Source organism: Acinetobacter sp. FDAARGOS_724, from assembly GCF_013364475.1.
Taxonomy (GTDB): domain Bacteria; phylum Pseudomonadota; class Gammaproteobacteria; order Pseudomonadales; family Moraxellaceae; genus Acinetobacter; species Acinetobacter variabilis.
This window is the reverse complement of sequence record NZ_CP054908.1, coordinates 1,842,771-2,765,516: the sequence shown is the minus strand read 5'-3', so window position 1 is coordinate 2,765,516 and position 922,746 is coordinate 1,842,771. Positions and strand designations below refer to the sequence as shown.

The following is a 922,746-nucleotide window of genomic DNA, read 5'->3' as shown; positions in this document are numbered from 1 at the left end:
TCAAAGTGTTTTGGCTATTGATGCTGAAGATGATGTTCAGATTTTGTCTACATCAGGGACAAGTGGTACTGCTGGTGCCGCGTTTGAATCATTCAATAATCAGCTAATTCGCCAAATCCAGAAGGTTGTATTAGGACAGACGCTTACCAGTGGTACTGATGGAAAGGGAAGCTATAGTCTTGGCCAAGTGCATGAAAATGTACGAATGGATAAGCTTAAATCTGATATTAGGCTTGTCACACCGACTTTACAGGCTGTGGTCAATGCTCTATGCGCTTTAAACGGTTGGGGTGATTATGAAGTAATGCTTGGTGAAAAGCCAAAACCGCTGAATAAGGATCAGGCTGAGCGTGATGTTCATTTAAAGAATGCTGGGGCCAACCTTTCTAAAGATTATTTTATTCGTGAGTACGGACTGCAGGATGGGGATCTGGTTGAGCAAACACAAACCGGTTTTAATCAATTCACTGCAGTACCGCGCCAGGCATTCAACTTCAAGGCAACAGCAAACAAGCTCTCACCTGAACAACAGGAAGTTGAAGAGCTGACTAATGGCCAGGATGAATTGCAGCTACTGAAACCAGATCAGGTCAAGGAATTGATATTCAAGTCTGATAGCCCTGAAAGTCTGGCTTACAACCTGATGCAATTAATACCTGGTGCAACTCAGACACAGTTCACAGCTAATCTGGACCAAGCTTTGTATGCTGCAGATGTGTTGGGGTATGTGACAGCTCAAAATGGGAAGTAAGCTATGCAACCAGTCACATTCCTTGAAGCGCTTCAGTACGCTCACAGTAAAAAGATTGTACTGCCTGATGAGTTTTATTCAATGGACCTCAAGACCCGGCAGATGGCAACCACGGTTAGCTTTCTATCGAGTCTTGAGCAGATTGAGACAGTCATTAAGGCTGTGAATAAATCCATTGCCGACGGCGGTACTTTCAAAGATTTTCAGAAGCTGATTGAAGAATCTGAAATCATTCTGCCAAAGTATTACCTGGACAATGTATTTCGTACCAATATCCAAAGTGCTTATGGTCATGGCCGGTGGCAACAACAGCAACGAAATAAGGCTAAACGACCTTATCTGATGTACTCGGCGATCAATGATAGTCGAGTGCGTCCTGCTCATTTAGCTTTGAATCGGATTGTTCGGCACATAGATGATCCATTCTGGCTAACACATTATCCACCCATTTCATTCCGTTGCCGCTGTACCGTGATTGCCTTAACCGAGAAGCAGACATTGAAATACGGCATTACGCCAGACGACAAGCTGCCTGAAGTTGCTGAAGCATTGGACTGGTCATCGCATCCTTTGCAATTTGGTGAGCTTGAATCATTGGTCGATAAAAAGATTGCTGATTCGTCATTGGATAAAGAGTATTTGCTTGAGCAAAAGCAAGTCATTCAAGCCGAATGGACTGCATCCAAAAAGCTGACCAGTCTGTTTGCTCCGATGGATGATAAGACCCGCGACTTATTCGATACGGTGGCCAATACGGTTATTCCGCTTGATCCAAAGATCAGACCAAGTGCTATTCGTACTTTCCTTGATTATGTGCAGGGAAATGATGCTGCACTGACCAGCTACTTAAACTCTGCTACAAGCTCTCTGGCTGATGATGTGCTTAAGCGCTGGCTTAGTACCGATATGGCAGCGATTCAAGCTGTGGCAAGTAATACCGCTTCAACCGTGGTGGGTACTGCGACTCTTCAACAGGTAGCAGCTTATCAACTAGGGCAGACTGTTCAATTGAATGCGCCGTTGCTGATGGCTGATACGGCTTCTAACATCGTGATTAAGATTGAAAATGCGAAAGGTCTTGGTATTGATCTGGATATGTTGAATGCCGGCAACGGCGTTCTTATACCAATAGGCCTGTCATTTGAGGTGGTTTCGATTGAAACAATCAAAGGCAAACTGATTTATACGCTCAAAGCCTTGGTCAACTAATTTACATATTCAACTTTGAGCACCTTCGGGTGCTTTTTTATTGGAGCATGAAAAATGCCAGATCCAAATGAAGAACGGCTGAAGTACCTCTTTAACGCCTCGGCAATTGAGGTGCCTAAAGCTGAAGAAGGGCAAAAGCGAAAATTTAAAGGTACTGCTTATGCTGGTGGCCGAGTAGATGGTCACTGGTATTGGGGACGCTCTGGCGTGGTCTTTGATCTTGATGGAATTGAGATTGATAAGCCGACAGCCTTACTTGAAGAACACTTCGGCTCAAGTCGAATTGGTGTCGTTCAAACCGTGGATACTAACGGAAAGATTGATGTATCAGGTGATTTCCTTACAAACGCCAAAGCACAGGAAATTGTCCAAGACTCTGATGACGGTTTCCCGTTCCAGATGTCGATGATGATTGATCCGGGGTCTATTGAGGAGGTCTCACAAGGCAAAACGGTCACTGTAAATGGTCAGTCGTTTGAAGGCCCAATCACCATCTTCCGTCAAAACCGTATTCGTGAATTTACGATCTGCTCGACTGGTGCTGATCGCAACACATCAATTAAAGCCTTCTCGGGCAAAGCCAATCCAAACCCAACCAAAGAGGACACAGACGTGACCGAATTAGAAAAAGCACAACAAGCCAAAGAGCAGGCAGAGCGTGAGCGTGATGATGCATTGACTGAACTTAAGCAATTCAAAGCGCAAAAGCGCGCAGATGAAATTGCAGCTTTAGAAACTGAGCTGAAAACACAGTTCAGTGCTGAAGATAAAACCACTTATACCAATATGGATGATTCAGTTTTTACCTTCGCGGCTAAACAGCTTCGTCAATTCTCAGCGGGTAATCAACAACCGCCAGCTGAGCAACAGCAACAACAAACACCAGGTGTAAATCCGGCATTTGCTCACTTGTTTAGCCATCAGGCGAATGGTGGACAGGGTAGTCAGTCAAATCACAATGACACTCACAAATTCACTTCTGGTGCACAAGCATTTGCAGAACAAAAGGGGAAATAATTCATGGCTATTCACTATGTACCGCCTATCTCAGTCACTTCGGTGAAGCTGGTCCTTGATAATGAAAAATTACGTCGTGCCAATGCAAAGGTTCCAACCGCCACAGCATTTAAATATGGCGATCTTTTAACGCTGTCAGATACCAATGTGCTGGCTCATGCTGTAGATGAAAAAACATGGGATGTAATTTGTGGTCAGGATGTGTCGGCTGCAGAGGCGACGATCAAGGCCGCTGATGGAATCGAAATTCCAGTGTATTACGGCGGAGTGTTCAGTATTGAAGCTGTATCTGTAAATGGAACCTTGCTGACTACTGCTCAATACGATGCAGCGCGTGCACAGGCAACTAAAAACAAAATCGAACTTTCTAAGGTGTAATTAACATGCCACAGTCTTTTAATATTGAAGGTGCTCCACTTGAACTTCTTGATGTGGGCGAACTTGCACTAATCCACTCAAATTACCGTCCAATGGATACTTGGCTTTTAGACAAGCTTTTCCCAAACCGCCCGTTATTTAACCGTGATGATGTGCCTTTGGCTGAAGTGTCTGCCGAACATGATCTGGCGCCGCTGGTATCTCCGCAACAGCCTGGTAAGCCATTTGATACCACTCAATCTGGTGAAGTACGCCATGTTAAACCGGCTTACTACAAGCCAAAAAATCAGGTCACTCCGGCTGAAACTTTTGAAATTGCCTTGCTTGAACGCTTACGTACTGCGGGTATCATCTCAACTGGTAACCAGCGATTGTCTGAGCAAGAGCAAATGATCATTGCCCAGATCTCGGTAATGAAGCGCAACCACGATGCAATTGATAACTCTGTCATGATGATGGCGATTGATCTGCTGAAAAATGGTAAATACGCGCTTCACTCAGATGATTATGAATACAACCTGGTGGATTACCGTCGTGATGCATCTTTGACATTTACGCCGTTAACTAAGTGGAATGAAGTTGGTGCTAAACCAGTAACTGATATCCGCACTATGCTTGAACGTCAATTGGCTGCTGATGGTGGTGAAGCTAAGCTATCTGTTATGTCTGGCTTGGTTTGGGCAGCTCTCTGGAACAATGAAGAGTTTAAGAAAGAGTTCATCACGCCGTATGCCGGTATTTCTGTTCCAGTGAATCCAAGTTTTGGTGTTAAGGAATCAGCGACCTTCAAAGGTACTTTTGATGGAATCGAATTCTGGGTATATGACGCAACCTATCGCAACAAGGGTCAGGTAAAGCGCTTTATTCCTAAGGATTACTTCTCATTGATCTCTGATACCAATGGTTCGGTAGCTCATTGTAAGATTAAAAATATGCTGGCCAACGGCGTTGCTCAGCAATACTTTGATCGTCAGTGGTACTGCGAAGATCCAAGCGGCATCATGCTGATGACTGAATCTGCTCCACTGGTTGTGCCGTCTAATAAGAACGGTGTAGTTGGTGGTACTGGCTTTATCACCCTATAAGGAGCAAGACATGCCGAAGTACACAGCAAAACAATCCATCGGGCATTTTATGCCAGGTGATGAAATCAAAGGGCTTGAAGCTAAACAACTTCAGGCCCTTTTAGCATCTGGGGCTATTGAAGAATATCAAGAGCCGGAAGAACCTGAGGCAGACAATACCGCTACTCGTCTGGCTGAACTTGAAAAGGCCAATGCTGAACTAATAGCAGCAAATAAAACCCTAACCGAAGCGAATCAGACAGCAGCTGCTGACAAGGCTAAGGCTGATCAAGAAGTTGCTGAGCTAAAGGCTAAAGTGGCTGAGCTTGAAAAGGTGAAACCTGCAGCTAAGCCTAAGGCGGATACCAAGCCAGCGGATGAAACTAAGTAGGTGATCTATGTATGCGACTAAAGCTGATTTAGTCGCTCGATTTGGTGAAAACGTACTTAACCTTGCACTCATGTTTCCTGCTGATGCTCCAGATCCATTAGAGACAGCATTGCAAGATGCTTGTGAGGAAGTGGACGGATATCTAGCAGTACGCTACCCATTACCCTTGCCAAATGTGCCTAACAATTTAAAGCGAATAGTGTGTGAAATTGCTCGCTATAAACTTTATTTCGAGGAAGCACCTGAAGCTACCGAAGTCCGTTACAGGATGGCGATAGATTTCTTAAAGGGTGTACGGGATGGTAAAAACTCACTGGCAATTTTAGATACCAGTAACCAAATTAGCGACGACCAACCCAAAGGACGACCTTCGACAGCACCAGTCGGTACTTCTTATACCGGTGGTGTATTTGGGGATTCTATCCTGGATCAAATGCCCAGCATGAAGTGAGGTGTTTATGGCTTTTGCAATAACCATTCAGACTGACAGTTCACCTATTGAAGCAGTGCTTGAGCAATTAGGTGACTTTGATTCACTCAAGAGCCAGTTGTTTGATGAGATTGGTGCTGGGCTTGTGAATAGTATTCAGCATCGGTTTTTAACCGGCACTGGTGTGGATGGTAACCCGTGGAAGATTTCATGGCGTGCACGTATGCAAGGTGGCGAGACGCTGCGTGATACTGGCCGTCTAATGAATTCCTACACACACAATGTACTTTCAAGTGGTGTGGAAGTGGGCACTGATGTTGCGTACGCACCTCATTTGCATTACGGCGCAACAATCCTACCTAAGAATGGCCAATACATTACTTTTGCAGTGGGTGGTCAATATCGGAAAGTTAAGCAGTCGATTTTACCGCCTCGAACACAGTTAGGGATCAATGCAGAAGATGAAGCCATGGTTTTAGATATTGTCGGGAGTTTTATAGATGAGCACCTTCTTCGCGGTGCGTGATGAGATTGCAGAAAAGCTGAAAGAGATTCCGGAATTTCTAAAAATCTATACACCGTTGAATTCAGTCAGTGTGACAGAGATGTCGCAGGTCACGCCGTCAGCACACGTCAATTTTGTCCGTATCGATAAAAAAGCCAGTGCAGGTCGTGGAAGTATCAATCAGATCGGCCAGCAATGGGCGGTCACAGTCGCATGCCGTAATGCTCAATCTCAGATGACTGATGGTCGGGCGGTAAGTGATGAAGCTGGTTTTTTAACTGAGAAAGTTATTCAGTTACTTGCCGGCTGGCAGCCTCAAACATCACGTACCGCACTGGATTTCATATCGGTTCGGGATGGCTATAGTCCAGGCTTTGCATATATCACGATTATTTTTGAATCACAAAAATTCATTTAGGAGCCAGTCATGGCAAAACAATACAAAGCATTACAGCCTGTCGGCCGCTTTCAAAAAGGCGATGTCATTGGCGGGCTGGATGATGCTCAAATTAAAAAATTAGTGGCAGATGGCGTGATTCAGGAAGTACCTGAACCTAAATCTGCTCCAGCCAAGAAAACCACAGGGGATGAAAAGTAATGGCTAAATCAGATTTAATCTCGCTTCAAGGCGAGCTTCATTTGGCGAAGATGGTTAATAGTGTGCCATCTGCCTTATTGCCCGTTGGTAATACACCAGAATTGCAAATTGCCATCTCTAGTGAATCCACTGATCACTATGAAAGTAAAACCGGCCTCCGTGCTAAGGATGCGGTACTACGCAAACAAACTGCAGTGGCTATCTCTGGTACGCTTGAAGAAGTAACAAAGCAAAACTTAGCAATGGTCCTAAGTGGCAAATCAATCGAAATCCCTGAAACTCAGCTGACTGATATTACTCTGGGTGCTGTAGAAGCTGGCGCCATGATTGACTTAGGACATCGTAATTTAAGTGAAGTGGATTTTAAAGACAGCTCGGATGTTGCCATCACTTCAGATAAATATGTACTGGATGCTGTTTACGGCACAGTCATTTTTAATGAAGCTATTGTTGGTTCAGTTAAGTTTTCTGCCAAAGCCGGTGCTAAGACACGTACTACAATTGCAACTAACCTAGGTAATGAATATCGCTTGCTGTTTAAAGGCATTGATACTGTTACAGGCGATAAGGTGATCTTAACTTTATGGCGCGTCGAATTTTCGCCAGATACCGAGTTTGATCTAATTCATGAGGACTTCGGATCTTATTCAATTGAAGGTGAAGCACTGGCAGATATCTCTAAAGCTAATGATGAAGAGCTAAGTGTATTTGGTCATATTGAGCGTTTTAGCGTAGCTGCATAAACCCATAAACCATACAGGCACAAAGAAATCCACGGCGCATTAGCGTCTTTTTTTGTGCCTGCCTTATAGTAATAAGTCTTAAAACATTTAAGATGAAACTTAATAAATAGTAAAAAATAAAGATTATGTAATCTTTTGTTATTCTAATTTTCATCTGATGGGGATATAAAAGATATTCACTTCACGTTAAGAATAAAACTGCTATGACTAAAATAGAAATATTTGTCTCCATCCTAGCCGTAATAATTATTTCTACTATTATTTATCTTGTGTGTCAGCCAGTTAACTAATTAAGAACCTCCTTCGGGAGGTTTTTGATAGATGGGATTTTTAAACTTGTTATCTAAAATTAATATTGAATGAGAGCCAAAACAGCTAAACACAACTTTACAAAGTTACCTTCCTAGGCATTAGATAAATTTGAAAAGTGATGTAAAGTGACGCCCTTAACGCAAGGGGATATTATGAAAAATTTAGGCCTATTATTTTTTATTATGATTTTAGCGGGTTGCGGACACAGAGAATCTAACGGTCAGCATCTTGATTTAGAAACAAGCAAAAAGGAACAGCTTGAATTTGCAAAAGAAGCTACAAAAGAATTTATTCCCAACCCTGATTCGGCAAAGTTCCGCAATCAAGTCGGGGATTGTGGGGAAGTTAGCTATAAGGAAGTAGGGGGCACAGATATTGATTTCCAGCGTTTCATTGTGCTTGAAAAGAATATAGTGCTTGTAGAAAATCAGATGGATCCAAAGCAATTTGAGCTTTCATGGAAAAGCTCCTGCACACCAAGTTGGAATAAATAATTATAAGGCCCTCATTTGAGGGCTTTACTTTATTCATCAGATGATTCGGGTGTGTTTGCTTGCTTCCTTGCATGCTCTAAAGCAACCTGTTGTGCTTCAGCTGCAGCAGTAGCTTCAATTGGTGGTTCTGATGCAATAGCTACGGTACCAGTAAATCCCATTAAAGCTAAGATTAGAATTTTCGAATACTTTTTCATTTGAATTTCCTCTACGTTTCTAAGACTTAATTTCAGTGTAGAGAATGATTTAAATCGTGGATGTAGCAGCTATGTCGGGATATGTAAGATATTCAAGGCTAGAGTTAGAAGGATCTAGTTTTGCGTAAGAATGCTTTTCGGTTGAAACTTTTTGTTGAGTTGCTTAACGAAATGTTTGAATGCTTCAGTAGGTAGCTACACTCTAAAGAAACTTCCCTAACTTCTAAATCTTTGTAACATCCAATAATTTTTTTGTAATATTTATGTTATTAATTGTTTGCTTTGCTTATCATATGAATGATGAAAAGTGGAGCACCGAAAATGCTAACGAAAACAGAAATCGTTGTTGTCATACTAATGGTACTAGCCTTAATTTTCATCGTTTATGAGATGGGACAAGGTGGTAGTTGGACTTTATAGAATTCAGCCTTTATTAAAGTTAAAAGAAAAGCACCTTAGGGTGCTTTTTTAATATCTAAAATTTTTCTCGGGATTCCACCATGAATGATTTTTTCCTAGCAACAAACCGAAGCATTAAAGTTAATGACATCGAAGTGCGTCAGATCCAGATGAAAGACTTTGATACCTGGGCGGTGGATGCTGAAGTTTTGAAGAACTTCATCAAAGACCAAAATCATTCAGATGAGATTTTGACAGGGCTATTTAAAGCTCATGGGGTGCAGGTCATTTCGACTATGTCATGTGTCACTGATCTGAACAATGAATCACTGGTAGAACTGGCTGCTGATGAGAAGAGTTTTAAGGAGTTGCTAAAAGCGGTACTTCTGATCAACCAGGCTTACTTTAAATACGAAAAGCCAAAACGCGGCATTAAAAAGAAAGATGACTCCACCTGGTTTGATTCATTCCAGTTTCTGGTGTCAATGGGCCATCAACATAGTGAAATCATGGAAATGACCTACGGTGCATTCCAGAGCTACGTTAAGGCTGCAAATAAGCTGTATAAGCAGGGAATCTTCAATAACGCCGTTGCAGCACGTGTCGCTCAATCAGATAAAAAAGGCTTTGAGTCATTCAAGAAAGAAATGGTTTCTGATTGATCGAGCAGCACCCTAAAGTTATGATGTGAAAATAACTATTTAGGGGGTTCACATTGAAAAAATTACTATTAGCTTTGTTTTTGGTGTCTGGTTTTGCATATGCAGAAAGAACAACTACAAGTATTCGTACACCATCTGGTGATCTGGTAAAAATTGGAGATAGCCATCAAGCACTTAAAGATAAGCTTCAAGTAAGCAAACCTAGATTCTATGTGTTAGATGATGGAAAGCTTTACTGTGCGGCAACTGAATATGTGAAAAGTGTTGATTTGCAGGAATACAACATCATCTTATGCCGAGACAGAATCGTGAAGATTCTTTGGCGTAATCTTTAAATGAGGTGCTAGATGAAATATCTTATAAGTATTATGTTCTGTATCTTAGCTCAAAGCTCTTTTGCTTCTGAGGTTTATACTTGCACTATAAACGGAAAAACGGTTTATCAGGGTAAGCCTTGTGCGGGAAAAGATTCGCATAATCAAGTTCAGCAGGCGCAGGCTAAAATCAAAGGGCAGCAGGCAGCTAGAGAAAAAGCAAGAGCTGAACGTGATGCAAGGAAAGAGCCGCGTATTGGTATGAGTAAATCTGAAGCCGAAAAGACAACTTGGGGTTATCCAGATAAAGTAAATACCACCACAACTGCTGCAAATGAATTTGAGCAATGGGTTTACCGTGGTTACCGCTCAACGCGCTATCTGCATTTTACCAATGGAAAGCTAACATCTATCTCCAACTAAAAGATGATTGCCACAAACCCACTTCGGTGGGTTTTTTAATACCTAAAATTTGAGGTCAGCATGTCAAAGAATTTAACCTTTAAACTTATTATGGATGCTGACAATAAAGGCTTTGTTAGCAGCGTAAAACAATCTGAAAGTGTTGCGAAGTCCGTATTTGATGCAATCAAAACCGAGTCTGATAAGTTAAAACAAAGCTCGGCTGAAGCTTCAAAAGAGCTTGGCAATATCATTCCAAAAGGCACAAGTGAGTTAGCTGCAGACTTAACTAAATCATTATCCAGTGCCACCGAAATTATTAAAGATGCAGGTGAAAACGCAAAGTCTACTGCGGATAACTTCACGGATTTTGGCAACAAATCACACAAGGCTTTAGATTTATTAAAAGCTGACTTAACAAGTGCTAAACAAAAGCTACAAGAGTTCGCTAATTCCAATGCGTCGCCTGCAGATATTGAAGTAGCACAACGCCAAGTAGATCAACTTGAAAAGGAGGTTCAGCAGGCTGACCAAGCATTTAACGACTTTCAGGCAGAAGTCGGCAGAGCGAATACTCAACTTAAAGAAACAGATTCTGCGGCTGCATCGGCTAAAAAAGGCTTAGATGGCGCTAAGTTTGCAGTTAATGCACTTGTTAGTGCTATGGCTGCATTAGGTGTTGGGCTTGGTTTGCGTGAATTGGCTGAAGCTGCAGACTCATATACTAATCTCTCAGCACGCATAAAGATCGCTACAGCCGAGCATGGAAATTTTGAGCAAGCTATGGCTGGCGTGCATCAAGTTGCGTTGGCTACCAATTCAAATTTAGAAGCTACAGCAGGTTTATTCACGAAAGTGAATGATGTAGGTAAGCAGATGGGGATGACCCAGCAGCAAAGCCTAGATTTAGTTAAAACCATCAATATGGCTATTCAGACAGGCGGAGGGTCTGCTCAAGCGAGTGAAGCGGCAATTACCCAGTTTACGCAAGCATTGCAGTCAGGCGTATTGCGCGGTGATGAATTTAACTCAATTATGGAGCAAGCCCCTGGCATTTCTAAGGCATTGGCTGCTTCGCTAGGTGTTACAACTGGCGAACTCCGCAAAATGGCTGAAACTGGAGAGCTGTCTACAGAGAAAGTCATTAAAGCATTGCAGGGACAATCGGCTGCTATTCAGGCGGAATATGACCAATTCCCAACAACGATTGGAAATGCCCTAACCAAGATTGCAACACAGTGGCAAATCTTAATTGGCACAATGGATCAGGCGAATGGCGCCAGTGCAACGGTAGCCGAATGGCTTGTCGTGCTTGCTGACAATATGGATGTGGTGAATATCCTTCTCAAGGACGTTGGTGAGGGATTCGTCTGGGTAGGAGATCAGCTTAAAAAAATAGATATATCTATATTTGAAAGCCTAAAAAATGCTTTAAGCAGTGCATACGACGCTATTAAGGATGTTGTAATCACGTTAGCTGATTTAGGTAAAACAGTTGCAGATGTGTTGGGCACTAGCCTATCAACAGCATTATCAGCTTTATCGTCACTGACTGGTGAAGTTACCGAGGCAGGTGAACAGGTCAGCTTTTTAGAGCGTGTTCTACAAGGTCTCTCGATAGCATTTGGCTTTATTTCTGATGGTGCAGCGGCAATCAAGATTGGCATCAATCTTTTAACAGGTGCATTTTTTGATTTAGCAGGTGCAGCAAATAGCGTACTTGCTGCTTTGACTTGGGGTGACTTAAGCAAACAGTTTGCCGCCAATGCCGATGCGATGAAGCAAAAGGCTAAAGAATACTATGCTGAAGCAGATAAGGATGCGCAAGACTTTCAATCCAAAGGTTTGCAACGCCTTGAGGAAGCCTCTAAAACCCAAGCCGAAAAAGACGCTGAATCAGTCGCATTATCTAAAGCCAAGCTTGAACAACTTTTAGCAGATCAGACTGCAGAAGTTGAAGGCAAGAAAGTATCTGAGCAAGAAAAACTGAAAGCCGTTCAGGATTACGCCGAGGCAGCAATTAAAGCCAATGGCGGTGTCATGGACGGTACCATGCAAGCCGAATTGATGACGAAAGGTTACATCGTCACAATGAATGACGCAGGCAAGGTCAGTGTCGAAGCTTGGGATGCGGCTGCCGAAGGTGCTGAAAGAAATGCCAATATGGCAGACAAGGCGCGTAAAGCTGCAACAGCCTTAGGTTTGGATTTAGACGTTTCTTTAAATCGAGTTTCTGCAAAATTCAAGGAAACAGAAGGCCAGCTAGATAGCTTTGCAGGTGGCCTTGAGGGTTTAGGTGTTGAAGGGAAACAGGCTGGTGATATGACCTATCAAGCTTGGCTTAAATGGCTGGAAACAGCGAAAAGCCAAGCTGAAATTGACTATGCCAAAGCAAAACTTCAAGAATTTGGCACCCAAGGTCAAATTTCAACATCGCAGGTTGAGCAGGGTTTAATTGCGATCAAGCTACAGGCTCAAGGACTACCAGATGACATTGATCCGGTTACTGAAGCGTTTAAGCGCCTTGGTATTCAGACCAAGGAGCAATTAAAGCTTTCCGCTCAACAGGCCTTAATGGATTACATCACGATTCGGGATAGTGGCAAGGCCACAGCTGAAGGCATTCAAAAGGCCTATGAAAAAGCTGCTCAGTCTGCGGCTGCATCCGGTGACGCAGGAAGAATTGCAGCGGTAAATGCAATGAATGCCGGGCGTAATCTAGAAGTGCAGATTGATGATACTGGAAAGGCTGTTGTCAAAACCATGGATGATTGGACCAAATCCAATGACCGCGTTAAGGATTCCGCACGTGGCATTGGTGATGGATACCGTCACGCAGGTCAGATTGCACGTGAAGAAGCCAAATCTTCTACCGAAGCTTGGGCCGATGCTGTCAACAAGGCTAAGAGTGATTTCAATAAAGAAATGAAGCGACAGGGCGAGGCATTGAGTAAAGGCATATATGACTATGACTCTTACACCAAGTCTGATGTGATTTCGCAGCTGAAAAGCAAAGGCTATGACGATAAAGAGGCTGAGAAATTGGCTGGAACCATTTGGTCGAAAGCTATGGCGGCAGATCGTGATGCTAAAGCTGAAGGTCTTGGAAAGGAAAGCAGCGTGGCAATGAAAGCATTAATTAATGCTGAATTTGATCGTGCCGCAGCGAATGGAATAACCACTCAGCACGGAACTAATAAGATCAATGAACTACTTCGCAGTATCAATGTGGCTTCTACCGGTTCCAGCAGTTTTAATGACTATGCGCCGTCTATTCCGTCAGCGCCGTCTGTCAGAGACACTGGACAGCCCGCCAAAGAGGTTACTTATAACTTTGATTTTAATGGCAAACAGATGCAATTTAGTGGGCCAGCAGGTCAGGAGTCTTTAATGAATGAGCTTGTGAATCAATTAAAAATACAGGCGAGATCAACATGAAATTAATCCGCTTAAGCACATCAGAAACCGTCCTATTAGAGGACGGTTTTTTATGGCCTGATGAATTCTCATGGAAGGCCATTGAGCAGAATCAAGCCTATGCCATGGATGGCTCTCTGATCATTCAGGAAGGAAAGAAGAAGTCTGGCCGACCAATTACCTTGCAACCGGCAGATCAGGAAATGGGCTGGATCAAGCTGCGTGAACTGCGGACTGTTTTGGAATGGTCCAAGCTGCAGGGTGAAAATTTCAGACTGCAGTTTGAACAACCACATGATAGCCGGCAATTCACAGTCAAATTTAACCACCAGGATGGGGCTTTAGAGGCCGCACCGGTGAAAGGAATTCCAGCTGTGTCGCTGGATGATTATTTTAATGTGACCTTGCGCTTTACGGAGTTAGACGATGGCGATTGAAACCAAGGATTTAGTGATCTACAAGTCTGAACGCTTGACCGATAACTCTGATGGTGGTGGTAAATACTCTGGTGTAGTGGTTCAGGACGGTATTAGTAATAACTTGTTCAATGACGTATCGGAAATGGATCGAACCATGGGTGATGTGTCCATGCGTAAAATCTTTCCAGCAGTGACCACTGAAGATACTGATCTACTGATGGGTGCAACAGTTTTTGTCTCTGAACTGCCTAAAGACCCAAACGTATCAGCATTACTTTTCAGTACCAAAAACTGGACCGATGAACGCCAATCTGCCCAGAACCGGGTAGAAAATTATCTAGCCAAAGGTGGTCAGATTGCTGGCACACCACTGGATACGCACTGGAAAGGTATGTCATCACTTCAGGTGGCCATGTTTCCACAAGAAACTGAAAGCTCGGTCGGTGATACCATTGTCCTGATCAGTGATGAAGGTAAGGCTTTAGAGCGTGAGCAGTATGTACGCATTACCAAAGTTGAAACTCGTACCGCAATCATGGTGGTTGATAACAAGAATGTTGAATACAAGGTTGCTACTTACTCTCTAAATGATGCTCTGGAAGTTGATTTTGTCGGTTTATCGGCACGCCAGTGGTACAACGGTGAGAAATCAAAAACCATCATCCGCGATACCATTGTTGCTGATACCGGTCTGTATTACTCATCTACAGCACTGGCTTCTGATGCCAATGTTGGTGAATTTACAGTCAATGCCAAAAGTATCTTTGCTCAACTCATTCCATCAGCTCAGACAGAAACACCGATCATTGATGTCAACGCTGCAGGTGAAAGTGTGGTACTGGTGGCGGGTAATGAAGGTACCATCACGGTCAATTATCCGAATATGGTCATTGGGGCCAGTCAAAACCTGTATATCGGCTCAGCTGTGATTCCTTCCAGTATTTCTTTCACGATGCAAGGTCAGCAGATTACCGATCAGGGTGGTTTACTCAAGAATACGCAAGGCACACAAGTTGGCACGATTGATTATCAGCGTGGTTTGATTCAGTGGACTGCGGCAGCACCGGCTGGAACCGCAAGTCTGAATATTACATTTAAACCAGCAGCTGCACCGAATCAGTATTACCAAAGCCATGCCATTCCGGTAACTCAAAATAATCAAAGTACTAACTGGACTGGAGTGTTAATTCCTATTCCGGCACCTGGTGCACTGTCCATTTCGTACATGTCGCAAGGCAAGTTCTATGAACTTAAAGATGATGGCTCGGGGCAGTTAAAAGCTGCCAGTCCGTCTTTTGGTTCGGGCATGATCAATTATGAGACCGGTTCGTGGTTATTGACCACTGGCGCACTGCCGGATGTAGATACGCCGATCCTGCTGAACTGGGGTACACCGATTGTCACCTTCGTAAGATCAAATTTAACCGTGGAAAAAGCTGCATTTGATTTTGATTTAGGTCGACCAGGTGTTTTGCCGGGTATCACGATTAACTGGGCCCTAGAAGGTGAAGAGAAAACAGCAACCTCCAATGCTCAGGGCAAATTTACCGGTGATGCCACCGGTGAAATTAATTATGCCACCGGGATTGGCAAAATCATTCCGAATAAGTTGCCACAGAAAGGCACAGTCTTTTCAGTGATCTATAACTACGGCACTTCACTTGAGCAGACCAAGATGGATGTTGCTCCTGTAAATCAAAAGCTGACCTTTACCATTGGTACGGGACCAGAAATTCAGCCAAATAGTGTTGAGTTAAAAATTCCACTTCAAAGCAGTGAGGGGATTGCAGGGTCTGTAACCCTGACAGATGTGCCGGTGAATGCAACCATGGGGAATTTAGTGAACAGCCGCGGTCAAGTGCAAGGCACCATTATCTATGCCACTGGCGCAGTTGAAGTCACACCAAAAAGTTCAGCGAGCAGATTTGTGCAAACCTTTACACCTATGGCTACCTATGCGGCTGCCTAGCGAGGAAATATGTCTTTTTATTCTCCACAAACGTCAGATATTCAAGGCGAACAGGTTGAGCTGAAGGCCTTTAATGCTGTTGATGTTCAAGTGAAATACCGAGATACATCTGGATCTAACTCGGCAACGCATACGGTGACGGCAGATAAACTCAAGCTTGATTTATCATCTGGTTTTGATGAGCAGATTTTGACAGGATCAGCCCGCTTCAAAGTGGGCGCTGATACCTTTCTGGATCGTACCGGCTTGCTATATCGCAATGTGAATCCAACCAATAACAGCGGGATTCAATCCGGTGTTATCCAGTATGGTACAGGGATTGTTGAAATTGATTCCTGGACCCCGAATGCAGATAACACGATTACTCTGGAATCCCTAACCACCACAACTGACTTATTGCCGGTCAACAAGATCAGCTTTAGAACACCAATCATGCCGATCCGGCCACAATCTTTAACTGTAGTAGTGGGTACGCTTGAATATGGCCAGCTCACACTGACTGCTGATGAAAATGGCGTAATTGAAACCAGTCGGGCGCATGGGCAGGTCAATTGGGATAATGGCTTTGTCACGATTTACTTTTATACCAAAACCAAAATCACTGAAGCCAACCGTGCGGAGATTGAGGAAAACGACTGGTACGATCCGCTGCTTGAATATCAGGAGGGAGCCGATACTTATATCAATGTGCCAGTCTGGGTAGATGCTTCATCAGTGCGTTATAACGCAGTGGCTTATACTTATATCCCACTAGATTCGGAAATTTTAGGCCTATCAGCCACACGTTTGCCGATTGATGGCCGGGTGCCAATTTTCCGGGTCGGTGGCATTGGAATCGTCAGTTCAAGCAAAGTGCAAGAGCTACCCAGTGCAATTGCAGGTACCACCTATGATTTGAATGATCAGCGCATTTCATGGGTAGAACTTGAGGATGCCAACGGAACGAAAGTCGCCTTCGATTTGTACATGGTTGATTATGATTATGGCCGTGTGACATTGGGTGGTGACTTCGCACTGGGTAATCTGGTGGAGCCACTGGTAGTGAAATACCGCTATCAGGATATGGGGCTGATTCGTGATGTTCAGATTAATGGTCAGCTGACTTTCACCAAGCCTTTAACCCATAACTATGATGCAGTCGATACCATTGTTGGTTCTGCTTTGGTCATTGGTGATATGCAGGCACGCTACACACGGAAGTTTGTGCAGCAAGCCTGGAATAGTGTCTGGAATGATGAGCCAACCGTGGGGGCAATTTCAGCTAATTATAATGATTCCCTTTATCCAATCTTAACCACCAATAAAGGCGCAATTCAGGAGCGTTGGGCGATTGTTTTCACTGGCGCAGAAACTTTTTACTGTGTTGGTGAGTATACGGGGCGATTAGCCCTAACCGGCTCAACCAGTGTTGATTATTCTCCATCTAACCCAATCACTGGTGCACCATATTTCACAATCAAAAAAGAAGGATGGGGAGCTGGTTGGGCAAATGGCAACGTCTTGCGATTCAATACAATAGCAGCCAACTTTCCAGTATGGGTAATTCGTACAGTGAAACAGTCAGAGCCAGCAGTACTGTCAGATCAATTCCAGATCATGCTGCGTGGTGACATTGATCGAGTTGTCTGAATATAAATCAAAATATGGCCGCTTCATGCGGTCTTTTTTTATGAGTAAAACAAATGACAATGAAGCAAATCCAAACAAAACTATTTGATTTTAGTGATACTGGTCTAGATTTCAGCCCAGGTTCAAAAAACCTGTTTCCTGACCGTTTTAAGAAAATGCTATCACTTGGCTATAACGAGCGGACTGTTTCAAGTGTGGCGGTAGTAGGCAATCAAGTTACATTTACCTATGGTGGTACGCATGGTTATGTGGCGGATCGTGTATTAAAGGTCAGTGCGCCTGAGCTTTTAAGTATTAATAGTGGTGAGTTTGTTATCGATAGTGTGACTGAAAACACAGTCACAATGACGATTGATGGAACACCAGCATCTATTGCGGGCAATTTTACAACCAAGGTTGCCCCACTTGGTTGGGATTTGGTTTATGAGTTAAATCATATCCATATTTACAAATTTAAGCACATTGATGACTCGGATATGTATGCGCGACTGTGTTTTCAAAACGCAACCGCATCAGGAAATCGCAACTGTATTGCTGTTGGTATTGGACGAACTGTTGATTTAGCCTTAGGACATATTACTGACCCAAATTGTATGGCTGATCTGGCGACTTGTGCGACTGTCGCAGATGCAACATCAAACTTAAGATGGGATTTTACCAACTCAACAGCCACAACATTCAACAACTATACATATACGCAAGGATATAACACTTTTGGTAATGCGGTAGTTGTCGGGAGCAAATTTCACTTTTTGATTTTATATAGTATTAGTAGCGGTAATCTGTATGGACAAGTAGCTGGATTTGTACCTTTTCACAGTTTTTATAATGTAATTAATTATCCACTTTTAATTTTACACAACAATGGCGCAGCAACTACAGGCGCGGGAGGTTTTGATTCCGCGTGCAATCTGCTTCTAGGGAAGGAGTACTGCACTACCGTTGCTGAGGGTGGCTCAAGAAGCTTTAGCTCTTACTCACCACCATCAAGTTTTATGCCTAATAGCATAGATGGTTTTAATACAACAACGTGTGAAAATCTTAATGTGTATCACACCACTAGTAGGCAGCAGTTAGGGTGTGTTGTAGGTGGATTATATAGAGGTCTATATAATTCAAGTAATGCACTATCTGCTGACTATAAAGAAAAACCACAAGTAACAACTGATATAGATTTTGGTTCAAAAGTACTGGTGTTTAGTGCTGGTTGGTCTAGTAAAACTTGGTTTGTTGTACCAATTGAGGAAATAAAAATTGCTTAAAATACATAGGGTTTTTATTGGTGGCTATCAGCCAAATTACGACAGATTGAGAGAAATGGGCTATGCAATTGTACGCCTCCACAAGCCGATTATTACAGCATTGAATGCAGATCAAGGTCTTGGACAAATCAAAGGCACAACCAAAAAAGTAGGCGCCAATTACTCACCAGTCCCTGTTTGTATTTTTAAGCGTAGTAACCGCCAACTACTTTGGGAAACCACATCAAAAGCCGATGGCTCTTATGCCTTTCGTAATATTGCTGTTGGGCTGGAATGCTTTGTAGTGGCCTTCGATCCAGATGAAGAATATAACGCAGTGATTTCAGATAAGGTGGTAGCAAAATGATCCAAACCTCTTTAGCTGCTGGGCTGGCTCAATTACAGGCACTGGCAAATTTTTTAGATCAAGGTAGCGCAAACGCTACCTTTGTTTTTTATGATGATGCAAAGCCTGCAGATGTAACGGTAGCAGCAAACAATAACGCCAGATTGGTTACATTAACGCTGCCTAAACCCTCAATCAAACAGGTGCATACCGATTACGTTGAGTTGAATCAGACAGATGCAGCAACAGTTATAAAATCAGGTACTGCAGTTTGGGCGCGCCTATTTAATGGGGAGGGAAAAGCAGTGGCTGATCTTTCGGTTAATACGAATATAATTCTTGCGAATCCGGGATTGGTACTAGGCAGCACCCTTATGATGAACTCACTGATCCTACGACCATCAACATAAACGAGGTGGACATGTGTCGAACTATATTCCACCCGATGGCCATCAAGTAAACCTTAATTTTAAAGATCAAGTCACAGGCTCTACCGATCTTAACTTTGGTAGTGATGGCCAGAATCTTGCTTCTCTAGATGTTGTAGTTAATACACAGATTATTGCTGAGCTTAATGCTGTTAGTGATAGTAACGACGTATTGGATGCCCAGATTAATACGGGCTTTAATGCTGAGTTTAATGCTGTTACAGGGCAGTTTGCTCAACTAGATATACAACTGCAAACCGGTTTTATAGCCGAATTATCCGCAGTTAGAATTGATCAATACTGTGTAGTGGATACGATCATTCAAACCGGATTAAATGCCCAATTTGAAGCGTTATTCGATATCAATCATCTGGTTGGTGTGTCTTATGGCTTTGGCATGCGATATAAGGAAGCCATCGCAGCCTTGAGCACCACAGAAATACCATGGGCCAAACCAGTATTAAGAGTCTCGAATGAGGCTCTTTTTTATGAGCAGGGCTTGGTGATTTCTAATCAAGTGGATATTTGGCATGAGCAGGCAGGATCATTAACTCGGGCGGTCAGATCCTTGCATGAGCAGGCAACCGGTTTAAGTTCTAATGCATGCATCATCTGGGAGGAAGGCGATAAGCGCTTTATTCATCAACTCTATGTGCATCAAGAAACAATCAAACTGCGTCATAACCGCGAAACGGTCTGGCAGGAAATGATTCGCCGGCGTAAGACGTTTACTTACTCACATGAAGTGGCTCAAGTCTTTGAGCACCGCTTTTCATTTGAGTGGGATAAAAGCCTTGAGATTATCACCAAGTCGGATTTGCCTTGGGATCAGGCCAAAGCGATTCATTACCGCAAGCATCCGGTTCAACCTTGGCCAAAGCCTGAAATACCCAAATACGAAGGCACGGGTGATTTAAATTTTGTCTGCCTCTGTCATGACGTTGATTCACACAATGTTGTTTTAAATTTTGGTGCAGATGACTGTATCCCAGCACTGCCGAAACGAAACTGGTGGTATATCGTGAATACATTAACAGCCGAGCGATTAGATACCGGCGAGAAGATTAAAGTCATGGATGGTACATACAGTACCAGTCGATCTCAATGGTGCTGGACCTATTCCATTACTGTAGCTCACACTGAAAAAGACAAACTACAGCCGATTGATGGGCAGCCAGTGATTCTTAAAGTCATGATCAATGGTTTTGAGTATCATATCTTGCTTGAAGATCCTGAGGAAACCCGACGCTTTGCCAGTGTTTTATACACTTACCCTGGCCGAAGTATTACCGCACTGAACTCGGATAAGTACGGGCCAACACGCTCATTCATTCAGGATAACGAACGCACCTCTGTTCAACTGGTTCAGGCTGAAATTGACCGAGCGAATAGCGGTACCAACTTGGACTGGAAACTGATTGATGAATTGGGCTGGATCGTACCGGTGGAGAGCCTGAGTTATGCAGAGCTGGCGCCAATCGATGCAATCAAGCAGGTGATTGATGCAGGGGGTGGCTTTATCTATAGCCAGAAAGCAGGCAATACGCTGACTATTATGCCCCGGTACCAGAAAGGTTATTGGGATGCGATGACGGTAGATGATTACGACATTCTGTTATCTGAAAGCCTAGTAATGCAGCAGAACATCAAGCAGAACGATGAATACATTGCAGACTTTAATGCCATCACAGTGGTGAATAGTCGTACTGGGGACAGTTTAAAAGTACAGCAGCGAGGAACCTCGGGTGATGTACCTTTAGAGGCAGTCACTGGTCAACTATTTAATGTGGTATCGGGTGCCAGCTATGGCAAAAATGAACTGGTCAAAGCCAATATTCAGGAGTTACATACCTTCTCAGATATTCCGGTCAGTCAGGAAATTGGCGAGATGCTACCGGGTAAAACGATTGCTTTTAATGGCCAGTGGTGGGGTGTAATTGATGGAGTGAGTGGCAGCTTTTCGCATGAAAAGGTCAACGAAACCATTATCGTGGAGCGCATCAGCCGTGAATAATCCTTTATTTGAACTGCGAAAGCTTTTAAATCCGACGCATGCGGAATATATCGGCACCATCACCTCAGTGAAGCACCCAGAATACCGGGTGCAGATTGATGGAGGATCCGGTCCAGTATTATGTACATCCGGCACTGCTTATAACTTGGGTGCCAGAGTAGTCATCTCAAATCAGGTCATTTTAAGGCCCGCACCCACTGGCCAGCATTCAGAAGTAGAAGTCTAAAAAACTTAACCAAACAACAGCACCTTTTTAGGTGCTTTTTTATTGCCAAACAATAGGGGTATGTATGACTAAAGGGGATGTATATGGACTTTCTTAGTCAAGTATTGGAAAGCATAAAGAACCATTCACACATCCTTTTTACAGGTGTGCTGGGTGCAACTTTTGGCTTTCTATTAAGTAAGGAGCCAACCCGGGATCGCTGGATAGGATTCTTTGCAGGCTTCATTTTATGTGTGGTCTTTGCTAAACCGGCAAGTTTATTTCTTGCTAGCGGTAACTACCCAGAACTATTTGGTTTCATTCTGGGCGCTGCTGGTAAAAGTACAGCTGAAGCATTATTAAGTTTGGCTCGATCAAGACTTCTTGGTTTAGTCAAAAAGGAGAATGAAGATGCTGCTAATCATAAGTAAGACGGCATTAGTATTGTTTCTGGTTTCGTTTGCAATCATGGTATTTCACCCAAAAATTAAATTACCAAAGCACATCGATTTTCTTTTGATGCTGTCAATTATTTTTGGGGTAGCACTCTTTGTAAAAGATGAGTATTCACCTAGTCCAGCCGGAACTCTTTTTTTCACCACAGTAAGTATTTTATTCGCACTCTTTACCCGACAACTCTATATTTGGGGTAAGGGTGGTGCACGTCCTAAATTTTTTAATACGGATAAAGATGATGAACACCACTCAGATTAAAAAACTCCAAAGAGCAGTGGGTGTGCATGATGACGGCATTATTGGTCGTGGCACCTTGACTGCAGTATTTAAAAAACTAGGTGCCAGTCAAGCGCGTGCTGAAGAACTTGGTCTGGCTGCCAATATTCACATGCGGACCTATGGCATCTTGGATAATTCACTTCGATTGATTCACTTCCTTGCACAACTTGCACATGAGTCTGGCAACTTTCGATACATGGAAGAAATTGCATCTGGTGCCGCGTACGAAGGCCGAAAGGATTTAGGTAATACACAGCCAGGGGATGGGAAACGATTCAAAGGCCGTGGCCCGATTCAATTGACTGGACGTGCCAATTATCGCAGATACGGTCAACAGCTTGGCATCGACTTTGAAAACAATCCTGAGATTGTGGCAATCCCAAGTGTAGGCTTACTGGTCGCCTGTAAGTTTTGGTTTGATAATGGCTTGAATGCTTTAGCAGATCAAGATGATTTAAGAGCGATTACACATCGCATTAATGGCGGCTATAACGGCTTTGAAGATCGTAAAGCGCACTTAGCAAAGCTGAAAAGCTGGGTGTAAAAATCCTTATAGGCAGACCCTACGCAATTTAGCGTGTTGGGGTTTGCTGTTTTAGGATATATTAAAACTCGATTAAAGCTAATCCAGTCGGTTTGCAATCTCTGATGCAGTTGCATTGTAATAAATCATCAGGCTTCTTAAATCCTTATGACCAATCATCCGCGCCAAATCCAATACTTCTAATTTCTGGGCAAGCCTTGTGCATGCTTCATGTCTTGAGTCGTGAAAATGCAAATCTTCAATTTCACACTTATCTCGCAACTTTCTCCAAAGTGTATCAAAGCTCGAATCTTTTACTGTAAAAACCTGATGACTGCCAACACCTTTCATAAGCTCAAGCAATTCAACAGCACGCTTGGACAGGGGTACATGTCGTTTTGTTCCATTCTTGGTTTCATTCAAAGTCACATATCTATTCTTTAAATAAACCCGGTCCCAAGTCAGGCCACGGATCTCACCAGCACGCATTGCAGTTTCAATCGCCAACAGGAAAGCAATCATAATTTGCTGTGTGAAATTCTCAGGTGCCTGATCATCAAACTCAGCAGCCAGACAAAGCCTGTAAATTTCATCCTCCGATATACGTCTATCTCGATGTGCTGGTGGTGGTGGCATCTTTAAATCACTCATTGGTGAATCATAAACCCACTTCCATTCCGTGCGCGCTACTGTAAACAAAGCTGACAGTATGTTGCCCTCACGTCGTACCGAGGCCGGCTTGACTGTTTTTAGTCTGGTATCTCGCCACACCACAAAATCATCGGTGGTAATTTTGGCAATATGCTTTTTGGCAATCTTCGGGAAGTTTCTTTGGAATGCCCGAAATCTTTTAATCTCAGCATCACAACCTTTGTGCTTTGGACACACTTCTTCTATGTATCTATCAATTGCACAATTTAATGTATAATCAGGAAGCTTTCCGCGTGATAACTCTCTTAATTCAGTTTCACGTTTTGATGCCCATGCGCGAGCCTGAGTCTTAGTATCGAATGTCGCACTTTCCCGAGTACCATTCACACTAATCTCAACTCGCCAAGCATCACCCCTTTGTCGAAAGGTGGCCATAATTTTTCCTTTAAAATGTTGTGGCGTAAATTTGGCGTAATCAATATAGAATGAATAATAGGGAATAATAAGGAAACATTAAACTATTGAATTAATGAGCTACACTTAAACCTATAAAATTAAAGAAAAAATAAGGAAAACTAAGGAATAGTAAGGAAACCGCAAATTTCGGAAAGTGCCCGCTGAGCGCACCATCATTTTATTAGTTCACTTACCTCATTAGACTAAAAAAACAATTCCAGATTTATAAAATAAATTATGGATTCTCTTCCTCTTCATCCTGATATTTTTGACGTATTTGATCTCTTTTCACCTGAGGGTCTTGATCTACGCCTAACTGACCGCGTTGAATCTCTCGATCTTGTTTCTCTTGTGGGTCTAACTCTTCTTCTGGAAACTCTTCATTCAGTTCTTCATCTGGTTTAGCCATCGGGAATTACCTCTTGGGAATATAAGTAGTAATGTCTGTAGAAGATGCTCTTAGACCTCTTATTCTATAAAAATGGGTGAATTACATTGTTGTATTTATAGTTTGTTTAATCTCATAAATTGTTGTTTCTATAAATAGATGTGCTGAGTAGTTTTTTTATCAAAAAAATTAGTATCTTATGCTCACAATAAAAATGAGATATAGATATGAAAAAATTATTATTCATTGGGTTAATGATTGGGGCTTCTTCAGTTGCTGAAGCGAATACACCTTTAGCTATTCAATATGGTAATCCTGCTCCAAAAGATAAAGCCGTTATTACGACTACACCTTATTATGCTCAAGAAAACCTAATAAGTCAGTACTCTTTAGCTTTTGGTTACGCCGGTTCAAAAATAGGGTCAGACAGCTTTTTGGGTACTGAATCATTCGATGGGCTGTTTATTAATGGTGAATATCAATCCCATCCGACGACCAGCTTATGGGCCGAATACAAATTTCAAAGCTCAGATATTGATTACAATCAAGTTACAATTGGGGTAAAAAATAAATTTCTGGAAAATGATCAGTTTTATTCAGCAATTTCTATAGGTCTGGGAATGAGCTGGGTAGATGAAAGTGAAACGGATGCAGATCTTGGTCGAGTCGATCTGGAATTGGATTATTTTACAATTCCTGTTGCCTTGGAAGTCGGTTATAAAATTGCTCCTGAAGCAGATTTATTTGGATCTTTTGGTTATCAATGGATGTTTAACCGTGATGCCAAGATTTGTATGAATGGCGCATGTGTCTCTGGCAAGAGTGATGATCTGGACTTGAATGGGGTTACTTATCAATTTGGTTTTCGCTATTACTTTTAGTGGCTAATCAATGGCCTTAATAGCGAACTCTTTTACTTAAGATTTAAAATTGTATCTAGCTAAAATTATTCATTTTTCACATAAATAAAGAATATTTTTATTAAAATTTAAATAGGTAGGATATAGAGATTGAAAAGAATAGAGTTGTTTGTAGTGCTCTATTGATCCAGCCAAAATATTCTAATCTGCTTTTGAAAAAGCACAATTTAAATATTGTATAAGTCTTCTTTTAGAAGTGTAAAAGTGTATTGTAGGTAAAAAAAATCCTGCTATATTGAACTCATGGTAGGTCATAAAACGAAACGACGCTACCAATAAGTTGGACGGATCAATGACAGTTAGTTGAGCTCGAACTTAGGTTCAGGCAATAAATCTAGCACTAGCCATCCAACACAGAGCCCGCAGCGATGCGGGCTTTTTAATGCAAAATTTTAAGCGAGAGTTATTAATAATTTCGATTCTTTTATTTGTATAGCACATTCTTCATTAGCGACTATATATAGTCGATAAAAGGTGCTCGCTAAAAAATCTTACATATTCGTTTGAAAGCCTTTCAAATAACTATGTTATAAGAATTCAGACAAGCAAATTTAATAATGCCAATAAAGGGAGGTATGACGATGACAGAAGGTTTAATTGAAGTGCAAGTCAAAAACCAGTATGGCAAAACCCTGAATGTAAAAGCATTACTACGTGCCGGTGCTCAGCATAGTGATCCGTCCCAGCGTTTGGAACAGCAAGTCGAATATATTGTAGTGGATGATGAAATTATCAGACCAACAATTGAACTGTTATTTGCCAGTGAGCAGACCGACTGCATCTATCGTGTTTTGGATGCTAAATAAGGATCCGGGATTCATTAAGCTGCTTTATGACGTTTAAAGAAAGATATAGCTCATCCAATGATGAGCTTGATTTTGATATCTTAGTTCACTTCTTTATCAAATTGTTTGATGCAGAATACAAACTGATAAATTTAATTCAAAGAGATTGGATAAATTCCTATCATTGCTCAGTTTTATCATTTTTTTATATTAAATAATATCAAACTATCTATATAGATGATCTAAATTAATTTCTTCGAAAATACGCTCTAAGAAAAGCATTATTTCAGAAAACTTTTAATGTGACATTTACATCATAACGACCAAATTCTTCCAGAATCTGCTGAAGCGTCTGTTGTCCCAATGCATCTGCAGCTGCAATTTGTACTTCCTGATTGGTCTTGCTGTCAAAGCATTCAATCGTCTGAATCAGCCATTGATGTTCATAGGCAGTTTTCTCAATCAGTATGCGACGTGGTTGCAGCGCATCACTGATCTGGCGAGGCAAGACATACGTGATCGCCAACTGAATATGTTCTAGTTCATCGGCAGCACTGACAAAAGTAATGACCCAGTTTCCCACCTTGCTCAGTTGCATGGGATTATCAAAGGCATCGAATTCAAGATAGTGTTGCATAAACGTGGGAAGAATAAAAAGTAATACATTCTATATGGCTTTAAATCCTTAATATAGCTATGCATCTATAGTCGAAAGTAAATGAATAAAACTACTTTTGTATGAATTAAAATTATATTTTTCAATTAAATAGAAAAATTTTTTCGCCGGATTTATTCATCTTTAAACTTAAGATAGACTTAAAAAGACTGAATCTATGAAGAGTTTTAAGCCTGAGCACGCAACATGGATAAAGCATGGCTAATTTGCTTGAACAGTTGGTTTAACTCTTGTGAAGGCATGCGGCTTTCCTGGAGAAGTGTCAACCATTGCACCTGACAGACTTTTAAGGCATTGATATCTGGTGCCTGAGCAATATTTTGAATGTGTTGATTGGCCAATAAGCCACAGTATTTTTTTAAACTGTCTAGCATCAAGCTGCGTACCTGTTCTTGGTTGAGTGCTATATAGGTAATGTCAGCAGGTACGTCAGGCACGTGGGTCGTGGCAACTAATGTCGTGGTAATCGGCGCTTCAAGATCGGCAGATGGGGCAGGACTGGTGATTGAAGTCTGAATATTTGATTCAGGAAAGTGTGGAAATGAGGCTTTTACTGAGTTATTAGCAGGCGCTGAAGTTTGTGCTGACTCTGTACCGACTGCTGCATTTGAAGTCTCTAACTCTTGTACTTCAATCAGTCCTATATCACACAATTGTTGCAGCAAATCATGTGGTGCAATACGCGCTTTAAACTGAGGTGTGAGTAAATCAAAATCTTCAGTGCCAATTAAAACCAAAAGACGTCTTTGACGTGCATTAAGCTCGACATTACGATGTTGAAGAACATGTAGACCCTTTGCAGTTTTTGAATAGCGCATCATACCTGAATGCCTTATATACAGAATTCAGGTAGATGCTAATATTAGAAAATTACACTAATATGAAGATGCTGTTAAATTTACTTAAAATTAAAGAGTTGTAATTGCAGTATTTTCTAAAGCCTTACGCAGATAAGGATCGAGATCCTCCTGACGAAGCAGCCATTGCACATAGTCAGCAGGCAGTTCAGCAATCGCAGTGCCACGATGCTTGCCAAAATTGATGGTACGTGGAATACGCGCATCTTCAGAAGCTTCATATAGTTCTTCAATACTGCTGATTTTCAGGTGATGCACAATATGCATCAGGATATTCGCAGTCAGAATAATATCCATATCAGCACGATGCGCTTTACGGATCATTTCACGGGCACGGTCGCTGCCACGGGTGATCATATAAATCAGGGCAGAGATATTGTGGGCCTCAGCATCTGGCCAAACTCGGCGGGCGAGGGCAAGGGTACAAATTGCTTTAATATTCGATGAATCGACGCCACATTTTTCTAGGGCACGAATATCATAATCAATATTATGGCCTATGATATAAGTAGTTTCTTGCGGGAGTTCAAAGCTGCTGTAGTGCGGTTGTCCTTCCAGATCAGATTGCAGAATATGATGCACGGCCATGGCTGCAAAAGAAATCGGTTCATCACAGCTATAGAGCTGATCAAACAGTCGGCTTTTATCCAGACTAATTTTATGGTCTATGATCTCTATAGGCGCATAGGCAATTTCAATGGGTTGACCATTCAAGGTATGAGTTTCAGTATCGAGAATGATAGCCTGCATGACGGAAATATGCCTGAAAAAAGTGGATATCAAAATCTAACATTATTATTTCAATCCTGACAGTTGAAATGCCGGATTTTAACTTTAATTGCAGACTTTTTGACTGATATAGAACATTTGTAATCTACACTTATAAATAAAAGTTTTCAAAGTTTCTGTAAATATTTCCAGAACTTAAATTTATCATGTCGGAATGGTCATAAATTAAATTGCTATTTATTAGAAAAATAACAAAATAATCTCTTGTAATTAATGAAATAACTTGGGAAATTATTCTCTAGTTTTATCAACGGATAAAGATAAAACTTTAAAATCATGAGAGATAATAATTAAGACAAGGATAAGATCGATGAAACGTCATGTATTGACTGGTTCTCTACTCGCACTAAGCATAGCTTTAACTGCATGTAATGATAGCGATGATAATCGTTATTATGAATCCAAACCCGCTATTCCCGTGAATAATATCGACAATCCGGTTGTAGCAACACCTGTGGCTTATACCGAAACGGACCTGACAGCTGTTGCCGATGAAAGCGTGGTTATGACTTATAAGATGTTAGGTATCAATAATAACGAAACCCAGGCAACTGCACTGGTTTTCACTCCAAAAGGAACACCTCCTGCGAAAGGTTGGCCGATAGTGGCCTGGGCACATGGTACGACGGGTGTGGCCGATCAGTGTGCACCAAGTCGCAATGAAATAAATCCTTATATCAAAAATATGATTGCCGGATTCCTTCAAGCGGGATATGTGGTCGTTGCACCTGATTATGAAGGCTTAGGAGAGCCGAGTGGCACAGAACTTCATCCTTTCCTTAATCTTAAGAGTGAAGCTTATTCAATTACCGATGCTGTAGTCGCAGCAAAAGACTATTTAGGTTCGGATGCCTCGAATCAATGGATGGCTGTGGGACATTCTCAAGGTGGTCAAGCGGCTTTAGGTGCTGCTCAATATGCAGCACGTGCTTCTCAAATGACTTATAAAGGTACGGTAGCTTTAGCTCCTGCTTCTAATTTCAGTCTAATTCTGGCAGGTGGAGAGGCTCAAGCTGGACAAGAACCAGATCTGAATAAAAAGATTCAAACTCTAGCATCTTTAGATACTTTTACCGCGCTGATCGCCGCGGGATTGCGTAATCCGAATCCAAATTTGCAATATAGTCAGGTCTTTAAAACACCAACAGATGAGATTGCCAAGAATGCTGAAACAGACTGTTATGATGTATTGGGCAAAAAATTCGGTACGGCAATGGGAGCTTATGCTCAAACCAATGGAAATCTAGAAGGATATTCGCGTACTCAAGCTAATTTTATGAGTATTCCAGTAGTGAAGAATTTCCTGGATAAAGACTCTCAGCCTTTACAGGTTAAAGTGTCTACACCTGTGATTATTTATCAGGGAGAGGCGGATAGTACTGTTCCAAAGGCTGCAACTGATGTTTTAGTGAGCTTAGCGAATCAGAAACAAACCTCGGTACGATATATTACGGATGGTTCATGGGATCATGGTAGCGTCTATGCACTGAATATTGCTAATATTATTTCAGATGTAAAATCTCTAATGCCAATTCAATAACTTATTTTTATCTCTATAGCTCATGTTTTTTAAGCATGAGCTATTTTTATTGCAAACTGAATAAAGTTCATGATCGAAATTGGCAAAGTTCATGTTACAATACGCGCCAATCTTAGCACGGCTTAAAAGCCCTAATTTAATAGGACCTCGCTAATGTTTGCCAATATCTCTATTGCTGAATTTGATCCAGAAATCGCTCAAGCAATCTCTAACGAAGATGCTCGCCAAGAAGCGCACATCGAGCTGATCGCTTCTGAAAACTATTGCTCACCAGCAGTAATGGAAGCTCAAGGATCAAAACTCACTAACAAATATGCAGAAGGCTACCCAGGCAAACGCTACTATGGCGGTTGTGAATATGTAGATGTCATTGAACAATTGGCAATTGACCGTGCTAAAGAATTATTTGGTGCTGATTATGCTAACGTTCAGCCACATGCTGGTTCTCAAGCAAACTCTGCAGTTTATTTAGCGCTGCTTAATCCAGGCGACACAGTATTGGGTATGAGTCTGGCTCACGGTGGTCACTTGACTCACGGTGCGAAAGTAAGCTTCTCAGGTAAAACTTATAATGCAATTCAATACGGTCTGAATCCAGAAACTGGTGAGATCGATTATGAAGAAGTTGAACGTTTAGCTGTAGAACACAAACCACGTATGATCGTAGCTGGTTTCTCTGCATACAGCCAAATCGTAGATTGGCAACGTTTCCGTGACATCGCGGACAAAGTTGGCGCTTACCTGTTTGTAGATATGGCTCACGTTGCTGGTCTGGTTGCTGCTGGCGTTTACCCAAGTCCAGTTCAAATTGCTGACGTAACAACTACGACTACTCACAAAACTCTTCGTGGTCCTCGTTCAGGTCTGATCCTTGCGAAAGCAAACGAAGAAATCGAGAAAAAACTTCAATCAGCTGTATTCCCGGGTAACCAAGGTGGTCCTCTGGTTCACGCGGTTGCTGCTAAAGCAATCTGCTTTAAAGAAGCAATGGCACCTGAATACAAAGCATACCAACAACAAGTGGTTAAGAATGCTCAAGCTATGGCTGAAGTTCTAATCGAACGCGGTTATGACGTTGTATCTGGCGGCACTAAAAACCACCTGTTCTTGTTGTCTCTGATCAAACAAGACATCACTGGTAAAGATGCTGACGCTTGGTTAGGTGCTGCTCACATCACTGTGAACAAAAACTCTGTACCAAACGACCCACGTTCTCCATTCGTGACTTCAGGTATCCGTATCGGTACACCTGCTGTAACGACTCGTGGTTTCGGTGAATCAGAAGTTCGTGAACTTGCTGGTTGGATCGCTGACATCCTTGATGCTAAAGGCGATGAAGCCGTAATCGCTGCGGTTAAAGAAAAAGTTGCTGCTGTTTGCGCTAAATTCCCTGTTTACGCAAAATAAGCCTAACTTGAGAAAAGCCCCCTCAAGGGGGCTTTTTTATTGGGTGATATTTTTTCTGACTCATCTTCTGCTGCTCACTTTTATGATCAGTTAAAAGAGACGATAAGATCAAAGCTTAATCAATCCTATATATAAAATATTCATCCTTTTATAAAACAAAGTTGAGAAATACAGATCCTATAAATCTGATTTCGAAAAGAGTATTGAGTTTTTCTAAAACTGGTTACATTCTTTGAAAAACAGCTTTATAAGTTGAGTTAAGACACAATTTTTTTAGCAGCTAAAAAAGATTTTTTATATTTGAACTTAATTTAATCTGATTAACTACTTAGAACCTAGATTCATTCGCTTTTTAAAGATTATTCAATCATTCATTAAACAAGGTAGTAAGAATGGCTAAACCAAAAATTATTTTATCTGAACAGGATGTGGAACGTCTCGAAACCATGCTTGAAAATCAGGACAAGCTCAGTGAGACCATGCTTCAACTGGAAGATGAACTGGCTCGTGCTGAAGTGGTCAAGCCAGAGGACATGCCAAGCAATGTGGTGACCATGCATGCGCGTGCATTGCTGACGATTGCACCATCAACGGAGCCTGTAGAAATCACCCTGGTCTACCCGCATGAGTTTAAAGGTGAAAAGGGGCAGGTGAATGTCGTAGCACCGATTGGAACTGCAATCTTGGGCTTGGCAGAAGGACAGACCATTGAATGGCCACAACCTGATGGTCAATTGATGAAAGTCACGATTGAAAAAGTGCTGTATCAGCCGGAACGAGAAGGTGACTATCTATAATTTTTTAGTTAATTCGCCGATATAAAAAGGCCCCTATAATCGGGGCTTTTTAATATCCATGTTTTAATGCTTGGTGAGTTTATCCAGATAACCCATAATAAATGCAGAAATCACAAAAGTCAGATGCATGATGATGTACCACATGATTTTGTCATTCTCGACGTTACGAGCATCCATAAAAATACGTAGTAAATGAATCGAAGAATAGCTACGATGGAAGCCGCAACTTTAAGTTTAAGAGAATTGGCATCCATAGTGCCGAGCCAGTTCAGGCGGGTTTTATTTTCATCGATTTTGAGTTGTGAAACGAAATTTTCATAACCTGAAAACATCACCATCACAATAAGTCCACCAACCATGGTCATATCAACCAGGGATAGAATCACCAGAATCAGGTCAGCTTCAGTATATTCGAAGATATGCGGCAGAACATGAATCACTTCCTGAAAGAATTTTAAGGCCAGTAATAATAAAGCGAATGATAAACCAAAATAGACAGGAGCTAAGATCCAGCGTGCGGCATACATCGTATTATGAAAAAAACGTTCCATTTTATTCTCAGGTTACCTACTTTATTGTTGATCTTGATCATAAATAATTCATACTTAAAATTCGAGAATTATTTATGTTTTATAATGCCTTATAAGTATTCTTAAGTTTAAAAAAGCTTAATTAAGACCATAAATTAACTTGGCATTTATTGTGCTTATCCTTATTTAGTTGGTTATTAGCCTATTTGAGGCCGATGGAAAAGGTTCTAGAGAGAACCAGCAGGTTATAGTCAAAATAATTTGTACAAGAAATGGCTGTATGCCAAACTTAATTCCAACGATATCTTCAACTTATATAAAGAAAATTCTATGGCTTGAAGCATTCCTTTGCAAAATGCTACATGTTATGTTGAATGAAAAGACGTACTATAAAAATCGAATTCACTGAGTTTAAAGGGCCATGTCACAGATAGATGTTTTGATTCCAATCCAAGACATTGCAGTAGAGCAGAGCGAGATTCTAAGTATCAAGCGCAACGAACTTGTGCCTTTACTCCACGACCAATACAAGCTGAATCATTATGCTGACCCACTTATTCAGGCACAGTCCGTACTATTAAATGGGGTAGATCCGCATCTGACCCAACAACTGAGCCAGACGATTGAACAGCTGATTCAGATGCTGGCTCAATCAAAAAAATATCTCAAGAAGCGTAAATTTAATGCCTTACAGAAATGGCTGGGTATCGATTTAGATTATGGCTCAAGTCAGGTTGAATACTATAAAAAACTGGACTATTTATTGGATCAGGCAGATCACCTTAGCCGTAAGTTGCAAATTGAAATCCAGAAATCCCAATCGCGATTTCAGCAACTGATCGGTTTACGTGAGCAAATGGCCAAGCATATTGTGGCAGCAGAAGAATTTTTATCTGAATATCCGCAGTTTATCAGGAATCAGCATCCACTGGATAATTTTTCTGAGCGGCTGTCAAAAAAGGTGCATACCTTAAGAACCTTGCAAAGCAGTAATGACATCGCCATTACCCAGATGCAATTGTCCCAGCAACTGTCTTATAGCCTGCTGGATCGATTTAAAGAAGCACAACAGGTGCTGATCCCGGCCTGGCAATATCATGTCAAACAAAGCCAGACGAAACACTCGACAAGTGATCTGGAAAAACTCGATAATAGCCGGGACAATCTGATTAAAACGTTAAAAAAGTCACTCGAAAAACCCTCGAATACATAACAATATAAGGTGAAACATGACCAAATCTGATGTAGTAAATTTACCTGTCGAAAGCTCAACTGAACTAACTGAACAGAAGTTCCAGCAAATGGATCTGAAAGAGCTGGGCTTGCAGCCTGCCGATTTTCAGGAGGTTTTGGCAGCACGTAAAGAACTGCAGAATATGAGTCATAATAGTGTGGCCGAATATGGCAAAAATATAGCCACTAAAACTTCAAGCTATACCGATGAATTGCTGAATCTGGTACAGAACAAAGATCTGGATGCAACCGGTCAAAAGCTGAATCAGGTGGTGCAGGTGGCACAGCAACTGAATACCAGCAGTATCTTGAACAAGAAAAAAAGTTCGGGGTTTCTTGGCAATATCATCAGCAAGTTTAAAGGGGTTAAAGATAACTTTGACTCGCATTTCAATACCACCAAAGAACAGATTGATGTGCTGGTCAAGGAAATTGAAACATCGCAATCCGGATTAAAAGCCCGCGTTGATACGTTGGATAAAATGTTCGATGGGGTGCAGGAAGAATATAAACAGCTGGGTATTCATATTGCAGCTGGACGTTTACGTGAACAGGAATTGCAGCAGGAAATTGCTGCGCTCACAGCCTTGCCACAAGATCAGAGCACCACGCAAAAAATCTATGACCTAAATCATCTGGCCAATAATCTGGAAAAACGCATCAGTGATTTACAGGTATTGCAGCAATCTGCGATGCAGACTTTGCCAATGATCCGGATTATTCAGTCCAATAACCTGATGCTGGTGGATAAATTCTATGCCATTAAAAATATTACATTGCCAGCATGGAAAAACCAGATCAGTCTGGCCATTTCACTGAATGAACAGAAGAACAGTGTACAGCTGGCCAATACCATTGATGATGCAACCAATGAGCTTTTACGCCGTAATGCAGATTTATTGCATCAGAACTCGGTCGATACGGCAAAAGCCAACCAGCGTTCTGTTATTGATATTGAAACGCTTGAACATGTGCAAAATACCCTCATTAAAACTGTTAATGATGTGATTCAGATCCAGAAAGAAGGTGTACAGAAACGCACTGAAGCGACGGTACGTTTAAGAGCCTTGCAAGATAATCTGAATCATTTGGTGATTGAATCAAGTACCAGTGGATCTAAACCCAACTAAATCCAGTAGGGCCAAGATCTAAAAAAAGGAGTAGAGATTGCCGCCCTTACATGAATATGCTGTAAATCCTCAGGAAATCAAGCAAGGGGTCGTCGCACTCAAAAAGCGTCAACGTAATTTGATGCTTTTGGGACTGACTACCTCTACGGTCTGTATCGCATCCGTGATAGGCCTATTCTTTCAGCAGGAACTGGTTTATGGCTTTTTTGGCCTGAGTACTCAGCTTCAACAGCTGCATTTACCAGTTAGTGTCGATGCTAATCTGGCCAGTATTGGGGATAGTCCGGATTATTTCTTTGCTCTATTAAGCTGGTTTGGCTGGCTGATTCTGAAAATCTTTGCTTCTTTTATTGGTGCATTTTTTCTGGTTGGATTGCTGAAGAAGTTTCGTTTCTTCTATGTGCGCTTTCAGTCTTTCATATTGAAGTTTGTAGGCTGGCTGATTTCTTTTATCGTGATCTGGTCAGGACTGACTTATTGGCAATATGACCTGAGAAATGACCGTGAAGATGTTTATCAGCAAGTGGTCTATTACGATAGTAATATCAATGATAGCGAAGTGGCACGTTATCTGGTTGATTCCGATATTGCTTCACCGGTGAAATCTTATTTACTCGCCCAAACAGCACTCTTGCATAAACCCGTTGATCTATCTGCAGCTCGACCTTATGTCGCACAAGTAGTTGAGGCAGAGCGGCAGGATAATAAGTTTGAACAATACGGATTTAAACCGGAACAGATCTGGACCATGCAGCAACAGGTCTATGGTAAAAGCCTGACGCCTGTGGCACAAAGTGTAGATCGTCAAGCCCAGCAAGCCGAACAAGTCAGCAAGATTACCAATGTCATCATTATTGGCATTGTCATCTTATTTGCCTTGCTTAGCTTAATCATATTTGTATTAGCCAATTCAATTAAGGGGCGTTCGCTACGTATTGAACAGCGAATCTTCTAAACTTAAAAATGCTCCTATAAAAGGAGCATTTTTATTTTCCAATCTATATTCGGTTTCTTTAAGCCAGAGCAAGAAGCTTAAGGATAATAAAAAATAAAATTAGGTTAGAAATTATGATCTATAAAAACGATCATTAATATAAAAACAAACTGTTTTATCTATTTATCGATTTAGCTTAGTATCTACTTATCGAATGAATTCTTACTCCTTTGGAGACGTTAGCAATGTTAGATCAAAATACTTCAGCTCAATTAAAAACACTACTTGAACGTTTGGAAGGCCCGATTGAATTAGTGGCAACTCTGGATGGCTCTGACAAATCAGCCAAAATCAAAGAACTGGTTGAGGAAATCGCTCAGCTTTCTGATTTAGTGACTGCCCGTTTTGATGGTACCAACAAACGTGCACCAAGCTTTGGTGTGGCAAAAGCCGGTGAACAGCCTCGCGTGTTCTTTGCAGGCTTGCCGATGGGCCATGAGTTTACGTCGCTGATTCTGGCATTGCTGCAAACTTCAGGCTATGCACCAAAAGTCTCTGCCGAAGTTCTGGAATCAATTAAAGGCTTAGGGATCAAATCTGACTTTGACGTATTCGTATCACTCAGCTGTCATAACTGTCCTGATGTTGTTCAGGCATTGAACCTGATTGCTATCTATAACCCGGGTACGACTGCAACCATGATCGATGGTGCTTTCTTCCAGGATGAAGTGGAAGAACGCAAAATCATGGCTGTACCAATGGTCTTCCAGGACAATGAACATATCGGTCAGGGTCGTATGACACTGGAAGAAATCATTGCCAAACTGGATACCAATGCCGCAGCCAAAGACGCGGAAAAACTGAATGCCAAAGATGCATTTGATGTGTTGGTGATTGGTGGTGGACCTGCAGGGAATACTGCAGCGATCTATGCAGCACGCAAAGGCATCAAAACTGGGATCGTGGCTGAACGTATGGGCGGTCAGGTGATGGATACCATGGACATCGAAAACTATACGTCAGTGCAAAAAACCCAAGGTCCGAAATTTGCCGCTGAAATGGAAGCCCATGTTCGTGAATACGGTGTCGACATCATGAACCTGCAACGTGTATCTGACATCAAAGGTGCAGATAGTACAGCGAATGGTCTGGTAGAAGTAACTTTAGAAAATGGTGCGAAACTTGAATCTAAAACCGTGATTCTGTCTACCGGTGCACGCTGGAGAGAGATGAATGTTCCAGGTGAACAGGAATACAAAACTCGTGGTGTAGCGTACTGCCCACACTGTGATGGTCCATTGTTCAAAGGTAAACGTGTAGCGGTGATTGGTGGCGGTAACTCGGGTGTAGAAGCTGCGATCGACCTTGCGGGTATTGTTGAGCATGTAACGCTAGTTGAGTTTGATACAAAACTGCGTGCGGATCAGGTATTGCAGGACAAACTGAACAGCTTGCCAAACACCACCGTAATCAAAAATGCGCTTTCTACCGAAGTGATCGGTGATGGTTCACAAGTCACAGCGTTGAAATACAAAGACCGTGCAACTGATGAAGAGCATACAGTTGAACTGGCAGGGATCTTCGTTCAGATCGGTTTGTTGCCAAACACCGACTTCCTGAAAGGAACCGATGTTGAGCTAACCAACCGTGGTGAAATTATGATTAACGAGCGCAATGAAACCAATGTCAAAGGTGTGTTTGCTGCAGGTGACTGTACCACTGTTCCTTACAAACAGATCATCATCGCCACTGGTGAAGGTGCCAAAGCATCATTATCTGCCTTCGACTACATCATCCGTTCTGGTCAGTAAAAAAAGAGCACCTGGAATCCCCACATCCCAGGTGCTTAATCTCAAACTCCTATTATTATTTTCGCTTTATAGGAACTCAGGACGCTAACACCCGGGTTCCTTTTTTTAGTTATTGTTAGATCAGCCAAAAGCGTCCCCAATCGCTTTTAGCTGTTCCTTTCCTCTGGACAGTTTTTGTTTTCAACCCTTATTTTTATCTTTCCCTAAGGTTGTTCTTAGATGAAGTCATAAGACTTCATGCATCCTTCAAGCTTTAAACAGATTCAAACCTTTAAATTTCTCCATTAAGTGCTCTTGCGTTTCCCGATGCTCTGGATGCGACACAATGCACTCAATAGGACAGACGGCAATACAGGTTTGATGATCATAGAAACCGACGCATTCCGTACAACGATTCACGTCGATTTCATAGATCTTATCGCCTTCATAAATTGCTTCATTTGGGCATTCCGGTAAGCACATATCACAGTTGATACATTTATCGGTAATCAAGAGTGCCATTTTTTAACTCGCCTGATAAGCCAATGAAGAGGCTGAAATGTCTACAGATGATGATGGCAGATTACGGATCAGCAGGGCATACTGCATATCGACATCTGCTGGTATTGGAATTTCAACGATATGCCCTGAACCTTTAGCATCTTCAATCAGATTGCCTTTACGGTCTTTAATCTCTGTCAAGGTAAAGGTGATGTTGCCTTTAGTGGTCATCAACTCTAGTGAGTCACCAACGACAAAACGGTTTTTTACATAAATCTTGATATAGTCACTATTACGCTCTAACACTTCCCCACAGAACTGCTGATGATCAAAACTCGATGAACCATTTTCATAGTTTTGATATTCACTATGTACATGACGGCGTAGAAAACCTTCGGTATAACCACGGTTGGCCAAACCTTCGAGTTGAGTCATTAGTGAAGAATCGAATGGCTTACCAGCAAGTGCATCATCAATGGCTTTACGGTAAATCTGCGCAGTACGCGCACAGTAGAAATAAGATTTGGTCCGACCTTCAATTTTCAGGGAGTGCACGCCAATCTTGGTCAATCGTTCCACATGCTGCACTGCACGCAGGTCTTTGGAATTCATAAAATAAGTGCCGTGCTCATCTTCTTCGGCAGCAAACATATCCTCGTCATTACGTTGCAATAACACAGGTTCATCAAACTGATGTTGTACTTGCATATGTGACTCATCAGTATCTTTTGAACAACAGCCAGAATCAATATTTTTCACCGGGATCACATCGCCCGTTTCATCTTCTTTAGCGTCCAATACTTTGTATTCCCAGCGACAGGCATTGGTACAGGCACCCTGATTGGCATCGCGCTTATTCATATAACCAGACAGCATGCAACGGCCAGAATAGGCCATGCACAGTGCGCCATGAACAAAGACTTCAATTTCCATATCTGGAACTTGCTGTTTGATTTCTTCAATTTCTTCAATGGACAGTTCACGTGACAAAATCACGCGAGTAAGTCCCATATTCTTCCAGAATTTTACTGTTGCCCAGTTCACTGCATTGGCTTGAACTGAAAGATGAATATCCATATCTGGAAAGTGCTCACGCACCATCATGATCAGACCAGGATCAGACATGATTAGCGCATCTGGTTGCATGGCAACCACAGGTTCAAGGTCACGGATAAAATTTTTCAGCTTGGAGTTATGCGGCTGAATATTCACAACCACATAGAATTTTTTTCCAAGCGCGTGAGCTTCTTTGATGCCAATAGCCAGATTGTCATGGTCAAATTCATTATTACGAACACGTAAGCTATAACGCGGCTGGCCGGCATAGACTGCATCTGCACCATAAGCAAAGGCATAGCGCATATTTTTCAGTGAGCCAGCAGGTGAAAGAAGTTCCGTAACGTGAGAAATGCTCATGATGAAATAGAAAGACATATAAAAAGTACGTCTTTATTCTAGTCATCTAAAATCAGGATTCAACCTAGTAAATAACTCGGAATTGGTAGAATTTAACTCAATTTTAAGTTAAAAAATAAACAGTGAACGATTTAAAATATCTATAAATATTTCAGCTATTTTCAATAGATTCCAGTGCTTTCAAAATCTGGCAATGATCAATCGTAGTTGGGGTATTACAGCTTTCGCGAAGCGCCATTAACTGCTTTTTAAATAACTGTAATTCTTTAATTTTATTTGAAATGTCTATAAGGTGCTGATCAATCATCTGGTTAACTTCACAGCAATCCTGTTCCGGATTCTGTTCCAGCTGAATCAGGTATTCAATTTCTTTTATAGACATGCCTAAAGCACGACAGCGTTTGATAAAAATTAAGCGTTTTAAGGCTTCTTCGCCATAATAACGATACTGGTTACTTGCTCGAAAATTCGGCTGAATCAAACCTCTTTTCTCATAAAATCGAATGGTATCAGTGCTTAAATCAGTTTTCTTGGCTATATCAGAAATCAAATAATGTGACATAAATACCTCAAGCTTGACCTTGGAGTGACTCCATAGTTTCTAATGACTTTATCGCATTCAGGATAAGAAGTCATCGGAGAATAATATGGCCTGTAGTTGTAGTCATGAACCCGCGCCGCTCAAACCTAATAACAAATTTAGAACAGCTTTATGGATTGCATTATTGATTAACCTGGCCTTATTTGGTGTAGAGCTGATCGGCGGTGCTTATGCACATTCATCGGCCTTATGGGCAGATGCGCTAGATTTTTTTGGTGATGCTGTGAACTATGGTGTTTCTCTGGCGGTGATTGGTGCAAGTCTGTATTGGCGTGCAACAGTTGCTCTGATTAAAGGATTGACCATGGCAGTATTTGGTCTGGTCGTCATTGGTAAAGTGATTTATGCCTTTATGCAAGGTATTCCACCTGAAGCCATTACGATGGGGATCATCGGAGTATTGGCCTTAATCGCAAACGTTGTCACAGCCATAATTTTATATGCTTTCCGGGATGGCGATGCCAATATGAAATCAGTCTGGTTGTGCAGCCGTAATGATGCAATCGGCAATGTGGCCGTCATTTTTGCAGCAGTGGGAGTCTTTGGCACTGGCAGTCTATGGCCAGATATTATTGTTGCAATCATTATGGCGAGTCTAGGCTTAAGTGCTGGATATCATGTAGTGAAACAGGCTCTAGCTGAACGAGTATTGAAGCATGAGTCAGCCTGATCCTTAATATTAAATTTAATTATGAAAAGCTGCTGATCAGGCAGCTTTTTTGTTAGCCATAAGTCTAAAAAATAGATGAAAAATAAAGCTTTACAAATGCGATAAATTTAGGAAGAATCATGCGCGAAATTTAGAAAAGATTCATATAACTAAATAATTTAAATTTTTTAGTGTTTTTGAGGGGGAGTAATGAGCTTCATAAAACTATTTTCACTTTCAACTTTTGTACTGATGACTGGCTGTAGTTCTATGGTCGTCACTTATGACGCATCGGGTCAGGTGATTGGATCATGTAAAGCTACACGTGGTCTACTTTCAATGGCTAGTGCTCATTGTAATGGATCAGGCAATGCAATTGGCGTGAACTACAATACGGTGGATGCTAAAACAGGTTTATTGCCAGTACCACCAAGTCAAAATCAGATTCATTTAGCACCATAAATCATAGAGGGGAATATCATGAAATTATCAGCACTTATTGCATTTGCAACGACTATCGTACTAACTGGTTGTGCATCAACAGTGACTACATTTGACTCACATGGCCGTATGATTGGTTCATGTAAAGCAGAAAGCGGTTTTATTATCGGTGGTGGTGCAGGCTGTTCAGGTTCTGCAAACCAGGAAGGTCGCGATCGTTAATTTTTAATAATGATTGCAATAAAAAACCGAAGCTTAAGCTTCGGTTTTTTCTTTTTTACCATCAAAAATTATTTTTGATCAGGTAAAGCAAAGGCAATGATATAGTCGCCGACATCTTTAGAGTGGCTTGCACCACCTGCAGAAATCACAACATATTGTTTGCCAGTTTTTGGAGATTTATAAATTAGCGGTGCAGCAACAGCAGCAACAGGAAGCTCTGCTTTCCACACTTCTTTACCAGTTTTTGAATCAAGCGCACGTAGGTAATAATCCTGAGTACCTGCGAAGAACACCAGACCAGACGCTGTTGAAGTAGGACCACCGAGTGTTGGCATACCTAAAGGAATTGGCATATGGGTTTTAACACCTAACGGCCCCAATTCTTTTGCTGTCCCCATTGGCACTTCCCAAACAACTTTTTTAGATTTCAAGTCGATGGCAGTCATGGTACCAAATGGAGGTTTGTTACAAGGAACACCCAGTTTAGATTGCATGATGTCAATTTTCACACCCGCATAAGGACCAGCCAATTGCGGACGTACGGTACCCATGAATTCTGGTACTTCGTCAGTTGAGATATGATATTTACCCATATCTTCTTTACGAACCAATGACATACGAAGTGGCATACGCATATCGTTAACGTACATCATGCCAGTAGATTCATCAATGGAAATACCGCCCCAGTTGAAGCCACCAAGCAAGCTAGGCCATTCGATATATGGTTTTTCACCAGGTGCAGTGTATAGACCGTTATAGACAGAGTCTTTAAAGTCGATACGACAAGCCAATTGGTCAAAGGTTGAGATACCCCACATATCCTGTTCAGTCAATGTCGCATTACCAATTTGTGGCATGCCAACAGAGAATGGTTGGGTAGGAGAAAGTTTTTCACCTTCAGCACCATTGGTGTCGACTGGACGTTCTTCAACTTTAGTGACTGGTTTACCAGTACGGCGGTCAAGAACGAAGATTTGACCCATTTTGGTAGTTTGAATCAACGCTGGAACTTTTTTGCCATGATCATCAGTCATGTCATAAAGTACAGGTTGTGACGGCAAGTCATAATCCCAGACATCATGGTGAACAGTTTGATAAGACCAAACAGTTTTACCAGTCAAAGCATTTACGGCAACAATGGCAGAACCAAATTTTTCTTTGGCTCCGTTACGGTCACCACCCCAGTAGTCAGGAGGACCATTACCTGTAGGTAAGTAAACCAGATTCAGGTCTTTGTCATAAGTCGGGATGGTCCACATGTTTGGTGTTTCTAAAGTAAAGCCTTTGCCATCTTTAGGTTCACCAACCAGTTCAGGATTACCGACATCCCAAGCCCAGGCCAATTTACCAGTACGAACGTCATAGGCACGTACGACACCAGACGGTTCGCCATGCACAATATCACGTACCCAGCCACCTAATACGGCAACATGACCCGCAATGAGTGGAGTAGACGTTGGATGGTAACGTTTACTTTGTTCGGTAGGACCCATGTCATGCAGAACATCGACCTGACCGTTAGTACCAAATTCTGGACATAAAGCACCAGTTTTAGCATTTAAGGCAATTAAACGGCCATCAACAGTAGAAGTTAGAATACGTTGTGGACAAGCTTTAATACCAGGTGCTTGTAGGTCTGCCACAGTTAAAGATTTGTCTTTAGTTGCATCATAGTAACCGACACCACGGCAGGTAATATGCTCTGCAGTTTTTGCATGTGGATCATATTTCCAAAGTGCTTTACCACTGTCACCATCAATCGCTGAAATGATATTAGTTGGTGTACATGAGTACAATGTGCTGCCAATTTGGATCGGTGTATTTTCATCGACACCGGCAGAGGTATCACGACCAGTGTGATAAGTCCAAGCGACTTTCAGATCTTTGACATTTTCAGGGGTAATGTCAGTGTACGGTGCAAAACGGGTACCATTACCATTACGACCGAAATATTCCCAGTTGTCCGGGTTTTCTGCATTTGGTTTAGCCAGCGCAGGTTCTTGTACGATGTCCACTGGATTGAGGATTTTGCCGTGTGGGAAGAATGCAGCAATCATGGCTGCTACACAGGCAAAGAAACCGACAAAGCCAACAAGATTGGCAGCTTTGATTTTTGCAGCATCGAGTGCTGGCAGGTTTTTGCTTGCCCACATGCTGAGGACAAACAGAATAGTTGGAACCACCAAACGTGGAATATATTGCCAGAAGCTCAAACCTTGAACTTCAGCAATCGCCCAGATGATGGTTGCAATAAAAGTAACAATAGAAAGCCAGAAACCAAGGGCTTTTTTCATCGCATAGAAAATGGCGATTGCAACATAGGCAATCCCTGCGATGAGATAATAACTTGTACCACCGAGGCTAAGTAATTTAGCGCCTTGAATGATCAAGTACAGCGCAACGAGTAAAGTTAATACCACTACAAAATAGCGATAGACTTTAGACCCTGTACGCTCGATAGAGGAGGGTTGTTCAGTGCTCATACCTTGCCTATAGAAAACGGCTTGGTTGCATAAACGGTGAAACAGGAGAATGGGATCTAAATAGATCGAATTAAAAGTTTACAGAGTTTATGTAACTAAGTCTTTAGCGAGGATAAATCCTCATGAGAAATCAATTACAGTTACATATTCTAACATTTAAGAATGAATTTTTGACTAAAAAATATAATGTAAGTATTGATATTTATCATTTATTCTACTTTTTAAGTAATTACATTTTTATAAATACGCTAATTATAAGAAATTTTAAGTAGAGAGTAGGTTGAGTTAATTCTTTCAGATTAAGACTTACTGGATATAAAAAACGCATGCTTAAAGCATGCGTTTTAGGTTGCAAAAGGTTTTTTTGCAGATTATTTTTCTACGAATGCACGTTCAATTACGTAGTCACCCAAAACACCCATACGTGGAGATTCTTTCAGACCGTGTTGATCTAGCAGTGCAGCAACATCGTCCAGGAATGCAGGAGAACCACAGAGCATTGCACGGTCAGTTTCAGGGTTGAAACGTGGTAGTCCGATTTTCTCGAATAATTGACCAGATTCAATCGCAGTGGTTACACGACCTTGGGTATGGAACTCTTCACGAGTAACAGTTGGGTAATACACTAATTTTTCTTTAGCACCCAATTCACCGAAGAATTCATGGTTTGGAATTTCATTCAAAATCAAATCTTGATAAGCCAGTTCTGAGATGAAACGTGTACCGTGAACGACGATGATTTTTTCAAAACGTTCATAAGTTTCTGGATCACGGATTACAGAAAGGAAAGGTGCAAGACCAGTACCTGAAGAAAGAAGATATAAGTTCTTACCTGGATTCAGGTCATCAAGAACCAGCGTACCTGTAGGTTTTTTAGAAACCAGGATTTCGTCGCCAACTTTAACTTTTTGTAGAATAGAGGTAAGAGGACCATCTGGAACTTTGATTGAGAAGAATTCCAGCTCTTCTTCATAGTTTGCACTTGCAATTGAATATGCACGCATTAAAGGCTTGCCATTGACTTCAAGACCGATCATCACAAACTGACCGTTTTTAAAACGTAATGCAGTGTCACGAGTCGTTTTAAAAGAGAATAAAGTGTCATTCCAATGGTGGACGTGAGTAATCTTTTCGACGTTAAAAGCAGCCATTAAAGGTCTCAATAAGTTATCAAATTAGAACAGGTTGCTATTCTAATCTAAATTCATTCTCTATAAACTGAATATATTTAATTGAGCTTATCAAAAAAAGTGATTATGACCGAACTCACTCTGCCGATTATTGGCTATATGCATTCTCCCTATAAAGAAAAGTTTGGCATCCCGCGTCAGCCTAATTTGGTACAGGTTGAAAGCTATATTGAAATGACCGGTCCATATAATGATTTACTCGCATTTGAAGGCATCGAAGAATTTAGTCATCTCTGGTTAGTCTGGCAGTTTCATGACAATAAAAATCAGCAGAGCCAGCAGTTTCGTCCGCAGGTTCGACCACCACGTTTAGGCGGTAACAAGAAAATAGGTGTATTTGCTACGCGTAGTATGTACCGTCCTGCACCCATTGGTTTATCAGTCGTGAAATTAAATCGTGTCGAAAAAGTCGGTAAAAATGTCCGGGTTTATGTCGCAGGAAGCGACCTGCTAGATGGAACGCCGATTATAGACATTAAACCTTATATTCAATATTCGGATTCAGTGATTGATGCGCAAAGCGGTTATGCTCAGGACGAACCATCACGTAAGCCCGTGATTTGGAGTGAGGACGCTGAACAGCAAAAAAAATTATTATTAGAAAAAGGAAAAATATCTGCTCAATTGCTAGAAGAACTTGAAGCCGTTTTATCTCTCGATCCTAGGCCGGCATATCAGGATGATGAGAACCGGGTTTATGGAATGAAGTTTGCGGACTTGGATGTGAAATTTAAAGTTACTTTAGCTGATATTGTAGTCGATCAGTTAATTTTTTGAATTTTTAAAATGAAATACTGATTTAAAAATAGGAACCTCAACTAAATTGGAGTTCCTATTTAATATTAATCTACAGCACTCGAAGTACTTTATATCAAGTTGTTACGAGTATTTTTTAATTTGCTTTCTTAATTCTTCAGATGCAGTATTATTAAATAAAGTGCATGCATTTTCTTGTAAAGTTGCATATTCCTGTAGAGCTGGTTTGTCCTGAGCAGATGCTGAATTAACCAGTGCTTTAGATGCGGTTAAAATATTTTTGATATTGTATTCCTCTCCAGCTGGATGATAATCAACTTCATAATATTTGTTCTTATATTCAGCTAGTCCCCATTGCTGATCTTCTCTAAGATCTAGATATGCTATAGCATCCTTAAAAGTATGTTTGGCATATTTACTATCTTTTGAAATATCAGCCCATTCAAGTTTTAAATAATCTTGTACATAATCTTCAAGTGAATATTTATATAACTCAATATATTTTTGTGAGTTATTAATAGTTTGGAGTTGAATACAAGTAGATCCGGTAGGGAAGGTTGAATTAGAAAGTACTCGATAAAAATCTTCCCCTTTTTCTCCCATAGGGTAGGTATCGAGTAAATTATATTTTAAATTGACATAATGGTCTGGACTGAGGACTTGAGCAATATTTTTACCACTAATATCAAAGACCTTGAATGTAAGTGTACTGCTTAATCCTGTGGAATTAATTGGAGAATATGGAACTTGCTTCCAAGTGGTTGCATTAGCCGTAATAGTCCCTTGCAATTTGCCATAGGTCGCATGTGTAGAACCGTGATCATATAATCCATTTTCAGTTAGATAGAAAGTTTCACTTTCATCCCAGTCTGTTGTCTCATCAACTTTAATATAGACATTTCCTTGATCAAAGGTTAGCTGTTCAATTTCATAATTTAGGTCTGAATCGGAATATTCATCAATATAGAATGATGACCATTGTTGGAAGGCAGGTTTTGTAAGGGTAGTATTTCCAGTTCCAGTATTACCGCCATTTGAATCAGAAGATGAACCCCCACCACATGCAGTTAACATGAAGGCACTAAAAATTGCGAATGATAAAGCCTTAAATTTCATAAATACCCTATAAAAATTATATTAATTCAATTGTTGTGTAAACGTAAAGCAAATCAATTATAGCGAGAAAATATTAAAATCAAAATTGAAAAATAAATAAAAATTAAATATTTATATATACTTAATAATCAAAAACTATCCACCACAACAAGCCAATCAAAACTACCATATGCAAAATCTGCACAGGCGCAAAATAAAGGACAAACTTCAAGCCTCCGGTCAAAGCGGCATTGGCTGACTTGGCCAAGGCATGAGCACCCAGACCTAAAAGCAGGGCATAAATCAAACGCATATTGGAGGGAGCGCCTTGAACGACAACACTGGCCATCGCGGCATGAATCTCGAACAAAGAGGCAAGTAGGGTCCCGGCCAGTAAGCCGGCATCCCCGAGCCAGACCTCCAGTCCGTAAACTCCAGCCTGAATCAATGTTAATGTCACTGCAATAATCACCGCTTCTTTTAAGCTAAACATCTGGCTGTCTGATGATTCCATGCTCGGCGCAGGTTTTGCCTTGCGCAATAATAAAAATGCACAAGCTGCCAGAAGGATTACGGCAACTAAAGAGGGCAAGAGCAGGATTTTAAGCCAGCTCCAGGATACGCCCCCGACCACAATCAATAGCAACACAATAGTCGAGATACATGACATCAGCGCGGCACCGGCATTGGATTTTGCATCCATTTCACCTTTACGGACCTGTATACCTAATTGAGCAATAGTGGCGGTACTGGAAACAAAACCGGAAGCAATGGAGGACAGCATCAGGGCATTTTTAGTCGAGAAGAAACGTTTAGCGATATGTGCCAAAGCTTGAACTACCAGTATGAGAATTACTAATTTTAAAATCAGATAAGGGTTCAGCACTTCACCCCATAAAGGTCGGTCAGGGGTTAGTGGTAAACCAATCAGAATTAAGGCTAATAATAGTAATCCATCCCTAAATTCAGCCTCAGTAATCCACTGTCCGGCAATATTATGCATAGAGTGTTTGGCCATTAAAATTATCGTGATCAGAACTGCTAGTCCTGCAGCCAGAGGAATATTCCACAGACAAATCGCCCCAATAAAATAGGTCATGATAAAGGCCAATTCAGTTGTAATTCCCGGATCTTCTATCTGGTTTCTAATAGAAAAAATGACAATGCCGCCAATAATGAGTGCACCGGCCAGACCCATTGCCATTCCAAATAGAAAGCACAATGCGCCTAATAAAGCACAGATGGCAAAAGAGCGTAGCCCGGCAAAACTGGCCTGTTCCTCACGCTGTTTGTGCCGTTCACGTTCCAGCCCGATTAGTAAACCACATCCTAAGGCAGCAGTCAGGATGGTAAGCAACTCATGAAAGGAGCTACTTTCACTTAAGGGAACCACGCTTAAATCCATACCTGGCCTCAGCGATTAAATAAGATATCCTGATTGAAATATAGGCGAAAAATTGACACATCGACAAGCAGAAAAAGGTTATGAACTAAAACCCATATGATGTGCTTAATATTCATGAAAGATAAATCCGCTTTCTAGTTTTGAAGTCGCAATGGAATGCGAAAAACAGGAAAAACTTGTTATAGTGGAGACAGTTTTGGGGACCATCAATCATGAAATTTGATTTTGAAATTGATACAGGCTGGTGTTTGGATCAGCTTTTAAAAGACGGAAAAATAACTGAACGTGACCGGATGCGAGTTCAGACCACACATCGTCAACGTGAACAAATAAAATGGCATCCTTTACAATGGATCGCGAACTTTAGTCTGGTTGATCAGTCCCATCCTCAAAGTACTTTGACACTCAACCGCTTATGCCAGTGGCTGGCAGAAAAAACCGGTTTAATGTTCTATATCATCGATCCGCTCAAAGCTGATGTGCAGGCCTTGACCAATGTCATGTCACAGGAATATGCATTGCGTAACCGTATTCTGGCAGTAGAAATTCAACCAGATAAAGTGCTGATTGCCACAGATCAGCCTTATAAAACTGAATGGGTATCTAATCTCGAACAGAATATTGCACCGAAAAAAATTGAACGGGTATTGCTCAATCCGGAACAGCTCCAGCGTTATATTGTTGAGTATTATCAGGTCAGTCGTGCAGTCAGTGGCTCGCAAAAATCATCTGCTTATGAGCGGGAAAATAAAGGTGTAGAAGCCTTGCTGCAACTGGGTGATTCCCAGAATCCGGATGCCAATGACCAGCATATCGTGAAACTGGTAGACTGGGTGCTGCAGTTTGCCTTTGAGCAGGGTGCCAGTGATATCCATATGGAACCGCGCAAAGACACCGGCAAAATCCGTTTCCGGATTGATGGGGTATTGCATACCATCTATAACATGCCAGCCAATACCTTGACTGCGGTCATTTCCCGAATCAAAATCTTGGGCCGGATGAATGTGGCAGAAAAACGTAAACCACAGGATGGTCGTCTAAAAACCCGGACTCCGAAAGGGCAGGAAACTGAACTGCGTTTATCGACCTTACCTACCGCATTGGGTGAAAAGCTAGTAATGCGTATTTTTGACCCAGAAGTTCTAGTCAGAAGTTTTCAGCAGCTCGGTTTCGAAGGACATTTACTCAATGACTGGAATAATCTGACCAGTCACAGTCACGGTATTATTCTGGTCACAGGCCCGACCGGTTCAGGTAAAACTACGACCTTGTATTCGACACTGAAACAGCTGGCGACCGAAGAAGTCAATGTCTGTACCATTGAAGACCCGATTGAAATGCTCGAGCCGAGCTTTAACCAGATGCAGGTCAATAACGGAATTGAACTAGGATTTGCCGATGGTGTGCGTGCGCTGATGCGTCAGGACCCAGACATAATCATGGTCGGTGAGATTCGTGACCAAGATACGGCCAATATGGCGATTCAGGCAGCATTAACCGGTCACCTAGTACTTTCTACCTTACATACCAATGATGCGCCGTCGAGTCTGACCCGTTTGCATGATCTGGGCGTACAACCATTTTTAACAGCAGCCACCATCTTGGGCGTTTTGGCTCAACGTCTGGTACGTAAGCTATGTCCGCACTGCAAGCAGGAGAGTTTCCTGGATGAGCAGGAATGGCAACATCTGGCAGTGGACTATCCTTTACCACGTCCGGAATTTGTTTTTAAAGCAGTCGGTTGTGAAGAGTGTCGCCATACCGGTTATAAAGGCCGAATCGGAATTTATGAGTTTATGCCGCTTAGCCTGACTACCAAGCAGTTGATCGGAGTGGATGCTAACCTGAATCAATTACGTCAGCAGGCAAAAAAAGAAGGGGTAGAACCTTTACGGATTGCCGGTGCTCGCAAGATTCTGGAAGGGGTCACCACGCTTGAAGAAGTTTTGAGAGTTGTGCCATTAAATTAATTCTGAAGATGAAGCGATCTTAAGATTCAATTCATCTTCGGCTGTTTTAATAGCATTATCGAAACAGGGCAAGACTTTAAAAAGAGGTAACTGCAATGAAAATGATGATGAATACTGTTTTAGCAGCTACATTAATGGGTTCAATTGGGACTGCCGCAGTTGCGAGTAGTGAAACTGCGGTGAATCAGGCTGCATTTGCTAAAACGACTACAGTTAAGCAAGCGTTGACCATGAAAGATGACAGCAAGGTTCAGCTGAAAGGTTATGTGGTGAAAGCTGTCGGTGATGAAAAATACCAGTTCCGTGACAATACCGGCACCATTACTGTCGAAATTGATGATGAACTTTGGCAGGGTAAACCAGTATCAGCTAAAACACCTATGGTAATCATTGGTGAAGTGGACATTGACTATAAACCTGCGAAACGTGTTGAAATTGATGTCGACCAAGTTCAGTTTTAATTTCAGCATGATTTCCTGAACTGAATCTGAAGACAGCAACAAAAAACCACATGCAAGTTACCAAAAAGCATGTGGTTTTTTTGAGTCTGGAACTTTTTCAAGGCAAGATAGAAAGATAAAACAAGCGGAGCATAACATGCGTATTCTTTTGGCAGAGGATGATGAATCTCAGGCGGAAAGTATTCAAACCTGGCTGGAAATGGACGGTTATGTGATTGATCGGGTTGATCGTGGGGATCATGCGATTCTGGCGATTGAACAGCATCAGTATGACTGTATTTTGCTGGACCGTGGCCTGCCGAATGCAACCGGAGACGACATTCTTAAAAGCTTGCGTAATAAACAGAAAGATACGCCCGTTATATTTATTACCGCCAAGGACAGTATTCATGACCGGGTTGCAGGACTCGATCTAGGGGCCAATGATTATCTGGTAAAACCCTTTAGTCTGGAAGAACTTTCCGCTCGCGTGCGTGCCCAGCTCAGACAAAAACAGCAAATGCCACATCATATCCTGCAATGGCAGGATCTTAGTCTGGACACTCAAGCCAAGACTGTAATGAAGGCGGGGCAGAGCATTAATCTGACTGCAAAAGAATTCCAGATTTTATATAAGCTGATGCAAAAACCAGAACATATCATTACCCGAGAACAGTTGGAAGAATCACTCTATGCCTGGGGAGATGAAATCGAAAGCAATGCGATTGAAGTCTTTATTTATCAGCTACGTAAAAAAATCGGCAGTCAGATGATTAAAACCATTCGTGGCTTGGGCTACCGGATGCATAAACCCGAGGCCTCCATATGAAGGCACCTATTTCCCTGCAAAGTCGGCTGATTCAACATGCCATGTTCAGTTCCATACTGGCAGGATTTCTGGCGTGGCTGCTGTTGTTGGGAATTTCCAGTTATCAGGCGATTGATCTGCATGATGACCTAATGGAAGAAATTTCAGAGTTACTTCTGGGAGATGTGAACCAGGCCAAAAATACGCAGGTCGATGAAATCAGTGAGCAGTTTGATATTCAATATGCCTTACTACTGAATCAGCAGGTACTGACCACTTCAATTGATGATGAACTGATTAATGAGATACCAGTTGCACAGAAAAACGGGTTTCACTTTGATTATGAAAATGGCCATTTTATTCGCATCCTGATTGCTGAAGATCAAGACTTGAAAGTGAAAGTGGTACAACCGCTTTCAGTACGCTTTGATGAGCTTTGGCAAACGACTTTAGGTTTCGCCGGGATTTTATTTATCCTATGGATATTACAGTGGCTGATTTTACGTTTTGCCATTAAGCGGCAATTAAGACCTTTAAATAAAATTTCCCGAGAAATCGGTTCTAAATCTGCACAGGATCTCACTCCGGTTCAAAGTCCTGATCCTGAGATTAATGAATTGCAACCGATTGTCCGTCAGCTGAATGCCATGTTGAGCCGTTTAGAAAAATCATTGGCTGCCGAGCAACGTTTTACTGCCGACGCTTCACATGAGTTGCGTTCCCCATTGTCTGCCATTCAGATGCGTTTACAGGTGCTGAAACGTAAATATCAGGAAGATGCCCAACTTGGGCAAGCGTTACAGATGATTCAGAATGACGTCAACCGCGGAACGCAGATTCTGGAAAACTTATTGCTATTGGCTCGGCTTGATCCAGAACATGCAGAGCAGCTGCCCAAACAACAGGTTAATCTTAAAGTATTGGTTCATGAGGTCTTACAAGCTTTACAACCTTTTGCTCAGGAAAAAGAGATTCACTGGAACTTAAAACTTGAAGATGCAGTGATTGAAGCAAATGCAGAGCTGATTTTTAGCTGTATCCGCAATCTGGTTGATAATGCCATTCGTTATACGCCTGTGCAGGGACAGGTCGAAATCAGGACGATAGTTGAAAGTCAGAATCCACAACTCATGATTGAAAACTCTGGAGAGGGGATTCAGGCCGACGTATTGCAACGTTTAGGTGAGCGTTTTTACCGAGCCTTGGGTACGCGAACACAAGGTTCAGGTTTGGGACTGTCCATTTGTCAAAAGATTATGCAGTTACATACGGCCAAGATTGATTATGCGCCGTCAGTTTTGGGTGGACTTAAAGTTTCATTAATTTTTCAATCTAAATAATATAGTTATTGGATCTAGCAATTAAAAAAGCAGTATGCGCTGATTCATACTGCCTGTTCCCACGTTTATTATTTTTGGAGTATTTAAATTACTTAGTCAGGATGAGACGATTGTTACGAGTCAAACGTAGACGGTATTCTTCACCCGCATGCATGATCCGGATTTCTCGTCCTAGCGCAAATAAATTGTTCGAATGCAACATCGGTAGCGCATGCTGAGTATCATTATTACGGGTAAATAGGCTAAATGGTGCGTTCATTCCGTCGACTCCGTGGTGTGTTTTGGATTGATTTAAATGATAATCATTATCGAATAGATCTGTCAACGAATAATTGCTTCATTTATAAAAAACTCTAATTTGCTTACAATCTGTAAAACTTCAATGGTTCAGAACATTATGTCCAAAGCCACAATTCATGTCGCAATTGCTATTTTATTTCATCAAAATCAGGTTCTGGTCGGTTGGCGTGAAGCCAAACAGCATCAGGGCAATAAATATGAGTTTCCAGGCGGAAAAGTAGAACAGGGCGAATTGCCTGTAGAGGCAAGTCGACGTGAAGTGATTGAAGAAGTCGGAATTGATATTGAGCAATGGCATACCTTTGATTTTATTTCGCATGAATATGAAGATGTCATCGTCAATCTGCATATTTTCCATGCTTCGGTTCAGCCAGAACAATTAGCTGAGATCAAGCAGCCTTGGCGCTGCTATAGCCGGGATGAACTCAGTGAGCTGAACTTTCCTAAAGCCAATCAGGCCATGATTCAAAAGCTACAATGGCCGCGGAAGATCAAAATTTCTGACGACTTAAGTCACCTGAATAATCTGGAAAAAGACCAGATGCTATATTGGCGAGTAATGGCCAGCCCTGAATACATCAGCCAGTTACAGCAGATTCCAGTCGATCAGTTATCCAGATTGATCATCAATCAGAGACTTTGGTCACAACTGAATGAATTGCAGCAGCAAACCATTCGTACCATTCACCTGAAACAGTCTCAATTGATGCAACTACAAAAAGGGGAGTTAGCTGGTGGCTATCGTTATCTTGCAGCCTGTCATGATCTGAAAGCATTAAAACATGCAGAAAATATAGGCTGTGAAGCAGCTTTACTCAGCCCGGTACTGGCAACAGAAACACATCCTGATACCGCAGCTTTAGGTTGGGAAAAATTTAAACAGATGGCTAAACAGGTACAGATTCCTGTATTTGCCTTAGGTGGTATGAAGGCTGAAGATCTAGACTATGCTCAAAACCAGCATGCTTATGGGATTGCAGGGATCCGTTATGTTTAAGTCAAAAACTTATTATAAATAACTGGGCTCACGCCAGGGCCTTAAAATTTCTTTAAGGCCTGCTGAGCTTGCTGAATGGCTTTGGTGTTTTTTTGCAGTTGAGCTGCTTTCAGGCGTACCTGCCAGAGCTGCTTTTTCATTGCATTAGTCTGCGCATAGCTCAAACCACGTAGGGCAAAAGCATCTGCACGGGCCGGCTGGTTTTTACGGTTTGCGATCAAGCCAAGATACAGATAAGTTTCTGAAGCTTGAGGCGCCAAACGCTGAGCCTGTACGGCAGAAGTTTCAGCTTGATTATATTGCTGCTTGCTATAAGCCTGCTGAGTTTGCTGCATCAATTTTTTAAATGCAGGTAAGTTACGTCCGTCATCAAATTTTTGTGACTGGGGCTTTTGCTCAGGGATCACAATTTTTTGACGTTTAATCTCTGGTCGATCATAGGGTGTAATCACTACACCATCAGGTGTAGAGGACTTCGGTTTTTGCTGAACCGGAGGTTTGGACGGAGCCGCAGGCTGTTCTGGTTCCGACATGCTTTGGCAGCCCACCAGACCGAGGATGAGCAGACCAGGAATCAATTTTCTTAACATAAACATAGGCTCAATTATTGGCTATAACTTCCACTCGCGATAATACGGGTTTGTTTAGCAACTTCGCGTTCTATTTCTGTTTCACTTTCTTGTATATAACGACTGAGATCATCTTCTTCCTCATCTTCTGGTGAAGGTTCTGAATCAATCGTATAAGGCTCGGTGGCGTAATGTGAGATGCCACAAGCAGTCGCCTGATTTGGTAGAGCATGGCGTGAAATCGGAATATACATGGCACCATCACAGCCTTGGGCAGTCAGTTTACCTGTATAACGGTCCAGCCAGTGCCATTCAATTTCATTAGGCTGAGCCAGATTCACCGGCTTCTGACGTAGCTGTTTCATGACATTGGTCCAGACCGGAAGGGCACCTGAAGAACCGGTTAATCCAGTGACTTTGTTGTCATCCAGACCTAACCAGACCACTGTCATATAGTTGCCAGAATAACCTGCAAACCATGAATCACGGGTATCGTTTGTCGTACCCGATTTACCCGCCAGATTCAGGTTACGTGGCAAACTGTTATAAGCAGAACGACCAGTACCACTCGACATGACCTGTTGTAAACCATAATTCAGAGCATAGGCTGATGCTGGATCAATCGTCGGCTGAACACTTAAGCTGTAACGTTCAAGCGAGTGGCCATTCGCATCGACTACAGAACGAATCGATTTCACCGGATATTTAAAGCCACCTGTTGCGAAGTTGCCGTAAATATTCATCACTTCCATCGGTGACATATCTACCGCACCTAAATAAATAGATGGATAATTTGGTATGTCAGAAGTCACACCAAATTTTTTCAAATGGTTAATAAAGGTCGACAGGCCAAATTCCTGTGCCAAACGCACCGCAGACAGGTTATAGGATTGTGATAGGGCAAGAGACATCGGTACTACACCATGTACACTACCGCTATAGTTTTTCGGAGTCCATGGTTTGCCATCACTTTGAATGGTGATCTGACTGTCTTCAATTGGACTGGCCCAGTGGTAACGATTTGATTCTAGCGCTGTCAGATAAATCACCGGTTTGAGTAAAGATCCAACCTGACGTTTGGCATCTAAAGCACGGTTAAAACCGGTAAAGTCCTGAGTAGAGCCTACTGCTGCAACCAGTTCGCCATTCTCAGGGTGTGCGACCAGAACAGCGCCTTGCAAATCTTTTAGACGGCCTGGATTGGCTTTGCTTAAACGGGCTACACTTTTCTTAAAGCTGTCTTGAATTCGGGTTTGTGCCAATGGATCTAAGGTGGTGAAAATACGCAGACCCTGGTTGGTTAAATCAGTTTCCTGATATTCGGTACGCAATTGACGGCGAACAATGTCCAGAAAATCCGGGAAGCGGGCAGGGCCCAAAGTTGGCTTGGAAATGACGTTCAGCGGACGGGCAGTTTCTGTTTCATACTGATCTTGGGTCAGATTACCCATTACCAGCATATTATTCAGAACCACATCACGACGTTTTTTCGCAAGTTCGGGATTACGCCATGGGTTATACAGGCTTGGACCTTGAACCAGACCGACTAAAAAGGCCTGTTGAGAAATATTCAGTTCACGTAACGGGAGGCCAAAATAAAATTGTGAAGCCAGACCATAACCATTTACAGAATAGTTGCCGTTCTGGCCCAGATTCACTTCATTTAAATAGGCTTCCAGAATCTCATCTTTGCCATAATGCAATTCAATCAGCATCGCCATAAAGGCTTCATTTACCTTACGCTTTAAGGTACGTTCTGGTGTTAAGTAGAAATTCTTGACCAGCTGCTGGGTGAGGGTTGAACCACCTTGACGCTTACCACCAGTAATATTGCTCACCACTGCACGTGCAATCCCGCGTGGAGATACGCCATGGTGATTGTAGAAATTGCGGTCTTCAGTAGCAATTAAAGCATCAATTAACGGTTTAGGCACTTTATTGAGCTTAATTAGCACACGGTCTTCATTATGCTGTGGATAAATACCGCCAATCAATAAAGGTTCCAGACGGGCAATCCCGCTAGAAGAGGGCTTGGTCGCACTTACTTCAGCAATCTGATCGCCATTAAAGCTGACTTTCAATACCTGTTCAGGTTCAACGCGATCGCCAAAATCAAAGCCACGGGTATGCACATACATGGTATTGCCAGTGCTGACAAAGCTGCCCGATTTGGTATAGCTGTCTGAACCTTTATAACCCAGTAATTTTAATTCTTGTTGGAAATCCTGCTGGCTGACAGGGGCATTTACATACACTTCCATCGGGCGTGCGAAAACCTTGGCCGGAATATCCCAGCGTTGGCCTTCAAATTTTTCACGTACAATATTATCTAATTTAATCAAATAGATACTAAATGCTACAAATGCAGAAATGACTAGAATGGAGAAGATTAAGGCAATGAACCCCATACCTCGTTCAGATTTCATAAATGACGATAAGACCCTGTGAAATTGTGCTAATCATGCGAAGCTTTTCATTATTTTGCAATATTTAATCAATTATTGAGATTAAAATTAAAATTAAACTTCACATTTTCTCCTTAATTTCAATCTATTTCAATTCAATCCTGCACAGCTTTGTCATGTTATAAATTGTCATCCTATTTAAGCTTAATGTTATGATAAGCAAGATTCGAAGCGGAGCGACGACACTGGTGCAAATTTCCCACAAGACATTTCGAAATATCGGGTTGATTGGACGCCCGGATAAATCTTCAGTGGTTGAAACCTTATGCCTGATCCACGATCATCTGCTCAATTTAGGTCTACATCCTGTTTTTGATGCAGATACAGCTGAACTGGTTCCTTATCAGAATACCCAAACAGTTAGCCGCGCCTTGTTGGGCGAAGTGGTTGATCTGGTGATTGTGGTAGGTGGGGATGGTTCACTGTTACATGCAGCGCGGGCATTGGTAAAATACAATACGCCAGTGATCGGGGTGAACCGTGGTCGTTTGGGCTTCCTGACCGATATCAAGCCAACCGAAGTCATCTTCAAACTGGATCAGGTATTAAAAGGTGATTTTCAGGCAGAACGCCGTTTCTTATTGGAAATGGAAGTTCGCTCTAAAGGTGAAATCATCTATGACGCGATTGCTTTGAATGATGTGGTCTTGCACTCAGGTAAATCGGTACACATGATTGATTTCGAGCTGAATATTGATGGACAATATGTCTATCGCCAGCATAGTGATGGCCTGATTGTATCTACACCGACCGGTTCAACAGCCTATGCACTGTCCGGTGGTGGACCGATTGTGCATCCAAGTATGGATGCAATTGTGCTGGTGCCGATGCATCCGCATACCTTGTCTTCACGTCCGATTGTGGTCGGAGGGCATAGTGAAATTAAACTAATGATTCGTGAAAATCGCGTACTGCCGATGGTGAGTGCGGATGGACAACACAGTGTGTCTTTGAATGTTGGCGATAGCGTCCATATTCGTAAGCATCCCTTTAAACTGAATCTTCTGCATCCGCCAGGTTATGACTTCTATAATGCATGTCGAACCAAACTGGGCTGGAATCAGGACTTCGACTATCTTAAGCAGGATTAAATATGAATATTGAACAAATGCTTGCCGTACTCAATCCTGAGATTGTAGAACGCTTAAGAACAGCCATTGAAATTGGCAAGTGGCCGAATGGTGTGGCACTGACCCAGGAGCAGCGTCAGACCTGTATGCAGGCTGTCTATGCCTGGGAAATGAAAAACCTGCCAGAAACCGAACGTAGTGGTTATATCGATCGTGGCACTAAAGAAGAAGGTGAACAGTGTGATGATGATCATCACAAAAATGAGCCGGAATTCAAGCCAATCCGTTTCGTTTAATCGAAACCGAAAAAAAGACCACAAATGTGGTCTTTTTTAATGTCTGTTTTTTGGCTTGATCAAACTGAAAGGCGGCTATTCCAGAGCCCTCTGGCTTTTTGCATCGCTACTTCATAGCTGTCACATTTGCCCATGGTATACAGTGCAATGCCCATAGTTTCGACAACTGCGATCTCACCATATTCATGTGAGCGTTGACCTTCCCATACTTGTTTAAATACAGCCAGATCCAGCTCTTCTTCAATCGGACTACGGTTGTCGGTCAGTTTTGGTAATTCGTGCTCATAAAGTTCGCCATTCTTAATCCCGCAGATTAAAGTTTTGGCATCCGGGTTACGTTCAAATTCGCCACCTTCACCTTTAATGACTGCACTATTTTGATAACCTAACTTATAAGCGGACTGCTGATGTGAACTACGATAAGCAGGGTGGAAAATAGCCTGTAAAGTCGCTTTGGCATTAAATGGATTAATCAGACGTGCCAGCGTATGAATCGGGGAGCGTAGACCCATAACATTACGTAGCCCGATCAGCTCAGCCAGAATTGGAGAGATCACCTCCAGAGGCAGGTAAGCAAAATGTTTGTCTTTAAGCTGCTGTTCCACGTCAGCATCATTCTGGCAGATTGGATAGCCTAAGTAGTTAAGTACCTGTTCGGTATAGACCCGATTCAAGGTATGACCTGAAGCACCATGCATCACGATATTATAGCCATGCTTGGCAAGGGTAAGCGCAGCCAGAATGAACCAAGGATAATGTTTGCGTTTGCCTGCATAAGAGGACCAGTCCAGATCAACATCCAGTGCCTTAAAATTCAGCTGGTCCCGGGTCGCCTGCACAAAGCCTGCGAGTTCATCAACAGATTCTTCCTTGACACGTAATAGCATCAGAAAAGCGCCCAGTTGTACGTTCAGCACCTCATTTTTCAGGATCATGCTAAAAGCCTGATAGGCTTCTTCATAGCTTAAAGAACGTGCACCATTTTTTCCCTTGCCAATAATACGAATAAACTGGGCAAAAGGATGTTCGGCATCTTTATAAATATTTCGCTTTGTGGTCATGGGCATAGATCAATCATGTTCATCAAGTATTGGCATATTTTACGCTGATATTGGTATTTCACCTTCTTATTTTGCAGAATTATTATAGTTTTATAAGACTATAGTCTAAGAGGTATTGTTTAGTATTTAGGCAAATTTAACATTTCGGGTTAAACAAAAGTCTAAAAAACGGTTAAAATTTCACGCAATTCTTGTGTTTGCTTTATCTCCTGATCAATGCACTGATTTTTCTTAAGGATCAGTGTTCCTGTGATTGTTAAATGTACATACACATTCTAATTTCAGTATCAGATTAATTTTTTGATACATAGGCACTTTTTTGTTTCAGACAATGAAGTATTGGACGCTTGTTTTTTAAAAATAAGTGAAAACTGAATATTGCTTCTGGTTAGAAGTATATCGTGAAGTAAGGTTATGGCTAAAAAACCAATTTATAAGTCGCTTTATTTTCAAGTGATTGTAGCCATTATTGCGGGTATCCTCGTCGGACATTTCTCGCCAAGTGGTACACAAATCATTAATGGTGCAGAACAATATGTTCCAGGTTTGGGCGAACAACTGAAGCCGCTGGGTGATGCATTTATCCGTTTAATTAAAATGATCATCGCACCTGTGATTTTCTGTACCGTGGTTAGTGGGATCGCAGGCATGGAGAGTATGAAATCAGTTGGTAAAACTGGTGGTGTCGCTCTACTTTACTTCGAAATCGTGTCAACGATAGCGCTGATCATTGGTCTTCTGGTAATTAATATTGCCAAGCCAGGCGTTGGGATGAATGTTGATCCGGCATCGCTGGACACGGCCGGGATTTCTAAATATGTAGAGTCGGGTGCTTCTCAGTCTACCGTTGATTTCTTTATGAATATCATTCCAAATACGGTGGTTGGAGCATTTGCTGAAGGCGAAATCCTGCAAGTCCTTTTATTTGCGATCCTGTTCGGTTTTGCATTACACAAACTGGGTGCACAAGGTAAGCCAGTCCTCAAACTGGTAGATCAGATTTCACATGTGTTCTTTAACATCGTGAACATGATCATGAAACTTGCGCCTATTGGTGCATTTGGTGCGATGGCTTTCACGATCGGTAAATATGGGATCGGTTCTCTGGCGCAATTGGCCCAGTTGATCATCTGCTTCTATATCACCTGTTTGCTGTTCATCTTTATTGTGCTGGGTTCAATTGCTCGTTTTACCGGCTTTAGCATTGTCAAGATGATTCGCCTGATTCGTGAAGAGCTGTTGATTGTACTGGGTACTTCATCGTCTGAATCTGTATTGCCACGTATGCTGAAAAAACTTGAGCTTGCAGGTGCTGAAAAGTCAGTGGTAGGTTTGGTCATTCCAACAGGTTATTCATTCAACCTGGATGGTACTTCGATTTACCTGACAATGGCGGCAATCTTCATTGCACAGGCGACCAATACGCAACTTGATTTGTCTCACCAGATTACCTTGCTTCTCGTATTGCTCATTTCTTCTAAAGGTGCAGCGGGTGTAACTGGTTCAGGCTTTATCGTGATGGCAGCAACCTTAGCGGCTGTAGGTAATATTCCGGTTGCAGGTCTGGCCTTGATTCTCGGTATTGACCGCTTCATGTCTGAAGCTCGTGCCTTGACCAATCTAGTCGGTAACTCTTTGGCAACTCTGGTTGTAGCAAAATGGGTCGGTCAGTTAGACATGGACAAGCTGAACTATGCATTAGCAAATCCGGCTGAAATTGATGAAAAAATGGCGCAGGAAGGCAACAACGCTCATTAAATTCGAGTTCGTCTTGTAGGTCATAAAAAGGAAGCTTCGGCTTCATTGCTGTCCCACAATTTTTCACAAGAGGAAGCTCAAATGAGCTTCCTCTTGTTTTATGGGTATTTTATCGGGTGAAAATAAAGCTTTTAAAGTTCTTCTTTCAAACAAATTCACTTGAATTATTCTGAGTAAACGTTGAACTGTCCAACCTGTTTTTCCTAAATGTTGAGCGAAACTCACCAATAAATAGGCGATCATCGCAATCCAGATTTGTGTCTGAATTGCGTTCCTGCTGCGGCCTAGAAACGCTTTTAATTTGAGATTCTGCTTAATCGCCTTAAAGAACAGCTCAACTTTCCAACGATCTTTATAAATCGCCGCAATGGTGGAGGCGGCTAAATGAAAGTTATTGCTGAGAAAGCTAAAGTGCTTGCCACTTTGCTGATCTCTATATTCAATTCTTCTTAACACTGGGGCTTTTCTTTTTAGGGCATGTGCGCTATTCAGCTGAATGGTTTCATCTTTTAGAATACCTTTGGATTCAAGCACTGGATGTTGCTGGATCACCTGATACACAGATTTAGGCCTAAAACGTGTGACAAATCCAATGTTTTGAGCAGTCAGATTCGCATACCATTGGTAATCGACATAGCCTTTATCAAAAACTACAATGCTGCCAGCAGGAAACTGGAATTTGCGGCCTTGTACCATGTCATTTTCTTTGCCATTTTCAACTGCAACAAACTCAGGAATATCATTGCTGTGATTCAATCCTATACTGAGTTTCATGCTGGCTTTTGAGTCGTGAACTGTAAGCGTCCGCTGAATCCCATACCTATTTTTTAATTCGATTTAGGTTTCCAGCAGTGCGGCAGCAATTCTTCAATTTGGGTCACTTTGTGTGTCGGTAACCTTTTCAGCACATCACTTAAATAGGCATACGGATCCAAGCCATTCAGCTTTGCTGACTGGATTAAAGTCATGATGTTTGCCGCTCGCTGACCACTGCGCAGCGAACCTGCAAACAGCCAGTTCTTGCGTCCCAACGCCCAGGGACGCATCTGATTCTCTACCCAATTGTTGCATATCGGTAGATTGCCATCATCCAGATAGCGGCTTAAGGCTGGCCAACGCTTCAGAGTGTAATTGATAGCCTTGGCGGTGGGAGAACTCGATGGCACTGTCAGATGATGTTGGTTGAGCCATTCATATAGTTGTTGCATCACTGGTTGACTATGCTGTTGTCGGTATTCGCGGCGGTCTTCCGCTGTACCATCGGTCTTTTTCCTGAGTTCTGCTTCTATCGCATACAGTTTCTGAATCAGCACTAAGGCCTGTTCAGCAACCTGACTTTTCCCAGTTACATGCAGTTCATGGAATTTACGACGTGCATGGGCCATGCACCCCACCTCAATCACCTGGCCTGATTTAAAACGTGCTTTATAACCACTGTAATCATCACAGACTAGATAGCCCTGCCAGCCTTTCAAGAACTCTTCAGCATGCTGGCCTGAACGACTATCCTGAAAGTCATAGATCACCGCCTGAACTGGATTATACTGTGTGGTGGCATAGGCCCAGACATAACCTTTCTTCGGTTTTTTATTATTCTCACCCATCCGCATGATGGTGACCGGTGTTTCATCTGCATGCAGCACCCGCTGTTGCAGCACCACCTCTTTTAAGGCATTGGCCAGAGGTTCCAGTTCTACACCGCAGCGACCTATCCAATCAGATAAAGTGGATCTGGACAGATCAATGCCAGCCCGCTGATAGATCAGGCGCTGACGGTACAGCGGCAAATGATCGGCATACTTCGATACCAGCACATGGCTGAGCAATTCAGGTGAAGCAATGCCTTTATCAATCACATAGGCGGGCATCGCTTGCTGAGTTAGAGTGTCACACTGATCACAGACCCATTTACCACGCACATGCTGTTCCTTATAGAACTGTGCCGGTCTGAAATGCAGTTTTTCACTGACATCTTCGCCGATACGACGGAGTTGGCAGCCACAAGCACATTGGGTTGATGCAGGTTCATGCTCAATACGGATGGTGTGTAGATGATCTGGCAGTGGTCGACGTTTAGGTTTATTGGTTTTGGCTTTCTGTGTCGCTGCATTGGTTTTATCTGCATTTAGCCGTTCCAGTTCTAGATCAACCGCGGCAATATCTTCTTCAACCGCTTCATCCCAGAGATGGATTTGTTTTGCCGTTAAGTGTTCATTCTTTTGGGCGAATTTGTGCTTTTTAAACAGCGCCAGTTCATGCTCGTATTTTTGATTGAGAATAGAAAGATGTTGAACTTTGGCATCCAATTGTTGGTTTGATTGTGCTAGAGACTGATGCTGCAGCGCCAACTGCCTGGTGAATTCCAGCAGTTGTTCATGGGTCAGTTGGCTTAAGTCAGGCAGCGTATTCATGACCGCAGTATGCCTGAGGTCATGAGAAGAATGAAATAGAACGTTTGGAGAATAGCAGAATGGTCGAGCCTGGTTTAAAGCATCGTCACCACCTGCTGTCGTCCAATGCGCTGCCAGGGCAAACCTTGGATCAGTGCCTGTAACTGTTCCGGGCTGAGGGCCACGGTTTCACCTTGGTGAACTTGAGCCCAGTGAAATTTGCCCTGTTCCAGCCGCCGGGCACACAGCCAGATGCCCAATCCATCATGTACCAGCACTTTCATGCGATGGCCACGTTTATTACAGAACAGGTAAGCACAATGCGGTTTGATGTAGCCAAAGGCTCTCACCACCTGAGCCATGGTCGTATCCATACCTGCACGCATGTCCATGGGCTGAGTAGACAACCAGATTTCATCAATGCGGATCATGTTGCAAGTGCCTTGAGTAATTCTGCCAAGGCAGGTATTTCTGATGTCTGCCATTTTAGCTGAATATCATTATTCGTATGAGGCACGGTGATACACAACGTGATCCTCTCATCAATAGGTTGGCTGATTGCAGCAGTGTAAGGCAAAGCAATAAATGCTGGATTCACATGAGTAGGATCCTGCACGGCACCCTCATGATGGCTGAAGATCCTGATCCAACGACTGACAAGGTTGGCATTAATACTATGTTGCAGTGTGACCGAAGCGATCGAGGTATTAGGATTTTTGCAGGCATTGACAATACTGAGTTTGAATTCTTTGCTGTATTTTCGGCGTTTTTTAGCAACAGGAGGTGTTGCTGAATATATATCCATGTTCATGGATTAAGTCCCCACTTGTTTTTAGGTGGGAACTAAATTAAGGCTTATAGGATCGCTTGGTAAGGCTGTGTTAGCCGGATGCTTACCGTGAACTTTGGCCCATTCACATAAGGAAAGCGACAGGTCAATATGACTGGCATCCAAGGAATACAAGGGATTCTTAAAGCGAAATTTATGAGCGACTTTTGAGTGGTCATAGTATTTAAGCAACTTGTAAAATAGCTGTTGATACAAGGCAGCAGGCTGTTGCTCATTGATTCGTGCCAGCGTGCTTCGGGGAATAGACTTTGCTCCGAGATGACTTAGCTTTTCCTGTTGGCACTCCAAATTGGATTGAATATCTCTCAGACTTTGCCTACAAGAGAATTGAGACATCAATATGGCAATAAACTGATCCCACCGGGAAGCCGCTCTAAATTTCTGTCCAACATGGTGTACTTTAGCAAGTTGTTCAAAATCCTGTCGCACAACAGGTTTAATTAGCTCATGAAATACGGTATTCTGATGTGACAAAACCTGAATCCTGGTCGTTAAAGTGTTTGTTTGCACTCATATTTTAACTGTTAGGACTTAGGTTTTTTTATTTAAAGCAAACTATGGGACAGCAGTGGCTTCGGCTTCCTTTTTATTTTTATCTGACTGTGAAGTTAGCGAAAAAATAAGTCAGGCACATGACAGCCTTTCTAAAAATAGTTAGCCTGTGCACAGGAAATAAAACGATAAACACGATAAGGATAAAAGAATGCTGGCTTACGATGCTGACCTGGAACTTTTCCGCGACAATTTCAAACGCTTTATGAATGAACACGTAGCGCCTTACTATGAAGAGTGGGAGCGTGAAGGCATGATGCCGCGTTCAGTCTGGAATGCGATGGGTGAAAATGGCTTCTTATGTGTCGATGTTCCGGAAGAATATGGTGGCTACGGTGTTCCGACCCACTATTCCCTGATGTTAATCGAAGAGTCGGCAAGAGCAGGCTATAGCGCAATTTCAACTGGTCTGTCTTGCCATTCGGATATCGCAGCGCCGTATATCCTGCATATTGGTACTGAAGAACAGAAAAAATACTGGTTACCGAAAATGGTGTCTGGTGAAGTGGTCGGTGCGATTGGCATGACTGAGCCGGGTGCTGGTTCTGATCTGCAAGCCATGCGAACCAATGCCATCTTGCAGGATGACCATTATTTATTGAATGGTTCTAAAACTTTTATCTCCAATGGTCAGCATGCTGACTTAGTCGTATTAGCCGTGAAAACCGATCCGCAAGCACGCGCCAAAGGTGTGTCTTTGATGCTGGTGGATACGCATCTGGAAGGCTTTAAAAAAGGTAAGAATCTGGACAAGATTGGTCTGCATTCACAGGATACTTCAGAGCTGTTCTTCGATAATGTCAAAGTACCGAAAGATCAGTTGCTGGGTCAGCTAGGTCAGGGCTTTGTATATCTAATGCAGGAACTCCCACGTGAACGTACCGCTATTGCTGCTACTGCACTGGGCGCCATTCGTGGCTCGATTGATCTAACGACTCAATATGTCAAAGAGCGTCAGGCCTTTGGTCAGGCGATTGGTCAGTTCCAGAATACCCGTTTTGTACTGGCACAGGCCAAGATTGACGAGCTGGCAACAGCAGCTTTCTATAACCAGAATGTTGAGTTGTATATGCAAGGCAAGCTGGATGTTGAAACTGCAGCAGCGCTAAAGAGCTTCTCGACAGATATGCAGATGAAAGTTGCTGACAATCTGCTTCAGCTCTTTGGTGGTTATGGCTATATGACTGAATACCCGATTTCGCGTTTCTTTGTTGATGCCCGCATTCAACGGATCTATGGCGGTACCAATGAAATCATGAAAGAAATTGTCGCTCGCGGTCTGCTTGGACGTTAAAACTTAACAGATAAAAAAAAGAGTCCGAAATGGACTCTTTTTTTATGGAAAGAATATTCTTGAAATCTAGATATTTTATTATTTTAAGATTTTAATACATCCAGACATTCATGAATAAAAATTGGCAAATCATTGGGTACTCGAGATGAAATCAGCTGATTATTGTCATTGACTAGTTCGACATCATAATACGTCGCACCTGCATGTTGTACTCGAGGTGCATGCGCACGGATACTGGTAATGATGCGGTTCTTTAAAACATCAGCTTCACTGAGTAATAAAGATGCGTCGCAAAGACTGAAGATGGTCTTTTTGGTCTCATTAAAAGCCTGAATGAAATGTAAGACTCGCGTATCGTTGGCGAGGGATACAGGCGATTCACCGCCCGGAATGAGTAGGCCATCAAAATCATCAATACTGATATGATCAATTCCCCAATCAATCGTTACACTCGACTGACCATGTAATCCATGTACGACTTTTCCGGCATGTAGTTCAATATTACAGACACTATGCTCTGCAGCGAGTAAGGCCGCAACAGGCTCAGTATATTCAAGATCTTCAAAATTATTCGTTACAAGTACCGCTATTCTTTTTGGCATTATAGGCACCCCCAATATAGTTTTAAATTAGACTAGCGATTTAAGGTTTAAAAAACGTCTCTGCTTTGTAACCAAATAGTGATTTAGTGTAAAAAATCAAATTAAATCAAAGGAAAATGATTAAAAAAACAGTTTTCTATGTGCATTTTATTGTGAACTGTCACTCAGATTTTAAGTAGTCAAACTAGAAGTATCGAGATGGCTTTATTTTTATTTTCTTATGCTTAAAATCGTTATGTAGATTAAGAAATAGTGATATTTCATCTTGATAGAAATCAGTTAAGATGAGCGGGCAAAGTTTACAATTTGATAATGTAAAACATGCGAAAATGCTGAAAGAAATGTTACCAGATGTGACTAAAGCGATTAACGGTTAAAATCAACTCCCTGTTTTTAAGAATTAATCTACTAAAGTTATATTGTGTAACATTTGCAGCGCACTAATTGTTATACTGCACAGATAAGGTTTATGAAGGGCGACATCACGATGATCAACGACGATCAAAACACAACGGCTTCTTTAGACTTGGCTAAAATTCGTGAAGATATCGATTCAGTTGATCAACAAATCCAGCAATTGATTAACCGTCGTGCACGTTTGGCTGAGGCTGTAGCAAAAGCAAAATTCGCATCTGAAGAAAATCCGCTGTTTTACCGTCCGGAACGTGAAGCACAGGTTTTGCGCAATGTTATGGAGCGCAATGAAGGACCATTGTCAGATACGACGATGGCACGTCTGTTCCGCGAGATCATGTCGGCTTGTTTGGCGCTTGAAGCACCGCAAAGTATTGCATTCTTGGGACCTGCTGGTACCTACACACACTCAGCAGTATTGAAACATTTTGGTCATGATGCTGTAGTTCGTCCATTACCCACCATTGATGAAGTGTTCCGTGAAGTAGAAGCGGGCAGTGCACATTATGGTCTGGTACCGGTTGAAAACTCCTCTGAAGGGGTAGTGAACCACACTTTAGACTGTTTCAAGACTTCGCATCTGAATGTGATTGGCGAAGTAGAATTACCCATTCATCATCAGTTCCTGATCTCTGAAAATACCCGTAAAGACAGTATTAAACAGATCTATGCACATCAGCAAACTCTGGCTCAGTGCCGTAAATGGCTGGATGCTCATTATCCAGGTGTAGAACGTGTGGCACTCAGTTCAAATGCTGAAGCTGCGCGCCGTATTCAGAATGAATGGCATTCTGCTGCGATTGCTTCTGAAATTGCTGCGAATATTTATAATCTTGAGATTATGCACAGCAATATTGAGGACAATCCAGAAAACACTACACGCTTCCTGGTAATTGGCCGTGAAAAAGTGCCACAAAGTGGTAATGATAAAACTTCATTACTGGTTTCTGCACATGACCGTGCCGGTGCATTGCTAGAGATTCTGGCTCCATTTGCCAAACACAACATTAGTCTAACCAGTATTGAAACTCGACCTGCACTTCCTGAAAAATGGGCTTATGTATTCTTTATCGATCTTGAAGGTCATATTGAGCAGGAAAATGTTAAAGCTGCGATCGAAGAAATTCGTCCGCTTGTGAAAGAAGTCCGCGTGCTTGGTTCATATCCTGCAGCTGTTTTATAAAAGCAGCCTTTCGTGGTTAGTGCGAGGGTGCTAACCACTGGTTCATCTGTAAATCGGAAGTATAAAATGTCGTTTGTCCCAGCCAATGAAGGCATCTCTAAATTAAAGCCATATCAACCAGGTAAACCGATCAATGAGCTTGAGCGTGAGTTGGGCATCACTGATATCGTAAAACTGGCTTCAAATGAAAACCCGCTGGGCTGTTCAGATAAAGTCAAAGAAGCAGTCGCTGCAGAACTGGCAGAAATTGGTCGTTATCCAGATGGTGGTGGTTTTATCCTGAAAGACCAGATCAAAGCACAATTTGGTTTTAATCATGACCAGATTACTTTGGGCAACGGTTCAAACGACTTACTGGAAATGTTTGCCCGCGCATTCGTTTCTTCAAGCGATTCTGTGATTTACAGCCAGCATGCATTTGCAGTATATGCTCTGGTAACTCAAGCGATCCATGCTGAAGCGATTGAAGTACCAGCAAAAGGCTTCTCGCATGATCTTGAGGCGATGGCGGCTGCAATTAAAGACAACACCAAGCTGATCTTTATTGCGAACCCAAACAACCCGACAGGCACCTGGTTTGAAGAAGCTGAATTTGAAGCATTCATGCAGAAAGTGCCAGCGAATGTCATCGTGGTACTGGACGAAGCTTATGTGGAATATTTCCCGGAAAACTTCAACAGCCTGAAATTCCTGAAGCAGTATCCTAATCTGATTGTCAGCCGTACTTTGTCTAAGTGTTATGGTCTGGCTGCACTGCGTGTTGGTTTTGCATTGGCATCGGTTGAAGTAACTGACTATTTAAATCGTATCCGTCAGCCATTCAACGTGAACCATTTAGCCATGGTTGCTGCAGTTGCTGCACTGAAAGATGAAGCCTTCATCGAGAAATCTCGTGAAGTGAATAAAGCAGGTATGGCACAGCTTGAAGCTGGCTTCAAAGCTTTGGGCCTGAACTATGTACCTTCACGCGCGAATTTCATCTTGGTCGATGTACAGGCTGATCCAGCAGAAACATTTAACAAGTTGTTGAAAGAAGGTGTGATCGTGCGTCCAGTGGGTATTCCAAACCACTTGCGCGTATCGATTGGTACTGAAGCTGAAAATGCCAAATTCCTTGCTGCATTAGGCAAAGTGCTTGGCTTAGAGGCGAAAGCTTAAGTTATGTCGCAGCCACTGTTTGAAAAAGTTGCCTTTATCGGACTTGGATTGATTGGTTCAAGTCTGGCGCGTGTCATTCAGGCCGAGCATTTAGCCAATGACATCGTGGCATCGACCCGCTCACAAAAAACCTTGGAAGATGCCAAGGCACTTGGTCTGATTTCCAACGGATATGCAGATCCTGTAGAAGCCGTCAAAGGGGCAGATCTGGTGGTACTGGCATTACCTGTTCGTGCTACCCAGAAAGTGCTAGAAACGATCAAACCTTATTTGTTGGAAAATGCCATTCTGACCGATGTTGGCAGTACCAAAGGCAATGTGGTAGAAGCAGCCAAAGCTGTGTTTGGTGAAAATCTGCCAGCCGGTTTTGTGCCGGGGCATCCAATTGCGGGTGCTGAACATACCGGCGTGCATGCAGGTAAGGTCGATCTATTTGCCAATCACAAGGTGATTTTGACGCCGTTACCAAGCAGCGGACAATGGGCGGTCGATAAACTGATTCAACTGTGGCAGGTGGCCAAAGCGGAAGTGATTTGTATGGATGTGGAAAAGCACGATGAAGTGCTGGCCCATACCAGTCATCTTCCGCATCTGATGGCCTTCAACCTGGTCGAACAACTGGCCAAGCGCGAAGACAATCTGGATATTTTTCGTTATGCTGCCGGTGGCTTCCGCGACTTCTCGCGTATTGCCGCCAGTGATCCACAAATGTGGCATGACATCTTTTTTGCCAATAAAAAGGCGATTCTCAATGCCGTGGACGGCTTTGAAGCTCAACTCGCGATTATCCGCAAGCTGATTGAAGATGAAGATTCACAAGCTTTAATGGGCTTATTGGGGCATGCGCAAGCCGCGCGTCAGCACTTCAATCATATGCTCGCCAAGAAACCTCTCATGGAGAAAAATAAAGTGACACAACAATTTACCATTCAACCAGGTGCCAAGACGTTCCAAGGTAAATTTACCGTGCCAGGTGACAAATCTGTGTCACACCGTTCCATCATGTTTGGTGCCATCGCTGAAGGCACAACGCATGTGACGGGTTTCCTTGAGGGTGAAGATGCACTTGCAACTTTACAGGCATTCCGTGATATGGGCGTAAGCATTGAAGGCCCTAAAAATGGTGAAGTGACCATTCATGGCGTGGGTATGCAAGGTCTGAAAGCACCGAAGTCTGCGCTTTACATGGGCAACTCGGGTACTTCGATGCGCCTGCTGGCTGGCATGCTGTCAGCTCAGAAATTTGATTCGGTGATGACGGGTGATGCATCCCTGTCTAAACGTCCAATGGAGCGTATTGCAAAACCATTACGTTTGATGGGCGCGCAGATTCAAACTACGGGTGAACGTGGTACACCACCAGTATCGATTACGGGTAATCAAAACCTGAAAGGTATTCAATACGACTTGCCAATGGCATCTGCTCAGGTGAAATCAGGTATTCTGCTGGCAGGTCTTTGGGCGGAAGGTGAAACTTCAGTGACTGAACCTGAACCAACCCGTGACCATACTGAACGTATGTTGCGTGCTTTTGGTTATGAAGTAAAAACTGAAGGCAACCGTATTTCCCTGCAAGGTGGCGGCAAGCTGGTGGGTACTAACATTCAGGTGCCTTCTGATATTTCATCTGCAGCTTTCTTTATGGTCGGTGCAGCGATTACTGAAAATTCAGACGTGACTTTGGAAGCGGTAGGCATTAACCCGACCCGTACTGGTGTGATTGAAATCTTGAAACAGATGGGTGCGGACATCACTGTTGAAAATGAACGTATTGCAGGCGGTGAACCGATTGCAGACATTCGTATTCGCGGTACACGTACGTTAAAAGGCATTCATATGCCGGAAGACCAAGTGCCACTAGCAATTGATGAATTCCCGGCATTATTCATTGCTGCTGCATGTGCAGAAGGCCAAACGATTCTAACTGGTGCTGCTGAGCTGCGTGTCAAAGAATCTGATCGTATTCAAGTGATGGCAGATGGTTTGAAAACCATGGGCATTGACTGTACACCAACTGATGATGGCATCATTATCGAAGGTAAAGGTAAGACAGGCGACTGGTCACCAATCTTTACTGGCGGTGAAATTGAATCGCATCATGATCATCGTATTGCCATGAGCTTCTCTATTGCAGGTCTGCGTAACTCAGGTGAAATCAAGATTGTTGGGACTGAAACCGTCGCAACCAGTTTCCCAACCTTCACTGAACTGACTTCTCAAGCTGGTCTGGCGATTGAAGTGACAGAATAATTCTAAAATTTACATGAAACAGCCAAGCTTTTGCTTGGCTGTTTTGTTTATATTGGCTTATGCTAAAACCATACAACAAAAAAGCCATTTGGATGTAGCAATGCGAAAATTAAAATTTATGGCCAATCCTCAGAGCCAGGAACAATTACAGGGCAGTCAGCAGGCTCAGGAATATGTGGCACATCTGCTGACGGAAGAGCTCGGTAAATATGGCTTTAAAACCTTGGCGCAAAGTGGCGCACAAGTGGCCGTAAGTGTCGATGAACACGAGTTGCCATTATCAGTGAGCTGTGAGACACGAGACCAGGAAGGGCACCTGATTTGTGAAATCGCCTCTTACCCGGATGAAGAACAGGACTGGCTGGACCGGATTACAGAACAAAGTTTATTAAATCAGTTGGCACAAGCTGTTGAAGCATCGTTGAAAGAACAAGAAAGTTTTAGTGAGTTTGAGTGGAAGAACTAGTTCAACAAATGCAAAGTCTTTCGCCTATATTGCAAAGTAAACGTCTTGTTTTAGATTATTTTAAGTCATCCGATGCTGCGGAAGCCTATGCCTCGATTACCCCGAGTTTGACCCGTTTTATGGCATGGGATGCACCGGAATCTGAACAGGTATTTGCAACAGTCTGGCAAAACTGGCTAAACAATATGGCTGATCATAAAGAATATATTTTTGTGATTCGCCATATTGAAAGACATGAATTTATCGGATTATGTGGTTTGCATCGACTGCATGATGAAATACCTGAAGTGGGTATCTGGATTCGTGAAACGGCGCATGGTCATTATTATGGACATGAGGCAGTACGTTGTATTGTGGGCTATGCTTTTAATACATTAGGGATCAAAGCTTTGAGCTATCCGGTAGCCGAAGAAAACTGGGCTAGCCGAAAAATTGCAGAACGTGTAGGTGGAAAAATTACCAACCACCTAGATAAACCTAAATATCGGGCTGTAATTTATGAAATTCATGCTAAAGATTTTATTTCTGAATAAAAAAACCTCATCATTCGATGAGGTTTTTTTGATCAGCTTAATGCGAGGAAACGGCTCATCGCAATCCGAAGCTGTTTTAAATAACCGGTAAAGAAATGATTTGCGCCAGGCAAGATCGTGACCAGATGACGTTGAGGCTTGGCCCATTCAATCATGTCGGATAAAAGCGTGACATCATCCGCTTCACCATGAATAAATAAAATATCACCTTTGATCTGTGGTGTAACATAGTGACGTAGGCCAGCTACGGTTGCAGTCGGTAGACCACACAAAATCACTTTTGAAGGTTGCAGTTCAACTGGCAGGGCGGCGTAACACTTGGCCATAACATGTGCGCCAAAACTGAAACCGCCCGCAAAGAAAGGCAGGTCAATATGTTGGCGACGCGCATATTTAATGACTTCAAGTATATCATCCGTTTCGCCAAAGCCTTCATCATGCAGACCGGCACTTTGACCAGAACCACGGAAACTTGGACGATAGACAACACAACCACGCTCTAAAAACATTTGCGCCAGTAACACCGGAACTTTATGTTGTGGTGTGCCACCTTGTAATGGATGGGGATGACAAACAATCGCGAATCCTTTCACTTCACCCTGAGGATAATCCACAAAAACCTCAAGTTGGCCAGCAGGGCCTTGGAGGTAGATTGGTTCGGACATAGCAAACCGATAAATTGCAGGAGAATTTTCTATTTTAACGATTATGATAAATAAAAACATGAATTGGAATTAAAATAAGTCTACTGATATAGTTTGATTAATCATTTTTTAACCAGGTCGCTATGCTTGCTTTAATTTCTCCAGCCAAGACTCTAGATTACGAAACACCTTTACCTACCGATCAATTTACTCGGGCAAGATTGCTGGAACATTCCCAGGAATTGATAGAAGTTGCCCGCAAGTTATCAGCAACTGAAATTTCCAGCTTAATGAGCGTCAGTGAAAAAATTGCCAATTTGAATGCGGAACGCTTCAGAGACTGGCAGCCGGATTTTGATTTTTCCAATGCTCGTCAGGCAATCTTTGCCTTTAAAGGGGATGTTTATACCGGTCTGGATGCTTACCAATTAAAGCAGGATCAGATTCATTACGCACAGAACCATCTGCGTATGTTATCCGGCCTCTATGGCTTATTGCGTCCGCTGGATCTGATGATGCCTTACCGTCTGGAGATGGGAACCAAATTGACTAACCCACGTGGTGCTCATCTCTACGAGTTCTGGGGACATACCATCACTGACCTGATCAATCATGATCTGGCAGCAGCAGAGTCTGAAATTCTGGTCAATATTGCTTCGGATGAATATTACAAGGCAGTGAAAGAAAGCAAAATTCAGGCTGAAATCATCAAGCCGGTATTTTTAGATCAGAAAAATGGCAAATATAAAGTCATCAGCTTCTATGCCAAGAAAGCTCGTGGTTTAATGGCGCGCTTTATCATTGAAAACCAGATTAAACGAACTGAAGACTTAAAAGCCTTTAATATCGATGGGTATTATTTTGATGCTGAAAGTTCACTAAAAGGTGAGTTGGTATTTAAACGTGATGAGCAGCTGGCTGCTTAAGGTAAAAGATTCACCCAAGACTGAATGAAGAAATTTTCTTAAAAGTCTTGGGTAAATTTAAGTTTAGCAATATTAGGTTGAATTGAATAAAAATTAAAAAATAGGGAAGGAACTTTCAAAATATCATTTATTTAGAAGAATTTTTAACAGGAAATGGATGAATTTTTTAGAAGAAAAGCTAAATAAAATAATGAAAGCTATAGTGAGCTTTAAAAGATATTTTTCACTCGATAAATTTATATAGTAAAAACAAATTTCTAAAAAAATAAAAAATAGAATCAATCAATTAATTTCTTTTAATATTCAAAAAATGACTAAAAAATAAAAAAATATGACTCAAAAAATTATGATTAATTGAATAAGAAGTATAAAAAAATGAAGAATATAAAAACTCTAAATAATTGAAAAAACTGCATTTTATCGGGTTACTTGTAAACTATGTCACAATTTTATTGTTATTTTGTTAGCATAATTTCAATGCTGTTACATAACTCAACTACAAAAATGAAAATTTATACGATTCCTATTTTTGTGCTGATGGTGGGTTTACTCGGTTATTGTGTTCACCAACAGGCCGAAACAAGAAAACATGAAGAGCTTCATCAGATTTTGAAAGAAGTACAACATTCAACTAAATTGCTGAATGCAAATCGGCCCCGACCTTAATAGATTTGCATAAGCTTTTTAATTAGGGGGGTCAGGTAAAAAGATAAAAATAAAATCATAATAAATAAAAGAAAATTTAATAATAATAAAACTGACTTATATTAATTTTTAATAAAATATAAATTCTAAGAAGCAATCAGAAATCAATGTGTTATAATTTGCAAAAGATAAAGTTAGATCAAATTTACTTTAATTAAGTATTTGATTCTAATGATGAAAAAAGCTGCATAGGGGTTATGCAGCTTTTTTGTTTAGATTGTTTTTTGAGTTTTTCTAGCGCAGTTTTCTTACTGTTCGCTATTGAAACATTTTGACCCGCTAAATGGCGAAGCTGGCATATTCGTTGCTAACAGATCCTTAAAATTCATGAAGTTTTCTATAAAATTTCCTGGATTCGGCGGCATGCTTAAAGCATAAAGTTTACTCAATAGGGGCTAGGTCATGACGACTCCTAATCCATCTTCAGAAAATATGCTGGAACGTCTGTTCAAACTGAGTGAAAACAAAACCAGTTTCCGTACAGAAGTTGTGGCAGGTGTAACCACGTTCTTGACAATGTGTTACATCATTATTGTTAATCCGATGATTTTATCCGAAACCGGGATGGATCATGGGGCTGTCTTTGTAGCCACCTGTCTTGCAGCCGCAATTGGCTGTCTGGTAATGGGGCTAATTGCCAATTATCCAATTGCACTTGCGCCGGGTATGGGGCTGAATGCCTTCTTTACCTATTCAGTCTGTCTGGGAATGGGTGTGCCTTGGCAAACTGCATTAGGTGCAGTATTTGTATCAGGTTTGGTTTTCATTGCCATTAGTATGTTCAAAATACGTGAGGCGATTGTCAATGCCATTCCAATGTCTCTCAAACTGGCGATTGGTGGTGGTATTGGCCTGTTCCTGGCTCTGGTAGCACTGAAAAATGCTGGCATCATTGTTGATAATCAAGCGACCCTGGTGGGTCTGGGTGATTTGAAACAGCCAACTGTTATGCTTGCGCTACTTGGCTTCCTGTTAGTGGTGGTAATGCATCACTTCAAAGTACGTGGTGCGATCATTATCAGTATTTTGGTAATCACTGCGATTTCTACTGCTTTAGGTTATAACCAGTTCCAGGGTGTAGTGGGTCAAATTCCTTCACTGGCACCAACCTTCTTGCAGATGGACTTTCAAGGTCTGTTTACAGCTAGCCTGATCGGTGTGATCTTCGTATTCTTCTTGGTCGATCTGTTTGACTCTACTGGTACGCTAGTAGGTGTTTCACATCGTGCAGGTTTGTTAAAAGATGGTAAATTGCCGCGTCTGAAAAAAGCATTATTTGCCGATTCTTCTGCGATTGTTGCAGGTGCCGCTTTGGGTACTTCTTCAACTACACCTTATATTGAGTCATCAGCGGGTGTTGCAGCAGGTGGTCGTACCGGTCTGACTGCAGTTGTGGTTGGCTTGCTGTTCATTGCCTGCCTGTTCCTGGCTCCATTGGCTCAATCTGTACCAGGCTTTGCAACTGCACCAGCATTGCTATTTGTCGGTGTATTGATGATTCAGGGTATTGTCCATATTGAATGGGATGATATTACTGAAGCGGTTCCGGCGTTCCTGACCATTGTATTCATGCCATTTACGTATTCAATTGCAGATGGTATCGCAATGGGTTTTATCAGCTATGCGCTGATTAAACTGCTGACAGGTAAAGCGAAAACTGTTCCATACATGGTATGGATCATCGCAGTACTATGGGCATTGAAGTTCTGGATGTTTGGCGGCTAATTTTTGTCGAATATCAAAAGGGTGTAAACTCAGTTTGCACCCTTTTTTATTTTTCTCAGGTTTAATCAGGAGTAGCGATGAACCGTCTTGAATTGATTCAGGCTTTGCCAAAGGCTGAGCTGCATGTGCATATCGAAGGTACCTTTGAACCTGAGTTAATGTTTGCGATTGCACAGCGTAATGAAATTAGCATTCCTTATAAATCAGTTGAGGAAGTGAAGCAGGCTTATAATTTCCATAATCTGCAATCTTTCCTGGATATCTACTACGCGGGTGCCAATGTTCTGATTCATGAACAGGACTTTTATGATCTGGCTTGGGCATATTTTGAAAAATGTGCGGATGATAATGTCGTGCATACTGAAATGTTCTTTGATCCGCAGACGCATACCGATCGTGGCATTGCCTTTGAAACCGTAATTAATGGCTTGCAGAAAGCCTGTGATGATGCGAAAGCTAAGTTAGGCATTACTTCACATCTGATCATGTGTTTCCTGCGTCATCTTAGTGAAGAAGCAGCATTTGAAACATTAGAACAAGCGCTGCCTTATAAAGATCGGATCATTGGAGTGGGGCTGGATTCAAGTGAAGTCGGCCATCCACCGTCTAAGTTTGAATGTGTTTTCGCTAAAGCACGTGAAGCCGGTTTTCTGGTAGTCGCACATGCGGGTGAAGAAGGTCCGGCAGAATATGTCTGGGAAGCTTTGGATTTATTAAAAGTTAACCGTATTGACCATGGCGTACGTTCTGAGGAAGATCCAGAATTGATGCAGCGTTTGATTGCAGAGAAGATGCCGCTCACAGTATGTCCACTTTCAAACCTAAAGCTGTGTGTTGTGGATGATATGCAGCAGCATAATATCCGTCGCCTGTTGCAGCAGGGTGTGCATGTGACAGTGAATTCAGATGATCCTTCGTATTTTGGTGGTTATATGAATGACAATTTCATTGCCATTGCTGAAGCTTTAGATCTAAGCAACGAAGAACTTAAACAGCTCGCAATTAATTCTTTTGAAGCTTCATTTATTTCTGATACTGAAAAACAGAAATGGATCAGCCTGATTCAGGCACTTGTTTAAAATATCATTCCAGTAAATTTGTTAGCCCAAAGAGGGTAGAGTTCGCTCTGCCTTTTATAATTTGATTTGTGAACCAAAGATGAAATTAAAATTCCTGTGGCCTGTTCTTGCTGTTAGCTTAATCAATCCTGCTTGTGCAGATACCTCAATGACTCAGAAAGCCCTGAAACCTGTGATTGAGTATCAGTGTGGCCAAGAGCTGAAAGATTCCAAAGTCTGGAAAATGGGTACTTATTTCATGGCTGAAGCCAATAAACAGCATTTACAGCAAAAAGTGTGTGGCTGTGTGGGTGAGCATGCTTTGGAAGGTGTGCCGGCCAAAACCCTGTTAAAAGCAACCATTGATGAAGAAACTAAAAAAGAGCTGACCCGTAAAGCAATTGCCAATAGCTTAAAAGGCTGTATGGGTGAGTTTATCAATTAAGGATTTTTGGGTGCTGGATTATCCAGACTTTACCTTTAGATTAATAGTGAGTCTTCTTTCCTGTGATGGCTATGAGTCTGGCTGCGCGCAGATTAAACATCATGACTCATTTTTAGATTTCTTATTGCGATAAACTTCGGCACAATAGCGCATATTTTAAAAGCTGAAAAAAGGATAAAATCCGTGAAAAAATTATTGGCTGTTGTTGTACCATTAACACTTGTTCTTTCTGCATGTGTAGCACCACAAGGTGCCAGCACCACAACTCAAGCAAGTACAGGTCAGCAACTCGGTTCTGCAGCCATTAAAATTGCCATCAATGCAAAATGTGTCACTGAACTGAATAATATTCCGGCTTGGCAAACTGCAACACGTTTAATGACAGAAACACAAAAACAGAATATCCAGTCTGAAATCTGTGGTTGTGTGAGTGAAAAAGCACCACAAAACGTGACTGCGGTGGATTTGGCAACTGCAGCAATTGACCCAGCAGCACGTGCGACTATTGTAGGCAATGTCGTTGCAAATACTATTAACGCTTGTGTGGCTGAAGCTGTAAACTAAGTCAAAATCAAATTTGAATAGGCTGACTGGTTCAGCCTATTTTTTATGGGAAATAAAATGAATATTGCTGGTGTAGATGAAGCAGGGCGTGGGCCATTAGTAGGATCGGTGGTCGCTGCGGCTGTGATATTGGATCCGAATAACCCGATTGAGGGTTTAAATGATTCCAAGAAGCTAAGCGAGAAGAAGCGCGAAAAACTTTTTATTGAGATTCAGGAAAAAGCATTGGCTTGGGCGATTGCTGAGGCCTCTGCAGCAGAAATCGACGAGCATAATATTTTGCAGGCCTCTTTACTGGCAATGCGCCGCGCTGTGGAAGCATTAAGCATTCAGCCGGAACATGTACTGGTCGATGGCAACAAGATTCCTCAGGGCCTTGCGATGAGTTGTGATGCGGTCGTAGGTGGGGATGCCTTGCATCCTGAGATTTCAGCAGCCAGTATTCTGGCTAAAGTGACCCGTGATCGCCAGATGGTGGAGATGGATCAAAAATATCCGCAATTTGGCTTTGCCAAGCATAAGGGCTATCCGACCAAAGCACATTTTGAAGCGATTGCCTTACACGGGGTGATTGATGAACATCGTCGTAGTTTTGGACCAGTGAAAAAAGTGCTGGCAGCGTTGCTTGATCAGCAGCAGGCGGGATAAAGTTTGATTATTTTGCTATGCAGTTGAAAATTAGGCAAATTAAAAGCGGCTTAAAAGCCGCTTTTATATTCATACAAAATTAACGGTTAAAGTTATTTTGTGTCTGGTTATCATCTTCATAAGAAGAAGGTTGATAATCCTGGTCAATATGCTGAAGATGTTCATGCATTGCACGTTCATGCTGGATACGCTGGTAAATCTCTTCACGGTGTACAGAGACTTCTTTCGGAGCATTTACCCCAATACGAACCTGGTTGCCTTTTACGCCAAGTACAGTCACGCTGACTTGGTCTCCGATCATTAAAGTTTCCCCGACGCGTCGAGTCAAAATCAGCATGTTTCTCTCCTTGCAAAATGCAAAACCTGCAATCTATTGAATGTAATAAAAAAACACAACCTAAAATTATATAATTAAAGTTTGAATAGAAAGTCCTATCCATGAAATGAAGAGGTTAACTATCCAGACTGTTGAAAATCCTTAGGCTTAATATAACAGAGCCACTATAAAAAAAACTATAGTGGCCCTGCATTTTTGTAGAGATTTAATGAAATACTGTCAGACAATAACGGTATTTTGTAGTTCTCTTAAGCGCGTGCGCTAGATTCACCATGTTCACGGTCTAAACCGAACGCAGTGTGAAGTGAGCGAACTGCAAGCTCAAGATAATTCTCTTCGATAATCACAGAAATCTTGATTTCAGAAGTAGAGATCATCAGGATGTTGATACCTTCATCAGCAAGAGCAGTGAACATTTTGCTTGCTACACCTGCGTGAGAGCGCATACCTACACCGACGATAGACACTTTTACGATGTCATCACGAGTTGCAACTTCACGTGCGCCAATCGCTTGAGCTGTCTCTTCAAGGATTTTTTTGGCTTTAGCAAGTTCACCGCGGTTTACAGTAAACGTGAAATCAGTTGTACCATCTTCTTCAACGTTCTGGATAATCATATCCACTTCGATATTGGCATCACCAATTGGTTTAAGAATTTTAGATGCAATACCTGGCTCATCTGGAACACCCAGAATAGTCAGTTTAGCTTCGTCGCGGTTGAACGCGATACCAGAGATAATTGGCTGTTCCATGTTGTCTTCCAGTTCAGTAGTAATAAGAGTTCCGACGTTGTTTTTGAAGTCTTCGTCAAATGCGCCATCAGTGTCATTATCGAAGCTTGAGAGTACGCGTAAAGGCACTTGGTACTTGCCTGCAAATTCTACAGAGCGAATTTGAAGAACTTTAGAACCTAAAGATGCCATTTCCAGCATTTCTTCGAAAGAGATACGGTCTACTTTTTTCGCTTTAGGAGCAACACGAGGGTCAGTCGTATATACGCCATCAACATCTGTGTAAATCTGACATTCATCCGCTTTTAGCGCTGCAGCAAGGGCAACACCTGAGGTATCAGAACCACCACGACCTAAAGTTGTGGTATTGCCATCAGCATCAAAGCCCTGGAAACCTGCAACCACAATCACGCGGCCTGCATCTAGGTTTTCAGTCAATACATCAGTATCAATAGATTCGATACGTGCTTTGGTGAATGCGCTGTCAGTTTTAATACCAACCTGGCGACCAGTTAAAGATTTAGCTTCAACGCCAATTGAATTCAGCGCCATAGCTAACATGGAAATCGTTACCTGTTCACCCGTAGAAACCATTTGGTCAAGTTCACGTGGGTCAGGGGTTTCGGTAATGGCTTTCGCGAGAGCAAGCAAGCGGTTGGTTTCACCACTCATAGCAGATACGACTACAACCACCTTGTGGCCATGGTCATGCCAGCGCTTCACACGACGAGCAACATTGAGAATGCGCTCGGGAGTACCCATTGAGGTACCGCCATATTTTTGAACGATTAATGCCATAGTTGTTCCATATAAACCATGACCCTGATTTTCCGATCAGGGTCAGTTACACAAAATGAAGTTTTTATTTTGCTTCAAGCCAAGCTGCTAAATCAGCCATCACTGGAGCAAACTTCTCGTTAAGTGGCGCGCCACCTTGTGCCAAGTCAGGTTTACCACCACCTTTACCACCTAGCTCTGCAGCCAAGTGTTTGATGATGTCACCCGCTTTAATAGAAGCAGTAAAGTCTTTCGCCACAGATGCAATCAAGCTCACCTTGTCACCCTCTACACCTGCAAGAACAATGACTGCATTTTCTAATTTTGATTTCACACCGTCGTGCAGATTACGCAATGCTTTCGCATCCATACCCTGAACAGTCGTGATTAGTGTTTTACGACCAGCAAGCTCTTGAACCTGACTTAAAAGTTCACCGGCTTGTAGGCTTGCTAATTTTTGATTCAGTTGTTCGATCTGTTTTTGCAATTGATGCGCAGTGTCCACCACAGCTTCAACTTTTTCGACTGTTTGATGGTTCTGTGCTTTTAACAAACCATTGATATATTGAACATCACGATCGACTTTCTGTACGGCTTCAACCGCTTTAGTACCGGTTACGGCTTCAATACGACGTACACCTGCTGCGACACCACCTTCAGACGTGATTTTAAACAGACCGATGTCACCTGTACGTTTAACGTGAATACCGCCACACAATTCGATCGAGAAGTTTTTCTCGTCAATCACTGAACCCATAGACAATACGCGAACTTCTTCACCGTATTTCTCACCGAACAGCATCATCGCACCTTTGGCTTTCGCAGATTCGATGTCGAGCAGTTCAGTCGTAACAGGCGTATTGGCAATTACTTCAGCATTTACCAGACGTTCAATTTCTTGCAGCTGTTCAAAAGTTACAGGCTGATCATTGGCAAAGTCGAAACGTAATACGTCAGAAGCAACCAATGAACCTTTTTGCTGTACGTGTGAACCCAGGATTTGACGTAGGGCAGCGTGGAGCAAGTGAGTTGCAGAGTGGTTACGAGCAGTTGCAGCACGAATCTCGGCTTTAACCGTTGCTTCAACGTTTTGAGTAACTTTAAGGTTACCCATAGTCACGATACCTTGGTGAACGAATGCACCACCAGATTTTTTGGTATCTTGAACTTCGAAAATACCAGTATCGTTTTTGAAGAGCCCTGTATCACCGATCTGACCACCGCTTTCTGCATAGAAAGGAGTTTGGTTCAGAACAATCAGTGCTTCGTCGCCTTCAACCACTTCGTCAACTTGCTCGCCATCTTTGTAGATCGCGATGATTCGACCTTCGCCTGCTGTTGCGTCATAACCTTCAAACTGAGTTTCGCCTTCAACTTTAACAACGCTGTTATAGTCGATTGCGAATTTACCTGCATCACGTGCACGTTGACGTTGAGCCGCCATTTCTTTTTCAAAGCCCGCTTCGTCAATGGTTAAATCACGTTCACGTGCGATATCTGCTGTAAGATCAGTTGGGAAGCCATAAGTATCATAAAGTTTGAATACGATTTCACCTGGAATCACTGAACCTTTCAGATTTGACAATTCGCCTTCAAGCAATTTCAGACCTTGCTCAAGTGTTTTAGCAAACTGTTCTTCTTCTTTCAGCAAAGCGGCTTCGATACGTGCTTTGTTTGCTTCAAGTTCAGGATAAGCTGCGCCCATCACATCAATTAAAGGCTGAAGCATTTTGTGGAAGAATGAACCAGTCGCACCCAGTTTGTTACCATGACGAACTGCACGACGGATAATACGGCGCAGTACATAACCACGACCTTCATTTGAAGGGTTCACGCCATCCGCAATCAGGAAGCAGCATGAACGTGCATGGTCAGCAACCACTTTAAGTGAAGCAGGGTATTCAACCGGTTTGTTTTCAGCTTGTGCTTTCGCTTCAATGTCTGAAGTATCTAGACCGATGATTTCAGCAGCAGCTTTCAATAGATTTTGAAACAGGTCGATTTCATAGTTAGAATTGACGTGTTGTAGAACCGCAGAAATACGCTCAAGGCCCATACCTGTATCAACAGAAGGTGCTGGAAGAGGGTGCAGTACGCCATCTGCAGTTCGGTTGAACTGCATGAAGACGTTGTTCCAGATTTCAATGAAACGGTCGCCATCTTCTTCAGGCGTACCAGGCAGGCCACCCCAGATATGATCACCGTGGTCATAGAAGATTTCAGAACATGGACCACAAGGACCAGTGTCACCCATTGCCCAGAAGTTATCAGAAGCATATTTCTCGCCTTTGTTATCACCAATGCGGATAATGCGGCTGGCATCTAGACCAACTTCTTTATTCCAGATATCAAACGCTTCGTCATCAGTGTGATACACAGTTACGTACAATTTGTCTTTAGGCAGAGCCAGCCATTTGTCGCCGGTCAGGAATTCCCAGGCAAATTTAATTGCATCACGTTTGAAGTAATCACCAAACGAGAAGTTGCCCAGCATTTCAAAGAATGTGTGGTGACGAGCTGTATAGCCAACGTTATCTAAGTCGTTGTGTTTACCACCTGCACGTACACATTTTTGTGAAGATGTTGCACGAACGTAGTCACGTTTTTCCAGACCCAGGAAGCAGTCTTTAAACTGGTTCATACCAGCATTGGTAAACAATAATGTTGGGTCGTTGGCAGGAACCAGAGAACTCGACGCGACACGTGTATGCCCTTGCGATTCAAAGTAGCTTAAAAAAGCTTCGCGAATTTCAGCTGATGTCATAAAACGAGTACTCACAACCAAGTCACTCCATAATTTCCGATTTGGCTAAAAACATCACAGTCTGACAAGAAGGTTGGTTCTCTGCTGCAATGCGGGGCTTAAATATTTAAAAACGCCAAATTATAACGGAAAATGCCTGTTCAACCAATGATTTTCATATTTATAGATCATAAAACTATAAGGAATGAATATTGGAAAAATCAGAAAAATGCCCTGCAAAATCAAAAGCTATTGTCATTACAGCAATTTATCTTAATTCTCGCTGATAGAAAGACTGGATTGCTTCAAGTAAAGTATGAATTTTTCGATGAAATATTGGACATTCTGTGTAATTTTTAGTGGATTTAGCTGAATAGTTATCAGTCAGCTGGATAATTCCATTAATATAGGCGCACAAAGTTTTATGCCGCAGTAGGGAATGTCGATGCAACGTATCGCAATTAATGGTTTTGGACGAATCGGACGCAATGTGTTGCGTGCATGGTTTGAAAATCCGAAAGATTTTAATTTTGACATCGTTGCCATTAATGACGTTGCCGACGTTGAAACCTTATTGCATCTATTTAAATATGATTCTACTCATGGTCGTTTCCCGGGGCAGGTTGATCTGACTTATGAAGATGAGTATGCCTACCTGCATGTCACTTATCGCGATGCCTATCAGAAAGTTCAGGTGTTAAGACAGGCGAATCCGGTGGAAAGGCCATGGCATGAACTGAATATTGATGTGGTATTGGAATGTACCGGCCTGTTCCGTTCGCGTGAGGCTGCGACTCAGCATATTACTGCCGGGGCAAAACGGGTCATTATCGGTGCTGCACCGTTTGATACAGTGGATGCCGCAATTGTCTATGGCGTCAACCATCGTGATGTCAAAGAAAGTGACCAGATTATTTCCAGTGTCTCTTGTACTACGCAAGCATTGGTACCTCTAGTCAAAATCATTGATGATGCCTTTGGTATTGAGACTGCACTGATGACTGAAATTCACGCAGTGACAGCGGATCAGTCAGTACTGGATCATGCCCATCGTGATTTAAGACGTGCCCGAGCTTCTGGGCAAAATATTATTCCAACCACATCTTCGGCTTTGGGTGCTTTAAAACGCGTAATGCCGAAGATGGAAAACCGGATTGATGGTTATTCGATTCGCGTGCCAACCATTAATGTAGCGGCCATTGATTTAACCTTTATCTCCCAGTCACCCATTACTGATCATCAGTTGAATGAAGTATTAATGAACGCTGCACGTCAGGATTTTGCTGAAATCATGTCTGTGACAGATGAGCCTCTAGTATCTTCAGACTTTAATCATTCGCCTTATTCATTGATTGTGGATCTGACCCAAACCTTGGTAGTGGGGCATCAGGCCAAAGTATTTGCCTGGTATGATAATGAATGGGGTTATGCCAACCGTTTGCTGGATCTCTGTGAATCCTTTTATACAGATTAAGCTATTTTGAAAGCATCCCAAATGGGGTGCTTTTTTATGCAAGATTAAAAAATTAGAAGAAAATGAATAAGAACTTGAACGTAATTGATCGAAAAGCTCTGGATTTATGCCGAATATTTCTGTGATCTGGATATTTTTTCGTTAAGATAAAGATAATTAAATGGAATAAGAGCAAGCACATGATGTTGATCTGGGGATTTATAATATTACTGACCTTGGCTGTGATTTTTTTGATCTGGCTGCAATTTAATAATAATGAGAGTTCACAAAGTGTGGAAGGCGTGCCAGTTGAGGAAAAAGTGGCGTATCTGGAAGAAAATTTAAAAAAGACCTTGGAAATTATGCAGGATCTGGCGAAAAAAATGCATGTTCAGCAGGAAGTACTGGATCAGACTACGGCTAAACTGCAAAAAGTTGAGCTGCAAAATGCAGAACTGGTAAATCTGCTCGCTAAAGTAATAGAACCAAAGTCATAAGACCTTTTCATGCTGGTTTAGCCTTATATAAAGGATTTAAACCAGTAAGGTTCTTAAAATAGCTGCCGAGGCCATGCTAATCAAAATGGTCGGCAGCATGCCAAAGCGTGATGCAACGAATAGTGTCACCATTATGGCTACCAGATCAGCCGGATCATCTCGTAAAAAATATGGGGCGATCATCGAAATCAGTACACAGCCTGGAATCACTTCCAGAATTTTACGCTGACGTTTGCTCAAAGTTTTATTTTTGAGTAGGACATAGCCAAGTATCCGGGTGCAGTAAGTCGTTAGCGCCACCAATAAGATTGCGATAAAAGTGCTCATCTGGATCATGCTTCATTCTCCTGAATTAGCCAGAAGGCAGCGGCAATGCCAGCAAGCGCACCAATCAGCACATACCAGTTGCCTGGCAGATAGCTATAAGTCAGAGCAGCAAAAATTAAACTGATTAGCCAAGGTCTGGCTTCAGTAAAACCTTTCCACATACCTTTCAGTAAGATCAGCATAATGGCTGGGAAAGCCATATCAAAACCAAAATAGTGAATATCTCTTAACACCGGCCCAACCAAAGCACCTAAAGTGGTAAAGCCGACCCAAGCCAGATAAAGAACAATACATAGCCCGGCATAATAAGGCAGACTAAAAGCATGTTGATATCCAAACTATGCCAGTCGAAGCTGTGCATCTGTCAGGCTTAAGGCCCAGCTTTCATCGACCATAAAGAATAATGCCGGAAAGACTTTTCGATTTGGATGATGTCTTAAATAAGGCACCAGACTGGCACCGAGCAGAATATAGCGGCTGTTAATGAGAAAAGTAATAAAGATCAAGGTAAGAAGATGCGGTGAATCAGTCCAAGCTTCTAAAACTGCAAACTCGGAACCACCCGCAAAGTTCAGCCCGGTCAGCAAGGGAAACTCAAGCAGGCTAAAATCTTTTTGTGCTGCTGTTGCACCCAAGACCAGTGCCAGAGGAATTACACCCAATAATAAAGGTATGCAGTCTTTCACACCACGCTGAAACTCACTCAGAGGAGTGGCATCAGAAGGCGTTATACGTGGCTGAAAGGGAGGCATGAGATGATCGGGTTTTATTCTAGAAGGAGAAAGAAAGTTTATAAGAAATACCGGAGTCTTTGCAGTCCCTTTAAACTCTACCAGAATGATGCTGTTTTCTTGGTCATTTAAGTCTCCACATTGGGTTTTTGTATAGGATTATTTTTAAGCATCTAGTACTGATATTTTATAAATTTTTACCCTTGGATAGATGAGGATTGAATCAAGAATAAATTTTTCGTCATTGTTTTGGTTGGGGAAATATATTAGAAAATCAATTTGATATGTTGGTTATTAAATTTTATTCAGCCTATTTTCTCTTGATAAGAGGGAGATGATTTGGTTTATCTATCTAAGTCCTTTGTTCAGTCAGAGAAAATTATCAAAATTGCGATGCACAGCCTAAACGATCGTGCTAGACTAGGAGAAATCGGGTGTGCTCCCGATTTTTTTATGCGGTTTATTCCGCGCTGACAAGAATTTAGGTTTACAACATGCCCATTTCAGAGACATGGTTATTACCTGATGGTGTAGCTGATGTATTACCAGAACAAGCGCAAGTCATCGAAAGCCTGCGCCGTCAATCACTGGATTTCCTCGCATCTCGAGGTTATCAGCTGGTGTACACGCCATTTATTGAATACATTGAATCTCTATCTTCTCTCTCAGAATCGAATCAGGATTTAGACTTAGCCACTTTTAAAGTGATCGATCAGCTGTCTGGCCGTTTGCTTGGTGTGCGTGCCGATATGACACCACAAGTGGCTCGTATCGATGCGCATGTACATCCAGTGGAAGGTGTGGCTCGTTATTGTTATGCGGGTACGGTTTTACATACGAAACCTCAAGGATTTAATACCACACGTGCACCATTGCAATTGGGTGCAGAATTATTTGGTTCTGACAGCATTGATGCTGACGTGGAAATGGTTGACCTGATGATCAGCCTGATTCAGGAAGCAGGTCTGGCCGACAGTATCCACCTTGACTTAGGTCATGTGGGGCTGTTCCGTAGTCTGATTGTACAAGCCGGTTTAAGTAAAGCAACCGAACGCCAATTGTCTGATCTTTATCAACGTAAAGCATTGCCAGAACTGGCTGAATTTACTGCAAATCTTAAGTTTGGATCAGACTTCTATACGCTTGGCCGTTTTGCAAGTGACCTGGATGCCTTAAAAACGAATTTAAGTACTGAAGTATTAGAAAATCCAGCCTTCAAACAGGCATTTGATGCACTGCAAACCACCAAAAATGAAGTTCAGGCACGTTGGCCGAATCTGCATATTGGGATTGATGTCGTCGAGTTACGTTCATACCATTATCACACCGGCCTGATGTATGCCGTTTATGCACCGAACCGTGCTGCTGCACTGGCACAAGGTGGCCGTTATGATGGTATTGGTGAGCATTTCGGTCGTGCACGTCCGGCAACCGGTTTCTCCTGTGACTTATATGCTTTAAGTGCAGGCAAGTTTGCTACAGCTAAAGTTGTGGTAGCACCAAAGGGTACAGATGCTGCATTATTAAATGCGATTCAGGCAACCCGTGCACAAGGCTTAAGTGTAATTCAGTTATTAGGTAATGATGATTTAAACTCGGTACCGTATGCAACTCACCAGCTGGTGAATGTGGACGGTGAGTGGACCATCAAAACGATTTAATCGCTTTAATTGTTTTACTCAGTGTTCATGTCGCTGAGTGGGACTTTCAACTTTAACAGCATGATGTAATGAGGCTATTATGGGCAAGAATGTTGTGGTACTTGGTACCCAATGGGGCGACGAAGGTAAGGGTAAGATCGTCGACCTGCTCACAGATCAAGCGGCTGCAGTAGTTCGTTATCAAGGCGGACATAACGCAGGTCATACTCTCGTGGTTGGTGGTAAGAAAACTGTATTACACCTCATTCCATCAGGTATTTTACGTGAAAACGTATTGTGCTTAATTGGTAATGGTGTGGTTCTTTCACCTGAAGCGCTCATCAAAGAGATGGATATTCTTGAAAAAGAAGGCGTGCCAGTACGTGAACGTCTACGCATTTCTCCAAACTGTCCATTGATTCTTCCGCACCACATCGCACTTGACCAAGCTCGTGAGAAAAAACGTGGTAATGCGAAAATTGGTACAACTGGTCGTGGGATCGGGCCTGCTTATGAAGATAAAGTGGCGCGTCGTGCAATCCGTGTTGCTGACCTGGTGCGTGGTGGCGAACATCTGAAAGCTCAGCTTGAAGAATTGCTTGAATACCATAACTTCCAATTGACTCAATTCTTCGGTGTTGAAGCAGTTAAAGTTGAAGACGTACTTGCGCTTTGCGACGAATGGCGCAAAGTGATCGAGCCTATGGTTATGGACGTAACTGGTGAACTTCACGCTTACCGTAAAGCTGGCAAGAAAATCATGTTCGAAGGTGCGCAAGGTTCATTGCTTGACGTTGACCACGGTACATACCCGTACGTGACTTCTTCAAACACAACTGCTGGTGGCGTAAGTTCAGGTTCAGGTCTTGGTCCATTACACCTTGACTATGTTCTTGGTATTACTAAAGCATATACCACTCGTGTAGGTTCAGGTCCATTCCCAACTGAGTTGGTGTATGACGCTGCAACAGATACAGGTGATGCAATTGGTAAACACCTGGGTACTGTAGGTTCAGAATTTGGTGCGTCTACTGGCCGTCAACGCCGTTGTGGTTGGTTCGATGCTGAAATCCTGCGTCGTTCAGTAGAAGTGAACTCACTGTCTGGTATTTGCTTGACTAAACTTGACGTTCTTGACGGTTTAGAAGAAGTGAAAATCTGTGTAGGTTACGAAGCTGCTGATTCTGGCTGTGTTGGTTCTTCTGATGCGCTTGCATTCGAAACTTTAAAACCGATCTACGAAACTATGCCAGGCTGGAAAGAATCTACTTTTGGGGCGAAATCACTAGATCAATTGCCACAAGCGGCGATTAACTATGTGAAACGTCTTGAACAATTGATTGAATGTCCAATCGACATCATTTCAACTGGCCCAGACCGTGAAGAAACCATTATTCTTCGCCATCCGTTTGATGCTTAATCGCTTAAGCTAAAAATGATAAAAACCCTGTGATTTCACAGGGTTTTTTTATTTGAACGAACTTATAAAAATGATTGAAAACCTGTTTGGATTCTTTATGATGTTTTGACCTTATATATTTGAGAAGGTCATGAAATATAAAAAATTATTGGTGGGGATGGTCATTGCGACCACATTAACGGGGTGTACTACGGTTGCAGATCTGATGGGGGCTGATTCAGCCACATTAAATCTGAGTGCAGCACAAAGCTATAATCAGATGCTGACAGAGGCCAAGCAGAAACAGATTCTGGATATGACTTCTGCCACCTATAAAAAAGTAAATCGGGTTTTTCTGAAAATGAAGCCGTATGCAGATCAACTGAATCAGACTGGTCAGAAGTTTGACTGGCAAGTGGCGGTGATTAAATCCAACGAGATTAATGCTTATGTTGCACCAGGTGGCAAGGTGGTGTTCTATACGGGCATTGTCGATACACTAAAACTCACAGATGATGAAGTTGCTGCCATCATGGGGCATGAAATGGTACATGCGCTTGAGGAACATTCTAAGAATAAGGTAGGAGCGCAAGGCAAGCACTTACTGATCTGGCAGTAAGTATCGGTAGCAAGTACGTCGGGCAGTCTGCTGGTGGTTATGGTGGGCTACTGCTGGATATAGGGGCTCAATTTGGTGTGGGCTTGCCGTTCTCACGTAATCTGGAAAGCCGTGCCGATAAAGGCGGTCTCATGCTAATGGCACGAGCAGGCTATAACCCGAATGCAGCGATTACGTTGTGGCAAAAAATGAATGCACAAGACAGCCGTGGTAATAGTGTCCTGAATAAATTTACTTCTACGCATCCAACGAATGATGACCGAATTGCAGCCTTGCAACAGCTGATGCCTGAAGCGATGACGGTATACAAGACTAAGAAATAATTTCGAAATTCAGGACTAAAGTCTTAACGGCAAGTGCTGTGCAGTGGCATAGCGCTTGTTAGAATAAAACAAAATAAAATATGAGTATGCAGGATGCATAAAAATATATCGGGAACGATGTTCTATTCCTTGTTATTCGCGATGGGTGGCGCACCGACCATTGCGATGCTGATCATCCGTGCCCAAACTCAGGATCCTGACATTATTTATGGGGCATTCATTGGCTTGAGCGTGATCATTGCCTGTGTATTGGTACCGGTCATCTTGCTGCAGAATGCTTTTCTATTTTTTAAGCGTAAAAGTGAAATTTTAGAAGAAAAAATTAAACCTTTGTGTCATTTATATTTAGGTTTAAATATTGTCTGTCTGATTTATTGGCTTGCGATACAGTATTGGGGTTAAAATTACATAAAATATAACAAGATGAAGTAATTGTACATTTAGTTGCTCCGGCCTTTAACTTATAATTTTTTACAATGTAAATTAACCTTTTGCTTATGGTGGAGTCACTATAATGAAAAATAAATTCTTGTTAGGTATGGGTGCAGCCGCAGCCATTACTTTGTCTGGTTGTACAACTATTGCCGATATTGCAGGTGCAGATACAGCGACTTTAAATGCTTCAGCCAGCCAAAGCTACAATGCCATGGTGGCAGACGCTAAAGCGAAAGGCCAGCTGGATACCAGTTCAGCGACATATAGTCGTATTAATGCTGTTTTTAACCGTTTAAAACCTTATGCCAACCAGCTGAACCAGACAGGTACTGCATTCCAATGGCAGTTGGCTGTATTGAAATCTGATCAGGTCAACGCTTTTGTGGCACCTGGTGGTAAAGTGGTGTTCTATACCGGTATCGTGAACAAGCTGAATCTGACCGATGCTGAAATTGCAGCCATTATGGGTCATGAAATGGTCCATGCCCTGGAAGAGCATGCGAAACAGAAACTTGGTGCACAAGCCCTGACTGATCTGGCATTGGGTATTGGTTTAAATGCAGCGGGCGTAGGACAAGGTGGTGCTGCAGTAGCACAATTGGGTAGCCAGATTGGTATCGGCTTGCCTTACTCACGTAACCTGGAAAGTCGTGCGGACCAAGGTGGTTTAACCTTAATGGCGCGTGCTGGCTATAATCCGAATGCAGCGATTACTCTTTGGGAAAAAATGAACAAGCTTGAAGGTGGTAGCACTGGCGTGACTTTCCTGTCTACTCACCCATCGAACAGTCAACGTATCGCAGCAATGCGTCAAAATCTGCCAGCAGCAATGCAGATCTATAACAAACGTTAATGATTGCGTAATTTGAGTGATTCGCGATTTTAATGATGAAAAGCAGGGTAGTAGTCCTGCTTTTTTATATTTAAAATCTTAAGGCAATAAAAAAGGCAAAGTTTTCACTTTGCCTTTTTATACTAAAGACCGGGAAGTCTTAGTGGTGGTGACCACCTGCACCGTGTACGTGACCGTGATCAAGTTCTTCTTGAGAAGGTTCACGGATAGACACGATTTCAACTTCGAAAGTTAAATCTTGACCAGCAAGCGGGAAGTTAGCATCAACAACTACGTTGTCACCTTCAACTGCTTTAACAGTTACGATTTGAACGCCGTCATCAGTTTGTGCTTGGAACTGCATGCCTGCCTGGATGTTGTCTACGCCTTGGAACATTTGTTTAGGCACTTCTTGCACTAGCTCTGGGTTATATTCGCCATAACCTTCAGCAGCAGGAACATTTACAGTGAATTTTTCACCAACAGTTTTGCCTTCTAAAGCTTTTTCTAAACCAGGGATGATGTTACCTGCACCGTGCAAATAGGCAAGTGGTTCACCTTGAGATTTGTCGAGAGTTTCGCCCTCTGCGTTAGTCAATGTGTAGTGGAAAGAAACCACGAGGTTATTTGCAATAGCAGTCATATTAATTGATCCATTCAATTTTTTAAGGGTACATCATAAAGTGAAATTGTATTTTTGTAGACTAAAAATAGCAAAAAAATGCAATTTGACATGTTTAATGATGATTTTTTCATATATGAGGACAATATTTACAATTTCAATGCAATTTCAGCTTGGGTGCAATTTTTCGTGTAACAAAGTCTTTGGCAGTTAACAGGCCAGCATGGGCATAGCCATGAATGGTGGCCTGATGAATCCGGTACAGGGATACATACATGGATTTCGCGACAAAGCCTTGAACATTGACCTGACCCAATAATTCACCGACAGCACTGTTTTGACTTAAAGACACTAATGAGCCTTTGTCAGAAAACTTGAACATCGGTAAATAGCTTTCGCCATTAATGCGTGCTTTTAAGGCTCTGACCAGAAAAGCGGCCTGCTGGCTGGCGACCTGTGCACGAGGGCCTAAAGCTGGTTGATCTGCTTCAGGCTGACAGTGAGCACAATCACCAAAAACGAAAATATCCGGGTCTGACAGAGTTTGCAGAGTTGCATAAACTTTTAGGCGATTAATGTTGTCTTTTTCCAGCTCTTTAAGTTTTGCCAGAACTTCAGGTGCTTTAATTCCAGCAGCCCAGACTTTAATTTCTGCTTCGAGGCTTGAATCATCAGCAAAGTAAATCTGGTCTTCATCGACTTTAGCGACCCTATGACTGGTTAATACCTCAATACCTAGACGATCGAGTTGCTCCATGGTGTGTTCAGCCATTTTCTCAGACAGTGCAGGTAAGATCCGATCAGCGGCTTCAATCAAAGTGATTTTGACTTTATTTGGATCAATTTTGTTCAGACCATATTTAAAAAAGTTTTGTTTGGCGATCACCAGCTCGGCAGCCAGTTCTACACCAGTCGCACCAGCCCCAATGATGGCAATTTTAAGCTCACGGGAAGAGGTTTGATTTTGAGCATTGAGATAAAGATGTAGCAGATCCTGCTGGAAGACATCGGCCTGCTGGCGGCTGTCGAGAAAATGACAGTATTGGGCAACACCTTCCGTATTAAAATCATTGGAAGTGGAACCTAGTGCTAACACTAGCGTGTCATAGCTGATCTGTTTCTTCTGTTTAGGCTGAGCTTTTTTAGAAAAATAATCTGTTTCCAGAATAATTTCTTTAGCCTCACGATCCAGATCAATAAATGTTCCCAGCACAAAGTGATAATGATGAGCTGCAGCATGACTAAAATAATTGGTTTCTTCTGCATGCGGATTAAGCGTACCTGCAGCAATTTCATGCAATAAGGGTTTCCAGATATGCGTCAGTTTCTGATCTACTAGGGTGATATGTGCTTTGCCACTCTTGCCTAAGGTTTCGCCCAATTGAGTAGCCAGCTCCAATCCACCTGCGCCACCACCTACAATTACGATTCGATGTGCTGTCATATATTATTAACCTATTTATTTTTCTAATAAAAATAAGAGAAATTTAGACCAAATATACTATGGCATGGGCAGCAGGCCGTCTTGATTAGAATTGTTATACAAATTACAAAACGTAGCAATTATGTCAGGGGAGGTAAAATTGACGAGAGGAAAGGAAGAAATCTATGGAGGGAGTTAGAAGACAAATGAGAGGCCTTCTAACTGTATTCAGCGCTTATTTCTGGATTGGATAGAGTTTGGCACTTGGTGCACTTTCTGCAAAGATGCCAAAGAAGCTGGATAACCAGCTTAAGAATTTCTGGAAGAAACCTGCTTCTTCAAGCTCAACCATATCTTCAATCTGGATGGTACGAATAAGCTGATTATTCTGATAGACATGAATCGTCGCCAATGGCATCACTTTGGCCATAGGTGCAATCAGTTCAGAAGCATTCATTTCTACATTAATATGGGTCTGGGTTTCATGTAGCGGTTCAATGCTTTGCATTACACCATCACCTGTATTCAACATCACTCGTTGATGGTTTTGATCGAACTGGTTCAGGTCAATGGCATAATTCTGATCATATAAAGAGGTCGTAATAATCTGCGGCTGTTTGGTCTCTACCTTAAACATTTTTAAAGTCGATTTGATCACCGGTAATTCAGCCAGTAACTGTTTGTCTTTAATGGCGACTTCATTACGAGTATAGGTATACGCCAGATTCATCAACTTATGCGACACTTCAGCACGTTTGGCAGCACTTTTAGTCCCTAGAACTACCACAATCAAACGACGATGGGGCAGTTCCATATCATAAGTCGGACGATTGGCGGTAAGCGCCAGGTTATAGCCGGCTGCGCGAGTGAAGCCCGTTTTTAAACCGTCCACGCTTGGGTCCACTTGCAACACGCGGTTAGTGGCGCGGTGAAAATGGTTGTTATAGCTAAAACTTGGCTGCTTGGAATAATACAGATAGTCTGGAGTCTGGTTGACCACAGCTGCCGACAAACGCGCCAGATCGGCTACAGTAGAATAGTGCTCAGGCATGGTAATGCCGGCCGGATTCTGGAAATGGGTATGTACCATGCCCAAAGCTTTTGCTTCCCGATTCATTCGCTCGACAAAGCTTGGAATATCACCTGAAATTTTTTCTGCCAATGTCACAGCAGCATCATTCGCCGACATGATAATCAGGCCTGCTAGAAGCTGATCAATCGAAATCTGCTCACCTTCTTTCAGGTACATTTGTGACTCATCCCACATCACTGTTTTCACAATCGGCGTTGCAGTTAATACTTCACTTTTATCCAATTTACCTGCCTGAATTTCCTTGAGTGCAATATAAGCGACCATCATTTTGGTGAGGGAAGCAGGTGCACGTTGAACATCGGCATTGTGTTCGGCAATGACCTGACCTGATTGTGAGTCAAGAATGGTCCAGGCTTCTGCTTCAACGCTTTCAGGCAAAATATTCAGAAGGGCAGCATATGAAATTGCAGGCACAAACAGGCTGAGAACTGCAAGCAGTGAGATGATGTATTTCAAAGATGTTCCTTAATAACCAACCGGTCGATGAACGATTTAATTTTCACGCATGCTATGCCTTTTTTTAAAGGATAGCTAGTCAGAAATGTAGACAAATGCGACAGCTAAGCAATACTGGCCTAAAAAATGCTAAGCTAAGCTATAACTCATTTATTTGTATTTTATATCGCCCATTATGTTGCATTATCAAATCGAATTTGACGATTATCGTCAGCACCTTATTCACGTAACTCTTCGCTTTTTAGCAGACCCAACGCAAGTCCTTTCTTTACCGACCTGGATTCCGGGCAGTTACTTGATTCGTGAGTTCTCAAAGCATATTGAGGCGGTCAAGGCTTATGATGAGGATGGACGCCAGCTACAAATCCAGAAGTTTGAAAAGAATAAATGGCGTTTATTCAATACGGATCATGAACTGATTACTGTGGAATACGATGTCTACGCGTATGACCTGTCTGTTCGTGGTGCATATGTGGATCAAAACCGTCTCTATGTGAACCCGGCTTGTGCATGTTTGGGGCTGGAAGGTCAGGAACGTAAAGAAATTGAAGTTGAAGTATTCCTGCCGGATGAGCTGAAACATTTCCAGCTTGCGACGGGTATGCAGGCCAAAAGTCTGGTCAAAGGTCGCTATACCTTAAAAGCAAAAAACTATGCTGAACTGATTGATGCACCGTTTGAACTGGCAGAGCAGACCCGTTTCAGTTTTGAAGCCAATGGCATTCCGCATGAGTTTGTGGTGTCAGGCAAACATGCGATGAATGAACAGCGTATGAAGCAGGATATTGAGAAAATCTGTGCGACAGAAATTTCCATGTTCGGTTCTGCACCATTCAATGATTATACCTTTATGACTATGGCAACCGGTAACAGCTATGGTGGTCTGGAGCATCCGAACTCAACCAGTCTGATTACACCGCGTGATGACTTCCCTAAAGCAGATGAGCCTGAAGAGCCATCGAAAGATTATCAGCGTTTCCTTGGTCTATGTAGTCATGAGTATTTCCATTCATGGTTAGTTAAATTTATTCGTCCAGAAAACTTCGTGAATTATGACCTGAACAAAGAAGGCTATACCTCTTTGCTTTGGATCTTTGAAGGGTTTACGTCTTATTATGACGACCTGATTCTGCTACGTAGTGGTGTGATCAATCAGGAATCTTATATTGCATTGCTGAAAGCGCAGATTGATCGCTATTTGCAAAACCCGGGACGTTTTATCCAGTCAGTATCTGAGTCTAGCTTTGATGCCTGGGTGAAATTCTATCGTCAGGATGAAAACTCAAACAATGCCGGTACAAGCTACTACAATAAAGGCTGTTTAGTCGCATTGTGTCTTGATCTAGGTCTCCGTCTGCGTGGCTCAAGTCTGGACGCTTTGATGCGTAAGCTTTATGAAAATACGCAAAATGGCATTCAGGTCAATGAACGGACTATCTTTGAGTTATGTCAGGAATTGACAGGTGATAACTGGTTAGAACAGATCAATCATTTGATCAATACCACAGATGAATTGCCTTTAGATCAGTTACTACCTGAATTTGGCGTGAGCTATACGCTGAAAAATGACAAGTCATTACCATTTGGTTTGAAACTTGCAGATAAGCCTGAAGGTGTGCTGGTTCAGTCTGCACGTCGTGATGGAGCAGGGGTGAAAGCGGGCCTTTCAGCGAATGATGTAATTGTAGCGATTGATGGCCTTAAAGCAACGACGAAACTTGTCGAGAAATATGCGAAACAGGAAGGTACGTATACTGTCCATGCATTCCGTCGTGATGAGCTGATGACTTTTGAAGTTCAAAATGGTGGTTCTGAACTGACTGAGGTTGAGTTAAAAGTTGAAGATCAAGCTAAAGCCGAGAAATGGTTGAAAGCTTAATCAGAATGTTGCTATTAAAAAAACCGCTGTTAAGACAGCGGTTTTTTATTGGGTTTTTTAGATGATTTATTTAATGATCAGTCGTGAAGTTCCACGGAATTCAGCCACGATTTGATCTTTCTGATTCAGGATCTGAATATCGTAAATACCACTACGACCGCTACTGGCCTTATGTTCAGCTATGGCGATAAGGGTATCACCTAACAAAGCTGGTTTTAAATAATGAATCCCGCAATGTTGGCCGACTGCTGGGTGTTCGCCGGTATTGCAGGCAATGGCAAATGCAGCATCAGCTAATGCAAAAATCACAGCGCCGTTACAGGTTTGATGTCCCTGTAAATGTTGTTCAGTCACTTTAAGTTCAATCTTCGCATGATTGTGGTTATAGGAAATTAGATGTGCACCGAGATACTGAATTAATCGGTCCTGGTTAAACATTTGATTCACTTGCTGATCCATTGCAAAACTCCTTTTTAGATACACTTTATTTTAAAAATAATAATTATGTGAATCATAAATAGCATTTCAGGAGATAAATAACAAGCGAAAGCCAGATGAATGATAAAATGCAGCTGTTTTACACATCAAAATAAAGCGCCATGAAAATGACGCTTATAGATAATAAGGATTAGTTGCCACGATAGGTTGAATAACCATAAGAGCTCAGTAATAAGGGAATATGATAGTGCTCTAGAGTACCGTCAATCGTAAATACCACAGGCACTTCAGGGAAGAAGGTGCGTTGATTATTGGCCTTAAACCAGTCACCGGTTTTGAAGGTCACTTTATAGATGCCTTTCTGTAAAGCAGTATCTTTAGGATAAAACTCTTTAATACGGCCATTAGCATCTGTTTTTAACTCATTCAGTTTTATCCACTTGTCACCTTGCTGAGCTTCCAAAATCACCGCGACATTGGCGGAAGGCAGCCCAGTTTCCTGATTCAGCACATGCACACTTAAAGGATTCTGTGCAAAAGAAAAGCTTGCTGTCACCGCTAGAAGAGCACCAAAAATAATTTTTTTCATGGGTTTGATCCTATTCAATAGATGGATAAAATTAAAGTTGTTTTAAAGTATGTTGAATGCCTTGTACGGCACACTGATGATCCTGTTCAGAGCCACCAGAGCCTGCAACACCAACAGCGCCAATGAGCTGGTTTTTATAAACCACAGGCACCCCGCCGCCCAGTAATAACAATTCACCCAAGGTATTTAAATTCTGTGCATCCGGGTTCTTTTGTGCATGACGCATAAAATCCAATGTACTTGTCTTAGTCGAGTATGCAGTAAAGGCTTTACGCTGTGATGCAGTTAAATTGTGAATTCCGACAGATTCATACCGTTGACTGGCCAGAACATTGCCGCCTTGATCCAGTACCGTGACTGCAGCGGGTTTGCTGGCTTTCTGACAAGCTTGCATGACATTCTCAGCAAGTTGGTTTGCTGTGTTCAAGTCCATAATATAGGCCGTTTTTAATTCAGCATGGCTTAAGCTGACCATCGCCAAGCTCGCTAGATATAACAATATTTTTCTCTGATTCAATCTGCTTATCATGATAATGTTCAATCATATAGAAATTGAGAAGATCATAATCAAATAATTGAGGCCCATGGATGACAATCAGATTACCAATTTGTAATCTTTGCGCTGTATGAAATTGATTAAACTCAGCCCATGCATATTTTAATTGTAGAAGATGGAACCAAAATTGCCGGCTTTTTGGCTACAGGCTTAAATGAATCCGGCTACCAGACTACACAGCTAGGTAATGGCCTGCATGCCTTATCGGTGCTGGAACAGCAACAGATTGATCTGGTATTGCTGGATGTGATGCTGCCCGACCTGGACGGCTAGCAAGTCCTCAAAACTTTGCGTACTTTCTCTAAAGTTCCCGTACTCATGCTGACGGCCAAAGATCATGTGCTTGACCGGGTCAAAGGATTGGAACTAGGTGCAGATGACTATTTAATCAAGCCTTTCTCTTATATCGAACTCTTGGCCCGTATCAAGAGTCTGCTGCGCGGTGTACCCAAAACACAACATGAAATGTATCAAGTGGCCAATTTAGAGCTGAATCGTTTAACCCGGGAAGTATTTCGAGACCAGCAAAAAATTGAGCTTACCCAAAAAGAGTTTGCACTTTTGCAGTTGCTGATGGAACACCAGTCCGAAGTGTTAACCCGGACACAAATTGCTTCACTGGTCTGGAATATTAATTTTAATACCGATACCAATGTCGTTGATGTTGCTGTACGCCGATTACGTTCTAAAATTGATGACCATTTCAGTCCAAAACTTATTCATACGGTACGTGGTATGGGCTATAAGCTGGATGCGCAAGCATGAAAATGCATTTGGGCACACGTCTCGGCATCGCTTTTGGCCTCATTTCCTGTATCGTTTTTCTAAGCATCGGTGGATTGTGTCCTATCACAATATGCAGCAGATAGTGCAACAACAGCAGGATGAAGCTTTGGCCTTGCGGATTTCCAGGATTGAAATATTTCTGGCTGATCAGCAAAGCTTTCAGGTGCTGATCGAACATCCAGAGCTTTATGAGAATATGCTTGGACAGGAAGACAACTTACTGATCCTTAAAAACGCGCAGAATACATTAATTGATATTAATCCTTTAAATATTACTATTCCTCTATTGGATTATCACACCAAGCTAAATTATCAAAATAATAAAAATTGAACAACCCACGACCCGTTTGGCATTTAAGCAAGTGGACTTTAATGGACAGACTTATCAACTGATTGCCGGTAAGCAACTCATAGCAGGGCAACAGGTTTTAAAGCATTACCTGATAAAATTAGTGATCTACACTCTGCTTGGTATTATTTTATCCACCTTGTTAGCCTGGCTGATGGAACACTATCTGCTACGATCCATGCGTCAATTAATTTATGCCACTCAGCAGATTAATGTACAGCAGCTGGATCAACGCATCGAGTTGCCATCCCGAACTATTGAGGTGCAGCAACTAACAGAGGCCATAAATGCCATGCTGGACCGAATACAGCAAGGCTATGAACAGCTGGTCCGATTTTCTGAAGATATTTCTCATGAATTACGAACGCCCCTGAATAACTTGATGGGGCAAACCCAGATTGCCTTGTCGAAGTCACGTAGTCGCGATGAATTAGAAAATCTGCTGTATTCTCATCTGGAAGAATATGAACGTCTGACCCAGATGATTGAAAACATGCTGTTTATCGCCCGGGTAGAACATGGTCATTATCAGATAGAAAAATAGACACTAGAACTGAGCCAGATCATAGAAGATTTGCTGGCATATTTTTAGCTTCTGGCAGAAGAAAAAAATATATCTATTTATACGGATATTCCGGCTCAACTGAATATAGCTGCGCATCCAGAATATCTGCAACGTGCGCTTGCCAATTTACTCAGCAACGCAGTGCAGTATGGAAAGGAAAATGGAGAGATCAGAATCACGGCGATGACTACAGAAAATAGCTGTCGGATTGATGTGCTGACAGCAGGTGTACAGATCCCCGAGCAGTATTTAGCCCATCTGTTTGAACGTTTTTACCAGATTGAAAGCAGCCGGCATCAAAAAGCCCAAACGGGTGGTTTGGGCTTGGCGATTGTGCAGTCGATTATGCAGTTGCATCAGGGGGAAGTTCAGGTGAATAACCATCCTCAAGGTGTGGTCTTTAGTTTGATCTTCCCGACCTGAGCAGTGGCTTAACGGGTACGACGGCCACGACTCTTAGTATTTGGACGGGTAGTACCATTAGTCTTGCGACGTGGTTTTTCACCTTCTTCCATTTGCCAGATACGCGGTGTACCGGTTTTTTTCTTGGTGCCGTCTTTCGTTACTTTCTTGTTAATCGGTTTACCACCGGTACCACCCGGCTTTTTCACATAAGAGCGCGAGCGGTAAGGTTCTTGAGCAGGCACATCTTTAAAGTCTGGATAAAGTAGGGGTTCAATTTCTTTAGTTTCACCTGGCTGTAAACCTAATTGAACCAGATCAATCGAACCGATTTTGGTGCGGATCAAACGTAAGGTAGGAAAGCCGACTGCTGCAGTCATACGACGAACCTGACGGTTACGACCTTCACAGATTGAAATTTCGACCCATGAAGTTGGAACAGAAACACGGAAACGTACAGGAGGATTGCGTTCCCATAACCATTCCGGTTCAGTGACTTTAATTGCTTTGGCTGGCAGCGTAATACCGTCATTCAGTTCAACGCCTTTACGAAGCTGTTCTAGAGCTTCTTCGGTTATATCACCATCGACCTGAACCAGATAAGTTTTGAATTTTTTGCTGGCTGGATTAGTAATATATTGGTTTAAACCACCATGATCGGTCAGGAACATCAAACCTTCAGAATCCATATCCAGACGACCGGCAATACGCAGATCCGGATCGTCTACGAAATCCGCCATAGTCTGATGTTTTTCATCTGGACGAAATTGGGAGAGGACGTCATAAGGCTTGTTAAGAATGACAATTTTCACTTTAACCTACTAAAATATATAAAATAATTCTGATGTGGCAGTCATGTTGCCCATTGTAATACTCCTTTACTTATAAATAGGAGATAAGGGAAGACATAAAAGAGTCCACTAAGTGGAAGCTATCATAGCAGATTCTGATTTATCTTCCTCGAATTTATGTTTTGCATCAAATTTGATTGCGTTTGATTGCGACCATGCCGCTTTAAAATGATGTACTTTTTGTATTCAAATATGATCTTCCGTTTAAGAATGTTAATCATCGATAATCTACATTTTCGACTGCACTTGTCGATTTAGTTAAGGGAAAATAAGGCAATTCAAGGCAAAGCAAAAAATTGATAATGATTTTTATAGACCTGAAATGGCTTTGATGAATTTACATACCATACAAAAAGCTTTCCAAATTGACTTAGACCACTACAAAACAAGCTGATATTTTAATTTCACAGTTTCTAATATTTTTAATTTTGAGGTGAACAATGAAATTGTTGACTTTAATTAGTATGGGTATTGCAGCAAGTTATTGTTATAAAATCATCAAACATAACAAGCAAAATCTTTCGAATCTAAGTTTTGATGAAGTGATTAATCAACACATTTTACGAGATTTTATAGCCTGAGCATTACTTATATTTACTGCTAGTTTAATTTGATTATAAATAGAAAATCTCAACATATATTGTTGGGATTTTTTATTTTTATCATTTGAATATTTTTAGATAAGATAAGGGCTTTGTTGCACAAAGATTTGAAATGCAAAGCGCCCCTAATTGAGCCAAATTTAAGGCGTAACTTGGGTAAGTGGTCGACCTAATTCCGTAAATCTGTTGAGGACTGCTACACGTGCATGAATTTCATTCACCTGACTAGGAAAGCTTCTTGCCATTAATTTATCGCCTAATAATTTGATGCAATGCATCTTGGTTTCCACCAAACTGCGGCGATGATAGCCTGACCATTTTTTCCATAATGTCCTGCCTAAACGTTTAACTGTTCGAAGTAATTCATTTCGCTCTAGCGAGCTACTCTTTGTATCTTTCCATGGTTTCGCATTTTTTCTAGGTGGAATCACCGCATGTGCTTGCCGATCTGCAATGACCTGACGGCATTGCTTGGTGTCATAAGCTCCATCGGTATAAACAGAGTCAATCTGCTCATCTTGTGGAATCTGATTAAGTAAATCACCAAGCACCTGTGAATCACTGACATTATTGGTTGTGAGTTGAATAGCGCGTATTTGTAGGGTTTTGGCATCTATACCAATATGTAGTTTACGCCATTGGCGACGATATTCAGCTCCATGTTTCTTGCGTTTCCATTCGCCCTCACCTAGAAACTTCATGCCTGTAGAGTCTACGAGTAGATGCAGCCCATCGCTACTTTTTTGGTAGCTGATTGCAATATCAATATGCTTTTGTCTTCTACAAAGCGTACTGTAATCTGGTGCGGTCCAATTTAATCCGCAAAGTTCAATCAGACTTTGCACAAAGCCAGTGACCATACGTAAAGACAAACGGAATAGAGATTTAATCATTAAGCAGCATTGGATAGCTGCGTCGGAGTAGGTTTGATTTCGCCCTTGTTTGCCTTTTGATGGCGCATACCATTGCGTAGCAGGATCAAACCAAATGGCAATATTTCCGCGACTCATGAGTGCTCGGTTATATGCGGGCCAATTGGTTGTGCGGTAGATTTTGTGTGTAGGCTTCTTCATTTGAAAATTATATCGCTGAAAAAGCCTTTACAGATAGGTTTGTGCAACAAAGCCTAAGATAAGTAAGAAAATTTATATCAAAATGAAAGTTACATGATTAGACTTCTTGCGTTAGTCAAAATTTAAACAGCCCAAAGCTACATTTTATAAGGTTTTAGCCAATTCAAAAATTAGGTAAAACGATACTTTCGCAAGAGGTCTATTAATCTATTAAATAGTCAATTAATACAACTCTATAAAGCAATGTAAACGAAAAATTCAAATCTTCTGCTAAATTAAAAATAAACCAAATGTGTGGAGGTTTGTATGAGAAATATACCAGAAGGAACCCAGGTTATTCATCATATATCAGCTCAGGACTGTGCATTCTATAAGGAAGAAAATGGAATTCTGAAAGTCTGGAATAGTGGCACTTGGGTGAATGCGATTGTACCAAATCTGGAAAAGATGATGGAGCTTGATTTCGAGTTAGAAGTACTCAAATCTATGTAGTAATTTAAAATTTAAAGATCCTTCTATTTAGGATCTTTAAATTTATATTGAGATTTTAAAAATAATAAAAAATATCTTTACGATAAAAGAGAATTTTATTGAAAATAAAATAGCAGTTGTTGATTAATTAAAAATACTTATTAGTTGTTTAGTTTTAATTTGATATCAAATAAGGAAAATAAATTATGAAATAGTAAAATTAGAAGCTATGAAATAACTTAAAAAGACATTAAGTTCAAAAGCTTAAATTTTGGAATGGCAATATATTACATAGAAAATTTTTTTATAAACAAAGATTATTTTATGATTTCAAAGAAATAATCTATTAATTTTTTAAATAAAATCCATTAAGTAAATGAAAATTAAGAATATATTTATTGATAATTAAGGTTTAATTTATAGTTTTACTCTCTTATATTGTGTTTTACTTTAGTTTAAATATTCAAGATTATGTAATATTTTGTTATTTGGTTTTATGCTTATGTAGTGTATAAATAATATACAGCTCTCCATGAGGGAAAAACACATGACTAAAGCAGAATTAGCTGTCTCCGCATTGGTCGTATTCCTTATTACCTTGATGGTTTATGGAGTAGGACAATCATTGAGTTATTAAAATAACTTTTCCTAATGATTCCCGTATGTAAATAAAGCCCTTCGTGGGCTTTATTTTGTTTTCAGTCTGAGTCTGAATCATTCTTCTGATTTTCAGAATATTCTAGCGCAGCTTTTTGTGCTTCTGCGGCAGCTTTAGCTTCCAAAGGAATAGCATCTGCTGCAATAGTAGAAGTACCATAAAAGCCCATCGTAATGAGTATTAGAATTTTCGAAGAGAGGTGGTCCCACATGTTTGAACAACTAAAAGCTTATTTATAAGTGATACTCTGCTCTAGTTAAGCTACCTTATTTTGTTGTGGTAGCTGGTCATAGTAAAACTCATCTGGAGTCATTTTGTCCAGACTCGAATGAGGTCGTTTCAAATTATAAAATTCAAAATATGCGTTTAATTGCTTCTTCGCATCCAAAACATTGCTGTAGGCTTTGAGATACACCTCTTCATATTTAACGCTCCGCCATAATCGTTCAACCATCACATTATCAACCCATCGACCTTTACCATCCATACTGATTTGAATGCCATTTGATTTCAATACATCAATAAATGCATCACTGGTAAACTGACTGCCTTGGTCTGTATTAAATATTTCAGGTCGACCATATTTTTCAATAGCTTCATTTAATGTTTCTATGCAAAATGTAACCTCCATACTAATCGATACTCTATGCGCAAGTACCTTGCGGCTATGCCAATCAATCACAGCACATAAATAAACAAAGCCTTTTGCCATAGGGATATACGTTATATCCGTAGACCACACTTGATTACTGCGCTGAATAGCCAATCCTTTGAGCAGATATGGATATTTGCGGTGAGCTTGATTAGCCTGGCTTAAATTTGGTTTGCAATATAACGCATTAATGCCCATTTTCTTCATTAAAGTACGTGTATGACGTCGTCCTATATGATGTCCTTGACGATTCAACAAATCACGCATCATACGGCTACCTGCAAAAGGGTATTGCATATGTAACTCATCCATACACCGCATCAGCTTCAGATCTGATGCACTCACAGGTTTTGGGCGATAGTAATAACAACCACGGGAGACTTTCAGCAGCTGAGCTTGCTTAGATACTGAAATCTGAAGTGAGTCATCGATTAACTTTTGTGGTTGAAGCGGCCCAGTTTCTTCAACACACCTTCTAAAAAATCAATTTCTAATGCCTGCTCACCGATTTTTGCATGTAGTTTTTTTAGATCGATGGGTGGTTCTGTTGGAGCTTTTGATTGATCGAAAGCTTGCGAGGAAGCTGAAATCAGTTGATTTTTCCAGTCGATAATTTGGTTTTGATGAACATCAAATTCAGCACTCAATTCAGCAAGTGTTTTTTCTGCTTTAATCGCAGCAAGTGCTACCTTAGCTTTAAAATCATTTGAATGATTTCTTCTTGGTCTACGTGCCATAAAATACTCCATATATTGATGTTTATAACATCATTTGGGGAGCAAAATATCACTTATAAGTGTTGTTCAAATTTCCTGATCCACCTCTAAAACTGTTTCATACAAAATCCTCTAATTTTCTAAAACTTGATTTCAGTATAGGGGATAAAACTCTCTGCACATGTATGAGCGGTGTCTGCTTATGTAAGATATTCGGGCTTAGCGTGAAAACCCTTTCACCTTATGTAAGAACAATTATCTTATGAATTATTTTGTAGAATTAATTAAAGAAATGTTTTAGAAATTGAAAATATTAAATTTATAATTAGAAAGATATAAATTAGACTTCTTGCGTTAGTCAAAATTTAAACAGCCCAAAGCTACATTTTATAAGGTTTTAGCCAATTCAAAAATTAGGTAAAACGATACTTTCGCAAGAGGTCTATTAATAAATTGTTAAACCTGAAAATAGTGGCAAGATGACTCTGAATACAGATCTAATATTCAATCTACCTGATCATCCAGTTATTCCTTTACTGCGAAAACTGTGGCCTACGTTTTATAGCCTCTCATACTAAATATACTATTACTGTGTTGGTTCGATTCTGAACTGGAAACTTTGTGAACGTTGATACATCAATGCTAAATTTGAATCATCACGTTAGACGCACATTTATTGTTAAATATTTGAAGGGTTTCATTCAGAAAACCATATTTATATTCAGGGTTAAAACAGGTATCAACATGCAACGCTATGTAAGCGATGTAAATACCTCGAATAAAGATCTAATCTGAATTGAATGACTTAACTAAAGATGCTTTTACATTGACGTATTTGGATACAGCTCCGCGATTGGCTTATTTTATATAAAGGTTAAAGTGATTAATGCAACTTCCAGTGATAGAGACAGTTCTCCAAAGGAGTTTATTCTATGGCTAAATCAAGAGCAAAACATAAGCAGGTTCAGCAAAAGGATAAAAAGGACAGTGCTCAGAATGAAGAGCAACAACAGCAACAGCAACAACCCTCTAAACCATCCCGTGCGAAAAAGCGTAAATAAGATTTAAACTGATTCAACAAAACCCTCAGCTGAGGGTTTTGCTATTTTTAAGACTGTTTTCGAAAAACAATTGGGAAAAAACATCACTAAAAATAACAGGATTTTGACTTTAAATTTCTGTGTATTCCTTAAGATAAAACGAACTCCTCATTAAACAGCTAAGCGAGCTATTGTGAAAATTCCCAGAATCCTGCTTTTAATATTTTCCTTAAGCATATTACTTACTGCCTGTCAGCCACCGCCATCAGGTGAACCAGCGGGCTGGAAAAGTCCCTACCTCTATTGGCAATTAAAAAAAGCTGAGCTGATTAGACCAGTAGAAATTCCTGTACAAGGAGTAAAACCTCGCCAGATTCAGGATACTTGGGGTGAAGCACGGAGTGAAGGTCGCAAACATGAGGGGACTGATATTTTTGCTAAACGGGGAACACCGGTAGTCAGTGCGACCCAAGGGATCGTCCGTAAGATTGGAACCAATAATTTGGGCGGTAAAGTTATCTGGATTACTGGCCCGAATTTAAGCCAACATTATTATGCTCATCTAGATGATTATGCTGAACATATTCAGGAAGGAGACTGGGTAGAAGCAGGTGAAATCATTGCCTATGTCGGCAATACCGGTAATGCGAAAAATACACCACCACATTTGCATTATGGGATTTATCTCAGTGGGGAAGGTGCGACCAATCCTTATCCTTATTTAAAGGTAGAAGAATTGGAATAAGCGCAGGTGAATGTAAAAAAAATGTAAAAGATCGCCATCTAAAGAATGAAAAGCATAAAATAGCGTATCTCCCGTTTTTCCTGTTTTTATGAGTTTTGCTTATCGACCAGATATCGATGGCCTGAGAGCGATTGCAGTATCATTGGTCATTTTCAATCACCTCGGCTGGTCACTATTTTCTGGCGGCTATATTGGTGTTGATATTTTCTTTGTCATTTCCGGTTATCTCATTACGACCATTTTGAAGCGCGATATTGAGTTGCAGCAATTTTCAATTGCACGGTTTTATAAGAAACGGGTGATCCGTCTGGCACCTGCATATTTTACTGTACTGGCAATTGTCAGCCTGATTGCTTGGCAGGTGATGTTGCCGGGTGAGCTGACGGAATATTTTAAAAGCGTCATGTATGCCACTGTGCTCATTGCCAATCTGTATATGCGAAATGAGGTGGGAGATTATTTCAGTCCGAATGTAGAAAATGTGCCTTTGTTGCATTTATGGTCATTGGGCGTAGAAGAGCAGTTTTATATTTTCTGGCCGCTCTTGCTATGGCTATTCTTGAGTAGAACCTCACGTAAATATCTTTGGCTTGTTATTAGTGTATTTATTGTCGCTTTAGTTATATACGCCCAGCAGCAACTGACTCATAATCCAGCCAAAGTTTACTATAGCATGCCGGTACGAGCGTTTGAGTTATTGATTGGCGCATTGATTAGCTGCTTGCCAAAACTGAATCTGCCAAAAAAACTATTACAGGGATTGGTCTGGGCTGGAGTAAGTGTTCTATTTGCAACTGCAATTTATTTTGATCAGCAAACCCCATTCCCAGGACTGATGGCATTGATCCCGTGTCTTGCAACGGCACTCATTATTTATCTGGGACAATCTATATCTTCAAGTAATTTATTACTGAGTAATCGTCTTAGTACCTGGATTGGCAAGATTTCATATCCTCTGTATCTATGGCACTGGCCAATCATCGTGTTCTTTGGCATTTATATGCTGCCCTTGAATCTGGAAAATCAGATTATTATTGTTTTTCTATCACTTATATGTGCATTTCTGACTTATAAACTGACTGAAACACCACTGAAACGCTTTGTGATGGCTGCAAATTATAAAGTGATTATTCTTGGATTTATGTTACCTGCAGTCAGTTTTATTGCGATCGCCCAAACCATCAAAACACATGAAGGTTTCCCGGAGCGTTTTCCAAAATCGGTGCATGACAAACAGGAAGCATTACACACGTATGCACATGTGATTCGTAGTAACTGCATGGATACTGCGGATCCAATATGTTTTACCCAATGCTCAGGATTGTGTCTTAGGACAATCTAAAGAAGATATTGATTTCCTGTTGATTGGCGATTCGCATGCCAATGCCTACACAGCAATGCTGGATGAATGGGCAAAGGATGCTGATTTACGCGGTTATGACGTTACGCAAAGCTCAACCTTTTATCTGCCAGATGTACAGCGATTTGAATTAAAGTTGAATCAATGGAAAGAATTGACCAAATTCCAAAAACGTAATGATGCTATTACTGCGCATCTTAAAGAAACCCATTATCCAATGATTATTCTGGCGGGTTCTTATGCGCAGTATTTTGACGATAATATAAAACTTAAAGATAGTGTCCATCATACTGAGGAAGAGATATTTAGAGCAGGCTTGATGAAAGCCTTAGAAATTGCCCATCAATCTAGTGATCAGGTGGTGCTAATTAATGATGTACCACATCTAGACTGGGAAGGGATTCCATCTGATTGTAATATTCGTAAAGAGATTCTTCATCGAGACGCTTCATGTACAGTTTCTCGAAAAAGTTATGAAGCACATTTAAAGCAATTCAATCAGATTCTGGCAGAAGCAAAACTGAAATATCCACAATTAAAAATTATTGATCCAACCAAAGTCATCTGTGATCAGCAGGCATGTAAAACGATGTTGAATGATGTGCCTTTGTATCGTTTTAAAGATGATAATCATCTTAATGATCAGGGTTCACGGCAATTGGGCGTTGAATATCTAAAACAGTTTGGTAATCCGCTTAAAGATTTGAAAAAAGATTAAATGGAATAAAACCACGTTTAATGACGTGGTCCTATTCCTTGGGATTTGGGGCATTGACTGATTTTAATCTTTATTTAATTCTTTCTTCTTGAACAGAAACCGGTTGCGGTTGCTCATCCATCTTATATTTGGAAGAACGTGTATTCCAGAACAGTTGTAATGTTCCCCCTAATAAAACTAAAGCAGCCAGCATAAACTGTTGATGATAGTTCAATCCAAGATATTGCAGGGCGCTAAAACTTAATCCACTAATCAGCTGAACAGAGGCAAAACATAGAGTCGCAATACTCCAGAGCTTTTTATAGGCCAGTCCATACAGTTGCAAAATGGTATAAGAGGTGAGGAAAACCACAGCGGGATTCAACATTCCGGTAAAAAAAGAAGAACTGAAAGTGAGGAACGGGTTAGCATTTAAAGTCGCGATGAAAATCGCCAGAATATACACACTATAAAGAATCTTTAAGGCGGTAAAATTGCCAAATTTTCTTGCCAGAATATAGGCAGAAAAAGCACCTAAGGCACTGCCCAAACCATATAGAATCCAGTTAAAGTTAATCCAGAATAAGCTTAATCCTAGTTCATGGCTGAGATAGTCAATCCAGAACAGGGAATGCGGAATATAGGCAAATGCACTACAGGCATAAACCGCCAGTAAACTATAAAAGACTGTATTTAAAGGTACTTGAGCAGCATGAGAAACAGATTGTTTAGCTAGATAGGGTTTAAATTGTTGTATCAGTAGGCTTAAGCAGATACAAATCATCAGGGCAAACCCACATAAGATCAGCCAGGCCGTACGTATGGAAATCTGGTCAAGATAAGGTAAAAACAGTGTAGCTAGTAAAACCCCCAATCCAATTCCGCTAAAACCAATAAAATTGATCTTAAAACGGTCTTTTAAATCGCAGCACTGAGCCACGACACTTGGTGACAAAATCATGAGCAGACCACCACTGATACCGGAGATCACGCGCCAGCTGATATACCAGATTTCAGAAAACCCTGAAAAAGCGCAACAGAATAAGCTAACCATTCCAGCTATTGCAGCAAGCTGGATATAGGTACTCATGCTTCGATCTTGAGGCAAGCGCATCGCTGCAAAAGCACCCATTAAATAACCCAGTAGATTGGCACTACCCAAAAGGCTGGCAAAACTCGCGCTCCAGACAAAGGCTTCACGTGTACCAGGTAACAGGGCAGTATAGGAAAAACGCAGAATGCCGATGCCTAAGCACATGCTCAGGCAGAGAAAAAGACTAAGCTTGACCGTATTTGAGGACATCCATATACTCTTGAAGTTTTATATTTGTTCAAAAAATAGCATGAATCATCAAGCTAAAGGAGAAAAGGCTGAATAGATTTTATTGAGAAAAGAAACTCTAGATTAACAGCATACCTCTTTTTAAATATCTATAAAGCTTGTCGCGGAAATTTTTAAACAATAAAAAACCGCATTCATAAATGCGGTTTTTTGAGTTAACTTTTATAAATTAACGCATTTTTGCCAGGAAACGGCCTAAACGGGTAATCGCTTCACGCAGTTCATTTTCTGCTGGCAGGAATACCACACGGAAATGATCCGGTGTTGGCCAGTTGAAACCAGTACCTTGAACCAATAGAACTTTCTCGGCACGTAACAGATCAAGCATCAGTTTTTCGTCATCCTCAACCGGATAGATTTCTGGATCAAGACGAGGGAAACAGTACATCGCACCTTCCGGTTTCACACAAGATACCCCCGGAATCTCGTTTAGCATTTCCCAGGCAATATTACGCTGTTCATATAGACGGCCACCTGGGCGGATCAAGTCATTAATAGACTGATAGCCACCGAGTGCAGTCTGAATTGCATATTGTGCTTGATGATTCGCGCAAAGACGCATTGAAGCCAGCATATCCAGGCCTTCAATGTAGTCCATTGCACGTGATTTATCACCAGTAATCGCCATCCAGCCTGAGCGATAGCCAGCAATACGATAGGCCTTAGATAAACCGTTGAACGATACACATAATTGCTTGCCTGCAAGCGAAGCTACTGAAACATGTTCAATACCATCGTAAACGATCTTGTCATAGATTTCGTCTGCAAACAGGATCAGATCATATTTCTTCGCCAGATCCACGATTTGCTGTAATACATGACGCGGATAAACCGAACCAGTCGGGTTATTCGGGTTGATAATCACGATTCCGCGGGTATTTGGCGTGATTTTGCTTTCCATATCCGCAATATCTGGATACCAGTGATCTTCTTCATCACATTTATAGTGAATCGCAGTACCGCCAGACAGGTTCACTGCCGCAGTCCATAATGGATAATCCGGCATTGGAATCAGCATTTCATCGCCGTCATCCAGCAGGCCTTGCATCGCCATCACGATCAGCTCAGATACGCCATTGCCGACATACACGTCGTTCACGTGCATATCCAGAATGCCTTTTTGCTGGTAATACTGACAGATCGCTTTACGTGCCGGGAAAATTCCTTTGGAATCTGTATAGCCAATCGCATTTGGCAGGTTCAGTGCAACATCATTAATGATTTCTTGCGGGGCTTCAAAGCCGAATGGGGCGGGATTTCCGATATTCAGTTTGATAATTTTATGTCCGGCTTCTTCCATCTCGTTGGCCGCTCGTAACACTGGTCCGCGAATGTCGTAGCAAACATGCTCAAGCTTAGACGATTTCTTGATCTCGCGAGGGGGGGTGTTACCAATACCGGACATAATTCCATCCAATTAATTTTTAAGTTAAACCTATAGATTACGCAAATATCACAATCTATGCTGAAATTTCGCTAGAAATTTTTTCATCTCTAGCGTAAATATGGAAGTACTGAAGCATGACATTGAATGTCAAAGATTTAAAGGAGTTAGTGATGGGAAAACTCAATAAAACAGACCGGGAATGGCAAAGAGAGTTATCACCAGAAGAGTTTCGCATTACGCGTGAAAAAGGAACTGAACCGGCATTCACAGGTAAGTACTGGAATACAAAACAGGAAGGGACTTATGTCTGCCGTTGCTGTGGTACACCACTATTTTCTTCAACCACTAAATATGACAGCGGTTGCGGTTGGCCAAGCTTCTATCGTCCTGTGAGCAGCTCAGTTGTAGAAGAATTACCTGATACTTCACATGGTATGGTGAGAACAGAAATTGTTTGTCATCATTGTGATGCACATTTGGGACATGTTTTCCCGGATGGTCCGGAACCGACTGGCTTACGTTATTGTGTAAACTCAGCCTCTTTAGAATTACAAACACAAGAAAAAACTGACGAGGAAACTTATCCATGACCAGCATTTATCAGTTTGAAGCTGAGTTGTTAGATGGGAAAAACAAACGACTTGCAGATTATGAAGGAAAAGTACTTTTAATCGTAAATACCGCAAGCAAATGTGGTTTCACTCCACAATTTGCAGGTCTGGAAAAGCTTTACCAGAAATATAAAGAGCAGGGACTGGAAGTTTTAGGTTTTCCATGCAACCAGTTTGGTGGACAGGATCCAGGTTCAAATGAACAGATCGGTGAATTTTGCCAGAAAAATTATGGGGTTTCTTTCCCAATGTTTTCCAAGGTAGATGTTAAAGGTCCAGAAGCGCATGCGATCTTCCGTTACTTGACCAATAATTCTAAAGGAATTCTAGGAAATGGTATTAAGTGGAATTTTACCAAATTCCTGATTGGTCGTGATGGCAAGGTATTAAACCGTTTTGCACCTACCACCAAACCTGAAGATCTCGAAACAGAAATTGAAAAGGTTTTATAAGTTTATTTGAAATGTCTAATTTCTAATGAATAGAAAATAAGTTAAATAAAAAATAATTTGTAGTCAATATCCATAAAAAAACCCACTTCTGGAAAGTGGGTTTTTTTTATTTGTGTTTAGGTCTTAGAAGATTAAAGAATCGCTTTTAAACGCTGAATTACCTGCTCACATTGTGCCAGATCAGCCACCAATGCCAGACGCACATGATTTTCACCCGGGTTGCCTTGTGTAGTTTCACGAGACAGGTAACGGCCTGGTAATACTTTGATATGCGCTTTTTCCATCAACATTTTGGCAAAAGCTTCATCATTGTCCACTTTGAGCCAATAGTAGAAACCCGCATCCGGTTTTTTCAGCGGAAGCAAGTGCCCCAATTCTTTCTGGAACAGATCGAACTTGGCACGATACTGTACCCGGTTTTCTTCCACATGGGCTTCATCATTCCAAGCGGTAATTGATGCTAACTGGTGTTGCACCGGCATCGCTGCACCGTGATAAGTACGGTATTGCAGATAAGGTTTGAGTAAAGTGGCATCACCTGCAACAAAGCCTGAACGCATGCCTGGCAGGTTGGAGCGTTTAGATAGAGAATGGAAAACGACACAGTTTTTATAGTCATCTCGGCCAATCTCGGCACACACTTCCAGTAAACCTGTCGGTGCTTCATCAAACCAGAGTTCTGAATAGCATTCATCAGAAGCAATGACAAAATCATATTTGTCTGACAGTGCAATCAGCTTTTTAAACTGCTCTTTAGAAAGAACAGCACCTGTTGGGTTGCCCGGTGTACACACAAATAACAGGGCAGTTTTTTCCCAGACTTCAGCCGGAACTGCATCAAAGTCGCCTAAGTAATCATTTTCTTCAGTACAGTTAATGAAATAAGGTTTTGCACCTGCAAGCAGGGTAGCACCTTCATAAATCTGGTAGAAAGGGTTTGGCATCACCACATAAGGCGCATCTTCACGATTAATCAGCGCCTGAACAAAAGAGAAGATCGCTTCACGGGTACCGGAAACCGGTAATACATTGCTGTCTGCACTGATGCTATTCAGTTTAAAACGACGAGTCAGCCAGTTGGCAATGCTTTCTCGTAATTCAGGTAAGCCTTTGCTGTTCGGATAAGTCGATAGATGCTGGAAATTATCGATAATCGCCTGTTTCACGAACTCGGGTGCTGGATGCTTTGGTTCACCAATTGAAAGGGGAATCAATGGCATATTCGCAGGCTGGATATCCGCAAAAAGTTTATTTAACTTTTCAAACGGATATGGGTGCAATAAAAACAAGCTAGAGTTCATGAATGTGTTACCGAGCAGTGTGTTAGTGTTGAGCATTGACCTGATGTGAGGCTTCATCCAGAGCAGCTTTTAATGCCGCTGCAAAATTGTCGGACTCTGTTTGGGTCATTGGGCTGCCATCTTTTTTGGTGACAAAGAAAATATCTTCAGCACGTTCGCCAAGCGTGGCAATTTTAGCAGAGTGAATATCCAGACCCTGCATCATAAATAAACCGCCAATTTTCGCAAGTAAACCAGGATGGTCAAGTGTCGCAATTTCCACCATATTCTGATTTAAAGCCTCATTGAGAGTGATATCGACAGTATTTTCAATATCAAAATGACGTAACTGACGCGGAATGCGGCGCTGCATCAGACCTGGATATTCATCAGAATGACTTAAGGCATCCTGTAAGGCTTCAATCACAGTCGCTTCACGTTCTGGGTCAGTCAGCAGCGTGCCAAAACGGTCAAGTACGACATAGGTATCCAGACTAAAGGCTTTGGTCGCGGTAATAATCCGGGCATCCTGAACGTCCAGATTCATGCGATCCAGAACAGCAACCGTGGTAGCGAACAGATTTGGCTTGTCTTGGGTATAGATGAAGATCTGCACGGCATCCTGCGCATATTTACGATGCGCACGCATTAATACCAATGGTGCAGGATTATCGCCATGTTCCAGAATGGCACGGGTATGCCAAGCGATTTCATCGGCAGATTCTTTCAGGAAGTAGTCGTCACCCAGTTCCTGCCAGACTTTTTCAACGTCATAGAGTGAGAAATGTTCTACCAGACGTTCACTAGCTTCGAATTTGGTATCTTCAATCAGCATTTGATAATCAACCGGACGGCCGAGACCTGAACGGATCACATCACGCGCATGTGTATAAAGCTGACGCATTAAAGATGAACGCCATGTATTCCAGAGTTTTGGATTGGTCGCGTTGATATCTGCCACTGTCAGCGTGTACAGATAATCCAGATGCTCCATATCGCCCATTTTTTCAGCAAATTCTTTGACTACATCCGGATCGGAAATGTCTTTTTTCTGTGAAGTCACCGACATGGACAAATGGTTTTCAATCAGCCAAGCAACCAGATTGCATTCACGTTCGGTAAAGCCATGGGTACGGCAGAACTGAATCGCATCGGCTGCACCAAGCTCACTATGATCGCCACCACGACCTTTGGCAATATCATGGAAAATAGCCGCTAGATAAACAATGTCACGACGTGCTAGGCGCTGGAACACGGAGCTGACCACTGGGAATTCTTTGGCAAATTCGGGTTCTTTGAAGCGGTTCAGATTGCGGATCAAGAGCAGGGTATGTGCATCTACGGTATAGATATGGAACAGGTCATATTGCATCAGGCCGGTAATCTGTCCGAAAGCTGGAATATATTTGCCCAGAACACCATAACGTTTCATCGCAACTAGCGTTTCGTACAGGCGATGCGGTGAACGAATGATGGCCATAAACAGGGCTTGGTGTACCGGATTATCACGGAAACCCTGATCAATACGTTTAGCTGCCAAAGTAAGCAGACGTAAAGTACGGGCACGTATGCCTTCAATTTCAGGACGATTAGCCAGCAAATAGAAAATTTCCAGAATGGCGCTTGGCTTTTCTGAGAAAATCTTGTGATGTTGAACTGCTAACTTGCCATCGACCAGTTTGAAATTTTCATTAATTTCTTCAATCTGGCGTTCATATTGAGGTAAACGTGGGGTAATGACTGATTCATTGAAATAAGCCAGCAGCATTTCATTCAAAGTTGAAACCTGCTGCGCGCTACGGTAATAGCGCTTCATAAACTGTTCGATTGGATAGTTCGGTGACTGACCTTCTTCACGGGTATAGCCAAACATCGCCGCAATATCTCGTTGATAATCGAATAGCAGGCGGTTTTCATCGCGCTTGGTCAGGCGGTGTAAATGATGACGAATTTCCCAGAGGAAGCTTTCTGCTTCTTCGAGTACAGCAAGTTCAAATTCTGAAATAAAGCCCAGATGCACCAGGTCATAAATACGGTTGACACGGAAATGACGTTTGGCAATCCAGCCAATCTGGTTGATATCGCGGATACCGCCTGGTGCATTTTTAATATCCGGTTCCAGATTGCTTTCAGTATTATTGTGTTGAGCATAGCGTTTGTGCTGCTCATCCATTTTCGCATCAAAAAAGGTTTTATCGGTCCAGGTTTGTGACACGATCCGGCGTGGCCACTTGGTTAAATTTTCATTACCAATAATAAGACGTGCTTCAATTAGGGAAGTCGCTACCGTAAGGTCACTGCTGGCCTGATTGACACATTCATTGATGGTACGGACACTGATGCCCGGTTTGAAATTGCCCACATCCCAAAGAGAAGAAATAAAACTGGAGATCAGCTTTTCCTGCTCTGGAGTGAAATCATCTTCAGAAAGGATCATGATATCGACGTCTGAATATGGCAGCATTTCGCGGCGGCCATAACCGCCGACTGCGAAAAGTGCCAAATCGGTTTGATCCAGTTCAGCATGATTCCACAGGAATTGCAGAGCCTCATCAATCAGGTTGGAACGGGCCTGAATGATGTCACGGATAGACTGTCCATTTTCAAAACATTCCTGAAGCTGATTTTCTACATCGCTACGCCATTGGTTGATCGCTTTGATGTCATTGTGACTTTTAATGTAATTCAGCAGTGGGGAGGTATTGATCATGAACAGTGGTCCGTTGTATTTACTTAATTTTGATTCACATTAACTTGGTCAGCAACCTGTTGAGCCAGCTCGCGAGCCTGTTCAATGCTTTCTGCACGCGCAGTCGCGACACCCATACGGCGGCGTTTAAAACCTTCAGGTTTACCAAACAGGCGTAAATCGGTATCGGCATGGGCTAAAGCAAGATTCAGGCCAGAAAATGAAAGGTTGCGATCATCGACACCTGCGTAAATTACGGCACTGGCAGCCACACTATGGCGAGCTGTATTGACTGGTAAGCCTAAAATAGCACGGGCATGCAGTTCAAATTCACTCTGGAACTGGGAAGCCAAAGTGACCAGACCAGTGTCATGCGGGCGAGGTGAAACCTCACTAAACCATACTTTGTCGCCTTTGACAAAGAGTTCTACACCAAAAATGCCGCAACCGCCCAATGCCGTGGTGACTTTATTGGCGATACGTTTTGATTCTTCCAGAGCAGCAGGGCTCATTGGCTGAGGCTGCCAGCTTTCTACATAGTCGCCTGAGTCCTGACGATGTCCGATTGGATCACAGTAAGAGGTTTCGATTTCGCCAGTTTGAGGATTTTTAGCCCGCACAGTAAGCAGGGTAATTTCAAAATCAAAATCAATCTGTGATTCGACAATTACTTTGCCCTGATTAACTCGACCACCTGTTTGCGCATATTCCCAGGCAGCATCAACTTCTTCAAAACTTTTCACGCGAGATTGGCCTTTACCTGAAGAAGACATCACCGGCTTCACAAAGTTTGGATAACCAATGTCATCACAGGCTGCGCGGAAAGATTCCAGAGAAGCGGCAAAGCGATAAGCAGACGTCGGTAAGCCTAGTTCTTCAGCTGCCAGACGACGAATGCCTTCACGATTCATGGTCAGGTTAACCGCTTTAGCAGAAGGAATTACAGTTGCAATATTCTGTTCTTCGATTTCAACCAGTACTTCTGTCGCAATCGCTTCAATTTCAGGAACAATGAGATGCGGCTGAATTTTTTGAATGAGCTGTTTGAGTTCCGCTGCATCTGCCATATTTAAGGCATAAGAAAAATGTGCCACCTGCATGGCAGGAGCATCTGCATAACGATCTGCAGCATGAACTTCTACACCTAAACGTTGCAAGGAAATCACCACTTCCTTACCTAGTTCTCCTGAACCTAGCAATAGAACTTTAAAAGCTGAAGATTGAAGAGGAGTACCAATAGTCACGTTCATGTGTATTATCCATGCTTGATTTTATGGACTTTTAGCATAACAGAACTCAATGCCGAGATAAGCCGAGTTTCATACAAAATTGTGATATTGGCCAGCAGTTTTATTTATAAAAGTTTATAGAGAATTGCATCTGAAATCAGGCAGTTCGCTTTACTGTATTTTTCATAGGGTTTAAATCATAAATACGATTTTGCGGATTGAGTTTTTTCATATGCAGAATTTGCTTGTCATTGAGCTGAAGTTGATGGAGAAGTTTCAGACTTTGTATACTCTTAAAGGCGTAAAAGGGAATGACAAAAGGACAGATAAAACCAAATATCCATAGCAATAAACCAAATCCTGAAAATTGCAGTGCATCGAGGAATACAGTGAAAAAATGGAATTGATGATTTGATATTGCGACAAGTGCAAAGAATAAAAACAGTAAAATTACACTAAAGCAAAATACAGAAATGAGATTTGGAATGCCTTTATGTAACAGGCTCCATTGGCTAAAAATGATTTGTTTAGGGTGCAGATGGATCACCTGTTGAGTCTGATTGTAGAGGGCAATGATTTTATTTTTGCCATGCTTCTGAATATAAATGACACGGACATAATCTGCGGGTTCAGCAACCACTTCTACAAAATGACCAGTAAAATTCTGTGCATTGATAAAACATTCAAAATAGCAGCCGGGTAATTCATACTGGTTAAAATAGCCAACATTTCATCACGTCGATGATGAATAAATATTTTCCCTTCAATCATTTGCTTTGGCTCGAACATGCCAACACTTTCCTTATTTTCTTCTTATATAAAAAAGACTTATATATTTAATTTAGCATAAGTCTTGAATGAGATTTCTAATTTACTAAAAGGCTTAAAAAGGCATGGGGATATAGGTATAAATCAGACCATAGGTTAAAGCAGCAGTTAAGGTCGCCATGACAATTTTCTTGAACTTGAAATACAGTCCAGCGAGTACAATAAAACCGATCAACATGGCAAAGCTTTTATCTGGCGTTTCCAATAAGGGCGGTAAAGTCGCCACAACCAGCATGGAACTGATGGCAGCAATTCCAATCGAACCCAATGCAATTTTCAACCATAGCGCACCACGTTTTTGCGAACCCTGCTGAAATTTTTGAATCACATAGAATGGACCAAAACGTGAGGCAAAATTGGCAATTCCGACAATAATCCCGACCAAAATAATTTCAAAATTCATGATTGATCTCCTGCATATTCAGGATCTGGTTTTTTCAGTACATAGTGCTTGAACAGGCCGGCCAAAATGCCGGAACTGATGCCAATAAAGATCGCAGCGGACAAATCGATAAAATAACAGGCAACTGCTGAGACAATAATCGTGCTGGTCACGACAAAGGTATGTTTCTTTTCAAAAGCTGCCAATAAGAAACTTAAGAACAGGGCAGGTAGCAGGAAATCTAAAGCCGCCTGCAAGAATTGTGGCAGATGACTAACCTGATCAGCAAATAGGCCGCCTAGAAATGAACCTATCGCCCAAGATAACCAGCTAAACAGACTCAGACCGAGCATCCACGACTCTGACCATTCCTGACGCCTTTGTGACAGCTTGATCATACCTGAAGCAAAGACTTCATCAGTAAGACCCCAAGCCCAGACTGCGGTTTTCTTCAAGTTTAAACGATCTTGGATCAGGTTTTGTAAAGCTGGGCCGTATAAAAGATGGCGAATGTCCAAAGCAATTACGGTCAATGCAGTCATCCAGATCGAAGTACCGCTACCAAGTAGAGCTACAACTAAAAATTGACTGGCACCGGCATACATGGAGCAGGACAGAAATAAGGCTTCCCAGGCAGTAAAGCCGAACTGGGTGGCAGAAACGCCAAAGGCAAAGGAGACCGGAAGGTAAGTAAATATAATGGCCTGGCTATCTTTGGCACCTTGCCAGAAACCGGCAGGTTGCATCGCTACTGGATTGTGGTCAGACACAAAACACCTTGAGGGAGAGAGTTAAAACAGGGATTAAATCAAGATTGTGTATTGTACGCGAATTTACTAGCATAGTGCCGAAATATTTAACTGGCGATTCTGATATGTTGATGTTCAAGACACGTGCAATGCTGGTCGGTGTTTTAATCGGCAGCACCTTATTTCTTCAAGCTTGTGGAAATGACAGTCAAGCGCCAAAGGCCGAAATTAAAGCGGCACCTAAACTCTCCAATGATGCAACAACTTATGCTAATGCTGCATGGCAATTCATGAATGAAGTCGATCCGCTGGTCTATAACAAGGAAATGGAGCAGATTGATGCTCAGGTGCGTCAACCGGCCCGTAAATTAAGTACTGACTGGCGCATTAATGTGAAAATGACTGACTCAGTGACGGAAGGCAAATATGCCTTATGTCGCAAGGCTTTAACCAGTCTGGAAATCTGGGCACGTAGCACCGTTGAAAATAGCAGTAGCGTGGCACACAGACAGGCCGACTATGAGCGTGATAAACAGCAATGTCAGGGAGCAATTGCTCATCCTGAACTGGGAAATACTGATCCAAAGCAGAAAGGTAATGCAGTAGCTGAACAGTCTTAATCGGGTTTTATAATCTTCAGGCGGAACTTCGGTTCCGCTTTTTTGTTATAAAAAACGATTCTATTTATATAAATAAAAAATAATTAAAATCAAGAAATATTGCCCTGAGTCATTAAAAAAGTCCTATAGTTGACTCATAATCAAGCGATTTAGAGATAAAAGTTAATTTTTGGAGTAATTTTAAATGTTAAATAAATTGTTTTTAGCGATAAGTATAAGTACTGTTTTAGTAAGTGCAGTACAAGCTTCTCATGCGTGTGAAGTGGCACCATGTACCAATGGCTTTGATAGCGTCAATGTTTGTGAATTGCGTTCTTAAATTTTAAATCCATCTCCCTATAGAAAATTCAAACAGCAAAAAATAAAAGAAGCCTCAGAATAAGGCTTCCCATACAGTTAGACGATCATGTCTTAAAGCAACATGAACAGACGTTCTAGATACAACACTGCTCCGCCCAAAAGAATACTGAGGCCGCAGATCAAGCGTAAAGAGTGCCAAGACATGAGATTTCGTCCTACTGTATTCATTTATATTGAAAGTGCTTCCAGATAACGGCGATTCACTTCCTTCCAGTTCACCACATTAAAGAAAGCGGCAATATATTCAGGACGACGGTTCTGGTATTTCAAATAGTACGCATGTTCCCACACATCCAGACCTAGAATCGGAGTATTGCCATGCATGAGTGGTGAGTCCTGATTGGCACTGTTTTCTACAATAATGGTTTGATCAGGTGCTACGCTGAGCCAGGCCCATCCACTACCAAAACGGGTTAAGGCTGCCTTGGTAAAAGCTTCTTTAAAAGCTTCAAAGCCACCAAGCTCCTTGTCGATCGCTTGTGCAATTTCACCTTCAGGATTGCCACCGCCCTCTGGACTCATTACTGTCCAGAACAGGGAATGGTTGGCATGACCGCCACCATTATTAATCACATTATTTTTCAAATCTTCAGGTACCTGATTGGCTTTGCTTACCAGTTCTTCTACAGAAAGATCTTCCCATTCTGTGCCTTCAATACCTGCATTGATGTTGTTGATATAAGTTTGATGATGTTTGGCATGGTGGATTTCCATAGTTTTAGCATCAATATGCGGTTCCAATGCATCATAAGCATAAGGGAGTTCGGGAAGGGTATAGCTCATTTTTAATTGTCCTTAAGCGTAATTGAGTGAGTGGAATTTTCGACTAAATTTTAAAATACGCTTGAGTTGCATTAAATACAATGAGAATTATTATCATTTATGTTGTGAGGTATGGTTTTTATAAATAAGGTGTAAAGATGCTTATGAAAATAGCAAGAAGCCAAATTTGGTAACAAAAAGCCCCAGATTTGGGGCTTTTCTTTGGTTTTAAACTTATACGTTAAAGCGGAAGTGCAGAACATCGCCGTCCTGAACGATATAAGTTTTACCTTCCAAACGCCATTTACCTGCTTCTTTGGCGCCAGCTTCGCCGTTGTACTGTACGAAGTCATCGTAAGCAATACATTCAGCACGGATAAAGCCTTTTTCGAAGTCAGTGTGGATTACACCCGCAGCTTGAGGCGCAGTAGCGCCGACTTTAACCGTCCAGGCGCGAACTTCCTGTACGCCAGCAGTAAAGTAAGTTTGTAGACCAAGCAATGAATAACCTGCACGAATCACCACGTTCAGACCTGGTTCTTCCATGCCCATAGCTTCCAGGAATTCAGCACGGTCTTCATCTTCAAGCAATGAAATTTCTGCTTCGATCTGGTTACAAAGTGGAACCACGATTGCATTTTCAGCAGCAGCCAGTTCACGTACAGCATCTAAATGCGGGTTATTTTCAAAACCGTCTTCAGCCACGTTGGCGATATACATGGTTGGTTTAAGCGTTAACAGACCAAAACCACGTACCAGTTTACGTTCGTCATCATCTAAGGTTGCAGCACGAGCAGGTTTGCCTTCATCTAAAAGAGGAAGAATTTTATCTAGAACTGCTTTAGTCGCGATCGCTTCTTTATCGCCACCTTTGGCAGACTTCGCCAAACGAGTCACTGCTTTAGTCACAGTTTCAAGATCAGCTAGAGCAAGTTCAGTGTTAATCGTTGCGATATCATCAAGCGGATCAATTTTACCGTTGACGTGAATCACGTTTTCATCTTCGAAACAACGGACAACATGAGCAATTGCATCCGTTTCACGGATATTCGCCAGGAACTGATTACCCAGACCTTCGCCTTTAGATGCACCAGCAACCAGACCCGCGATGTCCACGAATTCCATGGTAGTTGGTACCACGCGTTGTGGTTTTACGATTTCAGCAAGTTTGTCCAGGCGTGGATCAGGCACAGGCACGATACCGGTGTTTGGTTCAATCGTACAGAATGGGAAGTTTTCCGCAGCAATTGCAGCTTTAGTTAATGCATTGAAAAGCGTAGATTTACCAACGTTAGGCAGGCCTACAATACCACAATTAAAACCCATGAAATAACTCACAAAGCGTTATATAAAAATTGCCAGTGATTTTACATGAAAGCCATGACAAAGTCAGGTCATGGCTGGATGCTTTGTTGAAAACTTATGAAATAGATGTTTTTAAATTTTACGTTTATCGAGCTGATTCGATAGGGTGTCACCAGTGGCCTGAACTAGCATGACCAGAATTACCAGCACCACAATCACGGCTAGCATGATCTGCATATCAAAACGCTGATAGCCATAACGATAGGCGATATCACCCAATCCACCTGCACCGATCGCACCGGCAATCGCCGAGGAGTTAATCATGGTCACCAAAGTGACGGTAAAACCAGCCACAATCCCCGGTAAAGCTTCAGGCAATACCACATGCCAGATAATCTGCTTACGGTTACAGCCAATTGCTTGAGCCGCTTCTATCAGCCCCTGATCGACTTCACGTAGGCTTACTTCAGCAATCCGGGCAAAGAAAGGAGTCGCTGCTAAGGTTAAAGGTACAACGGCTGCCCAGACACCATAGCTGGTCCCCACAATCCAGCGGGTAATAGGAATCAGCGCCACCATCAAAATCAGGAAAGGCACCGAACGGGTAATATTCACAACCCAGCCCAAAGCCTGATTAATGGGTTTAGATGGGTAAATACCATGTTCAGACGTACTGACTAACACTACCGCCATTGGTAAGCCAATTAAAAAGGCAACGATTGCGGATACACCGACCATGATGAGGGTATCAGTAGTTCCTGTCAGTAATAAATCAATGAGTTGGTCGTGCATAGCCAATCACCTCAATTTGTGCAATGTGTTGTTTTAATTTTTGCTGAAGTAAGTCGGTATCCAGATTCAGATCAGCAACCGCGACAATCAGGCTACCGACCAGATGATTCTGGATGCTGTCGATATGACTTTGATAGAGATGCACCGGATGCTCGAACTGTTCGAAAATCACTTTCAAATCTGGTGAATGCTGAACACTAGAGGCATAGCGAAGTTTGATAATGCTATGTGTAGTATCAGCAGTGACTTCAGGACTGATCGCAAATGGCAGTTCCAGTTGTTCCAGATTCAGCAGTTCCTGGGTGATTTGTTGCTGTGGATTGGAGAATACAGACCAGACTTCACCGGATTCAACAATTTCACCTTTTTCAATTACGACGACTTGATCGCAGATTTCACGAATGACCTGCATCTCATGGGTGATTAGTACAATAGTGAGGCCGAGTTTCTGGTTGATTTCTTTCAGTAAAGACAGTACCACTGAAGTGCTTTCTGGGTCTAGTGCAGAAGTGGCTTCATCACAGAGTAGAATTTCCGGATGATGCACCAGCGCACGGGCAATGCCGACACGCTGCTTTTGTCCGCCGGATAACTGAGAAGGGTAGTTCTGCGCTTTTTCGCTTAAGCCGACCAGTTGCAGGACTTCATTCACGCGTGCATCAATGTCTGATTTTTTATAATTCGCGACTTTTAAAGGTAGTGCTACATTTTCCCAGACGGTTTTGGCTGACATCAGGTTGAAGTGCTGAAAGATCATGCCAATGCGCTGACGTAACTGGATAAGTTCAGCATGGGTGAGCCCAGCCAGATCTTGTTGATGGATATGGATATGACCCTCACTGATCTGTTCCAGACCATTCAAAGTACGTAGTAGCGAAGATTTCCCCGCGCCACTTTTTCCGATAATCCCGAAGATATTTCCTTCAGGAATATCCAGATTGATGTCCTTTAAGGCATGTACCGATTTGCCTTGTACCTCATAGTATTTGTTCAGGTTGCGGATTTTGATATGCGGAACGTAAAACGCCACCTGAGAACCAAAACTCACCATAGTATTCTCCTTATTTCCAGCCCGGGAACCAGAGCTTCGCACCAAAGTCAGCATCTAGTGCTTCCTTCACGCGAGGTGAGTTCTGATAGATTTCAACAAATTTTTTCAGCTTGTCATTTTTGTCCTGATAGTCTTCATGTACGGCAAACAGGATCGCGTAACGGTTGTCCTTGTTAGAGTCAAATAGCAATGCTTGTTCTGGATCAGCTGTTTTAGCCAGACGTAGGTAGTGTGGATAGCCAAATGCTAAATCAACATCATCAATGGCACGCGCAGTTTGCGGACCTTCAACTTCAACGAATTGCAGTTTTTTCGGATTCACTGCAATATCTTTTAGGCTAGAAAGGTGGTTGTTTGGATCTTTTAAAGTTACCAGTTTGGCTTGTTGCAATAACAGTAGCGCACGACCTTGATTGACTGGATCATTTGGTACTACAACTTTTGCGCCGTCTTTAAGTTCATCCAGACTGTTAATTTTCTTGGAATACAGGCCAACGTGAGTCGCTGCACCTTTGGCAAATGCCTTGATTTTAAAATCAGTTTCTTTCTTGGCATTATCCAAAAATGGCTGATGCTGGAAGAAGTTGGCATCAATATCGCCATGATTCAGGGTGATATTCGGTGTATTCCAGTCCGAGAACTCGACCAGTTTGACATTCACACCTTGCTGTCTGGCTTCTTCTGCTGCGACCTGTAAAGGCTTAGCAAAAGATGGGCTGATCCCAATCACCAGTTCATCCGAACCGGATTTCTTTTGCTGGTTCCACACCACCAGTCCGATAATGACGGCGGCAATAATCACCCCAACAACGGTGAATTTTGTTTTAACGGTTTGTGCCATGTTGCACCTCAAAATAAATTTATGCTGATTGTTTTTGTTTTAGGTTCGTGTTCGCTGTTGAGGCGGAGCTTTGACATCGGAATTGCTGCACTGGATGCGCACTAGGTAAGCGGTCTCCTTGCTGAAATAGCTTGTGTCTGAAACTGCCTTGTTCATATTCAGTTTTATAGCGTCCGCGCTGCTGTAATTCAGGAATCACTAATTGGATAAAATCCTGATGCGATTCAGGTGCAACCGTGCGAGTCAGGTTGAAGCCATCAATACCGGTTTCATCAATCAGCTGAATCAGTTTTTCTGCCACTGTTGCGCCATTACCTACGATAAGTGGATAACGACCACCCAGCTCATGTTGAGCTTTCAGGTCATTGGGTGTGATCTGCTGCTCTTTGAATTTGTCATTAACCGTCGCAATACTATTGGTCTTCTTGTAAGGAATTGGTTCATCATCAGCAAATTTGGACAGGTCAATGCCAACTGAGCTGGAATAATGTGCAAGACCTGCTTCAGGGCTGGCATAGGCGCGATATTCATCCAGCTTTTGCTGTGCCAGTTCATCCGTTTCTGCAGTCACGATGGTAATGCCGACAAAAATCTTGATCGCTTCAGGATCACGGCCTTGTTCAGTGGCCTGACGACGAATCTGATCAACCTGTTTTTTAATCTTGTCCGGATGATCACCACCAATAAACATGCCTTCAGTATGTTGAGTAGCAAAGGCCATACCCCGTGGTGAAGCACCGGCTTGGAACAGCACAGGCGTACGTTGAACAGAAGGTGAAACCTGGAACACGCCCTGGCTACGATAAAATTGACCCTGATGATTGACCTGGTGCACCTTGGCTGGATCAGTAAAGATACGTTGCTGCTTGTCTTTCAGCACAGCATCATCTTCCCAGGAGCCTTCCCAGAACTTGTAGCACAGCTGTAAAAATTCTTCGGCCTGTTCATAACGTAAGTCGTGATCTTTCAAGCCATTTTCACCAATCAGGCGCTGCGCACTGTCCAGATAACCAGTAACAATATTCCAGCCGATACGGCCATGGGTCAGATGATCCAGACTGGCAAAACGGCGGGCGAACTGATATGGCGACTCATAGCTGAGATTCACCGTGACCCCAAAACCGAGATTTTTAGTGACGGTTGCCATGGCAGACACCAGCGTGCTTGGATCATGGCTGGGTAACTGAATTGATTCTTTTAAAGTCAGATCAATGCCATTTTGATAGACGTCATACACCCCGGTAATGTCGGCAATAAACAGACCATCGAACAGGCCTTTTTCAAGCGTTTTTGCCAGATCAGTCCAGTAGCTCAGCTCATTAAAACGGTGTGACTCATCTCGTGGGTGAGTCCATAAACCATGATTGATATGACCCACGCAGTTCATATCAAAGGCATTGAGCAGGATTTTTTTTGCTTTTGGATCAGTCTTAGTAATTGTCATTACAATGTCCCCCGGCGTGGAGGCAGTACACCATTCAGCAAATAATTGGCAATGAAATAGTATTTCCAGCGTGAGGCATCGTGCAGGGTATGCACGCGAGCATTACGCCAGAAACGGTCCAGTCCATCTTCGCGCTGGCTGCCACGGCTGCCGGCCAGTTCAATTAGTTTTGATGATGCTTTTAAAGCAGTTTCACTACTGTGTGCACGGGCTTTGGCTACATCCAGTGAGGCTTTGGCAACCCTAGCTTCAGTTGGGTCAGCTTTAGCAGCATCAACGGAACGGCCAGCCTGTTTGAGCAAGACTTCGGAAGCACGTACATCTGTTACGACACGACCGAGTTCAAATTTGGTCAGTGGATCATCTGTAGCATTGTCTACACCAGAATCAATCCACGGACGTGCCTGACGTACACGGTTTAAGGTTTCCTCAAATGCAGCGCGGGCAATACCGGTTTCAATGGAGGCATGCAGCAATTGTGCAAAAGGTCCGGAAATGGTTGGGTGGGAATAGGCTGTATCAAAACGCACCACATCTTCTTCAAGCACGTGTACGTTATCGAATTTCACTGTACCACTGCCCGTGGTACGCTGGCCAAAACCGCTCCAGTCATCAATCAAGGTGAGACCTTCGCTGTCACGTGGCACAAAAGCCAGGAATTGCTGCTCGCTTTCATCCACGACCAATGTTGGGATGCGGTGCGCAAACAGGCTGCCGGTGCAATAGAATTTTTCGCCGTTAATGACATAGCCTTGCTCGGTTTTGCGGATCGCGGTTTGACGCTGTGCAGCAGTCTTGGTCTTGAATTCAGCTAGGGCATTACCAAAACGTGCACCTTTTAAGACTTCGGCATAGAGTTTCTGTTTTTGTTCCTCCGTGCCGTTATTGCGCAGGATTTCGAGACCATAGAAATGGTTTTGCGGAATCTGACCGATTGATCCATCCACACCGCTCATTAGGGCAATGACTTGTGCCACCGTATAGCTAGACACTTCTGCACCACCATATTCTTTAGGTACAGTAATCGCCCAGAGTCCGGACTGGCTATAAGCCTCGATTTCTTCGAAAGGCAGAATACGTTCAGCATCACGTTGTACTGAATTAATCTTGAACTGCTCTGCCAGATTATGGGCAATTTCTAGTGCTTCTTCATCAGATTTGATGATGTGCGCATGTGTCAGCTGTTCTGACTGCAATGGACTAATGTTTTGAAATGAAGTCATGGCAAATATCCTTAAATCCAGGCGTGGCGGGCAGGGAGTTTATGATTCAGGTAATAATCCCCAAGTGCATGCAGCTTCCAGCGGATCGGGTCATGCAAGGTATGCACACGGGCATTACGCCAATGCTGATCCAGATTGTGCTGACTGAGGCTGGAGCGACTTCCACCCAATTCCAGTAATTTTTCCGAGATATGCAAAGCTGCATCATTGGCATAGACCTTGGCTTCAGCCACCAGAATTGAGGCTTTGGCTGCCTGCTCATCGGTCACTGCTTCCAGTTGATCCAGTTCATCCAGATATTCAGCGGCTTCATCCAGCAGTAAAATCGCGGCATCGAGCAGCACAGAAGATTTGCCAACTTCCTGCAGGGTATAATGTTCTAAGCTGGCTTTTTCGACTTGAGCATCGACAATTGGACGTGCTTTTTGTACGGCAGTCAGCGTATCGGCAAAAGCAGCTTCGGCAATGCCGACATCAATCGCGACCTGCATCAATTGGGAATAGGCACCGCGGTAGCTTGGTTGATTTCCTAACAGACGCTCATCAAAAATCAATAGCGGATCAACTTCGACATGCTGAAGTTTGATGGTACCACTCGAAGTCGTGCGTTGACCAAAGCCATTCCAATTGTCGATCACTTCCACACTTTCAGCATTGCGGTCGATAATGGTTAGTACTACATGGCCTTCTGGATGAATCGCTTTAATCGCCAGCCAATGGGCAAAGCTACTGCCAGTTGAATAGAATTTCTCGCCATCCACAAAATAGCGACCGTTTTCAAGGGTAAGTGTGGTTGCCAAGGTTTTAGTATCTTTAGTATTTCGTTCCGGGCCACCATTCGCCAGACGCTTACCTTTTAGAATTTCGTTATAAATAAACTGTTTTTGTTCTTCTGTGCCCATGATGTGGATCATGTTGAGTAATGCAATCTGGTTCTGCGGAATCTGTCCAACACTAGAGTCAGCCTTATTAATAATCCGGAATACATGCGCCAGGGTTTTATTGGTAACAAATGCACCGCCATACTGTTTCGGAATGCGCATGCCGCCCAGACCTTTCTGGCTGAACAGGTCAATCTCAGCAAAAGGTAATAGACGTTGCTGATCACGCTGATTACGACCTTCCAGGGCAAAGTCTGCAACCTGATAAGCAGCATTAATTGCGTCGAGATCATTTTCGATGATATGAACTTTTTCAGAAGTTAAACGAGACATAATGACATCCTAAATCGATGCCAAAACGTTACAGCGAAAGCTTTATGTAATTAAGTAATTGCTTTTGCAAAGCTTATGAAAAAAGCTATTTAAGATAAAAACTGCTAGATTCTTATAAATTTGGAATATAGTAACTGATTAAAATTAAATAGGTTTTTAATATTTCCTTGTTTTTAAAAGATGAGTTTAAAGCAGTGCATATCTGCTTTATAGATAATCAAGACAAAAAAATGTATAAAAATACTCATCGCCGTGTTGAATAAGCAACATCTTTATTTTGAATAAAAAGTTCATTGTATTTCCAGTCTGGGGTGACTAAAGTATCCGACTAAATTAGATGGTTTTAATGCGATCTGACCTAAAAACAAGCATGGAGAATTTATGCGCATCTTATACCAGTTTCCACTTTCTCATTTTTGTGAAAAGGCACGTTGGATGCTGGATTACAAAGAACTGGAATATGTTGCGCAAAATCTGATGCCGGGTGCCCATCGTGCCTTTACCCGCCTGAAAACCGGACAAAATCGTTTACCGATTCTGCGTGATCGGGAACAGTGGATTGCGGACTCGACCAAAATCGCCCTATATCTGGATGAGCAATATCCTGAACACCGTCTGCTACCTGCAGAAGCAAGCTTGCGCCAGCAGGCATTAGATATTGATGAAATCACTCAGGAATTAGGCCGCCATGTGCGTCGCTGGATGCTGGCTCAGGCTTTATCGCATGATCATGAATCAATGGACATCCTGATTGGTGAAAAAGGCTATCTGCGCCAGTTTGAAAAATTCTCCAAGCCATTGCTAAAAACCCTTTTGACCAAGGGTTATGCCTTAACTGAAGAAACACTGGAACAGTCCAAACAATTTATCAAGGATTCGGTTGAGCAGCTTAACCAGATCCGTGTGGAAAAAGAAGGATCTTATCTCGTCGGTTCGCGTTTCTCTCTGGCCGATATTGCCGTCTGTTCGATTCTGGCCCCTCTATTGGCTATTCCGGGAACGCCGTGGGAGAGGGAAAGCTTTGAGTCAATGTCGGATGAATACCGGGAATATCAAAGTCATCTGGCTGAGTTGCCATTAGGGCAATATATTCAAAAGATGTATCGTAATGAGCGCAATGCCCGTGTTGATTGGCGCGGTGTATAAAATTAAAAATGAAATAAAAAAAACGCGCATAAAGCGCGTTTTTTGATGAGATTAGAATTAACCCCAAGGGCTGGTCTGATCAATATCACTTGGTTTATTGAATCCACTGAGCAGTGAGCTAAAGTCAAACTTCTGCAGGGAACTACCACTTGAGAGATTGGTAATGGTCTCTTTAATGGTTGGGAGGATTTCAGTAATGCTGATATTCGTAGCCGTATCAGTATTACTAATGCCGGAAATCAATTCGCTAAGATCAGGCAGTTGTAGGGACGAGTTGTTACCGACTAAATTGTCAACACTATCCGTGAATGCATCCAGACCTAAACCGTCTAAGCTTGGCACGCCAGAACCGAGTGACCCGAGCAGGTCGCCAATTTCAGGACACTGAACACCATCCAGAAGATCCGAGAATTGACCTTTGCTATCAATCAGCGCAATCACAGGTTTTAGTGCGGTAATCACATTGTTGAGGTCGCTGGATAAGGTGAGTAGTGATGGGTTATTCACAAAGTCCAGTACCACTTGTACGCCATTCAGGACATCGTAAAGCGTATTTACGATTTCTGCCTGATCAGCATCAAGAACGTCATTATTCGCTAATAGATTCAATAGTGGATTGATGCCTTTTAGTACATCCGCGATGGTGTCTGGCACATTACCTGAACCTGCAGAACTGATTGCAGATACCAATGTAGTCACACTACCAACCACTGTTGGTAAAACTTGCGTAAGTTGATTCATATCAATAGATGAATTACCTGTATCAATCGATGCAAGCAGTGGCATCAGGCTTTGCGCTACAGTTTGCGCAATGGTGCCAGCATCGATATTGCCTGAATTGCTAATTAGACCACTGAGCAAATCGGTAATAGCACCGATATCAAGATTACTGCTTGCATTGCTCATTAGGTTACTGGCTAACAGATTGACTGAACTGGTATCTAAACTACCTGTTGAGCCACCGATTAAGCCGCTAACTAATTGAACGATTTGCGTAATACCAATATCACCACCTTGCAATAAGTTGCCAGCCAGTTCAGCAATTTTACTAACATCCAGATTGCCAGCACTGCCACCTATCAATCCGCTGACCAATTTGATAACTGCATTTAAATCCAGGGTTAAGGTATTACCACCCATTAAGCTGCTAAGCAGATTGCTGATTGAACCTATGTCGAAACTGCCACCATTGGCTTTCGTTAACTGGCTAATTAAATCAGTGAGGGAACTGGGATTTAAACTATTGCCAGAAAGCAGGCTGTTTAAGAGAGAATCCAGGGAAGGAGGTAGAGGGGGTAGAACCTGTAATAGAACCAATAATGCCAGAAAGACTGCCACCCAATAAACCGCTGAGTAAACTCGTATTTTACGTCTCTGTCGTGAGCACGGGACTGAGTTTAATTTTAATTGAACTAAGAATACTAAAAGCCATAACCGTTCCTTGCGAATTTTTATCTTGTTATGTTTGTTGTGTGTTTTAGATAAACCGCTCAATTCTTATTCAATTTCTATACAAGTGTAAATCTAAGTTGGATTAATCATGCTTTGCAAATTCAGTTATCAGCTTCATAGTTTTTATTCATAAATAGTTTAGTGATAAATAAGAATAATTTATTTAAAAGCGTCGCTTATCGAAAATTTGTTTTATACGACGACCGACCATAAACATGGCTTAAAACTAGTCATTGAGATGTGTCTGGCATTTTTTTTCAAATAACTGGTAATTTACGAAAAAAATCACAATACTAAGAGTTAAATGATGATGTATTTAAATAAAATGGCAAGAGATTAGAGATGGAATTAGATCGTTTTGATAAGCATATTCTTGAAATTTTGACCCATGAAGATGTCAATCTAAATGAACTCTCTGAAAGAGTAAATTTATCTGTGAGTTCGGTGCACCGCAGGATCAAACATTTAATCGATCATAATATTATCAGTGGCTTGAAGCGCGAAATTAATTATCAAAAATTGGGCTTTAGCCTGCATGTGCTGTTGCAGGTTTCCTTGAGCAAGCATGATAGCGATACTTTTGCCAAATTTTTAGAAGAATTAGAAAATATTCCGGAAGTCATTAACGCTTTCCTGGTGACAGGACAGTCTGCGGATTTTATTGTCGAAGTTGTGGCACGTGATATGGAAAATTATAGTCAGATTCTATTAAGTAGAATTGGTAAGATCGAGCATGTTGTAGCGCTGCATTCCAGCTTCGTGATTAAGGAATATAATGTCTTTAACTGTAGTGGTCTTTTAAATAAGGTTTAAAATTCCAGGTATTTTTTAACAAATATAAAAAACGCACCCGAAGGTGCGTTTTGATCTGCTAGAAGATTAGGCATCAAGTTGCGCTAAAACTTCATCAGAGAATTCAACGTTGGTATAAACGTTTTGAACATCATCCAGATCTTCAAGCATATCAATCATTTTCATGATTTTTTTCGCTTGGTCGATATCTGTGATTTCAGCTTTGGTAGACGGGCTCATCACCACTTCTGCGTTATCAGATTTTAAACCTGCAGCAGCTAAAGCATCTTGTACTGTACCGAAGCTTTCTGGCGTAGTGATGACCAGAATTTCATCTTCATCCACTTCGATGTCTTCCGCGCCCGCTTCAAGTGCTACTTCCATGATTTGATCTTCTAAAGACACATCTTCAAAAGTAATCTCACCACGTTTAGTGAACAGGAAGGACACTGAACCGTTGGTACCGAGGTTACCATCAGTTTTAGTGAAGCAGTGACGTACATCAGGAACCGTACGGTTCAGGTTATCTGTCATAGTTTCAACAATAACTGCAACGCCGCCTACGCCATAACCTTCATAGGTTACTTCTTTCAGATCGTCGTTATCTTCACCACCGGCACCACGCTGAATCGCGCGATTGATCACATCACGTGTCATGTTTACAGATAATGCTTTTTCTACAACAGCACGTAGACGAGGATTACTACCCGCATCAGCGCCACCGAGTTTGGCAGCAGTTGTTAATTCACGAATGTATTTGGTAAACAACTTACCACGACTGGCATCTTGTTTTGCTTTACGATGCTTAATATTGGCCCACTTGGAATGACCCGCCATGCGAAATATGCTCCTTGTAGATTGGCTGTATGCCTATCGAATTGCGCCGATTCTACCATAAGCTCTTTTTTTGAAAAAAGAGTCTGGATTTGAGATTTAATGATAATGCCAAAAAAATAGGCAGTAAAACAGAAAGGCAAAACAATAAATGTAAATAAAAACTTAAGAAAATATTTGCTGAGAAAATACCTAAATAAGAAAAGGGCAGGAGAAATATTATTCTCAAGCCCTTTCATGGAGTGTTTATTCCGGGATAATGATATCTAGACCAACATTCTCTTTATAGAGCTGCTTGATTAAAGCCAGATCATGTGCAAGATCAGTCGGATAAATTTTGCCAAAAATCCCACCTTGCTTAGTCTTGGAATTGGCATACATAAGCACAATTGGCACATTGGCAGCTTTGGCAATATGCCAGAAACCGGTACGGATCGGTTTACGCGTTTCACCATTTTTGGCACGGGTGGCTTCAGGTGCGATCACCAGATTGAATTTTTCATTATTCTGAAAATGTTCAACCATTACGCTGACAATATCCTTATTCGCCTTACGGTCGACCGCGATACCACCCATGGCTTCCAGAATTGGTTTCATTGGGCCTTTGAACAGTTCTTTCTTGATCAGGGTATGAATTTTGATGTCATACATCTTAAAGAGCGCCAAAGATAGAACCGCATCCATCATGGATGTATGTTCAAATCCAACAATGACCTGTTTATCTTCGAGCACATCAGGTTCGACATGATATTGCCAACCGGCAAGTTTAAATGCAGATTCGCCAATAAATTTGTTGAGCATAAATAGAAAGAAATAAGAGCTAACGGTATGAACTGCATAATTTCTTCCTGTTCTTATTCACAGTCAATAGGCTTTATTTCAAATTCATTAGGGTGTGTTGACACTTTTAGCTTAAAAAATAGCGAAGTAGTAAAATCAAATCGCCAAACCCAATTTTACTATTCGCTATGCCTCGTACCATGCTGACAGATCAACACTGGCAAAAGTTGAAAACTATTTTGCGTAATTTATCTATTCATCACAACTCAAACTTACGTAATTTTATTGAAGCTATTCTCTATAGAATTAGAACAGGCTGTCCGTGGCGAGATATTCCTTCTTGTTTTGGTCATTCCAACTCTATTTTCAAACGTTTTAATCGTTGGTCAAGCAGTGGTAAGTTACTTAGATTATTCAAATTATTAGCATCATGCCCCGATATGGAGTGGATTTTTATTGATGGCGCTCACGTACGTGCTCATCAACATTCTGCCGGTATAGCGAATCAATCTATTTCTAAAAGTGTAGGAGGAAACTCCTCAAAAATACATTTGATTGTTGATGCACATGGCAATCCTATTGATTTCATGATTACCGATGGAACCACACATGACGTCAAAGTTGCACCTGATTTAATATCAACATTAGACTTAAAAGAGACAAAAGTGGTCTGCGCAGATAAAGGCTATGATTCAGAACCACTGCGTGAACAGATCAGAAAAACAGGGACAAAAGCGAATATACCAAAGAAAATAAATAGCCAATCGAACAATGATCATATGGACTGGTATTTATATAAAATCAGGCATTTAGTTGAAAATATGTTTTGTACATTAAAGCAATTTAGAGGAATAGCTACTCGATATGACAAGCTCAAAAGAAATTATCAAAGTTCTGTTGCTTTAGCCTGTGTATTTTTATGGCTACCTTTATAGGTTTAATTATGAACAGTAAATGTCAACAGACCCTAATAATATGAAAAATCCAAGATCAAAAAAGTATATTCAATAGTTTTTTAAGACCTGAAAGATATAAATAAATACTTAATAATCATTAGTATATATCATCTTATATAAAATAAGTCTTAAAATGATGAAAAAATGACTATCCAGCACAAATTTTAGTTATTAGACTTTTGTCAAAGAAAAGAAGAAATTGTGTCTTTTCTATTTTGTGGTCATTTTCTCTCTGATATTGAAACCTATGACGTATATTACAGCTTTCACGTTCTCAATGCTTCTTTTAGCACTGGTTATTGTATGGTCTTTAATCGAAATCTATATGGATTTGCGTAAAGACGAGAAATTGGAATCGGAATTTTAGTCTTTATAACTTTTTAAAGAATATCTTCTGAGATTGTATTTCTATACATAATAGTTGGTATTTTTATTGGTTATGATTGTATTGAGACGTAAAAGCGATCAATTTATTAATTTGATATTCGAATAATTAGCACAGCTCTCTTTATTTTAAATAGAAAATATAGATGTCATATGAGGCTTTTGCTAGCTCAACTTAGACTGAAGTCTTAAATCCTAAACAGAACAGTTATTAAAGATAAAAAATGATTGCTGGCTAAGTGTGCAAGCAGCAAGAAAAGTACTTGTTTTTTGATCTAATCTTGGCTAGTATTCAATGCGCCTGAACTAGTTGAAATATAACAAATTCAGCCTATATAGGGCCTATAGCTCAGTTGGTTAGAGCAGCGGACTCATAATCCGTTGGTCGACAGTTCAAGTCTGTCTGGGCCCACCAAATTTATCAAGCACTTAAGGGTAACTCTCTTAAGTGCTTTTTAATTCCAGATTCCATATAAGCACTATGTAATTAATTAAATAAAGTATAGAAGCAGATCCAAGTTTATTATCAGTATATTTAGAAAATAGAATAACCCCATAAAAGGTAGGATTTTGGTAGGTAGGTTTCTCTACAGATTTATTCCATACTTCTATTACGGTAAAGGCCTTTGATAATAAAAGAGAAATGATAGAAGGAATCAAACCATAGCTTTTAGGAAATTACAGATTAAAAAAAAACGGTTTACTTATCCCTTATGTTTATTTTATAAGGCTAGGGATGCACAAGTAGTCAAAATTTTTTAAAACGGCGCTGTAAGCCTCTATGTAAGTCAACTCTCCACTCGATGGACTTACATTTTTTTACGACCCTGCTCACGGCTTTTTGAAAGCGGGCCAAGAAAACGTATCTCCATACGGTCATTTTGGCTTATCCTAAATCCTTGAGGGGATAAGGAGCAGGCGTTGTTCTTTTCTCAAAAATTTAATTAGCTCAAAAACAGAAACTAAATACTTTTATTCTGAAGCAGGATAATATACTGTAGGTTTGATAAGAATAGAATCATATATCTTGCTATAAGTGATTTCTGTCCGCAGTTTATTAAATGAAAAGCAATCAAAATTATAAATTTTAAAGTATGGGGTGATTTTTTAATTTTTAGCTCAATTGAAAATTTATTATAAGCATAAAAGTTAAAATTAAATAACTGCTAATATTTAAATATCCTGAAATTTAAGTAATGCCTGATGCACTGGCTGACTCTTTGGCATCAATTCAATCAAGCGTTTTACTGTATCAATTGCTTCGGGGAAACGAGCTATATGTTTAAGCAATACATCCGTTTCATTTGCTTTAAAAATGGCATCACGCAGAATCGATATAACCGGCATCCAGAGACTGTTCTGTTTGCAGGAAATCGGCTTCTACATGAGCGAGTAGACGATAAGGCCGTGAACCCAACATGCCACCTAAAAGATCTCTAAGTTGTGACATTTCTGCTTTTAAGGTACCCATACTCACTTTGCGTTCACCATAGAGCGCCTGATGCAGATTATCCATACTTAAACCTTGTGGATATAAAGCTAAAATCGCAAGAATTTCAGTCTGACGTGGTGTAATTGTTAAAGCTTTACCATTAAAAATGACCTGTGGGACAAAAAAAGCACGAATATATAAACGCTGTCTTTGTGATTCCAGTAAAGCAGATTGAATAATTGAGGCACAGCGTTCTGCTGCCAGTAGACCCAAGCTATTATGCTTTTGCCATTCAGTGGATAAGGCAATTACACCCAGAATGTGTTTGGAATACGGATCAATAATGGGTGCAGCATAACAGGCCATATCTTGGACCGATGGCATGTAATGTTCGCTGGAAAACACGCAGCTAGACTGTTGGGTTTTGATCGACAGCGCGAATGCTCTGTTCTAGCTGTGCAGCATAAGATAGCGATAAACTACTGCTTTGGCGTAGCTGATCAATTTTTTGTCTGTGTAGTATCAGATTTTGCTCTGTCATCATTCCTTATTCTCACAATAATTCATGATTTACACCCATGGTAATTATTATTGTTTTTGTGAAGAATCAAAAGAAATGTAAACCTGTCGCATTTCAAACCTTTTTCTAACTTTATGATGATTATATTAATCTAATAATGTGAAGAAGTACCTTATACCAAAGCTGTAGATGCGACTTCGTCACATTAAAATAGGCAAAGGAAGTAGATATGCGTGATCTCGATTCGAATTTGCTTGGTCTAAAAATTCATTATAAAAATCTTTTAGTAGGTAATAGATCATTCCAGGTAAAGGCGAAGAATATTTTGATCATTTCTTCTTAGTTGGCACTAAAGCAGATTCTGGTTCACTTTTTTATGATCTATTTCAAACTAAAAAGCAGCTTTCAAATTTCAATTTTATAGAGGAAATTTAAGGAATTTAAAAGCATTAAACTCTGGCTAGTAGTTAGCTACACTGTAATGATTCCGACAAAATTATTTGAACGAATTTATAGAAAGCCTGAATCTATCTTCAGTCTTTTTCGAATCTCTCTAAGCCTGATATTGACTGAATCAGGCGTTATATAGCCTATAGAATAGTTTAAAGCTCAATTCCTTGTCTTATAAAAACCTTATTGATTAAAGATAACTTCTATAAATCAGTAACCTATGAAATGATGATGTTTGAATCGAAAGAAAACTTTAAAAAGCAGATGAAGTGTATTTGACAGAATGTAAAAATATGTTAATAAATATAATATGATTTTTAAACCAAAATCATGGATGTTTCAGGAAGAAAGATCAGGAAGCTGATAAAAAATAATTACAGGAGTTTTAGCAATGCTTCGATTATTAAAAAAAATATTTTGTCTGCACATTTATGAATACCAGCAAATGGAGGAAATTGGGGCAGATTGGGAATGCCGCAAATGTGGTACCCAAAGAGATTAAAAAAATACTGCAAGAAAAAGTGAGCAATATGCTCACTTTTTTATATCCATTATATTTAATCTAAACTCATATCCGTTAAAATCATTACCAGTATCACATGATGAGAAGGCTTAAATGAGCAAAGATTTCCATGCCAAAACCTATATTGTAGATGAAAATCTGGCTGACACTTTGCACTGGTTAAGCCTGCATCAGGACTGTTATGACTCTTTTAGTTTTGATGCACTGACGCAGGAACTGGTCGTACATCATGCCAATGGAACAGACCAGATCCGGATCGGTGATTATCTCAATTCCAGTTATGACATTTTAATTACTGCACATAACTTTTCAGCATCTTGAATTATTTCAATTAACTTGCCATTGCATCAGTCGCCAATGCGCGGATGCTTGGCTTAGGTTGTTCTGCTACCAGTCCCAATTTTTCAAAGAGCTGCTGGTCACGACCTTTGGCTGTATTTGGAGTCGTTAGCAGTTTTTCGCCTGAAAAAATCGAGTTGGCACCCGCCATAAATGCCAATGCCTGATCTGAGTCAGTCAGTGATTCACGGCCTGCCGAAAGACGGATATAACTTTTGGGCATCAGAATGCGGGCCACTGCAATAGTTCGAATCCATTCAATCACATCCAGTTTTTCAACATCTGCCATCGGTGTGCCTTCAATTGGCACCAGCATATTGATAGGTACAGATTCTGGGTGAATCGGAAGTGTAGAAAGCTCAAACAATAAACCGATCCGATCATTGCGACTTTCACCTAAGCCTACAATGCCACCACTACACACTTTCAAGCCAGCTTGGCGCACATGATCCAGTGTATCTAGTCGGTCATCAAAGCTGCGGGTACTGATAATATGTGAATAGTATTCACGTGACGTATCCAGATTGTGATTGTAATAATCCAGACCAGCATCTTTCAGGCGTTCTGCCTGTGAGGCATTCAGCATGCCTAAAGTCATACAGGTTTCGAGTCCAAGTGCTTTGACTTCACGTATCATGTCCAGCACATAAGGCATATCACGTTCATGCGGATTACGCCACGCTGCTCCCATACAGAAACGTGAACTGCCAGAAGCCAGAGCTTCTTTAGCTTCCTGAATTACTTTTTCTACTGCGATTCGTTTTTCCGCTTCGAGTTTGGAATCATAATGTGCGGACTGAGAACAGTATTTGCAATCTTCCGGGCATTTACCGGTTTTAATAGAGAGCAGGGTACTGACCTGAATGGTATTGGCATCAAAATATTGACGATGAACTTGTTGAGCTTGAAAGAGTAAGTCCATTAAAGGTTGTTGATACAGGGTCTCAATTTCTGCACGAGACCAATCATTACGTATTGGATCAATACTGTTCATCTGTCCATCCTTGTTCATATTTATTTATCAGGCTCCATCTTAAGTAAAAGTATCGCCGTCTTCATTAGCAAAATATGACCTTATAGAAAAAACAAAACCCACACAAGGTGGGCTTTGTTGTTGAACTCTTGATCGGACTTTATTCACGATGATTTCCGTGAATATTCTGGTTTTGTAAATCACTACGATGTTGCTTGTTTAATACACGTTCATCTTGTTCGTGCTGATTATTTTTTGGAGAGCCAAGCGGGCCATGTTGTGACTGCTGCTGTTGCTGTTGTTGCTCCTTCTGGTGTTGATGTTGCAACTCTTCAAGCTGTTCCTGATTTTGATGTTGTGTATCAGATGACTTTTGCATATCCACCTCCGGCTTTATTTCCATTCTTTTTCCTTTATGCCATAGCTTGCACAGTAACTGTGTAAGGCTTTGACGAGAAAATGTGAACCGAAGTAAAAATTGAAAATTACCGGGATTTTGCCAGTTGTTCCTGTATGGCCCAGTCAATATGAACTTGTACAATCTCATCATATTGATTCTGCTGAGCTTGTAATGCCTGGACAATCTGTGGATCAAAAGGCGCATTACCCAAGCCGATCGCAATATTGCGCATAAAGCTCTGATAGCCGGTACGCCGTAATGGACTGCCTTCAGTTGAGCTTAAAAATGTAGCTTCATCCCATTGCCAGAGATCCAGTAAACTCACTTGATCCAGTCCATGTCGGGGGTGAAAATCTTCAATATTGGTTTTCTGGGCAAAACTGTTCCACGGACAAATCAACTGACAATCATCACAACCAAAAACCCGGTTACCAATCCCTCGACGTAACTCTTCTGGAATGATTCCTTTATATTCAATGGTTAAATAAGCAATACAGCGACGTGCATCCAGCATATAAGGTTCAACAATAGCCTGTGTCGGGCAAATATCAATACAGGCTGTGCATGAACCACAATGTTTGCTTGCAGGCTCATCAAAGGGCAGTTCCAATGAGCTAAACAGTTCTCCTAAAACGAAAAAAGATCCGGATTTTTTGTGGATTAATAAAGTGTGTTTACCGGTCCAGCCCATGCCCGCACTTTCGGCCAGAGATTTTTCAAATACAGGTGCAGAGTCTGCAAAGGGGCGGGATTCAAATTCACCGACTTTTTCCCGAATTTTTGCAGCCAGCATTTTTAGGCGCCCGCGCATGGTTTTATGATAATCACGACCACGGGCATAACGGGCAATAATCGCAGAATTTGGTGCATAGGGCACTAAGCGCGGTTTTGGAAGATCGACCAGATAGTCCATTCGTACACAGATCACGGATTTGGTATTGGGAATAAGCAGTGTGGGATTGGCACGTTTTTCCAGATTTTCTTCCAGAAACTTCATATCACCGTGATAGCCGCGGTCTAAATATTCCTGCAAACGTACTAATTCTGCTTGAGCATCCGGTTTGGCAATGACACAATCAGAAAAACCCAGCTCTCGTGCCTGCGCTTTGATCCACGCTTTCAGTTCATTTGGATCTTGTTGATAAACTTGAATTTGCGCTTGGGAATCGGGTGTTGTCATAAACCAGAAACAGGAAATAAGAAATGCAGCAGCAAGTTTATCATAGCCGTGATATACAAGCATGGGAGCAGCGCTGGTTTGGCAAGCAAAATAGTTCTTATGGTTTGATGCAACAGGTGGCATGGTCGATTGCGCAGCGACTCATCCCTTTATTGGAACAACAGCAATTGACTCAAATCGCTGTCTGTTGCGGTCAGGGTAATAATGCCGGTGATGGCTATCTGGTAGGAAAATATTTAAAACAGGTCGGTTTTGAAATAGATATTTATACAGCAGAACCCGGTCCATCACAGGATCTGGCTCAAGCAATCGGGGAAGCTCAGCAAATCGGTATACCTACTTATTCAGGTTTTAATTTTCAGAAACAATATGAAGTTTATATTGATGCCTTATTTGGGATCGGTTTGAACCGTGATCTGAATGAAAATTGGCAACAGATTATTCAAAGCATTAATGCCCAGCAAGGTCTTAAAATTGCAGTGGATATTCCAAGCGGACTGCATGCCAATACAGGCCAGTCTTTGCCGGTTGCCATTAAGGCAGATCATAGTTTTAATGTTTTAGGTTTAAAGGCGGGACTATTTACCGGACGAGGCAAAGAATATGCCGGCAAGGTAGAGGTCATCTCGGTTATTCCTCCCGATGCTGAACTTGTGCCGATTGCCCAACTTTCCTCGACTCAAATTCATCTGCCTAAACGTGAAGCTTTTGGACATAAGGGCAGTTATGGGCATGTGCTCGTGATTGGGGGGCATGCTGATATGGGTGGTGCGGTCATTATGGCAGCTGAGGCAGCCTTTGCTGCCGGTGCAGGTAAGGTCACTGTGGTTTGTGATGCCAAACATCATACTGCCATTTTGTCACGTGCTCCGAATATCATGCTGCGTGATATTAATGCGCTAGATGCTGAGCAACGCCAAGCTTTAGTTCGTCATGTGGATGCTGTCTGTTTTGGTATGGGGTTAGGACGCGATGCTTGGGCTGAGAAGCAATATAATTACTGGTTTGACCTGATTCAGCAATCAGAACTGGAGACAGTTCTCGATGCAGATGCCTTGTGGTTTCTGGCAAAAGCACCACAAAATTTGAATGCCCATACTTATGCAACACCGCATCCGGGTGAAGCGGCTACTTTGCTAGAAATGAAAGCATCAGGAGTCGAAGCAGATCGCATTCAGACAATTAAACAGCTCCAGCAAAAATATCAGGGACAATGGGTGCTCAAGGGTTCAGGTAGTCTGATTTTAGAGGATGATCTTTATATTTGTACCGCAGGCAATGCCGGTATGGGAACCGGAGGAATGGGAGATGTACTTGCTGGCATGATCGCCAGTTTGAAAGCCCAATTTAGAAATACTATCCATTTACACGAGATCGTAACTTTGCACGCACTTGCAGGTGATGTACTGGCGGAAAAGGGTGAACGCGGCTTACAGGCGCAAGATATGAAACATGCCATTTACCAGGTTGTGAACCACTAAGGAAAATAAAAATGCAGGCCATTCATTTAATCATTCAGGGTAAAGTGCAGGGTGTGGGCTACCGTCGCTGGTTTGAACAACAAGCAATTCAATTAGGTTTAAAGGGTTTTGTACGTAATCTGGAAACAGGCGAAGTTGAGGCTATCATTGTTGGGAAGGAAGCGATTGTTCGGAAAATGATCCAGCTCAGCAGAACTGGACCACAACGTGCAAAAGTCACTGCAATACATCAGCAGAGTTTGAATCTCCAAGACGCGGATTTTCAGGACTTTAAAGTATTAACCGAAGATTAACGGCGGCGGGTGCTGACCCGGCTGCGTCCGCGTGCCATACCGCCCAAGGCATTCAATACGGCCATTTTACTCATGCTGCCTGAAGCATGGGCATGACAAATCGCAGCAGCAAGTGCATCGGCAGCATCTTGTTGCGGTTTTATTGTCAGGTTCAGAATACGCATAACCATCATCTGAACCTGTTCTTTGTCTGCAGCACCATAGCCCACCACAGACTGTTTGATCTGACGCGCTGTATATTCAGCAACTTTCAGATCCAGATTCACCAAGGCTGCGACTGCGGCACCACGTGCCTGACCCAATTTAAGAGCAGAATCCGGGTTTTGTGCCATAAACACTTGTTCCACCGCAGCCTCGGTCGGGCCGTAAAATTTGACAATCCGTTCTACACCGGCAAAGATTCGTTTTAAACGTTCAGGCATTTCCGCTGTTTCAGTTCTAATCGTTCCTGCATCAACAAAAGTAAGTTTTGAACCTTCTTTCTGGATGATACCGTAACCTGTTAGACGTGAACCGGGATCAATCCCAATAATTAATGACATGCCTGCACTTTAAAAATAAAATAATGCCCATATTGTTACATAAGCGTATCAAAAAAGCTTGATCCTGATGAAGCAGTTGATTACAGCATCCTAATATTTATTTTACTGAGATTAGATTAATTTTCATGAAATTATTTCTTATTATCCTGGCCGGCTTAGTCCTCGAAGTATTTGTATGGATTGGCGTGGGTGACCTTGTCGGGAGCATGTGGTACGTATTTTTCTGGTTCGTGGCGGCCTTCTTTATCGGTATGAACCTAATCCGGAAATATTCGGCCGGCGTTATGCCGCAAATGCAGCAAATGCAGATGGGACAGATGAGTGCAGATCCGGCATTATCGAATAATTTACCTAAGATCTTAGCCGGCTTTTTTCTGCTGATTCCTGGTTTGATTAGTGATGTACTTGCGGTATTAATGCTGATTCCACCTGTACAACGTGCTTTCCAGGCAGCCATGATGAAAATGATGATGAAACGTCAGCAAGCCATGATGGAAAAAATGATGGGTGGCATGATGGGCGATGTCGGTGGCGGTGCAGGTCAAAACCCGTTTGCGGAAATGATGCGTCAAATGCAGGATATGCAAAACCAGCAGGGTGGTCATAGGGATTCAACCATTATTGATGGTGAAGCCCGTGAAGTGACCCCGGAACCCAAGAAAATTGAAATGAAAGATGTGAACAAGAAATAAAATTACGCTTTCAATATAAATACTTCAAGCCAAATCTCATGATTCGGCTTTTTTATTGGAACTTTCTAATTTCGTTAAACAAAAGTTATAATAGTTTTTTTTACCATTTGATCTTTTTTTAAATGTCTTTGCTTTTTACCATCTGTTTTCTACATTTTGTAGCTCAATTAAGCCCCGGTCCTGACATTTTACTTATCGCAAAAAGTGCAGCCTCTACGACACGTATGAATGCCTTAAAGGTGATTGCTGGAATTTCAGCGGGGATCGTAGTTTGGGTGGTATTGACGCTAGCAGGCTTTACCGTATTGATCGACCAGTTTCCCTGGATTCAGCAGGTATTGATGGTCATCGGTGGGTTATTTTTGGCCAAAATGGGCTGGGCCATGTTAAAAGGCGGATGGCAAAGTTTTCAGAACAGACATCAAACTCAAGATGATTTAAATACGGTAGAAGCACCAAAAAGTTATTTTATGCAGGGTTTATTGACTAATCTGTCGAATCCTAAAACTCTGATCTATTTCAGTAGCGTATTTTCACTTGCACTGAGTTCATCAGCTTCTGATTATTTAAAAGCGCAACTGGCAGTGATTATTCCGCTGCAAACATTTATTACTTTTACTTTACTAATGCTATTAATTTCCCATCCTAAAATTAAAGAGGCTTACCAGCGATCAGGAAGTTATATCGATATGATTTCAGGCGGGTTATTCCTGATTTTTGCAGTCTGGTTATGGTATGACGCGCTGGTTCTAATGAACTAAAAATCTAAATTCGATGGGGTAACAGAGGAGTTTTCGTTAGAAAGCTGCTGTGCAGCGGAAGCGTCAGAAACTAGATTATCCTGTTTCTGCACTGGAGACTGATAACGATTCGGTTTAAGGGTAGTCTCAGTATTTTCCGAACCCTGATAACTGCGACTGCGATTGGCACGCTCACGTAAGCCGCCTTTTTTAATTAACTGAACCATTTTCATCTCTCACTGCAAGATGACTTATTGTAATTCAAATTTTCTATTCTGGTAGCATTTCATATTCAAGTTAAAAGCGCATAAAAAAGACCTGATCCAAGTCAGGTCTTGCTGGAGGATAAGAAAATTAGCGCGGACGTTTATTATCTTGTTGTAGCACATCAAATAATGATGACTGAGCTGGCACTTCCTGCTGCTGTGACTGGATATAAACATGCATTACCTTGAACGCGATTGCAGTAACCAGACAGGCCACCAGACATAAAATCCAAAAACCATAAGGGCTGCGAATATTATGTGAGCCACAAGCATGACATTCTTTTTGGCCAGCTTCCACAACTTTATCGCAGCACGCACAGTGATATTGATAGTACATTGCTAAGCTCCATTACATTTCTGATATTTTTTTTTGTTATCTTTCACGGACTTTTATTTTAGGCCTACATGTCATATTAATGATGCAATTAGACGCTGACAAGTCATATAACAAAAAGTTACCCAAGTCTTAGTGAGGAAAACAAATAATAATTGGCTAAGTGCATAACATTATTAAGTTATTTCGAGAAATTTCTCTGGAATAATTAACTATGCTATCTATAAATTCATAAGCAATTTTTGAACCAGTTCGAGTGGAGCTTAAGAACAACAAGTATAAAATGGGAAATAGACAGGGCAAGAACTTAGATGAATTGATCTGCTCCACAAAATAGAATGATATGGAATATATTTTGCTTATTTTTTAACTATTCGTTGCACTGTATTAAGTCTATAAAAATGTTTAATTTCAATAATTTTTATGAAAGTGCACTATAAACTTAAGGAACAATACTGATCTCATGAAGAAAATATCACTGTTTTTATCATCCTTGCTCTGTATGAGCAGTCTTTATGCACAATCGGATATTGAAAGGGAAGTTATTACCCAGTTTCAGCAGGATTTTAATGCGCAAAATTATGCAGCAATTTTTGAAAAGTTTTCACCTGAAGCGAAAAAGGCGATTCCTTTAAATATGTTTGAAAAAGTCTCTAAAGACTTACAGCAGCAACTCGGCAAAATACAAAGTATTGACTATATAGAGTCTAAAGGTAAAGAGACTGCAGTCTATAAGGCCAACTTTGAAAAAGACCGTCTGAAACTCAGCATGAGTTTGAATAATGATCAACAGATTTCCGGCCTTTTATTTACGCCCTATATCGAATCTACTGCAGCAAATAATAAGACAGTCAATGCTATTCAAGGCTATCCAAAAGCGATTGCAGAGAAAATTTATCAGGCTACACGGACTTTTCCAGAGCAGACTCAAGTGGCTATAGCGGTATTAGATCAAGACAAAACCCATTACTATGGGGTACAGAAACATAAGGACAAAATCCTGGCCAAGGCCAATTAGGATAAAGTCTTTGCAATTGGTTCTCTTACCAAAGTAATGACATCAACTATATTGGCTGAATTGGTGACACAAAATAAAATTAAACTGGATGACAAGATTAATCCTTATTATGCCTTTCCATTCAAGGACAATATCCAGATTTGCTTTCAGGATTTAGCCAATCATACGTCTGGACTGCCACGACTACCGAGTAATTTGGAAGTAGATGATGATACTGATCCATATAAGGAATATGATGCAGCTAAACTGGAAGAATATTTAAAAAATTCATTAGAGCTTGAACATGCAAATAACAGTGGAAAAGTGCCACATTATTCTAATTTGGCTGTGGCTTTATTAGGACAGAGTTTGAGTCAATCGCAAAATAAGGATTTTGCTGAGTTACTCAATGAATATGTATTTAAAAAGTATGGGATGAAAAATAGCTATACCTCGCCTGATCAAGCAGCTAAGCAACTTGTGCCTGCATTTGATGCCCAAGGAAAAGAAATCACCACCTGGACATTTGATACCTTTTTACCTGCGGGCGGTGTACTCTCTACAGCTTCAGATTTAACCAGATTTGCACAAGCTCAGCTCGATGCAAAAAATGCGGCAGTACAATTAACTCAGCAAGCAACTACAGAAAAAGCAGGTAGCTACCAATTGGGATTGGGCTGGTTTGTGCGAGAACAGGACAATGGCACCAAAATCATCTGGCATGGGGGAAATACCGCAGGGCATTCTGCTATTTTGATGATTGATTTAAACAAGAGAAAGGCAGTTACGATTTTAGCCAATGTCGCTGCTGTACATCCTGAAATGGGAAATATTGAAAAACTGGCTGCTCAATTACTACAGGAATAAATCAGCTTTAAGATAGTAAAAAGCCCGCACAATGCGGGCTTTTTTTAATTCATGAATTTTAAGGATTACTGACCAGAACGGATGATGTAATCAAAGGCAGATAATGATGCTTTGGCACCTTCACCAGTGGCGATGATGATCTGTTTGTAAGGAACCGTGGTACAGTCACCTGCAGCAAACACACCTTTCACATTGGTTTCATTGCGCTCGTTAATCATGATCTCACCACGGTTAGTTAGCTCAACATCGGTTCCTTTCAGGAAGTCGGTGTTTGGCAACAAACCGATCTGAACGAAGATCCCAGCCAACTCAACAGTGTGCTCTTCATCAGTTGCACGGTCTTTGTATTTCAACGCTGTGACTTGTGAACCATCACCGATCACTTCGGTAGAAAGCGCATTTTTGATTACGGTGGTGTTTGGCAAGCTGTTCAATTTATCTTGAAGTACCTGATCCGCACGCAGTTTTGTATCAAACTCAACTAGCGTTACATGCTCAACAATACCCGCAAGGTCGATCGCAGCTTCTACACCCGAGTTACCACCACCAATCACCGCTACACGTTTACCTTTGAACAATGGACCATCACAGTGTGGGCAGTACGCTACACCACGAGTTTTGTATTCTGCCTCACCTGGAACATTCATTTCTCTCCAGCGTGCACCAGTAGACAGAATCACGGTTTTAGATTCAAGTTTCGCACCATTTTCTAAAGTTACTTCTACCAGACCATTCGCTGTACTATCTGCACCTTTGATGTCAGATACACGTTGCAGGTTCATGATGTCGACACCGTATTCACGAACATGAGCTTCCATTTCAGCGGCAAATTTTGGACCTTGGGTTTTTTGCACTGATGTGTAGTTTTCGATGTCCATGGTATCCATCACCTGACCGCCCATACGTTCAGCCACGATCCCAGTTTTGATGCCTTTACGTGCTGCATAGATCGCTGCAGTATTACCCGCAGGTCCACCACCAATCACCAACACATCAAATGCATCTTTGGCATTGAGTTTTTCCGCGTCTTTGGCTGCGGCATTGGTATCCAGTTTGGCAATGATTTCTTCCAGTGTCATACGGCCCTGACCGATATGTTCATTGTCCTGGAACACCATCGGTACGGCCATGATTTTGCGTTCTTCCACTTCATCCTGGAAGAAGGCACCATCGATCATGGTTGCAGTCGTACCCGGGTTATAGATAGCAATCAGGTTTAACGCCTGCACTACGTCTGGACAGTTATGACAGCTGAGTGATACGAATACGTCAAAGTCAGATTTGATCCCTAAGCCTTTAATTGATTCCAGAACTTCGGCAGAGACTTTTGGTGCATAGCCTGAAGTTTGCAACAATGCCAGAATCAGCGACGTAAACTCATGGCCCATCGGCAAGCCTGCGAAGAACACACGAGGCTGTTCACCGGCTTTTGCCACACCAAAGCTTGGTGCACGTTTGTTGGTACCGTCAAGACGGGCAGTGACTAGATCAGAAAGCTGAGCGATTTCCTCAACCAGTTCTTTGATTTTGGCTGACTTGTCAGAGCCATCCAGGGTTGCCACTAATTCAATCGGGCCTTCCAAACGTTCAAGTAGTGTTTTTAATTGAGCTGAAGTATTTTGATCTAACATTGCTAACGTCTCCAAAGGAGTAAGAATTCATTCGATAAGTAGATACTAAGCCAAATCGATAGATAGATAAAACAGTTTGTTCTTATAAATCTGATCGGTTTTGCAAATGTATTGAAAAATTCATGATTAATTTCAAGCTTATATATGGGTGCTTAGCATGAATTTTCAAATAGTTTAAAGTGTGATTGGTCTTTTTCAGTTAAGATTGGAATTCTGCATTTGAGAGTTGAACGATGGAATTACAACGCGGTATTTATCAACATTATAAGGGTAAACTTTATCAGGTCCTGCATGTGGCAACACATAGTGAAACGGAGGAAAAGCTGGTGGTTTACCAATGTCTTTATGGTGACTATTCGATTTGGGTTCGACCGCTATCCATGTTTACGGAAAGTATTAATACCAGTGATGATCGTGAAGTAGAACGCTTTAAATTGGTTCAGGCACTTTAATCAATCCATAAAAAATTTATTTAGATAACCTCAGGGAAGAGCAATGAATCAATTACAACATTTTGAAAGTTTCATGCAGGAACTGTATAAGACCTTTCATGCGCATGATCTTCAGCAAACTGAACGTCTGCAACGCTATCGAAATATTGAGCCTGAATCAGGCCGATTTTTATCATTACTCATTCGTGCCCAGCAGTCCAAACGTATTCTGGAAATTGGGACTTCTACAGGCTATTCCACTTTATGGCTGGCCGAAGCTGCCCGGCAGACTCAAGCGATAATTACAACATTAGAAATAGATGCAGAAAGAGTTGCGCAGGCCGAGCAGTATGCAAATCAGCTAGACTTAAAGGATTTGATTGATTTTAAAGTGACAGATGCCTTGTATTATCTGCAAGCTGAGCAGGACGTATTTGATTTTATATTGTTAGATGCGGAACGTGATACTTATGTGGATTATTGGACCCATTTGGCCCGATTGCTCAAGCCAAAAGGTGGAGTATTGCTGGTGGATAATGTGATTTCACATGCTGCGGAAGTAGAAGAATTTATTCAGCTGATCCAGCAGGATTCACGTTTTATCATGAGTACATTGCCGATTGGAGCTGGCTTACTCATGGTGACTTATCGTTAAGTAGAAATTAGTTAAATTAAAACAGGCAAACCCGGTCAAAATGTAAGTTGTATTCAAGATACTTCTGTACAAAGGCCATTTTATCTTGTCGTCTTAACAGGTTGTCATAAACAAATTCGGGAACAGGATGGTAGAGCTCTATATCGCCATTGCTATAAATGATTTTCAGGTGGCGGCTAGAAGGACTATAAGCCCATGAGATCACGGTTAGCAGTTTTTGCATACGTTTTCCTCCACTGAATATTATTATCTTATGTCTTGAACTTATGCCAACTGACATTGAAGATGTATAACTGAATTGTAAGCATAAGTAGGGGATTGTTATGAAGAGGATGCAATATGCATGCCTGATTTTTATATGATCTTTAAGATGAAAAATAAAGATTTGGCAGGATGGCTTTAGATAGAAGAAAAAGGAAAATAAAACGGTTGGCCAATAGAGCAATCAAATAAATGTTCAAATAAAAAACCACGCTAAAAGCGTGGTTTTTTTTGAATCAGTTCAATCTAATACAGATTAGATTTTACCAACTAGGTCGATTGAAGGAGCAAGAGTTGCGTCGCCTTCTTTCCATTTAGCTGGGCAAACTTCGCCTGGGTGAGCGTGTACGTATTGAGCTGCTTTAACTTTACGAAGAAGTTCTTGAGCATCACGACCGATACCGCCAGCGTTGATTTCAACGATTTGGATTTTACCTTCTGGATCGATCACGAAAGTACCACGGTCAGCAAGGCCGTCAGCTTCAATTAGTACGTCGAAGTTTTTAGCAAGAGTCCAAGTAGGATCGCCAACCATTACGTATTGGATTTTTTTGATTTCTTCAGAAGAATCGTGCCAAGCTTTGTGAGTGAAGTGAGTGTCAGTAGAAACTGAGTAGATTTCAACGCCTAATTTTTTGAATTCTTCGTAGTTGTCAGCAAGGTCGCCAAGTTCAGTTGGGCAAACGAAAGTGAAGTCAGCTGGGTAGAAGAATACTACAGACCATTTACCTTTAAGGTCAGCTTCTGTTACTTCGATGAATTTACCATTTTGGAACGCAGTTGTTTTGAACGGTTTAACTTCAGTATTAATTAAGCTCATCATTGTCTCCATGATTGAGGTTTGTATTTAATTTCCAATAGGGTACAGAAATTATTTTTCTTGCTGAAACAGTATTTTTACATAACATACATCGGAAAAACCGAATTAAGCTAAAAATAAAACACCATTAGCGCAAACAGCATTGCTCTTGATATAAATGATTCAACCGTAGAATGGTGAATACATCATGACAAGACTCACCCCGGTTTAATGCCTCTTCAGACATGATGCCGCAAGCAGTAAAATTCAAGGGTAAAAATTAAAAAATTATAAAAATATTCAAAATGGCCGTTCTTTCGCTTAGGGGCAATACAGCGTAAAATAGCTGCCTATTGTCTTTTTTTATATCAGGTGTTTTCTCAGTGCAGAGTCCTTTAAATGTAGATCAGCTCGTTATGGCGCGTGACCGTCATCGTTTAAATCGACTCCAAAAAGGTAAAGATGCCAACCAAAAGCAATATCAAGAATTATTTGAAAAATCGCATGCCAAAGTCATGCAGCGTATCGAACGCATTCCCAATATCAAGCTGAATCAGGATCTGCCTGTTACCCAGTATGCAGACAAGCTGATTGAAGCGATTCAGCAGCATCAGGTTATTATTGTGGCTGGTGAAACCGGTTCCGGTAAAACCACGCAATTACCACAAATCGCCATGCTGGCAGGTCGCGGCCTGACTGGTCTGATTGGCCATACCCAGCCACGTCGTCTGGCTGCGCGTAGCGTATCACAGCGTATTGCGGAAGAAGTTGGCGAGAAACTGGGTGAATCAATTTCCTTTAAGGTTCGTTTTAATGAACAGGGCTCGCAGGATTCGATTGTCCGTTTGATGACGGATGGTATTTTATTGGCAGAGCTGGCCAATGACCGGTTCCTGACCAAATACGACACCATTATTATCGATGAAGCGCATGAACGCTCGCTGAATATCGATTTCATCATGGGGTATCTCAAGCAGCTCTTGCCGCGTCGTAAAGATCTAAAAGTGATCATTACTTCGGCAACACTGGACGTAAATCGTTTCAGTAACTACTTTAATGGCGCGCCGATCTATGAAGTGGAAGGGCGTAGCTATCCGGTAGAAGTGCGTTATCGTCCAATTTCTGAAATGAGCATTGTCGGCAGTGATGATGACGAGTTTGATGATTTTGAAGAAAATCTGCCACGTGCAGTGGTTGCAGCTGTAGAAGAATGTTTTCAGGATGCACAGGAAAAGGGACATCCGGAACATGCCGATATCCTGATTTTTGCCAGTACCGAACAGGAAATTCGTGAACTGCAGGAAACCCTGATAAAGCATGGTCCACGCCATACTGAAGTGTTACCACTCTACGCACGATTAGCATTAGCAGAACAGCAAAAAATCTTTAATCCTTCGGGCGGCGGTCGACGGATTATTATCGCCACCAATGTAGCAGAAACAGCATTAACTGTTCCGAATATCCGTTATGTGATTGATAGCGGTTTTGCCCGTATTTCCCGATATAACTACCGTTCACGGGTGCAGCGCTTACCGATCGAAGCGGTTTCTCAAGCTGCTGCCAATCAGCGTAAAGGTCGTTGTGGCCGTATTGCGCCAGGTGTCTGTGTTCGTCTGTATAGTGAAGAAGACTTTTTAAGTCGTCCTGAATTTACCGAACCAGAGATTAAACGGACCAATCTGGCATCCGTTATTTTACAAATGCAAAGTCTGGGCCTAGGTTCACTGGAAAATTTTGATTTCATTGAGCCACCAGATCACCGTCTAGTCAATGATGGTCGCAAGCTCTTGATTGAGCTTGGGGCGATGGTGGAGAAGAGTAAAGCCCCTCTTTCTGAAAGAGGGGTTGGGGGAGATTCTACTAATCCTCCTAAATCCTCCTTTACAAAAGGAGGACTTCAAGGCAAGGGAGATTCTCTAACCAAAATCGGTCAGCAAATGGCAAAAATGCCAATCGATCCACGTCTGGCGCGAATGATTCTTGGCGGTGCGCATTTTGGTGCATTGAATGAAGCTTTGGTAGTTGTGGCGGCACTAGCTGTACAAGACCCACGTGAACGTCCTGCGGATAAGCAGATGCAGGCCGATCAAAAACATGCCTTATTCCGTGAAACAGATTCAGATTTCCTGTTTTATATCAAGCTCTGGGATACCCTGCATAATAACCGTGAAAGTATGAGTGAAAACAAACGCCGTACTTTTGCACGGAATCATTTCCTGAGCTGGTTGCGTCTGCGTGAATGGAAGAAAACTCATGAGCAGCTAGTGGATCTGGCTAAAGGCTTAAAACTGTCCTTTAATGAAAAGAAAGCTAGTTATGAAAATCTCCATCGCGCTTTATTGACCGGCCTACTGTCTTTTATTGCCAACAAGACTGATGAACGTAATGTGTTTATGGCAGTTCGTCAGCAGAAAGCACGGATTTTCCCGGCATCAACGCTGCACAAAACCAATACCCCATGGGTAATGGCTTTTGAAATGGTTGAAACCTCGCAGGTGTATTTACGAACTCTAGCGAAAATTGAGCCGGAATGGATTTTGCTGGCTGCGCGTGACTTACTGAAACATCATTATTTCGAACCACATTGGTCGAAAAAGGCGGGTGTGGTCAATGCGTATGATCAGATTTCTCTGTTTGGTCTAATCATCGAGCCGAAACGTCCGGTCAATTATGAGAAAGTGGATCAGCCGGCTGCGCATGAAATCTTCCTGCGTGATGCACTGACTACTGGTAATCTCGGCATTAATCCACCCTTCTTGAAGCATAATTTGCTGAAACTGGAAGAAGTGGAGCGGGTAGAAGATAAGCTACGCCGTCGTGACTTGGTCGTGGATGAAGAAACCATTTACCAGTTTTATGCCTCCAAAGTGCCACCAGAAGTAGCCAGTCGCCGCAGTTTTGAGGACTGGCGTGCGACAGTAGAGCCACATGATCCACGTTATCTGTTTATTGATGATGATGCGCTTTGGCTGAATGATCGTCCGACCACACAACAGTTTCCGGATTATTTACGTAATGGTGAATTGCGTCTGGCGACCAGTTACCGTTTTGACCCAAGTCATGATGAAGATGGTGCAACGGTTAAAATCCCGCTGCAGGCTTTGCCGCAGGTCGATGAAAATATCTGGTCATGGGGGATTCCGGGCTGGCGTCTGGAGTTGATCGAAGCTTTATTAAAGAGTTTACCTAAAGATAAACGCCGTAGTCTGGTGCCGATTCCAGACACTGCGAAAAAGCTGGCAGCCCGTATTGATGCAGTCAATTTACGTGAGCATATTTTCAGTTTTCTGGCTTTCCAGTTGCGTGGCGAGCAGATTACAGAAAAAGATTTTAGCCTGGATCGGGTTGAGCAATATCTCTTGCCTTTGATCAAGGTGATTGATGAAAAAGGTCGTGTGATTGAACAAGGCCGTGATCTTGCCGAACTGAAAGCCCGTTGCCGTACTGAAACTCATAGTCCGGTGAAACAGTTAAAAGGTGAATTTAAAACTTTCCCAGAAAACTTTGTCTTTGAAGCGTCACAAAAAGTGACGGGTGTAGTGGTCAAGCAATATCAGGCACTGGTTCCGACCAAAGACTTCGCTGCACTGGAACAGAAAGATGAATCTGGTGTCGTGATTCAGACCTTTAATGATCAGGCTGAAGCCGTCAAACAGCACCGTGAAGGGATTATTCGACTGGTGCATATGCAGCTCGGAGATCTGGTGCGCCAGCTGAAAAAACAGATTTCCAAACCGCTGGCACTGGCATATTCACCGCTTGGTGATAAGGCTCAACTGGAGCAAATGCTAGTTTATGCCACACTGCACCTGTCAATTAACGAGCTGCCTGTCAATATGCAAGAGTTCCAAAAGTTGGTGGAGGATGTAAAAAAATCTTTCCTGACTCATGGCCAGACTGCACTGAAAGAAATCACGGATATTTATATCCAGTGGCAGGAAATCCGTCGTAAATTACTGGTTTTAGACCCATCTATATTTGGAAAAAATATTGATGATATTGAGGATCAGCTTGATTTGATGAGTCTTTCTGACTTTGTTTATCGGAAACCTTCCGACGTATGGTCAGAATTTCCACGTTATTTGAAAGCCCTGATCTTGCGTTTAGAGCGCTTGCCAAATAACCTACAGAGGGATGATTCCGCCATTGACCAAATTGATCCGTGGATGGAAAAATTATTTCAGTTTAAAAATGACGCTCGCCTTAAAGAATTGTATTTTATGGTTGAGGAGTTAAGGATCTCATTGTTTTCTCAACCGATGAAAACGAAAACACCCGTTTCTCCAACTCGTCTGCAAAAAGTATGGGAACGTCTTGGAATCAGTTAAGATATAGGTCATTTTGAGAAGGAGTTTTACATGGGCATTCGTATTACGGGTACTGGCTTGTTCCATCCGGAAGATGTCATTACCAATGAAGAGTTAGTTGAAAGTTTAAATGCTTATGTGGAACTGTATAATCACGAAAATGCAGATAAAATCGCTGCAGGCGAATTAGATGCACGTCGTGGTTCTAGCGCAGAATTTATTGAAAAAGCGTCAGGCGTACAACGCCGTTATGTGTCAGAAAAAACTGGCATCCTCGATCCAAAACGTTTACGTCCAAATCTACGTGAACGTTCAGATGATGAAATTTCCCTTCAGGCAGAATGGGGCGTGATCGCAGCAAAACAGGCGATGGAAAATGCCGGTGTCACTGCTGAAGATATCGATGTCGTGATCCTGTCATGTTCAAACCTACAACGTGCTTATCCTGCGGTTGCGATTGAAATCCAGACTGCTCTGGGTATTCAAGGTTATGCTTATGACATGAACGTTGCATGTTCAGCAGCCACTTTCGGTTTAAAACAGGCTGCTGATGCCATCAAGGCAGGTGCACGTCGCGTATTGCTGGTGAATGTTGAAATCACCTCTGCACATACCGATTTCCGTTCACGTGACTGTCACTTTATTTTCGGTGATGTCGCAACTGCATCGATCATTGAAGATACTGAAACTAAAACCGGTTTTGAGATTCTAGATACTTCATTATTTACCCAGTTCTCAAACAATATCCGCAATAACTTTGGTTTCCTGAATACGTCAGAAAATGCGGATATCGACGACAAACGTTTCCGTCAGGATGGTCGTAAAGTATTTAAAGAAGTGTGTCCACTGGTTGCCAAGATGATTACTGCTCAACTTGAGAAAAATCATATTGCCCCTACAGATGTGAAACGCTTCTGGTTGCACCAGGCTAATGCCAGCATGAATGAATTAATTCTGAAACTGGTAGTGGGTAAAGAAAATGCCAAACCAGGTCTGGTACCTATCATTCTGAATGAGTTTGCCAATACTTCTTCCGCAGGTGTCATTATTGCCTTACATCGTACTGCAAATGAAGTTGAAGACGGCGAATATGGCGTACTGTGTTCATTTGGTGCAGGCTATTCAGTGGGTTCAATCCTGGTACAAAAACGCGTGGCGTAAGCCGGGAGTATATTTTGCAGGTCAAGCATGACGGAGCATGGATCAGGCGCTTAAGTGCCTTATCCAAACTGTATTTCACGCCTACTTTTTTAGGGGCTGAAAATATTGATGCCAGTCGACCTGCAATGTATGTCGGTAATCATTCCATGTATGGCATCTTTGATGCGCCAATGCTGATTGATTACCTGTACAATGAACATCAAGTGGCTGTGGTTAGTATTGCTGATCATAGCCATTTTTATGTGCCGCTATGGCGTGAAGCAGTGAAGAAATTTGGTGCTATTGATGGTATACAGGACTATGTGCGCTCAGCTATGCAGCAAGGCTACTCGATTCTGGTCTTTCCGGGTGGTGGCCGTGAAGTGCTGAAACGGGAAGGTGAGCAGTATCAGCTGATCTGGAAAGAGCGTTACGGTTTCCTGAAATTAGCACAAGAGTTTCAATACGATATTGTCCCTTTTGCTGCACTCGGCGGTGATGAAATCTATGAGATTGGATTTGATGCCAATAAGATCATTCAACATAAGTATTTTCAAAAATTATTAAAAATTCCCCAACTCAATAAATTATTACGTCATGGTGACGTGATTCCTTCCTTACCTAAAAATCTGTTTCCCAAACGCTTGCCTTTTTATTTTCAGTTTATGCCGCGGCAGCCAATTCATCATGTGCAGCACGAGAATGATCTGATTGATTTTCGTGAGCATTTACAACAAAAGATCTATCAGGGGCTAGAACTGTTGGCTGACAGACGTCGGCAAGATGAAGTCTAGGTCTTTTCATCATTCCTGCTTTGCTTTACATTGAGATCGAATCGTCTAAAAAATCACCATGCTTCAATTTCTGTAATAGAAAGGAAAAAGCGATTTTAAAGGATTGAAATTCAGTAGGTCTGTAACTCAATAGGGTTAAAACGAAGGGGGAAATATGGAACAGGAGTGTTTGCTACTGCCATTCAGACAGCTCGCTCAACAATGCCTCAGTATTTTTCCTGAGTTAAATCAGCTGTATTTGGATCAAATGGCTTTTGTTGGTCATGTGAATGCCCAGAATTTGTTCAGGATTCATCAGGACGAACATCGCATTGACCTGCTTAATGGCTTATTAAATATCCAGCTATATACACCTCAAGATTTAAATCCGGAAAGTCCTCATGCCTTAGCAGAAATGCACATTGATTCCAGTCTGGCTAAAGCAGAGGCTTTGGAAGAGTTTTTCTTTCAGGATATTTACTTTCTGACTGGCGATTTAAAGCCCCAGCATTCCCTGTTTTTACGTGATAAAGCCAAACAGCTCCGTCAGCTCATTATTGATCAAGTCTATATATGGGTTAATGCGCCTGACCGAGTTGCTAATTGCTTAAAACAGATGTCGCTTGTGCAGGCTGAAATCATCGACTCCTTTATGATTAAAGCCGAAGTTTATACTCAGTCTTGTATCAGTAATTGGATTCAAAGTGGGCATGAGATTCCTGCGCATGTCTTAAAACAGCTACAGCAAATCTTTTCCTTGCAATATTTGCAGCCAGATGAGTTTCTATCGATTCAGTCAGTTATGGATAGTCTGGATGCATTTTGTTTTAGTGCGCCTGAGTTTCTGCACCCAGCAACCTTCCGGATTATTTCTTTATCCTTTGAAAACCGGTTCAATCTGCACGAACTGAATGACCATATTGACGATATTCGTTTGTTGTATCGGCATGCAGAAGAGCAAAGTCATCTACTGGGCTTTGTCCGGTTGATGAATTGTGATAGCTGGCATCGGAGTGATCTGCTATCCAAACGCAATTTTCTGGAAAATAATCCTTATTTATGGCAAAAAAAAGTCGCCAAACTTCCTTTATTTGACTGTCATCGCGTAGTGAACTGGCTATTTAAACAGCCTGCGGAAATCTTGGATTGGCTGAGCAGCAATATTCAACATAGCAGTGTGCGGGTAGCAGCAACAGCTTTAAGCTTTATCGATACGCATCATATTCATCCGCAGATTGTTTTAGCTACCTTGCAATATTTTCAATATATCGCAGCACGTCTGTTTATTGATGATGTTCATCAATATGCCATTCAGCATCACTGGTTTGAGCATGAGCTAAATCGAACAGTTGTTCTCAAAGGGACGCGTCAGGCTATTGAGGATCATCGTATTGCGATTAGTCCATCGATTCTATATCTGGATGAATGGATCGGATTATTGCGGGATGTAGTGGCAATGGATGATCAGATGACTAAAAGAGTTTACGCCAACTTAAGTCGGGTGATGCAGGCTTATATGCAGCATCTGTATAAGGTCACCCGTGATTTGCCTGAGGATGTGCTGGCTTATATTCGGCCCCAAACTCAGCAAGACCGTGATTTTTATAACGTGCTACAACGTAACCAGATTCCATTTGTAGAGTTCAGGAAGCGCTTTTATTTACATGCAAGGCATGTGCGGGAATCCTGTTTTGATGGTTATATCCGTGATTATCTGCCGGAGTATTTTTCTACTCAACCGGAAGTGCCTAAAAATTTAAGCTGGACCAGTTTATTTACGCAGGCAGTTGTCTGGCATGAGCAAATTCAGAAGCAAGAAATTATTGCCAAGCTCAAAAAAGACTTTGCTCTAACCAGCTGGAGGCCGCTCACACAAGCACATTTTCTACTGTATTTTAATTGGCGGTTTGAGGAATTGAAAACACTAGAGCGGATTATTGAAGAGGCTAGAATATTCCGGAACTGTCTGGCTGCAAGTTATGCACAGCGTATAGTCGAAGGTGAATATGTGGCCTTTCGCATGTCACATCCTGCCATTAAATTACCTTTGATTTTAGGCTGTCAGTTGCAGAATGACCAAGTCATCTTTGACCAGCTTGAGTATCCAAATAATCAAAAAGCGGAAGTTGAATATATCAATATTGCCCAGCATTTTATTAACTGGTTAAACCTGCAGGCTTGACCTGATTCAGTGCTTTTCTGTCCGTGAAGCTTAACTTTTCCGGCAAAAATCGTTAGGCTATAGCCGTTCTTTTACGGTATCTCTTTTATGAAACAGGAAACTGCACTTAAGCTCTTAAAAGCAGGGGAAAATGTCTTTTTAACCGGTTCTGCGGGTGCAGGGAAAACTTATACGCTCAATCAATATATCAATTATCTGAAAGCCCGTAAGGTGTCGGTCGCCATTACTGCGTCGACTGGCATTGCAGCAACGCATATGAATGGCATGACCATACATACCTGGGCAGGAATTGGGATCAAAGACTTTTTGTCTGAAGAAGACCTGAAGCGGATGAAAGAGCGTAAATACCTGAAAGAACACTTGGAAAATGCGCAAGTCCTGATTATTGATGAAATTTCCATGCTGCATGCCAAGCAGCTTAATCTGGTCAATCAGGTGCTGAAATATTTCAAGGAAAGTGATGAAGCTTTTGGTGGGATTCAGGTCATTGTAGCAGGGGATTTTTTCCAGTTGCCGCCCGTTGGAAAAAATGATGAACGTAACCGCGATAAATTCTGCTTTATGTCGGATGCCTGGGTTGAAGCCAAGTTCCGCGTCTGTTACTTGACTGAACAGCACCGTCAGGGCAATGACTATCTGAATGATATTCTGAATGCCATTCGTGCACAGGCCATTTCACCTGAACATCGTTCAGCGCTACAAGGTACACGTCAGCAGGACATTGGCGATACCTATACACGTCTCTATACCCACAATATGGATGTCGACAGCATTAACTTTAAGCATCTGAATGAAATTGATCAGGATCCCCGCCAGTTTGATGCGCAATGTGATGGCAATGAAAAACTGATTGAAACCTTAAAGTCTTCAGTCCGAGCACCCGAAGCCTTAACCCTGAAAAAACATGCCAAGGTCATGTTCGTGAAAAATAACTTTGATATGGGTTATATCAACGGCAGCTTGGGTGAAGTGATCGGCTTTGAAGATGATGATGAGCATGGCATTCTGCCAAAAGTTAAACTGACAGATGGAACTACATTAATTGTAGAGCCTGAAACTTGGTCGGTAGATAATGAAGCAGGTAAAACCATTGCCAGTTTCCAGCAGATTCCACTACGTTTGGCTTGGGCGATTACCATTCATAAGTCTCAAGGCATGACGCTAGAAGCTGCTGAGATTGACTTGAGCCATACCTTTGAAAAAGGTCAGGGCTATGTAGCATTATCCCGTTTAAAAAGCTTAAATGGTCTACGCTTGAAAGGCTTTAATGAACAGGCTCTGGAACTTGATAGTCTTGCCATTAAGGCTGATCGCCGTTTTCAGGAACTGTCAGATGAAGCAGAAGCGAATTTTGAAAACGTGGATTTGACTGTACAGCATAAGGCCTTTATCCGCCATTGTGGTGGCACTTTGAACGAAGTTGAGATCCAGCGTAATGAGAAGAAAATTGCCAAAAATGGTGGTAAGCAAAACTACGCGACTGCAACCTTGGATGAAACCCGTGAACTGTTTGAAGAAGGGTATGAGATTTCCGATATTGCAACTGAACGTGGCTTGACACCAGCAACCATTATTAACCATCTCGGACGTTTGCATAAAGAGCAAGGTCTTGATATCTCAATAGCTCATCCGGGTGAGGAAGTTGTTGAACAAGTCCGTAAGATTTATAAACGTCTAACCAAACGTCAAAATTCAGATCATTTTAATGATGATGGCAGTATTAAATTACGCCCAATCGTGGAACTGACCAGCCCGCGTATGGGTTATGATCAGGTGCGTTTGGCCTTGCTGTTTGTGGAATAAAATTTGGGTTTTTAAATTTTAGTATTTAACCTGAGCTTTTACTTTTGAAAGATCAAAAGTAACAAAAATCTTTTGTTGGATTGAAGGTACATCCTGTACCTCAATCCAACGAGCGACATCCATGTCGCTGATCATGTGATTTAATACTATGCAGTTCTTAATTTTAGAATATTAATTTTTAAGAATATTGCACAATCATGGTTAAAGACTTATTGCGTTCCAATCAATAACGATAAAATCCCGGCTGCAATTAATGGCCCGACTGGGACACCACGAAGTACCGCGACGCCTGCCACCGTACCAATTAATAGACCTGCAACGACATCAGGCTGACTTGACATCAGTTTCACCCCGCGTCCACCAAGCCAGGCAACAAATAGACCGATTGCAATTGCCAGTAAAGATTTCCAGCTAAGAAAAGATTTCAGAATACTGTCACCGGGAATTTTTCCGCTAGCAATCGGAGCCAATACTCCAATGGTTAAAATAATAATCCCGATATTTAGGCCATGTTGCTGTATATAAGGTAAGAGTTCATTGAGAGGCGTGATTTTTAATACGATCAACACGGCCGCGGCAATGGTCACAGCAGTATTATGACTAAAAATACCGCAAGCCAGTAGAACCAGAAGAACAAGCAGATTCAGATCAAATTGGGACATAAGGAGATAGGAAAAATGAAAAGTCACAGGATTATAGGCTTTTTACCCATTTAAAGGGAGAAAGCCTTATAAGAACTGAATCTAGTTGGTTTTCGGTATAGAATGCGCCTATTGTTCGTTTAAACAGGTTCAGACAGATGCTATTGGAAAAAATGTTGCAATCACAAGGTTTCGGCTCACGAAAACATTGTCAGCAACTGATTAAAAATGGTGCTATTTCGATTCAAGGCGAACTCATCGATAACCCCAAGCATAAGCTGAATCTGCAAGATCTGACTTTTAGCGTCTATGGTCATGAGTATCGCTATCGGGAAAAAGTATATATTGCGCTCAACAAGCCACAAGATTATGAGTGCTCACATCAGGCCACACATCATTTCAGTGTATTTGATCTGTTTGATGACATCCTGTTAAACCGTGGAATTCAATGTGTAGGTCGTCTCGATCAGGACACCACCGGACTGTTATTGCTGACGGATGATGGTCAGTTTTTACAAGCGTTGACCCATCCTAAAAAACATGTGGCGAAAGTCTATCAGATGACTACTGCCGATCCCGTGACAGATGAGCAGATTCAACAGCTTGAACAGGGTGTGGAATTGAGAAATGAAAAAGGCACCTTTGCTGCTACAGATATTGTTCGTCTAGATGAAAATCGTCTGCAAATGACCATTCATCAAGGGGTTTATCATCAGGTGAAACGTATGCTGGCAGCTGTTGGCAATAAAGTGGAGCAGCTGCATCGTGCCCAGATTGGTGCATTGGCCTTGAATGAACTGCCAATAGGGGAATGGACCTATCTGGACGCAGGACAAGTGGCACAGGCAAAATTCCGTACCGAATAAAGTCTGGGATTTATTTCAGGAAACAATGGAAAGTCACGAATTCATTATCCTGAATAAATCCAAGTGACTCATAAAGTTTATGTGACTGATAATTGGTTTTTTGCGTTTCCAGGCTGATTCGAAGCGCATTCTCATGTCGGGCAAACAAGATGGCAGTGTCAATCAGTTGCTTGGCTGCACCATGCCGTCGATAAGGCGGGCTAATATAGACATCGTCCAGCACATAATAAGTAGAACATGCGACTGAGGAAAATCTTAAATACAGCAGAATAAATCCGGTAAAAATATCATCCTTAGTGTTGATAAAAATGACAGTTTGACCATCTTCAAAACGCTGTTTCAGAAACTCGTAAGATAAATCCAGATTGGAAGAAGTACCATAAAATTGACGGTACTCATCAAATAAAACGGCCAGGTTAGGTAGATCTTCTGACTGGGCGCGTCGCACGATCATCGGCTTACTCCATGTTAATTTTATTATTTATCATTAACATCAAGCATAGCGAAGTTTGAAAGGAGAGAAACTTAAGAATTGTTCGTAAATGCAACAATGTTAAATTTTGTCGCTTTCACCTAAAATGGCATTCAGCTCTTCAAATAAATCAAAATGATCATCATCCAGATTCATTTCCTGATGATCTGCTGGAATCGCTGTAGTACTTGGACTTGAGGTTTGTTCTGCCTTAAGTTCATTCTGTTTCTGCTTGCGTAACTTGATCAGCTGTTCCAGATTAATATTCTGATTTTCAATCGAGAAGGGGATTGATTTGGTCAGAACCACCTGTTTAAAAAAAAGACGAACTGCCTGAGCCGGCGTAATCCCCAATTGTTTAAATACTGCAAATGCCTGTTTCTTTTCTTGGGAATCCAGGCGAATTTGATAAACTTCAGTTTTTCTCATAATATTTTCAAAGCTTTAAATTACTTAACTTTTCGCCTTATTCTAATCGATAACTTCGGGATTTCAATCCTCAAGTTGCCGTTTTTAGAAAATAATCTGTAATGACAAGAGATTTACAGTGTCAATTCAAGTTCAGAGCTAAATTGCATCTGCTTTTGAGTAACTGGATCCCTAAACTGAATGTGTTTGGCCAGTAGCTGTAACGGTGCAGAAAAATCATCATCCGCCTTATGGCAAACCTGGGGATAAAAAGGATCATTCTGGATCGGAATCCCCAAATGACTTAAATGTACCCTTAACTGATGCTGCTTTCCTGTATGCGGTTTTAGCTCATATTTGCCCCATTGTTGATCATGTTGCAGCAGTTGAATTTCGGTTTCGCTATTAGGTTCTCCTTCTACCACCTGCATGATATAAAAGGGCTGGCCTTTTTCCATTTTCAGCTTTGTGATGAGAGGAAAACTTAAATCATCACGATAAGCCGCAATCGCATGATAGGTTTTCTGTACTTGCCGAGTCGCAAACATTTGCTGATAAACCCCACGCGATTGCACACATTTTGAAATCAGCACCGCACCTGCCGTTTCACGATCTAAGCGATGAATCGGAGTGAGATGTTCATTTCCAGTTTGCCGTTTTAGGCGTACCAGCAAGGTTTCCTGTACATATTGTCCAGTAGGACTTATGGTCAGAAAATGCGGTTTATCTACGACCAGTAGATGCTCATTCTCAAACAGAATCTGATGCTGAAAAGGAACATGCACTTCGTGTGCCAAAAAACGATAATAAAAACAATGAGTATTCGCTTGAAAAGAACTTTCGATGCTTAAGGTATTACCCTGAGCATCATAAACCAGACCATTATTGAAACGGGATTGCCATTCGCTTGACTCAATATGTGGAAATTGTGCACAGAGATAGGCATAGACTGTCTTGGGTGAATCTGAGGTCGCTTGCAGGAATACTTTACTTGCCGTAACCCCATTCAGCATGGGTGGGCTAAATTCAACAGTCGGAGTCATCACAACGTGGATCTATCTCTGGTCTGGAACGGATGCTGTGAAAAAATACAGTTTCTCACAGAGGTGAATAGGCTTTTAAAGCGTTGCGATGCTATCATAATTATTCTTTTTCATCATGTCGTGAGTAATATGCCTTATTCATTTAATGTCACTTTAAAACATGAAGATGACACCCAAAATCTGGCCAAAGTTCTGGCAAATAATTTTTCTTCGGGCGTTATATATCTGATTGGTGACTTGGGTGCGGGGAAAACCACGCTGACGCGTTATTACTTACAACAACTCGGTCATAAAGGCTCAGTAAAAAGTCCGACTTATACGCTGGTGGAGCCCTATCAGGTGAATGGTCAGGATATCTTTCATTTTGATTTATATCGCCTTAATGACCCTTATGAACTTGAATTGATGGGAATTCGGGATTATTTAGAAACTCCCAATGCGCTATTTTTATTTGAATGGCCTTCTAAGGGTGGCGATGAAATCCCGCAAGCCGATTTAATTATTGAAATTTTAAAATCAGAAGATGAGCTGACCCGTACTGCAAGTCTGATTTCTTCTAATCTGGCCTTACAGCAAGCTTTGGAGCGTGAATTCCCAAATGGTTGATGATTTAAGCATACGCCGTATCCGTGCACTTGATCCAGCGCTGGCGAACCAGATTGCCGCAGGTGAAGTGATTGAACGTCCTGCATCTGTGGTCAAGGAGTTACTGGAAAACTCGATTGATGCAGGTGCGACCGAGCTGATCATCCGGGTGGAACAGGGCGGCAGTACGCTGATTGAAATCATTGATAATGGCCGAGGCATTCATTATGAGGATTTGCCACTGGCCGTAATGCGTCATGCGACCAGTAAGATTCAAACGACTGAAGAGCTGCATGCGATTACCAGCTTGGGCTTTCGTGGTGAAGCATTGGCCTCAATTGCTGCAGTGTCTCGTTTGACTCTAACGAGTAGCCAGAATGAAGATGGTATTGGCTATCAGGTCGAAGTAAACGGCACGGCTTTTGATCATCAGGATATTCAACCGGTTGCAGCATCCAAAGGAACTCAGATCCGGGTGCAGGATTTATTCTTCAATGTTCCGGCGCGGCGCAAATTTCTAAAAAAGCCCGGCACTGAATTTGGACATATCGAAGAAATTGTCCGCCGTATGGCTTTAACGCATTTCGATATTCGCTTTGTATTGGAACATAACCAAACCATCAAGCTGAATTTGCCGGTCGCAGATAGTGGTGCTTTGCGTTTTCAACGTGTGCAACAATTACTTGGCCGTCAGTTTACTGAAAATGCTTACTGGATTGATGCAGACAGTATCAATATGCGTTTATCAGGCTGGCTCGGACATCCTTCAGATGCACGGGCTCAAGCCGATCTGCAATATGTCTATGTGAATGGCCGGATCGTTAAAGACAAGACCATTTCTCATGCCTTGCGCATGGCCTATGATGGTATCCTGCATGGCCATCAGCATGCCGCTTATTTACTATTTCTGGAAATCGATCCAGAAAGTATTGATGTCAATGTGCATCCGACCAAACATGAAATTCGTTTCCTGAACCAGCGTGAAGTACATGAATTTGTACGTCACTATGCCAAGGAAACCCTGGCACAATTCCAGACTGCGAGCGCTGATCTGGCTGAGGCCATGAAAACTGAGTCTGAAGCTGTTGCGATTACACCACAGCCACGCTATCAGGAGCAGTTTAGCCTGCATCAGCCCGTAGCCACTCAACCAGTTATTCCCGCCACATATCTATATCATCAGCGTGAAGAAGAAGCTTCTGATGTGTTAACGGATTTTGAATCATCTGGTCCACAAACTGTGCATTATGCGCAGGATTACAATAAGTCATATTCGGGTTCACAGCAGCTGAATAATGCCTTGAAAAGTTATCTCGCGCCTTTAAGAGAAACTGAACCGGAAACCAATACTTCAGCATCGGATGCATTTCAGTCACATTTACATAGTAAAGTGGATGAGCATCCTTTGGGGATTGCGATCGCCCAGCTGCATGGGATTTATATTCTGGCGCAAAATACCGAAGGCTTAATCATCGTAGATATGCATGCGGCGCATGAGCGTATTCTGCTGCAACAGATGAAAATGGCTTGGGATAAACCGGAATTCTGGATATCCCAGCAATTGCTGATTCCTAAAGTGGTGAGCATTAGTCGTATGCAAGCCATGCGTGTTGACGAACTCAAAGATCAACTTGCTCGTTTAGGTCTGGAAATTGACCAGTATGGTGATGAACAGGTCATTGTACGAGGCGTACCGGCCATTTTACATAAGGCTGATTTTGATGCCTTGATCCCTGAATTATTGAATGATCTGGATCCTAATGATCAGGGACAGGGGTTAATGCAAAAACGTGACCAGATTCTTGCAGGTATGGCCTGTCATGGTGCGGTACGTGCGCATCGAATGTTAAGTCTATCTGAAATGAATGCTTTGCTGCGTCAAATGGAACAAACTGAATTTGCGAGCCAATGTAATCATGGTCGTCCAACCTGGCGAGCATTTCCATTGTCTCAACTTGATAAACTTTTTGCTCGGGGAGAGTAGCGTTACATGTCCAATCAACTGCCGGTCATCAATTTAATGGGACCAACTGCAAGCGGTAAAACTGCTTTGGCATGTGAACTATACGAGCAAGGTCGGTTTGAGCTGATTTCTGTCGATTCTGCGCTAGTCTATCGGGAAATGGACATTGGTACAGCGAAACCTTCTAAAGACGAATTAGAGCGCTATCCGCATCATTTGATCGATATTATTAGCCCGCTCGAAGTCTATTCTGCAGCAAACTTTGTCGAAGATGCTTGTCGTCTGATTGATGATATTCATGCACGTGGTAAAACTCCAATTCTGGTGGGTGGCACCATGCTGTATTTTAAGGCCTTACTTGAAGGCTTGTCTGATAATTTACCAAGTGCAGATTATGCGATGCGTGCCCAGATTGAAGAGAAAGCTGCTCGTGAAGGGTGGGAAGCGGTGTATGCTGAATTATGTCAGGTAGATCCCTTGGCGGGCCAGAAATTTAAAGTCAGTGATAAACAGAGAATTATCCGCGCATTAGAAGTTTTTAAGCTAACAGGTGAGCCGATTACAAAACTACAAGCAGAACAACCAAAAAATTTACCATATCGTTACAGTTTCCATAACTATGCCTTAATGCCTGATCGGTTAGAATTGCACAAACGTATTGAAAAACGTCTTGAAATTATGTGGAAAAACGGATTTTTAAATGAAGTTAAAGGATTAATGGGAAAATACGATTTTGACGAAAATTTACCCTCAATGCGTTCAGTAGGTTACCGCCAAGCCATAGAATTCTTAAAAAAAGGTGACCTAAGTCATGAAAAACAACAGGAAATGGAGGATAAGGCTTTATTTGCGACACGACAACTTGCCAAACGTCAATATACCTGGTTGAGATCTTTGCAAGAAAAGCATAAATTTACAACATATTTTACGCTCGAGCAGGCCCAAGAAGACTTGCGAAACTGTCACGGATAAAGCAAAATTTGAGTACTATCTTTTTTATAATTTTTAATTGAAAAATAGAGATAGTTTTTTGCGCTGATTTTTAAATTTTTGGAGTTATAACATGTCTAAAGGTCAAACTTTACAAGATCCATTCTTGAATTCTCTCCGTAAGGAACGTATTCCAGTTTCTATCTTCCTGGTAAACGGTATCAAATTACAAGGTCACATCGAGTCTTTTGACCAATACGTTGTATTATTAAAAAATACAGTAAGCCAAATGGTTTACAAACACGCGATTTCTACAGTAGTACCTGCACGTAATCCTCGTCCAGCTGGTGCTCCTGCTGGTTCACAAGGTGCTGGCTTCGGTGGTCAAGGTGGCTTCGGTGGTCAAGGCGCTGCTGGTGGCTTTGGCGGTCAAGGTGGCTTCGGCGGTCAAGGTGCTGGCTTCGGTGGTCAAGGTGGCTTCGGTGGTCAAGGCGGCTTCGGTGCTCAAGGCGCTGCTGGCGGCTTCGGTGGTCAAGGTGGCTTCGGTGGTCAAGGTACTGGCTTTGGTGGTCAAGGCGCTGGTTTCGGTGGTCAAGGCGCTGGTTTTGACAACGATTCAAAATTTGAAGATTCTTCTGACGACGAAAACAATCGTTAATCGGATCTGAAATAAAAAGCCTCTTAATAAGAGGCTTTTTATTATTTAAAGAATTAAGTCATTAAAAAAGCCAGCATAATGCTGGCTTTTCTTCTCTTAAATTAACGAGCGCGTTTAGGATCTAGCTGTGGATCTTTAATTTCTACATAGGCATTGCTACGGGTTTCACGTAACCAGCTATCTAGCTCAGCATCAAACTGGCGTTCACCCAGAATCTGGCGGGCCATACGTTCCTGATATTCCTGAGTCATATCCTGTTGACGTGTATCGGTCACTTGCAGGATATGCCAGCCAAATTGTGACTGGAATGGTTCACTTATCTGACCCACTGGCGTACTTTTCATACGCTGTTCAAATTCAGGTACCATGACACCTGGGCTGACCCAGCCTAAACTTCCGCCATCACGCGCTGAACCTGTGTCATTAGAGAAAGTAGACGCCAATACTGCAAAATCTTCACCTTGCTTAAGACGCGTATACAAGCTATCAATCATCTGCTTGGCATTTTCCGGGCTAACCACTTCTGATGTTTGAATCAGAATATGACGAGTCTGGTATTGAGGTACCAGTGCTTTTTGTTCACCACCTTTACGCTCTAAAAGTTTCAGGACATGCACGCCATCTGCCGCAGGAATCAGTTCTGATGTTTGACCTGCTTGCAGGGTAGAAACGCGTGCAGCGAGTTCTCCTGGAATTTCTGATAGGTTTCGAACACCCATATCAGATGCATCTACTTTAATATCGCCAGTTGAATATTTTTTGCTGATCGCCTGAATATCATTGCTACTACTCAAGTCATTTCTTACTTGTGCTGCAACCTGTTGTGCATTTTCTCCAGTTATACGTAAATGCAGAACATGTACCTGGCTACCTAACAAAGCTTGACCTTGTGGTGTATTCAGGAAGTTTTTAACATCTTGATCACTGATTTGAATACGTGAATTTACGGCTTGCTGACGTAAACGGCTAAGTGCTAGATCTTCTGCAATACGGTTACGTAAAGAGGCATACGTATTCGGCGCGATAGCATCCAGTTTTTGCTGGAAAGCTTCCAAGCTAGGGGAGCCTGAATCACGTGCTACTTTAAGCACTGCTTCATTTAAAGATTTTTCATCTGGACGAATATTGTAGCGTTTAACCTGTTCAAGTTGAGCCTGACGTACAATTAGCTGTTCAAGTGCTTGTTGTTCAAGATAAGGTTGCGGTGGAACAGGCTTGTTTTGTTTTTGCAACTGGTGAGAAATTTCAGCAACGCTTTGTGCCAGATCACTACGCAGAATAGCGCTATTGTCGACAACAGCTACAACTTCATCTTTAGGTTGGGCAACAGCAAAAGTCGTCATCGCTGAAGAAAGACATAGCGCAAGTGCGGTCGCTTTAAAAATTTGTTTTAACTGTTTTGTCTTCATTAACGTTCTGTCCAAGTTTGATTGATATTGTTAAAACCTAGAATACGATTTTCTAGTAATGAGGTTAGCTTGTTGCTTAACCCGCCAAGACCTTTAAGCGTTACTTCAGCCATCACTGCACGTTTCGCTTTCACATCCGGGTCATTGATATCGTCTAGGTCATTGTAGTATGAGCGGCCATAGACAGATACTCCCCAACAGCATGACTCATAGTTTACGCCAAGTAAATATTCACGTGCGACACTATTGTCCAGGTCAAATTGCGCATGGCCGACTAGACGCCAGTTATTGGCAATTGGCTGGATAAATGAGCCAACCACCTGATCATAACTTTCCTGGCGGTTTGGAATATCTTTACGATAGAAATAGCCTACGTTATATAGATTGCCCTGATCGCCCGTATAATAAACCTGTACATCACGCTGGGCATTGGAGCCATTCGACATCCAGCTAGAATTTAGGTTGACATGCACGTTTTGGTTTAACTGACTTCTAAGCTGAATAACTGGACCAGTATGGCTTTCACGATCGAATTTATCTGCTTCACGATCTAATGTGACACGGCGATCTTCAAAGAAGAAACTTTGTCCCACACTGGCGCGTAATCGCTCTAAACCTTCTTCATTAAATAAACTGTAACTAAGACCTAAAGAAGCGAAGTTATTGTCTTCTAAGCGGTCATTACCATAGAAGCGGCGTGCACTAAATAATTGGTCATAATTAATTGAGGCTACGACAGAGTCAAAGTTTGGCTGATTGCGCTGATTTTCATATGGTGAATAAGCGTAAAACAGGCGAGGCGTCAAGGTCTGTAAATAGCGACCATCTTTTTCAAAAATTAAACCGGTGTCCAGCGTAAATTGTGGCACTACGATAGAATGATTTTCACTTGATGAGCTGGTTTGATTATTATTAATACGATCAATAGTATCTTGATCATAGAAAGTATTGATATTGCGTAATGTCGCCTGAGGAATGAAGAATGACCAAGGGGTAAAGTGATTATAGCGTACCGAGAAATCATTATAGATGCGTGTACCACTTGGTTGATAGATGGCTTCATCACCGGTATCAATATTTTCAGTATTTCTGATGTCTTTCTGGAAATAAGCCGTATCGTTATTAAATTCGTATTGTAAACCCAGTGGGTTACCGGTCTTATAATTCACCAAAAGCTGCGGCAAACGCGCATAAGGACGGTCTTCATCCAGAACGGTAGGATCAAGCGTCTGGAAATCTTCAACTTTAAATTGAGCTTTTAAGCCGGGGATACCATTTTTATAATTAACTTCCCAAGCACGGCGCAAGTTCAGGTCTGTTTTTGAATCTGGGTTATTATCCAGATCGGCAAAAAAGTCCTTGTCTGATGCGTAATTATATTCAAGATTTGTTGAGAACTGATCGTTGATTTGCCAGTTATGCAGGAAGTGCAGGTCTTTACGGTCTTTATTGCTATAACTTTCATCAGATGGCAGGTAGCCACCCCAAATCCGGCCTTCACCATAGTTTTCTGTTAGATAACGAAACTCGCCATCCAGCATCGCACCACGGTCACTAATATAACGTGGCGTAATAGTCGCATCATATTGTGGTGCCAGGTTAAGATAAACCGGCATACCCAATTCCAGACCCCCATCATTGGTAAATCCGAAAGTTGGCGTCAGAATCCCTGTGGTACGGCGATCATCGATTGGGAAGTTAAAATAAGGAACAGCCAGTACCGGAACATCTTTCACATAGAGCTTGGTATTACGGGTTTCACCACGACCGGTTTCCTGATTCAGCTTGATTTGATCTGCCTGAATTTTCCAGGTCGGCTTTTGTTCAGGTGGACAGGTGGAATAGGTGGCATTTTCCAGTTCAAGCGTATCGTCAGAGGTTTTGGCAATCTTTTCAGCACGACCATGCGCATGCTGTTCTTCGGCAATGAAGAAACTGTTGTTTAAGTCACCTTGCTGGGTTTTCAGGTTGTAATTGATATCATCGCTTTGCGAAATCAAGCCGCCTTGGGCCAATTGGACTTGACCTTCTGCCTTAGCATAGGTTTGAGTCTGATCAATCGTCACGCGTTCCGCACGAATCTGACGACCTTCCTGATCAATGACCACATTGCCTTCTAAGTAGGAATCACCGGCCGGATTATAATGACCATAGTCTGCAGTAATGGTTGAAGTTGCCTGTTCAGGGTCAATCGTTGGTGCATCAGGTGCAATTGGAGTGACCCAGGCGCCTTCACAATAGACTGAACTGAGGTATTTACCTTGACGCTGCTGTGCTTCTGGTGAAGATTTATCCACATAATATTGTGAGAAGAATGCTTCACCGGGATAGGTCTCATTAATGCGCTGTTTGAGTTGTTCCGCATTTACATTGGATGAGTCATTTGATGCAGCATAGCTTGAGACCGAGCTACTACATAAAAGGGTTAAGATCGCAGTCGCTAGAGGGTTTATTTTAAAGTGATGCTTCATTTGTCTCATTAACCAATCATGCTTTTATCGCAATTAATTATTGTCGCATCATAGAGAAAAAGTTGATAAGTAGCTACACTTAGCACTTTAAAAACTCAGCCTGTACTAGAATTTATTGCAAATGAATACTCAACGCGAACAATTGATACAATCTTGGATTGCTTCTGTACTCGGTTCAGATCAATTTGAAACACATTTTTTAGCAGGCGATGCAAGTTTTCGTCGTTATGCACGAATCAAACTGAATAATAAAACATTTATGCTCATGGATGCACCACCAGAAAAAGAAGATTGTGTGCCTTTTGTGACGATTGATGAATTTTTTGATGCCCATGACGTACGTGTTCCACACATCGTGGCCAAAGACCTGGAAAATGGTTTTTTGCTGCTCGAAGATTTTGGTGATGTGCTGTTATCAAATCTGCTGAATGATCAGACGGTTGATGCCTATTATGAGCAAAGTTTTAAACAGCTGATTCAGCTGCAGTCCATTCCTGGAGAAGGTCAGTTTCCTGCTTATTCTTATGAGAAGCTTATTTCTGAAATGGAGTTGCTGACTGACTGGATGCTGCCTGCTTTAAAAATCCAGCCTACTGAAACGGAATCTGCTTTGATCAAGCGCACATTTGCGATACTGGCGAATGCTGCTTTGGCACAACCACAAGTCATTGTGCATCGTGACTTCCATAGCCGTAACCTGATGAAAATTGAAAATGAAACCGAACTGGGTGTGATTGATTTTCAGGATGCAGTGATTGGTGCTGATACCTATGACCTGATCTCTATTACCCGTGATGCCTATGTGCAGTGGAATGCAGATCGCGTGTATCGCTGGTTTAAAGTGTTCTATGACCTGTTACCAGCAGCGGCAAAACAGGACCGTGATTTCGAACAGTTTAAAAAAGATGCGGATATGATGGCGATTCAGCGTCATATCAAGATTTTAGGTATTTTCGTACGTCTATTTGAGCGAGATGGGAAATCTGGCTATCTAAAAGACCTGCCACGTGTGATGTGGTATCTGCTCGAAGAAACCAAAGACTATCCAGAATTACAGCCATTTATGCGGTTTATTCATGAAAAAGTGATGCCAGCTTTTGAAGCAAAATATGGTTCATACGAGGTAGCGGCCTAAATGAAAGCGATGATTCTCGCGGCTGGCTTGGGCAACCGCATGCGTCCTTTAACTTTGTATACGCCAAAACCTTTGCTGGAAGTGGGCGGCAAACCATTAATTGTCTGGCATATTGAAAAACTAGCCGCGATGGGCGTGAATGAAATTGTCATCAATACGGCTTGGTTGGGTGAAAAACTGGCTCAGGCCTTGGGTGACGGTTCACAGTTCGGTATCAAGATTTTATGGTCACATGAAGGTGAAGGGCTGGAAACAGCCGGTGGCATTATTAATGCTTTACCACTCCTGGGTGATGAGCCTTTTATTCTGGTCAATGGTGATGTCTGGACAACCATGGACTTTGCACCTTTATTGAATGTTGAGCTGGGTGAAAATCTGGCACATCTGGTTTTGGTACAAAACCCGGAGCAGCACCCTAACGGTGATTTTACACTTGCAGACGGCAAGGCTTATACCTTTGACCAGCAGCTGGCGGGTGAAAACCTGACTTTTAGTGGTGTATCAGTGATTCATCCGAAAATGTTTGAAGGCTTAGAGGCTGGAAAACGTCCTTTAGCACCACTATTAAAAGCAGCAATGCTGGAAAAAAAGATTGCTGCTTCTAAATTGACAGGTATTTGGATGGATGTGGGAACACCTGAGCGTTTGAATGCATTGGATTTAATGATCCGAGAAGGGAGGTCTGCTTAAGTGAATATTCACTAGGCACTCCCTACTGTGCCAATATAGAGAAAACGGTATACTTCCACTTAACTTTTTCGAGCATTGATTGTTTATGCACACGTTTTTTCAAGAACTAAAGCAGGGTAGCCAGGCTTTAGGTTTAGAGCTGTCTGATGAAGCTTTAAATTTATTACTCAAGTATCAGGACGCTTTGGTGCTGTGGAATAAAGCATACAATTTGACTGCAATTCGTGATCCTAAGGAAATGCTAGTTAAGCATCTGCTTGACAGTTTGAGTATTCTAAAGGATTTGCCTGCAGGTCGTTTGCTCGACATCGGGACTGGTGGTGGTATGCCGGGCATGATCATTGCTTTATGTCAGCCTGAGCGTGAATGTGTACTACTGGATTCAAACGGTAAAAAAATTCGTTTCCTGAAGCAGTTTATTGCAGACCTAAAATTAAAAAATGTCATTGCAGTACAAACCCGTGTGGAAAATGAAGACAGTATCAATGAGCTGGGTCAGTTTGATGTGATTACCAGTCGTGCATTTGCTTCATTGACAGATTTTGTGAATGCATCTAAACCGTATATGCATGAGCAGAGTATTATTGCTTCCATGAAAGGTTTGATTCCTGAAGAGGAAGTGGCAGCGTTAAAAGATGAATTTAGCTGTCAGATTATTGAACTGAAGGTTCCGCGCTTGGACGAACAACGTCATTTACTTCTATTAAAACGTATTTAAAATTTTTGAAGGATCGGGGTCAACATGGCACAAATTATTGCGATTGCCAACCAGAAAGGTGGTGTCGGTAAAACCACAACCGCAGTAAATTTGGCGGCATCTCTCGCTGTGTTAAAAAAACGCGTTTTGCTTGTGGATATGGATTCTCAAGGTAACGCGACCATGGGGTCGGGGATTCAGAAAAATGACCTGCTGTATTCAGTGACTGATGTATTGCTAGGTGAAGTGCCGATTGAAACTGCGATTACTAAAGCTGAAGTCGGATATAAGGTTTTAGGGGCAAACCGTGATCTGGCTGGTGTGGAGCTGGCGATTGCCGAGCAAAAAGGCCGTGAATTCATTTTGCGTGAAGCTTTGCAGGAAATTGAATCCTCATTCGACTATATCATTGTTGATTGTGCACCAAGCTTAAGCTTGATCACCGTGAATGCATTGGCAGCGGTGGATGGTGTCATCATCCCGATGCAATGCGAATATTATGCATTGGAAGGTCTGGCTGATCTGACACAAACCATTGACCGCATTCAGCAGGCACTTAATCCAGACCTACAGATCGTGGGTGTATTGCGTACCATGTATGATGCTCGAAATGCCTTGACCCGTGATGTCTCGGAAGAGTTGGAACAATATTTTGGTAAAAAACTTTATGAAACCGTGATTCCACGTAATATCCGTCTGGCTGAAGCGCCGGCACATGGTCTACCAGTGATTTATTTTGAAAAAAGTTCAAAGGGTGCAGTTGCTTACTTAAATCTGGCAGCTGAAGTATTAAAGAAAAGCAAAGTGAAAAAAGGAAGTAAAGCATGACCGTCAAGAAACGTGGACTCGCCAAAGGTCGTGGTTTAGATGCCTTGCTAGGATCAATTCAAAAAGAAAAATTACAACTCGAAGCACAAGGTCTTGATCATGGTCAGTTGAAACAGATTGATGTCAATCTGCTGAAACGTGGTGAATATCAGCCACGTCGCTATATCAATGAGCAGGATCTGCAGGAACTGGCAGCATCGATTGAAAAGCATGGTATCATGCAACCGATCGTGATCCGTCCGGTCGATGATGAACGCTATCCATACGAGATTATTGCGGGTGAGCGTCGTTGGCGTGCGGCACAACTGGCAGGCCTGACTGAAGTTCCTGCGATTGTGCGTGAGCTGAATGATCAGGTCGCAATTGCATTAGCTTTAATCGAAAACATTCAGCGCCAGGACCTGAACCCGATTGATCAGGCGATGGCTTTGCAGCGTTTCCATGACGAGTTTGGTTTAAGCCATCAGGAAATTGCCGATACTGTCGGTAAGGCGCGTACCACAGTGAGCAATCTGCTGCGTCTGCTAACTCTGGCTGAAGAAGTAAAAGACTTTATGCAGCAGGGCTTGCTGGATATGGGACATGCACGTGCCATCCTGACTTTGAAGGCTAAAGATCAGCTTAAAGTTGCTGAGATGGTCATTGAAAAAAGCCTGTCAGTACGCCAAACCGAACAGTTGGTACGCGACTACAATGCACCAAAAACAGAAAAACCAAAAGCAGCGATTGCGCCAGACATTCAGCAGTTGACTCAGCGTCTGTCTGAGCGCTTTAGTGCGGATGTTAAAATTGACTACAACAAGCAAGGAAAAGGCAAGCTGGTCATTAGCTATCATTCTTTAGAAGAGCTGGACGGGATTCTTTCGATCCTAGGCGATGAATAATTAATTTAAAATTTGTTTTTATTGGGGAATAAATCAGATGTGGGAATTGGTTAAAGCAGGCGGCTGGTTGATGCTGCCGCTAGTATTGTGTTCGATATTTATGCTGGCGATCTCGGTTGAGCGCTTCATTCGTTTAAAAAAGAGTCTGGTACTGCCCAACTCACTTCTGATAGGTCCTGCACAAAATGCAGACCAAGCCATGCAAAAGCTGCAACAGAGTTCAGCTTTGAAAAACAGTACTTTGGGTCGTGTATTTACTGCTGGTTTTGGAGCGCGTCACCAGTCTGAGCAATATGCTCGTGCTCAGATGGAAGTGATAGCTTCACAGGAAATTGGCTATCTGGAAAAAAATATTAATTTTCTGGGTACTTTGAGCGCAGTAGCGCCTTTACTTGGTTTGTTGGGTACAGTCATTGGGATTATCGAATCATTTTTAATGATTGATGTCGGTACTAATAGTGACCCGGTGTTAATGATGCCGGGTATTTCCAAAGCACTGATCACAACAGCAGCGGGTATGTTGATTGCTATTCCTGCTTTATTTGCACATCGTTATTTCCAGCGTCTGGTTCAGGAATATGTGGCGGAACTTGAACAGCAGGCAACCTTATTTCATGCCAACCTGTTCTATTTGAATGCTTCAGATGATGTAGAAGAACGCATCAAGAAAGCAAGCTAGGAGCAGGGGCATGAAATTTAAACGTAACCAGGTGGAAGATGTACATATCAATCTGACGCCCATGATTGATTGCCTGCTATTTATTTTGGTCTTTCTGTTGCTTTCAACCACGTTTAACCAGATGAGCCGGATGAACCTGACGCTTCCAGATGCGCAAGGTGTGCCGCCCAAGAATTTTGACCAGAAAATTGAAGTGATTGTGGATGCCAATGGTCACTATGCCGTGAATGGTCAGTCTATTGCCAGTAAAGATGCAGCAGATTTAAATACGGCAATTAAACAGATTTCGAATGAACGTCGTGATTTAATGTTTGTCATTGCCGCTGATGCAAAAGCGACACATCAGGATGTTATTCGTGTCATGGACGTTGCAGGGCAACTTGGCTTTGTTAATGTCAACATCAGTACGAAAGTACCAACTCGAGGTTATTAGTGAAGCACGATTTTAAGGTCTATCTTCGCCTTTTAAACTATTTAAAACCATTTTGGGGCACAGCCTTAATTGTCCTGCTTGGTTTCTCTATGAATGCGGCGACAGAAGTTTCTGTAGCCAAATTACTGGAATATATCATTGAGGCGATACAAAACAGAGACCAGGGTTTCACCTTACTTTTCCCATTCTTAGTGGTAGTACTGATGTTCTTCCGGGGCTTAGGCCTATTCCTCGGTGGGTATTATACGGCGGTCATCTCCCGTAATCTGGTATTTAATATTCGTCAGGAAGTCTTTGCCAAAATATTGCGTTTGCCTGCGCAATATTTTCTGGACAATACCAGCGGTCATATTACGGCCAAAATTATGTATAACGTTGAGCAGCTCACCGCAGCCTCAACTGAAGCACTTAGAACGATCATTCAGCAAGGTCTGATCACAATTGCCTTATTGGGATATCTTTTATATACCAACTGGCGTTTAACCATGTGTATTCTGATCTTTGGACCTGTGATTGGTTTTGTGATCAGTAAAGCCTCAAAACGGATGCGCAAGCTATCACAACAGGTTCAGGACACCATGGGTGATGTGAACCATGTGGTTCAGGAAACTGTAAATGCCAATCTGATTGTCAAAGGTTTTGGTGGTCAGATTTATGAGCAGGAACGCTTTAAACAGAATTCTTTGGAAAATCTACGCCGTGGCTTAAAGATGGTGGCAGTGCAGCAGCTGAACAGTCCAGTGGTACAGCTGATCATGTCAGTTTCACTCAGTATCGTGATGTATATTGCGTTGCGCCCACAAATTCTGGGAGATACTACTGCGGGTGAATTTGTTGCTTATATTACAGCTGCAGGCATGTTGGCACGCCCAATCAAGACATTAACTGATGTGAATGAAAAAATTCAGCGTGGTATGGCGGCCGCACATTCTGTGTTTGAATTGCTAGATATGCCTGAAGAGCATAATACTGGCAAACTCAATGATGCCTTAAAAGGCAATATTCAATTTAAAGATGTCAATCTGGTTTATGGCGATGGTCACCATGCGATTCATGACTTTAACCTGGAAGTGAGAGCGGGCGAGACTGTCGCATTGGTTGGACGTTCAGGAGCAGGCAAAACCTCTCTAGTGAATCTGTTGGTACGTTATCAGGAAGCTACATCCGGGCAAATTTTGCTGGATCAAAAACCGATTACTGATTATGAATTGACTGCTTTACGTACCCAGATCGCGATGGTAAACCAGCAGGTAGTGCTGTTTAACCGTACTGTTCGTGAAAATATTGCTTATGGCCAGCTAGAAAATGCGAGTGATGAAGAAATCATTGCAGCGGCAAAAGCAGCTTATGCCCATGATTTTATTATGGCCTTGCCACAAGGTTATGATACGCCACTGGGTGCTCAAGGTCTGAATCTGTCAGGTGGTCAGCGTCAGCGTATTGCCATCGCCCGTGCCATTTTGAAAAATGCACCGATTCTGATTCTGGATGAAGCGACCAGTGCGCTGGATAATGAGTCAGAATACTTTATTCAGCGTGCCTTTGATCAGGCGATGCAAGATCGGACTACGATTGTGATTGCGCACCGTCTATCAACAATTGAAAATGCCGATCGCATTGTCGTGATGGATCAAGGTCGTATTATAGAGCAGGGCAATCATGCTGAGCTGATTGCACGCCAAGGTGCTTATTATCAGCTGCACCAACGTAATTTCGAGGAACATTAAGTCATGGCTTTGGCACAGATCATTCAGGATGCTTGGAATACACAGGCAAAGTGGCTGGTTGTGCTGCGTCCTTTGTCATGGCTTTACCGTTTGGGCTTTGTCTGCAATCACTGGCTTTACCGTAAAGGGATCAAGAAAAGTTATACCGCACCTATTCCAGTAATGGTGATTGGAAATATTACCGTAGGTGGGAGTGGTAAAACACCTTTACTGATTCATCTGGTGGATTACCTTAATGAAAAAGGCTTACGGATTGGTGTGATCAGCCGAGGTTATGGTGGTAAAGGTCCTTTTCCTGCTTATGTCGATTTAAATACCTTGCCTGAAGTGGTAGGGGATGAACCAGCCTTAATTGTCCAAGCGACTGGTGTGCCGATGGCTGTGGGGCCAAATCGCCAGAAGAGCATTGAGCTTCTGCTAGAAAAGCATGCACTGGATTTAATTATTTGTGATGACGGTTTGCAGCACTGGGCTTTAAATCGGCAGATTGAATGGATTGTGCTGGATAATAACCGAGGCTTGGGTAACCAGAAACTTTTACCTGAAGGTTATCTGCGTGAACCCGTTACCCGGTTGGAAAAAGGTACCGTGATTGAACATGCAGCAAATCCAGTTTCGCCTTTGCATATGCATCTTGCAGCCTCTCAGCCCTATCTATTAAATCAGGATGTCATCAAAAGCTTTGATCCAACTGCGGCTTTTTATGCAGTAGTCGGCATCGGTTTTCCGCAGCGTTTTTATCAAACGCTAGAACATCTGGGGCTGCAGCAATTTCAGTGTCACGAATTTCCAGACCATCATGATTATGAAATTGAAGATCTGCAATTCGATGACAATAGTCCGATTATTACTACTGAAAAAGATGCAGTTAAAATTGTGGCATTACTTAAACAGTATCCAGATTATCAGCGCGATATCTGGGTGGTGCCGGTCGATGCAGTCTTGTCACCTGCCTGTTATGCAATTTTGCAGCAGCAATTAGAGCAACAGGGTATTTCTATTTCCTAAGGTTTATTTACGATGAAACATATAGTTATTCCTGCACGCTTCTCCAGTTCACGTTTGCCGGGTAAACCTTTGCTGGAAATCCATGGTCGTCCAATGATTCTGCGTGTCGTGGATCAGGCTAAAAAAGTACAAGGCTTTGATGACCTGTGTGTGGCGACAGATGATGAGCGTATTGCTGAAGTCTGCCGTACTGAAGGCGTTGATGTGGTCCTGACTTCAGCAGATCATCCATCAGGTACGGATCGTCTAAGTGAAGTAGCTCGAATCAAGGGCTGGGCGAGTGATGACATTATCGTGAATGTACAGGGTGATGAACCTTTATTGCCAGCCCAGTTAGTTAAACAGGTCGCGCAACTCTTAGAAGATCAGCCAGCTTGCTCAATGTCGACTCTATGTGAGCCAATTCATCATTTAGAGGAATTTAAGCGTGACAGTATCGTTAAGGTTGTGATGTCTAAGCACAATCAGGCATTGTATTTTAGTCGTGCTACGATTCCTTATGACCGTGATGGTGCAAAGCTGACTGAACAAAAACTGCATGATCGGGCTTATCGTCATTTGGGTTTATATGCTTACCGAGTAAAACTGCTACAGGAATATGTAACCTGGGAAATAGGTGTGCTGGAAAAACTGGAATCTTTAGAACAGTTACGTGTACTGGAAAATGGTCACCGTATTGCCATTGCTGTGGCAGAAGCCAATTTACCGCCAGGTGTCGATACGCAGGAAGATCTGGACCGCTTGAACCAGATGGATCCATCTTCTTTTGCTTAATTTGAGAATTCTCCATGCCGCTTGATGTCAATGCACAGATTTATCCATGGCAGCAACAGGTTTGGGATACGCTAACCGGGCGTTTTCCTAAGCTTGGGCATGGTTTATTGTTCTATGGAAAAAAAGGCTGTGGTAAAGAAGCCTTTGCCCAACAGTTTCTAGCCTGGGTTTTATGCCTAAATCGTCAGCCTGATGGCCCATGCGGTGAGTGTGGTAGTTGTCAGTGGCTGAAAGCGGATACCCATCCGAATTACGTCTATATCAGTACTGATGAAGATAATAAAAAACAGAATGCCAAAATTAAAATTGAAAAAATCCGTGATCTTCTGCCTTTTGTACAGCAGACCGTGGATGGCTGGCGCGTCATTGTCATTGAACCCGCTGAAGCATTAAATATTGCCTCTTCTAATGCCTTGCTGAAAACTCTGGAAGAACCGGGTGAAAATATTGTCATCATTTTACTTGCGGATCATTATCTGAAATTGCCTGCAACTATTCGCAGCCGTTTACAGCATTTTGCTTTGGACCGGATTTCATCAGTGCAATTCAGTGAATATGTAGAAGTGCAATTACCTGAAGCAGGTTCGAGCCAGCAGCAGTTATTGATGAATTTATCCAATCAGATGCCTTTGCAAGCGGTTGAGGTTGCACAAAGTTCATGGCTGCCACTACGTCAGGAATTCATAGAAGACTGGAAAAAACTGGCTATTCAAAAAAATATGCCCATGGCAATTGCGACTAAATGGAATAAAAGCCTGAGTTTTGGTGAATTTGGTCAAATGTTTGAATACTTGTTGTCCGATTTAATTTGTGTCAAGCTAAATCAGGCCGTAAAAAACATTGATCTGGACTTTAATGTATTGGCCGAACAATATTCATTGGAAACACTTTTTGAAATTTATGAGGATTTTCAGCGAGCCAAACAATATCTTGAGCAGAACGTACAAAGTAATCTGGTGCTCGATGAATTGTGTATCAAGCTGATGAATCTTTAGCTTAAGGGGAAAACAAGATGCAACCACGTATGGGCGGTATTATTCAGGCCAATATTCCGGATATTGAAACGTTATTTGCCAGTTATATGCCATATGTTGTAGGTGGTGGACTTTTTATTCCTTCCAAGCAACCAGTCAAGCTGGGTGAAGAAGTATTTGTTTTGACGACTTTACCTGAACAGACGCAGAAAATTCCATTAACCGGAAAAGTAATCTGGATATCTCAAAAGCAGAATGGCATCAAGCCACAAGGTTTTGGGATTCAGCTCACCGGTGAAAAAGGCGTTTTCTTCAAAAATGAAGCAGATCGTCTGGTTGCAGGTCTTAAATCTGATGGACGTAAAAGTTACACTATGTAGTTAATTTACCTTCGGTAGGAACTCATTGTGTTTGTAGATACTCATTGTCATTTAACACTGCTCGATTTAACACCTTATAATGGTGATCTGGATCAGGCGCTTGTTCAGGCCCGTGAAGCAGGCGTATCCAAGTTTATGAGTATCTCGGTGGATCTGGATGATCATATCGAGCTGGCTAAAATCGCGGCCCGTCATCCTGATGTCGGTTATACCGTCGGTGTACATCCTTGCGAAGATGTCGCGACAATGGCACGTGCGACTACTGAATATCTGGTTGAACTGGCACAGCCAGAAAAAGTCTGGGCGTTGGGTGAAACAGGACTCGATTATTATCACAGTACTGATTTTATTGCCGAGCAGAAAGACTGTTTTGCACGCCATATCCATGCCTCACAAATCGTGAAAAAACCTGTCGTCGTGCATACCCGTTCTGCCAAGCATGACACGGTTGATATTATTCGTGCAGAGAAATCTACCCATGGCATTTTGCACTGTTTTACCGAAGACTGGGAAACCGCTAAAGCTGTTTTAGACTGCGGTTACTATGTGTCTTTCTCCGGTATTGTTTCTTTTAAAAATGCCCAGGATTTGCGTGACGTTGCCAAACAGGTTCCACTTGATCGTGTTTTAATCGAAACGGATAGTCCTTACCTTGCTCCAATGCCATATCGTGGCAAATCTAATGAACCAAAATACGTTCCTTATGTAGCCAAAGCCCTTTGCGATGTATATGATAAGTCGCTAGAAGAAATGGCTTATATCACAAAGCAGAACTTTGAGAATCTTCTGAATTCGAAGTAAATAAAGTTAGATAAGAGTACAAGAGAGTTATAGGGTGAAGATGGATCGTCAGGCTCAGTTTCGAGCAAGAGAAACCTTGATTTTTCAAGTCGCAGAACAATTACTGCTAGAAAATGGTGAAGCCGGGATGACCCTGGATGCACTGGCAGCAGAACTGGATCTGGCCAAAGGCACTCTTTACAAGCATTTTCAGAGTAAAGATGAATTGTACATGCTGCTGATTATCCGTAATGAGCGCATGTTGCTGGAAATGATTCAGGATAGTGACAAGGCTTTTCCTGAACATCTGGCTTTCTTTATGTTGCACCATCTGCATCACCCTGAACGTACTGTCCTTTTTCATCAGATTGAAGAACGTCTTTCTACAACAGGTGTTGGAATTCAGCACCTGTTTAGCGAACTTTATCAGGTTCGAAAACAGCGCTTACGTCTGATTATCCGTATGACTGAAAGCTATCTGGCTTCGATCAATAGCAACATGTCGGTGCGTGATTATCTGGCCTCAATCTGGTCATTGACCCATGGTGCAGCTGCTATTCTTAACTCCAGTTTCTACCAGCGCTATCTTGGTTCACGCGATACCTTGCGCGTTGCCCTTATTGATCAAGCTTTAGCTTTACCGAAACAGGTCCATCCTGCCGAGCAGTTCGCCTAAGAGTTGCCTATGATCAGATCACATCATGCCTCCATTCGTGGATTCACTCTAATCGAAGTGATGGTGGTGATTGTGATTATGAGTATTATGGCATCACTAGTTGTATTGAATATTGGTGGGGTAGATCAGCGCAAGGCAATGCAGGCGCGGGAAGTCCTGTTACTGGATTTGCAGCGGATCTTGCGGGAAGCTAATGATCAATCCCGTATTCTTGCGCTTGATGTTCAGGCTGTCACTGATGTTTCACCATTTCGCTACGGGGTCGTGGAATATCGTTCACCTAATCAGGCAGAATCAACTTTAAATCAGCAGAAATGGCAAAATTATGCGGAGTTTAATCTGCGCAGTTTACCGGAGCAGGTCTCTTTCCGGATTCAGCCTTTAGAGCAGCGTTATAATAATGCCCAAAATCGGGATCTCACTGAAGCCAATGCACCCCAGCTGATCTGGTTGGGTAATGGTGAAGTTAAACCGGTCAGAATCCAGTTCTATCTGGAAGATCGTGAAGTGGGCAATCCGATTGAAATTGATCACTTGGGTAAAGTCCATGAAAGCTAGGGTTTTCAAGCAGAGTGCCGGAGCTGATGTAATCAAGCCGTTTAAGTCAAATGCTGATCGTGCGCACTCCGAGTATAGCTCTTCGTCTTGCGCAGCGATGAAACAGCATTTCACTCATCGCGGCTCCTCAAGCATAGCTTTTGGACTTTCTTGCGCGACAATGCCGCTCAGGTCGAGGATTACTCGACTTAAGCGTGCCTCAGGATTTACCTTGCTGGAAGTGATGGTGGCGCTGGCGATCTTTGCCACAGCAGCCATGACCCTGACTAAAGTTGCCATGCAATATACCCAATCGACTTCGAATGCCATTTTGAGAACCCAAGCCCAGTTTGTTGCCTTGAATGAAGCGGCACTGATGGAAATCAATCAGCAGTGGCTCACTGGTACTGAATCTAAACAACTCACCCAGCAGGGCGAAACCTGGCAAATTGATAAGCGCAGTGAGCCTACTGTAAGTCCTAATGTACAACGTATTGAATTACAGGTGAGTCTGGTCAACACTGAAACTGGTCAGGCAGAAAATGGAATTAGCAGCTTGATGTTCTTTAATCACCGGATGAATGAAGCGCCATGAAGTCAAAGGGATTTACGCTGGTCGAACTACTGGTTGCTATTGCTATTTTCGCCGTACTGTCTGCTCTAGGCTGGAAAGTATTTGATTATATTATACAAACCAAAGACCGTAATGCGGTGCATGAACAGCGCTTAAGTCAGTTGCAAGATACTTATCAGCAGATCTTGCGTGATACGGTACAGGCGGTGCCTTTAACGGCCAATATTAATGGTGATATTCAGCCGGCACTGGTTTTGCAAAACGGGCGTTTTAACTTTAGTAAGACTGGAGTTACCGATCCTTTGGAAGAGGGGACTTCTCCAGATGAACGGGTTGAATATCAGTACCGGGCAGATGAACAAAAACTATATCGCTTGAAATACCGAAATTTAAACCAGACCGGTCGTGATCAACCTGAATCCAGTGTGTTGTTGTCCGATGTTGAGCAGTTTCAGATCGTAGTGCTTAATCCGAACGAATTGATCCAATGGCCAGACTCATCTTTTGATTTAAATCAGGTTGAGCAAAAACAACGTCTGCCTAAAGGCATTAAAATCAACTTAATGGTTAATGGGGTCAGTTATGAGTGGATTTTCAGTTTATTGAATACAGATTTCCTGCTTGAAGCCCAAAAGTTAACCTGACAAAGAATAATAAAATGCAGAAGAACAAAGCAATGATGATCAAACAGCAGAAGGGGATTGCTCTGATTACCATTCTAGTGATGGTGGCTCTTGCAACTATTTTGGCTGCGACTATTGCTAAACGTCAGGCTGCAACTGCTGAAAGTACCGCTTATTTAATGCGACAAAACCAGTCTTTGATGTATGCCAAAAGTGCTGAAGCGTTTTTTTCTGAATTGCTGGTCGATGACGCCGAGAATGCAGCAGAAGTTGATCATTTAAATGAAACCTGGGCGCAGCCGATGCCGGCTTTTCCGGTTGAAGATGGCTATGTCTCGGGAATATTGCAAGATGAGTCGGGTAAGTTTAATTTAAATAGCCTGATTACAGCAGAAGGCACAGTGAATGAAAATGCTAAAGCCTGGTTTGAGTTGATATTAAAACGTGCTGGTTTGCCAGAGCAGTTGAGTGAAGCCGTGATCGACTGGCAGGATGAAGATGAAATGCCGAGTGGACCAATGGGTGCAGAGTCCATTTATTATCAGGGATTGCCGAATGGTTCTCTGCCTCCGAATGCCAAATTTCATAGCGTTGAAGAGCTGAAATTGGTACGAGGCTTTGAAGAAAACAAGTACAAATTAATTGCACCTTATCTAAGTACTGCGTCTGTAGCAGCAGATACTAAGGTCAATATTAATACCGCATCTGCATTTCTTTTGGCGAGCATGGATGAAAAGCTGGATGTGAATGCTGTGCAGCAATTGCTGGATCACCGTCAGGCGAATCTGGAATATTTTTCCAATGTGGCTGATCTCTGGACACTAGAACCCTTTGCTCAGGTGGATGCAGCCAAACATAACCTGTTTAATAACCTGCTTGGAGTGCAATCCAATCACTTTAAAGCACGTATCGAAGTGATGCTGAGTGAACGTAAACGTCAGTTTAGTAGTGATCTGGTGCGGCAGGACAAGAAGGTTTATGTTGCCTATCGAAGCATGGCGCCTTTTTAAAATATCATCATTTTAGAATGCTCTCATTTCTTGAATTTAATTCGCGTAGCCTTAATCCCTTTTCCCTATCATGATGAACTGCAAAATTAATCCTCATAGGTTTACTTTTGCTTTATAATTGAAATTAATTCACCTATTTTTTGACGACATTACGGCATATGTTAATTCGTAAGTTATTTAAGTTTGAAAATGCTCATATTGTGCGTAACTGCACCTCGGATCGGTGTAAACGTTCGATCCACGGTCACAGTTATAAAGTTGAGTTATTGCTGAAAGCGTCGAAGTTGGATCATGGCCAGATGGTATATGATTTTGGTCTGCTCAAAGGGGTGATTAAGGATTTCTTTGATTCTTTTGACCATGCGATCTGCTTCTGGCAAAAAGATGATCCTGAATATATTCAGGCATGTAAAAACTTTAGTGCACGCTGGGTATCTTTGCCAGTTTCACCGTCTGCAGAACAGTTTTCACGTATTTTCTTCTTCTTGGCTCAGCAGGTATTGGCATCCACCATTACTCAGAATGGTGAAGGGGATGTTGAAGTTTACTCTGTGATTGTCCATGAAACTGATACGGGCTATGCGCAAAGCTTCCTGGAAGATATCCAGAATGAACAGATGGGTTCACTTAGCCTGGAACAGATTGAATTCTCGGAGCAGGTCCGGGCAGAATGGACAGATTCAGAGATGTTTACGAAACTGAAACAGGATCTTCCATTTCATAACCCGGCTGTGGATCTGCAAGTCCAGCCTTAAAAATTCAAATATAAACGCAGACTGACATAGATTTAGGATTGAAGCATGTCTTTAAATGAACAGCAAATTGCGAAACTGAATAAAGTTCAGTTAGATGACAGCTGGAAATATGGACTCAGTGAGTTTTTACTGAGCCCGAAAATGGATGCGTTAAAAACATTTTTAATTGAAGAAAAAAAAGCAGACAAGGTGATTTATCCACCGAATCACCTGATTTTTAATGCTTTGAATACAACGCCATTAGACCGGGTCAAAGTGGTCATCATTGGTCAGGACCCTTATCATGGCCCGAATCAGGCGCATGGTTTAAGCTTCTCGGTGCAAAAAGGGGTTGCATTACCTCCATCTTTACGTAATATTTTTCATGAGTTACATAATGATTTAGGCGTAAAAATCCCTAAACATGGTGATTTAACTCATTGGGCGGAACAGGGTGTACTTCTGCTCAACGCTGTACTGACTGTAGAGGCAGCACAGCCAACTTCACATCAGAAACGTGGCTGGGAAGAATTCACAGATCACGTCATTGATGTATTGAATGAACAACGTGAACATATCGTTTTTATTCTTTGGGGCGCATACGCACAGCGTAAAGGACAGCGCATTGATCAAAATAAACACCTGGTCTTAAAGGCAGCACATCCTTCGCCTTTGTCAGCAAACCGGGGTGGTTTTTTTGGTTGTAAAGTTTTTTCGAAAACGAATAATTATCTCAAACAACATGGCATTGAGCCTATAGATTGGCAGCTGGACGCATGACTTATTCTCCTGTAACTACACCTTACCATCCGGACCTGATTGTTGAACAAGCCAATAATGGCTGGCGCATTGTTCGCCTGAATCGTCCAAAATCATTACACGCTTTAGATGAATCTCTGGTTTCAGCATTGCTAGAAGTCTTTCAGGACTTTCATACAGATGACAGCGTAAAAGCGATCTGGCTGGATTCAACTACCCCGAAAGCATTTTGTGCCGGTGGCGATGTACGTAAGCTGCGTCAGTTAGTAATTAATGATGAAGTGGCAACCGCCAATAAGTTTTTTGAACAGGAATATGCGCTAGATTTATTACTGCATAACTATGCCAAGCCGGTATTGGTGTGGGGTGAAGGTTATGTTATGGGTGGTGGTTTAGGCCTGTTTATGGCGGCTCCATTCCGTTTGGTGACGCCGTATTCACGTCTGGCCATGCCTGAGATTAATATTGGTTTATATCCAGATGTGGGTGCGACCCGCTTCCTAGCAGACCGTGGAGCGATTGGCCTGTTTACAGGTTTAACGGGTTCCATTATGACTGCTGCGGGTGCTTACGGTATTGGCTGGGCGACTCATATCTGTGATGCACAGCGTGATTCAGTATTAGATAAGGTCGTAAATATAGACTGGGAACATTATCCAGCTGGGGATTTCCGTGCGATTGATGACACCTTGAATAGCATGCACCGTCCGGTAGGCCCGGGTCCTTTGCAAAACTCACTGGATGTAATCCACAGTGTATGTCGTGGCGTAAACTTCGAGCACGATTATGAATCGATTATTGGTTTAAGTGATGCGCGCAGTGACTGGTTGCGTCAGGCCAGCGAAAACCTGCAAAAAGGTTCACCTGCAACCGCTGCTCTAAGCTGGTTATTATGGCAATGGGGTAAACAGGTTCATTCCTGGAATGAAATTTTCGAACTGGAAACCCAGATTTCAGACTGGAAAATCCGTCATCCTGACTTTGTTGAAGGCGTGCGTGCACGTCTGGTTGATAAAGACCTGTCTCCAGAATGGCAAAAAGGCAGTGATTTAAGCTTGAAAGGCATTCTGTCTCAGAATCCACCGGTAACCACTATTGAAAGCTGGAATGAGCTACTCAAACACTATGGTGTGATTTAAGTCTGAATGTCCGAAACACAATTTACCGATGAATACTGGATGCAGCTTGCTTATGAGCAGGCTGCACTTGCTGCTGAGCAGGGTGAAATTCCTGTAGGTGCTGTGATTGTCAGCCAAAATCAGGTTATTGGCCGTGGCTACAATGCGCCAATTTCTTTAAATGATCCGACTGCACATGCTGAAATCGTAGCATTACGTGAAGCCTGTCAGAGCCTAAAAAACTACCGCCTGCCTGAAGATGCTGTCCTCTATGTAACTCTGGAACCGTGCACCATGTGTGTAGGGGCATTGGTGCATTCGCGTATTTCGCGGGTCGTTTTTGGTACAACTGAGCCTAAAGCAGGTTCTTTGGTGAGTGCACGCAAGCTTTTTGAGACCGGCTACTATAATCATGTATTTCCATTTGACTCGGGCTGTATGCAGCAGCAGTGTGCTGAACAGCTCAGTGCATTTTTCAAGTTGCGTCGTGAACAAAAACGTCAGCTGAAATTGCAAGAAAAATTACTGAATGCTCATAAATAAATCGAATCTAATTCGTTAAACTTTGCTCACTTTAAAATCATTTATTTTCAGGAAAAAGAAAAATGAAAAATGCGATTCAGGTAAAAAAAGAATTCCCAGCAGCGATTGATAAGGTTTTTGAATTGCTGTCTAAACACGATGCTTATAACGTGGCTTTTGCACCAATGCAGGTGGAACGGATTAAGGATTCGGCAGACCCTGAGCGCCCAGATGGTGTGGGTTCTGTGCGTAGTATGGGTTTAGGTCCAGTCAAGCCGCTAAAAGAGCAAATTACCTTGCTAGAGCCGAACTCCCGTATTGAATACAAGATCGTAAAGAATCCTTTGATTAAACATCATTTGGGTATTATTGAATTTGAAGCATTGGACGATAACAAAAGTCTGGTGACTTATACGATAGAATTGCAGGCACGTCTTCCATTTGTCAGTAAATTAATTCTTGCACAGCTCAAGACAGGGATTAAACTAGGCCTCGCAAAACTTGCAAAATCTGTATAAATAACGGGAAAGTAATGACAGTTCAAATTATTACCATTGATGGTCCAAGTGGATCTGGCAAAGGCACACTGGCTGCAAAACTGGCAGCACACTACCATTTTCATTTACTGGATTCAGGGGCTTTGTATCGTTTATTAGGACTGTCATTGCATCACCATAATTTACTCGATGAACTGGATACTCAACTGGCTGAATGCGTACAAATTGCAACAAATTTGGATATCCAATTTTTCAGCACTGAATCAGGTGTTCAGGTATGGCTGAATGGTGAAGATGTCTCCCAAACTATCCGTACCGAACGGGTGGGTGAGTATGCTTCAAAAGTTGCTGCAATTCCTGAACTTAGAACTGCTATGGTGGCCCGTCAACATGCTTTTGCTCAAGCTCCTGGTCTAGTGGCAGATGGCCGCGATATGGCGACCAGTATCTTCCCAGATGCACAAGCTAAGATTTATTTGACAGCTTCGGCTGAATCCCGTGCGCAAAGACGTGTAAAGCAGTTGCAGGGTATGGGGCTGGATGTTAAAATAAACGACATTTTAGCTAATATCGAAGCGCGGGATAAACGAGATATGGAACGCACTGTCGCTCCGCTCAAACCTGCTGCTGATGCCTACATCATCGACAGTTCAGATTTGAATATCGATGAAGTATTTAAGCTGATGACCACGTATGTGGATCAGCAATTAGCTCAATAACCCTATTATTTCAGCAGATGCATAGCTTGATCAGTTTTATATGGACTATGTAGACGCTTAATTAAACCGGCCTTGTCTGATCCAAGACCGCTGACTTTATCGGATATATCATGACCGAATCTTTTGCAGCCCTCTTTGAAGAAAGCGAATTAAACCTCAACGTTGAAAAGGGTGCAGTCATCCAAGGCGTTGTAGTAAGCATCGACTCTGATTGGGTAACTGTTGACACTGGCCTTAAATCTGAAGGCGTTGTTGACCGTGCTGAGTTCTTAAATGAACAGCGCGAACTTGAAGTTCAAGTTGGCGACACTGTAGACGTAGTTGTTGAAGCACTTGACAATGGTATGGGTCAAACAGTTCTTTCTCGCGAAAAAGCTAAACGCGCTGAGACTTGGACTAAACTTGAAAAAATCTTTGAAGACGGCGAAATCGTTACTGGTGTTATCTCTGGTAAAGTTAAAGGCGGTTTCACTGTTGACATCGGTCCAGTTCGTGCGTTCCTTCCAGGTTCTTTAGTTGATACTCGTCCTATTCGTGATACTACTCACTTAGAAGGCAAAGAGTTAGAATTTAAAGTAATCAAACTTGACGCTAAACGTAACAACGTTGTTGTTTCACGTCGTGCTGTTATGGAAGCTGAATCTTCAGCTGACCGTGAAGCTCTTCTTGCTCAGCTTGAAGAAGGTCAAACAGTTACTGGTACTATTAAGAACCTTACTGATTACGGCGCGTTCGTTGACCTTGGCGGTATCGACGGTCTTCTTCACATCACTGACATGGCTTGGAAACGTATCAAGCACCCATCAGAAGTTGTTGAAGTGGGTCAAGAAGTTACTGTTAAAGTACTTAAATTCGACCGCGAACGTAACCGCGTATCTTTAGGCCTTAAACAATTAGGTGAAGATCCATGGTTAGCGATCATGAGCCGTTATCCTAAAGGTTCTATCGTTAAAGCTCGCGTAACTAACCTGACTGACTACGGCTGTTTCGCAGAAATCGCTGAAGGCGTTGAAGGTCTAGTACACGTTTCAGAAATGGACCACACTAACAAAAACATCCACCCATCTAAAGTTGTTCAGATCGGTGACGAAGTTGACGTTATGGTTCTTGAAGTGGACGAAGAACGTCGTCGTATTTCTCTTGGTATCAAACAAACTCGTGCTAACCCATGGGAAGAGTTTGCTAAGAACCACGATAAAGGTGAAAAAGTATCTGGTACTATCAAGTCAATCACTGACTTCGGTATCTTCATCGGATTACCAGGTGGTATCGATGGTCTAGTTCACTTGTCTGACATCTCTTGGAACGAACAAGGCGAAGAAGCTATCCGTCGTTACAAGAAAGGTGACACTGTTGAAGCAGTTATCCTGTCTGTAGATGCTGAAGGCAACCGTATCAGCCTTGGCATCAAACAATTGAACAGCGATCCGTTCAACGATTTCTTAGCTGCTAACGAACGCGGTGCGCTTGTTAAAGGTACTGTAACTGCAGTTGACGCTAAAGGCGCTACTGTTAAGTTAGCTGATGAAGTTGAAGCAACTCTTAAAGCATCTGAAATCAACCGCGACCGCGTTGAAGATGCGACTAAATTCCTTGAAGTTGGTCAAGAAGTTGAAGCTAAGATCATTAATGTAGATCGTAAATCTCGCTCTATCAACTTGTCTATCAAAGCGAAAGACGAAGCTGAAGAGAAAGAAGCTGTTGCAAATCTGAAAACAGCTGCTGCTGGTCAAGACAATGGTCCTAAAACTATTGGTGACTTGATCAAAGCGCAAATGAATCACTAAGAGTAGATGGTGAATTGTATTGTTAATGTAAATTAAGTAATACTTTTTACACAAATACTATAAACGGTAGCGTAGTATTTAATTATTGCGCTACCGTTTTGTATTTAAACAGGTTATTATCGGAAAATAGATCCCGAGTAGCTTGATAATTAAAGAGGTCGCAGATGACTACTGAAGCACTTAATAAGTCTGACTTAATAGAGCGCATCGCGCTAAAGAATCCGCATTTGGCTGAACCTTTAGTGGAAGAAGCAGTTAAAATTATGATTGATCAAATGATTGAAGCTTTATCATCTGATAACCGTATTGAGATTCGCGGGTTTGGCAGCTTTGCATTACATCATCGTGAGCCTCGCGTGGGTCGTAATCCTAAAACTGGTAAATCTGTTGAAGTTGCAGCAAAAGCTGTTCCACACTTTAAGCCAGGTAAAGCACTTCGTGATGCAGTAAACGAATCCGCAAGCAAATAAACAAGATATTTACGGGGTGTTCATGCGTTACGTTCTGGTCATTCTTTTATTGCTCGTCTTTGGCTATTCATTAGCTTTGGTGTTGCAAAACGGGACTGAGGTCTCAGTGGACTTGTTATTTACTCAAGTTCCTGCAATGCGTTTAGGGTTATTGCTCCTTTTGACTCTTTCCTTAGGAATAGTGGTTGGCTTGTTACTCGGTGTGCAGGTTTTCCGCGTTTTTCAGAACAATTGGGAAATTAAACGACTACGTAAAGATATTGAGCATCTACGTAAAGAACAGTTGAATACTGCCAAGATGATGGCAGCAGAAGCGGCGGCTCATACACGACATGAGAAAACAGTATTAGATATTAATTCTAATGACAGGCCATCGGCACCGCTTTAAACGAAAATGACAAGTAGAAGTAATCTACCGAATCTTTACTTCGCCTGTTTTGATCGAACGCCTTTTAGCTTAGCTTCTAAGGCGTTTTTTATTGTTTAATGGTATTTAGAAAATTATATAAAAATTATATAAATAAATGACTTAATTTGAATTAAAAAAATCATTTTTGCGAAAATATTCTTGGTTGTTATAGGGCTAATCCGTATAATGGTTTAATTTTGTCAATTTGAAGGGTCTTCTCATGAGTATCATCGTTGCACTGGATGCTAAAAGTCAATTTGATGCCTTAAGGATTGCAGAGCAGCTCGATCCTGCCTTATGCCGAGTAAAAGTGGGCAAAGAGTTATTTACTCATGAAGGTCCTATCATTGTAAAAGCACTTCAGGATAAAGGTTTTGATGTATTTCTAGATCTGAAGTTCCATGATATTCCAAATACCACTGCACAAGCGGTATGTGCCGCGGCAGACTTGGGTGTGTGGATGGTCAACGTCCACGCTTCAGGTGGTCGTAAAATGATGGAGACCTGTGTTGAGCGTTTAAAAGCAGGCAACTATAAAACTCAACTTATTGCAGTAACTGTATTAACGTCTATGGGACGCGAAGACCTGAAAGACATTGGTTTGGATATTGAACCTAATGAACATGTAAAACGTCTGGCTCAACTGACTAAAGACAGTGGCTTAGATGGAGTGGTCTGTTCCGCACAAGAAGCGAAAATGCTGCGTGAAAGCATTGGACAAGACTTTGCACTGGTCACTCCTGGGATTCGTCCTGAAGGTTCAAATGCAGACGATCAAAAACGTATTGTGACACCAAAACAGGCAATGCTGGATGGCTCAACACATCTGGTCATTGGTCGACCAATTACCAAGTCGGAAAATCCTCGTCAAACTCTAAAAGATATTTTGGCAACATTGTAATTCCGGCTACCCGCTGAAAAGCCTTTCATATGAAAGGCTTTTTTTATACATTGAGAAAAGCTGTATAAAAATAAAAAGGAATTTCAAATGAGAATAATAAAGACACCAGAACAAAAAATGCTAGAACAAAGGCTGGAAATGGAAAAAATAGCAGATCAGTTCGAACAGCAGGAAAAATATAAACAACAGGCACAGTCGGGTTCATGGGACTGGATGTCAGGCCTTGATAGCATAGATATTGTAGAACTCGCTTCAGAGATGATGGAGACAGTAGCGGATTCATTGAGTAGGGTTGATTTGAATTTTTAATATTCCGTAGTTTATTTTATTTCTAATTGAATCCCCCTAAATCCCCCTTTATGAAAGGGAGGTCGGGAGGTATTTTTAAATTACCGCCAACACACTTACCGCTACTGGCGCCAATATAGATAAAATAAAACCGCTCACCATGGCATGTGGAATAAAATCATTGCCACAAGCCTGTTTGACCATGGGTAAAGTCACATCCATCGCAGTCGCACCTGCAGCAGAAATTGCTGATCTTGGGTAACGCCAGCCGGCACAATACATCAGTAAAATCGCAAAAATTTCCCGAAACAGGTCATTCATCAGGGCAATACTACCCAGTTCTGCATTTCTCAGTTCCGTGATGACAACACCCGACATGGAATAAAAACCATAACCTTGCGACAGCATAATCAGGTCTTTTAAATGAATATCCGGATTCCAGAAAGAATAGGCAATTGCAGCCACGCATGAACCAGCAATACAACCTGCCGGAACCAGCAGGATTTTCCAGTTTAACCATGAGCGGTCAAGTGGTGAGTAGGCAAGATCCAGTCCAATCAGAAACATAAAGACCAGTAATAAATGCCAAGTGCTGATTTGAACAGAAAGCCCCATTTGAGTGAAACTATAATGTAGTAGATAGCCAGCAGCTAAGGCAAAGAATGCATAACTGATATTGATTAGTGATTTAATCACTAGCTCAGTCGAGACTCGTCCAGAAGAAGGCTGGAAATCTGCCCATTTAAATAGCAGATAACAACAGCCAAATGCCCCAATAGAGGTGAGAAAAGCAATTGTAATAGAGGTATTTAGAATCTGGGCAGGGTAAGGTAATTCCGTCAGAAGCTCAGAAAACTCAAAAGCGATGGCAATCAGCAAAATATAACTGAAATATGGAAGAACCTTAAAGCATATTTTCGTGAGTGAAGCAGGAAGCCGTTTTGCAAAAACAAAACCAAGCGCTAAACAGACCAGAAGCTGGGATACTAACCAAAGCGATTGCATAATAAAAAAGTATGATAAATCAGTCTTTATTATGCCATCGCTAGCCCTATGAATGTGAGGGACTTTTAACTGGCTTTATTTAAAAAATAATAATCTGCTGCATTAAGGGTTTTGGTTTTGAGCCAGTATTTCCAGGTATAGGTGGGCCATAAGGCAAAATTTTTCCCACCTTCTTGTTGATACCAGCTGATACAGCCAGATTGCCAGACCGTATTGTCCAGCATATGTTGGACATCCTGATTGAATTTTTCCTGTACCTGATCTTTGGCCACAATCGCATTACTATGTGATTGATCTACTAGGGCGATCATTTGCAGGATATAACTTACTTGCGCTTCAATCATAAAAAGCACTGAGTTATGTGCCAACACAGTATTCGGTCCTAATAGCTGGAACAGATTCGGAAAACCTTTAACACAGATTCCATAATAGCTTTCGGCACCATCTTTCCAGACATCAGTTAAGTGAATGTCATTCAGGCCAGTGCAATCGAAATTTTTCAGATAAATTCTTGGATCGGTAATAAATCCGGTACCGTAGATCAGGCACTCAATCGGACGTACTTTACCATCTACAGTAATAGTACTGTTTTCGGTCACTTCACGAATACCTTCAGTCACTAGTTCCGCATTTTTACGGTTAAAGGTAGGGAAGTATTGGTTAGACACCAGAATCCGTTTGCAGCCCATGATGTAATCTGGGGTCAATTTCTTGGCAGTTTCCTTGTCCTTGACCTGATAGCGAATATAAGCTTCTGCGAGTTTCTGAGCATATTTCATGACAGTTGGTTTAACGATAGGCACTACACGCGACTCATTAGACCAGTACAGACGAATCCGGTGTAACTTGCGGAACCATTCATATTTGGAAAACAGCTTTTTTTCCAGGTCATGATATAGGCGCTCATCCCGTGGAATAACCCAAGCCGCAGTACGTTGAAAGACATAGAGCTGTTTGCATTTGGGTGCAATTTTAGGGATATATTGAATTGCACTGCCACAAGCCCCAATCGATGCAACATTTTTTCCCTTGAGATCATAATGATGATCCCAGTGAGAAGAGTGAAAGATTTTACCCTTAAATTTTTCAATGCCCGTAATATGGGGAATTTGAGGAACATGTAAAGGACCAGAGGCAAATACTACAAACTGAGCTTCCAGAATGCTTTGATCCTGCAGATGGATTTACCATAAGCATCGGTCTTACTGGTAATGAACCCCAAGTACTTCGGTATTCAGCCGAGCAAAAGCCCGAAGATTATAATGACTGACTAAATCTTGAATATAGCTGAAAATTTCCGGTGCTTCGGCATAGCGTTTTGACCAGTCAGTTTTGGGTGCAAAGGAAAGGGAATACATATGTGATTGCACATCACAGGCCGCTCCCAGATACTGATTATCGCGCCAGGTTCCCCCAAAATCGCTATCTTTTTCTAAAATAATAAAATCATGGATGCCTTACTGTTGTAAACGTATTGCCATCGCTATCCCGCCAAAACCGGCACCGATAATGGCCACTTTGGTATAAGGATGAGTGTGGGTAAGGCGTGTATTGTCCAGCATCTTCGCATTCCTTGCTTATTTTAATAATGGATAATTATCTTGATTTATTAACTGGCTATTAGATATAAAATTGATCTAAACGGCAATAGCCGACGGTTTATTTTTATAGTACAACTAGAGCTATCACATTGTATTCGTATAGTTATGAAACGTTCTGTTCTCAGTCTGATGTATCTGATCCAGGGCATGCGCAAGGCTGGTATAGAGGTCGATCAAAAACTGCAAAATATCGGCTTGCGTGTTGATGCGCTTGATCCGACTTCAATCATTCACCCAAGCGTGGAATATGATGTGCTCAAGGTGGTGGGTCAGGATATCCAGCCAGAACAGGGTTTATCGATCGGCCAGCATTATGCATTGGCAGGTTATGGGCCTTTGCTGATGTTGCTGGTGACCAGTCCAACCGTACGGGATGCGATGCATCAGGTAATTCGTTTTCAGCAATTGACGCATCTTACCGGCCAGTTGGGACTGGAGCAAAGTGAGTACCACAGTGCGCTTTGCTATTATCCCAAGAAAACGGAAGACCATCTGGGAATGCTGGTCGCGCAAGCTGAGATTTCAGGTACATTCAAGTTCATTCGCGATATTTACAAGATGATGGGCCTGTCCAAACCTGACCTGCAGATTGAACTGCCTTTCGCCGCACCGGAACAATCTGCTACCCAGAAAATCTATCGTGATTATTATGGAACACAGGTACAGTTTGGTGTTGCAAGAGCTGCATTCTGGTTTGATGAGGCCATTCTGGATATCCGGATTCCTTCAGCAGATGCGGAGACCTTTGCAGTTTATGAGGCAAAGTGTCTGGCTGAACTGGAACGTCTGGCAGAAGATGCTGATGTCCCAACTGTGGTACAGCGAGTACAGGATTATCTGGAGTTGCAAACCGGTTTGATGCCGAGTATGGCTGAAACGGCTCAGGCTCTGAATATTCCAGAACGTACTTTACGCCATCAATTACAGCAGTTCGATACCAGTTATAAACAGATTCGCGAAGAGATTATTAAAGATAAAGCTTTACGACTCATTGAATATAAACAGTATTCGATTGAAATGATTGCAGAGTTATTGGGTTATTCCGAACCGGCTGCTTTTAACCATGCCTTTAAGCGCTGGTTTGGGCAAAGTCCTCGGCAATATATAAAATAGCCTAAGTTAGTTAATGCCAAAGTGTTATAGTGTGCGTTCTAAACTCCGCTATAATTAAACAGATCCTGAATAGTACGAAACCTATGTCCGATTTTAATTCACAGCACAGCACCGCTTTTAGTCCGATCTCTCCTGCAGAACGTTATGCACAGGCTTTGTCTTCAGGACAGTTTATGCCTGATGATGCACAGGCCATGGCAGTACATGAGCTGAATCGTACCTGGCTGGAATTAATTCAGCGCTTCAAAGCTTCTAAAAAAGCCTTTCGTCGCTTCCGTCGTCAGACTTCGCCAAAAGGCGTATATATGTGGGGCGGAGTCGGTCGTGGAAAGACCTGGCTCATGGATCAGTTCTATGAGTCGATTCCATTTCGCCGTAAAACCCGTATGCACTTTCACCATTTCATGCAGCATGTGCATCGTGAGTTAAACAAGCTTTCAGGTCAGCGCAATCCGCTAGATCTGGTAGCGGATCAGATTTATAAAGATGCTGTGGTGATCTGCTTTGATGAATTTTTTGTATCTAATGTGACAGATGCCATGATCCTGAGTGATCTGTTCCAGAAGCTGTTTGAGCGTGGCATTACGCTGGTGGCGACTTCGAATATTGCGCCAGATGGTTTATATAAAAATGGGATTCACCGTGACCGTTTTCTGCCAACCATTGAAATGGTCAAGAAAAACTGTGTCATTCTGAATGTAGATGCCGGTGTGGATTACCGTTTACGTGTCTTAAAGCAGGCACAGTTATTCAAATATCCACTAACGCATGACAATAAAAACTGGTTGGCACATCGCTATACTGCACTGACTCAAACCCAAATCTCTTCTCAAGAGTCAATCATCATCAATAACCGTATTGTGGAAACTGTAGCCCATACTGAAGATGTCTTGTGGTGTGAGTTCTCTGAACTGTGTCTAAAACCGCGTAGCCCAGCTGACTTCATTGAAATTGCGAATATTTACAATACGGTATTAGTCAGCAATGTGCCGCATTTAACCGATTTCCTGAATGATGCCACACGCCGTTTCATTTATCTGGTCGATGAATTTTATGACCGTGGAGTCAAATTACTATTGACCTCAGAAGATAATATCGTTGATCTTTATAAAGGTGAGCGACTGGCTTTCGAAATTGAACGGACTCGTTCACGCTTATTGGAAATGCAGTCAGATGAATACCTGCATTCTGAACATCGCCAGATCGAGAAAATAGCTTCGAGCGAGCCTGAATAAATACAACAAGCGCTGGTCATGACCGGCGCTTTTTTATGCATTTCATTGCATCAAAGATCGACAAGTTCAGCCAAACATGGCTTAATCTTGATCTAAATATGACCTTGTATAAAAAGAACGGACAACTTTTATTCAAAATTCTGAACTTAAGTCTAATTTCTACATTTCAAAAACTTTATACACTGTCATGAGGGTATTTAGCAGGGTGATATTGCATCGTGTGAGACATCATTTAATAAGGATATGAGGGTATTCTTATTAGAAAAATGCTCATTATTTTGCGGTGTGATAGTACTATTCAGCTAGATTTTAATCGGTATACTAGAATCTCTTGTATAAAAAGTAGCAATATCAGGAAAGACAATGACTGCACGTATTCAAAAAGGCAAGTTAGCGATTGCTAAAGAACTTTACGATTTTATCGAAAATGAAGCACTACCAGGTTCTGGTTTGGACAGCGAAACATACTGGAAGAACTTTGAACAAGTCGTTGTTGATCTTAGCCCTAAAAACAAAGCACTTTTGGCTAAGCGTGATGATATTCAAGCTAAAATTGATGAATGGCATCGCAATAACACATTTGAATTACAAGCTTACAAAGCTTTCTTGACTGAAATTGGCTACTTATTACCAGAAGTAGAAGATTTCCAGATCAGCACTGAAAATGTAGACGAAGAGATTGCACTATTGGCTGGCCCACAGTTGGTAGTTCCAGTACGTAATGCGCGTTACTGCCTGAACGCAGCGAATGCACGCTGGGGTTCTTTATACGACGCTTTATACGGCTTCGACGTGATCTCTGAAGAAGATGGTGCTGAAAAAGGTAAAGGCTATAACCCGAAACGTGGTGAGAAAGTAATTGCATTCGCGAAAAACTTCTTAAATGAAACATTCCCTCTGGCACAAGGTTCACATGCTGATGCAACCAAATATGCAGTTGAAGGTAATGCGCTGGTTGTAACGCTGAAAGACGGTTCTACCACAACTGTTGCGGATAGCTCTAAATTCGTTGGTTACAATGGCGAAGCTTCTGCGCCGACTGAAATCGTACTAAAAAATAACGGCCTGCATGCAATCATCCAGATTGATGCAAACAGCCCAATTGGCCAAACAGATGCAGCAGGCGTAAAAGACGTTGTGCTTGAAGCAGCTGTAACGACGATTCAGGACTTGGAAGACTCTGTTGCAGCAGTTGATGCTGAAGAAAAAGTAGAAGGCTACCGTAATTGGTTAGGCTTGATGAAGGGTACGCTTGAAGAGTCTATCGAGAAAAATGGCAAGACCATTACCCGTAAACTCAATGCTGACCGTACTTTCAAAAATGTTGAAGGCGGTGAGACCAAGGTTCATGGTCGTTCATTGATGCTGCTTCGTAACGTTGGTCACTTGATGACAAACCCAGCGATCCTTGTAGATGGCGAAGAAATTTATGAAGGCATCATGGATGCATTGGTAACTCCATTGCTTTCTGTGGCTGATATCCGTGGTGAGAATACGATCAAGAACTCACGTACCGGTTCTATGTATATCGTTAAGCCAAAAATGCACGGTCCAGAAGAAGTTGCATTTGCGGTTGAGCTGTTTGAACGTGCTGAACAGGCGCTTGGCTTACCTGCGAAAACCCTGAAAATCGGTATCATGGATGAAGAACGCCGTACTTCGGTTAACCTGAAAAACTGTATTGCTCAGGCAAAAGACCGTACCATCTTTATTAATACTGGTTTCATGGACCGTACAGGTGATGAAATCCATACCTTCATGGAAGCAGGGCCATTCGTTCGTAAAGGCGAAATCAAAGGCCAAAAATGGTTCCCAGCTTATGAGAACCGTAACGTGATGGTAGGTCTGCAAACGGGTCTACGTGGTAAAGCACAGATTGGTAAAGGCATGTGGCCAAAACCAGACATGCTGTTAGACATGTACAAAACCAAGACTGAACATCCTGAAGCAGGCGCAAGCTGTGCATGGGTTCCGTCTCCAACAGGTGCAGTGATTCACGCGATTCACTACCATCAAATTAATGTAGCAAACCGTCAGCAAGAATTGCTTGCAACTGAAGCATTGCCTTTAGATGATTTGTTAACTCCACCTCTTGCAACTGATACCAACTGGTCTGAAGAAGAGAAACTAAAAGAACTGGAAAATAACTGCCAAGGTATCTTGGGTTATGTCGTTCGTTGGGTTGATCTGGGTGTAGGTTGTTCTAAAGTTCCAGACATCAATGATGTGGGCTTGATGGAAGACCGTGCAACTTTACGTATTTCTTCTCAGCACGTTGCCAACTGGTTACGTCACGGAATTGTAACGCGTGAACAGGTTGAAGAAGTAATGCAACGCATGGCGAAAATCGTGGATGAGCAAAATGCGAATGATCCACTGTACAAGCCAATGGCTGCTGACTTTGACAACAGCATTGCATTCCAGGCTGCTTCTGACCTGATCTTTAAAGGTGGTGAACAGCCATCAGGTTATACAGAGCCGCTTCTACATGCAGCACGTTTAAAACTTAAAGGTTATACAGGTGACTAATCCTGTAACTTGAAAAAGCCTCTTCGGAGGCTTTTTTTATTGCTCTTAAATCTTAAATAAGATCTAAGGTTAAAAATGTATTTTTGGAATGTAAATTAACTGATTGAACACCTAAAACAGAGCAGAGCAAGGTTAAGGGAGAGAACTTTAATAATAATTATCTGTTGAATATTAGCTTTATATATACCAATCGCAATTCCTATGAGCGTTTACAGCTCCTCATGCTGGATAGCTGTAGAGCTTTGGATAATGGCATTTAAGACTCAATTTAATTCTCAATTTTTAACTTATAAGAATCGTATTTGGGCTGACGTACTGGAAGATTTAGACAGCAAAGAATGAGATTCATGGATCAATAATTTCCATTCACTTAGAAAGCTCAAGATAAAAGCGTAACAATTCGTCGCTGTCACTTCCATCCTGAAATGGCTCTGCTAAAGTAAAAGCAAATCAATAAATTGCAGGGAAGAACAGCATGGCATATCAAAATTTGGATCAGCAATTTATTGCGGGTCAGTGGCAACCCGGTCGTTCCCAGAAAATGATTCAGAATTTGAATCCCTACACCCAAGATACGATCTTTACTTTACAGGCGGCTAGTACTGCAGATGTTGATGCGGCATATGCGGCAGCTGATAAAGCCTTCCAGCAGGGTGTCATTAAATCAGTAGAGTTCAGACAGCAAATCCTGCAAAAACTACAACAGGTAATTCAGGCACGTCAGGATGAAATTATTGACTGGTTAATTCTTGAGTCTGGAAGTACCCGTTTTAAGGCTGGTCTGGAAGTTGGCGCTGCTCTATCTATTATTCAGGAAAGCCAAAAATTTCCGGAGCAGATCAAGACTGAACAGCTGGAGAGTAAAGATCCACAACGTAAAAGTCTGGTACTGCGTAAACCCTTGGGTGTGATTGGTGTCATTAGCCCCTGGAATTTTCCATTTCATTTATCCATGCGTTCTGTAGCAACAGCGATTGCCTGTGGAAATAGTGTGGCACTCAAGCCAGCAAGTGATACACCAGTGACAGGTGGAACCTTATTAGGCAAATTGTTTGAAGAAGCTGGCTTACCTGCAGGTGTGCTCAATGTGGTATCGGGTGCAGGCAGTGAAATCGGTGACTATTTTGTCGAGCACCCAATTCCAAAAATGATCTCATTTACAGGTTCTACTGAAATTGGACAAAATGTAGGAAGCAAAGCCTTAGCCAGCCCTCGGATTAAACGTCTGGCGCTGGAACTGGGCGGAAATGCGCCACTGGTGATTCTGGATGATGCAGACCTTGATCTGGCAGTAGAGTTGACAATTATGGGACGCTTTATGCATCAGGGGCAAATCTGTATGAGCACTAATCGCGTCATTGTCGATGCGTCCGTCTATGATGCCTATGTGGAAAAGCTTTTAGAACGGGTAAAAACTGTTGCTGTAGGTGATCCAAATTTAGAAGAAACCATTATTGGTCCGATCATCAATCAGAGTCAGGTCAAAAAACATCAGCAGATTATTCAAAGTGCAAAAGAGCAGGGTGCAGAGCTAGTATATGAAGGGGGTATAGAAGGTAATCTGGTCTATCCACATATCTTTACTGGGGTAGCACCTGAATCTCCACTGGCTCAGGAAGAAAGTTTTGGACCGATTCTACCAATACTGAAAGCTCGTGATGAAACACATGCCTTAAAGCTGGCCAATGATACCCGTTTTGGCTTATCCAGTGCGGTTTGTACCTCGAATATTGAACGTGGTGTTCATTTTACAGAACAGCTTGATATCGGTATGACCCATATCAATAGTATTAGTGTGGCAGATCAAGCCAATGCTCCGTTTGGGGGAGAGAAAAACTCTGGACTTGGGCGTTTCAATGGACGCTGGATTTTTAAGGAATTCACCCGTACTCACTGGCTGACTGTACCTAGTGAATAATATTAAATGATAGAAACTTATCCATAATCCATACAGGTTTAAGCTTGGCATCAAGCTATAATCAGAACATCAAGTGATCTGTCTGATTAAGCATGTGTGCCAACTTTAAGCCTTTAACTTCGCAGCAAATACATGATCTGGGCTTGCCGGAAATTCCCTTTGAATATCCGGAAGAAGTCTATCCGAATTATGCTACCCCCTTGTTATTTCAATCTGATCAAGGTCTGGAATGGCGCTTGGTTAACTTTGGCTTTATTCCCAAATGGGCAGAGGATAAAACGATTGGGACAAAAACCTACAATGCCAGAAATGAAACTTTGCTGCAAAAACCAACCTTTGCAGAAGCGACAGCCAAATGCAAGTTTGGGGTGATTCCCGTCTCGGAATTTTATGAGTCAAAGTATTTTGATAATAAACCACAGCGCTGGGGCGTCAGACGTAAAGATGGAAAGGCGACCTTTATTGCGGCACTGTATGAAATTGCACGGGTGCAGGATGAAATCGTACGTTCAGCCAGTATGATTACGATGGATGCAATAGACCATCTCATGATGAAAGAGTTTCATGAGCCGGGAAATATTAAACGTTCAGTCATTGTGATTCCACATGAACGTTTACATGAATGGCTGAATCTAACGCAACCGGATATTCGCAGCTTTGTACAAGGATTTCCAGTAGAGGAGTTCGAATGTTCACATGTACCAAAAGAAAGAATCAAAAAAGCCAGTCCACAGCTGAACTTTTTTGATTCCTAAAACCTAGAAAGCAATGGCGGATCGTTAATTATTATAAAAGGTGTTATTGATCTCGCCAGCTAAATACAAAATTGAAAAATACTTAACGAGCCAAATTTTTAAAGATATGGCGTAAGCTTTCCATAGTTTTTTCAATTTGTAATGGGGTTAGCCCTTCAAATGATTGTTCCAGTACAACATTGGTCAGGTCATTAATTTTATGTGTCATTTCCATTCCTTTTTCAGTCAGCACGACACGGGTAATACGAGCATCGTCTTCACAGGAATAGGTCTCAACCAGACCTTCATCTTTTAAGCGATAAACGATCTTGGTGGTTGTCGACATTTTAGATACGACCATTTCTGACAGGTCAGAAACGCTGGCATGTGGTTTGGCTTTAAGAGCAAGCAAGATACGGCGACGTGAATTATCGACACCATACTTTTTAAGTGCATGATCTACATTTAGGACATATTGGGCATGAACTTGAGTCACCCAGTAGTATGGAAAGTTTTCTAAATTAAAGTGTTCTGCACAAGGTAAAAATTTTGCATATTTTTTAGTCATGAAATGTTCCTTTTATTTATTTTTCTAAGGCACTGACATTTTATGTAAAAGTTTATACATATTTCAACCTTTATTTTTAAAATGTTAACGAGATTGCATTTGTTAGATCTTCTTAACATCAAAAAAATCAGGTGATTTATGTGTTGTAGATCAATCGGGGCAAATTGTAACTGTCTTTATCCAGATGAATGGCATTGATATGACATGCAAATCTTAAGACTCCAGATTAAATTTAGAGTCTGAATAAGAACTAGATTGGCAAACCATATGGATAAATGGCCGACCTGCGCATATCTTACTTTTGGTGAGTATGCGGAAATACAATTCAAAATCGATGCTGTTTAAATGAATGCTCTGATAGATTTTATAATCTGTAGCACGATGCAGATTCGGATTTCTCAAATCTGATCGAAAGCTAGAGCGAGTACATTTAAGTTGGTCACCCATCTAATAAAACCGTTTTGGATGAGAAACTTATGCATCTTTTGATCCCACGACTAACTATTTATAACGTATATGAACTATTTTAATAAAAAAATCCATATTTAAAATATGTCTTTAGATAAGTGGATTTAAGGGACGTAGCAGGATAGTGGATGATTCAATATTTTATGATGCATGATTAGATATGAATATTAAGAGAAACAGTAATTTATATCTCAGGCTTCTATCAGATAGATTTAATGCGCTTAGGGTCAAAAAGAAGCCTAAATTTTCTTTAATTTGTAATGAGTTATGTAGAACATAACAGATTCAGGCCAATGATTTGAAAATTAAAAGATTTTAGAATGAGGAGAGGCAAAGCGGTGCAACAGTTTTTCATAAATTTTATTGTTCAAAAATCATAAGTTTATGCATAATAGATACATCTTAAGTCGAAAAGGTTAAATTAAATGGATCCCTCGCCGTGCGTTGATCTTCCATATTCGTTGCTTACATACTCAAACGGGATGGTGTTCTAATGGAATTTTTATTAGACCCCGGAATTTGGGTTGGTTTAATTACTCTTATTATTCTCGAAATCGTTTTAGGTATTGATAACCTAGTCTTTATTGCCATTCTGGCTGAGAAACTTCCTCCTGAACAGCGTGATAAGGCCCGTGTGATTGGTCTATCCTTAGCCTTGTTGATGCGTTTAGGCCTACTGTTCGCAATCTCTTGGTTAGTCACCTTGACTCAACCGATTATTCAATTATTTAACTGGACCTTCTCCGGACGGGATTTGATTCTGCTCTTTGGTGGTTTATTCCTGCTCTATAAAGCCGTTACCGAACTTCATGAAAAAATTGAAGGCAAGCCTGAAATACAGGTCACGACCAAGGTGGCATATGCGGGCTTTACAGCCGTTGTGGTTCAGATTGTCATTTTGGATGCTGTATTCTCATTAGACTCAGTGATTACTGCCGTAGGTATGGTCAATAATATCTATGTCATGATGGCAGCCATGATTATCGCGATGGCCGTGATGTTACTGGCGTCTAAGCCATTGACTAACTTTGTGAATCGTCATCCGACAGTTGTGATTCTATGTTTGAGCTTCCTGTTACTGATCGGGATCAGCCTGATGGCAGAAGGTTTCGGTTTCCATATTCCGAAAGGCTATATCTACTCTGGTATTGGTGTTGCAATTGCAGTTGAAGCCTTTAACCAGTTTAGTCAGCGCAATGCTGCGAAGCATGAAGCCAAGATTCCGCTGCGTCATCGTACCGCTAACAGTATTCTTCAACTGATGGGTGCCAAGCTTGAAACCACAAGTACTACTCAGCATGAAGCGCAGGAAACCTTTGCGGATGAAGAACGCTATATGATTGGCGGAGTATTGACCCTGGCAGAGCGTTCTGTAGCATCGATCATGACCCCACGAAGCCAGATTTCCTGGGTCGATCTGGAGGATAGTCCGGAACAGATCCGTGAAAAAATCCTTTCTGTACCCCACAGCCTGTTTCCGGTTTGCCGGGGCAGTTTGGATAAGGTGATTACCATCGTTCGTGCCAAAGAACTGTTAGATGTACTGGATGAACCGCAAGAATTAAAAGCTTTGATCAAGCGTCATCGCCCTATCTATATCTTTGAAAGAATGAAAGTGATTGACGCGATTAATACCTTGCGCACATCAAAAGGCTCTCTGGTACTGGTCAGTGATGAATTTGGTCATGTACAAGGTCTGATTTCACCGCTAGACGTGTTTGAGGCAATTGCCGGTGAATTCCCAGATGCCGATGAGCAGCTGGATCTGGTCAAAGTTGATGATACACACTGGATTGCGTCCGGTATGCTGGATCTGTACCAGTTAGAACTTGAGCTCGGTATGCTGGATCTGATTGATGAAGATGCAGGCTATATCAGTGTTGCTGGTCTGATTCTGGATAAAACCAGTAGTGTGGTCGAGGTAGGTACTGAACTGAACTACCAAGGTGTTCAATTCAAGGTGATGGAAATCGAAAATAACCGGATTAAATCGGTGAGTATCCATTATCAGGGTTAATCGCCTGTCTTTATTATTTTTTTGAGTCAGTTGCTTAAGGGCAACTGATTTTTTTATTGAATCTTCTTTATGACTTAGATATTAATGCTCACCTAAGCTTATTCTTCAGGCTAAATGGAGTATTGAATATTTTGAAAGCCAAGAATGAGTAATAGGTTTTACTGGCTTAGAAGTAAGAAATCTTAATGAAGTATTAAATTGCAGACATGCTTTATTTAGAATTATTAAACAAATTTAAATAATGTTTAAAAATAAGTGTGAATTTGACTAATTGGTAAAATATATATTTCACGTAATTTTGAAAGATATTAGTCAAATTTGAGATACAAAAGCTCATCCAAAGCTTACACAATACTTAGCTTGAGCGCTTGAAAAATTATTTTTGCCAGATTAGAGCTAAATTTAATTATCTAAAAAATAAGTTGAATAGTGTAATAGGGTGTTCCATGTGTTCATTATAAAACACCCGACTGATGCTTAATCTGCCAAAATCCGAAAGTCTGCATATTGACGGATCGTTTCTATGTTCAATTGATGAATCTCATCGATAAATGCAGCATTAAAATGACCTAAGATTGCTGCTTTGGCAAAAGCCAATTGACCGGCGATTGCAAAATGTACATGAGCAGAGAGTGCTGCGATCGCAGAAGAACTGACTGCACTATAAGCTGCAATCAGTGCGCCTAGGGCACATCCAGTTGCTGTGACGCGCGGTTGTAAATATGAACCGCCTAAAACCTGAATCACTGGATAATCTCTGGAAATGATGTAATCAGACTCACCTGAAATAGCGATACATTCACATTGTTCCAGTAAGGACTGCGCCTGTAGATAGACTTCTGAGCTATCGACAGTGCTATTGACGCCTTTAGACTCGATATTCTTTCCAGCCAAAGCACCAATTTCTGAAGCATTCCCCCGTAAAATTGTGGGTTGATAGGTCATGAGCTGATCCACAACATCTGAACGCCAATGCAGTACATTTCCATAACCAACAGGATCTAGTACCCATGACTTTTGGATACTGTGTGCTGTTTTAGCAGCGATCTGCATCGCCTCGACCTGTTCGGTAGTCGGCGTTCCCAAATTTAAACTGAGTGCTCCAGCAATTTTGACAAAGCTCTCTGCTTCAAAAGGATTATCAATCATAGCGGGCGAAGCATTCGCAGCCAGCAAGATATTGGCCACATAGTTGCTGGCCACCGCATTGGTCATCACATGCACCAATGGTTGCTGCGCTTGAAGCAATGACCAGGCTTCACAGATCTGATCGAGAAGAGTATTTTGTAATTGTTGCACGGAAGTATTCATCATCCTGATCTTTCAAATATGAATAGAGCTGCTAAATGCTTAGCGTGTAAAATAATGGTCTTGATGTTTGCAGTTACGGCATAACAGGCTGACATAATCGCTGGCATCATATTCAACAGTAAGCTCTTGTGAGCCGCAATGCATACAGCGTTTTTGTGAATAAAATTTCAGGCGTGGTTCAATCTTCTGCCATGAACGCCAGATCGGCTGGTAGAAAATATTTTCATCATAACCCAGGAAACGAAAAAACAGAATGCTGCTCATTTTGCTCAAAGGCAATTGTGGTGGACGAGGCAGAATTGAGGTTTCCCATTTTTCATTTACTGAACGTTCCCGATATTGCTGTAGGGTCTTTTTCAGTAAATTGGTATTAATGAAATTTTCATTTCGTGGTTTTAAAGCTTTCTGCTGATACAGATATTCGAGGGCCGATTGCACGAGATAATAAATCTGTCCCACAGCCAAAATATCGAGCAGGCGATAGCAGAAAGCCTGAAAACTTTGATTGCCCGCAATCTGGATACCCCAGCTACGGCAATAGAACTGAGCGAATTGAATGACTTCCTGATACAGTAGACAATACAGTGCATCTTTGACTTCATCCGCACTTTTAAAAGGCACGCCTTTACTCAAATTTTCATAGAACCAGAAACGCAGCTGCTGGGTAATACTAAACAGGCTTGGTTCAGAATAGCCATCCAGACGTATATTAATATAGTACTGCTGATTCTCTTGTTGAATATCTCTAGGAATTAGAATCTGATCTTTCAGCAGATTTTTGACCAGACCATGCTGATACAGGTAATTCGGGCTGATGGAATAATATTTAATGGCATGCCAGTCAATATATTCCTGATGCTGGCTATGTTCCTGAACCTGTTCATCCAGAATCGAGAGCAGAAACAGTTTGTTAATAAAGCTGAGCTGATTAAGCTCATATTCATGCTGATCCTGCTTTTTATAAATTTTCCGGTTTTCCTGTAAACGGACTTCTTTCAGCATACGTTTACGCTGAGCCAGACACTGATCGCAATAACAGTTATGTTTCTGGTCAGTATAGAGCTGATGCTGGCAGTGGCTGCATTCATGATAAGTAATGTCCTGATCATACTGTTCTGCCTCGATCCAGTACATGGAGGCCTTACATAGTGGGCACTGCGTACTTTCATCAAGCTGTTTTTGCAGAACGTTGAATACCATGATTGCGCACAACTCCAGAATAAAGAGAAACTGCGATTATACACAGCTCATCAAAGTCACGCGTCATTTGAGAATATTTTAATGCAGCAGATTTCAGGAGGAGAGAGCCTTTCAACAAACAGAGCTACCGAAGTAGCCCTGTATTCAAGAAAACTGGATCATCGTTTTTTAAACGGGGCAGGGTAATGTTTCGTCTTCCTCTCCTTGATGTTTCGCTTGAATCAACGCCTGCACTTTTTTGGATGGAACCTTTTTGCCACCGAGTGCATCATAAGTATTCAGAATCGCACTGACCTCATGCGCTTGTAGCTGAACGCCTTCAGAACTCATAAACAGGGCAATGACTTTATGATCAATATTGGCCTGATCCAGAACCTGAAGTGTTTTAAGATTTTCAATCCGTACCACATGCTGTTTTAAATACATAGCTCACCTCAATTTCTTTGTTGTCGTTATTCTTGGAGTCTTTGCGCTTGGAGAAAACACACTTAAACTGTAGCAAAAACCATGCTCATTTTTTAATCAGTATTTCGGAATTGCTATTAATCCTAAATTATATATTTTTAAATCAAATAGATAAGAAAATGTAAAAAAATATGATATTGGCTGAAAACTTGGCATATATCTTTCTTTAAATCCTGCCGTTGCTGTTGGGTGAGACAAAATGCATTCAAACTGGTGCATGTCATTTGTGCATTTAAAGTGAAATTCGGAACGCAGATTAACCAGAACCTAATCTTTTAGAAGCCAGATTTTGCAGTGCCCAGCATCTAAATTGGATAAGGTTGTTCTGAACTCAGGCAGTAAATTTTAATATTGGAATAATACTTTGCATATGCAGGAAACATGCATAGAGGAATCATATAGTGCAGATGAGGGCTTTTTTTATTCTATCTTTAAGTTGTTTTAGAGAGGGGGATTTTAGATATCGGGCAAATATAAGGCGATTGTCGTATATTTTGATGTAGCTCAATTGAAAAGATTAGTAATTATTCCCATATACAATACAAATGAAACGCACAGACAGGTTCAAGATCAAGGCGTATGATCAATACATTGACAATCTTTTGCCTTAGAAGCTGTGCAATAAAGGATCAGGACATTATATGAATATCGCGGCGAATCCGGTGATCGAAGCAGATCAAACCATTTATTTAAAAGACTATCAAAAACCTTCTTTTTTTGTAAATTCTATCGACCTGAATATTCAAGTCTATGACGATCATACGCTGGTCAGCAGCAAACTGGAGATGCAGCGTCAAACAGCAGGTGATCTGGTATTGCTTGGTCGTGACCTCGAACTGCAATCGATCCAGTTAAATGGTCAGCCACTAAATGCATCAGATTATATTCTGGATACTGAGCAACTGGTGATTAGCAATGCTCCAGATCAGGCGACCATTGAAACAGTCGTCAAGATTCATCCAGAAAGCAATACCATGCTGGAGGGTCTGTATCAGGCCAGTTCAGATCTGTTCGTCACTCAGAACGAACCGGAAGGTTTCCGTAAAATTACGTTCTATCCAGACCGCCCAGATGTATTGTCTGTATTTACCACTCGTGTCGAAGCTGACAAAAAGTATCCGGTTCTACTGGCTAACGGTAACCTGATTGAAACTGGCGAAGTGGATGAAAACCGTCACTATGCACTTTGGCAAGATCCAACCAAAAAGCCGAGCTATTTATTTGCTTGCGTCATTGGTGATCTGGCAGTAATGAAAGATCGCTATACCACATCAGAAGGTCGTGATGTGGCACTGGAAATCTATGCCGAGGAAAAAGATATTCCAAAATGCAAAATCGCGATGGAAGCCTTAAAACATTCCATGCGTTGGGATGAAGAGCATTATGGTCTGCCATATGACCTTGATAATTACATGATCGTAGCAACCAGCGCATTCAACATGGGAGCGATGGAAAACAAAGGCTTGAATATCTTCAATACCTCATGCGTATTGGCTGATGAAGAATATACAACTGATGCTGCCATCATGCGTGTACAGTCCGTGATTGCCCATGAATATTTCCATAACTGGACGGGTAACCGGATTACTTGTCGTGACTGGTTCCAGCTATGTTTGAAAGAAGGTTTGACTGTATTCCGTGATCAGTCTTTCTCGGAAGATTTGCAGTCTGCTGCGGTACAACGTATTGATGATGTTGCAGTCCTGAAAGCGCATCAGTTTCCGGAAGATTCTGGCCCTTTATCGCATCCACCGCGTCCGGATCATTTTGTAGAAATTAATAACTTCTATACGGCGACCGTGTATGAAAAAGGTGCAGAAATTAACCGTATGATGGCGACTTTGCTCGGTAAAGAAAAATTCCGTCAGGGTACAGATGAATATTTCCGCCGTCATGATGGTCAGGCCGTAACGGTTGAAGACTGGGTAGCTGCATTGACTGCCGGTTCAGGTGTGGATCTATCAAACTTCCTGACTTGGTATAACCAGCCAGGTACACCAAAACTGGTCGCAAAAGGTGAGTATGATGCAGATGCACAAACTTATCGTCTTCGCTTTAAGCAAAGTCTGAAAGCTCATCCGAAATATCCGAATCTGAAAGCTGTTCCGATTCCAGTGGCTTTGGCCTTGTTTGATGCGGCTACAGGCGAGCAGCTGAGCCTGCACTCTGATGCCTTATTTGAAAATGGCGTCAAAGATGGGGTGTATCTATTTGATCAGGATGAAGCGACCATCGAGTTTAGCGGTATAACCAGCAAGCCGGTTGTTTCTTTACTGCGTAACTTCTCTGCACCCGTTGATCTTCATTTTGATTACTCTGAACAAGAACTGGCGTTCCTGTTGCAATATGAAACCAATGGTTTTAACCAGTGGCAGGCGACCCAGACTTTATTAGAACGCATTCTGCTGGATGATCAACCTTCTGAAATCTATATCGAGGCAATGCTAAATACCTTGCCTGATCTGATTCAGAAAGATCCGCTATTGGCTTCCCGTCTGTTTGATGTGCCGGCTGAAGGTTACCTGGGTAGCCGTATTGATACAGACTATAATCCAGCCATGATTCAGGAAAAACGTGATGCCTTGCTGCATAAATTGGCACGTGCCTTTGGAGCCACAGCTAAAGAAATCTATCTGAGTCTGGATCCTGAATTGCAGTCAGATTTCTCCCAAGCGATGGGTGTACGTGCATTGAAAAATATCATGTTGATGCTGATTGCACGTCAAGGTGATGAAAGTGCATTTGAACTGGCAGAGCAGCAATACCAAAACACAGGCAACATGTCTGAACGTTTAGGTGCCTTGCGTGTGCTGGTATGGAATGATGCCCCTCAAGCCAAAGCATTCCTGGATGATTTCTATAACCGCTTTAAAGATGAAGCGCTGGCACTGGATCAATGGTTCATGCTGCAAGCCGCTCATCCAAAAGCGACTGCAGAAACAATTAAAGCACTCACTGAGCATGCAGATTATGACTTGAAAGTGCCAAACCGTATTCGTGCAGTGAGTGGCGGTTTGAATGCCAATCCGGTCAATACCTGGAGTTTTGGTGTACAGCATTATATCGAGCTGGCGAAATATCTGGATCAGAAAAACCCGATTGTCGGTTCACGTCTGCTTCAGGTGCTTTCACGCTGGTATACACTGATTGAACCACAACGCAGTGAAGTCAAAGCACAACTTGAAGCTTTAAAACCACAGGTGAAATCGAAAAATGTCTCTGAGACATTGAACAGCATGTTAAGCGTATAAGATCATTATGTAAAAAGCCGGATCATCTGATCCGGCTTTTTATTATTTACTTATTTTAAATGGTGAATTTAAACACATTTAAAATCCTATAATGCGAAATCAGCCACATAAAAGGTTTACAGTAAGAGGCTAGACAGGAAAGTAAAACTATACTTTTCTATTAAACATGAAGAAATCTTCAAATTGATATACTAGAGGTCTTATTCAAGATGTTGGTGAAAATCGAAGATGGTTTTTATTTAAATACTCGGCATATTATTGCGGTTCATGTCAGCAGAAATGCTGCGACTGGTCTGTTTGAAATCTCCCTTCAATATACACCGCATTCTATTCAGCAAGCTGGAGAATACAAAAAAGTATTTAATAGCCAGCTGGATGCTGAACTCTTCCTGAACGAACTGAATCAAAAAGTTCGCTAAAAAAAGCCTGCATAGCAGGCTTTTTTTGTTGTCTGCTTTACGATCTCACAATCAATACCGGAATCTCGGACTGGGAAAGAACATTCTGTGCCACGCTACCCAGCATTAGTTTTTGCAGACCTTTACGGCCATGTGATCCCATGATAATCAGATCGGTCGGAACTTCCTGCGCTGCCTGAAGAATTCCTTCAGAAGGTGTCATACCATGAATGATTTTAGTCGTGACTTGCGTACCATCATGCACAAAATTTGCCTTGATCTCATTTAAAAGATCCAGTGCATGTTGTTCTGCCTGCATGAAATAGTCAGTGACTGCGGGAGCAACCTTATAAAAGTCCACGCCTTTAAATGGATCTACGGCAATAATACTGACCAATGTCACCTTACTACTAAAAGCTTTGGCCAGCTCACGGGCATGTTCAGCTGCAGCATAGGACATCGAGGATTCATCGAGTGCGACAAGAATATGTTCATAGTTTTGCATAGTGCCTCCTCATTTTTAGAATATGCAGTGAAATGGTCATTTAGAAAATGGAGGTTCACTGTAGAAGGGTTTAGACAGAAACACTGCCTGAAAAAGTTGCGCACCTTGAAGATGCGCAAATCAGATCATTTTTTAACGATTAACACCGGAATTTGACTGGCGCCCAAAACATCTTGTGCAAAGCTGCCCAGAATCATTTTCTGGAAGCCTTTACGACCGTGTGAACCCATGACGATCAGATCGGCTTGGGTTTCCTCTGCAGTCTCAGCAATATGTTCGGCATTCACCAGACCAGTCACAATGCGGGAATCTGCTTCTATACCTTCACCGTCTGCAATCGCAGTGGCTTCTTTTAGGGCATTTTTTGCATTGGCATGAGCCTGAGCAAAATACTCTTTCATGATGGTTGAACTGTAGTAGAAGTCAGCTTCGGTAAAAGGGTCTTCTGCAATCAGGCTGATCAGGGAAAGTTTACTGCCAAATGCCTTGGCAATTTTGGCTGCATGTCGAACTGCAGAAAAGGAAATATCTGAACCGTCTACTGGGACTAAAATATGTTGGTAAGCCATGATTTTTCTCCGCATGTTGTGTGTCTTTTACGCTCTGATTTATTGATAGCACAGTCCACCCAAGGGTGCAATTGCAAAAAGCTGAAAAATGGCAAAAAATCTTTAAATTACAGATATTTTTCACGTGAAAGCAGAGATTTGATTAAAGAAAAAACAGAGCGAAAAACTAGGAATTCAGGTTTTATTGATCAAAAATAACAGGATAAATGACGCTGTTTTTCTGGGAATAGTTTAAACTGCCTAAGCTTATTTTTTGGCTGATCGAGGGGAAGGTTTTGAGGTTCTTTGTCATTCATTTATTGCTGCTCTGTTCAATTATTCTGGCAGGCTGTCAAAATACTGTACAAAATAGCCGGGTCATTGCCGGTGCTTTTAATTTGACCACAGGGATGCAGCAAAAGGTGATAGATCGCTATGCACCAGGTTCGGTCATCGTGCATCAGAATATGATCTATGCACCGCAGAAAAAGCTCTCTCTGGATCTGTATCAACCGCAAAATATCGAAAGTATTGGCCCCCAACCAACTATTGTGTGGATTCATGGTGGTGGCTGGATTTCTGGTTCAAAAGAACATGCTCGGGGTTATTTTAAACTTCTGGCTGCGCAAGGTTATAATGTGGTATCGGTTCAATATCAGTTTGCACCTCAAGCGATTTATCCAAGTCAGTTACATCAGATTGATCAGGCTTTGGAGTTTATTACTCAACATGCAGCCGAATACCAGATTGATGCCCAGAATTTATATCTGGCCGGAGATTCTGCCGGTGCGAATATGGCCAGCCATTATGCTGCGCTTCTAACAAATCCTGACTTCGCCAAACAATCTGATTTTCAGCCTTATCTGCAACCCTCTCAGCTTAAAGGTCTGATTCTGCACTGTGGTATTTATGACCTGGAGTCATTTGCCAGTACTGCACCTGATGAAATGAAGATCGTAGAGTGGGGCGTATATAGCCTGATTCAGGCCTATACAGGTGACCGTAAAAATGATGCCGAGTTTCTCAAACGTATTTCTCCAATCCAGTATATTACGCCGTCGTATCCGCCAGTATTCATTAGCGGGGGCAACAAGGACTTTCTGACTGATACCCAATCCTTGCCTTTTATCAAAGCTTTAAAAGCGCAGCAGGTTCCAGTGACAGAAGTTTTTTATCCCGAATCTAAAGCCTGGCTGATTCATGAATATCAGTTCTTTATGGGCAAGAAAGAAAGTCAGCAGACTTTTATCAAGACGCTGGATTTTTTGCATCAGCTTTCGCCTCTCAACATAAACTTATAAAAAATTTATTTCTTAAGACCATAACTAAGCTTTGGTTTAGGAAAGACAGATTTGGAGGATGAATAAATGAACCCTGCAACTTGGGCATATCTTTTGTTGGGTTTGGCCATTATTGCCGAAGTCACTGGATCTACATTTCTGGTGAAATCTGAAGGCTTTACCCGTTTGTGGCCTTCTTTAGCGGTGGTCGTTTTATTTTGTATCGCCTTTTATTTGCTGTCTCAGGTGATCAAGGTGATTCCTTTAGGCATTGCTTATGCGATCTGGGCCGGTGTGGGGATCATTCTCACGGCCATTGTTGGTTATATTGTATTTAAGCAGGCGCTGGATCTTCCTGCTTTTATCGGTATTGCCCTGATTATTTCCGGTGTAGTGGTCATTAATCTGTTTTCTCAAGCAGCAGGGCATTAAAAAAAGATAGATATAAGTCATCTCTACTTTTATAAATTTAAGCCAACTGAGGTTTAAGCTTAAATATTAAATAAACCATCAAACCAAGCAGTAGGCCCCAGAAAGCGGAACCAATGCCGAAAAACTGGATATTGGATGCACTGAACAGAAAGGTTATCAGTGCGGCTTCCCGGTCATGACTGTCCTGAAAAGCCAGTGCAATGTTGTGGCTAATGGTGCCAAACAGCGCAATGCCGGCCAGAACCGTAATGAGAATACCCGGAAAAGCCATCAATAAGCTGGTCAGGGTCGCAGCGAAGAAACCCATCAGAATATAAAACAGACCACAGCTCATACCTGCGATATAACGCTTAGCTGGATCAGGATGTGCCTGTGCATCCAGACTGACTGCTGCACTAATTGCAGCAAGATTAACACTGAAACAGCCAAAGGGAGCGAGTAGTGCCTGAGTGAGGCCCGTCCAGCCTAAAATCGAATTTACCTTGGGTGGATAGCCATAACTTTTAATTACAGCCAGGCCTGGTAAATATTGCGATGCCAGATTAATCACCATCAGCGGAAGAGCCAGTCCTAAAATAGCTTGCAGGCTAAATTCTGGTGTGGTCCATACAGGCTGGGCGATGCTCCAGTCCAAACTTGGGAGCGTAAAATCGATAAAGAACGGACAGAGTGCAATTGCAAGCAGTACGGTAATGACAATGCTATAACGGGTACTGAGCTTTTTAGAAATGAGGTAAATCGCCAGTACGGTAAGCACAAAGCCCCAGGATTGTTGTAGGCTGCTAAATACCGAAATCCCAAATTTCAGCAAGACACCAGCCAGCATGGCACTGGTCAGGCTTTGCGGAATAAACTGAAAAATCCGGTCAAATATTCCGAAAAATCCCAGACAGGCAATCAGGATGCCGCAAATCAGAAAAGCGCCAATCGCTTCGGCTAGACTGTAATGGCCTGCGGAGGCAATAATTAACGCCAGACCGGCTGTCGACCAGGCGGTGGAAATCGGATAACGATATTTCCAGGAAAGCAGCAAGCCGGAAACCCCAATACCTATACCGAGTGCCCATAACCAGGAACTGATTTGCGCTGCATTTGCACCCAGACTTTGCGCTGCTTCAATGACCAGTACCGCGGATACGCTGATCCCAATCATGCAGGTAATAAAACCCGCCATGATGGCAGGAAAGGAGAGATCTTGTAAAAGTTTAGGCATCATCCATGACACTATTTTTAAATGCGTTTAAATCATACGCTTTTCATATATAAACACAATGTTTTTAACAATTTTAGAAAGAGCTGCTCTTGCCAGAAATCTACTAATTTTTAGAAGGTTGAAGTCGCCAGTTTGATTCCGAATCCGCAGAATAGAATTCCTACTGAAGCAACTCCGCCAGCGGTCAATTTATAATTCTGGTTGAAATAGCTCGCGAGTTTGACCCCGGAAAAGATCAGGATTGAAAGGTAGGTCATGCTGATCAGTTGCAGGATTAAAGCCAAGAGTGCGAAAGTCAGTGCCGGATAAGGGTAAGCAGGATCGACAAACTGCACAAAAAAAGACAGGTAGAACAGAATCGCTTTAGGATTTAAAACACTGATTGTCAATGCTGTACGGAAAGGCTGAATCGACCTGACAGTTTCAGGAGTAGCCTTTTTAATCTGAACACGTTGTGACGACTGTTTCGGAAAGAAAGTCTGATAGGCGGCAATGATCAGTTTGATACCAAGATAACTGAGATAGACAGCACCGATAATTTTCAGGGCAATAAATAGCACGGGAAACGCATGAAGTAGAGAAGCTGCGCCTAACGCCGTACACAGGATCAGAATCAGGTCACCGGTATAAACCCCTAAGGCACCCATATAACCGGTCTTGATGCCAAAACGAGAGGCAATTGACATGACATAGAGGGAATTCGGCCCCGGCAGTAACACAATTAACGTTGTCCCAATGATAAAGGTCGTTAGATCTGTGATACCAAACACGAAGAACTCGCAAAAATGAAAAAAGCCGATGCGGCATTATAGCAACATCGGCCTGCAGAAATTCTATAAATTCGCTGTGAAATTAGGTGGTGCTCAAAAAACTTTCCTTTAATAAAGCCGCCAGTTGTTCACGGGCTTTGATAAAGCCATCGATACCACCTTGCAGTAGTTCACTGGCCATCTGGTCCTGTTTCAGTTGTGCATCAAAATCGGCATGACTGATTGGACTCAGTTCACCTTGAGATTGAATATCTTTGGCTGAAAGTTGAGCCTGAACTTCACGCTGATCATTTTCCAGTTGTTCCAGCAAGTTTGGTGCGACAGTGAGCAGATCACAACCGCTGAGGCCCAGAACCTGCTCAATACTACGGAAGCTTGCACCCATGATTTCAGTTTTAATCCCATGCGTTTTATAGAACTCATAAATGCGCTTCACTGAGAGTACGCCCGGATCTTTTTCGATCGGATACGACTCAACACCTTCCGCTTTTTTGTACCAGTCTAGAATGCGGCCGACAAAAGGTGAGATTAAAGTCACTTTGGCATCAGCGCAGGCATGGGCCTGATGCTGGCCAAACAATAAGGTCAGGTTGGTATGGAGACCTTCTTCTTCCAATGCTTTTGCTGCCTGAATGCCTTCCCAAGTCGATGCGATCTTAATCAGGATGCGGTCAGAATTAATCCCATATTGATCATACAGCGCGAGTAATTCTTTAGCCTTGGCGATGGTCGCTTCAGTATCAAAAGACAGGGAGGCATCCACCTCAGTCGAAACACGACCTTCAATCAGTTTTAAAATTTCAACACCGAATTTGACGGTCAAAATGTCAATGGTGCGTTCTATCAGAGCATTATTAACATAGCCTTCTTGCTGGGCTTGTTGAAAAGCAGTTTCAATCAATGCCTGATTTTCAGGCTGTTTCGCTGCAGCAGTAATCAGAGATGGATTTGTGGTTGCATCCAGAGGGCGAAATTTCTCAATTGCGCTTAAATCACTGCTATCTGCCACAATGGTCGTCAAGTTTTTTAATTGGTTTAATGCTGTTAATGTCATTACGATCTAGTTCTATGGTTATTGCTTATGCATTCTTATATATCATAAATCATCCTCTTACCAAGTAGACTGTCGTTGAATTTCTGTGATTAATGGTCGGTTTTTCGCTGCTGACGCAAGTGATTAATCAAAAAATGAGCAGCTGTACCCAGTCGAGTTTCCCGACTCCAGACCAGATCGACAAAATATTCAAATTTTGGGGTGAAATCGAGCAGCTGCAAGATCTGTAGTTGCTCCTGCAAGTGTGGCTGTTCATTGATCATTTCCAGAGGAAGTACCCCCCAGCCTAAACCTTGCAAGATCATGTTACAGGCAGATTGATGATTGTCAGTGCGCCAGTAATTTCGGGAAAAGAGCAGTTCTGGCTTAATGCTACGATCACGACTGGCAACAACAATCTGTCGATTTTGTAAAATCTGCTCATAACTGACCTGATGAAATTGACTTAATGGATGCTGTTTGGCCGCAACGGCGACCAGTACCTCACGCTTTAATTCTATAAACTGTTCACGGGTTTCCAACTGTTCTCGTTCAAACATCAGCGCTAACTGCGCTGAACCTTCAAACAGCATGCGATGAGCATCCTCTTGGGGTGCGCTAAATACATTAACTTGCAGCGCTGGAAATTCCCGTTCCAGCAAAACGATATAATCGGTCCAGCGGGTATGGAGTAATTCAGACACCACCACAATATTTAATTCAGATTCCAGGCCTGAACTGAGCGCAAGCGCATGTTGCTTCCATTGGTTGATTTCAACCAAAAGCTGTTCAGTTTTTTCATATAGCACTTGCGCCTGTGCGGTGGGTTTCGGTTCACGGCCAATGCGTTCAAATAGCACCAGATTAAGATCAATTTCCAGATTGGCAATGGACATGCTCACTGCAGAAGGAACCTTACCAAGTTTACGTGCAGCAGCAGAGAAGGAGCCGGTTTCCATGACCAGTTTAAACATCAGTAGCTGTTCTTGATTGATATTCATGCATTCTATCTTTCATTTATATTGATAGATTCTAACTCGAATAATCAAATTTAAAGAAATAAAATTCCCTTATCTCCTGACTTGATGAACTGAAATGTTAATTTCGAAAAGAAGACTGATTCATGCCACCTTATATGAAGGCATTCTATTGGTGGTGATTGCCATATTACTGAGTACGCTCATGCATATGCCGCTTGAGGTCACAGGCGCTCTCGGAATTGCGATGGCTGTGACTTCAATGTTCTGGAATATGCTGTTTAATCATTATTTTGAAAAGTTTGAAGCCAAACATCGTCTGAAAAGAACCATCAAAGTGCGAATTGCTCATGCGATTGGATTTGAAGGCGGTTTGATGCTGGCGACGATTCCGATGGTGGCTTATGCATTACAGATCAGTCTGGCGCAGGCTTTTCTTTTAGATCTGGCGATGACATTATGTATTCTGGTGTATACTTTTATTTTCCAGTGGTGCTATGACCAGCTTGAGGCCAAAATGGGTCTGGAACCAGACTACCGAAAAGCTTAACTTGAGTCTTTACTAGAGTAATCTTCAGTGCTCTATTAAAATTACTGCAATAAAAAACCGCTCTTTATGAGCGGTTTTTTATATGAAGCTTGGATTATTTTTCAATAATTGCTGTTACGCCTTGACCACCAGCTGCACAGATCGAAACAAGCACACGACCTGAACCTTTCTGGTTAATCAGTTTTGCCGCAGTCGCGATAATACGACCGCCAGTCGCTGCAAACGGGTGACCTGCAGCAAGAGAAGAACCTTTTACGTTCAGTTTGGCACGGTCAATTGAACCTAGTGGAGCATCCAGACCTAAACGCTCTTTACAGAATTTTGGATCTTCCCAAGCTTTCAGCGTTGAAAGTACTTGTGATGCAAATGCTTCATGAATTTCATAGTAGTCAAAATCTTGCAGTTTCAGACCAGCACGTTCCAGCATACGAGGGACTGCATAAGCAGGTGCCATCAACAGGCCTTCTTTCTTCTCTACGAAATCAACGGCAGCAGTTTCCTGGAAAGTCAGGTAAGCCAGTACTTCATGGCCATTTGCTTTAGCCCATTCTTCAGAAGCCAGTAGCACACAAGAAGCACCATCAGTCAGTGGAGTAGAGTTACCCGCAGTCATGGTACGTGCATCACCTTTACCAAAAGCAGGTTTTAGTTTCGCCAGTTTTTCAACTGAAGAATCAGGACGCAAGTTGTTGTCACGTTCAAGACCCAGGAATGGAGTCACCAGGTCATCAAAGAAACCTTCTTCATAGGCTGCTGCCATTTTCTGGTGTGAAGAAGCGGCTAACTCATCTTGCGCTTCACGAGAAATACCCCATTCCAGTGTAGTAATTGCTTGATGGTCACCCATAGACAGGCCAGTACGTGGCTCACCATTTTTTGGTGCATCCATCAGGTCTTTCACATTGATTTTAGTCAGTGCTTTTAAACGGTCTTTCGCCGTTTTCGCAATATTCAGCTCAAGTAATGCTTTACGTAAGCCATCACCAAAAGCGATTGGTGCATCAGAAGTCGTATCTACACCACCTGCGATTCCCACTTCTATCTGACCTAGAGCAATCTTGTTTGCGACTAGGAATGCCGCTTGAAGGCCAGTACCACATGCTTGCTGGATGTCATAAGCAGGGGTTTCCGGTGCAAGAGCAGTATTCAGTACACATTCGCGAGTCATGTTGAAGTCGCGGCTATGTTTCAGTACAGCACCTGCAACCACTTCACCTAAGCGTTGACCTTGAAGGTTAAAACGTTCAACCAGACCATTCAGGGCTGCTGTGAACATATCAGTATTGGATGCCGTAAAGTAAGCACCGTTAGAACGTGCAAATGGAATGCGGTTACCACCGATAATAGCAACGCGGCGAACTGTATTTTGGCTCATGTTTGGTTCCTGTTGAACAGAAGTCTGTGTTATAGATGTTGAATCTTGTTGGCTTGAAGTCGTTTTTTTGGTACGTGCAGATGTACTGCGTGTACGTGTGGTTTTAGCCGGACTTTTTTCTGCGGCATTGGCTGTATCAGGATTTTTAGTGCTACGCTTGCTACGCGTTGATGGTTTTGACACAGTTTCTGTCGCAGAGTTCTCGACTGCTGGATTATCTTGAGTTGTTTTGCTCATAAGGCTTTACCAGGCAAATAGATCGTCTTCTTAGCGGTTACATTAGCATAGAAGAAGATAGGCTGTATTGACTACAATGACATTACAGACTGCGCTTAGGTCAAGTCATCTGCCTGTTATCTCAAGTATGATTGGGCGGAATCTGGTAGATCTATTGAAATATAAGTGTCTGGCATCATACTGAAGTTTAAGGATAACTTTAGATCAACCAAAAATTAATTTGTATGAGAGATAATAAACATGACTGATCAGTACCAAACTTTTGCAAAATCTCCTATTGGTAAATTTGTCATTAAAAATTTGGGTCTGCCATCCCCAACTTCTTTAGACCGTTTTGAGTCTGCTACACCTGTAGTTAAAGGCGCGGTATTGTTTGGAGCAGCACCGGCAAGTACATTGATCGGTGCTATTGCTCAGGTTCTGGCAAATATTCATGCCAACAGCTATGCAGGTAACAATGCTGAACTGCAACAGGCTGCTGCATCAGCTGGACTGAATCTGGGTGCGTTTAATCCGGGTGATAAAGAATCAAAATTCAAAGTTGTCATTTTTGATGCTTCAGGAATCGAAAATTCAGAACAATTAAAATCACTTTATGATTTCTTTAACCCGATTGCGCGTCAAATCCAAAGTTCTGGCCGTGTCGTGATTGTAGGGACTACGCCTGAAACTGCTAAATCAGTCAGTCAGTCAATCGCTCAACGTGCACTGGAAGGTTTTGTAAAATCTGTTGGTAAAGAGTTTAAAAAGGGAATTGCAGCGAACCTGATCTATGTAGATGCTGGTGCAGAAGCAAACCTTGAGTCTGCTTTACGTTTTGCAGTTTCTCCACGTTCTGCCTATGTTTCTGGTCAGGTGATCCGTGTTTCACCTGCTGAAAAAGTGGATGTGGACTGGACTAAACCATTAGCAGGAAAAACTGCTGTAGTGACTGGTGCGAGCCGTGGTATTGGTGAAGCGATTGCTCATGTATTGGCACGTGATGGCGCACATGTCATCTGTCTGGATGTTCCACAGCAGCAAGCGGACCTCGACCGTGTAGCTGGTGAAATTGGGGGGTCAACTTTAGCCATCGATATTACTGCTGCAGATGCAGGTGAAAAAATCAAAGCAGCAGCAGCTGAGCAGGGTGGTCTGGACATTATTGTGCATAATGCTGGTATTACCCGTGACAAGACTTTGGCTAATATGAAACCTGAGCTATGGGATCTGGTGATTAACATCAACCTGTCTGCCATTGAACGTGTAAATGACTATTTAATCTCCAACAATGGTCTAAATGCCAATGGCCGTATTATCTGTGTATCTTCAATTTCAGGCATTGCAGGTAACCTGGGTCAAACCAACTATGCAGCGTCTAAAGCGGGTGTGATTGGTGTGGTGAAATTCACAGCACCAACCTTAAAAAATGGTATAACCATTAATGCCGTTGCACCGGGCTTTATCGAAACACAAATGACGGCTGCGATTCCATTTGCAATCCGTGAAGCTGGCCGCCGTATGAACTCAATGAGCCAAGGTGGTCTACCTGTAGATGTTGCAGAAACAATTGCCATGTTTGCTTCTACGGCTTCAACAGGTTTAAATGGCAACGTGGTTCGTGTCTGTGGTCAAAGCCTGTTAGGGGCTTAATAGATCCCTCCCGATCTCTCTTTATAAAAAAGAGGAGAAGTCCCCCTTTGATAAAGGGGGGTCAGGGGGATTAAAATTCTAAAGAGAAAATTCCAAGAATTCTCAAAACCTCTCTAGTGCTTCACTTTCATACAATGATTGAAGTATGCTCAGGAGAGGTCACTTTATAAAGATAATATTTCCAAAGGTTCAGTATGAATACGCGCCATTTTAGTCAACTTCCAAAACCTTATTTAGCCTATCCAAAAGTGATTCAAGGCTTGATTTTTAAAAAGCCGAAAGCTGAAAAAGTTCTACCGCAAGTTGAATATGTGGTGGATTCATTCAAGGTCGATCAGAAACATTTAAAAGCCTATAATGAAGTATGTGGCTTTAAAAATAATGGTTATATTCCAGCTATTTATTTGACCGTACTATCTCAAAGCCTGCAAATGCACATGATGACCTCGGAAGCATTTCCATTCCCGATTTTAGGACTGGTACATATCCGTAATCAGGTCAAGCAATACCGTAAAGTCGGTGTAAATGAGACTTTAACCTTGTCATGCAAGTTTGGTGAACTACAGCCACATGACAAAGGGGTTCAGTTTGATTTTATTACCACAGTCAAAGTAGGCAATGAAATCGTCGTTGAGGCATTAACGACTTATCTTTCACGTCAAAAGACTGATGCTAAAGCGGCTGTCAAACCGGCAGAAAGTAAAGCACCAGACTATAAGCTGAATACTGAATGGAAAATTTCAGAAAATACCGGCCGCCGTTATGCCATGACCTCAGGGGATTTTAACCTGATTCATATTCATGCTGTTACAGCGAAGGCTTTTGGTTTTAAACAGGCGATTGCACATGGTATGTGGAGCAAAGCCAAAGCACTGGCTAATCTATCCTTGCCGGATGCGTATGAAGCCGATGTCTGGTTCAAGCTGCCGATGTATTTACCCTCTAAAGTTGAGTTCCTGACTGCTCAAGCAGCGAATGATACAGATTTCCTGATCCGAAACAGCAAGAACCAGAAGCCGCATGTGACCGGCCATGTAAAAGCAATTTAAATCTGAATTAAAAGCCTAAACTCGATTTAGGCTTTTTCATTTTAAGGGATCAAAATTCTATGGATAGAATGATGCAGCCAATTAAAGATTATCTGTTTGCTGATCAGCATAATTATCAGGGCAATGTAGATGCGCGTTTTCGCGACCTTGCTCGTCAGTTTAGCCGCCTACAGGATGCACGTACTGATCAGGGTGGTGCAGCACTTGTTGTATATTTTCAGGGACAAAAAGTTGTCGATATCTATACCGGAAAGAAGTCTGCCACAGAAAACTGGCAGCCCGATACCATGTCACTATGCTATTCCACTGGCAAAGGTGTACTAGCAACCCTAGCGCATATTCTGGTCAGTAAAGGTTATCTGGACTATGACAGATCAGTTGCAGAATACTGGCCTGAATTTGCCCAGAAAGGTAAACGCGCTATTACTTTGGCACATATGCTGAGCCATCAAAGTGGCTTGTTTGATATCCGTAATATCATTGATGATGCCACTGAAATGGCTGACTGGTCACACATGCTGGAGCGGATCGCGGCAGCTGAACCACGTTTTCAAACTACGACAGATGCCGCTTATCAACCTTTGACTTTTGGCTGGCAGGTGGGTGGTGTATTAGAAAAGGCAGCCGGTAAATCATTAAACCAATTAATGCAGGAATATTTAGTCCAGCCTCTGCAATTAAATGGTGCCTATTTTAGTGTGCCGCCGGATGAACTGTCTCGAGTTGCACGACCGATCTTTAAAGCAAAGTCTGCATCTCAATCTTCTAAAGGCAAAAAAGTAGCCGCACGCAAACCCGGTTTAATGGAGCGCGCCCTGATCTGGAGTGGTCAGAGTCCACAAGATTTTCAGGATGGCATGATTCCTAAAGGCATGAAGAATTTTAACTTCTTTAGTGATGAAGGTTTACAGGCAATTATTCCTTCGGCTAATGGCGCCTTTACTGCAGACAGTCTGGCAAAAATCTATGTGATGTTGGCCAATCACGGTGCCTGGCAAGGCCAGCAGTTGATTTCACCTCCAGTATTCCAGCGACTAAGCCAGGTGCAATATACCCATCGTGATCGGGTGATGCCAGTACCCATGCACTGGCGTCTGGGTTATCACCGTATTTTGACCTTGGGTAAAGCCTCTACAGGTTTCGGTCATATGGGCTTTAACGGTTCTGGTGCCTGGTGCGATCCGGAACGCAGTTTAAGTTTTGCCTATACCCATAACTTCCCCACAGGTTCATTAACTGGAGATTACCGTCTTTGGGGGCTGACGCAGGAAACTTTGCGCTGTGCTGATGCGGTATTGACAGGAAGAAAAGGCTGGCGCTAACTGAATATCCTTGATTTGGGAGTTTAATCAGTCATTTAAAATATGCTATTTTGTGGCAAATTCCAGCGCTGCGAAATAAAATCATGAAAAAAGTAATACTGATTCCCTTAGTGGCAACCGGTGCTTTATTCGGTTGTCAGGATCAAACCCAGTCAGCTAAAAATACTATTGTTGAAGCCAAGGCGCAGATTCCAGCATGGGCGGGAGAGTATCAGGGTACAACTCCTTGTATGGGCTGCTTGTCGCGTTGTGATGATTGCCCAGGTATGGCTGTCATGCTAACTCTGTATGAAGATCAGACTTATACTTTGCAGCGTGAAAGCCTGAGTGGTCATAATGGGGTGGAAACCTTTAGTGGTCCGATTCGTTTTCAGGATGATTCTTATCAGAAAATTGAGCTGGTGAATGTAGCAACTCGTAATTTACTGTATGTTGATCTGGAAGAGCATGTGTTGGAAATCCGTGAAGACAAAAGCGGTAAACGTTACCAGATGCAGAGTGATTTTATTTTAGGGCGATTCGCTTAAGCAGATTCAACTCAATTCTTTACCTTCGATCAGAAATTTTTATTTTTAAGATTGTATTCATCTACTCAAATAGATGGAAGATCAATAGATATTTTATCTTTCAAATATACAAAAACTATTCTGATATTTCACTCAGGCATAAAAATGGAGCAGACAGCTTCGAGATAGTTGATTTAAATCAGATTGATAGGCCTATCTCTCCAGATCATAACTGATTAATTCATTCACTATTTTATAAAAAAACAGTATGCTTAGACCTGTAAAAAGGAGCATACATGTATCAAGTACTTGCGCGAAAATACCGTCCCCGCAATTTCAACGAATTGGTCGGTCAAAACCATGTTTCACGTGCCTTAACAAGCGCACTGGAGCGTGGCCGTTTGCACCATGCCTATTTGTTTACGGGAACGCGTGGTGTTGGTAAAACCACGATTGCACGTATTTTGGCGAAGTGCTTGAACTGTGAAACCGGTATTACTTCGACTCCTTGTGAGGTGTGTCCGACCTGTACCGCCGTCAATGAAGGCCGTTTCATTGACCTGATTGAAATCGATGCGGCATCACGTACCAAAGTCGAAGATACCCGTGAGCTGCTGGACAATGTTCCTTATGCGCCAACTCAGGGTCGTTTCAAGGTTTATCTGATCGATGAAGTACATATGCTGTCCACGCATTCTTTTAATGCTCTATTAAAGACACTGGAAGAACCGCCGGAGCATGTCAAATTCCTGTTCGCTACCACAGATCCACAAAAGCTGCCGATTACCGTTATTTCTCGCTGCCTGCAATTTACTTTGCGTCCATTGGCTGTTGATGAAATTACCGAACATCTGGACAATATCCTGACGAAAGAAAGCATTCAGGCTGATCAGGATGCGATCTGGCAGATTGCTGAATCTGCTCAGGGCTCGCTTCGTGATGCCTTATCCTTAACCGATCAGGCGATTGCCTATGGTCAGGGGGCGATCCAGCATCAGGATGTCAAAGACATGCTGGGCTTGATCGACCGAACAATTATTTATGATCTGATTCTGGCGACTCATCAAAACCAGAAAGCACGTGTTAGCGAATTATTATTGCAATTCCGTCAGCAGGCGCTGGATGTATCACTGGTATTAGATCAGTTGATTTCTACCTTGCATGAACTGGCTTTATTACAATATCTGCCAGATTTAAGCCTGAAATACAGTGCCGAGATCAATCAAAAGATCATGCAGTTATCGGCTTTAATTTCAGCACAAGATTTGCAACTGTATTATCAGATTGCCTGTAAAGGTCGTGCTAACCTACAGCTTGCAGTTACGCAAGAGCAAGGCTTTGAGATGACGGTGCTGCGTTTGCTAGCCTTCCGTCCGTTACAACCCAATGAAATTCCAACTAATACAGCTCAAATACAAGCTGTACCTGCTGCCTCAACTCCACAACAAAATCAGATAATGCAGCAGGAGCGTGCTCCGGTTACTCAAGCTGTAGAAGATTTTTCCTTAGATGATGACTATGAAGACGATCAGGATGATAATCCAGTCACTGCACAGTCTGAACTATCTTCGGATGACTTTCTGGATGAAGACGAGCCAGAAACCAATTCTGAGCCTCAAGTTATACAAGCTGAATCAACTAGAGTAGAACAATCTGAGTCTGAACAAATTGTATTTGATCCAAACCTGGAAGATGGTCTGTTTGGTTTTGACGATGTTCCTGCAGAACCTGTTCCATCTAGCCCTGAAGCCAGCAGTGATGATTTCCTCTTAGAAGAATTCATTCCTGAAAATGATACTGCTGCACCAGTAGAACAAGAACCGGAGTTTAATCTGGATGCCTCGACTCCTGGATCAGAACGAGTGATTCATAAAGCAGATGAAAGCCAGCCAGAAATTTCTACTCAGACAGAGACTGCATCAACTCAAATCGCAAATACAAATGTTTCTACAGACCATAATCTGATGCCGCAGGATATTCTGCAAATTCCGGTACAGGATATGCAAGGTGAATGGACGGTAGAAAAATGGGAATTCTGGTTTCGTAACAGCCAGTTATCTCCAGCAGTTCAGGAACTGGCTCAGTATGGCATCATGACCGGCCACATTAATGCAGCATCGGTCTTTCATATTCCAGAGCGTTATCAGCCGCTTTTGTCGCAGCTACAACATCATCTCGAAGCAGCTTTACGGGAACAATGGCCGCAGACCAGTTTCCAGGTGAAGTTTGAAGATGTAGAGCAGTTAACGCCATATACCATGCAGCAAGAACGTAAAGTACGTGCTTTTAAACGTGCAGAAGAGCTGTTGCAGGCTGAACCGGCTGTACGTGACTTGCTAGAACAGTTTGATGGTGAATTGCACAATATTCAGCTGAAATAAAATAATCTTATACTGAGACAAAACGCGCTAAAGCATCCCGCATTTCAGCTGGAATCGGGGTGCTTTTTCGTGTGTAGCGATCGACAAACACATGCACGAAACTACCTTGAGCTGCTGCCGTATCAGAGTTCATTTTGAAGATTGCTAGATCATAGCTGAGAGAACTATTACCCATTTTTTCTATGGCGACACCTACCTCTATAATTTCCGGATAAGACAGCTCCTGATTGAACTGGCATTGCGAGCTGACCACCAGCCCAATTATTGGAGAATATTTGGGATCAAATGCGGCTTCCTGAATCAAGAGGGCATTCGCGGCCGTATCAAAATAGCTGTAATAAGTGACATTATTGACATGGCCATACAGATCATTGTCCGCCCAACGAGTCTGTATCGGCAGAAAAAATGAATAATGTTCGCGTTGTTTAAGAGCTGCTTTCATATTTTTAAATAACTTGTAGTGGCTAGATCTGCTGAGTCGAAAATAATCTGAAACTTAATAAATCGCCTGATAAATGTTGTAAGCATCTTCCAGAGTAAGTTCACGTGGATTGTTCTGTAACAGGCGGCTCTGTTTCATGGCATCTTCCGCCATAATCATCAGCATGTGTTCAGGAATTCCTAACTGTTTGAGTTTCAGGGTTAAGCCACTTTTCACCAGATGGTTATTAAAATGATCAATAAACAGGTCAGTCAGGCCATCGTGACAGCCTTTGCTTTGCGGATCTAACCAGCACATCAGTTCGGCATAGAGGGCTTTAGCATCCGGTGTATTAAATTTCATCACTTCAGTTAATACCAGTGCATTACTATGTCCATGCGAAATATGGAAGTGTCCACCTAACGGATATGCCAACGCATGCACAGCACCCACTGGTGCATTGGCAAAGGCTTGACCTGCCAACATCGAGCCAACCAGCATGTTTTGACGTGCTTCCAGATCCTGACCATCGTCCAGCACACGTTGCAGATTGGCATTTAACAGTTTCAAAGCATGCTTGGCCAGCATATCGGAATAAGGATTTTTTTTGATTTTAGAAGTATAAGCTTCAATAGCATGAACCATGGCATCAATGCCGGTCGCAGCAGTAATTAAAGGTGGCAGATTTTGGGTAAATGTTGCATCCAGAATGGCAGTATCCGCAAATAGGATCGGTGCCACAATGCCGGTTTTAGTGGTTTCACCGGTAGTGACAATTGAAATTGGGGTGACTTCAGATCCTGTACCTGCAGTGGTAGGAACTAAAATCAAGGGCAAACGAGGGCCAGTGGCCTGATTTACGCCATACAAATCGGATAAAGATTGGTGCTGTGCCGGATGACTCAAGATTGCAATCAGCTTGGCGACATCCATAGAGCTGCCACCACCAAAGCCAATTACGATATCGACATTTTCCTGTTTGGCAAAATCTGCGGCTTCAAGCACTACATGCTCAGGTGGATCGGCCTGTACATCGGAATAAATTGCATAATCTAGTCCCGCATCTTCAATAATTTCCAGAATAGGTAGGTGTAATTGATGCTGTAGCATACCTGGGTCAGTGACCAGTAAAACACGCTGATAACGGCCCTGTTTGAGAATAGAGGATAATTCCTGAATCGTACCGAGGCCGGCGATGATGTTGGGAACGGTTTGAAACTGAAATCGATTCATGTCTTTATCCTTTAATTTTTATCGCAAATACAAAATTATTATGGGGCGGTGATATAGGATTCATCAGGTAAATAACTTAACATAAGTATCTTGAAAATGATTAACTCTGAGGTTGTTTATGTCATCCAGAACGCCATATAAGGTGTTATGTGTTTGTTTGGGAAATATTTGTCGTTCTCCCACGGCAGAAGTGGTACTCAGACATTATTGTGATGAACAGAAACTCGATATTGTGATCGACTCAGCAGGAACCAGTAATTACCATCCGGGGAAAGCACCTGATTTGCGTAGCCAGCAGCATGCCTTAAAGCGAGGTTATGATCTTTCCGGTCTGCGTGCGCGTCAACTTAAAACCCATGATTTTATTGACTATGATCTGATTCTGGCAATGGATCTGGAAAATCTGGCGGATATTCACGCGCTTCAGCATCAGGCAGAGGCAGAATTCGGACACCTGCGTGCTCAGGTTGCTTTAATGAGTGAACATGATCAGCACTATCCAAAACAGGCTTTGCCAGACCCATATTATGGCGGGGCAGATGGTTTTGAGCGTGTCCTGAACCAATGTGAGTCCAGCAGTCGGGCTTGGGTAGAAATTTTTAAACAACATCAAACAGAAAAGGTTTAAGTCATGCAGATTCAGACTCAGGTTCAACTTAAACCTTTTAACACGCTAAATCTTGAAGCGATTGCCGCTTATTACAGCCAGATCCAATCAACTGATGATCTGATTGCTGCACTGGAGTTTGCTGAGCAGCAACAACTGAATGTGTTAATTCTTTCTGGCGGTAGCAATATGTTATTGCCGGAACAGATTGATGCACTCGTCCTGCATATGGATATTCAGGGCATTGAAATGCTGGAAGGAAATGAGCAGCATCAATGTCTGCGGGTAGGCGGGGGCCAAGTTTGGCATGACTTCGTACTCTGGACGACAGAACAGAAATTCTATGGTTTGCAGAATCTGGCCCTGATTCCCGGACTAGTCGGCGCATCTCCAGTGCAGAATATTGGGGCATACGGTGTCGAGGTCGGCGAATTTATTCATGCGGTAGAGGTCTATGACCGTAAGCTGAAAAAATTTGATTCCATTCCTGCCGCAGACTGTCATTTTTCCTATCGTCATAGTATTTTTAAAGATGATCCAACACGTTATGTGATTACACACGTTATTTTTAAATTACTAAAACAGGCAAATCTGAAACTGAATTATGGTGATCTTAAAGCAGCGGTGGGTGATAATCTCACAGCAGAAAACTTGCAGCAGCAGGTGATCCGGATTCGTCAGAGTAAACTGCCTGATCCTAAAGAATTTCCAAACGTGGGAAGTTTCTTTAAAAATCCTATCGTAAATCAACAGGTTTTTGACCAAATTGCTGTGCATTTTCCTAATTTGCCCCATTATCCGCAGGCCAATGATCAGGTTAAAATGGCGGCAGGCTGGCTGATTGATCAGGCAGGCTGGAAGGGGAAACAGCTTGGGCCAGTAGGCATGTTCCATAAACAGGCACTGGTTTTGGTGAACTATGGTCATGCTTCTCTGAAGGATGTCCGTCAAACCTATGGCGCAGTACAGCAGGCTGTCTGGGATAAATTTAAGATTATGCTCGAACCTGAACCAGTATTATTTGATTGTAAAGGCTTAATTCGATCTCATCAGGATAAATAACGTATATGAAAAACACCCATTGGATGGTCCGTTTAGTACAAATCGTCGCAGGACTGTTTGTATTTTTCGGCTGTCTGGTGATGTTGATCTATTCGCCATTTTATTCTCAGCTCGTGGTTAAGGGACTCAATCGATTTGTGTCCTTTGAAATTAACGAAGTTGCAGCACAAAGCCAGAAAATGGCTTCCTTGAGTGAAGATGATACGCTCGAACCAGGTTCTGATCAGTGGATTGCCCGTCAGGCTTATTTCCGTGTGATGGAACAGGATATCCAGAAAAATCATTCTGCCAATCTGATGCTGATTCAGGCACGCTACAAGATACTGCAACAGATGATTGAAGAACATCAGCGTGAACAGCAGGAAGAAAAAGCAGAACAGAATCAGCCTGCACAAGTGCCTTTATTGTCCCAGCAAGAACCTGTTGAAGCCGTTGACCCAACTCAGAAGGTCCGCGAACTGCTGGAGTGGGACAGTAATGAAAACAAAGAACGCGTTGAGCAATATATTGAATTCTTGACAACTCATCCTTTAGAAGATGAAGAAGCGAGTGCCGTTCAGGTCACAGCGAAAGAGGAAATTAAAGAAGATCTGGCTTTACTGCAAGAACAGCAGCAACAAAAACCGGCCAATCAATCTAAGCCTTATGCCATTGTGGTCTTAGGTGGTGGTTTAACCTTGCATGAAAATGGTAAGGATATTGTGGTCAATGACTATACCCGTTTGCGTCTGGAAACCACACTCGCAGTTGAAAAACAGTATCAGTTACCGATCGTATTGAGTGGTGTGGAAGCGCCGTATATGCAGCGCTGGTTACAAAATTACAATGTCGATGCCAAATTGCTTGAAGACCGTAGCATGAATACCTGTGAAAATACCCGTTTCAGCTCATTATTATTGCAAAAAAAAGGTGGAGCACCGACTGTGATTCTGATTACCGACCGTTATCATATGCCACGTACCCGTCGTCTGTTTGCATTAAATGGCATTCAAACTATTCCAGTGGAAGCACCGATGCCGAAGTCCTTGACCCGTTGGCGTCCAAGTCGACAAAATTATGATCATAGTCGCCGTGCCAATTATGAAATGCTGGCCACTATCCGCGATATGTGGTTTGGCTCCAGTGACTGTCGGGAGGTGCCTTAATGTCTGATATTCCGTTTTTAAACCCGACCATCCTGAAACAGCTGGATTTACCTGTGCCAAGCAGGGAAACAACGCCACAGCTTTTACAGCCCTTAAACCTGAACAGGGATGACCAGCCCACTATTGATCTGCTGTCTTATCGCAGACTGTATGGTTTTGATTTACTGGATTGCAAGCATTGGCAAGGCTATGTACAGATGCCGCTGTTTAAACTGCATGTGCAAGTATTTACACCTAATCTAGAAAATACCCGTTTTGACAAGATTCAGGGAACGGCGTTTCTATTACATGGATATCTGGAACATAGCGGAATTTATCAGCCGATCGTACGTGAGTTACTGGAACAGGGTTTTAGCGTCCTGACCTATGATCTGCCGGGGCATGGTCTCAGCGATGGTTCATCTGCCAGTATCCAGAATTTTGATCATTACCAGCAGGTTTTGCATGCGGTGTATCGTTATGTGAAGCATGCCGAGCAGTTACCTAAACCTTGGGTTGGCATTGGACAAAGTACCGGTGGTGCGATCTGGATGCATCATTTGCTCGAATTTGCAGAACGACGCGAAAATCCGTTTGTAGATCGCGTGCTGTTATTGTCACCATTGATTCGTCCAGCTAAAACTGCCTGGTGGCATAATCCGCTCGGTCTCGGCATTATCAGCCGGATCAAGCGTGAAGTACCACGTCATTTCCGCCGTAATAACCATAATCCTGAATTTCTGCGCTTTATCCGACTTAAAGATCCTTTGCAACCTCGCATGATGGGCATGGACTGGATTCTGGCGATGTCACGCTGGATGCTGGAAATGGAAGCACGTCCAGCCTGCCGAATCCCTGTCTGGTTAGCTCAAGGTGCTCAGGATCAGACAGTGGACTGGCGTTATAACATTGAATTTATCCGTCGCAAGTTCCGCCTGCAAACTTTGTTAATGCTGGAAGAAGGTTCACATCAATTGATTAATGAACGCGCGGATATCCGTGCAGCACTCACAGGTTTAATTCCAGCCTTTTTACATGCGCATGGCAATAAGACCTATTATTAGACTGTGACACTCTGTCTTGTCCTGAAATAGATTGACAGTATTCCACTTCAAACCGAGTTAAGCAATTAGCTCGGTTTTAGTTTGCTCATACGTCTGATTCGGGGTGTTCATATTTAAACTTAAATGTGGTCTATAGCAATTATAAATCATGATAGATTCCGCAATTAAGTGATCTAACTCTTTCATGGTTTGACATCGTGTAATTAAAAACTCCTGCTTTAATATTCCATTAATCCGCTCTGCTAATGCATTCTGGTAACAGTCTCCTCCATCTGTCATAGAAGGACATACCCCATAATGGCGTAATGCCGATTGATATAGTTCAGAGCAATACTGAGAGCCTCTGTCTGAATGATGAATCATCCTTGTCGCTCGATCCGTCACATGCTGCATCGCCATATGTAGAGCCTGCACAACATTCTCCGCACGCATATCATTCGATAACTTATAACCTTTAATCTGGCGGGTATAAGCATCTGTCACTAAGGATAAATAATGTACGCCTTCAGCACTCTCAACATAGGTAATATCACTGACAAAGACTTCATTGGCTTGCACCGCTGAATAATCCTTTAATAAATTTGGATGCTTCTTCATCCAATGCTTGCTATCCGTAGTTTTTGTATAACGACGCTTGGGGCGAATCAATAAATTATTTTCTTTCAATATTTTAAATAACTGATCCCGTCCACACTTTAAACCACGCTGCAACAATTTGCCTTTAATAAGCCAATACAGCTTACGTGTTCCGATACTTGGCATGAGACAGCGATACTCCATAACCAACTCGAGTATTTGTTCTGTTACTTGTGCAGTCATTTGAGCACGTTTTTCTGCTTGATAATAAGCTTGTCGAGTGATTCCTAACCACTGACAATAACGTGAAACGCTTAGTCTTCTTTGGCTTTGCCAATCTTTGAAACGTGCTCGGTATACTTTTTTCCAAGATCAGTCCCACACTCTTTATCAATGTGATAAATCACATCCTGTATAAATTCAGTTTTGAGCTTTTCTGCGGCTAACTGTTTTTCTAATTGGCGGATTCGTTGTTGGGGGGTTAATTGGCGTTTAGAAGAAGTCGGCATATTCGAAGTCCAATCCTGTTGTCCGTGCTTGCGTAACCATACCAGCACAGTTGATCTTCCTTGAATACCATATTTTGCCTGAGCTTGTTTATAAGTAATTTGCCCTTTTTCTACTTCATGTACCACCATCATTTTAAAGGCGAAGCTATAATCACGTTGTGTGCGCTTAACTCGTTGTTCTCGTGCATGTTCCATAAAATATAGTCAAACTACTTTATTATTCATACAGGATTCGAAAAAAACTTGAAATAACTCATCGACTGAGTCGATCAACCATTCTTTACGCTTACGTTTAACCCATGCCCACATCTGTTCTATAGGATTTAAATCAGGGCTGTATGCAGGAAGCCAAAGGATTTTATGCCCTTGTTGTTCCAATAACTCCTGAATATCTGCTCTTTTATGAAATGCTGCATTATCCATAACCACTACACTATTTTCTGGTAATGCTGGTATGAGGAATTGCTCTATCCAAAAATGAAAAACATCTGAATTGATTTTGCAGTCAAATAAACCGACTGAAAATAACTTACCCTCATGGATTGCTCCAATGGCATTGGTCTGATTCTTTAATTGCCAATTATATTGCCCTAGACAGGGTACTCCTTTTCGTGAGTAGCCATGAGGTCTGTAATCATGTGACTTAAAACCACTTTCATCCACATAAATAATCGGGTGGTTTGTTTCTAATTCATTCACTTGCTGAATAAATTTATCCCTAAGCTTTGTATCTGCTTTAGGATGGCTTAACGTCTTTTTTTAACTGTAATATTTAAGCGCTTTAATGCAGCACCAATAGATGAAACACCACAATTAAAACGTGCAGCACGTTCATATTGATAAGCATCAGGATACTTTCCAACATCTTCACGTAAAGCATCATCGTTAATTTTAGAAGGTTTACGTACACGAGTTTTTTTAATCTCTATACGTTTCTTCCATTCAACAATGGTATTTTTATTAATTTCAAATTGTGCAGCTACCGCTCGAATAGAATAACCTTCCTCAAGTTTAGCTAAAATTTTACGTCTAAAATGTTCTGAATAACTCATTGCACCATTGTATTGGTTTTATAATGATTTGACTATAAGTCTCTTAAGGTGTAAACTTATTTCAGGACGGGACACTCTCAATTAAAAAAAAGGCGTTTTAGTAAACGCCCTTTTATTGTCTGACTCGATCAAATTCCACTTATTCTAAGTCTAGAAACTTTCCAGTTTGGCCATATTCCACATACGGAAATAGAAATTTTCCTCATCTTTATTTTCGCAATGTAATAATTCGCCTTCTTTAAGCCAGAAATGAATCTGGGCAAAGTTCTTGATTTCATGATTGCTGATTCGCTGTGCCAAATGATGCGGCTTAATGGCAGAAGGATGTTTTAAACCTGCTGAAGCGATGAGCTCAGACAGGGCATGCATTGTATTTTTATGGAAATAAAACACTCGCTCTGCCTTAGTCGGGACATGTAGGGCTTTTTGACGTTCTTTATCCTGAGTAGTGACTCCTACTGGGCATTGATTGGTATGACAACTTTGTGCCTGAATACATCCGACTGCAAACATGAATCCGCGCGCTGAATTGACCCAATCTGCTCCAAGCGCCATGGTACTGGCAATATCAAAAGCACTGATAATTTTCCCGCTTGCACCAATTTTAATCTTGTCTCTCAATCCTGCACCGACCAAGGTATTGTGCACAAACAAAAGACCTTCTCTTAAAGGAGTACCCATATAGTCAATCAATTCAATTGGTGCAGCACCGGTACCGCCCTCAGATCCATCTACCACAATAAAATCAGGATAAATTTTGGTATACAGCATGGCTTTCACCATACTCATAAATTGCCAGGGTTGACCCAGACAAAGCTTGAATCCGACTGGCTTACCTTCAGAAAGCTCACGCAGTTGTTGAATGAAATTCATCATTTCAATGGGAGTTTTAAACGCTGGATGACCAGAAGGTGAGACACAATCATGTTCACGGCTAATCCCGCGAATCTGAGCAATTTCTTCTGAAATCTTGGCTTTAGGTAAAATCCCGCCATGTCCAGGCTTTGCGCCTTGTGAAAGCTTGATTTCAATCATCTTTACTTGAGGTAGCTTGGCTTTTTCTGCAAATTTCACCGGATCAAACTGACCCTCTAAGGTCCGACAACCAAAATATCCGCTACCAATTTCCCAGACAATGTCACCGCCATGTTCCAGATGATAAGGGCTGATACTACCTTCCCCGGTATCATGAAAGAATTTGCCTTTTTGCGCACCAAGATTCAAAGCCCGAACCGCATTGGCACTTAAACTTCCGAAACTCATAGCCGAGATATTCAAAATGGAAGCAGAATAAGGCTGGGTACATTGCTCATTGCCGATTAGAATACGAAAGGTTTCTGGATCGGCAGGTCTGCAAGGGGTAAGGGAATGGCTAATAAACTTATAATTTTCTTCATAGACATTCATGATCGAGCCGAAGGGCTTATCTGAATTTTCATTTTTAGCCCGTTGATACACCAGACTGCGCTGCATACGTGAAAATGGCAGGGCATCCCGATCCGCTTCAATAAAATACTGACGAATTTCAGGACGGAATTCTTCAAAGATAAAGCGGAAATGACCCATAATCGGGTAATTTTTTAAGATTGAATGTCTGTTCTGCAAGACATCATATAGGCCTAGCAGGCTCAGCAGAATACTGACGATCCATAAGGTATTCACCAAAGTTGCCGGCATAAAATAATAGATATAGCGCGGTTCATAACCGATATGAAAAATCGTAAAAATAACGGCGATGGTGATGCAGGCAAACCAGACCGAGTGCCGTGAAAAGAAAGTATTAAGTAATTTGTGTCGTACTAATTGCGCAGGGTTAGCCATTATGAAATTAAATTCCTATTTCCACTACGATAGCGTTTAATAATGTGCAGAGCTGCCTGGCTTATACAAGCATAGAATTGTTTTTTAATTTTATAAACTTGCTGAAAGTCTTTTAATGGCCGCCATACTTATCTTCTAGATAGATAATAAATTTTCCAAATAATCTTCTATGGAAAAATTGTGCAAAAGGCATGCATTCTTTTTATTTCAAAAACAGGCTTAAGCGCTCTATAGTGATTTTTATCCCCACAGCAGGAGTGTAAATTATGACAAAAAAATCGATCCGTTTTAATAATGCAGAGCTGGCTTGCTTATGTTATCAGACTCTTTAATTTCTAATGTGACACATCCGGTCTGTTTTCTGGGGCAAGAGGAAAGCAGACCGGCTCAGTAACAGATCACCAGAGCAATAATAAAAATAAAATGATAAATTGATCAGGTCCCCAAAATGGGGACTTTTTTATTCTTTGGAAGAGACTGAATCAGTTTCATTCACTTGGTAAACAGCATCTGCCACTATTTTTGGTTCGATGTTTTTGATTTTATTACCAAAACTGCGTAACCACCAGACCAGTTGCGAGGTAAAAGGCACAGTCGCACTAATCAGAGCCATGCCATTTTCAATTTTTTCAATGTTTTGATCTTTGCTGAGCTGACTTTCCTCAAAATAGTGCGCATCAGATTCAGGCATGCTCAGTTGAAGCAATACATTTTCTGTTGGCTGGTTAAAATCGACCCCGAATCCTAAAGCGCCAGATTCGATGTATTCATCAATATCAAAATTTACCGGATGCAGGGCACGAGAATTCAGCACCACCGCTGATTTAAAACGGTGCAGGGCAAAGGTTTGAATATCCGATTTATCATGACGGGTACAGACCAGATAGATAATTGAACCTTTTTGTACTAATGCCAGCGGATTTAAAATATAGGTTTTCTCTTCGCCATTATGACCACGACCCTGATAAACACATTCCAGCTGTTTGTCCTGTAACAGGCCTTCGTAAATCGCCTGTTGGGCCGTTTTATCGACTACAGGCGGAATAAGTGGCTGAGTGGCGGGCACGATTCTGACCCGGTTAATCCATTGCCGTACATTATTTTGTGATGACAGGCTGCGTCGAGCCAGATCAAACCAGGGGTTCATTTCTTCAATCAGACTAGGTGGCAGTAGGTGTTTGAGATGTTCTTCCACCATCATAAAAGTCACCGCCTGTGAACTGGTCATATGCGGCAAGCTTTGAATGGGCGCATCTGAACGCCAGCGCCAGCCTTGTGGCGTGGTTTTACTGCTCTCAATCGGAAAACGCTGGGCAATCTGGTTCAGGTCACGCTGAATGGTACGCAAACTGATCTCGATCCCTTCACGATTCAAGATTTCCTGGAGTTCACGGGTTCCCATCCATTTGCCGGTAGAAAGACGCGACAAGATTTGCCATTGGCGGTAAAGGCTATTGGAGGTTTCTTTTTCTTGTGCTGACATAATGTATTTTTACTGGCAATCAGTGGAAACAAATTAAATATGAGCTTACCACAATAAGAAATCTGGATTTTTTTCGCAAGTTATTCTGCGCAACAATTGTCCTACAATCCGTAAACACCTTGGCGAAAAATGATATTGAGTGAATAGGCACTTTACTGGGTTAATACAGACTTCGAAACGGATGTCATGGCATGGATATTGCTCTGATTTTATTATAATAGATTACAATGAAGAGGTTTGTATGCTAAAAGAAAGCCAGGATACAAATACTATTACAACAGTAGAAAATCATACTGCGGCAGATTTAAGTAAAAATTTTACAGATACTACAGCACTCAATATTTCAATCAAACATAGTCCGCATTTTTTATACCAAGAGGTTTCTTCGAAATTTTTCAATGAAATGCGTGATCATCAGGTGATGAACAGTCAGGCAGGTCAACGACTTGAAGAATGGCTGTCACAGCATACACTGGATGAACTGAATCAGCTAAATGAAGTAGCAAAAGAACATTTTCTTTATGATGGTATTACGTTTACCGTATACGGCGATGAGCAAGGCACTGAGCGGACTATTCCGTTTGATGTAATCCCACGGGTGATTGCCCGTAAACAGTGGAATATGGTGGCACTCGGTTCAGCACAGCGTGTTCGTGCCTTAAACCTGTTTCTGCATGATATTTATCATCAGCAGGATATTCTCAAAGCCAATATTGTTCCTGAACTTCAGGTACTGACCCATGAAGCGTATCAGCCGCATATGTATCAGCATCATTTGAAAGGCAGTATCTATAGCCAGATTAGCGGGATTGATATTATCCGGGATTCCAAAGGCGAATTTTATGTACTGGAAGATAACCTGAGAACGCCGTCTGGTGTGTCCTATATGCTGGAATGCCGCAAGATCAGCCAGAAGTTAATGCCAAAAGTGTTTGAGCAATCCAATATTGCCGGTATTGAGCAATATCCAAAACTCTTAAGAGAAATTCTGGCGGAAAATGCCTATACCGATAATCCATTCATTGTGGTTTTGACTCCGGGTCGTTTCAATAGTGCTTACTATGAACATGCTTGCCTTGCAAGGGACATGGATGTGCCTTTAGTGACATCACGTGATCTTTTTGTTGAGAACTCTAAGGTTTATGTAAAAACGATACGTGGGCGTCAACAGGTTGATGTTATTTATAGAAGGGTCGACGACGCCTATCTTGATCCACTGTGCTTTAAACCAGATAGTACTTTGGGTGTTCCGGGCTTAATGTCCGCATATTTACAACATAATGTTGTAATCACAAATGCACCGGGTACAGGTGTGGCAGATGATAAATCGATTTATCCTTATGTCAATAAAATGATTCATTTTTATTTAGGTGAAAAACCGATTTTAAATAATGTTCCAACCTACCAATGCCGTAATCCGGAAGATCTGGACTATGTGTTGGCAAATTTGGATCAGCTGGTCGTCAAGGAAGCACAAGGTTCTGGCGGTTACGGCATGCTGATTGGGCCACAAGCCTCTCAACAGCATATTGATATTTTCAGAGATAAGATTTTAGCTGCGCCGCATTTATATATTGCGCAGCCAACTTTGGATTTGTCGGTCAGTCCGACTTTAAGCAATTTTGGTATTGCTGAACGACATATTGATCTGCGTCCTTTTGTCTTGAGCTCACCTTACCGCACTGAAATTGTGCCCGGTGGTCTGACCCGGGTAGCCATGCAGGCAGGCTCACTGGTGGTCAACTCATCGCAAGGTGGCGGGATCAAAGATACCTGGGTAGTCGACAACTTACATTCATAACATTCCAAAGAAGGATAACGTCATGGTTTTGTTAAATACCAATGCGCAACATATTTTTTGGTTAGGCCGTTATTTATCTCGTACCCAGTTTTTATGTTCGCATTTTCCATTTTTAGATGATGAAGCCGCTGTGGCTTATGCACATGCTTTCTGTTTGCCTGCGTTTGATGCCAGTTCCTTAAATGAGCTGGTTCTAGATAGCACCCAGCCGACTTCATTTACTCAACAGTTTCAAGTGGCAAAAGACAATATTCAGGAATTGCGCGGTGTATTGTCAGGCAAAGCCTATTCCGAACTACTGAAACTGATTAAAACTGCGGATCAGAATGCCGGTTATATCTGCGATGTCGTGACAGATTGTGCCGAAATTCTGGAAGCAGAATCATCAGATGTATTTCTGTTTTTCAGTCTGGGACAATGTCTGGAACAGCTTGATCAGCAATTACGTCTCGGTGAAGATACGACCCGTACCTTGTGTAAAATCGATTATATCGTGGATACACTCTGTGAAATTGGCTGGGGCAGTGTAAAGCAATACTGGACACAATTACGTGCTGCACCTGATCTGAAGCATTTTTATCAGTTTAGTGATCATATTCATCGCTTATTCGAGGCTGATGTATGAAATTGATGGTGAATCACCAAACGCAATATACGTACACAGCCGAGGTGAGGAACAGTATTCAGTATATCAAAATGATGCCTTCCACCAATGAGCATCAGAAAGTGCATTATTGGGATGTCAGTGTACCGGGGCAGAAAGTGATTCGGCATGATGCCTTTAAAAATCTCTGGATGACCAGTACACAGCGTGAATCCTATCATAGCCTGATGATCATGGCACAAGGCATCGTTGAGCTAAAACTCGCGCATGAGCAGGGCTTAAATGATTCATTAAATCCATATCTGTTTTTACAGCCGACTGAAGCTACAAAATGTAATGCAGAGATGAAGGATTTTGCAGAGCGGCATGTTCCAGCATTAACTCGTAAACATTTAATCGGCTTGGCTCAAGCCGTACTTGAATACGTTCCTTATATATCAAATAGTACTACGGTACAGGGTTCTGCGATTGATGCCTTTGAAGTACGTCAGGGCGTCTGTCAGGACCACAGTCATATTTTTATCGCCATGTGTAAACATTTAGGTTTACCATCACGTTATATATCAGGTTATCTTTATGCACAAAATGCCTCACATCTGGCGAGTCACGCTTGGGCTGAGGTATTTGTTGAACAGGCATGGTACTGTTTTGATGTGAGTAATCTGTTATTTACGCCAAGTGCGCATGTCTATGTTGCGGTGGGACGCGACTATTGGGATGTTGCACCAGTACGTGGTGTAAGAGAAGAAGGCGGTGTGGAATCCATGTATTCCATCGTCCAGGTGCTAGGATGTTAATTCATTAATAAGGACAAAAAATGACGTATTGTTGTGCCCTTCGTTTAGAGCAAGGTATGCTATTTATCAGTGATACACGCACCAATGCTGGTGTGGATCACATTTCGGTATTCCGAAAATTATATACCTTTGGGGCAGATGGGGAGCGCGTTATCGTACTCCAGGCCTCCGGAAACCTGGCAACAACACAGGCAGTGATCGGACATATCAGAAATCAGCTGGAACTCAGGCAGGAACCGAATATCCTGAGTTTACCCACCATGTTTGATGTTGCGGAACTGGTGGGCAATACGCTCAAAAAAGTAATTGCCAATGTGACTGATGATAGTTTAGAACAAAGTACTTACTATTGTAATTTCCTGGTCGGCGGCCAGATTAAAAATCAGGAAATGCAGCTCTATCATATTTATCCGCAAGGCAATTTTATTTGCGCGACACGGGATACGCCATATTTCCAGATTGGTGAAAGTAAATATGGTAAGCCGATTCTGGATCGTGCTCTGACCTATGATATGCCACTCGATGAGGCATTACGCTGTTCTCTAATTTCTTTTGCTTCTACCTTACGTTCAAATGTATCTGTCGGTATGCCGCTGGATGTACTTGTCTATAAAAAAGACAGCTTGATGATGCCGAAAGGTAAACGTATTGCTGAAGACGATGAATATTTTACGGATATCAGTCGGCAATGGTCAGAAACTTTAAAGAAAGGTTTGGCAGAGCTGCCTACACCATCGAATGATTATTTCTTATAATATTTATAGAAATAAAAATAAGTTTTTCTTATAAAAAATAGTAAAAATTGACTGCTTAGTGTACAGTGCTAACTTCTATACGATATTGCATAGATAAGAATAGAGGTTAGCCGCATGTACCAATTTTGTTACGCCAGTGAAAGTACCTCGTCCAAAGCCGACTTACTTCAAGATTTAACGGATATCCTTAAAGAAGCACGTGATTTTAATCATCCTAATCAAATAACAGGGGTGCTTCATTTTGCTGATGGACATTTTTTCCAGTGCTTGGAAGGTGAATGTCTAGTTTTAAAAGCTTTACTGACAGAGAGACTGTCTAAAGATCCACGCCATAAAAATATTAAACTATTTGAAACCAAAGAGATTGAGCAACGTACTTTTGGCGACTGGTCGATGAAATATATTTCTAAACGCGGTTCCATTCAACAATTCTGCCAAGAGATGGGGTTTGAATTTTTTACGCCTAATGATTTTAACCAGGAACAAGTAGATGCTTTATTACTTGAACTGTCATTAATCGAAAATGAAGAGCAAAAATTAGCTTAAATACTGACCGTATAAAAAAGCCCAATTTATATTGGGCTTCATTATTTTTGGCTAGTATTTCTTTAAACCAGTTTGCGTACCGGGCGGTCAGACATACGGCAAAGTAATTCATAACCAATGGTGCCATTGGCTTCAGCCACATCATCAACCAGACGGGATTTGCCCCATAGTTCGACTTCAGTACCTAATTCCAGATTGAGACCAGTTGCATCAATGGCAATCATGTCCATTGCCACACGGCCAATCACACGGGTTTGCTGACCATTAATCGCTACATAGTTCTGTTTCGGGAAAGCACGTGGATAACCATCACCATAACCGATAGAAACAATGGCTAAAGTCATATCTTGATCAGCAGTGAAAGTAGAACCATAGCCGACATGTTCACCCGCTTTGATATTGTTCAGTGCAATCACTTCGGCAGTAAAAGTCATGACTGGTTTCAGATCTAAATCATGTACAGTTTTGTCTGCAAATGGAGTCGCGCCGTAGAGCATGATGCCTGGACGGACAAAGTCAAAATGCAATTCTGGATATTTATAGATTGCAGCTGAGTTACAGCAAGAACCTATTAAAGGTGCGCAGTCATTTTTCACTTCAAGGAACTGCTGGATTTGCTGTTCATTGAGTGGATGTTCCGCATCAGCATTGGCAAAGTGCATCGCCAGCACGCAGGTAAAACCTTCTGCTTTTAGTTGATTGATCACATCTTTAATCACATCAATTTTAAAACCAAGACGGTTCATACCGCTGTTGAGTTTTACCCAAACTTTTAAGCCTTTCGCAATATAGGCTTCTTTATTTGCCAGTAACCAGTCCAGTTGTGGCTGATGATGCACAATGACTTCAATATTGTGATCGATCACAACCTGCATTTCATCTGCAGAGAAAATGCCTTCAATCAGCGTAATGGGTCGCAGGTAGCCGAGTTCACGAATTTCCAGCGCTTCTTCCAGACAGGCGACACCAAAGGCATCACTATCTTTTAAGGCTGCTAAGCAGTCTTTAACTCCATGTCCGTAAGCATTGGCTTTGACCATGCTGACGATTTTAGCGGTTGGGGCAAGTTGTTTGACACGGTTTAAATTATATTGCAGTGCTTCACTGTCAATATAAACTGTAGCTTGGCGCACCCTAGATACTCCTGCGGGATGACAAAAATAATATCGTGTGGAACACACAAAAGAGGGAGAGAAATAACAGGATTGTGAAAACAAAAGCGGTCATTTCAGAATTGCGAATATTGTAGACCTATCTACCATAAATGGACATGCTCATTTATATAATTTCATGCAAAGCAAGCATTCTAAATAAAAAAGAGGCTATTTCGGCCTCTTTTTTGGAATCAGGTTAACCTTGAGTGCTTATTCTTCATCATCATATTGGGCATAGAATTCAGGAGAGAGGTTACTGAAACGGGTATATTGACCTTCAAATGCCAGACGAACTGTACCAATTGGACCATTACGCTGTTTTCCAATAATAATCTCGGCAGTACCAGCTTCTTTGGATTCCTTGTTATAAACCTCGTCACGGTAAATAAACATGATCAAATCGGCATCCTGCTCGATCGCACCAGATTCACGAAGGTCAGACATTACCGGGCGTTTATTTGGACGGTTCTCCAGAGAACGGTTCAACTGTGATAAGGCGATCACAGGACATTGCATTTCTTTAGCCAAAGCTTTTAAGCTGCGAGAAATCTCCGAGATCTCGCCTACACGGTTATCACCCATACCCGGCACTTTCATCAACTGAAGATAATCGACCATGATACAACCGAGTTTACCACCATGCATTTTAGCAATACGACGCGCACGCGCACGAACCTCAGTCGGTGGTAGTGCAGAGGAGTCATCGATATAAAGATGCTTTTCCTGTAAATGTACAATGGTACTGGTTACCTTAGACCATTCATCACTGTCCATTTTACCGGCACGTAAATGCCCTTGATGCACGCGGCCGAAAGATGAAATCAAACGCATCGCAATCGAATCCGCTGGCATTTCCATCGAATAGACCAGCGCAGGGAGGTTGTTGTTAAACAGCACACTTTCGACCAAATTCATGGCAAAGGTGGTTTTACCCATAGAAGGACGGGCTGCGACAATAATCAAATCACCGGCCTGCATACCGGAAGTTTTATTGTCCAGTTCCACGAAACCGGTGGTCAGACCGGTAATTGAACCTTCTAATTGAGACAGTTCATTTAACTTGTCGAATACGTCAGCTACCACGGTATTAATTGCTTTCGGGCCTTGAGCCTTGGCATTGTTATTATGTTGTTCGGCAATCGAAAAAATATTAGTTTCAGCCAAATCCAGAATTTCACTGACCGGGCGACCTTTAGTGTCATAGGCATTCTGTAAAATTTCAGAGCTGACCTTGATCATGCTACGTAAAGTAGAGAACTCTTTAATTTTGCCGGCATAGGTTTCCAGGTTGTAGAAACTTGAAGGCGAGTCAGCCATTAGTTGCATTAAATATTCTTCACCACCGACAGCATCGAGTAAGTTCTGCTTGATCAGCCAGTCATGAACCAGTACTGCATCATAAGGCGAATTTTCCTTAGAAAGCTGTTCAATGGCACGGAAGATATATTTATGCCGGGTCGCATAAAAATCATTTTCAGTCAGCACATCGCCGACTTGTTCAAAAGATTCAGCCACAGTCATAAGGGCAGCAAGTACAGCCTGTTCAATCGCTAAATTGTGCGGGGGAGTACGGAACTCCTTAAGTTGGGTATCAGCAACAATTTCTGGTTTAGCGGTAGGTGCCTTTTTGCTGGCATTCGCCTGTGACATATAAATCCCTGATTTTAAATACAATGGTTAAATATTGTCGGAGATGAATAAGGTTTATTCACTACGAGATGAAATGATACGCGGTCTGATCCAAAATGCGAAGTGCAATTTTTTGTGAACGCGAAGAATAAATTGAATTTTTTACTGTTGAGCAGATTATATTTTTTAGAGATAAAAAAAGAGCATGCCAAAGCATGCCCTTTTTTCGGTGAGAAATTACTCAGCTACGATAGTAACCAGAACTTCTGCAGCAACATCATGGTGCAATTGGATTGCGATGTTGAATTCACCAGTGTTGCGAAGCGCGCCATTTGGAAGACGAACTTCAGCACGGTCAACTGTAAGACCAGCATTTGTTAACGCGTCAGCGATGTCACGAGTACCGATTGAACCGAACAGTTTACCTTCATCACCAGCTTTCGCAGTGATTACGATGTTAACTTCGTTCAATTGGTCAGCACGTGCTTGAGCAGCAGCTAATACTTCAGCTTCTTGTTTCTCAAGTTCAGCACGACGAGCTTCAAAAGCAGCAGTGTTAGCTTCAGTAGCTGCAACTGCTTTACCTTGAGGGATCAAGTAGTTACGGCCGTAACCAGCTTTAACTGAAACTTTATCACCAAGTTTACCAAGGTTTTTAATGCGTTGTAATAAGATAATATCCACAGCTCAACCTCACTTATGATTGTCAGTGTAAGGGATCAAAGACAAGTAGCGAGCTTGTTTGATAGCAAGTGCTAGCTGACGTTGGTAACGAGCTTTAGTACCTGTAATACGGCTAGGAACAATCTTGCCGTTTTCAGTGATGTACTGTTTTAAAGTGTCGATATCTTTGTAGTCGATGTACGTAACGTTCTCAGCTGTAAAGCGGCAGAACTTGCGACGACGGTAAAAACGTGCCATGTTAGGTTCTCCTTATGCTTCAGCAGAGTCTTGAGCTTGTTGTGCTTCTTCACGTTGAGCTTTACGCGCACGTTTTTCTTCAGCACTCTTAGCCAATAGTGACTCTTCAGTGATAGCGTTTTCACGACGGATGATAAGGCTACGAATGATTGCATCGTTATAACGGAACAATTCTTCTAGCTCATCAAGAGTAGTTTGACCACACTCAACATTCATAAGAATGTAGTGAGCTTTGTGGATCTTGTTGATTGGGTAAGCCAATTGACGACGGCCCCAGTCTTCAAGACGGTGGATTTGACCTTCAGCTTCTTTGATGTGAGTCAGGTAACGTTCTACCATACCCACAACTTGATCGCTTTGGTCTGGATGTACCAATAGTACGATTTCGTAGTGACGCATTGTCAGCTCCTTACGGTTTAAACAGCCCCAATTTAAGTGAAATTGAAGCAAGGAGTCACAACCTTGGTTGTGTCGCATAATATGCGAAGCGTGAAGTTTAGTGGTTTTAGGGCTGAAATACAAGCAAATCTTGCCAGATGATGAATGTTTAAGAGATAAGGAAGTTAATGAAAAAATTTACAAGAAGGAAATTTCTAAAGGAAACAAAGTTACTTTAAGTAAGCTTGAAAGAAATTATGTTTTTAATAATAGAAATAAAAAAGATAGAGTAAAACTCTATCTTCTTAAAAGAATATGATTGGATTCTGCGGGGCAGTAGAAGTAAAACTGAAAATAATACTGATCACGGTAATCAGTTTGACCGAGAACATGAAATACTGTTTTGCCCATGCCTGATCATCTTCAGCTTTAAAGCCCTGAATACTGAGATAGATCCAGTAAAGCGTCATCAGATTCAATACCACCAGATAAATCCAGTTTGCATAACCATAAACAAATAGAGCATTCATGGTGATTCCGAACAATATCACGTAGATCAAAGATTCGATCTTGGTACGTCGAATTGAACGGGCGACAGGCAGAATTGGAATGCCTGCATTTTTGTAATCTTCAAAACGGTAAACTGCAATTCCCCATGAATGAGGCATTTGCCAGAGTGCATACCCTAGAAAAATTAAAAAGGCACCTAAGTCAAACTGACTTGCAACTGCGGTATAACCGATCACAGGCGGTGCTGCGCCAGAAATACTGCCTACCAGTGTTTGGTGAATAGTTGTTCGTTTTGTCCATAAGCTGTAAAAACCAACGTATACGACAAAACCAATAACTGCGAATAGGAAAGCGTATGCATTTACCCAGAACCATAAAATGCCAAAACCGATCACACCCAGTACAAAAGCAAAGGCGAGAGCAACAGGTACAGAAATGGTTTTTTTGACAAGTGCGCGATTTTGCGTGCGCTGCATTTTTTGGTCGATGTCCTGATCAATAACGTTATTGACCACGCATCCTGATGCTACTACGAGAGTAGTACCAATAAGAGTAAGAAGCAGGAGAAGGAAATCTACAGAACCTTGAGTGGCTACGAAGTAGCCACCCAAAGTGGTAACAAAGTTACCGAAGAGAATTCCTGGCTTAGTCAGGAATAAATACTTTTTCAGCATGACAACCAGTTTAGATCATCATGTTGTAGTGTAGGTAGTTCATGATCCATACAGAACCCACTAAAAGAATAGCGATGGTTAAGATGGTATACACAAATGCAATTACGTTCCAGCGTTGCTCTGAAGAAGAGTTCATGTGCAAGAAGTAAATTAATTGCACAAGAATCTGAGCGACTGCAGTAATTGCAATAGCAGTAATCAAGATACCGCGGCTAAAACCACCTGCCATGACCATACCGAATGGAATTACAGTAAGGACAACAGACAGGATGAAGCCAACAGTATATTGCTTCATGTTACCGTGTGATTCGCCAGCAGCGTTATGATCATGACTCATTATAGAACTCCCATCAAGTAAACTACGCTGAATACACAGATCCATACGATGTCAAGGAAGTGCCAGAACAAGCTTAGGCACGCAAGACGACGAGTGTTAGGTAGAGTCAAACCATATTTCTTGATTTGAATCATTAACACGATCATCCATACCAAACCTGAAGTCACGTGGATACCGTGCGTACCTACCAACGTAAAGAACGAAGACAGGAACGCAGAAGTGCTAGGGCCATGACCAGCATGAACTAAATGATTGAACTCATAAAGTTCCATACCGATGAAGGCAGCACCGAATAACCAAGTGATCGCTAACCAGGTAAGAACCTGACCAACGTTTTTCTTGTAGGCAGCTAGAACGGCAAAACCAAAAGTTACGGAAGAGATCAAGAGGGCAAACGTTTCAGTTAAAACGAAACCTAATGAATCACCAAACAGATCACGCGCGCTTGGAGTGCCTAATGGAACGTGGCTACTTAAAACAGCGAATGCAATGAAGAGTGTACCGAAAAGGATAAGGTCACTCATCAAGTAAGTCCAGAAACCAAAGACAGTGATGTCAGTATCATCGTGATGATGATGCTCATCGTGCCCGTGGTTATCGTGATGAAGTACTTCAGCCATGGTCTTAGTCCTTCTTCAAGTGTTTTTCAAGGATCGCATAACGTTCACCTTCAATACGCTCAACTTCAGCAGCAGGAACATAGTAATCCACTTTCTTGGTGAAAGAAGACACGATGAAGCTGATGATAGCTGCTACGAAAGTAACCGCTACTAACCACCAGATGTGCCAGATTAACGCGAAGCCCATAACAGTAATGAACATTGCGATAATGAAACCAGCAGCACGGTTAGTCGGCATATGGATATCTTCGTACTTCGTAGGTTTTGCATAAGCAACACCGTTTTCTTTCTCGATCCAGAAAGTATCAATACCATTGATCTTTGGAAGATGAGCAAAGTTATAGAACGGAGCAGGAGAAGATGTAGCCCATTCAAGCGTACGACCATCCCATGGATCGCCAGTCAAATCTAGACGTTGATCGCGTTGTAGGAAACCAACAACGATTTGCATGATGAAACATACAATACCAAGTGCAACAAGAACTGCACCGAACATTGCGATGTTTACATACGGATCCCAGTCTGGGTTATCAAATGTATTCAGACGACGAGTCATACCCATGAAACCAAGGATATAAAGTGGCATGAATGCAAAGTAGAAACCGAAGAACCAGAACCAGAATGCTGCTTTACCCCAAGTCTCATTCAGTCTCCAACCAAACATTTTTGGCCAGTAGAAGATGATACCCGCGAACATTGCGAATACTACACCACCAATAATTACGTTATGGAAGTGAGCGATCAGGAATAAAGAGTTGTGTACCAGGAAGTCCGCTGGTGGAACCGCCATCAATACACCTGTTAAACCACCGATACCAAAAGTCACAAGGAAGCCAAGTGTCCATAGCATTGGGGTAGTGTAAACGATACGACCCTTGTACATGGTGAACAACCAAGAGAAGATTTTCACACCAGTAGGAATCGCAATAATCATGGTCATGATACCGAAGAACGCGTTAACGTTGGCACCTGCACCCATGGTAAAGAAGTGGTGAACCCATACAACGAATGACAATACTGTAATTGCAACTGTTGCATACACCATTGATTTGTAACCGAACAACGCTTTACGAGCGAAAGTCGATACAACTTCAGAGTAAATACCAAATGCTGGCAATACCAGAATGTATACTTCTGGGTGACCCCAAGTCCAAATCAAGTTCACATAAAGCATTGGGCTACCGCCTAGCTCGTTTGTGAAGAAGTGGAAGCCGAAGTAACGGTCAAGAGACAGCATTGCAATAGTAGCAGTCAACACTGGGAATGCTGCGATAATCAATACTGCTGTACATAAAGATGTCCAGGTAAAGATTGGCATTTCCATCAGTTTCATGCCAGGCGCACGCATTTTGATGATGGTAACGAAGAAGTTAACACCCGTTAATAGCGTACCCAGACCTGAAATCTGCAGTGCCCAGATGTAGTAATCTACACCGACGCCAGGAGAGTATTCAATGCCTGATAGTGGAGGATAAGCCATCCAACCAGTCGCAGCGAATTCACCTAGAGCAAGTGAAACCATCATCAAACCTGCAGCACCAGCAAACAGCCAGAAGCTTAAAGAGTTCAATAATGGGAATGCAACGTCACGTGCACCGATTTGAAGCGGTACAGAGATGTTCATTAAGCCAACAACAAGACCCATTGCCACGAAGAAGATCATGATCACACCGTGTGCGGTGAAGATCTGGTCATAGTGTTCTGGGTGCAAGTAGCCTTCGCCGCCACCTTTTGCAAGGAACTGCTGAAGACGCATCATGATCGCATCGGCGAAACCACGTACCAGCATGATCACTGATACAAAGATATACATGATACCAATTTTTTTATGGTCTACAGATGTGAACCATTCGTTCCACAGGTAGCCCCATTTTTTGAAGTAGGTAATACCCGCAACAACTGCGATACCACCTAAGATCATCATTGCAACAGTTACCAGTACGATTGGATCGTACGGAATTGCATCTGGACCTAACTTACCTAAGAAGCTCATGAATTATTCTCCTTGAGAAGCAGTCGCATGTTCAACATCTACATGTGCTTCAGAAGCAGCTGCTTCCTGGTGAGCAACAGAAGACGCTGAGTGATCAGCACCGTGATAGTTACTCATGTAGTTATTGATCACAGATTCAAACAAACCTTGCTCAACAGAAGAGTAGTAAGTCACTGGATGTGGCTTAGTTGGGTAAGGCTTCATTGCTTCAGCAGCAGCCTTCTCTTCAGGAGTCGTAGCTTTTGCAATAATCGCTTCGATTTGGTGTTTACCACGGTTACCGTCACGCAAACTTGCAAATTCAGCTTGGTCTAAAACAGTTTTTTGAACTGCTTCTGGATTTACTGAAGTACCGTTACCTGCTTTAACTGCAGCTACCCATTCAGCAAACTGAGCATCAGTCACAGCATGTGCACGGAAGCGCATTTGTGAGAAGCCATAGCCTGAATAGTTAGAAGAGAAACCGCGGTAGCCTTCAGCTGGGCTAGTTTCGTCTGCCATTAAGTTCAGGTGAGTTTGCATACCCGCCATTGCATAGATCTGACCACTTAACGCAGGAATGAAGAATGAGTTCATCGTGAAGTTAGAAGTCAAACGAAGACTTACCGGAGTTTTCTCTGGGAAGCGAATTTCGTTTACAGTCGCAATGTTTTGTTCTGGGTAGATGAAGATCCATTTGAACTGTTCAGCAATAACCTGAACTGTTAATGGTGCTTTATCTGCCTCAAGTGGGCGGTATGGGTCGTACTTGTGGGAACCCCACCAAGTTAACCAAGCTAAAATACCAATAATAATGACAGGGATACCCCAAACTACAATTTCAATCGCAGTAGAGTGTGCCCATGTAGGTTTATAGTCTGCGTCTTTATTCGATGCGCGATATTTCCAACCGAACCATAATGCCATGATAATTGATGGAATTACCACCAATAGCATTAAGTAAATCGCAGTCATCATCAGGCTACTTTGGCCTTCAGCAACTGGACCCTTAGAGTTCAGAAGTACTAGATCACCACCACACCCTGTTAAAAGTGCAGCCATCGTTGATAAAGACAATACAGCTAAAATCGTTTGTCTCATTTTACAACCTCGGTGAAGAGTCCCATTCCCTAATTTAATATGGGATAGCGATTAAAGTGTCGCATGATAAAAGAGGCCATTTTTTTACAAAACACCCTTCTAATCATAATACACCGCTACGTTGTAGGGCATTATGCCTGATATTGCCAAACTAAGCTATATATAAAGGTGCTTTAAATGACTGTAATAAAAACCGATTTTGTCGGTCGGATTTCAAGAATATTTATAGGAATTTTATTGTAATTTCAAAGTTATGTAGGAAAATGAGATGCCAAAACATCCCATTTTATGGCAGGACTGATTATTGTTTAACGACTTGGGTTTTTGCCAGTTTATCGTGCACGGTTTGACGTTTTTTCCCTAAACCGAACGCCCAGTCAATGATTGTGCTGAGTGGCATGAAGATAATATTCAGGAAAATAAAGAATACACTGCGAATAGTGAAAGCACGCATCAAGCTGGTTTTTTCACCAGTCTCGGCATCTACGATCTTAATTTTAGTCAGTTTTTTACCGATACTTTGACCTGATTTGGCAATTAAAAAGGCCTGAATAGCGAGCATGATCACAAGGTAAATTGCAGTCGCAATCCAAGCCTGCTGTGAAAACATGTCAAACATCTGAGTCTGTAGTTGCTGTGCCAAGGCAGGATCAGCATCACTACTTAACATCACATTCATGAACTCCTGATTCAGTTGTGCGAACTGAGTTTCCTGTTCAGGAGTAAAAAATGCGGTCAAAATAAACGTCGCAGGCAGCCATAAAAGCAGATCCACAATCTTGGCTAAAATACGGCTTGGAATACTCGCCAGTTCTTTTTTTGCTGCAACATTTTGAGAGCTGCGGGCACGAAGATAGTCTGTACTTGACTCATTTGCGTTCTGTGGAGCCTGATAGGCAGGTGTCGCTAGCATTTCTGGTGCTACATAGCCTTCAGGCTGATAGATCAGTTTCCCTTGGGTGAGTTCACCTAAAGCTTTCCATTCGGTCATACCTTGATGCCAAGCCAAATCAGTCAGAAGTACCTGTTGGTTGGCAAGCATCTGATTTAATTGCTCGAGCGTATATGGGCCAGCTTGTTGATTATTTCGTGCCAAGTAAATCTGCATATAAACTGAATCTCAAAAATATAAATTTAGACAAAAATTGAACTAGGAGTTTAAGTATTTTCAGGTTGAAAACAAATAAAAGAATATAAATGTAATATATGGATAAGTTTAGGATTTTCAAGAATGTTCATCACCAAATTCCTCCATAATTGAGACAGTGTAGCAAGGATTGATGATTTTGCTATCAAGATGTGAAAATTCACTTAAATTTAATTATGCAATTTTTTCTCATGCTGTTTGTTGGTATTTGTTTGTCATTACACTAAGAAGCTTATGCTTATATAAATAATTTGATTTCTGTTAAATCAAAAAACATATGATTAATTACTTAACTATAAATATAATTAAGATAATATCTAGAAATATAATTAAGATAATATCTAGGTAATATTGAGAACATAAAAAAAGACCCTATGAAAGGGTCTTTTTTTAAAGAGTTAATTAAGCTTTTTGAGCTTTCTCTTCAGACAGGAAGAACCAGGTATCCAATACTGAGTCTGGGTTAAGAGATACAGATTCAATACCTTGTTCCATCAGCCATTGTGCAAGATCTGGGTGGTCAGAAGGACCTTGGCCACAGATACCTACATATTTACCGGCTTTACGGCAAGCATGGATAGCCATAGAAAGAAGCGCTTTTACTGCTGGATCACGTTCATCAAATAGGTGAGAAACAATACCAGAGTCACGGTCAAGACCAAGCGTTAACTGAGTCAAGTCATTTGAACCGATAGAGAAACCATCGAAGTGTTCAAGGAACTGTTCAGCTAACAAAGCGTTAGTTGGCAATTCACACATCATGATCACTTTAAGACCATTTTCACCACGTTTCAGACCGTTTTGACCTAATAGCTCAATAACACGTTTAGCTTCAGCAACAGTACGTACGAACGGGATCATGATTTGAACGTTAGTCAGACCCATTTCGTCACGAACTTTTTTCAGTGCACGGCATTCAAGTTCGAAGCAGTCACGGAAGTTGTCAGATACATAACGGCTTGCACCACGGAAGCCCAACATTGGGTTTTCTTCTTCAGGTTCGTACAGTTTACCGCCGATCAGGTTAGCGTATTCGTTTGACTTGAAGTCAGACATACGTACGATCACTGGTTTGTCAGCGAACGCAGCAGCAAGAGTAGAGATACCTTCAACCAGTTTTTCTACATAGAATTCGATTGGAGATGTATAACCTGCAGTACGAGCAAGTACAGCAGCACGAGTTTCACGTGGCAGACTATCGATGTTCAATAATGCTTTAGGATGCACACCGATCATACGGTTGATGATGAACTCTAGACGAGCAAGACCAATACCTTCGTTCGGAATTTGCGCGAAGTCAAATGCACGATCCGGGTTACCTACGTTCATCATGATTTTGAACGGAAGTTTTGGCATAGATTCGATAGAGTTGGTTTGGATTTCGAAATCAAGCGCACCTTCGTAGATGAAACCAGTATCACCTTCAGCACAAGATACAGTCACTTCCTGACCGTCAACCAGGACTTCGGTTGCATTACCACAACCTACGATAGCTGGAACCCCAAGTTCACGTGCGATGATCGCAGCGTGACAAGTACGACCACCACGGTTAGTTACAATCGCAGCAGCACGTTTCATCACTGGTTCCCAATCCGGGTCAGTCATGTCAGATACAAGTACATCACCGTCTTGTACTTTGTCCATTTCTTTAATTGAAGTTACGATGCGGACTTTACCAGAACCGATACGTTGACCGATTGAACGACCTTCACAGATTACAGTACCACGTTGTTTTAACAGGTAGCGTTCCATCGTGCCAACATTTTCACGGCTCTTCACAGTTTCAGGGCGCGCCTGAACGATGTAGATTTTACCGTCATCACCGTCTTTAGCCCACTCGATGTCCATTGGAGAACCGTAGTGGTTTTCAATGATCAGTGCTTGTTTAGCCAATTCTTGCAGTTCATGATCGTTCAATGCAAATTGTTGACGATCTGCTTTCTCTACATCCACCACAACAACTGATTTACCTGCAGCTGCTTCTTCACCATAAATCATTTTCTGGTGTTTAGAACCTAAGTTGCGGCGCAGTACAGCATGTTTGCCTGCGTTTAGAAGCGGTTTTGAAATATAGAATTCATCCGGGTTTACTGCACCTTGAACCACCATTTCACCCAAGCCATAAGAAGCTGTAATGAATACTGCATCACGGAAGCCTGATTCAGTATCTAAAGTGAACATTACACCAGCAGCACCAGTTTCTGAGCGAACCATACGTTGTACGCCAGCAGAAAGAGCAACCACGTCATGCGCAAAGTTTTGGTGTACACGGTAAGAGATCGCGCGGTCGTTGTACAAAGATGCAAACACTTCTTTGATCGCGATCAGAACGTTGTCGATACCACGAATATTCAGGAAGGTTTCTTGCTGACCTGCGAAAGAAGCATCAGGTAAGTCTTCTGCAGTCGCAGATGAACGAACGGCAACCGCGATATCAGGGTTGCCGTTTGAAAGTTCTGCAAAAGCTGCACGAATTTCCTTTTCCAGTTCAGCAGTAAGTGGAGTTTCCACAATCCATTGACGAATCTTTGCACCAGTTTCAGCAAGTGCATTGACGTCATCAACGTTAAGTGCAGCAAGCTCTGCATTGATTTTAGCGTTTAGGCCACTTTGCTCGAGAAATTCACGATAAGCAGCAGCTGTTGTTGCGAAGCCACCTGGTACTGATACACCAGCATTAGATAAGTGGCTGATCATTTCGCCCAGAGATGAGTTTTTCCCACCTACAAGCTCAACATCGTGCTTCCCTAATTTTTCTAGACCAATTACGCGCGCTTCCAAAGTTGTTACTCCACTTTTGCAGTATTAATCACTATCTTGGCATGAGAGTATAGCAAATCTTCTAGGTTTTTGATTTTACTAAGCGACAGTCATGTAAGATCGGTTTACTATAAAGATTATATAGTACTAAGACAAATGTTTGAGGAGAATTTTAATGTCAGAAGGTAAACAAATTCAGCGGAGTGTGTTTTTTATTTCCGATGGTACTGCCATTACTGCTGAAACCCTTGGCCACTCGCTGTTAGCGCAGTTTCCGCATGTGGATTTTGACATTCATATTATCCCTTATATTAGCTCTGAAGAGGCGGCCATGAATGTGGTCACAGAGATCAATGAACGTGCCCAAAAAGATGGTCAAAAACCTTTGGTTTTCGATACGTTGGTGGATCCCTATGTACGAGACATTATTAATACTGCAAATGCAGTGAATCTTGATGTTTTTGAAGGGCTTATAAGCAAATTATCAGAAGAGCTTGGTACTGAACCTACGACTTTAGTCGGTCAGACCCATGCGGTGACCGATTCCGAGTCCTATAAGGCGCGTATTGATGCCGTACATTTTGCGCTCGACAATGATGATGGTGCGCGTACGCGTCACTATGATAAGGCTGATCTGATCCTGATTGGCGTATCGCGTTCCGGTAAAACTCCGACCTCAATTTATTTATCTTTGCAATTTGGAATTCGTGTAGCGAACTATCCGCTAACTGAAGAAGATCTGGACGATAACCGCCTGCCAGCAGTGCTAAGACCGCATAAAAACAAGCTTTTTGGTCTGATGATTGATGCAGAGCGTCTGGTTGCAATCCGTACGGAACGTAAGGCCAACAGCCGTTATGCCAGCTTTAGCCAGTGCCAGATGGAACTGCGTGCAATTGAAGGTATCTATATTTCGGAAGGGATCAAGTACCTGAATGTCTCGGAAATGTCAATTGAGGAAATTTCAACTCGTGTCTTACAAATGACAGGACTAAAACGTCGAATTGGCTAAAAAGAATTCAGAGCCAGACTTCAGTTTGGCTCTGATTTATAGATAAAGATTAATAAAAAATACTACTTTCATAGAAATAAAATATGAATATTATAAGTTGTTGAAATATTCGATATTTTAATCAAAAATGTAGTGGTTGGTTTTTAAGCTTATTTGCTCTTCAATGAACTCAGAAATTCAATCTTATAGAACTAAATTTTCCTAAATACACTCCGAATTTCTAATCTCATGAGCTAAAAACACATTAACTTGCTGATTAAAAAGCATACACAATTAGCTCAACCTGATGTTCATCTCCATTAATACAATGAATACTATTTTCGGAAATTTTTGCAATAGGCCAGGTAATCAGCTGGCAATTTTCACGTTGCAGAGCAGCATAATAGTGGTCTGATTTAAGATAAACTTTGGATGTGGCCGCAAGATTTGGCATAAGCTGGCGTCTGAGCCATAAATTCTGTACCTGATTTTCCAGATAACGTAATGACAAAATGCTTTTAATCCGGTTATTAAACAGGCGTCGATTTTTAATGATTAAGGGGTGATTTAATAACCGCTGCAAACCACGTTCAGTACCTGGCAATACAAATTGTGGATTAATCTGAAAAACTTTTACTGAGCGAGCTTGCTGGCTAATCTTGTTGAGTTGGCTTACGGTAAATTGATCTGTACCGATAATCGCAATATCTTTTCCGGCACAGTCAAGTTCAGCGAGCTGGGAAGAGGGCACTTTAATGCCAGTAAAATGCTGGAAATTCTCGGGACGATTCTCAAATATACCCGCGTGTGCATCCTGCTTGGTGGACATTGTTTTTCCTTAAAATTATTTAATAATTGGTCTTATTTGCTTTGTTATAGATATTAACAAAAGCCCTAGAGCGGTAAAGTTCAAAATTTAACTTAGACAGTCATTCTTTTTTCTATTGTATTTTTAATGGGAGATAGATGTAGTAAAGAGCAGGAGATCTATCTTAGATATGAATTTATCCAGTTAGAAAGTTAAAATCTTCAAACACAATTTAAAAAAATATACCCATTCCTAAGAATGGGTATATAGATAAGAATAAATTAGGCAAAGCAAGACAGCATTATTGCCCGTTTTTGATTTGCATCAGCAATTCAAAATTATGCAGACGTTTCTCTGTGTCATAGATGTCACAGGTGAAGATAAATTCATCTACATCATATTTTGCTAGGAGTACTTCCAGACCAGCCTTAACAGTTTCTTTAGAACCCACTTGCGCCATGGCAAAGAAATTGTCGACAGACATTTTTTCAGGTGGTGACCAGAGTCCTTCCATAGAATCAATTGGCGCTTTCAATTTCAGGCTTTGACCGCGAATCAGGGCAAGGACACGCTGGTAAGCACTTGTTGCCAGATATTCAGCTTCTTCATCTGTATCTGCCACACAAGTTGGTACGCCCATAGAAACATAAGGACGATCCAGATATTCAGACGGTTCGAAATTGTCCCGATACAGCTGAATCGCTTGACCAAGCATACGCGGAGCAAAGTGAGAGGCAAAAGAATAAGGTAGACCAAGTTTTGCTGCCAGTTGTGCGCTAAACAGGCTCGAACCTAATAACCACACAGGTACGTGTGTGCTTTGGCCTGGAGTTGCCACAATGCGTTGGCCTGGAATCGGATCTTTAAAGTATTGCAGAATTTCTAAAACATCCTGCGGGAACTGATCTTCAGTTTCCTGCCGGCCACGACGTAAAGCACGCATGGTCACTTGATCGGTACCCGGAGCACGGCCCAACCCCAGTTCAATACGATCTGGATATAAAGTCGCTAATGTACCGAATTGCTCTGCTACTACAAGGGGCGCATGGTTTGGCAGCATAATGCCACCAGAGCCAAGTTTGATGCTATTGGTATTTGCCAGTAAATAGCCTAACAGAACGGCGGTCGCTGAGCTGGCAATACCATCCATATTATGATGCTCGGCCAGCCACATCCGGCTATAACCTAGACGTTCTGCAGTCTGAGCCAGTTCCAGCGCATGTTGCAGGGAGAATTGAATGGTCTTATCGTCACGAACTGGAACCAGTTCGAGAATAGAGAACTGGGTATCGGTAAGCGTACGCATAATATTACTCTTGAATAAACATGACTAAGAGCATACGACTTTGCATTGTATTTGTATATCGAAAAAAATCGATATATATGTAAATCGAAATAACAGGCAAAAAAATAAGCATCCGAAGATGCTTATTCAAGGAGGAAAAGTAATTAGAGGAAATCTTAGCGACGGTGGTTATAACGGTAATTGCTAGTACGATAGTTTTTTGAACTATAGCGACGGTCATAACGGTCATCATAACGACGGTCTTCGCTGACTTTTTTACCAAGGGCAGAACCACCTGCAGAACCTAATGCAGCACCAATTAAGCCGCCATTAGAACCCGCCATATTTTTACCTACGGCATAACCGGCACCACCACCTAAAGCACCACCGATAATCGCGCCATTACGGTCACGTTTATTCGCTGCTACTGCGGCACCAGCACCACCGCCAATCGCAGAACCGATTGTTGCGCCAGTTGTACCACCCATTTTATTGCCCACTGCGGCACCAACGACACCACCCAAAGCAGAAGCTAAAGCCGTATTCGTTGTATTTCCGGCATTGGCGGCTGTCATACCCATGGCTGAGGTTGCTACGACAGCGATCATTAGAGATTTGTAATTCATGAGTACACCTTTTATATATCTAGCTGTATTTGTTGATGAGATAAATTTAATCTAGCAACCGTCAAATAGCATGGAGGCAGTGTTGGCGAATTGTGATTTTTGTCTCCTTAATTTATTCATGATCTTGTTCGAATAAGTTGATGTATTACATGAATTTGGATGTGTTGAATGTACAATAAAAAAAGCACCCAAACAGGTGCTTTTAATGTTAAATATAGCGTCGAATTTAAAGAGCTTGAGGCCAGGAAATTAACGGTGACGTTTTTTCCAGTGTTTAGCACGATTCGCTTTGGCACGATCGGCTGCTTTATCTTTAGAAATTTTATTACCTAATGCTGCACCACCCGCAGCCCAAGTGCTGAACCGATATAGCCGCCATTAGAACCGCCCATGTTTTTACCTACGGTATAACCAGCACCGCCACCTAAAGCACCACCAATTGCAGATGAGGTACGGTTTTTCTTGTTACTTGCAACAGCAGCACCACCTGCACCACCTAAAGCGGCACCAATTGTTGCGCCGGTGTTGCCCCCCATGTTTTTGCCCAGTGCAGTACCAGCAACGCTACCTAAAGCACTTGCTGCTGCCACACGTGCAGTACTGTCTGCATGCGCACTCACTGTCATCATTGAGCCTGCAGCCATTGCAGCGCTCAGTAAAATTGCATTGAGTTTCATGTTGTAACTCCGTGTCCCTGATAGGACTTTCATATGTTAGTGTGTTTCGACGCAGAAAATGTAACAAATTATGCCCAAAAGAATGTGAAGATCTACCTCCATATTTAATGTGTTTATTTGCCAATTTGTAAAATGAGAAATAAATAAGGATCGAATTGAGCAGAAAAAATCCAAAACTGAAGATTTTATTTATATTTGTTAACAAATGGCGGTGACATCGCTGCATCTAAGCACTGACTTACTGAATAATGATGTTCATTGACCCAGAGAATCGTTAAACTAGGCGCAATTTTTTGATTTCGCTGTGCTAAATCACTGTTTAGTCACAGCCTTATGTTTGAGATTTTTTAGAAAATGAAAGAATCGTTACGTTTACGATTAGACCAACTCTCTGACCGTCATGAAGAATTGACTGCGTTATTGGCAGATGTCGAAGTGATTTCGGACAACAAGCGTTTTCGCCAGTTATCACGTGAGCATAATGATTTAACCGAGATTACCAGCGTTTGGACCAAGTACAAACAGGCTGAAGAAGATATTGAAACCGCGCAAGCCATGCTGTCTGATCCTGACTTTAAGGAAATGGCGCAGGAAGAGATTAAGGAAAATAAAGCTCTGATCGAACAGCTTGAAGCTGAACTAAATATCCTGATGATTCCAAAAGATCCGAATGATGCCAACTCTGCTTATTTGGAAATCCGTGCCGGAACTGGTGGTGATGAAGCGGCAATCTTCTCAGGTGATTTATTCCGTATGTATAGCAAGTATGCGGAATCTCAAGGCTGGCGTATTGAAATCCTGTCTGAAAATGAAGGTGAGCATGGTGGCTATAAAGAAGTCATCTGCCTGGTGAATGGTGAAGGCGTTTATGGTCGCCTGAAATTTGAAAGTGGGGCGCATCGTGTACAACGTGTACCTGCGACAGAGTCGCAAGGTCGTGTACATACCTCAGCTTGTACGGTAGCGATTCTTCCAGAAGTGGATGTAGATACATCAGTCGACATTAATCCGGCTGACTTGCGTATCGACACTTACCGCGCATCAGGTGCCGGTGGTCAGCACATTAACAAAACTGACTCTGCGGTGCGTATTACGCACATTCCAACCGGTACGGTGGTGGAATGTCAGGATGAACGTTCACAGCATAAAAACAAAGCCAAAGCGATGGCCTTGTTGGTTTCACGTCTGGAAAATGCCAAACGTGCCGCAGCAGATGCAGCGACTTCTGAAATGCGCCGTGACCTAGTCGGTTCGGGTGACCGTTCAGAACGTATTCGTACCTATAACTATCCACAAGGCCGTATGACTGATCACCGTATTAACCTGACTTTATATAAGCTGGATGCTGTGATGGAAGGTGATCTGACTGAGCTATTAGACAGTCTGCATCGTGAATATCAGGCTGATCAGCTGGCCATGCTTGCACAGCAGAATGGTGGCTAATGAACATTCAAGAAGCACTGGCTTTACGTGGTGAACCTGAAAGTTATGAACGTCAGGAAAATGCCTGGTTGTTGGAACACATTACCAAGATCGATGCTTTTGATCTGGTAATGAAAAAAGACCAGCAGTTAACGCCTGAACAGGAACAGGCCTATGTCGAAAGCCTGGCAAGGATTGCTGCCGGTGAGCCATTGGCCTATGTCACAGGCTCACAACCATTCTGGACACTGGATCTTAAAGTCACCAAAGATACTTTAGTGCCACGCCCGGATACCGAAGTGCTGGTCGAAACAGTCCTGAAATTAGACTTGCCGGAAGATGCGCGAATTGTTGACTTGGGGACTGGTACAGGCGCCATTGCCTTGTCACTGGCGTCTGAGCGCCCGAACTGGTCTGTAACAGCTTCGGATATTTATGAACCTACACTGGAAGTTGCCAAATATAATGCAGAACAGCATGATTTGGATCAGGTGCAATTTATCCTTGGTTCATGGCTTAAACCATTTGGTCGGCAGTTCTTTGATGCGATTGTATCTAATCCACCGTATATTGATGCAGACGATGAGCATATGCCAGATCTGGCAACTGAGCCGGAACGTGCGCTGGTTTCAGACAAAAATGGTCTGGCTGATATTGAGATGATTATTCAGCAAGCCAAAAAACATCTGACCGTAAATGGCTGGGTTGTGCTTGAGCACGGCTATGATCAGGGCGATGCGGTTCGTCATCTGTTTACTCAAGCTGGTTATAAACAGGTCCGTACAGTGAAAGACTATGGCGGCAATGATCGGGTAACTTTAGGTCAGTGGCCGCATTAATTTTTAAAGCTTGATTTAATAAAAAAGCGGCCTAGATAGGTCGCTTTTCTAATGCTTTTATTAAATAAATTATGACTTTTTAATCACATCCCGCCAACGCAGTAAGCGATTTTCAAACAACTTCATAATGCTATCGGTGATTTTGCCTAGGACTGCTAACAGGATAATCGCAATAATCACAATATCCGGACGTGAAGTTTCACGACCATCACTGAGCAGATAGCCAATCCCTTGAGTGGCAGCAATCAATTCAGCCGCAATCATAAACATCCAGGACAAACTCAGACTATTCCTTAAGCCAGTCAATATTCCTGGTGAGGCAGCAGGCAATACAATCTGCTGAACCTGTTGCCAGTATTTCAGGCGATAGACTTTTGCGACTTCAATCAGTTTACGATCCACACCCTGAATTGCAGCCACAGTATTGGTATAGGTCGGGAAGAAGCCACCAATTGCGATCAAGGTGATTTTTGAAGATTCATCAATCCCTAACCAAAGCAGGAGTAAAGGAATCCAGGCTAGACTTGGAATAGATTTAATCGCAGAAAAGGTTGGTTCCAGAAAATCTTCTGCATGTCTGTTTAATCCCACCAGGATCGCAAAGATCAGTCCTAATCCACTACCAATTCCAAAGCCTAAGAAAACTCGCCAGCTACTGGCCCAAATATGTTGCCATAAATCGCCCTCAGCCAGTTCAGTAAATGACTGAAACAGGCTACTTGGTGCAGGCAATAAATAAGGTTCGATCACGCCATTACGGACCAGTATTTCTACCAATACGATAAAAATAACAGGCAGGGTTAGGGGCTTGATTAGCGAAATGCTGCGTGGTAGCACAGAGGATTTTGGCTGTTCTTCCACGCTCAACTGTTCCGAGATGCTTTTCGGTATAGCCATTACTTAGTTACAACCTTTTTTGCATAGCAGGCATCAAATAATTGAGTTACGACCTGATTGACATTGGTTCCTTTACGAACCAGTTCTTCTTCAGTCAGGATACGACTGGCTTTTTGTAATGCACCCGTATGTTTGGTGGTTGGAATATTCTGATCTAGATTGGTACGGCTGAGTTGAAGTTTAGCGACTTCAATCGGAAGCTTGGCTTCACGTGCCAGAAGTTCAGCCAGTTTGACTGGATTGGTTTTAGCCCATTTACGTGCCTGTTCATAAGCTTTAATCACCGCTTCAATCGCTTCCGGACTGGATTTGGCAAACTGGTCTTTTACGCTGAGTACGCTATAAGAATTAAAACTGACATTGCGATACAGCAATTTGGCACCTGACTGCGCCTGCGCAGATGCCATTAAAGGATCAAGGCCTGCCCAGGCATCGACCTGTTTACGCTCCAAAGCAGTCTTACCATCCGGATGCTGTAAATGAACGAACTCCACATCGCGCTTGCCCAAACCAATCGTATCTAAGGCTTGTAGGGTAAATAAGAAAGGATCTGTACCTTTTGTGGCAGCAATCTTTTTACCTTTCAGATCTTTCAGTGATTTGATATTCGAATCTTTATTGACGACCAGTGCTGTCCATTCAGGCTGGCTCTGGATATAAACTGTTTTAATCGGGCTACCATTGGCACGGCTAAGCACTGCCGCTAAACCTGCAGTAGAAGCAAAATCTGTGCTACCGCTATTTAGATATTCGAGTGAGCGGTTACTGCCTTGGCTAAATACCCATTTAATCTTGGTTTTTGGTAAAGCTTTTTCTAGCAGTTTCTGTTCTTTGACCACCAGACTGGTCGGTGCGTAATAGGCATAGTCCAATTTTAATTCAGATGGAATTGCTGCGTTAGCCAAGCCGGTAAAGAGAGAAATAGATAGGCCGAGTAAAGTCAGACTCGAAGTTCTTAATGTTTTTTTTCATGAATATCTCAATCTTGAATTAAATTTTTGAAATTCATAGCGGTAAATCGATAAGCACACAAAAAAGAAAAAGAGATAATCAAATCAAAAAATGAAATAATTAATAGTTTTAAATATAGGTGGTTGTTTTTAATTAAATTTTTTTAATAAAAAATAGAAGGGTTTTGCTTAGATAAAATTTTAAAAATAGTATGGCATAAATTGATAAGCTGTTTTTTTTAATTATTCGTCCTTGCAGTATGAGATTTTATAAATAACGAGTGCCATAAAAAAGCGATGCATCCGCATCGCTTTTTGAGTCACTATTTTATCAATATGGATAGCTTACATTGGGTAGTCTTGCAGACAGTCATAAACTTCGACTTGATCTAGGCTACCAGTTTCCATTGCCAGGCAAAGAGCCACGACTTTGGCGGTATCAGCAAGATATTGTTCATCTTTCAGTGCAATACCTTGTTGTAATGCAACGATGCGCTCAGCCGGAATTTCAAGCGATTTCGCAGCTTCAATGGCATCAATCTGGTTAAAGAAGTGCACAATAGCATCTTTGAGGGCAGAATCAGACGCATTCAAGATGCCTTGATTCAATTGCTCTGCATTAAGATCGGTCGAAGAAACTAAAGCCTGGGCGAAGTTTTGAACAAAATTTTTTCCAAGAACATCAGTCATCTTTAACATGGGAATACCTTCAACAAGGAAAGAGGGAAAGGGAGTACAGCCAAAAGTGAAACACTAAAGATTGATTGAAAAATAAACTATATTAATAGGAAATGCAAAGCATTATGGATGACCGTTCAGTCCTCTATTTTTGGGCTGTAAGCCTTGAAAAATATAACTGTTGAGAAAATATGGATTTAAATTTATACGCTGAATTTTAATCGTTTTTAAGTCTTATTAAATATAAATTATCTAGTAGTATTTTGTCTATAGGCACCTGGACTAACCCCTGTCCATTTTTTAAAGGCGCGATGAAAAGCACTGACTTCCTGAAAGTTAAGCTGATCACTGATGTCCTGCAAACTTTGATCCGTACGGGTTAACAGTTCAATGGCTGTATCACGACGAATTTCATTTTTGAGCTGTTGATAAGTTACACCTTCATTTTTAAGACGCCGTTGCATGGTGGCTTCAGACATATTCATTTTCAAAGCAAGCTCATTTAGTTCCAGCCATTCAACCGGAGGTACTTTCAAAAGCTGTTTGCGGATCTGTGTACTTAGCGCATAAGGATTTTTAAAACGAACCAGCAGATTATGTGGAGTCTGCTGAATAAACTGATACCAGGAGGTCTGATCCTGTTTTACCGGGAGCTGTAAATAGGCGGCATCAAACTGGATATAATTTTCACTGGCCTGATATTCAATCTGTTCACAAAAACGGACTTTATAATCGAAATCATCGAGTGGCGCGGCACATTTCAGTTGAATTTGATTGAGTAAAATCCGTTGTCCGCTTAACCAGCATAGCAGGGTATGGATCAGCATTAGATAGGTTGCATAACTAAACATGCGCTTAGTCTGCTTTTGGTCATAGATCACGATATAGGCAAAGTTTTCCTCAACCATAAGAGTGCTGTGCAGATCATCCAGAATCAGATTAAAAAATTGCAGGATTTGCTGCAGAGCTTTTTCCAGCGTATCGGTCTGTAACAGCATTTTAGATAGTAATTTGAAACTGCCACGGCGCATTGGATGGCTGTCCATGCCAAAAAATTCGTCATTCATATTATCGGCAAGTGCAGTCCATAGCGCGGCATATTGCGCCACTGAAACCCGTGCTTTAGCAGAGTGAAGAATCTCTAAAGGAATGGCAGCCTTAGTTAGAATCGCAGCAATATCATAATGCTGTGCTTTGGCATTCAGCAGTGCTTCATGAACCAGATCAATCGAGATGGTTCCCTTACTATATTCCAAGGCTGGTAATTGCATAGCCAGTCAGATATCCCTTTTTTATTGTCCAAATGCCTCAATCAAGATGCAACATTTGGAAATTGTACAGAATAAAATCTCTGTTTACTCTGCCTATTAAGTCGTAGCTTGTCATAAAAATAGGAACAGGACATTAACATGAAAATTCAGGGAAAAGTGATTGTGGTAACTGGTGGTGCATCAGGTCTGGGTGCAGCCACAGCGACTCATCTGGTAGAACAGGGTGCAAAAGTGATTCTGGTCGATATGAACCAGGAACAGGGCAATGCTTTACAACAGCAACTGGGTGAGCAGGCTGAATTTGTTCAACTGGATGTAACGGATGAGCAGGCGGTTGAAGCTTTCTTTAATCATGTTGAAAACAAGTATGGCCAACTCAATGGCTTGGTGAACTGTGCTGGTATTGCACCTTCTGCCAAGGTATTGGGCCGTAATGGAATTCATGAACTGGCAATGTTCCAGAAAGTGTTGAATATCAATGTAAGTGGTACATTTAATATGCTGCGTTTTGCGGCGGCTTTAATCGCTAAGTATGAGCTGCAAACCGATGAAGAAGAGCGTGGCGTGATTGTGAATACGGCTTCAGTTGCAGCCTTTGATGGTCAGATTGGTCAGACAGCTTATTCTGCGTCTAAAGGTGCGGTCGTTGCGATGACGCTGCCACTAGCACGTGAGCTGGCGCGTGAAGCGATTCGTGTCATGACCATTGCCCCCGGCATTATGGAAACCCCAATGCTGAAAGGCATGCCGCAAAAGGTACAGGATGCTCTGGGACAGATGGTTCCATTTCCACCGCGTCTGGCCAAACCTCAGGAATTTGCCCAGTTAGTGGGTCATATTTTTGAAAATAGCTATCTAAACGGTGAAGTGATTCGTCTAGATGGTGCCATCCGTATGGCTCCAAAATAAGTTCGAGCCAACGAAGCGAAATACAAAAGTCAGAGTAGATAGGTTTATTCACTCTATATAGAAAATTAAAAGATAAGTAAGGGATATACGCAGTGCTTTTAAATGACGAACAGAAAATGATTCAGGGAATGATGCGAAACTATTCGCAACAAAAACTGAAACCCACCGCTGGTTTAAGGGATAAAACTGCACAATTTCCAGCACAGGAATTGAAAGAACTCGGTGAACTCGGTGCACTTGGCATGACCGTGTCTGAACAATGGGGTGGAGCAGGTTTGGACTATGTGTCGTTGGTACTGGCCCTTGAGGAAATCGCGGCTGGAGATGGAGCCATCTCGACCATTGTCAGTGTGCAGAATTCACTACCTTGCGGGATTACCCAGCGTTATGGTACAGAGGAACAAAAGCAGAAATACCTGACTAAACTGGCGACCGGTGAATGGTTAGGGTGTTTCTGCCTGACTGAACCTCAAGCCGGTTCCGATGCCAGCGCACTGGAATGTAAGGCAGAACGAGATGGTGATGAATGGGTATTAAATGGCACCAAGCAGTTTATCACCACCGGTAAGCATGCCCAGATTGCACTGGTATTTGCAGTGACAGATAAATCTGCAGGCAAAAAAGGAATCTCATGTTTCTTGGTACCTACCGATAGTCCAGGATATATCGTCTCGAATCTGGAAGAAAAAATGGGGCAGCATTGTTCCGATACCGCGACCATTATTTTTGATCAATGCCGGATTCCGGCTGAGAACCTGTTAGGTCAAGAAGGTGAAGGCTACAAGATTGCCTTGTCTAATCTGGAATCTGGCCGGATCGGGATTGCAGCACAATCTGTGGGTATGGCACGAGCTGCACTGGATGCTGCCGTGGAATATGCCAATGAACGTAAATCCTTTGGCGTCGAACTGGTACAGCATCAGGCAGTGGCGTTCCGTCTCGCAGATATGGCCACCCAGATTGAGGCAGCAAGACAACTGGTCTTACATGCAGCAACGCTTAAAGATGCAGGATTACCATGCTTAAAAGAAGCGTCCATGGCTAAACTGTTTGCTTCGACGATTGCAGAGCGAGTCTGCTCGGATGCGATTCAGATTCATGGCGGTTATGGTTATGTCTCAGATTTCCCGGTTGAACGTATTTACCGTGATGTCAGAGTGAGCCAGATTTATGAAGGTGCATCTGATATTCAGCGTCTGGTCATTGCCCGGGAAGTGAGCAAAGTTTAAAAGTCATGAAATAGCCGACTGTTCAAATCTTGCAGCTCATTTGAGGGATATGGGAATTGTGATGGTCTATAAAACATGGTCAATTATTGATTAAGCGAAAAGTGACTCAGCAGAGTGACACCTAACATGTCCTAGCAATAGGGCATGTTATATAAAACCGGCATTGCAATGGAATTCGCAGGCGGTAGACAGAACAACAAATACAACGGACACAGACATAAAGTCTGTTTATAAATGGAATAGAGGTTGTCGTGATGAAGACACTAGAACAAGCGTATCGTGAATTTAATTTTGACACTATGGTTCAACAACATCTGGCAGGAACGCCAGATGCACTCAATGCCTATACAGAATGCTGTGGACGTTTTCTGGGACAAAACCGGATCGCGTTAATCTGGGAAGGTAAAAATGGCAAGACCCAATATTGGACTTTTGAACAATTGGCTGAGGCTTCAGGACAATTGGCTCATTATATGACCTCACTGGGTTTAGAAGCAGGTGACTGTATCGCTGGTTTGCTCCCACGAACCCCAGAATTATTAATTACCATTCTAGCTACCTGGCGTATTGGTGCAATTTATCAGCCTTTATTTACCGCTTTTGAAAGCAAGGCAATCGAGCATCGTATTAATACCGCACATACCCGACTGATTATTACCAATCAGGAACAGCGTGCAAAACTAGATGATCTCGATATTCCACATATTTTAACCGTACATCAAACGCCTGAAAGTACCAATCAGGATGCTGATTTCTGGACAGAGCTCAAGAAATGCCCAACTGAATTTGAGCCGGTTCAAGGTCGTTTTAGTGACATTTTCCTGATGATGTTTACTTCAGGTACAACGGGACTGGCAAAATCAGTGCCTGTTCCGCTTAAAGCTTTACTGGCATTTAAAGGCTATATGCTGCACGCCGTAGATTTACGTGACGAAGATATTTTCTGGAATCTGGCAGATCCGGGTTGGGCTTATGGTCTGTATTATGGGATTGCAGGTCCATTAAGTTTGGGACATAGCATCATTATGGATGAACGTGCTTTTAGCGTAGACAATGCTGTTGAAGTCATTAAAAAATATCGGGTAAATAACCTGACCGGTTCTCCAACCGCATTCCGGATGTTCTATGGCTTTAAGGAAAAATTTGATGCTGAGATTAGCTCGTGTTTACGTGTGGTCAGTAGTGCAGGTGAGCCATTAACGCCTGAAGTCATTCAATGGTTTAATCATGAAATGGACGTCAATATCTACGACCAGTATGGACAGACGGAACTGGGAATGGTGATTGCCAATCATCATGCGCTGGAGCATCACAAGAAAATCGGTTCCGCTGGCTTTGCCATTCCAGGACATCGTTTTGCAGTTTTAAATAAAGAGCATGAGGAAGTCGAAAAAGGCGGCATTGGGACCTTGGCTATGGACTGCTCAGCCTCACCTTTGATGTGGTTCGAAGGCTATGGCGGCAATAATCGTAAAGCCTTTGTGGGACAGTACTATTTAACGGGTGATACCGTAAAACTGAATGAGCATGGTGGAATAGATTTCATTGGTCGTGCGGATGATGTCATTACGACTTCGGGTTATCGAGTTGGACCTTTTGATGTAGAAAGTACCTTGCTGGAGTGTGAAGAGGTGCTGGAGTCCGCTGTGGTTGGAAAGCCAGATCCGGAACGTACCGAAATTGTGAAAGCCTTTGTAGTGCTTAAAGCACAATATGCCGCTAGTGAAGAACTGATGCTGAAATTGCAAAACTATGTGCGTTCCCGTTTATCTAAACATGCCTATCCGAAAGAGATCGAGTTTGTAAGTGATTTGCCTAAAACCTCTAGCGGTAAAATTCAGCGTAATCTGCTTAAACAGCAGGAAATTGTCAAGATTCAGGGTATTAAACAGGTCAGTTAATATATTCATTTAAATATAGTGAAAAGGTCGCAATTGCGGCCTTTTTTATATGGTTAATTTGTTTATTTTAGAAGTTATGAGAGAATATAATTGTCATTACAATGTAATACTATTCATCTTTTAAATAAAATAAATCAAAAATTTAGCCTCTTATTAAGAGGCTAAATTGAAAGTGGAATTCTTATTTACTTATAGATCAACTTTTTTGTGCTCAGCATCCGGTTCCCCAGCTTCGCCAGTTACGCCACCTTTTAGTGCCTTAAATAGCTGAGTTACTTTATTATCGGTAACATTCCAGTATTCTGCACTTTCAGCTTCAGCAATCAGTACACGTACGCTAGGATCATCTTTACCTTCAAACCAGTTTTCTGCCCATGGATTCCATAATTTTTCAATCAAAATACGGTCAGTACTGATCTGTGCATTTGCGCTGATCGATACATAAATACCATCAGAAGGTTTAGCGAAAGACAGGCCAATCTGAGTGCGACCAGTAGTGGCAGCTTTCACCAGATCATTGGTATCACGCATGATGAAATACAAGTTCTGATCTTCATTCATTTGCTCAGAATTGAGCATGGTCATCGGCTGAGAATGAATTTCCTGACTTTCGGTTACATGGCTGATCATGGTGTAACGCACATCTTTGATTAGTTCCCATAATTTTTCACGATTATTATGCTGATTTTGTTCGTTCATCTATATGCTCCATACTATTTATTGAAAGCGAGGATAATTGCTATTCCTTAAGCAGCTTAATCATATTTGATAATGGATACAGAGGGTCTCACTGAACTGATACATTTTCCTACTGAATTGCAGGCAGCAGCTACAGAAGTGCTAAACAAGCGGAAGACAGTTACAGGGTGATAAAGGAATAGAAGAACGAGATTAGCTAGAAGATGTAATACGTGAATAAATTAAGTAGCATATAGATCAAGTTAAGTGCATTCATAATATGACCATTACATATTTATCAGGACATTATCAGCTTGATACGGAGCATTTAACTGATATGCTATTTGGCGCTAGTATTGCCAAGCCATTTATTGATTTGCTGTTTATGCGCAGAGAAGTTAATTTGCTTGAGATTTATCAACATATTGAAATTTCGGTAAATGCATTTTTTGTGGCACATGCTTCTTAAAAATCTTCGAAACAAGGAACGACGTTGTCTATATCGACTATGGATGCCATATCCCCAGAGTTTGAACTCACCGATGCTGAATTGCATTTATATAGCCGCCAGATTCTCTTAGACGGTTGGGATATTGAAGCCCAGGAAAAATTGAAATTTTCCAATGTCTGTATCGTGGGATGTGGCGGGATTGGTTGTGCCTTGGCAGAACTTCTGGCTAGAGCAGGTGTAGGCAAAATTACTCTGATTGATCCTGATACCATCGAGATGAGTAATCTGCAACGACAACTGGCATTTACGCCAAATGATTTAGGCTTTTATAAGGCAGAAATACTCGCGAAAAGGCTGGCTCAGATTAATCCGAATATTCAGATTGAATATATTAATCAAGCTTTAATGACTGAAAATGCAGAAAGTATTATTGAACATCAAGATCTGGTGCTGGATGGATGTGATCAGTTCGAGACACGTTATCTGGTCAATCAGAGCTGTGTAAAACTGAATATACCTTTAATCAGTGCTTCTGCGATTGGTTTGCAAGGACAACTGTTCATGATGGAAGGGGATTCAGCTTGCTATGCCTGCCTGTTTCCATCTGAACATCAGGCTGGTACCAGTCTGCGTTGCGCAGACTCAGGTGTCTTGGCGACTACGCCAAATGTGATGGCGAGTTTGCAAGCTCATCATGCTTTGCTTTATTTAGGCCTGGGTAAAATGCCACTTAGACAGAAACTTCTACTTTGGGATGGTCTGAGTTTTAAACAGCGCATTTTAAGTTTCGAAAAAGATACAGATTGCCCGGTCTGTCAGGCAAGATAGGCCTGCAAAATTTAATTTTTTTGCTACACTGCATGTAATTAATTTTTCCTAAGACATTATGAAAAAAAATATCTGGTTAGATGGAATACGTTCGGTTGCCCGTATGGGTGAAACCGCGGTAGTTGCGGCGAAGGCCGGCATTAAATATGCCACTGAAAAGCCAAGTAATGCCAAACTCATGCGTGAAACATTTGAGTCTTTAGGCTCAACCTATATCAAGCTCGGTCAGTTTATTGCCAGTACGCCGTCGCTGTTTCCGCGTGAATATGTGGAAGAGTTTCAGGGTTGTCTGGATCAAACACCGACCTTGCCATTCAGCTATATTCAGGAAGTATTGGCATCAGAGTTTTCTGGTCGCAATCTGGATGAAATCTTTGCCTCAATTGAAGAAGCACCACTGGCTTCGGCTTCCATTGCACAGGTACATGCGGCTAAGCTGGTTTCTGGTGAAGATGTAGTTATTAAAGTACAAAAGCCGGGTGTGGAAACAATTCTATATACCGATTTAAATGTATTGCATTGGGCGACCAAACTGCTGGAAAAAGCAGTGCCGAAAGTAAAATTTGCCTCATTGGCCGATATTGTCGAAGAAATCAAAACCCGAATGGTGCGTGAAGTCGATTTCATCGAGGAAGCACAAAATCTGGATGATTTCGTCAATTATCTGAATATCACCAATAATAAAGCAGCAACTGCTCCTAAGGTTTATCATCAATATTCAACACGTCGTGTACTGACCATGCAACGTTTATATGGCGTGCCACTGACTGATTTTGAAGTGGTGAAAAAGGTCGCTAAAGACCCATCACAGGTTCTCATCACTGCAATGAACACCTGGTTTGGCAGCCTGATGATGTGTAACAGTTTCCATGCTGATTTACACGCGGGTAATCTGATGCTGCTTGAAGATGGTCGTGTGGGCTTTATTGATTTTGGTATTGTCGGCCAGCTTAAACCAGAAGTCTGGACAGCGTGTATGGCCTTTATGGATGCCTTGCAGCATACCAATTATACCCTGATGGCAGAAAACATGCTGAAAATGGGTATGACTGCAGTTGAGATTGATACCAAAATGCTTGCGGCTGATCTTGAACGTTTATTTAGTGGTGTGATGTTAGCTGATCCTCAGGAATTGCTGACTTCAAGCCCAGCCGATCTTAACGATATCATGATGGATATGGTAGCAGTCGGTGAACGCCATGGTATTCGTTTCCCACGTGACTTTGCTTTATTGTTCAAGCAAATGCTGTATTTTGACCGTTTTATGCGAATTCTGGCGCCGTATACAGACATCTATGCAGATCAGCGTTTGCAGATGGTCCAGACCATGGACCCAAATTTACTGTTAAAGCATTAATTTAATCCCTCCCGACCTCCCTTTAATAAAGGGAGGCTTTCATTACAAAATAATTAGAAGTGATGAAAGTCCCTCTTTATTAAAGAGGGATTTAGGGAGATTATTGGTAAATATTAAATTCCGAGTTTTAAAATGGACGCAATTATTATTGAAGGCTTAAAGGTCGATACAGTAGTCGGCTGCTTTACTTGGGAGCGTCAAATCATTCAGCCTTTAATGCTGGATCTCACTATTCGTACCAAATTAGAACAAGCGGCACAGTCAGATGAACTGGAAGATACTTTGAATTATGCCGAAATCTGTGAGATTTCAGCGCGGGTGATTCAGGACGCCCAGCCAAAATTGATCGAACATGCAGCAAAACTGGTACTAGACGCGCTTTTTGCTACCTTTGAAAGTGTAGAATCGATTATGATTACGATCCGTAAGCCTGCCATTATCGCGCAAGCTAATTCTGTAGGGATACGTCTTGAACGCCACCGCAACGATATTCGCCCTAGCACTGGCGAGTAATTGTCATCCACAGCAACATTTTCAGGCTGCCCAGCAGCGGATCAGCGAGTTGGGGAAAGTTTGGTTTTCTCCAATTTACCTCATTCCATGTCGGGATAGTATCGGGGCAGATTACTGGAATGCGGCCTGCCTCCTATACAGTGAAGTTCCTGTTCAAGATATGACTAATTTATTAAAGCAAATGGAAACGGATTCGGGGCGGGTTCGGCCATCTCATCAGATCAGCCTGGATGTCGACCTGATTGCATGGGGAAATGATTTAAACCAGATGGAATTTAATCCTAAAAAATTACCGCTTGCACTGGATGTTAAAATTCCGATGCATGACATCTGGTCTCATCCTGCATTTGAATATGATCGCCGTCTTCAATATCCACAAGTCAAAATTTAATCTGGATTCGAAATTAAGCTAATGAATTTTTCAGTTTTATGTAAGTAGGGGATCTGTATTTGCCAAAAAACTGTTATTTACTTTTTCTTTTTATAAAAAATAACTAACAACACAATAATTGCGAATAGAATGCCAAGAATAATACCTGTTTCCATAAATTACCTCTAAATAATCATTTTTACTACCAATTTTAAAAAATAGAGAACAATAAATATATTTTAAATTTTAATTAATTTACCATGAAGGTAATTATATTTTGACTTGGTTTTAAATAAAATTTAATTTTTATAAAAAATATTAAATAATATAGTCATCTAAATATATCAAAAAATAAGGATGATAAAAAATAAAAATCTACAGGATTGATTTAAATAATTTCTATTTTTCTTTATCGATAAAGTAGAATGAAAGTATTAAATAAAACGTGGACCTAAATCCACGTTTTATGTTTATAAAGCTAATTATATTGCAATGAATTAACAAGAAGTAAATCTTCCTCGGTCATCACGTGGTGGACTTCTTCGTCCTCCATTGCTGGAACGTCCGCGACGATCATCATCATCGTCATCATCACGGCTGTGGCCACGACCTCGACCGCGTCCACCACGACGATCGTCATCATCATCGTCATCATCACGGCTGCGGCCACGACCTCTGCCACGTCCGCCACGACGATCGTCATCATCGTCGTCATCATCACGGCTGCGGCCACGACCTCGACCGCGTCCACCGCGGCGATCGTCATCATCGTCGTCATCATCACGGCTGCGGCCACGACCTCGACCGCGTCCACCGCGACGATCGTCATCATCATCGTCGTCATCATCACGGCTTCGGCCACGACCTCTGCCACGTCCACCGCGACGATCGTCATCATCATCATCGTCGTCATCATCACGGCTTCGGCTACGACCTCGACCGCGTCCACCGCGACGATCGTCATCATCATCGTCGTCATCATCACGGCTGCGGCCACGACCTCTGCCGCGTCCACCGCGACGATCGTCATCATCATCGTCATCATCACGGCTTCGACCACGACCTCTGCCACGTCCACCGCGACGATCGTCATCATCATCGTCGTCATCATCACGGCTGCGGCCACGACCTCGACCGCGTCCACCGCGACGATCATCATCATCACGGCTTCGGCTACGACCTCGACCGCGTCCACCACGACGATCGTCATCATCGTCGTCATCATCGTCGTCATCATCACGGCTGCGGCCACGACCTCGACCACCACGACGATCGTCATCATCATCATAGTCATCATCACGGCTTCGGCCACGACCTCTGCCACGTCCACCGCGACGATCATCATCATCGTCGTCATCACGGCTGCGACCACGGTCATTTATGTGGCTGCGTGAACCAGCTTCGCGAGCTTCTTCTGAAGTAAATTCATGGGCATTACCACTTGCATGAGCAGCTCTCCCGCCTTGGCTTGCAATCTCGCGTTGTTTCTCCGCTTCCATGCCTGCGAAACCACGATTTGAATTATCGGTATCTTTTTCATTATCTTGATTAGCCATTTTAACCGTCCTTTAAAATTCCGGGGAAGTTGACTGAGTTAACGAATGCATAGATATAAAGCAAATAGTGAATTTACATTGTTGATGGATTATTATGACTGTAAATATCAAATTTAATCTAACTAATTGCTTATGAAGTAAATGTAATCTTTTAATTATGTAAATCTGTTTTCTATATAAACATAAAGAAACAGAAAGTTATATGAACGATAAATTTTAAAATGAGAGCTGATAAACTAGAGATTTAATTAATCAAAAGTTGACTTAAAATTTCTTATTAAAAAATAGTAATAATTTTTTTAATATAAATTAAATAAAAATAGCAGATAAAATAATGATAAATAAAAAATTTAAAAAAAGAGTTCTTAAAATATTTTTTCCTTAATTATTTTGATCACAATAAAGCCCTCAAAAATGAGGGCTTTATTTGATACTTAAATATAATAACTGGTTTTGGTCATTAACTTGGAAATGCCGGTCATGGCAATCTTGACGGGAAGCGGTAAATCTACACCGCCTGCAGCCAAAGCTGTATCACGGTGATGCAGTTCATCTTCATTCATCTGTTCTAGAATACGACGTGAGCGTTCATCCTGTGCTGGCAGCTGATTAATATGATGCTGTAAATGCATACTCACCTGACGCTCGGTTTCTGCAACAAAACCCAGACTATATTTGTCACCCGCAATGCCGGCAATTGCACCCATACCAAAGGAAAGGCCGTACCAGACCGGATTGAGTAAACTGGTATGGCTATCCAGTTCTTGTAAGCGGTCTTCACACCAGGCCAGATGATCCTGTTCTTCAATTGCCGCCTGTTCCATTTCCCGACGTACATTTGGCAGCTTCGCAGTTAATGCCTGTCCATGATAAAGCGCTTGGGCACAAACCTCACCACTATGATTTACGCGCATTAACCCAGCTACATGACGGGCATCACTCACAGTAAGCTGGGTTTCGACCGGTTTGGCTGGATTTTCCCGTTGTGAGGAAGTCGTTCCTGGAACAAGACTGCGTAATGCCTGGTCAAAAGAATGAATAAGCTTATCGACACCTGTATATTGACGCATGAATTAATCCTCCAAAAGGGCTTTTGCGGTTTTGATCATCGGTTTCAATCTATAGAGCAGCCATAAAGTAAACAGGCCACTCAACATTGCAGTAATACAGAAAAGTATTTTAAGATCAAACTCTAGAACGCTTAAAATAATAATCGAGAATATAGCAGAAGATACCATGAAAACGGCATTCAGGATGTTATTTGCTGCAACCACACGTGCACGATGTGAGCGGGGAGAATGCGCTTGCATCATGGCATACAGCGGCACGATATAAAAACCGCCACTGATGCCCAGTAAAGTTACCGCCAGCATCACATGATAATAGCTCCAGCCTTGCTGGAATACATCTGCCAAGCCGAGTAACGTACCGGTACGTTCCGGAACAAAGGCAAGACTTGCGGCTAGATATAATGCAAAAACCACGAGACCAATAGCGCCAATCGGTACCATTTTAATATTGACCTCAGTACCGCCTAATCTGCGGCATAAATAAGAACCTAAGCCGATTCCGACAGAGAAAAAGGTTAAAAGCAGACTGGCAACATTTTCAGAAGCATGCAGGTTTTGTAAGGTAAGCTGTGGAATCTGGGTCAAATAAGTTGCCCCATAAAACCAGTACCAGGAGTTACCCAGCAGAATTAAAAAAACTAGCGGTAAGCTTTTGGTATATTTAATGGTCTGAAAGCTGGTCCGGAAAAAATTCCAGTCAATATTGATTTCGGGTGCTGGAATGCTCTGCTTTAAAATATAACGACTGGAGAAATAGCCAACCACGGCAATACTTAACACCGTTAGGCTGATCCAGATCAGATTGCCTGTAGAAGCCGCAATGACTGCACCGCCTAAGATCATACCAAACAGAATAGCCAGTGATGTACCTGACTGGAATAGTGCGTTACCTGACATCAATTCATCCGGTTTTAATACTTCAGGCAAAATGGCATATTTAATCGGGCCGAAAAAAGTGGATTGAGTGCCCATTAAAAACAGGGCAAACAGAAGAATCCATAAATGACCGAGCAGGAAGCCAATGGTGCCCAGAATCATGATCACAATTTCAAAAATCTTTAAATAGCGAATCAGCTGGGAACGTTCATATTTATCTGCAATCTGGCCTGCCGTCGCAGAGAAAATAAAATAAGGCAAAATGAACAATAGTGCAGCAAAGTTATTTAAGGTGCTAATACTGGCTGATTGTTGCTGAATCCAGCCATAGGTAATCACCAATAATAATGCCTGTTTAAAAACATTATCATTCAGTGCACCAAAAAACTGGGTCAGGAACATGGGTAAAAAGCGGCGGCTCGCTAACAAATGTTCATTGTTGTTCATATAAGACGTGCTACATTAAGATTTATTAAGAAATGTGAGATATACGTAAACATTGAGAAAAATCATGTAAGATACTTTCGTCCATGTAAAGGCAAAACCCAATAATTTAAGTTCTTTAGCTTATCTTTTTCGGTCAATTAATCAATTAAAGAATGTATTCGTTTAGAGTTTGCTATGCTCGCAAAGAGAAAATTTAAACAAACGATGCTAAATCGTAGTATGGGGTCTCTCGTACCGTATCATGGCCGAGCCAGGCTATGTATGAGTATATTTTTCATGATGTTATCGCATCAGGGCATGGCACAAACCGAGCAGACCGAAACTCCGGTAGCACTATCTCAGGCAGAAATGATCGAAGAGTTATCCCAAGAAGCTGTTCGACAAGGGGTAGCTACGACCGAGGCTGAAGCAACAGAAAAAGTTGAAGAAGCTTTAGAACCTGAAACTTCCACTGTAGATAGTATGCAAATGCTGCAAGAACAGCAGGCTATGGGAACGTCTCTGGGTGAATTTCAGCCAATTGAGTTTGATGATTTAGAAAGCCTGCCGGTACAAACGATTGACCAGAGCATGGCAAACGAGATTTATCAGGTTGCGCAAGAAGCGAAACGCGAGGCGCAAGCCTATCGCCAGACCGTGCAAACTAAAACAGTAGTCAATGATATGAGTCAGCAGGAACTGGTTGAAATCAATCAGGCACCTGTGAATGTTGATCAGCTTATGCAGTCCATTCAGGCCGATAGCCAGATTATTGTCCAAAGAAATGAGTCGGGTGCGACCTTATCCGAGTTGCCTGCACCAACGACGCCTGAAAATGATAAACGCCCTAATATTTTCAAGCGACTGTTTTATAAAATACGTCCACCTCGCCAGATTATGACCGCCAGTTTGCCTCGGATCAGTGCAGATGTGGTCATTGTGAATGGAAATGGCACTACACAAAGCAATGGCGGATTGAATCGTAAAGCCCAGTCAGAAGGTTATACGAATCTTAGAAATAATGTAAAAGCTAAACTTTCTAGCTTTACCCAGGAATCCTTTGAAGATTTTTCATCTGCATTACCGCAACTCCGTAATCTGTCCAATCAGGCTGCCCAAGCTGTAGGTTATTACAATGCCCAGTTCAGATTTGAAAAATTATCAGATAGCCGGGTCAGAGTTTATGTAACCCCGAATGAGCCGGTCATTATCAATACCCATAATATTGAGTTTAGTGGGCCAGGTGGTGAACAGCCGCAGTTCCAGGTTATTAGTCTTCTACCTGAACAGGAAGAAGGTGATATCTTTAACCATGGGGATTATGAAAAAACCAAGGACCGGATTAATACCGCAGCCAGCGACAATGGTTATTTTGATGCTTACTGGCGCTTGCATGATGTGCGCATTGCCCAACCCGAAAATACAGCCGATGTGAATCTGCGCTTTGAAACAGGTGAGCGTTATAAACTGGGTAATGTAGAGTTCAGGATGAGTGATCCTGAAAAAGAATTTCCATTGAATCGTGATGTACTGGAAAGTCTGGTCACCTGGGAAGATGGTGCTGACTACACCTTCTGGCGTGTGAATAGCTTGGCCAACAACCTGACGAACTCACGTTATTTTAACTATACGCTGGTGGATACAATTCGTCCTGATCCTATTGATCGAGAGCTGGAACTGGCACCGGATATTCAGAGTCTGATAGAAGAACAGAAGTTTTCAGAAGATGAAATAGGTGTGGCCAAGAAAGCTGCACCAGTATCCGATCAGGAAGTTACACAGGATGTGGTGGATGAAGATCAGTTCGCCGGTAGTCGTGATGCAGAAAATCCAAACTTAAGAACTTTGCGGGTTCAGCAGCAGACCAAAGAAGACGAAGAAGAACGTTTAAAGGCTCAGGCTCGTGAAGAGAAAAAAATTCCGGTCATTGTGACACTGAATGCAGACCGTCTTAACAGTGCCGAAGTCGGTCTGGGTTATGGTACGGATACCGGAACACGCTTACGTGGACAATATCGCCGCGCGATCGTAAACAAGCGTGGTCACTCATTTGATGCCAACCTTGAATTGTCACAAATCCGTCAGTCAATTGATGGCCGTTATAATATTCCATACAACCATCCACTTAATGACTATATCAGTATCGTGGGTGGTTATGAGCGTGAAGAACGTGATGGTGTGGCCCAAGGTGATGGCCTGTTAATTGAATCCGCGGTACTTGGTGCTGACCGGATTATTAAAAATCCGCGTGCTAATTGGCAACAAACCTACGGTCTACGTTACCGTCTGGATCGTCTGACGCAGGATGGTTCGGTTGATTTTAGCCAGATTCCGGAAGCATTCAGATTCAATACTGAAGATGAACAGCAGTCTTTATTGGTGGGTTATGAAGTTTCCCGTACTGATAGTGATCGCCGCGTGAACCCGACCAAGGGCTTTAAGCAAACCTATAAAGTCGAATTGGGCAGTGAAGCTTTATTGTCTGATGCCGATATGGCGATTGTGAATGCAGGCTGGCGTTTTATCTATTCACTGGGTGAAAATGCCAATCACCAGTTTGTTGGACGTGCGGATCTGGGTTATATCTTTACTGAAGATTTTGCCAAAGTACCTTATAACCTGCGCTATTTTAGTGGCGGTGATCAAAGTATCCGTGGTTTTGACTATAAGAGTCTTTCTCCGGAAATTGAAGGCTTTAAAGTGGGCGGACAGGCTTTGGGTGTGGCTTCACTGGAGTATAATTATCAGTTCAGGGAGGGCTGGCGCGCTGCAGTATTTGCGGATGCCGGAAATGCCTATAATGAGGATTTTAGTAATCCGACAGAATATGGTGCGGGGCTGGGGATTCGTTGGGCTTCACCGATTGGCCCAATTCGTTTAGATGTGGCGACCGGACTGTCGGATGACAATTATCCGATTCGTTTGCATTTCTTTATTGGCTCGCAGTTATAAAACATTTATTAATTAAAAAATAGTTATTTGGGTAGATCATGGTCGAAAACCAACCACAGCCAGAACAAGAGCAACAACCTGAAGTTGTGCCGAAAAAGCGCCGTATATTTAGAAGTATTCTATTGTCGGTCCTTTTTTCTCTTATTTTTCTGCTGTCTGTACTGGCGATCCTGTTTTCTACCGATAAAGGCAGTAAATTCCTGCTCGATCAGGTGATGCAGCGCCAGGAAATCATTCATTATGAATATGAAGGTGGGAACCTGTGGCGCGGGATTATCCTGAAAAATGTTCTGGTTACCCTGAAACCGGTCGATGTCAAAATTGACCGTGCTGATGTCAAGCTGGGTTGGCGGGCGATTATCAAAAAAGAAATTCATCTGACTGAAGCAGATGTACTGAATCTACAGATTATTAATAAAAATCCGTCAAGTGATGAGCCATTCAAGTTCAATGCAATTCGTTTACCGTTTGTATTGCGGGTTGATCATTTACTTCTCGATCACTTGGTGATTAAGACTCAGACCAATGCAGTTGATTTTTATAATATTGAACTGAATGAAGCATTATGGTCAGGTACCGAGCTGAATTTCGAAGATTCCCGCATGGACATGGGCTATCTGTCGGTACGTGAAGCTACTGGGAAAATGCAGTTTGAAGGTAAATATCCACTAGATGCACGCGGTATTCTAAATCTGCCTTCACTCAGAGAAAGCTTGAATATTCATGATATTCAAGTACGTGCTAGAGGCACACTGGATACCATTCAGGCCGGGGTCGCGACCAACACGCCAGATTTGCTGACAGGCTGGGCAATTCTGCACCCGATGCGTCCTAATGTACCCATGCGTGGTGAACTCCAGTTCAAGCAATATCACTGGCCAATCCTGACAGAGCAAAAACTGTTTACGAAAGATGGTGTGGCTGAGTTTAATGGGAATACCAAGCGCCTGGATCTGAATGTTCGCACTGATATTGAAGGTGAAAATATCCCGGATGGGCAATATACCGCAGTGATGTACACCGATCTGGTCAATCAGCTCAATATTACTGATCTAAATGGTCAGCTGATGAAAGGTTCGGTAAGCCTGGCAGGTACTGTAGGCTGGGCTGATCAGGTGGATTGGGATCTGACAGGCCGCATGAATGGGATTGATCCAAAACATCAGCGAATTCCACAGGTGGTGCAAGATTTTCTACCACCAAGTCTGGACGGTAATATTGCCTCTACCGGTAACCTGGAAAATGGCCTGCATTTAACAGGACTGGTGGATTTTGACCGCTATGAAACCTGGAATATCAAGCTGGATCAGAAGCCGGTTAAAGACAATAAAGCTCAACCGATTTTACTGGATGTGGCCTGGAAAAATATTGATCGTGCTGTGCCTTATATCGGCTGGTTAAAAAGTGAATCAGGCGATGTTGATCTGGTACTGGTCGAAGGCCAGCAGAATATCCATGTCGCTACTCAGGTTGCTCAGCATGAAGAAGGGTTGTTGCCGACAGGAATGTATCAGGCACAATTGAACTTGAAAAATAACATCCTGAATGTTCCAAGTTTTAAATATAGTGGAAATGGACAGGCCGGCAGTCTAACAGGTAATGCACGGGTTGAACTGCCAGAAGAAAAACGTCAGCTCAAATGGTCCGCAGTATTAAATGCCCAGAACCTGAATACCCAGACTCTGGCTGCAGCTTCACCAATTGACCGCTTGAATGGTCGAGTAAAAGCCAGTGGTTATGCACGCCCGAATCAGCAGATTATTAACCTCAGCGGTGTAGATCTGACCGGACGACTGGCTGCGCAAAATGAAACCGTTCATCTGACAGGTAATAGTAATATTGCCTTGTTGTTCCATGATGAAAAAGTAGGTGGCGGATTCAAAAGTTATGCGGTCAATTATGATGGTGCATTAAGTGCCAGCCAGATTAAGGCCAGTCAGGGATTGTTGAAACTGCGCTTGTCAGGTACGCCTGATATGCTGAATATCAAGGAACTGCGCCATGATGGAGTCGCTGGAAAAATTAATGCCAATGGTCAGGTGAACTTGGCAAATGGTATTGGCTGGAATGTAAATGCTTCTTTGGTGCGTTTCAAACCTCAGTATTTTAATGCCAAGCTTAAAGGTGAATTGTCTGGCAATCTGCAAACCCAAGGTGTCTGGTCGGATGCAGTGAAGCGTGTCCAGATTCAACGCTTAAATCTGGCCGGTATGTTGAATAATAAACCGGTACGCGGTAAGGGTAATCTGGCTGTATTGATTGATTCCAAGCAGCGTGGTTTTGTACCGCAGCAGTTTGAAGCCAATAACCTGTTCCTGTCTTATGCCAGTAACCAGATACAGGCCACAGGTAATGCACAAAATCTGCAACTTAAAGTGAATGCGCCGGCATTATATGAGCTTTATCCGGGATTAAGAGGCCGGGTACAAGGCTACATCAATATGCAAGCACAACCGCGTTTGCAAGCAACTGCGAATCTGGCAGTAGATAATTTTGCTTTCAAGAACCTGTTTAGCGTAGACAAGATTCGGGTACGTGGCCAGTTACCGACTTCACAAACCACACCGACTTTATTGACTGCGACCATGGATCAGTTGCGTAGTGGCAATAGACAGATTGTACGCGGTGAAGTGTCACTTGCTGGAACGCGCGCCGCGCATGTGCTGCAAGTTCAGGCTGAAAATAAGCTGTCTAAATTCTTTGTTCAGCTCGCAGGTGGTTTTAATGCACAAAATAACTGGTTAGGCCAGATCCAGCGCGGTGATTTCGACTCACTGCGTACTCATCTGGTGCAGCGTCAAAATGCAGCTGTAATTTATAACACTGCACAGTCGGATCTGTTTGTTGGCGCTCATTGCTGGATGAGTCAGCAAAGTCAACTTTGCTTTGACCAGCCAATTCGAGTCAATAAAACTCGAGGTAGTGCTTCATTTATTACCCGTAACCTGGATCTGGCTGACTTTAGTGCCTTCCTGCCAGAAGGCATAGCATTAACCGGTAAAGTGAATGGTTATGCCAAGGCAGCTTGGGCACAAGGTGCTAAACCGAAAATTGATGCTCGTCTGGTAACCCGCAATGGGGTGATCGGCTTATCTTCTGATGATCCGGAATATTTAGGCTCGACTTTAAAATATGATGAAGTGGGGCTGGTCGCAAAAAGCGTGGCCGCTGGATTACAGATTCGTCTGGATGTGAAAACGCCGGATATTGGTACAGGCTATGCCAATGTAATTATTGATCCATATCGTGACAATAAACCAATGCGGGGCGAGATTGCCTTTAACCAGGTTCAGCTGAAGGTCTTTAAGCCATTCATTCAGGATGTGCGTAATCTGGATGGTACCCTGTCGTATGCAGGTAAAATTAGCGGAACGTTAACCGATCCATTACTTGAAGGTGAAATTCGGGTTAAGGACGGGGCGATCAGCATGATTTCATTACCAGTCAATCTAACCAATGTGCAGCTCTATTCATCAGTCCGTCAAAATACCGCGACTATTAATGGTGCATTTAATAGTGGTCGTGGTGCTGGTAAATTAACTGGTTCTGTAGACTGGAAAGGTGATCCTCGCGTACAGCTCAAACTTCAGGGTGAAAATCTGCTGATTCGCCAGGCACCGCTGATTACTGCGGTGGTTACGCCTGATCTGACCCTGGATATGTATCCGTTCAATAAAAAATTGAGCTTGAGTGGTAAGGTCGATGTTCCTCGTGCATTGATTTCTATGCCTGAAGCGTCTGAACCTGTTGTGGGCTTGTCTTCTGACGTACGCGTAGTACGTGAGGGAGATGACCAGCTCGCCATTCTGAAAGCGGCACGTCCATGGGATATTCGCGCAGATGTTGCAGTGTCGTTAGGAAATCAGGTGATCTTCCAGGGCTTTGACAGCCGTATTCCACTCTTAGGTCGTGTCAATCTGACACAACGTGGTCTGGAATCTGCGATGCGTGCCAATGGTGCGATCGGGGTATCACAACGGGTGAAAATTGAAGCTTATGGACAAAGTCTGGATCTGAACCGTGCAATTGCACGTTTCAATGGCCCGTTGTCGAATCCAACCCTGGATATTGATGCCAATAAATCCATTCAAGGTAGCACGGTGGGTGTACGTGTCACTGGTACAGCCTCAAGTCCTGCCATTCAAATTTATAATGATGCTGGCCTGTCTGAACAGGAAGCGTTGAATGCCCTGATTACTGGTCGTATTAATGAAGGGGCTTCAGGCTTGAGTCAGGCAGAAGGTTTCAGATCTGATGTAAATAACACCATTGCAGCCGCAGGGATCAGTCTGGGCTTAGGCGGTACGCGTGCCTTGACCAACCAGATTGGCCGTAGCTTTGGCTTGAGCGGTCTGGCACTGGATGCACAGGGAACCGGGGATGATACTCAGGTGTCTGTAACCGGTTATATTACGCCAGACTTATATATCCGTTATGGGGTTGGCGTATTTACCCCAGTAAACAAGTTGACTTTACGTTATCAAATGAATCAGCGTTTATATCTGGAAGCCAGTCAGTCTTTAGAGCGTGCAATTGACTTATTCTATAACTGGCGGTTCTAAGCTAATAAAAAGCCCTCTAAATGAGGGCTTTTTTATAGGCAAGAGATTTTAAAATAGCCTAAGCATTTAAATCATCAAGCTATACTGATTTAAGGTATTCAATAAAATTAATCCTTAAAGGTCTCGTTCAGTGCATTCTGAACGGCTTCCACTCGGGATTTACAGGCTTTATACGCCTGCATAGACTCTTCAACGATTTTCATCAAATTATCAATATCTGGTTCTTGCTGAGATTCAAGTAATTCAGCATTCTTTTTCAAGATGTCATAGCCTTCCTGAAAGCTCAAAGTATCATGACTCATGGGGAGTTACCTGCGTAAGTTGTGCTGAAAATAGGCCATCGTGTAATTCAACCTGAACGGGTTGTTGCACATCAATTTGATGAATTGAACGAACCACGTGTTCTTGCTGGCGCACAATGGCATAGCCTTTGGACAAAACATGTTTGGGATTTTGCAGTAGTGTTTCCCGCATCAGGGCATCTAGCTGCTGATTAATTAGTTGGGTCTGTTGCTGGGCAAGGTTAGAAGTATTGGACTTGAGCTGCTCTAAACTTTGCAAGGCATTCACAATCTGGTGATTGGCCAGATTTTGGATTAGTTTTAAATATTGCTCATTCTGGTTTTGATAAGCCTGAATTTGCTGTTGAGAAAGTCGCTGGATGCTTTGCAGGTTATTTATAACTTCTTGCGTCAGCTCGACGACATGATTGCGAATTCCAGCAATCACCTTGCTCGGTGTGTCGAAAGAACGATGAGCGATTTCATCCAGAATCGTCCGATCTTTTTCATGACCAATACCAACCCAGACGGGAACTGAACGTTTGCAGAGCAGGGCAGCCAGCGCATAGTCATTCAAATACGCCAGATCATTGACTGCGCCACCGCCACGAATGATCACGATCAGATCAGGCGCGTGATGATACGTTTGTGCCCACTGCTTTAAAGCTTGTGCCAAGCTTTGCATGATGCTTTGCGGTGCCGTATTTCCCTGAAAGGTAGCACTGTGATAGATAAATTCGCATACCTGAGCTTTTTGTAAAGCATCAGCATCTTTCTTGAAATCGCCCAGACCGGCAGCCTTTTCTGGAGCAATCACCAGAATCCGGTTTAGGTCAAAAGGTGTAGGGAGATTTTTATTGCGATTAATCAGACCTTCGGTTGTCAGTCTTTCTACAATCTGCTGATAACGTCGGGCTATATCTCCCAAGGTATATCCAGAATCAATCTCTACAATATTTAGGGAAAATCCATATTGCGGATCAAAGCTGGCTTTGACTTTGATTAAAACTTTAAGATCCCGGCTTAGTTCAATACCACTTTCACGTTCAAATTGCGTCACAATTTTCTGCGCAGCAAACTTCCAGATTGTGGCCCGGCAACTGGCAATGACCTGATCATTGTCAGGATCTTTTTCTGCCAGTTCTAGATAATAATGGCCAGCTTTAATATTTAAATTACGAATCTCGGCTTTGACCCACACCGGTGTATCGAAAGTGATTTTTACCACTTCATGAACCGTAGAAAGGTATTCTTTTAAAGAAAGCTGGAGATCGTCTTGCATGCTGAGATAAAGTTTAAAATTCAATCAAATATTAAAGCAATATGGCCGCTAGTACAAACATCAAGCTTCGTGCATAAAAAAGGCAAGGACAAAGAAGCTGGGCAATAATTAATTTAATAATCTAAAAACAAAATATTAGAATAACACTTGGTTGATGAAGGGTAATAAACACTTTGTATAATAATGTAATGACATTGTCATCTTTAAGCCATTCCAATAGTTAACTAAAACTAAATTTTGGCTATTTGAAAAAAGAAACCACTTTTGAAGGTTGATTATTGGTTAAAGTAAATCATAGGAAATAGTGAGAACTTAAATGGGATTAAACCTAATGATATTAAGAAATGATCCTGTCGCTTTTTACAGAATTACAAACACTCAAGCCTTTTCAGATCTGACGCTATAAGTGTAATATGCTACATTAAAGGCGAATTCCTTTAGAAGAATACCGCTCATGAAAAAAATAATTTTATCTGGTTTGCCCGGATTATTTGCATCCATCCTCCTTGCTGGCTGTAGTACGACCCAGTCGACTGACTCAAACTCAGCGTCATTGGGAACAGCGAATCCAGCGAGTGCCTATTGTATTAATCAGGGTGGAAAGCTGGAAATCCGTAATGAAACTAATGGGCAAGTGGGCTATTGTCATTTAAAAAATGGGCAAGTGGTCGAAGAATGGGAATATTTCCGAGCAAACCAGCCTAAATGTATCGCTGATCAGGCAGCTGCGCTGGTTGGCCAATCCAATTTAACTGAAGCAAAAATCAAAGAGAAAACCAAAGCTCAAATGGTACGCATGGTTGCACCTGGCCAGCCTGTCACTATGGATTATCGTGAAGAGCGCGTGACGGTCACTGTAGATCCAGCCACTAAGAAAGTAGTTCAGGCCAGCTGTGGTTAAGATATGAAATGCTACTTTCGAGCAGGCAGTATCAATAAGAATAGACAGAAATTTCATTTTAAATGACAAATCTGTGCTGATCTCTTATAGTGCTTCTCGGAAGGAGAAATTCATGAAAAAGTTATTTGCTTTATCGCTGATGGTTGCTCTGGTCGGCTGTGCAGAGAAAAAACCTTTAACCCCTGAAGAGCAGTGGCATGGCTATTGTCGTAGTGTGGGGAATGCTGCACGGACCATTATGCTGGATCGTCAGAATGCGATCGAGAAAGAAAAGGCTGTTGAGCATGCCAACAAGATCGATGATGACATCACTCGCGGTTTTATCCTGAATATTATCGATGAAGTCTATGCACTTCCGGAACAGGAAATTAAGACCGATGTAGATGCAGCCCGTGAGAAAGTCCGCGCTGAATTTACTGAAAAATGTATCGCCACACCGCATGATAAAATGCCAGATTACAAACCGTTCTAAGGAACGGTTTTTTTATATTTGAATGAAGCAAACTAAGGAATCTTCATTCAAATTAAATAGTGGTTTATAGATATAAGAATATTCTTCTAATAATAAAAATAGCCTAAGCAATATTAAATATAATTTGTGACAATTGCTAAATCTAAAATATAGAAATGCTTATCTTTATATTGAATAATGAATTTAACTCCAAAGCCTTTAGGAGAACAATAATATGGACGTCGTGAAATATTTATATCACTCAGATCTGCTGTTAGAAGATGAAAAAGGATTGGCGATTATCGGTAGCGGACGCTATGTTCTGAGTGTAGGAGACAAGGTCGTGATTAAGCAGATCTTGGTGCAGGACAAAAAACGCTGTTTGGTCGAGATTTCCTTTGCCAGCAACAATCACAGTCAGACCTATGAAGATCAATGTGAATTAAAATTTGAGGGTTGTCGGGACGCTTTTCAGCAATATTTGAACTCGACGACAGTCCACTAAGGTGGAGTATCTTTTTCTAAGTAAATTAGGCAACATCGATGTTGCCTTTTTTATGCGTCGAATTTGGTTAAAAGTTGCCATATCTGTACTTAAATTATGCAAGGCGATGATGATTTGATTATTGAATGATCTTTATAAGCATCATTTAGTTATAAAATAATGAGCATCACAAAGAAACACTGTACTTGCATTAACTTTTAACTGGAATTTTAGTAAAATTTTAGAGTCCATATTATTTGTGAAGCTCTTATAAAGCAGGAATTCACAGGTAATTTTTTAAAAAAGAGGAATAACACCGTGCTAGAAGCTTACCGCCAACACGTTGAAGAACGTGCCGCACTCGGAGTCCCACCGAAGCCACTTGATGATGCTCAAACTGCTGCATTAGTTGAATTATTAAAAAATCCCCCAGCTGGTGAAGAAGCATACTTAGTTGACTTGCTTGAAAACCGTGTTCCAGCGGGTGTTGACCAAGCTGCATACGTAAAAGCTGCGTTCTTAGCTGCATTGGCAAAAGGCGAAGCGACTTCTCCACTAGTTTCTAAAGAACGTGCGGTTTACTTACTGGGCACTATGCTTGGTGGTTATAACGTTGCTCCTTTAGTTGAACTTCTAGAAGACGCAGAGCTTGGTGGTCTTGCTGCTGAAGCTTTGAAAAAGACGCTTCTTGTATTTGATGCGTTCCATGACGTAGCTGATAAAGCACGTGCAGGTAATGCAAATGCAAAAGCTGTTCTTCAATCATGGGCTGATGCTGAATGGTTCACAAACCGTGCAGATGTTCCAGAAGAAATCAAACTGACAGTTTTCAAAGTAACTGGCGAAACTAACACTGATGACTTGTCTCCAGCACAAGACGCTTGGAGCCGTCCAGACATTCCATTGCATGCAAATGCAATGCTGAAAAACGAACGTGATGGCATCAACCCAGAAGTTCCTGGTGAAGTTGGTCCATTAAACCAAATTAAAGACCTCATCGCGAAAGGCAACAAAGTTGCTTACGTAGGTGACGTTGTTGGTACAGGTTCTTCTCGTAAATCTGCAACTAACTCTGTACTTTGGTTCTTCGGTGACGAAATTCCGCACATTCCTAACAAGAAAGAAGGCGGTTACTGCTTAGGTTCTAAAATTGCTCCGATTTTCTTCAACACTATGGAAGACGCTGGTGCGTTACCAGTTGAAATTGACGTAGCAAACATGAACATGGGTGATGAAATCACTCTTAAAATCGACAAAGCTGCTGCTAAAGTAACTGCGTTCAAAGACGGCGCTCAAATCGCTGAAGCTGACCTTAAAACTCCAGTACTTCTAGACGAAGTTCGTGCGGGTGGTCGTATTAACCTGATCATCGGTCGTGGTTTGACAACTAAAGCACGTGAAGAGCTTGGTCTTGAGCCTTCAACTCTGTTCCGTACTCCAGTACAACCTGCTGACACTGGCAAAGGCTTCACCCTTGCTCAGAAGATGGTTGGTCGCGCTTGTGGTCTTCCTGAAGGTCAAGGTATCCGTCCAGGTACTTACTGTGAACCACGTATGACTACTGTTGGTTCTCAAGATACAACTGGTCCTATGACTCGTGACGAACTTAAAGATCTTGCTTGCCTAGGCTTCTCTGCTGACCTGGTAATGCAATCTTTCTGTCACACAGCTGCGTATCCAAAACCAGTTGACGTTCAAATGCAGCACACGCTTCCTGATTTCATCATGAACCGTGGTGGTGTTTCTCTACGTCCAGGTGACGGTATTATCCACTCTTGGTTAAACCGTATGCTTCTTCCAGATACTGTTGGTACTGGTGGTGACTCGCATACTCGTTTCCCAATCGGTATTTCATTCCCAGCGGGTTCTGGTCTTGTAGCATTCGCTGCAGCAACTGGTGTTATGCCACTTGATATGCCAGAGTCTGTTCTTGTGAAGTTCAAAGGTAAAATGCAGCCTGGTATCACTTTACGTGACCTAGTACATGCAATTCCTTACGTAGCAATCCAAGAAGGTGACCTGACTGTTGAGAAGAAAGGTAAGAAAAACATCTTCTCTGGCCGTATCCTTGAGATCGACCTGACAGAAATGGAAACTGACCTGACTGTTGAGCAAGCATTCGAACTTTCTGATGCTTCTGCTGAACGTTCTGCGGCTGGTTGTGCGATCACGCTTTCTGAAGAGAAAGTTGCTGAATACCTACGTTCTAATATCACTATGCTGAAGTGGATGATTTCACAAGGCTATGGCGATGCTCGTACTATGGCGCGCCGTGTTGAGAACATGGAAAAATGGTTGGCTAACCCATCACTTCTTAAAGCTGATGCTGACGCTGAATACACTAAAGTGTATGAAATCGACCTTTCTACAATCACAGAACCAGTTCTTTGCTGCCCGAACGACCCAGATGATGCAAAACTTCTTTCTGACGTTCAAGGCGTTAAAATTGATGAAGTATTCATCGGTTCTTGTATGACGAATATCGGTCACTTCCGTGCAGCTGGTAAACTTCTAGACAAAGTACCTGGTGGTTCTTTATCTACTCGTCTATGGTTGGCTCCTCCAACTCGTATGGACGAACACCAATTGATGGAAGAAGGTTTCTACAATACTTATGGCAAAGCTGGCGCTCGTACTGAAATGCCAGGCTGTTCATTATGTATGGGTAACCAAGCACGTGTAGCTCCAAACACTACTTGTGTATCGACTTCTACTCGTAACTTCCCGAACCGTCTAGGTCAAGGTGCGAACGTTTACCTGGCATCTGCTGAACTTGCATCTGTTGCTGCTGTACTTGGTAAATTACCATCTCCAGAAGAATATCAACAATATGCAGCTCAAATTGACAGCATGTCTGCTGATATCTATCAATACTTGAACTTCGACAAGATGAGCGAGTATACAGATGCTGCTAAAGACATCGATACCAAAAAAATTGCTGCTGCTCAATTAGCTTAATAGTTGATTAGAAAGTAGTTTAAAATAAGGGCTGATCTATCAGCCCTTATTTTTTAACTTTAAAAGACTAAATAATTATCTTTTATGATTAAAAGAAGTTGAACTCTTCTAATTCACCTATAAAAAGAACTTTTTTGTCGGCAACCCATTGTGTACCACTTCGCTCATTGACGTTTGTAAGATAAAAATAGTTGATAAAAAACCACCCAAAATGTTCACTAAAGTTAAAACCAAACTGATTTTTTATGCCTGGCAAATTGGAATATGTCATCTCGGTTTTTCCAATTGGAGAATTTAAAATATCTCTGCCACATTGATTTATTATTTCTTTATTCACACTCATTGTGATTTGTAAGCCAGTTGTGAAGTAAGCCAAATCACTCCTAATTATTTCAATAATATCAGTAGGTACTTTAAAATCAGGGTTTGCATAGATTCTACAACCAAAAGATTTTATAAAATATTTAAATAAATTAGTTTGTTGAGTTGGGAAGTCTTTTCCATAGATTTCTTCAAAATCTATGAAGCGCCGTTCTAAAATCAAATCATTATGATTTATTATATATTCAATAAATCTATCGTAAGCACGATCATAAGGTTGAGTTAAGGTGTTATTACATACCTTACATAAATCCTTAGGATTTTTAATTACATCAGAGTTAGCACCTTGAAGTTTGGTTTGCTTTCCATTTTTAAAATGAATAGGTTGTTTTTCCCTTAACTTATGATATGAGCCTTTACCATAAACACGAATAATATCTGTTTTTTTTAATGCATGTTCAGATGTATCAGCAATATTTGTTTGGCATATCCAACATAAACGACTATTTTGCATTAATATTAATTTAAACTTGTTAATTTCTTATTAGGATAAATAAGTTTTATAATTTAATCGGCTTTGTTGCACAAACCTATCTGTAAAGGGTTTTTCAGCGATATAATTTTCAAATGAAGAAGCCTGCACACAAAATCTACCGCACAACCAATTGGCCCGCATATAACCGAGCACTCATTAATCGCGGAAATATTGCCATTTGGTTTGATCCTGCTACGCAATGGTATGCTCCATCAAAAGGCAAACAAGGGCGAAATCAAACCTACTCCGACGCAGCCATCCAATGCTGCTTAATGATTAAATCCTTATTCCGTCTGTCTTTACGTATGGTCACTGGCTTTGTGCAAAGTCTGATTAAACTTTGCGGATTAAATTGGATAGCTCCAGATTACACCACGCTTTGTAGAAGACAAAAGCATATTGATATTGTAATCAGCTACCAAAAAAGTAGCGATGGGCTGCATCTACTCATGGACTCTACAGGCATGAAGTTTCTAGGTGAGGGCGAATGGAAACGCAAGAAACATGGACCTGAATATCGTCGCCAATGGCGTAAACTACATATTGGTATAGATGCCAAAACCCTACAAATACGCGCTATTCAGCTCACAACCAATAATGTCTGTGATTCACAGGTGCTTGGTGATTTACTTAATCAGATTCCACAAGATGAGCAGATTGACTCTGTTTATACCGATGGAGCTTATGACACCAAGCAATGCCGTCAGGTCATTGCAGATCGGCAAGCACATGCGGTGATTCCATCTAGAAAAAATGCGAAACCATGGAAAGATACAAAGAGTAGCTCGCTAGAGCGAAATGAATTACTTCGAGCAATTAAACGTTTAGGCAGGACACTATGGAAAAAATGGTCAGGCTATCATCGGCGAAGTTTGGTTGAAACTAAGATGCATTGCATCAAATTATTAGGAGATAAACTCAGTGCAAGGAGTTTTGATAGCCAAGTCAATGAGATCCATGCACGTGTGGCAGTCCTTAACAGATTTACGGAATTAGGTCGACCACTTACCCAAGTTACGCCTTAAATTTGGCTCAATTAGGGGCGCTTTGCATTTCAAATCTTTGTGCAACAAAGCCAATTTAATCTATTTTTCAAATCTTTCATTTCTATGCCAAAACAATCCCGATTCCTCTGTATCGGTGGCTTCCTGAACGGAACTCAGGTTAAAGACCAAGGCGATAGCTTTGTCTGCGTCGAAAATGCTAAACAGATGACTTACCATAAAAAGGAAATCTTCCATCAAGATGCTTGGGATCATGACTACTATGTCTGTGAAAGTATCACAGACCAACAAGCCAAAAAATGGGTCTATGATATTCCATTGTATTAATTACACCTGTTCGAGCTATAAATTAAACAATTACTAGAAACAATAACTTGCATAACATTTCTAAAATTGATTTTTCATACTTTTTTCTTAAAACTGTATAAAAATAAAGCCAATAGGGAATGTTATGAATTATGAAATCGATGCCTTTGGCACCTTGGTGATTGCAGTATTTTTTCTTTTTATTGGGCGGTATCTGGTTAGTAAAATTGGCTTCTTTAGAAACTATAATTTACCTGAACCCGTAATCGGCGGTTTAGTCGCAGCGATTGCGGCTTTTATTCTCTATAAATTTTTTAATATCAGCGCCACATTTAATTCAGAGATTCAAACCATCCTGATGCTGATGTTCTTTACCTCTGTTGGTTTAAGTGCAGACTTTTTGAAGCTCAAAGAAGGCGGGAAATCACTTCTGATCTTTCTGGTCTGTGTCATTTTATTTGTAGTTGTACAAAATGCGGTTGGCATGAGTTTAGCAACAGCACTTGGACTTGATCCGTTAATTGGCTTGATTGTTGGTTCGATTACTTTGACAGGAGGTCATGGTACTGCCGGTGCTTGGGGGGAGGTTCTGGAAACTCAACATGGGATCCAGGGGGCAATTGTCCTCGGAATGGCAAGTGCTACTTTTGGTTTGATTATTGGTGGACTTGTGGGTGGTCCGGTTGCCAAATTTTTGATTAAACGAAATCAGTTGGCAGAGACAGTAGCGCAAGAGACCAATGAACAACAACTCGATACTAGTATCAACACCGCACCCTTCGAATATCCAAAGAAAACCCGGTTGATTACAGCCAGTAATGCAGTGTCGACTTTGGGGATGTTTGCATTATGTATTTTTGTTGCGAATGAAATGACAGAGATTAGTCAGGGAAGATGGTTTGAACTGCCGACCTTTGTCTGGGCCTTAGGGACAGGGGTGATTGTACGTAACTTCCTGGAGCATGTGCTAAAAGTCGATATTTTCGACCGTGCTATTGATGTATTCGGAAATGCGTCATTGTCTCTGTATTTATCAATGGCTTTACTGTCGCTGCAACTCTGGTTGCTGGCCGATTTGGCAGGCCCGCTCATTACTATTTTGTTTGCGCAGACAGCGGTACTGATTTTATTTACCGCAATTGTGACCTTTAGAATCATGGGAAAAAATTACGATGCAGCCGTATTGGTGGCGGGGCATTGTGGTTTTGGTATGGGAGCAACTCCAACTGCGATTGCAAATATTCAGGCGGTCACCAATAGCTATGGTCCATCACATAAAGCATTTTTGATCGTACCGCTATGTGGTGCATTTTTTATTGATATTGTGAATGCTGTGGTGATTCAGAGCATCATTGCATTTTTCGGTTAAATTTTAATACGACTTCAAAATCATATAGACATTAAAAAGCCCCATGGTTAGGGGCTAGTCGTATGCACATCTGAGGCACATACTGTAAGAGGCTCATCTCATACTGAGCGTATTAAAGCACATTAACCTATCAATAGCCATTTAAATCATCTTTAGGCAGATAACTGTTGCTCAATGACTGGCCATAAGTTTTGATGTGACTTCTTGAACATCAGCATGTGGCCAATCCCTTTATGACCATATTCTTGGGGTTTTAGCTCAATCATTTCTGTGGCTGCTTTTGGATATAAGCGCAGCAAGTCTTTGACATTCGCTTGAGTGGCGATTTCATCATCCGAAGCCCAGATTGATGTGATCGGGCAGGTGATCTGAGCATGATAGTCATGTGCTGGTGCGATCTTTTTACCAATCGCATTAATTATATAACCTGGTTTACTACAAAATTCTGCCCATTCACGCGCCACATCTTTTGGCAGGTTTTCACCCATACCAATCGCTTGAGTTGGACCATAGCCTTTGGTGATACGTGCCAATGGGAAAATGATATTGAACATCACTGGTGCTAGTAATCTGGTGCGACCCTTTAAACCTTTAACATGACCCGTCGATCCAGCAATTGCCACGACTTTTTCCACTTTAGCATAGTTTGGGACAATACCCAGCAGCTGTCCACCAGCACTATGCCCAAGTAAGATGACCTTTTCTGTCTGAGTCTTAGCTAATAGCGCATCAATTGCAGCCGGAATGTCCAGTTGTCCCCATTGCACAATACTGGCTTTAGAATGCTTAACCGGACCTTTTAAGGATTCGCCAATACCCCGAAAATCAAATACCAACACTGCATAACTCTGAGCTTGCAGCCAACAGCTAAAACTATGATAAAACTGTTTGGTAATGCCAGTCGCAGGGCAGATTAATATAGGAGATTTCTTGCATTCAGCATCAGTAGCTGGATAAAAACGTGCACTTAATTGATAGCCATCCTGGCACTTTAGAGTCAATGTTTCGAATTCAGACATGGGCTACACTATATTTTTGAATCAGAATGAATGCTTAAATTTACCTGACTTCTTCAAAGAAACTTATTAAAACAATGACTAAAAAGTCATTACGATGATAAAAACGGAATGAAAATATGCAGGGAATCGAACTTGATCTGGCAGTAAAGATCGCGATTATTTTTAGTGGAATATTCTTATGGGTGGGGATGTTAACCGGGGTATGGAAATATTGGCAAATCCGTCAGTCTGTCAATTCACGGGCGCATTATTATGTGGATATTGCTCATCGCAGCAGTCTGCTTTATGCCCCTGCGACATTGATTCTGGCAGTATTGGCTTATTATTCAGCATTATCTTCGCAGATTAATTTGATCTGTGTATTGATCAATGTTCTCTTTTTCAGTTTCTCGATTAGTGCGTATATCTTGCATGGGTTTTTGAAAGATACGACGAATCAGTTTAAGCGACCGCATCAACTGGGTAAATTTCAGTTGCCGGGCGTGCTTATGACTTTGGCAATGGTCAGTTTGATTATTGCGGAATTGGGAGGGACGGGCATGCTTCTTTATGGGGCGGCGATCGGATTATTCTAATTTTTAATGGTTGATTTTATTTTTCGAGCTTTAAGCTTAATTTATTTCTTTTCTGCCAGATGGATGACTGGCCAGATCATCCACTGGGGTATAAATTTATTAATAAATTATCGGTATTTCTGGTCAATCACAGCCCATAAGAAAAAGGCTGCCGAAACAATCAAGGCATAACCTACGTACTCAAATTTTAAATTGCCTTGAATTAAACAATGCACAATCAAGGTCAGCATAAGCGCAACCGTGGTGCTTAGGAAAGTCACCAGATTGGTATTTGCTTTAAGAGCGTCAATGAAGACTTGCTTTTTGAAATGTACTGATAACATCTCCATCCCTCCTGTTTATTTGTATAATTGAAGAGTAAATCTTATTGATTTAGTCTGAATTGAATATACAGTTGTACTTCTTAATTTCAACCTTTGCAACTATTTAAGTGAACTTTAACAGTTAAAAAGGCCTCCTTTAGTCGTATTACCGCACTAATCAATGATTGCATCTGAATCATCATCTTAAACATTTCAGCGAGTGCAGTCCGACTGAAGTTTCAAGCAATCATTCATTGCTACCATTGGGAAAAGCAAATTCTACGCCAAAGATTTGTAGAGATAATCCAGAGAATGTAAGTCTATGTAGAATGATGAAGGTGAGTTGGTTTAATCAGGAAACAATATGTTTAAAAAACAGTAAAATACAGAGTGGTGTTGATCTTCTGCTAAAGAATGAAAATAGAAGTAAGAAAGAAGCTAATTAAAATAATTGATTAAAAGTCTATAAAGCTTTCTAAAATACAATTTGGCTATGATGAGAAGGTGAGGGTGTAAACAATAAATGCCGGTTTGGGTAAAACCTGACAGATATTGATCACGCTAAAACCGGATTTTGGGTAAAAATACGATTTTTATGACCTCTTAGAAAGATTAATTTCTGATACGGTCAATCACAGCGGCAATGACAAGAACAATAAGAGATGGAATCAACCATGCCATATTTTGTTCAGAAAGCGGTAAGTTCTGTAGCAATTCAGGTAATTCAAGGCCAGCAACTTTAAGGCCATCAAAAATACCGAAAATAAATGCAACCAGTGTGGCCGGTGCAACAACTTGAGCAGGCTTTTTAAAGAAATGACCGCAGAAGCTTAGCAGGATCACTGCAATCGCAGGCGGATAAATCGCGCTCAATACAGGCACAGACACGGCAATCAGTTTGGTCAAACCAAGATTTGAAATCACTAGCGAGAAGCCGACCAGTACAAAGACAAAGGCTTTATAAGGCAGTTTGGTAATAGATGAGAAATATTCAGCACATGCGCAGGTCAAACCAATCGCAGTCACCATGCAGGCAACAAAGATCATGGTGGCAAGGAAATAAGCACCCATATCACCAAAAGCATGTTGTACATAGGCATGCAGAATAATCGCACCATTGGCAGCATTAGGGGCAACATCGTGACTACCTAGGCCTAGTTTAAACAGGCTGAGATACACCAGCGTCAAACCGATACCAGAAATAATCGCTGCATTGACTGCATATTTGGTAATCAGCTTGCGATCCGTTACGCCACGAGAAGTAATCGCACGCACGATCACAATACCAAAGACCAATGCGCCTAAGGTATCCATGGTCAGATAACCATTAACGATGCCTTCAGTTACCGGACTTGTAACATAGTTACCCACTGCAGCAGGTGGTTTGCCGGCAGGAATCAACACTGCAGCACCGCCTAAAATGATCAATGCGATAATTTTTACTGGGGACAGGAAGTATCCAACCGTATCCAGAATCTTATTTGGATAAAGGGAAACCAGAGTCACTACAGCAAAATAGATCACACTATAGATCAGCAGATTGCTAGGTGCATTGCCAAAGTATGAAGAGAAGCCGATTTCATAAGAAACGGTTGCAGTACGTGGTGTCGCAAATAAAGGTCCAACCGTCAGATAACAGACCACAGTCAGTAAAAGACTGGCTGCTTTACCTAAAGGAGAACTTAAGATCTGGATTGAACCTTCAACACGTGACAATGCCACGATGGTGATGACAGGTAGGCCAACTGCCGTAATCAGGAAACCTAGGGCAGCTAACCATACATGCTCACCGGCTTGTTGAGCCACAATCGGTGGAAAGATAATGTTGCCCGCACCAATGAACAGTGCAAAGGTCATAAAACCTAAGGCCACAATATCTCTTGTACGGAGACTTGTCATAGAGAGAGAACAAATAAATAAAAGAAAGCGATTTTAGTGTATATATGATGATTTTTGGAGTTTAATTTAATGCCGAAAGCCTTGATTTTACTGATCTTGATGATCGGATAAAGTGAACTTTAAAAGCTTGGTAGAAATATATCTTTGATATTCAGTTGAAAAAAATATAATTTATTTTTAAATAAATAAATCATTTAGACTTCATTTCATTATATTCGGCTTATTATTTGTATAAATAAGCAGCATTGAGATTCTCTATAGCAAGTTTTAAGAATTGTCATGCAGACCGAACAAATGCGCATCTTGGCTAAAAAAGGACTATAATTTCCCGATTCACCTTGAGGATAGATCCATGCGAGCTCCAGCGATTACTCTGAAAACCGAACAAGATATCGAAAAATTACGTATATCTGGGCGTTTAGCTGCACAGGTCTTGGAAATGATCGGGGAGCATGTCAAGCCGGGTGTCACGACTGAATATCTGGATGACATCTGTCATGATTTTATCGTCAATACGCTAAAAGTGACGCCTGCCAATATTGGCTATTATGGTTATACCAAAACCACCTGTATTTCACCGAATGAAGTGGTTTGTCATGGTATTCCATCTCCGAATACTGTCTTGCAAGACGGCGATATTATTAATATTGACGTTGCGATTATTAAAGACGGTTATTTTGGCGATACCAGCCGGATGTATTATGTTGGTACACCATCTCCTGAAGCCAAACGTCTGGTCGAAACCACTTATGAAGCTATGGTTGCCGGGATTCATGCCGTTAAACCGGGCGCAACCCTAGGCGATATTGGTTATGCAATCCAGTCTGCTGCACAGCGTGAAGGCTACACCATTGTGCGTGAATATTGTGGTCATGGGATTGGTAAAATTTATCACGAACAGCCAAACATTATGCATTACGGGCAACCAGGTCAGGGCATCAAACTGGTACCCGGTATGGTCTTTACCATTGAACCTATGGTCAATATGGGCAAAGCACGTGTTAAAGAGTTAAAGGACGGCTGGACAGTCGTGACTGCGGATAAATCCTGGTCAGCTCAATGGGAGCACATGGTAGTCGTGACCGACACAGGTTTTGAGCTGTTATCGCCGTGGCCAGAAGGTACAGGCGAGTATCCAGAAATTTAAATTATTTTTCACGTTATGCATTGAAATACAGTAGCTTACATAAATTACAGCTTGCTTGCTATTGGTGACGAAAGCCTACAAAACACTACATGAAGAAGTGGTTTAACCAGCCAAATTCTCTTAATCTATTTATAGTTAGTTCATGATTGTTCTATTAGATGTCTGATTACTGTGTATTAGATTTGGCTTAGCGGTAGTAGTTTCCTTTCGTTCACTTCATGCTGTAGTGAATTGTTTTTATTAGCTCATTTTTCCCCAAGAATGAGCTATTTTTTTTGCCTGAAATATTTCTATTTATACAAGATGCAGGTGCTCAACCAGATAATCAATAAATACCCGCACAGCCGGTAACAGGCCACGACGGGAAGGATAAACCAGATGAAAAATGCCATGTGCGGTTTTCCAGTCTGAAAGTACCCGAACCAGTTCGCCACGTTCTACATATTGCTGCACGACATTATCGGGCAATAAGGTAATGCCGCAGCTTGAAGCCGCCAGTTGTGCCAGCATATTCAGGTCTGATCCCATTACGGTCGGGTTGATCCGGATTTTTTTCTGTTGCTGCTGCTCATTCTGCAATATCAGGAACTGTTCAGTATGTTCCTCAGCCATGCTTAAAATTTTATGTTCAGAGAGCTGTTCAGGCGTTTTCAGATCGCCAAATTCATTCAGATAGCCCTGACTGGCAAACAGATGCTGTTCAATTTTTTCAAACTGACGAATCACCAGATTCGGATCATCATCCAGGCTGGTCCGTACCCGTAGGGCCAGATCAAAGCCTTCGTTAATGATGTCCACGCGTCGATTGGTGATCATCATCTGGACTTTAATTTCAGGATATTTTTTCAGGAAATCCGGCAGGATTTTTGCCATTTCATTCTGGGCAATGGAGACGGGCAGGCTGACTTTAATAGTGCCACGCGGTTCAGTACTGAGATGATCTACCAGGTCGTATGCAGCCTGTGCTGCACTGAGCATCACTTGTGCATGGCGATAGATATTCATGCCAATATCAGTGACTGCAAAATGACGGGAACTACGCTGAATCAGACGGACGCCAAGACGTTCTTCCAGATTATAAACGCGGCGGCTGAGCTTGGATTTGGGAATATCGGTAGCACGTTCGGCTGCACTAAAGCCGCCATGTTCGACGACCTGCGCAAAACAGTAAAAATCATCCAGATCAGTCAGCATCGTTTAATTCCATTCCTGCAACAATAGGCTGATTAAAAAATGATTGTTGCATACTGTCAACTATAGAATACGAATTTTGAATGATGACTAGATCTCGGACTCAAGTAATTTAAGTAAGGTTTTCATGCCTTCTGTGGCCGTCTGGGAAATCTTGTGAAACTGAACGGGTAAATGCTGTTGATCTGCTTTGGGATCAATATAATAAGCTGTGCAGTGAGTTGGAATCTCATGGATTAAACCAGCAACAGGATATACTTGCAGGCTAGTTCCAATGACCACAAAAATATCAGCGTCCTGTACACAATCTTGTGCTTCTTCATAAGCTGGTACAGCTTCGCCAAACCAGACCACATGTGGACGTAGTGGATAGCCATCCTTACAGAAGTGTTTAGTTAAATCTAATTCAGTCCCTTCAATCGGATAAAACTCGGTGGTGTACTGACAATTTGGGCCTGAGGTTTTGGCTAGGCAGATATTGCCATGCAGGTGAATAACCTTAGAACTTCCGGCACGTTCATGCAGATCATCAATATTTTGGGTAATCACATGGACATCAAAATCATCTTCAAGTTCAGCAATGAGTTGATGAGCTGCATTTGGCTGTGCTTCCAGAATATTTTTACGTCGGGCATTATAAAAGCGTTGCACGAGTTCCGGATTTTTAGCCCAAGCTTCCGGTGTGGCCACTTCTTCTATACGATACTGTTCCCAAAGCCCATCACTGTCACGAAAGGTGTTAATCCCACTTTCAGCACTCATGCCAGCACCTGAAAACACCACCAGTTTTTTCATGATTTCTTCTCCTTAATCTTTAAGCCGCTGAAGAGCTGGACTGTAAATTTTCTTTCAGAAAGATGCCGAGCTCCTTGGCAAATTTGAGTGGTTCGGTCAGTAAAGGGGTATGACCAGATTTGTTGAAAAGCACATGTTTAGCTTGAGGCAGGCTTTGAGCAATCAGGCGCTGGCCTTCCACAGGATAAAGTTTGGACTGCACACCGCTAAAGAAAGTCACCGGACAAGTAAGCTTCGCCAGAGCTTCACGATAATCTTCATGATGATATAAATAATTATTGATGTACCACGTCATATAATCTACCCGACTGGAAGGCAGGAGCAGGCTTTGCAGACGAGGTCGGTTCAGGATGAACTTAAACACTTTTAAACTGGCTGGACGATCATTTTGTAGCTGCATGAAGCGCAGCCATAATGCTGTAATTTGCTGACGTACTGCAGTATCCAGATTCCGAATGAGTTCAATCTGCTGATGTTCTGCAAGTAATGTTGAAAGCTGCTGCAAAATTTCAATAAATTCCTGATGGCGTGAACCAAAAAGTCCAAATGTCCAAGCATCATCAACCGGAATCTTCGGTGTTTGGTCAATATGCAAATAAGCTGCTATGTGTTTGGCAAAATCCCCGTAGCACAAGCCATGCATGGTGGTGGTTGCGCCCATCGAGTAAGCAATTACAATAAATTGATCTAAATTGAGCTGTTGGATCACCGACTGAACATCAAGCCAGTGACTGGAAATCGCATCCAGGTCTTGCGGAATTTTGCAGTGACTAGATGCCCCAAACCCACGCCACTCGGGAATAATAAAGCGGAAATTTTTCTGATGTGGATAGTGAAAAGCTGCCCATTGCCAGCTCAACATGCCCAGACCTGATAGGACCAAGACCGGTTGACCCTGACCGTATTCACGTACAAATAACTGTTCGCCATCTGGCATGCTATAGAAGGGCATGCATATCTCCGTATTTATAATTTTTCTACATCGAATTGTTTAAGTTTGGGAATAACCTGTTCCAGCCAGGCAATCCAGCCCAGTTCCTGGTCAATACCCAGTTGCAGAATCATTTTATGAATATACAGGGTTCGGTCATTTTCGTCAGCTTGAGCAAAGTCTTTGGCGAAAATCTGCTGATAGGTTTTAAGCTTCTCTTTATGTATTTCTAGATGGCGTTCCAGTTCAGGTAAGGTGCTGTTGCCGCCCAGCTGGGCTTCTGCACGTAGACGAACCATCAATTCTTCACGAAGCTGTGCAGGAGAACTATGCTCCAGCATCCAGTTAGCCAGTTCTTCCCGGCCGAGTCGCTCTACCTGATAGGTCTTTTTACGGCTATGAGAATCTTCCTCTTCTATCGTCGAAATCCAGCCTTTTTGCAGCATGGCATTCAGTTCACGATAGATCTGCTGATGGGTGGCATTCCAGAAGAAGCCCATGGAGCGGTCAAAACGGCGTGCCAGTTCAATGCCAGTGCTCGGTTTCTCAATCAGGCTGGTGAGTAAAACATGTGATAAAGACATAAACGTCTCAAGAAAATGACTCGGGATTATTATGCAACATGTTGCATAAAAATCAATTCTGCACTATAAATTAGTGCAACAAGTTGCATAAGACTGTTGCTTGATGGAAGTAAATCAGTCAGCCTGAATAAAAATAGCCAGCACATCTGCACGCTAAGGAGTTGAAATGTCTAAATATCCGAATTTACTTGCCCCACTGGATCTGGGTTTTACCACGCTTAAAAACCGTGTTTTGATGGGCTCCATGCATGTGGGCTTAGAAGAAGCACCGGGCGGTTATAATCGGATGGCTGCCTTTTATGCAGAACGTGCCAAGGGTGGTGTAGCCTTAATTGTCACAGGTGGTATTTCGCCGAATGATCATGGCGTCACTTTTCAGGGTGGTTCCAAGCTCGATACGATTGAAGAAGCTGAAAAGCATAAAGTGATTACCCAAGCTGTACATGAAGCTGGCGGGAAAATTGCCATGCAGATCCTGCATACCGGCCGTTATTCTTATCAGGCGGAAAATGTTGCGCCGTCTTCAATTCAGGCACCGATTAATCCAGTCAAACCGCATGCCTTAAGCTCGGCTGAAGTGCAGCAGACCATCGATGATTTTGCCAACTGTGCCAGACTGGCTCAGTATGCAGGTTATGATGGTGTCGAAATCATGGGCTCAGAAGGTTACCTGATCAATGAGTTCATCGCAGCACGTACCAATCATCGTGATGATGAATGGGGTGGCAGCTATGAAAACCGTATCCGTTTCCCGATTGAAATTGTACGCCGTACCCGTGAAATGGTCGGTGAGAACTTTATTATTATTTATCGTCTTTCGATGCTGGATCTGGTTGAAGGCGGTTCAACTCTAGAAGAAGTAATCCAACTCGCCAAAGCCATCGAGAAAGCGGGCGCGACGATTATTAATACCGGTATTGGCTGGCATGAAGCGCGTATTCCGACCATTGCTACTAAAGTGCCACGTGCGGCCTTTACCTGGGTTACGCGTAAGCTAAAAGGTCAGGTGAATATTCCTCTTATTACCTCTAACCGTATTAATACCCCGGAAATGGCAGAATATGTCCTGGCTACAGGTGATGCCGATATGGTGTCAATGGCACGTCCAATGCTGGCAGACTCTGAGTTTGTCTTAAAAGCAGAACAGGGCCGTAGTGATGAAATCAATACCTGTATCGGTTGTAACCAAGCCTGTCTGGATCATATTTTCTCGATGAAAATTGCCACCTGTCTGGTGAATCCACGTGCTTGTTATGAAACCGAACTGATCTTTAAAGAAACCAATGTAGCGAAAAATATTGCAGTGATTGGTGCGGGGCCGGCAGGTTTAAGCTTTGCCATCTATGCAGCAGGTCGTGGCCATCATGTCACTGTATTTGAAGCTTCAGCACAGATTGGTGGGCAATTTAATATTGCGAAGACCATTCCAGGTAAGGAAGAGTTTTATGAAACCTTGCGCTATTTTAAACGTCAGATTGAATTGCAACCACGTATTCAATTGAAATTAAATTGCACCGCGACCTTTGATCAGCTGATTTCAGCCGAATTTGATGACATTGTGGTTGCCACTGGGGTGACACCGCGTCAGCTTGATATTCCTGGAATTGATCATCCTAAAGTATTGTCTTATCTGGATGTACTAAGAGAGCGTAAACCAGTCGGCCAGCGTGTAGCGATTATTGGTGCAGGTGGTATTGGCTTTGATACAGCCGAGCTGCTCAGTCATGGGACCGAAAGTGGCAGTGTCAATCCGGAAAAATTCTATGATGAATGGGGGATCGACACTAACTATGAAAATGTTGGTGGACTTAAGACAGCCAATCTAGAACAACCTGAACGTGAAATTTATTTATTGCAGCGTAAAGCAGCTTCTGTCGGTTCAAGTCTGGGTAAAACCACAGGCTGGATTCACCGTACTGGCTTAAAACATCGTAATGTCAAAATGATTGCCGGTGCAAGCTATGAAAAAATCGATGATCAGGGCTTGCACGTTATAGTGAATGATCAACCTGCAGTATTAGACGTAGATAATGTCATTATCTGTGCTGGTCAGGAATCTTATACCGCCATGTTTGATGAACTGAAAGCTGCCGGTAAAAACGTACATCTCATTGGTGGTGCGAAAGAAGCAGGTGAGCTGGATGCGAAACGTGCGATCCGGCAGGGTGCTGAATTGGCTGCGGTAATTTAATTCTCTATAGCTTTATTTAAAAGGAAGATAACTCCTCCCTTTATAAAAGGTAGGTTGGGAGGGATTTAAATATAAAGAGAATCCCCCTAACCCCCTTTATTAAAGGGGGAAATTTCATTATTAAAACGAAGAAAGCGTATAGATAGAACTCTAAAAATAAAAGGAATCTAAAATGACACTTGAAATAACAAAACAGGCTATTACACGCTGGCATGAAATGTTGGAAACACGTGATATGTCCATATTGAATGAACTCCTCGCGGATAATGTCGTATTCCGCTCGCCCGTGGCTTTTCAGCCTTATCCCGGGAAACAGGTTGTATTTTTTATCTTGACCAATGTGATTCAGGTCTTTGAAAACTTTACTTATCACCGTGAATTTCTTAGTGAAGATGGTAACAATGTTGTACTTGAGTTTTCCGCCAATGTCAGCGATAAGAAACTTAAGGGAATCGACATGATTCAGTTCAATGATGAAGGTCAGATCATTGATTTTGAAGTAATGATCCGACCAAAATCTGGACTTGAAGCCTTAGCTGTAGAAATGGGCCAGCGGATTCAGGCTTATCAGGCTAATACTTAATTTCCTAAAATTGATTCAAGTCGGCATGAAGTTTGTACATCACTGATAGAAAACTAGAGGGGAATACAGATGAAAATGTGGCTTAAAAAAATGAGTCAACTTTCAAGTGAATATCTGGACCGCTTTAGCGGAGCGGATCTTCCAACACTTTATTATAATCCGAATGGTTTATTTTCTGGTGTGATTGAACGTTTACCACTTTTAAAACAGAAATATCGTCCAACACCGTGGTTATCAAATGCGCATGCGCACATTTTATATCTGGACTTGATAAAAAAACGCACGATTAAGCTGCAATATGATGTGCTTGAGCAGCTGAATATGTCCGATGGCGGCATTACTGGCATTGCCTGGTATGGTTTAGATTTACCGCCAAGTACACCTACTATTGTGTTATTACATACCATTACCGGTTCTCCGGAATCCATGCGGGAGCTGGTACGTGACCTGCATAAATATACAGGCTGGCGTGTTGCCCTGTGTTTGCGCCGTGGTCATGCTGACCTGCCAATGCCTGTGCCAAAAATGAACCTGTTTGGCTCCACTCAGGACTTGCGTGAACAGCTGCTCTATATTCAGGACAAATTTCCTCAATCCGATCTCTATGGTGTAGGTTCTTCTGCGGGTACAGGACTGTTAGTTCGCTACTTGGGTGAGGAGGGCGAGCAAACCCCGCTCAAAGCAGCCTTTGCCTTATGCCCAGGTTATAATACCGAAACCGGTTTTGCTTATGTGCATCCGTTTTATAGCAAAGTCATGGCTAAAAAACTGATCAAACGTTTTATCCACCCTTATCAGGAAACCTGGCAGATTTATCCTTCATGGAAGCAATTGCTTGAGGTGAAAGACTTGTCTGAATTTGAACAGCACTACTATGAGCTGGCAGGTTTTTCAGATTATGAAAGCTATACCAAGGCCACCAACCCGATTTATGTCTTTGAAAATGTCAAAATTCCATTGATGATTTTGAACTCGGAAGATGACCCGGTCTGTCATATCAAGAATCTGGAACCGTATAAGGATGCCATTCGAGCTATGCCGAATATTGTAGTCGTCACCACTAAAAAAGGCAGCCACTGTGGCTTTTATCAGGGTTTAATGCAGACAGAATCATGGGCCACTCGTCTGATGGCAGAGTATTTACTGCAACTTTCCGATACTCCAACGGCAGCTTGAAAGAGATTTTTAAACCATAAAAAACCCAGCATAAGCTGGGTTTTTTTGATGAAGGATTATATTAGTTTTCAAGTGCTGGCATAGCAGCAGCAATCGCATCTGCAACTGCATCATCTTCAGACTTGTTTGCAGAAGATGAATTGTTTTTAGGAGCGGCTGGTGTTGCTGCAGGTTTTGCAGGCTGCTCAGTACTTGAATTTGTTTCAGCTGCAGGCGCAGGCTCTGATTGAGCAGGTTCTGGTTTTTTAACTTCACGGCGAATTTCAGTCGTAGTATTCGCAGTTTGTTCGCGCTGGATTTCAACAGTCGGTGCTGCTGGTGCTTCTTCAACCGGTTCAACTGGTGTTGATTCTAATGGTTCAACAGGCTCAAGTTGTACAGGTTCCGGAGCAACCACTTCAGATGCTGGAGTAACTTCGGTTTGTTCTTCTTCTTTTGGAGCTTCTTTTTTTACACAACCAGTCAGTGTAAGGCCAGTCAGGATCAGGGTACAGATTAAAAGTTTCTTCATCATCATTGCATCAAACAGAATAGTGTAGGGTGTGAATGCTCCTATTATAGCAGCAAAATGCAATATATAAATCATATGAACTTACTGTAATTTTTTTAAGGAATTGCTGTTAGAATAGTCAATTGTTTATTGTTCTTTGATTTGATGCGGATTGACTTTGCTTTATTGGTACAAGGTAAAGTAAAATTGCGCAACATTGCAGGCCGATTTAGGCTCGATTGTACGAGAAACCCAATGACCCATTTTATTTTCGTGACTGGTGGTGTTGTTTCATCACTAGGTAAAGGTATTTCAGCTGCTTCTGTTGCTGCACTTTTAGAAGCCCGTGGTTTAAAAGTGACCATGGTAAAAATGGATCCATACATTAATGTCGATCCAGGGACTATGAGCCCATTCCAGCACGGTGAAGTTTTTGTTACAGAAGACGGTGCTGAAACAGACTTAGACTTGGGTTACTACGAACGTTTCTTGCGTCGTGCGAAAATGACCAAACTGAATAACTTTACATCAGGCCGTGTTTATCAGGATGTTCTGAATAAAGAACGCCGTGGTGACTACCTGGGTGGTACTGTACAAGTTATTCCACACATTACTGACAACATCAAAGAACGTGTACTTCGCGCTGGCGAAGGTTATGACGTTGCGATCGTTGAGATCGGCGGTACTGTAGGTGACATTGAATCTCTCCCATTCATGGAATCTGTACGTCAGTTAATGGTTGAACTTGGTCATAAACGTACGATGCTGATGCACTTAACGTTACTCCCATACATTAAGTCTGCAGCAGAATTAAAAACTAAACCAACTCAACACTCAGTAAAAGAACTTCTGTCTATTGGTATTCAACCAGACATTTTGATCTGCCGTACTGAACATGATGTTGATGCAGATACGACGCGTAAAATTGCCTTGTTCACTAACGTAGAAGCGCGTGCAGTAGTCGTGTGTAAAGATGCACGTACGATCTACCAGATTCCACGTACTTTCTATGAACAGAACGTTGATGATCTCATCTGTGAACGTTTTGGCTATGACAATCTTCCAGAAGCAGACCTGTCTGACTGGGATAATGTGGTAGAAGCTTTACTGAACCCTGAATACACTGTACGTGTTGCAATGGTGGGTAAATATGTTGAACTTCCAGATGCCTACAAGTCTGTGAACGAAGCACTTTTACATGCGGGCATTCAAAACCGAGTGAAAGTTCAGATCGACTATGTCAATGCTGAAGAACTTGAAAGCCAAGATGTCAATGAAGTATTGAAAGATGCGGATGCGATTCTGGTTCCGGGTGGTTTCGGTGAGCGTGGTACTGAAGGCAAAATGAAAGCGATTCGTTTTGCACGTGAAAACGGTGTGCCATTCCTGGGCATCTGCTTGGGTATGCAGCTTGCAGTGATCGAATATGCACGTAACGTGGCGGGTATCACTGATGCGACTTCAACAGAATTCAACCGCTCAACCAAATCTCCATTGATTGGTCTGATCACTGAATGGTTAGATGAGCGCGGTGAAGTTCAACAGCGTTCAGTAGATTCAGACCTTGGCGGTACCATGCGTCTAGGTGCACAGAAGTCTGAACTGGTACCGGGTACCAAGACTGCTGAAGTGTATGGTTCGGATGAAATTATCGAACGTCATCGTCACCGTTACGAGATGAACAACCGTTATATCCCAGTGCTGGAAGAAAAAGGCATGAAGATTTCTGGTTATTCTCCGGTACAACATCTGGTAGAAACTGTTGAAATTCCTGCACATCCTTGGTTTATTGCAGTACAATTCCACCCGGAATTTACCAGCTCGCCACGTGATGGACATCCATTATTTGCCGGTTTCATTGATGCTGCAAAAAAACAGTACCAAAAAACCAAATAATGCGAGTTTAAGACACAACTAGGAAGTTTAAATGTCACAATTAAAACCACAAGAAATTGTACGTTTAGGCGATATACAAATGGCAAACCACTTGCCATTTGTACTATTCGGCGGCATGAACGTACTTGAGTCGAAAGACTTAGCTTTTGAAATTGCAGAGACTTATGTTGATATCTGCAAGCGTTTAGATATTCCATATGTCTTTAAAGCAAGTTTTGACAAAGCCAACCGTTCAAGCCTGAACTCATTCCGTGGGCCTGGCCTCGAAAAAGGAATCGAGTGGTTAGCCGACATTAAAAAACATTTTAATGTACCAATTATCACTGATGTACATGAGCCGTATCAGGCTGCTCCTGTGGCAGAAGTTGCTGACATTATTCAGCTACCTGCATTCTTAAGTCGTCAGACTGACCTGGTTGAAGCGATGGCAAAAACTGATGCCATCATCAACATCAAAAAAGCCCAGTTCCTTGCTCCGCATGAAATGCGCCACATTTTGCATAAATGTCTGGAAGCAGGGAATGACAAGCTGATTCTTTGTGAGCGTGGTTCAGCCTTTGGTTACAACAATCTGGTTGTAGACATGCTGGGCTTCGACATCATGAAAGAAATGAACGTGCCAGTATTCTTTGATGTAACGCATGCATTACAAACTCCGGGCGGTCGTGCTGACTCTGCCGGTGGTCGTCGTGCGCAGATTACTACACTGGCGCGTGCCGGTATGGCAACAGGTCTTGCAGGTTTATTCCTGGAAGCTCATCCAAATCCAGATGTGGCAAAATGTGATGGTCCTTGTGCCTTGCGTTTATCTCAACTAGAACCATTCCTGGCTCAATTAAAAGAGCTGGATACTCTAGTGAAAGGATTTGAAAAATTAGATACACATTAATTCAATATACATTGATGCGTCTTTTTTGACGCATCATTTTTATTAATCAACTGAGGAATAGTTCATGAGTCAAATCGTTGACATTCGTGCACGTGAAATTTTGGACTCTCGTGGTAATCCAACCATCGAAGCAGACGTTATCTTAGCATCTGGCGTAGTTGGCCGTGCATGTGCACCATCTGGTGCTTCAACTGGTTCTCGTGAAGCTCTAGAACTTCGTGATGGCGATAAAGCACGTTACCTAGGTAAAGGGGTTAAAACTGCGGTTAACAACGTAAACACTCTGATTCGTGATGCGTTAGTGGGTAAATCAGTATTCGAACAGAAAGACATCGACAATACGATGATCGCTTTAGACGGTACTGAAAACAAAGAAAAATTAGGTGCAAACGCAACTTTGGCAGTATCTCTTGCTGCTGCGCGTGCTGCTGCTGAAGAAAAGAAAACTCCGCTTTACCAATATATCGCAGATCTTCGTGGTCAAAAGATTTTGACCATGCCTGTTCCAATGATGAACATCCTGAACGGTGGTGCTCACGCAGACAACACTGTTGATATTCAGGAATTCATGATTGAGCCTGTAGGTTTCACTTCATTTTCTGAAGCGTTACGTGCGGGTGCTGAAATCTTCCATTCTTTAAAATCAGTTTTGAAGAAACAAGGTTTGAACACTGCAGTTGGTGATGAAGGTGGTTTTGCGCCAAACCTTCGTTCTAACGAAGAAGCTATTACTGTGATCCTGTCTGCAATCGAGCAAACTGGTTACAAGGCTGGTTCTGACATTATGCTTGCGCTTGACTGTGCATCTTCAGAATTCTACAAAGATGGTCAATATATCCTGGCTGGTGAAGGCAACAAATCGTTCACAAGCAACCAGTTTGCTGACTACCTTGCAGGTCTAGTAAACCAATACCCAATTATCTCCATTGAAGATGGTCTGGACGAATCTGACTGGGAAGGCTGGTCTTACCTGACTTCGATTCTGGGCGACAAGATCCAGTTGGTTGGTGATGACCTGTTTGTTACGAATCCTAAGATTCTTCAACGTGGTATCAACGAGAAAGTAGGCAACTCAATCCTGATCAAGTACAACCAGATCGGTACATTGACTGAAACTCTGGATGCCATCTACCTTGCGAAAGCAAACGGTTACTCTACTGTAATCTCTCACCGTTCAGGTGAAACTGAAGATTCTACTATTGCAGATCTTGCAGTGGGTACAGCAGCAGGTCAAATCAAGACTGGTTCACTTTGCCGTTCTGACCGTGTAGCGAAATATAACCAATTACTTCGTATCGAAGAATTGACTCAAGCTGCATATCGCGGTAAAGCTGAGTTCAAAGGTTTGAACTAAGCGACTTATGTCAATGTTAAATGTATTCGACTCCTTGATGAGTAAAGTACTGTTGGGCCTTGCGATCGTTCTGATCGCAGGGTTTCAATATTTATACTGGTTTGGTGAGGGTGGTTATAATGACCATCAGGCATTGACCCAGAAAATCCAGCAACAAGTAGAATTGAATGAAGAGTTAAAAGAACGTAATCGCGTTCTGGCTGCAGAAGTTTATGATTTGAAGAATGGTATTGAAGCCATCGAAGAACATGCTCGTCTCGATTTAGGTTTGATCAAGCCGCATGAAACCTTTGTACAAATGAGCACTATTAGTACTCAATATAAACCGATTTATCTTAATCCGAATAAAGTAGACCTGAGAACCAATGAATCAGCTGATGTTCCAACAACACCATAAATTATGGGTCATTTTACCAGCTGCAGGTTCCGGTAGCCGATTTTCCAAAACCGAACTTAAACAATATCAGATGATTCAGGAACAGACCGTTCTTGAACATACGGTTTCGCGCCTGAATCAATTGCCATTAGCAGGTTATGTCCTTGCAATCGGTGCACAGGATGATGTTGCCAAGACTCTGCCATTTTCTCGTCTGGATAAAGCGCATTTTTGCTTGGGCGGTGCAGAACGCGTCAACTCTGTACTAAATGCCTTGGAATATTTATCTGAGATAGCTTCAGAAGAAGACTGGGTTTTAGTGCATGATGCAGCCCGTCCTTGTGTGAGTCAAAGCTCCTTGATTGATCTGGTCAATACAGCAATTCAAACCGATCAGGCGGCGATTCTGGGTATTCCGGTACGGGATACCTTAAAGCGTGTCGTAAAGAGTCATGATATTGAAACGACGGTAGATCGTTCAACTTTGTGGCAGGCGCAAACACCACAAATGGCGAAACTCGGAACCTTAAAACGTGCAATTCAGCAGGCACTCGCAGATGGTGTTACTATTACCGATGAAGCCAGTGCACTGGAACATATAGACGAACCAGTTCAAGTAGTACAAGGTCGCTCTGACAATATTAAAATTACCTATCCAGATGATCTGGAACTGGCCAAGCTGATTCTGGCTGCACAGCGCTAAATATATTGCAATAAAAATGGAATAAATCAGTCAATGACGATTTATTCCGGAGTACTTTAACTTATAATTTTGCCATCATGAATTTTCTACCCGTGGGCCAATGATCCCTTCACAGCAGTATCGTTTTTTGCGGCAGTCCGCACGCGATGGACGTAGTATTAATCCCCAAAATGCCTCCCGATGGACCAAGTTGCACCTTGATCCATGGCTGCTTTGTTTCCTGATTTTAAATGCGATCCTGGGTCTGATGGTGGTTTACAGTGCCACCTCTGAAGATTCCGGGATGGTGATCCGTCAGGCGATCAGTTTTGGTGTGGGCTTTGTGGTGATGTTTATCTGTGCCCAAGTACCACCTAAGGTTTATCAAGCTGCCAGTCCATATTTTTATATGTTCGGTATCTTTATGCTACTGCTGGTCTTTGTGATTGGTGAGAAGCGTCTTGGGGCAACCCGCTGGATTACGTTGCCGGGTGTAGGGAGTATGCAGCCGAGTGAGGTAATGAAGTTTGCCATGCCACTGATGATGGCCTGGTACTTTGCCCGTAAACCTTTCCCACCGAAGTTTCTGGACATTGTCGGTGCTTTGGTGATTTTAGGCGTGCCATTTGTACTGGTAGCACTGCAACCCGATCTAAATATCGGTCTGGTGATTCCCGGGATTTTTGTACTGTTCCTAAGCGGCATGTCATGGCGTTTAATTGCTGGAGCCTTTGCTGCTTTAGCTATTGCAGTGCCATTGCTGTGGATGTTCTTTTTTCAGGAGTATCAAAAGAAACGGATTCTGACTTTATTCGATCCAGAATCAGATGCCTTGGGCGCAGGCTGGAATATTATCCAGTCCAAAATTGCCATCGGTTCGGGCGGGATTATGGGGAAAGGCTATTCGCAAGGTACTCAGTCTCATCTAGGTTATCTGCCTGAACATCATACCGACTTTATTATGTCGACTTATGCGGAAGAATTTGGTTTTATCGGGGTGTTTCTTCTATTCAGCCTGTTTACGGCCATTATTATTCGCTGTCTGATTATTGGCATGAATAGCTTTCATAACTTTGGCCGTTTATACGCCGGTGCGATCGGACTAACTTTTTTCTTCTTTGTATTTTTAAACTCAGGCATGGTCAGTGGGATCTTGCCTGTGACGGGTGACCCTTTGCCATTGATGAGTTATGGGGGGACAGCCGTGATTTCCATGTTGGCAGGGATGGGTATTGTGATGTCAATCCATACTCATCGATAGAAAGTTTAAAAGCGAGATTTTTATCTCGCTTTTTTAATTTTAAGCCCATAAAAAATTAATAATACTATAGTGGTTTTTCATATGGATAATATTTTTCGATTGTCTGAACAAATGCTTGAAGAGTTGGATGATGAGTTAATTAGCTCAGTGTATTTAGAGGCAGGTTTAAGGCTGGAATTGGTGCACGAATGTTGTGATATAGCTATTGAACATGGGGTTGCTATACAACATCTATTAGAATTAGAAAGAGACATTTCAGCGATAGCACTATTCAGGATGCAATTTGAGGCTGTCGTTAGGGCTTATTGGCTTCTTATGGTAGCAACAAATAATGAAGTGCAAAAATTCGAAGTAAAAAATGAAGCTCAGCTTTTCCAAAATATAAAAATACTTTCTGTCACAGAAATGATCACTAAGCTCGAAGGAGTAAAGGAAATAGAACATATTGTTGAAATGTTTAAGGAGTTTAAGTTTTACTCTTTAAAGCATTTACATTCCGTCGTACATACGGGTAGGAATTCTTTAATTCAAAAGCGTGCTGGATTATCGGATGAATTTAGAATTACTTTGATTAGGCAAGTTAATGGATTTATTACCATGGCTGCACAAATTTTGCTAAGACATGCTGGAAAGGAAAAGTATCTGCATTATATTCATGGTAAATATGGAAGTTGCTTTCAGATGCAAGAGGATATTTCTGCTGAGGAAAAGCAAAGAATTGATAGTAAATTTGCAAAATATCAATAAAAAAGCCCTCAAATGAGGGCTTTGTTTTTGGCTGTTTAATACCTAATTAAGAAACCAAGTGTAATAACCCCATAGCATTAACGGCCAAGCCAGAAACGGACTAAATAGCCATTTCCAGAACCAGTGCTGAGGGATAAAGCCAACCCCGTGAATAAAACCGCCTGAAATGCCGATCATGATAAACATCATGGCGCGGTGGCTATATTCCCCGTTGGCATCCAGCATTGCAGCAGGATGAACCAGCAACACCGCTGCGATTGGAAAAGCCAATAGGCAAGAAATCACCATTGCAAAAGGGTTAGATTTTTTTTCTATCTTTACTTGTTCAACTGCAGCGTCTGTCATCTCTTATTTCTCATCCAGGTCTTGATGATTTTCAATATATAGTGCACTGAGTACACCAGCGAAACAGGCCATCAAAATGCCGAGAATCCATGCGAAATACCACATAATTTTATCTCCTAAGACACAGCCTTAGTACAGGCTGTGTGAATTCTCTTGAATATGTTTTTTGGTAATCACGCCCCACATCTTGTAGTAACACCAAGTGGTGTAGCACAGGATCAGTGGAACGAAGATGCATGCAGCTACAGTCATCACAGTTAAGGTATTTTGGCTGGATACCGCATCCCACATGGTTAAGCTTGCAACTGGGTTGATGCTAGATGGCATCAGGAATGGGAATAGGGCAAAACCGGCAGTCAAAATCGCACCGATCACCGCTAAAGATGAACCCAGGAAGCTCAAACCTGCTTTGGCTTTAGATGCAGCCAATACCACAATGATACCGCCCAAAATACCTGAAACTGGTGCCAGTATCGTAATTGGATAATTGCTGTAGTTGTTCATCCAGCCTGGGTTGGCATTGGTCAGTACTTCTTTTGCTAGTGGATTAGCGATACCGTTAGTTTCGTAAGGAGTCACTAGGGTATAACCCTGGATACCACCGAAATATAACCATGCACCGACTACCAGGAAAGCTACCAGATAAACAATCCCCATGATTTTGGTTGCTTTGGCAGAACGTTCACGTAAATCGCCATCTGTACGTAGCATCAACCATGCACCACCGTGTGCACACAGCATAGATAAGCTGACAACACCACATACCAGTGCAAATGGATTGAGCAGGGCAAAGAAGCTGCCGGAATAAGTCGAACGAACTGTTTCGTCTAATGTAAATGGAACACCCAGGAACATATTGCCGAATGCAACACCGAAAACCAGTGCAGGCACAGCACCACCAACTGCTAGGCCCCAATCCCAGGCATTACGCCATTTGGTATTTTCCAGTTTGGAGCGATAGTCGAATCCTACTGGACGCAGGAATAAGGCAAACAGAACAAGCAGAAGTGCCCAGTACATACCAGAAAAGGCAGTTGCATAAACCATTGGCCAAGCAGCAAACAGGGCACCACCCGCAGTAATAAACCAGACTTGGTTACCATCCCAATGCGGGGCAATCGTATTGATTGCCGCACGACGTTCTTCATCATTCTGACCCACGAATGGCATGATCGCCATGGAGCCCATATCAAAGCCATCAGTCAGGGCGAAACCAATCAGCAAGACGCCAACCAGTACCCACCAGATTATTTTGAGGAGTTCGTATTCAATCATGATTGAACCTCGCCAGTTACGCCTTCTGGAAGAGCTGCATCTTCTTGATCGGCTGCTGCTTGAGAATTAGATTTTTCGAAGTGGTATTTACCGGTATGTAATGAACTTGGACCCAGACGTGAGAATTTAATCATCAGGTACATTTCAATAATCAGCAAGACAGTGTAGAACGCTGCTAATGCAATGATTGAACCCCATACATCGCCTGTGCTTAAGCTTGAAGTCGACAGATGTGTAGGCAGAACCTCACCAATAGTCCAAGGTTGACGACCTACTTCAGCAACAAACCAGCCAGTTTGTGCCGCAATCCATGGAAGTGGTAATGCAAATAATGCAAATTTTAATAACCAAGGTTTGTTTTCTGCATTGCGTTTAGCCACCGCAAAAGTTGCTAATACAAACAGAACCAGCATCAGGAAGCCAGAAGCGACCATGGCACGGAATGCCCAGAACAGGCTTGGTACATGTGGAATAGTATCTTTTGCTGCTGCCTTAATTTGCTCGTCAGAAGCATCTACAACATTTGCAGTATATTTTTTCAGAAGCAGACCGTAGCCTAAATCTTTTTGAGTTTCTGCAAATGCAGCTTTCAGCTCAGGAGACTGATCGCCAGCACGTAGTTTTTCCAGTTGTTCATAAGCTACCATACCGTTTCGGATACGACCTTCATGTTCAACCAGCAGGTCTTTAATGCCGGTAACAGGGGTATCTACAGAACGTGTAGCGATGATGCCCATGACATAAGGAATTTTCACAGCATAATCGGTAGACATGGTTTCTTTATTTGGGAAGCCAAATAAAGTAAATGCTGCAGGCGCTGGTTCAGTTTCCCATTCTGCTTCAATCGCAGCCAGTTTGGTTTTCTGTACATCACCAATTTCATAACCAGACTCATCGCCCAGCAGGATCACTGAAAGAGTAGACGCTAAACCGAAAATGGCAGCAATCGCAAATGAACGGCGTGCAAATGGCAGGTCACGTTTTTTCAGCATGTAGTAACTTGAAATTGCCAGTACGAAAATGGCACCAGTCACATAACCTGCAGAAACAGTATGTACGAATTTAACCTGTGCAACAGGGTTAAAGATCAGTGCTGCAAAGTCCACCATTTCCATACGCATGGTTTCATAGTTGAATGCTGAACCGACCGGGTTTTGCATCCAGCCATTGGCAACCAGAATCCACAGTGCAGACATGTTAGATCCCAATGCTACTAACCAGGTCACGCCCAGATGCTGTACTTTGGATAGACGGTCCCAACCGAAGAAAAATAAACCAATGAAAGTAGATTCAAGGAAGAAGGCCATCAAACCTTCAATAGCCAATGGTGCACCGAAAATATCACCCACATAATGCGAATAATATGCCCAGTTGGTTCCGAACTGGAACTCCATGGTCAAGCCTGTGGTTACCCCTAAGGCAAAGTTAATCCCGAACAGTTTTCCCCAAAACTTAGTCATGTCCTTGTAAATTTCTTTGCCGGAAATCACATAGGTGGTTTCCATGATGGCAAGCAGAAATGCCAGGCCTAAGGTCAGTGGAACAAAAATAAAGTGATACATCGCAGTCATAGCGAACTGGAACCGCGAAAGATCGACCACGCTTTCAGAAATCATCAACGTGTCTCCTTGATTTGGGAAGGATTGCCGGCGATACGCTCGGCGACTTGAGTGTCAAAATCTTTTGGAATAGTAGGCGCATCAAACCAAATATTTTTAATTACCAGAAGTAGAATGATCTTGATAATTAAAATCGCAGTAATCTCTCTTACTGTTTTTTGGTTTAAGTTTTTAGAAACTAAGCTCATGTGAACAAGCCTATTATGTGGTTTGTTATATATTATTAATCGATTGTAACTAAAAAATAAATAGACTAAATAGTTTAAATAAACATATATTTATAAGTTATTGAAAATATTAATAATATACTATTAAAAGTTTGATAATTATTCTAAATATTTGTGATTATTTTGTGTAAAAAACAGATTATTTAAATCTGACTAAAATGCTTATATTTATATTTTTAAAGTGGATTAATTTGCTTGGTTTAATTATTAAATAGATAAAATTAATCTGATTAAAATGGTTAGGATTTATTTTTTAATCTTATTAAATCTGACTATTTTGCTGGGGTTTTTATTCGGTTTTTATTCTAATTAAAATAGTCAGGATTAATTAAAAAATAAAAAAGAACCCGCATCAGGCAGGCTCTCTTCTAATATGAAATTGGGGAGGTTTTAGAAGTCGTAACGCATACCTAGAGAAAGACCTAGGCTGTCTTCACCGCGTACGCCACCTACAGCATTGGTACGAGCTTGTGCCCAAGGGGTAAGGTTTGAGTTTTCATCATTTAATACAGTTGCTATGTTGCCATAAACGCGAACTGTTGGATCTAAACGGTGCTCAAGTCCGATTGCCAGTAAAGTTGCATTCGCATCGTCCGCATCGACATCGCGGTGGAATACTTCACCACGGAATGAGGTTTTTGGTGCAAATTTATACTCACCGGCTATACCAAATACTTGTGCATCTGGGTTTGCTTCAGAATTATCGTGTTGAAGGAATTGGTATAAACCCCCCAAGTTGAATTCAGGTGTGATTTTGTAAGCACCTGCGATACGGAAACCATCGCGCTCACCACGGGCAGCTTCTTCTTCATAGTGTTCATATGCAGCGGCGAAATCAACTTTACCTTCTTTATAGGTTAAAGCGAGGTCATAAGCCTTATCTTTATCTTTTTCACCATCCTTAGATGCATCCGGGCTGTTGGCTTCATGTAGGGAAAGTGCACCCAGAACATTAAATCCGTTGCCGAATTTTGGTGATTTATATTCAATTGTATTGGCATTACGTTCATCAAAACGCAGGTTGCCTACACGCGTGACGTTACGAACGTCACCAACCATATCACCAAAGAAGTTGACCGGGCCACGTGCTACTTTGAATGGGCTGTCAAAACGGCCGATACGCGCTTGACCGAAATCACCTTTTAAACCAACAAAAGTATCACGAGTTGCAAATTCAACATCATCGTTTGCAGAACCACTTGCAAAGTTAATTTCCTGTTCGATTTGACCAAATACGGTCATACCATTTTCTAGTTTTTGTTCAGCTTTAAAGCCTAGGCGTGAAGAGTTTGAAGAAAGACCTACTTCGTTATAATCCTGGCCATCATCCAGATAATCTAAAGAAACGTGTGCACGACCATACACTTTAACATCAGCAGCAGCTGCCATTACTGGTGTTAAAATTGTTGCCCCGATTGCTAATGCAGATAACGTTTTTTTCATGTGTTGCTCCAATAAAGACTTTTTTATTCATCGTCTTAAAAACAAGTTTCAGTATTGTTTTGAAACATCTACTGCTCTATTGGTGCCAAGTATTCATTACAAATAAGTCAATATGATTAAGGAAATATTTCAGAAATATTAAAGACAATCATTGTCTTATTTTTTATAGAATTGTGAGTGGGATAAGCAGGATTGATACAAATACAACTAGGCTCGGTGTTTGCTGTAAAACCTAAAAATAGGCTAGGTGACTTTTATTGATATTTTAGTGGCTTAATTCAAGGTGAAATACATCAGACATAAAAAATGGAGCCGAAGCTCCATTTTTAAATATTAAGAATAGCTTACAGGGCAGCTTTAATTTTCTCTGCCAGTTGCTTGATTTTTTCCTGATCGCCCATTTGTGCAGCATGTTTGCCAAGGTTGTGCAAAGAAGTAGGTACCAGATGGAAATGGACATGCGGAACAGTCTGACCCGCCGCAGCGCCAGAGAGCTGCATCAGTACAATGCCATCTACACCTAAACCTTTTTCAATCGCTTTGGCAATTTTTTGCACCACCTGAATGGTATAGGCTGCAATTTCAGGATCCAGGTCAAGCAAGGTAATTGCGGGTGTTTTAGGAATGACCAGAGTATGACCATCGGCCTGTGGCATGATGTCCATAAATGCAAGAACTTGGTCATCTTCATACACTTTAATTGCTGGAAGTTCACCACGCAGAATTCGTGCAAAAATATTTTGGTCATCGTAAGTCATAAGTGCATTCCTTGAGCAGAATTGAATTGTATTATTTACAATTCAATTCTTTCTGACGTTCTTTGATCGCGTCAAGACGTTGCTGCTCTTTTTCTGAAAATTTTGGCTTGGTTGTGTAGCAATTGTCATTAAACTTTGCTTTTGCTTCAGGATCCTTGAAACAGAAACCTTTTGATGCATAAATGACATCATGGTCATTTTTCAATTTTTTGCATTCCTGTTCAGATGCAAGAACCGATGTTGAAGCCCCAAACAAAGTTGCAGAACCGACGAGTGTTACAACAAATAACTTATTCATAAGAGTTTCCTCAGGTATCACTGCATGTGGCTAGTCTATAGTCACAATATTAGGTTTGTTTATTATTATTCAATGGCGAGATATTACTCAATGGTAATATTACTCCATGATTCATACATTTTTACAGCACTGGAAAAGTCACTATTTTTATCCGACAGATTGCTAGCAGCTTGCATCAGACTTTGACCCAAAGCAAGAAGTGGCACTGCCAGTTTAGCATCACGCGCAAGATCAAGTGCAATGCCGGTATCTTTGGCCAAGAGAGGCAGGGCAAAGGTAACAGGAAAGCTACGGTTCAAAATACGCTGTGGTAAAACGGTTTCAGTCACATTGCTTTTGCCGCTTGATGCATTGATACAATCCAGTGCTTCATTCAGGTCAACCCCGTGTGCTTTCAGCGTGGTAAAGCCTTCTGCTGCCGCACACAGGTTTACAGCCAGTAACATATTATTTACCGCTTTTACCGCAAAGCCAGCACCTGATGTACCCACATGCTTAATGTCTTGTCCTGAAATAGATTGACAGTATTCTACTTCAAACCGAGTTAAGCAATTAGCTCGGTTTTAGTTTGCTCATACGTCTGATTCGGGGTGTTCATATTTAAACTTAAATGTGGTCTATAGCAATTATAAATCATGATAGATTCCGCAATTAAGTGATCTAACTCTTTCATGGTTTGACATCGTGTAATTAAAAACTCCTGCTTTAATATTCCATTAATCCGCTCTGCTAATGCATTCTGGTAACAGTCTCCTCCATCTGTCATAGAAGGACATACCCCATAATGGCGTAATGCCGATTGATATAGTTCAGAGCAATACTGAGAGCCTCTGTCTGAATGATGAATCATCCTTGTCGCTCGATCCGTCACATGCTGCATCGCCATATGTAGAGCCTGCACAACATTCTCCGCACGCATATCATTCGATAACTTATAACCTTTAATCTGACGGGTATAAGCATCTGTCACTAAGGATAAATAATGTACGCCTTCAGCACTCTCAACATAAGTAATATCACTAACAAAGACTTCGTTGGCTTGCACTGCTGAATAATCCTTTAATAAATTTGGATGCTTCTTCATCCAATGCTTGCTATCCGTAGTTTTTGTATAGCGACGCTTGGGGCGAATCAATAAATTATGCTCTTTCAATATTTTAAATAACTGATCCCGTCCACACTTTAAACCACGCTGCAACAATTTGCCTTTAATAAGCCAATACAGCTTACGTGTTCCGATACTTGGCATGAGACAACGATATTCCATAACCAACTCAAGTATTTGTTCAGTTGCTTGTGCAGCCATTTGAGCACGTTTTTCTGCTTGATAATAAGCTTGTCGGGTGATTCCCAACCACTGACAATAACGTGAAACGCTTAGTCTTCTTTGGCTTTGCCAATCTTTGAAACGTGCTCGGTATACTTTTTTCCAAGATCAGTCCCACATTCTTTATCAATGTGATAAATCACATCCTGAATAAATTCAGTTTTAAGCTTTTCTGCGGCTAACTGCTTTTCTAATTGGCGGATTCGTTGTTGGGGGGTTAATTGGCGTTTAGAAGAAGTCGGCATATTCGAAGTCCAGTCCTGTTGTCCGTGCTTGCGTAACCATACCAGCACAGTTGATCTTCCTTGAATACCATATTTTGCCTGAGCTTGTTTATAAGTAATTTGCCCTTTTTCTACTTCATGTACAACCATCATTTTAAAGGCGAAGCTATAATCACGTTGTGTGCGTTTAACTCGTTGTTCTTGTGCATGTTCCATAAAATAAGTCTCTTAAGGTGTAAACTTATTTCAGGACGGGACATAATTAATTTGCCAAAAGCCTGCATCGCTGGCAGGGCTTTTTCAAAGCCTTCTGCATTACCACCGACCATCACAGTCAATGTGCCATTTTCCGCACCAATGGTCTGGCCACTCACAGGCGCATCTAGGAAAATCACACCCTGTTCAGTCAGTGCTTCTTCTAGGCATCGGGCAGCGTCAGGAACACCACTGGTACAGTCTACCCAGATACTGCCAGCTTTAAGGCTGAGGCCTTGGATTAATGCTTCAACATCGGCACTGGTCGGCAGGCAGGAAAAAATAATATCTGCCTGAACTGCCTGTTCTAAAGCGACAGCTTGGGTGCCATATTTAGCAGCATGTTCTTCAGCCTTGGCGAAAGTACGGTTCCAGACATAGACTGTCTCAAAATGCTTGGGTAAATGCGCTGCCATGCGATAACCCATTGCGCCTAAACCAATAAATGCCACTGACTGAATCATGTCATACCCTCTGAATAAAATAATAAATACCTGAAAAATGCCGGCTCTTCCGGAATTAAGCATCTATCCTGGTTGAGCGTTGTGCCAGCCAGGTGGTCAATTTCGGCCAGAATGTATTGGCTGTTTTCTGATTGGACATCAGTCCAAGATGACCACCCGGGATAAGAGTAAACGTCTTATCGGTACTACTTGTCAATTCTATCAAAGGTTTAGCTGACTGTTCCGTAACAATCTGATCGGTTTTCCCAGCCCCGACCAGCAAGGAACAGTTAATATTTTTTAGATCAATCGTTCGGCCATTTAAAGTCATCGAGCCATTTTTTAAAGGGTTTTGCAGCCATAAATGCAGCACCATGTCCTGATTGATTCCTCCCGGATAATCAATCATCTTGTTCAGAAAATTGCCCATGGTGGCATGTTCATAAACATCTTCAACATTTTCCAGGTTCATCAAAAACTGCTTCTGGCTTTTAAACCAGCCAATCGGATCAAGCAGCTTAAATCCCAGTGCATTGATGATACCGGGCGAATGAATATATTCCTTGGGAATCAATCCTTGGTGAATCGCCTGTTGCAGGTTTTTATTTTTGGAAATGAGCTTATTGGTGGTGCTAAACAGCTTGCCAACCCGACCAGAGGCATAACTGTCAATCGGGCTGCCCAGTACGATCAGGTTTTTAACATGTTCAGGGGAATGCAGCGCTGTATAAAGCGTGACAAAAATTCCGGCCATACTCCAGCCATGCAGGGAAATAAACTGACTGCCTGAATGCGAGCAGATCCGTTCAATAGCCTGAGGAATCGCGCCGTCAATAAAAGACAGAAAATTCAAGTGACGGTGTTTATAGCGGAAACGTTTCCATTCCATTAAATAGACATCAAAACCGCTATGCTGAAAATGCTTGACCAGTGAACGGTAAGGATACAGGTCATAAATATCCATATTGATCGCAAGAGGGGCAACAAAGACTAAGGGCTCATGGTACTTCTTTTCAGGCGCTGCATAATAGCGAATTTTGCAGAACTCAGTCGCAGCAATATATTCAAATGGCGTTTTTTGCGAAAGAATCAGAGAAGACGAGTTAAATAACCGGGCATTCAGGTGTTTTAATTTTTTCTTCTGGCGTTGAATATTTTGTTTTAACTGAATCATGTAAATAATTTATCCGTATACAAAGGAGAATTGGTCGAAGTCTAAGCAATAATTGCTTATTATGCCTTGACCTGAAATAGCTTAGACGCTCAAAATGTTGGCAATTTTTTACAAAAGGCAGCCTTTGGGCTGAAGTAAAGTGATGAGCCAGCAAGACGATTTTAACTATCAATTAGAAACTTTAGCCATCCGTACTGGTCACACCCGTAGCTTTGAGGGTGAGCATGGTGAACCGATTTTTCTAACATCGTCATTTGTTTATGAAAATGCGGCTGAAGCTGCAGCAAAATTTTCAGGCCAAGAGCCGGGTAATATTTATTCTCGCTTTACCAATCCAACTGTTGCCATGTTTGAAAAGCGTCTGGCTGCTTTAGAAGGCGCAGAACGCGCTGTTGCGACCAGCTCTGGTATGGCTGCGATTATGGCGGTGGCGATGGCTTACCTGAAAGTAGGTGATCATGTCATTTGTTCACGCGCCGTATTTGGTTCAACAGTCTCTTTATTTGAAAAATACGTGGCTAAATTTGGTGTCGCAGTTGAGTTTGTCGATCTGACTGATCTGGATGCATGGAAAAATGCCATCAAGCCAGAAACCAAATTACTCTTTGTTGAATCTCCGTCAAACCCACTGGCTGAAGTCGCGGATATTCAGGCTTTGGCAGATATTGCACATGCCAATGATGCATTGCTCGCGATTGACAACAGCTTCTGTACACCAGTGTTACAACAACCACTCAAATTTGGTGCAGACTTAGTCGTATATTCTGCGACTAAATATCTGGATGGCCAAGGCCGTGCACTCGGTGGCGCTGTGGTAGGTAACCACAAACTGCTTGAAGAAATCTTCGGTTATGTACGTACCACTGGTCCTTCTATGAGCCCGTTCAATGCCTGGGTATTCCTGAAAGGTCTAGAAACTTTACGTTTACGTATGCGTGAGCATTCTGCCAATGCACAAAAACTGGCAGAATTCTTAAATGCACATCCGAAAGTAGAAAAAGTTTACTATGCAGGTTTACCTGAACATGTTGGTCATGAACTGGCTGCAAAACAACAAACCGGTTTCGGTGGTATCGTATCTTTCGAAGTTAAAGGCGGTCGTGAAGGTGCCTGGAAAGTAATTGACAATACCCAGTTCATTTCAATCACCGGTAACCTGGGTGATGTGAAATCAACGATTACTCATCCGGCAACAACCACGCATGGTAAATTGTCTCCAGAAGCCAAAGCAGCAGCGGGTATTCGTGAAGGTTTAATTCGCGTTTCTGTTGGTTTGGAAGAGATTGATGATATTATTCGCGACATTACACGCGGTTTAGATCTAATCTAATTTTATAAATATATGTTCGGAGATCTTTATGAACATTAATATGTTGATGCAGCAAGCACAGCGCATGCAAAAAGAAGTCGAAAACAACATGAAAAAAGCCAAAGAAGAGCTTGCGCAAACTGAAGTGCATGCTGAGGCTGGTGGCGGTCTGGTGAAAGTCACCATGACTTGTCGCAATGTGGTGAAACGTATCGAAATTAATCCTGAACTGTTACAGGACGATCCAGATATGATCGAAGATCTGATTGCAGCAGCGATGAATGATGCAGCGCGTCAAGCAGAAGTGATCTCTGAAGAGAAAATGAAATCTGCAAACTCAGGTATGGGCTTACCACCTGGTCTGGCTGGTTTATTCTAAGGAAGTATGCGCAATGTTTAGTGATCGTTTTGATCAACTGGTTCAAGCATTACGCATTTTGCCAAGCGTTGGGCCGAAATCGGCCCAGCGTATGGCTTTGCATTTAATCATGAAAAATCGTGAAGGGGCGATTGGTCTGGCACATGCCTTGACTGAAGCAACCGATCACATTCATGAATGCTCGATCTGCCATTCATTGACGGAAGATGAAGTCTGTAATATCTGTACCTCAGTTGAGCGTGATGATGAGCTGCTTTGTGTAGTGGAGTCACCGGCAGATGTCATGGCAATTGAGCAAAGCGGCAGTTTCCGTGGTAAATATCATGTTCTGGGTGGTCATCTGTCACCTCTAGATGGAATCGGGCCTGAAGAAATCGGTATTCCGTATTTACTACAACGCTTAAGTCAGGGACAGATCAAGGAAGTAATTCTGGCCACCAATGCGACTGTCGAAGGACAGGCAACCGCACATTATCTGGTTGAAGCCAGTAAGCATTTACCAGTGCAAATGACGCGTATCGCTCAAGGGGTGCCTCAAGGTGGAGAACTGGAGTATGTCGATAGTCATACTTTGAGTCAGGCAGTGCATAACCGGATGCGAATTAAGTGAAATATTAATTATATTCTCTTAACATATAATATAAAAAATATATTAGTAAAAATATAAAATGTTTACTAGATAAGCTATATTCGAAAAAAAATATGGAACAAAAAGTATGATTTGATTGTCACATTTTTATATAAAAATTCTATATATCGGGTAATATAGCTTCATCGAGCATCTAATTTTAGACTCAGTCTTTATGTTTCAATTTATTCAACATCAGCACGACTTAAATCATGTCCTGAACCTTATGGATCAAAATCCGGTCTATGGCTTGGATACAGAATTCATTAAGGTAGACACCTTGTGGCCAAAACTTGGTGTTTTTCAAATCAATGTCAATAACAATGTCTATTTGCTGGATGGAACAACACTGGATCTGAGTGAATTTCTGAACAAGATTTTTAATGCTCAACAGAATATTTTCCATGCCTGCAGTGAAGACATTGACCTGATTTACCATTACACCCAGAAAAAAGCCCTGAGTAATGTCTTTGATACACAGGTCGGTATGTCTTTCCTCGGACATGGTTTGCAGGTCAGCTATCAGAATGCCTTGAAACAGATGCTGGATGTCGATATTGAAAAAGATCAGACTCGCTCTAACTGGCTGGCACGTCCTTTAAGCTCTGAGCAGTTGCTGTATGCAGCCAATGATGTGCATTATCTGGTGCAACTGTCGGATAAAGTCAAACAGGATCTGGAAAGCAAGTATCTGCTCGATTTCGCTCTTGAAGATTGCCGTTTTTTGACCCATGAAATTGGTGAAGAAACACCGACTGCCTTGCTTTATCAGGATGTCGGTAATTATCGTCATTCACGCCGTCAATTAATGCAGTTACAACAACTGGCTGTATGGCGTGAGCAGATTGCCAAGGCGCTGAATCAGCCACGCAGCTTCATTCTGAAAAACTCGACCATGATTGATCTGGTAGAGAAATTCCCTCGCAATAATTTCCAGCTCAGTCAGATAAAAGACATCCGGGCCAATATTGTCCGCGAACATGGCAAGACCATTTTGGATCTGTTGAAATTCCTGCCTGATCAAGCCGAATGGCCGCTGCGTCTGGCACGTCCAATTCGTCATTCATCCAGAGAGATTGGCGAGAAGGTCGAAACAATGATCCAGAATATATCCAATGAAATCTCTGTACCGAAAGAAGTGCTGATGCGCAAGAAATGGCTGAATGCCTTATATCAGCATGTGGTATGTCATAAGGATGAACAGGATCTGCCAAACTACTTGCTCGGCTGGCGCTATGAGTTATTAACTCTGCCACTAATTAAGGTATTGCATCAGGATGAGTCTTATCTGTCGACCCAGATGAAAGTGGTTGAGTGATTTTTACTGGATTGATTAAAGATAAAGCAATTATACAAAATCACGACTGATGCATTTGAAGCGGCTAATGTTTCTGTCGTTTTTTTGATGTATCCTTGCGATTGTTTTTTCAGAAAAGTCGTTTGAAACATGCAAGTGTCTATCTACAAATCTAGCAAAAAAGATGAAATGTATCTTTATGTGGCGCGTCCTGCAGATGAGAACGAAGCCGAAACATTTGAACCACTAGAGGTATTGGCTGAACCGGTACGTGTGGCGTTTGGTCGTGCGACTTTTGTTATGCATCTTGAATTGAGTGAATCGCGTAAACTGGCACGTGCTAATGTTTTACATGTGATGGATTCAATTTCTACCCGTGGTTTCTTCCTGCAAATGCCACCAGAAGGTTTGATTAACCCGAATGCACCAGCGCCAGAAGGTCTTCGTGGGGCTTAAGCTCAGTTCAGGAGTTGTGAAATGAATGGTTTTGTAGCTGTATTGTACTCAATTCCTGACCAGAGTATTGCGTTTGCAGTGTATCTGCTGGGCAGTCTGATTGCGTTAGGCTGCTGGTATGGCGTGACCAAGCGCATGCCAAAGACAATGGGCGGTTTTTTATGGCTATTGGCCTTTGCCGTGCTGTTGACCCCAACCGTTTCTGAAGGCAGTAATGCTTCAGTTGCACCTGCTATTTTCGGGCTGCTGTTTGGTATTCTAACCAAGGAATATGAACTCGTTTGGATTAATGCGTCACTTATTTTATTTGTCATTGGTGTCGGGTCTGTGATTGGCTATTGCTGGTCGACCTATGCATCCAGTAAAACGGGTTTTGGGTCAAACAAGAAAAGTTCACCGCTGTAAATAAAAAAATAAGGTTCAATCATGTCTGCTGATATTCAACAATTCTCAGGTACGGATCAGTACATTGCCACTGACAGTTTAAAACTGGCTGTGAAAGCTGCGCGTAGTTTGCAAAAACCCTTGCTGGTCAAAGGTGAGCCGGGTACAGGTAAAACCCTGTTGGCTGAACAGGTGGCACAAAGTCTTGGACTGAAGCTGATTACCTGGCATATCAAGTCAACGACCAAGGCACAGCAAGGCCTGTATGAATATGATGCGGTATCACGCTTACGTGATAGTCAGTTAGGTGATGATCGCGTTTATGACATCAAGAACTACATCAAGCCGGGTAAACTCTGGGAAGCGTTCACTAGTGAAGAACGCTGTGTGTTACTGATTGATGAGATCGATAAAGCAGACATCGAGTTCCCAAATGACTTGCTGCATGAACTCGACAAGATGTCTTTCTTTGTTTATGAAACGGGTGAAACCATTACTGCGACCCAGCGTCCGATTGTCATCATCACTTCAAATAACGAGAAAGAACTTCCAGATGCCTTCTTGCGCCGTTGTTTCTTCCACTATATCGAGTTTCCGGATGAAGCGACCATGCGTGAAATTATCGATGTGCATTTTGAGAATATTTCGGCAACACTGGTGAATGAAGCTTTGCAAGTTTTCTTCAAGTTACGCCAGATTCCAGGTTTGAAAAAACCACCTTCAACTTCAGAACTGATCGACTGGTTAAGTCTGTTAATGGCAGATGATATGCCGGAAGACATTTTAAGAAATACCGACAAGTCCAAAGCGATCCCGCCTTTGTACGGTGCGCTGATCAAAAATGAGCAGGATGTACAGCTGCTTGAACGTCTAGCCTTTATGTCGCGTCGCTAAGGGAGAAACACGCATGTTTGTGCGATTGTTTTATACCCTCAGAAAATATGGCGTACCAGTTTCCACACGTGAGTTGATCGATCTGAATCAGGCGGTAGCGGCAGGCGTAGTTTTTGCCGATCAGGACGAGTTCTATCAGCTTGCTAAAACTGTGATGGTCAAAGACGAGCGCTACTTCGACAAGTTCGATCGTGCCATGAAAGACTACTTTGATGGTATCGTGACCTTTGATCTGGATGAACTGCTGAATCAGGTGCATAAACTGCCTAAAGACTGGTTTGATCTGGAACTTCTAGAAAAGCACTTAACCCCTGAACAGCGTGAAGAACTGAAAAAAGCCGGGTCGCTGGAAGAACTGATGAAAATGCTGGAAGAGCGCTTGCGTGAACAGCATAAAAAACATCAGGGCGGGAATAAGATGATTGGTACTGGTGGCACATCGCCATTTGGTGCCTATGGTGATCATCCTGAAGGTGTGCGCATTGGCGGGCCGGGGCGTAAACGTTCCGCCGTCAAAGTCTGGGAACAGCGTCAATACCGTAATCTGGATGATGATCAGATTCTTGGTAGTCGTCAGATGCAGATGGCACTGCGCCGTTTGCGTAAGTTCGCCCGTCAGGGTGCGGCTGAAGAACTGGACATTGATAGCACTATTCGTGAAACTGCCAAACAGGGGATTCTGGATGTGCAATTGGTGCCGGAGCGTCGTAACCGTATTAAAGTACTCATGCTGTTTGATATCGGCGGATCGATGGATGCGCATATCGCTCAGTGTGAAAAACTGTTTAGCGCCGCCAAGAGCGAATTTAAGACTCTGGAATATTTCTATTTCCATAACTGTCTGTACGACTATGTCTGGAAAGATAATGTCCGTCGTTCCAGCTCGCGCATGAATACCTGGGATCTGTTCAATACCTATGGACGGGATTACCGGGTGATTGTAGTGGGTGATGCCAGCATGGCACCCTATGAGTTGAACTCCGTCGGTGGTTCGGTCGAATATATGAATGATGAGGCAGGACAGGTCTGGTTACAGCGTCTGCGTCAGCATTTTGATAAAACCGCCTGGCTCAATCCTGAAGAAGAAAAATACTGGCATTACACGCATACTATTGGCCTGATTAAGCAAATCTTTGAAGATCATATGTTTCCAATGACCTTAAAAGGTATTGAGGATATGACCAAATATCTGGCGCGTTGATTCCATTTATCTATAAGTGACTTTATCTATAGTTATTAGTGCTTTAAAACGAATTATTCTAGTATAAAGTCACTTGTTATACCTTATTCCAATATTCAGGAATTATTATGGCTCATCAAATTAATGGTATTGCGTTGCCCAACGAAGAAGGTTTCTTTGGTCAATATGGCGGTCAGTTCATTCCACCAGAGCTAAAACAGGCCATGGATGACATCAATGTTGCCTATCAGGAAATCCGTCAAACTGAAGAATTTCAGAATGAATTAAAAGACCTGTTTGCTAACTATGTCGGCCGTCCTAGCCCTTTGTTTCATGCTAAACGCCTTTCTGATCAGTTAGGTGGAGCACAGATCTATTTAAAACGTGAAGACCTGAATCATACCGGTGCACATAAAATCAATCACTGTCTGGGTGAAGCACTGCTGGCGAAATATATGGGTAAAACCAAAGTGATTGCAGAAACCGGTGCAGGTCAGCATGGTGTGGCATTAGCCACTGCATGTGCTTTGGTGGGTATTCCATGTGAAATTCATATGGGCCAGGTGGATATCGAAAAAGAACATCCAAACGTCGTAAAGATGAAAATCTTGGGTGCTAAGCTGATTTCTGTGACTCGTGGTACAGCAACCCTTAAAGATGCAGTCGACAGTGCTTTTGAAGAATACTTGAAAGATCCGAAAAACTATATCTATGCGATTGGTTCGGTGGTAGGACCGCATCCATTCCCAATGATGGTGCGTGATTTCCAGTCCATTATTGGCGATGAAATCAAGGTTCAAACCAATGAACGCTTCGGTGCAAACCCAGACTATGTGGTGGCATGTGTGGGTGGTGGTTCAAATGCCATGGGTGCATTCACGGCATTCCTGAATGATCCAGACGTGAAACTGGTAGGGGTAGAACCTGCTGGTCATGGCCTAAATACTGATAAGCATTCCGCAACGCTGACTTTGGGTAAACCAAGCCAGTTGCATGGTATGGCATGCTATGTGCTTGAAGATGAGCAGGGTGAACCTTTAGCTGTGCATTCGATTGCTTCTGGCCTGGATTATCCAGGCGTAGGGCCACAGCACAGCCTGCTTAAAGATCTGGGTCGTGTGGAATACACTACGGCAACAGATCAGGAGTGTCTGGATGCCTTTATGACCCTGTCACGCGTTGAGGGAATTGTGCCAGCATTAGAAAGTTCACATGCAATGGCTTGGGCAATTCGTGAAGCGGGTAAATTGCCTAAAGAGACTAAGATTGTAGTGAATCTTTCAGGGCGTGGTGATAAAGACTCTGATTATGTCGCAGAGAAACTCGGTCTTTAATTTGATTTATAGTCATAATCAAAAAAATCCCAGTCTTAAGACTGGGATTTTTTATATCTGATCTGGTTTTGATATTGCATTGTTATTTGTTTGTAATGACATTTTGGAATTTAATTCACGTATTGAAATAAGAAAGAATTTTAGCCTGAAATATATTGTTGTAACTGATCAATCAGTTTACGTTGATCTTCCATTGCAGCTTTGACCAAGTCACCAATCGAAATCAGACCAATCAGTTTGCCATTTTCAACTACAGGTAAGTGACGTAAATGGCGGTCAGTCATTAATGCTAAGCAGTCTTCAACAGAAGTTGCAGAAGTCACAGTTATGACTTTAGGTGTCATAATTTCATTGACCGTGGTATCAAAAGAGGTTCTTTGCATCAATGCGATTTTACGGGTGTAATCACGCTCTGACAAAATGCCGACCACACTGTCTTCGTGGGTAACGACCAGCGCCCCAATTCCTTTTTCTGCCATCAGGCTAATTGCTTCTAAAACTGTAGAGTTTGGACGGATAGTATAAACTGCCTGATGTACTTTATCACCGAGCACTTGTGCTACGTTGGTCATTCTATTGAGTCCTTTTTATCTAATTATTATTAGTCCTAGAGTATGTATCCAACTGAACATCTCTAGGTGTCTATTTTATGTCTTTATAAATAACATGTTTTTAGGCAAAGTGCAGTCTTTGTTGTGAGAAAAACAGGTGGCGCATCTGTGGAATTGATAATTTTAGTTTAGTGCCATTACCGCTACATAAAGTAGGTGTCACGGCTAATCGGGACAGTGTTGGTAATAAGTTGTTTTCAAAATCTTCGGGGTTGATTCTACGTGGTACATAACCTGGCCAATGTTCCTTGGCATAATTTTTGGCATCCAGAGAATTAAGCCAGAATGGAAAAATATAATCTTCCTGATCGCGCATCATCGCCCAACCCTGATGATAGACGCCCCACAAAACGCCACAATACATCATGGATTTGAGGATGGTGAGCCTCAAAAGAAAGTTTTTACATATCGGGTCGTATTGAATAATTTTTCGCATTGTCGTTAAAATAAAGTGCTATTAGAGTTCAGCTCTATTCTAGAAAGTTCCAGTGAAATTACTGTTTCAGCTTTGCAAGCAATCGTAATAAATTATGTCTTAATTGCAGTATTTCGAAAGAATGGCATAAAAAACGTCACCGAGGTGACGTTTCTTCAAGCTTGCATGGTAGCCATGTTCTGCCAGTATTGTGCTTTGAGTGAATCTCGTTCTACACGAAAACCCTGATAATACAGTTCAGCTAAAAAGAGTGCTGCTTTACCGTGACCGGCGCGCGCTGCATCTTCTAATTGTTTTACTGCATCGACAAAGTTCATTTGCGATTGAATGGTATTCACTGCATCTGCATACAGATGTTCCAAATCATGTTGAGAGATATTCTGCATAATATAAAAACTCCTTAATTTTAATTATGATTTCGGATAGACTTTTAAGTCTAAATACAAATATAACTTAGTATTATTAAACTAATATTACAAAATAATGGAAAAGTCAACTATATCAGCTTTCTTGTTTACTTAATTTATAGTTTGTACGATCAAACTATACACAATTGGAAGTTTGGTTGGTATAGATTTTAACAATAGAACAAAAGAAAAGGAGAACAACATGATGCAAAGAACTCTTGAAGGGCTCAGTTTTGATATGCCCCCAACAGCCAGTCAGATTACAGAATTGGCGCATGTACACCGTAAAAAACTAGATGAGGCAATTTATGACAAATATACCCATCTAGGTGATTACAGTCTGGCTCAACGTAAAGAAGTTTATGATTTTACCCGCGCTCTGGACGAAACCCAGCGTGCAGAGTTTTATAGTCACTATAATGATGAATTGGTCCGAATTGCAGATGAGGATCGACTGCATCCACCTGAAGCCGAAGCCGGCTTAAGCAAGTTTGCAATTTTGCTGGTTTTAGGTCTGGTGGCAATGGTCATTGCCTGGAGTGTGTACGAATTGTTGAAATCCTAACCGATTTATAGTCATATCAAAATGTATATTTATACTGGTCATTCAATCTTTGACTTGAACTTCATGGGACCCAGCCATACACTAGCTTCAACTTGAGGTAGTGTATGGCTATAGATAGCAAAAAATTAAGCGATTTTCTGAATAAAATTAAGCTTGAACAAATTTATAATGCGGTTGTTATTTTTATTGTGGCATTAATTTTATGTCTCGCTACATTTGCCATTTATCGTCCACTGACGACTTCCCAATTTAATTTACTTCAGGAACTTGCAGAACAGCAGAGCTTACCTCAAACCCAGGATATGGCTCAGACTTTGCTGCAACAGCAACGCATCCATCGCGGTCAATATATTAAATTGATGCAGGCGTATCAGCAGGAATCTCTACGGACTCGTCAGCTTCCGCCGGTTTCTGTGGATATGCCTTAGGTATTGAAATCATATTAGGTAGTGGTGTAGAAGGATCTAACAGGTTCTGTTTCAATCGTAGTTTTAATGCTTCTTTATCCAATTCTTGACTCACCACGACCAGTGTTAAACGTTCTGGATGCAGATGTTTGCGCACGGCATTTTGCACATCTGCAGCGGTAATTTTGGCTAAACGTTCTGGATAGCGTGAAAGATAGTCGGCTTGCTCTGCATAAAAGCCCATTGTGCCTAACTGGGCATTAATCGTGGCATTGCTGCTGTAATTATTTGGAAATGCTCTTAACATCCCGGCCTTGGTTTCTTCCAGGCGCTTAGTATCAATCGGCTGATTTACAAAGTTGATAAAAGCCTGATGTGCGATCTGAATGCTATCCAGTAACTGATCTTGTCTAGTCGAATAACGGAAGCTAAATATGCCGGGTGCCTGACTAAAGCTAAATGTACTATAAGCACCATAGGTATAGCCGCGTTTTACCCTTAATTCCTGCATCAATACTGCATTAAACCCACCACCACCAAACATGCGATTGGCCACTTCCAGAGCAAGTCGATCTTCAGTAAAACGGTTTGGTCCTAAGTGGCCGAAGGTCACATGCGCTTGGGATGAGTTATAAGGCAAATGCACGATATCAAAACCCGATTTTTCTTCAGGTTCAGCTAATGCAACAGCTTTCTGTCCTTGAGGCAAATTGCCTGCAATTCGTTCAGAAAGTTCCAGTGCCTGTTTAGAACTGAGTTTGCCGGTAATGGCAATATTCATGTTTTGTGCTACCAGAAACTGGTCGCGGAATTTTTTCAGTAAATCAGCCGTAATTTTTTTGGTACTGCCAATGGTGCCGGTAATGGGTTCGGCATAAGGATGCTGGCCATACAATGCCCGATAAAACCGGATATCCATCAGTTTACTTGGATTTTCCTGAAGCTGTTTTTGTCCTACTTGAGTATTACTGAGTGCTAACTGTATACTCGAAGGCTTGAATGTGGCATTTTTGAGAACTTCCATCATCATGGCCAAAGCAGGTTCCATTTTTTTGGGATCTGATAAAGTTCTAAGGCGAACGACAAACATATCGCGATAAGCCTGCACGCTAAATTGTGCGCCTGTCGCATCAAAGACTGAAGCCACCTGTGCAGCCGTATATTTATCTGTTCCTTCGCGCATCAGTTTGGCTGCTGTGCTGGATAAACCAAATAGACCTTTAGCAATTTCCTGATCTCGTGCTGATCCGGCATTAAAGGTCAGTTGAATATCGACCATCGGCAGATCTCGGGTTTCAACAAATAGAGTGCGAACTTTGTAACGATTATTCAGGTCATGGATAAAAGGTGCCTGAAATGCCTGCTTTTGATTAATGTTTTTTAAGCTTTGCAGGAGAGGGATCGCTTGTAACTGACTGGGATTATCATTCAAATCAGGTTGGGTATCTAAATAATTTTCTGCCCAAAGGCTTGAACTGAGGCTTAAGCTGGTTAAAAGGATAAGAGAGCGAACTTTAGACATTGTAATAACCATTATTGATCTTTCTGTTCAGGCAAAAGGTAGAGCGTACTTAAATTTTCACGGACAAAATAGGCATTAGCAACCCGCTGAATGTCCTCTGCACGGACACTGTCATAATGCTGAGGCAGTTCATCCATCAGGCGGTAACTCAATCCGTTTACTTCAAGGTTTCCAATCATTTTGGCCTGTCCGCTCAGACTGTCCTGACTATAAATCAGATTTGAAATAAAGCGTGTGCTGATCCTTGCCAGTTCATACTCAGAAATAGTTTCAGTTTTTAGTAAATTAATTTCTTTCTGGATGGCCGTTTGTGCTTCTGTCAGATTTACACCTGGAGCCGGAAGTGCGGAAATACCAAACAGGCTATCTCCACGGTTATAAGGATCATAAGACACACTTACAGAAGTAAGCACTTTGCGGTCGCGAACCAGACGATCCTGCAAACGAGAAGAAATTCCGCTATCCAGCAAGCTGCGGATAATGGTTAGGGCGTAGGCATCTTGAGGATTCTTGGCGGTAGATAGAGATTTCACATTCCAGGTCATATACAGATTAGGCACCTGGACATTACTCTCAACTTCCATATGACGATAGCCTAAGCGTTCAAACTCGAGTACGTCATTACGTGATGGTGTAGGACGTGCCGGAATATCGCCAAAATATTTCTGTACCTGAACGAGAGCTTCTTGAACGTCAACATCCCCGACGATGACCAGAATGGCATTATTCGGGCTATACCAGTCTCGATACCATTTTTTAACATCACTGAGCTGAATATTATTGAGCGTTTTCATGTGACCAATCACGGGCTGACGATAGTGACTGGTGGGATAACTGATCCATCTAAATCGTTCAAATGCCTGGGCACGCGGATTATCATCAGTACGCTGACGCCGTTCTTCCATTACCACTTTAATTTCCGGATCAAAATCTTGCTGGCGTAACAAGAGGTTGTTCATGCGGTCAGATTCGAGTTCAAGCGCCATCGGAAAATAGCCTTTAGGATAGAGCTGATAATAGTTCGTGTAATTGGTAAAGGTTGCGGCATTAATACTGCCGCCATAAATCCGGCTCAGGCGGGTAAATTCATCATTGGGAACTTTGTTCGTGCCTTTAAACATCATATGTTCCAAAGCATGAGAGACACCGAGAATATTGCCGGACTCATCACTACTGCCGACTTTATACCAGATCTGTGTCATCACCATCGGAGAGCGATGATCTTCTCGGATAATGACTTTTAAGCCATTACCTAAATAGGTTTCGATGGTGGTGCGGGATAATTCACTCTGGGTTGCGGCATGTACGGGGCTAAAACCAAAACTCAGGATTAGTACTGCGACTGGAGAAATCCGCTGTTTGATGATTCTGGATAAGAAGGAGATAGCAAAAAAAGATATGGACACAAAGTCTTCCAATGAATAGATATTTGTATTTAGGATTATTTTTCAGAAATCTTGTATTGAAAGCAACCAAACACTGTTATTTTTTGGTTGTTTATTCATGGATTGGATTTCCCGCTCAAAACACTGCAAGTTATGCTAGAATTCAATTTTTTAACGCAATGCTTTTCAAGGATTCGGCATGCAACAGCAATCTAATGGGCAAAACAAATTTTTGATTGATGCTGATATCGGAGATGATGATGTCACATTACCGAGTTTACCTGCGGTTAATGTGCCGATTGTAGAAACACCAAGCGCAACTGCTGAAGTTTCTGCACCTGTGGCGACGGAAGCTCAGGAAGAAGAACCTGCTACAAAAGGCGGTTTCTTTAGCCGTATGAAAGAGGGTTTAACCAAAACCCGTAAAAATCTTGCCGATGGGATGGTCAATATCCTGATTGGTGGCAAAGAAATTGACGATGAATTATTAGAAGAAGTTGAAGAACAGCTTTTGGTTGCAGACATCGGTGTTGATGCGACTAAAACGATTATTGCCAATTTGACTGAACGTACCGCACGTGGTGACCTGATTTATTCTCACTCGCTGTATAAAGCGCTTCAGGAAGAACTGGTGGCTCTGCTGGCTCCGCGTGTAAAACCACTGCATATCGATCCAAACAAAAATCCGTATGTGATTCTGGTGGTGGGTGTAAATGGTGTAGGTAAAACCACGACCATTGGTAAACTGGCAAAACGTCTGCAAGGCGAAGGTAAAAAAGTCATGCTGGCTGCGGGTGATACTTTCCGTGCTGCTGCAACTGAGCAGTTACAGATCTGGGGTGAACGCAACAATATTGCCGTCGTAGCCCAAGGTCATGGTGCTGACTCTGCTTCAGTCATTTTTGATGCTTTCGAAAGTGCGCGTGCCAAAGGTGTGGATGTTTTAATTGCGGATACTGCAGGCCGTTTGCATAACAAAGGTCACCTGATGCAGGAATTGACCAAAGTTAAACGTGTCATGCAGAAGATTGATGCGACTGCGCCACATGAAGTGATGCTGGTGGTGGATGCTGGTACAGGGCAGAATGCCATTAATCAAGTTGAAATGTTTGATGAAGCAGTAGGTTTAACGGGTTTAACCATTACCAAGCTGGATGGTACCGCCAAAGGTGGCGTGCTGTTTAATATTGCCAGCCGTACGCATGTACCGATTCGCTTTATCGGTGTAGGTGAGAAAATTGATGACTTACGTCCATTCTCAGCAAAATCATTCGTTGCGGCATTGTTTGAAACTGAAAAATAATTAATGCGATTTGCACCACATAAACTCCGCTAAATGCGGAGTTTGTTGTTTTAAAGGGTTTAAATGTTCTAAAAAGCAGCATGAAAAAAAACAGCAAATCCTGCCTACCTGAATAAACCCATTATAATTTTATGGGATTTGCCTGGTGATTGAAGTTCAGGCTATATGTAGAGGGTAAAAAATAGCATTACTCAATAAAATTGGGCAGGTATTAACAAATGACCTTACTAAGGATTTTAAATTTCCTAAAAAGAGTAAAGCAGTTGAACATTTAGAATTCACTTTTGTTGAGAAATTAAAAAAGTGCCGTGGGCCTTATCAGCTAGGTAAGCGTGTGCATTATAGTCAGGCTTATCTGACCGAGCTGATTCAGGAAGCAGTGCATAGCTGTCCTTCAACCTATAATTCACAAAGTGTGCGCTGGCTGATTCCGGTCTGGGGGCTTCTTTGCAACATTATAATGCACAGATGAATCACCCTGTAGCTGAGCATTTTAAAATTGATGAAAACTGGTTGCTACGTGCTCAGCTCTGTTTCGGTTCAATTGAAGAAGCAATAGAAGATAAAATTGAGTTTGTAAATCCAGACAGCTTCCTGGTATTTAGCTAAGACCGGCGATTTTTGAAATTAGCATGCGCTAAGGTGATTGATACAAAGGATCAACCTTAACATCTCTGAGAATGTTCTATAAATAAAACACATTGTTATCGAAATAAGACTGTTTTGGGCAGTGAAAATGCTTAGGATGATCTTATCGGTTTTTAATAATCAGAATAGAACGAGGTGAGATCATGGCATTTCTAGATCATATTAAAAAACGCCGTAGTATTTATGTCATTGGGAAAAATGTCAGCCTGGATCAGGCAGAAATTGAGTACATCATTAAAGAGGCGGTGAAACATAGTCCATCATCTTTTAACTCGCAATCTTCACGCGTAGTGATTTTGTTTGGTCAATCACATGATACTTTCTGGCATATTGTGCGTGAAACTTTACGCGACTTGGTGTCGGCAGATGCTTTTGAGGCTACCAATAGCAAAATAGATGGTTTTGCGGCAGGTTATGGAACTGCACTGTTTTATGAAGACCAGAATGTCATTAAAGGAATGCAAGAAAAATTTGCGCTATATGCAGATAATTTCCCGATCTGGTCAGAGCATGCCAGCGGTATCGCTCAGTTTGCAACCTGGACAGCTTTGGCTGAACATAATATTGGTGCATCACTACAGCACTACAATCCGATCATTGATGAAGAAGTGGCGCAAACTTTCAGTATTCCATCGAACTGGAAGCTTCGTGCTCAATTGGTATTTGGTTCAATCGAAGCCCCTCCAGGTGAAAAAATCTTTATGGATGATGCAGAACGATTTAAGACCTTTGCATAATCGATTTAGAGATGAGAAAGAAGTACTGTTAAGTACTTCTTTTTTATGTGTGATATAGCAGAAATCAGAAGATAGATAGTCTGATAAATGCTGAGTAAAGTGCTGTAGAGGCAAAGCATTTGTCATAGAATTGTCATTTGTACACGGCATAGTGCAATGAAAATTTTATATATTAACCAGAATGAGTGAGTGACATGGATTTACGTATTACAGCAGCTGTAGTTGCATTATTGGGCAGCACATCAGCTTTTTCAGCCGTGACATTAACCGTACCTGAAGAAATCAAGATGATTGCAGTGAATGATCAGGAAGTACGTTCAGGTCTATTACGCTCAGATCAAACTTATAAACTGGATGCGGGTACGAATGCGATTAGTGTTCGTTATAATGAATTTTTCCAGCACAATGATAATTCTCATGACATTTTAAAATCTGGCGTAGTAACTGTAAAAACTCCAGAACTTAAAGATGGTGAAACTTATAAATTGGGTTTAATTAACGCGCCTAAAAATTTTGATGAAGCGAAAAAATATAAAGATCAGCCAATTATTGGTTTATATGATGCAAAAAATCAGCTTCTGGTTCAGCAGGCAGGAGCAAAAGATGCAGCGAAACCATTACTAGGGCAAAGTATTTTAGGAAAATCTGTGGATTTGACAACGAATAAAGTTGTAACTCCAACAAATCAGCCGGCAGCGGTCTACACTCAAACTGCAAGCACACCGAATGTGGCTACTGCAAACGTTCGGGAAAATGCATCAGTTGGTCAGGTTGATCAGCAATTAATTCAGTTGTGGAAACAGGCATCTAAAGCTGAACGACAAAAATTTATGAATTGGCTTGGCGAGCAGGCAAATTAAAATTTATTGTTCAATATTAAAAGGGATCGTACTCATACGATCCCTTTTAATAAAAACTAAACCAGTAGAAATTCACATTTGCTTAAACTTTTAGGCCAAAAATGACTGGAAAAAAGCATTAAAACTGCTAAAAATAGCAATTCAGATTAAAAAATAAACGTACGATATGCTTTTTTGAATATTTTTAAGAAAAGCTCTTGCACTGGTTCTGAAACTGTATAGAATACGCAGCACACCAATGCAATGCATGAAACAAAACGTTAAGTGGTTGGGTTGGAGCTTAAAACTGACGAGGTTTTAAGTAAGATCATTAAGAGATTATGAAGAACAACTTGTGTGGATTTTTACTGGTTGATTGATCGAAATTATTTTCATTGATTGATTGGTTTGAATTACTCGAAGTTTATTTGAGCGAAATTTAAGTCAGGAAATTGATGAGCCAAGTTTAAGAGTTTTACTTATAAAACTCGAAATGATTTTAACTGAAGAGTTTGATCATGGCTCAGATTGAACGCTGGCGGCAGGCTTAACACATGCAAGTCGAGCGGGGATAGGGTGCTTGCACCTGATTCCTAGCGGCGGACGGGTGAGTAATGCTTAGGAATCTGCCTATTAGTGGGGGACAACGTTCCGAAAGGGGCGCTAATACCGCATACGTCCTACGGGAGAAAGCAGGGGATCTTCGGACCTTGCGCTAATAGATGAGCCTAAGTCGGATTAGCTAGTTGGTGGGGTAAAGGCCTACCAAGGCGACGATCTGTAGCGGGTCTGAGAGGATGATCCGCCACACTGGGACTGAGACACGGCCCAGACTCCTACGGGAGGCAGCAGTGGGGAATATTGGACAATGGGGGGAACCCTGATCCAGCCATGCCGCGTGTGTGAAGAAGGCCTTTTGGTTGTAAAGCACTTTAAGCGAGGAGGAGGCTTACCTGGTTAATACCTGGGATAAGTGGACGTTACTCGCAGAATAAGCACCGGCTAACTCTGTGCCAGCAGCCGCGGTAATACAGAGGGTGCAAGCGTTAATCGGATTTACTGGGCGTAAAGCGCGCGTAGGTGGCTAATTAAGTCAAATGTGAAATCCCCGAGCTTAACTTGGGAATTGCATTCGATACTGGTTAGCTAGAGTATGGGAGAGGATGGTAGAATTCCAGGTGTAGCGGTGAAATGCGTAGAGATCTGGAGGAATACCGATGGCGAAGGCAGCCATCTGGCCTAATACTGACACTGAGGTGCGAAAGCATGGGGAGCAAACAGGATTAGATACCCTGGTAGTCCATGCCGTAAACGATGTCTACTAGCCGTTGGGGCCCTTGAGGCTTTAGTGGCGCAGCTAACGCGATAAGTAGACCGCCTGGGGAGTACGGTCGCAAGACTAAAACTCAAATGAATTGACGGGGGCCCGCACAAGCGGTGGAGCATGTGGTTTAATTCGATGCAACGCGAAGAACCTTACCTGGCCTTGACATACAGAGAACTTTCCAGAGATGGATTGGTGCCTTCGGGAACTCTGATACAGGTGCTGCATGGCTGTCGTCAGCTCGTGTCGTGAGGTGTTGGGTTAAGTCCCGCAACGAGCGCAACCCTTTTCCTTATTTGCCAGCACTTCGGGTGGGAACTTTAAGGATACTGCCAGTGACAAACTGGAGGAAGGCGGGGACGACGTCAAGTCATCATGGCCCTTACGGCCAGGGCTACACACGTGCTACAATGGTCGGTACAAAGGGTTGCTACTGCGCGAGCAGATGCTAATCTCAAAAAGCCGATCGTAGTCCGGATCGCAGTCTGCAACTCGACTGCGTGAAGTCGGAATCGCTAGTAATCGCGGATCAGAATGCCGCGGTGAATACGTTCCCGGGCCTTGTACACACCGCCCGTCACACCATGGGAGTTTGTTGCACCAGAAGTAGGTAGTCTAACCTTAGGGAGGACGCTTACCACGGTGTGGCCGATGACTGGGGTGAAGTCGTAACAAGGTAGCCGTAGGGGAACCTGCGGCTGGATCACCTCCTTAACGAAAGATTGACGATTGGTAAGAATCCACAACAAGTTGTTCTTCATGACGATGTATCTGAGGGTCTGTAGCTCAGTTGGTTAGAGCACACGCTTGATAAGCGTGGGGTCACAAGTTCAAGTCTTGTCAGACCCACCACTAACGACAAGCAAGCAATTGCAGAGTGAAGAAATCAGAGACATTGACTTATTGATAAGCTGGGGACTTAGCTTAGTTGGTAGAGCGCCTGCTTTGCACGCAGGAGGTCAGGAGTTCGACTCTCCTAGTCTCCACCACTCATTGCGATGCAATGAGTTAAACATTAAGCAAACGGTTTGATAGCTTATAGAGCTTAGTAAGAAAGCGGCGTATAATGCGCGGCATTGTTATTAATCTCTGTGATTTATCACAGTAATGCAGTCCGACGAGGATGCATTAAATCATTAACAGAATATATTTGAGTTGAAATAATTTGTTCATACTCATACAAGAGCGGAAACAGGAGATCGCAAGATTGATTGTTGAAGTGATTGAATGAGAACTAGCGAAATTAACTGAATCAAGCGTTTTGGTATATGAATCTAATTGAAGCTGTACAGTGATTAAGTTCACAAGATCGCAAACAACTACGTTGCTACACTGACTTGTAGGTGTAACGACTGTTTGGGGTTGTATAGTCAAGTAATTAAGTGCATGTGGTGGATGCCTTGGCAGTCAGAGGCGAAGAAAGACGTGATAGCCTGCGAAAAGCTCCGGGGAGGCGGCAAATATCCTGTGATCCGGAGATGTCTGAATGGGGAAACCCACCGGCTATAAGGTCGGTATCATAAACTGAATACATAGGTTTATGAGGCGAACGCGGAGAAGTGAAACATCTCAGTATCCGTAGGAAAAGAAATCAATTGAGATTCCCTCAGTAGCGGCGAGCGAAAGGGGAACAGCCCATTAAGTCATATCAGTTTTAGTGGAATGCTCTGGGAAGTGCAACCATAGTGGGTGATAGTCCTGTACACGAAAGGGCTGATATGATGATGTCGAGTAGGGCGAGGCACGTGAAACCTTGTCTGAATATAGGGGGACCATCCTCTAAGGCTAAATACTCCTGACTGACCGATAGTGAACCAGTACCGTGAGGGAAAGGCGAAAAGAACCCCTGTGAGGGGAGTGAAATAGATCCTGAAACCGCATGCATACAAGCAGTGGGAGCCACTTTGTGTGGTGACTGCGTACCTTTTGTATAATGGGTCAGCGACTTATATTCAGTAGCGAGGTTAACCGAATAGGGGAGCCGTAGAGAAATCGAGTCTTAATAGGGCGTATAGTTGCTGGGTATAGACCCGAAACCGGGTGATCTATCCATGAGCAGGTTGAAGGTTGGGTAACACTAACTGGAGGACCGAACCCACTGTCGTTGAAAAGCCAGGGGATGACTTGTGGATAGGGGTGAAAGGCTAATCAAACTCGGTGATAGCTGGTTCTCCCCGAAAGCTATTTAGGTAGCGCCTCGGACGAATACCATTGGGGGTAGAGCACTGTTTCGGCTAGGGGGTCATCCCGACTTACCAAACCGATGCAAACTCCGAATACCAATGAGTACTATCCGGGAGACAGACTGCGGGTGCTAACGTCCGTAGTCAAGAGGAAAACAATCCAGACCGCCAGCTAAGGTCCCTAAATCATAGTTAAGTGGGAAACGATGTGGGAAGGCATAGACAGCTAGGAGGTTGGCTTAGAAGCAGCCACCCTTTAAAGAAAGCGTAATAGCTCACTAGTCGAGTCGGCCTGCGCGGAAGATGTAACGGGGCTAAAACTATGTACCGAAGCTGCGGATTTGCAATTTATTGCAAGTGGTAGGGGAGCGTTCTGTAAGCCGATGAAGGTGGATTGAGAAGTCTGCTGGAGGTATCAGAAGTGCGAATGCTGACGTGAGTAACGACAAAACGGGTGAAAAACCCGTTCGCTGAAAGACCAAGGGTTCCAGTCCAACGTTAATCGGGGCTGGGTGAGTCGACCCCTAAGGCGAGGCCGAGAGGCGTAGTCGATGGGAAATTGGTTAATATTCCAATACTTCAGTGTAATGCGATGAGAGGACGGAGAAGGTTAAGTCAGCCTGGCGTTGGTTGTCCAGGTGGAAGACTGTAGGCATGCATCTTAGGCAAATCCGGGGTGCTCTATGCTGAGAGTTGATAGCAAGCCAGTTTACTGGTGAAGTGGCTGATACCATACTTCCAGGAAAAGTCTCTAAGCTTCAGTTACACTGGAATCGTACCCGAAACCGACACAGGTGGTCAGGTCGAGTAGACCAAAGCGCTTGAGAGAACTCTGCTGAAGGAACTAGGCAAAATGGTACCGTAACTTCGGGAGAAGGTACGCTGCCGGCGGTGATAGGACTTGCTCCTTGAGCTGTTGGCAGCCTCAGAAACCAGGCCGCTGCAACTGTTTATTAAAAACATAGCACTCTGCAAACACGAAAGTGGACGTATAGGGTGTGATGCCTGCCCGGTGCTGGAAGGTTAATTGATGGGGTTAGCGTAAGCGAAGCTCTTGATCGAAGCCCCAGTAAACGGCGGCCGTAACTATAACGGTCCTAAGGTAGCGAAATTCCTTGTCGGGTAAGTTCCGACCTGCACGAATGGCATAATGATGGCGGCGCTGTCTCCAGCAGAGGCTCAGTGAAATCGAATTCGCCGTGAAGATGCGGTGTACCCGCGGCTAGACGGAAAGACCCCGTGAACCTTTACTGCAGCTTGACATTGAACTTTGATCTTACTTGTGTAGGATAGGTGGGAGGCTTTGAAGTGGTGACGCTAGTTGCCATGGAGCCGTCCTTGAAATACCACCCTGGTAATATTGAGGTTCTAACTCTGCTCCCTGATCGGGAGCGAGGACCATGTCTGGTGGGTAGTTTGACTGGGGCGGTCTCCTCCTAAAGAGTAACGGAGGAGTACGAAGGTGCGCTCAGCGTGGTCGGAAATCACGCGTAGAGTATAAAGGCAAAAGCGCGCTTAACTGCGAGACCCACAAGTCGAGCAGGTACGAAAGTAGGTCTTAGTGATCCGGTGGTTCTGTATGGAAGGGCCATCGCTCAACGGATAAAAGGTACTCTGGGGATAACAGGCTGATACCGCCCAAGAGTTCATATCGACGGCGGTGTTTGGCACCTCGATGTCGGCTCATCTCATCCTGGGGCTGAAGCAGGTCCCAAGGGTATGGCTGTTCGCCATTTAAAGAGGTACGCGAGCTGGGTTTAGAACGTCGTGAGACAGTTCGGTCCCTATCTACCGTGGGCGCTGGAAATTTGAGAGGATCTGCTCCTAGTACGAGAGGACCAGAGTGGACGAACCTCTGGTGTACCGGTTGTGACGCCAGTCGCATCGCCGGGTAGCTATGTTCGGAAGGGATAACCGCTGAAAGCATCTAAGCGGGAAGCCTACCTCAAGATAAGATTTCCCCGAGACTTTATGTCTCCTAAAGAGCCGTTGAAGACTACGACGTTGATAGGTTGGATGTGGAAGCATAGCGATATGTGAAGCTGACCAATACTAATTGCTCGTGAGGCTTGACTATACAACACCCAAGCAGTTGTATATAAAGCATCAATTGATTTCATATTGATCTAACGATCAGACGAAGCCTTGATTTAGTTAAGCTAATCGAACAAACTAATGCGACTCAGATACATCTGTTAATGAACTCTATTTGAAGAAAGCTAGGCAAACGAAGCGCAAGCAACGTAGATAAGACCATAGCGAGTAAGCATACCAGTTGTGCTGGCGACCATAGCAAGAGTGAACCACCTGATCCCTTCCTGAACTCAGAAGTGAAACCTCTTAGCGCTGATGGTAGTGTGGGGTCTCCCATGTGAGAGTAAGTCATCGCCAGCTCATTATTCCTAAAAAGCCCTCTGCTCACGCAGGGGGCTTTTTTTATGCGTGGGGTTTAATAAGACAAGATAAAAATGGCTTAAATTTAATTTAAGCCGTTTTATTTATGTATTAATATTTCTGGAATGCATTTACTTAATTATTAGTACATTCTAATTACATTGATTTTTTAAGTTGCTTCTGGTGCGTTAAAACCTCTTTTGCATATTTTTTGCCTTGTTTACGCATTTTCCGATCTTTCTCATAGGCAGTAGGGCCTACATTATAATAGCCCAGTGCTTTTTCTAGGCTACCGCTAGATTCCTGATAACGTGACAGAATATAACTCCCACATCCAATATTGACTGCTTCATTAAATAAATCAGGTCCACAGGTAGATTGCCAATAACGCGGAACAATTTGCATAAGACCCACTGCACCTGCAGGTGAAGCGACCTGACTGCGATAGGTAGATTCCTGTCGAATCACGGCTGCTACTAGCAAGGGATCTATACTATGTCTTTCTGCATTCTGAATAATTAAAGGTGAAACGCGAGTAGCAGTTGTCGCAGGCACAGCATATGCAGTCTGAATTCCTTGAGACAGTTTAGCAGAGCGTTTTTCTAAGGAGTTACCTCCTAGTGAAGAGCAAGCACTTATTAATATTGTACTAAAGCCAAGCATCCCAATTTTTAAAGTAGTAGGATTTAAGACCTTTAATAACGAATAGTTTTTGCCAGAAAATTTGCCCAACAACTTTCAGCTTCCCTGTATTTTTAAAATTAGATTGATCTTAGGAAGATGTATTAAAATCGTCAAGAAATTAGATGATTTGTTTACAAAGACAAATTAGATTTTGTTGAATAATGAATTTTTTATGAAGAATTGTTTAAAGAAAAGCCAGTTAGTAGCCGAATTTGTATCTCTGGCTTTTCTTTAAAGTGTATGTGTTTAGATGCAAAAGAAAGCTTAGTCTAAAGTTTTTAGCATCCAGATTTCACAAGCTGCACTATGACCTGTATTGCCTTCGGGATGATCGAGATGTTCAAAACCTAATTTTTCGTAAAGCTTCACTGCCTGCCAAAGACTTGCAGTAGTCTCAAGATAGATTCGTTTAAAGTTCTGCTCATGAGCAAAGTCAAAGGTCAGATTTAAAATCTTTTTTGCAAATCCATAACGACGAATAATGGGTAAGAAATACATTTTCTGTATTTCTAGAATACTCTGATCACCCTCTAATGGCGCAATACCTCCGCCACCAAAGACTTGATCCTGCTCATCGATAATGACCCAATAAGCTGCATTTGGCTGCTGATATACTTCATACAGGTTATCCAGGATTGAATCACCGACAGCAAAACCGGATTCTGCTGCAAGTCCGAATTCTACGGAAACTTCACGAATAATCTTGGCAATTTGAGCATTATCTTGAGGTTGTATAGGACGAATAGAATACATAGGTTATGACATAAAAAAGGATGGAAATTTTATAGTCCGAAAACCATAAAAAATCCATCCTTTTTGTTGATTCATTCTTTAATGAAGCGGTATTTTCAGTTTTTTATTATTTTAATTCACTTGAAGATTTACCTAGTTCACGTCGAGCAATAATCAGTTGCTGGATCTGTTGAGTTCCTTCGAAAATATCCAGAATCTTGGAGTCACGTGCCCATTTTTCTAAAAGTTCTGCCTCGTTATAGCCTATAGATGCTGCTAATTCGACACATTTCAAAGTGATTTCATTCGCGATACGACCCGCCTTGGCTTTAGCAATAGAAGCTTCACGGGAATTAGGCTTACGATTATCCGCCATCCACGCAGCTTTTAACATTAATAAACGGGCAGATTCCCATTCGGCTTCCATACGATAAATCTGCGCTGCAATATTCGATGTTTGTAAGTAAGGTGTATGGTACTCAGAATCTAGCTGATCCTTAAAAATTTCCTTGGTTCTCTCTAAAGAAGCTTTAGAGCAACCAATTGCCATCGCTGCAACGAGTGGGCGGGTATTATCAAAAGTTTCCATGACCCCAGCAAAACCCTTGGCCACATCAATTTCAGCATGTCCAAGCAAATTAGCAGCAGGTATACGACAATCAATAAAACTAATTGCAGCCGTATCCGAGGCTTTAATGCCTAGCTTATGTTCCAGACGCTCGATTTTCATGCCGGGTGTGCCTTTGGGTACGACAAAGGATTTAATTGCAGCACGGCCAAGTTTTTTATCTAAAGTCGCCCAGACGACAACCGCATCTGCACGTTCGCCAGAGGTGACAAAGATTTTTTCACCATTGAGGATATAGTCATCACCATCTTTAATGGCAGTGGTACGAATGGCAGCTGAATCCGAACCACAGCCTGGTTCAGTAATCGCCATCGCTGCCCAGATACCGTGAAAGCGTTGTAACTGTTCGTCATTAGCAACGGCAGCAATGGCTGAATTTCCTAAACCTTGACGCGGCATGGATAAAAGTAATCCGGTATCGCCATAACACATTTCGACAGTACTAAGTGCTGTCGACATATTGACGCCATTTTTATTGCTTTCATCGCTATCACCGCGTTTATTGACCGCAGCTCCTGCATTCATGCCTTCGCTGCCTTGGTTCATACCATCGACGACAGAGGCAAGCATATCCAACTCTTTCGGATAAGCATGTTCAGCTTTGTCATATTTGCGTGAAATAGGGCGGAGTACATTTAGAGCAACTTCATGTGCCTGATCAATCAGCAATTTGAATTTTTTAGGATTTTGCAAGTTCATCTATTTTTTTCCTTATTCTTTGCTCAGGCATGAAGGCCAGAATGTACGATTGCTGTTGCTCTTAAGTCCCGATACCAGCGTTCTACCGGATGTTCCTTGGTGAAGCCATGTCCGCCGAGAATCTGCACGCCATCTGTGCCAATTTTCATGGATTTTTCTGCACAGAGCAGACGGGCCAGATAAGCTTCACGATGAAAATCCTGTCCGGATTCTGCCAGACTGGCGGCATTCAGGATCAGCATTTGCATAGCATCAATTTCAATCGCCATATCTGCAATCATAAAAGCTACACTTTGCCGATGGGAAATTGGTTCACCAAAGGCTGTGCGTTCATTGGCATATTGCACACAGTATTTTTTAACCGCTTCACAGGTACCGACCGCCATGGCACACCACATCAAGTTACCCAGATCAATAAAAGCGGTGTAATCAAAATCGTCATCTCCCAGGCGTTGTGCCGGTGTGTTATTAAATTTGAGATTCATGGTTTGAGTGGCTTTCAGGCCCATAGCCGAAGATTTTTGTGCAGTAATAGTATTATTGCGTTGCATAATAAATACTTCGGTTTTGCCATTCAGATCTGCACTGACCAGATAGATATCAGCAGTTTCTCCGAGCATCACCAAGGTTTTTTCACCATTAATTAAATAGTGATCTCCATTCGACGTTGCTTGAGTTTTTGGTGGTGTTTCAAAAAGTATGCTGAAACAAAGCAGGTTGAATTTTGATAAAATAGAGAAATGCGAATAACTCTAGAAATCAAATGTCCAACCTGCCTCAGTGACAGTATAAAGAAAAATGGCATCAAAGTAGATGGGAAACAAAACTATCAGTGCAAAGACTGTAAACGTCAGTTTATTGGTGACCATGCTCTGAGCTATCTAGGATGTAATTCAGGCATTACTCGAAAAATATTACAGTTGATGGTCAGAGGTAGTGGTATACGAGATATCGCTGAAGTTGAGCGAATCAGTATCGGTAAAGTTTTACGTACTTTAACCGAATCGACCTACCAAATTCAGCCTAAACAAAGTCATTATGAGTCTCTTGAAGTTGATGAGTTTTGGACTTTCGTGGGAAATAAAAATAATAAACAATGGCTTATTTACGCCTACCATCGAGAAACAGGTGAGATTGTTGCTTATGTTTGGGGTAAAAGAGACTTAGCTACAGTTCAACGATTGAAGACAAAGCTTAAACAATTAGGTATTCACTACACCCGAATTGCAAGTGATCATTGGGACAGTTTCATCACTGCTTTTAAAAACTGCAAGCAAAGTATTGGTAAATTTTTTACTGTAGGTATTGAAGGTAATAATTGCAAAATAAGGCATCGAATTAGGCGCGGTTTTAGAAGGAGTTGTAATTTTTCAAAAAAGATTGAAAACCATTTTAAAGCTTTCGACTTAACCTTTTTTTACATCAATAATGGCTTCATTTAATGTCAGCATACTTTTTGAAACACCACCGAGTTTTTAACTGATAAGGATTAAAGGCGGCTGTTGCTTCCTGTACTGCGAAGGTAGCTTTAAGATGAGGATCATCAGCGAATGCAGTCAAATACTCAGCCTGAACCTGTTCTGAACCCCAATGGGTAATCGCATTAATCACACTAAAGGTAGAAAGCAGTCCAGCGGTCAGACTGAAATCACCTTGAGCCAACTGTTGAGCCATCAGGACATTGCTGACGATATTCTGTTCTGCAGCTACACCACCTAAAGCTTCAGGCAGCGCATAAAAATTAAGACCCAGATCAGTTGAATATTGCCAGAGTTCCTCTAGGAAGATTTCATGATGATCTGCATCATGTGCCAAGGGATAAAGGACTTCGCTGGCAAACTGTTGCATCGCCTCGCAGGTCATTTGCTGTTCTTCAGTCAGATTCAGATCAAACAGGGATTTGGACTGATGTGGTAAACGTTGTCTTTGAATTTTCTGACCAGATTTTAGGATTTTCTGAGTTTGGCTGAGTGTTTTAAAACCTGCTTTGGAACTTTGATAAAGAGATTTTTCTAAAAATTTACGCAGCTTTAATTGGTCGAGTAAATCACTTCCAGCCACTTTGGTCAGGATGGACAAGCCAAATCCTTGTGCTTTGTTCACCATATTGTTCATTCTAATTATCCTACGGGGTGTTATCTTATTTGCCTGATGTTGACATGCAGTTCTAGAAAAAACCATGTCATCAATGACATGAATCATTGTCAATCTATCATTAAAATAAAGAGAGGATTTAAATATTTAAGATATTGAAAATAAATAGAAAAATAAAATAAGAAAAATTTGGTTTTTATCAAAAATTGACCCGAATGACAAAATCATCCGGGTCTTATATAAGGCTAATAATAACTTAGTCTATTAGAGATGACGTTTAATCATTGCGCGTACATTAGTTTTCGCATCAATCACCGTCATGAAGGTATAAGCACCAATAAACTTACGGCTAATAAACATAAATTCTTTAGGCGGTACACTGAAATAACGTGAAGCCATGGATTTAGAAGCCTGCTGCATCACACGGCTATGAAGCTGGCTTTTTTTCCAGTTATAGCGGTCATGTTCATCCATCACACCTGGAGGCAAGTCTTTATTGTTCATTGGCGAGCTGAAGGCTTCTGTGGCTAACAGAAAGACTTTTGCCATATCCGGTTTGATGCTAGGCGGAATAGAATCAAAGAATTCATAACCGGTCATGGCTTTCACCATCATGTCTGAATCATGATGATAACCGGCCTGGATCAGGTTACGTGCTACATTGAGTAGATGCTGGTCAAACTGACGGATTGCACCGAAGTCGAGAAGCACAATCTTGTCCTGGATATTTTCACCATCCCCTAGACGTACCAGGTAATTGCCGAAATTCGGGTCAGTCTGCATCTCGCCCCATTCAAAAATCTCACGTACTGCGATTTCAAGGGAAGCTTCCCCCAGTTTATTACGACGTTCCTGTGGTAGAGACAGCATCACTGGACTATTGATCGGTACACCACGTTCAAAGGTCATACACAGGACACGGTCAGTACAATAGTTATCGATGATGGTCGGTACGATATATCGTGGATCATTTTGCAGACGTTTACAGAAACGACGGGTCGTATCCGCCTCAATTTTATAATTGACCTCACGATGCATCATCTCACGAACTTCATCGAACCATTGATCAAATTCACGGGTTTGCGGCACCATACGGGTCAATTTGAGCATGTTCTTAAACAGGCTCATATCAGAATCAATAGCCTCAGCTACACCCGGGTACTGGATTTTAAGCACCAGTTCCATGCCATCTGACTTGCGTACAGCACGGTGAACCTGAGCCAAAGAGGCGGTACCTAGGGGCTCATGATCAACCGTCAGATCATCTAGCTTGGAACCTAATTGCTGTTGTAATTGAGCTTTGATCGCCGGCCACGCCAAAGCAACTGTTTTATTATTTAACGTATTTAAGGCTTGAGTGACCTCTTCTGGCAGAAAATGTTCGCCATACAGGGCCATCATCTGGCCAATTTTGACAATTGAACCTTTAAGCTTGCCAATTTCTGCAACCAGATAATCGGCCTGTTCTTTCATGGCTTTTTTGCGTCTTCTTTCTTTTTCTTCTTCACTCGAGAACATAGAACCCGCACTGGATGCTGCCCAGCGCGTACCTGCCAGCAAAGATGCCTTTGCGATCGATAAGCGTCGATCCATTGAGGAAGTTTTCAATTGTTTAAGCTTATCGTTCTGATCTGACATGTAAACTCAATCCTTTTATCAGCATAAAGCGGAATAAATCATTGTAGTGGATATTACCGTGTCTGCACGTATTAAAAAAGTTTAAGCCGCTGAATTCACGGTGAAAATCTCGGCAAGAGCATATCGCTTGCCGTTTTGACCAGTGTAGGGTGAATATTATGACATTTGAAATTGAATTTTTAATTCAGATCGTTGTTGTAACTGTTGTTTATTTGTTTGAATATGTTGATGAATTAGGTTCTGGACTGTTTCATGCATAAAACCCAGCGCATAACCCTTCACAATAATGATGCTTGGCAGGCTGAAAAACAGGTATTTGGCATCTTCCAAAGTCGCGCTACTAAATACGCCTTGCTGCATTAATGTGGTTTGTAAAAATACCTTTTCCTGCTGCACCTGACTGGATAACTGGTCATTCCAGTAGTTCTGGCGCATGGCCATAAGATTGTTGTGCTTATAGCTCATAAGATCTGGGCTCGTTTGGACATCATTGCCGAATTATATGCGGCCATAAAATCAAGTTTCAACCAAAGAACTGTGACATCTTTTTAAGTGAGAAAAATATAGGATTTTATCGGGGACTAAGTTAGTATCAGGCAATAATTTAAACAAGATTCATTATTCAATATTGATTGGAAACAAGCCAGTTTTGGTGAAGGGGATATTATGCGTTTTGCATGTTTATTAATGGCAGGTTGTTTGGGGACGGTGGCATTACAGGTTCAGGCGGCTACAGGTTATTCTCAGGAATATATCCAGTGCATGAACTTTAGTTATGGCAATACAGCTAAACTGCAAAAATGTGTGAAAAAAGAATTAAAAGCACAGAATAAACGTCTGAAGAAAAACTATAAGACTTATCTGGAATTGAATGCGGGTTATCGTAATAATATTCGTGATCAGCATACAGTGTGGCAAAGTAAGCTTACTCAACAATGCAAGCTGACCATGAATACTCAATATGCCCAGATTAAACAGGGTCAATGTGCGCTGGAGATGGTAAAAGATCAGGCGAATTTGTATCAATCGCGTTCTTATCGTGCCGGTGCTTAAACTGATTTTAAGTTAATAAATCCTTCTGGAAATAGCGATAAATCTCAAAAAGCGAGATTCTAATCTGCCTGAAATCCAGAAGATCTGTCATTGATAAACCATGGAGAATTCGGGTTTTTCATGGTTTTGGCATTATAAAAGACCTCAAAACAAGGTATCATAAGGCGTTCTAAAAAATGACCTTGGAGACGCCTTAAGTGGATCGACCGACTATTAGCCCTGAACATTTGCAGGAAGCCGCTGAAAATTTAACTACCATTCGTGATTTTATTCGTTTTGGGGTTACAGCATTACGTCAATACGATGCGCACTTAGGTCAAGGTACAGAAGATTATTTTGCTGAAAGTTCAGCGCTGGTTCTACAAACCTTGTCACTGGACTGGAATGCAGATCCTGAAATTCTGGACTCTAAATTATTGCCAAGCGAAGTGGCTGAGTTCTTGAGCTTGCTAGAACGCCGCATTAATGAACGTGTTCCAACCTCTTATTTATTGAATCTAGCCTATTTCTTCGGCAAGCCATTCTATGTGGATGAGCGTGTTCTGATTCCACGTTCGCCAATCGTTGAGCTGATTGAAAACCGCTTTGCTCCTTATTGCCTGACTGAAAATGGTGAAATGGGTGCAGCAGTAAATAACCTGCCAGAAAATCCGAATCCAAAAACTCCACAACGTATTCTGGATATGTGTACCGGTTCTGGCTGTATCGCGATTGCATTGGCCTATGCTTTCCCGGATTCAGAAGTGGATGCAACTGATATTTCTAAAGAAGCTTTGGAAGTGGCGCAGATTAACTGTGAACATCACAGTAAGCAGTACCAAGTAGCGTTACTTGAATCTGATCTGTTCGCTAAAATTCCAGCTGAAAACCAATATGATCTAATCGTATCTAATCCTCCATATGTCGATGCAGAGGATATGGCTGATCTTCCTGATGAATTCCATCATGAGCCAGAGCTGGCATTGGCTGCTGGTCAAGACGGTCTGGATCTAGTTCGCAAGATGCTGGCTCAAGCAGCTGATTATCTGACTGAAGATGGTTTGATCGTGATTGAAGTGGGTAATTCTGAATGGGCGATGAAGCAAAACTTCAATACCGTTGATTTCCACTGGTTGCAGTTCCAACGTGGTGGTTCAGGTATCTTTGCACTGACTGCAGCCCAATGCCGTCAATATCGTGATTTATTCATTCAATCTGTTAATTCATAAGGAGTCGTTGACATGGCAGGTAATAGTATAGGGCAACTCTTCCGTGTAACGACTTGTGGTGAATCTCATGGTGTTGGCTTAATGGCCATTATTGATGGGGTTCCACCAGGGATTGAACTGTCTGAAGCGGATTTGCAAAAGGATCTGGACCGTCGTAAGCCGGGTACTTCAAAATTTGCAACACAGCGTAAAGAGCCAGATGAAGTTGAAATTATTTCCGGTGTGTTTGAGGGTAAAACTACCGGTACTTCAATTGGTCTTTTAATCCGCAATACGGACCAGAAATCGAAAGATTATGGCAATATCGCGCAAACTTTCCGCCCGGGTCATGCAGACTATACCTATACCCAGAAGTATGGTTTTCGTGACTATCGCGGTGGTGGCCGTTCGAGTGCGCGTGAAACTGCGATGCGTGTAGCAGCAGGTGCGATTGCCAAGAAATTCCTGTTTGAGAAATTTGGTATTGAAATCCGTGGTCATGTGACCCAAATCGGTACTGAAAAAGCAGAAAAACTAGACTGGAATGAAGTGCTAAATAACCCGTTCTTCTGTGGTGATGTTGATGCGGTGCCGCGCTTTGAAGCACTCGTGACTTCATTACGTGAGCAAGGCACAAGCTGTGGCGCACGCCTTGAGATCATTGCTTCTAAAGTGCCAGTGGGTTGGGGTGAACCAGTATTTGATCGTTTAGATGCTGATATTGCCCATGCCATGATGTCAATCAATGCCGTGAAAGGCGTGGAAATTGGTGATGGGTTTAGTGTCGCTGAGCAGTTCGGTCATGAAACCCGTGATGAACTCACAACAGATGGCTTCCTGGCGAACCATGCTGGCGGTATCTTGGGTGGTATTTCTAGCGGTCAGGATATTCGTGTTTCGATTGCGTTGAAACCAACGGCTTCCATCACAACTCCGGGTAAAACCATTACCATTAATCGTGAAGATACGGATGTGCTGACCAAAGGCCGTCATGATCCTTGCGTGGGTGTACGTGCAACCCCAATTGCTGAAGCGATGCTAGCAATTGTTTTGATGGATCATTTCATGCGTCATCGTGCACAAAATGCCGATGTCGTTGCGCCGCTTGAGCCAATTGAACCTAAATAATTTGCTTTATAGAATTAAATGAAATTAAAGTCAGACTTCGGTCTGACTTTTTCATATTTATAAAATGAAAAATAACAATATAGGACTTACGCATTGACGGATTCAAAAAAGTATTAAAATACTTTATAAAGTATCTGTGATTAGACGAATTAAACATGCTTCTACAGCAACTTGTACATTACCCATTTATATGGGCTTTCTCATGACAGAACCGAACTCTATTAGCTGCACACAACTTGCCGAGACTTATAATATCTCGCATGATAGTGTAAATCGCTTTCTAGAGCGTGAAGACTACACACCTCACGACCTATATCAAGAATCAATTCAACATATTGATAATAATAAACTTATAGTCAGTATTGATGATACTGTTTTAGATAAACCATATAGTCAACATATGGACTTGGTTAGCTATTTTTGGTCAGGCAAACACCACCGATCCGTCAAGGGTATTAATCTCATTACCTTGTATGCGACAGATCAAAATGGTCAAAATATTCCAATTAATTTCCGAATTTATGACAAATCTGAAAGTAAAACCAAGAATGATTACTTTATGGATATGTTAAGTGAAGTACTCAGTTGGGGTGCAAAGATTCAATTTATTACAGGTGATAGTTGGTATTCATCGACTGGAAATCTAAAAACCATAAGAAAATATGGTATTCGATTTATGTTTGGTATCGACTGTAACCGTAAGGTTTCCCCAGAAAAAGGACAATGGTTTCAACTGCGTTTATTGCCAGATTTCCATCAGGGTCAAGTGGTCTGGCTCAAAGATTTTGGCTTTGTACAATTATTTAAGACTCAGTTAAAAGAACAGCAGAGGTTTTATATTGTGCATCAAGATGAAGATGATTTATTGTCCTTTGAGGGTTTTCATGAATTACATTCAAGTCATTGGAAAATAGAGCAATATCACCGGGTGATTAAACAGGTTTGTCATATTGAAAAGTTTCAAGTAAGACGATCTAAACTGATTTTGAATCATATTTTTTCAGCCTTGATGGCCTACGTTGAGATACAAAAGAACCAGTTTGAGCGGATCTTTGAAAATGTATATCGTTGGCAGAAGAAATTATTTAGACCAATTATCAAAAACTTCATTGATGACTTTATTCTCGATAAAAATCATCTGCTACCACAGAGAATCTATAAATAATAGTGCGTAAGTCCTACAATATTTGTTTACCCCAACCTACGGACATTCAAGGCATTGTTAAGTTGATTAATACAGCTTATCGATCTAATTTGGGCTGGACGCATGAACATGGCATTGTTTCAGGTGATCGAATTAATGAGGCTCAGTTAAGTGAGCTTTTAACACGATCTGATTTTGAACTTTATGTTTTGGAAAATGATGACCAACTGGTGGGTTGCATTGGTGTGACACACTTGCCAGATTGTTTTGAAATCGGCAGTTTTGCTATTTACCCAGTCCGGCAAAATTCAGGTTATGGTCGAATATTGTTAGATTTCGCTGAGCAATACTCTAGAGAAAAAATACCTTTCAAAAAACTTAGAATGTCTGTTCTTAATGTTCGCATTGAATTAATCGCGTATTATGAGCGTTGTAGTTATCACCAAACCGGCAAAACAGAGAGTTATCCACTGGATGCAGATGTTGGACAGCCTTTAGTAGATTTAAATCTGGTGATTTTAGAAAAGAGTCTCGAAAAGACTTATGAAGTTATTTGAATCTATTTTTGATTCTAAGTGTATTTAATAAAAATAATGACAGGATGTATGAATGGAAGTATGGTTAAGTGCTGAATTAAGTAGGGAAGTGTTAACAGAAGATCATCTTGATCTCGAAAATAAAGCACGTAACACAGTAGAAAATGCCTTAAATGCTCAACTACAAAATAAGTCGTATGATATTCCGATAGATAAATGGAAGTGCATTGAAATTATGATGGGAAATGATAGTTTTGATGAACGTATTTTTTATTCATTTAAGCGTAGAAATATGGATTTCCGTTTTAAGGATTGATCCAACAAATTTTAAGGCAACAGATGATTTAGGCCGTGAGAGACTCATTTTTAGGATGCTCTTAAGAAGCCTAGATTTGTTAAAAGTTAAGTTTGAAAAAGCCCGTCCGAAGCTTGATGCAAAGGTTTATGAGGAGCTTGAAAGACTAAAAAATGATGCACTAAATGTTGCAAAAGATGAAAGTTGGATTTAAAGCGTATTTTAATTAAAGCCAGCCAGAGTGTTTTTTATTTATTATCCATTGAATTTTCCACTATTTTTATCCTGAAACGAGCCGCTTGTTGTATTCTTGCTCATTGACAGGCAATTGAATTGGATGCGATTGCCGCAAAACCCATATCATGATTTGTTCAATGTTTCAGACTATCTTCACTGTACTGTTTCCGCTTATTGGCCTGATTACTTTGGGCTATGTATTAAAACAAAGGAAATGGCTGGAAGATAGTTTCTGGCGTGGGGCAGAAAAACTCAATTATTTTGTCCTGTTTCCAGTTATGCTGTTTTTAAATCTGGCCGTAGCCAAGATTGAAATGGCAGTCATTAAAGATGTGATTCTGGTGGTCTTTAGCCTTATGGCGGTGGTCAGTATTGCGCTATATGTACTGCGCAAGATTTATCAGATTGGCTATGCACGTTTTGGGGTCTATGTGCAGGCACTTCTGCGCTTTAACACCTATATCGGGCTTGCAGCAGTGAATGCCTTATTTCATCAGCAGGGCATGACCATTTTCGCCGTAGTGATGGTGTTGTGTATTCCACTGGTCAATATTTTATCTGTACTTGCATTTACTCGTAGTTCAGATATGCAGATCTTCAAAATTCTGGTTGATCTGTTAAAGAATCCTTTAATTCTAGGTTCTCTTGTTGGAGGCCTATTTAATCTTTCAGGCTTATCACTCTGGGCTGGGTTTGAGTTATTCCTAAAACAGATTGCCTTATGCAGTTTGCCGCTTGGCTTGATGTGTGTGGGGGCTGCCTTACAATTCCAAGGCTTCCAGCGGGATATCTTCCCATTGGGCCTGACGACTTTCGGACGTTTATTGGGAATGCCGCTCGCTGCGTTCTTTGTCTGCCAATTATTTGATATTGATCCTTTAACCACACAGGTACTGGTGTTGTTTTTTGCTTTACCTACCGCTTCAGCTTCTTATGTGCTGACGCGTGTCTATGGAGGAGATAGCCAGTTCATGGCTAGTATTATCAGTATGCAAACGGTAGTCGCGGCAGGATCTCTCATGTTAATTCTTTCCTGGTTAATTTAATTTTAGGCTCTGAAAGCCAGTCATATATTGAGAGTTTTCTCGTAAACCAATCTCGTAAATAGCCTAAGAAAATATTAACTTTATTGCTTTTCTTAAATGCCTTACATTGGAGCATGACGTAGGAAAATGAGGCAAAAAACCAAATTAAAATCTTAAAATTCATTTGAAATAGATAGTGTTATTTCTTCTAAATTTATTGAAAGTATCGTTACCACTTAAATCACGTGAATTAACATAAATAAAAAACTGTAGTCCCCGATAAGATGGTATATAAATTGCTCAGGATAATAAAAATATTATTGCAGGAGAGAAATGCTACTGCATTCGCCGAAGGAGCAAGGTCCCAGGAAACTCTCAGGCAAAAGGACTGCAATAATATATTAAACTCTGGAGAGAAGTGTTGAATCACTCACCGAAGGGGGAAGGTTGCTGCATACAGTTATGATGCAGTCACCGAAGCTCTCAGGTACACATGACAGATGGGAAAGACATCACATATTGAGGAGAGGTGTCTATGCGTCATGTTATTGTGATGGGGGCAGGCATTACCGGTGTAACAACAGCTTATGAGCTCGCTTTACTCGGTTATCAGGTTACGGTGATTGACCGTCATCTTTATCCCGCGATGGAAACATCCTTTGCCAATGGCGGGCAACTTTCTGCCTGTAATGCAGAAGTCTGGAATCAAAAAGCCACTGTGTTAAAAGGCATCAAATGGATGTCACAAAAAACCGCCCCGCTATTGCTTAATCCTTCTTTTAGTCTGCATAAATATAGCTGGCTGATGGAATTTCTAGGTCATATTAAAAACTATGAAACCAATACACGGGAAACGGTAAGACTCGCGCTACTGGCCAGAAAACGCCTGTTTGAAATTGCCGAAATTGAGCAGATTGATTTTGATCTGGAAAAGCGCGGAATTCTACATTTCTACCATAATAAAGCTGATTATGATGTCGCAATTAAGGTCAATGATCTCCTATGTAGTGGTGGTCTAGAACGTAATGCAATTACAAATGAAGAAATCAAGCAGATTGAACCTGCATTAACTGGAGATTACTACGCCGGGTTTTATTGCCAAAGTGATGCGACTGGAGATATTCATAAATTCAGTAACGGACTGGCAAATGCCTGTATGAAAAAAGGGATGAAATTCGAATTTGGTCAGGATGTATTTGCAGTCGATCACCAGGCACAGCAGATTACAGTTAAATGCAGGCCCAGCCCTGAAAATGTGCGTGCCGATGCTGAAGATGTGCTCGAGATTCAGGCAGATGCCATTGTAGTATGTGCTGGTGTCAGCAGTTATCAGTTGGCAGATCTGTTGGGTGAGCGAGTGAATGTCTACCCGGTGAAAGGCTATTCAATTACGGTACAGCTCAATGAAGAGCAAAGCCAGCAAAATGCTCCTTGGGTCAGTCTCCTCGATGAGAGTGCCAAGATAGTCTTGTCACGCTTAGGTAAAGACCGCTTACGTGTTGCAGGAACCGCGGAATTTAATGGCTATAATCGGGATATTCGCGTAGACCGGATTCAGCCTTTAATTGACTGGACACAACACAATTTCGATCTGTGTACTGAACATGTGATTCCGTGGGCAGGTCTGCGTCCCATGATGCCGAATATGATGCCTGTAGTGCGCCGTGGTAGACAGGAACGTGTCTTTTATAACACCGGTCATGGACACTTGGGCTGGACATTATCAGCGGCAACCGCAGCCATGATTAGCCAAGAAATAGCTCAGCATTACCCGGCATAAGTAGATAGCCCGCTTGCGGGCTATTTTAAAAGATCAAAAAATAATTGTTTATCGATTAAGCTTCTTCTACTTGGGGAAGAAGGTTGGGGTGAAGGGAATCTTTATAAAAACTTCTCCAATAAGGAGAGGGAATTTCTAGTTTAGATTTTTAAATATATATTTAGGACATTGATAGATAAAAATAAAAATCGACTGTTTAATCATATAAACGATAAATACCACTAAAGCGCTCGCAGCCTTTTTGTTCAGTACTGACCGTCAAGATTGCTTTGCTATAGTTAAAGGTATATTTGCAGTCATGCTCATTATCCGTAATCTGGCTTTTAGTTTCCGTCGTGGTATAAGCCAGAAAAGGAATGGTCTGGGTTTCTGCACGATTATTCGGATTGCGGTAGGCGATCCCTTCAATCTTGATGCGGTCTTTCGTCAGCTGATGAATCTTGAGATGAATCGGCTGTTTGGCCATTTGGCCCTGTTCAAACTTCAGATAGTGCTGAGTCAGGCTCTGATTCAAAGAAATATAAATATTGAGGTCATCCAGACGCTGGTCAAATTGCTGTTTAAAGCAGTCCAGCGTTTTACATTGCTGTAAGCGTGTGCTCCATAGTTGCTGGGTATCTTGCAACAAGCGAACAGGTGCATCTGTAATCAGAAAAGCGGTAAAATATTGATCAGCCAGTTTTTCACGCGGTTCATCTAGAGAGGCTGAGCAGATCTTTTTCATGGCTGCGTTATTGTTATGATGACTGCTACAGTCCAGCGATTCAGCATGAATGCTGCTAGCAAAAAGGCCTGTCCCGAGTAAAAGTCCCATTATTTTCATCATATTTATATCAGTTTTCAGTAGCATGATCGCTTATACTTTCACTGTGTTACGCTAGGTCTAACTATAGCGAAATAGAAACGTCGTGTACAAGATTTCAATCAGTTATTTCTAAAGGATATAAAAGTGATTGCACAAATTCGTATTGGTCAGGGACTGGATGTACATGCATTTGAAGAAGGTGATTTTGTCACTCTGGCAGGTATTCAGATTCCACATACGCATGGCTTGAAAGCACACTCTGATGGTGATGTAGTTTTACATGCACTTTGTGATGCTTTATTAGGTGCCTTAGCACTGGGCGATATTGGCCAGCATTTTCCAGATACCGATCCGCAGTTTAAGGGTGCGGACAGTAAGGTCTTGTTAAAGCATGTCTATCAGCTAATTCTGGATCGCGGTTATCGCCTGAATAATGCCGATATTACGGTGGCCTGTGAACGTCCAAAGCTGGCTAAACATAATCTGGAAATGCGTCAGAGCATTGCCGATGTACTGGATGTGGATGTGACTCAAATCAGTATTAAAGCCACAACCACTGAAAAATTAGGATTTACTGGCCGTCAGGAAGGTATTATGTCTATGGCAACTGTTCTAATCATCCACTACAAATAACATCAACCGAAGTTATTGGGATGAATCAGGGATAATTCCAGTTCATGTGTTGCTTTACGGCCTTGCAGCTGTAGGGCAACCGCATGAATTAAACCGGTCCAGGTTTCATTCGGTTCCCAGAGCTGATGCAGATATTCCTGCGCAGTCGGCATATCCATATTCATATAGTATTGACGGTATAGATATATCAGGCAGCTGACATGATAATTCTGCGTACAATGTACCCAGACCATTTGTTCTTTGACCAGATAATCAATCAGATCCAGTACCAGCAGGCACTGACTATCCGAAGGGGTTTCCCAGGAAATCGGCAACTGGATATAGTTCAGGCCAAGATCAAGACAAATTTTATCTTCATGTAACAGATGATGATCGCTATCTGTTAATGCCACATTGATTACGGTAGAGACGCCGTATTCTTTAATCAACCTCAGTTGTTCAGTTGTCGGCTGACCAGAGCTGAACAGATGGTCATGGATGAACTGAAAATTTTCAATTTGACTTAATGCAGTTTCAATTTCATTCATCAGATAAAATTTTCCTTGTTCAGAAATGAAAACGCCATCTTGTCGATGGCGTTTGTCAGTTCGTTTAACGATTAGGTAAAACGTCCTTCAATGCCTCATGCATGTCAAGCAACACTTTTTCTGTGGTCTCCCAATCGATACAGCCATCAGTTACTGATTTTCCATATTCCAGATCACGAAGATTGGCAGGGATATCCTGACGACCACCTTTCAGGTGACTTTCTACCATAATACCAACAATTGACTTGTTTCCATCAAGAATTTGTTCAGTAATGTTTTTTAAGACAAGCGGTTGTAAGTATGGGTCTTTATTTGAGTTTGCGTGGCTGGCATCAATCATGATTTTGCCACTGACTTTTGCTTTCGCAAGAGCTGCCTCAGCATCTGCAACTGAACCTGCATCGTAGTTAGGTTTGCCATTACCGCCACGTAGAACCACGTGTGCATATGGGTTACCTGAAGTACGAATCACCGCAACCTGACCTTGATCGTTAAGGCCCAAGAAGCTGTGACCATGTTTAACAGATTGCATTGCATTGGTCGCAACAGTTAAGCCGCCGTCTGTACCATTTTTGAAGCCGACTGGTGAAGACAGGCCAGAAGACATTTCACGGTGAGTTTGGCTCTCAGTAGTACGTGCACCGATCGCTGACCATGAAATTAGATCTTGATAGTACTGTGGAGAGTTTGGATCCAGTGCTTCTGTCGCACATGGCAGGCCAAGTTCATTCAGCTCCAGTAACAGTTTACGACCGATACGCAGACCTTTCTCAATATTGAAAGAGTCATTCATATCAGGGTCATTGATCAGACCTTTCCAGCCTACAGTTGTACGCGGTTTTTCAAAATAAACACGCATTACGATATACAGGCTATCTTTTACTTTTTCGCTTAAAGCTTTTAAACGTTCAGCATATTCATGCGCAGCCGCTGGATCATGAATTGAACATGGACCAATCACTACAAAAATACGCTTATCCTTGCCATCCAGGATATTACGAATCGTTTCACGACCATGCAGTACGGTTTGATAAGCAGTTTCAGTCAAAGGTAACTCTGCTTTCAACTGAGCAGGTGTTACCAAAGGAATCATGCTTTGGATATTCACGTCATCAATATCTGATGCTGAAATAGGTTTTGACTGTAGTGTATTCATTGCCGTCACTGGTTTGATCATACAAAAGGTTGTTTAATAGCCTGAATATAACATGAATGATGCGTCACTTTGTTATAAAAAAGATGAATACTTCTTTGAAAAAAAAGTGATGAATCCATGATTTAGTTTAAACAGCAGCTGTTTTTTCTACTGCTGTTACCAATTCAGGTTGGGCGGGTTGTGCCGGTTTTGACTTGACTGGATTCACAATGAAATTCACGCCAAGACAGAACAGGGTAATCCCAAGAATTTTACGGATAATTTTCTCTGGCATACGTGAACTGATCAGTGTACCAATCACAATTGCTGGAATAGAACCGCAAAGTAACCAGCCTAATAAAGTAAAGTCTACATTACCAGCACTCATATGGCCCAGACCTGCGACTAAAGTTAGAAGTACTGCATGTACTACATCCGAACCGATAATGCGGATCATGGGTAAATTCGGAAACATGAGGATCAGGGCCATAATACCGAAAGCACCGGCACCGACAGATGACAGGGTCACAAACACGCCCAGTACAATCCCCATGATCACGATCAAGACACGTTTATTACCAGATTTAAAGTCAACTTTGTCCAGATCCTGAGTCATGTCAGGCAGTTCTTGTTTGCGGTATTTATTAAAAAACTTTTCAATAGAATTGCGGAATATAATAGATGCCCCGGTAAGGGTCAGCATAAAGCCCAATACCATAGTCAGTGTTGCTTTATAATGTGTCGATTGACTAAGGTAATTCTCAAGTACCCAGTGGGTCACAAATGAGGCAGGGATACTACCGATCGCCAGCCAGATTACAATGGGCCAGACAATATTCATTTTCTTGGCATGAACCAATGAACCACAGAATTTAGAAATTGCGGCATAAAGAAGGTCTGTACCAATCGCGATATGCGGTTCAACCCGAAGCAGTGTAATCAGGATTGGGGTCATCAATGAACCGCCACCGACACCGGTAATCCCGACACAGAAACCTACCAATACACCTGCTAAAATAAATTCAATCGGACCAAACATGCATATATGCCAAAATCAAAAAACGAGCATATCTTATGACTTTTAAATATAAGTCGTTGTCTTGATTATTGATTTGCTTATTCTAAAAAGAGATAAAGACTGTAAAATTTAAAGTAATTCATCCTAATTTATATTTTAATTTGAATCATCTAGCACACCTTTCTATTGCTAAGCCTGAAAATTGATAAAGATTCTGCAAAATGCCTTTTGATTTATTTGTTTAAAGATCAGCCGCTTTAAATTTATTTTAATTTTTAAGCTGGGCTAAGGCGCGAGCGTTGTACAGCTTCCAGAGTTTTATTATTTGGGATAGCCACGATTTGTGAGTTCAACACTTAGGCATGCTCAAATCACGCTTTATGATAGAATCTGAACGGAATTAATTTGTCTCATTCGAGGGAATACACTTGCAAAATCGGAAACTTAAAATCGGAATCGTGGTGGGAGAAGTATCTGGAGATACGCTTGGTGCGAAGCTCATCCGTAGTTTTCGAGAGCAGGGTATTGATGCAGAGTTTGAAGGGATCGGCGGTCCACAAATGCTGGCGGAAGGCTTCAAGAGCTACTATCCAATGGATATTCTCTCGGTCATGGGCATTGTTGAAGTCCTGAAAGATATTAAAAAACTGTTTGCAGTTCGTGATGGTCTGGTCGAGACCTGGACGAAAGATCCAGTCGATGTGTTTATCGGTATTGATGCGCCTGATTTTAATTTGCGACTTTCCAAGGCCCTGAAACAAAAACAGGTACCGATTAAGACCGTGCAATATGTCAGTCCTTCAGTCTGGGCATGGCGTCAGGGCCGGATACATGGTATCAAGGCCTGTATTGATCTGGTGCTGTGCCTATTTCCATTTGAAAAAGCATTTTTCAAGAAATGGGATGTTCCGGCTGCCTTTGTCGGTCATCCATTGGCAAGCCAGTTACCCCTCAACAATGATCTGGCTGAAGCGCAGGCAGAACTGGGTCTCGATTCTACGCAAAAGTATATTGCACTGCTGCCGGGGAGCCGCCGTGGTGAAATTGAACGTTTAGGACCATTGGTACTGGATGCAGCCAAAATTCTGCATCAGAAATATCCAGATTATATTTTTCTGATTCCAGCCATTAATGAGATGCGCAAACAGCAGATTGAAAACTTGCTGGCACAATATCCGGACAGTTTAAAAGCGCATATCCGCCTGATGGAAAATACCAGTAGCGAGTCAAAAATTGGCCGCCAAGTCATGAATGCTTCCAATATTATTGCCTTAGCTTCAGGTACTGCGACACTGGAAGCCATGTTATTGCATCGTCCGATGGTGACCTTTTATAAATTGCACTGGCTGACTTACCAGATTGCCAAATTGCTGGTCAAAATTCCTTATTTCTCGTTGCCAAATATTATTGCGGGCAAAAAAGTCATTCAGGAATTAATTCAGTCTGAAGCAACGCCTGAAAATCTGGCTGCTGAAATTGAAAAGCTGATGGATATTGAAGCAGCTCAAATTCAAGTGATGCAGCATCTCACCATGCATAAGCAGCTGCTTTCCGGCAATAGTGAAGATCCTGTCAAATCGGTACTAGACTTAGTCCAATAAAGGCGTCTTGTTTTTCTGACAGGCAATACGATATTGGGTCGGGGTTAGTTCAAACTGTTTTTTAAAGCTTTGACTAAACGCCGTTTCCGAAGAATAGCCCACCAGATAGGCGATCTGCTGAATGCAAGATCCGCTATTTCTGAGATATTGTGCTGCCAGTCGAAGTCGATGCTGTTGCAGATAAGCTAATGGCGGCTCACGAACAATCTGGGTAAACAGCTGGGCAAATTTGGAACGCGACATATGGCATTGTTCAGCCAAACTTTCTACAGTCCAAGGCTGTTCTGGTTTGCCATGAATCGCTGCCAAGGCATTGGATAGTTCAGGATGCGAAAGGGCATTTAGCCAGCTTGAGGCATTTTCCAGATTTAAAATATAATCTCGTACGCATTCAATCAGTAAAATACTGACCAGATGATCCAGAATCTTGTCCCGTCCAGGACGAAGTTGTTGGGTTTCTAGCGCCAGAAATTGCAAACCAACTTGTAACCATTCTGGTGCTGTATCTCCCAGAATATGCTGGATGTGCAGATATTTAGGTAAAGCACTCAATAGCGGTTTCGCCATCTGGATATCCAGATTGGAACGAATCGCCAGAATAAAACTGCGTTCTGCTGAATGGGTGATATTGAGATCCACACATTGCTGTGCATGAGTCTGAAAATAAGAGTTGATCGAATGATGTTCAGAAAAATCTGCATTACCGGGACTAGAAATCCGATGGGCAGAACCTGCAGGCAATAACACCAGATCGCCTTGTTGCAGCTCAAGCAAATCACCATCTTTAAATATTAATTGCGCTTGACCTTGCAATAACACATAAGCCAGCATGGAAGGTTCATATTCATAATCAAACCCGCCTGGATGGAACACATTGAGGTAGAGATATTCTGATTTTTCCAGATGAATATCATCAAAAATTTTACTTAAAGCATCCATGCCTGACTCTATTCTTTTGTTTTAATTAATTTAATTAAATTTAAATAGTCCAGAATTGTGATTTAAGGCCAAGATTTAGCCTATTGCGCCAAAGACGCTGACATAGTTTTTCTGGACGTTCAATACTGTTCGCTAATGCTGAAATATTCAACTATATGTGCAGAGTAACATAAAAAAGGAGGGTCGCAATGAACGCCCCTGCACAAATTAGCAAAGCTCTGTTCACGCAGGATGCGTCAGTGCTGAAAGGTTTACAACTGGATAAAAAACGTTTTGGCTGGCTGCTCAGTCCCAGTTTGCCTGTGATCGGTATGGGAATTCTGGCTGGCTATCATTTTGGTCCCAAAGCCACTAAAAAAGTCTTTGCGATGGGTGGACCTTTATTATTGCATGTGATTATCCCGACTCTGGATGCTTTAATTGGTGATGATGCCAATAATCCAAATGATGAGCAGATTCAGGCATTGGTCAGAGATCCTTATTATGACCGGATCGTGAAGATGTTTATTCCTTTGCAAATGGCTGCCAATGCTTTTGCAGGCTATGTAGTATCCCGCCCAAATGTTTCTCTGGTCGATCAGGTTCTACTTGGCGTATCTATGGGGGCGATCAATGGAATCGGCGTGAATACTGCGCACGAGCTGAGCCATCGTTCTCAGAAAAAAGACCATTACTGGTCGCATGCCAGCCTGATGCCACTGGCCTATAACCATTTCCGGATTGAGCATCCTTATGGACATCATAAACGGGTGGCGACGTCAGAAGACCCGGCATCTTCGAAAATGGGTGAATCTTTCTACCGTTTCTGGCCACGTACCGTATTGGGTGGCTTGAAATCAGCAATTCAGATAGAAAAAAGACGTTTGGAACGTAAAGGCTTAAAATTCTTTAGTCAGGAGAATGAACTGTTTCATGGCTGGGCCATGAGTGCAGGCTATCATGCCTTGATGTTGAAAACGTATGGCAAGAAAATTATTCCTTATACGCTGACCCAAGCCTTCTATGGCATCAGCCTGTTTGAGATCGTGAATTATATCGAGCATTATGGGTTGAAACGCGGGCAAAAAGCGGATGGTACCTATGAGCGAACCTTGCCCGAGCATAGCTGGAACAATAACAACATCGTGACTAATCTGTTCCTGTACCAGTTACAACGCCATTCGGATCATCATGCCTATCCAAGCCGGCCATTTCAGGCATTGCGACATTTTGATGAAGCGCCAGAATTACCAAGTGGTTATGCTACCATGCTGATTCCAGCACTGATTCCACCATTGTGGTACAAGATGATGGATCAACGTGTGTATCAGCATTATCAAGGCGATCTGACTAAAGCGAATATTCTGCCTTCGAAGCGTGCCAAGCTACTTAAGAAATTTGGTCTAAAAGACGCTGCGGCTTGATGATGTAAACAAATAAAAATGCGCCATTCGAGGCGCATTTTTATTGATTTTTAATTAGGGCGTGTCCTCATTTGAAGAATTGGTTTTAAATACTTAAAATCCTCCTTTAAGTTATTTTTATTTCTATATTTTCAATGGCACGTACTCTTCTTACCGATGATATCTGGCAGCAAATTCAAGATACTATGCGATTACATGGTTGCTACCGTTCAAAGAATAGTAGAAATATCATGGAAGCGATCTTATGGAAACTGCGTACAGGCGCCACATGGCGTGATATTCCTCAAGAATTTTGTCCTTGGCAAACTGCTTATAATCGTTTTAATCGTTGGGCAAGCAAGGGATTATGGAATAAATTTTTTTTTAGATTACGAGGCGTCTTGGATCAAGAATGGGTATTCATTGACGGAAGCTACATACGCGTGCATCAACATGCAAGTGGAGCTCGGAATGGTTTCGAAAGAGCAATTGGACAATCACGTGGTGGACGAACAACAAAAATACATCTTGCAACCGACGCGAATGGATTACCGATTGATTTTAAAATCACTGGGGGTGGCGTCCACGACAGTCAAGTTGCAAAACAACTGATTGATACTGTAGGCGAGGCAACTTATCTCATTGCTGATAAGGGGTATGATGCTGAGCACATTAGAATATATGCCCAGAACAAGGATATGATTCCCATTATTCCATTGAGATCAAACAGTAAGAAATCGAATAAGGAATTTGATAAATATCTATATAAATTAAGACATTTAGTTGAAAATGCTTTTGCGAGATTGAAGCATTTCCGAGCGATTGCAACCCGATTTGATAAGCTTGCACGAAATTACCAGTCTATGATTTACATTGTTTGCATGTTTATTTGGTGTAAAGCCAAATGAGGACACGCCCTAGAACCAGTCACTTTGCATATTTAGACAGGTGTCATCGAAGTTCATCAGTAATTTAGCCTGATGTTCAATTTCAGGCAGTTCCCAATGAATAAAATATTGAGCTGCCTGAATTTTACCCGTCAGAAAGGCTTGATCTTCCTGTTGAGAAGATGTGCCAAATTTAAGTTGAGCCTGATTGGCCATTTCCATCCACAACCACGCGATAATAGTTTTGCCCATCATATCCAGATATAGCCCAGAATTGGCCAAAGCTTCACTAACTTTGCCTTGATGCAGAGCCTGACCTAAAACCTGAGTGGTCTTTTGCACAGTGGCAAGATGCTGTTTATAGACATCTGCCAGTTCTGTTAACTTGCTATCCTGAATCTCAAATAAGGTTTTCTGGATGCGTTGCATGAGCAGAGTCAGGCCTTTGCCATTGTGCTGCCAGAGTTTACGGCCTAATAGATCCAGAGACTGAATCCCATAAGTGCCTTCATGAATCGGATTAAGACGGTTATCCCGATAGCATTGCTCAACCGGATATTCACGCGTATAGCCTGCACCACCCAAGACCTGAATCGCCAGATCATTGGCTTTAGGACCATAGGCAGAAGGGAAGGACTTGACCACGGGTGTAATGAGATCCAGCAAAATGGCACTATCTTCATCTTGTGCAGCCTGATGTTCATCAATTAAGCGGGCTGCAAATAAGCACAGCGCCAAAGCACCTTCAACATAAGACTTTTGTGCTAATAACATGCGTTTGACATCAGTATGCTCAATGATATTCACGGGCTTGGCACCAGGTGTTTTTTCATGAACCAGCCGGCCTTGAGGACGGTTTTTGGCATAGTCCAGAGATTCCAGATAACCACGATAACCAATCATGGCTGCACCGAGACCAACACCGACACGTGCTTCATTCATCATCTTGAACATGTATTTTAAGCCATGCCCCGCTTCACCAATTAAATAGCCTAAGCAATTGTCATTTTCCCCAAAGCTTAGAACTGTTGAAGTAGTGCCGCGATAGCCCATTTTGTGTAGCAGGCCAGCCAGCTGGACATCATTGGATTCACCTAAAGTGCCATCTGTATTGGTTTTGAGTTTCGGCACAATGAATAGGGAAATACCTTTTACGCCTTGTGGTGCATCTTGGATACGAGCCAGAACCAGATGCACAATATTTTCAGTAATGTCCTGATCACCACCAGAAATAAACATTTTCTGGCCTTTAATTTTATAGCTTCCATCTGCCTGAGAAATCGCTTTAGTGGTCAGATCTCCCAAAGAGGAACCTACATTCGGCTCGGTCATCGCCATAGTCCCGGCAAAGCGGCCACTGAGCATATGCGGCAAGAACATTTGTTTTTGTTCTGAAGAAGCAAAGGCCTGAATCAGATTTGCTGCAGCGGCTGTCAGAAAAGAGTAGGCAACAGTCGAAGGATTCGCCGACATGAAATAGGCATTGCAGGCCATATTCACCAAAGTCGGCAATTGCATGCCGCCGTCTGCGTAATCATGCTGGACGCAGAGTAGGCCAGCATCAGCAAATTGTTGCCATGCTATTTTCACTTCATCAATGGTCTTCACCTGTTTGCCATCAAAACTCGGTTCGTGATGATCAGCCTTGGCATTATGCGGCGCAAAATAATCGGTCGCGATGCCTTTTGCCGTTTCCAGAATGCTATCAAAGGTATTTTTGTCATGATCCTGATAACGTTCCAGGTCAGTTAAGGCTTCGAGTTTGAAAACATCATAAAGCAGAAAATTGAGGTCTTTATCATTAATCAGCTGAGTCACAGTACGATCCTGAATGTGTAATCCTTGAGATAGCATCAAGACTAGCAGTTGCATTTATCAAGGAGGATTGTCAATAATGACATGAATAGGGTGAAAAAAGACAAATAGAAAAATATGCAACAGGTAGTGATTTTAGGCTTTGATGGTGCTTTGGCTTCAGCAATTACAGGTGTCGTCGATTTATTTGCTATGGCTGGCGTGAGCTGGAACCGGATTCAGCAGCAGGATGTACAACGCCTGTTTAAAGTCAGGATCGCCAGTCCAGATGGACAGCCAATTCGTTGTATTAATGGTCTGGAATTGCAAGCTCATTGTGCGTATAAAGAGATTCAAACAGCAGATATTCTGGTAGTGCCGACCATTGCCGCACCTATTCAAGAGGTACTGGATGAAAATCCAGGCCTGATTCAGTTTTTAACTTCCGCTCATGCACAATCCACCTTAATCGCTGGAAACTGCACCGGAAATTTCTTTCTGGCAGAAGCCGGCATTTTAGATGGACGTGTGGCGACAACGCATTGGGGATTTCAGGACATGTTTCGTGCCCGTTATCCTCAGGTCAAACTCAATGCCGATCTGATGATTAGCCGGGATCAGAATATTTACTGTGCAGGTGGAGGCTTGGCCTGGTTTGACTTAGGCTTGCATCTGATTGAACGTTTCTATGGTTTTGAAGTTGCCATGCAATCTGCCAAATCCTTTGTGATTGATTATCGACGTGATAGTCAATTGTCTTATTCATTAATGAAGATTGGTCAACCTCATCATGATGAACTGGTGCAAAAGATTCAGGACTGGTTAGAGCAGCATTTTCATGAAGAATTCACTTTGAATGCACTGGCAGAACGTTTTAATGTCACCACTCGTACTTTAATCCGGCATTTTAAGCAGGCGCTAAATATTGCACCGAACCAGTATCTGCAAGCCATTCGTATTGAAGCGGCACGTAAGCGTCTTGAGGAAACCGATCAGGCAATAGATCTGATTATGCAAAATGTCGGCTATCAGGATCCAAGCTCATTTCGGCGTTTATTTTATAAAAAAACAGGGTTAACACCCTTAGAATATCGCCGTCGTTTTAGCCGACGTTTCTAGATTTTGATAAACAGAGAGATTCGAAAATCTCTCTTAACATACTTATTAGCTAAAGATGTCTTTACGTAAATAATGCGTATAAATAGTTGAGGCGATGCTTTGCAGGAAGCCAGTGAACATGATCCAGTAAATGAAAACTTCACGTTCTAACCATTTTAGTCCGAAGCCTTCAAATCCGATGATGATCAAAAAGGCTGAACTAATCCCCAAAAATAAAATGTTATAGGATAATGACTTCTGCTTTAATAAAATCATGGTTCCTCTTTCGTCTTTGGCTTCCTGTGAGCACTCAAAGCGTATTTTATATATTTCACAGCAAATCACAGCAACCACAATACTTAAAATACTAGCCATCAATAACCAATATAGTGTCATGTTTCTTCCTCAGCATAACTAAACAGTTCCTCAATCGTGGTTTCAAGCACATTTGCTAACTTGAATGCCAGTATCAAGGAAGGGTTGTACTTCTCTTTTTCTAATGCAGTAATCGTTTGGCGGCTGACTGCCACTGCATCAGCAAGCTGTTGTTGTGTCCAACGTTTTTTAGCACGGAACACGATGATGTCATTCTTTAACATGTCTTTACTCCAACATCATTCAAAATGTAATATATATTTAACATTGTGTAAATTATATATTTCATAATGATGAAAATAAGCGTCATTTAAAAAGGTCGAGATATAAAAAACGGGCTTGATGCCCGTTTAAAAAGTATTGAATCAACTCGTTTAAGCTTTGACTGAGGTCGATTTAACCTTGCGGCCATGCAGCAGGTAATACCAGATCAGACAGCTAAAGGTAAGCAATGCAGAGAACAGATAAAGCTGACGATAACCCACCTGATCCAGCAGCATGCCGAGGAAATAAGGGCCGAAACCAAGACCTGCATCCAGTGCAATAAAGAAGGTTGAGGTGGCGAGGCCCATCCGTTGCAAGGTGGTACTTTTCACAGCAATGGTTTGACACACGGACTGGATATTCCCGAAACCAAAACCTAATAACGCGGCACTCGCCAGTAACATCACAGAGTTTTGTGTTTGACTCAGCATCAGAATACCTACTGCCATAATCACGATTGCAGGGTAGATAATGATGTTTTCACCTTTACGGTCCATTAATGGGCCAGTAAAAGGACGCGACAGCAGAATAGCAAAGGCATACATCAGGAAGAAGAAAGAGGCTGCTTCGACCAGATTGATGTCCTTGGCATAGAAGTGAATAAAGGATAGTACGCCTGAATAACAGGTAGCCACCAGCAGGACAATCACTGCAATCGGCAAGGCATTGGGCTCTACATATTGAGCGAGTTTACTGGCAGATTGTGGAACAGAGGAAGTTGATGTACCACTCGCTTTAAGGCGCGGCGGCTGGATAAACAGACCGCAGATCAGGCAGCTGAGCGCAACGATAGTGGTGAAGATAAAAATCACCTGATAATTAAAATTCGTCATCAGCCAGATCCCGACAAAAGGACCAATCGCTGTACCAAGCGTACTGCTCATACTGAAATAACCGATACCTTCACCACGTCGTGTTGCCGGAATGGTTTGCGCAATTACTGTGCCGAGTACGGTAGAGGCCATACCCATCATAAAGCCGTGGATCAGACGAATACCCAATAACACTTCTAGTTTGGCCGGAATCATATAAAGTCCGGAAAATAGTAAAAAGCCAGTCAGGCCAATCACTAGAGTATTTTTCAGCCCTAGACGATTCAGCAACTTCCCAATAAATAAGCGTCCAATTAGCGTTCCGACAATAAACAGACCGGATACCAGACCGGCTTGTGCAGTCGATGCTCCCAGTTCAGCGACCGAGAAACCGACAATCACGATCACCAGCAGGTAAAACACCAGAACAAGCTGGAAATTAACCAGACTGACCAGGACGAAATTAGGGGTCCATAAGCGGGCTTGATCTTGGCTCATTGTGGTGTTTCCTGAGATGAAGGGTGTAATTGCTGAATCAGCTGAACCAAAGTATTTTTACTGCTTTGCAGATCATCTGCGTCAATCTGTTGCAGTAACTGATCTTCAAAAGCATCAATCTGTTTAGAACACAGGTTAAAGGTTTTAACCCCTTGCTCGCTGAGTTTAAATACTTTTTGACGTTTATCTTCGGTTTCGATCTGGCAGATTAAGTCGAGTTCACTTAAATGCTGGATACGTTTGGTTATGCTTGGTTTTGAAACATTTAAATAGCTTGAAATATCAACCAGCGTGCATTGCTGTTGGGATTGAATGGTATAGAGCACTTGCCATAAGGAATAATTAAGTTGGGAGGATAACAAAATAGTATTGATTTCATCACTCATGAGTCGTGCGCAACGCAGCAACAGTGAACGAAATCTGGAAGAGGGTTGAAACATATAGTTAACCTAGCTAACTAAATTGTGCCTAATTTACGCCTCTTTATTCAATTAGACAAGAGGGAAATTTTGAAAATTTTTGCATGGTTAACGTCTTTTTGACTAAGTTATTACAAGTCTTTAACCTGATTAAAAAACAATCAACAAAAGACTACATACTTTTAAGAATGATTCAGCCTAAGCTACCTAAGCACTAGAAAAATCCATCACTTAATAACTGAAGGGCAGATATGCCAAATAACACTACATAGGTGAAGTTTATGACTCTGGGTTTAACTGCATTAGAGTTAGCACGTATACAGTTCGCCTTTACTGTATCTTTTCATATTATCTTTCCTGCAATTTCAATCGGATTGGCAAGTTTTCTGGCTATTCTGGAATGGCGCTGGTTAAAGACTAAAAATCCGATTTTTCAGGATCTGTTCAAGTTTTGGGTCAAAATTTTCGCCGTTGCATTTGGTATGGGCGTCGTATCCGGTGTGGTAATGAGCTATCAGTTCGGAACCAACTGGAGTGAGTTTTCCCGGGTCGCTGGAAGTGTGACCGGACCCTTGCTGGCTTATGAAGTTTTAACTGCGTTCTTTTTAGAAGCCGGATTCCTGGGCATCATGCTCTTTGGCTGGGATCGGGTTGGCCCACGAGCACACTTTTTCTCCACTTTAATGGTCGCAGTCGGCACCTGTATTTCCATGTTCTGGATTTTATCTTCCAATAGCTGGATGCAGACCCCACAAGGTTTTGCGATTGAAAACGGCCTAATCGTCCCGCAGGATTGGGTAGCGATCGTATTTAACCCGTCTTTTCCTTATCGTCTGGCCCATATGGCGATGGCCGCCTTTCTGGTCTCGGCCTTACTTGTAGCCTCAACAGCAGCATGGCATCTGATCAAGGGTCGTCGCGATCCTTTAGTTAAAACTTCATTTTCCATGGCCATGTGGCTGATTCTGGCACTTGCACCTTTACAGATTTTTGTGGGGGATATGCATGGTCTGAATACACTTGAACATCAGCCAGCCAAACTGGCCGCGATGGAAGGCCATTGGGAAACCAATCATGATGAAGGAATGCCTTTATACCTGTTTGGGATTCCAGACATGCAAGCGGAAGAAACCAAATATGCAATTGGTATTCCTAAATTGGGTAGTCTGATTCTGACGCACTCTATGGATGGAAAAGTCACGGGGCTTAAAGATTTTGCGCCTGAAGATCGACCCAATTCACTGGTCGTGTTCTGGAGTTTCCGGATTATGGTCGGGATGGGTATGTTGATGCTCTTGCTTGCATTATGGGGGCTATGGTCACGTACCCGAGGACGTTTTTATGAGTCACGTGGTCTGCATCGTTTTGCACTCATCATGGGTCCATCCGGATTTCTTGCCATGCTGGCAGGATGGTTTACCACAGAAGTCGGCCGTCAACCTTGGGTTGTCTACGGCATTATGCGGACCAAAGATGCATTATCACCAGTGTCCGCTGAACAGGTCGGTTTGACCTTGATTATCTTTGTGGTGGTGTACTGCGTTGTTTTTGGCGTAGGAATTTTCTACATGTTGCGCCTAATGCATAGAGGTCCAGAATTTATTCATTCCAGACCACACCATGAATCGGATAGCGATGTGGTTCAGGCTTCCCGTCGACCATTGAGCAGTATTCGCGAGCGTATTGAAGATGTTCCTGAACATCCGGATCAGGAGGATAAAAAATGATTGATTTATCATTAATTTGGATTGCGATTATTGGACTGGGTGTACTGGTCTATACTATTCTCGATGGTTTCGATCTGGGCATTGGCATTCTATTTCCATTCTTCCCGCATCAGGATGAACGCGATGTCATGATGAATACGGTCGCTCCGGTCTGGGATGGTAATGAAACTTGGATGGTTCTAGGGGGCGCTGGATTATTTGCTGCCTTTCCATTGGCTTATTCGACGGTACTCTCAGCACTGTATATGCCCATTATCCTGATGGTGATCGCCTTGATTTTTCGTGGTGTTGCTTTTGAGTTCCGTTTTAAGGCGAATAAAAGCAAACATTGGTGGGATAAAGCTTTTATAGGTGGATCGATCGTCACCAGTTTCTTGCAAGGGATGATCCTGGGTGCATATATTCAGGGAATTGAAACACGAAATGGTGTCTATGTAGGTGGTGGTCTGGATTGGCTCAGTCCATTTAGTATATTTACAGGAATCAGTGTCGTGGTGCTATATGCAGCATTAGGCTGTGGATGGCTCATTTATAAAACCGGTGATGATTTACAGGATCGCATGTTTAAACTGATGCCGAAGCTGATTATAGCCTTATTGATTATTCTAGGTGCAGTTAGTGTTTATACGCCGTTGACCCATCCGCAAGTTGCGGAGCGCTGGTTCAGCCAGCCTCAATTTACCTACTTTATGCCCGTACCGATCCTGGTCATATTGTTTACCTGGCTGGCCTTACGTGCCTGTAAAAGACGCAGTGAACTAGGACCATTTTCCTATATGTTAGTGCTGGTATTCCTGGCATATACCGGTTTTCTGATTAGTCTGTGGCCTTATATTATTCCACCATCAGTCACGATCTGGCAGGCAGCGGCACATGAAAATAGTCAGTTATTTGCTTTGATTGGAGCCTTAGTCCTGATTCCGATTATCGTGATTTATACCTGCATGTCCTATTGGGTATTCCGGCATAAGGTGCGTGTTGGTGATGATGGTTATCATTAAGGAGCAGGTATGACACGCAAACAGATAGTATGGTTTGTAGGCTTATGGCTTGCAGGTTTTTTGACACTGGCACTTATTGCAGGGGCATTCCGCTTTCTGGTGCATTTGGCCTATTAGGTCATCATATGAACTGAACAAGCAAAAGGGATTTGTTAGTACAGATCCCTTTTTTATAAGCTAAATTTTAGATCTTAAAAATCAAGATGAGGCTTTGATCTGTTTACGATACACACTTGGACGGACAGGGCGGCTATTTTTCCATAACCCTTTTTTCTGCTTTTTGGCTTTATTCTGTAGTTCCATCATATAGCGTAAATGGTTTTTATCCCGGATATATTCCTCATAAACCCATGCCGCACCACGTTTCACAATCTCTTCATTGATATTCTTGCGATAACGATAGACCACACCGACACAGCGACCATATCGGTCAATATCAGTAATTTGTACACGAATTATTTTATTTTTAACCATACTTTGAACCAGGCGTAACGATTCCTTACCATAGGCCTGTGAAGATTCAGGTGCATCGACATAAGCAAAGCGCAGTTTGGTCTCAGAGCGACGGATATTAAAACGGTAGCAGGTGAGGGTATCGCCATCACTGACAGCACTAACCCGGCACCAGTATTTCTTACCTTTCTTAAAGGGGCGAAATAGGTCCTTTAAATACACCGTAATTTTATGCAGTAGATAATAGGAAAAACACAGAAGTACGAAGCCCAGCACAATTTGCCAGGTGGTGGAGAGATGTAACAAGGGCAAGATCCAAATCAGCAAAAACAGCCGCATAAACACAGCTAAAAGTTGAGCCATTTTAGATCAAAGCCACTCCGCATAAGGCTTAAAAAGTCATCAATCAGTGTTTAGTTTTGTACCGATAAAATAGCCTAAGCACTATCAAATTAACCCAATCGCAATCCTAAAACCTGATAATAAAATAGCCTAAGCAATTTTAAATCATCTAATAAATAGCCTAAGTAAAAATTTTATAAATTTCATTTTTCAAAAATCGATGTCTTTTATTTTCTTGCAGATCTTTATGCCAATACATCCCCATATTAATTTTCGGCAGTTGTACAGGAACATCAAAAATATTCAGACAGTTTGCTAACTGTAGATGTGTCAATACATTTTTAGGAATTGTCAGCATGGCAGTCTTTTGTTGTTCCAGAATTTGGAGGGCTGTGGAATAGTGCTGACAACGTAAAAAAATCTGCCGGGAATAATGTTTTCGACTTAAATATATATCTTCAACTAAAACTCCCGTACGGCGTGAGGAAACGCCAATATGAGGTGAGGCCAGATAAATCTGTTCATTCATTTCTGTTTGTTGTGTACAGACCACGAATTCATCTTGTACCAGTCGTTCAAACTGAATTTTTTCACTAATACTTTGCTCCAGATCAATGACAAAATCGACCTGTTGAGAGGCGAGATCTGCAGCAATATTTTTACGGTCGAGTTTCATGCTACTCAGCTGAAGATCCAGGTTAATTTTTTGAAAATGTTGAACCAGTTTTGGAAATATCATGGGTTCAATTTCATCATGTACAGCGATTTTTAAGCTATGAATCAATTCCGGTCTGAATTGCTGATGCTGCATCGAAATATTCTGAATCGCAAAAAGTGCATTTTTAATTTCAGGATAGATCTGATCCGCAAACGGTGTGGGCTGCATCTTGCTACCCGTTCGCACAAATAAATCATCCTGTAAATGCTGTCTTAAACGTTGTAAAGCATGACTGGCCGCTGACTGGCTTATCGATAGAATTTGCGCAGCTTTAGAAATACTGTTTTGTTCGTAAATGGCAATAAAAAGTGGATAAAGATTAATATCAATACGATGAAAATTTCGTAGGTCCATCACGGTTTTTGAATGAATACTATGCATACTGCTATATGGAATTAAATCATTTTATTCATAATATATTTTGGGTTAAGGTGTTGTAAAGCGTATGAATTAGAATATTCAGAGGGATAAAGCAATGTTTGAGTTGTCTGTACGAGCACAGGATTATTTAAATAGAACAAAAAAGTTTATTACTGATGAAATTGAACCTGTCGAGGCTGGTTTCTGGCATCAGGTGCATCAACTGAATCAAGGTGGCGACTGGACCAAATGGCAATGGCCGGCAGAGCTTGAAATATTGAAAGATAAAGCCAAAGCGGCAGGTCTTTGGAATATGTTTTTGCCTTGTCCAGAATTAGGTCAGGGATTATCCGTTCAGGAATATGCACATATCGCTGAACTTTCTGGACGAAGCCTGATTGCACCTACCGTCTTTAACTGTAATGCGCCAGATAGTGGTAATATGGAAGTATTGTGGCGCTATGGTTCTGAAGAACAAAAACAGCAATGGTTGATGCCACTTCTGGAAGGGAAAATCCGTTCAGTGTTCTGTATGACTGAACCTGCTGTGGCTTCAAGCGATGCTACCAATATGCAGGCGACGGCAGTAGTTGAAGGTGATGAAATTGTTTTGAATGGTCGTAAATGGTGGTCTTCGGGTTTGGGTGATCCAAATGCCAAAATCATCATCTTTATGGCACATACACCGGATGAATCCAAAGATCGTCATCATCAGCATTCCATGGTTTTAGTTCCAGTCGATACTGCAGGCGTGAAAATTGAACGGATGCTTCCAGTCTTTGGTGATTATGATGCACCACATGGCCACGGCGAAGTCAGCTTCGATAATGTTCGTGTTCCAGTTTCGAATTTTATTGGGGGTGCAGGTCAAGGCTTTGAAATTGCCCAAGGGCGTTTAGGGCCAGGCCGTATTCACCATTGTATGCGTTGCATCGGTGCTGCTGAAAAATCATTAGAACTTATGATTGACCGGGGCATGAGCCGTACCGCATTTGGTAAAGAGATTTTAAAACTGGGTGGTAACCTGGAACGTGTCGCAGAAGCTCGCGTTGCCATTGATCAGGCTCGATTATTAACCTTGTGTGCTGCCTATAAAATGGATACTTTAGGGAATATGGCAGCACTGACTGAAATTTCTGCAATTAAAGTCGTTGCGCCAAGTGTACTGGAGAAAGTTGTGGATATGGCGATTCAGATCCACGGTGGTGCGGGTGTTTCTCGTGATACACCGCTGACCGGATTCTTTGCCCAAGCCCGTGCCTTACGTCTGGCTGATGGTCCGGATGAAGTGCATAAAGGTATGATTGCCAAGCTGGAACTGGCAAAACGTGGTTATAACACACGTCGTAAAAAATAAGCTGGCTTTATATACAGAACATTGAAACGTATTAGAAGATTTTAAGGAAAAATTATGGCGGTCATTGATGTAGGTGGGTCAGTTCGTGAAGGTGAGGAACTGGATGTACAGGCCATCACAGATTGGTTAAATCAACAAGGAGTAAATGTAGAAGGTCCTTTAGAGCTTACTCAATATTCCGGTGGAGCTTCAAACTGGACTTATCGTTTGCAATATGCCAATGCCGATTTGATTCTACGTCGTCCGCCTCAAGGGACTAAAGCTAAATCTGCGCATGACATGGCACGTGAATATCATGTACAAAAAGCTTTGGCTGAACACTATCCAGTCGTACCTGAAATGGTGGCACTTTGTCAGGATGAATCAGTCATTGGCTGTGATTTTTATGTGATGAAACGCATTGAAGGTATTATTCCGCGTGCCAAGCTGCCGCCTGAATTACAACTGACTGAACCAGATATCCAGACTCTATGTATTAATGTGATTGATAAGCTGATCGAACTACACCAAGTTCCTTACACTGGTACAGAACTGGAAAAGTTAGGTAAAGGTGAAGGCTATTGCCGTCGTCAGGTAGAAGGCTGGGATGCACGTTACGAAAAAGCCAAAACATTAAATGTTCCATCTTTTAAATACGTGCGTAACTGGCTGAAAGATAATATTCCATCTGATTCTAAAACCTGTGTCATTCACAATGACTGGCGTTTTGATAATGTCATTTTGGATCCAGAAAATCCAACTGAAGTTATTGGGGTGCTGGACTGGGAAATGGCCACTCTGGGTGATCCGCTGATGGACTTGGGTTCTGCCTTGGCTTATTGGGTAGAAGATACGGACAATGCCATTTTTAAAGCAACACGTCGTCAGCCCACCAATTTAAAAGGTATGTTTACCCGTAAAGAAGTGGTGGATTACTATCTGGAGAAAACCGGTCTGCAACCGGAAAACTGGACATTCTATGAGGTGTTTGGGATTTTCCGTCTCTCAGTGATTGCTCAGCAGATCTATTACCGTTATTACCACAAACAAACCAACAATCCGGCCTTTAAGGATTTTTGGGTAGTGATTCATGCCTTGCATATCCGTGCATTAAAACTGATTGGTCTACAAAAGCTTGAAGCCAATGACATTGCACAAAAATATATCCTGAAATTTAAAGAGTTAATGCAAAAATGACCACCATTTACTTGATCCGGCATGGACAGGCATCTTTCGGGGCAGCCAGTTATGATCAGCTTTCGCCAAATGGGGAACTACAGGCAAAATTGCTCGGTCGTTATTTTGATGAAATTCTGAAAGAAGCACCGTATGTAGTGGCTGGTTCTATGCAACGTCATCAACAAACGGCGCAGTTATCTCTAGAAGAATGTTTTCCTGAAATCGAGATTTTGACCGATAGTGCCTGGAATGAGTTTAATCATCAGCAGGTCTTTGCCCGTTATGAACCGCGTTTTAATCAGCCAGAACTGCTGAAGCAGGATGTCTCAGAACATGCCAATCCGCGAGACTATTTGAGCAAAATCTTTAGTGGAGCGATTGCTCGATGGACCTGTGATGATTATCACCACGAATATGATGAATCCTGGCCCAATTTTAAAAGCCGTGTAGAAACCGGTTTGCAAAATTTATGTGACCAGCTTGCGCAAACTAAACCGCGCTATGCAGTCGTGTATACCTCGGGTGGTGTCATCTCTGTCGCGGTAGGCAAAATCCTGGGTCTGAGTCCAGAGAAAACTTTCGCTTTAAACTGGGCAATTACCAATACCAGCATTACTACATTACGTCTGGTCGGAAATGAACCCCAGCTACTCAGCTTGAATGAACATCATTTTATTAAAGCACAACGTCCAGACCTGCTAACCTGGATTTAAAAATTTTTGAAGAGAAAACACCTTAGAAAAAAATAAAGGGATAGGGTAAAAATATGGCTAAAACGATTTTAATTACTGGTGCAAGTTCAGGGATTGGTGCCGGTATGGCACGTGAATTTGCAAAAAAAGGGTATAACCTGGCGATTTGTGCACGTCGTCTGGAACGTTTGGAAACTTTGAAGCAGGAACTCGAAAGCCGATATGATATTAAAGTCATTGCCAAAACACTGGATGTGACCAATTATGATCAGGTTTTTGAGGTTTTCCGTGCCTTTAAAGAAGACTTTGGCACCATTGACCGGATTATTGTCAATGCCGGTGTAGGTGAAGGCCGCCGGATTGGTAAAGGTAATTTTGCAATCAATAAAGCTACTGTTGAAACTAACTTTATTTCTGCATTGGCACAATGTGAAGCTGCAGTGGAAATTTTCCGCGCACAAAACTGCGGTCATTTGGTGATGATTTCATCGATGAGCGCAATGCGTGGTATGCCAAAACACTTGACCGCTTATGGCGCAAGTAAGGCAGGGGTTGCACATCTGGCTGAAGGCATTCGTGCTGAGCTAATTGATACACCAATTAAAGTTACGACCATTTTCCCAGGCTATATTCGTACTGAAATCAATGAAGGCGCGAAAAAATTACCGTTTGAAGTGGATGAGAAAACGGGTTCACGTCTATTGGCAGAAGAAATTGAAAAAGCGCCAGTCAAGGCTTATGTACCGAAGTGGCCTTGGTTGCCACTCGGTTTGGCAATGAAAGTATTACCGCTAAAATTAGTCAATAAATTAGGTTAAAACTTCAATTCAAAAAAGCTCCATCAGGGGCTTTTTTAATTTTTAGTATTTAAAAATTTGGATAAAAGTAGGTTGGATAATTCTGGTATCGGATTTAAAGGCGTTATAAATTATTAAGATGTTTAGTTAAATCCCTAAAAGTCATTAACACTTTGATGATGAATAAATTTTATTTCTATATAAAAATAAAAATTTTATCAGAATAGAGATAATTAAATTTTTTAGAAAAGAATTTTTAGACGATAAATTTTATAGAAAATATCTCCTTATTTTTCTGCTTTATTCTTGATCTTAAAAAAATTACTAAAACTGCCCAAAACTTGGACATACTCGCTGCGAAAGTGGAAAGATAACTTCTCTTTTTTATAAATTCCTTTAATGTACAATTGTTCAGAAATTAAAGGTTGTCCATATGTCTGCATCTTCGGATATGACTGACCAACAGCGAATCTCTAAGGTCAGAAATATCGTTACACAGGCCGGGGAAGAAATACGTACCCGTTATCCTATACTCAAACATCAGAATTTTATTGGTGCGAGTATTTTAGGTTTTGCCTGGACGGGGATGATCGCATGCGCATTGGCATATGGATATGGTTATCTTTCGGCGTGGTTCACCATTCCATTGATTGCAATTTTTGCTTCACTGACACATGAATTGGAACATGACCTGATTCATTATATGTATTTCAAAAAAACACCTTGGGCACATCATTTGATGCTGGCACTGGTCTGGCTGGCACGTCCAAATACGATTAGTCCATGGGCACGTCGTCGTTTACATTTGCACCATCATAAATATTCAGGCACTGAACATGACCTAGAAGAACGTGGCATCAGTAATGGTATGCCATGGGGGATTCGCCGCATACTAGTGATCAGTGACCAGTTGATGTCAGTGTATTTGCGTCCTTTTCAGATGTTTAAAATGATTCATCTTTTTATGGAGAAACAACCTGAAAAAGAACGTAAAGTTGCAATGATTTCTCAGCTCTTGGGCTTCTTGCCATTAAGCATGATTTATTATAGTCTGTGCTATTTATTTGTAGTTTTTCATGTAGGCAATGCTGTTGCACCAATCTTTGGTTATGAAATGCTTTGGTCGGAAAGTATCATCGAAGCTATGCCGCTCGTGAATTTCTTGGCAGTAATTTGGATCATTCCGAATTTTATCCGTTCTTTTAGCCTGCAATTCGTTAGCTCCAATATGCATTGTTATGGTGATATTGATCCACGCGATGTCATCAAGCAGACTCAGGTACTGAATCCATGGTGGATGGTGCCATTCCAGTTATTTTGCTGTAATTTCGGTTCAACTCATGCGATCCATCATTTTGTGGTCAAAGAACCCTTTTATATACGTCAGTTGACCTCTAAAACGGCGCATAAAGTCATGAAAGAAGTGGGTGTACGCTTTAATGATATCGGAACTTTCAAGCGCATGAACCGCTGGAATGATCATAAAGTTTGATAGATCAGCTACATTAAAAAAAATCCCGCTAAATGGCGGGATTTTTTAATTTTTTAATCTACTCGTTAAGTAAAAATTTTATATACAAATATTAGAAAGCAATGTACGGACAAAATTCTAAGTTACGTGAATATTCATTAAAAATGACTGCTGAGGTATTACTCGTAATCCATAAATTGCAGTAAAATCAATCATATCTTTATATAAATTAGTCCATTATGTTGCTCAAAGCTGCCACTATCGCCTTAATTCCCGCGCTCATAATTCAGGGTAACCGTGTCAAAAAAAATACGATAAAACTTCCAGAACCAGAAGGTGCACGTGAAGGGCAAACAGGAACAGGAAAAAAACTTTCATTACTGATTGTAGGTGATTCAGCAGCAGCAGGCGTGGGCGTAGATCATCAGGATGATGCCTTACTCGGCGCGATTCTGAATGAGCTAAAAAATGACTTTGAAATTGAATGGAAGTTGCAGGCAAAAACAGGCGATACCACCTCAAAAGTCATTCATACTTTAGATCAGATTGAAGCTAAATCCTATGATGTGGTCGTGACTTCAGTCGGCGTGAATGATGTAACTAAACTCATGCCTGCCGATGTCTGGATCAAGAAGCAGGAACAGTTTTATAGCAAAATCCAGCAAAAGTTTAATCCAAAACTGGTCATTGCAGCCGGTGTTCCTCCGATGAATATGTTCCCGGCTTTACCGAATCCTCTGGCCTGGTTATTTGGTCAATATGCCAAACACATGAACCAGCAACTGGAAAAATTTGTGAACAAACAGAAAAACATGCAATGGATTGAATACGATATTGAAAAATATCGTGCCATGAATTTACAAATGGCCCAAGATGGATTTCATCCAAGTAAGGAAGTTTATACACTTTGGGGACAAGAAGTTGCTAGTAAGATCCGTCAGGCATTCTAAAATAACTGAAATACCTGAATCTGGAACAGTTTATGTTGGATATTGAAACCCATCCATTACCGCCATTTTTACCGCCCAATGCCAAATTACTGATGTTGGGCAGCTTTCCACCACCCGCAACGCGCTGGAAAATGAATTTTTATTATCCGAATTACCAAAATGATATGTGGCGGATATTTGGGTTAATTTTCTTTAAAAATAAAGATTACTTTTTGGACTTACCCAATAAAAAATTTCAGGAACATCTAATCCGTGAGTTTCTAACTGAAACGGGGATTGCGATTTTTGACAGTGCTTATCAGATCCGACGCCTGAAGGGAAATGCTTCCGATAAATTTCTGGAAATTGTAGTACCAACCAATTTGCAGGATCTATTCGGGAAAATGCCAGACTGCAACCACATCATGACCACAGGCGACAAGGCTACAGATACCCTGATGCTATCGATGCCTGAAGGTACGTTGAAACCAAGTATAGGCGAGCCCACTCAGGCACATTTTCTTGGACGTGAGCTGTATTTATACCGGATGCCGTCTTCATCCCGAGCTTATCCTTTGGCTCTAGATAAGAAAGCAAACAGTTATCGGATGATGTTCGAGCATGTCGGTCTAATTTGAGTTATGAATAAATATAAATTTTAAGTATATTTTTGAAATAAACTTACTTTTAGAAAGTTTTTAAATATTTTCTACCTGCATATTGGGATATTCGACCCAGCGATAATCCTTAACTTTAATATCCCGCACATGATGAAAGCTGGACCAGATCAGTTTGCTCCCTTTACTCCATTTTAAAGCTAAAATACGAGATTCAACTTTCTCAATCTCTTCCGCTGTAGCAGGACGTAAAGAGCCAATTTCTGCATATAGACGTACACCGGGATAATGCTTAAATTTTCCCTTAAACATGGAGCTTAACCAGAAAAGTTTGCTGCTATTCACAGCTTGAATGCATGCAAGTGGCTGATGCTGTAAATTTTCAGAGAAGGTGGTGGAGTAGATATCAAAAAAGAAACCTGTATTAGACTGCTGATCCAGGAAGACAGTTCCGATCGGAGTGATACTAGGAAAACCTTGGGGATTGACGGTTGCGATCGAACAATACATTGCTGCACGCTGTGCATTAGCAACTACCTGACGGATATTTTGCCATTCAGAAGGGGAAATCATGATGTTTTCTCTTTATTATTTTAATCAAGCTTAATCTGTATGTCTAAAATAGGCATTGCCATAAAAATATTCAGGTCAAGGCAATTTAACCAATTAAAAATAAGAAATAAATTTCCTATGAACAAAAAGAGCCGATATGGCTCTTTTAAATTTTAGAAATGGAAAATGGAAAAATGAATTAACTATCATATTCCACATAATCCCACAGGTTTAAGCGCGCTTTAATTTCCTTGCGAATATTTGGCAACATTGGAAGTAATGTCCCGTCAATCCATAAACTTAAAGCCTGTGCAGAAATCAGTTGCTGTTGTTCATCGACCAGTTGTGCACCTTTAACCATCACCAGCGTTTCTTCAGAAGCTTCGGTTTCAACACCTTTAAATAACACCTGTAATTCATAACCGTTATCCTGAATCAACCATTCCAGTTCGATCTGGATATTCTGATTAGATTTAAGTACGACCTGACCTTCGACCAAGTCTGAATCAGACAGGCAATCATGTTCAACCCGTACTTTGGCTAAAAACCATTCTTGTTGAGACAGATCCTGCAAGGTCTTAACAGGGGTGAGAATATCACTGAGTTTAAACTGGCGGCTTAAATCAAAAAATTGCATGGGAGTGGAAAGCGAAAATTCGCAAAATACTAGAAAAGTGTAATTCTAGAGCAATCAACGGAATAGGTAAAACCTTTGTCAGCATTGATCTGATTAATGTATAAGAAATAAGCTGAAAAATATAAGTAGAAAAACTCGATTTAGAGATTTAGTCAATTTTATATTGTTCAGCTTATTACCAATAAAGATCTAAAATATCTAAAGCCAACTATCAATTAAGGAAAAACCACACTAAATGTGATTTGATCGCAATGTATCTGTCATTACATTAACCATTCTCCCGGGAATTTTGTCACCAGATTCATCATATAACGCTGGAATTGTGTTGTTTCAGGGTCATGATTATGCTGAATCACTGAACCATTTTTTTGATGTTCCAGCCAAATGATCTCGCCCTGTTTATTTAACTTAAGTTGATAAGCTATTCTGGGTAAATACTGGTTTAAGGACTTGGTAATTTCATCTTGGAGCTGATCAGATTCAATCACCAGACCGACTTCAGTGTTTAAATAGGCAGAACGTGGATCGAAGTTAAAGGAACCAATAAATACCATGCCATCCAGATCAAAGAATTTGGCATGCAAACTGGAGCTGTTCTTATTTTTGGCCGGAATAATATTACCGGTCATAATTTCATACCAGGTCCGTTTTGGTCGTTCAATATAGGGTTTAAATTCCCAGAGCTCAATTCCATTTGTGAGGAGCTGTTTACGGTATTGCTGATAATAGGCGTGGACCAAAGCTACATCATTTGCCTGGAAAGAATTGGTTAAAATTCTGATTTTGACACCTTGTTGGGCACGTTTACTTAAATAATCCGCACCTTCCTGAGTAGGAATGAAATAAGAAGAAACCAGTTCCAGATGGTCTTTGGGCTCACCCATAAGTTCCAGCATATGAGTATAAATATAATCACCATTCTGGGCGCTACGACGGGTCTTGGAAGGGGCATCGGCAACAAAATAGGCATTTCCCCATTTAATCGGGCGCTTTCTCAGCTGCTCATCAATCTGCTGTTCCGCAATACCAACTCGACGTTTCAACTCATTTTTATCGACTTCATCTTCTTTAAATTCGGTTCGCAGCCGTTTTAAAAGTTGTGGATTGCCTGAATCATTTAGAACTTGTCGGATGTCATAGCTTAGATCATCGTTCCAGAATTTGATAAAGGTCTGATTCGCATCGTGTGCTGGTTTTCCGGCAAAGAAAATATCAACATCGCTAAACTGAAAGTCTTCACTGGCATCAAAATATTCACTACTGATATTCCGACCACCTGTGACCGCTGCCGTACCATCTGCAATAATCAGTTTATTATGCATGCGCGGATTAACATATTTCATACGGAATCCGTAATCAAGGGCACGCAATTGACGGAATTTATAAGGATTAAATAGTCTGACTTCGAAATTAGGGTGTTGGGCTAAGGCCAGCAGCTTATCATCCAGTTGAGTTCCGTTCTGGTCATCAATCTGAACCCGAACCTTCACGCCTCGATCAGCGGCTTTTAATAATTGGGAGAGAATCATGTTGCCAATATAGTCATCTTTCCAGATGTAATATTGCAGGTCGAGATGGTATTTGGCCTGATTGATCAGATATAACCTTGCCGCCATACTCATAAAACCATCATATAAAGGCAGATAAGCCGTTTTACCTTCCTGAATTTGTGGTAGCTGTTCCTCTCTAATCCAGTGGGCCGATTGTACGGGAGTAATAGCTTCTTCTTTTGCTGTATTGGGAGCTAATTCACAGCCAGAAATAGTCAGGCTAAAAACAAAAATACTTAAACATGTAATTGACGAGGGCTTAGTCATTGATGTTCCATTTGTTATAGGGGTTTTATTCCTCAACTAGTGATGTTAATGGTTGAATCTCCGAATAGAAAGAGGTTACTGTTAACCATCTGTAAATCAGTAATAAAAGGATTGTTTTACATGAAATCACGTGCAGCGGTTGCATTTGGCCCAGGTCAGCCATTAGAAATTGTGGAAGTAGATGTTGCTCCACCAAAAGCAGGTGAAGTACTGGTAAAAATTAGCCATACTGGCGTATGTCATACCGATGCATTTACCTTGTATGGTGATGACCCGGAAGGCGTATTTCCAGCAATTTTAGGCCACGAAGGTGCGGGTGTGGTCGTTGAGGTAGGTGAAGGCGTAACGAGTCTGAAACCGGGTGATCATGTGATTCCACTTTACACAGCAGAATGTGGTGAATGTCTGTTCTGTAAATCGGGTAAGACCAACCTGTGTGTAGCGGTTCGTGCGACTCAGGGTAAAGGTGTAATGCCAGATGGAACTACCCGTTTTTCTTATAATGGCCAGCCAATTTATCATTATATGGGCTGTTCAACGTTCTCTGAATATACAGTCGTTGCAGAAGTTTCTCTGGCGAAAATTAACCCTGAAGCTAACCATGAGCAAGTGTGTTTATTGGGCTGTGGCGTGACTACAGGTATTGGTGCAGTACATAACACTGCTAAAGTGCAGGAAGGCGATAGTGTTGCTGTATTTGGCTTAGGCGGTATTGGACTTGCAGTTGTACAAGGTGCTCGTCAGGCTAAGGCAGGTCGTATTATTGCCGTGGATACCAATCAAGATAAATTCGAACTGGCTAAACAGTTTGGTGCTACTGATTTTGTGAATCCGAAAGACTATGACAAGCCAATTCAGCAAGTGATTGTGGAAATGACCGGTTGGGGCGTAGACCACTCTTTTGAATGTATTGGTAATGTCGACGTAATGCGTTCAGCACTAGAATGTGCGCATCGCGGTTGGGGTCAGTCTGTGATTATTGGCGTAGCAGGTGCAGGTAAAGAAATCTCGACTCGTCCATTCCAGCTAGTCACAGGCCGTAAATGGATGGGTACGGCATTTGGTGGTGTTAAGGGCCGTTCTCAATTACCGAGCATGGTTGAGCAGGCCATGAAAGGCGAAATTCAATTAAAACCATTTGTGACACATACGATGCCATTAGAACAGATCAATGAAGCCTTTGATCTGATGCACGAAGGTAAGTCAATCCGTACAGTCATTCATTTTGACTAAGCTGTGTCTTGTCCTGAAATAGATTGACAGTATTCTACTTCAAACCGAGTTAAGCAATTAGCTCGGTTTTAGTTTGCTCATACGTCTGATTCGGGGTGTTCATATTTAAACTTAAATGTGGTCTATAGCAATTATAAATCATGATAGATTCCGCAATTAAGTGATCTAACTCTTTCATGGTTTGACATCGTGTAATTAAAAACTCCTGCTTTAATATTCCATTAATCCGCTCTGCTAATGCATTCTGGTAACAGTCTCCTCCATCTGTCATAGAAGGACATACCCCATAATGGCGTAATGCCGATTGATATAGTTCAGAGCAATACTGAGAGCCTCTGTCTGAATGATGAATCATCCTTGTCGCTCGATCCGTCACATGCTGCATCGCCATATGTAGAGCCTGCACAACATTCTCCGCACGCATATCATTCGATAACTTATAACCTTTAATCTGACGGGTATAAGCATCTGTCACTAAGGATAAATAATGTACGCCTTCAGCACTCTCAACATAAGTAATATCACTAACAAAGACTTCGTTGGCTTGCACTGCTGAATAATCCTTTAATAAATTTGGATGCTTCTTCATCCAATGCTTGCTATCCGTAGTTTTTGTATAGCGACGCTTGGGGCGAATCAATAAATTATGCTCTTTCAATATTTTAAATAACTGATCCCGTCCACACTTTAAACCACGCTGCAACAATTTGCCTTTAATAAGCCAATACAGCTTACGTGTTCCGATACTTGGCATGAGACAACGATATTCCATAACCAACTCAAGTATTTGTTCAGTTGCTTGTGCAGCCATTTGAGCACGTTTTTCTGCTTGATAATAAGCTTGTCGGGTGATTCCCAACCACTGACAATAACGTGAAACGCTTAGTCTTCTTTGGCTTTGCCAATCTTTGAAACGTGCTCGGTATACTTTTTTCCAAGATCAGTCCCACATTCTTTATCAATGTGATAAATCACATCCTGAATAAATTCAGTTTTAAGCTTTTCTGCGGCTAACTGCTTTTCTAATTGGCGGATTCGTTGTTGGGGGGTTAATTGGCGTTTAGAAGAAGTCGGCATATTCGAAGTCCAGTCCTGTTGTCCGTGCTTGCGTAACCATACCAGCACAGTTGATCTTCCTTGAATACCATATTTTGCCTGAGCTTGTTTATAAGTAATTTGCCCTTTTTCTACTTCATGTACAACCATCATTTTAAAGGCGAAGCTATAATCACGTTGTGTGCGTTTAACTCGTTGTTCTTGTGCATGTTCCATAAAATAAGTCTCTTAAGGTGTAAACTTATTTCAGGACGGGACACTGTTTTAATCTAAAAAAGACCGGTACCAATCCGGTCTTTTTTATGCGGCTTTCACTTGATTCAGGATACATTAGTGCATGAAAGCCTCACAGAGAGTCACTGAAACAACACACGCCTGCTAATGTCATTACATGCCAGATGCTTATATTAAATAGGACGTATGAAAATACGTGATAAAACCATTTTAAAGAATAAGGATAAGCTCTATGTCGAATGATAATTTTGATCGTGATGTAATTAAGAATGCGCCTAAAGATGTCCGCGATGATTTAAATGCTGATCCAATTACTGGTGAACCTGGTGCTCATCCTGTGGGTACAGGTGTTGGTGCTGCAGGTGGCGCAGCGGCAGGTGCAGCGGTCGGTGCAGCAGGCGGTCCGGTCGGTGCAGCGGTAGGCGGTGTTGTTGGGGCAGTGGTCGGTGGTCTCGCAGGTAAAGGCGTAGGCGAAGCTGTGAACCCGACTGAAGAAGCAGCTTTCTGGCGAGATAATGCTGTTGAAACCCCTTATTATTCAGATGCCCGTACCACATATAGCGATTTAGATTACGATCGTGACTATAATGCGGCCTATCGTGTCGGTTATGAAAACCGTGGGGCATATGATGCTAATACCCGTTTTGAAGACGTAGAAAGCGATCTGAAAGTAAAATGGGAGCAAGCAAAAGGCCAGTCACGTTTGAACTGGGAACAGGCAAAATTTGCAGTACGTGATGCATGGAATCGCGTAACCCGTTAATTGCAAATGCCAAAACCAAGATCTAATATGCTCTTGGTTTTAAGGAAATGGGCAAAGTCCGCTGACTTTCACGACTTTGTTCATTATTAATATCTGAAAATTAATCACTGAAAATTAATCACTGAAAGGCTAGAATTCTAGGGCGATAAGTAAAATACAAATACTGATAAATATTTTTTTTTATATTTACTACTTGTCAAAACTGGATAGAGCGCGTATTTTAATTTCAGATTCACATTTTTATGAAAGACATAAACATGTTAAAGCAACCTATCATTTCAAACGCTTATTTTTATTTCTGGCAGTTTAAATAATTGCCTGAATGCGTTTGGGCAATGAAAAGGTTGCCCACCAGTTAATACCTGATCGGCAACCCTGATCAGGTTTTTTTATGCATGTGATTTAACAATTTTTTGGAGACAGCCATGACAAACTTTAACTATTCATACTTTAGCAACTTTTATTGGTCTTACTTTAGCCAGCTAATGACGCTTTCGACATCTTCGATTAGACCCATAACGCTCAAATAAAAGTTTGGACTGATTGCCAGTCCCAGGATTTAAAGTCATGAATATTGCAAATACATCACAACAACATCAAACAGAAACCATTTTAGCTTTGCCACAGCAGCTTAAGCAGCAATTGCCACTGTCTCCGCAATTGGCTGCACAAGTCGCTGAACAGCGTCAAATTATTCAAAATATTTTAGAGGGTAAAGATCACCGTTTAATGGTGATTACCGGACCATGTTCCATTCATGATGAAGCTTCCGCACTTGAATATGCAGAAAAATTAAAACAACTTCAGGAACAGGTTTCTGATCAAATTTTCCTGGTTATGCGGGTTTATATTGAAAAACCACGTACTACTGTAGGCTGGAAAGGCTTCCTGTATGACCCAGAACTCGATGGCTCATCCAATATGCAATTGGGTCTGGAAAAATCTCGTGCACTGTACCTAAAACTGATTAGCATGGGTCTGCCGATTGCCTCAGAGATCTTAAGTCCAATGGCAACCGCGTATTTCGATGACCTATTGGCCTGGGGCGCAATTGGTGCACGTACCAGTGAATCACAAATTCACCGTGAAATTTCCAGCCATATGCCGTACAGCATCGGTTTCAAAAATGGGACAGATGGTTCGATTCAAATTGCTCTTGATGCTATTCAGTCAGCTTCCAATCCACATCAGTTCATGGGCATGAGCCAATCGGGTCTGCCGTGTATCCTGAGCTCAAAAGGGAATCCAAAAGCACATTTGATCCTGCGTGGTTCAAATAGTGGTCCGAACTACCAGTTGTCTGAAATTGAAAAAATTAAAGCGAAACACTCAACCGATTTGCCGGCCCTGGTTATTGATTGCAGTCATGGCAATAGTTCAAAAAACCCAATGCTACAACCTAAAGTGCTGGAGCAGATCGTCGCTGAACGTTTGCACAGCAATGTGCGGGGTGTAATGCTCGAAAGTCATCTGGTCGATGGCAATCAGAAAATCTCTGAAGATATGGTTTACGGCCAGTCAGTGACTGATGGATGTCTGGGCTGGACAAAAACCGAGCAATTATTGTTAAATATGGCTGATTCACTGCGATGCGAAAGTTTAAAGCGTAGCGCTTAAACTCACGATCTTATCTTTCCTCAATTTGTTGAGGAAAGATATTATGATCGGATATGGTTGTTCAGAAGTATTTTTCTAAATGCTGAAAGCAACAATTCGATATTTTGAAAATTAAAACAATGAGTATTAAAACGATTTTAAAAATTGAATAAAAAATAATTAATTTAAAAAACAATAACAATAATTTATTAGAGATCAGCCTGACATTGTTTTTATACAGTGGATGAGTAATGATCCCAGGAAGCTTGCTATGTATACAACTGAATTGCTCGATGAAGCACGTAAATTTATGCACCATATGCTGACCAAAGTCGTGGAATATGGTGGTTCCGATCTTTTTATCACAGCTGATTTCCCGCCCAGTATCAAACAGCAGGGGTTAATGAAACCGTTTGGCCAGCAGAAACTTACAGCCGATAAGACCCGTTTGTTTACTTATGCCTTGATGAATGAGCGACAGATTCAGGAATTTGAATCGGTGATGGAATGCAATTTTAGTATAAGCATCCCGAATGTGTCGCGTTTCCGGGTTAATGTCTTCCAGCAACAGCATAATGTAGGCATGGTGATTCGGGTCATTACGACAGATATTCCAAGCTTTGTACAGTTAGGCTTACCGGATTCATTGCAACAGGTCATTATGCAGAAACGTGGTCTGGTGCTGGTAGTTGGTGCAACGGGTGTCGGAAAATCGACTACATTAGCAGCTATGATTGATTATCGTAATACGCATACTGAAGGGCATATTATTACGATAGAAGACCCGGTGGAATATGTCTATCAGTATAAAAAGTTGATGATCACCCAGCGGGAAATTGGTGTAGATTGCGTTTCCTGGCACAATGCACTGATTAATACCATGCGGCAGGCACCTGACGTTATCGTGATTGGTGAAATCCGGGATACAGACAGTATGGAACATGCAATTGCCTTTGCTGAATCCGGCCATTTATGCCTTGCAACACTCCATTCCAATAATGCCGATCAGGCACTGGACCGGATTGTTAACTTCTTCCCAGAAGAACGCCGTAATCAGCTACTGCTAGATTTATCAGCTAATATCAAAGCCGTGATTTCTCAGCGGCTAATTCGCACTCAAGATGGTAAAGGTCGTCGGGCTGCGGTAGAAATTCTGCAAAATACCCCTTTAGTTTCTGACCTGATTCGTAAAGGTGAATTCCATGAACTTAAAACGATTATGGCTCGTTCGCGGGAACTGGGCATGCAAACCTTTGATCAGGCATTATTTGATTTATATAACCAAGGCATTATTTCTTATGAAGAAGCCTTGCGTAATGCAGACTCCAGCAATGAATTACGTTTGCAAATCAAGCTGAAGAGCAGTCGTATCAATCCTGTTTTACAGGTAGAAAATGCCCAGATTTCACTTCTGGAACAGTCCAGATCGCGTGCACTTTCACCTGACTAATCTTTGCTTTTTAATAAACAGACTGCCATTCAGCTCAATAGAACTGAGTCATAAATCTTCTTTAATGGTGGCTTTTAAGCAAGGCAGCTTTCAGCCACCTATCTAGATATTCAATTCTATCCTTACTTGCCTGACGAATTTAATTTAACCCTGTCTGCATTTATATCCTGAATATGATCTTTTTCATCGTAATATTCTTTTAAAATGCAATAGTTTTTAAAAGGCAATTTATATCTACTTAATTAATATTTTGTTGAACTTCATCACATAATATTCCGAAAATATTTTCTTTATAAATCAAATCTATTTGAGGCTTTAAAAAAAACGCTGCACAATAAAAATCAAATGATATTGGCATGAATCAAGCATTTAAATTCATGTAATTGTGTATTTCCAGGGGAAGAGAATGTTCACGGCAGAACTGTTGGACGAAGCAAAAAAATTCATGCATCACATGCTGACCAAAGTAGTGGAATATGGGGGCTCAGACTTATTTATTACCGCAGATTTTCCACCGAGTATTAAACATCAGGGCTTAATGAAGCCCTTTGGACAACAGACCTTAACTGCTGAAAAAACCAAACTGTTTGCTTATAGCTTGATGAATGAAAAACAGCGTCAAGAGTTTGAAGCTGAACTGGAATGTAACTTCGCGATTACCGTGCCGGGCGTATCGCGCTTCCGGGTAAATGTTTTCGTACAACAGCTTCAGGTCGGGATGGTAATCCGGACCATTACGGCAGAAATTCCAAATTTCCAGAAACTGAAATTACCAGAATCATTGAAACATGTGATTATGGAAAAACGCGGTCTGGTACTGGTTGTGGGAGGAACAGGTTCAGGTAAATCAACCTCTCTGGCAGCGATGATCGACTACCGTAATGAAAATTCGGCGGGGCATATCATTACCGTGGAAGACCCAGTGGAATATGTGCATAAGCACAAGAAATCTATGATTACTCACCGTGAAGTTGGGGTAGATTGTCATTCCTGGCACAATGCGCTGAAAAATACCTTGCGTCAGGCACCTGATGTGATTCTGATTGGTGAGATTCGTGATACCGAAACCATGGAACACGCAATTGCCTTTGCTGAAACCGGACATTTATGTCTGGGCACACTGCATTCCAATAACGCCAACCAGACTTTGGACCGGATTATTAACTTCTTCCCGGAAGAACGCCGTAATCAGTTATTGATGGACTTATCTTCGAATATGAAGGCGATTATTTCCCAGCGTCTGATTCGTACTCAGGATGGAAAAGGGCGTCGGGCTGCAATTGAAATCATGTTAAATACACCTTTGATTTCTGATCTGATTCTAAAAGGTGAGTTTCATGAGCTGAAAGCCATTATGGGCAAATCTCGTGAACTGGGCATGCAGACTTTCGATCAGGCCTTATTTGACCTGTATAACGAGGGTGCGATTTCTTATGAGGAAGCATTGCGTAATGCTGATTCGACTAATGAATTACGTTTACAGATCAAGCTGAAAAGCAACCGCCAAGATAATCCTGCTGCTGGAGAAGCAACACAATTCACGATGATGCAAGAACCGAAAGCTGAAGAAAAAGAACAGGAAAATACTTCAGCATCTGAATAAATACATCTTCGTGTCAGAATTAAAACAGGCAGTTCATCTGCCTGTTTTTTTATTATATTTAGATATTAACTTGTATTAGGCAGTCTTAACTTGAACGACCAGTTTAAAGTAAACAATACTGCATAAGGTGAGTAAACTACAGAGAATAAAGGCGAACTGATAACTATAAGTCGCAATAAGCGCCCCAATCAGTAGCGAACCGACCGCAATTCCTACATCATAGAAGGTATAAAAGGTCGAAGTCGCATAACCAATCCGGTGTTTCGGTGCACGTTGAATGGCCAGTGTTTGAATGCAAGGTTGTGCGCTGCCAAAACCGACACCAATCAATACCGCAGCCAGTAAGAATCCCCACAAAGTCTGAATCTGACTGAGTAAAAAAAGTCCTAAACTAAATACTAAGAGCGCAGGATAAATTACATATTGTGGGCCTTTACGATCATAAATTTTTCCGGTAATTGGACGCAAACTCATCATGGAAATGGCAAATACAACAAAGAATAAACTGGCATAAGCCATCAGATTTTTACTGGCAGCAAAAGGCGCAATAAAAGACATGATGCTGGCGTAAGAGAAGGAAATCAGAGCAGCCAGAACAGCAACAGGCAGCGCTTTCTTTTCTACAACATCAGAAAACACCAGTCCTTTTTTATCAGGAATAGTTTGAATGATGTTCTCAGTCTCCTTGACCGGAATCATTAAGCAGAAAGCAAATCCGATAAAAACTAATGCAATCAGCAATGTTGTGATCTGAAAATAAGACCAGTATTCAATCAGACTTAAGCCAATCAATGGTCCTAGAACAATACCCAGATTGACTGACATAACGTAATAGCCCATGCCTTCGCCTTTACGCTGCTCTGGAATAAACTGATTCACCACAGGAACACAGACGGTAGTCAAAATACTAAACCAGATCCCATGCAAAAAACGGATGATAAATAAGGTCGTCAGCTGATCGGCAAGCAAGTAGGCTAGGGAAAATAGACTGAAAAAGATTCCAGAAACAATCAAGGTTTTACGGATATCCAATTTCTCAATAATCAGGCCGCTAAATGGTCGTACAGCAATCGCTGAAATCATGAACAAGGTCATGGCCAGACCAGCTTGGGCTAAGTTTCCACCTAATTCTTTCAGGATATAAATCGGTAAAATCGTGGTTTGTGCAAAATAGAAAATAAATAAAAACAGGTTATTGGCCAGACACAGCACAAAAGGCTTGGTCCATAAAGGCAATAGATTGGATTTCATAATTTTCCTAAATTGATCTATAGGGAAATGCTGCGATGAGCATGAATATTATTTTTATAAAGCAGCCTGAGCTATCTGATGCGAGTGATAGCAGGTACAGCAAAGACTTTAAGAAAAATGTGTGAAAAATACAATAAAATTCCGATATAAATACATTGTATTTGATGGTGAGCTTTAAATACGAAGTTTTCAATGCGTAAAAAAATCAGCCCGCAGGCTGATTCTTATTTTTCCATACTAAATCAAAGTAGCTTATAGGCCAGCTTCATATTCTGTATTAGACAATAGCTTTTCTACATCTGCCATATTTTCCGGTTTGATTTTATAGATCCAGCCTTTGCCATACGGGTCATCATTAATGAAGTCAGGATCATCTTCAAGCGCAGCATTGATTTCAACCACTGTACCAGAGACAGGTGCATGAATATCAGAAGCAGTTTTCACTGATTCAACCACGCCAGCCTGTTCGCCCGCAGTAATATGTGAGTCAAGATCTGGTGCTTCTACATAAACCAGATCACCTAATGCATCCTGTGCATGGTCGGAAATACCGGTCACAACAAGATCACCCTCAATGCGTACCCATTCATGCGTACTTGCGTACTTTAATTCTGAAGGATGATTCATTGATAACTCCCTAAAAATCTTAAGATCATTTTTGATATGTTTTATACATTCTTTTTGGCCAAAACAAAAGGTTTATCCGTGCTTATAAATAAGGATCTTTACGCCAGTTGCTCGGGCTACGACCACTCCAGCGCTTAAACGCCCGACTAAAATTGGCCACATCACTATAGCCAAGTTCATCAGCGATCTGCTCCAGAGTAAAGTCTGTACGAGATAATAAGGAAGTGGCATGCCGGTAGCGCACTTCATCCACTAGCGTCGAAAAAGAAGTACCTTCAGCGGCCAACTGACGCTTTAAGGTTCGATCCGACATATGCAGCCGTTCAGCTACGCTTTCAATACTCAGATAATGCTGTTCGGAATGAGTCAGAATATCCCGTACCCGCATGGCAATCCGGTGCCGTTCACCAAGTGCCGATAATTCAGCTTCACACTGGTTAATCGCAATCTGGCTAGCAATCGGATCAGCGTGTACCAACTTGTTCATCAGGTAGCTTTTATCAAAGCTTAAAATTAAATGCGGCTGTTCAAAACGGAACTGATGCGTAGGAAATTTCGCCATGAAGCGCTCAAAACCTTCCGGTTTTTTGAAATCAAAGTCGATTTCACCGGTTGCATCGTTAACCCCGGTAATGGCTTTGGCCATACTGATCAGGCCAATCATCAGGGCAATTGAAATTTCGGTGCGAAGCGGTTCCAGCTGAATATCAGTTTGCAACTGTACGGTTGCCTTAGCGCCAAAGGTCGAGAAAAATAGCTGCAGGAAGGGTAAACGTAACTGAATGAATCGGTTCGCTAGCACCAGAGCTTCGGTAATATTATTCGCCGTCATGATGGCATAACCGATAAAGCCATGAATCGAAATCCGCATCTGGGTACCTAAGTGATAACCCAGTGTCGGTTCACCAGTGAGCTTCAGGGCATGCTTGACCAGTTCATTGGCCACAGGGGTCGGAATACGGTAATCAGGATCTGCCAACTGTTCACTGGTCAGGCCAAAAGGCTTAAAAAGCGACTCATTATTATACCCCCAGCGGGAAATGACATCGAGAAGCAAGAGACCGTATACACCTGGAATACCTTGGTCTTGGCGTGGAGCTATTGTTTTCATGCGCGATCCGTTGCACTCATTCAAATTTTTTTATTTTCACTTCATATTGGCATGAAAAAGCCATTTTCTTGATAAAAATTGTTGGACAAAGCTGTGGCAATTTCCACAAGCAGATTTTAATCAACTTAAAGCAGAGTAGCTCAACTTAAAGTTGGAAATCAATGTAAACCAGAGATATTTTAGGGATTTAATTTTAAGCCTACAGATTTCTATTAATTCAGAATAGGGCTGTTTTTTGAATAATCTGGAATTTAAAAATGCTTGTGGAATAGTTGATATTCCCATAAAAGCAAACCGAAGCATGGCTATTCAAGTGACTCAAATAGAATGCTTCGGTTTCTGTTGTAGAGCTTAGCTACTACTGAATAGAGAGCAATTATGCTTCATGCAAGCTGTCAGATTTGGCATGTTGTTGTACCAAAAAACCGCCGGTTTGACGCTGCCATAACTGCGCATAGATCCCGTTTAAGGCCACCAGTTCATCATGCGTACCTTGCTCGGCAATTTTACCTTGATCCATCACAATCAGACGATCCATCTGCGCAATGGTAGAAAGACGATGCGCAATGGCAATAACCGTTTTACCTTGCATCAAATCATCCAGACTATTCTGAATAGCCGCTTCGACCTCGGAATCCAGAGCACTTGTGGCTTCATCCAGAATCAGAATCGGTGCATCTTTCAGGAATACCCGGGAAATGGCAATACGTTGGCGTTGTCCACCAGAAAGCTTCACGCCACGTTCACCCACATAGGCTTCATAGCCTCTACGGCCACGCAAATCAGTCAGATTCGGAATAAATTCTTCCGCTTTGGCCTTGCGTACAGCTTCAAACATCTCTTCATCAGTTGCATCCGGACGACCGTATTTGATATTTTCAGCTACGGTACGATGCAGCAAAGACGTATCCTGAGTGACCAGCGCAATATTTTTACGCAAACTGTCCTGAGTGACATCGGCAATATCCTGATCATCAATCAGAATACGGCCCTGATTCAGATGATAGAAATGCAATAGCAATTGAATCAGGGTCGATTTACCAGCTCCAGAACGCCCCACGATCCCGATTTTTTCACCTGGGCGAATGGTCAGATTAAACTGGTCAATGACCGGTTTTTCATTATAGGCAAAAGTGACATTATCGAATTTAATCTCACCGTGTTTTAGCTCCAGTTCTTTCGCATCTTCTTTGTCTTGAATATTGATCCGACGACCTAGAGTTTTCATCCCGTCCTGAATGGTACCGACATTTTCAAACAGGGCAGAGGTCTGCCACATCATGAACTCGGCAATACTATTCAGCTTTAATACCATCGCTGTAGTGGCTGCAATAATCCCGAGCTGCGCTTGACCTTGCATCCAGAGCCAGATTGCAGTTCCCAGCACACCTGCATACAGCACAACGCTCAGCATCAGAATGCTGATTTCGTATTGAGCGCCCAGCCGCATCTGTTTATATACCGTAACCATAAATTCCTGCATGGAGGATTTGGCATACTGGCTTTCACGACCCGCATGCGCAAAGAGTTTTACGGTCTGAATATTGGTATAGGCATCAGTCACACGTCCGGTCATGACTGCACGCGCATCCGCTTGTAAGGATGAAATCTTGCTTAATCTTGGAATGAAATAGCAGGCGGCACAAATAAACAAGAATAGCCAGACCATAAGCGGCAGGATGAGTAAGGGTGAAATAGCACCCAAAACAATATTAATCGTGACGAAATAAATCAGCACATAGGCCAGCATATCGCCCAAAATGACCCAGAATTCTCGGATCGCCAGCGCCGTTTGCATGACTTTGGCCGATAAACGTCCGGCAAAATCATTATGGAAGAAGTCCAAACTCTGTTTGAGCAATAAATTATGGAAGCGCCAACGCAGACGCATCGGGAAATTACTATATAAAATCTGATGCTTGATCAGGGACTGAGCACTGGCAAACAGGATATTTGCCAGCAAGATAATACTCAATAAGGTTAGATTGCTGGCATGTTGATCTAAAAAAGTATCTGGCTGACTTTGACTCAACCAGTTCACCAGATCGCCAATTTTTGAATACAGTAAAGCCTCAAAACTGGCTGCACCCGCGGTACACAATACTAGAATCAACAAATAACGGCGTACCCCATAAGCTGCCTGCCATACAAAGGGGAAAAACCTGGTGGGTAAAGGTTGATTCAGGTTTTTGGTGGGATAGGGATCTACCAGCCGTTCAAGCCATCGAAACATTCACGTACTCTTATCATGTATTTTCTTTGCGGAAATTATAAAGGATTCTGCTTTTTGAAGTCTGAATTTGAGTGAAATTGCCACAAATGTTTAACTAAATCAAACTTTAGGTTGCAGAGCAAAAACTCATGCCAGATTTATACCAAATAATATGAAGACCAAAAATAAGAGATTGAATTCATTTTAAATACTGAATAAAAAGCCCGAAATAAGAGATTATTTCGGGCTTAAGTTAAGAGGTTAGTTTAAGTGATAATCGGAGATGAAGAACTCGCGTTAAAAGATTCTTTAAAATCACTCCCAGAAGGAGCCTGATACACTTTCAGTCCAAATTCCGGAATAATCGCCAGAATATGATCCATGATATCTGACTGGATATTTTCATACTCTGCCCAAACCGTCGTATTGGTGAAAGCATAAATTTCCAGTGGCAAGCCTTCGCTAGTCGGTTGTAATTGACGTACCATCAATGAGAAATCTTTAGCAATACCAGGATGCTGTTGCAGATAAAATTCCAGATAAGCGCGGAACGTGCCTAAATTGGTCAGACGGCGCTGGTTGTATTGTGAATGGTGCTGGAGCTGCTGGTTAAACTTTTCTAGTTCTTCTGATTTGGTATTCAGATATTGATCCAGCAGGATAAAATTTTTCAGCTTGTTCTGTTCTTCAGCCGTCATGAAATGCACGCTGGTTTGGTCAATATGAATTGAACGTTTGATCCGACGGGCACCCGCTTCCTGCATGCCGCGCCAGTTTTTAAAGGTATCGGTCACCAGTTTATTGGTCGGAATCGTGGTCACTGTCTTGTCAAAGTTCTGCACGGTTACTGTATGTAATGACATATCAATGACATCACCATCGGCATTTAGGGTCGGCATTTCAATCCAGTCACCAATACGCACCATGTCATAAGATGAAATCTGAACCGAAGCGACCAGTGACAGAATGGTATTTTGAAAGACCAGCATCAAGACAGCGGCCATCGCACCAAAACCAGCGAGCAAGGTGAATACATCTTTTTTCAGGAAGGTGCCTAAAATCATCAGACCACAAACAATGAAGATGATCAGCTTAACTAGCTGTAAATAACCTTTAATCGGCTTGTTGCGTGACTTGGGATTGCGCTGATAAATCAGGTTAAAGATATTCAGTAATTCACCGAGCGCCAGTGCAATAGTCAGGAAAATAAATGCCTGAGCGCCCATTTGTACGAAGGTTTGCACCTTGTCGGATAAATGCGGAACTGTGGTAATCCCGTTCATAATCACGACTGCTGGAACAATATTGGAAATCCGGCGAATTACGCTATGTTCAGCAAAAATCTGATTATTGGCAAAGGGCATTTTGGAAATCAGTTGACGAATACCGCGTACGACAATCTGTTTGGCAAACACATTGGCAAGGATGGCCAGTAAAATCACAATACTCAGTGAAGATAACATTTCCAGCCATGGGTACTGATCGGCCCAATCTCGAATATTCTGAATAAAATTAAACTGTTCCAACTGATCTTTCTCTTTAACTCAAAAAATTTGTTAGAGTTTATAGGTTTAAACGCAATTTTTTAATCTTGGATAACCTTTTAAAACATATCTTTCTTAGAGGAGGCGAACTTAATCACTATTCAGGCATTTATTTTTTCCTTCAGGTTAATTCAGATTAAATAGATCAATGGAAATTGATTGGTTAATGGCTAGGAAACGTGAAAAATTGATATAACAGCCTAGCTTGTATTTTTTCTAACTTTAAAAAATTAAAAATGTCAAAGTGAATTAAAGAATTTAATATAGCGTTTAATTATGTTAATTCGACATAACTTAATGTTTATTTCACATTTTATATACTTACGATAGTGCTAGGATTAAAATCATATAATCTTAATCATTAAAAATGAAAAATCTTCAAATAGTTATAGCACAAGCTCTACATTCCTATGAACTGGAACATATAAAGCAATCAATAAGCCATGAAATTAATAACACTATATTAGAGATAGTGGTTAATGATGAATCTTTTGAAAAAATTGATTGTTACTTGTATTCAAAGAAAGATCCGAAAAAAATTCTTAAAAGCTCTATACATTATGTAATAGCACTCTTAGAAAGAGCAAAGTATAGGGTAGAAAAAGCTCAGCAAAATAACGTGAGTCCTTTGCATATCTGCTTATACGTTATTAAGAAAATTGAGGGGTTTATTGAGTATTTACAGACTAAATTTTAGTTATTAGCGCTTTCATTTAAGGCTCGTTATATGAAATCTAAAGTTACTAAATAGGATTTGAATTGAGTGAAATTTGCTATCTATTAAAACAAGAATATGCAAAAGGCAAGCTGACATAGACTTAATGAAATAGATTAAAAAACCGGCAAATATGCCGGTTTTTTATTTATGCTTTCCTTTTAAGGAAAATGTGCTTACCACATTAAATCATCAGGAATCACATAAGCTGCATATGGATCTTCTTCATCAGTGGTTTCTTCATTTTTCTCTGAATTATTCACGATGATAAAGCCTTCCATTTTTGAATTGATGCGATCCGCCAGAGCTTTAGGCAGGAAGACATAACTCTCATTTTCACGTGCAATCACCAGACTGCCAGCGACCAGCGCATTATAAATCTGCTGGTTGATATAAACTTTCTTGATCTTGCTATCATCAATAAACTGATAGCTAATCTCACCATCCGTATCGCGGATTTTATGCTGATTAATCATCTGCATGATGGCAGCTTTGAGTTCTTTTTCCTGCAACTGGGCTTTTTTCGCCTGTTCAATGGCTTGGTCTTTAGCCAGCTTTTCCTGTTTGTCCTGTTCAATCTTGGCCTTGATTTCGGCTTCTTTACTGTCGCCTGTGCGCTTTTCATGTACAGCCTGTTTAGACAGTTTTTTGGCTTTTTTATTATCGACCAGGCCTGCCTTTAACAATTGTGCCTGTAATGCATTTTTAACCATGAGAGTTTCCAGAAATTAGTCGTGTTGATGTCGATAACGTAAATAGATCACCCAATAGGTCAGGCTAAGCAGCAGGCTTAACACTGTAGGGACCAGGAATGCATTTAATTTTAAATAAGGATAAATCCAGCTGGCAAGTATGCCACCCACCAAAAAGCCGACCAGGATCAGCATATGCAGGATCACTTTACGGTATTCTACTACCAGACCACGCAGACGATAGCCCATAGCCAGACCTAAATCGGTCAGTACACCAGACAGATGTGTGGTCCGGATAATCGCACCTTTATAATGGCTGACCATGGCATTTTGTACACCCATCGCGACACAGGCCCATAACAAGGCATAACGCGGGAAATAGGGCAATAATAGCCAGCAAATGAATATAAAAAAAGCCACTAGGCTTAAAGGATAACCATACAGGCGTCCCAAGCGAAAGTAACTATTTCCTAAAATCAGCCCGCTATACATCGAGCCAATCACATAACAGAGCGTAACCAGAATCAGATACAAAATCTGGCGTGGTTGCCAGTCCAGCAGCGCCATCGCCAGCATACTGACGTTACCGGTCATATGTGAAACGGACTGATGCAACACGGTCACCAGTCCTAATACATTAATCATTCCGGCATTTACCGCAAGGAAGAATGCACCCAATTGAACCCACGATGGTAAACGCTGTAATGGCATGGCAATATCATTAGAAAAACATCTTGATTCTTCAATATAAAATCAATCTGTAGCGCGGTCTACTGCTGTTGTAAATAAAACATCGGTAGATGAGTTAAGTGCAGTCTCGGTAGAGTCCTGCAATACACTGATCACCATACCAATCGCCACCACTTGCATCGCGATATCTGAAGAAATCCCGAACAGGCCACAAGCCACGGGAATTAGCAATAGTGAACCACCAGCCACACCTGAAGCACCACACGCAGACACAGTCGCTACGATAGAAAGAATTAGCATAGTAGTGAAGTCAACATTAACACCTAAAGTATTTACTGCAGCTAAAGACAACACGGTAATCGTCACTGATGCACCGGCCATGTTAATTGCTGCACCTAAAGGAATTGCTACGCTTGAAGTAGTCTCTTTCACACCTAAGCGTTTTGCCAAGTCCAGGTTTACCGGAATATTGGCAGCAGAACTGCGGGTAAAGAACGCGGTAATGCCACTTTCACGTAAGCAGGTAAAGACCAGTGGATACGGATTACGACGGGTAATGAAACCCACCATTAATGGGTTAATCACCAAGGCTACAAATACCATGGTACCCAGCAGAACAGCTAATAAATGCGCATAGCTGGTCAAGGTATCTAGGCCAGCTTCAGCAAAAGTCACGGCAACCAGACCAAAAATACCGACTGGGGCAAAGCTGATCACCAGACGAATTACATAATTAATTGCATTGGCAGCGTCATTTAAACAGGTTTTAGTTGTGTGCGATGCATGACGGAAGGCAATCCCTAACGCAATTGACCATGCCAGAATCCCAATAAAATTCGCTTCAGCAATGGCAACCACCGGGTTCGCCACAAAGCTCAGCACCAGATTTTTGAGAATTTCACCTAGGCTGCCTGGTGGCTGTAAATCACCTTGCGCTGCAATATCCAGGAACAATGTGCTTGGAAATAAAATACTGGCGATGACAGCACTTAATGCTGCCAAGAACATGCCGACAGCATACATCAGCATAATAGGTCTTATCGTTGAATTGGTCTGGCCAACCTGGAAATTTGCAATTGATGCAAGAACCAGAATGAAAACCAGAACTGGCGCGACGGATTTTAGTGCCTTAATAAACAGATCACCCAACAGGCTTAAGGAAGGTGCAGCTTCAGGAAATAACAGAGCCACACCAACGCCTAGAATAATGGCGATGATGATTCGGGAGACTAAACTCAGACGCGATAGGGCAGAAAACATAAGGTTGCCTTGTGAAAATTACGAGGGCTAAATGCGAAAAAAATTTGCGTTATTTTATACTTAAATTAAGGATCGCTTAAAATATATTTTTAGATAATATTTAAGTGACTGAAAATTAATAAATAATTAAGATGGTTTTTTATCTTGATCGTATTATTTCTATACAAAATTCTTAGAAATAGCCAGATTTACTGATTGGTTTTTAATCTTTATTTTTTAAATGAATATAGAATTTAAATCAATCATTTCCAGTTATGTTTCAGTTCAATTCTTTGCATGACAGCATGTCTATCATGCAAGGAATTAAAAAATCTTAAATCATATAATGTTGAGGCTTCTCGAAGATTTCCGGAGCCAGATCCTGAATTGCCTGAAAATGGGTTAGATAAATCCGTCCACTCAAATGTGTCATGAGTTTGGAGGCTTGCAAGCGGTCGAATACCGGGCCTTTCACTTCTGCAAAGTGCAGGCGAATATTTAGTTTGGATAATTCAGCATTGAGCTCTTCCAGCGTTTCCAAAGCACTCAAGTCAATGGCACTAATACTGGAGCAGTTCAAAATCACATGCTCTAACTTGTCATTTAAACTTAACTGATTAATCAGATAACCTTTTAAGGTATGCGCATTTAAAAAACTCAGGTTTTCATCAATACGCAGTGACAGAACCCGATCAGAGGTCATCACCTGATGGCGCTGGATATTCCGGAAATGCTGGGTGCCTTCCACCAGACCCACGACTGCAATATGAGGGCGGCTGATGCGCCATAGCATAAGAATAAAGGTCGAAATAATCCCGACGATTAGACCGGTAGTAATATCCAGTAATACCACACCAAAAAAAGTAATCCACATGGCAATGCCATCAGCTTTGGAATAACGCCAGGCATCGACGAAAGGCTGGAAATTGACCAGTTTCCAGATAGACACAATAATGGTTGCAGCCAGAATGGTCAGCGGCAGATCCTCAAAGAAGCTGGTAAAAAACAGACTAACCACGACAATCAATAAAGAAGACAATACGCCAGCCAAAGGTGTTTTGGCGCCAGCGTCAGCATTAACCACAGTACGTGACAGACTACCGGTTACAGGAAAGGCGGAACTGATTCCGGCACTGATATTGGCTACACCGAGCGCAATCAGTTCTTGGTTGCTATTTAAATTGCTACGCTGCTGTAGCGCTGTTGCCTGAGCAATAGAGAGAGATTCCACAAAACTGATCATGGCAATCATGCTGGCACCCGGTAATAAGGTCATCACCAGCTCCCAGTTCCAGTGTGGGAAAGACAAGGGCGGAAAGCCAGAAGGAATTTCACCGACCGTTTTAATGCCTTGAACTTTTAAGTCTAAAAACAGAACGGCTGCAATACCGAGAAAAACCAGAATCAGTGGAACTGCTCGAACCAGAAAATCAGTCGAACCGATCCGGCTTTGTACTGCTTGAGATTTTAATAGTTTCGGCAGATAAACCAGTAAACCGATAGAAAGCAGGCCAAAGATCAGACTCGGGAGATGCAAAAGTGGTAAATATTCAATCAGGCTTTTCACCAGCTCGGGAATATTATTGGCTTTTAAAGGTAAATCCACCAGAAACTTGAACTGACCAAAAGCAATCAATAGAGCCGAAGCGATAATAAAACTCTGAATGACCGGATGGCTGATCAGCTGAATTAAAAAGCCGAAACGGAATACACCTAAAAGCAGGGAAATAATGCCGACCATCAATGCCAATAAAGTTGCCGCTTCAATATAGACCGGAGAACCCACTTCAAATAATGGATTCAGTGTGGCAAAGGTCATCATGGAAATGATGGCTACTGGTCCAATCGATAAGGTCGTACTGCCGCCCAATAAGGCATAAATGATCATTGGTAGAATACTGGCATAGAGTCCCATAATCGGCGGCAAACCTGCCAGCATGGCATAGGCCATCCCTTGGGGTACCAGCATCGCGACGACAATCAGGGCAGCCAGTACATCTGATTTTAATTTCACTGGGCTGTACTGACTTAACCATGACCAGGCAGGGAGTCTATTGAGCAGTCTAGACTTAAAATTTGGCATATACAGGTCTAAATCACAAATATAGATATATTATGCATAAATTCTGCTAAGAAGTCTTAGGATATAAATAGGTGATCATTCACATTTTAAAAAATGAATGAGAGGACAAAGGATCAAGACAAAAGACTTAAAACTCTCAGTAGAGAAAATTTAAATCAGGCAGATCGCTTTAAAATAAAACAGGACGAATGAGGTAAATTGCAGCTTTAAGCGACTGCTTGATTTACACAGTAGATTTGATAAAGCTTTTTTAACATTTCTACCAGGTTCTGGTCTTTGATCGAATAATAGATCTGTTTACCGTCTCGACGGGTATTTACCGCATCGCTTTTACGCAAAATCATGAGCTGCTGAGACAGGGTTGGCTGTCTGATGTCGGTAATCTCTTCAATTTGAGAGACATTCAGTTCATTTTGGGAGAGATGACATAAAATGAGCAGTCGGTCCGTATTGGCCATTAACTTTAAAATACCGACAACCTGTTGAGCTGAATCCCGCATCGCGGCAATTTCAAGATCGGTTTTCATTTACTATGTCCATTTATACAATTACAGCCCGCGAATTATACGACTCGAACAGCGTGAATTGATGGATAGAAAGCGTGAATTACTATGGTTTTTAATGAATTGTGTTATCAAGAATAGTTATAATTTACTAATTAAAATATAAGATAATTTTATCGTGTTCCGGTTTTTTAGGAAGAAGATGTTTCATTTCAAACTGCTATCGTGATTCCATCTTGTTTCAGGCATCTACAAAGCCGGAAAATGCTTGTATCATGTAAATACATCTTGGCGAATAACATCAAGGATATTCTAATGACTACAGATTCAGCTTTTCCAACACCTGCCAATTTAGGTATCGCGGTTTATAGCAATAATGCAGAGGCAATTGGTAATACCCCTCTGGTTCGTATCAATCGTGTCATTTCAGGCGGAGCGACTGTACTTGCGAAAATTGAAAGCCGTAACCCGGCATTTTCGGTGAAATGCCGTATTGGCGCAGCCTTGATTGCTGATGCAGAAAAGTCAGGTAAATTGAAGCCGGGCATGCACATTGTTGAGCCAACCAGTGGTAATACCGGTATTGCGCTGGCATTTGTAGCAGCGGCTAAAGGCTATGATATTACCTTAACCATGCCATCCAGCATGAGTATTGAACGCCGTAAAGTGGTGAAAGCATTAGGTGCTAATTTAGTACTGACAGATCCAGCCAAAGGCATGAAAGGCGCGGTGGAAGAAGCACAACGTCTGGTGAATGAAAATCCTGAACTGTATTACCTGCCACAACAGTTTGAAAATCCAGCTAACCCAAAAATCCATGAAGAGACGACCGGTCCTGAAATCTGGGAAGCGACTGCAGGTAATGTCGATATTCTGGTAGCGGGTGTAGGTACAGGCGGTACGATTACCGGTATTTCACGCTTTTTTGAAAAAGTGAAAAACAAGCCGATTTATTCAGTTGCTGTAGAGCCTGCTGAATCTGCCATTATTGGTCAAGCAAAACGTGGTGAGACACTCACTCCAGGACCACATAAAATTCAGGGTATTGGCGCGAACTTTATTCCAAAGAACCTGGATCTGGATCTGGTAGATGAAGTGATTGCCATTACTAGTAGCGATGCAGTGGAATGGGCACGTAAAACTGCGACTCAAGAAGGCATCTTGGTGGGTATTTCAAGTGGTGCTGCAATGGCTGCAGCTGCGCAACTGGCTGCACGTCCTGAAAATGCAGGCAAAAATATCGTGGTGATTCTGCCAGATGGTGGTGAGCGCTATTTATCTTCAATTCTTTTTGAAGATATTTCTGCTGAGTAAATATTTAACAAATTAGTTTCACTAAATCTCGAAAAAGCCTGAAGTCATCTTTGGGCTTTTTTATTGGACTTTATGCCTTCATATAATGAAAGATCAAGAATTTAAACCAGAAGCTTGACCTTCCCATTATGGTAATGTTTAAGCTATAGCATAGGCAGTGAATGGGTGAATGGAGAGCGCAGAATGAATAAACCAGCAACCACACAGTTGTACGAACAGCAGGTACAGATTTCAGGAATGACCTGTGCCTCTTGTGTCGCACGTGTGGAAAAAGCCTTAAAGAAAATTGAAGGTGTGGTGGAAGCGAACGTCAATCTCTCCACTGAACAGGCTTTTTTAAAAAGTGAACAACCTATTCCTGCAACGCAACTCGTCAATGCTATCAATAAAATCGGTTTTGAAGCCGTGATCCAGCAGTTTGATTTAAATATTGAAGGCATGACCTGTGCCTCTTGTGTAGCTCGTGTTGAAAAAGCCTTGAAAAAAGTCGATCAGGTACTGGATGCGCAGGTTAATCTGGCAACCGAAAAAGCTCACGTCACTGCAATTCGTCCTCTCGCTGTTTCTCAACTTGTTAAGGCTGTACAAAAAGCTGGCTTTGATATTCAAACCGACCGAATTGAACTGGCTATTGAAGGAATGACCTGTGCCTCCTGTGTGGCACGTGTAGAAAAGGCTTTATTAAAAGTCGATCAGGTAAGTGAAGCACACGTCAATCTCGCTACTGAAACCGCTTGGGTCAAGGCGCCACGTAGTCAGCTTCCAGCTTTAATTGCTGCTGTCAAAAAAGCTGGGTATAACGCCCATGTAAAATTAGATACACAGGCTACCGATGCCCAGACGGCATTTCAGGAAAAGAAAACCGCTGAAACTGAACAGCTAAAACGTGACTTATGGTTAGCACTAATTCTGGCTGTTCCGGTGTTTATTCTGGAAATGGGTTCACATCTGATTCCGGCTTTTCATCACTGGATTGCACATACGCTAGGTACCCAAAACAGCTGGTATATCCAGTTTGTGCTGACCACTCTGGTTCTGCTGATTCCAGGACGGCGGTTTTATCAGCATGGGATTCCGGCATTATTCCGACTGGCCCCCGATATGAATTCTCTGGTTGCCGTGGGAACAATAGCCGCTTATGGATTTTCCTGTATTTCCACCTTCTTTCCGCAATTATTGCCGCAAAGCACTGTGCATGTGTATTTCGAAGCAGCAGCGGTGATTGTTGCTTTGATCTTACTGGGGCGTTATCTGGAAGCCAGAGCCAAAGGTAAAACCTCTGAAGCGATTCAATATCTGGTTGGCTTGCAGCCAAAAACTGCTCGAGTACAGCAAAATGGAACCTGGGTTGATCTGAAAATTGCTGATGTACAGCAGGGCATGCTGATCGAGATTCGTCCGGGTGAGAAAGTCGCAGTTGATGGTGAAGTCGTTTCTGGTCAAAGTTATATCGATGAAGCCATGATCAGCGGTGAACCTTTAGCGGTGGCTAAACAGGCTGGAGATCGGGTGATTGGCGGAACGGTAAATCAGAATGGCACCTTGCAGATCAAGGCGACAGCAGTCGGACAAGATTCAGTTCTAGCTCAGATTATTCATATGGTGGAACAGGCACAAGGCGCAAAGCTTCCCATTCAGGCGGCAGTCGATAAAGTGACCTTATGGTTTGTACCGGCTGTGATGCTGCTCGCGACTTTGACTTTTATTGTCTGGTTCCTGTTGGGTCCTGAACCGAATCTGACTTATGCACTGGTCAATGCTGTTGCAGTACTGATTATTGCCTGTCCTTGTGCAATGGGCCTGGCTACGCCAACATCTATTATGGTCGGCACCGGCCGGGCAGCAGAGCTGGGTGTCTTGTTCCGTAAAGGCGAAGCATTGCAACTCTTGCAGCAAACCAGAGTTGTGGCGGTGGATAAAACCGGAACCTTAACTGAAGGGAAACCAGCCCTAACCGATTTTGCAGTGACATCTGGTTTTGAGCAGCAAATAGTATTGCAAATGGTCGCAGCAGTGGAAGCCAAATCCGAACATCCCATTGCTCATGCGATTGTGGAAGCTGCGAAAGCACAACAGTTGCCACTACCTGAAGTCAGTGATTTTGATTCAATCACTGGTGCAGGCGTGAAAGCTCAAGTTTCAGGTCAGCAAATTCATATTGGCGCAGAACGCCTGATGCAGCAATTGGGCTTAAGTGTCGATATTTTTAAAGAGAAAGCACAACAGTTAGGCGAGCAGGGACGCACGCCTTTATATGTCGCGATAGATCAGCAGTTGGCTGCCATTATTGCTGTGGCTGATCCGATTAAAGCCACAACCTATAGTGCGATTCAAGCCTTACATGATCAAGGCTTAAAGATTGCCATGATCACCGGTGATAACCAGCATACTGCACAGGCCATTGCCAGACAGTTGAAGATTGATCATGTCATTGCTGAAGTTCTGCCTAATGAAAAAGTCGATGCGGTACGCCAACTCCAACAGCAACATGGCATCGTCACTTTTGTCGGTGACGGGATTAATGATGCACCTGCTTTGGCTCAGGCCGATGTTGGAATGGCAATAGGAACTGGTACGGATGTCGCAATCGAAGCAGCAGACGTGGTGCTGATGTCTGGAAATTTACAGCATGTGGCAACCGGTATTGGCCTGAGTCAGGCGACCATGCGCAATATTAAACAGAACCTGTTCTGGGCCTTTGTCTATAATATTGCCTTGATTCCGATTGCTGCCGGTCTGTTGTATCCATTCTTCGGTATTTTGTTATCACCGATGTTTGCAGCAGGCGCGATGGCATTATCCTCAGTTTTTGTGGTCAGCAATGCGCTTCGTTTAAAGACTTATCAGCCGATCCAGTTGAAGGAGGCAGTGTAATGAATATTGGACAGGCCGCGAAACGCTCCGGGATCTCGGCCAAAATGATCCGTTATTATGAAGATATCGGTTTATTACCCAATCCTAAACGTAGCGATTCGGGTTATCGTATCTATAGTGACGATGACATCAAGACTTTAAGTTTTATTCAGCATGCGCGTGAACTGGGTTTTTCTTCTGAACAGATGAAAGAATTGCTCGGCCTGTGGCTGAACGATGCCAGACACAGCAGTGATGTCAAACAGTTGGCGCAAAAGCATATCGAGTTACTGCAACAGAAAATTGCGGACATGCAAAACATGATGAAAATTTTGCAGCAATCGGTTGCACAGTGTGCTGGAGATGAGCAATCTGACTGTCAGATTCTGAAACAGATTGAGCAGGGTGTGTCACATGGGAAAACTGCACATACGGCTATCAAAGCAGATCAATAGCCTTGAATTAAAATTCGCTTAACCCAAATTTAAACTGATCAAAGGGAGATCAAGATGAAATTCCGGTGGTGTTTCAAAAAGTATGCTGACATTAAATGAAGCCATTATTGATGTAAAAAAAGGTTAAGTCGAAAGCTTTAAAATGGTTTTCAATCTTTTTTGAAAAATTACAACTCCTTCTAAAACCGCGCCTAATTCGATGCCTTATTTTGCAATTATTACCTTCAATACCTACAGTAAAAAATTTACCAATACTTTGCTTGCAGTTTTTAAAAGCAGTGATGAAACTGTCCCAATGATCACTTGCAATTCGGGTGTAGTGAATACCTAATTGTTTAAGCTTTGTCTTCAATCGTTGAACTGTAGCTAAGTCTCTTTTACCCCAAACATAAGCAACAATCTCACCTGTTTCTCGATGGTAGGCGTAAATAAGCCATTGTTTATTATTTTTATTTCCCACGAAAGTCCAAAACTCATCAACTTCAAGAGACTCATAATGACTTTGTTTAGGCTGAATTTGGTAGGTCGATTCGGTTAAAGTACGTAAAACTTTACCGATACTGATTCGCTCAACTTCAGCGATATCTCGTATACCACTACCTCTGACCATCAACTGTAATATTTTTCGAGTAATGCCTGAATTACATCCTAGATAGCTCAGAGCATGGTCACCAATAAACTGACGTTTACAGTCTTTGCACTGATAGTTTTGTTTCCCATCTACTTTGATGCCATTTTTCTTTATACTGTCACTGAGGCAGGTTGGACATTTGATTTCTAGAGTTATTCGCATTTCTCTATTTTATCAAAATTCAACCTGCTTTGTTTCAGCATACTTTTTGAAACACCACCGAAATTCCGTATTGAAAATATGACTTGTGGTGGTTGTGCACGTAGTGTGACTGCAACCATTCAGGAGCTGGATGAAAATGCTAAAGTCAATGTTGATGTAGTCAGCAAAATGGTGGAAGTTGAATCGAGTGCAAGCGAATCTGAGATTATCGCGGCATTAACTGAAGATGGCTTTCCGCCTGAAACTATGGCTTGATATTTGCCATTTAAAAAATAATTTTAAAATGCCTAATCATGATTAGGCATTTTTTATGAAACTGCCGATATTTTATCTGGCGTCATCAATGCCTGATTAATATATAGCTTAATCAGGCGTTCACGTGAACCAATCGCTTTTTGATAACTGGTCGAATTTAATAATAATGAAGCGCCATAAGTGACTGTCCAGATATAAGATAAATAATCCCGGATTGACATGGCACTGTCTAAAGATACCAGATAATCATGGGTCATATCTTTAATGCGGATAATCCGTTCTTCACGAATACGATAGAGTTCCTGAAATAACTCTTTCAGGTTTTTTTCATTATTGGTTAAACGCTCTTCAATGACATGCAGCAAAATAGTCCGGTTTGAATTGAGCATGTGATAAAGCATATATTGCGAAACATAATTTTTAATATCATTATTATATTTATCGGAAATTGCCAGAATTCTTTTTTCATTCAGAATGATGAGTTCTAAATATAACTGGTTTTTGCTTTTAAAATGCTTGTAGATGGTTCCTTTGGCGATGTCCAGTTCTTCAGCAAGTTCACTCAAGGTGATGTCCTGATTATTATCAAGCAGTAGACTTTCTGCCATGCTCAGGATCTTCTCTTTACGAAGAAGGAAGTTCTGCTGTCTTACAGTCGTCATCTTCTTGACTCATCATTTTCGAAAAGGAACCTACTAAGAATATGCTATTTTCGCAGGTATAGCTATAAAACTAAGGTCGTGATATTTATCTAAATTTGTATATTTATTCAACATTTCTTGTAGAAAAAAGTCATATACAGCTGCATTAAAAATATTGTCAAGAAAATTGAACCCTTGAGATCAACTTTGTTAAATAAAATTCCATTTTCAATATATTTGATTTATGGTTTTAAGGCATAAAGCTGAATTATATTTTCGTTTTAAACCTAGACTAGACAAGGTTTAGCGCAGTGAAGCCAGAGTCATTTTAACAGCTTAAATTTTTCATTTATTAATGGATTTAAGTTTTAAGGATTCAGTAAATACCAAAGGTATAAAATTTTTGATTTCAAATTTTATATCGCTGATTTATGAATGACATGCATGGATTTGAGCAAAAAGCCTCAAAATATTTTCTCGAATCCATAATGAAAAAATACTCAGTAACAGGATTGAGTATCACCAGTGAAGGAATGTAAAAATGCCTATTTATAATGCGCCACTAAAAGACATGGAATTTATTTTAAATGATGTGTTTCAGGCCGAACAATTTTGGCAAGATAATGAAAATCTTGCACATTTAGATATGGCAACTGCAAATGCAATTCTGGAGGAGATGGCCAAGTTTTCCAAGAATGTGATTCTTGATCTGAACCGCCCTGCAGATGAAGAAGGTGGTGCTCAGTTTAGTAATGGTGAAGTCAAAACACCTGCAGGCTTTAAGGAAGCTTTTAAGCAGTTTGCTGAAGGCGGCTGGGTAGGGCTGGGCGCGCCTGAAGAATGGGGCGGTCAGGGCATGCCAAAAATGCTGACTGTACTTGCAGACGAAATGATCTGGAGTACCAATCCCTCTTTCATGCTTTACCCGCTGTTAACTGTCGGTGCTGGCATGGCGATCAATGACCGTGCTTCGCAGGAACAGAAAGAAACCTATTTGCCAAAATTCTATACGGGTGAATGGTCAGGTACGATGTGTCTGACTGAACCGCATTCAGGGACAGATCTGGGCATTATCAAGACCAAGGCTGAACCAAACGAAGATGGTTCATACAACATTACCGGGACCAAAATCTTCATTACCAGCGGTGAGCATGATCTGAGTGAAAATATCATTCATCTGGTGCTGGCAAAAACTCCGAATGCACCAGCAGGTTCACGTGGTATTTCCCTGTTTATTGTGCCGAAATTTCTGGTCAATGCCGATGGTTCACTAGGTGAGCGTAATGCAGTATCTGCCGGTTCAATCGAACATAAAATGGGAATTAAAGGCTCAGCAACCTGTGTCATGAACTTTGATGGTGCCAAAGGCTATATGGTGGGTAATGAAAATGAAGGTCTGGCGGGCATGTTCGTGATGATGAACTACGAACGTTTGTCGATGGGGATTCAAGGCATTGGCGCGGCAGAATTTGCTTATCAGAATGCAGCCCAATATGCGACCGACCGTTTACAGGGCCGTGCATCGACTGGTGCAAAATCACCAGAAAAACCAGCCGATTCAATTCTGGTTCATGGTGATGTACGCCGTATGCTGCTGAATGTACGTGCCAATAATGAAGCTTCACGTGCTTTCGCAGTTTATGTCGGCCAGCAGCTGGATATTACCAAATACTCCACTGATCCAGAGGCAGTGCGTAAAGCAACCGATCGTGTAGCTTTATTAACGCCTATAGCCAAAGCTTACCTCACCGATAAAGCACTGGATGCTGCACTTGAAGCACAAATGTGCTTCGGTGGTCATGGTTATATTCGTGAATGGGGCATGGAACAATGTATCCGTGACCTGCGCATTTCACAGATCTATGAAGGGACCAATGGCGTGCAGGCGATTGATCTGATTGGCCGTAAAACCACAAAATGTAAAGGTGCTTATATTGCAGAATATATCGCGGAAATTCGCGATTTTGCCCAAGGTCTGGATGATGCCTTAATGATTAAAAAGGCAACCTTAGATACCTGTCAGCAACTGGAAGATATTACCAATTTTATTGTTGAGCAGTCTCAGCAGAATCCTGATTTCGCCAACTCCATTGCTGTTGATTATCTGCACGCTGTAGGTCTGCTGAGCTTCGTCTATATGTATGCACGTATCAGCAAAGCGGCGGCTACCAAAGAAGAGAGCTATTTCCAGAATAAACTGGTACTGGCAAATTACTATATTGCTAAAGTACTCCCGGATTTGAGTGCGAGAATTCAACGCATTCAGGCAGGTGCAGAGCTGGTGATGCAATTGCCAGAAGAATATTTCACTGCACAAGCCTAAACCCGCAAATATTGCGAAGGACAAACACTGTAGAGCTATCACTTTGCAGTGTTGATAACAATGATGTTAAAGGATGAAATTAGAATGATTGTAATTGTAGAAGCTGTACGTACCGCGATGGGTGGTTTTCAAGGCTCACTTTCAAGCTGTACGGCACCAGATTTGGGTGCTGTAGTGATCAAGGAAGCGGTAGCGCGTGCAGGTCTGGCAGCCAATGATATTGATGAAGTGATCATGGGTTGCGTTCTTCCTGCCGGTTTAAAACAGGGTCCGGCACGTCAGGCCATGCGTCAGGCGGGTCTACTGGATTCCACCGGGGCGACCACGATTAATAAAATTTGTGGTTCAGGCATGAAGGCGGTGATGCAAGCAGCAGACGCAATCAAGGCCGGTTCAGCAGAGATTGTGGTTGCAGGTGGTATGGAATCGATGTCAAACGCACCCTATTTAATGGACAAGGCACGGGCCGGATTCCGTATGGGGCATGGAAAAGTCATTGACCATATGTTCCAGGAAGGCCTGGAAGATGCTGAAACTGGTCTATCTATGGGCATCCTGGCACAAGAAATGGCGGACAAGAAAGGCTATACTCGTGAACAACAGGATGATTATGCGATTGGCTCTTTAAATAAAGCCGTGACTGCTGTTCAGCAGGGCTTCTTCAAAGATGAAATCGTGCCAGTTACAGTCAGCACGCGTAAAGGCGATGTGGTGGTTGAGCAGGATGAACAGCCACTGAATGCCAAAGCAGACAAAATCCCATCTTTACGTCCGGCATTTAAAAAAGACGGTACGATTACTGCGGCTAATGCCAGTTCAATTTCCGATGGTGCTTCCGCACTGGTTGTAACATCGAGCGAGATTGCAGCACAGCGTAACCTGAAACCTCTAGCGAATATTCTGGCTTATGCCAGCCATTCACAACATCCATCAGAATTCACGATTGCACCGGTGGGCGCAATTGAAAAAGTACTGAAGAAAACTGGCTGGAATGCAGCTGATGTGGATCTATGGGAAATTAATGAAGCTTTCGCGATGGTGACCATGGCAGCGATTGATGCCTTTGAACTGGATCCTGCCAAAGTGAATATTAATGGCGGTGCTTGTGCTCTAGGTCATCCACTGGGCTCTTCAGGTTCTCGTATCATTGTGACCCTGATTCATGCCTTGAAACGTACTGGCGGCAAAAAAGGTATTGCAGCGCTATGTATTGGTGGCGGTGAAGCAACAGCGATTGCGGTAGAACTGGTTTAAGTTCATTTAGATGAGATAGCGATGCTTTTGGTAAGCTAAGAGTATCGCTTAATTTATTGAAATAGTATTAAGCCCAAAATAAAGCCCGTAAATCACGGGCTTTATTTATTGTGTTAGATAAATATTTTAGTTCTGAATCAGACGTGGGTTATTAAAGACTTTATCCAATATATGCCGATGAATGAAACGCAGTTTATCTTTCACAGCTTCAGTCAGCTTAAACGGGTAAGCATCTTCCAGACCCATACTGCGGTTTAAAGCATTCAAGTTAAAAGTCAGGGTGACCCAGTTTTCCAGGATATGTTCAAAATCCTGTCCACCAATCGGGCATTCTTTAAAGTCCATACTGGCCAGGTTTCGGCCATTACCTTCCACGCGTAGACCAGCATAAAATGCTGTTTCCAGTGTTTCCATGATATGCAGATAGTGCGACCAGGTTTCAGCCCAGTCTTCCCACGGGTGTGCGGTGGCATAGGGACTAATATATTTTTCATGCCAGTTAATAGGTGCACCCTGATTATAGTGCCTCTCGAGTGCTTCACTATAATTTTGCCGCTCATCCCCAAAATAATGGCGAAGTTCATCGAGTAATTCCGGGTGTAGGTGCTGGATGACATTAAAATAAAAATGCCCACTTTCATGACGAAAATGCCCTAATAATGTCCTGTAATTTTCACCCATATTGACCCGGGTGGTTTCACGATAAACCACATCGGCCTCGAAGGCATTTAAGGTAATCACACCATTGGCATGGCCGGTAAGTACTGGCTTGTCTTTTTCAGGAAGAAGAAAATCAAAACGCAAACCCAACGGATCATCATCCGAATGTTTTGGACGAGGCATAATGTTCATACGTTGGGTCAGATACAGAAAACGGCGTTTGGCTTCCTCGAGCCGATACCAGTAAATCATGTTCTCAGAATTCTCCAGATTCGGAATCACATGCGTCAGCTGACAGGATTCACAAAAATCTTCCTCGTCATCTACAGGGATCATCCAGTTACATACCTGATGATGGGTATAGTTATAACAAGGTTTATAACGGGAATGTTGATACTTTTCGGCAACGGGAACCCACTCCTGAGCATTCAGCTTTTTAAATGTCGTCATTTCTTTTTCGGATGCGATATAGCCGATAGGAGAAAGGCAGTGATCACATACGAATTTGGCGAAAAAGATCTGCTGTTCGCAAACTGGACATTCAAAATACTTCATCGATACTCCCTGCAAAATGAATGAATTACAATGAATTACTGAAACTCTATAATTTATATTCAGATTGCATTGCGGAATTTTATCCTGTTTAAAAATTCATCATAAAAATTTCTTAAAAAACACTATGTTGATTAATTGTAAAATGCGTGTGATCGATTATTCATTAAATTATAGTTTAGTGACTGTTTATAGAAGAAAAGCTGAGTGAACTGTAAAAACTGATGAACTGATTTATGTATTTTTTTCTTAAATAAAAAAACAGAGCACTAATTTAAAAAACTGAATAATGCAAACTATAAAAAAATTAGAGATCAAAAATTATTGAAAAAAATCGATTGAATCGCGTTTTTCAAAAGACCTAATTGGTATATATTTTGCTCAATTTTAAAACATACATAATGCTGAAAAATAAATTATTTTTAATTTTTTAGTTCTGCTTTTGGGGTATTAAAATATGATGAAGATAAGAAAAGCCACTGTTCAGGACACACTAGCAATTGCGAACGTCATTGCCCCATTTGTTGATGTCTTGATTTCTAGTGAAGAGGGACGCAAGCGTTTTCAACCTAAAATTCTTCAGACCATTTTTGATCGAGCTGATATTCATTATTTTGTTGGAGAAATTAATCAAAAAATTGTGGGCGTGGTGGCCTATATGGAACCTGCACACTTCATGCACTTTTTTCTGGATCCAGCTTATCAGGGGCAGGGATATGGACGACAAATGTGGAATTTTTTAGAAGAACAAATCTGTAATCAAGGGCATCAAAGGATCACAGTCAAATCCAGTTTATATGGCTTCAATATTTATAAAAAATTTGGTTTTGTAGAAACAGGTGAACTTACTCACAAACATGGCATTCGCTTTATTCCAATGGAAAAAGTTTATCCTGTTGAATCAAATATAGCTCCCTTAGAATAGGAAAGTCTTTTATTATAATTTAATCAAGAATCTGGAGTTATTTTCTTATTTTTTCAGCATAGTTCAAATCTAAGAAATCAATTTTATCCCTATCAGACTGATAAATTTTAATTATTTCTAAATTAGAAAATTAAACTTTTAGCTATTAGCCATTATCTCTTTTTTAATTAGTCATAGATTGTACTAAGGCATAGAATTAATTCACTTTTACGGTACTAATGATCAGGGTATGGCAATCAGCTGGATTTTCTTTACTTTAATGGCTGCATTTATGCAGGCTTGGCGAAATGCCTTTCAAAAACAGCTCAGTACTACTGTCGATATTTGGGGCGTGACACTGGCACGTTTCCTGTTTGGCTTGCCGCTGGCCGGGCTTTACATTGCAGCTTTATACCACTTCAAACCGGTAGAATGTGTGGTGCATTTTACCCCGAAGTACTGGATCTATATCCTGATTGCGGGTATCAGCCAGATTCTGGCAACCGCCTTGATGGTGCAGCTATTTAAACAGAAAAATTATGCGATTGGCGTTGGACTGGCAAAAAGTGAAGCGATTCTGGCAGCCATTATCGGAGTGATTTTTCTATCAGATCATCTTTCTGTACTGGCATGGATCGGGGTGCTGATCGGTGGTTATGCTGTGTTTTTGCTTAGTAAAGGCAATCAGCTGACCGGCTTATCCACCAAGACTTTAGCCATCGGAATCGGCAGCGGTTTGAGCTTTGCTATTACTTCACTCTTGGTACGTGAAGCCAGTCTGGAACTACCAATGTTGCCAACCGTACATCGCGCTTCATGGGTACTAATTTCGGTGATTGGTTTCCAGTGCATCAGTATGCTGATTTACCTGAGCCTGTTTAGTCGAAAAACCTTAGTTGCCATGTGGCAACGTTTAGGTCTAACCTTTAAAGTCAGCTTCTGCAGCTTTATAGCATCCCTCGGCTGGTTTACCGCCATGAGTATGATGAGCGTGCCAATCGTGAAAACCTTGGGACAAATCGAAATCCTGTTCAGTCTGCTGATTTCAGCTTATTTCTTTAAAGAAAAACTGGCGCGTGCCGAGCATTGGGGCTTGGTACTGGTGGTGATTGCAGCGATGCTGGTGATCTGGGCTTAACAAATACTCGAATAAAAGAAAGCCACGAATTATCGTGGCTTTTTTATAAGAATGAATGTCCCGTCCTGAAATAAGTTTACACCTTAAGAGACTTATTTTATGGAACATGCACACGAACAACGAGTTAAACGCACACAACGTGATTATAGCTTCGCCTTTAAAATGATGGTTGTACATGAAGTAGAAAAAGGGCAAATTACTTATAAACAAGCTCAGGCAAAATATGGTATTCAAGGAAGATCAACTGTGCTGGTATGGTTACGCAAGCACGGACAACAGGACTGGACTTCGAATATGCCGACTTCTTCTAAACGCCAATTAACCCCCCAACAACGAATCCGCCAATTAGAAAAGCAGTTAGCCGCAGAAAAGCTTAAAACTGAATTTATTCAGGATGTGATTTATCACATTGATAAAGAATGTGGGACTGATCTTGGAAAAAAGTATACCGAGCACGTTTCAAAGATTGGCAAAGCCAAAGAAGACTAAGCGTTTCACGTTATTGTCAGTGGTTGGGAATCACCCGACAAGCTTATTATCAAGCAGAAAAACGTGCTCAAATGGCTGCACAAGCAACTGAACAAATACTTGAGTTGGTTATGGAATATCGTTGTCTCATGCCAAGTATCGGAACACGTAAGCTGTATTGGCTTATTAAAGGCAAATTGTTGCAGCGTGGTTTAAAGTGTGGACGGGATCAGTTATTTAAAATATTGAAAGAGCATAATTTATTGATTCGCCCCAAGCGTCGCTATACAAAAACTACGGATAGCAAGCATTGGATGAAGAAGCATCCAAATTTATTAAAGGATTATTCAGCAGTGCAAGCCAACGAAGTCTTTGTTAGTGATATTACTTATGTTGAGAGTGCTGAAGGCGTACATTATTTATCCTTAGTGACAGATGCTTATACCCGTCAGATTAAAGGTTATAAGTTATCGAATGATATGCGTGCGGAGAATGTTGTGCAGGCTCTACATATGGCGATGCAGCATGTGACGGATCGAGCGACAAGGATGATTCATCATTCAGACAGAGGCTCTCAGTATTGCTCTGAACTATATCAATCGGCATTACGCCATTATGGGGTATGTCCTTCTATGACAGATGGAGGAGACTGTTACCAGAATGCATTAGCAGAGCGGATTAATGGAATATTAAAGCAGGAGTTTTTAATTACACGATGTCAAACCATGAAAGAGTTAGATCACTTAATTGCGGAATCTATCATGATTTATAATTGCTATAGACCACATTTAAGTTTAAATATGAACACCCCGAATCAGACGTATGAGCAAACTAAAACCGAGCTAATTGCTTAACTCGGTTTGAAGTGGAATACTGTCAATCTATTTCAGGACAAGACAGAATTAAGCAGCAAGAAAAGTTTGTACTGCCTGATTAAAGGCTTCCGGTTGTTCAATATTGGAAATATGCGAAGCATTGATTTCAAACAACTGGCTATTCGCAATACGTTGCTGCATAAACTGTCCATCTGCAACAGTCGTCACCGGATCCTGCTGACCCGCAATAATCAGCACAGGGATTTGAATGCTACTAAGTTGTTCGCGGACATCCGCCTTAGCCAGAGCTTCACAGCAGTTTGCATAGCCTTCTGGGCTGCCAGCTCCGAGGTCGTTTGAAAGTTCTGCAACGACTGCCGGGTTGCTCTGGATAAAGGGATCGGTAAACCAGCGTGATGCCGCAGTTGCAGCAATCGGAGCAAGACCTTGCTCACGGACAAGCGCAGCACGGTCTTGCCATGCCTGTTCCTGGCCAATTTTGGCTGCAGTATTGCAGACAATCACCTGGCTAAAACGTTCTGGCTTATGAATCGCTAACCATTGACCGGTTAAGCCACCCATAGAAATACCACAGAATGCTGCTTTTGCAATGTTCAAATGATCCAGAAGATTCACTATATCCTGACCCAACTGCTCCAGGCTATACGGGCCTTGCGGTGCTTCCGAACCACCATGACCACGGGTGTCATAGCAGATTACGTAATAATCTTGCTGGAAATGCGCAATCTGTGGCTGCCACATGCTGTATTTGGTGCCCAGTGAGTTGGAAAATACCAAGGCAGGTTTGTTGGCATCCCCAAAAATCTGGTAATTAATCTGGGCATCATTTGATGTAAATGTTGGCATTTGTTATTCCTTTTATTTCCTTCTAAAAGTTCCTCCCTGAACAAGGCATAAGCACTGCTTAAGCCTTGTGCAAGAAAGGGAGGTTAGGAGGGATTTTTTAAACACGTTCAATAATCAAAGCAATACCTTGACCGACACCAATACACATTGAACACAGCGCATATTGACCACCGGTTTGTTCCAGCTGGTTGAGTGCAGTCGTCACTAAACGCGCGCCTGAAGCACCGAGTGGATGACCCAAAGCAATCGCACCACCATTTGGATTGACTTTCTCTGAACCGTCTTCGATACCCAAGTCACGGGTACATGCCAGTGCCTGAGCAGCAAAAGCTTCATTCAGCTCAATCACATCCATCTGCTCTAAAGTCAGACCGGTTTGTACCAGTAATTTCTTGATGGCAGGTGCTGGACCAAAACCCATGATTCGTGGTTCAACACCTACAACGGTTGAGCCAATAATTTTGGCACGTGGTTTTAAGCCATGCTGAGCAACAGCTTCATCAGATGCAATCAGCAGGGCAGCCGCACCATCGTTAATACCAGAAGCATTACCCGCCGTTACAGTCCCCTCTGCTTTCACCACAGGTTTCAGTTTCGCCAGAGCTTCTGCTGTGGTAGAGGCACGCGGATGTTCATCAGTATCGACAACGATCGGATCGCCTTTACGCTGCGGAATCACCACAGGAATGATTTCCTTGGCAAAGAAACCATTGGCCTGCGCTGCTGCGGTACGTTGCTGGCTGGTCAGAGCAAACTTGTCCTGATCTTCACGGTTGATATTGAACTGTTCTGCCAGATTTTCAGCAGTTTGCGGCATGGTTTCTACGCCGTACATTTCTTTCAGTTTCGGATTGATAAAACGCCAGCCCATGGTGGTGTCTTCAATCTTCTGGCTACGGCCATACGCTGTTTCTGACTTGCCCATCACGAATGGGGCACGCGACATGCTTTCTACACCACCGGCAATAATCAGATGGGCTTCACCGGCTTTAATCGCACGTGCTGCCATCGCGACTGCATCCATCGATGAACCACACAGACGGTTCACGGTCGTTGCCGGCACCTGATAAGGCAGACCTGCAAGTAGTGAAGACATACGACCGACGTTACGATTGTCTTCACCGGCCTGATTGGCACAGCCATAAATCACGTCATCGACCTGTTCCCAGTTTACCGATGGGTTACGTTCCATCAAAGCTTTAATTGGCAGCGCACCTAAATCATCTGCACGGACAGGCGCGAGGCCACCGGCATAACGGCCGAATGGGGTACGGATGGCATCGATAATATATGCGTTTTTCATTGTGTATTTGCTCACATATTTAAAAGAAGAAAACTCCTCCCTTTTTAAAGGGAGGTTGGGAGGGATTTAATGAAGTAGTTTTAATCCTCAAATCCTCCCTAAATCCCTCCTTTAATAAAGGAGGGACTTCCCCTTAATTTGATTGAGTCGCATCAATCAGTTTGGCACCAGTTAATGCCTGCAATTCTTCAAATGACAGACCTTCGACTTTTTCAATGATTTTCATGCCTTCAGGAGTGACATCAATTACACACAGGTCAGTATAGATGCGGTCCACACATTTCAGGCCAGTCGCAGGATAAGTCAGTTCAGCCACAATCTTAGGTTCGCCTTTTTTAGTGACGTGATCAGTAGTGATAAAGACTTTCTTGGCGCCGACGGCCAGATCCATCGCGCCACCGACTGCAGGAATTGCATCGGGTGCACCGGTATGCCAGTTGGCCAGATCACCATTTTCAGCGACTTGGAAAGCACCCAAAACTGCGATATCTAAGTGTCCGCCGCGCATCATCGCAAAAGAATCCCCATGATGGAAAAAAGCACCGCCAGTCAGCATGGTCACAAATTCTTTACCGGCATTGATCAGTTCAGGGTCTTCTTCACCTTTGGCAGGTGGCGGGCCAAAAGCTAGCAAGCCATTTTCAGAATGCAGGAAAACATCCTTGTCTGCAGGCAGATAGCTAGCAATCTTGGTCGGCAGGCCAATACCAAGGTTGACATAGGTACCATCAGGAATGTCCTGGGCAACACGTTCAGCAATCTGGTCGCGGGTCAGTTTGATATAGCTCATGATTTTGCTCCTGAATTACTGTGCCGTTTGTACTTGGACAACGTGTTGGACAAAGATGCCCGGGGTAATAATGTGTTCCGGATCCAGCTCACCGAGTTCAACCACTTCAGCGACTTGGGCAATGGTAATGTCTGCGGCCATCGCCATGATTGGACCAAAGTTACGTGCGGATTTACGGTAAACCAGATTGCCCCAGCGATCGCCTTTATGCGCCTTGATCAGGGCAAAGTCTGCTTTAATTGGATTTTCTAAAACGTAATCTTTGCCTTCATAATTCAGGGTAGGCTTGCCTTCCGCCAGCAAGGTACCAAAACCGGTAGGCGTGTAGATTGGCCCTAGCCCCATACCTGCAGCCTGAATCCGGCAGGCCAGGTTTCCTTGCGGCACCAGTTCCAGCTCGATTTTTCCGGCACGGTACAGCTCGTCAAAGACCCATGAGTCTGACTGGCGCGGGAAAGAGCAGATGATTTTACGTACTGCGCCAGTCTTTAGCAGTTTTGCCAGACCATAGTCACCATTGCCGGCATTATTGTTAACGATCACCAGATCTTTCACGCCCAGCTCAATCAGACCATCAATCAGTTCAGCAGGCTGACCTGCGGTACCGAAACCACCAATCATGATGGTGGAACCGTCTTTGATTTGTGAAAGTGCTTCAACCAGAGAAGCAGAACTTTTATCAATCATAATCTTTCCTTTACTGCCTATCACTCAGGCACGTTTTGAATCAGAAGCTAAATTTGTTTTCGGTGAAGATTTCTTTGAGGTAAGTACAAAGTGCGCCAGCAGGCCGATACAGATGCCCCAGACCACAGAACTCATGCCCAACAGGCTCATGCCAGAAGCAGTAGCTAGAAAGGTAATCAGGGCAGATTCACGCTGGTTTTCGGTTTGCATGGCCACGGTCAGGTTGCTGGAAATTGCACCGAGTAATGCCAAACCAGCCAGTGCAGCGACCAGTTCTTTTGGAAACAGGCTAAACAGCATTACAATGCTGCCAGCAAACAGGCCACCGAGGATGTAAAACAGTCCATTACAGATACCAGCGATATAACGTTTGTCTTTGGCTTCATGCGCATCTGCACCCATACACAGGGCTGCAGTAATCGAACCAAGCACGGTTGTGATGGCACCAAAGCAGACAAAAATCAGTGAGGTAATACTGGCGGTGGTAATAATCGGTTTGGCTGGAACGTTATAACCAGACAGCTTTAATAAACTCATGCCTGGCAGGAACTGGCCCGAAAGGCTAACCAGAATCAGCGGGAGTGCCAGGTTTAGGGTAGAATTCCAGCTCCATTCTGGTTGGATGAATTGAGGAATAGCAATACTGAAATTCATGGTAACGGGCTGGAATTTGCCAAAGATCAAACTCAGGATCAGCCCTACACCCAGTACCCAGAGCATGGCATAGCGTGGGTTAAAGCGTTTCGCGATCAGGAACACCATCAGCATGCTGGTCACGATGATGGGCATGTTTTCGGTAGCAGTAAAAAGCCCAAGTCCAAAATTCACTAGAATCCCGGCCATCATCCCGGCAGCTACCGATTGTGGAATCAAGGCCAGTAATTTGTCGAAATAACCTGTAATACCAATCACGAACAACACCACAGCTGTGGTGATATAGGCGGCAATGGCTTCATTCAGGGAAATTTCAGGAAACAGGGTCACCAGTAGGGCTGTTCCTGGTGCTGACCAGGCCATCACTACCGGGACTTTAAACTTCACCGACAGGTAAATGCTGGAAATAGCAGCAGCGATGGAAATACCCCAGATCCATGAAATCATCATGGCAGGCGAGACCTGCGCCTGCTGGGCCGCCTGGAAAAAAATAATCAGGGGACCGGAATAGGAAATCAGCACTGCTAAAAATCCTGCCACAGTGGCTGAAATTGACCAGTCATCCTTCAGGGTTTGAAACAGGTGTGTCATTGCGGTTGCCTCCTTGCGGTCAATGAACCTGTATGCAATCAGGTTTAACCCTGATCACCGCCACCAACGGGAACCACGGTTCCAGTCATATACGATGCTTCATCTGAAGCGAGGAACAGAATGGCGTTGACCTGTTCCTGGATCGTGCCATAGCGTTTCATATGGCTGCGATCCTTGGTTTGGTCGACCACATCCTGCATCCATTGTTCTTCCTGTTCACTCAGCGGTTTGGCATTGCGTGGAATCTTGCGTGGCGGTGCTTCGGTACCACCGGTTGCCACTGCATTCACGCGGATACCATCTTTGGCATAGGCAAAGGCCAGGGAAGCGGTCAGCGCATTTACGCCACCTTTGGAAGCCGAATACGGCGCACGATGGATCCCGCAGGTCGCAATCGATGACACATTCACGATCGTGCCTTGCTGCTGCTTGATCATTTGCGGTAGCACTGCACGGCAACACCACATGGTTGGGAACAATGAACGGTTCACTTCCTTGATGATTTCTTCTTCAGAAAATTCTTCAAAAGGTTTCATCCAGATCGCACCGCCAACATTGTTGATCAGCACATCAATACGTCCATAGGTCTCTAGTGCTTTGGCCATGACAGCTTCGGCACCGGCATAGGTTTCCAGATTGGCCTTGACAATAATGGCATCACCGCCAGCCGCTTCGATTTCTGCCAGGGTTTCCTGCACATAGTCCGAAATATCGGCCAATACTACTTGTGCGCCTTCAGCAGCAGCCTGGATGGCTACACCGCGGCCGATGCCTTGGGCAGCACCGGTCACGATCACGACTTTATTTAAAAATCTTTGACGTTCGGTCATGTCGAAATATCCTCAATCAGTTGGCAGAGAATTTTTCAAACAGGAAGCTGGCAGGTTTGACACCTTCCGCATCCAGCCAACCGCGAACTGCTTCAACCATCAGCACCGGACCACACAGGTAGATATCGACATCTCCAGCGTTCAGCCATTCGTTTTCGATATGACCGTTCACATAACCTTTACGCTCATGTGTAGATTCTGGATTTGCGACCACCGTGCGATATTCGAACCATGGGAATTTGTCCTGTAGTTCATTCAGCTTTTCAATTGCGACCAGGTCAAAGTCATTGGTCACTCCAAAGACCAGACGTACTGGATGTTCAGACCCTTTTTCTTCCAGTACCTGTAACATCGACATAAATGGTGCGATGCCTGTACCACCTGCCAGCATCAATACTGGACGGGTCACATTACGCAGATAGAAGCTGCCGAATGGACCGGTAAAGATCATTTTGTCACCCGCTTTTGCATCAGCGCTGAGGAAACTCGACATTTTGCCATTAGGGACATTACGAACTACAAAACCAGTTAAACGGTTACCCGGTTTAGAGCTGAATGAATAAGAACGTGTTTCGGTGCTTCCAGGAATACCGACATTGACATATTGTCCGGCCAGAAAATGGATATCTGGTTGACCATCATCGAGTTGAATATCAAAGGTAATTGTGGAATCAGACAGATTTTCTACACGGGCCAACGTACCTTGAAATGCGTGAATCTCGGTTTTGCAGACATCAGATGAGGCCTGGATCTGGAACACGGCATCCGAAGTCGGCTTACATTGGCAAGCCAGAATAAATCCTTCTGCAGCTTCTTCTGGAGTTAGTGCATCTTCAATATACATTTCTTCAGGCATGTCATACGCACCTGATTCACAAAAAGCGCGGCACGTTCCACATGCACCGTCACGGCAATCTAGAGGGATATTGATCTTTTGACGGTAAGCTGCATCGGACAGGGTTTCGCCTTGGGTAACACTAATAAAACGTGTAACGCCATCTTCAAATTGGAGTGCAACATTGTGGTTTGACATGGCTGAATATCCTATATAAATCTTTGAAACTTAGCCTTTCAGCCATATTTCCCTGGCTGAAAGGCTTTTTGACGTTGCTGTCGAAACAGTCTTAGAGGTGATAAATGTCGATAACCTGGTTGATGTAATCGTTTTTCAGCACCACGTATTTGCTTAAAATCTGTGGTTTTTCGCCTGAAAAATCGATCACATAACGAGACATACCGAAGTAGCTGTAACTGGTTTTGTAACGGAAACTCAGGGTATTCCAGTTAAAGCGCACAGTGACCTTGTCACCATCACGTTCCACAATTTCAATATTGCAGATGTTGTGGCTGGTACGGGTATCCGGCATGGTGGCTGATGAACGTTCCGTCTTGATCCGGAACACACGGTCTTCCAGGCCCTGACGGTCAGGGTAGTAGATCAGTGAGATTTCAGACTGTGGATCTTCGGTCAGACGGTCATCATCATCCCAAGCTGGCATCCAGAAAGAAGCAGTAGGGGCGTAGCACTGTAACCAGTCATCCCATTGCTCATCATCTAAAAAGCGGGCTTCCTGATACAGGAACTGTGCAATATTTTCTAAAGTGATGTCGCTCATGCGGTTTCTCCTTCAGTGCTTGCAGCAATTTCTTTTTCGGTCGCAATGCCTTTTTTGATCAGTTCTAGCCAGTACTGGTGTTGTGCCAGATATAAGCCTTCATCTTCAGTTTTAATGCCGGACAGTTTTGGTTTCAGGCCAATTTCATTGGCTGCATCATCCGGCCCTTGAATCCAGTGTTTAGACCCGCGACACATGTCGTTCCATTCCAGTGCGATCCCGGCATAACCAGCCTGACAGGCACGGAATTCTTCAAGATCGTCCGGAGTTGCCATACCAGAAGCATTAAAGAAGTCTTCATACTGACGGATACGGCGGGTGCGTGCTTCAGGCTCTTCACCGACAGGACCGATACAGTAAATGGTCACTTCAGTCTTATCGACAGAGATCGGACGCAGGACACGAATTTGTGAGCCGAACTGATCCATGAAGTAAACGTTTGGATAGATACACAGGTTACGTGAACGCTCGATCATCCATTTCGCCATGGCTTCGCCATAACGCTCGGTATATTCATTTTTCTTGGCAAAGTTTGGACGGTCTTCCGGGTTGGCCCATTCTGTCCAAAGCAGCATGTGACCATGTTCAAAGCCATAAGAACCACCGCCTTGTTTGCCCCATGAACCTGCGCTCATGGCACGAATATTATCGCCAGCTTCTTTTTCCTTACGTTGCTGAGTGGTCGCAGCGTAGTTCCAGTGCACAGCAGAGACGTGATAACCATCGGCACCGTTTTCAGCAGTCAACTTCCAGTTACCTTCATAGGTATAAGTTGAAGAACCGCGTAAAACTTCCAGACCTTGTTCAGACTGACCCACGATCATGTCAATGATTTTAGTCGCTTCGCCCAGGTATTCTTTCAGTGAAGGAACATCCGGATTCAAGCTACCAAACAGGAAGCCTTTATAGCTTTCAAAACGGGCAACTTTTTTCAAGTCATGAGAACCGTCTTGGTTAAAGCAATCTGAATAGCCTGCATCAGCTGGATCTTTCACTTTTAACAGCTTGCCCGAGTTATTGAATGTCCAGCCATGGAATGGGCAGGTATAAGTTGCTTTATTGCCACGTTTGTAGCGGCAGAGCTGTGCACCACGGTGTGAGCAGGCATTGATCATGGCATTCAGTTCGCCATTGCGGTTACGTGCAATGATGATTGGCTGACGGCCAATATGGGTTGTGTAGTAATCGTTGTTATTGGGAATTTGGCTCTCATGGGCCAGATAAACCCAGTTTCCTTCAAAAATGTATTTCATTTCCAGATCAAACAGGGCTTGATCAGTAAATACGGAACGGTGCAGTTTAAATTCACCAGATTCAAAATCATCGACCAGTAATTCATCAATACGGTCTAAATGGCTGGTGTTAATTACAGGAATACGAGGCATGTCCAGTCTCCGACTTTCCAAGGAGGGGAAGTCATCGGGATGTTGCTCAGACTGACATCCCGATTCCATTTTGAATTAAGCGCTTGCGCGACGACGTTCTACTTCAGTGCTTGGCGCTGCAGCTTGGTCTTTCACCAGTTCAATATTGAACTGGATATGTTTGAATGGACCATTTAAACCGCGGCGTGCGATTTCAGCTTCATCGGTCACATCATCAGCAGTTGCGACCAGACCATCACGTGTGGCGAATGCAAAGTCATCCCACAGGTACTGATCGCCTTCGATGTTGAACTGTGTGGTTAACTTGCGGTAACCGGGTGCAGATACGAAGTAATGCACATGAGATGGGCGGTTACCGTGACGACCTAATTTGTCCAGTACGAACTGGGTGGTACCTTCAGGTGGGCAGCCATAACCGACCGGCATGGTGGTCAGCGCCACATATTTACCGTCTTGACCGGTAAAGATAGAACGGCGCAGGTTAAAGTCAGATTGCGACTTGTCAAAGAAAGAATAGTTGCCCAGGCTATTGGCATGCCAGACTTCAACTTTTGCACCTTCAATGATGTTACCGTCAGTATCGGTCACTGTGCCTTCAATAATCAGGGTTGGAATTTTGCCTTCTTCAGAACCGTCATCCATACGCGCAAAACCAACTGACTCAGGTGCACCTGCAACATACAGCGGGCCTTCGATAGTACGTGGTGTACCACCAGTAATGCCGGCTTTGGCATCTGCTTCATCCGCGCGTAAGTCTAAGTAATGTTCCAGACCCAGACCTGCAGCCAGTAAACCTAATTCATTGGCCTGACCTGCATCAGTAAAGTATTCCAAGCCTTTCCAGAGTTCAGTCTGAGAAATATCAAGATCTTCAATAGCCTGGAAAAGATCACCTAATAAACGTACAACAACTTGTTGTACACGCTCATTGACTGGTCCTGTCGCTGTATCGACATTCATTTTTTTAACCAGTGCATCAATTTCTTGGCGGTTCATACTATTGCTCCTAAAGTATGTTTTCATATTTTAGTGGCGCATGTTTTAGCATTCGTTTGGCTGGCTAAATCTTGCTGGCCACAAGTCCTTTTGGATTACCCTCAGGTGTATGGGTGGGAAGGATTTTTTTTATTTCCATTCCCGAATTTATTCATTACTTGTCATCATCCCGAATCGATGATGGATGGCGGTTCAATGCCATAACTTCGATGTTCATATACGGATAGAGCGGCAAGCCCTGTAGCAGGTTGTGCAACTCTTCATTGCTTTCAACATCAAAAATACTGATGTTTGAATACTGCCCGGTGATGCGCCAGATATGACGCCACTTACCCTGACGTTGCAGATCCTGTGAATAGGCTTTTTCGACAGCCTTAATTTCATTGGCCTGTTCAACTGGCATATCTTTTGGAATATTGACGTCCATTCGTACTTGGAAAAGCATGGGATTCTCCTGGAATTATTGACGACGCAAGTTGTCAATTTTGTTTTCATCCAACTCAATACCCAGACTTGGTCCTTTCGGAATCTCAAGTTCAAAGTTTTGATACTGGAGTGGGGTTTTTAAAATATCTTCAGTCAGTAGCAGGGGGCCAAACAGTTCGGTGCCATAAGCGAGACTTTCAAAAGTCGAGAAGGCATGGGCAGAGGCGATCGTGCCCACCGGGCCTTCCAGCATGGTGCCGCCATACAGATCGATGCCTGCCAGCTGTGCCACTTTTGCAACTTCACAGCCTTCAATCAGGCCACCGGACTGCGCTACTTTGACTGCAAAAACTGATGAACCATGCTGACGTGCGATCTGATAGGCAGACTGTGGCCCCATCAAGGATTCATCTGCCATGATGGCGATATCAAAACGCTGGGTCAGACGTCGCATTGCATCCAGATTGTCAATGGCGCACGGCTGTTCAATCAGATCAATGCCGCCGTCCTGGAGTAACTGAATGCCTTTAATCGCGTCCAGCTCTGACCAGGCACGGTTGACGTCCACACGGATTGAAATGTCTTTGCCCAATGCCTGTTTAATGGCAAGCACGTGTTCAACATCCTGTTCCACTGGACGAGAACCAATTTTCAGTTTGAAAATATTGTGGCGTTTGGCCGCAATCATTTTCTGGGCTTCAGCAATGTCTTTCTCGGTATTGCCAGATGCCAGTACCCACAGCACTGGTACGCTGTTACGTAAACGTCCACCTAGAATTTCACTCAGTGGCTGGTTCAAACGTTGTGCCTGAATATCCAGTAGCGCAGTTTGAATGGCACATTTGGCAAAACGGTTACCATTAATATTCTTTTTGATGGCTCGTAATGTCTGTGCAACATTCAAACCCGATAATGTTTTCAGAAGCGGTGCAAAGTAAGTCTCAATATTCACTTTGACACTTTCTGGGCTTTCTTCACCGTAGCCTAAACCGCCAATAGTGGTGGCTTCGCCCCAACCCACATAGCCGTCTTCAGTGGTGATTTTGACCAGGACCAGTGTCTGGGTTTGCATGGTTGCGACAGCCATTTTGTGAGGACGGATCGTCGGTATTTGAACCAGCAAGGTTTCAACTGACTTATACATAATTACGCTTCACATTCTTGCTTTAATGTTTTGACTTGATATACCTTAAAAGAATAATTTTGATTGGTCTAAGATCGATTTAGCATTTTTTTATACTTTAAAGGTATGCAGGAATATGGAACTCAGGCATTTGCGTTACTTTGTCGCAGTTGTCGAAGAACAAAGTTTTACCAAGGCGGCAGAAAAACTGTTTATTGCTCAACCACCTTTAAGCAGACAGATACAAAATCTGGAACAGGAACTGGATATTCAGCTCTTTGAAAGAGGTAGCCGACCGCTTAAGACCACAGAAGCAGGTCAATTCTTCTACCAGCATGCGGTTAAACTTTTGTCTAATGCGGAAGAAATCAAATCGATGACCAAGCGGATTGGTATCGCGGATCGCACCATTAGTATTGGTTTTGTTGGCTCGTTATTGTTCGGTTTGCTATCGCGTATTGTGTTTTTATTTAAGCAGCAACATCCCCAGCTCAAAATTGAGATGGTTGAAATGAATACTTCAGAGCAGATTCAGGCACTTAAGGAAGGGCGGATTGATGTCGGTTTTGGACGCTTGAGAATTTCAGATCCAGCAGTGAAACGGGTGTTGCTGCGTGAAGAAAGACTCATGGTCGCTGCGCATTCCAGCCATTTTTTCTCGCAACGAGATGGCGTGAACCTGGCTGAACTGGTGGATCAGCCACTCTTTTTATACCCGAATAATGGTAAGGCTAATTTTTCTACCCAGGTGCGCGGTATATTTTCCGAGTATGGACTAGAGCCGAAAAATATCCGTGCAGTCAGTGAATTGCAACTGGCGCTGGGTTTTGTGGCTGCTGGAGAGGGTGTTTGTATCGTGCCGGAAAGTGCCCAGAATATTCGTCTGGCACATTTAAACTTTATCCCTTTATTAGATGAATTTGCGGTCAGTCCGGTCTTTATGGCGATTCGTAATATGGATGAAAGTGAATATATTCGTTATCTGTTTGATGCAGTTTATCAGGTCTATGATCTTGAAGCGATTAAATATGATCGTGCGGTGTTTTAAACAAGATTAAAAATTTTTTAGATGCTATATAAAATAGGTGAAATTATTATTTAATGACTGAATTAAAGTCGTTTTATTTAGATGAATATCATTAAGGCATAGTAAATAAAGCCTTTTCTTGAAGGCAGACTTTATAGGTATAGAAGCATGCCTATTCAGTTTTGGACATTTATGCACATCTTCTGCATTGTGAATCTCACAAATTGAACTTCACAATTAGGAGGTGAAGATGTCTACAAATAAAGTGAATATAAATACGCTGATCGATGAAGCAAAGTTCACACCTTTTCATTGGGGCGTCCTGATCTGGTGTTTGCTGATCATTATTTTTGACGGTTATGACCTGGTGATTTACGGCGTAGCGTTACCGCTACTGATGCAGGAATGGTCACTCAGTGCAGTACAGGCCGGCATGTTAGCCAGCACCGCCTTGTTCGGTATGATGTTTGGAGCCATGAGCTTCGGGACCTTATCGGATAAACTGGGACGTAAAAAAACCATCATGATCTGTGTCGCGATCTTTAGTGGTTTTACGTTTATCGGTGCCTTTGCAACATCACCTGTCGAATTCGGAATTCTACGTTTTCTTGCCGGACTTGGTATTGGTGGTGTGATGCCCAACGTTGTTGCCCTGATGACGGAATACGCACCGAAGCGGATTCGCAGCACGCTGGTTGCTTTAATGTTTAGTGGTTATGCGATCGGCGGCATGACATCTGCCTTACTTGGCGCATGGCTGGTGCCACAGTTTGGCTGGAAAATCATGTTTTTACTTGCGGGTACTCCTTTACTGTTCCTGCCGATACTCTGGAAATATTTACCAGAATCATTGATGTATCTGACTAATAAGCAGCAGACTGCTCAAGCGCAAAGCATTATTCAGAAAATCTCACCAACACAGGTAATTGGATCTGACACCCAGTTTGTCCTGAATGAAGTGCAAAAAGGCGATGAAGCACCTTTAAAAGCATTATTCCAGCAAGGCCGTACATTTAGTACCTTTATGTTCTGGTTGGCATTTTTTATGTGTCTATTAATGGTTTATGCACTGGGCAGCTGGTTACCAAAACTGATGATCCAGGCTGGATATTCACTGGGTGCCAGCATGATCTTCCTGTTTGCCCTGAATATTGGCGGCATGATCGGAGCTATTGGTGGGGGTTATCTGGCAGACCGTTTCCATATCAAAAAAGTACTGACAATCATGTTTCTTTGCGGGGCAGCTTCTTTAATCCTGCTCGGTTATAACAGTCCGCAATTCGTGCTTTATAGCTTGATTGCAGTGGCCGGTGCAGCAACCATTGGTTCTCAAATCCTGCTCTATACCTTCGTGGCACAATATTATCCATCGACGGTGCGTTCCACCGGCATGGGTTGGGCTTCCGGAATTGGGCGTATCGGTGCGATCGTTGGACCGGTATTGACAGGTGCTTTACTCACCATGAATTTACCGCATCAAATGAACTTCTTTGCAATTGCGATTCCCGGTTTGATTGCTGCGCTGGCAATTTTCCTGGTGAACTTAAAAATGTCTGTAGAAGGTCAAGCCCTTGCTACACCTGATATTCGTACTGATTCTCTCGCTGAAAAAGCAAGTTAATGGATTAAATATCAATTAATAAAGAAAACAATTCTAATGATAGAGATCGCCATCGTAAGCGGTGGTGATCTGTTGCTAGAATCGAGACGCATAATAAAAAAGTGAGTTTAGGATGAACACGGAACAATTATTTAATAATCAAACAATCACATTAAAACGTACGGTTCTGATGAGCATGATGGCAATGAGTTTAGGGGGCCTTAGCTTGTCTACCCAGGCACAAACTCCAGCTCAGTCCAATCAGCAGGAAATTGAGCAGTTGCGTCAAGAGGTTCAAGCTTTACGTGCCTTGATTGAACAGCAGCAGACTCAGACAGCTGCTGTGACTGCACCTGTAGCGGCAACGCCGGCATCTGCAAATACAGCAGTAGCTCCTACAAGCAAACCTGTGATGAAAATTGCCAGTGGGGCCGAGTTTAATTTATATGGAAATATTCGTGCTGATGCCTCTTATCAGGCTGAAGGCGGTGCAGCGACACGTATGTATAACCAGATTAATGCGGTACCTCTAGGCACAGGTGAACGCAGTGATGAGTTTAAGTCCACGCTTTCAGCCACCCGTTTAGGGATGGATTTTAAAGCGCCCGTGGGTGCTGGGGATAAGGCCTTAAGTGGTAAGGTTGAGGTCGATTTCCTGGGTGGAGCTGGTTTTGATAACCTGCGTATCCGTCATGCCTATATCAGCTATGCTGACTGGTTAATTGGTCAAACCTGGTCAAACTTTGCAACTCCGGACTATATACCTGAAACGGTAGATGCGCTGGTTTATGCCGGTGGTTCAATTAAACGGACACCTCAGATTCGTCATACCAGTACTTTGAGTCCAGCGACCAATCTGGTGCTTGCAGTAGAAGATCCGAAAGATGCGACCATTACGGGAATCAAACAGCGTTTACCGGCTTTAACTGCACGCTTAAACCACAAATTTGCGGATAATCTTTCTGTTAGCGCGCGTGCGATGGGGAATGAAAAACGCGTGAATGAAGATGAAAAAACTGCCTGGGGTGTAGGTGTAGGCGCGAAATACGAGTTTGTTCCAGGCACCAGCCTTAAGGCAGATTATTATCATGTCAAAGGTGATAGCAGTTTTGTCTCTTATGCTAATCCAGGTGTCGTTACAGCTGTTAATGGAGATCTTCTACAGAGTGAATTCGACTCAATTACAGTCGGTCTAACGCAGCAGTTTAATGATAAATTGCGTGGCACAGTAGGCTATGGTTATATGAATTTCGACCAAGATAATGGATATCTTGCTGCTCCTGGCCTGAATCTAACAGCAGTGAACAAAGACCTTTGGCAGGCTTGGGCCAATGTGTTCTATAACCCTACAAAACCGCTGAGTTTTGGCCTGGAATATGTCTATGGCGAACGTGAAGCATTGGGTGCTGCACCAAATGGCAGTACAAAAGGTGAAGATAACCGAGTGAATGCGGTTGCAATTTACAGTTTCTAAGCTCTATCGATTTTACATAAGAAACCTTAAGCGTGGATGAATTAATCCACGCTTTTTGCATGATTCAGGATCAACTTTGCCAGCACATCGACAGCGTTTTCTATCTCAGAGGTCCAGTCAAATGAACAGTTCAGGCGAATATAATTCTGGCTGGTATGTTCCGGTTTAAACAGCAAAGCAGGAGCAATGGCAATATCATACTGAATCAGCTGTTCATATAAAACCTGGCCATCCAGCTGTTCCGGCAATTTGATCCAGAGAAAATACCCACTAGAATAATAATAAATTTCACAGACTAAATCTAAACGCGCTTTGAGTTCCTGATAAAACTTTTGCTTATACTTTTCCAGCTGCTGTTTTAAATGGCGCAAATGCTTTTCATAATGGTGATGGGACAGAAAATCAACCAGTGCATTTTGTAATAGCGGACTAACAGTTAAAGTACTCATGAGCTGTAAATGCTGGATTGCATCAGAAAATGGGCCAGCGAAAACCCAGCCGACCCGCGCACCCATGCCCAAGGTTTTGGAAAATGAAGAGCAGTGCAATACTCGTTGATGCTGATCAAAATATTTTACGGAAACCGGTTTATGAGCGCCGTAATTGAGTTCCTGATAGACATCATCTTCAATCAGATATACCTGATATTCATTCAACAGTTCCGCAATTCTTTGCTTGATCTCTGAATTTACCGTAAAGCCAATCGGATTATGCACATTCAGCATCAGCCAGCAGACTTTGATCGGGTACTGTTTTAGGGCCTGTTCAAATGATTCCAGGTCAAAACCAAACTGTGGATGTTCAGGGATTGTGATGACTTGCAGGCCTAAACGTTCAGCCGCCTGCCAGGCACCATAAAAAATGGTTTGCTGCAGCAGGATAAAATCACCAGGTTGAGTCAAAGCCTGTAAAGACAGATTAAGGGCTTCCAATGCACCAGAAGTAATGACAATGTCATCCGAAGTGCAGTTTATGCCTTGTAACTGATAGCGGTTGGCAATCAGTTGGCGTAATTCCTGATTACCCGGTGGCATATGATTTTGATGGCTATAACTGCTTTTTCTTTTGCTATGTTGCGCCAGAATCTGCATAAACCGGCTGTTATATAACAGTTCAGCATTTGGAAAAGCTGAACCAAAAGGCGCAATATTTGGGGTTTGCAGTGACTTTAAATAATTAAATACCACAGAGTTGATTTTAATTTTGGAATTTAAGCCAATTTTTACCGCAGGTTCTTTGCTGTTATAGGTTTGAGGTCGCTCCGCAATATAGTAGCCAGATTTATCTTTGGCATAGACTAATCCTTGCGATTCAAGCACCTGATAGGCATTAAGCACCGTCATCAGGCTATAGCCGGACAGTTCAGTCTGTTCCCGCAATGAAGGTAATTTGTCATGCGCCTTCCATGCGCCATTTTCAATCATCTGGCGAATATTCTGGGCCAGCTTTTCAGATTTGAACATAAGAAAATAAGATCTAAACTGTACTAATATAATCAGGATTATATTATGAATAAGTTGTTAAAATATAACAAATGAAGAAAAACAGTGGCTAACTGTTATATTTTTTTTAATGAATATTGTATCTATACAGCTGATTTAGGTCTGCTGATAATAAAGCTCATAACGCCAGACCAACCTATGGGTGATCATATGAATTCAGAAGACAACAAAGCACCAAAATATGCGGATAGCAGTATTTCTGATGCAGCATTCAAGAAGATGATTCTCTGGTTTGCACTTTATGCCGGTTTATTCTGCCTAGGCGTTATCTTTGTAGTAAATGCAGACAAAATTATGATGAGCGGCTTTTAAAATTCTCTCCCTGAACACTATCATCGCCCCAATCTAAATTGGGGCTTTTTTTATGGCACACATTACCAGTTTTATTTTCTGCTTTTTTCTGCATCCACTTTATGACTTTGTCACAATTTGATACTCACAAAGTTAGATTTCCTTGCTAGATTCAGACTGTTTGATGATAAAAATGAATACAGGCTTTTCGCCAGCGCATCATACAGAAATGACAACGATATAACAGATGGACAAATAACAAGGATAAAGGAGTGAAGCATGCTCGGAAATATGATGTTCCAGCCCTTACTGATCAGCAGCATGATTGAACATGCCGGCCGTTATCATGCCGATACCGAGATCATTTCTAAAAATACTGATACCAGCATTAAAAAGACCAATTGGGGAGAAATCCGGGAAAACTCGAAACGTTTTGCCAATGTATTACAGCAATTCGGTCTGACACTCGGCGACCGGGTTGCAACCATTGCCTGGAATAATCATCGACATCTAGAATCTTGGTATGCCATTTCGGGAAGTGGACTGGTTTGTCATACCATTAACCCGCGCTTATTTCCGGAACAGCTGGTATTTATTATCAATGATGCTGCCGATCGGGTACTGCTGTTTGATAAAACCTTTGCACCTTTGATTAAAGCCGTCAAACCGTTATTAAAAACTGTAGAACAGTATATCTGTCTGGATGCTGAAGATTCCGCGATTCGTGAAGCCATTCCGGAAGTTCAGTTTTATGACGATTTGCTTGCTCAGCAATCTACAGAATTTGACTGGCCTGAACTGGATGAAAATACAGCGAGTTCACTGTGTTATACCTCCGGTACGACCGGAAATCCAAAAGGGGTTTTATATAGTCATCGTTCAACAGTATTGCATAGTTACGCCATTATCATGCCGGATTCCCTGAATGTGGCAGCGCGTGACATCATGCTGCCGGTGGTACCAATGTTCCATGTCAATGCCTGGGGAACCCCATATGCCGCTGCCATGGTCGGTTGTACCTTGGTGCTGCCGGGGCCGGGCCTGGATGGAGCCAGTCTGGTCAATCTGATTGATACGTATAAAGTATCTGTAGCTTTAGGCGTTCCAACGATCTGGCAAGGGCTGATTGCGGCTGCCCAGCAAAGTGGTTCAAAACTGGAAAGCCTGAAACGGAATGTGGTCGGTGGTTCTGCCTGTCCACCGGCGATGCTGAAAACCTTTAAAGAGCAGTTTAACTGCGAAACCATTCATGCCTGGGGGATGACTGAAACCAGCCCACTCGGTAGTGCCAATCAGCTGAAAACCAAACACCTTGATCTGACGGATGAAGAAAAAATGCAGATTCGTCTGTCTCAAGGTCGTCCACCGTTTGGCGTTGATTTACGTTTAACCGATGAAGAAAAAGGAACTCAGGAAATTGCCCGAGATGGTGAAACCATAGGGAATCTACAAATTAAAGGGCACTGGATCATTGATCATTATTTTGGCAAGGAAGAATCTGCACTCACAGCAGATGGCTGGTTTGATACCGGAGATATTGCTACCTTAAATGAAGATGGCTTTATGAAGCTGTGTGATCGCTCCAAAGATCTGATCAAGTCAGGCGGTGAATGGATCTCTTCAGTCGATCTTGAAAATATAGCCATGGGACATCCTGAAATTGCCATGGCTGCCGTGATTGCGGCACAGCATCCTAAATGGGATGAGCGTCCCGTTCTAATTGCAATTAAAAAGCCAGCGAGTCATGTGAGTGAAGCCGAAATTCTGGATTACTATGCGGACAAGGTCGCAAAATGGCAGATCCCGGATCGCGTGATTTTTGTAGATTCTATTCCATTAAGTGGAACCGGCAAGATGCTGAAAAAAGACCTGCGTGAACTTTATGGTTCTATCTTGCTGGAACAGGCCGTAGGTTAAGCTATTTTTTTAAAAGGTAAATTTTTGCCTTTTTAACTCACCCAATATTTAAAACAGAAACTGATCTCTTATATAGAGGTCAGTTTTTTATGTGTTTTTGCTAAAAATATACAGACCAAAAAAGCAATTTATTCAGTTCATACAGTTTTAACAGCACTTTCTGGCTAGGATTGTCTTACAAAAAGCTCAACAATGGTTTTTAAACACATAATTTGACCTAGATTGACATGGTGTGAGCTTCAGAATTCTTTATTCTAGACTACATAATAAATAGACAGTTGTACATTAATGCTGTCTGCGGAATAGAGGGGGATAAAAATGACAAGTATGACAACCTACAAGCCGCATTGGATTCGTGAAGATTTCATTAATTTTGTTGGTGAAAAAATCCATCCAACCTGGGCACTCAAAAAAGTCAAAGCATCGGTCGTGAATATTCAGGCGGTCAGCCCTGACTTTTTTAAAATCCAGTTACGTCCAAATTATAACTTTAACCGCGGGTCATTTCAGGCCGGTCAAAATATCGCGGTGACTCTGCGTCTGGATGGAGTACGTCATCAACGTCATTATTCTATCGTGACCATTTTAAAAAATGGTGATGTGATTATTGCAGTCAAGCAGCAAGGTAAAGTGTCGCGTGCCCTAACTTTATTGCAACTGTGTGCAGTGGTCGAGCTGTCTCAGCCACAGGGCGAATTTACCTTATTAAATTCTCCTAAACCGATTCTGTTTCTGGCATCAGGCAGTGGCCTTACAGCAATTTATTCCTTATTGCAAAAAGCAGTCGTGCAGTTTCAGCATCCGATTGATCTGATCTATTTTACCCGTGATGATGCATTTCATGCCGAGATCAAAACCTTGGCGTTAATGCATCCTCATCTGAAATATCATCATTTTAATACAGTCGAGCATAAGCAGCACCTGAGCCAGCAATTGCTAAACAAGCTGGTACCAGACTTTGAACAGCGTGAAATCTATGCCTGTGGTTCCGCGGGAATGATGAAAACTGCACTCAAGATTGCCGATAAACTGGCGGTGAAATCCAGCTTTCATTCTGAATATTACCAGATTGCAATGGATGAAAAAGCGAAAGCACAGCCTGTACAGTTTTTAAGATCGCAGCAGGAATTCCAGGCAGAATCTAATCTGCTGGAAAGTGCAGAACAGGCGGGTCTTCGTCCAGCGCATGGTTGTCGTATGGGCATTTGTAATACTTGCTCATGTACCAAAGTCAGCGGTTCGGTGAAAAACATGCTGACGGGTGAGATCGACCACGGCAGCAATACTCCAATCAAACTTTGTATTTCACAGGCCGTCAGTCCTGTGGTGATTAATTTATAAGCTATTTTAACCATTACTAAACGAATAAGAAGGTGCTCCCATGAATATGCAAATTGATTTTAAAAAACACAGTAAATCTCAATTTCTAAGCTCGGAACAGGTTGAAGAGTTCGGCGCCAAGGTTGATGCTATCCGCCGTGAAGTAATGGAAGATTTGGGCGAGAAAGACGCAGAATATATTTATAAAATCCGTAATTTTGTACGTTATAGCGAGATTGCTTCCCGCGGCATGTTAATGTTTGCAGGCTGGTTGCCACCAGTATGGTTAGCGGGCACAGGCTTATTGGGTATCTCGAAAATCGTGGAAAATATGGAACTTGGCCATAACGTAATGCACGGCCAGTTCGACTGGATGAATGATCCAAGTTTGAATGGTTCTACTTATGATTGGGATACTATTTCCACTGGGGATGACTGGAAATACACCCATAACTATATTCACCACACTTATACCAATATTGTTGGTATGGATCACGATGTCAATTATGGTCTGATCCGTGTCAGTGAATCTCAGCCGTGGGAACTACGTTTTATCTGGAATATTCCTTTAACCATTCAGTTGATGGTGTTCTTTGAATGGTATGTGGGTGTACAGCGTTTGCATCTAGAAGATGTGATTGCTTATAAAGCCAAAACCTGGAAACAGGTCTGGGAAGAAGCAGCACCTTTACGTAAAAAAATGCGTCGTCAGGTCCTAAAAGATTATGTATTTTTCCCGATTATTGCCGGTCCAAATGCGATTCCAGTATTTACGGGAAATGCGGTTGCCAATGTGATTCGTAGCCTATGGGCGTCTGCGGTGATATTCAATGGACATTTCACTGAAGATGCAGAAACCATTTGAAATGGACAATACCGACAATGAAACCCGTGCGGAATGGTATCTGCGTCAGATCCGTGGTTCGAGCAACTTCAGTGGTGCGAACTGGTTACATATTCTGAGTGGGAATTTAAACCATCAGATTGAGCATCATCTGTTCCCAGATATGCTAGCAAACCGTTATGCGGAAGTTGCACCAAAAATCAAAGCTTTATGTGCCGAGTATGGAATTCATTATAACGAAGCCAACTTTATGAAGCAGTTCTCGACTGTATGGGTCAGACTGGCGAAATGCTCACTGCCAAATGAATGGAATCAGCAAATTGCAGAAAAAACTCATGCAGTTAAATCGGTGTTTCGTTACTTTAAATCTAAGCTTGTAAATTAATTTTTTAAGGTTTCTCTATTATCCAGTTTGGTACTCCTCAATAGATTTGGATGGTCTATTGAGGATTTTTTTATCTGTTAAAAAGTGCTCAGTTCACACGAATTTATGAATGAAATATGAAGATGTTTTTCAAAAAATGACGAAGCCGGGATAGATTTACTACGGCTGAAACGCTTCGCGTACAAGCTAAGCGTTTACCTCAAGGAGGTTCTTTTTATAATGGCCGCGTTCTATCATTCAAGCATTCAAGCATTCAAGGTCTCAGTTTTGAAATATCTTAAATATCTTTCAGGCATCCCACTGTTATTGCTGTTAACCGCGTGTAATACCCCGGAAACTCCAGCACCAGATTATCAGGGGAACTGGAAAAATACACTGGAAAACCCTAAATTGGAAAATATCCTGGTGATTTCCAAAAATGGTGAAAACTATTTCATTACCAATACCATTAAAGATAAAGAAAGCGGCAAAACCGACAAGAAAAATCCAATGCCTGCTTCAGTCGCTGATAATGGTCTGCTACAGATTAATTCAGGTACAGGTGTCGTTGATTTCGCGATTGACGAAAAAACTGGCAATCTGGTCGGCTCAGGCTCCGTCTATAAAAAAGCCAAATAATGCTCTAATCTAATCAATTCAGAGATAACACGAAAAATGCCATGATCAGGAAAGATTCATGGCATTATTTTAGTTCACCAATTTTATGAGACCAGCAAAATCTTCTACAAAATAATCTGCCTTGACTTTGATCAAATCCATTTCATGCGCAGAATACTGGTCGTAAATTGCCACTACATCAATTCCCGCATTGTTGGCAGCTTCCACCCCAATTAAAGAATCTTCAACAATCAGGCAATCTTTAGCTTCAATTTCAAAATGCTGGAGCGCATTTAAATACACTTCTGGATGCGGTTTGATATTCTCAACATTTTCGCGAGTCAAAATAATCGCAAAATCATTATCAAAACTGATTTTCTGATTAATCTTCTGATTATTGTTCTGATAACGCTGCACATTGAACAAGCTGGTGGTAGTCGTAAGTGCCAATTGTATTCCTTGCTGTTTTAAGGCTTGAATCAGCAGCTCAGCTTGAGGTTTGAGTTCAATTACATGATCCAGAAAATGCCTTGAAATACCATAACGGCGATTTTTAACCTCTTCCTTGCTTGGCTTGAAACCATAGAGGTCTTTTAAATAGCCACAATATTCCAGATAGGGATCGGGCATATGTCTAAAGGCTTTCAGTTGCAGGTCACGCTGTTGCTGAATCTGATCCAGACCGACTGCGATCCCTGACAATTCCTGAATCAGGGCAGCATCGACCTGGTTCCAGATTCCCACTGAATCAATCAAGGTTCCATCCAGGTCAAAACACACCAGCTTTTTATCTTTAAACATGTCACACCCATTTTTCTTTCACCGCCATTATCCCGTTTTTGGATAGAGATAAAAAGTCCAGTTTGGGTGCATATCCAGATTGCTTTTATCAATAAATTCCTAAAATGAACTTATTTTGAGCATTTTAAGTATTACTCATAATAAAAATCGTAATACCAAATTGGCACGTCATTTGCATTTATCTACACCTCCTAATTTGAATATTTATTTTTTATAAGAAACAACTTGCTAGTTACTTTTTGTTACCTAACGGTTGTATAAGAAAACTTAAAACTATTTAATTTAGTCTTTATTGATCAATTTATAGTCAAAACTATTTCATATCTTTACATCGGTTTATTTAATCTGTTATTTTCCTTAAGGTATTGTCCACTTCTTAACTCATTGAATTATAAAAGGGGAGCAATGCTAGAATTTAAAAATCAAATCGTACACGGCGCAATTTTCGATATGGATGGAACCATGTTTGATACTGAACGTTTGCGCTTTCAAACCTTGCAACAAGCTTCACGTGAGCTGATCGGCGTCGAATTTTCTGAAAACTATTTAATGCAGTGCTTGGGCTTAAGTGCCCGTAGTGCCGAACAGCTGGCCAAAGAACGTTATGGACAAGATGTTCCTTATGCCGAGATCCGCCAGCGTGCTGATGTACTGGAACTAGAACATGTACGCAATTATGGTGTTCCAATTAAAAAAGGTTTATTACAAGTACTGGAACGCCTACGCAAGGCAGGCCTAAAAATGGCTGTGGCGACTTCGAGTCGACGTGCGATCGCAGAAGAATATCTGATCAATGCCAATGTCTATAAATTTTTTGATGTGCTGGTGTGTGGTGATGAGATTAAACAGGGGAAACCTCATCCAGAAATTTTTATCAGCGCAGCCGAAAAAATCAATTTAAGTCCGGCTCAATGTCTGATGTTTGAAGATTCTGAAAATGGCCTGCGATCTGCCTATGATGCAGGTGGCATGACGGTACTTTTCAAAGACATTAAAACGCCGAATGAATCGATGCTGGCACAAGCCCAATATTATTATGAAACGATGGAAGATTTTCTGACAGATCTGAACCAGTTTGTTCCTGTTCTGGAAATGCCAGAACTTGAGACCGCATTTCCGCAAACGCTGAATCAGTTAACGGTCGGGATTCACGGTTTCGGTGCGATTGGTGGTGGTTATTTGGCTCAGGTGTTATCACACTGGGATGGTTATACGCGTCCACGCAAAATTATTGCCTCAACGCGTAATCCACTCTATCAGTCTGCCGTAAATGCATTTGGCACTTATTGCATTCGTTATGGTCAGAACTCTTTTGACCAGCGTATTGAAAATATGAGTGTAATTGATGCGCATGATCTGGAGCAAATGCAGAACATGTATATTGAATCCAGTCTGGTCGCAGTCTGTGTCCCTGAGGAAGCGCTGGTTTCTGAAGCAGAGGTGATTGCACAGGGTTTATATGCGCGATACTTGGCCTACGAGCAGCAGGAACAGCCGCTGACGCTGTTGATTATCCTAAATAAAATCGGAGCCAAACAGCTGGTGATGCAGCAGATTCTGAGCCGTCTGAAACAGATTACGGATGAACAGACAGCGCAGCACATTATGGATCAGCATTATTTCTGTGACACAGTGGTGAACCGTATGGTCTCCAAACTGTCCGACCAGAAACTGTACCGTCAGCTGCGCATCAAATACAACATGTTCAAGCAGTATCAGCTGGATGAAGATCTGTCCGTAGTGGATCTGGATGATTCTACAGCCCTGAATGCGGACCAGGAACATCAGGCGGGCTTGTATATTGAAGACCTGCGCCGTAATTTCCAGCCTAGTCATATTCTGCAGTCGATGGATCTGATTCTGTTTAATGCCGAAACGGATATGCCAATCTATGTGGAAAATAACAGTCCATTATTGGCTAAAATGCGCCAGATGATTCTGGTAGATGATATTGCCAATATCCAGCTGATTAAAAACCGATTATGGAATGGTGTGCATGCGATGATGGCTTGGTATGCCAGCCTGCGCGGTCATCAGACTATTGGCGTGGCCATGTCAGATCATTCGGTCAGAAAATTTATGCAGCAGGCTTTAGCGCAGGTAAAGCATGGCCTCTGTTACCAGATTCCTAAGCATTCTTCAGATCTGGAACGTCTGGCACAAAGTTTCACTGAATCTTGTGCCTATGCTTATCAGGACCCATGTGCACGTGTAGGACGTGAACCCTTAAGAAAGCTGGAACACAATGAACGGGTTATGGGTTCATTATTGACCTTGCTTAAATATAGCTTGCCATTTGATGTGGTTTTAAAAGGCGCAGTGCTGGGTTATATCTATGCTCTGGAACAGGGTGAATGCGAGCAGCAGGAACTGTTGATGCATTTACAGACCCAGTTAAGACATATGGCATTAGAACCGCAGCCATATGAGACCTTGTATGATGAAATGTCACAATTCATCAATCAGGTTATCGCTGGAAAATTATCCTTGCAAAAATTTATGCAACTGGATTTACAGCAAGCGTTCAGTTAAATATCAGCAGTAAATAAAAAGACCCAGAAATTTCTGGGTCTTTTTTATGGAAATTTATAAGCTTAAACAGCCGTAGATTCTTGCTGATAAATACAGGATTGGGCAATTTGTCGCTGATCATCTGCGGACAGATCAATATTTTCCCATTTTTCCATCTGCTCTAATAGCCAGATAAAATCGGTAAATTGAGGCTCAACACTTTCACCTGCAAGGTTACGGATAATATTCTGAATCTTATGGAAGTCATAAACGTGTCGAGAAGCTGAACATTCAAACTGGATAATCTGATAATCCATCAGCATGTCCCAGACTTCAGAAAGATCCGTAACATGCTTTAAATCCATCTGGGCTTTTTTTACAGCCGTGACTAAGGCCTCAACAGTCAGTGGATGCAACTCGCCCCATTCCTGAGTTATCGCCAGCACTTTGTCTGCCACTTTAGGAATGACATTCTGACTGGCTGCAACAATCAGGCTATAACCTTCAAGCTTGGCCTGAATATTCCAAGGTTCACCCACACAGAAACCATCAAAAATCTGTGCTGCGATCCCTTTGACCATCAAAGGGGGTGGTGAGGTCTTGAGCAATATATTTTTGGCATATTGCGGATCACTTAAGGCCAGCCATTCTCTTAAACAGTAATGATGAATGGAATATTTATAAACATGAGCCAGACCTACGTTATGTTGCTGCTTTAAGGCACTGACCAGCTTTTGCGACGTGATCTGTTCATTGTCTTCAGGCTGAATGCCCAGTTCATAACACAGATCCTGTCTTAAGCTGATAAATGCCTGATTGATACTGAGTACTAATGGAGTCTGCAAAGCGACTTGTAACTGGTCTGCACCCAAAGCAGCCGCGGGAAGCATGGCAGACAGGCAATGGGCTGCATCCAGAAAGCCATAGGCTAGGCGGTCGCGTAAACTGGACCAGGAGGCTTCACGGATCAGATTTACCTTTAAACCCTGTTCAGTAAAATAACCTTGGCGCTCCGCCCAAAGAATGGCAACACAATCAAGCAGTGGAATATAGCCAATATTGAGTTCTGTTTTTTCTAATGTTGTCATTGAATGCTCCTTATTGGCCAGATAACAGTTTTTGTGCATCAAGTAAGCGCCTTGCCATATCGCCAATGGTAATCCGGTGCCTCATGGCATTTTTTCGCAATAGGGCAAATGCTTCTTCTTCACTCAGTCCATGCAGCTGGATCAGCAGGACTTTGGCTTTATCAATATCCCTGCGATCACTTAATTTTTCCTGAGTTTCCTTCAGGTCATGTAACAGTTTTTTATGTTTCTGAAATTGTTCAATCGATATTTCCAGAATATTTTCCAGTTTAGTCGGATCGATCCCGTCCACAATATATGCCGTTACGCCGGCATCAATGGCATTTCTGATGGTGTCCTTGTTGGAATTTTGGGTAAACAGAACCGTAGGTAATTCATACTGACTCACGCAGCTTTCGATAATATCGCGATGAGGATGATCCATATTTAACAGAATGACATCGGCATGCAGGCTTTTGATATCAACAATGTTGAGGTCATTCAGAATGACACAGGCCACTAAATGAAAATCATGCGCAAGCAAAGAAGCCTGAATAAATTCAGCGCGTTCTGGATCATCATCAATCAGGGCAATTCGTAATTTAGACATGCAAGATTTTTAGCTAATACATCGGGGAATATTCCATGAAGACTTATGCAAAAAACATACCATGCAATTTGGTGCAAAAAATTAGGAGATCAGGTTAAAAGTGTCATAAAAATAGTGCAGAAGAACTTAGAAAGCCGAATTAACCTGACTAAAATAAGGCGTTCTTGAAATAAGCGCACTAAAATAAGGAGTTTTAAGGCGAATAAGAATATAAAAATATTGGAATAATAATTGCTTATTTTTAATCCACTATAAAATAAAAAGGTGGAATAGACATGAAATTACAACTTATACCATCACTGCTAGTAATAGGAACTCTTTTGATGGCGGGTAATGTGATGGCAGAAGATGGTGGTTTACGTTTTACCGAGAAAACTCTGGCCAAAGTGGCAGAAATGAAAACCAAGAAAAAACCAGCCGAAACCCAGCAAGCTGTACCATTACAAACACAAGTAATCGAAAATTCCTCTAAATAACACTTAAATAACATTAGCCAGAATACATGAAGAAACTCTCCAGCAGAAGGGTTTCTTTTTTGGCTGAAATTTATAAGCCATAGTTCAAAAAATAAGAATTCTATTTTCTAGTTATAACTTAGATTTTGGTTTAGAAACCTGTCTATTAAACTGATCTTGATGAATCAGAATATTGTTTATATCTTCAATATTTTTAATTTAAATCATTTTTTGCCAACTCGAATGAGATGGTTACAAGAAAAAAATACATATATATAAATTACAAATACTTAATAAATTAGATGTCAGAACTTGTTTGAATCTGTCTGCGATCTTGCAAAGTACTGACAGATTATTTGTATAGAATAAATTAAAATATTGCCGCACCAGTCAGATATTTTGGCAGAAAATATCTGCTTAATTTTGCGTGCTTCATTTATGCTACAGCTTAAATTTTAAGCCAAGCCCTTAAGCAGATCAGGATCACTTATACAGGATTGTATAAATTCGCCATGAATATGACAAAAATTCCTCTCAAGAAAAATCCGCTTAGCCTGATGATATTGTCGGCATTTTCAGGCCATCTTTATGCTGAAACTACGCTAGCGCAGGATAGTGTTCAGCAGTTGGACACTATTGTGGTGACCACTGAGCAAAATACAAATTCTCAGAAACAGACTGAGGCGGAACTTGCCAGCGTTTCGGGAGGAACCAACTTCATTTCAGATCAGCAGTTACAACATCAGCGTCTGGGAACCACTGCTGACGTCTTCCGTCTCCAGCCCGGTATTTATGCCCAATCGCCGGGCAATGAAGGAGCCAAAATTTCTATCCGTGGTTCCGGCATTAACCGCACTTCTGGTGCACATGCATCCGGAACTTATGTCATGATCGATGATATTCCCTTTACCGGACCGGGTGGTACGGCTTATGAACTGCTTGAGCCATGGTGGATTGATCATGTTGGGGTGTACCGTGGTGCCAATGGTTTAAAACAGGGCGGATTGTCTTTAGGTGGAACAGTTAACTATAAAAGTAAGACTGGTGCAGAGCAGAATGGCTCTGAATTAAAATACGAAGCGGGTAGCCATGGTTATCAGAAATACCAGTTTAGTACTGGCCGACAACTCGACAAGTTAGATTATTATCTGGCAGTGACGGGTTCACAGTTTGATGGAATTCAGGATCATGCTGAAGGTGATGGTAAAGGTTTGGCTTTTAATCTGGGTTATCAGATCAGTCCGGATATCGAGACCCGCTTTTATGCCCGTTACCGTGAAAGCAAACACTTAACGCCGGGACGCATTACCCAGGAACAGCTCAAGAATAATCCTGGAGCAGCCAATGATTTTAATCTGGCTGTAGATGCCAAGCGGATTCAGCCGGGCAGTACCTGGCTGGCAAATACTACCACCTGGAACTTGCAGGATGATGCCAAACTGACCGGTAGTCTGGCTTATCATCATTATCCATTGGATTTACGTGAAAGTAGTTATCGTACCAATGTCGATTATGAAGATATTAGTGCAAGAATCCAGTATGAGAAACCTTATCAGTTATTCGGTCTTGAACATCAAGGAAAAGTTGCTTTTCGAAGTACCACGCACCGTCCGAATAGTGGTGTAACCGAAACAATTCGACGCGATACTACAATTGATGGCACGTTTTATCCGGCAGATACCGTAACACGCCGTTATACTTATCGTGGTTCAGACAATGTGCTGCAATTTGATCAGGAAACCCAGTTGAATGATCAGTTTAAGCTTGATCTAGGATTGGCAGCAGCCTATACCCACCGTGAGAGTGAAGTGACTTATCCTGTGGCTAGTCCTGAAGTTAGCCGCTATGAATGGAATTTCGCACCGCGTATTGGCCTGACTTATCAGCCAAATGAGACGCTGCAATGGTTTGCCAATTTAAGCCGTAGTATTGAACCGGCACATCCATGGGCGATGGCATGGTCTTCGCCATATTATTTTAATGGTGGGGTCGCTTCAGGGCGGGTACGTGAACCTATTTATCTGGACACGCAAACTGCAAATACTTTAGAACTGGGTGGCAGGGGCCAATCAGCCTGGGGTGATTGGGCACTGAGCTACTATTATTCCAAAGTTAAAAACGAGTTATTAACCTCAGAGTTGATCAAAACCTATGAGGATGGATCGGAACGACCTTCTGAACCAATTGCTGTAGAATCCAATGCAACTCCAACCCTTCATCAAGGTGTGGAACTCAGTCTGGATACACTATTCTATGCATCACAGCAGGGCGAGTTTCGTTTACGTCAGGCTTATACCTTGAGTGATTTCCAATATAAAAACGATCCTTTATTTGGCAAAAACCAGTTGCCAGGAATTCCAAAACATCTTTATCAGGCACAGCTCAGTTATGCCTTGAATAACGGTCTTTATGTGGGTCTAAATACAGAATATGCATCGAAGATGGCGCATGATTATGCCAATAGCCGCTTTAGTGATGATTATCAGATTTGGGGTATTGATCTGGGATATGCGCCAGAAGATCAGTCATGGAGTGCCTGGGTTAACTTTAAGAACATCACCGATGAAAAATATGCAGCAGTGGTGATTCCAGGCTATGACGACAAAGGTGCGGACGCAGCGCGATCTTCGCCGGGTGAAGGTTTCTCTACTTATGCCGGTGTGTCATTTAAATTTTAATTATTTAAAAATTAAAAAAAGAGCGGGATATTTCCCGCTCTTTTTATTTACCCAATAAAATGATTGATCAGGTTTCTAATATTCCGGTAACGCCTGTCACGATCATATCGATGGCAATCGTACCAATCAGAAGCGCAGCAACACGACCTACAATATCGACATATAAATCAATGTAGTTGGAGTATTTATGCTGCAAATGATCATGCAGATATTTCATCAGGATCAGCAAGCTACAGGTTAGAAACAGGGTAAAGAAAATCACCAGAATGGTTTGCATTAAACTGAGCTGTATACCTGTGATCACAGAAGCCGAAATGGTGCCCGGACCGATCATAAACGGCATGGCAATTGTGCCCGCCAGATGACTGGGCGCTCCACGCATCACGCCAATCGTATCAGCACCTTCAAAGACATAACGATAGCCAATTACTAGAAAAATAATACCGCCAAAAATCTGGAAGGACTCAAACCGCACATGCAAGACTTCATTAAAGAAGGCTTCACCAGTTTTAGCAAAAATGATGAAAACAATAAAGCTGATCAGGCTGCCCTGAATCAATGCCATATTGAAGACCTTTGCTTCGGAATTACGGATAATTCCGAGCATATAGATACTCATCAAAAATGGATTGAGTAACGAAAAAAACAGGGCAAAGGCATTCAAACTTTCTGACATCATTGCGTCCTTCAGTAGTTGAGAGATCCTAGATTTCACGATCCGGGAAAAGTGGACGTTTACCTGGGCTGATCCGGTTAATGTGCAGATACATCATATGGCGTTCATATTTATCCAGGATGTCATTGATCACCTGTTCCTTACTGTAACCGACCAGATCGTTACCCTGAGAGCCTTCAAACAGATAACTTTCCAGACGATAGTAATAGCGTTTGGTTCGTTTACCACGTGAACTGAAATTTGGCGTGTCATAGCGTACCGGCCATATTTCATAAACAAAGTTTTCTTCTTCATCGAGCTGAATAGTCAGATCCAGATGATACAGTTCAGGTTCTTCCTCAAGTGATTTTTCCTGAATATTGACTTGAATACCCTTATCAATTAACTCGGTTGCAACGGCCTCGATGGCTGGTTTGCAGACATTGTCCAGCATGGTCCGGGTCTGGGACAGGCTTGGATGTAGCATGACCCGGCTCAGACGCTTCTTCCAGTTCAAGATATCCACATTACCGACCACAGGTGCCGCATTCAGACTGGTACTGGCCTGACGAAAATCCTCCAGACGCAAGGATTTATACAAACCGGCCATGACAAAGAAGATCACGAAACTAAAAGGTAAGCCCATAATAATGGTGGTGTTTTGCAATGCTGTCACACCGTTAGCCATTAGCATAGCTAGCGTCAACAGGCCGATCGCAATCGCCCAGAACACACTCAGCCAGCGCGGTGAATCATGCTCAATATTAGTGAATTTAGTGGTGAAGTTCCCCAATACTAATGCCCCTGAATCCGCTGAAGTCACATAGAACAGCAACCCTGTAATGGTGGCGACACCTGCGATAAATGTGAAACCTGGATACTGTGCCAGCAGGTCATAAAAACCATGTGCCGGATTTTCTAAAACAGTTGTCGCAAGCTGAGTATTACCATCAAAAATCACGCTGTATAAAGCACTGTTACCGAAAATAGACAACCAGGTCAGGGTAAATAACAGAGGAATAACCAAAGTCCCGGTGACAAATTCACGAATAGTACGACCACGGGAAATACGTGCCAGGAACAGACCTACAAACGGCGACCAGGCAATCCACCATGCCCAGAAGAACAGGGTCCAGCTATTCATCCATTCTTTAGGCTGCTCAAAAGGAAAACTGCTTAAAGAGAGTTTCGGGAACTGGCTGAGATAATCACCAAAATTCTGAATTAGAGCCGCTAATAAAAACTCTGTATTTCCCATAAAGAGAATAAAGAGCAGCAATCCGATTGATACATAGATATTAATTTCGGACAGGACCCGGATACCTTTATTGACCCCCGCAGTGACGGAAATAATGGTAATAATGACTGCAACACCAATTAATGCAGTTTGAATCCAGATATTTTCCGGCAAGCCAAACAGGACATGCAGACCGTAATTTAGCTGAACCACACCGATACCGCAGGTGGTGGCAATACCAAAAATCGTACCGAGTACTGCAGCGGTATCTACCGTATGGCCAATCGGGCCATTAATTCTTTTTCCAAAAATAGGATAAAGCGCAGAGCGAATTGTCAGTGGTAAATTATAGCGATAACTGAAATATCCCAACGCAACCCCAATCAGCGCGTACATGCTCCAGCCGGTCAAACCATAGTGAAACAGGGTCCAGACCATAGACTGACGCGCGGCTTCAAAGGTTTCAGCTTCACCGACTGGAGGACTCATATAATGAGACAAGGGTTCAGCGACCGAGAAGAACATCAAGTCAATCCCGATCCCGGCTGAGAACAACATGGCCGACCAGCTCAGCAGGCTAAATTCGGGTTTAGAATGTTTGGGACCAAGCTTGATTTCGCCATAACGTGAGCAGGCGATAAAGACAATAAAAACCAGATACAGCGTTGCCGCCAGCAGGTAATACCAGCTAAAGGTACTACTGACCCAGTTTAAAATATTAATAATGACTAGATTGGCTTGTTCATTAAATAAAATCGTGATGATAGAAAACAACAGAATAAGCGTCGCCGAACAATAGAAGACTACCTTATTCAGACTATCTTGCACCTCTTCGTTTTTCTTTTGCATAAATCTCTGACCATCGTTTTGTTGCCGAATGATCTACAGTGCAGTGTGATTTAAAAGCAAAAGCTGGCCCTAAAGCTTCCTTGTTTTCGTGAATTACAAACTTTTGCAAATCCAAAACAAACTGCGCTGTACATCAAGGGTGAGCTGGTACTATAATTTTTATTAATTGAACGTTCAATTAAAAAAGCGTTTAGGAATTGTTACATCATTCCGCTATTTGCTTTAGCAGAGTGATTTTATATTGCTACATCCGTTATTCAGGTTAGTCCTATGCCAAAAGTTGGTATGCAACCGATCCGTCGTCAGCAACTGATCGATGCCACCTTAGCTGCAGTGAATGAGCTAGGTTTTGCAGAAGCTTCAATTAGTCAGATTGCTCAGAGGGCAGGTGTCTCAACAGGCATCATAAGTCATTATTTTCAAGGTAAAAATGGGTTAATTGAAGCCACAATGCGTTACTTATTGCAGCAATTAGGTAAATCTGTTGCTGAAATGAAGTCACAGGTGAATGACGCCCCTGAACAACGCTTACTGGCAATTGTGCGTGGCAATTTTACTGCTCCACAAACGGATAAAGCGGCCATGAAGGTGTGGTTGGCTTTTTGGGCCAGCAGTCTGCATCAGCCCGATTTACATCGTTTACAGCAAATAAACCATTACCGCTTACATTCCAATCTTAAATATGAATTCATGAAAAAGCTGAGTAAGGATCAAGCTGAGAAGGCAGCACAAGGTCTGGCTGCACTCATTGATGGATTCTGGCTAAGAGGTGCTTTAGTAAGTGGCGAAATTGATCCAGAACTGCCGATTGAACTGTGTAGTGAATATATCCGGCAACAACTCAAATAACCAATCTGCGAGGGAATTCCATTGACAACATTCAAACTGCAACGTCCTTATATTCATGGACAATATGTCGATGCAACGTCCAATAGCACGTTTCAAACTATTAATCCTGCAACAGGCGAAGTCCTGGCTGAAGTGCAGGTCTGTTCAAAAAATGATATCGATCGTGCGGTTGAATCTGCACAACAAGGGCAAAAAGTCTGGGCAGAAATGACCGCGATTCAACGCTCGCGCATCTTGAACAAGGCAGTCGCCATTTTACGCGAGCGTAACGATGAACTGGCAAAATTAGAAAGCTTGGACAGCGGTAAAGCCTTTAGTGAAACATCGACTGTTGATATTACGACAGGTGCAGATGTACTCGAATATTATGCGGGAATTCTACCGGTTCTTGAAGGCCAGCAAATCCCGCTGAGAAGCAGTTCCTTTGTCTATACTCGCCGTGAACCTTTGGGGGTTGTCGCTGGAATTGGCGCATGGAATTATCCGATTCAGATCGCATTGTGGAAATCTGCACCGGCACTCGCTGCAGGCAATGCCATGATTTTCAAAGCCAGTGAAGTTACGCCTTTAACTGCGCTGAAACTGGCAGAAATTTATACCGAAGCCGGTGTGCCGCATGGTGTCTTTAATGTGGTTACCGGTAGTGGTGAAATTGGGGGTTATCTAACTTCGCATCCCGATATTGCCAAAGTGTCTTTTACCGGTGGCGTTTCTACCGGTAAAAAAGTCATGGCACAAGCTGCAAATTCTAGCCTGAAAGAAGTTACCATGGAGCTGGGCGGTAAGTCTCCGCTGATTATCTGTGAAGATGCCGATCTGGATCTGGCGGCTGATATTGCCATGATGGCCAACTTCTATAGCTCCGGTCAGGTGTGTACCAACGGTACTCGTGTATTTGTGCCTTTGGCATTGAAAGCAGCATTTGAAGAAAAGATTTTACAGCGTGTTGAACATATTCGTATGGGTGACCCTCTCGATCCTGAAACCAATTTCGGTCCAGTGTCCAGCTTTGAGCATATGGAAAAAGTGCTGGGCTATATTGAAAAAGGCAAGATAGAAGGGGCACGCCTATTATGTGGTGGCGGTTGTGCTGAGGATGAACAGTTTGTCCAAGGGGCTTATGTCCTGCCAACCGTATTTACCGACTGTCGTGATGACATGACCATTGTACGTGAAGAAATCTTCGGTCCAGTCATGAGTATTCTCAGTTATGACACTGAGCAAGAAGCGATTCGTCGTGCCAATGATACCGATTATGGTCTGGCTGCAGGTGTCGTCACACTAGACTTAGCCCGTGCACACCGAATTATTCATCAGGTAGAAGCGGGTATCTGCTGGATCAATACCTGGGGTGAATCGCCTGCAGAAATGCCTGTCGGTGGTTATAAACATTCCGGTGTTGGACGTGAAAATGGGCTTGTGACCTTGCAGCATTACACCCAGACCAAATCGGTTCAGGTCGAACTCAGTCCTTTCCAATCTGTATTTAGCGCATAAGGGGGATTTGATGAATTACGACTATATTATTATCGGTGCGGGCTCTGCGGGTAATGTTCTGGCAGCGCGTTTAACTGAAGATCCAGATACTAAGGTGCTATTACTTGAGGCAGGTGGCCCGGACTATCGTCTGGATTTTAGAACCCAGATGCCGGCTGCTTTAGCTTATCCTTTACAAGGACGCCGTTATAACTGGGCCTATCTGACCGATCCAGAACCCCACATGAACAATCGCCGTATGGAATGCGGCCGTGGTAAAGGTCTGGGCGGATCTTCACTGATTAATGGCATGTGCTATATCCGTGGTAATGCTATGGATCTGGAACAGTGGGCCAGCCTTAAAGGTCTGGAACACTGGAACTATGCGCAGTGTCTACCCTATTACAAAAAAGCTGAAACCCGCGATATTGGCGGCAATGACTATCATGGCGATTCAGGCCCGGTTTCAGTCGCAACGCCTAAGAATGGTAATAATGAGCTGTTTCATGCTATGGTCGAAGCTGGGGTTCAAGCCGGTTATCCACGTACCGATGACTTGAATGGCTACCAACAGGAAGGCTTCGGGCCAATGGATCGTACTGTGACACCACAAGGTCGTCGCTCCAGTACGGCACGTGGTTATCTGGATATGGCCAAAGGCCGGGATAATCTCACCATTATTACCCATGCCATGACCAACCGAATTCTGTTTAATCGCAATAAGGCGATTGGCGTAGAATATTTTGAAGGTCAAAATACCTTACAGCCGATTCAGGTCTTTGCGGATCGTGAAGTTCTACTATGTGCAGGTGCAATTGCATCTCCACAAATCCTGCAACGCTCTGGTGTAGGTCCGGCTGAATTGTTAAAAAGTCTGGATATTCCAGTGGTTCAGGACCTGCCGGGTGTGGGTGAAAACCTGCAAGACCATCTGGAAATGTACTTACAATATAAGTGCAAAAAACCGGTCAGCTTATACCCAGCATTAAAATGGTATAACCAGCCCATGATTGGCGCAGAATGGCTATTCTTAGGTAAAGGAATTGGTGCCAGCAACCAGTTTGAAGCCGGTGGCTTTATCCGTTCTTCGGATGAGTTCGAATGGCCAAACATCCAGTATCACTTCCTGCCAGTGGCGATCAATTACAATGGAACTAATGCTATCCATGAGCACGGCTTCCAGGCCCATGTCGGTTCTATGCGTTCACCATCTCGTGGTCGAGTCAGTCTGAAATCCAAAGATCCGTTCGAGCATCCAAGTATTCTGTTCAACTATATGAGTACCGAACAGGACTGGCGTGAATTCCGGGATGCCATCCGCATTACCCGTGAAATTATGCATCAGCCCGCCCTGGATCCATATCGTGGTGAAGAAATCAGTCCGGGCAAAAATCTGCAAACTGATGCAGAAATTGATGAATTTGTTCGTAATCATGCAGAAACAGCGTATCATCCGTCCTGTAGCTGTAAAATGGGTGAGGATGATATGGCAGTTGTCGATGGTTATGGGCGTGTGCATGAGATGCAAGGTCTGCGTGTCATCGATGCTTCAATTATGCCGCTTATTATTACAGGCAACCTCAATGCAACCACGATCATGATGGCTGAAAAGCTTGCAGATCATATCCGTGGCAAGCAGGCATTACCTGCTTCTACAGCGCCTTTCTACCGGGCCCCACGCGCTTAAGTCATGGCTATATTCCTGTTGCTTGTTGCAATGAGGAATATAGTGGAATTTATTTTTACCCAAAGCTGGATAAAACTGTAGTCGGTTTCAGTGTTATCCATTCTTTGCTTAATATAATTTATATTTTATGAGAATTTTCAAACAAACAGTCCTTTTCGGCTGTGCTGCTGTTTCTAGTGTTTATTGTTTTGCAGAGGATACGAAAGCAAAAAAAATTGAAACCAGTGGAAACATCAGTGTAGTTTCTAAATACATCTCCCGTGGTCTGACCAATGCACCAGAAAATGATGACGTTGCCTTACAGGCAGCACTGAATCTGGCTTATGGTAATTTTTATGTCGGTTACTGGGGCTCAACCTTAGGGTATTCCTATCCGGAACTGGAAGGCAAAAAATCACATCGTCGTGATAAATTCGAACATGATTTTATCGTGGGATATACCTATAGCAGTGAAAACTACGACTGGAATTTTTGGGATGCGACCTATTATTATCCGGGTGGCAGCCATACCACTTCAAATGAATTAGGTTTGAATGTAAGTCGTGCACTAAACGACAAGACCAGCGTTACAGCAGGTGTGTCGACCTATTTATATGATGTGGCCTATGCCAATCAGGGCGATACTTTTTATACCCTGGATTTAACCCATCAGCTTAATGATAAGCTGGGTGCGCATGTCGGTGCAGCAGGTGGTTATTTTAATGATGAAGGCAAATATGAAGGTAATGAGCTGGGTAATACCACAAAACAGCATGCTTTCCGTTATGCAACTGCCGGATTGAGTTATGAAGTTGCGCCGAAGTTGACCTTATCTGGTGATTATATCTTTGGTGGTTATGACCGTTTTGGTGATAAACAGCGCGATCTCGCTGTGTTTGGTATTGGCTATGATTTTTAATTTGGATCTTGATCTGATTTAAAAAATGCATTTCCCAGTCCATAAAATCCAGCCGGGAACAGCAAGTATTAATAAAAACAGTCTGTTCCCGGCTTAAAGCAAGATTTTCTGAATATTTAATTAACAGATATTTTGATAAATCTGCAGGAAATTCGAGCAAACATTATCAATTTCATAAAATGATTCTATAATAGCGCCCATTCTTACTCGAGCTTATCCTGAAACTAACTAGTTGAAGGTTTAACCCGGGTTATTATTATTTTTGAGTCAAATTCTCCTCCGTGATTCGGCTTGTATATTCAGATTTAGCATCTTATCTGTCCGTGGTGGCACATAAGAATATTTAGGTATCCACATGGAAATTAAGGTCAATTATCTCGATAATCTTCGTCAGGAAGCTAAGTTCGATGACTTCACGGTAATCGCCGATCAGCCGATCCGCTATAAAGGTGATGGTTCTGCGCCAGGTCCATTTGATTATTTTCTGGCATCTTCTGCGTTGTGTGCAGCTTATTTTGTTAAAGTTTATTGTGCAGCGCGTGACATTCCAACCGACAATATCCGTCTGTCTCAAAACAATATCGTCGATCCTGAAAACCGCTACAAACAGATTTTTAAAATTCAGGTCGAGCTACCGGCTGATATCTCTGAAAAAGACCGTCAGGGGATTTTGCGTTCGATCGACCGCTGTACCGTCAAAAAAGTGATTCAAACTGGTCCTGAATTTGTTATTGAAGAAGTTGAGAGCATTGATGCCGATGCGCAGGCTTTGTTGATGCCAAATCTGGCTTCAGACAGCCTAACCTGTATTCCGGGTAAAGACTTACCACTTGAAGAAACTATTGCCAATATGTCTGCGATTCTGGCAGGCCTCGGCATGAAAATTGAAATTGCGTCTTGGCGTAACATTGTACCGAATGTCTGGTCATTGCATATTCGTGATGCCCAGTCACCGATGTGCTTTACCAATGGTAAAGGTTCAACCAAGGAAAGTGCGCTGGCATCTGCACTGGGTGAATTTATCGAGCGTCTGAACTGTAATTTCTTCTATAATGACCAGTTCTGGGGTGAAGATATTGCCAATGCAGAATTTGTGCATTATCCGGATGAAAAATGGTTCCAGCCGGGTCCAAATGGTGAGTTGCCAGCAGAAGTTTTAGATGAACATACCCGTGAAATTTATGATCCTGAAGATGAGTTACTAGGCACTCATCTTTATGACACTAACTCGGGCAATAAAGCACGTGGTATCTGTTCATTGCCATTTGTACGTCAGTCTGATGGTGAAACTGTATATTTCCCATCGAATCTGATTGAAAACCTGTATCTCAGTAATGGGATGAGCGCGGGCAATACCTTGGCTGAAGCTCAAGTGCAATGTCTGTCTGAGATTTTCGAACGTGCGGTTAAACGCGAAATTCTGGAAGGTGAACTGGCACTGCCGGATGTACCTGAACACGTATTGGCAAAATATCCAAAAATTGTTGAAGGCATTAAAGGCTTAGAAGAGCAAGGCTTTCCGGTACTGGTCAAAGATGCTTCTCTAGGCGGTCAGTTCCCGGTGATGTGCGTGACCTTGATGAACCCGCGTACAGGTGGTGTATTTGCTTCATTTGGTGCCCATCCTAACTTTGAAGTCGCTTTAGAACGCAGTTTGACTGAGCTGTTACAAGGCCGTAGTTTTGAAGGCCTGAATGATCTGCCAAAACCAACCTTCAGTTCAAATGCAGTTACTGAACCGAATAACTTCGTTGAGCACTTTATTGATTCAAGTGGTGTCGTATCTTGGCGTTTCTTCAGCGCAAAATCTGACTATGATTTTGTTGAGTGGGATTTCACCAATAATGGCCAAAACTCAAATGTCGATGAAGCGCAGGAATTGTTTACCATTCTTGAAGAGATGGGTCACGAAGTTTATATGGCGGTCTATCAGCATTTAGGTGCAACCGCTTGTCGTATTCTGGTACCGGGTTATTCTGAAATTTATCTGGTGGAAGATCTGGTTTGGGACAATACCAACAAGGCGCTGTTATATCGTGAAGATATTCTGAACCTGCATCGTCTGGATGACGAACAGCTAGAAGCTCTGGTTGAACGTCTGGAAGAAGCAGATGAAGATGATTACACCGAGATCCGTACCCTGATCGGGATTGAGTTTGACGAAAATACTGAATGGGGTCAGTTGACCATTCTGGAACTAAAACTCCTGATCTATATGGCTTTACAGCAATTTGAAGAAGCTAAAGATCTGGTCGAGCAGTTCCTGCAATACAATACGAATACCGTTGAACGTGGCCTGTTCTATCAATGCATGAATGTAGTGCTTGAAGTCATTCTGGACGATGAAATGGAACTGGAAGACTATGAACACAACTTCCGCCGTATGTTTGGCGATGCCCGTATGGATGCAGTCCTCGGTTCACTAGAAGGTACAGTACGTTTCTACGGTTTAGCTGAAACCAATATGCAGCTTGAAGGTCTGGATCGTCATCTGCGTTTAATTGATAGCTACAAGAAACTCCATGCAGCGCGCGCCAAGTTTGTAGCAGCGTAATAAGTGAAGATGATTAGCTGACTTTACTGGTCTTTAAATCTTTAAAAAATAGCCCATCTTAGAATGGGCTATTTTTTATATTGCTCTAACATTTTGCGAGTGTTTTAAAAAAGAAAAATAAAGGGCGATCATTGCCGCCCATTTTAATCTTAAATAACAGCTTAGATATTATTTAAAGTCAGAGAAATGTTATTGACCATATGAATCAGACGAGGACCGATTTCATTTTCCAGTTTTTCCTGATTGAGCAGATAGGTTGGTGCGCCGCAGTTAAAAGTCAAAATACCATGTTTAGGATGAATCAATGGCACTGCAACAGAGTTCACATCTTTGGCCCAATCACCGAGAGATAAGCAATAGCCATAATCCTGATAATCACGAATGGCGCGTTCTAAATTACGCTTAATGGTTGGCCATTGATCTTCATTTCTTTTCTTGATCGCATCGAACAGATATTCACGTTCTTTAACTTCCATCGCAGCCAGGCAGGCACGACCCATCGCACTACTATGAATAGGCAGGGTAGAGCCAACTGGACGACGCATGGTTAAAGTAGACTCTGTGTGAACGACTTCCAGATAAATCATGCTCAGGCGATCACGGGTTGCCATTGCCACTGGCGCTTGCGCATAACGTGACATTTCTTCCATAAATGGATATGCCTGTGTACGTGCCGAAATATTGCTTAGCGCCGCATAACCCAGAGCCAATACACCAACGTCCAACAGGTATTTGGTCGTATTCGGTAACTGTTTTAGATAACCTAAAGAAACCAACGTGCTGGTGATCCGGGCAACAGTCGGTTTTGGCAGATTAGTTAGCTGTGCAATTTCCTGGTTGCCCAGTAATTGATTCGTTGCGGAAAAACATCTGAGGATTTCTAAACCACGTGCAATAGATGCGATAAATTGTGGGTTATTTTCTCTATGAATATGTGAAATCGGATCTAAACGGATCTCATCAAAATTAGGTATTTCGCCAGTTTTATTTTTTGTCATGGTCAGAGCAATTAAAGGTAAATTAATAAATATGATAGCAATTAAATTTCACGATACAAAATAAAACACTTCTATTAATGATAAAAATAAATAAAAAAGTGCTCACTTTATCTGTATTTAAGTCAATTAGTGCTATTCAGCTAAAAACGATGCAGAATTTATAGGTTTTTGAGACCTGTAATGATTTTTAAGTATCTTTAGAAAATTTAAAGTTCGCCAGAAAAATTTCAGAAAAATGGGGCTAACCAAAACTAGAATCATCAGCACGATTTAATTGAAATGGTAATGCTCCCTAAAAATAATTGAACTTAAAAGTAGAAAATCGAATAGCCTTGACCTAAGGAGATTTTCTATGAAAACAACTAAATATTCGGACAGCTTAATCATGAGTATTTTGAAGCAAGCTGAAGCAGGTACTCCAGTGCCTAATCTATGCCGAGAACATGGCATGAGTTCTGCCACTTTTTACAAATGGAAGTCCAAATATGGCGGCATGGATCTTTCCATGATGACTCGACTTAAAGAGCTAGAGACAGAAAATGCCCGCCTAAAGCGCATGTATGCGGATGAACGTCTTAAAGCAGACATTCTTCAGGATGCACTGTCAAAAAAGTTATAAGGCCAACGCAACGCAAGTCACTTGCTCAACAAGCCGTTGAGCAATATAAGATATCAGTGAATAAGGCCTGTCTCATATTCCAAGTCAGTCAAACCTGTTATCGCTATATAGCTCAATTGAAGGAGCAGAATATGGTTATTGCAGATTGGCTGATTAAGCTCACCAATGAGAATAAGACTTGGGGATTTAAGCTTTGCTTTTTGTACCTGCGTAATGTCCAAGGCTACCCTTGGAATCACAAGCGTATTTATCGCATTTATAAGGAGCTTGAGCTTAACCTTCGGATTAAACCCAACAAACGCATTAAACGAATAAAGCCTGAAACTCTTGCAGTACCAGAAGCGCAGAATGAATCATGGTCAATGGACTTTATGCACGATCAACTCAGTGATGGCCGCAGTTACCGTGTGCACAACGTCATTGATGACTATAACCGTGAGTCATTAGATATCTTGATTGACTTCTCCTTACCCGCCGAACGAGTACTTCGAGGGTTGGATCAACTCATCGAATGGCGAGGTAAACCAAAACGAATCCGAAGTGACAATGGACCAGAGTACATCAGTGATTTAATGGAGGCATGGTGTAAGCAGCATGAAATTGAGCATGTATTTACCCAGCCTGGCAATCCACAACAAAATGCGTATGTAGAACGCTTCAATCGGACAGTACGTTATGAATGTTTAAATCAATATTTATTTCGAGAACTTGAAGATGTTCAAGACTATACAACAGCATGGCAACACTTTTATAATCATCAACGACCTCATATGTCAGTTGATGGTAAACCACCTAAATTTAAACAATGATAAAGGCTTCGATTTTTCTACTCATTAACTCAATTAAAAATGGGGGTATTACCAAATCTTGTTATCTCACTGCGCTTTTATAGAATCAATTATGATCTGATTCCGATCATTTAACTCTTTTCTAAATCTATTAACAATCTAAAAATTTCGCATTGTGAAATAAAATTCTAGCTATAATTTTTAATTAATGCTAGAAAAATTTGCTTTTTCGGTTAAAAAATAAAATTTTTAATAATTTTTCTTGCTCAAAATGAATTTTTATGATTATTTATTTCGTATTACGAAACTAAAATTAAAGGGTAAAGGAATTTACCCAGATGAACTAAATAACATGGAGATCCCTATGATTCGCGATCCGGAAATGCTCGAGCAACTTCTTTCGACTATTCGTAACTTTGTCAAAAATGAACTAGTTCCTTTAGAACATGAGGTTGAAGAAAGCAACGCGATTCCTGAGCGTATTGTCGAGCAGATGAAAGAATTAGGTCTGTTTGGCCTGACCATTCCAGAGGAATACGGCGGTTTAGGTATCACCATGGAAGAGGAAATTCTGGTCGCAATGGAATTAGGCCGTACATCAGCTGCATTCCGTTCTTTGATTGGAACCAATAACGGGATCGGTTCAAGCGGGATCGTGATTGACGGTACTGAAGAGCAAAAACAGAAATACCTGCCACGTTATGCGACTGGTGAAATCATTGGTTCATTCTGTTTAACTGAGCCGGATTCAGGTTCAGATGCAGCATCTTTAAAAACCAGCGCGGTTAAAGATGGCGATTACTATATTTTAAACGGTACCAAACGTTTTATTACCAATGCACCGCGTGCAACGACATTTACGGTGATGGCGCGTACCAATCCTGATATCAAAGGTGCAAGCGGCATTTCTGCATTCCTGGTAGAAGCGAATACACCGGGCCTAAGTCTGGGCAAAATTGATAAAAAAATGGGCCAACATGGTTCATACACTTGTGACGTGATTTTTGACAACTGTAAAGTTCATAAAGATCAGTTGATCGGTGGTGTTGAAGGCATTGGCTTTAAAACTGCAATGCGTGTTCTGGATAAAGGCCGTCTGCATATTGCTGGCTATAGCGTAGGTATGGCAGAGCGTATGCTGGAAGATGCTTTAAATTATGCAGTGGAACGTAAGCAGTTCGGTCAACCGATTGCGAATTTCCAGCTCATCCAAGGCATGCTGGCAGACTCTAAAGCTGAAATTTATGCAGCGAAATGTATGGTTCTAGATGCTGCCCGCCTGCGTGACGAAGGCAAGAATGTGACTACTGAATCTTCATGCGCGAAAATGTTTGCGACTGAAATGTGTGGCCGTGTAGCGGATCGCTGTCTGCAAATTCATGGTGGCGCGGGCTATATCAGTGAATATTCAATTGAACGTTTCTACCGTGATGTGCGTTTGTTCCGTCTGTATGAAGGTACAACTCAAATCCAGCAAATCATCATCGCACGTGAAATGATTAAACAAGCGACCGCGTAAACAGCAGATTTTAGAATATTGGAAATATTAAAATGAGCACAAGAATTAGATTTGACTGGCAAGATCCATTTTTACTGGAACAGCAACTGACTGAAGAAGAACGTATGATCCGTGACAGCGCGCATGCGTACTGTCAGGATAAGCTGATGCCACGTGTACTAGAACAGTTCCGTCATGAGAAAACAGATCCAACCATTTTCCGTGAAATGGGTGAACTCGGTCTGCTGGGTCCAACCATTCCTGAGCAATACGGCGGTGCCGGCTTAAATTATGTCAGCTATGGTCTGATTGCCCGTGAAGTAGAACGTGTGGATTCAGGTTATCGTTCTATGGCCAGTGTGCAAAGTTCTCTTGTGATGGTGCCAATCAATGAATTTGGTTCTGAAGAACAGAAACAGAAATATTTGCCAAAACTGGCGACCGGTGAATATATCGGCTGTTTCGGTCTGACTGAACCAGATCATGGTTCAGATCCGGGCAGCATGATTACCCGTGCCAAAAAAGTCGATGGTGGTTACCGTCTGACAGGCGCCAAAATGTGGATTACCAACAGTCCGATTGCTGATGTCTTTGTGGTTTGGGCAAAAGAAGTGTCTCCTGAAGGCAATGTCGGTGATATTCGCGGCTTTATTTTAGAAAAAGGCTGGGAAGGGCTTTCTGCACCAGCGATTCACGGTAAAGTTGGCTTACGTGCTTCGATCACCGGTGAAATCGTGATGGACAATGTTTTTGTTCCAGAAGAAAACGCATTCCCGGAAATTCGTGGTCTAAAAGGTCCATTTACCTGTCTGAATAGTGCCCGTTACGGTATTGCTTGGGGTGCGATGGGTGCAGCTGAATTCTGTTGGCATACAGCGCATCAATACACCATGGACCGTAAACAGTTCGGTCGTCCATTGGCTGCCAATCAGTTAATTCAGAAAAAACTGGCAGACATGCAAACTGAAATTGCGCTGGGTCTGCAAGTGGCATTACGTTTTGGTCGCATGAAAGATGAAGGCATTGCTTCAATAGAAGGTACATCCCTGATCAAACGTAATAATTGTGGTAAAGCTTTAGACATTGCCCGTTTAGCGCGTGACATGATGGGCGGTAACGGGATCTCTGATGAATTCGGTGTAGCTCGTCATCTGGTGAACCTGGAAGTGGTCAATACTTATGAAGGTACCCATGATGTACATGCCCTAATTCTAGGTCGTGCTCAAACAGGTATTGCTGCATTCTCCAACTAAATGCAGATCAACTTCTAGCCAGCAATGCTGGCTAGTTTGTTTTGGCTGACTTCAATTGAAGTCAGACAATCCAGTTCTAGGATGGTTTTTTAAAATCTAGTCAGTTTCAGAATTAGAGATCAATCAAACATTCTATGTTTCATTTAATTAATTAGGTGAAACATAAACTTCTAAAAGGCACAGGAGTGCCAGCAAAGTGTAAAGGACATTATGAATACGCTTAATTCACAACAAAACCTTCTACCAGAAGAAAATATGCCTAAGAAAAAGGTCTGGATTCTGGCTTTTATCTTTTCATTTTTAGCGTTATTGGTAGATGGTGCAGATCTTGCACTATTAGCCTACAGTCTAACCAGCCTCAAACAAGAATTTTCTTTAAGTAGTATTCAGGCAGGTGCACTTGGTAGCTGGACACTTGCTGGTATGGCCATTGGTGGCTTTTTTGGTGGCTGGGCTTGTGACCGCTTCGGGCGAGTTCGGGTGATTGTTGTTGCGATCGCTTTATTCTCTTCATTAACCTTCTGGCTGGGCTTTACTCAAAGCTATGAAGAATTCAAATGGTTGCGATTCTTTTCAGCAATTGGCTTAGGAGCCCTCTATATTGCCTGTAATACTCTAATGGCAGAGTATGTGCCAACAAAATATCGTTCTACAGTACTTGCTGCTTTAATGACAGGTTGGACACTTGGTTCAGTTGTTGCCACTGTACTTGCAGGATGGCTGCTTCCAGAACTAGGCTGGCGTTACCTTTACTATATTGGCATTGTTCCGATTGTTCTTGCCATTGGCATGTTCTTCCTGGTACCAGAACCACAAGCCTGGTTAAAGACACGTCAAGAAAGATTGGCAGCCAAAGCCAGCGGCGTAGTGCAGGAAAAACCGAAGAATACGTTTAAAATGATTTTTGCCGATGCTTTAAGCCGTCGCATGTTCATCCTCTGGTCGTTCAGCACCGCATTCTTACAGTTTGGTTATTACGGCGTAAGTAACTGGTTACCGGCTTATCTGGAATCAGACTTAGGTATCAAATTTAAAGAAATGACCACCTATATGATTGGGACCTTCCTGATCATGATGTGTACCAAAGTGATCGCGGGCATTATTGCGGATAAAATTGGTCGTCGTGCAGTATTTGCTTTCGGTACCATGGGCACCGCAATCTTTATTCCCATCATTGTCTTTGGTAATACACCAGACAACATCTTATGGCTGATGCTGTTTTTCGGATTCCTTTACGGTATTCCATATGGCATTAACGCGACTTATATGACTGAAAGTTTCTCTACCAAAGTCCGTGGTACAGCTACAGGTGGCGCTTATAACATTGGCCGTCTAGGCGCAGTATTGGCACCTTTAACCATCGGTTATTTTGCGCAAGGTGGCTCAATTGGTACAGGTCTACTCATCATGAGTGTGGCTTATTTTATTTGTGGTTTGATCCCAGCGATTTTCATTAAAAACCGTTTGTTTGACCCACAAAAAGCTGACTAATTGATTAATCAAACATTTATAAAGACAGGAAGATGCTAGGAAGCAATTAAATGAATAAAATCACACAGGATATCGAAACCATACTCAAGCAGATTCCAGATGGTGCGCATATTATGACCAGTGGCTTCGGTCTGGCAGGACAGCCAATCGAACTGATTGAAGCTTTGATTGATATTGCTCCTAAAGATCTGACTATTATTAATAATAATGCTGCTTCTGGTGACCGTGGTCTAACCAACCTGTTATTGTCAGGACTGGTGAAAAAAATGATCTGTTCATTTCCTCGTGCCAATAATTCCAAGGTGTTTGAAGAGCTGTATAAAGCTGGAAAAGTAGAGTTAGAACTGGTGCCACAAGGCAACTTGGCTTGCCGTATTCAGGCAGCAGGTGCAGGTTTGGGTGCTATTTTTACACCTACAGGATACGGCACTAAGATTGCTGAAGGCAAAGAAACCCGTCATATCAATGGTAAGGATTATGTGTTGGAATATCCAATTCATGCGGACTATGCCTTAGTTTATGGCAATCAGGCTGATCAATGGGGCAATTTAACCTATCGTAAAGCAGCCCGAAACTTTGGCCCGTTAATGGCGAAAGCAGCCAAAACCACGATTGCCCAAGTGCATGAAATTGTAGAACTAGGCGAGCTTGATCCAGAGATTATCGTAACACCAGGTATTTTTGTGCAGCATGTGGTGAAGGTAGGAGATATTAAATAATGACAATTCAAAAACGTACACGTGAACAGATTGTAGAAAAAGTTGCACAGGATATTCCGACCGGTTCTTATGTGAATTTAGGCATTGGCTTACCAACACGCGTTGCTAGTTATTTAAAACCTGAACAGGATATTGTCCTGCATTCTGAAAATGGTGTTCTGGGTTTTACCGCTTTAACTGATCCTGAACAGGCTGATGATGATCTGATTAATGCTGGTAAAGAACTGGTCAGCATGCTCGATGGCGGTAGTTTTATGAACTCTGCAGATTCCTTCGATATTATGCGTGGCGGCCATTTAGATTTCTGCATTATGGGCGCCTTTCAGGTCGCCGTGAATGGTGATCTCGCTAACTGGCATACCGGTGCACTGGATGCGGTTCCAGCAGTGGGTGGTGCCATGGATCTGGTGGTTGGTGCTCGCTGTGTCTATGTTTGCATGGAACATGTCACAAAAAATGGCGAACCACGAATTGTGGAAGAGCTGAATTATCCAATTACTGGTAAAAACTGCGTTGACCGCATTTATACCGATTTGTGTATTATTGAACTCAAAGATAATCAGGCTTGGGTGCTAGAAATGGTGGATGGCTTGAGTTTCGAAGAACTTCAGCAACAGACAGGTTGCAAGTTACTTGATGGTCGTGCAGGTGCACAGTTAAAAGCATCTGTATAATAATTCTATTAATCATTTAAACATGATTAGAAATCGCAGCTTAGGCTGCGATTTTTATTAGATATTTTTTAAGCTAAAAGTGTCAACACACCCTAAATATTAAGATTTTAAATCAGGTTAAATTTTTAAATATCAAAAGATTAAATAAAACAATCGAAAAGGATTCTAGTAGAAGATAGTTCTTCTTATGCTGGATAATCCTGTCCTTTATTTCCCAGCATATAATTCTAAATAGAAACACAGGGCTAATATGTCAAATACTTTAAATATCTTTCATAAACCAAAAAATGATCGTAATCTTCATATTTAATGAATTTTGAAAGTTCCTTCTCCCTCTGGGAGAAGGTTAGGATGAGGGAATTTCTTTTTAATGATAAAAAATGATTTATGAAAGCAGCCTTTGTTAACTCAAACTAATATTCTATGAGTTCACAGTATTAAATTTTAGATTATTTATGATTGGGAGTGGATATTGACCAGATTGCGTTTGCGGCTTAAGTCATAGCGGTTAATACTAAATATGAGCAGGGCAAAGATAAATCCTAATGCGACACAGGCTGACCAACTATACATTTTCCATAGGTTTAGCGATAGAAATGCACCGATCCCGGCACCTGAAAAATAACAGGTCATATAGATTGCATTAATACGGGAACGGGCTTGTACCGAGATTCGATATACCAGATTCTGATTTAACACATGCAGTGAAGAAATCCCAAAATAAGCGGGAATTAATCCAATGATATACACCCATAAATAGCTTTGCGCAAAAAATAACGGAATCCAGGCCAGAATTAAACCCATGGTAGCAAGTTGTGCAACCCATTTTTCCCGATGTCGACCAATCATTTTACCGGTCCATTGTGATGACCAGATGCCAACCACACCAACAATACCCATTAACCCAATCTGGAAATCATTAAAATGATAGGGTGCTTCCGCCAGTACAAAAGTCATGGTGGTAAAAATAATACTCAGCATACCAAAGCCCAAACCACCAATGATGCTACGTCGGATCAGCATGGGTTCGGTTTTGGCAAAGGTAAATAGTGAACGATAAATCTGTAAGATACTCATTTGTAATTGGCTCTTCGCTTTAGGTAACTGATACCACATGGCGATACTGAGCAAGAGAATAGAACAGCCACTCAAAAGGTAGACTGCATGCCAGGACCATAGGGTAGAAATCAGTCCTGATACAGTCCGGGCAAACAGAATACCGACCAGTACGCCACTCATCAGCAGACCAACCACTTCAGCACTTTTTTCTCGTTGAGAAAGGTTGGCAGCAAAAGGAATCAGAATATGGGTGGTAATCGAACAAAAAGAAGCGAGCAGAGTAAAACCATACAGCATATGCAGATTGGTACTGGCAGAAAGTCCGATTAGCGCCAGTCCGGTACATAGCATGAGGCTACAAATATAGAGGCGTTTTTCAAACAAATCGCCTAAAGGCACAAACAAGAATAACCCAGTGGCATAACCAATCTGGGTTAAAACGACAGTCCAGCCAGACTCAGCCACACTGATATGCAGATCTTCTGCAATAGAATAAATTAATGGCTGGTTAAAATAGTTACAACCCGCGCAGAGTGCGCAGGTCATGGCCATCATAAACATAAATTTTCGTGAAATTTGCCCTTGGGCTGACATCCTTGTCTCCTAAGGCTTTAGAAACTATAAGTCGCTGATAAATTCACACGAGAAACATCCGCTTCTCGATTATCAAAAGTTTCACGTTTGCCGTGGTGATATTCTGCGCCCAGATTAACCTTTGGAACTGGAGAATAAATCACGTTAGCCACATAGTCAGTTAAACGTTTATTGGTTTCAGGATTCGCGCGTGCATAGTCGCTGGAATCATCAAAATCTACCACGCTGGCATTAATGCTGCTACGTAATTTCGGTGTAAATTTATGCGTAAAGCCGATATTCAAACTATTAAACTCATTGAGTAAAAGTTCATTATTGATTGGGTCGACTGAGTAATCTCCACCCCAGGCAGCACCATCTGTTGTTGAGCCTTGAGTCAAGAAAGCGGCAATTCGCTGGTCGCCGACCATATGAAAATAGTTACCCTGGATCGAGTTTTGATCATCGAGATGATAACGACCACCAAGACCTACACCCCAACCAACTTTTTCAATATCACCCGTATCTGTTTGCGCCTGCTTTTGATTGACAAAGCCTTGAGCTAATAAATGCAGCGGACCTGATTGATGAACATATTTAGTGGTTAAAGCAGGCAAGGCAGAAGAGCGATCGCCACCGGCCATATACTCCAGACCAACATTCCAAGTATTTTCCGGATCAAGTTTGAAAGCATAGCTGACTTGAGGCGTACGTAGGACCGATCCACCCAGTAATAAGCTGTAATCGACAGCTTCAGTACTAATTTCTGGTGTCGACATTAATGACCAGGCCTGACCAAAAGTCCAGTTATAGTATTTTAAATGTGCATGACGGATACGTAGTCCACCATCGCCTTTACCATTATTGGTCCAGAAGTCAGCTTCTAAACGTGCAGAAACATTTGGATTTCCACCCAAGTCTTTAGCCAGGAAACCAATTCGGCTGGCAGCAGCAGTAAAATCTGAACGGGTAGAGTCAGGTTCAGTAAAAGGCACTTTATTAATCTGGTTAATAGTACGGCCACGAGCTTCAGGGGTACTTTTGAAATCAACTGCGCCATCAAAGCGAATCAATCCATAAACATCGACATTATCCACCATCGAACTCAGCGTTTTAGAGTCTTGTGCTTTGGCTTCTTCTTGCTGGTTCTTTAACGCAAGTTGCGCGGCTTTCTGCTGTTCTAGTTCGGCTTGGATTTGCTTTAACTGTGATTCTAAAAACTGCATCCGGTCTTCTGACGCTTCTGCTGAAAATGCCTGTGCTGAAGCAATACCACATAATGTTGCTAAAACTAATTTTTTCATTTCTTAATCCCTAAAGAAATTTTCTGATATCTAAGAAGGAAAATCTTTCCTTGTCGTTGCTCTCATTGCTAAATGCAGAGATGCTGACTTTTGAATAATGAATACGAATCTCGTTCAACCAAGAAACATCCTGTTCAGGTCAAAGGGTATGTATTCGATATTTAAAGTCATAAAAATATAGATGAAGGAGGGCAGTAAATTTACCGCCCTCTTGAGTTAAAAGTTATTCAGCTTTTTGTGGATCGTATAAACGGTCCTTAATAAACAGGGCAGGAATCAAACCGCATAGGAAGTAAGCTGCACCCATCACCAATAGACCCGTACCGATCGAACCATTCATCGCAAGATAACCAATCGTAATTGGAGCGAAGATTGCACCGATACGACCAATATTGAACGCACCGCCAACTGCTGTACCACGTACTCCAGTAGGGAAACTTTCGGTTAGATAGGTTGCATTAATGGCATATGGAATACCGTACAGGAATCCGAAGATCAGCATCAGTACACCAATATTATCGGCATTGTGCATATACACCACGACAGGAATAAACAGCGCTGTTCCCATGGTGCCGAAAGCAAATACGATACGACGACCAATTTTGTCAGCCACATAACCTGCAATGATTTTGGCGAACATCATGGTGATAAAAGTACCCACCATGTATAGCGCCATTTCCTTGAATTTAATGCCTAATTCAGCTTCAAGATAACTTGGTAACCAGTTGCTTACACCGAAATAACCGAATAGCAGGAAACCAGAGCTGAAAGACCAAAGGATGAACATCTTGCCATGGGTTTTATCTTTAAGAATGGTGATATATGGGTTGCCTTTTTTGGCATCATTATCCACGATCTGACCAGTTCTTTTCATTTCACGGACACGTTTCCATGATTCTGGCTCTGGCACCATAAAGTGCATTAGGATACCTAAAGCTAATGGAGCAATCGTGATCCAGTACAGCATACGCCAGCCGAATTCGGGAATGATCCAGCCTGAAATCATGGTAATCACCAATGATCCTAAAGTGAAACCGGTCATCAATGTTGCCAGTACTGTAGTACGGTATTTGGTCGGTACGTATTCTGACATCAGGGTATTACAGGCAATATATAAACAGCCCAAACCTAAGCACGAAAGGGTACGTAAAATCGCAAACTCTTGATAAGACTGGGCAAAACCTGAATAGGCAGACAAGATTGAGAAGGAAATAGTAGCCAATACGATGACACGTACACGTCCAAACTTGTCACAGGCCCATCCGCCAATAAAGCCACCGATCCCCATACCCAAAAGAGAATAACTTCCCAAGGCACCGGCCTGTACAGAAGTCAGCCCCCATTCTGCTTTCAAACTGGTTAAGCTGAAAGCCAGAATACCAATGTCTGCACCGTCACATAATAAAATCAAAAAAGCGAAGACAAAGGCCGTCATCCACAGGCGTTTAGGTGCCTGCTTAATGGTGCCGTCGGAGGAGACCCCCGTTTTAGTTTCCTCAGCTACGATGGTATCGCTTGTCATTCTTATATCCTCTATATATTAAAGTAGCATTCCTCTGCTACCGCTAAATCCATTTTCTTCCTCACGGAAAAGCATTTTCGTCATCTAAGGTCTAAGCGTCTGTGCGCATTCGCCCTGTTACGATCAGGCTGGATCTGATTTTTCCGTTTCACCTTGAGTGAAAATCACTGAACAACGTAGTATCCTTATGACGGAAATTAATTTTTTTATTTTGTATTGTGGTTAATATTTATATAAATGAATAACCAAAATTCGAATTAAATAATTAATTCCGTATTGCGAAATCAATTAATCATAAAATAGCCAACTGAACAAGAGTTTTTACTCTAATTTTTATTAAAAAATAACTTTTTTACGTTTTTGAGAGAAAAAATCTTGATTTATGGGTTTAGAAACCGTAGTTTTATATAAAATAAAATTTCGCTATACAAAATAAATGGAGATTTTTGATGGAACAGGTAGTTCAAGTAGAGCAAATCTCGACACATGTGGCGATGGTCAAGATCCATCGTCCAGAAGCTAAAAATGCCCTGAATACAGAAGTGCGCCAGAAACTGGCTGCGGCTTTTCTGCAATTGAATGACGATGAAAATATCCGTGCCATTATTCTCACTGGCGGTGAAACTGATTTCGCTGCAGGCGCTGACCTTAAAGAATTAGCCAATGCTGAAACGATCCAGATGATGCAACGTCGTACTGAGCGTTACTGGCAAGCCATTGCGCAGTGTTCAAAGCCGGTGATTGCAGCAGTAAACGGTTATGCATTGGGCGGTGGCTGTGAACTGGCGATGCATGCGGACATTATTATTGCCGGAAAAAGTGCCCAGTTCGGTCAGCCTGAAGTCAAAGTAGGGGTAATGCCGGGTGCGGGTGGTACACAGCGTTTATTCCGTGCCGTGGGTAAATTCCATGCGATGCGTATCATCATGACGGGTTGTCTGGTACCAGCGCCGGAAGCTTATCAGATTGGCCTGGTGTCTCAAGTAACGGAAGACAGTGAAACCCTGGCAACAGCAATCAAAATGGCTGAAGGTCTGGCAAAAATGCCGCCAATCGCGCTTGAACAAATCAAGGAAGTGGCTTTACTGGCTGAAGATGTGCCACTCAATGCTGGCTTAATGCTGGAACGTAAATCTTTCCAGATGCTGTTTTCTTCAGAAGATCAAAAAGAAGGTATGCAAGCCTTTATCGAAAAACGTAAACCAAATTATCAGGGACGATAAGCATGAGCATTCAAATTCAGAAAATCGGTATTATTGGCGTAGGCACCATGGGTGCGGGCATTGCCCAGATCGCAATTCAATCTGGTCATGATGTGGTGCTGTTTGATGCCAAAGCGGGTGCTGCTGAACAGGCACAGGAAAAGCTGGCTAAAACATTAGATACCCTGGCTGATAAAGGTAAATTCAGCCATGAAAAAGCTGCTGAAGATCTTGCTCATTTATCCATTGCCCAGCAGATCGAAGACCTGAAAGATTGCGATTTAATCGTTGAAGCGATTATTGAAAATCTGGAAATCAAACAAAAGCTGATGCAGCAACTGGAAGGTATCGTAAAACCGGAAGCAATTCTGGCATCCAATACATCTTCACTGTCTATCAGTGCGATTGCCGCCAATTGCAGCCAACCGGAACGCGTTGCCGGTTATCACTTCTTTAACCCGGTTCCACTGATGAAAGTGGTTGAGGTCATTGAAGGCTTTAATACCCGTGCTGATATTGTGGATGCGCTTACTCAGTTATCTACAAAAATGGGACATCGCCCGGTAAAAGCCAAAGATACCCCAGGATTTATCATTAACCATGCTGGTCGTGCCTTTGGTAGTGAAGCCTATGCGATTCTGAATGAAAATGTCACTCCATTTTATGACATTGACCGCATCTATCGTGACGGCATCGGTTTCAAGATGGGACCATTCGAGTTAGGCGATCTGACCGGAATGGATGTATCTCATCCGGTAAGTGAATCAATTTATCACCAATACTATGAAGAAACACGTTACCGCCCAAGCGTGATTACCCGCCAGCGTTTTATTGCTAAACAGCTAGGCCGTAAAACTGGTAAAGGTTTTTACGATTATACCTCGGGGAGCAAAGTAGGTGATGTGGCTCCAACCTTGGTTGAAAAGCTGGATCAATATCCATCGGTTTGGCTGGGTACAGAATATAACGAAGACCGTCAAGCGCTTGAGCAATATCTACAGCAGTTCAACATCCAGATCGAGCAGACTGACGCACCTTCAGCAGATGCTTTAATTTTAATTGCGACTTATGGTGAAGATGCCACTTCAGCAGCAGTTCGTTATCAAGTGTCTCCGCAGCAAGTAGTCTGCATTGATCTGCTTTACGGCTTAAATAAACACCGTACCTTGATGCCAACGTTTGTGACCAAAGCTGAACTGATAAATGCAGCGCAATCTATTTTCAATCTGGATGGTGTGACTGCAAGCACAATTCAGGAAAGCGTCGGTTTTGTAGCGCAACGTGCTTTGGCCATGATTGTGAATCTTGGCTGTGATATTGCCCAGCAAGGTGTTGCAACCGTAGAAGATATCAATGTTGCCGTGAAGTTAGGCCTTGGTTATCCATATGGCCCAATTGAATGGGGCGATGTACTGGGTGCGGAAAAAATTCTGAAAATTTTAGACCGCATGACTGCAATTACCCGTGACCAGCGTTACCGCCCAAGTCCTTGGTTGCGCCGCCGCGTTCAGCTGGGTTTACCTCTTATTCATACTACACATTGATTAAAAAGTTAAAGGAATAACACTCATGTTAAATGCCTATATTTATGATGGTTTACGTTCTCCAATCGGTCGCCATGCAGGAAGCCTGGCAACTGTACGTCCAGATGATCTGGCAGCAACAGTCATTAAAAATCTGCTAGAAAAAACCGGTATTCCAGCAGCTGACGTAGAAGATGTGATCTTTGGTAGCACCAACCAGGCCGGTGAAGACAGCCGTAACGTGGCTCGTTTTGCGGCACTGCTTGCAGGTATGCCTGTGACCGTTCCAGGTCAAACTGTAAACCGTCTTTGTGCTTCAGGCTTGGGCGCTGTGATTGATTCAGCACGTGCCATTACCGCAGGTGAAGGCGAGCTGTATATTGCAGGTGGTGTAGAAAGTATGACGCGTGCACCGTTTGTAATGGGTAAAGCTGAAAGCGCGTATTCACGTGATGCCAAAATCTATGACACCACGATTGGTACACGTTTCCCAAACCGTAAATTTACTGATCAGTTTGGCGCGCACAGCATGCCAGAAACAGGTGATAACGTCGCTGAAGAGTTTGGCATTACGCGTGAACAGGCAGATACTTTTGCTGCTGCATCACAAGCGAAATATCAAGCTGCAAAAGAAGCAGGTTTCTTTGAAGGTGAAATTACCCCAATTGAAGTTTCACAAGGGCGTAAATTACCGCCTAAATTAGTGACTGAAGATGAACATCCACGTCCATCTTCGACATTTGAAGCATTATCCAAGTTAAAACCGCTTTTCGAAGGTGGTGTAGTCACTGCGGGTAATGCATCAGGTATCAATGACGGCGCTGCAGCACTGATTATCGGCAGTGAAAAAGTTCAGGAACAGTATGGCTTAAAACCTTTAGCTCGTATTCTGTCTTCTGCAGCCGCTGGCATTGAGCCACGCATCATGGGCGCAGGTCCAATCGAAGCAATCAAAAAAGCCGTTAAACGTGCAGGTTTGACGCTAGATGACATGGACATTATCGAGATCAATGAAGCATTTGCCAGCCAGGTGTTATCTTGCCTGAAAGGTCTGGATGTTGCATTTGATGATCCGCGTGTGAATCCAAACGGTGGTGGTATTGCGATTGGCCATCCATTGGGCTGTTCAGGTGCGCGTTTGGCCTTAACCGTCGCACGTCAATTACAGCGTACTGGTAAAAAATATGCCGTGATTAGTTTATGTATCGGTCTGGGTCAAGGCCTGGCGATGGTGATTGAAAACCCTGAAGCTGCATAACAGCTTTACTCATCGTATTAATGCCATGTATAGATAATATACATGGCATTTTTTATTAGACTATTTATATAGAAATAAAAATCCCTGCATATCGCAGGGATTAATTAAATCAGCGTAAGGACTATTTGCGGTCAGTGACCAATAAAGTTGCTGAACCAAAGGCATAAATTTTACCGTCTTTGTCGACAATTCGGCCTTCTGAGGTCAGCACATTGCGTCCGATCCGGATCACTTCACCAATGGCTGTATAAGTTTCACCATTTTTCATGGCTTTGAGCATTTTAACATTCAGGTCAATAGTGGAAAAACTGACACCAGCATCAACTGTGGTATGCACTGCTGCACCAGTTACGCTATCCAGAACAGTGGCGCAAAATCCACCATGAATGCCGCCTTGCAGATTGAAGTGACGTTCATCTGGATAAACTTCATATTCCACATAGTTTTCATGGACGACACTGAGTTTCATGGGAATCAGTTGTCCCATCGCTGAACCAGGCAATTCGCCATTTTTAATTGCGGTTAGATATTCAAGTCCATTCATTTGAGCTGTAGTCATATCGTTTCCCTTTAATAAAATATTTCGCTTTATGAAATAATATTCTGTTTTTATAAAATTATGATATAACAGATAGTGATCGAAATGCTATATTTTTCTAGGATGGAATGATGACAATAAAAAATCTCGTTACAGCTGCTGAATGGCAGGCACGCTGTGAACTGGCAGCGCTTTATCGCATTATTGCGCATTATCGGATGACTGACCTGATTGATACCCATATCAGTTTAAGAGTTCCAGATCAGCCTGACTGCTTTCTGATTAATCAATATGGGGTCGCATTTGAAAAAATGCGTGCTTCAACGCTGGTGAAGATTAATCATGAAGGACAGGTGGTAGAAAGCTATGAACAAGACAAGCCAGTCAATATGGCAGGCTTCGTGATTCATTCTGCGATTCATGAAGCACATCCTCATCTGAATTGTGTCATTCACACCCATACCGCGGATGGAATTGCTGTTTCTGCACAGAAACACGGGCTTCTCCCAATTTCCCAGCACGCCATGAAATTTTATCAGCATGTGGCTTATCACGAATATGAAGGCGTTGCGCTCTCAACTGACGAACAAGAACGCTTGATTCAGGACTTGGGCGACCATCGTGCCATGATTTTACGCAATCACGGACTATTAACGGCTGGGGAGACCATTGCACGGGCTTTTCATGAAATTTATTTTCTGGAACGCGCCTGTCAGGCACAGGTGAAAGCCTTAAGCGGCGGTGCTGAATTGCATTATCCAGCAGAAGAAGTCCGAATTAAAACAGCCAAGCAGTTCGCGAGTCCTCTCATTGAACCGATATTACAGCGTGCCTGGCAGGCCGCTTTGTCCTTGATTGAGCATCAATATACGGAGTATGCATCATGATTGTTATTTCCAGTTCTGTACCGAATATTGAGGCCATTTTAGTCAAGTCTTTTCAAAAATATGCGCCTGCAGGCAGTTTCTGTACAGTGGACAGCCCTGAAGCTGAACGGGCAACCACAGTTGCTGCCTGGTTTCCAGATCTGGAAAAAGTACAGCAGCTACCAAAGCTTGGCCTGATTCATTCGATTGCTGCTGGGGTAGAACATTTAAACTTAAATGCTGTACGCCCAGATCAAGCCGTTTGCCGGGTACTGGATCCACATCATCAAAAAGGCATGTTTGATTATCTGCTTTGGGGCGTGCTGTATTTTCAGCGTTATTTTGACCTCATGATCCAGCAGCAAAAGCAGCAGCTGTGGAAGCAATATCGCCAGAGCTATAGCCATCATATCCAGATCGGGATTATGGGACTGGGACATATGGGCGGATACGTAGCAGAACGCTTTGTTGACATGGGCTATCAAGTCTCTGGTTGGTCGAATTCCCCAAAAGATATTAATCAAGTTAAAAGTTATGTGGGCCAAGAACAGCTTTCCGAGTTCCTGGCTCAAAGTCAGATTTTGATTAACCTGCTACCCCTTACCGAAGAAAATACCGGGATTCTTTCTGCTGAATTATTTCAGCAACTGCCTGAACAGGCAGCTTTGATTAATGTCGGGCGTGGCCAGCATTTAATCGAGCAGGATTTATTGGATGCACTGGATTCTGGTCATCTGCGTGGTGCGATTGTTGATGTATTTGAGCAGGAACCGCTACCTGCTGACCATCAACTCTGGCAGCACGAAAAAATTGTGGTGACACCACATGTGGCCTCACATGCCCCAATGTCTGTGGTGGTAGAGCAGATTCTGGAAAATGACCGCCGTTTAAATCAAGGCCTGGATTTGTGTCATCAGGTGGATGTCAATAAAGGCTATTAATTGTAGGGATACAGATAAAAAATAAGGAAATTGATGATGTGGGAAATGATTCAGACTCAGGTTCAGCAAGGCGTCGCTACTTTAAGTTTTAATCGGCCAGATTCACTGAACAGTTTTAACCGGCAAATGCATGAGGAAGTGCAACAGGTTTTGAAAAGCTGGAATACGAATCCGGATATTCGGGTGATTGTGATTCTGGGTAATGGCCGGGCATTTTCTGCGGGGCAGGATTTAAAAGAACGGGCTGGACAGCTTGGCAATGTACCTTTGCCACCAGAGGGTTCGCTGGCTAAATACTATAATCCTTTGATCAACCTGATTCGCAAAAGCCCTAAACCTGTGATTGCAGCGGTAAATGGTGTGGCTGCCGGTGCAGGGGCTAATATCGCACTGGCTTGCGATCTGGTCATTGCCAAGGAAAGTGCCAAATTTATTCAAGCCTTTTCTAAAATCGGCTTAATTCCTGATGCCGGCGGTACCTGGATGTTGCCGCGTTTAATTGGTTATGCACGCGCTATGGCATTAACCTTACTCGGTGAACCTGTGCATGCCAAAGAGGCTGCTGAAATGGGCATGATCTGGAAAATGATCCCTGATGCAGAATTTGATGCTTATATCGAAGAACTTGCACAGCGACTGGCACAACAGCCGACCTATGCACTGGCTTTAACTAAACAGGCGCTGCAACGCAGTGCTGAAAATAGCATGGATCAGCAACTGGAGCTGGAACAAAACCTGCAATATCTGGCCCTGAGTAGTCAGGATTATAAAGAAGGTGTACAGGCCTTTGTCGAAAAACGCCCCGCACAATTTACCGGGCGCTAAGGAGAGCATTCATGAAAATTCAAACGCGTATTACCCAGCTTTTAGGCATTCGTTATCCGATTATTCAGGGCGGCATGATGTGGGTCGGTACTGCAGAAATGGCCAGTGCAGTCTCCAATGCAGGTGGTTTGGGAACGCTGACGGCATTGACACAACCCACACCTGAAGCGCTGACCAAGGAAATTGCACGCTGCCGTGAAATGACAGATCAGCCTTTTGCAGTAAATCTGACTTTATTGCCCGCTGTAAACCCACCGCCGTATGCCGAATATCGACAGGCTATTATTGAAAGTGGAATCAAGATTGTAGAAACGGCAGGCAACAAACCACATGAACACATTGAAGCCTTTAAACAGCATGGCATCATTGTGATTCATAAATGTACCTCGGTACGTCATGCACTTTCAGCACAAAGAATCGGCGCGGATGTGATCTCGATTGACGGTTTTGAATGTGCTGGTCATCCGGGTGAAGACGATATTCCCGGACTGATTCTGATTCCAGCAGCCGTTGATCAACTCACTGTACCGATTGTAGCCAGTGGTGGTTTTGCGGATGGTCGTGGCTTGGTGGCAGCACTTGCTTTAGGTGCAGAAGGCATCAATATGGGAACACGTTTCTGTGCCACACAAGAAGCGCCGATCCATCCAAATATCAAGCAGTTTTATGTCGACAATGATGAACGGGCAACGCATCTGCTTTACCGTCAGTTCAGGAATACTGCGCGTGTTGCGAAGAATGCAGTATCTGATCTCGTCGTTAAAATGGGTGAAGATCCAAATCTGGAATTTGAACAGATTCGCCCTTATGTCAGTGGCTTAAAAGGCAAGCTGGCTTTGGAAAATGGCGATGTTAATGCAGGCATACTGACAGCAGGTCAAGTAATGGGATTGATCCATGACATTCCAACCTGTCAAATGCTGATTGACACTATCATGCAAGAAGCAGAACAGATTGTTCAGCAACATTTGGCTCAGTTTTTCCCGCGCTAGATCGTTTCATTTTGGTCATTTAATCAAAAGCCATTCATTACCGAATGGCTTTTTTATACCAAAGTTTTAATTTTTTAAATGTGATTTTTTATGTCATGACTAGATTTTATCCATGAACTTATATTATATTCGACCTAAAACATAATTTCGTATTATGAAATTAATTGTCATAAATATACAAATTAGAACTCATACAAGGGAATTACGATGAGAAATTATATTGCGCCATTAAAAGACATGAAGTTTGTCCTGAAAGATCTGCTCAATGTTGAACAGAAATACACAGGCTATGCAAAGTTTGCAGACAAAGTTTCTATGGATATTATGGAACAATATCTGGAAGTCGCTGCGGACTTTTGCCAAAACGAACTTCTGCCAATTAATGCAACAGGCGACCAGCAGGGCTGTCGTTTGCAGGATGGCGTCGTAACTACACCGGATGGTTTTAAAGCGGCTTATGACAAATATGTAGAACTTGGCTTTACCTCACTAACCGGCGATGAAAAATATGGCGGCCAAGGCTTCCCGACTTTATACCGTATTGCCATTTCAGAAATTATCACAGCGACCAACTGGTCTTGGGGTATGTATCCAGGCCTGTCACATGGTGCGATGCGTACCTTGGAACATCATGGTAGCGACGAACAGAAACAGAAATTCCTGGTACCTTTAATTGCAGGCCGCTGGACAGGCACCATGTGTTTAACTGAATCACATGCGGGTTCTGATCTGGGCCTGATCCGTACCAAAGCGGTGCCAAAGGAAGATGGCAGCTACAGCATCAGCGGTGAGAAAATCTTTATTTCTGCAGGTGAGCATGATCTGGCTGAAAATATCGTGCATATTGTGTTAGCACGCTTACCGGATGCGCCTGCCGGCACCAAAGGTATTTCACTGTTCATCGTGCCTAAATACAATCTGGATGAAGCTGGGAATGTGGCTTCTCGCAATGGCGTGGTGTGTAGCGCGATTGAACACAAGATGGGTATTCATGGCAATGCGACCTGTGTGCTGAATTTTGACAATGCCAAAGGCTTCCTGATCGGGCCTGAAAACCGCGGCTTGAACTGCATGTTTACCTTTATGAACTCTGCGCGTATTGGAACGGCGATTCAGGGTCTTGCTGCAGCTGAATCTTCTTATCAAGGTGCATTGGCTTATGCCAAAGACCGTCTGGCGATGCGTTCACTTGAAGGTGCGAAAGAGCCAAATCTGCCTGCGGATCCAATCATCGTGCATCCGGCAGTACGTAATATGTTACTGACTCAGAAAGTATTTGCAGAAGGTTCACGTGCCTTGGCTTATTATCTGGCTACGTATGCAGATATTGCTGAAGCAACAGATAATTCTGAAGAGAAAAAAGCCGCAGAAGATCGTCTGGCATTATTAACCCCAATTGCTAAAGCATTAATGACTGAAACGGGTGTAGAAGCAGCCAAACACGGTATGCAGGTCTTTGGTGGACACGGCTATATTGCTGAACATGGCATGGAACAGATTGCCCGTGATGCACGTATTGCTAGCCTCTATGAAGGCACCACTGAAATTCAGTCTATTGATTTACTGGCTCGTAAAGTGCTGGGTTCGAAACTAGGTTTATTGACTGCATTAACAGATGAGATTCAGGGCTTTGTAAAAGAACATCAGCAACATGCCCAGTTCAACCAGCAAGTGGCACAAGTGAGCCAGTTGACTGAGCAATGGCTAGAATTAACCAAAACCATTCAGTCTCAGGCGCAACAGTCTGCCAATGAAATCGGTGCGGCATCAGTCGATTACTTATATTTCTCTGGTTATGTAGTGTCTTCATATTTATGGCTAAAAATGGCGATTACGGCTCAGCAAAAGATTGAAGAAGGCAATACTGATCCGTTCTATGCAGCGAAGATCAAAACCGCACAATTCTTCTTTGCACGTATTCTGCCAAGAACTTCAACCCACATTGCCAATATTCAGGCCGGTGGTGAGAGCTTGTTCCTACTGACTCCTGAAGAGTTTAAATTCGATTAATCCTTTTACCCACGATCAATCTCTCGATCGTGGGTCTTTTTTTAATTTCTATTTTTTCATCCTGCACAATATTTAATATCGATGGGTACTTTTCAGTATTACATCGGCCATAAAACAACAAGATCAGGAGTCTATATGGATTTAGACACGATTACACGACAATGTCCTTATGGTGATCAACAACTCACTTATCATGAAGTCGGACAGAAATCCTCATATCCCACCATTATTCTGATTCATGGCACAGGTGGAAATACCGACAAACATTTCAGTTATATTTTCCCCATGCTCGGTATTCATCAGCGGGTTTTATCCATTGATTTGTATACCCCGGATAAAGCCGATCTGGCAGTGACTGATTTTAGTCACCAAGTTGAAGCACTGATCCATCATGCAGTTGAAGAAGATGAAGCTATTACTGTAGTGGGTTATTCACTCGGTGCCGTGATTGCTGCACAAGTGGCTGCAAGTCTTAAACAGCGCGTGGCACGTTTGATTTTGTTAGCCGGTTGGGCAAAAACCAGTTCGGTGCAACAACTACGAACCACCATCTGGCAACAGTTATTTAATGATCAATCTGCAGCATTGCCGCATTTCGTGAATTATTGCCTATATAGCGATGACTATCTGTCAGCTCGTACTGAAAAACAGGTGCTTGATCTGGCACGTTTCGTCAAACCTTCTCAAGATGCAGCTAAACAGCGTGAACTAAATTATCGCATTGATATCACCGCCATTTTGCCGGACATCTCTGCTGAGACCTTGATCGCGGCCTGCCGTGAAGACCGTATGGTGCCTTTAGCGCAAGCAAAATTACTCTTTGCTTCGATTCAGAACAGCCGCTATATCGAAATTTCTTCGGGACATGCGATTCATATTGAAGCGCCAGTGGAAGTGGTGCAACTGATCAACCAGTTTAGCCAGCATCCAGAGCAGTATCTGGCGAATCAAAAAATCCAGCCCATGATGCCTTAAAAAGGAGAAAAATAATGCAAGCTCAAGAACAGCGCAGCAAGATTTTAATTGTAGGCAGCGGTTTTGGTGGCCTAGGAATGGCGATCCGTCTTAAACAGCAGGGCATTCACGATTTTAAAATCACTGAACGTGCAGCAGAAGTAGGCGGAACATGGCGTGATAACACCTATCCCGGTGTCGCCTGTGATGTACCATCGCATTTATATTCTTTCTCGTTTATTAAAAACCCTAACTGGTCACGTGTCTTTCCGCAAGGGGCAGAAATTCAGCGTTATTTAATACAATGCTGTGATCAGGAAAATATCCGACCACATATTGATTTTCATACACAACTGGAAAAAGCCAGCTGGAATACCGAAAAACGTATATGGGAAATCCAGACCTCTAACGGTTTGTATCAGGCAGATTTTTTAATTACAGCAACCGGGCATCTGGCAGATGAACATCTGCCACAAATTCCGGGATTGGATGAATTTCAAGGTCAGGTGATGCATTCTGCACGCTGGAATCACGAAGTGAATCTGGATAATCAGCATGTGGTCGTCGTAGGTTCAGGCGCTTCTGCCATCCAGCTTGTACCGGAAATTGCCAAAACAGCAAAAAGTCTGACCGTATTGCAACGTAGTGCACCGTATATCTTGCCGCGACCGGACCGACCTTATTCTGAGTCAGAAAAACAGCTTTTCCGCAAAGATCCGGACAGCATGTCGGCGTTAAGACATTCCTTGTTCTGGGGTAATGAATACAATTTTGCCCAGCGCCGTAATCTGAAAAGCCAGATCGAGCGGGTCAAAAAAAACTGCCTACAATTCTTGAAACACCAGATTCCAGATTCTGAATTACAGCGAAAACTTACACCGAATTATGAACCCGGCTGCAAGCGTTTATTGCTGTCCAATGATTATTATCCGACTTTTCTAAAACCGAATGTCACGCTTGAAGATTCAGCTTTGGCTCAAGTGAATAAGGATGGCGTGATAAGCAAGTCCGGCAATAAATTTCCTGCAGATATTATTGTCTTTGCTACCGGATTTGAAGCAGCACGACCACCTTATGCCGCAAAGGTAGTGGGTAAACATGGCCTAAGCTTGGAGCAGCAATGGTCTAGTGGTATGCAGGGTTATCAATCTACGACAGTCCATAATTTTCCAAACCTGTTCATTCTGAATGGTCCCAATACCGGAAGTGGGCATAACTCAGCGCTTTATTTCCTGGAAACCCAATTTGATCTGGTACTGGACGCCTTGCAATTTTTTGAACAGCAACAGATTCAGGTTTTTGAAGCCGATCAGAACGCCGAAAATTGCTATATGCAGGAATTACAGCAACTTTCCCAAGGCAGTGTCTGGTTATCAGAAAGCTGTCAAAGCTGGTATCTGGACCCGGTGAGTCGCAAACTGACTTTGGTCTGGCCGGATTATGCACATTCTTTCAGAGATAAAAACCAGCATTTTATTCGCAGTGGTTACCATTATGAATATATAGAAAATGCTCAGAGAAAAGTTGTCTGATTTTTAAATTTATTCATTAAAAAAACCAGTCTATTTGACTGGTTTTTTATCAAAAGATGATAGAGATTAATCTGCTTTTTGCGGATCATATAAGCGATCACGTATAAACAGTGCAGGAATCGGACCGCAAATAAAATAGGCACCTGCCATTACCAGTAGACCCGTTCCAATGAAGCTTTCAGTCATATACATGGCATTAATGGCAAATGGCATACCATACAAGAGGCCGAACATGAGCATCAGGTACAAAATATTGGTCGGTGTATTGAAATAAATTACAATCGGAAGAAACAGGGCTGTGCCCATGGTTCCAAAAGCGAACAAGGCACGTCGTCCGAAACGATCTGCCAGAATCCCAGCGACGATCTTGGCAAAAATCATGATCATAAACGTGCCAACCATATAGCCAGTCATGGCCTTAAAGCTGATGCCCAAATCCGATTCGAGATAGGCAGGTAACCAGTTACTTAAACCGGTATAACCAAATTGCAGGGCACCTGCACTTAAAATCCATAGTAAAAACATCCAGCGGTGATTTTTATCTTTGAGAATGACTTTATAAGGATTCTCTTTTTTCACCTTAACTTTGCTAGCTGCTTCCTGACGTTTTAATTCACGTGAACGTAGCCATGAATCCGGCTCAGGAACAAGAAAATAAAGCAGAAAAGCCAGAACGATCGGGCAAATGGTAATCCAGTACAGCATACGCCAGCCATATTCAGGAATGATCCAGCCTGCCAGTAAAGTTGCACATAATGAACCTAAGGTAAGACCGGTCATAAGTGCCGCCAGAACAGTCGTCCGGTATTTTGTCGGAACATATTCTGACATTAAGGTATTACAGGCAATATACAGGGAACCTAGCCCAATGGCTGCAATACTGCGGATAATTAAAAACTGATGATAAGATTCTACAAAGCCCAAAGTGCAGGATAAGCTGGAAGCAAGAATCATATAAAATACAATAACTTTTACCCGGCCAAAACGGTCACAGGCCCAACCGCCAATCACTCCACCGACCAGACTCCAGCTCCCTAAGGCACCTGCCTGAACTGTGGTTAAATTAAATTCAGCTTTGATACTGGTGAGGCTATAGGCCAAGAAAGCCAGATCAACACCGTCTGCAAGTAAAATAAGAAAACATAGAATAAACGCGGTCATCCATATTTTTTAGGCTGAACTGTGACTCGTTCAGCTTCTAGCACTGAAGTTTCATACGTCATCATCGACATCCTTTTCTTGTTACGTTGTTGTTTTATAAGAATGAATCCACATTCTTTTGTTGCTTTTACTGATTTATTATTTCGCTATAAGAAATGTCATATTGTTAATTAATAAAATATATCCAAATAATTAGCTATAAAACTCTTGATTTTATTTGTAAAAATTTGAAATTAGCCAAATATTGCATTGATTTGGGAGGAAAGATAACGTTATCATGTTTTAATCAAAATAAAGTTTCACGATACAAAATAAATTTTAAAATCAAGGATAGGAGTGCTGTAATGACTAGTCAGCCATGGATGGAAGAATATAAAAAATGGAACGTCAATCCGGAATTTACCCGGCCTGACCCTGATAAAACTTTGAGCATGACAATTGCTGAGAATCTACTTAAGTTTAAAGATAAGACTGCATTTTTTTATCTGGATCGAAAGTTCAGCTATCAGGAGATTGATGTTTATAGCCAGAAACTGGCTACTTACCTACAGAATCTAGGCCTGCCAGCAGGTAGCCGAATCGCGGTGATGTTGCCGAATATTATTCAATATCCGATTGCGACTTTCGCGATTATTCGCGCAGGTTATATTCTGGTGAATGTAAACCCGATGTACACCCAACGCGAGCTGTATCATCAAGTGCAGGATTCAGGAGCAGAAACCTTGATTATTCTGGGCTCAACCTTAGAACAGTTAAATAATCTGGATGAATGTCCTGCGCTGAAACATGTTATTTCTACCCATCCGCTCGATTTTATTCAGGATCAGCCGATATCAATTTATAGCCAAATGGAGCAATATCCAGAAAAACAGTTTTCTGACTTTAAACAGGCGATTGATCAGGTACAGGTGATTGATTTTGTAGCCCCTGTACAGCAGCAGGAAGATACCGTTATCCTGCAATATACTGGTGGGACTACAGGTGTTTCCAAAGGTGCTGAGCTCAGTCATCGCAATATCTTATTTAATATTGCCCAGAACAGTACGGTGTTTATCAGCCATTTTGGCGATCGTTATGCCACAGAAGATGAATATGTATTTTGTGCCTTGCCGCTGTATCACATTTATGGTTTTACCATCTGCCTGTTCAGTTATGGACTAAGTCGAGGTTTTGCCAATGTGCTGATTCCAAATCCAAGAGATCTGGACGCTTTAGTGGATCAATATCATAAACATCCTCCGACGGTGTTTCCGGGCGTGAATACCATGTTTAATGCATTGGCTCATCATCCACGTTTCCGCGAGCTGGATCACTCACGCCTAAAAACCACGACAGGCGGTGGTGCATCTGTTTTAAAAAACACGGCAGAATTATGGTATGAAGTCACAGGCTGTCATATCTATGAAGGCTACGGTCTTTCTGAGACCTCACCAACGGCAACATTTAACCCGCCTTTAAGCAAGCGCTTTAGCAGTAGTATTGGCTTGCCATTGGCAGGCACAGAAATTCAGATTCTGGATGATGAAGGAAAACCTGTAGCACTTCATCAGGCTGGAGAAATTGCTATTCGCGGCCCTCAGGTGATGAAAGGTTACTGGAAGCAACCGGAAGCAACAGCACAGGTATTTACCAAAGATGGTTTCTTCCTGACAGGTGATATCGGCTGTATGGATGAGAAGGGTTATATCACCATTCTGGACCGTAAAAAGGACATGATCCTGGTCTCCGGCTTTAATGTCTATCCAAATGAGTTGGAAGGTATTTTATCTAAACATCCTAAAGTACTGGAATGTGCCGTCATTGGGGTGGATGATGAAAAATCTGGACAAGTTCCGAAAGCCTTTATTGTAAAACAGGATACCAGTCTGACCGAGAATGAAGTCATGACCTATCTGAGACTACAATTGACCAGTTATAAGCTGCCAAAATATATCGAGTTTGTGTCTGGATTGCCAAAATCTGCAGTCGGTAAAATTGTACGTCGTGAGTTGCCTAAAACCGTGCAGCCGGATGCTAAAGCCTGTTAAGGAATGCCATAGTCAAAATAAAAAAGGAATCTTTCGATCACTGCTGTCCCATAGTTTGCTTTAAATAAAAAAACCTGAGTCCTAACAGTTAAAATATGAGTGCAAACAAACTGCATCAACAGCAGCAGTAGCGAATTAGAAGTTCGGCATAAAACTAATAAAAACCCTGATGTGACATCACATCAGGGTTTTTAACCAGTAAATAAATAACTGGCCTACAATGACTTATATCTGGATGAAATCTTATTTTAATAACTTTAACAGCGCCTCAGCCGTTGCGGCAGAAGATGCCGGATTCTGTCCGGTAATTAACAGGCCATCTTGCTGTACATGCACCTGCCAGTCCTCAGCCTTGGAATACTGTCCGCCTTTTTCTTTTAGTGTATCTTCAACTAAAAATGGCACAATATCAGTCAGGCCAACACCATCTTCTTCGGTATTACTAAAGCCAGTCACTGATTTACCTTCGACAATAGGTCGGCCTTCTGCATTTTTAACATCGCGAAGTACACCCGGTGCATGACAGACAAGTGCCACAGGTTTATTAGCCTGTAGAGTCTGTTCAATTAAGGAAATAGAATGCTGGTCCTTGGCCAGGTCCCATAACGGTCCATGACCGCCCGGATAAAAGACCGCATCAAAATCCTGATTTAGCACTTCACTTAATTTATGCGTATTGGCAAGTGCCCGCATGGCTACTTCATCTGCTTCAAAACGTTTGGTTGTTTCGGTTTGTGCATCAGGTTCATTACTTTTTGGATCAAGTGGTGGCTGGTCACCAGCAGGAGAGGCTAACGTTACGTCTGCGCCTGCATCAATAAAAGTGTAGTAAGGCGCGGCGAGTTCTTCGAGCCAGAATCCGGTTTTTTTACCCGTTTCGCCAAGTTGATCATGGGAGGTTAATACAATCAGAATTTTCATATTTTTCCTTGAAATTATCTTGAATGACTTGATGAAATAACAAAATAGAGGAAAGAATCTGAATACCTGAGGCCATCAGACTTTTTCGATTGCTTAAAAATAAAAGAAATAAAATCTAGCTAGATAGTAGAAATGATGCTATATCAATAGCATCACTTTTCTTGAATTTTAGACAGTTTAGCCTTTCTTTTTCTTGCCACCGCCGTCCTGCTTATTCACAGTCGACCAGGCAATACGTTCTGCTTCGTCTTCAGAACGACCACGATCTTTTTCACTGTCTTCAATATGCTTAGCCTGCCGTTTTTGCTTTTCGGTATAAGCCGATTTATCACCTCTAGACATTTTACTATCCTCATCAGGTAGGGTCTTAAATCACTATAACAAGGGATGATTTTGGCGCGGGTAATCATCTGTCAGGATTTGTTTGAATTGTTTTATAGCTTTAAGATGAATTTTATTGATATTCATCAAATTCTGTCCTTTGAAAGGTGTCTGAATCTAAAACATATCAAGTAATTAATAAAAAAGTAGATAACGACCTAAAAGACCGCTATCTACTTTCAAACTTTGATTAGCCGTTAATAATACTGCCGCCATTTACATGAATGACCTGACCTGAAATATAGCTGGCTTCTTCACTGGCCAGAAATAAATAGGCAGGAGCGACCTCACTCGGTTGTCCCATACGTCCCATTGGTGTCTGTTTACCAAAATCTTGCAGTTGTTCTTCATCAAAGCTACTTGGAATGAGTGGTGTCCAGATTGGGCCTGGTGCAACACCATTCACACGAATTCCGGTTTTATTTTTCGCCAGATTGGTAGATAAGCTACGGGTAAAAGAAGTAATCGCGCCTTTGGTACTCGAATAGTCTATCAACGTGTCATGCCCATGATAGCTGGTGATACTGGTCGTATTAATAATACTGTCACCTGCCTGCATATGCGGAAGCACCGCCTGAGTTAGATGAAACATGGACAGGATATTGACATTAAAGGTCTTGAATAACTGGTCTGGAGAAATATCAGTAATACTGTCCTGCGGATACTGTACACCTGCATTATTTACCAGAATATTAATGGTTTTAAATTCCTGAAGGGTCTGCTCAACCATTTTTTTGATTTCATCAGGATGCTGTAAATCGCATTGAATCAACAGGCAACGGCGTCCTTCTGCTTCAACCATTTTTTTGGTATCAAGCGCATCTCGGTCTTCATCCAGATAGCAAATGGCAATATCGGCACCTTCGCGGGCAAACAATACTGATACAGAGCGACCGATCCCGCTGTCACCACCTGTAATGAGTGCTACTTTGCCTTTTAATTTATCGCTACCTTTATAATTTTCTTTAATGACTTCCGGGGTAGGATCCATTTTAGTCTGGTCACCCGGTTGATGAGCCTGGGTTTCAGTTGAAGCTGGAGTTTCAGGATAGTTATTCATATTTTTTCCTTGATTGCTCTTGATGAAAAAATATATTAGGAGCTTTTAGTTGGGATTAAATTAGACTCAACATTTCATAACAGAACCTGTGCAAGATTTAGCATTTATACATTTAGCTTAAATTGACACTTTAAAACTGTATGTTCGAGTTATTTAAAGTCGACTTCTAGAATGAAATATCGGGTTTCTTTTTAAGAAATTGCTCGGCCCTCATTACAGAACCTGCCTTGTTACTGGCCGATGAACCAACCGGGAACCTGGATACCCAGACCGCGTCTGAAGTTTTTGAACTGTTTCGTAAAGTAAATAAGGAACAGGGCTGTGCCATTTTGCTGGTGACTCATGATCTGCGCTTGTCTGTTAGTTGTGACCGCACTATCAAGTTAGTTGACGGTCTGATTCAAAGTGATACCAAAACAGCTCCAGCAGATATTCCTGAAAGTACTTAACTTTTAAATAGTTAAGAAGTTTTATTCTTCAATTATAGATAAATGAAGATTTTTCTTATCACTTAAGCCTTGCAATAAAGCTGATATAAGGTTTGCATCAGGGTGAGTAATTTGGGGTCGGAAAGCTGATAAAAAATCTGTTTGCCTTCACGACGCGTGCTGACCATTTCGGCTTTTCGGAGTACGGTAAGTTGTTGCGAGAGAGTAGGTTGGTGAATATCAGTTTGTAGCTCAATCTGTTGTACATTCATTTCACTATCGACCAGTACACATAGAATTTTCAGACGGTCAGAATTCGACAACACTTTTAAGCGTTCGCTCACCACATGAGCCTGAGAAAAATCAATACGTGTCTGAGATTCATCTGCTGTCATATAAAAACCTGTATTTGTATTACTCACGCAATATTCAAAAACTGTCTTGATTAATATTTTTAATTATATAATATAAAAATATATATTGTAAGTAGGATATGCTCATGCATGACTTTTTGGCAGCGTTTCTCGGTGGATTACTGCTTGGTCTTTCAGTGGTCGGCTATCTGTATGTCAATGGCCATATTGCGGGCGTGAGTGGTTTGGTTGGGCAAGTACTTAATCGAAAGACGATTTTCAAAACTCCTGCGGTCTGGTTTTTAGCAGGACTATTTATAGTTCCATTTATCTACGGCGTTTTGTTTCAGCCAGAAATTGAGCTGAATGCCAGCCCATGGATGATGGTCATTGCCGGTTTGCTGGTCGGTTTTGGTACACGTTTAGGCTCAGGTTGTACCAGTGGGCATGGCATCTGTGGGATTAGCCGTCTGTCAAATCGCTCCTTTGTTGCGACCGGGTCTTTTATGCTGGCGGGATTTATCACGGTTTATGTTGTTCGTCATCTGATTGGAGCTATCTAAATGAAAAATCTATTCGCTTTTCTATTTGGTGGCCTGTTTTCAGTCGGCTTAATGCTCTCAGGCATGTCTAATCCTGAAAAAGTTCTGGATTTTCTGGATCTGTTTGGGGATTGGGATGCCAGCCTTGCCTTTGTCATGATGGGGGCTATTCTGGTGGCTTTTATTCCTTTCCAGAAAGCTAAACATAATCCAAATCCAACCACTTTATTTAATGAATCCATTGATTTACCAAAGCATCAAAAGATTGACCCTAAACTGTTGTCGGGTAGTTTATTATTTGGTATCGGTTGGGGAATTGCAGGCATTTGTCCGGCACCCAGTTTTACCCTGATTGGTTTGGGACATTATCAAGCCTTGTATTTTATCGCAGCTATGATGTTTGGGGTCTGGATTCACCGTAAATGGGCAGGAGTATAAATATGACACAGCAGTCACACGTCAAAGCATTTTTTGATAAAAATACCAATACTTTTAGTTATGTAGTGAGTGATCCTCAAACTGCCCAATGTGCCATTATTGATAGCGTGCTGGATTACGATGCTGCGTCTGCCACCACATCGACCGAGCATGCCGATCAGATGATTGCCTATGTAAAATCACAAGGTTTGACCGTGGAATGGATTCTGGAAACCCATGTTCATGCTGATCATCTGACAGCCGCCCCATATCTGAAACAGCAATTAGGCGGCAAGATTGCAATCAGTAAGAAAATTTCGCTGGTGCAGGAAACTTTTGCCGAGATTTATCATCTGGACATGAAACAGATCAATGCGCATCAGCCTTTTGACTATCTGTTTGAAGATGGTGAGCATTTCAAGATTGGAGAACTGGAAGTTTATAATATTCCTACACCTGGCCATACACCTGCCTGTTTAAGCTATATGATTGGTGATGCCGTCTTTGTAGGGGATACACTGTTTATGCCTGACTATGGAACGGCTCGTTGTGATTTTCCAAATGGCAGTGCCTCGGTTTTATATGATTCTGTTCACAAGCTATTTCAACTCCCGGAAAGTACCCGGGTATTTCTATGTCATGACTATTTGCCAGAGTCACGTCATGAATATCAATGTGAAACGACGATTCAGCAGCAAAAACAGCAAAACGTTCATATCCGTGAAGGGATTAGCAAATCTGAATTTGTACAGATGCGAGAGCAGCGTGATGCGGGTCTAACTATGCCTAAACTGATTTTGCCTGCGATCCAGATCAATATGAATGGAGGACAGTTTCCAATGCCAGAAAACAATGGTGTGTCTTATTTGAAGCTGCCGCTAAATTATTTTAAGAAGTGATCAATTTATCAGGAACAAAATATTAATCTTTAAATTAAGCGCTTATAGAGTTTGCGAATTTTAATATTCCACCTTATGCTATTTGGGTTAACTCATTTTTATATTTTCAGGGTGCATCGTGCTCAGACAGTTCTTTAAACAGATCTGGTTTGTGATGCTTATGGTCTTCGCCGTAGGCTGGAGCGGCATGTCTGTTGCTTCAGTAAAAACGATGCATCTGGAAACGTTAGCGAAGCAGATGAGTTCCCATTGTCAGGAAATGGCAAAAATAGAGAAGTTACATAGCCAGCATCAAGCTATGCATGGTTCTGCTCATGATATGAGTCAGGACATGGATTGCCACTCCGACTTAAACGAGCACAAAGATGACTGTCCGGATTGTATTTATAGCTCTTGCCATAACCTGAGTGGCTGGATCGATGTGGAAATTTCGAAGTTAACTCTCCCTGAGATTCATGCCTTAGAAACCACTTTTATCTCTAGTTATCAAGCCAAGCACCTTGCCGGGTATTGGCAGGAAATACTGCGCCCACCTAAGGCTTAATCCTCGTTATTTATATTTTAATAAATCAAGGATTAAGTTATGTCGATTAAAATTAGTCAAAGCCTATTATTGGGCTTAAGTTTAGTGATCTCTTCTTCATTATTTGCTGCTGTAAAAGAATATCAGCTGGTTATTGATGAAGGTCCAGTCAATCTCACCGGTAAAACGGTACAACGTATTACAGTTAACGGTAAATTTCCTGCACCTTTACTGGAATTTGAGGAAGGTGATGAAGCTGTTATTCGCGTCAAAAACAAGCTAAAAAATAAAGAAAGTTCTCTTCATTGGCATGGTTTATTGCTACCCGGCCTGATGGATGGTGTCCCGGGTTTTAACGGGTTTCAGGGCATTGCACCTGATCAGGAATTTGTCTATCGCTTTAAAATTCGTCAGAGTGGAACCTACTGGTATCATGCCCATTCCAAGGGTCAGGAACAGGACGGCCTTTATGGCGCCTTTGTGATCTATCCCAAAAACCAGGCGGAAGTTCCTGCACATGAGCATACCGAGCGTGATTATGTGGTCATGCTTTCAGAATTTCATGAGCAGTCCGGCCAGCAGATCATGAATAATTTAAAAAAATCTGCCGAGTATTATCAAAATCAGCGTGAAACTCTGGGCGATGTTTTTCAGCAAATCAAACGGGAAGGGCTTAAAGCCACCTGGAATGATCGCAAAATGTGGAATCAGATGCGCATGCTGAAAACCGATCTGTCTGATGTAACCGGCTATACCTTTTTGGTGAATGGAAAAACGCCTGAACAGAACTGGATGGCACAGTTTAAACCGAATGAAAAAGTGCGACTGCGTTTTATCAATGCCTCTGCCATGTCATTTTTCGATGTGCGTATTCCACAGTTAAAAATGACAGTGGTCAGTGCAGACGGGCAGCCTGTCAAACCTGTAGTTGTCGATGAATTCCGCATTGGTGCCGCAGAAACCTATGATGTGATTGTGGAGCCCGCTGCGGAACACTATCAGATTGAAGCTGAATCGATTGACCGTTCTGGTTTTGCGATTGGCAGCTTACAGAATGAGTTAAAGCCAGTTCATCATGCCATACACAAACCTATATCCCGTCCTCGTGCCTTATTGACTATGGAAGATATGGGACATGGCAACATGCAGGGTGAAGAACACGAGCAGATGAATCATCAGAATCATGCTAGTCATGACATAAATGTCAAAACAGCTACTAAACATTCGATGATGGGGCATGAGCAACATGCATCAGCCAAAGTGATCGAGCAAGGGGAAGATAATCATGCCGAGCATTCAGATACTTCATCCGCTATAGATCATGTGAATCACTCAAATATGACCGGGCATATGCAACATGAAAAAGACGCCAAAACTTCTACGCAGCAACCAGTTTACGGCTGGGCTAATGCCTCTACACCGGTAGGGCATAAAGCTTTGCAATATAGCGATCTAAAATCTTTGACCCCGCAAAAAGATATTCGCGAAGCAGAAAGCGAATTGGTGATTCGTTTAGGCGGCACCATGGAACGGTATATCTGGACCATGAACGGCAAAAAATTTAATGAAGCAGAGCCGCTCAAAGTGAAATTTGGGGAACGGATCAGGCTGAAATTTATCAATGACAGTATGATGGCGCATCCAATGCATTTACATGGCATGTTCATGCAGCTCGAAAATGGCCAGTCTGCAATAGATATGCCGAATAAACATACAGTGATTGTCCCACCTGGAAAAACCGTTACGACTTTGCTGACTGCAAATGAACTAGGTGAATGGGCGATTCATTGTCATCTGCTGTATCACATGACTGCCGGCATGATGAATAAACTGATTGTAGCAAATGTTCAGGAAAATGGCGTTTCGACTCAGGATACTGTGCGAGAAGATCATTCCAATCATCACATGCCAAAACCAGCAGAAAAACAAGGAGATGCTCATGCGCACCATTAATCTTTGTTTGAAACCTGTTTTGGCTAGTGTATTGGCGTTGGGAAATATTGCTGTTTTTGCTGAAGAAAGTTCTCAACAGCATGCTGATCATTCGATGCATCATCAACAATCACTCCAATCGTCAGAGCATCATTTAACTTCAGTAGCACCGGAAGTTGCTGAAAATTTAATTCCAGATTCAGCTTCAACCTATTCCAATGAGCATGATCATCGCAAGGAACATGGAGGGCAAATTTATAAGTGGGTCAAACTGGACAATACATGGATCAAAAATTCAGAAGGTGAGGGAGGTTTACAGTCTGAGAATGAGCTTCGGATTGGCACGGATGAAAATAAACTGTTCATTAAACTCAAAGCTGACAAACAAGAATCCAGAACAACAGAATATGCAGTCCAAACTCTGTATAGCCGGAATATTTCAGATTTCTGGGATGCTCAGGCGGGTCTTCGTTATCGTCAGGAAAGTTTGGGGCAGCCTAATGCTGGGCAAGATAGTGAACATGTAGATGCAGTGTTTGGATTCCATGGACTGGCCCCGTATTTCTTTGAAACCAATACACATCTGTATCTTGGTGAAGATGATTTTATCGGGCTTGAATTGGAAACAGAACGTGATCTGCTACTCACACAAAAACTGATTTTGCAGCCTTATTTTGAAGTTAACCTCATTCTGAAGGATAAAGCAGCCAATGCCAAAAAGACTGGAATAAGTCATGCAGCATTCGGTCTGGAAACTCGTTATGAGATTAATAAGAAGATCATGCCTTATCTTGATATTGCTTATGAATATTCCAAGGGCAATGAGAAAACCTCATGGCAGGACGCATCTGATTCTGAACAGGGCTGGCGTTATGGAATCGGTTTAAGAATGATGTTCTAAACAGATATGTATATAAGCTAATATTTATGAGGCGGAAAAATCATTTTCTCGCCTCATATACTCAGTTATATCTTATTCTTAAGGCCTTTATAAACTTTTAAATTTTTCTTTGTTTTAAATTATTCACCTTCAGAATAAATATAAATACGATTGGACTTATAAAAACCCAAAGTGCCATAAAGCTAATACTACTACTGAATTGAGTTCGTAAAAGGGACAATACCAATAGTAAAAGACTGCCTGAGATCAATTTAACGATGACCGGATAACTCACAAGAAAAGAATATCGAGATTGTCTGGTTTTTAAAATCTGTTTTTCACTCACTGCATAAAAACCAAAACAGGCCATCCAGATCAGTCCTACTATTGCCATCCATATCATGAGGAAGACTCCTGCTGTGCAGTTTTAAGCTTGGCCTGAATTTTATGAACAGCTTTTTGCTGGATAGGTGTAATTTTCTGATGTAGGAAGTAAGCGAGAAGTGCCAAGATCCAGAGCATCAGATCGATACGCAAAAACAGCCAATAGTTTGCAAAAGAATCCAGATAATGCTGAGACCATAAATAATATAGGTCGATGAATGGAAGCATAAAAGCGGTACAGATGAGAATTTTAAGCTGCGTTTTCCATAAATGCTGTTGTGGCGTTAAACAGGCCAAGATAAAACTACTCAGCCAAATACTAAAGAAGATATAGATTTCATAATTTGTTGTGCCTACAGGAATGTGAATCAAACGGTTTGCATAAAGATAAGCCAGCATGGCAATAGGTAAACCAATTATCATGGTGATATTCAGACGATTCACCAGATAATATCCAAAGTGAAAACGATCCGATTTTTTCTGCATCTGCCGTTTCAGGCTCCAGAGCAATAATCCGGAAGCGATCATGGCACAGCCTAATATGCCTGAGAAAAATAGGGCTAAACGTAAAACAGGTTCAGCAAAACGTGCCATGTGCAAACCATATACTCCGGCATTCAGGGTAGCAATTGCACTGTCATTACGAGTGTTTTCAAGCAATTTGCCCGTCGTCGCATTTAATACGAGTTGTGCCTGATTGCGGGTAATAGAATGATCTTTCAATTCGGTTAAGGTAATCTTTGCCAGCTGGGTATTCGGCTGCTTCACGGTAATATTGTCAAATTCTGATTTTCCCCAGTGCTGCTGCGCCGTAGTGATAAAATGTTGAATCGGTAACATCTCCGTTTTAATGGGCATAGCAGAGGGAGCAAGCACATTTTTGGTTCGGATTTCTTCAAAATATTGAAATGGATTTTCTGGATATAGCTGCTTCATGCCAGAAGGCAAAACAATATAAAAGAAAATAGCCAGTCCAGTAAAAGTCGTAGTTAAAAAGAACGGTAGCGCAATGACGGAACTGACATTATGAAAATCCAGATAGGAACGTTGTCCTTTAAAAGCTCTCAGAGTAAAGAAGTCGGTCAGAATTTTTTTATGAGTAATGATTCCGGAAATCAGGGTCATCAACATGATGAATGCAGCAATGGTGACAATCAGACGGCTAATGGTATAAGGTACGCCATATAGCTGAAAATGAAAGTTATAGAAAAAATCTCCGCCCTGTGTAGCCGAAAGCGTTAATTCCTTACCTGTCATAGCATCCAAGGTTTTAAGTTGATAAGCACCCTCTGCAGTTTGCCAATAAATTTTATTAACCGGTAAATCCTGATTCGCTACCCCGATATACCAGTTCTGTGCATCAGGTGCATGTTGCTGTAAATAGCTATAAGCAGTTTTTAAAGCAATTTCCTGGTTAACCTGCATCGTGGCAAATTGTGGCTGCATCCACATTGTAATTTCATGGCGATAATAAGTGACCGCACCTGTTAAAAAGATCGCGAAGAGGAGCCAGCCAAAACTTAAACCTAGCCATGAATGTAGCCATGCCATAGATTGACGGACAGATTTATGCATGGTTTAACCTATGAAGCGGGAAATGACAAATAAAACAATGAGAGGAATCAGGCTATAGACTGAAAGTGTTTTAAGACTTTGGATACAGAATATTCCAATCACAAAACAGACATAAAAAATGAGGGCAATAAAGGCAGCCAGATAAACCGATTCAGCTTTAGGTAAACTCGCCTGTAAAAAATAGGCCAGATCGAGAGCAATCAGATAACTACATAAATAACCAATACCAAAGCTCATGCCTAATCGATACAGGATAGCAAGTGGCTGAAGGGTAGGAATCATGGAAAGGCCTTTATATGAATCTGTATAAATAAATATTGAGGTAACTTAATGCACGAAGCTTAAAGTAGTGACCAGGTACTGTTTCTTATACACTTGCTGATTTAATTTTCCTGTCTTGTCTACTTCTTGACTCACCTCTAGTACATATTGACCCTTCCATGGCGTAGCAATATTAATTTGGCCATGCTTGTTGGTCGTATAGTTTTTAAGCCAGTGCTGTGGGGAATAGACAGTCACTTTTACATCCGCAGCGGGTTTACCCTGATACAGTACCGTAAATGTATTGCTGTTGATCTGGGTTGGGACAATATCCAGTTCGGACTCTGCTTTCAAGTTTTGTCTGCCGGATTTGGCATGATAGCTCAGCAATGATTCTCCATAGATCAGTTCATGATGGAGCTCTACATCTGCTTGATCTTTTGTAGAGTAGACCAGATGATCCTGGTGTAGTTGGGGACTAAATTGTTTTTTAGTCTGAATCGCTTTTGCTTGGCTGAATGACTTTAAGGCACCTTCTTGAGTCTCTTTGAGCTGTTCACTATATTCACCAAAGAATGCATGTGTTTTTGCATCTGAAGCACGTTCTAGCCAAAGCATATGGGCCTGAGTAGAAAGGGTCATTGACAGTCCAATTGTCAAAGTAATGATTTTTTTCATGAATTCTGCCTGATTATTGTTTGCATATAAGAAAATGAGCTCCGAATATTCTTTCAAAGCTCAAGCGAAAAATTAATATTTGAATTTTACGGCCACACTGTAATTTGCCGGTGCACCATAGAAGCCTTGCTGATTCGGGAAATTAAATAAGTATTTTTCATTAGTCAGATTATTCCCGTTGGCCTGCAAAGTAATGTGATCATTGAGTTCATAACTGGCCATCAGATTCACAAGCGCATAGGCATCCTGTTCAATGACTCCAGCTTTCTGGGTAATCACTCCATTGGTGGTTGCTTCAGGCACATCCAGATAGGTTTGATCCTGCCACTGCACACCAAGACCCAGTTTCAGTTTTGGAAGTTGTGGCACCTGATAGGTAGTTAAAAGATTAAAAGACTGGGTTGGATTGAAGGTACGCGCATCACCGCCATTGATCAGATCTTTCAGGCTAAACTGGGTATAACCAAAGCTTAAGTTAAAATGGTCGGTCAGTTGTCCCGCCAAGCCAAACTCGTAGCCTTGGGAACGCAGGTCACTGACCTGAGTTGTGCGTAAAGTCGGGATACCATCAGAATCACGAAGTGGATAATTACTTTGCTCCGTTCTGAACACAGCCATGCTGGCGGTAAGCTTATCATCTAGCCAAGAACCTTTGACTCCGACTTCATAGCTTTCACCTTCGATCGGTTTGTTAATGCTGCCATTATCTGCTTTGGTGGTTTGCGGACGGAAAATCGAGGTATAACTCAGATAGCCTGTATATTCAGGGCTAAAATTATAGGTCAGACCGGCATAGGGTAAAACTTTATCTTCATCATAAACAGTATCTTTTCCATAACTACTGCCACTGCTTTCAGCCTGAACGTAGTTCACACCTAAAAGCAGTTTCAGATCATCATTCAGATGCAGTCGGGTCGCAGCATAAAGGCTCTGGTTCTTCTGCCGGATATGCATTTCACCCCTGGTTTTCGACATATCCCAGCTTGGTTCTTCGGGTGTAAAGCTGGCTAAATCTGTGGTCAGCGGATTGACAAAGCTGCCAGCATAACCCAATTCATCCAGACGATTTTTGGCCCAGACATAGCCCAATGAGGCTTCATGGCGTTGTCCCCAAAGCGGATAGGTGCCGCTAAAACTCAAGCTGGCTTGTTGTTCTTTATTGTCATCAATATACATGCCTGGATATAAGAAAATACCTGAAGTACCGTCAGCACCAGGTTTACCGGACAGGAATAAAAGTTTTGAATCCCGGTCAGTCCGTTTTTCCTCATAACTCAGTTTAGCTTTCCAATCAGCACCAAGTTGTTGTTCGATCTCGGCAAAATAGTTTTTAATATTACTGTCCCAGTAGGCCCAGTCCGGACTGTAATTATAATTTCTTGAATAGCTTAACTGTTCACCTTCAGTATTGATTAAAGGATTGGAACCCCAATTGACACCATTTGGATTATGATTCGTTTCGGTATAACCAGCAGTTATTAAGGTCGAATCAGTCAGGTCAGCCTCAACAACTGCACCAATGCAATTTTTTTCGAGTTCATAGTGATCCAGATAACTATCACCTGTCTGCTGATAGCCAAATACTCGGCCTCTGATTTTTCCATCCTGTGTCAGGGGAGAGGAAACATCTGCTTCATAACGTTGGGTATTCCATGAACCATAACTGGTATTAAACGCGGCTTGAAGCTCCTGAGTAGGGCGTTTTCGAATCATATTAATGGTAGCGCCCGGATCGCCAATACCATTATTTAAGGCATTTGCACCTTTAACGATCTCAATACGGTCAAATAAAAAGCTGTCTGGATTGTCATTATTGTAGTTATAGCCTTCAAGCGGAATCCCAACGCCGTCTACCAATACGTTTGAGATTTCAAAACCACGTGATAGATAGGAAGTTCGTTCGGTCTCCTGGTTACTTACAGTGATCCCCGGTGAGTTACGGAGTACATCACGGGTATTATCCAGTGCAAAGTCATCTAATTGTTGACGCGTCACTACATTCACTGTTTGTGGCGTTTCCTTAAGAGGAATATTTAGTTTAGAAGCTGTTGCAGAATTTTGAATAATATAGCTTTTAGTCTGTTCAGAGCTTTCTGTTGTTTGTGCTGCATCAGTGACTATCGTGATGGTAGGAAGCTGCTGACTATTTTCTGCAAAACTTTGCTGGGTCAGCAAAATGGCAAAACTGAGCAAAGATAGCTTGAAAGTTGGATGATTGGTATAAAACATTTTAATGAATGTAAATGATAATGATTATCGCTAATGTTATTGATTAGATATTTTTAAATCAATCTAAATACAATAGGAAATTTAAATTAAAAATTACTCATTGATAGAGGAATACTTTGCAGTTAAAGCAGATTAAAAGAAGGGATTAAGATTTTGCTTAAAATAAAACGATTCATTTTAGTAAAATAATATTTAAATTATTGATTTCATATTAATTTTAAATTTATAAAGTATATTTGCTAAATATTTTTCATGTATAGAATGCGATTAATGCTCAAATATAAAAAGAAAAATGAAATAAAAAAAAGCCATCACATTGATGGCTTTTTATAAATGGAATTGATCAATAAGTTTTATAAGGCAAGAACTTGCCAGACAATACGACATTGACGCGGTCGCCATTCGGATTTTCTTCGCGTTGAATATCCATACTAAAATCAATCGCGCTCATAATACCGTCACCGAATTCTTCATGAATCAGTTCTTTAATGGTAGAACCATATACATTCACCACTTCATACCAACGGTAAATTAAAGGATCAGTCGGTACGCTGGTTGGCAGGGAACCTTTATATGGCACGATCTGTAGCCATGCAACGGCTTCATCACTTAAGCCAAAAATCTGACCAATCTTTTCTGCTTGCTCTTTATTAAACGCCATCTGACCTAAACATGCAGCGGTTACCCATTCTTTAGAAAGACCAATCTCTTTGGCAACATCTGACCACTTAATTGACTTTAAAACTTTCGCTGAAATGATCATGTCAGTTACTTGCTGACGATGGGTAATCATAATCCTCTCCAAATTATTCTCAAATGAATGTATGCAGAACGGATAATGCAGATATCATGCCAACAGCATTCTAGAGTTCATGCTAAATAGAAAATGAATATTTAAGCGATTGTTAATTATTTGTGGCACAGCTTTTGCTTCTGTTTCGATACACATGGCAACGACGCCATTCACCATTACCTGTTCTAATATTCAAGGCAACGGCGCCTAAGGTCTTCAGTGATCTTAGGCGTCTTTTTTTCGAAAAACAGGTCCGTATATTGAAAAAGAGGACGACAACATGGCATATCTTGCTCCTGCGGAGTTTGCAAAAAAAGTAGTAGATGCGGGTGAATCCAAGCTTCATATGGCAACCCGTGATGTTCTGATTCGTGCCTTTATGGCAGGTGCGATTTTGGCCTTGGCAGCCGTATTTGCAATTACGATTGCAGTGCAAACTGGTGTGCCACTGATTGGCGCATTACTGTTTCCTGTTGGCTTCTGCATGTTGTATTTATTGGGCTATGACTTGCTGACTGGGGTATTTGTATTGACACCGCTGGCATGGCTGGATAAACGTCCTGGCGTTACCTGGGCACGCATTTTAAAAAACTGGGGGCTGGTATTTTTAGGTAACTTTACTGGGTGTTTAGTCGTTGCAGTCCTGATGGCTGCGGTTTATACCATGGGCTTTGCAACTGATCCGAATCCAGTTGGTGAAAAAATTTCTCATATCGGTGAAGACCGGACCTTGGGTTATGCGGCTTATGGTTTCTCAGGTTGGATGACTATTTTTATTCGCGGCATGCTGTGTAACTGGATGGTGTCTTTAGGTGTGATTGGCGCAATGATGTCAACTACGGTGAGTGGCAAGTTTATCGCAATGTGGATGCCAGTGATGCTGTTCTTTGCCATGGGCTTTGAACATTCAGTGGTAAACATGTTCCTGTTCCCATTTGCCATGATGATGGGTGGTGACTTCTCGATTGCAGATTATTTCCTGTGGAATGAATTACCGGTTGCTTTAGGTAATCTGGTCGGTGGTTTAGCCTTAACAGGTCTGGCACTTTACACCACACATGTACGTACTGGCGCGAAAAAAGAATTCTAATAATGAATCATTTTTAAAGGGATCAATATGATCCCTTTTTTGAGTTTTTAATATGAAAAAAACATTAAAAGTCGCTATTGGACAATATTCTACGGCTGGTATTAAAGATCAGAATCAGGATTTTTATGGCATCTTTTTACCAGAAGGTCATGTACTGAAGCAAAAAGGTATAGCTTGTGCGATTGCCGACGGGATCGGTAGTAGCAATGTCAGTCACATTGCCGCAGAAACAGCCGTTAGCAGTTTTCTCTCTGATTATTATTCGACTTCGGATGCCTGGAGCACTCAGACTTCAGCAGCACGGGTGATTCGTGCCACTAATTCATGGTTATATGCACAAACTCAACAAAGTCAGGGACGTTTCGATAAAGATCGGGGCTATGTCTGTACCTTATCCGCACTTATTTTAAAGCAGCATCAGGCGCATATTTTTCACGTCGGTGATAGTCGTATTTATCGAATCCGAGATGGTGAAATTGAATTATTAACCCATGATCATCGCGTCTGTCTGTCTTCGACAGAACATTATCTCAGTCGTGCCTTAGGCGTGGATTATCGTATTGAAATTGATTATCAAAGCCTTGAACTAAAAGAAAAAGATGTCTTTCTACTCATGACTGATGGGATTTATGAGTTTGTTACAGACCAACAATTATTAGATTTCACCTTAGCAGCAGATCACTTAAATCAACTTGCCAAATTCCTGGTTGAACAGGCTTTAAAACAGGGCAGTGATGATAATTTAAGTCTTCAAGTGCTCCGTATTGAGCAGTTGCCTGAACCAGATCAGTTTTATATGTACCAGGATTATGTCTTTCCACCCCAGCTCAGCAAAGGTGAAGCATTTGAAGGCTATGCCATTGACAAAATCCTGCACCAAAATCACCGCAGTTGCCTGTATTTGGCACACGATCATGATCGGCAACCGCTAGTGATTAAAACTCTGGCAGTAGATTTACAACAAGATGAACAGGCTGTTGAACAGTTTCAACTTGAAGACTGGGTTTCAAAGCGTCTTAAGCACGAAAATCTGCTGCAATGTTATACGCATCAATCAGAGAAAAAATATTTATTCCAGAGTTATGAATATTTGCAGGGAGAAACCTTAGATCGCTGGCTGCATCAACAGAAAAAGCCTTTGCAGATGGAAGGTATTCTCCCTATTTTGCAGCAAACAGCATTGGCCTTAAATGCAATGCACCGACTGGAAATGTTGCATCAAGATGTACGTCCTGAAAATATCATGGTCTTAAACGTTGATAATACACTTAAAGTCAAACTGATTGATTATGGTTCAACTGCTGTACGAGGTTTAGTCGAAATTAATCCTAAACATGTGAATCGGCCACTTGGTACCTTGGCATTTATGGCACCTGAATATTTCATTGAACATTCACCATCCGTGCAGTCTGATCAATTTTCTTTGGCGGCAATGGCTTATTATTTACTGACTAAACAGCTTCCTTATGGTACAGATTTGGCTCGTTGTAATACGCTGAAGCAGCTGAAGAAAGTTCAATATCATTCCATTCAAAAATATCGGCCAGATTTACCACTTTGGTTAGACCAGATTCTAAAAAAGGCTCTGAGTATCGAGCCAATGTATCGTTATGAGGCATTGACTGAATTGATCCATGATCTGGAACACCCATCCAAGGAATTATTAAAATCCAAAGCCCCTACCATTATTGAACGTGATCCTTTACGTTTCTGGAAAATCAGTTGTGCTGTATTAGGACTTTTACTTTTATTAAGTATTGCATGGCCATTTATTTAAGAAGGTTGGATCGAATATAAGTAAAAAAATTAGACAGCGTTCTATGCTTTGGGCAGCTTGCGTCACTAGTATATTTACGGCAATCAATCCACAACCAGAAACTACAAGAACTATATCATTACGATTTCAACCACCTTTTAAAATGGGAGAGATAAAAACAAAAAGCAAGGAAATACCATGGCGGCTCAATTTTTCTTATCAGCCTTAAGTACCGTAATCATATTGGGATTTACCGGCTGTACGGTTTCATCTAAGACACCGGTAACAGACAGTTATGGCTCCCAGCCATCTTTACCTGAACCAAAATCAAGACTGTTTCCGGTCGTCAACATTGCCCCTGCAAAAGGTTGGCCTGAAGGCGTCATGCCGACGCCAGCGCCGGGTTTAAAAGTGCAGGCATTCGCACAAGGTCTTCAACATCCGCGCTGGTTATATGTATTACCGAATGGAGATGTACTGGTGGCTGAAACTGATGCTCCGCCTAAGCCCGAAGACAGTAAAGGGATTAAAGGCAAAATCATGAAAATGGTGATGAGAAGAGCAGGATCATCCTATCCAAGCGCCAACCGTATTAGCCTGCTGCGTGACAGTGATCAAGACGGCGTTGCTGACCAGAAAACAGTATTTCTGCAAAATTTAAACTCGCCGTTTGGAATGACTTTGGTAGGTCATATGCTTTACGTCGCAAATACAGATGCTTTAGTACGATTCTCTTATCAGCCAGGTATGACCCAGATCAAAGAAAAAGGAACTAATGTATTAGACTTGCCTGCAGGCTCTTTAAATCATCACTGGACAAAAAATGTTATTGCCAATCCTGCAGGGACGAAACTCTACATTACAGTAGGTTCCAATAGTAATGTGGCGGAAAATGGCATAGCTCAGGAAGAAGGACGCGCCCTGATCATGGAATTGGACCTTTCTACAGGTCAAGCCCGGCCGTTTGCTACAGGCCTGCGTAATCCCAATGGCATGGACTGGCAGCCTCAGAGTGGAGCCTTATGGACTGTAGTGAATGAGCGCGATGAGCTGGGTAATGATCTGGTTCCTGATTATATGACTTCGGTTAAAGATGGTGCTTTTTATGGCTGGCCTTATAGTTATTATGGCCAGCATGTAGATACACGAGTAAAACAACAAAAGCCTGAACTGGTCGCACAAGCAATTAAGCCAGATTATGCATTGGGGAATCATACTGCATCACTGGGACTAACATTTTATAAAGCCAATTTAATGCCTCAATATCGTGATGGAGCACTTATTGGCCAGCATGGTTCCTGGAACAGGAAACCTCATAGCGGTTATAAAGTTATTTTTGTGCCATTTAAAAATGGTCAGCCTTCTGGGCAGCCTCAAGATATTCTGACCGGATTTTTAAGCAAAAATGGAGATGCATTTGGCCGACCTGTGGGTGTGGCTACAGATGCCCAAGGCGCAATATTAGTTGCTGATGATGTAGGGAACGTGATTTGGCGAGTATCACCGAATCAATAAATAATTAGATACTAATAAAATAAAAGCCTTATAGTCTCTCCCAAAACTATAAGGCTTAGCGGCTGTAGTCTCTACTTTTATCACTTACCATCCCAGTAAGTTCGCTGTCTTTCGACTTTATTATCGTTGTAATGCGATTATTATCAGCTTTCCTTGCTGACTCTTTATGTGAAACATAATGTCAAAAATTGAGGAATTAGGATATAGAGTATTTGCTCCAATCTATGTAAGCCAAAACTTACAAAAAATAATATATTTATACAAAATTTAACATTATATGAATATTCTTATATTTTACAAAGGTTTTTGAAGATAAAAATCAGTCAATAGTAGTGTATAAATAACTACTTTCCAGTTATAAACAGCATTAAAATTAAAAGATATGATTTAAAAATCATCTTTTGCTTCAGGTTTAGCAGCTAGGGTTCCAGGTTATAGAAGATATTTATGAACACTTTAACTAAGCTAATTGATGGATCTGATTTCTCTGCCATATATGTGGTCGGGGATCTGCATGGTTGTTACAGCTTGCTCATGCAAGAACTGGAGAAAGTCCATTTTAATTTTGAGAAAGATCTACTGATTTGTACCGGAGATCTGGTCGATCGTGGTAATGAAAATCTAGAATGTGTTTCATTGGTTAGTCAACCCTGGTTTTATTGCGTTCGCGGTAATCATGAGGAAATGTGTATTAAGGGCCGTGACGATGCATGGATTCAAGATATACATGCACAGAATGGCGGTGAGTGGTTCTATCTTTTATCTACCGAAAAAAAGGATGAACTCAGTGAAATTTTTTCGGCACTTCCTTTGGCCATTGAACTAAACCTAAAACATAAAAAGATTGGCATTTTGAACGCAGATATTGCGCTAAATGACTGGAATGTATTTAAAAAGAAAATTGCAAAAGGTGAAAGTAGAATTCCAGGCTTAACTTCAGCATATACCAATGCACTTTGGGGTAGAGGGAGAATTCGCAATCATTCTTATCGCTATGGAACCGTTAAAAATATCGATGAGATCTATCTGGGTCATACGATTGTAAAAGAATATATCCAAATTGATAATTGCTACTATATCGATGTCGGTTCTTCTTATACGCAGAAGTTGTGTGTTGTTAAAATAAAAGATGCAAACTAGGTACTATTGCTAAGAACCAGCTGTAAAAATATATCAATAACTTCTACCTTTAAAATTAACTTGATAGCTTATTTTTACAAAAGTCGATCTACATTAATGTTTGAATGAGAAACTGTATTTTGTCCTATTTAATTTTAAGTAAGTATTCATACAAATAATTCGGCTATAGTGAATTTATCTCATCTTTGTTTTACGGCATCTGCGGTATGCAGCGTGACCGATACGCCACCGACATTGCTGGTCTGTATGAATCAGTCGTCTCGATCACATGTGCATTTTATTGAGAACAAAATTTTGTCAGTGAACGTCTTAGGTCCACAGCACGAACAGATTTCCAATGCATTCGCATCCAGCAAATTCAGTTCTGAACGAAGATTTCAATTAGGTTCTTGGACACCGCTAAAAACAGGTTCACCTGTATTAGACGATGCATTAGTGAGTTTTGACTGTGAAATCGAGAATATCTAACAAGTAGGGATACACAGTATCTTGATGTGCCGAGTGGTTGCGATTCAACGGAGCGAACAGGATCAGAGCCTGGCATATTTTAATCGTACTTACCATTCGGTTGGACAGATAGAATTTGCGTGAATGAAAATGAGAAGGATGACCATAAAATAATGTGGATTTTCTCACTTTTAAGATTTGTATCGAATTTAACAAATCAAAAGCAATCGGTATTCACCCTCATTTTCAACTGGAGCCCGATGTACACATGGTAGAGCCTGTTGGGTGGGATGATCTACTGCCAATCGCCAAAGATGGCCTTGACCTAAATTGACAGGTTTGGCATCAGGCTTAGGTTGATAATGCAGATCAAAGAAATATTCTTCCAGAAAATCTTCAAATCCGGCTTCTGGGCCATCATATAATTCTTTCAGCTTTGCCCTGATTTCTGGAATCAGAATCTTTTGTTCCACCTGATCATTGGGCAAGATATCGCTTGCAGCGCCATGATAGGTACATAAGAAAGTATCTATTTCAATCGGTGAGCGGTCAACATGGAATGAATAGACATCTGTAGTAATGAAATCAAGCTCATCATCCCGTTCATAGCATTTAAGCAGATTGAGTGAAGGGGAAGCGCCGTAGTCAGTTAGTCGCTGTATATCTTCTAAGACAATCTTTCTTGCCAGATGACCGCTTTCTGACAGCTGGAGTGTCATAAGATCATCAATTGAAACTTCAGTTATATTTTCCTCTAAATGAAGCTTATTCACGATCTCGGCAAAATCGCCCGCTAAATTTCTAGACCAGCAAATCGCATTCATCTCATCCTTAAAATGCGAATTAACAAGTTCAGAAAAGTTTGAAACTACACGAATTTTTTTATTGCCTGAAAATTGATTATGCATGCTTAAATGAAATGACTTATGAACTATACCTAATATTACCCTTAGATTCCTCACAATGGCATAAAGCAAAAGATATCAGCTGCTTTTATCGACATTTTTATTTTGACTATTTTTAAGGTGTTGCCTCATAACTTTATGACCCATAAAAAAAGAGATTTTAAAACCTAAAATCTCTTTCCTTTCACAGCCTCTTAATTTTCAGCTTGTGCTTTGGCTGCAATATTACTTTTATAGATAAAAAATAGTGCAACGGCTAATAGTGCAATTGCTGCTAGTCTGGATCCATCTAAATGAATCACCGGATTATTCAACCATCCGAAATGGTCGATGAGCAGACTCATTAATAACTGTCCACTAATGACGGCGACAGTGGTGGCAGCAGCGCCGAGTCTAGGCATGGCAAATACAATCGTGAGCATATAGGCTACGCCAAAAAATGCGCCTGTTAATTGCCATCTTGGGGCTGTGAATAAATTCAATGCATGGTTTGGTTCAAGAAAGAAAGCGATTAGAAAACTGACTAAAGGGTAATACCCCCATTTTTAATTGAGTTAATGAGTAGAAAAATCGAAGCCTTTATCATTGTTTAAATTTAGGTGGTTTACCATCAACTGACATATGAGGTCGTTGATGATTATAAAAGTGTTGCCATGCTGTTGTATAGTCTTGAACATCTTCAAGTTCTCGAAATAAATATTGATTTAAACATTCATAACGTACTGTCCGATTGAAGCGTTCTACATACGCATTTTGTTGTGGATTGCCAGGCTGGGTAAATACATGCTCAATTTCATGCTGCTTACACCATGCCTCCATTAAATCACTGATGTACTCTGGTCCATTGTCACTTCGGATTCGTTTTGGTTTACCTCGCCATTCGATGAGTTGATCCAACCCTCGAAGTACTCGTTCGGCGGGTAAGGAGAAGTCAATCAAGATATCTAATGACTCACGGTTATAGTCATCAATGACGTTGTGCACACGGTAACTGCGGCCATCACTGAGTTGATCGTGCATAAAGTCCATTGACCATGATTCATTCTGCGCTTCTGGTACTGCAAGAGTTTCAGGCTTTATTCGTTTAATGCGTTTGTTGGGTTTAATCCGAAGGTTAAGCTCAAGCTCCTTATAAATGCGATAAATACGCTTGTGATTCCAAGGGTAGCCTTGGACATTACGCAGGTACAAAAAGCAAAGCTTAAATCCCCAAGTCTTATTCTCATTGGTGAGCTTAATCAGCCAATCTGCAATAACCATATTCTGCTCCTTCAATTGAGCTATATAGCGATAACAGGTTTGACTGACTTGGAATATGAGACAGGCCTTATTCACTGATATCTTATATTGCTCAACGGCTTGTTGAGCAAGTGACTTGCGTTGCGTTGGCCTTATAACTTTTTTGACAGTGCATCCTGAAGAATGTCTGCTTTAAGACGTTCATCCGCATACATGCGCTTTAGGCGGGCATTTTCTGTCTCTAGCTCTTTAAGTCGAGTCATCATGGAAAGATCCATGCCGCCATATTTGGACTTCCATTTGTAAAAAGTGGCAGAACTCATGCCATGTTCTCGGCATAGATTAGGCACTGGAGTACCTGCTTCAGCTTGCTTCAAAATACTCATGATTAAGCTGTCCGAATATTTAGTTGTTTTCATAGAAAATCTCCTTAGGTCAAGGCTATTCGATTTTCTACTTTTAAGTTCAATTATTTTTAGGGAGCATTACCAAAGCACCTAAAACAAAGGTCAGCCAAGAACTTTCTAATACGCCTACTTTAGCACCTAGACGACCATTAATTGAAGATTGAGCACATAAAACTGCTCCGCCAAAAATAACGACTAATAACATTATATAAATCATGGAGAAGCTTACTTATTGAATAAGCCATAATGCAGCTAAAATAGCCACCAGCGCGCCAATACGATATTTATCTACAGCCCGTTTATGACTACCTAACAAACCCCAGTGATCAATAATAAGACTGGTCGCAACCTGGCCAAAAAGGATGCCCACCATGGTGAGGCCAACGCCAATATGAGGTGTTGCTATAGTTAAAGCTACTACATATATAGGGCCTAATATGCCACCAGTCAGTTGCCACCGTGGCTGCTTGAACATGAGAGAAAGTTTTGGACGGCTAAAGATCAGTCCGAAGGTTAAGAGCAGTGAGCCGATCGCGAAAATTCCCAAGGTTGCCCAGAAATGGCCAATTTCTTCCCCGAGTGGACCCAGTAAACCCGCTTCAACAGATAACCCCATACCTGCAAGAACGACTAATGGGAAAATCCACAACTGTTTCATATATGCTTTCCAAAGGAAGAAAGCACCGAATTATATTCTCTTATCTAAAAGCTACAATTCCGTAATTTTTCAAAACATAATTGCTATTATGACAATAATAAAATGATTAAATTAAATTCAGGGATAGATCAGGTATGCAACTCAATGCATTACGCTATTTTGTGATGGTAGCAACCACAGGCAGTTTTTCAGCCACCGCAAAGCATTTTCAGGTTCCATCTTCCTCAGTATCTCGTTTTATTTCCAAACTTGAACAGGAAATTGGACAGCAACTTTTTTATCGTAATACACGCTCTGTCCGGCTGACTGACATAGGAGAAAAGTACTTTGTGCAAATTAAGGAAGTGCTTGATACGCTAGATCTGGCCAATGAAGAAATTTCTGGTAAAAACGCGATCAGAGGGTTGATTCGTATCAATACGGCGGTGGCACTGGGGAGACTACATATATCACGCATAGTGAATAAACTGCATGATAGCTTTCCAGATCTTTCAGTCGAGCTGATCTTGACGGATACTTTTATTGATCCTGTACAAGAAGGCGTAGACATTGCCATACGGATTGGCTCATTACAGGATTCAGCATTAATTGCACGCAAGGTCTGTGATCAAAAATATGTACTGTGTGCAAGCCCTGCATATCTTGAAAAACATGGAACTCCACATTCCCCATACGAGATTCAGAATCATCAGTGTCTGGTGTATAAGGGCGTTTCCGGAAGCCAACGTTGGTATTTCCGTCAGCAAGAGCATGACACTCCGCTTTTAATTGAGCCACAAGGGCCTTTAAGAAGTAATAATGCAGAAGTCCTGGTAGATGCGGCATTGGAAGGACGGGGGATTGTATTATTTCCAACCTGGATTTTTATGGAAGACTATTTCAAAACACATAAACTTGTTCAACTTCTTCCTGACTGGATCAGTACAGTGGAACCTTATTCTATAGGGATTCATCTGGTTTCTCCTGAAAACAGAATTCGTTCGCAAAAGGTTAGAACTGTGCTTGATTTTATTTTAAAAGAAATTGGAGATCCGCCGTACTGGGATAATATTCTTAAGCTATAAAGATTTTATGATTCAATTATAGGAAGCTTAATGGGCTTCTTAGTTATCTCGTTTTTGATCAAGAAGGATTCTAAAGCAGAGCTAAAATTAAAAGCATAAAATGGATGAATTTATACGATTTCAAATTTCTAACTTTAGATTTTATCTACACATCGCAATTGTAAAATTCTTAACTTTCCTTAAATGTATCCGCATTATTGTTATAAATCCAAAATTAAAATAAAAAAGCCTATCTCATTCGAAATAGGCTTTTTTACCTCTGAGGAATCTTCTCGCCATTTAATTCAGTTAAGAATGCTATGACTTAAAGACTAAGAATCATATTATGAGAATATGAATAGTTTTTCAAACATAATTTAAATTTTATTTGGTTAAATTATTACGAATGTCACTTGTGCTTGCAGGATGGTAAAGGAACTTATTTTCAATAATCTGTGCTTTCTCCTGAAGAATTTGTACTAATTTTTCCAAATTTACGAAATCAAATCTATTTTTTGAAGCTAATAAAGTAAGCGCTAAAGGTGGTTCTTTAAGAGAGAATTTAACTGGTACAGACAAACCTGCAACTTGAGGATCAAGTTCACCACTAGAATAATAATAACCCTGTTTTTTAATCTTTCTCATTTGTTCCAGAAAAGCGGTTTCATTCTGCACAAATCCCACTTCTTCAAATGCATCTGCATAACGTTGATAATAATCAAGCAAAGCTTGCTTCGGTAAATGTGCCATGATGACTTTTGACGATGAGCCTACATAGACAGGACGTGGACAACCGCGTCCAAATGAAAGCAGATGTGCATTTTTAAAGACTTCGTCATGTAAGTCGATACAAGAATCATAATTAAGATGAGTCAATATACAAGAGAATTCAGTCCGTTCGACGATTTCCTGCATAAAGGGAATGCTGATCTGAACCAAAGGATCAGTTTTTCTTGAAATATAATCCAGAACAGCAATTTTTGAACCCAGCGTATAATCACCGGATGTGCCACTGATTCGCTGTAAAAGTTCAGCCGATACTAATTCTTTTAAATAGCGATAACTGGTGGGTTTGGAGAGGTTTAATTCTTCACTGATGATATCTACATTAATCACTGAACGTGATAACGAAAATAGATCGAGAACAGTAAGAATTTTTCCAAAACTTGCTTGCGCCATAAAAAACCTGAAGTGCTGACCATTGAAAAAGGTTATGACTCACTTTAGCTTAAAAGAGGGTAGTAGAGGCAACTATTTACCTAAAATTCTCGAATCATGAGGATATAGGAAGAAAAGAGACAAATATTCACCATAACGGCCTATGCAATGATAAAAAAATCATACTTATTCTCATATAGAGATATTTTTATTGACAATAAAGCGTTTATTTGAAAAAATTAATTAAGTAAATATCTAATGATGAATAATTAAGTAAAGTGTTATCTTTTGCTTTTTATATTTTCATCAGACAGTTTCAGTTTAATCAGCTGAATATTCTAATTTTATAGCCTTTCAACAAGTAAAAATTTTGTCACTGAGCTCTTTGGGCTTGGTGGGCAGGTTATTTACTTTAGAAAATAAAATAAGCTCTTAGAGAGAAATCATGCTGCTTATAAAATCTTTACTCGCATTTCGTCCAAATAAAATGGACTGGATTTTTGCGACTAAAACGTTTGTGGCTGGTATTTTGGCGCTCTACGTTGCGTTGAGTTTGGATCTTGCTTATCCAATTTGGGCTATTGGCACAGTTTTCGTTATTGCCAATCCTTATACGGGTATGACCGCTTCAAAAAGTATCTATCGTGTACTAGGTACTTTATTAGGCGCAATTGTGGCAGTTGCAGTTACTCCTTGGCTAATCAATACACCGTGGTTGTTTACGCTGTTTTTATCCTGCTGGGTTGGCCTCTGCTTATATTTCTCTCTGCTTGATCGTACACCGCGCAGTTATATACTGATGCTGGCTGGATATACGACTGTCATTATCTGCTTCAATATCATTTACTTTATTGATACTGCTTCATTATTTGACATGGCGGTAGGGCGTTTTCTGGAAATTACCATTGGCGTCGTTTGCAGTGCGATTGTGACAACGACGATATTTCCAATGCATATTGGCCCCGCAGTGAAAAGTCGTGTCAGTAAAACCTTAGTGGATACTCAGCAGATTTTTAATAAAATTCTATTAGAACCACGTCAAGACCAGAACTATACAAAAGCTTTAAGCCAATTAGCTGCAGATATTGCAGATATTCATGTCATGGCTGTGCATTTAAGCTATGAAAAGTCGGCTCTACAGGGAATGACCAAACCACTGCAGGAAATGCTGAACCAGATCACAATGCTGGTGAGTAATTTGGTGGCAATGTCAGAACGCGTGCAACAGTTAGACTTCATTGATACAGGATATCGCCAGTCATTAGCACATTTACATTCCAAAATTAATACATATCTAACTGATGAACATACATTAAAAGAGTCTGAACTGAATCAGCTTCCTGCTGATTTTGAAACAGATTTCCTGAAAATTTTTGAACATTCAAAAGATGATCAAATTGTAATATTGAAAAGCTTGAAAATGGATATCCGTCATTTCATTCAGAATATCCATGCAATTAAGTTGATCTGGCAGCGAATCCAACAAGGGGATACTTCACTGCCTGAAATGATTGTTCCACTTACTACGAACTATCCAACTCTGCATCGTGATCATGGTGTAGCAGTGCGGGGTGGGGTTTCTGCATGCCTCACTGTTTTTATTGCTACTGCCTTTTGGATCTTAAGCGGCTGGAAAGCTGGATTTATGCTGGCTGAAATGGCTGCAATTAGTGCATGTATATTAACGGCGCTGGATAATCCGGTGCCTGCATTAAAGCTGTTTATTCGTAGTAGCTTATATGCTTCGATCGTGATCTTCATATATGCCTATGGAATTTTTCCAAATATTATAGAGTTCTGGCAGTTAGCACTTGTACTTGCACCATTCTGCATATATTGCCTGATGCTTTTTTTGCATCCACCCTTGGTTGGAATTGGTTTGCCTTTGTTGATGGGTACGATCATGGGGCTGAATTTTCATAACCGTTATACCCTGGATCAAATTTCTTTCTTTGATGCAGCGATTGGTACAGTGATTGGGCCAATCATCGCTGTATTTATTATCCATATGATCCGTGCAATGTCTCCAGATATAACCGTACAGCGCATTTTGGCCATTCATAACCGAGCCATTCGTCAGGCACTGTATATTCCTTATGGGGTACGGTTCCGTATTCATTTACGTACGATGATTGACCGCATCGGGGTATTAAATACTAAAACAGTAGAATCTGAAGATCTAAAAAATAAAATCAATCAAGCACTCATTGAATCCAGCGCCGTCGTGGATCTGGCACGGTTACAAGAACTCATACTCAAGTTACCTGAACAGCAGCCTTTGACCCAGCAACTCGAAGATCTTCAAATACAGCTGGATGAATATTTTCGTGCCAAAGAAATTGGACAAAATTATGATGCTGCCTTCACACAGTTAATTAACAAAATACAGGCTTTGGAAGCAGATCTCATCATGCAGGAACATACAGATGTTGTAGAACGGCTGCATATTTCACTCAACAATATTCGTAGCAGCTTATGTCATATCAAGACACCGCCAAGATATGCAGGCGCAGGAGATTAATACATGGGAGAGCTGAATATCTATGGTGTGTATGTGCCGATTTTATTGATTCAAGCTGTGATTGCCTATGTACTGCTCAGAATCTTGATGAAGTGGCTAGACAGACTAGTCGCAAATGACTGGATCATCATGCCGAATATTTTCTATTTATGCACTTACGTACTTTTGCTGGGCGCCGTCCATTGGGCAGGCTTATTACTATGAGGTCTGATATTAAAATGATTGAGGAAAACCGTATATGACATCTGTCAATTTACGCAAATATTTGCGACCTGTACTTTTGACGGTAGTGGCTGTTCTCGCCATTTTAGTGATTCGACATATCTGGAATTATTATAATTCTGAGCCATGGACGAGGGACGGGCGTGTACGTGGTGATGTAATTCAGGTGTCATCAGATATTTCAGGCCTGGTCACAGAAGTCCTGGTGCAGGATAACCAGACCATCAAGAAAGGGCAGCCTTTATTTAAAATTGATGTTGAACGTCAAGAACTGGATGTTCAAGAAGCTCGTGCGGATCTTGCGAAAGCAAAAGCAGGTCTAGCGCAAGCTGAGGCTGAACTGGTGAATGCTAAAGCCAATGTCGTGAAATCCCAAGCAAATATTCATCTGGCAGACAAGAATGCAAGTCGTTATTCAAGCTTAATGGATGGTGCTATTTCAAAACAGGAACAGGATCAGATTTTTGCTGCACGGGATGAATCACATGCCGAGCATGAGCAGTCCTTAGCTGCAACCGAACAGGCCAAAGCGAATATCGAGCAGCAAAAAGCATTAATACAAGTCGCCGAGAATAACCTCAATCTTGCGCAACTTAATTTACATCGTTCAGAAGTTGTTGCCCCGGCAAATGGGACATTATCAAATTTTGAATTAAAAGAAGGGAACTATGTCAAAGTTGGCCAAGCAGTTGCCGCATTACTAGATCGCAAGCAGCTCTATGTAGTCGGTTATTTTGAAGAAACCAAACTGGATAAAATTTACGTGGGAGCACCAGCTACAATTCAGCTGATGGGTGATTCGCAAAAACTTAAGGGCCATGTGCAAGGTATTGCCTCGGGGATTGAAGATCGTGAGCGTACTGCTGGTTCAGGACTTTTAGCGAATGTGAATCCAACTTTTAGCTGGGTGCGTTTAGCCCAACGTGTCCCTGTTAAGATTATTCTGGATGAGTTACCAAAGAATGAACTTGCCTTCGTTGCAGGGCGAACAGCAACAGTACATATAGAAAAGCAAGAAAAATAAACTGACCTGTAATTCAATAACACAAGGTTCTTTACGAAAAGAGAGCCTTGTCATGAATCCTGATTTAAAAGATCAAATAGCTATATAAAAACAGTAATAATAAGAAGTATGTAATTTGACCATTAAATTACCTTGTCATTACATTTTTATTGACCATTCGTTCAAATTTTTATATTTTCGTATGGATCTTTTTAAGCAGGAGGAAATTTTTATTATGAATGATGTAAGGCTTTTATATGTAAGTAAGTTCAAAGATGAGAGATACTCTACTTCTGAACTTTATAATATTTTAACAGAAGCCTTAGAATTTAATGAGTTACACAAAATTTATGGCGCACTCTATTTTGGTAATAATTATTTTGTCCAGTGTCTGGAAGGTACTGAAGAAGATGTAAAAGACCTTTTCTACAATCGAATAGTCAAAGATCCACGCCATAAGAACTGTGAAATTCTCTCTTATGAAATAATCGACTCATATCTTTTCTCCAGTTGGCACATGAAGTATGCCAATGTCCATAATGATTTCATTGAGTTCTTTATCAAGAATCATCATGATGGATTTAATCCTTATCTCCTGGAACCAGACACTATTCCTGCTTTTATAGAATTACTCAGACAGCACGAAGATGATTTATACAAAGCTCAGGTGATGGCTTAGTCAGATTAAGATGTAACATGTGATATGTTATTTTAAAGAAATTGCTATATTACATGTTATATTTATAATTTTAAGTTTTTTAAATTTATAGAATAATTAAATTTTCAGTTTAAAAAAATAGAGATGGTTAACTATCTCTATTTCTAATGGATTTAAAATTCCGAGACAACTTAAATAAATTTCAGCACTTCAAGTCTCAGTATTTAAAATATTTCCTGATTACATATTTCTATTCTTGAAATAAAATCGAGAGGCATAGTTAGTCTTTCAGCAGTTATTGTTTCAAAATGAACCCAGATAGCTGCGTCTCTATTCTCAAAACTAATACTTACAAGCTTAACCAAGTCATAAGGTTCAACATTGTGAGTCAAGATAATATTATAAAAGTGATCTGAGCGTACGTAAGAGATAAGCATTTGATGAATAGCTACTTGTTCATCGCTACTTAGCTCACTATATTTACTTAGTTCAGGTAAATCATGTTGTCTGTTCACTTTAGTCCTTATCAATCTTCAAGTTTTTTATAGAGGACCAGAATTTTAACAATTTAGACAGGGCAGCATTTAGTTGTTTTGTATAAATAATTGAACTTTTTATGAATGATGCTGAACGACAATGCCAGCCAGATTAAAGCCCACACTATAATTAAAACTGTAACTATAAGAGCGTAGAAAACAATGTTTCAAATAAAAATTTATGCTTTAAATGAAACAATCGAAGTATATTGAATAAAGCTATCCATCAAGCTTTAATCAAAGAGCTAAGTTATCTCGAGGAAAATATTTTTCAACGATTTATACCTTTAGAGTCTGAAATTTTATTTATCCAAAGGATCGATCTAGATTTTATATCATTATCGAGGTTTCAATGTTTGAAGGAAGAACGAAGAGACCAAAAGAGTATTTATTTAGGCTTTTATTAAAAATATAAGTCATTTATGTGGGATTAAATCTAATGATATTGAAATAACCATATTTGAAACTTTTAAAGAAAACTGGGGTATTCTAAGGAAAATTGCGGATGAGCTTCATCTAGGTTTTGAGATAAATATTTAATTGATTTATATAAAGAAAACCTTAAGACTAATCTCAATACCTACGTTTAACACGACTAGATGAAAAAGACATATCAACTAATTGGTGAGTGCTACATACAGAAATAGGCTATATGCATAATATTCTATTTAACATAATATACATTATACGAAATCAAAATGTTAGAACCCATTTAAAGTGTCTATATTCTCACCAATAAAAATGTCTGGTTTATGATGGTTTAAACATCATGGACTGGATATGAAATATAGATGCTGATCACTATGTCTGACAAAGAAATTCAACGTCTTGCTGTTCTGCAAGACGTTCGAGATCATCGTATTACACAAGTCCGTGCCGCTGAAATCCTTAATCTTTCAACCCGTCAAATTACCCGGTTATTACAGAAGCTCAATCAAGATGGTGTTTCAGGTATGGCGCATGCCAGCCGTGGTCAACCTGGCCATCGTCGCCATGATGATTTATTAAAATCAAAATGTCTTTCCATTATTTCCGAACATCTGCTGGGATTTGGACCTACCTTGGCCCATGAGAAGCTCAGCAGCATATTTGACCTGAATATCCCGGTAGAAACGCTTCGGCGCTGGATGACTGCAAATGACCTCTGGATTCCGCGATCCAAGCGCCTTAAACGTCCATATCAGCCACGTTATAACCGTGATTGCTTCGGTGAGCTGATCCAGATTGATGGCTCATATCATGACTGGTTCGAAGGACGCGCTGCTAAGTGCTGTTTATTGGTGTATATCGATGATGCCACTGGAAAGCTGTTGCATCTGCGCTTCTGTGAGGCAGAAACGACCTTCGACTATATGCTTTCAACCCAAGCCTACATTGAACAATACGGTAAGCCTCTGGCCTTTTATAGCGATAAACATTCGGTCTTCCGAGTGAACCAGAAATCGAGCCAGGACAGCAAGATCACGCAATTTGGCCGGATTCTGAATGAGTTAAACATTGATATTATCTTTGCCAACTCCCCACAGGCTAAAGGTCGCGTAGAACGCGCGAATAGAACCCTTCAAGACCGTTTGATCAAGGAGATGCGTCTGGAAGGCATCAGTTCAATTGCCGAAGCCAATGCCTGGTTACCCTGCTTTATTGAGCATTTCAACCAGAAGTTCGCCAAGTGTGCGCGAAATTCAAAGAACTTACATCGTCCGCTAACAGAGTCTGATGCTGAGCTGGAGGATATATTCACCTGGCAGGAACCGCGTAAGGTCACGAAGAACCTCACCATCACCTATGACAAGTGTATTTATCTGCTTGAACCGACAGAGCTGAATCATAAGCTTGTTGAGCAATACATTTCATTTCTGGAGTACCCGGATGGCACTGTGGCGATCATGCATGAAGGACGGAAGATCAACTATAGTGTCTTCAATAAACTGGCTGGACTACAGCAGAATGAAGTGGTTGAGAATAAAAGATTAGGCTCGGTTCTGGCGCATATCCAGCAACAGCATGAAGAGTTGGAAAAACAAAATAAACGTTCCCGTCTCAAGAAAAGTATGCCGAGTCGTAAAGCTCAGAAAGCTGTTATTGAACAAAGAAATTTAAATCCTGTGCTTGACTCTTGCAGTTAAAAACAGGACATTTTAAATGGTTTATCGCATAGACATTTTAATTGGTGCATAACAGTATCATGTATTATCTTCAAATCGAAATGTCCGCCAAGATCAGCAATAAGTGCGAATCTAAGGCGGACATTCACATGTGAACATTAATCTTGAATAAATTGAGAAAGCTTAAGGCCGATTTAAATTAAAACTCTTTTGTCACGCTTAAACCAGCACTCCAGTTACGACCTTCTGCAGGTTCATAGAAACGACCATTGCTTTCATTGACAATGACTGAACCTGAATAATCCTTATCAAACAGATTATCTACGCGTGCAAACGTTTTTATAGACAAATCTTTGACATTCCAATTATAGCCTACATTAGCCCCAGCCACGGTATAACTTGGTGCAACCTCAGAGTTAATATCATTCACAAAAATCCGGTCTGAATAACGCACATCGAGACCTGCATTAAAGCCATTTTCAGGCTTCCATCCCAAACTAAAGAATGCCTGATTCTTAGCAATTCCAGGAATATAATTACCTGACGAAACTGCAGCTACTGTACCAATAGTTGGAATATCGGCATCAAATGTTGCATCAATATAGCTATAGCTGGCTTGTGCTGCCAGATCACGCCACAGGTCTTTACTCCAGGATAGTTCCAGTCCTTTTCTTAAGGTTTTATCTGCATTACGAAACGTTGAGCGCCCGCCATCACTTCCCGCAGAAACAATGTCATTTTTGGTTTGAGTCCGAAATGCTGCTAAGGTCATATCACCGAAGCGATTCGCAGATTTTAATCCCAGTTCATAAGTTTCACTTTCAGCCGCTTTTAAGCTTAATACATCGTTGCTACCATCAGCCGGATAAGCCATTTCGGTAAATGTTGGTGTTTCAAAACCTTGTGCATAGCTTGCATAAGTCACTAATTCAGGAAGAATTTTCCAACTTAATGCAACTGAAGGTAGCAATTTCTCATAAGTCGTTTTACCTGAATTATCGCCATTGCTTAGGTATCGATCTTCAGATTTAAAATGCACATTGCTATAACGCATCCCGGCATCTAGCGTCCAATCTGGCATAAAGTTATAGGATGCTTGAATATAAGGATCTGCATTCCAAAGCGTATTGTCTTCATTACGACGGAGTTCACCTTTAATGCCTAAATTACTGCCGACAAAGTTTTGATAGCCTTTACGGTCTTCGGTCATACCATCTACAGCCACACCAGCAATCAATTTAGTGTTTTGTAAAATATCTGTTCCGGTCCAGCGAAGATCTGCTCCATAAAACTGACGGTCAAAATCAATGACACCACCCGCATGATTTGGACCACCTTGTGCTGTACTTGGAATAGATTGATATTGAGTGACTTCACGCTGTCCCCAATATGCCATACCGTACAATTCATGCTGATCATTGATCGGCTTGTTCCAGGTCAGTCCTGTCTGGAATTGCTCAATTTCTTTACGTGCATTATATAGCAACACATTCGCTGCGACCTGTTTAGGATTTTCTCGCCATTGATCTCGAGTTAAACCACCTGGATCATCTGCTGCAATTTTGACATAGTTATTGACCCAGTTAATTTTAGAGCCATCGTCCAGATCCCAAGTCAGCTTGGCATTGTTCAGTACTTTATGTGCACCACTATGATCACGGAAACCATCCGTATCAAAATAAGATGAACTGATGATATAGCTTGGTTCAGAAGCATTTTCTGAACCACCTTGTAGCACCAGGTTCGTTTGGCCTTTGTTCTGACTGCCGCCCGAATATCCCAAAGTGACTGAATCAGGTCCCTGCCCTTCACGGCTTTGTGTCAGGATGGTTCCGCCAGAAGAATTACCGTATAGTGAGGAAAATGGACCACTCAGCACTTCAATATGATCCAGACTATTCAGGTCAATATTCGAGGTTTGCCCCTGCCCATCCGGCATAGTGGCAGGAATACCGTCTACATATAAACGTACTCCTCGCACACCGAAAGTCGAACGTGCACCGAAGCCCCGCATTGATATCTGTAAATCCTGAGCATAATTTTCGCGGTTATTCAGTTGTAAACCTGGTACACCTTTTAAGGTTTCAGACAGATTCACATTCAGGCTATTCTGTTGTTCCTGATTCAGATAATAGGTAGATGCCGGTGTTTCCAGAATGGCACGATCTGTACGGGTTGCTTCAACCACAATGGGAGCCAGTCGCTGTACCTCTGTAACCGGTTCTTCCGCATAAATTCCTTGACTGATACAAGCAATCAGACAGGATAAAGTCGATTTCATCGGCAACCGCGTGGTATGAAGGTGCATAGCTAATATTCCTGATATCTGGCATTCACTCATGCCATGGGAGTTCAAACGTTTTAAAAGTGTCTTATTAATTTTAAAGACTCAGCATCTGCATAAGATCAAACTGAATACTTGCAGGAAAGCTGAGCTAAAGGTTCATGATTTTCTAATCAAGCTTTATTGTCATAACAGCCTGTATTTTGCATAAAAAAGCCTGACGAATCAGGCTTTTTTACTTAACTATAAAACTTCATTATTTATTGTCAGGTAGTGCATAGGCAACCAAAGAGTCACCCATTTTGGTACCGAAGGAACCGTGACCACCCGCCATAATCACAACATACTGCTTACCATTGGCTTCATAAGTCATTGGCGTCGCTTGACCACCTGCAGGTAGACGACCTTTCCACAGCTCATCACCATTAGTCACATTGATCGCACGGATGTAATTGTCTTGAGTTGCACCGACAAACATCACATTACCTGCAGTCGAGATTGGACCACCTAACATTGGTACACCCATTTTAAATGGAGGCAATGGAATGCCCGGCATACTGTCACGAATCGTACCGATACGACGTTTCCAAGCGATTTCATGATTGGTCAGATCAACACCAGCCACATAACCCCATGCAGGTTGCTTACATGGTAAGCCGAATGGAGAGAGGAAGGCACTGATTTCAACACCATAAGGCACGCCATACATTGGCTGTACCCCCGCTTCAGTACCTGCACCTTTGGCAGTCTGCTTACGGTTCGGATCTTGCGGAATCAGACGAGATACAAATGGCAAACCAATTGGGTTGGTCAATGCAATTTGACGGTCTGGATTCACAGACATACCGCCCCATTCGAATACCCCCAAGTTACCCGGGAAGACCAGCGTCCCGTTTTCAGAGGGTGGTGTATAAATACCGTCATAGTTTAATTTCTTGAACGATACACGACACATCAACTGGTCAAACATAGTGGCACCCCACATGTCCTTATCCGTCAATTTATCTTGAGGAGCCAGATTAAAGTCAGAGAACGGTTGAGTTCTTGAATACCACTCGCCTTTGGTTTGCGGACCGCGTTTTACTGACTGAGGTACTGGTTTTTCAGTAATCGGAACGATCGCTTCACCTGTACGACGGTCTAATACAAAGGCATTACCGGTTTTGGTCAGCACATAGATCGCTGGAACCATTTTCCCGTTTTTGTCTTTGATATCAGTCAATGTCGGTTGAGCGGGTACATCCATATCCCACAAGTCGTGGTGAGTAGTCTGGAAGTTCCAGATCAATTTACCGGTAGATGCATTAATCGCCAGCATAGAGTTCGCATAACGCTCGTCTAGCTCAGTACGGTGACCACCGTAGATATCCGGTGTACCTACACCTGTTGGTACATAGACGATATCCAGCTGTGCATCATAAGCCAATGGCGCCCATGCGTTTGGAGAGTTATTTACGAATTTTTGCCCTGGAGCAGGAATCGCATTTGGATCTTCCGCACCCGTATCAAATACCCAGAGCAATTCACCAGTATTTACATCATAACCACGAATCACACCTGAAGGTTCTTCAGTTGAATAGTTATCTGTGGTTGAACCGGCGATGATAATGGTTGTACCTGTCACCACAGGAGGTGAAGTCGGGTTATAACCGCCTGGATATGGGAATGGCATGTCTTTTTGCAGATCGACTTCGCCGTTATTACCAAAGTCGGAACATACCTTACCAGTAGTTGCATTGACCGCCACCAAACGTCCGTCATTCACTGGTAAGATTACTTTCTGAGGACATTCGGCAGACGTAGTTGAACGCGCAGCCAGGCTGCTTTCAAAACCTGCAGTATTGTTCGCATCATAATAAGATACGCCACGGCAAGTTAAATGCTGGAAGGTATTGTCCGCTTTTAGCTTAGGATCAAAACGCCATTTTTCCTTACCCGTCGCAGGATCAAGTGCAATCAGGTACTGGTGAGTGGTACACATAAACAGGTTATTACCCACTTTAATCGGGGTTACCTGATTCGTAGTTTCACCAGAATCTTTATCCGTTTTTACATCACCGGTATGAAATTCCCAAGCCAGTTCAAGATCTTTTACGTTTTCAGAATTGATCTGTTTTAATGGAGAATAACGTAAACCGGACTGAGTACGACCATAAGCAGGCCAATCTTCATCAGCAATACCTGGAATAGATTGATGGACTGCAGGTTGCTGTGATTTTAATTCACCACGGATTTCTTGCGGATCATTAAATACAGAATAAATCATGACAGCAATCGTAATTGCCAGCGAGCCAGTCAGCGCCATTTTTGCAGCTTTGCTGTCACCAAAACCACGAGTCACTGCAGGAATCAGCAGGGCCAGACCGAATAGGCCTAAAATATCCAGACGTGGTGCCAGTGCAAAGAAGTCTGAACCCACTTCCCAAAGACCCCATACCACTGTACCAAGGACCAATACTGCATAAACAATAAGAGCTGTGCTTTTACGTTTTTGTAATAACACGGCTGTCGCTAGGAAGAACAGACCGGCAATGATGTAGTACCAAGACCCACCAAGTGTTGCCAGATATATTCCTCCAAATAGCAGAACCAAACCGAAAATGGCAGCAATAGCTGCCAGAATCGTTTTCAGTACTGAACCTGAAGACGAAGTATTCATATTGAACACCTTTTTTTTGATTTCTTGAACGTCTAAGCACTTAAGCGGCATAGACACCATATTGTTAAGTTCTTAGTTATAAATACATGAATACCTGGAGTATCAGTTCATCAATGCCCCAAAGTAATGGAAGAATCAATTGTGTATTTGCAACTAAAAACTCCGATTAGAACGACGTATTAAACTTGATTCCGCCTACCCAGACATTTTCACCGTCTTTATATGCGCCGACATGATGGACATATTGCAGGTTTGGACGGATGGTCAGCCAGTTAGTTGCATGAATGCCGTAATAGATTTCCGCATCGACCTCTTCACTACGGTTACCCAATACATCATTGTTCATATTGATCCGGGCAACACCCAAAGCGATTTCATCCTGTGGACGGGCATCCATCGCACCTTTGTAGACAAGACCGATATTTTGCATATCACTAACTTGGTTGGTTTTAGAGTCATGAACAGTGACGTTCACGAAACTGCTTAAACCACGTGATGTATCCCCTTGATGTGAAGTCAGCTGTTGCTTAGCTACAATCCACCCCCCGTGATGATGACCATTTTGGGTTTGTTCATCTTGTGGAGTCACGCCATCAAATATTTTGGCATCAGCGGTACTGTAGTAATAACCGGCACGATATTCACCTGGCAGTTTTTGCTCACCCAGTTTCGGTGTCCAGACCACTTCTGCAGGAATGATCGCGCCTTTAGATCCGTCTGTGCTCAGGTTAAAGCCTTTGCCACGATTCTCAGCATTTTCAGGATTGTATTCATAAACCCCTACCTGAGTATAAACTTCCGGGGTAACGTTATATTTAACCCGTGCAGCCCATTGAGAAACTGGCCAGTTATACCATTGATCCCCTACCCAGTTACCCACTTGTGAACCACACAATGCCAGATTCTGGAAATCACAATCGAAACTGTTAAAGTCTTCACCTTCACCAAAACGTCCGACTTTGACATCCAGTTTTTGATTCAGGAATTGTTTCTTGATCCAGAAATCTGTTAGACGCCAGGTTTGACCACGGCCCCATACTTCCTGTACTGAACTTAAATGACCATTTGCTTGATCAAGTGACTGACCATTTAATGCATCAGAAGTATTTGAAAGGTTGCGGCCATCACGATGAGTTACTGTAATTTGTGCTTCAGTGTCTTGCCAGCCAGCAATTTTTTCCAGATCCAGATGAGCACCCAGGTTTAACTGACCGGTATATTCTGTGCCATGGCTATTTGAGCGTTTCGCGTCAAGTAAAGTCGCCATTTCACCTGTATATCCAAAGCTAAAATCATAGCCCTGTTCTTGAAGCTGGATACGTTGACTATTCCAGTCACCCAACATCCACGGACTTTCTGCACTAAATGCATCAGCGGCCTGAGTAGTTGTATTTGCCAATAGCAATCCAACTAAGGATGTATAGACAGCCTTAGATAAGGGAGAAATAGACATTAAATGCTTCACCTTAATCACGTTTTTACTAAATATAGTACACTCATTTAATTTTTTAGTTTCAAATAATGAAGGAAAAGTATTAATAATGTTATGAAGTTTAGCTAATCTAATCCTTTTGTTAATTTTAATTTAAAAAAAATTAAATTTTAAATTCAATAATTTAAGATAAAATAAATATAATATTAATAAAAATAATACAACCTATAAATAATTCTTCTACATCAGTTCTTTTGTACAAAAATTTACCAATTCGAATTGCGTAATAAAAAAACATTTGGTCTTTTTGTGCATTTTTCATACTCAAACTTGATAGTCATTGCCTTTCTATTCTTGAATTTGTTACCGAGGAAAATTGAAAAAAACTGGATTTATGTAGGTATCTAAAACCATTAATAAGATAAAGAGTGATATCTGCTAAATAAATAAAATTTAAATATATGTAAAAATTAAAATTATTGGCTCTTTATAGTTGATTATAGATTTATATTTTGTTTAATCCCTTCTATCAATATTCTCGTTAATCACCTTATATTGGTTTCATCTTTTGATGAGTTAATTATAATTAAAATGAGTCATTATAAATAACTCCATTGAATCGCTACAAAATATGTAATGATTCGAGTTTAAAACTAAATAAAAAAACATTTTAATAATAAATATTAAATGTAAAAACAATAATTTATGTCGGTAAAAGTATATATTTTATTTTTAAGTCTTCCTAAATGTCTCCCTCTCTTCCTGTTTGCAATTAAAGCTTTTCAGTCACATGATTAAGTGATCAAGGCTGTATATCAAGTGAGTAAAATCATGACGCCTGAACAACGCTTCCAGGCCATTTTGGCCCAATCCAAACAGCATGATGAAGCAAAATCCCAGCGCTCAAAGCTGGAAAATAATCTGATCGTGCTCAGTCATGAACTGAAGGAACTCGCAGAACGCATTGAGGAACAAGTCACTGATCTCATCTTCGCTGAAATGGATCATTTTCTAGAATCTCAAGGCTGGAATTCAGAGTTTATTAATACCAGAAATAAAAGATATACCCTGAATGAAAAAAATATTTATCTCAGCGCACTTAAGCCAGCGATTGGAAAATTTTTATTTGTGATTAAGCATGACCTGTTTGAAAGTACTGAACATCAGGTGGAAGCCTGCTTTAAGGATAGTACGACCTTGAGTCATTTTAAAACTGCCATGCAAGGTGGAGATCTTAAAAATGATATTCCGATCAAGGCGCTTGAAGAATGGTTAAAAGGCTTACAGTTAACATTGCAGAAATTAAAAGCTGAAAGTAACAACCTTCAGGCTGATGGTCTGACCTATGAAGTGATCAAGGTCGGTCAGATCCATCATAAAAGACTGCCTAACTTTATCGAAGCCTTTTTATCCATTCTGGAGCATAGATAAGCCTGTTTAAAGTTAGGGTTAGTTTTTAAATTTTATTTATAGGCGCTGTAATTCATTAACTGCACTTCCCTGTTCTGCGAGCCATTTTGCACGTCGCTGGAACAAGGCTGGAGCAGCCTGATTGACCTGATCAATTAAGATTTGTAGATCAGCACGTACCAGTTTTCGGTTTTCTACCACCATCTGACCGTTGACCATGGTCATATGTACATCCTGTCCTTGTACTGCATGTACCAGATTGGTATGTAAATTAAATAGTGGTCCCTGATTAATTAAAGGCGTCATTCTCGGTGTCGCAAGATCTACCGCAATAATATCAGCAAATTTCCCAGCTTCTAGCGAACCAATCTGATCCTGCATGCCTAAGGCTTTGGCACCTGTCCGAGTTGCCATCTGACAGACAGACCACGAATCCAGTGCTGCAGCATCCAAACCGGAAAACTTCGCCAATAATGAAGCAGTTTTCATTTCTTCAAACATGTCTAAATTATTATTTTCTTTCTCGCCATCAGTACCTAATCCTACAGCAATGCCATGTTTAAGCATTTCCGTAATGGGGGCGGCGCCAGATGCCAGTTTCATATTCGATATCGGGTTATGTGCGACACCAACATTATAGTGTTTTAAAATTTCGATCTCTGCTGAATTGGCCCAGACACAATGCGCTAACAGGCATTGAGGTACATCCAGCATGCCCAATTGTTCCAGCATCTGGATCGGGCGCACGCCATAACGTCAAAGGTTTTCTTCAACATCAAACTTGCTTTCGTTGCTATGCGTGTGAAAACCCGTCTGATATTCATGACACATTTTCTGGATACGTGCCAAGGCTTTTTCTTCAGCATAAAACAGATGTTCCAAGCCAACCCAGACCTGAATTCGCCCATTTGCGGCTTGATGCCATTTTTGAATTAAAGCTTCATTACTATTGAGGGTTTCAAAATAGTTGTGATCTGGATGTTCAGCCACATATGGCACCAGCACTGCACGTATACCGAGTTGCTGTGCGGCCTCAGCACTACCTTCCATATAACGCCACATATCCACAATGGTAGTCGTGCCGGATAGCAGCGCTTCGGCATAGCAGAGATAAGAGGCAATTTTGGAATCTTCGGGAGTCACTACCCGATGCATCGGATCAATAAACTGCTGCAGCCAGTCCCAGACCGGTAAACCCTCGGCTGTACCGCGCAGTAAACCTGAGTGACAGTGGGTATTGATCAAGCCCGGCATCAATAAACTTTTGGGATACTGGTCAACTGCAGCTTCAGGATATTGCTGAGTTAATTCCTGTAATGTTCCTACTTGTTTAATAAGAGCGCCATCCATCAGGATGGCACCATCTTTAATACAGTCCAGGTTTGAATTCATGGTCAGGACATAATCTGCGCTCATAATTTTCATAAAGTAATTCCTGAGATTTGTCCGGTTAAGGGCTAAAGGTTTTACCGAGTGATGCTGGTAAATTGAGTTTCAATAACTTCTTGTCGCGTGAAATGAGGACTAAGACGACAATGGTTGCGATATATGGCAATGCCGATAACAGTTCATTCGGTACTTCTAGACCCAGAGCCTGGGCATGAAACTGCAAAATCGTTACACCACCAAACAGATAGGCACCCAACATCAAACGCGTCGGTTTCCATGCAGCAAAAACCACTAATGCAATTGCAATCCAGCCACGTCCTGCAACCATATTTTCAATCCACATCGGCGTATAAACCGTCGACAAGAATGCACCACCAATACCAGCCATTGCACCGCCAAACATGACTGCACCATAGCGAATCGCCAGCACGTTATAGCCCATGGCATGTGCGCTTTCCGGAGATTCCCCTACTGCTTTCAGTAACAGGCCTAAACGGGTTTTACTCAGTACCCACCACACCAGCACAAAAGCAAGTATGGACAGATACACCACATAGTTTTGCTGGAACAGGACTGGCCCTATGAATGGAATATCTGCGAGTCCCGGAATTTTTAAGTTTTCCAGACCCGGTAAGGCAGTACTGACATAATTCTGTCCCAGAAAGGCTGAAATCCCAATCCCAAAAATAGTGAGTGCCAGACCACAGGCGGATTGGTTGGTGCTTAAAGATAAGGTAAAAAATGCAAAAATCAGTGCCATCAATGTGCCTGCCAATCCGCCCATAAATAAGGCACTGGCGACACTGGCTTCATACTGGCTAGCGAATGCAAATCCGGCAATGGCACCGACCAGCATCATGCCTTCTACCCCAAGATTGATGACACCGGTACGCTCTGCTACTAGCTCACCCAGCCCGGCAAAGATCAATGGCGTTGCCGCAGCGACAGTTCCGGCAACAATTGCGGTTAATTCAATACTCATGTTGTTATCCTTCTTCTGTCTGGATCAGGCTGCTTGCGCAGTGGTCATGGTTTTTTTGATTTTCTTTTTGGTAAAACGGTAGCGGTTTTCAATCAGGGCATCTGAAGCCAACAGGAAAAATAAAAGCAGGCCCTGGAAAATTCCGGTAATCGCGACTGGGAGTTGCAACTGCATTTGTGCCAGTTCGCCACCTAAATAGATCAGCGCCATCAGGAAACCTGAAAGTACGATTCCAATGGGATTTAGTCGGCCCAGATAAGCCACAATAATGGCTGCATAACCATAACCTGGTGAAATATTCGGATTGAGCTGGCCGATTGGACCTGCAACTTCACAGATTCCGGCAATCCCCGCCATCAGACCTGAAATTCCCAAACTTAACCAGATGGCTTTTTTTGCTGAAAATCCTGCATATTGAGCTGCCAAAGGTGCCTGACCACTGACTTCCAGTTTATAAGCCATCAGACTCTTACGGATAAAAACCCAGAACAGCACCACTGCGATGATCGTGATAAAAATTGAGGCGTTAATCCGTGTGCCTTCCATAATCAGCGGCAGGGTCGCGCTTTCCGAGAACATTAAGGATTGTGGAAAGTTCATGCCATCTGGATCACGCCATGGACCATTGACCAGATACATCAGCAGGAAAAATGCCACATAGTTCATCATTAAGGTGGTCAAGGTTTCTTGCGCATTAAAATGGGTTTTTAGCAGCGCTGGAATCAGGCCCCAAATTGCACCACCAATCGCACCCATAATCACCATCAAAGGTAAAATCCACCAGCCGATCTGCTCATGAAACAGGATGGCAATACCACCGCCAAAGATGGCCCCCATAGCCAACTGCCCCTCAGCACCAATATTAAACAGACGGGCACGAAACCCAACAGCCAGACCCAAGGCAATTAAAATCAGCGGACTGGCTTTAATTATCAGTTCACTCAGGTTATAGACTGAGCTTAGCGGCTCAATAAAAAAGATATATAAAGCCTGAGCAGGATTCACTCCAAGCATTAAAAACAATAGGCTACCTACCGCCAGCATGGCGAGTAATGCAAGCACAGGTGAGAGCCATTTCATTAATTGAGAAGGATGTTCTCTAGGTTCTAATAAATGCATATTTACACCTCTTCTCTACGCATGCGCTTCATGGACAGGCTCGGATTCAGCTAATATTGCTGGATCTGCCTGAATACCTGACATGAGCAGGCCAATCTGTTCTGCATTGGTATTTTTAGCCGGGACAGGTGCCGACAGCTTTCCACCAGCCAGAACACAAATCTGGTCGCTAATTTCAAACAGCTCTTCCAGCTCTTCTGAAATCACTAAAATCGCAACACCTTGACGGGAAAGATCAATCAGGGTTTGACGGATAAACATCGATGCACCGACATCAACACCCCAGGTTGGCTGGGAAATAATTAATACTTTGGGCTGTTGCAGGATTTCACGCCCCACAATAAATTTTTGCAGATTCCCGCCCGAAAGGCTGCGCGCTTCCGCTTGTGGTCCTGCAGCTTTTACCCCGAATTTTTCGATACATTGCTGGGCAAAAGTGACAGTTTTCTCAAACTGGATAAAGCCCCATTTGTTTAAACCCTGACGAAAGGCAGTTAACAGGGTGTTTTGTGCCAGCGTCATATTCGGCACAGCACCACGACCTAAACGCTCTTCCGGGACAAAACCCAAGCCTAAATCACGCCGCTGGCCTGCACTGAGTTCAGAAATGTCATGATCTAGTAGAAAAACCTGACCTCTTTTCGCCGTTTGCTCACCGGAAAGCAGTGCTAGTAATTCAGATTGACCATTACCCGAAATACCGGCAATGCCCAGAATTTCACCCGAATTCAGGTTAAGTTGAATATTGGATAAGGACACGCCAAAAGGATCATCAGTTTCGTAATTCAGGTTTTTCACCTGAAACAGCGTGTGATGTTCGCCTGTATATGCAGCATGCGCATAAGTCGGCAATTCCCGGCCAATCATTAATTTGGCCAGTTCACTGGTACTATTTTCAGAAGGCAATACATAGCCGGTGACTTTGCCATTACGCAGAATCGTTGCTTCATCACAGAGTTCTTTGATTTCATGTAATTTATGGCTGATATAAAGAATTGAAACACCTTGCGAAGCCACCAGTCGCAAAGTTTTAAATAACTGACGTACAGCTTGTGGAGTTAAGACTGAAGTTGGTTCATCTAAAATGAGTAAGGAAGGATTTTGGAGTAGACAGCGGATAATTTCGACCCGTTGTCGCTCACCAACCGATAAAGAAAAAACTTCACGCCGTGGATCTACCGGCAAGCCATATTGTTCTGATACTTCGGTAATTTTAGCCGCTAAGCTTTTTAAATCTATTTTCTCATCCAAACCTAATAAAATATTTTCAGCCACGGTCATGGTTTCAAACAGCGAGAAATGCTGATACACCATGCCAATGCCCAGTTTTCTGGCCATGGATGGACTTTCTATCTGTACTTCTTTGCCATTCCAGACGATATGACCGCTATCTGCTTTGGTGGCGCCGTAGATGATTTTCATCAAGGTGCTTTTACCAGCACCGTTTTCACCCAAGATGGCATGAATTTGCCCAGGTTGGACTTTTAAATGAATACTGTCATTTGCTTTCAATGAGTTATAGCTTTTGCTGATATTAATCAGCTCCAGTCGTGGAATTTGCTGCTCATTGAGCGATGACGTTTCGATGTCATTTGACATGTGAGGCAGATCGCTCATAACTCAGTCTCCACTCATTTTGGCCCAGTCCATAAAGTGATTCATGGACTGGGGGATGGTTTTTCAGGATTTACTTTCTTTTATTTTTAAGTCATACACATAGTGAAAGAATTATTTAGGTAATGAACCTTCAACCCCTTTCACATAGAAGTTCATTTTTCCAAGCGCTTCATCTGTCATTTTGCTGCCTTTGGTAATCACCAAAGTTCCATCCTGTTTATAGATTGGACCCTGGAATGGATGTAATGTGCCTTTATGAATCGCACTTTGTGCATTTAAAGCGGACTGTTTCACCTTGGCAGGAACAGCAGGTCCGAAGTTTTCAATTTTCACTGCATCCTGTTTTACGCCATACCAGAGAGCGGCAGGTTTCCAGGTTTTATTAGCCACTTGCTGCATGGCTGGGGTATAAATTTTTTCCCAGTGCAATACTGAAGCAGCCAGATGCGCTTTAGGACCAAATTTGCTCATGTCTGAATCCCAACCAAAGGCATATACGCCTTTTTGCTGGGCAGCTTGCACGACTGCTGGCGAATCTGTGTTTTGCATCAGCACATCAGCTTTTTGAGAAATCAGCGCCAAAGCCGCATCACGTTCTTTACCCGGGTTAAACCATGAGTTCACCCAGATCACTTTGGTTTTGACTTTAGGATTGACGCTTTGTGCACCTAAGGTATAGGCATTAATATTACGAACCACTTCCGGGATCGGGAATGAAGCTACAACGCCCAAGGTGTTGGTTTTGGTGGTTTGCCCTGCCACTACACCCAGCATGTAAGCTCCTTCATAAGTACGCACATCATAGATGCCTAGGTTTTTACCTTGCTTATAACCGGTCGCGTGCATGAATACGGTATTGGGGAACTGTTTCGCGACTTTTTCCATCTGGTTCATATAACCAAAAGAGGTCGCAAAAATGACTTTATTGCCCTGCTGTGCCAGATTACGAATCACACGTTCAGCATCGGCCGTTTCAGGTACATTTTCGATATAAGTCGTTTTGAATTTTCCGCCCAGAGCTTTTTCAGCTTTAATACGCCCCTGATCATGTGAATATGTCCAGCCATGATCACTGGTTGGTCCAATATAGACAAATGCAGCTTTATCGACTGCAAAGCTCTGACTGCTGATCCCCAAACCCATAATTGCAGCCGCAATTACAGGCAGTGAAAATTTTTTCATTATCTTTTTATGTTTGGACATATTCAGCATAAATTGCCTCCGTGAATGCCATTTGAGTTTTATAAATAGCGGCTTTAAAAGATCTGAATCGAAATCAAAAATTTTACTGATTGCTATATTTCTATTAATTAGCAACTTCTATTCCAATTCAGTTCAAAAAATAGAACAGGTGGATTGCAAGACACTTATAATTTTTAGAATGATCTGTTCTTTTATTTATTTTTATAAATTACAATTATTTACTACCAAGTATTGAGTATAAAAAAGTTGAACAGTTAAGAATATAAGCCGAGAAATATAGATATCAATCTAAGTCAATGAGCAAAGTTGCTAGAAAACCAGACTTAGCTCAAGACTAAGAAGTTAATAAGATTGAATATTTAAAAATTCTTGTGATTTTCTTTTGATCTGCGCTAGATAAGTGCGTCAGCTCTAAATCGTGTGCGCCAATAAATGGCTTATAGTTAGCAATGTACTGAATGGATAAAAATAGGTTTTTAAAAATAGAAAATTAAGAAAAGTATTTTTTAGAAAATAGAGGCTGGATTGTAGCATTTTAAAGTGAGCCTACAATCCGGAAAATCTGTTTTTATGGTCTTATAAATAAAATGAAGCTGGCTTATAAAAAGAATAATTTCAAAGCTTCATCGAGATGACCAGAAGTCTTTTTGCAATTGAACCGTTTCCTGTTCAAGCTCCGTAATTGGCCCGATCAGCTCAATATTCTTCTGACCATGTGTAAAGACATAAGCAGCTGAAACACTCATGGTCGGATTTTCATTGTGGTTTCCAGTACATTGCAATAATTTTTCTTCGGTCATGGCATAGACCACCCGTCCGATATTGGCCCAATAAATCGTTCCAGAACACATGCAGCAAGGTTCAACTGCCGTATATAAGGTGCATTCAGCCAGATAATCCGGCGTAAAATTGCTGGCTGCGATCCGGGCTAAAGTACTTTCTGCATGGTTGACCGTATCAATATTACATTGGGTCAGTAAAACCGTTTCATGATCAGGTGCAACCAGCACCGCACCAAAAGGATGATGGCCTAAAGACATTGCCCGCTTGGCAACCTCATTGGATAATCTTAAAAAAGATAGCATTTGCTCATGGCTAGGCTGTGGCATAAATTACTCTAAAATTAGTAGTTCAATGGTCATAGCTCCTCTAAAAAGAGGATTTTCGACATATATGGAATAAAAAAGCACCCCAACAGACCAGGGTGCATAAAGGAGGAAATTTAATTTAAACAATATAGCGCTTGCTTAGACCCCATTCCGCCAGAATGCGGCGATAAGTTGTCGAAGACCGGTCAGCTTCAAAATGTGCTTCCATCGTAATATCCAAAGGTAATTCTTCTGGTTTTTGGCTTTCGACCATGTCCTGATCTTCAGCAAAAATCTGTGCGTTAAAGTCATAAACCGCTTGCAGATCACCAGTCGTATCAAAATTACGGGTCAATGGCACAAATAAACGGGTTTTATTGTGAGATACCGGACAGCAGGCATTCAGAATTTTCAGGATGCCATTTTCCGGAAAATGCACTGTTAAAATCGCTGAAAATGGTGGATAGACATCAAACACACGTTTCCACAAGAATCCTTCTGGGGCCAGATGCTGCAAGCCATGCGGATAATTGCTGACATCGCTGACATATTCTGTATGCAAGCCATAAGGGGTGCGCATAGTTGAATACTTTTGCACGATCGGGTTATCACGTGAAGCAAAAGATTCATGATGCACCCAGGCAAAATGCGCCACATCAATAAAGCCTTCTAACTGCCGGCCACTTGAACCGCCGATATCAACAAATGGCGGTAAGATCGATTGGTGCTCTTCGCTCTCCCAAGTATCTAAATCTGGGAAATTAGCTTCTGATTCATCTCGGCTAAACAGGCTGGTCCAGACCAGACCATATTTCAAGACCACTGGAAACTTGGTTAAGGTAAAACGATCCGAAATGTTAGTCAGTTCTGGTTGAGCCGGTATTTTGGTGCATTTTCCTTGAGTGTTGTAATGCAAGCCGTGATAAGGACAAATGATTTCTTCATCCTTTACCCAGCCTTTGGTTAATGGCACACCACGATGCGGACAGATATCACGAACCAGATGAATACTGCCACTCTCAGTTTGATATAGGGCCATCTTCACATCCAGAAGTTGTACCTGCTGTGGCGTAGTACTCACATCCTGAATACGGGCAACTGGATACCAATGCTGAGCCAGGATATTCCAGTCTGATGGGTCAAAGCCGCTACAGTGCGGTTGACTGAATAAATTAAGCACCGGGATCGCATTCATAGTTCACTCACAAATATTTATTGCATGACAACGGCTTAAATTTTTATTTCATTAAGCTGCCTTGTTGTTCTTTAATAAAATTAGCCAAATGCCTGTTCTACTGTCTATTAGAATGTTTCGTAGCCCGTGTTCCAAAAAATAGAACACAAAACTTTTACTGTTCCATTTCTTTGAAAATTGGCACAGAAATCGCTTATCCACTTGATAGAACCAGAATCACTTAGTTTCTAGCTGAAAATTATGTGATTAAAACGATGTGCAGGTGGATTGACGTGATTTTATGAATATTACTTTTTCAAGATTTTCAGAATATTTTATTGCCGTAGCCAAAACAGGCAGCCTAAGAAAAGCAGCTGATCAGCTTTATATTTCCGTCTCCGCGATTCATCGTCAGATCGCTCTGGCAGAAGAAGAATTTGGCATCGTGCTGTTTGAACGGTTGCCGAGTGGCCTGAAGCTGACATTAGCGGGTGAATTGCTCTATGCCGACCTACTCAAATGGCAAAAAGAATTCCAACAGACCTGTATACGTTTTGATGAAATTCAGGGTTTATCGCGCGGCAGCATTGAACTCGGACTCATTGCGGCACTCAGTGACGGTTTCGTTTTAGATTCCCTGCAATACATGTATGAAAACTATCCCTGGATCAATTTCAATATCCAGATTCAGGAAAGTGATACCGTCTCTAAAATGATTATGGATGCTGAAGTTGATTTTGGCATTCTGCTCAATCCTAAAAGTCATAATCAGCTCGAAGTCATGTCTTTTGTGGAAATCCCGGTGGGATTTGTGATGGCTAAATCTCATCCTTTGGCTCAGGCAGAAAAAATCTATTTTTCCGACACTTTAAACTTTAAGCATCTCATTCCCTGTGCTCCTTTAATCATTCATGACTATGTTTATAGCCTGTATAAACATCATCAATTTATGCCGCAGCAAAAGCTGGAGTGTAATGACATTCGCATGATTACTTCTCTGGCAGAGCGCAACTTAGGGATTGGAGTATTGTCCTACATTGATGCCTTACCTTATTTAGAACGTGATGAACTGGTATTTAAACCGATTATTGAAAAAGGGATGCATCCGCTGACCCTTGCTCTTTGTGTGGCACCGAAACGGCAAATTTCCCGAATCTCACAAATTATGATGAACCATCTGATCGACCAGATGGAAGATTTAAAAATCAAATTACAACAGCTCAATGCCTCATGTGCTGCCTGATTCATGTGCAGTACAAATAAAACTTATTGGAAATAAGATATGACAACCTTATGGATTAAAAATCCTCTTGCTGTATTTACCTCGAATGGTCTGGATGCCCGTGGTGGCTTGGTCATTCGTGATGGCAAAATTATTGAACTGGTGGCTCTAGGACAAAGCCCAGCATCACCTTATGACCAATTCTTTGATGCTCAGAATTTGGTGATTATACCGGGACTGATTAATAGCCATCATCATTTTTATCAGACCTTGACCCGTGCCTGGGCACCTGTGGTCAATGCTCCGCTATTTCCGTGGCTAAAAACCTTATATCCGGTCTGGGCCAAATTGAATACTGAACAGCATTATCTAGCCACTCAAATAGCATTGTCTGAATTACTGCTTTCCGGTTGTACCTTTGCTGCGGATCACCATTATCTGTTTCCACAGCAGCTGTCCGATGCCATTGATGTTCAGGTTGAAGCATCAAAACAATTAGGGATTCGTGTGATGCTGACCCGTGGTTCCATGAGTCTGGGTGAAGATTCTGGTGGCTTGCCACCACAGCATACCGTACAGGATATGGACACCATTCTGCTGGACTCAGAACGACTGGTGCAGAAATATCACCAGCGTAGTGCTGATGCCATGGTCAATATTGCGCTTGCACCATGTTCACCATTTTCAGTCACCCAAGAGATTATGCGAGAAAGTGCTGCACTGGCAGAAAAACTGGATGTACGTCTGCATACCCATCTGGCCGAAACACTGGATGAAGAACAATTTTGCCTGTCCAAATTTGGCATGCGTACCGTCGATTATCTGGAAAGTGTAGGCTGGCTCAATTCTAGAACTTGGCTGGCGCATGGCATTCATTTTAATGCCGATGAGATCCAACGCTTAGGACAGGCTCAGGTCGGTATCTGTCATTGTCCACATTCCAATATGCGTTTGGCTTCAGGGATTTGTCCAACCATCGATTTACTGAAAGCAGGTGCAGTCATTGGTCTGGGTGTGGATGGCTCTGCTTCAGGTGATGCGTCTAACCTGATTCTGGAAGCTCGGCAGGCGATGTATTTACAGCGTTTAAAATATGGTGCAGAAGTGATTACGCCTGAACGTGCTTTAACCTGGGTCACACAAGGCTCGGCACAGTTATTGGGACGTGAAAAGCATCTAGGACAAATCGCAGCAGATTTTCAGGCAGATTTGGCTTTTTATAGTCTGGATGATGTCCGTTTTTCAGGGATTCATGATCCGATTGCCGGCTTGTTACTGTGCGGTGCAGATCGTGCTGAACATGTCATGGTCAATGGACAATGGGTGGTTAAAAACAAGGAAATTCTAAATCTGGATCTTGAAGCGGTTCAGGCTGCACATCATCAGGCAGCGAAAGCTTTACTTGCTGCCTAAAAAATCTATTAGCGAATTTCTGTTATTTAAATATAAAAAAGCCCTTCTAGATGAAGGGCTTTTTGCAAAGAGATTAAACGCAGAATTAATCTAAAGGATTGCCAATAATATTACTGATAATGCCTTTCATGATATGTGGTCCCTGCTCTTTACGCAGTTCCTCATACCATTCTTTGGTCACGGCTTCATCTTTCATATGTGTCACATCACAGCGTTTACGTGCACGCAAGACCAGCTCATTGGCACGCTCATTGCGTTTGTTCTGATAGCGTTTTAAGGCATCTTCCAGACCCAGCGTATTAATCTGTAAAGACCGAGCCAGATAGATTGCATCTTCCATGGCCTGACAACCACCCTGACCAATATCCGGTGTGGTGCTATGTGCGGCATCACCAACAATTACAACACGACCTTTATAGAACTGTGCAAATGGTTCAATATCATGAATTTCAACCCGATTGGTTTTCTGTTCATCCAGCGCATCAATCAGATGCTGAACCGGCGCACACCAACCTTCAAAATACTGTTTCAACAAGGGTTTATATTCTGCCCGATTATTCTCTAAACCGACCGGCAACGGCACATCAAAGAAGAAATAGAATTTTCCGTCTGCCACAGGCATCAGCGAAACGCGCTTACCTTGTCCGACAAATGTGGTCCATTGATCTGCTGGAGTAAGCTTTTCTGAAATTTCTACCAGACCATTCCAGTTGACATAACCGGCATAACGACGAGAAACCTGTTCACCCAGTACATAGGCACGGGTAATGGAATGGGTTCCATCTGCACCAATCAGTAGGTCTGTTTTGATTTCTGTAGCATCCGCAAATTTAACCAGGACACCATCTTCCTGTTCTTGCAGCTCAATCATTTTCTTGCCAAGCTGAATATCTTCACGGCCAAACTCGTCCATCAACATGTTTTGTAAATCTGCACGTGCCACCGGATATGGACGCTGTCCCACTTCTTCAATTAACGGCAATAAACTGAACTGGGTCATGGTGTCGCCCGTCAAGCCATCAATATAGGCCAACTGATCCATCTGGCCGCCAAGCTTGGCCACCTGCTCAGTTAAGCCCAGATAATTCAAACATTTTACCCCATTTGACCAAAGTGAGATTGCCGCGCCCACTGGTAAAATCTTTTCTGCCTGTTCATAGATGGTGACTTTATGCCCAAACTTTTTTAGTGCAATTCCTGTGGTCAATCCCCCCATCCCTGCACCAATAATTGTAATCTCCATCTATTTGCTCCTCTCAAAATTGTGTTTCTTCCTCCCTGTGTAGCTAAAAGCGTGCCATTTCGAAAATAATGCACTGATTTTTCTCAAAAGTTGGCACAAGCCGTGCATTCACCTATTCATTAAAAACCTATTTTTATAAGGTCTTTCAGCAGAATTACAGACTTTTATAAAAAATTAGATTCACGTTAAACATAATTTGAATGGAATATAGTTATGGCAACATTATTTGCACCTATTTTCGAGATCCCTGCCCATATCCAGCAGCTTACTAACCTGGCTGATAGCCGGATTGGTGCAGAAATTCTTGAATGTTCAGATGATTTTTTTGCTGAAGCAAAACGAATGTTGCAATTTGATGCACCAATTTTTGTTGAAGATAAATTTGATAATCATGGCAAATGGATGGACGGCTGGGAAACCCGCCGCAAGCGTCATGCCGGCTATGACTGGGCGATTGTCAAACTGGGGGTAGCTGGAACCATCAAAGCACTAGATATTGATACCACATTCTTTACCGGAAACTATCCAGCTTCTGCTGCAGTTGAAGCCTGCTATGCACCAAATGGTGACTTAAGCACCGCAACCTGGCACTCAATTTTACCAAACAGTATATTAGGTCCGAGCCAGCATCATATTTTTAATATTGATTCAGACGAAGTCTTTACACATGTACGCCTAAATATTTTCCCTGACGGGGGTGTAGCTCGCTTTAAAGTCTATGGTGAAGTAAAAATTCAGGTTCAGGACAGTAATCAGGTGATTGATCTGGTCGCTCTGGAAAATGGCGGTCGTGTCATTGCCTATAGTGATGCACACTTTGGTCATCCACGTAATCTGATTAATCCGGGGCGTGGCATCAATATGGGTGATGGCTGGGAAACCAAGCGCCGTCGTGCACCCGGTTTTGACTGGTGTATTCTGGCCTTGGGTCAAAGTGGCCAGATTGAAAAAATTGAGATTGATACTGCGCATTTTAAAGGTAACTTTCCTGCTCAAGTCTCTATCCAAGCGATTTATATTGAAGATGCGACTGACCAGCAGTTAATTCCGCAAAGTATGTTCTGGCCATTCCTGCTTGAAGCACAAGAGATGCAGATGGATCATATTCATAGCTTTGTTGAGGAAATCTTAAAACAGGGAAAAATTTCTCATATTCGGGTGAACATGATTCCGGATGGTGGCATTAGCCGGATTCGACTGTGGGGTAAAGTTGCCTGAGTAATTATATCTATGAGCATGCAAACCATAAAAATACAGCCCTTAACTGCTGAAAGTTTCTTGCCTTATGGCGAGGTCATTGCCTGCGAAGGCAATGATTTTTTCCATATTAATGATCAGCAGACCGAGCGTTATCATGCTCTGGCGGTTGCTGAAACAGATGCTAAAGTTGGTCTAAGTATTTTTAGAAATATTCAGACTACAGCCATTCCCTTTGCAATCGAAATGCTGGAACGTCACCCTGTCGGTTCACAAGCGTTCATCCCGATGCAGGGCCAGAAATTTTTAATTGTGGTTGCGCCTAATCTGGATCATGAAAAGCCTGATCTCAGTCAAATTCAGGCTTTTATCAGTAATGGTACACAAAGTGTAAATTACCGTGCCGGTACCTGGCATCATCCTTTGCTGACCTTTGAAGCTCCGAGTGATTTTGTGGTGATCGATCGGATCGGCACTGGTCCAAACTGTGATGTTTATACTTTTCCTGAAAAGATTTTTATCGAAAATTAAGCCCATTAAAAAGCCCTTATTGATAAGGGCTTTTTAATTTCTTATTTCTTATTTTAGAAATGATATTTCACTAAAGCACTCACGTTATTTTCATCTGCATCCGGAATACCGTATTTGTTATTCCAAACCGAATGCTCAATACCGAGATATAAATTGGTATCAGGAGAAATGTGCTTGCCGACATTCCATTTCCACTGGGTCGTCCAGTTCATCTCGCTCGCATGATCATCTTCAGCAGTTGACCAGTCCAGGAAGCCATCTACCAGGAATTCTTCAGTACCCAATTTAAATGGCACACCATAGGTCAAGGTGAGCTGATAGTCGTCTTCCATATTTTCGTTATTTACACGATAAAGATTCACGCTGGCATAATTGAATTTTGGAATAGCCAGGTCGAAACCTACGCCGTACAGGAAGTTATCAAAACCTTCACCACCTTCCCAAGTCGTTGCTACCAGAACATCTTTCACTGGACCAAATGCCAGCTTTTGACCTGAAACTTCACCCAGACTTAAACGTGGTGAAAATTCAAAATAGCTTGATTTAATATCGTCAGAACCACGCATACGGTCAATGAAAAAGAAGACATCTGCATATTTAACTTTTGCAGCGTATTCAACAGTTAGGGTTGCCTGTTTTTCATCTACAACTTCATAGTTTTCCCCATAAAGCCCAGTAACGCTAAAATCCTGCCAGACTGGTTTTGCCTGTGCAGATGCTGCACCCCATGCAAGTAATGTTGCAGCAGCAACTTGAGTAAATTTCATAAATAAGGTTCCCCAATGGAATTAAAAATCTCATTCTGGATTAAGCAAGAACAAAGCCAACTTTTTAATTTTTGATAAAAAAAGCCTATGACTGGCATGGACATATGGAGGAAATCAAACTTTAATGCAGCGTTTCTGCGAGCTTTTCCGGAACCTCTGTTTTTGACTTAAACATTGGCAGATGATTAAACAGAATGTTTAAAAGGATTGCCATTAAACAGGTTGAACTGATGCCAGAATGGAACAGGGTTTGGAACCATTTAGGGAAATTGGCATAGAAAGAATAGTCAATAATCGGGATCATGCCGGCTGCAATTGAAGTTGCAACAATAATCAGATTTTTCTGCTCGTTATAATCTATTTTCGCCAAGGTGCGGATACCACTCGCAGCCACTGTACCAAATAGCACCAATCCTGCACCACCAAGTACCGGAACCGGAATTGCGGCGATTAGTCGGCCCATAATTGGAAGTAATCCCAAAACCACTAAAATCATACCGCCAGCAGCGACCACAAAACGGCTTTTAATCCCGGTAATGGCAACCAGCCCGACGTTTTGTGCAAAAGCACTTTGCATGAATGAACCAAAAATCGGTGCAACTGCACTTGAGAACATATCTGCACGCAGACCATTGGAAATACGTTCTGAATCTACTTGGGTTCCAACAATTTCACCTACAGCAATAATATCAGCCGTCGTTTCAGTCATAATCACCAACGTGACGATCAGCATGGAAATGATTGCACTGAGTTCAAAAGTTGGCATGCCGAAAGCAAAGAAACTCGGAAATTGTACCCATGCACCATTGCCGACTTTACTAAAATCGCCAAAACCAAACAGATAAGCCAGCACTGAACCCAATACGATCGCCAATAAAATAGACAGGCGACGAATCGAGGCATTTCTACTCAAGTTTAGACAGATCACAATGGCCAAGGTCATCACGGCCAAACTGATATTTTCTACACTTCCCCATTCAGGTGCATTTTTATTGCCCCCCATCATCCAGCGAACGGCTACGGGTAAAAGTGATAAACCGATAATCGTGATCACACAGCCGGTCACGACTGGCGGGAAAAAACGGATAATTCTAGAAAAATAAGGCGCAAGGAAGAAACCAATTAATGAAGCTATGATGACTGCACCATAAACAGCTGATAAGCCGCCACCTGTAGTTACAATCGCCACCATCGTCGCCACACCCGCAAAGGAAACCCCTTGTACCAGTGGCAATTTAGCCCCGATATATTTCACTCCAATGGTTTGTAAAATCGTAGCCAGACCGCCAACAAACAATGCAGCCGCAATCAATAAACCGATTTGTGTAGCTTCCAAACCTGCGGCAGTACCCACAATGAGTGGTGGTGCGATAATACCACCGTACATGGTCAATACATGTTGCAAGCCATAGGCTGCACTTTTGCCTGCGCCCAGATATTCATGTTCTGGTGAAATGTTTGTGCTTTGTTCTGTCATTCTTTTTCTCTCCCTGAAAGCTTGAATAAAAAAATCAGCTTCCGCGATATGTGGAGTACGCGAATGGGCTGATCAGTAAAGGAATATGAAAGTGCTGAGAGGCATCTTTCACCTGAAAATGAATGACTGCTTTAGGAAAGAAAGTTTCTAGACCTAAGCCTTCAAAATAATCAGAAGTAGCAAATTCAAGACTGTATTTACCTTCCTCAAATTCGGTTAAACCAAAATCTGTGACTCGACCATCTGCATTGGTAAATGCTTTTCCGAGTAATTCACCTTCTTCATCAAAGAGTTTGATTAAAACATGTGCTGCAGGTTTGCCGAGATGCGTATCTAAGATATGAGTGCTGATCATGCTTGCAGCTCCTGTGACAGTCTTAATAAAGCGATTTCCGCCAGTTGCGTATGAACAATACCTTTTTCAGTTTCCGGATCATTAGCTAAACGATCTTTCAAGGCATTCAGCACTTCTTGGCTATTTAGACCAGCCGCTTTAATCAGGAAGATATAACCGTATTTTTTTTCATAAGCGATATTGCCTTCTAGCAAAGCTTGCTGAGTTGCTTCGTCCTGAGTTATCGCAGCCTGTTCACGATTGGAAAAGTTTTTTTCAACTTCGCTTAATTCAGCCTGTGCCTTTTTTTCACCAATACGTGGATGATTATCCAAAGCTGCTTTGATTTCGTCCCAGGTCCAGGTTGCAGCCTGTTGTCTGGCTATATTCAATATATCTTCAACAGATGCATAAGGACGCTTTGCTTCAATCTGGGTCGACCAGCTCGGTATTTGCACACAGTGCTTTAAAAACGTAATGGCCTCTTCTGGAGATGCCTGATTAAATTCAACGAGTTGCACTATTAAATCGCCTGATGATATTCATTTTTGGTTCAGTACAGGTTTTGCAATAACAGTGCCAAATCGTCTTGATCTTATATTTTTATATGATGTATAAAGCAAAAAAAGAGAACTCAAGGTTCTCTTTTTTAATATATTTTTCTCAGTTTGATGCGTGATATTTATACCAATGTGCTGCAATATCACCCCGTCGGCAAATCCAGACCTTTTCATGACCTTGCACATAATCGAGGAACTTTTGTAGGGCTTTAAAGCGTCCCGGCCGCCCTAAAATACGACAATGCATCCCGATCGATAGCATTTTTGGTTCAGTTTCACCTTCAGCATAGAGTACATCAAAGGCATCTTTTAAATATTGATAGAATTGTTCCCCGCTATTAAAGCCGCCCGGTGAACTAAATTTCATATCATTGCTTTCTAAAGTATAGGGGATGATCAAATGAGGGCGTGTTTCCCCTGCCCGATTGGTCAATGTGCTCCAAAATGGCAAGTCATCTCCGTAGTTGTCGCAGTCATATTGAATCTGAGGAAATTCAGCCAGTAATTGACGGGTATTTGGACTATCCCGACCGGTATACCAGCCGATTGGTGCTTTGCCGAACAGGGCTTCCAATACGCTAATCGCCTGATCCATATATTGGCGTTCAAGTTCAATCGGCATGTCCTGATAATGTACCCAGCGCTGACCATGTGAAACTACATCATAATTGGCTTCTTTAATCGCTTCGACTATATAAGGGTTGCGGATTAAAGCCATCCCAACCCCGAATATAGTCATTGGCAGATTACGCTTTTTAAACTCGTTATGAATACGCCAGAAGCCGGCACGTGAGCCATATTCATACATGGAATCCATCGACATGTGTTTGTCTGGATAACTGGCCGCGCCAATAATGTCAGATAGAAACTGTTCTGAACCGGCATCCCCATGTTCAACGTGGTTTTCACCACCTTCTTCATAATTCAGTACAAACTGAACTGCGACACGGGCCTGATTGGGCCATTCTACTTTTGGTACATCACCATGATAGCCAATCAAGTCACGTGAATAAGGCTGGTTTCGAATTTGATCTATGAGTTCTTGTCCGCGTAAATATGTACTGGTCACGTTTAATCCCTGATGTGTTATATCAAACAGTAAAATTGAATAAGCGTGACAAGCAATTTATGCGCCAAAAAGGATCATTTAATTTCTTCTAAATTCACCTATTAGTTTTGCCAACTGTTCCATACCATCAAATGTAGTTGGAATCTTATCGTCAGATGAGACAAGTGGAGAAAAAATAATATTCTCAAATTTTTCAAAACCTACTGAATTTTTCTTATGTAATGTCTCTGAATCCTCAGCATAATTATGAATAAACTGGCATAACGCCATACGGAGTTCAAGTTGCATCATTTGAGATTGAATAGCACGTTTATCCTGAAGAGAGATTTTTAGTAAATATAAAGTTATTAAAATCAGAGTAATAAATGGAATTGAAACTAACCACATATTAGAAGGTATTTTTCCATCAAAATAGAAGAAAGCTGCAACCAGGGCTACAAACTCAGCAAAAGGGATTGTGAACATTGCTGTTGCAACGAATCCGTATGTATTTTTTGCTGCTTTTAATTCATCCTTTTTTTGTTCGTAAAGCTGCTGAAATCCTTTATTTAAACCTAAAAAGTCATATGTTAATTTAGTTTCTGCTAATTTTTGCTCCAATTGAAAAACTGTATTTTTCTTAATTTCAAATGACTTTTCCCATTTTTCTAACAACTCACTTGCTTGTTTTAAATTGCTATTTAATTCAGTTAAATTTTTAATTTTACTTGAATGAAATAACTCTTTAAAAATTTGAAATGGTAAATCTCTTTCCGCAAATTTTACATATCTACCGAATTTGGGATGTTTTAAATATTTTTCACTTACAAAGGTGCTAACGCTAGATACTTCTATGGATATAGAACCATTTACTCCGCCTAAGATAAATGTAAGCTCAGAAAAATAAATATTGATGAGATTCAAACTCAGTTCAAATAGATAAAGGAGATCGCTATCTTGCTTAGTGTCTTTATAAACCTTAAGCGCTTTACCAATTTCTGATACGAAATTTGATACTGGTTGTTTTCTACTATATTCAATTATTTTATCGAATTCACTAAGATCAGTATTTATATTTAATACCTGCGCAGCAGACAAAAAGTGGATAGCTATATTTACAATTTCATTAGAATTATTTTCAGTTTCTATTATCTTCTTTGCAATTAATTCGACCTGTTCAAAGGTGGACTTAAATTCCTGACTTTCGAATTTAAAAGTCATCTTCACCCTCATGATATAGTAGTAAAAATGACATCTTGATTTATTTATTCATTTAAAACAAGAAATACCTCTGCGCCATCGGCAGCACTTCTGCTGGCTCACAGGTCAAATGTACACCATCAGCACGAACCTCATAAGTTTCTGGGTGCACTTCCATCACAGGACAGTAACTATTATGTTTCATGTCCTGTTTGGTTACTTGGCGCGTCGCCTTACAGGGTGAAATCAACTTTTTCAGACCTAATTTTTCATGTACGCCATTCTCAATTGCGACTTGCGACAAGAATGTAATACAGGTGTTATGCACTCCACGTGGATAAGCCCCAAACATCGGACGATAATGCACAGGCTGTGGTGTTGGAATAGAAGCATTAATATCACCCATTGGTGCTGCTGCAATCATGCCACCTTTAATAATCATGGATGGTTTCACCCCAAAGAATGCAGGTTTCCACAGTACCAGATCGGCTAACTTACCTTCTTCAACAGAGCCGATTTCATGGCTTAAACCGTGAGTAATTGCAGGATTAATCGTATATTTGGCGATATAACGTTTGACCCGGTTATTGTCTTTATAGGCTGTATCACCTTCCAAAGGCCCACGTTGCACTTTCATTTTATGCGCCGTTTGCCAAGTCCGTAAAATTACTTCACCGACGCGTCCCATCGCCTGAGAGTCTGATGACATCATGGCAATCGCGCCCATATCCTGCAATATATCTTCTGCAGCAATGGTTTCACGGCGGATACGACTTTCTGCAAAGGCCACATCTTCTGCAATCGCTGGATCGAGATGATGACAAACCATCAACATGTCCAGATGTTCATCAATGGTATTGACGGTATATGGACGGGTTGGATTAGTTGAAGATGGTAATACATTCAGTTGACCAATGGCTTTTAGAATGTCCGGTGCATGTCCGCCACCTGCACCTTCGGTATGGTAAGTATGAATGGTTCGATTTTTAAAAGCTGCCAAAGTTTCTTCCAGAAAGCCACTTTCGTTTAGTGTGTCAGTGTGGATGGCCACTTGCACATCGTACTGGTCGGCTACAGTCAAACAGTTATCAATCGCTGCAGGTGTAGAACCCCAATCTTCATGTAATTTTAAACCAACAACACCAGCTTTGATTTGTTCTGCAATTGGCTCTGGCTGGCTTAAGTTGCCTTTACCCAATAAACCGATATTCATTGGTAAATCATCAATCGCTTGTAGCATTGTGGCAATATGCCAAGGCCCTGGAGTCACGGTTGTCGCAGAAGTTCCAGCTGCCGGACCTGTACCGCCGCCGACCATCGTGGTTGTGCCAGACATCAGTGCCGTTTCAACTTGCTGCGGACAGATCCAGTGAATATGGGTATCAATTCCACCAGCTGTTAATATTTGTCCTTCGCCAGCAATGACTTCTGTAGCCGCGCCAAGTGGAATAGTAATATTTGGCTGAATATCCGGATTACCGGCTTTACCGATTTTCCAGATTCGACCATTTTTTAAGCCTATATCTGCTTTAACAATGCCCCACCAGTCGACAATCAGCGCATTTGTAATGACAGTGTCAGCCACTTCAGATGACAAAAGTTGTGATTGACCCATACCATCACGAATGACCTTGCCGCCACCAAATTTAACTTCTTCACCATAAGTGGTGAAATCCTGTTCGACTTCAATGAATAATTCAGTATCAGCTAGACGAACACGATCTCCTACAGTCGGTCCAAACATTTCGGCATAAGCACGACGTGACATTTTCATGATTTATAAACCTTTATAATTCTGCTGCAATTTTTATGAATCGAGCTTGCCCATGATTCGCCCGGCGAAACCGTAAACCTCACGTTTACCTGCTAGTGCAACCAATTCCACATCACGTTTTTGCCCTGGCTCAAAACGAATCGCCGTACCAGCAGCAATATTTAAGCGAAAGCCTTTGGCAAGCTCACGATCAAATTGCAAGGCATCATTGGCTTCAGCAAAGTGAAAGTGTGATCCGACCTGAATCGGTCGATCACCAATATTAGCAACAGTCACTTTCAAGATTTCCCGACCGACATTCATTTCAATATCGCTCTCAGGTGTAAAAATTTCCCCTGGAATCATATGCTGCTCCTATACGATCGGTTGATGGACAGTGACCAGCTTTGATCCATCTGGAAAGGTTGCCTCGACCTGCACTTCTGCAATCATTTCCGCAATGCCTTCCATGACATCATCACGTGTCAATAAGGTCGTACCGTAATGCATTAATTCACTGACCGTCATGCCATCACGCGCACCTTCAAGCAATGCCGCAGAAATATAGGCAATGGCTTCTGGATAATTCAGTTTTAAACCACGAGCTTTACGACGCTCTGCCACCAGACCCGCAGTAAAAATCAGCAGTTTATCTTTTTCTGTAGGGTTGAGTTCCATAACTGGTTCCTCATTGATATATATGTATTTCTAAGCAAAATATGTGCAAGATTCGATATTTGGTGTTCTCTCTCCCTTTGGGAGGGAGTTAGAGGGAGGGTTTTAATAAATGTTTAATCACCTCTCCCTAACCCTCTCCTATAAGGAGAGGGAATTAAAGGATTACGTCCGCCAAATTCTCGGAAATGCCTCATCCAGACCGAACCAGTAACGTCTTAATCGAGCGCGAATTGCAGCAAAACCATCATGGCATTGACGGACATCATCTCCCAGAAAACGTGCACTAATTACATCGCCAAGCAAAGTCAAGGTAATCGGTACATCCATCCGCATAATGAGCTCACGAATCAAATCGAGATGCTGTTCCAGATAAAAACTCGCACGGTATTTTTCAGGCGGTACAGCCCAGAAGCTGCCCATCACCGCATGTCCATTCATGCCTAGACACGAACTGAGCCAGCGGTCATTGCCTTTAAAATTCAAGGTATCTGCAACCAGCAATTTGTCTTTACGCCAAAGCTGAAAACGGTTTTGATAAGCCCCCTGTGCAAACTGTTCATCTCGTGCCTGACGGCCGATCACCAGCATATCCCAACCAATAAAACTGGCTGCTGCATCTAAATGGACGATTGTTTCGGAACTGGCATTAGCCCCATCAAATAACATGGTTTCTTGAGGTAGCCATTCGAAAATCGCATTGTCATTTAAACGGATGTGAATATGCTGAAAAGCCTGCTTGCCATTGGTTCTGTACCATTTACCTGCGCCTGGTGTGGTCACCAAGGCATGAGCATTGGCATCTACCTGCATATCAAAAGTGAGATGATCCCCACCGGCAATCCCTGCTGGCGGATGCACGATAATGGCATGGCAAATCCCACTGGCTTCTGGCCATAACATTTTCTGGATGCGTACCGGTCCATGATGCTTGCGATGTTGCAAAATGGTTCGCGCAGTCTGTTGCTGCGCCTGAAATCCCATTTCCAGACGTGCATACCATAAGTTCTGCTGCGTGCTTTTTTCTGCCAGTTCGTACATCAACAAATCAATCCAATATCATCTGAAAATGATTTTCCAGGCATTAAGCCAGGCCAATGACAGCAACAACTGCAGCTAGACCACCAACGATCTGCTTGCCATAAGGCACATATTTTTTCACGAATGCACCTAGAGCCAAGCCTGCACCATAAATCAAAGCCATTGCTGAAACCATACCGACAATTAATAGCGATACATGTCCACCTTGACCCAGTTCACTTCCATGCGCTACGCCGTGGAAGCTGGCCAATAAAATTGCAGCGACAGGCAAAACCTTATTCGATTTAGTCCACAGCGCAACAGCTAAAATGACCAGTGAAGCGATGATGCCTGACTCAGCCAGTGAAGTTGAAAGCAGACCCTTGCTACCGAGCACAAAGCCTGCAACCATCGCTACTGCCAGACCGATGAGACCCGTGATTTTCCAGCGCTGATTTGTAGTCCACATCAATACACCAAAAGCAATTGCCATCATCAGGTGATCTAAACCGGTAAAAGGATGGACAAAGCCAGACCAGAATCCATTGTGATGGTCATGTCCCGCGTGAGCCATTGCCAACATAGGTAAAGCAGCAATACCTGCGACCAGTAACTGTTTGAATAGACGCATGATGAATTTCCCCTTAAGACTTAAATAAACCTTGTTTTTCGATAAAGCTGATAATCTCGTTCAAGCCATCTTGTGTTTTCATATTAGAAAATAAAAATGGTTTATCGCCACGCATCCGCTTCGCGTCCTGATCCATCACCTCCAGGCTGGCACCGACCATTGGCGCCAAATCTGTTTTATTGATAATCAGCAAATCCGACTTGGTAATTCCAGGACCACCTTTACGTGGAATTTTCTCGCCACCGGCAACATCGATCACGTATAAAGTGAGATCAGATAATTCCGGGCTAAAGGTTGCCGCAAGGTTATCGCCACCACTTTCAATAATGATCAGCTCCAGCCCATCAAACTTTTCACACAAATCATCAATCGCAGCTAGGTTAATGGACGCATCTTCACGAATCGCAGTATGTGGGCAACCACCTGTTTCTACACCCACGATACGGTCTGGCGACATCGCTTCATGACGGGTTAAAAAGTTCGAGTCTTCTTTGGTGTAGATGTCATTGGTCACCACTGCCATATTGTATTTTTCACGCAGTGCAAGACATAAATTCAGGGTTAAAGCCGTTTTACCTGATCCAACCGGACCACCAATTCCAACGCGTAATGGACTACGTTCTGACATGTTGATTTCCTTTTTTACAATTTCTTGGCACCAGTTTTAATGATGCTTTTCAATCTTTTTACTGCTGCTCTGGTCTGAAGATTACGACCGGAATAAGCGTGAATACTGGGTTTCATGCGACATGCTCAACATGGCATATTGCGGCAATGCGCTGCTGATTTCATAATCGTTCAAAGCTAATGCAGCCTGTACAGCTTTAGGAATTTCCTGATGTAATTGCCAAATAATCCGCTGCCCGCTCATTTGCCCGAGTGGAATGGTTTTTACTGCTGCCAGCACCTGATTTTCCAAAACCGTAAAGCTATAAGCAGTTAATACATCGGCAAGATCTAAACCCAGCTCACCACATAAATGTGCATACACCGGCACAAACCCTAATTGCTTTTTTACGCTCGGCGGCTGCTTTAACACATCTCTAATCCATGCATTCAAGGAAAATGCCAACTGCTGTGATTCAGCCAGTAATTCTTTGGATTCTCGGCTGGCCCGATACAGTTCTGCCCAATAGTGAAATTTTTCAGGATTATTAAAAGACTCCACCAGACGCTTGAGTACGGGAAGCTCAAAACGCACCAGCAGCATTTCCAATACTTCTTGGAAATAGCTCACACAAGAGGCTTCATCATGCACCATGCCTTTTTCGATAGCGCTTTCCACCCCTTGTGAATAACAGTACGCTCCAATCGGCAATGCCGTTGAAGATAAAGTCAGCAAGCTGAGCAGTTGAGACGCATTAGTGATGGACATGATGTAAAGCCTTGATTGGGCTTAAACGGTGATCATGTTGATGCTGTGCATAAGCACCACTTTCAGGTTCAAATGGGTGCATGACTTCCTGAACTTCAAGACCTAAGCCTTGCACCATTTCAGCCAGTACATGATCCGGTTCAAAGTACAATGCAGTAGGTGTTAACATGAGAGGAACATGACGATTCCCCAGGTGATAGGCTGCTTTTAATAAGTCAAAGCTATTGTTTGTAGTTACCTGCATCAATTTTTCAGGTTTTGCATCGACTCGAAGAATGTCACCCTGTTCAGTTGCTATAAAATAACCACTACGCAAGATTCCAGTACGTGGTAAATCTGCACCAATATCGACACCATTTTTTAAAGTTGCACGAAAACGGCTCTTTTGTCGTGTATCGAATGTGAGTTCAAGAGACTCAAAATCACTTTCTGGTGCAATGTTTTCCAAACGTTGCGTATAAATTTTCATAACTACCCTACTGATGCTGATAAATCCTGTATTTGTTCCAAATTGAAACCAAATATTTTTAGCATTTAAAATTTGCATCAAAATAAAGCAGTTATCGTGCCAACTTGGATTTTTAAAGATTCTAAAATTGAATGAAAGATAAAATCTCAAATTTTTTTGTTGAGCTAATACGTAAGTTAAATTATTTTCTTGATTCAAAAATTTAAGCTAATATCTCTACAATGATTAAATAAGAATATGAGAAATAAATGGCAAAATTTTTAAACACAAGCGGAACAAATTTCTTTCTAGAAGAACTTATTAAAAATGCCAAAGAGCGTTTAATTTTAATTAGTCCATATTTGCGTCTCAATGATCGTATTAAAGAGCTATTGGAAGACAAAGATCGGCTAAAAATTGATATCCGTATTGTTTACGGTAAAAGTGATCTGCATCCTGATGAAATTAAATGGATGCAAAAACTGGATTATGTGCGTCTAAGTTTTTGTAAAAATCTACATGCAAAATGCTATTTGAATGAATCAGAGTGCATCATTTCAAGCTTGAATCTCTATGAATTTAGCCAAGTGAATAACAATGAAATGGGGATTCTAATCCGCAAGTACGAAGATAATGATGTATTTAAAGAAGCTTATGAAGAAGCACAACGGATTATTCGAATTAGTGATGAAGTCCGTATTACTTTAGATGAGGTAAAAGCAGAGACCATACCAACTGAAGAGAATAAATCAGAAGAAAATACAGCGTTCACGAAGCTGACCACAGCGAAGCTTGCAGCAAAACTAGGCTTAAAAACAGCAGACACTTTTGAGAAATTGATTGCCAAAGGTTATCTAACACTCAATGAAAATGGAAAGCATTTTTTAACAGATGAAGGTAAATCTGCAGGTGGAGAATTCCGAACTGGACAATATGGCATGTATTTTTTATGGAGTGAGAATACAGAGATTTAATTATATTTATAAATCCCTCCAAACCTCCCTTTGTAAAAGGGAGGCTTTAAAAGCAGTATGACTAAATTGCTACCAGATCCCGAATACCTTTTTCCGGCATTTCACTTCCAATACCTTGAGCAATCACTTGCCCACGTGCCATGACGGTATAACCATCTGCCAGTTCTTCAGCAAAGTCATAGAACTGTTCCACCAGAACAATTGCCATTTCACCGCCATCAGCCAGCTTACGAATTACCCGACCAATATCTTTAATGATAGATGGCTGAATCCCCTCAGTCGGTTCATCCAAAATGAGCACACGTGGTTCAGAAGCCAATGCACGGGCAATGGCAAGCTGCTGCTGCTGGCCACCGGATAAGTCACCGCCGCGTCGATACTTCATTTCCTCTAATACGGGGAAAATCTCATAGAGATGTTCGGGTACTTTACGGGTTTTGGCTCCCTTAAATTTCGCCATGCCAATCAGAATATTTTCTTCAACGGTTAACGTCGAAAAAATATCTCGTCCTTGTGGCACATAAGCCAAACCTGTCCGAACCCGCTGTTCAGGACTCAGCTTGGAAATATCCTTGCCATCTAACAGTATCTGACCTGATTTTATGGGCAATATCCCCATCAAACATTTAAGTAGCGTCGTTTTACCAACGCCGTTACGACCCAGAACCACTGAGCACTCACCGACAGGCGCATTGAAAGACACATCACGTAAAATGTGACTACCGCCATAAAACTGATTTACATCTTTAACATCTAGCATCAGTCAGCCCCTTAACGTCCAAGATATTTTTCAATGACATCTTCATTGGCCTGTACTTCTGCCAATGTGCCTTCGGCTAAAATCGCCCCTTGTGCCAGCACCGTTACTTTTTCACTAATAGTATCGATGAAGCTCATATCGTGTTCGACCACCACCAGCGTATGATTTTTTTTCAGCTCCAGACAAAGTTCAGCAGTCCGTTCAGTTTCAGCATCGGTCATCCCAGCTACAGGCTCATCCAGTAAAATGAGTTTTGGACGCTGCATCAGCAGCATGCCAATTTCCAACCATTGTTTCTGACCGTGAGATAAAAGCCCTGCAGGTTTGTGAATAAATTCCTGCAAGCGGATTTGCTGTAAGGATTCATCCAAGGCATTTTGTGCATCCGGATCGAGCTTGCTGAAAAAGCTTTTTTTAACACGTTTATCTTTAGGTGCAGCCAAGAGCAGATTTTCCATCACGGTGAAATTTTCAAACACCGTTGGTTTCTGGAATTTACGCCCGATGCCAGCTTCTGCAATTTCTTCAGTACTCATTTTCGCCAGATTATAGGTTTGGCCAAAAAATGCAGAACCTTCAGTAGGACGGGTTTTCCCGGTAATGACATCCATCAACGTGGTTTTACCCGCGCCGTTTGGCCCAATGATGCAGCGCAATTCACCTTCTTCGATATACAGCGATAAATCATTTAAGGCACGGAAAGCATCAAACCAGACACTGACTTTTTCCAGATAAAGTGCGATCCCATGGCTAAAATCTGGCCCTTGCTCTTTTGGTCGGCCATAGCCTTCAGAAGCATGGCCGCCATGAGGTTGTAAAATTTCACTCATTCGCTACGCTCCTTTTTAAAACGGTCAAATAATCCAATCACGCCTTTAGGCAGGAAGATGGTGACCACAATAAATAATGCCCCCAGAATTAATAACCAGGCTTCTGGATAAGCGACAGTAAAGTAAGTTTTAACTGCATTAATTAAGCCTGCACCCAGGATCGGACCGATCAAGGTACCGCGACCGCCAGCCGCTACCCAGACTGCCATTTCAATCGAGTTCACCGGATTCATTTCGCTCGGATTAATAATCCCGGCTTGTGGTACATACAGTGCACCAGCGATACCTGCAATCACAGCAGATAATACCCAGGCTGAAAGCTTGTACCATAAGGTGCGGTAACCTAAATATTGCAGACGGTTTTCACTATCACGAATCGCGCCAAGCACACGACCATAAGGTTTATTCATTAAATGGCGTAGACCAACAAAGCACAGCAATAACACCAGAGCCGTGATAAAACATAGGCTGGCACGCATCGGTGCTGATGTGATGTCCATGCCTAAAATGGTTTTGAAACCGGTAAAACCGTTATTCCCGCCAAAGCCTGTTTCATTGCGGAAGAATAAAAGTGCTGCCGCAAAAGTCATCGCCTGAGTAATAATCGAGAAGTAAACGCCTTTGATTTTTGAGCGGAAAGCAAAGAAGCCGAAAATAAAGGCAATTAGTCCTGGTACCAAGACCACAAGTATCATGGCCCACCAGAAATGATTAGTCCCCACCCAAAACCAGGGTAATTCAGTCCAGCTCAGAAAACGCATAAAGTCAGGCAAACCATCACCTGCTGATTGACGCATTAGATACATCCCAAAGGCATAACCACCCAAGGCAAAGTACAGGCCATGACCTAAACTTAAAATACCGGCATAGCCCCAGACCAGATCAAGTGCTAAAGCCACCAACGCCAGGCACATGATCTTGCCGATCAAAGTGACCCAATAAGCAGACAGATGCAGGCTCGAATCCGCTGGCAATAAATGTAACCATGGCAAGGCCAGTAAAATAACAAAACAGATCGCAATTGCGAGTGCGCTATAAGGTTTATCTGAAAGTAATGATGTGATTTTCATAGGCTTACTCCACAAAGCGTCCTTTAATGGCAAACAAACCTTGTGGACGTTTCTGAATAAACAAAATCACAAGAACCAAGAGAATAATTTTTGCCAATACTGCACCCATACCAATTTCCAGTACGGTACCACTGACACCCAGTCCCAAAGCGGCAAGAACTGCACCCCATACCTGACCAACACCACCGACAACAACCACAAGGAAAGCATCGATAATGTAGTTCTGGCCCAAATCTGGCCCAACATTACCCACTTGAGCCAAGGCACAGCCGGCAAGACCGGCAAGACCTGAACCCAGACCAAATGCCATCATGTCAATCCGGCTGGATCGGATACCGACAGCACGAGCCATTTGACGGTTTTGCGTTACGGCACGGACAAATAAACCAAAACGGGTTTTATTCAGTAGATAAACAAGTAGCAGCAAGACAGCTACAGTAAAGACAATAATTGCAATACGGTTATAAGGCAGCATCAGGCTTGGAGTAATCGAGATCCCGCCTGAAAGCCATGAAATGTTAGAAACTTCGACATTTTGTGCCCCAAAGATCATCCGCACCACTTGCATCAGGATCAGGCTCACCCCAAAGGTTGCCAATAAGGTTTCCAGTTGACGGCCATATAAAGGACGAATCACGGTACGTTCGATCAGCATGCCAATCGCTGCACTGACAATAAATGCCGCAGGAATCGCTGCGATCAGATACCAATCTATCAAACCACTAAAATGCGATTTAAAGAAACTTTGCACTACATAAGTGGTATACGCCCCGATCATGATCAGCTCGCCATGCGCCATATTAATGACACCAAGCAAGCCATATGTAATGGCTAATCCTAAAGCCGCAAGCAATAAAATACTGGCAGTACTTAAACCGGAAAATACATGTCCAGCCCATTCACTGGCCTGAATTCGGGTTTTGATACTACTTCTGGCATCGACCAGCGCTGCTTTTAAATCAGGATGCAGATTTGGCTGAGCCAGTTCATTTTGAACCAGTGCAAGAACGTCTGGTCTGTTGGAATCTTTTAAAACTTTTGCCGCTTCTATTTTGGTCAGGACATTTTCAGATTGATAATCCAGACGTGCTTTTAACTGGGCAAAACGTGATTTAACCGTATTGTTTTTTTCATTTAAATACATCTGATTGATGGCTTTAGCATCAAGTTCGGACAAGTTATTTTCCAGAATATCAATCGCCTCAAGTCGCTGAGAGGCTTCTTCTGAATTTAATTTCTTTTTTGCTAAACCAAAGGTCAGTGCTTTATTTAAGGTATTTACCAGCGTAATTTGCGATAAATCAGATGGCCAGGTTTCCACGGTTTTTCCGTCAGGATAGCTAACCAGTTTGTCTTCAGCTTCCAGAATATAAGTATTGCCTGAACTGTCAGTATAAAGCTGATCTTTTTCAACAAACTCTGCCAGCTGATCAAGTTGTTCAACACTGGCAGGCCACTGGTTTAATAAAGCACGACGAGTGGCAAAGTCCCCACGAACAAACTGCTGAATAGCATCAAGTGACTGTTGAGATGATTGCGATACGGTTGTTTCGCTAGATTGAGTTTCCGCATGCACCATATTGAGACACAAACACTGACTCAAAATTAAAAAAATGGCCGCGAGATTTAGGCGAGTGGACATGAGTGCCCTCCCTATTTATATATTTAACGCTGTCCCGTCCGGGAAATGAAAAACAAGAAAGGCCTACTGCCGAAGCAGCAGGCTTCGGAGAAAATTATTTAGGAATGTATGGGCTCCATGGCTCAGCAGCAATGGTTTTCGGTGTCTTATAAACCACATCAAACTGACCATCGCCACGAATCTGACCAATCATCACCGGTTTATGTAAATGATGGTTGTTAGCATCCATTTGTAACTGATAACCAGATGGTGCATCAAAGGTCTGACTTGCCATTGCTTCACGAACTTTATCTACCTCAGTAGAACCGGCTTTTTCTACCGCCTGTTTCCACATATTGATACCGACATAAGTCGCTTCCATCGGGTCATTGGTTACGAACTTATCTGCATTAGGCAGTTTGTATTCCACTGCATACTGTTTCATCTTACCGCTGAATTCGGTATTTTTCGGATTTTTCACGGACATGAAGTAGTTCCATGCCGCTAAATGACCGACCAAAGGCTTGGTATCAATACCGCGAAGCTCTTCTTCACCTACAGAGAATGCCATAACCGGAATATCAGAAGCTTTAATGCCCTGGTTACCCAATTCACGATAGAACGGTACGTTTGAATCGCCGTTAATGGTTGAGATCACCGCAGTCTTTTTACCTGCAGCAAATTTTTTCACGTTACCGACAATGGTTTGATAATTACTATGACCAAATGGTGTGTACTCTTCCATGATGTCAGCATCAGCAACGCCTTTAGATTTCAGGAAAGCACGAAGAATTTTGTTGGTAGTACGCGGATAAACATAGTCTGTACCTAGTAATACAAAGCGTTCTGCTTTACCGCCTTCTTCACTCATCAGATATTCAACAGCAGGAATCGCTTGCTGGTTAGGCGCAGCACCGGTATAGAAAATATTTTTAGACTGTTCCTGACCTTCGTATTGGACTGGATAGAACAATAAGCCGTTTAACTCTTCAACCACTGGCAATACTGATTTACGTGATACTGAAGTCCAGCAACCAAAGATAACCGCAACTTTATCCTGAGTGATGAGCTGACGTGCTTTTTCAGCAAATAGTGGCCAGTCAGATGCTGGATCAACGATAACTGGTTCAAGCTTTTTACCTAAGACACCCCCATTGGCATTGATTTCATTAATCGCCATCAATGCTGTGTCTTTTAATGAAGTTTCAGAAATGGCCATCGTGCCAGATAAAGAATGCAAAATACCAACTTTAATCGTTTCCCCACTAGTTGCAGCTGCTTTCGGCTCAGAGGTAGCGGCCGTTTTATCTTCGGGCGACTTCGAACAACCTGTTAAAGTTAGTGTCCCCAACATCGCAGCAACAATTAAATTTTTAGAAAACTTTTTTTGTTTGACTTTCATGTACTTCTCTCCAACCCTAGTCAGGCATTTTTAAAAAATTTGAGAGAAGCTATTCAAATACTGTGCCACTTTTAATTTATAATTTTAAATCACTGAATTTCATTATGATTATCTATTTTGAATAAAAATATAGATTAAATTTTGCACCAATAAATACATGTTGCCCTAAAATAGAAAATAAATTCTGGAGCTGAAAATCAATTAATTAGCTTATAAAAACCTCAAAAAAGTGCAGGCTTTTAAATCAAAATATTAAGAATGCTTACTAAGGATGCATAAATAAAATGAGCAGAAGGTAAATCTGCTCATCAATATAATTTATTTTTCATCAATAAAATTTTGCATATGCTGCAAAACTTCCGCCGTCTTTTCACCATGTAGCCAGTGCCCTGCATTTTCAATCACTTCAACCTGTGCATGAGCAAACTGCTGATTGATGGCTTCAAAATGTTCAGGTGTAGAGATATACGATGAATTTCCACCTCTTAAGAATAATGCTGGAAGTTCATTTTTTTCTATTTTCTCCCAAGCAGTAATATCTTCATAATAATCAAACAGTGCTTGCACATTAAACAACCACTGCCCTTTATTGAATGATTTTAAAAGAAACTGGATGACCATTTCCTCTTGAATATATTCACGCATAATTTTTGCTGCTTCATTCCGTGAAGCAACTTGCGCCTGCTGGACTGCAAACAAGGCTTTAAATATTTCAGAATGATGATTTTCTTGATATTGAATTGGTGTGATATCTAGTACAACCAGTTTTTCAATCTGATCAGGCGCTAGGTCTGCCAGCTTCATGACAATTTTTCCGCCCATCGAATGCCCGACTGCAATAAATTTTTTAATATTTAAACTGGCTAAAGTTTCTAAAATATCTTCGGCCATGATTTGATAATTTACTTCATCAGAATGGCCAGATAAACCATGATTTCTGACATCAATTTGAATGGTAGTTGTCTGCTCTGAAAAATGCCTAGCTAGCATACCTAAATTACTTAAACTACCAAATAAACCATGAATAAATACTATTGGTGCTAAAGTTGATGTTTCATAGGTTTGTGTTTGATAATTCAGGATCATTTGAGAATTCCGTGATTTCTTATGTTAAGTGTTAATAGTGGAGTTATATTGGAAGTTAATCAATTGCCAATGACAAAAATTAAAATTCTGCTTAGGCTATTTTGATTAAAGTAAAATCTGCTTAGGCTAAATTGCAATATCTGCTCATAATTGAGTGTCACACTAGATCATTAATAAAAAAAATATTTTAAAATTTTTAGGAAATATACGAGTTTTAGAGGTTTATTTGGTATTAAGTTTTAATTATGGGATATGGATTTTGCGAGAATAAATATAAAGTAGAAAATTGCTTAGGCTATTTTAGCGTGCAATGATTTTACCGCCCTTCGTTTGAGTAAAAAAGAAACACATAAATATTTAATATTTATTAATAAATTTCAAAAGTAGCTGATATAAACCCGGTAAAATTTGTATATAAATAGATTTTTATAAAGTTTATTTAATGAGTAATTTAAAAAGCACTGAAATCCTTATGCTACGTATCAGAGTATTTATGCATTTTATAAGCAAGCTGAGAGTCGAAAAAACGAGCTAATTTTTTGGCCCTACCCTTTTGATTCATATACCTTCATTCAGGCCAACATCCCTAAATAAGATATGAATATTTAATTTCATTAGTTTGTATATATGCTTCATATCTGATAGTTTAAAGTAGTGTATAAAATGTATTCTAAGGCTATCTTATGAACAATTTAGTTAAAAAAACATTGAATTCTTGGTGGATCAAGACGTTGTTAAATCAGCAGAATGTGTGATCGCAGAAGCCGGATTAAGTCCAGCAGAATTGATCACGATAGTTTATGGTGAAATTGTTCGAACAGGTCAAATACCTATTATCCCTCAAGTAGGAACTAAGGATTTCAATATAGCTCGATTAACAGCAGCGAGTTACTCTATTCCAACTGTCAAAGTTTCCATTCCAGAACAGAAGGATGCATTTTTAAATGATGATGGTGGCTATTAAAACTCAAGACAATGCTCTTGCTTTTATGGATTAATTACACTTCCCTACTCTTACAAAATATTGCGGTGGTCATACCTGAATTATTCATACTCTGTGCTTGTCGATCCAAAAAGTTTTTAGCAATCATCGCCATTGTGGGCGCCATATTGAGCTCTTGATTTTCTTCAGAGACTTTTTGAATCTCTTCATAAGCCGTTAAACGCTGGCAGAATGCCTGACGTTGACTTTGGGCATCTGCATTCTGATCTGGCTCATCTAAAATATGTTTGGTTTCATTGACTATTTTTGTTTGCGCAGCAATAAACTGATCATAATCCGCTTGTGAAAGCTTTTCGGCAAAAGCCATATTGTTCAATTGCATGCAAATAAAGAAAGTACATATTAAAGATGAGGATTTGATCATTTCGAAGGTCTTCTTTTAGTTTTCTTCTTTCCAGACATCTTCATAATCATCTGCATCAATCATGAAGCGGTAGCCCTGCTCTAAAGCCAGATAAGGTAAAACTTCAGGGGCGATATCCTGTAACTCACGCACAGTCATGGTTTCAAAAGCATCTTCATTTGAAGCCAGTTCACCACCATAAATATACCAACTAATATTTTCTTCTGTCTCAGGCTTTCTACGGATTCCGACAATTGGATCCTGCTTCAAAGTATGTACAGCCACTGCAACAACATCATCCCCACTGACTTCTATATAGGCAGAACCGACCTCTTCACACAGTAATTTCTGCTCTGCAATCAGTTCCTGTAATGGTGATAATTTCTGCGTGTTTTTCGACATTCGATTTGACTCATTAAATTCTTTAAATACCGCTTTAGTTTAGCCTAGTTTTAAAAAATCTAATGCGTATTTTTATAAACAACCTGGAGATCTGTCCTTAAAAAGGATTAAAGACAGATCGGAAATTAAGCTTATTGGAAAACTTTGAAGCGTTGATCATCTTCCAGATAATCTTTCGCACGCGCTTCACCTTCAACTGAACCAAATACCAGTTGAGCACGAAGTTTCCAGTTTTCTGGAATATCCCATTCTGCATGAACCTGCTCATCTACTATCGGATTATAGTGTTGTAAAGATGCACCAAGGCCTTCAGTATGCAATGCTGTCCAGGTAGAGAACTGAGCAATAGCAGTTGAATGTTCTGCCCAGATTGGGAAATTCTCGGCATAAGATGGGAATTGCTCTTGCAAGCCTTTTACTACATTTTGATCTTCAAAGAATAAAACTGTACCCGTACCTGCAGCAAAGGTTGCCATTTTTGCAGTCGTTTTTGCAGCACTTTCTTCATCTTTGGCATAGCTTTTTAATTTATCAGCGACAAAACCCCAGAATTTTTCATGTTCGCCATTGAATAAAATAACGGCGCGAGATGATTGTGAGTTAAAAGATGACGGACTTTGCTTGATCGCATTTTGAATCAAATCAGTTAAATATTCAGGAGACTGCTCTACATTTTTACCAATGGCATAAATAGTACGGCGTTTTGTAATTAAATCTAAAAACTGATTCGACATTCGGTTAAATCCTTGGATATATCTTCGGGAAAACTGGAACCTTCACTTATTTTTATGAAGGAATTCTAATGAATAAGAATTCTGTGATTCATTTACTCACAAGTACTGATAGCTTAAAAAAATATGACTGGAATAGCTATATTATTAAAGTAATATCTTTATATATTCTTTTGATAAAGAATATTTTTTTAATTTATTTTTTATCAAACGATAAAAAATAAATGCCCTTTTCTGAGCCAATTTCTGTTTTAAAATAAATCACCATGTTCAATGATGTAGCAGAAATCTGTTTTGATGATAAATATAGAAAATTGCTTAGGCTATTTATTATGAGGGAAATGTCAATTCTTAGAAATCGCTATAAAAAAATCATCCCCCAATTTGGAGGATGAAATTGAATGAATCAGCTTGAATTTACTTAGAATTTGGCATTAAGCACTTGAGCAGAGACTTTATTTTTCCAAAGATCACGTAAGGTTGGTAAATAGAATTTTTCACCGAGTTCTACCAGTTCAGCATCAATCAAGCCATGCACATCATGCATAAATAGATAATCCAGATCCACACTAGAAAGCTTAAGATGTTTCTTCTGATATTCTCTGCGTTTTTGCTGTGCTTCTTTCACCAACTGATCTGCAAATGTCTTATCTTTATACTGGGTGATCGCATTTAAACGCAATTCAATAATGCCCCACCCTGTTAATAACATCTGAAATGTCTCAAAGTCCTGAGTGGTTGATTCCCAGGTCATTTCATCAAGATTTTCATTTTCTGGGAGAACAGGTAAAAGAAGTTCCATTACGCTTGGAAAAATCTTTTTAAAATTCAGAATAAATTTAACAGGATGCTCACCTGGATAATCCTTGAATTGAACCTTTTTTTGAACATCTGTTAAATAAATATCAAGCATTAAATTTTCCTTAAACAACCTGCTATTTTATGGATGTTTATTCATAAGCTATAGAAACTCATGCGGAATAAACGACAAAACAGCAGTAAAAACGAACTGCATTTTAGCAGCTATATACGCTTATTCAATGTTAATTCGGTATGAGAAGCCATGAGGATAGGCTTTAGCACTAAAAAAACTTCAATAGTTATCTCTAACCATCCTTCTAATACGATTTCACCCGTAATTTTAGATTCTTTCTTTTATTTGCTCATGAATCTATAAAATTAAGAACTTCTGATGAGGAGAATAAAAAAGCCCACTCATAGAGCAGGCTTAATAAATATTTATAATTTTGAGTTAATCTATCTCACCAGTTTTGCCGGTTCCCATACATTCGATACACTGTTTAGCTTCCACAACGTTATAGCCGGTACCGCTACAGCTGCTACACTTCTTTTTTGTATAATCTGGATATAAATCCTCATCTGGATAGGGTTCGTCCAAATCAAAATCATCATCAAAGTCAGTCATCACCCTTACCTCATTTTTCTAGTTATCAGGGAATTTCTATTAGTAATCCTTCATTGCATATCTGTCAAAACCTGAACGATAGATGGTTCATAGCATTTAATAAGCAAACTTAATTGAATGAGAATTTTCCAGAAAAAACATGTGCAATTGATTTTATTAAAATTTGTATGAATAATCCTTAGATATTATAAAGCCCTCATTTAGAGGGCTTTATTATTTAACCATAGTTAGAAGACTTATTTTACGTTTGGAGCCACCATATTTTCAGGGCGAACCACCTGATCAAACTGTTCTGCAGTCACCAATCCAAGTTCTACTGCGACCTGTTTTAAGGTTTTACCTTCTTTATAGGCAGTCTTGGCCACTTTAGCTGCATTCTCATAACCAATCACTGGATTTAATGCAGTGACCAGCATTAATGAATCATGCAGGAAGTGCTCAATCTTGTCACGGTTAGGTTCGATTCCGACTGCACAGTTATCGTTAAAGCTGTTACATGCATCGCCAAGCAGTTGGATAGACTGCAACAGGTTATAAGCAATCACTGGCATAAAGACATTTAGCTCAAAATTCCCTGATGCACCGGCCACATTAATCGTCGTGTCATTTCCTAGAACTTGAGCAACAACCATGGTCATGGCTTCACTTTGGGTTGGATTCACCTTACCCGGCATAATACTTGAACCCGGTTCATTTTCAGGAATACGTAATTCACCAAAACCACAACGTGGTCCGCTCGCCAGCCAGCGAATATCATTGGCAATTTTATTCAGGCTAACCGCTAAAGTCTTTAAAGCACCTGAAGCAAATACTGCTGCATCACGGCCGGCCAAAGCTTCAAACTTGTTAGGAGCAGTGACAAAAGGCAAACCTGTTAATTCCGCTAGAGTATCCGCGGCCTTAACAGCATAGTTTGGATGGGCATTCAAGCCTGTACCGACGGCGGTTCCACCCAGTGGCAATTCATATAACCCTTGCAAAGCCTGATACAGACGAATCAAGGCATGATCCAGTTGAGAGACATATCCACTGAATTCCTGACCTAAAGTTAAAGGTGTGGCATCCTGAAGATGGGTACGACCAATTTTTACAATCTCAGCAAATTCCTGAGATTTAGTATGCAAGGTATCACGTAAACGTGTCACTGCCGGTATTAACAGTTCATTGATCTGTAAGCTAGCTGCCACATGAATCGCGGTCGGAAAAGAGTCATTGGTCGATTGAGCGCGGTTGACATGATCATTTGGATGCACAGGCTTTTGTGCGCCTAAAGGATTGCCCAGTTTCTGGTTAGCAATATTGGCAATAACCTCATTGCAGTTCATGTTACTTTGCGTGCCCGAACCGGTTTGCCATACAACTAGCGGGAACTGGCTATCCCATTGACCGCTAATCACTTCATCCGCAGCACCGATGATATAGGTCGATAACTCATGAGGAATCTGGTTTAACTCGGCATTGGTGATCGCAGCTGCTTTCTTGACCAAGCCCATGGCACGAATCATGGCGCGCGGCAAATGCTCATTGCCAATCTTGAAGTTCTGTAGACTACGCTGAGTTTGTGCGCCCCAAAGTGCTTCACTCGGTACAGCGACTTTTCCCATCGTATCATGTTCAATACGTGTTTGCATGCTCAACCTCAATTGTTATTCCATGTTTTACTCATTTAGACAGCAGCTTCAATGCTGTACCCTATTCATTCATCTTAATGAGTTTGATTAATTTTGCAAATGATAATTATTATCAATAATTAGCTTATAGGATTTTAAATCACTGCCCTCTTAATGTATTCTGATAGAACAGCCATTCATCCTCTAACATTTTCCTTAAGGTATAGCGTGGCTGCCAATGTAACAACTGTTGGGCCTTATCTGTATTAGCACCCAGTTGATCCATTTCGGCATGTAGATATGGCAAAGCATCTACTGTAGGAACAGCAGATTGGGTGACTTCTGCAACCTGATCCAGCAAAGTCTGCATTGAGATCAGCTCTCCAGCAATATTAAAGGCTTCGCAAGTCCATTGTTGCTGTTGAGAAAGCCAATGTAGTGATTTGAATACCGCATCACAGACATCCATCACATGCAAAAAGCTGCGTTCTACCGTATAGTCTTCGGTCTTGGCCTGACGGCGCAATTCCAGATATTCACGCTGCTTCGCACCCACCTGCATGGCCAGAGGCACAATATTCTTTGGTAGAGGTGGTACCCATTCACCTAAAATGCCATTTTCAAAAGCACCCGCGACATTAGAAAGACGTAACATCGCAATACGCCATTCATTATCCGTCTTGGCAGTATCCCGAATGATTTCTTCCACCATCTGCTGTGATTTAATATAAGGGTTTGGATAAGTGTAATTGAAAGCCTGATCTTCTTTTAAATCCGTTCCGGAATGGCCATATACAGCCAATGAAGATAAATGTACCAGATTTCGCACTCCGGTACGCTGCATGGCACGCATCAGACTCATGATACAGCTGACATTATTATTATAGTATTCAAGTGGTTTTAAAACTGATTCTTCTAATGATTTAAAGCTTGCAGTATGAATGACAGCCTGTACCGAATTCTGTTCAAAAACTTTATTTAGTGCTGGAGTGTTACGGATATCAATTTTGACAAAAGGCACATAGCGGCCGGAAATAAATTCAAGGCGTTCTAAGGTCTGGAGACTGGCATTGGCCAGATTATCGACCACAATGACCTCTAGTCCTTGTGCCATCAGACTTAAAGCAATATGTGAGCCTAAAAAGCCTAAACCACCCGTCACTAAAATCATTGTATACTACCTACTATCTTTGTAGCCAAGATCATCATCCCGCGTTGATCAAGCCTGTAGTGAATTTCGATGAGCACCTTAATTCTTGTTACCTCCGCACCGACTTCTATTTATGCCTGGCATGCGCTTGGACTCGCCCAAGCTTTACAACATAAACAGGAAGCTTTCCGTGTATTTTTCTATCAAGATGGCGTGTCGGTCGCAAATGCATTGCAATGGGTGCCCGACGACCAGCGTCATCTCACACGTTCCTGGCAGGATCTGAAGATCCGCTTACCCGTTTGTGTCAGTGCAGCCTTAGCGCGTGGGATTACAGATCAGGAAAATGCTCAACGTCACAATATTCAGCAACATAATCTTGCTGATGGTTTTGAATTGGTCGGTCTAGGCGAGCTTGCTGATGCTGTTCAGTCCTCACAACGTCTAATTCAATTCTAGATGCTTCATTTTTCAGGATGTGTTGCTTTTAAAAGGAATCTTGTGTGAAATCTGTACTTGTTATATTAACCCAAGCCAACCTAAACAGCTTACAGGTGCATGAAAGCCTGTCTGCCACGATGGTACTGGCGACCTTCGGCGCTGAAGTTAAAGTATTACTCCAAGGCGCGGCCTTGAGTCTTTTACGTTCTGAGCTCCAGTTTGACCAGCTTAAACATGCCTTTAAACTGGCTTCAAATCTGGTGGATAGTTTCGAATTTTATGACCTGACCCCAATTCTGGTTGAGCAGAAAAATCAGGACTCTCCTTTTGTAAAGCAAAGCGAACAGGAGATTGAGTTGATTGAACTCAATTCAGAATTCGTTCAAAAATTTGATCACGTATTGTATTGGTAAGGACAAAGGATAAATAAATGTCAGATCAAACCCTTTACCTGATCCAGCCAGATTATGCAGCGACGGCGTCAGTCCTTGATCAATTAGCACAGCTCCATGCTTCAGATGATCAGGTGGTCCTGATGGGAGAATCTGTGCTGTATCTGGACCATGCTTTCGTACAGCAACTGCCGCAAGTTTATATCCTAAGAAATGATGCAGAAATTCTGACCTCACCTTTATCGGAAAATGTTGCTTTACTCGACTACTCCGAATTTGCAGATCTATGTCTGAAATTTAGTCGTTGCATCTCAATGAAATAATCCATGAGTCACATATGAATCTAGAACTGGACCAAGATGGTCATTTAGTCGATTACACCATCTGGAATGAAGACGTTGCCCAAGTACTGGCAGATACACTAGAACTTCAACTTACTCCTTGGCATTTTGAAGTGCTACAGGCAGTCCGTCAATTTTATCAGCAGTTTGGGCATTCTCCTGCAACCCGTCCGTTGATTAAGTTTTTGATGAAGACAGTCAACCCGGAAATTAACAATGCCTTATTACAGGAAAAGTTTAATACAGGTCTGGTGGCACGCCATTTAAGCCGACTGGCTGGTATCCCGAAACCGGCGAACTGCTTATAAGTTTTAATCTAAAATATGAATGAAGAAAAAGCCCGTTTTAACGGGCTTTTTCTTATTAAGCTTATCTATGATCTGTATTCACGGCTAAATAAAACTTTTAACTAAGGAAGGTTAAAAACCATTCTCATCTAAAGCATTTAAGGCTTGATCCAGCTGTGGAGAGATTTCAGGCAGAACTTTCTGCAAAAATTCTATTTGAGCTCTCGCTTCTTCCGGAGCAACGACCTGAGCATTTACCAGATTCTGCTGCTGTACCAGCAAACGATCCAGCTGGCGTTCATCTGGCTTCTCGCCTTGACTTAAACCATTCATCATTTGGGTAAAATCCAGATAAAGCTGCTCTCTCTGTTGTAATAAGACCTGCTGTTCAGAATCCACTTCCGGGTGTCCAGCCGTTCTTGCCGGTACAGGTGGTTTAGAAATTAAACTGGAAGTAATCAGTGACTTTGCTGGAAAAGTCATCTGATCATCAGGTTTCAGTATATTGAACTCTGCCTTATAGATATCCTTATGAACCTGATAAGCAATCCCAACCAGAATACCGGTTAATAACATTCCCGCCAGCAGATATAAATTAAGTGTTTTGTTCCTCATATATGCCACCTACAATGCTTAGAGCAACCTTCATAACACATTGCTCTTTTTAAGCCATTATTTGCTACGGCGTAGACCAGTCTGCTGGAGCATAACCGATCCGGACACGCTGTGGATGATTGCCTACAGGTACACTGGTCACTTTATTGCCTGTCGCGAAATCAATTACGGTCACCACATCCGTTTCACTTTCTGAAATGATACAGCTACGGCCATCCGGACTTCGGGTAGCCCAGTATGGTTTACCTGCAGGAATCAATTTTCCGGCAGTCAGACTCTGACGATCAACAATAGTGGCGTAATTATCCATCGTGCCCGCAACACAGAGCTTCTCACCGTCTGCACTGATCGACAGGCCATGATGGCGGGAATCATTCACCCATTTAGTCCGGTCTTTAGGAATGCTATCGCTACCTGGCAACTGACCAATACGGGTCACTTTATTCTGGTTTAAGTCATACTCAATCAAACCATTAAAAAATGATACCTGAGCATAGAGTTTACTTTCATCCTTGCTAAAGACCATCGGCCGCACTGAATTAGATAAATCTTTTCGACCAAACGCATCCAATGCCGGTCTAAAGTCAATTTTCTTAAGCACCTGATGGGTATTGGCATCTGCAATGGTGATATAGCGTTTACCCTTGGTGAAATCCTGCCACTGCGCATCAAGAGAGGTTTCTACATTACCAATGGCCGAGTTCAGAATTTTTCTGCCATTATCAAAGTAGATATTTTCATGCGGTTTATCACCCGTCGCAAATCGACCAAGTTCCTTACCAGTATGAATATCCAGTACATGCACCACATTTCCGGAAGATGCGGAAACCGCGACACGCTGGCCATCTGGTGAAACTGCCATATGATCCGCGCGGAAGCTTTCAACTGGAGTACGCCAGTTAATTTTGCCTGTCTTGATGTTGATAGAGACCACATCGGCAAAACTTGGACGGGATGCGACCACTGACTGTCCATCTGGCGTGGAATACATATCGTCGACCAGCTGATCATTACCTTCACCCGCAGTAGCTTGAATATAGGTATAGGCAATCAGTTTAATGGGATTGAGGTGAATCTCTTTCAGACGCTCCTTACGATCAGGAATCATGTTGATCACACCAACCTTGCCAAAGTCACCTGAAGATCGAATCACTGTAACTGTTCCATCCCAGTTATTACCCACAAAGAAAACTTGCTGGGAATTGGGCGGTTGAGGCAAGGTAGACGAATCTGCCTGTGCAGTTGAAAAGACTGAGAGCATGGCCATCGCGGACAAGCTCATACAGAACCGTGATAATCGTTTTTTCTGGATTTCCATGCGGTATTCTCCATATTTTCTATTTTATTGTTTTTATCTTTGTTCAATCCACAGTCAGGCCGTGGATCTCAATCATCCACTATACAATGAAGAAAAAACCATGCTGAATTTTCCGACAGAATAGAAAGATAAGAATCCAGAAAAGTTGAAGCGTCCATTGATATGAACGCTTCTCAGTAAGATAGTTTTATTGAAAAATGCTTTGAACTTTAGACATCCAATACATCAACGAATTGAGCATCTAGAACCTTAGCTAGGTCCGCAGGTTTTAAACCAATATCCAGACCGCGTTTACCCCCACTGACATAGATTTTATTCAGCTGTTCTGCAGATGCATCAATGACAGTTTTCAGGCGTTTTTTCTGCCCAACCGGACTAATCCCACCGACAAGATAACCGGTTAGACGTTCTGCCTGTTTGGGATCAGCCATTTGTAGCTTTTTACAACCAAAGGCTAATGCTACTTTTTTCAGGTTTAACTGATGGTTGACTGGAAGAACTGCCACAAAATACTGCTTCTCATCTGTGACCAATAAGGTTTTAAATACTTCTTCTACTGCCAGCCCTAACTTTTCTGCTGCTTCCAAACCAAAGCTTTTGGCATTGGCATCATGTTCATATTCGTGAATGCTATATTCAATTTTTTGAGATTTTAATAATTTGCATGCAGGTGTCATAACAGCTTCGATAGTATTTTGACGGGATCTTCATTATAGCTTATCAAGTCTGCTTGGGTTTTATTCTGTGATTCTGAATAGCTTATATAATCAATATGTGTTCAAAATACAATCAGATACCATTAGCTTTTAATCCAGAATATCTATTCATATTGCACTTTAACTGAACTTAACTATCCCATTTATCATTGTAATTCCGCATACCATCTTGTTCTTAAGCTTAAAAATTCATCATTTAAAAACATAGGCAACATTCAGATGAATAACAACGCCTATACATGAAGTGCCATTTTGCCAATGTTATTGAGCGAACATAAAGAATTACAAATAAAGGTAAGCTTTAGAAAATTGAGCACATTCGTCAATATTAGATGAGGCCAGTAAAAGATTAATGAAGAATCATAAGTTTTTAATTTTACTTTTACGGCCAGTATCATTTAGCCAATGTTCAGTAGCAATGAGCCTATCTCTTTTTGCAGAAAAATAATGTGTGACTTGCTTTACTAGCGACATAAAACCCATTTAATACTAAACTTCAGTTCATACCATTTATCAAATAACTTTTTGATTTTTATTCCAAGTTTGATATTTTAGTTTACAGAATAATGAATAGAATAAAATTCTGATTCATTCAAAAATCTAATGAAAATCCGGTCTTTTACCGATCACCACAATTTTTGATATGAGCAGAGACTTCGAGTAATAATTTTTATTTTTGACAAGCCATTGCCGAATAAACACTCAATTTAAAAGAGTTATGAATAAACATTGAGGTCTAACTTACACAGCATAAATGTAACAATTCAGCCAATTCATCTAAAATATAAAAATGATGTAAAAGACGAAGATTTGGTAGTTTTGAACATTGCTAAATGCTTGCAAAGTTTTCATTATATGGCCACTGCGTGGTACATGCTTTTCTATGTCAATTCAAAGAAATTATAAAAATAATGTAGGAATTCATGCCATAATAGGCGAAGTTTGTAGACATCTTGCAAACCTATCCTGAAACTTTTTAACTGGAGCACCATAGATGACTTCGACCATTTTGGTTATTCATGGACCGAATTTAAATTTGCTAGGAAAGCGCGAACCCGAAGTTTATGGTTATTTAACTCTAGAAGATATTAATCAACAGCTCACTGCTCAGGCTGAAAAAGCTACTTTACAACTTGACACTTTCCAGAGCAACTGGGAAGGCGCAATTGTTGACCGAATTCATCAAGCCCAACAAGACGGCGTGCAATATATCATTATTAATCCTGCTGCCTTGACGCATACCTCAGTTGCAGTTCGTGATGCACTTCTTGGCGTGGCAATCCCGTTTATTGAAGTCCACCTGTCTAACGTCCATGCACGTGAGGCATTCCGACATCATTCATATCTATCCGATAAAGCTATTGGCGTGATCTGTGGTCTAGGTGCAAAAGGCTATGCTGCCGCACTCGACTATGTCATTGAAAAAATACAATCTTCTAAACAATCTTAATTAGGAATACTGTCTCATGGATATCCGTAAAATCAAGAAGCTCATCGATTTGATGATTGAATCTGACTTACAGGCGATTGAAGTTAAGGAAGGTGATCAGTCGATTGCTCTGACTCGTCGTAATCCAGTAGTTGCAGCAGCTGTTCCTGCAATGCCTGCACCTGCAGCTGACGTCCCTGCAGCTAAATCTCCTCGTGGTGCAGTTGAAAAATCTCCAATGGTTGGCGTGTTCTATGCGGCTCCAAGCCCAGGCGAAGCACCTTTTGTAAAAATTGGCCAAACTGTTTCTGCTGGCGAAACACTGGGTATCATTGAAGCAATGAAAATCATGAACCCGATTGAAGCAACTCAAAGCGGCGTGATTGAAGAAATTCTGGTGAAAAATGGTGAAGTGATTCAGTTTGGTCAGCCACTTTTCCGTTACCGCGCCTAATCACTTCGGGGATTCATAATGTTGCAAAAAGTTTTAATTGCAAACCGAGGTGAGATCGCCTTGCGCATCGCCCGAGCTTGCAAAACTTTAGGAATTAAAACAGTCGGTGTCTATTCAGACGCTGACAAAGACCTGATGCACTTACGCTTCTGTGACGAAGCCGTGTGTATTGGTCCTGGCGCAAGTAGCGACAGTTACCTGAATATTCCAGCCCTGATTACAGCTGCTGAAATCACCAGCGCAGATGCCATCCACCCTGGTTATGGCTTCCTGTCTGAAAATGCTGAATTTGCTGAAATCGTAGAAAGCTCTGGTTTTATCTTCATTGGTCCACGTCCAGAACATATTCGCCTGATGGGGAACAAGGTTTCTGCGATTATTGCCATGAAAAAAGCGGGTGTACCAACTGTACCTGGCTGTGATCATGCCGTGACGATTCACAATGCGCTTGCTGAAGCCAAAGAAATTGGTTTCCCGCTCATCGTGAAAGCGGCTTCCGGTGGTGGTGGTCGTGGTATGCGTATCGTAGAACGTGTGGATACCCTGCTTGAATCAGTACAAGCTGCGCAGCGTGATGCTGAAATGTGGTTTGGCGATGACACGGTTTATATGGAACGTTTCCTGCAAAAACCGCGTCACGTCGAAGTACAGGTTCTAGGCGACGGTAATGGTCATGCGATCCACCTGTATGACCGTGACTGTTCTTTACAGCGTCGTCACCAGAAAGTACTTGAAGAAGCGCCAGCGCCTAACCTGCCAGAACAGGCTCGTGCTGACATTCTTGAAGCCTGTGTCAATGCTTGTAAATTGATGCAATATCGCGGTGCCGGTACATTCGAGTTCCTGTTTGAAGAAGGTGAATTCTTCTTTATTGAAATGAATACCCGTGTTCAGGTTGAACACCCTGTGACTGAAATGGTCACCGGTATCGACATCATTGAACAGCAGTTACGTATTGCGGCTGGTTTAGGTCTGGATATCCAGCAAGAAGATGTACGGGTTCAAGGTCATGCGATCGAATGCCGTATCAACGCAGAAGATCCATCGAACTTCATGCCATCTCCTGGCAAAATCGAGACTTTCTATGCACCAGGTGGTGCAGGTATCCGTTTAGACTCTCATATCTATCCAGGTTACAGCATCCCGCCGTATTATGATTCTATGATTGCCAAGCTAATTGCCCATGGTAAAGACCGTAAAACTGCAATAGCACGCATGAAGCAGGCCTTGGATGAAATGATTCTGACAGGTGTGAAGACCAATATCCCATTACACAAAGATTTGATTCTTCAGGATGAAAATTTCTGTGAACAGGCAATGGATATTCACTATCTGGAAAAACATTTGTTAAAGCAGCTTGAAGGTGCTGAAGACAAAGAAAAAGCTTGATCCAAAACTTGACCTAATAAAAAACCGCTGAATTCAGCGGTTTTTTATATCTAGCCTTCAATCAAGGCAAAATGCGTCGAAGTACAGCAAAACATTGCTCTGCTTTTTCATTGGCACAGAAATTAATGGTATTTGAGTTCTGCCACTTCACAAAATACTGCGAAATCTCGCCTGACTGATCCACCTGATTACCGGAACAGTCTTTTTCATTATTGTCGTATTTCACCTGCATAATCAGCGCTGGAATCTGTGCAGCCGGATCTTGTGAAGGCTGATAGTCATACAACCCTGTGGTCCATTCTGAACCGCTTTTAATGACTACATTGTTATTACCTTTAAAATTATAGTATTCAACACATTTTTTATTATCTGGAATTTCCATTCCCCATAGCCCAACAATTTCAGGACGGGTATTAATGGTAAAGGTATTCGGAACTTCGATAGGTTTCGCAATACTATTTGCAGTTTGATTATTGTTTTCTGTTGCCATTAGCCAAGATGAGCTCATGAGCAAGACAAGGCTAAGACAGGTTTTTTTCATATTCACAGGCTTCGTTTCAATCCTAATAATTAATTTTAACTTATCATATTTTTCGGGATCATATTCTGCTCTGCATCAGTTTAAATACCGAAATAAAACAAATTTTTATCATTATAGTTTAAAAACATGGATTTCCTTTTTTAATTTTTTTGTATATATTTCGTATACAAACGTATATTGATAACGTAAGTAAAAACAGATTATTCCAAGAATAAAGTTGTACTTTTGGGTAAAAAAGAATTTCCCAAACAAAGTGATATTTCACAAATAAAAATTAGATACAGGACTTAGATTTGCGAATACCTCGAATCACAGACCAGAACTTGAATCCTGAAACATATGCCTACTTGGTCATTCTTTTCATTATTTTAGTGACTTGTTTGATTGGCATTATGACCAGAACACAGGATTATTTAGCCATACTCTGGCCTGCCAATGCTGCCTTGCTGGCCATGTTCTTACGCTTCCCCCGTTTAAACAATATGGGCGGGTGGCTAGGTGCTTTCTGTGCGTTCATGTTTGCTGATCTGGCGACAGGTAATAATCTTTTACAGAGTCTGTTTCTAACGCTTGCTAACCTGATCAGTACGATTGTATCGCTATTTTTTATCCGATATTTCCAGATCAATTATAAGTACTACAATACTGGCTTCACTTTCGTGCATATGTTCGGCATCTGTGCATTCGCAGGATGCCTGGCCAGTGCAGTGTTTGCCGTTGCGACCTTACCCAATCTTCCTCATTCCTTTATGACCAAGGAAAATTTATGGATTGATTTTGGGCTGTGGTGGACAGGCGAAATGGTAAATTACATTATTGTCCTGCCGCTTTTTTTAGCCTTTCCTAGAACCAAAGATCTCAAGTATTTATTTAAAAATCGCCGAAAGAAGCAGAACTCTTTTAGTTATCTGCTGCCAGCAGGTACGGTAATCCTGTGTATTATCCTGAGTAATATTTTTGTCGGTCCAGGTGCCCTGCTTTATCCGTTGGCAGCTTTAATCTGGGCAGCACTGACCTATCGCATCTTCACAATTGCAATTATTAATGCCTTTGTAATCATTTTGATGTATTACAGCCTGACCCAGTTCTATGCCACTACACATGATACGTTGGCAGACTCGACCATTTATATCTCATTAAGGATCGGACTATTTATGCTGGCATTATCACCGCTGATCCTGTGTATCATCAGTCAGAACCGCAATGATCTGTTTAAACGGGTATTGTATTTGGCCAATCATGACAGTCTGACGCGGACCATGAACCGGCATTTTTTCTTTCAGAAAGGTGAATATTTACTACAACATTCCAAGAGTGTGCAGTTTTCCCTGATTATGCTGGATATTGATCATTTCAAACGTTTAAATGATCATTTTGGACATCATGTGGGCGATAAAGTACTGCAACATTTTGCTGAAATTATCCGTTCCAATTTACGTTCTCAGGATCTGTTTGCGCGTATTGGTGGTGAGGAATTTGTCATTTTGCTTTGGGATACCAAACCCTCCAAAGCCCAGTTTATTGCTGAGCGTATTCGTGAACTGGTAGCTAAAACGCCAATGTATCAACCTGATGGATCACCTTTATCAATTACCGTGAGTCTCGGGATTACGCATCAACACGCCCCACTTTCTCAGGATTTACAGCAACTGATCAATACCGCGGATCAGGCCTTGTATCAAGCCAAACACTTGGGCCGTAATCAGGTGGTGCTTGCATCCTGAATTGAAACCCTCTACAACCTTATAACAATATCAACGCTAGGGAGTGCAGATGAAATTTGAAGAATACTTACAATACGATGGATTAGGACTGGCTGAACTGGTTAAAAATAAACAGGTACATTCAAGTGAACTTTTATCAGTTGCCTTAGAACGCAGTGCAAATATTAATCCTGAAATCAATGCCATTATTATTCCCATGCATGAGCATGCCTTGCAGCGTACCCAGCAAGATCTGTCTGGTCCCTTTGCTGGAGTTCCATTTCTGGTCAAAGACCTGTTTCAGGAATATGCAGGTTATCCAACATCTTATGGGTGTCAGGGTTTAAAGCGTATCGGGTATATCGCTGAAACCAATGCCGAGATTGTTAATCGTTGGGAACAGGCAGGTATTGTGACCTTTGGCCGTACCAATACCCCTGAATTCGGAATTAAAGGCATTACAGAGCCAGATGCCTGGGGAAGCTGTAAAAACCCGTGGAATTTAAGACATAACAGTGGTGGCTCGTCAGGCGGTTCTGCTTCTGCTGTGGCAGCCAGCATTGTGCCAATTGCCGGTGCAGGTGATGGTGGTGGCTCAATTCGTATTCCGGCTTCCTACTGTGGTCTGTTTGGTTTAAAACCAAGCCGTGGACGTACGCCGTGGGGACCGCAAATGAGTGAGGCAATGCACGGTGCTGCCATTCAACATGTACTCACCAAAACTGTTCGGGATAGTGCGGCAATGCTGGATGCCACCCATGGTGAAGATCGCAGTTCGCTGTTTACGATCCAACGTCCGCATACACATTATCTGGAAGTGATTCAGCAACCACCAAAAAAATTAAAAATCGCATTTAATACCCGTTCCAGCATTGATACGCCTGTTTCTCAAGATGCTATTAAAGCGGTAGAACAAACTGCCCGTTTACTGGAATCTTTAGGTCATGAAGTCGTTGAGGATCAACCGCAGATTGATGGCATGCAACTGGCTAAAGATTTTATTACGACGTGGTTTAGCCAGTTTTCTTATATGCTGGACGAAATCCAGAAAGGCTATCCATCCAGATCAGGCGATTTTGAACTGGATTCTCTGGCTCTGGCTGCTTTTGGTGCCAAAACAACGGCGATTGAATATATCCAGAATCTGACTAATTGGGGACAATATGTAACCCAGATGAATCATTTCTTTGATGATTATGATCTCTACCTGACGCCAGCCACGGCCACCGTTGCACCCAAAAATGGCGAAGTCAAGACACCAAACTGGCAGAAGCCGATTCTTAAAGCTTTATTAAAAATGAATAAGGCACATCTATTGGCACAAGGTAAGCTGGTCGATCAGATTGTAAAAGAAAACCTGCAATGGGTGCCATTCACCCAATTAGCCAATATTACCGGCCTTCCGGCAATGTCAGTACCGCTTTACTGGAATGAAGATAACCTGCCTTTGGGCTCACAGTTTATTGCACCATTTGCCCGTGAAGATTTACTGTTACAACTAGCCGCTCAATTAGAACAGGCTCAGCCCTGGTTTGATCAATATTCCAAAATCCGCATTTAATCATTCAATCGTATCTTAAACCTGCTTTTGCAGTTCGACTTTGCTGGGTAAGCCAAATACCAGCAACAGGCCCAGCAAGGTCGACAGCGCAGCAGCAATAAAGATTGATGTTCCACCGACCTGATCCCAATAACGACCAGCTAGAATGCTGCCACTTGCCACGCCTAAACCCCACATGGTGCTATACAGTGCCTGTCCACGGCCTTGTTGCCCAGCCGAGAAGTTCTGAAAAATAACCCGCATGGCAATCATATGAAATAAGCCAAAACTCAAAGCATGAATGGTCTGGGCAAAAAACTGTGCCAGAAATGACGATGGCAATAGGCCTACAATCAGCCATCTTAAACCAGTCATTAACAGGCATAGCATTACCAAATGACGCCATGACCAGCGTGTCAGAAAGAATGTAGCGTAGGCAAACATAATGATTTCAGCAATGACCCCAACCGACCAAAGCAATCCGATCTGACTGGTACTGAATCCATTCTGGCTGAGATAGTTACTATAAAAACTATAAAACGGTGCATGCGAAAACAGCATGATCAATTCAATCAGAAAAAAACTGTATACTACCGGACGCTTAAAAATCGGCCATAAGGCTTCGAGTTTTTTCTGGGCTGTCGGCGCTGCTGTTGGTTCTTTAATGGTAAATGACCAAAGAAAAGCTAGAAATGAAATACAGAGCAATAAGACTGGCAGCATACTGATGCTAATAATCTCAAAAATAGCACCTAAACCAAATACGCCAATAATAAATCCAATAGAACCCCACTTACGCACTTTGCCATAGAGCTCTGCCCTTTTTTCACCTAACCAGAATAAAGTTACGCCTTCAAACTGAGCCAAAATCGCATTTTGAAAGAAACTGAAAATCAGCATGAGCAAAGCGACTGTCTGAAAACTATTTGGAATGATAAAAATCATGAACCAGATACAAGCTTCCATCTAGGTAGCTATACGCACCAGCAACATGCGTTTCCCGGATTTGTCTGCAATCCATCCCCAAATAAATGGCGCAAAAAATCGGGTGACAATCGCAATCGAAGATAAAATCCCAATTTCCTGATAATTAAAGCCTTGATCTTCCAGATACAGACTCCAGAAAGGCATGAATGCGCCCACAATCGCATAATAAAAAAAGTAGAAAAAACTGAGTCTGTAATGAATAGCTAGAGATTGCATCAGACTAGATTCTCTTCTATTTCTAATAACTTAAAATAAATATAAGTTGCGCTGAGTTGCATTGATTGGGTCTCGGTTAGATCTCGATAATCTATAAGATAATCATCTATAGATTCTTCAAAGCTCTTTAACTAATTTGAGAAAAATAAGATTTTAACTTAATACATTAGCTAAATTCTTAATTTATTTTTTTAGTTCAATCATGAGCTTATCAAGCGTACTCATTTGATGGGTCTAAGAATTAAAATGACTACCATTCTGATACATTGACAGCTCAGCACTGCAAAAATCTAAGTTTTGTTTTGCTTGGACTTTGTCTGTAATGGGGCTCACCAATAAAAAAAGAAAAAACCCTCAACATTTAGAATGCAAGGGATTTGATTGCCGTAATACGTCCGGCGATTTAGAAATAAAAAAAGCCTGCTCAACTCTCCCAAATTAAGCAGGCCCATATGAGGTCAAAAATCTATTTCATTGTTTTTCTGAGCAAAGATCCTAACAGATGATTATTACAGCTGAATATAATTATTTATTGAAGATCAAGAGAATATCGAATAATAATTAATCACTTAGATTCTTTTAAGCATTCTTAATTAAGTCAAAAAAATACCCACACCATTGGGGTTGATGTGGGTGAAACTTTAAATTCAAATGTGGAGCTTTTTAAACACCTAAACATATAAAGTATTCCAATTAACTCCATTCGTCAAAACCATTTTGGAGCAATTTACTGATTTATCAGTGAATATAACGATTATATTAATCGCTCTTACCACTAACTTCTTTCAAACAATCCCGGCATTCTTTCTTGCCGTCGCTAATCTCAGTTATGCCATGCAGACCGAATAAGCAGAATAGGATATGGAGTATACTTTTCTCCAGACAAAAAAAACCTCCCTAGGACAGGAGGCAGAAATTAAGAACCTACAGCGATAAATGCATATTTCTAAGGCGCTAAATATATATTGGGTCTAATAAAAATACAATAAATATTAAATAAAAAATAACCCGCTTAACCTGGGGAAGTTAAGCGGGTAGGCTCTCGTACTTCATTATAGTTTTTAGTTAGCTCGTTAACACTTTTGGAGCACCTTTAAAGTAGCACTTATATGGTGCAGCAAAAGTATAAGAAGCATTGCTGAATAGTGTGTACTAGTTAGCTTTACGTTGAATTTGGTTATTTGTTAGACAGGAAACACAATATTGAAATAATTATGTGATCTATTTAACACCACAGAAGTCCTATGCTGTGGTCCATAGCTAATCCCTACTTTGATTGCCAGTGAATAGGCACACTACTAATCAATTTTCGGTTTCGTCGTCATTTGTCGGTGGGGTATCCAGATCTGATTTCACTTTTCTGTATATCCTATTCATGCTCGATAAACTGCATGGGTTGTACCCTCTTTCGCGGGGTCTAAGCGTAGCTAAAAAGCTGTTTTAGGCAAAAGCTGGCATTTTGATTCTCCGATTTGGGTTATTTTGAAAGACAAATCTATTTGTATATCAAAAACCCCAAGCAACAAAAAAGCCCACACATTGGAGTTGTTGACGTAGGCTTATAAATGAATTTTCTTATATCTGTATCTGTTGATTTATATTGAGCATTCTAATACAAATATTATTGAGAATCATTTGCAATAATTTATAGATTGATTATTTCATGCAACAAAAAAGCCCATCTTTCGATGAGCTTCTTCATAGCAACATTTCCAAAGTCGGGAGTGTCACAAGATGAACTTGCTAAACTGATCCGCATAGGCAGTTACCGCCATAAATCTAATTTACTACACCTATTAATGCAAAAATAGCTCCTTCACGGAACTCGATACTACTGTTTCTAGCGTTCATAAATTAAGCATAAGTAAATAAAAATATTAATGAGTCTATTTGAGTCAAAAAAAAACCCACATCATTGGGGACGATGTGGGCAGAACTCTAAATTCAAAACGTGGAGATTTTTGAACATATGGTAAAATATAATGAAAATATTGTATGCAGTCAATCACACTTTGATATTAAGTCGATGATTAACAATCATATTGACCGATAAAATAGAAATAAGTCACTTATTCAAATTTCTAGTTAATCTCAGTCTCTTTGACCAGATCTATTACTTAGCTTAGCTAGGCTATTCAAGCCAGATACATAGTAAGAAATTAAGCTAAACTTTTCTTTAGGCAATAAAAAAGCCCACATTGCTGTGGGCTCTTCCCCTTTATCATTTTGCGCTGATTCAGGATTGTTGACGAAATGTACAACGGTCAAACAATAGCCAATTCATGACAAATATAAATATATATAGAAATTAAATATCTATCCATATATAAAAAGTCTAAATTGTGATCTTTGGAGTCAGTAATTTCTAGTTTGAACTTGATAAAGCTTTATTTTAGGCAACAAAAAAGCCCATCTTTCGATAAACTTCTGCAAAATAACACCTAGTAATAAGTGTGTTATCAGATCATCTGATCAATCTAATCCCCATGACTAGTTGCCCATATAAGTCTTCCTTATTCCGCTTGTTGATCTAAAAACTCTTTAACAAGATTACTTTTTTAAATTGTTGATTCCATCTCGGTGCATAATATTGATCGCTATCACCCTACTATTCACCTTGATCTCTAGTCCAAATCTTTAAACTTTTACATGAAATAAGCGATCTAAAAGTCAGCAAGACTTTCCTTGATCATGGAAAATAATAATACTGCGCAAACCGCGAACAATAGCCCTATTAAAGCAAATAAAGGATCCTGATAAATAAGACCTAAAACCATGAGAGAAACAGCAAGGATGACGAGGAAAATAATGCCGCATATTTTAAAGAGATACATATCCAGAACCTAAAGCAAAAGCTATGCTTTCAAGAAGCAATATTTATTCCTTTTTAAATAATTTTTATATTTATTATCTATATAAATTGATCAATATTCTATTTATGGGTACGAAGCTAGAGTATGAAATACGGATCTACTCAGTAACCATATTTCGAGCAAAATTCAGAAACCCAGACATTAAAAAGCCACTCTAAAGAGTGGCTCAATGATCAAATATTTTAATTGATATTCAATTATAGCGGTCATTATTTTCAAATAAGAATTTTAATAAATATTCATTCTTTACCCGAAATAATCTCGACATGCATTCCTCCATGAAAGATCAAAATATTCCTGATCTACCTGCCGTCTTTCAATCAGCACAATATTTTTATTTACTACAATAAACCTCCGATGCTTCATTTCATTCGTAGATTTATCTCTGAAACTAACCTCACCACATTCTCCCTCTTGTTGATGAAATTGAACCAGATCTGAATTGGGTAAAGCATTCCTTACCATCTCCCTAAATTTTTTTAAATCCTCATCCTGTAGAATCTTAGAGTCAGCTTCTTGCTGTGTATTTGGTTGACTACACCCCAGAAGTATTAAAGCTACAAGAGGCAAGATAATTAGTTTTTTCATAAGCTGTCCTCCTGAGAAAGAGGATCACATTATTTTTAAAGTATGGCCATTATTAAAATGAATAGTTTTGTAAACCATTAAACTTTATCAATAAATTTAATCAGGAAAATTTAGAACAGATGAAAAGGAAAAATAGCTAAAAAGAGTTTGCTGTTTCTCTGAAAATAGCAAAGTTCTGAAAATTATATAAGACTTGTCAAAGATGACTTTACTGAAAGAATGAGAGACCTCACAACCTTCTCTTGCTAGTGGTGAGGTCCTTTAAAGGAATTATTCAACAGGATTTGGTGCTTGGCTATCTACCTGTTCATTCTGAGGAGCAGGATTGTTTGAACCGTCCTTTTTGTATTTCATTTTCTTATAACAATAACCCGCAAGTACACCTGCACCAATTAACGTTAATAACTTCATCTTTCACCTCATGCTCATAAATGCAAGCCTATATAACTAACATCTATATTTGTAGCTTTCCAAAGCCATTTAGAGTGTTTTTTTAAATAAAAAGTTAAATTATGTATATCTGTATAGATTAAATAAAATTTTAATCCTTTCATAATATTAAATTTACTTAAAATATTATTGAATTAAATATTTTTAGGCTCTAAATATATACTTATAAACCAAAAATCCTGCTTGCTGATTAAAATCCAACTTACGATATTCAAATTGTTTTGCACTTATCTCTCTTATATTTTAATTCTCATGATAGATCATAATGAGAGCGTTCGCCCATGTGTTCAAACTATGAATTCCCCTCAAAAAGCCGTCTCTCTTTATTAGATATTCATGAAGAACAGCTTGAACTGGATATGAAAACACATGTATATCCTTTAGCTCCCGCTCCCATCATTATGCGCGGTGCTGACGAGTTTGAACTGGATATCGCACGTTTCGGACTTATCCCTTCCTGGGCCAAAGAATTAAAATTTGGCCGGCATACTTATAATGCCCGAACTGAAACAGTCGCCTCAAAAGCAAGTTTTCGGCATGCCTGGAAAAATAATCAGTTTGCCTTGGTGCCTGTAGATACGTTCTATGAACCCAAATACATTGATGGCAAATCTCATTGGTATGCTATTTCTCGCGAAGACGGTGACCCTGTTACTGTTGCAGCCATTTATGATGATGCAATCATTGAAGGTGAAAAAGTTCGGTCTTTTTCAATGCTCACAATTAATGCGAATCAGCATCCTTTTATGAATCAATTCCATAATCCGAATGATGAAAAACGCTCAATTACTGTGATACCGGAAGAGTCAAGACAGGACTGGCTGCACTGCAATCATGAGGAAGCAAGTGAGTTTTTCTTCGAAATGTGGGATGAATTTATTGCAAAGCTACGAGATTCCCGTTTGTCGGAAAACTGAAATATAAAAGCAATTTAATTATTAGTATCTGATTTTAAATCATTTAATTTATTTGTATAAAAATAAAGCAATCATTACAATCTTGATTAATGTAACAACAATCAAGAAGTAGCAGATTTATGATAAATTCGCATGGGGGCTTTAGAATTGGTGCAGGCAGAAAAAAGGCCGAAGAAACCAAAGTAATTCGTGTACCTGAATCCAAAGTCCTGGATATCAAAGCATACTTAAAATCACTTAAAAAAGAAAATGAAATCAGTGATATTCGCCAGTTTGATCCTGTTACCCAAATGGAAATTCCTTTAGTTACTGAACGCGTTCAGGCTGGTTTTCCCTCACCTGCACAAGATTATATTGATAAAAAACTCGACCTGAATGAATTCCTGATTAATAACGCTAATGCTACTTTTATTGTTCGAGCCAATTCGCTGTCAATGTTGAATGCAGGTATTGATATCAATGACGCCCTGATTGTGGATCGTAGCATTGAAGCGCAACATCGAGATATTGTGATTGCCTGTGTAGATAACGAATTTACTGTCAAACGGCTGATTATCGATGTAAAGGGTTGCTGGCTAAAAGCCGAGAATGACGACTATCCCGATATTCATCCTGTAGAAGGTCAGCAATTTGAAATCTGGGGTGTGGTCACCAACGTCATTAAAAAATTCAGATGAAATATCAGCAGGAAATCTATGCGCTGATTGATGTCAATAACTGCTATGTCAGTTGTGAGCGCCTATTCAATCCGAAACTGAATCAGGTACCTGTGATCGTGCTGTCAAATAACGATGGCTGTGTAGTTTCACGTTCGCAGGAAGCAAAAGATCTCGGCATTAAAATGGCTGTTCCATTCTTCCAGATACGCAATATTGTCGAACAGCATCAAGTTCAAGTGCTATCCAGCAACTATGCCCTATATGCAGAAATGTCCAAACGCTTTCATTCCATTCTGTCTGAATATGTAGCACCTGGTGAACAGGAGGTTTATTCCATAGATGAATGCTTTCTGAAAATTACAGCTTATGCAAAAAATCATGATTTAACAGAATATGGTCAGGATATGCGACGGCGTATTTTGCAATGGATTGGCTTACCCGTTTGTGTCGGCATTGGCCGTTCTACAAAAAGGCTAAATTAGCTAACCATATGGCCAAGAAAGCCAAACGCTTTAATGGGGTTTGCGATCTTTCTTCTATGCATCCACAACATAGAGATTACTTCTGGAGCTTGATTGATGTTGCTAAAGTCTGGGGGGTTGGGCGCCAGCAAAGTAAAAAGTTAAAGAACTTAGGCATACATACCGTTCTTGATTTAGCTCAGGCCGATTGTCATCGAATCGGAAAATTATTTTCAGTTGTGATGCAAAGAACTGTGATGGAATTACAGGGAATTTCCTGTATTGAACTGGAACAGGCGTGCCAGCCCAAGAAGCAGATTATTTCTTCACGCTCATTTGGTTGCCGAGTAACAGATCTTGAAGCTTTAATTGAAGCTATGAGTGATTACCTGCAAAATGCCATCAAACGTTTAAGAGAGGATCAATCCTTATGTGGCTGCATCATTGCTTTCGCTCAATCCAATCCTTTTGACAAGAACAGATCCTTTTATAATAAATCTGTCAATATCGCTTTTCCTGAACCCACTGATTCCGCTGTTGTAATGAACCGGGCATTGATGCAACAGATGCATGAGCTGTTTTCAGAAGGTGTAGAGTTTAAAAAATGTGGGGTTATTTTAACGGCGCTTGAACCTAAATCGGCCTATGTCTATGACTTGCTCTCTGATCATGCTCAGATCGAGAAAAATGAGAAGCTTCAGGAAGCCTTAGAAAAAGTAAAGGAAAGATTTGGCGATCAAAAGCTGGCGATTGGAGCAGCTAAAATTCCTAACCGGACTTGGACCATGTCTCAACAGCACCTAAGTCAGAATTATTTTAGTTGGGATGGACTGTTAAAGATTGATCGTTAATTTCATCTTCCCAGTAAGGTAAAGCAGAAATTTTCCGAAACTTAAATCAAAATCTAAAAAGCCCTAAATTTAATTAGGGCTTTCTGATATTAATATCTTACTTTTGCTCCCTCAGTGGATGCTCTGGCTCGGCATTAGGCTTTTTCTCAGGTTTTACACCCTTATAGGTTGCTTGATTGCCTTTATCATCATTAGATTCTTTTTGCGGATTATCTTCTTGCTCTGTTTGCTGGTCTGCATGAGTTGTCATATATATTCCCTTTCCTCTAGATGCTTAGAAAATTATTAGGACATATAAGGTTAAACATCAATAATATTTATGTTTTCCATACATTTTAATAAACATATATTCTTCTAATCAGAGCTTATATAGACTTCTTGTTTAATCTAAATCTGCCTGGCTGTGCAATCTGCTTCCAGAAAACACAGCTCATAGATCAATTTATAATTTAATTTCTTATTACTTAAAAGAAAGTATCTGCAGAAACATTAAAACGTTCAGACAAAGCTTTAATATGACGGATATTGAGCTGACGTTTACCATTCAGGATTTCAGAAATGACCGACTGGGTAGCTATATCAGATAGGTCTGATTGGCTTAGGCCATGCTGTTCCATCAGGAAAGCCAATGCAGTACGTCCATCTCCTTCTGGCATCGGCAAATGCTCATGCTCGTAAGCTGAGACTAAGTCACCCAGTTGAAGAATCAGCCCCATTAAGGGATGCGATTCATCATCACCTACAATATCCAGAAGTTCATCTAAAGCTTCAGTAAGGGTATTAAAGTCTTCTTCTGTTTCTGGCTTGCTAAGCAATGGTGCAACATAACGCCAGTGATCAACGGCCTGTTTAATCATTGCATTCATATTAAGCCTCCTTCCAATGACCTTTGTCATATTCCTGATGGGATAAGACATGGCGAATATAGACACGTTTTGCCTGATACATCACAACTGCGATCAACCTGATCTTGTTGCCACCAATATCAAAGACATGAAATTTCCCGACTTTATCGACTGCGGGAAATAATCGCTTCATGTCGGCAAAATCCTTAGGATCATTGGCCTTGATAAGTCGATACCAACCATCCAATGCAGTTTCAGCATGTGGCCACTTTTGCATTGCTTCCAGAATCCGAGCGTGAGTGATCACATGCATAATTATTTATCGCATTTTGCTATATTGAAAGTATAACCTAAATATCGCATATTGCAATAACGCTTAAAGGATGAATTTAGTTGAGATGAGTATTGTTATGATCAAATCACAAGTTAAAATTAAATAAACCCTTATTTTTAATAATCTTTATTAATTAACTATCAATATTTATGAATTAGCGTGGATATGTTGGTTCTATTTTCAAATAGCAATGATAAAAAATGAAAACCCCCGTCAATCTAAAATCGAACGGGGGTTCAACATCCATCTAAACCACGAAAGTCTAGAAAGTTAATTTAAATCTTTCAAGCAATCACGACACTTTTTGACTTCGAAATCATCGACTGTGTAATCAATTTCAGTCGCACCATGAAGACCAAATAAACAACATATAAATTGGAACATGTGTTTCTCCTGATTGTGAACAGCTCGATCATGGATCGAGCTTAGCTGCTTTAAAGATAATGGGCTTACAGCTCCACGATTTATTTACCTTGAAACGATTGAATCACTCACCTGTACTGCGATTGCACAGGCAAGCTATAGTCTCTAAATTTGTACACTCTCTTCATGTTTTGGCGCTTGGTCTTTGGTACCGTGATCCTTGCTCATCATCCGACACATTTTTTCTTTGCAAGATTTAAAGCAACATCCCACCATGACACCCATACAAAATGCACAGATACATCTCATCATAGCTCTACCCTGTCTTTTCATGAAAAGAGATATATAAATAACATCTATTCATGTTTCACACTTGAACGTATTTTCAGGTTTTATGTTGTATATGAAAACTTATGTGAAGGATAAATGTCGAAGAATCATTAGTTTTTGGCATATTTATGATCTAAAAAATGAGCCCTGCTTAACTGTCTGGATTAAGCAGGGCTTTTTAACTTGCTGATTTTAAATTATTTTATCTGAGTTGTTGTAGTGATGACAAAGTACCACTTGTCATGCATCTAATATGTATATGAAATATAGAGGCTTTTTTACCAAATGTTGAATATAGGTTATGTTTTATATTTTATTGGCTATTTTTCATCAACTTAGATGCAATTAAATACAAAAAACTTTGGTTCATGCAGTTTTCATTCAATCAAGTGAGTCATAAAAGCAAATATGCAACTTATACATATTGGTAGATATTTTACTTATTTTATCAAAGTCCTTTTCATTTTTTATTTTCTCAGCTGTCAATGAGTTTAAAGGCAGGTGCTCTTTCACTCATTTCTCTTTATAATTTTTCCAACGACTGATAACAATATATTGTTGCCATGAAAATATCACTATTCATAATTACCCTATTGGCATTGGCGATCACAGGCTGCCAGAAACAACAGGCAGATGTATCAGCTGAACCTGATCCAGCAGTGAAAGCTCAGTTTGAACAATCAGATGCCCGATTGAGTGCTTATTTAGATAAATTAGATTCTTCTACTATTAGCCTTGAGGAAAGAACACATATTTTATGTGAGGATTATCCTAAAGAATATAAAACTCATTATATGCCGGCCCTAATAAAACTAATGCCACAAGAATATGAGGAGCAGGAATTACTGAAAGATCTGAAAAATGCGCTCGACTTTTATAAAGTAAAATCCAATATTCAATGCTGATTTATTCTGAACAATAAAAAAACCGCCTTAAAGAAGGCGGTTTTTTGTAGAGATTACACAGCTTAGATATGAACGCTACAGCTTTGACTAATCTTATTGATTACGCAAATTTTGCTGCTGGTTATCTTGTTGTGGCTGTTGCTGTTGTTGCTGATTGCGTTGCTGGTCCTGTTGGCCCTGCTGACGCTGTTGGTTTTGCTGTCCCTGCGGCTGTTGCTGCTGCTGGTTCGGCTGTTGCTGATTTTGATTCTGGTTTTGCTGACGTTGTTGGTCTTGCTGTTGCTGTTGTTGTTGGTTCTGTTGGTCTTGCTGATTTTGCTGTTGATTATTAGCCATGGTGTAACTCCTTACTATTTGCTTTAAATCGCCGATGATTAGGTTTCGACTTAATATTTACTCTACCTATTTTTAAAAATTCGCCAAGTTATTACCTGTTACATATTAATTCAATGTAAAAAAAGGTAAGTTAAGTAATTGAAGTCTAGATTTATAAGAAACATAAATTACTTTTAATAATAGAATGAACACATATTGAAAGCTTTCTATCTTTAATAAACTTTATTTTTCAATTAAATTCATAACTTAATCAAAAAACTGTATATACGCTTAAATTTAAAATAAAATCTAGAAATACATTTTGATACTTATATAAAATATAATTATATTTATAAAGATATTGAATTTTATTAATTATTTTAAATTATAATTTTTTATACATGCTTAACCTAATTTTTTAAAAATTAGATCATTAAATATAAAAAAAGAAAAACCCATTTTCAAATAGCAGACCATATTACATAGAATCACAAATTAGGCCTTTTCAGTTGCCAATTTACCTTGACTTTATATTTTTAAAATTATTAAACCTTTTGCAGATACTGGTGTTACTGCAAGCATCAATTACATCATCGGTGGTTATGATCGTATGGATGTGAAACAAAAGAACAAAGTAGTATTCGGACTAGGTTATAGCTTCTAATTTTCTCTGAATAAAAAAGGTGACTTTAGGTCGCCTTTTTTATTACTTGGATTCGGCTTTGTTGCACAAAGATTTGAAATGCAAAGCGCCCCTAATTGAGCCAAATTTAAGGCGTAACTTGGGTAAATGGTCGACCTAATTCAGTGAATTTATTGAGGACTGCCACACGTGTATGAATCTCATTGACTTGGCTTTGAAAGCTCCTTGCACTCAGTTTATCGCCCAATAATTTAATGCAATGCATCTTGGTTTCTACCAAACTTCGCCGATGATAGCCTGACCATTTTTTCCATAGTGTCCTGCCTAAACGTTTGACTGTTCGAAGTAATTCATTTCGTTCTAGCGAGCTACTCTTTGTATCTTTCCATGGTTTCGCATTTTTTCTAGGTGGAATCACCGCATGCGCTTGCCGATCTGCAATGACCTGACGGCATTGCTTGGTGTCATAAGCTCCATCGGTATAAACAGAGTCAATCCGCTCATCTTGTGGAATCTGATTAAGTAGATCACCAAGCACCTGTGAATCACTGACATTATTGGTTGTAAGCTGAACTGCTCGTATTTGCAGGGTTTTGGCATCTATACCAATATGTAGTTTACGCCATTGGCGACGATATTCAGGTCCATGTTTCTTGCGTTTCCATTCGCCCTCACCTAGAAACTTCATGCCTGTAGAGTCCATGAGTAGATGCAGCCCATCGCTACTTTTTTGGTAGCTGATTGCAATATCAATATGCTTTTGTCTTCTACAAAGCGTGGTGTAATCTGGAGCTATCCAATTTAATCCGCAAAGTTTAATCAGACTTTGCACAAAGCCAGTAACCATACGTAAAGACAGACGAAATAAGGATTTAATCATTAAGCAGCATTGGATGGCTGCGTCGGAGTAGGTTTGATTTCGCCCTTGTTTGCCTTTTGATGGCGCATACCATTGCGTAGCAAGATCAAACCAAATGGCAATATTTCCGCGACTCATGAGTGCTCGGTTATATGCGGGCCAATTGGTTGTACGATAAATTTTAGGTGTAAGCTTCTTCATTTGAAAATTATATCGCTGAAAAAGCCTTTACAGATAGGTTTGTGCAACAAAGCCTATAAGTTGTAATTAATAGATGGGGTAATATTAAAAGAATTATAGTTTTGAGTGGTTTTTTCATTATTTTTTAATTGGTAACCAGGATTTCGGAATAAAAAATCTGATGAATTATCTATGAAAAGTGAAGAGTAAATGGAGGTTGAGGCTTTACCTGGCAGAGTAAAACTTGAAGTGCGACATAAACCACCTAATTAATTTAAAGGGTTTATGGAGTATATAAAATTGTCATACCATCATCTTAACTTTGAAGATCGTACTGCATTAATGCTTGAGTCAAGAAAAGAAGGCTTTTCAGCCAGAAAATTTGCTGAACTCATTAAAAGACATCCTAGTACGATCTATCGTGAGCTTAAAAGAAATAGCATCAATGACGTTTATCAAGCTCGATATGCTTCTGATAACACCTTCGCTAGACGTAGACGTGGTCACAGAAAACTCAAAATCGATTCAATCCTCTGGAAATTTATTGTTGAAGCGATCCGTTGTTTATGGTCTCCTCAGCAAATAGCAAAGCGTTTAAAGACATTTCCTGATTTGGATCAAACAATGAATGTAAGCCATACAACGATTTATTCAACGATACGCGCATTACCAAAGGGTGAGTTGAAAAAAGACTTATTATCCTGTCTGCGTCATGAAAATAAAAAGCGAAAAGCTAACGGTGAACCTAAAAAAGATTCTATATTACAGGATATTAAAACTATTCATGAGCGCCCAGCCGAAGTTCAAGAAAGAAAAATACCGGGTCATTGGGAAGCTGATTTAATTAAAGGTAAAGACAATAAAAGTTCGATAGCAACACTTATTGAACGAAATACACGGCTCTGTATCTTGGCAACATTACCTGATGCAAAGGCAGAATCAGTGCGCAAGGCTTTAACTGAAGCTCTGAAATATTTACCTGCAGAACTGCGTAAAACGTTGACCTATGACCGTGGACGCGAGATGGCAGAACATAAAATACTTGAAGAAGATTTAGGCATAGATGTATATTTCTGTGACCCACATTCACCCTGGCAAAAAGGCACATGCGAAAATATGAATGGTTTAATTAGGCAATATTTACCTAAAGGGATTGATTTAAATCAGGCAGATCAGCATTATTTAAATCAAGTTGCCATGTCACTGAATACTCGTCCTAGAAAAGCGTTAGATTGGCTTACACCATTAGAGAAATTTGCTCAGCTTGTTGATTATCATAAGACTTTTCAAACTGTCGCACCTCATGTTTGAATTCGCCCCTGTTTTATTAAACTCATCATCTAACGATATAAATGGTTGTGCAATAGTATTAATGGGAATAAGAGTTAATATACGATTTTTTCATAATTTACTTATTTTGAATTTTGAATTTTGAATTTTATCAATATAAAAATCAATATCTTTTTCTTCATAGCCTAAAATATGCCCAATTTCTCGTTCTAAATCAATATTTATTTTTTCGATATTTAATTGTTTATTAATTAAGTCTAATAATCTATAAGCATTATCTTTTTCATTATGTATATAAAAAATATATACATCAATCTCTAAGTCTTTCAGTCTAGATTTAATCTTACTAAAAATTAAATTTATCTCACCATTCTCACAAGGTTCTCTGAATTCTTCTGGAAAAAAATCAAATAATGCAATTTTTTTTTGATTTACTCTCATTAACTCAAGTTCTATTTCTTCGTGTGGTCCAATTTTAGGATTAGTAGTCATATATTTGTCTCTAGAATAAAAGATAGGAGTAAGATTTAAACTCCTATCTTTGTTAAATTACTATTGTAGCTTAATGTAATAATATTGACAGTAATTTGGTGAGTAGATACCACCATGTCTACCACCACATTCCGCACACACATATGGTCCAGTTATACCGCCTTGAGTTTCTTTCATATCACTTTCTGACATTAGATCTTTTTTCATAAATCAAAAAACGATCAATATTTTGCTTATTATTTGTACCAAACAATTTTAAATAATCATGCATAATCTGCGAATGAAATATACCGATTCAAAGAAGTGTTCTGAAACACAGTTCAAGCGATATACAGGCATCTCATGGTCAACCTTTGATTTAATGGTTAAACAACTTAAAATGCATATCCCTGCTAAAGGCAGACCGTCCAAATTAAGTATAGAAGATCAAATCCTTCTGTGTTTAAGTTACTAGCGTAAATATCGAACATTGTTCCATGTCGCAACAAGTTATGGTGTGGCAGAGCCAACTGCTTCAAGAATTGTCCGTCATGTAGAGGACTGCCTGATCCAGTCTAATTTATTTAATTTACCGAAGAATTTGCCTGAAGGTGAAGGCATAGACTGGAATGTTGTGATTGTAGATGCTACAGAAATTCCAATACAAAGACCTAAAAAACAGAAGAGAAGCTATAGTGGCAAGAAGAAGGTACATACTTTCAAAGTACAGGCCATCATTCATTATAGAACTCAGCAAATTCTGAGTTTATGCACCAGTTGTGGTGCTGTACATGATTTTGAACTCTTTAAAAGGAACTTGAATCAAATTCTCTTCGAGGCATTTATCCTTGCAGACAAGGGTTATCAAGGGATTTATGCAGTATATTCAAATAGCCTATTGCCTCTAAAAGCAAAGAAGCATTGCAAACTAGATCCCGAACTAAAGATTTATAATCAGGAAATCAATAAAAGAAAAATTGGCATTGAGCATGTATTTGGCAGTTTGAAAACTTTCAAAATCCTTGCAGAACGTTATAGAAACAGAGGGAAAAGACTTGGTTTGAGATTCAATTTAATCGCTGGAATCTACAATTTAGAACTGTGTAAAAAGTGATTTATGAAAGAAGCCTATTATTAAATTTTTTATTAAATCTAATCAAATTTTATTTTAACGACCTTTATCCAATAAATAAGCCTCTTATTTTAAGAGGCTTATTTTTAATAAGTTATTTTTAGATTGCGACCACTTTTACAATAATGGTTTGGCTTTCTTCTTGCTCTTCGGCTAGATATAAACGCTTTAATTCTTTGCTTTTAACTTTAAACTTTAAATTCTGGTAGTGAATGATGCTTGGGATCTGATCAAAATATTGACCATCTGCCTCAATTTCTTCCTGAAATAAAGGAGTACCCAGTTGATAATCTAGACTTTTTAATACGGAATACTTTACTGTGGTTTTCATTCTTACAACCTACTTTCCTTACGCACTTTATTTTTATTTTTACCACTGATCAGAGCAAGTTAAAACCATTAATTTCAAATATTGTCCAAGCATTAAGCAATCAGTTCAACAACTGCCAAACTTACGTTTGGAATACTAAAATTACAAAAATATTTTACCTTTCATCATAATAAAGAAATAATCTCACAGTTGATACAAAAGCAAAATGGGACTACATTGGAATAAAGATTACCTTCTAAGACAAAATAGACATTATGATTAAAACATGTTGTGGCCTGCTGGAACAAAGAAACATCAAGATTGCTTTTATTGAAAGTGCAAGTTCTGGCTATTTAACCAGTCAGTTTTCAATTTGCAAAAATGAAGGTGCTGAAATCTTGTTGGGTGGTCTAGTGTGCTACGATCCGTCTGTGAAGATTAATGTCTTGGGAATTTCTCCGAATCTGATTAGTACCCATTCAGCTGAATCCATGCCTGTAACGGTTGCTCTGGCTGAGGCAGGCAAAAAAATGTTTCAGGAAGCTGACTGGATTATTGCTTGTACAGGCTTGCTTAAACCAGGCGGTAGCGCGACCCCAGATAAGCCGGAAGGTACTTTCTTTGCCGCTGTTTATGATGGTCTTCAGACTCACCAGTTCCAGTATTATATTAAAGGTACTCCACAGGAACGTCTCAATAAACTGGCAGCCGTCATCGCACATGACATGATTAATCTACTCAACACCTAAAGCTAAAACTGTTTATATTGAGTGCTGATCAAACTTCATTATTTCTACTGTATTTATAGTTAAATTATTTCTATAAAAGCACGTTTTTTTAATGAGGCCTGATCAGTGATGAAAATAAGAATTGCAGCCCTTTTGCTCGCCCTTGGTATTCCTGTATCCGCTTTCGCCACTGTTGGTGGCCCACAGAATATTGAAGTTTTGGGTTATGAAGTCAAAGACCAGAAACTTTATCTGTTGCGGCATTATCTCGATGGTCGCGGACGCCTACCTCAACTGTATTATTATAATTTTAAATCCAAAACTCCAAATCAGTTAATTCAGGTGAACTCCCTGTATATCAATCCAAAAACCAAGCAGATTGACTACGATCAGGACAGCCGTAAGTTTAACCAGGAAATTGCCAAAATTAAAAAGCGACTAATTCCGCTGGTACCACTGAGAAAGCAAGCCATCCAGCTTAAGCTATTAAAGACCAGCAAAGGTACCGCCCCTGCATGGCATGACCCTAAACAGAAAGTCCCAAAATGGACTTATCAATATCGAGTGCAATCTGGCCAGTATAAAAGTCCTGTTCAACAAGCAGTCAGCTATAAAGCAGATTTAAGATTAAACCAGACTTATAAAGTACCGAAACAGAATAAAATACTGGTGACGGTAAAATACTTAGGCCTCCCATTCGAAACCGGTTATCATATTGAAGATCCAGCATTATTAAGTCGTTAAACCAACGTCAATAAATAATCAGAAAAAAAATAAGGTCTCGTGGAGACCTTATTTTTTATATTTAGAATATCTCTGGCTTACGCAGCAGAAGTGCGTTCAGCAATTGGAACCACTTTACGTAATTCTGGACCGGTATAATCCGCGCTCGGACGGATAATCCGGTTATCTGCACGTTGTTCCATCACATGCGCCGCCCAACCTGTGACGCGTGACATCACAAAGATTGGCGTAAACAGTTTGGTTGGAATACCCATAAAGTGATAAGCAGAAGCATGGAAAAAGTCTGCGTTACAGAACAGTTTTTTCTCGCGCCACATCACTTCTTCACAACGTACTGATACTGGATAGAGCACAGTATCACCCACATCTTTTGCCAGTTTCTCAGACCACTGCTTGATAATGCCATTACGCGGATCATTGTCTTTATAGATCGCATGACCAAAGCCCATGATCTTTTCTTTGCGCTCCAGCATTCCCAGCATTTCGCGCTCGGCTTCTTCTGGAGATTTCCAGTTTTCAATCATGCCCATTGCCGCTTCATTGGCACCACCGTGTAATGGGCCACGTAGTGAACCAATTGCACCGGTAATACATGAATGCAGGTCAGACAAAGTGGATGCACAAACACGCGCTGTGAAGGTTGAAGCATTAAATTCATGCTCTGCGTACAGGATCAAGGAGACATTCATCACCTGCTCATGCAGCTGATTTGGCTTCTTGCCATGCAACAGATGCAGGAATTGTGCACCGATTGAATCATCATCGGTATTTTCATCAATGCGTACGCCGTCATGGCTATAGCGATACCAGTAGCAGATAATTGCTGGCAACGTCGCCAAAATACGGTCTGCGACATCCTGTTGCTGATCAAAAGACTGTTCAGTCTCAAGGTTGCCCAGCATCGATACGCCAGTACGCATCACATCCATTGGATGTGAATCAGCAGGAATACGCTCAAGTACTTCTTTCAGGGCTTGTGGTAGTACACGCAAAGATTTCAGTTTTGCTTTATAGGCAGCCAACTGTTCTGAAGTTGGTAATTCACCAAAGAAAATCAGGTAAGCGACTTCTTCAAACTGACAGTTTTCTGCCAGATCCTGTACGTCATAGCCGCGATAGGTCAGGCCTGCACCACTTTTGCCTACTGTTGAAAGTGCAGTTTTTCCTGCAACTTGTCCGCGCAATCCTGCGCCAGTGAGTACTTTTCCTTCAGCCATTGTTTTAATTCTCCTGCTTGAACAGTTTATCTAATGTGTTTTCAAAGCTGTGATAATCTAAAAATTCGTATAATTCTTTACGCGGTTGCATTTTATCCAGTACATGCACCTGTGTACCATTTTCACGCACTGAGCGCATCACTTCCAGTGCCGCCTTTTGCATCGCACGTGTAGCTGATAGCGGGTAAAGTACCATGCGAATACCCTGCTCAGCCAGTTCTTCAGTGGTGTAATATGGTGTGTCACCAAATTCCGTAATATTGGCCAAAACCGGTACACCAACTGCATCGCATACAGTACGATACATGGTAATGTCTGTCATCGCTTCAGCAAAAATGGCATCTGCACCTGCTTCGACACAGGCACAAGCGCGGTCAATCACTGCCTGCAAACCTTCTTTCTGAAGTGCATCGGTACGTGCCATCACTACAAAGTTTGAATCGGTTTTGGCATCGACTGCCGCCTTGATCCGGTCAACCATTTCCTGTTGGGTCACAATTTCCTTATTCGGACGATGACCACAACGCTTTTGTGCAACCTGATCTTCGATATGTACAGCTGCAGCGCCAGCAGCAATCATCTGCTTAATACTGCGCGCGATATTAAATGCACCGCCCCAGCCTGTATCAATATCAACCAGCAAGGGTGTATCTACACGTTCAGTAATGCGACGCACGTCTTTCAGAACATTATCCAGGCTGGTCATGCCTAGATCAGGTAGACCGTAAGAATAGTTGGCAACACCGGCACCAGAGAGATAAATGGCTTTATAACCGACCTGTTTGGCCATCATGGCAGCATAGGCATTCACTGTGCCCATGATTTGTAATGGTTTTTCGACTTCAAGCGCTTGTCTAAACTTTAAACCTGCAGACATTTGTTCTGTCATCTTCCCTTCCACAGTCTTGGCTATAATTATTGAGATTTGAGTATACCGATTTGGAACCATGATGCTATAAGACACTAGAATAAAAACTCTAAAACTTTAGTCAAACTTTTAAGTTTTACTTGATTCACTGGATAAATTCCGTCTTCATCCGGTCCGATTGTGAAATCTGCGGATATATTTGTTATGATGAACTACCAAGTTTATATAACCTGTTGATATACCATCCTCTATGCAAAACCTTGTTCATCTGGAACCACTCGCCAAAGATCTGCCACAAACCAAACGTGGTCATGAGCGCTGCGTTGCGCTGCTGGTCTCTGCGACCGAACTGTTTCTGGAACATGGTTATGATGCAGTTTCTCTAGATGATATTGTCCAGCATGCAGGCGGTTCCAAGGCTTCTATTTACAAGTACTTTGGCAACAAAGAAGGCTTGTTTAAAGCCATTTGCGATTATCGTCGTATCAAGTTTTTTGAAGATATCAGTATTCCGATCGAGCTGATGGCTCTGGATTTTCGTAGTTATCTGGTACATACGCTGCTTAATTTTTATCATCAGATCATGCAACCGGAAAATTCAGCCTTTATGCGTCTGGTGCTGGAACAGAGTCAGCGTAATCCGGAACTCGCGCAGCATATTCATGAACGAGGCCCAGTACATGTACAAAGTGCGATTGCCACGGCTTTAGAACAAGCAGATGCGCAAGGTTTATTGCATTGCGAGAATCCGCAATATTCGGCGCAGCTATATTTTGGCATCTTGCGTAATCTGGAATGGCGGATTCTGATGGGAATTCCGGTACAGGAAGATGATCAGGAAATCGACAAATACATCAGTTATTGTGTGGATCGATTTTTAGACGGTCATCAAAAAGTCTAGTTTTTTTGCATTTTTCATTGCTTATAGTATATTAGCCGATTCCGTATTTTTTTCTTAAACTAACCAACAACTGATTGTTGATCGAGTTTTTCGGCAATTATTGTGGAGTAACGAATGGCTCTCCGTCACTTTCTCACCTTACGCGATTTATCAACTTTAGAACTTAACCAGATTTTGCAACGCGCAATTGAGCTTAAGCGCAAACAGCATAACAATGAAGTGTTCCAACCATTTGTTGGTAAAGTGATGGGCATGATTTTTGAAAAATCGAGTACCCGTACGCGTGTTTCGTTTGAAGCTGGCATGAGCCAATTTGGTGGTAGCGCAATTTTCCTGTCTTCACGCGATACCCAACTGGGTCGCGGTGAGCCAATTGAAGATTCTGCACGTGTGATTTCCAGCATGCTGGATATTGTGATGATCCGCACTTTCGGTCACGATATCGTAGAACGTTTTGCTTCTTATTCAAAAGTTCCAGTGATCAACGCTTTGACTGATGATCATCACCCTTGCCAGTTACTTGCTGACATGCAGACTTATCTGGAACATCGCGGTTCGATCGAATGTAAAACTGTTGCCTGGATCGGCGATGGCAATAATATGTGTAACTCTTATATCGAAGCAGCGCACATGTGGGGCTTCAAGCTAAAAGTTGCAGCACCGAAAGGCTATGAGCCTCAAGAACAGTTCCTGTCTGAATTCGCACACTGTGTAGAACTGGTCGATACTGCTGAAGATGCAGCAGTCAATGCTGACCTGATCGTCACTGACGTTTGGGCAAGTATGGGCCAGGAAGAAGAACAGAAAATCCGTGAAAAAGCTTTTGCGGACTATCAGGTGAATGAACGCCTAATGGATCTTGCACACCCAGACTGCCTGTTCATGCATTGCTTACCTGCGCATCGTGGTGAAGAAATTTCTGAAAATATGCTGGACCACAAAAATGCTGTGGTTTGGGATGAAGCAGAAAACCGCCTTCATGCACAAAAAGCACTGGTTGAATTTCTGTTGAATGAAAACCTGAAAAAAGACTGATTTCTTCAAAAATCTTCACAAATTAAGCACCAATCTCTGGTGCTTTTTTTGTTTCAGCTCTTATAATCAGAATTGAAACGACATAAAAAGTGATGCGATACAATGCAAAAAAAATATTGGGCTTTGGCACTCCTGGCAGGTTTTAGTAGTGCTGCTTTACCGGTGTATGCTTCTGAATTCGACCAATATCTCCAAGGAAAAGGCATTCTGGACAGCAAGTTTAAAATTGAGAAAAAAGCTGAATTGAACGAACTGCTTGCCGTGCTGAGTGCGGAAGATTCCAAGACTTTGCCGCTACAGATCGATCAGAATACGATCATAGAGCAGTTACAACTTACTGCCAATAAAACCACACTTAAAGGCATGATCACGACACCCGACTTTAGTCAGTTTGAGAAGGACCTAGGCCGTAAAGAAGTCCTTAAGGTGATTCGTAATAATCTTTTAAATAACTGCCAGATCTTTTTTGAACATCGCTATCAGATCGTCAATCCTTATAAAATCGAACTTAGTCTCAGTTCCCAAACGCATACTTATAATGTAGATCTCTCCCAGAAAGACTGTAATGTAAAATAATCTTGTCTAAAATCAATAAAGGCAGCTTTAGCTGCCTTTTATATTTTGATAAATTCTATTTTGGTAAATATAAACAGATGGTCAACGGATCAAACCTTGTGGCTGTAAAATAATAATTAATGCACCTAGAATGACCACGATTCCCCCAAGCAGATCCCAACGTGAAAGGCTGATCTGATCAACGAATCTCAGCCACATCAATGCTGAGAAAATATAGATTCCTCCATAGGCAGCATAAATACGTCCAGAAGCCGCCGGATGCAAAGTCAAAAGCCAGACAAAAGCAGCTAAAGCTAATGCCGTCGGAACCCATAACCACTGGCTCTTCGCCTGATTTAAAATCAGGTAAGGAAAATAACAGCCCAAAATTTCCATCAATGCTGTTAATAAAAATAGAAAAAACGTAGTTAAAAGCTTGCTAATCTGGATATCCATATATTTCGCTAAATCAGAAACTCTTTAAACCAAGAGTACATAAATTAAGAGCAAATAAAACAACAAAACCCGTGCGAACACGGGTCTGATGATGATCTATTCAATGATTAAGCTGGTTCAGCAGTCTGATCTTCGAAGACTTCAAGTTTCAGACCGACAGATTTACCATTTTCTTTCTTCACAGAAACTGAAACGTTACCACCATTTTCAGCCAGTTCACCAAACAGGATCATTTCAGCCAGTGGTTTTTTCAGATGTTCCTGGATTAGACGCTGCATTGGTCGAGCACCCATCAAACGGTCATAGCCATTTTCAGCCATCCATTCGCGTGCGCTTTGATCCACCTCCAGCACCACTTTCTTCTCATCCAGTTGTGCCTGAAGTTCAGTCAGGAATTTATCCACGACATTTTCAATAATGGTATTCGGCAATGCCTTAAACTGAATTACACCGTCCAAACGGTTACGGAATTCTGGCGAGAAGGCTTTCTTCATCGCTTCCTGATTATCATTACTGTTGTCCTGTTCCATGAAACCAATGCTGACGCGGGAAATACTTTCCGCACCAATATTAGTCGTTAGAACCAGTACCACATTACGGAAATCGGACTTACGACCATTATTATCCGTTAAGGAACCATGATCCATGATTTGTAATAACAGATTAAATACATCCGGATGCGCTTTTTCGATCTCATCTAGAAGTAATACACAATGCGGATTTTTGTGAATCGCATCGGTCAGTAAACCGCCTTGGTCAAAACCGACATAACCTGGAGGCGCACCGATCAGACGAGAGACTGCGTGACGTTCCATGTATTCGGACATGTCAAAACGTACCAGCTCTACACCCAGAATTTTCGCCAATTGCTTGGTGACTTCAGTTTTACCTACACCCGTTGGACCTGCGAATACAAAGCTACCCACTGGCTTATCAGGCGATTTCAGACCCGCACGTGACAGTTTGATCGCAGAAGCCAAAGCTTCAATTGCTTCATCCTGGCCGAAGACTACACGTTTCAGATCACGCTCAAGGTTCTCCAGTACAGACTTGTCATCTTTAGAAACTGTTTTCGGTGGAATACGAGCAATCTTGGACACAATGTCTTCGATATTTTCAACCGTAATCAGGCTGTCGTCTTGCTCAGCTTTCAAACGGCGTTGTGCACCGGCTTCATCAATCACGTCAATCGCTTTATCTGGCAAGAAACGGTCATTAATAAATTTCGCTGACAGCTCAACCGCAGAAACCAGTGCCTGATCGTCATACTGTACATGGTGGAAATCTTCAAATTTAGATTTCAGGCCACGCAAGATATCAATTGTTTCTGTAATCGAAGGCTCATTCACATCTATTTTTTGGAACCGACGTGACAAGGCATGATCTTTTTCAAAGACCTGACGGTATTCCTGGAATGTGGTTGAACCGATGCAACGCAATGAACCATTTGCCAATGCAGGCTTAATCAGATTCGATGCATCCATGGTGCTGCCCATGCTTGAACCTGCACCGATGATCATATGAATTTCATCAATGAACAGTACTGCATCCGTTTTTTTCTTCAAGGCATTCAATAGTTGTTTTAAACGCTTTTCGAAATCACCACGGTATTTAGTTCCTGCCACCAGCGCACCGATGTCTAGGCTATAGATTTCAGCATTTTCCAGTGGCTTAGGTGCCTTGCCATTCACAATTAACCAAGCCAGACCTTCAGCAATTGAAGTTTTACCTACACCTGGATCACCGACCAGCAATGGGTTGTTTTTGCGACGGCGGCAAAGAATTTGTGCTGCCCGCTCAATTTCTTTCTCACGGCCAATCAATGGATCTGTCTTGCCGCGTTGAGCTTCCAGATTCAAATTGGTCGTATACAGCTCTAGTGGGCCAGAGTTATTGGAAGAAGCCGATTCACCATCTAGCTCTTCAATTTCTTCTTCAGACTGCACTTCGTCTTTACGTGTACCATGAGAAAGATACTGGGTTAAAGTCAGACGGTTAATCTGATGACGTTTAAGCAGATAAACCGCAAAAGAATCACGCTCAGAATACATCGCAACCAGAATATCGGCGCCTTCTACAGTACGATCACCGCCACTGGATTGAACATGGAAAATTGCACGTTGCAAAATCCGGTCAAAACTTTCTGTAGGATGAGGTGCCTGATCACTATTTTCACCGAGTTTAGGGGTATGTTGTTCTACGTACTCTTCTAATTCTTTACGCAAAACGATAATATCTGCACCACATGCTTTTAAGGCATTCACGGCAGAATCATTGTCGAGTAAAGCTAATAATAAATGTTCTACGGTCAGGAACTCATGTCTCTTTTGACGAGCCATGCTGACAGCCAAACGTAGTGATACTTCTAATTGACGACTGAGCATGCAACCCCCTTAATCTTTCGGCTCAATCTGGCAAAGTAAAGGATGACCTTGAGATCGAGCGTAATTATTGACTTGGTTCGCTTTGGTTTCCGCAATGTCTCGAGGATAGACCCCAGCTACACCTTTTCCTTCATAATGTACAGTTAGCATCACTTGTGTAGCTTGGTCAAGATTCATTGCAAAGTATTGTTGTAAAATTTCAATTACAAACTCCATTGGAGTATAGTCGTCATTCAATAACACCACTGCATACATCGGTGGGCGCTTCAGTTCAGGAGGTGCAGTCTGGACTGCAAGATCAGCCTCATCATCGTGAAAAGGCTCGTCTGTTAAACGCGGGCTAATATGCCAATCAACCATGCCGGACTCGTAAAAAGAATTTTTGATCTCACTTAAACATTTTGGACGTTTATTGCTTGGCATACGATTTCTATTTCACACTTAATTTGCATTTGCTTCAGTTTTTGGAATCTCTGACAGGACTGTTGACTGGCTTTCAACAGCTTTCCCCTGATCCCAGCTAAAACGGCGAATCACAGGCTTAGCCCCTGAGAGACGCACTTCAATAAATTCTGGTTTGAAGCCTTTAGGCATGGTCCAGCGACCAGTCAAACGTTCATAATTGTCGAAATTAAAGTTTTTATCTTCAAGCGGCACGACCAGAATTTCAGTACCCTTAATCAAACGTAGCTCCACTGTACCAGAGGCGCGATTTTTGCCCGGGCTGACCTGAATCAGATCAATCTGGTATTCGAAGGCATTATCAGGCAAGGCTTTAATCCCCAGATGTTGAACTGTCAGCGCCAGACCACCGCGTTGACGCAAAATCTCACGATAAATCGTACCAACGCTTTCAGCCTGCTCTTGAGCATCACGCGCCTTATTTGCAGCCAGATAAAGATCATTAGCATTGCTAACGGCCAGATCACGTTCCTGTACCGCTGTATTCAGAGATTTATTCAGTGTTTCCAGACTGGTTTTCTGTTTTTGTACTACTTCAACCAATTGTTCTGCATCCGCCTCAAAGCCCACCGCAGTCAAACCTTGCCGATGCCCGACCGTATAGCCCAGCAAGCCACTACCCAGAATCAACACAGCAGCACCGATTACCAAAGGTGTATTGCCTTTCATCAATGGTTTCTTTGTAGATGGTTCCTGGATCGTCATGTTTGACTCATTATTCGGCATTTTGATCTCTGTATACTTTGTTCAAGACACACATTTAAATCCAAATCTAAATGTGTGTGAAGTTCTAATACGTTTTTTATGGTAATAAACCAATATTATTCAAGCCTGCATTTTCTGCAAAGCCGAACATCAGGTTCATGTTCTGTACTGCCTGACCAGCTGCACCTTTGACCAGATTGTCCTGAGCCACCAGAATCACCAGTTTGGCTGGTTGTGGCTTATACAGTGCGATACGCAACTGGTTGGCACCGCGTACCGAACGGGTTTCTGGCGAACTGCCTGCTGGCATCACATCAACAAACTGTTCATTGGCATAGAACTGCTCGTACAGTGACTGCAAGTCAGCTGCCTGACCTGCTTCAGTTAAATCGATATAAATCGTTGATAACATCCCACGAATCATCGGCACCAGATGTGGCACAAACAGGATATGGTCAAACACGCCTTTTTGACCTGAAATGTTTTCTAGTGCTTCTACGATTTCAGGATGGTGACGGTGACCTGCAACGCCATAAGCCTTAAAGTTATCAGCATTTTCAGAATAGATCATGCCCAGGCTGGCTTTACGGCCTGCACCTGATACCCCAGATTTTGCATCGATAATAATGCTTTCTGGTTTTACCAAAGCTTCTGCCGCCTTTAAAACTGGTGCCAAACCAAGCTGAACCGTCGTTGGATAACAGCCCGGATTACCAATTACACTCGCCTGTTTGATCTGGTCACGGTTAAGCTCAGACAGACCATAAACAGAATCTCTTAACACTTCTGGGCAAGCATGTTCCATGCCATACCATTTTTCGAACTGTGCCAGATTTTGCAAACGGAAATCCGCTGCAAGGTCAATTACCTTGGTATTGGCAGCAACAAGTTCTTCAGCATGTTTCATGGCAACGCCATGTGGTGTCGCGAAAAATACTACATCACATGATTTTAATAGATCAAGGCTGAGATCAGAAAACTGAAGATCCGTATGTCCACGCAGACTCGGGAACATGTCATCGACACGGCGGCCTGCTTCAGTACGTGATGTCAGTGCTTTAACCTCTACATTCGGATGTCGCAGTAATAGACGTAAAAGTTCAACGCCTGTATAACCTGTACCACCCACAATACCCACTGAAATCACGATGATTACCTCAAACTAGATGTTTCCTTTATGGGCTGTAGTATGACAGGAACTTGAGGTTTTCTAAACTGTTTCACTAGGGATTGATGGTTTTTTATTTACCCTTTTATTTTGAGTGTTTTTAAAAACTTTGAGAGAATTATGTCTATTGCTTAGGCTATTTGGAAGTGAATAAATACTATCCGAGTTCCTCTAAAGATATTCTTAAGCTGTCCACCAATATGGTATTACGGTATTTTTCAGAATTTTGCGGTGAGTTAAATAGTTTGGATCATGCTTTGCCACTTCCGCCCAGAAACGAGGACTATGGTCAAAATGCCGGGTATGGGCCAGTTCATGCACACATAAATAACGCACGATATTTTCAGGAAACAGAATGATGCCGCTATTTAGCATAATGTCATGTTTGGCCGAACAACTGCCCCATCGTGTTTTCGGCTGGCGAACATTACAAATGTTAAATGATAATCTTGTTTCTTGACTTACTTTGTTCAGATAAACAGGCAGCTGCTCTTTGGCATAAGAAATAATAAAAGCTTTTAAATATCCTTCAGGATTTCGATCACTAATCGACAACTGTAATATTTCAGCATCAAAAAGGAAGTTCTGCTTCTGACTTTGATAAACAATCTGAATGGGTGAAGTCTGATTAAAAAGCTGCAATTCTGCTGGTAAAGATCTATCAATACTTTGATTTTTTTCCTGCTGCAATTTCCAGGTTTTGAGTAGCCAGCTTTCCGCTTGGTCAATAAAATTTTGAATCTGTTTTTTGCTACAAAATACAGGTGCGGTTAAACGGATTTGATCACCCTCTACACGCAGTCTGAGACGTGTTGAGCGAACATTTCGGGTGATTTGGATTTCGGGCAGGTCGTTTAGGGTCATTTTTTATATTTAATCGTTATTTTACTAATCCCCCTCGATCCCCCTTTAATAAAGGGGGAAGTTCAAACTTATAGAAGTTTCGAGGAGCTTTATCAAATTAAAGACTTTTCCCTCCTTTGAAAAAGGAGGGTCAGGGAGGATTTCTTAAATCGCTGTACGCTCTTCAATACCATTATTGGTCGCAACAATCGCAATATCCGCTTTATTGATCGCGAAAATACCGTTACATACGACGCCTGGAATGTCATTAATCGTTTTTTCCAGCTCAAGCGCATTCAGAATATTCAGGTTATGCACATCCAAAATAACATTTCCATTATCAGTCACTACACCTTCACGGTAAGCAGGATCACCACCTAATGCCACCAACTTACGTGCGACTGCTGAACGTGCCATTGGAATCACTTCAACAGGTAATGGGAAATCACGACCCAACTGCTCTACCCATTTCGAATCATCGACGATACATACGAATTTTTTCGCAATCGACGCCACGATTTTTTCACGTGTAAGCGCAGCACCACCACCTTTGATCATGTGCATATGACGGTCAATTTCATCAGCACCATCGACATAGGCATCTAAACCGCCCACGCTATTCATATCAACCACTTCAATGCCTAATTTTTTCAGACGCTGTGCAGTCGCTTCAGAACTTGCAACAGCAGCTTCCAATTGCAGTTCTGGTAAAAGGTCAATTAAAAAGTTAACGGTACTACCTGTACCTACGCCTAAAATGCCCCCTTTTGGTAAGTGTTTTAAAGCCGCTTTGGCTGCAGCTTGTTTTTTCTCATCTTGGGTTGCATATAGACTCATGACATCACTCAACTAATTTGGACTTTTGCAGTAATTTTAAACCGCAAAGCCGTGTGGTTTGTTACAATAGAGTCTTATTTTAAACTGTTAGATGGAAAATTAACATGCTGTCTCGTTTGGTTCGACAAATTTTACAAGCAACGGTCTACGATGTTGCAATCGAAACCCCACTCGAAGCAGCGCCACGAATTAGCGAACGCTTAAATAATAACATTCGCTTTAAACGTGAAGATTTACAACCGGTCTTTTCATTTAAACTACGCGGTGCCTATAACCGTATTAGTCAATTACCAAAATCACAACTCGAACGTGGCGTTATCACAGCTTCAGCAGGCAACCATGCACAAGGCGTGGCACTGTCAGGGAAAAAGCTGGGTATTCGCGCGATTATTGTGATGCCAAAGACCACGCCCGACATTAAAGTCCAAGCAGTAAAACGTTTAGGGGGTGAAGTAGTATTACATGGTGATTCATTTGACGTTGCCAACAAATATGCCATTCAGCGTGCCCAAGAAGATGGCATGACTTTCATTCCGCCTTATGACGACGAACTGGTGATGGCAGGTCAAGGTACGATTGCCAATGAAATCCTGCGTCAATGGCGCGATGTAGAATATGTCTTTGTTGCAGTTGGCGGTGGCGGCCTGATCGCAGGTGTTGCAGCTTACTTAGGTGATGTTGCACCGCATGTCAAAGTGATTCCTGTAGAATATGAAGAATCTGCATGTTTAAAAGCCGCTTTTGATGTAAATGACCGCGTAATTTTGCCATCAGTGGGTTTATTTGCCGATGGTACTGCTGTGGCACAAATCGGTGAAAAACCATTTGATGTGATCCGTTTACAAAAATCAGATAACTCTGGCCCGCTCGTAGAACCAGAAGTCGTACTGGTCAATACCGATGAAGTCTGTGCAGCAATTAAAGATACTTATGATGAATGCCGTAGCATCGTAGAGCCGTCAGGTGCAATGGCATTGGCTGGTATCAAAAAATATGTAGCAGAACACGGCATTGAAGGCAAAAACATCGTATCGATTGTTTGCGGTGCGAACATGAACTTCGACCGTTTACGTTATATCGCTGAACGTACAGAACTCGGCGAACGCAAAGAAGCTATCTTTGCCGTAACTATTCCAGAAGAAAAAGGTTCATTCCTGAAATTCTGCCGTGCACTACAAGGCCGTAATATCACAGAGTTTAACTACCGTTCAAGTGATGCTTCTGCAGCTCAGGTCTTTGTCGGTATCAGCCTGAAAAATGGTGAAAAAGAACGTCAGGAAATCTATGAAAACCTGAAATTCGACTACGATGTTGATGATCTGTCTGATGACGAAGTCGCAAAACTACATATCCGTTACCTGATTGGCGGTCATGCCGATATTGAAAATGAACGCCTGTTCCGCGTGGAATTCCCGGAACGTCCAGGTGCCCTGCTAATGTTCCTAGAACGTCTTGGCCCAACGCATAACATCACCCTGTTCCATTACCGTAACCACGGCGCTGCAGAAGGTCGCGTACTGGTCGGTCTGGAGGCAGAAGATGCCCAGCAGAATCCAGATGGTTTGATTGAGACATTGGAAAGCATTACTTATCCATATGAAGAAATCACCAACAACCTAGGTTATCAGCGTTTCTTGAAATAATCAGTTTGATATAAACCGCCTTTCGAGGCGGTTTTTTTATGTCCAGCTAAAAAAATGTATGAAGTATTTATGTAAGGCCAGATAGCTGAAAACTATAAAAACCTTTAAGATACGTACTTAGACATGAACTGATTTGAAATAAAAAAGATTTAGGGAAATATGCATGGCATTATTTGCAGTCATTGGGCTGGGCAGCTTCGGTGCAACAGTGGCGACTCAACTGATCAGCCTGAAACATGATGTGATTGGAATCGACCTCGATAAAAAATATGTGGAAAATATTTCCGATCAGCTTACCCATGCGGTGATTGCCGATGCAACCGATGAGCATGTTCTGGATGAACTGGATATCCAGCGCTGTGAAGCAGTCGTAGTCGCAATTGGTGAAGATATTGAAGCCAGTATTCTGTGTGTACTGCATCTGAAAAATATGGGTGTAAAGAAAATCTGGGCCAAAGCCAAATCCAAAGCCCACCATATGATTTTGACTCATCTGAATGTCGAAAAAATTATTCATCCTGAAGAAGATATGGGCGTCCGTGTGGCACAATCACTCAGCTATCCGATGGTTAGCCGTTATATGTCACTTGAAGACGATCACTATATTGTCAAAATTGAGATTCATGCCAATCATCATGACACTCCTTTACGCCAGTTAATGAACCAGGTTCCCGAAATTAAAGTTCTTTTGCATAAACGCGGCACTGAAATACAGCATATCGTAGATCTTGAGCTGTTACTTAAAGAAGGTGACATTCTGGTAGTGGAAGGATTGCTAGAACCTTTACGCCGTTTGTCCAAGCATTTTAAGGCCATATGAAAAGCTCAAATTTAAACCAGAACAGGATTGTTAATCTCAGTCCACCGAGTCTGTTGGCCTTAGGTTTTCTCGGACTGATTTTTATTGGTTCTTTATTACTGATGCTGCCCTTTTCCCATCAAACTGAAATTAGCTGGTTAGAAGCGATTTTTACAGCTACTTCTGCAGTGACGATTACCGGGCTATCTGTGGTCAATGTTGGTGAAGCTTATACACCCTTTGGGCAGGTCGTGATTATGTTTCTGCTGCAATGTGGTGGCCTCGGTTTTATGACCTTTGCCATACTTGCCTTCATGAGCCTGTCTCCTAAACTTGGTTTAAGACAGCAAGTGATGGCACAGGAATCTATTGGCCAGACCAGTTTGAAGAAAGTCAGTTTTACCATTAAAGCGGTATTCCTATATTCCCTGTTTTTCGAAGCGATTGGCACCCTAATTTTAACCTTGGCTTGGCTGGAAGATTATCCTTTTGGTGAAGCGCTGTTTTACGCAGCTTTCTATAGTGTTTCTGCGTTTAATAATGGCGGATTTTCCCTTTTCCCCAATAGCTTGATGAGCTTTTCCGGCCAGTATTTCGTGACCTTTACGATCAGCATGCTGTATATCATTGGCGGGATCGGTTTTCTGGTTCTGATGGATGTAAAACAGAATAAAAGCTGGCGCAAGCTTAGCCCGAATAGCAAGCTGATTCTAACGACGATTATGGGCCTTAACCTGAGTGCTTTTATTGTACTCTGGCTATTAGAAGCCTCTAATCCACAGACTTTAGCGCTGATGAGTGTAGGTGATCAGGCACTCAATGCCTGGTTCCATGCCACTGTTCCCCGCTCTTCGGGTTTTTATAGTCTGCCCATGGACCAGATGAGCGATGCCTCAAGTCTAGTCACCATTTTTTTAATGTTTATTGGTGGCGGCTCCTTAAGTACGGCGGGTGGAATTAAAGTTGGTACGTTTATTATTGTGGTGATCAGCGTAATCAGTTTTCTACGCCGTGAAGATGAAATTCGCTTGTTCAACCATTCTATTTCTGAGAAAACTACTTTTAAAGCCTTAGCGGTTGTGTGTATTACCGCAGGTCTGGTCATGACCGGCTTTATGAGTTTACTCATTCTAGAACCCGATCATGATTTTTTAGACTTGCTATTTGAAGCAGTTTCTGCCGCCTGTACAGTTGGATTAACACGTGGTGTCACTGGAGAATTACAACCAGCGAGTTTAATCATTCTGATGCTTATGATGTATGCGGGTCGTCTAGGACCTTTGACCCTTGCCTATTTAATTGCAACACCGAAGAAAAGCCGTCTTAAACATCCGCCTTCAGAAATTCAGATTGGTTAAGATTTAAATGAATAGGTATAAGCAAAAAAACCACGCCTAAGCGTGGTTTTTTATATGAAACAGATTAATACCAATTCATTAAGGATACACCCAAGCCCACATAGGTCGCACGGTGATTATAATCAATCAGACTTTCACCATAACCATCAAAGAGCTGGAATTGACCGCGTAGACGCCCACTGATCGGAAATGACCAGTCAAACTGTACTGCACCACGGTTATCATCACCACCTTTTAGCGTATGACGCAACATCAGGGAAAAATCGTGGGCATTATGACGATAAAACGCAGTTAAATCCCCACGCCCGATATAGTTTTTAATCTCGGGATTATTGTCATCAGCCCGGTCTTCTTCAATACGATACCAAGGGCGCAGCATCATGGCGAAGTTGTCTTTTTCAAAACCGAGATTCAGCATTACCCGGTTCCAGCTACGAGATAATGGATCCGAACGGCCATTAGACTGGTGATTAAGCGTCAATCCCAGCATACGCCAGTTCAAACCAAACAGATCATAATTGGTGCGGAAGATCAGGCTTGCTTCAGGCTCATAATTGGTTTCACGAAATGGTCGGGACTCTTCCGAGTTATATACCTGCCAGCGTGAAGACTGGGTATAACCCAGCCAGAGATCCCCGTTATCACCCAGAATATTTTCAACCGCCTTGGTTTTTAAAGATAACTGGAATTTCCCTTCAATCGAGGTCAAATTCTGGTCTTCTTTAACCGTGTTATTTGGGTTTTCGCTTTGCGGAAACTCGTTTTTCTTGGAAGTCCAGAATCCTGGCATCAGATAAATCGGCTGATAGGAACGGATATTCCAAGTACCCAGTTTACTTTCCGGCGACAGTTCCCAACGACTATCCAGCAAGGATAAAGCCGGAGTCAGCTTTGATCCTTCAGAAGCATAGATATTGGAAACGGTCTGTTCAATTTTCGCTTTGAGGTTATCGGGTTCAGGCGCAATTTCTATGACTGCACGCCGTTCAGAAACAATCTCAGGCTTACTATCAGCCGGTATTTTAAATACCGCATCATAACAGGCCAAGCGTTCTGAATTAGTTTCAACCGCGGAGCAAGCCTCCGCCGTTGCCGGCATCGGACTACTCGCTACAGTTTTATCTTCCGCATTTACTTGCGTCCCAACTACACAGCCAAGCAAAACGCCCAGCTGCAAAGTTGAGCGCTTAATAGAATTAAGCGCCATCCTCTATCCTCATTGTTTTTATTTATTGAACTTGCTGAATTGTAAAGCCGAGTTGTTCTAAAGTTTCTCGTTTGGCAAATGGCGCAACCACCGCTTTTGAAGCTTGCTGTTCAACCAGATAAGTCTGTGCGACACGTTTCAAATCATCTAAAGTGACATGCAACAAACGTTCCCGAAGCTGTTTACGGAACGCTGGTGTACGTTGATGTAAATAGGCATAACAGGCGGTAATCGCTTCACCTGCTGGTGAACCCGGTTTGTCCATACTAGCAATTAAACCCAAGATGGCTTCTTCCAGCTGATGCGGTTGTTGAGGTGCGTTAAGTAACCATTGGATACTTGCATCAAAGTCCTGGAAAGTTTCTGCTAAGCGTGGATCGCGATAACTATAGAAGCGGAATGAACATGCATTGCCGTCATAGCTTGCGCCACCACCATAAGCACCGCCTTTTTCACGGATTGCGCTATGCAGATAACCATTACGCAAGTAGCCTGCCAATACCATCAAGGCAGCAGCATCAGGATGTGAAACTTCCACCGCAGGATAAGCTGCTGCACAGAACTGCACATTAGTCTGAATCAACCAGGCTTCATCATTGCTATGATTAACTTTTTCAACCTGAGTCAATTCTGCAGGTGCGGTATTCACTTCCAGTTTGTCCCACACGTTTTGAATTTCTTCAATCAGACGCTCAGACTGCTGTTCTTCACATACCAACAGGAATTGTTTTGGTGCTTGCAGCAAGACTGCATGAATGCGTTTTAATTCATCAATCATGGCGTCATAAGCTGCTGGCTCTTTTTCAGCCTGATTGACCAAGTTAATCAGCCAGTTCAAAGCACCCAGACCGGTATTATGATAATCACGCAAGGCTAGAGCGCTATGCTGACGTGATGCCACTTGCATCGCATAGCTATGACCCGAACCGGAAATACGTGATTGCCAGCGAGTTTTACGCTGTTGTAATAACTCAATAATACGGCCTTTTTCATCAAAGCGTAGCTGCTCAAAACCGATCTTTAACAGACGGATCGCATCCAGATGGCTAGCCAAAGATTTAGTCGTTAAAGTTAACCACGCACTGATCTTGTTTTTGTCATCCACTTTAGAACGCAATGAAGCGCCCATGCCCAGACCACCACTGACTGCTGTTTGCAGTTGCTGGAATTGCAGGTAATCATATTCACCCGCACCGACTTCACCCATTAAAATAGACAATAGGTTGAAATACGGTGATTGCACCACTTCATCTGGAATTTTCACCAATACCTGTTGGTAATAAATCCCATTAGTACCTGCATGATAAAGATTCAACGGCGTATCTACGCGGTTACAGATAATCTCACGCAACTGGCCTTGAACAATCTGCAATTCCGCAGGCACATCTTCCAGACCGACTTTAGGTAACAGATTCAAATCGTCTGGGGTATCTTGGCGGATCTTTAATGCTTCAGTTTGGGCATTGATCTCTGCTTTTTGCTCTTCAGTTAAAGCTTTACCAATTTCAGCCAGACGTGCTTTTTCTTCTTCCGCTTCTTTGGTAGATTTGCTTGCATCTGGAACTAAAGTCAGTTGAACACGGTGCGGGTTATCTAAAAGATGATCTTTAATCAGATTTGATAACCACATTGGATCCTGTAGCTCTTCTTTTACTGAAGCAATCGCAGAATCAACATCCCAGACTTCAACCGGATCACGATGATGAATTGCACTGCTTAAACCGCTCAAGATCAGGCTTAGACCATAAGGTGTACCATCACCATTGATTTCACGCTGATGCAGCTCAATCTGATGCAGGATCGCATCTACTGCCTGTTGATCAACAGGTTTAGATGCAACATCTTCCAGAACTTTGAAAACACCATTTTTGAATTCTTCAGCATGTTCAGGATTTGAACCTTGAACCGCACAGTAGAAAGTCATTTCAAAGTTGGAATCATCTACGCCCATGAATGGACCAGTTGACTGTGCATAACCACAGGTTTCCAAGTAATGACGTAGTGGAGATGCTGAATCTTCCAGCAAAATCCCTTCAACCAGACGCAAGCCTAAACGTAGCTTGATATCACTCGCCTCCGGCAATAACCATGACAATACGTGATAAGTCTTGTCCTTCAGATCCTCAGCATCAACTGCATAGGTTTCTGTTACATTGAGTGGCGCAGTTAAACGGGTTTCTGGCGTTGAATAAAGTGTTTCACCTTTTCCAAATTTAGACAGCGCCAGATTTTCAAACTGTTCCTGTAACTCAGCAGCAGACTTATTGCCAAAGGTCATAAATACAGCATTACTTGGATGGTAATGCGTTTTATAGAAGTTGACCAGCTCCTCATAAGTCAGGTCTGGAATATCTTTAGGATCGCCGCCTGAGTTGTAGTGATAAGTGGTGTCCGGGAATAAGTGATGCGCCAAAGTATGATAAAGCTGATCTGAAGGTGAGCTCATTGCCCCTTTCATTTCATTAAATACCACGCCTTTATATACCGGTTCGCCATTTTCCAGTTCAATACGGATACCTTCCTGAGCAAAATCCAGCGGATTCAGGTTCGCAGCGAAAGCCGCATCCATATACACTTCTAATAAGTTCTGGAAGTCTTTATCGTTTTGAGTTGCGAATGGATAAGCCGTCCAGTCTGCCGCTGTAAAGGCATTCATAAAAGTATTAAGCGAACGGCGAATCATCAGAAAGAACGGATCACGTACCGGGAATTTTTCTGAACCGCACAGTGCAGTATGTTCCAGAATGTGCGCTTCACCTTTTGAATCCATTGGCTGAGTGCGAAACGCAACCAGAAAAACATTTTCATCATGATTGGTCGCCAGATGATAATGGGTGGCGCCAGTCACTTTATGCTTATATTCAGACACTAAAATGTCTAAAGCTTCAACATGTTGTTGACGTACCAACTGAAACGCAGGATGTACAGTTTGAGAAATGGTTTCAGTGACATCTACAGTCATGCGATCTCCTAATGCTTAAATTAAAAAATTATTATTCGCATTATAGCTGTAGTTGTTTGAATTATTCACGCAGAAAACCGAGGATTTTGATCGAATTAAGTAAACCTGATCATCTGATTTTTAAATGATCAGGTCTGGCAATGATCTCTAGATCATATACTTGAAATAGTTATAACTCGGGTGATTTTCAACAAAGACGTAGTTCTGTTTCTGATAGAAACTGGCTGCCAGTTTGGTATCGGTCTGTAAACAAAGTGCTGAATAAAATGGGCGTGCCAATTGCTCCAGATAAGCCAGAAGCTGCTTACCTACACCATGTTGACGATATTTTGGATGCACATAGAAACGACGTACTCGGCCGATTCTTTCTTCAATGCCGTTATCACCCCATTGCTGGTTTAAGCCGCCACAGGCAATCAGCTTAATGCCATCATAGGCACAGGCCAGAAATTCATTATTTTGACTGAAACAGTTTTTTCCAGTGCGGTATTCTTCAATTAACTTATCAATCAGGTCATAACCTTCTTTACGCGCCAGTGTCGCTAGAGTGTCAATCTGATCAGGGAGTTGCTCGGCTGTTACAATCTTAATATCCATATACCCACACCACTGTTTTAGATGATTGTTCAAATGTCGCACCAGTATAACTGCTTGGTACTCTAATCTTATAAATAAAATCCAACCTTTAAATCAATGCCTGTACTCTCCACCGTTTAAAAATAAACCAATTCTTAGACCAAAGATTCAAGCTGAATAAGTTACAGTATTTTTTAAAGTATTCTGAAAATGTTTCAGTGAACTACAGCAAACCCGAGCAATCGTGTAAACTTAGCACTTTCATTTTTAATGTGATATTTGAATATGTCTACTGTTGACCTTTTTGCGATTGGCAATGCGCTGATTGACCAGGAATTTAAAGTTTCTGATGAGTTTTTAACTGCACATCACTTGCAAAAAGGCACCATGCAACTTGCGGATGGTGAAGCTCAGGCTACTCTGTATCAAAATTTAAAAGCAACTCAAACCTATAAAGGTCAGGCTTCAGGCGGTTCAGCAGCCAATACTACGGTTGCATTTGCAGCTTTGGGCGGCTCTGCATTCTATGCCTGCCGTGTCGGTGATGATGATCTGGGGCATATCTATCTGCATGGCTTAAATGAAGCTGGCATTAAAACTACAACCCAATCGATCAGCGAAGGTGTAACTGGCACCTGTATGGTTCTGGTCAGCCCAGATTCTGAACGTACCATGCATACCTATTTAGGTATTACTGCTGAACTCACAGATAAACAGATTGATTTCCAGCCATTAACAACCGCTAAATGGCTCTATATCGAAGGTTATCTGTCCACATCAGAAACAGCGCGTCAGGCCGTAAAACAGGCGCGTGAAATTGCCAAAGCCAATGGGGTTAAAATCGCATTTACTCTTTCTGACCCTGCCATGGTGCAATATGCCCGTGCCGGTCTAGATGAAATGATTGCAGATGGTGTAGATCTCTTATTCTGCAACCAGCAAGAAGCATTGATGTACACCGAAACAGATACCATCGAAGCAGCTTTGGCTAAACTCAAAGAATTAAGCCAATACGTTGTCATTACAATGTCAGCTGAGGGTGCGCTTATTTCTAATAATGGTGAAAGCTTTACTGTACCGGGCCGTGCTGTAACTGCAGTAGATGCCAATGGTGCTGGCGATGCTTTTGCGGGTGCTTTTTTATATGCACTTAACGCAGGTCTTGGCTTAAAAACAGCAGCAGAACTGGCAATTTTAGTGTCTAGCCAAGTGGTAGCGCAATTTGGTCCACGTCTGGCTGTTTCAGAATACGCAGCATTATTGAAAGATGTTCTTAAGGAATGTGCTTAATGTTTAAAATTTGCATGACTGACGATATTCCAGAGCGTGAAGCACGCTCTTTTGAACTTCCAAATGGGGATACAATTTTTATCACCCAGCGTGATGGTTCGTTTTATGCTTACCAGAATATTTGTCCACATTTACAGGTAGAACTGGAATTTCTGGAAAACCAGTTTCTGGACCGTGATCAGGAGTTTATTGAATGCTCTACTCATGGTGCGCTGTTCGTAGTAGAAAGCGGTGAATGTATTTCTGGACCTTGCCAAGGTCAATCACTTGAAAAAGTTGATATTACCGTGCATTCTGATGGCGGAATTTATCTTTCAGAATAATAGCTAAAACGGATTTTGCCATGCCTGAGTTTTTACTTGACTATAACCTGATGCCATTTCATCTCAGTTTATTGTTCATCATTCTGCTTGGTATGGCAAAAACAGTTGCCTTCTATTTTAAGCTTAAACCCAGTCAACTCCTGAAACGCATTTCCCCATATGACTTTCAGAATGTTGAATGGCTAAATGTTAAATTTTCCAAAACCCTGATTGTTTTTTTCTTCTTGATGAATTTTAGCTTTGCCGGCTATTTGCTTCAGTTTCTGATCTATTCACAGGAATATCATTTCTTACCAGCCTATTACATCATTCTACCGGCATTGATCATTGCGATTTTCTTTACCGTATTTATGATTCATTGTCTGGATCAGGTCATTCCACCTAAATATAAAAAGAATGATGTAAACCTGTTAGGCCGTTTAGCCACAATTTCGAGCGGTAATGCCCGACCCGGGTTTTCTGCCCAAGCGCGAGTTCGGGATGAGTATGGTCAGTTACACTATGTTCAGGTCGAACCTGAATTTGGCGAACTGGAATTTCAGTCTCAGATTATTTTAATCCGTCTTAGAAAATCGCATTATGTGGCCAAGAAGATCTGTAAATCCAACCGACTCTTTAGCTTGAATCTGGAAGAAGCTTAAAGAATTCAATAGAAAAAATCCCGGCTAAAAGTCGGGATTTTTTATTGGATAGATAGATTTATTTTTTAAACAAGCCTGAGACCATATTCAATACATTCTGAATATCATTATTGGCTTCCTGCTTGCTGGTTTGCTCACCTTGTGGTGTCAGTGAATCAATAATCTGCGGCAAGACCTGAGAAATGGCGCTATAGACATCCTGTTTAGGCACATGGGTCTGTTCTGCGACCTGTTCTACTTCCTGGTCATCAAACAGGTTTTGTACCTGCTGCGGATCAACATTGGCATTTTCACCCGGGCCAGTAGAGACCCAGTCATCGACCTGGCTATTTAAACCTTGTCCTTTGAGTTTGTCCAAGGCTCCTTGCAAACCGCCCTGTTTCTGAATCCAGGCCAAGACCAGAGGCAAGACAGCAATCAATAAAGTCTTTGTCGTTGAACTGCCACCCAGTCCAGAACTCGGTCGAGCGGAAGATTGGCTCCCACCTCCGAGCTGACTGAGTACAGAACCTAAAATTGCACCTAGACCATTTTGCTTGTTTTGCTGTTGTGAGTTTTGATGCTGCTGATTTGGATTCTGGTTTTGCTGACTGGCATTATTGATATGACCCAATACTGATCCAAGAATATCTGCCAATCCCCCTTGCTGGGATGAACGCTGCTGGGATTGCGACTGGTTATTTCCCAAGGCTTGCTTGGCCAGCATTTCCACAATACTACTAAGATTGGTCATAACTCATTCCTGTATACGGCTTCTCTACAGAATAGAGTCTTGGCTCCTATTTTCCATGCAGGATTTTGTTAATATTTGCAATACTGATATAAGACCTTATCAGCCCTCCAGTTTTACCAGCGATATTTATCCCAGTTTTCAGGGTTAGCCCAGAATTTAGAGTTAAACCAATCCGGCACATGTTTATAAGTCAAAATATTGAATTGCCAGAGTGCAAAATCTGTCCCATGAACCGTCTTGTCAATCAACTGGGTCAAACCTAGAGACCTGAGCAGTTTCTCATCCTGCAAGCGACTCACCACCACCAGACGTTTTGCAAATAAATCACGCATTTTAACCAGAATTTGACTCTTCTGCTGTTCTGACAATGCTAAGGTTTCAGGAGTATCCAGCATCACTACTGCCAGGTCATAACGCTGTTGAAAAGGCAGATTTAAAACCTCAGATACGTTAAAATAGTGCCATTGAATAGATTGCTGAAATTGAGATTGGGTTAAATCCTGCCCGATACAAATAGCAGTATGAATTGGCTGTTCCTTAGCGAAATCGTCTAGCATTGAAGTGATGACATTCTGTTCAGCCATGACTGCATCCTTATGATTTAAGTGAGTAATTTTTTATGGAACTTCAGGGCATTTGCCATAAAATGCACGTCGGTCTTATAGAGCTTAGTGTAACTGATCAAAATACCCAGCGGGCAAATGTTGAATATAAATTAATATTAGATGGATCAGAAATTAACCTTCCATTCCAGTTAGGTCAGGAAATCGAGATTGAATGGACAGGAAATATCTATTGTGTTTCTTGCGGCAAAAAAACTTCTAAATCATTCTCACAAGGCCACTGTTTTAAATGTTTTAAAACTAAAGCTTCATGTGATATGTGCATCATGAAACCGGAAACCTGCCATTATCATTTAGGTACCTGCCGGGAAGATGAATTTGCACAGAATGTCTGCTTCCAGCCACATATTGTTTATCTGGCCAATTCCAGTGCATTGAAAGTCGGAATTACCCGTATCAATCAAATGCCGACTCGTTGGCTGGATCAAGGTGCGACTCAGGCGCTTCCTATCATGAAAGTAGGTTCTCGCCGGCTTTCCGGTAAACTGGAAGTGATGTTTGGTACTCAGGTCGCAGATAAAACTGACTGGCGTAAATTACTCAAAGGCGAAGCGGAACCTTTAAATCTGATTGAGGTTCGCGATCAGCTGATTGAAGAATTTGCACCAAAAATCCAAACCATTCGTGAAGAGTTTAATCAGAATCTACAGTTTAATGAGAATATTGAAGTACTGGACAAGGAATTACCGCGTGAGTTCATTTATCCGGTAGAGCAATATCCAGACAAAATCAAATCTCACAATCTGGACAAAACTCCAGTGATCCGAGGCAAATTACAAGGAATTAAAGGTCAATATCTGATTCTAGATACTGGCGTGATTAATATCCGAAAATATACAGGTTATGAGCTGATTTTTAGAGCGGAATAAAATAGCCGGATTTTAAAAGAAAGCTATATGCTCTCTTTTTTATTTTCGATATGATTTATTTCACTACTCAGAATAATAAAAAAAACCAGCCCTCAGGCTGGTTTTTTACAATCGAATCTTATTTGATTTTTGCGTGAGATTTTAAGTAACGCGTATAGTCATCAAATTCTTGTTGACCACGAAGCTGTTGATATAATTTCACCAGTTCACTACGTTGCTCTGCACTTAAAACATCGATCGGATTTTTCTTCACTTCAGAAACTGCCACAACAACCAATTCATTTGGCATATTTGCTGTCGTTACTGACCAGTGACCTGCTTTAGGCGCTGGTACGCTAAATGCTGCACGTTGTACATCACGCTTAAGCAGACCTTCTGCGCGTGTATAGATGCCTGCATCTTCAAATACCAGTTTACCTTTCGCAACTGATGCTGCAGGCTTGGTTTTAAACTCATTTAATGCAGTTTGCACTTCAGCTTTAGCCGCAGCAAATGCTTTATCTTGAATCAGTTTCGCTTTTACTGCTGGTTTAGCTTCTGCCAGTGTCTGCTCACCCGCTGCATGATAATTGCGAACTTTTACCCAAGCCACATCACCATTGGCTAACTGAATGCTTGACGATGCATTACGGTCGCCATTTTTCACGTCATCATTAAATAGTTTAACTTTGACAGCCGCATTACTTAGCAATGGATCACGTGTCGCAAGGGTCACACCATTTGCTTTCTGAACCTGAACACCCTTCACTTCCTGAGCAACAACATCCAGCGAGTCCGCACTTACGACCATGTCATTCAGACTGTTTACCGTATCAGAGAATGCATTAGATTTTTTTGCTGCCAATACTTCTTCAGATAAACGTGCTTTTTGAGATTCAAAAGATGGAACTGCCACGTCAGGCAATTGGACTGAAATAATATGGTAGCCATAATCTGTTTTAACAGGCGCTGAAACTTGACCAGATTTTAAAGATGCAACAGTCTGATCAAAAGTAGTACCGAACACGCCTTTTTCATACACAGCAATAGCACCGCCTTTAGATTTAGATTCAGGATCTTCAGAGTATTGAGCTGCTGCTTGTGTAAAAGTGGTACCGGCTTTGATTTTAGCTGCAATTTCGCTTGCCAGTTTTTTGGCTTCAGCATCGCTACGACTATCAGCAGTCACCAGAATATGTTTAACCTCTGGTTTCACATTCTGCTTCTGGTCAGCCACAAATTTATTATAGGCTTCCTGCAATTCTGCATCAGTAACCGCTACATTGGCAGTATCAATATTGCTCGCCTTGATCACCACATAATCCACATCAACGCTAGTTGGTTGCTTGAACTGGGATTTGTGCTTTTCATAATATGCTGCAATATCAGCTTCTGATACTTTTACTGCTTTTTTATAGCTGTCCAGATTCACGCTAGCGATATGAATATGACGCTGTTCAGTTTGCAGATCTGCAATTTGCTGCATTTCTACCGGACTGACCAGTGGATAATCCATAAAAGTAGAAGACAGCATTTTCAGTGCATGGTCTTTACGTAAACTTTCTACTAAAGCATTGTTTGTCATGCCAATTGATTTCAGATAATTTTCATATAAAGCATTAGAAAATTTGCCATTCTCCTGAAAAGAAGGCTGCTGTGAAATCATTTGTGCGATCTGCTGGTCACTCAGGCTAATTCCCAGTTTTTCTGCTTGTTGCAAAAGCAAGGTACGCGCAACCAGGGTATCCATCGCTTTTTGATCGATGAAGCTTTGATTTAATAAGGTTTCATCACCATTAGCATAACTTAAGTATTGTTGTTTGAATGATTTTGTCAGTGACTCTAATTCTTGTTTAGAGATATCAGTTCCATTGACTGATTTTGCTGCATCAGAATTTCCGCCGCTAAAATATCCTTCAATACCTACAAGCGCTAAAGGGGTTAAAAACAGAACGAGCAAGACCTTGCCCAACCAACCCTTAATAACTTTACGAAAAGATTCCATAAGTATTCCAATATTTTATTTGCAGAGGATTTTAACCGAAAAAACCCATTGAATGAATGTGTTAATCAAAACAATTAAATCTATCAATAAAAAACGCGCCAAAGAAGGCGCGTTTTAGGATTGAAGCAGCTTAAGCAACAGCGTCTTTTAAGCCTTTACCTGCTTTGAAGCTAGGTACTTTGCTTGCTTTAATTTCAAGAGTAGCACCAGTTTGTGGATTACGGCCAGTACGTGCAGCACGCTCTTTAACGCCGAAAGTACCGAAACCAACTAGAGTTACTGTATCACCCGCTTTTAAAGCTTCAGTAACAGAAGCAATTGTAGCATCTAAAGCTTTACCTGCGTCAGCCTTAGATAATCCCCCTTTCTCTGCAATTGCATCAATTAATTCTGATTTATTCATGAAAACTACGTCCTCTTAATATCGTTTATTTAAGGTCCAAGAATTTGTTTAAACTACCATAACGCCTTTATAGCAATGCTTTAGGTATAAACGCAATACTTATAAACCTCTTTTTTTTCAAAATATATGCGAAAAAAACATTGAATTATGAAGAAAGTCATTTTGTGTGTATTTTTTCCGATAATTCTTTCTGTATTTTTTCTTGCTGCAAGGTCAATTCATCAACCTTGGCATGCAACTGAAGAATTAAACGCTCCAGATGTTGTACATCCTTCAGTGTGACTAATCCTATACGATTCAAGGAATGATGAACAGAGTTGTCGACCAATTTTTCAACCTTATCTTTGGTATCTGTCACAGATTCACGTGCTTTTTCGGAGACTTTTTCCACAGTTTGATCTGCAATATCGACTGTTTTGGATTCCAGCTCTTCTCCGACCTTGACCAGCGAGTCAAACAGTTTATTGCCTTCTTCCTCCGCCCGGGAAAATGCCCCAAGGCCAGCTAACCAGATCTGCTTGGTATATTTGCGAAAGTCCAGCATCGAACGTCGCTCGGAAGCAGACTTTGATTTACTCTTCACTGGTCTTTCAATCAATTCCTGATCTGTATCTTGTGTCGTTTTTGTTTTATCCATGTACACGACTCCTGCTTATTCTCTATGCAAATATCATAAAATTATCTACAAAATCACCGCATAATAGCAAATTTAGGGCTTGATAGATTTGCTAAACTGTTCTACAAAGCACTTTATTTCAAGTCTAATTTGATTTAACCCTGAAATCTTTTACTCAGCAGGATGCTTTTTCATTTTAATTTTCAGGTAAGGATTGGTTGTATATATGAGTGAATCGCAACAAAGTCAAAATCAACCACATTTGTTGCTTACGATGACTTTGATCGTTTTAGAAACAATATTCACGTTCATTCTCAAACATGACCGTGTTGTTGCACTTCAGGCGAAGAAGTTTGTAGATGAGAATATTACAATAAAAATCAATAGTTATATTCCATATTTTGATTTCTATATTCAGTTTACCAAAGACGGGCTGTTATTTGATTATAAAGCACCAAGCAGAGTTATTGATCTGGATGTTCGCACCACTTTAATGGATCTGATTAAAATTTTTATCTTTGGCAATCGCAGAAGCATTCGTGCGATGCGTATTGACGGAAATCAAGTTTTAAAAGACGAGTTCCGTGATTTACTGACTTTATTTGCCTTACCTAAAGTATTGTCCGACTGGAAACACTGGTTATCTGAACCACCAGCAGATGAGACCGATATTCGTTCATCAAGAAAACGTATTGCGCCTTTATTAAAGAAAATTGAAGATCAACGTTCTAAAATTAATAGCCTGCAAGTTGAAGTTAAACAGTATCGCAACCGCATTAAACGTATGGAACGCCGTCAAAAGCAGATCAATATGGCCTTTAGTATAATCACAGTACTTTTGATTGCGTTATTAGTGTATAATTGGATCAGCGCGTAATTCTTTCAATTTCAGAAAATTAAATACGCTCGCCATTCACAAAAATAACTTGACTAATTTAGTCGGGATTCATAAAATCTACACATCTAGTCTAACCATGTGTATCGAATCATGCGCCTAACCACTCGCGGTCGCTACGCAGTGACTGCTCTACTTGATTTAGCTTTGCAGCCATCTGAACAAACGATCACGCTTGCTGAAATTGCAGCACGTCAAACCATTTCTGTTGCCTATCTCGAGCAGTTATTTGCGAAACTAAAACGTCATGGTCTAGTTTCGAGTGTTCGCGGTGCCAATGGTGGATACCATTTAGCACGCAGCGCAGATGAAATTACTGTGTTAGCAATTATTGAAGCTGTAAACGAAACAGTTGATGCGACTCGCTGTGACCATAAAGGCAACTGCCAAAATGGCGCGATGTGCTTGACTCATGATTTATGGCAAGAACTCTCCCATCACATTGCCGATTATCTCGCAAAAATCACCCTTGCTGACCTTGTAGCCCGTGACAACGTACAAACCGTGTCATTACGCCAAAATTCAGCAAACATTGATTCAGCCCTTTTATCGGTTACAGGTATTTGACATGAAACGTCCGATTTATCTTGACTATGCAGCAACAACTCCGGTAGATCCTCAAGTTGCAGAACGTATGATGGAATGCTTAACTTTCGAAGGCACCTTCGGTAATGCAGCATCTCGTTCACATGCTTATGGTTGGCAAGCGGAAGAAAAAGTTGAATACGCCCGTGAACAAGTGGCGAATTTAGTAAAAGCTGATCCGCGTGAAATCGTATGGACTTCAGGTGCAACAGAATCTGACAACCTTGCATTGAAAGGTGTGGCTCAGTTCTATGCTTCTAAAGGCAAACACATCATTACTTCTAAAATTGAACATAAAGCAATTTTGGATACATGTCGTGAGCTAGAGTCTGAAGGTTTTGAGATTACTTATCTTGAGCCGCAACCAAAAACTGGCTTAATTACTCCAGAAATGGTTGAAGCAGCGATTCGTCCAGACACCATTCTTGTTTCCCTGATGATGGTAAACAACGAAATCGGCACGACAACTGATGTTGCTGCGATTGGTGAAATCACCCGTGCGAAAAAGATTTTCTTCCACGTCGATGCTGCACAGGCTGCGGGTAAAGTTGAAATTGATCTTTCTCAATTGAAAGTCGATTTGATGAGCTTCTCTGCACATAAAATCTATGGTCCTAAAGGTATTGGTGCCCTGTTCGTACGTCGTTCACCACGTGTACGTCTAAAAGCACAAATGCATGGTGGCGGTCATGAACGTGGTATGCGTTCAGGTACTCTTGCAACTCACCAGATCGTTGGTATGGGTGAAGCATTTGAACTTGCAGGCAAAAATTTACAATCTGAACAAACTCGTTTACGTGTACTTCGTGACAAGCTTTGGAATGGCTTACAAGATCTTGAACAGGTATTCCTGAACGGCCACCCAACTCAAAACGTTGCAAACTACTTAAACGTAAGTTTCAACTTTGTTGAAGGTGAATCATTGATGATGGCACTGAAAGATGCAGCGGTATCTTCAGGTTCAGCATGTACATCTGCAACACTTGAACCATCTTATGTACTTCGTGCATTAGGTCTTTCTGATGAGCTTGCACACAGTTCGATCCGCTTCAGCTTTGGTAAGTACACCACTGAAGAAGATATCGATCACGTTTTAAATATCACTAAAGCTGCTGTTGAGAAATTACGTGAACTTTCTCCGCTTTGGGATATGTACAAAGAAGGTATCGACCTTTCTACAGTTGAATGGGCTGAGCACTAATTTTTGACTCTGAGATAGCTGTATTTATACCGCTATCTTATTGATAAAAAATTTTTAATCCCCATATTTATATTAAGGCTGACCCCGAGTTTTGGAGAAGCAACATGGCTTATAGCGAAAAAGTAATTGATCATTACGAAAACCCACGTAACGTTGGTGTTTTAGACAAAAATGCAGAAAACGTTGGTACTGGTATGGTCGGTGCACCTGCTTGTGGCGACGTAATGCGTTTACAGATCCAGGTTAATGATGAAGGCGTGATTGAAGAAGCACGTTTTAAAACTTATGGTTGCGGTTCTGCAATTGCATCAAGTTCATTAGTGACTGAATGGTTAAAAGGTAAAACCTTAGACCAGGCACAAGCGATCAAAAACATTGATATCGCAAATGAATTGGCTCTTCCACCAGTAAAAGTACACTGCTCTGTATTGGCTGAAGATGCAATTAAAGCGGCTGTTGAAGACTACCGTAACAAGAAGTCTAAAGCTTAATCATTCGTTTTTTGAAGAAAGATTCACGGAGTTTTCATGATCCACTTAACTGAAAATGCAGCAACTCATATCAGCAATTACCTCAAAAGTCGCGGTAAGGGTGAAGGCATTCGTGTTGGTGTGAAAACTTCAGGCTGTTCTGGTCTTGCTTATGTTCTTGAGTTTGTTGACGAAGTCGATACTCATGACCAAGTCTTTGAACAGTTTGGTGTTAAAGTTTTCGTAGACCCAAAAAGTCTGGTTTATCTCGAAGGTCTAGAAATGGACTACGTGAAAAACGGCTTGAACGAAGGCTTCGAATTTAATAACCCAAATAAAAAAGGCGAATGTGGTTGTGGTGAGTCATTCACTGTCTGATTGCAACAATAATTCTCTTTTTTCAGCATTAAAACAGTGTGAAATACACTGTTTTAATTGCATTTAGGCAGTTATTTTAATTGTCATCAAGCTTAATCATTTTTGCATATTAATCGCGGACTCTATCTCCCATGAATCATTTTGAGTTGTTCAATCTTCCTGTAGCACTCGATATTGATTTAGCCACTTTAAAAGCAGAATTTTTAAAGTTGCAGCAACAATATCACCCCGATAAAGCTGAAGATAAAGATCAGGCTTTGATTAAATCAAGCGAGATCAACCAAGCATTCAAGGCTTTGTCAGCGGTTGATAGCCGTGCAGCTTATTTACTGTCTTTAAAAAAACAGGACTATCATCTGGATCAGTCTATTAGCGATTTTGAATTTCTTCAGGATGCGCTGGAAATTCGCGAGCAATTAGATGAAGCCTCATCTGCTGAAGATCTTTCTTCTCTGAAAGTTGAAGTTCAGCAATGGATTGATGGTCTGGTTCGTGAGTTCAAAATCGACTATGAAGATGAAGACTGGGGTGAAGCTCGCGATACCGTGCGTAAACTGCGTTTCTTTGTTAAAGTCATGGCGGACATCGACAAAGCGGAAGACCGTTTCCTGGATGATGACAGCTTTGATCTTGATGATGAATTTTAATTTTTCTATTTAATTTTAACGTGCAAAGGATGTAACACTATGGCTCTCTTGCAGATTGCAGAACCAGGTCAATCAAGTGCACCACATGAACACCGCATTGCGATTGGTATCGATTTAGGCACCACCCACTCTTTGGTTGCCACGGTTCTTTCAGGTCAAGCCAAAGTACTCAAAGATGAACAAGGTCGTGTGTTACTTCCTTCTATCGTTCATTATGCAGCACAAAGCACTGAATATGGCGATGATGCCAAACCTTTTATTACCACCGATCCTAAAAATACGATTGTATCCGTAAAACGTTTTATGGGTCGCTCCCAAGCAGATATTAAATTCCAGCATCCTTATGCCTTGGTGGGCGAAGCGAATGAAATGCCGGCATTTGAAACTGCGCAAGGCCGTAAAACGCCAGTTGAGATTTCTGCGGAAATTTTAAAGCAGCTTAAAGAACGTGCTGAAGCCAGCTTAAAAAATGAGATTAATGGTACCGTGATTACGGTTCCTGCATATTTCGATGAAGCACAGCGTCAGGCAACACGCGATGCTGCGCAACTGGCTGGTTTAAACGTTCTGCGTTTACTGAATGAACCAACGGCTGCTGCGGTAGCTTATGGATTGGATCAGGAAACCAACTTGAGCACAGATCGCAACTATGTGATTTATGACCTGGGTGGCGGTACCTTTGACGTTTCAATTCTGCGTTTCTCTCAAGGTGTGTTCGAAGTATTAGCGACTGGCGGCCATACTGCCCTGGGTGGTGATGACCTGGATCGTCTGATTTTAAAATGGGCTAAAAAACAGCTTAATATCGAAACCCTAGATGATGCTGAATATGCGCATTTCATTACTGCTGCGCGTAAAGCTAAAGAAGCATTATCTGATGCTGACTCAGTTGAATTAAAGCTGCTTGACCAAAGCCTGACTTTAGATCGTCCAACCTTTGAAGAAATCATCAAGGTTGCCTTGGATAAAACCATCAGTGTATGTAAGCGTGTCATGCGTGATGCCAAACTGGAACTGGATGATATTCAAAACGTGGTTCTGGTAGGTGGTTCTACCCGCTCCTATGCCGTTCAGAAAGCAGTGCGTGAAGTGTTCAACCAAGAACCTCTATGTACCATCAATCCAGATGAAGTAGTTGCAATTGGTGCCTCGATTACTGCGAATCAATTGATTGGTAATTCAACCGACGGTTCATTATTATTAGACGTAACACCATTGTCTCTGGGTCTTGAAACCATGGGTGGTCTGGTAGAACGTCTGATTTCACGTAATACTGCGATTCCTGTGGCACGCCGTCAAGAATTTACCACCTATCAAGATGGTCAGACCGCGATGTTGATCCATGTAGTTCAAGGTGAACGTGATCTGGTAGAACATTGTCGTAGCTTAGGCCGTTTTGTACTGCATGGTATTCCTCCAATGACTGCAGGTCAAGCACGCATTGAAGTGACTTTCCAAGTGGATGCAGATGGCCTGTTAACCGTTTCTGCCAAAGAAATGACTTCAGGTGTGACTGCACAAATCGATATCAAACCATCTTATGGTCTGTCGAGTGAAGATACTGAACGTCTGCTGTTAGAAGGTTATCAGTTTGCTGAAGAAGATAAAAATCTTCGTCATCTGCAGGAAACCAAGGTGGAAGCACAACGTGAACTTGAAGCACTGGTTCAGGCACTGAAAGTAGATGCTCAATTGATGAATGAACAGCAATTGGCAGAACTGACTGTTGCGCAAGCACGACTTGAGTCCGAGCTACAAGGTACAGATATCAAAGCCATTGAATCTGCAGTAGAACAGCTTAAAATACATAGTGATGCATTTGCTGCTCTGCGCATGAATCAACATATTGATGCTGCCCTTAAAGGCACTAAACTCGACGATTGGTCAAACTCAAACTAATTTAAGGTAAAGACTATGCCACGTATTAAAGTTCTTCCACATGCGCAAATTTGCCCTGAAGGCGCTGAGTTTGAAGTTGAACAAGATGCCAATCTATGTGAAAGCATGCTGAAAAACGGAATCAAGATTGAACATGCGTGTGATATGTCATGTGCATGTACCACTTGCCACGTAATTGTTCGTCGCGGTTTCGACAGCCTTGAAGAAATGAATGATGTCGAAGCTGACTTGCTCGATCGTGCTTGGGGATTAGAGCCTGATTCCCGTCTGTCTTGCCAAGTGAAGATTGTAGATGAAGATCTGGAAGTTGAAATTCCAAAATACACCATCAACCATGCTTCAGAAAATCATTAAGATTCTAAAATCAAAAAAACCACGCTTAGGCGTGGTTTTTTATGGTCTTTATTATTTATTTAAATCATAAAAATTAGATGACTTTTGATCGTTCAGCTGCTCGAAATGCTTCATCAGTAGATAAAGGCTCAATCACTTCATCTTCAAGTTTTAATTTCACAATTCCTTGAGAGTTGGTCAGTTGCTGCTGGGTTTGAATGCGTTTAATCATTTTCTCCAGCACATGCAGCAACTCTGGGTAATCATAGTTTTGCACTTCATCCAAATTTAACAGTAAATGGAAACCTTTATATTCATAATCAAACCAGCGTTGATATTCAACTTTCTGGAAGGCATATTTTTCCATCACTTGCCAAGTGCGAACCGGCGCCTTAATCCCTTTCAAGAAAATTGGCTCTTTAGGTGCACATAGATAGTCATTTTTGATCAGGTTATGGGTATCTTCAGAAATCAGGATTTCATCAACTTCCGCAGCACTTTGTAAGCGTGCAGCCAGATTGGCATCACGACCAACAATCGTATAGGCCATACGGTGATTGGCGCCATAGTTCCCCACGTGGCAATAACCGGTTGAAATCCCCATACGGATATGTAATGGCGGATAACCCATTTTGATCCAGCGTTCGCGTAACAATTTCATTTGCTGACGCATTGAAATTGCCATTTCCAGACAGTTTTTAGCATCCTGCTCTACACCATCTGAATGCGGATCGCCAAAGAAGATCAGGATGGCATCACCCATAAACTTATCGACTGTTGCTTCATATTTCTTGGCGATTTCAGTCATATGACTTAAATAGTCATTCAGCAGGAAAGCCAAGTCATCCGGAATCAGAGTTTCAGAAAGCTCTGTAAATCCCTGAATATCCGAAAAGAAAATCGTGAGTTTTTTACGTTTGTATTCGATCTTAGCTTCAGATTCGCCTTTCATGATGGATTGCCATAACTGCACTGGCGCATAACGGCTGAGCTGATTGGCGAATTCCATATAACGGTTCATCTGGTCGAAATAATGGTTTTTCTTCTGGGTCATATATTGCATACGACCGCTTTGATAGAAATTTCCAACACCAAAATAAGTAATCAGACAGATGAAACCTAGTACGGTGAGTTCGGTACTGGTTGGACTGAAATAGCTGGTAAATCCAAAAATACCAATGGTAGACAGATAAAAGATCATCGTGCCAATCAGGCCAGCCAGTGACACCATCATGAATGAAATCTTGTTATTAATGGCAGTATACAGCAATGTGACCACTGCCAGCAGGGACAACACCAGATCCAGATGCACAGCTGCAAGTACAACCGATACGATAATCACATCTAGAACAAAGAAGAAATTACGTTTTAAATTATAGTCGTATTTATAAATCATCCACCGGGATAATTTCGGTGTGATCACCAAGACCAGTGCCAGAAACAACGGAACGAAAATCTGGTAATTGGTATCCGGCTCCGTATAGTGATAGACGATCAGAACCAGAGACAGCATGATATATCCCATCATCCGATGGAAATATTCAAACTGTTTCGGTTCCTGATGAATCCAGTCGTCTAATTGCACTCAATTACTCTCTTAAAGTCCAGAATCCTGAATGGACCATAAAATGTATGTCAACGCTTAGTCCATACGCCAGTCAAATGGCATATCCCCTTGACCGCGTAAAGCCAGCATCAAGGTTTGACGCATATGTGCCAATACTTCACTGCTATAAGGAACTGCTGGAGTACCCCATACCGGCTTAGGCCATGCTACATCATTTTGATAACGCACCACATGATGAAAATGCAGTTGTGGCACCATATTGCCCAAAGCTGCGACATTCATTTTATCGGCACGGAATACACGCGCTAACTGGCTAGATAACCAGCTTGATTCACGTAAAAACTGTTCTTGGTCAGCTTGGCTCAATTCATATAATTCGGTAATGCCTGGTACACGCGGAACCAGAATCAACCATGGAAATTGCATATCATTCATCAAACGACATGTTGATAAAGGAAAGTCGCCTACAAAAAACGTATCTTGAGCAAGTTGTGGATGCAAACTAAACATATCTTTATAAATGATGCAAAATTAGAATGATGGCTAATACTACCATATACAATTGCGGCTGAGTATTGTAAGCGGGCGCTTTAGGGCAATTTTGTATGAATTATGAAGGACAAAACGGCAAACTATTAGCTTAAATAATTTCATAAGAAAACAAGCTAATATTCACACTATATGTATAAAAATGAAATATAGTGTGAATATTCATATTCCATGAAATCTAAAACTATTAATTTAACTCTTTTAATAAGCTATCCAATAAATCACTGATGAACTGGATTCGTTTTTGATAATCTTCCAGCATCACCATCACTTTTAATCGCTGGCCGCCTTCCATCCTGAAATATGTCGGATGTTTCTGCATCATCTGGATAATACTCATAGCCTGAACTGGCGTATCTGGCGCAAACTCGATATGGCCACCCTGCCCACCAATGTCAATTTTAGTGATGCCCAATTGCTCGGCTTTAAGACGTAGCTGATGCACAGCAAATAATTGTTTCACCGGTTGCGGCGGAATGCCAAAACGGTCAATCAGTTCCATACGGATATTATCGAGTTTTTCCTGAGTATCAGTATTACTGATGCGTTTGTAGAACAGCAAGCGCTGATGTACATCACCCAGATAATCGTCTGGAATCAGGGCTGGCATATGCAGGTTGATTTCCGCAGTTAAAGACAGTGGCGTATCAAAATTCGGCGTTTTACCTTTTTGAATCGCTTTAGTCGCCTTTTCCAGCATTTCCATATACAGGCTATAGCCGATCGCCTGCATCGAACCACTTTGCTGCTCACCTAGAAGTTCACCTGCACCGCGAATTTCCAGATCTTCGGTGGCCAGCATAAAGCCTGCACCCAAAGTCGAGGCACGTTGGATCGCTTCCAGACGTTTTTCTGCATCACCTTTCAAGGCTTTTAGGGATGGCACTAACAGATAGGCATAAGCCTGGTGATGCGAACGCCCAACCCGACCACGCAACTGGTGTAACTGTGCAAGACCGAGCTTGTCTGCCCGCTCAATGATAATCGTATTGGCATTCGGCACATCAATCCCGGTCTCAATAATAGTCGAGCACACCAGGACATTGTATTCCTTGTGATAGAACTGCTGCATGACCTGCTCAAGCTCACGTTCACGCATTTGCCCATGTGCCACAATGACACGTGCTTCCGGCACCAGATTCCGGATATTTTCTGCAGCACGTTCAATGGTATCGACTTCATTATGCAGGAAATAGACCTGACCACCACGCAGCAATTCACGCAGAATCGCCTCTCGAATGGTGTCGCTGGTATGTTCCTGCACAAAAGTTTTTACAGCCAGACGGCGTGCTGGTGGCGTCGCGATAATCGACAGATCACGCATTCCACTAAAGGCCATATTCAGTGTACGTGGAATTGGCGTTGCTGTTAGGGTCAGCATATCAACATCGGCACGCAAAGCCTTAATACGTTCCTTATCACGCACCCCGAAACGGTGTTCTTCATCGACAATCATCAGTCCCAGATTATGGAACTGGACATTTTCCTGTAAAAGCTTATGGGTGCCGATGACAATATCAACTTTGCCATCTGCTAGGTCTTCAATGGTTTTGGTATGCGCTTTAGAAGAACCGAAACGGGAAAGTACTTCAATGCGTACAGGCCAATCTGCAAAACGGTCTTTAAAAGATTCATAATGCTGCTGTGCCAGCAAAGTAGTGGGTACTAATACCGCAACCTGGCGATTATTCTGTACTGCGACAAAGGCTGCACGCATGGCGACTTCAGTTTTACCAAACCCGACATCACCACAGACCAGACGGTCCATTGGTTTGGCCAGTTGCATATCATATAACGTGGCTTCAATCGCATTGGCCTGATCCGGTGTTTCTTCATAGGCAAAGCCGCTAGCAAACTGCATATACAGGCTTTGATCAACCTCAAAACTGATACCTGGTTTAGATGAACGACGTGCCTGAATATGTAATAACTCGGCTGCGACATCATGAATCTGTTCCAAAGCTTTACGCTTGGCTTTATTCCAGGCATCTGTACCCAGTTTATGTAAAGGTGCCAGATCTGGATCACCGCCACTATAGCGGCTGATCAGATGCAGGTTAGTCACCGGCACGTAGACTTTAGCACCTTCTGCATAATCCAGTTGCAGAAATTCATGATCCTGATCATCAATACTTAAAGTAATTAAGCCTGCATAACGTCCTACACCATAATCAATGTGTACCACTGGCGCACCAATGCTCAGCTCGGTCAGACTGCGGATCAGGAATTCTTCTGACACTTCCTGCTGACGCTTGCGACGACGTTGAACTACACGATGTTCATAGAGCTGATTTTCCGAGATCACACTGATCCGATTTGTCAGAACCAGACCACGTTCTAATGGTGCACTGGTAATCGCAATCGCATGCAGAGATTCAACAAAAGCATCGAAGTTTTCTACGGTCGGAATATCACCCAGACTTGGACGCAGCGCATCTTTTAAGGTTTCACGCCGACCGGCACTTTCAGCGACCAGTAAAACCGGATGATTGGCCGCATCAATATATTTTTTGACTTCGGTAAAGGGCTTTTCACGTTTTGGATCAACAGGCAAGCGTGGTGGTAACTGGGTATCCAGATTAATCACGCCGGCTTTCTCATCAAAAGCTTCTTGTGCCGCAATGATGCGACTAAACTGATTTAGCTGTTCTAAAAGCAGATTGGTCGGACAGAACAGTGCTTCAGGCGGCAGAATCGGCTGATCAATATTATGGCGGCGATCTTCATAACGGCGAGTTACGTCCTGCCAGAACTGTTCTAAACTCTGCTCTAATGCCTTATCTGTAATTACAATGCCATTCTTTGGTAAATACGAAATCAAGGTACTTTGCTCTTGCATCGCTTCATGACTAAAGAATAAAGGCTGGTAGAACTCAATTCCAGGTGAAGCAATGCCATCCATCACATCCTGATAAATTGGATTTTTCTTTGGATTAGCTGTCGGGAAAAATTCTGCATAACGGTCACGGAAAGTAGCACGACCTTCCTTAAGGGGAAATTCTTGTGCGGGTAATACCGTAAATTGTTCTAGAGTTTGCGTAGTACGCTGGGTTTCCGGATCAAAAAATTTCAGGGTCTCAATTTCGTCATCGAACAGGTCAATCCGGATCGGTGCATCCTGACCTGAAGCATATATATCGATAATGCTACCGCGAACTGCAAATTCACCATGGTCATAAACGGTATCGACCAGATGATAACCAGCCTGAATCAGTTTTTTCTTTTGCTGTTCCAGATCCAGCTTTTGTCCAACTCGAATATCGAAGTGTTCACCCAGCACCCATGAAGTAGGTGCAACACGCTGTGCCAATGTAGAAGCTGCCAGCAACAATACGCCACTTTGAGGCATATTAGATAAAATTGCCAGACGTTCGGAAACGATATCCTGATGCGGTGACAGACGGTCATAAGGCAAAATTTCCCAATCTGGAAATATGGTTGGTTTAATCCCATAAAATTCCAGTTCGCTTTCCAGTTGACCCAAATGCTGGTTATTACGTGCAACAATAACAAATAGGCGCGATTGCTGCTTGATAATTTCTTTCAGCAATAATGCAGTAGACGAGCCTTGCAGATTGCCTAACCAGCGTTTCTCGCCTGCCTTGAGCTTGGGTAAATTAAGTTGGGAAATTTCTTGTTGGAACATGTATATAGCTTTAAAGTCTAAACAACATGAAGCTTATACTATCACGATGATCTGGTGCTATTTCGTTATTTTTATGCAGTCGTTACAGATTGACTGCACAGGATAAAATCAGCCTATGATTCATCTATTTTTTGTCGCGTAAAAAGTTACGATAATAGTCATTTAACTTTTTCACAATCAATTTAAATTGCAGCAAGTTTTCTTCAGTATTTCCTAATCTTGCATTAAAACGTTGATTGGCAATTTCCAGATCAATTTTTTCATTAATGATCATTGCAGTTGAATATAGCGATTTTAAATCATCAAATGTTTTCATACGTCGGTTAGACAAGTATTCCAGCCGCTCACCCAGCTCCTGATTTAAATTAATCCCATCCACAATATAACCAGTCCCTTCTATATATTGGATATGATTCTCTTCCAAAAAAGCCTGAGCCGGATCAGGTTTGTTTGATTTAAATAAGTTACTGATTTTATCAAACATGCTATACACTCAATTCATCGTATGATCGATATAGTCTAGATGAAAATGCCCCAAACCCACAGACGGGATTTGAGGCAAATGGTTAAAATCAGCACGAATCTATATTCGGCTCATCTTTAAGCTTTCAGGATACCTGTTCCCATTGATTCATCATTGGGACTTCTGAAACCAAATTTTCAAAGGCAAAGATTTCATCCAGCTGAATTTTACTCAACAAACCCAGCTCCAGCACCACTTCGGGTACAGTTTTATTTTCACGAATACATTGCTTGCCAATTTCATCGCAAGTGGCATGACCTAAAAGTGGCTCCAGTAAGGTGATAATCCCGATACTACGCATCACTGCATTTAAACAGTTCTGTTCGTTGGCCTGAATCCCGGCAATACATTTTTGTTGTAGGGTCTGCATACCTTGAGTTAATAATTGGATGGATTCATTTAAGGATACTGCAATGACCGGTTCCATGACATTGAGCTGTAATTGCCCTGCTTCTGCTGCCATCGTTATAGTCAAGTCATTGCCAATCACGCGAAATGCAATCTGATTGACTACTTCTGGAATAACCGGATTGACTTTGGCTGGCATGATAGAAGAACCTGCCTGCAATTCTGGCAAACGGATTTCTGCCAGACCGGTACGTGGGCCAGAACTCAAAAGACGCAAGTCATTACAGATCTTGGATAATTTAACGGCCAGACGTTTCAGACTACTCGATAGAATAATAAACACACCACAATCGCTGGTCGCTTCGACATAATCTTCCGCGCCTTTTAAAGGTAGGCCAGTAATTTTCGCTAAAGTGTGTACTGCATGTTTGGCATAACCATCAGGAGTATTCACGCCGGTTCCAATAGCGGTCGCACCTAGATTCACTTCCAGCAACAACTGACGCATTTGCTCAATCAGCTTCAGGTCTTCTTTTAATAGAGTCGCGAAAGCACGGAATTCCTGTTCCAGGGTCATTGGAACCGCATCCTGTAACTGGGTACGCCCCATCTTGATCACATACTGAAACTCTGATGCCTTGCTATATAAAGTATCAATCAACGATTTTTGTACATGAAGCAGTTCATCCAGACGTGTATATGTCGCTAGACGTAGTGCCGTGGGATAGACATCATTGGTCGATTGCGAAGTATTCACATGATCATTCGGATGCAAGATATGGTAATCGCCTTTACGATGCCCGAGCAATTCTAGCGCCCGATTTGCAATAACCTCATTCGCATTCATATTAATAGAAGTACCGGCTCCCCCCTGATAAGGATCAAGCGGAAATGCTTCCTGCCAATCCTGAGGTTGATGAATCAACTCATCACAGGCTTGTTGAATAGCAGTACTTTGTTGTTCTGATATTTTCTGAAAATGTAAATTTGTTTGTGCTGCTGCTTTTTTAACTTGCGCCAATGCGCGAATAAAGTGTGCTTGCTGGCCTACTGCCAGACCTGAAATCTGAAAATTTTCAATCGCACGCAAAGTATGAATACCATAATAGCTGTGCTGGGGAATCTGCTTCTTACCCAATAAATCCTGTTCAATTCGGCTTGATTCTATTTGCAACATATTGTCCATGTCATATTACTCTTAGCGATGATGCGCCATTCAGAATGGCATTACTGCACTATGAAGAGAGGCTCTAAAAACAAATAGAAGGGATTTAAGCAGGATTTGAAACAAAATATGACTAATTCGAGCTTGTTGTTAGTTTTGTAAATTTGTGTAATTAAAATACAAAATTTCAATGAATTTAACCGTTTATTAAAATTACCTATTTTTCTTCAAAACCATGTGTAACTTTGCATTTTACGACCCTCTACTAATTCTGCATTTTTATGAGAAAACCATTAATTTACACAAAATATACATAAAAGCTGATCAACTGTTACAGAGTGTAATTTTTAAACCGTGTTTGAATCACTGCCCTGTAAACGCAGTTCAAAAAATCATCCCGGATGATGATGTTCAAAATTTAAGGATACTCTGCCTATGAGCTCGCTAAACCCGACACTGATTACTTTTATGTTTTATATCGTCGCCATGATTGGGATCGGTTTATACGCCTATCGTGCGACGTCCAATTTTGATGAATATATTCTGGGTGGGCGAAGTCTGGGCAGTGTAGTGACTGCGCTTTCCGCAGGTGCTTCCGATATGAGCGGCTGGTTGCTGATGGGTTTACCCGGAGCCATTTATCTGTCTGGCCTGTCTGAAGTCTGGATTGCGATTGGCCTGATTATTGGCGCCTGGCTGAACTGGTTACTGGTTGCTGGCCGTCTACGGGCGCATACCGAGTACCAGAACAATGCCCTGACCCTGCCGGATTATTTCACCAGCCGTTTTGCGGATAAGAAACGGATTTTACGCTTACTATCAGCCATTGTGATTTTGGTGTTCTTTGCAATTTACTGTGCTTCCGGCATGGTCGCAGGTGCACGTCTGTTCGAAAGCCTGTTTGGCTGGGATTACACCACGGCGCTCTGGCTTGGTGCAGTGGCTACGATTCTATATGTGTGTATTGGCGGCTTCCTGGCAATCAGTTGGACCGATACTTTCCAGGCAGGATTGATGATCTTTGCCCTGCTCATTACACCGATCATTACCTATTTGGCATTGAGTGATAATGCTCAACAAGTAGGTGCTCTATTAGAAACCGCCCGTCCACAAGCCTCTAATATGCTGGAAGGTCTAAGTTTTGTGGCGATTATTTCCAGCCTAGCTTGGGGCTTAGGCTATTTTGGTCAGCCACATATTCTGGTGCGCTTTATGGCGGCAGATTCGGTTAAAACCATTCCTGCTGCACGCCGGATCGGGATGGCCTGGATGATTCTGTGTCTGGTGGGTGCGATGTCTGCGGGCTATATCGGAATTGCTTATTTTGCGGCAAATCCTGATTTGCCAGCTGCTGCAATCGTGAACCAGAATCCTGAAACCGTGTTTATGGAACTGACTAAAATTCTGTTTAATCCCTGGATTGCAGGCATTATATTGGCGGCAATTCTGGCTGCGATTATGAGTACATTGAGCTGTCAGTTGCTGGTCTGCTCCACTACCCTGACTGAAGATTTATATAAGGGTTTCCTACGTAAAAATGCGTCGCAAAAAGAATTGATCTGGGTCGGTCGTGGCATGGTGATTGTGATTGCCTTGATTGCAATCTCCTTGGCCATTAATCCGAATAGTAAAGTTCTGGGTCTGGTGGCTTATGCGTGGGCTGGCTTTGGTGCTGCCTTTGGTCCACTGATCATTTTCTCATTGTTCTGGAAACGCATGACCCTCAATGGCGCGATTGTCGGAATGGTAGTTGGTGCTGTAACCGTAATTGCCTGGAAAAATTATATGGGTGATACCGGTCTATATGAGATTATCCCGGGCTTTATTCTGGCAGCGTTAAGTATTGTGATTGTGAGCCTATTGGATAAAGCGCCAAGTCACGATGTCGTTAATCGTTTTGAACTGGCGAAAGCTGAATATCAAAAAGAAATGGCTGAAATGAATAAATAATCTTTCTATTTCAAATTAAAAAGGGACTTTATGTCCCTTTTGTTTTGTCTGAATTTATACCTTAGCTTTAGCCGGCATTTTCAACTTGATCTGCTGGGTTTCCTTGATCACTTCCATGACCGGATAACTACGGGTTTCTTTTACCCCCGGTAATTGCCACAAAATATCACCGGAGATTTTTCGGAATTCATCCATATTGGCACAGCGAATTTTCACTACGAAATCAAAGCCTCCACTGATCATATGACATTCCACAATATCGGGAATATGCTGTACCGCCTCGGAAAATTCTTCCAATACATTCGGTGTGGTTTTATCCAGCAGGATTTCGACAAAGACCACAAAACCGTTATTCAGCATAATTGGATTGAGCCGCGCTTCATAACCGAGAATAAATCCCTCCTTGGTTAGTTTTTGTACACGCGCCAGTACCGCAGTTGGTGATAGATTCACCATTTCTGCCAGTTTAATATTGGAAATTTTCGATTCAGACTGCAGCAAATCAAGGATGCGAATATCTATTCGGTCAAGGCTTAAATAAGGGCTATTCATTAGCATTATTCTCTAAAAATGATACAAACTATAGTGAGATATTCGTCAATTATTTTGGGATTATAGATTAAAACTCATTCAACTCAAAGAACCGTTTGACGCAGTACAGGAAGTCACTATGTCCACCACCCTACGCCCAAATTCGCACTCGAATGCCATGCAGCAGTCGAATTATATTGCTGAATTTAAGGATAAAAATGAATATGAACAGCGCATTAATTCTGCATGGCGACGTGCAGAATCCGAGTGCGTGGAAACCCTGCTGGAACATAGTGAAATTTCCTCTGAACTGACGGACAAAATCCAAAACCTGGCTTTTGATCTGGCGCATTCCTTGCGTGAACGTAAAGGTTCAGGTGGCAAGGCCGGCATTGTACAAGGGCTATTACAGGAATTTTCGCTGTCTTCTCAGGAAGGTATCGCATTGATGTGTCTGGCAGAAGCTTTGCTGCGTATTCCGGATACGGCGACCCGCGACCTGCTGATTCGTGACAAGATCAATCAGGGCAACTGGAAAGAACATCTCGGGCAAAGCCAGCTGATGTTTGTCAATGCTGCGGCCTGGGGACTGATGCTGACCGGAAAGCTGATGGAAACCCCACAACAGAAAAGCCTGTCAAGTCTGTTAACTGGCCTTTTGGCACGCAGTGGCCGTGGCATTATCCGCAAGGCGGTCGATGTGGCGATGCGTATGATGGGTGAACAGTTTGTGACTGGCGAAACCATTGATGAAGCACTGAAAAATGCCGAACGTCTGGAAGAAAAAGGTTTCCAATATTCTTATGACATGCTGGGTGAAGCAGCACTAACCGATCCGGATGCAGAACGTTATTATCAGGATTATCAAAATGCAATTCATGCCATCGGTCAGGCATCAACAGATAAAGATGTTTATAACGGCCCGGGTATTTCCATTAAACTGTCTGCGCTGCATCCACGTTATCAACGCTCACAGATGGATCGTGTGAATGATGAACTGTATAGCAAAGTACTGAATCTGGCGGTTCTGGCGAAAAAGTACAATATCGGTCTGAATATCGATGCGGAAGAAACCGAGCGTCTGGAAATTTCCTTAGAGCTTTTAGAACGCCTGTGTTTTGAACCTGAACTCAATAACTGGAAAGGCATTGGTTTCGTGATTCAGGCTTACCAGAAACGCTGCTTCTATGTCGTGGATTACATCATTGATCTGGCTAAACGCAGCCAGAAACGCCTGATGATTCGTCTGGTGAAAGGCGCTTACTGGGATAGCGAAATCAAGAAAGCTCAAATTGAAGGCATGTCAGATTATCCGGTATTTACCCGTAAAGTGCATACTGACCTATCCTATATTGCCTGTGCACGAAAACTATTAGCAGAACCGGACTATATCTACCCGCAATTTGCGACGCATAATGCGCAGACTGTTGCCACTATTTACCAACTAGCCAATCCAGAACGTTATTATACCGGTCAATACGAATTCCAGTGTCTGCATGGCATGGGTGAACCACTATACGAAAATGTGGTGGGTGACAAAGCTGCTGGAAAACTCGGTGTTCCATGCCGGATCTATGCACCTGTCGGGAACCATGAAACTCTACTGGCTTATCTGGTGCGTCGTCTGTTAGAAAATGGCGCCAATACTTCATTCGTGAATCGCATTGCCGACAAAAATTTAAAAGTCGAAGACCTGATTGAGAATCCACGTCAAACCATTTTAAAAGCAGCCCAACAGGAAAATGCCTTAGGTGCTAAACATCCGAAAATCCCTTATCCAAAAGATTTATACGGTGCTCTGCGATCAAATTCGTCCGGATTGGACCTGGCCAATGATGCAAACCTGCAAGCCTTAAATGAAGTTGCAACAGACTTAGCGAATAGTCAATTCCAGGCTGCTGCAATGGGTACTGCTTTCTCAGAAATCGATAGTAGTCATCCAGTACAGATTATCAATCCAGCACAGCATCAGGACGTTGTTGGTACTGTCTATGAAGCCACCACTGAACAGGCAGAAATTGCCCTGACTCAGGCAGTGAATGCACAAAGTTTTTGGAGTAATCTGCCAAAGAATGAACGTGCTGCTTGCCTAAACAAAGCCGCCGACCTGATGCAACAACGTTTACTGCCACTGATGGTTCTACTGTCTCGTGAAGCCGGTAAAACCTATGCCAATGCGATTGCCGAAGTTCGTGAAGCGATTGACTTCCTACGCTACTATGCTGGCCAGATGCTGGACCTGTCTAATGATGTACATATTCAGCCTTTAGGAACTGTACTCTGCATTAGTCCTTGGAACTTCCCGTTAGCGATCTTTACCGGACAGATTTCGGCGGCATTGGTTGCTGGCAATACAGTCATCGCAAAACCTGCTGAACAGACTCCGTTGATTGCCGCTCAAGCTGTGCAGATTCTCTGGGAAGCGGGTATTCCACAAGATGTACTGCAATTATTACCGGGTCGTGGTGAAACCATTGGTGCTCAACTCAGCCAAGATTCACGCATCCAGGGCATCATGTTTACCGGTTCAACCGAAGTAGCGAAGATTCTGCAAAAAACTGTCGCAGCACGCCTGAATCAGTTTGGCGAAAGCGTCACTTTAATTGCCGAAACTGGTGGTCAGAATGCCATGATCGTAGATTCGTCTGCGCTCACCGAACAGGTTGTGCTGGATGTAGTTAACTCAGCCTTTGACAGTGCTGGTCAGCGCTGTTCTGCCCTGCGTGTGCTCTGCGTACAGGAAGATAATCTAGATACCGTACGTAAGATGCTAAAAGGTGCAATGCAGCAATTGCGAGTCGGTAATCCGGTTCTACTCAAAATGGATATCGGTCCTGTGATTGATGCCGAAGCACAGCAAAACATCCAGGAACATATTGAGCAGATGCGCAGTAAAGGTCATAAAGTTCATCAACTAATGTTTAATCAGGATGCTTTTGATCTAGCTCAAGGTACCTTCATCCCACCAACTTTGATTGAACTGCCGAATTTGAATGATCTTGAACGTGAAGTCTTTGGTCCAGTGCTGCATCTGATTAGCTATAAAGCCGGTGAGCTGCCACAACTTCTAGATCAGATCAATAGTAAAGGTTATGGCCTAACCATGGGCCTACATACCCGGATTGATGAAACCATGCAAACCGTGATTTCAAAAGCGCATGTCGGGAACTTGTATATCAACCGCAATATTGTCGGTGCTGTGGTGGGTGTACAACCCTTCGGTGGTGAAGGTCTGTCTGGGACTGGTCCTAAAGCTGGCGGTCCACTTTATATCTACCGTTTAATGCATCAGGTGTCTGAGAAGAAACTGGCTCAGCCTTATGCCATGCAGCCTGCCCAAGCTTCCTTTGGAAATCCGGTGTTAGAGGACTTTAAGGCCTGGGTAAACAAGACTTTCCCAAGAGTTTCTTTGCAAGCTCCTGCTCAGATTACAACGGTACATAGCTTTAGCCTACAAGGTCCAACGGGTGAAGAAAACCAGTACATGATCTTGCCGCGTGAGAGTGTGTTATCACTAGCAGAAAATGATATGGATCAGATTCAGCAAATCTTGTCAATTTTATCGGTCGGTAGCCGTCCGGCTGTACTGGCAGACAATACTTTTATACTCAAGTATCTGCAAAGTATGCCCGCGAGTGTGGTGAAGGCCATTAAAGTTATCAAGGATATTGAATCAGGTGATTTTGAAGCTGTACTGCATCATGGCGAGACCTCTGCATTGATGGATTTGCAGCAACGTATTGCAAGACGACAAGGAGCTATTGTAGGTATCACGCATTTAAGCTCAGGAGATTATGAGATTCCAGTGGAGCGTTTCGTAATTGAACGTGCAATCAGTATCAATACCGCAGCTGCAGGTGGCAATGCCAGTCTCATGACCATGTCAGGTCTGTAAAAAGCTTTAGTACTGAGATTATTTTAATCCCTTTCCTCTTATGGCCAAATCTCTCCCCTTTGAAGATTTGGCCTTTTTTTTACTGCTTTTCCAACCTGTTTCCCTGAATAGTCTTAGGCAGAACAGCAAATTTTTGCTACCATCTTGGCTTTCAAAATATTTGCGATTTTTTACTGCATATGACCTCATCTTATCAGCAACAACTGGATGCCAAAGTTGAACGCATTAGCGCGCAATTTGCCGAATATCAACCACCTGCCCTTGAAGTATTTGAGTCGCCTGAACAGTACTATCGCATGCGTGCTGAATTCCGGATCTGGCATACTGAAGATGACCTGTTCTATGCCATGTTTGAGCGTGATGAGAACAATAATAAGAAAGTGATCCGTATTAATGAATTCCCTGTGGCTGACCGCAGTATTAATGACTTAATGCCGCAATTACTAGAAGCCTTCAAAGCCGATGCAACTCTGGGTCACCGCCTATTTGAAGTGCATTTCCTGGCAACACTCAAAGGTGAAGTACTGGTTTCCCTGATCTATCACCGCAAGCTGGATGAAAGCTGGGAACCTGCAGCTAAAGCACTAGCTGAAAAATTAAAGATCAAGCTGATTGGTCGTAGCCGTGGCCAGAAATTTGTCTTGAGCGATGAGTTTGTCGTAGAGGAACTCAGTGTATTTGACCGCAAATATCAGTACAAACAGATCGAAAGTAGCTTCACCCAGCCGAATGCACAAGTCTGCCAGAAAATGCTGGAATGGGCATGTAATGCCGCGCAGCAGTCTGATAAAGACCTGTTAGAGCTTTACTGTGGCAATGGTAACTTTACCCTGCCATTGTCTACCCGTTTCCGTCGTGCATTGGCAACTGAGTTGGCCAAGTCATCTGTGTATGCGGCTGAATGGAATATCGAGCAGAACGGTATCGACAATATTCAGGTAGCACGTCTATCTGCGGAAGAATTTACACAAGCTTTTAATGGTGATCGTACTTTCCGCCGTCTACAAGAAGCCAATATTGACCTGTCAACTTATGACTTCGATACGTTATTCGTCGATCCCCCACGTGCAGGGATCGATGATGAAACACTGAAACTGCTACAGCGCTTTGAACGAATCATCTACATTTCTTGCAATCCGGACACATTACATGACAATCTGAAACAACTGTCCCAAACCCATAAAATTACCAAGTTTGCCCTATTCGATCAGTTCCCTTATACCCATCATGTAGAGTCCGGAGTACTACTGGAAAAACGCTAAAAATATTGTTTCAATTTATTTTTTTGTTACATAAATGGAGCTTTTGTTAGCTCCATTTTTTATACATAAAATTAGTAACTTATCCATGAATTATCTTGTTTCAATCAAATAATATCGTTTAAAATCTCTTCTACAATCGAAAATTTAAAATACTGACTGCTGCTTTTATCACATAGGTCCTATTGCTTTATTTATTAAATTGGATATATTTCACCCTATGTTAGGTTGTGTATGAAGGCTCTATGAGTTTCTGGCAGAAGTTGTTTTCAGATGAACAACAAAATGAACACAAGAACCAGATTGCTTGTGTTGAAAATGATTGCTCTTGCAAGACAAATGAACAGCTCCTTGAAGCACTGTCTAAAGCAACTGATGAAGATATCATTATAGGAATCAAAAAAGTTCTAGCTTCTCGCGGTTACAGCCGTAAAGAACTCAATGAACTTCAGCACCTGCCGCTGCAATAAGCAGCTTAGGTCTTGATAAAAAGCATTTGCATACGCAAATGCTTTTTTTTATATCTATCATTTGGATTTTTGCCTACCCCTCTCTGCTTTCAATCAAATGGAACCTACTCCTTATATCTAAACCTAAGTGTCTATATCTTTATTTCTTTTCAAATATGCAGATTAGTGGCTTTCATCTTTGCTTAGGCTATTTAAATATTATAATTTTAGGTCTGCCTTAATCAGTTCACATACAGCATTTATAAGATTCAAGAAATTTAAGAATGACTGTCTAGATAACGAATTCTGGATAGAATTAAGCCCTAAAACATCGATTAATTCACAAAAAAACAGTACACTTGCTGTTTAAAATACACTTGTTGTTAAATGGCTTAATCTTTACATGCAGCGAACTAAACGGTTTCCCATAGGTGCGCATCTTATGGTTAAACATTTCGGTTATACTCATCACGGGATTTATGCCGGGCGTGGTCGTGTCATCCACTATTCCGGTTTTGCACATTTATTTAAGAAGCATCCAATTGAAATCACCTCAATTGAGAAATTCAGCAACGGCAAACCGATTCAGATCCAGTATTATGCTTCAGCAAAATACAAAGGCCGTAAAGTGGTTCGTCGTATGCGTTCCAGAATGCATGAAAATAACTATCACCTGATTATTAATAATTGTGAACATCTCTGTACTTGGGCAATCACTGGTGTAGAAAGCAGCCCGCAAGTCATTCAGATGATGAACCGTCTGACGACGATCGGTTATATCAGCTCCATGATGAGCTTTATGAATAGCCTTTTCCTGACCTTGACGACCACCTGTTTCGCTCTAGCCCTCTATATCAAGAAAAAGCTTCGTGACAAGGCCAAACAACGTTTAGAGCGATATCGTGAGCTACATGAGCAGGTCAAAAACAATAGCCCAGATCTTGGTAATCATTTAAAACATCGTTAAGGTTTTAGTTTCTTGCTATTAAAGTTTTTAAGATAGCTATTCAAAAATAATTTAAAAATAAGATGACTTTCATTTGATTTATTTAATGATTAGCCTTTCAATAAAATTTGATTTATTTAATGATTAGCCTTTCAATAAAATCAGTTTAAACCTAAGTTAAATAAGCTTTTTGGACTTTAATCGCTTCAGGTAGTTCTTGTCCTAAAGAACTCAGGGTTTCACGTTCGATCAATCTCACAATAGAGTCTAAAGGCAGATCATTATCCTGAAGCCCAAAAGGCTCTTCCAGTTCCGCACTCAGCTCATCTAACCCTAACAGCATATAAGCAATCAGGCCGACTAGAATCGGAGTCCATAAACCAAGACTGGCTTCCAGACTAAATGGCAGGATAAAACAGAAAGAATAAACAGCACGATGCAACAGCACCGAATAGGAAAATGGTAACGGCGTCGACAGGATCCGGTCACAACCCGCCTGTATATCGCCTAAAGTCACTGTATGCTGATTCAGGTTATTATAAATAATATCTGTGATTTTGCCCTGTTTATAGAGCAGAACCAAATCTTTCTGGATCTGTTCCAGTACCCATTGTGATGCATTGATATGCGTGGGCAATTGTTCATATGTAGCAGCTTCAAAACTAGTGTGGGCCTGGTAATGCTGAATACTTTGCTGTTGCTGTCTCAAACGGTCACGTAATAAATGAGTGAACAGCATCATTCGATACAACAGGATTTCACGTGACTGATCATCAAGGACGTAACTATCACGACATAAATGACGTGTCGTAGCAATCAGCGCTCCCCACAGCTTGCGTCCTTCCCACCAGCGGTCATAACAGGCGGTATTACGAAAGCTGAGAAAGATCGACAGAATCACCCCGAAGATGGTAAAGCCAATGGCTGGCACTGCAGGAAAGCTAAAAAAATGCGCCTGACGCAGATAAACTAGCAAGCCTGAAAGAAAAATTACCAGCCCCAAGGCAGGCAAAACTTTAGGCAAAATTGTGCCATGCCATGCAAACAGCAGACTAAAGCTATTACTTTTATCACGAACAATCATTCATTCTTCCCTGCCACGATTGAAAAAGCCCAACCTGAGTTGGGCTTTTTAGAGATTTAGCTTAAATTATTTGCCAGGTTTAAAGCTGTCTTTCAAATCCAGGATACGGTTGAATACTGGTTTGTTGCTTGTATGATCATATTGATCCGCTACAAAATAGCCTTCACGTTCAAACTGGAAACGATCTTCCGGTTTTGCTTGAGCCAGTGCAGGCTCAATAACTGCTTGAACCACTTTCAATGATTCAGGATTCAGATTCGCCAGGAAGTCATCACCAGTTTCTGGATCAGATTCAGTGAACAGACGATCGTAAATGCGAACTTCAGCAGGAACACCTTTGCTTGCAGATACCCAGTGAATCACACCTTTTACCTTACGGCCTTCAGGATTTTTACCTAAAGTTTCAGGATCGATTGAGCACTTCAGTTCAACTACTTCACCGTTCGCATCTTTAATCACTTCATCACATTTGATGACATAAGCATGACGAAGACGCACTTCACCGCCCAGAATCAGACGTTTGAAGCCTTTAGGTGGCTCTTCCTCAAAGTCTTTACGGTCGATATAGATTTCTGAAGTGAGCGGAATAATACGTTCGCCCATATCCACGTTTGGATGACGTGAATGAGTAAGATCCATATCCGCTGGCAGATTGGTTAAAGTCACTTTTAATGGATTCAATACTGCCATACCGCGAGCTGCAGTATTTTCTAAAGATTGACGGATGCAATATTCAAGCATTGCTACATCAACGATACTGCCATCGACTTTAGACACACCTACACGCTTACAGAAATCACGCAGACCTTCAGGGGTGAAACCACGACGGCGCATACCCACAACAGTCGGCATACGTGGATCATCCCACCCATTGACATAACCACCTTCAACCAGCTTGCGCAGCTTACGTTTAGAAGTGATGGTGTAATCAACATTCAGGCGGCTAGATTCGTACTGACGTGGCACAGATGGCGATTTAACTTTTTCCACCACCCAGTCATAGAATGGACGGTGATCTTGGAATTCCAGTGTACAAAGTGAGTGTGTAATGCCTTCAATCGCATCTGATAATGGATGCGCATAGTCGTACATTGGATAAATTTTCCATTTATCGCCAGTCTGGTGATGCGCAGAATGCAGAATACGATACAGAATCGGATCACGCATATGCACATTTGGCGAGTTCATATCTATCTTGGCACGCAATACCGCTTCGCCTTCAGCATATTCACCAGTGCGCATTTTTTCGAAACGCTCAAGGTTTTCTTCCACAGTCGCATCGCGTTGTGGCGAGTTTTTACCTGGCTCTACGAAGTTACCGCGGTTTAGCTTGATCTCTTCCGGAGTTTGTAGATCCACATAGGCATCGCCCTGTTCAATCAGTTGAATTGCCCATGCATATAACTGGTCAAAATAACTTGATGCATAGCGTGGTTCACCATTCCACTGGAAGCCCAGCCATTTCACATCATTGGCAATACCATCCACATATTCCTGCTCTTCTGCATCGGGGTTGGTATCATCAAAACGCAGGTTGCACAGGCCACCAAATTCTTCAGCAATACCAAAGTTCAGGCAGATCGCTTTAACATGACCAATATGCAAATAACCATTTGGTTCAGGCGGAAAACGGGTGACCACTTGCTGGGTACGGCCAGCTGCTAGATCGTCAGTAATCACCTGACGTACAAAGTCTAAGCCTGGTTGTTGTTCCTGCTGCTGCGCTGAATCGACTGCATTCTTATTTTGGGTCGGGTTGTCGGGCAGAGACGTCACAACATCATTTGGCTTCATGATTAATCATTCACTTCTAAAGTTAAAAAGGGATTAATGAATATGCAGTAGCTCACGCGGCCTAACTGTATTCACTAAATAAAGGTTCTTTAGTTTAACTATAGGTGAATGATCTCTCAACCGTTAACTTAGGTATTTGATTTCAATTCGTTCATTTTCAAATTGGAAAATACAATAGCTTACCAAATCGTAAAATATCCGCTTTTGACTGAGCCAACAGATCAGTGCATGCTCTTAGGGTCAGACAAGCTTTATAAAGACGAATGATCTCGAAGAAATGACTTTGTAAATCAATGCATAAATAAGATACGATTTTTATGTTTTTAACAAAGAAAATTATGTTTTTGCTTGCCTTGTCGATTGTAGTTTGCTTATGCTTCCTTCATTCAGAAAAAACCATGGCATTAGTCCATGATTAGGAGATTACACAATGAGTTTTCCTCAAGTCGAATTAAACACCAATAAAGGTCGTATTGTTCTTGAATTAAACGCTGAAAAAGCACCTAAAACAGTAGCTAACTTCTTGCAATATGTACGTGACGGTTTTTATGACGGCGTAATTTTCCACCGCGTTATTGATGGTTTCATGATTCAGGGCGGCGGCATGGATGAAAACTTCAAAGAAAAAGCAACACGGGATGCGATTGAAAACGAAGCTGACAACGGTTTAAGCAACGATGTAGGTACCATTGCAATGGCACGTACTCAAGCACCTCACTCTGCTTCTGCTCAGTTCTTCATTAACGTGAAAAACAACTCTTTCCTTAACCACACTGGCAAAACTGCACAAGGTTGGGGTTATGCCGTATTTGGTAAAGTAGTTGAAGGCATGGACGTTGTTGATGCAATCAAAGGCGTTCGCACTGGGAACCGTGGCTACCACGCTGACGTTCCTTTAGAGAACGTTGTGATCGAATCTGCAAAAATCATTTCTGAGTAATTTTAAATCCTCCCTAACCCTCCCTTAATAAAGGAGGGAACCACCATTTTTAAAGATGGTTTTTCTCCTCACTTTTACAGAGGGAGGTCGGGAGGGATTAAAAAAATAAGGAAAAGATTCGTGACCTATCTGTTTATCTCAGATTTACATTTGTCACCTGATCACCCTCGACTTGTTCGGGGGTTTTTAGATTTATTGGCAGCTTATCAGCATAAAAATACCCAACTGTATATTTTGGGCGACTGGTTCAATGCCTGGATTGGAGATGACTACACTGCTCCCTGGCTGGATGAAATCATCAGTGCTTTAAAACAGTTTAATCAAGCCGGCAATCAAATCTATTTTCTCATCGGTAACCGTGACTTTGCCTTAGGCCAAGATTTTCTGGATCAATTTTCCGGACAGCTTTTACCTGAAATGACCAGCTTAAATATAGGTTCACTCCGATATCGGATCGAACATGGTGATGCACTCTGTACCGATGATGTGTCCTATCAGCGTTTCAGAAAAGTCATCCGCCATCCCTGGATTTTAGGTTTTTTAAGAAAAATGCCACTTAGCTTTCGTACCAGACTCGCTAATGGTTTCCGCAAGAAAAGCCATGAAGCACAGCAATTGAAAAGCTATGAGGTTATGGATGTAAATCTAACTGCGGTAGAAGCTGCTCTCAAAGAAGCAGATGTACTGATTCACGGACATACTCACCGCGCAGCAATGCATGATGTAAATGGTAAAAAAAGAATTGTTTTAGGAGATTGGAAAGCTGATTATGCTGAGATTTTAGAGCTGCACAGCTCTGATATTGATATTCATAACATTCAGCTAAAAATCTGGCATTACCCATAAAAAAAAGCAACTGCGAACAGTTGCTTTTTATATTTTATTTAACTTAAACGATATAACTGGTTAAAACCAGTATAGAAACTTTTACCATCCAGATTAAATGGATATTGTTCACCGTTTTCAAGTTCAATCATCTTGCCCACATTGACCATAATCATACCATTGATGGTATTTTGCTGGCGTTGCATTGGTACAACTTTGACTTGAATTTCACAACCATTAATGGCGGTCGCGATAGACCATGTATTTAAATTTTTCAAAATATTCACTCATAATATGAGCTTTTTGTGATTAAACAAGGAGAGCTATAGACTAAAAATAAATCTTATTTCTGGGTTTGCTAGAGTTTTTTTAACAGGAAAACCTGTCGTTCGTGTATCACAATCAGCTAAAAATAAACCAGCGAAAACAGTATTCGCTTTAAAGTAATTATCTTATAACTCTTTTTTGACCAAATAGCAAAATTACATTGTAATGACATATGTCAAGAGTGGTATTTTTCAGATGCTTTTTCGCATATCTAAATGTCCAGTAAAGAAGTATTTCAACATATAAAACAAACCGATCAACATCATGATACTAAAGCCAGAGATCAAATCACCTGAATCAAGAAAGTTTAAAACTGCCAGATATCCAGTAACTAAGATATAAATCAGCATAAAGACGAATAAAATACATTGCCCTAAACGGTAACGTTGTTGCTTTTTTACCCATGGATCTGTTTTTGCTGCTCATAAAATACATCAATTTCTTCTGGTTTCATTTTTCAATCCCCACCCATATTATTTTTAAATTACTATAGTTAAAGTAGATAAAAAAAACTCTGACAAATCAGAGCTTTTATAAAATATCTTTTGTTTAAGTAATAAATATTGAGAAATCATAATTTACGACTCTCAGATATTTTTATGATCAATAACCGCCTTCTGACTTGATGACTTCAGCATCAGGTTTATATTTTGCCAAAAGTTCACGAAGCGAATTCATTAGCACACTGATATCAACACCCACTGCAACGAACTCAGTTCCAAGCGCCAGATATTTCTGAGTAGCTTCATGCTGAGTCGATAAAATCCCAGCAACCTTACCAGATGCACGAATCCGCTGAATGGCATCTACTACTGCTTTTTGTACTTCAGGATGGTTTGGATTCCCCTGATAGCCTATAGTCGTTGAAAGATCTACCGCCCCAATAAATACACCATCAATCCCATCGATCTTGAGGATTTCATCCAGATTTTCTAGACCTGTCACTGATTCGATCTGAATTAATAAACAGATATTTTCATGAGCAGTCTGGTAATAATTCGGGATACTGTTCCAGCGTGTCGCACGTGCTAATGTAGCACCCACACCACGAATTCCTTCTGGTGGATAGCGGACTGCTTTGACCATTAATTCGGCCTGCTCCACAGTTTCTACCATAGGAATCAATAAGGTCTGTGCGCCAATACCGAGTAACTGCTTGATCAGTTATACACTGCCTATTGGGGGGGCGTACTACAGCTTGCGATGAATAAGCAGCGATACTCTGTAATTGAGAGAGCGTTGTTCTTAAATCGCTTGGGGCATGCTCACCATCAATCAAGAGCCAGTCATAGCCTGCATTTGCCGCAATTTCTGTCCCATACGCCTCAGCTAGTCTGACCCACAAGCCAATTTGCTGCTGCGTCTTTAATTTACGTTTAAAGTAATTGGTATATTGCATCGGCCCACCTATCTTGCATGCTATTGCCTGAAGCTCTTATTAAACTCCTGTTACCAGAAACTGCCAATATACAAAAGCTTGCTTTTTATCTGATTTAACTCTTAGTTTTTCATAAAATTTCACTCAAGATTATATAAATATAGACTTTGCCGATGATGTTTTTATTGTAATAATCTTTTGATCAGAAAAATCTAGATGCCTAAAGCATATTTCTAAACGCCTTATCAAAAGATTGGAGTCCATCAATGGATTTACTCAAGATCGCTCAAACCCGTTATACCACTAAAGCTTACGACCCTAACAAGAAGATTCCAGCAGAACAATTTGAACGTTTATTAGAAATCTTACGCCTGACCCCATCTTCGATTAATATTCAGCCTTGGCATTTTTTTATTGCCGACAATGATGCCGCTAAACAGCGTATTGCCAAAGCACTAGTTGGAACTTATGCCTACAATGCTCCCAAAGTGCTGGACTCTTCACATACCATTTTATTTTGTACCAAAGCCGATATTGACGAGTTACATCTGGACAATCTGTTAAATCGTGATGATCTCAGTGGTCGTTTTAAAGATGAGAGCGCCAAAGAAGGTCAAAAGAATACCCGTACCGGCTATGTACATTATTATCGTAATGAAAAAGGTGATATTCAGCGCTGGGCAGAAAACCAGACCTTTATTGCACTGGGACAGATCTTACTGGCTGCAGGAAGTGAAGGTATTGATGCCACACCGATCGGTGGTTTTGATGAAGACATTCTGAGTGAGGAATTACAGTTAGCTGAACAAGGCCTGATTCCATCGGTACTGCTTACTTTAGGTTACCGCAGTGAAAATGATTTCAATGCCAAATTGCCGAAATCCCGCCTGCAAGCTGAAGATATTTTCACCAAACTGTAAGCATTTTATGTTATAAAAGGGGCCTAGTGCCCCTTTTCTTGTTAATTCGGGCCTAATTTTTGCTTTATTCTCCAAACATCCAACTAGAATAACAATTAGAGGTACCTATGTCTGTTTTACCGGCCAGCTCTTTAAAATTCGAATGCAAACACTGCGATAAGATCTATTTACATCACTATGCTAATGCCCAGCATCGTTATCCGCATTGTCCAGACTGCAAACAGGCCGGCTTATTACTTGGACGGGCTGAAAAAGAAGACCTGTTACGTTATCCGCTTGAATTTGCATCTTCCTATGTTAAACAGACATTGCATATGCTAGGCAAACAACACTAATCACGCCTAGAATCAGCCCGATCGTACTTGCAGGTTTGAGTCGTTCTTTAAAGATGAGCAAACCTGCAATCACACCAAAAATCACCACCAGAATATTCATACCCGCGAATACAATCGCTGGTGTATCTTTGAGCATCATGTGGGCTTTGACGTAAAAGGCGATATTGGCAAAGTTCAACACACCTAATAACAGACCAAAACTAATATCCTTGCCAGAACCCAGATGACGATATTGCAGCAGCAGATAGATCATCGACAGAATCATGGCGCAGATAAACATCAAGTTCAGTGCCACAGCAAATTGCAAACCGAGGCTGGTCGTATATTTCAATAAGACATCAATCAGTGCATAACCAAACCACACTAGGCCTAGAAAAAACATTCCCTGCTTGGAGCTTTCTGATGCCTGACGGTGTGAAAATAGAATGCACAGTACGGAACTTATGCCTAAGACAATACCCAGTATCTTGAGCTGGTTAAATTGTTCCTGAAAAATGAAATAAGCAGCGGCCAGTGATAATACCACTGATAATCGCTGGGCAATTTCAGTTTTTAAGATTCCTGCTGTTTGTAATGATTTGGCCAGAAATAGAAATACACTCGGTAATAAAACGCCAAGCGCCAGAATCAATAGCCATGGAGTCTGACTCATGGAAATATGCTGGATGTCTGGTTTGAACCAAAAAAAACACAATATGCTAGCTGTGACATAATTCCAGCTAATCATGTGGATTGGACTCATGCCTCTATTTTTAGCAATTTTTAAGAGTATTGAGACTGCAACACTACATAATGCTGCAATAAAAATCAGTTCCATATGCTGCTCTTATTCTTCATCTTGATTTATATATAAAAAAGCCCACATTCGCTGTGGGCTTTTTTTATAAATTATTCACAATGAATTATTTATAACGCTCAACCATTTTCTCTAAAGAGATTGGACGAATCTTGTCTGCATTACCTGCAGTACCAAATGCTTCGTAACGGTCGATACAAATTTGCTTCATTGCATCTACAGTTGCGCTGAAGAATTTACGTGGATCAAATTCGCTTGGTTTTTCAGCCATCATACGGCGCATTGCACCAGTTGATGCCAGACGCAAGTCAGTATCGATGTTGATTTTACGAACACCGTGTTTGATCGCTTCAACCAGTTGCTCAACAGGAACACCATAAGTTTCTTTGATGTCGCCGCCATACTGGTTAATCACAGCCAGCCATTCTTGCGGCACAGAGCTAGAACCATGCATTACAAGGTGAGTATTTGGCAGTGCCTCGTGAATTTCTTTAATACGGTCAATTGCAAGAATATCGCCTGTAGGTGGACGAGTAAACTTGTATGCACCATGAGAAGTACCCACTGCAATGGCTAATGCGTCAACATTGGTATCTGCAACGAATTGACGAGCTTCTTCAACTGAAGTTAGCAGTTGAGAATGGTCAAGTACGCCTTCAGCGCCTACACCATCTTCTTCGCCTGCCATACCTGTTTCAAGGCTACCCAGACAGCCGATCTCGCCTTCTACTGAAACGCCACATGCATGTGCCATTTGTACAGTACGGCGAGTCACATCAACGTTGTATTCATATGAAGTTGGTGTTTTACCGTCTTCACCCAAAGAACCATCCATCATCACTGATGAGAAGCCTAACTGGATAGAACGTTGACATACGTCAGGGCTGGTACCGTGGTCTTGATGCATTACCACTGGAATGTGTGGCCATTCTTCGATTGCTGCCAAAATCAGATGACGCAAGAACGGTGCACCTGCGTACTTACGTGCACCCGCAGATGCCTGTACGATTACAGGTGAATTTGTTTGGTCTGCTGCCAACATAATGGCACGCATTTGTTCTAAGTTGTTTACGTTAAATGCTGGTACGCCATAAGCATGCTCGCCGGCGTGATCCAAGAGCTGGCGCAATGAAATAAGAGCCATAATATCCTCCCAGTGAATGCCACATATTCTACATGCACAAAGGTTTCAATTCAGCAACAAATAACACTATTTAAAAAAAATCCCTGCATTTGCAGGGATTTTGTCTCACATTGACCTAATTAAGGTGCCACAGCTTCCGAAGTTGCTGCGACTGAATCGTCTGCAGTCGCTGCATCTGCCGGAGCATTCGCAATTTCAGCAGGAATGTCGGTATTTTTTTCATCTAGAACCGGCTGATCAATTGCATCAATCGCTGCTTGCTGTTCTGGCGTTACAGTCTCATCTGCAACGGCTGCCGAAGCTTCTGCTTCAGCTGCTGGGGCATTTTCCTGTTTCGCACATGCAGTCAGTGCCAATGATGCTGCCAATAATGCCGCTAAAGTTAACTGTTTTTTCATCACGTAATCTCGTCATTTGGTGATTTAATGTCTGCATCTTATGACAGATTTATTGCATTTTAATGACGGAGCCATGAATGGTAAGTTTCTGCTGTCAAAAAAATGACATAAAAAAGCTGGCACTTGGCCAGCTTTTTTAGGCTAAAACATGCAATTAAGCGCGTTCTAGGAGTACCGCAACTGCAGGAAGGGTTTTGCCTTCGACAAATTCAAGGAATGCACCGCCACCTGTAGAGATATAGCCAATTTTGTCAGCAACGTCGTATTTATCAATCGCAGCAAGCGTGTCACCACCACCTGCAATCGAGAAACCTTCCGATTCAGCAATCGCTAACGATAGAGTTTTCGTGCCTTCACCGAATTGATCGACTTCAAATACGCCCACTGGACCATTCCAAAGAATCGTTTTAGACGTTTTCAAAATTTCAGCAAATGCTTTTGCAGTTTCTGGACCTACATCAAGGATCATATCGTTGTCAGCAACATCTTCAACTTTTTTCACAACCGCTTTAGCAGCAGCCAATGAACCTAGGAAGTCATCAAAGTTGATTTCAGATGCATCAGCAACCACAACGTCCGTTGGAAGCGGAACAGAAACTTTTGCTGCAATTGCTTTAGCTGTGTCGATCAAATCACTTTCACACAGTGATTTACCTACATTGTAGCCAGCAGCTGCAAGGAACGTGTTTGCGATACCACCACCAACAATCAATTGATCACAGATGTCAGACAATGAAGTCAAAACATCAAGCTTGGTAGAAACTTTAGAACCCGCAACGATCGCAACCATTGGTTTTTCAGGTGTTTTCAATGCACGACCCAATGCATCCAGTTCAGCCGCCAATAAAGGACCTGCTGCTGCTACTTTAGCTAAACGAGCGACACCTTCAGTTGATGCTTCTGCACGGTGTGCAGTACCGAACGCATCCATCACGAATACGTCACAAAGGGCTGCATATTTTGCTGCAAGTTCAGGATTATTTTTCTTTTCACCTATGTTGAAACGGCAATTTTCCAGTAAAACCACTTGACCCGGCTGAACTTCAACACCATTTAGATAGTCTGTGAAAAGTTTTACTTCCTGACCCAATGCTTCAGTCAGATAAGCTGCTACAGGTGCAAGAGACTGTTCAGCCTTCGGCTCACCTTCAACTGGACGACCAAGGTGAGAATACACCATGACAGCCGCGCCCTTTTCTACTGCAGCTTTAATTGTTGGTAATGCAGCACGTAGACGCGCATCGCTAGTGATTACACCATTTTTAACCGGTACATTTAAATCTTCACGGATCAGAACACGTTTACCCATCAGGTCAAGGTCAGTCATACGCTGAAAGTTCATTGTAGAGCTCTCTTTATAGATATTAAAAACGAGGCGATTTTAAATGATTATGCAGAAAAAGGTTAGCATCTTTTGCAGAAAACATTATGAATGCCAAAGTTTTGTTATGATAGAAAAAAGCTTCTTCCAGATTCAGTACCTATGTCGATACATCCTGATCCTAATCTTAACCGTCTCAATGTTCTGGGCGAGCCTTTGGCGAGCTGTTGTTTTGATCCTATTACTGGGTATTTCCGTAATGGCTTTTGCCATACCGCACCTACCGATCTGGGACAGCACACTGTCTGTGCACAGATGACCTCTGAATTTCTGAATTTTTCCCAGAAAGTGGGCAATGACCTGATTACACCATTACCAGAACTGGGATTTCCTGGACTGCAACCTGGTGATTTCTGGTGTATCTGCGTCACACGCTGGGTAGAAGCTTATGAAGCTGGACAAGCACCACCGGTCAAGCTGCAAGCCTGTCACAAAGCTGTCCTTGCTTATGTTCCTCTCCATATTTTAGAAGAATACGCTGTCTAATGAATACCGCAAAAATCATCTTGGCTTCTTCCAGCCAGACCCGTAAAGAACTGATGAACCGTCTACGTCTTGATTACGTATCGGTCGTCCCGGACATAGATGAATCACCCCAAGGTGAAAATCATGCGGATGAATTAGCTAAACGCCTAGCTTTTAAAAAAGCTCGTCATGTCGCTGAGCTACATCCTGATGCGATTGTAATTGGTTCTGATCAGGTAGCTTGGCGTGAAGGCGCACCAGATATCTTTATGGGTAAGCCCTTAACTGCTGAAAAAGCAGTTCGCCAGTTACAGGCCAATTCGGACAAGATTGTGTACTTCAGTACAGCACTCAGCGTTCAGCAGAAATCTACCGGTTTTGAACGTACGCTGGTAGAACATTATAAAGTCAAATTCCGCAAACTGTCTCAAGCAGAAATTGAGCGTTATGTAGAGATCGAACAGCCCCTGCATTGTGCCGGTAGCTTTAAATGTGAAGGTCTTGGGATTAGCCTATTTGAAACCATGATCGGGCAGGATCAAACTACCCTGATGGGTATGCCAATGATTCAGCTATGCAATATTCTGCGTGAGCTAAAGATTTTAGTTCCTTAATCTCCTTTATTTTAGGCTTTATTTATGTCCCTACCTCTAGACGTTTTAGGCGGTATTACCGCTGAACAATTCCTTGCCGAATACTGGCAGAAAAAACCGCTGTTAGTACGTAATGCCATGCCTGAAATCGCAGGTCTGCTAGAGCCTGATGATGTCATGGAGCTGGCACTTGAAGAAAATGTCACTGCACGTCTAATCAAGCAGAAAGATCGTGATCCAAATCAGTGGTCGGTAAAGACATCTCCTTTATTAAAAGCTGATTTCCAGAAGATGCCTAAGCTCTGGACTTTACTGGTTCAAGCTGTGGATCACTATTCGTTCGACCTGTCTGAACTCTGGAAAAAGTTTGCCTTTATCCCTCAATGGCGTCGTGATGACATCATGGTGTCTTATGCGCCTCAAGGCGGTTCAGTCGGTCAACATTTCGACTTTTATGATGTTTTTCTGGTTCAAGGCTATGGTCATCGTCGCTGGCAACTGGGGCAAATGTGTGATGCCGAGACCGAACTTGTACCGGGACAGCCATTAAAATTATTGCCAGAAATGGATGTGAATTTTGATGAAGTCCTTGCTCCTGGTGATTTGCTGTATGTTCCACCCGGCCTTTCCCACTACGGCGTAGCAGAAGATGACTGTCTGACTTTCTCTTTTGGTTTCCGTATGCCAAATGTCAGTGACATGATGGACCGTGTAGGCGATAAATTTTCGGAAAATGAAGTCTTACGCAATCCATTGACTGACATTATTCGTGATCAAATTAGTGCTGCGGGTGAAGTCACAGGCAATGAACTTGAATATCTGAAAGGCAAAATTATGGAGCAGTTGCATAACTCCAATGTGCTTGAAGACGCCATCATGAGCCTGATGTCAGAACCAAAATATGAAGAGAATATCCCAGAAGCCGAAGAAATTGGTACAGGCGATCTGGAAGAAGCACTTGATCAAGGCTATAGCCTGATGCTCGAACCCGCTTCACGCCTGCTCTATACAAAAGAAGACGGTGAAACCTTGTTCTGGGCCAATGGTGAAGGAATCTGTATTTCTGAAGCATTTACCGCAAAACTGAAGCAGATTGCTGATGGTGAGCGTGTCTTACTGGATGAAGATTTCGCTGACGAAGATATGCTGGAGGATGTTGCTGAGCTATTGAATGATTCTGTACTGATGCTAGTGCCACCGGCTGAAGAAGAGTAAGTTTTTATATCTTGGTCATTTAAATCTATAAAAAAAGGAGGATCATATGGTCCTCCTTTTTTATGTCTGGATAATTTTGAGATGATTAAGGCTGATAGAGTTCCATCACCACGTGTACGCAGGTATTACCTTTTACAGACTGAATATCCAGCATTCCACCCATACGTTCAATGCGCATTTTCATACTGCGCATACCAATACTCATGCCGTTTTTCTGCACCATCTCTGGATTAAAACCAACCCCATTGTCCTGAATTTTTAAAGTCAGTTGATGTGGTTGTGTATATTCCATACTCACACTCACTTTTGTGGCCTGACTATGCTTGATAATATTGGTCAGGCTTTCTTCTACCACACGAATCAGGGTCAGACATTGCAAAGCTGTAGGTTCACGCTGCCAGACTTTGGGAAAAGTCCATTCTACGGCGATATCCATTTCTTCCAGCAACTGGGTAAATCGGTAACGTACTGGCGCAATCCAGATCACTGGCGTTTCAGGCACTTTATTGTCAATAGAAGAACCGCTATCGATGATTTGACGCAGGTCATCCCTAAGCAGCTTCAGCATGGATAAAAACTGCCGGTTAGAAATATTTTCGGTACTTTGATCCACCAGAATCATGGAACGTACAATCGAGCCCCCCAGTCCATCATGCAGTTCATGTGATAGATTAATCCGTTCCTGCAAACGCACATTATCCAGTTCCAGCTTATGCTGATCACTCAAGCTTTTATTTAGATCAGCACTGACTTGCCGTACTTTGGATTCTAACTGCGTATTAAATTTTTCGATCTTTTTGATATTACCATTCAGTCGTGTCCCCATAATTAGCACAACAAACAGGATAATAATCGGTGATGTATAAGGTGATAAGGGTGAGAATTCACTAACCGCCCTTTGACCCAGAATGATCAAATCTATAATGACACACAGCAAAATTCCCCACAGACAAAGCATCAGGAACAGATATTCCCCATTGCGGGTTTTAATGGCCCAGTAGCTGACATACATGACGCAACTAATATAAAGCAGCACATATGAGACAAAAGCGACACTGAGCACCGCTTCTAAATACTCTAAAGAACTGGCTATGATGAATACACTGAATAAAGCAGTAACCCCGATAAGTCCCCGCTCCAAACGCTGAAATTTCTGCTTTAAGAACCGAATTAGATACAGACAAAAACAGTGCATATAGAGGATAAAGAAAATCAGATTGGCTTTACTCGCCCAGATACTTGATGAGAAGGGAAAGTTTTCTGTTGTTAACACATTGGAGATAAACAAAATCCATAATAATGAACTCAGCGCGAGCCAGCCAAAAGTGGTTTCTGAACGTCGGAATAGCCAGATAATCAGGCTAATGACTCCAATCGTACCGGATAGAATCATATTGATCTGAAAGAGCGTACGGCGATCCCAGATCTTTTTTGAGTAATGCTGGTCATTGGCAATAACATTATGGAATTCAATTCTGCCAAGCCCTGCACCCTGAAAACTATAACCTCGTACATAAATCAGCAGTTCATTGTCTGTCTGCTTCAAGCCTGCAATAGGCAAAATCCAGTAACGTGATACATTCCAGCTTTTAGACAAAGGCTCTTGCAGATTTTGATCCGACCACAGCAGATCATCATTTAGGAAAACAGCTCCAGCAGAATTCAGATAGTCAATCCCAAAAACAATCGGTTCAGCCAGACGTATATTGTCCCGACAAGACCAACCCCAGCGAATTTTATACCAGGCACCCCCATTATATTTCGGCCAGTTATTTTTCCAGTTATCCGGCAATGTCACAGGTTGCCAGCCTCCCTCCGGAATTTCGAGATGGCTCGACACTTGAACTTTTTGTTGCTGTTCAATGTTCACCTGACAAAGCTCGTTAATCTGAAAATTATTCTGTGCCAGACTGATGCAAGAGAACAGGCTCAGCCAGCTCCCTATCATCAATAGAGCGAAGAACCTTAATCCTTGTCTAAACATCTTGCTAACAGACAGCATTCGCACTAAAGAATACCTAAATGCCGGGCCGTGCTGACTGCTTTGGTCCGCTTGCTGACACAGAGTTTGCGGTAAATATGCTTGATATGACTTTCAACGGTATAACGTGACACACAGAGTTCATCAGCAATTTCACGATTGCTGAGCCCCTGTGCCACCAATGAAAGAATTTCTTTTTCCCGTTGGGTCAGGCTTTCCTGTTCAGGATCAGGTACGATCTGCTCCAAGGAGGAAGATGGCTCTGAACTGGAAATCTGCTTGAGAATTTCACGCGCAATAAAAGGATCAATGGGTGCGCCGCCGCACAAAATACTGCGAATTGCCAGACTCACTTCTGTATCATCGCGTTCCTTGAGTACATAACCAGTTGCTCCTGCTTTAATTGCTTTTAGCAGACTGTCCTGAGTACTCCAAGCGGATACGACGAGTATCAAAGTTTGTGAACCGAGCTCATGTATTTTTTCAATAATGGAAATGCCATTTCCATCTGGCAATCCAAGATCAATCAGTGCTAAACAGAAGGGTTCTTGTTGCAGAAGATATTCGGCTTCCCTGACATTATTGGCGAATAGCAATACCTCATCGCTATACCCTAGATCCTTTAATATGTTCTTTAAACGGCACTGAATGACATATTGGTCTTCAACAATTAATACAGGTACCGGTAGTACGGCGTCTTGTGCTGTCATAAGCACACCCCTTATCGTTATTCTTATTACCCCATTGAAATTAAAATATAAACAAAAAAAGAAGAAAAATCATGAGTTTTTTTAACTTTATTATGAGCAGGCATAAGTATGAATAATTTTGGAAGCAGAGTTCTTGTTCTTGGAAAATTCAAATTTATAAACTATAAAAATGCCATCTATTTTAAGATGGCATTTTTTTGTAGCTTCTAAATATTAAACAGCAGTTTATTTTTTGCTTTTCTTTTCAGAACCGTATTGCTGCTTCAAATACTCCACAATATCTTTAGATTCGAACATCTTGACACCAGTATTTGGATCAACCAGATAAGGAACCTGGATATTATTCCCCATTACTTTTAAGACTTGTTCACGTTTACCCCCTGGTAAGGGTTCATATTTCCCCGGTTTTAAACGCAGTTTTGCTAGACCTTGATCCTGCCAGCGTTCTTTCGCCACATTATGGTAGATATAAGGGATTTCAAGCTCAGACAATACGCCTCGGACAATACGGGTATAAGGACTAGCTTCAAAGCCCCATAGTTCAAGAAGCTGTTCAGGTGCAGAGGTATTCTTCGACAACGGTTTAGCCATGCCACCACGTAGCCCATTCACCATCGTACCTACAATGGCAGCAACCGGCACTTTGGGATAATTTGAATATTTGGCTGGTGTTTTACCCGTCTTGCCATAATGCTTAAACAAGTGATGAATAATATCCTGAGATTCGTATAGCTTATCTCCAGTATTTTCATCTATTAAAAATGGAAACTGAAGCTTGCCACCCTGCTGTTTCACTTCGGGACGAAAGCGTTTACCGCCTCGTGGGCATGGATACACTTCATAATCGAGATTCAGTAAAGTCATGACCTCACGGACACGACGACAAAAAGGTGATCCTTCATATTCATAAAGCTTGAGAGGCTTTTCAGGCTGATTCGGAAATGGTGTACCGGTCGTACCACGTCCACCTTCCAGAAATGCGGATGCCAATGCCTGTGCTACTTTAATCTGATGGCCTAACATATCGTCTGTCCTCTTTATTATTTTCAAACCGTGAAAGCAGCAATCTAAACTGCCTAACTTCCACGGTATAGCTTGTTTTTGTATATTTTCAATAACCGGAATTAGTCCACCAATTGTTCTTTGGACAGGACAATACCATTGTTATCGGCATAAACGTATTCACCCGATTTAAAGGTCACACCACCAAAATAAAGCGGCACATCTACTTCCCCAATACCTTTACGATTGCTCTTCTGTGGAATTGAAGCCAGTGCATGCACACCAAGATCCAGCTCTGCAATCGCATCGACGTCACGCACACAACCGTAGATAATCACGCCATTCCAGTGGTTTTTCACCGCAGATTCAGCAATCAGGTCACCCATCAATGCACAGCGCATAGAAGCACCACCATCTACAACCAAAACCTTGCCGGTACCGTCTGTCGCCAATAACTCTTTTACTCGAGAGTTATCTTCAAAACATTTTACGGTCACAATCTGGCCGCCAAAGCTTTTACGTGCGCCATAACTTCTAAAGAATTTGCCATCCATGCATGGGGCGACTACCTGCAGGTCTTTATCCGGATTATCATCAAGCAGGTCACAAGTTACAAATGGTACGCTGGACATGATTTTTTACCCTCATTTCATTTTTTGTATAGCTAAATTATCATAAATTTCAAATTTCACAGTCTGATTCAGCGCTGCATATACCATAGTATGAGCCACCTGCTCTGCTGTCACTGGCTTGTATTTAAAAGAATCGGGGATAAAATGCGAAAACTTGTCAAACAGGTTCTGTGCCGCGTCTTCCAGTAAACGCTGATGATCCCGCTCACCAATCAACAAAGACGGTCGGAACAAGCTGATACGCTCCAGAGACAAGCTCTGGATATAATCCTCTAATTCACCCTTTACCCGGTTATAAAACAGTCTGGATTTTGAATTGGCACCCATCGCACTAATCAACAGATAATGAGCATCCGTTTGCTGCACCAGTTCGGCAAAATGGGCATTGATGGTGTAATCGGTATTATAAAAAGCTTCTTTGGAGCCGGCTTTCTTTAAGGTAGTACCCAGACAGCTAAAGGCATGGGTATGGCCACTGACATCCTGGTCATTGAGCATTAAAAAGTCCTCAATGACCACCTGTTTGACCTTGTGCCATTGTTCAAATTCTGGTTGATGTTTACGCACGATGACGCTAATACGCTTACAACTTGGTTCATTTGCCAGCTGTTGCACCAAAGTCTTTCCGACCAAGCCTGTAGCGCCAATCACGATAGGATATGTAATGGTTTTAGTCATTTTTTGTACGATCTCCCTGCTTAGATACTAATCTAACGTTTTCTTTAGAATTTTTCTGCAACTAAAATGTTGTCAAAGCATGTCAAGACTTGACTTAAGCCCATAGTTTCCTCAAAATATGGCACTTGTTTACGGGCTGGTGATAGTTCTTCTGATGTGGTTTTCAGTTGAGTTTCAGCCCGCCCAGACCAATCTATTTCAAGGAGTGCACGAGTGGCAAACTCTGCTCAAGCAAAAAAACGTGCTCGTCAAAACGTTAAAGCACGCAAACACAACGCAAGCTTGCGTTCTATGGTTCGTACATATCTTAAACGTACAGTAGCTGCTATTGCTGCTGGCGACTATGCTGTTGCTACTGAAGCTTACAAAAAAGCTGTTCCAGTAATCGACCGTATGGCTGACAAAGGTATCATCCATAAAAATAAAGCAGCTCGTCATAAGAGCCGTTTGAACGCGCAAGTTAAAGCATTAGCTTCTAACTAATCGCAAATCAAAAGAAGCCCTTTTAGGGCTTTTTTTGTGCCTAAAATTTAATACCAAATCAACAATAAAGAATGATGAATACCAGATTATTCCCAATTCTAGTCATAGAAATCTTTTACTTAAATAAAAATAGAATACATTATTCATCCTTATCCATAGAATGAGGTGTTGTGGTCTGATCTTGCTGCGCATTGTCTGTATCACGCTGACAGGCAGTTAATCCCAGCATAACAACCAGACTTAAAATTGTGATTATTTTCATGATGACTCCTATGCTTTCAAAATTGGTTTAAATATCAGCATAGTGATATTTCATCGTTACTCTATTTCACTTTCATACGATAAATGTAAAAAAGCTCAACCTAAATGATTGAGCCTTTGAATTATTTATTTACCTTTAATTCGGCATTCTGAAATTGGGAAATATCCAGCTCATGCACTTTGCCACGCCAAATCCATTTTAGTTTAGATTCCTCAAATACATCGCCTTCAAACCAGACAAATAGACCTTCCATCATTTTCGGCCAGTCTTCACGACTGACTTCCTGATGCCCAGACATCACTGCAATCATCGCTGCCAGAATGGTGTCATGGCTGACCGCCAGACTGAGTCCATACGGCGTTTTCGGATGAGTGTTGTAAATTAATTCAAGCACATCTACTACGCCATTAATTGGATGTTTCATTCCAGGCAAAGCATTATTGACGAAGCTATTGATAAAGCCTAATGCCCCCTGTTTTTTGAAATATGGCCCTGCTTTTTGAATATCCAGTACAAAACTGCCTGGCTCAACCAGCAAACCCTGTTCCACGATTTCAATCTTATGGGTATGCGGTGCTTTATCCGTTGCATCTGCCCCTTCGATCATCAAGGCTGCGGTATCTACACAGCGCTGAATCGGACTCGATATACAATGCTGGATATGCCGATCTGTTTGATTGACCAGATAAGCGCCCCATTCCTGCGCCAGATCACGTCCTTGCGGCGTCAACTGCAAATCATAACCTGCTAGTCCCTGACCAGCGACATCTTCACGCAGAGAATGCCGCGTAAACAGAGTCACAGGTATCTTGGTATCAGGCAATAAATCTATTGCACTGAGCATACTTGGTGGAAGCAGTTTTAATGCCACAATCTTGCCAACTGATCTATCAACGGAATCTTCCTCACTATACCATGAACGGCTATGAGCTTAATCATTGTCTTGCATGTCCGCCAGTGCCTGTAAAGCCAGTGCTTTCATGGCTTCATTCTTATAGGCGATAAACCCGCCATTCAGTAAGGTCTTGCGCTGGTTGTAGATGAATGGCCGACCTTCCAGATCAACCAACCCTCCACCAATCCGCTCAAGCATGCATTGACCGGCACTGGTATCCCACTCAGAGGTTGGATGGAAACGCGGATAAATATCTACCCGGTCTTCAAGGATCATGCAGAATTTATAGGCACTTCCTGCCTTGAACTCGGTGTACGCGCTAAGTTTAGCCAGACTTTGCAGATACTCGACATATTTTGGCTTTTGCTGACTGCCCTGACTCAGACCGACAAAGACATCCTGATGATCAGTAGCTGCCTCATAGTCAAACCATGCCTGATCCTGAATATCGTATTTTAAAGGCATGCCCTGTTCAGGGCAGAAATAGATCAACTGCTGCGCAGGAACCGCCAAAATAGCAAAGGTAGTCAGACTGCCTCTGACCAGACTAAGATTAATCGTAAATTCCGGGCGCTGGTGCAGAAACTCTTTAGTGCCATCCAGAGGATCAAGTAACCAGAAATCTGTCCAGGCATGACGCTGATCCTGCTGCCCCTCTTCTGACAGTAAAGGTAATTCTGAAATTTCTGCCAAAGCCTGGGTTAAATAACTATTCACCCGATAGTCTGCCTGGGTCACAGGAGAATCATCACTTTTCTTGACAATATCAAACGCAGCACCTGAACAATAACGCTGATATTCTTCTCGCAAAATTTCACAGGCCTGTGTCAAAATGGGCACAAACTGCAAAATCATCGGATCTTGTGGTGCTATTGTCGCTTTAAACATAGAAAACCTTATATGTCGAATTGCTCAGAAAAACCGCCTGTCATCTTTGATATGGACGGAACTTTACTTGATCTTGCCTACGATGATTTCATCTGGAACGAGTTATTACCGATCCGTTATGCCGAAACACATGGCTGTAGTCTGAAACAGAGCCGCGAAACGCTTTATGCATTCTATCAGCAACATAATCATACCCTAAACTGGTACTCTTCTCGCTTCTGGACGGCTAAAGTCGAAGTCGATGTTCTGGCCATGCAAATCGAGCATAAAGATAAAGTTAGCTTACGCCCTTATTGCCTCGAATTACTCGATTATCTTAAAAACAATGGCTATCCGATCTGGCTTGCCACCAATGCCGACTGTGCCGGTCTAGCCTTTAAACTGGAACATCTCAATCTCAAAAATTATTTTGATGTCATTGTCAGCTCGGAAAGCATTGGGCATGCCAAAGAATTTGTAGAATTCTGGCAAGGCCTGAATGCCCTGCATTCCTTTGATCCTGAGCAGGTCTATTTTATTGATGATACCGAAAAAGTCCTGAATGGCGCCAAGGCTTATGGCATCCAGAACCTGTTCTGCATCCAGCAACCATCTTCCAGTAAAGTTGCGCGCCAGACTTGCAATTACCCGATGCTGCACCAATTAACAGATTTAATCACTCATTTAAATCAGTCTGAGGTAAACAAGCAATATGCGTAAATCGTCTTTACCCGAAGATGCGGTAGGCATGCGTATAGATAAATGGCTGTGGGCGGCACGTTTTTTTAAAACCCGTTCAATTGCCAAGAATGCTATTGAGGGCGGTAAAGTCCATCATAATGGTGAGCGTGTAAAAGTATCTCGCGAAGTCCGTGTGGGTATGGAGTTGACGATTCAGCAAGGTATCGACAAAAAAACCGTAGTTGTAAAAGAACTTTCTGATGTTCGTGGTCCTGCACCTGTGGCACAGAAACTGTATGAAGAAACTGAAGTCAGTATCGCTCGCCGGGAATTGATTGCATCGCAAAGAAAGTTGCATAATCTAGCGCGTCCCGATCATCGACCAAGCAAAAAAGATCGTCGAGACATCAGTCGATTCAAGAATGAAAATAGTCAGAACTTTGATCAACATTGGTCATATAATGATGATTAAATTCAAGCGTCAGCATGTGTCGTAACATTGCTGGATTTTATAGAACACAAGGGAAATTTCTGTCACTATATTCCTGTGGAACGAAGCTCTAATGTAAGACATCCACTTGAGTACTAAGTTTGTGACATCGTATTGAGGTTGTAAGATGGATGAGAATAAAAACAAGGCGCTCAACGCTGCCTTAAGCCAGATTGAAAAACAGTTTGGTAAAAACACAGTGATGCGTCTTGGTGACAATACCGTGCAAGCAGTTGAAGCTGTATCTACGGGTTCTTTAACGCTTGATATTGCACTCGGTATTGGTGGTTTACCGAAAGGCCGTATTATCGAAATTTATGGTCCTGAATCTTCAGGTAAGACCACAATGACATTACAAGCAATTGCTGAATGTCAAAAAGCTGGCGGTACATGTGCATTCATCGATGCCGAGCACGCACTTGATCCTCAATATGCCCGTAAACTCGGTGTAGATATTGATAACCTGCTGGTTTCTCAGCCAGACAATGGTGAACAGGCACTTGAAATCGCTGACATGCTGGTACGCTCTGGTGCGATTGACCTGATCGTAGTCGACTCTGTTGCTGCATTGACGCCTCGCGCCGAAATTGAAGGCGAAATGGGTGACTCACATATGGGTCTACAAGCACGTTTGATGAGCCAAGCACTGCGTAAAATTACCGGTAATGCCAAGCGTTCAAACTGTATGGTGATTTTCATTAACCAGATCCGTATGAAGATTGGTGTAATGTTCGGTAGCCCGGAAACGACTACTGGTGGTAATGCACTGAAATTCTATGCTTCTGTACGTCTGGATATCCGCCGTATCGGTCAGGTGAAAGAAGGCGACGAGATCGTAGGTTCTGAAACCAAAGTCAAAGTTGTGAAAAACAAAATGGCGCCTCCATTCAGAGAAGCTCTGTTCCAGATTCTGTATGGTAAAGGCGTTAACCATCTTGGTGAACTGATTGACCTTGCAGTACAGCAAGAAATCGTTCAAAAAGCGGGTGCATGGTATTCATATCAAGGCGACAAGATTGGCCAAGGTAAGAACAATACCATCCGTTACTTGGAAGAACACAAAGAGCTGGCGGATACCATTGAAAAACTGATCCGTGAGCAACTGCTTACTACAGGCAAAGTAGTCGAAGATAAAGACGAAGAAGAACCAGCAGACTTTCTGGATGCATAATCCTTAAACATCATAACAGAGCGCCCTAAGGGGCGTTTTTGTTATTATGGAATAGATATTTTAATCGAGATCAATATGTCAGACGCAAAATTCAGCAAACTTTTGGACTATGATGCGATTAAACAGCAGTTTGGTGATGCTGAAGATTCAGTCACTCCTGCACCTGTTGAGTCACAGGCTTTGCCAGAATTTGATCCGGAAGATAGCTTATTTGGTAACTCTAATAAAGAGCAAAAGAAACCCGGTCTAACCGGCTCCCGTTTGCGTTCTTATGCCTTTGCTGTACTGACTCGCAAGGAATACTCCAAAGCTGAACTCATCGAAAAACTGGCACTTTATGCAGAAGATCGCAATGAAGTGGTCACTTTGGTTGAAGAACTATCTAGAGAAAACTATCAAAGTGATCAACGTGTCGCTGAAATCATGTTGTCGAGCCAAAAGCGTAAAGGCAAAGGCCCCAATCAGATTAAAATGAAGCTAAAAAGCAAAAAGATTGATACTGCCCTGATCAGTGAAGAACTCAAAGAAACGGACTGGGTACAACAGGCTTATGAACTGAAGCTTAGAAAATATGGTCCAGAAGTGACGAAAGACCCAAAACTTAAAGCCAAACAGATCCGTTTTCTAATGTATCGTGGTTTTGAAATGGATGCGATCATGAAAGCGATCAGCCGCAAGGCCAAGGCCGAAGCTTAATTCTTTTGTATTTGTGAAAAAATATGCTTAGGCTATTTTTTATTTTCCTCTTTGCCATCCTGCTTAAATAGTTTCCCTTATTACAATTAATCTCAAACAGCAAAAAGCTTTCAAAAGCTCAAATTAAGATAATCTATTTTCATGATTGAATTTTAATGTTCCAAACAATTCAAGTATCCAAGGAAGTGGCATTAGATAGAAATTTAAAAGTAAACATTAAAGAAAGGGAAAATAATGAAGATTAAGATTTAAAAATAAAGAGAGAATAGAGAAATTTTATAATTATAAATCTGGTGGCAACCCTACCAGCAAAGCTCCGGCACATCATAGATCTACTACCGTTGCTACCTTCCGGTCCTGGCGGGGTTCATAGAGTACAATTGCGAAGTAACCGGCAGGGCTACCATTACAGAAACAGAGTATAGAGATTTTTACTGAAGTTGCAAGGGCTGTATTTCAAATTTTCGGCATAAGCTATCCGTTTGATTATTTTAAAAACAATATGCCCCAAGATGCTGGTTTTTTAATATTCTTCACAATTAATTCATGAATATCGAAATTCACATGATCTTTGTAAAACCTTGTTGCAATTTCTAAAAATGCCGTTTTAAATGTGAAGCTATTAAACGGGTTATCTCTTTTAGAATAAATGAGCTGCGGATACATAATCTCGCCAAAAATCATGGAACTTATATGATGTTTAAGAAACAGGTATTGTGTGCCCTCACTGCACTCTGTACAACCTCTCTTTTTGCTGCGATTCCTATCGAATCACGTGGACTCAGCCAAGGTGCTCAATCAAATAATATCAGCTCTCAATCTGCCATTGCTACAGGTGCAGATGCACCTCAGACCAATACCAGTTGGCAGCTCATGCAAAAAAACCAGCAGCTTGAAAATGATCTACGCAGTTTACGTGGAAAAATCGAAGAACAAGAAAATGAGATCGAGAGATTAAAAAGCGAATTAACCAACCGCTATGCCGATCTGGATCAACGTCTTGAACTGTTGCAGCAAAAAATTGAACCTGCTGAAGATACTCCCGCGGAGGATAACCAACAGGATATTTCTCCCAGTTTAAGCTCTAATGCTCCAGTAGCGACTAATCAGGCATCCACAACGCAACAGTCGAGTGAGCAGGAAAAAGCGGCTTATACTATTGCACTGGATGCCTATAAAAATGGTGGTGCAGCTAAAGCCATTGCGCCCATGCAGAATTTCATCAAGAATAACCCAAATAGCGTCTATATCAGCAATGCTCACTTCTGGTTAGCCGAATTCAACCTGTCCATTGATCCACCGAATTTTAATGAAGCAAAGAAGAATTATCTGATTGTGGTTGACCGCTATCCGAATTCTGCAAAAGCCTCTACTGCCGTTTATCAGCTTTATAATATTAGTAAGGATGTAGAAAAGAATGCTACTCTTGCTTCGCAATATAAAGCGAAACTACTCAAGAACTATCCGAAAGCTGAAGAAGTTAAATTTCTTAAGTAAAATATAAAGCCTCAAAATAAAAAAGACACCATGCAGGTGTCTTTTTTAATTCCAACTTCACTTCTATAACTTAACGCACAATGCCACGCTTTGATTGTTCAAGTGAATCAATCAGACGTTGGGCTTCAGAAACTTCTGGAAGAATCTCGTTACGGATTTTCTCAATAGCTTCCTGAGTCGTTAAGCCAGATTTATAAATCAGCTTAAAGGATTCACGTAAACCATTAATCACGTCTTTTGACCAGCCTTTACGACGCATGCCTTCAATATTCATGGCAAATGCATGGGCCGGGTTACCCGATACCATCACATAGGCAGGAACATCTTTCAGAATCAGTGAAGCACCACCAATCATGCTGTAAGAGTCAATTTTACAGAACTGGTGAATACCTGAGTTACCACCAATCACGACATAATCGCCTACGTGTACGTGACCCGCCACACCGACATTATTTGCAAAAATGTTATGATCACCAACCATACAGTCATGTGCAATATGCGTATTTACCATTAACAGGTTATGACTGCCAATCTTGGTAATACCTTTGTCCTGAACCGTACCACGGTGCAGACTGCAGTGTTCACGAATCTTATTATAATCACCAATTTCCAGCCAGGTTTCCTCACCTGCATATTTCAGATCTTGGCAGACTTCACCAACACTGGCGAACTGAAAAATTTCATTATGTTCACCAATACGTGTGAAACCACCTACCACGACATGTGAATGCAGTTTGGTACCAGCACCAATCGTGACATTTGGCCCAATAATACAATAAGGGCCAATCTGTACATCTGCAGCAATTACTGCAGATGCGTCAATGATGGCAGTTGGATGAATTAGGGGATTATTGCTCATGCCTGCTCGACTTTCAGATGGGAAACCATAATTTCCGCGGTTGTTGCGACAATGCCATCTACTGTGGCAATACAATTATATTTATAAATGCCACGTTTTTGCATCACTAATTCAGATTTAAGTACTAATTGGTCGCCAGCAACCACTTGTTTTTTAAATCGAACCTTTTCAGCGCCAGCAAAAAGGAATAATGAACCTTCTTTTGGAGTTTCATTATTCATGACAAAACCAAGGATACCTGAGATCTGTGCTAATGCCTCGACAATCAATACGCCTGGCATGATTGGATAGTTCGGAAAATGGCCTTGCAGAAACTCTTCATTAATTGAGACGTTTTTATAACCAACAATGCCATTTTCGGTAATATCGACAACGCGATCTACCAGCAGAAATGGATAGCGATGGGGCAAATATTCACGAATCTTTTGAATATTCATTGGCAATTCAGGCTTCGTGAATGTAGGCAAATTCGACTCTGTCATCATAATTATTTACGCAACTTAAATGTTGATTCAATGGACTCAATTTGAGATTGCATATGATCCAATCGTTTTACCAACTGGGTCAATGGCACATCTGCTAATTGTCTTAAGCGAACCACTGTGCGTTTCCATTGCTGATTTGGCAACAATCCCATGCCTGAAGAATAAGTACCTTCTTCAGTAATGTTATTTGTCACCATTGACATTCCTGTCAAGGTCACATTATCGGTGATATGTAGGTGTCCTGCTACCCCACAGGCCCCCGCGAGAATACAGTTTTTGCCAATCGTGGTACTACCGGCAATCCCGCATTTGGCTGCAATCGCAGTATTTTCACCAATCTTGACGTTATGGGCGATTTGCACAAGATTATCAATAATGACACCTTGTTCCAGAATTGTGTCATCCAGTGCACCCCGGTCAATACTACAGTTTGAGCCGATCCGGACATCATCTGCAATACGGACTGAACCCAACTGGGCAATCCGATGCCATTTACCTTGATAAGGTGCGAAACCAAAACCTTCACTACCAATCACGGTATTGGCATGGATACGAACACGATTACCAATTTTTGTAGCACCTGTTAAAGTCACATGTGCATCAATAAAACAGTCCCGACCAATTTCAACCTGGTCGTCAATCTGAACGTGTGACTGGATAATGGTATTTTCACCCACCACACAATTCTCACCAATGACGGCATAATGGCCAATATAGGCGCTGTCAGCAATGATGGCAGATGGATGAATTTGTGCGGTACTTTCAATTCCCTGAGTCGTATGCTTTTTCTCAAAAACGTGAGTCAGAATTGCAAAAGCCAGATAAGGATTGGCAACGACAATGAAGTTCTGCTGGGAAATTAGCTGCTCTTTTAATTCAGCAGTCACAATTAAAGCACCTGCCTTACTCTGAGCTGCCTGTTCCAGATATTTATCTGCATTGACAAATGCAAGGTCATGAGAGGTTGCATTTTCAAGACTTGCTAAACCTCTCAAACATAAATCCGCCTGACCTACATACTCACCTTGGACAAGACGAGCGAGGTCAGCTAACTGAAGTTTTTGATGATTCATCGATTATTTAATTGCATTAACCTTTTGAATCATTTTATCAGTTAAATCATACTTCGCGTCATAAGCAAGTACGGAATTTTTATTTAAAACCACATCTAGCTTGTTTTCTTGGCGCAATTGTTCAGCAGCACGCTTCAAATTCCCTTCAAAAGCCTTATTTACACTTTGCATGCGCGTTTGTACAGTTGCCTGTACCTGTTGCTGTACACCTGCCAGTTGAGTCGCTTTCCCTTCAAATTCTTTAGCTATTTTTTCACGTTCTGCCTGTGTTTTTGCAGTCTGGCCTTTTTGCTTGATTGCAGCAAGGTCTTTTCGAAACTGTGCAATCTGGGCAGTTTGCGGCTTGATTTCATTTTCCAGAGTGGCATTTTGCTGCTTTAAATAAGTACTGTTTTGTACTACTTTTTCCAGATCAACGATCCCATAATCATCCGCATGTGACAATGAAGTTAAACCCGCTAAAGCAATACCCATTGCCATCATCATTTTTTTCATGTTTTTACCCATTCAAAAAATTTTGCTCACAAAACCTGATGGTTTCATGAGCAAAATTTGTATTTAAGATCAAAGTCTTCTTAGAAAGTACGTCCAATTTCGAACTGAACATTTTGAGTTTCATCACCGTCTTTATCATTCAACGGGTATGCATAGCTCAGTGATAATGGACCAATCATGGTAATCCAGGTGAAACCAGCACCTACGCTATAACGCATATTGCCTGCATCGAAACCAAAGTTATCTTTACAGTACTGTTTACCACTCACCGAGCTGCCATTCACGAAAATATTATCATTAGATACATCACACTGAGTATCAAATACTTGAGCACCTTCAGCAAAGAGTACCGGACGAACCTGACGCGCCCAATCTCCCTTAAATGGAACAGGCAGAACCAACTCAGTACCAAACTGAACTAAAGCATTACCGCCCACTTCTTCTGGGGATGGATCAGTCCGGCCGATGTCAGAGAAATATACGCCTGGATATTTAGGACCTAAGGTACTGTTTTCATAACCACGTACTGAACCATAACCACCGGCATAGAAGTTCTTATAGAAAGGCAAGTCATTACCATAGCCCAACTTACCATATCCACGCAGAACAAAATCTTTGCCTAATGGGAAGAAAGCCTGAGCGTCATAAGTGAGCTTTTGATATTCCACATCGCTACCTGGCAAAGCAATTTCTGCATTGACACGATGTGACATACCTGTGGTCGGGAACATTGGACGGTTCAAAGTATTATAAGACCAACCCAGATTCAGGTTATAGGTCAAGAAATCACCCTTAAACTCTTGACCATATGAAATAGTATCAAGTGGAGCACCATTTGCATCTACACAGTTGCCTGTTGCAGATTCAACCTGACCTGGACAGAAGTCACCACGCTTGGTTTCTTTACCACCATTACGTTCCAAATAGTCAGCCACATATGTAGATACATATGGCCCTGTGGTCACTTCAGTCTGGTCTATATTCAGACCCAGGCTTATACTCTGGTTCTCATCAATTGGATAACCAAAGTTGATACCACCACCCAAGCTGTCTGTAACATAGTTGTTTACGTTATAGTCATCATCCAGCTTGGTTTTACGGTAGTACATATTATAGCCGCGACGTACACCATCAATCGTGAAGTACGGGTCCATTACACTCAAGTTATAATAATCTTGAGTTTCAGAACGTGACAGATCAATCGAAACGCTGTTCCCTGTACCCAGGAAGTTAGTCTGACTTAATCCAGCCTGGAACGTTACACCACCGCTTTGCGAGAAACCAACAGCTAGAGTACTTGTACCTGAATGCTGCTCTTCAACTGCCACATTCAAATCAATTTGATCTGGTGATCCTGGAATACGAACAGGTTTGATATCAACTGTTTTGAAGAAACCAGTACGTTCTAAACGTACTTTAGACAGATCAATCTTCTCATTGCTTGCCAGTGCACTTTCCATCTGGCGCATTTCACGACGCAATACCTCATCGGCAGTTTTAGAATTACCTGTGAAATTGATCCGACGTACAGTCACTTGTTGACCTGGATTAATATAGTAGTTCAGATCAACCTGTTTAGTTTCATTATTGATTTGAGGTACAACATTTACTTCAGCATAATAATAGCCAGCATTACCATATTTACGTAACAATAACTGTTTAACCGCATTCACTCGTTCCTGAGAGTAGGTGTCGCCTTCTTTATACAACTGCAAAGCTTGTAGCTCTTCAGGTTTATAAAGCGCATCACCCAGGAATTTGGTTTGTCCAAACTTAAACTGTTCGCCTTCATTGACTGAAACTTCAATAAAGACATTCTTTTTATCTTCACTCAGGTTCAGACTTGAATTGGTAATATTGAAGTTGATGTAACCACGGTTCAGATACATCGCACGTAAGGCTTCCAGGCTCGCAGCCATTTTTTCACGTGCATAACGGTCATTACGCGAGATGACCGAGCTCCAGCCACTTTCTTTAACAGCGAATGCCTGTTTGATATCTGATTCTTTAAAGACAGTATTGCCTATAATATTGATATCAAAAACTTTAGCGGCTTTACCTTCAACAAAATCGATCAGCACTTCAACGCGGTTGTTTGGTCGCGGTGTCGTTGTTACCGTAATATCGGCATCATAACGACCTTGCTGCATATATTGCTGTTCCAGCTCGGTTTCGACTGTTTGCAGTGCAGATTTCTTCAGTACCTCACCTTCAGCCAGACCCATTTTTTTCAGGCCTTCTTCCAGCGCTTCCTTCGGAATCAGCTTATTGCCTTTCAGCTCGATTTTTGAAATTACCGGACGTTCTACCACCTGGAATACCAAGGTATTGCCCTGCTGAACGGCTTTAATGTCATCAAATAGTCCAGATGCATACAAGCTACGAATCGCATTGGCAATGATCGGATCATTCACCCGGTCACCACTGTTGATTGGCACCAAGCCGTACACATTTTCTGGAGTTAAACGTACCAATCCATCAAATTTTATATCTTGTACAATGAAGTCTTCTGCCGCATATACTTGTTGTGCTACTGCCATTGCACTAACGAGTGCCAAAGGCATAAATAAATGTGTGTGCTGCATGCCAGTCTTTTCCGCTGTTAATTATTCCATTTACGTTATTATAAACGCATAAAGTCATTAAATAATGCCAAAAGCATCATACTGCCGAGCAGTACCATACCAATTTTTAATCCAACCAATTGTATTTGTTCAGAAACAGGTTTACCACGAATTAATTCGATAAAATAATAAACCAGATGTCCGCCATCAAGCATTGGGATTGGCAATAAGTTTAATATCCCTAAACTTACACTCATTAGCGCCATAAAGGAAATAAAAGTTTTCCAACCCATTTCCGCGCTTTGTCCCGCCACTTTGGCAATGGTAATCGGGCCAGAAAGATTATCCAGACCAATCAGACCACGTACCATTTTGACGATCGAGTTCAAAATCATTGAAGACAGATGTGCTGTCTTGTCAAAGGCCATCACCATCGCCTCAACAGGCGTATAGTGAATCGTCTGTTTATATTCAGCAGGAATTGTCACCTTGCCCGGATCACTTTGAACTCCGAGCATACCGGTTACATTCCCCATATTGTCACGTTTGCCTTGCGGCATGACTTGAAGATGTACCACCTGGTTACCACGCAATACATCTATCTTAAGTAATTTTTCTGGTGATGCCTGTACAACCTGTACCACATCGAACCAGTCTTTCATCTGTACACCATCAATGGCCAGAATCTTATCGCCTTCTTTAAGACCCTGACGAATGGCTGCACCATCTTCACTCAGTTTGCTCACCACAGCCGGAATTTCCGGACGATATGGCAAGAAACCTAGTGTATCAAGAGGTGACTGACTTTGATCTTTAAGAAAGTCTTGAATTGGTAACTGGAATATCTTGTTTTCACCCGCACGGTCTGCCTGAATCGAGACCACACCAGTTTCACCCACACGATCCACCAAGGCATAACTCAGTTTTTCCCAAGTTTCGACTTGCGCACCATCTACAGCGACAATCTTGTCACCCGGCTGCATCTGTACTGCGGCTGCCGGTGTGTTTGGTAAGACCTTGCCTACGCGAGTATTAAGCTGTTCTTGTGCAGGTAAAAAAAGCACCCAAAACAGGACAACGGCTAAAAGCAGGTTAATGAGAGGACCCGCAGCAACGATGGCAATACGTTTCCAGGGATGCTGACGGTTAAAGGCTTTAGGCAAGTCTTCTTCTGCCACACTGCCTTCACGCTCGTCTAGCATTTTGACATAGCCACCCAAAGGCAAAGCTGAAAGCTGATATTGGATACCGGATTTTTTAGAAGTCCATTTTAGGAGGGTTGGCCCAAAACCAATGGAATAGACCAGTACTTTAACGCCCAGTTTACGTGCCACAATGTAGTGACCAAACTCGTGAATCGCAATTAAGGGACCGAGTAATAGGATTGCGGCTGCAATAATAAACAAGGCGTTCATGTCTTAACTTCCTTTATTCACAACATATTGCTGTGATAAACCTCGTGCTGTGTGATCTGCATGCAGAATAGTATCCAGATCATGTGCTGGTTGATTGTCCATCTGATTCAGGACAGTTTCAACCACCTGAGGAATTTGGGTAAATCTGATTTGCTGATTTAAAAATGCAGCAACTGCAATTTCATTGGCCGCATTCAAAATTGTAGGCGCAATTCCACCACTCTTCATGGCTTGACGTGCTAATTTCAGTGCCGGAAAACGCACCACATCCGGTTCCTGGAAATTCAGCTGTGAATGCTTAAACAAATCCAGAGCCGGGATATGGGTACTGATCCGTTGTGGCCATGCCAAAGCATGTGCAATTGGCGTGCCCATATCCGGGTTACCCATTTGTGCCAATGTCGACCCGTCCACATATTGCACCATGGAATGAATAATACTCTGTGGATGGACAACAACTGTAACAAATTGTTCTTGAACTGCAAACAAATGACACGCTTCGATAAGTTCCAGCCCTTTATTCATTAAAGTAGCTGAATCTACAGAAATCTTTTGCCCCATTGACCAGTTTGGATGTTTGCAGGCTTGAGCAGGCGTCACATCATGCAATTGCTCAAGAGAATGATTCAGGAATGGACCGCCAGAAGCAGTCAGTAAAATCTGATGAACACCGAGCTTAGGTTGACCATTACGTTCGGCATCAAAGTAGTTTTGAGGCAGGCACTGGAAAATCGCATTATGTTCAGAGTCGACTGGCAATAATAATGCACCATAATCTCGCGCAGCTTGCATCATGATGTCGCCGGACATGACCAAGGCTTCTTTATTGGCCAATAGGACACGCTTACCCGCTTTGACTGCAGCCAATGTAGGAAGCAGGCCCGCCGCCCCGACAATTGCTGCCATCACGATATCAACATCCGCATACTCTGCGACTGAAATTAAGCCTGCTTCGTCCTGAAGAATTTCGATATCTGATAAGCCCTGTACTTGTAGCAGCTGAGAAAGCTCATCAACTTTATTTGCAGGCACTACAGCCACTTTAGGACGGTACTGCTGACAGATTTCTGCCAGCTCAGTAATACGACTTTGCGCTGTCACAGCGAAAACCGAGTAAGCTTCAGGATGTTGCTGCAAAATTTTTAAAGTACTTTGACCAATTGAACCTGTAGCACCCAGTATACAAACAGCTTGTGACATTTATAAATCTACGCCAATAAGTTTTAAAACATATATGCCTGTTGCAAAGATAGGAGCTGCAGCAAGCAAAGAATCAATACGATCTAGTACACCACCATGACCCGGCAAAATACGGCCCGAATCCTTGATTCCAGCACGACGCTTGATCATGGATTCAAACAGGTCACCTAGCACTGAACTAAATACGGTAATAACAGAAAGAATCAGGAACAGACATAGCTCTGGCCAGGTCATATCCAGATAAAGTGAAGCGACGGCAACCACGATGAGCATGGAGGTAAGAATACCACCGTATAGACCTTCTACCGACTTGTTTGGGCTGACATTTGGTGCGAGTTTTTTCTTGCCGAATTTGCGTCCAACAAAGTAAGCGCCACTGTCTGCACCCCAAACCAGCAGGAACAGGTACATTAACCACCATGGGGAGTTTAACCAAACCGAGAAGATTGCCGTAACAGCAGCAGAAACCAGTACAATCCCGATGCCATGCAAGCTGACATTGTACCAGCCATCATAATCAGGATAGGTTTTAACCCAGTAGATACTCAGCAACCAGGTCAGAATAGATGCCGACCACAATAATAAGGCCACATCCCAATAGTATAAAGCCAGTGCAGATAGGGCTGCAGTCAGTAGACCATAGCCCCACGCCACTGGCTTGATAACATTTTTACATTTTCGCGGCATGAGTTTAAACCACTCATAGCCTGCCACCCCGGCAGCCACAACCATCAATGCGAACATTGGATATTGTGATTTGGTCGCAAACATACAGCTCAGTACGACTGCAACCAGCACCAATGCGGTTATAATCCGCTCAAACATGTGTATTAATTCTCAAGTCTTTCTTGAAGAATCTGCTCTGATGTTTTACCAAAACGACGTTCGCGCCCACCAAATACAGCAAGTGCATCATCGAATTCCTCTACGGTAAATTCTGGCCATAAGGTCTCAGTAAAATACAGCTCTGCATATGCTGCCTGCCAGAGCAGGAAATTGGACAGGCGGAAATCTCCACCGGTACGAATCAGCAGATCAACAGGCGGCAAGTCACTCAAACTGACATATTGACCGAACACATCAGTATCAATTGCTTCAAGATCTAATTTATTTATTAAAACATCCGCAGCAATCTGCTTCGCAGCTTGTGCCATGTCCCACATTCCACCATAGCTGATTGCAATGGTAAGCGTCATACTATCGAAATTAGCAGTCCTTTGTTCTGCTTGCAACATCAATGCTTGCAATTCAGGAGATAAACGCGACCGATCACCAATAAAACGTAAAGCAATATTAAATTTTTGCATACGTGGTAACTGTTCATGAATCGTGTCTTCCAACAACTTCATGAGCAAGTCGACCTCATATTGGGGACGGTTCCAGTTTTCGCTAGAGAATGCAAAGACCGTTAAAGCCTGGATATTTCTTTTTCTACAATGTTCAACAATCGGGTCTAGAACCGTTTTTCCTTCACGGTGTCCATCGCCTTTCTGCATCTGATTTTTTTTGGCAAAACGATTGTTGCCATCCATGATGATGGCAACATGTTTTGGAAGACGGGAATTTTCTTCAGAAGCGGTCATTGATGAATTAAACCTTCATCAATTCAGCTTCTTTCGCAGCCAAGCGCTTGTCAACTTCAGCAACAAATTTGTCTGTGATTTTCTGAATTTCGTCAGATGCACGACGTTCATCATCTTCAGAAATTTCTTTTTCTTTCAACAATGCTTTGATGTCACCCAATACATCACGACGGATGTTACGAATCGCGACTTTGGCATTTTCAGCTTCGTTTCGTGCAACTTTCTGCATGTCACGACGGGTTTCTTCAGTCAACGCTGCCATTGGTACACGGATCGCGTCAGCAGTAATCGGGTTCAAACCAAGATCAGACTCACGGATCGCCTTATCAATCGCAGCAACCATTGAACGTTCAAATGGTTGAACCAGCAATGTACGTGAATCTTCCACGCCTACGTTTGCAACCTGATTCAATGGCACATCAGAGCCGTAGTAAGGAACCATGACGCCGTTCAAAATTGATGGATGCGCACGTCCGGTACGAACTTTTGCGAAACCATGTTCTAACGAGTCAAGAGACTTGTTCATACGCTCTTCTGCGTCTTTTTTAAGATCGTTAATCATATGATCTTCCTTACTTAATTCTTAAAAGATGTATTTACTAAATTAGGAGGTAGTATAAAGGGCTTTGTAGCTCACGTCATTAATTGGTGACGTGAGTTCCTTCTTTTTCACCCATCACCACTGAAAGCAATGCGCCAGATTTGTTCATGTCAAATACTTGAAGTGGCACATTGTGGTCACGACATAAGCAGATCGCAGTTAAATCCATGACGCCCAACTTCTCGTCCAGCACCTGATCAAATGTCAAGGTATCGTATTTCACGGCATCTTCGTATTTGCTTGGATCTTTGTTGTAAACGCCATCAACCTTAGTAGCTTTCAGGATCAGGTCAGATTCAATCTCGATACCACGCAAACAAGCTGCTGTATCCGTAGTAAAGAACGGATTACCTGTACCCGCAACAAATACGCACACTTCACCTTGAGTCAGATGACGAATCGCATCACGGCTAGAATAAGATTCAACCACTGCACCAATCGGTAATGCAGACATCAAACGGGTTTTGATATTACGGCGTACCAAAGCATCACGTAATGCCAGACCGTTCATGACAGTCGCCAACATACCCATCTGGTCACCGGTTACACGACCAACAAGACCGTCTTTTTGCAACTGGCTACCACGGTACAGGTTACCGCCGCCCACCACGATACCGACTTGTACACCCAAACCCACGAGATGCGCAATAGAAAGTGACATCTGATCGAGCACTTGTGCATCGATACCCATGTCCTTGTTTCCTGCCAGTGCTTCACCAGATAGCTTTAGCAGGATGCGACCAAATCGTGGCTTTTTAGAATCCAACATCATCAAACTCCAAATTATTTAATCTAAATTCTTTTAATTCAAAATCTTAAGCAGACTTGATTGAGATCAGTTTGGCAAATAAATCATATTCATCTGCATCAGTGATTTCGACTTCAAGCAAATCCCCTGCCTTAATCACACTTTTGTCGATATCTTCAACAAAAACATTACCATCAATTTCAGGCGCATCCGCATATGAGCGCGCTACAGCAACCGGGAATTCTTCTTCCAGGTCATCGACTAGCACCGTCATTTTCTGGCCAATACGTTTTTGTAGCTTCGCTGCTGAAATTTCCTGCTGAACCTGCATGAAACGTTCATAACGCTCCTGCTTGATCTCTTCCGGCACATGGTCTGGAAGATCATTCGCCGTCGCACCTTCAACTGGTGAGTAAGTAAAACAGCCCACGCGATCCAGTTGTGCTTCTTTCAGCCAGTCCAGAAGCATCTGGAAATCTTCTTCAGTTTCGCCCGGGAAACCCACCACAAATGTAGAACGGATGACTAGGTCAGGACATTTCTCACGCCAAACTTTTAAACGCTCCAGTGTATTTTCACTGTGAGCAGGTCGTTTCATCAGCTTCAGGATTCTTGGGCTAGCATGCTGGAATGGAATATCCAGATAAGGCAGGATTTTGCCTTGAGCCATCAAATCAATCACGGCATCTACGTGTGGATATGGATAGACATAGTGCAGACGCACCCAGATGCCCAATTGACCCAATGCTTCACACATGTCATAGAATTTGGTTTTAACTGGCTGGCCGTTCCAGAAATCCAGTTTGTATTTGGTGTCGACGCCATAAGCAGAAGTATCTTGGGAGATCACGAGTACTTCTTTGACACCTGAACGTTTCAGTGCTGCAGCTTCTTCAAGCACAGAACCGACTGGACGAGATACCAGATCACCACGCATACTTGGAATGATGCAGAAGGTACAACGATGGTTACAGCCTTCCGAAATTTTCAGGTATGCATAATGTTTAGGGGTTAAACGGATACCCTGCTCAGGCACCAGATCAATAAATGGATTGTGTTTTGGCGGTTCAGGGACATATTCATGTACCGCATCCATCACTTCTTCATATGCTGCTGCACCCGTCACCTTCAGGACATTCGGGTGCATTTGGCGAATTTTATCTTCGTCTTTTCCTAGACAACCTGTTACGATGACACGACCATTCGCGCTCATCGCTTCACCGATGGCATCTAAAGACTCTTGTACTGCAGATTCAATAAAACCACAGGTATTTACTACTACTAAATCAGCACCGTCATAATCCGATGCGACATCATAACCTTCAGTCTTTAACTGAGTTAAAATTCGTTCAGAATCTACCAATGCCTTAGGACAACCTAAAGATACAAAACCGACTTTGGGGGACTTCATGAATCTGCGCTCCACTAGAATGCGCGTATTGTATGTCTTTTCGCATCATAAAAATAGTTGAAATGGCCACTCTTTGCATCACGCACTAAAATAACGCCATAAAATATTCAATATAAAAGCTAATGCACCAAAATGAATCATTTTAGGTTTACAGCCTCAATTTAATCCGTTATACCTGAGTTTGATTGGGCATCCCCGTCAGATTTCGTGCATTTTTCAGCAAAATTTTAACAAGAGTTCTAAAGTTGGCGTGCATCTTGCTTAATTTGCCTCAAATCTGAACTTTGAAATTGTTATTTTGCTTTATGAAGATGCCATTGCGCCATTTTAATACAGGAAAACCACCGCTAATGGATCAGCCTCATTCCATCGATTATCGCCTTTTGGTGGACAACCTGACCACTGCCATTATGCTGGTTGATAGTCACCTGAATATTTATTACTTAAATACGGCCTGCGAGGCTATGTTTGATGTCAGCCTGTTACGCGCATCAGGCACGCCCGTGTTAAATATTCTGCAAGCGCCAACAGATGAATTCAATACTGAAGAATCTCTATATAACACGTTGCATACTGGCCAACCTTACACTCGCCGTGAGGCGACGATCATCGTCAACTTTAAAGACATTCATGTGGACTATACGGTTTCCCTGCTCAATGCGGGCAAGCCAAATCATCCTTTATTGCTGATCGAGCTGAATCAGCGTGACCGTATGCTGAAAATCTCACGTGAAGAAAACTATATTCAACAGCACCAGGTCGCGCGTCAGTTGATTCGTGGCGTGGCACATGAGATCAAGAATCCACTCGGTGGCATCCGCGGTGCAACACAGCTTCTGGCACGTAGCCTTGAAGATCCAAAATATAAAGAGTTCACTGACATTATTATTAGTGAAGTGGATCGCCTGAGAAATCTGGCAGATAGCATGCTCGGTTCACGCCAGTTACCAAGCTATGAAATGGTCAATGTGCATGAACCCTTAGAACGCGTCCGCTCACTGATTGTAAATCAGACTAAAAAGAAAATTAAAATCACCCGGGACTATGACCTGTCCCTGCCGGAAGTTTTGGCAGACCGCGATCAGCTCATTCAGGTTATGCTAAATATCTGTGTCAATGCCGTTCAGGCGATGACAGAAAATAAAGACTTCTTTATCGAGCATCAACCGGAACTTATTTTAAGAACCCGGATTCAGCGTCTTTATACCATTAGTGGTGTAATTCACCGATCTGTGGTTCGAATTGACATTGAAGATAATGGTCCGGGTGTTCCAGACGATATTATCGAAGCCGTGTTCTACCCGCTTGTGACCAGCCGTGCCAAAGGAACCGGACTAGGTCTTAGCATTGCTCAAAATATTATGCATCAACATAACGGAATGATTGAATGCCAGTCAGTTCCAGGAAAAACCGTATTTAGCTTATTTTTACCTTGGGAGTCAGATCATGTCGCGAAATAAAATATGGGTGATTGATGACGATCGTGCCATGCGTTGGGTACTAGAAAAAACATTCAAAGAAGAAGGTTTCGACGTCACCAGTTTTGAAGAAGCCCAGTCAGCACTTGATCAATTGGGTGTCGATGCACCTGATGTGATCCTGACCGATATCCGTATGCCGGGTATTGATGGTTTGACCTTTTTAGGCAAGGTCAAGAATACCAATCCTGATCTGCCGGTTATTATTATGACGGCGCATTCAGATCTGGAATCAGCGGTATCCAGTTATCAAACGGGTGCTTTTGAATACCTGCCAAAACCATTTGATATTGATGAAGCGTTGGCACTGGTCAATCGTGCGATTTTACATATCACCAAATTACAGCAGCAAGAATCTGCCAAATCTGCACCAACGATTCAGTCAACTGAGATCATTGGTGAATCGCCAGCAATGCAGGAAGTCTTCCGTGCCATTGGTCGTTTGTCTCAGTCCCATATTACCGTGCTGATTAATGGTGAATCCGGCACAGGTAAAGAACTGGTCGCGCATGCGCTACACCGCCATTCACCTCGTAGCAATAAACCGTTTATTGCGCTGAACATGGCCGCGATTCCGAAAGACCTGATTGAGACTGAATTGTTTGGTCATGAAAAAGGCGCTTTTACCGGTGCCAATACTCAACGTCAAGGCCGTTTTGAACAGGCCAACGGCGGTACGCTGTTCCTGGATGAAATTGGCGACATGCCTTTTGAAACACAAACGCGTTTGTTACGTGTCCTAGCTGATGGTGAATTCTATCGCGTTGGTGGTCACATTCCAGTTAAAGTTGATGTACGTATTGTGGCAGCAACGCATCAGGATCTGGAAAAGCTGGTACATGATGGTCGCTTCCGTGAAGACTTATATCACCGTCTAAACGTGATTCGTATTCATATTCCTAAACTGGCGCATCGCTCTGAAGATATTCCGATGCTGGCACAGCACTTCCTGGCGCGTGCAGGTAAAGAACTGGGTGTAAATCCTAAAATCTTGCGTCCTGAAACTCAGGAATATATGCAAAAGCTGCCTTGGCAAGGGAACGTGCGTCAGCTTGAAAATACCTGTCGCTGGCTAACTGTGATGATCACAGGCCGTGAAGTTTATCCAGAAGATCTACCACCTGAATTAAAGCAAATTCCAATTCAGCAGCAGGATCCGGGCACTCCAATTCCCAACCTGAATCAAATTGCACCGCATCACTGGGATGAATTATTAGGTCAATGGGCGATCCAGAAACTGAAAAACGGCGAAATGAAGCTATTAGATGTGGCCACACCAATGTTTGAACGCACTCTGATCAATGCTGCCCTACAACAAACCCGTGGTCGTAAGCGTCATGCAGCCGAACTATTAGGTTGGGGACGTAATACACTCACTCGTAAGCTGAAAGAACTCGGTATGGACAGTGCGGATGACGATGAAGTAGAAGAAGTCGAAGGCCAGGCCTGAAATTAAAAAAGCACCCAAGGGTGCTTTTTTATTGCTTATATATAGTAATGAGATTCTTACACTGTTAAACCGATATAACGCGAATAACCTGCTGCACCCAAATCAGATTTTAAAATCAGATAATTCGGATAAGTACTTGTGGTGATTTCTTCGAACATGTTGACGATGTCATCATTGGCATGCAGCTCATCCACTGTCTTTCGCATAGTTTGCTCAAATTCATCGGTAATGTATTCAAAGCCGATATCCATGGCAATAAATAAGGTATGTTCGCACGGTTGCACGTATTGTTCTTTCTGCCAGTCAATAATGTCTTGATGACAATGTGGGCAGGCAATGTTATCGGTGGCTTGAATATCGAGTTCTACAAGTTGGTAAGGCATCTTAAAATATTCATCAACATAATATGATTATTTTATCCATATTTCTTATTATATATCCTAAAAGCATACTATTTTTTTTAATTTTCTTGATATAAACCCCTTAACATAAATATAATTTTTTAATCAATGAAAAAATTACCTCATAAAGTAACTCGAATTTGCTGGAATTCAAATCATTGGATTGCCCCTTCGGGAAATATTGGAAAATCAAAAGATACCAACTCATTCGAAAGCATATACGGTTTTGGCTTCGAAGAATGGAATTTTGACTTCTCCAAAATTATCGATGGCTATATTTATGGCTATATTCCAGCCGCCTCAGCAGGTCGTATATCTAGCGCGACAGAGCCAACGTTCTCTCTTTCTCTCTACTGTATTGAAAATCAAAAAAAATATAATCAAAGATGGTGGCTAGGCACAATCAATCAAGTTGAGCTTGTAGACACTTTAAAATCACAAGAAATTTATGCCATTTATGAAAAAAATGGATGGCTTAAACAAAGATTTGACCAACTAAAAATATTAGGGATCGACTATACTCAATTATTAGATACGTATCCTGAAAATTTTTTTAACATACGCTACAAATTAAAAGATCTTAATCTTTTGGATACCCCTTTAAGCTTTCATCACAAAAATCCAGCCGTTACCTCAAATTATTATAATTTATTAAACTTCACCAAATTTCCTACAGAGACCAAAGATACTATAGTGGAATTGAGTACTGTTGCTCAAAAGGAATACGTTAATAGAAATTCTTACACAATAGAAGCAGCTACTTTCCAAAAAATGCATTCCATAGTGCATAATTTATTAATTAAAAATTTAGAATTAGAGTTCAAAGAGTTAAAAATATATTCTGAATATCATTTGGATAACAATACTCGTGCAGACATTGCAATTCTTGATAAATCAAACAACTTTATACTCTATGAAATCAAAATTGCACGAAATTTACGAGATGCTCTAAGACAATCTATAGGACAACTACTAGAATACTCTTTTACTTTACAACATCAGAATGTTAAAGAAATGAATATCGTATCTATATTTGATATCGATGATCCCCTCCACATTAATGAAAAAGAATTTCTAGAATCATTAAGACAAAATTTTAAAATTCCAATTTCATATCTTTATGTAGACATAAGAAATACTTAAAATAAAAAACCCGCATCTCTGCGGGTTTTTTACTTCAAAATCTTATGCAGATTTTTTCGCTTGAGCATTCTTACGGATGGTGATCATCACCAATTGAACCGCTGCTGGTGTTACACCTGGAATGCGGCTTGCCTGAGCAAGTGTTTCAGGACAAATGTCTTTCAGCTTCAAGGTAATTTCACGAGAAAGACCAGAAACAACATCGTAATTAAAATCAGCAGGAATACGAGTTTCTTCCAGACGTTTCATTTGCGCAACCTCTTGATGCTGACGGTTGATATAACCTTCGTATTTCACTGCAATCTCAATCTGATCACCCACTTGTGGTGAAACTTCAGAACCAGTCAATTCAGCAATTTGAGCAAAGGTAATGTTTGGACGTTTCAGCAAATCAATCGCAGAACATTCTTTAGAAAGATCCGCACCTGTCATCTCAACGAATTTTTTACCCATTGGGTTGTTTGGTGCAGCCCAAAGATGTTGCAAACGACCTGTTTCTTTCTCTACAGCTTCCATTTTTTCACAGTAAGCTGCCCAACGTTCGTCATCAACTAAGCCCATTTCACGGCCGATTGGTGTTAAACGTTGATCCGCATTGTCTTCACGTAGCATCAAACGGTATTCCGCACGAGACGTGAACATACGGTACGGTTCTTTAGTACCTAAAGTGATCAAGTCATCAACCAGTACGCCCATGTATGCTTCATCACGTTTTGGTGTCCATTGCTCCTGATCCCAAGCGCGACGTGCTGCGTTCAAGCCTGCAAGCAGCCCCTGTGCACCCGCTTCTTCATAACCTGTCGTACCGTTGATCTGACCAGCAAAGTACAGGTTATTGATCGCTTTGGTTTCCAAAGTGAATTTCAACGCTTGCGGGTTAAAGTAATCGTATTCAATCGCATAACCCGGACGAAGAATATGTGCATTTTCCATACCACGGATTGAGCGTACCAGTTCAAACTGCACGTCAAATGGTAAAGACGTTGAAATACCGTTTGGATAAAGCTCATGTGTATCCAGGCCTTCAGGCTCAAGGAATACTTGGTGTGAGTCTTTATCCGCGAATTTATGAATTTTATCTTCAATCGATGGGCAGTAACGTGGACCTACACCCTCAATCACACCAGTGTACATTGGTGAACGGTCTAAACCGCCGCGAATGATCTCATGAGTACGTTCATTGGTATGTGTAATATAGCAATTCACCTGTTCAGGGTGCATAGACACATCACCCATAAATGACATGGTCGGAGATGGGAAATCACCCGGCTGTGGAGTCATTACAGAGAAATCAACTGAACGCGCATCAATACGTGGTGGCGTACCCGTTTTTAAACGACCCACAGGTAAATTTAATTCACGTAAACGGTGCGCCAGAGAGATTGACGGCGGATCACCAGCACGACCACCTGAAGCATTGTTTAAACCGATGTGAATCACACCGCCTAAGAATGTACCCGCAGTCAGCACCACAGTTTTCGCATCAAAGCGAATACCCATTTGGGTCACGACACCTTTCACGGTATCGCCTTCAACAATCAGGTCATCTGCTGCTTGCTGGAAGATATCTAGGTTCGCTTGATTTTCTAAAGTCTCACGAATTGCCGCTTTATAACGTACACGGTCAGCCTGCGCACGAGTTGCACGAACTGCTGCACCTTTGCGTGAATTCAGAATACGGAATTGAATACCACCTTTATCGGCAGCCAGTGCCATCGCACCGCCCAAGGCATCAATTTCACGCACTAAATGTGATTTACCGATCCCGCCAATGGCCGGGTTACAGCTCATCTGCCCTAAAGTCTCAATGTTATGAGTTAAGAGTAATGTCTGTCGACCCATACGTGCTGCAGCCAGTGCTGCTTCCGTACCTGCGTGACCGCCACCGATAACAATGACATCGTATACTTTAGGATAGTGCATAGTGGTAAATAGAGAGATAGAAAAAGGATAGCTGAACATTATAGCAAACTTCCTTCCAAAGTTGACAAAATCACTTGAATTTATCCTTCGGAATTTACCCTGCCAGCCAATAAAGCAATGTAATTAAACTTTGCAGACTTACTATATAAATTAAACATCTAAACTCAAAAAGTTACCCGACTCATATTGTTTAATATTGATTAGTTTTTAATCTATAAAGTGGTCACATTACAAACAAAGGTATACATGATGAATAAGAATATTTTCCTAGCAACAGCGCTCTGCGGTCTATGTTTCGCTCCATTTGCAGCCTCAGCAAATGATAAAGTCGAGAAGGTTTATAATGCCCAAAAATACCAGCAAGTTTGTAAAGGTAAATCAGAGGGTGCTCCTGTAAGTTTTGCTTACCGCGGTATTATCTGGAATGGTACCTGTCAGCAACAGTTCTTCCCTTCATCATCAACCAATATCAAAGGCGATGAACCCGAACTTTATACATCTTGTAGTTCAGGCGGCGAAACTTCTGCAACCATTAATGGCACTCAGATCAATGGTAAATGTGCATTAGGCTTTACCCCTCCACGTCCACAGTCACAAATGCAGTCTCAGCCACGGATGTAACAAGATATGCAGTCTCAACCGCAAATGCAAACTCAGCCTCAAACCCCATCTCACTCAGGGATGTAAATCACTATATAGCTGATTAAATATATTTTTAATCATAAACTTAACGGGTAAAATGCATAAATTTTACCCGTTTTTATATTGCTTATTTATTCATCTACGCTAAACTCAAAACATACCTAAAAAATGAATAATAAAAAGGAAACTTCATGGATTCGGGGTTTTTTAGCTTGTTTTTGCCGATTACTTTGGCAATAACAATGATGGGGTTAGGGCTACAGTTAACAATCAAGGATTTTCTACATGTTAGCCGTTATCCTAAGGTGATTTTTATTGTCTTATTCTCACAACTGGTAATTTTAACCGGTTTAACCTTTTTAATCTGTCTGGTACTTGATCTGCCGCCATTGCTTGCTGTAGGCATGATGCTGCTGGCTGCCTCTCCAGGAGGAGCTACTGCCAATCTGCTAAGTTATCTTTATAAAGGTGATGTTGCGCTTAATATCACGTTAACCGGCATCAATACGATTATTTCTATTTTTACCTTACCTTTTATTATGAACCTGTCCCTGTACTATTTTATAGGACAGGATACCGGCATCGGCTTACCGCTTGAAAAAATGGCTCAGGTTTTTCTGATTACGATTATTCCGGTTGTGATCGGCATGCTGATGCGGGCAAAATTTCCAAAGCTTTCAGATATTGTACATATGCCAATGCGGCTGCTATCTATCGCTTTTTTAAGCATGCTCTTGATCTATGCCATTTTCCAAGAGCGCTTTAACATCATCGAATATTTTGCCAGCATTGGGATTGTTACCTCTATATTATGTTTTTCCAGCCTGTTTCTCGGTTATTGCCTGCCTTTATTAATGGATATTCCAGACAAGATGGCACGTGCCTGTACCTTTGAAGTCGGCATTCATAACACAACTGTTTCAATGACAATTGCGATTTCTGCCCTGAATAATGTCACCATTGCCATCCCTGCGGGTATTTATTCAATTGTCATGTACGTTTTTGCTGGGATTTTTGGTTTTATGATCAGCCAGCAGAAACTCAGCTATAGTACCAAGAGTCGTTTATCAGATTTGTAACTTTCTAAGTCAATTGCCTGCTTAAGCTGTATGCTTTTTTATAGAAAATGTAAAACTATAGGACTTACGCATTGACGGATTCAAAAAAGTATTAAAATACTTTATAAAGTATCTGTGATTAGACGAATTAAACATGCTTCTACAGCAACTTGTACATTACCCATTTATATGGGCTTTCTCATGACAGAACCGAACTCTATTAGCTGCACACAACTTGCCGAGACTTATAATATCTCGCATGATAGTGTAAATCGCTTTCTAGAGCGTGAAGACTACACACCTCACGACCTATATCAAGAATCAATTCAACATATTGATAATAATAAACTTATAGTCAGTATTGATGATACTGTTTTAGATAAACCATATAGTCAACATATGGACTTGGTTAGCTATTTTTGGTCAGGCAAACACCACCGATCCGTCAAGGGTATTAATCTCATTACCTTGTATGCGACAGATCAAAATGGTCAAAATATTCCAATTAATTTCCGAATTTATGACAAATCTGAAAGTAAAACCAAGAATGATTACTTTATGGATATGTTAAGTGAAGTACTCAGTTGGGGTGCAAAGATTCAATTTATTACAGGTGATAGTTGGTATTCATCGACTGGAAATCTAAAAACCATAAGAAAATATGGTATTCGATTTATGTTTGGTATCGACTGTAACCGTAAGGTTTCCCCAGAAAAAGGACAATGGTTTCAACTGCGTTTATTGCCAGATTTCCATCAGGGTCAAGTGGTCTGGCTCAAAGATTTTGGCTTTGTACAATTATTTAAGACTCAGTTAAAAGAACAGCAGAGGTTTTATATTGTGCATCAAGATGAAGATGATTTATTGTCCTTTGAGGGTTTTCATGAATTACATTCAAGTCATTGGAAAATAGAGCAATATCACCGGGTGATTAAACAGGTTTGTCATATTGAAAAGTTTCAAGTAAGACGATCTAAACTGATTTTGAATCATATTTTTTCAGCCTTGATGGCCTACGTTGAGATACAAAAGAACCAGTTTGAGCGGATCTTTGAAAATGTATATCGTTGGCAGAAGAAATTATTTAGACCAGTTATCAAAAACTTCATTGATGACTTTATTCTCGATAAAAATCATCTGCTACCACAGAGAATCTATAAATAATAGTGCGTAAGTCCTAAACTATTAAAATAAATTTCTATAAGGAGCATGCAGATGGACTCTGACATCATAACAATATTCCTCCCCCTCGCACTCGCCATCATCATGGTGGGATTAGGACTCGAACTCACACTCAAAGATTTTGCGCGGGTAAGTCAGCACCCTAAAGCAGTGCTGGTTGCCTTGTTTTGTCAATTAATTCTGCTGGTAAGCATTGCTTTCATTCTATGTAAAGTTCTGGCTTTACCACCTTTACTCGCTGTTGGTCTGATGTTGCTGGCCGCATCGCCAGGTGGTAGCACCGCAAATCTGTTCAGCTATCTATTTAAAGGTGATTTGGCGCTTAATATTACCTTGACTGCGATCAATTCGGTGGTTGCTGCATTTACATTACCTTTAATCATGAATTTCTCGATCATGCATTTTATGCAGGACAGTCAGCAGATCAGCTTGCAGTTCGGAAAGATCCTGCAAGTGTTTGGTATCATTATTATACCAGTCGCGATTGGTATGTTGATTCGTCATTATGCCCCAGCACTCACTGTAAAGCTGAATAAGCCTCTTCGCATTTTTGCAGTCCTCTTTCTGGTGCTGATTATTGCAGGAGCAATTTATAGTGAACGCGCCAATATTGCCGAATATCTGACTCAGGTGGGTTTAGCAACCGCCCTGTTCTGTCTCTTCAGCTTAATGATTGGCTATTTTGTTCCACGCCTGATGAATATCAATTCCGCTCAGGCACGTGCCAGTGCCTTCGAGATCGGTATTCATAACAGCACACTCGCCATGACTATTGCACTTACTGTCATGTCCAGCACTGTGGTTGCCATGCCTGCTGCGGTCTATTCCATCTTCATGTATATCTTCGCGGCTATTTTTGGATTATTACTGAATCGCTTTGCTCCAGTAGCTGCACGCCCTACCATCTCTCCCACTCAAGAAAATGCGTTTTAACCGGTTTTCATAAAAAGGGTGCGTAAGCATCCTTTTTATTTGACTCCGTCTCAAGAAGATCACACCTTCAAGCTGAACTTCCGTTACAATAGCTTTTTGAAAAAATGTATAAAGGTTATTTCTGTGAAGTGGTTACAAATTCATATTACAGTTGATCAAGCTCAGGTAGATTTTACTGAAACATTACTTAGCTCACTGGGCGCCGTAAGTGTCACTCTGGATGATGCTGAAAACCAGGATTTACTGGAACCACTTCCAGGTGAAACACCGCTCTGGAATAAAGTGATCGTGACTGGCATCTATGCTCAAGAAGATGACGAAGAAGAAATCGATGTAGCTGCTTTGAAAACCTTTATTCGCGCACAACTACCTGAAGCACCGATCCGCCATGAATTCCTGGAAGATCAAGCTTGGGAACGCACCTGGATGGATGCCTACGAGCCAATCCAGATTTCTGAAAAATTCTGGATTGTTCCAGAATGGATGGAAGCGCCTGAAGCAGATGCAGTGAATATCAAGCTTGATCCAGGTTTAGCTTTTGGTACAGGTAACCATGCATCTACTTTCCTTTGCCTGCAATGGTTGGGTAAAACTGATGTAAAAGACAAGATCGTGATCGATTATGGCTGTGGTTCAGGTATTCTGGCTGTCGCTGCATTGTTACTCGGTGCCAAATATGCGTATGCAACTGATATTGACCCACAAGCTGTTTTGGCCACCAAACAGAATGCTGAACTGAATGGTGTATTGGATCGACTTTATGTTGGTTTACCAGAGGAGTTCAATGCAGAGCTTGGCGAGCAGAAAGCAGATGTATTTGTTGCTAATATTCTGGCTGGCCCACTCATGATGCTTGAGCCTGAGTTCGCAGAATTGGTCAAACCTGAGGCAGAGTTCGCACTCGCAGGTGTTATTGAAGAGCAAGTTGCTGATGTTACTAGCATTTACTCAAAACATTTTGATATATTAGAAGTAGAAAAACGCGATGAACACTGGTGCCGTATTTCGGGGAAACGCCATAAGAATTAAAGAGTCTATAAAACATTTATGAGTGACAAGCGAACCCACTGCCCGACCTGCTCTACAACCTATAAAGTTACGGTTGCGCAATTAACCATTGCCCAAGGCATGGTTTGCTGCCCAAAATGTAGTACGACCTTTAATGCTTTATCGCATCTGGTGACCGAAGCACAGAATTCGGTCGCCCTTACCCATACGCCAAGTCATGTTTCTTATATTAATAGAAGCCTCGCCGAATCTACTTGTTCAGCCAATTCTTCAGATCAGCACTATTTACTCAACATCTTTGATGAAAAAGTTGAAAACTCAAATATTGATCTGAAAACATATCTGAACAACCTGAATTATTTCAGTACCGAACCGATTGCAATCCTCCCTAGCATGAACTGGGATGATCAGGCTGATAAACAGCACAATAAAGGCCCGCTTTATTATTTAGGCTGGACCAGCCTAAACCTGTTCTTATTTGGCTTACTTTTATTTCAATTCTTCTGGTTTAATCCACACTATATTAAGAATAGTCATGTGATGAGTGTGGCTTTTAACAATATCTGTGAAGTGTTCAACTGTTCCAATCTCGAAGAACATTACAATCTGATCAATACCAATAAGGTCAAAGCCAAAGCAATTGCTACAGATAAAACCCAGTTTAGCGGTGAACTGATCAATTTCCATAAGCGTAGTCTGGAAATGCCAAATTTGAGAGTCCACCTTAAAGATCAGGGTGTGGTCTTGGCGACTTATAATTTAAAACCTCAGGAATACCTGATCGAAAGCTTGGTCAAGATTCAACGTATTCCCCAAAACAGCCCATTTAAATTTGAATTTGTGCTTCCTGTCGACCGTAAAGACTTCGATAATTACAGTTTGGAAATAATTCGACCTTAATATTGATAAAAACTATTAAAAAACGAAAAAAAAGTTAAAAAAAATGCAGTTTTCTTGCTCACTTTTCCCGAGACAATGGTATTATACGCGCCACGAAAGCTATGTGCTGCAAACTCCTCGCTACTTTTTCACAACAAATACAGTCTTGCCTAATGCGCTCTAAAACTTATTGCGTATCTAGCAGATTTTTTTGTTTTGATTTTGGTCAGTAACAAAACTTTAACTATTGTTACGCTTATTTTTCGACCAAATCGTCGAGATGTGGCAAGCTACAAGCTCAATGTAATGACCAAGTTTTAGAACTCCAGTTTTAGGATCTAAAATGGAGTTCATTTCAATTTCTAGACCACTTTTATATATCGCTTTACCCAAGTGATATTTGATTTTTCGGATTAATTCGCATGAATAGCAAATCTCCTATTTTTACTGCACAATCTGATGTCGCTCTTCGTATTCACGTAGATCGCGCAGTTCGCCACTACTTTGCACAACTGCAAGGCGAGCAACCTTCTCAGGTGTACGACATGGTGCTGGCAGAAATGGAGAAGCCTTTATTATCTGTCGTTCTAGAATATACGCGTGGTAATCAGACACGCGCTGCCGAGATTCTCGGACTAAACCGCGGTACTTTACGCAAAAAGTTAAAAGCTCACGGTTTAATGAGTGAATAAATGATAAAATGCTTGCGGCTACCGCAGGCATTTTTTTTTGACTGTTAATTAGCTATTTAGATTTAATCTGTTCCTTGGTAACTGTGACGAAGATCATGACTATTAAACGCGCTTTAATCTCTGTTTCCGATAAAACCGGTATTGTGGAATTTGCACAAGACCTTGCTGCTCTTGGGGTAGAAATTTTATCTACAGGTGGTACATACAAATTGTTGAAAGACAATAATGTCGCTGTAGTAGAAGTTTCGGAGCACACTGGTTTCCCAGAGATGATGGAGGGCCGTGTAAAAACACTACATCCGAAAATTCATGGTGGCATTTTGGCTCGTCGTGGTCTAGACGAAGCTGTGATGGCTGAACACAACATCGATGCGATCGATCTTGTCGTTGTTAACCTGTATCCATTTGCTGCAACTGTAGCGAAACCAAACTGTTCACTGGCTGATGCGATTGAAAATATCGACATCGGTGGTCCAACAATGGTTCGTGCTGCTGCGAAAAACCACGCATCTGTTGGTATCGTGGTAAATGCTGCTGACTATACGACTGTGATTGCTGAGCTTAAAGCTGAGGGTGCTTTATCTTATGCAACGCGTTTTGACCTTGCTGTTAAAGCATTCGAACACACTGCTCAATATGACGGTATGATCGCATCTTACCTAGGCGCTCGCGTAGGTAAAGAAGAAGGTCAGGCAGATAAATTTGCGCGTACTTTCAATACTCAATTAAACAAAGCTCAAGACTTACGTTACGGTGAAAACCCGCACCAGTCTGCTGCGTTCTATGTTGACCCTGCTGCGAAAGAAGCTTCTGTTGCGACTGCTAAGCAGTTACAAGGTAAAGAACTCTCATATAACAACATCGCGGATACTGATGCTGCACTTGAATGCGTTAAATCATTCGCGAAACCTGCTTGTGTGATCGTAAAACACGCGAACCCATGTGGTGTTGCAGTATCTCTAGACGGCATCAAAGCCGCTTATGATCTTGCTTATGCAACTGACCCAGAATCTGCATTTGGCGGCATCATTGCGTTCAACCGTGAATTAGACGTTGCAACTGCGCAAGCAATTGTGGATCGTCAATTCGTTGAAGTGATCATTGCACCAAGTATCGCTGACGGCGTACTTGAAGTGACTGACGCGAAGAAAAACGTACGTGTACTCGTATGTGGCGAACTTCCAGCGATTAATGAACGTGCTCCACAGCTTGACTACAAACGTGTAAACGGTGGTTTACTGGTTCAAGATCAAGACTTGGGCATGATCACGAAAGATGACCTTAAAGTAGTGACTAAGCGTGCTCCAACTGAACAAGAAATCGATGACATGATCTTTGCTTGGAAAGTTGCGAAATACGTGAAATCAAACGCGATTGTTTATGCGAAAAACCGTCAAACTATTGGTGTGGGCGCAGGTCAAATGAGCCGTGTAAACTCAGCTCGTATTGCTGCGATCAAAGCTGAACACGCTGGTTTAGTGGTTGAAGGTGCAGTTATGGCATCTGATGCCTTTTTCCCATTCCGTGACGGTATCGACAACGCGGCTAAAGCCGGCATCAAATGCATTATCCAACCAGGTGGTTCAATGCGTGACGAAGAAACAATTGCTGCAGCGGATGAAGCTGGTATTGCAATGGTATTCACTGGCATGCGTCATTTCCGCCACTAATTTTTAAGTATTAAATTCCAGACCCTCCTTTTCGTAAGGAGGGTTTGTTACATCAGTAGATTATTTAATATCTTGCTATAAGATGTTAAAAGATTTTTAAACCTCATTGGGTTTGTGGAATTTCATTTTCGAGGGAATTTTCTAAAGATGAACATTTTAGTTTTAGGTAGTGGCGGCCGTGAACATGCGCTTGCATGGAAAATCGCACAAGACGATCAAGTGGCAAAAGTATTTGTTGCACCGGGCAATGCAGGCACCGCAACTGAAAATAAATGTGAAAATGTCGCTTTGGACATTCTCGACAATCCTGCCATCATTGATTTTGCGAAAAATAATGCAGTTGAAATGATTATTGTGGGTCCTGAAGCACCGCTTGTGAATGGTGTGGTTGATGCTTGTCGCGAAGCAGGCGTGAAAATTTGGGGTCCAACTCAATTTGCTGCTCAGCTGGAAGGCTCTAAAGCATTCGCTAAGCACTTCTTAAAACGCCATAACATTCCAACAGCTTTCTACGATGTATTTACCGAAGTAGATGCAGCGAAAGCCTTTGTAGAGAAAAATGGTGCACCAATCGTGATCAAAGCGGATGGTCTTGCAGCAGGTAAAGGTGTAATTGTTGCCATGACCAATCAAGAAGCATTTGATGCGATTGATGACATGCTGGCTGGCAACAAATTTGGCGATGCCGGTTCTCGCGTAGTCATTGAAGAATTCCTTGCTGGTGAAGAAGCCTCTTTCATTTGTATGATTGATGGTGACAACATCCTGCCAATGGCGACATCTCAAGATCATAAACGTATTTTTGAAGGCGACCAAGGTCCAAATACTGGCGGTATGGGTGCTTACTCTCCTGCGCCTGTTGTAACAGCTGACGTTTTTGAAAAAACCATGAATGAAGTGATGCGTCCTACCGTTGAAGGTATGAAAAAAGACGGTCACGTTTATACAGGTTTCTTATACGCAGGCTTGATGATTGACGACAAAGGTCAACCAAAAGTGATCGAGTTTAACTGTCGTTTTGGCGACCCTGAAACTCAACCGATCATGATGCGTTTAAAATCATCTTTAGTTGATTTGGTTGAAGCTGGTATTGCGGGTAACTTACCTGCGGAAGCAGAGTGGGATGAGCGTAAAACTGTGGGTATCGTTTTAGCATCTAAAGGCTACCCTGAAACTTCAAGCAATGGCGATGTGATTTCAGGTCTAGATACTGAGATGACTGATGCCAAAGTATTCCATGCAGGCACCAAAGCCAATGAAAATGGTGATATTGTCACTGCTGGCGGTCGTGTACTTTGTGTGACTGCTTTGGGTAATACCATTGGTGAAGCACAAGCGAAAGCATTAGAGCTTTGTGAAAAAGTAACATTCGACGGCGTTCAATACCGTAAAGATATTGGTTACCGTGCAATTGCGCGTGAAAATGCTTAATCTATATTTAGATTAAATAAAAACCCCGCTGAATGCGGGGTTTTTATTATTTGCTGTATATACGCTTAATATATGTAGCTACTTTTTCAATTTCAGGAAAAATTGTAGCTTCAGTAATACCTAAAATTTCAAGCTGTCCAATAATTCTTGCTTTATCACTATGAGGAATAATAATTTTTTTATCTTTTGTCAAAATTAGACTATCACTTAATTTTGCTGGTTTATCTTTCTTAAAATTATCAATACCAAATAAGAAAAATGCACTATCTTGTCTAATCACACGTTGATTATCCATTCTAGGCTTAACACATAAAACACTAGAAAGAACATCTGGTTCTATACGTGGCTCGAAATGAGGTTTTTCGCTTTGTATTTCATAGACTAATTTTTTAATTGATTGCTGAGTATTAAATTCCTCACACATTTCATCAAAGCCATCGTCAAGAAAAAATAAACTGGTATCTATACTTTTAGGTATCTGAAAATTACATGGGATGCGACTTAGATTAGATAAAATACTCACTGTGTCACTATCGTAATATTTGATCGATGATTTTGGTACTTTAAAAATGATAAGCTCAGCATCATTTTTTGACTTAGATTGACATGCAAAATATAAAGCAATTAATGGGTTTGTTGTTATATCTAATAATCTCGTAGGCAATGAGTAATGTTGCATTTTGACTAGAAATTCAAATGTAGTCTTGCAATGTTCAAAATCCTGTGGGCATCTAAGCAACAGTTCTTTAAAAATAATATGCTCATTTTTTATGATGTCATTACGGTAAATATACGGTTCAAGCTTATAGCTCTTATTTGAATGCCCCCTAAAAAAGATTGCATGGTCATTTGATATCAAATCATATTCATTTAATTTTTTTAAAATTTCTGCAATCCCTAATTGCTGTTTTGGCATATAAATCTCAATAAAAAAAATATTTTTAATCGTGTAATTTTATAATATAGACGAGCTATCTACTTTTTAGAATTAAATTTTCTATGAATATTAAAATTAAAACCCCTCGCCTAATCTTTCGCCAATGGCAAGACTCCGACACTGCCCCATTTATCCAAATGTGTGCAAATGACGAAGTTATGCGATATTTTCCTAAAAAGCTCGACGCAACAGAAGCAACAGCCTTTCTAGAACGTATCCGCTCAGACATTGAAAAACGTGGTTGGGGCTTATTTGCTGTAGAACTCAAAGCGACTGGCGAATTTATTGGCTTTATAGGTTTACACGTTCATCCGCCTGAGTTTGAACTAGCCGATGCCCCTGAAATTGGTTGGCGATTATTACCTCAATATTGGCATCAAGGCTATGCGACCGAAGGCGCAAAAGCAGTTCTTAAATATGCCTTTAGAAATCTAAGATTAGACAAAGTCATTTCATTTACAGCATGTATGAATACGCCATCAGAACGTGTCATGCAAAGCATTGGCTTAGAAAAGGTAGGAGAATTTGATCATCCGCTTGTCCCTGCCGATCATACCTTGTGTAGACACGTACTCTATGAAAAACAGCGTTCGGATTATATGCATATTCCCTTCTGTTAAAACATTCTTGCAGTCATGAACTAAGAAAACCAAGATCAGATCCTGCATCGCCTATTGAACATGAAGGAAAGATTTATCTCGTTAAGATAGAATTTTCTTAATTTCCCAAGAATCAGATATTTTTTTATGTTTATCTATATGCATTTTTATGCTTAATATCAGCAAAAATATTATAAAGCTCACTATTTAATCAAATATAATATTAAAATCAATTAAAGTAAAAATAATATATTGTAATTACTAATATTTTTTCAAAACTACTATTCATTTAATCAGATAAGCAACCACTTTTTATTCACTATATCGAATAAATAATAATTGCTATGATTGCGCCCATTCAGAGTACCAAATTTGACTATATCTTTTATAAAATCTCTATTTACTCTCTCCAAATAGAAAACCGATATAGTGGTTTGGTGAACTCTGACCCGATCGAATTAACGTGAACTGTTGCAGTACATTTGCATTTTCCCTGCCGGAGCCACATGCGACATCGATCTAGGGTCAGATGAAAGTGTAATAAAACTCCACTTTAACATGACCTTAAAATGCATATACTTTAGGCAACACGAGAATTAGGACATCTTTATGAAAAAGCTACTTGGCGTTTTACTCAGTGCATCTGTATTAACACTAACTGCATGCGGAAAACAAGAAGCGCCTGCAACGGACGCAGCACAAAACAAAGACTCAGGTGAACTTCAAACAGTTACTATGGCATCCACTGGTTCAGATGCTGACGTATGGCGCTACATTTCAACTTTGCCTGAAACTAAACAAGCCGGCATCAAACTTGATGTGAAAAACTTCACTGATTATGTTGCGATGAACACTGCGGTTGCCAACAAAGAAATTGATGTTAACGCATTCCAATCTTATGCCTATATGGTGGCTTATAACGACGCCAATACTCAAAAGATCGCTCCACTTTCTACGACTTATCTTGAGCCAATGGGGATTTACTCAAGCAAAGTGAAAAAAGTTGAAGAGTTTAAGCAAGGTGCGACAATTGCTATTCCTAACGATGGCGCGAATGAATCACGTGCATTGTTACTTTTACAATCTGCGGGTCTGGTAAAACTTAAACCAAACTTTGACCTGGTAAAAGGTACGCCTGCTGACATCACTGAAAATGCGAAACAGATTGTCATCAAGCCAATTCAAATGGCGACTGCAGTCCGTGTGAAAGATGAAGTAGATGCGATTGTTCTAGGTAATACTTTGGCAATGGAAGGTGGTCTGAACGTATTGAAAGATGCGATCTATTACGAAGCGATTGATCAAAGTACTAAAATGAATGTTAACATTTTAGCTGTCGCTGCTGACCGTCAAAATGATCCTGTACTTCAAAAAGTTGGCCAGTTGTATCATACTCCTGCTGTGAAAGCCTATGTTGATGAACACTTCGGTGGTACTAAAGTTGCTGTAAATAAACCAGTGACTTATTTAACCGAAGAAAAGTAATACAATAATCAATATTCAGAACAGGCAAGATTTCTTGCCTGTTTTTTTATTCGTGATGCAGTATTTGACACTATGATTGAATTTAAAGACATCTCCAAACAGTATGAGCTCAAGGGTCAAACCTTACGTGCCTTGAATCGGATTAATTTACAGATTCCAACCGGCAGTATCTTTGGCATTATTGGCTATAGTGGTGCCGGTAAAAGTACCCTGATCCGCCTAATTAATCTGCTTGAACGCCCTACTTCTGGTCAGGTGATTATCAATGGCACGGACTTTACTGCTTTGGATGCCAAATCATTGCGTCAGGAACGTACCCAGATCGGCATGATTTTCCAGCATTTTAACTTAATGCAGACTAAAACAGTGGCTGCCAATATCGAAATGCCAATGAAATTGCTTGGCTGGAGTAAAGCTGAACGGGAAAAACGTCTCGAAGAACTGCTGGATTTTATTGATTTAAAACATAAGCGTCATGCTTTCCCGGATGAACTGTCTGGTGGTCAGAAACAGCGTGTTGGTATCGCTCGTGCCCTAGCGAATCATCCAAAAATTTTGCTCTGTGACGAAGCGACTTCTGCTCTTGATCCGCAAACCACCAAGTCTGTACTGCAACTTCTGAAACGTATTAATCAGGAACAAGGCATTACCATTGTCATGGTCACCCATGAAATGGATGTGATCGAAACTGTGTGTGATTATGTTGCAGTCATGGAAAAAGGTGATGTGATTGAGACCGGTTCTACCCTGCAGATCTTTAGTCAGCCGCAGCATCCAACGACGAAAAACTTCATTCAAACTGTACTCCAGCAGAACTTGCCAGTAAATATTCTGGCGAATCTGGAAAATCAGAATCATCACAGTATTTATTGTTTAAAATTCCTGGGCAGCTCAGCGCAGGAAACCGTGATTCAGGGTGTGATCAAACAGTTTGATATCAGCTTGAATATCCTGTTTGCCAATATGACAGAAATTAATGGGTCAGTGATTGGCCAGATGTTTATTCAGCTCTTAGGCGATCCAGCGCAAATCACAGCAGCGATGCAATATCTGAGAGATAACGGCGTACAAGTAGATCAGGCAGGAGTACAAGAATGAGAGACTTAATTGTACAGTGGTTGACCACTATTACTGCGCCATTCTGGAAAAGCTCGCTATCGATGGATCAGTTTGTTACAGCACTGCAAGAAACCTTCCATATGGTGTTCTTTGCGATGTTGTTTGGCTGTATCTGGGGCTTCATTCAGGCGATCATTTTACTCGTCACTCGTCCAAACGGGATTCTGCCAAACCGTGTGATTTACCATGCTCTAAACCCGATTGTGAATGCACTGCGTTCCCTGCCATTTATTATTTTGCTAATTGCGGTGATTCCACTAACCAAGTTTTTGGTCGGAACATCAATTGGTACTTGGGCAGCGATTGTACCTCTAACTATTTATGTCGGTCCTTATATCGGCCGTCTGGTAGAAACCTCTCTGCTGGAAGTGAATGAAGGCATTATCGAATCTGCTCAGGCGATGGGTGCAACACCAATGCAGATTATCTTTAAGTTTATTCTGCCGGAAGCGCGTAGCTCACTCATTCTTAACCTCACTACTGCAACCATCAGTCTGATTGGTGCAACAGCGATGGCTGGAGCAGTTGGTGCTGGTGGTATTGGTGACTTAGCGATCTCTTATGGTTATCAGCGTTTTGATACCTCTGTCGTGATCATGACTGTAATTGTCTTGTTGATTCTGGTGCAGATTGTACAAAGTGTCGGTGACTGGTTATCTCGACTTCGTTAAGCTAAATTCCTAAGTAAATAAAGCCCTCTTTTTGAAGGTTTTATTCTTGTATAAAAATCTATAACACCATAATAAATCTATTAACTATCGAGGTTGGCGACATGGATGTCGCCCGTTGGCTTATCTTACGTTCACTTTAAAGCAGTGCTTAAAGCTTACTCAGGACATATCAACAAGCTAACAGAAGATTTTTGTTACCTTGCACAGCAGTGCTGCTCATCTTTCAAAAGTAAAGTAAGAGATTTAGTGTACTCGCTTATGAATTATAGAAATCATTTATTTTTGAAATTTCAATTCTTCTGAATTTATGAGCTGTCTATTAAAATTATTACTAAATATTATTTTGCTTTTGATCTTAGGATAACCAACCTTACCTTTAAAAGTTTCCTCTTACTTTTGACGGGGCATGAGAAGCATAGCTTCGCAAGACAAAACCCCTTTGTTGATCTGATGGCACTTCCTTTTGCCACAGATCAACTAGCGACATCCATGTCGCTGGGCTATAGATTTAATTTCCGGGAAATTATCCTTGTTTAAGTAGAATAATCACTCCAAAGCCCACTTTAAATTAAGATCTAAAAGTTCACCATTTCCCCTCAATTTCAAACTGAAACAATAAATCCCGTGCTAAACTATCGAGTGGTTTTTGCAGGGACTCATTTATGCACTTTGTTCATCTTGGTATTCATACAGAATTTTCGATTACTGAATCCATCGTACGTATACCTGACTTGGTCAAAGCTGCTGCGAATGACGAGATGCCAGCACTCGCGCTGACTGATTTATCCAATCTACATGCTGCTGTTAAATTCTATAAAAAATGTTTGGATAAAGGCATCAAACCGATTCTTGGCTCTGAAATTCGTCTGAATGATGCTGAGCATCGGGTTACCCTGCTTTCCATGACCAACAAAGGCTGGCGCAACCTGACCGAACTGGTGTCTGAAGGTTATATCAGCGGCCAGCAACTGGATATTCCTTGCGTACAAAAAGATTGGATCTTGAATCAGCACGATGACATGATCGTATTGCTCGGTATGCAGTCCGATGTCGGCAAAATGCTGATTACTTCAAATCCCGATAAAGCTGAACCGCTACTGCAAGAATGGGTAGAGAAATTTGGAAATCGTGTTTATCTCGCCCTCACCCGCACTGGCCGTGCTAATGAAGATACTTTCATTGAAGAAGCGGTAAAGCTCGCAAAGAAATATAATATTGGTGTAGTTGCACATAATGATGTGCATTTTATTGCACGCGAAGACTTTGAAGCACATGAAGCGCGTGTCTGTATCGCAGATGGTTATGTGCTTGGTGATAATCGCCGTCCTAAAACCTATAGCCCTGAGCAATATTTTAAAAGCTCAATAGAAATGGCGGAACTGTTTAGCGATATTCCAACCGCGATTGAAAACACCTTCCATATCGCAAAACGTTGTAATGTCACCCTACGTTTAGGTTTCAACGATCTACCAGATTATCCAATTCCTGAAGGCCATACTATTGACACCTACTTCGCACATTTATGTGAAGAAGGTTTAGAAGAACGCCTGAACTTCCTGTACCCACCAGAAAAACGTGAAGAAGATTGGCCTATAATCCGTCAGCCTTATGATGAACGTCTGGCCTTTGAGATCAAGATTATTCTGGATATGGGCTTCCCAGGGTACTTCTTGATCGTCATGGACTTCATTCAATGGTCCAAAGGAAATGGCGTACCGGTAGGTCCGGGCCGTGGTTCAGGTGCGGGTTCCCTCGTAGCCTATAGTTTGAAAATTACCGATCTTGATCCTCTGCGCTATGACCTGCTGTTCGAACGTTTCTTGAACCCGGAACGTGTTTCGATGCCCGACTTTGACGTCGATTTCTGTATCGCTGGTCGTGACCGCGTAATTGACTATGTGGCACAGACTTATGGTCGTGATGCGGTATCGCAAATTGCGACTTTCGGTACCATGGCAGCGAAAGGTGCGATTCGAGATGTAGCCCGTGTCCTCGGTAAATCTTATGGTCTGGCTGATCGTATTTCCAAACTGATTCCCACCAAGCCTTTGGGTTTAAGCCTGGAAGAATCATTGGAAGCTGAACCTCAACTGAAAGATATCGTCACCAATCCATCGAATCCAGATTATGACGATGCTTCGGAAATCTGGGAAATGGCATTGAAACTGGAAGGCATTACTCGTAATACCGGTAAACATGCCGGTGGTGTAGTCATTGCCCCTACCAAGCTGACCGACTATTCGGCCGTGATGTGTGATGCTGATGGTACTGCACGCGTTGCCCAGTTCGATAAGGACGATGTCGAAGCTGCCGGTCTAGTGAAATTCGACTTCTTAGGTCTACGTAACCTGACCGTTATTGAAGATGCCATCAAGCACATCAATGCACGCCCAGACGTGACCGAACCGGTGAATATTTCCTATATTCCGCTGGATGACAAGCCAGCCTATAACATCTTCGCGACGGCGAATACCACCGCGGTATTCCAGTTTGAATCCGTCGGCATGAAGAAGATGCTCAAGGAGGCGCGTCCAAGCAAGTTCGAAGAAATTATCGCCTTCGTATCGTTATATCGTCCGGGTCCAATGGATCTGATTCCTGACTTTATCCATCGTATGCATGGTGGCGAGTTTGAATACCTGCATCCATTACTGGAAAAGGTATTAGAGCCGACTTACGGGATCATGGTCTACCAAGAACAGGTAATGCAGTCGGCACAGTTCTGTGCCGGCTATAGCTTGGGTGGTGCGGACTTACTTCGTCGTGCGATGGGTAAGAAAAAACCTGAAGAAATGATCAAGCAGCGTAAGATCTTCATTGAAGGTGCTGCGAAAAAAGATATCGATGAAGCAACGGCGAACCATATCTTCGACTATATGGAAAAATTCGCAGGCTATGGCTTTAACAAATCGCATGCTGCAGCCTATGCACTTGTCGCCTATCAAACAGCTTGGTTGAAAGCGCATTATCCTGCTGAATTCATGTCAGCGGTGATGACCTCGGAAATGCAGAACACTGATAACGTGGTGTTCCTGATTGATGATTGCCGTCATAACGGACTGGAAGTATTACCACCATCGGTGAATATGTCGATTTACCAGTTCCATGCCAGTGATCCAAAAACTATTGTGTATGGTTTAGGTGCGATTAAAGGCGTGGGTGAAGCGGCAATGCAGTCAGTGATTGAATCACGTCAGAAAGAAGGTCCTTATAAAGACCTGTTTGACTTCTGTCACCGTATCGACCTGAAAAAAATCAATAAACGTACGCTCGAAGCCTTGATCCGTGCTGGTGCACTGGATTGCTTGGGCATTGAACGCGCTGATTTAATGGCACAGCTTCCTGAAGCAGTACAGGCTGCAGATCAGGCCCGTCAGAACCGTGAAACCGGGATCATGGATCTATTTGGTGAAGTTGAAGAAGTTCAGCGTAAACCGGCCAAACCGGTGAAACCTTGGTCTGATGAAGTCCGTCTCAAAGGTGAAAAAGATACACTCGGCCTATATCTAACGGGTCACCCAATTGATGTATATCGTAATGAGCTAAAAGCATTCGTACCTTGTCAGATCAATGAATTAACCCCGACCCGCCGTGGTGTAACGACTGTGTTTGCTGGTCTGGTAGTCGATGTCGCTAACTTCCCGAACCGGATGATGGTGACATTAGATGATGGTACGGCACGTATCGAAATCTCCACCAACCATGAACGCTTCCAGCGCTTTAAAGACATCGTTCAGGTTGATAAAGTCGTGGTGATTGAAGGTGAAATTTACGAGCGTGAAGGTTTTGATCGCCCACTCGGTCGTTTGACCAAAGCCTTTAGCCTGAATGAAATCCGTCAGAAACGTGCTAACAGCATCAAGATTACCTTGCAAGCTGAACATTACAGCAAAACCCTCAGCCGTGACTTGCAGCAAATTCTGATGCCATATACCAATGTGGATATGAGCACGCATATTCCAGTGATTCTGTATCTGGATTATGGCTATGCCACAGCTGAACTGCATCTGGGCTTAAGCTGGAAAGTTGCACCACTGGATGATCTTCTCGCCAAGCTGCGTGACTATTTTGGCAAGACCGCGCTCTATATCGAGTATCAGGTGAAGTCTAAAGCTGCACGTGCTGTATCTTATGAAGAAGCTAAGCCAGTTGAGGTTCCGCCTCCGCCTGCTGACATGAGCATGGACGATGCCTTGGCACAATATGAAGCTGAATCTCAGCTGCAGTATTCATAAATCTCCCATTTTAATATATCCAAACTGGAATCATCATGAGTCAAATTGACAATGCTGCTGTTTCAGCACATCTCTCCCATGTGCGTATTGTCATGGTTAATACCACCCTGCCTGCCAATATTGGTAGTGCCTTACGTGCCATGAAAACCATGGGCCTGTGCAAACTGGTCTTGGTTGCACCAAAAACCTACCCGCATCCAGATATTGATGCGCTGGCTGCAGGTGCAACCGATCTGATCGAACAGATTGAAATCGTAGAAACGCTAGAAGAAGCCATTAAAGATTGCCAGATCGTCTTTGGTACCAGTGCGCGTAGTCGCACTATTCCATGGCCTTTACTAGATGTCCGTCCAGCGGCAGAAAAAGCACTTTCTGCTGTGGTGCAAGAAAAACAGGAAATTGCGATTCTGTTTGGCCGTGAAGACCGTGGTCTGACCAATGAAGAACTGGCGATGGCGAATTATCACTTAACTATTCCTGTGAATACGGATTACGGCGTATTGAATGTCGCTCAAGCCATTCAGGTGATCTGCTATGAGTTACGTATGGCTGCACTGGATCAGGTTGAACACCCACGTGATCCAAAAGCCACCATGCAAGTCATTGATGGCATTGAAATGGAGTGGGATGAACCGCTGGTGACCCATGAACAGATGGAACAGTTCTACCCGCATCTGGAAAAAATGCTGGCAGAAATTGAATTTATGGACCCAAAAAACCCACGATTACTTCCTTTACGCTTGCGTCGCCTTTTCGGACGTATACAATTAGATCGTATGGAATATCACTTACTTCGTGGTATTTTCACTCGTGTTCAGGCACTGAATAACGGCACCTGGAAAAAATCTTCCCATACATCACAACAGGATGAGGATCAAAACTAATGCTAAAACAGCTCAAAGAAGATATCCAAGCTGTCTTTGCGCGCGATCCTGCAGCACGCAATACCTTAGAAGTCTTAACCACCTACCCTGGCATCCATGCACTAATTATGCATCGCATGGCACATGAGCTATGGAAAAAAGACTGTAAAGGTACAGCGCGTGTTTTGTCCTCTTTTAGCCGTTTTACAACAGGTATCGAAATTCATCCGGGCGCCAAGATTGGTAAACGTTTTTTCATTGATCACGGCATGGGCGTTGTGATTGGTGAAACTGCGGAAATTGGCGATGATGTCACCCTGTATCATGGTGTGACTTTAGGTGGTACAACCTGGAATAAAGGCAAACGTCACCCGACTCTGGAAGATGGCGTTGTTGTTGGTGCAGGTGCCAAAATCCTGGGTCCATTCACGGTAGGTAAAAATGCCAAGGTCGGTTCCAATGCTGTGGTTACCAAAGCAGTTCCGCCGAATACCACAGCGGTTGGCAACCCAGCGCGCTTTATCACCAAAGATCAGCCAAAAGATGATGCTGAAGCACGTCGTCGTGATTATGCCGAAAGTATTGGCTTCCAGCCATATGCAACCACACAAGACCAGTCTGATCCGATTATTGAAGGCATGCGTGTTCTACTTGACCGTATTCAACAAAATGAAAAACGCATGAATACGCTGTGCAACCGCCTGTCTTTGCTTGACCCGACTTTCAAGAAAAACCAGTTAAATGAACAGCCATTTAGCAAAGAAGAACTTAAAATTCTGGAAGATGCGCGCCGTGAGTGCGAAGCACAAACCAGTCAGTCCAAGGCCTGACTGTAAATCGTAATTCTTTTGTAACACGCATTTGCTTGCATGATCGCAGCACTTTTCATAGACTGACGATCATGCATTTTTTTGAATAGATGTTTTAAAAAATAACATAAATGGACGGATATTATGACCTTGAAGCCCTTAGCAATTTCTTGCTTAGCTTTTACCATGACGGCGTGCTCTATGGCACCGACATCAAGCAAACAAGAACAGAAACCAGCTGATCAGGTAGTTTTTGTTGAACCTGAAATTACTCCGCCATTTTATGCTTTAAACCCGTTTAACTATAACGAACCACCTCCATTTGAAGTTCATTTGCAAAAGGCCGCTGCGCAGCCAGTGACAAAAATGGTGGTGACTGATCCTAAAGATCCGTCTAAACAGTTAACCCTAGATGTAAACAAGCTGATTATCCCGATGGTGGATAGCAATACACGCAGTATGCGTTATGCAGCACTTGCCAATGAAAATGAAATCGACATTACCGAAATCGATGATTTCTTGCAGATGGTAGAAGGTAAAGCGCGTCATTATCCACCTCGTTTTAGCGACCGTCAGGAACGCCGTGGTTTTGAAGCAAAGCTTCGCGAAGTTTCTCAACAACTGGATACTTTAGCTTCACGTCCAAATGCTTCATTTGATGTATTAATGCGTGCATTTAAGGCCAGCGTGATGGCACGTAATCTTGATTTAGGTTCTATCTATACCACCAAGTCAATGACCTATGCACAGCGCATTCTTCGTATCAACCAGGATGATGCTGAAGCAAACTTCTGGTTTGGCTTTGGTCTGTCTGAAGGTGGCGGTCATCGTGAAGCGATTCAGTATTTGGACAAGGCAATGCAGGCGGGTGTTCAGGAAGCTTATTTATCTGCGGCAAATAACTACATTGCCATGGAGAATAAAAAGAATGCTGTTCAGGTTCTGAATAATTACAAAATTAAATATCCTCAAGAAGCTGAAGTCGCTGATCGTCTGATTCAGGAAATTGAAAAACAGGGTCGCTGGAACGTATGGCAAGTCATGCAAACAGCCGCTCCTGCACCAACAACCTCGGCGCCTACACCAGCACGATAAGCTATATTTCAGATTCATAATATTACAAATAGACCGCTCCGGCGGTCTATTTTTATGGGAAAAAATTAGTAAAATACAAAGCATTATCAAGCTTTATAATTTTAAATGAGTGTTCAAAGTCTTTATGCACGAGAAAATAAATAAGATAGCATTACTTTGCACTGTACTCATGACAGCTGTATTGAGTGGCTGTCAGGTGGTGAGTGTTAAAGAGCAGGCTATTAATGTCACCATCAATAATGAACGCGATAGCATTCTTACACGCGATAAGTTGAGTGAAGCCAGTCTGAATGTCCTGTCCATGACCGGACGTGAAGCACAAGTCTGTGAAAATAATCCAGAAGAATGTGTGAAAGAGCTACAAGAAATTCCACAGATTCTGGATGAGCAATTACTTTCAACATCAAGTGAATTATATCTAGCTAAATCACTACAGCTGGGTAAATCGGCTGAATGTAAAACCAGTGCTCTGGCTAAAACCCGATCTGAAGAAAAACAGCAACTGCAAACCCAGAACCTGCAAAAATGTCAGGAACAGCAGTTACAAATGCTGGATAAAAGTATCCGCTACAGTTATGCCTATCTGTTCCAGACCGAACGTGCGCCACAAGACCGGATTTTCGACAACCGACAAGTTCAGATTCGTGACTTTTATAACCTGGCGATTGCTCATTTAATCCAGATCTACGCGGAACGTTATAAAACCAAAGAAGCCGGACAACGTCTACAGGTTGGCAACAGTGTCTATACCATTAATCTGGACAATTTCCCCCAGCTCAAGAATCAGTCGATTGAACAGTTAATGTCGACCTATAATATGAACTTCTCTGGTCTGCGCTCGATTACCCGTCGTGACGGTTTCGGCTCTGAGTTTCTGGTGGTTTTGCCGGAAGAAAAAATTTCCAAAAAAGATAAAAAATATCTGGTTGATCCACTACATTACCAATATCAAAATGGCGTAAATCCTTTTATTCATTCAGCACGTTATCTGGCAACCACAATTACTGCCATTCCAGAATCAGCGAACTCTGTAGAACAGATCCTAAATAACAGCAACTTCCATTTAAAACTTTATGACCCGTATAAATATGACAAGATTGAAGTTGCTAATAAGGAATATGCTTTAGCGGCAAACTTTTCAGCGCCTTATGGGCTATGGCTGGCAGAAAACAATCTGGGACGCGCAGCTTATCTAACACTGATCAATCGTGACGATAATCTGGTCATGCCGCATCTGTTTATGCTGGAACCTTATAATCCAAATAAAAAGGTTTTGGTGCTGATTCATGGTTTGGCCAGCAGCCCGGAAGCCTGGATTCGTTTAACGAATGATATTATGGATGATCCGGTCTTAAGAGAAAATTTCCAGGTGTGGCAGGTCTTCTACTCAACCAACATGCCTATTCTGGAAAGCCGTTTCCAGATTAATGCGCTGCTTCAACAAGGTTTCGCGCGTATTAGCAATAATGCACCAGCCAAAAAAGAAGCTGTCCTCGTCGGACACAGTATGGGCGGTGTCATTGCTCGTCTATTGGTAAGTGATGCAGATATTACCGAGCCCGCTTTTAATATTGTAAAAAATTCAAAGCTGACCAAATTCCGGGATAATCCACTCTTTAAAGCGCGTTTAAAAATGCAGCCTGTTCCGAATTTTAGTCGCGCTATTTTCCTGGCAGCACCGCATAAAGGCACCGATTATGCAGATCGCTGGCATACCAAACTGGCACGTAAAATTATTCGTGTTCCGAGTGCCTTTTTGGGTGCATTTGCTGACACTGTCCAAGGTGAAATTGGCTTAAGTGATTTTCTGCATGAAGTTGGTCGTGACCTGATTCAAAATGGGCCGAGTGATCTTAGTAAGAAATCAAAATTCACGGCACTGACCAAAGATATCAATCCTGCACCGGGATTCAAATTTCACTCGATTATTGGCAACAATACAGATAGCGATGATGAAAACATCATGACTGATGATGTCGTTGCTTATCAGAGTGCATATCTTGAAGGAGCGGCTTCCAATAAAATTATCAAAGGTGGACATTCTGTTCAGGAAACGCCTGAGGCTGTACTGGAACTCCGTCGTCTTCTCAGATTACATCTGGTTGATCTGGGGTTGTATGCCCCTGATTAAATCTTGATGAAAGACATAAAAAAGCTGCCAATCGGTGGCTTTTTTATGGGCAACCCATGTATCAATACCCTTTTATGCTTTATATCGACTAAGTCCGTCTAAATACAGATTCCTGCGGATTTATATTTCTTTCTAAAAATTAAATTTGTTAGACTTGAGGCAATTATTTTTGACATTCAAACCGGTCTTTACAGGATTTTAGCTTAGGCTATTTTCCAGGTTTTCCGAGGATAGTGTTTCGGAAAAAGATTCAGGTTTTGCTTTATATATTTAAAGGATTTTTTCTTAATGACCAGTTCAGAACTTGTGGCTGATCTCTCTAGCTTAACGCCCATGATGCAGCAATACATGTCGGTCAAAATGCAGCATCCACACTCATTGATGTTTTATCGGATGGGTGATTTCTATGAACTGTTCTTTGAAGATGCCCATAAGGCCGCCAAAATTTTAGGCATTACCCTGACCCATCGCGGTAAAGCCAATGGCCAGCCAATTCCGATGGCCGGTGTACCTTTCCATGCTGCTGAAGGCTATCTGGCTCGTCTGGTGAAAAAAGGCGAAACGGTGGTGATCTGCGAGCAGATCGGTGAAGTGACTGGTAAAGGCCCAGTTGAACGTGGTGTCGTCCGAATCATTACTCCTGGAACCTTAACCGATGATGCCTTATTAGGTGCTCATCAAACCTCCAACCTGGTTGCTCTGTGTGTTCACCAGCAACAAATCGGAATTGCACTTCTTGACCTGAGTGCCGGTTTATTTAAAGTCCAGCAAATCGATTATGACTTAAGTCAGTTAGCCATTGAGTTGGCACGCCTGATGCCTAGCGAAATTGTGATTGATGAAAATCTGCAAGATCAGGCACTGGTAGAACACTTAAAACAACAGCTAGATGTTCCGATCAGCAAACGCCCGAATGTTGACTTCAACCAGAACAATGCTCAGAAGACATTATGCGACCAGTTTGCAGTGAGCACACTTTCAGGTTTCGGAATTGATCATCTGCCTTTGGCCAAAGCTGCTGCGGCTGCATTAATTCACTATGCCAAAGAAACTCAAAAAACAGCTTTACCGCATATCCGAACCATTCAACTGGAACAAAGTTCAGACTTTATTGCACTGGATCCAGTCACCCGTCGTAATCTTGAGCTAATTGAGCCTTTATTTGAGCATGGCACTTCATTGTTCCAGCTGATCAATGACTGTCAGACCGCTATGGGTGGCCGTCTGCTTAGCCGCACCCTGATGCAACCGCTTCGTGATACTGCGATTCTGGATGAGCGACTGGATGCCACACAGGTATTGCTTGAAGGTTTCCATGAATCGCCAGTCCGTCTGGTCTTAAAAGAAATCAGTGATATTGAACGTGTACTCAGCCGTATCGCTTTAGGCAGTGCGCGTCCACGCGATCTGGTTCAATTACGTCAGGCCTGTGCACAGATTCCATTTTTACGCCATGCATTACAACCACTGTTAAGTCAGCAGAATTCGAAATTATTACAGCAGCTGAATCAAGAACTGGGCGATTTTCATGGTCTGCATCAGCGCCTGATGTCCGCTATCGTTGAAAATCCACCGGTACTGCTACGTGATGGCAATGTCATTGCAGAAGGTTTCGATACCGAGCTGGATGAGCTGCGTAAAATCCGTGATCATGCTGGACAGTTCCTGATTGATCTGGAAATTAAGGAACGGGAGCAAAGCGGCATTCCTACCCTGAAAATCGGCTATAACCGTATCAGTGGTTATTATATCGAACTTACACGTGCACAAGCTGAACAGGCACCTGAACATTATATCCGTCGTCAGACACTGAAAAATGCCGAGCGTTATATCACGCCTGAACTAAAAGCTTTTGAAGATAAAGTGCTGTCTAGCGAATCCCGTGCGCTTGCTCGTGAAAAAATGCTGTTCGAAATGTTGCTGGATGAACTGCGTCAGGATATTGGTAATCTACAGATGATGAGCAGTGCGATTGCCCAGATCGATCTGTTGGCAAACTTTGCGCATCAGGCACGTTTACGCAATTGGGCACGACCAAAATTCAGCCCTGAAATTGGTGTGAAAATCGTTGCCGGCCGTCATCCAGTGGTGGAAGCTTTAAGCAAGGCTGCATTTACTCCGAATGATACCCAGCTGGATTATCAGCACCGTATGGCCATTATTACCGGTCCAAATATGGGTGGTAAATCCACCTTTATGCGCCAGACTGCCCTAATTGCCCTGCTGGCTTATTGCGGTAGTTATGTGCCAGCGCAATCGACAACACTGGGTCCAATTGACCGGATCTTTACCCGGATTGGCTCTGCAGATGATTTGTCGACTGGCAAATCAACCTTTATGGTGGAAATGACGGAAACTTCGCAAATTCTGCATCATGCTACCAGTCAATCTCTGGTTCTGATGGATGAAGTGGGTCGTGGAACCAGTACCTATGACGGACTATCACTCGCTTGGGCTTGTGTGCTGGATCTAACTAAACGGATTCAATGTCTATGTCTGTTCGCAACACATTATTTTGAGCTGACCGAACTGGATAAAGAATCAGGTATTGATAACTACCATGTCACAGCCAAAGAACTAAATGGCAACCTGATTCTGCTGCATAAAGTCCAACATGGTCCAGCTAGCCAGAGTCATGGTTTACAGGTGGCTAAACTGGCAGGTATTCCTGCGGCTGTAATTAAAGAAGCTCAGCATCGCTTGAAGATTCTGGAAAAGCAGCATCAGGCTAAACCACAGAGTCCGCAGCATGATCTGTTTGCGATGCCTGAAATCATCGAAAAAGTCATCGAGATTGAAAAGCCTTCAGCAGCGCTTAAATTATTAGAAGACATTGATGTCGACAATTTGAGTCCACGTGAAGCATTACAGCAACTTTATGCTCTTAAAGATCTTATGAAACAGCCAAGTTAAAATCTCTCCTAAGCCCTATCCTGCATAGGGCTTAGCTGATGATGATTCTCATTCCCTGAGCCTTTCCTCAAATCATCGCAGTTTTTTCAAATTTAACAGCCCTATATATAACAAATATCAATAAAAGGAATTGTTTGTTCACTCTATTTTTGCCTAAAATACGGTATTCGTCATTAGAACCATATTTTTTAGGTAGCTGTCGCCATGACCTTCGTTGTCACTGAAAATTGTATTAAATGTAAATATCAAGACTGTGTTGAAGTTTGCCCCGTAGACTGTTTCTATGAAGGTCCTAACTTCCTTGTGATTAACCCGGACGAGTGTATCGACTGCGCGTTATGTGAGCCTGAATGTCCTGCGAATGCAATTTTCTCTGAAGATGAGTTACCGGAAGGCCAAGAAGTTTTTATCGAGCTAAATGCTGAACTGTCTCAAAAATGGCCGAACATCACTCAAATTGGTGAGCAACCTGCTGACCGTGAAGAGTGGAATGGTAAAACTGATAAATTACAATATCTTGAAAAATAACTTTTCAAATCTTAAAAAAAGACCAGCATAGACTGGTCTTTTTTTATACCCCATCCACACATTTCATTGCAATTTATCCTGATTTTCTCCGTAAAAGTGGACTAAAATAGCGCTATTTTAAAATATCTGAATTGCTATCAATGAAGCATTTAATAAAGGGGTTATTGAGTGTTTGTATAATCCCGCTTGTCTTTGTAGGATGTGCTACCACCACAAAACAGTCTGGTAAGGTAACTCCAGATAAAAGGATTTACATCCCAGAAGAACGAGTTCAGTACAATCATAAACCACAGCCCAAACCGGTTCCTTATGTCTATACTCACTGGGTATCGGCACTGAATAACCTGTCTCTTGTACGTGAATATGAAAACTTTTTGGCCCAGCAAGGAGTCGGGAATATTATTCCAAGCTTTGAGCTGATGCGTACTGCACGGGATTGGGCCAAATGTGGTCGATCGCAATACATGATTCCAAGCCGTGAGCTCTGGTCAAATCAGGTGCCGACCTTACGTGTCTTTAAATATCTGGTTGCAGCCAATGTACTGACTGATTTTGAAGTCACTTCGGTTTATCGTGACCTGCCTTTGAACCAGTGTGCCGGTGGAGCCAATTCATCACGCCACCTGTTTAACTCGGCGATTGATTTCCGGATCGGACCTGAGTACCCACAGGCTCAGGATTATGCAGCAATTGAAAATACCAAGTTCAAACTGTGCCAATTCTGGTTACAGCATGGACAAAGCCTGAATATGGGACTCGGTTTATATACGTCGGGCCAAATCCATATTGATACTCAAGGTTATCGCACTTGGGGTCCGGATTTAAGCCGTCGCTCATCAATGTGTAATTACTAAGTCATTCCATTTCCTATACAAAGCCAACTTTTGGCTTTGTATAGCCTAAAAAACCAGCGAATATAGAACAATAAATTGCGCTGTGCCCGGAAAAGTTTAAAATGCACGCATCACAATAAAGGTGCGAGTACTATGCAACAAATGTGGACAGATATTGACCGCTACATTGATTCACATTTAATTCCTGAAGATCCTATCCTGAATCAGACTCTTGAAAATACTGCTGCACATGGTTTTCCAGATCATCTGGCTGTTGCGTCAAATCAGGGAATGCTGCTGCAAATGCTGATCCAAATGAATAAGTGCAAACGTGTACTGGAACTGGGAACCTTTGCTGCATATAGCACCATGTGGCTGGCTCGTGCCCTACCTGAAGACGGTTATATTCTGACCATTGAAGGCCGTGACACGCATGCTGCCATGGGACAGGAAAATATTGATCGTGCACAGTTAAAACAGAAAATTGAGCTGAAATGTGGCCGGGCTGCAGATGTGCTTCGTGCCCTGCCTGAAGATACTGAAGCCTTTGACTTTATTTTTATTGATGCTGATAAGCAAAGCTATCCAGAATATCTGGAGCTAAGCTTAAACCTTTCTCACTCCGGTACCATCATTTTCTTGGACAATGTGATTCGTGCCGGTGATATCATCAATCCGGACAATAAAAAACCAAGTATTGAAGGCATTCGTGACATGTTTAAAGCGCTGGAAAATCATCCACGTATCTTGTCTTGTACTGCTTTACAGACCGTCGGTAGCAAAGGCCATGATGGTTTTGCACTCGCAATTGTTAAATAAAACGACTAGAACAAAAATCAGCCAGTAAAGTATTCCTGATAAATAACATCATCTTACAGAATGTAACCACAGAGTTATCCACAATATATGAGGATAACTCTGGTTATTTTTAATTCAAGCTGTAACAATTTATCAAAAAATACATCTCTGCCGCTTTTGTTATCCTCTTTTTACTTTGCTACCAATAATGGCACTTTAGAATTGCGGAAAATCGTTGTCGCAATACTGCCCAAGAAGAACTGGTGGATCTTGCTGTGACTGAATGCCCCCAAGACAATTAACTGAATCCCATGTTCCTGCTGATAAGACAGGATATTTTCAGCCACTTCTCCATAGCGGTATTCTGGAACGACCTCTAGTCCTGCTTCTGTCAAATATTGCAGAGGCTCATTCAGGATTTCCACATGATCCCCGATATAAAGCAGATGACATTGTAATTGTCTTAATAAATCACTTTCTGCAATACGTTTCATCATCTTCATACAGGTTGGTGAATATTCATAAGCAAAGATAAAACGTGTCGGTGGTCTGAAGTGTTCCCCTACAGTCATCACTGTACAGTTAGCACCACGGATAAAGTTTTCTACATTGGTGCCGATTGGCTTGTTTTTCTCGGCAGAACGTTCACCGAGTAATCCAATGACTGCAATATCATCAGGTTTTAGAATCTGAAAGCTTTGTTCCAGAAAATCGCCCTTTTCCTGAATATGCGTGGTGCGGATGCCATAATCTTTAAAGATACGGTTCGAAATGTGCTGGAGCAGATTATTACTATAGCTGAGTGCGATTTCACTTTGCTTCTGTTCCAGCTCAGCCAGCTCTTTAAGCAACATGGCATTGCTTTCAAAGCCAATCACACCGCTAATTTCCCCAAGATGATAACTGGCCGGGTAATAATCCAGAACCTGTAATAAAACCAGTTCACGGCCGGTCTGTTTGGCAATCCATGCAGCCGCATCTGCAAGCGCGTTCGTGCATGGTGAGGAGTCTATGCAGGCAATGACACGTTTCATGTTCAGCCTCTCTTTTATAATAAAATTTCTTAGTTATTTTTAAATTAGCACAAGCATTAGTAAATGTGCACTGAAATCTGTAAGGCTTGAATTGAAATATGTTAACTTTTATGTGATGTGATAAGACCTTTACCTAATATTAAGCGCTTGATATAAATCCTTTTTCCAAGCACCTTTTTTACTATTTTAATCCCGATATCGAATCAATTTTGCCGGATTTCCGGCAACAATTGCACGCGCTTCAATATCCTTCGTGACCATGCTATTCATACCTATAATTGCCTGATCGGCAATTTTCACCCCATCTTTTATGCCGACGTGGGCACCTAGCCAAACATCCCGACCAATCTCAATTCCTTTAGACCTGACCGGCTGCTGATAAATTGGCTGCTCCAGTTCCATCCCATGATCAAAAGCATAAAGATGACAATAAGCTGCGATGCGTACCTGATCATGCAGTGTAATCCCTACCCGACCGCCATCCAGAATACAGTGATGATTGATGGCGACTTCGTTACCGATCTCCAAAGGGCCATGTAGCGTACAATCTGCCGCAATAAAGGTATTATCTCCGATACTAATTTTACGACCCGGCTCAGCAAAGATATGTGCCAACGGCGAAATAAAACAGTTTTCGCCAATTTCGACCGTTTCCATCTCCATCAGATAGGCCTGATATTCTTTCTGCCAAGCTTCAGCCCAACCACGATTCTTCGGTTTTAAAGACCAATATAGCCAAGGCATATAATTCAGACGGTGTTTATGCTGCTCGCGATATTTCAGTAATGGATCTGGTTCAGTCATCTGTGGCTTCTTCTATGATTTTTAACTGTTCACGACCGCGAGTGATATCCTGAATTTTTAAGGCAAAAGTTTCAATCTGATGTTTCTGGAATTGTGCCTGAACCTGTACGCCTTCAGCCGTATATTCTTCCTGATAATCAATCTCCTGCTGATTCAGCTCATACTGAAAAATGGCCCATTCATTAAACTGGCAGGCAAATTCGAATTTTTTCTTTTCAATCAGTTCAATTTTTTCAGCTAATAGCAAACATTGTCCAGCGCAGCCCCCATAAGCACGTACCAGTCCGCCAGTCCCTAGTTTAATACCGCCATACCAGCGATTCACCAGTACCAGTACATTGGTTAGCTCATTGCCCTCAATAGTCGCAAGGATCGGCCGACCTGCTGTACCCGATGGCTCACCATCATCATTAAAGCGTACATGATGACCGATTTTCCAGGCCCAGCATTGATGAGTGGTGGTCGGATCACGGTAGGCCTCCAGAAAATCCTTCACATCCTGCTCATTTTCTATAGGTGTGGCAAAGGCCTGAAATCGGCTTTTTTTGATGTCTTCCTCAAAACTGACAAGGCTAGCAATGGTAAATGGCATAACTTCAGGCATTCAAATTTCACCTGTGCAGTATACCTGTTTTGATGGGGCAAAGAAAAAGCCTCTCTACACGAGAGGCTTGATTCAATTTAATTTTATTAATTACTTTTAAATTTAAAGTTCACGCAATGCTTCTTTAGCCTTGTTGAATGGCTTGATCAGATAGTCCATTACCGTTTTTGCACCGGTACGAATGTCTACAGAGGCCACCATCCCTGGTGTGATATTAAACTCCTGCCCGGCGGCATTTCTCAATTTGTCACTATCGGTACGGATATACACACGATAGTAGAACTGATCCTGTTTGACTTCATCCCGCAAGGTATCTGGTGAAATCACGGTCACTTTACCTTTTAGGCCACCATAGATCGAATAATCATAAGCTGTAATTTTAACCAATGCTTCCTGATCAGGGCGAATAAAGGCAATATCACGCGGCGAGATTCGTGCTTCAACTAGTAATTTTTCATCCAGTGGCACGATGGTCATCAACTTGCCATTTTGTGGAATCACACCGCCCAGCGTCATCACATCAATCTCTTTGACCACACCACGAACCGGTGATTTAAAAACAGTCCGGCTCAAAGTATCCGACTTGCCACGTACCACCTGTTGCTGAGTTTCCACATCGGTATTGGCTTTGGACAGCTCTTCCCGCGCTTGGACATAATATTGATTCCGGATATCATTCATCTGATTACGCAGGTCATTGGCTTCACGTTTTAGACGTAACACTTCAACTTCACTGGCTGCCCCTTTGGCGACCAATGGTGCGGTCATTTCCAGTTCTTGCTGCACCAGTAACAAAGCCTGTTCCAGGCCTGCAACGGATTCTTGTAAATTGGCACGACGCGACTGATACAGGGCCGTTTCTTCTTTAACCAGTTTTGGATATTTCAACACTTCTTCAGGAAAGACCAACGGTGCGCCGGTGACTTCCGCACGTAAACGGGCTGAAGTGGCACGTGACGAAACCAGTAAGGATTCTGATTCACCGACGTTGGATTCAAAGCGGGTCGGATCAAGCTGGGCCAATACTTGCCCACGCTCGACAATCTCACCTTCTTTGACGTTGAGTGTGGTCAGAATACCGCCATCCAGAGACTGAATCACCTGCTCTTTGGATGATGGAATTATTTTTCCAGTACCGGTAGATACTTCTTCCAATTTGAATAACCAGGCCCAGGTCAGTAATACCAGTAGGCCAATGCCGATAATCCAGATGATGACACTTGATTTGGGTAAGGGCGGTTCCTGAAAGCTGACCTTGCTGGAACGTTTTAGTTGCTGTAGTTCACTCATGCACTTGCTCCCACAACCCGATTATTACCGCCTTGCGACTGGTTCAGGATCTGATCCCGTGGCCCATCCATGACAATCTTGCCATCATTGACCACCAGAATACGATCCACCAGTTCCAATACCGCACGGCGATGAGTCGCAACGATCATCGTACGATGGGTTAAATACCCTTTGAGATGATCAATCAACTGCTTTTCTGACACATCATCAATAGCAGCAGTCGGTTCATCCAGCAGTAAAATTTTTGGCTGACGGATCAATAGCCGCGCCAATAACAAGGCTTGACGCTGTCCACCAGAAAAGCCGACACCGCCTTCCAAAATGATATGATCCAGCCCTTCTTTTTTCTCCTGTACAAATCCCAGTGCGCCGGTAATCTGTAAGGCTTCCAGAATTTGCTGATCGGTGGCCAAGGGTGCACCCAAAGTCAGGTTTTCACGAATTGAACCATAAAATAACTGTGAGTTCTGATTCAGCAAGCCCATATCACGCCGCACATCTGACGGGTCAATCAGGGTTAGATCAATCCCATCCAGCTTGACCTTGCCCTGTAGCGGTGTCTGCATCCCAGACAAGAGCTGCAATAAGGTCGATTTTCCTGCACCATTACGGCCCAGAATCGCAATTTTCTCCCCGGGCTTGATTTCCAGCCTAGGAATCATCAAACTCGGTTTGGGATCATCATCACCATATTTGAACACCACACCACTCAGGTCATAATGCCCATCCAGTGCCGGACGATGAATCAGGTGCGAATAATCTGGCTGGTCCACCGGTTTCTTCATGAGTTCATCCAGACCAGCCTTGGCCACTTTGGCCTGCTGCAAACGCCCCAGCACGCCCGTAATTTGTGAAATTGGTGCTAACATGCGTGAAGAAAGAATTGAACAGGCCACCAGTGCGCCCGTGGTCATGTCACCCTCCATCACCGCAAAAGCCCCGACTAAAACTACAATCGCAAAGGTTAGTCCCTGAATTTTTTGGGTCCAGGCGGTCATCAAGCCGACAATTTTACGTTGCTGCATGCTGACATCGGCTGACACTTCATTCATATGATTCCACTGATTCTGGAAACGTGTTTCAGCTCTTAATAGCTTGATGTCTTCAATTCCTTGTACGGCTTCTACCAGCAAGACATTGCGGATGGCAGATTCGCGCATCCCCAACTGGGCCAGCTGTGCCAGTTTTTTCTGTGCCAGAATTCCCGGAAGAATCATTAAGGGCACAACGAGTAACATGACCCAGAACAGATTGCCACCGATCACCCAGAAGATCCCCAAGAATAGGAAAAAGAATGGCAGATCAGCAATGGCTGTAACTGTGGTTGAAGTCACCAGTTCGCGGACGCCTTCCAGCTCGCGAATTTGTGAAATAAAGGTTCCTGTTGATTTGGAACGTTCACTGTTTTTAATCCGTAATGAATGACCAAAAACCCGGTCAGAAATTTTCAGGTCAGCCCGTTTACCAATAATGTCTGAAAGATAAATACGGGATACCCGTAATATAAATTCGAAAATAGCTGCAATCAGTACACCACCGGCCAACACCCATAAAGTGGGAATCGATTGTGAAGGAATGACACGGTCATAAACGTTCATCGAGAAGACAATCGTTGCCAAAGCCAGAATATTGGCGATTAAAGAGGCAAACATCACATCGATATAGCGTTTCCAGTCTTTCAAAACAATTGACCAGAACCAGTTTTTTTCAAAGGGCTTGATATATTCGTCGACACGCGCATCTGGCACAGAAGACTCTGGTCGCAGGATATAAACATGCTTCGCACCCGTTTCTAACTGCTCAATCGTAAAACTTTGTGATAAACCGGCATCTCCACTCAGTTGTACACTGACATTGCCTTGTGTGTCGATACGTTCAATAACACCGACATCTCCACTATCAAATTCAACCAATAAGGGCAAACGCCAGGGATTCAGCAGACTGCTATCGAATTTATTTTTACGGACATTTAATCCCATCTGACGGCTAACAATCTTGAGCATTTCATCAATGTCATGATGCTGGTTCCACTCCAGTTGCAGACGAATCCGCTCCTCAGAAGGTTCGATCCGGTAATGCCGGGCAATATTTAAAACTGCCTGAAGCCAAGGTTGATAATTTATTATTGTAGTACTCATGGCTGAACTTCAAACCCCTGAATAGAAATACGGTTAAGCGCGTAAATATCCCGTGTACGACCTGTCACCTGAATGTATTGCACAATTGCTGAATAGATGTCATAGCGCGCTGATTCAATTTCCTGCGCGGCACTATGAATGGCTTGCTCTGCGTTCAGCAAATCCACTACGGTTCGGGTGCCCAATTTATATTGTTCTTGATATAGCTCTTTGGTGCGTACCGTGGTTGCGCGACGCTGGGATAAAACTCCCATTTGTTTTTGTTTATTTTCAATCTGTTCTCGGATCAAGCGCACCTGATCCAGCACATCCAGATAGACCGTATTGACCTGTGCGCGTGCAGCTTCTTCGGCATAACTGGCAGCACGTGCCTGAGACCGAACAGCTCCCCCCTGATAAAAATTACTGCTGGCTTCAATCATGATTGAATTATAAAAGCCATCATCTTCATTATTATTCGGATTTCGACCATTAACCGCCTGACTTAAGCTACCTTTCAGATTAATAGTCGGATAACGGCTTAAACGTGCCTGATCTTTTTGCAATCGGGCTACATCTACTCCTGAATGTGCCAAGATCATGCTTGGAATCCGGGTAAATTCAGGATCCTGATAAAGATCAGCCTGGGTTACGATACGATCTGGAATTTCCCATTGAATTGCAGAGACATCAAATCCCAATAAAGTTCTGAGACGTTGCTGATATTGTCTTAACTGGGTCTGTTGCACGATCAGATTCGATTGCGCTGCTTCCAGATTAGCCTGCGCCTGAACCGGATCAGCCTGTGTGCTAATTCCGGCGCGGGCACGTAAATTGGCAATTTCTGCAATTCGTACAATGCCCTGAATCTGCTGTTCGGCAATCTTGGTAATTTCCTGATAGCGTTTGACATGGATAATAGCATCACTTCCAGTGCAACCTGATCCAGACTCACTAATACTCTTGCCTGGTCTTCTGCCAGTCTCGCCTCTTCAACACTGACATTGGTTTTAATCTTGCCAAAGTCATATAGCATCTGGGTATCATTCAGAGAGACTACCTGACATCCACGTTCACCTGAGATCAAATCCCCAGTACCTACACCGCCAGATAACTGCGGATAATAGGCTGCTTTGGCCACATCAATATTGGCTGCCTATGCAGATAAAGACGAAATACTCTGGGCAATTTCCGGACGACGCTGAACTGCTGTATGAACCGCCTCAATTAGACTCATTTTTGCAGGAATATCAGCATTTATAGGCCGAATTGAAGATTGTCCCTGCTGCGGTCGAGTAATCTGCTGCAGTTCAGCCACCTTTGAGGTATCCAGTGAGTACTGACTGAGTGAGCTAATATCAATCGTTTGCGCAGATCGCGTTGGCTCTGGTGCAATCAGTTTTCCTAATCCACTTTTAATATTATTAAAATAATTCTGTGAATTTTCTGCATGTACGAATGGCACAGATAAAGGTAAAAGAAGAGTGATCCATATTCCCTTATTTTTATCTATTATCCCCTGAACATTTTTTTAAGTGCTGCACCCTAAATTGCATAATAATGAATGTTTCGTGTTTTAGCCTAAAAATATATCAAATCATACAAAAAGATAGCTTTTTCGTCTTAATTTAAGTAAAAAAAAACCCACATTTGACGACTAAAGTCTTAATGCGGGTTCTTTCTGATAATGAAAATTTTCTATACAGTAAAGTCATCACCCAGATAAACTTTACGTACCATTTCATTGGCCAAAATTTCTTGTGCCGTGCCTTCAGCAATGACTGAACCTTCGCTGACAATATAGGCATGTTCACAGATGGCCAAAGTTTCACGAACGTTGTGATCGGTAATCAATACACCAATTCCACGATCTTTCAGCGTGGTAATAATATCTTTAATATCACCTACGGAAATCGGGTCAACCCCGGCAAAAGGTTCATCCAGTAACATGAATTTTGGGTCGGCCGCCAAAGCACGGGCAATTTCAGCACGACGACGTTCACCACCCGACACGCTCATACCCAATGAATCTTTAATATGGGTAATTTTAAAGTCTGCCAGTAATTCGGCTAAACGTTGTTGACGCTGGGCTTTGCTTAAATCCTTACGGGTTTCCAGAATCGCCATAATATTTTCAGAAATGGTTAGTTTTCTAAAAATAGAAGCTTCCTGAGGTAAATAGCCAATCCCTTTACGCGCACGTTCATGCATCGCCAAGTCCGACAAATCCAGATCATCCAGATGGATTTCACCCTTGTCCATACGCACCAGACCCACCACCATATAGAAACTGGTGGTTTTACCTGCACCATTAGGCCCTAAAAGCCCAACAATTTGCCCACTTTCCATACTGAAGGAAACGTCCTTGACTACCCAGCGTTTACTATAATTTTTCGCCAGATGCTTGATGGTTAAAGTTTGAACCTGATGCGTCTGTGCCATTAATCACGTGCTCCCGGAAAGGATTTCGAAGATGAAGGTGGAATCACGATTTGTACACGACCTGCTGCTGAACCGGTTTTATTTGGTGTACCTGTTGCTTCAATATCGCCTTTATTCATGCTGTATTTCAGCGTATTACCACGGATACTAGCGCCATCTTGCTGCAAGTAGGCATTTCCAGACAGGGTAATAATACCGGTTTCCGCATTATAGACAATTTTCTGTGCCTGACCTTTGGCCAAACCTTTGGCAGGATCAACTTTCTGCTGAAATTGAGCCGGGCTACCTGTTGCCGTAATCAGGCTGATCTGTTTTTTATTATTCAGATTCGCCACAATTGAATTGGCCTGCAATTTCATGGTGCCCTGTTCAATGATGACATTACCCGAATATGTCGTGACCCCGGTACGCTCATTAAAAGTCGCACGGTCAGCTAATAAGGTAATTGGTTGGTTACGGTCAGATGGCAATGCAAAGGCAGTGGCTGAACCCAATGCAACCAGACTTAACAACGCAGCGCGCTTAAGGAAAGTTTTCATCATTTTAGCTCTAGGAATTTGGTTCATACTTTCCTCGAATATTAAAGAATTCGTATTGACCATCATTAAGATTGGCTTTTAGGCCCTGACTGATAAATTCAGCCTGTGGAGATTCAACAATGACGGTTTTATCGGTTTCAATTTCACGTGTTTTCGGAAAAGCCGTTAGCTCCTCGGTACGGAACTGCATTTTTCCATTTTGCATGATCTTGGTCGCCAGCACTTCTTGAGAAAGTACAACTTTTGTATTGTCATCATAACCGTTGCCCTGTTTGGCAAAGAATGTCGCATCAACCTGACCGTCTTTATAGGTCGTCGCCTGCAGATTTTTGAGACTTGAGGTCTCTAGCTGCAGGTTTTGTTCAAGCTGGTCGACCTGGGCACGTACAGACAACATGCCCTTTTCATCAGTTTGGGTTAAGTTAATATTATTTGCAGAATAGGTCATGCTACGTGCAGAATCAGTCTGCAACTTATTGCCCTTACCGCTGTAATAGTAATAACCACCACTTATTGCGGCAATGATAATAGCCGTAAGATATAAAACTCTAGTGTCCATAAGCGGTGTACTTAATCCAGGATGTATGACTTATTAATAAGGCGCACGAGTATATTTTTCAAGTAACTCTTGGTACTTACCTTTGGACATCAGTAACATGTCACAAATCTCGCGTACCGCACCACGACCACCATAGGCCTGCGTTACCAGATCAGCACGACGACGTACTTCAACATGGCCGTTTGGAACAGTCACTTTCATGCCAGCAATCGCAAAGGCGGACAGGTCTGGCCAATCGTCACCCATGTATAAACAGTATTCAGGGTCGATATTGAGCTGAGTACAAGCTTCACGTAAAGCAGTCCCTTTATCTTCGCGGCCCTGATAAACCAGATCTACGCCCAAATCCGACATACGTTTCTGTACGATATTGCTTTGACGCCCAGTGATAATGATCACTTTGATTCCGGCTTGCTGTACCAGCTTCATACCCAGTCCATCACGGATATCAAAAGATTTGATCTCATCTCCTGTATTGGTCAATGTGACAAAACCGTCGCTTAAAATACCATCTACATCAAGTACCAGTGCCTCAATATGACGTGCCTGCTCTAATAATACATAAGATGCCATTTATTAATTTACCCCAGCCTGAATCAGGTCATGCATACTAATTACACCAATGACTTTATTGGCATCATTAACCACAACAAATTGATTAATTTTACGTTCGTTCATTTTTTCCAGTGCAACGACAGCACGCGCTTCCTGAGAAATCGTCAGCGGATTTTTGGTCATCACTTCCTGAATCGGTAAATTGACATCAAAACCTTGCTGTTTGTCGATCAGGCGGCGCAAGTCACCATCAGTGAAAATACCCAGCAGAACATCATTTTGATCCACAATTGTGGTTAAACCTAGGCGTTTATTTGAAATCTCGTATAAAACTTGATTCATCGGTGTATCTGGTGACACTTTTGGCAATTCCGAACCTGTATGCATGAGATGTTTTACATGCAGCAATAAACGTTTACCCAAGGCACCCGCTGGATGTGATAGTGCAAAATCATCAGCAGTAAAACCACGTGCATCCAGAAGAGCGACAGCCAGTGCATCACCCAGCGCTAAAGTTGCCGTTGTACTCGAAGTCGGTGCCAGACCAAGCGGACAGGCCTCTTGAAGATGACCCAAAGTTAAAGCCACATCAGCATTTTGTGGCATTGGACCTTTGGCATCACCGCTAATAGTAATTAAAGGAATTTCCAGACGCTTGATCAAAGGCATCAGCATCATGATTTCATCGCTTTTGCCTGAGTTTGAAATGGCAATCAGTACATCACCCGGTACTAGCATTCCAAGATCACCATGCCCTGCCTCGCCCGGGTGCATGAAGAATGAAGGCGTACCCGTAGAGGCAAAAGTTGCCGCCATCTTACGGCCAATATGCCCGGATTTCCCCATCCCGGTAATCACCAGACGACCTTTGCACTGCAAGATAATTTCACATGCCTGACTAAAACGCTCATCGATCTGCGTGGCTAAAATCTGTAATGCTTGTTCTTCGATACGCAAGGTTTCAAGTGCAACTTTCTGGAAGTCTATTTGATTTGGCATATTTGGTGGGTTCAAAGTAGGTTTACCTTAACTCTATACAGAGTTGACTCAGTCTAGCAAAAAATAATTTTCGCAATTTTATCATATCTATGCAAATGTCAGGTTTCAAAATGTAGAGCTTTTCATAAAACTTAAACAGAATGTTTAGAAATTTCCCTGACTGAAAGCTCTTCCATATTCAGAATTTCATTATGTAAATCAGTTCTGATTTTCCTTTTTATTTTGCGTAGGCAATAAAAAACCCCAATCTTCCGATCAGGGTTTTTTGAATTTTGGAGCGGGAAACGAGACTCGAACTCGCGACCCCAACCTTGGCAAGGTTGTGCTCTACCAACTGAGCTATTCCCGCAATATGGGAGTGAATTATAGAGAGTTTCTGCTAACTGTCAACTCCCTATTGATTCAACTGTCGAATTAATCGGCACGACGCCATACAGTTCCTTGACGGGTATCTTCCAGCACCACCCCTTGGTCTAATAAAGACTGGCGGATTTCATCGGCACGAGCAAAGTTTTTCTCTTTTTTGGCATCTTTACGTTGCTGGATCAGATCTTCAATCTGCTCTTCAGACAAGCCTAAAGCTTCCTGACCAATATCAGACTTTAAGAATTCGTCGACATTGTGCTGTACCAGACCCAGAATATTGGTGAGATGGCGCAAAGTGGAATAATAAACAGTAGCCTGCTCCTGATTCTGGTCTTTTACCGCACGGTTCAGCTCTTTATTCAGTTCAAATAATACAGCAATGGCTTCTGGCGTATTGAAGTCATCTCGCATTCCCGTATTAAAACGCTCAACAAAGTCTTGATCTAACGTATCAACCAGCTGTTCGCCATATACTGCCTGATAAGCTTTGAAAGAATGATAGAAACGCATTAGCGTATTTTTCGCTTCTTTTAAAGCTACATCTGAATAGTTCACCGGGCTGCGATAGTGTGAAGATACGATAAAGTAACGCACCACTTCCGGATGGAATTTTTCAATCACATCACGGATGGTGAAGAAGTTGCCCAAAGACTTCGACATTTTTTCGCCATCAACATTGATGAAGCCGGCATGCATCCAGTAGTTCACATACTGTTCACCTGTCGCTGCTTCAGACTGTGCAATCTCGTTTTCATGATGCGGGAAGCTTAAGTCAGCGCCACCGCCATGAATATCAAAATGATTGCCGAGGCAGCAGGTAGACATGGCTGAACATTCAATATGCCAGCCTGGACGACCATTGCCCCATGGTGAAGCCCAAGACGGTTCATTTTCTTTGGCATGTTTCCACAGCACAAAGTCAAACGGATGTTTTTTCTCAACTTCGACGTCTACACGTTCAGAAGCGCCTGCCTGCATATCTTCCAGTTTACGGCCTGAGAGACGCCCGTATTTGGCGAATTTTTCAACCTCGAAGTAAACATCGCCATTATTTGCCGGATATGCAGTCCCTTTTTCCACCAGCGTACCAATCATGTTTTGCATCTGATTGATGTAATCAGTGGCTTTTGGTGCTTCATCCGGTGCAAGACAGCCTAATTTGGCAAAGTCTTCATTCATGGCATCAATAAAACGGCTGGTCAGTGATGAAATGCTTTCCCCATTTTCATTGGCACGTTTAATAATCTTGTCGTCAATGTCAGTGATATTGCGTATGTATTTAACCTTCCAGCCCTGACTACGCAAGAAACGAATAATATAGTCAAATGCAACCACCGTGCGTGCATGTCCAATATGACAGTAGTCATAGACCGTCATCCCACAAACATACAGATCAATCTGACCTTCTTTACGAGGCACAAATTCTACTTTTTTACGTTGCTCTGAGTTATATAGAACAAATGGTTGCATAGGTCTTCTAGAATGCTTTTACAAATGATGGCTCATCTTAACCTAAGCATTATTTTTCATAAAGTTTTAAGAAAAGTTTTCAAGACTTTTTCTGCGGTTATTTCTATATTGTTAAAAAAACCAGCAATTGCTGGTCTTTTTAGATATCAGGATTTAGCTTCAGTTTTGCACTGTATTAACATCTGCTTGTTTTTTGGACCTAATGAATTACTTAGACTGGTATTTAAAACACGCGCATAGTTTTGATGATCTTTCTGGTAGAAATCTACCGTAGCCCCCTGGTACTCGGCGGTAGTTATATATTGATAATCGTCAAAAGATTTTTCAGACTTAGGCTCAATTGACTTTAATAAAGCACGCTTTTGTTTAGCAGAAATCAAGCGCAAAATGCTTTTTTCACCAATAACATAAGATAGATTATGAGCTTTCTCTTTTGAACAATCCAAAGCATAACGGCCTTTTAATTCCCCTAAAGATAGTTTCACAATAGTCTGTTCAATTGTTGCGAACACTGAACCTGACACAAGCATAGCCCCAAGACCAATTAGGGTCTGTTGACATTTACTGTTCATAATTAAACCTATAAAGGTAGCCATAAAAATATACAGGCTAAGGCAACAGCACTTTGATAATTTCTTTTGAGCTTGTCATATCGAGTAGCTATTCCTCTAAATTGCTTTAATCTACAAAACTGAACCGTACCGGGTTTGTCGGAGAGTCAATATTCTGAGTGAGAAGCGCTGCTTCGCAAGGTTCGATGATAAAATTAAAATATACCCCTGAAATCAGAGAAAGAGCGGTTCAATTATTGATTGAATCTGAAAAAGATTATCCTTCTACTTGGGCTGCAATCACAGCAATTGCGCCTAAGATTGGTTGTACTCCTGAAACACTACGTGCCAGGCATCAAAAGCATTTAGATCAGCAAAATCCTATTAAAGTACAACAGATATCTGATCAAGAAAAAATGAAGCAAATGGAACGTGAAATTAAAGAATTAAAGCGTGCCAATGAAATTCTACGTAAAGCAGCCGCTTTTTTCGCCCAGGCGGAGCTCGACCGCCCACACTAATAATGGTGGATTTTATCCATAATAATAAAGATCGATATGGTGTTGATGCGATTTGTAGGATTTTACCGATCGCAGCTTCAACCTATTACCGAACTTTAGATCTCGCTGATGAAAAGCATCGCTTTGCAAGGGAACATCGAGCGAAACGAGATCTACATGATGAGCATCATGCTGAGGAGATTAAACGAATTTGGAAGGAAAGTTCAGGTCGGAATAGTGTGCGTAAAGTCTGGCAAAAACTGAAACGTGAAGGCTATATTATTGCACGCTGTACTGTTGCTCGATTAATGAAAAAGCTAGGTATACAAGGTGTTTGGCGAGGTGAGAACAAACAAACCACCCGTAGCCTAGATGTTCAAAAAAGAGCAGATGATTTAGTGAAACGGAATTTTAATGCTGATCATCCTGACCCTTGCGAAGCAGTGCTAAGTTCGATGACTTCACTTATATTCAAACCAATTCAGGTTGGGGCTATATCGCCTTTATTATTGATGTGTTCTTACGAGCAATTGTTGGATGGAAAGTATCTATACGGATGAATACAGATATGGTGCTCGATGCACTTGAGCAAGCATTACACGATCGAGGCATGCCAAAGAATGTGATTCATCATTCCGATAGAGGTGTTCAATATCTTTCTACTCCTATACCAATCGTTTAGAAGCTGCAAATTTACGAGCATCAGTCGGTACAACTGGTGATTCATACGATAATGCTTTGGCTGAAACGGTGAATGGCTTATACCAAACAGAGGTGATTGAATATTTAAAAGCAGATTGGCAAGGTTTAGCAGATGTACAACTTGCGACATTCAACTGGGTAGATTGGTTCAATAAAAAGCGTGTACACAGTGCACTGGGTTATTTATCGCCTTTTGAGTTTGAAGCAATGTACTATGATAAGATTAACCCGTTAGGTCACGTGGCCTAACTTAAATAAAAAAGTCTCCGACAAGCCCGGTACGGTTCACCTGGGTAACACCGGAAGGTGGCGGTGGTCCGAATTACCCGAATATGTAAGGTAATTCGTATGAATAAGAAATCTTTTTCTTGTTCATATACCCAATTTTGAAGCAGTTATAACTAACACTTCACTTTAATTTTTTAGGTAATCCCAGTTCCCTAGGGAGCTGGGATTAAAAATAATCAAGAATAAAGAGAAAAAAAACAGATTCATGTCTTTTTCGTTGACTTGCTGCTTAGACCAACTTATTGACTGTGAAATAGTGTGCCTCAGTAGAAAACCAACACCTTATCTAGTCATTTTTATCCATATACGTTGTCTTTAATTAAAATTAATTGCCTGAATATACAAACACTTTAGTCGTATTTCTCTTTGGTTCTTCATATTCAAAATGCTATTGTACAAAAAGTTTCCAATTTCTCATTTTCTAATCACGATCTAGTTTCATGACTTATAAACTGAATGCCCGACATCTGGTGCTAGACCTGCTCTATGCCTCACATAACTCTACTGTTAGCATCAAACAGATGTTATGTGCAGCAGATTTATTAGGAATCTCTGACAACAGCTTGCGGGTTGCAGTCGCACGACTCAATCAGGATCAGATCATTCAGTCAGTAGAACGCGGCATTTATCAGTTAGTTGAAAAAAAATTTGATACTTCTTTTATTAGCCTGAACAAACATCCCAATATGCAGACCGCTACGGCTTGGGATGGTAAGTACATTCTGGTTTATACCGGTGCTTTGGGGCGAGTAGATCGTACGGCCTTATCTAAACGGGAAAAAGCCCTGCGTTATTATGGATTTCAGGAACTGGAACAGAACGTGTTTATCCGCCCGGACAATTTGCAACTTGGTTTGAACGAGCTTAAATCAGCAGCCGTCAAGTTTGGTCTGGATCAAGGCGCACGATTTTTTCAGGTCAGCGAGATCGATCAGCACACCCATGTATCTGCACTTTGGGATATTCATGGCCTGCATCAAACTTATTTGAATATCAGCCAGGAAATTGAACAATGGTTTGAAAACCACCAACAGTTATCCTTGGCTGAATCAGCTAAAACCGCCTTTTATCTGGCAAAATCTGCTGTATTTAGTCTGCGTGCAGATCCGCTATTGCCTGAAGAATGGCTAGATGCTCCAGCCCGACAAAAGTTTGAACTGGCTGTACGGCGTATGGAGGAGCAAGGCCAGCAGTTATGGCAGCAATATTTTCAACAACAAGGTGTATAATTTATTTCCCACATACTCACAAAAATAAATTGACTGTAATATTTTAATTCAAATATAGTGATAAGAAATACAAGAATTATATCAAGGCAGAATAATGAACAGTAAAGTGAGCGTCACAGAGCTATTTAGCCGTGAAGAAATTAGAGAGCTGACTAACCCATCCGATTTACAGGGTGCTCTGGCAGTGGGTTCAACTTGGGCTGTGATTATTTTGACCTTTGGCACAGTCGCTTATAGCTGGAAATATTTACCAGTCTGGGGAAAAATATTGATGTGTGCCTTGGCATTAGCCATTCTGGCAGGTCGCCAACTCGCTATGGCCATTTTGATGCACGACGCCTCACACCATAGTTTGTTTAAAACCAAGTGGCTAAACACACACTTCACTGACTGGCTATGCGCCCGTCCGATCTGGAATGAGGTCGGTAAATATCGTCCTTATCATTTGAAACATCATGCCCGCACCTCTCAACCTGATGATCCAGATTTAGGTCTGGTCAAAAACTTTCCAATTACTAAACAATCATTATTCAGAAAATTCTTTAGAGATCTAAATGGTCAATCCGGCCTGAAATTTCTGACTGGTCGTGTCTTAATGGATTTAGAACTTCTGGAATGGAGTGTTTCCAATGATCCGAAACCAATTCCTCGGGGTAATCGCAGTAACTTGGAACTGGCAAAGAATCTGTTAAAAAATAGCTCGGGCATGCTGATTTCCAATGCTGCCCTATTTTCTGCACTTTGGGCCAGCGGTCATCCGAAACTTTATTTATTATGGCCCCTAGCTTATATCACCCCTTTCCCACTGTTTATCCGTATCCGGGCAATGGCTGAGCATGCCGGTCTGGAAACCAGTCATTCTGCACTGACTAATACCCGTACCACCCGTGCAGGCTGGCTAGCGCGTGCTTTCGTTGCACCGATTCATGTAAATTATCATATTGAACATCATTTAATGGCCTCTGTTCCACATCAAAATCTGCCCAAAATGCATCAGATGTTGCGAGAGCGCGATTATGTGAAAGCACCACCGAGTTATAAAGATGTAATTGTGTCATTATTGAAAGACTAAAATTAAAAGATCGAAGTTTAAAAATACATTAAGTGTGATGGCAAAATTTCTCACACTTAATGTTGATGGCTTTCCTCATGCTCATGCTGTTCATGTAAATGGTCCGATTTCCGATGCTGTTCTGGGGGACAATCTTCTGCTTCAATTTGCAATGTCATCTCGGTGATGTGATGTTCATGATGCAACATCTCAAACGCCTCCTGATGCAACTTTTTATAGTCAACGTCTGGCGCAACTAAATGCACCGTCAACATCACCTTCTTGGAAGTAATCGCCCAGACTTTTAGCTGATGAATATCTTCAACACCGTCTAGCGCCAGTAGGTCATGGCGCAGTTTTTCAATATCGATTTCATCAGGAACCCCTTCTAGCAGAATATTGATGCTCTGTTTCAACAAAATCCATGTCCGTGGAATGACCCAGAATCCGATCATGACCGCAATCACGGTGTCGATCCACATCCAGCCACTGAAATAGATGATGATTGCGCCAATAATGACACCCACCGAACCTAGTGCATCACTCAGTACTTCCAGATAAGCTCCTTTAATATTCAAGCTTTCCTGACTGCTAGAAACCAGAATTTTCATGGAGATCAGGTTAATGACTAGTCCGAGTATAGCGACAATTAACATGCCCAGACTTTCAATTTCAGGAGCATGGCTCAGGCGCTGGTAAGCTTCAAACAGGATATACACCGCTACCAGAAATAGCATAATCGCATTAAATAAAGCTGCCAGAATTTCAAATCGCTGGTAGCCAAAGGTACGTTTATCATCTGCGGGTTTTTGTCCGATCTTAATCGCAGCCAGTGCAATCGCCAATGCAGCGGCATCGGTAAACATATGCGCTGCATCAGAAAGCAAGGCCAGACTCTGAGTCATAAAACCAGCAATAACTTCTACAATTAAAAAGGCTGTCGTCAGAGCTAAGGCGATGGACAGTTTTTTAGCATTCTTCGCACTAACTTCTACATGACTATGATCATGATGATGTGATCCACCCACCGTATACTCCTTTTCATTTGAATCTGATTCTAAGTTTTAGCTACTTCTTATTACCTATACTTGCTATACTACGCCTGCGCTGCTGATATTTAAGCAATTTTTTGTATAACGTGTCTCTCTTTTAAAATATCCATGTCTATTCATTAAGCAAACTTAGTACTTAAATTATTAAATTTACCTCTCTACCCGATATAGAATCAAAACTCAGCATGAGTACGCAGTTTTTCATTTTCCAAAATCCAGGACTGCACTGAAGATCGCTGAAAATTACGCTGGATATAAGCCTGAATCTTTTCGGGAAGCTCAACATCGTGACTAAGCAGACGATGCAGCATAAAGGCTAGATCAAAGTCTGCAATTGACCATTGTTCGGTGAGCCATAGCTCTTCAAGTAAAGTTTCTGTGATTGCCAGTAAGCGCTGAATATCCTGCATGGTTTCAGCCGATGCGATTAAAGGCCTTTTAGGTGGAACAAAGATCGAAGTTGAAGGCATATCCTGCCGGATAGAGGAAAAATCAGTTTTCATCAAAGCCTGAACGGCGCGGCATTTTGCTCTGGCTTTCATCTCTGCAGGATATGAAGCAGGATAATCCGGTGCCGGAAAAACATCTTCCAGGTATTCAGTAATTGCCCAAGATTCAAATAAATGAAAATCATCAATGATCAAACAAGGGACTTTGCCACTCGGACAAATTTTACGATAAGCCAAAGATTGCTGTTCCAGCAGATTCAGATCGATCATTTTTTCCTGAAAGTTGAGTCCTTTCTCTTTTAAAGCCACATAAACCGACATGGCATAAGGACTGATACGTTTTTTATCGACATATAAGCAGATATTGTGCATTTTTTATCCTGCCTCTTATGATTATCCACTGCTTTCTACTCTAACGCCTTTTTTATAGAAAAGGAAAATATCGCTGCATATTGATACAAAGCGGAGTTATAGTCTTACATAGGCTTGCCGATTCGGATGAATCACCTACCTAAGGCTAAATCACCGGATTAAAAAGACTTCAAATTTTTTGCAGAATAACGTTAAATAAATATTTTCCATTTAGACCTGACTGCTATGCTGAACCTTGACCACTTCCCTGATACCGTATATGCCATTCAACATCTGGCTTTTGAAGACCTAGGTGCCTGGGAAGATGTGTTTTATCAGCTAGGATTACGTGTTCGCTATTTTGAAGCCGGAATTGATGACCTACGAAAGGCGTATGAATATAAAGGTCTGACAATTATTTTAGGGGGTCCAATTGGTGTCTATGAAACGGTGGACTACCCTTTCTTACAACAAGAAATAGACTTACTTAAAGTGCGTTTAGAGAAGAATTTACCCACTTTAGGTATTTGTCTGGGTGCTCAACTCATTGCTCATGCACTCGGTGCTAAAGTCTATGCAGGACATAGCAAAGAAATTGGCTGGTCTAAGCTTACTCTTCCAGTTGCTGAGAATAATCCACTACAAGCCTTGGAAAATATTGAAGTGCTACATTGGCACGGCGATACTTTTGATCTGCCTGAACAGGCTGAATTGCTGGCCAGCTCTGATCTTTATCCAAATCAGGCCTTTCGGGTAGGACAGAATATTCTAGCACTACAATTCCATACTGAAGTAGCCAGTGAAAGTTTAGAGAAATGGCTGATTGGACATACCTGTGAGTTACGCAAAGCCCAAATCAATATCCCCACCTTGCGGGCGGATCATCAAAGCTATGCACCCGCGCTTGAACAGGCAGCCAGTTCGGTATTGATGCATTATTTAGAAAACCTGCAACTTAAATAACCGTAATAAAAAAGCACCCTATTGGGTGCTTTTTTAATTTGTCATTTTTACTTTTTCGGAGCAGGTACAGAAGCCTCGGTAGTAATGTTCACTGTAATTTTATCGCCCACATTTGGAACATAGCCGCCTACCCCAAAGGCTGAACGGTTAAATGAAGTGGTTGCATTAAAACCAATCGTTTGTAATTTGGTCATTGGATGTATGCCTTGTTTATTTAAAACTGCATCCAGTACCACAGGTTTAGTGACATCTTTCACGGTTAAGTTACCGGTGATTTTGTATTTGTTTTTGCCTAAAGCCTGAACTTTAGTACTTTTAAAAGTGATATTCGGATATTTGGCAGCATCAAAAAATTCTGCTGTCTTAATATGGTCATCCAGCGCTTTCACATTCGTATTAATGCTTGCAACCGGGATATTCACATTGACCGAAGAATTCGCAGGTTTTTCATTATCAACATTAATCATACCCTGGATATCACTGAAGTTTGCAGATGGTGTAGAGAAACCAAAGTGGCTCCAAGAGAAAACCGTTGCTGAATGAGTCGGGTCAATCGTATAAGCCACTGGTTTTGCCATAGAAAATGTTGCTACAGATGCGACCGCCAAGCCTAATGCTAATGTTTTTAAATTCATGTTTTTATCTCACGTTTTGGATGTTATTAAGTGTATAGAATCTGGAACCGTTTACAGCCTTAAAGATAAAACGTTTTGTTGCAGCAATGAAACGATAAAATTGTAAGTTATTTTTTTAATTTTTGAGCTTTAATCCATACGGTACTGAATAAATCCAGTTTTCTTGGTGACTTTGTTATACAACGCTTGCGCCTGATGATTTGATTCCTGAGTCAGCCAGTAAACCCGGTCGCAATTACGCTGCTGCGCTACCTGATAGACATGCTGAATCAACTTTCGCGCCACGCCCCGTCCGCGATAGTCCGGATGGGTAAATAGATCCTGCAAATAAGTATATGGCCTTACTGTCCAGCTACTGTTATGTTCGATGACATGCACAATCCCAACGACCTTTTCATCAATCAAGGCCGCAAAACCGTGCATTGAATCTAATTCATAATTGGTTAATTTATCCCAGGTATTTTTACTTACCTCATCCGAAATTTGCGTTTGATAAAAGCGTTGATAGTCTTGCCATAAAGATAGCCATTCTGACTGTGATATTTGCTCTAGAGATTTGATCTGGATCTGGGGCTGTATATTCATGTTTAACTGCTTCTTTGGCTTATTTCTTTAATTTAAGTCGTTTCGATAGTGGTCGCGGAATTTTTATAGCAACCTAAACTTAGCTTTATCTCATCTGGCGCTCATAAGCAACCTGTCAGATGGAAATCATCCGACATAAAAAAAGCCCCAATTAGGGACTTTTCACGCTTTATATTTAAAGTTTTTCAACCAGAATACGATCCACCTGTTTCAAACCAGAATGCTTTTCATGGTTCTTGCGACGTACTTTAATGATTTTTTCTTCAGCCATTTCCTGAAGTAATAGCTCAACCGCAACCATTGCTTCAAGGGGGAGATCCTGCCCGATCCATTTCTGCTCGCCTGCATCCATTAAAGTAATTTCATCATTAATTTGTTCATACAAGCTCATGTTTATCTCACTCTTTCATTTCAATTATGGGAGAACACTTTTTAGCGGTTGCCACATGAAAACAAGGCTAGAAAGCGAAAAAACAAAAGACGCCCCAAAACTGGGGCGCCCTTAAAAACCGACTTAATCAGTTGATTAAGCAGTAATCTCTTTTACAGCTGCTACAACAGCTTCAGTTGTAATACCGAAGTGTTTGAACAGGTCTTTAGCAGGTGCAGATTCACCGTAAGTGGTCATACCGATCACACGACCATCAAGACCTACAAATTTCCACCAGTAATCTACATGTGCAGCTTCAACCGCTACACGTGCACGAATCGCTGCAGGAAGAACTGATTCACGGTAAGCAGCATCTTGCTTCATGAATTCTTCAGCACATGGCATAGATACGACACGTACACCTTCAAGCTGTGCATAAGCTTCCATTGCAAGAGAAACTTCAGAACCAGTCGCAATGATAATCGCTTTCAATTCGCCTTTTTCTTCAGCCAGAACATAACCACCTTTCGCTACATTCTCAATTTGTGCTTGAGTACGAGTCTGGAATGGCAGGTTTTGACGAGAGAAGATCAACGCTGTTGGACCTTCTGAACGCATCAAAGCAGATTTCCAGGAAATCGCTGCTTCAACGGTGTCACATGGACGCCATGTATTCAGGTTTGGTGTACCACGTAAAGATGCGATTTGTTCGATTGGCTGGTGTGTAGGACCATCTTCACCCAGACCGATTGAATCGTGAGTGTAGACATGAATCACACGTTGTTTCATCAGCGCAGACATACGTACTGCATTACGTGCATATTCCATAAACATCAGGAATGTTGCTACATAAGGAATGAAACCGCCATGCAATGCTACACCATTGGCAATCGCAGTCATACCAAATTCACGTACGCCGTAATGAACATAGTTACCTGCTGGATTGTCCTGTACGCCTTGTGCACCTTTCCAAAGTGTCAGGTTAGAACCTGCAAGGTCAGCAGAACCACCTAGTACTTCTGGTAATGAAGGTACAAGTGCTTGTAACGTGTTTTGGCTCGCTTTACGTGTTGCAATGGTTTCTTCTTTCGCATTTACTTCAGCGATGTAAGCATCTGCTTTTGCAACGAAGTCAGCTGGAAGATCACCAGAAAGACGACGTTTTAATTCTGCTGCTTCTGTTGGATATTTTGCTGCATAAGCGGCAAAAGTTTCGTTCCATGCTGCTTCAGCTTGTGAACCTTTTTCTTTGGCATCCCAAGCTGCGTATACATCCTCAGGAATGACAAATGCTTCGTCTGACCAGCCAAGCGCTTCACGAGTCAATACGATTTCGTCATTACCCAAAGGTGCACCGTGACAGTCTTCTTTACCCTGTTTGTTTGGTGAACCTAAACCAATCACTGTTTTACACATGATGATGGTTGGTTTGTTCGCTTCAGCTTTTGCTTCAACAGTCGCTTGACGGATGGCATCAGCATCATGACCGTCAACTTTGATCACTTGCCAGCCATAAGACTTGAAGCGTTGTTCTGTATCGTCAGAGAACCAGCCTTCAACTTCACCGTCAATCGAAATGCCGTTGTCGTCATAGTAAGCAATCAGCTTGCCTAGACCTAAAGTACCTGCCAAAGAACATGCTTCGTGAGAAACACCTTCCATCAAGCAGCCATCGCCCAGGAAGCAGTAAGTGTAGTGATCTACAACTTTAATATCGTCTTTGTTGAATTGCGCTGCTAAAGTTTTTTCAGCCAGTGCGAAACCAACAGCATTTGCGATACCTTGGCCTAAAGGACCAGTGGTTGTTTCAATACCCGGTGCATAGCCCAATTCTGGGTGACCTGGGGTTTTAGAATGAAGTTGACGGAATGCTTTAAGATCTTCAATTGAAAGATCATAGCCCGTTAAATGAAGAAGTGCGTATTGAAGCATAGAGCCATGGCCATTCGACAATACGAAACGGTCACGGTTAGCCCAATTCGGATTTGTTGGGTTATGGTTTAAGAATTCACGCCAAACCACATCAGCGATATCTGCCATCCCCATTGGAGCACCTGGATGTCCTGAGTTTGCTTTTTGCACAGCATCCATTGCCAATACACGAATTGCGTTTGCAATACGACGTTCATTAAGCGGGGTTGTCATAAATCAGCGTCCAAATAAATTCAGAAGAAATAGGAAATGATGAAAAGACTTTCAAAACTGCCGTCTATTGTCTTAAAAAAACAGCGAGGGGTAAAGACTAGCCTACAATATTTATCAATTTATTGATCTTGTATTTACCTATCGGATAAATATTCTGCACTTTTAAGGTGCATTGATTGACTAGAGTCTAAGTTAGATTCTAATAAGATGATAAATCTGGGATTATTCTTAACTATTTTTTATAAATTAAACTTTCACAATATGTTGAATTCCTCTCCAAGATACATCCAGATAGGAGTCAAAACAGAAGATCCAGACTTAAATAAGTGATCTTTTCCAGTCCATAAAAATGCATATGTGAATATCTAATGTCTGCCCAAGATCATCAGACATGAAAAGATAAAGGTTGAAGTTCAATCAGGCTAATCGATACCACGAAAATTATTGTCCTCGGCAATCTTTAGGTAAATAACGCTGACTGATATCGCTCGACGAACAACTGCCGCTATAGACATCAAAAGCGATGGATTTCCCACGGATAGCCGTATCTATCCCATCCTGCCGTAGCTTAAATTCAATCCGACAAGCGGCATTGATCACGACTTTTTCAATATATTGGGTTCCGCTGCCAATTTGACGGCCTGCATCACAATGTCCATCAGAGGCAATAAATTGAGTTCGATAGCTACCTGCCTGCTTAAAAACCTCTGCTAGTTGGCTTCGCACTACATAACTGTGATAACTCATGCCTGCTACTGTCGCCAGAATGGCAATAATCGTGAGTACAATCATGACTTCAATCAAGGTAAACGCCTTTTGATACATGCTTTTCCATCTCCGTACAGTCTTTTAAACAAATCCATACCAAAAGATTTCGCCACTTCCTGACAGGCGGTTTCTGAAGACTTGAAGCTACTATGCAGAGTCGTACTATTTGCAGCAAGGCTGTCTGTCGTGTGGTCAATACACCCACCTTAATTTATTAATAGAATGATCACTTTCCTTGATATTTGAGGCATTTAATTTTTATATTTTTCTTAGTACTTAGTTATGCAAATTTGTTTAGAAATATCACTGCTTAATAAGCGTCTCTTATCAATTCACAGATTATTTATTAAGTTTATTAAATGAATCCACCCTGCTGTTTAGTTAGGCATATCAGTTTTTTTAATTCCAATAATCAAATAAAAGCACAATAATTTGAAACAATTTCGTGCAATTTTGTCGAGTTGCGCTAGTCCTAGAGCACAAGTCGATGTAACATATCGGGTCTTTAAATTTAACTGTGATAGGACTATGCGCGAGTACGCTGTATTTACTTCGGAATCTGTAAGCGAAGGCCATCCAGATAAAATGGCTGACCAAATCAGTGATGCTATCTTGGATGCAATCTTAAAAGAAGACCCATATGCACGGGTTGCTTGTGAAACGCTTGTAAAAACAGGTGCGGTTGTACTTGCCGGTGAAATCACAACAACTGCGAACATCGATTTTGAAGCGGTTGTCCGCCATACCGTTAACAGTATTGGTTATCATCATTCTGACCTTGGCTTTGATGGTTCGACTTGTGCGATCATCAACATGATCGGTAAACAGTCTCCTGAAATTGCTCAGGGTGTAGACCGTCAGAAACCGGAAGATCAAGGTGCCGGCGACCAAGGCTTGATGTTTGGTTATGCCAGCCGTGAAACTGATGTACTTATGCCTGCGCCAATTTCTTATGCGCACCGCTTAATGGAAAAACAGGCTGAATTACGCCGTAACGGTACATTGCCTTGGTTACGTCCAGACGCAAAAAGCCAGGTGACTTTCGCTTATGAAAATGGCGTACCTGTTCGTCTAGATGCTGTTGTGCTTTCGACTCAACACGATCCTGAAATTTCACAAGCTCATTTAAAAGAAGCTGTGATTGAAGAAATCGTGAAAAAAATCATTCCTGCCGACATGTTCCATGCAGATACCAAATTCCACATCAACCCGACCGGGATGTTTGTGATCGGTGGTCCTGTAGGTGACTGTGGTCTGACTGGCCGTAAAATCATTGTAGACACTTACGGTGGTATGGCACGTCACGGTGGCGGTGCATTCTCTGGTAAAGATCCATCGAAAGTTGACCGTTCTGCTGCTTATGCAGGCCGTTATGTTGCGAAAAACATTGTCGCTGCGGGTCTTGCAGACAAATGTGAAATTCAGGTGTCTTATGCGATTGGTGTAGCCGAGCCTACTTCAATTTCAATCAATACCTTCAATACAGGCAAAGTGTCTGATGAATTGATCGTGCAATTGGTACGTGAGCACTTTGACCTGCGTCCATACGGTATTACCCGTATGTTGAACCTGATTCAACCGATGTATAAACAGACTGCTGCTTATGGTCACTTTGGTCGTGAAGGTTCAGATACTGCATTTACTTGGGAAAAAACTGACAAAGTCGAAGCACTTAAGGCATCTGCTGGTCTATAATTTTTCATATTTTAAAAAAGCTCGCTTTATGCGGGCTTTTTTTTATGGTTTCTACTTTTAGCTTGATAAAAATTGATGATGAAATAGTTGTGTTTTGTTACATCTAAAACTGCATACGAAAGCGAGTCTATTCATTCTTTATAAGCAATGAGAAGCAATCCACACAAGGTTTGTAAGAAAATACATTCAAATAATCAGACGATTGATATTTAGCAGAAATTGTATAAGTCTTTATAAAAATTACATTTAGCGAACAAATTCTGATCTAATTATTAGCATAAATTCAAATAAATACTCGCTAGACTGTTTTCGACCTTACAACTACAAAGGATATGACACGATGAATAAATTACTTGTTGCTTTGGGTTTAGCTGCAACCGTTGCTTTAGTGGGTTGTAATAAGAAAGAAAATCCTGAAACAGGTGCGACAACTGGCGAACATTTAGAAAATGCTGCTGATCAAGCAGGCCATGATATAGAAGATGCCACTCATGAGGCTTCTCAAGAAACTGATCAAGCCATGGATAATGCGGCTGCAAATGCTTCCCGTGCCGCTGATGAAGCCGCCGCTGCGACTTCTCGAGCAGCCGATGCCACTGCTGAAGCCGCTAAAAACGCGACTGCTGCAACTGCCGGTGCTATTGAAGAAGGTGCAGGCAAAGTACGTGAGAAAGCTGAAAATTAATTTTTAAAGCTTTCAATCTTTAAAAGCCTGCTTTGCAGGCTTTTAAACTTTTTATACGTTTCACTATTAGACGGGTGATTGTTCTAAATAAAATGATATCTTCTGAAATAATCACGACCTTATATCACTTAAAGTCATAATTATTATCAGTTATCAGGATGTTTAATTGACTCTTAGTAGCCCTAGATCAGCCCATTTTAGTGAGAAATTGCGTAATATACGCGACTTTATTTTTAAAGCTTGATCTCCCATGTCTGTTATTGCTGCGTCTTCCCAGCGATCGAATCTCTCGGTCTGGGTGGCTTTTATTTTACTTGTATTAGGAACTGTCGGTGCTTATCACATCGTAGGTCTGAACCAAGCTCTATTATTTCTGGTGGGTGGTGCATTGGGTATGACCTTGTATCATGCATCGTTTGGTTTTACCTCCAGCTGGCGCGTTTTTATTAAAGAACGTCGTGGTCGTGGCTTACGTGCCCAAATGATCATGTTAGGTCTTGCTGTCTTGCTATTTTTTCCTGCTTTAGGCGCAGGTGAACTGTTTGGTAATCCAGTTCAAGGCTTTGTCAGTCCGGTTTCACTGTCTGTGGTGATCGGTGCATTTATTTTCGGGATTGGCATGCAGCTCGGTGGCGGTTGTGCATCAGGTACACTTTATACTGTGGGTGGTGGTAGTGCTCGTATGCTGGTCACCCTGTTTTTCTTCTGTGCCGGCTCACTGATTGCGACTTCGCATATTGACTGGTGGTTTAACCTACCTCATTTCGCACCTATCTCCATTGTAGAAAGTTTTGGTGTCATTCCTGCACTTGTTTTGAGCTTTGTCGTTTTTGCTGTTATTGCTGCTGCAACTGTATTTTTTGAAAAGAAACGTCATGGCAACTTGGAAATTGAAGCTCAAAGCCAGCATCAGGGCTGGAAACGCTTTTTGCGTGGTCCATGGCCATTAATCTGGGGCGGAATCATTTTAACCCTGCTTAACTTTGCTACTTTGGCGCTGGCTGGTCGTCCATGGGGTGTCACTTCTGCCCTTGCTGTCTGGGCCGCGAAATCTGCAAGTTTTGTTGGAATTGATGTAGCCTCTTGGGCGTATTGGCAGCAACCAGCAAATGCCAAAGCCTTATCTGAATCACTCTGGTTCGATATTACATCCATGATGAACTTTGGCATCATGCTTGGTGCATTATTGGCTGCCAGTCTGGCAGGTAAATTTGCTCCGAACTTCAATATTCCAAAACGTTCATTGGTTGCTGCGGTTATTGGCGGCTTGATGCTCGGCTATGGCGCTCGTCTGGCTTATGGCTGTAATATCGGTGCCTATTTTAGTGGTATTGCTTCGGGCAGCGTACATGGCTGGTTATGGCTGGTCTTCGCATTTCTCGGAAATGGTCTAGGTGTAAAACTTCGTCCAATTTTCTTCCCCGGTGAGAAACCTCAACCAGAAAAATTAACTGGTTGCTAAATAAAAAGCCCATCTTTGTGATGGGCTTTTTTATAGCTTCATACTGTCCCGTCCTGAAATAAGTTTACACCTTAAGAGACTTATTTTATGGAACATGCACAAGAACAACGAGTTAAACGCACACAACGTGATTATAGCTTCGCCTTTAAAATGATGGTTGTACATGAAGTAGAAAAAGGGCAAATTACTTATAAACAAGCTCAGGCAAAATATGGTATTCAAGGAAGATCAACTGTGCTGGTATGGTTACGCAAGCACGGACAACAGGACTGGACTTCGAATATGCCGACTTCTTCTAAACGCCAATTAACCCCCCAACAACGAATCCGCCAATTAGAAAAGCAGTTAGCCGCAGAAAAGCTTAAAACTGAATTTATTCAGGATGTGATTTATCACATTGATAAAGAATGTGGGACTGATCTTGGAAAAAAGTATACCGAGCACGTTTCAAAGATTGGCAAAGCCAAAGAAGACTAAGCGTTTCACGTTATTGTCAGTGGTTGGGAATCACCCGACAAGCTTATTATCAAGCAGAAAAACGTGCTCAAATGGCTGCACAAGCAACTGAACAAATACTTGAGTTGGTTATGGAATATCGTTGTCTCATGCCAAGTATCGGAACACGTAAGCTGTATTGGCTTATTAAAGGCAAATTGTTGCAGCGTGGTTTAAAGTGTGGACGGGATCAGTTATTTAAAATATTGAAAGAGCATAATTTATTGATTCGCCCCAAGCGTCGCTATACAAAAACTACGGATAGCAAGCATTGGATGAAGAAGCATCCAAATTTATTAAAGGATTATTCAGCAGTGCAAGCCAACGAAGTCTTTGTTAGTGATATTACTTATGTTGAGAGTGCTGAAGGCGTACATTATTTATCCTTAGTGACAGATGCTTATACCCGTCAGATTAAAGGTTATAAGTTATCGAATGATATGCGTGCGGAGAATGTTGTGCAGGCTCTACATATGGCGATGCAGCATGTGACGGATCGAGCGACAAGGATGATTCATCATTCAGACAGAGGCTCTCAGTATTGCTCTGAACTATATCAATCGGCATTACGCCATTATGGGGTATGTCCTTCTATGACAGATGGAGGAGACTGTTACCAGAATGCATTAGCAGAGCGGATTAATGGAATATTAAAGCAGGAGTTTTTAATTACACGATGTCAAACCATGAAAGAGTTAGATCACTTAATTGCGGAATCTATCATGATTTATAATTGCTATAGACCACATTTAAGTTTAAATATGAACACCCCGAATCAGACGTATGAGCAAACTAAAACCGAGCTAATTGCTTAACTCGGTTTGAAGTAGAATACTGTCAATCTATTTCAGGACAAGACATACTTATAACGCAGCTTTTAAGTTACAGCCATAATTCATGGTCTGTTGAACCTGGCGATAAGTGGTATAACGATCCAGAATAAAAGTATAGAACTGATCGCTAGATGCAAAATTGGATTTCAGGTCTTCATTCTCGGCTTTAGGTAACTGGATCTTGTCGACCAGATTCAGATTATAATGCCCCAAGCGAAACATTTCGGCAAAATAGCCATTCATCATGTCGCAGTAGGCTACTTTACTGGATTTTAGAGCAGTCCGGCTGACAGGATGCTGGTTTAAAGTTTGCAGGTTATTCACATCCAGAGGCAATTGATGAGAAAAGGCAATGCTTTCTACTTTTTTAAATTGCTGAAAGTCCTGTGCCAACTTACTGTTTAGATCATCAAAACGTTGCTGTAATTCCTGTGCACTTTTAACCTGATATTTACCCGGATCTACTGCTACTTTCTGTTGCTCTGCTGAACACGCAGCCAATCCAGTTACCATAGCTAATGATGCCAGCCATACCTTCATATCTATACACTCGATCTAAATATTAGCTGTCATTATGCCTTAAACTTGGGTAAAGATTTTATTTAAAGTACTTTCTCATTCATATAACGCCAGTAGCGCTTAGGTACATACTGGATATGCAGTTTCATATTTTGTCGTGCCTGAATATTCACGCTTTTAAAATAATCTTTCCAAAGCTGATCATAGAGTACTTCTTCATCATCCAGTTCAATGCTAAAAGACTGACTATGTCCAATCCGGATTTGTGGATCAACTATTTCTGCATTCATTTCTATCTGATGTACATCATCTAAATCGTAATAGATACCGTACTGGCGCTGCTCATCATAAATTAGCCAACGCTGGTCTTGGTAACGTTCCTTAAAATGCCGGGAAATAATCGGCAGTACATTAAAATCCGGTTTGACCAGACTGAGGAACAATCCATCTTTGGCTTTTTTGAAGCGGACAAAAGCTTCCATACGATGCTTTTCACGCCCGACCTGTTTGCACCATTGTGACATTCCGATGACTGCATGATGGCCATAATCTTTATCAACCGGCCGTTGGTTTTGAAACACATAAACTGCAAAATCAAATAGATTCTGAAATGCCTGTTCTTTTTCAGAAAGAAAAGCATAATAAAAGGCTTTTAAACTGCTGGATGATACTTTCTGTTTTAGGCCTTGCCAGACCCGCTGTCCCTGACTTTCATTCGAGGCCACATGAATAAAATCATCGAATAAGCCATTTTGTGCCTGCGGATTGGCAGTCACTTTGACATCAAATTCTTTAAATTCAAAAGCCCGAAAAACACAGCTTAATAAACCGGTCATGGTGCCATCAAAACAGTAGTGTGCCATTAAAAACCGAATCCCAGTTGAGGTGACAATTGTTGCTGATATTTGGATTGACCAGCTTGTAAAATCTGCTGGCGAATCTGCTGGGATTGCTGCTCCTTTTTAAATTTTGGTGTATCTGCACAGCGGATAAAATGCTGTGCCCGGTTATACGCCACGCCCATCCTTTTCAGTTGGTCAATATGAATCTGACCAAAACGGCGTGCCTGTACAATCTTTTTGGCAGAACGTACTCCAATGCCCGGCACGCGTAAAATCATTTTGTAGTCGGCTCGGTTAATATCAACCGGGAAGGCCTCAGGATGACGTAAAGCCCAGCTCAGCTTTGGGTCAATATCCAGATCCAGATTTGGATGCTGGTCATCTACAATTTCATCTGCTGAAAATCCATAAAAACGCATCAGCCAGTCAGACTGATATAGACGATTTTCTCTTAATAAGGGTGGTGCTGAGCCAATTGCGGGTAAGGCTTTTTCTTCGGGATTAATCGGAATATAGCCAGAAAAATACACACGTTTCAGCTTAAACTCCTTGTAGTGCCGATCAGCCATCAAAATAATATCTTTGTCCGTCTCACTATGCGCACCAACCACCATTTGCGTGGTCTGCCCTGCAGGAACAAATTTAGGAACGGATTTGATGATCTTACGTTCATCTTTCAACTGGATTAAACGGTCCCGCACAATTCCCAGATCTTTTTGTACTTCTGTATGGGTTTTCTCTGGGGCAAACTTTTGCAAGCCTGCTTCGGTCGGCATTTCCAGATTGATACTCATCCGGTCGACATATAAACCTGCTTCAGTAATAATCTCCTGTGATGCTCCAGGAATGGTTTTGAGATGAATATAACCATTAAAATTTTCTTCAAGACGCAACTTTTTCACCACCTGCAACATCCGCTCCATGGTGTAATCTGCTGATTTAAAAATTCCCGAACTGAGAAACAGCCCTTCAATATAATTACGGCGATAAAAATTCATGGTCAGATCGACCACTTCCTGCACGGTAAATGCAGCACGTTTTACGTCATTGGAACGACGAGAGACACAATAAGCACAGTCAAAAATGCAGACATTGGAAAACAGTATTTTCAGTAATGAGACACAGCGACCATCTTCGGTATAGCTATGACAGATCCCATTTCCGGTATTGCCCAAGCCTTTGTCTTTATTTTTGCGGTTGCTGCCACTCGATGAACAGGACACATCATATTTGGCGGCATCAGCTAAAATTTGTAGTTTTTCTCGGATACGATCAGACATGATTTCAGCAAGTTGTTGGCTAAAAACCTATTATAAATTTTCCCTGTTCTGCACTATAGCTTTGCTGTCTTTGTGACGACATCTCATGTCGTAAGAAATGTAAATGAACCGTTATCCATACAGCATTATTTCAAAATAAAATAACCAATATGATTTGCTTAATTCTGCGGCTATAGGCAAAGTAGATAGAGTAACAGGGAGCAAATCTATGTCTTTATTAGAAAAACTTGGAATAAAACATCCTATTTTTTTGGCCCCTATGGCAGGCCTTTCGACACCTGAACTGGCAGCGGAAGTTTCAAATCAAGGTGGTCTGGGTTCGCTAGGCTTGGGAGCCAGCAGCGTAGAATCTGCGCGCCAGCAGATTTTAAAAACTCAGGAACTTACAGACTGCCCATTTCAGGTTAACTTTTTCTGTCATGACAGCCAGCCTCTTGATGAAAACGTAGCTCAAGCCTGGATTGACCAGTTTAAAGATAAATTTGCTGAATACGGAATTAATCCACCCACTCAATTACACTGTATTTACCCAAGTTTTAAAGACAATGATGATTTCTTGAATCTGGTTCTGGAAACCAGACCATGTGCGGTCAGCTTTCATTTTGGCATTCCTCTTCCGCATCAGGTTCAGGCTCTAAAAGATGCCGGTATTCTGACGATGGTATCTGCCACCAATTTTGCTGAGGCCAAAGCCATTCAAGAGGCAGGGATTGATATCATCATTGCTCAAGGCATTGAGGCTGGAGGTCACCGGGGTATCTTTAGCACCAAGTTTGATGCCTCAGTCAAAACCTCTAATCTGGTCAAGTTAATAAAACAGCATTTTTCATTGCCGGTGGTTGCTGCAGGCGGAATCATGAATGGTGAACAAGCACGTCAGATGATGGACTTTGGCGCTGAAGCAGTACAATTAGGCACGGCATTTGTTCAGTGTAAATCTTCCAATGCCAATGACGCCTATCGTAAAGCGCTACTGTCCAAGCCGCTGACTCAAGTTAGTGCCAGCATTTCCGGCCGTCCAGCGCGTGGCATCATTAATCACTGGCATATAGACATCGACACTCCTGATCGTCTGGATGTACCTGCCTATCCATATACTTATGATTTGGCCAAGCAGTTACATGCAGCAGCGTCCAAACATGGTGATCAGGGTTATGGCGCGTTTTGGGCTGGTTCGAATGTGGCGCAAATTCGTGAGATGGAAGCCTCTGATTTAATTAACCAGTTAGTGCTGGAAATGAAACAAAAATAAAGCAAAATTTAATTTTAGAACATAAAAAAACCTCTCCAAAGAGAGGTTTTTTTATATCGTTCTTTTAACGAGTCATACGATACCAAGCATCTTTGATCGCAAATTTCGCTTCTTCCCAATTCAAACGGGATTCCCCTTTTACCTGCTCCCATTTGGTTCGTAGTTCAGGTTCGGCATGTTCAAAGTCAGTTTGACGGTCATATAGCGGACGGTTTTCATAACCCACCCGATAAGCACCACGATAGTCGCGATCATAGTCTAGATCGCTGTAGGTGGTACGTGATTCAGTATAATACGGACGGTTGGTATGTTCGTTTCTCCAGTAATCATCTTCCTGCTTAATCATGTCCGGATGCTGATAATTATCTGCCTCTGGATGATTTTCTGGATGCTCGTAGTTATCCGTCTGTTTCGAATGATCAGGTGAAGCAATATCATTCCCTGCAATGCCGCCTACAACACCGCCAATGATACCGCCTACTACCGCCCCTGGAGGACCACCTACCAGACCGGCAGTTGCTCCAACTGCTGCCCCGCCTAAAGTACCTGCACTGGTAGCAAGTACATTATCCTCGCCTTCATTCATATCTGGCACACGAGGATTATCTTTTTGAGGTGAATTCAAATCTGGTCGAGCACTGGCATCTGTTGCATCTTGATTTAATGCGTCACTACGTTCCTCTGGTAATTCAGTCGAGGTTTTATTGCCAAAGTCTGTAACTGGACGATTGGTATTTGTCATTATAGATCTCCCTTGATCATGAGAATGAACAAGATTGAATAAACATCTTGCCATGCTAGAAATTCAGCTTAGAGCAATTTCACGTAAACAATGTCCATATCCTGTCCAGTTTCAGTGAACTTAATATGCGGCTATGTTCACTACAGTCTTTAATGTAACGGAAGCATATAAAATTTTAGCTATAAGATAAAAAAGGTACTGTATTTACTACAGTACCTTTTGAAATAAGTAGGAAATCTATCTTTTTATTTAGTTTCTAACAGATTCACCTGATCTATTTGTACATCGCTCATGATATGTCCATGTTCCAGTAATCCATTAAAATAGTTTTCCACCACTTTATATTGATCGGCGGTGTTTTCTACCTGATACATATTTTGACGGAATTCATTGCTGGAACGTAAACCTTTGGTATACCAGGCAATATGCTTACGCGAAATACGGCAACCTGAATATTCACCATAAAATTCATAAAGCTCAGATAGATGTCCTAATAATACATCTTTCACTTCAGCAATACTTGGCGCAGCAAGATGCTCTCCAGTTTCTAAATAATGTGCAATTTCACGAAAAATCCAGGGACGTCCTTGTGCAGCACGGCCAATCATGATGGCATCTGCACCTGTATAGTCCAGTACATATTTGGCTTTCTCAGGGCTATCAATATCTCCATTCGCAATCACGGGAATATTCAACATCCCTTTCACCTCCTTGATTAAAGAATAGCGTGCCGTATTGAGGTACATGTCTTCACGAGTACGACCATGTAATGCTAACGCTGCAATCCCCGCTTCTTCAGCACGTTTTGCAACTCGTAGGATATTTTCATGACCGTTGAGATAGCCCAAACGGGTTTTTAAAGTCACAGGAACATCAACTGCAGCAACGACTGCATCTAAAATACGTGCAACCAGATCTTCATCCTTTAACAAGGCAGAACCGGCCAGCTTATTACAGACTTTCTTTGCTGGACAACCCATATTGATATCAACAATTTGTGCCCCATTTGCAACCTGATAACGCGCTGCCTCAGCTAAGTCATGCGGATCAGAACCAGCAATCTGCGCTGAGATTGGTGCCAGCTCACCATCAAAATTTGCCCGATATAAGCTCTTTTTGCTCATGCGCAAGGTCTTGTCAGAAGTCATCATTTCACTGACTGCATGACCCGCACCGAAGTACTTGCATAAGGTTCTAAATGGACGATCGGTGACACCTGCCATGGGAGCGACAATCAAATTATTTGACAGTTGATAGGGACCAATATACATATAAATTCATCACTTTTCTGATGGGCATAGTATACTGCATCTGCCTTGTTCACTCATCTTTTCAATTTATTTACGACACCATGAACAAATATTTTGCTCAAGCTTTTTCTCTTAAGTCCTTATCCCTACTTGCTTTATCTATTAGCCTTGTAGGGTGTGGCAATGGTTCATGGTGGTCAAATGATGAACCAACTCTTGAAGTTGAACATATTCGCAAAGCCATTCCAGGTCGTGTCAGCCAGCGCGAATCCTGGGCACAAGATATTTATGACATTACTGACCAGCTCGGTATTCCACAAACTAAAGAGAATATCTGTTCAATCGTAGCAGTTGTCGATCAGGAATCTAACTTTAATGCAGACCCGGTAGTTCCTGGACTTGGTGAAAAAGCCGTTAAAGAAGTTCAGGAACGGCTGGAAGAAAAATTTAAAGATAAACTTGGTGAAAGTATCGGTGGAACAGTTGCAGGATATTTCCAGGATGTACTAAAAAACCATCCAAGCCCAGAAGACAATTATTTAAGCCAGATGCGCCGGGTCAAAACCGAACGTCAATTAGATGAACTTTATCGTGAAATCTTTGATTTCATGGCTAAGCATTATCATGTAAGCGCATTGACAGGTGCAGCTAAACTGTTTGGGCAAAATATTGGCGAAAAAATGAATCCGATTACAACTTTAGGTTCCATGCAGGTTCATATCAGCTATGCCAAGGAATATAAACGTCAAGGTGGTAGTATTGCTGATTTACGTAGTGACCTGTATAGCCAGTATGGCGGACTCTATTACGGGATTCATCGATTGATGATGTACCCTGCGGATTATGAAAAACCGATTTATCGCTTTGCTGATTATAACTCTGGGATGTATTCCAGCCGTAATGCAGCATTCCAGAGCATGTTAAATAGCTTAACCGAAGCTGAGTTGAGTCTGGATGGCGATTTACTACTATATACTAAAGATGGCGCGATTCGCTCACAAAAGAGTCAATCTGAACGAGAGCTCATCAGCGTTTTTGCAAAAAATAATTTTATTATTACTGAACGTCAGATTCGGGCTGACTTAAAGAAAGAAAAAGTTAAAGATTTTGAAGATACTATGACTTATCGTGGCATCAGTAAACTTTATCAAGAAAAAACTGGTAAAGAGCCAATCTATGCAATGATGCCAGAAGTCGTGATCTCAGGCCCAAAATTGAGTCGTGAGTATAATACTAACTGGTTTGCCAGCCGTGTCGATGGTCGTTATCAAACATGCATGCACCGCATCAAAAACATAAAACTCTAGCCTTATTTGATTTTGATGGAACCCTGTATCCTTATGACAGTTTTACAGGGTTCATTTTCTATGCCTTAAAGAAAAGGCAAATTCTGAAACGTGGACTTCGTATTCTGCCTTGGATTCAGGCTTACTATCTTAAGCTCTATCCTGCTCATGCGATGCGACCAAAACTGTATTACACCATGTTCAGAAATAGTCATGCGCAGGAAATTCAGCAGCTTGCCGAAGAATACGCACAGCGGCTTGTTTTAAGATTGAATCCCAAGCTCTTAAAGCAACTCAGACAACACCAGCAACTCGGGCATCAAGTCGTTCTCGTTTCAGCCTCGTTAAATTTATATTTAAAACCGGTTTGTACTTATTTAGGCATTGACCTGATTTGTAGTGAAGTAGAAATTCTGACAGGCGAAATGACAGGTTTATACAACACACCTGATTGTAGTAAGGATCAGAAGAAAAGCAGAATCTTGGAAAAATATAATTTAGAAGATTATGCTGAAATTTATGCTTATGGAAATAGTGAGGAAGATGAGGCAATGTTAAGCCTTGCACAGTATGCTTATTTAGAAGGACGAGATAAAGTACTTCCATTACTTGAAATGAATTTACCCAAGTCTGAACTTAAAATAATTAATTAAACTGAGAATAATAAAAAACCGCTATGAACAGCGGTTTTTTATTGAAATCTATCTTACTTCTTAAACGGAAACGCATATTTCACGATACGTTTAATCACGCTGCCATACTGTTTTACCAGACTGGCATTATTATAGTTTAAGCCGTATTTTTTACATACCGCTTCTACTTTTGGTGCCATTTGACGATAACGGCGTGCAGGCACATCTGGATATAAGTGATGTTCAATCTGATGGCTTAAATGTCCAGTCAAAATATGAAACGCTTCAGAACCGGTTAAGTTTGAAGAACCACGAATCTGACGCATATACCAGTGACCACGGCTTTCATTTTCCATGACGGCTTTCGGAAACACTTCTACATCTTTAGTAAAGTGACCACAGAAAATAATACTAAAAGTCCAGATATTACGAAGACCATTTGCCACCAGGTTACCTGTCAATACCGGTAATGCTGCAGGACCTGCAATCAACGGAAAGAATACATAATCTTTGAATAATTGCTTACCAATTTTACGCTGCATTGGCTCCCATTCTTCAAGAGTTTGTTCTTTGGTTTTACGGCCTTTGAAGTATTTACCCAATTCAAGGTTTTGAATGGCTACGCCCCACTGGAATAATAAGCAAAATGGAATACTGTAAATTGGCTGTAATAAATAGCCTGGTTTCCAGCGTTGCTCAGGGAATAAACGCAACAAGCCATAACCAATATCATCATCCATACCTTTAATATTGGTATAGGTATGATGCTTGAAGTTATGGGTTTGACGCCAGTTGTCTGAAGTTCCGACAATATCCCACTCGTAAGTCTGGCCATTGAGCTTCGGATCATTCATCCAGTCATATTGACCGTGCATGACATTATGACCCAGTTCCATATTTTCCATGATTTTGGCAAAGCCTAATAAGCCTGTACCCACCAACCATGCTGGCGGAAACCAGCCTGCGAATAATAAGGCACGACCTGCAATCGATGAATAACGGATGCTCGAATATACGCGACGGATATATTTGGCATCTTTTTCACCTAAATCATCCAGCACTTCCTGCTTGATGGCATCAAGCTCACGTGCAAGTTCATCTAGCTCAGATTGGGTCAGTTCACGGTTTTTAGGATTTTTAAAATACTGTAATTTTACTGGCATATTCATAGGATAAAACTCGCTTATAAGTCGATGACAAGGTCAGTCTGCGCTGAGTTAACACAAATTTTTAAAAGATTACCTGGCTCGGTATTTTGTGCGCCATTGACCAGATTCTTGGTTGAACCTTCTGCTTTATTACAGGCACATTTATTACAGATGCCCATACGACAGCCATGGGTCGGTCGGATATTCTGCTGTTCCAGACTCACCAGAATCGACTGGCCTTTAGGAATCGTGACAATTTTTTTCGATTGAGTCAGGGTTACATTGACAAAACCAGTATCAGCTTCATCATTCAGACTCATGCTGAAAGCTTCACTTTTGAACAGTTTTGCTGAAGCAAACAGTCGTTCTGCAGTCGCAACAAAACCTGATGATCCACATGCATAGACTGTGCTGTGTTCCAATGCCTGCAATTGATCTAGATAAGATTCATCAAGACGCGGCGCAGCCGGTTGTTCCTGAGTTGCAAATACCTGATAAGAAAAGTTTGAAAACTTTTGTGCCAGCTCTTCAAAACGCGCAATGAAAGCAGCATCCTGATTTTTCTTGACCCAATACCATAAAGTTACTGGTGCAACCAATTCAGCTTTATCTTTTAAAGCTTCCAGTATACTCAGCATTGGTGTAATACCACTACCCGCAGCAAGCAAAAGCAATGGGCTGCTCTGTTCTGGCAAAGTCATGTCACCGAAAGGTTGACCGAATTCAATGATATCGCCGACTTCAGCCTGTTCAGCAAACCAGGTGGTAACCTTACCTGCATTCACTTTTTTAACCGTCAATAAAACATGCTGCTGATCAATACGGGTCAGACTATAGCTACGTTCATAACGAATGCCGTTCACCACCACAAATACAGGATGATGCTGGCCCGCCTGACCGAACTGGAATAAATGATTGACACGAATCGTCAGACTCAGCATATCCTGCGCAGCATTTTCTTTGCGCACGATCTTGCCTAAGGGCTGATTCATCGACCATAGAGGATTTAATTTCTGCATCCAGAAATTAATCGCATATGGATCAATCACACTCTCTTTCAGCGTATTTAATGGCGTTTTAAGCTTTTCGAGTACAGGCATCGTTTTAGACATCACCTTGGATTTTTAATTATTATACACTTGTATATATATTTGTATATACACTTGTATTGTTTCTAATCATTTCACAAGCTGGACTGCCTTCGTTATAATGTGTTAATGCCTTTTACTAATCACCTCATGAATGAGCCTTCAATGAAAATAAGCAGTGACGCGTCTTTACCATCGAAAAGCATTGATGAGCCCATTATTGTCCGTAGTGTGGGCCGTAAAGCGATCATTACCAAGGAAGAATTGTTTCAGGCTGCTTTAAACCTGATTGGACCACAAAAAAGTATTTCATCTTTAAGCTTGCGTGAAGTTGCCCGTGAGGCTGGAATTGCTCCGAACAGTTTTTATCGTCATTTTAAAGATATCGATGAACTGGCGATTGAATTGATTGATCGTGCCGGGATTGTGCTGCGTCAGATTCTCAATGAGTCCCGCCTAAAAGCATCGAAACAGAATAGTATTATCCGTAGTTCTGTCGAAGTCTTTATTGCCCAGCTGGATGCTGATGAAGGCAATTTAAGCTTGTTATTACGTGAAGGCTATACCGGTTCAAAATCTTATAAACAGGCAGTCGAACGCCAACTGAATTATTTCCAGCAGGAGCTTCAGGAAGACCTGATCCGTCTGGAACGACTTAATAATAAAAAATTATTTCATCCCGAGATTGCTGCCAGAGCGATTACCCAACTGGTATTTAATATGGGAGCCAATGTGATCGATATGGCACCTGAAGACCGTAAGGAAATTGCGGAACAAACCATGATCATGATTCGCATGATTCTGGAAGGTGCCCGTCATCTGGATCAGTCTCAGATCCGTTAAACCAGCTGAAAAAAGACTCTTAGTGAGTCTTTTTTATTATCAAGATTAAAGCTCATTCAATTTAGCTTTAACATGGTTTGCTGTCACTTCTGGATGTTCTAGTGGAAACATATGTCCGCCCTGCACTACTGAATAATCTACCCGATAGACCTTATGCATGCCTTGTGGTAAACCTTGCTGATAAAACTGGCTGCGCTCTGCTGTGATTAAATGTATCGGGACCTGTGGTGGTTTTCTTGGTGTACGCCACCACCAGGCCGGTACAGTCCGGAAAATTTCTGCCTCAATCTGTTTCGGAATAGCTAAAGTTACCCCTCCACGCTCTTGATCAGGCACAGTCCCGCTTTCAATATAATCCTGAAAACATTGCTCATCAAAATGCTTAAACAGACGATTCGATCTCAGCGCTGCAACGGCGTCCTGTTTAGATGGCCAGTAATCCTTACGTTTTAGGGTAATACCTGCCGGAGTGAAGCGGTCAATACTTTTTAAGTTGAACTTTTTCACGACTTCAAACAATGCACTATTTTTCCCAATTACGAAAGGTGGATCCATGATCACCAGTTTGGAAAATAAATCCGGACGTTGATAGGCTGCCATTAAAGTTACCAAACCACCAAATGAATGTCCCAGCCCAATCACCTTTTGATCCGGAGATTGCTGCTGGATATCCTGTATCACTTCATTTACTAGATAACGCCAGTCTTTGGTAATTGGATAGGCTGGATTCATCCCGATCAGCGGAATCGCCTTGACCTGATATTCATCCTGAAAATAATTTAAAAACTTCCGATAGCTTGCCGATGGAATGCCATTGGCATGAGTAAAATGCAAAACCTGTTTCATTATTTTCTTTGATCATTTCTTTATAAAGCCTGATAGAAGCTTAATATTAAAATATGAAATTCCACAGGATCTAAATCACCAATCTATGACCTTTAAGTCACTTTCAGTCTAGATCGACATATGGTCCATTATTTTTTAGAAATAGCCAGATTTTGCATCGGTAAAAAAGTGGCTCCACAACTGGCTTTATCTCCAGCAATGATTACAGCCCTACCTTTGACTATTGTAGATAAATCACTAGCAATTGCAGTAACCGTAGTTTGGCACTTGGGACAGTAATGCTTCATGCCATTCAGATGCACCGCCATGCCATTAATTAAAAAAGAGTTTTCACATTCAGTGACCATACCGCCATGGCTGGTTTTCGCGCCAATAGTGATCAATGCTTTGGACATGATATTTTATTTCTTATTCTTAGAGGTGCTGATTTTAAACAATACAGAAAATATCAGCTAGCACAGCCCGACCAAAAGCTCAATCATGACTTTAATTCCAGCCATAAAAAAGCAGCCCGAAAGCTGCTTTCATAATTCATTAGATCTTATGGCTTAACCACGACCATTACTTGAATCGCTTCAGGTGTTACAGATAAACCTTCTAACAAACTCAAGCCTTCTTTTTGCAGCTTCTGTAAACGTGCGATTTCATCTTCACGGATACTTGGGTTGAACTGTTTCAGGTAAGTCAGACGGTCAATCTCATACTGCCATTTATTGCCATACGCTTCTTTAGCCTGCTGCCTGAAGTTTGGCAATGCTGAACGAGCTAATTCCAATGCCTGTTGATAACGCGCTTCAATCACTTCACGGCGTGCTTTCACCACCTGACGGCAGCTATTGCCATCTAAATGATGTAGATATGGTTTCAGGATTTCAGGCGCAATCTTTTGAGACAGATCCTGACCTTTTTCACTCAGCAATACACGGATCAGCTGCTGTGGCAAGCTTGACGGTAAGTTCAGTGCTTTTGGTGCAACCACATCAACCTTGAACCACACTTCCATCAATACAGAACCTTGTGGCAATGCTGCAGACTTTAAGACCGCAACGTTGGTACTACCAAAGCCCTGAGTATTGATCATTTCCATCACGCTTTCAGTGAATGGATGCTCTAAAGTTAGATATTGAGCATCTTCACGGATCTGAGCCTGGTCACGATAGAAGGTGGCTGTCATACCCTCTTCATCCAGGGTCAAACCTTGTACCTGCATCTGATCCGTTGGCTTGATGATCACCGTACCATTGCTTTGCTCATCAAAGTCGATATTGGTCGATGCCATAAAACGCTTCATGAACATTGGCAAGGTGGTATTGTCATCATAGTCTTCAAGCGCATTAACAATTTCCTGTGCCACGACGGGGCGGCAAGAATTGTACTCAAGCAGACGGTCACGACCTTCCTGCAACTCGGCTTCAAGCGCTTCACGTTGTACGCTAACTTCTTCCAGCAGATCTTCAAATTCCTGACCTTTATCTGCCAGCAAACAATCTTTCAGGGCAACAATAAAGTTTTCTTGCAGCGTTTGCGCAGTTGGAGAAATGTTGCTAAAAATATTCAGCGCTTCGTTATACCAGCGGAACATACGTTCTTGCGCAGTACCCACCAGATAAGGCACATGAATCTGAATACGGTTTTCCTGACCGATACGATCCAGACGACCAATACGCTGTTCCAGTACATCCGGATTGGCTGGCAAGTCAAATAGAATCAGGTCTGATGCAAACTGGAAGTTACGACCTTCTGAACCAATTTCAGAGCACAGTAAAATCTGCGCACCATAAGACTCTTCAGCAAAATAAGCCGCTGCTTGGTCACGTTCCAGCAGGCTCATACCTTCATGGAACATGGCAGTACGGATACCTGCATGCAGACGTAATACATTTTCCAGTGCTTCAACCACTGGACCACTACGTGCAATCAGCAATACTTTTTTATGTTTTAGATCAGTACGCAGCTTTTCCATCAACCACATCACACGCGGATCAGTTTCCATCCACGAGCCATCAAGTTGAGATTCTTCCGGCCACATCTGTTCACGTAGTTTGCCATCTTTAGACCAGTTTTCTGGTGCTGGCAAAGGCGCTGGCTGACAGTCACGGCCCGGGAAACCCTGAATTGCCTCACGTGTATTACGGAACAGGATGCGGCCCGTACCATGACGGTCCAATAATTCATGAATGGCACGGAAACGTTGCTCTGGGGTATCTTCAATCGCATGACCAAGCAGGCTTTCAATCGCAGTGAAATGCTCAGCTTCCAGTGGAAGGTCTGACATCAGTACTTCAGCGATTTTAGCAGTATGCTGATACTGCTCTTCTTCATCCAGGAAACGGTCCAATGAACTGAAACGTTGCGGATCAAGTAAACGTAGACGTGCAAAGTGAGATTCTACACCGAGCTGTTCTGGTGTTGCAGTCAATAACAATACGCCCGGTGTTTTCTCTGCCAGCTCTTCGACCAGATCATAACGGTCATTGCCGCCTTCTTCCTCAGACCACATCAGGTGATGCGCTTCATCGACGACCAGCAGGTCAAAGCCCGCTTCAATCGCCTGTTCGCGCAGATCTTCGTGATCGACCATCAAGTCCACTGAAGCGATAATACGCTGCTCAGTCAGGAATGGATTTAACTCAGGATCATGCTCTTTGATCGATGCAGTACGCGCCAGATCAAATAGGGAGAATTCAAGATTGAAACGACGGCGCATCTCAATCATCCATTGATATTGCAGTGAATCCGGAACCAAGATCAGGATACGTTCAGAACGGCCAGTTTTAAGTTGCTGATGAATGATCAGACCAGCTTCAATGGTTTTACCCAAGCCAACTTCATCCGCCAGTAAAACACGCGGTGCAAAACGCTGTCCGACTTCATGTGCGATATACAACTGGTGTGGAATCAGACCTACACGCGAACCGACCAAGCCACGCAATGGACTGGTTTGCATATTGGCTTGCATCAGCAAGGCTTCAATACGCAGGTCATACCATTCTTTATAATCAATCTGGCTGGCCAATAAACGGTCTAAAGGCTTGGACAATTGAATCGTTGCGCCTACACGGGTTTCATTTAAAGCTTTACGTTCTTCTGTGCCATCTTCAAGAGTACGGACCACGTGATAACGCACCACACCATTGCGGTCTTCAACTGACTCAACGGTCCAGATCGTACCTTCCTGATCTTGCAGTTCGTCATTCGCATTAAATACGATACGAGATAAGGGGGCGTTACTGCGAGCATAGACGCGAGTTTCATCGCTTTTTGGGAATAAAATGCTGACCGATCGCTCATCAACATCAATGAGAACCCCTAAACCGAGTTCTGTTTCAGTATCTGATAACCAACGTTGACCAATAGCAAATTGCTGCAATTTTTCCACCTTTATCTTAAGTACAAGATTATGAATATCAGGCTCAATCACGAAAAGTCATTTGAGCAAAATTTCACACCTTCAAGCAATGTATTTTGACATAAAGCCCACTAAAAAGTGAGCATAATTCACGTCGATTAAACAAGTATTTCCTAGAATTCAGCCGGACAATTAAATTCAACTAACTGTTGTGTTTTAGGATGATAAAAACTTAAACGCTCAGCATGTAAACACAGACGTGGACTAAGCTGTTGCTGCTTTGGCGTCGCATACAAGGTATCGCCAATAATCGGATGTCCGAGATATTGCATATGTACACGGAGCTGATGTGAACGACCAGTAATCGGAGTCAGTTTCACCCGAGTCACTGCTTGCCCCTGAATTTCAAAATGTTCGATGGCCAGCCATTCTGTAATTGCCGGCTTATTATGATTCGGTTCAGCAATATGCAGTGGTGGACGGCTTGGATCATAAATGACAGGCACATCAACTGTACCCTTGCCTTCTAATGTTCCAGCCACGATGGCCTGATAGGTTTTATCGGTTTGGCGTTCCTGGAACTGGCGAGAAATGGATTTTTGCCCTTCTCGGCTTAAAGCAAATACTAAGATACCGGAAGTGTCTCGATCCAGACGATGGATCAGTAAAGTTTTAGGTTCTAATTTGATGAGGCGATTGATCAGGCAATCTTGTAAATCTTCTGTTTTACCGGGCACTGTGAGTAAGCCTGCAGGCTTATGGATGACCATAAAATCTTCATCACGATGTATCAGATGTTCGGTTAGAAAATTACTCAAAGTTCAATCCCACGCTGATCGCGAAAAACAAGGCGGCCATAATAGAAAGCTTGAGTGATAATTACAATGCGCATTTATGTAAATGGCGATGAAATTTCCGATTATTTTAAGAAAATTACCCAATTACCGATTATCGACGTGCAGATTGCATTACAAAGCTCGCTAGATCATGTAATGACGGGTGTTCCAGCACATCTTCATAACGCAGCTCAGCACCATGCGCACGCCATGTGCCAACCAGACTCACTACCGCAACCGAGTCCAGTCCATACTGTTTTAAGTCAGCATAAGGATCAATTTCCAGCGCATCCATATCCAGCTGTTCAGCTACTGCTAACATAATACCTTTGATTGACAACACATATTCTGACGGCGCACTTAAGTTCCACAATCGGGTCAGACTATAGCTGTTCATATGATGCAAAGCTTGTGCCGATATATTCTCAATCCACTGGATATGCTGTTCCTGATTAGGCATCAAAATTGCATCATTAATTATGCAAATTTGTTCTGTCACACTTTGCAGATGTGGCAGGATTTGTTTCAGCATCGGTGTAATTTGTCCGGCGAAAATCAGTTGTGGATGAGTTGAAGCATATTCTCCAAGTTGCTGCATACCTTGCATTAAATCATCGCCATACAAATCAACGATTGGAATATCGAGTGCTTTGGCTTTATTACTGATCTGGATCAGATGAGTTATCAGGTCGCTGTCTTGTATGCCCTGCTGCATACGCAAGTTTTGCAATCCGACTAAAACCAAAACAGATTCATTTGATGTAAGCTGCCATTTGGCTTGAGATGGCGCGAGTTGGATTTTTTTGGGCATGGGGTACAGCATGGGAAGCTCTTATAAATACAAAATAGCATGATGATTCATGCTATTTTAGTTTAGCATCGATTTAAAAAACACTTTGATTTTACAGAGGTTTATTGTTCTAATTTCGTATAACCACCATTATGTTAAATGGGTAGTCTTAATATTAAAATTGGACGTGTCTTTAGTGAGTGTTGGTCAATTTCACTTAGAATATATTTGTATTTTTCTTTTTTACATTCAAGCAATCTAGTATTTGGATTAAATGCTATTTGACCATTAGTCTGAGGTTTAGCATATAAAAATAGAATTGTATCGGGGATGTTTTTTGCCTTATTCCATACTTCATAATAATCAAACTGACCGATCCTTAAATAATTTTTTGTTAGTGATGAACATACATAGTTCATTTCTTTTGATTGAAAATTATCTTCTTGAGTTACACAAGCTGTGCATAAGATAGTTAAGCAAAGGATACTGACAAATTTATTCATAATGACTGAAATATAATTAAGTACATTTTCTGCATATTAATTTTTTGATATAAAGATATACAGACACAATTTTCTTAAAAAAAAGAGTACAGATTTGGCTTTCCATTATCAAAATTTAGCTGATCAAATTGCTAAGAAAATTACTTCAGGTGAAATACCGCCGAATCACAAACTGAGTTCGCTACGATCTTTTGCACAGCATCATAATGTCAGTATAACTACAGCCAAATCTTGCTATGAGTTATTAGAGTCTAGAGGTTATATTTTCTCTAAGCCTAAAAGTGGGTACTTTGTAAAAAATCTTCCCAAACTTATAGACTTACCAACTTACCCAGAATTTAGTTCACACCCACGTAGCATCACGAATTTAGAACTACAAAATGAAATACAAGAAGCTTCTATTAATCAATCGAGAATACACTTGGGCGCTATACAGCTCTCTCCCAAATTGATCCCCACAGAAACATTAAGAAGGTCTGTACAACGTGCCCTAAAGCACAGTGTTCCAGAAGATTTTCTTTATAGTGATAAACAAGGACATCTTAAACTACGTCAAGCTTTATCTAATCATTGGGCTGAAGATGGAATTTATATTCAGGAAGATTCGATTTTTATAACTCATGGCTGTATGCCAGCAATATCTATAGTTATCCAACTTTTAACTAAGGTGGGAGATAGTATTATTGTTCCGACACCAAATTATAATGGACAACAATTATTACTTGCTAATTTAGGTCGTAAAATTGTAGAAATACCAGCCTTTAATACAGGGATCGATCTGCAACGTCTTGAAGAAATCATGGCTGAATCTGGAGCTAAAGTTTGTCTCCTTACCGTCAACTATCACAACCCTCTAGGCTTTTGCCTTAGCAATGCTGATAAAGAAAAAATAGCTCAGCTTGCTGCCAAATATCAATGTTTTATTATCGAAGATGATATCTATTCTGAATGTGGTCATTCCACATTAAGACCATTGCCTATTCAGTACTGGGATAAAGATGGGTACGTATTCCTTTGTAGCTCTATTTCAAAATCTTTATCTCCTGCATATCGGATAGGCTGGCTGTGTTTGCCATCCCAACAAGAATATCGTAGAAGCAATCTCCTTTCGTTACTAAGTCTTGTAAATACCCCATTACAACTGGGTTTAGCGGATTTTATTAATTGCCGAGCATATAGAAACCATCTCAATACACTGAGATATACATTGCTGAATCAAGTTGAAGAATATAGATCCTTTATTAGTCAGAATTTTGCAGATTTAGAGATAAAAATTACACAACCTCAAGGTGGTTATGCCTTATGGATTCAACTGCCTAAAGGTATTAATGGTCTAAATATGTATAAGTTTGCTAAGGAGCAGGGCATTAATATTGTGCCAGGTGAAGTTTTTGGAGAGGATCAAAAGTATTCTAATTTTATAAGAATAAGTGCAGGATATCCTTTAAACAAATATATACGGCAGGCCTTAATTATTTTGAGAGATTGGATTAAATCTCAATGCTAGATTAAGAATTTCTAAAATTAACATAATACACCTTATACGAAATTATTTTGATTTCCTTTTTAAATCATAACTTTATTGCATATAGACAAGCCTTCTCATTAGCGATTGGGCTTTTTAGTTGATATTTCACGTTCCACGCTTCATTTTGGAACATCGTTGGATGATTTTATTAAATTGAGCTGATCAATTTCTATTTTGGATTAGCTTTGCTTAGCCAAAAACTTCTCAATCGCCTGCTGTGCAATCTCAGCATCTTGTAAAGACTTCACTCCAGAAACACCCATCGCACCAACCAACTGACCCTGATACAGAATCGGCTCACCACCTTCTAACATCCCAGAAAAAGTATCCATCGTCAGAAAGCCCATTTGCCCACCTTTGATAATATCTTCAAACAGCTTAGACGGACGGCGACTAATGGCAGAACACCTTGCTTTTTCCAGGCACAGGTTTGCTGTCATCGATGATGCATCATCCATACGCTTCATTGCCAGCAAATTACCAGTTTCATCGACCACTGCAATACTAACATTAAAACCCTGCTCTAACGCATATTCATAGGCCTGATTTAATAAGAACTCAGCATCGCTTAAGGTCAAATAATGTTTGGTTTTCATCAAGATTTTCCTAATTTTTAATATAAATCTCCCCCTAGCCCCCTCTTTTAAAAGAGGGGGAACTTAAATTTTTAAGCTTAAGATTTCCCTCCTTTTCCAAAGAAAGGTTAGGGGGGGATTAAAAACTTAAGCTTTCATTTCAGCAAAAGTTTCTTTAGCCACTTGAATCGTAAATTCAATATCTTCATCACTATGCGCAGCTGAAATAAATCCTGCTTCAAATGCAGATGGAGCCAGGTTCACACCACGACTTAACATGCCATGAAAGAATTTTTTGAAGGCTTCAACATCACACTTCAGCATTGAATCAAAGCTGGTGATGTCTTCCTGATCCGTGAAGTACAGGCCAAACATACCGCCCACTTGTTGAGTCTTGAATGAAATACCAGCTTCATCCGCTGCTGCTTGTAAGCCTTCAAGCAGTTTTTCCAGTTGAGCAGTCAGTTTTTCATAAAAACCTGGCTCACGCAGATGTTTAAACATCTCGATGCCGGCACGCATTGCTAGCGGGTTACCCGACAAGGTACCTGCCTGATACACGTTACCTAGTGGTGCGATGCATTCCATCACTTCACGCTTACCGCCAAAAGCACCGACTGGCAACCCTGCACCAATAATTTTACCCAAAGTGGTTAAATCAGGAGTCACACCATAATGTGCTTGAGCACCACCAAGACCCACGCGGAAGCCTGTCATCACTTCATCGATAATGAAGACTGAACCATGCTCATCACAAACATCACGTATCGCTTGCAGAAAACCATCAATCGGTTTCACCAGATTCATGTTCCCTGCCACTGGCTCAACAATCACACCCGCAATTTCAGAGCCAAACTTGGCAAAGCATTCTTTTAAAGTGGCAATGTCGTTATAAGGAAGAGTTAATGTATGTTTGGCAAAATCAGCAGGTACACCCGCAGAAGTCGCTTCACCTTCACCTTTAGTTAACAGGCCAGAACCTGCTTTTACCAGCAACGAGTCAGAGTGACCGTGATAACAACCTTCAAATTTTACGATTTTGTCACGTCCGGTATAACCACGCGCCAAGCGGATCGCAGTCATCGTTGCTTCAGTACCGGAATTGGTCATACGCACCAGTTCAATGGATGGCATGATGTCGCAAATGATATCTGCCAGAGTCGTTTCATGCACGGTTGGTGCACCAAAGCTTAATCCATCTACTGCTGCATCTTGCACCGCTTTAATAATCTCAGGATGTGCATGACCCAGAATCATTGGACCCCATGAACCTACATAATCCACATAGCGCTTGCCATCGACATCGTACAGATAAGCACCTTGGGCTTTCTCGATAAAGATAGGCGTACCACCCACGCCATTGAAGGCACGTACAGGTGAGTTGACGCCACCCGGAATATGTTTATTGGCTTGTTTAAATAGTTGTTCTTGCTTTGGAGATAAACTCATGAGAATCACTCAACTCAAAAATACAATAAGAAATAAAAATTAAGCTTGTTCAGCAAACAGTTCCGACCAGTCATACACACGTTGACCGACAGTTGACATTGAGCGACCCAATACATCACTAATGACTGCACAAAGGTCGGCGCCGGCTTCAATGACTTCTTTGCCGTTTTCCACCGTCAAACCGCCAATAGCACAAATCGGTACATTTAATCTACTTTTGGCCTGTTTTAAGGTTTCCAGACCAATATTACCTGCTTCTGGCTTGGTATCAGTCGCATAGATCGCGCCAAAGGCCACATAATTAGCCCCATCAGCAATGGCTTGTTCAGCAAGCTCAAGTGAATTATTACAACTGCGGCCAATCAATACATTTTTGGGCAAACGTTCAACAGCTTCCTGAATTGAGCCATCATCCTGACCCAAATGCACGCCTACGCCATATTTTACTGCAGTTTCTAAATCGTCATTAATCACAAATGGAACTTTGTACTGTTCGCACATTTGTTTCATATATTCGATTTCGTAAGCCTGATCTTCTTTCGCTACTTTTTTACGACGATACTGAAGTACCGCAACTTCATAAGTCGCCATTGCACCTTCAAGTTTTGCCAAGAGAAGTTCAATAGGATCATCATTGGTAATTAAATACAAACCGCGCATGACTGCCGCCATTCAAAATACATACGCTATTATAGGCATAAATGGGCGAGTTTCCTCATCCTAAACACTGAATAATACCCAATTCAGGTATTAGATTATTATTTGTACTTTTTATACAGGTGATTGATCAATATCCCTATTTTCAGTGATAGGCGGCTGTCAAAATTTACGTTTTAATGGTTTTATAACAATAATGATAAAGTGTTAATGCTTACGCCCTCCGACAAACGCTTTTAGGATTTTGCAGATAACTTAGTGGAGAAGTTGCAAAATTCTGAAAGCGATTTTTTTATGTCCGAATTTTACAATTCCTGTTTATAAAATTGCTCGAATACCATTAGTCAAAAAACTCAAAGAAAACTTCAAAATACCCAATTTCAGGGATAGGTCTACACCCATTAAAGGATTTAAATAAGTTTGAACACAACAAATAAATAGAAAAGCAAAAGCTGTGTTTTATCTACCAGATCCTTTCTAGCTTTGGGTAAACCGTTTATGGGGAGACGTGTCAAAGCTAGAAAGGATCGACCCATCTAAGCAAAACCGACCATCTTATCTTTCGAACTTGCCTCATTCATCTCGTGAATATTTTCTAAATCATTCAAATAAATTAAAAATACGTCAATGCACATCTTTCTATTTTTTTAAATATAAAAAAAGCCCGGAGAAGGTCGCTCCAGGCTTGGAAAACTGATTTATTCAGTGAATTATACTCTTTGATAAAATACTGAATAAGCAATAAAACAATTAATAGAATAATAACTCTACACTTGCAAGTGTTTTTATCGTTTTTATTGCAATACTTAAGCATAAATCCGATAAAACGTCATAAGCCCTAACTTGGAATTTTGTCGTGCTTACGATCGACCAAGCTCAGGTTACCACGTAATACATCAGCAAACATACGCCAGTCTGAAATAAAACTGTAAAGCGGTTGTTTAAAGCTGGCCGGTTTATTCTTTTCAAAAATGAAATGACCAATCCAGGCACATGCATAACCTGAGAGTAGTCCATAGGCCAGATATTTGGCTTTACGCTGACGAAGGGCTTTGCTAAAAAAATATAAACCGATACTACTGCCGGCGACATGCAAACGGCGGCTCATAATATGGCGATGCTCGGTTAGATAAAACCGGTAAAATTCATGATAATCATGAATCGGCATTTGTGGAGAAGTCAATACTGCAATCTCATTGCTCGGCTGCACCTGTGCATTCATTATCATCATCCTGATCTTTTTTCTTCACCTTAGCGCATAATTTAGGCAATTAAAAGTACCTTTATTTTCATGCAATTCAGTACCTGAATTTGGCTTAGATATTGAATTGTCATGCTTTCAGCAAAAACTGGTGAATGAGATCGGCATGTTAATTTTTCCATTTCCATTTTTTTTTCAATCGGTCAAGTCTTACATCAGATTGGTTTTTCGTTACAATCAGCCGCTCAAAAGTCTAAAAAATATTTCCATTTCATATCGGAATTTCATGCAAGCGAATAAAAATTCAATTTATTTTTTAATATTTTTCAATAAATTGAATAGACAGGATGATTATCATGGTTGAAGTTGAACTCAAGTTCCAGATTCCCGCGGCACGCCGTACTGCCCTGCTTAAGGCACTTGATCCCAAGAAATCTCAACAGATCCAGCTTCAAGCCAAATACTATGATACTGCAGACCGTCAACTGGCCCAGCATGGAATTGCCCTACGTCAGCGATTAGAAGGCAGTCGTTGGGTTCAGACGTTAAAAGCGGCAGGTAAAAGCCACATTGAACGTTTCGAGCATAATCATGATCTGGGTGAATTAGAACAGTCGCCTGAGCTGGGCCTGAGTATTTACAACCACTCTGCTGAAGCGCAAGCCTTGCTTAATCGCGCTTTAGGTGATCAGTTTGACCAGCTGCAACTTCAGTTTGAAACCGATATTGCCCGTACCTTGCGCGTGATTGAATATGAAAATACGTCAATCGAAGTCAGTCTGGATATCGGCTGTATTCGCACTCCTCATGCTGAGCAGGAGGTGCATGAAGTTGAATTCGAGTTAAAGCATGGCTCAATTCAGGATTTGCTGGCCTTTAGTTTTGAATGGGTCAAAAAATATCAGTTGTGGCTGGATGTACGTAGTAAAGCAGAAATCGGGAATCTGTTAGCGACTAATCAGAACGTAAGTCCTGCTACTTTTGCCAAAGAATTCCAGATCAGCAAAAAAGATAGTGCAGGCAAAAACCTATGTCATCTGGTGGCCCAGCAAATGCAGCACTTATTGCCCAATATCGCGGCAATCTCCGCGCAAGTGGCAGAACAGGAACATATTGATCAGGCACAACAGGCCTTAGATCATCTCTATCTGACCCTACTTTTGTTTAAAGATTGGCATCCTCAAGTTTCAGACAAATGGGCGCATCAGCTTGCCGCATTTAAACACCAGTTTGAACATCTGCAACATTTACAGCACATGCAAAACACTCTGGCTGGTTTCCTGCAAAATCCTACAACCGCAGAGAACCTGACTAAAGATATCCTTTATGCCAAAGAGAAGCTGGGCAATCTGGTGAAGTCCACCCAGAATGTGCATCACTATCTGGAATTGCTGGTCTTTAGCTTAAGTACAGATGAAGCTAAGTCGCAGGAATTGAAATCTGCAGCGCAAACTAGCCTGCAGCAACAATACAAAGTTTTGCAGGAACAGATGAACCAGACTGATATTACGAATTTTGAAAGTCTGGATCAGCTAGCAATTCGCATTCAGGAATTAAAATTCAGCTTCCCGATTTTGACCACAATTTATGATGTCAAAAACCTGCAAAAATACAGCAAGGCTTTAAATGATGCACAGCAGGCAGCCAATGAATATCAGACGCTAGCCTCTTCTGCAGTCTATATTCAACAGACCGAGCTGGAAGCCAGTGACTGGTTTGTGCTGGGTTGGTTGACCGCACAACAGGAAGTCTATGCACAAAAATTACTGGAAGAGACAGAACAGTTTCTGGTCAGCCGCAAATTCCTTAAATAAGTATTTAACTGACTTTCAAAGCACGCTACGGCGTGCTTTTTTGTTGCACAAGCACATCACAATACTTTTGTTGTTTGGTCTATATTGATTGTTATGAGCTTCATCGAGAAGGAATGGCCCGATGGCAGAAATCGAACTCAAATTCCAGATTCCGCAAAGTATACGTCACCAATTCGAACAAGATTTTCAGCAGTACGTGCCGACTCGACATCATTTATGTGCCAAATACTTTGATACTTCCGATCAGCAGTTACAGCAGCACAAAATTGCACTCCGGCAGCGTCTGGAAGACCGTCAATGGTTTCAGACCTTAAAAGCACCGAGCCAGCATCAGTTTGAACGCTTTGAACTGGAAGAAGCATTGGATACTGCACCGGATAGGTGTGATTTAAAAGTTTATAGCAAGCATAAACAAGCTCGGAAGATTCTAAAACAGGCACTTCACACCCTAGATACGACTCTGTCTCTACAATTTGAAACTGATGTAGAGCGGGATCTTTGGGTTGAAGATTACCGAGGAAGTCAGATTGAAATTGCACTGGACAGAGGTGAGATTCGTTCTAAAGGCCAAACTTTGGACATTTATGAAGTCGAATTTGAGCTTAAAAGTGGCAGACTTAGTGACCTAATTGATTTTGTTAAACCCTGGATTCAACGCTATCAGTTATGGCTGGATGTACGCAGCAAATCTGAACGTGGTTATGCCCTGTTGAATAATGAAACTGATCTTCCGGTCCAGCATCAAACAACTTTAGAACTCGCAGCTAAAAACGATATTCATCATATCTTGCAAAAAATTATCACCAACTGTCTGACTCACCTGTTTCCTAATGCGACGGCGATTGCGCTAGAGAATTACAATAGTGACCATGTGCACCAGGCCCGCGTCGCTATCCAGCGTTTACGCAGTGCCTTAAAAATCTTCCAGCCCTATCATCAGGATTTACCAGAGGAATGGCAGGATCAGTTACGAAATATCTTCCAGCAATTAGGTTCTACCCGGGATCGCGATGCTTTGGCTGAAAGTCTGCTTCCTCAGCTAGAAGCGGCAGGTTCACCAGTATTGCAATTACCTCCAGCCCAGCAGGATCAGGCGGATATTAGTCAACTATTCAGAAAGCCCGACACGATGGAGCTAATACTGGAGCTGTTACGTTTTAGTCAGGATCAGAGTGAAAAACAGCAAAAGTCCTCACATAAAATCCTGTGTAAAGGACTCAGTAAATTGCACCAGAAAGTCTGTGCAGATGCAGAGAATTATCAGGAACTGGATATTGAATCGCGCCACCGAACCCGCAAGCGGGTTAAACGCTTGCGTTATAATGTGGAATTTCTGCAAAGCCTGTTTCCTGAAAAGGAAGTCAAAAGATATCTGAAAGCGCTAAAACCCTTACAGGAAACTTTGGGTCATTATAATGACCTGTTTGTCGCAGAAAGCCTGTATAGACCTTATGCCAAAAAACACGCCAAGGCATGGTTTGTCATCGGGTGGCTTACTGCAGAACAGCAGCATCTGTCGAAACAGGCTGCCGAGCAGTTACAGAAATTTTCTCACACCAAACCATTCTGGCAATAGATAAATAGGCAAAATCGCTCTAGCGATATTTGCCGTACACTTTCCAGGTATTGTTATCAGCCAGCGGATCGCTATAACTATCGCTGCGCTGCTTACGCGGCTTATCACGGGCATCAACCAGCTCAAAATGTGGTTCAACACTCAGGACGATTCCATTCACATAAAATCGAGTCCGAGTGTATTCACTTTGACCATGCTGGAACACATAAGTACGCAGATCTACAAATTCACGATGTGCCACCAAAGCCGCCGTCTCATCACTATCTAGCCAGCGTTGCATGGCCTGAATCTGTTCCGGTTCAAATTGTCCACATTTTTCAATTAGGCTGGCAATACCACGAAAGGTCTTGGATTCTTTAGCACGGGTTTTATTAATCCGGATGCGGTCCACATGAAAATAGAATAAGGGTAAATTCAAATGACTTGGCAAATGAATCGCATCCAGGACTTCATCTTCCATAAAAGGCTGAAACAGGTCCTGTGCCCTTTCAATCAACCCCAGCCATTGCTTGTAATATTCTTCGACCTGCGACTTGGTGCCATAATAAATTGGCAATCCTTCAACATTGGCCAGATTTGCCGGTGGCCAGATATTCTGGCGCAATAAGGCAATATCACTTTTCAGGCTCTGTACCGCAATTGCGTCTTGCATGAGATTCACATTTTTATTGCTTAGGCTATTTTTAGATTAAGGCAAAGGTTTAGTTTCTGCAAGGCTTTGCCTATAATTAGTGATTAAGATTTTATTATCAGGAAAAATTCATGGTTCAAAAGATTGAAGCAACCGATGTAACCGAAGAAGAAGCGTTAAATGCTGCATTCTTTGAACGTGCTGATGAATTTATTAAACAGGCCAACGAATTTAGCCGTGTAGAAAAAGGCTCTCAGGAAAACCCGGCAGAAAAACGTGGCCAAGTCAGCGCCGCAATGCTGTTTGGTACTGCCCGCTTTAATACCTGGGTCGCTGCCAACAATTTCAAAGATGGCAACGAGATGCGCGACGCTAAAGATCAGGTCATGTCTTATATCTTGCAGCAATTTCAGATGATGCTGGAAGATAACTACGATGAATACTGTGAGCAGTTTGAAAACTATTTACGTTTCCGTCGTAATGAAGAGTTTCATGCCAACAAGCATCAATACGACCATGATCATTAATGAAAGCCCTACGGGGCTTTTTTTAAACCTTTGATTTTTAATTTGACTTTAATGCTGTATTTATCCTATAAAAAATGAATAAAAATTAAACGACGACCAAAAATATCATGCAGCAACTGCCCTTTCCGATTATAGATCCGCATATTCATCAATGGGACCCTTATACCACACCGCATGCCGCAGCCTCTGCCGTAAAATTATTTGGCAAACATCCAAAACTGCTGGACAAGATGGTGCGACTGATCAAGCCCAAAGCGGTGATTGATACGATTGGCCTCACCGGACATCTGACCGCGCCTTACCTACCTGAAAATTACAAACATGATATTGGCAATTACCAAGTTGAACAGATTGTGCATATAGAGGCAAGCTGGCATGAACATAAAGGTACTGGTGTGGTTAATGAAACCAGGTTTATTGCCGGACTGCCTTTTGCTGAACAAAATATTCAACTAGGCGGCATTGTGGCCACAGCTGACCCTCGTCAAAAAAACTTTAAACAGCTGTTGCAATTGCATCAGGAAGTTTCGCCTAAACTACGTGGTATTCGTAAAATGGCATCGTTCCATGCCGATAAAGGCATTCATGCTTGGACCGATGAGCCGCATTTATACTGCAACAAGAAATTTCTGAAAGGATTTGAGGAATTAGCCAAAGCCAATTTAAGTTTTGATGCTTGGGTTTATTCTACCCAAATTTCTGATGTGGCCCATCTGGCCAAAACATTTCCTGAAACACCACTTGTGCTGGATCACTTGGGCACACCTGCCGGCATCTTTGGTAAAGTCGGTAAAGCGACAGGACAAACAGCACAGCAGCGAGACTATATTTTTCACACCTGGAAAGAAGACCTGGCTGAACTGACAAAATGCCCGAATGTGTATAGCAAAATCTCTGGTCTTTTTATGCCTGTACTCGGTCACCGTTTTCATTTAGATCGAAAACTGGCAAAAAAAGATGAACTGATTCAGCTCGCGACTCCGCTAATCCAACATGCCTTACAATGTTTCGGTAAAGATCGCATCATGTTCGCTTCTAATTTCCCGATGGATCGTGTCAGCACAGATCTGGTCACCATCATTGATGCCTTTAGCGATATTGTACAGAACTATGACGAACATGCTGTAAAGCCGGTTTTTTATGAGAATGCGAAACGCTTTTATCGCTTATAGAAGTCTTATTGGGTAAAACTGAATCAACAAATAGATTAAAATTTTTCATGGTCATAGATACGCAGAAACGTCATCCGCAATTGTTTGAGGCAGGACTACATCGTAAGAAGATGGCTTCTATAATAAATTTATTTCGTAAAAGTGGTGGACGAGTTTTGCAGATGACAAATGGTTTTGGCTACTTTTGCCGAAACAAAAGTAGCCATATAGACATCTAAACACTGATTCAAAATGAAAAGATACCGTCATTGACTCATAAAAATTATGGAGTTTATTTCACCGCTTTCCCATACTGATCCGCCATGACTTCAACTAGTTGATCCGGTTTAACATATTTTTTGATAACGGCATCGACATCTGCCTTGGTCAGCTTGGCAATGGCCTGATCGCGTTTTTCCCGATAGATCAGATTGTGATCTTTTTCCAGTTGTGGAATCAGCATGCTGTGAATACGGCGATCATCTTCCAGTGCAGTGACGCGCTGTTTCAAAATCGTGGCTTTCGCTGCTTCAACTTCCTGCTCGGTTACTCCTTTGACCAAAAGTTCATTCAATACCTTATGCACAGCTTGGGACACCTGTGCTGATCGGCCAGGCGTATAATTCGCCTGAATGCCTAATGCACCTGAGTCAATCCATTCATCATACTGAGCATTGGCACTGAAACCATAAACCAGCGCATTTTTCTCACGCAGTTCCTGTGCTAAACGTGAAGACAACTGTGAATCACCTAGAATGTGTCGGAATACCAGCATGGCAGGCAAATCTACATGTTCTGCACCGACAGGAAATGTCATGACAGCCTGATAATGACCGAACTCACGCTGTTCAGACAACGCATGGATTTTCTGTGCCGGATAAACTGTATATTGACCACTTAAGCGCTCATAAGGCTGCTTAGCTTTCCAGCTCGCAAAGTTATTTTTGAGGACTTTACTTACGGACTTCGGATTAAATTCCCCGGTCACTGCGATCTGGGCATGATGCGTATTAAAGAACTGCTGATATAAAGCTACGACCTGTTCACGAGTAGCAGCCTGAATCTGTTTTTTCGCCAGTTCAGGTTCAAAATGATAGCGAAGGTCACCCGGCTGATAAATCTCGGTCGCGCGAGACATGGTCAGGCCTGCCACCATATTGGGCTCAGTATAAGGACGGTCTAACGCAGATAGGCTTTGTCCTTTAATCAGGTCAAACTGACTCTGCTCAAAGGCCGGTTTATTGAGCACATCCAGCACATACTGGAAAAATTCTTCAAACTTCTCTTTTTTGGCACTGATCTGAATGCTCATGCCATTTTCAGAGGAACTGGCCGTGGCTGAACCACCGGACTCAATAATTTTATCGGCAATCTGTTGCAAGCTTTGGGTTTCAGAAGAACGCAGCAGTAAGTAAGCTGTCAGATCCAGAATCTCGCTTTTATTGAACAAACTTTGTGCCGTACCAAAATTAAGTGCAATAGTGGCATAAACTTTGTCATCCTGAGTCTGGGTCGGGAATAAAGCGTATTTAATGCCATTCTTCAGTTTGCCACGCTGAATCTGTTTGTCCTTGGCCTGTAAATATTGCTTTGACTGCGCCACATACTGCTTTACTTCTGCCTGATAGACACTGACATCTTTCAGCGGTTCTGCTGCTTCAGCCTGCTGGTCCAGAGTTTGAGCCGGCATTTCAGTCTGGGTCAGCTCCTGTGCTTTTTTCTGATCTTCTGGTGTCGGCAAGATATTGCCAGAAATACGATATTCTGGCTTAAAGAATGCCTTATACACCTGATTGATCTGATTGACATCCAGCTTTTCTATGGCTTGCAGATCTTTGAAATACTGGCTCCAGTCACCTGAATAAGCCACTACATATTCACTTAAACGCGAACCTAAAGCGGTTGCGCTGTTTTTAACATTGTCCGCCTGGTTTCGGGTCAGACTTTTAGCCCGGTTTAATTCGGTTTCGTTAAATGGCTTGCTCTGCTCTACCCCCTGAATCAAGCCCTGCTCAACCTGCTTGACTTGATGATTTGGCGCATAGATGGCACCCATAAACACCAGATTAAAATCTTTATCCAGCCAGGTCATAGACTGCACTGTAGTGGTCTTACCCGTCTCGACCAGACTTTGATACAGGTGTCCGCTAGGTTGCAATGTATATAAGATTGGAGACATGGCCAGCGTGGTTTTAATACCTTCTTCTGACTGGTTCAGATAAATATTAAATTTGGCCAGATCACTACCCTTTTGCACGGTAAATTCACGCTGTTTGATCTGTTCAGGTTTTAGCGCAGGCACTTTTACCGCTTCAGGCACTTTGCGGGACTGGATCGGGCTGAAATGGGTATCAATCTGCTTCAGCACTTCTGCCTTATTAAATTTGCCTGAAATAATCATGAGGGCATTATTCGGTGCATACCAATGACGATAAAACTGGTTCAGCTCCTGCATCTTGATCGATTGCAGTTCGTTCAAATCGCCAATCGGTAATCGTCCCAGATATTGATTGCCATAAGCTGATTTAAACACCTGATCCATCAGCACGGAAAATGGCTGATCCAGACGGATTTCACGCTCACGCTTCACGATATCAATTTCAGTTGGCACATACTTTTCCTGCAGGACAAGCTTATCCATACGTTCAGCTTCAAGGAAAATTACTTCATTGACCGCAGTCTGCTCAGCACGAATCACATTGGTATATTTGGTTGAGTAATAGTCAGTACTGGCATTGGTCATTAAGGTATATTGATCCAGACGGCGCTGAAACTCATCTCCCTTTACATTTTCCGTGCCTTTAAATGCCAAATGTTCAAGCAGATGTGCCAGACCACCTTTGCCTTGCGGATCATTCAGTGAACCGGTCAGATAAACCGTATTCATAAACACTTTATTTTCTTTATCATTGGGCGCAAGAATAATTCTTAAGCCATTTTCCAGTCGATATTCTTCGATATTCTGTTCTGTTTTCACCAATACCGGCTGTGCAAAACTGGCCGCTGTCCAGCCAGATAATAAAATCGCCAAGCTTAAACGTTTAAAGCGTATTTGCATTGTTCATCCAAATTTTTAAGTGTGAATTTTTATTTACAGTCACTCTGATCTTAGAGAAAAGTCTTTATTATGAATAGTCTATTTTATGAGAAGCCAAATAAAATACCGCGCAATTTCACGGTATTTTATTGAGTATGTTAATTAAATATAAAGTTCGGCCAGCATAAACAGTTTGGCATAACCAGAAATTTCAATGCGGTCTTGTTCTTTTAATGCGCAATACAATACACCGCCACGCTGAGAGGCCTGATAAGCCACCAGTTCAGTTTTATTTAATTTCTCCGCCCAGATCAGTGCAATCCCGGTATGAATTGAACCAGTGACCGGATCTTCATTAATCCCGTTACTCGGTGCAAAATAACGTGATATGCAATCATATTGGGTATCGCCAGCGGTAATCGCGACATCCAGTAATGGACCCGCTGCTGTAATCGCGGTTCTTTTTCCATTCAGCTGCTTCAGCAATTCAATATTGGGTTGCTCATCCAGCACATCCTGCACTGATTCATATTCAATAATATAACCTTGTGTATTCAGATAAACATTTTTAAAAGGCTTCGTCAGCGCCTGTCTTAAGGCTTCCGGATATTCTGTAATGAGTTCAGGCTGACGGATTGGGAAATTCATCCGGATTTTGCCATCCTCATCCTGGCATACTGTAAAAATGCCCAGATCTTTGACATGAAAATAAATGGTTTTTGCAGAGCTAAAATCCTTGAACAGTACAAAGCTACTGGCCAATGTGGCATGTCCACAAAAATCCACTTCCTTGGTCGGTGTAAACCAGCGAATTTCATAATTTTCTGCATTCAGCACTTTGACAAAAGCGGTCTCAGACAGATTATTTTCCAGGGCAATATTCTGCATCAGGTGATCATCCAGCCAAGCATCCTGCACGATGACTGCAGCAGGATTTCCCTTAAATAGAGCTGTCGTAAAAGCATCCACCTGGTACATTTTCATTTTCTTTACTCCTGTATGTAGGTGTTTAGTTTAAAAGCTTTTTTCCAGAAGGGGAATTTTATATGCTGTGAATCAAATGATTTATTTTTCTCTCTTTTCACTCATTAAGGTTCTTTATGAACAATTCACATATTCAAACTGTACCTTTAGAAAAAGCCTATCGTCTGATTACACACGGCCCAACAGTACTGGTGTCTGCCAATGATGAGCAAGATACTGATGTCATGGCCGCTGCCTGGGCATGTGCACTCGAATTTAGTCCAGCAAAAGTCACCGTAGTTCTAGATAAAAGCACCAAGACCCGAAAAATAATTGAAAATTCTGGCTACTTTGCCCTGCAGATTCCGACCCTTAAACAGCTGGAAATGGTCTATAGCCTGGGGACATTAAGTCTGTACAATGACCCAGACAAACTGGAACAATCCGGTGTGAAATTATTCAAATTCGCAGATCAAGAGATCCCAGTTGTAGAAGGTTGTGCTGCCTGGATTTTATGTGAGCTGATTTCCGAGCCACATAACCAGCAGACCCATGACCTGTTTATTGGTAAGGTCATTGCCGCTTATGCCGATGATCGGGTGTTCCGTAATGGGCACTGGTACTATCATGAAGTCAGCGAAGAATGGAAAAGTATTCATCATGTCGCCGGTGGCCACTTCTATACCATTGGCGAAGCTGTCACAGTCAAAGATGCAGAATAAATGACTGATCTTTTTAAACAAATCATATAAAAAATTCTTGTAAACAGGCAGCTTTGACCACAGTCAGACTGCCTGAATTTATGCTACTTTATCCATAATATCTGTTTGGTCTGATGTCTTATGATGCCGTTTAAAATCCACTGTATTGATGTCAAAAACTCATTACAAAATTATATCTGGTTACTTGAACATACACCGACGCATCAGGTCGTGGTCATTGATCCCACTGAAGCTGCGTTAGTTCAGAATTACTGCGCCGAACATGGGCTTGAGCTGAATCAGATCTGGCTCACCCACTGGCATAAAGACCATATCGCTGGTGTTCCAGATTTAATTCAAAAGCAATCATTACCGGTATATGGCCCAAAAGCTGAGCTGGAAAAAATTCCGTTTATTAACCATCCACTTGAACATAACGACCAGTTCAGTTTTCATGGTGTTGAGGTACAGATTATCGCCGTACCGGGGCATACCCTAGGCCATATCGTGTATTTCCTGGATGCTATTGATGTGCTGTTCTGTGGCGATACCCTGTTTGCCATGGGCTGTGGACGGGTATTTGAAGGTACTTATCAGCAGATGTACCACTCTCTGGCTCGCCTGGCTGCCCTACCGCCACGTACCCAGGTTTATTGCACGCATGAATACACTTTGTCGAATGCACAGTTTGCCAAACATGTAGAACCGGATAATCCAGCAATTCTGGAACGTTTCGAACAGGTTGAGCGTATGCGCATGCTTGGACAATGCACCTTACCCAGTACTATTGCAGCAGAACTGGAAACCAATCCTTTTTTACGCGCAGACAGTGTCGAAGAGTTTCAACGTTTACGCGTGATGAAAGACTCGTTTTAAACTATAGCTGCTTAGAGCAGCTGATGCAGCTGAGCATAGTCATCCAGTTCTTGCTGGGTGACCACTCGTACCGCATTCATTTCATCAATCCTGACCAGCAATAATCCACCCAAAGCAGGTTGATAACGACGCGCACTACCGAACGGCGTATACACCACCTTGGACTGTACCGAAAAATCCAGCCAGTCTTCATGACCCAGCATCACAGCAACCGGCTCCTGCCTTTGTTGCTGCATAAGTTCAATTTGCTGTTTGACGTACTGTTCAATATTTAATTCAGTCATCATCAATCTTATTTAAATTATATCCATGACAGTATAAAGGGCTGAGCCTAACACCATGATCTGAATACTCAGAAACTTTACTGGATTGTATATTTTTCAGCCTTATTCAAACTCTAAAACTTCAAACCACGCTAATTCCTAATTTAAAATGAATAATATATAAACAATTATTGTTTTAAATATTTGAATATTAATAACTATTCAAAAAATTATTTAGGCTTAAAATTAAAATATTTAGTTACAACATCTTGAAAATAATAAAAAACATAGACTTAGATGAAAAACCTTATATTTCGCCTATATTATCTTGTTCATTAAATCCGCAAATTCAATTAAATTAATTTAAATAAGGGTATTTGCCCTTTAAAACGAAAATTCTCACCCTTATCTATGATTTAACTAATGAAGGAGTTATCTCGTGAAAAAAGTGGTTAAAGCAAAAAACGTTCTCGCATTTAGACTTTGGTTAGAAAAATTGGGGTATTCGGTTCGCACCCTGGCAGACAATCGTGGTTTTAGTTTCAGTTTTAAAAAAGAATATGGTCTGGTGACCTGCGATCTTTCAGGTAATGCATTGGCCATGCAGCTGGGTGAGGAGTTTGAAGATCATCTGAAAGCTTAAATTTAATTAATCAATGCACTCATGATTTACCCTTTTATTTGAGTAAAATTCTATTATTCCTATAATCAGCCCATTTCGATGGGCTTTTTTTCGTTTATAAAATTTCAGGCAAAAAAAAACAAGGCATCAACCTTGTCTCTTTTGATGGTGGGGACGGAGAGACTCGAACTCTCACACCTCGCGGCGCTGGAACCTAAATCCAGTGCGTCTACCAATTTCGCCACGTCCCCATCAGGGTACCAACTTAGTGTTGGACTTTTTCAAACTTTGGCAGAGGATCAAGGATTCGAACCTTGACGAACGGTTTTGGAGACCGTCATGCTACCATTACACCAATCCTCTACTCGGCCATTTTACTCAATCTCTTGAGTAAATTGGTGGGGACGGAGAGACTCGAACTCTCACACCTCGCGGCGCTGGAACCTAAATCCAGTGCGTCTACCAATTTCGCCACATCCCCGATGGCTGTGTATATTATAGAGATAGCAGGTCATTGACAAGTGATTTTACAAGCAATCACTGCCTATTCCGCTATAAATTAAACAGTTAATGCAATTTTTTTATTTTTTATAAGATTTAACAAGAAAACTCGGCCTTATGAGGTTTCTTTGCTACTGCTTTGAACTTGATCTCTAAGCCTCTCTAGTTCAATCCCAGCAGATCACAGACCTCTAGAACCTCACTTATCTTGATCAAGCATGTTGTTTAAACAATAAATTAATCCAATACAAAGAATAAAAAGCCGAGCCAATAAAAATATCGCACTAAATTTCAGGCAAAAAAAAACAAGGCATTAACCTTGTTTCTTCATATATGGTGGGGATAGAGAGACTCGAACTCTCACACCCAGAAGGCGCTGCGACCTGAACACAGTGCGTCTACCAATTCCGCCATATCCCCGTGGCTGTGTATATTATAGCGATCGCATCTGCTTGACAAGCGATTCTATGATCAACTCGGTGTTTTTATATCAAAAATTAATCAGTTAATTCTTTGATGATTAAATACTGGCTTATTTTTAATAAAACCGCTTAATTTCATTTCTCCAATTTAAAAAATCAAGTTATTTGAAAGAGTGCTGAATATTAATTTTAATAGTGTTTAGATCAGCCAATTGATTGGATATTTTAAAGGACTTCCCTCTTCTCACCTTCACTGATACTTAGTTTGAGTATTTAAAATCTACTCATCGAAAGTAAGCGAATAATGAAAATAAGATTAAAAGATGGCTCAGCCTTAAATTCCAGGCAAAAAAAAACAAGGCATCAACCTTGTCTCTTTTGATGGTGGGGACGGAGAGACTCGAACTCTCACACCTCGCGGCGCTGGAACCTAAATCCAGTGCGTCTACCAATTTCGCCACGTCCCCATCAGGGTACCAACTTAGTGTTGGACTTTTTCAAACTTTGGCAGAGGATCAAGGATTCGAACCTTGACGAACGGTTTTGGAGACCGTCATGCTACCATTACACCAATCCTCTACTCGGCCATTTTACTCAATCTCTTGAGTAAATTGGTGGGGACGGAGAGACTCGAACTCTCACACCTCGCGGCGCTGGAACCTAAATCCAGTGCGTCTACCAATTTCGCCACGTCCCCGATGGCTGTGTATACTATAGGGATCAATTTCACCTGACAAGCTCTTTTTAAGAAAAAACCACTCGTTTGATTAAATAAAAAACAATATACAATTTATTGTATTTTTCTCATGCAATTTCAGTAAGTAAGGTCTGTTTTACGGCTTTGAAATCAGACAATCTATCCTGTGAGTGCTTTCGAAGCATATTTTGTAGCAGGCTTTGCAAAGCTTGATATTGTGCAGGGAGCTCAGGTTTAAAATGCTGACAATGCAATAATGCCCAATCTTGATAATCTGTCGCTTCTAAACGTTGCCCTGTAAGCCACTCATAAAAAATGATACCCAGCGCATAAACTTCGCTCTGTAGCGACTTGGCTTGCCCTTGGAACAATTCGGGCGCCATATAACGAGGCGTTGCGTTCGTTGCTTGGCTGGTAGTGTTGAGGGGCTGCACCTGCTCAAAATCAATCAAACAAACCCGATTCTGATAAATGACAAAATGCTCTCGTTTGAGATCAGCATGCAGATACCCGAGTTCTTGTAAGCTTATCAACGTTTCTAATGCCCGTAGTATATGCTGACGGACTTCTTGAATTGAAAACAGCTTAGGGCATACCTCAAAATGTGCTGGCGCATCAGGCAGGATCAAAGCCAGATTGAAAGATTCATCTCCAATCTGAAACGGCTTTCGAATAATTTGATGCGGAAGCATGAAAGTCCGCCCTTCTTGCTCACCATAAGCTTCATAAAAATCCAACTCATGACTTAAGCCAGTCTGGGCATAGTGAGAAATAGCCGTTGAATCCAGATTCTGGGTTTTTAACCACAATGCTGACCTGCTCTCAGGATTAAATTCTAGATAATAAAGACGGCGACCAAAACCCAGACTTCGGGCTTTGGTCTTAAGCTGGAGATTAAGCTGATGCAGATTGGCGAGGTTAAGTAACAATGTATTCCTGCTTGGCATCTGGAGCATGCTGGTAATTTAGCAGTTCCAGACAATGCTGAATAGTTTTACCTACCCGCTCCTGAGTTTCGATCAGAGAGATTTTTGGCCAGGTCGCCCGCTCACCTTCACGCTGCAATACCTTAAATAAATGCGGACGAGGATTTTGCAGCATATAGCTATAATGACGCAGGCTATATTTACCCACAATATTCACATCGCCATAGTAACGCTGATCCACCACGCCATAACCATGATCTAGCAAACGGCGGACTGGCGGCAAACTTCCCGCATGCTCACGGGCAAAATCCATAATCCCTTTGGTAAATACCACACTCTGACGGCGTACAATGCGTTTCGGCCAGCTTAATGTCCCTTTACGGAAGCGTGAAATATCATCCTGCATAAAAGGCACAATATGTGGATTGGCCTGACTGGCAATGGTGTAATTGATATTGTACAGCCGCGCCATTTTCTCCTGCGGGAAATCGCTACGAACACTGCCATCTACCCAGCATGTTGCGCCCATATAAGGCGTATATTGCCCATCGTGGCGTTTACTCGTGAGACGTACCGGCGGGAACAAAATTGGCACAGCACAAGATGCCAGCACCGCACTCCAGACCAGTACATCTGGAGAGGTATAGGCATTCATGATCCGGGCATCCTGCGCTGCATCATAAGGCGCGACCGCAATATTAATATGTAGACCCGAAGTTTTTAATGCTTCTTCAAAGGTCATATCTCCCAAGTTTTCGATCAGGAATTTTTTCAGGTATTTAACATCCGCCAGACCACCATTACCCTTCAGTAATTCACTCATGGTACGGAAATGGAATGCTTCATGGAAAAAGTTATGACCTTTTAAAATATCCACATATTGTGCGGGTTTGGAGACGCCCAACATAGCGGTCATAATTGCACCAGCACTAGAACCCGACATCACTCGAGGTAACAGATCCTGTTCCATTAGCGCTTTACATACACCGGTATGAAATAAGCCGAGTGTTGCACCGCCCGAGAACATTAAAGCTGGCTGACCATAAGCACGTTGGCAGTGCTCAAAATATTCAATTTTCTCTTCAAGAGTCAGACAGGTACATTTTGCAGAAGCAATATAAGCCAAGCCCAGACTGACTTCTTCTACATAATCCTCAATAATTTTTTTAGTGCCGACATAAGTGACGGTAAACAATAAAGGATGGGCGATATTGGCAATATCGTAACTCAGCCCTTCACGCAGGATATACATCAGGTCGCGAGTGCGTTTCTGCTGACGGTAACGTCTTAATTTCCCCAGTCGATGCGCAATCACTTCGGCATCAAAATACGGTGAACTATTATCGAATTTCCATTCTTGTGCCCCAGATTCTTCGTCGATCTTTAAGGCAATATATTTCCATTCTTCGTAAGTTTCAGCCTGCTGCAATTGCTGCTTCAGCTTTTTAATACGATAGGCCTGATGTGGATTGATATCCTGAGTAAAATCTTTAAACAGCATCTGCCCTCTTCCCTATCCATATTGTAATTTTCAGACATCCTGCAGCCATGAACAAAAAACAGGCATCTATTTTCTTTGTACTACAATAACGAAAATTCACCACTTTAGGCAAATTATCACACTTTCCAGACTTTGACTGTGAATTTTACAGTGATAGTATTCTAGCCATAATTGTAAATGTACTGCTCAAATCATGGCGAAAATTGATTTACCTGACAATATCTTAAATACTCTTTCTACTGTTCTTCTCCAGCTCCAGCAAAGCCTGCCTGAATTAAAACAAAGTCCTGATTTTTCTGCTTATGCCTATAAATGGCAGGCTGGAGAACTCAAACCCATTCACCAGCTTAAACAGATTGAACTGGCAGATTTAAAAGGCATTGAGCGACAAAAAGAAAAAGTCATTCAGAATACTTTGCAGTTTCTAAAAGGATTACCTGCCAATGATGTCTTACTCACTGGCTCTCGCGGTACAGGCAAATCTTCGATCGTGCGTGCCTTGTTGACTGAATATGCAGATCAGGGTCTACGTTTGATTGAAATTGAACGTGATGATTTGTCAGATCTTCCACAGATTCAGCAACTGATCGCCGGTCGTCCGGAAAAGTTTATCGTCTATTGTGATGACCTGGCCTTCAATGCGGAAGATGAAAACTATCGCAGTCTGAAAAGTGTGCTAGATGGTTCATTACAGTCCGGTTCCAGTAATTTTGTGATTTATGCGACTAGTAACCGTCGTCATCTATTACCGGAATTCATGCATGAAAATACCCCGGTGACCAAAGTAGATGTACCGCAATATACAGAGTTACATCCACAGGAAGCCATTGAAGAGAAAATTTCCTTGTCGGATCGTTTTGGTTTATGGCTGTCGTTCTACCCAATGGATCAAAACCTGTATCTGGAAATCGTTGAGCATTATTTGAAAAAGGCAGATATGCAAATGACAGTTGAAGCCCGTGCTGAAGCATTACGCTGGTGTCAGGCGCGTGGCCAACGCTCAGGCCGTGCAGCCTATCAGTTCTCTAAACACTGGATTGGTTCGCAGCAGTTAAATTCTCTGTAAATTTTTCCCCAAATAAAAAAAGCTCCTTAATGGAGCTTTTTTTATAAGGTTAATTCTTATTTTTTATTGCCAATAATCGTAGACCACAGCAGATCATCCAGCTCACTGCCATTGAAATAGACAGTCGCTTTTAAGGATTCAGGCTGATTCTGTTTGACCTCAATCACCTGATCATAACTGTCAGTAATTTTAAGCACGCCCTCTTTCGGCAGATGCTTATAATTATTTAACACCGTTTCGTCCATCTTGAATGATGTAGTCGTATTAAAATCAAAACTATAACGGTAATCCGCCAGATTTGGCTGACCAATAATGCTGCCGCTGCTGGTTAGGGTACGAATACCATTACTGCCACTACCATAGTCATCTACAAGGCTATAGTTATAATTACATACCAGTAAGTATTCCTTGCTCAGCTCATCATACTCAGCGCCAGATTTACCCACATTCTTGTCTTCCGCTACACGCTGAAATTCCAGACGGTCAATTTTATAGCTTTCCAATGCACCCAAATTGTTTTTGCTTTTGGTATGAACAATCGTACCTGAAATCAGATAATCATCTTTTAGATTAAAATCAACATTGGAACCATAACGTACATTGCTAAAGGTCAAGGTCGTAGTATCACCGTTGACCGCCTGGGTAATGGTTGAATCTTTGCGATAGGTTTTATCCAGAACAATACAGTTATTTTTATCGGTTTTTAATTTAAAAGTTTTCACTGCACCATTGGTATTCACTTCAGAACAGATCAGATTCGGATATTTGATGCTGTTCACACCCAAATTATAAATCTTGATAATACGGCTCGTGCGTCCATAAGGATAATCCGCAAAAACCTCACCAATCATATGACCTAACGCAACGTTATAGTCCGTATCATTACTGGCGCTATTGTTAATTTTGTCGCGGATTTTCTCAATGATATCGCGATCCTCAAAAGGAATAAATTCTTCTGAAAGTTCAGGAGAAATACTCTCCTCTGGAACATTTGGCGGTGTGGTCACTGTAGAATTGTCTGAGCTACCTCCACTGCCACCACATGCGGTAAGCAAGCCTGAAACCAATACCAGCCCAAAGAATGTCATCTGCTTTTTCATAAAATTTTATTCCCTAGAATTTCTTTGCATTTTTATTCAATGAGAATGAAATATGGGCGTATTAAAACTGCACAATACAAACCCACTACCTGTCGATGATATTTTTTCTGGACAGTATTTCTTACACTCTGATCGTGCTTTATCTTTTAATAAACTAAGGATTAACTCTGTAATTTTAATTTATATTTAAAACAACAATTATCATAAGAAATGAAGTGCTTATTTGAATCTTGTTCCTTACCAGAGTCACTTTTCAACACACTTAAAGCGCATTTAATTAGATCGATTAACTTTGCAACAAAGCTTATAAAATTTGTAATGGTTAAGTTAAAGATGGATTGAATTTTCTTTTTATGGAGAATCATGTTCAACTTTCATACATGGCGATGAAAGAGAATATTGAAAGATAGGATGACTTTAGAGCATAGAAAATAATCATTTTCATGATATGAGATGCTTAATCACTTATAGAAGATTTAAAGCGTGAATTATTTTAGATTGCTCGATTCACTGGATTTTTTCCGACGCTTATACTCAAACATGTTCTGATCCGCTTGTGCGAGCGCTGCAAATAAACCATGACCAGGATGACGCATCGCCATACCAATCGCTGCGCCAATGTTTGCTGCTGCAAAGGCATTAATTAAACGATCCACTAAACTTTCAGTACTCGTTTCATCATTTTCCACGCTAAGAATCACAAACTCATCGCCACCTAAACGGGCAACAATATCGTTGATCCGTACATTATCTCGTAATACTTGAGCCGCGTTTTGAATCAGCTTATCACCTTCATCATGACCCAAACTATCATTCACCTTTTTTAGGTCATTCAGGTCAATAAATAATACAGCGGCGGGATGACCATATTGCTTGCAACGCTCTTCTTCAGCTCGCAGCAGTTTTTCCCAGGCCCAGCGATTATAGAGCCCGGTCAATTCATCTTTACTGGCTTCTTCCTGCAATAATTCATGCTGTCTTATCTGCTCACTCTGACGCAATTCTGCCTGCAAGATCGAACTGAGCAATTGTCCCAATAACTCGATCAGTTGCATATCTTGCAAAATAGCTTCCGATTTGGTTTCTGGATCAATCGCACAGAGTGTTCCAAACAAACTGCCATCTTCTTTAAGGAGTGGCTGACCAATATAAGATTTTATACAGACCTGCTGATTAATCGGCGCTGTGGCGTATAAAGGAATTTCTTCAGAGCGAGGGGCAATTCTCGGGGCCTTACCTGCGACCATATGAGAACAAAAAGAATCAGCCCACTGAAACACTTGACCGGGTCGTATATCATAACCATGATCTTCACTTTGCAGCACAATCCAGTCTTGGCCTTCTACCCGGGTGATCATCCATAAATTAAAGCCAAAATGCTGATGCAAAAACTTTAACACCGCCTCTCCAGCATCCTGAAAACTTTTGAAATTTATAATTTCCATCCGAGATTGCCTCTGCTGCGAACCTGTAAAAATATGCATGATATAAACTTAAGCTATTAAACTATTTTTCCGGTTTCAATAGAATATACGAGCTCTAAATCCAGCCATAAAACTTATATTTACAACATACCGTTGCTATAAGTTTTCATTTAAAAATTCACAATAAAAAAAGAGGCCTAAGTCTCTTTTCTTCAAGCCAGAAATCTATGCCTCTGTCGGATTCGTCAATTCTGTCATTGGCCAACGTGGGGTTGTGGTCACAGCCAAACCATCTTGCTGTCCGGCTTTCAAACGTTGATAACCCGCAAAGGCAATCATCGCACCATTATCGGTACACAATGCAGGTTCTGCATAGTACACGGTGGCTTTGATTTTCGCCAAATCAGCTTCCAGACGTTCACGTAAACGCTTGTTGGCACTTACACCACCTGCAATGACCAGACGTTTTAAGCCAGTCTGTTTCAATGCCTTCACTGATTTTTTTACTAAAGTATCGACAATAGCTTCTTGGAAGCTCGCAGCGATATCAGCATCATGTCTTTCTTCACCGAGTTTCTTCATTTGAACAGAAACTGCAGTTTTTAAACCACTAAATGAAAACTCTAGGCCTTGATACAGCATTGGACGTGGGAAAGCAAATGCATTCGGATTGCCCTGCTCAGCCAGTCTGGAAATATTCGGGCCACCTGGATATGGCAAACCCATCATCTTCGCAACTTTGTCAAATGCTTCACCCGCCGCATCATCAATCGATTCACCGAGTAATTCATACTGCCCAATACCATAAGCAGCCATGAGCTGTGAATGCCCACCAGACACCAGTAATGCCACAAATGGAAATTTCGGTGGCGTTTTAGAAAGTAATGGTGCCAGCATATGACCTTCCATATGATGCACACCAATCGCCGGTTTATTTAAGGCAAAGGCCAAAGTCCGACCAAACAGTGCGCCCGTCATTAATGCGCCCATCAGGCCCGGACCACGGGTATAAGCCACCGCATCAATTTCTGATTTTTTGATGCCACTTTGTTCAAGCAGTTCATTCAGTAAAGGAATGAGTTTACGCACATGGTCACGCGAAGCCAGTTCTGGTACGACGCCGCCATATTCAGCATGCAGTTTAATCTGGCTGTACAGCACCTGTCCGCGCAAACCTAACTCGCTGTCATACAGCGCAAGTCCTGTTTCATCACACGACGTTTCCAAGCCTAAAACGATCATTAAACTGCCTATAACCTGTATCAAATATATTGCAGCAACTATTATAGACTTGTGATATGAGATGTAAATGAGTAAAATACTGACCTTCACTTGTGATCGAGGGCAATTCGGCCCTGATCTTATCCATAACTTAATGAGGATTCTTCATGCCACAAGTTAAATTGAAAGAAGGCGAACCAGTAGACGTAGCTATCCGTCGTTTCAAACGTTCATGCGAAAAAGCGGGTGTTCTTGCTGACGTTCGTAAACGTGAATTCTACGAAAAACCAACTCAAGAACGTAAACGTAAAAAAGCTGCTGCTGTTAAACGCTACCAAAAGAAATTGGCACGTGAATCAGTACGTACTACTCGCCTTTACTAAGATTAATTTGTGATTGACTGCTTGGAATAAATAATGACTACTTTAAAAAACCAGATTACTGACGTATTGAAAGCCACCATGCGTGCCAAAGATATGTCAAAGTTGACGGTCATTCGTAGTCTGCAAGCAGCAATTAAGCAAATCGAAGTCGATGAGCGTAAAGAACTTGACGACGCTCAAGTTCTTGCGGTCATTGAAAAGCAAATTAAACAACGTAAAGAATCGATCAAAGCCTTTGAAGGCGCTGGTCGAGATGATTTAGCTAGTAAGGAACAAGCCGAAGTTGAGGTTCTCTCTCAATTTCTACCAGAAGCTATGACTGAGGAAGAACTTGATTCCCTGATTGCGCAAACAATTGAAGCGCAACAAGCTACTAGCATGAAAGATATGGGTAAGGTGATGAATTCTCTGCGTCCGCTCATAGCCGGGCGCGCCGATCCTGCACAAGTTTCAGCAAAAATTAAAGCAAAACTTGCTTAATTCCCCCATTCTATTTCAAATCTAAATCTGCGTTGAACTGCCTCCATTCCGGACAGTTCTCAGCATTTTCTTATTTATTCTTACTGTAAATTACAGTCCACATTATAACGTTTCAGCAACTGCATCTCTTTTGAAGATTTTACCTGCAGTATGACATCCTGCTTGCCTACATTTTGATACTGACGATCCAGATAAGCTCGGTTCTGGTCTGCCGCTTTATATAAGCGATCCACATAACGCTGCACAATCGCACAAAACTGCTGATTCTGCGATGCGCTAAAACCCTGCTGCTGTGGATTTAAACCTTTTAAAAACTGACGTGATTCTTTTTGATAATCAGCATTAATCTGCTCAACGGACTGCACGTATTCTGCCGCACTAGCCGCCAATACATTTCCGCCACACCCCAATATCCATAAACCCAATAATATTTTTTTCATAAAATAATTAAAATAGACAACTTAGCTTTGTCCGGATTGTAGCGTGATTTAGTAAACTTCGGCTATATCTACTGAAGCTAAAAATCATTAGAAAAATAGACTTAAATTTTAAACTGTCGCGTTTGCTGCATCTGTTTTAAACGTTGACCAATGGTTGCTGACAGAGATTGATTATTTTTGCTGATGCGTTGAGCATGTATTAAGGATTTAATCGCAGTTTCTTCATAGCCTGACCAGTACTCTACTTCGGCACGATAACGCAAGACGTTGGCGGCTTTTATTGATGAATCAGGTGCTGCATTCGCTGCCAGTTGCATTAATCTCCAGCCACTAACATCACGGGTATTGCTATTTAAAAAGCGCTGTACAATGGATCTGGCTTGATCAGGTTGTTTGGCACGAATCAGGGTTTCGGCATATTTATAATTTAAAGCACGGTTTTCCGGCATGATTCGTGCGGCTGAACTAATGCTTTTTAGCGCATTATCCAGCTGATTTTGCCCCAGATAAATATCAGTCTGAAATAACACCTGCAAAGGATGCATTTTATTGTGCTTTTTGGCTTGATCCAGTGCGGTTTGTGCCGCCTGAAAATCTCCCTGTTGAAGCTGATAAGCCGTTAAAGCGAGCTGACCAGGAAAATCATTACGTTGCACCATTAAGTTGAGCTGTTGTTCAGTAGTCTGACGTGACAGTACCCGTGTATACCATTTAATGATTTCAAAATCCTGATCATTTAAATTACGCTTAACCGCAGGCAGCTGATTGGCGCGCAAACGTGCTTCACTCATACGCTCAGTAGTTAGAGGATGCGTCAGCCAGAAATCAGGCATAAAGCTTAAACGGCTAGTGGAACGATGCATCACTTCAAAGAAATCCGCCATACTGTGCGGACTGTATCCGGCAGCATACATATATTGCATCCCGATCCGGTCCGCCTCACGTTCCTGATTACGGCTATAAGTTAATTGCTGATCCAGTAGAGCTGCCTGAGAACCCATCATCACTGCTGCACCTGCATCACCATCTGCCTGTGAAGCCACTAATGCACCCACCAGAATCCCTGCCAGGGCCAACAGTCCTTGTCCTTTAAAGGTTTCTTGCGAACGACTGTAATGACGTTGTGTGACATGTGCAATTTCATGTGCCATCACCCCTGCCACTTCATCCGTATTTCGAGCAGAATTAATCAAACCCGCATTCAGGGCAAATAACCCACCAGGTACCGCAAAGGCATTAATTTGCGGATCATTGATTACCATTAAACCGATCGGTTGTTGTAATTTGGTCTGACTGAGAATTTGGGAAAATATGGAAAGTAGCTGATCTTCAAGCCATGGATTCTGAATCACAGGCATTTGTTTCTGGACTTGACGATAGACCTTTTCACCGATCATTTGTTCTTTTTGCTGGTCGATCAATCCGACGCCCGCACCAATATCCGGTACAGAAAATTGTGCAGCAGGCTGATTAAAATAATCATTATCACTATGCCCTGCTGCTGCACATAGACTTAACCCGCACGCCAATACCAAACGTTTCAATGAAAAATCTCTAAAATTCAGTTTCAACCTGTCTCGAATATAGCATCGAAAAATGAGCATAGATGCAGGAAAATGTTATTTAATATTACTTAAATGAACCAATCACTTGAGGATTCACCACATAGCGTGGCACCCGCCCTTCAAGTGCATCAACCAGATTCTGATAAGCCAGCTCAGCCATTTTTCGACGTGTTGCCACTGTGGCCGAACCGACATGAGGCAAGGTAATAACATTATCCAGCTCAAATAATTCTGATTCTTTTAAAGGCTCTTTCTCATAAACGTCCAGCCCCGCAGCAAAGATTTGGTTGGCTTTTAAGGCTTCGATCAAAGCCTGCTCATCAATCACAGACCCACGGGAGATATTCACCAACACCGCATGTGGCTGCATTTGTGCCAGTTGTTCGACTCCAATCAGTGCTTTCGACTTAGCATTTAAATCCACGGTAACCACCACGAAATCTGAGCGCTGCAAAAGCTCATTCAGAGAACAATACTGTGCACTGAGCCCTTGAGCCAATTCCGGTTTTTCATGGCGATTATGGTACAAGATATTCATATTGAAACCGTAAAATCCACGGCGTGCAACTGCTGCCCCAATATGCCCTAGCCCGATTATTCCCAGCGTTTTTCCGAAAATATCCACACCAAACTGTGCTTCACGTGTTGTACGGTGCCATTGTCCCTGCTTGGTCCAGTGATCCAGATAAGCCACTTTGCGTGCAGTTGCCATTAATAGCGCAAATCCCAGATCTGCCGTGGTTTCAGTCAGGACATGGGGGGTATTGGTCAGATAGATATTTTTTTCATTCAGATAATCAACTTCATAGTTGTCATACCCGACACTGACACTAGAAATGATTTTAAGTCGGGTTGCTGGTGCCAGATTATCGCGATTGAGCAGTCGGCCTGCCCCAATCATGCCATCGGCATCGCGCACCTGTTCCAGCAACTGCTCATGCACATTGCCCAGTTTCGGCTGTAAGGTCACTACATTAAAATTTTGTTCGAGTTTTTTTTGGACATCCTGATCGATCTGGCTGAATACAATCACTTTTTGTTTCATATGTCCCTATTCCACATCAATATTAATCTGAGTTCGCTGGCCTGTTTTGCATAAACTGCCATAAGCGTTTTTTATGTATTGGCTGATCCAGCATTTCCTGTAAAGATGCCAGTTGAATCATTTTATTATGTGTCACATGCGGAATAGAGCCAAGGGAAATGATATTTTTTTCCAGGCTCATCATGTCCAGAAAACCTTGAATATAAGATTCAACACCTCGACCATCTTGCAGATTCACCCAAGGAAATGGCCAGTTCAGTTCATAAAATTCACTTTGCAGAGCACGCTGGATGTTGGTCCATAAAAGCTGGGTTTGCTCGGTCATTTCTGTGGCATCGATGACAATCGTGCAATGTTCCAAGCTTAAAGCCTGTAAGTTGAATGGCGGAATATGCAGAATTTCCCGCTGTTCCTGAATTGTTGCAACAACTACTGGCGCTTCACTTTTAGCTTCAGCTTTTGCTTCAACTGTAACAGGCTCAGGCGCAATTAAAGGAGCTTTTGCTACCGGAGCAATCTGAGTCGGTTGTGGCAGGATGATTTCGCTATGTAATTCTGCTGGGGCCTGATCACGCCAGATCGAAACCTGATGCTGCTGACATACGTCGCCCTTGGGAATCCAGATATCTATTCCTAATGTTGCCAGTATGTCACGCTGATGCCCAATCATCTTTTCTTCATCACCTATTTCAGGTCGAACATTTTAACGGGATTCGCTTTTCTTTGCCGAACTATTTCCAGTTTTTCACTCTCTATCTTGAATCATTTTAACTCAGAATAGAAATCAATTTATAAGATTACTTTTTTTCCACTACAAGTTCTTTTATAGATCAGTTCTTGAAAAACTGGACTTAAATACATCTTCTTAATTTAAAAATATTAGATAATCATCAAACTGTTTTTCTTGAGCATTTGCGAGGTAATTTCATTGGATTCAAAGCCCAAGCGCCAGTACAGAAGTTCCATCACATCCAGCTCATCCTGAGTCATGATCCGGTCACTCCACAGGCAAACTTCTGCAATACCCAACATGCTCAAACGATCACGTAATAACAATCCTGCAATATCATTTAAAATCTCGGCCAAATCAATCGGCTCATCTGAGATTTCACTATACAGCTCAAGTTCTCGAGGACTAAGAATACGGTTTAAAATCTTTTCCCGAACCTCCAGTTGATTATCGCTATTAATCTGCTGCACATGCAGCAAGGCATCAATCAGACGTACGATCTGTGGTTTGACCTCATCTAAAGACGTCGGCGTATGCATCGGCAGTAAATTCAGCTCATACTTCACCCGCTCTAGCAATAAGGCATCCAGCAAACCAATTTCACCATCTTCCTGAATAATCCTTGCCAGCTTCATTAAAAACTGCCGTGCAACTGTGGTAGGCATTCCACCAATATTTTTACAGGCTTGCTGGAAAATCGAGATATGTACCCGTCCATCCAGATTTAATAATGAATCAATAATCGCACGACTGACCTCTGCCTCGGTCGGAATAAATTCACGATATTGCCGGATCATCAAAATTGCGACCATCACTTCACGTGAACCGGTCGAAGTTTGCAAAGCACGTTCAATCAGCTCCGGACGCGGCATATTGGCACGCAGCTCCGGATTTAATGGCTTGATGGCATCTTTAATGGCGAAGCTAATTGGAGACAAGCGTAACAAAGGCAAAGGTTGTGGGGATTCCCAGACTGCTGTGCTTTCAGGCACGACATCTTCGAGTGAACGAAACAGACTAAACAAAGGCTGGTTTTTTAATTTCTTCAGATTTTCAAGCTGCAGATCCTGAATCAAGGCAGGATTTAATTCATAAATACGCTGATTAATATTCGGATGAATATTCAACCAGTTCTGTGGACTTAAAGAATTGGCAAAACACATATGTGAAATGGATTCGGCATATTCACTATAGATCTGTGATCCTGAATGATGCACATGAATGCGCAATAAAGTCTGAATATTGGCATCATTCTGAATCAGGCGTCGGGTTTTCTGGTCATTTTTATAGGTACGTCCGCCCAATGAAATATATTTAATAAAACGTGTAATCAAAATACCCAAGCTACCAATCAACCAGATGACTGCTCCGATTGAGACATAGAAGGTTTCAAACTTGTTTTCGCGAGGTACATCATTTCGATAAAACCCCAACTTCGCAATCTTGCTGCCCCACTGGCTAAAAGTGGTTAGACTACTATATAGAATTTTCAGGCGGGTATTTTCAGCTGTTTCACCAGATAGAATCTTGTTAAATTCATGACTGAGCAAGCCATAAAGTTCAATTTCATCAAGAGTTTGTAATGCACCCCAAGTCAGAATAATAGCAGTATCACGTGGACTAAAACCCGCTGTTAATGCATTGACCCCCACTTCATTCGGCAAGACATACATAGCTGGCGGTTCAATCAGGAACGTATCTGCCAGTTGAGTATTGATCCGTAGTGCAGCACTTTCTTCCGGAATACTTTCCATTTGGTTCAGTCGACGCGCGCCCATTTGCTGGGCTAAAGAATAGCCGCCGGCACGAAACGTATAAAATTCATAGATGACCGAAATAATCATCAAGAATAAAACCAGTGCTACCAGATAAGGACTAAGGACATGCCACCATATCGACTGGCCAGGATCAGCATAGAAAACAAACAGGCCAACCACTGTATTGATAATCAGAACTGTTAATAGTATCGCAATCAGACAAAAGCTGGCTAGCAATAGCATATTCTTGTTTTTGACCAAAGCATATCCTACGCTTTTCAATCTACCACCCTAACTGATCTGGTCTTTCCTTGGGCTCATCATAAAACAAAAAAGCGGGAAATTCCCGCTTTTTCATCATGATTTTAATTGCTTAGACTTCGCGTACACCGGTCAGATCAACTGATGCTGCATCAATATTCACATCAATAAAATTGTCGCCTTTTTTGGCGCCATCACTGCGTTTTTGCTCTAATTGATCGAGGTATTCAGCATTGATTCCACCTGCGACATACACACCATCAAATACAGAACAGTCAAATTCACGCAAATGAGGAACCTTTTTGGTACGTACTGCATCTTTCAGGTCTTCCAGATCCTGGAAAATCAGACGGTCAGCACCAATAATTTCACGGATTTCTTCTACACTACGTTCAGAAGCGATCAGTTCAGATTTCGCCGGCATATCAATACCGTATACGTTTGGATATTTCACCATAGGTGCCGCAGAAGCGAAGAATACTTTTTTCGCACCCGCATCACGTGCCATCTGAATAATTTCATTACAAGTCGTACCACGCACAATCGAGTCATCGACTAGTAGAACGTTTTTGCCCTGGAACTCGAGCTCAACCGGGTTCAGTTTTTGACGTACTGATTTTTTACGCAGTTGCTGACCTGGCATGATGAAGGTACGGCCGATATAACGGTTTTTCATGAAACCTTCACGGAATTTCACGCCCAGCATATTAGCCAGTTCAAGTGCAGAAGTACGTGAAGTATCCGGAATTGGAATCACCACGTCGATGTCGTGCTCATCGCCCCACTCGCGCAGAATTTTTTGTGCCAGCTTCTCACCCATTTTCAGACGGGCTTTATACACAGAGATCCCATCAATGGTTGCATCTGGACGGGCAAAGTACACATATTCAAAAATACATGGACGGTATTCTGGATTTGCTGCACATTGCTGGGTAAAGAAGTTACCGTAAGAATCAATGAAAACCGCTTCACCCGGTTCGATATCACGCTCAACCTTGAAGCCTAGCGCAGTAATCGCTACAGATTCAGAAGCAATGATATATTCCATACCATTTTCTGTTTCGCGCGAACCGTAAATCAATGGACGGATACCATTTGGATCACGAAAACCTACCAAACCTTGGCCAGTAATCATCGCAACAACGGCATAACCACCTTTACAACGCTCATGTACACGCGTTACAGCCTGGAAAATATCTTCAGATGTTGGTACCAGCTTGCCACGTTTTTGTAATTCGTGCGCCAGTACGTTTAGTAGCACTTCTGAATCTGAATCAGTATTCATGTGACGCAGGTCAGTTTTAAACAGGTCATCATGAATTTCTTCAGCATTGGTCAGGTTACCGTTATGCGCCAGCGTAATCCCATAAGGTGAGTTTACGTAGAATGGTTGCGCTTCGGCACTGCTTGAAGTACCTGCCGTTGGGTAACGCACATGACCAATACCATAATTACCCTGTAAAGCACGCATATGACGGGTATGGAATACATCACGGACCATACCGACATCTTTACGCAGGAACAGACGGCCTTCCTGACAGGTCACAATCCCAGCTGCATCTTGTCCACGATGTTGTAACATCGTTAATGCATCAAACAACATTTGGTTAACAGGTGATTTACCAGCTATACCAACTACTCCACACATAGCAACCTCGCAGACAAGCTAGGATTAATAAAAAGGATTATTCGTTGACACATCTGAACTCTTGGCCTTGGATGCCGGTTCAGATGAGGAATCTGAAGGTTTCTGTGCCCCTTCAGACTTGATATGTTGCAGGGCGCCATTTGCGGCTTCTTTGGAGAGCTCTGTTGCCCAAGGCGCATATGGCAATAAGACCTGTATAAATTTAGACTGCTTCCAGTGCGGTGAACTTTCGACCCACGGACCAATGCCCTGCATGGTAATCAGGACAATCAGCAAACCTTTCAGGCTGCCGAAAACACCCCCCGCAAGACGATTCAGCGGACCAAGTTTCAGGGTTTTTAAAATGCGGTTGAGCAGAAAGGTGACAATCCAGGTGAGTACCACAATCATCAGAACAATAAAGGCAAAGGCTGCAATCTTCTGTACCACTGGATCTGTACTGAGAGCAACCATTGAGGGCGCAAGTAGTGTTGAATATTTCGCCGCAATAATCAAGGCAAAAATCCATCCCACTAAGTTCGCAAAGGCTTTGATAAATCCTTGGCGCAAACCGTTGAGCCCTCCAATGAGCAAGATAATCAGTAGAAAGATATCAATGGCATTCATAGGACTTAAAGCGCGGCTACACAGTCTTTAACCAGTTCCGGCCCAGTATATATGAGGCCACTATAGACTTGTACAAGGCTTGCACCAGCTTTTTTCTTGGCCAGCGCATCCGCACCTGAAAGAATACCACCCACACCAATCAATGGAATTTGTCCCTTTAATTCCTCTGCAAATGCAGCCAGACATGCCGTGCTTTTCTCAAAGACTGGCGCGCCTGATAAACCGCCCGCTTCTTCTGCATGCTCCAGACCTTCCACACCTTCACGTGACAATGTGGTATTGGTCACGATCAGACCATCAATCTTGTATTGCAATAACTGCTTGGCAATAAAGGCAATATCTTCAGCTTCAAGATCCGGTGCAACTTTTAATACCAGAGGAACGTAATGCTGATGTTCCTGAGCCAGTTCCAGCTGACGATTCTTCAGCGTTTCCAGCAATTCAGTCAGTGCATCGCCACTTTGTAAACTGCGCAGGTTCTTGGTATTTGGAGAAGAAATATTAACGGTGATATAGGAAGCATAATTATAGACTTTTTCTAAACAAATAAGGTAATCATCTACTGCTTTTTCTACCGGAGTATCAGCGTTTTTACCGATATTGATTCCCAGTACACCTTTAAATTTTGCAGCTTTAACGTTTTCAATTAACTTATCCACGCCATCATTATTAAAGCCCATACGGTTAATAATCGCTTTGGCTTTCGGAAGACGGAATAAACGTGGATGAGGATTACCAGGTTGCGGGCGTGGAGTAATGGTACCAATTTCAATAAAACCAAAGCCTTGACTGGCCAAGGCATCAATATAGGCACCATTTTTATCTAACCCTGCTGCAAGACCGACCGGATTAGGAAATTCGATTCCCATACAGGTCACAGGTTTCACAGCAACATTTTGACGCATCATGCCCATTTTATGGGATGATTTTAATAGTGATAGTGTCAGCTCATGTGCACGCTCTGGTGCTAAAGAAAACAACAAAGGGCGGGCTAGAGAATACAACATATCTAGAAAAGTCTACTGCTTTTTAAGTCGGCATATTATAGGCATAGGCTGACAAAAAAACCATGCTTTGCAAATCTTTATTTTTACCAGTTATTGCACAGTCGCTGTTAATTTAATCTGCCCTGCTTCATTATTTAGTTCCATTTTCTCGATACTTAGCCCCATTTGTGCCAGCTGCGTCAGGAAGTTGGCCAGCACAGAATAATTTTCGTGAGACAGCATCAACTGAATTTTTCCATCCATTTGCTGTGATGCAATCGACAGCCCTTGTTGCTGGGCAATGCGTTGCACTTTTTCTGCTGCATCTAATTGCAAGTCTCCTGCCGGCTTCATGGTAACCGCATTGCTTTGCATCCAGACCAGCGTATCTTTTAGATCATTTAAACGTTTCTGCTGGGTATCTGCTGCCTGATGCATCGCCCAGAGTGCACTTGCAACAGCGGTCACCAACACAAAGATCGTTGTAAAGATCACCAGAATGCGTTCACGTGCTGACAAACGATCCAGATAATCGGTCAGTTTTTCAATTTGCAGATCCATACGGTTCTGTAAGGTTTCAATGGCTTTCATTATTGTATTTTCACCAGTCCTACGACGCCTGTTCCATTCGCCTGTATATTCCCCAATTCTACTTTAAAGCCCTGCTGCCTCAGTTGCTTGGTTAAAGTATTTAGACTTTCAGATGAATTGGACTGTAATTGTAGACTCAATCCTGACGGGTCATAATTGACACGCTGTGCCACAATCTGGTTTTGCATTAGTACCGGCCCGACTCGGCTGATGAGCTGTAAGGCCTGAGTGTCTGCGGTCTGGCTTTGACGAAGCTGGGCTTCGAACTGGCTTTTAATATTCTGCTCAGTGACCGGATAATTCTGTCCGAACCAGTATTTAAACTGATCAATCGCCTGCATTGCAGTGGTATTGGCGACTTTCTTATATTGGTACCAGCGCACTGCATCGTAAGTGAACTGCAGTACCAGAATCCCAAGAAAAACCGCCGCACAGGCTTTCCAGTAACCAGAAACAGTATGATCCGATTTACCCTTTGGCAGGATATTAAATGGATGCTGTTTCGGTTTTTTTAGCATTGGCAACGTATATTGGAACGAGTTTAATTGTTCATGTGTTGCCACAGCTTCCAGACTACTCATTTGTTCAGGGCTGAGATTGCTGACCTGATATTCCAGATCTTTGGGCTGAAAATCCAGATAAAGGCTCAAATCATCCACTGACTGTCCGATATATTCAGCTTCACGTACCAGCAGATGCCCACCGATTTGTGCAATAACGCGCTGCTGCGCATGTTCAGGCACTGGCAAAACCAGAAAGTCTGGCAATAACGCAGCGACTTTAACAGGAATCAAATTCAGGGCATGCTGCAAAGTTTCAACTGTAGAATTTGCAATCCCCAGAATACTAATCTGATCAGGCTGCTGAAAATGATGCAGCACTTTCATGGTATCGACAGGCAGTACCACATATTCTTCTAACAGATATTTGATGCCATCATTACCCATTTTCTTATATTGGCTCTTAGGCAAGGTCTGCTGCAAAATCTGCACATGACGACTTGGAAAAAAGACCGTCGCCTCTTCACCATGATAGGCCTGAATATCCTGAATCAGCTGCTCGAGTGTCGCAGCAGTGCTCCAGAATTCCCCCTTTGACCATTGCCAAACCCCATTGGCTTCCGGCATCCATAAATACAACATCGATTGTGTTCTACCGTTTTAATTGGTTTTTTATACTGTTGGAATAAAGCTTTTAACTTGTGTTGATAAGCCTGGTGCAATCACGGCCTGATCATAAATACGTGCTTCTGACAAATGAAATGGGTGGAAAGACTCAGTCACGAGAATGGAGGCAATATGCGCCACTACATTCATATGACAAACCACCGCAATGGACTCATACGGCAACTGCGATAACCATTCAACTGCAACTTTGGCATCATCATCAGGCTTGATGGTATTACAGATCACCACGGGTACATCTTTAAAATAGTGCTGTAAATGCGCCAGAGTTTCCTGCGCACGCAATAAAGGACTGACCACAAACACCTCCGGTTTAATGATGTCCCTTAAATACTGCGCTGTCTGTTCCGCCTGTTGATGCCCGCGCTCCGTTAGGGGACGCTTGGTATCATTCCCATTCACTGGTGGCGCGGCTTCGCCATGTCGCACTAAAGTCAGTTGCATCTTATTTCCCTATTTATTTGGTCGTTACGATCATCAGTCAGCATCATAATCATCGTGCTTCTTGTGTTATAGATCAGACTTGATGATGTGGCAAGACAAATTCGACATCACTGCGATGACCATTTTTCATCAAGGATAAAGCGATCGTCAGCGGCGGCGCTCCTTCAAAGATCACTTCATACAAAGCAGTTGTAATCGGCATATACACATCCAGCTCTTCTGAGCGTGCTTTTACCTGCACAATCGTGTTAATCCCTTCTGCCGTCTGCCCCAGTTCAGTCGTCGCCTGCTCTAGGGTTTTACCCTTACCTAATGCATAACCAACCTGATAGTTACGACTTAGCGGACTATTACAGGTGGCAAAAAGATCACCTACACCTGAAAGCCCAAGGAAAGTCAGCGGGTTTGCACCCAGCTTGACTGCAAACCGACTCATTTCCGCTAGAGCACGGGTCAGAATCATACTCTTGGTATTCTCACCAACATTATAGGCAGCCGCCATTCCCATTGCGACCGCATAAATATTTTTCAGTGCACCGCCCAGTTCTACGCCATGTACATCATCACTGGCAAAAACACGGAATAACGCACTATGGAGTGCTTGTTGCACTGCATAACGTACCAGTTCAGATTCACTGGCAATCACCGTACCTGCCGGCTGTCCTGCGACAATTTCCTTGGCCAGGTTTGGACCAGACAGCACACCATAAGGCACTTCCGGTAGTTCTTCACGAATGATGTCACTCATAAAGCTGAAAGTATTGGCTTCAATCCCTTTTGTCAGGGAAATCACCGCTTGAGATGTGATAAAAGGCTTGATCTGCTGCAATACATCACGGAAAGAATGGCTTGGAATCGCGACTAAAATAATATCGCGATCACGAACAGCCTTCTCCAGATCGGACACAGCAAGCAGATTTTCTTCCAGCTTAAAATCCGGAAGATAACGCTTATTGATATGTGTTGCATTAATATCTTCAGCTACTTCCGGGTCACGAATCCAGATCATGGTATCGCAGCCATTTCGAACCGCGGTATTGGCCATTGCAGTACCAAAACTACCACCGCCTAAAACTGTAATTCTTAAAGCCGTATTCTGGTTGACCGCAACCGGTTCAATCAAATTGGTAAAATTTAATTCTGACATCTTGCTTTCTAATATCCTGTGTCTTGAAATGCCTTAGTTTTGATTCCAATAACTTACATAATTCTGGGTTTGGATTTCAGCACGTGGTGCAATCGCTTTTGCCGCCGTACCGATATAGATAATGCCAGAAACCAGATCATCTTTATCAATGCCGAGCGACTGCTTGAAAAATTTTGATTCTACCACTGCGCCACTACGCCACATGGTTGAAAAACCTTGAGCCTGTAAAGACAGCAGGAAGTTTTGAATAGCGGCACCTGAACTCAGAATCTGTTCAAAATGTGGCACTTTAGGATGATCCTGCAAACGGGTTAATGCCAGTACCAGCAAAGGTGCACGAAAAGGATGATTTTTGACCCGTTCAATCTGAGCTGATTCAGTTTGACCCAGATCTATCAGTGCTTGTGATAATAGTTCGCCAAATGCTTCACGTTGCGCATCCGGGATGATCACAAAAGTGGTAGGCTTCAATCGGTGATGATCTGGTGCTGTCAAAGCAGCTTTAAATGCCAGTTCTAACTGCTCTGCATTCGGTGCAGGTGCCAGCAAATGCCCTATTGATTGACGTTGGTGAATATTTTGATGAACGATGTCGACCACAGATTCCGTCATTGCTTTATAGATCTATAACTTAAAAACTATGGTCAAGATTAGCATATTCCACTAACAATACTCTAGAAACTTGCAATAGCCTTTACCTTGAAAATATTTAAGGAAGATTACAATATTTTCCGTGGAATCAATAAAATGCCTCTTTCATTCACTTTTCTCTCATAGAGCGACATCAAAAATTGCCAAACTTATACAACAGCTCCTAATTCTGTGCTTTTTACTGTGTTTCAATATCCCCAGTTCTGTTTTCAAGCGAGATTTTATGATGAAAAAAACAATTGCGATCAGCGGACTAGCAGCTTCAGCTCTACTTTTAACTGCCTGTGCATCTAACCCGACTTCAGTAGCGGTTCAAAAGGAAAATAATCAGTTTGAAGTAACAGGATTAGGTAAAAACCAGTTAACCTCTAAAAATAATGCAGTGAATGCCGCCAGCAAAACCTGTGGCTCCAAAGCAACTGCGATTATTCTGGATGAAAAAACTTCTTATGATGGTGCACTAAAAGGTGTAGTCGATGAACAGACCGGACAAATGATTCAGGCTGCTGCGACTGTATTAGGCAATATTGCCGGCACCAATACCGGATTGAACCAGAATGATGATTATCAGACTGTTTTAACGTTCCGTTGTGAGGCTAAATAAGCTTCAACATGTGCAACAATAAAAAAACCGCTCTTTAAGAGCGGTTTTTTTTGCAATTTAGATTAGCAATAACCTTCCAAACGGGTCAGCGGTAATTTCTGTCCAATTGCTTTTTCAATCTCTGGCAGATAGAACGCATCATCTTCCGCCAGGAAACTGATACTTACACCACGCGTTCCCGCACGACCGGTACGACCAATACGGTGTACATAATCATCTGACTGTTCAGGCAAAGTAAAGTTAATCACATGGGATACGCCGTCTACATGAATACCACGACCGGCAACGTCTGTCGCAATCATGATGTTATGTTTACCATTTTTGAACTGGTCTAACATTTTCAGGCGTTTGTCTTGAGCAATTTCACCTGACAGCATCACCACCTTATAACCATCACGTTTTAAATGATCATAGAGCTTACGCACCTGATCACGACGGTTAGCGAAAATCATTACCTTTTCAATCGGTTCATCACGCAGAATGTCTTGCAGCAATTTATATTTATCTGCCTTCGCGACCATATAAACACGTTGTTCAACGTCGGCATTGGTTTTCTTCTCTGGTTCGATTTCGACAGTGACCGGTTCAAACAACCATTGCTGTGCCAGATTCAACACATCATAGCTAAAGGTTGCAGAGAACATCAGTGTCTGACGCTGCTCTTTGCGTGGCGAGAAACGCACGATACGTTTTACTGATGGAATAAAGCCCATATCCAGTAGACGGTCAGCTTCATCAATCACCAGGAATTCAATCTGGTCCAGCCAGACTTCTTTTTGCTCGACGAAATCAATCAGACGCCCTGGCGTTGCCACCATGATATCGACTGGCGCTTTATCCAATTGAGCTTTCTGCTTGTCAAAATCTACACCACCCAGAAGTGTTACCACACTCAGGTCAGTAAACTTGGTCAGCTCATGCGCGTCGCTTTCAATCTGTAATGCCAGTTCACGAGTCGGTGCCAGAATCAGTGCACGTGGCTCACCACGATAACGCTGCTCTTTTACCGGATTGTTCAGCAAGTCATTAATCACGCTAATCAGGAATGCGGCAGTTTTACCCGTACCCGTTTGTGCACGACCAATAGCATCATGTCCTGCCAAGGTGAATTTTAAAACCTTCTGCTGAATCGGCGTCATGGAAGTAAAGCCTAAAGCATCAATTGCCTTTTTCAGTTGGGGATGTAAATTTAAGGTTTCAAAACCAGATGACATAAAGCGCTGCTCTAATTTGATAATCACTAAGATGGAATAGTATAAACAAAAAACGCCCCAATTTATATTGGGGCGTTTATTAGCTTAATCCGAAGATTAGTCTAATGGTTGAACTTCTTCAGCTTGGAAGCCTTTTTGGCCTTTAACTACACTGAATTCAACACGTTGGCCGTCACGAAGTGAACGGTGGCCTTCGCCTTGGATTGCACGGAAATGAACGAATACGTCATCACCGCCGTTGCGTTGAATAAAGCCGAAGCCTTTAGTGTCGTTGAACCATTTAACTACGCCTTGTTCACGAGCAGCTGTCATAAGTTAATCCTCATTGATACTAAAAAAAGGACCACCCGGTGTTGCAAACAGCAGAGCAAACAAGTTTGAAAATATTATTTTTAAGCTTGTAATCATTCTGTAAAACTATTAACAAAATCCCGGTTACATCCATTGTGTATAGGGCGAAAAACAATCAATTTGTTTATCTGAAATCCTAAATACGCAACGAGCTTAACATGGGTTTATGACAATTAATAGATATTTTTTAGCTTTGTTCCTTTTGATTTAGTTATTTTTTTCACAATATATATCAGAAAAATTATATATATTATTTCATGTAACTTTTTAGCCAAATAGTTGGGTTTTGGCATCCTATTTGCTAATATTTATAGCCTTTTTTTTGCGATATGAATAAAACGGAAATGAGTGATAACCACGGTCAAGCGCATATTATAGATGCCATGGGTAAACCCTGTCCGATGCCGCTCCTGATGTTAAAGCGTGCATTAAAAGCAGATCAGGGCAAAACATTCTTGCTAAAGTCATCAGATCCACATAGTCAAACTGATGTTACACGATATTGCCAAATGCATCAGTTAAAATGCGAATCTCAACAGATTTCTGCAACTGAGTATCACTACCTGATTGAATCTTAAAAATTTTCAATTAAACTGGATGCTCTCCATACTCGTATAAAAGTTTACATTTCTCTACCCAAATATCCATTATTTGAGGAGAGTTTGGATTAAGATAAAACCTAGTTAAGGGTTAAATCCCCCGCACTTCAAGGAGAACACATGAGTGACAGCCGCAATCAATTGATGCCCCTGTCATTATCGGCGCCAGGTGTCAATCTTGGTGCTTATATTAGCACTGTCAATCAAATTCCTATTTTAACGGCCGAACAAGAAAAAGAGTTGGCTGAACGCTATTACTACGACCAAGACCTGGACGCAGCAAAAATGCTAGTCATGTCTCATTTGCGTTTCGTAGTCCATATTGCACGTAGTTATGCGGGTTATGGCCTGCCTCAAGGTGACCTGATTCAGGAAGGCAACCTTGGCCTGATGAAAGCCGTTAAACGTTTTGACCCGGGTATGGGCGTACGTCTGGTGTCATTTGCGGTGCACTGGATCAAAGCTGAAATTCATGAATATGTAATTCGTAACTGGCGTATTGTCAAAATTGCGACCACTAAAGCGCAACGTAAACTGTTCTTCAATTTACGTAGCTTGAAAAAGTCTTCTAAAAAGTTAACACTTGAAGAAGCTCAGTCGATTGCCAATGACCTGAATGTAACACCAGAACAGGTACTGGAAATGGAAGGCCGATTGACGGCTTATGATGCGGCATTTGAAGCATCAGGTGACGATGATGATGAAAATTCAACTCACGTTGCTCCAGCACTATATCTGGAAGACAACCGTTATGACCCGGCACGTCTGATTGAAAATGAAGACTATGAGGAACAAAGTACCTCTGCCCTGCATGAAGCGATGGAACAGCTTGATGACCGTTCTCGTAATATCTTGCAGCGTCGCTGGCTGGATGATGAAAAGTCAACCTTGCATGAACTGGCAGCTGAATATAATGTTTCCGCTGAACGTATCCGTCAGCTTGAAAAGAATGCAATGGAAAAAATCAAAGTGGCAATGTCTTCAAACTGACGTGTTGAATTAATAAGCTACTAATCTTAAAAAAGCCTTCATATATGAAGGCTTTTTTGTCTTTTAATGTCGTGTTTCGGTCTCTGCTTTTATGCTAAGGTTAAGCGCAAACTTTATTGAGAAGATCAACTCAAATGTGGATTGCGATTTCAGCACTGAATCTTGCGCTTGCGGTCATACTCGGCGCATTTGGCGCCCATGGTTTAAAGACTCGAGCGACTGAAGCACAGTTGACCTGGTGGCAAACGGCCACAGATTATTTCTTCTACCATGCTCTTGGCTTACTTATTCTGGCAGTGATCAGCCGAGTGATTCCTGAATTGCCAATCAAATGGAGTTTTCTCCTGATTCAGGCGGGGATTTTCCTGTTCTGTGGCTCACTCTATATCATGGCACTAGGTCTGCCGCGCGGTTTAGGTGCAATTACGCCAATTGGTGGTGCCTTAATGATTGCTGGCTGGTTAATTCTGGCCTGGAATGCCGTAAAATACCTCAAATAGGTCTGATGCTTTAATCAATAATCATGGAGGGTTGCCAAGATGCTGGTATATATCAATGGCGAACAACAAGAAACTCAATGCAAGAACCTGCTGGAACTGGTTCAAAGTCTGGCGCTTGAGGGTAAGCGCTTTGCTGTTGAGGTAAATGAAATGATTATTTCTAAAAGCAGATTGGGTGAAACGCCCATTTGCGAAGCGGACAAAATAGAAATTATTCACGCAGTCGGTGGCGGCTAATAACACTTGGAACAATTATGCAAGATTTATTACAGATCGGTTCACGCCAATTTCAGTCTCGTCTCTTAGTAGGCACAGGCAAATATAAAGATTTAAATGAAACAGATCAGGCCATTCAGGCCAGCGGTGCAGAAATTGTAACGGTTGCTATTCGCCGGGTGAATATTGGTCAGCATCCGGACCAACCGAACCTGCTTTCAGTAGTTCCACCAGAAAAATACACCATTTTGCCAAATACAGCAGGCTGTTTTGATGCCAATAGCGCAATACGCACCTGTATGCTGGCACGTGAACTGTTGGATGGTCATAACTTGGTAAAACTGGAAGTTCTGGGTGATGAAAAGACGCTTTATCCAAATATTACTGAAACCTTGAAAGCAGCGCGTACCCTGATCGATGACGGTTTTGAAATCATGGTCTATACCTCAGATGATCCGATCGTAGCACAAGAACTGGAAAGTATGGGCTGCGTAGCAATCATGCCTTTGGGGAGCCTGATCGGTTCTGGTATGGGGATTCTGAATCCACATACAATTTCGATCATTAAAGAAAATGCCAAAGTGCCTGTGCTGGTTGATGCAGGTGTCGGTACAGCAAGTGATGCAGCGATTGCCATGGAACTGGGCTGTGACGGCGTACTAATGAATACGGCGATTGCAGCAGCACAAAATCCGGTCTTAATGGCCTCTGCGATGCGTAAAGCGGTTGAAGCTGGTCGTGAAGCATTTCTTGCCGGCCGTATGCCATGCAAACGCATGGCCAATGCCAGCTCACCTGAAACCGGTTATTTCTTTAAATAATAATCAGGGCTAGAAGCTTAAAAGATTATTTGAATCATATCGATCTGTTCAGGAGTTTCTAGCAAACTCCTGAACTTTTAAATTTAGATACCCAAGTTAAATTTGAAGATTGAATATTAAAAGTTCACTTCTTGGTTTAGACAAATTTGAATAGGAACTTCAAATCCCCATAGTTGAATTTATAAAAAAGCTTTAAAGTTCACCATAAATATCTATCCAATATTCAAAGAAATGACTTAACCTTGTTGGCTAAACTTATTACTCAGCTTTGACCATCAAAAAAATTATAAATAAAAGGAATTTAAACCGATGCTTCATCAGATCAAACTGCCTTTCCTATTTAGCACCCTGCTGTGTATAGCATTTACACAAAATGCATGTGCAAAACCTCAGACAGATAGTTCTTTCAAATCAAGCTATCAATCTTTTATTCCGAAAAACTGGAAAGTTCTAGAAAAAACGCAAGGCGATTTAAATCAGGACGGTCAAGCAGATCTCGCGCTGATTATTGAAGATACTAATCCCGAAAACCTTGTTGCAAATGCAGGTGTAGGCAATCATGTTCTGAATACCAACAAACGAAAACTTTTGATTTTATTCAAGCAAGAAAGTGGTTATCAGCTTGCAGCTAGCAATACTACTTTGCCAAACGAAGGTGATGTTGAATCACCTTGTCTCGCTGATCCACTTGGTGAATCCGAAGCCTTAAGCATTCAAAAAGGTGTACTTCGGGTTCATTTATATTACTGGCTAAGCTGTGGTTCATGGTATGTCACCAATCATACTTATACATTCCGATACCAAAATAATGCTTTTAAGCTGATCGGCTATGATGTAGATGATTTTCACCGTGCTTCGGGTGAGAGTACAGCACTAAGCATTAACTTTTTAACAGGCAAGGTAAAAACTACAACAGATGAAAATGAATTTGCAGAACAGACGCAACCTGCCAAAGTTCAATGGTCCACTTTAAAACACCGCTACGCACTAAAATTTGAACAGGTTCAATTTAATCAGCCACAAGAGTTCAAATAAAATTAAATATCACAAACTCTTTCAAACTGAGAATTACAGCTTAAAGTGCTTCTAAAATTCGGATCTTTACACTCGCAACCGCACCTTGAGTGGCTTTAGCATGTTGCTGCATATTTACACTATGCATATGGGTTTCCAGATGCTGAATACTTTCCCATTTTTCAAACATCATGATTGAAAAAGGCACTTTGGTCTGTAATCGGCTCTCAATCTCTGGATGATCAATATAAACATCATAAAGATGACAGCCTGGCTCTTGTAATACCTGTGCGCGGATGTTGTTAAATGAATCCAGCACTGTTTTCATATCTTGTTCCGAATGACAAATGATTTCAGCAATAACGGTTAGCATGGTCATATCTCCTGGTTAAGCAAAAATTTGAATTAAATGTTCACGATACTGTGTAATATACGCTTCAACTTCAGGGGCTTTAATTACATCATTCACAATAAATGTCGGTAAAGCCTGCATCCCCAAGAATTGGTTGGCTTTATGAAAAGGTAGGTAAACGCCATCTACACCCACGCCATGAAAAAACTGCTCGGTATCCGTAAACGCATCCATCGGTGCATTCCAGGTAAGAGATAACATATAGTTTTTATCGTGAATCAGGCCACCTGAGCCGTATTGTTTTGAAGCATCTGAACGTGAGCGACCATCATTTGCATATAGGCTGCCATGCCCTTCGGTAAAAACATCATCAATATACTTTTTCACTGGCCACGGCGCACCCATCCACCAGCCTGGCATTTGGTAAATGACCGTATCTGCCCAAAGATATTTTTCCACTTCTGCTTTTGCATTATATTCACTATCAGCACGAGTCACCTGAACCTGATGCCCCAGCTTTGTTAATACTTCTTGAGCCAGTTCGGCCAAAGTATCATTTAACTGACCATTTGAATGGGCGAAAGCTTTTGCGCCGTTAATTAATAGAATATTTTTCATGGAAAGAACCTGAAACCAAAAATTTATACGGGCACTATATAGATTCTGCTTATTGCTAAAAAGCAGTGATTTTGCAAATCATTATTGACTAAATATCAACAATTACTTTGGAAGGAATAAAAAAGCGCCCTACGGCGCTTTTTCAAAATTTTGTGATTAAGGGATTAAACCTTCATCACGCATTGCAATCTGTACAGATTGACGTTCTGCAACCTTATTGCGGATATGAATAATATTTTTATATGGACTCAGATCATGTTCAATCTGGTTCGACCAGTTGGTCAGAACAAATAGGTAAGCATCTGCCGGACCGAAATTATCATCGACCAGATAATCATTGTCCGATTCACCAATGGCCTTATCGATATAACTCAATAAACGGTCAATTTCTGCATATGCTTTTTCTTTGGCTTCATCTGATAATTTTCCTGTGAAGAAGACAGCATAAGCATCATGCAGTTCTGAGTTGAGATAACCTAACCACTCCAGCACTTTGGCACGTCCCATGCCAGAAGGAGGAATCAGATCTTGTTTTGGATCGTGTTGAGCAAGAAACGGTAAAATTGCAACATTTTCTGTAAGAATTAAACCCGGATTAATTTCTAGTGCTGGGACATAACCCTTTGGGTTAATTTCGTAATAATCTGCACCTTTTTCTGTTTTATGGGTTTTTAAGTCAACACGTTCCAAATCAAAATCGACATTAATTTCATTTAAAATAATATGAGCTGCCAAAGAGCATGCGCCTGGCGAATAGTAAAGCTTCATTTCTGATCCTTGTTATACACTTCTCAATGTTTTAAATCGCTTCTGACAAACTTTCAAGTGATCAAACCTGTAAATTGCAAAAAAGCGTAACTGTGATTCGGCACAGTTACATATCCAATATTGAGGAATTTACAGGCTTTTGCAAGTCAATCTTGTGTAGATTTTTATCTGTATCTGTTTAAGATACGCAGGTTCTCAAAATTTAGATGATATTTCGTGATTAACCTGAAAAAAGAAGAATGGTTTTCCAATATCCGGACTGATGTGCTGGCAGGTCTGGTGGTTGGACTGGCCCTGATTCCTGAATCTATTGCTTTTTCTGCGATTGCAGGTGTTGATCCGCAAGTCGGCTTGTATGCCTCTTTCTGTATTGCGGTGTCCATTGCCTTTTTCGGTGGCCGTCCTGCCATGATCTCTGCGGCGACTGGTGCAATGGCGCTACTGATGATTACGCTGGTCAAGGATCATGGTTTGCAATATCTGCTTGCAGCCACAATTCTGACCGGGATTATTCAGGTGATTGCGGGCTTTTTTAAAGTTGCCAAGCTGATGCGTTTTGTGTCGCAGGCTGTGGTATATGGTTTCTTGAATGCCCTCGCGATCCTGATTTTTGTGGCACAAATCCCGGAAATTAACCGGATGGACAGTACGGGTTATCTGTTCATTTTAGTAGGTTTGATAATTATCTATCTGTTTCCTTATATACCGAAAATCGGTAAAGCGATTCCATCGCCTCTGATCTGTATCGTCGTGCTGAGCGCACTTGCGTTATTGCTTGGTGCAGATATGCGTACTGTGAGCGATCTGGGACAGTTTCCAGATACCCTACCCGTCTTTCTTCTTCCAGAAATTCCACTGAATCTGGAAACCTTGCAGATTATCCTGCCTTATTCCTTTACTTTAGCCACTGTAGGTCTGCTTGAAAGTATGATGACGACTACAGTGATTGATGAAGTTACCGGAACTGAAGGTGACCGCCATCGGGAATGTCGTGGTCAGGGTATGGCCAATATTGTCAGCGGTTTTATGGGCGGAATGGCCGGTTGTGCCATGATTGGTCAGTCGATTATCAATGTCTCTTCGGGTGCACGTACCCGTCTATCGACATTAGTAGCTGGTGTGTTTTTACTGTGTCTGGTGGTCTTCCTGAAAGACTGGCTGGCTTATATTCCTATGGCTGCGCTGGTTGCTATTATGATTATGGTGTCATTTACCACCTTCCAGTGGGGTGCAATCAAACAGTTTGGCAAGCATCCGCTAGAATTTAATACCGTGATGATTGCTGTGATAATTGTCGTGCTTGCTACTCATAATCTGGCGCTCGGTGTATTTGTCGGTGTATTGCTCTCTGCTCTGTTCTTTATTAATAAACTGGAAAGAACTGTACATGTATCGACTTATTTGCATAAGCCTAATTCACGTAGCTATATAATTTCTGGACAGATCTTTTTCAGCAGTACAGAAAAGTTCTACCAGTTTTTTGATTTTAAAGAAAAACTGGATCATGTTGAGCTGGATCTGACGCATGCACATATCTGGGATGTGACTTCAGTAAATATGCTCAATAACGTCATCCAGAAGTTTAAAGCCCAAGGCATAGACGTGACTGTAATTGGTTTAAATGAAGCCAGTAGCACGTTGATCGACCGTTTTAGTACCTGATCAAGCTGGATCTGTAAAAGAGCCAACTGGCTCTTTTATTTTGCCTGGGATCTCTGGCTCGATTTTTATGGAGAAATACCGAGAAAAGTTTGACTTGCACCGCTCAGGACTTAAAATACCGCATTCTGAATTTTTAGATTTGCCAAAATTATGTCGAACGATCAATTAGACCAGCAAGTCGTGGAGCTGGACAATTTAAGCGAGCACCGTGAAATTGTAACGTTTATGCGCCGCTCAGCGCCATTAAATACCTCTCAACGTACTGCGCTTGAACAATATGGTCACTTAATTTTGGAATATCCGGTAGGTGATTTGCGTCAGTATTTTGAACATCCTGAACGTCCGCTTACTGTAGAAATCGGTTTTGGTATGGGCCGCTCTCTGGTACTCATGGCTAAAGCGAATCCAGAGCGTAACTTTGTCGGGATCGAAGTGCATGTACCGGGGATTGCGCAGTGCGTGTATGAAGCAGGTATGGCAGGCGTGACTAATTTACGTGTACTGGATGCTGATGCGATTCAGGTGCTTCGTGAAATGCCAGACAATAGCATCAACACCGTTCAGTTGTATTTTCCTGATCCATGGCAGAAAAAACGTCACTTTAAACGCCGTTTTGTATCTCATGACCGCATGCCATTGGTTGAGCAAAAGCTGGAACTTGGCGGTACTTTCCATGCTGCAACAGACTGGGAACCGTATGCTGAGTGGATGCTGGAAGTTCTGGAAGAACGTCCACGTTTAGAAAATCTGGCGGGTAAAGGCAACAGCTATCCTCGCCCTGAATGGCGTCCACAAACCAAGTTTGAGCGTCGCGGAATCGAAGCTGGCCACAAGATTAATGACTTTATCTTTAAGAAAATTTCTTAATATCTATAAGTCTAAAAAGCGCTGATTATTCAGCGCTTTTTTATTAGCTATGATGCCGTTCTAAAATCTGCTGACTGAGTAATTTATACATACCTGCCAAGTCTTGTCGTTGAGATTGCTCTAGCATCTGCTGATGCATATTCAGAATATTCTGATCACCACGCATCGCAGGTCCAGTCTGTCCTTGGCGAGGATCATTTTGCGTCGCCTTATTGGCTGTTTCCAGAATCAATGGATAAAGCAGGCTAAAATCTACCTGCTGTGCATCTACCACCTGCTTAGCCATGTCATAACAGTAATTGCTAAAATTGCAGGCAAACACTGCAGCCAGATGCAAGCTCAAACGTTGGTCCGAACTATATTGATAAACTCGTTTGCTTAGGCTATTTGCTAAATGGGTTAAGATTCCTTGATCTTCTGGCTCAGATGCTTCAATAAATAAAGGCGTATTTTCCCAGTCGATTTCACGTTCCAGACTAAAGGTTTGCAATGGATAAAAGACGCCAGACTTTGCATGTATATCTGCTAGAACATTCAGGTGAGTACTACCCGAAGTATGGACAATCAGCACATCTTGCAAGTAAGAATGGACTTGTCTGATGACATTAGCAATTGATTGATCACTCACGGCAATGATGATCAAATCTATATTCTGATTCAGATTCTCAGGTTGAGCGATAGCTTGTGCTTTAAATCGATTAGCCAGTTGCTGTGCTTTATCCAGAGTCCGGCTGTAGATCTGTACAATTTCATGTTGTGCTGACAATACACGGGCAAGATGATAAGCCACTCGTCCTGCCCCAATGATACTAATCCGCATTCATCAATATTCCTGAACCATTGCGCACAGCATGCCAATAAAAAAAGGATGAATCAATTCATCCTTTTGCTTTTGAACCGGATTTAGAATTTACGTAAGGTCAGAATCTGTTCACTACGACCGAAAGGCCCTTGAATATCATGCAGCACACCGCTGGTGAGACCAATCCCATCTTCACCATACTGTTGCACTACTTCCAGCCCCAGCCATTCACCTTGCGGCAAACGGTGCATATGAATCTGTAAATCCAGATTTGGAAATCCCCAGCCCGCATTTGGATCCTGACGCGGCACAATGCCATTGGCCGTATCTACCATACCAAGTAAACGACTAAAATCTGTAGTCGGTTGTCCTTCGACCATATCCAGTGAATTTCTGAGCCAGACAATGCCTTTGCCTGCTCGATGATCAGGATGTGCACGGGTTTCAATACTTTGAATATAACCACCCGGCCAGCAACTCATACCCTCCCAAACCGGTAAAAACTCAGGGCTTTCAATCGGAAAATCTTCGATACCTGCAATGGCCCGGCTATCCGAAGTCAGCATCCTCCAGGCACGAGCAACGATACAGGTTTTTCCATTGGCACGCATTTCCGCCTCAATCAGTTCAATAGTTTTGCCAGGACGGATCATGCGCGTAGTAATAGAAAACTCACCAAATGCAATCAGTCCAAAAATATCCAGTCCAACCCGGCCAATACGCATTTCTGATCTAGGCTGAAACTGTTCTAGTTCAACACATAGAATACCGGTTGCCGGTGCCATGTGCTGTTCATGAGGATTCCAAGCACCTTGAGCATGAATATTGGAACGATAATAGGCAGTAGTACTGCTATCTGCATGCTGTTCGCGCTGGATCAAACTATAATATGCTGACATTCTTCTTAAACTTCCTTGATTATTCTCTTAAACTTTAAAATTCATATAAGGTTTCATGATCTTTATTTTCTGAGTAAAAAACCACAATAATTCATGATTTTACTATAAATTTTGTGTTGTTTAAATCCGACTTTTGTTAAAATTTCATTTGAATCTTCTACTGAAATCAGGGAAAAGTCCTGCTGCAATCTGGCCAGCATATTTTCACTTTGCTGCACACTAAGTCCGGTTTGCTGTGCCATTTTTTGCATTACCTTTAATTCATTCTCACCTTCTGGCTGCATCAAATCATAAGTCAATACGATCCCGCCAGCTTTAAGACTCTGATAGATAGCCTGAAAAAAATCAGATTTCTGAGGTTCAGGAATAAAATGGGCAACTAAAATAGCGAGTGCAGCATCGAAAGTATCCTGCTGATTCAGTTCTTGAGTGGTGCACTGTATAAACTGAACTCGTTGTTCAACTCCAATAGAAGCTAGATGCTTCCTTGCCTGCCCAAGCATCGCAGCGGAAGGATCAATCGCAGTAAATGTCCAGTTTGGATGCTGCTGCAATAAATAAGATAGCTCATAACCCGTCCCGCAGCCCACTACCAAAATATGAGCGGTTTCCGGGAGTTCAGTGCTGAGAATTGCTTCAATCTGCTGATGCACCAGTTCATATCCGGGAATCAGTTTACGGATATGATCATCATAACTGGCGACCACCACTTCACTGTGAAAGTTTTTTGCCATCTGTTTACTCTAATTTATATAGAAATAAATTTTTATCTATTTAAAGAAATTGCTAAATACATGACCTCAATTTGCAAGATGGATTCTTCTTCCATTGTGCAGGTGCTTCGTTACTTTGACTGGGCAAAGTAACCAAACCCTTCTGTTTCATTGATATGGCATCCTTGCCATACAATGAAACGGCGACATCCATGCCGCCAGGTCATCTGATCAAATACTATTTAAACTTAGCTTTAATTAATTTAAGCAATCTCTTTTAAATTTAATTCTTCACGCATAAATTCACGCAACTTGAACTTCTGTGCCTTACCTGAAGCTGTCATCGGGAATTCATGGAAGAAACGCACATAACGCGGCACTTTATTGTGAGAAATATGCTCAGCACAATATTGGCGGATGGCTTCTTCGGTACATGGGTCATTTTCATGCAGGATAATGCAAGCACAAAGCTCTTCACCATATTTATGGTCTGGCACGCCAATCACCTGTACATCTGAAACCGCTGGATGGGTATAAAGGAAATCTTCAATTTCTTTCGGGAATAGATTTTCACCGCCACGAATGACCACATCCTTGATACGACCCTTGATTTTGACAAAGCCTTCATCATCCATTTCCGCAATATCACCAGTATGCATCCAGCGCGCAGCATCAATGACTTCCTGGGTCTTGTCCTGATCTTCCCAATAACCCAGCATCACGGAATAACCACGCACACACAGTTCACCCAATTGACCGCGCGGCACCACTTTGCCATTTTCATCGACAATTTTAACTTCCAGATGCGGATGGACACGGCCAACTGTACTCACACGACGTTCAACACTGTCTTCTGTTGAACTTTGGGCACTTACCGGTGCTGTTTCAGTCATGCCATAACAGATGGTAATTTCAGACATATGCATTCGCTCTATTACACGCTGCATAATTTCCTGTGGACATGGACTACCCGCCATAATGCCGGTACGCAGGCTAGACAGATCGAAATCGTCAAACTGTTCATGTTCCAGCACAGCAATAAACATGGTCGGTACGCCATAAGCTGCCGTACATTTTTCCTGCTGAATAGCTTTTAAGGTTTCCAGCGGATTAAATACGGCAGACGGATAAATCATGGCTGAACCATGGGTAATACAGGCCAGATTGCCCATTACCATGCCAAAGCAGTGGAATAGTGGAACAGAAATACAGACACGGTCTTCCGGACTTAAGTGAATCGCCTCACCGACAAAGTAACCATTATTTAAAATATTGTTATGGGTCAGCATCGTACCCTTAGGGTTACCTGTGGTGCCTGACGTAAACTGGATATTAATGGTTTCATCGAACTGCAAATCAGTGGAGATCTGTTGCAGCTGTTCCAGCTCTTGAGTACTTGGTATAGGCATTAAATCCTGAAAACGATGAATGCCAGTATGCTGCTGCTCATCAATTTTAATGACATGCTTTAAATGTGGTAGACGCTCTGCATTCAGTAATTTATTTTCAGCCTGTTTTAATTCAGGCGCAATTTTGGTCAGGATTTCCTGATAGTCCGTTGTTTTAAACTGCGATGCAATGACCAGTCCCTTACAGGATACTTTATTCAAAACATATTCCAGCTCATTGCTTTTATAGGCTGGATTCAGGTTAACCAGAATAATGCCTGCCTTGAAAGCTGCGAATTGGGTAATAGTCCATTCCACACAGTTCGGCGACCAGATCGCCAGACGGTCACCTTTCTGCATACCCAATTTCAGCAGCTGACAGGCAAAGGCATTGACCTGATCCTGTAGCTGCCGATAACTCAGGCGTATGTTCTGATGCATGCTGACGACTGCATCGCGATCTGCATATTGCTCGCAAGCCTGATCAAATTTTTCACCAATCGTCATGCCCAGTAAAGGCTGGCTGCTGGTTCCATAGGCATAGCTTAACCGTACTTGTGTCATTGAATCGATCTCCTTGATTCTTTGTAATTCTGATTTTCAACTTTACTAATTGTTTTATGACCACGACGACCTTGTCTATGTGCCTGTTTTTGTGTGTCTATGCTGCTGAATTCCCCTCCTGTCGATGTACTGCGTTAACACAAAAATCGGCAATCTGTTTGACAAAGTGATCCTTGTAGTTCTGATCAAACATCACATTACGGGACGGATTCAAAGGTTCAATCACGACAAAGGTCATGGCACCGACCACGCCCAAAGCTGCCGTATTTAAATCTTCAAACTCGAACTCTCCATTCACCTTTCCTTCGGCCAGGATTTCCTTAATGCTTTGTTTAAGCAGCTGTTTACTGCGAAAACGCTCATGTTCCATTTCCGGATCAACCGGTTCAAACATAAGTGAATACGCCAACTGGGGGCTATTCATGGCACGTTTCACAAAAGTTGTAACAGATTTTTGCAATTTCAGTTTTGGCGACAAATCCGACCCAGCAATGGAAACAAGAATTCCCACTTCGTGCTGAATCGCTGCTGACAAAACCTCAATCAAAATCTGGCTTTTGTTTTCAAAATATCGATATACCAGCCCTGTAGAAACGCCTGCGCGCTCTGCAATCGCCTGAATCGACGCCTCTTTAAAGCCCCCTTGAGTAATCAGTTCACGAGCAGACTGTAAAATCGACAAACGATTTTGTTCCATTCGTTCCTGCATCAGTGATGATCTTTTATAACTCATAATCTTATTCTCAACCAGATAAAATGAATTGTAAATCATTTTGTGAATATAGGTTCACTTTTTTAATTTTTCGTTGTATGTTAAAAAAACAAGCACAACAAAAATGCTTTTGGACACAACAAATATAATCTCAGGATGGATGAAGAATGAATTTACAAAGCTTAGATTTCGGTTTAGATGAAACTCTTATTGCGCTTCGTGATTCAGTGGCCGCTTTTTGCGCCAAGGAAATTGCCCCAATTGCCCAGCAAGTTGACCGTGACAATGAATTCCCGGCTCACCTCTGGAAAAAATTTGGTGATATGGGCCTACTTGGTTTAACGGTCAGTGAGGAATATGGCGGTACCAATCTGGGGTATCTGGCCCATATTATTGCCATGCAAGAAATTTCCCGTGCTTCAGCATCCATTGGTTTGTCCTATGGTGCCCATTCTAACCTATGTGTAAACCAAATTAAGCGAAATGGTAATGAAGAACAAAAACAGCGTTACCTGCCAAAACTGATTTCTGGCGAATATGTCGGTGCATTAGCAATGTCTGAGCCGAATGCCGGATCAGATGTGGTCAGTATGAAACTGAAAGCCGAAGATAAAGGCGATCATTATCTACTCAACGGTTCCAAGATGTGGATCACTAACGGTGGTGATGCCGATGTACTCGTCGTCTATGCCAAAACCGATTTACAAGCTGGCGCCAAAGGCATGACTGCTTTTCTGGTTGAGAAAAATATGCCAGGTTTTAGTCACGGCACCCATTTAGACAAACTGGGTATGCGCGGTTCCAATACCTATCCCCTGTTTTTTGACAATGTCGAAGTTCCGAAAGAAAACGTGCTTGGCGGTGTCGGCAATGGGACTAAAGTGCTGATGAGCGGACTGGATTATGAACGTGCTGTTCTGAGTGCTGGTCCATTGGGTATTATGGATGCCTGCATGGATACAGTGATTCCTTATATTCATGACCGTAAACAGTTTGGTCAGGCACTCGGTGAATTCCAGTTGATGCAAGGCAAAATTGCTGACATGTACTCTACCTGGCTGGCATGTAAGGCACTGGTGTATGCCGTTGGTGCTGAATGTGACAAAGCTGATCATAGCCGTAGCCTGCGTAAAGACGCTGCCAGTGCCATTTTATATGCCGCTGAAAAAGCCACCTGGATGGCAGGCGAAACTATTCAGACCCTAGGTGGTAACGGTTATATCAATGAATTTGCTGCAGGCCGTTTATGGCGCGATGCCAAACTCTATGAAATTGGTGCCGGAACTTCCGAAATCCGCCGCATGCTCATTGGCCGTGAGCTCTTCAACGAAACAGCCTAAACCTGAACACTTAGAATAAAACAAGGATGTTCGTCATGAATCAGTTACAGAGCAAAATCAATATACGTAGTGAAGAGTTTAAGACCAACCAGGCTGCCATGCTGCAACTGGTCGATGACCTGAAACAGAAAGTAGAAAAAATTGCCTTGGGTGGTGGAGAAAATGCCCGCCAGAAACATCTGGATCGCGGCAAATTACTGCCGCGTGAACGGATTAATCATTTAATTGATCCAGGCACAGCTTTTCTGGAAATTGGTCAACTGGCTGCCTATCAGGTTTATCAGGATGATGTTCCTGCAGCAGGTGTAGTCGCGGGTGTGGGTCAGGTCAATGGTGTGACCTGCATGATCGTGGCCAATGATGCCACAGTCAAAGGCGGTACTTATTATCCACTTACGGTGAAAAAGCATTTACGTGCCCAGGAAATTGCCGAGCAGAATCATTTACCATGTATTTATCTGGTCGATTCTGGCGGTGCTTATCTGCCTTTACAGAATGAAGTATTCCCGGATCGTGATCACTTCGGCCGTATCTTTTACAATCAGGCACGTATGTCGAGTCTAGGTATTGCCCAGATTGCAGTGGTGATGGGTAGCTGTACAGCCGGTGGTGCTTATGTGCCAGCGATGTCAGATGAAACCATTATTGTGCGCAATCAGGGTACGATTTTCTTGGGTGGCCCTCCTCTGGTGAAAGCAGCTACCGGTGAAGTGGTTTCTAGTGAAGATCTCGGTGGCGGTGATGTACATACCCGTTTATCTGGAGTTGCCGATCATCTGGCAGAAAATGATGAACACGCAATTGCCATTGCCCGCAACATTGTGGCGAACCTGAACAAAAAGCCAAATAAAACTGCAGATGAAATCGAAGCACCGCGTTTTGACAGTTCAGAGCTGTATGGCATTGTGCCAAGCGATGCCCGTAAACCATTTGATATCCGTGAAGTGATTGCGCGTATTGTCGATGGCTCACGTTTTGACGAATTCAAGGCACGTTTCGGGACTACCCTAGTGACTGGCTTTGCCAAGCTCTATGGAATGCCAGTTGGAATTATTGCCAACAATGGGATTTTATTCTCTGAGTCTGCGCAAAAAGGCGCGCATTTTATTGAACTCTGTACCCAGCGCAATATTCCGCTGATCTTCCTGCAAAATATCACCGGCTTTATGGTGGGTCGTCAGTATGAGAATGAAGGTATTGCCAAAAATGGTGCCAAGCTGGTGATGGCCGTCGCGACAGCCAATGTGCCTAAACTGACTTTAGTGATTGGCGGCTCTTTTGGTGCCGGTAACTATGGCATGTGTGGCCGTGCTTACTCGCCACGCTTTATGTGGACCTGGCCAAACTCACGTATTTCGGTGATGGGCGGTGAACAGGCTTCTAGCGTATTGTCAACTTTGAAACGCGATCAGATTGAGCAAAAAGGTGGAACCTGGTCAGCTGAAGAAGAAGACCAGTTTAAACAGCCAATTCGTGACCAATATGAACGCCAAGGCCATCCTTATTATGCTTCTGCGCGTTTATGGGATGACGGTGTCATTGATCCAGCGCAATCGCGCGAAGTCCTGGCCCTAAGTCTGGCTGCAGCGATAAATGCACCAATCCAGCCAACCAAATTCGGCGTGTTCCGCATGTAAGAGGTGACAAAAATGGACTATCAATTTTTACAGCTCGAGCAGCAGAATCAGGTAGCAACAGTCTGGATTAATCGTGCTGAATTGTACAATGCGTTTAACACCCAAGTCATTGAAGAGCTACATGCCTGCTTCGAGTCTTTAAATCAGTGCGATGATGTACGTGTAGTGATTCTGGCGGGTCGAGGTAAAAGCTTCTCTGCGGGCGCTGACCTGAACTGGATGAAACATGCCGGTCAGGCCTCACAGGCAGATAATGAAGCCGATGCCCTCAAACTGGCGAAAATGTTACAAAGTCTGGCGACATTAAAACAATCCACCATTGCCCGTGTCCATGGGATTGCTTTTGGCGGCGGTATGGGTCTGGCATCCGCTTGTGATATCTGTATCGCCAGCACCGATGCCAAGTTTGCAACGTCTGAAGTACGTTTAGGCTTAGCTCCCTCCACCATTAGTCCGTATGTGATTCGTGCGATTGGCGCCCGACAGGCGTCACGCTATTTCCTGACTGCTGAGCGAATTTCAGCTGAACAGGCGAAAACCATTGGTCTGGCACATGAAGTGACTGCACCAGAACAGCTCGACAGCAAAATTGATGAGATTGTGGAAGCGCTCTTACTCGGTGGACCAGCAGCGCAAAACGCTTCAAAACAGCTGATTCAACTGGTTGATCAGCAGGTTGTGACTGAAGATCTGCTGCTTAAAACCGCACAGCATATTGCCCATGTTCGCCAGGGAGATGAGGCAAAAAATGGACTGAATGCATTTTTAAACAAACAAAGCCCGGCCTGGATCAAGACCACGGCATAACAACAAGAAGGATCGTAGGATGTTTGAAAAGATTTTAATTGCCAACCGTGGTGAAATTGCCTGTCGTGTAATTCGTACAGCGAAAAAGTTAGGCATCGCTACTGTTGCCGTATATTCCGATGCCGATGCACAGGCACAGCATGTTAAACTGGCAGATGAAGCTATCCATATTGGTGAATCGCCTGCTGCACAAAGTTATTTACAGATTGAACGTATTATTCAGGCGGCGAAAACTACCGGTGCTCAGGCCATTCATCCAGGTTATGGTTTCCTGTCTGAAAATGACCAGTTTGCCCTGGCCTGTCAGGACAACAATATTGTCTTTATAGGTCCGCCAGTGGATGCGATCTTAGCAATGGGTCTGAAAGCGACCTCTAAAGCACTGATGGAAAAAGCCGGTGTACCGTTAACCCCAGGCTATCATGGTACCAATCAGGATGCGGATTTCCTGAAACAGCAGGCAGACAGTATTGGCTATCCGGTACTGATCAAGGCTAGTGCTGGTGGTGGCGGTAAAGGCATGCGTCTGGTTGAACGTAGTGAAGATTTCCTCAGTTCACTTGCTTCCTGTAAAAGCGAAGCACGTTCCAGCTTCGGCAATGAAGATGTGCTAATTGAACGCTATGTCGTGCAGCCACGTCATATTGAAGTTCAGGTCTTTGGTGATACACATGGCAATTATGTGCATCTGTTTGAACGTGATTGCTCCGTGCAGCGTCGTCACCAGAAAGTTCTGGAAGAAGCACCTGCACCCAAAATGCCTGAAGATAAACTTGAAGCAATGCGCCAAGCCGCAATTGATGCTGCACGTGCTGTAAATTATGTCGGTGCCGGTACAGTCGAGTTCATCGTGGAACAAGACGGTACTGCTTACTTCATGGAAATGAATACCCGTCTACAGGTTGAGCACCCAGTCACTGAAATGATCACCGGTCAGGATCTGGTGGAATGGCAGTTACGTGTCGCGTTCGGTGAACCTTTACCGAAACAGCAGCACGAATTGCAGATTCAGGGTCATGCGCTTGAAGCCCGTGTTTATGCCGAAGAACCAGAAAAAGGCTTTATTCCTGCCATCGGTCAGATCAGCTATTTGCACTATCCAGAACAAAATGACAGCGTACGTGTGGATAGTGGCATTGTCGAAGGTGATGAAATCAGCACCTATTATGATCCGATGATTGCCAAACTGATTGTTTGGGGCAAAAACCGTGAAGCGGCTTTAACCCAGATGCATCACGCCTTGGGTCAGTTCCATGTCGATGGACTTGGGAATAACATCGCTTTTCTTGATCGCTTAGTATTATGTGACTCATTTAAAAATGCCCATCTCGATACTGGCCTGATTCAACGCGAAGAAGAGTTCCTACTCAAACCATCTGCTGATATCAGCGCAGAATTAGTGGTCAGTGCCGCCTTGGTTGAACTGTTATCTCGTCTGGCTCAAAACCCGACGAGCAATAATCCCGTCTGGCAGCAAAAAGCATTTTGGCATCTGAATAAGCAAAATAGCTACACAATCAAATTACAATGTAATGACGTTTTACGTGTGGTGAGCTTTAAAGCGCTAGAAAATAGCTTCTTGGCAAACCATGAAGGCCAGACACTCAATATCCAAGGTGAACTGCTCGATCAACACCTACTCCAGTTAAATCTTGCAGGTCAACAGCAGAAACTGGCATTTAGCCAGACTGAACATGGCATTACCCTGTTCCAGAATGGTCAAAGTTACAAGTTTACTTATCTGAAGTCTGATTTTAATGGCCAGGATGAACAAGGCACTGAAAACAATCTGACTGCACCAATGCCTGGCGTGATTACTCAGGTTCTGGTTGCGGCAAATGACAAAGTGAAAAAAGACGATGTACTGCTGACTTTGGAAGCAATGAAGATCGAATATACCATTCGCGCTCCGCATGATGGCATTATCGCAAACTCATACTTTCAAAAAGGTGACCAGGTTAAAGCTGGCGATGAACTGGTAGAGTTCCAGCCTTTAGCGGAGGAAGTTGCATGACAGATTTCGTTAAAATCGTAGAAGTCGGGCCACGCGATGGCCTGCAAAACGAAAAAACACCTTTAACACTAGATGACCGCAAAAACCTGATTCTAGATCTGATGAAAACTGGTCTGCAAGCAATTGAAGTCGGTTCCTGTGTTTCAGCCAAATGGGTCCCACAGATGGCAGATAGCGATGTGCTATTTGCCAGCTTGCCTAAAGATCCGAATATCCAGTTCAGTTTACTGACGCCAAATATGAAAGGTTTTGAATCAGCGCTGGCTGTGGGTTGTAAAGAAGTTGCGGTATTTACCGCAGCTTCTGAAAGCTTTACTCGTAAGAACATCAACTGCTCTATTGATGAAAGCTTTGAAAAGTTTGCAGATGTGATGGCAGCTGCCAAAGCTAATGATGTCAAGGTTCGTGGCTATGTCTCTTGTATGGTGGACTGCCCTTATGAAGGTGCAATTGATCCGAAGCAGGTCGTAAAAGTTACGCAGCGCTTACTAGATATGGGCTGCTATGAAGTATCACTGGGTGAAACCATTGGTACGGCAACTCCAGATTGCGTGAAGAACGTCTGGGATGCCTGTCTTTCAGAAATTGATAGTAAAGTGCTGGCTGGCCATTTTCATAATACCTATGGCATGGCCATCGCTAATATTTACCAGTCACTATTACAAGGTATTCGGGTATTTGACTCCTCTATTGCAGGCCTCGGTGGCTGTCCTTATGCCAAAGGTGCTTCCGGCAATGTTTCAACTGAAGACCTGTATTACCTGCTCTCCAAGATGGGCTTTGAAACCGGTATTCAACTGGATACTCTGATGCAGACCAGCCGTAATATCAGTGAGGTTCTACAACGCAATAATCCCTCCAATTATGCCAATGCCTATTGGCAAAAAGCCTGTGCTTAAAAACTTGAAATAGCCGGACACTCTATAAGTCCTCATGGATAGAAATCAGCAGATCTTTAGATAAAAGAGATCTGCAAGAGAAGAATAAATCGAGGTAAAAATGTCAAATAAATTGTATGACAGTGCAAAAGCCGCTTTAGACGGCATGGTCCAGGATGGGCATACTCTTGCAGTTGGCGGTTTTGGACTCTGTGGTATTCCAGAAGCCCTCATTGCAGCTTTAAAAGAAACCGGTGCCAAAAATCTGACCTGTATTTCCAATAATGCCGGTGTCGATGGCTTTGGCTTGGGACTATTGCTGGAAACCAAACAGATTAAAAAAATGATCTCTTCCTATGTGGGCGAGAACAAGGAATTTGAACGCCAATACTTAAGCGGGGAACTCGAAGTTGAACTGACCCCTCAAGGAACTTTAGCTGAAAAATTACGTGCCGGTGGTGCAGGTATTCCCGCTTTCTATACCGCGACCGGTGTTGGAACTGTTATTGCTGAAGGTAAAGATGTCCGTGAGTTTAATGGCAAGTCTTATATTCTGGAAGAATCCTTAACTGCTGATGTAGCTTTGGTTAAAGCTTATAAGGCCGATAAAGCCGGTAACCTGATTTTCCGTAAAACTGCCCAAAACTTCAATCCGGTCTGTGCCATGGCTGGCAAAGTGACCGTTGCTGAAGTCGAAGAAATTGTCGAGATCGGTGCCCTTGATCCAGATGAAATTCATCTTCCGGGCATTTATGTGAACCGGATTGTACTCAATACCCAACCGGAAAAACGGATTGAACAGATGACTTTAAAGGCGGAGGCTTGATCATGGCTTGGACACGTAATGAAATGGCGCAGCGCGCCGCACAGGAACTTGAAGACGGTTTCTATGTGAATCTGGGTATTGGTCTGCCAACCTTAGTCGCGAATTATATTCCAGAGAATATTAATGTCTGGCTTCAGTCTGAGAATGGTCTGTTGGGTATTGGAGAATTTCCAACGGCAGATACTGTAGATGCCGACCTGATCAATGCTGGCAAACAGACGGTAACTGCCCGCAAAGGTGCTTCTTTCTTTTCCAGTGCCGATTCCTTTGCCATGATCCGTGGCGGTCATGTCAATATCGCTATTCTGGGGGCTATGGAAGTCTCAGAAAATGGTGATCTGGCCAACTGGATGATTCCGGGCAAGAAGGTCAAAGGCATGGGTGGTGCCATGGATCTGGTCGCAGGTGTGCAAAAAGTTGTGGTGCTGATGGAACACTGCGCCAAAGATGGTACGCCTAAAATTGTCTCACAATGTAGTCTTCCGCTTACTGGCCAGGCCGTAGTGAACCGGATTATTACTGACTTAGGTGTATTGGATGTCACACCTGAAGGTATTCAACTTGTAGAACTGGCACCCGATGTCAGTTTTGATGAAATTCAGAAAGTCACCGGCGTACCTTTACTCCGTAAAGCAGCCTGATTTTTCCCAGCCCTTAAAATGAAAATTTTAAGGGTTTCTTTTTGGCTCAAGAAAGCCACTTCTTAATAACGAAAGCAGAATAAATGGATTTTAATCATGCAAACTCAACAAAATATCTTGCAGCGCTTTGCCATGCGCGTCAGCGACTGGTCTGAAAAATGGTTTCCGGACTCTTATATCTTTGCCCTACTCGGTGTCATCATCGTTGCGATTGCCGCGATTGGCATTGGTGCACCAGCACAAGACGTCGCGATTTCATTTGGTGACGGATTCTGGAGTCTGATTCCCTTTACCTTACAGATGTGTATGCTGATCGTGGTCGGTTATGTAGTTTCGGTTTCCAAACCGATGCAATTATTGATTCAGAAAATGGCGCGCATTCCTCATTCTGGACGTGGAGCTATCGTTCTCGTCGCCACAGTTAGCCTACTGATTTCCCTGATTAACTGGGCGATGAGTACAGTGCTAACTGCACTTTTGGTGATTGCCTTGGCACAGCGTAAAGAGCTGAACATGGATTATCGTGCAGCTGCCGCAGCAGCGATTATTGGGATGGGTGCAACCTGGGCGCTCGGTATCAGCTCTTCTGCCGCACAATTACAGGCCAACAAATCCAGCCTGCCAGAACCACTGTATAATCTGACCGGTGTGATTCCATTTACTGAAACGATTTTCCTGCCGCAATCCATGATTATGACAGCAGTCTTGATCATCGCCTCGATTGCCATTGCCTACTGGTCTGCGCCCAAAGGCAATCATATTAAAACCATTGATCACTTCCCGATCCAGATTGAAGAAGAAAAGACTGAAACCGTGATCCATAAACGCCCAGGTGACTGGCTTGAAAACTCGCCAATCTTAAGTATTCTGATCGTGGTTCTGGGTCTGGTCTGGATGTTTAACGAGTTTTCCAAGAGCAATCCGATTCTGGCAATCTCCAGCTTAAACACTTATAACTTTATCTTTCTGATTTTAGGTGTAGCTTTACATGGTACACCACGTAATTTTCTCAATGCCGTATCCAAAGCTGTGCCGGCCATTTCAGGGGTGCTGATCCAGTTTCCGCTTTATGGCAGTATTGCCTTTATGATGACCAATGCCCTGAATTCTGCTGATCTTTCCCTGTCACATTATATCGCCGAATTCTTCGTGTCGATTGCGTCGCAGGAAACCTTTGCCATCGTTATGGGAATTTATTCTGCGATTCTAGGCTTCTTCATTCCTTCTGGTGGAGGAAAATGGATTATTGAAGCGCCTTATGTGATGCAGGCCGCACATGACCTGAAAGTACATCTGGGCTGGTCTGTCCAGATCTATAATGCAGCCGAAGCCTTACCCAATCTGATCAATCCTTTCTTTATGCTCCCCATGCTGGGAATCTTGAAATTAAAGGCTAAAGATGTAATTGGCTTTACAGTGACACAACTGGTCTTTCATCTTCCGTTGGTACTGTTCTTACTCTGGTTCCTGGGAAGAACTTTGACTTATACCCCAGCTGTCTTCTCTTAATTCATAATAAATAAAAAAGGACGAATCATTCGTCCTTTTTTATGATGAAAGAATTATTTAGCTGGCTTTCTTTTCAACTACGCCTTCATTATCTACTTCACGCACAATTCCCGTTTCAGTATTCACGACCTCAAAGGTCACGCGACGGTTCTGAAACTGTCCAGCAGGTGTCGCATTGGGTTCAACCGGCTGATCTTCTCCCATTCCAACCGCCTGTAATTGTGCAGGATCGACACCTTTTTGCACGAGATAGCTGGTAATCGCCTGAGCGCGCTGCACAGACAGCACCTTATTCTCTGCTTCGCTGCCCTGAGCATCAGCATGTCCTTTAACTTTCAGGATAACTTGTGGTGCACGTTGTAATAATGCAGCTGCCTGATCCAGCACCAATTTATTGACTTCCGGAACTTCAGTCGATGCCGTATCAAAATTAATAATCTGTAAATTCAGTGCAGTCGCTACATCCAGCGCTTTAACATTATCGGTTTTGATACTGGCCAAAGCTTGTTCTGCTTCGCTATTAGCCGTATTAATCACGTCACTTCTATTCAGCGGCTGCTGGGTAACCACAGTGACATTCTTGGCCAGACTACGAATTTGTGCTGCCAGACGCTCGGCTTCTGAATTGGTTGCTGCACGCACTGAAACCTGATTGCCAATCCAGTCGAGTGACACATTTGGCATTCCCTGAATGGTTCTCAAAACAGTCGGAATGGTATCCTGATCAGTGAATTCTGAATGGTAATTTTCATTGGCTACTGCGCCACAGCCAATACTGTAATTAAAGATCTGTTTAATTTCATTTTGCAGAATTTGCATATATTTCGGATCATTCATCTGTACCTGACAGTTGACAATTTCACCCTGACTACCGGTGCTGATTTTTAGAATTGCAGGATTTGTTGCAGCAGCTTCGCTTACTGCCTGAGCATTTCGTAATTCATCCGGATCATCATCACGCAGGCATCCACGGAAGAAGAATAAGATAATCGCTGCAATAATCACGAGGAGAATAAAAGGCCAGAACACCACTGCCTTTTTCTCTTCAGTCAGTACTGGTTCTGCTTCCGGTTCGGAAGCCAGACCCGGTGCGCGGTTCAGATTTTGTCCCGCCAGCGGAGATACGCCTAGAGATGCCAGTATAGGGCCAGCCCAGACTGGTAATGCCCGTTGAATCGAGTCTGCATGGGTATCTAACAAATGGCCTACTGCTTCAGCAGTGGGTGCACCTGCTTCTGCCTGCAAGAAGTTCATGGTTGGAACAATTGCCCGGTTCAGGGTCTGTTCAATTTCATCTTGAGGTGCAGTTGAATCTAACTGAGCCAGGAATTGTTGTTTTAGGGTCGGATTATTATTAAATAATTCATCAATCTTGGGATTAAGTTGCTGCCCCAGACTTTCAATCCAGGCCGGTCTTGCACGAAGAATACTTAACAATACAGGATAGAATTGGGCTAAGGACTGATCCTTGGCAAATAGATGTTCTGTTTCACCTTGCAGCACAATGGCGGTCACATCACTCTTTAAACGTTCAATTAAATCTGTATTCATCAAGATCACCATTATTCTGATTTATAATGTTTAATATTTAATCAGTGTAGCGACCCACCCTCTTTGGAATGTTAATAATTGTACTGATATCATAAAGTTTCACTGTTTATGTATGGCTAACTTTTCTAGTATTTTGATTAAGATATAAAAAAGTCAGCCGAAGCTGACTTTTTGTAAACGCGAAATGTAAGTGTTATGCAGCAATAAAAGTTTGCAGCACTTTACCTTTCACTTTTTGATTGAGCAGTGGTGTATTTTTACCTTGAGAAACGATCGTTTCTTTGCTCAACGTCCATTCCTGTTCTGGATCAACCAGTACCCAACCAGCTTCTGCCTTCCAGCGATTAAACATGTTAGCGACTTTCGCGGGAGCAACTGTGACTTTCTCCACCCATTCTAACGACGTAAAGAAACCTTCATTCACCAGTTGGATACCGAACGGTACGTAGGTATCAAAAGCGGTAAAACCAGGCTGTGTCTCTGCGAACGGTGCCATTTTGGCAGAGCTGCTTAGTGGTTCATGATGGGTACAGATCGCATCAATCACACCAGATTTTACGCCCTGACGCAGTAATTCTTTGTCAGATTCAGAACGTAATGGCGGACGCACATGTGCAAGAGAGTTAAAGCCATCAATCAGATGGTCAGTCAGATGTAATTGATGCATTGCGACATCACAAGTGACTGGCAAGCCTTTTTCTTTGGCAATACGGATCAGTTCTACTGATGCACCACAAGATAACAAACCGAAATGAGCGCGTACTTTAGTCGCTTCAATCATGAGCAGGTATTTGGCAATGGCCACAGTTTCAGCTAATGCCGGAATCATTGGCAAACCTTGGCGTGAAGCAATAAAGCCTTCATGCACACAGCCATCTTTGGCAATTTGCGGCTCTTCTGCATAGAACACTACAGTCAGGTTTAAGCCCGCTGCGTATTCAAGTGTACGCAATACCACATCATCATTGGCAAACGGCGCACTGGCATTAGAAACCGCAGTACATCCGCCCTTTTTCAAACCTGCCATATTGGCCGGTTGCTGACCTTGCAGACCTTGAGTTTGCGCACCGATCACCTGTAAATAAATACCACCATCCAGCATGGCTTTTTCAACCAGACCATGAATCAGCGCACCATTATCCTGCACAATCGGTTTGGAATCTGGCGGGGTAAATACATGCAGAATACCGTTTTCACGTGCAGCCTTACCTTCAGACTTTAAAGTTCCGTGTTGCTGCTGACCCGGTTCACGTAAACGTGCGCATAGATCCACCATGGTTGGCATCAGCCATTTGCCCTGTCCATCAATGGTTTCAGATACGTTAGCAGTCTCTGCAACACGTTTACCATTTTCCAGATAAACCGTTTCGACTGAATCAGTGTTTTGGATTGGGTCAAGAACACGGACATTTTCAATTTTTACAATAGACATGACTTATTCCTTATACCGCAATCGCTTCAATCAAACCCTGTTCCTGTAACTGACCCTGCATCGCAAGAGCCAGTACCGCCATACGTACTGCAATCCCGTTAGTAACCTGTTTCAGAATCACGGATTGCGGACCGTCTGCAATACTGGAATCAATTTCCACACCACGGTTCATTGGTCCTGGATGCATCACGATACAATCCGGCTTGGCCATGGCGAGACGTTCTTTATTCAGGCCATACATTTTGTAGAATTCAGCCTGAGAAGACAGCGCTGGCGAATCAATACGCTCGTTTTGAATACGTAAGGTAATGATTACATCACAGTCTTTGATGCCATCTTCCATTTTATTAAACAGGCGTACATCTTCACTGTAGTCATCAAAACCGTATGGCAACAACGTATTCGGTGCAATCACGCGAATATCTTTACAGCCTAAGGTTTGCAGTGACGCCACATCTGAACGTGCTACACGCGAATGCTTGATATCGCCAATAATCGCAATCGACATATCTTCGAATTTTTTATTGGTCTCGCGGCGAATGGTCAGCATATCCAGCATCGCTTGAGTTGGATGGGCATGACGGCCATCGCCTGCATTAATAATGGCGACATTTGGACAGACATCTTTGGCAATAAAGTGTGCTGCACCTGAAGATGAATGACGTACCACGAAAATATCTGCCGCCATAGCTTCAAGATTCCACAAGGTATCACGTAAAGTTTCACCTTTAGAGGTACTTGAACGGGCAATATCGATATTCAGCACGTTGGCAGACAGACGTTTGGCCGCTGCCTCAAAAGTAGTACGCGTTCGGGTAGAATTTTCAAAAAATAAGTTCATCACCGTTTTGCCTTCGAGCAAATTATTGGTGATCAGCTGATTTTGGTCATTAAAAAAGGACAACGCAGTGTCCAGTATTTTTGTAAGAGTTTCTTTAGAAAGACCTTCGATGGTCAGGAAATGTTTAAGATTACCTGCTTTGTTGAGTTGAATCTGGCTCGGTGTATGCAATGCCGCCAAGTGCATGAGAGATTCCTTATACGTTAAGTCAACGTATTATACAGAGATTAGCGAATCTTTATAGTTGATAAAGAGCTCAGTTGTACAAAAACCATCTCAGTAATAAGAATGGAAATTTAAATTCCCATGCATTTTTTCAATAAGATAATTTAACCTGTTTATCTATATGCTTGTTTTTTCATTTAAACATGAGTGCTTCAGTCTGGAGCATCCACACCCAATCCCCCCAATTAGCGCAATGCGCCAATATAATGATGTGAAACCTGTGCGCGATAGATATCTTCTTCACTTGGTTCTACAGAAATCAGTTCCTTTTCCGCCTGTTCTTCAGCCTGCAGTTCTGAAAATGACGATAAATCCAGAGTGGTTTTTAAGCGGTTGACCAGATGTAAAAGCTCAGGATCTTCAGTCTGCTCTGCCAGCCCAATCACATGCTTTGCATAGTGGATATTTTCTGCAAGATACATGGCATCAATTACTCGTCCAGTTACTCGTCTTAAACGTGCGTAGATCAAGGTAGCGATTGAAAATGCCTCATTCCTGCGTAATTGAAGATCCAACATCTAAGCCCCTCCGAAATAATAATTAAGAATAAAGATGAAGCTGTAATGATTCCCCTCAGCATTACAGCTTCATTGATATTAGATAGAGCAATAAACGTACCAAAATTAATAAATAAGTTATGTGAGTTATAAATTGAGATGAATGAAAATTAATCTACTCCAAGCAATAGTAGGTTGGCTTCTTTTTTGTTTTAGATTCACTCCTCGTCTGGCTAATCAATTCTTAGTCTCGATCACTTGACATGAATGACCAAATTTTAGCTTTTACTTTTAGAGTAATACTGTTGCCATAAGGTGTATATAAACGACCCTGTATCAGATCCATCACATCATTAATCCGATTATTTATCTTTCTAAATTACACATACAACATGGTCGCAATTGAAGAGCTAGATTGCGAATTAGTTTTAATACCTACCACATATCCCTTTGTAAAATAAAAGATTTAATTGAAAATCCACCTTATTGGTATTGTGTAGTCTTACATATCTCGTAAATTTTCAGTTTGCTTTTTAAGTTAATATTTAGCGCTTTTTAGGATGATTAAAACTAGGCTGTATATGCTCGATTTTAAAAAATTTCCAAAGCTTTAACAGGCAAAATACGCTAAACTGAACGCAGTTTTTTATTTATTCTTTTCCGGTCTCTCTATTTTATGAATACCTCTTCACGTTTAAGCAATTATTGGGTCACCTGTGCCGATGGTCTGGAAACCTTATTAGAAGAAGAAATCAAAGGTTTAGGTGTTCAGGATATTGAACGTTTCTCAGGTCGTCTGACCTTCAAAGGCACGCTTGAAAATGCTTACCGCATCTGTATGTGGTCTCGTCTGGCTTCTCGTGTCCTGATGCCAATTCATACGCATGAAATCGAATTCTCCCACGATGCGCGTGATGTTGCAGAAGAGCTTTATGAAGGTGCGATGAGCTTTGACTGGTCACTGATTTTTGCACCACAAAGCACCTTCGCAATTCGTCTGCACGTTGAACGTGATATTAAGGTCAACACCCAGTTTGCAACTCTACGTGCCAAAGATGGTGTTGTCGATTCCTTTATGGAAGCTGTGGGCAAGCGTCCAAGTATTGATACCAGACAGCCAGAAATCACCATGTACATTCTGGCCGGTAAAAAAGAACACACTTATTGTTTAGACTTATCCGGTGATTCCTTGCATAAACGAGGCTATCGCCGCTTTATGACTGAAGCACCAATCAAGGAAAATCTGGCGGCTGCGATCCTGCAAAAAGGCGGCCTGAAAGACATCAACCCGGATATTGTGGTTGATCCAATGTGTGGTTCAGGGACGTTTATCATTGAATCACTGATGATTCTGACTGATCGTGCCCCAGGTCTGGTGCGTCGTTTCGGATTTAATGGCTGGAATGGTCATGATCATGAATTGTGGATGGGTATTAAAGCTGAAGCGGCTGAACGTCATAAAGCTGCGCTAGAAAACCCATTACCAAAATTCTATGCCTTTGATGCCGACTGGGAAGCGGTGAAAGCCACTAAACAGAATATTATTGCGGCAGGTTTTGAATCAGTCCTCGATCAGATCAAGATCGAAGAGCGTACTTTGAATGACTGGCCAGATTTCCAGGCTGAAGGCAAGAAAGTATTCTTTGTGACGAATCCACCGTACGGTGAGCGTTTAGGTGATAAAGCCTCTAACCGTGCCTTGTATCTGGGTCTGTCTAATCTGCTGCAAAAGAATTTCCCGAATCAGAAAGCGGCAGTCATTGCTGCTCAGGTGGAACAAGCCGATGTCTTGGCGTTCAATGATCCACAAATTCTGCGTTTGATGAACGGTAAACTGCCAATCTATATCCGTTTCGGTACTGTAAAACCGGCAGCAGTCACACGTCCTTTCCTGGAAAGCTGGCAGCCGCAACAATTCGAGCCGATTGAAGGTGCGATGGAATTTGCTAACCGTCTGACCAAGAATATGCAAACCCTGAAAAAATGGGCAGTAAAAGAAAATATTCACTGCCTGCGTTTGTATGATGCGGACTTGCCGGACTTTAACGTAGCAGTTGATCTATACGGCGAACGTCTGCATGTTCAGGAATATGCACCACCGAAGAAAATTGATCCTGAAAAAGCCAAAAAACGTTTCAATTTGGCTCTGCAGGCGATTCGTGCCGTGACCGGTTTGGGCCGTGATGCGATCTTTATCAAGACCCGTGCCCGTCAGGAAGGTAAAAACCAGTACACCAAACAAAGTACCGCGTCTAAACGTTTTATGGTACAGGAAGGCCAAGCCAAGATTCTGGTCAACCTGACCGACTATCTGGATACCGGTCTGTTCCTGGATCACCGTCAGATGCGTTTGCGTATTGCCAAAGAAGCCAAAGGTAAGCACTTCCTGAATCTGTACAGCTACACCTCTACCGCGAGCTTACATGCAGCTTTAGGTGGTGCAGCGAGTACCACCAGCGTGGATTTGTCTAATACTTATTTAAACTGGTCAAAAGAGAACTTTGTTCTAAATGGCCTGACTGTAGACCATGCCGATCAGCAACATCAGTTCTTCGCCTCTGACTGTTTCGAATGGCTGAAAGAAGGTCATGAACAATATGACCTGATCTTTATCGATCCACCGACATTCTCTAACTCGAAAAAATTCTACGGGACTTTCGACGTTCAGCGTGACCATGTCTCTTTGCTGAAGCGTGCCATGAACCGTTTAACCACTGACGGTACTTTGTATTTCTCGAATAACTATCGTGGTTTCGAAATGGATGAAATGATTGAAGGTTTATACGACGTGGAAGAAATCACGCATGAAACAATTGGTCCAGACTTCAAGCGTAATCAAAAAATTCACCGTGCCTGGAAAATCACTCATCCAAAAATGTAAGATGTGAATATAAGATAAAGAAAAACCCAGTCTAGGCTGGGTTTTTTGTTGCGAGGAAAACTGGTATTAGCTGAGTTTCAATTTTTCAAAGACCAGTTCGCCGCTTTCACCACGAACGACGATAGTATCACCAGGACCAAACTCACCTGCCAGGATGCTTTGTGCCAAGCCATTTTCAATACGTTGCTGGATCGCACGTTTTAATGGACGCGCACCATACAACGGATCGAAACCAGCTTCGATTAACTGATCGAAAGCACTGTCATCCACAGACAGACGCATATCGCGTTCTGCCAGACGTTGACGCAAGCGGTTCAACTGGATATCAGCAATACCACGGATCTGGTCTTTTTCCAGTGCATGGAACACCACTAGCTCATCAATACGGTTGATAAACTCTGGACGGAAATGTTCCGATACCGCATTCATCACCACAGTACGGACTTCTTCACGAGTTGCTTGATCGCCCAGCTCACGGACATCTTGTGAACCCAGGTTCGAAGTCATCACAATCACGGTATTTTTAAAGTCCACCACACGGCCTTGCGAGTCGGTCAGACGGCCGTCATCTAGCACTTGCAGCAGAATGTTGAACACATCCGGATGCGCTTTTTCGACTTCATCGAATAACACCACGCTATATGGTTTACGGCGCACCGCTTCAGTCAGCACACCACCTTCTTCATAACCGACATAGCCCGGAGGTGCACCGACCAAGCGGCTCACCGAATGTTTTTCCATAAATTCGGACATGTCAATTCGGATCATGGCATCGTCACTGTCGAACAGGAAGTTCGCCAAGGCTTTGGTCAATTCTGTTTTACCCACACCTGTTGGGCCCAAGAACAGGAATGAACCACTTGGACGGTTTGGATCTGACAAGCCAGCACGTGAGCGACGTACAGCATTAGATACAGCCACTACAGCTTCTTCCTGACCAACAACACGATTGTGCAGGAAGTCTTCCATATGCAGCAGTTTATCACGCTCACCTTGCAGCATTTTTGCTACAGGAATACCGGTCGCAGCACTGACTACTTCAGCGATCTCATTGTCAGTGACTTTGTCACGTAGCAGTTTTGGTGCTTCGCTTTCTTCAGCCCCTTCAATGCGTTCCAGCTGTTTTTGCAGCTCCGGAATTACACCATACTGATAACGTGCTGCTTCAGCCAGATCACCTTCACGCTGGGCTTTTTCCAGAGCAATGCGAGCCTGATCCAGTTTCACCTGAATGTCTTTGTTGCCTGCTACCAGCGCTTTATCGGCACGCCAGATTTCTTCCAGTTCGCTGTACTCTTTCTCTACAGTGGCAATCTGCTCTTCCAAGTGTTTCACTTCACCCTGCGCACCAGAATCTGCATCTTTTTTCACCGCTTCAAGCTGCATCTTCAGCTGAATCAGACGGCGTTCGAGTTTATCCAGTGCTTCAGGTTTAGAATCCAGCTCCATTTTGATACGGGATGCTGCTTCATCAATCAGGTCAATGGCTTTATCCGGCAATTGACGGTCAGTGATGTAACGATGTGACATTTTCGCCGCAGCAATAATTGCTGAGTCCAGAATCTGCACACCATGGTGAGTCGCATAACGGTCTTTCAGACCACGCAGGATCGCAATGGTGTCTTCCACGCTTGGCTCATCCACCAGCACTTTCTGGAAACGACGCTCTAAGGCTGCATCTTTTTCAATGTACTGACGGTATTCATCCAGAGTCGTTGCACCGACACAGCGTAATTCACCGCGCGCTAATGCAGGTTTCAGCATGTTACCCGCATCCATAGCACCATCACCTTTACCGGCACCGACCAATGTATGCAGCTCGTCAATGAACAGGATGATTTCGCCTTCATGTTTAGCCAGATCTTTCAGAACAGCTTTTAGACGTTCCTCGAACTCACCACGATATTTGGCACCAGCTAACAATGAACCCAAGTCCAATGACAGAACGCGTTTGCCTTTCAGTCCTTCTGGAACTTCACCATTGACAATACGTTGTGCCAGACCTTCGACAATCGCAGTTTTACCGACACCTGGCTCACCGATCAGTACCGGGTTGTTTTTGGTACGGCGTGACAGCACCTGAATCGTACGACGGATTTCATCATCACGACCAATCACCGGGTCAAGTTTGCCTGCCATGGCACGTTCAGTTAAATCAATCGTATATTTATTCAGTGAGTCCCGTTGATCTTCATGATTATTGCTCATGACTTTTTCATCGCCTCGAATTTGATTAATAACCTGTCGTAAAGTTTCTGTTTTTACGCCAACACTGTTTAATAAGGTTTTGGTGGCACCCGTTTCTGCAAGTGCCAGTAATACCCAGTCAGTGGACAGGAACTCATCTCCTGCTTTCTGTGCATAACTGTCCGCAAGATGCAGGGCTTTGGCTGCTTCCTGACTGATATTGATATCGGCAGAGGGATTACCGAGCGTAGCTACATTATTTAGCGCAGTTTGTACTTTGCTTTGCAGTTCACGCAGGTTCGCTCCTGCCTGTTGCAGCAAGCTCACATTCGATGCTTCTTCCATCAAGGTGGACAAGATGTGAATCCCTTCAATGGCAGCATGATCCTTGCTCATTGCCAGAGATTGCGCATCGGAAAGGGTTTGCTGTAAGCGATTAGTAAATTTCTCAAAACGCATTCTTGTTATTCCTCACAACAAATTTTCTACTTGATAAATATATGGGTGCTGGAAATAAAATTTCAAATAATTTTTTTATTTATTTTTCAAAAACTTAATTTAATAATGGACAGAGTTATCAGTATTAATATTGGTATTCCAGGAAAATATTTCAAGTGAGCGAAAGTAGAATTTTTAAAGTGAAGATCAATAATTAATATCTGATTTAATTGACTCTGCTATTTTTCGGCTGGGTAGAAAATAGAAAAAGACTTTTAGTGCGGTTGCAAGCGTCCTAGTAATCGCAATACTGCACTCAAACCATGTTCTGTTTGTATCAAGGATCTTGGCGTTTGCTCATCCAAAAGCTTGTTAGGCGAATTGATAAACTGGCGCATCCAGCTCAAGTCTCCACCAGTCAGACTAAATAATGCCTGATAGATATTGATTAAAGTTATTGCTCTTTTACCTGCGGTAGTATCTGGTTCTAATTCTTTTTGATTTATGATTGACGATAATTCTGCTTTAGATAGATCCAGAACTAATGCAAGCTCAAATTCTTGCAATTGCAACTGTTCAGCGAGATTGAATATTGCTATAGCTAATACTTGGGATTTAGGAATATCCGTTTTATTATTCATTTTTGTCAAATTCTATTGATGAATCTTGTTTTGATTATGCTGCCTTTATCCTTTTCTTGCTATATTGTTTATCATTAAATTTGATCCTTTATTGAAACAATAAATACCCTCACTTGGAGGGCATTTAAAGAGAACAATTAAACGATTATGGTGCCGGATTGGGCTGCTGACGGTGAATCACTTCAATGCCCTGCAAGACTTCTTCAGACAGATTCACGTCAAACGCCTGAATGTTTTCTTTGAGCTGATCCAGATTGGTCGCACCGATAATGGTACTGGTCACGAAGAACTGCTGTTTAATGAAAGCCAGTGACAACTGGGTTAATGTCAGGCCATGCTGCTCAGCCAGTTGTGCATATTGCTCGACGGCCCACTCGCTTTCCGGATTGCTATAACGGCTAAAACGAGAGAATAAAGTCACACGTGCATTGGCTGGACGTGCACCATTGCGGAATTTACCAGTCAGATAACCAAATGCCAGCGGTGAATAAGCCAACAAACCCACACCTTCATATTTGGCAATTTCCGACATGCCAATTTCATAAGTACGATTCAGTAGGCTATATGGATTTTGCACGCTAACAAATTTGGACAGTCCCAGTTTCTCTGCCAGATGCAGGAACTTCATGGTGCCCCAAGGGGTTTCATTCGACAGGCCAATATAACGGATACGACCCTTCTTAATTTCGTCATGCAAAGCCGTCAGGGTTTCTTCCAGATTCGTTACGGCACGATCATCTGCAGCTTCTGCATTGCCATAACCCAGCTTGCCAAAGAAATTAGTCGCACGCTGTGGCCAGTGCAATTGGTACAGATCGATATAATCAGTTTGCAAACGTGACAATGAATTATCAATTGCTGATGCAATTTCCGAAGCCACGAACTTAGTCTGACCATCACGGATATGGCTCCCACCTTGTGACGGACCCGCAATTTTCGAAGCTAAAAACAGTTTGTCACGACCACCGCGTGAAGCAATCCAGTTACCAATAATGCGTTCAGTTGCACCCTGCGTTTCTGCCTTAGGTGGCACTGGATACATTTCTGCGGTATCCCAGAAATATAAACCTTGATCCAAGGCATAGTCTAATTGCTGAAAAGCCTCTTCCTGAGTATTTTGCTCACCAAAAGTCATGGTGCCCAAACAGATTTCTGGCAATAAGATTCCCGTATCCGCCAATGGTCTGAATTGCATAAAAATGTCCTTTAAGTTTATCTGTTATTTATCAAGAGCAAGTGTGCTATAGCCTATCGGAATTATAAGACGGACTTAAATCATCTTTTCTAACAAGCTTGTGCCAATTTGTTATGTTCTAAATCAGGCTGAAATTTTTAAACAGGAATAAAAAAAGCAAACCCGAAGATTTGCTTTTTATCGTGCTTTTGGCTTATTCGTCTTCGAACTCGCCAGCACCCAGTGCTTCAGGTTCTTCCAGCGATGCATCAAAAATCAGAATCGCCTTACCATCGGTTTCAATCATGCCCTGTTCTTCTAGAGTTTTTAGAACACGACCGACCATTTCACGTGAACAGCCTACAATACGGCCGATTTCCTGACGGGTAATACGGATTTGACGACCATTTGGCAAGATCATCGCTTCTGGCTGAGATGACAGGTCAATCAGACAACGCGCAATACGACCAGATACATCAATAAATGCCAGGTCAGTCACTTTACGTGTGGTATTTTTCAGACGGCGAACCAGCTGGGCAAAAACTGCATAGCTAAGGTCTGGATATTGTTTGCTAATTTCATGAAAGTTTTCATAGGTAATTTCAGCAATTTCACAGACATCACGAGTACGCACTTCCGCAGTACGCTGTGGATTTGCTTCGAAAAGACCCATTTCCCCAAAGAAGTCTCCCGCATTTAAATAAGCTACCACAATCTCACGTTCATCATCTTCACGAAGAATGATAGACACAGACCCCTTCAGAATTAAATACAGAGATTTAGATTCTGACCCTGCATCCACGATCGTGGTACGTTTTGGATAGCGATTGATATATGCACGTTTTAATAACGCTTTCACTGATACAGGTAGTTGCCCCGGCGAAAGTGCGTCTGTGCTTAATTGTGAAAAGTTTGAAGTCATGCTTACAGTTCCGAATATGGATAATTTATAGATCGCACAAGACCTAATGTGAACTTGTCACACAGTGGGATTGAAATTCCTTATCAACCCAATTTATGTTAGTGTACAGTTACTTCGTAAATTTATAGCTTTTTTTAGGTAGTTGCAATGCAAACGAGTGTTCATTGGCTAGAGAATGTTGCTTTTGAAGCAAAAACTCAAAGTGGTCACAGTATCATCATGGATGGTTCACCTGAATATGGCGGTGAAAACCGTGGTCCTCGCCCAATGGAACTGATTTTAACCGGTCTGGGCGGTTGTGCTTCTTTTGACATTGTGACAATTTTAAAGAAAGCACGTCAGGAAATTACTGATGTTCGCTGTGAATTAAAAGCAGAACGCGCCGATACAATTCCTGCAGTATTTACCAAAATCCATCTACACTTTGTGGTCAGCGGTAAAGGCATCAAAGAGAAACAAGTCGCTAAAGCGGTAGAGCTTTCTGCTGAGAAATACTGCTCTGCCAGCAAAATGCTGTCTGATGGTGGTGTCGAAATCACCCACGATTTTGAAATTGTAGAAGTGGAATGATCCGCTAATTTCATTAAAAAAGCAGTCTTCGTGGCTGCTTTTTTTACGTCATTTTTTGAGTGAAATACTGCTGGTCATCTTCAAAAATCACCAGATTTTCAGGCAGTCTTAAAGCCCCAAGATGATGAGCATACTCAGCCTGTTGCTGTCGGTCACGATAACGCCTGCCTACTGAATAGTCCACACAGAATACATTCTGCTGCTGTCCAAACCATTGCAGGGCATCAATATGCTTAAACAGACCGGATTTTTCTTCGGTGGTTTTAAAGTTTCGCCAATAATGGCCAATCACGACAGGTATCGTATCTGTATAACACTCCCACCATGGCAAACGATCAATCATGCGCCAGCGTCCCCCTGCATAGACTGGACGTTGCGCAATTTTCTCTGCGCCTGAGCTTAAGGTACGAATCGGATTTTGCATCTGGTCGCGTAACTCTTTCTCAGCGATATATTTTAATAAGGGAATGCTAGCTGCTGGATCCTTGAATTGTCCTTGGTATTGCTGCTGTTCACTCTGGATATATTCATCAAAGCCTAACGTCTGCAACTCAAGCTCATTTTTCAGGACAAAATAATCATAAGCCTGTCTGATTGAATTAAAAGGAACAGATTTCAATTGTTGAATTGCCTGCGTATCCCAGCAAGCATGCACAATTCTTAAATGGGGTGCATCTAGAGCCAAAGGCAGGCTGTTTAGAAATTCTAGAATCCATGCACGATCCTGAATTGAAGCCTGAACTGAATCAAAAGTTTTGAGATCATCCTGATGCGGTGAACCAAAAAACCAGCCATTGCCTTCCCGTAGCGTATCGGTTAACAAGTTGATTTCATGATTACCTAGAATGCATTGCGCATTGCCATTTTCTATTAAGGTTTTAACCTGTCTGATGACAGCGATACTGTCTGGTCCACGATCACACAGATCCCCGACAAAAATCAGTTTACGCTGTTCAGAATGACGACCTTGCAGATCGTAGCCCAAAACTTCTAACAATTGTTGTAGCGCATCAATCTCACCATGAATATCGCCAATAATATCCACCGGACCATCAAAAGTCTGCTGTATGAATATCTGATTACTCATGGCTCTACCCTACCCAGGTCAATAAAACCTTTTTTAATATAGCGTTTATACTTTAAATCAATATAACAAGTTCAGAATTATTTTTTAATCATCTCGATCATTTAATCAAATAATGATAGATCAGAAACTTAACTCGTATCCTATTTCCTTCATTTATTATTTAAATGTATATCTAAAAACAATAAAAAACCGGCGCCTAAGCACCGGTTTTATTCACTTTACGATCTTTAAAGCTAGTACAGCCTGATTAAGCGTTTAGTGACTCAATGATTTGGTTCAATGTAGCACTTGGACGCATTACAGCATTTACTTTCGCAGGATCAACCGCATAGTAACCACCGATATCTACAGATTGGCCTTGAACTGCATTCAATTCGCTTACGATCTTCTCTTCATTTTCAGCAAGAGATTGAGCGATCGGTGCAAATTTCGCTTTCAATTCTGCATCTTCGTCTTGCGCTACAAGTTCTTCAGCCCAGAATTTAGCTAGGTAGAAGTGGCTGCCACGGTTGTCTAGCTCGCCAGTACGACGTGAGGGAGACTTGTCATTGTCAAGCAATTTACCAGTCGCAGCATCCAGTGTTTTCGCAAGCAGTTTCGCACGTGCATTGTTTTCTTTAATGCCCATTTCTTCCAGAGAAACAGCCAATGCCAAGAACTCCCCTAGAGAATCCCAACGTAAGTGGTTTTCTTCTACCAACTGTTGTACATGTTTAGGCGCAGAACCACCAGCACCAGTTTCGTACATACCGCCACCTGCCATTAAAGGCACGATAGACAGCATTTTCGCAGAAGTACCCAGTTCCATGATTGGGAACAAGTCAGTCAGGTAGTCACGCAGGATGTTACCAGTTACAGAAATCGTATCCAGACCGCGAGCAACACGTTCAAGTGTATAACGCATCGCACGTACTTGAGACATGATTTGGATGTCTAAACCTTCTGTATCGTGGTCTTTTAGGTATGTTTGAACTTTTTTGATCAGTTCGTTTTCGTGTGGACGGTACGGGTCAAGCCAGAAGATAGCAGGCATGCCAGAGTTACGTGCACGAGTTACAGCCAATTTCACCCAGTCGCGGATCGGTGCGTCTTTCACCTGGCACATACGCCAGATATCGCCTTCTTCCACGTTTTGAGACATCAACACTTCACCTGTTTCAAGGTCAGTGATGTTCGCAACACCAGCTTCTGGAATTTCGAAAGTCTTGTCGTGAGAACCGTATTCTTCAGCTTTTTGAGCCATCAGACCAACGTTAGGAACTGTACCCATAGTACGTGGGTCGAAGTTACCATTCCATTTACAGAAGTTGATCATTTCCTGGTAAATACGTGCGAAAGTAGATTCAGGCATGACTGCTTTACAGTCGTAAGGTTTACCATCAGCACCCCACATTTTACCGCCAGTACGGATCATTGCAGGCATAGAAGCATCTACAATCACGTCGTTTGGAGAATGGAAGTTAGTAATACCTTTTGCTGAATCAACCATCGCAAGTGCTGGACGGTGTTCTTGACATGCATGAAGATCTTCAATGATTTCTTCACGTAAAGAAGTCGGTAAAGATTCGATTTTTTCGTAAAGACCAGCCATACCGTTATTTACGTTAATGCCTAGCTCGTCGAACAGTTTACCGTGTTTCTCAAATGCATCTTTGTAGTAAATACGCACACAGTGACCGAATACGATCGGGTGTGACACTTTCATCATGGTCGCTTTAACGTGTAAAGAGAACAGGATGCCAGCTTCTTTACAATCTTCTAATTCTTTTTCATAGAAGTCGCAAAGCGCTTTTTTGCTCATAAACATTGAGTCGATGATTTCACCGTCTTGAAGCGCAACTTTTGGCTTAAGAACGATAGTTTCACCAGACTTAGTGATCAGTTCCATTTTCACATTACGCGCACGGTCTAAAGTCATAGACTTTTCACCATGGTAGAAGTCGCCTTCTTGCATGTGTGAAACGTGAGTTTGTGACCAAGGTTTCCATTCACCCATAGAATGTGGGTGTTTTTTCGCGTAGTTTTTCACTGCTGTCGGCGCACGACGGTCAGAGTTACCTTCACGAAGTACCGGGTTCACTGCTGAACCTAAGCACTTGCTATAACGCGCTTTAATTGCTTTTTCTTCTTCAGTAGTCGGGTTTTCTGGATAGTCAGGCAGTGCATAGCCCTTAGACTGAAGTTCTTTAATACATGACGTCAACTGAGCAACAGATGCACTAATATTAGGGAGTTTAATGATATTAGTATCTGGATCTTGGGTAAGACGACCTAATTCTGCCAGGTTATCTGAAACTTTCTGCTCATCGCTTAGATAGTCTGCGAATTCTGCAAGTACGCGTGCGGCTACAGAGATGTCTGTCTTAATAATCTCAACGCCCGCCGGCTTAGTAAAGGTCTCAATGATCGGCAGTAGAGAGTAAGTCGCCAATAATGGCGCCTCGTCGGTCAGTGTGTAAATGATTGTTGACTTTCCACCAGCCATATATAGCCCCTTGCTTTGGATTGAGTTTCTGATCATCAGGCTTTTGGCCTAATTTCAGCGAACCGGTTACTTAAATAAACTTTGAAAGTAGTGGTGCTGGTTGCACCTTAGTCAAAGGAATATCAATACATATTCAACTTTGCCTGAAAAATTCGTATAGATCGTCAGTGTGATTCACCGACAGCAGTATTCTACGTGAAAATGAACCTTTTTTCGAATTGGCACATTGCCAAACCATGTGATTTTTGCATTAGAAGGTTAATTTGCGAATTTTGCTTAATTTTACCAAAAACTATAATTTAATCATTATAATTCAATTACTTAAATTAAAAATCAAACAAATTCACCTATAAACTTAAAGTGTGCTTAATTCAGTTTTTTGCCATCAATTTTTATCTACATGTTGGGTATCATGAAAATAAATTATCAATGACCGTAATTTCCATAAGTATGGGTTAAAAAGCGAATTGAAACAGATCTGTGCTTTCCTATCGAAATTTATGATCTGCACCTGATAAATTGATAGTTGATCCTGAAGGCTTAAGACAACCTAAATAATAGTCACCTTTCTACTCTTTCTTCAGTTTAAATTATGTGCATTTTTTTAATTACCTTTACAAACACTGGAAATGTATCGACCGTAATTGCAATAAAAAATTGGTTTTATTGGTTTAATAGGCTTTAGATGATGCCAGTACGTTGGTTTAATTAATAAGAATCTTCTAATTAAATTTGGGTAGAATGCTGATTAACTTACAATAAGGACTTATTTTATGCTGAATTATTTAGTTAGTTTTTCGACAGGGGCTAAGAGCAATTCAGGACAGATTCAGATTCTGATAGGCATATTAGCGCTAAGTCTGCAATTTTTGATTATAGACAAATAATTGAACAGATAAAAATTGCAAAAAAAATAGAAAGATCGTGCAGATGAACAAAGAAAATTTGAATCAAAAATACAATCCCTTAATATGTTACTCATAGCTTTGGATAAAAACGTATTAAAAATAAATAATTTACAAAAAATATTAGAATTGTCGTAAGGGTCTATCAAATCACTCGATCAGAATAGCGAAGTAATAGAAGGTGATATTCGAAAGTTAATTACACCCACTAAAGAAAAAATTAACCATGCCGAAGAAGTTCAAAAAAATACTTTTGATATATATAAGCGTATAAATAGAAAGAGCGCTTTCAATAGCCTAGATGAGCTAACTGCTATATATGATGTATTAGTTTCTATAATATATGATACAAATAATACTGACCTAATAATTCATCACTTTACAATAACTGAAGATTAACAATCTCGTATCACACACAAATCCTCAGCCTCACTACCCACATAGTTACCCTACCCCATTAACTGAATAAGGCTTTTCGTATGCTGCCTCTAACATGTCAGCAAAATCTTCGATCCCGGATGTAGTAAGTATTTACAAGCACCTTGATATACGCCCAGTGATCAGGGCCAGCACATCAATCGATAATTTCTAATTATTCACAAAGGGTTGAGTGCTTCATGTCGCGTGTCATAAAAATGAATATCAAAACGCCCTGCCTTTTGCTTTTTCTTAGCTTAACTTAAATAGTTTCATGACGTAATTTAAGCCTTATAATCGGTAAAAAGCAGTAATTTTAAAGATAATGCGGATAAAGGTATTTTTTATTGTAGGCATAAAAAAAGGGTTTTAAGCTACTGTTTTCACTTAGAACCCTTATAACATATAGTTTTGAATCTTGGTAGGTATATCCAGACTCGAACTGGAGACCTCTACGATGTCAACGTAGCGCTCTAACCAACTGAGCTATACACCTAGAATGCTTGGCATATTATAAATTTTTCGATCCTAAGACAAGCCTTTTCATTTAATTTTCAATATATACGTACAAGTTTTAAGCAAATCTTTGAATTGTTTCAGATCTTGGTCTGAGAATTCCCTACCAGAATAAATTGATTTTTCAAATAGTCTGATTGCTTCAAAAAATACAGACTGATCTTTATCCTGAACTTGCTGAGATAGCCTTAACATCCATTGGTGAAAAGTCTCTGCAGGTTGTCTTTTTAAATCTTTTTTTAAAGTCTGATTAAATTGCTGAATGGAGTAATCAAAGGGTGACTGTAATTGTCGAGCTTTAAGGTAGATTTTTAGAATATAAAGCAATATGAGTATGCCAATACCGGATATGAGAATGATCACACTGGAATAAACTGAACTTAGACCTAGCTTCGCTAACCAGCCTTGTTGAGATTCTGCATTATAGCCCACGACCTTACTTTGCCATTGGTAACTTGCATAATCACTCCAGACTCTTAGTTTGGTCAGCCATACATTACGCTGTGATGTCCAACCAGAATGACTTGCCCATACTCGCTCATCTTGCGAGATTAAGTTTTGCATCCCATCATCAATACGTTGCGGAGCTACCATTGCGGTAGGATCAAAACGCTGCCATCTTTGGTCAATCCAGACTTCTGTCCAGGCATGAGCATCCAACTGACGAACCTCCCAACTTTTCCCATCGGGTGCCAATTGTCCACCTTGATAACCTGTGACCACACGTGCCGGAATTCCCACATATCGCATAAGCATCACAAAACTGGAAGCATAGTGTTCACAAAAACCCTGCCGGGATTTAAACAGAAATTCATCAATCCGGTTTTTGCCGAGTACACCTGGTTTCAGGGTATATACAAAATGATTTTGCTGGTACCAGTTCAAGACTGTTCGGATATAACGTCGCGGATCCTCCCCACTTTGTAGATATAAACGCTGTGCCAACTGTTGTGCCTGAGTATCCAAATGGATTTGAGTCTGGGTATTCAGTCGCTGAACAAATTGCTCCGGTAAAATACTTTCAGTATTTTGACTACCTAGCCATTGCAGATGAATCGGTTCTACCCTTTGGGTCAAACGCCTTGGTACGATACTCCAATCCTGACGATTATAATAACGGCGTTCCAAAGGCATCGATTTTTCCAGCCCCATCACCCAGAACACAGAAGGATCAGCAGCCAGATATTGGTAATTCCACCCTGATGGGGATACTGGAACAACTTCTCCAGGCTGACGGATTAAAGGCTGCTGATTAATAAAGCTACTGGTCCAGCGTTGTCCATCATACTCATCTAGCACCAATGCCCGCCAATACAACTCTGAACGTGGCGGCAGTTTACTAACATTACCAATAATCCGGAAAGCCAAAGCATTAGATTGAGATAATTCAGCAATATCTCCCGGTGACATACTATCACCGATCCCGGTCACGCCTTTATTTTCTGGAATCGGGATATGCCAAAGCGGTGGCAAACGCGGAAAGAAGATGAATAACAAAATAAAAAACGGCAGAGCATAAAGCACAAAGCTACCGACATATTTGGCATCTTGCTGCAAGGCTATACGTGGTGATTGCTGACTCTGCTGAAACTCACTGGTCTGAATCCGGTATAAACCAATTAGACAGCTCAACAAGCATAGAATAATCACAACAGCCATACCAAAAGACTGGCTATATAGAAATGAACTGGCCGCAACAAAAAGCGCAAAATTAAACAGGATAATCAGATCCCGCCGGTTTTTCGTTTCCAGTGATTTGGCAAATAAAAAAGTGGAAAGAACTGCAACACCTGCCTCCACTCCAATAAAACTTTGGTGGCTGAGATAAATACTACCTAATGCCAAACCAGTGAGTAGAAAAGTCCCTATTTTAGGAAATGGCTTTTGCCGTTTAAGAAAAATCCAGATACACAGTAGGCTAATGACAAAGATAATGCTGAGCAGCACCGGGATGAAAGCTACTTGGGCAAGGATGATCAAGCCTAGGGTCAAGACGATCGAAATTCGGATTTTTCCATCAATCATAGATTCACCCGTTATGCCTGAGCCAATAATTGTTTAGCCTTACGTAACTGTTCTTCACCTGCTCCCTGCGGCAATTCTACCTGTGGTAAATGTAACGCATATGCACATTGCTGCTGCTCACATTGCTCAATCAGTCCCATCATCAAGCCCAGTTTCTCCTCATGCGACTGGCTAGGCATATGTTCATAATGAATCTCAATGCTATGTTCATCCTGATACTGTTCAAAGACTTTGACATATAAGCCTTGCCCACGTGCAAACTGTTTCCAGGAAACCGCCTGCAATGAGTCTCCAGATTGATAATTTCGTAATTCACGGAACTCATCCATATCCGGTTCAAAGCTATTTTGATAAATCTTGTTTTCCGAAGTGTTATTTTGGGCTTTGGGTGCCACCCAGGCAAACTGATGATGATAAAGGTAGGTCCATGCTCGAACCAGACCAAAAGGATAGACTGAATAGATCTGAATCACCGGATACTCAAATTTACCGCGACGTTCTGCATAAAATGGCAGCACCCAATGCTGCTTTTTTTCAGTCAGATAAACTTTCTCCAGCTGATTGCCGGCCTTAATATACAGATAACGCGGCCGGGCTGTGGCTTGCTGAACATAAAAATGCAAATTGAGTGCATCACCCACCTGTCCGACGTCTTCAGCAACCATTTCAATATCCAGATCATGCAACTGTTTAAAGGTCAGATAGAAGCTGACACATAGCACTGCACTGATCAGAAAGCAGAAACCTAAGATCAGGTTATTGGCATAATTCACGCCAGCAATAAAGGTGATAAAAATCAGAACCAGATATAGATAACCCTGCTGATAAATAAAGACCAGTACATCCTTTTGGGAAAGCTGTTTTTGCTGTGAAAATTGAAAACGTTTCGCCAGCCAGTTTTGCCAGGTTTTATCCAAGAGCGGACTCCTTTAACTGACTGCAACCTGTTGCATCACATTTAATGTTTCTGCATCGCTCAGTCCCAGACGATGGGCGGCGACTGCCACAAAAACGGCTTGCACATCGTCTGGAGTTACAAAGCTACGTTGCTGAATGATGGCATTGGCCTGTGCTGCACGTTTAAGCGCCAGCAAACCTCGTGTTGATAAGCCTTGGCGTTTCTTGCGAGTTTCTTCCGCAAGATCCAGCATATATTCCTGGACCGTTTCACTGATAAAAATCTGCTGGGTCAACTGCTGTAATTCCAGCACTTCATTTTCAGTAAATACATGTGCCAAGCTAGCGATCAAAGCAAAACGAGATTCTTGCTGTAATAAAAGTTTTTCAGCATGACGGGATGGATAACCCAAAGACAGGCGCATTAAAAAACGGTCTAGCTGAGATTCAGGCAAGGCATAAGTGCCACTTTGAAATAACGGGTTTTGGGTTGCGATTACCCAAAATGGTTTAGGCAAGGCATAACGTATCCCATCCACAGTGGTATAGCCTTCTTCCATCGCTTCCAGCAAGGCACTCTGAGTTTTGGGACTGGAACGGTTAATTTCATCTGCCAGCAAAATCTGGGTAAAAATAGGTCCCTGTTTAAACTCGAACTGATGTTCTTTCTGGTTAAACATATTGATACCAATCACATCACTAGCCAGCATGTCATTGGTAAACTGGATCCGCTGAAATTTCAGTCCTGCGAGATGGGCTAGGCTGCTTGCCAATGTTGTCTTGCCCAAACCAGGTAAATCTTCAAACAAAACATGCCCGCCTGCAATCAGACAGCATAGTGCTAATCTGGTCTGTGCATGTTTATCCAGAACAATCGCATTAATTTCTTCGAAAAATTTTTGAATCTTGGGTGCATAATCAGCCAGCTTCTGTTCAAGCTCATCATTATCGTGCGCAATATCCAGCTTTTCTTTTTGTTTCATGCCCCAGATCACAATATTTTCCCTAATAAAACATGCTGTAGGATTAACATACACTGTTTTTTAAAATTCCCCAAAGATCAGTCATCTGCCGGCTTTATTTCTACGGAATAAATTGGGAATTTTACATGATTAGATTTGCTATAAGAACTAATTGAAGCTTTAAGATTAAAGTTTAGATAAGTTGCATTTTGATTGGCATATTTATTAGAAATAACCAGCTATTAAAAATCTTTGAGATCTGAACTTATACCTAAAAGATAGAGACTTTTAAAAATTTAAATTCCCAATGTCAAAATAGATCATGATTTTGTTTTATCTTGTTTGAATCCTAAAATTTTCCCATAAAAAAGCGCCCCGAAAGGCGCTCATTTTATTCATGCATTAGCATGGACACTTCTTCATCTCTCCACCGGCAGATGGATAACGAGAATCTACACAGTGACGATAAAATGTTTTAGGGTCCATCGCTTCCAGATCAGGATGGTGCTTTTTCATATGCGCCAAATAGGTCTGATAATCAGGCACACCCACCATCAGGCGGAAACTCTGCTGTAAACGCTGCCACAATGTCGCAATCCGTGACCAGTTTTTCGGGTTCAGGATCAGGTCTTTTTGTGACATCACGGTCATCTTGATGATTTTATAGATAACCGCTTTTCCACCTTTAGCAAACTTCAAGTTCATGCGCTGCTCCTTAATGTCCTTTTGCAGGCTGAATTTCTTCAGGATCGCCATATACTGCTTCTGCTTCATTTACTGTTGGTACCGGGCTCGCCAGGGCTCGACGGATTACGCCAATTGCAGCAAATAGCATTACAAACGCCACAATCATAAAGAAGCCACAAAGTGCTGCGTTGATCTGGTTCGACATTGCAACAGTCTGCATTTCAGCCAGGGTTTTCGCTGGTGCCAGAATTTCATTATTCGCAATTGCCGTATTGAAACGCTCTGCCTGTGCCAAGAAACCGATTTTCGGATTTTCATGGAAAATCTTCTGCCAGCCAGCCGTCATTGAAGTAATAAACAGGAATACGGTTGGAACAATGGTTACCCACACATATTTCTCTTTCTTCATCTTGAACAGGATGACTGTACCCAGAATCAATGCCATTGCAGCCAGAATCTGGTTACCAATACCGAACAGTGGCCATAAGCTGTTAATACCGCCTAATGGATCAACGACACCTTGATAAACGAAGAAGCCCCAACCCGCAACAGCAACGGCTGTACCCAGCATATTACCGAAGAAGTTATGAGATTGTTTTACCGCAGGAATCACGATACCAACTGTGTCCTGAACCATGAAGCGACAAGCACGAGTACCCGCATCTACTGCGGTCAGAATGAATAAAGCTTCAAACAGAATTGCAAAGTGATACCAGAAGGCCATCATTTCACGACTGTTAAAGATTTCGGTAATGATATGCGCCATACCAATCGCGAAAGTTGGTGCACCACCCGTACGTGACAGAATCGAATTTTCACCTACTTCCTGTGCCAGCAATGTTAGTGCTTCAGGTGTTACCACAAAACCAAGATTACGTACTGCTTCAGCCGCAGTATCTACGGTTGTACCTAGTAGTGCTGCTGGTGAGTTAATCGCGAAGTACACACCTGGATCAAGAATCGCGGCACAGATCAAAGCCATGATCGCTACAAAGGATTCCATCAGCATACCGCCATAGCCGATTATCCGGATATCGCGTTCGTTGTTGACCAGTTTCGGTGTTGTCCCTGAAGAAACCAGTGCGTGGAAACCGGAAATCGCACCGCAGGCAATGGTAATAAACAGGAATGGGAACATTGAACCCGCGAATACTGGGCCTGTACCATCGACAAATTTGGTAATCGCTGGCAACTTCATTTCCGGCATCGCGAACAGAATACCAATCGCCAGACCGGCAATCACACCAATTTTCAGGAAGGTAGATAAATAGTCACGCGGCGCAAGTAATAACCAGACGGGTAATACCGATGCAATAAAACCATAAATGATCAAAGCCCAAGTCAGCTCAGTACCCGTTAAGGTAAATAGCTGTCCCCAGTAGGGATGCTGTGCAACGTTTTCACCATAGATAATGCCAAGCATCATCAATACGAAACCAATAATCGAAACTTCTGCAATTTTACCCGGACGGATAAATCGCATGTAGATACCCATGAAGATGGCGATCGGAATCGTAGCGGCAATACTGAATACGCCCCATGGACTGTTGGTCAGCGCTTTAACAACGACTAGCGCCAATACTGCTAGGATGATGATCATCACACCCAGCGCACCGAGCATCACGATAATACCGGCAAAGGTACCCAGTTCCTGTTTCGCCATTTCACCCAGTGAACGGCCGTCACGACGAGTAGAAATAAACAATACCAGGAAGTCCTGTACCGCACCTGCCAGTACCACACCGACCAGTAGCCAGATCGTGCCCGGCAAGTAACCCATCTGCGCTGCAAGGATTGGACCGACTAAAGGACCCGCACCGGCAATCGCGGCAAAATGGTGACCGAATAACACACTTTTATTGGTCGGCACATAATCCAGACCATCACCCAGACGATGGGCAGGCGTTAAACGGCGTGCGTTCAGTTCAAAAACTTTATTGGCAATAAATAAACTGTAGAAACGGTAAGCGATGCTATACACACAGGCTGCGGCCAGTACCAGCCAGACTGCATTTACATACTCACCACGACTGAGTGCAAGTATCCCGAAGGAGACTGCCCCAACTATGGCTACCAAGAGCCAGATGATTTTCGAAGTCATGGTTGACTTCTGTTGTAAATTTTCCATTCAATCCCTCATTTTGTGAAGCATATAAATCAGCGTGATTTTTTTATTCGAGGTAGTGCTGTTTTCCCTTGCGACTTTACGCTTGTTCCTTTCGAATTCCTCTAAGACTTTGGCATAAAAAAAGGGATGATTTTAGTCATCCCCTTTGATAATAGTCTATTTTTCGACCATTATGCACGTTCTAAATAGTCACCAGTACGGGTGTCTACGCGAACGCTTTCTTCTTGCTGAACGAATAATGGAACACGTACTACTGCACCTGTTTCAAGTTTCGCTGGTTTACCGCCACCGCCAGAAGTATCGCCACGAACACCTGGATCAGTTTCAACAATTTTTAATACTACAAAGTTTGGTGGGCTTACTGTTAAAGGTACGCCATTCCACAACATGATAGTACATTTTTCATTTGAATCGTCTTTTAACCATTTTGCAGCATCGCCCATTGCTGTTTTATCAGCAGCGATCTGTTCGAAAGTTACAGGATCCATGAAGTTCCACATTTCGCCATCGTTGTACAAGTATTCCATTTCTACTTCTACGATGTCTGCAGCTTCTAGAGAATCACCAGATTTAAAAGTTTTTTCCAAAACTTTACCACTACGAAGGTTACGTAATTTAACGCGGTTGAACGCCTGGCCTTTACCTGGTTTAACGTATTCGTTTTCCATGATTGAACATGGGTTACCATCAAGCATAACCTTCAGGCCAGACTTGAAATCGTTCGTAGAATAATAGGCCATGATTGGCTCACTCCAAACTTACTAACTTTAAGCTATTGATGCTATGGGCTGTTGCAATGTCATTTAGCAAGTCTGACACGAACATGAGTTGCCACATGCACATTCATTTAATGTTGCGTATTCTAAATGAGCAATACACCAAGTCGCAACGAAAAAATCGGTTTTAACTTGCTGACACTGCTTAACTTAGCATCAGCTATTCCAATACTGGTGCATAACCAGTCTTCCAAGCATATAAAAGTCTCTATGCTTTTGCATACCATAGCAAACTGATCGTGTTTAGAGAAATTTTAGCCAGCTTTCACATTCCCATCTGTAGACAAACTGCTAAACTGCACACTTCTGGCTATCGCCTTCATCTTTTTTTGATCTTCCGGCATGACACAGTATTTATATCAAGAAGCAAATTGGCAATCGCAACTGAGCGACCTGATCACCGATCCACAGGAACTACTACAGATTTTACAGCTTTCCCCAGATCAGCTGTTATCTGGTGCTCTTCTGGCCTCTCAAGCCTTTAAATTACGTGTGCCACGAGCTTTTGTTTCCAGAATGCAGCTAGGCAATCCTTTAGATCCACTTTTATTACAAGTGTTACCGCATCATCTGGAACTGGAAGATCATCCGGGATTTGTCACCGACCCCCTAGGTGAAGAACAAGCCAATCAGCAGCCTGGTGTTCTACATAAATATAAGTCACGTTTTTTACTGACCTTAACCGGTGCCTGTGCAGTTCACTGTCGTTACTGTTTCCGACGCCATTTCCCCTATCAGGAAAACCTTCCTAAAAATGAGGACTGGATTAATATCAAACAATATCTGGAAAGCCAGCCAGATATTAATGAAGTAATTCTGAGTGGCGGTGATCCACTGACCTTATCTAACCGAAAATTAAAAACCTGGATTGAACGACTAGAATCGGTACCACATCTCAAATTTTTAAGAATACATTCACGAGTTCCTATTGTGATCCCAAACCGGATCGAGGAAGAGCTACTAAGCATGTTAAAAAACAGTAGGCTACGTATTATTCTAGTGGTACACTCGAACCATGCATCAGAGCTGGATGACCTGACCTGTAAGCAGCTTAATCAGCTGGTTCAGCATCAGATCACGGTACTCAATCAGGCAGTTTTATTAAAAGGGGTTAATGATTCTGCTCAAGTTTTGATTGATTTAAGCTATCGCTTGTTTGATGCTGGCGTGATGCCCTATTATTTACATGTACTTGATAAAGTAAAAGGTGCGCATCATTTTGATTTGCCTGCTGAGCACATCAATGAGATTTATACAGAAGTTTTAGCGAACCTACCGGGGTATCTGGTTCCTAAACTAGTTCGAGAAATAGCGGGTGAGAAGAATAAGACACCGCTTTTTGGGGTTTCAACATTTTTGAGTTAAATAATAAAGATGAGTAAGCATACTGCAGACATTTTTCAGACAACGGCTGAACTCACCATAGAACAGCTAAGTTTTTGTCCCACAAATGCCAAAGCATTGCAGGAATGGGTCGCAGGAATTTCAATCCTGCAATTGGGGAATTCATCCAAGTCTCTGTTCAGTGCTTTACTGGAAATTTCCGAACTGAAATGTGCGGAAACCTTGCGTTTTGACCTGATTCAGGTATTGCACCCTACCCTTGAAAATGTTCTGGCCAGTCTTGAGAAACATTTCGTCAATCAGGGTCTGATCACGACGGATCGCAATGACCAGATTATTGAACTGGCCATGCTGTTACGCAGCTATTTTGCCAAAATCTATATAGATATTGCCAAACGCTGTAATCATCAGCTGAATCATCAAAAGTTTTCACTATTTTCCTTGGGCAAAAAGAAAAGTCTGCAAAGTGCCCGGATGGTGTCCATTTACTATGGTCTGCAACAGTTAAGCCTGCTGCTCTATCAACAGCATATGCTGTATAGCACACCTGGCGCCGGTCAGTGGTTGGCGGCACATCAGTTGCTGGAATGTGCGATGGACAATAATTTCTATCAGACCAACATTAATCAGGTTCTTGGCACCCAGCACGAAATCCAGAATATTACCCAAGCCTATGCACGACTGATCTTACTAGATATTTTTAATACTCATCAGATTCGTCCTGCTGAAATTCAGGGCTTATATTTATGTAGTGCAGACTGGGCGAAACTGGTTCAGATTCTACCGAAAGAAACCACGCTATCACGTTATGTGGTTGATGCCAGCAAAGATCATCCACCTTTATTAAATTCTCATCAGGGTCAGCATTTCCAGCCGAGCTTCTATATTTCGACACAAAACCTGATGGAACACCTGACCGGTACTCAAAGCAAAAATGCCCAGTATCTGTCACGTAATGAAAAGCTGTTCCTGACGCCTGCCCTGCATTTTCATATCTATAACCTGCTTTCGAATAATGTCGAACGCCGTTATGAGCGTTATGAATATTCTGCACAGATCAATATCTGCTTTGGCTTAACGGTGGCGCATTTTTATCTGTCTAAGGGTAAAAACTTTAATGAAACGCTGGAACTGGAAGGTAATTATGGTTTCCAGAGCGAAAGCAGTTTTATCAGCTCAATGCATAATACCGTTCCAAGCGGATTCAGCAGTATCAAGGCGCTCGATCGCGAAGCCAAACAGATTCATACCGCTGAAGTTCTCGATATCAGTGTTAATGGTTACCGGATTAAATGGTCAGGTATCACACCTGCCAATCTGAAAACTGGCGAATTTATTCTGGTTCAGGAAAAATCTCAAAGCCAGTGGCGTGGTGGTGTCATTCGCTGGATCAAACAGTCTGCTGATAAAAGTCTGGAAATTGGTCTGGAAATTCTGGCACAGGAACTGTTCCCTTGCGCAGTCTATGCCCGTACCGACAAACACAGTGTCAATTATCAGCCAGCCATTCTGGTACAGATGACCCAGCTTGATCGGGTCTCAACCAGTATTATTGTCTCTGGCTCACAAATGTTTAGGGAAAAACAGACCATTCATTTACGTCTTGGCCAAAAAGAACTCAGAATCTACCTAACCAAGGCGCAGCTCATTACACAAAGTTTTATCCGTTTTGACTATGAATTATTAAATGATCAAGAAGAAGATATCATCGAAAACTTTATACATAAGCAATTGAATGAAACTAGAAATCACGATTTATGGGAAGCATTGAAGTGAGAAATCCATTATTGTCTAAAAAGTTAAAACGTACTGAAACACGTTTACTGATCATTGATGATAATCAAATTAGATATAACCAAATCCGTGATCTCTTAACCAGCAATGAATATCAGGTCGATGCCGTTCTGCTTGATGATCTGCAATCTTTTGAAAAACAGTTAAACTTTAACTGGGACCTGATTATTTTTGGTCGTGCGTATGATCTGAAATATGAACAGGCCTTAAGTCTGGTTCAACTTTCGCAGCAACCTGACCTTCCTATTCTTTTGTTAAAACCAGAAGATTATCATGCTGAACAATATGCCCAGTATATCCGTAAAGGTATTTTTGACATTCTGAATCTGGATTATCCAGACCGCTTCTTCCTTAATCTGGTACGTGCCCTTTCCTTTAGCCGTACGATGCAAGCACAGCGCCATTTAATGGAAGAACTGGAAACTGCACAAAGCCAGGCACAATCATTGGTAGAAGACAGTAACCGTGCGGTCGCAACCATTCAGGAAGGCATCCATATTCAGGCTAATGCCGATTATCTCAAACTGTTTGGCCTTAAAAGCGAGGATGATATTATCGGTCTGCCGCTTTTAGACCTGTTACAGCCGCAAGATTTGAATGATTTTAAAACCCGCTTTAAAAAGATTTCTCAGGGCCAGTTTGATTTAGGCCGTTTTGATATTACTTCGTCGAATCCAAATGTGGCTGCTGCCAATCCATTAAAACTGGAATTTCTGGCATCTAGTGCTGAAGAAGATGCACTACAAATTACGATTGATACAGCGACTACTCAGGCAAGTGCCTCTTCTGAAAAAGTTGCAAACAAGCCAAATACCTTACAGTCACTTAAGCGTGAACTCAATCGTGAACCGGCCAAAGCCAATGCATTGATCACTTTCTCCTTTGCTGCGTATGAGCCGCAAGTCCTGAATGGTGACTGGGCGACCTACATAGGTTACTTCCATGAAATTAAGAAATTCCTGAAAGAGCAGGTTCGTATTCCGCTCTTCAAACTGGAACATGATGTTCTGGTGGGGATCATTCAGGCAGATGCGCAAGACATTCTGGAATCCAAACTGGTTGGACTAGGTTCATTGACCAAACCACAGCTCATTACAGTGAATCAGCAAACTTATCCGCTCAATCTGCGCATCGGTTATACCCTGCTTGACGGTGAACTGCGTGATGAAAGCCATTGTAATGAATTAATCGGTCGGGCTTTCTCCACTCCTTTACCACAAGCACAAAAAACTTCTGAGTTTGTTCTGGATATTCCTGCAACGACTCAGGAATCGATTTCAATGCCAAGCATTGACTTCACGGTTTCAGAACCTGTTATTCCAGCGCCTGAGTCCATACCGGTCAGTCCAGCAGTCAGTGCTGCTGTACCACTGACTACATCGCCAGTATTAAAAGCACTGCGTGAATGTCTGGAACGTGGTGAAATTCATCTGAAATATCAACAGCTGTATGATAAAGAAGATACCAACCTCTATATGTATGAGGTGACTAGTGGCTTTATCTTTGAAAATAAATGGCAGGACATTTCTTCCTTGATGGAACTCAATGAAGATGATGAATTATCTATTAAACTCGATCGCTGGATTCTGGTTGAATCAAGCAAGCAGTTGCACAACTTCATTACCCAGTATCCGGATGCTCGTTTAATCGTGAACCTGAACCGTGCGGTGCTATTTAAAGACCGTACTTTTCCTGAGTTTATTTCCAAACTAATTACAATTATTCGCAGTAAAGTCGAACATCCTTTAACTTTACAGTTCTCAGAAGAAGATATCCTGATGAACCAGCAGGATGCGCAGAAATATCTACGTACTTTACGTGAACATGGCGCGCGGATTGCGATTCGTAACTTTGGTCACTCAATGTATAGTGAAACCCTACTACGTGAGTTCGATATCAATGGTCTGAGCCTGGATAGCAAACTGACCAAGATGCTGAACAATGATGCTGAAATTGAACAGTTACAGGAAAAAATCACCACATACAATGAAATCAAACCAGTGAATATCATGATCCGTGAACTGAATGACATGACCTTATTTGCGAATGCCTGGAACGTCGATGCACGCTTTATTCAGGGTGATTATTTCCAGAAAAAACTGGATCATCTGATTGATGTACAAGACCACTAAGGTCTTGTACTCGCCTTTCAATCTAGAAACGTGAAATGATTTTCTAAATTGCAGGCACAAAAAAAACGGGCATAAAGCCCGTTTTTTCATTTTGGGTATTAACGTTTAACAGAACGTGACATACCAGCAAAACGTTGTTTGAACTTGTCGATACGGCCGCCAGTGTCAACGTTCTTTTGCTTACCAGTGTAGAATGGGTGGCAAGCTGAGCATACGTCTAGGTAAAGAGTTTCTTTACCAACAGCTGAACGAGTTTCGATTACGTTACCACATGAACAAGTAGCAACTAGTTTTTCGTATTTTGGGTGAATATCGGCGCGCATCGTCGATTACTCCATTAAGATGAAAGAAGGTTTTGCTGTCATCGCAATTGATCACTCTCAAATACTGAGGAAGGGCCAGAATCAGGATTCAGGCAGATCAACACCACAACAGACCATTCTTTTGGCCCACCGAGACGGATACCGTCAGAGCTAAGCACAACAAGTTGGGCGATATTATACGGCAAACAAATCCAATAAGCGAATTATTCTTCTGTATGTACGGCCTGTTTGGCCCAGAGATTCGCAATCACACCACAGGCCATGAGCTGGATTTGATGGAAAATCATAATTGGTAAAACAATCATGCCAAGTGGCTGACCAATAAACAGAATCTGTGCCATCGGTACACCACTGGCAAGCGTTTTTTTGGAACCACAGAAGAACACCGTTTTCTGGTCAGCACGATTAAAGCCCAACCAGCGTGGAATAAATAGCGACAACAGCATCACAATGGTCAATAAAACCGAACATGCCAGCAGCAGCAAGAGCAAAGTACTTAAGCTGACTTCACGCCAAAGCCCAGCCACCACCGCACTGCTAAATGCCCCATAAACCACCATCAGAATTGAGCCCTGATCGAATACTTTAACGATCTTGGGCATCTTCTGCATTTTTGGGAAAATCCATGGACGTAGTAACTGACCTAAAATAAAAGGCACTAATAACAGCAGCGTAATCTGTAGAATCGATGCTGTCGGATCAAAGCCATGCTGAGATTTCCCAAGGATAAAGAATGCGACCAGCATCGGTGTAATGAACATCCCGATAATATTGGAAAATGAAGCACTACAGATTGCACCGGCAATATTCCCTTGAGCCACTGAGGTAAAGGCGATGGAAGACTGTACGGTTGATGGCAAGAAGCACATAAACAGGAATCCCCAATATAATTCTTGCCCCAGCATTGGCAATAGGATTGGCTTTGCCAGCAAGCCTAAAATTGGAAAGAGTGCAAAGGTCAAGGCAAAGACCAAAGTGTGTAATTTCCAGTGCATCAAGCCTTCAATTACAGCTTCACGCGAAAGCTTGGCACCATGCAGGAAAAACAGGATGGCAATGGCTGCTGTCGTGATCCAGCTAAAGAGTTCAGCTGCCTGCCCTGACACTGGCAATACACTGGCCAGTAACACCATAACAAAGAGCAAGATCGTGAAGCGGTCCAATGCCAGCAGTTTAAGCATCTGATTTCCTTCCCTCAAAATTTTATTATTCGATAAAAAATACCCGGCTATCTTAACAGATGCCGGGTCCATATTATGCATTCAGATTGATGGAATATTTTCATCCATACATGAATACATTTCACATATCTCGCTCTATAACACTTAGTTATTACGTGCGTTATTGTCTTGCTGGATCAATTCGATTTTATAACCGTCTGGATCTTCCACAAATGCAATCACAGTGACACCGCCTTTCATTGGGCCAGCTTCACGAACAACATTGCCACCACGTGCCTTGATTTCTTCACAGGCTTTATAAGCATCATCTACCGCAATCGCAATATGACCGTAGCCATTGCCCAGGTCATAGCTTTCTGTATCCCAGTTATGGGTCAGTTCAAGCACAGTGTGATTTTCTTCATCGCCATAACCTACAAAAGCCAAGGTAAAACGACCTTCTTCATAATCTCGCTTACGAAGTAAAGTCATACCCAGAACCTCAGTATAGAACTTGAGTGATTGTTCTAGATTGCCTACACGTAACATGGTATGCAGCATGCGCATATTAATCATCCTTATTTACAGATTGTTGTTGGTGTTCACCGAGCAATTTTGCCACCCAAACCACCAGAATCAGGATTGGAATCCCGATTAAAGTGGTCATCAGGAAGAAATTCGGATAACCGATATTGGTCACTATAGTACCTGAATATCCACCTAAAATCTTAGGGGTTAAAGTCATGAGTGAGCTAAAAATAGCATACTGAACAGCGGTAAAGGACACACTGGTCAGACTGGACAGGAAAGCAATAAAGGCTGCACCTGCGAGACCTGCAGCCAGATTATCGATAATAATTGCAAAATACAGCCACCATGAACTATAAGGTTTAATCACTTTACCCTGAATTTCGACATTCTCACCAGTTCCAATTGTAATTGGCTGAACATCGATATCCATCGGATTGGCTTGGGTCTGCGACAAGTCCACAGCATATGAATGCTGCTGGGCAACTATCGGATGCTCTTGCTGCATTAAGCTTGCATTGATTTGCTTCACAGGTGCAGCAATCAGTTTTTCGGCAGGAATAGCAGCACTAAAGACACGTCCTTCATCCAGCTTGGCTTCGAATTTATCGCCATTCAGCTCTAATACAATTTTTTGCTCTGCAGTTAAATCCGGCCCTAGATACTGACCGCGAACCACGATGCTATTTTCCTGTTCATTGGCACTGATCAGGTTATCTGTGGTAACAGGCAGAAGCTGTAATTGTGCTGCTTTCGAATCATTCTGTTGCAGATAAGGCAGGTTGACTTGTACTGCATCTGCCGGATGATTCAGATAATGTGCACGAACCTGAATCTGTTCGGCCTCTTTAAAAGCAGTATTGGGTACATTCAGTTTCCAGTAACCGACTTCATCTGTATCTGCCCGAAAGGTTTGCTGACCTACCTGAACTTCGACCTGCCCCAGCTTTTCACCAGACTTCACTAAGCCAATAAAAATCAGATTGGTTGAACAGGCCAGAATCGCGCCTACAAACATCAGTTTCATGATGTTCATTTTCTGGGCCAGCAAGCCACCTAAAAAACCGCCAAGCAAGGAGAAAATTACCCCATACACTTTTACAGCTTCAGCAATTTGCTCCTTGCTAAAATTTAGATCCTGATAAAACACATTGGAAATCACACCGGCAATAATATCGGAGACCCGATAGAAACCGATCAACAATAACAACACCAAAGCCAGCTTTAAGCCATAGCGATCAAAGAAATCTGCTACGGGATTGACCCAGGTTTCGAATGCCATCTGCTTATTCACAGCACCCATTTTGACCAGAATCGTACCCACACCGAAAGCAACAGCACCTGAACCGATAAAGCGTAAAGCCTCAAAACAGAACAAGGCAAAAGTATCCTGAATTGCCCACTGTTCAGTGATGCTAGATACCAAGTCACCGGAATAGACATAACTCAGCACAAAACTTATAACAGCCACGAAAAACACGCCAACCAAGCGGAAATAATCACTGCGCTGGTAATCTTTACGTATCCGATCCACCTGAGGCTCACGGATGACCAGTGTAGTAATAATCCCAACCAGCATAACCGCTGCCATCGCCAGATAAGTCCATTTCCAGGCATCATAGATATAATTGCCTTTGGCCGTGCCTAAATATGCCGCCAGAAACAGAGCTCCAGCGCCAGCCACAATCATCCCGATCCGGTAACCCGCATTATAGGTCGATGCCAGTACGGTCTGCATCTGAGTTTCGGCCAGCTCAATACGATAGGCATCAATGACAATATCCTGCGTTGCAGCCGAGAATCCCAGCAGGACTGCACCTAGTGCCATCTGCTGTAAATGTGCCTGCCCCAATGCTGGATCTGAAAAAGCCATAATTGAAATCGCAGTTACAATCAGGATCTGAGCAATCAATAGCCAGGCGCGCCGGCGACCCAAAGCTTTGGTCAGAAATGGGACAGGTAATTCATCAATCAATGGCGCCCAGACAAACTTAAATGAATAGCCTAGTGCAGCCCAGCTAAAAAAAGTCACCGCACTTTTACTGATTCCGGCTTCACCGAGCCATAAAGACAAACTGGAAAAGATCAAAAGAATCGGGACACCGGCTGAAAATCCGAGAAACAGCATGATCAGGGCACGTCGATCCAGAAATGCTGTAAATGCGGATTTCCAACCCGTCGTTTGTGTTATCATTGCTTTGTTATTTTCCACGAAAACCAATTGCTGCTATTCAATCCTTTAATAACGTATCTTTCAACAAAATTTATATATTTCTCGCATACCCGATTTTTTATTTTGTGGCAAAACTGACATGTTGGCTTGAATTTTTCAAGTAAATCTGTATACCTTAAACCTTATCCACGTCATATTTCGTTTTGGACTTTCAACAGTGACTCAGAGACTCGATCAAATTCATTCTTCAATTTCAAGTAATACAACTATATCTCAACAAAACATCAGCTCCGACCTACTTATCTCAGCCTTTGAACAAAGCGAAATTACACCAACCCTTGAAAAGACATGCCTGAAACCGGCACAACTGACGCGTATTGCCGATCCGGATAAAATCCCGGCATCGACCAAGCGAATCAAGCCTTTAAATAATTTTCTAGGCCAGGACCGTGCCCGTGCTTCGGTTGAAGCTGGTATTGCCCTGCCATATTCAGGCTATAACATCTTTGCGGTGGGTACAGCAGGACTCGGCAAACGCACTATGGTGAAGCGTTTGTTGCAGCAACATGCCAAAACCATGCAAACGCCAAATGACTGGGTCTATGTCAATAATTTTCAGAATCCTCGTCAGCCTATCGCACTGGAATTTCCAGCTGGTCAGGGACCCAAGTTTCAGACGATGCTGCATCAAAGCTGGCAATCCATTCTAAAACAGCTTGAGCGCCGTTTTACTACAGAAAGCTATCACAACCGGATTGAAATGATTCGTCAGGAAACGGGTGATGAACAGCAACTCGCACTGATCGAATTGACCCGTGAAGGTGAAGAACTCGATCTGAAATTGATTTCTCGCAATGATGAACATTGTTTTGTACCGATTCATCTGAAAGATGACAAAGTACAGGAAATGTCTCAGGAAGATTTGAATGCTTTAAGCAATAAAGATCGTGCTGAAATCGCGTCAAACATGCGTTACATGGACAAGAAACTGGAACGCCTGGGCCTTCATTTGGGCGATTTGGAAGATGATGCGCGTGACCGTGTTCAAGTATTGAACCGTGATATCGCTAAACAGGTGGTCATGCCACGCGTTGAGCAGATGCTGACTAAATTCAAGCATGTCGAAGGTCTAGAACAATATCTGAAACAATATGCTGAAGACATTATTAATAATGTTGAAATTGTACTGGAACAGGAAGAAGACGATTTTACCCCTGCCCAGTTCAGCCGCGTACCAGCGCGCTTCCAGGCCAATGTGATCGTCACCCATAAGCCAAATAGCGGTGCACCCGTTATTTTTGAAGATTTCCCGACGCATTACAATCTATTGGGTCATGTAGAACAGCTGACCCAAAATGGCACCATTACTACAGATTTCACGCTGATCCGTCCCGGCTCCTTGCATAATGCCAATGGCGGTTTCCTGATGCTTGAAGCTGAACAGTTACTGGAACAACCTTATGCATGGCAAGGTTTGAAACGTGCCTTGAAATCTGGGCATCTCAAGCTTTCATCTTTAGAGCATATGTTGACTCTCACCGGTAGCATTTCCATTGAACCAGCTTCTATTCCGCTGAATATCAAAGTGGTGCTGCTGGCAGAGCCAGAAATTTATTATGAAATTCTGGAACTTGAACCAGAACTAGGCAGTATCTTTAAAATCCGTGCTGATTTTACCGATACCTTGCAACGTAATGATGAAAATGAGCAAGCCTATATGCAGCTCATTGCTGACTATGTGCAATCAGATAAATTATTACCATTTGACCGTTCTGCATTATCTGCCCTGCTGACCGACTCAAGCCGTCAGGCTGAAGATCAGAGTTCCCTGTCACTACATGCATTAACGCTGGGCGACCTGATTCGTGAAGCGCATCATCATGCATTCGAAGCGGGTGATAAGATGGTGTCAGAAAAGCATATCAATACCGCACTGGATCATCGTAAATATCGCTTAGGCTATTTACGTGAGCTATTCTGGCAAGATCTGACCCGTGGCACTCAACTGATTGAAACTCGCGGTCATCGTCTAGGCCAAATCAATGCGCTGTCTGTGATTCATTATGCAGATGTTGAATTTGGTCTACCTTCACGCTTAACTGCTTCTGTATATCAGGGTGGCGGTGATATTCTGGATATCGAACGTAGCGTAGAACTTGGCGGTTCTTTACATGCCAAAGGCGTGTTATTGATGGCCTCTTTTCTAAAAGCACATTTTGGCCGCGAACAGACCCTGCACTTCTCTGCCGCTTTGGCTTTCGAACAGAGTTATGGTCAGGTGGATGGTGACAGCGCGACAGTCGCTGAACTTTCAGCGCTTATTTCTGCGATTAGTCAGTTACCGATTGACCAGTCCTGGGCGATTACCGGTTCCATGAACCAGCTTGGTCAGGTGCAACCGATTGGTGGAGTTAATGCAAAAATTGAAGGTTTCTTCGATGCCTGTAAGCTGCAAGGCCTGACAGGTAAGCAGGGTGTGATTATCCCACGACAAAACATGCAGCATCTGATGTTACGTAAAGATGTTATTGCTGCAGTCGAAGAAGGTCAGTTCCATATTCATGCCATTGATAATATCGCGCAGGCTTTGGAAATTCTGATGGCACGTCCGGTCGGGACTATGGACAAGAAAGGCCGTTATAGCAAAAACTCGATCTTTGCTGCTGTGATGGAACAACTCGAATACTGGCAAGCCATTGAAGATGGTGCCGAGTTTGAGGAAGAACCTAAGAAAAAGAAAAAAAAGAAGAAAAAGAAAAAAGATAAGGCGCCTATAAAGGAAGTTCTGACCGATCCAGATACCTTAGCTGAGGCCTTGGTTGCTGAATCAAAAGAACTGGAAAAATCTGAGGATCAGGCAGAAGATTAATTCTGCCCCCTCCTCACTATTCACCCATAAAAAAAGCGCTTCTTTCGGAAGCGCTTTTTCATATCTATCAGTTTAATCCAAGGATTAAGCTTCAGGTGCTGGACTGTATTGCTCTACTAAAGGCTGTAATTCACCTTTTTGGAACATTTCTAGGATGATGTCACTACCACCGATCAATTCACCATTGATCCAAAGTTGTGGGAATGTCGGCCAGTTCGCAATTTGTGGCAGAGTTGCACGAATATCTGGGTTTTCCAGAATATTAACATAAGCAAATGGACGACCAATTTGACTGAGTGCTTCTACCGCACGTGCAGAAAAACCACATTGTGGAAATTGTGGTGTGCCTTTCATATAAAGAAGTACTGCGTGCTTGGCAATTTGGTCACGAATTAACGCTTCGGTATCGCGTGCTTGTTCAGTCATTGATAAATCCTCAACTAATCTGTCTCGCATTATACCCAAAACAGAGAAAAACAGTACGTCTAAAGTAATAAATCCATTTTTATTTACAATTACCCTTTAAATCTGACCAAGTTTTTGCTTATATAAGTTTTTCTTTCCACCTAACAGTAAAGAGTTAGTCATGAACAATATTACCCTCGCTCCGGTACAAACTGATCAACCTTCACATTTGATGCCAGTCTTTGGTCGTCAACCGATCAGCTTTGTCCGAGGACGAGGTGCATATCTTTATACCGAAGATGGTACAGAGTATTTAGATGCCTTAACTGGGATCGCCGTTTGCGGTTTGGGTCATGCTCATCCAGTGATTGCTGAAGCAATTGCGGAACAGGCTGCAACCCTGATTCATACCAGCAACCTTTTTGAAGTGCCTTGGCAAACTGCTGCTGCACAGAAACTGGCTGAAGTCGCTGGCATGGAAGAAGTTTTCTTCTCCAACAGTGGTGCAGAATCGAACGAAGGCGCCATCAAAATTGCGCGTAAATTCGGTCATATGCAAGGTATTGCGTCACCAAAAATTATTGTAGCTGACAAATCTTTTCATGGCCGTACGCTGGCAACCCTGTCTGCAACCGGTAACAAAAAAGTTCAACAAGGCTTTGGTCCATTGGTTGAAGGCTTTATTCGTGTACCTTTTGGTGATATTGAAGCCATTGAAGAAGCTGCAATTAACCATCCGGCTATCGTGGCTATTCTGGTTGAACCAATCCAAGGTGAAGGTGGTGTCAATACAGCACCGCAAGGCTTTAGTTACCTGGAAGAAATCCGTCAGATCTGTAATCAGCACAACTGGTTGATGATGCTGGATGAAGTACAAACAGGTAATGGCCGTACCGGTAAATATTTTGCTTATCAGCACACCAATATTGTGCCCGACGTATTGACGACTGCTAAAGGTCTGGGCAATGGTTTCCCAATTGGTGCCGTGATGACTCAAGGTCGTGGTGTCGGTGTTTTAACTGCGGGGAATCACGGTTCGACTTATAGCGGTACTGCATTGGGTTCACGCGTGGTTTATACCATCATCGATATTATGCAAAAAGAAAATATCGTAGCCAATGCCGCTGAAAAAGGTGCATATATTGTTGAGCAGTTACGTAACCAGCTTGCAGATCATCAAGTGACTGTACGCGGATTCGGTCTGATGATTGGGATTGAGTTGCCTAAAGACTGTGGTGAGCTTGTGGATATTGCACGCGATGAATACAAAACCATTATCAACGTGACTGCAGGTAATGTCGTTCGTCTGTTGCCTACCCTGAATATTACACAGGAACAGGCCGATCAACTGATCGAGCGTTTAGTGAAAATGATCAAGGCCTACCTTGCTTAAGTCTATCTGTCTTGTCCTGAAATAGATTGACAGTATTCCACTTCAAACCGAGTTAAGCAATTAGCTCGGTTTTAGTTTGCTCATACGTCTGATTCGGGGTGTTCATATTTAAACTTAAATGTGGTCTATAACAATTATAAATCATGATAGATTCCGCAATTAAGTGATCTAACTCTTTCATGGTTTGACATCGTGTAGTTAAAAACTCCTGCTTTAATATTCCATTAATCCGCTCTGCTAATGCATTCTGGTAACAGTCTCCTCCATCTGTCATAGAAGGACATACCCCATAATGGCGTAATGCCGATTGATATAGTTCAGAGCAATACTGAGAGCCTCTGTCTGAATGGTGAATCATCCTGGCTGCCCGATCTGTCACATGCTGCATCGCCATATGTAGTGCCTGCACAACATTCTCTGCACGCATATCATTCGATAACTTATAACCTTTAATCTGGCGGGTATAAGCATCTGTCACTAAGGATAAATAATGTACGCCTTCAGCACTCTCAACATAGGTAATATCACTGACAAAGACTTCATTGGCTTGCACCGCTGAATAATCCTTTAATAAATTTGGATGCTTCTTCATCCAATGCTTGCTATCCGTAGTTTTTGTATAACGACGCTTGGGGCGAATCAATAAATTATTTTCTTTCAATATTTTAAATAACTGATCCCGTCCACACTTTAAACCACGCTGCAACAATTTGCCTTTAATAAGCCAATACAGCTTACGTGTTCCGATACTTGGCATGAGACAGCGATACTCCATAACCAACTCGAGTATTTGTTCTGTTACTTGTGCAGTCATTTGAGCACGTTTTTCTGCTTGATAATAAGCTTGTCGAGTGATTCCTAACCACTGACAATAACGTGAAACGCTTAGTCTTCTTTGGCTTTGCCAATCTTTGAAACGTGCTCGGTATACTTTTTTCCAAGATCAGTCCCACACTCTTTATCAATGTGATAAATCACATCCTGTATAAATTCAGTTTTGAGCTTTTCTGCGGCTAACTGTTTTTCTAATTGGCGGATTCGTTGTTGGGGGGTTAATTGGCGTTTAGAAGAAGTCGGCATATTCGAAGTCCAATCCTGTTGTCCGTGCTTGCGTAACCATACCAGCACAGTTGATCTTCCTTGAATACCATATTTTGCCTGAGCTTGTTTATAAGTAATTTGCCCTTTTTCTACTTCATGTACCACCATCATTTTAAAGGCGAAGCTATAATCACGTTGTGTGCGCTTAACTCGTTGTTCTCGTGCATGTTCCATAAAATAAGTCTCTTAAGGTGTAAACTTATTTCAGGACGGGACAATCTTGAAAAACAAAAAAGCCGCTTTAAAGCGGCTTTTTTGTTTATAGGGAATTTATGATGCGACTTGCAACAAACGTCCACCAGAGATCTGGCTAAAATATTGTTTCAATGCATCCAGACAGCGCAGGACTTTAGTCGGTTGCTGTTCTCGATTAGGCATAACTGCATAAAGGGTGACTGGCGGAAGTTTCCATTCAGGCAAGACTTCAATCAGTGAACCATTTAATAAATCTTTTTTAACATCAAGATATAAAATCTTGGCAACCCCGTTGCCTTGCAGGCACATGGCTTTTGCAACCAAGCTGTTATTGGTACTAAAGCGTGAGCTTAGTTCAAATTCAACCTTTTCTGTGCTATGCACATGCTGAAAACTGAAATTCTGATGATTTTTAATATGCGTTAAAGGCAAAACATCATGGTGTTTCAGGTCTTCAGGACGCGAGATAATTGCGGTCTGGTTAATATAGCTTGGCGCAGCAACAAGAATCTGTTCAATCTGCATTAATGGCACAACCTGAAGGTTGTGGTCATCATCGTTCTGGTCAAATCGCAGGGCAATATCAATACGCCCTTCCAACAAATCAACCTCATGATTGTTTGTTTCCAGGTGGACTGTCAGGCCACGGTGTGCGGACATCCAGTGAGAAAGTGCAGGAATCACATGATTCGCACACACTTCCGGTAAGGATACAATACGAAGTTCACCAACAAGATCGTCACGTAACTCGTTAATGCGAACCTTTCCACGCTCAGCAGCAGACAACATTTCCTGGCAGCTGTGAAAAAAAGCTTGTCCCGCTTCGGTCAGACTTAATTTTCTCGTAGAACGATTTAGAAGTACAACTTCCATATCCTGTTCCAAAGAGCGAATTTGTTGACTCACGGCGCTGGTTGTAATCCCTAACTCACGTGCAGCACCGCTAAACGAGTTCTTTTCCACAACACAAGCAAAGACACCCATTGCTCGAAGTTGATCTAACATAAATTCCCCTCTAAACTTATGAGATGCTTCATCTTTTGATAAAAGCAACTCATTGTATTATACGGTGAAATTTACGTTTTGCATTATTTATTTAATTATTTGGTAAAACTGTTGTTGGATTAATCGGTTTTCCGTCCAAGCGAACCTGAAACTCAAGCATAGTGCGGGTTGTACCAGTCGCCCCCATCTCGGCAATTTTTTGACCAGCCGTTACATTTTGGCCACTTTTCACGCTTAATTTGCTGTTATGCGCATAAGCGGTGATATAGCCATTAATATGTTTAACTAGTACCAGATTACCATATTCCTTCAGGCCATCTGCTGCGTATACCACCTGCCCATCTGCTGCAGCAAAGACCGGATCTCCGACATTACCGCCATAACGGGTACCTTTGATATTTGCGGCCAGATCATAGTTTTGTAATACCGGACCATTTGATGGCTTGACCCAACGTAATCCTGCTGCTGTCGATACTGGGGTAATCGGTGCGGAAGTAGTGGTGGCAGGTTTTGGCGTAGTCTTAACAGTTGTTGGAGCGGGAGTGGTTGGCGCTGGAATCGCAATCGTTTGACGCTGAATCGGTGAAGCTTGGGTAACAGGTTGAGTCGCTGTAGTACGGCGAGCGGTAGTGTTATTTTTCAGGCGAATCGACTGACCCACATAAATACGATACGGCGGAGCAATATCATTCATCTCTGCCACACTGATATAGCTCAGACCATAACGTGCAGCAATGCCACTCAAAGTATCCCCAGAGCGTACCGTATAGAAGTCAGGCGCTGCGGCATAGCGGGTCATATTATTGACCTGAGGTTTAGTGGCACAACCAGTAATAATCATTGTGGAAACAACCACAGTGGACAAAACCAGAGTTTTGATGAAGCTGGATGGTGAAGCATGAATGAAGTATTTCGGTGACACCAAGGACATTATCTTCCTCTCTAACATCTATACGGTTGCAAAAACCCAGTAAGATTAGCAAAGTTTTACTACAATATACTTGTAAGCTTTCATTTTTCACAAACTTATAACATTCATTAGATTTTATTTAGAATCTGGGCTTGCAAAGTGTGAAGTGTGTCATAGTTTGTGGCATCCATCTGAATTGGCGTCACGCTTACATAGCCATTGGCAATTGCAAAAAAGTCTGACTCGATTTCAGTTCCTTTATGTTTTGGCATTGCGACTGCTTCACCCGATAGCCCAATCCAGTAAACCTGGCGACCACGTGGATCTACATGACTGGTAATCGGCTTGGACTGGCTACGGCGTCCCTGAAAGGTCACTTTAGTTCCTTTCAGCTCAGCCATATCAGGAATATTCACATTAAAAATATGACGTTCAGGCAAAGTCGGCAAACCTGCCGCGATAAAATCATGTACCCATTGCGCTGCAATGCGATAATCTTCTGGCAAGGTATAAGATCGAACGTTTTGCCCACATAGAGAAACTGCCAATGCAGGTTGTTTGGCCAGACGGCCTTCAAATGCGGCACCCACCGTCCCTGAGTACAGCACATCATCTCCCAGATTGGCACCACTGTTAATGCCGCTGACCACCAGATCGAATTCAACATCAAATAAACCATTCATGGCCAGATAAACACAATCTGCTGGCGTACCATTCACTGCCCATACATCGGGAGAAATCTGGATTGGTCTTAATGGTCGGTCTAAAGTGAGTGCACTGGAAAATCCGCTACGTTCACTTTCCGGAGCTACCACCACAACGCGTCCTAAAGGTCTCAAGGCCTGCGCCAATGCCTGTATACCCGGTGCAAAAACACCATCATCATTTGAAATTAATATATTCACTGCAAAATCTCGTTGAGCTAAAAAATGACTCGCTAGGACATTTCATTGTATTAGTTCAGGAATTATATATATTTGTAGCACGATATCCATTAATACATATGGCTTAAGATGATGAAAAAATTCTCTCTTTGGGGTACTTTGGCTTTAAGTTTGGCAACTTTTGTTTCTCCTGCAGTTATTGCCAATGATTTGACAGCTGAAGAAAATGACATGATCGTGAAAGAAGATGTCGCATCTGCACAGGTAATGATTGAAGTATGCCCGAGCATTATTGGTCAGAATGCAAAATTCGATACAACGATTCAGCAGCTGATTCAATCTTATCTAAAAGAATACTCAGACAAATCGATGACCTATCAAAAACTTCAGGCAGACAGTGAATACAAGACTGTGCTTGAAGAAGCACGTCAAGGTGCAAAACAGACTGCAAAAGACGAACAAAAAACAGCGTGTGAAGACGTTTTAGCTTATCAGGAATAAGGTCTTTCTCACTGAAATGAGACGATGCCAGCATCGTCTTTTTTCTCTTACACATTTCTTCATAATTCTACAGCTTCACTACATTTCCCCTCTTTTCAATTTTGAAAATATCTTTAAGCTAACAAATTATTGTTCTACATGTAATTTTTGAGTTTTTTGATGAAACATACATTAATTAAAAGTTTAAGTTTATCTGTTGTTGCTGGTATGACACTTTGGGGAAGCTCGGTTTATGCAGCAAATGAAAATATTGAAGTCACCCCGAGCCAAGAAATCACCAAGCAAGAATTAGCTGCAATTTATGTCCTTTCTGAAATTTGCCCAAGCATGGTCAAAGATAAAGCAAAATTCAATCAGGGTTATAACCAGCTGGTGACTGAATATTTGCCCGGCCAAAAAAATCCGGTTGAGCGCCTGAACCAGATGGTAAAACAGTCAGATTTCCGTAACATTCTGGCCGAAGCACAGAGCGACGCCAAAAAGGCTGGCAAGAAAAAGAATCAGGCCATTTGCAATGAGTTGGTGAGCTACAGTAAATAATCCACTTTTTGAGTGATTGCTTACAATACTTTTGAAATAACCCCGGGTTTCCCATAGAAGTCAGCCTAGCTTTGTCCTAAAATGCTAGGCTCTTCGTGCTTACATCAAGATATTGGAACCCACTAGAAATGACCCAAAAAACTGCCCTTGCTGCATTATTATTAATTCCTAGTTTTAGCTTTGCAGCAACTGTCTTATCTGCACCACCAGAATTGAATAATAAATCTTATGTGCTAATGGACTACGAGACAGGGCAAATTCTCGCATCAAAAAATGAAAATGAAAAATTAGCCCCTGCTTCAATGACCAAGATGATGACCAGTTACATCATCGAGCAGAAGTTATTAAGTGGTGAGCTGACTGAAGATGAACAGGTTCGCATGAATGAATCTGCATGGTGCCGTGGTAGCAGTGCAGAATCATGTATGTATGTACCTTTAAACGGTACGGCGACTGCACTAGAAATGTTGCGTGGGATTATTATCCAGTCTGGTAATGATGCGTCTAAAGCGATGGCTGAACATATTGCAGGGAACGAGGGTACCTTTGCACATATGATGAACCAGGAAGCGAAACGGATCGGCATGACTAATACCAGCTTCATCAACTCGACTGGTATGCCAGCTGAAGGCCATTATTCGACAGCGAAAGATATGGCAACTTTGGCTCAGCACATCATCAAAGACAGTTCAAAATACTATCCAATTTACTCTGAAAAAGAATTTACTTTTAACGGGATTAAGCAAGGTAACCGTAATGCCCTGCTCTATACTGATCCAAGTGTAGATGGTTTGAAAACTGGTCATACTGATGAAGCCGGTTACTGCTTAACGACTTCTTCAAAACGTGGCCCGACTCGTCTGATTTCAGTGATTTTTGGTGCACCAACCATGAATGAACGTGCGTCACAAACACGTGAACTTCTGGCTTGGGGTTATGCGAACTTTGAAACTAAAAATGTTCAGCCCGCTAAACAGGTTCTAGCCAAGTCTAAAGTCTGGTTTGGTAAGGAAAATGAAGTTCAGATCGGTCTTGCAGAAAACTTTAACGTGACTATGCCTAAAGGTCAGGCCAATGCCATTAAAACTCAATTGGTCGTTCAGCCTAAACTGACTGCGCCTTTACAACCAGGTCAAGTCGTAGGTAAATATGTGGCGACTTTAAACGGCAAAGTGATTGCTGAAAAACCACTTGTTGCGCTGAAAGCAGTTGAAGAAGCTGGTTTCTTTGCCCGTATGCTGGATCATATCAAACAATTCTTTAGTAACCTGTTCTAATATTTATTATCAATATTAGATCTTACTAAAGCGAAAGCACACATTCATCGAATGTGTGCTTTTTTATTTTATAATACTTATAAACTTTCAGGATGATACTGACATGAGCCAAAACATTCGCCCTTATTTGGATACTCGCCCGCAAGTCGCTGACTCCTGTTATATCGATCCGATGGCGGTGGTCGTAGGCGATGTTGTTTTAGGCGAAAATGTATCTGTGTGGCCTTTTGCCGTAATTCGTGGTGATGTGAATCATATTCGTATTGGTAAGAACTCGAATGTACAGGATCATTCCATGTTGCATGTGAGTCATAAAAAGGCGGATAAACCTGAAGGTTCACCATTGATTATTGGTGAAGATGTCACGATTGGTCATCATGTAAAATTACATGGCTGTACCATTGGTAATCGTGTTTTAGTGGGTATCGGTACAATTATTCTGGATGATGTAGTTGTTGAAGATGATGTGATGATTGGAGCAGGTTCACTGGTACCACCGAATAAGGTATTAGAAAGTGGATACTTGTATGTAGGCAGTCCAGTCAAAAAAGTGCGTCCACTGACTGAGAAGGAAATAGCTTTCTTGCCTTATTCAGCACAGAATTATGTGAAAGTCTCAGGTCATTACAAATAAATCAACAAACTAAGGCTACTTTATGTAGCCTTATCTTAATTAAGGAATAACCACATAATCGTTCTTAAAACTATTGGCTTCAAAGTCTCCCTCTACTAGATGCACAAATTTCTGGTCAATCTTGTTCAGTTCTAAGCAATCATCCACATCAATCACGGCATCGGTATGAGGTTTAAACCAAGTTTTTTCAATGGCCAGCTTGCCTTGTGCTTTAGCCTCAGTCTTATTTTTTGCAGCAACTACCAGATATTTATGGATTTCACCAAACTGATCTGGCACATAAGCACCCAGATTGATCAGGAATAGTTTTAAATCCTGTTTTACAGGTATGTCCGTCACCTGAACCTGATAATTCAGATCCTGATAGTTGACACCATTGATCGTCATCCAACCATCGACATGCAGTCCTTTTTGCACACCAAACCATTGTTCCTTCAGATATGGAAAAGCTGTCTTAATATCTGAACTAATGACCGGAACTACATCATGTACTTCTACATTGGCTTTTTCATGCTTGCCGCCCAATAAAGTAATGTAGAGCTTAAGTTCAGACATAAAAAAATCCTTTAAAAGCAAAATAGAGAAGACTTTATCCGCATAGTGTAAATGAAACTTACTCGTTCCACTTCAAGTCAATCATCTCATATTCTTAAAATCCTGAAATTCACTTAAATCAGCATCAATACAGTGGATAAACAATCCTAATTTGATCTATTTTTAAGCAAGCTTATTTATATTAAAATAAGGTCCGAACTCCCCTTCTCTTATAAATGAGTCACGCCAATGAAGTAAGTCTATTTTTCTCATCAACGATTATTTTTAGATTGATGTGCAAAATAGATCGTCTGGCTTGATCTTTTCTAGAAAAAATCTCTTGTTTATTTTGTGCATCCTGTATTTATGAGGTTATTTATGACTCAACAGGTATGTGTAATATCCAGTCTGACTTTAGAATTCCCGTCCAAAGTCATATTTTAGAATTTAAATTTTACCCTTCCTAAAGCTCAGGTCAGCGCTTTAATAGGCCGTAATGGACAAGGTAAGTCTTTGCTCATGCAGCTTTTGCATCAGACTCAGTATTCTACTCCACATTGCTCAGGTCAAGTTTCCTGGCAAATGCATCATGCCTATCTACCACAATTGCATCGGTTAAAGGCAGCCACAATTACTGAAGCACTCGAAGTAAGTCAATTACATCGTGCTTTTAAAAATGTTGAACATGGCACAGCCAGTTTTGAGGATTATGAGCTACTTGAAGACCACTGGCACTTGCCGCATGAATGGCAGCAACTGTTGAGTTCAGCGCAATTGCCCACCGATCTGGACTTTCCCGTGCAATATTTGAGTGAGGGCCAAAAGACCAAACTTGCTTTGTGTACTTTATTTTTAAAGCCTGAACATTATTTATTGCTGGATGAGCCAAGCAACCATCTGGATCGTGAAGCACGGACATAGTTAATAGAGTATTTAAACTTACATCCTGCTGGTGCGTTGATCATTAGTCATGACCGGACTTTACTAGATCAGGTTGATCATATTTATTATTTAAATGAGCATGGATTACAGCACACTACTGGAAACTATGCGGAGTTTTTTGAGCAATATCAGAAAAATGTCGCTTCACTCGAACAGTCAATTCAGCAGAGTCAGCGTGATATTAAATAGATGAAGCACAAGCAGCATGACATTTTAATGAAAGCACAAAAGCGGGAACGTGCCGGAAACAAATTACGTGATTCGAATTCCCAAGCCAAAGTGCTTTTAGACTTTAAAAAGGAACAAGCTGGTCAAAGTATAGGTAAAGTTCAGGCACAGCACCAACGGCAAATTTCGAATGAACAATCTGAGTTAAAAGTTCAAAAGCAGCAACTTGAAAAGATAAAACCTCAGCTATTTCAATTTCCAGACCTTAAACCACAGTCTGGTGAAATTCTGCGGGTTAAAGATTTAAAGCTTCCTTTTGGTACTCCACAGCCTGTGAATCTTGCTTTAAGTGCAGCTGAAAAAATCCATATTGTAGGCCGAAACGGAAGTGGTAAATCCACTTTGCTGAAACTGGTCGCCCTACAAAAGCAGCAACCTCTCGATCAAATTTTTCTGGCACGAAGCTGTTTTTATCTGGATCAAAATTTTAGTTTTCTAAATGAGACACTAAGTGCAATTGAAAATTTAAGGCAGATAAATCCTGATATTCCGGAGGTTGAATGGCGTAATCTGTTGGGCCAAATCAGAATTCATGGTGATAAAGGTACTTATCCTTTGCCTCAGTTAAGTGGTGGTGAAAAGCTGAAAGTGGCGTTATTAGGTCTCAGCCAAGTCTCTCCTCAACCCGAACTTTTATTATTGGATGAGCCAGAAAATCATCTAGATATTGAGTCTAAAGCTTCGTTGGCAAGTGCAATTCGGTCTTATAAAGGCGCTGTGATTTTAGTTTCACACGATGAACAGTTTGTGCGTGATTGCGAGATCACTGAAGTATTCAATATGAATGAATAATTTTGATTAAACTTATATATGTAAAAGCCACCTCAATGGGTGGCTGATCAATCACGGGAAATAAGCTTATTGTTTTGTAGTCACATCCTGAGAATATAAATTTAATAAGTATTTTGACAGTATGGTATTCCCCACAAATAAAGAGCCTGATTCACTTAGGTGTCCATAATCCACCTGAAGTAGGTCTTCTCCTTGAGCTGCCCGAATCCGACATTTGTATTGCTGCTGCACATCATCTTTTTTACATAGATGATCAATAAGAGATATATAGGTAATTCCCTGAGGATATTGTAATTTTTTCATTTTCTCGTCTACCTGAACTGCTCTTAAATCCAGTCCGGCATCAAATATAAAATCTTCAGCACTATTCCAGTTTTTCGGTTTCACCATCACTTTAGGAAGCGAAGGTTTCCATTGCGAAATTGGCCCCACAATGACGATATTAGATACGCCAAGCTGAAGCAAACTTTTCCCGATATTTTCCCAATTGGTTTCGTCGTGTTTCAGGGCTTGAGTGATAACCACAATTTTGGGTTTCAGTTCTGCGATGCTCTTTAGTGCCAGTTTATTGGAATAGTCACAGGCCTCTTTATAAGCTCCTTTATGATAGTGGATCTCGGTCAGCGATGCCCGGCAAATGGAGGAGGTTTTCTGATAAAAAGGGATATCATTGGATTTCAGTAATGTCCTCAGCCCTAAAGAAAGTGCCTCAGCATGAGAATCTCCCCATAAGAACACCCCACCTTCCTTTTGTTTCGTGATACAGATTGGATCAGGATCATAACTATTATGCTCAGTCAGGCTCACGTAAGTATCACATTTCAGCCAGTATGCATCCCTTAAATTTTTGAATTTCTCATTATAATAATCTAAAAATTTTGCCTGTTCTGAGGCTGCACCTTGGCGCAGATCTGTATTAAAACCATTAAATATATTTAAAGTAACGCCTAAGCTCATGAGCACTAGAGAAAAATAAAGCGGTTTTATACGATAAATATCTTTCCACTGATGATATGAAGGTAATTTAATCTGCTCAATATACTTATAGCTCAGAAAACCTAACCCTATAGAAAGTGCTATTCCGGCATACACATAATACTCAGGCAATGAGTAGATATAGATCAGCACAACCAAAGGCCAGTGCCATAGGTAAATAGAATAAGACCAAGTCCCCAGCTTTTGAAATACAATATTATTGGTAAGAACACTGTCATGTCGATGTGCCTGAATCATCAGGAAGGTACCGGTAACAGGAAAAACTGCCAGATAACCAGGCCACAAGTCTTCTGCAGAAATGAAGAAATAGGATCCCAGAATAAGTGCCAATCCCGTTCCTTCCAGCAACCTTTTCTTATTTTCCTGCAAGGCCAAAGGGTAAAGATAAGCAATTCCCCCGATCATCATTTCCCAGGCTCTGGTAGGTAACAGGAAATAAGCGGGATTTGGCCATTTGTAGGTAGCGATCACAGATAGAATGAATCCTAAAATCGTTCCTGCCAGCAGCATAAATTTCATGGTCTGGATAGACATGAACTTGCGCATGGCAATGAGAACGAGCGGATAAATCATATAGAATTGCCATTCGACGGAAAGTGACCAGGTATGTAACAACCACTTTTCGTGAGTGCCTGCCTCAAAGTAACCGGATTCCTTCCAGTAACTGATATTGGATAAAAAAGTCATGCTACTCGCGGCATGCTTACCCAATAACTTGTAATCAAAAGGCGTCAGATAAAACCAGCCAAAAATCATTAATACCAGACACAGCACGGCCAAAGCTGGAATAATCCGATTCGCACGAGCCACATAAAATTTCAGAATAGAAAATTTTTCATGTTCTAAATCTTTAAATATGATTCCAGTCATTAAAAAACCTGAAATCACAAAGAAGACATCTACTCCAACAAAACCGCCAGGCATCCATGCCGCATTAAAATGAAATAGCATGACTGCAATCACGGCAATTGCTCTGAGGCCATTGATGTCTGTTCTGAATTTCATTGGAGTCCTGTCCTATAAAGCCTGTTATTTATTTTAATTGTTATGAAATACTGCTAATTTTTATTAAATTTTATTTTAAATCAAATTCTTATATTAAAGCGTAGAATGCAAATATTGCTGTTTTAGTATTTTATGCACTCATTATATTCTACGCTTTCTTTTTCGCCAAATACCTTTATTGTTAATCATCTAAATTAAAATCCCGAGTATCAACATAGCCACCGCCGCCTAAATTTTGTAGAATACAGTTTTTATTCCATGGTGCTCCTCTATGATCGCTTGGACTGCTCACGTCACTGTCGCAACTATCGTCGAAAAAAATGGAAAATTCCTGTTCGTTGAAGAACATACTGAAGGTGTCATCCATACCGTATTCAATCAGCCGGCAGGCCATGTGGAGGCAGGTGAAACCATTGTCGAAGCAGCCATTCGTGAAACCATAGAAGAAACCGGTTATCAGGTCAATGTTACTGATCTGATCGGCATCTATACCTATACCCCGCCGATGTTCCCGGATCGTACCTATTTCCGTTTCTGCCTGAGAGCAGAAGCCGTCAGCCATGATGAAAATGCTGAACTGGATACCGGTATTGTCGGTGCAGTCTGGATGACGCTGGATGAACTGGTTGAAACCGCACGTGCTCGCAGCCCATTGGTGATTAAAGCCGTGCAGGATGCCCAAGCTGGCAAACACTATCCTTTATCGCTCATTTACGAGCACCAAAATTCTCCCTTAATTTTAAATTTGGATGCCTAATCCTATGCAACAACGTGTCATCGTCGGTATGTCTGGTGGTGTAGATTCATCTGTGTCTGCAGCTCTCCTCCTTCAACAGGGTTATCAGGTTGAAGGTCTTTTCATGAAAAACTGGGAAGAAGATGACGGCACAGAATACTGTACGGCAATGGAAGATCTTGCCGATGCACAAGCCGTTTGCGACAAGATCGGGATCAAACTGCATACCGCCAACTTCGCGATGGAATACTGGGATCGCGTGTTCGAGCATTTTCTGGCTGAATATACTGCTGGCCGTACCCCAAACCCGGATATTTTGTGTAATAAAGAAATCAAATTCCGAGCCTTCCTGGATCATGCGATCAATCTGGGCGCTGACTTTATCGCGACTGGTCACTACTGTCGTCGCGGCAAAACCATGACCAATTCGCGCGGTGAGCAATATGCCCAATTACTGCGTGGTTATGACAATAATAAAGACCAGACTTACTTCCTGCATGCGGTCCATGGTCGTGAAATTAATAAGACCCTGTTCCCTGTCGGCGAAATTGAAAAACCGCAAGTCCGTAAAATTGCAGAAGAATTAGGTCTGGCAACAGCGAAGAAAAAAGATTCTACGGGTATCTGTTTTATTGGTGAACGTCGCTTCAATGACTTCTTAAAGCAATATTTGCCGGCGCAACCTGGAAAAATCGTGCTGGAAGATAGCAAAGAGGTTGGTGATCATCACGGCTTAATGTACTATACGCTCGGCCAACGTGGCGGGATCGGTATTGGCGGTATGAAAGGCGCGGAAGAGGGTGCCTGGTTTGTACTGCATAAAGATATTGAAGGTAACCGTCTGGTGGTGGGTCAAGGTCATGAACATCCACTGATGCACAGTACCATATTGTGGTCTGAAGCGATTGACTGGGTAGCCGGTGAACAGGATATTCCTGAAACAGGTTTCCGCTGTACGGCAAAAACCCGCTACCGTCAGCCTGACCAAGCGTGTACTATTTTCAAGGATCCAGAAACACCAAATGGTGTTCGTGTTGAATTTGATGAGTCGCAACGTGCAGTGACCCCGGGTCAAAGCGTTGTATTCTACTCAGGTGAAGTTTGTTTAGGTGGTGGCGTGATTCATCATACCAATGCGCCTAAACCTGATTTTATTAAAGGATGATTTCGGTATGACGGAGTTACCGTTTCAACAAGCCACAACGTTGAATGTTCGTCAAAATCGTGCGTTGGCGCTAGCGGGGGTTTTTCAGGCCACCCAGCTGACGCATATGACTGCATTGACGGGACAGCAAAGCATTGGTGAAAGCGGTAATTTCTATTTTGAACAGTTGATTAAAGCCAGTTTAAATATCCGTCCAAGTGGCAAGTTAAATGCCCAGACCTTAGACTTCTTTAATCAGCTGGCCGATATTTCCCTCGGTTTAAAAACCCTGGAAAGCAGCATTACCCAACCTTTTAATACTTCCCCAAAATCCAGACTTCCAAAACTTTCATCGACCAAGCTTCCAATGTCCTATGCCATGGCACTTCTTCAGTTAGAAAAGAAGGTCTATAGCAATACCAAGTTTGTTGAAATCATCGAACAATCCCAGCAAAAAATCCTCAGACAGCTCTCCTTCTTCGATAACAATTACATGCACCCCAGCATCATTGCCAATCTCGCTCAGACCTATGTCGATACCGCCGGCCAGATCAATCCGCGGATCATGGTGCGTGGCAATGCTGAAGCCTTTAAAGATTCCGGTCATACCAACCGCATCCGTGCTTCACTCTTTACTGGACTGCAAATGGCGCACTTATGGCGTCAGCTTGGCGGCAGTTCATGGGGCATGATTTTTGGCAAGCGCAAGTTGCTACAGGATATCCAAAATCTCGCGCGCTTACAGTTTCAGGTGATCTAAACCATGTTGTTGTACGCGCACCGTTTTTCGTTTAATTCCAAAATTTAGGGAATCGATATGAACGCTTTAACTGCACTTTCTCCATTAGATGGACGCTACGCTAGCAAATGTGATGCGCTGCGCCCTTTTCTTTCTGAGTTTGGTCTGATCCATGCTCGTGTGACTGTTGAAGTGCGTTGGTTACAAGCGCTTGCCAACCGTCCTGAAATCACTGAAGTGCCAGCGTTCTCATCTGAAACCAATGCTGCACTTGATGCGATTGTTGCCAGCTTCTCTGAAGAAGATGCCAACCGCATTAAAGAGATCGAACGTACTACGAACCACGACGTGAAAGCGGTTGAATATTTCCTGAAAGAAAAAATTGCAGGCATTGAAGAACTGAAAAATGCAGGCGAATTCATTCACTTTGCATGTACTTCTGAAGACATCAATAACCTGTCTCATGCATTAATGCTGAAAAGCGGTCGTGATGTACTGGTTGAGTCTATGCAACAAATCATTGATTCAATTGTTGCATTGGCTGAGAAACATGCTGACCAACCAATGTTGTCTCGTACACATGGTCAAACAGCGAGCCCAACAACTTTGGGTAAAGAAATGGCGAACGTGGCTTACCGTCTTGCCCGTCAAATCAAACAGTTCAAGCAAGTTGAGCTACTGGGCAAAATCAATGGCGCAGTGGGTAATTACAACGCGCATCTTTCAGCTTACCCAGACATCAACTGGCCTGCGCATTCACAAGCATTTGTTGAATCTTTAGGTTTGACTTTTAACCCGTACACCACCCAGATCGAGCCACATGACTACATGGCGGAACTGTTTGATGCGCTGCGTCGTTTCAATACTATCCTGATCGATTTCAACCGTGACGTTTGGGGTTATATCTCACTTGGTTTCTTCAAACAAAAATTGAAAGAAGGCGAAGTGGGTTCTTCAACCATGCCGCACAAAGTTAACCCGATTGATTTCGAAAACTCAGAAGGTAACTTGGGTATTGCCAATGCAGTTCTTGCGCATCTAGGTGAAAAACTGCCTATTTCTCGCTGGCAGCGTGACCTGACTGACTCAACTGTTCTTCGTAACATGGGTGTAGGTTTTGCGCAAAGCTTGATCGCGTTTGAAGCTTGCTTAAAAGGCGTGGGTAAACTTGAACTGAATGCTGCACGTATTGATGAAGACTTAGACAATGCTCAAGAAGTCTTGGCTGAACCAATTCAAACGGTTATGCGTCGTTATAATGTTGAAAAACCATATGAAAAATTAAAAGCACTGACTCGTGGTCAAGCCATGACTCGCGACATGATGGTTGATTTCGTAAACGGTAACGAATTAGAAGCTGTTCCTGCAGCGGATCGTGCTCGTTTGGCTGAAATGACACCTGCAACATATACAGGTAATGCATCTGAACAAGCAAAACAAATTAAAGACTTAATCGCTAAAATCTAATTTAGACAATTAAGACCAAAAGCGAAGCTCCGGCTTCGCTTTTTTATTTATAATCATGTCTAACTTTAAGAAAAATGATATAGAAATAGATGATGGATCATCGATTAAGCAGCAAACATTTTGTTAGTTTAGGGATTTTGGCAATTGCGATTATCTTTGCCAGTATTCAACCTTTAGAAATGGAATCTTATCTGCTCCATCAAACAGGTACGGTTTTTATGATCGTTATGTTGATCTTGTGCCTGTATAAAATCGGATTGAGCTTCTTCAGTTTCAACCTTTATCTGGCTTTTCTGCTGATTCATGTGGTTGCTGCACATTATCTGTATTCTTATGTACCTTATAATGAATGGACTCAGACACTCTTTGGCTTTGACCTGAATGCTGCCATGGGCTGGTCACGCAACATGTTTGACCGTTTTGTGCACCTGGCTTTTGGTCTTTTACTCTACCCGGTATTTTACCGGTTGTTTCAGGTCTGGCTGCCGCAGCAGAAACCTGTGGTCATTTTCCTGCTGGTGATTCAGTTTGTGGTGGCCAGCAGCATGCTCTATGAATGGCTGGAATGGCTGATTGCCATTGGTCTATCTCCTGAGGAAGCTGAAAACTATAATGGACAACAAGGTGATATGTGGGATGCACATAAAGATATTTTGCTGGCAACCATTGGCGCTATATTTACGGGGAGTATCATGCTATTACAAAAAAAGCCCATAGAAGCAAGCTCTTAAACTCAGCATCTCATTGAATTAAAGTGTGTCATCACAAATTTAATGAGCTGCATATTTTTCAATTATGGAAGTGGGCAATATCGCATCCAATCATCTTTCATTTTTTGCAATTCATGACCCGTCAATATCTCGCTGTAATAAATAAAATAGGTGGCATCAGGATATTGAATCTCATGGCGGAACATCATGCCACGCAGTGACACAGATAACTCCTCAGGAAAATCCTCTAAATTCAATTCTTCAAACTCGTAATTAAAATAACAATTTTGCGTTGCAAGATATGCTTCAGCGACAGCCATGTTTCTGCTCTAACAGTAAAATATGCTTTATTTTATATGATTTACCTCAGTGCTGGTCGGCATTTCAGTGGGGTCAATCCATTTAACAAACTTAGATTTTGACAAGTGTGGGTATTTAAACTTATCTAAATACTCAAAACAGACCCTTTGCCCTTTCGGCATTTTCTCAAAATGCTGATCGAAATATAAATAACGACTATACTTGGCACCATTGAAGCGAATGATCACGCTTTCATGCTGAGTTCCACCTCGAGTTTTATATACCTGATAAGACTGCACCACACCACATTCTTTCGATGAAGTAACGGGTGGATTATTTGGCTTTAAAACACCATATAATAGAAAAATACATGCACCAGGTAGAAAGCTCAGCCAAAACAGAATCTTCTTCGAATCATTATTTATGAGTTTGGCTTCAGCATAGAGCATACATAACATCGGAATAAACACGATGTTAAAGAATCCCAATAATAAAATAAACGTGAGCATATGAGCCTAGACTCAACCAAAGTACTTCACTTATATCATAATGATTTGATTTCAAAAATAAAAAAGCCCACCAAGTGAGCTTTCCATATCATTTTTAGAGCAATAAATTAAAGTTTCGGATCACGCATCTGAACCAGATTTGAATTGGCTTTGGTTAGCGTATCTACCACTTTATCCATCACCGCGGGGATAAAAGAATCTGCGATTTGTGCTGCTTGCAAACCTAGTTTTTCGCCCAGCGTTGGTTTTTTACGGGTCTGGATTAAATACACATCATGTTGCGGTAAAAGACCTAGCAGATATTCATCAGAAGTTTGCAGTTTATCTACCAGATTCAGGTCTAGGGCATCCTGACCATACCAGTGTTCACCCGTTGCCACTTTTTCAACATTTAACTGTGGACGATATTTTTCCACGAAGTGTTTAAATAAGGCATGTGTCTGTTGCAATTCTTCTTCAAACTTGGCTTTGCCCTCTTCGGTATTTTCACCAAACATGGTCACCGTACGTTTATATTGACCCGCAGTATAAAGTTCAAAATCGATCTTGTTTTCTTTCAGTAGACGGTTAAAGTTTGGCACCTGTGCCACTACCCCAATTGAACCCACAATCGCAAACGGTGCAGAAAGCACTTCATTTGCAATACACGCCATCATATAACCGCCACTGGCTGCAACTTTATCGACACAGATGGTCACATGAAAACCCGCTTCACGTAAGCGCACCAGCTGCGCAGCTGCAAGACCATAACCATGTACCATACCACCCGGACTTTCTAAACGTACAATGACACGATCACGACCAGCTTTGGCTGTAGATAGAATCAGGGTAATTTCTTCACGCAAGCTTTCTACTGCTGACGCAGCCATATCACCTTTAAAATCGAGTACATAGATTTTCTGGTTAGTTTTCTTACGCGCACGCGCTTCTTTTGACAATTGCTGGCTCAATTGCAAAAGTTCCAGTTTAGACGACGTTGTTTGCGCTATTTTTTTTCGTTGCTCATTAATGCGCGCATTCAAATGACTAATACGGATTTCAGCGGGTAATTTGGGGGTATGAAATAACATAAAAATCGGGTCTCAATTATTTATATAGGTTTCAATTTAAGATAAGGTCAAATGAATTTTTTTCAATAGAATATTGTTGTTTAATTGCTGAAACTGAGCAGTATCCATATGGTCTTAGTAAGGCAAAAATAATTCGCACTATAGAAAATTAATACCATGTTGATAACCTGCCCAGACAATAACTCCTAGCAATATAGCAGAATTCGTATATAAGGCTTTTTCCTGCTTTTTGAAATAGAAATTCAAACTGAGTCCATACAGCAATCCAATCAGTATATAAAACATTCTGCCGCCTTGTAATTGATGCCACAGACCACCGATGCTTAAACTTAATGCGATCAGCAGCATCAGAAAAACTGACATCGTTTTGAGTGTTTCCATAGCGGATGCAACCTTTTCTTAACATCTATCTTTTGACAGCTCTGCCATGTCAAAGACGGCATATTCTATAAGAATTTCGGGCACAATAGGATTCGGTTTATTTTTCCACATTTCACTGATTAAATTGATATATCTTATTCTTTCGTTACTTTTGGATATAAAAAAAGAGCTTTTTAGCCCTTCTTTCTTGAGATAAAACTTCTTAACCAAAACGCCCGGTAATATAGGCTTCTGTAAGCTGATGGTCAGGCTGAGTAAAGACTTTCTCGGTCGAGTTGACTTCAATCAGATCACCTAAATGGAAATAAGCAGTCCGATCAGAGACTCGCGCTGCCTGCTGCATGGAGTGAGTCACAATAGCAATGGTGTATTGGGTTGAAAGTTCAGAGATCAGTTCTTCAACTTTAGCTGTTGCAATCGGATCGAGTGCTGAACAAGGTTCATCCATCAGAATCACTTCAGGAGAAACGGCAATCGTCCGTGCAATACATAAACGCTGTTGCTGTCCGCCCGACAACCCTGTACCCGGCTGATTTAAACGGTCTTTGACTTCATCCCACAGCCCTGCCTTACGCAAGCTGTTTTCTACGATTTCTTCCAGATCATATTTATCCCGTGCCAGACCATGCAATTTTGGTCCATAAGCGACATTATCAAAAATTGACTTTGGAAATGGGTTTGGCTTTTGGAAAACCATACCAACTTGTGCACGTAGTAACACCACATCTAGATTTGGATCATAGATATCTTGATTATCCATCATCACTTTACCTGTTACACGGCAGCTATCAATGGTGTCATTCATACGGTTTAAGGTACGTAAGAATGTTGACTTACCACAGCCAGACGGACCAATAAATGCAATCACTTCATTTGCATAAATATTTAGGTCAATTCCTTTAATGGCTTCAGTCTCACCGTAGTAAACATGAACATCTTGTGTGCTAATTTTTACATCAGTAGGTTTGGCATCTTTCTTTTGACTTGTCTGTGTATCGAACTGAGACACAAACGAAGTCGATGGCTGTTTTTGACTGCCCTGAGCAGAGGTAAATTGCGTTGGTTCTGGATTCACGGACTTATCCTGTTCTAAGGAATTCTGTTCTAGAGTAATAACTGTATTCATATAATGCTCTCAATTACCAGCGTACTTCAAATTTCTTACGTAGCCAAATGGCTAGACTGTTTAAGCCAATCATCAGTGCAAGAAGTACAATAATCGCTGCTGCGGTACGTCCTTCGAAGAAGTTACGCAATTCATTCCCCTGCCATAAGAAAATCTGAACAGGTAAAGCAGTCGATTGATCAAGTGGCGTAGCAGGTACGTTTGCAACGAAGGCGCTCATACCAATGAGTAATAGTGGTGCTGTTTCACCTAAAGCTTGGGCAACACCAATAATACCGCCCGTTAAAATACCCGGCAAAGCCAATGGCAATACATGGTGGAAAACTGTTTGTAAGCGTGATGCACCTAAGCCTAAAGCGGCTTGGCGAATCGAAGGTGGAACGGCTTTTAAAGATGCACGCGTTGTAATAATTACGGTTGGTAGTGTCATTAAACTTAAGACCAAACCACCCACAACAGGTGCAGAAAGTGGCATATGCATCCAACCAATAAAGATTGCTGCACCCAACAAACCAAATACGATCGATGGTACTGCTGCAAGGTTATTGATGTTGACTTCAATAATGTCAGTAATCCAGTTTTTCGGTGCAAATTCTTCAAGGTAAATAGCAGATGCCACACCAATTGGAATAGACAACACAATCACAATCAGCATCATAAATAGCGAGCCCATAAATGCGCCTGCTAAGCCAGAAGTTGCTGGTGAACTACGTGAATCTGGATTTTTAAAGATTTCTGTATTGAAGCTATTCGTGATTACACCATCGGCTTTTAACTGATCGGCCAACTGACGTACTTCAGGGCTCAGCTGTTGCTGTTCATCTGGAAGACTACGGTCAATATTACCTGCTAACCATACATCGACATTCGCATCAGCTAAAATTCTGAAGTCCTGCGTTTTACCAATCAGTGACGGATCTTTCATCACCATATCACGTAAGCGATAAGCTTCGGAACTGGTGTAAATACTATTCAACTCATCACTTTGATTTGCAATTTCAGGTGCTTTTTTAACAATGCCATTAACAATGAGCGCATCCCAATCCACCATACCCATTTCAGTTTGCCAAGCGATAAAACGCTCTTCAAACTGTGCAGGTGACTCACCTCCTTTTTGAACCGGTTTAGGACCGACTTGAATAATTGCTGGATCAAAAAACACTGGCACAGTCATGCTACTTTGCCAAAATGCAGGTAAGCCTTTTGCCAAGATACTGCCAAATAGCAAAGCAACAAATAATAAACCTGTAATGACCGCACCGAAGCCAAACATACGAAATGTCTTTTCTTTACGGTGACGCTTTGCCAATGAGCTTTCGATGATTTTTTTACGCTTTTCACGCTGCTCAGCAGCAGCTTGCGGATCGAATGTTTGATCCATATTTGATGTATTAATCGTACTCATTCGTATTGCTCACGGTATTTACGCACGATGTACAGCGCAACAATATTCAGACCTAAAGTAATTACAAACAGCGTTAAGCCCAATGCAAAAGCAACCAAGGCCTGAGGACTCGCAAAATCTGTATCACCTGTTAATTGATTCACAATGGTAATTGTGACTGTCGAAACCGCTTCGAGTGGATTGATATGTAACAGCGGACTATTACCAGCGGCTAGTACCACAATCATGGTTTCACCAATGGCACGTGATGCTGCAAGCAAGAACGCACCGATAATACCTGGCAATGCTGCTGGAATAACCACTTGGCGAATCGTTTCAGATTTTGTCGCACCTAATCCGAGTGAACCATCACGTAGTGCTCGTGGCACTTGAGTAATGATGTCATCTGATAATGAAGAGACAAATGGAATAATCATAATGCCCATGACAAAACCAGCGGTTAAGGCACTTGTCGCATTAATTTCGAGCCCAATCATTGCGCCTAAATCTTTAGCAAATGGACCAATGACCATTAAAGCAAAGACACCATAAACAATGGTTGGAATACCTGCCAATACTTCAATCGCAGGTTTTGCCCATGAACGAAAACTTGGTTTTGCATATTCAGCAAGATAGATCGCAATCATTAAACCAACAGGAACAGCTACCAATAATGCGATACCACTCACCATGAGCGTACCCCACAATAAAGGTAACAAGCCGTAACTGCCTTCTGCACTTCCCGAAGTACTAAAACCTGGGTTCCATTCAGTACCAAAGAAGAAGTCGAGAGGATTAACAAAACTAAAGAAGCGCATTGCTTCACTAAACATCGACATGACAATACCGACAGTGGTCAAAATCGCCACGCCTGAACATAGTGCCAATGCTACATTTAAGACTTTTTCAACTTGATTTCGTGCACGATATTTTTCTGCAATGCGACGTTTAGCCATCACTAAACCAATCAATGCCGCACTTACAACAACTGCTAATTTCGCGAATGAACCAATGTTCTCAATTTTCTTTAACTGTTCTGCTGCTGCAAGTTCATAAGCAGCTGGTGTATCGCTCACCCCAAAACCCGAAGCCAATGCTTGTACACGCTCAACCATCACGCTTGTACTCGCCGGATCTAGCGTCGCACGAATTTGTTCAGGCACATGATTTAAAATGACTTGTTGAAAAATACTTGGTTCAACTAAATTCCAAACAATCAGAATTAAAAATGCTGGGATACCACACCACAACGCGACCAATGCACCATAGTAACCCGGTCGAGAATGCAGCATCGCTGAGTTATTCCCTTTACCTGCAAGTTTACGGCTCTTGGTTAAGCCAACTTGATAGGCAATGGCAATAATCGCCAGTAACACACCAATGAGGAGCAGATTCATGTAATCTCCACTGTTTCTTCAATTACACACTTTGAAAAAACGGTTTCTTTGCAAAAAACCAAAGGCAGGTCGACCCTGCCATTGGCTATTTCCATACTTTTATTTAACAGCTTTACCCGCTTTGAAGTTTGCTAGTACCGCAGCACGTTCTTTGTCAGACATTGAAATCAGACCAGCTTTTTCAAGCTTAGAACCTTTACCAGATACTTTTTTGCTTACAAAGAATTCTGTAAATTCTTTCAAGCCTTTGATTGATTTAAGATGTTCACCTTTCACGTAGAAGAACAATGGACGTGATACAGGGTAAGAACCATTCAGAATTGTTTTCTCAGATGGAGCTACGTTGTTAACTGTCGCTACACGTAATTTGTCACGGTTTTGATCATAGAAACCTAAACCAAAAACACCGACTGCATTTGGAGATGTTTTTAAACGTGCCAGTGTTTCAGTGTAGTCGCCAGAAATTTCAATCACACGGCCATCTTTACGGAATGTAGAACATGCCTTTTTCTGTGCATCTTTATCTAACTTCGCAAATGCTTGGTAAGTTTCACAGCCAGCATCAACCATTTTTTCTTGGAACACTTCACGTGTACCGTGGTTTGATGCAGGAATCACTAAAGTGATTGCTTCATTTGGAAGTGTTGGATCAATTTGGTTCCAACGTGTATATGGGTTTGCAACCATTTTACCGTTAGATGGTAATTCAGCAGCTAAAGCAGCGAATACATGTTGTGGACGTAATTTGAATGCCGCTTTTTTAGCGTTTGATGCAAACACGATACCGTCATAACCTACTTTAATCTCAAGAACTTGGTTTACACCTGCTTTTTTACAAGCTGCAAGTTCAGTGTCTTTAATTTTACGAGATGCATTAGCAATATCGATAGTGTTATCACCAACGCCATTACAGAATTGTTTCAAACCACCCGAAGTACCACCAGAACCTACAACAGGTGCTTTAAATTGTGGGAATGTATTACCAAACTCTTCTGCAACAATACTCGCGTAAGGCAAAACTGTAGAAGAACCAGCAATTTGGATCGTGTCACGAGCTGCATTTGCAGTTGTTGCAACAGCTACCCCTGAAAGTGCCAACGCAATTGCGATATGATTGAAGCGCATTCTCATCTCTCTTTATTGATGCATTTATTGGAGTACGCCACTTTCTAATAAAGTCTTGTACTTTTTCGATACACGCATTTTGATTTTAGAATATGACAGCCGGGTTACAGCTTTATGACGGTTTTATGATAATTAATTCGTTACCTGCTCAAGACAATATAATAGAAAAAAGACCCTTTTCAGGGCCTTTCTATTTAAGTGGTGGGTTCAGTAGATTCAGGCAAGAGTACCGGTTTCTTGCGATATTTCATCACATACATCACCGTCAAAAACAGCAACCAGACCGGCACCAATGCAACGGCAATCTGCATTTCTTTGGTAAAGCTCATGATCATTAAAATCATGATGATAAATGAAATTGTCAGGTAATTACTCCAGCGGCCAAACAGGCTTGGGAATGCGGTCGTCTGCTGCTGTTCCTGCATGGCTTTTCTGAATTTCAAATGGGTCAGTGAAATCATCAGCCAGTTAATTACCAAAGCAGAAACCACCAGTAGCATCAGAATGCCGAAAGCTTCACCCGGCATGAGGTAATTCATTAATACACAGATACCGGAGACTGCTGCCGAGAATAGAACAGCATTTACTGGGATACCCCGGCGGTTAATTTTCTTTAAAAATGCCGGTGCATTACCCTGTTGAGCCAGACCCAACAACATGCGGGTATTACAATAAATACAGCTGTTATAGACCGAAAGTGCAGCAACCAGAACTACAAAATTAAGAACATTCGCCACACCATGACTGTTCAATGACTGGAAAATCATTACGAACGGACTACCGCCCTGCGCCACCAGATTCCATGGATACAGACATAGCAACACGCCAATGGCACCAATATAGAAAATCAGTACACGGTAGACAATCTGATTCACTGCTTTTGGAATGGTCTTTTCTGGATTTTTGGTTTCACTGGCGGCAATACCAATCAGCTCCAGCCCACCAAATGCAAACATAATCACGGCAAGTGCCATCATAAAACCTGACCAGCCCTCAGGGAAAAATCCGCCATGCTGCCACAAATTTGTCACACTGGCCTGACTTCCTGCAGAACCGCTAAACAGCAGATAGATCCCGAATCCGATCATGCTTAAAATGGCAATAATCTTGACCATGGAAAATATAAATTCACTCTCACCGAAGAATTTGACATTGACCAGATTAATACCATTCATGAGCAGGAAGAATGCCAGTGCCGTGAGCCAGATCGGAATCTCCGGCCACCAGAACTGAACGAAAGTACCAATTGCACTCAACTCAGCCATACTGACTAATACATAGAGCACCCAATAGTTCCAGCCTGAAATAAAGCCTGCTTTTTTGCCCCAGTATTTATTGGCAAAATAACTGAATGAACCACTAACCGGTTCATGCACCACCATCTCACCCAATTGGCGCATGATCAGAAATGCAATGATGCCAGCAATGGCATAGCCTAAAAGTACTGATGGACCTGCCAGCTGAATCGTATGTGATAAACCTAAAAATAATCCTGTACCGATCGCTCCGCCTAAGGCGATTAGCTGGATATGCCGGTTGGAAAGCTGTTTTTTTAATTGATGATCTTCAACATCCATATTGTCACTCCTTGTGAACAATTTTTTTAATTTCTACATTTTGCTAGATTGCCTTTTTGTAGGGAGGTGTATTCTGCTCAACCAGCTGCTTATAACCATATTCACCATAGTCATAGCGTGCCACGACTTCAGCAAACTGTTTTAAGCGTTGTGGCGCATCCATACGTGGGAGTTGCAGTTCAATCAGACATAATTCCTCAGCCTGATGAACCTGTGCGAGTGTACGCTTTAATTCTGCCGGGGTTTTGACTATATGAGCCTGATGCGGGGTATCTGCAGAAAAGACTTGGGCAAACTGGCTGTATTGCCAGTTCTGAACATCGTTGTACTTGGCATTTTCACCCATAATCAAACGTTCAATGGTATAGCCGCCATTATTTAAAATAAAAATGACGGGTTTTAAGCCTTCTCTTAATAAGGTAGAAAGCTCCTGAATGGTTAGCTGAATCGAACCATCTCCAATAAATAACAGATGACGGCGCTTTGGTGCAGCAAGCATACTACCAAGCAAGGCAGGCAAGGTATAACCAATCGAGCCCCAGATCGGTTGAACCAGATACTTAGCAGTCACAGGTAAAGTCAATCCTGATAAACCTGCATTGGCAGTGCCCACTTCTGCCACAATCACATCATCTTCCTGTAAGAACTCAGAAATTTGCTGCCAGAGTGCAGTTTGGCTAAGCGCAGTATTTTCTTCGATCTGTTGAGTTTGTAACGATGGTTTCGGTGCAGGATTAAAAGTACGTGGTTGATCATCTAAAGTCTGTTTTGAGATGGCTTGGATCAATTGAACTAAATCCAGTCCACTGATCATCTGCCCATCCAAGCAAAGACAGGAATCCGCCAGATACAGCATATTTTGTGCGGATACACGATGTGAGAAAAATGCTGTGGCAACATCGGTAAAACGTGGCCCAATGGCAATCAGGCAATCTGACTGCTCTACCAACTGATAAGTCGATGCTGCGCTTGCTGCACCTGCATAAACGCCCGCATATAAGGGGTGACTTTCATTCATGATATTTTTGGCAGTAGACAGACAGGTATAGGGAATCTGCATGCGCTCAGCCCAATTTTGCAGCATATCGGTAAGCTGGAAAATTTCTGCTTCATTGTCAATGAGCAGGACTGGCTGACGTGCCTGTTTGATGCGTTTGGCTATCCGTGCCGCAGTTTCTTGCAGAAGTTTTGGATCACTCTGTGGACGGCTCAGATCCAGAGGCTGCTTAGGTACTTTAATCTGAAGATGGGTAATATCCGATGGAAGCTGAATATGAACCGGTCGACGCATCAATATACATTGCTTCAATACCCGGTCAATTTCACTCACTGCATTGGCTGGAGTCAAACGTGTCTGTGCTACGGTAAATTCGCGCATGCAGTTCATGATATTGTCATAATCGCCATCGATCAGAGTATGGTGTAACAAAGCACCCTGTTCTACGGCATGTAAAGGCGGAATACCGGAAATATGCACCATGGCAACCTGCTCGGCATATGCACCTGCAATGCCGTTAATCGCGCTCAGGTCACCCACACCATAAGTAGTGAGCAAAGCACCGACACCATGCAGACGTGCATAACCATCTGCTGCATAAGCTGCATTTAGCTCATTACAGTTACCGATAAATTCCAGTTTTGGATCAATTTCGATCTGTTCTAAATAGGAGAGATTAAAGTCACCTGGCACACCAAAAATATGCTGAATTCCTAGTTCTTGCAGGCGCTGATTAAGGTACTGACCAATTTCCATAAACATTATTATTTTCCCTATCACTTATTATGCTTCAATTACAGAATATTGCATTTCATTTTCTGATTTCGTGCATAATGCAAGTCACAATGATTCAAAAACACATAAAACGTGTATCGGATAAGGATTCAGTGCAATGGATGCAATGGATAAATTTGACTGGAAAATCATCCAGGCTTTGCAAAAAAATGGGCGCCTGACGAATCAGGAAATCGGGGATTTAATCGGTCTGTCAGCCTCTCAATGTTCTAGACGGCGTCAGCTGCTGGAGCAAAAAGGAATTATTCTGGGTTATAGCGCCTGCATTCATCCTGAAGCTTTGGGAATTGCAGTTTTGGCTATGGTTCAGGTCAATCTCAAAACACATGACGCAGCAGCCAAGATCGCTTTTCAACAATTGATTGAAGAAGAAGCCATTCAGGAAGCTTTTTCTTTAAGTGGTGATGCAGATTTCATGTTAAAAGTAGGCGCTAAAAATCTGGAAATGCTGGCAAATTTTGTGACTGAAAAATTGCTGAGCTGTAATTTTATTGGTCATATCAAATCTTATATTGTCTTAGATAAATTCAAGCAATTACATTTTGATTTTCAGGCTGCCCGCCCTTTATTACGTTGATATATTTTAAGTAAAAGAAAAAAGCTCAAGTTCAACTTGAGCTTTTTTTGATTTAATTTTTATTGATATGAACAACCTGCTGAATCGTATTTTCGAGCAGGCCACTCAGTCCGAACTGGGCACCGATACCTGAATGCTTCCATCCACCAAAAGGTACATGCGGGAAAATCTCACCATGCGTATTGATCCATGCCGTACCACAACTCAGCCGTTGAGCAAACTGCTGCGCCTGCTCCAGATCGGATGACCAGATTGAGCCACCTAAACCAAAATCCGTATTGTTGGCTTCAGTCAGTACTTCTTCAATATCGTGATAACGGATCAAAGGTAATACCGGACCAAACTGCTCTTCCTGTACCAGACGGCTATCTGGGCTTACCTTGGTCACAATCGTCGGTGCAATAAAATAGCCTGTATCCGGTAGATTCTGACCAGATGTCATGACTATTGCCCCTTCATCCCGGGCTTCCTGAATCATGGCCTGAACTTTTTGGTATTGCTTAATATTTTGTACCGGACCAAAAGTAGTCGTCTCGGCTAAACCATCTCCCAGAGATTGTTGCTGTGCGACTTTTACTAATTCCTGTGCCAGTGCATCATACTGGCTGTCATGCACATAAAGACGCTTCAACGCAGCACAGGTCTGGCCCATGTTGATAAAAGCTCCATGAAAGATTCGGACTGCCATTGCCTGAAAGTCGGTATCTGGCAAAACAATGCCTGCATCATTGCCACCAAGTTCCAGTGTCAGATGCTTGAAAGTCGCAGCTGCGTTCTGCATGATTCTTTGACCAGTTGCGGTCGAACCGGTAAATACCACTTTGGCAATTGCAGGGTGACTGGTCAGCTTAGCCCCAACTTCGCCGCCACCTGTAAGTATAGATACGACTCCAGGTGCAACTTCTTGCTGAATCAACTCACCGAGTCGAAGGGTCGACAATGGGGTAAATTCTGAAGGTTTATTGATGACCACATTGCCAGCGCGAATTGCCGGCATGATATGCCAGACAGCAATCATTAAAGGCCAGTTCCATGGAGTGACCGATGCCACAATCCCTAAAGGCCGATGATGCAGTTCGATCCGTTTATTGGCATCATCCTGTAAGATTTCAGTTTCAATCTTGAGTTCTGCCTGATAGCGGGTCCAGGCAATGGCCCCACCGACTTCAAATTCAGCCAGCGCATAAGGTTTGCCCTGCTCCTGCACCACCAAACGCGCTAACTCTTCCCGATGTTCTTCAATATGATCCGCAATACGATGCAAGATTGACTGTCGCGTGGCATCATCCGTATTTTTCCATTGATGAAAAGCTTGCTCGGCACTACGGATGGTGTCTTCAATTTGTGCTTCTGAGGGAGAGGAACACAGTGCCAATACCTGCTCATCAGCAGGATTGATCACTACAAAACTTTCGGCAGCGCCTTGTATCATTTTTCCTTGAATAATACAGCCAACGGGTTGGGATACATGCAAATTAGTCATCTCTTCATCCTGAATCAGATATTTTTGTTGTTCCCTGACATTAGCTGATTTTGTCTGAATGGAGCTTGCATATCACATTAGGTATAAAGCCCTGAATACACATTTTGTGCATGGAAAATAGAAGAAGTATCTTTCGGTATACGTTTTTAAGCGCTTTAAATATCGCTTCCTTTAATTTTTTTGTCTATAGCTCATTCTTCCTTACATCCTGTTCGAATTTATGCAACAGGATGTCCTGATCTTTGAAATTTCGTAGAACATCACATTGGCCTATATTGAAATAAAGAATTACAGTGATAGCACCATGAACAGCACAACCATTCCAGTTTTCAATCCCGATTTACCGATTCACATGACATTTGAAGAACTTGACTGGCATCTCCTGGCTCAATATTGGTATCCAGTGGCCTTAGCCCGTGATGTCTCTGAACAGCCGTTAGGAACAATGCTTCTAGATATGTCACTGGTCATTTACAAGATGCAGGATGAACTGATCGTGGCCAAAGATGCCTGCCCGCATCGTGGTGTGCCCTTAAGTCTGGGAAAAAATGATGGTCAAGGCGTCGTCTGTCCTTATCATGGCTTGCGTTTTGGTGCACAAGGTAAATGTAACCGTATCCCTGCACATCCACAGCATAAAATTTCAGATCGGTTTCATTTACGGGCTTATGCCGCGGTTGAACGTTATGGTCTGATCTGGTGTTCACTGACAGCTGACAAAGACGCTGAACCGAATATTCCAATGATGCCTTATTGGAACGATGCAGATTATCAGCAACTGGTTTGCCCACAAGTCGACATCAAATGTTTTGCTGGCAGACAGCTAGAAGGCTTTATTGATGTAGCCCATTTTGCCTGGGTACATCCGGATACCTTTGGTGATCCGAATGATGTTGAAGTCCCGAATTACACACCAATAGAAACTGAATATGGTTTCAGTGCCGACTATATCAGCAGTGTTGGCCGTTATCCGATTGGGTTAGATCAGCGTGGTCAGGAAGATTTTAAATGGCTACGACATTTTGAAATTAGTCTGCCCTTTACCGCGACTCTGACCATTCATTTCCCTAATGATGCCAAACAGGTGATTATGAATGCTGCTTCACCGATGACCGCCCGTCAGACCCGACTGTTTGCTCCTATCTGTCGTAATTATGATAAAGACCTACCCGTCGAAGAAGCCTATGATTTTAATCTGAAGATTTTTGAAGAAGATCGCCTGATTGTCGAAAATCAGAAGCCTGAGTTTTTACCGCTGGACTTATCTCTGGAAGCACATTTCCCGGCAGATCGCAGCTCCAGCATGTACCGCAAACTGTTAAGGAAAAAAGGCTTTAGTCCTTTATTTGCAGCTTAATTTTATTTAAAAATCATTATCTATGTGTCAGCCAAATTCCAATAAAAAAGGAGATCTTAACGATCTCCTTTTTCACACCATCACAGCTTATGCAATTGGTGGTGTATAAGTACCGTCAGCGATGGAATCCTTGATTCGATCCGCTTCTGCAAGCACCAGTGCCAGCAGGTTCTTCACGTTTTCAAGTGTTGCCACCGGACTTAAAGTCGTCATTTTCAGAGATTGAACCTGACCGACTTTAGTTACACCAATGTTCGCTTCACCACGCGCAAACAGCTCATCTGCTACGTTCTGGTTCAGAGCATCGACAAACTCAGCTGGATAACCTGCTGGAACCACACGGAACAATACTGATGCAAACTGTGGCTCAACCAGAAGTTCCAGACCATCAGTTGCCTTGATGTAATCTGCGACTTCACGAGTCAATTTTACGCCATGGTCGATCATCGAACCATAAAGCTCTTCACCCAACGCTTCTACAGTCATCCACAATTTCAACGCGTCAAAACGACGAGTCGTTTGTAGAGACTTCGATACCAGGTTAGGTACACCGTGCTCTTCGTCATAAGCAGAGTTCAGATATTCTGCTTCGTAGTGCATGAAACGATAGTTCGCTTCATCTTTCAGCAAGAACGCACCACATGAAATGGTCTGGAAGTAATGCTTATGGAAATCCAGTGTCACAGAATCAGACAGCTCGATGCCATCCAGCATAGAACGATAGTCATTCGACAGAATCAGCGCACCACCCCATGCTGCGTCGATATGCATCCACGCGCCATATTTATTGGTGATTTCACGAATCTGTTTCAGTGGATCAATTGCGCCAGCATCTGTAGTACCCGCTGTTGCGACTATACATGCCACGATCTTGCCTTCAGACTGAAGATGCGCCATGGTTTTTTCCAGCGCATCAACGTCCATCTGAGCATTTTCATTCACAGGAACAGTCACCACAGACTGGAAGCCCATGCCCATCATCGCCATGTTCTTTTGCACAGAGAAGTGTGCATTTTCAGAACAGATCACTTTGACGTTACGCATTGCATCTGCAGGGATGCCGTCACGCTGAACAGACCACGGATTACCGTTTTCGTCTTTCCAGTTTTTCGCGATACAGGCATCACGTGCCAGTAATACACCCATCAGGTTGGATTGGGTACCACCAGAAGTGAACACACCTGCCTGACCTGAGCCATAGCCAACTTTCTGACGTAGCCAGTCAATCAGCTGCACTTCCATCAAAGAACCTGCCGGGCTTTGATCCCAAGAGTCCATTGACTGGTTAGTGGCATTAATGAGCACTTCCGCGATCTGGCTGGTGACCATCGTCGGGCAATGCAAATGTGCTAGCGAATGCGGATGATGTACTTTCAAGCTCTTGTTGAGGAATAGCTCAACCATACGCTCTAAAGATTTCTGTACGCCCAAGCCTTCTTTAGAAGGATTGAACGCAATTGCGCTACGCAATTCCTTGATGCTACCGCCGGTATACATCTTGTCGTTTTGCAACCATGCTGCAACCGCTTTGGTCGCCTGATCCATCGCCGACTCATAGTCAGCGATAGATGCAGCATCATTGCAGAGTAACGCTTTACGGTGTTCTGCAAAATCTACCATGAATTACGCGCCTCGAACTGCGACTAGAGCTTCAGCAACCGCTTTCTTGAAGCGAACCAGAACTTCTTCACACTCAGCTTGAGTGATGATCAATGGGCAAAGTAAACGGATTACTGTACCATTACGCCCACCTTTTTCCAGCAACAGTTTGTTGTTGAAACAAGCGGTTTGGATCGCTGCAGCCAACTGACCATCAGCAGGGAAAGAACCCATATGATCCGCTGGTTTACGCTCGTCGACGATTTCAACACCGATCATCAGACCGCGGCCACGCACGTTACCGATACATGGGAATTCAGCAGCCAGTTTTTTCAGTTCAGCTTGCAGGAAATCACCACGTTCTTGTGCATTTTGCGCCAGGTTCTGTTCTTTAATGGTATTGATCGTTGCAAGACCTGTACCCATCGCCAATTGGTTACCACGGAAAGTACCGGTATGACCAGCAGGTTGCCAAGCATCAAACTTACGTTTAATACCAAGTACGGCAAGCGGCAAGCTACCACCTACGGCTTTAGACATCACTACGACATCAGGTTCAATCCCTGCGTGTTCGAATGCAAACATTTTGCCTGAACGCGCAAAACCAGCCTGAACTTCATCAAGAATCAACACGATGTTGTGTTTTTCAGTCACTTCGCGGATTTTTTGCAACCATTTTACTGGTGCAGTTACCACACCGCCTTCACCCTGAATCGCTTCAAGGATTACAGCTGCAGGTTTGGTCACACCGCTTTCGACATCTTCAATGAAATTTTCAAAGTAGTAAGTCAGGGCATCAACACCGGCTTCACCGCCAAGACCCAGTGGGCAACGGTATTCATGCGGATACGGCATGAACTGTACACCCGGCATCAAACCGTTCACTGCATTTTTCGCAGACAGGTTACCTGTCATTGCCAATGCACCGTGAGTCATACCATGATAACCGCCAGAGAAGCTGATCACTGAGCTACGACCAGTAAAGGTTTTCGCCAGTTTAATTGCGGCTTCAGTTGCATCTGCACCTGATGGACCACAGAACTGCAAGCAGTACTCTTCTTGGCCACCTGGAAGATAAGAAAGAAGTGCTTCGGTAAAAGCATCTTTTAAAGGAGTAGTAAGATCCAGGGTATGCAATGGTAAACCGCTTGCAATTGTATCCTGGATACTTTGAATGACTGCAGGATGATTATGGCCTAAAGCCAACGTCCCTGCCCCAGCTAAACAATCAAGGTACTCAGTACCTTCAACATCGGTAACCCAGCAACCTTGTGCTTTCGCTATCGCTAACGGTAATTTACGTGGATAACTACGCACATTCGATTCCATCTGACTTTGGCGAGTCAAGTAGTATTCGTTTGTGGAATTGGTGGCAGGGTTTACAGAAGTAACGCTCATATCGAATTACCATCTCTGATATGGGTGAAAGAAATAAGTCTGGTGACGTTTGGTCCTTTGACTCGGCGCTTTATAAGGGTTCTAGCTAGCAGTTTTGTATTCGAATAACTAGGAGGCGGATGATACCGAATTTTTCAGGAAAATAAATAACTTTCAGTCACATTTTGTCCTAATCTTTATCGAAAAAAAACATCATGCTAATCCATCCCCTAAATCATCATCTTACAGTGTGACAGCAGAAAGAAAAGCGTGTTCTTTTATGGTTTTTTGTAGCGCAGGCGGCATTCAGGTAATCAATCTCAAAATTATTCATTAAGTATTTAATTATTAATAATAAATATAAATTAAATAATGAGATAAAATTAAAGAAAATTTAACACTCTTACGACAAATATTTCGTAAAAAGATCACAATTGAGATTTAATATTTTAACAACGGCTTAGATGGCCAATTTTAAGAAAAACAGGACAATTTCATGCGTCTCTTAGCACTTACCAGTTTGATCCTTGCCAGCACCCTCTCCACAGGCACATTCGCAGCTCCTGCTGAATCTCTGAATTATAATGTTGTTAATCTTTCAGCAGAGGCCAGTCGTGAAATCTCAAATGATGAAATGCATGCTGTGCTTTATATTGAAAAATCCAACAAACAACCAGCTGAACTGGCCACTCAAATTAACCAGCTGATGAATCAGGCGATCGCCACAGCACGCAAATATCCAACTGTGAAAATCGAGACTGGGGCACAAAGTACTTACCCTATTTATGACAATGACAACCGTAAATTGAAAGAATGGCGTGGTCGTGCCCAAATTCGTCTGGAATCGAAAGATTTTAAAGCGACATCTCAACTGATTGCCGAATTACAACAGCACTTCCAGACCCAGTCGATTAACTTTAAAGTATCAGACGAAAAGCGTAAAAAAGTTGAAAGCGAACTGATAATTGAAGCCACCAAAAACTTCCAGCAACGCGCACAGGCACTCACCCAGACCTGGAACAAACCGAGTTATCAACTGGTGAACTTAAACCTGAATACTAACAATTATTCACCACAGCCAGTACCGCGTATGGCCATGATGAAATCTGCATCGGCTGATATGGCGGTTCCTGAGCAGGAATTTGCGGCGGGTGAATCGCAAATGACCGTCAGCGCGAATGGGGCGATTCAGTTTAAATAAGACTTCATTATATTCCTCAGACTTTTAAGAACCACTCTTTTGAGTGGTTTTTTTATCATGTGAATATTCTCTGAAAAATCAATGCTACAAATTCATACAAACTCAGATATGAATTGAGCTTTGATCGGTTTAGAGTAACGGACATTTGTGTCAACCCTCTCTCCTCATGTCACTCGATCAATTGAACCTGTATCTGTTTCATCTTCTCAATGTACCTGACCAAGCCTCGATCTGGATGATTAACTATGCCAGTCTGATAGCGCATGATCTGGTGTATGTATTCCTGCTGATTTTTGCTATTGCCTGGCTGCGTGGTAGTCATGAAGTAAAAACCGGGATTATTAAAGCTGCAATCTTCACAGCAATTACCTTGTCGATTAGCGAGGTATTATCTACCGTTCTAAACACACCTCGCCCTTTTGTCATGGAAGTTGGCCGAACTTTGATTGAACATGCGCCTACAGGTTCATTCCCAAGCAACCACATGAGTATTTTCAGCGGGATTGCCTTTGCCTATTATTTCTCAGCACAACGTGATTTGGGACGAATCCTGCTCTGGACTGCTTGGCTGGTAGCCTGGTCACGAGTTTATGTGGGTGTACATTTTCCGATTGATATGGTGGGAGCATTCCTGATTGCTTTAGCAGTCAATCTTGCCGGCTTACCGCTCTGGTGGAAATATGAGAATAAAATCATGCGCTTTATTTTCAGTATTCATCAATTCCTGTTTAAGCCTTTTATTCGAATGGGATGGATTAAATAAACTTAATCCAAATGTCATAAAAAAATCCCGCTCGAAAGCGGGATTTTTTTATAGACCGAAGATTTAGTAAATCGCCATATGATTGCGATGAATCATCTCTAAAGAACGTGCTTCACCCAAGACCTGATGCACTTTATCTGATGCCAGACCTTTGACAATTTCCGCTGAACGCGAACTGAAGTTGACACGTCCTACAGCAATACGGTGACCTTGTCGATCGACACATTCCACTACAT

853 protein-coding genes, 12 tRNA genes, 3 rRNA genes, 1 other RNA gene, 29 pseudogenes, 1 riboswitch and 1 other annotated feature (2 of these 900 running past the window's edge) are annotated in these 922,746 nt (G+C 42.0%); of the genes and pseudogenes, 448 read left to right on the top strand and 450 right to left on the bottom strand.

Going from position 1 to position 922,746, the window contains the following annotated elements; translation table 11 throughout:
- The 12 genes from FOC32_RS14460 to FOC32_RS14405 form a co-directional block, all read left to right on the top strand.
- A protein-coding gene (locus FOC32_RS14460; RefSeq protein ID WP_175967839.1) for a phage portal protein family protein crosses the window boundary here: on the top strand, positions 1-751 show its 3' portion. 707 nt of this gene lie to the left of the window's left edge; only the last 751 of its 1,458 coding nucleotides appear in the window; its start codon lies off the left edge, out of view; the stop codon is at positions 749-751.
- A 3-nt stretch (positions 752-754) separates the two neighbouring features.
- The gene (locus FOC32_RS14455; RefSeq protein ID WP_175967838.1) at positions 755-1,960 is read left to right on the top strand and encodes a phage minor head protein; all 1,206 of its coding nucleotides are present in this window, start codon (positions 755-757) and stop codon (positions 1,958-1,960) included.
- Positions 1,961-2,014: 54 nt separating this feature from the next.
- A complete protein-coding gene (locus tag FOC32_RS14450; protein WP_175967837.1) occupies positions 2,015-2,977 on the top strand; it encodes a hypothetical protein in 963 nt (320 codons plus the stop codon).
- Between the two features lie 3 nt (positions 2,978-2,980).
- Positions 2,981-3,355, top strand: coding sequence for a hypothetical protein (locus tag FOC32_RS14445; protein ID WP_175967836.1), 375 nt, complete (start codon positions 2,981-2,983; stop codon positions 3,353-3,355).
- 5 nt (positions 3,356-3,360) lie between these two features.
- The gene (locus tag FOC32_RS14440; protein WP_175967835.1) at positions 3,361-4,440 is read left to right on the top strand and encodes a major capsid protein; all 1,080 of its coding nucleotides are present in this window, start codon (positions 3,361-3,363) and stop codon (positions 4,438-4,440) included.
- A 10-nt stretch (positions 4,441-4,450) separates the two neighbouring features.
- A complete protein-coding gene (locus FOC32_RS14435) occupies positions 4,451-4,810 on the top strand; it encodes a hypothetical protein (protein WP_175967834.1) in 360 nt (119 codons plus the stop codon).
- Positions 4,811-4,817: 7 nt separating this feature from the next.
- Complete coding sequence (locus FOC32_RS14430; protein ID WP_004893875.1) at positions 4,818-5,261, top strand: gp436 family protein; 444 nt, start codon at positions 4,818-4,820, stop codon at positions 5,259-5,261.
- Between the two features lie 7 nt (positions 5,262-5,268).
- Positions 5,269-5,766, top strand: a complete 498-nt coding sequence (locus FOC32_RS14425; RefSeq protein ID WP_175967833.1) for a phage virion morphogenesis protein — start codon at positions 5,269-5,271, stop codon at positions 5,764-5,766.
- Positions 5,741-6,163, top strand: coding sequence for a hypothetical protein (locus FOC32_RS14420; protein WP_175967832.1), 423 nt, complete (start codon positions 5,741-5,743; stop codon positions 6,161-6,163). Before FOC32_RS14425 ends, FOC32_RS14420 begins: the two co-directional genes overlap by 26 nt.
- A 9-nt stretch (positions 6,164-6,172) precedes the next feature.
- A complete protein-coding gene (locus FOC32_RS14415; protein WP_175967831.1) occupies positions 6,173-6,343 on the top strand; it encodes a hypothetical protein in 171 nt (56 codons plus the stop codon).
- Positions 6,343-7,086: a hypothetical protein gene (locus tag FOC32_RS14410; RefSeq protein ID WP_004279617.1), complete on the top strand. Its 744-nt coding sequence runs from the start codon at positions 6,343-6,345 to the stop codon at positions 7,084-7,086. Before FOC32_RS14415 ends, FOC32_RS14410 begins: the two co-directional genes overlap by 1 nt.
- Before the next feature lie 464 nt (positions 7,087-7,550).
- Positions 7,551-7,892 (top strand): hypothetical protein, encoded by a 342-nt coding sequence (locus FOC32_RS14405; RefSeq protein WP_175967830.1) that lies wholly within the window; start codon positions 7,551-7,553, stop codon positions 7,890-7,892.
- Positions 7,893-7,921: 29 nt separating this feature from the next.
- Here the strand turns inward: FOC32_RS14405 and FOC32_RS14400 are convergent, their stop codons facing one another.
- Positions 7,922-8,089 carry a hypothetical protein gene (locus FOC32_RS14400; RefSeq protein ID WP_175967829.1) on the bottom strand — a complete coding sequence of 56 codons (168 nt, stop codon included), beginning with the start codon at positions 8,087-8,089 and terminating at the stop codon, positions 7,922-7,924.
- Positions 8,090-8,589: 500 nt separating this feature from the next.
- On the opposite strand from FOC32_RS14400, the gene FOC32_RS14395 reads away from it, so the two are divergent.
- The 15 genes from FOC32_RS14395 (at position 8,590) to FOC32_RS14325 (ending at position 22,813) form a co-directional block, all read left to right on the top strand.
- A complete protein-coding gene (locus tag FOC32_RS14395; protein WP_175967828.1) occupies positions 8,590-9,150 on the top strand; it encodes a hypothetical protein in 561 nt (186 codons plus the stop codon).
- A 53-nt stretch (positions 9,151-9,203) separates the two neighbouring features.
- The gene (locus tag FOC32_RS14390; protein ID WP_175967826.1) at positions 9,204-9,485 is read left to right on the top strand and encodes a hypothetical protein; all 282 of its coding nucleotides are present in this window, start codon (positions 9,204-9,206) and stop codon (positions 9,483-9,485) included.
- A 12-nt stretch (positions 9,486-9,497) separates the two neighbouring features.
- Complete coding sequence (locus FOC32_RS14385; RefSeq protein ID WP_175967824.1) at positions 9,498-9,887, top strand: DUF4124 domain-containing protein; 390 nt, start codon at positions 9,498-9,500, stop codon at positions 9,885-9,887.
- A 60-nt stretch (positions 9,888-9,947) separates the two neighbouring features.
- Positions 9,948-13,304 carry a tape measure protein gene (locus FOC32_RS14380; RefSeq protein WP_175967823.1) on the top strand — a complete coding sequence of 1,119 codons (3,357 nt, stop codon included), beginning with the start codon at positions 9,948-9,950 and terminating at the stop codon, positions 13,302-13,304.
- A complete protein-coding gene (locus tag FOC32_RS14375) occupies positions 13,301-13,720 on the top strand; it encodes a hypothetical protein (protein ID WP_175967821.1) in 420 nt (139 codons plus the stop codon). The genes FOC32_RS14380 and FOC32_RS14375 overlap by 4 nt, the downstream gene beginning before the upstream one ends.
- Positions 13,710-15,671 (top strand): hypothetical protein, encoded by a 1,962-nt coding sequence (locus FOC32_RS14370; protein WP_175967819.1) that lies wholly within the window; start codon positions 13,710-13,712, stop codon positions 15,669-15,671. Before FOC32_RS14375 ends, FOC32_RS14370 begins: the two co-directional genes overlap by 11 nt.
- A 9-nt stretch (positions 15,672-15,680) precedes the next feature.
- Positions 15,681-17,300, top strand: a complete 1,620-nt coding sequence (locus FOC32_RS14365) for a hypothetical protein (protein ID WP_175967817.1) — start codon at positions 15,681-15,683, stop codon at positions 17,298-17,300.
- Positions 17,301-17,353: 53 nt separating this feature from the next.
- On the top strand, positions 17,354-18,562 hold the full coding sequence (locus tag FOC32_RS14360) for a hypothetical protein (RefSeq protein WP_175967816.1): 1,209 nt from the start codon (positions 17,354-17,356) through the stop codon (positions 18,560-18,562).
- Complete coding sequence (locus tag FOC32_RS14355; protein ID WP_175967814.1) at positions 18,555-18,908, top strand: carboxypeptidase regulatory-like domain-containing protein; 354 nt, start codon at positions 18,555-18,557, stop codon at positions 18,906-18,908. Before FOC32_RS14360 ends, FOC32_RS14355 begins: the two co-directional genes overlap by 8 nt.
- Positions 18,905-19,297, top strand: a complete 393-nt coding sequence (locus FOC32_RS14350; protein WP_175967812.1) for a hypothetical protein — start codon at positions 18,905-18,907, stop codon at positions 19,295-19,297. Before FOC32_RS14355 ends, FOC32_RS14350 begins: the two co-directional genes overlap by 4 nt.
- A 13-nt stretch (positions 19,298-19,310) precedes the next feature.
- Positions 19,311-21,329, top strand: coding sequence for a hypothetical protein (locus tag FOC32_RS14345; protein ID WP_175967810.1), 2,019 nt, complete (start codon positions 19,311-19,313; stop codon positions 21,327-21,329).
- Positions 21,322-21,555, top strand: a complete 234-nt coding sequence (locus FOC32_RS14340; protein ID WP_175967808.1) for a hypothetical protein — start codon at positions 21,322-21,324, stop codon at positions 21,553-21,555. The genes FOC32_RS14345 and FOC32_RS14340 overlap by 8 nt, the downstream gene beginning before the upstream one ends.
- A gap of 83 nt (positions 21,556-21,638) precedes the next feature.
- The gene (locus FOC32_RS14335; RefSeq protein ID WP_175967806.1) at positions 21,639-21,965 is read left to right on the top strand and encodes a hypothetical protein; all 327 of its coding nucleotides are present in this window, start codon (positions 21,639-21,641) and stop codon (positions 21,963-21,965) included.
- Positions 21,946-22,248, top strand: coding sequence for a hypothetical protein (locus FOC32_RS14330; RefSeq protein ID WP_175967804.1), 303 nt, complete (start codon positions 21,946-21,948; stop codon positions 22,246-22,248). The genes FOC32_RS14335 and FOC32_RS14330 overlap by 20 nt, the downstream gene beginning before the upstream one ends.
- A complete protein-coding gene (locus FOC32_RS14325) occupies positions 22,229-22,813 on the top strand; it encodes a glycoside hydrolase family 19 protein (RefSeq protein ID WP_175967802.1) in 585 nt (194 codons plus the stop codon). Before FOC32_RS14330 ends, FOC32_RS14325 begins: the two co-directional genes overlap by 20 nt.
- A 78-nt stretch (positions 22,814-22,891) precedes the next feature.
- On the opposite strand, the gene FOC32_RS14320 is transcribed toward FOC32_RS14325, so the two are convergent.
- Both FOC32_RS14320 and FOC32_RS14315 read right to left on the bottom strand, forming a co-directional pair.
- Positions 22,892-23,878, bottom strand: a complete 987-nt coding sequence (locus tag FOC32_RS14320; RefSeq protein WP_005103697.1) for a site-specific integrase — start codon at positions 23,876-23,878, stop codon at positions 22,892-22,894.
- A gap of 256 nt (positions 23,879-24,134) precedes the next feature.
- Positions 24,135-24,308, bottom strand: a complete 174-nt coding sequence (locus FOC32_RS14315) for a hypothetical protein (protein ID WP_175967801.1) — start codon at positions 24,306-24,308, stop codon at positions 24,135-24,137.
- Between the two features lie 206 nt (positions 24,309-24,514).
- On the opposite strand from FOC32_RS14315, the gene FOC32_RS14310 reads away from it, so the two are divergent.
- Both FOC32_RS14310 and FOC32_RS14305 read left to right on the top strand, forming a co-directional pair.
- On the top strand, positions 24,515-25,168 hold the full coding sequence (locus FOC32_RS14310) for a hypothetical protein (protein ID WP_005236538.1): 654 nt from the start codon (positions 24,515-24,517) through the stop codon (positions 25,166-25,168).
- A gap of 620 nt (positions 25,169-25,788) precedes the next feature.
- Positions 25,789-26,013, top strand: a complete 225-nt coding sequence (locus FOC32_RS14305; protein ID WP_034171238.1) for a hypothetical protein — start codon at positions 25,789-25,791, stop codon at positions 26,011-26,013.
- Between the two features lie 265 nt (positions 26,014-26,278).
- On the opposite strand, the gene FOC32_RS14300 is transcribed toward FOC32_RS14305, so the two are convergent.
- From FOC32_RS14300 to FOC32_RS14290, 3 genes are all read right to left on the bottom strand, one after another.
- Positions 26,279-26,629, bottom strand: coding sequence for a hypothetical protein (locus tag FOC32_RS14300; protein ID WP_175967799.1), 351 nt, complete (start codon positions 26,627-26,629; stop codon positions 26,279-26,281).
- A 206-nt stretch (positions 26,630-26,835) separates the two neighbouring features.
- Entirely contained in the window at positions 26,836-27,489 is a 654-nt protein-coding gene (locus FOC32_RS14295) for a hypothetical protein (RefSeq protein ID WP_034171240.1), read from the bottom strand.
- An 87-nt stretch (positions 27,490-27,576) separates the two neighbouring features.
- Positions 27,577-28,275, bottom strand: a complete 699-nt coding sequence (locus FOC32_RS14290) for a DUF3820 family protein (protein WP_034171241.1) — start codon at positions 28,273-28,275, stop codon at positions 27,577-27,579.
- Between the two features lie 349 nt (positions 28,276-28,624).
- Between FOC32_RS14290 and FOC32_RS14285 the strand changes: the two genes are divergently transcribed.
- From FOC32_RS14285 to rnk, 3 genes are all read left to right on the top strand, one after another.
- The gene (locus tag FOC32_RS14285; RefSeq protein ID WP_175967797.1) at positions 28,625-29,854 is read left to right on the top strand and encodes an alpha/beta hydrolase; all 1,230 of its coding nucleotides are present in this window, start codon (positions 28,625-28,627) and stop codon (positions 29,852-29,854) included.
- Positions 29,855-30,007: 153 nt separating this feature from the next.
- Positions 30,008-31,261 carry a serine hydroxymethyltransferase gene (glyA, locus tag FOC32_RS14280; RefSeq protein WP_004784306.1) on the top strand — a complete coding sequence of 418 codons (1,254 nt, stop codon included), beginning with the start codon at positions 30,008-30,010 and terminating at the stop codon, positions 31,259-31,261.
- 392 nt (positions 31,262-31,653) lie between these two features.
- Entirely contained in the window at positions 31,654-32,058 is a 405-nt protein-coding gene (gene rnk, locus FOC32_RS14275) for a nucleoside diphosphate kinase regulator (protein ID WP_034171243.1), read from the top strand.
- A 63-nt stretch (positions 32,059-32,121) separates the two neighbouring features.
- On the opposite strand, the pseudogene FOC32_RS14270 reads toward rnk, so the two are convergent.
- Positions 32,122-32,609: pseudogene (locus FOC32_RS14270) on the bottom strand (TIGR00645 family protein).
- Between the two features lie 400 nt (positions 32,610-33,009).
- On the opposite strand from FOC32_RS14270, the gene FOC32_RS14265 reads away from it, so the two are divergent.
- The 4 genes from FOC32_RS14265 to ahpF (FOC32_RS14250) all read left to right on the top strand — a co-directional run bounded on the left by FOC32_RS14265 (position 33,010) and on the right by ahpF (FOC32_RS14250) (position 37,696).
- Positions 33,010-33,801, top strand: a complete 792-nt coding sequence (locus tag FOC32_RS14265) for a hypothetical protein (protein ID WP_004784296.1) — start codon at positions 33,010-33,012, stop codon at positions 33,799-33,801.
- A gap of 16 nt (positions 33,802-33,817) precedes the next feature.
- Positions 33,818-34,951, top strand: coding sequence for a toxic anion resistance protein (locus FOC32_RS14260; protein WP_005236518.1), 1,134 nt, complete (start codon positions 33,818-33,820; stop codon positions 34,949-34,951).
- A gap of 37 nt (positions 34,952-34,988) precedes the next feature.
- A complete protein-coding gene (locus FOC32_RS14255; RefSeq protein ID WP_175967796.1) occupies positions 34,989-35,906 on the top strand; it encodes a hypothetical protein in 918 nt (305 codons plus the stop codon).
- A 224-nt stretch (positions 35,907-36,130) separates the two neighbouring features.
- On the top strand, positions 36,131-37,696 hold the full coding sequence (gene ahpF, locus FOC32_RS14250) for an alkyl hydroperoxide reductase subunit F (RefSeq protein ID WP_034171736.1): 1,566 nt from the start codon (positions 36,131-36,133) through the stop codon (positions 37,694-37,696).
- 246 nt (positions 37,697-37,942) lie between these two features.
- On the opposite strand, the gene FOC32_RS14245 is transcribed toward ahpF (FOC32_RS14250), so the two are convergent.
- The 3 genes from FOC32_RS14245 to FOC32_RS14235 form a co-directional block, all read right to left on the bottom strand.
- Positions 37,943-38,197 (bottom strand): YfhL family 4Fe-4S dicluster ferredoxin, encoded by a 255-nt coding sequence (locus tag FOC32_RS14245; RefSeq protein WP_175967794.1) that lies wholly within the window; start codon positions 38,195-38,197, stop codon positions 37,943-37,945.
- A gap of 3 nt (positions 38,198-38,200) precedes the next feature.
- The gene (gene yegQ / locus FOC32_RS14240; RefSeq protein ID WP_175967792.1) at positions 38,201-39,610 is read right to left on the bottom strand and encodes a tRNA 5-hydroxyuridine modification protein YegQ; all 1,410 of its coding nucleotides are present in this window, start codon (positions 39,608-39,610) and stop codon (positions 38,201-38,203) included.
- A 133-nt stretch (positions 39,611-39,743) separates the two neighbouring features.
- Positions 39,744-40,154 (bottom strand): Cd(II)/Pb(II)-responsive transcriptional regulator, encoded by a 411-nt coding sequence (locus tag FOC32_RS14235; RefSeq protein WP_005236508.1) that lies wholly within the window; start codon positions 40,152-40,154, stop codon positions 39,744-39,746.
- 85 nt (positions 40,155-40,239) lie between these two features.
- Between FOC32_RS14235 and FOC32_RS14230 the strand changes: the two genes are divergently transcribed.
- The 3 genes from FOC32_RS14230 to FOC32_RS14220 all read left to right on the top strand — a co-directional run bounded on the left by FOC32_RS14230 (position 40,240) and on the right by FOC32_RS14220 (position 41,505).
- Positions 40,240-40,863 (top strand): cation transporter, encoded by a 624-nt coding sequence (locus tag FOC32_RS14230; protein ID WP_175967790.1) that lies wholly within the window; start codon positions 40,240-40,242, stop codon positions 40,861-40,863.
- Between the two features lie 189 nt (positions 40,864-41,052).
- Positions 41,053-41,304 (top strand): hypothetical protein, encoded by a 252-nt coding sequence (locus FOC32_RS14225; protein ID WP_175967789.1) that lies wholly within the window; start codon positions 41,053-41,055, stop codon positions 41,302-41,304.
- Positions 41,305-41,322: 18 nt separating this feature from the next.
- Positions 41,323-41,505 carry a hypothetical protein gene (locus FOC32_RS14220; protein ID WP_004784275.1) on the top strand — a complete coding sequence of 61 codons (183 nt, stop codon included), beginning with the start codon at positions 41,323-41,325 and terminating at the stop codon, positions 41,503-41,505.
- A 68-nt stretch (positions 41,506-41,573) separates the two neighbouring features.
- Here the strand turns inward: FOC32_RS14220 and FOC32_RS14215 are convergent, their stop codons facing one another.
- Entirely contained in the window at positions 41,574-43,988 is a 2,415-nt protein-coding gene (locus tag FOC32_RS14215) for a membrane-bound PQQ-dependent dehydrogenase, glucose/quinate/shikimate family (protein WP_034170738.1), read from the bottom strand.
- A gap of 371 nt (positions 43,989-44,359) precedes the next feature.
- Entirely contained in the window at positions 44,360-45,139 is a 780-nt protein-coding gene (locus FOC32_RS14210; protein ID WP_005236496.1) for a ferredoxin--NADP reductase, read from the bottom strand.
- A gap of 105 nt (positions 45,140-45,244) precedes the next feature.
- Between FOC32_RS14210 and tsaA the strand changes: the two genes are divergently transcribed.
- On the top strand, positions 45,245-45,955 hold the full coding sequence (tsaA, locus tag FOC32_RS14205; protein WP_005236494.1) for a tRNA (N6-threonylcarbamoyladenosine(37)-N6)-methyltransferase TrmO: 711 nt from the start codon (positions 45,245-45,247) through the stop codon (positions 45,953-45,955).
- Positions 45,956-46,057: 102 nt separating this feature from the next.
- Here the strand turns inward: tsaA and FOC32_RS14200 are convergent, their stop codons facing one another.
- On the bottom strand, positions 46,058-47,050 hold the full coding sequence (locus tag FOC32_RS14200) for a hypothetical protein (protein WP_175967788.1): 993 nt from the start codon (positions 47,048-47,050) through the stop codon (positions 46,058-46,060).
- A 121-nt stretch (positions 47,051-47,171) separates the two neighbouring features.
- Positions 47,172-48,434: an MgtC/SapB family protein gene (locus FOC32_RS14195; protein ID WP_175967787.1), complete on the bottom strand. Its 1,263-nt coding sequence runs from the start codon at positions 48,432-48,434 to the stop codon at positions 47,172-47,174.
- A 212-nt stretch (positions 48,435-48,646) separates the two neighbouring features.
- Between FOC32_RS14195 and FOC32_RS14190 the strand changes: the two genes are divergently transcribed.
- From FOC32_RS14190 to FOC32_RS14175, 4 genes are all read left to right on the top strand, one after another.
- Positions 48,647-50,404: a GspE/PulE family protein gene (locus tag FOC32_RS14190; RefSeq protein ID WP_004784255.1), complete on the top strand. Its 1,758-nt coding sequence runs from the start codon at positions 48,647-48,649 to the stop codon at positions 50,402-50,404.
- Positions 50,405-50,499: 95 nt separating this feature from the next.
- A complete protein-coding gene (locus FOC32_RS14185; RefSeq protein WP_004784252.1) occupies positions 50,500-50,865 on the top strand; it encodes a NirD/YgiW/YdeI family stress tolerance protein in 366 nt (121 codons plus the stop codon).
- A 136-nt stretch (positions 50,866-51,001) separates the two neighbouring features.
- Positions 51,002-51,673, top strand: a complete 672-nt coding sequence (locus FOC32_RS14180) for a response regulator transcription factor (RefSeq protein WP_104425906.1) — start codon at positions 51,002-51,004, stop codon at positions 51,671-51,673.
- Positions 51,670-52,992, top strand: a complete 1,323-nt coding sequence (locus FOC32_RS14175; RefSeq protein WP_004784249.1) for a sensor histidine kinase — start codon at positions 51,670-51,672, stop codon at positions 52,990-52,992. The genes FOC32_RS14180 and FOC32_RS14175 overlap by 4 nt, the downstream gene beginning before the upstream one ends.
- Positions 52,993-53,080: 88 nt before the next feature.
- Here the strand turns inward: FOC32_RS14175 and hemP are convergent, their stop codons facing one another.
- A complete protein-coding gene (gene hemP / locus FOC32_RS14170; RefSeq protein WP_004784247.1) occupies positions 53,081-53,251 on the bottom strand; it encodes a hemin uptake protein HemP in 171 nt (56 codons plus the stop codon).
- Between the two features lie 138 nt (positions 53,252-53,389).
- On the opposite strand from hemP, the gene FOC32_RS14165 reads away from it, so the two are divergent.
- The gene (locus tag FOC32_RS14165; protein ID WP_034590100.1) at positions 53,390-54,289 is read left to right on the top strand and encodes an NUDIX domain-containing protein; all 900 of its coding nucleotides are present in this window, start codon (positions 53,390-53,392) and stop codon (positions 54,287-54,289) included.
- A 41-nt stretch (positions 54,290-54,330) separates the two neighbouring features.
- On the opposite strand, the gene FOC32_RS14160 is transcribed toward FOC32_RS14165, so the two are convergent.
- Complete coding sequence (locus FOC32_RS14160) at positions 54,331-54,879, bottom strand: hypothetical protein (protein WP_004784244.1); 549 nt, start codon at positions 54,877-54,879, stop codon at positions 54,331-54,333.
- Between the two features lie 14 nt (positions 54,880-54,893).
- On the bottom strand, positions 54,894-57,284 hold the full coding sequence (mrcB, locus tag FOC32_RS14155; protein ID WP_004784242.1) for a penicillin-binding protein 1B: 2,391 nt from the start codon (positions 57,282-57,284) through the stop codon (positions 54,894-54,896).
- Positions 57,285-57,475: 191 nt separating this feature from the next.
- On the opposite strand from mrcB, the gene FOC32_RS14150 reads away from it, so the two are divergent.
- Complete coding sequence (locus FOC32_RS14150) at positions 57,476-58,414, top strand: NAD(+) kinase (protein ID WP_004784240.1); 939 nt, start codon at positions 57,476-57,478, stop codon at positions 58,412-58,414.
- Positions 58,415-58,416: 2 nt separating this feature from the next.
- Positions 58,417-58,689 carry a YeaC family protein gene (locus tag FOC32_RS14145; protein ID WP_004784238.1) on the top strand — a complete coding sequence of 91 codons (273 nt, stop codon included), beginning with the start codon at positions 58,417-58,419 and terminating at the stop codon, positions 58,687-58,689.
- A gap of 59 nt (positions 58,690-58,748) precedes the next feature.
- Here FOC32_RS14145 and FOC32_RS14140 read toward each other — a convergent pair whose 3' ends face one another.
- Positions 58,749-59,750, bottom strand: a complete 1,002-nt coding sequence (locus FOC32_RS14140) for a glycosyl transferase family protein (RefSeq protein WP_004784237.1) — start codon at positions 59,748-59,750, stop codon at positions 58,749-58,751.
- A 414-nt stretch (positions 59,751-60,164) separates the two neighbouring features.
- On the opposite strand from FOC32_RS14140, the gene FOC32_RS14135 reads away from it, so the two are divergent.
- Positions 60,165-61,508 carry a dicarboxylate/amino acid:cation symporter gene (locus FOC32_RS14135; protein WP_004784235.1) on the top strand — a complete coding sequence of 448 codons (1,344 nt, stop codon included), beginning with the start codon at positions 60,165-60,167 and terminating at the stop codon, positions 61,506-61,508.
- A gap of 63 nt (positions 61,509-61,571) precedes the next feature.
- Here the strand turns inward: FOC32_RS14135 and FOC32_RS14130 are convergent.
- From FOC32_RS14130 to FOC32_RS14110, 5 genes and pseudogenes are all read right to left on the bottom strand, one after another.
- A pseudogene (locus tag FOC32_RS14130) lies at positions 61,572-62,303 on the bottom strand (IS4-like element ISAbe18 family transposase); the annotation flags it as partial.
- A gap of 32 nt (positions 62,304-62,335) precedes the next feature.
- Positions 62,336-63,919 (bottom strand): IS66-like element ISAba25 family transposase, encoded by a 1,584-nt coding sequence (locus tag FOC32_RS14125; RefSeq protein WP_005080957.1) that lies wholly within the window; start codon positions 63,917-63,919, stop codon positions 62,336-62,338.
- A 74-nt stretch (positions 63,920-63,993) separates the two neighbouring features.
- The gene (gene tnpB, locus FOC32_RS14120; protein WP_000618091.1) at positions 63,994-64,329 is read right to left on the bottom strand and encodes an IS66 family insertion sequence element accessory protein TnpB; all 336 of its coding nucleotides are present in this window, start codon (positions 64,327-64,329) and stop codon (positions 63,994-63,996) included.
- The gene (locus FOC32_RS14115; RefSeq protein ID WP_005233700.1) at positions 64,326-64,709 is read right to left on the bottom strand and encodes a transposase; all 384 of its coding nucleotides are present in this window, start codon (positions 64,707-64,709) and stop codon (positions 64,326-64,328) included. Before FOC32_RS14115 ends, tnpB begins: the two co-directional genes overlap by 4 nt.
- A gap of 60 nt (positions 64,710-64,769) precedes the next feature.
- Positions 64,770-65,222 (bottom strand): annotated as a pseudogene (locus FOC32_RS14110) (DUF4372 domain-containing protein); the annotation flags it as partial.
- Between the two features lie 229 nt (positions 65,223-65,451).
- On the opposite strand from FOC32_RS14110, the gene FOC32_RS14105 reads away from it, so the two are divergent.
- On the top strand, positions 65,452-66,594 hold the full coding sequence (locus tag FOC32_RS14105) for an acyl-CoA dehydrogenase family protein (protein WP_004784233.1): 1,143 nt from the start codon (positions 65,452-65,454) through the stop codon (positions 66,592-66,594).
- 83 nt (positions 66,595-66,677) lie between these two features.
- Here FOC32_RS14105 and FOC32_RS14100 read toward each other — a convergent pair whose 3' ends face one another.
- Positions 66,678-67,196 carry a DJ-1/PfpI family protein gene (locus FOC32_RS14100; protein ID WP_004784232.1) on the bottom strand — a complete coding sequence of 173 codons (519 nt, stop codon included), beginning with the start codon at positions 67,194-67,196 and terminating at the stop codon, positions 66,678-66,680.
- Positions 67,197-67,683: 487 nt separating this feature from the next.
- Between FOC32_RS14100 and pheA the strand changes: the two genes are divergently transcribed.
- The 5 genes from pheA to FOC32_RS14075 all read left to right on the top strand — a co-directional run bounded on the left by pheA (position 67,684) and on the right by FOC32_RS14075 (position 73,200).
- Positions 67,684-68,793, top strand: coding sequence for a prephenate dehydratase (pheA, locus tag FOC32_RS14095; RefSeq protein WP_004784230.1), 1,110 nt, complete (start codon positions 67,684-67,686; stop codon positions 68,791-68,793).
- 66 nt (positions 68,794-68,859) lie between these two features.
- Positions 68,860-69,951 (top strand): histidinol-phosphate transaminase, encoded by a 1,092-nt coding sequence (gene hisC / locus FOC32_RS14090; protein ID WP_004784227.1) that lies wholly within the window; start codon positions 68,860-68,862, stop codon positions 69,949-69,951.
- Between the two features lie 3 nt (positions 69,952-69,954).
- Positions 69,955-72,201, top strand: coding sequence for a bifunctional prephenate dehydrogenase/3-phosphoshikimate 1-carboxyvinyltransferase (locus FOC32_RS14085; RefSeq protein ID WP_004784225.1), 2,247 nt, complete (start codon positions 69,955-69,957; stop codon positions 72,199-72,201).
- A 100-nt stretch (positions 72,202-72,301) separates the two neighbouring features.
- Positions 72,302-72,667 (top strand): hypothetical protein, encoded by a 366-nt coding sequence (locus FOC32_RS14080; protein ID WP_004784223.1) that lies wholly within the window; start codon positions 72,302-72,304, stop codon positions 72,665-72,667.
- Positions 72,655-73,200, top strand: coding sequence for a GNAT family N-acetyltransferase (locus tag FOC32_RS14075; protein ID WP_004784222.1), 546 nt, complete (start codon positions 72,655-72,657; stop codon positions 73,198-73,200). Before FOC32_RS14080 ends, FOC32_RS14075 begins: the two co-directional genes overlap by 13 nt.
- Positions 73,201-73,232: 32 nt before the next feature.
- On the opposite strand, the gene FOC32_RS14070 is transcribed toward FOC32_RS14075, so the two are convergent.
- Positions 73,233-73,865, bottom strand: coding sequence for an alpha/beta hydrolase (locus FOC32_RS14070; protein WP_034590098.1), 633 nt, complete (start codon positions 73,863-73,865; stop codon positions 73,233-73,235).
- A gap of 122 nt (positions 73,866-73,987) precedes the next feature.
- Here FOC32_RS14070 and yaaA point away from each other — a divergent pair, with 122 nt between their 5' ends.
- From yaaA to rnhB, 7 genes are all read left to right on the top strand, one after another.
- A complete protein-coding gene (gene yaaA / locus FOC32_RS14065; protein ID WP_004784218.1) occupies positions 73,988-74,770 on the top strand; it encodes a peroxide stress protein YaaA in 783 nt (260 codons plus the stop codon).
- A gap of 477 nt (positions 74,771-75,247) precedes the next feature.
- Entirely contained in the window at positions 75,248-75,436 is a 189-nt protein-coding gene (locus FOC32_RS14060; RefSeq protein ID WP_004784216.1) for a hypothetical protein, read from the top strand.
- Between the two features lie 441 nt (positions 75,437-75,877).
- Entirely contained in the window at positions 75,878-77,200 is a 1,323-nt protein-coding gene (locus tag FOC32_RS14055) for an NCS2 family permease (RefSeq protein ID WP_004784213.1), read from the top strand.
- A 77-nt stretch (positions 77,201-77,277) separates the two neighbouring features.
- Positions 77,278-78,279, top strand: a complete 1,002-nt coding sequence (locus tag FOC32_RS14050; RefSeq protein WP_004784210.1) for an adenosine deaminase — start codon at positions 77,278-77,280, stop codon at positions 78,277-78,279.
- Positions 78,280-78,358: 79 nt separating this feature from the next.
- On the top strand, positions 78,359-78,703 hold the full coding sequence (locus FOC32_RS14045) for a hypothetical protein (protein ID WP_004784208.1): 345 nt from the start codon (positions 78,359-78,361) through the stop codon (positions 78,701-78,703).
- Positions 78,704-78,886: 183 nt separating this feature from the next.
- Positions 78,887-79,267: a hypothetical protein gene (locus tag FOC32_RS14040; RefSeq protein ID WP_004784206.1), complete on the top strand. Its 381-nt coding sequence runs from the start codon at positions 78,887-78,889 to the stop codon at positions 79,265-79,267.
- A gap of 57 nt (positions 79,268-79,324) precedes the next feature.
- Entirely contained in the window at positions 79,325-79,915 is a 591-nt protein-coding gene (gene rnhB / locus FOC32_RS14035) for a ribonuclease HII (RefSeq protein ID WP_004784204.1), read from the top strand.
- A gap of 79 nt (positions 79,916-79,994) precedes the next feature.
- Here rnhB and csrA read toward each other — a convergent pair whose 3' ends face one another.
- From csrA to alaS, 3 genes are all read right to left on the bottom strand, one after another.
- Positions 79,995-80,252 (bottom strand): carbon storage regulator CsrA, encoded by a 258-nt coding sequence (gene csrA / locus FOC32_RS14030; protein ID WP_004784202.1) that lies wholly within the window; start codon positions 80,250-80,252, stop codon positions 79,995-79,997.
- Positions 80,253-80,500: 248 nt separating this feature from the next.
- Complete coding sequence (locus tag FOC32_RS14025; RefSeq protein ID WP_004784201.1) at positions 80,501-81,781, bottom strand: aspartate kinase; 1,281 nt, start codon at positions 81,779-81,781, stop codon at positions 80,501-80,503.
- Between the two features lie 64 nt (positions 81,782-81,845).
- On the bottom strand, positions 81,846-84,539 hold the full coding sequence (gene alaS / locus FOC32_RS14020; RefSeq protein WP_171064812.1) for an alanine--tRNA ligase: 2,694 nt from the start codon (positions 84,537-84,539) through the stop codon (positions 81,846-81,848).
- A gap of 409 nt (positions 84,540-84,948) precedes the next feature.
- Here alaS and FOC32_RS14015 point away from each other — a divergent pair, with 409 nt between their 5' ends.
- Both FOC32_RS14015 and FOC32_RS14010 read left to right on the top strand, forming a co-directional pair.
- On the top strand, positions 84,949-85,977 hold the full coding sequence (locus tag FOC32_RS14015) for a type I glyceraldehyde-3-phosphate dehydrogenase (RefSeq protein ID WP_004784196.1): 1,029 nt from the start codon (positions 84,949-84,951) through the stop codon (positions 85,975-85,977).
- Between the two features lie 179 nt (positions 85,978-86,156).
- Positions 86,157-86,453 (top strand): hypothetical protein, encoded by a 297-nt coding sequence (locus FOC32_RS14010; protein WP_004784195.1) that lies wholly within the window; start codon positions 86,157-86,159, stop codon positions 86,451-86,453.
- A gap of 36 nt (positions 86,454-86,489) precedes the next feature.
- Here the strand turns inward: FOC32_RS14010 and FOC32_RS14005 are convergent, their stop codons facing one another.
- Together FOC32_RS14005 and FOC32_RS14000 are read right to left on the bottom strand one after the other, a co-directional pair.
- A complete protein-coding gene (locus tag FOC32_RS14005; RefSeq protein ID WP_004784194.1) occupies positions 86,490-86,789 on the bottom strand; it encodes an AzlD family protein in 300 nt (99 codons plus the stop codon).
- Positions 86,786-87,532, bottom strand: a pseudogene (locus FOC32_RS14000) (AzlC family ABC transporter permease). Before FOC32_RS14000 ends, FOC32_RS14005 begins: the two are co-directional and overlap by 4 nt.
- A gap of 473 nt (positions 87,533-88,005) precedes the next feature.
- On the opposite strand from FOC32_RS14000, the gene FOC32_RS13995 reads away from it, so the two are divergent.
- From FOC32_RS13995 to FOC32_RS13975, 5 genes and pseudogenes are all read left to right on the top strand, one after another.
- Positions 88,006-89,172, top strand: a complete 1,167-nt coding sequence (locus FOC32_RS13995) for an ATP phosphoribosyltransferase regulatory subunit (protein ID WP_004784187.1) — start codon at positions 88,006-88,008, stop codon at positions 89,170-89,172.
- 79 nt (positions 89,173-89,251) lie between these two features.
- Positions 89,252-90,571: an adenylosuccinate synthase gene (locus FOC32_RS13990; RefSeq protein WP_004784184.1), complete on the top strand. Its 1,320-nt coding sequence runs from the start codon at positions 89,252-89,254 to the stop codon at positions 90,569-90,571.
- A gap of 130 nt (positions 90,572-90,701) precedes the next feature.
- Positions 90,702-91,492 (top strand): annotated as a pseudogene (locus FOC32_RS13985) (M48 family metallopeptidase).
- A gap of 93 nt (positions 91,493-91,585) precedes the next feature.
- Complete coding sequence (locus tag FOC32_RS13980) at positions 91,586-91,894, top strand: hypothetical protein (RefSeq protein WP_004784177.1); 309 nt, start codon at positions 91,586-91,588, stop codon at positions 91,892-91,894.
- A 112-nt stretch (positions 91,895-92,006) separates the two neighbouring features.
- Complete coding sequence (locus FOC32_RS13975; RefSeq protein WP_004784174.1) at positions 92,007-92,780, top strand: M48 family metallopeptidase; 774 nt, start codon at positions 92,007-92,009, stop codon at positions 92,778-92,780.
- Between the two features lie 139 nt (positions 92,781-92,919).
- Here FOC32_RS13975 and slyD read toward each other — a convergent pair whose 3' ends face one another.
- The 3 genes from slyD to FOC32_RS13960 form a co-directional block, all read right to left on the bottom strand.
- Positions 92,920-93,402 (bottom strand): peptidylprolyl isomerase, encoded by a 483-nt coding sequence (gene slyD, locus FOC32_RS13970; RefSeq protein ID WP_004784172.1) that lies wholly within the window; start codon positions 93,400-93,402, stop codon positions 92,920-92,922.
- Between the two features lie 136 nt (positions 93,403-93,538).
- Complete coding sequence (locus FOC32_RS13965) at positions 93,539-94,825, bottom strand: NAD(P)/FAD-dependent oxidoreductase (RefSeq protein WP_004784170.1); 1,287 nt, start codon at positions 94,823-94,825, stop codon at positions 93,539-93,541.
- A 214-nt stretch (positions 94,826-95,039) separates the two neighbouring features.
- Complete coding sequence (locus tag FOC32_RS13960; RefSeq protein ID WP_004784169.1) at positions 95,040-96,353, bottom strand: D-alanyl-D-alanine carboxypeptidase PBP6B; 1,314 nt, start codon at positions 96,351-96,353, stop codon at positions 95,040-95,042.
- A gap of 175 nt (positions 96,354-96,528) precedes the next feature.
- Here FOC32_RS13960 and FOC32_RS13955 point away from each other — a divergent pair, with 175 nt between their 5' ends.
- The gene (locus FOC32_RS13955; protein ID WP_004784167.1) at positions 96,529-98,232 is read left to right on the top strand and encodes a M61 family metallopeptidase; all 1,704 of its coding nucleotides are present in this window, start codon (positions 96,529-96,531) and stop codon (positions 98,230-98,232) included.
- 66 nt (positions 98,233-98,298) lie between these two features.
- Here the strand turns inward: FOC32_RS13955 and paaI are convergent, their stop codons facing one another.
- From paaI to FOC32_RS13940, 3 genes are all read right to left on the bottom strand, one after another.
- Positions 98,299-98,691, bottom strand: coding sequence for a hydroxyphenylacetyl-CoA thioesterase PaaI (gene paaI / locus FOC32_RS13950; protein WP_004784165.1), 393 nt, complete (start codon positions 98,689-98,691; stop codon positions 98,299-98,301).
- A 169-nt stretch (positions 98,692-98,860) separates the two neighbouring features.
- A complete protein-coding gene (uraH, locus tag FOC32_RS13945) occupies positions 98,861-99,259 on the bottom strand; it encodes a hydroxyisourate hydrolase (RefSeq protein WP_004784162.1) in 399 nt (132 codons plus the stop codon).
- Between the two features lie 31 nt (positions 99,260-99,290).
- Positions 99,291-99,734: a GlcG/HbpS family heme-binding protein gene (locus FOC32_RS13940; RefSeq protein ID WP_004784161.1), complete on the bottom strand. Its 444-nt coding sequence runs from the start codon at positions 99,732-99,734 to the stop codon at positions 99,291-99,293.
- A gap of 174 nt (positions 99,735-99,908) precedes the next feature.
- On the opposite strand from FOC32_RS13940, the pseudogene FOC32_RS13935 reads away from it, so the two are divergent.
- Positions 99,909-100,580: pseudogene (locus FOC32_RS13935) on the top strand (heavy metal response regulator transcription factor).
- Positions 100,577-101,938: pseudogene (locus FOC32_RS13930) on the top strand (heavy metal sensor histidine kinase). The pseudogenes FOC32_RS13935 and FOC32_RS13930 overlap by 4 nt, the downstream one beginning before the upstream one ends.
- Positions 101,939-101,946: 8 nt before the next feature.
- Here the strand turns inward: FOC32_RS13930 and FOC32_RS13925 are convergent.
- The gene (locus FOC32_RS13925) at positions 101,947-102,729 is read right to left on the bottom strand and encodes an rRNA large subunit pseudouridine synthase E (RefSeq protein WP_004784150.1); all 783 of its coding nucleotides are present in this window, start codon (positions 102,727-102,729) and stop codon (positions 101,947-101,949) included.
- A 479-nt stretch (positions 102,730-103,208) separates the two neighbouring features.
- Here FOC32_RS13925 and FOC32_RS17265 point away from each other — a divergent pair, with 479 nt between their 5' ends.
- Positions 103,209-103,349 (top strand): hypothetical protein, encoded by a 141-nt coding sequence (locus FOC32_RS17265; RefSeq protein ID WP_004784147.1) that lies wholly within the window; start codon positions 103,209-103,211, stop codon positions 103,347-103,349.
- 161 nt (positions 103,350-103,510) lie between these two features.
- Here FOC32_RS17265 and FOC32_RS13920 read toward each other — a convergent pair whose 3' ends face one another.
- Complete coding sequence (locus tag FOC32_RS13920) at positions 103,511-104,443, bottom strand: IS5-like element IS17 family transposase (RefSeq protein ID WP_104425911.1); 933 nt, start codon at positions 104,441-104,443, stop codon at positions 103,511-103,513.
- A 306-nt stretch (positions 104,444-104,749) separates the two neighbouring features.
- Between FOC32_RS13920 and FOC32_RS13915 the strand changes: the two genes are divergently transcribed.
- Positions 104,750-104,935, top strand: coding sequence for a hypothetical protein (locus tag FOC32_RS13915; protein WP_004784145.1), 186 nt, complete (start codon positions 104,750-104,752; stop codon positions 104,933-104,935).
- A 677-nt stretch (positions 104,936-105,612) separates the two neighbouring features.
- Here FOC32_RS13915 and FOC32_RS13910 read toward each other — a convergent pair.
- A complete protein-coding gene (locus FOC32_RS13910; RefSeq protein ID WP_175967786.1) occupies positions 105,613-105,783 on the bottom strand; it encodes a hypothetical protein in 171 nt (56 codons plus the stop codon).
- Between the two features lie 45 nt (positions 105,784-105,828).
- Positions 105,829-106,961, bottom strand: a protein-coding gene (locus FOC32_RS13905) for an IS3 family transposase (protein ID WP_223235881.1) whose coding sequence is annotated in 2 segments (ribosomal slippage) — positions 105,829-106,709 and positions 106,709-106,961 — 1,134 coding nt in all. Because the reading frame shifts where the segments join, the coding sequence is not laid out codon by codon here.
- A 911-nt stretch (positions 106,962-107,872) separates the two neighbouring features.
- On the opposite strand from FOC32_RS13905, the gene FOC32_RS17130 reads away from it, so the two are divergent.
- The 4 genes from FOC32_RS17130 to FOC32_RS17070 all read left to right on the top strand — a co-directional run bounded on the left by FOC32_RS17130 (position 107,873) and on the right by FOC32_RS17070 (position 110,803).
- Positions 107,873-108,001 (top strand): hypothetical protein, encoded by a 129-nt coding sequence (locus FOC32_RS17130; protein ID WP_004784138.1) that lies wholly within the window; start codon positions 107,873-107,875, stop codon positions 107,999-108,001.
- 172 nt (positions 108,002-108,173) lie between these two features.
- Positions 108,174-108,725 (top strand): M23 family metallopeptidase, encoded by a 552-nt coding sequence (locus FOC32_RS13900; protein WP_004784137.1) that lies wholly within the window; start codon positions 108,174-108,176, stop codon positions 108,723-108,725.
- 88 nt (positions 108,726-108,813) lie between these two features.
- On the top strand, positions 108,814-110,067 hold the full coding sequence (locus FOC32_RS17075) for an acyltransferase family protein (RefSeq protein WP_004784135.1): 1,254 nt from the start codon (positions 108,814-108,816) through the stop codon (positions 110,065-110,067).
- 19 nt (positions 110,068-110,086) lie between these two features.
- A complete protein-coding gene (locus FOC32_RS17070; RefSeq protein ID WP_004784134.1) occupies positions 110,087-110,803 on the top strand; it encodes an SGNH hydrolase domain-containing protein in 717 nt (238 codons plus the stop codon).
- A gap of 70 nt (positions 110,804-110,873) precedes the next feature.
- On the opposite strand, the gene FOC32_RS13890 is transcribed toward FOC32_RS17070, so the two are convergent.
- Together FOC32_RS13890 and FOC32_RS13885 are read right to left on the bottom strand one after the other, a co-directional pair.
- Positions 110,874-112,085 (bottom strand): YbfB/YjiJ family MFS transporter, encoded by a 1,212-nt coding sequence (locus FOC32_RS13890; protein ID WP_004784133.1) that lies wholly within the window; start codon positions 112,083-112,085, stop codon positions 110,874-110,876.
- A gap of 208 nt (positions 112,086-112,293) precedes the next feature.
- Positions 112,294-113,529, bottom strand: coding sequence for a pyridoxal phosphate-dependent aminotransferase (locus tag FOC32_RS13885; protein ID WP_004784132.1), 1,236 nt, complete (start codon positions 113,527-113,529; stop codon positions 112,294-112,296).
- A 152-nt stretch (positions 113,530-113,681) separates the two neighbouring features.
- On the opposite strand from FOC32_RS13885, the gene msrB reads away from it, so the two are divergent.
- The gene (msrB, locus tag FOC32_RS13880; RefSeq protein WP_004784131.1) at positions 113,682-114,101 is read left to right on the top strand and encodes a peptide-methionine (R)-S-oxide reductase MsrB; all 420 of its coding nucleotides are present in this window, start codon (positions 113,682-113,684) and stop codon (positions 114,099-114,101) included.
- Positions 114,098-114,574 (top strand): glutathione peroxidase, encoded by a 477-nt coding sequence (locus FOC32_RS13875; RefSeq protein WP_004784130.1) that lies wholly within the window; start codon positions 114,098-114,100, stop codon positions 114,572-114,574. The genes msrB and FOC32_RS13875 overlap by 4 nt, the downstream gene beginning before the upstream one ends.
- A gap of 131 nt (positions 114,575-114,705) precedes the next feature.
- Here the strand turns inward: FOC32_RS13875 and dapC are convergent, their stop codons facing one another.
- The 6 genes from dapC to FOC32_RS13845 all read right to left on the bottom strand — a co-directional run bounded on the left by dapC (position 114,706) and on the right by FOC32_RS13845 (position 121,728).
- Positions 114,706-115,875: a succinyldiaminopimelate transaminase gene (gene dapC / locus FOC32_RS13870; RefSeq protein WP_034590142.1), complete on the bottom strand. Its 1,170-nt coding sequence runs from the start codon at positions 115,873-115,875 to the stop codon at positions 114,706-114,708.
- 22 nt (positions 115,876-115,897) lie between these two features.
- On the bottom strand, positions 115,898-118,564 hold the full coding sequence (gene glnD / locus FOC32_RS13865; RefSeq protein WP_004784127.1) for a [protein-PII] uridylyltransferase: 2,667 nt from the start codon (positions 118,562-118,564) through the stop codon (positions 115,898-115,900).
- Between the two features lie 23 nt (positions 118,565-118,587).
- Positions 118,588-119,802, bottom strand: coding sequence for a formate-dependent phosphoribosylglycinamide formyltransferase (purT, locus tag FOC32_RS13860; RefSeq protein ID WP_171064818.1), 1,215 nt, complete (start codon positions 119,800-119,802; stop codon positions 118,588-118,590).
- 127 nt (positions 119,803-119,929) lie between these two features.
- A complete protein-coding gene (locus FOC32_RS13855) occupies positions 119,930-120,319 on the bottom strand; it encodes a hypothetical protein (RefSeq protein WP_228127244.1) in 390 nt (129 codons plus the stop codon).
- A 336-nt stretch (positions 120,320-120,655) separates the two neighbouring features.
- The gene (ygaH, locus tag FOC32_RS13850; protein WP_004784121.1) at positions 120,656-121,003 is read right to left on the bottom strand and encodes an L-valine transporter subunit YgaH; all 348 of its coding nucleotides are present in this window, start codon (positions 121,001-121,003) and stop codon (positions 120,656-120,658) included.
- On the bottom strand, positions 121,000-121,728 hold the full coding sequence (locus FOC32_RS13845) for an AzlC family ABC transporter permease (protein ID WP_171064817.1): 729 nt from the start codon (positions 121,726-121,728) through the stop codon (positions 121,000-121,002). The genes ygaH and FOC32_RS13845 overlap by 4 nt, the downstream gene beginning before the upstream one ends.
- Positions 121,729-121,856: 128 nt before the next feature.
- Between FOC32_RS13845 and FOC32_RS13840 the strand changes: the two genes are divergently transcribed.
- The gene (locus FOC32_RS13840) at positions 121,857-122,351 is read left to right on the top strand and encodes a hypothetical protein (protein WP_004784117.1); all 495 of its coding nucleotides are present in this window, start codon (positions 121,857-121,859) and stop codon (positions 122,349-122,351) included.
- Between the two features lie 528 nt (positions 122,352-122,879).
- On the opposite strand, the gene FOC32_RS13835 is transcribed toward FOC32_RS13840, so the two are convergent.
- The 8 genes from FOC32_RS13835 to FOC32_RS13800 all read right to left on the bottom strand — a co-directional run bounded on the left by FOC32_RS13835 (position 122,880) and on the right by FOC32_RS13800 (position 131,343).
- On the bottom strand, positions 122,880-123,494 hold the full coding sequence (locus FOC32_RS13835; RefSeq protein ID WP_004784113.1) for a superoxide dismutase: 615 nt from the start codon (positions 123,492-123,494) through the stop codon (positions 122,880-122,882).
- 213 nt (positions 123,495-123,707) lie between these two features.
- The gene (gene ychF / locus FOC32_RS13830) at positions 123,708-124,799 is read right to left on the bottom strand and encodes a redox-regulated ATPase YchF (RefSeq protein WP_004784110.1); all 1,092 of its coding nucleotides are present in this window, start codon (positions 124,797-124,799) and stop codon (positions 123,708-123,710) included.
- A 111-nt stretch (positions 124,800-124,910) separates the two neighbouring features.
- Positions 124,911-125,570 carry a methionine ABC transporter permease gene (locus FOC32_RS13825; protein ID WP_004784108.1) on the bottom strand — a complete coding sequence of 220 codons (660 nt, stop codon included), beginning with the start codon at positions 125,568-125,570 and terminating at the stop codon, positions 124,911-124,913.
- Positions 125,551-126,621 carry a methionine ABC transporter ATP-binding protein gene (locus FOC32_RS13820; protein WP_004784106.1) on the bottom strand — a complete coding sequence of 357 codons (1,071 nt, stop codon included), beginning with the start codon at positions 126,619-126,621 and terminating at the stop codon, positions 125,551-125,553. Before FOC32_RS13820 ends, FOC32_RS13825 begins: the two co-directional genes overlap by 20 nt.
- A 10-nt stretch (positions 126,622-126,631) precedes the next feature.
- Positions 126,632-127,462: a MetQ/NlpA family ABC transporter substrate-binding protein gene (locus FOC32_RS13815; protein ID WP_004784104.1), complete on the bottom strand. Its 831-nt coding sequence runs from the start codon at positions 127,460-127,462 to the stop codon at positions 126,632-126,634.
- Between the two features lie 19 nt (positions 127,463-127,481).
- Positions 127,482-128,906 carry an LLM class flavin-dependent oxidoreductase gene (locus FOC32_RS13810; RefSeq protein ID WP_004784102.1) on the bottom strand — a complete coding sequence of 475 codons (1,425 nt, stop codon included), beginning with the start codon at positions 128,904-128,906 and terminating at the stop codon, positions 127,482-127,484.
- Positions 128,906-130,129 (bottom strand): SfnB family sulfur acquisition oxidoreductase, encoded by a 1,224-nt coding sequence (locus FOC32_RS13805; RefSeq protein WP_004784100.1) that lies wholly within the window; start codon positions 130,127-130,129, stop codon positions 128,906-128,908. Before FOC32_RS13805 ends, FOC32_RS13810 begins: the two co-directional genes overlap by 1 nt.
- An 11-nt stretch (positions 130,130-130,140) precedes the next feature.
- Positions 130,141-131,343: an SfnB family sulfur acquisition oxidoreductase gene (locus FOC32_RS13800; RefSeq protein WP_004784098.1), complete on the bottom strand. Its 1,203-nt coding sequence runs from the start codon at positions 131,341-131,343 to the stop codon at positions 130,141-130,143.
- Positions 131,344-131,724: 381 nt separating this feature from the next.
- Here FOC32_RS13800 and FOC32_RS13795 point away from each other — a divergent pair, with 381 nt between their 5' ends.
- Positions 131,725-132,489 carry a glutathione S-transferase family protein gene (locus FOC32_RS13795; protein WP_004784096.1) on the top strand — a complete coding sequence of 255 codons (765 nt, stop codon included), beginning with the start codon at positions 131,725-131,727 and terminating at the stop codon, positions 132,487-132,489.
- A gap of 57 nt (positions 132,490-132,546) precedes the next feature.
- Here the strand turns inward: FOC32_RS13795 and FOC32_RS13790 are convergent, their stop codons facing one another.
- Positions 132,547-133,827 (bottom strand): hypothetical protein, encoded by a 1,281-nt coding sequence (locus tag FOC32_RS13790; protein WP_004784094.1) that lies wholly within the window; start codon positions 133,825-133,827, stop codon positions 132,547-132,549.
- A 456-nt stretch (positions 133,828-134,283) separates the two neighbouring features.
- On the opposite strand from FOC32_RS13790, the gene FOC32_RS13785 reads away from it, so the two are divergent.
- Complete coding sequence (locus tag FOC32_RS13785; protein WP_004784091.1) at positions 134,284-134,754, top strand: Lrp/AsnC family transcriptional regulator; 471 nt, start codon at positions 134,284-134,286, stop codon at positions 134,752-134,754.
- A 66-nt stretch (positions 134,755-134,820) separates the two neighbouring features.
- Here FOC32_RS13785 and FOC32_RS13780 read toward each other — a convergent pair whose 3' ends face one another.
- Positions 134,821-135,570, bottom strand: a complete 750-nt coding sequence (locus FOC32_RS13780; protein ID WP_004784089.1) for a YebC/PmpR family DNA-binding transcriptional regulator — start codon at positions 135,568-135,570, stop codon at positions 134,821-134,823.
- Between the two features lie 243 nt (positions 135,571-135,813).
- Positions 135,814-136,368, bottom strand: coding sequence for a 1-acyl-sn-glycerol-3-phosphate acyltransferase (locus FOC32_RS13775; RefSeq protein ID WP_004784088.1), 555 nt, complete (start codon positions 136,366-136,368; stop codon positions 135,814-135,816).
- 167 nt (positions 136,369-136,535) lie between these two features.
- Here FOC32_RS13775 and FOC32_RS13770 point away from each other — a divergent pair, with 167 nt between their 5' ends.
- A complete protein-coding gene (locus tag FOC32_RS13770; RefSeq protein WP_104425912.1) occupies positions 136,536-137,282 on the top strand; it encodes an IS5 family transposase in 747 nt (248 codons plus the stop codon).
- Between the two features lie 743 nt (positions 137,283-138,025).
- A tRNA-Ile gene (locus FOC32_RS13765) sits at positions 138,026-138,102 on the top strand.
- 758 nt (positions 138,103-138,860) lie between these two features.
- Here FOC32_RS13765 and FOC32_RS13760 read toward each other — a convergent pair.
- Positions 138,861-139,563 (bottom strand): annotated as a pseudogene (locus FOC32_RS13760) (transcriptional regulator); the annotation flags it as partial.
- Positions 139,564-140,705: 1,142 nt separating this feature from the next.
- Between FOC32_RS13760 and FOC32_RS13755 the strand changes: the two are divergent.
- Entirely contained in the window at positions 140,706-140,933 is a 228-nt protein-coding gene (locus tag FOC32_RS13755) for a hypothetical protein (protein WP_175967785.1), read from the top strand.
- Between the two features lie 10 nt (positions 140,934-140,943).
- Here the strand turns inward: FOC32_RS13755 and bioB are convergent, their stop codons facing one another.
- The 3 genes from bioB to queG form a co-directional block, all read right to left on the bottom strand.
- Complete coding sequence (gene bioB, locus FOC32_RS13750) at positions 140,944-141,945, bottom strand: biotin synthase BioB (RefSeq protein ID WP_004784070.1); 1,002 nt, start codon at positions 141,943-141,945, stop codon at positions 140,944-140,946.
- A gap of 139 nt (positions 141,946-142,084) precedes the next feature.
- Entirely contained in the window at positions 142,085-142,327 is a 243-nt protein-coding gene (locus FOC32_RS13745; protein ID WP_155757222.1) for a hypothetical protein, read from the bottom strand.
- Positions 142,328-142,409: 82 nt separating this feature from the next.
- Entirely contained in the window at positions 142,410-143,504 is a 1,095-nt protein-coding gene (gene queG, locus FOC32_RS13740) for a tRNA epoxyqueuosine(34) reductase QueG (protein WP_004784066.1), read from the bottom strand.
- Between the two features lie 23 nt (positions 143,505-143,527).
- Between queG and FOC32_RS13735 the strand changes: the two genes are divergently transcribed.
- Together FOC32_RS13735 and FOC32_RS13730 are read left to right on the top strand one after the other, a co-directional pair.
- Positions 143,528-144,985 carry a bifunctional ADP-dependent NAD(P)H-hydrate dehydratase/NAD(P)H-hydrate epimerase gene (locus tag FOC32_RS13735; RefSeq protein WP_004784064.1) on the top strand — a complete coding sequence of 486 codons (1,458 nt, stop codon included), beginning with the start codon at positions 143,528-143,530 and terminating at the stop codon, positions 144,983-144,985.
- Positions 144,986-144,996: 11 nt separating this feature from the next.
- Positions 144,997-145,278, top strand: coding sequence for an acylphosphatase (locus FOC32_RS13730; protein ID WP_004784063.1), 282 nt, complete (start codon positions 144,997-144,999; stop codon positions 145,276-145,278).
- On the opposite strand, the gene ruvC is transcribed toward FOC32_RS13730, so the two are convergent.
- Positions 145,275-145,820: a crossover junction endodeoxyribonuclease RuvC gene (gene ruvC, locus FOC32_RS13725; protein ID WP_004784062.1), complete on the bottom strand. Its 546-nt coding sequence runs from the start codon at positions 145,818-145,820 to the stop codon at positions 145,275-145,277. The genes FOC32_RS13730 and ruvC overlap by 4 nt on opposite strands.
- A 125-nt stretch (positions 145,821-145,945) precedes the next feature.
- On the opposite strand from ruvC, the gene FOC32_RS13720 reads away from it, so the two are divergent.
- Together FOC32_RS13720 and FOC32_RS13715 are read left to right on the top strand one after the other, a co-directional pair.
- On the top strand, positions 145,946-146,512 hold the full coding sequence (locus FOC32_RS13720; protein ID WP_004784060.1) for an FxsA family protein: 567 nt from the start codon (positions 145,946-145,948) through the stop codon (positions 146,510-146,512).
- A 122-nt stretch (positions 146,513-146,634) separates the two neighbouring features.
- Positions 146,635-147,273: a LysE family transporter gene (locus FOC32_RS13715; RefSeq protein WP_004784057.1), complete on the top strand. Its 639-nt coding sequence runs from the start codon at positions 146,635-146,637 to the stop codon at positions 147,271-147,273.
- Here the strand turns inward: FOC32_RS13715 and FOC32_RS13710 are convergent.
- On the bottom strand, positions 147,270-147,479 hold the full coding sequence (locus FOC32_RS13710; RefSeq protein WP_004784056.1) for a hypothetical protein: 210 nt from the start codon (positions 147,477-147,479) through the stop codon (positions 147,270-147,272). The genes FOC32_RS13715 and FOC32_RS13710 overlap by 4 nt on opposite strands.
- A 127-nt stretch (positions 147,480-147,606) precedes the next feature.
- The gene (locus tag FOC32_RS13705; protein ID WP_004784054.1) at positions 147,607-147,855 is read right to left on the bottom strand and encodes a hypothetical protein; all 249 of its coding nucleotides are present in this window, start codon (positions 147,853-147,855) and stop codon (positions 147,607-147,609) included.
- 460 nt (positions 147,856-148,315) lie between these two features.
- Here FOC32_RS13705 and FOC32_RS17065 point away from each other — a divergent pair, with 460 nt between their 5' ends.
- On the top strand, positions 148,316-148,870 hold the full coding sequence (locus FOC32_RS17065) for a DUF3887 domain-containing protein (protein WP_004784052.1): 555 nt from the start codon (positions 148,316-148,318) through the stop codon (positions 148,868-148,870).
- A gap of 12 nt (positions 148,871-148,882) precedes the next feature.
- Positions 148,883-149,716: pseudogene (locus FOC32_RS17060) on the top strand (serine hydrolase domain-containing protein); the annotation flags it as partial.
- Between the two features lie 65 nt (positions 149,717-149,781).
- Here the strand turns inward: FOC32_RS17060 and ahpF (FOC32_RS13695) are convergent.
- A complete protein-coding gene (gene ahpF, locus FOC32_RS13695; protein WP_004784048.1) occupies positions 149,782-151,347 on the bottom strand; it encodes an alkyl hydroperoxide reductase subunit F in 1,566 nt (521 codons plus the stop codon).
- A 233-nt stretch (positions 151,348-151,580) separates the two neighbouring features.
- On the opposite strand from ahpF (FOC32_RS13695), the gene FOC32_RS13690 reads away from it, so the two are divergent.
- Positions 151,581-151,799: a DUF1653 domain-containing protein gene (locus FOC32_RS13690; RefSeq protein WP_004784046.1), complete on the top strand. Its 219-nt coding sequence runs from the start codon at positions 151,581-151,583 to the stop codon at positions 151,797-151,799.
- 43 nt (positions 151,800-151,842) lie between these two features.
- Complete coding sequence (locus FOC32_RS13685) at positions 151,843-152,433, top strand: O-methyltransferase (protein ID WP_004784044.1); 591 nt, start codon at positions 151,843-151,845, stop codon at positions 152,431-152,433.
- Between the two features lie 16 nt (positions 152,434-152,449).
- Here the strand turns inward: FOC32_RS13685 and FOC32_RS13680 are convergent, their stop codons facing one another.
- Both FOC32_RS13680 and ahpC read right to left on the bottom strand, forming a co-directional pair.
- The gene (locus FOC32_RS13680; RefSeq protein ID WP_004784043.1) at positions 152,450-152,656 is read right to left on the bottom strand and encodes a KTSC domain-containing protein; all 207 of its coding nucleotides are present in this window, start codon (positions 152,654-152,656) and stop codon (positions 152,450-152,452) included.
- A 294-nt stretch (positions 152,657-152,950) separates the two neighbouring features.
- Positions 152,951-153,514 carry an alkyl hydroperoxide reductase subunit C gene (ahpC, locus tag FOC32_RS13675; protein WP_004784041.1) on the bottom strand — a complete coding sequence of 188 codons (564 nt, stop codon included), beginning with the start codon at positions 153,512-153,514 and terminating at the stop codon, positions 152,951-152,953.
- A gap of 362 nt (positions 153,515-153,876) precedes the next feature.
- Between ahpC and hrpA the strand changes: the two genes are divergently transcribed.
- From hrpA to FOC32_RS13650, 5 genes are all read left to right on the top strand, one after another.
- Positions 153,877-157,821, top strand: coding sequence for an ATP-dependent RNA helicase HrpA (gene hrpA / locus FOC32_RS13670; protein ID WP_004784040.1), 3,945 nt, complete (start codon positions 153,877-153,879; stop codon positions 157,819-157,821).
- A 30-nt stretch (positions 157,822-157,851) separates the two neighbouring features.
- The gene (locus FOC32_RS13665; protein WP_004784039.1) at positions 157,852-158,961 is read left to right on the top strand and encodes a beta-ketoacyl-ACP synthase III; all 1,110 of its coding nucleotides are present in this window, start codon (positions 157,852-157,854) and stop codon (positions 158,959-158,961) included.
- Between the two features lie 14 nt (positions 158,962-158,975).
- The gene (locus tag FOC32_RS13660) at positions 158,976-159,734 is read left to right on the top strand and encodes a lysophospholipid acyltransferase family protein (protein WP_004784038.1); all 759 of its coding nucleotides are present in this window, start codon (positions 158,976-158,978) and stop codon (positions 159,732-159,734) included.
- Positions 159,735-159,888: 154 nt separating this feature from the next.
- Entirely contained in the window at positions 159,889-161,895 is a 2,007-nt protein-coding gene (locus tag FOC32_RS13655) for a hypothetical protein (RefSeq protein ID WP_034702285.1), read from the top strand.
- An 87-nt stretch (positions 161,896-161,982) separates the two neighbouring features.
- Complete coding sequence (locus FOC32_RS13650) at positions 161,983-163,698, top strand: AAA family ATPase (RefSeq protein WP_004784036.1); 1,716 nt, start codon at positions 161,983-161,985, stop codon at positions 163,696-163,698.
- Between the two features lie 209 nt (positions 163,699-163,907).
- Here the strand turns inward: FOC32_RS13650 and FOC32_RS13645 are convergent, their stop codons facing one another.
- Positions 163,908-164,360, bottom strand: a complete 453-nt coding sequence (locus FOC32_RS13645; RefSeq protein WP_034702287.1) for a DUF441 domain-containing protein — start codon at positions 164,358-164,360, stop codon at positions 163,908-163,910.
- Between the two features lie 137 nt (positions 164,361-164,497).
- Here FOC32_RS13645 and FOC32_RS13640 point away from each other — a divergent pair, with 137 nt between their 5' ends.
- Positions 164,498-165,205, top strand: coding sequence for a pseudouridine synthase (locus tag FOC32_RS13640; protein ID WP_004784034.1), 708 nt, complete (start codon positions 164,498-164,500; stop codon positions 165,203-165,205).
- A gap of 10 nt (positions 165,206-165,215) precedes the next feature.
- On the opposite strand, the gene FOC32_RS13635 is transcribed toward FOC32_RS13640, so the two are convergent.
- From FOC32_RS13635 to FOC32_RS13625, 3 genes are all read right to left on the bottom strand, one after another.
- A complete protein-coding gene (locus FOC32_RS13635) occupies positions 165,216-165,659 on the bottom strand; it encodes a GNAT family N-acetyltransferase (RefSeq protein ID WP_004784033.1) in 444 nt (147 codons plus the stop codon).
- 99 nt (positions 165,660-165,758) lie between these two features.
- Entirely contained in the window at positions 165,759-166,106 is a 348-nt protein-coding gene (locus FOC32_RS13630) for a type II toxin-antitoxin system RelB/DinJ family antitoxin (RefSeq protein ID WP_004784032.1), read from the bottom strand.
- A gap of 113 nt (positions 166,107-166,219) precedes the next feature.
- Positions 166,220-167,128 carry a pseudouridine synthase gene (locus FOC32_RS13625; RefSeq protein WP_004784031.1) on the bottom strand — a complete coding sequence of 303 codons (909 nt, stop codon included), beginning with the start codon at positions 167,126-167,128 and terminating at the stop codon, positions 166,220-166,222.
- 129 nt (positions 167,129-167,257) lie between these two features.
- On the opposite strand from FOC32_RS13625, the gene tsaE reads away from it, so the two are divergent.
- The 4 genes from tsaE to hfq all read left to right on the top strand — a co-directional run bounded on the left by tsaE (position 167,258) and on the right by hfq (position 171,264).
- Positions 167,258-167,734, top strand: a complete 477-nt coding sequence (tsaE, locus tag FOC32_RS13620) for a tRNA (adenosine(37)-N6)-threonylcarbamoyltransferase complex ATPase subunit type 1 TsaE (RefSeq protein ID WP_034590094.1) — start codon at positions 167,258-167,260, stop codon at positions 167,732-167,734.
- Positions 167,727-169,697, top strand: coding sequence for a DNA mismatch repair endonuclease MutL (mutL, locus tag FOC32_RS13615; RefSeq protein WP_004784029.1), 1,971 nt, complete (start codon positions 167,727-167,729; stop codon positions 169,695-169,697). Before tsaE ends, mutL begins: the two co-directional genes overlap by 8 nt.
- A 6-nt stretch (positions 169,698-169,703) precedes the next feature.
- Positions 169,704-170,648 carry a tRNA (adenosine(37)-N6)-dimethylallyltransferase MiaA gene (gene miaA, locus FOC32_RS13610; protein WP_004784028.1) on the top strand — a complete coding sequence of 315 codons (945 nt, stop codon included), beginning with the start codon at positions 169,704-169,706 and terminating at the stop codon, positions 170,646-170,648.
- 91 nt (positions 170,649-170,739) lie between these two features.
- Entirely contained in the window at positions 170,740-171,264 is a 525-nt protein-coding gene (gene hfq, locus FOC32_RS13605; RefSeq protein WP_004784027.1) for an RNA chaperone Hfq, read from the top strand.
- A gap of 101 nt (positions 171,265-171,365) precedes the next feature.
- Here the strand turns inward: hfq and FOC32_RS13600 are convergent, their stop codons facing one another.
- A complete protein-coding gene (locus FOC32_RS13600; protein WP_004784026.1) occupies positions 171,366-172,673 on the bottom strand; it encodes a peptidylprolyl isomerase in 1,308 nt (435 codons plus the stop codon).
- Positions 172,673-175,144: an LPS export ABC transporter periplasmic protein LptC gene (gene lptC / locus FOC32_RS13595; protein WP_004784024.1), complete on the bottom strand. Its 2,472-nt coding sequence runs from the start codon at positions 175,142-175,144 to the stop codon at positions 172,673-172,675. The genes FOC32_RS13600 and lptC (FOC32_RS13595) overlap by 1 nt, the downstream gene beginning before the upstream one ends.
- 121 nt (positions 175,145-175,265) lie before the next feature.
- On the opposite strand from lptC (FOC32_RS13595), the gene FOC32_RS13590 reads away from it, so the two are divergent.
- The 29 genes from FOC32_RS13590 to FOC32_RS13450 all read left to right on the top strand — a co-directional run bounded on the left by FOC32_RS13590 (position 175,266) and on the right by FOC32_RS13450 (position 197,778).
- Positions 175,266-176,279 (top strand): aminoglycoside phosphotransferase family protein, encoded by a 1,014-nt coding sequence (locus tag FOC32_RS13590; RefSeq protein ID WP_004784023.1) that lies wholly within the window; start codon positions 175,266-175,268, stop codon positions 176,277-176,279.
- Positions 176,280-176,969: an N-acetylmuramate alpha-1-phosphate uridylyltransferase MurU gene (gene murU / locus FOC32_RS13585; RefSeq protein WP_004784022.1), complete on the top strand. Its 690-nt coding sequence runs from the start codon at positions 176,280-176,282 to the stop codon at positions 176,967-176,969.
- 85 nt (positions 176,970-177,054) lie between these two features.
- Complete coding sequence (gene rsmG / locus FOC32_RS13580) at positions 177,055-177,687, top strand: 16S rRNA (guanine(527)-N(7))-methyltransferase RsmG (protein WP_004784021.1); 633 nt, start codon at positions 177,055-177,057, stop codon at positions 177,685-177,687.
- Positions 177,688-177,711: 24 nt separating this feature from the next.
- Positions 177,712-178,494 (top strand): ParA family protein, encoded by a 783-nt coding sequence (locus FOC32_RS13575; protein ID WP_004784019.1) that lies wholly within the window; start codon positions 177,712-177,714, stop codon positions 178,492-178,494.
- Positions 178,491-179,378: a ParB/RepB/Spo0J family partition protein gene (locus tag FOC32_RS13570; protein WP_004784018.1), complete on the top strand. Its 888-nt coding sequence runs from the start codon at positions 178,491-178,493 to the stop codon at positions 179,376-179,378. The genes FOC32_RS13575 and FOC32_RS13570 overlap by 4 nt, the downstream gene beginning before the upstream one ends.
- Positions 179,379-179,415: 37 nt before the next feature.
- Positions 179,416-180,057 carry a MotA/TolQ/ExbB proton channel family protein gene (locus FOC32_RS13565; RefSeq protein WP_004784016.1) on the top strand — a complete coding sequence of 214 codons (642 nt, stop codon included), beginning with the start codon at positions 179,416-179,418 and terminating at the stop codon, positions 180,055-180,057.
- Positions 180,058-180,067: 10 nt separating this feature from the next.
- Positions 180,068-180,490 carry an ExbD/TolR family protein gene (locus FOC32_RS13560; RefSeq protein WP_004784014.1) on the top strand — a complete coding sequence of 141 codons (423 nt, stop codon included), beginning with the start codon at positions 180,068-180,070 and terminating at the stop codon, positions 180,488-180,490.
- Positions 180,490-182,217, top strand: a complete 1,728-nt coding sequence (gene msbA, locus FOC32_RS13555; protein WP_004784013.1) for a lipid A export permease/ATP-binding protein MsbA — start codon at positions 180,490-180,492, stop codon at positions 182,215-182,217. Before FOC32_RS13560 ends, msbA begins: the two co-directional genes overlap by 1 nt.
- A gap of 3 nt (positions 182,218-182,220) precedes the next feature.
- Positions 182,221-183,225: a tetraacyldisaccharide 4'-kinase gene (gene lpxK / locus FOC32_RS13550; protein WP_004784010.1), complete on the top strand. Its 1,005-nt coding sequence runs from the start codon at positions 182,221-182,223 to the stop codon at positions 183,223-183,225.
- A gap of 12 nt (positions 183,226-183,237) precedes the next feature.
- Positions 183,238-183,999, top strand: a complete 762-nt coding sequence (gene kdsB, locus FOC32_RS13545) for a 3-deoxy-manno-octulosonate cytidylyltransferase (RefSeq protein WP_004784006.1) — start codon at positions 183,238-183,240, stop codon at positions 183,997-183,999.
- A 14-nt stretch (positions 184,000-184,013) separates the two neighbouring features.
- Positions 184,014-184,994, top strand: a complete 981-nt coding sequence (locus FOC32_RS13540) for a hypothetical protein (protein ID WP_004784001.1) — start codon at positions 184,014-184,016, stop codon at positions 184,992-184,994.
- Between the two features lie 17 nt (positions 184,995-185,011).
- Positions 185,012-185,353 (top strand): PilZ domain-containing protein, encoded by a 342-nt coding sequence (locus FOC32_RS13535; RefSeq protein ID WP_005236142.1) that lies wholly within the window; start codon positions 185,012-185,014, stop codon positions 185,351-185,353.
- Between the two features lie 27 nt (positions 185,354-185,380).
- A complete protein-coding gene (locus FOC32_RS13530) occupies positions 185,381-186,154 on the top strand; it encodes a TatD family hydrolase (protein ID WP_034702299.1) in 774 nt (257 codons plus the stop codon).
- A gap of 40 nt (positions 186,155-186,194) precedes the next feature.
- Positions 186,195-186,809 (top strand): TetR/AcrR family transcriptional regulator, encoded by a 615-nt coding sequence (locus FOC32_RS13525; protein WP_004783998.1) that lies wholly within the window; start codon positions 186,195-186,197, stop codon positions 186,807-186,809.
- A gap of 9 nt (positions 186,810-186,818) precedes the next feature.
- Positions 186,819-187,367, top strand: a complete 549-nt coding sequence (locus tag FOC32_RS13520; RefSeq protein ID WP_004783997.1) for a type II secretion system protein — start codon at positions 186,819-186,821, stop codon at positions 187,365-187,367.
- Between the two features lie 97 nt (positions 187,368-187,464).
- Positions 187,465-187,941: a type II secretion system minor pseudopilin GspI gene (gspI, locus tag FOC32_RS13515; protein WP_171064816.1), complete on the top strand. Its 477-nt coding sequence runs from the start codon at positions 187,465-187,467 to the stop codon at positions 187,939-187,941.
- On the top strand, positions 187,938-188,564 hold the full coding sequence (gene gspJ / locus FOC32_RS13510; protein ID WP_034702301.1) for a type II secretion system minor pseudopilin GspJ: 627 nt from the start codon (positions 187,938-187,940) through the stop codon (positions 188,562-188,564). The genes gspI and gspJ overlap by 4 nt, the downstream gene beginning before the upstream one ends.
- Positions 188,565-188,578: 14 nt before the next feature.
- The gene (gene gspK / locus FOC32_RS13505; RefSeq protein WP_175967784.1) at positions 188,579-189,553 is read left to right on the top strand and encodes a type II secretion system minor pseudopilin GspK; all 975 of its coding nucleotides are present in this window, start codon (positions 188,579-188,581) and stop codon (positions 189,551-189,553) included.
- 158 nt (positions 189,554-189,711) lie between these two features.
- Positions 189,712-190,308, top strand: a complete 597-nt coding sequence (locus tag FOC32_RS13500; protein WP_175967783.1) for a 6-pyruvoyl trahydropterin synthase family protein — start codon at positions 189,712-189,714, stop codon at positions 190,306-190,308.
- A 45-nt stretch (positions 190,309-190,353) separates the two neighbouring features.
- Positions 190,354-191,067 carry a uracil-DNA glycosylase gene (gene ung / locus FOC32_RS13495; RefSeq protein WP_004783992.1) on the top strand — a complete coding sequence of 238 codons (714 nt, stop codon included), beginning with the start codon at positions 190,354-190,356 and terminating at the stop codon, positions 191,065-191,067.
- Positions 191,064-192,185, top strand: coding sequence for an enoyl-CoA hydratase/isomerase family protein (locus tag FOC32_RS13490; RefSeq protein WP_004783991.1), 1,122 nt, complete (start codon positions 191,064-191,066; stop codon positions 192,183-192,185). The genes ung and FOC32_RS13490 overlap by 4 nt, the downstream gene beginning before the upstream one ends.
- Positions 192,186-192,191: 6 nt before the next feature.
- Positions 192,192-192,707, top strand: coding sequence for a tRNA adenosine(34) deaminase TadA (gene tadA, locus FOC32_RS13485; protein ID WP_004783990.1), 516 nt, complete (start codon positions 192,192-192,194; stop codon positions 192,705-192,707).
- A gap of 62 nt (positions 192,708-192,769) precedes the next feature.
- Complete coding sequence (locus tag FOC32_RS13480; RefSeq protein WP_004783989.1) at positions 192,770-193,204, top strand: SRPBCC family protein; 435 nt, start codon at positions 192,770-192,772, stop codon at positions 193,202-193,204.
- A gap of 14 nt (positions 193,205-193,218) precedes the next feature.
- Positions 193,219-193,902, top strand: a complete 684-nt coding sequence (gene cmk, locus FOC32_RS13475; protein WP_034702305.1) for a (d)CMP kinase — start codon at positions 193,219-193,221, stop codon at positions 193,900-193,902.
- Positions 193,903-194,012: 110 nt separating this feature from the next.
- Positions 194,013-195,689, top strand: coding sequence for a 30S ribosomal protein S1 (gene rpsA / locus FOC32_RS13470; RefSeq protein WP_004783987.1), 1,677 nt, complete (start codon positions 194,013-194,015; stop codon positions 195,687-195,689).
- 164 nt (positions 195,690-195,853) lie between these two features.
- Positions 195,854-196,159 carry an integration host factor subunit beta gene (locus FOC32_RS13465; protein ID WP_004783986.1) on the top strand — a complete coding sequence of 102 codons (306 nt, stop codon included), beginning with the start codon at positions 195,854-195,856 and terminating at the stop codon, positions 196,157-196,159.
- Between the two features lie 22 nt (positions 196,160-196,181).
- Positions 196,182-196,547, top strand: coding sequence for a lipopolysaccharide assembly protein LapA domain-containing protein (locus FOC32_RS13460; protein WP_004783984.1), 366 nt, complete (start codon positions 196,182-196,184; stop codon positions 196,545-196,547).
- Between the two features lie 241 nt (positions 196,548-196,788).
- Entirely contained in the window at positions 196,789-197,469 is a 681-nt protein-coding gene (gene pyrF / locus FOC32_RS13455; RefSeq protein ID WP_004783982.1) for an orotidine-5'-phosphate decarboxylase, read from the top strand.
- A gap of 87 nt (positions 197,470-197,556) precedes the next feature.
- A complete protein-coding gene (locus tag FOC32_RS13450) occupies positions 197,557-197,778 on the top strand; it encodes a hypothetical protein (protein WP_004783980.1) in 222 nt (73 codons plus the stop codon).
- Positions 197,779-197,853: 75 nt separating this feature from the next.
- On the opposite strand, the gene FOC32_RS13445 is transcribed toward FOC32_RS13450, so the two are convergent.
- Entirely contained in the window at positions 197,854-198,762 is a 909-nt protein-coding gene (locus FOC32_RS13445; protein WP_004783979.1) for a lysine exporter LysO family protein, read from the bottom strand.
- Between the two features lie 65 nt (positions 198,763-198,827).
- Positions 198,828-200,324: pseudogene (locus tag FOC32_RS13440) on the bottom strand (flavin-containing monooxygenase).
- 144 nt (positions 200,325-200,468) lie between these two features.
- On the opposite strand from FOC32_RS13440, the gene FOC32_RS13435 reads away from it, so the two are divergent.
- From FOC32_RS13435 to FOC32_RS13415, 5 genes are all read left to right on the top strand, one after another.
- Positions 200,469-201,476, top strand: coding sequence for a helix-turn-helix domain-containing protein (locus FOC32_RS13435; protein WP_034702310.1), 1,008 nt, complete (start codon positions 200,469-200,471; stop codon positions 201,474-201,476).
- 83 nt (positions 201,477-201,559) lie between these two features.
- Positions 201,560-202,711, top strand: coding sequence for a cell division protein ZapE (gene zapE / locus FOC32_RS13430; protein WP_034702312.1), 1,152 nt, complete (start codon positions 201,560-201,562; stop codon positions 202,709-202,711).
- Positions 202,712-203,074: 363 nt separating this feature from the next.
- The gene (locus tag FOC32_RS13425) at positions 203,075-205,240 is read left to right on the top strand and encodes a malate synthase G (RefSeq protein ID WP_034702314.1); all 2,166 of its coding nucleotides are present in this window, start codon (positions 203,075-203,077) and stop codon (positions 205,238-205,240) included.
- Between the two features lie 475 nt (positions 205,241-205,715).
- Positions 205,716-207,158: an aldehyde dehydrogenase family protein gene (locus tag FOC32_RS13420; RefSeq protein WP_034702316.1), complete on the top strand. Its 1,443-nt coding sequence runs from the start codon at positions 205,716-205,718 to the stop codon at positions 207,156-207,158.
- Positions 207,159-207,250: 92 nt separating this feature from the next.
- Positions 207,251-207,913 carry an SOS response-associated peptidase family protein gene (locus tag FOC32_RS13415; protein WP_034702319.1) on the top strand — a complete coding sequence of 221 codons (663 nt, stop codon included), beginning with the start codon at positions 207,251-207,253 and terminating at the stop codon, positions 207,911-207,913.
- Between the two features lie 82 nt (positions 207,914-207,995).
- On the opposite strand, the gene FOC32_RS13410 is transcribed toward FOC32_RS13415, so the two are convergent.
- On the bottom strand, positions 207,996-208,460 hold the full coding sequence (locus FOC32_RS13410; protein WP_005236095.1) for a MarR family winged helix-turn-helix transcriptional regulator: 465 nt from the start codon (positions 208,458-208,460) through the stop codon (positions 207,996-207,998).
- A gap of 961 nt (positions 208,461-209,421) precedes the next feature.
- Between FOC32_RS13410 and FOC32_RS13405 the strand changes: the two genes are divergently transcribed.
- A complete protein-coding gene (locus FOC32_RS13405) occupies positions 209,422-210,945 on the top strand; it encodes a TerC family protein (protein WP_034702321.1) in 1,524 nt (507 codons plus the stop codon).
- 477 nt (positions 210,946-211,422) lie between these two features.
- Here the strand turns inward: FOC32_RS13405 and thiM are convergent, their stop codons facing one another.
- The 3 genes from thiM to FOC32_RS13390 form a co-directional block, all read right to left on the bottom strand.
- Entirely contained in the window at positions 211,423-212,256 is an 834-nt protein-coding gene (gene thiM, locus FOC32_RS13400) for a hydroxyethylthiazole kinase (protein ID WP_175967782.1), read from the bottom strand.
- Between the two features lie 39 nt (positions 212,257-212,295).
- Positions 212,296-213,456: a hypothetical protein gene (locus FOC32_RS13395; protein ID WP_175967780.1), complete on the bottom strand. Its 1,161-nt coding sequence runs from the start codon at positions 213,454-213,456 to the stop codon at positions 212,296-212,298.
- Positions 213,457-213,624: 168 nt separating this feature from the next.
- Positions 213,625-213,882, bottom strand: a complete 258-nt coding sequence (locus FOC32_RS13390) for a hypothetical protein (protein WP_005236083.1) — start codon at positions 213,880-213,882, stop codon at positions 213,625-213,627.
- A 680-nt stretch (positions 213,883-214,562) separates the two neighbouring features.
- Between FOC32_RS13390 and pepN the strand changes: the two genes are divergently transcribed.
- Both pepN and FOC32_RS13380 read left to right on the top strand, forming a co-directional pair.
- Entirely contained in the window at positions 214,563-217,172 is a 2,610-nt protein-coding gene (gene pepN / locus FOC32_RS13385; RefSeq protein WP_175967778.1) for an aminopeptidase N, read from the top strand.
- Between the two features lie 209 nt (positions 217,173-217,381).
- Positions 217,382-217,591, top strand: a complete 210-nt coding sequence (locus FOC32_RS13380) for a hypothetical protein (protein WP_004783945.1) — start codon at positions 217,382-217,384, stop codon at positions 217,589-217,591.
- Between the two features lie 37 nt (positions 217,592-217,628).
- On the opposite strand, the gene FOC32_RS13375 is transcribed toward FOC32_RS13380, so the two are convergent.
- Both FOC32_RS13375 and FOC32_RS13370 read right to left on the bottom strand, forming a co-directional pair.
- Positions 217,629-218,075, bottom strand: a complete 447-nt coding sequence (locus FOC32_RS13375; protein ID WP_004783943.1) for a universal stress protein — start codon at positions 218,073-218,075, stop codon at positions 217,629-217,631.
- Between the two features lie 125 nt (positions 218,076-218,200).
- Positions 218,201-218,644 (bottom strand): universal stress protein, encoded by a 444-nt coding sequence (locus FOC32_RS13370; RefSeq protein WP_004783941.1) that lies wholly within the window; start codon positions 218,642-218,644, stop codon positions 218,201-218,203.
- A 275-nt stretch (positions 218,645-218,919) separates the two neighbouring features.
- On the opposite strand from FOC32_RS13370, the gene FOC32_RS13365 reads away from it, so the two are divergent.
- On the top strand, positions 218,920-219,924 hold the full coding sequence (locus tag FOC32_RS13365) for an alpha/beta hydrolase (protein WP_034703541.1): 1,005 nt from the start codon (positions 218,920-218,922) through the stop codon (positions 219,922-219,924).
- Between the two features lie 66 nt (positions 219,925-219,990).
- Positions 219,991-220,335: an SMR family transporter gene (locus FOC32_RS13360; protein WP_005236073.1), complete on the top strand. Its 345-nt coding sequence runs from the start codon at positions 219,991-219,993 to the stop codon at positions 220,333-220,335.
- 37 nt (positions 220,336-220,372) lie between these two features.
- Here FOC32_RS13360 and FOC32_RS13355 read toward each other — a convergent pair whose 3' ends face one another.
- From FOC32_RS13355 to FOC32_RS13340, 4 genes are all read right to left on the bottom strand, one after another.
- Entirely contained in the window at positions 220,373-221,548 is a 1,176-nt protein-coding gene (locus FOC32_RS13355) for a benzoate/H(+) symporter BenE family transporter (protein ID WP_175967776.1), read from the bottom strand.
- A 110-nt stretch (positions 221,549-221,658) separates the two neighbouring features.
- Positions 221,659-222,318, bottom strand: coding sequence for a leucine efflux protein LeuE (gene leuE, locus FOC32_RS13350; protein WP_175967774.1), 660 nt, complete (start codon positions 222,316-222,318; stop codon positions 221,659-221,661).
- A gap of 82 nt (positions 222,319-222,400) precedes the next feature.
- Positions 222,401-223,372 (bottom strand): transaldolase, encoded by a 972-nt coding sequence (gene tal / locus FOC32_RS13345; RefSeq protein ID WP_175967773.1) that lies wholly within the window; start codon positions 223,370-223,372, stop codon positions 222,401-222,403.
- 89 nt (positions 223,373-223,461) lie between these two features.
- Positions 223,462-224,352 (bottom strand): LysR family transcriptional regulator, encoded by an 891-nt coding sequence (locus tag FOC32_RS13340; protein ID WP_175967771.1) that lies wholly within the window; start codon positions 224,350-224,352, stop codon positions 223,462-223,464.
- A gap of 94 nt (positions 224,353-224,446) precedes the next feature.
- Here FOC32_RS13340 and aceI point away from each other — a divergent pair, with 94 nt between their 5' ends.
- A complete protein-coding gene (gene aceI, locus FOC32_RS13335) occupies positions 224,447-224,878 on the top strand; it encodes a chlorhexidine efflux PACE transporter AceI (RefSeq protein WP_005236068.1) in 432 nt (143 codons plus the stop codon).
- 94 nt (positions 224,879-224,972) lie between these two features.
- On the opposite strand, the gene FOC32_RS13330 is transcribed toward aceI, so the two are convergent.
- Complete coding sequence (locus FOC32_RS13330) at positions 224,973-226,490, bottom strand: acetyl-CoA C-acetyltransferase (RefSeq protein ID WP_004783924.1); 1,518 nt, start codon at positions 226,488-226,490, stop codon at positions 224,973-224,975.
- 240 nt (positions 226,491-226,730) lie between these two features.
- Here FOC32_RS13330 and FOC32_RS13325 point away from each other — a divergent pair, with 240 nt between their 5' ends.
- The 5 genes from FOC32_RS13325 (at position 226,731) to dnaX (ending at position 233,380) form a co-directional block, all read left to right on the top strand.
- Positions 226,731-228,122 carry a 3-oxoacyl-ACP reductase gene (locus FOC32_RS13325; protein ID WP_175967769.1) on the top strand — a complete coding sequence of 464 codons (1,392 nt, stop codon included), beginning with the start codon at positions 226,731-226,733 and terminating at the stop codon, positions 228,120-228,122.
- Between the two features lie 194 nt (positions 228,123-228,316).
- The gene (locus FOC32_RS13320; protein ID WP_175967767.1) at positions 228,317-229,171 is read left to right on the top strand and encodes a MaoC family dehydratase; all 855 of its coding nucleotides are present in this window, start codon (positions 228,317-228,319) and stop codon (positions 229,169-229,171) included.
- A gap of 71 nt (positions 229,172-229,242) precedes the next feature.
- The gene (locus tag FOC32_RS13315; RefSeq protein ID WP_416378056.1) at positions 229,243-230,493 is read left to right on the top strand and encodes a serine hydrolase domain-containing protein; all 1,251 of its coding nucleotides are present in this window, start codon (positions 229,243-229,245) and stop codon (positions 230,491-230,493) included.
- An 83-nt stretch (positions 230,494-230,576) separates the two neighbouring features.
- Positions 230,577-231,020 carry a copper resistance protein NlpE N-terminal domain-containing protein gene (locus FOC32_RS13310; protein ID WP_034170547.1) on the top strand — a complete coding sequence of 148 codons (444 nt, stop codon included), beginning with the start codon at positions 230,577-230,579 and terminating at the stop codon, positions 231,018-231,020.
- A gap of 275 nt (positions 231,021-231,295) precedes the next feature.
- Positions 231,296-233,380, top strand: a complete 2,085-nt coding sequence (gene dnaX, locus FOC32_RS13305; RefSeq protein WP_175967763.1) for a DNA polymerase III subunit gamma/tau — start codon at positions 231,296-231,298, stop codon at positions 233,378-233,380.
- A gap of 7 nt (positions 233,381-233,387) precedes the next feature.
- Here the strand turns inward: dnaX and FOC32_RS13300 are convergent, their stop codons facing one another.
- A complete protein-coding gene (locus FOC32_RS13300) occupies positions 233,388-233,822 on the bottom strand; it encodes an acyl-CoA thioesterase (protein WP_175967761.1) in 435 nt (144 codons plus the stop codon).
- Between the two features lie 54 nt (positions 233,823-233,876).
- Positions 233,877-235,034 (bottom strand): iron-containing alcohol dehydrogenase, encoded by a 1,158-nt coding sequence (locus tag FOC32_RS13295; RefSeq protein WP_175967760.1) that lies wholly within the window; start codon positions 235,032-235,034, stop codon positions 233,877-233,879.
- A gap of 118 nt (positions 235,035-235,152) precedes the next feature.
- Between FOC32_RS13295 and FOC32_RS13290 the strand changes: the two genes are divergently transcribed.
- From FOC32_RS13290 to FOC32_RS13275, 4 genes are read left to right on the top strand one after another with little or no spacing between them, the layout of a single operon-like run.
- Positions 235,153-235,662: a low molecular weight protein-tyrosine-phosphatase gene (locus FOC32_RS13290; protein ID WP_034170543.1), complete on the top strand. Its 510-nt coding sequence runs from the start codon at positions 235,153-235,155 to the stop codon at positions 235,660-235,662.
- A 3-nt stretch (positions 235,663-235,665) separates the two neighbouring features.
- Positions 235,666-236,703, top strand: coding sequence for a UDP-N-acetylmuramate dehydrogenase (gene murB / locus FOC32_RS13285; protein WP_175967758.1), 1,038 nt, complete (start codon positions 235,666-235,668; stop codon positions 236,701-236,703).
- A gap of 5 nt (positions 236,704-236,708) precedes the next feature.
- Complete coding sequence (locus FOC32_RS13280; protein WP_175967756.1) at positions 236,709-237,848, top strand: YdcF family protein; 1,140 nt, start codon at positions 236,709-236,711, stop codon at positions 237,846-237,848.
- Positions 237,848-238,891: an alpha/beta hydrolase gene (locus FOC32_RS13275; RefSeq protein ID WP_175967754.1), complete on the top strand. Its 1,044-nt coding sequence runs from the start codon at positions 237,848-237,850 to the stop codon at positions 238,889-238,891. Before FOC32_RS13280 ends, FOC32_RS13275 begins: the two co-directional genes overlap by 1 nt.
- Before the next feature lie 57 nt (positions 238,892-238,948).
- Here the strand turns inward: FOC32_RS13275 and FOC32_RS13270 are convergent.
- From FOC32_RS13270 to FOC32_RS13250, 5 genes are all read right to left on the bottom strand, one after another.
- Positions 238,949-240,171, bottom strand: a protein-coding gene (locus tag FOC32_RS13270) for an IS3 family transposase (RefSeq protein ID WP_175967752.1) whose coding sequence is annotated in 2 segments (ribosomal slippage) — positions 238,949-239,835 and positions 239,835-240,171 — 1,224 coding nt in all. Because the reading frame shifts where the segments join, the coding sequence is not laid out codon by codon here.
- 9 nt (positions 240,172-240,180) lie between these two features.
- Positions 240,181-240,675 carry an IS630 family transposase gene (locus FOC32_RS13265; RefSeq protein ID WP_004785793.1) on the bottom strand — a complete coding sequence of 165 codons (495 nt, stop codon included), beginning with the start codon at positions 240,673-240,675 and terminating at the stop codon, positions 240,181-240,183.
- Positions 240,676-240,722: 47 nt separating this feature from the next.
- Complete coding sequence (locus FOC32_RS13260) at positions 240,723-241,028, bottom strand: IS630 transposase-related protein (protein WP_104426967.1); 306 nt, start codon at positions 241,026-241,028, stop codon at positions 240,723-240,725.
- Positions 241,029-241,178: 150 nt separating this feature from the next.
- Complete coding sequence (locus FOC32_RS13255) at positions 241,179-242,849, bottom strand: FMN-binding glutamate synthase family protein (protein ID WP_175967750.1); 1,671 nt, start codon at positions 242,847-242,849, stop codon at positions 241,179-241,181.
- A 460-nt stretch (positions 242,850-243,309) separates the two neighbouring features.
- Positions 243,310-244,332, bottom strand: coding sequence for a helix-turn-helix transcriptional regulator (locus FOC32_RS13250; protein WP_104425987.1), 1,023 nt, complete (start codon positions 244,330-244,332; stop codon positions 243,310-243,312).
- A gap of 241 nt (positions 244,333-244,573) precedes the next feature.
- On the opposite strand from FOC32_RS13250, the gene FOC32_RS13245 reads away from it, so the two are divergent.
- From FOC32_RS13245 to FOC32_RS13225, 5 genes are all read left to right on the top strand, one after another.
- Complete coding sequence (locus FOC32_RS13245) at positions 244,574-246,133, top strand: circularly permuted type 2 ATP-grasp protein (protein ID WP_104425988.1); 1,560 nt, start codon at positions 244,574-244,576, stop codon at positions 246,131-246,133.
- A 22-nt stretch (positions 246,134-246,155) separates the two neighbouring features.
- Positions 246,156-246,758: an alpha-E domain-containing protein gene (locus FOC32_RS13240; RefSeq protein ID WP_104425989.1), complete on the top strand. Its 603-nt coding sequence runs from the start codon at positions 246,156-246,158 to the stop codon at positions 246,756-246,758.
- Complete coding sequence (locus FOC32_RS13235; protein ID WP_104425990.1) at positions 246,755-247,534, top strand: transglutaminase family protein; 780 nt, start codon at positions 246,755-246,757, stop codon at positions 247,532-247,534. Before FOC32_RS13240 ends, FOC32_RS13235 begins: the two co-directional genes overlap by 4 nt.
- A gap of 20 nt (positions 247,535-247,554) precedes the next feature.
- A complete protein-coding gene (locus FOC32_RS13230) occupies positions 247,555-248,289 on the top strand; it encodes a proteasome-type protease (RefSeq protein WP_005236031.1) in 735 nt (244 codons plus the stop codon).
- A 114-nt stretch (positions 248,290-248,403) separates the two neighbouring features.
- Entirely contained in the window at positions 248,404-248,835 is a 432-nt protein-coding gene (locus FOC32_RS13225; RefSeq protein ID WP_104425991.1) for a BLUF domain-containing protein, read from the top strand.
- A 62-nt stretch (positions 248,836-248,897) separates the two neighbouring features.
- Here the strand turns inward: FOC32_RS13225 and alr are convergent, their stop codons facing one another.
- From alr to ppsA, 12 genes are all read right to left on the bottom strand, one after another.
- A complete protein-coding gene (gene alr, locus FOC32_RS13220; RefSeq protein WP_104425992.1) occupies positions 248,898-249,968 on the bottom strand; it encodes an alanine racemase in 1,071 nt (356 codons plus the stop codon).
- A gap of 231 nt (positions 249,969-250,199) precedes the next feature.
- Positions 250,200-251,639 carry a replicative DNA helicase gene (dnaB, locus tag FOC32_RS13215; protein ID WP_004783882.1) on the bottom strand — a complete coding sequence of 480 codons (1,440 nt, stop codon included), beginning with the start codon at positions 251,637-251,639 and terminating at the stop codon, positions 250,200-250,202.
- 216 nt (positions 251,640-251,855) lie between these two features.
- Positions 251,856-252,302, bottom strand: coding sequence for a 50S ribosomal protein L9 (gene rplI / locus FOC32_RS13210; protein WP_004783880.1), 447 nt, complete (start codon positions 252,300-252,302; stop codon positions 251,856-251,858).
- A gap of 9 nt (positions 252,303-252,311) precedes the next feature.
- Positions 252,312-252,539: a 30S ribosomal protein S18 gene (gene rpsR, locus FOC32_RS13205; protein WP_004278792.1), complete on the bottom strand. Its 228-nt coding sequence runs from the start codon at positions 252,537-252,539 to the stop codon at positions 252,312-252,314.
- Between the two features lie 12 nt (positions 252,540-252,551).
- The gene (gene rpsF / locus FOC32_RS13200) at positions 252,552-252,938 is read right to left on the bottom strand and encodes a 30S ribosomal protein S6 (RefSeq protein WP_004696436.1); all 387 of its coding nucleotides are present in this window, start codon (positions 252,936-252,938) and stop codon (positions 252,552-252,554) included.
- Between the two features lie 284 nt (positions 252,939-253,222).
- The gene (gene cyoE, locus FOC32_RS13195) at positions 253,223-254,101 is read right to left on the bottom strand and encodes a heme o synthase (RefSeq protein ID WP_104425994.1); all 879 of its coding nucleotides are present in this window, start codon (positions 254,099-254,101) and stop codon (positions 253,223-253,225) included.
- 10 nt (positions 254,102-254,111) lie between these two features.
- A complete protein-coding gene (locus FOC32_RS13190) occupies positions 254,112-254,441 on the bottom strand; it encodes a cytochrome o ubiquinol oxidase subunit IV (RefSeq protein WP_171064814.1) in 330 nt (109 codons plus the stop codon).
- Positions 254,438-255,058 (bottom strand): cytochrome o ubiquinol oxidase subunit III, encoded by a 621-nt coding sequence (cyoC, locus tag FOC32_RS13185; RefSeq protein WP_004783873.1) that lies wholly within the window; start codon positions 255,056-255,058, stop codon positions 254,438-254,440. Before cyoC ends, FOC32_RS13190 begins: the two co-directional genes overlap by 4 nt.
- Before the next feature lie 4 nt (positions 255,059-255,062).
- Positions 255,063-257,051 (bottom strand): cytochrome o ubiquinol oxidase subunit I, encoded by a 1,989-nt coding sequence (cyoB, locus tag FOC32_RS13180; RefSeq protein ID WP_175967748.1) that lies wholly within the window; start codon positions 257,049-257,051, stop codon positions 255,063-255,065.
- A 3-nt stretch (positions 257,052-257,054) separates the two neighbouring features.
- A complete protein-coding gene (cyoA, locus tag FOC32_RS13175) occupies positions 257,055-258,131 on the bottom strand; it encodes a ubiquinol oxidase subunit II (protein WP_005236020.1) in 1,077 nt (358 codons plus the stop codon).
- Between the two features lie 301 nt (positions 258,132-258,432).
- Positions 258,433-259,239 (bottom strand): RDD family protein, encoded by an 807-nt coding sequence (locus FOC32_RS13170; RefSeq protein WP_175967747.1) that lies wholly within the window; start codon positions 259,237-259,239, stop codon positions 258,433-258,435.
- A gap of 441 nt (positions 259,240-259,680) precedes the next feature.
- Entirely contained in the window at positions 259,681-262,059 is a 2,379-nt protein-coding gene (gene ppsA, locus FOC32_RS13165; protein ID WP_034706293.1) for a phosphoenolpyruvate synthase, read from the bottom strand.
- A 154-nt stretch (positions 262,060-262,213) separates the two neighbouring features.
- On the opposite strand from ppsA, the gene FOC32_RS13160 reads away from it, so the two are divergent.
- On the top strand, positions 262,214-263,050 hold the full coding sequence (locus tag FOC32_RS13160; protein WP_004783863.1) for a pyruvate, water dikinase regulatory protein: 837 nt from the start codon (positions 262,214-262,216) through the stop codon (positions 263,048-263,050).
- A 256-nt stretch (positions 263,051-263,306) separates the two neighbouring features.
- On the opposite strand, the gene FOC32_RS13155 is transcribed toward FOC32_RS13160, so the two are convergent.
- The 4 genes and pseudogenes from FOC32_RS13155 to FOC32_RS13140 form a co-directional block, all read right to left on the bottom strand.
- On the bottom strand, positions 263,307-263,858 hold the full coding sequence (locus tag FOC32_RS13155) for a flavoprotein (protein WP_104425997.1): 552 nt from the start codon (positions 263,856-263,858) through the stop codon (positions 263,307-263,309).
- A 280-nt stretch (positions 263,859-264,138) separates the two neighbouring features.
- On the bottom strand, positions 264,139-265,143 hold the full coding sequence (locus FOC32_RS13150; RefSeq protein ID WP_175967745.1) for an LLM class flavin-dependent oxidoreductase: 1,005 nt from the start codon (positions 265,141-265,143) through the stop codon (positions 264,139-264,141).
- Between the two features lie 155 nt (positions 265,144-265,298).
- On the bottom strand, positions 265,299-265,748 hold the full coding sequence (locus FOC32_RS13145) for a hypothetical protein (RefSeq protein WP_004783858.1): 450 nt from the start codon (positions 265,746-265,748) through the stop codon (positions 265,299-265,301).
- 249 nt (positions 265,749-265,997) lie between these two features.
- Positions 265,998-266,425 (bottom strand): annotated as a pseudogene (locus FOC32_RS13140) (glycine zipper domain-containing protein).
- Between the two features lie 354 nt (positions 266,426-266,779).
- Here FOC32_RS13140 and prfA point away from each other — a divergent pair.
- Together prfA and prmC are read left to right on the top strand one after the other, a co-directional pair.
- A complete protein-coding gene (prfA, locus tag FOC32_RS13135) occupies positions 266,780-267,868 on the top strand; it encodes a peptide chain release factor 1 (RefSeq protein WP_034704545.1) in 1,089 nt (362 codons plus the stop codon).
- Positions 267,868-268,686, top strand: coding sequence for a peptide chain release factor N(5)-glutamine methyltransferase (gene prmC, locus FOC32_RS13130; RefSeq protein ID WP_005236005.1), 819 nt, complete (start codon positions 267,868-267,870; stop codon positions 268,684-268,686). The genes prfA and prmC overlap by 1 nt, the downstream gene beginning before the upstream one ends.
- Positions 268,687-268,755: 69 nt before the next feature.
- On the opposite strand, the gene FOC32_RS13125 is transcribed toward prmC, so the two are convergent.
- The 4 genes from FOC32_RS13125 to FOC32_RS13110 form a co-directional block, all read right to left on the bottom strand.
- Positions 268,756-269,583: an ABC transporter permease gene (locus FOC32_RS13125; protein ID WP_104426000.1), complete on the bottom strand. Its 828-nt coding sequence runs from the start codon at positions 269,581-269,583 to the stop codon at positions 268,756-268,758.
- Positions 269,583-270,527: an aliphatic sulfonate ABC transporter substrate-binding protein gene (locus FOC32_RS13120; protein ID WP_104426001.1), complete on the bottom strand. Its 945-nt coding sequence runs from the start codon at positions 270,525-270,527 to the stop codon at positions 269,583-269,585. The genes FOC32_RS13125 and FOC32_RS13120 overlap by 1 nt, the downstream gene beginning before the upstream one ends.
- Before the next feature lie 351 nt (positions 270,528-270,878).
- The gene (locus FOC32_RS13115) at positions 270,879-271,232 is read right to left on the bottom strand and encodes a hypothetical protein (protein ID WP_104426002.1); all 354 of its coding nucleotides are present in this window, start codon (positions 271,230-271,232) and stop codon (positions 270,879-270,881) included.
- Between the two features lie 227 nt (positions 271,233-271,459).
- Positions 271,460-272,482 (bottom strand): AraC family transcriptional regulator, encoded by a 1,023-nt coding sequence (locus tag FOC32_RS13110; protein ID WP_104426003.1) that lies wholly within the window; start codon positions 272,480-272,482, stop codon positions 271,460-271,462.
- A gap of 138 nt (positions 272,483-272,620) precedes the next feature.
- Between FOC32_RS13110 and FOC32_RS13105 the strand changes: the two genes are divergently transcribed.
- From FOC32_RS13105 to FOC32_RS13095, 3 genes are all read left to right on the top strand, one after another.
- A complete protein-coding gene (locus FOC32_RS13105) occupies positions 272,621-273,391 on the top strand; it encodes a 3-hydroxyacyl-CoA dehydrogenase (protein ID WP_104426004.1) in 771 nt (256 codons plus the stop codon).
- 92 nt (positions 273,392-273,483) lie between these two features.
- On the top strand, positions 273,484-274,620 hold the full coding sequence (locus tag FOC32_RS13100) for an acyl-CoA dehydrogenase family protein (protein ID WP_175967743.1): 1,137 nt from the start codon (positions 273,484-273,486) through the stop codon (positions 274,618-274,620).
- Positions 274,621-274,874: 254 nt separating this feature from the next.
- Complete coding sequence (locus FOC32_RS13095) at positions 274,875-276,521, top strand: AMP-binding protein (protein ID WP_104426005.1); 1,647 nt, start codon at positions 274,875-274,877, stop codon at positions 276,519-276,521.
- A gap of 189 nt (positions 276,522-276,710) precedes the next feature.
- Here FOC32_RS13095 and FOC32_RS13090 read toward each other — a convergent pair whose 3' ends face one another.
- Entirely contained in the window at positions 276,711-277,220 is a 510-nt protein-coding gene (locus FOC32_RS13090) for a pyridoxamine 5'-phosphate oxidase family protein (protein ID WP_034704527.1), read from the bottom strand.
- 259 nt (positions 277,221-277,479) lie between these two features.
- On the opposite strand from FOC32_RS13090, the gene FOC32_RS13085 reads away from it, so the two are divergent.
- The 5 genes from FOC32_RS13085 (at position 277,480) to FOC32_RS13065 (ending at position 280,739) form a co-directional block, all read left to right on the top strand.
- Complete coding sequence (locus tag FOC32_RS13085) at positions 277,480-277,668, top strand: hypothetical protein (RefSeq protein WP_104426006.1); 189 nt, start codon at positions 277,480-277,482, stop codon at positions 277,666-277,668.
- Between the two features lie 39 nt (positions 277,669-277,707).
- Positions 277,708-278,478, top strand: coding sequence for a HesA/MoeB/ThiF family protein (locus tag FOC32_RS13080; protein ID WP_104426007.1), 771 nt, complete (start codon positions 277,708-277,710; stop codon positions 278,476-278,478).
- A 58-nt stretch (positions 278,479-278,536) separates the two neighbouring features.
- Complete coding sequence (locus FOC32_RS13075) at positions 278,537-279,835, top strand: ABC1 kinase family protein (protein WP_104426008.1); 1,299 nt, start codon at positions 278,537-278,539, stop codon at positions 279,833-279,835.
- Positions 279,836-279,967: 132 nt separating this feature from the next.
- Entirely contained in the window at positions 279,968-280,348 is a 381-nt protein-coding gene (gene folB / locus FOC32_RS13070) for a dihydroneopterin aldolase (protein WP_034171633.1), read from the top strand.
- Positions 280,305-280,739, top strand: coding sequence for a 2-amino-4-hydroxy-6-hydroxymethyldihydropteridine diphosphokinase (locus tag FOC32_RS13065; protein ID WP_034171634.1), 435 nt, complete (start codon positions 280,305-280,307; stop codon positions 280,737-280,739). Before folB ends, FOC32_RS13065 begins: the two co-directional genes overlap by 44 nt.
- Before the next feature lie 476 nt (positions 280,740-281,215).
- Here the strand turns inward: FOC32_RS13065 and FOC32_RS13060 are convergent, their stop codons facing one another.
- From FOC32_RS13060 to FOC32_RS13050, 3 genes are all read right to left on the bottom strand, one after another.
- Positions 281,216-282,274 (bottom strand): KGG domain-containing protein, encoded by a 1,059-nt coding sequence (locus FOC32_RS13060; protein ID WP_175967741.1) that lies wholly within the window; start codon positions 282,272-282,274, stop codon positions 281,216-281,218.
- Positions 282,275-282,708: 434 nt separating this feature from the next.
- Complete coding sequence (coq7, locus tag FOC32_RS13055; protein WP_004783823.1) at positions 282,709-283,344, bottom strand: 2-polyprenyl-3-methyl-6-methoxy-1,4-benzoquinone monooxygenase; 636 nt, start codon at positions 283,342-283,344, stop codon at positions 282,709-282,711.
- A gap of 3 nt (positions 283,345-283,347) precedes the next feature.
- Positions 283,348-284,667, bottom strand: a complete 1,320-nt coding sequence (locus tag FOC32_RS13050; protein ID WP_175967739.1) for an MFS transporter — start codon at positions 284,665-284,667, stop codon at positions 283,348-283,350.
- A 174-nt stretch (positions 284,668-284,841) separates the two neighbouring features.
- Between FOC32_RS13050 and FOC32_RS13045 the strand changes: the two genes are divergently transcribed.
- Positions 284,842-287,598, top strand: a complete 2,757-nt coding sequence (locus tag FOC32_RS13045; RefSeq protein WP_104426011.1) for an autotransporter assembly complex protein TamA — start codon at positions 284,842-284,844, stop codon at positions 287,596-287,598.
- A gap of 38 nt (positions 287,599-287,636) precedes the next feature.
- Entirely contained in the window at positions 287,637-292,160 is a 4,524-nt protein-coding gene (locus FOC32_RS13040; protein WP_104426012.1) for a translocation/assembly module TamB domain-containing protein, read from the top strand.
- A 107-nt stretch (positions 292,161-292,267) separates the two neighbouring features.
- Here the strand turns inward: FOC32_RS13040 and xseB are convergent, their stop codons facing one another.
- Both xseB and xseA read right to left on the bottom strand, forming a co-directional pair.
- Complete coding sequence (gene xseB / locus FOC32_RS13035) at positions 292,268-292,462, bottom strand: exodeoxyribonuclease VII small subunit (RefSeq protein WP_005235956.1); 195 nt, start codon at positions 292,460-292,462, stop codon at positions 292,268-292,270.
- Positions 292,452-293,723, bottom strand: a complete 1,272-nt coding sequence (xseA, locus tag FOC32_RS13030) for an exodeoxyribonuclease VII large subunit (RefSeq protein ID WP_104426013.1) — start codon at positions 293,721-293,723, stop codon at positions 292,452-292,454. Before xseA ends, xseB begins: the two co-directional genes overlap by 11 nt.
- Before the next feature lie 454 nt (positions 293,724-294,177).
- On the opposite strand from xseA, the gene FOC32_RS13025 reads away from it, so the two are divergent.
- The 4 genes from FOC32_RS13025 to FOC32_RS13010 all read left to right on the top strand — a co-directional run bounded on the left by FOC32_RS13025 (position 294,178) and on the right by FOC32_RS13010 (position 298,517).
- Positions 294,178-294,624 (top strand): I78 family peptidase inhibitor, encoded by a 447-nt coding sequence (locus FOC32_RS13025; RefSeq protein ID WP_104426014.1) that lies wholly within the window; start codon positions 294,178-294,180, stop codon positions 294,622-294,624.
- Between the two features lie 112 nt (positions 294,625-294,736).
- Entirely contained in the window at positions 294,737-295,096 is a 360-nt protein-coding gene (locus FOC32_RS13020) for a hypothetical protein (RefSeq protein WP_004783806.1), read from the top strand.
- 214 nt (positions 295,097-295,310) lie between these two features.
- Positions 295,311-295,580, top strand: a complete 270-nt coding sequence (locus FOC32_RS13015; RefSeq protein WP_005235947.1) for a hypothetical protein — start codon at positions 295,311-295,313, stop codon at positions 295,578-295,580.
- 297 nt (positions 295,581-295,877) lie between these two features.
- Positions 295,878-298,517 (top strand): bifunctional aconitate hydratase 2/2-methylisocitrate dehydratase, encoded by a 2,640-nt coding sequence (locus FOC32_RS13010; RefSeq protein ID WP_034171052.1) that lies wholly within the window; start codon positions 295,878-295,880, stop codon positions 298,515-298,517.
- An 88-nt stretch (positions 298,518-298,605) separates the two neighbouring features.
- On the opposite strand, the gene FOC32_RS13005 is transcribed toward FOC32_RS13010, so the two are convergent.
- Positions 298,606-299,352, bottom strand: coding sequence for a hypothetical protein (locus tag FOC32_RS13005; protein WP_104426015.1), 747 nt, complete (start codon positions 299,350-299,352; stop codon positions 298,606-298,608).
- Between the two features lie 113 nt (positions 299,353-299,465).
- Between FOC32_RS13005 and FOC32_RS13000 the strand changes: the two genes are divergently transcribed.
- The 3 genes from FOC32_RS13000 to gltS all read left to right on the top strand — a co-directional run bounded on the left by FOC32_RS13000 (position 299,466) and on the right by gltS (position 302,052).
- Complete coding sequence (locus FOC32_RS13000; RefSeq protein WP_175967737.1) at positions 299,466-300,398, top strand: IS5 family transposase; 933 nt, start codon at positions 299,466-299,468, stop codon at positions 300,396-300,398.
- Positions 300,399-300,482: 84 nt separating this feature from the next.
- Positions 300,483-300,704: a hypothetical protein gene (locus FOC32_RS12995; protein ID WP_104426985.1), complete on the top strand. Its 222-nt coding sequence runs from the start codon at positions 300,483-300,485 to the stop codon at positions 300,702-300,704.
- Between the two features lie 124 nt (positions 300,705-300,828).
- On the top strand, positions 300,829-302,052 hold the full coding sequence (gene gltS / locus FOC32_RS12990) for a sodium/glutamate symporter (protein WP_104426017.1): 1,224 nt from the start codon (positions 300,829-300,831) through the stop codon (positions 302,050-302,052).
- A 152-nt stretch (positions 302,053-302,204) separates the two neighbouring features.
- Here the strand turns inward: gltS and FOC32_RS12985 are convergent, their stop codons facing one another.
- Complete coding sequence (locus tag FOC32_RS12985; protein ID WP_104426018.1) at positions 302,205-303,071, bottom strand: alpha/beta fold hydrolase; 867 nt, start codon at positions 303,069-303,071, stop codon at positions 302,205-302,207.
- Between the two features lie 116 nt (positions 303,072-303,187).
- On the opposite strand from FOC32_RS12985, the gene FOC32_RS12980 reads away from it, so the two are divergent.
- Positions 303,188-303,646, top strand: coding sequence for a hypothetical protein (locus FOC32_RS12980; protein WP_104426019.1), 459 nt, complete (start codon positions 303,188-303,190; stop codon positions 303,644-303,646).
- 107 nt (positions 303,647-303,753) lie between these two features.
- Here the strand turns inward: FOC32_RS12980 and FOC32_RS12975 are convergent, their stop codons facing one another.
- Entirely contained in the window at positions 303,754-303,969 is a 216-nt protein-coding gene (locus FOC32_RS12975) for a hypothetical protein (RefSeq protein ID WP_004783783.1), read from the bottom strand.
- Positions 303,970-304,560: 591 nt separating this feature from the next.
- A complete protein-coding gene (gene brnQ / locus FOC32_RS12970) occupies positions 304,561-305,847 on the bottom strand; it encodes a branched-chain amino acid transport system II carrier protein (RefSeq protein ID WP_004783780.1) in 1,287 nt (428 codons plus the stop codon).
- Positions 305,848-306,199: 352 nt separating this feature from the next.
- On the opposite strand from brnQ, the gene map reads away from it, so the two are divergent.
- On the top strand, positions 306,200-306,994 hold the full coding sequence (map, locus tag FOC32_RS12965; RefSeq protein ID WP_104426020.1) for a type I methionyl aminopeptidase: 795 nt from the start codon (positions 306,200-306,202) through the stop codon (positions 306,992-306,994).
- A gap of 294 nt (positions 306,995-307,288) precedes the next feature.
- On the opposite strand, the gene FOC32_RS12960 is transcribed toward map, so the two are convergent.
- The 4 genes from FOC32_RS12960 to FOC32_RS12945 all read right to left on the bottom strand — a co-directional run bounded on the left by FOC32_RS12960 (position 307,289) and on the right by FOC32_RS12945 (position 310,495).
- Positions 307,289-308,188, bottom strand: a complete 900-nt coding sequence (locus FOC32_RS12960; protein ID WP_104426021.1) for a LysR substrate-binding domain-containing protein — start codon at positions 308,186-308,188, stop codon at positions 307,289-307,291.
- A gap of 87 nt (positions 308,189-308,275) precedes the next feature.
- Complete coding sequence (locus tag FOC32_RS12955; RefSeq protein ID WP_104426022.1) at positions 308,276-308,980, bottom strand: SIR2 family NAD-dependent protein deacylase; 705 nt, start codon at positions 308,978-308,980, stop codon at positions 308,276-308,278.
- Positions 308,981-308,999: 19 nt separating this feature from the next.
- The gene (locus tag FOC32_RS12950; RefSeq protein WP_104426023.1) at positions 309,000-309,932 is read right to left on the bottom strand and encodes an alpha/beta fold hydrolase; all 933 of its coding nucleotides are present in this window, start codon (positions 309,930-309,932) and stop codon (positions 309,000-309,002) included.
- Positions 309,933-309,946: 14 nt separating this feature from the next.
- The gene (locus FOC32_RS12945) at positions 309,947-310,495 is read right to left on the bottom strand and encodes a PadR family transcriptional regulator (protein ID WP_004783769.1); all 549 of its coding nucleotides are present in this window, start codon (positions 310,493-310,495) and stop codon (positions 309,947-309,949) included.
- 166 nt (positions 310,496-310,661) lie between these two features.
- On the opposite strand from FOC32_RS12945, the gene FOC32_RS12940 reads away from it, so the two are divergent.
- The 3 genes from FOC32_RS12940 (at position 310,662) to FOC32_RS12930 (ending at position 314,445) form a co-directional block, all read left to right on the top strand.
- Positions 310,662-312,686 carry an NADPH-dependent 2,4-dienoyl-CoA reductase gene (locus FOC32_RS12940; protein ID WP_104426024.1) on the top strand — a complete coding sequence of 675 codons (2,025 nt, stop codon included), beginning with the start codon at positions 310,662-310,664 and terminating at the stop codon, positions 312,684-312,686.
- Positions 312,687-312,858: 172 nt separating this feature from the next.
- Positions 312,859-313,269, top strand: a complete 411-nt coding sequence (locus FOC32_RS12935; RefSeq protein ID WP_104426025.1) for a nuclear transport factor 2 family protein — start codon at positions 312,859-312,861, stop codon at positions 313,267-313,269.
- A 69-nt stretch (positions 313,270-313,338) separates the two neighbouring features.
- Entirely contained in the window at positions 313,339-314,445 is a 1,107-nt protein-coding gene (locus FOC32_RS12930; protein WP_004783762.1) for a YheT family hydrolase, read from the top strand.
- 61 nt (positions 314,446-314,506) lie between these two features.
- On the opposite strand, the gene FOC32_RS12925 is transcribed toward FOC32_RS12930, so the two are convergent.
- Entirely contained in the window at positions 314,507-314,962 is a 456-nt protein-coding gene (locus tag FOC32_RS12925; RefSeq protein WP_373684945.1) for a hypothetical protein, read from the bottom strand.
- Between the two features lie 228 nt (positions 314,963-315,190).
- Between FOC32_RS12925 and FOC32_RS12920 the strand changes: the two genes are divergently transcribed.
- The 7 genes from FOC32_RS12920 (at position 315,191) to FOC32_RS12890 (ending at position 322,140) form a co-directional block, all read left to right on the top strand.
- Positions 315,191-316,831 carry a CTP synthase gene (locus tag FOC32_RS12920; protein WP_104426986.1) on the top strand — a complete coding sequence of 547 codons (1,641 nt, stop codon included), beginning with the start codon at positions 315,191-315,193 and terminating at the stop codon, positions 316,829-316,831.
- Positions 316,832-316,862: 31 nt separating this feature from the next.
- Positions 316,863-317,720, top strand: coding sequence for a 3-deoxy-8-phosphooctulonate synthase (kdsA, locus tag FOC32_RS12915; RefSeq protein ID WP_004783756.1), 858 nt, complete (start codon positions 316,863-316,865; stop codon positions 317,718-317,720).
- Between the two features lie 64 nt (positions 317,721-317,784).
- Positions 317,785-319,074 carry a phosphopyruvate hydratase gene (gene eno, locus FOC32_RS12910; RefSeq protein WP_034171067.1) on the top strand — a complete coding sequence of 430 codons (1,290 nt, stop codon included), beginning with the start codon at positions 317,785-317,787 and terminating at the stop codon, positions 319,072-319,074.
- Between the two features lie 7 nt (positions 319,075-319,081).
- Entirely contained in the window at positions 319,082-319,471 is a 390-nt protein-coding gene (locus tag FOC32_RS12905; protein WP_004783752.1) for a septum formation initiator family protein, read from the top strand.
- A complete protein-coding gene (gene ispD, locus FOC32_RS12900) occupies positions 319,440-320,153 on the top strand; it encodes a 2-C-methyl-D-erythritol 4-phosphate cytidylyltransferase (RefSeq protein WP_104426027.1) in 714 nt (237 codons plus the stop codon). Before FOC32_RS12905 ends, ispD begins: the two co-directional genes overlap by 32 nt.
- Before the next feature lie 100 nt (positions 320,154-320,253).
- Positions 320,254-321,393, top strand: a complete 1,140-nt coding sequence (rodA, locus tag FOC32_RS12895) for a rod shape-determining protein RodA (protein WP_104426028.1) — start codon at positions 320,254-320,256, stop codon at positions 321,391-321,393.
- 81 nt (positions 321,394-321,474) lie between these two features.
- Positions 321,475-322,140 (top strand): DUF6988 family protein, encoded by a 666-nt coding sequence (locus FOC32_RS12890; RefSeq protein ID WP_104426029.1) that lies wholly within the window; start codon positions 321,475-321,477, stop codon positions 322,138-322,140.
- A gap of 42 nt (positions 322,141-322,182) precedes the next feature.
- Here FOC32_RS12890 and FOC32_RS12885 read toward each other — a convergent pair whose 3' ends face one another.
- From FOC32_RS12885 to FOC32_RS12830, 12 genes and pseudogenes are all read right to left on the bottom strand, one after another.
- Positions 322,183-322,485 (bottom strand): cyd operon YbgE family protein, encoded by a 303-nt coding sequence (locus tag FOC32_RS12885; RefSeq protein ID WP_104426030.1) that lies wholly within the window; start codon positions 322,483-322,485, stop codon positions 322,183-322,185.
- 3 nt (positions 322,486-322,488) lie between these two features.
- Entirely contained in the window at positions 322,489-322,590 is a 102-nt protein-coding gene (cydX, locus tag FOC32_RS12880) for a cytochrome bd-I oxidase subunit CydX (protein ID WP_004783742.1), read from the bottom strand.
- Positions 322,591-322,614: 24 nt separating this feature from the next.
- A complete protein-coding gene (gene cydB / locus FOC32_RS12875) occupies positions 322,615-323,760 on the bottom strand; it encodes a cytochrome d ubiquinol oxidase subunit II (RefSeq protein ID WP_104426031.1) in 1,146 nt (381 codons plus the stop codon).
- Positions 323,757-325,376 (bottom strand): cytochrome ubiquinol oxidase subunit I, encoded by a 1,620-nt coding sequence (locus FOC32_RS12870; protein WP_104426032.1) that lies wholly within the window; start codon positions 325,374-325,376, stop codon positions 323,757-323,759. Before FOC32_RS12870 ends, cydB (FOC32_RS12875) begins: the two co-directional genes overlap by 4 nt.
- Positions 325,376-325,567, bottom strand: a complete 192-nt coding sequence (gene cydP, locus FOC32_RS12865; protein WP_004783737.1) for a cytochrome oxidase putative small subunit CydP — start codon at positions 325,565-325,567, stop codon at positions 325,376-325,378. The genes FOC32_RS12870 and cydP overlap by 1 nt, the downstream gene beginning before the upstream one ends.
- 429 nt (positions 325,568-325,996) lie before the next feature.
- Entirely contained in the window at positions 325,997-327,049 is a 1,053-nt protein-coding gene (locus tag FOC32_RS12860) for a porin (protein WP_104426033.1), read from the bottom strand.
- Positions 327,050-327,393: 344 nt separating this feature from the next.
- On the bottom strand, positions 327,394-327,807 hold the full coding sequence (locus tag FOC32_RS12855; protein ID WP_034171073.1) for an HIT family protein: 414 nt from the start codon (positions 327,805-327,807) through the stop codon (positions 327,394-327,396).
- A gap of 31 nt (positions 327,808-327,838) precedes the next feature.
- Positions 327,839-328,105, bottom strand: a complete 267-nt coding sequence (locus FOC32_RS12850) for a YARHG domain-containing protein (RefSeq protein ID WP_104426034.1) — start codon at positions 328,103-328,105, stop codon at positions 327,839-327,841.
- Positions 328,106-328,188: 83 nt separating this feature from the next.
- A pseudogene (locus FOC32_RS12845) lies at positions 328,189-328,614 on the bottom strand (NAD-binding protein); the annotation flags it as partial.
- A gap of 35 nt (positions 328,615-328,649) precedes the next feature.
- A protein-coding gene (locus FOC32_RS12840) for an IS3 family transposase (protein WP_104426777.1) occupies positions 328,650-329,872 on the bottom strand; the annotation gives its coding sequence in 2 pieces (ribosomal slippage) (positions 328,650-329,536 and positions 329,536-329,872; 1,224 coding nt in all).
- Positions 329,873-329,916: 44 nt separating this feature from the next.
- Positions 329,917-330,375, bottom strand: a pseudogene (locus FOC32_RS12835) (NAD(P)-binding domain-containing protein); the annotation flags it as partial.
- A 55-nt stretch (positions 330,376-330,430) separates the two neighbouring features.
- Entirely contained in the window at positions 330,431-331,528 is a 1,098-nt protein-coding gene (locus FOC32_RS12830; protein WP_104426035.1) for an alpha/beta fold hydrolase, read from the bottom strand.
- Between the two features lie 142 nt (positions 331,529-331,670).
- Between FOC32_RS12830 and FOC32_RS12825 the strand changes: the two genes are divergently transcribed.
- From FOC32_RS12825 to trpB, 9 genes are all read left to right on the top strand, one after another.
- On the top strand, positions 331,671-332,858 hold the full coding sequence (locus tag FOC32_RS12825) for an O-succinylhomoserine sulfhydrylase (RefSeq protein ID WP_104426036.1): 1,188 nt from the start codon (positions 331,671-331,673) through the stop codon (positions 332,856-332,858).
- Positions 332,859-332,886: 28 nt separating this feature from the next.
- Positions 332,887-333,216: a YbaB/EbfC family nucleoid-associated protein gene (locus FOC32_RS12820; protein WP_004783723.1), complete on the top strand. Its 330-nt coding sequence runs from the start codon at positions 332,887-332,889 to the stop codon at positions 333,214-333,216.
- A gap of 13 nt (positions 333,217-333,229) precedes the next feature.
- A complete protein-coding gene (gene recR / locus FOC32_RS12815) occupies positions 333,230-333,826 on the top strand; it encodes a recombination mediator RecR (RefSeq protein WP_004783720.1) in 597 nt (198 codons plus the stop codon).
- 193 nt (positions 333,827-334,019) lie between these two features.
- Positions 334,020-335,162: a ribonuclease D gene (locus FOC32_RS12810; RefSeq protein WP_104426037.1), complete on the top strand. Its 1,143-nt coding sequence runs from the start codon at positions 334,020-334,022 to the stop codon at positions 335,160-335,162.
- A gap of 129 nt (positions 335,163-335,291) precedes the next feature.
- The gene (locus tag FOC32_RS12805; RefSeq protein WP_004783715.1) at positions 335,292-335,597 is read left to right on the top strand and encodes a YcgL domain-containing protein; all 306 of its coding nucleotides are present in this window, start codon (positions 335,292-335,294) and stop codon (positions 335,595-335,597) included.
- A 21-nt stretch (positions 335,598-335,618) separates the two neighbouring features.
- The gene (locus FOC32_RS12800) at positions 335,619-336,002 is read left to right on the top strand and encodes a hypothetical protein (RefSeq protein WP_104426038.1); all 384 of its coding nucleotides are present in this window, start codon (positions 335,619-335,621) and stop codon (positions 336,000-336,002) included.
- Between the two features lie 21 nt (positions 336,003-336,023).
- Positions 336,024-336,875, top strand: a complete 852-nt coding sequence (locus tag FOC32_RS12795; RefSeq protein WP_104426039.1) for an AAA family ATPase — start codon at positions 336,024-336,026, stop codon at positions 336,873-336,875.
- 13 nt (positions 336,876-336,888) lie between these two features.
- The gene (locus FOC32_RS12790) at positions 336,889-338,076 is read left to right on the top strand and encodes a vWA domain-containing protein (protein WP_034171080.1); all 1,188 of its coding nucleotides are present in this window, start codon (positions 336,889-336,891) and stop codon (positions 338,074-338,076) included.
- 107 nt (positions 338,077-338,183) lie between these two features.
- Complete coding sequence (gene trpB / locus FOC32_RS12785; RefSeq protein WP_034171081.1) at positions 338,184-339,389, top strand: tryptophan synthase subunit beta; 1,206 nt, start codon at positions 338,184-338,186, stop codon at positions 339,387-339,389.
- A 140-nt stretch (positions 339,390-339,529) separates the two neighbouring features.
- Here trpB and FOC32_RS12780 read toward each other — a convergent pair whose 3' ends face one another.
- From FOC32_RS12780 to FOC32_RS12770, 3 genes are all read right to left on the bottom strand, one after another.
- The gene (locus FOC32_RS12780; RefSeq protein WP_034171082.1) at positions 339,530-339,961 is read right to left on the bottom strand and encodes a CBS domain-containing protein; all 432 of its coding nucleotides are present in this window, start codon (positions 339,959-339,961) and stop codon (positions 339,530-339,532) included.
- Between the two features lie 100 nt (positions 339,962-340,061).
- Positions 340,062-340,436 (bottom strand): DUF2750 domain-containing protein, encoded by a 375-nt coding sequence (locus FOC32_RS12775; protein WP_034171083.1) that lies wholly within the window; start codon positions 340,434-340,436, stop codon positions 340,062-340,064.
- A 155-nt stretch (positions 340,437-340,591) separates the two neighbouring features.
- The gene (locus tag FOC32_RS12770) at positions 340,592-340,825 is read right to left on the bottom strand and encodes a hypothetical protein (RefSeq protein WP_034171084.1); all 234 of its coding nucleotides are present in this window, start codon (positions 340,823-340,825) and stop codon (positions 340,592-340,594) included.
- 220 nt (positions 340,826-341,045) lie between these two features.
- On the opposite strand from FOC32_RS12770, the gene FOC32_RS12765 reads away from it, so the two are divergent.
- Both FOC32_RS12765 and FOC32_RS12760 read left to right on the top strand, forming a co-directional pair.
- Positions 341,046-341,408 carry a hypothetical protein gene (locus FOC32_RS12765; RefSeq protein ID WP_081402667.1) on the top strand — a complete coding sequence of 121 codons (363 nt, stop codon included), beginning with the start codon at positions 341,046-341,048 and terminating at the stop codon, positions 341,406-341,408.
- A gap of 104 nt (positions 341,409-341,512) precedes the next feature.
- Complete coding sequence (locus FOC32_RS12760; RefSeq protein WP_104426040.1) at positions 341,513-341,836, top strand: hypothetical protein; 324 nt, start codon at positions 341,513-341,515, stop codon at positions 341,834-341,836.
- Here FOC32_RS12760 and FOC32_RS12755 read toward each other — a convergent pair.
- Together FOC32_RS12755 and FOC32_RS12750 are read right to left on the bottom strand one after the other, a co-directional pair.
- Entirely contained in the window at positions 341,760-343,337 is a 1,578-nt protein-coding gene (locus FOC32_RS12755; protein WP_171284719.1) for a M16 family metallopeptidase, read from the bottom strand. The genes FOC32_RS12760 and FOC32_RS12755 overlap by 77 nt on opposite strands.
- An 11-nt stretch (positions 343,338-343,348) precedes the next feature.
- A complete protein-coding gene (locus FOC32_RS12750) occupies positions 343,349-344,689 on the bottom strand; it encodes a M16 family metallopeptidase (RefSeq protein WP_416332517.1) in 1,341 nt (446 codons plus the stop codon).
- A gap of 232 nt (positions 344,690-344,921) precedes the next feature.
- Between FOC32_RS12750 and ftsY the strand changes: the two genes are divergently transcribed.
- The 9 genes and pseudogenes from ftsY to rrf all read left to right on the top strand — a co-directional run bounded on the left by ftsY (position 344,922) and on the right by rrf (position 354,150).
- Complete coding sequence (gene ftsY, locus FOC32_RS12745) at positions 344,922-346,025, top strand: signal recognition particle-docking protein FtsY (RefSeq protein ID WP_034171087.1); 1,104 nt, start codon at positions 344,922-344,924, stop codon at positions 346,023-346,025.
- A 181-nt stretch (positions 346,026-346,206) separates the two neighbouring features.
- A pseudogene (locus FOC32_RS12740) lies at positions 346,207-346,634 on the top strand (hypothetical protein).
- Between the two features lie 182 nt (positions 346,635-346,816).
- Positions 346,817-347,410 (top strand): nitroreductase family protein, encoded by a 594-nt coding sequence (locus FOC32_RS12735; RefSeq protein ID WP_104426044.1) that lies wholly within the window; start codon positions 346,817-346,819, stop codon positions 347,408-347,410.
- A gap of 194 nt (positions 347,411-347,604) precedes the next feature.
- Entirely contained in the window at positions 347,605-348,270 is a 666-nt protein-coding gene (locus FOC32_RS12730; protein ID WP_104426045.1) for a DUF2057 domain-containing protein, read from the top strand.
- Positions 348,271-348,749: 479 nt separating this feature from the next.
- Positions 348,750-350,287 (top strand): 16S ribosomal RNA (locus FOC32_RS12725).
- A gap of 61 nt (positions 350,288-350,348) precedes the next feature.
- Positions 350,349-350,425: transfer RNA gene (locus FOC32_RS12720), tRNA-Ile, on the top strand.
- A 61-nt stretch (positions 350,426-350,486) separates the two neighbouring features.
- Positions 350,487-350,562: transfer RNA gene (locus FOC32_RS12715), tRNA-Ala, on the top strand.
- A 379-nt stretch (positions 350,563-350,941) separates the two neighbouring features.
- Positions 350,942-353,833, top strand: a 23S ribosomal RNA gene (locus FOC32_RS12710).
- Between the two features lie 202 nt (positions 353,834-354,035).
- A 5S ribosomal RNA gene (gene rrf, locus FOC32_RS12705) occupies positions 354,036-354,150 on the top strand.
- Together the 16S, 23S and 5S rRNA genes with 2 tRNA genes alongside form the textbook arrangement of a ribosomal RNA operon.
- Before the next feature lie 156 nt (positions 354,151-354,306).
- On the opposite strand, the gene FOC32_RS12700 is transcribed toward rrf, so the two are convergent.
- The 4 genes and pseudogenes from FOC32_RS12700 to FOC32_RS12685 all read right to left on the bottom strand — a co-directional run.
- Entirely contained in the window at positions 354,307-354,813 is a 507-nt protein-coding gene (locus FOC32_RS12700) for a lytic transglycosylase domain-containing protein (protein WP_227504435.1), read from the bottom strand.
- A gap of 285 nt (positions 354,814-355,098) precedes the next feature.
- Entirely contained in the window at positions 355,099-355,587 is a 489-nt protein-coding gene (locus FOC32_RS12695) for a GNAT family N-acetyltransferase (RefSeq protein WP_104426046.1), read from the bottom strand.
- A gap of 106 nt (positions 355,588-355,693) precedes the next feature.
- Positions 355,694-356,893: an acyl-CoA dehydrogenase family protein gene (locus FOC32_RS12690; protein ID WP_104426047.1), complete on the bottom strand. Its 1,200-nt coding sequence runs from the start codon at positions 356,891-356,893 to the stop codon at positions 355,694-355,696.
- Positions 356,894-356,916: 23 nt separating this feature from the next.
- Positions 356,917-357,540: pseudogene (locus FOC32_RS12685) on the bottom strand (acyl-CoA dehydrogenase family protein); the annotation flags it as partial.
- 93 nt (positions 357,541-357,633) lie between these two features.
- Here FOC32_RS12685 and FOC32_RS12680 point away from each other — a divergent pair.
- Positions 357,634-358,335 (top strand): IS1-like element ISPa14 family transposase, encoded by a 702-nt coding sequence (locus FOC32_RS12680; protein ID WP_001223318.1) that lies wholly within the window; start codon positions 357,634-357,636, stop codon positions 358,333-358,335.
- Positions 358,336-358,360: 25 nt separating this feature from the next.
- Here FOC32_RS12680 and FOC32_RS12675 read toward each other — a convergent pair.
- The 3 genes and pseudogenes from FOC32_RS12675 to FOC32_RS12665 form a co-directional block, all read right to left on the bottom strand.
- Positions 358,361-359,008: pseudogene (locus FOC32_RS12675) on the bottom strand (acyl-CoA dehydrogenase family protein); the annotation flags it as partial.
- A gap of 243 nt (positions 359,009-359,251) precedes the next feature.
- A complete protein-coding gene (locus tag FOC32_RS12670) occupies positions 359,252-360,625 on the bottom strand; it encodes an ABC1 kinase family protein (protein WP_005235905.1) in 1,374 nt (457 codons plus the stop codon).
- A gap of 156 nt (positions 360,626-360,781) precedes the next feature.
- Entirely contained in the window at positions 360,782-361,090 is a 309-nt protein-coding gene (locus FOC32_RS12665; RefSeq protein ID WP_004785493.1) for a hypothetical protein, read from the bottom strand.
- 201 nt (positions 361,091-361,291) lie between these two features.
- Between FOC32_RS12665 and FOC32_RS12660 the strand changes: the two genes are divergently transcribed.
- The 9 genes from FOC32_RS12660 to FOC32_RS12625 all read left to right on the top strand — a co-directional run bounded on the left by FOC32_RS12660 (position 361,292) and on the right by FOC32_RS12625 (position 369,010).
- A complete protein-coding gene (locus FOC32_RS12660; RefSeq protein WP_104426048.1) occupies positions 361,292-361,678 on the top strand; it encodes a lysozyme inhibitor LprI family protein in 387 nt (128 codons plus the stop codon).
- 197 nt (positions 361,679-361,875) lie between these two features.
- Positions 361,876-362,886 carry a 50S ribosomal protein L3 N(5)-glutamine methyltransferase gene (prmB, locus tag FOC32_RS12655; protein WP_104426049.1) on the top strand — a complete coding sequence of 337 codons (1,011 nt, stop codon included), beginning with the start codon at positions 361,876-361,878 and terminating at the stop codon, positions 362,884-362,886.
- Between the two features lie 12 nt (positions 362,887-362,898).
- Positions 362,899-363,993 carry a chorismate synthase gene (aroC, locus tag FOC32_RS12650; RefSeq protein ID WP_175967735.1) on the top strand — a complete coding sequence of 365 codons (1,095 nt, stop codon included), beginning with the start codon at positions 362,899-362,901 and terminating at the stop codon, positions 363,991-363,993.
- Between the two features lie 136 nt (positions 363,994-364,129).
- Positions 364,130-365,158: an IS701-like element ISAba11 family transposase gene (locus FOC32_RS12645; protein ID WP_081402725.1), complete on the top strand. Its 1,029-nt coding sequence runs from the start codon at positions 364,130-364,132 to the stop codon at positions 365,156-365,158.
- Positions 365,159-365,220: 62 nt separating this feature from the next.
- Positions 365,221-365,694: a GNAT family N-acetyltransferase gene (locus tag FOC32_RS12640; RefSeq protein WP_228761262.1), complete on the top strand. Its 474-nt coding sequence runs from the start codon at positions 365,221-365,223 to the stop codon at positions 365,692-365,694.
- A 52-nt stretch (positions 365,695-365,746) separates the two neighbouring features.
- The gene (locus FOC32_RS17055; protein WP_228203575.1) at positions 365,747-365,989 is read left to right on the top strand and encodes a hypothetical protein; all 243 of its coding nucleotides are present in this window, start codon (positions 365,747-365,749) and stop codon (positions 365,987-365,989) included.
- On the top strand, positions 365,931-366,182 hold the full coding sequence (locus FOC32_RS17050) for a hypothetical protein (protein WP_005235892.1): 252 nt from the start codon (positions 365,931-365,933) through the stop codon (positions 366,180-366,182). Before FOC32_RS17055 ends, FOC32_RS17050 begins: the two co-directional genes overlap by 59 nt.
- Positions 366,183-366,342: 160 nt before the next feature.
- The gene (locus FOC32_RS12630) at positions 366,343-367,251 is read left to right on the top strand and encodes an AEC family transporter (protein ID WP_175967731.1); all 909 of its coding nucleotides are present in this window, start codon (positions 366,343-366,345) and stop codon (positions 367,249-367,251) included.
- A 292-nt stretch (positions 367,252-367,543) separates the two neighbouring features.
- Positions 367,544-367,631, top strand: a riboswitch (glycine riboswitch).
- A gap of 134 nt (positions 367,632-367,765) precedes the next feature.
- The gene (locus FOC32_RS12625) at positions 367,766-369,010 is read left to right on the top strand and encodes a D-amino acid dehydrogenase (protein ID WP_104426053.1); all 1,245 of its coding nucleotides are present in this window, start codon (positions 367,766-367,768) and stop codon (positions 369,008-369,010) included.
- A 196-nt stretch (positions 369,011-369,206) separates the two neighbouring features.
- On the opposite strand, the gene FOC32_RS12620 is transcribed toward FOC32_RS12625, so the two are convergent.
- Positions 369,207-369,860 (bottom strand): hypothetical protein, encoded by a 654-nt coding sequence (locus tag FOC32_RS12620; RefSeq protein ID WP_104426054.1) that lies wholly within the window; start codon positions 369,858-369,860, stop codon positions 369,207-369,209.
- Between the two features lie 99 nt (positions 369,861-369,959).
- On the opposite strand from FOC32_RS12620, the gene ispF reads away from it, so the two are divergent.
- Positions 369,960-370,448 (top strand): 2-C-methyl-D-erythritol 2,4-cyclodiphosphate synthase, encoded by a 489-nt coding sequence (gene ispF / locus FOC32_RS12615; RefSeq protein WP_005235881.1) that lies wholly within the window; start codon positions 369,960-369,962, stop codon positions 370,446-370,448.
- A gap of 2 nt (positions 370,449-370,450) precedes the next feature.
- Here ispF and FOC32_RS12610 read toward each other — a convergent pair whose 3' ends face one another.
- The 3 genes from FOC32_RS12610 to FOC32_RS12600 all read right to left on the bottom strand — a co-directional run bounded on the left by FOC32_RS12610 (position 370,451) and on the right by FOC32_RS12600 (position 373,149).
- Complete coding sequence (locus FOC32_RS12610; protein ID WP_004785512.1) at positions 370,451-370,975, bottom strand: protein tyrosine phosphatase family protein; 525 nt, start codon at positions 370,973-370,975, stop codon at positions 370,451-370,453.
- A 64-nt stretch (positions 370,976-371,039) separates the two neighbouring features.
- A complete protein-coding gene (locus tag FOC32_RS12605) occupies positions 371,040-372,131 on the bottom strand; it encodes a 3-deoxy-7-phosphoheptulonate synthase (RefSeq protein WP_175967729.1) in 1,092 nt (363 codons plus the stop codon).
- 127 nt (positions 372,132-372,258) lie between these two features.
- Positions 372,259-373,149, bottom strand: a complete 891-nt coding sequence (locus FOC32_RS12600; RefSeq protein WP_104426056.1) for a sulfite exporter TauE/SafE family protein — start codon at positions 373,147-373,149, stop codon at positions 372,259-372,261.
- Between the two features lie 407 nt (positions 373,150-373,556).
- Between FOC32_RS12600 and lpxB the strand changes: the two genes are divergently transcribed.
- Positions 373,557-374,729: a lipid-A-disaccharide synthase gene (gene lpxB, locus FOC32_RS12595; RefSeq protein ID WP_104426057.1), complete on the top strand. Its 1,173-nt coding sequence runs from the start codon at positions 373,557-373,559 to the stop codon at positions 374,727-374,729.
- On the opposite strand, the gene FOC32_RS12590 is transcribed toward lpxB, so the two are convergent.
- Positions 374,718-375,668: an AraC family transcriptional regulator gene (locus FOC32_RS12590; protein ID WP_104426058.1), complete on the bottom strand. Its 951-nt coding sequence runs from the start codon at positions 375,666-375,668 to the stop codon at positions 374,718-374,720. The genes lpxB and FOC32_RS12590 overlap by 12 nt on opposite strands.
- Before the next feature lie 188 nt (positions 375,669-375,856).
- On the opposite strand from FOC32_RS12590, the gene FOC32_RS12585 reads away from it, so the two are divergent.
- Entirely contained in the window at positions 375,857-377,071 is a 1,215-nt protein-coding gene (locus FOC32_RS12585; protein ID WP_104426059.1) for an alkane 1-monooxygenase, read from the top strand.
- A 134-nt stretch (positions 377,072-377,205) separates the two neighbouring features.
- Positions 377,206-377,958 (top strand): IS5 family transposase, encoded by a 753-nt coding sequence (locus tag FOC32_RS12580; protein WP_104426538.1) that lies wholly within the window; start codon positions 377,206-377,208, stop codon positions 377,956-377,958.
- 9 nt (positions 377,959-377,967) lie between these two features.
- Here FOC32_RS12580 and FOC32_RS12575 read toward each other — a convergent pair whose 3' ends face one another.
- The gene (locus FOC32_RS12575) at positions 377,968-379,791 is read right to left on the bottom strand and encodes an acyl-CoA dehydrogenase (RefSeq protein WP_171284742.1); all 1,824 of its coding nucleotides are present in this window, start codon (positions 379,789-379,791) and stop codon (positions 377,968-377,970) included.
- 78 nt (positions 379,792-379,869) lie between these two features.
- Between FOC32_RS12575 and FOC32_RS12570 the strand changes: the two genes are divergently transcribed.
- On the top strand, positions 379,870-380,850 hold the full coding sequence (locus FOC32_RS12570; protein WP_104426062.1) for a GlxA family transcriptional regulator: 981 nt from the start codon (positions 379,870-379,872) through the stop codon (positions 380,848-380,850).
- A gap of 45 nt (positions 380,851-380,895) precedes the next feature.
- On the opposite strand, the gene FOC32_RS12565 is transcribed toward FOC32_RS12570, so the two are convergent.
- The 4 genes from FOC32_RS12565 to FOC32_RS12550 all read right to left on the bottom strand — a co-directional run bounded on the left by FOC32_RS12565 (position 380,896) and on the right by FOC32_RS12550 (position 383,218).
- Positions 380,896-381,225, bottom strand: coding sequence for a hypothetical protein (locus FOC32_RS12565; RefSeq protein ID WP_104426063.1), 330 nt, complete (start codon positions 381,223-381,225; stop codon positions 380,896-380,898).
- A complete protein-coding gene (locus FOC32_RS12560) occupies positions 381,222-381,428 on the bottom strand; it encodes a helix-turn-helix transcriptional regulator (RefSeq protein ID WP_104426064.1) in 207 nt (68 codons plus the stop codon). The genes FOC32_RS12565 and FOC32_RS12560 overlap by 4 nt, the downstream gene beginning before the upstream one ends.
- A gap of 150 nt (positions 381,429-381,578) precedes the next feature.
- Entirely contained in the window at positions 381,579-382,778 is a 1,200-nt protein-coding gene (locus FOC32_RS12555; RefSeq protein ID WP_005235866.1) for an MFS transporter, read from the bottom strand.
- Complete coding sequence (locus FOC32_RS12550; protein ID WP_004785531.1) at positions 382,775-383,218, bottom strand: MarR family winged helix-turn-helix transcriptional regulator; 444 nt, start codon at positions 383,216-383,218, stop codon at positions 382,775-382,777. The genes FOC32_RS12555 and FOC32_RS12550 overlap by 4 nt, the downstream gene beginning before the upstream one ends.
- 260 nt (positions 383,219-383,478) lie before the next feature.
- Between FOC32_RS12550 and FOC32_RS12545 the strand changes: the two genes are divergently transcribed.
- The 3 genes from FOC32_RS12545 to FOC32_RS12535 are packed head-to-tail and all read left to right on the top strand — an operon-like array spanning position 383,479 to position 386,042.
- A complete protein-coding gene (locus tag FOC32_RS12545; RefSeq protein ID WP_104426065.1) occupies positions 383,479-384,924 on the top strand; it encodes a cytochrome ubiquinol oxidase subunit I in 1,446 nt (481 codons plus the stop codon).
- On the top strand, positions 384,921-385,925 hold the full coding sequence (cydB, locus tag FOC32_RS12540) for a cytochrome d ubiquinol oxidase subunit II (RefSeq protein ID WP_104426066.1): 1,005 nt from the start codon (positions 384,921-384,923) through the stop codon (positions 385,923-385,925). The genes FOC32_RS12545 and cydB (FOC32_RS12540) overlap by 4 nt, the downstream gene beginning before the upstream one ends.
- Before the next feature lie 9 nt (positions 385,926-385,934).
- Positions 385,935-386,042, top strand: a complete 108-nt coding sequence (locus FOC32_RS12535) for a DUF2474 domain-containing protein (protein ID WP_104426067.1) — start codon at positions 385,935-385,937, stop codon at positions 386,040-386,042.
- Positions 386,043-386,123: 81 nt separating this feature from the next.
- On the opposite strand, the gene FOC32_RS12530 is transcribed toward FOC32_RS12535, so the two are convergent.
- Entirely contained in the window at positions 386,124-386,741 is a 618-nt protein-coding gene (locus FOC32_RS12530) for a thermonuclease family protein (RefSeq protein WP_104426068.1), read from the bottom strand.
- A 160-nt stretch (positions 386,742-386,901) separates the two neighbouring features.
- Complete coding sequence (locus tag FOC32_RS12525) at positions 386,902-387,819, bottom strand: LysR family transcriptional regulator (RefSeq protein WP_175967727.1); 918 nt, start codon at positions 387,817-387,819, stop codon at positions 386,902-386,904.
- A 94-nt stretch (positions 387,820-387,913) separates the two neighbouring features.
- Between FOC32_RS12525 and FOC32_RS12520 the strand changes: the two genes are divergently transcribed.
- From FOC32_RS12520 to FOC32_RS12490, 7 genes are all read left to right on the top strand, one after another.
- Positions 387,914-389,155, top strand: a complete 1,242-nt coding sequence (locus tag FOC32_RS12520) for an acyl-CoA dehydrogenase family protein (RefSeq protein WP_104426070.1) — start codon at positions 387,914-387,916, stop codon at positions 389,153-389,155.
- A 54-nt stretch (positions 389,156-389,209) separates the two neighbouring features.
- A complete protein-coding gene (locus FOC32_RS12515; RefSeq protein WP_034171364.1) occupies positions 389,210-390,331 on the top strand; it encodes a phosphotransferase family protein in 1,122 nt (373 codons plus the stop codon).
- Positions 390,328-391,026: a histidine phosphatase family protein gene (locus tag FOC32_RS12510; RefSeq protein ID WP_104426071.1), complete on the top strand. Its 699-nt coding sequence runs from the start codon at positions 390,328-390,330 to the stop codon at positions 391,024-391,026. The genes FOC32_RS12515 and FOC32_RS12510 overlap by 4 nt, the downstream gene beginning before the upstream one ends.
- Positions 391,027-391,079: 53 nt before the next feature.
- Positions 391,080-391,823: an SDR family oxidoreductase gene (locus FOC32_RS12505; RefSeq protein ID WP_104426072.1), complete on the top strand. Its 744-nt coding sequence runs from the start codon at positions 391,080-391,082 to the stop codon at positions 391,821-391,823.
- 412 nt (positions 391,824-392,235) lie between these two features.
- On the top strand, positions 392,236-393,294 hold the full coding sequence (locus FOC32_RS12500) for a fatty acid desaturase (RefSeq protein WP_175967725.1): 1,059 nt from the start codon (positions 392,236-392,238) through the stop codon (positions 393,292-393,294).
- A gap of 218 nt (positions 393,295-393,512) precedes the next feature.
- Entirely contained in the window at positions 393,513-394,223 is a 711-nt protein-coding gene (locus tag FOC32_RS12495; protein ID WP_005235857.1) for an SGNH/GDSL hydrolase family protein, read from the top strand.
- A gap of 32 nt (positions 394,224-394,255) precedes the next feature.
- Positions 394,256-394,840, top strand: a complete 585-nt coding sequence (locus FOC32_RS12490; RefSeq protein ID WP_104426074.1) for a uracil-DNA glycosylase family protein — start codon at positions 394,256-394,258, stop codon at positions 394,838-394,840.
- 60 nt (positions 394,841-394,900) lie between these two features.
- Here the strand turns inward: FOC32_RS12490 and FOC32_RS12485 are convergent, their stop codons facing one another.
- The 3 genes from FOC32_RS12485 to FOC32_RS12475 form a co-directional block, all read right to left on the bottom strand.
- Entirely contained in the window at positions 394,901-395,392 is a 492-nt protein-coding gene (locus FOC32_RS12485) for a pyridoxamine 5'-phosphate oxidase family protein (protein WP_034171361.1), read from the bottom strand.
- A 178-nt stretch (positions 395,393-395,570) separates the two neighbouring features.
- Positions 395,571-396,008: a hypothetical protein gene (locus tag FOC32_RS12480; protein WP_104426075.1), complete on the bottom strand. Its 438-nt coding sequence runs from the start codon at positions 396,006-396,008 to the stop codon at positions 395,571-395,573.
- Between the two features lie 263 nt (positions 396,009-396,271).
- The gene (locus FOC32_RS12475; protein WP_104426076.1) at positions 396,272-397,825 is read right to left on the bottom strand and encodes a phospholipase D family protein; all 1,554 of its coding nucleotides are present in this window, start codon (positions 397,823-397,825) and stop codon (positions 396,272-396,274) included.
- A 120-nt stretch (positions 397,826-397,945) separates the two neighbouring features.
- Here FOC32_RS12475 and FOC32_RS12470 point away from each other — a divergent pair, with 120 nt between their 5' ends.
- Complete coding sequence (locus tag FOC32_RS12470; RefSeq protein ID WP_104426077.1) at positions 397,946-399,058, top strand: S-(hydroxymethyl)glutathione dehydrogenase/class III alcohol dehydrogenase; 1,113 nt, start codon at positions 397,946-397,948, stop codon at positions 399,056-399,058.
- Between the two features lie 49 nt (positions 399,059-399,107).
- Here the strand turns inward: FOC32_RS12470 and FOC32_RS12465 are convergent.
- Positions 399,108-400,330 (bottom strand): IS3 family transposase gene (locus FOC32_RS12465; RefSeq protein WP_104426777.1). Its coding sequence is split into 2 segments (ribosomal slippage): positions 399,108-399,994 and positions 399,994-400,330, totalling 1,224 coding nucleotides; the frame shifts between segments, so codons are not numbered across the junction.
- Between the two features lie 250 nt (positions 400,331-400,580).
- Between FOC32_RS12465 and FOC32_RS12460 the strand changes: the two genes are divergently transcribed.
- From FOC32_RS12460 to FOC32_RS12445, 4 genes are all read left to right on the top strand, one after another.
- Entirely contained in the window at positions 400,581-401,111 is a 531-nt protein-coding gene (locus FOC32_RS12460; protein WP_104426078.1) for a hypothetical protein, read from the top strand.
- 567 nt (positions 401,112-401,678) lie between these two features.
- On the top strand, positions 401,679-402,728 hold the full coding sequence (locus FOC32_RS12455) for a 3-deoxy-7-phosphoheptulonate synthase (protein ID WP_175967723.1): 1,050 nt from the start codon (positions 401,679-401,681) through the stop codon (positions 402,726-402,728).
- Positions 402,729-402,978: 250 nt separating this feature from the next.
- Positions 402,979-404,157: a PilT/PilU family type 4a pilus ATPase gene (locus FOC32_RS12450; RefSeq protein WP_104426080.1), complete on the top strand. Its 1,179-nt coding sequence runs from the start codon at positions 402,979-402,981 to the stop codon at positions 404,155-404,157.
- A 406-nt stretch (positions 404,158-404,563) separates the two neighbouring features.
- Positions 404,564-405,760, top strand: coding sequence for a PilT/PilU family type 4a pilus ATPase (locus tag FOC32_RS12445; protein ID WP_104426081.1), 1,197 nt, complete (start codon positions 404,564-404,566; stop codon positions 405,758-405,760).
- A 75-nt stretch (positions 405,761-405,835) separates the two neighbouring features.
- Here the strand turns inward: FOC32_RS12445 and FOC32_RS12440 are convergent, their stop codons facing one another.
- The 5 genes from FOC32_RS12440 to FOC32_RS12420 all read right to left on the bottom strand — a co-directional run bounded on the left by FOC32_RS12440 (position 405,836) and on the right by FOC32_RS12420 (position 412,487).
- Complete coding sequence (locus FOC32_RS12440; protein ID WP_104426082.1) at positions 405,836-407,011, bottom strand: MFS transporter; 1,176 nt, start codon at positions 407,009-407,011, stop codon at positions 405,836-405,838.
- 252 nt (positions 407,012-407,263) lie between these two features.
- The gene (gcvH, locus tag FOC32_RS12435) at positions 407,264-407,638 is read right to left on the bottom strand and encodes a glycine cleavage system protein GcvH (protein ID WP_175967721.1); all 375 of its coding nucleotides are present in this window, start codon (positions 407,636-407,638) and stop codon (positions 407,264-407,266) included.
- Between the two features lie 82 nt (positions 407,639-407,720).
- Complete coding sequence (locus tag FOC32_RS12430; RefSeq protein ID WP_104426084.1) at positions 407,721-408,749, bottom strand: AraC family transcriptional regulator; 1,029 nt, start codon at positions 408,747-408,749, stop codon at positions 407,721-407,723.
- 376 nt (positions 408,750-409,125) lie between these two features.
- Complete coding sequence (locus FOC32_RS12425) at positions 409,126-410,982, bottom strand: ABC transporter ATP-binding protein (protein ID WP_104426085.1); 1,857 nt, start codon at positions 410,980-410,982, stop codon at positions 409,126-409,128.
- A gap of 245 nt (positions 410,983-411,227) precedes the next feature.
- Positions 411,228-412,487, bottom strand: a complete 1,260-nt coding sequence (locus tag FOC32_RS12420; RefSeq protein WP_175967720.1) for a mechanosensitive ion channel family protein — start codon at positions 412,485-412,487, stop codon at positions 411,228-411,230.
- 385 nt (positions 412,488-412,872) lie between these two features.
- On the opposite strand from FOC32_RS12420, the gene FOC32_RS17045 reads away from it, so the two are divergent.
- Complete coding sequence (locus tag FOC32_RS17045; protein WP_175967718.1) at positions 412,873-413,202, top strand: hypothetical protein; 330 nt, start codon at positions 412,873-412,875, stop codon at positions 413,200-413,202.
- 194 nt (positions 413,203-413,396) lie between these two features.
- Here FOC32_RS17045 and FOC32_RS12410 read toward each other — a convergent pair whose 3' ends face one another.
- From FOC32_RS12410 to FOC32_RS12390, 5 genes are all read right to left on the bottom strand, one after another.
- A complete protein-coding gene (locus tag FOC32_RS12410) occupies positions 413,397-413,933 on the bottom strand; it encodes a DUF2058 domain-containing protein (RefSeq protein ID WP_175967716.1) in 537 nt (178 codons plus the stop codon).
- A 15-nt stretch (positions 413,934-413,948) separates the two neighbouring features.
- On the bottom strand, positions 413,949-414,623 hold the full coding sequence (locus FOC32_RS12405) for a YoaK family protein (protein WP_175967713.1): 675 nt from the start codon (positions 414,621-414,623) through the stop codon (positions 413,949-413,951).
- A gap of 42 nt (positions 414,624-414,665) precedes the next feature.
- Positions 414,666-415,862: a serine/threonine transporter SstT gene (sstT, locus tag FOC32_RS12400; RefSeq protein WP_004785593.1), complete on the bottom strand. Its 1,197-nt coding sequence runs from the start codon at positions 415,860-415,862 to the stop codon at positions 414,666-414,668.
- A gap of 313 nt (positions 415,863-416,175) precedes the next feature.
- Entirely contained in the window at positions 416,176-417,924 is a 1,749-nt protein-coding gene (locus FOC32_RS12395; RefSeq protein WP_175967711.1) for a SulP family inorganic anion transporter, read from the bottom strand.
- A 206-nt stretch (positions 417,925-418,130) separates the two neighbouring features.
- Complete coding sequence (locus tag FOC32_RS12390) at positions 418,131-418,451, bottom strand: ArsR/SmtB family transcription factor (RefSeq protein WP_104426093.1); 321 nt, start codon at positions 418,449-418,451, stop codon at positions 418,131-418,133.
- 291 nt (positions 418,452-418,742) lie between these two features.
- Between FOC32_RS12390 and cysK the strand changes: the two genes are divergently transcribed.
- The 3 genes from cysK to cueR all read left to right on the top strand — a co-directional run bounded on the left by cysK (position 418,743) and on the right by cueR (position 423,049).
- Positions 418,743-419,741: a cysteine synthase A gene (gene cysK / locus FOC32_RS12385; protein WP_175967709.1), complete on the top strand. Its 999-nt coding sequence runs from the start codon at positions 418,743-418,745 to the stop codon at positions 419,739-419,741.
- Between the two features lie 183 nt (positions 419,742-419,924).
- Complete coding sequence (locus FOC32_RS12380; RefSeq protein ID WP_175967707.1) at positions 419,925-422,615, top strand: heavy metal translocating P-type ATPase; 2,691 nt, start codon at positions 419,925-419,927, stop codon at positions 422,613-422,615.
- Positions 422,615-423,049 carry a Cu(I)-responsive transcriptional regulator gene (gene cueR, locus FOC32_RS12375; RefSeq protein ID WP_159122916.1) on the top strand — a complete coding sequence of 145 codons (435 nt, stop codon included), beginning with the start codon at positions 422,615-422,617 and terminating at the stop codon, positions 423,047-423,049. The genes FOC32_RS12380 and cueR overlap by 1 nt, the downstream gene beginning before the upstream one ends.
- A 91-nt stretch (positions 423,050-423,140) precedes the next feature.
- Here the strand turns inward: cueR and FOC32_RS12370 are convergent, their stop codons facing one another.
- Positions 423,141-423,842, bottom strand: coding sequence for an IS1-like element ISPa14 family transposase (locus FOC32_RS12370; RefSeq protein WP_001223318.1), 702 nt, complete (start codon positions 423,840-423,842; stop codon positions 423,141-423,143).
- A 39-nt stretch (positions 423,843-423,881) separates the two neighbouring features.
- Between FOC32_RS12370 and FOC32_RS12365 the strand changes: the two genes are divergently transcribed.
- The gene (locus FOC32_RS12365) at positions 423,882-424,097 is read left to right on the top strand and encodes a heavy-metal-associated domain-containing protein (protein WP_267464252.1); all 216 of its coding nucleotides are present in this window, start codon (positions 423,882-423,884) and stop codon (positions 424,095-424,097) included.
- Between the two features lie 53 nt (positions 424,098-424,150).
- On the opposite strand, the gene FOC32_RS12360 is transcribed toward FOC32_RS12365, so the two are convergent.
- Positions 424,151-424,759 (bottom strand): TetR/AcrR family transcriptional regulator, encoded by a 609-nt coding sequence (locus FOC32_RS12360; RefSeq protein WP_005235816.1) that lies wholly within the window; start codon positions 424,757-424,759, stop codon positions 424,151-424,153.
- A 520-nt stretch (positions 424,760-425,279) separates the two neighbouring features.
- On the opposite strand from FOC32_RS12360, the gene FOC32_RS12355 reads away from it, so the two are divergent.
- Positions 425,280-427,061 (top strand): acyl-CoA dehydrogenase C-terminal domain-containing protein, encoded by a 1,782-nt coding sequence (locus FOC32_RS12355; protein ID WP_175967703.1) that lies wholly within the window; start codon positions 425,280-425,282, stop codon positions 427,059-427,061.
- Between the two features lie 78 nt (positions 427,062-427,139).
- Positions 427,140-428,315: a thiolase family protein gene (locus FOC32_RS12350; protein ID WP_175968215.1), complete on the top strand. Its 1,176-nt coding sequence runs from the start codon at positions 427,140-427,142 to the stop codon at positions 428,313-428,315.
- Between the two features lie 126 nt (positions 428,316-428,441).
- On the opposite strand, the gene FOC32_RS12345 is transcribed toward FOC32_RS12350, so the two are convergent.
- Complete coding sequence (locus FOC32_RS12345; RefSeq protein WP_175967701.1) at positions 428,442-429,530, bottom strand: zinc-binding metallopeptidase family protein; 1,089 nt, start codon at positions 429,528-429,530, stop codon at positions 428,442-428,444.
- Positions 429,531-429,987: 457 nt separating this feature from the next.
- Here FOC32_RS12345 and FOC32_RS12340 point away from each other — a divergent pair, with 457 nt between their 5' ends.
- From FOC32_RS12340 to FOC32_RS12330, 3 genes are all read left to right on the top strand, one after another.
- Positions 429,988-430,452 carry a GNAT family N-acetyltransferase gene (locus FOC32_RS12340; RefSeq protein WP_175968213.1) on the top strand — a complete coding sequence of 155 codons (465 nt, stop codon included), beginning with the start codon at positions 429,988-429,990 and terminating at the stop codon, positions 430,450-430,452.
- A gap of 229 nt (positions 430,453-430,681) precedes the next feature.
- On the top strand, positions 430,682-431,569 hold the full coding sequence (locus FOC32_RS12335; RefSeq protein ID WP_175967699.1) for a DMT family transporter: 888 nt from the start codon (positions 430,682-430,684) through the stop codon (positions 431,567-431,569).
- A gap of 99 nt (positions 431,570-431,668) precedes the next feature.
- Positions 431,669-432,891 (top strand): IS3 family transposase gene (locus FOC32_RS12330; protein ID WP_175967698.1). Its coding sequence is split into 2 segments (ribosomal slippage): positions 431,669-432,005 and positions 432,005-432,891, totalling 1,224 coding nucleotides; the frame shifts between segments, so codons are not numbered across the junction.
- 48 nt (positions 432,892-432,939) lie between these two features.
- On the opposite strand, the gene pcaD is transcribed toward FOC32_RS12330, so the two are convergent.
- The 12 genes from pcaD to FOC32_RS12270 all read right to left on the bottom strand — a co-directional run bounded on the left by pcaD (position 432,940) and on the right by FOC32_RS12270 (position 444,141).
- Positions 432,940-433,719: a 3-oxoadipate enol-lactonase gene (gene pcaD, locus FOC32_RS12325; RefSeq protein ID WP_175967696.1), complete on the bottom strand. Its 780-nt coding sequence runs from the start codon at positions 433,717-433,719 to the stop codon at positions 432,940-432,942.
- A gap of 97 nt (positions 433,720-433,816) precedes the next feature.
- The gene (pcaF, locus tag FOC32_RS12320) at positions 433,817-435,022 is read right to left on the bottom strand and encodes a 3-oxoadipyl-CoA thiolase (RefSeq protein ID WP_175967694.1); all 1,206 of its coding nucleotides are present in this window, start codon (positions 435,020-435,022) and stop codon (positions 433,817-433,819) included.
- Between the two features lie 133 nt (positions 435,023-435,155).
- Positions 435,156-435,812, bottom strand: coding sequence for a 3-oxoacid CoA-transferase subunit B (locus tag FOC32_RS12315; protein WP_175967692.1), 657 nt, complete (start codon positions 435,810-435,812; stop codon positions 435,156-435,158).
- A 15-nt stretch (positions 435,813-435,827) separates the two neighbouring features.
- On the bottom strand, positions 435,828-436,499 hold the full coding sequence (locus FOC32_RS12310) for a 3-oxoacid CoA-transferase subunit A (RefSeq protein WP_175967690.1): 672 nt from the start codon (positions 436,497-436,499) through the stop codon (positions 435,828-435,830).
- Between the two features lie 24 nt (positions 436,500-436,523).
- A complete protein-coding gene (benE, locus tag FOC32_RS12305) occupies positions 436,524-437,744 on the bottom strand; it encodes a benzoate/H(+) symporter BenE (RefSeq protein ID WP_104426105.1) in 1,221 nt (406 codons plus the stop codon).
- A 44-nt stretch (positions 437,745-437,788) separates the two neighbouring features.
- A complete protein-coding gene (gene benD / locus FOC32_RS12300) occupies positions 437,789-438,574 on the bottom strand; it encodes a benzoate diol dehydrogenase BenD (RefSeq protein ID WP_175967688.1) in 786 nt (261 codons plus the stop codon).
- Positions 438,575-438,590: 16 nt separating this feature from the next.
- Positions 438,591-439,607, bottom strand: a complete 1,017-nt coding sequence (benC, locus tag FOC32_RS12295) for a benzoate 1,2-dioxygenase electron transfer component BenC (RefSeq protein ID WP_175967686.1) — start codon at positions 439,605-439,607, stop codon at positions 438,591-438,593.
- 91 nt (positions 439,608-439,698) lie between these two features.
- A complete protein-coding gene (gene benB, locus FOC32_RS12290; RefSeq protein ID WP_004785632.1) occupies positions 439,699-440,190 on the bottom strand; it encodes a benzoate 1,2-dioxygenase small subunit in 492 nt (163 codons plus the stop codon).
- On the bottom strand, positions 440,187-441,575 hold the full coding sequence (benA, locus tag FOC32_RS12285; protein WP_175967684.1) for a benzoate 1,2-dioxygenase large subunit: 1,389 nt from the start codon (positions 441,573-441,575) through the stop codon (positions 440,187-440,189). Before benA ends, benB begins: the two co-directional genes overlap by 4 nt.
- Positions 441,576-441,650: 75 nt before the next feature.
- Complete coding sequence (gene catA, locus FOC32_RS12280) at positions 441,651-442,571, bottom strand: catechol 1,2-dioxygenase (protein ID WP_175967683.1); 921 nt, start codon at positions 442,569-442,571, stop codon at positions 441,651-441,653.
- Between the two features lie 154 nt (positions 442,572-442,725).
- On the bottom strand, positions 442,726-443,016 hold the full coding sequence (gene catC, locus FOC32_RS12275) for a muconolactone Delta-isomerase (RefSeq protein ID WP_104426111.1): 291 nt from the start codon (positions 443,014-443,016) through the stop codon (positions 442,726-442,728).
- 15 nt (positions 443,017-443,031) lie between these two features.
- A complete protein-coding gene (locus FOC32_RS12270) occupies positions 443,032-444,141 on the bottom strand; it encodes a muconate/chloromuconate family cycloisomerase (protein ID WP_175967682.1) in 1,110 nt (369 codons plus the stop codon).
- Between the two features lie 115 nt (positions 444,142-444,256).
- On the opposite strand from FOC32_RS12270, the gene FOC32_RS12265 reads away from it, so the two are divergent.
- From FOC32_RS12265 to FOC32_RS12255, 3 genes are all read left to right on the top strand, one after another.
- Positions 444,257-445,168 (top strand): LysR family transcriptional regulator, encoded by a 912-nt coding sequence (locus FOC32_RS12265; RefSeq protein ID WP_004785644.1) that lies wholly within the window; start codon positions 444,257-444,259, stop codon positions 445,166-445,168.
- Positions 445,169-445,397: 229 nt separating this feature from the next.
- A complete protein-coding gene (locus FOC32_RS12260; protein ID WP_175967680.1) occupies positions 445,398-446,768 on the top strand; it encodes an MFS transporter in 1,371 nt (456 codons plus the stop codon).
- Positions 446,769-446,880: 112 nt separating this feature from the next.
- Positions 446,881-448,221 carry a DcaP family trimeric outer membrane transporter gene (locus FOC32_RS12255; RefSeq protein ID WP_175967678.1) on the top strand — a complete coding sequence of 447 codons (1,341 nt, stop codon included), beginning with the start codon at positions 446,881-446,883 and terminating at the stop codon, positions 448,219-448,221.
- Between the two features lie 41 nt (positions 448,222-448,262).
- On the opposite strand, the gene FOC32_RS12250 is transcribed toward FOC32_RS12255, so the two are convergent.
- Positions 448,263-449,684, bottom strand: a complete 1,422-nt coding sequence (locus FOC32_RS12250; RefSeq protein ID WP_175967676.1) for a PLP-dependent aminotransferase family protein — start codon at positions 449,682-449,684, stop codon at positions 448,263-448,265.
- 189 nt (positions 449,685-449,873) lie between these two features.
- On the opposite strand from FOC32_RS12250, the gene FOC32_RS12245 reads away from it, so the two are divergent.
- The 5 genes and pseudogenes from FOC32_RS12245 to FOC32_RS12225 all read left to right on the top strand — a co-directional run bounded on the left by FOC32_RS12245 (position 449,874) and on the right by FOC32_RS12225 (position 455,098).
- Entirely contained in the window at positions 449,874-450,035 is a 162-nt protein-coding gene (locus tag FOC32_RS12245; protein WP_162835335.1) for a hypothetical protein, read from the top strand.
- Positions 450,036-450,293: 258 nt separating this feature from the next.
- Positions 450,294-451,931, top strand: a complete 1,638-nt coding sequence (locus FOC32_RS12240) for a long-chain-fatty-acid--CoA ligase (protein ID WP_175967674.1) — start codon at positions 450,294-450,296, stop codon at positions 451,929-451,931.
- A 318-nt stretch (positions 451,932-452,249) separates the two neighbouring features.
- On the top strand, positions 452,250-453,272 hold the full coding sequence (locus FOC32_RS12235) for a flavin reductase family protein (RefSeq protein ID WP_175967673.1): 1,023 nt from the start codon (positions 452,250-452,252) through the stop codon (positions 453,270-453,272).
- A gap of 40 nt (positions 453,273-453,312) precedes the next feature.
- Positions 453,313-454,480, top strand: a pseudogene (locus FOC32_RS12230) (fatty acid desaturase family protein).
- Between the two features lie 267 nt (positions 454,481-454,747).
- Positions 454,748-455,098 (top strand): hypothetical protein, encoded by a 351-nt coding sequence (locus tag FOC32_RS12225; RefSeq protein WP_175967671.1) that lies wholly within the window; start codon positions 454,748-454,750, stop codon positions 455,096-455,098.
- A 69-nt stretch (positions 455,099-455,167) separates the two neighbouring features.
- On the opposite strand, the gene FOC32_RS12220 is transcribed toward FOC32_RS12225, so the two are convergent.
- Positions 455,168-455,878: an HAD family hydrolase gene (locus FOC32_RS12220; RefSeq protein WP_175967669.1), complete on the bottom strand. Its 711-nt coding sequence runs from the start codon at positions 455,876-455,878 to the stop codon at positions 455,168-455,170.
- Positions 455,879-456,283: 405 nt separating this feature from the next.
- Between FOC32_RS12220 and mtlD the strand changes: the two genes are divergently transcribed.
- The gene (gene mtlD, locus FOC32_RS12215) at positions 456,284-458,410 is read left to right on the top strand and encodes a bifunctional mannitol-1-phosphate dehydrogenase/phosphatase (protein ID WP_175967667.1); all 2,127 of its coding nucleotides are present in this window, start codon (positions 456,284-456,286) and stop codon (positions 458,408-458,410) included.
- 62 nt (positions 458,411-458,472) lie between these two features.
- Here mtlD and FOC32_RS12210 read toward each other — a convergent pair whose 3' ends face one another.
- Both FOC32_RS12210 and FOC32_RS12205 read right to left on the bottom strand, forming a co-directional pair.
- Positions 458,473-459,477: an ABC transporter substrate-binding protein gene (locus FOC32_RS12210; protein ID WP_175967665.1), complete on the bottom strand. Its 1,005-nt coding sequence runs from the start codon at positions 459,475-459,477 to the stop codon at positions 458,473-458,475.
- Between the two features lie 10 nt (positions 459,478-459,487).
- Entirely contained in the window at positions 459,488-460,066 is a 579-nt protein-coding gene (locus tag FOC32_RS12205; protein WP_175967663.1) for an ANTAR domain-containing response regulator, read from the bottom strand.
- Positions 460,067-460,389: 323 nt separating this feature from the next.
- Between FOC32_RS12205 and FOC32_RS12200 the strand changes: the two genes are divergently transcribed.
- Both FOC32_RS12200 and FOC32_RS12195 read left to right on the top strand, forming a co-directional pair.
- Positions 460,390-460,542, top strand: coding sequence for a hypothetical protein (locus FOC32_RS12200; protein WP_175967661.1), 153 nt, complete (start codon positions 460,390-460,392; stop codon positions 460,540-460,542).
- A gap of 491 nt (positions 460,543-461,033) precedes the next feature.
- Complete coding sequence (locus tag FOC32_RS12195) at positions 461,034-463,199, top strand: TonB-dependent receptor family protein (protein ID WP_175967659.1); 2,166 nt, start codon at positions 461,034-461,036, stop codon at positions 463,197-463,199.
- Between the two features lie 67 nt (positions 463,200-463,266).
- Here FOC32_RS12195 and FOC32_RS12190 read toward each other — a convergent pair whose 3' ends face one another.
- Both FOC32_RS12190 and FOC32_RS12185 read right to left on the bottom strand, forming a co-directional pair.
- Positions 463,267-463,875: a MarC family protein gene (locus FOC32_RS12190; protein WP_034171037.1), complete on the bottom strand. Its 609-nt coding sequence runs from the start codon at positions 463,873-463,875 to the stop codon at positions 463,267-463,269.
- A gap of 28 nt (positions 463,876-463,903) precedes the next feature.
- Positions 463,904-465,940: a choline transporter gene (locus FOC32_RS12185; RefSeq protein ID WP_004785675.1), complete on the bottom strand. Its 2,037-nt coding sequence runs from the start codon at positions 465,938-465,940 to the stop codon at positions 463,904-463,906.
- A 270-nt stretch (positions 465,941-466,210) separates the two neighbouring features.
- Between FOC32_RS12185 and betI the strand changes: the two genes are divergently transcribed.
- From betI to FOC32_RS12160, 5 genes are all read left to right on the top strand, one after another.
- A complete protein-coding gene (gene betI / locus FOC32_RS12180; protein WP_175967657.1) occupies positions 466,211-466,789 on the top strand; it encodes a transcriptional regulator BetI in 579 nt (192 codons plus the stop codon).
- A 21-nt stretch (positions 466,790-466,810) separates the two neighbouring features.
- A complete protein-coding gene (gene betB / locus FOC32_RS12175; RefSeq protein ID WP_175967655.1) occupies positions 466,811-468,286 on the top strand; it encodes a betaine-aldehyde dehydrogenase in 1,476 nt (491 codons plus the stop codon).
- A gap of 10 nt (positions 468,287-468,296) precedes the next feature.
- The gene (gene betA, locus FOC32_RS12170; RefSeq protein ID WP_175967653.1) at positions 468,297-469,952 is read left to right on the top strand and encodes a choline dehydrogenase; all 1,656 of its coding nucleotides are present in this window, start codon (positions 468,297-468,299) and stop codon (positions 469,950-469,952) included.
- 127 nt (positions 469,953-470,079) lie between these two features.
- Positions 470,080-470,850: a hypothetical protein gene (locus FOC32_RS12165; RefSeq protein WP_175967652.1), complete on the top strand. Its 771-nt coding sequence runs from the start codon at positions 470,080-470,082 to the stop codon at positions 470,848-470,850.
- 355 nt (positions 470,851-471,205) lie between these two features.
- Complete coding sequence (locus FOC32_RS12160; protein WP_175967650.1) at positions 471,206-473,404, top strand: OsmC domain/YcaO domain-containing protein; 2,199 nt, start codon at positions 471,206-471,208, stop codon at positions 473,402-473,404.
- A gap of 161 nt (positions 473,405-473,565) precedes the next feature.
- On the opposite strand, the gene FOC32_RS12155 is transcribed toward FOC32_RS12160, so the two are convergent.
- Complete coding sequence (locus FOC32_RS12155; RefSeq protein WP_004785687.1) at positions 473,566-474,402, bottom strand: IclR family transcriptional regulator; 837 nt, start codon at positions 474,400-474,402, stop codon at positions 473,566-473,568.
- 352 nt (positions 474,403-474,754) lie between these two features.
- Between FOC32_RS12155 and FOC32_RS12150 the strand changes: the two genes are divergently transcribed.
- The 6 genes from FOC32_RS12150 to FOC32_RS12125 all read left to right on the top strand — a co-directional run bounded on the left by FOC32_RS12150 (position 474,755) and on the right by FOC32_RS12125 (position 481,444).
- Positions 474,755-475,830 (top strand): IS3 family transposase gene (locus FOC32_RS12150; RefSeq protein ID WP_175965977.1). Its coding sequence is split into 2 segments (ribosomal slippage): positions 474,755-475,007 and positions 475,007-475,830, totalling 1,077 coding nucleotides; the frame shifts between segments, so codons are not numbered across the junction.
- A gap of 343 nt (positions 475,831-476,173) precedes the next feature.
- On the top strand, positions 476,174-477,328 hold the full coding sequence (locus tag FOC32_RS12145) for an acyl-CoA dehydrogenase family protein (protein ID WP_034171043.1): 1,155 nt from the start codon (positions 476,174-476,176) through the stop codon (positions 477,326-477,328).
- 32 nt (positions 477,329-477,360) lie between these two features.
- Positions 477,361-478,560 carry an acyl-CoA dehydrogenase gene (locus FOC32_RS12140; protein ID WP_175967648.1) on the top strand — a complete coding sequence of 400 codons (1,200 nt, stop codon included), beginning with the start codon at positions 477,361-477,363 and terminating at the stop codon, positions 478,558-478,560.
- 210 nt (positions 478,561-478,770) lie between these two features.
- A complete protein-coding gene (locus tag FOC32_RS12135) occupies positions 478,771-480,051 on the top strand; it encodes an MFS transporter (protein WP_175967646.1) in 1,281 nt (426 codons plus the stop codon).
- Positions 480,052-480,101: 50 nt separating this feature from the next.
- Positions 480,102-480,770 carry a 3-oxoacid CoA-transferase subunit A gene (locus FOC32_RS12130; protein WP_175967644.1) on the top strand — a complete coding sequence of 223 codons (669 nt, stop codon included), beginning with the start codon at positions 480,102-480,104 and terminating at the stop codon, positions 480,768-480,770.
- Positions 480,770-481,444, top strand: coding sequence for a 3-oxoacid CoA-transferase subunit B (locus tag FOC32_RS12125; protein WP_175967643.1), 675 nt, complete (start codon positions 480,770-480,772; stop codon positions 481,442-481,444). Before FOC32_RS12130 ends, FOC32_RS12125 begins: the two co-directional genes overlap by 1 nt.
- A gap of 453 nt (positions 481,445-481,897) precedes the next feature.
- Here the strand turns inward: FOC32_RS12125 and FOC32_RS12120 are convergent, their stop codons facing one another.
- The 3 genes from FOC32_RS12120 to FOC32_RS12110 all read right to left on the bottom strand — a co-directional run bounded on the left by FOC32_RS12120 (position 481,898) and on the right by FOC32_RS12110 (position 485,902).
- The gene (locus FOC32_RS12120) at positions 481,898-483,097 is read right to left on the bottom strand and encodes an MFS transporter (RefSeq protein WP_175967642.1); all 1,200 of its coding nucleotides are present in this window, start codon (positions 483,095-483,097) and stop codon (positions 481,898-481,900) included.
- Positions 483,098-483,114: 17 nt separating this feature from the next.
- Positions 483,115-484,380: a DcaP family trimeric outer membrane transporter gene (locus FOC32_RS12115; RefSeq protein WP_175967641.1), complete on the bottom strand. Its 1,266-nt coding sequence runs from the start codon at positions 484,378-484,380 to the stop codon at positions 483,115-483,117.
- A 223-nt stretch (positions 484,381-484,603) separates the two neighbouring features.
- Positions 484,604-485,902 carry an MFS transporter gene (locus FOC32_RS12110; protein WP_034170871.1) on the bottom strand — a complete coding sequence of 433 codons (1,299 nt, stop codon included), beginning with the start codon at positions 485,900-485,902 and terminating at the stop codon, positions 484,604-484,606.
- A gap of 449 nt (positions 485,903-486,351) precedes the next feature.
- Here FOC32_RS12110 and FOC32_RS12105 point away from each other — a divergent pair, with 449 nt between their 5' ends.
- From FOC32_RS12105 to FOC32_RS12095, 3 genes are read left to right on the top strand one after another with little or no spacing between them, the layout of a single operon-like run.
- A complete protein-coding gene (locus FOC32_RS12105; RefSeq protein WP_004785705.1) occupies positions 486,352-487,125 on the top strand; it encodes an enoyl-CoA hydratase in 774 nt (257 codons plus the stop codon).
- Positions 487,126-487,127: 2 nt separating this feature from the next.
- Complete coding sequence (locus tag FOC32_RS12100) at positions 487,128-488,648, top strand: 3-hydroxyacyl-CoA dehydrogenase (protein WP_175967640.1); 1,521 nt, start codon at positions 487,128-487,130, stop codon at positions 488,646-488,648.
- Positions 488,649-488,673: 25 nt separating this feature from the next.
- Positions 488,674-489,885, top strand: a complete 1,212-nt coding sequence (locus FOC32_RS12095; RefSeq protein ID WP_005235695.1) for a 3-oxoadipyl-CoA thiolase — start codon at positions 488,674-488,676, stop codon at positions 489,883-489,885.
- A gap of 121 nt (positions 489,886-490,006) precedes the next feature.
- Here the strand turns inward: FOC32_RS12095 and FOC32_RS12090 are convergent, their stop codons facing one another.
- Complete coding sequence (locus FOC32_RS12090) at positions 490,007-490,444, bottom strand: PaaI family thioesterase (RefSeq protein ID WP_004785711.1); 438 nt, start codon at positions 490,442-490,444, stop codon at positions 490,007-490,009.
- 110 nt (positions 490,445-490,554) lie between these two features.
- On the opposite strand from FOC32_RS12090, the gene FOC32_RS12085 reads away from it, so the two are divergent.
- The 7 genes from FOC32_RS12085 (at position 490,555) to FOC32_RS12055 (ending at position 498,543) form a co-directional block, all read left to right on the top strand.
- Positions 490,555-491,310 (top strand): class II aldolase/adducin family protein, encoded by a 756-nt coding sequence (locus FOC32_RS12085; protein ID WP_004785712.1) that lies wholly within the window; start codon positions 490,555-490,557, stop codon positions 491,308-491,310.
- Positions 491,307-492,230, top strand: a complete 924-nt coding sequence (locus tag FOC32_RS12080; RefSeq protein ID WP_175967639.1) for a 2-hydroxyacid dehydrogenase — start codon at positions 491,307-491,309, stop codon at positions 492,228-492,230. The genes FOC32_RS12085 and FOC32_RS12080 overlap by 4 nt, the downstream gene beginning before the upstream one ends.
- A gap of 36 nt (positions 492,231-492,266) precedes the next feature.
- The gene (locus FOC32_RS12075) at positions 492,267-493,055 is read left to right on the top strand and encodes an enoyl-CoA hydratase-related protein (RefSeq protein WP_005235693.1); all 789 of its coding nucleotides are present in this window, start codon (positions 492,267-492,269) and stop codon (positions 493,053-493,055) included.
- An 11-nt stretch (positions 493,056-493,066) separates the two neighbouring features.
- Positions 493,067-494,047, top strand: coding sequence for an NAD(P)H-dependent flavin oxidoreductase (locus tag FOC32_RS12070; protein ID WP_175967638.1), 981 nt, complete (start codon positions 493,067-493,069; stop codon positions 494,045-494,047).
- Positions 494,048-494,254: 207 nt separating this feature from the next.
- Positions 494,255-496,057, top strand: a complete 1,803-nt coding sequence (locus FOC32_RS12065; protein ID WP_175967637.1) for an acyl-CoA dehydrogenase C-terminal domain-containing protein — start codon at positions 494,255-494,257, stop codon at positions 496,055-496,057.
- A 135-nt stretch (positions 496,058-496,192) separates the two neighbouring features.
- The gene (locus tag FOC32_RS12060) at positions 496,193-497,032 is read left to right on the top strand and encodes an alpha/beta fold hydrolase (protein ID WP_175967636.1); all 840 of its coding nucleotides are present in this window, start codon (positions 496,193-496,195) and stop codon (positions 497,030-497,032) included.
- A 14-nt stretch (positions 497,033-497,046) separates the two neighbouring features.
- Positions 497,047-498,543: a flavin-containing monooxygenase gene (locus FOC32_RS12055; protein WP_175967634.1), complete on the top strand. Its 1,497-nt coding sequence runs from the start codon at positions 497,047-497,049 to the stop codon at positions 498,541-498,543.
- Between the two features lie 66 nt (positions 498,544-498,609).
- Here the strand turns inward: FOC32_RS12055 and FOC32_RS12050 are convergent, their stop codons facing one another.
- Positions 498,610-499,704 (bottom strand): MFS transporter, encoded by a 1,095-nt coding sequence (locus FOC32_RS12050; RefSeq protein ID WP_175967632.1) that lies wholly within the window; start codon positions 499,702-499,704, stop codon positions 498,610-498,612.
- Positions 499,705-500,048: 344 nt separating this feature from the next.
- Between FOC32_RS12050 and FOC32_RS12045 the strand changes: the two genes are divergently transcribed.
- On the top strand, positions 500,049-501,731 hold the full coding sequence (locus tag FOC32_RS12045; protein WP_175967630.1) for an AMP-binding protein: 1,683 nt from the start codon (positions 500,049-500,051) through the stop codon (positions 501,729-501,731).
- Between the two features lie 243 nt (positions 501,732-501,974).
- On the opposite strand, the gene FOC32_RS12040 is transcribed toward FOC32_RS12045, so the two are convergent.
- The 3 genes from FOC32_RS12040 to FOC32_RS12030 form a co-directional block, all read right to left on the bottom strand.
- The gene (locus tag FOC32_RS12040; RefSeq protein ID WP_175967628.1) at positions 501,975-502,652 is read right to left on the bottom strand and encodes a type 1 glutamine amidotransferase domain-containing protein; all 678 of its coding nucleotides are present in this window, start codon (positions 502,650-502,652) and stop codon (positions 501,975-501,977) included.
- Positions 502,653-502,829: 177 nt separating this feature from the next.
- Positions 502,830-502,994 (bottom strand): hypothetical protein, encoded by a 165-nt coding sequence (locus FOC32_RS12035; RefSeq protein ID WP_004785734.1) that lies wholly within the window; start codon positions 502,992-502,994, stop codon positions 502,830-502,832.
- Between the two features lie 229 nt (positions 502,995-503,223).
- Positions 503,224-504,093 carry an SDR family oxidoreductase gene (locus FOC32_RS12030; RefSeq protein WP_175967626.1) on the bottom strand — a complete coding sequence of 290 codons (870 nt, stop codon included), beginning with the start codon at positions 504,091-504,093 and terminating at the stop codon, positions 503,224-503,226.
- 170 nt (positions 504,094-504,263) lie between these two features.
- On the opposite strand from FOC32_RS12030, the pseudogene FOC32_RS12025 reads away from it, so the two are divergent.
- Positions 504,264-504,542 (top strand): annotated as a pseudogene (locus FOC32_RS12025) (ABC transporter ATP-binding protein); the annotation flags it as partial.
- Positions 504,543-504,604: 62 nt separating this feature from the next.
- Here FOC32_RS12025 and FOC32_RS12020 read toward each other — a convergent pair.
- The gene (locus FOC32_RS12020; RefSeq protein WP_005235664.1) at positions 504,605-504,916 is read right to left on the bottom strand and encodes an ArsR/SmtB family transcription factor; all 312 of its coding nucleotides are present in this window, start codon (positions 504,914-504,916) and stop codon (positions 504,605-504,607) included.
- A gap of 104 nt (positions 504,917-505,020) precedes the next feature.
- Between FOC32_RS12020 and FOC32_RS12015 the strand changes: the two genes are divergently transcribed.
- The 6 genes from FOC32_RS12015 to FOC32_RS11990 all read left to right on the top strand — a co-directional run bounded on the left by FOC32_RS12015 (position 505,021) and on the right by FOC32_RS11990 (position 510,088).
- On the top strand, positions 505,021-505,437 hold the full coding sequence (locus FOC32_RS12015) for a YeeE/YedE family protein (RefSeq protein WP_175967622.1): 417 nt from the start codon (positions 505,021-505,023) through the stop codon (positions 505,435-505,437).
- Positions 505,438-505,854: a DUF6691 family protein gene (locus FOC32_RS12010; protein ID WP_005235658.1), complete on the top strand. Its 417-nt coding sequence runs from the start codon at positions 505,438-505,440 to the stop codon at positions 505,852-505,854.
- A gap of 2 nt (positions 505,855-505,856) precedes the next feature.
- Entirely contained in the window at positions 505,857-506,732 is an 876-nt protein-coding gene (locus tag FOC32_RS12005) for an MBL fold metallo-hydrolase (protein ID WP_175967620.1), read from the top strand.
- 118 nt (positions 506,733-506,850) lie between these two features.
- Positions 506,851-507,276, top strand: a complete 426-nt coding sequence (locus tag FOC32_RS12000) for a hypothetical protein (RefSeq protein ID WP_175967618.1) — start codon at positions 506,851-506,853, stop codon at positions 507,274-507,276.
- 39 nt (positions 507,277-507,315) lie between these two features.
- Positions 507,316-509,208 (top strand): copper resistance system multicopper oxidase, encoded by a 1,893-nt coding sequence (locus FOC32_RS11995; RefSeq protein WP_034170884.1) that lies wholly within the window; start codon positions 507,316-507,318, stop codon positions 509,206-509,208.
- Positions 509,195-510,088, top strand: a complete 894-nt coding sequence (locus FOC32_RS11990) for a copper resistance protein B (protein ID WP_175967616.1) — start codon at positions 509,195-509,197, stop codon at positions 510,086-510,088. Before FOC32_RS11995 ends, FOC32_RS11990 begins: the two co-directional genes overlap by 14 nt.
- A 378-nt stretch (positions 510,089-510,466) precedes the next feature.
- Here FOC32_RS11990 and FOC32_RS11985 read toward each other — a convergent pair whose 3' ends face one another.
- From FOC32_RS11985 to cynS, 5 genes are all read right to left on the bottom strand, one after another.
- Positions 510,467-512,026 (bottom strand): PepSY-associated TM helix domain-containing protein, encoded by a 1,560-nt coding sequence (locus tag FOC32_RS11985; protein WP_175967614.1) that lies wholly within the window; start codon positions 512,024-512,026, stop codon positions 510,467-510,469.
- Positions 512,027-512,029: 3 nt separating this feature from the next.
- Entirely contained in the window at positions 512,030-512,308 is a 279-nt protein-coding gene (locus FOC32_RS11980; protein WP_004785757.1) for a hypothetical protein, read from the bottom strand.
- Positions 512,309-512,353: 45 nt separating this feature from the next.
- Positions 512,354-512,965, bottom strand: a complete 612-nt coding sequence (locus FOC32_RS11975) for a DUF4198 domain-containing protein (protein WP_104426132.1) — start codon at positions 512,963-512,965, stop codon at positions 512,354-512,356.
- Between the two features lie 72 nt (positions 512,966-513,037).
- The gene (locus FOC32_RS11970) at positions 513,038-515,194 is read right to left on the bottom strand and encodes a TonB-dependent siderophore receptor (protein ID WP_175967612.1); all 2,157 of its coding nucleotides are present in this window, start codon (positions 515,192-515,194) and stop codon (positions 513,038-513,040) included.
- A 343-nt stretch (positions 515,195-515,537) separates the two neighbouring features.
- Positions 515,538-515,987, bottom strand: a complete 450-nt coding sequence (gene cynS / locus FOC32_RS11965) for a cyanase (protein ID WP_004785763.1) — start codon at positions 515,985-515,987, stop codon at positions 515,538-515,540.
- A gap of 280 nt (positions 515,988-516,267) precedes the next feature.
- Here cynS and FOC32_RS11960 point away from each other — a divergent pair, with 280 nt between their 5' ends.
- The 5 genes and pseudogenes from FOC32_RS11960 to FOC32_RS11940 all read left to right on the top strand — a co-directional run.
- Positions 516,268-517,077 (top strand): formate/nitrite transporter family protein, encoded by an 810-nt coding sequence (locus tag FOC32_RS11960; protein WP_104426134.1) that lies wholly within the window; start codon positions 516,268-516,270, stop codon positions 517,075-517,077.
- A 52-nt stretch (positions 517,078-517,129) separates the two neighbouring features.
- Positions 517,130-518,854 carry a bifunctional protein-serine/threonine kinase/phosphatase gene (locus tag FOC32_RS11955; RefSeq protein ID WP_175967611.1) on the top strand — a complete coding sequence of 575 codons (1,725 nt, stop codon included), beginning with the start codon at positions 517,130-517,132 and terminating at the stop codon, positions 518,852-518,854.
- Between the two features lie 177 nt (positions 518,855-519,031).
- A complete protein-coding gene (locus FOC32_RS11950) occupies positions 519,032-520,348 on the top strand; it encodes a PQQ-dependent sugar dehydrogenase (protein WP_175967609.1) in 1,317 nt (438 codons plus the stop codon).
- 447 nt (positions 520,349-520,795) lie between these two features.
- Positions 520,796-521,488 carry a metallophosphoesterase gene (locus FOC32_RS11945; protein WP_175967607.1) on the top strand — a complete coding sequence of 231 codons (693 nt, stop codon included), beginning with the start codon at positions 520,796-520,798 and terminating at the stop codon, positions 521,486-521,488.
- A 189-nt stretch (positions 521,489-521,677) separates the two neighbouring features.
- A pseudogene (locus FOC32_RS11940) lies at positions 521,678-522,079 on the top strand (flavin reductase); the annotation flags it as partial.
- Between the two features lie 65 nt (positions 522,080-522,144).
- Here FOC32_RS11940 and FOC32_RS11935 read toward each other — a convergent pair.
- From FOC32_RS11935 to FOC32_RS11915, 5 genes are all read right to left on the bottom strand, one after another.
- Positions 522,145-522,843 carry a DUF1826 domain-containing protein gene (locus FOC32_RS11935; protein ID WP_175967605.1) on the bottom strand — a complete coding sequence of 233 codons (699 nt, stop codon included), beginning with the start codon at positions 522,841-522,843 and terminating at the stop codon, positions 522,145-522,147.
- A 191-nt stretch (positions 522,844-523,034) separates the two neighbouring features.
- Complete coding sequence (locus FOC32_RS11930) at positions 523,035-523,352, bottom strand: DMT family transporter (protein ID WP_267464251.1); 318 nt, start codon at positions 523,350-523,352, stop codon at positions 523,035-523,037.
- A 70-nt stretch (positions 523,353-523,422) separates the two neighbouring features.
- Positions 523,423-524,498 (bottom strand): IS3 family transposase gene (locus FOC32_RS11925; protein ID WP_175965977.1). Its coding sequence is split into 2 segments (ribosomal slippage): positions 523,423-524,246 and positions 524,246-524,498, totalling 1,077 coding nucleotides; the frame shifts between segments, so codons are not numbered across the junction.
- 46 nt (positions 524,499-524,544) lie between these two features.
- Positions 524,545-524,691, bottom strand: coding sequence for a DMT family transporter (locus tag FOC32_RS11920; protein WP_228761260.1), 147 nt, complete (start codon positions 524,689-524,691; stop codon positions 524,545-524,547).
- A 24-nt stretch (positions 524,692-524,715) separates the two neighbouring features.
- Positions 524,716-525,144, bottom strand: coding sequence for a DMT family transporter (locus tag FOC32_RS11915; protein WP_004785781.1), 429 nt, complete (start codon positions 525,142-525,144; stop codon positions 524,716-524,718).
- Positions 525,145-525,278: 134 nt separating this feature from the next.
- On the opposite strand from FOC32_RS11915, the gene FOC32_RS11910 reads away from it, so the two are divergent.
- Positions 525,279-526,208: a LysR family transcriptional regulator gene (locus tag FOC32_RS11910; RefSeq protein ID WP_175967603.1), complete on the top strand. Its 930-nt coding sequence runs from the start codon at positions 525,279-525,281 to the stop codon at positions 526,206-526,208.
- A 363-nt stretch (positions 526,209-526,571) separates the two neighbouring features.
- Here the strand turns inward: FOC32_RS11910 and FOC32_RS11905 are convergent, their stop codons facing one another.
- Complete coding sequence (locus FOC32_RS11905) at positions 526,572-527,366, bottom strand: IclR family transcriptional regulator (RefSeq protein WP_175967601.1); 795 nt, start codon at positions 527,364-527,366, stop codon at positions 526,572-526,574.
- 424 nt (positions 527,367-527,790) lie between these two features.
- Here FOC32_RS11905 and FOC32_RS11900 point away from each other — a divergent pair, with 424 nt between their 5' ends.
- The 4 genes from FOC32_RS11900 to FOC32_RS11885 all read left to right on the top strand — a co-directional run bounded on the left by FOC32_RS11900 (position 527,791) and on the right by FOC32_RS11885 (position 531,770).
- Complete coding sequence (locus FOC32_RS11900) at positions 527,791-529,866, top strand: FUSC family protein (protein ID WP_175967599.1); 2,076 nt, start codon at positions 527,791-527,793, stop codon at positions 529,864-529,866.
- Between the two features lie 3 nt (positions 529,867-529,869).
- Positions 529,870-530,070, top strand: a complete 201-nt coding sequence (locus FOC32_RS11895) for a DUF1656 domain-containing protein (protein WP_005235637.1) — start codon at positions 529,870-529,872, stop codon at positions 530,068-530,070.
- A gap of 34 nt (positions 530,071-530,104) precedes the next feature.
- Entirely contained in the window at positions 530,105-531,112 is a 1,008-nt protein-coding gene (locus FOC32_RS11890) for an HlyD family secretion protein (RefSeq protein ID WP_175967597.1), read from the top strand.
- 214 nt (positions 531,113-531,326) lie between these two features.
- Complete coding sequence (locus tag FOC32_RS11885; protein WP_005235635.1) at positions 531,327-531,770, top strand: BLUF domain-containing protein; 444 nt, start codon at positions 531,327-531,329, stop codon at positions 531,768-531,770.
- Positions 531,771-531,973: 203 nt separating this feature from the next.
- On the opposite strand, the gene FOC32_RS11880 is transcribed toward FOC32_RS11885, so the two are convergent.
- The gene (locus FOC32_RS11880) at positions 531,974-532,264 is read right to left on the bottom strand and encodes a hypothetical protein (RefSeq protein WP_004785797.1); all 291 of its coding nucleotides are present in this window, start codon (positions 532,262-532,264) and stop codon (positions 531,974-531,976) included.
- A 183-nt stretch (positions 532,265-532,447) separates the two neighbouring features.
- On the opposite strand from FOC32_RS11880, the pseudogene FOC32_RS17040 reads away from it, so the two are divergent.
- Positions 532,448-532,825: pseudogene (locus FOC32_RS17040) on the top strand (tautomerase family protein).
- A gap of 251 nt (positions 532,826-533,076) precedes the next feature.
- Complete coding sequence (locus FOC32_RS11875; RefSeq protein WP_175967595.1) at positions 533,077-534,411, top strand: ISNCY family transposase; 1,335 nt, start codon at positions 533,077-533,079, stop codon at positions 534,409-534,411.
- A 178-nt stretch (positions 534,412-534,589) separates the two neighbouring features.
- Here FOC32_RS11875 and FOC32_RS11870 read toward each other — a convergent pair whose 3' ends face one another.
- The 3 genes from FOC32_RS11870 to FOC32_RS11860 all read right to left on the bottom strand — a co-directional run bounded on the left by FOC32_RS11870 (position 534,590) and on the right by FOC32_RS11860 (position 540,786).
- Positions 534,590-536,698 carry a TonB-dependent receptor family protein gene (locus FOC32_RS11870; protein WP_175967593.1) on the bottom strand — a complete coding sequence of 703 codons (2,109 nt, stop codon included), beginning with the start codon at positions 536,696-536,698 and terminating at the stop codon, positions 534,590-534,592.
- Positions 536,699-536,930: 232 nt separating this feature from the next.
- A complete protein-coding gene (locus FOC32_RS11865; RefSeq protein WP_175967591.1) occupies positions 536,931-539,333 on the bottom strand; it encodes a glucose/quinate/shikimate family membrane-bound PQQ-dependent dehydrogenase in 2,403 nt (800 codons plus the stop codon).
- A gap of 166 nt (positions 539,334-539,499) precedes the next feature.
- Positions 539,500-540,786, bottom strand: coding sequence for a carbohydrate porin (locus FOC32_RS11860; protein ID WP_175967590.1), 1,287 nt, complete (start codon positions 540,784-540,786; stop codon positions 539,500-539,502).
- A gap of 798 nt (positions 540,787-541,584) precedes the next feature.
- On the opposite strand from FOC32_RS11860, the gene FOC32_RS11855 reads away from it, so the two are divergent.
- Positions 541,585-542,196, top strand: coding sequence for a hypothetical protein (locus FOC32_RS11855; RefSeq protein ID WP_175967588.1), 612 nt, complete (start codon positions 541,585-541,587; stop codon positions 542,194-542,196).
- Positions 542,197-542,232: 36 nt separating this feature from the next.
- On the opposite strand, the pseudogene FOC32_RS11850 reads toward FOC32_RS11855, so the two are convergent.
- The 7 genes and pseudogenes from FOC32_RS11850 to FOC32_RS11820 form a co-directional block, all read right to left on the bottom strand.
- Positions 542,233-543,600 (bottom strand): annotated as a pseudogene (locus FOC32_RS11850) (amidohydrolase family protein).
- Between the two features lie 25 nt (positions 543,601-543,625).
- A complete protein-coding gene (locus FOC32_RS11845) occupies positions 543,626-544,546 on the bottom strand; it encodes an ABC transporter permease (RefSeq protein ID WP_159123035.1) in 921 nt (306 codons plus the stop codon).
- Positions 544,547-544,570: 24 nt separating this feature from the next.
- The gene (locus FOC32_RS11840; protein WP_125278683.1) at positions 544,571-545,665 is read right to left on the bottom strand and encodes an ABC transporter permease; all 1,095 of its coding nucleotides are present in this window, start codon (positions 545,663-545,665) and stop codon (positions 544,571-544,573) included.
- A 15-nt stretch (positions 545,666-545,680) separates the two neighbouring features.
- Positions 545,681-547,282 (bottom strand): ABC transporter ATP-binding protein, encoded by a 1,602-nt coding sequence (locus FOC32_RS11835; RefSeq protein WP_175967586.1) that lies wholly within the window; start codon positions 547,280-547,282, stop codon positions 545,681-545,683.
- 111 nt (positions 547,283-547,393) lie between these two features.
- Positions 547,394-548,425 carry a BMP family ABC transporter substrate-binding protein gene (locus FOC32_RS11830; protein ID WP_228761304.1) on the bottom strand — a complete coding sequence of 344 codons (1,032 nt, stop codon included), beginning with the start codon at positions 548,423-548,425 and terminating at the stop codon, positions 547,394-547,396.
- A gap of 683 nt (positions 548,426-549,108) precedes the next feature.
- Complete coding sequence (locus FOC32_RS11825) at positions 549,109-549,594, bottom strand: nucleoside deaminase (RefSeq protein ID WP_175967582.1); 486 nt, start codon at positions 549,592-549,594, stop codon at positions 549,109-549,111.
- A gap of 118 nt (positions 549,595-549,712) precedes the next feature.
- Positions 549,713-550,768: an aromatic ring-hydroxylating oxygenase subunit alpha gene (locus FOC32_RS11820; protein WP_175967579.1), complete on the bottom strand. Its 1,056-nt coding sequence runs from the start codon at positions 550,766-550,768 to the stop codon at positions 549,713-549,715.
- Positions 550,769-551,048: 280 nt separating this feature from the next.
- On the opposite strand from FOC32_RS11820, the gene FOC32_RS11815 reads away from it, so the two are divergent.
- A complete protein-coding gene (locus FOC32_RS11815) occupies positions 551,049-551,990 on the top strand; it encodes a LysR family transcriptional regulator (protein WP_175967577.1) in 942 nt (313 codons plus the stop codon).
- 39 nt (positions 551,991-552,029) lie between these two features.
- A complete protein-coding gene (locus FOC32_RS11810; RefSeq protein WP_175967575.1) occupies positions 552,030-553,382 on the top strand; it encodes an 8-oxoguanine deaminase in 1,353 nt (450 codons plus the stop codon).
- A gap of 85 nt (positions 553,383-553,467) precedes the next feature.
- Here FOC32_RS11810 and hpxO read toward each other — a convergent pair whose 3' ends face one another.
- A complete protein-coding gene (gene hpxO / locus FOC32_RS11805; protein WP_175967573.1) occupies positions 553,468-554,625 on the bottom strand; it encodes an FAD-dependent urate hydroxylase HpxO in 1,158 nt (385 codons plus the stop codon).
- A 213-nt stretch (positions 554,626-554,838) separates the two neighbouring features.
- On the opposite strand from hpxO, the gene alc reads away from it, so the two are divergent.
- Both alc and FOC32_RS11795 read left to right on the top strand, forming a co-directional pair.
- Positions 554,839-555,843, top strand: a complete 1,005-nt coding sequence (alc, locus tag FOC32_RS11800) for an allantoicase (RefSeq protein WP_125278689.1) — start codon at positions 554,839-554,841, stop codon at positions 555,841-555,843.
- A gap of 12 nt (positions 555,844-555,855) precedes the next feature.
- Positions 555,856-556,353, top strand: coding sequence for an ureidoglycolate lyase (locus FOC32_RS11795; RefSeq protein WP_175967571.1), 498 nt, complete (start codon positions 555,856-555,858; stop codon positions 556,351-556,353).
- Between the two features lie 53 nt (positions 556,354-556,406).
- Here the strand turns inward: FOC32_RS11795 and FOC32_RS11790 are convergent, their stop codons facing one another.
- From FOC32_RS11790 to ureE, 14 genes are all read right to left on the bottom strand, one after another.
- A complete protein-coding gene (locus FOC32_RS11790; RefSeq protein WP_005235592.1) occupies positions 556,407-557,120 on the bottom strand; it encodes an outer membrane protein OmpK in 714 nt (237 codons plus the stop codon).
- Positions 557,121-557,241: 121 nt separating this feature from the next.
- Positions 557,242-558,597, bottom strand: coding sequence for a nucleobase:cation symporter-2 family protein (locus tag FOC32_RS11785; protein WP_175967569.1), 1,356 nt, complete (start codon positions 558,595-558,597; stop codon positions 557,242-557,244).
- Between the two features lie 34 nt (positions 558,598-558,631).
- Positions 558,632-558,952: a hydroxyisourate hydrolase gene (gene uraH, locus FOC32_RS11780; protein ID WP_005235589.1), complete on the bottom strand. Its 321-nt coding sequence runs from the start codon at positions 558,950-558,952 to the stop codon at positions 558,632-558,634.
- Entirely contained in the window at positions 558,949-559,452 is a 504-nt protein-coding gene (uraD, locus tag FOC32_RS11775; protein ID WP_175967567.1) for a 2-oxo-4-hydroxy-4-carboxy-5-ureidoimidazoline decarboxylase, read from the bottom strand. The genes uraH (FOC32_RS11780) and uraD overlap by 4 nt, the downstream gene beginning before the upstream one ends.
- A 142-nt stretch (positions 559,453-559,594) precedes the next feature.
- Positions 559,595-560,560, bottom strand: coding sequence for an allantoinase PuuE (puuE, locus tag FOC32_RS11770; RefSeq protein ID WP_175967565.1), 966 nt, complete (start codon positions 560,558-560,560; stop codon positions 559,595-559,597).
- A 78-nt stretch (positions 560,561-560,638) separates the two neighbouring features.
- Positions 560,639-561,760 (bottom strand): hypothetical protein, encoded by a 1,122-nt coding sequence (locus FOC32_RS17035; protein ID WP_175967563.1) that lies wholly within the window; start codon positions 561,758-561,760, stop codon positions 560,639-560,641.
- A 52-nt stretch (positions 561,761-561,812) separates the two neighbouring features.
- On the bottom strand, positions 561,813-563,513 hold the full coding sequence (gene ureC / locus FOC32_RS11760) for an urease subunit alpha (RefSeq protein ID WP_175967561.1): 1,701 nt from the start codon (positions 563,511-563,513) through the stop codon (positions 561,813-561,815).
- Positions 563,514-563,546: 33 nt separating this feature from the next.
- On the bottom strand, positions 563,547-563,858 hold the full coding sequence (locus tag FOC32_RS11755) for an urease subunit beta (RefSeq protein ID WP_004785857.1): 312 nt from the start codon (positions 563,856-563,858) through the stop codon (positions 563,547-563,549).
- Between the two features lie 9 nt (positions 563,859-563,867).
- Complete coding sequence (gene ureA, locus FOC32_RS11750) at positions 563,868-564,170, bottom strand: urease subunit gamma (protein WP_175967559.1); 303 nt, start codon at positions 564,168-564,170, stop codon at positions 563,868-563,870.
- 162 nt (positions 564,171-564,332) lie between these two features.
- On the bottom strand, positions 564,333-565,208 hold the full coding sequence (locus FOC32_RS11745; protein WP_175967558.1) for an urease accessory protein UreD: 876 nt from the start codon (positions 565,206-565,208) through the stop codon (positions 564,333-564,335).
- Positions 565,209-565,251: 43 nt separating this feature from the next.
- Positions 565,252-565,818, bottom strand: coding sequence for a HupE/UreJ family protein (locus FOC32_RS11740; RefSeq protein WP_005235567.1), 567 nt, complete (start codon positions 565,816-565,818; stop codon positions 565,252-565,254).
- A gap of 13 nt (positions 565,819-565,831) precedes the next feature.
- Positions 565,832-566,446, bottom strand: coding sequence for an urease accessory protein UreG (gene ureG / locus FOC32_RS11735; RefSeq protein WP_004785864.1), 615 nt, complete (start codon positions 566,444-566,446; stop codon positions 565,832-565,834).
- Between the two features lie 81 nt (positions 566,447-566,527).
- Positions 566,528-567,193 carry an urease accessory protein UreF gene (locus tag FOC32_RS11730; RefSeq protein ID WP_175967557.1) on the bottom strand — a complete coding sequence of 222 codons (666 nt, stop codon included), beginning with the start codon at positions 567,191-567,193 and terminating at the stop codon, positions 566,528-566,530.
- Entirely contained in the window at positions 567,180-567,662 is a 483-nt protein-coding gene (gene ureE / locus FOC32_RS11725; RefSeq protein WP_034705323.1) for an urease accessory protein UreE, read from the bottom strand. The genes FOC32_RS11730 and ureE overlap by 14 nt, the downstream gene beginning before the upstream one ends.
- 248 nt (positions 567,663-567,910) lie before the next feature.
- On the opposite strand from ureE, the gene FOC32_RS11720 reads away from it, so the two are divergent.
- The gene (locus FOC32_RS11720; RefSeq protein WP_004785869.1) at positions 567,911-568,615 is read left to right on the top strand and encodes a phospholipase D family protein; all 705 of its coding nucleotides are present in this window, start codon (positions 567,911-567,913) and stop codon (positions 568,613-568,615) included.
- Between the two features lie 61 nt (positions 568,616-568,676).
- On the opposite strand, the gene urtE is transcribed toward FOC32_RS11720, so the two are convergent.
- From urtE to FOC32_RS11690, 6 genes are all read right to left on the bottom strand, one after another.
- On the bottom strand, positions 568,677-569,375 hold the full coding sequence (gene urtE, locus FOC32_RS11715; protein ID WP_175967556.1) for an urea ABC transporter ATP-binding subunit UrtE: 699 nt from the start codon (positions 569,373-569,375) through the stop codon (positions 568,677-568,679).
- 11 nt (positions 569,376-569,386) lie between these two features.
- The gene (gene urtD / locus FOC32_RS11710) at positions 569,387-570,205 is read right to left on the bottom strand and encodes an urea ABC transporter ATP-binding protein UrtD (protein ID WP_034171447.1); all 819 of its coding nucleotides are present in this window, start codon (positions 570,203-570,205) and stop codon (positions 569,387-569,389) included.
- Entirely contained in the window at positions 570,202-571,275 is a 1,074-nt protein-coding gene (gene urtC / locus FOC32_RS11705) for an urea ABC transporter permease subunit UrtC (protein ID WP_034705328.1), read from the bottom strand. Before urtC ends, urtD begins: the two co-directional genes overlap by 4 nt.
- Positions 571,276-571,279: 4 nt before the next feature.
- Positions 571,280-572,917, bottom strand: a complete 1,638-nt coding sequence (gene urtB, locus FOC32_RS11700) for an urea ABC transporter permease subunit UrtB (RefSeq protein ID WP_175967555.1) — start codon at positions 572,915-572,917, stop codon at positions 571,280-571,282.
- A gap of 94 nt (positions 572,918-573,011) precedes the next feature.
- On the bottom strand, positions 573,012-574,250 hold the full coding sequence (gene urtA / locus FOC32_RS11695) for an urea ABC transporter substrate-binding protein (protein ID WP_416378063.1): 1,239 nt from the start codon (positions 574,248-574,250) through the stop codon (positions 573,012-573,014).
- A gap of 366 nt (positions 574,251-574,616) precedes the next feature.
- Positions 574,617-575,384: an alpha/beta fold hydrolase gene (locus tag FOC32_RS11690; RefSeq protein ID WP_175967553.1), complete on the bottom strand. Its 768-nt coding sequence runs from the start codon at positions 575,382-575,384 to the stop codon at positions 574,617-574,619.
- Positions 575,385-576,102: 718 nt separating this feature from the next.
- Here FOC32_RS11690 and FOC32_RS11685 point away from each other — a divergent pair.
- Positions 576,103-576,348 carry a damage-inducible protein J gene (locus FOC32_RS11685; protein WP_228761259.1) on the top strand — a complete coding sequence of 82 codons (246 nt, stop codon included), beginning with the start codon at positions 576,103-576,105 and terminating at the stop codon, positions 576,346-576,348.
- A gap of 34 nt (positions 576,349-576,382) precedes the next feature.
- Here FOC32_RS11685 and FOC32_RS11680 read toward each other — a convergent pair whose 3' ends face one another.
- The 7 genes from FOC32_RS11680 to FOC32_RS11650 all read right to left on the bottom strand — a co-directional run bounded on the left by FOC32_RS11680 (position 576,383) and on the right by FOC32_RS11650 (position 582,070).
- Positions 576,383-576,751: a hypothetical protein gene (locus tag FOC32_RS11680; protein WP_175967552.1), complete on the bottom strand. Its 369-nt coding sequence runs from the start codon at positions 576,749-576,751 to the stop codon at positions 576,383-576,385.
- A 15-nt stretch (positions 576,752-576,766) separates the two neighbouring features.
- Positions 576,767-577,132 carry a hypothetical protein gene (locus FOC32_RS11675; protein WP_175967551.1) on the bottom strand — a complete coding sequence of 122 codons (366 nt, stop codon included), beginning with the start codon at positions 577,130-577,132 and terminating at the stop codon, positions 576,767-576,769.
- Positions 577,133-577,263: 131 nt separating this feature from the next.
- Positions 577,264-577,866 (bottom strand): nitroreductase family protein, encoded by a 603-nt coding sequence (locus FOC32_RS11670; RefSeq protein WP_034706681.1) that lies wholly within the window; start codon positions 577,864-577,866, stop codon positions 577,264-577,266.
- Between the two features lie 418 nt (positions 577,867-578,284).
- Positions 578,285-578,776: a hypothetical protein gene (locus tag FOC32_RS11665; RefSeq protein WP_005235543.1), complete on the bottom strand. Its 492-nt coding sequence runs from the start codon at positions 578,774-578,776 to the stop codon at positions 578,285-578,287.
- A 339-nt stretch (positions 578,777-579,115) separates the two neighbouring features.
- Positions 579,116-579,289: a hypothetical protein gene (locus FOC32_RS11660; protein ID WP_005235541.1), complete on the bottom strand. Its 174-nt coding sequence runs from the start codon at positions 579,287-579,289 to the stop codon at positions 579,116-579,118.
- 236 nt (positions 579,290-579,525) lie between these two features.
- On the bottom strand, positions 579,526-580,920 hold the full coding sequence (gene fumC, locus FOC32_RS11655; RefSeq protein ID WP_175967550.1) for a class II fumarate hydratase: 1,395 nt from the start codon (positions 580,918-580,920) through the stop codon (positions 579,526-579,528).
- A 139-nt stretch (positions 580,921-581,059) separates the two neighbouring features.
- Positions 581,060-582,070, bottom strand: coding sequence for an NAD-dependent epimerase/dehydratase family protein (locus tag FOC32_RS11650; RefSeq protein WP_175967549.1), 1,011 nt, complete (start codon positions 582,068-582,070; stop codon positions 581,060-581,062).
- 69 nt (positions 582,071-582,139) lie between these two features.
- Between FOC32_RS11650 and tusD the strand changes: the two genes are divergently transcribed.
- Genes tusD through FOC32_RS11630 form a run of 4 tightly spaced genes read left to right on the top strand, consistent with a single transcriptional unit; the run spans position 582,140 to position 583,531 of the window.
- Positions 582,140-582,508 carry a sulfurtransferase complex subunit TusD gene (tusD, locus tag FOC32_RS11645; RefSeq protein WP_166135495.1) on the top strand — a complete coding sequence of 123 codons (369 nt, stop codon included), beginning with the start codon at positions 582,140-582,142 and terminating at the stop codon, positions 582,506-582,508.
- Between the two features lie 44 nt (positions 582,509-582,552).
- Complete coding sequence (locus FOC32_RS11640; RefSeq protein ID WP_005235449.1) at positions 582,553-582,903, top strand: hypothetical protein; 351 nt, start codon at positions 582,553-582,555, stop codon at positions 582,901-582,903.
- Between the two features lie 17 nt (positions 582,904-582,920).
- On the top strand, positions 582,921-583,205 hold the full coding sequence (locus FOC32_RS11635; protein WP_175967547.1) for a DsrH/TusB family sulfur metabolism protein: 285 nt from the start codon (positions 582,921-582,923) through the stop codon (positions 583,203-583,205).
- A 14-nt stretch (positions 583,206-583,219) separates the two neighbouring features.
- The gene (locus tag FOC32_RS11630; RefSeq protein ID WP_034705617.1) at positions 583,220-583,531 is read left to right on the top strand and encodes a TusE/DsrC/DsvC family sulfur relay protein; all 312 of its coding nucleotides are present in this window, start codon (positions 583,220-583,222) and stop codon (positions 583,529-583,531) included.
- Between the two features lie 111 nt (positions 583,532-583,642).
- On the opposite strand, the gene FOC32_RS11625 is transcribed toward FOC32_RS11630, so the two are convergent.
- The 3 genes from FOC32_RS11625 to ybaK form a co-directional block, all read right to left on the bottom strand.
- Entirely contained in the window at positions 583,643-584,125 is a 483-nt protein-coding gene (locus FOC32_RS11625) for a hypothetical protein (protein WP_175967546.1), read from the bottom strand.
- A gap of 64 nt (positions 584,126-584,189) precedes the next feature.
- Positions 584,190-585,443 (bottom strand): YncE family protein, encoded by a 1,254-nt coding sequence (locus FOC32_RS11620; protein WP_175967545.1) that lies wholly within the window; start codon positions 585,441-585,443, stop codon positions 584,190-584,192.
- A 209-nt stretch (positions 585,444-585,652) separates the two neighbouring features.
- Positions 585,653-586,120: a Cys-tRNA(Pro) deacylase gene (ybaK, locus tag FOC32_RS11615; protein WP_175967544.1), complete on the bottom strand. Its 468-nt coding sequence runs from the start codon at positions 586,118-586,120 to the stop codon at positions 585,653-585,655.
- A 1,033-nt stretch (positions 586,121-587,153) separates the two neighbouring features.
- Between ybaK and aroQ the strand changes: the two genes are divergently transcribed.
- Genes aroQ through accC form a run of 3 tightly spaced genes read left to right on the top strand, consistent with a single transcriptional unit; the run spans position 587,154 to position 589,431 of the window.
- A complete protein-coding gene (gene aroQ, locus FOC32_RS11610) occupies positions 587,154-587,609 on the top strand; it encodes a type II 3-dehydroquinate dehydratase (RefSeq protein ID WP_004785950.1) in 456 nt (151 codons plus the stop codon).
- Positions 587,610-587,625: 16 nt separating this feature from the next.
- Positions 587,626-588,042, top strand: a complete 417-nt coding sequence (gene accB, locus FOC32_RS11605) for an acetyl-CoA carboxylase biotin carboxyl carrier protein (protein ID WP_004785952.1) — start codon at positions 587,626-587,628, stop codon at positions 588,040-588,042.
- 18 nt (positions 588,043-588,060) lie between these two features.
- On the top strand, positions 588,061-589,431 hold the full coding sequence (gene accC / locus FOC32_RS11600; RefSeq protein WP_175967543.1) for an acetyl-CoA carboxylase biotin carboxylase subunit: 1,371 nt from the start codon (positions 588,061-588,063) through the stop codon (positions 589,429-589,431).
- Positions 589,432-589,492: 61 nt separating this feature from the next.
- Here the strand turns inward: accC and FOC32_RS11595 are convergent, their stop codons facing one another.
- Complete coding sequence (locus FOC32_RS11595) at positions 589,493-589,939, bottom strand: hypothetical protein (RefSeq protein WP_034171190.1); 447 nt, start codon at positions 589,937-589,939, stop codon at positions 589,493-589,495.
- Positions 589,940-590,265: 326 nt separating this feature from the next.
- Between FOC32_RS11595 and FOC32_RS11590 the strand changes: the two genes are divergently transcribed.
- Both FOC32_RS11590 and FOC32_RS11585 read left to right on the top strand, forming a co-directional pair.
- Positions 590,266-591,696, top strand: coding sequence for a diguanylate cyclase (locus tag FOC32_RS11590; RefSeq protein WP_175967542.1), 1,431 nt, complete (start codon positions 590,266-590,268; stop codon positions 591,694-591,696).
- Positions 591,697-591,745: 49 nt separating this feature from the next.
- Positions 591,746-593,236, top strand: coding sequence for an amidase (locus FOC32_RS11585; RefSeq protein ID WP_175967541.1), 1,491 nt, complete (start codon positions 591,746-591,748; stop codon positions 593,234-593,236).
- A 15-nt stretch (positions 593,237-593,251) separates the two neighbouring features.
- Here FOC32_RS11585 and FOC32_RS11580 read toward each other — a convergent pair.
- The 3 genes and pseudogenes from FOC32_RS11580 to FOC32_RS11570 form a co-directional block, all read right to left on the bottom strand.
- Positions 593,252-594,418, bottom strand: a pseudogene (locus FOC32_RS11580) (MFS transporter).
- A gap of 3,119 nt (positions 594,419-597,537) precedes the next feature.
- Positions 597,538-597,879 carry a hypothetical protein gene (locus FOC32_RS11575; protein WP_034170370.1) on the bottom strand — a complete coding sequence of 114 codons (342 nt, stop codon included), beginning with the start codon at positions 597,877-597,879 and terminating at the stop codon, positions 597,538-597,540.
- A 270-nt stretch (positions 597,880-598,149) separates the two neighbouring features.
- Positions 598,150-598,290: a hypothetical protein gene (locus tag FOC32_RS11570; RefSeq protein ID WP_175967540.1), complete on the bottom strand. Its 141-nt coding sequence runs from the start codon at positions 598,288-598,290 to the stop codon at positions 598,150-598,152.
- Between the two features lie 320 nt (positions 598,291-598,610).
- Between FOC32_RS11570 and FOC32_RS11565 the strand changes: the two genes are divergently transcribed.
- From FOC32_RS11565 to FOC32_RS11555, 3 genes and pseudogenes are all read left to right on the top strand, one after another.
- A complete protein-coding gene (locus FOC32_RS11565) occupies positions 598,611-599,246 on the top strand; it encodes an SOS response-associated peptidase (RefSeq protein ID WP_175967538.1) in 636 nt (211 codons plus the stop codon).
- 119 nt (positions 599,247-599,365) lie between these two features.
- Complete coding sequence (locus FOC32_RS11560) at positions 599,366-599,923, top strand: LexA family protein (RefSeq protein WP_175967536.1); 558 nt, start codon at positions 599,366-599,368, stop codon at positions 599,921-599,923.
- Positions 599,920-601,217, top strand: a pseudogene (locus FOC32_RS11555) (DUF4113 domain-containing protein). The gene FOC32_RS11560 and the pseudogene FOC32_RS11555 overlap by 4 nt, the downstream one beginning before the upstream one ends.
- 97 nt (positions 601,218-601,314) lie before the next feature.
- Here the strand turns inward: FOC32_RS11555 and FOC32_RS11550 are convergent.
- The 3 genes from FOC32_RS11550 to FOC32_RS11540 form a co-directional block, all read right to left on the bottom strand.
- Positions 601,315-601,467 (bottom strand): hypothetical protein, encoded by a 153-nt coding sequence (locus FOC32_RS11550; protein ID WP_175967534.1) that lies wholly within the window; start codon positions 601,465-601,467, stop codon positions 601,315-601,317.
- A 214-nt stretch (positions 601,468-601,681) separates the two neighbouring features.
- Positions 601,682-602,083, bottom strand: coding sequence for a helix-turn-helix domain-containing protein (locus tag FOC32_RS11545; protein WP_004785978.1), 402 nt, complete (start codon positions 602,081-602,083; stop codon positions 601,682-601,684).
- Position 602,084: 1 nt separating this feature from the next.
- Positions 602,085-602,375: a type II toxin-antitoxin system HigB family toxin gene (locus FOC32_RS11540; RefSeq protein WP_004785981.1), complete on the bottom strand. Its 291-nt coding sequence runs from the start codon at positions 602,373-602,375 to the stop codon at positions 602,085-602,087.
- A gap of 1,277 nt (positions 602,376-603,652) precedes the next feature.
- On the opposite strand from FOC32_RS11540, the gene FOC32_RS11535 reads away from it, so the two are divergent.
- A complete protein-coding gene (locus FOC32_RS11535; RefSeq protein WP_175967532.1) occupies positions 603,653-603,994 on the top strand; it encodes a hypothetical protein in 342 nt (113 codons plus the stop codon).
- 93 nt (positions 603,995-604,087) lie between these two features.
- Here the strand turns inward: FOC32_RS11535 and FOC32_RS11530 are convergent, their stop codons facing one another.
- Together FOC32_RS11530 and FOC32_RS11525 are read right to left on the bottom strand one after the other, a co-directional pair.
- The gene (locus FOC32_RS11530; protein ID WP_034705379.1) at positions 604,088-604,330 is read right to left on the bottom strand and encodes a hypothetical protein; all 243 of its coding nucleotides are present in this window, start codon (positions 604,328-604,330) and stop codon (positions 604,088-604,090) included.
- A 749-nt stretch (positions 604,331-605,079) separates the two neighbouring features.
- The gene (locus FOC32_RS11525) at positions 605,080-606,012 is read right to left on the bottom strand and encodes an IS5 family transposase (protein WP_175966329.1); all 933 of its coding nucleotides are present in this window, start codon (positions 606,010-606,012) and stop codon (positions 605,080-605,082) included.
- A 321-nt stretch (positions 606,013-606,333) separates the two neighbouring features.
- Here FOC32_RS11525 and FOC32_RS11520 point away from each other — a divergent pair, with 321 nt between their 5' ends.
- Positions 606,334-607,302 carry an IS30 family transposase gene (locus tag FOC32_RS11520; protein ID WP_014538385.1) on the top strand — a complete coding sequence of 323 codons (969 nt, stop codon included), beginning with the start codon at positions 606,334-606,336 and terminating at the stop codon, positions 607,300-607,302.
- 90 nt (positions 607,303-607,392) lie between these two features.
- Here FOC32_RS11520 and FOC32_RS11515 read toward each other — a convergent pair whose 3' ends face one another.
- Entirely contained in the window at positions 607,393-607,773 is a 381-nt protein-coding gene (locus tag FOC32_RS11515; protein ID WP_175967530.1) for a hypothetical protein, read from the bottom strand.
- A gap of 466 nt (positions 607,774-608,239) precedes the next feature.
- Here FOC32_RS11515 and FOC32_RS17195 point away from each other — a divergent pair.
- Positions 608,240-608,314: pseudogene (locus FOC32_RS17195) on the top strand (hypothetical protein); the annotation flags it as partial.
- A 72-nt stretch (positions 608,315-608,386) separates the two neighbouring features.
- A complete protein-coding gene (locus FOC32_RS11510; protein ID WP_316251628.1) occupies positions 608,387-608,866 on the top strand; it encodes a transposase family protein in 480 nt (159 codons plus the stop codon).
- A 118-nt stretch (positions 608,867-608,984) separates the two neighbouring features.
- On the opposite strand, the gene FOC32_RS11505 is transcribed toward FOC32_RS11510, so the two are convergent.
- Complete coding sequence (locus FOC32_RS11505; protein WP_034702487.1) at positions 608,985-609,215, bottom strand: hypothetical protein; 231 nt, start codon at positions 609,213-609,215, stop codon at positions 608,985-608,987.
- A gap of 254 nt (positions 609,216-609,469) precedes the next feature.
- Between FOC32_RS11505 and FOC32_RS11500 the strand changes: the two genes are divergently transcribed.
- Both FOC32_RS11500 and FOC32_RS11495 read left to right on the top strand, forming a co-directional pair.
- Positions 609,470-609,943: a CinA family protein gene (locus FOC32_RS11500; protein WP_034702490.1), complete on the top strand. Its 474-nt coding sequence runs from the start codon at positions 609,470-609,472 to the stop codon at positions 609,941-609,943.
- 108 nt (positions 609,944-610,051) lie between these two features.
- Positions 610,052-610,666 carry a hypothetical protein gene (locus tag FOC32_RS11495; RefSeq protein WP_034702494.1) on the top strand — a complete coding sequence of 205 codons (615 nt, stop codon included), beginning with the start codon at positions 610,052-610,054 and terminating at the stop codon, positions 610,664-610,666.
- 77 nt (positions 610,667-610,743) lie between these two features.
- On the opposite strand, the gene prpC is transcribed toward FOC32_RS11495, so the two are convergent.
- On the bottom strand, positions 610,744-611,883 hold the full coding sequence (gene prpC, locus FOC32_RS11490) for a bifunctional 2-methylcitrate synthase/citrate synthase (protein ID WP_175967528.1): 1,140 nt from the start codon (positions 611,881-611,883) through the stop codon (positions 610,744-610,746).
- A gap of 4 nt (positions 611,884-611,887) precedes the next feature.
- On the bottom strand, positions 611,888-612,772 hold the full coding sequence (gene prpB / locus FOC32_RS11485; RefSeq protein ID WP_175967526.1) for a methylisocitrate lyase: 885 nt from the start codon (positions 612,770-612,772) through the stop codon (positions 611,888-611,890).
- 229 nt (positions 612,773-613,001) lie between these two features.
- On the opposite strand from prpB, the gene FOC32_RS11480 reads away from it, so the two are divergent.
- The 3 genes from FOC32_RS11480 to FOC32_RS11470 all read left to right on the top strand — a co-directional run bounded on the left by FOC32_RS11480 (position 613,002) and on the right by FOC32_RS11470 (position 615,263).
- A complete protein-coding gene (locus FOC32_RS11480) occupies positions 613,002-613,652 on the top strand; it encodes a TetR/AcrR family transcriptional regulator (protein ID WP_034702501.1) in 651 nt (216 codons plus the stop codon).
- Positions 613,653-613,766: 114 nt separating this feature from the next.
- Positions 613,767-614,687, top strand: a complete 921-nt coding sequence (argF, locus tag FOC32_RS11475; RefSeq protein ID WP_175967524.1) for an ornithine carbamoyltransferase — start codon at positions 613,767-613,769, stop codon at positions 614,685-614,687.
- A 102-nt stretch (positions 614,688-614,789) separates the two neighbouring features.
- Positions 614,790-615,263: a hypothetical protein gene (locus FOC32_RS11470; RefSeq protein WP_175967522.1), complete on the top strand. Its 474-nt coding sequence runs from the start codon at positions 614,790-614,792 to the stop codon at positions 615,261-615,263.
- A gap of 81 nt (positions 615,264-615,344) precedes the next feature.
- Here FOC32_RS11470 and FOC32_RS11465 read toward each other — a convergent pair whose 3' ends face one another.
- The 7 genes from FOC32_RS11465 to rpiA all read right to left on the bottom strand — a co-directional run bounded on the left by FOC32_RS11465 (position 615,345) and on the right by rpiA (position 622,097).
- Positions 615,345-615,698: a YnfA family protein gene (locus FOC32_RS11465; RefSeq protein WP_175967520.1), complete on the bottom strand. Its 354-nt coding sequence runs from the start codon at positions 615,696-615,698 to the stop codon at positions 615,345-615,347.
- A 107-nt stretch (positions 615,699-615,805) separates the two neighbouring features.
- Complete coding sequence (gene clpA / locus FOC32_RS11460) at positions 615,806-618,082, bottom strand: ATP-dependent Clp protease ATP-binding subunit ClpA (RefSeq protein ID WP_175967518.1); 2,277 nt, start codon at positions 618,080-618,082, stop codon at positions 615,806-615,808.
- Positions 618,083-618,091: 9 nt separating this feature from the next.
- A complete protein-coding gene (gene clpS / locus FOC32_RS11455; protein WP_175967516.1) occupies positions 618,092-618,505 on the bottom strand; it encodes an ATP-dependent Clp protease adapter ClpS in 414 nt (137 codons plus the stop codon).
- 18 nt (positions 618,506-618,523) lie between these two features.
- On the bottom strand, positions 618,524-619,270 hold the full coding sequence (locus FOC32_RS11450; protein ID WP_175967514.1) for a DUF6776 family protein: 747 nt from the start codon (positions 619,268-619,270) through the stop codon (positions 618,524-618,526).
- Between the two features lie 76 nt (positions 619,271-619,346).
- Complete coding sequence (gene argC, locus FOC32_RS11445) at positions 619,347-620,402, bottom strand: N-acetyl-gamma-glutamyl-phosphate reductase (RefSeq protein WP_175968211.1); 1,056 nt, start codon at positions 620,400-620,402, stop codon at positions 619,347-619,349.
- A gap of 198 nt (positions 620,403-620,600) precedes the next feature.
- Positions 620,601-621,281: a M48 family metallopeptidase gene (locus tag FOC32_RS11440; protein ID WP_175967512.1), complete on the bottom strand. Its 681-nt coding sequence runs from the start codon at positions 621,279-621,281 to the stop codon at positions 620,601-620,603.
- 144 nt (positions 621,282-621,425) lie between these two features.
- On the bottom strand, positions 621,426-622,097 hold the full coding sequence (gene rpiA / locus FOC32_RS11435; RefSeq protein WP_159122734.1) for a ribose-5-phosphate isomerase RpiA: 672 nt from the start codon (positions 622,095-622,097) through the stop codon (positions 621,426-621,428).
- 104 nt (positions 622,098-622,201) lie between these two features.
- Between rpiA and ilvA the strand changes: the two genes are divergently transcribed.
- The 3 genes from ilvA (at position 622,202) to FOC32_RS11420 (ending at position 625,897) form a co-directional block, all read left to right on the top strand.
- Positions 622,202-623,740, top strand: coding sequence for a threonine ammonia-lyase, biosynthetic (ilvA, locus tag FOC32_RS11430; protein ID WP_175967510.1), 1,539 nt, complete (start codon positions 622,202-622,204; stop codon positions 623,738-623,740).
- Between the two features lie 163 nt (positions 623,741-623,903).
- Positions 623,904-624,560: a potassium channel family protein gene (locus FOC32_RS11425; protein ID WP_125278300.1), complete on the top strand. Its 657-nt coding sequence runs from the start codon at positions 623,904-623,906 to the stop codon at positions 624,558-624,560.
- Entirely contained in the window at positions 624,557-625,897 is a 1,341-nt protein-coding gene (locus FOC32_RS11420; protein ID WP_175967508.1) for a TrkH family potassium uptake protein, read from the top strand. Before FOC32_RS11425 ends, FOC32_RS11420 begins: the two co-directional genes overlap by 4 nt.
- 64 nt (positions 625,898-625,961) lie before the next feature.
- Here the strand turns inward: FOC32_RS11420 and FOC32_RS11415 are convergent, their stop codons facing one another.
- From FOC32_RS11415 to FOC32_RS11405, 3 genes are all read right to left on the bottom strand, one after another.
- Entirely contained in the window at positions 625,962-627,104 is a 1,143-nt protein-coding gene (locus FOC32_RS11415) for a phospholipase A (protein WP_175967506.1), read from the bottom strand.
- A 22-nt stretch (positions 627,105-627,126) separates the two neighbouring features.
- Positions 627,127-630,066, bottom strand: a complete 2,940-nt coding sequence (locus FOC32_RS11410) for an insulinase family protein (RefSeq protein ID WP_175967504.1) — start codon at positions 630,064-630,066, stop codon at positions 627,127-627,129.
- A gap of 147 nt (positions 630,067-630,213) precedes the next feature.
- Positions 630,214-630,663, bottom strand: a complete 450-nt coding sequence (locus FOC32_RS11405; RefSeq protein WP_175967502.1) for a GNAT family N-acetyltransferase — start codon at positions 630,661-630,663, stop codon at positions 630,214-630,216.
- Positions 630,664-630,927: 264 nt separating this feature from the next.
- Here FOC32_RS11405 and FOC32_RS11400 point away from each other — a divergent pair, with 264 nt between their 5' ends.
- Genes FOC32_RS11400 through FOC32_RS11390 form a run of 3 tightly spaced genes read left to right on the top strand, consistent with a single transcriptional unit; the run spans position 630,928 to position 632,896 of the window.
- Positions 630,928-631,932, top strand: coding sequence for an adenosine kinase (locus FOC32_RS11400; RefSeq protein ID WP_175967500.1), 1,005 nt, complete (start codon positions 630,928-630,930; stop codon positions 631,930-631,932).
- Between the two features lie 14 nt (positions 631,933-631,946).
- Positions 631,947-632,255: a Rieske (2Fe-2S) protein gene (locus tag FOC32_RS11395; RefSeq protein ID WP_373684488.1), complete on the top strand. Its 309-nt coding sequence runs from the start codon at positions 631,947-631,949 to the stop codon at positions 632,253-632,255.
- A gap of 20 nt (positions 632,256-632,275) precedes the next feature.
- Positions 632,276-632,896, top strand: a complete 621-nt coding sequence (locus tag FOC32_RS11390; RefSeq protein WP_005235372.1) for an OB-fold-containig protein — start codon at positions 632,276-632,278, stop codon at positions 632,894-632,896.
- 58 nt (positions 632,897-632,954) lie between these two features.
- On the opposite strand, the gene FOC32_RS11385 is transcribed toward FOC32_RS11390, so the two are convergent.
- Both FOC32_RS11385 and FOC32_RS11380 read right to left on the bottom strand, forming a co-directional pair.
- On the bottom strand, positions 632,955-633,629 hold the full coding sequence (locus FOC32_RS11385) for a YidB family protein (protein WP_004786041.1): 675 nt from the start codon (positions 633,627-633,629) through the stop codon (positions 632,955-632,957).
- A gap of 113 nt (positions 633,630-633,742) precedes the next feature.
- Positions 633,743-634,213, bottom strand: a complete 471-nt coding sequence (locus tag FOC32_RS11380) for a DUF6231 family protein (protein WP_175967498.1) — start codon at positions 634,211-634,213, stop codon at positions 633,743-633,745.
- A gap of 35 nt (positions 634,214-634,248) precedes the next feature.
- Between FOC32_RS11380 and FOC32_RS11375 the strand changes: the two genes are divergently transcribed.
- Positions 634,249-635,121: a DUF2797 domain-containing protein gene (locus FOC32_RS11375; protein ID WP_175967497.1), complete on the top strand. Its 873-nt coding sequence runs from the start codon at positions 634,249-634,251 to the stop codon at positions 635,119-635,121.
- A 118-nt stretch (positions 635,122-635,239) separates the two neighbouring features.
- Here the strand turns inward: FOC32_RS11375 and FOC32_RS11370 are convergent, their stop codons facing one another.
- The 3 genes from FOC32_RS11370 to FOC32_RS11360 all read right to left on the bottom strand — a co-directional run bounded on the left by FOC32_RS11370 (position 635,240) and on the right by FOC32_RS11360 (position 638,145).
- Positions 635,240-637,105: a SurA N-terminal domain-containing protein gene (locus tag FOC32_RS11370; RefSeq protein ID WP_175967495.1), complete on the bottom strand. Its 1,866-nt coding sequence runs from the start codon at positions 637,103-637,105 to the stop codon at positions 635,240-635,242.
- 130 nt (positions 637,106-637,235) lie between these two features.
- Positions 637,236-637,508, bottom strand: coding sequence for an HU family DNA-binding protein (locus tag FOC32_RS11365; RefSeq protein ID WP_004786051.1), 273 nt, complete (start codon positions 637,506-637,508; stop codon positions 637,236-637,238).
- 157 nt (positions 637,509-637,665) lie between these two features.
- Positions 637,666-638,145: a phasin family protein gene (locus tag FOC32_RS11360; RefSeq protein WP_175967493.1), complete on the bottom strand. Its 480-nt coding sequence runs from the start codon at positions 638,143-638,145 to the stop codon at positions 637,666-637,668.
- A gap of 205 nt (positions 638,146-638,350) precedes the next feature.
- Here FOC32_RS11360 and FOC32_RS11355 point away from each other — a divergent pair, with 205 nt between their 5' ends.
- From FOC32_RS11355 to fdx, 8 genes are all read left to right on the top strand, one after another.
- On the top strand, positions 638,351-639,001 hold the full coding sequence (locus tag FOC32_RS11355) for a hypothetical protein (protein ID WP_175967491.1): 651 nt from the start codon (positions 638,351-638,353) through the stop codon (positions 638,999-639,001).
- 111 nt (positions 639,002-639,112) lie between these two features.
- The gene (locus FOC32_RS11350) at positions 639,113-639,586 is read left to right on the top strand and encodes an Rrf2 family transcriptional regulator (RefSeq protein WP_004786058.1); all 474 of its coding nucleotides are present in this window, start codon (positions 639,113-639,115) and stop codon (positions 639,584-639,586) included.
- 1 nt (position 639,587) lies between these two features.
- Positions 639,588-640,805 carry an IscS subfamily cysteine desulfurase gene (locus FOC32_RS11345; RefSeq protein WP_175967490.1) on the top strand — a complete coding sequence of 406 codons (1,218 nt, stop codon included), beginning with the start codon at positions 639,588-639,590 and terminating at the stop codon, positions 640,803-640,805.
- Positions 640,806-640,909: 104 nt separating this feature from the next.
- Positions 640,910-641,296, top strand: coding sequence for a Fe-S cluster assembly scaffold IscU (iscU, locus tag FOC32_RS11340; RefSeq protein WP_004786061.1), 387 nt, complete (start codon positions 640,910-640,912; stop codon positions 641,294-641,296).
- A gap of 36 nt (positions 641,297-641,332) precedes the next feature.
- Positions 641,333-641,653, top strand: coding sequence for an iron-sulfur cluster assembly protein IscA (gene iscA / locus FOC32_RS11335; protein WP_004786063.1), 321 nt, complete (start codon positions 641,333-641,335; stop codon positions 641,651-641,653).
- 131 nt (positions 641,654-641,784) lie between these two features.
- A complete protein-coding gene (gene hscB / locus FOC32_RS11330) occupies positions 641,785-642,300 on the top strand; it encodes a Fe-S protein assembly co-chaperone HscB (RefSeq protein WP_004786065.1) in 516 nt (171 codons plus the stop codon).
- A 39-nt stretch (positions 642,301-642,339) separates the two neighbouring features.
- Complete coding sequence (gene hscA / locus FOC32_RS11325; protein ID WP_034170341.1) at positions 642,340-644,199, top strand: Fe-S protein assembly chaperone HscA; 1,860 nt, start codon at positions 642,340-642,342, stop codon at positions 644,197-644,199.
- A 15-nt stretch (positions 644,200-644,214) separates the two neighbouring features.
- Positions 644,215-644,553, top strand: coding sequence for an ISC system 2Fe-2S type ferredoxin (fdx, locus tag FOC32_RS11320; RefSeq protein ID WP_034702567.1), 339 nt, complete (start codon positions 644,215-644,217; stop codon positions 644,551-644,553).
- A 73-nt stretch (positions 644,554-644,626) separates the two neighbouring features.
- Here fdx and FOC32_RS11315 read toward each other — a convergent pair whose 3' ends face one another.
- The 5 genes from FOC32_RS11315 to aspA form a co-directional block, all read right to left on the bottom strand.
- Positions 644,627-646,117, bottom strand: coding sequence for an adenylate/guanylate cyclase domain-containing protein (locus FOC32_RS11315; protein WP_004786070.1), 1,491 nt, complete (start codon positions 646,115-646,117; stop codon positions 644,627-644,629).
- Between the two features lie 57 nt (positions 646,118-646,174).
- The gene (locus tag FOC32_RS11310; RefSeq protein WP_004786072.1) at positions 646,175-646,609 is read right to left on the bottom strand and encodes an HIT domain-containing protein; all 435 of its coding nucleotides are present in this window, start codon (positions 646,607-646,609) and stop codon (positions 646,175-646,177) included.
- Positions 646,610-646,835: 226 nt separating this feature from the next.
- The gene (gene mfd / locus FOC32_RS11305; protein ID WP_175967488.1) at positions 646,836-650,294 is read right to left on the bottom strand and encodes a transcription-repair coupling factor; all 3,459 of its coding nucleotides are present in this window, start codon (positions 650,292-650,294) and stop codon (positions 646,836-646,838) included.
- A gap of 124 nt (positions 650,295-650,418) precedes the next feature.
- Entirely contained in the window at positions 650,419-650,778 is a 360-nt protein-coding gene (locus FOC32_RS11300) for a hypothetical protein (RefSeq protein WP_175967486.1), read from the bottom strand.
- Positions 650,779-650,902: 124 nt separating this feature from the next.
- A complete protein-coding gene (aspA, locus tag FOC32_RS11295; protein WP_175967484.1) occupies positions 650,903-652,351 on the bottom strand; it encodes an aspartate ammonia-lyase in 1,449 nt (482 codons plus the stop codon).
- Positions 652,352-652,765: 414 nt separating this feature from the next.
- On the opposite strand from aspA, the gene putP reads away from it, so the two are divergent.
- Positions 652,766-654,280 (top strand): sodium/proline symporter PutP, encoded by a 1,515-nt coding sequence (putP, locus tag FOC32_RS11290; protein WP_175967482.1) that lies wholly within the window; start codon positions 652,766-652,768, stop codon positions 654,278-654,280.
- Positions 654,281-654,334: 54 nt separating this feature from the next.
- On the opposite strand, the gene FOC32_RS11285 is transcribed toward putP, so the two are convergent.
- Entirely contained in the window at positions 654,335-654,832 is a 498-nt protein-coding gene (locus FOC32_RS11285; RefSeq protein ID WP_004786082.1) for an Lrp/AsnC ligand binding domain-containing protein, read from the bottom strand.
- 118 nt (positions 654,833-654,950) lie between these two features.
- Here FOC32_RS11285 and putA point away from each other — a divergent pair, with 118 nt between their 5' ends.
- The 4 genes from putA (at position 654,951) to FOC32_RS11265 (ending at position 661,381) form a co-directional block, all read left to right on the top strand.
- Positions 654,951-658,706 (top strand): trifunctional transcriptional regulator/proline dehydrogenase/L-glutamate gamma-semialdehyde dehydrogenase, encoded by a 3,756-nt coding sequence (gene putA, locus FOC32_RS11280; protein ID WP_175967480.1) that lies wholly within the window; start codon positions 654,951-654,953, stop codon positions 658,704-658,706.
- Between the two features lie 179 nt (positions 658,707-658,885).
- Positions 658,886-659,968: a tRNA (uridine(54)-C5)-methyltransferase TrmA gene (trmA, locus tag FOC32_RS11275; RefSeq protein WP_175967478.1), complete on the top strand. Its 1,083-nt coding sequence runs from the start codon at positions 658,886-658,888 to the stop codon at positions 659,966-659,968.
- Between the two features lie 242 nt (positions 659,969-660,210).
- Positions 660,211-660,435: a hypothetical protein gene (locus FOC32_RS11270; RefSeq protein ID WP_004786091.1), complete on the top strand. Its 225-nt coding sequence runs from the start codon at positions 660,211-660,213 to the stop codon at positions 660,433-660,435.
- A 382-nt stretch (positions 660,436-660,817) separates the two neighbouring features.
- Positions 660,818-661,381: a lecithin retinol acyltransferase family protein gene (locus tag FOC32_RS11265; RefSeq protein WP_175967476.1), complete on the top strand. Its 564-nt coding sequence runs from the start codon at positions 660,818-660,820 to the stop codon at positions 661,379-661,381.
- 151 nt (positions 661,382-661,532) lie between these two features.
- Here the strand turns inward: FOC32_RS11265 and FOC32_RS11260 are convergent, their stop codons facing one another.
- The gene (locus FOC32_RS11260; RefSeq protein ID WP_175967474.1) at positions 661,533-662,444 is read right to left on the bottom strand and encodes a bestrophin family protein; all 912 of its coding nucleotides are present in this window, start codon (positions 662,442-662,444) and stop codon (positions 661,533-661,535) included.
- A gap of 66 nt (positions 662,445-662,510) precedes the next feature.
- The gene (locus tag FOC32_RS11255) at positions 662,511-664,238 is read right to left on the bottom strand and encodes a glutamine--tRNA ligase/YqeY domain fusion protein (protein ID WP_175967472.1); all 1,728 of its coding nucleotides are present in this window, start codon (positions 664,236-664,238) and stop codon (positions 662,511-662,513) included.
- Positions 664,239-664,668: 430 nt separating this feature from the next.
- Here FOC32_RS11255 and FOC32_RS11250 point away from each other — a divergent pair, with 430 nt between their 5' ends.
- Positions 664,669-665,178 carry a peptidylprolyl isomerase gene (locus FOC32_RS11250; RefSeq protein ID WP_004786097.1) on the top strand — a complete coding sequence of 170 codons (510 nt, stop codon included), beginning with the start codon at positions 664,669-664,671 and terminating at the stop codon, positions 665,176-665,178.
- Between the two features lie 120 nt (positions 665,179-665,298).
- On the top strand, positions 665,299-666,024 hold the full coding sequence (locus FOC32_RS11245; RefSeq protein ID WP_175967471.1) for a UDP-2,3-diacylglucosamine diphosphatase: 726 nt from the start codon (positions 665,299-665,301) through the stop codon (positions 666,022-666,024).
- A 38-nt stretch (positions 666,025-666,062) separates the two neighbouring features.
- Here the strand turns inward: FOC32_RS11245 and FOC32_RS11240 are convergent, their stop codons facing one another.
- A complete protein-coding gene (locus tag FOC32_RS11240; RefSeq protein WP_004786100.1) occupies positions 666,063-666,281 on the bottom strand; it encodes a hypothetical protein in 219 nt (72 codons plus the stop codon).
- A gap of 652 nt (positions 666,282-666,933) precedes the next feature.
- Positions 666,934-667,729, bottom strand: a pseudogene (gene hpaI / locus FOC32_RS11235) (4-hydroxy-2-oxoheptanedioate aldolase).
- 245 nt (positions 667,730-667,974) lie between these two features.
- Here hpaI and nfsB point away from each other — a divergent pair.
- The gene (nfsB, locus tag FOC32_RS11230) at positions 667,975-668,628 is read left to right on the top strand and encodes an oxygen-insensitive NAD(P)H nitroreductase (protein WP_175967469.1); all 654 of its coding nucleotides are present in this window, start codon (positions 667,975-667,977) and stop codon (positions 668,626-668,628) included.
- A 107-nt stretch (positions 668,629-668,735) separates the two neighbouring features.
- On the top strand, positions 668,736-668,963 hold the full coding sequence (locus FOC32_RS11225) for a hypothetical protein (protein WP_005235329.1): 228 nt from the start codon (positions 668,736-668,738) through the stop codon (positions 668,961-668,963).
- Here the strand turns inward: FOC32_RS11225 and FOC32_RS11220 are convergent.
- From FOC32_RS11220 to FOC32_RS11205, 4 genes are all read right to left on the bottom strand, one after another.
- Positions 668,926-669,780, bottom strand: coding sequence for a DMT family transporter (locus FOC32_RS11220; protein WP_175967467.1), 855 nt, complete (start codon positions 669,778-669,780; stop codon positions 668,926-668,928). The genes FOC32_RS11225 and FOC32_RS11220 overlap by 38 nt on opposite strands.
- A gap of 85 nt (positions 669,781-669,865) precedes the next feature.
- On the bottom strand, positions 669,866-670,903 hold the full coding sequence (fba, locus tag FOC32_RS11215; protein ID WP_004786117.1) for a class II fructose-bisphosphate aldolase: 1,038 nt from the start codon (positions 670,901-670,903) through the stop codon (positions 669,866-669,868).
- A 119-nt stretch (positions 670,904-671,022) separates the two neighbouring features.
- Positions 671,023-671,301: a hypothetical protein gene (locus FOC32_RS11210; RefSeq protein WP_004786119.1), complete on the bottom strand. Its 279-nt coding sequence runs from the start codon at positions 671,299-671,301 to the stop codon at positions 671,023-671,025.
- 154 nt (positions 671,302-671,455) lie between these two features.
- Positions 671,456-672,643, bottom strand: coding sequence for a phosphoglycerate kinase (locus FOC32_RS11205; protein WP_034170329.1), 1,188 nt, complete (start codon positions 672,641-672,643; stop codon positions 671,456-671,458).
- A 141-nt stretch (positions 672,644-672,784) separates the two neighbouring features.
- Between FOC32_RS11205 and FOC32_RS11200 the strand changes: the two genes are divergently transcribed.
- From FOC32_RS11200 to FOC32_RS11190, 3 genes are read left to right on the top strand one after another with little or no spacing between them, the layout of a single operon-like run.
- Positions 672,785-673,168, top strand: a complete 384-nt coding sequence (locus FOC32_RS11200) for a DUF2237 family protein (RefSeq protein WP_175967465.1) — start codon at positions 672,785-672,787, stop codon at positions 673,166-673,168.
- The gene (locus FOC32_RS11195) at positions 673,168-673,761 is read left to right on the top strand and encodes a Maf family protein (RefSeq protein WP_175967463.1); all 594 of its coding nucleotides are present in this window, start codon (positions 673,168-673,170) and stop codon (positions 673,759-673,761) included. Before FOC32_RS11200 ends, FOC32_RS11195 begins: the two co-directional genes overlap by 1 nt.
- 24 nt (positions 673,762-673,785) lie before the next feature.
- Positions 673,786-674,955, top strand: coding sequence for a cupin domain-containing protein (locus tag FOC32_RS11190; protein ID WP_175967461.1), 1,170 nt, complete (start codon positions 673,786-673,788; stop codon positions 674,953-674,955).
- Between the two features lie 85 nt (positions 674,956-675,040).
- On the opposite strand, the gene FOC32_RS11185 is transcribed toward FOC32_RS11190, so the two are convergent.
- The 5 genes from FOC32_RS11185 to FOC32_RS11165 form a co-directional block, all read right to left on the bottom strand.
- Positions 675,041-676,903 carry an ATP-binding protein gene (locus tag FOC32_RS11185; RefSeq protein ID WP_175967459.1) on the bottom strand — a complete coding sequence of 621 codons (1,863 nt, stop codon included), beginning with the start codon at positions 676,901-676,903 and terminating at the stop codon, positions 675,041-675,043.
- A gap of 59 nt (positions 676,904-676,962) precedes the next feature.
- Positions 676,963-677,646: a response regulator gene (locus FOC32_RS11180; RefSeq protein ID WP_175967457.1), complete on the bottom strand. Its 684-nt coding sequence runs from the start codon at positions 677,644-677,646 to the stop codon at positions 676,963-676,965.
- Between the two features lie 225 nt (positions 677,647-677,871).
- On the bottom strand, positions 677,872-678,669 hold the full coding sequence (locus FOC32_RS11175; RefSeq protein ID WP_175967455.1) for a glutathione S-transferase N-terminal domain-containing protein: 798 nt from the start codon (positions 678,667-678,669) through the stop codon (positions 677,872-677,874).
- Between the two features lie 101 nt (positions 678,670-678,770).
- On the bottom strand, positions 678,771-679,280 hold the full coding sequence (rraA, locus tag FOC32_RS11170; protein ID WP_175967453.1) for a ribonuclease E activity regulator RraA: 510 nt from the start codon (positions 679,278-679,280) through the stop codon (positions 678,771-678,773).
- A 12-nt stretch (positions 679,281-679,292) separates the two neighbouring features.
- Positions 679,293-679,958 (bottom strand): NAD-dependent epimerase/dehydratase family protein, encoded by a 666-nt coding sequence (locus tag FOC32_RS11165; RefSeq protein ID WP_175967451.1) that lies wholly within the window; start codon positions 679,956-679,958, stop codon positions 679,293-679,295.
- A 213-nt stretch (positions 679,959-680,171) separates the two neighbouring features.
- On the opposite strand from FOC32_RS11165, the gene rpsT reads away from it, so the two are divergent.
- A complete protein-coding gene (rpsT, locus tag FOC32_RS11160; RefSeq protein WP_004786139.1) occupies positions 680,172-680,441 on the top strand; it encodes a 30S ribosomal protein S20 in 270 nt (89 codons plus the stop codon).
- Between the two features lie 139 nt (positions 680,442-680,580).
- Here the strand turns inward: rpsT and FOC32_RS17030 are convergent, their stop codons facing one another.
- The 3 genes from FOC32_RS17030 to FOC32_RS11150 form a co-directional block, all read right to left on the bottom strand.
- Positions 680,581-680,703, bottom strand: a complete 123-nt coding sequence (locus FOC32_RS17030) for a hypothetical protein (RefSeq protein WP_004786141.1) — start codon at positions 680,701-680,703, stop codon at positions 680,581-680,583.
- A gap of 121 nt (positions 680,704-680,824) precedes the next feature.
- Entirely contained in the window at positions 680,825-681,574 is a 750-nt protein-coding gene (locus FOC32_RS11155) for a histidine phosphatase family protein (RefSeq protein WP_175967449.1), read from the bottom strand.
- Between the two features lie 60 nt (positions 681,575-681,634).
- Complete coding sequence (locus FOC32_RS11150; protein WP_175967448.1) at positions 681,635-682,486, bottom strand: 3'(2'),5'-bisphosphate nucleotidase CysQ family protein; 852 nt, start codon at positions 682,484-682,486, stop codon at positions 681,635-681,637.
- Positions 682,487-682,498: 12 nt separating this feature from the next.
- On the opposite strand from FOC32_RS11150, the gene FOC32_RS11145 reads away from it, so the two are divergent.
- From FOC32_RS11145 to FOC32_RS11130, 4 genes are all read left to right on the top strand, one after another.
- A complete protein-coding gene (locus FOC32_RS11145) occupies positions 682,499-683,185 on the top strand; it encodes an HAD-IA family hydrolase (protein WP_175967446.1) in 687 nt (228 codons plus the stop codon).
- Complete coding sequence (locus FOC32_RS11140) at positions 683,178-683,618, top strand: RNA-binding S4 domain-containing protein (protein WP_004786147.1); 441 nt, start codon at positions 683,178-683,180, stop codon at positions 683,616-683,618. Before FOC32_RS11145 ends, FOC32_RS11140 begins: the two co-directional genes overlap by 8 nt.
- 145 nt (positions 683,619-683,763) lie before the next feature.
- On the top strand, positions 683,764-684,807 hold the full coding sequence (gene recA / locus FOC32_RS11135; protein ID WP_004786150.1) for a recombinase RecA: 1,044 nt from the start codon (positions 683,764-683,766) through the stop codon (positions 684,805-684,807).
- A gap of 75 nt (positions 684,808-684,882) precedes the next feature.
- On the top strand, positions 684,883-685,503 hold the full coding sequence (locus tag FOC32_RS11130; protein ID WP_175967444.1) for a regulatory protein RecX: 621 nt from the start codon (positions 684,883-684,885) through the stop codon (positions 685,501-685,503).
- Between the two features lie 300 nt (positions 685,504-685,803).
- Here the strand turns inward: FOC32_RS11130 and ffs are convergent.
- An RNA gene (gene ffs / locus FOC32_RS11125) (signal recognition particle sRNA small type) lies at positions 685,804-685,900 on the bottom strand.
- A gap of 296 nt (positions 685,901-686,196) precedes the next feature.
- On the opposite strand from ffs, the gene FOC32_RS11120 reads away from it, so the two are divergent.
- Complete coding sequence (locus FOC32_RS11120; RefSeq protein ID WP_005235301.1) at positions 686,197-687,000, top strand: YbgF trimerization domain-containing protein; 804 nt, start codon at positions 686,197-686,199, stop codon at positions 686,998-687,000.
- A 70-nt stretch (positions 687,001-687,070) separates the two neighbouring features.
- Here FOC32_RS11120 and lpxA read toward each other — a convergent pair whose 3' ends face one another.
- The 12 genes from lpxA to rimO form a co-directional block, all read right to left on the bottom strand.
- The gene (lpxA, locus tag FOC32_RS11115) at positions 687,071-687,859 is read right to left on the bottom strand and encodes an acyl-ACP--UDP-N-acetylglucosamine O-acyltransferase (RefSeq protein ID WP_005235299.1); all 789 of its coding nucleotides are present in this window, start codon (positions 687,857-687,859) and stop codon (positions 687,071-687,073) included.
- A complete protein-coding gene (fabZ, locus tag FOC32_RS11110; RefSeq protein WP_171064833.1) occupies positions 687,856-688,341 on the bottom strand; it encodes a 3-hydroxyacyl-ACP dehydratase FabZ in 486 nt (161 codons plus the stop codon). The genes lpxA and fabZ overlap by 4 nt, the downstream gene beginning before the upstream one ends.
- A gap of 5 nt (positions 688,342-688,346) precedes the next feature.
- Positions 688,347-689,417, bottom strand: a complete 1,071-nt coding sequence (gene lpxD / locus FOC32_RS11105) for a UDP-3-O-(3-hydroxymyristoyl)glucosamine N-acyltransferase (protein ID WP_005235295.1) — start codon at positions 689,415-689,417, stop codon at positions 688,347-688,349.
- A gap of 3 nt (positions 689,418-689,420) precedes the next feature.
- Positions 689,421-689,912, bottom strand: coding sequence for an OmpH family outer membrane protein (locus FOC32_RS11100; RefSeq protein WP_217706275.1), 492 nt, complete (start codon positions 689,910-689,912; stop codon positions 689,421-689,423).
- Between the two features lie 80 nt (positions 689,913-689,992).
- Entirely contained in the window at positions 689,993-692,452 is a 2,460-nt protein-coding gene (gene bamA, locus FOC32_RS11095) for an outer membrane protein assembly factor BamA (protein WP_414632201.1), read from the bottom strand.
- Positions 692,453-692,535: 83 nt separating this feature from the next.
- Entirely contained in the window at positions 692,536-693,891 is a 1,356-nt protein-coding gene (gene rseP, locus FOC32_RS11090) for an RIP metalloprotease RseP (RefSeq protein ID WP_005235289.1), read from the bottom strand.
- Positions 693,892-693,894: 3 nt separating this feature from the next.
- Complete coding sequence (ispC, locus tag FOC32_RS11085; protein WP_005235287.1) at positions 693,895-695,091, bottom strand: 1-deoxy-D-xylulose-5-phosphate reductoisomerase; 1,197 nt, start codon at positions 695,089-695,091, stop codon at positions 693,895-693,897.
- Positions 695,092-695,916 carry a phosphatidate cytidylyltransferase gene (locus FOC32_RS11080; protein WP_004786167.1) on the bottom strand — a complete coding sequence of 275 codons (825 nt, stop codon included), beginning with the start codon at positions 695,914-695,916 and terminating at the stop codon, positions 695,092-695,094.
- A gap of 5 nt (positions 695,917-695,921) precedes the next feature.
- On the bottom strand, positions 695,922-696,674 hold the full coding sequence (gene uppS / locus FOC32_RS11075; protein ID WP_005235285.1) for a polyprenyl diphosphate synthase: 753 nt from the start codon (positions 696,672-696,674) through the stop codon (positions 695,922-695,924).
- A gap of 7 nt (positions 696,675-696,681) precedes the next feature.
- A complete protein-coding gene (gene frr, locus FOC32_RS11070; RefSeq protein WP_005235283.1) occupies positions 696,682-697,236 on the bottom strand; it encodes a ribosome recycling factor in 555 nt (184 codons plus the stop codon).
- 79 nt (positions 697,237-697,315) lie between these two features.
- Positions 697,316-698,044, bottom strand: a complete 729-nt coding sequence (gene pyrH, locus FOC32_RS11065; protein ID WP_004786170.1) for a UMP kinase — start codon at positions 698,042-698,044, stop codon at positions 697,316-697,318.
- 46 nt (positions 698,045-698,090) lie between these two features.
- Complete coding sequence (gene rimO, locus FOC32_RS11060) at positions 698,091-699,434, bottom strand: 30S ribosomal protein S12 methylthiotransferase RimO (RefSeq protein ID WP_004786172.1); 1,344 nt, start codon at positions 699,432-699,434, stop codon at positions 698,091-698,093.
- A 350-nt stretch (positions 699,435-699,784) separates the two neighbouring features.
- Here rimO and glnL point away from each other — a divergent pair, with 350 nt between their 5' ends.
- Positions 699,785-700,894 carry a nitrogen regulation protein NR(II) gene (gene glnL / locus FOC32_RS11055; RefSeq protein ID WP_166136571.1) on the top strand — a complete coding sequence of 370 codons (1,110 nt, stop codon included), beginning with the start codon at positions 699,785-699,787 and terminating at the stop codon, positions 700,892-700,894.
- On the top strand, positions 700,881-702,362 hold the full coding sequence (gene glnG, locus FOC32_RS11050) for a nitrogen regulation protein NR(I) (protein ID WP_175967439.1): 1,482 nt from the start codon (positions 700,881-700,883) through the stop codon (positions 702,360-702,362). The genes glnL and glnG overlap by 14 nt, the downstream gene beginning before the upstream one ends.
- 56 nt (positions 702,363-702,418) lie before the next feature.
- On the opposite strand, the gene FOC32_RS11045 is transcribed toward glnG, so the two are convergent.
- The gene (locus FOC32_RS11045; RefSeq protein ID WP_175967437.1) at positions 702,419-702,745 is read right to left on the bottom strand and encodes a hypothetical protein; all 327 of its coding nucleotides are present in this window, start codon (positions 702,743-702,745) and stop codon (positions 702,419-702,421) included.
- Positions 702,746-702,871: 126 nt separating this feature from the next.
- On the opposite strand from FOC32_RS11045, the gene FOC32_RS11040 reads away from it, so the two are divergent.
- Positions 702,872-703,906: a hypothetical protein gene (locus FOC32_RS11040; RefSeq protein WP_175967435.1), complete on the top strand. Its 1,035-nt coding sequence runs from the start codon at positions 702,872-702,874 to the stop codon at positions 703,904-703,906.
- Between the two features lie 42 nt (positions 703,907-703,948).
- Here the strand turns inward: FOC32_RS11040 and mnmG are convergent, their stop codons facing one another.
- Positions 703,949-705,829: a tRNA uridine-5-carboxymethylaminomethyl(34) synthesis enzyme MnmG gene (gene mnmG / locus FOC32_RS11035; RefSeq protein ID WP_175968209.1), complete on the bottom strand. Its 1,881-nt coding sequence runs from the start codon at positions 705,827-705,829 to the stop codon at positions 703,949-703,951.
- A gap of 249 nt (positions 705,830-706,078) precedes the next feature.
- Between mnmG and FOC32_RS11030 the strand changes: the two genes are divergently transcribed.
- The 9 genes from FOC32_RS11030 (at position 706,079) to purD (ending at position 715,324) form a co-directional block, all read left to right on the top strand.
- The gene (locus tag FOC32_RS11030) at positions 706,079-706,450 is read left to right on the top strand and encodes a hypothetical protein (protein ID WP_175967433.1); all 372 of its coding nucleotides are present in this window, start codon (positions 706,079-706,081) and stop codon (positions 706,448-706,450) included.
- A gap of 212 nt (positions 706,451-706,662) precedes the next feature.
- The gene (locus FOC32_RS11025) at positions 706,663-707,550 is read left to right on the top strand and encodes a bile acid:sodium symporter family protein (RefSeq protein WP_175967432.1); all 888 of its coding nucleotides are present in this window, start codon (positions 706,663-706,665) and stop codon (positions 707,548-707,550) included.
- Positions 707,551-707,664: 114 nt separating this feature from the next.
- Positions 707,665-708,693, top strand: coding sequence for a transposase (locus FOC32_RS11020; RefSeq protein WP_079255106.1), 1,029 nt, complete (start codon positions 707,665-707,667; stop codon positions 708,691-708,693).
- Positions 708,694-708,744: 51 nt separating this feature from the next.
- Positions 708,745-709,644: a bile acid:sodium symporter family protein gene (locus tag FOC32_RS11015; RefSeq protein ID WP_175967430.1), complete on the top strand. Its 900-nt coding sequence runs from the start codon at positions 708,745-708,747 to the stop codon at positions 709,642-709,644.
- A 123-nt stretch (positions 709,645-709,767) separates the two neighbouring features.
- On the top strand, positions 709,768-710,673 hold the full coding sequence (prmA, locus tag FOC32_RS11010; RefSeq protein ID WP_175967428.1) for a 50S ribosomal protein L11 methyltransferase: 906 nt from the start codon (positions 709,768-709,770) through the stop codon (positions 710,671-710,673).
- Between the two features lie 18 nt (positions 710,674-710,691).
- The gene (locus FOC32_RS11005; protein WP_005235262.1) at positions 710,692-711,552 is read left to right on the top strand and encodes a DUF3426 domain-containing protein; all 861 of its coding nucleotides are present in this window, start codon (positions 710,692-710,694) and stop codon (positions 711,550-711,552) included.
- Between the two features lie 401 nt (positions 711,553-711,953).
- Entirely contained in the window at positions 711,954-712,223 is a 270-nt protein-coding gene (gene fis / locus FOC32_RS11000; protein ID WP_001086304.1) for a DNA-binding transcriptional regulator Fis, read from the top strand.
- A gap of 95 nt (positions 712,224-712,318) precedes the next feature.
- Positions 712,319-713,893 carry a bifunctional phosphoribosylaminoimidazolecarboxamide formyltransferase/IMP cyclohydrolase gene (purH, locus tag FOC32_RS10995; protein WP_175967426.1) on the top strand — a complete coding sequence of 525 codons (1,575 nt, stop codon included), beginning with the start codon at positions 712,319-712,321 and terminating at the stop codon, positions 713,891-713,893.
- A 147-nt stretch (positions 713,894-714,040) separates the two neighbouring features.
- Entirely contained in the window at positions 714,041-715,324 is a 1,284-nt protein-coding gene (gene purD, locus FOC32_RS10990) for a phosphoribosylamine--glycine ligase (protein WP_175967424.1), read from the top strand.
- A 46-nt stretch (positions 715,325-715,370) separates the two neighbouring features.
- On the opposite strand, the gene FOC32_RS10985 is transcribed toward purD, so the two are convergent.
- Positions 715,371-716,240 (bottom strand): FRG domain-containing protein, encoded by an 870-nt coding sequence (locus tag FOC32_RS10985; protein WP_175967422.1) that lies wholly within the window; start codon positions 716,238-716,240, stop codon positions 715,371-715,373.
- Between the two features lie 83 nt (positions 716,241-716,323).
- Here FOC32_RS10985 and FOC32_RS10980 point away from each other — a divergent pair, with 83 nt between their 5' ends.
- The 13 genes from FOC32_RS10980 (at position 716,324) to FOC32_RS10920 (ending at position 734,361) form a co-directional block, all read left to right on the top strand.
- Positions 716,324-716,881: a GNAT family N-acetyltransferase gene (locus FOC32_RS10980; RefSeq protein ID WP_175967420.1), complete on the top strand. Its 558-nt coding sequence runs from the start codon at positions 716,324-716,326 to the stop codon at positions 716,879-716,881.
- A gap of 588 nt (positions 716,882-717,469) precedes the next feature.
- Positions 717,470-718,345, top strand: a complete 876-nt coding sequence (locus tag FOC32_RS10975) for a MetQ/NlpA family ABC transporter substrate-binding protein (RefSeq protein WP_005235248.1) — start codon at positions 717,470-717,472, stop codon at positions 718,343-718,345.
- A 72-nt stretch (positions 718,346-718,417) separates the two neighbouring features.
- Complete coding sequence (locus FOC32_RS10970; RefSeq protein WP_034170305.1) at positions 718,418-719,443, top strand: methionine ABC transporter ATP-binding protein; 1,026 nt, start codon at positions 718,418-718,420, stop codon at positions 719,441-719,443.
- Positions 719,440-720,135, top strand: a complete 696-nt coding sequence (locus tag FOC32_RS10965) for a methionine ABC transporter permease (protein ID WP_004786199.1) — start codon at positions 719,440-719,442, stop codon at positions 720,133-720,135. Before FOC32_RS10970 ends, FOC32_RS10965 begins: the two co-directional genes overlap by 4 nt.
- A gap of 662 nt (positions 720,136-720,797) precedes the next feature.
- Complete coding sequence (gene dnaE, locus FOC32_RS10960) at positions 720,798-724,370, top strand: DNA polymerase III subunit alpha (protein WP_175967418.1); 3,573 nt, start codon at positions 720,798-720,800, stop codon at positions 724,368-724,370.
- A 35-nt stretch (positions 724,371-724,405) separates the two neighbouring features.
- Positions 724,406-725,254 (top strand): RNA methyltransferase, encoded by an 849-nt coding sequence (locus FOC32_RS10955; protein ID WP_034703830.1) that lies wholly within the window; start codon positions 724,406-724,408, stop codon positions 725,252-725,254.
- Positions 725,254-726,063 (top strand): serine O-acetyltransferase, encoded by an 810-nt coding sequence (gene cysE, locus FOC32_RS10950; protein WP_175967416.1) that lies wholly within the window; start codon positions 725,254-725,256, stop codon positions 726,061-726,063. The genes FOC32_RS10955 and cysE overlap by 1 nt, the downstream gene beginning before the upstream one ends.
- A gap of 123 nt (positions 726,064-726,186) precedes the next feature.
- Positions 726,187-727,137 carry an ABUW_2363 family tetratricopeptide repeat lipoprotein gene (locus FOC32_RS10945; protein ID WP_175967414.1) on the top strand — a complete coding sequence of 317 codons (951 nt, stop codon included), beginning with the start codon at positions 726,187-726,189 and terminating at the stop codon, positions 727,135-727,137.
- Between the two features lie 124 nt (positions 727,138-727,261).
- A complete protein-coding gene (locus FOC32_RS10940; protein WP_175967412.1) occupies positions 727,262-729,268 on the top strand; it encodes an esterase/lipase family protein in 2,007 nt (668 codons plus the stop codon).
- 288 nt (positions 729,269-729,556) lie between these two features.
- Positions 729,557-732,181 (top strand): DNA mismatch repair protein MutS, encoded by a 2,625-nt coding sequence (gene mutS / locus FOC32_RS10935; protein ID WP_175967410.1) that lies wholly within the window; start codon positions 729,557-729,559, stop codon positions 732,179-732,181.
- A 204-nt stretch (positions 732,182-732,385) separates the two neighbouring features.
- Positions 732,386-732,709: a ferredoxin FdxA gene (gene fdxA, locus FOC32_RS10930; protein ID WP_004786212.1), complete on the top strand. Its 324-nt coding sequence runs from the start codon at positions 732,386-732,388 to the stop codon at positions 732,707-732,709.
- 140 nt (positions 732,710-732,849) lie between these two features.
- Positions 732,850-733,563: a D-Ala-D-Ala carboxypeptidase family metallohydrolase gene (locus FOC32_RS10925; RefSeq protein WP_175967408.1), complete on the top strand. Its 714-nt coding sequence runs from the start codon at positions 732,850-732,852 to the stop codon at positions 733,561-733,563.
- 132 nt (positions 733,564-733,695) lie between these two features.
- The gene (locus FOC32_RS10920; protein ID WP_175967406.1) at positions 733,696-734,361 is read left to right on the top strand and encodes an O-methyltransferase; all 666 of its coding nucleotides are present in this window, start codon (positions 733,696-733,698) and stop codon (positions 734,359-734,361) included.
- Between the two features lie 170 nt (positions 734,362-734,531).
- Here FOC32_RS10920 and FOC32_RS10915 read toward each other — a convergent pair whose 3' ends face one another.
- The 15 genes and pseudogenes from FOC32_RS10915 to FOC32_RS10845 all read right to left on the bottom strand — a co-directional run.
- Entirely contained in the window at positions 734,532-735,374 is an 843-nt protein-coding gene (locus tag FOC32_RS10915) for a universal stress protein (RefSeq protein ID WP_175967404.1), read from the bottom strand.
- Between the two features lie 186 nt (positions 735,375-735,560).
- Entirely contained in the window at positions 735,561-736,178 is a 618-nt protein-coding gene (locus FOC32_RS10910) for an acyltransferase (RefSeq protein ID WP_175967402.1), read from the bottom strand.
- Positions 736,171-736,770 (bottom strand): IMPACT family protein, encoded by a 600-nt coding sequence (locus FOC32_RS10905; protein WP_175968207.1) that lies wholly within the window; start codon positions 736,768-736,770, stop codon positions 736,171-736,173. Before FOC32_RS10905 ends, FOC32_RS10910 begins: the two co-directional genes overlap by 8 nt.
- 114 nt (positions 736,771-736,884) lie before the next feature.
- Positions 736,885-738,072: an HlyD family efflux transporter periplasmic adaptor subunit gene (locus FOC32_RS10900; protein WP_175967400.1), complete on the bottom strand. Its 1,188-nt coding sequence runs from the start codon at positions 738,070-738,072 to the stop codon at positions 736,885-736,887.
- Positions 738,069-740,210 carry a type I secretion system permease/ATPase gene (locus FOC32_RS10895; protein WP_175967398.1) on the bottom strand — a complete coding sequence of 714 codons (2,142 nt, stop codon included), beginning with the start codon at positions 740,208-740,210 and terminating at the stop codon, positions 738,069-738,071. The genes FOC32_RS10900 and FOC32_RS10895 overlap by 4 nt, the downstream gene beginning before the upstream one ends.
- A pseudogene (locus tag FOC32_RS10890) lies at positions 740,207-741,702 on the bottom strand (TolC family outer membrane protein). The gene FOC32_RS10895 and the pseudogene FOC32_RS10890 overlap by 4 nt, the downstream one beginning before the upstream one ends.
- A gap of 185 nt (positions 741,703-741,887) precedes the next feature.
- The gene (gene lptB / locus FOC32_RS10885) at positions 741,888-742,631 is read right to left on the bottom strand and encodes an LPS export ABC transporter ATP-binding protein (protein ID WP_175967397.1); all 744 of its coding nucleotides are present in this window, start codon (positions 742,629-742,631) and stop codon (positions 741,888-741,890) included.
- Positions 742,631-743,197, bottom strand: a complete 567-nt coding sequence (lptA, locus tag FOC32_RS10880) for a lipopolysaccharide transport periplasmic protein LptA (RefSeq protein WP_159122791.1) — start codon at positions 743,195-743,197, stop codon at positions 742,631-742,633. Before lptA ends, lptB begins: the two co-directional genes overlap by 1 nt.
- On the bottom strand, positions 743,181-743,729 hold the full coding sequence (gene lptC / locus FOC32_RS10875; RefSeq protein ID WP_175967395.1) for an LPS export ABC transporter periplasmic protein LptC: 549 nt from the start codon (positions 743,727-743,729) through the stop codon (positions 743,181-743,183). Before lptC (FOC32_RS10875) ends, lptA begins: the two co-directional genes overlap by 17 nt.
- A gap of 33 nt (positions 743,730-743,762) precedes the next feature.
- Positions 743,763-744,302 (bottom strand): KdsC family phosphatase, encoded by a 540-nt coding sequence (locus FOC32_RS10870; protein ID WP_175967393.1) that lies wholly within the window; start codon positions 744,300-744,302, stop codon positions 743,763-743,765.
- Between the two features lie 3 nt (positions 744,303-744,305).
- Positions 744,306-745,283 (bottom strand): KpsF/GutQ family sugar-phosphate isomerase, encoded by a 978-nt coding sequence (locus FOC32_RS10865; RefSeq protein WP_005235203.1) that lies wholly within the window; start codon positions 745,281-745,283, stop codon positions 744,306-744,308.
- 273 nt (positions 745,284-745,556) lie between these two features.
- Positions 745,557-745,632, bottom strand: a tRNA-Gly gene (locus FOC32_RS10860).
- Positions 745,633-745,697: 65 nt separating this feature from the next.
- Entirely contained in the window at positions 745,698-747,119 is a 1,422-nt protein-coding gene (gene cysS, locus FOC32_RS10855; protein WP_175967391.1) for a cysteine--tRNA ligase, read from the bottom strand.
- 146 nt (positions 747,120-747,265) lie between these two features.
- Complete coding sequence (locus tag FOC32_RS10850; protein ID WP_005235199.1) at positions 747,266-747,691, bottom strand: hypothetical protein; 426 nt, start codon at positions 747,689-747,691, stop codon at positions 747,266-747,268.
- Between the two features lie 8 nt (positions 747,692-747,699).
- A pseudogene (locus FOC32_RS10845) lies at positions 747,700-747,810 on the bottom strand (IS5/IS1182 family transposase); the annotation flags it as partial.
- Positions 747,811-747,876: 66 nt separating this feature from the next.
- Here FOC32_RS10845 and FOC32_RS10840 point away from each other — a divergent pair.
- From FOC32_RS10840 to FOC32_RS10830, 3 genes and pseudogenes are all read left to right on the top strand, one after another.
- Positions 747,877-749,121 (top strand): annotated as a pseudogene (locus FOC32_RS10840) (IS3 family transposase).
- Positions 748,152-748,268 (top strand) — a sequence feature (AL1L pseudoknot). (Overlaps the previous pseudogene by 117 nt.)
- A 479-nt stretch (positions 749,122-749,600) precedes the next feature.
- Positions 749,601-750,389 carry a PaaX family transcriptional regulator C-terminal domain-containing protein gene (locus FOC32_RS10835; protein WP_175967387.1) on the top strand — a complete coding sequence of 263 codons (789 nt, stop codon included), beginning with the start codon at positions 749,601-749,603 and terminating at the stop codon, positions 750,387-750,389.
- Between the two features lie 94 nt (positions 750,390-750,483).
- Positions 750,484-751,461 (top strand): fatty acid desaturase family protein, encoded by a 978-nt coding sequence (locus FOC32_RS10830; protein ID WP_175967385.1) that lies wholly within the window; start codon positions 750,484-750,486, stop codon positions 751,459-751,461.
- 56 nt (positions 751,462-751,517) lie between these two features.
- Here the strand turns inward: FOC32_RS10830 and FOC32_RS10825 are convergent, their stop codons facing one another.
- Positions 751,518-752,468: a cation diffusion facilitator family transporter gene (locus FOC32_RS10825; protein WP_175967383.1), complete on the bottom strand. Its 951-nt coding sequence runs from the start codon at positions 752,466-752,468 to the stop codon at positions 751,518-751,520.
- Between the two features lie 197 nt (positions 752,469-752,665).
- Positions 752,666-753,313 carry a glutathione transferase gene (gene yfcF / locus FOC32_RS10820; RefSeq protein WP_175967381.1) on the bottom strand — a complete coding sequence of 216 codons (648 nt, stop codon included), beginning with the start codon at positions 753,311-753,313 and terminating at the stop codon, positions 752,666-752,668.
- Between the two features lie 225 nt (positions 753,314-753,538).
- Between yfcF and FOC32_RS10815 the strand changes: the two genes are divergently transcribed.
- On the top strand, positions 753,539-754,255 hold the full coding sequence (locus tag FOC32_RS10815) for a glutamine amidotransferase (RefSeq protein WP_175967380.1): 717 nt from the start codon (positions 753,539-753,541) through the stop codon (positions 754,253-754,255).
- 47 nt (positions 754,256-754,302) lie between these two features.
- On the opposite strand, the gene FOC32_RS10810 is transcribed toward FOC32_RS10815, so the two are convergent.
- The 5 genes from FOC32_RS10810 to FOC32_RS10790 all read right to left on the bottom strand — a co-directional run bounded on the left by FOC32_RS10810 (position 754,303) and on the right by FOC32_RS10790 (position 758,815).
- Positions 754,303-754,890 carry a YceI family protein gene (locus FOC32_RS10810; protein WP_175967378.1) on the bottom strand — a complete coding sequence of 196 codons (588 nt, stop codon included), beginning with the start codon at positions 754,888-754,890 and terminating at the stop codon, positions 754,303-754,305.
- A gap of 129 nt (positions 754,891-755,019) precedes the next feature.
- Positions 755,020-755,475 carry a GNAT family N-acetyltransferase gene (locus FOC32_RS10805; RefSeq protein WP_175967376.1) on the bottom strand — a complete coding sequence of 152 codons (456 nt, stop codon included), beginning with the start codon at positions 755,473-755,475 and terminating at the stop codon, positions 755,020-755,022.
- Between the two features lie 175 nt (positions 755,476-755,650).
- Positions 755,651-755,866, bottom strand: coding sequence for a hypothetical protein (locus FOC32_RS10800; protein ID WP_175967374.1), 216 nt, complete (start codon positions 755,864-755,866; stop codon positions 755,651-755,653).
- 135 nt (positions 755,867-756,001) lie between these two features.
- Positions 756,002-757,990 carry a transketolase gene (tkt, locus tag FOC32_RS10795; protein ID WP_005235176.1) on the bottom strand — a complete coding sequence of 663 codons (1,989 nt, stop codon included), beginning with the start codon at positions 757,988-757,990 and terminating at the stop codon, positions 756,002-756,004.
- A 441-nt stretch (positions 757,991-758,431) separates the two neighbouring features.
- The gene (locus FOC32_RS10790; protein WP_175967372.1) at positions 758,432-758,815 is read right to left on the bottom strand and encodes a pilin; all 384 of its coding nucleotides are present in this window, start codon (positions 758,813-758,815) and stop codon (positions 758,432-758,434) included.
- Positions 758,816-759,286: 471 nt separating this feature from the next.
- Between FOC32_RS10790 and metK the strand changes: the two genes are divergently transcribed.
- The 4 genes from metK (at position 759,287) to FOC32_RS10770 (ending at position 763,910) form a co-directional block, all read left to right on the top strand.
- Complete coding sequence (gene metK, locus FOC32_RS10785; protein WP_004786281.1) at positions 759,287-760,453, top strand: methionine adenosyltransferase; 1,167 nt, start codon at positions 759,287-759,289, stop codon at positions 760,451-760,453.
- A 340-nt stretch (positions 760,454-760,793) separates the two neighbouring features.
- On the top strand, positions 760,794-761,138 hold the full coding sequence (locus FOC32_RS10780; RefSeq protein ID WP_175967370.1) for a hypothetical protein: 345 nt from the start codon (positions 760,794-760,796) through the stop codon (positions 761,136-761,138).
- Positions 761,139-761,388: 250 nt separating this feature from the next.
- Entirely contained in the window at positions 761,389-762,600 is a 1,212-nt protein-coding gene (locus tag FOC32_RS10775; RefSeq protein ID WP_175967369.1) for a YeeE/YedE family protein, read from the top strand.
- Between the two features lie 87 nt (positions 762,601-762,687).
- Positions 762,688-763,910 (top strand): IS3 family transposase gene (locus FOC32_RS10770; RefSeq protein WP_104426777.1). Its coding sequence is split into 2 segments (ribosomal slippage): positions 762,688-763,024 and positions 763,024-763,910, totalling 1,224 coding nucleotides; the frame shifts between segments, so codons are not numbered across the junction.
- A 48-nt stretch (positions 763,911-763,958) separates the two neighbouring features.
- Here the strand turns inward: FOC32_RS10770 and FOC32_RS10765 are convergent.
- The 3 genes from FOC32_RS10765 to FOC32_RS10755 all read right to left on the bottom strand — a co-directional run bounded on the left by FOC32_RS10765 (position 763,959) and on the right by FOC32_RS10755 (position 766,569).
- Entirely contained in the window at positions 763,959-764,468 is a 510-nt protein-coding gene (locus tag FOC32_RS10765) for a hypothetical protein (protein ID WP_104426233.1), read from the bottom strand.
- A gap of 62 nt (positions 764,469-764,530) precedes the next feature.
- Positions 764,531-765,310 (bottom strand): TIGR03915 family putative DNA repair protein, encoded by a 780-nt coding sequence (locus FOC32_RS10760; RefSeq protein WP_175967367.1) that lies wholly within the window; start codon positions 765,308-765,310, stop codon positions 764,531-764,533.
- Entirely contained in the window at positions 765,310-766,569 is a 1,260-nt protein-coding gene (locus tag FOC32_RS10755) for a putative DNA modification/repair radical SAM protein (protein ID WP_175967365.1), read from the bottom strand. Before FOC32_RS10755 ends, FOC32_RS10760 begins: the two co-directional genes overlap by 1 nt.
- A 208-nt stretch (positions 766,570-766,777) precedes the next feature.
- Between FOC32_RS10755 and FOC32_RS10750 the strand changes: the two genes are divergently transcribed.
- Positions 766,778-767,821: an NAD(P)H-dependent flavin oxidoreductase gene (locus FOC32_RS10750; RefSeq protein ID WP_005235156.1), complete on the top strand. Its 1,044-nt coding sequence runs from the start codon at positions 766,778-766,780 to the stop codon at positions 767,819-767,821.
- Positions 767,822-767,885: 64 nt separating this feature from the next.
- Here the strand turns inward: FOC32_RS10750 and FOC32_RS10745 are convergent, their stop codons facing one another.
- Complete coding sequence (locus FOC32_RS10745; RefSeq protein ID WP_175967363.1) at positions 767,886-768,563, bottom strand: hypothetical protein; 678 nt, start codon at positions 768,561-768,563, stop codon at positions 767,886-767,888.
- A 245-nt stretch (positions 768,564-768,808) separates the two neighbouring features.
- Positions 768,809-769,834 (bottom strand): tRNA dihydrouridine synthase DusB, encoded by a 1,026-nt coding sequence (dusB, locus tag FOC32_RS10740; RefSeq protein WP_175967361.1) that lies wholly within the window; start codon positions 769,832-769,834, stop codon positions 768,809-768,811.
- 80 nt (positions 769,835-769,914) lie between these two features.
- Here dusB and FOC32_RS10735 point away from each other — a divergent pair, with 80 nt between their 5' ends.
- Both FOC32_RS10735 and FOC32_RS10730 read left to right on the top strand, forming a co-directional pair.
- Positions 769,915-771,120, top strand: coding sequence for a DUF1615 domain-containing protein (locus FOC32_RS10735; protein ID WP_175967360.1), 1,206 nt, complete (start codon positions 769,915-769,917; stop codon positions 771,118-771,120).
- Positions 771,087-771,752: an HAD-IB family phosphatase gene (locus tag FOC32_RS10730; protein WP_005235152.1), complete on the top strand. Its 666-nt coding sequence runs from the start codon at positions 771,087-771,089 to the stop codon at positions 771,750-771,752. Before FOC32_RS10735 ends, FOC32_RS10730 begins: the two co-directional genes overlap by 34 nt.
- A 53-nt stretch (positions 771,753-771,805) precedes the next feature.
- Here FOC32_RS10730 and FOC32_RS10725 read toward each other — a convergent pair whose 3' ends face one another.
- Complete coding sequence (locus FOC32_RS10725) at positions 771,806-772,900, bottom strand: fatty acid desaturase family protein (RefSeq protein ID WP_175967358.1); 1,095 nt, start codon at positions 772,898-772,900, stop codon at positions 771,806-771,808.
- A gap of 14 nt (positions 772,901-772,914) precedes the next feature.
- Positions 772,915-773,979: a ferredoxin reductase gene (locus FOC32_RS10720; protein ID WP_175968205.1), complete on the bottom strand. Its 1,065-nt coding sequence runs from the start codon at positions 773,977-773,979 to the stop codon at positions 772,915-772,917.
- Between the two features lie 153 nt (positions 773,980-774,132).
- Here FOC32_RS10720 and fabR point away from each other — a divergent pair, with 153 nt between their 5' ends.
- Complete coding sequence (fabR, locus tag FOC32_RS10715; protein ID WP_175967356.1) at positions 774,133-774,810, top strand: HTH-type transcriptional repressor FabR; 678 nt, start codon at positions 774,133-774,135, stop codon at positions 774,808-774,810.
- Positions 774,811-774,855: 45 nt separating this feature from the next.
- Here the strand turns inward: fabR and FOC32_RS10710 are convergent, their stop codons facing one another.
- The 6 genes from FOC32_RS10710 to FOC32_RS10685 all read right to left on the bottom strand — a co-directional run bounded on the left by FOC32_RS10710 (position 774,856) and on the right by FOC32_RS10685 (position 781,134).
- A complete protein-coding gene (locus tag FOC32_RS10710) occupies positions 774,856-775,656 on the bottom strand; it encodes an alpha/beta fold hydrolase (protein WP_175967354.1) in 801 nt (266 codons plus the stop codon).
- A gap of 128 nt (positions 775,657-775,784) precedes the next feature.
- Entirely contained in the window at positions 775,785-776,051 is a 267-nt protein-coding gene (locus tag FOC32_RS10705) for a PAAR domain-containing protein (RefSeq protein ID WP_175967352.1), read from the bottom strand.
- A gap of 146 nt (positions 776,052-776,197) precedes the next feature.
- Complete coding sequence (gene rapA / locus FOC32_RS10700; RefSeq protein WP_034702909.1) at positions 776,198-779,035, bottom strand: RNA polymerase-associated protein RapA; 2,838 nt, start codon at positions 779,033-779,035, stop codon at positions 776,198-776,200.
- Between the two features lie 143 nt (positions 779,036-779,178).
- Entirely contained in the window at positions 779,179-779,823 is a 645-nt protein-coding gene (locus tag FOC32_RS10695; RefSeq protein ID WP_166135116.1) for an RluA family pseudouridine synthase, read from the bottom strand.
- A 130-nt stretch (positions 779,824-779,953) separates the two neighbouring features.
- Positions 779,954-780,664 carry a phosphopantetheine-binding protein gene (locus tag FOC32_RS10690; protein WP_175967350.1) on the bottom strand — a complete coding sequence of 237 codons (711 nt, stop codon included), beginning with the start codon at positions 780,662-780,664 and terminating at the stop codon, positions 779,954-779,956.
- Positions 780,665-780,786: 122 nt separating this feature from the next.
- The gene (locus tag FOC32_RS10685) at positions 780,787-781,134 is read right to left on the bottom strand and encodes a hypothetical protein (RefSeq protein WP_175967349.1); all 348 of its coding nucleotides are present in this window, start codon (positions 781,132-781,134) and stop codon (positions 780,787-780,789) included.
- Positions 781,135-781,228: 94 nt separating this feature from the next.
- On the opposite strand from FOC32_RS10685, the gene FOC32_RS10680 reads away from it, so the two are divergent.
- On the top strand, positions 781,229-782,641 hold the full coding sequence (locus FOC32_RS10680; RefSeq protein ID WP_175967348.1) for a PLP-dependent aminotransferase family protein: 1,413 nt from the start codon (positions 781,229-781,231) through the stop codon (positions 782,639-782,641).
- 200 nt (positions 782,642-782,841) lie between these two features.
- Here the strand turns inward: FOC32_RS10680 and FOC32_RS10675 are convergent, their stop codons facing one another.
- The 4 genes from FOC32_RS10675 to FOC32_RS10660 form a co-directional block, all read right to left on the bottom strand.
- A complete protein-coding gene (locus tag FOC32_RS10675; protein WP_175967347.1) occupies positions 782,842-783,258 on the bottom strand; it encodes a GlcG/HbpS family heme-binding protein in 417 nt (138 codons plus the stop codon).
- Positions 783,259-783,384: 126 nt separating this feature from the next.
- Positions 783,385-784,686, bottom strand: a complete 1,302-nt coding sequence (gene hemL, locus FOC32_RS10670; protein ID WP_175967346.1) for a glutamate-1-semialdehyde 2,1-aminomutase — start codon at positions 784,684-784,686, stop codon at positions 783,385-783,387.
- 39 nt (positions 784,687-784,725) lie between these two features.
- On the bottom strand, positions 784,726-785,346 hold the full coding sequence (thiE, locus tag FOC32_RS10665; RefSeq protein WP_175968203.1) for a thiamine phosphate synthase: 621 nt from the start codon (positions 785,344-785,346) through the stop codon (positions 784,726-784,728).
- Between the two features lie 835 nt (positions 785,347-786,181).
- The gene (locus FOC32_RS10660; RefSeq protein ID WP_175967345.1) at positions 786,182-786,565 is read right to left on the bottom strand and encodes a DUF962 domain-containing protein; all 384 of its coding nucleotides are present in this window, start codon (positions 786,563-786,565) and stop codon (positions 786,182-786,184) included.
- A gap of 335 nt (positions 786,566-786,900) precedes the next feature.
- Here FOC32_RS10660 and FOC32_RS10655 point away from each other — a divergent pair, with 335 nt between their 5' ends.
- Positions 786,901-788,358, top strand: a complete 1,458-nt coding sequence (locus FOC32_RS10655; protein WP_175967344.1) for an inorganic triphosphatase — start codon at positions 786,901-786,903, stop codon at positions 788,356-788,358.
- Between the two features lie 121 nt (positions 788,359-788,479).
- Positions 788,480-789,934, top strand: coding sequence for a CYTH and CHAD domain-containing protein (locus FOC32_RS10650; protein ID WP_175967343.1), 1,455 nt, complete (start codon positions 788,480-788,482; stop codon positions 789,932-789,934).
- Positions 789,935-789,953: 19 nt separating this feature from the next.
- Here the strand turns inward: FOC32_RS10650 and FOC32_RS10645 are convergent, their stop codons facing one another.
- On the bottom strand, positions 789,954-790,586 hold the full coding sequence (locus FOC32_RS10645) for a hypothetical protein (RefSeq protein ID WP_004786345.1): 633 nt from the start codon (positions 790,584-790,586) through the stop codon (positions 789,954-789,956).
- Between the two features lie 110 nt (positions 790,587-790,696).
- Here FOC32_RS10645 and FOC32_RS10640 point away from each other — a divergent pair, with 110 nt between their 5' ends.
- Both FOC32_RS10640 and FOC32_RS10635 read left to right on the top strand, forming a co-directional pair.
- Complete coding sequence (locus tag FOC32_RS10640; protein ID WP_175967342.1) at positions 790,697-791,092, top strand: DUF3144 domain-containing protein; 396 nt, start codon at positions 790,697-790,699, stop codon at positions 791,090-791,092.
- A gap of 107 nt (positions 791,093-791,199) precedes the next feature.
- Entirely contained in the window at positions 791,200-792,264 is a 1,065-nt protein-coding gene (locus tag FOC32_RS10635; RefSeq protein WP_175967341.1) for an amidohydrolase family protein, read from the top strand.
- Between the two features lie 271 nt (positions 792,265-792,535).
- Here FOC32_RS10635 and FOC32_RS10630 read toward each other — a convergent pair whose 3' ends face one another.
- Positions 792,536-795,301, bottom strand: coding sequence for a M16 family metallopeptidase (locus tag FOC32_RS10630; RefSeq protein ID WP_175967340.1), 2,766 nt, complete (start codon positions 795,299-795,301; stop codon positions 792,536-792,538).
- 141 nt (positions 795,302-795,442) lie between these two features.
- Entirely contained in the window at positions 795,443-796,264 is an 822-nt protein-coding gene (locus tag FOC32_RS10625; RefSeq protein WP_175967338.1) for a PhzF family phenazine biosynthesis protein, read from the bottom strand.
- Positions 796,265-796,380: 116 nt separating this feature from the next.
- On the opposite strand from FOC32_RS10625, the gene FOC32_RS10620 reads away from it, so the two are divergent.
- Together FOC32_RS10620 and gloB are read left to right on the top strand one after the other, a co-directional pair.
- A complete protein-coding gene (locus FOC32_RS10620) occupies positions 796,381-796,965 on the top strand; it encodes a flavin reductase family protein (protein WP_175967336.1) in 585 nt (194 codons plus the stop codon).
- Between the two features lie 120 nt (positions 796,966-797,085).
- Positions 797,086-797,820 carry a hydroxyacylglutathione hydrolase gene (gene gloB, locus FOC32_RS10615; RefSeq protein ID WP_175967335.1) on the top strand — a complete coding sequence of 245 codons (735 nt, stop codon included), beginning with the start codon at positions 797,086-797,088 and terminating at the stop codon, positions 797,818-797,820.
- A gap of 11 nt (positions 797,821-797,831) precedes the next feature.
- Here gloB and FOC32_RS10610 read toward each other — a convergent pair whose 3' ends face one another.
- Entirely contained in the window at positions 797,832-798,104 is a 273-nt protein-coding gene (locus tag FOC32_RS10610) for a hypothetical protein (RefSeq protein ID WP_175967334.1), read from the bottom strand.
- A gap of 418 nt (positions 798,105-798,522) precedes the next feature.
- Between FOC32_RS10610 and FOC32_RS10605 the strand changes: the two genes are divergently transcribed.
- Positions 798,523-798,726, top strand: coding sequence for a hypothetical protein (locus tag FOC32_RS10605; protein WP_004786362.1), 204 nt, complete (start codon positions 798,523-798,525; stop codon positions 798,724-798,726).
- A 145-nt stretch (positions 798,727-798,871) separates the two neighbouring features.
- On the opposite strand, the gene FOC32_RS10600 is transcribed toward FOC32_RS10605, so the two are convergent.
- The 9 genes from FOC32_RS10600 to FOC32_RS10560 all read right to left on the bottom strand — a co-directional run bounded on the left by FOC32_RS10600 (position 798,872) and on the right by FOC32_RS10560 (position 802,752).
- A tRNA-Leu gene (locus tag FOC32_RS10600) sits at positions 798,872-798,956 on the bottom strand.
- 38 nt (positions 798,957-798,994) lie between these two features.
- Positions 798,995-799,068 (bottom strand) — tRNA-Trp (locus tag FOC32_RS10595).
- Between the two features lie 33 nt (positions 799,069-799,101).
- Positions 799,102-799,186: transfer RNA gene (locus FOC32_RS10590), tRNA-Leu, on the bottom strand.
- Positions 799,187-799,540: 354 nt separating this feature from the next.
- Positions 799,541-799,626 (bottom strand) — tRNA-Leu (locus FOC32_RS10585).
- Between the two features lie 384 nt (positions 799,627-800,010).
- A tRNA-Leu gene (locus FOC32_RS10580) sits at positions 800,011-800,095 on the bottom strand.
- A 38-nt stretch (positions 800,096-800,133) separates the two neighbouring features.
- A tRNA-Trp gene (locus FOC32_RS10575) sits at positions 800,134-800,207 on the bottom strand.
- A 33-nt stretch (positions 800,208-800,240) separates the two neighbouring features.
- Positions 800,241-800,325, bottom strand: a tRNA-Leu gene (locus FOC32_RS10570).
- Positions 800,326-800,432: 107 nt separating this feature from the next.
- Positions 800,433-801,272, bottom strand: coding sequence for a protein kinase domain-containing protein (locus tag FOC32_RS10565; protein WP_376745080.1), 840 nt, complete (start codon positions 801,270-801,272; stop codon positions 800,433-800,435).
- Positions 801,244-802,752, bottom strand: coding sequence for a DUF3336 domain-containing protein (locus tag FOC32_RS10560; protein ID WP_175967332.1), 1,509 nt, complete (start codon positions 802,750-802,752; stop codon positions 801,244-801,246). The genes FOC32_RS10565 and FOC32_RS10560 overlap by 29 nt, the downstream gene beginning before the upstream one ends.
- A gap of 193 nt (positions 802,753-802,945) precedes the next feature.
- Between FOC32_RS10560 and FOC32_RS10555 the strand changes: the two genes are divergently transcribed.
- The gene (locus tag FOC32_RS10555) at positions 802,946-803,818 is read left to right on the top strand and encodes an ATP-binding protein (RefSeq protein WP_175967331.1); all 873 of its coding nucleotides are present in this window, start codon (positions 802,946-802,948) and stop codon (positions 803,816-803,818) included.
- Between the two features lie 56 nt (positions 803,819-803,874).
- Here the strand turns inward: FOC32_RS10555 and FOC32_RS10550 are convergent, their stop codons facing one another.
- The 3 genes from FOC32_RS10550 to tsaD form a co-directional block, all read right to left on the bottom strand.
- The gene (locus tag FOC32_RS10550; RefSeq protein WP_175967330.1) at positions 803,875-804,918 is read right to left on the bottom strand and encodes a hypothetical protein; all 1,044 of its coding nucleotides are present in this window, start codon (positions 804,916-804,918) and stop codon (positions 803,875-803,877) included.
- A gap of 488 nt (positions 804,919-805,406) precedes the next feature.
- Positions 805,407-806,363 carry a sensor domain-containing diguanylate cyclase gene (locus FOC32_RS10545; protein ID WP_175967329.1) on the bottom strand — a complete coding sequence of 319 codons (957 nt, stop codon included), beginning with the start codon at positions 806,361-806,363 and terminating at the stop codon, positions 805,407-805,409.
- Between the two features lie 204 nt (positions 806,364-806,567).
- Positions 806,568-807,584, bottom strand: coding sequence for a tRNA (adenosine(37)-N6)-threonylcarbamoyltransferase complex transferase subunit TsaD (gene tsaD / locus FOC32_RS10540; protein WP_005235100.1), 1,017 nt, complete (start codon positions 807,582-807,584; stop codon positions 806,568-806,570).
- 146 nt (positions 807,585-807,730) lie between these two features.
- Between tsaD and rpsU the strand changes: the two genes are divergently transcribed.
- Complete coding sequence (gene rpsU / locus FOC32_RS10535) at positions 807,731-807,946, top strand: 30S ribosomal protein S21 (protein ID WP_001136722.1); 216 nt, start codon at positions 807,731-807,733, stop codon at positions 807,944-807,946.
- A 33-nt stretch (positions 807,947-807,979) separates the two neighbouring features.
- The gene (locus tag FOC32_RS10530; RefSeq protein ID WP_005235099.1) at positions 807,980-808,426 is read left to right on the top strand and encodes a GatB/YqeY domain-containing protein; all 447 of its coding nucleotides are present in this window, start codon (positions 807,980-807,982) and stop codon (positions 808,424-808,426) included.
- Between the two features lie 80 nt (positions 808,427-808,506).
- On the opposite strand, the gene FOC32_RS10525 is transcribed toward FOC32_RS10530, so the two are convergent.
- The 13 genes from FOC32_RS10525 to FOC32_RS10465 all read right to left on the bottom strand — a co-directional run bounded on the left by FOC32_RS10525 (position 808,507) and on the right by FOC32_RS10465 (position 821,442).
- Positions 808,507-808,866, bottom strand: coding sequence for a hypothetical protein (locus FOC32_RS10525; RefSeq protein ID WP_104426261.1), 360 nt, complete (start codon positions 808,864-808,866; stop codon positions 808,507-808,509).
- Between the two features lie 101 nt (positions 808,867-808,967).
- A complete protein-coding gene (locus tag FOC32_RS10520; RefSeq protein WP_034169986.1) occupies positions 808,968-810,410 on the bottom strand; it encodes a M48 family metalloprotease in 1,443 nt (480 codons plus the stop codon).
- Between the two features lie 85 nt (positions 810,411-810,495).
- A complete protein-coding gene (locus FOC32_RS10515; protein ID WP_175967328.1) occupies positions 810,496-811,476 on the bottom strand; it encodes a 2-hydroxyacid dehydrogenase in 981 nt (326 codons plus the stop codon).
- Positions 811,477-811,498: 22 nt separating this feature from the next.
- Entirely contained in the window at positions 811,499-812,146 is a 648-nt protein-coding gene (locus FOC32_RS10510; protein WP_175967327.1) for a hypothetical protein, read from the bottom strand.
- Between the two features lie 209 nt (positions 812,147-812,355).
- Positions 812,356-814,245, bottom strand: coding sequence for a M48 family metalloprotease (locus tag FOC32_RS10505; protein WP_034169988.1), 1,890 nt, complete (start codon positions 814,243-814,245; stop codon positions 812,356-812,358).
- Between the two features lie 91 nt (positions 814,246-814,336).
- Positions 814,337-815,872, bottom strand: coding sequence for an amidophosphoribosyltransferase (gene purF, locus FOC32_RS10500; RefSeq protein WP_175967325.1), 1,536 nt, complete (start codon positions 815,870-815,872; stop codon positions 814,337-814,339).
- A 24-nt stretch (positions 815,873-815,896) separates the two neighbouring features.
- On the bottom strand, positions 815,897-816,478 hold the full coding sequence (locus FOC32_RS10495; RefSeq protein WP_175967324.1) for a CvpA family protein: 582 nt from the start codon (positions 816,476-816,478) through the stop codon (positions 815,897-815,899).
- Positions 816,479-816,483: 5 nt separating this feature from the next.
- Positions 816,484-817,485, bottom strand: coding sequence for a quinone-dependent dihydroorotate dehydrogenase (locus FOC32_RS10490; RefSeq protein WP_005235085.1), 1,002 nt, complete (start codon positions 817,483-817,485; stop codon positions 816,484-816,486).
- A 90-nt stretch (positions 817,486-817,575) separates the two neighbouring features.
- Positions 817,576-818,055 carry a type II secretion system protein GspM gene (gspM, locus tag FOC32_RS10485; protein WP_005235083.1) on the bottom strand — a complete coding sequence of 160 codons (480 nt, stop codon included), beginning with the start codon at positions 818,053-818,055 and terminating at the stop codon, positions 817,576-817,578.
- Complete coding sequence (gene gspL, locus FOC32_RS10480) at positions 818,055-819,197, bottom strand: type II secretion system protein GspL (protein ID WP_175967323.1); 1,143 nt, start codon at positions 819,195-819,197, stop codon at positions 818,055-818,057. The genes gspM and gspL overlap by 1 nt, the downstream gene beginning before the upstream one ends.
- A 30-nt stretch (positions 819,198-819,227) precedes the next feature.
- Positions 819,228-819,683, bottom strand: coding sequence for a SixA phosphatase family protein (locus FOC32_RS10475; protein ID WP_005235080.1), 456 nt, complete (start codon positions 819,681-819,683; stop codon positions 819,228-819,230).
- Between the two features lie 73 nt (positions 819,684-819,756).
- Positions 819,757-820,830, bottom strand: coding sequence for an NAD(P)H-dependent glycerol-3-phosphate dehydrogenase (locus FOC32_RS10470; RefSeq protein WP_005235078.1), 1,074 nt, complete (start codon positions 820,828-820,830; stop codon positions 819,757-819,759).
- 33 nt (positions 820,831-820,863) lie between these two features.
- Positions 820,864-821,442, bottom strand: coding sequence for a nitroreductase family protein (locus FOC32_RS10465; protein WP_175967322.1), 579 nt, complete (start codon positions 821,440-821,442; stop codon positions 820,864-820,866).
- A 265-nt stretch (positions 821,443-821,707) separates the two neighbouring features.
- On the opposite strand from FOC32_RS10465, the gene FOC32_RS10460 reads away from it, so the two are divergent.
- On the top strand, positions 821,708-822,085 hold the full coding sequence (locus FOC32_RS10460) for a hypothetical protein (RefSeq protein ID WP_034170065.1): 378 nt from the start codon (positions 821,708-821,710) through the stop codon (positions 822,083-822,085).
- Between the two features lie 62 nt (positions 822,086-822,147).
- Here FOC32_RS10460 and rhlB read toward each other — a convergent pair whose 3' ends face one another.
- Both rhlB and FOC32_RS10450 read right to left on the bottom strand, forming a co-directional pair.
- Positions 822,148-823,299 (bottom strand): ATP-dependent RNA helicase RhlB, encoded by a 1,152-nt coding sequence (gene rhlB / locus FOC32_RS10455; protein ID WP_004782458.1) that lies wholly within the window; start codon positions 823,297-823,299, stop codon positions 822,148-822,150.
- 96 nt (positions 823,300-823,395) lie between these two features.
- Positions 823,396-823,611: a cold-shock protein gene (locus FOC32_RS10450; RefSeq protein ID WP_004782461.1), complete on the bottom strand. Its 216-nt coding sequence runs from the start codon at positions 823,609-823,611 to the stop codon at positions 823,396-823,398.
- Between the two features lie 383 nt (positions 823,612-823,994).
- Here FOC32_RS10450 and FOC32_RS10445 point away from each other — a divergent pair, with 383 nt between their 5' ends.
- From FOC32_RS10445 to FOC32_RS10420, 6 genes are all read left to right on the top strand, one after another.
- A complete protein-coding gene (locus FOC32_RS10445; protein ID WP_175968201.1) occupies positions 823,995-824,228 on the top strand; it encodes a sulfurtransferase TusA family protein in 234 nt (77 codons plus the stop codon).
- Positions 824,229-824,369: 141 nt separating this feature from the next.
- On the top strand, positions 824,370-825,239 hold the full coding sequence (rpoH, locus tag FOC32_RS10440; RefSeq protein WP_175967321.1) for an RNA polymerase sigma factor RpoH: 870 nt from the start codon (positions 824,370-824,372) through the stop codon (positions 825,237-825,239).
- Between the two features lie 134 nt (positions 825,240-825,373).
- The gene (locus FOC32_RS10435) at positions 825,374-825,739 is read left to right on the top strand and encodes a DUF423 domain-containing protein (protein WP_005235075.1); all 366 of its coding nucleotides are present in this window, start codon (positions 825,374-825,376) and stop codon (positions 825,737-825,739) included.
- 39 nt (positions 825,740-825,778) lie between these two features.
- Positions 825,779-825,976, top strand: a complete 198-nt coding sequence (thiS, locus tag FOC32_RS10430) for a sulfur carrier protein ThiS (RefSeq protein WP_005235073.1) — start codon at positions 825,779-825,781, stop codon at positions 825,974-825,976.
- 17 nt (positions 825,977-825,993) lie between these two features.
- On the top strand, positions 825,994-826,776 hold the full coding sequence (locus tag FOC32_RS10425; RefSeq protein WP_005235071.1) for a thiazole synthase: 783 nt from the start codon (positions 825,994-825,996) through the stop codon (positions 826,774-826,776).
- A gap of 309 nt (positions 826,777-827,085) precedes the next feature.
- Entirely contained in the window at positions 827,086-827,811 is a 726-nt protein-coding gene (locus tag FOC32_RS10420; protein WP_005235069.1) for a hypothetical protein, read from the top strand.
- 40 nt (positions 827,812-827,851) lie between these two features.
- Here the strand turns inward: FOC32_RS10420 and FOC32_RS10415 are convergent, their stop codons facing one another.
- The 3 genes from FOC32_RS10415 to FOC32_RS10405 all read right to left on the bottom strand — a co-directional run bounded on the left by FOC32_RS10415 (position 827,852) and on the right by FOC32_RS10405 (position 829,528).
- Positions 827,852-828,163: a putative quinol monooxygenase gene (locus FOC32_RS10415; protein WP_005235067.1), complete on the bottom strand. Its 312-nt coding sequence runs from the start codon at positions 828,161-828,163 to the stop codon at positions 827,852-827,854.
- Between the two features lie 15 nt (positions 828,164-828,178).
- The gene (locus FOC32_RS10410; RefSeq protein WP_005235065.1) at positions 828,179-828,760 is read right to left on the bottom strand and encodes an NAD(P)H-dependent oxidoreductase; all 582 of its coding nucleotides are present in this window, start codon (positions 828,758-828,760) and stop codon (positions 828,179-828,181) included.
- A 156-nt stretch (positions 828,761-828,916) separates the two neighbouring features.
- Positions 828,917-829,528, bottom strand: coding sequence for a glutathione binding-like protein (locus FOC32_RS10405; protein ID WP_004782472.1), 612 nt, complete (start codon positions 829,526-829,528; stop codon positions 828,917-828,919).
- A gap of 216 nt (positions 829,529-829,744) precedes the next feature.
- On the opposite strand from FOC32_RS10405, the gene FOC32_RS10400 reads away from it, so the two are divergent.
- On the top strand, positions 829,745-831,190 hold the full coding sequence (locus tag FOC32_RS10400) for a SulP family inorganic anion transporter (protein WP_175967320.1): 1,446 nt from the start codon (positions 829,745-829,747) through the stop codon (positions 831,188-831,190).
- 150 nt (positions 831,191-831,340) lie between these two features.
- Positions 831,341-832,057, top strand: coding sequence for a tRNA (guanosine(46)-N7)-methyltransferase TrmB (gene trmB, locus FOC32_RS10395; protein ID WP_125279238.1), 717 nt, complete (start codon positions 831,341-831,343; stop codon positions 832,055-832,057).
- Positions 832,058-832,100: 43 nt separating this feature from the next.
- Here the strand turns inward: trmB and FOC32_RS10390 are convergent, their stop codons facing one another.
- The 5 genes from FOC32_RS10390 to FOC32_RS10370 all read right to left on the bottom strand — a co-directional run bounded on the left by FOC32_RS10390 (position 832,101) and on the right by FOC32_RS10370 (position 837,156).
- Positions 832,101-832,877 (bottom strand): Rossmann-like and DUF2520 domain-containing protein, encoded by a 777-nt coding sequence (locus tag FOC32_RS10390; RefSeq protein ID WP_175967319.1) that lies wholly within the window; start codon positions 832,875-832,877, stop codon positions 832,101-832,103.
- 83 nt (positions 832,878-832,960) lie between these two features.
- Complete coding sequence (locus FOC32_RS10385; protein WP_175967318.1) at positions 832,961-833,758, bottom strand: thioesterase family protein; 798 nt, start codon at positions 833,756-833,758, stop codon at positions 832,961-832,963.
- Between the two features lie 62 nt (positions 833,759-833,820).
- The gene (locus FOC32_RS10380) at positions 833,821-834,492 is read right to left on the bottom strand and encodes a class I SAM-dependent methyltransferase (protein WP_175967317.1); all 672 of its coding nucleotides are present in this window, start codon (positions 834,490-834,492) and stop codon (positions 833,821-833,823) included.
- Between the two features lie 242 nt (positions 834,493-834,734).
- Positions 834,735-836,423 carry an AMP-binding protein gene (locus FOC32_RS10375; RefSeq protein ID WP_175967316.1) on the bottom strand — a complete coding sequence of 563 codons (1,689 nt, stop codon included), beginning with the start codon at positions 836,421-836,423 and terminating at the stop codon, positions 834,735-834,737.
- 97 nt (positions 836,424-836,520) lie between these two features.
- Positions 836,521-837,156 carry a TetR/AcrR family transcriptional regulator gene (locus FOC32_RS10370; protein ID WP_004782481.1) on the bottom strand — a complete coding sequence of 212 codons (636 nt, stop codon included), beginning with the start codon at positions 837,154-837,156 and terminating at the stop codon, positions 836,521-836,523.
- A gap of 146 nt (positions 837,157-837,302) precedes the next feature.
- On the opposite strand from FOC32_RS10370, the gene FOC32_RS10365 reads away from it, so the two are divergent.
- The 8 genes from FOC32_RS10365 (at position 837,303) to FOC32_RS10330 (ending at position 846,787) form a co-directional block, all read left to right on the top strand.
- Positions 837,303-838,475 carry an isovaleryl-CoA dehydrogenase gene (locus tag FOC32_RS10365; protein WP_004782484.1) on the top strand — a complete coding sequence of 391 codons (1,173 nt, stop codon included), beginning with the start codon at positions 837,303-837,305 and terminating at the stop codon, positions 838,473-838,475.
- A 35-nt stretch (positions 838,476-838,510) separates the two neighbouring features.
- Positions 838,511-840,112: a carboxyl transferase domain-containing protein gene (locus tag FOC32_RS10360; protein WP_175967315.1), complete on the top strand. Its 1,602-nt coding sequence runs from the start codon at positions 838,511-838,513 to the stop codon at positions 840,110-840,112.
- Between the two features lie 12 nt (positions 840,113-840,124).
- Entirely contained in the window at positions 840,125-840,919 is a 795-nt protein-coding gene (locus FOC32_RS10355; protein ID WP_175967314.1) for an enoyl-CoA hydratase/isomerase family protein, read from the top strand.
- 19 nt (positions 840,920-840,938) lie between these two features.
- A complete protein-coding gene (locus FOC32_RS10350) occupies positions 840,939-842,933 on the top strand; it encodes an acetyl/propionyl/methylcrotonyl-CoA carboxylase subunit alpha (protein WP_175967312.1) in 1,995 nt (664 codons plus the stop codon).
- On the top strand, positions 842,930-843,832 hold the full coding sequence (locus tag FOC32_RS10345) for a hydroxymethylglutaryl-CoA lyase (protein WP_175967310.1): 903 nt from the start codon (positions 842,930-842,932) through the stop codon (positions 843,830-843,832). The genes FOC32_RS10350 and FOC32_RS10345 overlap by 4 nt, the downstream gene beginning before the upstream one ends.
- A gap of 100 nt (positions 843,833-843,932) precedes the next feature.
- Positions 843,933-844,637 (top strand): CoA transferase subunit A, encoded by a 705-nt coding sequence (locus FOC32_RS10340; RefSeq protein WP_175967308.1) that lies wholly within the window; start codon positions 843,933-843,935, stop codon positions 844,635-844,637.
- A gap of 2 nt (positions 844,638-844,639) precedes the next feature.
- A complete protein-coding gene (locus FOC32_RS10335) occupies positions 844,640-845,278 on the top strand; it encodes a CoA transferase subunit B (protein ID WP_004782495.1) in 639 nt (212 codons plus the stop codon).
- 96 nt (positions 845,279-845,374) lie between these two features.
- Positions 845,375-846,787, top strand: coding sequence for a short-chain fatty acid transporter (locus tag FOC32_RS10330; RefSeq protein ID WP_175967306.1), 1,413 nt, complete (start codon positions 845,375-845,377; stop codon positions 846,785-846,787).
- A gap of 57 nt (positions 846,788-846,844) precedes the next feature.
- On the opposite strand, the gene FOC32_RS10325 is transcribed toward FOC32_RS10330, so the two are convergent.
- The 4 genes from FOC32_RS10325 to FOC32_RS10310 all read right to left on the bottom strand — a co-directional run bounded on the left by FOC32_RS10325 (position 846,845) and on the right by FOC32_RS10310 (position 851,354).
- A complete protein-coding gene (locus FOC32_RS10325; RefSeq protein ID WP_175967304.1) occupies positions 846,845-848,350 on the bottom strand; it encodes an OmpA family protein in 1,506 nt (501 codons plus the stop codon).
- Between the two features lie 181 nt (positions 848,351-848,531).
- Positions 848,532-849,770, bottom strand: a complete 1,239-nt coding sequence (locus tag FOC32_RS10320; protein WP_034170004.1) for a dihydroorotase — start codon at positions 849,768-849,770, stop codon at positions 848,532-848,534.
- Between the two features lie 10 nt (positions 849,771-849,780).
- Positions 849,781-850,797: an aspartate carbamoyltransferase catalytic subunit gene (locus FOC32_RS10315; RefSeq protein ID WP_034170005.1), complete on the bottom strand. Its 1,017-nt coding sequence runs from the start codon at positions 850,795-850,797 to the stop codon at positions 849,781-849,783.
- Positions 850,798-851,021: 224 nt separating this feature from the next.
- Entirely contained in the window at positions 851,022-851,354 is a 333-nt protein-coding gene (locus FOC32_RS10310; RefSeq protein WP_034170006.1) for a hypothetical protein, read from the bottom strand.
- Between the two features lie 655 nt (positions 851,355-852,009).
- On the opposite strand from FOC32_RS10310, the gene rlmKL reads away from it, so the two are divergent.
- On the top strand, positions 852,010-854,214 hold the full coding sequence (gene rlmKL / locus FOC32_RS10305; protein ID WP_175967302.1) for a bifunctional 23S rRNA (guanine(2069)-N(7))-methyltransferase RlmK/23S rRNA (guanine(2445)-N(2))-methyltransferase RlmL: 2,205 nt from the start codon (positions 852,010-852,012) through the stop codon (positions 854,212-854,214).
- Positions 854,215-854,280: 66 nt separating this feature from the next.
- On the opposite strand, the gene clpB is transcribed toward rlmKL, so the two are convergent.
- The 4 genes from clpB to crp all read right to left on the bottom strand — a co-directional run bounded on the left by clpB (position 854,281) and on the right by crp (position 859,576).
- Positions 854,281-856,860 (bottom strand): ATP-dependent chaperone ClpB, encoded by a 2,580-nt coding sequence (gene clpB, locus FOC32_RS10300; protein WP_175967300.1) that lies wholly within the window; start codon positions 856,858-856,860, stop codon positions 854,281-854,283.
- Between the two features lie 254 nt (positions 856,861-857,114).
- A complete protein-coding gene (locus FOC32_RS10295; protein WP_175967299.1) occupies positions 857,115-857,480 on the bottom strand; it encodes an MbcA/ParS/Xre antitoxin family protein in 366 nt (121 codons plus the stop codon).
- A gap of 145 nt (positions 857,481-857,625) precedes the next feature.
- Positions 857,626-858,675 (bottom strand): NADP(H)-dependent aldo-keto reductase, encoded by a 1,050-nt coding sequence (locus FOC32_RS10290; protein WP_005235029.1) that lies wholly within the window; start codon positions 858,673-858,675, stop codon positions 857,626-857,628.
- A 193-nt stretch (positions 858,676-858,868) separates the two neighbouring features.
- The gene (gene crp, locus FOC32_RS10285) at positions 858,869-859,576 is read right to left on the bottom strand and encodes a cAMP-activated global transcriptional regulator CRP (RefSeq protein WP_005235028.1); all 708 of its coding nucleotides are present in this window, start codon (positions 859,574-859,576) and stop codon (positions 858,869-858,871) included.
- A gap of 147 nt (positions 859,577-859,723) precedes the next feature.
- Here crp and FOC32_RS10280 point away from each other — a divergent pair, with 147 nt between their 5' ends.
- Positions 859,724-860,146: an OsmC family protein gene (locus FOC32_RS10280; protein ID WP_004782528.1), complete on the top strand. Its 423-nt coding sequence runs from the start codon at positions 859,724-859,726 to the stop codon at positions 860,144-860,146.
- Positions 860,147-860,189: 43 nt separating this feature from the next.
- Here FOC32_RS10280 and FOC32_RS10275 read toward each other — a convergent pair whose 3' ends face one another.
- From FOC32_RS10275 to efp, 9 genes are all read right to left on the bottom strand, one after another.
- A complete protein-coding gene (locus tag FOC32_RS10275; protein ID WP_034170010.1) occupies positions 860,190-861,233 on the bottom strand; it encodes a metallophosphoesterase in 1,044 nt (347 codons plus the stop codon).
- A 247-nt stretch (positions 861,234-861,480) separates the two neighbouring features.
- Positions 861,481-863,718, bottom strand: coding sequence for an NADP-dependent isocitrate dehydrogenase (locus tag FOC32_RS10270; RefSeq protein ID WP_005235022.1), 2,238 nt, complete (start codon positions 863,716-863,718; stop codon positions 861,481-861,483).
- A gap of 1,741 nt (positions 863,719-865,459) precedes the next feature.
- Positions 865,460-865,536, bottom strand: a tRNA-Val gene (locus FOC32_RS10265).
- A gap of 47 nt (positions 865,537-865,583) precedes the next feature.
- Complete coding sequence (locus tag FOC32_RS10260) at positions 865,584-867,581, bottom strand: transglutaminaseTgpA domain-containing protein (RefSeq protein WP_034170022.1); 1,998 nt, start codon at positions 867,579-867,581, stop codon at positions 865,584-865,586.
- Positions 867,582-867,592: 11 nt separating this feature from the next.
- Positions 867,593-868,498, bottom strand: coding sequence for a DUF58 domain-containing protein (locus FOC32_RS10255; protein ID WP_175967297.1), 906 nt, complete (start codon positions 868,496-868,498; stop codon positions 867,593-867,595).
- A gap of 12 nt (positions 868,499-868,510) precedes the next feature.
- Positions 868,511-869,461, bottom strand: coding sequence for an AAA family ATPase (locus FOC32_RS10250; protein ID WP_175967295.1), 951 nt, complete (start codon positions 869,459-869,461; stop codon positions 868,511-868,513).
- A 381-nt stretch (positions 869,462-869,842) separates the two neighbouring features.
- The gene (locus FOC32_RS10245) at positions 869,843-870,145 is read right to left on the bottom strand and encodes a YbdD/YjiX family protein (RefSeq protein ID WP_104426300.1); all 303 of its coding nucleotides are present in this window, start codon (positions 870,143-870,145) and stop codon (positions 869,843-869,845) included.
- A 10-nt stretch (positions 870,146-870,155) separates the two neighbouring features.
- A complete protein-coding gene (locus tag FOC32_RS10240) occupies positions 870,156-872,255 on the bottom strand; it encodes a carbon starvation CstA family protein (RefSeq protein ID WP_175967294.1) in 2,100 nt (699 codons plus the stop codon).
- Positions 872,256-872,425: 170 nt separating this feature from the next.
- On the bottom strand, positions 872,426-872,995 hold the full coding sequence (gene efp / locus FOC32_RS10235) for an elongation factor P (protein ID WP_004782608.1): 570 nt from the start codon (positions 872,993-872,995) through the stop codon (positions 872,426-872,428).
- Between the two features lie 378 nt (positions 872,996-873,373).
- Here efp and epmB point away from each other — a divergent pair, with 378 nt between their 5' ends.
- From epmB to FOC32_RS10220, 3 genes are read left to right on the top strand one after another with little or no spacing between them, the layout of a single operon-like run.
- Positions 873,374-874,396 (top strand): EF-P beta-lysylation protein EpmB, encoded by a 1,023-nt coding sequence (gene epmB, locus FOC32_RS10230; protein WP_175967293.1) that lies wholly within the window; start codon positions 873,374-873,376, stop codon positions 874,394-874,396.
- Positions 874,397-874,405: 9 nt separating this feature from the next.
- The gene (locus FOC32_RS10225; protein ID WP_175967292.1) at positions 874,406-876,151 is read left to right on the top strand and encodes a GTPase; all 1,746 of its coding nucleotides are present in this window, start codon (positions 874,406-874,408) and stop codon (positions 876,149-876,151) included.
- Positions 876,133-878,301, top strand: coding sequence for an EAL domain-containing protein (locus FOC32_RS10220; protein WP_175967291.1), 2,169 nt, complete (start codon positions 876,133-876,135; stop codon positions 878,299-878,301). The genes FOC32_RS10225 and FOC32_RS10220 overlap by 19 nt, the downstream gene beginning before the upstream one ends.
- Before the next feature lie 98 nt (positions 878,302-878,399).
- Here the strand turns inward: FOC32_RS10220 and rpmE are convergent, their stop codons facing one another.
- From rpmE to FOC32_RS10200, 4 genes are all read right to left on the bottom strand, one after another.
- Positions 878,400-878,624, bottom strand: coding sequence for a 50S ribosomal protein L31 (gene rpmE / locus FOC32_RS10215; protein WP_004782616.1), 225 nt, complete (start codon positions 878,622-878,624; stop codon positions 878,400-878,402).
- A 203-nt stretch (positions 878,625-878,827) separates the two neighbouring features.
- Positions 878,828-879,805 carry a bile acid:sodium symporter family protein gene (locus tag FOC32_RS10210; protein ID WP_175967290.1) on the bottom strand — a complete coding sequence of 326 codons (978 nt, stop codon included), beginning with the start codon at positions 879,803-879,805 and terminating at the stop codon, positions 878,828-878,830.
- Between the two features lie 144 nt (positions 879,806-879,949).
- The gene (gloA, locus tag FOC32_RS10205; RefSeq protein WP_004782618.1) at positions 879,950-880,351 is read right to left on the bottom strand and encodes a lactoylglutathione lyase; all 402 of its coding nucleotides are present in this window, start codon (positions 880,349-880,351) and stop codon (positions 879,950-879,952) included.
- Between the two features lies 1 nt (position 880,352).
- On the bottom strand, positions 880,353-882,524 hold the full coding sequence (locus FOC32_RS10200) for an AmpG family muropeptide MFS transporter (RefSeq protein ID WP_416378055.1): 2,172 nt from the start codon (positions 882,522-882,524) through the stop codon (positions 880,353-880,355).
- Between the two features lie 178 nt (positions 882,525-882,702).
- On the opposite strand from FOC32_RS10200, the gene FOC32_RS10195 reads away from it, so the two are divergent.
- Complete coding sequence (locus FOC32_RS10195; protein ID WP_175967287.1) at positions 882,703-885,354, top strand: Lon protease family protein; 2,652 nt, start codon at positions 882,703-882,705, stop codon at positions 885,352-885,354.
- Positions 885,355-885,438: 84 nt separating this feature from the next.
- Here the strand turns inward: FOC32_RS10195 and grxD are convergent, their stop codons facing one another.
- Positions 885,439-885,780 (bottom strand): Grx4 family monothiol glutaredoxin, encoded by a 342-nt coding sequence (grxD, locus tag FOC32_RS10190; RefSeq protein WP_004782624.1) that lies wholly within the window; start codon positions 885,778-885,780, stop codon positions 885,439-885,441.
- A 160-nt stretch (positions 885,781-885,940) separates the two neighbouring features.
- On the opposite strand from grxD, the gene FOC32_RS10185 reads away from it, so the two are divergent.
- Positions 885,941-887,152: an aspartate aminotransferase family protein gene (locus tag FOC32_RS10185; protein ID WP_175967285.1), complete on the top strand. Its 1,212-nt coding sequence runs from the start codon at positions 885,941-885,943 to the stop codon at positions 887,150-887,152.
- Between the two features lie 52 nt (positions 887,153-887,204).
- Here FOC32_RS10185 and FOC32_RS10180 read toward each other — a convergent pair.
- The 4 genes from FOC32_RS10180 to surE all read right to left on the bottom strand — a co-directional run bounded on the left by FOC32_RS10180 (position 887,205) and on the right by surE (position 891,268).
- A protein-coding gene (locus FOC32_RS10180; protein WP_104425744.1) for an IS3 family transposase occupies positions 887,205-888,427 on the bottom strand; the annotation gives its coding sequence in 2 pieces (ribosomal slippage) (positions 887,205-888,091 and positions 888,091-888,427; 1,224 coding nt in all).
- Positions 888,428-888,523: 96 nt separating this feature from the next.
- Complete coding sequence (locus FOC32_RS10175; protein ID WP_104426307.1) at positions 888,524-889,453, bottom strand: LysR family transcriptional regulator; 930 nt, start codon at positions 889,451-889,453, stop codon at positions 888,524-888,526.
- Positions 889,454-889,544: 91 nt separating this feature from the next.
- A complete protein-coding gene (locus FOC32_RS10170) occupies positions 889,545-890,384 on the bottom strand; it encodes a peptidoglycan DD-metalloendopeptidase family protein (protein ID WP_104426308.1) in 840 nt (279 codons plus the stop codon).
- 107 nt (positions 890,385-890,491) lie between these two features.
- Positions 890,492-891,268, bottom strand: a complete 777-nt coding sequence (gene surE, locus FOC32_RS10165; RefSeq protein ID WP_005234998.1) for a 5'/3'-nucleotidase SurE — start codon at positions 891,266-891,268, stop codon at positions 890,492-890,494.
- Positions 891,269-891,376: 108 nt separating this feature from the next.
- Between surE and FOC32_RS10160 the strand changes: the two genes are divergently transcribed.
- The 4 genes from FOC32_RS10160 to FOC32_RS10145 all read left to right on the top strand — a co-directional run bounded on the left by FOC32_RS10160 (position 891,377) and on the right by FOC32_RS10145 (position 894,199).
- A complete protein-coding gene (locus FOC32_RS10160; RefSeq protein WP_175967284.1) occupies positions 891,377-891,748 on the top strand; it encodes an MCR_0457 family protein in 372 nt (123 codons plus the stop codon).
- Between the two features lie 159 nt (positions 891,749-891,907).
- Entirely contained in the window at positions 891,908-892,288 is a 381-nt protein-coding gene (locus FOC32_RS10155) for an MCR_0457 family protein (protein ID WP_004782633.1), read from the top strand.
- A 128-nt stretch (positions 892,289-892,416) separates the two neighbouring features.
- The gene (gene dacC, locus FOC32_RS10150; RefSeq protein WP_004782636.1) at positions 892,417-893,565 is read left to right on the top strand and encodes a D-alanyl-D-alanine carboxypeptidase PBP5/6; all 1,149 of its coding nucleotides are present in this window, start codon (positions 892,417-892,419) and stop codon (positions 893,563-893,565) included.
- 103 nt (positions 893,566-893,668) lie between these two features.
- Positions 893,669-894,199 (top strand): gamma carbonic anhydrase family protein, encoded by a 531-nt coding sequence (locus FOC32_RS10145; protein WP_034170031.1) that lies wholly within the window; start codon positions 893,669-893,671, stop codon positions 894,197-894,199.
- A 39-nt stretch (positions 894,200-894,238) separates the two neighbouring features.
- Here FOC32_RS10145 and FOC32_RS10140 read toward each other — a convergent pair whose 3' ends face one another.
- Positions 894,239-894,754, bottom strand: coding sequence for a DUF1543 domain-containing protein (locus FOC32_RS10140; protein WP_104426312.1), 516 nt, complete (start codon positions 894,752-894,754; stop codon positions 894,239-894,241).
- A gap of 357 nt (positions 894,755-895,111) precedes the next feature.
- Between FOC32_RS10140 and FOC32_RS10135 the strand changes: the two are divergent.
- A pseudogene (locus tag FOC32_RS10135) lies at positions 895,112-896,695 on the top strand (ATP-binding cassette domain-containing protein).
- Positions 896,696-896,761: 66 nt separating this feature from the next.
- Here FOC32_RS10135 and FOC32_RS10130 read toward each other — a convergent pair.
- On the bottom strand, positions 896,762-898,696 hold the full coding sequence (locus tag FOC32_RS10130; protein WP_175967282.1) for an acyltransferase family protein: 1,935 nt from the start codon (positions 898,694-898,696) through the stop codon (positions 896,762-896,764).
- Between the two features lie 271 nt (positions 898,697-898,967).
- Between FOC32_RS10130 and FOC32_RS10125 the strand changes: the two genes are divergently transcribed.
- The 5 genes from FOC32_RS10125 to FOC32_RS10105 all read left to right on the top strand — a co-directional run bounded on the left by FOC32_RS10125 (position 898,968) and on the right by FOC32_RS10105 (position 903,513).
- Entirely contained in the window at positions 898,968-899,453 is a 486-nt protein-coding gene (locus tag FOC32_RS10125) for an NUDIX hydrolase (RefSeq protein ID WP_034170033.1), read from the top strand.
- Between the two features lie 4 nt (positions 899,454-899,457).
- Entirely contained in the window at positions 899,458-900,597 is a 1,140-nt protein-coding gene (mnmA, locus tag FOC32_RS10120; RefSeq protein WP_005234972.1) for a tRNA 2-thiouridine(34) synthase MnmA, read from the top strand.
- Positions 900,598-900,604: 7 nt separating this feature from the next.
- A complete protein-coding gene (gene hflD / locus FOC32_RS10115; RefSeq protein WP_005234970.1) occupies positions 900,605-901,336 on the top strand; it encodes a high frequency lysogenization protein HflD in 732 nt (243 codons plus the stop codon).
- Between the two features lie 57 nt (positions 901,337-901,393).
- Positions 901,394-902,782 (top strand): adenylosuccinate lyase, encoded by a 1,389-nt coding sequence (gene purB / locus FOC32_RS10110; RefSeq protein WP_034170034.1) that lies wholly within the window; start codon positions 901,394-901,396, stop codon positions 902,780-902,782.
- An 89-nt stretch (positions 902,783-902,871) separates the two neighbouring features.
- Positions 902,872-903,513, top strand: coding sequence for a DUF2238 domain-containing protein (locus tag FOC32_RS10105; RefSeq protein WP_005234963.1), 642 nt, complete (start codon positions 902,872-902,874; stop codon positions 903,511-903,513).
- A gap of 62 nt (positions 903,514-903,575) precedes the next feature.
- On the opposite strand, the gene FOC32_RS10100 is transcribed toward FOC32_RS10105, so the two are convergent.
- The 10 genes from FOC32_RS10100 to FOC32_RS10055 all read right to left on the bottom strand — a co-directional run bounded on the left by FOC32_RS10100 (position 903,576) and on the right by FOC32_RS10055 (position 914,120).
- Positions 903,576-903,812, bottom strand: a complete 237-nt coding sequence (locus FOC32_RS10100) for a hypothetical protein (RefSeq protein WP_005234962.1) — start codon at positions 903,810-903,812, stop codon at positions 903,576-903,578.
- 27 nt (positions 903,813-903,839) lie between these two features.
- Positions 903,840-904,301, bottom strand: coding sequence for a hypothetical protein (locus FOC32_RS10095; RefSeq protein ID WP_005234958.1), 462 nt, complete (start codon positions 904,299-904,301; stop codon positions 903,840-903,842).
- A gap of 107 nt (positions 904,302-904,408) precedes the next feature.
- Positions 904,409-905,371, bottom strand: coding sequence for a protease SohB (sohB, locus tag FOC32_RS10090; RefSeq protein ID WP_005234956.1), 963 nt, complete (start codon positions 905,369-905,371; stop codon positions 904,409-904,411).
- A gap of 138 nt (positions 905,372-905,509) precedes the next feature.
- The gene (locus tag FOC32_RS10085; protein WP_034170036.1) at positions 905,510-905,752 is read right to left on the bottom strand and encodes a hypothetical protein; all 243 of its coding nucleotides are present in this window, start codon (positions 905,750-905,752) and stop codon (positions 905,510-905,512) included.
- A 202-nt stretch (positions 905,753-905,954) separates the two neighbouring features.
- Positions 905,955-906,878, bottom strand: a complete 924-nt coding sequence (gene pstB / locus FOC32_RS10080) for a phosphate ABC transporter ATP-binding protein PstB (protein ID WP_005234950.1) — start codon at positions 906,876-906,878, stop codon at positions 905,955-905,957.
- A 13-nt stretch (positions 906,879-906,891) separates the two neighbouring features.
- On the bottom strand, positions 906,892-908,283 hold the full coding sequence (gene pstA / locus FOC32_RS10075) for a phosphate ABC transporter permease PstA (RefSeq protein WP_005234946.1): 1,392 nt from the start codon (positions 908,281-908,283) through the stop codon (positions 906,892-906,894).
- A complete protein-coding gene (gene pstC / locus FOC32_RS10070) occupies positions 908,280-909,659 on the bottom strand; it encodes a phosphate ABC transporter permease subunit PstC (RefSeq protein ID WP_005234942.1) in 1,380 nt (459 codons plus the stop codon). The genes pstA and pstC overlap by 4 nt, the downstream gene beginning before the upstream one ends.
- 99 nt (positions 909,660-909,758) lie before the next feature.
- Complete coding sequence (locus FOC32_RS10065) at positions 909,759-910,784, bottom strand: substrate-binding domain-containing protein (protein ID WP_005234940.1); 1,026 nt, start codon at positions 910,782-910,784, stop codon at positions 909,759-909,761.
- A gap of 194 nt (positions 910,785-910,978) precedes the next feature.
- Positions 910,979-912,361, bottom strand: coding sequence for an amino acid permease (locus FOC32_RS10060; RefSeq protein WP_175967280.1), 1,383 nt, complete (start codon positions 912,359-912,361; stop codon positions 910,979-910,981).
- A 43-nt stretch (positions 912,362-912,404) separates the two neighbouring features.
- A complete protein-coding gene (locus FOC32_RS10055) occupies positions 912,405-914,120 on the bottom strand; it encodes an alpha-keto acid decarboxylase family protein (RefSeq protein ID WP_175967278.1) in 1,716 nt (571 codons plus the stop codon).
- 139 nt (positions 914,121-914,259) lie between these two features.
- On the opposite strand from FOC32_RS10055, the gene FOC32_RS10050 reads away from it, so the two are divergent.
- The gene (locus FOC32_RS10050; RefSeq protein WP_175968199.1) at positions 914,260-914,730 is read left to right on the top strand and encodes an Lrp/AsnC family transcriptional regulator; all 471 of its coding nucleotides are present in this window, start codon (positions 914,260-914,262) and stop codon (positions 914,728-914,730) included.
- Positions 914,731-914,782: 52 nt separating this feature from the next.
- Here the strand turns inward: FOC32_RS10050 and FOC32_RS10045 are convergent, their stop codons facing one another.
- Entirely contained in the window at positions 914,783-916,213 is a 1,431-nt protein-coding gene (locus tag FOC32_RS10045; protein WP_175967277.1) for an aldehyde dehydrogenase family protein, read from the bottom strand.
- Between the two features lie 304 nt (positions 916,214-916,517).
- On the opposite strand from FOC32_RS10045, the gene FOC32_RS10040 reads away from it, so the two are divergent.
- Positions 916,518-917,570 carry a Rieske 2Fe-2S domain-containing protein gene (locus FOC32_RS10040; protein WP_175967275.1) on the top strand — a complete coding sequence of 351 codons (1,053 nt, stop codon included), beginning with the start codon at positions 916,518-916,520 and terminating at the stop codon, positions 917,568-917,570.
- Positions 917,571-917,657: 87 nt separating this feature from the next.
- Here the strand turns inward: FOC32_RS10040 and FOC32_RS10035 are convergent, their stop codons facing one another.
- Together FOC32_RS10035 and FOC32_RS10030 are read right to left on the bottom strand one after the other, a co-directional pair.
- Entirely contained in the window at positions 917,658-919,190 is a 1,533-nt protein-coding gene (locus FOC32_RS10035) for a pyridoxal phosphate-dependent decarboxylase family protein (protein ID WP_175967273.1), read from the bottom strand.
- Between the two features lie 3 nt (positions 919,191-919,193).
- Positions 919,194-920,567, bottom strand: a complete 1,374-nt coding sequence (locus tag FOC32_RS10030) for a diaminobutyrate--2-oxoglutarate transaminase (protein WP_005234927.1) — start codon at positions 920,565-920,567, stop codon at positions 919,194-919,196.
- 475 nt (positions 920,568-921,042) lie between these two features.
- Between FOC32_RS10030 and FOC32_RS10025 the strand changes: the two genes are divergently transcribed.
- The gene (locus tag FOC32_RS10025; RefSeq protein ID WP_034170042.1) at positions 921,043-921,747 is read left to right on the top strand and encodes an SIMPL domain-containing protein; all 705 of its coding nucleotides are present in this window, start codon (positions 921,043-921,045) and stop codon (positions 921,745-921,747) included.
- Positions 921,748-921,913: 166 nt separating this feature from the next.
- Positions 921,914-922,510, top strand: a complete 597-nt coding sequence (locus tag FOC32_RS10020; protein WP_175967271.1) for a phosphatase PAP2 family protein — start codon at positions 921,914-921,916, stop codon at positions 922,508-922,510.
- Between the two features lie 63 nt (positions 922,511-922,573).
- On the opposite strand, the gene proB is transcribed toward FOC32_RS10020, so the two are convergent.
- Positions 922,574-922,746, bottom strand: partial view of a glutamate 5-kinase gene (gene proB / locus FOC32_RS10015; protein WP_034170044.1) — the final stretch only. The gene runs 961 nt beyond the window's last position; only the last 173 of its 1,134 coding nucleotides appear in the window; its start codon lies beyond the right edge, outside the window — the gene reads right to left on this strand; it ends in the stop codon at positions 922,574-922,576.

Coding starts and splice junctions, on each gene's coding strand:
- thiS (WP_005235073.1), top strand. CDS start 825,779: ATGCTGGTATATATCAATGGCGAACAACAAGAAACTCAATGCAAGAAC.
- cydX (WP_004783742.1), bottom strand. CDS start 322,590: ATGTGGTATTTCGCATGGATTCTCGGCATTTTGATGGCCTGTTTCGCT.
- putA (WP_175967480.1), top strand. CDS start 654,951: ATGTCCACCACCCTACGCCCAAATTCGCACTCGAATGCCATGCAGCAG.
- FOC32_RS14050 (WP_004784210.1), top strand. CDS start 77,278: ATGAACCGTCTTGAATTGATTCAGGCTTTGCCAAAGGCTGAGCTGCAT.
- FOC32_RS14055 (WP_004784213.1), top strand. CDS start 75,878: ATGACGACTCCTAATCCATCTTCAGAAAATATGCTGGAACGTCTGTTC.
- aroC (WP_175967735.1), top strand. CDS start 362,899: ATGGCAGGTAATAGTATAGGGCAACTCTTCCGTGTAACGACTTGTGGT.
- FOC32_RS13250 (WP_104425987.1), bottom strand. CDS start 244,332: ATGTCAGCACAAGAAAAAGAAACCTCCAATAGCCTTTACCGCCAATGG.
- FOC32_RS12700 (WP_227504435.1), bottom strand. CDS start 354,813: ATGCTTGGCTTTAGTACAATATTAATAAGTGCTTGCTCTTCACTAGGA.
- FOC32_RS11820 (WP_175967579.1), bottom strand. CDS start 550,768: ATGAATGCGATCCCGGTGCTTAATTTATTCAGTCAACCGCACTGTAGC.
- rsmG (WP_004784021.1), top strand. CDS start 177,055: ATGCACACGTTTTTTCAAGAACTAAAGCAGGGTAGCCAGGCTTTAGGT.
- FOC32_RS13980 (WP_004784177.1), top strand. CDS start 91,586: ATGCATAAAAATATATCGGGAACGATGTTCTATTCCTTGTTATTCGCG.
- FOC32_RS13910 (WP_175967786.1), bottom strand. CDS start 105,783: ATGTGGGACCACCTCTCTTCGAAAATTCTAATACTCATTACGATGGGC.
- FOC32_RS13450 (WP_004783980.1), top strand. CDS start 197,557: ATGAGAATAATAAAGACACCAGAACAAAAAATGCTAGAACAAAGGCTG.
- FOC32_RS12535 (WP_104426067.1), top strand. CDS start 385,935: ATGACACGCAAACAGATAGTATGGTTTGTAGGCTTATGGCTTGCAGGT.
- glnG (WP_175967439.1), top strand. CDS start 700,881: ATGTCGCGAAATAAAATATGGGTGATTGATGACGATCGTGCCATGCGT.
- FOC32_RS13690 (WP_004784046.1), top strand. CDS start 151,581: ATGGAATTACAACGCGGTATTTATCAACATTATAAGGGTAAACTTTAT.
- prmC (WP_005236005.1), top strand. CDS start 267,868: ATGAACATTCAAGAAGCACTGGCTTTACGTGGTGAACCTGAAAGTTAT.
- FOC32_RS11360 (WP_175967493.1), bottom strand. CDS start 638,145: ATGGATAAAACAAAAACGACACAAGATACAGATCAGGAATTGATTGAA.
- FOC32_RS13435 (WP_034702310.1), top strand. CDS start 200,469: ATGAAACGTTCTGTTCTCAGTCTGATGTATCTGATCCAGGGCATGCGC.
- FOC32_RS14295 (WP_034171240.1), bottom strand. CDS start 27,489: ATGATGCGCTATTCAAAAACTGCAAAGGGTCTACATGTTCTTCAACAT.
- FOC32_RS14085 (WP_004784225.1), top strand. CDS start 69,955: ATGTCGCAGCCACTGTTTGAAAAAGTTGCCTTTATCGGACTTGGATTG.
- FOC32_RS12460 (WP_104426078.1), top strand. CDS start 400,581: ATGTCGAATGATAATTTTGATCGTGATGTAATTAAGAATGCGCCTAAA.
- FOC32_RS10760 (WP_175967367.1), bottom strand. CDS start 765,310: ATGGCACACTACTGTTTTGATGGCACCATGACCGGTTTATTAAGCTGT.
- FOC32_RS12620 (WP_104426054.1), bottom strand. CDS start 369,860: ATGCTACTGAAAACTGATATAAATATGATGAAAATAATGGGACTTTTA.
- sstT (WP_004785593.1), bottom strand. CDS start 415,862: ATGTTTTCTGCCCTATCGCGTCTGAGTTTAGTCTCCCGAATCATCATC.
- FOC32_RS10035 (WP_175967273.1), bottom strand. CDS start 919,190: ATGGTAGATTTTGCAGAACACCGTAAAGCGTTACTCTGCAATGATGCT.
- FOC32_RS14125 (WP_005080957.1), bottom strand. CDS start 63,919: ATGAATACGCTGCCTGACTTAAGCCAACTGACCCATGAACAACTGCTG.
- rpmE (WP_004782616.1), bottom strand. CDS start 878,624: ATGCGCGCCGATATTCACCCAAAATACGAAAAACTAGTTGCTACTTGT.
- FOC32_RS13835 (WP_004784113.1), bottom strand. CDS start 123,494: ATGAGCTATACCCTTCCCGAACTCCCTTATGCTTATGATGCATTGGAA.
- FOC32_RS11180 (WP_175967457.1), bottom strand. CDS start 677,646: ATGACAGCACAAGACGCCGTACTACCGGTACCTGTATTAATTGTTGAA.
- FOC32_RS13105 (WP_104426004.1), top strand. CDS start 272,621: ATGAAAATTCAGGGAAAAGTGATTGTGGTAACTGGTGGTGCATCAGGT.
- FOC32_RS12265 (WP_004785644.1), top strand. CDS start 444,257: ATGGAACTCAGGCATTTGCGTTACTTTGTCGCAGTTGTCGAAGAACAA.
- FOC32_RS11665 (WP_005235543.1), bottom strand. CDS start 578,776: ATGCTTGATATTTATTTAACAGATGTTCAAAAAAAGGTTCAATTCAAG.
- FOC32_RS14015 (WP_004784196.1), top strand. CDS start 84,949: ATGCAACGTATCGCAATTAATGGTTTTGGACGAATCGGACGCAATGTG.
- FOC32_RS10335 (WP_004782495.1), top strand. CDS start 844,640: ATGGCTTGGACACGTAATGAAATGGCGCAGCGCGCCGCACAGGAACTT.
- FOC32_RS14225 (WP_175967789.1), top strand. CDS start 41,053: ATGAGCTTCATAAAACTATTTTCACTTTCAACTTTTGTACTGATGACT.
- FOC32_RS13325 (WP_175967769.1), top strand. CDS start 226,731: ATGACTGATCAGTACCAAACTTTTGCAAAATCTCCTATTGGTAAATTT.
- FOC32_RS10705 (WP_175967352.1), bottom strand. CDS start 776,051: ATGTCCAAAGCATTGATCACTATTGGCGCGAAAACCAGCCATGGCGGT.
- FOC32_RS14380 (WP_175967823.1), top strand. CDS start 9,948: ATGTCAAAGAATTTAACCTTTAAACTTATTATGGATGCTGACAATAAA.
- FOC32_RS12160 (WP_175967650.1), top strand. CDS start 471,206: ATGGAAATTAAGGTCAATTATCTCGATAATCTTCGTCAGGAAGCTAAG.
- FOC32_RS10410 (WP_005235065.1), bottom strand. CDS start 828,760: ATGAAAAATATTCTATTAATTAACGGCGCAAAAGCTTTCGCCCATTCA.
- FOC32_RS12890 (WP_104426029.1), top strand. CDS start 321,475: ATGGATAATATTTTTCGATTGTCTGAACAAATGCTTGAAGAGTTGGAT.
- FOC32_RS11390 (WP_005235372.1), top strand. CDS start 632,276: ATGCCTGAGTTTTTACTTGACTATAACCTGATGCCATTTCATCTCAGT.
- FOC32_RS13380 (WP_004783945.1), top strand. CDS start 217,382: ATGTTGGTGAAAATCGAAGATGGTTTTTATTTAAATACTCGGCATATT.
- FOC32_RS11140 (WP_004786147.1), top strand. CDS start 683,178: ATGCGTAAATCGTCTTTACCCGAAGATGCGGTAGGCATGCGTATAGAT.
- xseA (WP_104426013.1), bottom strand. CDS start 293,723: ATGCAAGACGATCTCCAGCTTTCTTTAAAAGAATACCTTTCTACGGTT.
- rimO (WP_004786172.1), bottom strand. CDS start 699,434: ATGAAGTCCCCCAAAGTCGGTTTTGTATCTTTAGGTTGTCCTAAGGCA.
- gspL (WP_175967323.1), bottom strand. CDS start 819,197: ATGTTGTATTTATGGATGCCGGAAGCCAATGGGGTTTGGCAATGGTCA.
- FOC32_RS10280 (WP_004782528.1), top strand. CDS start 859,724: ATGCAAACGAGTGTTCATTGGCTAGAGAATGTTGCTTTTGAAGCAAAA.
- FOC32_RS14190 (WP_004784255.1), top strand. CDS start 48,647: ATGAAATTTGATTTTGAAATTGATACAGGCTGGTGTTTGGATCAGCTT.
- FOC32_RS12130 (WP_175967644.1), top strand. CDS start 480,102: ATGAATAAAATCACACAGGATATCGAAACCATACTCAAGCAGATTCCA.
- FOC32_RS11270 (WP_004786091.1), top strand. CDS start 660,211: ATGAGTTTCTGGCAGAAGTTGTTTTCAGATGAACAACAAAATGAACAC.
- FOC32_RS11520 (WP_014538385.1), top strand. CDS start 606,334: ATGCTTGAGTCAAGAAAAGAAGGCTTTTCAGCCAGAAAATTTGCTGAA.
- pepN (WP_175967778.1), top strand. CDS start 214,563: ATGAATATCGCGGCGAATCCGGTGATCGAAGCAGATCAAACCATTTAT.
- FOC32_RS13650 (WP_004784036.1), top strand. CDS start 161,983: ATGAAACAGGAAACTGCACTTAAGCTCTTAAAAGCAGGGGAAAATGTC.
- rpoH (WP_175967321.1), top strand. CDS start 824,370: ATGAGTGACAGCCGCAATCAATTGATGCCCCTGTCATTATCGGCGCCA.
- FOC32_RS14410 (WP_004279617.1), top strand. CDS start 6,343: ATGGCTAAATCAGATTTAATCTCGCTTCAAGGCGAGCTTCATTTGGCG.
- rraA (WP_175967453.1), bottom strand. CDS start 679,280: ATGTCCAGCGTACCATTTGTAACTTGTGACCTGCTTGATGATAATCCG.
- FOC32_RS14245 (WP_175967794.1), bottom strand. CDS start 38,197: ATGGCACTCTTGATTACCGATAAATGTATCAACTGTGATATGTGCTTA.
- FOC32_RS11535 (WP_175967532.1), top strand. CDS start 603,653: ATGAAAATATCACTATTCATAATTACCCTATTGGCATTGGCGATCACA.
- FOC32_RS13280 (WP_175967756.1), top strand. CDS start 236,709: ATGAAAAACACCCATTGGATGGTCCGTTTAGTACAAATCGTCGCAGGA.
- purH (WP_175967426.1), top strand. CDS start 712,319: ATGACTATTAAACGCGCTTTAATCTCTGTTTCCGATAAAACCGGTATT.
- FOC32_RS11025 (WP_175967432.1), top strand. CDS start 706,663: ATGGATTCGGGGTTTTTTAGCTTGTTTTTGCCGATTACTTTGGCAATA.
- FOC32_RS12775 (WP_034171083.1), bottom strand. CDS start 340,436: ATGCGAAAAATTATTCAATACGACCCGATATGTAAAAACTTTCTTTTG.
- FOC32_RS14305 (WP_034171238.1), top strand. CDS start 25,789: ATGACAGAAGGTTTAATTGAAGTGCAAGTCAAAAACCAGTATGGCAAA.
- FOC32_RS11650 (WP_175967549.1), bottom strand. CDS start 582,070: ATGATTTTAGTGACGGGTGGTTTAGGCTTTTTAGGCTCACATATTGCT.
- FOC32_RS14200 (WP_175967788.1), bottom strand. CDS start 47,050: ATGAAATTTAAGGCTTTATCATTCGCAATTTTTAGTGCCTTCATGTTA.
- FOC32_RS13225 (WP_104425991.1), top strand. CDS start 248,404: ATGTACCAATTTTGTTACGCCAGTGAAAGTACCTCGTCCAAAGCCGAC.
- FOC32_RS11045 (WP_175967437.1), bottom strand. CDS start 702,745: ATGCCTTACCAACTTGTAGAACTCGATATTCAAGCCACCGATAACATT.
- FOC32_RS11565 (WP_175967538.1), top strand. CDS start 598,611: ATGTGTTCAAACTATGAATTCCCCTCAAAAAGCCGTCTCTCTTTATTA.
- FOC32_RS12940 (WP_104426024.1), top strand. CDS start 310,662: ATGTCTAAATATCCGAATTTACTTGCCCCACTGGATCTGGGTTTTACC.
- FOC32_RS12860 (WP_104426033.1), bottom strand. CDS start 327,049: ATGAAAAAAACGTTATCTGCATTAGCAATCGGGGCAACAATTTTAACA.
- FOC32_RS14140 (WP_004784237.1), bottom strand. CDS start 59,750: ATGACCACAAAGCGAAATATTTATAAAGATGCCGAACATCCTTTTGCC.
- FOC32_RS10805 (WP_175967376.1), bottom strand. CDS start 755,475: ATGAATATACAGCCCCAGATCCAGATCAAATCTCTAGAGCAAATATCA.
- FOC32_RS12080 (WP_175967639.1), top strand. CDS start 491,307: ATGATTGTTATTTCCAGTTCTGTACCGAATATTGAGGCCATTTTAGTC.
- FOC32_RS12690 (WP_104426047.1), bottom strand. CDS start 356,893: ATGAACTTGCAAAATCCTAAAAAATTCAAATTGCTGATTGATCAGGCA.
- fba (WP_004786117.1), bottom strand. CDS start 670,903: ATGGCTCTTATTTCATTGCGCCAGCTCTTGGATCACGCCGGCGAGCAT.
- FOC32_RS10325 (WP_175967304.1), bottom strand. CDS start 848,350: ATGGTGATCTTGATGAATACAGATTTAATTGAACGTTTAAAGAGTGAT.
- brnQ (WP_004783780.1), bottom strand. CDS start 305,847: ATGACAAGTCTCCGTACAAGAGATATTGTGGCCTTAGGTTTTATGACC.
- ahpC (WP_004784041.1), bottom strand. CDS start 153,514: ATGAGCTTAATTAATACTGAAGTTAAACCGTTCAAAACAACTGCGTTC.
- FOC32_RS11860 (WP_175967590.1), bottom strand. CDS start 540,786: ATGTCTATTTCTCCCTTATCTAAGGCTGTCTATACATCCTTAGTTGGA.
- tsaA (WP_005236494.1), top strand. CDS start 45,245: ATGACCGAACTCACTCTGCCGATTATTGGCTATATGCATTCTCCCTAT.
- pyrF (WP_004783982.1), top strand. CDS start 196,789: ATGAGTATCATCGTTGCACTGGATGCTAAAAGTCAATTTGATGCCTTA.
- dnaB (WP_004783882.1), bottom strand. CDS start 251,639: ATGTCACAGGCGAATGCCAGCAAAAAGGCACCTACCGCTAAACCAGAA.
- aroQ (WP_004785950.1), top strand. CDS start 587,154: ATGACTTCGACCATTTTGGTTATTCATGGACCGAATTTAAATTTGCTA.
- FOC32_RS11585 (WP_175967541.1), top strand. CDS start 591,746: ATGAAATTTGAAGAATACTTACAATACGATGGATTAGGACTGGCTGAA.
- FOC32_RS10330 (WP_175967306.1), top strand. CDS start 845,375: ATGCAAACTCAACAAAATATCTTGCAGCGCTTTGCCATGCGCGTCAGC.
- FOC32_RS13020 (WP_004783806.1), top strand. CDS start 294,737: ATGAAAAAGTTATTTGCTTTATCGCTGATGGTTGCTCTGGTCGGCTGT.
- FOC32_RS12575 (WP_171284742.1), bottom strand. CDS start 379,791: ATGCTATCTCAAGGATTACACATTCAGGATCGTACTGTGACTCAGCTG.
- FOC32_RS11030 (WP_175967433.1), top strand. CDS start 706,079: ATGAATAAGAATATTTTCCTAGCAACAGCGCTCTGCGGTCTATGTTTC.
- ureC (WP_175967561.1), bottom strand. CDS start 563,513: ATGAAAATGTCACGTCGTGCTTATGCCGAAATGTTTGGACCGACTGTA.
- FOC32_RS12195 (WP_175967659.1), top strand. CDS start 461,034: ATGAATATGACAAAAATTCCTCTCAAGAAAAATCCGCTTAGCCTGATG.
- FOC32_RS11985 (WP_175967614.1), bottom strand. CDS start 512,026: ATGCATAAATCTGTCCGTCAATCTATGGCATGGCTACATTCATGGCTA.
- FOC32_RS13845 (WP_171064817.1), bottom strand. CDS start 121,728: ATGCAACCTGCCGGTTTCTGGCAAGGTGCCAAAGATAGCCAGGCCATT.
- folB (WP_034171633.1), top strand. CDS start 279,968: ATGGACGCAATTATTATTGAAGGCTTAAAGGTCGATACAGTAGTCGGC.
- lpxK (WP_004784010.1), top strand. CDS start 182,221: ATGGCTTTGGCACAGATCATTCAGGATGCTTGGAATACACAGGCAAAG.
- FOC32_RS13755 (WP_175967785.1), top strand. CDS start 140,706: ATGAGCAAAGATTTCCATGCCAAAACCTATATTGTAGATGAAAATCTG.
- FOC32_RS12010 (WP_005235658.1), top strand. CDS start 505,438: ATGAAAAATCTATTCGCTTTTCTATTTGGTGGCCTGTTTTCAGTCGGC.
- purB (WP_034170034.1), top strand. CDS start 901,394: ATGAACGCTTTAACTGCACTTTCTCCATTAGATGGACGCTACGCTAGC.
- FOC32_RS13715 (WP_004784057.1), top strand. CDS start 146,635: ATGTCTTTGCTTTTTACCATCTGTTTTCTACATTTTGTAGCTCAATTA.
- FOC32_RS11525 (WP_175966329.1), bottom strand. CDS start 606,012: ATGAAGAAGCTTACACCTAAAATTTATCGTACAACCAATTGGCCCGCA.
- FOC32_RS11790 (WP_005235592.1), bottom strand. CDS start 557,120: ATGAAATTTACTCAAGTTGCTGCTGCAACATTACTTGCATGGGGTGCA.
- FOC32_RS12315 (WP_175967692.1), bottom strand. CDS start 435,812: ATGAGCTATATCAAACTGACCCGCGACCAGATTGCTGAACGTGTTGCC.
- FOC32_RS12955 (WP_104426022.1), bottom strand. CDS start 308,980: ATGAAAAAACTGGTGGTGTTTTCAGGTGCTGGCATGAGTGCTGAAAGT.
- FOC32_RS13625 (WP_004784031.1), bottom strand. CDS start 167,128: ATGACTCCGACTGTTGAATTTAGCCCACCCATGCTGAATGGGGTTACG.
- FOC32_RS13775 (WP_004784088.1), bottom strand. CDS start 136,368: ATGCTCAACAAATTTATTGGCGAATCTGCATTTAAACTTGCCGGTTGG.
- FOC32_RS10385 (WP_175967318.1), bottom strand. CDS start 833,758: ATGTCAGCATATTATAGTTTGATCCAGCGCGAACAGCATGCAGATAGC.
- FOC32_RS12820 (WP_004783723.1), top strand. CDS start 332,887: ATGAACATTAATATGTTGATGCAGCAAGCACAGCGCATGCAAAAAGAA.
- cyoE (WP_104425994.1), bottom strand. CDS start 254,101: ATGCTGAAAAAGTATTTATTCCTGACTAAGCCAGGAATTCTCTTCGGT.
- FOC32_RS14100 (WP_004784232.1), bottom strand. CDS start 67,196: ATGCCAAAAAGAATAGCGGTACTTGTAACGAATAATTTTGAAGATCTT.
- FOC32_RS11310 (WP_004786072.1), bottom strand. CDS start 646,609: ATGTTTAGTTTGCATCCACAACTTGCTCAAGATACGTTTTTTGTAGGC.
- FOC32_RS10425 (WP_005235071.1), top strand. CDS start 825,994: ATGCAAGATTTATTACAGATCGGTTCACGCCAATTTCAGTCTCGTCTC.
- FOC32_RS10310 (WP_034170006.1), bottom strand. CDS start 851,354: ATGTTGGATCTTCAATTACGCAGGAATGAGGCATTTTCAATCGCTACC.
- FOC32_RS13390 (WP_005236083.1), bottom strand. CDS start 213,882: ATGTATTTAAAACAGCATGTGGTACGGATTGAAAATCTTAAAACACTT.
- FOC32_RS13630 (WP_004784032.1), bottom strand. CDS start 166,106: ATGAGAAAAACTGAAGTTTATCAAATTCGCCTGGATTCCCAAGAAAAG.
- FOC32_RS10340 (WP_175967308.1), top strand. CDS start 843,933: ATGTCAAATAAATTGTATGACAGTGCAAAAGCCGCTTTAGACGGCATG.
- FOC32_RS10175 (WP_104426307.1), bottom strand. CDS start 889,453: ATGTTAGATCAACTTCGAGCAATGGGTGTCTTTGCTTGTGTTGTGGAA.
- FOC32_RS13795 (WP_004784096.1), top strand. CDS start 131,725: ATGCGCATCTTATACCAGTTTCCACTTTCTCATTTTTGTGAAAAGGCA.
- FOC32_RS10685 (WP_175967349.1), bottom strand. CDS start 781,134: ATGAATAAATTTGTCAGTATCCTTTGCTTAACTATCTTATGCACAGCT.
- FOC32_RS14320 (WP_005103697.1), bottom strand. CDS start 23,878: ATGGCCACCTTTCGACAAAGGGGTGATGCTTGGCGAGTTGAGATTAGT.
- FOC32_RS12405 (WP_175967713.1), bottom strand. CDS start 414,623: ATGCCATTACAGCGTTTACCATCGTGGGTTCAATTGGGTGCATTCTTC.
- FOC32_RS12075 (WP_005235693.1), top strand. CDS start 492,267: ATGTGGGAAATGATTCAGACTCAGGTTCAGCAAGGCGTCGCTACTTTA.
- FOC32_RS11730 (WP_175967557.1), bottom strand. CDS start 567,193: ATGTCCATCACTAATGCGTCTCAACTGCTCAGCTTGCTGACTTTATCT.
- catC (WP_104426111.1), bottom strand. CDS start 443,016: ATGCTTTTCCAAGTACGAATGGACGTCAATATTCCAAAAGATATGCCA.
- aspA (WP_175967484.1), bottom strand. CDS start 652,351: ATGGACAATATGTTGCAAATAGAATCAAGCCGAATTGAACAGGATTTA.
- FOC32_RS11785 (WP_175967569.1), bottom strand. CDS start 558,597: ATGACAGAACAAAGCACAAACATTTCACCAGAACATGAATATCTGGGC.
- FOC32_RS13520 (WP_004783997.1), top strand. CDS start 186,819: ATGATCAGATCACATCATGCCTCCATTCGTGGATTCACTCTAATCGAA.
- FOC32_RS11385 (WP_004786041.1), bottom strand. CDS start 633,629: ATGACCAATCTTAGTAGTATTGTGGAAATGCTGGCCAAGCAAGCCTTG.
- FOC32_RS17130 (WP_004784138.1), top strand. CDS start 107,873: ATGGCTAAATCAAGAGCAAAACATAAGCAGGTTCAGCAAAAGGATAAA.
- hemL (WP_175967346.1), bottom strand. CDS start 784,686: ATGAGTTTATCTCCAAAGCAAGAACAACTATTTAAACAAGCCAATAAA.
- FOC32_RS10550 (WP_175967330.1), bottom strand. CDS start 804,918: ATGAAAAAGCAGATGACATTCTTTGGGCTGGTATTGGTTTCAGGCTTG.
- uppS (WP_005235285.1), bottom strand. CDS start 696,674: ATGACCGCTTCTGAAGAAAATTCCCGTCTTCCAAAACATGTTGCCATC.
- crp (WP_005235028.1), bottom strand. CDS start 859,576: ATGACTTCAAACTTTTCACAATTAAGCACAGACGCACTTTCGCCGGGG.
- FOC32_RS11345 (WP_175967490.1), top strand. CDS start 639,588: ATGAAACGTCCGATTTATCTTGACTATGCAGCAACAACTCCGGTAGAT.
- recR (WP_004783720.1), top strand. CDS start 333,230: ATGTTTAGTGATCGTTTTGATCAACTGGTTCAAGCATTACGCATTTTG.
- FOC32_RS17065 (WP_004784052.1), top strand. CDS start 148,316: ATGAAGAAAATATCACTGTTTTTATCATCCTTGCTCTGTATGAGCAGT.
- FOC32_RS11995 (WP_034170884.1), top strand. CDS start 507,316: ATGTCGATTAAAATTAGTCAAAGCCTATTATTGGGCTTAAGTTTAGTG.
- FOC32_RS13050 (WP_175967739.1), bottom strand. CDS start 284,667: ATGAACAACAATGAACATTTGTTAGCGAGCCGCCGCTTTTTACCCATG.
- FOC32_RS12205 (WP_175967663.1), bottom strand. CDS start 460,066: ATGTCTAAATTACGAATTGCCCTGATTGATGATGATCCAGAACGCGCT.
- alc (WP_125278689.1), top strand. CDS start 554,839: ATGGCAACATTATTTGCACCTATTTTCGAGATCCCTGCCCATATCCAG.
- FOC32_RS10445 (WP_175968201.1), top strand. CDS start 823,995: ATGAGTGATAACCACGGTCAAGCGCATATTATAGATGCCATGGGTAAA.
- FOC32_RS14260 (WP_005236518.1), top strand. CDS start 33,818: ATGACCAAATCTGATGTAGTAAATTTACCTGTCGAAAGCTCAACTGAA.
- FOC32_RS10160 (WP_175967284.1), top strand. CDS start 891,377: ATGATGAAAAAATTCTCTCTTTGGGGTACTTTGGCTTTAAGTTTGGCA.
- FOC32_RS14150 (WP_004784240.1), top strand. CDS start 57,476: ATGATAAGCAAGATTCGAAGCGGAGCGACGACACTGGTGCAAATTTCC.
- FOC32_RS12995 (WP_104426985.1), top strand. CDS start 300,483: ATGCCAAAACAATCCCGATTCCTCTGTATCGGTGGCTTCCTGAACGGA.
- FOC32_RS12245 (WP_162835335.1), top strand. CDS start 449,874: ATGAATTCAGAAGACAACAAAGCACCAAAATATGCGGATAGCAGTATT.
- FOC32_RS11375 (WP_175967497.1), top strand. CDS start 634,249: ATGGAACTTCAGGGCATTTGCCATAAAATGCACGTCGGTCTTATAGAG.
- FOC32_RS14370 (WP_175967819.1), top strand. CDS start 13,710: ATGGCGATTGAAACCAAGGATTTAGTGATCTACAAGTCTGAACGCTTG.
- FOC32_RS11920 (WP_228761260.1), bottom strand. CDS start 524,691: ATGTTATTAGTCGTTATTTTTGGCGGAGCAGTTTTATGTGCTCAATCT.
- trpB (WP_034171081.1), top strand. CDS start 338,184: ATGGCTCATCAAATTAATGGTATTGCGTTGCCCAACGAAGAAGGTTTC.
- FOC32_RS10780 (WP_175967370.1), top strand. CDS start 760,794: ATGAATAAATTACTTGTTGCTTTGGGTTTAGCTGCAACCGTTGCTTTA.
- ygaH (WP_004784121.1), bottom strand. CDS start 121,003: ATGAATTTTGAAATTATTTTGGTCGGGATTATTGTCGGAATTGCCAAT.
- recA (WP_004786150.1), top strand. CDS start 683,764: ATGGATGAGAATAAAAACAAGGCGCTCAACGCTGCCTTAAGCCAGATT.
- FOC32_RS10470 (WP_005235078.1), bottom strand. CDS start 820,830: ATGTCAGAATTAAATTTTACCAATTTGATTGAACCGGTTGCGGTCAAC.
- FOC32_RS13110 (WP_104426003.1), bottom strand. CDS start 272,482: ATGCAATTACCAGCCTTGGAATATAGTAAGGGAACCATCTCGATTGAT.
- FOC32_RS12115 (WP_175967641.1), bottom strand. CDS start 484,380: ATGAAAAAATTAGTTTTAGCAACATTATGTGGTATTGCTTCAGCACAG.
- FOC32_RS12120 (WP_175967642.1), bottom strand. CDS start 483,097: ATGTCAGCCCAAGGGCAAATTTCACGAAAATTTATGTTTATGATGGCC.
- FOC32_RS17265 (WP_004784147.1), top strand. CDS start 103,209: ATGAAATTGTTGACTTTAATTAGTATGGGTATTGCAGCAAGTTATTGT.
- FOC32_RS13310 (WP_034170547.1), top strand. CDS start 230,577: ATGAAAAAAGTAATACTGATTCCCTTAGTGGCAACCGGTGCTTTATTC.
- FOC32_RS12925 (WP_373684945.1), bottom strand. CDS start 314,962: ATGATGATGAAGAAACTTTTAATCTGTACCCTGATCCTGACTGGCCTT.
- FOC32_RS14300 (WP_175967799.1), bottom strand. CDS start 26,629: ATGCAACACTATCTTGAATTCGATGCCTTTGATAATCCCATGCAACTG.
- kdsA (WP_004783756.1), top strand. CDS start 316,863: ATGTCACAATTAAAACCACAAGAAATTGTACGTTTAGGCGATATACAA.
- FOC32_RS11015 (WP_175967430.1), top strand. CDS start 708,745: ATGGACTCTGACATCATAACAATATTCCTCCCCCTCGCACTCGCCATC.
- FOC32_RS12220 (WP_175967669.1), bottom strand. CDS start 455,878: ATGTTTAAAGATAAAAAGCTGGTGTGTTTTGACCTGGATGGAACCTTG.
- FOC32_RS10050 (WP_175968199.1), top strand. CDS start 914,260: ATGGATAAATTTGACTGGAAAATCATCCAGGCTTTGCAAAAAAATGGG.
- FOC32_RS10525 (WP_104426261.1), bottom strand. CDS start 808,866: ATGAAAAAAATATTATTGGGTTTATGGATATTGGGGTGTGGCGGAAAT.
- ruvC (WP_004784062.1), bottom strand. CDS start 145,820: ATGTCATTAATTATTGGGATTGATCCCGGTTCACGTCTAACAGGTTAC.
- FOC32_RS12660 (WP_104426048.1), top strand. CDS start 361,292: ATGCGTTTTGCATGTTTATTAATGGCAGGTTGTTTGGGGACGGTGGCA.
- FOC32_RS11570 (WP_175967540.1), bottom strand. CDS start 598,290: ATGAAGTTATTAACGTTAATTGGTGCAGGTGTACTTGCGGGTTATTGT.
- FOC32_RS14315 (WP_175967801.1), bottom strand. CDS start 24,308: ATGGCTAAACCAGATGAAGAACTGAATGAAGAGTTTCCAGAAGAAGAG.
- FOC32_RS11005 (WP_005235262.1), top strand. CDS start 710,692: ATGAGTGACAAGCGAACCCACTGCCCGACCTGCTCTACAACCTATAAA.
- FOC32_RS17050 (WP_005235892.1), top strand. CDS start 365,931: ATGAACGTATTTTTTATTCATTTAAGCGTAGAAATATGGATTTCCGTT.
- purF (WP_175967325.1), bottom strand. CDS start 815,872: ATGTGTGGAGTAGTTGGTATAGCTGGTAAATCACCTGTTAACCAAATG.
- FOC32_RS10170 (WP_104426308.1), bottom strand. CDS start 890,384: ATGTCCTTGGTGTCACCGAAATACTTCATTCATGCTTCACCATCCAGC.
- FOC32_RS12510 (WP_104426071.1), top strand. CDS start 390,328: ATGACCACCATTTACTTGATCCGGCATGGACAGGCATCTTTCGGGGCA.
- FOC32_RS12165 (WP_175967652.1), top strand. CDS start 470,080: ATGAGAATTTTCAAACAAACAGTCCTTTTCGGCTGTGCTGCTGTTTCT.
- mutS (WP_175967410.1), top strand. CDS start 729,557: ATGACCAGTTCAGAACTTGTGGCTGATCTCTCTAGCTTAACGCCCATG.
- FOC32_RS11265 (WP_175967476.1), top strand. CDS start 660,818: ATGCAGCGAACTAAACGGTTTCCCATAGGTGCGCATCTTATGGTTAAA.
- fumC (WP_175967550.1), bottom strand. CDS start 580,920: ATGCAAACACGTATTGAACATGATACGATGGGAAAAGTCGCTGTACCG.
- FOC32_RS11450 (WP_175967514.1), bottom strand. CDS start 619,270: ATGCCGAATAATGAGTCAAACATGACGATCCAGGAACCATCTACAAAG.
- ureA (WP_175967559.1), bottom strand. CDS start 564,170: ATGGAACTCAACCCTACAGAAAAAGATAAACTGCTGATTTTTACTGCG.
- metK (WP_004786281.1), top strand. CDS start 759,287: ATGCGCGAGTACGCTGTATTTACTTCGGAATCTGTAAGCGAAGGCCAT.
- clpS (WP_175967516.1), bottom strand. CDS start 618,505: ATGCCAAGCAATAAACGTCCAAAATGTTTAAGTGAGATCAAAAATTCT.
- FOC32_RS10560 (WP_175967332.1), bottom strand. CDS start 802,752: ATGCTGTTTAAAGATTTTACTCAGGATATCAATCCACATCAGGCCTAT.
- FOC32_RS10085 (WP_034170036.1), bottom strand. CDS start 905,752: ATGGAAACACTCAAAACGATGTCAGTTTTTCTGATGCTGCTGATCGCA.
- rnhB (WP_004784204.1), top strand. CDS start 79,325: ATGAATATTGCTGGTGTAGATGAAGCAGGGCGTGGGCCATTAGTAGGA.
- accC (WP_175967543.1), top strand. CDS start 588,061: ATGTTGCAAAAAGTTTTAATTGCAAACCGAGGTGAGATCGCCTTGCGC.
- benD (WP_175967688.1), bottom strand. CDS start 438,574: ATGACCGAACGTCAAAGATTTTTAAATAAAGTCGTGATCGTGACCGGT.
- miaA (WP_004784028.1), top strand. CDS start 169,704: ATGTCCAATCAACTGCCGGTCATCAATTTAATGGGACCAACTGCAAGC.
- FOC32_RS11990 (WP_175967616.1), top strand. CDS start 509,195: ATGCGCACCATTAATCTTTGTTTGAAACCTGTTTTGGCTAGTGTATTG.
- FOC32_RS12800 (WP_104426038.1), top strand. CDS start 335,619: ATGAATGGTTTTGTAGCTGTATTGTACTCAATTCCTGACCAGAGTATT.
- FOC32_RS10660 (WP_175967345.1), bottom strand. CDS start 786,565: ATGAATGCACAGGTGCAGCCGAGCAATGAGATTGCAGTATTGACTTCT.
- FOC32_RS13415 (WP_034702319.1), top strand. CDS start 207,251: ATGTGTGCCAACTTTAAGCCTTTAACTTCGCAGCAAATACATGATCTG.
- ureG (WP_004785864.1), bottom strand. CDS start 566,446: ATGTCAGAACGTAGTCCATTACGCGTTGGAATTGGTGGTCCGGTTGGA.
- FOC32_RS13060 (WP_175967741.1), bottom strand. CDS start 282,274: ATGGCTAATCAAGATAATGAAAAAGATACCGATAATTCAAATCGTGGT.
- FOC32_RS14080 (WP_004784223.1), top strand. CDS start 72,302: ATGCGAAAATTAAAATTTATGGCCAATCCTCAGAGCCAGGAACAATTA.
- cueR (WP_159122916.1), top strand. CDS start 422,615: ATGAATATTGGACAGGCCGCGAAACGCTCCGGGATCTCGGCCAAAATG.
- FOC32_RS11830 (WP_228761304.1), bottom strand. CDS start 548,425: ATGGGTTTGGGGATCAGCAGTCAGAGCTTTGCAGTCGATAAAGCTGCA.
- FOC32_RS12440 (WP_104426082.1), bottom strand. CDS start 407,011: ATGAAATCCAATCTATTGCCTTTATGGACCAAGCCTTTTGTGCTGTGT.
- FOC32_RS12015 (WP_175967622.1), top strand. CDS start 505,021: ATGCATGACTTTTTGGCAGCGTTTCTCGGTGGATTACTGCTTGGTCTT.
- FOC32_RS12490 (WP_104426074.1), top strand. CDS start 394,256: ATGTTGGATATTGAAACCCATCCATTACCGCCATTTTTACCGCCCAAT.
- gspK (WP_175967784.1), top strand. CDS start 188,579: ATGCAGAAGAACAAAGCAATGATGATCAAACAGCAGAAGGGGATTGCT.
- FOC32_RS11395 (WP_373684488.1), top strand. CDS start 631,947: ATGACTGACGATATTCCAGAGCGTGAAGCACGCTCTTTTGAACTTCCA.
- FOC32_RS13330 (WP_004783924.1), bottom strand. CDS start 226,490: ATGAGCAAAACAACTCAAGATAATCCAGCAGTCGAGAACTCTGCGACA.
- FOC32_RS11670 (WP_034706681.1), bottom strand. CDS start 577,866: ATGTCGAATCAGTTTTTAGATTTAATTACAAAACGCCGTACTATTTAT.
- mfd (WP_175967488.1), bottom strand. CDS start 650,294: ATGTTCCAACAAGAAATTTCCCAACTTAATTTACCCAAGCTCAAGGCA.
- FOC32_RS11690 (WP_175967553.1), bottom strand. CDS start 575,384: ATGATCCTGAATTATCAAACACAAACCTATGAAACATCAACTTTAGCA.
- FOC32_RS10450 (WP_004782461.1), bottom strand. CDS start 823,611: ATGACAGCTGCTCGTGAACAAGGCGTAGTTAAATGGTTCAACGACACT.
- FOC32_RS11825 (WP_175967582.1), bottom strand. CDS start 549,594: ATGCCACAGCCTAGCCATGAGCAAATGCTATCTTTTTTAAGATTATCC.
- FOC32_RS11635 (WP_175967547.1), top strand. CDS start 582,921: ATGTCAGATCAAACCCTTTACCTGATCCAGCCAGATTATGCAGCGACG.
- FOC32_RS11080 (WP_004786167.1), bottom strand. CDS start 695,916: ATGTTTGAGCGGATTATAACCGCATTGGTGCTGGTTGCAGTCGTACTG.
- lptA (WP_159122791.1), bottom strand. CDS start 743,197: ATGAACCAAATTCCTAGAGCTAAAATGATGAAAACTTTCCTTAAGCGC.
- FOC32_RS11495 (WP_034702494.1), top strand. CDS start 610,052: ATGAAAATAAGAATTGCAGCCCTTTTGCTCGCCCTTGGTATTCCTGTA.
- FOC32_RS12390 (WP_104426093.1), bottom strand. CDS start 418,451: ATGAAAACCGATCTTGAAATTGCCGCGATGCGGGATTCAGCTCAACAG.
- FOC32_RS12850 (WP_104426034.1), bottom strand. CDS start 328,105: ATGAATAAGTTATTTGTTGTAACACTCGTCGGTTCTGCAACTTTGTTT.
- FOC32_RS13680 (WP_004784043.1), bottom strand. CDS start 152,656: ATGCAAAAACTGCTAACCGTGATCTCATGGGCTTATAGTCCTTCTAGC.
- FOC32_RS12235 (WP_175967673.1), top strand. CDS start 452,250: ATGACAAGTATGACAACCTACAAGCCGCATTGGATTCGTGAAGATTTC.
- FOC32_RS14385 (WP_175967824.1), top strand. CDS start 9,498: ATGAAATATCTTATAAGTATTATGTTCTGTATCTTAGCTCAAAGCTCT.
- FOC32_RS14070 (WP_034590098.1), bottom strand. CDS start 73,865: ATGTCCGAACCAATCTACCTCCAAGGCCCTGCTGGCCAACTTGAGGTT.
- FOC32_RS12610 (WP_004785512.1), bottom strand. CDS start 370,975: ATGAATGAAATTGAAACTGCATTAAGTCAAATTGAAAATTTTCAGTTC.
- FOC32_RS11200 (WP_175967465.1), top strand. CDS start 672,785: ATGTCGATACATCCTGATCCTAATCTTAACCGTCTCAATGTTCTGGGC.
- FOC32_RS13730 (WP_004784063.1), top strand. CDS start 144,997: ATGCAGGCCATTCATTTAATCATTCAGGGTAAAGTGCAGGGTGTGGGC.
- ureE (WP_034705323.1), bottom strand. CDS start 567,662: ATGAAAATTTATACGCAACGTTTGGAAAACATTGCACCAGAAAGTGAT.
- FOC32_RS10365 (WP_004782484.1), top strand. CDS start 837,303: ATGAATTTACAAAGCTTAGATTTCGGTTTAGATGAAACTCTTATTGCG.
- yegQ (WP_175967792.1), bottom strand. CDS start 39,610: ATGTCTTTCTATTTCATCATGAGCATTTCTCACGTTACGGAACTTCTT.
- FOC32_RS14425 (WP_175967833.1), top strand. CDS start 5,269: ATGGCTTTTGCAATAACCATTCAGACTGACAGTTCACCTATTGAAGCA.
- FOC32_RS10900 (WP_175967400.1), bottom strand. CDS start 738,072: ATGAGTGAACTACAGCAACTAAAACGTTCCAGCAAGGTCAGCTTTCAG.
- FOC32_RS10275 (WP_034170010.1), bottom strand. CDS start 861,233: ATGAGTAATCAGATATTCATACAGCAGACTTTTGATGGTCCGGTGGAT.
- FOC32_RS11560 (WP_175967536.1), top strand. CDS start 599,366: ATGATAAATTCGCATGGGGGCTTTAGAATTGGTGCAGGCAGAAAAAAG.
- FOC32_RS10865 (WP_005235203.1), bottom strand. CDS start 745,283: ATGCCAAATCAAATAGACTTCCAGAAAGTTGCACTTGAAACCTTGCGT.
- FOC32_RS10245 (WP_104426300.1), bottom strand. CDS start 870,145: ATGAACTTGAAGTTTGCTAAAGGTGGAAAAGCGGTTATCTATAAAATC.
- FOC32_RS14235 (WP_005236508.1), bottom strand. CDS start 40,154: ATGTCACATTATTTGATTTCTGATATAGCCAAGAAAACTGATTTAAGC.
- FOC32_RS11100 (WP_217706275.1), bottom strand. CDS start 689,912: ATGAAAAAAATGATGATGGCAATGGGTATTGCTTTAGCGGGTTTAACT.
- FOC32_RS11040 (WP_175967435.1), top strand. CDS start 702,872: ATGAAAAAATTACCTCATAAAGTAACTCGAATTTGCTGGAATTCAAAT.
- FOC32_RS12360 (WP_005235816.1), bottom strand. CDS start 424,759: ATGACGACTGTAAGACAGCAGAACTTCCTTCTTCGTAAAGAGAAGATC.
- FOC32_RS11210 (WP_004786119.1), bottom strand. CDS start 671,301: ATGAAAAAACAGTTAACTTTAGCGGCATTATTGGCAGCATCATTGGCA.
- FOC32_RS13490 (WP_004783991.1), top strand. CDS start 191,064: ATGACTTATTCTCCTGTAACTACACCTTACCATCCGGACCTGATTGTT.
- rhlB (WP_004782458.1), bottom strand. CDS start 823,299: ATGTCATCTGGTTTTGAAACCTTAAATTTACATCCCCAACTGAAAAAG.
- FOC32_RS10555 (WP_175967331.1), top strand. CDS start 802,946: ATGGCGAAAATTGATTTACCTGACAATATCTTAAATACTCTTTCTACT.
- FOC32_RS10945 (WP_175967414.1), top strand. CDS start 726,187: ATGACCTTGAAGCCCTTAGCAATTTCTTGCTTAGCTTTTACCATGACG.
- FOC32_RS10295 (WP_175967299.1), bottom strand. CDS start 857,480: ATGAATAATAAAACGGATATTCCTAAATCCCAAGTATTAGCTATAGCA.
- FOC32_RS11905 (WP_175967601.1), bottom strand. CDS start 527,366: ATGGCGCAAGCAAGTTTTGGAAAAATTCTTACTGTTCTCGATCTATTT.
- FOC32_RS10210 (WP_175967290.1), bottom strand. CDS start 879,805: ATGCTTAAACTGCTGGCATTGGACCGCTTCACGATCTTGCTCTTTGTT.
- FOC32_RS12580 (WP_104426538.1), top strand. CDS start 377,206: ATGGCACGTACTCTTCTTACCGATGATATCTGGCAGCAAATTCAAGAT.
- betA (WP_175967653.1), top strand. CDS start 468,297: ATGAATTACGACTATATTATTATCGGTGCGGGCTCTGCGGGTAATGTT.
- FOC32_RS11370 (WP_175967495.1), bottom strand. CDS start 637,105: ATGGAATCTTTTCGTAAAGTTATTAAGGGTTGGTTGGGCAAGGTCTTG.
- fdx (WP_034702567.1), top strand. CDS start 644,215: ATGCCACGTATTAAAGTTCTTCCACATGCGCAAATTTGCCCTGAAGGC.
- FOC32_RS13640 (WP_004784034.1), top strand. CDS start 164,498: ATGCTATTGGAAAAAATGTTGCAATCACAAGGTTTCGGCTCACGAAAA.
- FOC32_RS12560 (WP_104426064.1), bottom strand. CDS start 381,428: ATGTTAAAGAATGACATCATCGTGTTCCGTGCTAAAAAACGTTGGACA.
- FOC32_RS11540 (WP_004785981.1), bottom strand. CDS start 602,375: ATGCATGTGATCACTCACGCTCGGATTCTGGAAGCAATGCAAAAGTGG.
- FOC32_RS14330 (WP_175967804.1), top strand. CDS start 21,946: ATGCTGCTAATCATAAGTAAGACGGCATTAGTATTGTTTCTGGTTTCG.
- tadA (WP_004783990.1), top strand. CDS start 192,192: ATGTCCGAAACACAATTTACCGATGAATACTGGATGCAGCTTGCTTAT.
- FOC32_RS13240 (WP_104425989.1), top strand. CDS start 246,156: ATGGTTTTGTTAAATACCAATGCGCAACATATTTTTTGGTTAGGCCGT.
- FOC32_RS11470 (WP_175967522.1), top strand. CDS start 614,790: ATGCAAAAAAAATATTGGGCTTTGGCACTCCTGGCAGGTTTTAGTAGT.
- FOC32_RS12095 (WP_005235695.1), top strand. CDS start 488,674: ATGTTAAATGCCTATATTTATGATGGTTTACGTTCTCCAATCGGTCGC.
- FOC32_RS12070 (WP_175967638.1), top strand. CDS start 493,067: ATGAAAATTCAAACGCGTATTACCCAGCTTTTAGGCATTCGTTATCCG.
- gloB (WP_175967335.1), top strand. CDS start 797,086: ATGATGCCGTTTAAAATCCACTGTATTGATGTCAAAAACTCATTACAA.
- FOC32_RS10775 (WP_175967369.1), top strand. CDS start 761,389: ATGTCTGTTATTGCTGCGTCTTCCCAGCGATCGAATCTCTCGGTCTGG.
- rpsU (WP_001136722.1), top strand. CDS start 807,731: ATGCCACAAGTTAAATTGAAAGAAGGCGAACCAGTAGACGTAGCTATC.
- FOC32_RS12255 (WP_175967678.1), top strand. CDS start 446,881: ATGAACACGGAACAATTATTTAATAATCAAACAATCACATTAAAACGT.
- FOC32_RS10105 (WP_005234963.1), top strand. CDS start 902,872: ATGATGGATCATCGATTAAGCAGCAAACATTTTGTTAGTTTAGGGATT.
- FOC32_RS11910 (WP_175967603.1), top strand. CDS start 525,279: ATGCAACTCAATGCATTACGCTATTTTGTGATGGTAGCAACCACAGGC.
- FOC32_RS12605 (WP_175967729.1), bottom strand. CDS start 372,131: ATGAATACACTACAGTCAAAACCTATTTCAGCATCAGATATTGATGAC.
- FOC32_RS11885 (WP_005235635.1), top strand. CDS start 531,327: ATGAATGATGTAAGGCTTTTATATGTAAGTAAGTTCAAAGATGAGAGA.
- FOC32_RS12090 (WP_004785711.1), bottom strand. CDS start 490,444: ATGACTACAGCTCAAATGAATGGACTTGAATATCTAACCGCAATTAAA.
- FOC32_RS10420 (WP_005235069.1), top strand. CDS start 827,086: ATGCTTCATCAGATCAAACTGCCTTTCCTATTTAGCACCCTGCTGTGT.
- FOC32_RS13810 (WP_004784102.1), bottom strand. CDS start 128,906: ATGACAATTACTAAGACTGATCCAAAAGCAAAAAAAATCCTGCTCAAT.
- FOC32_RS13370 (WP_004783941.1), bottom strand. CDS start 218,644: ATGGCTTACCAACATATTTTAGTCCCAGTAGACGGTTCAGATATTTCC.
- FOC32_RS12810 (WP_104426037.1), top strand. CDS start 334,020: ATGTTTCAATTTATTCAACATCAGCACGACTTAAATCATGTCCTGAAC.
- FOC32_RS13340 (WP_175967771.1), bottom strand. CDS start 224,352: ATGAATATCAATCAAGAACAGCTACTGATGTTTAAACTGGTCATGGAA.
- FOC32_RS14220 (WP_004784275.1), top strand. CDS start 41,323: ATGAAATTATCAGCACTTATTGCATTTGCAACGACTATCGTACTAACT.
- FOC32_RS13990 (WP_004784184.1), top strand. CDS start 89,252: ATGGGCAAGAATGTTGTGGTACTTGGTACCCAATGGGGCGACGAAGGT.
- FOC32_RS13965 (WP_004784170.1), bottom strand. CDS start 94,825: ATGACAGCACATCGAATCGTAATTGTAGGTGGTGGCGCAGGTGGATTG.
- pcaD (WP_175967696.1), bottom strand. CDS start 433,719: ATGCCAACATTTACATCAAATGATGCCCAGATTAATTACCAGATTTTT.
- FOC32_RS11915 (WP_004785781.1), bottom strand. CDS start 525,144: ATGAAACAGTTGTGGATTTTCCCATTAGTCGTTCTTGCAGGTATGGGG.
- FOC32_RS12100 (WP_175967640.1), top strand. CDS start 487,128: ATGAGCATTCAAATTCAGAAAATCGGTATTATTGGCGTAGGCACCATG.
- FOC32_RS12110 (WP_034170871.1), bottom strand. CDS start 485,902: ATGACAAGCGATACCATCGTAGCTGAGGAAACTAAAACGGGGGTCTCC.
- FOC32_RS12050 (WP_175967632.1), bottom strand. CDS start 499,704: ATGACCGCGTTTATTCTATGTTTTCTTATTTTACTTGCAGACGGTGTT.
- FOC32_RS12475 (WP_104426076.1), bottom strand. CDS start 397,825: ATGACTAAGCCCTCGTCAATTACATGTTTAAGTATTTTTGTTTTTAGC.
- urtC (WP_034705328.1), bottom strand. CDS start 571,275: ATGAAAATCACATCATTACTTTCAGATAAACCTTATAGCGCACTCGCA.
- FOC32_RS10720 (WP_175968205.1), bottom strand. CDS start 773,979: ATGCCTGTACTCGAAAAGCTTAAAACGCCATTAAATACGCTGAAAGAG.
- FOC32_RS12020 (WP_005235664.1), bottom strand. CDS start 504,916: ATGACAGCAGATGAATCTCAGACACGTATTGATTTTTCTCAGGCTCAT.
- zapE (WP_034702312.1), top strand. CDS start 201,560: ATGTCCGATTTTAATTCACAGCACAGCACCGCTTTTAGTCCGATCTCT.
- FOC32_RS12470 (WP_104426077.1), top strand. CDS start 397,946: ATGAAATCACGTGCAGCGGTTGCATTTGGCCCAGGTCAGCCATTAGAA.
- FOC32_RS11950 (WP_175967609.1), top strand. CDS start 519,032: ATGGCGGCTCAATTTTTCTTATCAGCCTTAAGTACCGTAATCATATTG.
- prfA (WP_034704545.1), top strand. CDS start 266,780: ATGAAAGAATCGTTACGTTTACGATTAGACCAACTCTCTGACCGTCAT.
- FOC32_RS11980 (WP_004785757.1), bottom strand. CDS start 512,308: ATGATTCCTACCCTTCAGCCACTTGCTATCCTGTATCGATTAGGCATG.
- queG (WP_004784066.1), bottom strand. CDS start 143,504: ATGACAACACCCGATTCCCAAGCGCAAATTCAAGTTTATCAACAAGAT.
- FOC32_RS14215 (WP_034170738.1), bottom strand. CDS start 43,988: ATGAGCACTGAACAACCCTCCTCTATCGAGCGTACAGGGTCTAAAGTC.
- FOC32_RS10910 (WP_175967402.1), bottom strand. CDS start 736,178: ATGACTGAACCAGATCCATTACTGAAATATCGCGAGCAGCATAAACAC.
- glyA (WP_004784306.1), top strand. CDS start 30,008: ATGTTTGCCAATATCTCTATTGCTGAATTTGATCCAGAAATCGCTCAA.
- FOC32_RS12370 (WP_001223318.1), bottom strand. CDS start 423,842: ATGCGAATAACTCTAGAAATCAAATGTCCAACCTGCCTCAGTGACAGT.
- FOC32_RS11415 (WP_175967506.1), bottom strand. CDS start 627,104: ATGGCGCTTAATTCTATTAAGCGCTCAACTTTGCAGCTGGGCGTTTTG.
- map (WP_104426020.1), top strand. CDS start 306,200: ATGCGAGCTCCAGCGATTACTCTGAAAACCGAACAAGATATCGAAAAA.
- FOC32_RS12795 (WP_104426039.1), top strand. CDS start 336,024: ATGTCTGCTGATATTCAACAATTCTCAGGTACGGATCAGTACATTGCC.
- FOC32_RS11675 (WP_175967551.1), bottom strand. CDS start 577,132: ATGTCGAAAAACACGCAGAAATTATCACCATTACAGGAACTGATTGCA.
- ispC (WP_005235287.1), bottom strand. CDS start 695,091: ATGTCACAAGCTGTTTGTATACTGGGTGCTACAGGTTCAATTGGTCAA.
- FOC32_RS12505 (WP_104426072.1), top strand. CDS start 391,080: ATGGCTAAAACGATTTTAATTACTGGTGCAAGTTCAGGGATTGGTGCC.
- dnaX (WP_175967763.1), top strand. CDS start 231,296: ATGTATCAAGTACTTGCGCGAAAATACCGTCCCCGCAATTTCAACGAA.
- FOC32_RS13480 (WP_004783989.1), top strand. CDS start 192,770: ATGAAAAATGCGATTCAGGTAAAAAAAGAATTCCCAGCAGCGATTGAT.
- pheA (WP_004784230.1), top strand. CDS start 67,684: ATGATCAACGACGATCAAAACACAACGGCTTCTTTAGACTTGGCTAAA.
- benB (WP_004785632.1), bottom strand. CDS start 440,190: ATGAGCGACATCACTTTAGAAAATATTGCACAGTTCCTGTATCAGGAA.
- FOC32_RS13710 (WP_004784056.1), bottom strand. CDS start 147,479: ATGGTTCAGTTAATTAAAAAAGGCGGCTTACGTGAGCGTGCCAATCGC.
- prpB (WP_175967526.1), bottom strand. CDS start 612,772: ATGACAGAACAAATGTCTGCAGGTTTAAAGTTTAGACAAGCGCTTGAA.
- FOC32_RS13800 (WP_004784098.1), bottom strand. CDS start 131,343: ATGTCTCGTTTAACTTCTGAAAAAGTTCATATCATCGAAAATGATCTC.
- rpsA (WP_004783987.1), top strand. CDS start 194,013: ATGACCGAATCTTTTGCAGCCCTCTTTGAAGAAAGCGAATTAAACCTC.
- FOC32_RS11285 (WP_004786082.1), bottom strand. CDS start 654,832: ATGAATAGCCCTTATTTAAGCCTTGACCGAATAGATATTCGCATCCTT.
- FOC32_RS13425 (WP_034702314.1), top strand. CDS start 203,075: ATGACTGCACGTATTCAAAAAGGCAAGTTAGCGATTGCTAAAGAACTT.
- FOC32_RS11895 (WP_005235637.1), top strand. CDS start 529,870: ATGGGAGAGCTGAATATCTATGGTGTGTATGTGCCGATTTTATTGATT.
- FOC32_RS12260 (WP_175967680.1), top strand. CDS start 445,398: ATGTCTACAAATAAAGTGAATATAAATACGCTGATCGATGAAGCAAAG.
- FOC32_RS11935 (WP_175967605.1), bottom strand. CDS start 522,843: ATGCATAATCAATTTTCAGGCAATAAAAAAATTCGTGTAGTTTCAAAC.
- FOC32_RS10065 (WP_005234940.1), bottom strand. CDS start 910,784: ATGCGCTTCAATCATATCGCAATTGCGTTGGCACTTTCAGGGGTAGCT.
- FOC32_RS11755 (WP_004785857.1), bottom strand. CDS start 563,858: ATGATTCCAGGGGAAATTTTTACACCTGAGAGCGATATTGAAATGAAT.
- efp (WP_004782608.1), bottom strand. CDS start 872,995: ATGGCCTATTATTCTACGAACGATTTCAAGTCTGGCCTGAAGGTTATG.
- FOC32_RS12500 (WP_175967725.1), top strand. CDS start 392,236: ATGTCTGCATCTTCGGATATGACTGACCAACAGCGAATCTCTAAGGTC.
- FOC32_RS14400 (WP_175967829.1), bottom strand. CDS start 8,089: ATGAAAAAGTATTCGAAAATTCTAATCTTAGCTTTAATGGGATTTACT.
- frr (WP_005235283.1), bottom strand. CDS start 697,236: ATGATTAACGATCTTAAAAAAGACGCAGAAGAGCGTATGAACAAGTCT.
- FOC32_RS12060 (WP_175967636.1), top strand. CDS start 496,193: ATGGATTTAGACACGATTACACGACAATGTCCTTATGGTGATCAACAA.
- FOC32_RS10830 (WP_175967385.1), top strand. CDS start 750,484: ATGAACAGTAAAGTGAGCGTCACAGAGCTATTTAGCCGTGAAGAAATT.
- urtB (WP_175967555.1), bottom strand. CDS start 572,917: ATGTCCACTCGCCTAAATCTCGCGGCCATTTTTTTAATTTTGAGTCAG.
- FOC32_RS13245 (WP_104425988.1), top strand. CDS start 244,574: ATGCTAAAAGAAAGCCAGGATACAAATACTATTACAACAGTAGAAAAT.
- FOC32_RS12960 (WP_104426021.1), bottom strand. CDS start 308,188: ATGCTGACTGATCTGGATGATTTTTACTGTTTTGCGCAGGTCGTCGAA.
- FOC32_RS10645 (WP_004786345.1), bottom strand. CDS start 790,586: ATGCAAGACGCAATTGCGGTACAGAGCCTGAAAAGTGATATTGCCTTA.
- FOC32_RS14025 (WP_004784201.1), bottom strand. CDS start 81,781: ATGGCATTAATCGTTCAAAAATATGGCGGTACCTCAATGGGTACTCCC.
- FOC32_RS12885 (WP_104426030.1), bottom strand. CDS start 322,485: ATGACAGACGCTGCAGTTGAACAAGTAAAGATAGAAAAAAAATCTAAC.
- mnmA (WP_005234972.1), top strand. CDS start 899,458: ATGCAACAACGTGTCATCGTCGGTATGTCTGGTGGTGTAGATTCATCT.
- benE (WP_104426105.1), bottom strand. CDS start 437,744: ATGACACACCTGTTTCAAACCCTGAAGGATGACTGGTCAATTTCAGCC.
- FOC32_RS10390 (WP_175967319.1), bottom strand. CDS start 832,877: ATGCGGATTAGTATCATTGGGGCAGGACGAGTGGCTTATCATCTTGCC.
- dacC (WP_004782636.1), top strand. CDS start 892,417: ATGACCCAAAAAACTGCCCTTGCTGCATTATTATTAATTCCTAGTTTT.
- FOC32_RS12425 (WP_104426085.1), bottom strand. CDS start 410,982: ATGTTTCGATGGCTTGAACGGCTGGTAGATCCCTATCCCACCAAAAAC.
- prpC (WP_175967528.1), bottom strand. CDS start 611,883: ATGGCTGAAGGAAAAGTACTCACTGGCGCAGGATTGCGCGGACAAGTT.
- FOC32_RS10815 (WP_175967380.1), top strand. CDS start 753,539: ATGCTGAACCTTGACCACTTCCCTGATACCGTATATGCCATTCAACAT.
- hemP (WP_004784247.1), bottom strand. CDS start 53,251: ATGAACGCACCATTTAGCCTATTTACCCGTAATAATGATACTCAGCAT.
- FOC32_RS13885 (WP_004784132.1), bottom strand. CDS start 113,529: ATGTCCGGTATTGGTAACACCCCCCCTCGCGAGATCAAGAAATCGTCT.
- FOC32_RS10915 (WP_175967404.1), bottom strand. CDS start 735,374: ATGAAACGTGTCATTGCCTGCATAGACTCCTCACCATGCACGAACGCG.
- FOC32_RS11190 (WP_175967461.1), top strand. CDS start 673,786: ATGTCCCTACCTCTAGACGTTTTAGGCGGTATTACCGCTGAACAATTC.
- FOC32_RS11380 (WP_175967498.1), bottom strand. CDS start 634,213: ATGGCTGAACAGAATGTCATCACTTCAATGCTAGACGATTTCGCTAAG.
- FOC32_RS10790 (WP_175967372.1), bottom strand. CDS start 758,815: ATGTATCAAAAGGCGTTTACCTTGATTGAAGTCATGATTGTACTCACG.
- FOC32_RS13805 (WP_004784100.1), bottom strand. CDS start 130,129: ATGACTTCATTTCAAAACATTAGTCCATTGCAGTCAGAACAGCTGACA.
- FOC32_RS12125 (WP_175967643.1), top strand. CDS start 480,770: ATGACAATTCAAAAACGTACACGTGAACAGATTGTAGAAAAAGTTGCA.
- iscA (WP_004786063.1), top strand. CDS start 641,333: ATGATCCACTTAACTGAAAATGCAGCAACTCATATCAGCAATTACCTC.
- sohB (WP_005234956.1), bottom strand. CDS start 905,371: ATGTTATTTCATACCCCCAAATTACCCGCTGAAATCCGTATTAGTCAT.
- FOC32_RS10025 (WP_034170042.1), top strand. CDS start 921,043: ATGCGTCTCTTAGCACTTACCAGTTTGATCCTTGCCAGCACCCTCTCC.
- FOC32_RS11300 (WP_175967486.1), bottom strand. CDS start 650,778: ATGTTTGATAAAATCAGTAACTTATTTAAATCAAACAAACCTGATCCG.
- FOC32_RS14325 (WP_175967802.1), top strand. CDS start 22,229: ATGAACACCACTCAGATTAAAAAACTCCAAAGAGCAGTGGGTGTGCAT.
- fdxA (WP_004786212.1), top strand. CDS start 732,386: ATGACCTTCGTTGTCACTGAAAATTGTATTAAATGTAAATATCAAGAC.
- paaI (WP_004784165.1), bottom strand. CDS start 98,691: ATGGATCAGCAAGTGAATCAAATGTTTAACCAGGACCGATTAATTCAG.
- FOC32_RS14310 (WP_005236538.1), top strand. CDS start 24,515: ATGAAAAAATTATTATTCATTGGGTTAATGATTGGGGCTTCTTCAGTT.
- FOC32_RS10920 (WP_175967406.1), top strand. CDS start 733,696: ATGCAACAAATGTGGACAGATATTGACCGCTACATTGATTCACATTTA.
- FOC32_RS13255 (WP_175967750.1), bottom strand. CDS start 242,849: ATGGCTAACCCTGCGCAATTAGTACGACACAAATTACTTAATACTTTC.
- cydB (WP_104426031.1), bottom strand. CDS start 323,760: ATGATTGAATACGAACTCCTCAAAATAATCTGGTGGGTACTGGTTGGC.
- FOC32_RS11440 (WP_175967512.1), bottom strand. CDS start 621,281: ATGACCCTAAACGACCTGCCCGAAATCCAAATCACCCGAAATGTTCGC.
- FOC32_RS13705 (WP_004784054.1), bottom strand. CDS start 147,855: ATGTACTATCAATATCACTGTGCGTGCTGCGATAAAGTTGTGGAAGCT.
- epmB (WP_175967293.1), top strand. CDS start 873,374: ATGACACAGTATTTATATCAAGAAGCAAATTGGCAATCGCAACTGAGC.
- dusB (WP_175967361.1), bottom strand. CDS start 769,834: ATGTATATTGGTCCCTATCAACTGTCAAATAATTTGATTGTCGCTCCC.
- FOC32_RS13720 (WP_004784060.1), top strand. CDS start 145,946: ATGAAATTATTTCTTATTATCCTGGCCGGCTTAGTCCTCGAAGTATTT.
- FOC32_RS11505 (WP_034702487.1), bottom strand. CDS start 609,215: ATGAAAACCACAGTAAAGTATTCCGTATTAAAAAGTCTAGATTATCAA.
- FOC32_RS10650 (WP_175967343.1), top strand. CDS start 788,480: ATGGCAGAAATCGAACTCAAATTCCAGATTCCGCAAAGTATACGTCAC.
- FOC32_RS11350 (WP_004786058.1), top strand. CDS start 639,113: ATGCGCCTAACCACTCGCGGTCGCTACGCAGTGACTGCTCTACTTGAT.
- FOC32_RS12345 (WP_175967701.1), bottom strand. CDS start 429,530: ATGAAGTATTTTGAATGTCCAGTTTGCGAACAGCAGATCTTTTTCGCC.
- gltS (WP_104426017.1), top strand. CDS start 300,829: ATGAATTATGAAATCGATGCCTTTGGCACCTTGGTGATTGCAGTATTT.
- FOC32_RS14230 (WP_175967790.1), top strand. CDS start 40,240: ATGGCCTGTAGTTGTAGTCATGAACCCGCGCCGCTCAAACCTAATAAC.
- FOC32_RS12755 (WP_171284719.1), bottom strand. CDS start 343,337: ATGTCTAAAGTTCGCTCTCTTATCCTTTTAACCAGCTTAAGCCTCAGT.
- FOC32_RS14145 (WP_004784238.1), top strand. CDS start 58,417: ATGAATATTGAACAAATGCTTGCCGTACTCAATCCTGAGATTGTAGAA.
- lpxD (WP_005235295.1), bottom strand. CDS start 689,417: ATGAATCATCAAAAACTTCAGTTAGCTGACCTCGCTCGTCTTGTCCAA.
- FOC32_RS10675 (WP_175967347.1), bottom strand. CDS start 783,258: ATGAAAACCAAACATTATTTGACCTTAAGCGATGCTGAGTTCTTATTA.
- FOC32_RS13785 (WP_004784091.1), top strand. CDS start 134,284: ATGGAATTAGATCGTTTTGATAAGCATATTCTTGAAATTTTGACCCAT.
- FOC32_RS13015 (WP_005235947.1), top strand. CDS start 295,311: ATGGACGTCGTGAAATATTTATATCACTCAGATCTGCTGTTAGAAGAT.
- FOC32_RS11720 (WP_004785869.1), top strand. CDS start 567,911: ATGGCAAAATTTTTAAACACAAGCGGAACAAATTTCTTTCTAGAAGAA.
- glnD (WP_004784127.1), bottom strand. CDS start 118,564: ATGATCAATACCTCCCCACTGCTGAATTACATTAAAAGTCACAATGAC.
- FOC32_RS13025 (WP_104426014.1), top strand. CDS start 294,178: ATGAAAAAAATAATTTTATCTGGTTTGCCCGGATTATTTGCATCCATC.
- bioB (WP_004784070.1), bottom strand. CDS start 141,945: ATGAACAGTATTGATCCAATACGTAATGATTGGTCTCGTGCAGAAATT.
- FOC32_RS12730 (WP_104426045.1), top strand. CDS start 347,605: ATGGATTTACGTATTACAGCAGCTGTAGTTGCATTATTGGGCAGCACA.
- gloA (WP_004782618.1), bottom strand. CDS start 880,351: ATGCGCATGCTGCATACCATGTTACGTGTAGGCAATCTAGAACAATCA.
- FOC32_RS12190 (WP_034171037.1), bottom strand. CDS start 463,875: ATGTCAGAAAGTTTGAATGCCTTTGCCCTGTTTTTTTCGTTACTCAAT.
- slyD (WP_004784172.1), bottom strand. CDS start 93,402: ATGACTGCTATTGCAAATAACCTCGTGGTTTCTTTCCACTACACATTG.
- FOC32_RS13500 (WP_175967783.1), top strand. CDS start 189,712: ATGTTAATTCGTAAGTTATTTAAGTTTGAAAATGCTCATATTGTGCGT.
- coq7 (WP_004783823.1), bottom strand. CDS start 283,344: ATGCGTCAATATACAGGTGTCGATAAGCTTATTCATTCTTTTGACCAG.
- FOC32_RS13040 (WP_104426012.1), top strand. CDS start 287,637: ATGGTCGAAAACCAACCACAGCCAGAACAAGAGCAACAACCTGAAGTT.
- uraH (WP_005235589.1), bottom strand. CDS start 558,952: ATGATCAGCACTCATATCTTAGATACGCATCTCGGCAAACCTGCAGCA.
- FOC32_RS13635 (WP_004784033.1), bottom strand. CDS start 165,659: ATGATCGTGCGACGCGCCCAGTCAGAAGATCTACCTAACCTGGCCGTT.
- pstA (WP_005234946.1), bottom strand. CDS start 908,283: ATGAGTACGATTAATACATCAAATATGGATCAAACATTCGATCCGCAA.
- FOC32_RS12485 (WP_034171361.1), bottom strand. CDS start 395,392: ATGATTTCCCCTTCTGAATGGCAAAATATCCGTCAGGTAGTTGCTAAT.
- FOC32_RS12210 (WP_175967665.1), bottom strand. CDS start 459,477: ATGACAACATTAGAAAAAACAGAACTCAATATTGGCTATATTCCACTG.
- FOC32_RS12480 (WP_104426075.1), bottom strand. CDS start 396,008: ATGCAATTTTTTGATTTAAGCCGCCAGTTTAAACTCAGTGATATTCTC.
- FOC32_RS12805 (WP_004783715.1), top strand. CDS start 335,292: ATGCAAGTGTCTATCTACAAATCTAGCAAAAAAGATGAAATGTATCTT.
- FOC32_RS13955 (WP_004784167.1), top strand. CDS start 96,529: ATGTTGCATTATCAAATCGAATTTGACGATTATCGTCAGCACCTTATT.
- mutL (WP_004784029.1), top strand. CDS start 167,727: ATGGTTGATGATTTAAGCATACGCCGTATCCGTGCACTTGATCCAGCG.
- cyoA (WP_005236020.1), bottom strand. CDS start 258,131: ATGAGACAAACGATTTTAGCTGTATTGTCTTTATCAACGATGGCTGCA.
- FOC32_RS12855 (WP_034171073.1), bottom strand. CDS start 327,807: ATGACTTACGATGACCAAAATATTTTTGCACGAATTCTGCGTGGTGAA.
- trmB (WP_125279238.1), top strand. CDS start 831,341: ATGTCGAACGATCAATTAGACCAGCAAGTCGTGGAGCTGGACAATTTA.
- FOC32_RS12515 (WP_034171364.1), top strand. CDS start 389,210: ATGGCGGTCATTGATGTAGGTGGGTCAGTTCGTGAAGGTGAGGAACTG.
- FOC32_RS10020 (WP_175967271.1), top strand. CDS start 921,914: ATGTCACTCGATCAATTGAACCTGTATCTGTTTCATCTTCTCAATGTA.
- FOC32_RS13820 (WP_004784106.1), bottom strand. CDS start 126,621: ATGGTGAGTTTTGGTTCTCAGGTGGCGTTTTACGTTCCGCATATCAAA.
- lptC (WP_175967395.1), bottom strand. CDS start 743,729: ATGGACACTAGAGTTTTATATCTTACGGCTATTATCATTGCCGCAATA.
- FOC32_RS12760 (WP_104426040.1), top strand. CDS start 341,513: ATGGCTATAGATAGCAAAAAATTAAGCGATTTTCTGAATAAAATTAAG.
- FOC32_RS10970 (WP_034170305.1), top strand. CDS start 718,418: ATGATTGAATTTAAAGACATCTCCAAACAGTATGAGCTCAAGGGTCAA.
- FOC32_RS11865 (WP_175967591.1), bottom strand. CDS start 539,333: ATGAATACTTCGTCTTCAGGTTCAGTACTGAAAACGATTCTGGCAGCT.
- FOC32_RS10370 (WP_004782481.1), bottom strand. CDS start 837,156: ATGAGTTATAAAAGATCATCACTGATGCAGGAACGAATGGAACAAAAT.
- murB (WP_175967758.1), top strand. CDS start 235,666: ATGCAGATTCAGACTCAGGTTCAACTTAAACCTTTTAACACGCTAAAT.
- rpiA (WP_159122734.1), bottom strand. CDS start 622,097: ATGAGTCTATATGCAACCCAAGATGAGAAAAAACAAGCTGCAGCCAAA.
- FOC32_RS13375 (WP_004783943.1), bottom strand. CDS start 218,075: ATGCAAAACTATGAACATATTCTTGTCGCACTCGATGAATCCTCGATG.
- gspM (WP_005235083.1), bottom strand. CDS start 818,055: ATGAAAGCCATTGAAACCTTACAGAACCGTATGGATCTGCAAATTGAA.
- FOC32_RS14105 (WP_004784233.1), top strand. CDS start 65,452: ATGCTGGCTTACGATGCTGACCTGGAACTTTTCCGCGACAATTTCAAA.
- FOC32_RS13170 (WP_175967747.1), bottom strand. CDS start 259,239: ATGCAGATTTACTTGGCACGAAATAATCAACAAGCTGGCCCATATACG.
- FOC32_RS12395 (WP_175967711.1), bottom strand. CDS start 417,924: ATGCCAAATTTTAAGTCTAGACTGCTCAATAGACTCCCTGCCTGGTCA.
- FOC32_RS13735 (WP_004784064.1), top strand. CDS start 143,528: ATGCAGCAGCAAGTTTATCATAGCCGTGATATACAAGCATGGGAGCAG.
- FOC32_RS13095 (WP_104426005.1), top strand. CDS start 274,875: ATGAAGACACTAGAACAAGCGTATCGTGAATTTAATTTTGACACTATG.
- FOC32_RS10380 (WP_175967317.1), bottom strand. CDS start 834,492: ATGGCAAAAAACTTTCACAGTGAAGTGGTGGTCGCCAGTTATGATGAT.
- FOC32_RS10895 (WP_175967398.1), bottom strand. CDS start 740,210: ATGAGTACTACAATAATAAATTATCAACCTTGGCTTCAGGCAGTTTTA.
- putP (WP_175967482.1), top strand. CDS start 652,766: ATGAGCTCGCTAAACCCGACACTGATTACTTTTATGTTTTATATCGTC.
- FOC32_RS14045 (WP_004784208.1), top strand. CDS start 78,359: ATGAAATTAAAATTCCTGTGGCCTGTTCTTGCTGTTAGCTTAATCAAT.
- FOC32_RS12005 (WP_175967620.1), top strand. CDS start 505,857: ATGACACAGCAGTCACACGTCAAAGCATTTTTTGATAAAAATACCAAT.
- FOC32_RS13160 (WP_004783863.1), top strand. CDS start 262,214: ATGTCAGAAGGTAAACAAATTCAGCGGAGTGTGTTTTTTATTTCCGAT.
- FOC32_RS10510 (WP_175967327.1), bottom strand. CDS start 812,146: ATGATTGGGCATCAGCGTGACATACTGGCAACATTAGGAATAGATATC.
- FOC32_RS12790 (WP_034171080.1), top strand. CDS start 336,889: ATGTTTGTGCGATTGTTTTATACCCTCAGAAAATATGGCGTACCAGTT.
- FOC32_RS11815 (WP_175967577.1), top strand. CDS start 551,049: ATGAATATTACTTTTTCAAGATTTTCAGAATATTTTATTGCCGTAGCC.
- FOC32_RS13290 (WP_034170543.1), top strand. CDS start 235,153: ATGTCATCCAGAACGCCATATAAGGTGTTATGTGTTTGTTTGGGAAAT.
- FOC32_RS12590 (WP_104426058.1), bottom strand. CDS start 375,668: ATGGATGCTTTAAGTAAAATTTTTGATGATATTCATCTGGAAAAATCA.
- FOC32_RS10490 (WP_005235085.1), bottom strand. CDS start 817,485: ATGTTGTATTCTCTAGCCCGCCCTTTGTTGTTTTCTTTAGCACCAGAG.
- FOC32_RS10145 (WP_034170031.1), top strand. CDS start 893,669: ATGAGCCAAAACATTCGCCCTTATTTGGATACTCGCCCGCAAGTCGCT.
- FOC32_RS11875 (WP_175967595.1), top strand. CDS start 533,077: ATGCTGATCACTATGTCTGACAAAGAAATTCAACGTCTTGCTGTTCTG.
- FOC32_RS13410 (WP_005236095.1), bottom strand. CDS start 208,460: ATGACTAAAAAATATGCAAAATTTTTACCTTGTGCAGAACACTTTAAT.
- FOC32_RS12380 (WP_175967707.1), top strand. CDS start 419,925: ATGAATAAACCAGCAACCACACAGTTGTACGAACAGCAGGTACAGATT.
- FOC32_RS14060 (WP_004784216.1), top strand. CDS start 75,248: ATGCTGTTACATAACTCAACTACAAAAATGAAAATTTATACGATTCCT.
- FOC32_RS13465 (WP_004783986.1), top strand. CDS start 195,854: ATGACTACTGAAGCACTTAATAAGTCTGACTTAATAGAGCGCATCGCG.
- FOC32_RS11120 (WP_005235301.1), top strand. CDS start 686,197: ATGATGTTTAAGAAACAGGTATTGTGTGCCCTCACTGCACTCTGTACA.
- urtD (WP_034171447.1), bottom strand. CDS start 570,205: ATGAGTGAAATTTTACAACCTCATGGCGGCCATGCTTCTGAAGGCTAT.
- FOC32_RS12335 (WP_175967699.1), top strand. CDS start 430,682: ATGGCAATCAGCTGGATTTTCTTTACTTTAATGGCTGCATTTATGCAG.
- FOC32_RS10870 (WP_175967393.1), bottom strand. CDS start 744,302: ATGGCATCTTATGTATTATTAGAGCAGGCACGTCATATTGAGGCACTG.
- FOC32_RS11575 (WP_034170370.1), bottom strand. CDS start 597,879: ATGAAAAAACTAATTATCTTGCCTCTTGTAGCTTTAATACTTCTGGGG.
- FOC32_RS10955 (WP_034703830.1), top strand. CDS start 724,406: ATGAGTCAAATTGACAATGCTGCTGTTTCAGCACATCTCTCCCATGTG.
- FOC32_RS12310 (WP_175967690.1), bottom strand. CDS start 436,499: ATGATTGATAAAAGTTCTGCTTCTCTGGTTGAAGCACTTTCACAAATC.
- FOC32_RS13560 (WP_004784014.1), top strand. CDS start 180,068: ATGAAATTTAAACGTAACCAGGTGGAAGATGTACATATCAATCTGACG.
- FOC32_RS13360 (WP_005236073.1), top strand. CDS start 219,991: ATGAACCCTGCAACTTGGGCATATCTTTTGTTGGGTTTGGCCATTATT.
- hscB (WP_004786065.1), top strand. CDS start 641,785: ATGAATCATTTTGAGTTGTTCAATCTTCCTGTAGCACTCGATATTGAT.
- FOC32_RS10475 (WP_005235080.1), bottom strand. CDS start 819,683: ATGCAACTGACTTTAGTGCGACATGGCGAAGCCGCGCCACCAGTGAAT.
- FOC32_RS14165 (WP_034590100.1), top strand. CDS start 53,390: ATGTCCAAAGCCACAATTCATGTCGCAATTGCTATTTTATTTCATCAA.
- FOC32_RS13600 (WP_004784026.1), bottom strand. CDS start 172,673: ATGAAGACAAAACAGTTAAAACAAATTTTTAAAGCGACCGCACTTGCG.
- mrcB (WP_004784242.1), bottom strand. CDS start 57,284: ATGAAATCTGAACGAGGTATGGGGTTCATTGCCTTAATCTTCTCCATT.
- FOC32_RS11595 (WP_034171190.1), bottom strand. CDS start 589,939: ATGAGCTCATCTTGGCTAATGGCAACAGAAAACAATAATCAAACTGCA.
- FOC32_RS12905 (WP_004783752.1), top strand. CDS start 319,082: ATGTCAATGTTAAATGTATTCGACTCCTTGATGAGTAAAGTACTGTTG.
- FOC32_RS10745 (WP_175967363.1), bottom strand. CDS start 768,563: ATGACAAATACCAATCGTCCAGTTACAGACTTTGGCAATAAAACCTCG.
- FOC32_RS11250 (WP_004786097.1), top strand. CDS start 664,669: ATGAGTTTTCCTCAAGTCGAATTAAACACCAATAAAGGTCGTATTGTT.
- yfcF (WP_175967381.1), bottom strand. CDS start 753,313: ATGCACAATATCTGCTTATATGTCGATAAAAAACGTATCAGTCCTTAT.
- ung (WP_004783992.1), top strand. CDS start 190,354: ATGTCTTTAAATGAACAGCAAATTGCGAAACTGAATAAAGTTCAGTTA.
- FOC32_RS14450 (WP_175967837.1), top strand. CDS start 2,015: ATGCCAGATCCAAATGAAGAACGGCTGAAGTACCTCTTTAACGCCTCG.
- FOC32_RS13145 (WP_004783858.1), bottom strand. CDS start 265,748: ATGAATTACAAATCTCTAATGATCGCTGTCGTAGCAACCTCAGCCATG.
- FOC32_RS14210 (WP_005236496.1), bottom strand. CDS start 45,139: ATGGCTGCTTTTAACGTCGAAAAGATTACTCACGTCCACCATTGGAAT.
- cysE (WP_175967416.1), top strand. CDS start 725,254: ATGCTAAAACAGCTCAAAGAAGATATCCAAGCTGTCTTTGCGCGCGAT.
- thiE (WP_175968203.1), bottom strand. CDS start 785,346: ATGCGCGGTTTGTATTTAATTACCAATGATGATCCTATTGAACTTCTC.
- FOC32_RS12695 (WP_104426046.1), bottom strand. CDS start 355,587: ATGTATTCTATTCGTCCTATACAACCTCAAGATAATGCTCAAATTGCC.
- FOC32_RS11890 (WP_175967597.1), top strand. CDS start 530,105: ATGACATCTGTCAATTTACGCAAATATTTGCGACCTGTACTTTTGACG.
- FOC32_RS12340 (WP_175968213.1), top strand. CDS start 429,988: ATGAAGATAAGAAAAGCCACTGTTCAGGACACACTAGCAATTGCGAAC.
- FOC32_RS11185 (WP_175967459.1), bottom strand. CDS start 676,903: ATGATAGGGAGCTGGCTGAGCCTGTTCTCTTGCATCAGTCTGGCACAG.
- FOC32_RS13300 (WP_175967761.1), bottom strand. CDS start 233,822: ATGAAAGCAGCTCTTAAACAACGCGAACATTATTCATTTTTTCTGCCG.
- dnaE (WP_175967418.1), top strand. CDS start 720,798: ATGCACTTTGTTCATCTTGGTATTCATACAGAATTTTCGATTACTGAA.
- FOC32_RS10985 (WP_175967422.1), bottom strand. CDS start 716,240: ATGCCAAAACAGCAATTAGGGATTGCAGAAATTTTAAAAAAATTAAAT.
- FOC32_RS13085 (WP_104426006.1), top strand. CDS start 277,480: ATGACCATTACATATTTATCAGGACATTATCAGCTTGATACGGAGCAT.
- FOC32_RS11835 (WP_175967586.1), bottom strand. CDS start 547,282: ATGAGCGATCTGCCTCACATGTCAAATGACATCGAAACGTCATCGCTC.
- FOC32_RS10495 (WP_175967324.1), bottom strand. CDS start 816,478: ATGAATGCCATTGATATCTTTCTACTGATTATCTTGCTCATTGGAGGG.
- FOC32_RS10690 (WP_175967350.1), bottom strand. CDS start 780,664: ATGCTGTACCCCATGCCCAAAAAAATCCAACTCGCGCCATCTCAAGCC.
- FOC32_RS12920 (WP_104426986.1), top strand. CDS start 315,191: ATGACCCATTTTATTTTCGTGACTGGTGGTGTTGTTTCATCACTAGGT.
- gcvH (WP_175967721.1), bottom strand. CDS start 407,638: ATGAATCATCCTTCAGAATTAAAGTACGCAAGTACGCATGAATGGGTA.
- FOC32_RS10415 (WP_005235067.1), bottom strand. CDS start 828,163: ATGCTAACCGTTATTGCTGAAATCATTTGTCATTCGGAACAAGATATG.
- FOC32_RS13260 (WP_104426967.1), bottom strand. CDS start 241,028: ATGAGTTATTCAGAACATTTTAGACGTAAAATTTTAGCTAAACTTGAG.
- FOC32_RS13420 (WP_034702316.1), top strand. CDS start 205,716: ATGGCATATCAAAATTTGGATCAGCAATTTATTGCGGGTCAGTGGCAA.
- FOC32_RS10800 (WP_175967374.1), bottom strand. CDS start 755,866: ATGAGCTTGTATGAACAAATTAATGATGAAATTACTTTAATGGATGCA.
- FOC32_RS12565 (WP_104426063.1), bottom strand. CDS start 381,225: ATGACACTATATTGGTTATTGATGGCTAGTATTTTAAGTATTGTGGTT.
- FOC32_RS11630 (WP_034705617.1), top strand. CDS start 583,220: ATGAATCTAGAACTGGACCAAGATGGTCATTTAGTCGATTACACCATC.
- FOC32_RS11405 (WP_175967502.1), bottom strand. CDS start 630,663: ATGGATATTAAGATTGTAACAGCCGAGCAACTCCCTGATCAGATTGAC.
- ispD (WP_104426027.1), top strand. CDS start 319,440: ATGAATCAGCTGATGTTCCAACAACACCATAAATTATGGGTCATTTTA.
- nfsB (WP_175967469.1), top strand. CDS start 667,975: ATGGATTTACTCAAGATCGCTCAAACCCGTTATACCACTAAAGCTTAC.
- FOC32_RS17055 (WP_228203575.1), top strand. CDS start 365,747: ATGGAAGTATGGTTAAGTGCTGAATTAAGTAGGGAAGTGTTAACAGAA.
- aceI (WP_005236068.1), top strand. CDS start 224,447: ATGTTAATTTCGAAAAGAAGACTGATTCATGCCACCTTATATGAAGGC.
- FOC32_RS13075 (WP_104426008.1), top strand. CDS start 278,537: ATGAAAAAAAATATCTGGTTAGATGGAATACGTTCGGTTGCCCGTATG.
- FOC32_RS11900 (WP_175967599.1), top strand. CDS start 527,791: ATGCTGCTTATAAAATCTTTACTCGCATTTCGTCCAAATAAAATGGAC.
- FOC32_RS11500 (WP_034702490.1), top strand. CDS start 609,470: ATGATTAAAACATGTTGTGGCCTGCTGGAACAAAGAAACATCAAGATT.
- FOC32_RS17035 (WP_175967563.1), bottom strand. CDS start 561,760: ATGACTTTTAAATTCGAAAGTCAGGAATTTAAGTCCACCTTTGAACAG.
- FOC32_RS14350 (WP_175967812.1), top strand. CDS start 18,905: ATGATCCAAACCTCTTTAGCTGCTGGGCTGGCTCAATTACAGGCACTG.
- urtE (WP_175967556.1), bottom strand. CDS start 569,375: ATGCTAGATGTTAAAGATGTAAATCAGTTTTATGGCGGTAGTCACATT.
- FOC32_RS13460 (WP_004783984.1), top strand. CDS start 196,182: ATGCGTTACGTTCTGGTCATTCTTTTATTGCTCGTCTTTGGCTATTCA.
- fabZ (WP_171064833.1), bottom strand. CDS start 688,341: ATGACAGAGTCGAATTTGCCTACATTCACGAAGCCTGAATTGCCAATG.
- FOC32_RS13275 (WP_175967754.1), top strand. CDS start 237,848: ATGTCTGATATTCCGTTTTTAAACCCGACCATCCTGAAACAGCTGGAT.
- FOC32_RS17030 (WP_004786141.1), bottom strand. CDS start 680,703: ATGAAAATAATCACAATTTTAAGTCTGGTTGTTATGCTGGGATTAACT.
- FOC32_RS11795 (WP_175967571.1), top strand. CDS start 555,856: ATGAGCATGCAAACCATAAAAATACAGCCCTTAACTGCTGAAAGTTTC.
- FOC32_RS10355 (WP_175967314.1), top strand. CDS start 840,125: ATGGACTATCAATTTTTACAGCTCGAGCAGCAGAATCAGGTAGCAACA.
- FOC32_RS12445 (WP_104426081.1), top strand. CDS start 404,564: ATGTTCACGGCAGAACTGTTGGACGAAGCAAAAAAATTCATGCATCAC.
- FOC32_RS14365 (WP_175967817.1), top strand. CDS start 15,681: ATGTCTTTTTATTCTCCACAAACGTCAGATATTCAAGGCGAACAGGTT.
- FOC32_RS10655 (WP_175967344.1), top strand. CDS start 786,901: ATGGTTGAAGTTGAACTCAAGTTCCAGATTCCCGCGGCACGCCGTACT.
- FOC32_RS12670 (WP_005235905.1), bottom strand. CDS start 360,625: ATGTCAGATCAGAACGATAAGCTTAAACAATTGAAAACTTCCTCAATG.
- FOC32_RS11625 (WP_175967546.1), bottom strand. CDS start 584,125: ATGAGGAACAAAACACTTAATTTATATCTGCTGGCGGGAATGTTATTA.
- FOC32_RS13005 (WP_104426015.1), bottom strand. CDS start 299,352: ATGCAAAATAGTCGTTTATGTTGGATATGCCAAACAAATATTGCTGAT.
- FOC32_RS13125 (WP_104426000.1), bottom strand. CDS start 269,583: ATGGCTATACCGAAAAGCATCTCGGAACAGTTGAGCGTGGAAGAACAG.
- FOC32_RS10530 (WP_005235099.1), top strand. CDS start 807,980: ATGACTACTTTAAAAAACCAGATTACTGACGTATTGAAAGCCACCATG.
- FOC32_RS10925 (WP_175967408.1), top strand. CDS start 732,850: ATGAAGCATTTAATAAAGGGGTTATTGAGTGTTTGTATAATCCCGCTT.
- FOC32_RS10710 (WP_175967354.1), bottom strand. CDS start 775,656: ATGAAACAGGTTTTGCATTTTACTCATGCCAATGGCATTCCATCGGCA.
- FOC32_RS11260 (WP_175967474.1), bottom strand. CDS start 662,444: ATGATTGTTCGTGATAAAAGTAATAGCTTTAGTCTGCTGTTTGCATGG.
- iscU (WP_004786061.1), top strand. CDS start 640,910: ATGGCTTATAGCGAAAAAGTAATTGATCATTACGAAAACCCACGTAAC.
- FOC32_RS10625 (WP_175967338.1), bottom strand. CDS start 796,264: ATGAAAATGTACCAGGTGGATGCTTTTACGACAGCTCTATTTAAGGGA.
- hfq (WP_004784027.1), top strand. CDS start 170,740: ATGTCTAAAGGTCAAACTTTACAAGATCCATTCTTGAATTCTCTCCGT.
- FOC32_RS10270 (WP_005235022.1), bottom strand. CDS start 863,718: ATGGCTGGTGGAAAGTCAACAATCATTTACACACTGACCGACGAGGCG.
- FOC32_RS11410 (WP_175967504.1), bottom strand. CDS start 630,066: ATGACTGTAGATGTCACTGAAACCATTTCTCAAACTGTACATCCTGCG.
- FOC32_RS11355 (WP_175967491.1), top strand. CDS start 638,351: ATGAGTGAATCGCAACAAAGTCAAAATCAACCACATTTGTTGCTTACG.
- FOC32_RS11740 (WP_005235567.1), bottom strand. CDS start 565,818: ATGCGTCTATTCAAACAGTTACTGGTCGCAGGTATTGCTGCTTTACCT.
- FOC32_RS13780 (WP_004784089.1), bottom strand. CDS start 135,570: ATGGCGGGTCATTCCAAGTGGGCCAATATTAAGCATCGTAAAGCAAAA.
- FOC32_RS11810 (WP_175967575.1), top strand. CDS start 552,030: ATGACAACCTTATGGATTAAAAATCCTCTTGCTGTATTTACCTCGAAT.
- FOC32_RS11205 (WP_034170329.1), bottom strand. CDS start 672,643: ATGAACTTTCAGCGTATGACTGACCTTGACCTGATGGGTAAACGTGTT.
- fabR (WP_175967356.1), top strand. CDS start 774,133: ATGAAAATAAGCAGTGACGCGTCTTTACCATCGAAAAGCATTGATGAG.
- FOC32_RS10565 (WP_376745080.1), bottom strand. CDS start 801,272: ATGCCAAGCAGGAATACATTGTTACTTAACCTCGCCAATCTGCATCAG.
- FOC32_RS13045 (WP_104426011.1), top strand. CDS start 284,842: ATGCTCGCAAAGAGAAAATTTAAACAAACGATGCTAAATCGTAGTATG.
- FOC32_RS14375 (WP_175967821.1), top strand. CDS start 13,301: ATGAAATTAATCCGCTTAAGCACATCAGAAACCGTCCTATTAGAGGAC.
- FOC32_RS13405 (WP_034702321.1), top strand. CDS start 209,422: ATGGAATTTTTATTAGACCCCGGAATTTGGGTTGGTTTAATTACTCTT.
- FOC32_RS12085 (WP_004785712.1), top strand. CDS start 490,555: ATGACAATAAAAAATCTCGTTACAGCTGCTGAATGGCAGGCACGCTGT.
- tal (WP_175967773.1), bottom strand. CDS start 223,372: ATGACATTAACAGCATTAAACCAATTAAAAAACTTGACGACCATTGTG.
- FOC32_RS17045 (WP_175967718.1), top strand. CDS start 412,873: ATGAAAAATCTTCAAATAGTTATAGCACAAGCTCTACATTCCTATGAA.
- lptC (WP_004784024.1), bottom strand. CDS start 175,144: ATGAAGCATCACTTTAAAATAAACCCTCTAGCGACTGCGATCTTAACC.
- FOC32_RS14335 (WP_175967806.1), top strand. CDS start 21,639: ATGGACTTTCTTAGTCAAGTATTGGAAAGCATAAAGAACCATTCACAC.
- FOC32_RS12545 (WP_104426065.1), top strand. CDS start 383,479: ATGACTCTGGGTTTAACTGCATTAGAGTTAGCACGTATACAGTTCGCC.
- FOC32_RS12455 (WP_175967723.1), top strand. CDS start 401,679: ATGAATATTGCAAATACATCACAACAACATCAAACAGAAACCATTTTA.
- FOC32_RS10185 (WP_175967285.1), top strand. CDS start 885,941: ATGAACAATATTACCCTCGCTCCGGTACAAACTGATCAACCTTCACAT.
- FOC32_RS10850 (WP_005235199.1), bottom strand. CDS start 747,691: ATGAACAGTAAATGTCAACAGACCCTAATTGGTCTTGGGGCTATGCTT.
- clpB (WP_175967300.1), bottom strand. CDS start 856,860: ATGCGTTTTGAGAAATTTACTAATCGCTTACAGCAAACCCTTTCCGAT.
- FOC32_RS11660 (WP_005235541.1), bottom strand. CDS start 579,289: ATGACTGACTTTGATGATGATTTTGATTTGGACGAACCCTATCCAGAT.
- mtlD (WP_175967667.1), top strand. CDS start 456,284: ATGCTAGAATTTAAAAATCAAATCGTACACGGCGCAATTTTCGATATG.
- FOC32_RS12555 (WP_005235866.1), bottom strand. CDS start 382,778: ATGAGCCAAGATCAAGCCCGCTTATGGACCCCTAATTTCGTCCTGGTC.
- FOC32_RS14265 (WP_004784296.1), top strand. CDS start 33,010: ATGTCACAGATAGATGTTTTGATTCCAATCCAAGACATTGCAGTAGAG.
- FOC32_RS13295 (WP_175967760.1), bottom strand. CDS start 235,034: ATGAATCGATTTCAGTTTCAAACCGTTCCCAACATCATCGCCGGCCTC.
- FOC32_RS12585 (WP_104426059.1), top strand. CDS start 375,857: ATGAACGCCCCTGCACAAATTAGCAAAGCTCTGTTCACGCAGGATGCG.
- FOC32_RS13315 (WP_416378056.1), top strand. CDS start 229,243: ATGCAGCCAATTAAAGATTATCTGTTTGCTGATCAGCATAATTATCAG.
- cydB (WP_104426066.1), top strand. CDS start 384,921: ATGATTGATTTATCATTAATTTGGATTGCGATTATTGGACTGGGTGTA.
- pstB (WP_005234950.1), bottom strand. CDS start 906,878: ATGAATACAGTTATTACTCTAGAACAGAATTCCTTAGAACAGGATAAG.
- FOC32_RS12945 (WP_004783769.1), bottom strand. CDS start 310,495: ATGTCTTTATCACATGTTTTACTCACCAGCCTGATTGAGAAACCGAGC.
- FOC32_RS13355 (WP_175967776.1), bottom strand. CDS start 221,548: ATGCCTAAACTTTTACAAGATCTCTCCTTTCCTGCCATCATGGCGGGT.
- cydP (WP_004783737.1), bottom strand. CDS start 325,567: ATGAGCTTAGTTTCTAAAAACTTAAACCAAAAAACAGTAAGAGAGATT.
- eno (WP_034171067.1), top strand. CDS start 317,785: ATGAGTCAAATCGTTGACATTCGTGCACGTGAAATTTTGGACTCTCGT.
- ahpF (WP_004784048.1), bottom strand. CDS start 151,347: ATGTTAGATCAAAATACTTCAGCTCAATTAAAAACACTACTTGAACGT.
- FOC32_RS10155 (WP_004782633.1), top strand. CDS start 891,908: ATGAAACATACATTAATTAAAAGTTTAAGTTTATCTGTTGTTGCTGGT.
- FOC32_RS10250 (WP_175967295.1), bottom strand. CDS start 869,461: ATGAAACAAAAAGAAAAGCTGGATATTGCGCACGATAATGATGAGCTT.
- FOC32_RS10125 (WP_034170033.1), top strand. CDS start 898,968: ATGATCGCTTGGACTGCTCACGTCACTGTCGCAACTATCGTCGAAAAA.
- FOC32_RS12045 (WP_175967630.1), top strand. CDS start 500,049: ATGACTAGTCAGCCATGGATGGAAGAATATAAAAAATGGAACGTCAAT.
- cysS (WP_175967391.1), bottom strand. CDS start 747,119: ATGCAACCATTTGTTCTATATAACTCAGAGCAACGTAAAAAAGTAGAA.
- gspI (WP_171064816.1), top strand. CDS start 187,465: ATGAAACAGCATTTCACTCATCGCGGCTCCTCAAGCATAGCTTTTGGA.
- hpxO (WP_175967573.1), bottom strand. CDS start 554,625: ATGGAGATTACAATTATTGGTGCAGGGATGGGGGGATTGACCACAGGA.
- FOC32_RS10965 (WP_004786199.1), top strand. CDS start 719,440: ATGAGAGACTTAATTGTACAGTGGTTGACCACTATTACTGCGCCATTC.
- FOC32_RS13445 (WP_004783979.1), bottom strand. CDS start 198,762: ATGCAATCGCTTTGGTTAGTATCCCAGCTTCTGGTCTGTTTAGCGCTT.
- FOC32_RS11130 (WP_175967444.1), top strand. CDS start 684,883: ATGTCAGACGCAAAATTCAGCAAACTTTTGGACTATGATGCGATTAAA.
- FOC32_RS14430 (WP_004893875.1), top strand. CDS start 4,818: ATGTATGCGACTAAAGCTGATTTAGTCGCTCGATTTGGTGAAAACGTA.
- FOC32_RS14290 (WP_034171241.1), bottom strand. CDS start 28,275: ATGCAGGCTATCATTCTCGATACTGAAACTCATACCTTGAATGGTCAA.
- urtA (WP_416378063.1), bottom strand. CDS start 574,250: ATGTTGGGGACACTAACTTTAACAGGTTGTTCGAAGTCGCCCGAAGAT.
- FOC32_RS11550 (WP_175967534.1), bottom strand. CDS start 601,467: ATGACAACTCATGCAGACCAGCAAACAGAGCAAGAAGATAATCCGCAA.
- FOC32_RS14415 (WP_175967831.1), top strand. CDS start 6,173: ATGGCAAAACAATACAAAGCATTACAGCCTGTCGGCCGCTTTCAAAAA.
- FOC32_RS10635 (WP_175967341.1), top strand. CDS start 791,200: ATGCAGCAACTGCCCTTTCCGATTATAGATCCGCATATTCATCAATGG.
- FOC32_RS12525 (WP_175967727.1), bottom strand. CDS start 387,819: ATGCATAGTATTCATTCAAAAACCGTGATGGACCTACGAAATTTTCAT.
- trmA (WP_175967478.1), top strand. CDS start 658,886: ATGACCTCATCTTATCAGCAACAACTGGATGCCAAAGTTGAACGCATT.
- FOC32_RS13150 (WP_175967745.1), bottom strand. CDS start 265,143: ATGCGTACGCTTACCGATACCCAGTTCTCTATTCTCGAACTGGTTCCA.
- FOC32_RS14175 (WP_004784249.1), top strand. CDS start 51,670: ATGAAGGCACCTATTTCCCTGCAAAGTCGGCTGATTCAACATGCCATG.
- FOC32_RS11420 (WP_175967508.1), top strand. CDS start 624,557: ATGAAAAGCTCAAATTTAAACCAGAACAGGATTGTTAATCTCAGTCCA.
- bamA (WP_414632201.1), bottom strand. CDS start 692,452: ATGGCAGTAGCACAACAAGTATATGCGGCAGAAGACTTCATTGTACAA.
- glnL (WP_166136571.1), top strand. CDS start 699,785: ATGGATCAGCCTCATTCCATCGATTATCGCCTTTTGGTGGACAACCTG.
- FOC32_RS13940 (WP_004784161.1), bottom strand. CDS start 99,734: ATGGTCAGCTTAAGCCATGCTGAATTAAAAACGGCCTATATTATGGAC.
- FOC32_RS13975 (WP_004784174.1), top strand. CDS start 92,007: ATGAAAAATAAATTCTTGTTAGGTATGGGTGCAGCCGCAGCCATTACT.
- FOC32_RS14360 (WP_175967816.1), top strand. CDS start 17,354: ATGACAATGAAGCAAATCCAAACAAAACTATTTGATTTTAGTGATACT.
- murU (WP_004784022.1), top strand. CDS start 176,280: ATGAAAGCGATGATTCTCGCGGCTGGCTTGGGCAACCGCATGCGTCCT.
- hscA (WP_034170341.1), top strand. CDS start 642,340: ATGGCTCTCTTGCAGATTGCAGAACCAGGTCAATCAAGTGCACCACAT.
- FOC32_RS10220 (WP_175967291.1), top strand. CDS start 876,133: ATGGGAAGCATTGAAGTGAGAAATCCATTATTGTCTAAAAAGTTAAAA.
- FOC32_RS10030 (WP_005234927.1), bottom strand. CDS start 920,567: ATGAGCGTTACTTCTGTAAACCCTGCCACCAATTCCACAAACGAATAC.
- FOC32_RS12530 (WP_104426068.1), bottom strand. CDS start 386,741: ATGGCTCAACTTTTAGCTGTGTTTATGCGGCTGTTTTTGCTGATTTGG.
- cyoC (WP_004783873.1), bottom strand. CDS start 255,058: ATGGCTGAAGTACTTCATCACGATAACCACGGGCACGATGAGCATCAT.
- lpxA (WP_005235299.1), bottom strand. CDS start 687,859: ATGAGCAATAATCCCCTAATTCATCCAACTGCCATCATTGACGCATCT.
- tusD (WP_166135495.1), top strand. CDS start 582,140: ATGAGCACCTTAATTCTTGTTACCTCCGCACCGACTTCTATTTATGCC.
- FOC32_RS11175 (WP_175967455.1), bottom strand. CDS start 678,669: ATGTTAGGCCATCAGATTAAAGTAGCACAGGCATTGGCATCCGCATTT.
- FOC32_RS10905 (WP_175968207.1), bottom strand. CDS start 736,770: ATGCCATTTACCATTGCTAGCCTTGTCAGTTTTGAGGAAGACATCAAA.
- FOC32_RS13320 (WP_175967767.1), top strand. CDS start 228,317: ATGAATACGCGCCATTTTAGTCAACTTCCAAAACCTTATTTAGCCTAT.
- FOC32_RS13525 (WP_004783998.1), top strand. CDS start 186,195: ATGGATCGTCAGGCTCAGTTTCGAGCAAGAGAAACCTTGATTTTTCAA.
- FOC32_RS13000 (WP_175967737.1), top strand. CDS start 299,466: ATGAAGAAGCCTGCACACAAAATCTACCGCACAACCAATTGGCCCGCA.
- FOC32_RS13655 (WP_034702285.1), top strand. CDS start 159,889: ATGGAACAGGAGTGTTTGCTACTGCCATTCAGACAGCTCGCTCAACAA.
- ahpF (WP_034171736.1), top strand. CDS start 36,131: ATGTTAGATCAAAATACTTCAGCTCAATTAAAAACACTACTTGAACGT.
- FOC32_RS12145 (WP_034171043.1), top strand. CDS start 476,174: ATGATTCGCGATCCGGAAATGCTCGAGCAACTTCTTTCGACTATTCGT.
- FOC32_RS12155 (WP_004785687.1), bottom strand. CDS start 474,402: ATGACAAAAAATAAAACTGGCGAAATACCTAATTTTGATGAGATCCGT.
- FOC32_RS11465 (WP_175967520.1), bottom strand. CDS start 615,698: ATGGATATCCAGATTAGCAAGCTTTTAACTACGTTTTTTCTATTTTTA.
- rpsR (WP_004278792.1), bottom strand. CDS start 252,539: ATGGCACGTTTTTACCGTCGTCGCAAGTTCTGCCGCTTTACAGCTGAG.
- FOC32_RS12780 (WP_034171082.1), bottom strand. CDS start 339,961: ATGACCAACGTAGCACAAGTGCTCGGTGATAAAGTACATCAGGCAGTT.
- tnpB (WP_000618091.1), bottom strand. CDS start 64,329: ATGATCCGCATTGATGAAATCTGGTTGTCTACTCAGCCCATGGACATG.
- csrA (WP_004784202.1), bottom strand. CDS start 80,252: ATGCTGATTTTGACTCGACGCGTCGGGGAAACTTTAATGATCGGAGAC.
- FOC32_RS12570 (WP_104426062.1), top strand. CDS start 379,870: ATGCAACAGGTAGTGATTTTAGGCTTTGATGGTGCTTTGGCTTCAGCA.
- FOC32_RS13575 (WP_004784019.1), top strand. CDS start 177,712: ATGGCACAAATTATTGCGATTGCCAACCAGAAAGGTGGTGTCGGTAAA.
- FOC32_RS11225 (WP_005235329.1), top strand. CDS start 668,736: ATGTCTGTTTTACCGGCCAGCTCTTTAAAATTCGAATGCAAACACTGC.
- FOC32_RS14160 (WP_004784244.1), bottom strand. CDS start 54,879: ATGTTAAGAAAATTGATTCCTGGTCTGCTCATCCTCGGTCTGGTGGGC.
- FOC32_RS12665 (WP_004785493.1), bottom strand. CDS start 361,090: ATGAGCTATAAGCACAACAATCTTATGGCCATGCGCCAGAACTACTGG.
- fis (WP_001086304.1), top strand. CDS start 711,954: ATGAATAGCAAATCTCCTATTTTTACTGCACAATCTGATGTCGCTCTT.
- FOC32_RS10375 (WP_175967316.1), bottom strand. CDS start 836,423: ATGACACAAGTACGGTTAAGCTATGCCTATGGAACCAGCAGCCAGCCT.
- FOC32_RS13825 (WP_004784108.1), bottom strand. CDS start 125,570: ATGCACGACCAACTCATTGATTTATTACTGACAGGAACTACTGATACC.
- cyoB (WP_175967748.1), bottom strand. CDS start 257,051: ATGAGCTTCTTAGGTAAGTTAGGTCCAGATGCAATTCCGTACGATCCA.
- FOC32_RS12735 (WP_104426044.1), top strand. CDS start 346,817: ATGGCATTTCTAGATCATATTAAAAAACGCCGTAGTATTTATGTCATT.
- FOC32_RS11145 (WP_175967446.1), top strand. CDS start 682,499: ATGTCGAATTGCTCAGAAAAACCGCCTGTCATCTTTGATATGGACGGA.
- FOC32_RS11150 (WP_175967448.1), bottom strand. CDS start 682,486: ATGTTTAAAGCGACAATAGCACCACAAGATCCGATGATTTTGCAGTTT.
- FOC32_RS10100 (WP_005234962.1), bottom strand. CDS start 903,812: ATGGCTGTCGCTGAAGCATATCTTGCAACGCAAAATTGTTATTTTAAT.
- FOC32_RS11255 (WP_175967472.1), bottom strand. CDS start 664,238: ATGAAGCCAAATGATGTTGTGACGTCTCTGCCCGACAACCCGACCCAA.
- FOC32_RS13540 (WP_004784001.1), top strand. CDS start 184,014: ATGCCGCTTGATGTCAATGCACAGATTTATCCATGGCAGCAACAGGTT.
- grxD (WP_004782624.1), bottom strand. CDS start 885,780: ATGACTGAACAAGCACGCGATACCGAAGCGTTAATTCGTGACCAAATT.
- benC (WP_175967686.1), bottom strand. CDS start 439,607: ATGTCAAACCACAATGTTGCACTCCAATTTGAAGATGGCGTTACACGT.
- ybaK (WP_175967544.1), bottom strand. CDS start 586,120: ATGACACCTGCATGCAAATTATTAAAATCTCAAAAAATTGAATATAGC.
- gspJ (WP_034702301.1), top strand. CDS start 187,938: ATGAAGTCAAAGGGATTTACGCTGGTCGAACTACTGGTTGCTATTGCT.
- cmk (WP_034702305.1), top strand. CDS start 193,219: ATGACAGTTCAAATTATTACCATTGATGGTCCAAGTGGATCTGGCAAA.
- FOC32_RS13920 (WP_104425911.1), bottom strand. CDS start 104,443: ATGAAGAAGCCTACACACAAAATCTACCGCACAACCAATTGGCCCGCA.
- FOC32_RS11845 (WP_159123035.1), bottom strand. CDS start 544,546: ATGAGTATTGAATTAACCGCAATTGTTGCCGGAACTGTCGCTGCGGCA.
- FOC32_RS14395 (WP_175967828.1), top strand. CDS start 8,590: ATGAATGATTTTTTCCTAGCAACAAACCGAAGCATTAAAGTTAATGAC.
- FOC32_RS10435 (WP_005235075.1), top strand. CDS start 825,374: ATGTGGATTGCGATTTCAGCACTGAATCTTGCGCTTGCGGTCATACTC.
- FOC32_RS13915 (WP_004784145.1), top strand. CDS start 104,750: ATGAGAAATATACCAGAAGGAACCCAGGTTATTCATCATATATCAGCT.
- FOC32_RS11425 (WP_125278300.1), top strand. CDS start 623,904: ATGGCATTATTTGCAGTCATTGGGCTGGGCAGCTTCGGTGCAACAGTG.
- FOC32_RS13745 (WP_155757222.1), bottom strand. CDS start 142,327: ATGGAAATAAAGCCGGAGGTGGATATGCAAAAGTCATCTGATACACAA.
- FOC32_RS12065 (WP_175967637.1), top strand. CDS start 494,255: ATGAGAAATTATATTGCGCCATTAAAAGACATGAAGTTTGTCCTGAAA.
- ftsY (WP_034171087.1), top strand. CDS start 344,922: ATGCAACAGCAATCTAATGGGCAAAACAAATTTTTGATTGATGCTGAT.
- FOC32_RS12240 (WP_175967674.1), top strand. CDS start 450,294: ATGCTCGGAAATATGATGTTCCAGCCCTTACTGATCAGCAGCATGATT.
- FOC32_RS12765 (WP_081402667.1), top strand. CDS start 341,046: ATGATGCAAAGAACTCTTGAAGGGCTCAGTTTTGATATGCCCCCAACA.
- FOC32_RS10405 (WP_004782472.1), bottom strand. CDS start 829,528: ATGAAGCTTTACTATTCGCCAGGCGCATGCTCTTTGGCAGCTCATATT.
- benA (WP_175967684.1), bottom strand. CDS start 441,575: ATGCCTCGTATTCCTGTAATTAACACCAGCCATTTAGACCGTATTGAT.
- FOC32_RS14405 (WP_175967830.1), top strand. CDS start 7,551: ATGAAAAATTTAGGCCTATTATTTTTTATTATGATTTTAGCGGGTTGC.
- kdsB (WP_004784006.1), top strand. CDS start 183,238: ATGAAACATATAGTTATTCCTGCACGCTTCTCCAGTTCACGTTTGCCG.
- cysK (WP_175967709.1), top strand. CDS start 418,743: ATGACTACAGATTCAGCTTTTCCAACACCTGCCAATTTAGGTATCGCG.
- FOC32_RS13235 (WP_104425990.1), top strand. CDS start 246,755: ATGAAATTGATGGTGAATCACCAAACGCAATATACGTACACAGCCGAG.
- FOC32_RS10045 (WP_175967277.1), bottom strand. CDS start 916,213: ATGACTAATTTGCATGTATCCCAACCCGTTGGCTGTATTATTCAAGGA.
- FOC32_RS10320 (WP_034170004.1), bottom strand. CDS start 849,770: ATGTCTATTGTAAAAATTGAAAATGTCCGTGTTCTTGACCCAATCCAA.
- rodA (WP_104426028.1), top strand. CDS start 320,254: ATGATCCCTTCACAGCAGTATCGTTTTTTGCGGCAGTCCGCACGCGAT.
- FOC32_RS11165 (WP_175967451.1), bottom strand. CDS start 679,958: ATGACTAAAACCATTACATATCCTATCGTGATTGGCGCTACAGGCTTG.
- FOC32_RS10940 (WP_175967412.1), top strand. CDS start 727,262: ATGCACGAGAAAATAAATAAGATAGCATTACTTTGCACTGTACTCATG.
- FOC32_RS12935 (WP_104426025.1), top strand. CDS start 312,859: ATGACACTTGAAATAACAAAACAGGCTATTACACGCTGGCATGAAATG.
- FOC32_RS10640 (WP_175967342.1), top strand. CDS start 790,697: ATGGTTCAAAAGATTGAAGCAACCGATGTAACCGAAGAAGAAGCGTTA.
- FOC32_RS13840 (WP_004784117.1), top strand. CDS start 121,857: ATGTTGATGTTCAAGACACGTGCAATGCTGGTCGGTGTTTTAATCGGC.
- FOC32_RS10545 (WP_175967329.1), bottom strand. CDS start 806,363: ATGGAAATTATAAATTTCAAAAGTTTTCAGGATGCTGGAGAGGCGGTG.
- FOC32_RS11530 (WP_034705379.1), bottom strand. CDS start 604,330: ATGGCTAATAATCAACAGCAAAATCAGCAAGACCAACAGAACCAACAA.
- FOC32_RS12870 (WP_104426032.1), bottom strand. CDS start 325,376: ATGATTTCTGAAAGCGTGGTCGATCTTTCGCGGTTCCAGTTCGCTATG.
- tkt (WP_005235176.1), bottom strand. CDS start 757,990: ATGACAACCCCGCTTAATGAACGTCGTATTGCAAACGCAATTCGTGTA.
- FOC32_RS14455 (WP_175967838.1), top strand. CDS start 755: ATGCAACCAGTCACATTCCTTGAAGCGCTTCAGTACGCTCACAGTAAA.
- FOC32_RS11970 (WP_175967612.1), bottom strand. CDS start 515,194: ATGTTTTATACCAATCATCCAACTTTCAAGCTATCTTTGCTCAGTTTT.
- FOC32_RS12520 (WP_104426070.1), top strand. CDS start 387,914: ATGTTTGAGTTGTCTGTACGAGCACAGGATTATTTAAATAGAACAAAA.
- FOC32_RS12680 (WP_001223318.1), top strand. CDS start 357,634: ATGCGAATAACTCTAGAAATCAAATGTCCAACCTGCCTCAGTGACAGT.
- FOC32_RS10975 (WP_005235248.1), top strand. CDS start 717,470: ATGAAAAAGCTACTTGGCGTTTTACTCAGTGCATCTGTATTAACACTA.
- FOC32_RS12030 (WP_175967626.1), bottom strand. CDS start 504,093: ATGAATAACTATCCTGAAACTCCAGCTTCAACTGAAACCCAGGCTCAT.
- FOC32_RS12035 (WP_004785734.1), bottom strand. CDS start 502,994: ATGTCTAGAGGTGATAAATCGGCTTATACCGAAAAGCAAAAACGGCAG.
- FOC32_RS12985 (WP_104426018.1), bottom strand. CDS start 303,071: ATGTCTGAATTCGAAACATTGACTCTAAAGTGCCAGGATGGCTATCAA.
- FOC32_RS10460 (WP_034170065.1), top strand. CDS start 821,708: ATGAAAAAAACAATTGCGATCAGCGGACTAGCAGCTTCAGCTCTACTT.
- FOC32_RS10465 (WP_175967322.1), bottom strand. CDS start 821,442: ATGACGGAATCTGTGGTCGACATCGTTCATCAAAATATTCACCAACGT.
- FOC32_RS13875 (WP_004784130.1), top strand. CDS start 114,098: ATGACCAGCATTTATCAGTTTGAAGCTGAGTTGTTAGATGGGAAAAAC.
- FOC32_RS10835 (WP_175967387.1), top strand. CDS start 749,601: ATGACTTATAAACTGAATGCCCGACATCTGGTGCTAGACCTGCTCTAT.
- FOC32_RS10515 (WP_175967328.1), bottom strand. CDS start 811,476: ATGAAACAAAAAGTGATTGTATTCAGCCAGATCGATCAGGATGTCCAA.
- FOC32_RS11545 (WP_004785978.1), bottom strand. CDS start 602,083: ATGAATGCAATGATTAAACAGGCCGTTGATCACTGGCGTTATGTTGCA.
- FOC32_RS13890 (WP_004784133.1), bottom strand. CDS start 112,085: ATGTCCTCAAATACGGTCAAGCTTAGTCTTTTTCTCTGCCTGAGCATG.
- FOC32_RS11515 (WP_175967530.1), bottom strand. CDS start 607,773: ATGACTACTAATCCTAAAATTGGACCACACGAAGAAATAGAACTTGAG.
- FOC32_RS10240 (WP_175967294.1), bottom strand. CDS start 872,255: ATGGAAAATTTACAACAGAAGTCAACCATGACTTCGAAAATCATCTGG.
- FOC32_RS12930 (WP_004783762.1), top strand. CDS start 313,339: ATGAAAATGTGGCTTAAAAAAATGAGTCAACTTTCAAGTGAATATCTG.
- FOC32_RS11840 (WP_125278683.1), bottom strand. CDS start 545,665: ATGCATTTATTAGAACCTAGAGAACATCCTTCTCAATTAATGAAATGG.
- FOC32_RS11480 (WP_034702501.1), top strand. CDS start 613,002: ATGCAAAACCTTGTTCATCTGGAACCACTCGCCAAAGATCTGCCACAA.
- FOC32_RS11195 (WP_175967463.1), top strand. CDS start 673,168: ATGAATACCGCAAAAATCATCTTGGCTTCTTCCAGCCAGACCCGTAAA.
- FOC32_RS10290 (WP_005235029.1), bottom strand. CDS start 858,675: ATGCAATTCAGACCATTGGCGGATACGGGAATCTTATTGCCAGAAATC.
- hisC (WP_004784227.1), top strand. CDS start 68,860: ATGTCGTTTGTCCCAGCCAATGAAGGCATCTCTAAATTAAAGCCATAT.
- FOC32_RS11870 (WP_175967593.1), bottom strand. CDS start 536,698: ATGCACCTTCATACCACGCGGTTGCCGATGAAATCGACTTTATCCTGT.
- rseP (WP_005235289.1), bottom strand. CDS start 693,891: ATGAACGCCTTGTTTATTATTGCAGCCGCAATCCTATTACTCGGTCCC.
- clpA (WP_175967518.1), bottom strand. CDS start 618,082: ATGCTCAGTCGTCAATTAGAAGTATCACTACGTTTGGCTGTCAGCATG.
- ilvA (WP_175967510.1), top strand. CDS start 622,202: ATGCTGTCTCGTTTGGTTCGACAAATTTTACAAGCAACGGTCTACGAT.
- FOC32_RS13685 (WP_004784044.1), top strand. CDS start 151,843: ATGAATCAATTACAACATTTTGAAAGTTTCATGCAGGAACTGTATAAG.
- lptB (WP_175967397.1), bottom strand. CDS start 742,631: ATGGCACAGACGCATCAGGTTCAAACTTTAACCATCAAGCATCTGGCG.
- FOC32_RS14185 (WP_004784252.1), top strand. CDS start 50,500: ATGAAAATGATGATGAATACTGTTTTAGCAGCTACATTAATGGGTTCA.
- FOC32_RS10225 (WP_175967292.1), top strand. CDS start 874,406: ATGAGTAAGCATACTGCAGACATTTTTCAGACAACGGCTGAACTCACC.
- rlmKL (WP_175967302.1), top strand. CDS start 852,010: ATGAATACCTCTTCACGTTTAAGCAATTATTGGGTCACCTGTGCCGAT.
- accB (WP_004785952.1), top strand. CDS start 587,626: ATGGATATCCGTAAAATCAAGAAGCTCATCGATTTGATGATTGAATCT.
- cynS (WP_004785763.1), bottom strand. CDS start 515,987: ATGATTACCCATCGTCAGCAAGTAACTGACATGATCATTTCAGCGAAA.
- purD (WP_175967424.1), top strand. CDS start 714,041: ATGAACATTTTAGTTTTAGGTAGTGGCGGCCGTGAACATGCGCTTGCA.
- uraH (WP_004784162.1), bottom strand. CDS start 99,259: ATGAAAAAAATTATTTTTGGTGCTCTTCTAGCGGTGACAGCAAGCTTT.
- FOC32_RS10055 (WP_175967278.1), bottom strand. CDS start 914,120: ATGTTTATGGAAATTGGTCAGTACCTTAATCAGCGCCTGCAAGAACTA.
- FOC32_RS13570 (WP_004784018.1), top strand. CDS start 178,491: ATGACCGTCAAGAAACGTGGACTCGCCAAAGGTCGTGGTTTAGATGCC.
- FOC32_RS10040 (WP_175967275.1), top strand. CDS start 916,518: ATGAACAGCACAACCATTCCAGTTTTCAATCCCGATTTACCGATTCAC.
- FOC32_RS13535 (WP_005236142.1), top strand. CDS start 185,012: ATGCAACCACGTATGGGCGGTATTATTCAGGCCAATATTCCGGATATT.
- FOC32_RS12550 (WP_004785531.1), bottom strand. CDS start 383,218: ATGTTTCAACCCTCTTCCAGATTTCGTTCACTGTTGCTGCGTTGCGCA.
- FOC32_RS14010 (WP_004784195.1), top strand. CDS start 86,157: ATGATGTTGATCTGGGGATTTATAATATTACTGACCTTGGCTGTGATT.
- FOC32_RS14445 (WP_175967836.1), top strand. CDS start 2,981: ATGGCTATTCACTATGTACCGCCTATCTCAGTCACTTCGGTGAAGCTG.
- pstC (WP_005234942.1), bottom strand. CDS start 909,659: ATGAATCTGCTCCTCATTGGTGTGTTACTGGCGATTATTGCCATTGCC.
- catA (WP_175967683.1), bottom strand. CDS start 442,571: ATGAACCGCCAAGAAATTGATGCACTGGTTAAAAAAATGAATGTCGAT.
- tsaE (WP_034590094.1), top strand. CDS start 167,258: ATGCCTTATTCATTTAATGTCACTTTAAAACATGAAGATGACACCCAA.
- argF (WP_175967524.1), top strand. CDS start 613,767: ATGGCTCTCCGTCACTTTCTCACCTTACGCGATTTATCAACTTTAGAA.
- FOC32_RS10735 (WP_175967360.1), top strand. CDS start 769,915: ATGAACAAATATTTTGCTCAAGCTTTTTCTCTTAAGTCCTTATCCCTA.
- FOC32_RS12055 (WP_175967634.1), top strand. CDS start 497,047: ATGCAAGCTCAAGAACAGCGCAGCAAGATTTTAATTGTAGGCAGCGGT.
- FOC32_RS11365 (WP_004786051.1), bottom strand. CDS start 637,508: ATGAATAAATCAGAATTAATTGATGCAATTGCAGAGAAAGGGGGATTA.
- FOC32_RS12270 (WP_175967682.1), bottom strand. CDS start 444,141: ATGTATAAGTCAGTTGAAACCTTGCTGGTTCAAATACCGACGATCCGT.
- FOC32_RS10730 (WP_005235152.1), top strand. CDS start 771,087: ATGCATGCACCGCATCAAAAACATAAAACTCTAGCCTTATTTGATTTT.
- FOC32_RS13155 (WP_104425997.1), bottom strand. CDS start 263,858: ATGTCCACCAAGCAGGATGCACACGCGGGTATATTTGAGAATCGTCCC.
- FOC32_RS12980 (WP_104426019.1), top strand. CDS start 303,188: ATGCAGGGAATCGAACTTGATCTGGCAGTAAAGATCGCGATTATTTTT.
- FOC32_RS12630 (WP_175967731.1), top strand. CDS start 366,343: ATGTTTCAGACTATCTTCACTGTACTGTTTCCGCTTATTGGCCTGATT.
- FOC32_RS12600 (WP_104426056.1), bottom strand. CDS start 373,149: ATGTTTGGTCCGATTGAATTTATTTTAGCAGGTGTATTGGTAGGTTTC.
- FOC32_RS10345 (WP_175967310.1), top strand. CDS start 842,930: ATGACAGATTTCGTTAAAATCGTAGAAGTCGGGCCACGCGATGGCCTG.
- FOC32_RS12135 (WP_175967646.1), top strand. CDS start 478,771: ATGAATACGCTTAATTCACAACAAAACCTTCTACCAGAAGAAAATATG.
- FOC32_RS14285 (WP_175967797.1), top strand. CDS start 28,625: ATGAAACGTCATGTATTGACTGGTTCTCTACTCGCACTAAGCATAGCT.
- FOC32_RS11400 (WP_175967500.1), top strand. CDS start 630,928: ATGTCTACTGTTGACCTTTTTGCGATTGGCAATGCGCTGATTGACCAG.
- FOC32_RS13230 (WP_005236031.1), top strand. CDS start 247,555: ATGACGTATTGTTGTGCCCTTCGTTTAGAGCAAGGTATGCTATTTATC.
- FOC32_RS12450 (WP_104426080.1), top strand. CDS start 402,979: ATGTATACAACTGAATTGCTCGATGAAGCACGTAAATTTATGCACCAT.
- FOC32_RS10765 (WP_104426233.1), bottom strand. CDS start 764,468: ATGAAGGTATGGCTGGCATCATTAGCTATGGTAACTGGATTGGCTGCG.
- FOC32_RS14005 (WP_004784194.1), bottom strand. CDS start 86,789: ATGATCCAGATGAGCACTTTTATCGCAATCTTATTGGTGGCGCTAACG.
- FOC32_RS11620 (WP_175967545.1), bottom strand. CDS start 585,443: ATGGAAATCCAGAAAAAACGATTATCACGGTTCTGTATGAGCTTGTCC.
- FOC32_RS10750 (WP_005235156.1), top strand. CDS start 766,778: ATGTCTTTATTAGAAAAACTTGGAATAAAACATCCTATTTTTTTGGCC.
- FOC32_RS14180 (WP_104425906.1), top strand. CDS start 51,002: ATGCGTATTCTTTTGGCAGAGGATGATGAATCTCAGGCGGAAAGTATT.
- FOC32_RS11960 (WP_104426134.1), top strand. CDS start 516,268: ATGGCATATCTTGCTCCTGCGGAGTTTGCAAAAAAAGTAGTAGATGCG.
- FOC32_RS10810 (WP_175967378.1), bottom strand. CDS start 754,890: ATGAATTTAAAAACATTAGCATTAGGCTTGGCGGTCGCATCTGTAGCA.
- FOC32_RS13645 (WP_034702287.1), bottom strand. CDS start 164,360: ATGTCCCAATTTGATCTGAATCTGCTTGTTCTTCTGGTTCTACTGGCT.
- yaaA (WP_004784218.1), top strand. CDS start 73,988: ATGCTTGCTTTAATTTCTCCAGCCAAGACTCTAGATTACGAAACACCT.
- hflD (WP_005234970.1), top strand. CDS start 900,605: ATGACGGAGTTACCGTTTCAACAAGCCACAACGTTGAATGTTCGTCAA.
- FOC32_RS10725 (WP_175967358.1), bottom strand. CDS start 772,900: ATGAATATGCCAGTAAAATTACAGTATTTTAAAAATCCTAAAAACCGT.
- FOC32_RS13565 (WP_004784016.1), top strand. CDS start 179,416: ATGTGGGAATTGGTTAAAGCAGGCGGCTGGTTGATGCTGCCGCTAGTA.
- FOC32_RS10350 (WP_175967312.1), top strand. CDS start 840,939: ATGTTTGAAAAGATTTTAATTGCCAACCGTGGTGAAATTGCCTGTCGT.
- FOC32_RS13590 (WP_004784023.1), top strand. CDS start 175,266: ATGAATACTCAACGCGAACAATTGATACAATCTTGGATTGCTTCTGTA.
- thiM (WP_175967782.1), bottom strand. CDS start 212,256: ATGAATACTTCCGTGCAACAATTACAAAATACTCTTCTCGATCAGATC.
- FOC32_RS12185 (WP_004785675.1), bottom strand. CDS start 465,940: ATGCAAAAGAAAAACGAAGAGGTGCAAGATAGTCTGAATAAGGTAGTC.
- msrB (WP_004784131.1), top strand. CDS start 113,682: ATGGGAAAACTCAATAAAACAGACCGGGAATGGCAAAGAGAGTTATCA.
- ychF (WP_004784110.1), bottom strand. CDS start 124,799: ATGGGTTTTAATTGTGGTATTGTAGGCCTGCCTAACGTTGGTAAATCT.
- tsaD (WP_005235100.1), bottom strand. CDS start 807,584: ATGATCGTTTTAGGCTTGGAAACGTCGTGTGATGAAACAGGACTTGCG.
- FOC32_RS12105 (WP_004785705.1), top strand. CDS start 486,352: ATGGAACAGGTAGTTCAAGTAGAGCAAATCTCGACACATGTGGCGATG.
- FOC32_RS10980 (WP_175967420.1), top strand. CDS start 716,324: ATGAATATTAAAATTAAAACCCCTCGCCTAATCTTTCGCCAATGGCAA.
- FOC32_RS10095 (WP_005234958.1), bottom strand. CDS start 904,301: ATGCTCACGTTTATTTTATTATTGGGATTCTTTAACATCGTGTTTATT.
- FOC32_RS10130 (WP_175967282.1), bottom strand. CDS start 898,696: ATGAAATTCAGAACAGACATCAATGGCCTCAGAGCAATTGCCGTGATT.
- FOC32_RS12950 (WP_104426023.1), bottom strand. CDS start 309,932: ATGCCCTTCTATAGCATGCCAGATGGCGAACAGTTATTTGTACGTGAA.
- FOC32_RS10610 (WP_175967334.1), bottom strand. CDS start 798,104: ATGACTGAATTAAATATTGAACAGTACGTCAAACAGCAAATTGAACTT.
- FOC32_RS10060 (WP_175967280.1), bottom strand. CDS start 912,361: ATGGATGTTGAAGATCATCAATTAAAAAAACAGCTTTCCAACCGGCAT.
- FOC32_RS13815 (WP_004784104.1), bottom strand. CDS start 127,462: ATGGCACAAACCGTTAAAACAAAATTCACCGTTGTTGGGGTGATTATT.
- FOC32_RS14440 (WP_175967835.1), top strand. CDS start 3,361: ATGCCACAGTCTTTTAATATTGAAGGTGCTCCACTTGAACTTCTTGAT.
- FOC32_RS14195 (WP_175967787.1), bottom strand. CDS start 48,434: ATGGATTTAAGCGTGGTTCCCTTAAGTGAAAGTAGCTCCTTTCATGAG.
- FOC32_RS10360 (WP_175967315.1), top strand. CDS start 838,511: ATGAATCAGTTACAGAGCAAAATCAATATACGTAGTGAAGAGTTTAAG.
- pcaF (WP_175967694.1), bottom strand. CDS start 435,022: ATGAAAAACGCATATATTATCGATGCCATCCGTACCCCATTCGGCCGT.
- FOC32_RS11955 (WP_175967611.1), top strand. CDS start 517,130: ATGAAAAAAACATTAAAAGTCGCTATTGGACAATATTCTACGGCTGGT.
- FOC32_RS10315 (WP_034170005.1), bottom strand. CDS start 850,797: ATGCACTTGGCGGCATTGCATACACCGAGCCAGATTCAACTCAACAAA.
- FOC32_RS12200 (WP_175967661.1), top strand. CDS start 460,390: ATGGCGGGTAATGTGATGGCAGAAGATGGTGGTTTACGTTTTACCGAG.
- FOC32_RS12355 (WP_175967703.1), top strand. CDS start 425,280: ATGCCTATTTATAATGCGCCACTAAAAGACATGGAATTTATTTTAAAT.
- FOC32_RS12140 (WP_175967648.1), top strand. CDS start 477,361: ATGAGCACAAGAATTAGATTTGACTGGCAAGATCCATTTTTACTGGAA.
- rnk (WP_034171243.1), top strand. CDS start 31,654: ATGGCTAAACCAAAAATTATTTTATCTGAACAGGATGTGGAACGTCTC.
- FOC32_RS12410 (WP_175967716.1), bottom strand. CDS start 413,933: ATGGTTAAAAATGCATTACAGGCACAATTGTTAAAGGCAGGCCTGGTC.
- FOC32_RS10755 (WP_175967365.1), bottom strand. CDS start 766,569: ATGTCTGATCGTATCCGAGAAAAACTACAAATTTTAGCTGATGCCGCC.
- FOC32_RS12495 (WP_005235857.1), top strand. CDS start 393,513: ATGTTGCTCAAAGCTGCCACTATCGCCTTAATTCCCGCGCTCATAATT.
- dapC (WP_034590142.1), bottom strand. CDS start 115,875: ATGAACTCTAGCTTGTTTTTATTGCACCCATATCCGTTTGAAAAGTTA.
- FOC32_RS14435 (WP_175967834.1), top strand. CDS start 4,451: ATGCCGAAGTACACAGCAAAACAATCCATCGGGCATTTTATGCCAGGT.
- FOC32_RS14135 (WP_004784235.1), top strand. CDS start 60,165: ATGGCTAAAAAACCAATTTATAAGTCGCTTTATTTTCAAGTGATTGTA.
- FOC32_RS13115 (WP_104426002.1), bottom strand. CDS start 271,232: ATGTTAAAGATGACTGATGTTCTTGGAAAAAATTTTGTTCAAAACTTC.
- FOC32_RS13770 (WP_104425912.1), top strand. CDS start 136,536: ATGCCTCGTACCATGCTGACAGATCAACACTGGCAAAAGTTGAAAACT.
- pyrH (WP_004786170.1), bottom strand. CDS start 698,044: ATGTTGGATTCTAAAAAGCCACGATTTGGTCGCATCCTGCTAAAGCTA.
- FOC32_RS10260 (WP_034170022.1), bottom strand. CDS start 867,581: ATGATTGATGGAAAAATCCGAATTTCGATCGTCTTGACCCTAGGCTTG.
- FOC32_RS10620 (WP_175967336.1), top strand. CDS start 796,381: ATGAACAATTCACATATTCAAACTGTACCTTTAGAAAAAGCCTATCGT.
- FOC32_RS12975 (WP_004783783.1), bottom strand. CDS start 303,969: ATGTTATCAGTACATTTCAAAAAGCAAGTCTTCATTGACGCTCTTAAA.
- FOC32_RS12430 (WP_104426084.1), bottom strand. CDS start 408,749: ATGAAAACAATAGCTCCACGCCAAGACCAAGGTATTCCAGGTGTATAC.
- FOC32_RS12040 (WP_175967628.1), bottom strand. CDS start 502,652: ATGAAAATTCTGATTGTATTAACCTCCCATGATCAACTTGGCGAAACG.
- betI (WP_175967657.1), top strand. CDS start 466,211: ATGCCAAAAGTTGGTATGCAACCGATCCGTCGTCAGCAACTGATCGAT.
- FOC32_RS12830 (WP_104426035.1), bottom strand. CDS start 331,528: ATGATTCAGTTAAAACAAAATATTCAACGCCAGAAGAAAAAATTAAAA.
- xseB (WP_005235956.1), bottom strand. CDS start 292,462: ATGAGTCATGATACTTTGAGCTTTCAGGAAGGCTATGACATCTTGAAA.
- FOC32_RS13995 (WP_004784187.1), top strand. CDS start 88,006: ATGCCCATTTCAGAGACATGGTTATTACCTGATGGTGTAGCTGATGTA.
- FOC32_RS12625 (WP_104426053.1), top strand. CDS start 367,766: ATGCGTCATGTTATTGTGATGGGGGCAGGCATTACCGGTGTAACAACA.
- FOC32_RS11945 (WP_175967607.1), top strand. CDS start 520,796: ATGAACACTTTAACTAAGCTAATTGATGGATCTGATTTCTCTGCCATA.
- FOC32_RS11745 (WP_175967558.1), bottom strand. CDS start 565,208: ATGTACGAACTGGCAGAAAAAAGCACGCAGCAGAACTTATGGTATGCA.
- FOC32_RS13665 (WP_004784039.1), top strand. CDS start 157,852: ATGGGCATTCGTATTACGGGTACTGGCTTGTTCCATCCGGAAGATGTC.
- mnmG (WP_175968209.1), bottom strand. CDS start 705,829: ATGCACTATCCTAAAGTATACGATGTCATTGTTATCGGTGGCGGTCAC.
- rpsF (WP_004696436.1), bottom strand. CDS start 252,938: ATGCGTCACTACGAAATCGTACTATTGGTACATCCAGACCAAAGCGAT.
- FOC32_RS11975 (WP_104426132.1), bottom strand. CDS start 512,965: ATGAAAAAAATCATTACTTTGACAATTGGACTGTCAATGACCCTTTCT.
- FOC32_RS13090 (WP_034704527.1), bottom strand. CDS start 277,220: ATGAACGAACAAAATCAGCATAATAATCGTGAAAAATTATGGGAACTA.
- FOC32_RS10630 (WP_175967340.1), bottom strand. CDS start 795,301: ATGCAAATACGCTTTAAACGTTTAAGCTTGGCGATTTTATTATCTGGC.
- FOC32_RS13395 (WP_175967780.1), bottom strand. CDS start 213,456: ATGGTATTCAACGTTCTGCAAAAACAGCTTGATGAAAGTACGCAGTGC.
- FOC32_RS17075 (WP_004784135.1), top strand. CDS start 108,814: ATGAGTTTTGCTTATCGACCAGATATCGATGGCCTGAGAGCGATTGCA.
- FOC32_RS12825 (WP_104426036.1), top strand. CDS start 331,671: ATGAGCCAGCAAGACGATTTTAACTATCAATTAGAAACTTTAGCCATC.
- FOC32_RS14115 (WP_005233700.1), bottom strand. CDS start 64,709: ATGAACATGGATATATATTCAGCAACACCTCCTGTTGCTAAAAAACGC.
- FOC32_RS13080 (WP_104426007.1), top strand. CDS start 277,708: ATGGATGCCATATCCCCAGAGTTTGAACTCACCGATGCTGAATTGCAT.
- FOC32_RS11220 (WP_175967467.1), bottom strand. CDS start 669,780: ATGGAACTGATTTTTATTGCAGCATTATGTAGTGTTGCAGTCTCAATA.
- FOC32_RS14420 (WP_175967832.1), top strand. CDS start 5,741: ATGAGCACCTTCTTCGCGGTGCGTGATGAGATTGCAGAAAAGCTGAAA.
- FOC32_RS11680 (WP_175967552.1), bottom strand. CDS start 576,751: ATGATCAAATCCTCATCTTTAATATGTACTTTCTTTATTTGCATGCAA.
- FOC32_RS10140 (WP_104426312.1), bottom strand. CDS start 894,754: ATGTCTGAACTTAAGCTCTACATTACTTTATTGGGCGGCAAGCATGAA.
- FOC32_RS12250 (WP_175967676.1), bottom strand. CDS start 449,684: ATGTTCAAATCTGAAAAGCTGGCCCAGAATATTCGCCAGATGATTGAA.